Source organism: Streptomyces sp. NBC_01723 (assembly GCF_036246005.1).
Lineage (GTDB): Bacteria > Actinomycetota > Actinomycetes > Streptomycetales > Streptomycetaceae > Streptomyces.
The window spans coordinates 6,632,761-7,555,506 of sequence record NZ_CP109171.1 but is presented as its reverse complement, the minus strand read 5'-3'; the positions used below and the strand labels follow the sequence as shown (position 1 = coordinate 7,555,506).

The 922,746-nt window shown below is 70.2% G+C and carries 704 protein-coding genes, 1 tRNA gene and 129 pseudogenes (1 of these 834 only partly in view); 387 read left to right on the top strand and 447 right to left on the bottom strand.

The genetic code is table 11. The features are described 5' to 3' along the window. The first annotated feature begins 71 nt into the window (after positions 1–71). Both ddaH and OIE75_RS35365 read left to right on the top strand, forming a co-directional pair. Positions 72–848, top strand: a complete 777-nt coding sequence (gene ddaH / locus OIE75_RS35370) for a dimethylargininase (RefSeq protein WP_307016299.1) — start codon at positions 72–74, stop codon at positions 846–848. A gap of 207 nt (positions 849–1,055) precedes the next feature. Next, entirely contained in the window at positions 1,056–2,030 is a 975-nt protein-coding gene (locus tag OIE75_RS35365; RefSeq protein ID WP_307016297.1) for an acyl-ACP desaturase, read from the top strand. Between the two features lie 46 nt (positions 2,031–2,076). On the opposite strand, the gene OIE75_RS35360 is transcribed toward OIE75_RS35365, so the two are convergent. After that, positions 2,077–5,439 (bottom strand): hypothetical protein, encoded by a 3,363-nt coding sequence (locus OIE75_RS35360; protein WP_329473376.1) that lies wholly within the window; start codon positions 5,437–5,439, stop codon positions 2,077–2,079. Positions 5,440–5,513: 74 nt separating this feature from the next. Then, positions 5,514–5,759, bottom strand: a complete 246-nt coding sequence (locus tag OIE75_RS35355; RefSeq protein ID WP_122620628.1) for a WhiB family transcriptional regulator — start codon at positions 5,757–5,759, stop codon at positions 5,514–5,516. 188 nt (positions 5,760–5,947) lie between these two features. Between OIE75_RS35355 and OIE75_RS35350 the strand changes: the two genes are divergently transcribed. Beyond that, positions 5,948–6,733, top strand: a complete 786-nt coding sequence (locus tag OIE75_RS35350; protein ID WP_329473375.1) for a VOC family protein — start codon at positions 5,948–5,950, stop codon at positions 6,731–6,733. Positions 6,734–6,795: 62 nt separating this feature from the next. Here OIE75_RS35350 and OIE75_RS35345 read toward each other — a convergent pair whose 3' ends face one another. The 3 genes from OIE75_RS35345 to OIE75_RS35335 all read right to left on the bottom strand — a co-directional run bounded on the left by OIE75_RS35345 (position 6,796) and on the right by OIE75_RS35335 (position 9,240). Continuing rightward, a complete protein-coding gene (locus OIE75_RS35345; RefSeq protein ID WP_329473374.1) occupies positions 6,796–7,008 on the bottom strand; it encodes a hypothetical protein in 213 nt (70 codons plus the stop codon). Positions 7,009–7,081: 73 nt separating this feature from the next. Beyond that, complete coding sequence (locus tag OIE75_RS35340; RefSeq protein ID WP_329473373.1) at positions 7,082–8,134, bottom strand: LacI family DNA-binding transcriptional regulator; 1,053 nt, start codon at positions 8,132–8,134, stop codon at positions 7,082–7,084. Positions 8,135–8,211: 77 nt separating this feature from the next. Beyond that, entirely contained in the window at positions 8,212–9,240 is a 1,029-nt protein-coding gene (locus OIE75_RS35335) for a multicopper oxidase domain-containing protein (RefSeq protein ID WP_307016286.1), read from the bottom strand. 199 nt (positions 9,241–9,439) lie between these two features. On the opposite strand from OIE75_RS35335, the gene OIE75_RS35330 reads away from it, so the two are divergent. Together OIE75_RS35330 and OIE75_RS35325 are read left to right on the top strand one after the other, a co-directional pair. Next, positions 9,440–11,917 (top strand): ThuA domain-containing protein, encoded by a 2,478-nt coding sequence (locus OIE75_RS35330; protein WP_329473372.1) that lies wholly within the window; start codon positions 9,440–9,442, stop codon positions 11,915–11,917. A gap of 14 nt (positions 11,918–11,931) precedes the next feature. Then, positions 11,932–14,121 carry an OmpL47-type beta-barrel domain-containing protein gene (locus tag OIE75_RS35325; RefSeq protein WP_329473371.1) on the top strand — a complete coding sequence of 730 codons (2,190 nt, stop codon included), beginning with the start codon at positions 11,932–11,934 and terminating at the stop codon, positions 14,119–14,121. Here the strand turns inward: OIE75_RS35325 and ligD (OIE75_RS35320) are convergent. Continuing rightward, on the bottom strand, positions 14,108–15,148 hold the full coding sequence (gene ligD, locus OIE75_RS35320; RefSeq protein ID WP_329473370.1) for a non-homologous end-joining DNA ligase: 1,041 nt from the start codon (positions 15,146–15,148) through the stop codon (positions 14,108–14,110). The two genes, OIE75_RS35325 and ligD (OIE75_RS35320), sit on opposite strands and share 14 nt — an antisense overlap. A 74-nt stretch (positions 15,149–15,222) precedes the next feature. Here ligD (OIE75_RS35320) and OIE75_RS35315 point away from each other — a divergent pair, with 74 nt between their 5' ends. Further along, positions 15,223–16,290 carry an ATP-dependent DNA ligase gene (locus OIE75_RS35315; RefSeq protein ID WP_329473369.1) on the top strand — a complete coding sequence of 356 codons (1,068 nt, stop codon included), beginning with the start codon at positions 15,223–15,225 and terminating at the stop codon, positions 16,288–16,290. Between the two features lie 25 nt (positions 16,291–16,315). Here the strand turns inward: OIE75_RS35315 and OIE75_RS35310 are convergent, their stop codons facing one another. After that, positions 16,316–17,506, bottom strand: coding sequence for a zinc-dependent alcohol dehydrogenase (locus OIE75_RS35310; protein ID WP_329473368.1), 1,191 nt, complete (start codon positions 17,504–17,506; stop codon positions 16,316–16,318). Positions 17,507–17,706: 200 nt separating this feature from the next. On the opposite strand from OIE75_RS35310, the gene OIE75_RS35305 reads away from it, so the two are divergent. Next, a complete protein-coding gene (locus OIE75_RS35305) occupies positions 17,707–18,717 on the top strand; it encodes a DUF3048 domain-containing protein (RefSeq protein WP_393568091.1) in 1,011 nt (336 codons plus the stop codon). 15 nt (positions 18,718–18,732) lie between these two features. On the opposite strand, the gene OIE75_RS35300 is transcribed toward OIE75_RS35305, so the two are convergent. Beyond that, positions 18,733–19,194, bottom strand: coding sequence for a MarR family winged helix-turn-helix transcriptional regulator (locus tag OIE75_RS35300; RefSeq protein WP_125489850.1), 462 nt, complete (start codon positions 19,192–19,194; stop codon positions 18,733–18,735). 195 nt (positions 19,195–19,389) lie between these two features. Here OIE75_RS35300 and OIE75_RS35295 point away from each other — a divergent pair, with 195 nt between their 5' ends. From OIE75_RS35295 to pcaDC (OIE75_RS35265), 7 genes are read left to right on the top strand one after another with little or no spacing between them, the layout of a single operon-like run. Beyond that, positions 19,390–20,145, top strand: coding sequence for a CoA transferase subunit A (locus OIE75_RS35295; protein ID WP_307016271.1), 756 nt, complete (start codon positions 19,390–19,392; stop codon positions 20,143–20,145). After that, positions 20,145–20,825 (top strand): CoA transferase subunit B, encoded by a 681-nt coding sequence (locus OIE75_RS35290; protein ID WP_307016269.1) that lies wholly within the window; start codon positions 20,145–20,147, stop codon positions 20,823–20,825. Before OIE75_RS35295 ends, OIE75_RS35290 begins: the two co-directional genes overlap by 1 nt. Then, complete coding sequence (locus OIE75_RS35285; protein WP_329473366.1) at positions 20,822–22,063, top strand: thiolase family protein; 1,242 nt, start codon at positions 20,822–20,824, stop codon at positions 22,061–22,063. Before OIE75_RS35290 ends, OIE75_RS35285 begins: the two co-directional genes overlap by 4 nt. A gap of 24 nt (positions 22,064–22,087) precedes the next feature. Beyond that, positions 22,088–22,861 (top strand): protocatechuate 3,4-dioxygenase subunit beta, encoded by a 774-nt coding sequence (gene pcaH / locus OIE75_RS35280; protein WP_307016266.1) that lies wholly within the window; start codon positions 22,088–22,090, stop codon positions 22,859–22,861. A 5-nt stretch (positions 22,862–22,866) separates the two neighbouring features. Beyond that, positions 22,867–23,472 carry a protocatechuate 3,4-dioxygenase subunit alpha gene (gene pcaG, locus OIE75_RS35275; protein WP_122620614.1) on the top strand — a complete coding sequence of 202 codons (606 nt, stop codon included), beginning with the start codon at positions 22,867–22,869 and terminating at the stop codon, positions 23,470–23,472. After that, complete coding sequence (gene pcaB, locus OIE75_RS35270; protein ID WP_329473365.1) at positions 23,469–24,815, top strand: 3-carboxy-cis,cis-muconate cycloisomerase; 1,347 nt, start codon at positions 23,469–23,471, stop codon at positions 24,813–24,815. The genes pcaG and pcaB overlap by 4 nt, the downstream gene beginning before the upstream one ends. A 2-nt stretch (positions 24,816–24,817) precedes the next feature. Further along, positions 24,818–25,933, top strand: coding sequence for a bifunctional 3-oxoadipate enol-lactonase/4-carboxymuconolactone decarboxylase PcaDC (gene pcaDC / locus OIE75_RS35265; RefSeq protein ID WP_329474125.1), 1,116 nt, complete (start codon positions 24,818–24,820; stop codon positions 25,931–25,933). A gap of 22 nt (positions 25,934–25,955) precedes the next feature. Here pcaDC (OIE75_RS35265) and OIE75_RS35260 read toward each other — a convergent pair whose 3' ends face one another. Then, positions 25,956–28,634 (bottom strand): ATP-binding protein, encoded by a 2,679-nt coding sequence (locus tag OIE75_RS35260; protein ID WP_329473364.1) that lies wholly within the window; start codon positions 28,632–28,634, stop codon positions 25,956–25,958. Between the two features lie 264 nt (positions 28,635–28,898). On the opposite strand from OIE75_RS35260, the gene OIE75_RS35255 reads away from it, so the two are divergent. Beyond that, a complete protein-coding gene (locus OIE75_RS35255) occupies positions 28,899–29,903 on the top strand; it encodes a DUF2510 domain-containing protein (protein ID WP_329473363.1) in 1,005 nt (334 codons plus the stop codon). A gap of 152 nt (positions 29,904–30,055) precedes the next feature. Here OIE75_RS35255 and OIE75_RS35250 read toward each other — a convergent pair whose 3' ends face one another. Beyond that, the gene (locus OIE75_RS35250) at positions 30,056–30,667 is read right to left on the bottom strand and encodes a TetR/AcrR family transcriptional regulator (protein ID WP_307016257.1); all 612 of its coding nucleotides are present in this window, start codon (positions 30,665–30,667) and stop codon (positions 30,056–30,058) included. Positions 30,668–30,797: 130 nt separating this feature from the next. On the opposite strand from OIE75_RS35250, the gene OIE75_RS35245 reads away from it, so the two are divergent. Further along, positions 30,798–31,616 (top strand): phosphatase PAP2 family protein, encoded by an 819-nt coding sequence (locus OIE75_RS35245; protein WP_329473362.1) that lies wholly within the window; start codon positions 30,798–30,800, stop codon positions 31,614–31,616. Then, positions 31,613–32,524: a hypothetical protein gene (locus tag OIE75_RS35240; protein WP_329473361.1), complete on the top strand. Its 912-nt coding sequence runs from the start codon at positions 31,613–31,615 to the stop codon at positions 32,522–32,524. The genes OIE75_RS35245 and OIE75_RS35240 overlap by 4 nt, the downstream gene beginning before the upstream one ends. 12 nt (positions 32,525–32,536) lie before the next feature. Here OIE75_RS35240 and OIE75_RS35235 read toward each other — a convergent pair whose 3' ends face one another. Next, complete coding sequence (locus OIE75_RS35235; protein ID WP_329473360.1) at positions 32,537–34,591, bottom strand: phosphocholine-specific phospholipase C; 2,055 nt, start codon at positions 34,589–34,591, stop codon at positions 32,537–32,539. Between the two features lie 173 nt (positions 34,592–34,764). Here OIE75_RS35235 and OIE75_RS35230 point away from each other — a divergent pair, with 173 nt between their 5' ends. After that, positions 34,765–36,060: an MFS transporter gene (locus OIE75_RS35230; RefSeq protein ID WP_307016249.1), complete on the top strand. Its 1,296-nt coding sequence runs from the start codon at positions 34,765–34,767 to the stop codon at positions 36,058–36,060. 35 nt (positions 36,061–36,095) lie between these two features. On the opposite strand, the gene OIE75_RS35225 is transcribed toward OIE75_RS35230, so the two are convergent. After that, positions 36,096–41,105 carry a DNA-binding protein gene (locus OIE75_RS35225; protein ID WP_329473359.1) on the bottom strand — a complete coding sequence of 1,670 codons (5,010 nt, stop codon included), beginning with the start codon at positions 41,103–41,105 and terminating at the stop codon, positions 36,096–36,098. A 40-nt stretch (positions 41,106–41,145) separates the two neighbouring features. Further along, positions 41,146–42,027, bottom strand: coding sequence for a DUF4132 domain-containing protein (locus tag OIE75_RS35220; protein ID WP_329473358.1), 882 nt, complete (start codon positions 42,025–42,027; stop codon positions 41,146–41,148). A 561-nt stretch (positions 42,028–42,588) separates the two neighbouring features. Here OIE75_RS35220 and OIE75_RS35215 point away from each other — a divergent pair. Beyond that, complete coding sequence (locus tag OIE75_RS35215; RefSeq protein ID WP_307016242.1) at positions 42,589–43,194, top strand: response regulator transcription factor; 606 nt, start codon at positions 42,589–42,591, stop codon at positions 43,192–43,194. A 46-nt stretch (positions 43,195–43,240) separates the two neighbouring features. On the opposite strand, the gene OIE75_RS35210 is transcribed toward OIE75_RS35215, so the two are convergent. From OIE75_RS35210 to lanKC, 4 genes are all read right to left on the bottom strand, one after another. Further along, positions 43,241–45,052, bottom strand: a complete 1,812-nt coding sequence (locus OIE75_RS35210; RefSeq protein ID WP_329473357.1) for an ABC transporter ATP-binding protein — start codon at positions 45,050–45,052, stop codon at positions 43,241–43,243. Continuing rightward, positions 45,049–46,887, bottom strand: a complete 1,839-nt coding sequence (locus OIE75_RS35205) for an ABC transporter ATP-binding protein (protein ID WP_329473356.1) — start codon at positions 46,885–46,887, stop codon at positions 45,049–45,051. The genes OIE75_RS35210 and OIE75_RS35205 overlap by 4 nt, the downstream gene beginning before the upstream one ends. A gap of 160 nt (positions 46,888–47,047) precedes the next feature. Further along, positions 47,048–47,179 (bottom strand): mycelium formation morphogenetic lantipeptide SapB, encoded by a 132-nt coding sequence (gene ramS, locus OIE75_RS35200; protein ID WP_122620605.1) that lies wholly within the window; start codon positions 47,177–47,179, stop codon positions 47,048–47,050. A gap of 35 nt (positions 47,180–47,214) precedes the next feature. Beyond that, entirely contained in the window at positions 47,215–49,824 is a 2,610-nt protein-coding gene (lanKC, locus tag OIE75_RS35195; protein ID WP_329473355.1) for a class III lanthionine synthetase LanKC, read from the bottom strand. A 277-nt stretch (positions 49,825–50,101) separates the two neighbouring features. Here lanKC and OIE75_RS35190 point away from each other — a divergent pair. Continuing rightward, positions 50,102–50,515 (top strand): annotated as a pseudogene (locus OIE75_RS35190) (ATP-binding cassette domain-containing protein); the annotation flags it as partial. Here OIE75_RS35190 and OIE75_RS35185 read toward each other — a convergent pair. Genes OIE75_RS35185 through OIE75_RS35155 form a run of 7 tightly spaced genes read right to left on the bottom strand, consistent with a single transcriptional unit; the run spans position 50,512 to position 56,701 of the window. Then, positions 50,512–51,186, bottom strand: a complete 675-nt coding sequence (locus OIE75_RS35185) for a GntR family transcriptional regulator (protein WP_122620597.1) — start codon at positions 51,184–51,186, stop codon at positions 50,512–50,514. The pseudogene OIE75_RS35190 and the gene OIE75_RS35185 overlap by 4 nt on opposite strands. Continuing rightward, positions 51,183–52,184 carry a proline racemase family protein gene (locus OIE75_RS35180; protein ID WP_329473354.1) on the bottom strand — a complete coding sequence of 334 codons (1,002 nt, stop codon included), beginning with the start codon at positions 52,182–52,184 and terminating at the stop codon, positions 51,183–51,185. Before OIE75_RS35180 ends, OIE75_RS35185 begins: the two co-directional genes overlap by 4 nt. 24 nt (positions 52,185–52,208) lie before the next feature. Next, positions 52,209–53,099 carry a dihydrodipicolinate synthase family protein gene (locus OIE75_RS35175; RefSeq protein ID WP_329473353.1) on the bottom strand — a complete coding sequence of 297 codons (891 nt, stop codon included), beginning with the start codon at positions 53,097–53,099 and terminating at the stop codon, positions 52,209–52,211. Next, positions 53,096–54,541 carry an FAD-dependent oxidoreductase gene (locus tag OIE75_RS35170; RefSeq protein WP_329473352.1) on the bottom strand — a complete coding sequence of 482 codons (1,446 nt, stop codon included), beginning with the start codon at positions 54,539–54,541 and terminating at the stop codon, positions 53,096–53,098. Before OIE75_RS35170 ends, OIE75_RS35175 begins: the two co-directional genes overlap by 4 nt. Further along, on the bottom strand, positions 54,531–54,830 hold the full coding sequence (locus OIE75_RS35165) for a (2Fe-2S)-binding protein (protein ID WP_329473351.1): 300 nt from the start codon (positions 54,828–54,830) through the stop codon (positions 54,531–54,533). The genes OIE75_RS35170 and OIE75_RS35165 overlap by 11 nt, the downstream gene beginning before the upstream one ends. Next, the gene (locus OIE75_RS35160) at positions 54,827–55,978 is read right to left on the bottom strand and encodes an NAD(P)/FAD-dependent oxidoreductase (protein ID WP_329473350.1); all 1,152 of its coding nucleotides are present in this window, start codon (positions 55,976–55,978) and stop codon (positions 54,827–54,829) included. Before OIE75_RS35160 ends, OIE75_RS35165 begins: the two co-directional genes overlap by 4 nt. 60 nt (positions 55,979–56,038) lie before the next feature. After that, positions 56,039–56,701 carry an MmyB family transcriptional regulator gene (locus tag OIE75_RS35155; protein WP_329473349.1) on the bottom strand — a complete coding sequence of 221 codons (663 nt, stop codon included), beginning with the start codon at positions 56,699–56,701 and terminating at the stop codon, positions 56,039–56,041. Between the two features lie 231 nt (positions 56,702–56,932). Between OIE75_RS35155 and OIE75_RS35150 the strand changes: the two genes are divergently transcribed. The 3 genes from OIE75_RS35150 to OIE75_RS35140 all read left to right on the top strand — a co-directional run bounded on the left by OIE75_RS35150 (position 56,933) and on the right by OIE75_RS35140 (position 58,549). Further along, positions 56,933–57,589, top strand: coding sequence for a helix-turn-helix domain-containing protein (locus OIE75_RS35150; RefSeq protein WP_307018220.1), 657 nt, complete (start codon positions 56,933–56,935; stop codon positions 57,587–57,589). A 43-nt stretch (positions 57,590–57,632) separates the two neighbouring features. Then, positions 57,633–58,172: a toxin-antitoxin system, toxin component gene (locus OIE75_RS35145; RefSeq protein WP_307018218.1), complete on the top strand. Its 540-nt coding sequence runs from the start codon at positions 57,633–57,635 to the stop codon at positions 58,170–58,172. Positions 58,173–58,309: 137 nt separating this feature from the next. Beyond that, positions 58,310–58,549 carry a hypothetical protein gene (locus OIE75_RS35140; protein WP_307016228.1) on the top strand — a complete coding sequence of 80 codons (240 nt, stop codon included), beginning with the start codon at positions 58,310–58,312 and terminating at the stop codon, positions 58,547–58,549. 7 nt (positions 58,550–58,556) lie between these two features. Here the strand turns inward: OIE75_RS35140 and OIE75_RS35135 are convergent, their stop codons facing one another. Together OIE75_RS35135 and OIE75_RS35130 are read right to left on the bottom strand one after the other, a co-directional pair. Beyond that, positions 58,557–59,237 carry a 4'-phosphopantetheinyl transferase family protein gene (locus OIE75_RS35135; RefSeq protein WP_307018216.1) on the bottom strand — a complete coding sequence of 227 codons (681 nt, stop codon included), beginning with the start codon at positions 59,235–59,237 and terminating at the stop codon, positions 58,557–58,559. An 8-nt stretch (positions 59,238–59,245) separates the two neighbouring features. Continuing rightward, complete coding sequence (locus OIE75_RS35130) at positions 59,246–60,115, bottom strand: metallophosphoesterase family protein (RefSeq protein WP_329473348.1); 870 nt, start codon at positions 60,113–60,115, stop codon at positions 59,246–59,248. A 251-nt stretch (positions 60,116–60,366) separates the two neighbouring features. On the opposite strand from OIE75_RS35130, the gene OIE75_RS35125 reads away from it, so the two are divergent. From OIE75_RS35125 to OIE75_RS35115, 3 genes and pseudogenes are all read left to right on the top strand, one after another. Continuing rightward, on the top strand, positions 60,367–61,530 hold the full coding sequence (locus tag OIE75_RS35125; protein ID WP_307016226.1) for an ATP-grasp domain-containing protein: 1,164 nt from the start codon (positions 60,367–60,369) through the stop codon (positions 61,528–61,530). A 286-nt stretch (positions 61,531–61,816) separates the two neighbouring features. Then, positions 61,817–62,581: pseudogene (locus tag OIE75_RS35120) on the top strand (IclR family transcriptional regulator). Between the two features lie 220 nt (positions 62,582–62,801). Next, on the top strand, positions 62,802–64,202 hold the full coding sequence (locus OIE75_RS35115) for a glycoside hydrolase family 16 protein (RefSeq protein WP_329473347.1): 1,401 nt from the start codon (positions 62,802–62,804) through the stop codon (positions 64,200–64,202). Between the two features lie 94 nt (positions 64,203–64,296). On the opposite strand, the gene OIE75_RS35110 is transcribed toward OIE75_RS35115, so the two are convergent. Then, positions 64,297–65,217, bottom strand: coding sequence for a helix-turn-helix transcriptional regulator (locus OIE75_RS35110; protein WP_307016223.1), 921 nt, complete (start codon positions 65,215–65,217; stop codon positions 64,297–64,299). 156 nt (positions 65,218–65,373) lie between these two features. Between OIE75_RS35110 and tkt the strand changes: the two genes are divergently transcribed. The 7 genes from tkt to OIE75_RS35075 are packed head-to-tail and all read left to right on the top strand — an operon-like array spanning position 65,374 to position 75,395. Then, entirely contained in the window at positions 65,374–67,458 is a 2,085-nt protein-coding gene (tkt, locus tag OIE75_RS35105; protein WP_329473346.1) for a transketolase, read from the top strand. 38 nt (positions 67,459–67,496) lie between these two features. Continuing rightward, positions 67,497–68,642 carry a transaldolase gene (gene tal / locus OIE75_RS35100; protein ID WP_307016221.1) on the top strand — a complete coding sequence of 382 codons (1,146 nt, stop codon included), beginning with the start codon at positions 67,497–67,499 and terminating at the stop codon, positions 68,640–68,642. Then, positions 68,639–70,417, top strand: coding sequence for a glucose-6-phosphate dehydrogenase (gene zwf / locus OIE75_RS35095; RefSeq protein ID WP_307016220.1), 1,779 nt, complete (start codon positions 68,639–68,641; stop codon positions 70,415–70,417). The genes tal and zwf overlap by 4 nt, the downstream gene beginning before the upstream one ends. Beyond that, positions 70,414–71,349 carry a glucose-6-phosphate dehydrogenase assembly protein OpcA gene (opcA, locus tag OIE75_RS35090; RefSeq protein WP_064730753.1) on the top strand — a complete coding sequence of 312 codons (936 nt, stop codon included), beginning with the start codon at positions 70,414–70,416 and terminating at the stop codon, positions 71,347–71,349. The genes zwf and opcA overlap by 4 nt, the downstream gene beginning before the upstream one ends. Further along, positions 71,342–72,994 (top strand): glucose-6-phosphate isomerase, encoded by a 1,653-nt coding sequence (gene pgi / locus OIE75_RS35085; RefSeq protein ID WP_307016218.1) that lies wholly within the window; start codon positions 71,342–71,344, stop codon positions 72,992–72,994. The genes opcA and pgi overlap by 8 nt, the downstream gene beginning before the upstream one ends. A gap of 1 nt (position 72,995) precedes the next feature. Continuing rightward, positions 72,996–73,877: a phosphogluconate dehydrogenase (NAD(+)-dependent, decarboxylating) gene (gene gnd / locus OIE75_RS35080; protein ID WP_307016217.1), complete on the top strand. Its 882-nt coding sequence runs from the start codon at positions 72,996–72,998 to the stop codon at positions 73,875–73,877. A gap of 57 nt (positions 73,878–73,934) precedes the next feature. After that, positions 73,935–75,395, top strand: coding sequence for a membrane-associated oxidoreductase (locus tag OIE75_RS35075; protein ID WP_307016216.1), 1,461 nt, complete (start codon positions 73,935–73,937; stop codon positions 75,393–75,395). On the opposite strand, the gene OIE75_RS35070 is transcribed toward OIE75_RS35075, so the two are convergent. Continuing rightward, entirely contained in the window at positions 75,382–77,187 is a 1,806-nt protein-coding gene (locus tag OIE75_RS35070) for a sugar phosphate isomerase/epimerase and 4-hydroxyphenylpyruvate domain-containing protein (RefSeq protein WP_329473345.1), read from the bottom strand. The genes OIE75_RS35075 and OIE75_RS35070 overlap by 14 nt on opposite strands. Positions 77,188–77,201: 14 nt before the next feature. After that, positions 77,202–78,080: a shikimate dehydrogenase gene (locus OIE75_RS35065; RefSeq protein WP_307016214.1), complete on the bottom strand. Its 879-nt coding sequence runs from the start codon at positions 78,078–78,080 to the stop codon at positions 77,202–77,204. Positions 78,081–78,250: 170 nt separating this feature from the next. Here OIE75_RS35065 and OIE75_RS35060 point away from each other — a divergent pair, with 170 nt between their 5' ends. The 3 genes from OIE75_RS35060 to OIE75_RS35050 all read left to right on the top strand — a co-directional run bounded on the left by OIE75_RS35060 (position 78,251) and on the right by OIE75_RS35050 (position 81,789). Further along, a complete protein-coding gene (locus OIE75_RS35060) occupies positions 78,251–78,916 on the top strand; it encodes a TetR/AcrR family transcriptional regulator (RefSeq protein ID WP_307016212.1) in 666 nt (221 codons plus the stop codon). A gap of 180 nt (positions 78,917–79,096) precedes the next feature. Then, on the top strand, positions 79,097–80,455 hold the full coding sequence (locus OIE75_RS35055; protein ID WP_307016211.1) for an MFS transporter: 1,359 nt from the start codon (positions 79,097–79,099) through the stop codon (positions 80,453–80,455). A gap of 104 nt (positions 80,456–80,559) precedes the next feature. Beyond that, the gene (locus OIE75_RS35050; protein WP_329474124.1) at positions 80,560–81,789 is read left to right on the top strand and encodes a serine hydrolase domain-containing protein; all 1,230 of its coding nucleotides are present in this window, start codon (positions 80,560–80,562) and stop codon (positions 81,787–81,789) included. Positions 81,790–81,803: 14 nt separating this feature from the next. Here the strand turns inward: OIE75_RS35050 and ribA are convergent, their stop codons facing one another. Then, positions 81,804–82,466, bottom strand: coding sequence for a GTP cyclohydrolase II (gene ribA, locus OIE75_RS35045; RefSeq protein ID WP_329473344.1), 663 nt, complete (start codon positions 82,464–82,466; stop codon positions 81,804–81,806). Positions 82,467–82,554: 88 nt separating this feature from the next. Between ribA and OIE75_RS35040 the strand changes: the two are divergent. Further along, positions 82,555–83,280 (top strand): annotated as a pseudogene (locus OIE75_RS35040) (creatininase family protein); the annotation flags it as partial. Here OIE75_RS35040 and OIE75_RS41630 read toward each other — a convergent pair. From OIE75_RS41630 to OIE75_RS35015, 5 genes are all read right to left on the bottom strand, one after another. Further along, on the bottom strand, positions 83,163–84,320 hold the full coding sequence (locus OIE75_RS41630) for a lysylphosphatidylglycerol synthase transmembrane domain-containing protein (protein ID WP_443078423.1): 1,158 nt from the start codon (positions 84,318–84,320) through the stop codon (positions 83,163–83,165). The pseudogene OIE75_RS35040 and the gene OIE75_RS41630 overlap by 118 nt on opposite strands. Then, positions 84,317–85,411: a methyltransferase domain-containing protein gene (locus OIE75_RS35030; protein WP_329473342.1), complete on the bottom strand. Its 1,095-nt coding sequence runs from the start codon at positions 85,409–85,411 to the stop codon at positions 84,317–84,319. Before OIE75_RS35030 ends, OIE75_RS41630 begins: the two co-directional genes overlap by 4 nt. Further along, the gene (locus tag OIE75_RS35025) at positions 85,408–86,622 is read right to left on the bottom strand and encodes a glycosyltransferase (protein ID WP_329473341.1); all 1,215 of its coding nucleotides are present in this window, start codon (positions 86,620–86,622) and stop codon (positions 85,408–85,410) included. The genes OIE75_RS35030 and OIE75_RS35025 overlap by 4 nt, the downstream gene beginning before the upstream one ends. Then, positions 86,619–87,017 carry a 6-pyruvoyl trahydropterin synthase family protein gene (locus tag OIE75_RS35020; protein ID WP_122619063.1) on the bottom strand — a complete coding sequence of 133 codons (399 nt, stop codon included), beginning with the start codon at positions 87,015–87,017 and terminating at the stop codon, positions 86,619–86,621. Before OIE75_RS35020 ends, OIE75_RS35025 begins: the two co-directional genes overlap by 4 nt. 135 nt (positions 87,018–87,152) lie before the next feature. Beyond that, a complete protein-coding gene (locus tag OIE75_RS35015; protein WP_329473340.1) occupies positions 87,153–88,145 on the bottom strand; it encodes a zinc-dependent alcohol dehydrogenase in 993 nt (330 codons plus the stop codon). 108 nt (positions 88,146–88,253) lie between these two features. On the opposite strand from OIE75_RS35015, the gene OIE75_RS35010 reads away from it, so the two are divergent. Next, positions 88,254–89,015, top strand: a complete 762-nt coding sequence (locus tag OIE75_RS35010) for a CDP-alcohol phosphatidyltransferase family protein (protein ID WP_329473339.1) — start codon at positions 88,254–88,256, stop codon at positions 89,013–89,015. 176 nt (positions 89,016–89,191) lie between these two features. Here OIE75_RS35010 and OIE75_RS35005 read toward each other — a convergent pair whose 3' ends face one another. The 5 genes from OIE75_RS35005 to OIE75_RS34985 form a co-directional block, all read right to left on the bottom strand. Beyond that, on the bottom strand, positions 89,192–90,430 hold the full coding sequence (locus tag OIE75_RS35005) for an MDR family MFS transporter (protein ID WP_329473338.1): 1,239 nt from the start codon (positions 90,428–90,430) through the stop codon (positions 89,192–89,194). Further along, positions 90,427–92,217, bottom strand: a complete 1,791-nt coding sequence (locus OIE75_RS35000) for an ABC transporter permease subunit (protein WP_329473337.1) — start codon at positions 92,215–92,217, stop codon at positions 90,427–90,429. Before OIE75_RS35000 ends, OIE75_RS35005 begins: the two co-directional genes overlap by 4 nt. A gap of 3 nt (positions 92,218–92,220) precedes the next feature. Beyond that, positions 92,221–93,735, bottom strand: coding sequence for an ABC transporter substrate-binding protein (locus OIE75_RS34995; protein ID WP_329473336.1), 1,515 nt, complete (start codon positions 93,733–93,735; stop codon positions 92,221–92,223). 94 nt (positions 93,736–93,829) lie between these two features. After that, positions 93,830–94,366, bottom strand: a complete 537-nt coding sequence (locus OIE75_RS34990) for a GNAT family N-acetyltransferase (protein ID WP_329473335.1) — start codon at positions 94,364–94,366, stop codon at positions 93,830–93,832. A gap of 47 nt (positions 94,367–94,413) precedes the next feature. Further along, positions 94,414–94,839, bottom strand: coding sequence for a hypothetical protein (locus OIE75_RS34985; RefSeq protein WP_329473334.1), 426 nt, complete (start codon positions 94,837–94,839; stop codon positions 94,414–94,416). A gap of 155 nt (positions 94,840–94,994) precedes the next feature. Here OIE75_RS34985 and OIE75_RS34980 point away from each other — a divergent pair, with 155 nt between their 5' ends. Beyond that, positions 94,995–95,195: a hypothetical protein gene (locus OIE75_RS34980; protein ID WP_329473333.1), complete on the top strand. Its 201-nt coding sequence runs from the start codon at positions 94,995–94,997 to the stop codon at positions 95,193–95,195. Positions 95,196–95,230: 35 nt separating this feature from the next. Here the strand turns inward: OIE75_RS34980 and OIE75_RS34975 are convergent, their stop codons facing one another. The 4 genes from OIE75_RS34975 to OIE75_RS34960 all read right to left on the bottom strand — a co-directional run bounded on the left by OIE75_RS34975 (position 95,231) and on the right by OIE75_RS34960 (position 99,821). Then, the gene (locus tag OIE75_RS34975) at positions 95,231–95,590 is read right to left on the bottom strand and encodes a hypothetical protein (protein ID WP_329473332.1); all 360 of its coding nucleotides are present in this window, start codon (positions 95,588–95,590) and stop codon (positions 95,231–95,233) included. Positions 95,591–95,692: 102 nt separating this feature from the next. After that, positions 95,693–96,961 carry a M64 family metallopeptidase gene (locus tag OIE75_RS34970; protein ID WP_329473331.1) on the bottom strand — a complete coding sequence of 423 codons (1,269 nt, stop codon included), beginning with the start codon at positions 96,959–96,961 and terminating at the stop codon, positions 95,693–95,695. Between the two features lie 98 nt (positions 96,962–97,059). Further along, entirely contained in the window at positions 97,060–98,124 is a 1,065-nt protein-coding gene (locus tag OIE75_RS34965) for an alpha/beta hydrolase (RefSeq protein ID WP_329473330.1), read from the bottom strand. A 68-nt stretch (positions 98,125–98,192) separates the two neighbouring features. Then, a complete protein-coding gene (locus OIE75_RS34960; RefSeq protein WP_329473329.1) occupies positions 98,193–99,821 on the bottom strand; it encodes a phosphodiester glycosidase family protein in 1,629 nt (542 codons plus the stop codon). Positions 99,822–100,041: 220 nt separating this feature from the next. Between OIE75_RS34960 and OIE75_RS34955 the strand changes: the two genes are divergently transcribed. The 6 genes from OIE75_RS34955 to OIE75_RS34930 all read left to right on the top strand — a co-directional run bounded on the left by OIE75_RS34955 (position 100,042) and on the right by OIE75_RS34930 (position 108,528). Then, positions 100,042–100,560: a hypothetical protein gene (locus OIE75_RS34955; RefSeq protein WP_329473328.1), complete on the top strand. Its 519-nt coding sequence runs from the start codon at positions 100,042–100,044 to the stop codon at positions 100,558–100,560. Continuing rightward, positions 100,560–101,966, top strand: a complete 1,407-nt coding sequence (locus tag OIE75_RS34950; RefSeq protein WP_329473327.1) for a hypothetical protein — start codon at positions 100,560–100,562, stop codon at positions 101,964–101,966. Before OIE75_RS34955 ends, OIE75_RS34950 begins: the two co-directional genes overlap by 1 nt. Continuing rightward, positions 101,963–103,468, top strand: coding sequence for a vWA domain-containing protein (locus tag OIE75_RS34945; RefSeq protein ID WP_329473326.1), 1,506 nt, complete (start codon positions 101,963–101,965; stop codon positions 103,466–103,468). The genes OIE75_RS34950 and OIE75_RS34945 overlap by 4 nt, the downstream gene beginning before the upstream one ends. 54 nt (positions 103,469–103,522) lie before the next feature. Then, positions 103,523–104,647: an ATP-binding protein gene (locus tag OIE75_RS34940; RefSeq protein ID WP_307016173.1), complete on the top strand. Its 1,125-nt coding sequence runs from the start codon at positions 103,523–103,525 to the stop codon at positions 104,645–104,647. Next, on the top strand, positions 104,644–107,568 hold the full coding sequence (locus OIE75_RS34935) for a hypothetical protein (RefSeq protein ID WP_329473325.1): 2,925 nt from the start codon (positions 104,644–104,646) through the stop codon (positions 107,566–107,568). Before OIE75_RS34940 ends, OIE75_RS34935 begins: the two co-directional genes overlap by 4 nt. Before the next feature lie 141 nt (positions 107,569–107,709). Then, complete coding sequence (locus tag OIE75_RS34930) at positions 107,710–108,528, top strand: SAM-dependent methyltransferase (protein ID WP_329473324.1); 819 nt, start codon at positions 107,710–107,712, stop codon at positions 108,526–108,528. Positions 108,529–108,560: 32 nt separating this feature from the next. Here OIE75_RS34930 and OIE75_RS34925 read toward each other — a convergent pair whose 3' ends face one another. The 5 genes from OIE75_RS34925 to OIE75_RS34905 form a co-directional block, all read right to left on the bottom strand. After that, positions 108,561–110,438: a discoidin domain-containing protein gene (locus OIE75_RS34925; RefSeq protein ID WP_329473323.1), complete on the bottom strand. Its 1,878-nt coding sequence runs from the start codon at positions 110,436–110,438 to the stop codon at positions 108,561–108,563. Between the two features lie 161 nt (positions 110,439–110,599). Continuing rightward, a complete protein-coding gene (locus OIE75_RS34920) occupies positions 110,600–111,958 on the bottom strand; it encodes a GH1 family beta-glucosidase (protein WP_329474122.1) in 1,359 nt (452 codons plus the stop codon). A 35-nt stretch (positions 111,959–111,993) separates the two neighbouring features. Beyond that, on the bottom strand, positions 111,994–112,848 hold the full coding sequence (locus tag OIE75_RS34915; RefSeq protein ID WP_163016135.1) for a carbohydrate ABC transporter permease: 855 nt from the start codon (positions 112,846–112,848) through the stop codon (positions 111,994–111,996). Continuing rightward, the gene (locus OIE75_RS34910) at positions 112,841–113,878 is read right to left on the bottom strand and encodes a carbohydrate ABC transporter permease (RefSeq protein ID WP_122619035.1); all 1,038 of its coding nucleotides are present in this window, start codon (positions 113,876–113,878) and stop codon (positions 112,841–112,843) included. Before OIE75_RS34910 ends, OIE75_RS34915 begins: the two co-directional genes overlap by 8 nt. A 58-nt stretch (positions 113,879–113,936) precedes the next feature. After that, positions 113,937–115,253, bottom strand: a complete 1,317-nt coding sequence (locus OIE75_RS34905) for an ABC transporter substrate-binding protein (protein ID WP_329473322.1) — start codon at positions 115,251–115,253, stop codon at positions 113,937–113,939. A 173-nt stretch (positions 115,254–115,426) separates the two neighbouring features. Between OIE75_RS34905 and OIE75_RS34900 the strand changes: the two genes are divergently transcribed. After that, on the top strand, positions 115,427–116,767 hold the full coding sequence (locus tag OIE75_RS34900) for an ROK family transcriptional regulator (protein ID WP_329473321.1): 1,341 nt from the start codon (positions 115,427–115,429) through the stop codon (positions 116,765–116,767). Between the two features lie 44 nt (positions 116,768–116,811). Here the strand turns inward: OIE75_RS34900 and OIE75_RS34895 are convergent, their stop codons facing one another. From OIE75_RS34895 to OIE75_RS34880, 4 genes are all read right to left on the bottom strand, one after another. Further along, positions 116,812–117,852: a LacI family DNA-binding transcriptional regulator gene (locus tag OIE75_RS34895; protein WP_329473320.1), complete on the bottom strand. Its 1,041-nt coding sequence runs from the start codon at positions 117,850–117,852 to the stop codon at positions 116,812–116,814. Positions 117,853–117,906: 54 nt separating this feature from the next. Then, complete coding sequence (locus OIE75_RS34890; RefSeq protein WP_329473319.1) at positions 117,907–120,420, bottom strand: glycoside hydrolase family 3 C-terminal domain-containing protein; 2,514 nt, start codon at positions 120,418–120,420, stop codon at positions 117,907–117,909. A gap of 38 nt (positions 120,421–120,458) precedes the next feature. After that, complete coding sequence (locus OIE75_RS34885) at positions 120,459–122,228, bottom strand: discoidin domain-containing protein (protein ID WP_329473318.1); 1,770 nt, start codon at positions 122,226–122,228, stop codon at positions 120,459–120,461. A 97-nt stretch (positions 122,229–122,325) separates the two neighbouring features. Then, positions 122,326–123,402: a DUF1996 domain-containing protein gene (locus tag OIE75_RS34880; protein WP_329473317.1), complete on the bottom strand. Its 1,077-nt coding sequence runs from the start codon at positions 123,400–123,402 to the stop codon at positions 122,326–122,328. A gap of 264 nt (positions 123,403–123,666) precedes the next feature. Here OIE75_RS34880 and OIE75_RS34875 point away from each other — a divergent pair, with 264 nt between their 5' ends. Further along, positions 123,667–125,484: a coagulation factor 5/8 type domain-containing protein gene (locus tag OIE75_RS34875; RefSeq protein ID WP_329473316.1), complete on the top strand. Its 1,818-nt coding sequence runs from the start codon at positions 123,667–123,669 to the stop codon at positions 125,482–125,484. Positions 125,485–125,541: 57 nt separating this feature from the next. Here the strand turns inward: OIE75_RS34875 and fusA are convergent, their stop codons facing one another. Then, positions 125,542–127,587 carry an elongation factor G gene (fusA, locus tag OIE75_RS34870; protein WP_329473315.1) on the bottom strand — a complete coding sequence of 682 codons (2,046 nt, stop codon included), beginning with the start codon at positions 127,585–127,587 and terminating at the stop codon, positions 125,542–125,544. 407 nt (positions 127,588–127,994) lie between these two features. Here fusA and OIE75_RS34865 point away from each other — a divergent pair, with 407 nt between their 5' ends. The 3 genes from OIE75_RS34865 to fxsT all read left to right on the top strand — a co-directional run bounded on the left by OIE75_RS34865 (position 127,995) and on the right by fxsT (position 133,982). Beyond that, on the top strand, positions 127,995–128,303 hold the full coding sequence (locus OIE75_RS34865) for a trypco2 family protein (protein ID WP_329473314.1): 309 nt from the start codon (positions 127,995–127,997) through the stop codon (positions 128,301–128,303). 99 nt (positions 128,304–128,402) lie between these two features. Next, positions 128,403–129,890 (top strand): VMAP-C domain-containing protein, encoded by a 1,488-nt coding sequence (locus OIE75_RS34860; RefSeq protein WP_307016158.1) that lies wholly within the window; start codon positions 128,403–128,405, stop codon positions 129,888–129,890. A gap of 195 nt (positions 129,891–130,085) precedes the next feature. Next, positions 130,086–133,982, top strand: a complete 3,897-nt coding sequence (gene fxsT / locus OIE75_RS34855) for an FxSxx-COOH system tetratricopeptide repeat protein (protein WP_329473313.1) — start codon at positions 130,086–130,088, stop codon at positions 133,980–133,982. 82 nt (positions 133,983–134,064) lie between these two features. Here fxsT and OIE75_RS34850 read toward each other — a convergent pair whose 3' ends face one another. The 4 genes from OIE75_RS34850 to OIE75_RS34835 all read right to left on the bottom strand — a co-directional run bounded on the left by OIE75_RS34850 (position 134,065) and on the right by OIE75_RS34835 (position 137,532). Then, entirely contained in the window at positions 134,065–135,951 is a 1,887-nt protein-coding gene (locus OIE75_RS34850) for an HEXXH motif domain-containing protein (protein WP_329473312.1), read from the bottom strand. Positions 135,952–135,980: 29 nt separating this feature from the next. After that, positions 135,981–136,178 (bottom strand): hypothetical protein, encoded by a 198-nt coding sequence (locus OIE75_RS34845; protein ID WP_307016155.1) that lies wholly within the window; start codon positions 136,176–136,178, stop codon positions 135,981–135,983. 119 nt (positions 136,179–136,297) lie between these two features. Then, positions 136,298–137,401 carry an effector-associated domain 2-containing protein gene (locus tag OIE75_RS34840; RefSeq protein WP_329473311.1) on the bottom strand — a complete coding sequence of 368 codons (1,104 nt, stop codon included), beginning with the start codon at positions 137,399–137,401 and terminating at the stop codon, positions 136,298–136,300. A gap of 46 nt (positions 137,402–137,447) precedes the next feature. Further along, a tRNA-Leu gene (locus OIE75_RS34835) sits at positions 137,448–137,532 on the bottom strand. Between the two features lie 141 nt (positions 137,533–137,673). Between OIE75_RS34835 and OIE75_RS34830 the strand changes: the two genes are divergently transcribed. Further along, on the top strand, positions 137,674–139,005 hold the full coding sequence (locus OIE75_RS34830) for a DUF2254 domain-containing protein (RefSeq protein WP_307016153.1): 1,332 nt from the start codon (positions 137,674–137,676) through the stop codon (positions 139,003–139,005). Positions 139,006–139,009: 4 nt separating this feature from the next. Here OIE75_RS34830 and OIE75_RS34825 read toward each other — a convergent pair whose 3' ends face one another. From OIE75_RS34825 to sucC, 3 genes are read right to left on the bottom strand one after another with little or no spacing between them, the layout of a single operon-like run. Next, positions 139,010–140,566 (bottom strand): aldehyde dehydrogenase family protein, encoded by a 1,557-nt coding sequence (locus tag OIE75_RS34825; RefSeq protein ID WP_329473310.1) that lies wholly within the window; start codon positions 140,564–140,566, stop codon positions 139,010–139,012. Then, positions 140,563–141,465 carry a succinate--CoA ligase subunit alpha gene (gene sucD, locus OIE75_RS34820; protein WP_307016151.1) on the bottom strand — a complete coding sequence of 301 codons (903 nt, stop codon included), beginning with the start codon at positions 141,463–141,465 and terminating at the stop codon, positions 140,563–140,565. Before sucD ends, OIE75_RS34825 begins: the two co-directional genes overlap by 4 nt. Positions 141,466–141,479: 14 nt before the next feature. Further along, a complete protein-coding gene (gene sucC, locus OIE75_RS34815; protein WP_329473309.1) occupies positions 141,480–142,622 on the bottom strand; it encodes an ADP-forming succinate--CoA ligase subunit beta in 1,143 nt (380 codons plus the stop codon). A gap of 143 nt (positions 142,623–142,765) precedes the next feature. On the opposite strand from sucC, the gene OIE75_RS34810 reads away from it, so the two are divergent. From OIE75_RS34810 to OIE75_RS34795, 4 genes are all read left to right on the top strand, one after another. Next, positions 142,766–144,448 (top strand): thiamine pyrophosphate-binding protein, encoded by a 1,683-nt coding sequence (locus OIE75_RS34810; protein WP_329473308.1) that lies wholly within the window; start codon positions 142,766–142,768, stop codon positions 144,446–144,448. A gap of 11 nt (positions 144,449–144,459) precedes the next feature. Continuing rightward, on the top strand, positions 144,460–145,692 hold the full coding sequence (frc, locus tag OIE75_RS34805) for a formyl-CoA transferase (protein WP_329473307.1): 1,233 nt from the start codon (positions 144,460–144,462) through the stop codon (positions 145,690–145,692). A 4-nt stretch (positions 145,693–145,696) separates the two neighbouring features. Next, entirely contained in the window at positions 145,697–147,898 is a 2,202-nt protein-coding gene (locus OIE75_RS34800; RefSeq protein WP_329473306.1) for an acetate--CoA ligase family protein, read from the top strand. Positions 147,899–148,016: 118 nt separating this feature from the next. Then, positions 148,017–149,396: an OFA family MFS transporter gene (locus tag OIE75_RS34795; RefSeq protein WP_307016147.1), complete on the top strand. Its 1,380-nt coding sequence runs from the start codon at positions 148,017–148,019 to the stop codon at positions 149,394–149,396. A gap of 93 nt (positions 149,397–149,489) precedes the next feature. Here OIE75_RS34795 and OIE75_RS34790 read toward each other — a convergent pair whose 3' ends face one another. From OIE75_RS34790 to OIE75_RS34700, 19 genes are all read right to left on the bottom strand, one after another. After that, a complete protein-coding gene (locus tag OIE75_RS34790; RefSeq protein WP_329473305.1) occupies positions 149,490–150,695 on the bottom strand; it encodes a sugar phosphate isomerase/epimerase family protein in 1,206 nt (401 codons plus the stop codon). A 112-nt stretch (positions 150,696–150,807) separates the two neighbouring features. Beyond that, on the bottom strand, positions 150,808–152,187 hold the full coding sequence (locus OIE75_RS34785; protein WP_329473304.1) for a nucleotide pyrophosphatase/phosphodiesterase family protein: 1,380 nt from the start codon (positions 152,185–152,187) through the stop codon (positions 150,808–150,810). Further along, positions 152,184–153,359 carry a metabolite traffic protein EboE gene (gene eboE, locus OIE75_RS34780; RefSeq protein WP_329473303.1) on the bottom strand — a complete coding sequence of 392 codons (1,176 nt, stop codon included), beginning with the start codon at positions 153,357–153,359 and terminating at the stop codon, positions 152,184–152,186. The genes OIE75_RS34785 and eboE overlap by 4 nt, the downstream gene beginning before the upstream one ends. A gap of 3 nt (positions 153,360–153,362) precedes the next feature. Beyond that, positions 153,363–154,211: a TatD family hydrolase gene (locus OIE75_RS34775; protein ID WP_329473302.1), complete on the bottom strand. Its 849-nt coding sequence runs from the start codon at positions 154,209–154,211 to the stop codon at positions 153,363–153,365. Beyond that, positions 154,211–154,948, bottom strand: coding sequence for an EboA domain-containing protein (locus OIE75_RS34770; RefSeq protein WP_329473301.1), 738 nt, complete (start codon positions 154,946–154,948; stop codon positions 154,211–154,213). Before OIE75_RS34770 ends, OIE75_RS34775 begins: the two co-directional genes overlap by 1 nt. 14 nt (positions 154,949–154,962) lie before the next feature. Next, entirely contained in the window at positions 154,963–155,877 is a 915-nt protein-coding gene (locus OIE75_RS34765; RefSeq protein ID WP_307016141.1) for a sugar phosphate isomerase/epimerase family protein, read from the bottom strand. Beyond that, positions 155,874–157,016 carry an SCO3242 family prenyltransferase gene (locus OIE75_RS34760; RefSeq protein WP_329473300.1) on the bottom strand — a complete coding sequence of 381 codons (1,143 nt, stop codon included), beginning with the start codon at positions 157,014–157,016 and terminating at the stop codon, positions 155,874–155,876. Before OIE75_RS34760 ends, OIE75_RS34765 begins: the two co-directional genes overlap by 4 nt. Continuing rightward, a complete protein-coding gene (locus OIE75_RS34755; protein ID WP_307016138.1) occupies positions 157,013–158,185 on the bottom strand; it encodes an inositol-3-phosphate synthase in 1,173 nt (390 codons plus the stop codon). Before OIE75_RS34755 ends, OIE75_RS34760 begins: the two co-directional genes overlap by 4 nt. A 121-nt stretch (positions 158,186–158,306) precedes the next feature. Next, entirely contained in the window at positions 158,307–162,029 is a 3,723-nt protein-coding gene (locus tag OIE75_RS34750) for a ThuA domain-containing protein (protein WP_329473299.1), read from the bottom strand. A 263-nt stretch (positions 162,030–162,292) separates the two neighbouring features. Then, entirely contained in the window at positions 162,293–163,291 is a 999-nt protein-coding gene (locus OIE75_RS34745; protein WP_329473298.1) for a sugar phosphate isomerase/epimerase family protein, read from the bottom strand. A 16-nt stretch (positions 163,292–163,307) separates the two neighbouring features. Then, positions 163,308–164,561, bottom strand: coding sequence for a Gfo/Idh/MocA family protein (locus OIE75_RS34740; protein ID WP_329473297.1), 1,254 nt, complete (start codon positions 164,559–164,561; stop codon positions 163,308–163,310). Between the two features lie 95 nt (positions 164,562–164,656). Next, positions 164,657–165,700, bottom strand: coding sequence for a substrate-binding domain-containing protein (locus tag OIE75_RS34735; RefSeq protein WP_122619007.1), 1,044 nt, complete (start codon positions 165,698–165,700; stop codon positions 164,657–164,659). Positions 165,701–165,717: 17 nt separating this feature from the next. Beyond that, positions 165,718–166,737 carry an ABC transporter permease gene (locus tag OIE75_RS34730; RefSeq protein ID WP_307016134.1) on the bottom strand — a complete coding sequence of 340 codons (1,020 nt, stop codon included), beginning with the start codon at positions 166,735–166,737 and terminating at the stop codon, positions 165,718–165,720. Further along, positions 166,734–168,251: a sugar ABC transporter ATP-binding protein gene (locus tag OIE75_RS34725; RefSeq protein ID WP_307016133.1), complete on the bottom strand. Its 1,518-nt coding sequence runs from the start codon at positions 168,249–168,251 to the stop codon at positions 166,734–166,736. Before OIE75_RS34725 ends, OIE75_RS34730 begins: the two co-directional genes overlap by 4 nt. A 104-nt stretch (positions 168,252–168,355) precedes the next feature. Beyond that, complete coding sequence (locus tag OIE75_RS34720) at positions 168,356–169,537, bottom strand: ROK family transcriptional regulator (RefSeq protein WP_122619004.1); 1,182 nt, start codon at positions 169,535–169,537, stop codon at positions 168,356–168,358. A gap of 240 nt (positions 169,538–169,777) precedes the next feature. Further along, positions 169,778–170,455 (bottom strand): GntR family transcriptional regulator, encoded by a 678-nt coding sequence (locus OIE75_RS34715; RefSeq protein WP_307016132.1) that lies wholly within the window; start codon positions 170,453–170,455, stop codon positions 169,778–169,780. 134 nt (positions 170,456–170,589) lie between these two features. Beyond that, positions 170,590–171,540, bottom strand: a complete 951-nt coding sequence (locus tag OIE75_RS34710; protein ID WP_307016131.1) for a beta-ketoacyl-ACP synthase III — start codon at positions 171,538–171,540, stop codon at positions 170,590–170,592. Positions 171,541–171,713: 173 nt separating this feature from the next. Continuing rightward, positions 171,714–171,857, bottom strand: a complete 144-nt coding sequence (locus OIE75_RS34705) for an MFS transporter small subunit (protein WP_163016127.1) — start codon at positions 171,855–171,857, stop codon at positions 171,714–171,716. After that, a complete protein-coding gene (locus OIE75_RS34700) occupies positions 171,826–173,166 on the bottom strand; it encodes an OFA family MFS transporter (protein WP_329473292.1) in 1,341 nt (446 codons plus the stop codon). The genes OIE75_RS34705 and OIE75_RS34700 overlap by 32 nt, the downstream gene beginning before the upstream one ends. 169 nt (positions 173,167–173,335) lie before the next feature. Between OIE75_RS34700 and OIE75_RS34695 the strand changes: the two genes are divergently transcribed. The 7 genes from OIE75_RS34695 to OIE75_RS34665 all read left to right on the top strand — a co-directional run bounded on the left by OIE75_RS34695 (position 173,336) and on the right by OIE75_RS34665 (position 180,501). After that, positions 173,336–174,307, top strand: coding sequence for a 2-dehydropantoate 2-reductase (locus OIE75_RS34695; protein WP_329473291.1), 972 nt, complete (start codon positions 173,336–173,338; stop codon positions 174,305–174,307). Next, entirely contained in the window at positions 174,304–176,247 is a 1,944-nt protein-coding gene (locus OIE75_RS34690; protein ID WP_329473290.1) for a molybdopterin oxidoreductase family protein, read from the top strand. Before OIE75_RS34695 ends, OIE75_RS34690 begins: the two co-directional genes overlap by 4 nt. Further along, a complete protein-coding gene (locus OIE75_RS34685; protein ID WP_329473288.1) occupies positions 176,228–178,171 on the top strand; it encodes an NAD(P)H-dependent oxidoreductase subunit E in 1,944 nt (647 codons plus the stop codon). Before OIE75_RS34690 ends, OIE75_RS34685 begins: the two co-directional genes overlap by 20 nt. Then, the gene (locus tag OIE75_RS34680; RefSeq protein WP_125490634.1) at positions 178,168–179,028 is read left to right on the top strand and encodes a 2Fe-2S iron-sulfur cluster-binding protein; all 861 of its coding nucleotides are present in this window, start codon (positions 178,168–178,170) and stop codon (positions 179,026–179,028) included. The genes OIE75_RS34685 and OIE75_RS34680 overlap by 4 nt, the downstream gene beginning before the upstream one ends. A gap of 18 nt (positions 179,029–179,046) precedes the next feature. Beyond that, positions 179,047–179,895 carry a formate dehydrogenase accessory sulfurtransferase FdhD gene (gene fdhD / locus OIE75_RS34675; RefSeq protein WP_307016127.1) on the top strand — a complete coding sequence of 283 codons (849 nt, stop codon included), beginning with the start codon at positions 179,047–179,049 and terminating at the stop codon, positions 179,893–179,895. Between the two features lie 164 nt (positions 179,896–180,059). Then, positions 180,060–180,287 (top strand): DUF6400 family protein, encoded by a 228-nt coding sequence (locus tag OIE75_RS34670; RefSeq protein ID WP_125490636.1) that lies wholly within the window; start codon positions 180,060–180,062, stop codon positions 180,285–180,287. Continuing rightward, on the top strand, positions 180,271–180,501 hold the full coding sequence (locus OIE75_RS34665) for a hypothetical protein (RefSeq protein ID WP_122618995.1): 231 nt from the start codon (positions 180,271–180,273) through the stop codon (positions 180,499–180,501). The genes OIE75_RS34670 and OIE75_RS34665 overlap by 17 nt, the downstream gene beginning before the upstream one ends. Positions 180,502–180,535: 34 nt before the next feature. On the opposite strand, the gene hypE is transcribed toward OIE75_RS34665, so the two are convergent. The 15 genes from hypE to OIE75_RS34595 all read right to left on the bottom strand — a co-directional run bounded on the left by hypE (position 180,536) and on the right by OIE75_RS34595 (position 195,456). Next, positions 180,536–181,603: a hydrogenase expression/formation protein HypE gene (hypE, locus tag OIE75_RS34660; RefSeq protein WP_307016125.1), complete on the bottom strand. Its 1,068-nt coding sequence runs from the start codon at positions 181,601–181,603 to the stop codon at positions 180,536–180,538. Further along, positions 181,596–182,732, bottom strand: coding sequence for a hydrogenase formation protein HypD (hypD, locus tag OIE75_RS34655; protein ID WP_307016124.1), 1,137 nt, complete (start codon positions 182,730–182,732; stop codon positions 181,596–181,598). Before hypD ends, hypE begins: the two co-directional genes overlap by 8 nt. Then, a complete protein-coding gene (locus OIE75_RS34650; protein ID WP_307016123.1) occupies positions 182,729–183,058 on the bottom strand; it encodes a HypC/HybG/HupF family hydrogenase formation chaperone in 330 nt (109 codons plus the stop codon). The genes hypD and OIE75_RS34650 overlap by 4 nt, the downstream gene beginning before the upstream one ends. 10 nt (positions 183,059–183,068) lie before the next feature. Beyond that, on the bottom strand, positions 183,069–185,492 hold the full coding sequence (hypF, locus tag OIE75_RS34645) for a carbamoyltransferase HypF (protein ID WP_307016122.1): 2,424 nt from the start codon (positions 185,490–185,492) through the stop codon (positions 183,069–183,071). Continuing rightward, complete coding sequence (gene hypB / locus OIE75_RS34640; protein WP_307016121.1) at positions 185,489–186,184, bottom strand: hydrogenase nickel incorporation protein HypB; 696 nt, start codon at positions 186,182–186,184, stop codon at positions 185,489–185,491. Before hypB ends, hypF begins: the two co-directional genes overlap by 4 nt. A 2-nt stretch (positions 186,185–186,186) precedes the next feature. Further along, positions 186,187–186,579: a hydrogenase maturation nickel metallochaperone HypA/HybF gene (locus tag OIE75_RS34635; RefSeq protein WP_307016120.1), complete on the bottom strand. Its 393-nt coding sequence runs from the start codon at positions 186,577–186,579 to the stop codon at positions 186,187–186,189. A 145-nt stretch (positions 186,580–186,724) separates the two neighbouring features. After that, positions 186,725–186,841: a DUF6893 family small protein gene (locus OIE75_RS41625; protein WP_373463032.1), complete on the bottom strand. Its 117-nt coding sequence runs from the start codon at positions 186,839–186,841 to the stop codon at positions 186,725–186,727. A gap of 45 nt (positions 186,842–186,886) precedes the next feature. After that, entirely contained in the window at positions 186,887–187,408 is a 522-nt protein-coding gene (locus OIE75_RS34630) for a hydrogenase maturation protease (protein ID WP_307016119.1), read from the bottom strand. Beyond that, positions 187,405–188,868 carry a hypothetical protein gene (locus tag OIE75_RS34625; RefSeq protein WP_329473287.1) on the bottom strand — a complete coding sequence of 488 codons (1,464 nt, stop codon included), beginning with the start codon at positions 188,866–188,868 and terminating at the stop codon, positions 187,405–187,407. Before OIE75_RS34625 ends, OIE75_RS34630 begins: the two co-directional genes overlap by 4 nt. Beyond that, positions 188,865–189,503 (bottom strand): DUF6084 family protein, encoded by a 639-nt coding sequence (locus OIE75_RS34620; protein ID WP_329473286.1) that lies wholly within the window; start codon positions 189,501–189,503, stop codon positions 188,865–188,867. Before OIE75_RS34620 ends, OIE75_RS34625 begins: the two co-directional genes overlap by 4 nt. Further along, positions 189,500–190,108, bottom strand: a complete 609-nt coding sequence (locus OIE75_RS34615) for a DUF5947 family protein (protein ID WP_329474121.1) — start codon at positions 190,106–190,108, stop codon at positions 189,500–189,502. The genes OIE75_RS34620 and OIE75_RS34615 overlap by 4 nt, the downstream gene beginning before the upstream one ends. Positions 190,109–190,182: 74 nt before the next feature. Further along, the gene (locus OIE75_RS34610) at positions 190,183–190,752 is read right to left on the bottom strand and encodes a hypothetical protein (protein WP_307016115.1); all 570 of its coding nucleotides are present in this window, start codon (positions 190,750–190,752) and stop codon (positions 190,183–190,185) included. Further along, positions 190,749–192,530 carry a nickel-dependent hydrogenase large subunit gene (locus OIE75_RS34605; RefSeq protein WP_122618984.1) on the bottom strand — a complete coding sequence of 594 codons (1,782 nt, stop codon included), beginning with the start codon at positions 192,528–192,530 and terminating at the stop codon, positions 190,749–190,751. Before OIE75_RS34605 ends, OIE75_RS34610 begins: the two co-directional genes overlap by 4 nt. 54 nt (positions 192,531–192,584) lie before the next feature. Beyond that, positions 192,585–193,670, bottom strand: a complete 1,086-nt coding sequence (locus tag OIE75_RS34600) for a hydrogenase expression protein HypE (RefSeq protein WP_307016113.1) — start codon at positions 193,668–193,670, stop codon at positions 192,585–192,587. 55 nt (positions 193,671–193,725) lie between these two features. After that, positions 193,726–195,456 (bottom strand): hydrogenase maturation protein, encoded by a 1,731-nt coding sequence (locus OIE75_RS34595; protein ID WP_329473285.1) that lies wholly within the window; start codon positions 195,454–195,456, stop codon positions 193,726–193,728. Positions 195,457–195,705: 249 nt separating this feature from the next. Here OIE75_RS34595 and OIE75_RS34590 point away from each other — a divergent pair, with 249 nt between their 5' ends. Together OIE75_RS34590 and OIE75_RS34585 are read left to right on the top strand one after the other, a co-directional pair. After that, positions 195,706–196,095 carry a hypothetical protein gene (locus tag OIE75_RS34590; RefSeq protein ID WP_307016111.1) on the top strand — a complete coding sequence of 130 codons (390 nt, stop codon included), beginning with the start codon at positions 195,706–195,708 and terminating at the stop codon, positions 196,093–196,095. 115 nt (positions 196,096–196,210) lie between these two features. Further along, positions 196,211–198,100: an exo-alpha-sialidase gene (locus OIE75_RS34585; protein ID WP_329473284.1), complete on the top strand. Its 1,890-nt coding sequence runs from the start codon at positions 196,211–196,213 to the stop codon at positions 198,098–198,100. Between the two features lie 15 nt (positions 198,101–198,115). Here OIE75_RS34585 and OIE75_RS34580 read toward each other — a convergent pair whose 3' ends face one another. Further along, positions 198,116–199,123, bottom strand: a complete 1,008-nt coding sequence (locus OIE75_RS34580) for a bile acid:sodium symporter family protein (protein ID WP_307018205.1) — start codon at positions 199,121–199,123, stop codon at positions 198,116–198,118. A 172-nt stretch (positions 199,124–199,295) separates the two neighbouring features. Between OIE75_RS34580 and OIE75_RS34575 the strand changes: the two genes are divergently transcribed. Beyond that, on the top strand, positions 199,296–200,177 hold the full coding sequence (locus tag OIE75_RS34575; protein WP_307016109.1) for a LysR substrate-binding domain-containing protein: 882 nt from the start codon (positions 199,296–199,298) through the stop codon (positions 200,175–200,177). Here the strand turns inward: OIE75_RS34575 and OIE75_RS34570 are convergent. Further along, a pseudogene (locus OIE75_RS34570) lies at positions 200,156–200,311 on the bottom strand (AsnC family protein); the annotation flags it as partial. The gene OIE75_RS34575 and the pseudogene OIE75_RS34570 sit on opposite strands and share 22 nt — an antisense overlap. Here OIE75_RS34570 and OIE75_RS34565 point away from each other — a divergent pair. The 3 genes and pseudogenes from OIE75_RS34565 to OIE75_RS34555 all read left to right on the top strand — a co-directional run. Then, positions 200,304–200,934 (top strand): annotated as a pseudogene (locus OIE75_RS34565) (MFS transporter); the annotation flags it as partial. The pseudogenes OIE75_RS34570 and OIE75_RS34565 overlap by 8 nt on opposite strands. Positions 200,935–201,146: 212 nt before the next feature. Next, the gene (locus tag OIE75_RS34560) at positions 201,147–202,973 is read left to right on the top strand and encodes an AMP-dependent synthetase/ligase (protein WP_307016108.1); all 1,827 of its coding nucleotides are present in this window, start codon (positions 201,147–201,149) and stop codon (positions 202,971–202,973) included. Positions 202,974–203,056: 83 nt separating this feature from the next. Beyond that, complete coding sequence (locus OIE75_RS34555) at positions 203,057–203,890, top strand: aldo/keto reductase (protein ID WP_307016106.1); 834 nt, start codon at positions 203,057–203,059, stop codon at positions 203,888–203,890. Positions 203,891–203,947: 57 nt separating this feature from the next. On the opposite strand, the gene OIE75_RS34550 is transcribed toward OIE75_RS34555, so the two are convergent. The 3 genes from OIE75_RS34550 to OIE75_RS34540 form a co-directional block, all read right to left on the bottom strand. After that, positions 203,948–204,649 carry an SDR family oxidoreductase gene (locus tag OIE75_RS34550; RefSeq protein WP_329473283.1) on the bottom strand — a complete coding sequence of 234 codons (702 nt, stop codon included), beginning with the start codon at positions 204,647–204,649 and terminating at the stop codon, positions 203,948–203,950. Positions 204,650–204,758: 109 nt separating this feature from the next. Further along, positions 204,759–205,667, bottom strand: a complete 909-nt coding sequence (locus OIE75_RS34545) for a class I SAM-dependent methyltransferase (RefSeq protein ID WP_329473282.1) — start codon at positions 205,665–205,667, stop codon at positions 204,759–204,761. A 152-nt stretch (positions 205,668–205,819) separates the two neighbouring features. Continuing rightward, on the bottom strand, positions 205,820–207,547 hold the full coding sequence (locus OIE75_RS34540; protein WP_329473281.1) for a glycoside hydrolase family 6 protein: 1,728 nt from the start codon (positions 207,545–207,547) through the stop codon (positions 205,820–205,822). Between the two features lie 514 nt (positions 207,548–208,061). On the opposite strand from OIE75_RS34540, the gene OIE75_RS34535 reads away from it, so the two are divergent. Beyond that, the gene (locus OIE75_RS34535; protein ID WP_329473280.1) at positions 208,062–210,983 is read left to right on the top strand and encodes a glycoside hydrolase family 48 protein; all 2,922 of its coding nucleotides are present in this window, start codon (positions 208,062–208,064) and stop codon (positions 210,981–210,983) included. 241 nt (positions 210,984–211,224) lie between these two features. After that, complete coding sequence (locus OIE75_RS34530; protein ID WP_329473279.1) at positions 211,225–213,867, top strand: cellulose binding domain-containing protein; 2,643 nt, start codon at positions 211,225–211,227, stop codon at positions 213,865–213,867. Between the two features lie 45 nt (positions 213,868–213,912). Here OIE75_RS34530 and OIE75_RS34525 read toward each other — a convergent pair whose 3' ends face one another. The 5 genes and pseudogenes from OIE75_RS34525 to OIE75_RS34505 all read right to left on the bottom strand — a co-directional run bounded on the left by OIE75_RS34525 (position 213,913) and on the right by OIE75_RS34505 (position 219,375). Further along, positions 213,913–215,826, bottom strand: a complete 1,914-nt coding sequence (locus OIE75_RS34525; protein WP_329473278.1) for a caspase family protein — start codon at positions 215,824–215,826, stop codon at positions 213,913–213,915. Then, positions 215,810–216,232, bottom strand: a complete 423-nt coding sequence (locus OIE75_RS34520) for a hypothetical protein (RefSeq protein WP_307016098.1) — start codon at positions 216,230–216,232, stop codon at positions 215,810–215,812. The genes OIE75_RS34525 and OIE75_RS34520 overlap by 17 nt, the downstream gene beginning before the upstream one ends. Before the next feature lie 142 nt (positions 216,233–216,374). Beyond that, positions 216,375–218,248: pseudogene (locus tag OIE75_RS34515) on the bottom strand (rhamnogalacturonan lyase). Between the two features lie 76 nt (positions 218,249–218,324). After that, positions 218,325–219,065, bottom strand: a complete 741-nt coding sequence (locus OIE75_RS34510) for a class I SAM-dependent methyltransferase (protein ID WP_307016095.1) — start codon at positions 219,063–219,065, stop codon at positions 218,325–218,327. Positions 219,066–219,069: 4 nt separating this feature from the next. Further along, on the bottom strand, positions 219,070–219,375 hold the full coding sequence (locus OIE75_RS34505) for a 4a-hydroxytetrahydrobiopterin dehydratase (RefSeq protein WP_307016094.1): 306 nt from the start codon (positions 219,373–219,375) through the stop codon (positions 219,070–219,072). 132 nt (positions 219,376–219,507) lie between these two features. Between OIE75_RS34505 and OIE75_RS34500 the strand changes: the two genes are divergently transcribed. The 7 genes and pseudogenes from OIE75_RS34500 (at position 219,508) to narI (ending at position 228,631) form a co-directional block, all read left to right on the top strand. After that, on the top strand, positions 219,508–220,335 hold the full coding sequence (locus OIE75_RS34500) for a helix-turn-helix domain-containing protein (protein WP_329473277.1): 828 nt from the start codon (positions 219,508–219,510) through the stop codon (positions 220,333–220,335). Between the two features lie 86 nt (positions 220,336–220,421). Then, entirely contained in the window at positions 220,422–221,285 is an 864-nt protein-coding gene (locus tag OIE75_RS34495; protein WP_161326690.1) for a helix-turn-helix domain-containing protein, read from the top strand. 192 nt (positions 221,286–221,477) lie between these two features. After that, positions 221,478–222,012, top strand: a pseudogene (locus OIE75_RS34490) (SAM-dependent methyltransferase). A gap of 110 nt (positions 222,013–222,122) precedes the next feature. Further along, positions 222,123–225,818 (top strand): nitrate reductase subunit alpha, encoded by a 3,696-nt coding sequence (locus tag OIE75_RS34485; protein ID WP_329473276.1) that lies wholly within the window; start codon positions 222,123–222,125, stop codon positions 225,816–225,818. Then, positions 225,818–227,413, top strand: coding sequence for a nitrate reductase subunit beta (narH, locus tag OIE75_RS34480; protein ID WP_329473275.1), 1,596 nt, complete (start codon positions 225,818–225,820; stop codon positions 227,411–227,413). The genes OIE75_RS34485 and narH overlap by 1 nt, the downstream gene beginning before the upstream one ends. Before the next feature lie 4 nt (positions 227,414–227,417). Further along, on the top strand, positions 227,418–227,912 hold the full coding sequence (gene narJ, locus OIE75_RS34475) for a nitrate reductase molybdenum cofactor assembly chaperone (protein WP_307016090.1): 495 nt from the start codon (positions 227,418–227,420) through the stop codon (positions 227,910–227,912). Beyond that, entirely contained in the window at positions 227,909–228,631 is a 723-nt protein-coding gene (gene narI / locus OIE75_RS34470) for a respiratory nitrate reductase subunit gamma (protein WP_329473274.1), read from the top strand. Before narJ ends, narI begins: the two co-directional genes overlap by 4 nt. A gap of 4 nt (positions 228,632–228,635) precedes the next feature. Here the strand turns inward: narI and OIE75_RS34465 are convergent, their stop codons facing one another. The 4 genes from OIE75_RS34465 to OIE75_RS34450 all read right to left on the bottom strand — a co-directional run bounded on the left by OIE75_RS34465 (position 228,636) and on the right by OIE75_RS34450 (position 233,265). After that, positions 228,636–229,061: an OsmC family protein gene (locus OIE75_RS34465; RefSeq protein ID WP_122618962.1), complete on the bottom strand. Its 426-nt coding sequence runs from the start codon at positions 229,059–229,061 to the stop codon at positions 228,636–228,638. Between the two features lie 73 nt (positions 229,062–229,134). Further along, positions 229,135–230,532, bottom strand: coding sequence for an amino acid permease (locus tag OIE75_RS34460; protein ID WP_307016087.1), 1,398 nt, complete (start codon positions 230,530–230,532; stop codon positions 229,135–229,137). Positions 230,533–230,616: 84 nt separating this feature from the next. After that, a complete protein-coding gene (locus tag OIE75_RS34455; RefSeq protein ID WP_329474120.1) occupies positions 230,617–232,707 on the bottom strand; it encodes a phage holin family protein in 2,091 nt (696 codons plus the stop codon). Positions 232,708–232,863: 156 nt separating this feature from the next. Next, complete coding sequence (locus tag OIE75_RS34450; protein WP_122618959.1) at positions 232,864–233,265, bottom strand: hypothetical protein; 402 nt, start codon at positions 233,263–233,265, stop codon at positions 232,864–232,866. A gap of 83 nt (positions 233,266–233,348) precedes the next feature. Between OIE75_RS34450 and OIE75_RS34445 the strand changes: the two genes are divergently transcribed. Then, the gene (locus tag OIE75_RS34445) at positions 233,349–234,122 is read left to right on the top strand and encodes an MBL fold metallo-hydrolase (protein WP_307016086.1); all 774 of its coding nucleotides are present in this window, start codon (positions 233,349–233,351) and stop codon (positions 234,120–234,122) included. Further along, positions 234,119–234,754, top strand: coding sequence for a DedA family protein (locus OIE75_RS34440; protein ID WP_329473273.1), 636 nt, complete (start codon positions 234,119–234,121; stop codon positions 234,752–234,754). The genes OIE75_RS34445 and OIE75_RS34440 overlap by 4 nt, the downstream gene beginning before the upstream one ends. A 45-nt stretch (positions 234,755–234,799) precedes the next feature. On the opposite strand, the gene OIE75_RS34435 is transcribed toward OIE75_RS34440, so the two are convergent. The 7 genes from OIE75_RS34435 to OIE75_RS34405 all read right to left on the bottom strand — a co-directional run bounded on the left by OIE75_RS34435 (position 234,800) and on the right by OIE75_RS34405 (position 242,696). Beyond that, complete coding sequence (locus tag OIE75_RS34435; RefSeq protein WP_307016084.1) at positions 234,800–235,915, bottom strand: MBL fold metallo-hydrolase; 1,116 nt, start codon at positions 235,913–235,915, stop codon at positions 234,800–234,802. Continuing rightward, complete coding sequence (locus tag OIE75_RS34430) at positions 235,912–237,174, bottom strand: aminotransferase class I/II-fold pyridoxal phosphate-dependent enzyme (RefSeq protein WP_307016082.1); 1,263 nt, start codon at positions 237,172–237,174, stop codon at positions 235,912–235,914. Before OIE75_RS34430 ends, OIE75_RS34435 begins: the two co-directional genes overlap by 4 nt. 81 nt (positions 237,175–237,255) lie before the next feature. Further along, the gene (locus OIE75_RS34425; RefSeq protein WP_307016081.1) at positions 237,256–238,104 is read right to left on the bottom strand and encodes a hypothetical protein; all 849 of its coding nucleotides are present in this window, start codon (positions 238,102–238,104) and stop codon (positions 237,256–237,258) included. 187 nt (positions 238,105–238,291) lie between these two features. Beyond that, positions 238,292–239,086 carry an RNA polymerase sigma factor SigF gene (locus tag OIE75_RS34420; protein ID WP_307016080.1) on the bottom strand — a complete coding sequence of 265 codons (795 nt, stop codon included), beginning with the start codon at positions 239,084–239,086 and terminating at the stop codon, positions 238,292–238,294. Between the two features lie 310 nt (positions 239,087–239,396). Beyond that, positions 239,397–239,813 carry a VOC family protein gene (locus OIE75_RS34415; protein WP_307016079.1) on the bottom strand — a complete coding sequence of 139 codons (417 nt, stop codon included), beginning with the start codon at positions 239,811–239,813 and terminating at the stop codon, positions 239,397–239,399. A 5-nt stretch (positions 239,814–239,818) separates the two neighbouring features. After that, positions 239,819–240,247 carry a helix-turn-helix transcriptional regulator gene (locus OIE75_RS34410; RefSeq protein WP_125490675.1) on the bottom strand — a complete coding sequence of 143 codons (429 nt, stop codon included), beginning with the start codon at positions 240,245–240,247 and terminating at the stop codon, positions 239,819–239,821. Between the two features lie 58 nt (positions 240,248–240,305). Beyond that, positions 240,306–242,696, bottom strand: a complete 2,391-nt coding sequence (locus OIE75_RS34405; RefSeq protein ID WP_307016078.1) for an excinuclease ABC subunit UvrA — start codon at positions 242,694–242,696, stop codon at positions 240,306–240,308. Positions 242,697–242,890: 194 nt separating this feature from the next. On the opposite strand from OIE75_RS34405, the gene OIE75_RS34400 reads away from it, so the two are divergent. Both OIE75_RS34400 and OIE75_RS34395 read left to right on the top strand, forming a co-directional pair. Continuing rightward, on the top strand, positions 242,891–243,289 hold the full coding sequence (locus OIE75_RS34400; protein ID WP_307016076.1) for a DUF2795 domain-containing protein: 399 nt from the start codon (positions 242,891–242,893) through the stop codon (positions 243,287–243,289). A gap of 25 nt (positions 243,290–243,314) precedes the next feature. Then, on the top strand, positions 243,315–243,857 hold the full coding sequence (locus OIE75_RS34395) for a type 1 glutamine amidotransferase domain-containing protein (RefSeq protein ID WP_307016074.1): 543 nt from the start codon (positions 243,315–243,317) through the stop codon (positions 243,855–243,857). A gap of 224 nt (positions 243,858–244,081) precedes the next feature. On the opposite strand, the gene OIE75_RS34390 is transcribed toward OIE75_RS34395, so the two are convergent. Next, positions 244,082–244,357 (bottom strand): DUF6158 family protein, encoded by a 276-nt coding sequence (locus OIE75_RS34390; protein WP_307016073.1) that lies wholly within the window; start codon positions 244,355–244,357, stop codon positions 244,082–244,084. A gap of 60 nt (positions 244,358–244,417) precedes the next feature. On the opposite strand from OIE75_RS34390, the gene OIE75_RS34385 reads away from it, so the two are divergent. Beyond that, a complete protein-coding gene (locus tag OIE75_RS34385; RefSeq protein WP_307016071.1) occupies positions 244,418–245,539 on the top strand; it encodes a baeRF2 domain-containing protein in 1,122 nt (373 codons plus the stop codon). Between the two features lie 24 nt (positions 245,540–245,563). On the opposite strand, the gene OIE75_RS34380 is transcribed toward OIE75_RS34385, so the two are convergent. Then, on the bottom strand, positions 245,564–247,183 hold the full coding sequence (locus OIE75_RS34380) for an ATP-binding cassette domain-containing protein (protein WP_329473272.1): 1,620 nt from the start codon (positions 247,181–247,183) through the stop codon (positions 245,564–245,566). Between the two features lie 122 nt (positions 247,184–247,305). Here OIE75_RS34380 and OIE75_RS34375 point away from each other — a divergent pair, with 122 nt between their 5' ends. Together OIE75_RS34375 and OIE75_RS34370 are read left to right on the top strand one after the other, a co-directional pair. Continuing rightward, on the top strand, positions 247,306–248,814 hold the full coding sequence (locus tag OIE75_RS34375) for a bifunctional phosphatase PAP2/diacylglycerol kinase family protein (RefSeq protein WP_307016069.1): 1,509 nt from the start codon (positions 247,306–247,308) through the stop codon (positions 248,812–248,814). Positions 248,815–248,902: 88 nt separating this feature from the next. Continuing rightward, on the top strand, positions 248,903–249,721 hold the full coding sequence (locus tag OIE75_RS34370; protein WP_307016068.1) for a methyltransferase domain-containing protein: 819 nt from the start codon (positions 248,903–248,905) through the stop codon (positions 249,719–249,721). Between the two features lie 30 nt (positions 249,722–249,751). On the opposite strand, the gene OIE75_RS34365 is transcribed toward OIE75_RS34370, so the two are convergent. From OIE75_RS34365 to OIE75_RS34300, 14 genes are all read right to left on the bottom strand, one after another. After that, complete coding sequence (locus OIE75_RS34365) at positions 249,752–250,045, bottom strand: gas vesicle protein K (RefSeq protein ID WP_122618944.1); 294 nt, start codon at positions 250,043–250,045, stop codon at positions 249,752–249,754. A gap of 1 nt (position 250,046) precedes the next feature. Next, a complete protein-coding gene (locus tag OIE75_RS34360) occupies positions 250,047–250,229 on the bottom strand; it encodes a gas vesicle protein (RefSeq protein ID WP_122618943.1) in 183 nt (60 codons plus the stop codon). Continuing rightward, positions 250,226–251,017 carry a GvpL/GvpF family gas vesicle protein gene (locus OIE75_RS34355; RefSeq protein ID WP_307016067.1) on the bottom strand — a complete coding sequence of 264 codons (792 nt, stop codon included), beginning with the start codon at positions 251,015–251,017 and terminating at the stop codon, positions 250,226–250,228. Before OIE75_RS34355 ends, OIE75_RS34360 begins: the two co-directional genes overlap by 4 nt. Continuing rightward, positions 251,014–251,340, bottom strand: a complete 327-nt coding sequence (locus OIE75_RS34350) for a gas vesicle protein (RefSeq protein ID WP_122618941.1) — start codon at positions 251,338–251,340, stop codon at positions 251,014–251,016. Before OIE75_RS34350 ends, OIE75_RS34355 begins: the two co-directional genes overlap by 4 nt. Then, positions 251,337–252,503 (bottom strand): SRPBCC family protein, encoded by a 1,167-nt coding sequence (locus OIE75_RS34345; protein ID WP_329473271.1) that lies wholly within the window; start codon positions 252,501–252,503, stop codon positions 251,337–251,339. The genes OIE75_RS34350 and OIE75_RS34345 overlap by 4 nt, the downstream gene beginning before the upstream one ends. Continuing rightward, positions 252,503–253,189 (bottom strand): DNA primase, encoded by a 687-nt coding sequence (locus OIE75_RS34340; RefSeq protein WP_329473270.1) that lies wholly within the window; start codon positions 253,187–253,189, stop codon positions 252,503–252,505. The genes OIE75_RS34345 and OIE75_RS34340 overlap by 1 nt, the downstream gene beginning before the upstream one ends. Next, positions 253,186–253,449: a gas vesicle protein GvpG gene (locus OIE75_RS34335; RefSeq protein ID WP_307016064.1), complete on the bottom strand. Its 264-nt coding sequence runs from the start codon at positions 253,447–253,449 to the stop codon at positions 253,186–253,188. Before OIE75_RS34335 ends, OIE75_RS34340 begins: the two co-directional genes overlap by 4 nt. A 4-nt stretch (positions 253,450–253,453) precedes the next feature. Beyond that, positions 253,454–254,227, bottom strand: coding sequence for a GvpL/GvpF family gas vesicle protein (locus OIE75_RS34330; RefSeq protein WP_329473269.1), 774 nt, complete (start codon positions 254,225–254,227; stop codon positions 253,454–253,456). Then, positions 254,224–254,667 carry a gas vesicle structural protein GvpA gene (locus tag OIE75_RS34325; protein WP_307016062.1) on the bottom strand — a complete coding sequence of 148 codons (444 nt, stop codon included), beginning with the start codon at positions 254,665–254,667 and terminating at the stop codon, positions 254,224–254,226. Before OIE75_RS34325 ends, OIE75_RS34330 begins: the two co-directional genes overlap by 4 nt. Positions 254,668–254,724: 57 nt before the next feature. After that, on the bottom strand, positions 254,725–255,105 hold the full coding sequence (locus OIE75_RS34320) for a gas vesicle protein GvpO (protein ID WP_329473268.1): 381 nt from the start codon (positions 255,103–255,105) through the stop codon (positions 254,725–254,727). A 108-nt stretch (positions 255,106–255,213) separates the two neighbouring features. After that, positions 255,214–256,146 (bottom strand): non-homologous end-joining DNA ligase, encoded by a 933-nt coding sequence (gene ligD, locus OIE75_RS34315; RefSeq protein WP_329473267.1) that lies wholly within the window; start codon positions 256,144–256,146, stop codon positions 255,214–255,216. Further along, on the bottom strand, positions 256,143–257,990 hold the full coding sequence (locus tag OIE75_RS34310) for a transketolase (RefSeq protein WP_307016058.1): 1,848 nt from the start codon (positions 257,988–257,990) through the stop codon (positions 256,143–256,145). The genes ligD (OIE75_RS34315) and OIE75_RS34310 overlap by 4 nt, the downstream gene beginning before the upstream one ends. Continuing rightward, the gene (locus OIE75_RS34305; RefSeq protein WP_329473266.1) at positions 257,987–259,798 is read right to left on the bottom strand and encodes an NAD(P)/FAD-dependent oxidoreductase; all 1,812 of its coding nucleotides are present in this window, start codon (positions 259,796–259,798) and stop codon (positions 257,987–257,989) included. Before OIE75_RS34305 ends, OIE75_RS34310 begins: the two co-directional genes overlap by 4 nt. A 111-nt stretch (positions 259,799–259,909) precedes the next feature. Then, entirely contained in the window at positions 259,910–260,392 is a 483-nt protein-coding gene (locus OIE75_RS34300) for a phage holin family protein (RefSeq protein ID WP_329473265.1), read from the bottom strand. Between the two features lie 80 nt (positions 260,393–260,472). Between OIE75_RS34300 and OIE75_RS34295 the strand changes: the two genes are divergently transcribed. Continuing rightward, on the top strand, positions 260,473–260,820 hold the full coding sequence (locus OIE75_RS34295) for a VOC family protein (RefSeq protein ID WP_307016055.1): 348 nt from the start codon (positions 260,473–260,475) through the stop codon (positions 260,818–260,820). 17 nt (positions 260,821–260,837) lie between these two features. On the opposite strand, the gene OIE75_RS34290 is transcribed toward OIE75_RS34295, so the two are convergent. Continuing rightward, positions 260,838–262,817 (bottom strand): DUF5107 domain-containing protein, encoded by a 1,980-nt coding sequence (locus tag OIE75_RS34290; protein WP_329473264.1) that lies wholly within the window; start codon positions 262,815–262,817, stop codon positions 260,838–260,840. A gap of 156 nt (positions 262,818–262,973) precedes the next feature. On the opposite strand from OIE75_RS34290, the gene OIE75_RS34285 reads away from it, so the two are divergent. Further along, positions 262,974–263,321 (top strand): DUF6204 family protein, encoded by a 348-nt coding sequence (locus tag OIE75_RS34285; protein ID WP_307016053.1) that lies wholly within the window; start codon positions 262,974–262,976, stop codon positions 263,319–263,321. On the opposite strand, the gene OIE75_RS34280 is transcribed toward OIE75_RS34285, so the two are convergent. Further along, entirely contained in the window at positions 263,293–263,865 is a 573-nt protein-coding gene (locus OIE75_RS34280) for a GNAT family N-acetyltransferase (RefSeq protein WP_329473263.1), read from the bottom strand. The two genes, OIE75_RS34285 and OIE75_RS34280, sit on opposite strands and share 29 nt — an antisense overlap. A 95-nt stretch (positions 263,866–263,960) precedes the next feature. On the opposite strand from OIE75_RS34280, the gene OIE75_RS34275 reads away from it, so the two are divergent. Both OIE75_RS34275 and OIE75_RS34270 read left to right on the top strand, forming a co-directional pair. Further along, complete coding sequence (locus OIE75_RS34275; RefSeq protein WP_307016049.1) at positions 263,961–264,533, top strand: helix-turn-helix domain-containing protein; 573 nt, start codon at positions 263,961–263,963, stop codon at positions 264,531–264,533. A 56-nt stretch (positions 264,534–264,589) separates the two neighbouring features. Beyond that, positions 264,590–266,032 carry an NAD(P)/FAD-dependent oxidoreductase gene (locus OIE75_RS34270; protein WP_329473262.1) on the top strand — a complete coding sequence of 481 codons (1,443 nt, stop codon included), beginning with the start codon at positions 264,590–264,592 and terminating at the stop codon, positions 266,030–266,032. A 211-nt stretch (positions 266,033–266,243) separates the two neighbouring features. On the opposite strand, the gene OIE75_RS34265 is transcribed toward OIE75_RS34270, so the two are convergent. From OIE75_RS34265 to OIE75_RS34250, 4 genes are read right to left on the bottom strand one after another with little or no spacing between them, the layout of a single operon-like run. After that, a complete protein-coding gene (locus OIE75_RS34265; RefSeq protein ID WP_329473261.1) occupies positions 266,244–267,176 on the bottom strand; it encodes a S66 peptidase family protein in 933 nt (310 codons plus the stop codon). Further along, positions 267,173–269,140 (bottom strand): prolyl oligopeptidase family serine peptidase, encoded by a 1,968-nt coding sequence (locus OIE75_RS34260; protein WP_329473260.1) that lies wholly within the window; start codon positions 269,138–269,140, stop codon positions 267,173–267,175. Before OIE75_RS34260 ends, OIE75_RS34265 begins: the two co-directional genes overlap by 4 nt. Positions 269,141–269,174: 34 nt before the next feature. Then, positions 269,175–270,494, bottom strand: a complete 1,320-nt coding sequence (locus OIE75_RS34255) for a M20/M25/M40 family metallo-hydrolase (RefSeq protein WP_329473259.1) — start codon at positions 270,492–270,494, stop codon at positions 269,175–269,177. Then, on the bottom strand, positions 270,487–271,320 hold the full coding sequence (locus OIE75_RS34250; protein WP_307016044.1) for a M55 family metallopeptidase: 834 nt from the start codon (positions 271,318–271,320) through the stop codon (positions 270,487–270,489). The genes OIE75_RS34255 and OIE75_RS34250 overlap by 8 nt, the downstream gene beginning before the upstream one ends. Before the next feature lie 208 nt (positions 271,321–271,528). Between OIE75_RS34250 and OIE75_RS34245 the strand changes: the two genes are divergently transcribed. Then, positions 271,529–272,362: a PIG-L family deacetylase gene (locus OIE75_RS34245; RefSeq protein WP_307016043.1), complete on the top strand. Its 834-nt coding sequence runs from the start codon at positions 271,529–271,531 to the stop codon at positions 272,360–272,362. Positions 272,363–272,390: 28 nt separating this feature from the next. On the opposite strand, the gene OIE75_RS34240 is transcribed toward OIE75_RS34245, so the two are convergent. From OIE75_RS34240 to OIE75_RS34225, 4 genes are all read right to left on the bottom strand, one after another. Next, positions 272,391–273,119 (bottom strand): class I SAM-dependent methyltransferase, encoded by a 729-nt coding sequence (locus tag OIE75_RS34240; protein WP_329473258.1) that lies wholly within the window; start codon positions 273,117–273,119, stop codon positions 272,391–272,393. A 126-nt stretch (positions 273,120–273,245) separates the two neighbouring features. After that, positions 273,246–275,714, bottom strand: coding sequence for an ATP-binding SpoIIE family protein phosphatase (locus tag OIE75_RS34235; protein WP_329473257.1), 2,469 nt, complete (start codon positions 275,712–275,714; stop codon positions 273,246–273,248). A 144-nt stretch (positions 275,715–275,858) separates the two neighbouring features. Continuing rightward, the gene (locus tag OIE75_RS34230; RefSeq protein ID WP_329473256.1) at positions 275,859–278,297 is read right to left on the bottom strand and encodes an MFS transporter; all 2,439 of its coding nucleotides are present in this window, start codon (positions 278,295–278,297) and stop codon (positions 275,859–275,861) included. Between the two features lie 170 nt (positions 278,298–278,467). Continuing rightward, positions 278,468–278,914: an SRPBCC family protein gene (locus OIE75_RS34225; protein WP_307016039.1), complete on the bottom strand. Its 447-nt coding sequence runs from the start codon at positions 278,912–278,914 to the stop codon at positions 278,468–278,470. A gap of 159 nt (positions 278,915–279,073) precedes the next feature. On the opposite strand from OIE75_RS34225, the gene OIE75_RS34220 reads away from it, so the two are divergent. The 4 genes from OIE75_RS34220 to OIE75_RS34205 all read left to right on the top strand — a co-directional run bounded on the left by OIE75_RS34220 (position 279,074) and on the right by OIE75_RS34205 (position 282,869). After that, positions 279,074–280,129, top strand: coding sequence for an Rv2578c family radical SAM protein (locus OIE75_RS34220; protein WP_329473255.1), 1,056 nt, complete (start codon positions 279,074–279,076; stop codon positions 280,127–280,129). Between the two features lie 136 nt (positions 280,130–280,265). Further along, positions 280,266–281,867, top strand: coding sequence for an alpha/beta hydrolase (locus tag OIE75_RS34215; protein ID WP_329473254.1), 1,602 nt, complete (start codon positions 280,266–280,268; stop codon positions 281,865–281,867). Between the two features lie 79 nt (positions 281,868–281,946). Beyond that, complete coding sequence (locus OIE75_RS34210; RefSeq protein WP_307016035.1) at positions 281,947–282,345, top strand: RidA family protein; 399 nt, start codon at positions 281,947–281,949, stop codon at positions 282,343–282,345. A 20-nt stretch (positions 282,346–282,365) separates the two neighbouring features. Continuing rightward, positions 282,366–282,869: a GNAT family N-acetyltransferase gene (locus tag OIE75_RS34205; protein ID WP_329474119.1), complete on the top strand. Its 504-nt coding sequence runs from the start codon at positions 282,366–282,368 to the stop codon at positions 282,867–282,869. Positions 282,870–282,873: 4 nt separating this feature from the next. Here the strand turns inward: OIE75_RS34205 and OIE75_RS34200 are convergent, their stop codons facing one another. Continuing rightward, positions 282,874–283,467 (bottom strand): adenylosuccinate lyase, encoded by a 594-nt coding sequence (locus OIE75_RS34200; protein ID WP_307016034.1) that lies wholly within the window; start codon positions 283,465–283,467, stop codon positions 282,874–282,876. Between the two features lie 383 nt (positions 283,468–283,850). Between OIE75_RS34200 and OIE75_RS34195 the strand changes: the two genes are divergently transcribed. The 9 genes from OIE75_RS34195 (at position 283,851) to pssA (ending at position 294,717) form a co-directional block, all read left to right on the top strand. Continuing rightward, positions 283,851–285,656, top strand: coding sequence for a 3-hydroxyacyl-CoA dehydrogenase family protein (locus tag OIE75_RS34195; protein ID WP_307016033.1), 1,806 nt, complete (start codon positions 283,851–283,853; stop codon positions 285,654–285,656). 136 nt (positions 285,657–285,792) lie between these two features. After that, a complete protein-coding gene (locus tag OIE75_RS34190; protein ID WP_329473253.1) occupies positions 285,793–286,608 on the top strand; it encodes a TetR family transcriptional regulator in 816 nt (271 codons plus the stop codon). Between the two features lie 385 nt (positions 286,609–286,993). Beyond that, entirely contained in the window at positions 286,994–288,331 is a 1,338-nt protein-coding gene (gene ccrA / locus OIE75_RS34185) for a crotonyl-CoA carboxylase/reductase (protein ID WP_307016031.1), read from the top strand. Positions 288,332–288,341: 10 nt separating this feature from the next. Next, entirely contained in the window at positions 288,342–290,369 is a 2,028-nt protein-coding gene (locus tag OIE75_RS34180; protein ID WP_329473252.1) for a protein meaA, read from the top strand. Then, positions 290,366–291,328: an HpcH/HpaI aldolase/citrate lyase family protein gene (locus OIE75_RS34175; protein ID WP_329473251.1), complete on the top strand. Its 963-nt coding sequence runs from the start codon at positions 290,366–290,368 to the stop codon at positions 291,326–291,328. The genes OIE75_RS34180 and OIE75_RS34175 overlap by 4 nt, the downstream gene beginning before the upstream one ends. A 5-nt stretch (positions 291,329–291,333) precedes the next feature. Continuing rightward, positions 291,334–291,846 carry a MaoC family dehydratase gene (locus OIE75_RS34170; RefSeq protein WP_307018199.1) on the top strand — a complete coding sequence of 171 codons (513 nt, stop codon included), beginning with the start codon at positions 291,334–291,336 and terminating at the stop codon, positions 291,844–291,846. Beyond that, on the top strand, positions 291,847–293,052 hold the full coding sequence (locus OIE75_RS34165; protein WP_307016029.1) for an acyl-CoA dehydrogenase family protein: 1,206 nt from the start codon (positions 291,847–291,849) through the stop codon (positions 293,050–293,052). Between the two features lie 170 nt (positions 293,053–293,222). Continuing rightward, on the top strand, positions 293,223–293,879 hold the full coding sequence (locus OIE75_RS34160) for a phosphatidylserine decarboxylase (RefSeq protein ID WP_161330558.1): 657 nt from the start codon (positions 293,223–293,225) through the stop codon (positions 293,877–293,879). Between the two features lie 22 nt (positions 293,880–293,901). Beyond that, positions 293,902–294,717 carry a CDP-diacylglycerol--serine O-phosphatidyltransferase gene (gene pssA / locus OIE75_RS34155; RefSeq protein ID WP_122618910.1) on the top strand — a complete coding sequence of 272 codons (816 nt, stop codon included), beginning with the start codon at positions 293,902–293,904 and terminating at the stop codon, positions 294,715–294,717. Between the two features lie 204 nt (positions 294,718–294,921). On the opposite strand, the gene OIE75_RS34150 is transcribed toward pssA, so the two are convergent. Then, the gene (locus OIE75_RS34150; RefSeq protein WP_329474118.1) at positions 294,922–296,064 is read right to left on the bottom strand and encodes a glycerate kinase; all 1,143 of its coding nucleotides are present in this window, start codon (positions 296,062–296,064) and stop codon (positions 294,922–294,924) included. Between the two features lie 165 nt (positions 296,065–296,229). Between OIE75_RS34150 and OIE75_RS34145 the strand changes: the two genes are divergently transcribed. Both OIE75_RS34145 and OIE75_RS34140 read left to right on the top strand, forming a co-directional pair. Next, a complete protein-coding gene (locus OIE75_RS34145) occupies positions 296,230–296,724 on the top strand; it encodes an NUDIX domain-containing protein (protein ID WP_307016028.1) in 495 nt (164 codons plus the stop codon). A gap of 41 nt (positions 296,725–296,765) precedes the next feature. Further along, on the top strand, positions 296,766–297,491 hold the full coding sequence (locus tag OIE75_RS34140) for an SIR2 family NAD-dependent protein deacylase (protein ID WP_307016027.1): 726 nt from the start codon (positions 296,766–296,768) through the stop codon (positions 297,489–297,491). Between the two features lie 531 nt (positions 297,492–298,022). Here OIE75_RS34140 and OIE75_RS34130 read toward each other — a convergent pair. The 8 genes from OIE75_RS34130 to OIE75_RS34095 all read right to left on the bottom strand — a co-directional run bounded on the left by OIE75_RS34130 (position 298,023) and on the right by OIE75_RS34095 (position 309,413). Then, positions 298,023–298,517 (bottom strand): methylated-DNA--[protein]-cysteine S-methyltransferase, encoded by a 495-nt coding sequence (locus tag OIE75_RS34130; RefSeq protein ID WP_329474117.1) that lies wholly within the window; start codon positions 298,515–298,517, stop codon positions 298,023–298,025. A 54-nt stretch (positions 298,518–298,571) separates the two neighbouring features. Then, a complete protein-coding gene (locus OIE75_RS34125) occupies positions 298,572–300,056 on the bottom strand; it encodes an AlkA N-terminal domain-containing protein (protein ID WP_329473250.1) in 1,485 nt (494 codons plus the stop codon). A gap of 132 nt (positions 300,057–300,188) precedes the next feature. Then, entirely contained in the window at positions 300,189–304,103 is a 3,915-nt protein-coding gene (locus OIE75_RS34120) for a glycoside hydrolase family 2 TIM barrel-domain containing protein (protein ID WP_329473249.1), read from the bottom strand. Between the two features lie 186 nt (positions 304,104–304,289). Then, complete coding sequence (locus OIE75_RS34115; RefSeq protein ID WP_329473248.1) at positions 304,290–304,949, bottom strand: ABC transporter ATP-binding protein; 660 nt, start codon at positions 304,947–304,949, stop codon at positions 304,290–304,292. Then, a complete protein-coding gene (locus tag OIE75_RS34110; RefSeq protein ID WP_329473247.1) occupies positions 304,942–305,928 on the bottom strand; it encodes an ABC transporter ATP-binding protein in 987 nt (328 codons plus the stop codon). The genes OIE75_RS34115 and OIE75_RS34110 overlap by 8 nt, the downstream gene beginning before the upstream one ends. After that, entirely contained in the window at positions 305,925–306,830 is a 906-nt protein-coding gene (locus tag OIE75_RS34105; RefSeq protein ID WP_329473246.1) for an ABC transporter permease, read from the bottom strand. Before OIE75_RS34105 ends, OIE75_RS34110 begins: the two co-directional genes overlap by 4 nt. Further along, complete coding sequence (locus OIE75_RS34100) at positions 306,820–307,788, bottom strand: ABC transporter permease (RefSeq protein WP_307016019.1); 969 nt, start codon at positions 307,786–307,788, stop codon at positions 306,820–306,822. Before OIE75_RS34100 ends, OIE75_RS34105 begins: the two co-directional genes overlap by 11 nt. A gap of 32 nt (positions 307,789–307,820) precedes the next feature. Then, complete coding sequence (locus tag OIE75_RS34095; RefSeq protein WP_329473245.1) at positions 307,821–309,413, bottom strand: ABC transporter substrate-binding protein; 1,593 nt, start codon at positions 309,411–309,413, stop codon at positions 307,821–307,823. A gap of 389 nt (positions 309,414–309,802) precedes the next feature. On the opposite strand from OIE75_RS34095, the gene OIE75_RS34090 reads away from it, so the two are divergent. Continuing rightward, positions 309,803–310,966, top strand: coding sequence for a Cmx/CmrA family chloramphenicol efflux MFS transporter (locus OIE75_RS34090; RefSeq protein ID WP_329473244.1), 1,164 nt, complete (start codon positions 309,803–309,805; stop codon positions 310,964–310,966). On the opposite strand, the gene OIE75_RS34085 is transcribed toward OIE75_RS34090, so the two are convergent. The 4 genes from OIE75_RS34085 to OIE75_RS34070 form a co-directional block, all read right to left on the bottom strand. Next, complete coding sequence (locus OIE75_RS34085; RefSeq protein WP_329473243.1) at positions 310,947–311,456, bottom strand: O-acetyl-ADP-ribose deacetylase; 510 nt, start codon at positions 311,454–311,456, stop codon at positions 310,947–310,949. The genes OIE75_RS34090 and OIE75_RS34085 overlap by 20 nt on opposite strands. A 198-nt stretch (positions 311,457–311,654) precedes the next feature. Continuing rightward, positions 311,655–313,064 carry a phytoene desaturase family protein gene (locus OIE75_RS34080; RefSeq protein ID WP_329473241.1) on the bottom strand — a complete coding sequence of 470 codons (1,410 nt, stop codon included), beginning with the start codon at positions 313,062–313,064 and terminating at the stop codon, positions 311,655–311,657. 169 nt (positions 313,065–313,233) lie between these two features. After that, the gene (locus OIE75_RS34075) at positions 313,234–314,079 is read right to left on the bottom strand and encodes an inositol monophosphatase family protein (RefSeq protein ID WP_329473240.1); all 846 of its coding nucleotides are present in this window, start codon (positions 314,077–314,079) and stop codon (positions 313,234–313,236) included. A gap of 85 nt (positions 314,080–314,164) precedes the next feature. Further along, positions 314,165–316,000, bottom strand: coding sequence for a gamma-glutamyltransferase family protein (locus OIE75_RS34070; RefSeq protein WP_329473239.1), 1,836 nt, complete (start codon positions 315,998–316,000; stop codon positions 314,165–314,167). Between the two features lie 233 nt (positions 316,001–316,233). Between OIE75_RS34070 and OIE75_RS34065 the strand changes: the two genes are divergently transcribed. From OIE75_RS34065 to OIE75_RS34050, 4 genes are all read left to right on the top strand, one after another. Further along, positions 316,234–317,040 (top strand): ABC transporter ATP-binding protein, encoded by an 807-nt coding sequence (locus OIE75_RS34065; RefSeq protein WP_329473238.1) that lies wholly within the window; start codon positions 316,234–316,236, stop codon positions 317,038–317,040. After that, a complete protein-coding gene (locus tag OIE75_RS34060) occupies positions 317,037–317,798 on the top strand; it encodes an ABC transporter permease (RefSeq protein ID WP_329473237.1) in 762 nt (253 codons plus the stop codon). Before OIE75_RS34065 ends, OIE75_RS34060 begins: the two co-directional genes overlap by 4 nt. A 15-nt stretch (positions 317,799–317,813) precedes the next feature. Next, on the top strand, positions 317,814–318,626 hold the full coding sequence (locus OIE75_RS34055) for a MerR family transcriptional regulator (protein ID WP_307016009.1): 813 nt from the start codon (positions 317,814–317,816) through the stop codon (positions 318,624–318,626). Between the two features lie 68 nt (positions 318,627–318,694). Further along, positions 318,695–319,198 carry a lamin tail domain-containing protein gene (locus OIE75_RS34050; protein WP_307016008.1) on the top strand — a complete coding sequence of 168 codons (504 nt, stop codon included), beginning with the start codon at positions 318,695–318,697 and terminating at the stop codon, positions 319,196–319,198. Positions 319,199–319,397: 199 nt separating this feature from the next. Here OIE75_RS34050 and dacB read toward each other — a convergent pair whose 3' ends face one another. The 8 genes from dacB to OIE75_RS34010 form a co-directional block, all read right to left on the bottom strand. Next, entirely contained in the window at positions 319,398–320,753 is a 1,356-nt protein-coding gene (gene dacB, locus OIE75_RS34045) for a D-alanyl-D-alanine carboxypeptidase/D-alanyl-D-alanine endopeptidase (RefSeq protein WP_307016007.1), read from the bottom strand. A 184-nt stretch (positions 320,754–320,937) separates the two neighbouring features. Then, entirely contained in the window at positions 320,938–321,966 is a 1,029-nt protein-coding gene (locus OIE75_RS34040; RefSeq protein WP_329473235.1) for a hypothetical protein, read from the bottom strand. 55 nt (positions 321,967–322,021) lie between these two features. Beyond that, positions 322,022–323,344: an MFS transporter gene (locus OIE75_RS34035; protein ID WP_329473234.1), complete on the bottom strand. Its 1,323-nt coding sequence runs from the start codon at positions 323,342–323,344 to the stop codon at positions 322,022–322,024. Beyond that, positions 323,341–324,147: an ABC transporter ATP-binding protein gene (locus tag OIE75_RS34030; protein WP_307016003.1), complete on the bottom strand. Its 807-nt coding sequence runs from the start codon at positions 324,145–324,147 to the stop codon at positions 323,341–323,343. The genes OIE75_RS34035 and OIE75_RS34030 overlap by 4 nt, the downstream gene beginning before the upstream one ends. After that, positions 324,144–325,196 (bottom strand): FecCD family ABC transporter permease, encoded by a 1,053-nt coding sequence (locus OIE75_RS34025; protein ID WP_307016002.1) that lies wholly within the window; start codon positions 325,194–325,196, stop codon positions 324,144–324,146. Before OIE75_RS34025 ends, OIE75_RS34030 begins: the two co-directional genes overlap by 4 nt. Further along, positions 325,193–326,236, bottom strand: a complete 1,044-nt coding sequence (locus OIE75_RS34020) for a FecCD family ABC transporter permease (protein ID WP_329473232.1) — start codon at positions 326,234–326,236, stop codon at positions 325,193–325,195. Before OIE75_RS34020 ends, OIE75_RS34025 begins: the two co-directional genes overlap by 4 nt. Next, on the bottom strand, positions 326,233–327,276 hold the full coding sequence (locus OIE75_RS34015; protein WP_307016000.1) for an iron-siderophore ABC transporter substrate-binding protein: 1,044 nt from the start codon (positions 327,274–327,276) through the stop codon (positions 326,233–326,235). Before OIE75_RS34015 ends, OIE75_RS34020 begins: the two co-directional genes overlap by 4 nt. A gap of 137 nt (positions 327,277–327,413) precedes the next feature. Continuing rightward, positions 327,414–328,184, bottom strand: coding sequence for a helix-turn-helix transcriptional regulator (locus OIE75_RS34010; protein WP_329473231.1), 771 nt, complete (start codon positions 328,182–328,184; stop codon positions 327,414–327,416). Between the two features lie 97 nt (positions 328,185–328,281). Here OIE75_RS34010 and OIE75_RS34005 point away from each other — a divergent pair, with 97 nt between their 5' ends. Continuing rightward, the gene (locus OIE75_RS34005; protein ID WP_329473230.1) at positions 328,282–329,346 is read left to right on the top strand and encodes a lipoate--protein ligase family protein; all 1,065 of its coding nucleotides are present in this window, start codon (positions 328,282–328,284) and stop codon (positions 329,344–329,346) included. A 17-nt stretch (positions 329,347–329,363) separates the two neighbouring features. Here the strand turns inward: OIE75_RS34005 and OIE75_RS34000 are convergent, their stop codons facing one another. Continuing rightward, positions 329,364–330,041 carry a response regulator gene (locus OIE75_RS34000; protein ID WP_307015996.1) on the bottom strand — a complete coding sequence of 226 codons (678 nt, stop codon included), beginning with the start codon at positions 330,039–330,041 and terminating at the stop codon, positions 329,364–329,366. Then, positions 330,038–331,150: a sensor histidine kinase gene (locus OIE75_RS33995; RefSeq protein WP_307015995.1), complete on the bottom strand. Its 1,113-nt coding sequence runs from the start codon at positions 331,148–331,150 to the stop codon at positions 330,038–330,040. The genes OIE75_RS34000 and OIE75_RS33995 overlap by 4 nt, the downstream gene beginning before the upstream one ends. A gap of 166 nt (positions 331,151–331,316) precedes the next feature. Here OIE75_RS33995 and OIE75_RS33990 point away from each other — a divergent pair, with 166 nt between their 5' ends. From OIE75_RS33990 to OIE75_RS33975, 4 genes are all read left to right on the top strand, one after another. After that, positions 331,317–332,366, top strand: coding sequence for a carboxymuconolactone decarboxylase family protein (locus tag OIE75_RS33990; protein ID WP_307015994.1), 1,050 nt, complete (start codon positions 331,317–331,319; stop codon positions 332,364–332,366). Next, positions 332,363–333,187 carry a class I SAM-dependent methyltransferase gene (locus OIE75_RS33985; RefSeq protein WP_307015993.1) on the top strand — a complete coding sequence of 275 codons (825 nt, stop codon included), beginning with the start codon at positions 332,363–332,365 and terminating at the stop codon, positions 333,185–333,187. Before OIE75_RS33990 ends, OIE75_RS33985 begins: the two co-directional genes overlap by 4 nt. Positions 333,188–333,540: 353 nt before the next feature. Beyond that, positions 333,541–334,203 carry a hypothetical protein gene (locus OIE75_RS33980; RefSeq protein ID WP_307015992.1) on the top strand — a complete coding sequence of 221 codons (663 nt, stop codon included), beginning with the start codon at positions 333,541–333,543 and terminating at the stop codon, positions 334,201–334,203. A 361-nt stretch (positions 334,204–334,564) separates the two neighbouring features. Then, positions 334,565–335,422: a CAP domain-containing protein gene (locus tag OIE75_RS33975; protein ID WP_307015991.1), complete on the top strand. Its 858-nt coding sequence runs from the start codon at positions 334,565–334,567 to the stop codon at positions 335,420–335,422. Positions 335,423–335,588: 166 nt separating this feature from the next. Here OIE75_RS33975 and OIE75_RS33970 read toward each other — a convergent pair whose 3' ends face one another. The 9 genes from OIE75_RS33970 to OIE75_RS33930 form a co-directional block, all read right to left on the bottom strand. Continuing rightward, positions 335,589–337,109, bottom strand: coding sequence for an NCS1 family nucleobase:cation symporter-1 (locus OIE75_RS33970; RefSeq protein ID WP_307015990.1), 1,521 nt, complete (start codon positions 337,107–337,109; stop codon positions 335,589–335,591). Between the two features lie 41 nt (positions 337,110–337,150). Then, a complete protein-coding gene (locus tag OIE75_RS33965) occupies positions 337,151–338,173 on the bottom strand; it encodes a TIGR03842 family LLM class F420-dependent oxidoreductase (protein ID WP_307015989.1) in 1,023 nt (340 codons plus the stop codon). An 11-nt stretch (positions 338,174–338,184) separates the two neighbouring features. Continuing rightward, positions 338,185–339,627 (bottom strand): dihydropyrimidinase, encoded by a 1,443-nt coding sequence (gene hydA, locus OIE75_RS33960; RefSeq protein ID WP_329473229.1) that lies wholly within the window; start codon positions 339,625–339,627, stop codon positions 338,185–338,187. A 39-nt stretch (positions 339,628–339,666) separates the two neighbouring features. After that, complete coding sequence (locus OIE75_RS33955; RefSeq protein WP_329473228.1) at positions 339,667–340,509, bottom strand: nitrilase-related carbon-nitrogen hydrolase; 843 nt, start codon at positions 340,507–340,509, stop codon at positions 339,667–339,669. A 114-nt stretch (positions 340,510–340,623) separates the two neighbouring features. Beyond that, positions 340,624–342,240: a PucR family transcriptional regulator gene (locus OIE75_RS33950; protein WP_329473227.1), complete on the bottom strand. Its 1,617-nt coding sequence runs from the start codon at positions 342,238–342,240 to the stop codon at positions 340,624–340,626. A gap of 31 nt (positions 342,241–342,271) precedes the next feature. After that, the gene (locus OIE75_RS33945) at positions 342,272–343,555 is read right to left on the bottom strand and encodes an aspartate aminotransferase family protein (RefSeq protein WP_307015985.1); all 1,284 of its coding nucleotides are present in this window, start codon (positions 343,553–343,555) and stop codon (positions 342,272–342,274) included. After that, a complete protein-coding gene (locus OIE75_RS33940) occupies positions 343,552–344,394 on the bottom strand; it encodes a nitrilase-related carbon-nitrogen hydrolase (RefSeq protein WP_307015984.1) in 843 nt (280 codons plus the stop codon). The genes OIE75_RS33945 and OIE75_RS33940 overlap by 4 nt, the downstream gene beginning before the upstream one ends. Positions 344,395–344,572: 178 nt before the next feature. Next, positions 344,573–346,543 carry a hypothetical protein gene (locus tag OIE75_RS33935; RefSeq protein ID WP_329473226.1) on the bottom strand — a complete coding sequence of 657 codons (1,971 nt, stop codon included), beginning with the start codon at positions 346,541–346,543 and terminating at the stop codon, positions 344,573–344,575. 112 nt (positions 346,544–346,655) lie between these two features. Further along, complete coding sequence (locus OIE75_RS33930) at positions 346,656–346,907, bottom strand: helix-turn-helix domain-containing protein (protein WP_329473225.1); 252 nt, start codon at positions 346,905–346,907, stop codon at positions 346,656–346,658. 63 nt (positions 346,908–346,970) lie between these two features. Between OIE75_RS33930 and map the strand changes: the two genes are divergently transcribed. Both map and OIE75_RS33920 read left to right on the top strand, forming a co-directional pair. Then, positions 346,971–347,756: a type I methionyl aminopeptidase gene (map, locus tag OIE75_RS33925; protein WP_329473224.1), complete on the top strand. Its 786-nt coding sequence runs from the start codon at positions 346,971–346,973 to the stop codon at positions 347,754–347,756. A 137-nt stretch (positions 347,757–347,893) separates the two neighbouring features. Further along, on the top strand, positions 347,894–350,422 hold the full coding sequence (locus tag OIE75_RS33920) for an ATP-dependent Clp protease ATP-binding subunit (RefSeq protein WP_307015979.1): 2,529 nt from the start codon (positions 347,894–347,896) through the stop codon (positions 350,420–350,422). A 6-nt stretch (positions 350,423–350,428) separates the two neighbouring features. Here the strand turns inward: OIE75_RS33920 and ggt are convergent, their stop codons facing one another. After that, entirely contained in the window at positions 350,429–352,237 is a 1,809-nt protein-coding gene (ggt, locus tag OIE75_RS33915) for a gamma-glutamyltransferase (protein WP_329473223.1), read from the bottom strand. A 140-nt stretch (positions 352,238–352,377) separates the two neighbouring features. Here ggt and OIE75_RS33910 point away from each other — a divergent pair. Continuing rightward, a pseudogene (locus OIE75_RS33910) lies at positions 352,378–352,716 on the top strand (hypothetical protein); the annotation flags it as partial. On the opposite strand, the gene OIE75_RS33905 reads toward OIE75_RS33910, so the two are convergent. Continuing rightward, positions 352,643–354,661: a recombinase family protein gene (locus tag OIE75_RS33905; protein ID WP_329474116.1), complete on the bottom strand. Its 2,019-nt coding sequence runs from the start codon at positions 354,659–354,661 to the stop codon at positions 352,643–352,645. The pseudogene OIE75_RS33910 and the gene OIE75_RS33905 sit on opposite strands and share 74 nt — an antisense overlap. A gap of 740 nt (positions 354,662–355,401) precedes the next feature. On the opposite strand from OIE75_RS33905, the gene OIE75_RS33900 reads away from it, so the two are divergent. The 5 genes and pseudogenes from OIE75_RS33900 (at position 355,402) to OIE75_RS33880 (ending at position 359,777) form a co-directional block, all read left to right on the top strand. Further along, a protein-coding gene (locus OIE75_RS33900; protein WP_329473222.1) for an IS5 family transposase occupies positions 355,402–356,215 on the top strand; the annotation gives its coding sequence in 2 pieces (ribosomal slippage) (positions 355,402–355,755 and positions 355,757–356,215; 813 coding nt in all). 99 nt (positions 356,216–356,314) lie between these two features. After that, the gene (locus OIE75_RS33895) at positions 356,315–356,806 is read left to right on the top strand and encodes an SMI1/KNR4 family protein (RefSeq protein ID WP_329473221.1); all 492 of its coding nucleotides are present in this window, start codon (positions 356,315–356,317) and stop codon (positions 356,804–356,806) included. 86 nt (positions 356,807–356,892) lie between these two features. Then, a pseudogene (locus OIE75_RS33890) lies at positions 356,893–358,142 on the top strand (IS701 family transposase). 175 nt (positions 358,143–358,317) lie between these two features. Beyond that, on the top strand, positions 358,318–359,439 hold the full coding sequence (locus OIE75_RS33885) for an IS630 family transposase (protein ID WP_329473220.1): 1,122 nt from the start codon (positions 358,318–358,320) through the stop codon (positions 359,437–359,439). 29 nt (positions 359,440–359,468) lie between these two features. Further along, the gene (locus OIE75_RS33880) at positions 359,469–359,777 is read left to right on the top strand and encodes a transposase (protein WP_329474115.1); all 309 of its coding nucleotides are present in this window, start codon (positions 359,469–359,471) and stop codon (positions 359,775–359,777) included. A 1,220-nt stretch (positions 359,778–360,997) separates the two neighbouring features. On the opposite strand, the gene OIE75_RS33875 is transcribed toward OIE75_RS33880, so the two are convergent. Next, a complete protein-coding gene (locus OIE75_RS33875) occupies positions 360,998–362,374 on the bottom strand; it encodes an IS1380 family transposase (protein ID WP_329472111.1) in 1,377 nt (458 codons plus the stop codon). A gap of 126 nt (positions 362,375–362,500) precedes the next feature. On the opposite strand from OIE75_RS33875, the pseudogene OIE75_RS33870 reads away from it, so the two are divergent. Both OIE75_RS33870 and OIE75_RS33865 read left to right on the top strand, forming a co-directional pair. Then, positions 362,501–363,229, top strand: a pseudogene (locus OIE75_RS33870) (IS5 family transposase); the annotation flags it as partial. Positions 363,230–363,279: 50 nt separating this feature from the next. Further along, positions 363,280–363,965 (top strand): annotated as a pseudogene (locus tag OIE75_RS33865) (IS5 family transposase); the annotation flags it as partial. Here OIE75_RS33865 and OIE75_RS41620 read toward each other — a convergent pair. Continuing rightward, positions 363,948–365,020 (bottom strand): IS630 family transposase gene (locus OIE75_RS41620; protein WP_443078410.1). Its coding sequence is split into 2 segments (ribosomal slippage): positions 363,948–364,510 and positions 364,510–365,020, totalling 1,074 coding nucleotides; the frame shifts between segments, so codons are not numbered across the junction. The pseudogene OIE75_RS33865 and the gene OIE75_RS41620 sit on opposite strands and share 18 nt — an antisense overlap. 61 nt (positions 365,021–365,081) lie before the next feature. Between OIE75_RS41620 and OIE75_RS33850 the strand changes: the two are divergent. Beyond that, positions 365,082–365,219, top strand: a pseudogene (locus OIE75_RS33850) (transposase); the annotation flags it as partial. A 1-nt stretch (position 365,220) separates the two neighbouring features. Here OIE75_RS33850 and OIE75_RS33845 read toward each other — a convergent pair. Continuing rightward, the gene (locus OIE75_RS33845; RefSeq protein WP_329474011.1) at positions 365,221–365,988 is read right to left on the bottom strand and encodes an IS5-like element IS1373 family transposase; all 768 of its coding nucleotides are present in this window, start codon (positions 365,986–365,988) and stop codon (positions 365,221–365,223) included. Between the two features lie 242 nt (positions 365,989–366,230). Next, positions 366,231–366,521, bottom strand: a pseudogene (locus OIE75_RS33840) (transposase); the annotation flags it as partial. 177 nt (positions 366,522–366,698) lie between these two features. Here OIE75_RS33840 and OIE75_RS33835 point away from each other — a divergent pair. After that, a pseudogene (locus tag OIE75_RS33835) lies at positions 366,699–368,074 on the top strand (IS1380 family transposase). A 201-nt stretch (positions 368,075–368,275) separates the two neighbouring features. Continuing rightward, positions 368,276–369,274, top strand: a pseudogene (locus OIE75_RS33830) (IS630 family transposase); the annotation flags it as partial. 113 nt (positions 369,275–369,387) lie between these two features. On the opposite strand, the gene OIE75_RS33825 reads toward OIE75_RS33830, so the two are convergent. Further along, complete coding sequence (locus OIE75_RS33825; RefSeq protein WP_329473219.1) at positions 369,388–370,995, bottom strand: oxidoreductase; 1,608 nt, start codon at positions 370,993–370,995, stop codon at positions 369,388–369,390. A gap of 54 nt (positions 370,996–371,049) precedes the next feature. Between OIE75_RS33825 and OIE75_RS33820 the strand changes: the two genes are divergently transcribed. The 3 genes and pseudogenes from OIE75_RS33820 (at position 371,050) to OIE75_RS33810 (ending at position 372,781) form a co-directional block, all read left to right on the top strand. Further along, entirely contained in the window at positions 371,050–371,439 is a 390-nt protein-coding gene (locus tag OIE75_RS33820) for a MerR family transcriptional regulator (RefSeq protein WP_329473218.1), read from the top strand. Positions 371,440–371,610: 171 nt separating this feature from the next. Continuing rightward, positions 371,611–371,925 (top strand): annotated as a pseudogene (locus tag OIE75_RS33815) (transposase family protein); the annotation flags it as partial. A gap of 316 nt (positions 371,926–372,241) precedes the next feature. Then, positions 372,242–372,781, top strand: a complete 540-nt coding sequence (locus OIE75_RS33810; RefSeq protein ID WP_329474114.1) for an ISAs1 family transposase — start codon at positions 372,242–372,244, stop codon at positions 372,779–372,781. 351 nt (positions 372,782–373,132) lie between these two features. Here OIE75_RS33810 and OIE75_RS33805 read toward each other — a convergent pair. From OIE75_RS33805 to OIE75_RS33785, 5 genes and pseudogenes are all read right to left on the bottom strand, one after another. Then, positions 373,133–374,260: pseudogene (locus tag OIE75_RS33805) on the bottom strand (IS701 family transposase); the annotation flags it as partial. Between the two features lie 85 nt (positions 374,261–374,345). Continuing rightward, a pseudogene (locus OIE75_RS33800) lies at positions 374,346–374,962 on the bottom strand (transposase); the annotation flags it as partial. A gap of 21 nt (positions 374,963–374,983) precedes the next feature. Further along, positions 374,984–376,189 (bottom strand): annotated as a pseudogene (locus tag OIE75_RS33795) (IS3 family transposase). 68 nt (positions 376,190–376,257) lie between these two features. Then, positions 376,258–376,518, bottom strand: a pseudogene (locus OIE75_RS33790) (transposase); the annotation flags it as partial. A 278-nt stretch (positions 376,519–376,796) separates the two neighbouring features. Continuing rightward, complete coding sequence (locus tag OIE75_RS33785; protein WP_329473217.1) at positions 376,797–377,156, bottom strand: hypothetical protein; 360 nt, start codon at positions 377,154–377,156, stop codon at positions 376,797–376,799. Between the two features lie 61 nt (positions 377,157–377,217). Here OIE75_RS33785 and OIE75_RS33780 point away from each other — a divergent pair. Beyond that, a protein-coding gene (locus OIE75_RS33780) for an IS5 family transposase (protein ID WP_443078422.1) occupies positions 377,218–378,025 on the top strand; the annotation gives its coding sequence in 2 pieces (ribosomal slippage) (positions 377,218–377,570 and positions 377,569–378,025; 810 coding nt in all). 251 nt (positions 378,026–378,276) lie between these two features. Here OIE75_RS33780 and OIE75_RS33775 read toward each other — a convergent pair. From OIE75_RS33775 to OIE75_RS33765, 3 genes are all read right to left on the bottom strand, one after another. After that, positions 378,277–378,450 (bottom strand): helix-turn-helix domain-containing protein, encoded by a 174-nt coding sequence (locus tag OIE75_RS33775; protein ID WP_329473215.1) that lies wholly within the window; start codon positions 378,448–378,450, stop codon positions 378,277–378,279. A 97-nt stretch (positions 378,451–378,547) separates the two neighbouring features. Continuing rightward, positions 378,548–379,432, bottom strand: coding sequence for a 3-hydroxybutyryl-CoA dehydrogenase (locus tag OIE75_RS33770; protein ID WP_329473214.1), 885 nt, complete (start codon positions 379,430–379,432; stop codon positions 378,548–378,550). Beyond that, the gene (locus OIE75_RS33765) at positions 379,429–380,598 is read right to left on the bottom strand and encodes an acyl-CoA dehydrogenase family protein (RefSeq protein ID WP_329473213.1); all 1,170 of its coding nucleotides are present in this window, start codon (positions 380,596–380,598) and stop codon (positions 379,429–379,431) included. Before OIE75_RS33765 ends, OIE75_RS33770 begins: the two co-directional genes overlap by 4 nt. Before the next feature lie 81 nt (positions 380,599–380,679). On the opposite strand from OIE75_RS33765, the gene OIE75_RS33760 reads away from it, so the two are divergent. Next, a complete protein-coding gene (locus tag OIE75_RS33760; RefSeq protein ID WP_329473212.1) occupies positions 380,680–381,411 on the top strand; it encodes a TetR family transcriptional regulator in 732 nt (243 codons plus the stop codon). 68 nt (positions 381,412–381,479) lie between these two features. On the opposite strand, the pseudogene OIE75_RS33755 reads toward OIE75_RS33760, so the two are convergent. Next, positions 381,480–382,172: pseudogene (locus OIE75_RS33755) on the bottom strand (IS5 family transposase); the annotation flags it as partial. 448 nt (positions 382,173–382,620) lie between these two features. On the opposite strand from OIE75_RS33755, the pseudogene OIE75_RS33750 reads away from it, so the two are divergent. Continuing rightward, positions 382,621–383,349: pseudogene (locus OIE75_RS33750) on the top strand (transposase). Positions 383,350–383,476: 127 nt separating this feature from the next. Here the strand turns inward: OIE75_RS33750 and OIE75_RS33745 are convergent. Then, positions 383,477–384,943 carry a hypothetical protein gene (locus OIE75_RS33745; RefSeq protein ID WP_329473211.1) on the bottom strand — a complete coding sequence of 489 codons (1,467 nt, stop codon included), beginning with the start codon at positions 384,941–384,943 and terminating at the stop codon, positions 383,477–383,479. A gap of 91 nt (positions 384,944–385,034) precedes the next feature. Next, a protein-coding gene (locus OIE75_RS41615; protein WP_443078410.1) for an IS630 family transposase occupies positions 385,035–386,107 on the bottom strand; the annotation gives its coding sequence in 2 pieces (ribosomal slippage) (positions 385,035–385,597 and positions 385,597–386,107; 1,074 coding nt in all). A gap of 103 nt (positions 386,108–386,210) precedes the next feature. On the opposite strand from OIE75_RS41615, the gene OIE75_RS33730 reads away from it, so the two are divergent. Further along, positions 386,211–387,028 (top strand): IS5 family transposase gene (locus OIE75_RS33730; protein WP_329473209.1). Its coding sequence is split into 2 segments (ribosomal slippage): positions 386,211–386,553 and positions 386,553–387,028, totalling 819 coding nucleotides; the frame shifts between segments, so codons are not numbered across the junction. Positions 387,029–387,074: 46 nt separating this feature from the next. Continuing rightward, entirely contained in the window at positions 387,075–388,166 is a 1,092-nt protein-coding gene (locus OIE75_RS33725; RefSeq protein ID WP_329473033.1) for an IS630 family transposase, read from the top strand. 553 nt (positions 388,167–388,719) lie between these two features. Here the strand turns inward: OIE75_RS33725 and OIE75_RS41610 are convergent. Next, a pseudogene (locus OIE75_RS41610) lies at positions 388,720–389,070 on the bottom strand (transcriptional regulator); the annotation flags it as partial. Between the two features lie 212 nt (positions 389,071–389,282). Between OIE75_RS41610 and OIE75_RS33715 the strand changes: the two are divergent. The 3 genes and pseudogenes from OIE75_RS33715 to OIE75_RS33705 form a co-directional block, all read left to right on the top strand. Next, positions 389,283–390,215 carry an SDR family oxidoreductase gene (locus OIE75_RS33715; RefSeq protein ID WP_329473207.1) on the top strand — a complete coding sequence of 311 codons (933 nt, stop codon included), beginning with the start codon at positions 389,283–389,285 and terminating at the stop codon, positions 390,213–390,215. Between the two features lie 221 nt (positions 390,216–390,436). Next, on the top strand, positions 390,437–391,543 hold the full coding sequence (locus OIE75_RS33710; protein ID WP_329473205.1) for an FAD-dependent monooxygenase: 1,107 nt from the start codon (positions 390,437–390,439) through the stop codon (positions 391,541–391,543). Beyond that, a pseudogene (locus OIE75_RS33705) lies at positions 391,540–391,734 on the top strand (transposase); the annotation flags it as partial. The gene OIE75_RS33710 and the pseudogene OIE75_RS33705, both read left to right, overlap by 4 nt. Before the next feature lie 103 nt (positions 391,735–391,837). Here OIE75_RS33705 and OIE75_RS33700 read toward each other — a convergent pair. Next, complete coding sequence (locus OIE75_RS33700) at positions 391,838–393,082, bottom strand: IS701 family transposase (protein WP_329473085.1); 1,245 nt, start codon at positions 393,080–393,082, stop codon at positions 391,838–391,840. Here OIE75_RS33700 and OIE75_RS33695 point away from each other — a divergent pair. Then, positions 393,081–393,707 (top strand): CocE/NonD family hydrolase, encoded by a 627-nt coding sequence (locus OIE75_RS33695; protein ID WP_329473204.1) that lies wholly within the window; start codon positions 393,081–393,083, stop codon positions 393,705–393,707. The two genes, OIE75_RS33700 and OIE75_RS33695, sit on opposite strands and share 2 nt — an antisense overlap. Before the next feature lie 7 nt (positions 393,708–393,714). Further along, on the top strand, positions 393,715–394,023 hold the full coding sequence (locus OIE75_RS33690) for a hypothetical protein (protein WP_329473203.1): 309 nt from the start codon (positions 393,715–393,717) through the stop codon (positions 394,021–394,023). Between the two features lie 490 nt (positions 394,024–394,513). On the opposite strand, the gene OIE75_RS33685 is transcribed toward OIE75_RS33690, so the two are convergent. Continuing rightward, positions 394,514–395,056: a TetR/AcrR family transcriptional regulator gene (locus OIE75_RS33685; RefSeq protein WP_329473202.1), complete on the bottom strand. Its 543-nt coding sequence runs from the start codon at positions 395,054–395,056 to the stop codon at positions 394,514–394,516. A 93-nt stretch (positions 395,057–395,149) separates the two neighbouring features. On the opposite strand from OIE75_RS33685, the gene OIE75_RS33680 reads away from it, so the two are divergent. Further along, complete coding sequence (locus OIE75_RS33680; protein WP_329473201.1) at positions 395,150–395,896, top strand: alpha/beta fold hydrolase; 747 nt, start codon at positions 395,150–395,152, stop codon at positions 395,894–395,896. A gap of 278 nt (positions 395,897–396,174) precedes the next feature. Here the strand turns inward: OIE75_RS33680 and OIE75_RS33675 are convergent. Next, positions 396,175–397,033 (bottom strand): IS5 family transposase gene (locus OIE75_RS33675; RefSeq protein ID WP_329474074.1). Its coding sequence is split into 2 segments (ribosomal slippage): positions 396,175–396,666 and positions 396,668–397,033, totalling 858 coding nucleotides; the frame shifts between segments, so codons are not numbered across the junction. Between the two features lie 82 nt (positions 397,034–397,115). Here OIE75_RS33675 and OIE75_RS33670 point away from each other — a divergent pair. Further along, positions 397,116–398,207: an IS630 family transposase gene (locus OIE75_RS33670; protein WP_329473033.1), complete on the top strand. Its 1,092-nt coding sequence runs from the start codon at positions 397,116–397,118 to the stop codon at positions 398,205–398,207. Positions 398,208–398,250: 43 nt separating this feature from the next. Further along, on the top strand, positions 398,251–399,018 hold the full coding sequence (locus tag OIE75_RS33665; protein ID WP_329473087.1) for a transposase: 768 nt from the start codon (positions 398,251–398,253) through the stop codon (positions 399,016–399,018). Positions 399,019–399,045: 27 nt separating this feature from the next. On the opposite strand, the gene OIE75_RS33660 is transcribed toward OIE75_RS33665, so the two are convergent. Further along, positions 399,046–399,618, bottom strand: coding sequence for a hypothetical protein (locus OIE75_RS33660; protein WP_329473200.1), 573 nt, complete (start codon positions 399,616–399,618; stop codon positions 399,046–399,048). A gap of 87 nt (positions 399,619–399,705) precedes the next feature. Between OIE75_RS33660 and OIE75_RS33655 the strand changes: the two genes are divergently transcribed. Further along, positions 399,706–400,473 (top strand): IS5-like element IS1373 family transposase, encoded by a 768-nt coding sequence (locus OIE75_RS33655; RefSeq protein ID WP_329474011.1) that lies wholly within the window; start codon positions 399,706–399,708, stop codon positions 400,471–400,473. Here OIE75_RS33655 and OIE75_RS33650 read toward each other — a convergent pair. The 7 genes and pseudogenes from OIE75_RS33650 to OIE75_RS33620 form a co-directional block, all read right to left on the bottom strand. After that, positions 400,419–400,952: pseudogene (locus tag OIE75_RS33650) on the bottom strand (integrase core domain-containing protein); the annotation flags it as partial. The gene OIE75_RS33655 and the pseudogene OIE75_RS33650 overlap by 55 nt on opposite strands. 4 nt (positions 400,953–400,956) lie before the next feature. Next, a pseudogene (locus OIE75_RS33645) lies at positions 400,957–402,136 on the bottom strand (IS30 family transposase); the annotation flags it as partial. Positions 402,137–402,202: 66 nt separating this feature from the next. Beyond that, positions 402,203–402,529: pseudogene (locus tag OIE75_RS33640) on the bottom strand (DDE-type integrase/transposase/recombinase); the annotation flags it as partial. A 205-nt stretch (positions 402,530–402,734) separates the two neighbouring features. Continuing rightward, complete coding sequence (locus tag OIE75_RS33635; protein WP_443078421.1) at positions 402,735–403,061, bottom strand: transposase; 327 nt, start codon at positions 403,059–403,061, stop codon at positions 402,735–402,737. A gap of 25 nt (positions 403,062–403,086) precedes the next feature. Continuing rightward, a pseudogene (locus tag OIE75_RS33630) lies at positions 403,087–403,843 on the bottom strand (transposase family protein). A gap of 136 nt (positions 403,844–403,979) precedes the next feature. After that, positions 403,980–404,378 (bottom strand): annotated as a pseudogene (locus OIE75_RS33625) (IS5 family transposase); the annotation flags it as partial. A 345-nt stretch (positions 404,379–404,723) separates the two neighbouring features. After that, positions 404,724–405,562: pseudogene (locus OIE75_RS33620) on the bottom strand (IS5 family transposase). Between the two features lie 440 nt (positions 405,563–406,002). Here OIE75_RS33620 and OIE75_RS33615 point away from each other — a divergent pair. Next, a pseudogene (locus OIE75_RS33615) lies at positions 406,003–406,871 on the top strand (IS5 family transposase). Positions 406,872–406,899: 28 nt separating this feature from the next. On the opposite strand, the pseudogene OIE75_RS33610 reads toward OIE75_RS33615, so the two are convergent. Further along, positions 406,900–407,243: pseudogene (locus tag OIE75_RS33610) on the bottom strand (NF041680 family putative transposase); the annotation flags it as partial. Between the two features lie 107 nt (positions 407,244–407,350). Between OIE75_RS33610 and OIE75_RS33605 the strand changes: the two are divergent. After that, positions 407,351–407,881, top strand: coding sequence for a hypothetical protein (locus OIE75_RS33605; RefSeq protein WP_329473199.1), 531 nt, complete (start codon positions 407,351–407,353; stop codon positions 407,879–407,881). Here the strand turns inward: OIE75_RS33605 and OIE75_RS33600 are convergent. Continuing rightward, positions 407,799–408,308, bottom strand: a complete 510-nt coding sequence (locus OIE75_RS33600) for a transposase (RefSeq protein WP_329473198.1) — start codon at positions 408,306–408,308, stop codon at positions 407,799–407,801. The genes OIE75_RS33605 and OIE75_RS33600 overlap by 83 nt on opposite strands. A gap of 144 nt (positions 408,309–408,452) precedes the next feature. On the opposite strand from OIE75_RS33600, the pseudogene OIE75_RS33595 reads away from it, so the two are divergent. Further along, positions 408,453–409,269: pseudogene (locus OIE75_RS33595) on the top strand (IS5 family transposase). Positions 409,270–409,452: 183 nt separating this feature from the next. On the opposite strand, the gene OIE75_RS33590 reads toward OIE75_RS33595, so the two are convergent. The 3 genes and pseudogenes from OIE75_RS33590 to OIE75_RS33580 all read right to left on the bottom strand — a co-directional run bounded on the left by OIE75_RS33590 (position 409,453) and on the right by OIE75_RS33580 (position 413,223). Next, entirely contained in the window at positions 409,453–410,436 is a 984-nt protein-coding gene (locus OIE75_RS33590) for a hypothetical protein (RefSeq protein WP_329473197.1), read from the bottom strand. A gap of 350 nt (positions 410,437–410,786) precedes the next feature. Further along, a complete protein-coding gene (locus tag OIE75_RS33585; protein WP_329473196.1) occupies positions 410,787–411,878 on the bottom strand; it encodes an IS630 family transposase in 1,092 nt (363 codons plus the stop codon). A 166-nt stretch (positions 411,879–412,044) separates the two neighbouring features. Continuing rightward, positions 412,045–413,223: pseudogene (locus tag OIE75_RS33580) on the bottom strand (IS701 family transposase). Here OIE75_RS33580 and OIE75_RS33575 point away from each other — a divergent pair. Further along, positions 413,177–413,455 (top strand): annotated as a pseudogene (locus OIE75_RS33575) (NF041680 family putative transposase); the annotation flags it as partial. The pseudogenes OIE75_RS33580 and OIE75_RS33575 overlap by 47 nt on opposite strands. A gap of 150 nt (positions 413,456–413,605) precedes the next feature. Here OIE75_RS33575 and OIE75_RS33570 read toward each other — a convergent pair. After that, positions 413,606–415,255: a hypothetical protein gene (locus OIE75_RS33570; RefSeq protein ID WP_329473195.1), complete on the bottom strand. Its 1,650-nt coding sequence runs from the start codon at positions 415,253–415,255 to the stop codon at positions 413,606–413,608. A 243-nt stretch (positions 415,256–415,498) separates the two neighbouring features. Here OIE75_RS33570 and OIE75_RS41605 point away from each other — a divergent pair. From OIE75_RS41605 to OIE75_RS33530, 6 genes and pseudogenes are all read left to right on the top strand, one after another. Beyond that, a pseudogene (locus OIE75_RS41605) lies at positions 415,499–415,858 on the top strand (transposase); the annotation flags it as partial. A gap of 7 nt (positions 415,859–415,865) precedes the next feature. Further along, positions 415,866–416,620 (top strand): annotated as a pseudogene (locus tag OIE75_RS33555) (ISAzo13-like element transposase-related protein); the annotation flags it as partial. A gap of 220 nt (positions 416,621–416,840) precedes the next feature. Then, a protein-coding gene (locus OIE75_RS33550; RefSeq protein WP_329474100.1) for an IS5 family transposase occupies positions 416,841–417,657 on the top strand; the annotation gives its coding sequence in 2 pieces (ribosomal slippage) (positions 416,841–417,190 and positions 417,189–417,657; 819 coding nt in all). 50 nt (positions 417,658–417,707) lie between these two features. Next, positions 417,708–418,372: pseudogene (locus tag OIE75_RS33545) on the top strand (IS5 family transposase); the annotation flags it as partial. 56 nt (positions 418,373–418,428) lie between these two features. Beyond that, positions 418,429–419,501 (top strand): IS630 family transposase gene (locus OIE75_RS41600; protein WP_443078410.1). Its coding sequence is split into 2 segments (ribosomal slippage): positions 418,429–418,939 and positions 418,939–419,501, totalling 1,074 coding nucleotides; the frame shifts between segments, so codons are not numbered across the junction. An 8-nt stretch (positions 419,502–419,509) separates the two neighbouring features. Further along, positions 419,510–419,671, top strand: a pseudogene (locus OIE75_RS33530) (transposase); the annotation flags it as partial. Between the two features lie 220 nt (positions 419,672–419,891). Here the strand turns inward: OIE75_RS33530 and istB are convergent. Then, on the bottom strand, positions 419,892–420,701 hold the full coding sequence (istB, locus tag OIE75_RS33525) for an IS21-like element helper ATPase IstB (RefSeq protein ID WP_329473192.1): 810 nt from the start codon (positions 420,699–420,701) through the stop codon (positions 419,892–419,894). After that, a pseudogene (locus tag OIE75_RS33520) lies at positions 420,701–421,018 on the bottom strand (Mu transposase domain-containing protein); the annotation flags it as partial. The pseudogene OIE75_RS33520 and the gene istB, both read right to left, overlap by 1 nt. 49 nt (positions 421,019–421,067) lie before the next feature. On the opposite strand from OIE75_RS33520, the gene OIE75_RS33515 reads away from it, so the two are divergent. After that, positions 421,068–421,926 (top strand): IS5 family transposase gene (locus OIE75_RS33515; protein WP_443078469.1). Its coding sequence is split into 2 segments (ribosomal slippage): positions 421,068–421,412 and positions 421,414–421,926, totalling 858 coding nucleotides; the frame shifts between segments, so codons are not numbered across the junction. A gap of 107 nt (positions 421,927–422,033) precedes the next feature. Here the strand turns inward: OIE75_RS33515 and OIE75_RS33510 are convergent. Then, positions 422,034–423,257, bottom strand: a pseudogene (locus OIE75_RS33510) (IS701 family transposase). A 60-nt stretch (positions 423,258–423,317) separates the two neighbouring features. Next, positions 423,318–424,408 (bottom strand): annotated as a pseudogene (locus OIE75_RS33505) (IS630 family transposase). A 70-nt stretch (positions 424,409–424,478) separates the two neighbouring features. Between OIE75_RS33505 and OIE75_RS33500 the strand changes: the two are divergent. Continuing rightward, a pseudogene (locus tag OIE75_RS33500) lies at positions 424,479–424,835 on the top strand (IS5 family transposase); the annotation flags it as partial. Positions 424,836–424,854: 19 nt separating this feature from the next. On the opposite strand, the pseudogene OIE75_RS33495 reads toward OIE75_RS33500, so the two are convergent. The 4 genes and pseudogenes from OIE75_RS33495 to OIE75_RS33480 form a co-directional block, all read right to left on the bottom strand. Beyond that, a pseudogene (locus tag OIE75_RS33495) lies at positions 424,855–425,259 on the bottom strand (transposase); the annotation flags it as partial. Between the two features lie 23 nt (positions 425,260–425,282). Further along, positions 425,283–425,969, bottom strand: a pseudogene (locus OIE75_RS33490) (IS630 family transposase); the annotation flags it as partial. 55 nt (positions 425,970–426,024) lie between these two features. Beyond that, positions 426,025–427,428: an NF041680 family putative transposase gene (locus OIE75_RS33485; RefSeq protein WP_329474112.1), complete on the bottom strand. Its 1,404-nt coding sequence runs from the start codon at positions 427,426–427,428 to the stop codon at positions 426,025–426,027. 15 nt (positions 427,429–427,443) lie between these two features. Then, entirely contained in the window at positions 427,444–428,634 is a 1,191-nt protein-coding gene (locus OIE75_RS33480; RefSeq protein WP_329473191.1) for an IS110 family transposase, read from the bottom strand. 505 nt (positions 428,635–429,139) lie between these two features. Between OIE75_RS33480 and OIE75_RS33475 the strand changes: the two genes are divergently transcribed. Next, positions 429,140–430,609 (top strand): hypothetical protein, encoded by a 1,470-nt coding sequence (locus OIE75_RS33475; protein WP_329473190.1) that lies wholly within the window; start codon positions 429,140–429,142, stop codon positions 430,607–430,609. A 901-nt stretch (positions 430,610–431,510) separates the two neighbouring features. Beyond that, the gene (locus OIE75_RS33470; protein ID WP_329473189.1) at positions 431,511–431,852 is read left to right on the top strand and encodes a hypothetical protein; all 342 of its coding nucleotides are present in this window, start codon (positions 431,511–431,513) and stop codon (positions 431,850–431,852) included. A 178-nt stretch (positions 431,853–432,030) separates the two neighbouring features. On the opposite strand, the gene OIE75_RS33465 is transcribed toward OIE75_RS33470, so the two are convergent. Then, positions 432,031–433,407, bottom strand: a complete 1,377-nt coding sequence (locus OIE75_RS33465) for an IS1380 family transposase (protein ID WP_329472111.1) — start codon at positions 433,405–433,407, stop codon at positions 432,031–432,033. Positions 433,408–433,545: 138 nt separating this feature from the next. On the opposite strand from OIE75_RS33465, the gene OIE75_RS41595 reads away from it, so the two are divergent. From OIE75_RS41595 to OIE75_RS33450, 3 genes and pseudogenes are all read left to right on the top strand, one after another. Further along, on the top strand, positions 433,546–433,863 hold the full coding sequence (locus OIE75_RS41595; protein WP_443078420.1) for a transposase: 318 nt from the start codon (positions 433,546–433,548) through the stop codon (positions 433,861–433,863). Positions 433,864–433,978: 115 nt separating this feature from the next. Continuing rightward, positions 433,979–434,539, top strand: a complete 561-nt coding sequence (locus OIE75_RS33455; RefSeq protein ID WP_443078419.1) for an IS3 family transposase — start codon at positions 433,979–433,981, stop codon at positions 434,537–434,539. After that, positions 434,493–435,227 (top strand): annotated as a pseudogene (locus tag OIE75_RS33450) (transposase); the annotation flags it as partial. The gene OIE75_RS33455 and the pseudogene OIE75_RS33450, both read left to right, overlap by 47 nt. 4 nt (positions 435,228–435,231) lie before the next feature. On the opposite strand, the gene OIE75_RS33445 reads toward OIE75_RS33450, so the two are convergent. Further along, positions 435,232–436,048 (bottom strand): IS5 family transposase gene (locus tag OIE75_RS33445; RefSeq protein WP_443078468.1). Its coding sequence is split into 2 segments (ribosomal slippage): positions 435,232–435,708 and positions 435,710–436,048, totalling 816 coding nucleotides; the frame shifts between segments, so codons are not numbered across the junction. Between the two features lie 60 nt (positions 436,049–436,108). Between OIE75_RS33445 and OIE75_RS33440 the strand changes: the two are divergent. From OIE75_RS33440 to OIE75_RS33430, 3 genes and pseudogenes are all read left to right on the top strand, one after another. Next, positions 436,109–436,793: pseudogene (locus OIE75_RS33440) on the top strand (IS30 family transposase); the annotation flags it as partial. After that, positions 436,777–437,109, top strand: coding sequence for an integrase core domain-containing protein (locus OIE75_RS33435; protein ID WP_443078418.1), 333 nt, complete (start codon positions 436,777–436,779; stop codon positions 437,107–437,109). The pseudogene OIE75_RS33440 and the gene OIE75_RS33435, both read left to right, overlap by 17 nt. Positions 437,110–437,735: 626 nt before the next feature. Next, on the top strand, positions 437,736–438,716 hold the full coding sequence (locus OIE75_RS33430; protein ID WP_329473188.1) for a hypothetical protein: 981 nt from the start codon (positions 437,736–437,738) through the stop codon (positions 438,714–438,716). 231 nt (positions 438,717–438,947) lie between these two features. On the opposite strand, the gene OIE75_RS33425 is transcribed toward OIE75_RS33430, so the two are convergent. Continuing rightward, a complete protein-coding gene (locus OIE75_RS33425) occupies positions 438,948–439,148 on the bottom strand; it encodes a hypothetical protein (protein WP_329473187.1) in 201 nt (66 codons plus the stop codon). 329 nt (positions 439,149–439,477) lie between these two features. Continuing rightward, positions 439,478–439,765, bottom strand: a complete 288-nt coding sequence (locus tag OIE75_RS33420; RefSeq protein ID WP_443078467.1) for a hypothetical protein — start codon at positions 439,763–439,765, stop codon at positions 439,478–439,480. Between the two features lie 322 nt (positions 439,766–440,087). On the opposite strand from OIE75_RS33420, the gene OIE75_RS33415 reads away from it, so the two are divergent. Continuing rightward, a complete protein-coding gene (locus OIE75_RS33415) occupies positions 440,088–440,735 on the top strand; it encodes a hypothetical protein (RefSeq protein ID WP_329473088.1) in 648 nt (215 codons plus the stop codon). 27 nt (positions 440,736–440,762) lie between these two features. On the opposite strand, the gene OIE75_RS33410 is transcribed toward OIE75_RS33415, so the two are convergent. Continuing rightward, positions 440,763–441,530 carry a transposase gene (locus OIE75_RS33410; RefSeq protein WP_329473087.1) on the bottom strand — a complete coding sequence of 256 codons (768 nt, stop codon included), beginning with the start codon at positions 441,528–441,530 and terminating at the stop codon, positions 440,763–440,765. A 124-nt stretch (positions 441,531–441,654) separates the two neighbouring features. Between OIE75_RS33410 and OIE75_RS33405 the strand changes: the two genes are divergently transcribed. Continuing rightward, entirely contained in the window at positions 441,655–443,115 is a 1,461-nt protein-coding gene (locus OIE75_RS33405; protein ID WP_329473186.1) for a hypothetical protein, read from the top strand. 139 nt (positions 443,116–443,254) lie between these two features. Here the strand turns inward: OIE75_RS33405 and OIE75_RS33400 are convergent. After that, positions 443,255–443,559: pseudogene (locus OIE75_RS33400) on the bottom strand (IS5 family transposase); the annotation flags it as partial. An 854-nt stretch (positions 443,560–444,413) separates the two neighbouring features. Next, positions 444,414–445,133: a 3-oxoacyl-[acyl-carrier-protein] synthase III C-terminal domain-containing protein gene (locus OIE75_RS33395; RefSeq protein ID WP_329473185.1), complete on the bottom strand. Its 720-nt coding sequence runs from the start codon at positions 445,131–445,133 to the stop codon at positions 444,414–444,416. Positions 445,134–445,355: 222 nt separating this feature from the next. On the opposite strand from OIE75_RS33395, the pseudogene OIE75_RS33390 reads away from it, so the two are divergent. Continuing rightward, a pseudogene (locus tag OIE75_RS33390) lies at positions 445,356–445,990 on the top strand (IS5 family transposase); the annotation flags it as partial. A gap of 507 nt (positions 445,991–446,497) precedes the next feature. Then, positions 446,498–447,254 (top strand): annotated as a pseudogene (locus OIE75_RS33385) (transposase family protein). 62 nt (positions 447,255–447,316) lie between these two features. On the opposite strand, the gene OIE75_RS33380 reads toward OIE75_RS33385, so the two are convergent. The 4 genes from OIE75_RS33380 to OIE75_RS33365 all read right to left on the bottom strand — a co-directional run bounded on the left by OIE75_RS33380 (position 447,317) and on the right by OIE75_RS33365 (position 452,311). Continuing rightward, entirely contained in the window at positions 447,317–448,816 is a 1,500-nt protein-coding gene (locus tag OIE75_RS33380) for an amidase (protein WP_329473184.1), read from the bottom strand. A 2,201-nt stretch (positions 448,817–451,017) separates the two neighbouring features. Further along, positions 451,018–451,617 carry a transposase gene (locus OIE75_RS33375; protein WP_329473183.1) on the bottom strand — a complete coding sequence of 200 codons (600 nt, stop codon included), beginning with the start codon at positions 451,615–451,617 and terminating at the stop codon, positions 451,018–451,020. Beyond that, a complete protein-coding gene (locus OIE75_RS33370; RefSeq protein ID WP_329473182.1) occupies positions 451,590–452,108 on the bottom strand; it encodes a winged helix-turn-helix domain-containing protein in 519 nt (172 codons plus the stop codon). Before OIE75_RS33370 ends, OIE75_RS33375 begins: the two co-directional genes overlap by 28 nt. Positions 452,109–452,161: 53 nt before the next feature. Beyond that, positions 452,162–452,311, bottom strand: a complete 150-nt coding sequence (locus tag OIE75_RS33365) for a hypothetical protein (protein ID WP_329473181.1) — start codon at positions 452,309–452,311, stop codon at positions 452,162–452,164. A 268-nt stretch (positions 452,312–452,579) separates the two neighbouring features. Between OIE75_RS33365 and OIE75_RS33360 the strand changes: the two genes are divergently transcribed. From OIE75_RS33360 to OIE75_RS33345, 4 genes are all read left to right on the top strand, one after another. Further along, the gene (locus OIE75_RS33360; protein ID WP_329473180.1) at positions 452,580–453,539 is read left to right on the top strand and encodes a DNA-processing protein DprA; all 960 of its coding nucleotides are present in this window, start codon (positions 452,580–452,582) and stop codon (positions 453,537–453,539) included. Beyond that, positions 453,536–454,282, top strand: a complete 747-nt coding sequence (locus OIE75_RS33355) for a ComF family protein (protein WP_329473179.1) — start codon at positions 453,536–453,538, stop codon at positions 454,280–454,282. Before OIE75_RS33360 ends, OIE75_RS33355 begins: the two co-directional genes overlap by 4 nt. Positions 454,283–454,391: 109 nt before the next feature. After that, positions 454,392–454,847, top strand: coding sequence for a hypothetical protein (locus tag OIE75_RS33350; RefSeq protein WP_443078417.1), 456 nt, complete (start codon positions 454,392–454,394; stop codon positions 454,845–454,847). 136 nt (positions 454,848–454,983) lie between these two features. After that, the gene (locus OIE75_RS33345) at positions 454,984–455,292 is read left to right on the top strand and encodes an ATP-dependent DNA ligase (RefSeq protein ID WP_329473177.1); all 309 of its coding nucleotides are present in this window, start codon (positions 454,984–454,986) and stop codon (positions 455,290–455,292) included. A 96-nt stretch (positions 455,293–455,388) separates the two neighbouring features. Here the strand turns inward: OIE75_RS33345 and OIE75_RS33340 are convergent, their stop codons facing one another. Next, a complete protein-coding gene (locus OIE75_RS33340; protein ID WP_329473176.1) occupies positions 455,389–456,144 on the bottom strand; it encodes an SDR family NAD(P)-dependent oxidoreductase in 756 nt (251 codons plus the stop codon). A 168-nt stretch (positions 456,145–456,312) separates the two neighbouring features. On the opposite strand from OIE75_RS33340, the gene OIE75_RS33335 reads away from it, so the two are divergent. Next, positions 456,313–457,176, top strand: coding sequence for a helix-turn-helix domain-containing protein (locus tag OIE75_RS33335; RefSeq protein ID WP_329473175.1), 864 nt, complete (start codon positions 456,313–456,315; stop codon positions 457,174–457,176). Between the two features lie 28 nt (positions 457,177–457,204). Here OIE75_RS33335 and OIE75_RS33330 read toward each other — a convergent pair. Next, a protein-coding gene (locus tag OIE75_RS33330; protein ID WP_329474109.1) for an IS5 family transposase occupies positions 457,205–458,021 on the bottom strand; the annotation gives its coding sequence in 2 pieces (ribosomal slippage) (positions 457,205–457,673 and positions 457,672–458,021; 819 coding nt in all). 203 nt (positions 458,022–458,224) lie between these two features. Continuing rightward, entirely contained in the window at positions 458,225–459,601 is a 1,377-nt protein-coding gene (locus OIE75_RS33325) for an IS1380 family transposase (RefSeq protein ID WP_329472111.1), read from the bottom strand. 382 nt (positions 459,602–459,983) lie between these two features. Here OIE75_RS33325 and OIE75_RS33320 point away from each other — a divergent pair, with 382 nt between their 5' ends. From OIE75_RS33320 to OIE75_RS33300, 5 genes are all read left to right on the top strand, one after another. Continuing rightward, positions 459,984–460,292, top strand: a complete 309-nt coding sequence (locus OIE75_RS33320; RefSeq protein WP_329473174.1) for a transposase — start codon at positions 459,984–459,986, stop codon at positions 460,290–460,292. 265 nt (positions 460,293–460,557) lie between these two features. Then, complete coding sequence (locus OIE75_RS33315) at positions 460,558–461,622, top strand: IS110 family transposase (protein ID WP_329473173.1); 1,065 nt, start codon at positions 460,558–460,560, stop codon at positions 461,620–461,622. A 9-nt stretch (positions 461,623–461,631) separates the two neighbouring features. Beyond that, positions 461,632–462,258 carry an IS3 family transposase gene (locus tag OIE75_RS33310; protein WP_329474108.1) on the top strand — a complete coding sequence of 209 codons (627 nt, stop codon included), beginning with the start codon at positions 461,632–461,634 and terminating at the stop codon, positions 462,256–462,258. 1 nt (position 462,259) lies between these two features. Next, positions 462,260–462,592 (top strand): integrase core domain-containing protein, encoded by a 333-nt coding sequence (locus OIE75_RS33305; RefSeq protein WP_329473172.1) that lies wholly within the window; start codon positions 462,260–462,262, stop codon positions 462,590–462,592. A 43-nt stretch (positions 462,593–462,635) separates the two neighbouring features. Further along, entirely contained in the window at positions 462,636–462,764 is a 129-nt protein-coding gene (locus OIE75_RS33300; protein ID WP_329473171.1) for a hypothetical protein, read from the top strand. Positions 462,765–462,776: 12 nt separating this feature from the next. Here the strand turns inward: OIE75_RS33300 and car are convergent, their stop codons facing one another. Both car and OIE75_RS41590 read right to left on the bottom strand, forming a co-directional pair. Continuing rightward, complete coding sequence (car, locus tag OIE75_RS33295; RefSeq protein WP_329474107.1) at positions 462,777–466,229, bottom strand: carboxylic acid reductase; 3,453 nt, start codon at positions 466,227–466,229, stop codon at positions 462,777–462,779. A 603-nt stretch (positions 466,230–466,832) separates the two neighbouring features. After that, positions 466,833–467,729, bottom strand: coding sequence for a Mu transposase domain-containing protein (locus OIE75_RS41590; RefSeq protein ID WP_443078416.1), 897 nt, complete (start codon positions 467,727–467,729; stop codon positions 466,833–466,835). Positions 467,730–467,797: 68 nt separating this feature from the next. Between OIE75_RS41590 and OIE75_RS33285 the strand changes: the two are divergent. Continuing rightward, positions 467,798–468,780 (top strand): annotated as a pseudogene (locus OIE75_RS33285) (IS701 family transposase); the annotation flags it as partial. A 103-nt stretch (positions 468,781–468,883) separates the two neighbouring features. Here OIE75_RS33285 and OIE75_RS41585 read toward each other — a convergent pair. The 3 genes and pseudogenes from OIE75_RS41585 to OIE75_RS41580 form a co-directional block, all read right to left on the bottom strand. Beyond that, a protein-coding gene (locus tag OIE75_RS41585) for an IS630 family transposase (protein WP_443078410.1) occupies positions 468,884–469,956 on the bottom strand; the annotation gives its coding sequence in 2 pieces (ribosomal slippage) (positions 468,884–469,446 and positions 469,446–469,956; 1,074 coding nt in all). Between the two features lie 71 nt (positions 469,957–470,027). Further along, positions 470,028–470,844 (bottom strand): IS5 family transposase gene (locus OIE75_RS33270; RefSeq protein WP_329474106.1). Its coding sequence is split into 2 segments (ribosomal slippage): positions 470,028–470,504 and positions 470,506–470,844, totalling 816 coding nucleotides; the frame shifts between segments, so codons are not numbered across the junction. A gap of 73 nt (positions 470,845–470,917) precedes the next feature. Further along, positions 470,918–471,019 (bottom strand): annotated as a pseudogene (locus OIE75_RS41580) (IS5/IS1182 family transposase); the annotation flags it as partial. A gap of 299 nt (positions 471,020–471,318) precedes the next feature. Here OIE75_RS41580 and OIE75_RS33265 point away from each other — a divergent pair. From OIE75_RS33265 to OIE75_RS33255, 3 pseudogenes are all read left to right on the top strand, one after another. Next, positions 471,319–472,545: pseudogene (locus OIE75_RS33265) on the top strand (aldehyde dehydrogenase family protein); the annotation flags it as partial. A 65-nt stretch (positions 472,546–472,610) separates the two neighbouring features. After that, positions 472,611–473,816 (top strand): annotated as a pseudogene (locus tag OIE75_RS33260) (IS3 family transposase). A 30-nt stretch (positions 473,817–473,846) separates the two neighbouring features. Beyond that, positions 473,847–474,059: pseudogene (locus OIE75_RS33255) on the top strand (aldehyde dehydrogenase family protein); the annotation flags it as partial. Here the strand turns inward: OIE75_RS33255 and OIE75_RS41575 are convergent. Next, positions 474,017–474,184 (bottom strand): hypothetical protein, encoded by a 168-nt coding sequence (locus tag OIE75_RS41575; RefSeq protein WP_443078415.1) that lies wholly within the window; start codon positions 474,182–474,184, stop codon positions 474,017–474,019. The pseudogene OIE75_RS33255 and the gene OIE75_RS41575 overlap by 43 nt on opposite strands. A gap of 199 nt (positions 474,185–474,383) precedes the next feature. Here OIE75_RS41575 and OIE75_RS33245 point away from each other — a divergent pair, with 199 nt between their 5' ends. Both OIE75_RS33245 and OIE75_RS33240 read left to right on the top strand, forming a co-directional pair. After that, positions 474,384–476,942: a LuxR C-terminal-related transcriptional regulator gene (locus tag OIE75_RS33245; RefSeq protein ID WP_329473168.1), complete on the top strand. Its 2,559-nt coding sequence runs from the start codon at positions 474,384–474,386 to the stop codon at positions 476,940–476,942. A gap of 182 nt (positions 476,943–477,124) precedes the next feature. Further along, positions 477,125–477,871: an alpha/beta fold hydrolase gene (locus tag OIE75_RS33240; protein ID WP_329473167.1), complete on the top strand. Its 747-nt coding sequence runs from the start codon at positions 477,125–477,127 to the stop codon at positions 477,869–477,871. A gap of 501 nt (positions 477,872–478,372) precedes the next feature. Here the strand turns inward: OIE75_RS33240 and OIE75_RS33230 are convergent. The 4 genes and pseudogenes from OIE75_RS33230 to OIE75_RS33215 form a co-directional block, all read right to left on the bottom strand. Beyond that, positions 478,373–479,483 (bottom strand): annotated as a pseudogene (locus tag OIE75_RS33230) (ISL3 family transposase); the annotation flags it as partial. 43 nt (positions 479,484–479,526) lie between these two features. After that, positions 479,527–480,504 carry a recombinase family protein gene (locus tag OIE75_RS33225; protein WP_329473166.1) on the bottom strand — a complete coding sequence of 326 codons (978 nt, stop codon included), beginning with the start codon at positions 480,502–480,504 and terminating at the stop codon, positions 479,527–479,529. Positions 480,505–480,738: 234 nt separating this feature from the next. After that, complete coding sequence (locus tag OIE75_RS33220) at positions 480,739–481,923, bottom strand: sensor histidine kinase (protein ID WP_329474105.1); 1,185 nt, start codon at positions 481,921–481,923, stop codon at positions 480,739–480,741. After that, positions 481,920–482,582, bottom strand: a complete 663-nt coding sequence (locus OIE75_RS33215; RefSeq protein ID WP_329473165.1) for a response regulator transcription factor — start codon at positions 482,580–482,582, stop codon at positions 481,920–481,922. Before OIE75_RS33215 ends, OIE75_RS33220 begins: the two co-directional genes overlap by 4 nt. A gap of 208 nt (positions 482,583–482,790) precedes the next feature. Here OIE75_RS33215 and OIE75_RS33210 point away from each other — a divergent pair, with 208 nt between their 5' ends. The 4 genes from OIE75_RS33210 to OIE75_RS33195 all read left to right on the top strand — a co-directional run bounded on the left by OIE75_RS33210 (position 482,791) and on the right by OIE75_RS33195 (position 486,589). After that, complete coding sequence (locus tag OIE75_RS33210; protein ID WP_329473164.1) at positions 482,791–484,056, top strand: ABC transporter permease; 1,266 nt, start codon at positions 482,791–482,793, stop codon at positions 484,054–484,056. Between the two features lie 86 nt (positions 484,057–484,142). Continuing rightward, entirely contained in the window at positions 484,143–485,522 is a 1,380-nt protein-coding gene (locus tag OIE75_RS33205; protein ID WP_329473163.1) for an ABC transporter permease, read from the top strand. A gap of 6 nt (positions 485,523–485,528) precedes the next feature. Next, positions 485,529–486,236 carry an ABC transporter ATP-binding protein gene (locus OIE75_RS33200; protein ID WP_329473162.1) on the top strand — a complete coding sequence of 236 codons (708 nt, stop codon included), beginning with the start codon at positions 485,529–485,531 and terminating at the stop codon, positions 486,234–486,236. Continuing rightward, a complete protein-coding gene (locus OIE75_RS33195) occupies positions 486,233–486,589 on the top strand; it encodes a hypothetical protein (protein WP_329473161.1) in 357 nt (118 codons plus the stop codon). The genes OIE75_RS33200 and OIE75_RS33195 overlap by 4 nt, the downstream gene beginning before the upstream one ends. Before the next feature lie 405 nt (positions 486,590–486,994). Here OIE75_RS33195 and OIE75_RS33190 read toward each other — a convergent pair whose 3' ends face one another. Together OIE75_RS33190 and OIE75_RS33185 are read right to left on the bottom strand one after the other, a co-directional pair. Beyond that, positions 486,995–490,069 carry a Tn3 family transposase gene (locus OIE75_RS33190; protein ID WP_329473159.1) on the bottom strand — a complete coding sequence of 1,025 codons (3,075 nt, stop codon included), beginning with the start codon at positions 490,067–490,069 and terminating at the stop codon, positions 486,995–486,997. A 302-nt stretch (positions 490,070–490,371) separates the two neighbouring features. After that, a complete protein-coding gene (locus tag OIE75_RS33185; RefSeq protein WP_329473158.1) occupies positions 490,372–491,238 on the bottom strand; it encodes a thioesterase family protein in 867 nt (288 codons plus the stop codon). Between the two features lie 264 nt (positions 491,239–491,502). Between OIE75_RS33185 and OIE75_RS33180 the strand changes: the two genes are divergently transcribed. Then, positions 491,503–492,594, top strand: a complete 1,092-nt coding sequence (locus tag OIE75_RS33180; RefSeq protein WP_329473156.1) for an IS630 family transposase — start codon at positions 491,503–491,505, stop codon at positions 492,592–492,594. On the opposite strand, the gene OIE75_RS33175 is transcribed toward OIE75_RS33180, so the two are convergent. From OIE75_RS33175 to OIE75_RS33150, 6 genes are all read right to left on the bottom strand, one after another. Next, positions 492,591–494,093 carry a carboxylesterase/lipase family protein gene (locus OIE75_RS33175; RefSeq protein ID WP_329473155.1) on the bottom strand — a complete coding sequence of 501 codons (1,503 nt, stop codon included), beginning with the start codon at positions 494,091–494,093 and terminating at the stop codon, positions 492,591–492,593. The genes OIE75_RS33180 and OIE75_RS33175 overlap by 4 nt on opposite strands. Positions 494,094–494,158: 65 nt before the next feature. Then, complete coding sequence (locus OIE75_RS33170) at positions 494,159–494,296, bottom strand: hypothetical protein (RefSeq protein WP_329473154.1); 138 nt, start codon at positions 494,294–494,296, stop codon at positions 494,159–494,161. Further along, on the bottom strand, positions 494,281–495,009 hold the full coding sequence (locus OIE75_RS33165) for an NAD(P)-dependent alcohol dehydrogenase (RefSeq protein ID WP_329474104.1): 729 nt from the start codon (positions 495,007–495,009) through the stop codon (positions 494,281–494,283). Before OIE75_RS33165 ends, OIE75_RS33170 begins: the two co-directional genes overlap by 16 nt. 312 nt (positions 495,010–495,321) lie before the next feature. Continuing rightward, positions 495,322–496,668: a crotonyl-CoA carboxylase/reductase gene (ccrA, locus tag OIE75_RS33160; RefSeq protein WP_329473153.1), complete on the bottom strand. Its 1,347-nt coding sequence runs from the start codon at positions 496,666–496,668 to the stop codon at positions 495,322–495,324. A gap of 43 nt (positions 496,669–496,711) precedes the next feature. Continuing rightward, positions 496,712–499,132, bottom strand: coding sequence for a type I polyketide synthase (locus OIE75_RS33155; RefSeq protein ID WP_329473151.1), 2,421 nt, complete (start codon positions 499,130–499,132; stop codon positions 496,712–496,714). Beyond that, positions 499,129–510,408 (bottom strand): type I polyketide synthase, encoded by an 11,280-nt coding sequence (locus OIE75_RS33150; protein WP_329473150.1) that lies wholly within the window; start codon positions 510,406–510,408, stop codon positions 499,129–499,131. The genes OIE75_RS33155 and OIE75_RS33150 overlap by 4 nt, the downstream gene beginning before the upstream one ends. A gap of 1,689 nt (positions 510,409–512,097) precedes the next feature. Between OIE75_RS33150 and OIE75_RS33145 the strand changes: the two genes are divergently transcribed. After that, positions 512,098–513,888, top strand: a complete 1,791-nt coding sequence (locus OIE75_RS33145; protein WP_329473149.1) for a fatty acyl-AMP ligase — start codon at positions 512,098–512,100, stop codon at positions 513,886–513,888. After that, positions 513,888–514,886 carry a beta-ketoacyl-ACP synthase III gene (locus tag OIE75_RS33140; protein WP_329473148.1) on the top strand — a complete coding sequence of 333 codons (999 nt, stop codon included), beginning with the start codon at positions 513,888–513,890 and terminating at the stop codon, positions 514,884–514,886. The genes OIE75_RS33145 and OIE75_RS33140 overlap by 1 nt, the downstream gene beginning before the upstream one ends. Before the next feature lie 434 nt (positions 514,887–515,320). On the opposite strand, the pseudogene OIE75_RS33135 reads toward OIE75_RS33140, so the two are convergent. The 6 genes and pseudogenes from OIE75_RS33135 to OIE75_RS33110 all read right to left on the bottom strand — a co-directional run. Then, positions 515,321–515,792 (bottom strand): annotated as a pseudogene (locus OIE75_RS33135) (transposase); the annotation flags it as partial. 13 nt (positions 515,793–515,805) lie between these two features. Further along, a protein-coding gene (locus OIE75_RS33130) for an IS5 family transposase (protein ID WP_443078466.1) occupies positions 515,806–516,665 on the bottom strand; the annotation gives its coding sequence in 2 pieces (ribosomal slippage) (positions 515,806–516,299 and positions 516,299–516,665; 861 coding nt in all). Between the two features lie 64 nt (positions 516,666–516,729). Continuing rightward, a pseudogene (locus tag OIE75_RS33125) lies at positions 516,730–517,588 on the bottom strand (IS5 family transposase). A 114-nt stretch (positions 517,589–517,702) separates the two neighbouring features. Continuing rightward, positions 517,703–518,098: pseudogene (locus OIE75_RS33120) on the bottom strand (transposase); the annotation flags it as partial. A 3-nt stretch (positions 518,099–518,101) separates the two neighbouring features. Further along, positions 518,102–518,908: pseudogene (locus tag OIE75_RS33115) on the bottom strand (IS5 family transposase). A gap of 244 nt (positions 518,909–519,152) precedes the next feature. Next, on the bottom strand, positions 519,153–519,791 hold the full coding sequence (locus OIE75_RS33110) for a TetR/AcrR family transcriptional regulator (protein WP_329473147.1): 639 nt from the start codon (positions 519,789–519,791) through the stop codon (positions 519,153–519,155). 53 nt (positions 519,792–519,844) lie between these two features. Here OIE75_RS33110 and OIE75_RS33105 point away from each other — a divergent pair, with 53 nt between their 5' ends. The 5 genes from OIE75_RS33105 (at position 519,845) to OIE75_RS33085 (ending at position 523,793) form a co-directional block, all read left to right on the top strand. Continuing rightward, complete coding sequence (locus OIE75_RS33105; RefSeq protein WP_329473146.1) at positions 519,845–520,777, top strand: zinc-binding dehydrogenase; 933 nt, start codon at positions 519,845–519,847, stop codon at positions 520,775–520,777. 275 nt (positions 520,778–521,052) lie between these two features. Then, positions 521,053–521,869, top strand: a protein-coding gene (locus tag OIE75_RS33100) for an IS5 family transposase (protein WP_443078465.1) whose coding sequence is annotated in 2 segments (ribosomal slippage) — positions 521,053–521,417 and positions 521,416–521,869 — 819 coding nt in all. Because the reading frame shifts where the segments join, the coding sequence is not laid out codon by codon here. A 277-nt stretch (positions 521,870–522,146) separates the two neighbouring features. Beyond that, positions 522,147–522,581 carry a transposase gene (locus tag OIE75_RS33095; protein ID WP_329473145.1) on the top strand — a complete coding sequence of 145 codons (435 nt, stop codon included), beginning with the start codon at positions 522,147–522,149 and terminating at the stop codon, positions 522,579–522,581. Positions 522,582–522,611: 30 nt separating this feature from the next. Beyond that, on the top strand, positions 522,612–523,379 hold the full coding sequence (locus OIE75_RS33090; protein WP_329474011.1) for an IS5-like element IS1373 family transposase: 768 nt from the start codon (positions 522,612–522,614) through the stop codon (positions 523,377–523,379). A 51-nt stretch (positions 523,380–523,430) separates the two neighbouring features. Continuing rightward, complete coding sequence (locus OIE75_RS33085) at positions 523,431–523,793, top strand: transposase (protein WP_329473072.1); 363 nt, start codon at positions 523,431–523,433, stop codon at positions 523,791–523,793. Here OIE75_RS33085 and OIE75_RS33080 read toward each other — a convergent pair. From OIE75_RS33080 to OIE75_RS33070, 3 genes are all read right to left on the bottom strand, one after another. After that, positions 523,711–524,241 (bottom strand): hypothetical protein, encoded by a 531-nt coding sequence (locus tag OIE75_RS33080; RefSeq protein ID WP_329473144.1) that lies wholly within the window; start codon positions 524,239–524,241, stop codon positions 523,711–523,713. The two genes, OIE75_RS33085 and OIE75_RS33080, sit on opposite strands and share 83 nt — an antisense overlap. A gap of 131 nt (positions 524,242–524,372) precedes the next feature. After that, positions 524,373–525,175, bottom strand: a protein-coding gene (locus tag OIE75_RS33075) for an IS5 family transposase (protein ID WP_329474097.1) whose coding sequence is annotated in 2 segments (ribosomal slippage) — positions 524,373–524,827 and positions 524,827–525,175 — 804 coding nt in all. Because the reading frame shifts where the segments join, the coding sequence is not laid out codon by codon here. 447 nt (positions 525,176–525,622) lie between these two features. Then, positions 525,623–526,015 carry an ester cyclase gene (locus OIE75_RS33070; RefSeq protein WP_329473143.1) on the bottom strand — a complete coding sequence of 131 codons (393 nt, stop codon included), beginning with the start codon at positions 526,013–526,015 and terminating at the stop codon, positions 525,623–525,625. Positions 526,016–526,091: 76 nt separating this feature from the next. On the opposite strand from OIE75_RS33070, the gene OIE75_RS33065 reads away from it, so the two are divergent. Further along, positions 526,092–527,174: an AraC family transcriptional regulator gene (locus tag OIE75_RS33065; protein WP_329473142.1), complete on the top strand. Its 1,083-nt coding sequence runs from the start codon at positions 526,092–526,094 to the stop codon at positions 527,172–527,174. A gap of 143 nt (positions 527,175–527,317) precedes the next feature. On the opposite strand, the gene OIE75_RS33060 is transcribed toward OIE75_RS33065, so the two are convergent. Both OIE75_RS33060 and OIE75_RS33055 read right to left on the bottom strand, forming a co-directional pair. Further along, complete coding sequence (locus tag OIE75_RS33060; RefSeq protein WP_329473141.1) at positions 527,318–527,509, bottom strand: hypothetical protein; 192 nt, start codon at positions 527,507–527,509, stop codon at positions 527,318–527,320. 3 nt (positions 527,510–527,512) lie between these two features. Next, entirely contained in the window at positions 527,513–528,436 is a 924-nt protein-coding gene (locus OIE75_RS33055) for a LysR family transcriptional regulator (RefSeq protein WP_329473140.1), read from the bottom strand. Positions 528,437–528,609: 173 nt separating this feature from the next. Here OIE75_RS33055 and OIE75_RS33050 point away from each other — a divergent pair, with 173 nt between their 5' ends. From OIE75_RS33050 to OIE75_RS33030, 5 genes are read left to right on the top strand one after another with little or no spacing between them, the layout of a single operon-like run. Then, positions 528,610–529,212, top strand: coding sequence for a (2Fe-2S)-binding protein (locus OIE75_RS33050; RefSeq protein ID WP_329473139.1), 603 nt, complete (start codon positions 528,610–528,612; stop codon positions 529,210–529,212). Further along, on the top strand, positions 529,209–530,195 hold the full coding sequence (locus tag OIE75_RS33045) for an FAD binding domain-containing protein (RefSeq protein WP_329473138.1): 987 nt from the start codon (positions 529,209–529,211) through the stop codon (positions 530,193–530,195). The genes OIE75_RS33050 and OIE75_RS33045 overlap by 4 nt, the downstream gene beginning before the upstream one ends. Beyond that, positions 530,192–532,372 carry a xanthine dehydrogenase family protein molybdopterin-binding subunit gene (locus OIE75_RS33040; protein ID WP_329473137.1) on the top strand — a complete coding sequence of 727 codons (2,181 nt, stop codon included), beginning with the start codon at positions 530,192–530,194 and terminating at the stop codon, positions 532,370–532,372. Before OIE75_RS33045 ends, OIE75_RS33040 begins: the two co-directional genes overlap by 4 nt. Then, positions 532,369–532,581 carry an XdhC family protein gene (locus tag OIE75_RS33035; protein WP_329473136.1) on the top strand — a complete coding sequence of 71 codons (213 nt, stop codon included), beginning with the start codon at positions 532,369–532,371 and terminating at the stop codon, positions 532,579–532,581. Before OIE75_RS33040 ends, OIE75_RS33035 begins: the two co-directional genes overlap by 4 nt. A 53-nt stretch (positions 532,582–532,634) precedes the next feature. Further along, on the top strand, positions 532,635–533,099 hold the full coding sequence (locus OIE75_RS33030) for an XdhC family protein (protein WP_329473135.1): 465 nt from the start codon (positions 532,635–532,637) through the stop codon (positions 533,097–533,099). A 46-nt stretch (positions 533,100–533,145) separates the two neighbouring features. On the opposite strand, the gene OIE75_RS33025 is transcribed toward OIE75_RS33030, so the two are convergent. Together OIE75_RS33025 and OIE75_RS33020 are read right to left on the bottom strand one after the other, a co-directional pair. Next, positions 533,146–533,541: a resolvase gene (locus OIE75_RS33025; protein ID WP_329474173.1), complete on the bottom strand. Its 396-nt coding sequence runs from the start codon at positions 533,539–533,541 to the stop codon at positions 533,146–533,148. A 125-nt stretch (positions 533,542–533,666) separates the two neighbouring features. Continuing rightward, positions 533,667–534,032 (bottom strand): annotated as a pseudogene (locus tag OIE75_RS33020) (recombinase family protein); the annotation flags it as partial. 233 nt (positions 534,033–534,265) lie between these two features. Here OIE75_RS33020 and OIE75_RS33015 point away from each other — a divergent pair. Next, positions 534,266–535,022: pseudogene (locus OIE75_RS33015) on the top strand (transposase family protein). A gap of 110 nt (positions 535,023–535,132) precedes the next feature. Here OIE75_RS33015 and OIE75_RS33010 read toward each other — a convergent pair. From OIE75_RS33010 to OIE75_RS32985, 6 genes and pseudogenes are all read right to left on the bottom strand, one after another. Next, complete coding sequence (locus OIE75_RS33010; RefSeq protein WP_329473134.1) at positions 535,133–535,960, bottom strand: hypothetical protein; 828 nt, start codon at positions 535,958–535,960, stop codon at positions 535,133–535,135. A gap of 77 nt (positions 535,961–536,037) precedes the next feature. Beyond that, positions 536,038–536,808, bottom strand: a complete 771-nt coding sequence (locus tag OIE75_RS33005) for a transposase (RefSeq protein ID WP_329474101.1) — start codon at positions 536,806–536,808, stop codon at positions 536,038–536,040. Between the two features lie 40 nt (positions 536,809–536,848). Beyond that, the gene (locus tag OIE75_RS33000; protein WP_329473133.1) at positions 536,849–537,250 is read right to left on the bottom strand and encodes a hypothetical protein; all 402 of its coding nucleotides are present in this window, start codon (positions 537,248–537,250) and stop codon (positions 536,849–536,851) included. A gap of 27 nt (positions 537,251–537,277) precedes the next feature. After that, positions 537,278–538,083 (bottom strand): annotated as a pseudogene (locus OIE75_RS32995) (transposase family protein). A gap of 159 nt (positions 538,084–538,242) precedes the next feature. Continuing rightward, positions 538,243–538,725 (bottom strand): annotated as a pseudogene (locus OIE75_RS32990) (transposase family protein); the annotation flags it as partial. 482 nt (positions 538,726–539,207) lie between these two features. Next, positions 539,208–539,639: pseudogene (locus tag OIE75_RS32985) on the bottom strand (transposase); the annotation flags it as partial. Between the two features lie 180 nt (positions 539,640–539,819). Here OIE75_RS32985 and OIE75_RS32980 point away from each other — a divergent pair. Continuing rightward, entirely contained in the window at positions 539,820–540,110 is a 291-nt protein-coding gene (locus tag OIE75_RS32980; protein WP_329473132.1) for a hypothetical protein, read from the top strand. A 12-nt stretch (positions 540,111–540,122) separates the two neighbouring features. Beyond that, positions 540,123–541,079: a hypothetical protein gene (locus OIE75_RS32975; RefSeq protein WP_329473131.1), complete on the top strand. Its 957-nt coding sequence runs from the start codon at positions 540,123–540,125 to the stop codon at positions 541,077–541,079. Between the two features lie 9 nt (positions 541,080–541,088). On the opposite strand, the gene OIE75_RS32970 is transcribed toward OIE75_RS32975, so the two are convergent. After that, positions 541,089–541,934: a Tn3 family transposase gene (locus OIE75_RS32970; RefSeq protein ID WP_329473130.1), complete on the bottom strand. Its 846-nt coding sequence runs from the start codon at positions 541,932–541,934 to the stop codon at positions 541,089–541,091. A gap of 1,805 nt (positions 541,935–543,739) precedes the next feature. On the opposite strand from OIE75_RS32970, the pseudogene OIE75_RS32965 reads away from it, so the two are divergent. The 3 genes and pseudogenes from OIE75_RS32965 to OIE75_RS32955 form a co-directional block, all read left to right on the top strand. Beyond that, a pseudogene (locus OIE75_RS32965) lies at positions 543,740–544,129 on the top strand (helix-turn-helix domain-containing protein); the annotation flags it as partial. Between the two features lie 86 nt (positions 544,130–544,215). Further along, complete coding sequence (locus OIE75_RS32960; protein WP_329474011.1) at positions 544,216–544,983, top strand: IS5-like element IS1373 family transposase; 768 nt, start codon at positions 544,216–544,218, stop codon at positions 544,981–544,983. Between the two features lie 150 nt (positions 544,984–545,133). Then, the gene (locus tag OIE75_RS32955) at positions 545,134–546,510 is read left to right on the top strand and encodes an IS1380 family transposase (protein ID WP_329472111.1); all 1,377 of its coding nucleotides are present in this window, start codon (positions 545,134–545,136) and stop codon (positions 546,508–546,510) included. 99 nt (positions 546,511–546,609) lie between these two features. Here the strand turns inward: OIE75_RS32955 and OIE75_RS32950 are convergent, their stop codons facing one another. The 9 genes and pseudogenes from OIE75_RS32950 to OIE75_RS41570 all read right to left on the bottom strand — a co-directional run. Then, entirely contained in the window at positions 546,610–546,858 is a 249-nt protein-coding gene (locus OIE75_RS32950) for a hypothetical protein (RefSeq protein WP_329473129.1), read from the bottom strand. Then, complete coding sequence (locus OIE75_RS32945) at positions 546,855–548,345, bottom strand: DUF4365 domain-containing protein (RefSeq protein WP_329473128.1); 1,491 nt, start codon at positions 548,343–548,345, stop codon at positions 546,855–546,857. Before OIE75_RS32945 ends, OIE75_RS32950 begins: the two co-directional genes overlap by 4 nt. Positions 548,346–548,987: 642 nt before the next feature. Next, on the bottom strand, positions 548,988–549,197 hold the full coding sequence (locus OIE75_RS32940; protein WP_329473127.1) for a DUF6243 family protein: 210 nt from the start codon (positions 549,195–549,197) through the stop codon (positions 548,988–548,990). A 348-nt stretch (positions 549,198–549,545) separates the two neighbouring features. Then, positions 549,546–549,848: a hypothetical protein gene (locus OIE75_RS32935; protein WP_329473125.1), complete on the bottom strand. Its 303-nt coding sequence runs from the start codon at positions 549,846–549,848 to the stop codon at positions 549,546–549,548. Positions 549,849–550,164: 316 nt separating this feature from the next. After that, the gene (locus OIE75_RS32930) at positions 550,165–551,979 is read right to left on the bottom strand and encodes a UvrD-helicase domain-containing protein (RefSeq protein WP_329473124.1); all 1,815 of its coding nucleotides are present in this window, start codon (positions 551,977–551,979) and stop codon (positions 550,165–550,167) included. Further along, complete coding sequence (locus OIE75_RS32925; RefSeq protein ID WP_329407399.1) at positions 551,976–554,138, bottom strand: ATP-dependent nuclease; 2,163 nt, start codon at positions 554,136–554,138, stop codon at positions 551,976–551,978. Before OIE75_RS32925 ends, OIE75_RS32930 begins: the two co-directional genes overlap by 4 nt. Before the next feature lie 329 nt (positions 554,139–554,467). Further along, complete coding sequence (locus OIE75_RS32920; protein ID WP_329473123.1) at positions 554,468–555,919, bottom strand: hypothetical protein; 1,452 nt, start codon at positions 555,917–555,919, stop codon at positions 554,468–554,470. Next, complete coding sequence (locus OIE75_RS32915; protein WP_030944093.1) at positions 555,916–556,233, bottom strand: hypothetical protein; 318 nt, start codon at positions 556,231–556,233, stop codon at positions 555,916–555,918. Before OIE75_RS32915 ends, OIE75_RS32920 begins: the two co-directional genes overlap by 4 nt. An 87-nt stretch (positions 556,234–556,320) precedes the next feature. Next, positions 556,321–556,441 (bottom strand): annotated as a pseudogene (locus tag OIE75_RS41570) (IS5/IS1182 family transposase); the annotation flags it as partial. 278 nt (positions 556,442–556,719) lie between these two features. Between OIE75_RS41570 and OIE75_RS32905 the strand changes: the two are divergent. Further along, the gene (locus tag OIE75_RS32905; RefSeq protein ID WP_329473122.1) at positions 556,720–557,871 is read left to right on the top strand and encodes a hypothetical protein; all 1,152 of its coding nucleotides are present in this window, start codon (positions 556,720–556,722) and stop codon (positions 557,869–557,871) included. A 518-nt stretch (positions 557,872–558,389) separates the two neighbouring features. Here OIE75_RS32905 and OIE75_RS32895 read toward each other — a convergent pair. Together OIE75_RS32895 and OIE75_RS32890 are read right to left on the bottom strand one after the other, a co-directional pair. Continuing rightward, positions 558,390–558,731, bottom strand: a complete 342-nt coding sequence (locus OIE75_RS32895) for a hypothetical protein (RefSeq protein WP_052845190.1) — start codon at positions 558,729–558,731, stop codon at positions 558,390–558,392. Continuing rightward, positions 558,728–558,895: a hypothetical protein gene (locus OIE75_RS32890; RefSeq protein WP_176740195.1), complete on the bottom strand. Its 168-nt coding sequence runs from the start codon at positions 558,893–558,895 to the stop codon at positions 558,728–558,730. The genes OIE75_RS32895 and OIE75_RS32890 overlap by 4 nt, the downstream gene beginning before the upstream one ends. Positions 558,896–559,496: 601 nt before the next feature. Between OIE75_RS32890 and OIE75_RS32885 the strand changes: the two are divergent. Then, positions 559,497–559,883, top strand: a pseudogene (locus OIE75_RS32885) (transposase); the annotation flags it as partial. Positions 559,884–559,967: 84 nt separating this feature from the next. Continuing rightward, positions 559,968–560,192 carry an IS3 family transposase gene (locus tag OIE75_RS41565; protein ID WP_443078464.1) on the top strand — a complete coding sequence of 75 codons (225 nt, stop codon included), beginning with the start codon at positions 559,968–559,970 and terminating at the stop codon, positions 560,190–560,192. Between the two features lie 34 nt (positions 560,193–560,226). Here the strand turns inward: OIE75_RS41565 and OIE75_RS32880 are convergent, their stop codons facing one another. From OIE75_RS32880 to OIE75_RS32865, 4 genes are all read right to left on the bottom strand, one after another. Next, complete coding sequence (locus tag OIE75_RS32880) at positions 560,227–562,488, bottom strand: xanthine dehydrogenase family protein molybdopterin-binding subunit (RefSeq protein WP_329473121.1); 2,262 nt, start codon at positions 562,486–562,488, stop codon at positions 560,227–560,229. 10 nt (positions 562,489–562,498) lie between these two features. Next, positions 562,499–563,644: an XdhC family protein gene (locus OIE75_RS32875; RefSeq protein WP_329473120.1), complete on the bottom strand. Its 1,146-nt coding sequence runs from the start codon at positions 563,642–563,644 to the stop codon at positions 562,499–562,501. A 69-nt stretch (positions 563,645–563,713) separates the two neighbouring features. Further along, entirely contained in the window at positions 563,714–564,691 is a 978-nt protein-coding gene (locus OIE75_RS32870; protein WP_329473119.1) for an FAD binding domain-containing protein, read from the bottom strand. Continuing rightward, on the bottom strand, positions 564,691–565,314 hold the full coding sequence (locus OIE75_RS32865; protein WP_329473118.1) for a (2Fe-2S)-binding protein: 624 nt from the start codon (positions 565,312–565,314) through the stop codon (positions 564,691–564,693). The genes OIE75_RS32870 and OIE75_RS32865 overlap by 1 nt, the downstream gene beginning before the upstream one ends. 278 nt (positions 565,315–565,592) lie before the next feature. Between OIE75_RS32865 and OIE75_RS32860 the strand changes: the two genes are divergently transcribed. Next, positions 565,593–566,504, top strand: coding sequence for a helix-turn-helix transcriptional regulator (locus tag OIE75_RS32860; protein WP_329473117.1), 912 nt, complete (start codon positions 565,593–565,595; stop codon positions 566,502–566,504). A gap of 257 nt (positions 566,505–566,761) precedes the next feature. Here the strand turns inward: OIE75_RS32860 and OIE75_RS32855 are convergent, their stop codons facing one another. Beyond that, positions 566,762–567,604, bottom strand: a complete 843-nt coding sequence (locus tag OIE75_RS32855; RefSeq protein ID WP_329473116.1) for a helix-turn-helix transcriptional regulator — start codon at positions 567,602–567,604, stop codon at positions 566,762–566,764. A gap of 406 nt (positions 567,605–568,010) precedes the next feature. Between OIE75_RS32855 and OIE75_RS32850 the strand changes: the two genes are divergently transcribed. After that, a complete protein-coding gene (locus OIE75_RS32850) occupies positions 568,011–569,102 on the top strand; it encodes an IS630 family transposase (protein WP_329473115.1) in 1,092 nt (363 codons plus the stop codon). 57 nt (positions 569,103–569,159) lie between these two features. On the opposite strand, the pseudogene OIE75_RS32845 reads toward OIE75_RS32850, so the two are convergent. Next, positions 569,160–569,931, bottom strand: a pseudogene (locus tag OIE75_RS32845) (transposase family protein). 52 nt (positions 569,932–569,983) lie between these two features. Continuing rightward, a pseudogene (locus OIE75_RS32840) lies at positions 569,984–571,039 on the bottom strand (transposase); the annotation flags it as partial. 32 nt (positions 571,040–571,071) lie between these two features. Between OIE75_RS32840 and OIE75_RS41560 the strand changes: the two are divergent. The 3 genes and pseudogenes from OIE75_RS41560 to OIE75_RS32830 all read left to right on the top strand — a co-directional run bounded on the left by OIE75_RS41560 (position 571,072) and on the right by OIE75_RS32830 (position 573,586). Beyond that, on the top strand, positions 571,072–571,290 hold the full coding sequence (locus OIE75_RS41560) for a hypothetical protein (RefSeq protein ID WP_443078463.1): 219 nt from the start codon (positions 571,072–571,074) through the stop codon (positions 571,288–571,290). Between the two features lie 38 nt (positions 571,291–571,328). After that, on the top strand, positions 571,329–572,498 hold the full coding sequence (locus OIE75_RS32835) for a hypothetical protein (RefSeq protein WP_329473114.1): 1,170 nt from the start codon (positions 571,329–571,331) through the stop codon (positions 572,496–572,498). Positions 572,499–572,837: 339 nt separating this feature from the next. Next, a pseudogene (locus OIE75_RS32830) lies at positions 572,838–573,586 on the top strand (transposase). 126 nt (positions 573,587–573,712) lie between these two features. Here OIE75_RS32830 and OIE75_RS32825 read toward each other — a convergent pair. Beyond that, on the bottom strand, positions 573,713–574,882 hold the full coding sequence (locus tag OIE75_RS32825; protein ID WP_329473113.1) for a hypothetical protein: 1,170 nt from the start codon (positions 574,880–574,882) through the stop codon (positions 573,713–573,715). Between the two features lie 220 nt (positions 574,883–575,102). Between OIE75_RS32825 and OIE75_RS32820 the strand changes: the two are divergent. Further along, positions 575,103–575,534, top strand: a pseudogene (locus OIE75_RS32820) (HAD-IA family hydrolase); the annotation flags it as partial. A 29-nt stretch (positions 575,535–575,563) separates the two neighbouring features. Here OIE75_RS32820 and OIE75_RS32815 read toward each other — a convergent pair. After that, complete coding sequence (locus tag OIE75_RS32815; protein WP_329468948.1) at positions 575,564–576,646, bottom strand: IS110 family transposase; 1,083 nt, start codon at positions 576,644–576,646, stop codon at positions 575,564–575,566. A gap of 522 nt (positions 576,647–577,168) precedes the next feature. Here OIE75_RS32815 and OIE75_RS32810 point away from each other — a divergent pair. From OIE75_RS32810 to OIE75_RS41555, 6 genes and pseudogenes are all read left to right on the top strand, one after another. Then, positions 577,169–577,420 (top strand): annotated as a pseudogene (locus OIE75_RS32810) (IS110 family transposase); the annotation flags it as partial. A 500-nt stretch (positions 577,421–577,920) separates the two neighbouring features. Next, positions 577,921–579,164 (top strand): annotated as a pseudogene (locus tag OIE75_RS32805) (IS110 family transposase). Between the two features lie 22 nt (positions 579,165–579,186). Then, positions 579,187–580,136: pseudogene (locus OIE75_RS32800) on the top strand (IS110 family transposase); the annotation flags it as partial. Positions 580,137–580,164: 28 nt separating this feature from the next. Beyond that, a pseudogene (locus OIE75_RS32795) lies at positions 580,165–581,057 on the top strand (DUF317 domain-containing protein). A 30-nt stretch (positions 581,058–581,087) separates the two neighbouring features. Next, positions 581,088–581,603: a hypothetical protein gene (locus tag OIE75_RS32790; protein WP_329473112.1), complete on the top strand. Its 516-nt coding sequence runs from the start codon at positions 581,088–581,090 to the stop codon at positions 581,601–581,603. Next, positions 581,546–582,244 (top strand): DUF317 domain-containing protein, encoded by a 699-nt coding sequence (locus OIE75_RS41555; RefSeq protein WP_443078414.1) that lies wholly within the window; start codon positions 581,546–581,548, stop codon positions 582,242–582,244. The genes OIE75_RS32790 and OIE75_RS41555 overlap by 58 nt, the downstream gene beginning before the upstream one ends. Here the strand turns inward: OIE75_RS41555 and OIE75_RS32780 are convergent. Further along, a complete protein-coding gene (locus tag OIE75_RS32780) occupies positions 582,194–582,844 on the bottom strand; it encodes a TetR/AcrR family transcriptional regulator (protein ID WP_329473111.1) in 651 nt (216 codons plus the stop codon). The two genes, OIE75_RS41555 and OIE75_RS32780, sit on opposite strands and share 51 nt — an antisense overlap. A 101-nt stretch (positions 582,845–582,945) precedes the next feature. Between OIE75_RS32780 and OIE75_RS32775 the strand changes: the two genes are divergently transcribed. The 3 genes from OIE75_RS32775 (at position 582,946) to OIE75_RS32765 (ending at position 588,356) form a co-directional block, all read left to right on the top strand. Next, positions 582,946–584,316: an amidohydrolase family protein gene (locus OIE75_RS32775; RefSeq protein ID WP_329473110.1), complete on the top strand. Its 1,371-nt coding sequence runs from the start codon at positions 582,946–582,948 to the stop codon at positions 584,314–584,316. Positions 584,317–584,763: 447 nt separating this feature from the next. After that, positions 584,764–586,425, top strand: a complete 1,662-nt coding sequence (locus OIE75_RS32770; protein WP_329473109.1) for a long-chain fatty acid--CoA ligase — start codon at positions 584,764–584,766, stop codon at positions 586,423–586,425. Positions 586,426–586,919: 494 nt separating this feature from the next. Next, positions 586,920–588,356: a gamma-aminobutyraldehyde dehydrogenase gene (locus OIE75_RS32765; protein WP_329473108.1), complete on the top strand. Its 1,437-nt coding sequence runs from the start codon at positions 586,920–586,922 to the stop codon at positions 588,354–588,356. Positions 588,357–588,577: 221 nt separating this feature from the next. On the opposite strand, the pseudogene OIE75_RS32760 reads toward OIE75_RS32765, so the two are convergent. Together OIE75_RS32760 and OIE75_RS32755 are read right to left on the bottom strand one after the other, a co-directional pair. Then, a pseudogene (locus OIE75_RS32760) lies at positions 588,578–588,853 on the bottom strand (transposase); the annotation flags it as partial. Between the two features lie 190 nt (positions 588,854–589,043). Beyond that, entirely contained in the window at positions 589,044–590,135 is a 1,092-nt protein-coding gene (locus OIE75_RS32755) for an IS630 family transposase (RefSeq protein ID WP_329473033.1), read from the bottom strand. 77 nt (positions 590,136–590,212) lie between these two features. Here OIE75_RS32755 and OIE75_RS32750 point away from each other — a divergent pair. Both OIE75_RS32750 and OIE75_RS32745 read left to right on the top strand, forming a co-directional pair. Further along, positions 590,213–591,306: pseudogene (locus tag OIE75_RS32750) on the top strand (IS630 family transposase). A gap of 79 nt (positions 591,307–591,385) precedes the next feature. Further along, positions 591,386–593,332, top strand: a complete 1,947-nt coding sequence (locus OIE75_RS32745) for a hypothetical protein (protein WP_329473107.1) — start codon at positions 591,386–591,388, stop codon at positions 593,330–593,332. A gap of 177 nt (positions 593,333–593,509) precedes the next feature. On the opposite strand, the gene OIE75_RS32740 is transcribed toward OIE75_RS32745, so the two are convergent. After that, a complete protein-coding gene (locus tag OIE75_RS32740; protein WP_443078413.1) occupies positions 593,510–593,632 on the bottom strand; it encodes a hypothetical protein in 123 nt (40 codons plus the stop codon). Between the two features lie 304 nt (positions 593,633–593,936). On the opposite strand from OIE75_RS32740, the pseudogene OIE75_RS32735 reads away from it, so the two are divergent. Continuing rightward, a pseudogene (locus OIE75_RS32735) lies at positions 593,937–594,122 on the top strand (IS630 family transposase); the annotation flags it as partial. An 11-nt stretch (positions 594,123–594,133) separates the two neighbouring features. On the opposite strand, the gene OIE75_RS32730 reads toward OIE75_RS32735, so the two are convergent. Next, positions 594,134–594,421 (bottom strand): hypothetical protein, encoded by a 288-nt coding sequence (locus OIE75_RS32730; protein WP_443078412.1) that lies wholly within the window; start codon positions 594,419–594,421, stop codon positions 594,134–594,136. Positions 594,422–594,439: 18 nt separating this feature from the next. Next, a pseudogene (locus OIE75_RS32725) lies at positions 594,440–594,721 on the bottom strand (transposase); the annotation flags it as partial. A gap of 46 nt (positions 594,722–594,767) precedes the next feature. Between OIE75_RS32725 and OIE75_RS32720 the strand changes: the two are divergent. Next, a pseudogene (locus tag OIE75_RS32720) lies at positions 594,768–594,875 on the top strand (IS5 family transposase); the annotation flags it as partial. Between the two features lie 126 nt (positions 594,876–595,001). Here the strand turns inward: OIE75_RS32720 and OIE75_RS32715 are convergent. Both OIE75_RS32715 and OIE75_RS32710 read right to left on the bottom strand, forming a co-directional pair. Continuing rightward, the gene (locus OIE75_RS32715) at positions 595,002–596,456 is read right to left on the bottom strand and encodes a hypothetical protein (protein WP_329473106.1); all 1,455 of its coding nucleotides are present in this window, start codon (positions 596,454–596,456) and stop codon (positions 595,002–595,004) included. Positions 596,457–596,611: 155 nt separating this feature from the next. Further along, positions 596,612–596,998, bottom strand: a pseudogene (locus tag OIE75_RS32710) (transposase); the annotation flags it as partial. A 69-nt stretch (positions 596,999–597,067) separates the two neighbouring features. Between OIE75_RS32710 and OIE75_RS41550 the strand changes: the two are divergent. The 6 genes and pseudogenes from OIE75_RS41550 to OIE75_RS32690 all read left to right on the top strand — a co-directional run. After that, positions 597,068–597,151, top strand: a pseudogene (locus OIE75_RS41550) (hypothetical protein); the annotation flags it as partial. Positions 597,152–597,342: 191 nt separating this feature from the next. Next, positions 597,343–597,657, top strand: a pseudogene (locus OIE75_RS41545) (IS3 family transposase); the annotation flags it as partial. Positions 597,658–597,871: 214 nt separating this feature from the next. After that, positions 597,872–598,084 (top strand): hypothetical protein, encoded by a 213-nt coding sequence (locus OIE75_RS41540; protein ID WP_443078411.1) that lies wholly within the window; start codon positions 597,872–597,874, stop codon positions 598,082–598,084. After that, positions 598,038–598,721, top strand: a pseudogene (locus OIE75_RS32700) (transposase); the annotation flags it as partial. The gene OIE75_RS41540 and the pseudogene OIE75_RS32700, both read left to right, overlap by 47 nt. A gap of 81 nt (positions 598,722–598,802) precedes the next feature. Next, positions 598,803–599,608, top strand: a pseudogene (locus OIE75_RS32695) (IS5 family transposase). 36 nt (positions 599,609–599,644) lie between these two features. Then, entirely contained in the window at positions 599,645–600,856 is a 1,212-nt protein-coding gene (locus OIE75_RS32690; protein WP_329473105.1) for an IS701 family transposase, read from the top strand. A gap of 115 nt (positions 600,857–600,971) precedes the next feature. Here the strand turns inward: OIE75_RS32690 and OIE75_RS32685 are convergent, their stop codons facing one another. The 4 genes from OIE75_RS32685 to OIE75_RS32670 all read right to left on the bottom strand — a co-directional run bounded on the left by OIE75_RS32685 (position 600,972) and on the right by OIE75_RS32670 (position 604,483). Further along, positions 600,972–602,060, bottom strand: a complete 1,089-nt coding sequence (locus OIE75_RS32685) for a DUF3500 domain-containing protein (RefSeq protein WP_329473104.1) — start codon at positions 602,058–602,060, stop codon at positions 600,972–600,974. Between the two features lie 21 nt (positions 602,061–602,081). Continuing rightward, on the bottom strand, positions 602,082–603,266 hold the full coding sequence (locus OIE75_RS32680; RefSeq protein ID WP_329473103.1) for a HupE/UreJ family protein: 1,185 nt from the start codon (positions 603,264–603,266) through the stop codon (positions 602,082–602,084). A 170-nt stretch (positions 603,267–603,436) separates the two neighbouring features. Continuing rightward, positions 603,437–603,910, bottom strand: coding sequence for a Rieske (2Fe-2S) protein (locus OIE75_RS32675; protein ID WP_329473101.1), 474 nt, complete (start codon positions 603,908–603,910; stop codon positions 603,437–603,439). 75 nt (positions 603,911–603,985) lie between these two features. Continuing rightward, positions 603,986–604,483, bottom strand: a complete 498-nt coding sequence (locus OIE75_RS32670; RefSeq protein ID WP_329473100.1) for a DUF2231 domain-containing protein — start codon at positions 604,481–604,483, stop codon at positions 603,986–603,988. 1,027 nt (positions 604,484–605,510) lie between these two features. Between OIE75_RS32670 and OIE75_RS32665 the strand changes: the two genes are divergently transcribed. From OIE75_RS32665 to OIE75_RS32650, 4 genes are all read left to right on the top strand, one after another. After that, positions 605,511–606,155, top strand: a complete 645-nt coding sequence (locus tag OIE75_RS32665) for a TetR/AcrR family transcriptional regulator (protein ID WP_329473099.1) — start codon at positions 605,511–605,513, stop codon at positions 606,153–606,155. Positions 606,156–606,695: 540 nt separating this feature from the next. Beyond that, positions 606,696–607,504, top strand: a protein-coding gene (locus tag OIE75_RS32660) for an IS5 family transposase (protein WP_329473098.1) whose coding sequence is annotated in 2 segments (ribosomal slippage) — positions 606,696–607,035 and positions 607,035–607,504 — 810 coding nt in all. Because the reading frame shifts where the segments join, the coding sequence is not laid out codon by codon here. Positions 607,505–607,619: 115 nt separating this feature from the next. Further along, entirely contained in the window at positions 607,620–608,144 is a 525-nt protein-coding gene (locus tag OIE75_RS32655) for an IS5 family transposase (protein ID WP_329473097.1), read from the top strand. Positions 608,145–608,324: 180 nt separating this feature from the next. Beyond that, entirely contained in the window at positions 608,325–609,788 is a 1,464-nt protein-coding gene (locus OIE75_RS32650) for a hypothetical protein (protein ID WP_329473096.1), read from the top strand. 84 nt (positions 609,789–609,872) lie between these two features. Here OIE75_RS32650 and OIE75_RS32645 read toward each other — a convergent pair. The 3 genes and pseudogenes from OIE75_RS32645 to OIE75_RS32635 all read right to left on the bottom strand — a co-directional run. Next, positions 609,873–610,556 (bottom strand): annotated as a pseudogene (locus OIE75_RS32645) (IS5 family transposase); the annotation flags it as partial. Positions 610,557–610,624: 68 nt separating this feature from the next. Further along, on the bottom strand, positions 610,625–610,858 hold the full coding sequence (locus OIE75_RS32640; protein ID WP_329473095.1) for a hypothetical protein: 234 nt from the start codon (positions 610,856–610,858) through the stop codon (positions 610,625–610,627). A 65-nt stretch (positions 610,859–610,923) separates the two neighbouring features. Continuing rightward, positions 610,924–612,399, bottom strand: a complete 1,476-nt coding sequence (locus OIE75_RS32635) for an NF041680 family putative transposase (RefSeq protein ID WP_329473094.1) — start codon at positions 612,397–612,399, stop codon at positions 610,924–610,926. Positions 612,400–612,771: 372 nt separating this feature from the next. Here OIE75_RS32635 and OIE75_RS32630 point away from each other — a divergent pair, with 372 nt between their 5' ends. After that, the gene (locus OIE75_RS32630) at positions 612,772–613,641 is read left to right on the top strand and encodes an IS5 family transposase (protein WP_329473076.1); all 870 of its coding nucleotides are present in this window, start codon (positions 612,772–612,774) and stop codon (positions 613,639–613,641) included. A gap of 22 nt (positions 613,642–613,663) precedes the next feature. Here the strand turns inward: OIE75_RS32630 and OIE75_RS32625 are convergent, their stop codons facing one another. Then, on the bottom strand, positions 613,664–614,863 hold the full coding sequence (locus OIE75_RS32625) for a DUF418 domain-containing protein (protein ID WP_329473093.1): 1,200 nt from the start codon (positions 614,861–614,863) through the stop codon (positions 613,664–613,666). Between the two features lie 687 nt (positions 614,864–615,550). Here OIE75_RS32625 and OIE75_RS32620 point away from each other — a divergent pair. Further along, positions 615,551–616,307: pseudogene (locus OIE75_RS32620) on the top strand (transposase family protein). On the opposite strand, the pseudogene OIE75_RS32615 reads toward OIE75_RS32620, so the two are convergent. Both OIE75_RS32615 and OIE75_RS32610 read right to left on the bottom strand, forming a co-directional pair. Continuing rightward, positions 616,307–617,436: pseudogene (locus OIE75_RS32615) on the bottom strand (IS110 family transposase); the annotation flags it as partial. The pseudogenes OIE75_RS32620 and OIE75_RS32615 sit on opposite strands and share 1 nt — an antisense overlap. Before the next feature lie 241 nt (positions 617,437–617,677). Further along, positions 617,678–618,445: an IS5-like element IS1373 family transposase gene (locus tag OIE75_RS32610; RefSeq protein ID WP_329474011.1), complete on the bottom strand. Its 768-nt coding sequence runs from the start codon at positions 618,443–618,445 to the stop codon at positions 617,678–617,680. Positions 618,446–618,631: 186 nt separating this feature from the next. On the opposite strand from OIE75_RS32610, the gene OIE75_RS32605 reads away from it, so the two are divergent. Beyond that, positions 618,632–619,162: a hypothetical protein gene (locus OIE75_RS32605; RefSeq protein ID WP_329473073.1), complete on the top strand. Its 531-nt coding sequence runs from the start codon at positions 618,632–618,634 to the stop codon at positions 619,160–619,162. Here the strand turns inward: OIE75_RS32605 and OIE75_RS32600 are convergent. The 10 genes and pseudogenes from OIE75_RS32600 to OIE75_RS32550 form a co-directional block, all read right to left on the bottom strand. After that, entirely contained in the window at positions 619,080–619,886 is an 807-nt protein-coding gene (locus OIE75_RS32600) for an IS5 family transposase (protein ID WP_329473092.1), read from the bottom strand. The genes OIE75_RS32605 and OIE75_RS32600 overlap by 83 nt on opposite strands. Before the next feature lie 280 nt (positions 619,887–620,166). Then, positions 620,167–620,984 (bottom strand): IS5 family transposase gene (locus OIE75_RS32595; protein ID WP_329474100.1). Its coding sequence is split into 2 segments (ribosomal slippage): positions 620,167–620,636 and positions 620,636–620,984, totalling 819 coding nucleotides; the frame shifts between segments, so codons are not numbered across the junction. 56 nt (positions 620,985–621,040) lie between these two features. Further along, a pseudogene (locus OIE75_RS32590) lies at positions 621,041–622,285 on the bottom strand (ISAzo13 family transposase); the annotation flags it as partial. A gap of 21 nt (positions 622,286–622,306) precedes the next feature. Beyond that, positions 622,307–623,550, bottom strand: a pseudogene (locus OIE75_RS32585) (IS110 family transposase). 498 nt (positions 623,551–624,048) lie between these two features. After that, positions 624,049–624,492 (bottom strand): annotated as a pseudogene (locus OIE75_RS32580) (ISAzo13-like element transposase-related protein); the annotation flags it as partial. 112 nt (positions 624,493–624,604) lie between these two features. Then, on the bottom strand, positions 624,605–625,387 hold the full coding sequence (locus tag OIE75_RS32575; protein WP_329473091.1) for a transposase family protein: 783 nt from the start codon (positions 625,385–625,387) through the stop codon (positions 624,605–624,607). 336 nt (positions 625,388–625,723) lie between these two features. Further along, on the bottom strand, positions 625,724–627,184 hold the full coding sequence (locus OIE75_RS32570) for a hypothetical protein (RefSeq protein ID WP_329473090.1): 1,461 nt from the start codon (positions 627,182–627,184) through the stop codon (positions 625,724–625,726). A gap of 91 nt (positions 627,185–627,275) precedes the next feature. Then, positions 627,276–627,437, bottom strand: a pseudogene (locus OIE75_RS32565) (transposase); the annotation flags it as partial. An 8-nt stretch (positions 627,438–627,445) separates the two neighbouring features. After that, a protein-coding gene (locus OIE75_RS41535) for an IS630 family transposase (protein WP_443078410.1) occupies positions 627,446–628,518 on the bottom strand; the annotation gives its coding sequence in 2 pieces (ribosomal slippage) (positions 627,446–628,008 and positions 628,008–628,518; 1,074 coding nt in all). Positions 628,519–628,574: 56 nt separating this feature from the next. Next, positions 628,575–629,237: pseudogene (locus tag OIE75_RS32550) on the bottom strand (IS5 family transposase); the annotation flags it as partial. 107 nt (positions 629,238–629,344) lie between these two features. On the opposite strand from OIE75_RS32550, the gene OIE75_RS32545 reads away from it, so the two are divergent. After that, positions 629,345–629,992 (top strand): hypothetical protein, encoded by a 648-nt coding sequence (locus OIE75_RS32545; protein WP_329473088.1) that lies wholly within the window; start codon positions 629,345–629,347, stop codon positions 629,990–629,992. A 27-nt stretch (positions 629,993–630,019) separates the two neighbouring features. Here the strand turns inward: OIE75_RS32545 and OIE75_RS32540 are convergent, their stop codons facing one another. After that, positions 630,020–630,787, bottom strand: coding sequence for a transposase (locus OIE75_RS32540; protein WP_329473087.1), 768 nt, complete (start codon positions 630,785–630,787; stop codon positions 630,020–630,022). A 548-nt stretch (positions 630,788–631,335) separates the two neighbouring features. Here OIE75_RS32540 and OIE75_RS32535 point away from each other — a divergent pair. Then, positions 631,336–631,602, top strand: a complete 267-nt coding sequence (locus OIE75_RS32535; RefSeq protein WP_329473086.1) for a hypothetical protein — start codon at positions 631,336–631,338, stop codon at positions 631,600–631,602. Positions 631,603–631,818: 216 nt separating this feature from the next. On the opposite strand, the gene OIE75_RS32530 is transcribed toward OIE75_RS32535, so the two are convergent. Further along, positions 631,819–633,063 (bottom strand): IS701 family transposase, encoded by a 1,245-nt coding sequence (locus OIE75_RS32530; RefSeq protein ID WP_329473085.1) that lies wholly within the window; start codon positions 633,061–633,063, stop codon positions 631,819–631,821. Between the two features lie 101 nt (positions 633,064–633,164). Here OIE75_RS32530 and OIE75_RS32525 point away from each other — a divergent pair, with 101 nt between their 5' ends. From OIE75_RS32525 to OIE75_RS32490, 8 genes and pseudogenes are all read left to right on the top strand, one after another. After that, on the top strand, positions 633,165–633,983 hold the full coding sequence (locus OIE75_RS32525; RefSeq protein ID WP_329473039.1) for an IS5 family transposase: 819 nt from the start codon (positions 633,165–633,167) through the stop codon (positions 633,981–633,983). Positions 633,984–634,190: 207 nt separating this feature from the next. Beyond that, positions 634,191–634,343 (top strand): hypothetical protein, encoded by a 153-nt coding sequence (locus OIE75_RS32520; protein WP_329473084.1) that lies wholly within the window; start codon positions 634,191–634,193, stop codon positions 634,341–634,343. Positions 634,344–634,358: 15 nt separating this feature from the next. Further along, positions 634,359–634,868 carry a DUF6545 domain-containing protein gene (locus OIE75_RS32515; protein ID WP_329474098.1) on the top strand — a complete coding sequence of 170 codons (510 nt, stop codon included), beginning with the start codon at positions 634,359–634,361 and terminating at the stop codon, positions 634,866–634,868. Continuing rightward, positions 634,790–637,717 (top strand): AfsR/SARP family transcriptional regulator, encoded by a 2,928-nt coding sequence (locus OIE75_RS32510; RefSeq protein WP_329473083.1) that lies wholly within the window; start codon positions 634,790–634,792, stop codon positions 637,715–637,717. The genes OIE75_RS32515 and OIE75_RS32510 overlap by 79 nt, the downstream gene beginning before the upstream one ends. Before the next feature lie 113 nt (positions 637,718–637,830). Then, the gene (locus tag OIE75_RS32505) at positions 637,831–638,580 is read left to right on the top strand and encodes a transposase family protein (protein ID WP_329473082.1); all 750 of its coding nucleotides are present in this window, start codon (positions 637,831–637,833) and stop codon (positions 638,578–638,580) included. 151 nt (positions 638,581–638,731) lie between these two features. After that, positions 638,732–639,488: pseudogene (locus OIE75_RS32500) on the top strand (transposase family protein). 273 nt (positions 639,489–639,761) lie between these two features. Then, positions 639,762–640,529, top strand: coding sequence for an IS5-like element IS1373 family transposase (locus tag OIE75_RS32495; RefSeq protein WP_329474011.1), 768 nt, complete (start codon positions 639,762–639,764; stop codon positions 640,527–640,529). A gap of 150 nt (positions 640,530–640,679) precedes the next feature. Continuing rightward, positions 640,680–642,055 (top strand): annotated as a pseudogene (locus OIE75_RS32490) (IS1380 family transposase). Between the two features lie 173 nt (positions 642,056–642,228). On the opposite strand, the gene OIE75_RS32485 reads toward OIE75_RS32490, so the two are convergent. Beyond that, positions 642,229–643,031 (bottom strand): IS5 family transposase gene (locus OIE75_RS32485; protein ID WP_329474097.1). Its coding sequence is split into 2 segments (ribosomal slippage): positions 642,229–642,683 and positions 642,683–643,031, totalling 804 coding nucleotides; the frame shifts between segments, so codons are not numbered across the junction. Between the two features lie 638 nt (positions 643,032–643,669). On the opposite strand from OIE75_RS32485, the gene OIE75_RS32480 reads away from it, so the two are divergent. Continuing rightward, positions 643,670–645,019, top strand: coding sequence for an RICIN domain-containing protein (locus tag OIE75_RS32480; RefSeq protein ID WP_329473081.1), 1,350 nt, complete (start codon positions 643,670–643,672; stop codon positions 645,017–645,019). A 96-nt stretch (positions 645,020–645,115) separates the two neighbouring features. Here the strand turns inward: OIE75_RS32480 and OIE75_RS32475 are convergent, their stop codons facing one another. Then, complete coding sequence (locus OIE75_RS32475; RefSeq protein ID WP_329474011.1) at positions 645,116–645,883, bottom strand: IS5-like element IS1373 family transposase; 768 nt, start codon at positions 645,881–645,883, stop codon at positions 645,116–645,118. Positions 645,884–646,051: 168 nt separating this feature from the next. Here OIE75_RS32475 and OIE75_RS32470 point away from each other — a divergent pair, with 168 nt between their 5' ends. Then, the gene (locus tag OIE75_RS32470) at positions 646,052–646,315 is read left to right on the top strand and encodes an HNH endonuclease (RefSeq protein ID WP_329473080.1); all 264 of its coding nucleotides are present in this window, start codon (positions 646,052–646,054) and stop codon (positions 646,313–646,315) included. Positions 646,316–646,418: 103 nt separating this feature from the next. Next, a pseudogene (locus tag OIE75_RS32465) lies at positions 646,419–646,631 on the top strand (ATP-binding protein); the annotation flags it as partial. 24 nt (positions 646,632–646,655) lie between these two features. On the opposite strand, the gene OIE75_RS32460 reads toward OIE75_RS32465, so the two are convergent. From OIE75_RS32460 to OIE75_RS32445, 4 genes and pseudogenes are all read right to left on the bottom strand, one after another. Further along, on the bottom strand, positions 646,656–647,423 hold the full coding sequence (locus OIE75_RS32460; RefSeq protein ID WP_329474096.1) for an IS5-like element IS1373 family transposase: 768 nt from the start codon (positions 647,421–647,423) through the stop codon (positions 646,656–646,658). 164 nt (positions 647,424–647,587) lie between these two features. Next, the gene (locus tag OIE75_RS32455; protein ID WP_329473079.1) at positions 647,588–647,824 is read right to left on the bottom strand and encodes a hypothetical protein; all 237 of its coding nucleotides are present in this window, start codon (positions 647,822–647,824) and stop codon (positions 647,588–647,590) included. Positions 647,825–647,926: 102 nt separating this feature from the next. Then, positions 647,927–649,011: pseudogene (locus OIE75_RS32450) on the bottom strand (IS630 family transposase). Between the two features lie 140 nt (positions 649,012–649,151). Further along, positions 649,152–649,818, bottom strand: a pseudogene (locus OIE75_RS32445) (IS701 family transposase); the annotation flags it as partial. A gap of 187 nt (positions 649,819–650,005) precedes the next feature. Here OIE75_RS32445 and OIE75_RS32440 point away from each other — a divergent pair. From OIE75_RS32440 to OIE75_RS32405, 8 genes and pseudogenes are all read left to right on the top strand, one after another. Continuing rightward, positions 650,006–652,174, top strand: coding sequence for an ATP-binding SpoIIE family protein phosphatase (locus tag OIE75_RS32440; protein ID WP_329473077.1), 2,169 nt, complete (start codon positions 650,006–650,008; stop codon positions 652,172–652,174). Between the two features lie 105 nt (positions 652,175–652,279). After that, a pseudogene (locus OIE75_RS32435) lies at positions 652,280–653,815 on the top strand (ISL3 family transposase). A gap of 56 nt (positions 653,816–653,871) precedes the next feature. Further along, positions 653,872–653,981, top strand: a pseudogene (locus OIE75_RS32430) (IS5 family transposase); the annotation flags it as partial. 720 nt (positions 653,982–654,701) lie between these two features. After that, the gene (locus OIE75_RS32425; RefSeq protein ID WP_329473076.1) at positions 654,702–655,571 is read left to right on the top strand and encodes an IS5 family transposase; all 870 of its coding nucleotides are present in this window, start codon (positions 654,702–654,704) and stop codon (positions 655,569–655,571) included. A 1,432-nt stretch (positions 655,572–657,003) separates the two neighbouring features. Then, positions 657,004–657,295 (top strand): annotated as a pseudogene (locus tag OIE75_RS32420) (IS5/IS1182 family transposase); the annotation flags it as partial. 513 nt (positions 657,296–657,808) lie between these two features. Beyond that, positions 657,809–659,359 carry a glycosyl hydrolase gene (locus OIE75_RS32415; protein WP_329473075.1) on the top strand — a complete coding sequence of 517 codons (1,551 nt, stop codon included), beginning with the start codon at positions 657,809–657,811 and terminating at the stop codon, positions 659,357–659,359. 136 nt (positions 659,360–659,495) lie between these two features. After that, positions 659,496–660,005, top strand: coding sequence for a DUF4913 domain-containing protein (locus tag OIE75_RS32410; RefSeq protein ID WP_329473074.1), 510 nt, complete (start codon positions 659,496–659,498; stop codon positions 660,003–660,005). Positions 660,006–660,138: 133 nt separating this feature from the next. Next, positions 660,139–660,669 carry a hypothetical protein gene (locus OIE75_RS32405; RefSeq protein ID WP_329473073.1) on the top strand — a complete coding sequence of 177 codons (531 nt, stop codon included), beginning with the start codon at positions 660,139–660,141 and terminating at the stop codon, positions 660,667–660,669. Here OIE75_RS32405 and OIE75_RS32400 read toward each other — a convergent pair. Beyond that, entirely contained in the window at positions 660,587–660,949 is a 363-nt protein-coding gene (locus OIE75_RS32400; protein WP_329473072.1) for a transposase, read from the bottom strand. The two genes, OIE75_RS32405 and OIE75_RS32400, sit on opposite strands and share 83 nt — an antisense overlap. 71 nt (positions 660,950–661,020) lie before the next feature. Here OIE75_RS32400 and OIE75_RS32395 point away from each other — a divergent pair, with 71 nt between their 5' ends. Then, on the top strand, positions 661,021–661,788 hold the full coding sequence (locus tag OIE75_RS32395) for an IS5-like element IS1373 family transposase (protein ID WP_329474011.1): 768 nt from the start codon (positions 661,021–661,023) through the stop codon (positions 661,786–661,788). Between the two features lies 1 nt (position 661,789). Here the strand turns inward: OIE75_RS32395 and OIE75_RS32390 are convergent, their stop codons facing one another. Continuing rightward, complete coding sequence (locus OIE75_RS32390; RefSeq protein WP_329473070.1) at positions 661,790–662,233, bottom strand: transposase; 444 nt, start codon at positions 662,231–662,233, stop codon at positions 661,790–661,792. A gap of 268 nt (positions 662,234–662,501) precedes the next feature. Continuing rightward, positions 662,502–663,473, bottom strand: a complete 972-nt coding sequence (locus tag OIE75_RS32385) for a transposase family protein (RefSeq protein WP_329474095.1) — start codon at positions 663,471–663,473, stop codon at positions 662,502–662,504. Positions 663,474–664,990: 1,517 nt separating this feature from the next. Here OIE75_RS32385 and OIE75_RS32380 point away from each other — a divergent pair. Both OIE75_RS32380 and OIE75_RS32375 read left to right on the top strand, forming a co-directional pair. Further along, positions 664,991–665,470 (top strand): class I SAM-dependent methyltransferase, encoded by a 480-nt coding sequence (locus OIE75_RS32380; RefSeq protein ID WP_329473069.1) that lies wholly within the window; start codon positions 664,991–664,993, stop codon positions 665,468–665,470. Between the two features lie 78 nt (positions 665,471–665,548). Beyond that, a pseudogene (locus OIE75_RS32375) lies at positions 665,549–666,353 on the top strand (transposase family protein). Between the two features lie 20 nt (positions 666,354–666,373). Here the strand turns inward: OIE75_RS32375 and OIE75_RS32370 are convergent. Next, positions 666,374–667,130: pseudogene (locus tag OIE75_RS32370) on the bottom strand (transposase family protein). Between the two features lie 213 nt (positions 667,131–667,343). On the opposite strand from OIE75_RS32370, the gene OIE75_RS32365 reads away from it, so the two are divergent. Next, on the top strand, positions 667,344–667,601 hold the full coding sequence (locus tag OIE75_RS32365) for a hypothetical protein (protein WP_329473068.1): 258 nt from the start codon (positions 667,344–667,346) through the stop codon (positions 667,599–667,601). A gap of 630 nt (positions 667,602–668,231) precedes the next feature. Here the strand turns inward: OIE75_RS32365 and rimM are convergent. Beyond that, positions 668,232–668,807 carry a ribosome maturation factor RimM gene (rimM, locus tag OIE75_RS32360; RefSeq protein WP_329473067.1) on the bottom strand — a complete coding sequence of 192 codons (576 nt, stop codon included), beginning with the start codon at positions 668,805–668,807 and terminating at the stop codon, positions 668,232–668,234. Between the two features lie 257 nt (positions 668,808–669,064). On the opposite strand from rimM, the gene OIE75_RS32355 reads away from it, so the two are divergent. Together OIE75_RS32355 and OIE75_RS41530 are read left to right on the top strand one after the other, a co-directional pair. After that, the gene (locus OIE75_RS32355; RefSeq protein WP_443078409.1) at positions 669,065–669,532 is read left to right on the top strand and encodes a helix-turn-helix domain-containing protein; all 468 of its coding nucleotides are present in this window, start codon (positions 669,065–669,067) and stop codon (positions 669,530–669,532) included. After that, on the top strand, positions 669,417–669,677 hold the full coding sequence (locus OIE75_RS41530; protein WP_443078462.1) for a helix-turn-helix domain-containing protein: 261 nt from the start codon (positions 669,417–669,419) through the stop codon (positions 669,675–669,677). Before OIE75_RS32355 ends, OIE75_RS41530 begins: the two co-directional genes overlap by 116 nt. An 837-nt stretch (positions 669,678–670,514) precedes the next feature. Here the strand turns inward: OIE75_RS41530 and OIE75_RS32350 are convergent. The 3 genes from OIE75_RS32350 to OIE75_RS32340 all read right to left on the bottom strand — a co-directional run bounded on the left by OIE75_RS32350 (position 670,515) and on the right by OIE75_RS32340 (position 674,785). Next, a protein-coding gene (locus OIE75_RS32350; RefSeq protein ID WP_329474074.1) for an IS5 family transposase occupies positions 670,515–671,373 on the bottom strand; the annotation gives its coding sequence in 2 pieces (ribosomal slippage) (positions 670,515–671,006 and positions 671,008–671,373; 858 coding nt in all). Positions 671,374–671,418: 45 nt separating this feature from the next. Further along, on the bottom strand, positions 671,419–671,763 hold the full coding sequence (locus tag OIE75_RS32345; protein WP_329473066.1) for a hypothetical protein: 345 nt from the start codon (positions 671,761–671,763) through the stop codon (positions 671,419–671,421). A 1,960-nt stretch (positions 671,764–673,723) separates the two neighbouring features. After that, positions 673,724–674,785, bottom strand: a complete 1,062-nt coding sequence (locus tag OIE75_RS32340; protein WP_443078408.1) for an IS630 family transposase — start codon at positions 674,783–674,785, stop codon at positions 673,724–673,726. A 155-nt stretch (positions 674,786–674,940) separates the two neighbouring features. Here OIE75_RS32340 and OIE75_RS32335 point away from each other — a divergent pair, with 155 nt between their 5' ends. Next, complete coding sequence (locus OIE75_RS32335) at positions 674,941–676,092, top strand: DUF418 domain-containing protein (RefSeq protein ID WP_329473064.1); 1,152 nt, start codon at positions 674,941–674,943, stop codon at positions 676,090–676,092. A gap of 16 nt (positions 676,093–676,108) precedes the next feature. On the opposite strand, the gene OIE75_RS32330 is transcribed toward OIE75_RS32335, so the two are convergent. From OIE75_RS32330 to OIE75_RS32295, 8 genes are all read right to left on the bottom strand, one after another. Continuing rightward, positions 676,109–677,932, bottom strand: coding sequence for a type IV secretory system conjugative DNA transfer family protein (locus OIE75_RS32330; RefSeq protein WP_329473063.1), 1,824 nt, complete (start codon positions 677,930–677,932; stop codon positions 676,109–676,111). After that, the gene (locus OIE75_RS32325; RefSeq protein WP_329474093.1) at positions 677,913–679,430 is read right to left on the bottom strand and encodes an ATP/GTP-binding protein; all 1,518 of its coding nucleotides are present in this window, start codon (positions 679,428–679,430) and stop codon (positions 677,913–677,915) included. The genes OIE75_RS32330 and OIE75_RS32325 overlap by 20 nt, the downstream gene beginning before the upstream one ends. A 62-nt stretch (positions 679,431–679,492) precedes the next feature. Continuing rightward, positions 679,493–680,992 (bottom strand): SCO6880 family protein, encoded by a 1,500-nt coding sequence (locus tag OIE75_RS32320; RefSeq protein WP_329473062.1) that lies wholly within the window; start codon positions 680,990–680,992, stop codon positions 679,493–679,495. 152 nt (positions 680,993–681,144) lie between these two features. Then, entirely contained in the window at positions 681,145–682,371 is a 1,227-nt protein-coding gene (locus OIE75_RS32315) for a hypothetical protein (RefSeq protein ID WP_329473061.1), read from the bottom strand. 1 nt (position 682,372) lies between these two features. Beyond that, complete coding sequence (locus OIE75_RS32310; protein ID WP_329473060.1) at positions 682,373–683,176, bottom strand: hypothetical protein; 804 nt, start codon at positions 683,174–683,176, stop codon at positions 682,373–682,375. 6 nt (positions 683,177–683,182) lie between these two features. Beyond that, positions 683,183–683,494 (bottom strand): hypothetical protein, encoded by a 312-nt coding sequence (locus OIE75_RS32305; RefSeq protein WP_329473059.1) that lies wholly within the window; start codon positions 683,492–683,494, stop codon positions 683,183–683,185. Between the two features lie 42 nt (positions 683,495–683,536). Continuing rightward, positions 683,537–683,824, bottom strand: coding sequence for a hypothetical protein (locus tag OIE75_RS32300; RefSeq protein WP_329473058.1), 288 nt, complete (start codon positions 683,822–683,824; stop codon positions 683,537–683,539). After that, positions 683,821–684,384, bottom strand: a complete 564-nt coding sequence (locus OIE75_RS32295; RefSeq protein WP_329474092.1) for a DUF6668 family protein — start codon at positions 684,382–684,384, stop codon at positions 683,821–683,823. Before OIE75_RS32295 ends, OIE75_RS32300 begins: the two co-directional genes overlap by 4 nt. Positions 684,385–684,698: 314 nt before the next feature. On the opposite strand from OIE75_RS32295, the gene OIE75_RS32290 reads away from it, so the two are divergent. From OIE75_RS32290 to OIE75_RS32275, 4 genes and pseudogenes are all read left to right on the top strand, one after another. Further along, positions 684,699–685,427 (top strand): transglycosylase SLT domain-containing protein, encoded by a 729-nt coding sequence (locus tag OIE75_RS32290; protein ID WP_329473057.1) that lies wholly within the window; start codon positions 684,699–684,701, stop codon positions 685,425–685,427. 81 nt (positions 685,428–685,508) lie between these two features. Further along, positions 685,509–686,393 (top strand): hypothetical protein, encoded by an 885-nt coding sequence (locus tag OIE75_RS32285; RefSeq protein ID WP_329473056.1) that lies wholly within the window; start codon positions 685,509–685,511, stop codon positions 686,391–686,393. 255 nt (positions 686,394–686,648) lie between these two features. Continuing rightward, positions 686,649–687,200, top strand: a complete 552-nt coding sequence (locus OIE75_RS32280) for a sigma-70 family RNA polymerase sigma factor (protein WP_329473055.1) — start codon at positions 686,649–686,651, stop codon at positions 687,198–687,200. Between the two features lie 257 nt (positions 687,201–687,457). Further along, positions 687,458–687,689: pseudogene (locus tag OIE75_RS32275) on the top strand (transposase); the annotation flags it as partial. Between the two features lie 121 nt (positions 687,690–687,810). Here the strand turns inward: OIE75_RS32275 and OIE75_RS32270 are convergent. The 3 genes from OIE75_RS32270 to OIE75_RS32260 form a co-directional block, all read right to left on the bottom strand. Further along, on the bottom strand, positions 687,811–688,569 hold the full coding sequence (locus tag OIE75_RS32270) for a hypothetical protein (protein WP_329473054.1): 759 nt from the start codon (positions 688,567–688,569) through the stop codon (positions 687,811–687,813). Positions 688,570–688,768: 199 nt separating this feature from the next. Then, a complete protein-coding gene (locus OIE75_RS32265) occupies positions 688,769–689,164 on the bottom strand; it encodes a hypothetical protein (RefSeq protein WP_329473053.1) in 396 nt (131 codons plus the stop codon). Positions 689,165–689,427: 263 nt separating this feature from the next. Further along, positions 689,428–690,477 (bottom strand): C40 family peptidase, encoded by a 1,050-nt coding sequence (locus OIE75_RS32260; protein WP_329473052.1) that lies wholly within the window; start codon positions 690,475–690,477, stop codon positions 689,428–689,430. A 341-nt stretch (positions 690,478–690,818) separates the two neighbouring features. Here OIE75_RS32260 and OIE75_RS32255 point away from each other — a divergent pair, with 341 nt between their 5' ends. The 16 genes and pseudogenes from OIE75_RS32255 (at position 690,819) to OIE75_RS32180 (ending at position 708,118) form a co-directional block, all read left to right on the top strand. Then, positions 690,819–691,241, top strand: a complete 423-nt coding sequence (locus tag OIE75_RS32255; RefSeq protein WP_329473051.1) for a DUF6668 family protein — start codon at positions 690,819–690,821, stop codon at positions 691,239–691,241. A 12-nt stretch (positions 691,242–691,253) separates the two neighbouring features. After that, entirely contained in the window at positions 691,254–691,574 is a 321-nt protein-coding gene (locus tag OIE75_RS32250) for a hypothetical protein (RefSeq protein WP_329473050.1), read from the top strand. A 93-nt stretch (positions 691,575–691,667) separates the two neighbouring features. Further along, entirely contained in the window at positions 691,668–692,426 is a 759-nt protein-coding gene (locus tag OIE75_RS32245; protein WP_329473049.1) for a hypothetical protein, read from the top strand. Continuing rightward, a complete protein-coding gene (locus tag OIE75_RS32240) occupies positions 692,426–693,682 on the top strand; it encodes a hypothetical protein (protein ID WP_329473048.1) in 1,257 nt (418 codons plus the stop codon). The genes OIE75_RS32245 and OIE75_RS32240 overlap by 1 nt, the downstream gene beginning before the upstream one ends. Continuing rightward, positions 693,672–695,168 (top strand): SCO6880 family protein, encoded by a 1,497-nt coding sequence (locus OIE75_RS32235; RefSeq protein WP_329473047.1) that lies wholly within the window; start codon positions 693,672–693,674, stop codon positions 695,166–695,168. The genes OIE75_RS32240 and OIE75_RS32235 overlap by 11 nt, the downstream gene beginning before the upstream one ends. Before the next feature lie 68 nt (positions 695,169–695,236). After that, positions 695,237–696,703: an ATP/GTP-binding protein gene (locus OIE75_RS32230; RefSeq protein ID WP_329473046.1), complete on the top strand. Its 1,467-nt coding sequence runs from the start codon at positions 695,237–695,239 to the stop codon at positions 696,701–696,703. A gap of 381 nt (positions 696,704–697,084) precedes the next feature. Beyond that, positions 697,085–697,841 (top strand): annotated as a pseudogene (locus tag OIE75_RS32225) (transposase family protein). 89 nt (positions 697,842–697,930) lie between these two features. Continuing rightward, positions 697,931–698,782 (top strand): IS5 family transposase, encoded by an 852-nt coding sequence (locus OIE75_RS32220; protein WP_329474091.1) that lies wholly within the window; start codon positions 697,931–697,933, stop codon positions 698,780–698,782. A gap of 154 nt (positions 698,783–698,936) precedes the next feature. Next, entirely contained in the window at positions 698,937–700,103 is a 1,167-nt protein-coding gene (locus OIE75_RS32215) for a hypothetical protein (protein ID WP_329473045.1), read from the top strand. A gap of 257 nt (positions 700,104–700,360) precedes the next feature. Next, positions 700,361–701,774, top strand: a pseudogene (locus tag OIE75_RS32210) (IS30 family transposase). Further along, positions 701,771–702,091, top strand: a complete 321-nt coding sequence (locus OIE75_RS32205; protein ID WP_329473044.1) for an integrase core domain-containing protein — start codon at positions 701,771–701,773, stop codon at positions 702,089–702,091. Before OIE75_RS32210 ends, OIE75_RS32205 begins: the two are co-directional and overlap by 4 nt. Before the next feature lie 1,787 nt (positions 702,092–703,878). Beyond that, positions 703,879–704,552: pseudogene (locus OIE75_RS32200) on the top strand (transposase family protein). A gap of 522 nt (positions 704,553–705,074) precedes the next feature. Then, complete coding sequence (locus tag OIE75_RS32195) at positions 705,075–705,842, top strand: IS5-like element IS1373 family transposase (protein WP_329474011.1); 768 nt, start codon at positions 705,075–705,077, stop codon at positions 705,840–705,842. A 521-nt stretch (positions 705,843–706,363) separates the two neighbouring features. After that, positions 706,364–706,697: pseudogene (locus OIE75_RS32190) on the top strand (helix-turn-helix domain-containing protein); the annotation flags it as partial. A 105-nt stretch (positions 706,698–706,802) separates the two neighbouring features. Next, a pseudogene (locus OIE75_RS32185) lies at positions 706,803–707,219 on the top strand (transposase family protein); the annotation flags it as partial. Positions 707,220–707,312: 93 nt separating this feature from the next. Next, positions 707,313–708,118 (top strand): annotated as a pseudogene (locus tag OIE75_RS32180) (transposase family protein). A gap of 21 nt (positions 708,119–708,139) precedes the next feature. Here OIE75_RS32180 and OIE75_RS32175 read toward each other — a convergent pair. The 6 genes and pseudogenes from OIE75_RS32175 to OIE75_RS32150 form a co-directional block, all read right to left on the bottom strand. Continuing rightward, positions 708,140–708,895: pseudogene (locus OIE75_RS32175) on the bottom strand (transposase family protein). Positions 708,896–709,019: 124 nt separating this feature from the next. Continuing rightward, a complete protein-coding gene (locus OIE75_RS32170; RefSeq protein ID WP_329473043.1) occupies positions 709,020–709,145 on the bottom strand; it encodes a hypothetical protein in 126 nt (41 codons plus the stop codon). Positions 709,146–709,155: 10 nt separating this feature from the next. Next, a complete protein-coding gene (locus OIE75_RS32165; protein WP_329473042.1) occupies positions 709,156–709,890 on the bottom strand; it encodes a CDP-alcohol phosphatidyltransferase family protein in 735 nt (244 codons plus the stop codon). A 28-nt stretch (positions 709,891–709,918) separates the two neighbouring features. Then, positions 709,919–710,210: pseudogene (locus OIE75_RS32160) on the bottom strand (transposase family protein); the annotation flags it as partial. Between the two features lie 177 nt (positions 710,211–710,387). Continuing rightward, positions 710,388–710,606: pseudogene (locus tag OIE75_RS32155) on the bottom strand (transposase); the annotation flags it as partial. A 425-nt stretch (positions 710,607–711,031) separates the two neighbouring features. Further along, positions 711,032–712,981 (bottom strand): hypothetical protein, encoded by a 1,950-nt coding sequence (locus tag OIE75_RS32150; protein ID WP_329473041.1) that lies wholly within the window; start codon positions 712,979–712,981, stop codon positions 711,032–711,034. 141 nt (positions 712,982–713,122) lie between these two features. Between OIE75_RS32150 and OIE75_RS32145 the strand changes: the two genes are divergently transcribed. From OIE75_RS32145 to OIE75_RS32135, 3 genes are all read left to right on the top strand, one after another. Beyond that, positions 713,123–714,364 carry an IS701 family transposase gene (locus OIE75_RS32145; RefSeq protein WP_443078407.1) on the top strand — a complete coding sequence of 414 codons (1,242 nt, stop codon included), beginning with the start codon at positions 713,123–713,125 and terminating at the stop codon, positions 714,362–714,364. Positions 714,365–714,497: 133 nt separating this feature from the next. After that, positions 714,498–715,316, top strand: coding sequence for an IS5 family transposase (locus OIE75_RS32140; protein ID WP_329473039.1), 819 nt, complete (start codon positions 714,498–714,500; stop codon positions 715,314–715,316). A gap of 134 nt (positions 715,317–715,450) precedes the next feature. Then, positions 715,451–716,827: an IS1380 family transposase gene (locus OIE75_RS32135; protein WP_329472111.1), complete on the top strand. Its 1,377-nt coding sequence runs from the start codon at positions 715,451–715,453 to the stop codon at positions 716,825–716,827. A gap of 1,555 nt (positions 716,828–718,382) precedes the next feature. Here OIE75_RS32135 and OIE75_RS32130 read toward each other — a convergent pair. After that, positions 718,383–718,941: pseudogene (locus tag OIE75_RS32130) on the bottom strand (transcriptional regulator). 78 nt (positions 718,942–719,019) lie between these two features. Here OIE75_RS32130 and OIE75_RS32125 point away from each other — a divergent pair. The 3 genes and pseudogenes from OIE75_RS32125 (at position 719,020) to OIE75_RS32115 (ending at position 721,961) form a co-directional block, all read left to right on the top strand. Next, positions 719,020–720,261 (top strand): IS701 family transposase, encoded by a 1,242-nt coding sequence (locus tag OIE75_RS32125; protein ID WP_443078406.1) that lies wholly within the window; start codon positions 719,020–719,022, stop codon positions 720,259–720,261. After that, positions 720,258–721,050 (top strand): IS5 family transposase gene (locus OIE75_RS32120; RefSeq protein WP_443078461.1). Its coding sequence is split into 2 segments (ribosomal slippage): positions 720,258–720,586 and positions 720,585–721,050, totalling 795 coding nucleotides; the frame shifts between segments, so codons are not numbered across the junction. Before OIE75_RS32125 ends, OIE75_RS32120 begins: the two co-directional genes overlap by 4 nt. A 155-nt stretch (positions 721,051–721,205) precedes the next feature. After that, positions 721,206–721,961: pseudogene (locus tag OIE75_RS32115) on the top strand (transposase family protein). A gap of 21 nt (positions 721,962–721,982) precedes the next feature. Here the strand turns inward: OIE75_RS32115 and OIE75_RS32110 are convergent. Further along, positions 721,983–722,788: pseudogene (locus tag OIE75_RS32110) on the bottom strand (transposase family protein). Between the two features lie 402 nt (positions 722,789–723,190). Between OIE75_RS32110 and OIE75_RS32105 the strand changes: the two are divergent. Beyond that, complete coding sequence (locus tag OIE75_RS32105; RefSeq protein WP_329474011.1) at positions 723,191–723,958, top strand: IS5-like element IS1373 family transposase; 768 nt, start codon at positions 723,191–723,193, stop codon at positions 723,956–723,958. A gap of 24 nt (positions 723,959–723,982) precedes the next feature. On the opposite strand, the gene ltrA is transcribed toward OIE75_RS32105, so the two are convergent. From ltrA to OIE75_RS32075, 6 genes and pseudogenes are all read right to left on the bottom strand, one after another. Beyond that, positions 723,983–725,359, bottom strand: coding sequence for a group II intron reverse transcriptase/maturase (gene ltrA / locus OIE75_RS32100; protein WP_329473037.1), 1,377 nt, complete (start codon positions 725,357–725,359; stop codon positions 723,983–723,985). A gap of 666 nt (positions 725,360–726,025) precedes the next feature. Beyond that, positions 726,026–726,586 (bottom strand): annotated as a pseudogene (locus OIE75_RS32095) (ATP-binding protein); the annotation flags it as partial. After that, the gene (gene istA, locus OIE75_RS32090) at positions 726,583–728,028 is read right to left on the bottom strand and encodes an IS21 family transposase (protein ID WP_329473036.1); all 1,446 of its coding nucleotides are present in this window, start codon (positions 728,026–728,028) and stop codon (positions 726,583–726,585) included. The pseudogene OIE75_RS32095 and the gene istA, both read right to left, overlap by 4 nt. A gap of 192 nt (positions 728,029–728,220) precedes the next feature. Continuing rightward, entirely contained in the window at positions 728,221–728,868 is a 648-nt protein-coding gene (locus OIE75_RS32085; protein WP_329473034.1) for a DUF6518 family protein, read from the bottom strand. 105 nt (positions 728,869–728,973) lie between these two features. After that, a pseudogene (locus OIE75_RS32080) lies at positions 728,974–729,204 on the bottom strand (IS5/IS1182 family transposase); the annotation flags it as partial. 54 nt (positions 729,205–729,258) lie between these two features. Beyond that, a pseudogene (locus OIE75_RS32075) lies at positions 729,259–730,443 on the bottom strand (IS701 family transposase). A gap of 102 nt (positions 730,444–730,545) precedes the next feature. On the opposite strand from OIE75_RS32075, the gene OIE75_RS32070 reads away from it, so the two are divergent. After that, a protein-coding gene (locus OIE75_RS32070; protein WP_443078460.1) for an IS5 family transposase occupies positions 730,546–731,404 on the top strand; the annotation gives its coding sequence in 2 pieces (ribosomal slippage) (positions 730,546–730,890 and positions 730,892–731,404; 858 coding nt in all). Positions 731,405–731,450: 46 nt separating this feature from the next. After that, positions 731,451–732,542 (top strand): IS630 family transposase, encoded by a 1,092-nt coding sequence (locus OIE75_RS32065; protein ID WP_329473033.1) that lies wholly within the window; start codon positions 731,451–731,453, stop codon positions 732,540–732,542. A gap of 204 nt (positions 732,543–732,746) precedes the next feature. Here the strand turns inward: OIE75_RS32065 and OIE75_RS32060 are convergent. Next, positions 732,747–733,874, bottom strand: a pseudogene (locus OIE75_RS32060) (IS701 family transposase); the annotation flags it as partial. Between the two features lie 154 nt (positions 733,875–734,028). Between OIE75_RS32060 and OIE75_RS32055 the strand changes: the two are divergent. The 3 genes and pseudogenes from OIE75_RS32055 to OIE75_RS32050 form a co-directional block, all read left to right on the top strand. Further along, positions 734,029–734,654 (top strand): annotated as a pseudogene (locus OIE75_RS32055) (MmyB family transcriptional regulator); the annotation flags it as partial. Between the two features lie 19 nt (positions 734,655–734,673). Beyond that, positions 734,674–734,769: pseudogene (locus OIE75_RS41525) on the top strand (SDR family NAD(P)-dependent oxidoreductase); the annotation flags it as partial. Then, a complete protein-coding gene (locus OIE75_RS32050) occupies positions 734,735–735,499 on the top strand; it encodes an SDR family NAD(P)-dependent oxidoreductase (protein ID WP_443078459.1) in 765 nt (254 codons plus the stop codon). The pseudogene OIE75_RS41525 and the gene OIE75_RS32050, both read left to right, overlap by 35 nt. 16 nt (positions 735,500–735,515) lie before the next feature. Here the strand turns inward: OIE75_RS32050 and OIE75_RS32045 are convergent, their stop codons facing one another. After that, positions 735,516–735,779: an SDR family oxidoreductase gene (locus tag OIE75_RS32045; protein WP_329473031.1), complete on the bottom strand. Its 264-nt coding sequence runs from the start codon at positions 735,777–735,779 to the stop codon at positions 735,516–735,518. On the opposite strand from OIE75_RS32045, the pseudogene OIE75_RS32040 reads away from it, so the two are divergent. The 5 genes and pseudogenes from OIE75_RS32040 to OIE75_RS32020 all read left to right on the top strand — a co-directional run. Next, positions 735,772–735,948, top strand: a pseudogene (locus tag OIE75_RS32040) (IS5/IS1182 family transposase); the annotation flags it as partial. The gene OIE75_RS32045 and the pseudogene OIE75_RS32040 overlap by 8 nt on opposite strands. A gap of 390 nt (positions 735,949–736,338) precedes the next feature. Beyond that, positions 736,339–737,715 carry an FAD-binding oxidoreductase gene (locus tag OIE75_RS32035; protein ID WP_329473030.1) on the top strand — a complete coding sequence of 459 codons (1,377 nt, stop codon included), beginning with the start codon at positions 736,339–736,341 and terminating at the stop codon, positions 737,713–737,715. 43 nt (positions 737,716–737,758) lie between these two features. Then, positions 737,759–738,061, top strand: coding sequence for an antibiotic biosynthesis monooxygenase family protein (locus OIE75_RS32030; RefSeq protein WP_329473028.1), 303 nt, complete (start codon positions 737,759–737,761; stop codon positions 738,059–738,061). A 460-nt stretch (positions 738,062–738,521) separates the two neighbouring features. Then, complete coding sequence (locus OIE75_RS32025; RefSeq protein ID WP_329473027.1) at positions 738,522–738,653, top strand: hypothetical protein; 132 nt, start codon at positions 738,522–738,524, stop codon at positions 738,651–738,653. Positions 738,654–738,696: 43 nt separating this feature from the next. Next, positions 738,697–739,788: an IS630 family transposase gene (locus OIE75_RS32020; protein ID WP_329473026.1), complete on the top strand. Its 1,092-nt coding sequence runs from the start codon at positions 738,697–738,699 to the stop codon at positions 739,786–739,788. Here OIE75_RS32020 and OIE75_RS32015 read toward each other — a convergent pair. Beyond that, positions 739,785–740,567 (bottom strand): annotated as a pseudogene (locus tag OIE75_RS32015) (ISAzo13 family transposase); the annotation flags it as partial. The gene OIE75_RS32020 and the pseudogene OIE75_RS32015 overlap by 4 nt on opposite strands. 842 nt (positions 740,568–741,409) lie before the next feature. On the opposite strand from OIE75_RS32015, the gene OIE75_RS32010 reads away from it, so the two are divergent. Then, positions 741,410–742,486, top strand: a complete 1,077-nt coding sequence (locus tag OIE75_RS32010) for a glycoside hydrolase family 19 protein (RefSeq protein ID WP_329473025.1) — start codon at positions 741,410–741,412, stop codon at positions 742,484–742,486. An 877-nt stretch (positions 742,487–743,363) separates the two neighbouring features. Here OIE75_RS32010 and OIE75_RS32005 read toward each other — a convergent pair. Beyond that, positions 743,364–743,795: a transposase gene (locus tag OIE75_RS32005; RefSeq protein ID WP_329473024.1), complete on the bottom strand. Its 432-nt coding sequence runs from the start codon at positions 743,793–743,795 to the stop codon at positions 743,364–743,366. Positions 743,796–743,875: 80 nt separating this feature from the next. Between OIE75_RS32005 and OIE75_RS32000 the strand changes: the two genes are divergently transcribed. After that, positions 743,876–744,692, top strand: a protein-coding gene (locus OIE75_RS32000; protein WP_329474089.1) for an IS5 family transposase whose coding sequence is annotated in 2 segments (ribosomal slippage) — positions 743,876–744,225 and positions 744,224–744,692 — 819 coding nt in all. Because the reading frame shifts where the segments join, the coding sequence is not laid out codon by codon here. A gap of 18 nt (positions 744,693–744,710) precedes the next feature. Here OIE75_RS32000 and OIE75_RS31995 read toward each other — a convergent pair. The 3 genes and pseudogenes from OIE75_RS31995 to OIE75_RS31985 all read right to left on the bottom strand — a co-directional run. Next, positions 744,711–745,512, bottom strand: a protein-coding gene (locus OIE75_RS31995) for an IS5 family transposase (protein WP_443078458.1) whose coding sequence is annotated in 2 segments (ribosomal slippage) — positions 744,711–745,164 and positions 745,163–745,512 — 804 coding nt in all. Because the reading frame shifts where the segments join, the coding sequence is not laid out codon by codon here. A gap of 49 nt (positions 745,513–745,561) precedes the next feature. Then, positions 745,562–745,990: a hypothetical protein gene (locus OIE75_RS31990; RefSeq protein ID WP_329473023.1), complete on the bottom strand. Its 429-nt coding sequence runs from the start codon at positions 745,988–745,990 to the stop codon at positions 745,562–745,564. A 16-nt stretch (positions 745,991–746,006) separates the two neighbouring features. Next, positions 746,007–746,270: pseudogene (locus OIE75_RS31985) on the bottom strand (helix-turn-helix domain-containing protein); the annotation flags it as partial. A gap of 597 nt (positions 746,271–746,867) precedes the next feature. On the opposite strand from OIE75_RS31985, the pseudogene OIE75_RS31980 reads away from it, so the two are divergent. Further along, positions 746,868–747,314, top strand: a pseudogene (locus OIE75_RS31980) (hypothetical protein); the annotation flags it as partial. A gap of 215 nt (positions 747,315–747,529) precedes the next feature. On the opposite strand, the gene OIE75_RS31975 reads toward OIE75_RS31980, so the two are convergent. From OIE75_RS31975 to OIE75_RS31955, 5 genes are read right to left on the bottom strand one after another with little or no spacing between them, the layout of a single operon-like run. Next, a complete protein-coding gene (locus tag OIE75_RS31975; RefSeq protein WP_234961380.1) occupies positions 747,530–747,937 on the bottom strand; it encodes a DUF6278 family protein in 408 nt (135 codons plus the stop codon). Positions 747,938–747,996: 59 nt separating this feature from the next. Beyond that, positions 747,997–748,776 (bottom strand): exodeoxyribonuclease III, encoded by a 780-nt coding sequence (locus OIE75_RS31970; protein WP_307015976.1) that lies wholly within the window; start codon positions 748,774–748,776, stop codon positions 747,997–747,999. 53 nt (positions 748,777–748,829) lie between these two features. After that, positions 748,830–749,465: an MBL fold metallo-hydrolase gene (locus tag OIE75_RS31965; protein ID WP_307015975.1), complete on the bottom strand. Its 636-nt coding sequence runs from the start codon at positions 749,463–749,465 to the stop codon at positions 748,830–748,832. Positions 749,466–749,482: 17 nt separating this feature from the next. Then, the gene (gene pcaDC / locus OIE75_RS31960) at positions 749,483–750,805 is read right to left on the bottom strand and encodes a bifunctional 3-oxoadipate enol-lactonase/4-carboxymuconolactone decarboxylase PcaDC (protein WP_307015974.1); all 1,323 of its coding nucleotides are present in this window, start codon (positions 750,803–750,805) and stop codon (positions 749,483–749,485) included. Between the two features lie 13 nt (positions 750,806–750,818). After that, positions 750,819–751,148, bottom strand: a complete 330-nt coding sequence (locus OIE75_RS31955) for a hypothetical protein (RefSeq protein WP_329474088.1) — start codon at positions 751,146–751,148, stop codon at positions 750,819–750,821. 64 nt (positions 751,149–751,212) lie between these two features. Between OIE75_RS31955 and OIE75_RS31950 the strand changes: the two genes are divergently transcribed. Next, positions 751,213–751,563, top strand: coding sequence for a hypothetical protein (locus OIE75_RS31950; protein ID WP_329473022.1), 351 nt, complete (start codon positions 751,213–751,215; stop codon positions 751,561–751,563). 68 nt (positions 751,564–751,631) lie between these two features. On the opposite strand, the gene OIE75_RS31945 is transcribed toward OIE75_RS31950, so the two are convergent. The 6 genes from OIE75_RS31945 to OIE75_RS31920 all read right to left on the bottom strand — a co-directional run bounded on the left by OIE75_RS31945 (position 751,632) and on the right by OIE75_RS31920 (position 760,945). Further along, positions 751,632–751,931, bottom strand: coding sequence for an extracellular solute-binding protein (locus OIE75_RS31945; RefSeq protein WP_329473021.1), 300 nt, complete (start codon positions 751,929–751,931; stop codon positions 751,632–751,634). Between the two features lie 148 nt (positions 751,932–752,079). Continuing rightward, positions 752,080–754,557, bottom strand: coding sequence for a beta-glucosidase (locus tag OIE75_RS31940; RefSeq protein ID WP_329473020.1), 2,478 nt, complete (start codon positions 754,555–754,557; stop codon positions 752,080–752,082). Between the two features lie 486 nt (positions 754,558–755,043). Continuing rightward, a complete protein-coding gene (locus tag OIE75_RS31935; RefSeq protein ID WP_329473018.1) occupies positions 755,044–757,635 on the bottom strand; it encodes a family 78 glycoside hydrolase catalytic domain in 2,592 nt (863 codons plus the stop codon). 109 nt (positions 757,636–757,744) lie between these two features. After that, positions 757,745–758,653 carry a carbohydrate ABC transporter permease gene (locus OIE75_RS31930; protein ID WP_307015969.1) on the bottom strand — a complete coding sequence of 303 codons (909 nt, stop codon included), beginning with the start codon at positions 758,651–758,653 and terminating at the stop codon, positions 757,745–757,747. A 5-nt stretch (positions 758,654–758,658) separates the two neighbouring features. Beyond that, positions 758,659–759,543 carry a carbohydrate ABC transporter permease gene (locus OIE75_RS31925; RefSeq protein ID WP_329473017.1) on the bottom strand — a complete coding sequence of 295 codons (885 nt, stop codon included), beginning with the start codon at positions 759,541–759,543 and terminating at the stop codon, positions 758,659–758,661. 85 nt (positions 759,544–759,628) lie between these two features. Continuing rightward, positions 759,629–760,945: an ABC transporter substrate-binding protein gene (locus OIE75_RS31920; RefSeq protein WP_329473016.1), complete on the bottom strand. Its 1,317-nt coding sequence runs from the start codon at positions 760,943–760,945 to the stop codon at positions 759,629–759,631. A gap of 269 nt (positions 760,946–761,214) precedes the next feature. Here OIE75_RS31920 and OIE75_RS31915 point away from each other — a divergent pair, with 269 nt between their 5' ends. Both OIE75_RS31915 and OIE75_RS31910 read left to right on the top strand, forming a co-directional pair. Further along, positions 761,215–762,264: a LacI family DNA-binding transcriptional regulator gene (locus tag OIE75_RS31915; RefSeq protein WP_307015966.1), complete on the top strand. Its 1,050-nt coding sequence runs from the start codon at positions 761,215–761,217 to the stop codon at positions 762,262–762,264. A 69-nt stretch (positions 762,265–762,333) separates the two neighbouring features. Next, positions 762,334–763,377, top strand: coding sequence for a LacI family DNA-binding transcriptional regulator (locus tag OIE75_RS31910; protein WP_329473015.1), 1,044 nt, complete (start codon positions 762,334–762,336; stop codon positions 763,375–763,377). Between the two features lie 265 nt (positions 763,378–763,642). On the opposite strand, the gene OIE75_RS31905 is transcribed toward OIE75_RS31910, so the two are convergent. After that, on the bottom strand, positions 763,643–764,578 hold the full coding sequence (locus OIE75_RS31905) for a LysR family transcriptional regulator (RefSeq protein ID WP_307015964.1): 936 nt from the start codon (positions 764,576–764,578) through the stop codon (positions 763,643–763,645). A gap of 127 nt (positions 764,579–764,705) precedes the next feature. On the opposite strand from OIE75_RS31905, the gene OIE75_RS31900 reads away from it, so the two are divergent. The 16 genes from OIE75_RS31900 (at position 764,706) to OIE75_RS41520 (ending at position 779,590) form a co-directional block, all read left to right on the top strand. Further along, the gene (locus OIE75_RS31900) at positions 764,706–765,707 is read left to right on the top strand and encodes a fumarylacetoacetate hydrolase family protein (protein ID WP_329473014.1); all 1,002 of its coding nucleotides are present in this window, start codon (positions 764,706–764,708) and stop codon (positions 765,705–765,707) included. Further along, the gene (locus tag OIE75_RS31895; protein ID WP_329473013.1) at positions 765,704–766,666 is read left to right on the top strand and encodes a cyclase family protein; all 963 of its coding nucleotides are present in this window, start codon (positions 765,704–765,706) and stop codon (positions 766,664–766,666) included. Before OIE75_RS31900 ends, OIE75_RS31895 begins: the two co-directional genes overlap by 4 nt. Positions 766,667–766,688: 22 nt before the next feature. Next, positions 766,689–767,819, top strand: coding sequence for an FAD-dependent oxidoreductase (locus OIE75_RS31890; RefSeq protein WP_329473012.1), 1,131 nt, complete (start codon positions 766,689–766,691; stop codon positions 767,817–767,819). Beyond that, a complete protein-coding gene (locus OIE75_RS31885; RefSeq protein WP_329473010.1) occupies positions 767,816–768,850 on the top strand; it encodes an amidohydrolase family protein in 1,035 nt (344 codons plus the stop codon). The genes OIE75_RS31890 and OIE75_RS31885 overlap by 4 nt, the downstream gene beginning before the upstream one ends. Positions 768,851–768,855: 5 nt before the next feature. Further along, complete coding sequence (locus tag OIE75_RS31880) at positions 768,856–769,788, top strand: VOC family protein (protein WP_329473009.1); 933 nt, start codon at positions 768,856–768,858, stop codon at positions 769,786–769,788. A gap of 134 nt (positions 769,789–769,922) precedes the next feature. Further along, complete coding sequence (locus tag OIE75_RS31875) at positions 769,923–770,990, top strand: MBL fold metallo-hydrolase (RefSeq protein ID WP_329473008.1); 1,068 nt, start codon at positions 769,923–769,925, stop codon at positions 770,988–770,990. Positions 770,991–771,013: 23 nt separating this feature from the next. Beyond that, entirely contained in the window at positions 771,014–771,985 is a 972-nt protein-coding gene (locus OIE75_RS31870; protein ID WP_329473007.1) for a fumarylacetoacetate hydrolase family protein, read from the top strand. After that, positions 771,982–772,734 carry an SDR family NAD(P)-dependent oxidoreductase gene (locus tag OIE75_RS31865; RefSeq protein WP_329473006.1) on the top strand — a complete coding sequence of 251 codons (753 nt, stop codon included), beginning with the start codon at positions 771,982–771,984 and terminating at the stop codon, positions 772,732–772,734. Before OIE75_RS31870 ends, OIE75_RS31865 begins: the two co-directional genes overlap by 4 nt. Beyond that, on the top strand, positions 772,731–773,528 hold the full coding sequence (locus OIE75_RS31860) for an SDR family NAD(P)-dependent oxidoreductase (RefSeq protein WP_329473005.1): 798 nt from the start codon (positions 772,731–772,733) through the stop codon (positions 773,526–773,528). Before OIE75_RS31865 ends, OIE75_RS31860 begins: the two co-directional genes overlap by 4 nt. Then, positions 773,525–774,280, top strand: coding sequence for a CoA transferase subunit A (locus OIE75_RS31855; RefSeq protein ID WP_329473004.1), 756 nt, complete (start codon positions 773,525–773,527; stop codon positions 774,278–774,280). The genes OIE75_RS31860 and OIE75_RS31855 overlap by 4 nt, the downstream gene beginning before the upstream one ends. Continuing rightward, the gene (locus tag OIE75_RS31850) at positions 774,277–774,927 is read left to right on the top strand and encodes a CoA transferase subunit B (protein ID WP_329473003.1); all 651 of its coding nucleotides are present in this window, start codon (positions 774,277–774,279) and stop codon (positions 774,925–774,927) included. The genes OIE75_RS31855 and OIE75_RS31850 overlap by 4 nt, the downstream gene beginning before the upstream one ends. Before the next feature lie 153 nt (positions 774,928–775,080). Beyond that, complete coding sequence (locus OIE75_RS31845; RefSeq protein ID WP_329473002.1) at positions 775,081–776,295, top strand: FAD-dependent monooxygenase; 1,215 nt, start codon at positions 775,081–775,083, stop codon at positions 776,293–776,295. A gap of 23 nt (positions 776,296–776,318) precedes the next feature. Continuing rightward, on the top strand, positions 776,319–777,359 hold the full coding sequence (locus OIE75_RS31840) for a cupin domain-containing protein (protein ID WP_329473001.1): 1,041 nt from the start codon (positions 776,319–776,321) through the stop codon (positions 777,357–777,359). Between the two features lie 32 nt (positions 777,360–777,391). Next, the gene (locus OIE75_RS31835) at positions 777,392–778,258 is read left to right on the top strand and encodes a fumarylacetoacetate hydrolase family protein (protein WP_329473000.1); all 867 of its coding nucleotides are present in this window, start codon (positions 777,392–777,394) and stop codon (positions 778,256–778,258) included. Between the two features lie 98 nt (positions 778,259–778,356). Continuing rightward, the gene (locus OIE75_RS31830; protein WP_329472999.1) at positions 778,357–778,806 is read left to right on the top strand and encodes a MarR family winged helix-turn-helix transcriptional regulator; all 450 of its coding nucleotides are present in this window, start codon (positions 778,357–778,359) and stop codon (positions 778,804–778,806) included. Between the two features lie 121 nt (positions 778,807–778,927). After that, positions 778,928–779,590, top strand: a complete 663-nt coding sequence (locus tag OIE75_RS41520) for an MFS transporter (RefSeq protein ID WP_443078457.1) — start codon at positions 778,928–778,930, stop codon at positions 779,588–779,590. Between the two features lie 12 nt (positions 779,591–779,602). Here the strand turns inward: OIE75_RS41520 and OIE75_RS31825 are convergent, their stop codons facing one another. The 4 genes from OIE75_RS31825 to OIE75_RS31810 all read right to left on the bottom strand — a co-directional run bounded on the left by OIE75_RS31825 (position 779,603) and on the right by OIE75_RS31810 (position 782,741). Then, positions 779,603–780,691, bottom strand: a complete 1,089-nt coding sequence (locus OIE75_RS31825) for a PP2C family protein-serine/threonine phosphatase (protein WP_307015941.1) — start codon at positions 780,689–780,691, stop codon at positions 779,603–779,605. 373 nt (positions 780,692–781,064) lie between these two features. After that, complete coding sequence (locus OIE75_RS31820; protein WP_329474087.1) at positions 781,065–781,256, bottom strand: hypothetical protein; 192 nt, start codon at positions 781,254–781,256, stop codon at positions 781,065–781,067. Between the two features lie 154 nt (positions 781,257–781,410). Further along, the gene (locus OIE75_RS31815; RefSeq protein WP_307015940.1) at positions 781,411–782,151 is read right to left on the bottom strand and encodes a hypothetical protein; all 741 of its coding nucleotides are present in this window, start codon (positions 782,149–782,151) and stop codon (positions 781,411–781,413) included. An 83-nt stretch (positions 782,152–782,234) separates the two neighbouring features. After that, complete coding sequence (locus OIE75_RS31810; RefSeq protein WP_307015939.1) at positions 782,235–782,741, bottom strand: MarR family winged helix-turn-helix transcriptional regulator; 507 nt, start codon at positions 782,739–782,741, stop codon at positions 782,235–782,237. Positions 782,742–782,864: 123 nt separating this feature from the next. On the opposite strand from OIE75_RS31810, the gene OIE75_RS31805 reads away from it, so the two are divergent. The 3 genes and pseudogenes from OIE75_RS31805 (at position 782,865) to OIE75_RS31795 (ending at position 786,633) form a co-directional block, all read left to right on the top strand. Beyond that, the gene (locus tag OIE75_RS31805) at positions 782,865–783,410 is read left to right on the top strand and encodes a nitroreductase family deazaflavin-dependent oxidoreductase (RefSeq protein WP_307015938.1); all 546 of its coding nucleotides are present in this window, start codon (positions 782,865–782,867) and stop codon (positions 783,408–783,410) included. A gap of 691 nt (positions 783,411–784,101) precedes the next feature. Then, positions 784,102–784,714 (top strand): annotated as a pseudogene (locus OIE75_RS31800) (PucR family transcriptional regulator); the annotation flags it as partial. A 398-nt stretch (positions 784,715–785,112) separates the two neighbouring features. Continuing rightward, on the top strand, positions 785,113–786,633 hold the full coding sequence (locus tag OIE75_RS31795) for an alanine/glycine:cation symporter family protein (protein WP_329472998.1): 1,521 nt from the start codon (positions 785,113–785,115) through the stop codon (positions 786,631–786,633). Positions 786,634–786,754: 121 nt separating this feature from the next. Here the strand turns inward: OIE75_RS31795 and OIE75_RS31790 are convergent, their stop codons facing one another. The 6 genes from OIE75_RS31790 to OIE75_RS31765 form a co-directional block, all read right to left on the bottom strand. Then, a complete protein-coding gene (locus tag OIE75_RS31790; protein WP_329472997.1) occupies positions 786,755–788,008 on the bottom strand; it encodes a cation:proton antiporter in 1,254 nt (417 codons plus the stop codon). 176 nt (positions 788,009–788,184) lie between these two features. Then, a complete protein-coding gene (locus tag OIE75_RS31785; RefSeq protein ID WP_329472996.1) occupies positions 788,185–793,062 on the bottom strand; it encodes a DNA repair ATPase in 4,878 nt (1,625 codons plus the stop codon). Positions 793,063–793,140: 78 nt separating this feature from the next. Then, on the bottom strand, positions 793,141–795,177 hold the full coding sequence (locus OIE75_RS31780) for an SPFH domain-containing protein (RefSeq protein ID WP_329472995.1): 2,037 nt from the start codon (positions 795,175–795,177) through the stop codon (positions 793,141–793,143). A 981-nt stretch (positions 795,178–796,158) separates the two neighbouring features. Then, a complete protein-coding gene (locus OIE75_RS31775) occupies positions 796,159–796,692 on the bottom strand; it encodes a DUF5994 family protein (RefSeq protein WP_329472994.1) in 534 nt (177 codons plus the stop codon). A 440-nt stretch (positions 796,693–797,132) separates the two neighbouring features. Beyond that, on the bottom strand, positions 797,133–798,371 hold the full coding sequence (locus tag OIE75_RS31770) for a PP2C family protein-serine/threonine phosphatase (protein ID WP_329472993.1): 1,239 nt from the start codon (positions 798,369–798,371) through the stop codon (positions 797,133–797,135). A 357-nt stretch (positions 798,372–798,728) separates the two neighbouring features. Beyond that, positions 798,729–799,073, bottom strand: a complete 345-nt coding sequence (locus OIE75_RS31765; RefSeq protein ID WP_329472992.1) for an ANTAR domain-containing protein — start codon at positions 799,071–799,073, stop codon at positions 798,729–798,731. Between the two features lie 508 nt (positions 799,074–799,581). Here OIE75_RS31765 and OIE75_RS31760 point away from each other — a divergent pair. Both OIE75_RS31760 and OIE75_RS31755 read left to right on the top strand, forming a co-directional pair. Beyond that, a complete protein-coding gene (locus OIE75_RS31760; RefSeq protein ID WP_329472991.1) occupies positions 799,582–800,058 on the top strand; it encodes a DUF5994 family protein in 477 nt (158 codons plus the stop codon). A 705-nt stretch (positions 800,059–800,763) separates the two neighbouring features. After that, positions 800,764–801,720 carry an STAS domain-containing protein gene (locus tag OIE75_RS31755; protein WP_329472990.1) on the top strand — a complete coding sequence of 319 codons (957 nt, stop codon included), beginning with the start codon at positions 800,764–800,766 and terminating at the stop codon, positions 801,718–801,720. A 209-nt stretch (positions 801,721–801,929) separates the two neighbouring features. Here the strand turns inward: OIE75_RS31755 and OIE75_RS31750 are convergent, their stop codons facing one another. Continuing rightward, a complete protein-coding gene (locus tag OIE75_RS31750; protein ID WP_329472989.1) occupies positions 801,930–802,673 on the bottom strand; it encodes an AraC family transcriptional regulator in 744 nt (247 codons plus the stop codon). A 55-nt stretch (positions 802,674–802,728) separates the two neighbouring features. Between OIE75_RS31750 and OIE75_RS31745 the strand changes: the two genes are divergently transcribed. From OIE75_RS31745 to OIE75_RS31725, 5 genes are all read left to right on the top strand, one after another. Beyond that, positions 802,729–803,991 (top strand): MFS transporter, encoded by a 1,263-nt coding sequence (locus OIE75_RS31745; protein WP_443078405.1) that lies wholly within the window; start codon positions 802,729–802,731, stop codon positions 803,989–803,991. A 175-nt stretch (positions 803,992–804,166) separates the two neighbouring features. After that, positions 804,167–805,720 carry a PP2C family protein-serine/threonine phosphatase gene (locus OIE75_RS31740; RefSeq protein WP_329474086.1) on the top strand — a complete coding sequence of 518 codons (1,554 nt, stop codon included), beginning with the start codon at positions 804,167–804,169 and terminating at the stop codon, positions 805,718–805,720. Further along, the gene (locus OIE75_RS31735) at positions 805,717–806,811 is read left to right on the top strand and encodes a cobalamin B12-binding domain-containing protein (RefSeq protein ID WP_329472987.1); all 1,095 of its coding nucleotides are present in this window, start codon (positions 805,717–805,719) and stop codon (positions 806,809–806,811) included. The genes OIE75_RS31740 and OIE75_RS31735 overlap by 4 nt, the downstream gene beginning before the upstream one ends. Then, positions 806,808–807,221, top strand: a complete 414-nt coding sequence (locus tag OIE75_RS31730; protein ID WP_307015927.1) for an STAS domain-containing protein — start codon at positions 806,808–806,810, stop codon at positions 807,219–807,221. The genes OIE75_RS31735 and OIE75_RS31730 overlap by 4 nt, the downstream gene beginning before the upstream one ends. A 49-nt stretch (positions 807,222–807,270) precedes the next feature. After that, a complete protein-coding gene (locus tag OIE75_RS31725) occupies positions 807,271–807,777 on the top strand; it encodes a MarR family winged helix-turn-helix transcriptional regulator (protein ID WP_307015926.1) in 507 nt (168 codons plus the stop codon). A 72-nt stretch (positions 807,778–807,849) separates the two neighbouring features. Here the strand turns inward: OIE75_RS31725 and OIE75_RS31720 are convergent, their stop codons facing one another. From OIE75_RS31720 to OIE75_RS31700, 5 genes are all read right to left on the bottom strand, one after another. Beyond that, positions 807,850–808,248, bottom strand: coding sequence for an ATP-binding protein (locus OIE75_RS31720; RefSeq protein ID WP_307015924.1), 399 nt, complete (start codon positions 808,246–808,248; stop codon positions 807,850–807,852). A 68-nt stretch (positions 808,249–808,316) separates the two neighbouring features. After that, positions 808,317–808,688, bottom strand: a complete 372-nt coding sequence (locus OIE75_RS31715; protein ID WP_307015923.1) for an STAS domain-containing protein — start codon at positions 808,686–808,688, stop codon at positions 808,317–808,319. Positions 808,689–808,788: 100 nt separating this feature from the next. Then, a complete protein-coding gene (locus OIE75_RS31710; protein ID WP_329472986.1) occupies positions 808,789–809,955 on the bottom strand; it encodes a PP2C family protein-serine/threonine phosphatase in 1,167 nt (388 codons plus the stop codon). 112 nt (positions 809,956–810,067) lie between these two features. Beyond that, positions 810,068–811,423 (bottom strand): 6-phospho-beta-glucosidase, encoded by a 1,356-nt coding sequence (locus tag OIE75_RS31705; RefSeq protein WP_329472985.1) that lies wholly within the window; start codon positions 811,421–811,423, stop codon positions 810,068–810,070. Continuing rightward, entirely contained in the window at positions 811,420–811,737 is a 318-nt protein-coding gene (locus OIE75_RS31700) for a DeoR family transcriptional regulator (RefSeq protein WP_329472984.1), read from the bottom strand. The genes OIE75_RS31705 and OIE75_RS31700 overlap by 4 nt, the downstream gene beginning before the upstream one ends. Positions 811,738–812,076: 339 nt before the next feature. Between OIE75_RS31700 and OIE75_RS31690 the strand changes: the two are divergent. Then, positions 812,077–812,575: pseudogene (locus OIE75_RS31690) on the top strand (aldo/keto reductase); the annotation flags it as partial. 278 nt (positions 812,576–812,853) lie between these two features. On the opposite strand, the gene OIE75_RS31685 reads toward OIE75_RS31690, so the two are convergent. Next, positions 812,854–813,555, bottom strand: a complete 702-nt coding sequence (locus OIE75_RS31685; RefSeq protein ID WP_329472983.1) for a maleylpyruvate isomerase family mycothiol-dependent enzyme — start codon at positions 813,553–813,555, stop codon at positions 812,854–812,856. A 213-nt stretch (positions 813,556–813,768) separates the two neighbouring features. Between OIE75_RS31685 and OIE75_RS31680 the strand changes: the two genes are divergently transcribed. Further along, the gene (locus tag OIE75_RS31680) at positions 813,769–815,595 is read left to right on the top strand and encodes a glycoside hydrolase family 3 protein (RefSeq protein ID WP_329472982.1); all 1,827 of its coding nucleotides are present in this window, start codon (positions 813,769–813,771) and stop codon (positions 815,593–815,595) included. A 42-nt stretch (positions 815,596–815,637) separates the two neighbouring features. Here OIE75_RS31680 and OIE75_RS31675 read toward each other — a convergent pair whose 3' ends face one another. From OIE75_RS31675 to OIE75_RS31665, 3 genes are read right to left on the bottom strand one after another with little or no spacing between them, the layout of a single operon-like run. After that, a complete protein-coding gene (locus tag OIE75_RS31675) occupies positions 815,638–815,856 on the bottom strand; it encodes a hypothetical protein (RefSeq protein ID WP_329472981.1) in 219 nt (72 codons plus the stop codon). A gap of 36 nt (positions 815,857–815,892) precedes the next feature. Continuing rightward, positions 815,893–816,114 carry a hypothetical protein gene (locus OIE75_RS31670; protein ID WP_329472980.1) on the bottom strand — a complete coding sequence of 74 codons (222 nt, stop codon included), beginning with the start codon at positions 816,112–816,114 and terminating at the stop codon, positions 815,893–815,895. A gap of 54 nt (positions 816,115–816,168) precedes the next feature. Next, positions 816,169–816,825: a hypothetical protein gene (locus tag OIE75_RS31665; protein ID WP_307015915.1), complete on the bottom strand. Its 657-nt coding sequence runs from the start codon at positions 816,823–816,825 to the stop codon at positions 816,169–816,171. A 208-nt stretch (positions 816,826–817,033) separates the two neighbouring features. Between OIE75_RS31665 and OIE75_RS31660 the strand changes: the two genes are divergently transcribed. Next, positions 817,034–818,218, top strand: a complete 1,185-nt coding sequence (locus OIE75_RS31660; RefSeq protein ID WP_307015914.1) for a sensor histidine kinase — start codon at positions 817,034–817,036, stop codon at positions 818,216–818,218. Further along, positions 818,219–818,896 carry a response regulator gene (locus OIE75_RS31655; RefSeq protein ID WP_307015913.1) on the top strand — a complete coding sequence of 226 codons (678 nt, stop codon included), beginning with the start codon at positions 818,219–818,221 and terminating at the stop codon, positions 818,894–818,896. A gap of 28 nt (positions 818,897–818,924) precedes the next feature. Here the strand turns inward: OIE75_RS31655 and OIE75_RS31650 are convergent, their stop codons facing one another. The 8 genes from OIE75_RS31650 to OIE75_RS31615 all read right to left on the bottom strand — a co-directional run bounded on the left by OIE75_RS31650 (position 818,925) and on the right by OIE75_RS31615 (position 829,800). Beyond that, on the bottom strand, positions 818,925–821,111 hold the full coding sequence (locus tag OIE75_RS31650; protein ID WP_329472979.1) for an SWIM zinc finger family protein: 2,187 nt from the start codon (positions 821,109–821,111) through the stop codon (positions 818,925–818,927). After that, the gene (locus OIE75_RS31645) at positions 821,108–824,068 is read right to left on the bottom strand and encodes a DEAD/DEAH box helicase (RefSeq protein ID WP_329472978.1); all 2,961 of its coding nucleotides are present in this window, start codon (positions 824,066–824,068) and stop codon (positions 821,108–821,110) included. The genes OIE75_RS31650 and OIE75_RS31645 overlap by 4 nt, the downstream gene beginning before the upstream one ends. 100 nt (positions 824,069–824,168) lie before the next feature. Then, positions 824,169–824,750, bottom strand: coding sequence for a sugar kinase (locus OIE75_RS31640; protein ID WP_329472977.1), 582 nt, complete (start codon positions 824,748–824,750; stop codon positions 824,169–824,171). After that, positions 824,747–825,895, bottom strand: a complete 1,149-nt coding sequence (locus tag OIE75_RS31635; RefSeq protein WP_307015908.1) for an ROK family glucokinase — start codon at positions 825,893–825,895, stop codon at positions 824,747–824,749. The genes OIE75_RS31640 and OIE75_RS31635 overlap by 4 nt, the downstream gene beginning before the upstream one ends. A 138-nt stretch (positions 825,896–826,033) precedes the next feature. Continuing rightward, on the bottom strand, positions 826,034–826,828 hold the full coding sequence (locus OIE75_RS31630; RefSeq protein WP_307015907.1) for an ATP-binding cassette domain-containing protein: 795 nt from the start codon (positions 826,826–826,828) through the stop codon (positions 826,034–826,036). Further along, entirely contained in the window at positions 826,825–827,868 is a 1,044-nt protein-coding gene (locus OIE75_RS31625; RefSeq protein ID WP_329472976.1) for an ABC transporter permease, read from the bottom strand. The genes OIE75_RS31630 and OIE75_RS31625 overlap by 4 nt, the downstream gene beginning before the upstream one ends. Then, positions 827,865–828,869: a sugar ABC transporter substrate-binding protein gene (locus OIE75_RS31620; RefSeq protein ID WP_329472975.1), complete on the bottom strand. Its 1,005-nt coding sequence runs from the start codon at positions 828,867–828,869 to the stop codon at positions 827,865–827,867. The genes OIE75_RS31625 and OIE75_RS31620 overlap by 4 nt, the downstream gene beginning before the upstream one ends. Positions 828,870–829,062: 193 nt before the next feature. Next, complete coding sequence (locus OIE75_RS31615; protein WP_329474085.1) at positions 829,063–829,800, bottom strand: GntR family transcriptional regulator; 738 nt, start codon at positions 829,798–829,800, stop codon at positions 829,063–829,065. Positions 829,801–829,929: 129 nt separating this feature from the next. Here OIE75_RS31615 and OIE75_RS31610 point away from each other — a divergent pair, with 129 nt between their 5' ends. Next, positions 829,930–830,952, top strand: coding sequence for a Gfo/Idh/MocA family protein (locus OIE75_RS31610; protein WP_307015904.1), 1,023 nt, complete (start codon positions 829,930–829,932; stop codon positions 830,950–830,952). Between the two features lie 32 nt (positions 830,953–830,984). Here the strand turns inward: OIE75_RS31610 and OIE75_RS31605 are convergent, their stop codons facing one another. Continuing rightward, positions 830,985–831,665 (bottom strand): response regulator transcription factor, encoded by a 681-nt coding sequence (locus OIE75_RS31605; protein WP_329472974.1) that lies wholly within the window; start codon positions 831,663–831,665, stop codon positions 830,985–830,987. A gap of 77 nt (positions 831,666–831,742) precedes the next feature. Next, a complete protein-coding gene (locus OIE75_RS31600; RefSeq protein ID WP_329472973.1) occupies positions 831,743–833,011 on the bottom strand; it encodes a sensor histidine kinase in 1,269 nt (422 codons plus the stop codon). A gap of 178 nt (positions 833,012–833,189) precedes the next feature. On the opposite strand from OIE75_RS31600, the gene OIE75_RS31595 reads away from it, so the two are divergent. The 6 genes from OIE75_RS31595 to OIE75_RS31570 all read left to right on the top strand — a co-directional run bounded on the left by OIE75_RS31595 (position 833,190) and on the right by OIE75_RS31570 (position 838,887). Continuing rightward, positions 833,190–833,390: a hypothetical protein gene (locus OIE75_RS31595; protein ID WP_307015901.1), complete on the top strand. Its 201-nt coding sequence runs from the start codon at positions 833,190–833,192 to the stop codon at positions 833,388–833,390. 567 nt (positions 833,391–833,957) lie between these two features. Continuing rightward, positions 833,958–834,161, top strand: coding sequence for a cold-shock protein (locus OIE75_RS31590; protein WP_037626374.1), 204 nt, complete (start codon positions 833,958–833,960; stop codon positions 834,159–834,161). A gap of 349 nt (positions 834,162–834,510) precedes the next feature. Beyond that, positions 834,511–836,007 (top strand): DEAD/DEAH box helicase, encoded by a 1,497-nt coding sequence (locus tag OIE75_RS31585; RefSeq protein ID WP_329472972.1) that lies wholly within the window; start codon positions 834,511–834,513, stop codon positions 836,005–836,007. Positions 836,008–836,053: 46 nt separating this feature from the next. After that, on the top strand, positions 836,054–836,458 hold the full coding sequence (locus OIE75_RS31580; protein ID WP_329472971.1) for a CBS domain-containing protein: 405 nt from the start codon (positions 836,054–836,056) through the stop codon (positions 836,456–836,458). A gap of 49 nt (positions 836,459–836,507) precedes the next feature. After that, complete coding sequence (locus OIE75_RS31575; RefSeq protein ID WP_307015898.1) at positions 836,508–836,831, top strand: SCO5918 family protein; 324 nt, start codon at positions 836,508–836,510, stop codon at positions 836,829–836,831. 370 nt (positions 836,832–837,201) lie between these two features. Then, the gene (locus OIE75_RS31570) at positions 837,202–838,887 is read left to right on the top strand and encodes a ribonuclease J (RefSeq protein ID WP_307015896.1); all 1,686 of its coding nucleotides are present in this window, start codon (positions 837,202–837,204) and stop codon (positions 838,885–838,887) included. Positions 838,888–839,384: 497 nt separating this feature from the next. Here the strand turns inward: OIE75_RS31570 and OIE75_RS31565 are convergent, their stop codons facing one another. Further along, positions 839,385–840,524: a PucR family transcriptional regulator gene (locus OIE75_RS31565; RefSeq protein WP_329472970.1), complete on the bottom strand. Its 1,140-nt coding sequence runs from the start codon at positions 840,522–840,524 to the stop codon at positions 839,385–839,387. 87 nt (positions 840,525–840,611) lie between these two features. Between OIE75_RS31565 and OIE75_RS31560 the strand changes: the two genes are divergently transcribed. The 3 genes from OIE75_RS31560 (at position 840,612) to OIE75_RS31550 (ending at position 844,612) form a co-directional block, all read left to right on the top strand. After that, positions 840,612–841,667 (top strand): ferredoxin reductase, encoded by a 1,056-nt coding sequence (locus tag OIE75_RS31560; protein ID WP_307015894.1) that lies wholly within the window; start codon positions 840,612–840,614, stop codon positions 841,665–841,667. Between the two features lie 7 nt (positions 841,668–841,674). Beyond that, on the top strand, positions 841,675–842,793 hold the full coding sequence (locus OIE75_RS31555; RefSeq protein WP_307015893.1) for a fatty acid desaturase family protein: 1,119 nt from the start codon (positions 841,675–841,677) through the stop codon (positions 842,791–842,793). 1,030 nt (positions 842,794–843,823) lie between these two features. Beyond that, entirely contained in the window at positions 843,824–844,612 is a 789-nt protein-coding gene (locus OIE75_RS31550; RefSeq protein WP_329472968.1) for an SDR family NAD(P)-dependent oxidoreductase, read from the top strand. A gap of 103 nt (positions 844,613–844,715) precedes the next feature. Here OIE75_RS31550 and alc read toward each other — a convergent pair whose 3' ends face one another. Further along, positions 844,716–845,846 carry an allantoicase gene (gene alc, locus OIE75_RS31545; protein ID WP_307015891.1) on the bottom strand — a complete coding sequence of 377 codons (1,131 nt, stop codon included), beginning with the start codon at positions 845,844–845,846 and terminating at the stop codon, positions 844,716–844,718. Positions 845,847–845,890: 44 nt separating this feature from the next. Next, positions 845,891–847,246 carry an allantoinase AllB gene (gene allB, locus OIE75_RS31540; RefSeq protein ID WP_329472967.1) on the bottom strand — a complete coding sequence of 452 codons (1,356 nt, stop codon included), beginning with the start codon at positions 847,244–847,246 and terminating at the stop codon, positions 845,891–845,893. Positions 847,247–847,482: 236 nt separating this feature from the next. Here allB and allR point away from each other — a divergent pair, with 236 nt between their 5' ends. Beyond that, positions 847,483–848,286 carry an allantoin degradation transcriptional regulator AllR gene (allR, locus tag OIE75_RS31535; RefSeq protein WP_234961703.1) on the top strand — a complete coding sequence of 268 codons (804 nt, stop codon included), beginning with the start codon at positions 847,483–847,485 and terminating at the stop codon, positions 848,284–848,286. 16 nt (positions 848,287–848,302) lie between these two features. Here allR and OIE75_RS31530 read toward each other — a convergent pair whose 3' ends face one another. After that, positions 848,303–848,620, bottom strand: coding sequence for a DUF5955 family protein (locus tag OIE75_RS31530; protein ID WP_329472966.1), 318 nt, complete (start codon positions 848,618–848,620; stop codon positions 848,303–848,305). Between the two features lie 142 nt (positions 848,621–848,762). On the opposite strand from OIE75_RS31530, the gene OIE75_RS31525 reads away from it, so the two are divergent. Next, positions 848,763–849,362 carry a nucleotidyltransferase family protein gene (locus OIE75_RS31525; RefSeq protein WP_329472965.1) on the top strand — a complete coding sequence of 200 codons (600 nt, stop codon included), beginning with the start codon at positions 848,763–848,765 and terminating at the stop codon, positions 849,360–849,362. A gap of 184 nt (positions 849,363–849,546) precedes the next feature. After that, positions 849,547–851,169, top strand: coding sequence for a malate synthase A (gene aceB / locus OIE75_RS31520; protein WP_329472964.1), 1,623 nt, complete (start codon positions 849,547–849,549; stop codon positions 851,167–851,169). A 64-nt stretch (positions 851,170–851,233) separates the two neighbouring features. Here aceB and OIE75_RS31515 read toward each other — a convergent pair whose 3' ends face one another. Beyond that, entirely contained in the window at positions 851,234–852,148 is a 915-nt protein-coding gene (locus tag OIE75_RS31515) for a HipA family kinase (RefSeq protein ID WP_329472963.1), read from the bottom strand. Positions 852,149–852,302: 154 nt separating this feature from the next. Here OIE75_RS31515 and OIE75_RS31510 point away from each other — a divergent pair, with 154 nt between their 5' ends. Further along, entirely contained in the window at positions 852,303–852,728 is a 426-nt protein-coding gene (locus OIE75_RS31510) for a DUF6003 family protein (protein WP_329472962.1), read from the top strand. 13 nt (positions 852,729–852,741) lie between these two features. Here the strand turns inward: OIE75_RS31510 and OIE75_RS31505 are convergent, their stop codons facing one another. Both OIE75_RS31505 and OIE75_RS31500 read right to left on the bottom strand, forming a co-directional pair. Continuing rightward, positions 852,742–853,356 (bottom strand): TOPRIM nucleotidyl transferase/hydrolase domain-containing protein, encoded by a 615-nt coding sequence (locus OIE75_RS31505; RefSeq protein WP_307015881.1) that lies wholly within the window; start codon positions 853,354–853,356, stop codon positions 852,742–852,744. Between the two features lie 62 nt (positions 853,357–853,418). Next, positions 853,419–854,960, bottom strand: a complete 1,542-nt coding sequence (locus OIE75_RS31500; RefSeq protein ID WP_329472961.1) for an IucA/IucC family protein — start codon at positions 854,958–854,960, stop codon at positions 853,419–853,421. 117 nt (positions 854,961–855,077) lie between these two features. Here OIE75_RS31500 and OIE75_RS31495 point away from each other — a divergent pair, with 117 nt between their 5' ends. The 3 genes from OIE75_RS31495 (at position 855,078) to OIE75_RS31485 (ending at position 858,753) form a co-directional block, all read left to right on the top strand. Further along, entirely contained in the window at positions 855,078–856,604 is a 1,527-nt protein-coding gene (locus OIE75_RS31495) for an IucA/IucC family protein (RefSeq protein WP_329472960.1), read from the top strand. Positions 856,605–856,666: 62 nt separating this feature from the next. Then, positions 856,667–857,944 carry a VWA domain-containing protein gene (locus tag OIE75_RS31490; protein WP_307015878.1) on the top strand — a complete coding sequence of 426 codons (1,278 nt, stop codon included), beginning with the start codon at positions 856,667–856,669 and terminating at the stop codon, positions 857,942–857,944. Beyond that, positions 857,944–858,753, top strand: a complete 810-nt coding sequence (locus OIE75_RS31485; RefSeq protein ID WP_307015877.1) for a hypothetical protein — start codon at positions 857,944–857,946, stop codon at positions 858,751–858,753. Before OIE75_RS31490 ends, OIE75_RS31485 begins: the two co-directional genes overlap by 1 nt. Positions 858,754–858,803: 50 nt before the next feature. Here OIE75_RS31485 and OIE75_RS31480 read toward each other — a convergent pair whose 3' ends face one another. Then, complete coding sequence (locus OIE75_RS31480; protein ID WP_329472959.1) at positions 858,804–859,448, bottom strand: winged helix-turn-helix transcriptional regulator; 645 nt, start codon at positions 859,446–859,448, stop codon at positions 858,804–858,806. An 87-nt stretch (positions 859,449–859,535) separates the two neighbouring features. Between OIE75_RS31480 and OIE75_RS31475 the strand changes: the two genes are divergently transcribed. Next, positions 859,536–860,744, top strand: a complete 1,209-nt coding sequence (locus OIE75_RS31475) for a pyridoxal phosphate-dependent aminotransferase (RefSeq protein ID WP_307015875.1) — start codon at positions 859,536–859,538, stop codon at positions 860,742–860,744. Between the two features lie 7 nt (positions 860,745–860,751). On the opposite strand, the gene OIE75_RS31470 is transcribed toward OIE75_RS31475, so the two are convergent. Next, complete coding sequence (locus OIE75_RS31470; RefSeq protein ID WP_329472957.1) at positions 860,752–861,066, bottom strand: ATP-binding cassette domain-containing protein; 315 nt, start codon at positions 861,064–861,066, stop codon at positions 860,752–860,754. Between OIE75_RS31470 and OIE75_RS31465 the strand changes: the two genes are divergently transcribed. The 3 genes from OIE75_RS31465 (at position 861,040) to OIE75_RS31455 (ending at position 862,855) form a co-directional block, all read left to right on the top strand. After that, positions 861,040–861,639: a histidine phosphatase family protein gene (locus tag OIE75_RS31465; RefSeq protein ID WP_125493491.1), complete on the top strand. Its 600-nt coding sequence runs from the start codon at positions 861,040–861,042 to the stop codon at positions 861,637–861,639. The genes OIE75_RS31470 and OIE75_RS31465 overlap by 27 nt on opposite strands. 51 nt (positions 861,640–861,690) lie before the next feature. Further along, positions 861,691–862,341 carry a hypothetical protein gene (locus OIE75_RS31460; RefSeq protein WP_329472956.1) on the top strand — a complete coding sequence of 217 codons (651 nt, stop codon included), beginning with the start codon at positions 861,691–861,693 and terminating at the stop codon, positions 862,339–862,341. A gap of 91 nt (positions 862,342–862,432) precedes the next feature. Next, positions 862,433–862,855 carry an acyl-CoA thioesterase gene (locus OIE75_RS31455; protein WP_329472955.1) on the top strand — a complete coding sequence of 141 codons (423 nt, stop codon included), beginning with the start codon at positions 862,433–862,435 and terminating at the stop codon, positions 862,853–862,855. A gap of 60 nt (positions 862,856–862,915) precedes the next feature. Here the strand turns inward: OIE75_RS31455 and OIE75_RS31450 are convergent, their stop codons facing one another. The 8 genes from OIE75_RS31450 to OIE75_RS31415 all read right to left on the bottom strand — a co-directional run bounded on the left by OIE75_RS31450 (position 862,916) and on the right by OIE75_RS31415 (position 870,184). Then, a complete protein-coding gene (locus OIE75_RS31450) occupies positions 862,916–864,319 on the bottom strand; it encodes a nucleobase:cation symporter-2 family protein (RefSeq protein WP_329472954.1) in 1,404 nt (467 codons plus the stop codon). A gap of 243 nt (positions 864,320–864,562) precedes the next feature. After that, positions 864,563–865,951, bottom strand: coding sequence for an 8-oxoguanine deaminase (locus OIE75_RS31445; protein ID WP_122618802.1), 1,389 nt, complete (start codon positions 865,949–865,951; stop codon positions 864,563–864,565). A gap of 72 nt (positions 865,952–866,023) precedes the next feature. Next, positions 866,024–867,436, bottom strand: coding sequence for a nucleobase:cation symporter-2 family protein (locus tag OIE75_RS31440; RefSeq protein ID WP_125493497.1), 1,413 nt, complete (start codon positions 867,434–867,436; stop codon positions 866,024–866,026). A gap of 64 nt (positions 867,437–867,500) precedes the next feature. Beyond that, a complete protein-coding gene (gene pucL, locus OIE75_RS31435; protein WP_307015869.1) occupies positions 867,501–868,436 on the bottom strand; it encodes a factor-independent urate hydroxylase in 936 nt (311 codons plus the stop codon). An 8-nt stretch (positions 868,437–868,444) separates the two neighbouring features. After that, positions 868,445–868,864: a hydroxyisourate hydrolase gene (uraH, locus tag OIE75_RS31430; RefSeq protein WP_307015868.1), complete on the bottom strand. Its 420-nt coding sequence runs from the start codon at positions 868,862–868,864 to the stop codon at positions 868,445–868,447. 2 nt (positions 868,865–868,866) lie between these two features. Continuing rightward, positions 868,867–869,376 carry a 2-oxo-4-hydroxy-4-carboxy-5-ureidoimidazoline decarboxylase gene (uraD, locus tag OIE75_RS31425; RefSeq protein ID WP_307015867.1) on the bottom strand — a complete coding sequence of 170 codons (510 nt, stop codon included), beginning with the start codon at positions 869,374–869,376 and terminating at the stop codon, positions 868,867–868,869. 167 nt (positions 869,377–869,543) lie between these two features. After that, positions 869,544–869,912: a helix-turn-helix domain-containing protein gene (locus tag OIE75_RS31420; protein ID WP_329472953.1), complete on the bottom strand. Its 369-nt coding sequence runs from the start codon at positions 869,910–869,912 to the stop codon at positions 869,544–869,546. Continuing rightward, complete coding sequence (locus OIE75_RS31415; protein WP_329472952.1) at positions 869,909–870,184, bottom strand: thiamine-binding protein; 276 nt, start codon at positions 870,182–870,184, stop codon at positions 869,909–869,911. The genes OIE75_RS31420 and OIE75_RS31415 overlap by 4 nt, the downstream gene beginning before the upstream one ends. Positions 870,185–870,323: 139 nt before the next feature. On the opposite strand from OIE75_RS31415, the gene OIE75_RS31410 reads away from it, so the two are divergent. The 5 genes from OIE75_RS31410 (at position 870,324) to OIE75_RS31390 (ending at position 875,165) form a co-directional block, all read left to right on the top strand. Further along, on the top strand, positions 870,324–871,163 hold the full coding sequence (locus OIE75_RS31410; RefSeq protein ID WP_307015864.1) for a TIM barrel protein: 840 nt from the start codon (positions 870,324–870,326) through the stop codon (positions 871,161–871,163). Between the two features lie 39 nt (positions 871,164–871,202). Next, positions 871,203–872,093, top strand: coding sequence for a 2-hydroxy-3-oxopropionate reductase (locus tag OIE75_RS31405; protein WP_307015863.1), 891 nt, complete (start codon positions 871,203–871,205; stop codon positions 872,091–872,093). Positions 872,094–872,280: 187 nt separating this feature from the next. Further along, complete coding sequence (locus OIE75_RS31400) at positions 872,281–873,744, top strand: catalase (protein ID WP_329472951.1); 1,464 nt, start codon at positions 872,281–872,283, stop codon at positions 873,742–873,744. A 431-nt stretch (positions 873,745–874,175) separates the two neighbouring features. Further along, entirely contained in the window at positions 874,176–874,421 is a 246-nt protein-coding gene (locus tag OIE75_RS31395) for a hypothetical protein (protein WP_307015861.1), read from the top strand. Positions 874,422–874,523: 102 nt separating this feature from the next. Next, positions 874,524–875,165 carry a TIGR04222 domain-containing membrane protein gene (locus tag OIE75_RS31390; RefSeq protein WP_329472950.1) on the top strand — a complete coding sequence of 214 codons (642 nt, stop codon included), beginning with the start codon at positions 874,524–874,526 and terminating at the stop codon, positions 875,163–875,165. Between the two features lie 78 nt (positions 875,166–875,243). Here the strand turns inward: OIE75_RS31390 and gcl are convergent, their stop codons facing one another. Beyond that, entirely contained in the window at positions 875,244–877,028 is a 1,785-nt protein-coding gene (gene gcl / locus OIE75_RS31385) for a glyoxylate carboligase (protein WP_329472949.1), read from the bottom strand. A gap of 155 nt (positions 877,029–877,183) precedes the next feature. Between gcl and OIE75_RS31380 the strand changes: the two genes are divergently transcribed. Next, positions 877,184–877,861 (top strand): hypothetical protein, encoded by a 678-nt coding sequence (locus tag OIE75_RS31380; RefSeq protein ID WP_307015858.1) that lies wholly within the window; start codon positions 877,184–877,186, stop codon positions 877,859–877,861. Between the two features lie 28 nt (positions 877,862–877,889). On the opposite strand, the gene OIE75_RS31375 is transcribed toward OIE75_RS31380, so the two are convergent. Both OIE75_RS31375 and OIE75_RS31370 read right to left on the bottom strand, forming a co-directional pair. Continuing rightward, entirely contained in the window at positions 877,890–880,103 is a 2,214-nt protein-coding gene (locus OIE75_RS31375) for a trypsin-like serine protease (protein ID WP_329472948.1), read from the bottom strand. Between the two features lie 47 nt (positions 880,104–880,150). After that, on the bottom strand, positions 880,151–880,660 hold the full coding sequence (locus tag OIE75_RS31370) for a hypothetical protein (RefSeq protein WP_206328706.1): 510 nt from the start codon (positions 880,658–880,660) through the stop codon (positions 880,151–880,153). Between the two features lie 429 nt (positions 880,661–881,089). Between OIE75_RS31370 and OIE75_RS31365 the strand changes: the two genes are divergently transcribed. From OIE75_RS31365 to OIE75_RS31355, 3 genes are all read left to right on the top strand, one after another. Beyond that, positions 881,090–884,455, top strand: coding sequence for an ALF repeat-containing protein (locus tag OIE75_RS31365; RefSeq protein ID WP_329472947.1), 3,366 nt, complete (start codon positions 881,090–881,092; stop codon positions 884,453–884,455). 67 nt (positions 884,456–884,522) lie between these two features. After that, positions 884,523–886,463 carry a DNA/RNA non-specific endonuclease gene (locus OIE75_RS31360; RefSeq protein WP_329472945.1) on the top strand — a complete coding sequence of 647 codons (1,941 nt, stop codon included), beginning with the start codon at positions 884,523–884,525 and terminating at the stop codon, positions 886,461–886,463. A 30-nt stretch (positions 886,464–886,493) separates the two neighbouring features. Then, positions 886,494–887,510: a hypothetical protein gene (locus tag OIE75_RS31355; protein ID WP_307015854.1), complete on the top strand. Its 1,017-nt coding sequence runs from the start codon at positions 886,494–886,496 to the stop codon at positions 887,508–887,510. Positions 887,511–887,516: 6 nt separating this feature from the next. Here OIE75_RS31355 and lbuL read toward each other — a convergent pair whose 3' ends face one another. Continuing rightward, positions 887,517–889,133, bottom strand: a complete 1,617-nt coding sequence (gene lbuL, locus OIE75_RS31350; RefSeq protein WP_329472944.1) for a linear/branched/unsaturated fatty acid:CoA ligase LbuL — start codon at positions 889,131–889,133, stop codon at positions 887,517–887,519. Beyond that, a complete protein-coding gene (locus OIE75_RS31345) occupies positions 889,130–890,800 on the bottom strand; it encodes an AMP-binding protein (RefSeq protein WP_307015852.1) in 1,671 nt (556 codons plus the stop codon). Before OIE75_RS31345 ends, lbuL begins: the two co-directional genes overlap by 4 nt. 310 nt (positions 890,801–891,110) lie before the next feature. Here OIE75_RS31345 and OIE75_RS31340 point away from each other — a divergent pair, with 310 nt between their 5' ends. From OIE75_RS31340 to OIE75_RS31330, 3 genes are all read left to right on the top strand, one after another. After that, positions 891,111–891,947 carry a helix-turn-helix transcriptional regulator gene (locus OIE75_RS31340; protein ID WP_329472943.1) on the top strand — a complete coding sequence of 279 codons (837 nt, stop codon included), beginning with the start codon at positions 891,111–891,113 and terminating at the stop codon, positions 891,945–891,947. Positions 891,948–892,040: 93 nt separating this feature from the next. Beyond that, complete coding sequence (locus OIE75_RS31335; protein ID WP_329472942.1) at positions 892,041–894,926, top strand: ATP-binding protein; 2,886 nt, start codon at positions 892,041–892,043, stop codon at positions 894,924–894,926. A gap of 202 nt (positions 894,927–895,128) precedes the next feature. Next, positions 895,129–895,911 (top strand): S1 family peptidase, encoded by a 783-nt coding sequence (locus OIE75_RS31330; RefSeq protein ID WP_329472941.1) that lies wholly within the window; start codon positions 895,129–895,131, stop codon positions 895,909–895,911. A gap of 104 nt (positions 895,912–896,015) precedes the next feature. On the opposite strand, the gene OIE75_RS31325 is transcribed toward OIE75_RS31330, so the two are convergent. The 5 genes from OIE75_RS31325 to OIE75_RS31305 form a co-directional block, all read right to left on the bottom strand. Continuing rightward, positions 896,016–897,122, bottom strand: a complete 1,107-nt coding sequence (locus OIE75_RS31325) for a winged helix DNA-binding domain-containing protein (protein WP_307015846.1) — start codon at positions 897,120–897,122, stop codon at positions 896,016–896,018. Between the two features lie 145 nt (positions 897,123–897,267). Next, positions 897,268–897,588: a WD40 repeat domain-containing protein gene (locus OIE75_RS31320; RefSeq protein ID WP_307015845.1), complete on the bottom strand. Its 321-nt coding sequence runs from the start codon at positions 897,586–897,588 to the stop codon at positions 897,268–897,270. Then, on the bottom strand, positions 897,477–898,295 hold the full coding sequence (locus tag OIE75_RS31315; RefSeq protein WP_307015844.1) for an nSTAND1 domain-containing NTPase: 819 nt from the start codon (positions 898,293–898,295) through the stop codon (positions 897,477–897,479). Before OIE75_RS31315 ends, OIE75_RS31320 begins: the two co-directional genes overlap by 112 nt. After that, on the bottom strand, positions 898,279–899,550 hold the full coding sequence (locus OIE75_RS31310) for a glycosyltransferase (RefSeq protein WP_329472940.1): 1,272 nt from the start codon (positions 899,548–899,550) through the stop codon (positions 898,279–898,281). The genes OIE75_RS31315 and OIE75_RS31310 overlap by 17 nt, the downstream gene beginning before the upstream one ends. Positions 899,551–899,623: 73 nt before the next feature. Continuing rightward, entirely contained in the window at positions 899,624–900,658 is a 1,035-nt protein-coding gene (locus tag OIE75_RS31305; RefSeq protein ID WP_307015842.1) for a glycosyltransferase, read from the bottom strand. 305 nt (positions 900,659–900,963) lie between these two features. Between OIE75_RS31305 and OIE75_RS31300 the strand changes: the two genes are divergently transcribed. Both OIE75_RS31300 and OIE75_RS31295 read left to right on the top strand, forming a co-directional pair. After that, the gene (locus OIE75_RS31300; protein WP_307015841.1) at positions 900,964–901,404 is read left to right on the top strand and encodes an SRPBCC family protein; all 441 of its coding nucleotides are present in this window, start codon (positions 900,964–900,966) and stop codon (positions 901,402–901,404) included. Between the two features lie 85 nt (positions 901,405–901,489). Next, a complete protein-coding gene (locus OIE75_RS31295; protein ID WP_329472939.1) occupies positions 901,490–902,353 on the top strand; it encodes an endonuclease/exonuclease/phosphatase family protein in 864 nt (287 codons plus the stop codon). A gap of 62 nt (positions 902,354–902,415) precedes the next feature. Here OIE75_RS31295 and OIE75_RS31290 read toward each other — a convergent pair whose 3' ends face one another. The 5 genes from OIE75_RS31290 to OIE75_RS31270 all read right to left on the bottom strand — a co-directional run bounded on the left by OIE75_RS31290 (position 902,416) and on the right by OIE75_RS31270 (position 909,245). Next, positions 902,416–903,567: an XdhC/CoxI family protein gene (locus OIE75_RS31290; RefSeq protein WP_329472938.1), complete on the bottom strand. Its 1,152-nt coding sequence runs from the start codon at positions 903,565–903,567 to the stop codon at positions 902,416–902,418. Positions 903,568–903,619: 52 nt separating this feature from the next. After that, a complete protein-coding gene (locus OIE75_RS31285) occupies positions 903,620–905,077 on the bottom strand; it encodes an NCS2 family permease (RefSeq protein WP_307015838.1) in 1,458 nt (485 codons plus the stop codon). A gap of 294 nt (positions 905,078–905,371) precedes the next feature. Continuing rightward, positions 905,372–907,756 (bottom strand): xanthine dehydrogenase family protein molybdopterin-binding subunit, encoded by a 2,385-nt coding sequence (locus OIE75_RS31280; protein WP_329472937.1) that lies wholly within the window; start codon positions 907,754–907,756, stop codon positions 905,372–905,374. Positions 907,757–907,758: 2 nt separating this feature from the next. Continuing rightward, positions 907,759–908,355: a (2Fe-2S)-binding protein gene (locus OIE75_RS31275; protein ID WP_307015836.1), complete on the bottom strand. Its 597-nt coding sequence runs from the start codon at positions 908,353–908,355 to the stop codon at positions 907,759–907,761. Continuing rightward, positions 908,355–909,245: an FAD binding domain-containing protein gene (locus OIE75_RS31270; protein ID WP_329472936.1), complete on the bottom strand. Its 891-nt coding sequence runs from the start codon at positions 909,243–909,245 to the stop codon at positions 908,355–908,357. The genes OIE75_RS31275 and OIE75_RS31270 overlap by 1 nt, the downstream gene beginning before the upstream one ends. Positions 909,246–909,532: 287 nt before the next feature. Between OIE75_RS31270 and OIE75_RS31265 the strand changes: the two genes are divergently transcribed. Together OIE75_RS31265 and OIE75_RS31260 are read left to right on the top strand one after the other, a co-directional pair. Continuing rightward, entirely contained in the window at positions 909,533–911,215 is a 1,683-nt protein-coding gene (locus tag OIE75_RS31265; RefSeq protein WP_307015832.1) for a PucR family transcriptional regulator, read from the top strand. A gap of 161 nt (positions 911,216–911,376) precedes the next feature. Continuing rightward, on the top strand, positions 911,377–912,165 hold the full coding sequence (locus OIE75_RS31260) for a hypothetical protein (RefSeq protein WP_329472935.1): 789 nt from the start codon (positions 911,377–911,379) through the stop codon (positions 912,163–912,165). Between the two features lie 6 nt (positions 912,166–912,171). On the opposite strand, the gene OIE75_RS31255 is transcribed toward OIE75_RS31260, so the two are convergent. The 4 genes from OIE75_RS31255 to OIE75_RS31240 form a co-directional block, all read right to left on the bottom strand. Continuing rightward, entirely contained in the window at positions 912,172–912,816 is a 645-nt protein-coding gene (locus tag OIE75_RS31255) for an Rv1733c family protein (protein ID WP_329472934.1), read from the bottom strand. Between the two features lie 123 nt (positions 912,817–912,939). Further along, positions 912,940–913,755, bottom strand: coding sequence for a rod shape-determining protein (locus tag OIE75_RS31250; protein ID WP_307015828.1), 816 nt, complete (start codon positions 913,753–913,755; stop codon positions 912,940–912,942). After that, entirely contained in the window at positions 913,752–914,123 is a 372-nt protein-coding gene (locus OIE75_RS31245) for a TraR/DksA family transcriptional regulator (RefSeq protein WP_329472933.1), read from the bottom strand. The genes OIE75_RS31250 and OIE75_RS31245 overlap by 4 nt, the downstream gene beginning before the upstream one ends. A gap of 40 nt (positions 914,124–914,163) precedes the next feature. Further along, on the bottom strand, positions 914,164–914,490 hold the full coding sequence (locus tag OIE75_RS31240) for a TraR/DksA C4-type zinc finger protein (RefSeq protein WP_307015826.1): 327 nt from the start codon (positions 914,488–914,490) through the stop codon (positions 914,164–914,166). 380 nt (positions 914,491–914,870) lie between these two features. On the opposite strand from OIE75_RS31240, the gene OIE75_RS31235 reads away from it, so the two are divergent. The 4 genes from OIE75_RS31235 (at position 914,871) to secD (ending at position 919,351) form a co-directional block, all read left to right on the top strand. Further along, positions 914,871–915,824, top strand: coding sequence for a HAMP domain-containing sensor histidine kinase (locus tag OIE75_RS31235; protein WP_163016108.1), 954 nt, complete (start codon positions 914,871–914,873; stop codon positions 915,822–915,824). A gap of 2 nt (positions 915,825–915,826) precedes the next feature. After that, positions 915,827–916,483 (top strand): response regulator, encoded by a 657-nt coding sequence (locus OIE75_RS31230; protein WP_307015825.1) that lies wholly within the window; start codon positions 915,827–915,829, stop codon positions 916,481–916,483. 59 nt (positions 916,484–916,542) lie between these two features. Beyond that, on the top strand, positions 916,543–916,929 hold the full coding sequence (locus tag OIE75_RS31225) for a hypothetical protein (protein WP_307015824.1): 387 nt from the start codon (positions 916,543–916,545) through the stop codon (positions 916,927–916,929). Positions 916,930–917,011: 82 nt separating this feature from the next. Further along, positions 917,012–919,351 carry a protein translocase subunit SecD gene (secD, locus tag OIE75_RS31220; RefSeq protein WP_329472932.1) on the top strand — a complete coding sequence of 780 codons (2,340 nt, stop codon included), beginning with the start codon at positions 917,012–917,014 and terminating at the stop codon, positions 919,349–919,351. Positions 919,352–919,381: 30 nt separating this feature from the next. Here the strand turns inward: secD and OIE75_RS31215 are convergent, their stop codons facing one another. After that, positions 919,382–920,200, bottom strand: coding sequence for a GntR family transcriptional regulator (locus OIE75_RS31215; RefSeq protein ID WP_329472931.1), 819 nt, complete (start codon positions 920,198–920,200; stop codon positions 919,382–919,384). A gap of 168 nt (positions 920,201–920,368) precedes the next feature. On the opposite strand from OIE75_RS31215, the gene OIE75_RS31210 reads away from it, so the two are divergent. After that, positions 920,369–921,214: a (2Fe-2S)-binding protein gene (locus OIE75_RS31210; protein WP_329472930.1), complete on the top strand. Its 846-nt coding sequence runs from the start codon at positions 920,369–920,371 to the stop codon at positions 921,212–921,214. A 279-nt stretch (positions 921,215–921,493) separates the two neighbouring features. Next, complete coding sequence (locus tag OIE75_RS31205) at positions 921,494–922,543, top strand: DUF2637 domain-containing protein (protein WP_307015820.1); 1,050 nt, start codon at positions 921,494–921,496, stop codon at positions 922,541–922,543. Positions 922,544–922,593: 50 nt separating this feature from the next. Here OIE75_RS31205 and OIE75_RS31200 read toward each other — a convergent pair whose 3' ends face one another. Further along, positions 922,594–922,746 carry the final stretch of an ATP-binding protein gene (locus tag OIE75_RS31200; protein WP_329472929.1) on the bottom strand. The gene runs 246 nt beyond the window's last position, so 153 of the gene's 399 nt are visible here — the last part of the coding sequence; the start codon falls outside the window, past its right edge — the gene reads right to left on this strand; it ends in the stop codon at positions 922,594–922,596.

The following is a 922,746-nucleotide window of genomic DNA, read 5'->3' as shown; positions in this document are numbered from 1 at the left end:
CGCTGCATGATGGCGAGCCGGCGCCGGACCACGGGCGCCCGACCCGACAGCGCCGATACGGAAGGCCCCGCGTGCCCAGCAAGAAGGCCCTCGTCCGCCGCCCCAGCCCCAGGCTCGCCGAAGGCCTGGTGACCCACGTCGAGCGGGAGCCCGTCGACCACGCCCTGGCGGTCGAGCAGTGGGACGCCTACGTCGAGGCCCTGGCGGCCAACGGCTGGGAGACGCTGGAGGTGGACCCCGCCGACGACTGCCCCGACTCGGTGTTCGTCGAGGACACGGTCGTCATGTACCGCAACGTCGCCCTGATCACGCGGCCCGGCGCGGAGTCCCGGCGGGCGGAGACGGCCGGCGTCGAGGAGGCCGTGGCCCGGCTCGGCTGCTCGGTCAACTGGGTCTGGGAGCCCGGAACCCTGGACGGCGGCGACGTCCTGAAGATCGGCGACACGATCTACGTCGGGCGCGGCGGGCGCACCAACGCGGCCGGGGTGCAGCAGGTGCGGGCCGCGTTCGAGCCGCTGGGCGCCCGGGTCGTCGCCGTGCCGGTGAGCAAGGTGCTGCACCTGAAGTCGGCGGTGACCGCGCTGCCGGACGGCACGGTGATCGGGCACATCCCGCAGACCGACGTGCCGTCGCTCTACCCGCGCTTCCTGCCGGTGCCGGAGGAGTCCGGGGCGCACGTGGTGCTGCTCGGCGGGGACAGGCTGCTGATGGCGGCGAGCGCGCCGAAGACGGCGGAGCTGCTGGCCGACCTCGGCCACGAACCCGTACTCGTCGACATCGGCGAGTTCGAGAAGCTCGAAGGCTGTGTGACATGCCTCTCGGTCCGGTTGCGGGAGCTGTACGCCTGAACTCGCCGGTACCTCACCCGTCCGGCCCCGGGACCTGCGTGTCGCGGTGCCTTTCCGGGCCCTGCGGGACCGTGGCTGATCAGCAGCCTTTACAGTGCGTTTAACCTACGCCCTCGTAACCTACGGTTTCGTAGCCTACGATCCCGTAGGTTCCCGGCACCGCTCGCCGGCCGCTCCGCACTGTCGCACGTCCCCCTGGAGTTCTCCGTGACGATCGTCTCCCCGCACCTCGGCTCCTCCGCCGACTGGACCGACGCCCGGCTGCTGTACGCGCTGGAGGAAGTGGTCGAGAACGAGCTCAACCGGCATCTGAAGGTCGCCAAGGACTGGATGCCGCACGAGTACGTGCCGTGGACCGACGGACGGAACTTCCCGGGGATCTTCGAGGACGGCGAGGCCTGGGACAAGGAGCAGTCGAAGGTCACCGAGATCGGCCGGATCGCGCTCGTGGTGAACCTGCTGACGGAGGACAACCTCCCCAGCTACCACCACGAGATCGCCAGCCTCTTCGGCCGTGACGGCGCCTGGGGCACCTGGGTGCACCGCTGGACCGCCGAGGAGGGGCGGCACGGCATCGTCATGCGCGACTACCTGCTCACCTCCCGCGCGGTCGACCCGGACAAGCTGGAGCAGTTCCGGATGGCCCACATGAGCGAGGGCTTCGAGTCGGACAACCGGCACTCGATGCTGCACTCGGTGGCCTACGTCGCCTTCCAGGAGCTGGCCACCCGCGTCTCGCACCGCAACACCGGCCACCAGTCCGGCGACCCGGTCTGCGACCGCATGCTGGCCCGCATCGCGACCGACGAGAACCTGCACATGGTCTTCTACCGGAACCTGCTCAAGGCCGCCTTCGAGATCGCGCCCGACCTCACCATGCAGGCCGTGCGGGACGTGGTCGTCAACTTCCGGATGCCCGGTCACGGCATGCCCGGCTTCGAGCGGGCCGCCGCGCAGATGGCGATCGGCGAGGTCTACAACCTGCGCATCCACCACGACGACGTGCTCCAGCCCGTGCTGCGCTTCCTGAAGGTCCTGGAGATCGACGGACTCGGCCCGGAGGGTGTGCGGGCCCAGGAGGAACTGGGTCTCTACATGGGCGGGCTGGACGCCGAGGCAGCCAAGTTCGACGAGAAGCTGGCGGCACGCAAGGCCCGGATGGCGGCCCGCGCGGCGGGCTGACCGCAGGCGGCACCGGTGACGACGACGCCGACCGCGGCCGGGTCCGTCACTCGTAGGCCGTCGTCTCCTCCAGCGCCGCGTCGCGTACGTCGGGGACGGGGTGGCGGCGCAGGGTGCGCAGCGCGGCTCGCCAGGGGGCGGGCCAGTCCTCGCGCTGGCCGAGCGCGCCGGTGACGGCCACGGCCATCAGCCCGCGGGCGTGACCGCCGTGCTCGGCCAGCGTCCGGGCCTCGGCGAGCAGCACCGTGGAGTCGCCGGGCTGTGCCCGGGTCTCCAGTCGCTCGCGCAGGGCGCCCGCGACCCGCGCCGCGAGCGCCGGGCGGTCGGGTCCCGCCAGGTCGGCCACCCGGTCCAGGCGCGGCGGTACGGCGCTCAGGTCCACGTGGTGCGCCGCGAGCACGGCGGCCCGGGCCACGTGGGCGTCGTACGCGGACAGCAGCTCGGCGGCGGCCAGGGCGGCCGGGCGGACCGCCTCGGGGCGCCGGCATCCCGTTTCGAGTCCGGCGACGAGGGCCTCGATCCGGCGGTGGGACGGCCGGTCCCGGGTCTCCCCCGCGTCGCTGCCGTCGCCGTCCTCCGTCCCGGCCAGCGTGGTCAGGGCGTCCAGCAGTCCGGTGAGGCCGTGCGGGGCGCTCGACGCCGCGCCGATCAGGGCGTTGGCGGCGGAGGCCCAGGTCCCGCGGTTGCCGAGGTCCGTGACGGCCCTGGCGAGCACGCCGGGCGCCTCGGCCGACCAGGGGGCCCAGCGGGCCAGCGCCTGGAAGGCGAGGATCGCGGTGGCCGAGTCGGCGGCGTAGTCGGCGGCCACGTCACGCACCAGGGCCGCGTAGCGGGCGCGGTGGGCCTCGGGCAGGTTCATCGGCAGGGCCCGCAGCAGTGCGGCCCGCAGGACCGGCGTACCGGCCGCCGCGTCGTGCAGCAGCTCCCAGACCTCCTCGTGCCCCAGCAGCCCGCCGGTGAAGGCGACGCAGGCGGCGCGGACGTCCCGGTGGGTGCCCGGGCGGGCGTACACCTCGGCGACGAGGGCCGCGGCGTCCGGCACGGCGAGCCGGACCGCGGCGAGGCGGACGGCCTCCTTGCGGCTGGTCACCTTGGCGTCCGGCGCCCGCAGCACGTCCCGCAGGTGGCCGGCGAGGACCGACGGCCGCGCCTGCCGGGACGCCCGGGTGACCGCGTACACGGCGACGCGGGCCCGGTCGCCGCCCGCGTGGGCCAGCAGCTCGGGCAGTGACTCGGCGGCCCGGTCGGTGCCGGCCAGGGCGGCGAGCGCGGCCTCCGCGAGGACCACCTCCGCCGATCCGGTCCAGCGGCGCAGGAGGTCGGCTCCCCCGTCGGGCACGGCGGCGGCCCGGGTCAGGGCCGTCGCCCGCGCGTGCAGCGGCAGTCCGGCGTCGGCCGCCCGCGCGGCGCAATGGCGCAGCAGGGCGAGCTGCTGGCGCGGCACCCACCGGCTCACCTCGTGCGCGCCCACCGGGAGCGACCAGCGGGTGCCCTTGGTCAGGAACCTGCCGTACGGCGGCGTCTCGGCGAGCAGCGGGTCGAGCAGGTCGGTGCGGCGCCGCACGAGCACGTCGCGCACCGGCGCGAGCACGGCCGCCGACGGTTCGTGGGCGAGGACGCGGGCCGCGCGTTCGTCGCGGGTGGCGGGTGGTTCGAGCCACAGGCCGACCGCGGTGCGCGCGGTCGTGTCGTTGCCGTACCGGACGGCCTGCCAGAGCAGGTCCTGGAGTTCCGGCATCCCGGCGGCGCGGGGGCCCACCGCGCGGGCGAGCGCGAAGACGAGCCCGTAGTCGGACTTCTCGGCCCCGGCCTCGATCCACGGGCGCAGCGCCTCGTACACCTGGTGTTCCTGGCCGCGCCGCAGGGTGCGGTCGAGGCGGCCGAGGTCGGCGCCGCCGGTGGTGCCGGATATCCGGACGAGGGTGCGCAGCGCCCAGTTCACCAGGGCGCGCGTGCCGCCGGCCGCGTGCTCGCGCAGGATGGCGAGGGCGAGGGTGCTGAGCAGGCGGCGGGTCTCGGGCGAGGAGTCGCGGGCCGCGACGGCGTCGGTGGCGACGCGGTCCAGGAGATCGGCGGCCTCCTCGGTGAACAGGGCGGCCGGGACGGCGCCCGCCGCCCGCAGCGCGGCGGACCGTACCGGGTCCTGTTCGTTGGCCAGCCGGGCCATGTCCCGGAGCACGGCGGTGACGGCGGCCGGATCGCCGGAGCGGGCGGCGTTGCGGACCAGCAGGCGCCAGGCGCGGGCGCGGTCGTCGGCGTCGGGCTGCCCGGTGGCCGCCAGCAGCCGGTCGTGCACCTCGGCCACCGGGAGGAAGGACTCGGCGACCAGGACGGTGTACGCGCCGGCTCCGTGGGCACGCGCGCGTGCGGCGGCCGCCCGCGCCTCCCGGACGGCGTGCGGGCGCGGCAGCACCTCCAGGAGCGGCTCGTCGACCAGGACGGCGCCGGCTCCCCGCCCCTCGCGGACTGCCTCGCACAGGGCGGGGCGCCGGGCGGGCGGGAGCGCCTTGAGCAGCCGCGGCAGGTCGCCGTAGGGCAGCAGTGTCCGGGCGTAGGCGACGAGTTCGGGCGAGTCGTGCCGGGTCAGCCGGTACAGGACCGTGCGTCCCAGCCGGTGCACGCCGGTGACGGCGGTCCAGGCGGGCGTGGGGAGCAGGCGCAGCGTCCGCCGGGGGTCCGCCGCGGCGAACGCGGGGAGCGCGCCGAGCAGTTCGTGCGGCAGCCGGCTCGGCCCGTACTCCTCCAGCAGTCGCAGCACGCGCGCGGGTTCGGTGGGCGCGAGGAGAGCCGTCGGGTGCGCGTACCGGCGCCACCAGGTGTCGCGCAGGGCCTCGGGCAGTGCGGTCAGCTCCCGTTCCAGGGCCTCGAAGAGGGCCGCGCGGTGCCGCTTGGCCAGCGGCGACCAGGCCCGCACCGCGTAGAGCAGTCCGGGCAGCAGCCGGGCGACCGTCGGCGCGGTGCAGCCCGGCAGCAGGCGGGTGGCCTCGGTGTCGCCCCGGTCGCGGCGCACCCCGTCGACCAGCCGGTCGGCGAGGGCGGTGCGCCCGCCGGCCACGACGGCGCGCAGCAGGGAGCGACGGGCCGTCTCGGGGGCGTCGGCGAGGGCCGCCTCGAACGCGGCGTCCGGCACGCCCAGGCTGTCGGCGACGCGCAGGGCGTGACCGCGTACGTAGGGGTCGGGGTCGGCGATCCGGTCCGCGATCCACCCGGTGTCGCCCGCGGCGGACGCGGCGACGACGGCGAGCCGGCGTCCGTGGGCGCCGCGCGTCTCCAGCTCGGCGAGCAGGGACCGCGGGTCGTCCGAATCGCCCGCGCGCACGACGAGTTCGCGCATGCGGGCCGGGTGGGCGAGCGGGTCGAGGGCGTGCAGCAGACTGTCGGCCTCGTGCTGGACCGCGGTTCGTGCCATGCCGGGATTCTGCCTGCCGGGGCGGGCGCGGCACAGCGAATTAACGGTGCGGGCGGCCGGACCGGGGGCCGCGCTCAGTGGGTGGCGCGGCGCAGTTCCAGGCGTTCCTTCTCCGACAGTCCGCCCCAGACGCCGAACCTCTCGTCATTGCTCAGCGCGAAGTCCAGGCAGGCCGAGCGGATCGGGCAGAGGGCGCAGATCCGCTTCGCGTCCCGCACGGAACTGCCGGGCTCGGGGAAGAAGAACTCGGCTCCGGTCTGTGCGCACAACGCCTCCTCCTGCCAGTCGAGGTCCGGCGTGGCGATCGTCTCGATGTGCATGGACAGGAGCGTGCCGGGAGGCGAAAAACATTTCATCAACGCCGGATCAACGACGTCGGCGGGGCCCCGCCCGCTCCGATGGTCCTCCGCCGCGTGCGGCGGCGCACGGCGGCGCGCGGAAGCGGGGGCCGGTGGTCGGTGGAAGACTCGGCAGTACAGGCAACGGGACCCTTCCGAGGAGGGCGATCATGCTCACCACCCGTTTCGTCACCGGCGCCCCGAACTGGGTCGACGTCGGCACGACCGACTTCGACGCCTCCGCCGCCTTCTACGGCGGCCTCTTCGGCTGGCGGTTCCGGTCGGCGGGCCCGGAGGCCGGCGGCTACGGCTTCTTCGAACTGGACGGCCGGATCGCGGCCGGCGGCATGGAGACCTCGTCCGAGCAGGGCCCGCCGTCCTGGACGGTGTACTTCCAGACCCCGGACGCCCGGGCCACCGCCAAGACCTCCGAGCAGGCCCGCGGGGGTGTCCTGGCGCAACCGATGGAGGTGAAGGACAAGGGCACCATGGCGATCCTCGCCGACCGGGCCGGGCTGCCGTTCGGCGTCTGGCAGCCGGCTCGGCTCCCGGGTCTGGGCGTGGTGGGCGAGAGCGGCGCGCTGTGCTGGGTCGAGCTGCACACGGCGGACGTCGCGGCCGCCGCCGCGTACTACCAGAGCGTCCTGGGACTGGAGACCTCGGCGGTGTCCTTCCCGGGTGGCTCCTACACCTCGGTCAACCCGGGCGGAGAGGGCGAGGACGCCATGTTCGGCGGTGTCGTCCCGCTCGCCGACGACCCGGAGCCGACGGAGACCGGCTGGCTGCCGTACTTCGCGGTGGACGACACGGACGCCGCGGTCGCCCGGGCCCGGGAGCTGGGCGGCACGGTGCCGATGGCCGCGACGGACATCGAGGACGTCGGCCGCGTCGCCCGCATCGCCGACCCGTCCGGAGCCCGTTTCGCGGTACTCAAGCCGCTGCCGCGGCGGGCGTAGGGACGCCGCGGTCCCGTACAGCCGGCGGCTCCGGAGGCAAGGCGGGCGCCGGATCCGCGTGCTCACGCCCGCGAGCGCCCGCGAGCGCCCGCGCCACATGGAACAACGCCGCCGGCGCGGTGGACCAGCGTGGTCGGCAGGACGACGCCGGACGTGCCGGGCTCCGGGTCGGCGGCATCCGGGCCGTCGGCGGCCGTGCGGGGGTCCGGGTCGGCGGCATCCGGGCCGTCGGCGGCCGTGCCGGGGGCGGGGCCGCGCAGGAGGAGACGGGCCATCAGGCGTGGGCGACGCAGGGCCCCCGGTACCGAAATGGGCCCCGGAGGCAAGGCGGCCGCCGGGTTGGCGTGCTCACGCGCTGGCGCGGTGGACCAGCGTGGTCGGCAGGACGACGCCGGACGTGCCGGGCTCCGGGTCGGCGGCATCCGGGCCGTCGGCGGCCGTGCGGGGGTCCGGGCCTCGCAGGAGGAGACGGGCCATCAGGCGGCCCATCTCCTCGATGTCCTGGCGGACGGTGGTCAGGGGCGGGTCGGTCTGTTCGGCGACGGGCAGCATGTCGTCGAAGCCCACCACCGCCACGTCGTCCGGCACCCGCCGCCCGCGCTCGCGCAGCACCCGCAGGGCACCGGCGGCGGTGAGGTCGTTGGCCGTGAACACGGCGTCCAGGTCCGGGCAGCGGTCGAGCAGTTCCCGCATCGCCCGTTCGCCGCCGCCCGGGGTGAAGTCGCCGTGCGCGACCAGCCCCGGGTCGGCACCGGCCCGGACGTCACGGAAGCCGGCCAGCCGGTCGGCGGCGGAGGTCTGGTCGAGCGGGCCGGTGATGTGTGCGATCCGGGTGCGGCCGAGGGCGGCCAGGTGGCGGACGGCCGCGCGGGCGCCGCCGCGGTTGTCGCTGTCGACGTAGACCACGTCGTCCCGCCCGTCCTCCCAGTCGGGGCGCCCGCCGAACACGGTCGGCACCCCGGCCCTGCGTACGAGGCCGGGCAGCGGGTCGTGGAGGTGCAGGGAGAAGACGAGCGCGCCGTCGACGTGGCCGCCGGCCAGGTAGCGGCCGACGCGGGCGTGGTCCTCGCGGCCCTCGATGAGCAGCAGCACCAACTGGTTGTCGTGGGCCGTCAGTTCCTTGCTGATGCCGCGCAGCTGCTGGGCGAAGTAGGGGTCGGCGAAGACCCGGGTCTCCGGCTCGGCGGCGACGACGGCGACGGCGTCGTGCCGTCGGGTCACCAGGCTGCGGGCGGCCTGGTTGGGCACATATCCGAGTTCCTCCACCGCGCGCCGGACCCGCTCGGCCAGCGCGTCGCGCACCCCGTGCGCCCCGTTGACCACGCGGGACACGGTGGCCCGCGAGACCCCGGCCCGCTCGGCCACGGCCTCCAGCGTGGGGCGGGGCACTGTCTCGCTCACTTGAGGGCTCCTCGTCGGCGGCTGCGGCTCAGGATAGCCGCAGCCACCGGACGGGAAGAGGGCGCTCGGGGCGGCCCTCAGTGGTGGTGCTCGGGGGCCTTCGCGGTCTGCTCGGGGGCTTTCGCGGTCTGCTCGCCGCCCCCGTGGGCGTGCTCGTGCGGGTCGTACCCCGGGATGGTGCCGTCGGTCTTCTTCACCAGGAACAGCCCCACCATCCCCATGTCGGAGTGGCTCTGCACGTGGCAGTGGTACATCCACGCGCCGGCGCCCACCCCCTCCCCCGCGATGATCTGGAAGCCGAAGGAGTCCGCCGGGCCGGTGATCTTGTTGTCGATGACCTGGGTGGGGTCCTCGGGGCCGGTGAGCATGCCGGTGCGGTTGTCGGCCCAGCGGTGACCGTGCATGTGGAAGGTGTGGTAGTACTCGCCGTGCGTGATCATGACGATCTCGACGCGATCGCCCACGGTGGCCTCGAAGTTGGGACCGGTGTGGGGCTTCTGGTTGTTGATGAGCATGTCGTTGAAGACGATGGTGTGCGTGGCGTCCGGCAGCACGTCGCCCTTGCGGCGCACGATCACCGGACCGTAGAGGCCGTTGCGGATGCCGCCCGTGCCGTGCTCGGTGCCGACCACGTGGTCGTGGTAGTGCCAGTAGCCGGCGCTGCCCGAGCGCCAGGTGCCGTCCGCACGGCGGCCCGGCTTGTGGGTGCGCCAGGTGTAGGTGCGGGTGCCGCCGGGCTCGACGTCGCTCTTGTTCATCGCGGTGCCGTCGCTGGAGATCTCGTAGTCCAGGCCGTGCACGTGCAGGCTGGCCCGCACGTCCATGGTGTTGGTGAACTCGATGTGCAGCGTGTCGCCCTCGTTCAGCTCGATCAGCGGTCCGGGGACGGACGCCTTGCCCTTCTCGAAGCCGTAGCCCATCTGACCGTCCGGCAGCTTCTCGGCGTACATCTTGATGTGTCTCACCTCGCCCCCGGCCGGCGCCGTCTTCGCGGAGACGGCCTTGGCATCACCGGCGGCGCCCGCGGCCTCCGGGGCGATGGACAACGATGTCGCGACGGCCGCGCCGCCCAGCAGTACCCGTCGGTTGAAGCCTCGCCTGTCCATGCCGAACTCCCCACGCTGATACGGAATTTGCGGAGCCGTATATCTGATTGGCTGTGATGAGCCTGTGGGACCGTACCGGTTGACTCCGCGTTTATCCACACTCAGGACAAAGTTCGTTGGATCCCGGTCATACCTATTGGCGAACCACGCAAAGAGGTCTAGCTTCCTTGGCGCTGCTGCCGTGACCGAGGAGGTGCCCATGCCCTTGAGAGGGTTGAGCGCGAGAAGAAGAGGATGGGCGGCGTTCGCCACCGCCGGCTTCGTCGCCGCGGGACTGCTGGCTGGCCCGACGGCCAGCGCACGTCCGGCGCCGGACCCGTCCCTGACAACGATGTCGATCAAGTCGCCCCCGGGCGGCTCCAACGTGCGTGTGCTGGTGTTCTACGGTTCCGCCGCGTCCGGCGAGGAGTCGCCGGTCGTGAACGCGGGAATCGCGGCCATCGAGCGGATCGGGCAGTCCGGCCCGGCGAACGAGCGCTTCACGGTCGAGGCAACGGACAACGCCTCGGTCTTCACCAACGAGAAGAAGCTGGGCCGCTTCAACGCGATCGTGTTCCTGACCGGGGGCGGCGACGTCCTCGATCCGGCGCAGGAGGCGGGCCTGGAGGCGTACATGGAGGCCGGCGGCGGATTCGTCGGCGTCCACGACGCGGCCCGCGCGGAGCCGTACTCGGACTGGTTCACCGGTCTGGTCGGCGCCCGCCCGGCGGCCTCCAGCCCCACCAAGGTCCAGCGGGCCACCGTCGAGGTCGGCGACCGGCGTCATCCGGCCACCAAGGACCTGCCGGCGGAGTGGAAGCGGCCCGACGAGTGGCTCAACTGGCAGAAGAATCCGTCCGGTGACGTGCACACCGTCGCCCGGGTGCGCGAGTCGACGTACGCGCCCGGGGAGAGCGCCAACGGCTGGGACCACCCGGTCAGCTGGTGCCGGGACTACGACGGCGGCCGGTCCTTCTACACGGGCATGGGCGGCACCGAGTCGTCGTACGACGAGACGGAGTTCCGCACGCACCTGCGCGGTGCCCTGCTGTGGACGTCGCGGCTGTCGCAGGCCGACTGCAAGGCCACCATCACCGGCAACTACCAGGCCGAGCGGCTGACCCAGCCCAACCAGGCGGGCCAGAACGACCAGATCGGCGAACCGCACGGCCTGGTCACCGCGCCCGACGGGCGGGTGTTCTACATCGGCCGCGGCGGCGCCGACTCCTCCCAGCCGGTGATCACCGACTGGAACAACCCCGACATCGGCAAGGGCAAGGGCGAGATCCACGTCTACGACCCGAAGACCAAGAAGGTCACCCTGGCCGGGGCCCTGACCATCTTCGGCAACAAGGGCGGCGGCGACGAGCTGGTCAAGGTCGAGGAGGGCCTGCTCGGCATCGAGCTGGACCCGAGGTTCACCGAGAACGGCTGGGTGTACCTGCACTACACGCCGCACTCCCGGATCAACCGCGACACCCACATGGCGGAGCGGCGCGTCTCGCGCTTCACCCTCGACCAGGCGACCAACAAGCTGGACCTGGGCAGCGAGAAGGTGCTGCTGAAGTGGCCGGTGCAGATCCACAGCTGCTGCCACGCGGGCGGCGGGATGGCCTGGGACTCCAAGGGGAACCTGTACATCGCCACCGGTGACAACAACTCCAGTGGTTTCAGCGATGGTTACTCCGGCAACAACCCGCAGCCCAACTTCAAGGGCGTGTCCTTCGCCGACGCGCGCCGCACCGCGGGCAACACCAACAACCTCAACGGCAAGATCCTGCGCATCCACCCGGAGCCGGACGGGACCTACACGCTCCCCGAGGGCAACCTCTTCACCGGCAAGGAGACCGCCGAGGGCGGCGGCAAGACGCGCGGCGAGATCTACGTGATGGGCGTCCGCAACCCGGCGCGCATCTCCGTCGACAAGGCCACCGACACCCTCTACGCCGGCTGGGTCGGCCCGGACGCCGGCGCCCCCTCGACGACGTGGGGCCCCGCCAAGTACGACACGTTCGCCACCATCACCAAGGCGAGCAACCGGGGCTGGCCGTACTGCATGGGCAACAAGCAGCCGTACCGGGACCGGAACCTGCCGGACCCGTCGAAGCCGCTGGGCTGGTACGACTGCGACGCGCCCAAGAACGAGTCTCCGAACAACGACGGCCTGGTCAACCTGCCGCCGGTGACCGGCAACAACATCTGGTACTCGCCGCAGGGCGGCGGCCCCGACTTCCCGCGCGACGAGAACGGGATCCCGTCGTACAAGCAGGACGAGGCCACCTACAGGCTGCCCTGGCTCAAGGGCGGCGGCCAGGCCGCGATGAACGGCCCGGTCTACCGCTACGACGCGGACAGCACCAGTGCGACCAAGTGGCCCGCGTACTGGGACGGCAAGTGGTTCGTCGGTGACTTCTACGACTCCGACCAGCCGCGCAACGCGGTGCTGATGGACCCGAAGACCCAGGGCGACGGCGGTCTGCCGGTGCACTCGGAGTCCCTGAAGAAGATCGTGCCGGTCGGCAACGACGGCATCAAGAACCTGATGGGCTGGAAGTTCGGCCCGGACGGCGCGCTGTACGTCCTCGACTACGGCCGCGGCTTCTTCACCTCCGACGCCAAGTCGGCGCTGTGGCGGGTCACCTACGAGGGCGGCGGCCCGACGCCGGCCGCCGGACAACTGGCCAGGGGGACCGAGTGATACGCCAACGAAGAATGTGGGCCGCGCTGCTGGCCGGGCTGCTGATGATGCTCGGACTGCAGACGGCGTCCGCCCAGGACGGGCGGCCGGCTCCGCGCGCCGAGGCGGCCGACCAGGTCCTGACCTGGACCGCCGGCGACGACATCACCAAGTACACGTCCGCGCCCGAGACGGCGGTGGCCGGACCGGCCACGATCGTCTTCGAGAACAGTGAGGCCACCGGCAACACCACCGGCATGCCGCACACGCTGACGTTCATCACCAGCGACCCGGAGTACAACAGCGACGTCCAGCTGAACATCCTCGCCAACCCGGGCGACGCCCAGGGCGGCAAGCACACGGCCGAGGTCACCCTGACCCCGGGCAAGTACAAGTACCACTGCACGATCCCCGGGCACGGCCAGATGACGGGCGTGCTCACCGTGACCGAGGGCGGCGGTGGCGACGACACCACCGCGCCCGAGACCTCGGCCGAGGTCGGCGGCACGCAGAACGCCGACGGGCAGTACGTCGGTTCGGCGAGCGTGACCGTCGCCGCCACCGACGAGGCCGGCGGCTCCGGCGTCGACCGGGTCGAGTACGCGATCGGCGCCGACGGCGCCTGGCAGCCGTACACCACGCCGGTCGTGGTCGACCAGGTCGGCGACCACACGGTGCGCTACCGGGCGTTCGACAAGGCGGGCAACGCCGCCGCCGAGAAGAGCGTCGACTTCACGGTGGTCGCCCCCGACACCGACGACACGACGCCGCCGGAGACCTCGGCGACGGTCAGCGGTGAGAAGAACCCGGACGGCGCCTACATCGACATGGCGACGGTGACCGTCACCGCCTCCGACACCGGTTCCGGCGTCAACACCATCGAGTACGCCGTCGGCGACGGCGCCTGGCAGGCGTACACCGCGCCCGTCATGGTGCACGAGGTCGGCGAGCACACGGTCCGCTACCGGGCCACCGACAAGGCGGGCAACGTCGCCGCGGAGAAGAGCGTCGCCTTCACCGTGGTCGCCGCTCCCCCGCAGGACACCACCCCGCCGGTGACCGGCGCGACCGTGGACGGCACCAAGAACTCCGACGGCGCGTACGTCGGCAGCGCGAAGGTGACCGTCAACGCCACGGACGAGGGCGGCTCCGGCGTCGCCGGCGTCGAGTACTCGCTGGACGCCGGGCCCTACCTGGCGTACTCCGCTCCCGTGGTCGTCGACCGCGTCGGACGGCACACCGTGGCGTACCGGGCGAGCGACAAGGCCGGCAACACCTCCGAGCCGGTGACCGTGAGCTTCACCGTGGTGGCGGGCCAGGTTCCGGGTCCGCCCTGCCCGGAGTTCGACGAGCGCCAGACGGTGATCGTCGGCACGGTGGACACCGGTGTGCCGAACCGGGTCACCAACAACCGGTGCCGGATCAACGAGATGATCGAGGACGAGAAGGAGTGGTCGTCCCAGCAGCTCTTCCTCAAGCACGTGCGTGAGGTGCTGGACACGCTTCGGGACGAGGGGGTCGTCGACGGCCGGGAGGTCAAGGCGATCAACAAGGCCGCCCGCCAGTCCGGGATCGGCACGCCCGGCCAGACCGAGGGCTACCGCACCATCCTCGACGGCACCCAGGCGTCCTTCGACAAGTGGGAGCAGGTGGGCGGCGGTTCGTTCGGGCTGAACGCGGACGGGTCGATCACCTCCAGCACCACCACGCCCGGCATGGGCATGCTGTGGTTCCCCGAGCGCAAGTACGGCGACTTCTCGCTGAAGCTCCAGTGGCGGGACGACGCCGCGGGGACCGCCAACACCAACGGCGGCGTGTTCGTGCGCTTCCCGCAGGTGCACGACCACCCGGAGGAGTCCCGGCCGGAGTGGGTCGCCATCAAGTACGGCCACGAGGTGCAGGTCTTCGACGGCCCCACCGGCGACATGTACAAGACCGGCTCGCTCTACGGCTTCGACCGGGTGGGTCTGGCCGGCGCGGGGGTGACGGAGAAGGGCACCTGGAACGACTACGAGATCCGCGTGGTCGACCAGCACTACTCCGTCTTCCGCAACGGCGTGCTGATCAACGAGTTCGACAACACCGGCGGCCAGGACTTCACCCCGCCGCGCTCGGACGACCCGGGCACGGACGGGCGGCGGTTCGCCTCCGGTTACGTCGGACTCCAGGTGCACGGCACGACGGACGTCGTCTCGTACCGGGACGTCCGGATCAAGGAGCTGTAGGCCCGTCCGGGCCGGGAGCGTGATTCCTGGCCCGGCTCGGCTGTACCCGGCTGGGCTCCCCCGGCATCTTCGGATACTCGGGCGGGTACGGCAGGTCGCCGAGCCCGTGGTCGTGCTCGTCCTTCGTCGCCAGTTCCAGCAGGGCGTCGAGGGAGTACCGATGGTCGTCCATGCCCGCGTGCACGTCGCCGAGTTCGGCGAAGCGCGCGGGCATGGTCGTGATGTCGAAGTCCTGCGGGTGCGCGACGCCCACCTCGTCCCAGGTCAGCGGGGCGGAGACCGGGGCGTTCGGGCGGGGGCGCACCGAGTAGGCGGAGGCGATGGTGCGGTCCCGGGCGGTCTGGTTGTAGTCGATGAAGATGCGCTCGCCGCGCTCCTCCTTCCACCACTTGATGGTCACCCGGTCCGGCATCCGCCTCTCCATCTCGCGGCCGACGGCGATGGCGGCGCGCCGCACCTGGGTGAAGGTCCAGCGCGGCTCGATCGGCACGAAGACGTGGATGCCGCGCCCGCCCGAGGTCTTGGGCCAGCCGCGCAGTCCGCCGAACTCCTCCAGTACCGCGCGCAGTTCGTGGGCGGCGCGGGCGGCGTCGTCGTAGTCGGTGCCGGGCTGCGGGTCGAGGTCGATGCGCAGTTCGTCGGGGTGGTCGACGTCGGCGCGCCGCACCGGCCAGGGGTGGAAGGTGAGGGTGCCGTACTGGGCGGCCCACAGGACGGCCGCTTCCTCGGTGGGGCACATCTCGTCGGCGCTGCGCCCGCTGGGGAAGGTGATGTGCGCGGTCGGGATCCAGTCGGGCATGCCCTTGGGCGCGCGCTTCTGGTAGAACCACTCGCCGCCGACCCCGTCCGGGTAGCGCTGCAGGGTGGTGGGGCGGTCGCGCAGGGCGCGCAGGATGCCGGGGGCCACCGCCTGGTAGTACCGGGCCACGTCGAGCTTGGTGTAGCCGCGCTCCGGGAAGAACACCTTCCCCGGGCTGGACAGCCGCACGGACCGGCCACCCGCCTCCAGTTCCACCGCTTCCGCCATGCGAGCCACGGTAGGCGCACGGTCTTGGCTTCGCATATCAGGCGGGGACGACACCGCGCTCATACAGTCGGACCATGCGCCTTCCCGTCATGCCCCCCGTGAAGCCGATGCTCGCCAAGTCCGTGGCGAAGATTCCGCCGGGGATGCACTACGAGGCCAAGTGGGACGGGTTCCGGGCGATCGTGTTCCGGGACGGGGACGAAGTGGAACTGGGGAGCCGTACCGGCAAGCCGTTGACCAGGTATTTTCCGGAGCTGGTGGCGGCGGTGCGGGAGCGGTTGCCCCAGCGGTGCGTGGTGGACGGGGAGATCGTGATCGCGCGGGAGGGGCATCTGGACTTCGACGCGCTGACGGAGCGGATCCATCCGGCGGACTCCCGGGTGCGGACGCTGGCCGAGCGGACGCCGGCCTCGCTGATCGCCTTCGACCTGCTGGCCCTGGACGACGAGTCCCTGCTCGACGTAAGGCTGGCCGACCGGCGGGCGCTGCTGGTGCGGGCACTGGAGGGGGTCACGCCGCCCGTGCACGTGGCGCCGGCGACGGACGACATCGAGGTGGCCCGGCAGTGGTTCGAGCAGTACGAGGGCGCGGGGCTCGACGGCGTGGTCGCCAAGCCGCTCGACCTGGGGTACCGGCAGGACGAGCGGGCCATGTACAAGATCAAGCACGAGCGGACGGCGGACGTGGTCGTCGCCGGATACCGCCTGCACAAGAGCGGTCCCGTGGTCGGCTCGCTGCTGCTCGGTCTCTACGACGACCGGGGGGTCCTCCAGCACGTGGGGGTGAGCGCGGCCTTCACCATGAAGCGCCGGGCCGAGCTGGTGGAGGAGCTGGAGCCGCTGCGCATGGACGACGCTCAGGGCCATCCGTGGGCGGCCTGGGCTCAGGAGTCGGCGCACGAGGGGGCGCGGCTGCCGGGCGCGCCGAGCCGCTGGTCCGGGAAGAAGGACCTGTCCTGGGTGCCGCTGCGGCCCGAGCGGGTCGTCGAGGTGGCGTACGACCACATGGAGAACGGCGCGCGCTTCCGGCACACGGCCCGCTTCCGCCGCTGGCGCCCGGACCGCACCCCGGAGAGCTGCACCTACGCCCAGCTGGAGGAGCCGGTCCGCTACGACCTCGCGGAGATCCTCGGCGGACCGTGAGGGCTCCTCCCGGGCGACCGGGGGCTCACGGCTTCATGAGCACCTTGACCGCGCCGTCCTGCTTCTTCTGGAACATCTCGTACGCGTGCGGCGCGTCCGCCAGCGGCACCCGGTGGGTGGCGAAGTCGTCGACGCCGAGCGGGTCCTCGTCGGTCAGGTGGGGGATGATCTCGTCGCTCCAGCGGCGGACGTTGGCCTGTCCCATGCGCAGCTGGATCTGCTTGTCGAACATGGTCAGCAAGGGCATCGGGTCGGCCATGCCGCCGTACACGCCGGACAGCGAGATGGTGCCGCCGCGGCGGACCAGGTCGATCGCGGTGTACAGGGCGCTGAGCCGGTCGACGCTGAACCGCTCCGCGAGCGGGCCGCTGAGGGACCGGGGCATCACCGCGGCGGCCTGCTGGACCAGCTTGGCCACGGTCCCGCCGTGCGCCTCGGTGCCGACCGCGTCGATCACGGCGTCGGGACCGCGGCCGCCGGTCTCCTCCTGCATCGCGGCGACCAGTTCCTTCTCGTTGTCGAAGGCCCGCAGGTCGAAGGTCTCCACGCCCCGTTCGCGGGCGCGCCGCAGCCGCTCCGGCACGAGGTCGACGCCGAACACCCGGTCGGCGCCCTTGAGCAGCGCGATCCGGCAGGCCATGTCGCCGATCGGTCCGAGGCCGAGCACGGCGATGCTGCCGCCCTTGGGTATGTCGGCGTAGGCGACCGCCTGCCAGGCGGTGGGCAGCACGTCGGAGAGGTAGACGAAGCGGTCGTCGGCCGGGCCCTCGGGCACCTTGATCGGTCCGAACTGGGCCTGCGGTACGCGCAGGTACTCGGCCTGGCCGCCGGGCACCGCCCCGTACAGCCGGGTGTAGCCGAACAGCGGGGCACCCATGCCCTCGCCGGTGACCTGGGTGGTCTCGCACTGGGTCGGCAGGCCGCTGCCGCACATGTAGCAGTGCCCGCACGCGATCTGGAAGGGCACCACGACCCGGTCGCCCGGCTTCAGGCCGGTCACCTCGGAGCCGACCTCCTCGACGATGCCCATCGGCTCGTGGCCGAGGATGTCGCCCGGTGTCATGAACGGCGTGAGTACTTCGTAGAGGTGCAGGTCGGAGCCGCACAGCCCCGAGGAGGTGACGCGGATGACCGCGTCGGTCGGTTCCTCGATCCGCGGGTCGGGCACCTCCTCGACCCGGACGTCCCGCTTGCCCTGCCATGTCACTGCCTTCATCGCCCGGGCTCCCTTCGTGGCCGTGCACTCGCGCTTCTGCGTCCCGGCCGGGTACCCGGGCCCCTCGTCACTGAACCGGCCACGGCTTCGGCCGAACAGCGGATTATCTGCCTCGTTCCGTGTGCCCTGTCGGATTCGATCAGGTATGGCACTAAATGCTGCAAGAGGCGCACAATCAATGACACGGGATGGGCGGACGGATGGTCGGGATGCGACGAGGGACGCACGGACGGAGCCCGCGGGAACGGGGCACGCGCGAACGGCGCACACGAGGTGCCGCGCTGGTGGCCGTGACGGCGGCCGTCGCGCTGGCCGCGGGCTGCACGGCCGGGTCGGGCGGCAAGGACAACGGACGGGCGCCGGAGCCGGAGCGGTCGCACACCTCGGCACCCGCCACCGGCCCGGTGCTCGCCGTGAAGGTCGACAACGCGCCCGAGGCCCGGCCCCAGACCGGCCTGGACGCCGCGGACGTCGTCTACGCGGAGCCGGTGGAGGGCGGGCTGAGCCGCCTGATGGCGCTCTACGCGACCCGGCTGCCCGAGGAGGTCGGGCCGGTGCGCAGCGCCCGGGAGTCCGACCTGGAGCTGCTGCGCCAGTTCGACCGGCCGACGCTGGCGTACTCCGGCGCCCAGAGCAAGCTGCTGCCGCTCATCGAGGAGGCACCGCTGCGCGCCGTCACACCGGGCGACGCACCCGACGCCTACGTCCGCAACGACGACCGGCAGGCCCCGCACAACCTCTACCTGCGGCCCGGCGAGCTGCCGGCCGAGCCCGCGGGCGCCGGGGCCCTCACCACGGGGTTCACCTTCGGCAAGGCGCCCGAGGGCGGCCGGGCGGAGTCCTCCCGCACCGTGCGCTACCCGGCGACGAGCTTCACCTTCACCTGGTCGGAGAGCCGGGACCGGTGGCTGGTCTCCCTGGACGGCTCACCGGCCGGCGCGGCCGACGGCGAAGGCCCGGCGCCGGCCACGGTCGTCGTGCAGCACGTGACGGTGCGCGACTCCGCCTTCCGCGACTTCCGCGGCAGCAACTCCCCCTACGTCGAGTCGGTGGGTTCGGGCCGCGCGGAGGTGCTGCGCGACGGCCGGACGTACGACGCCACCTGGACGCGCGGCACGGCCGCCGACGGCACGACCTTCACCACCCGTGACGGCGCCGCGCTGAACTTCGCCGAGGGCCCGGTGTGGGTGGTCTTCGCGGGCGGCTCCTGAAGCGTCGGCCCCGCGTCAGCCCGGCACCCCGGACGACTCCGGGTTGCGCAGCCCCTCGGCGGCGTCCGCGACCCGGCGGACCAGGTCGAAGAACGCGGTCCGCTCGTCGGGCGAGAGCGGGGCGAGGAACACCTGGTTCATCCGGGCGACCCGCACGCTCAGCCTGCGGTGGACGCGCAGCCCCTCGTCGGTCAGCCGGAGCAGGAAGCGGCGGCCGTCCTGCTGGTCGCGGACCTTGTCGAGCAGCCCTCGGCGGCCCAGCCGGCTGATCACCTCGGCGATGGTGGAGCGGTCCAGGCCCACCCGTTCCCCCACCGTGCGCTGGTCCAGGCCGGGCTCGGCGACGAGGGCGTTCAGGACGGCGAACTGCGGCGAGGTGGTCTCCTCGGAGACCATCGTGTTCCAGAGCAGGTAGTGCGCCTGCTGGAGCCGCCGGGCCAGGTGTCCGGGATGGGTGGTCAGATCGACCGCTGCCATGCGCTCTCCCGTGGTTACTTCGTAGGTGCACTGACGATATCCCGGCTCGCCGCGAACCGCCGGACACCTCTGCAAGCGATCCAACGGGCGTTTTTCCGGGCCTTGACGCCTCGGCCGGTCGATGGCAGCGTGTCGAACACCTCGCTGAAATACTCAGTGCCCTGATTAATTCGCTTCAGAGATGGGGCTTCTCGGATGGACAAGGTGGTGGCCACGGCCGGTGGGGCGGTGGCCGACGTGCCCGACGGCGCGTCGCTCGCGGTGGGCGGCTTCGGGCTGAGCGGTGTGCCGAACGTACTGATCCAGGCGCTGTACGAGCGCGGCACCGACGGCCTGTCGGTGGTCTCCAACAACTGCGGGGCGATGGAGTCCGGTCTCGCGGTGCTGCTGGCCGCCGGCCGGATCGCCCGCGTGACCGGGTCCTACATCGGCGCGAACAAGGAGTTCGCGCGCCAGTACCTCGGCGGGGAGCTGGAGGTGGAGATGATCCCGCAGGGCACGCTGGCCGAGCGGCTGCGGGCCGGCGGCGCCGGGATCCCCGCGTTCTACACCCCGGCCGGCGTCGGCACCCAGGTGGCCGACGGCGGTCTGCCCTGGCGCTACGACGGCGACGGCGGGGTCGCGCTGGCCTCCCCGCCCAAGGAGGTCCGCGAGTTCGACGGGACCGAGTACGTACTGGAGCGCGGCATCCGTACCGACTTCGCGCTGGTGCGGGCGGCCAAGGGCGACCGGCACGGGAACCTGGTGTTCGCCAAGTCGTCCCGGAACTTCAACCCGCTGGCCGCGATGGCCGGGCGGGTGACGGTCGCGGAGGTGGAGGAGCTGGTGGAGCCCGGCGGGATCGACCCGGACGAAGTGCATCTGCCCGGCATCTTCGTGCAGCGCGTGGTGGCGCTGACGGCGGAGCAGGCGGCGGAGAAGAAGATCGAGCGGCGGACGGTGAGTTCCTGATGGCCTGGACGCGTGAGGAGATGGCCGCGCGGGCGGCACGGGAGCTGAGGGACGGCCAGTACGTCAACCTCGGCATCGGCCTGCCGACGCTGATCCCCAACCACCTCCCCGAGGGCGTCGAGGTCACCCTGGAGTCGGAGAACGGCATCCTCGGCACCGGCCGCTACCCGACCGAGGCCGAGGTGGACCCCGATCTGATCAACGCGGGCAAGGAGACGGTGACGGTGCTGCCGGGCGCCGCCTTCTTCGACTCCGCGCTGTCCTTCGGCATGATCCGGGGCGGGCACATCGACGTCGCCGTGCTGGGGGCCATGCAGGTGTCGGCCGGCGGGGACCTGGCCAACTGGGCCGTCCCGGGCAAGATGATCACCGGGATAGGCGGGGCGATGGACCTGGTCCACGGGGCCCGCACCGTGATCGTGGTGATGACCCACACCGCCAAGGACGGCTCGCCCAAGATCCTCCAGGAGTGCGCGCTGCCCCTCACCGGGAAGGCGTGCGTGGACCGGATCATCACCGACCTCGGCGTCCTCGACGTCACCGCCGACGGCCTGGTCCTGGTCGAGACCGCGCCGGGCGTGAGCGTCGAGGAGATCACCGCCAGGACCGATGCCGCGCTCGTCGTCGCGGAGGAACCGGAGATCGCGGTGCAGCCGAGGATCGCGGAGGAGGCGAAGTGAAGGACGTCTACGTCGTCGACGCGGTCCGCACCCCGTTCGGCAAGTACAACGGCGGCCTGGCGGGCGTACGCCCCGACGATCTGGCCGCGCACGCGATCCGCGGACTCCTCGCCCGCACCCCGGCCCTGGACCCGTCCCGGATCGAGGACGTCTACCTGGGCAACGCCAACGGCGCCGGTGAGGAGAACCGCAACGTCGCGCGGATGGCCGCCCTCCTGGCCGGCCTGCCCACCTCCGTCCCCGGCGTCACCGTGAACCGGCTGTGCGCCTCCGGGCTCGAAGCCGTCGTCCAGGCCGCGCGCGCCATCGCCGTCGGAGACGCCTCGATCGCCCTCGCGGGCGGGGTGGAGTCGATGACCCGGGCGCCGTACGTCCTGCCCAAGTCGGACCGGCCCTTCCCCGCCGGGCACACCGAGCTGTACTCGACCACCCTGGGCTGGCGCATGGTCAACCCGAGGATGGACCCGCAGTGGACGATCCCGCTCGGGGAGTCGGCGGAGCTGATCGCCGACAAGCACGGGATCACGCGCGAGCGGCAGGACGAGTACGCGCTCGCCTCCCACCACAAGGCCGCCCGCGCCCAGGCGGACGGCCTGTTCGACGCCGAACTCGTGCCCGTTCCGGTGGAGCGGCGCAAGGGCGACCCCGTGGACTTCGCCGCCGACGAGTGCGTACGCCCGACCGCCTCGCTGGAGGCGATGGCCAAGCTCAAGCCGTCGTTCCGGAAGACGAGCGAAGCGAACTGGGGGTCCCCCCGGCCGAAGGCTGGGGGAGGTACGGTCACCGCCGGCAACGCCTCCCCGCTCAACGACGGCGCGGCAGCCCTGCTCCTCACCGACGAGGAGGGCCTGAAGGCCACCGGCCGCGAACCGCTCGCCCGGATCTCCGCCACCGGCGTCTCGGCGACCGACCCGCACTACTTCGGTCTCGCCCCCGTCGAAGCCGTGCACCGCGCACTGACCAAGGCCGGGCGGACCTTCGCCGACCTGGACGTCCTCGAACTCAACGAGGCCTTCGCCGCCCAGGTGCTCGGCTGCGAAGCCGAGTGGCCGGAGTTCGACCCCGCGATCCTCAACCCCCAGGGCGGAGCCATCGCGCTGGGCCACCCGCTGGGCGCCTCCGGTGCCCGCCTCGCCGGGACCGTCGCCCACCAGCTGGCCCGCAAGGGCGGCGGCACCGGCGTCGCCACCCTCTGCATCGGTGTCGGCCAGGGCCTGGCCCTCGTCCTCGACCGCTAGCCCCTGTCACCCACGGGAATCCCCATGCCTCTCACCCAGCACGACATCGACGCGGAGATCGCGGCCGAGCACGCCGCGTACGAGAAGCGGGTCGCCGACGGCGCGCCCGTCGAGCACCACCCGCGCCGCGACTACGCCCCGTACCGCTCCTCGGTGCTGCGCCACCCGAAGCAGCCGCCGATCGCCATCGACGTCCGCCAGGACCCGGAACTGGTGGAGCTGTCCTCCCCGGCCTTCGGAGAGCGGGACCTCACCGGGATCGACAACGACCTGACCCGGCAGCACAACGGCGAGCCCATCGGCGAGCGCATCACCGTCTCCGGCCGGCTCCTCGACCGCGACGGCAGGCCCGTGCGCGGCCAGCTCGTGGAGATCTGGCAGGCCAACTCGGCGGGACGGTACGCGCACCAGCGCGAGCAGCACGACGCGCCGCTGGACCCGAACTTCACCGGGGTGGGCCGCACCCTCTCCGACGACGACGGCCGCTACCGCTTCACCACCGTGCAGCCCGGACCCTACCCGTGGCGCAACCACGTCAACGCCTGGCGTCCGGCGCACATCCACTTCTCGGTCTTCGGGTCGGCGTTCACCCAGCGGCTCGTGACGCAGATGTACTTCCCCAACGACCCGCTGTTCCCGTACGACCCGATCCTCCAGTCCGTGACCGACGACGCCGCCCGGCAGCGGCTGATCGCGACGTACGACCACGACCTGTCCGTGCCCGAGTTCTCGCTCGGCTACCACTGGGACATCGTGCTCGACGGCCCGAACGCCACCTGGATCGAAGAAGGACGCTGACCCCCATGACGAAGATCGACACCAGCGAGCCGGGGCAGGTCCTGCCCACTCCGTCGCACACCGTCGGCCCGTTCTACGGGTACGCGCTGCCCTTCCCCGGCGGCGAGGACATCGCACCGGCCGGTCATCCGGACACGATCACCGTGCACGGGTACGTGTACGACGGGGAGGGCGCCCCGCTGCCGGACGCGCTCGTGGAGCTGTGGGGTCCGGACACCGAGGGAAGGACGCCGACCGCGGACGGCTCCATGCGACGCGACCCCGCCTCCGGCGGCTTCCTGGGCCGCAACGGGGTGGAGTTCACCGGTTTCGGCCGGATCCAGACCGACGCGAACGGCCACTGGTACGCGCGGACACTGCGGCCCGGGGCCCGCGGGCGGAGCGCGCCGTGCGTCAGCGTGTGCGTCTTCGCGCGCGGACTCCTCGTGCACCTGTACACCCGGATCTACCTGCCGGACGACCAGGCGCTGCTCGCCGCCGACCCGCTGCTGGCCCGGGTGCCGGCGGAGCGCCGCGACACGCTGGTCGCGGCGGACGAGGGCCGTGGGACGTACCGTTTCGACATCCGCCTTCAGGGCGAGGGCGAGACGGTCTTCCTGGAGTTCCAGTGACATCACCCGCGGATCCCGGCGACGCCGACACGAGCCTTCTCGCCCCCGGCCGGGCGGGCTCGCCGACCGGGCCGGCGACCGGCGACCGCGCGTATCTGCGTGCCCTGCTGGACGCCGAGGCGGCCCTGACCCGCGCCCAGGCCGCCCTGGGACTGGCGCCCGCCGGGGCGGCGGCCGCGGTGACGGAGGCCGCCGGTGATCCGGCCCGGTTCGACGTGCGGTCCCTGGCGGAACGCGCCCGCAGCGGCGGAAACCCGGTCATCCCCCTGGTGGCCGACCTGACCGGGGCGGTCGGCGAGGAGTACGGGCCGTACGTCCACCGGGGTGCGACCAGCCAGGACATCATGGACACGGCGACGATGCTGGTCGCCGCCCGCACCCTGGACCTGCTGCTCCCCGACCTCACGCGCACGGAACGCGCGCTGGCCCTGCTGGCCGCCGAGCACCGGGACACGGCGATGCCGGGCCGGACGCTCACCCAGCACGCCGTACCGACGACCTTCGGGCTGAAGGCGGCCGGATGGCGCGCGCTGGTCCTGGACGCGCGGGACCGCGTCGCCGCCGTACGCGACACCCTGCCCGCGCAGCTCGGCGGCGCGGCGGGCACCCTGGCCGCCTTCGGGGCGTACGGCGTGCCGGACCCGATGGCGCTCCCTGCCGCGTACGCCCACGAACTGGGCCTGCGGGCGCCGCTGTTGCCGTGGCACACGCTGCGCACCCCGGTCGCCGACCTGGCCGGGGCCGTCACCTTCGCCGCGGGGGCGCTCGGGAAGATCGCCGCCGACGTGCTGACGCTCTCCCGCACCGAGATCGGCGAGGTCGCCGAGGGCGGGGGCGGCGGCTCCTCGGCGATGCCGCACAAGGCCAACCCCGTACGGTCCACGCTGATCGCGGCGGCGGCCCGGCGCGCGCCGCAGCTCGCGGCGGTGCTGTACGGCTCGCTGACCGCCGAGGACGAGCGTCCGGCGGGCGCCTGGCACGCCGAGTGGGAGCCGCTGCGCGACCTGCTGCGGCTGACCGGCGGCGCGGCCCGGGACGCCGCCGAGCTGGCCGAGGGGCTCCGGGTGCGGCCGGACGTGATGCGCGCGCACCTCGGCCTCACCCACGGGCTGATCGTGTCCGAGCGGCTCGCCGCCGAACTGACGCCGGTGCTCGGCCGGTCCCGCGCCAGGGCGCTGCTCACCGAACTGGCGGCGCGCACGTACACCGAGGACCGGACCCTGGATGAACTGCTCGCCGAGGTACCGGAGTTGCGGGCCATGGACCTCGAAGCCCTCACCGACCCCGTCCGTTACACCGGCTCCGCGGGAGCCCTGACCGACCGTGCTCTGGAGCGACGTTGACCATGCTCGACCACCTGGCCGAAGGCCCTGCCTCCGCGCCCCCGCTGCTGCTCGGGCCCTCGCTGGGCACCTCGTACGCCCTGTGGGACGCGGTGGCACCCGAGCTGTCCGCGGGGCACCGGGTGATCCGCTGGGACCTGCCCGGGCACGGCGGTTCGGCGGCCGACCTCATCGGACCGGGCGCCACCGTCGGTGACCTCGCCGGGCTGGTGCTGGCCCTCGCCGACTCGCTCGGCGTGGAGCGGTTCGCCTACGCCGGGGTGTCGCTGGGCGGGGCGGTGGGCCTGCACCTGGCCGTGCACCATCCGGATCGGGTGTCGTCGCTGGCGGTCGTCTGCTCGTCGGCGCACTTCAACGGCGCGAAGCCGTGGGAGGAGCGGGCCGCGCAGGTGCGCGCGGAGGGGCTGGTGCGGCTGGCGGACGGCGCGGAGGCCCGGTGGTTCACCCCCGGGTTCACCGTGCCGCGGCTGGTCCGCGACCACCGGGACGCCGACCCCGGCGCCTATGCCGCCTGCTGCGACGCGCTGGCCGCCTTCGACCTGCGGGACCGGCTCGGCGACATCACCGCGCCGACGCTGCTGATCGCCGGGCGCGAGGATCCGGCCACGCCGCCCGCGCATCTGCGGGAGATCGCCGACGCGGTGCCGGGCGCGACGCTCACGGAGATCCCCGGCGCCTCGCACCTGGCGCCGGCCGAGCGTCCGGAGGCGGTGCTGGCCGCCCTGCGGGCGCATCTCGGCGGCGACGCCCGGCGGGGCATGGCGGTACGGCGCGAGGTGCTGGGCGACGCCCACGTGGACCGGGCGCAGGCCCGCCAGTCCCCGTTCACCGCCCGCTTCCAGGACTTCATCTCGCGCTACGCGTGGGGTGAGATCTGGACCGACGAGACGCTGTCCCGGCGCGAGCGCAGCCTGGTCACGCTGACCGCGCTGGTCGCGCACGGCCACTACGAGGAGCTGGCCCTGCACGTGCGGGCGGCCAGGCGCAACGGGCTGACGCCGGACGAGATCGGTGCGGTGCTGCTCCAGACGGCGGTGTACTGCGGGGTGCCGGCGGCGAACTCGGCGTTCGCGACGGCCCAGCGGGTGCTGGCCGAGGAGGACGGCACCCCGGGGTGAGGTCCCCCGGTGGGGCGGACCGTCAGCCCGCGTGCACCACCGCCAGCGCCTCGCGGGCCCGGGCCACCAGCCCGTCGGCGCCGCACGAGTCCGCCAGCGCCAGGCCCCGGTTCAGCTCGGCCGCCGATCGGGCCGCGATGCCGTACTCCACGCGGGCGGCGGCGTGTTCGTACTGGCAGGGCGAGGCCTCCAGGTAGGTGACGGCCTGGGCGGCGAGCCGGACCGCGCGCTGGCCGGTCTCCAGCGCGGCGGCGCAGCGCAGGGCCTCTCCTATGGCGGTGTCGGTGCCGAAGCGCTCCGCCTGGCGGCGGGCGTCACTGGCCAGCCGGGCAGCGCGGCCGGGGTCCTCGGTGGCGAGGGCGCGGGCCAGTTCGGTCGCCCAGGGCACCACCACGGGGTTGTGCCGGCCGCGGACGGCGGCGGCCTTCTCGGCGGCTTCCAGCTCGTTGACGCCCTCCTCGGTGCGGCCGGTCGCCAGCAGCAGCCGGCCGCGCACGGAGCGGGGGTCGGGGAGCACGATCGTCGACGGGTAGGGCGGGGCGAAGCCGTACTGGTCGGCGAGGGTGCGGGCCTCGGCGACATGGCCGCGGGCGAGCAGGGTGTCGATCAGGTTGCAGATCGCCGACCAGTACAACGGCAGTCCGCGGCCGACGCGTTCGGCGATGCGCAGGGATTCGCGCAGCGACGCCTCGGCCTCCTTGAGGCGTCCTCGCCTGCGGTGGCCGAGGCCGACGTAGGCGTGCGCGAGGGAGAGGTGGCCGCCGCTCCAGCCCGCCGTCTCGTAGGCGCGAAGGGCCTCGGTGAACAGTGCCTCGGCGCGGTCGAGCCGGTCGGCGTAGGCGTAGGAGCTGGCCAGCATCATGGGCAGTTCCAGGCCCCACTCGGTGTCGGTCCAGCCGAGCCCGGGTGCGAGGCGTCCGTTGACCAGGGCCCGGTCGCAGAGTTCGACGACCTCCTCGGCGCTCTCGCCGTGTGTCATGGCGTCGAAGCCGCGCAGGATGAGCAGGGCGCGTTCGGCGTTGTCGCGGCCGGTGCAGGTGGCGGCGAGTTCGGCCAGGCGGGCGGAGCGGCGGGGCGAGGACGTCTCGCCCGCGTGGATGCCCTCCCACATGTACTGGGCGGCCTGGAGCCGCAGCCGCGCGGACGGGTCCGGGTTGCGGGCGGCCTCCGCCTCGACGGTGCGGACGGCCTCCTCCAGCTGGTCGTTGTGGAGCAGGGCCTGCGAGAGCCGGAAGACGGCGTCGACGCGCTGCTCGCCGTCGAGTCCCGGCATGGCGAGCGCGGTGCGCAGGTGTCCGATGGTGGTGGCGGGCGCGGTGAGGAGGGTGGCGCAGCCCAGCTCGAAGAGCACGCGTGCGTGGGTGGCGGGCAACGGCGGTTCCCGCAGGGCGCGTTCCAGGCAGCGGCGGGCCGCGTCCGGGGCGCCGACGGCCAGGTGTTCCCGGGCGGCTTCGCGCAGTTGCTCGACGACTTCCTGATCGTCGTCGGGATAGACCTGGAGCAGGTGGCGGGAGGCGGCCGCGGCGCCGAGGCCGGAGTCGGTGACCAGTTGGGCCGCTATGCCGTGCATCGCCGTGCGCAGCGCGTCGGGGATGGAGTTGTAGACGGCGGTGGCGATCAGTGGATGGACGAACTCCAGGTCGCCGTCGCCCGGTTGACCGGGGACGGGGCCGGTCGCGGCGAGGATGCGGGCGTCGGACAGCAGCTCGGCGCAGCGGGCGGCGTCGGCGCGGTCGAGGGTGGCGAGGCGGGCCACCATGTCGACGGTGATGCCACCGCCGAGGATGGCCGCGGCCCAGGCGAACCGGGTGGAGTCGACGCCGAGTTGTTCCAGCCGGGCGACGAGTCCGCCGCCCCGCGCGGAGCGGTTCAGGGCGCGCAACTCGGCGGCCTCCGCCTCGACCGGTTGCAGCTCGCTGTCCTGGACCTTGGCGAGGAGTTCGACGGTCTCGTAGGGGTTGCCGCCGGTGACGGCCCACACCTCGCGGCAGAACGCGGCGTCGGCGTGGGCTCCCAGCGTGGCGCGGGTCAGTCCGGCCGTCGCGTCGGGGGTGAGGGCGTTCAGCGGGGTGAGGGGCCGGCCCACCGCGGCGGCCTCGTCGAGGTGGCGGGCGCTGTCGCCGCTCACGTCGCCGGGGCGGCGGGCGAGGACGATCAGCACCGAGGTCTCGTCGAGCCGGCCGGCGAGCGCGGCGAGCCAGCGCAGGGTCTCCTGGTCGGCCCAGTGGGCGTCGTCGATGAGCAGCACCAGCGGCCACTCCCGGCGGGCGAGGCGGCGCACGGCGGCGACGAGGCCGTCGCACACGCCCTGCGGGTCGGCCTGCCGCTCGCCGGGGTCCACTATGCCGAGGGCGGGGCCCGCGATGTCGTACCAGTCGCCGAGGTACTCGCGGGCCTCCTCGGGCAGCATCGACACCAGCGCGGGCTGGAGGAGTTGGCGTACGACGTTGAAGGGGACGGACCTGAGGGTCTCGCCGCCGCGTGCCGACCAGACGGTGCAGCCGAGCGCCTCGGCGATGCGGCGGGTCTCGGCGAGCAGCGCGCTCTTGCCCACTCCGGCCTCGCCGCGCGCCTCCAGCAGCAGGCCGGAGGACGAGCGGTCGGCATGGAGGGCGTGGACCGCCGCTGTGATGGTGGCGACTTCCTCGTCGCGCTCCCAGAGGGAGGCCGAGGCGGCGACCGCCCGCCGTACCTCCGTCATCCCGCTACCTCCCCAAGTCGCCCGAATGACGTACGAGCACTGAGCCTAGCCCTCCGGCCGGGCACGTGGTGCATGGTCCGGCGAGCAGTTGCCGTGACGGGTGACTTGGGGTAAAGCCCGGTCGACGCGCCGGGCCCGTCATCTGCGGTGGCACCTGGCGGGCGGCGTCAACTCGTCGCTGCCGCGGGGCGGTGGCGGGTCGGCGGCGGGCGTCGTCGCGGGGCCTCTCATCCGGCTTTCACCGACGCCTCATACGGTGGGTACATGACGCAGGTGACTCCTCCCGGGTGGTACCCGGACCCCGGACAGAAGCAGGACGGTCCCGCCACCGAACGCTGGTGGGACGGCAAGGCGTGGACGGACCAGGTCCGCCCCGTCGGGCAGGACGCCGCGTGGGCCCCTCCCGCGCAGCAGCCGGCGCCGGGCGCGGCACCGGGACCGTACCCCGTGCACCAGGGTTATCCGGGCATGCCCGTGCAGCCGCCCTCCGCGCGGCGGCGCCGGCTGACCACCGGCATAGCCGTCGCGGCGGCGGTGGCGGTGCTGGCCGGCATCGGTGTCGGTGTGTACGCGCTGGCCGGTGACGGCTCGGACGGCGACAGCGCGGGATCCTCGCAGCAGGACCGGCGCGGCCCCGGCGGCGAGGACGCCCCCTTCGGCGACCCGCGCGGGGGTGACGGCGGGGGCGGCGAGTCGCCCGCGCCGGACTCGCCGGGCGAGTCGGAGCCGCCGACGATCGACAGCGGGTCGGTGCCGGACCGGCTGAGCGGGATCACCCTGCCCATCCCGGACGGCTGGTCCGGGCAGCAGTTGGAGGTCGGCGCGTCGGTGACGTCCGACGACAGCTACAAGTGCCCCGGCGACTCCTCCGCGACCTGCACCAAGGGCGGCGCCTACTCGGCCCCGGCGATGGTGCTGCGCACCAAGGGCGACACCGCGGAGGAGGTCGCGAAGGCCGACATCGAGGCGAACGCCGAGGAATCCTACGGCGGCAAGTCCTACGGCGGGATCACCTCGCACAAGGAACTGGCGTCCGAGGCGGTCACGGTCGCCGGGCAGAAGGGCTACCTGGTCCGCTGGCAGGCGGTCACGGCCAAGGGCGCCGACGGGTACGTCCAGTCGCTCGCCTTCCCCTCGCCGGCCGATCCCGAGCGTCTCGTCGTCGTCCGCTTCGGTGTCGACGTCGGGGAGAAGCAGGCGGTACTCGACGAGATCACCAAGGGCATCGAGGCGGGCGCCGCGGGGGGCGGCAACGGGCAGGACGTCTGACCGGACCCGGCCCCGCACGTCGATCGGCCGGGCGGGGCGCCCCTCCGCTCAGAGGGCGCCCCGGCCCGGCCGGGGGTGCGCGCCGCCCCCGTCCCCACGGTGCGGCGCGGGCAGACCACCGTCCAGTCATCCCACGGACGGCGGCCTGGGTCTCAGGGGAGGCCGAGCGCCGGGAGCACGACGGCCTCCACGAACCGGACGAGGTACTCCGCGTCGGCGTACTCGCCCTCGACGACGGGCCGCATCCTCAGCACGCCGAACATCTGCGCCGGCACGTACTCCAGGGCCGGATGGTCCGCGTCGACCTCGCCGCGCTCGACCCCGCGCCGCAGGATCTCCCGGAGCGCGGCGATCTCCGGTTCCACCAGCGCCTCGCGCAGCGCGCGCTGGAGCTCCGGGTCCTGCATGACCGCGTGCCCGAGCGCCTGGAGCAGGGTGTCCTTGCCGGACCACTCCCCCGCGATGCGGGCCGCCTGGCGCAGGTCCTCGGCGAGCGATCCGCTGTCGATGCCGGCGAAGCGCACCCGCCGGTGGGAGCGCAGTGCGGCGGCCACGAACTGGGGCTTGGTCTTCCACTGCCGGTAGAGCGTGGACTTGCTGCACCTGGTGCTGGCGGCGATGCCCTCCATGGTGACGGCGTCGTACCCGCAGGCCCGGATCTGTTCGAGCACGGCGTCGAAGAACTCCTGCTCACGCTCGGGCGTGATCTTGGAGCGGCGCGAGGTGCCGACCGGTTCCGGTCGGTCCGCGGCCTGCGACGTCATGGTCCCTGCTCCTCGTCCGGTGCGTCTCGAGTCTGCCTCGAGCGTCTATCGATACGCCAGTGTACCGGTACCCGAGCGTATCGGTACACTGTCGTATCGGAACGAGGTCGTATCGATGAGAGGCCGGGGGATGAAAGCCCGCAGCGAGCCCGCCAGAGCGGAGCCCCCACAGGCGGGGCCGGGCACGCCCGCGCGCCCGCCGCTCGTCCGCGAGCTGCTGCTCGTGGCCGGGCTCTTCCTCGTGTACAAGTTCGGCCGGCAGCTGGCGACGGGGCACACCGCGGAGGCCTTCCGCAACGCCCGACGGGTGTGGGACGGGGAGCGGGCGCTGCGACTGCCCGACGAGGGCTCGGTGCAGTCCCTGCTCCTGCACGGCGACGCGCTGGTCCACTCGGCGAACACCTACTACGCCGCCGTGCACTTCCCGGCCACCGTGGTCTTCCTGGTCTGGCTCTACCTGCGACGGCCCGCGCACTACGTGTGGGCGCGCCGGGTGCTGGCCGCCGTGACCGGCGCGGCGCTGGTGCTGCACCTGCTGTTCCCGCTCGCGCCGCCGCGCATGCTGGGCGCCGCCGGGATGGTCGACACGGCCCGGGTGTACGGCCCCTCGGTGTACGGGCCGCCCGCCACGGACGGGTTGTCGAACCAGTTCGCGGCGATGCCGTCGCTGCACTTCGGCTGGGCGCTGATGGTGTCGGTCGGCCTGGTCGTCGCGACCCGGTCCCGGCTGCGGTGGCTGTGGCTGCTGCATCCGCTGCTGACCCTGCTGGTGATCGTGGGCACCGCGAACCACTACTGGCTGGACGCGGTCGCGGCGACGGCGCTGCTCGGTCTGGCGCTCGCGGTGCTGCGCCCGCCGCACCGGCGGCGGTGCGCGCTGCCGTCGCGCCGGGCGCAGCCGCGGCGCCGGGCGGCGGCCGGGCCCGAGCTGGTCGGGGCGGCCCGGTGAACGCCGCTCTCGTCGCCGTCCTGCTGTCCCTGGTCTCCGCGTGCGCCTACGCCGCAGCGGCCGTCGCCCAGGAACGGCTGGCCAACCGCGGCGCCGGGGCGGGGGCGCTCCGGCTGCTGGCGTCCGGTGCCTGGTGGTGGTCGGTCGCGCTCAACGCGTCGGCCGCCCTGCTGCACGTCGTGGCACTGCGGTACGGGCCCCTCACCGTGGTGCAACCGCTGGGGGCGCTCACCCTGGTCGCGGCGGTGCCCCTCGGGGCCCGGCTGGCGGGCCGACGAGTGAGCGCCGTCGAGTGGCGGGGCACCGGGCTGACCCTGCTGGGGCTGGGCGCGCTGCTGCTCACCGCGTCGGGGCCCGCGCCCGACGACTCCCTGAGCGTGGCCGAGGCGCTGGCGGTGTCCGGCGCGACGGCCGCGCTGATCGGCGTGCTGGCCTGGCCCGGCACCCGACCGGGGCTGCGGCACGCGACGGGGTCCGGCATCGCCTCCGGGGTCGCCTCGGCGCTCACCCAGACGGTCACGGTCGCCGTCACGGACCGCTCGGACCCACTGCTCAGCGCGCAGGTCATCGGGGTGGCGGTGCTGGTGGCGGCCTTCGCGGCGGGCGGCCTGCTGCTGTCGCAGACCGCGTACCGGGGCGGCCTGGGCGCCCCCCTCGCCGTGGTGACGCTGGCCAATCCGGTGGCCGCCGCGGTGATCGGACTCTCCCTGCTCGGCGAGCGGCTGCGCGGCGGCCCGGGCGGCATCCTCCTCGCCCTGACCGGCGCGGCGCTGGCCGCCTGGGGCGTGATCCATCTGAGCCGCGCGGCACCCCACCCGCCCGACACCCGTGCCGCGGCCCCCGTACCGGACGCGGCAGCGACACTGGTGCCCCGGCAGCCGGAGCCGGGGCACCTCAGCCGACTCTGAGGCCGGTCGCCGTCAGTCCGTGACGAGGGCCGGGTCGCTCACCCCGGGGCGGCCGTTCTCCACGTGGCCGGAGAAGCGGCGCAGGAACGCCGGGTCGGAGTCGGAGGTGACGGTCAGGTCGTACCAGCGCCCGCTCCGCTCCAGGTCGACGGTGTGGCGCACGGTGGTGCCGGGACGCACGGTGAGGGTCCTGCTCCGGCCGCCGTACGCGTTCTCCACCTTCAGCCGGACCACCGAGGTCCCGCCGTTGGTGAGGGTCAGCCGGACGTCGTCGCCGGTGTGCCGGGCGGTGACCTCGGGTCCCGCGGTCTCGTTGGGGCCCTTGAAGACGCGCAGGAAGCCGTTGGGGCCGTGCACGGTCAGGTCGTACGAGCCCTTGGAGTACGCCGAGTTCCAGGTGTCCGCGACGGACTTGCCGGCCTCGGTGGTGTACGTCCAGGGACCGTCGGTGCGGTTGCCGGAGGTGATGAGGAAGGCGGCACCGGCCGCGGCGCCGGAGGCGAAGGTGAGCGTGAACTTCCCGGCCGCGGCGTCCACGGCGCCGTCCACGTGCGGGGCGTAGCGCAGCGGGCGGGTGGGGCGCCGGCCGCGCTCCTGCCGGGGCATGTCCGGGTCCGCGGGCGGCGTCGGGCGGTAGTCGGGGTGGCGTTCGCGGTCCGGCGGCTCGTAGGCGTCGGTGTCCGGCAGGGCGGCCGGGCGGCTGTCCTTGCGCGAGAAGTCGAAGGCGCTGGTCAGGTCACCGCAGATGGCCCGCCGCCACGGCGAGATCTGGGGTTCGCGCACACCGAAGCGGCGTTCCATGAACCGGATGACCGAGGTGTGGTCGAAGGTCTCGGAGCAGACGTATCCCCCCTTGCTCCAGGGCGAGACGACCAGCATGGGTACGCGCGGGCCCAGCCCGTAGAAGCCCTCGCGGTGACTGGCGCTGCCCGGGAAGACGTCGAGGGAGACGTCGACGGTGGACCGGCCCTGCGCGGCGGACTTCGGCGGCAGCGGCGGCACCAGGTGGTCGAAGAAACCGTCGTTCTCGTCATACGTGATGAACAGCGCGGTCTTCGCCCAGACCGCCGGGTTGGCGGTGAGCGCGTCCAGGACCTGGGAGATGTACCAGGCGCCGTAGTTCGACGGCCAGTTGGAGTGCTCGGAGAACGCCTCGGGGGCGGCGATCCAGGAGATCTTCGGCAGCCGGTCCGCCTTGGCGTCGGCGCGGAGCCGGTCGAAGTACCCCTCGCCGCTCTTCGCGTCCGTGCCGGTGCGCGCCTTGTCGTACAGGGGGTCGCCGGGCTTCGCGTTGCGGTACTTGTTGAAGTAGAGCAGCGAGTTGTCCCCGTAGTTGCCGCGGTAGGCGTCGTCGATCCAGCCCCAGTGGCCGGCCGCGTCCAGGCCGTCGCCGATGTCCTGGTAGATCTTCCAGGAGATCCCGGCCGCCTCCAGCCGCTCGGGGTAGGTGGTCCAGTCGTAGCCCAGTTCGTCGTTGCCGAGGACCGGGCCGCCGCCGGTGCCGTCGTTGCCCGTGTGGCCCGACCACAAGTAGTAGCGGTTGGGGTCGGTGGAGCCGATGAAGGAGCAGTGGTAGGCGTCGCACACGGTGAAGGTGTCGGCGAGCGCGTAGTGGAAGGGGATGTCCTCGCGGGTCAGGTACGCCATGGTGGTGGTGCCCTTGGCCGGCAGCCACCGGTCGTACTTCGCGTCGTGGTAGGCGTCCTGGCCGTCGGACCAGCCGTGCGGGAGCCCTTCGAGGAACTGCATGCCGAGGTCGTCGGCCTCAGGGTGGAACGGCAGCACCTCCTTGCCGTCGCTGCCCGGCTGGTGCCACACCGACCGGCCGCTGCCCAGCGTCACCGGATGCGGGTCGCCGAAGCCGCGGACACCGCGCAGCTTGCCGAAGTAGTGGTCGAAAGAACGGTTCTCCTGCATCAGGACGACGATGTGCTCGACATCCTCGATCGTCCCCGAACGGTGGTTCGCCGGGAGCGCCGCGGCCCGCTCGATGCTCGCGGACAGCGCACTGAACGCGGAAGTGGCGCCCGCGAGTTGGAGGAACCTGCGACGGTTGACGTCTGGCATGGGGGTGGGAGACCTCTCGCCTCGGGGGGGGGCAACCGGCCGGGACGGTGCCGGATGATGACGGATTGCGCGCGAAAGGAGTGTTCCAGGAGCAGCAAACGTCAGGGAAGGGTCCGGTGGCGCTGGTGTGAAAGTCACCGGTACGCGAGGTGTGCCGGGCCGGTCACCCGGGGATGGTCGCGATCATGACAGGCATGCACACGGAAGCACCCCCGGCCCGACGGCCCGTCCGCCAGCTCCTCGCCGCCTCGGTGGGCAACGCCGTGGAGTGGTACGACTGGTACGCGTACACCTTCCTGGCCACCTACATCGCCGACCAGGTCTTTCCCGAGAGCGCGGACAACTCGCTGGTGCCGCTGCTGTCGACGTTCGCGGTGTTCGCCGTGGGCTTCTTCATGCGGCCCGTGGGCGGGCTGCTGATGGGCGCGATCGCCGACCGGCGCGGACGGCGCGCCGCGCTGACGGTCACCATCCTGCTGATGGGCGGCAGCAGCCTGCTGGTCGGCCTGACCCCGACCTACGCGGCGGCCGGTGTGCTGGCCCCGGTGGTGCTGGTGGTCGCACGGCTGCTCCAGGGGCTCTCGGTAGGTGGCGAGTTCGCGGCCTCGACGACCTTCCTGGTGGAGTCGGCGGGGCCGGGGCGGCGCGGCCTGTTCTCCAGCTTCCAGTACGTCTCGACGACGGCCGGGCAGCTCGTCGCCTCCGGTGTCGCGACGGTGCTGGTGAACACGTTGAGCGAGGAGCGGATGAACGGCTGGGGCTGGCGCGTTCCCTTCGTCCTCGGGGCGGTGCTCAGTCTGGTCGGCTTCTGGATCCGGCAGGGCGCGCAGGAGACGCGCAGCGAGGAGCAGCGGCAGGCCCCGCGGCCCGGCCTGTTCGAGGCGCTGCGCCGCCATCCGCGCGAGTCGCTGCTGATCTGCGGCATCACGGCGGGCGGCACCATCGCCTACTACACCTGGACGTCGTACCTGCCGACCTACGCCGAACTCAACACGGGCCTCGCCAAGTCGGACGCGCTGCTCGCGGGCACCATCTCGCTGGCCTTCTTCGCGCTGCTCCAGCCGGTGGGCGGCATGCTCTCCGACCGCTTCGGGCGCCGCCCCCTGCTGCTCTTCTTCGGCCTGGGGTTCGCTCTGCTGAGCGTGCCGCTGCTGCACTCCCTGCGGGACTCCTTCGCCGTCCTGCTGCTGGTGCAGTGCGCCGGGATGATCCTGCTGACCGGCTTCACCTCCATCAGCGCCGCGGTCAACGCCGAGATCTTCCCGCCCCGGGTGCGGGCGGCCGGGATCGGCTTCCCCTACTCGCTCACGGTCGCCCTCTTCGGCGGCACGGCACCCTACGTGGGCACGCTCTTCAAGGACCTGGGCCATTCCGGGCTGTTCCCCTGGTACGTCGCCGTCCTGTGCCTGCTGTCCTCGCTGGTGTACCTGCGGCTGCCGGAGACGGCGCACAAGGAGCTGGAGCGCTGACGCCGGTGGGCGTCAGCGCCCCGCCACGGCCCGCCTCAGCGCCGGCGCCCGCGCGGCCGCGGCACCTCCATGTCCTCCGGCCGCGGGCCCTGCCCGGCCACGACCCGCCGCCACGCCTCGCGGTACACGTCGGCCACGGGCCGGTCGGGGACGACGACGCCCAGGACGGGCGACTCGCCGTCGAGCAGGCCGTACAGCGGCAGCTTCCACCGCTCCAGCGGGAGGTGCGGGTTGGCGAGCCGGGTCCACCCGCCGGGCAGGAACAGCGAGCGTCCGGCCTTGGCGCGGCTGCCCTCCAGTACGAGGTCGGTGGCCGCGAGTTCGGCGCGGGCGGCCCGCAGCCGGGCGGTGCCGCCGCGCCGGGCGCCCCAGCCGGTCCAGCGCGCGGTGTTGCGGTCGGTGGGGTCCGGCATGGCGAGCAGCATCAGGTAGAGGACGGCGGCGTCCTCGCCGATGCCGTGCCGTGCGGCCACCTCGGAGACCAGGCCGGGCACGGAGCGGGCCGGGTCCTGCGGCCACCAGAGGCCGTCCTGGTCGCGCTCGCCGGCCACCGGGTTCCCGGGGTCGGCCAGCAGTTCGGCGAACCGGCCGTCGTGGACCAGACGCAGGGCGGTCCGCTGCGCGTTCGGCCGCTGCCCGGCGAACAGCGCCGCCAGGTGCGGGTCATGGCCGGCCGCGTCCAGCAGGGCCGGACGGACGGCGGGGACGGGGTCGGACTGCGACCGCTCGGTGCCCAGCACGACCGCACCGTAGCGGACGAAATCGTCACCGGTCTCCGTCGGTTCGCCCGCGGCCCGCCGGAACGCCTCCCAGTCGGCCTTGGCGTCCAGGCCGATCAGCAGCCCGGGATGGGCCAGCCGGGCGCGCAGCGCGGCCAGTACGCCGGGCAGGACGGCGCGGACCGGGTCGCCGGACGGGAGCCGGTGGGCGAGCCACGCGGCCATCGCCACCGCACCCTTGAGGACGTGGCCGTCGAAGCCGGGCGTCTGCTCGGCGGACGTCGGGTAGTAGCGGCCGACGGTCCAGGTCAGGTCCTGGGTGAGCCGGGGCTCCGTGGCGAGGTCGACGAAGCCGCGCAGGGCGGCGTCCGGTGCCCAGCCCACTGGCTCCACGGTGCGGGCCGCGTCGTGCACCACCTCCTCGGGAACGGGGGTGCGCCGGCCCAGCCGCTCGTTCCAGATCCCGGCCGCGCGGACGGCGTCGGGGCCGTGGGTCCACAGCCGGGACGGGTCGGTGGGCAGCAGCGCCGCCACGACGGCCTGCCGGGCGCCCGCGTCGAGGGCCCTCAGCTCCTCCTTGGCCACGCGGGCGTCGGCCGACCTCGCCCCGATGGCCTTCAGCGTCGCGGAGGGCACGCCCTGCCGTACGTCGTCGATCAGGGGCAGGCCGGCGACCACCAGCCGGGCCATGGTCGGGGTGACGCCGGTGAGCCGGGCGAACTCCTCGGCGGCGGCCGGGTACCAGGGTGCGGGACCGCGTTCCGCGAGCGTGGCGCGGAAGGCGGCGGCCCAGCCGGGCGCCCGGGCCGGCTCCGGCACGAACGGTTCCTGGGCGACCGGGGTGTACGGCGCGGGTGTCTCGAACCTGCCGGCCGGGTCGTGGTGGAGGGCGCCGTAGTGCCGGCCGGGGATCTCGTGCGCGCCGTACTCCTGGACGAACTGGTACCAGCGGTCGGGGAAGACGAGGAACGCGCCGTCGGCCAGGTCGAGCACGGTGGCCCTGGTGTAGCCCTGCACGGCGTCGGGCCCGGTGAACAGGCCGCCGTCCAGGCACAGGCGGACACGGCGCCAGTGGTCCGGGTCCAGGTCCGTGAGGTGCTGCGCGTCCAGTTCCGCGAGGAACGCCTCCAGTGCCTGCCGGTGTTCCGGCACGGTGACCTCGGTGCCGGCCCGCAGGGCGACGACGGCCGGGAGGTGGGGCAGGGCCAGTGCGTTGAGGCGCTCGAGCGACGGCTGCCTGGGCAGGTCGGGATGGACCCGGCTCTCGGGTGCCGGTTCGGCCTTGCCCCGCGCGGACGGGCCGATCAGGCCCGGCAGTTCGAAGAGGTGGTGGTCGAAGTCGTAGTACCAGCGGCGCTCGCCGTCGGTGAGGCCGACGCCGTTCAACGCGGATGCCAGCAGGAGGTCGCCGACGACGACCGGCTCCTCCCGCGGGGTGTCGCCCGCCACGGCGGCGTCGAGCCGGGCGCGCGCCTCGTCCAGGACGCGCTGCAACTCGGCGGCGTACCGCGTCACTCCGGCGATGCCCGCGCGCAGCGCCTCGTGGCCGACCCGCGGCAGCAGGCCGCGGACCAGGCCGGGCAGCACGTCCCGGTCGTCGGGCTCGCCCCCGGGTGTCTCCGCGACGGCCGCCGCGAGCAGTTCGGCCGCGGTGTCCTCGCCGACCCGGCGCAGTGCCGCGGAGCCCTGCGGGTCGCGGGGCTGGAGCAGGTGCCAGTAGCGCAGGGGCGGCAGCAGGGGGGTACCCGCGCTGAACGGGCCTGCCGTGTGGCCGCGCGTGACCTCGGCGAGGACCTTGCCGTCGCCGTCGAGCAGCCGGATGTCGGTGCCCGACCAGCGCAGCACGGTCACATGCCGGTCGGTGCCGGGGAACACCAGCGCGTGCTCCGGGTCCCTGCCCACGCCGGGCGGTACGACGACCGACCGTCCGGCCAGGTCCTCGCCGCGCCGCGAACCGTCGGGCAGCGTGATCACCCGCCAGCCGAGCAGTCCGTCCACCGGGGCGCACATCGGGCCCGGCGCCGCCGTGGGGGCGGGCAGCAGCCAGGCGGTGCCGAGGCTGCTGCCCTCGGGCGCGGCACGCAGCCCCTCGCCGAACCAGTCCGGCACGGCGCGCTCGCCCACCGCGTCCCGGTAAGGGTCGTACGCGTGCCAGGCGCTGTTGGTCTCGTCGGACCAGTCCCTGATCCACACCCAGTACGAGGTGCCGTCGCCGATCACCAGCCGTCCGGGCGGCACGTGGGTGTCGCCCCGCCGCAGGATGCCCTGGCCGGTGGCCCGGCCGCCCTCCGGGAGCGGGAGGGAGGCGGGCGGCATGCCGTTCGTACCGTCGGTCCCGTCCACCCGGCAGGCGTGGGAGTAGCGGGCGTCGCCGGTCACCGCCGTCGGTGACGAGGGGTCGCCGTCGTGCCAGTAGCCGTGCGAGCTGGACGTGGAAAAGCTGTACCAGGTGACGAGCAGGCCGCCGTCCACGTAGCGGACGTCGGGACGCCAGCGGTCGCCCGTGTCCGGGAGGCGCAGTTCGTGGCTGAGTACCGTGCCCTCCGCGTCGATCACCCGGGCGTGGGTGTCCTTGAGGACGATCAGCTGGGGCCACGCCTCACCCACCTGTGTCTTGCGCACCTCCTCGGGGGATCCGGCGGAACCGACCGCTTCGTCCCAGGCGGGCCAGCCCAGTTCGTCCAGGATGCCGGTGCGCAGGGTGCGCGCGAGGGCCGGGGCCATGCCGGTGGCCAGCGCTTCGCGTACGGCCTGCTCGGCGGTGGCCAGGACCTCGCCCGGCAGCCATCTCAGGGACGTGAGAGGTTCCAGGTAGCCGGTGAATCCCCCCAGTTCGGCCGTGAGGTACCGGCGGCTGACCCCGGCCACCCACTCGGCCAGCATGGGGCGACCACCGGGTGACTCGGCGAGGGTGGTGACGGTGCGCCGGTCCTTGTCCGCCCGCTCGTGGGCGGGACAGCCCGCCCGGAAGGCCGCGCGGAAACGGGGGTCGGCCGCCAGGGCGAGCAGGTCCCTGCGCTCCTCGCGGGCCGCCCAGTCCTTCAGGCCGAGCCCCGGGCGGTCGTCGGGGTCCGCGACGGGTATCCGCAGGGCCAGGAGCTGGTCGAGGAGGTCGACGTCGCCGACCGGAGGCGTCAACATGGCGCCGGAGGAATCGAGTTCGGCGCGGAGTGAATCGGCCATGCGGTCCACGAGCGGATACAGCTCCGCCGGGGCCGGGGACCGGCTGTCGGCGCCGCACAGTGCGAGGAACCTGCGCGCCCACCCGGCCGTGCCGTCGTGGGAACGCTCCTCGGCGGGCCGTGCGGCGTCGCAGAGCCCGGCGGTGGCTCCGGACTTCTCCAGCAGCTCCAGCCACTGGGGCAGATCCTCCTGCTCCCACTCGGCGGGCAGCAGTCCCAGCAGGGTGCCGCGGACGGCGGGCTCCCGCGCGGCCAGTTCCAGCAGCGCGGCCCGGTGGGCCTTCCACCAGCCGGGCGGTGCCTTGACGGTGCCGGGCAGCGACAGCATCTCGCGCAGGTAGGCGATCTCCTCCGCCCGCGCGTTCCCGCCGGCGGCGGCCTTCGCCAGCCGGCGCAGGTCGGCCGCGCCCGGGCTGGACGGCGGCAGTCCGTGCGCCGCGAGCCGCGTGAACAGACCGCGCAGGTGCCGGAACGCCGTCGTGGCCGGCACCCGGGAGGACAGGCCCTTGGCGTAACCGGACAGGACCTTGGTCGGCACGGCGTCGGCCAGGGCGAACTCCAGGAACACCGCGTCGATGCGCGCCTCGTCGAACGGCAGCGCGTGTGCCATCTCGGCCTTGCGCGCGTTGACGAACATCTGGGCGGCGTACGACCGCTCTCCGGCGGCCAGGAACACCCGGCCGGCCTCCTCGTAGAAGGTCGGCAGGAAGTGCGGCACGGAACCGGCGAGGCGCTCGCCGATCGACTCGTACGTGGCGCGTGCCTTCTTGGCGCGGGAGCGCACCGTCCGCGCGACCCTGTTCATCTCCTCGACCAGGGACATGGCCAGATGGCCGTCCGAGGGGTGCCGGACCAGGACCCATTCGGGGAAGCCCATGGCCCGGTGCTGCCCGATGCCGACCTCCACCGGTCCGCCCTCGGGCCTGAGTCCGAGGAACGGGGCGCCGGTGTCCCCGGACGGGTCCTCGGCGATCAGCCGCACGACGGTCCGGCCGTCCAGGCCCGGATGCCGGTAGGCCCGCGTGAACACGGGCACCGCCCGGTCGCCGCCGCCGGTGGTGCCCGGCGGCAGGACGGCGCCGGCCCGGAGCAGCTCCGCCACCTCCTCCGCCGTCGTCCCGCCCTCGGTGGTGCCGTCGCTCATGCTCTCGTGCCTTTCCAGGAGGTGCGTACCGCCGTGCCGTTCACTGGGCGCCGTCCGCGGACGCGGTGCGGCCGGCGTGCAGGGCGGCGGCCATGCGCATGCCCTCGGACCAGGCCACGGGGCCGATCTCGGCGAGGGGGAGGTACCGTCGGCCGTCCTCGACGCTCCAGGCCAGGCCGCCGGTCCAGGCCTTCTCCTCGGTGAAGGGGTCGCTCATGCCGACGGAGGCGGTGACGACCCGTCCGGCGTCCCGGATCCGGTCCACGACGCTGCTGCCGGAGATCTGGTAGCCGAGGGAGGTGGCGCGGGAGGAGAGATGGAACCACGAGCGGTACTCGGCGCCGGCGAACTCGGTGACCGTGTGGGCCGTGGTACCGCTCCCGCCGGGCCTGCGCCAGGTGCGGCGGTGGATCTGCTCGACGCCCTGGACCACGCCCGACTCGGCCGCGAACCGGCGCAGTTCCTCCAGCCGGGGCAGGAGGACGGGGTGGGGCATGGTCACCGTGCGCGGTGCCAGGCGGACGGTCGCGCCGTCCAGGCCGACCAGCCGCAGTTCGCCCGACTCGGCGACGTCGCGCAGGAAACCGGTCTCGTCGGGGTGGTCGCCGACGACAACGATGTCCCGCAGTGCCGCCCGCCACGCCTCGTCGGGCCAGACCTGCCCCAGCAGCCCCGTCGGTACCGGCAGCGAGGACACCATCCACCGGTCGACCTGGGCGGCGCACTCGGCGGCGTGCCGGTCGAGCCATTCGGCGAACCGCTGGAGTTCGAGCACCTCGGGCCGGTCCCGTATCCCCTCCGGCAGGGACCTCTCCCGCTTCCCCTCCCGTCCGTCCGGGGACTTCGCCACCGCCGACCGGGCCACCACCCGGCCCTCCGCCAGGGCGACTTCGTACTCGTCGCCAACTGCCAGCCACCCCATGGATCCTTCGCCTCTCCGCCGCCGGTAACCCGGCACAGCGCGTCCGGCGGCCCGAATCGGCGCGCCCCGCTGTGACGTTGGCGAAAGACTAGGGGCACCCACCGACAGTCCCCCCGCTCACACCGCCCCGTCCGAGCGGTCAAGGGAACCGTCCGCACCGGGCGGTGGATTTCGCGCCAGATTGAACGACGACGTTTTCCAGCCGACTCCCACTCGAACGGACGTCCGTTCACCCCGGCCGGTTTCGCGGGCGGGGCGGCTCCATGGGGGCGGTGTGCCACCGTGGCCAGGATGACAGGGCCGGCGGCGCAGGCAAGAGGGCGGACGGCCGGATTCCCTACGGAGTGGGATCCGGTGCGGATGGGTGTGTTCTCCGCCTTGTTCGCCCGGACGGAGGCCGCTGTTCCGCCCCTGACGGGGCGCCGACAACGGCGGATTGACTCGGGTGCGGTTCGCACGTGCGTACGTTCCGTGTTCCACCCGCACGGATCAGGGCACATGGCCTCGTGGCGCGGGGACGAGTGACTATCGGCTGTCCGAACCGGACGGCCGAGACAAGGGGTGGGGGAGATGGTCCGTACGGTCGTGGTGCACGACGAGGAACTACTGCGGTCGGCGTTGGCGCAACTGCTCAGATCCGACGACACACTGGAGGTCTCGGCACTGTGTCCGGACAACGAGGCCCCGGACACCGAGGCGTTACCGGCGGACGTGTGTGTCGTGGACGGCGAGTGCCTCCAGGGACCGGACGACGCCCGGGGGGAGCGCCTGCGGGGCCGGTACGGGGACCGGCTCGTCGTCCTGACGACCGCCAAGCGGCCGGGGGTGCTGCGCCGGGCGTTCGAAGGCGGCGCGCTCGGGCTGGTGGACAAGAACGCCCCGGCGCACCGGCTGATCACGGCGGTGCACACCGTGGCCAAGGGGGAGCGCTTCCTGGACGAGACCCTCACCGTGGCCCTGCTGAAGGGCGCGGAGATGCCGCTGACCACCCGCGAACTGGGCGTGCTGTCCCTGGCCTCCCAGGGAGCGCCGATCGCCGAGATCGCCGCCCGGCTGCACCTGTCGCGGGGAACGGTCCGCAACTACATGGCGACGGCCATCCGGAAGGTGGGCGCCCGCAACCGGGTCGACGCGATACGCATCGTCCAGAGCGCCGGCTGGACGTGACCCGGCCGCGCCGTCCGCCGGCCGCGTCCCGCACGGAGGTTCGCGGTCACGGCCGCCGCGACGGCTCTCCGTGCCAGTGGCCCGTCAGGTCGCGGTAGAGCGGCGACCGGTCCAGCACCTCCTCGTGGGTGCCGCAGACCGCGGCCACGCCGTCCAGCACCAGCACCCGGTCGGCCCGGACCGCCGACGACAGACGGTGCGCCACCACCACCAGCGTGCCCGGCCGCCGGGCCAGGGCCTCCTCCGCGTGGGCCTCCGCGGCCGGGTCGAGGTGGCAGGTGGCCTCATCGAGCAGCAGCAGGGGGGCGGGCGACAGGTACGCGCGGGCCAGCGCGACGAGTTGCCGCTCCGCGTGGGTCAGTTCGGCGGGCCGCACCGGACCGTCGAGCCCGCCCAGGCGCTCGACCAGCGGCCGCAGCCCGAGTTCCCGGACTGCGGCGTCCAGGTCCGCCCGGTCCGCGTCCGGGCGGAGATAGGCGAGGTTGTCGCCGACGGTGCCGGTGAAGACGTACGCCTCCTGCGGGACCAGCGTGCGCAGGGCGGCGAGTTCGGCGGCGGCGCGTCCGGTCACCGCCTGGCCGGCCACCCGGACCTCGCCGCCGCTCGGCGCGAGCGTTCCCGCGACGAGGCGGGTGAGGGTCGACTTGCCGATGCCGCTCGGTCCGACGACGGCGAGGTGTTCGCCCCGGGCGACACGCAGGTCGAGCGAGTCGAGCACCGGCTCCGCGCGGACGCCGTAGGACAGGGTGACGGACCGAAGTTCCACCGCCGGGGCCGGCCGGGCGCCGGACGCCTGGGGTCCGCCGGGCGCGGGTGCGCGGGCGGGGGACGCGGGTGTGGCCTCCCGCACCGGCGCGGGGCCGAGGATCCGGTCGAGGACGACGAGCAGCCGGGCGCCCGCCGCGCCCAGGGCGGTCATCAGCGTGTGCAGGGCGGGCAGCAGGGACTGCACGAGATAGGTGAACGCGCCGAGCAGCGCACCCGCCGTCACGCCCCGCCCGCGCAGCCACGGCACCGCCACGAGCAACGCGAGCACGGGCAGGTTGCCCGCGACGCCGAGCGCCGTCGTGCGCACCGCCGCCCAGCGGGCCAGGACCCGGGCCGTCGCGGCGGCCTCGGCGACCAGTTCCGCACCGCGCCGCTCCGTCTCGGGCCCGGCCCCGCAGGCCGTGAGGTCCCGCAGGGCGGCGCGTGAGCGGGTCACGTGGTCGCCGAGCGCCTCGTCGGCGGCCAGGGCGCGGCGTTGGGCCGCCGCCATGGGCCGCAGCGTCGCCAGGAACAGCGTGAGGCCGGCCGCCAGGGGCGGCAGGACCACCACGAGCAGCGCCGGATGCAGGGACAGCAGGCCGATCAGGGCCCCCGCGGCGGTGAAGACGAACGAGCGCAGGGTGAGGACGAGACCGGCGAAGCTGTCCCGGGCGATCTCGACCTGGTTGGTCAGCCGGGAGACGGCCGCCCGGTCCGTTCCGCCGGGCCCGCCGAGGGCCGCCAGGGTCATGGACCGGTCGACCGCGCGCCGCACCAGACCGTCCCGCAGCGGCTCCGTCAACCCGGCGAGCTGCGCGAACACGCCTCGCACGACCGGAGCGCCGGACAGTACGGCGACCAGGGCGACCGCGAGCCACAGCAGCCCCCGGCGCGTGTCACCGGCGAGAAAGCCCTCGTCGACGGCGTGCGCGACCGCGAATCCCACCAGGAACGCCTGCGCCGACTCCACCAGCGACCAGAGCCCGAGCCGGGCCAGCACGCCTTTGCGCCGGGCGAGGAAGCGGCGCGCCGGCGGGACGACGCGGCGCAGCGCCCCCGACCCGTCGTCCGGTGCGGGCAAGCGGCGGTCCCCTGCGGGCGCGGACGTCACGGCCGTGCCTCCTCGGGCTCGGGGGCGGGGTCGGCGGCGAGTTCGGAGTCGAGTCCGGACCCGGGCTTCGACGCGGGCTCCGGACCGGGTCGGCGGGCGGACCCCACGCGCGGCGCAGCGGCCGCGGCGCCGAAGACGGCCCGGTAGTCCTCCGTCCGCCACAGGTCGTGGTGCGTCCCGACGGCCCGCACGCTCCCCTCCTCCAGCCACAGCACCAGATCCGCCCGGGCCGCCACCGACGGGCGGTGCGCGATCACGAGCCTGGTCCCGGGCCGCACCGAGCGGCGCAGGGCGAGGTTCACCTCGTGTTCCGTGGCGGTGTCCAGACTGGACGTCGCGTCGTCCATCACCAGGAGCCGTCCGGCCTGCGCGAACGCCCGTGCCAGGCCGAGCCGCTGGTGCTCCCCGCCGGAGAGCGGCGCCCCCGACAGCGGGGTGTCGTACCCGTCCGGCAACCGGCGGACGAAGCCGTCGGCCCCCGCCGCTCGGGCGGCTCGCCGTACCTCCTCGGGGGAGGCCCGCCGCGCCCCGGAGGCGACCGCTTCGGCGACCGTGCCCTCCCCCAGTGCCGGGCGTTCGAAGGCGAAGGCCACCTCGGTGCGCAGCGCCTCGCGCGTCAGCCGGTCGAGGCGGACACCGTCCAGCAGCACCTGGCCCTCGTCGGGGTCGATCAGCCGCCCCGCCACGGCCGCCAGGACGGACTTGCCCGCGCCGCTGCGGCCGACCACCGCGACCGTGGAGCCGCCCGGCACCCGCACGTGGTCGGCGCGCAGCACCTCCCTGCCGTCGCGCACCACGCGCACACCGCGCAGTTCGAGTTCACCGGTGCCGGCCGGGGGCAGGTGACCCGTCCCGTGGGACAGCGCGGGCAGCCGTTCCAGCTCCAGGGTCCGTTTGCGTGCCTCGCGGCCCCGCACGATGGCGCCCAGCAGGGATGCCGCGCCGCCGACACCGGCCGTGAGCTGTGCGTACCGGCCGGCGGCGAGCAGCTCCCCCACGCTCAGGTCCCCGGAGGCCAGGCGCAGTCCGCCGACCCCCGTGGCGACCAGGATCAGCAGCGGCACCAGGACGCCGCTCCTGCCCAGCGCCCGTCCGTGCAGGGCCCACATGTCCCGGCCCTGGGCGGCGAGTTCCGCCAACGGCGCCAGCACCCGGGCACGTTCCCGGTCACCGGTCCCCGCGGCGCCGATCGTCGCCGTGCCCTCCAGGGCCTCGAGGAGCCCCGACGCGATCTGGGACTGGGTGCGCTGGTAGGCGGCGACCGAGGCGCCGGTGTCGCGGGCGAAGGCCCGCAGCACCAGGGCCAGGGCGGGCAGACCGGCGCACACGCAGGCCGCCACCCACACGTCGACGAAGGCCAGCGCCACCAGGGCGCCCAGCGGGGTGAGCAGCGAGGCCGCCAGTGCCGCCCGGGCCGCCGGGGCGCCGCCCGCGTCGGCGGCGTTGAGGGTCAGGCGAGTGCCTACGTCCCCCGGCGGAAAGGGCCGGACGCGGTCCGGTACGGCGCCCAGCAGGCCGGTGAGGGCCCGAGAGCGGACGGAGGCCGTCCATGCGGCGTTGCAGCCTCCGGTGAACAGCGCGGTCAGGCTGTCGAGGAGCAGTTCCCCCAGGAGGAGCCCGGCGCTCAGCGCGAGCCAGGGGCCGGCGTCGTCGGCGCCGTCGCGCAGCATCAAGTCGAGTGTGCGGCCGAGGACGACCGGCTGGGCCACCGCCGTCAGGGCGGCCGCGACCGAGCACAGCAGCACCAGTACCTCCGGCGCGCGCCCGGGATTCGCGGCGTCGGTCCCGTCCCGCGCCTCGGGCGCCCGCCGCGCCCGGGACCTGCTCGTTCGCACCAGCCAAGACCTTCCGTCCGTCCCACCGTGCCGGGACGCCGGTCGCGCACCCCGTGGGGCCGTGGGGTGCGCGGGCAGGCGTCGGCGCCCCGGGAGAGACCCGGGGCGCCAGTGCCGGGCGACACGGCTCACCATGTCGCCGCGGCGGTCAACTCCGGCGTCAGTTACAGGTCGTGACGCTCAGGCTGCTGTCGCCGCAGAGCAGCAGGCTGGCGCGGCTGCCTCCGGTCTCGACGTCGCCCATGGCCTCGTCCTTGGGGGTCTCCATCGACTGCAGGTCGAAAAGGTTCATGACTCTTCCCTTCGTACGGCAACAGGTGTGCTTTTTCACGACCCCGAGCGGGGCCGAGTCGGAGGGCCGCTGCTCGTGCGCAGCGGCGGCAGGAACGGCAGCCCGGCGGGCTCATCGCCGAGGACGGAGGCGACGGCCAGCAGGCATCCGGCCGTTCCGGTGGAGAGGTCCATGGAAAGCCGCATCATCTGCTCACCGGGGAAGGCGAGCCGGTCGCGGTAGGACATGGCGTGCCAGGACAGCGCGTCGAGCTGGCGCCGCAGGGCCTCGGGGCCGGTGCCGGGTGCCGTGGCCGTGGTGCGGCCGAGGTGCAGCACCATTCCGGCGACGCCGCGGTAGAGGCCCGGCTGGGCGTAGAACATGGCCTGTGCGGCGGCCACGATCTCGCCTCGCGCCCGCTCGAACTCCTCGTCCTCGCGGTGGGCCAGGTAGTCGTCGAGGACCATGCCGATGCCCACGCTGCCCGCGCCCAGGTAGGGCATGGTGCGCCAGCCCTCGTCGACCTGGAGCGCGCCGCCCGCGCCGCGGACACACTGGGCGAGGTCCTGGCGCAGCGCGTCACGGGCGAGGTCGAGCAGGGCGCCGTCCCGGGTGCGTTCGTGGAGCCGCAGGAAGAGCAGGGCGCGTCCCGAGGCGCCGTACAGCAGCCCGGCGCGGGTCCGGCCGGACTTCTCCGCCGTGTTCCGCGTGCCGCCGGCCGCCAGGTCGGCGCAGCGCAGGGCGATGGTGCGCAGCGCGCTCTCCCCGGTGGTGGCGGCGAGCGAGTCCAGGGCCAGGCCCAGTCCGGCGGTGCCGCTGTGCAGGTCGGGGGCCAGGTCGTCGAGGGGCTGGTCGAGAAGGAGTTCGGCGAGGTCGAGGGCGCGGTCGCGGTGACCGAGGCGGTCGAGGGTCCAGGCGATTCCGGCGAGCCCGTCGTGGAAGCCGAGCGGCATGCCCGAGGGCGGTTGCTTGGTCCGCTCCAGCAGCCACTGCTCCCCGTCCTCGTCCCTGCCCGCCCCGCTCTCCGCCAGGGCGTACAGCACCCCCGCCGCTCCGTGGCCGAAGGCGAGGCCGCCGCCGGCGGTGGCGAACTGCGCGATGTCACCGGGGTAGAGGCGGTCCGTGCGGGACGGCGTCGCGGAGGCGCGGACGGCCTCGGCCATCGAGTCCCGGCTGCGGGGCCAGTCGTCCGGGCGGACCGGCGCCACCGGCCCGGCCGGCCGTGGTGCCGCGGGGACGCCGTCGGCGCCGGCCGTGATCTCGTCGACCGCCGCGTCCAGGAAGGCCCGGTCCACGGGGAACTGTTCGGCCACCACGTCGGCGAGGTGGGCCGCCTTGCGCCGGTCGAGCGCCAGCAGGCTGGTGAGCGGGAGGAACAGCGCGAGCCGCAGACACGCCAGCGCGTACCGGTCCACGGCCACGCCCCGCCGGTCGGCGGGGGCCACGAACCCCGGGTTCGCCACGATCTGCCGACCCGGTTCGTCGACGTGGTGGGCGGCCTCGAAGTCCAGCAGGGCGATGCTGTCGTCCTCGCGGATCATGATGTTGAACAGGTGCAGGTCGTTGAAGACCACGCCCCGGGCGTGCACGTCCTGGACGGCTCGTTCCACCCGCGCGTGGACGTCCAGGGCCCAGGCGGTGTACTCGGCCAGTCTTCGCTCGTCCGGGTCGGCCTCGATGAGCGGATGGCGGCGGGCGAAGAACGTGTTGAGCGGCTTGCCGTCGAGGTACTCCAGGACGAGGAAGTGGTGTTCCCCGATCGTGAGGTGGTCGCGCACCTCGGGCGTGCAGCCGAGGCCCGACAGCATCTCCAGCGCCCGGCGTTCGCGGTGCAGCCGGGTCACGGCGTCCGCCCCGTCGGCCGCGAGACCGGCGTGCGGACGGGCCTCCTTGAGGACGACCTGCTCGCCGGTGCGGCTGTCCCGGGCGAGGTAGACACCGCCGCCGTTGGAGAAGTGCAGTGCCGACTCGACGGTGTAGGGCAGCTCGGCCAGGGTCACCGCGGAGCGGGCTTCGAGGTGCTCGCCCAGGAAGGCGGGCGGGGTGACCCAGTCCGGTACCCGGAAGACCGGGCCGCGCAGGTCGGGCACCAGGACGCCGTCGGGGCCGGTGACGGCCGGCCGCAGCTCGCCGTCCGCGTCGTAGCAGTTGCGGCGGGTGAAGCCGCCGTACCGGACGTGCACGGGGCCGTCACCGATCCGGAGGTCGCTGAGGATGTGCGGTCCGGGCTCGCCGGCCAGCAGGCCGGACAGCTCCCCCACGAGCCGTTCGAAGTCCGCCTCGTTGGCCGGGTACACGGTGATGAACTTGCCGCTGCCGGCGCGGTCCGCGTACTTCGCGTTGCGCTGGTGCAGCAGGTAGCGGCTGGGCACGAACTTGAAGGCGGTGCCGCCGTCGACGCAGTGCCGCAGGACGCGCTCCAGCACGGACTCGGCGTTGTCGAGGCAGGCGGAGACGTGGATCTTCCACCCCTGGTCGGGCAGGTCGGTCTCGACCGGGCGCAGGGCGAGCCAGTCCCCGCTCTCGTTGCGCTGCCACCCGGCCGGCACGGGGGCCGAGGCCGCGGCGTACCGGGCGTGCCGGGTGCCGCCGCGCAGGGCCGTGCGGTGCGGAGCATCGTAGAAGGACGGATCCGCGTCGCAGTAGACGGCATAGCCCTTGTTCACGCCTTCTCCCTCCGCCGGTCGCTGACGGGGATGACGCTGTCACGCGGCGTACCGCTCCGGACAGTTACCGCTGTCATGACTCCGACGTGCGGAACGCACGGGTAACTTCGCTGGACGGGCGGCCGGGGGAAGGTTTCCGCTGGACGGAAGGATCCTTGCCGGGGTGGGGGCACGTCGCCATGGTGTGAGCCACACGACGTCGACGACGGGAGCGCCCATGCCGCACACGACCGCCTTCGCCAGGAACCAGTGGTACGTCGCCGCCCACCGCCACGAGGTGGGCGGGAGTTGCTGGGGGCGGCGTGTGGAGGCGGTGCGCGACCCGGCCTTCACCGTGGCGGCGGGGCAACTGGTCTGGCTGGACGGCCCGTCGGGCTGCGGCAAGACGACGCTGCTGACGTGTGTGGGCGGGCTGCTCGAACCGATGGCCGGGGAGGTTTTCCTGGCGGGCCGGAGGGTGGACGGCCCCCGGCGACGAGGCCGTCTACCTGGGCGAACGGGTGGTGGTGCTGTCCGCCTCCTCCAGGGTCGTGCGCGAGCAGCTGAAGGTCGGCCTGCCGGCCGAGCGGGGCCAGGTGCACACCCGGGTGTCCCCGCGCTTCGCCGAGCTGAGCACCCATGTGTACGAGCAGATCCAGCGGCGAAGCGGGGGACGCCCTCTCCCGTGAAGACCGACGCGCCGCCGTCTCACTGGCCCGGGGCCGCCCACAGCCCTCGTACGTGTCCCAGGTGGCGTGTCATCACCGCGCGCACGGCCTCCTCGTCGCGGGCGAGCAGCGCGTCGAGGATCTCCAGGTGCTCCTCCGCCGACGCCTGGAGCCGCCCCTGTTCCACCAGCGCCGTCAGCCCGTAGAGCCGGGAGCGGCGGCGCAGGTCCCGTACGACCTCCACCAGGTGGGCGTTGCCCGCGAGTTCCAGCAGGCCCAGGTGGAAGCGGAGGTCGGCGTCGACGTACGCGATGAGGTCACCGGCCAGTGCGGAGGTGACGATCTCCTCGGCGACGGGGCGCAGCGCCTGGAGGGCGACGGTGTCGGCGGTGGTGGCGAGCCCGGTCGTGGTGGGGATCTCGATCAGCGAGCGGATGTGGGTGTACTCGTCGAGCTGCCGTTCGGACACGGCGGTGACCCGGAACCCCTTGTTGGGCACGGTGTCGACCAGGCCCTCCCTGACCAGGTCGAGCATCGCCTCGCGGACGGGGGTGGCGGAGACACCGAAGCGGGCGGCGAGGCCGGGCGCCGAGTAGACCTCGCCGGGGCGCAGTTCGCCCGCGATCAGGGCGGCGCGCAGCGCCTCGACGACCCGCTCGCGGTGGCTGGGCTTGCGGCCGCCGAGGACGGGCAGCGCGGGACCGGAGGCGCTCACAGCACGAACCCCGCCGGGAAGGGGTCCTCGGGGTCCAGCAGGTACTGGGCGGTTCCGGTGATCCAGGCGCGGCCGGTGAAGCTGGGCAGGACGGCCGGGTGTCCGGCGACCTCGGTGGTGCCGAGCAGCCGGCCGGTGAACCGGGTGCCGATGAAGGACTCGTTCGTGAACTCGGTGTGCGGCGGGAGTTCGCCCCGGGCGTGCAGCTGTGCCATACGGGCGCTGGTGCCGGTGCCGCAGGGCGAGCGGTCGAACCAGCCGGGGTGGATCACCATGGCGTGCCGGGAGTGGCGGGCGGTGGAGTCGGGTGCGGTCACCTGGACATGGTGGCAGCCGTGGATGGACGGGTCGTCGGGGTGTACGGGTTCGCCCTCGGCGTTGATCGCCGCCATCAGGGACAGACCGGCGGCGAGGATGTCGTCCTTGCGGGACCGGTCGAAGGGCAGCCCGAGCCGCTCCAGCGGCAGGATCGCGTAGAAGTTCCCGCCGTAGGCGAGGTCGTACGTCACCGTCCGGCCGTCGGGCAGGGTCGCCTCGCGGTCGAGGCCGACGGCGAAGGACGGCACGTTTTGCAGGGTCACGGCCCTGGCGGCGCCGCCCTCCACCGCCACCTCGGCGACGACGACCCCGGCGGGGGTGTCGAGGCGGATGGTGGTGACGGGTTCGACGACCTCGACCATGCCGGTCTCCACCAGGACGGTCGCCACACCGATGGTGCCGTGGCCGCACATGGGGAGGTAGCCGGAGACCTCGATGTAGACGACGCCCCAGTCGCAGTCGCTCCGGGTGGGCGGCTGGAGGATCGCACCGCTCATGGCGGCGTGCCCGCGCGGCTCGTTCATCAGCAACCGCTTGACGTCGTCCCGGTGTTCGCGGAAGTACAGCCGCCGTTCGTTCATGGTCGCGCCGGGGATGGTGCCGATGCCGCCGGTGATCACCCGGGTGGGCATGCCCTCGGTGTGCGAGTCGACGGCGTGCAGGACGAGCTTGCTGCGCATGGTGCTCCCTTCCCGGCGCTTCCGCTACGCCAGTCCGGCCGCGAGGGCCTTCTCGGTGGCGGCGCGGACGGCTGCCTCCTGTGCGGGCAGCAGCGGCACGCGGGGTGGGCGGCAGGGGCCGCCGCGGCGTCCGGCCAGGTCCATGGAGACCTTGATGGCCTGGACGAACTCGACCTTCGAGTCCCAGCGCAGCAGGGGGTGCAGCTCCCGGTAGAGCGGCTCGGCCGTGGCCAGGTCGCCGGCGACCGCCGCGCGGTACAGCTCGACGCAGGCGGCGGGCAGCGCGTTGGGGAATCCGGCGATCCAGCCCTTCGCCCCGGCGATCGCCAGCTCCAGCAGGACGTCGTCGGCGCCGGCCAGCAGGTCCAGGTCGGGGGCGAGTTCGGCGATGCGGTAGGCCCGGCGGACGTCGCCGGAGAACTCCTTCACCCCTTGGACGTGTCCCTCGCCGTGCAGCCGGGCCAGCAGCTCGGGCACCAGGTCGACCTTGGTGTCGATGGGGTTGTTGTAGGCGACCACCGGCAGCCCGGTCCGGGCGACCTCGGCGTAGTGCGCGAGGACGGAACGCTCGTCGGCCCGGTAGGCGTTGGGCGGCAGCAGCATCACCGCCCCGCAGCCCGCCTCGCCCGCCTGCTCGGCCCAGCGGCGGGCCTCGGCGGACCCGTAGGCGGCGACGCCGGGCATGACGCGCTGTCCGCCGACCGCAGCGACGGCGGTCTCGACGACCCGGGCGCGCTCCTCGGGGGTGAGCACCTGGTACTCGCCGAGGGAGCCGTTGGGGGCCACGCCGTCGCAGCCGTTGGCAACGAGCCAGGCGCAGTGCTCGGCGTAGGCGTCGTGGTCGACGGAGAGGTCGTCGTGGAGCGGGAGCGCGGTGGCGACGAGGACGCCGCGCCAGGGACGGTGGTCGGTCATGAGGGTCCTCTCTCGGGCTGTTGGGGGGCTTCTTCTCGCGGTTCGGGGTTCTCTTCTCGCGGTTCGGGGTTCTCTTCTCGCGGTTCGGGTTCCGGGCGGGCGAGGACGCCCAGCGGTACGGGGCGGGCGAAGACGCGCCGGGAGGGCGCGGGTCCGCATCCCGCGATGCCCGCGACGGCGGCGCCGCACATCCGGCCCTGGCACCAGCCCATCCCGGCCCGGGTCAGCAGCTTCACGGTGCGGACGTCGCCCGCGCCCAGCTCGTCGACGGCCTCGCGGACGGCACCGGCGGTGACCTCCTCGCAGCGGCAGACGAGGGTGTCGTCGGTGATCCGCCCGGTCCACGCGGCGGGTGGGGTGAAGGCGGCGGCGAGGGCGTCCGCGGACCGCCGCAGCCGGGCCCGGCTCCTGGCGGCCGGTGCCCATCCGGCGGGGTCGGGCTCGGTGCCGCGCAGCCGGGCGGCGACCGAACGTCCGGCGATGTGTCCCTCGGCGAGCGCGAGCTGGGCGCCGCCGACACCGGTGGCCTCCCCCGCCGCCCACACGCCGGGGACGCTGGTGCGCTGTTCGGCGTCGACGGCCACCGTCGGTCCGTCCGGGCGGCAGCCGAGCCCGTCGGCGAGGTCGGTGTGCGGGAGCATGCCGTGGCCGACGGCCAGGGTGTCGCAGGGCAGGTACCGCCCGGTGCCGCGCCGCACACGTCCGTCGGTGTCGAGGGCGGCGACGGTGACGCCGGTGAGACGGTCGTCGCCGTGGGCGCGGACGACGGTGTGCCGGGTGCGGGGGCGGACGCGGTGGCGCAGCAGCCGGGCCGCGTATCCGGCGGCCTCGGGGAACTTGCCGGCCAGGTCGCGCGCCTGCCGGGCGGCGTGGCGCGGGTCGGCCGACTCCACGAGCGCCGCGACCCGCACCCCGGCCGCCGCGAGGCCGGTCGCCACGGGCAGCAGCAGCGGCCCGGTCCCGGCGACGACGCCGGTCCGTCCGGGCACCACGAGACCGCCCTTGAGCATGGCCTGGGCGCCGCCGGCCGTGACGACGCCGGGAAGTGTCCAGCCGGGGAAGGGCAGGACGTGTTCGTAGCCGCCGGTGGCGAGCAGCACCGCGTCGCCGTGCACGGCGACCGGCTCCTCCTGCTCGGGACCGAGCAGGGCGTGCACGGTGAAGGCACCGGACCTCGCCTCCACGTACCAGACGTGATGGTCCGGCAGGACGCGTACGCCGCTGGTGCCGAGCCCGTCCCGCAGCCGCTCCCAGGTGCGCCACTGGTGATGCAGCGCCCGTGGCCGACGGGCGTCCAGTGCGGCGGCGGGCTGCCGGTAGTACTGCCCGCCCGGCCCGTCCGCGCCGTCCAGGACGGTGACCCGTACCCCTCGCGCGTCCGCCGCCAGCGCCGCCGCGAGCCCGGCCGGACCCGCACCGACGACCACGAGTTCAGTCCGCATGGCCCGTGCCCTCCTGGGTGCGGATCACGTCGCCGGGCCGCACCGGCACCAGGCAGGCCCGCTGGTTGGGGCGGTCGTTGACGGTGACCAGGCAGTCGAAGCACACCCCGATAGCGCAGAAGACCCCGCGCGGGCGGCCCGACCCCCGTGTGGTGCGCCAGGAGGTGATGCCGGCCGCCCAGAGCACGGCCGCGACCGTCCGGCCGGGCAGCACCTCGGTCCGGCTGCCGTCGACGGTGACCGTGAAGGGGGGCGCGGGCCGCGCCCGGACCAGCCGCAGCGGGTTCACCGGACCTCCTCGGGAAAGCGGTCGGGGCGGAACGGGGCCAGGTCGAGGGCGGGCCGCGCGCCGCTCAGCAGGCCGGCGACCAGGTGCCCGGTGCCGGTGGACAGGCCGATGCCTGCGCCCTCGTGCCCGCACGCGTGGTAGAGGCCGGGCACCCTGGGGTCCGCGCCGATGGCCGGCAGGTGGTCGGGCAGGTACGGCCGGAAGCCGGCGTACGCGCGCAGGGCCCGCACCCGTGCGAGGAAGGGGAAGAGCCGGGTCGCGCCGGCGGCCAGGGCCCGCAGCGCCGGGAGGGACACGGAGCGGTCGAAGCCGACCCGTTCCCGGCTGGCGCCGATGAGCACCGGCCCGGCGGCGGTGCCCTCGACCACCGGTGAGGTCTGCAGGGCCGCCGAGTCGCTGGCCACGTCGGCGACGTAGTCCGCCGCGTACACCTTGTGCCGTACCCGGGGCGGCAGCGGTTCGGTGACGAGGACGTAGCCGCGCCGGGGCAGGACCGGCAGCCGTACGCCCGCCAGCGCGGCCACTTCGCCGCCCCACGGCCCGGCCGCGTTCACGACCGCCGGGGCGTGCAGTGCGCCCCGGTCGGTGCGCACCCCGCGCACCGCGCCGTCCGGGGCGCGCAGGAAGCCGGTCACCGTGCGGCCGGTGTGCAGCCGGGCGCCGGACGCCCGCAGCAGGTGGGCGGCGGCCAGGGCAGGCATGACCTGGGCGTCCTGCGGATAGTGCACGGCGCCCGCCAGGCCGGGGGCGAGCCGGGGTTCGAGGTCGGGCAGCCGGTCGGCGGGCACGGACACCGCCTCCACCCCGGCCGCCCGCTGTCCCGCGGCGAACGTCTCCAGGCCGGTCAGCGCCTCGGGGGTGGTGGCGACGACGACTCCGCCCTTTTGCTCGTACTCGACCTCCCGGCCCAGTTCCCCGGCGAGCGCGGTCCACAGGCGGGCGGAGAGCAGGGCGAGGTCCAGCTCGGGGCCGGGCTCCTTGTCGGAGACGAGGAGGTTGCCCTCCCCGGCCCCGGTGGTGCCGCCGGCCACGTGGCCACGGTCCACCACGATCACGTCGAGCCCCTCGCGGGCGGCGTACAAGGCACAGGCCGCGCCCACCATCCCGGCTCCGACCACTACGACATCGCAGGTCAGCGACTCCGTCACGCCAGTACTATGTCACACACCACAGTGTCTGGGAACAGTGCCGCGGGGCCGTACCGCCGTTCACTCGGCTACGGGGACGACCCTCAGGTGGGAGGCGGCGGTGCGGCGGGCGCGCTGCGGGCGGTGCGGGGTGCGGCGCGGCTCGCGCAGGACGAGCGTCAGCCGGGTGTACCCCAACTCCTCCAGCGCCGGGGGCGTTTCGACCACGATCCGGCACTCGGTGGTGCCGCGGCGCGGGTCGGGGTGGTGCAGCGGCCGTACGGCACCGTCGTGTTCGACGGCCCGGGCGCCGACGGCGCGGACCCAGTGGGGCAGGCCCTGGCGGTAGGCGGCCTCCATGATCGGGTCCTGGGCGATGTCGCGGCGCACCGCCTGGAGGCCCGGGTCGTGGCCGTACCGCTCCAGGGTGGCGGCGAAGTGCGCCAGCATGGGCAGGCACCAGCTCGACTCGTGCTCACCGAGCACCTCGGCGGCGTCCGGGTGGAACAGCACGAAGCGCAGGAAGTTGTCGTCCGGCATGGCCGTCGGGTGCGGTCCGGCGCCCCGGAAGAGTGTCCGGAAGGCGCCGTTGGCCAGCACCACGTCCCAGCGGTGGTCGACGACGAGAGAGGGGAAGGGTACGGCGTCCAGGAGGGCGGTGTAGTCCTGGAGATACGCCTGGGTCTCGGGGGTCGCGGGGCCGGGCGGCGGCGCCGGCCGCTGCCCTCCTGCCTGAAATGCCATCGGGAGGTCACCCCTCTTGCCTATGCGGCCTTCTCGCGGCGTCCCGATCCTGGTGCCCCGACACGAGGCGTGTCAACTATCGTGGCATTTCGTGCCTGTTGACGGCTGAAATAGGCCACAGTTGTGGCGAGACCTGGATGTGAGTTCGAGCGGCAGGCTACTCTCCGGGAGTTCACGGCAACCGCTTGTGAGAAGCCTGTGAGGCCTGTGAGAGACATAGGGGAGCTGTCGGTGACGGGTGGCTTCGAGGATCCGGGCGTCATGCCGGCCACCGCGCCGGCCGCCGTAGCCGCCCGGGTCGCCGCGCTCGCGGACCGGCTCGGTGTGCCGCACGCCGAGGTCTTCGACGTCGGACGGCTGTCCGCGGCCTCCGGCGTCCCCGAGCCCGTGGTCGGCGCCCTGCTCGGCGGGCGGCCCGCGGGTGAGCCCGATGTGCAGACGCGTTTCCTGCAACGGCTCGACCTGCTGCGGCGCACCCGGCTGAAGCCGAACGGCCGCAAGTACACCCAGCAGGAGATCGCCGACGGCGCCGGCATGTCGCGGCAGCAGGCGGGCGCGCTCATCAACGGCGACCGGCGGCCGACCATGGAGCACTGCGACGCGCTGCAGCGCTTCTTCCGGGTGCACGCCGGATTCCTCACGGCCGAGGACCCCGAGGCGCTCGTGGGCGCCCTCCAGCACACCGAGCAGGAGTTGCTCCAGCAGCTCGCCGACCGGGAGCGGAAGGCGGCGGCCGTCGCCGGCGACCCGCTGGAGCGGCTGCTGCAGGACCACGGGGTGCGCGGCATCGCCTGGCGCGCCGCCCAACTGCCCACCGACCAGCACCGGGACAAGGTCGCCGAGTGGCTGGACATGCTCCTGGAGAGCGTCAAGCGGCCCGAGTCGTGAGCCTGTCGTGAGCGTGGGGAGAACCGTGGGCATCGGCAAGGAGATGCGCCGCCTGTGCGGCGAACTGGTCGAGGAGCTGGCCCTTCCCGCACCGGCACGGCCCACCGAGCTGTACGCGGCCCTGTGCGAGGCGATGAGCCGCCGACGGGGCCGTCCCGTGGTGTTCCGCATGGCCGCCTTTCCCCCCGGGACCGCCAGCGGACTGTGGCTCGACATGGCCGACCGGGACCTGGTCGTCGTCGAGGAACGCACCGCTCCGGAACACCAGTTGGTGATCCTCGGGCACGAGCTGTGGCACATGAAGGCCGGGCACCGCGGCCACCACGTCGAGGGCGCCACGGTGGCGGCCCGGCTGCTGGACGGGGACGGCGCGGACCGGGACGAGGAGGCGCTGCGGGTCACCGTTCGCGCGGTGGCCGCCCGCTCCCGCTTCGACCTCGCCGAGGAGAAGGAGGCGGAGGCCTTCGGTCTGCTGCTGGCCAGCAAGTGCCGGACGTGGCTCGCGGGTTCGGCGCTGCGCGGTCCGGTGCAGCGGGACCACCTGGCGGGGCGGATCGGCGCGTCGCTCGGCTACCTGGGCTGACGGCACCCGGCGGGCGGTCACGGCCGGTGCGCGGGGCGCGGTTCGACGGGATTGTCAGTGGTGGACGGCAAGCTGGAAGGGTGCCACCGCCGTGCGGGGGCACTGACCGCCGACGTCGTTGTGGGGAGAGCCGGGCGATGACCACCGCCACCGTACTGACCGACCACGAGCGCGCCGCCGTGCAGGCCTATCTGCGCCTTCTGCACACGGTGCGGGCCGGCTTCGACACCGCGTCGGGACCGCCCGGCACCGCCCGCCCGCCGATCGTCCCGCCCTCGGTACTCGCCGAGGCGGACCGGGCCCTGGAGGCGGCGGGCCTCACGGGGAACGAGGAGGAGTTCTTCCGGCTGCTGCGAAGCCGGCACCCCCACCCCTGACGCCTCCTCAGGCGTGCGGCACCGTGACCGCCGAGGCGACCAGGCCGTCGCGGGCGTTCCAGCGGCCGTCGAAGTGGGTCACGCGCCGCCCGCCCACGGTCGGGCCGGGCACGAGGAGGGCGGCGCGCAGGGTGCCGCGGCGCGGATCGACCGGGTCCACCGTCAGCTCGATGTCCGCCTCCGAGAAGTCCAGCCACCGCCCGGTGAGGGGGAACCACGCCTTGTAGACGGACTCCTTGGCGCTGAACAGCAGCCGTTCCCAGTGGATACCGGGCCGTCGCTCGGCCAGCAGCCGCAGCCGTTCCACCTCGGCGGGCAGCGCCACGCTCGCCAGGACGCCCTCCGGGAGGGGCCCGTCGGGTTCGGCGTCGATGCCGAGGGAGGCCAGGTCGGTGCGGCGTACCAGGGCGGCCGCGCAGTAGCCGTCGCAGTGGGTCATGCTCCCGGTCAGCCCGGCCGGCCAGCGCGGCGCACCGCGTTCCCCGGTCAGCACGGGCTGCGGGGGCACGCCGAGCTTCTCCATGGCCCGGCGCGCGCAGGACCGGACCACGGTGTACTCACGCCGCCGCTTGGCGACCGCCCGTGCGATCAGCGGCTCCTCCTCCGGGTGGAGCGGGAGGTGCCCGGTGTCGTCGAGGCCGCGCGCCTCCACGACCACGACCGTGTCGGGCAGCAGTTCCTCGATCAGGGGAGCGGTCAAGGGGACACCTCCTCGGACGCCGGCGACGGCAGGATGCGGCGCAGTTGCCCCGGCGGACCGGTCCGCCCCCGCCACTCGCGCGGATAGCCCACCGAGACCTCCTCGAAGCGGACGCCCTCGTGCCAGGTGGTCCGCGGGATGTGCAGGTGCCCGTAGACCATGGTGGCGACCCGGAACCTGCGGTGCCAGTCGGCGGTCCGGCCGGTGCCGCACCACATGGCGAACTCGGGGTACCACAGGACCTCGGTGGGGTGACGGTCCAGGGGGTAGTGGTTGACGAGCACCGTCGGCAGTTCCGCCGGGAGCGCGGCCAGTCTGCGCTCGGTGTCCGCGACCCGCGCCCGGCACCAGGCCTCGCGGCTCGGGTACGGGTCGGGGTGCAGCAGGAACTCGTCGTTGCAGACCACGCCGGTGCCGTGCGCGTACGCCAGCCCCTCGTCCATCGTGGCGCATCCGTCGGGCAGGAACGAGTAGTCGTAGAGCAGGAAGAGCGGTGCGACGACCGCCGGGCCGCCCGCCCCCTCCCACACCGGGTAGGGGTCTTCGGGTGTGGTCACTCCCAGCTCACGGCAGACCTCGACCAGGTGCTCGTAGCGCGCGACGCCGCGCAGGGTGACCGGGTCCTTGGGATGCGTCCACAGTTCGTGGTTGCCGGGGGCCCAGACGACCCGGCGGAAGCGGTCCGCGAGGATGCCGAGGGCCCAGCGGATGTCGGCGACGGTCTCCGCGACGTCACCGGCGACCAGGAGCCAGTCGTCGTCGGAGCCGGGCCGCATCTTCTCGACCAGCGCCCGGTTCTCCGCGTATCCGACGTGCAGGTCGCTGATGGCCCACAGCTGCCCCCGGCCACCGGACGTCGACGTCATCCCCCACCCCTTCGGCGTGCGCGTTTCCACGACACGAGATCACATCCCCCACCCCGTCACAAGAGCGGCCCGCCCCGGCCCGGAGCATCCGCGTGACGCTCGTTGCGCTCGGGGGCGCGGGTACCCCTATGATCGCCCCAACACCACCGCCACGACTCTCCCTTCACACAGAGCGGCCCTGGTGTCCCTCCAACCCCCTGGCCGGGCACGGCCCGCTTCGCCCTGCCCGCGAACCCCGAAAGGCGGCTTGCATGGTTTCTCCCGTACGCGTCTGGCTCAACCGTACGTACGCGGAGAACGTCTTCTTCATGGATCAGCTGCGCAGAAATCCCGCCGACCGGGCCGTCGAGATCCACGCCACGCACGGCGACCCGGACTCCCCGGTGCTGGCCGCCGCGGACACCGCCGATCTGGAGCCGGAGGGTCTGTCCCCGGCCGGCTACGTCGAGTACGCCCTGGACCAGTGCGCGCGACGCGGCATCGACGTGTTCGTGCCCCGGCTGCATCAGTCCGCGATCGTGGCCCACCGCGCCGAGTTCGAGGCGGCCGGTACGGCGCTGCTCGCGCCGCCCCCGGAGGCGGTGGCGGTCTTCCAGGACAAGGTGATCGCCTACGAGGCGGTGCGCGCGATCGGCGTGCCGGTGCCGCCGTGGTGGCGGGTCCGCACGGCCGACGAACTCGTCCTCGCGGTGGAGGAGCTGGAGGCGCACGGTCACCGGGCGTGCTTCAAGCCGGCCTCCGGCGCGGGCGGCGTGGGCTTCCGGATGGTCACCCGGGACTCCTTCTCCCTCGCGCACCTGAACGGGTTCCCGAGCCCGTCCGTTCCGCTGCCACTGGTCGTCGAGGCGCTGCGGGCGGCCGAGGAACCGGTCGACTGGCTGGTGATGCCACGGCTCGAACAGCCGGAGGTGTCGGTGGACTGCCTCACCGGCCCCGACAACCGGGTGCGGCTGGCGGTGGGCCGGACCAAGAACGGCCGCCGCCGCGGGTTCACGCTCCACGAGCAGTGGCTGGCGCCGGCCCGGCGGATCGCGGAGGCCTTCGGGCTGCACCACCTGTCCAACGTGCAGTTCCGGATGTACGGGGACCGGCCGGTCCTGATGGACGTCAACACCCGACCGGCCGGCGGGCTGCACCAGCTGGCGCTGTGCGGGGTCAACGTGCCGTGGGCGGCCGTCCGGCTGGCCCTGGGCGACGACCCGGGCGAGCTGGAGCCGCCGTTCCTCGGCCAGGACTACTCGGTGGTGTCCGGCCCGCGTCCACTGCGGCCGGTGTCGCTGCCCCAGCAGCGCACGGACCTCGCCGCCGGGCCGGTCCAGGCGCCCGCCCCGGTGGCACCGGTCCCGCTCGCGGCGCGGTCCGCCCACCCGCTGGACGTCTCCGCACCGGACCCGGCCGCGGGGGCCCCGGCGTAGGCGGCCTGCCTCGGGTACGCCGGCCTCGCGTGGACCGGGGTGCGGCCGTCGACGAGGCGGTGGAGGACGTTCACCGAGTCGACCACGGGTGCCGCCCTCCCTCGCGGGCGCACCGTTGGAGTCGATACGCCGCCGGGGCCTGTCCCGCCCCCGGCGGGCCCCGTACGCTCGGCCCCGCGCCCCTCCCCCTCCCCCTTCCCCTCCCCTCCGGAGGACGTCCGGCCATGAACGCCCTCCCCGGCTCCCGGCCCCGCCCGGGCGCGCACACCCCACCGCGCTCGAACGGCTGCTCTCCGTGCTCGCCGCCTTCGATCACGAGCACCCGGCGCTGTCCCTGACCGAGATCAGCCGCCGGGCCGGGCTGAGTCCGACCACCGCGCACCGGCTGGTACGCGCCCTGACCCGGTGGGGCGCGCTGGAGCAGGACGCGTCGGGCGTCTACCACGTGGGCCTGCGGCTGTGGGAGGTCGCCGCGCTCGCCCCGCGCGGCCTCGCGCTGCGGCAGGTCGCGCTGCGGTACCTGTAGGACCTGTACGAGGCGACGCACGAGAACGTGCAGCTGGCGGTGCGGGACGGCGGCGAGGTCGTCTACATCGAGTGGCCGGCCGGCCGTTCGTCGGTCGGCGTGCGCATCCGCGTCGGCGCCCGCCGGCCGCTGCACGCCACCGGGGTCGGGCTCGCCCTGCTCGCGCACGGCGAACCGGATTTCCAGGAGGCGTACCGCGCGGGACCGCTCGCCTCCTTCACGCCGTACACGATCACCGACCCGGGGCTGCTGCGCCGGGTGCTGGCGGAGGTCCGGCGTACCGGCGCGGCGGTGAGCGCCCGTCAGGTCACCGAGGACGCGCTGTCGGTGGCCGCTCCCCTGTACGGCCCGGACGGGAAGGTGACCGCGGCCGTCTCCGTCGTCGTACCGCACGCCGGTGCCCGGGTGCCGACGCTCGTCCCGGCGGTGCGGGTGGCGGCGCGGGGGATCTCCCGGGCGCTGGGGTGGCGAACGGAAGCCGCGGCGGGGGGCCGTGGCACGGAGGCTCCCGCGCGCACCTCGTGACCCGGACGCGCCCCCGCGCGGTTGCACGCATTCGCGAGGTTCGCGACGTTCACGAGCTGAACTCCCGCGCCCGGCACGGACTTTATCGGCTTCACCTCTTGACGACGGCGGCGCCCGAGAGCACATTGGCCGCACTCTGAGAGCGCTCTCACCCTTCCGCCCCCGGGGGCGCGCTCGGGGCGTACCGCTTCCCACTCCCGCACCTGAGAGGCGACCCCCCATGAGAGAGACCTCCGGCAACCCGCCCGGACGCCGGCCGCTGCGCCGGGCCCTGGTGGCCGTCGTCGGCACCCTCGCCCTCGCGGCGACCGCGACCGCGGTGACGGGCCCGTCCGCGAACGCCACCGTCCCGCCGCCCCCGTCCGGCTGGACCCAGGTCTTCGCCGACGACTTCGACGGCGCGGCCGGCTCCGGCGTGAACACCTCCAACTGGCAGTACGCGACCGGCACCTCGTACCCCGGCGGCCCCGCCAACTGGGGCACCGGCGAGATCGAGACGATGACGTCGTCCACCAGCAACGTCTCGCTGGACGGCGGCGGCAACCTGCGCATCACCCCGCGCCGCGACGCCGCCGGCAACTGGACCTCGGGCCGCGTCGAGACCAGGCGGGCCGACTTCGAACCCCCGGCCGGCGGCAAGCTGCGGGTGGAGGCCCGTATCCAGGTCCCGAACGTCACCGGGGCCGCGGCCAAGGGCTACTGGCCCGCGTTCTGGATGCTGGGCGGCCCCTACCGCGGCAACTACTGGAACTGGCCCGCGGTCGGCGAGATCGACATCCTGGAGAACACCCAGGGCCTCAACACCGTCTGGTCCACGATGCACTGCGGCACCTCGCCGGGCGGCCCCTGCAACGAGACCAGCGGCATCGGCGGCAGCACCGCCTGTCCCGGCGCCACCTGCCAGGCGGCCTTCCACACCTACCGGGTGGAGTGGGACCGCTCGACGAGCGTGGAGGAGATCCGCTTCTACGTCGACGGCAACAACTTCCACACCGTCCGCGCCAACCAGGTCGACGCGACGACGTGGGCGAACGCCACCGACCACGGCTACTTCATCATCCTCAACGTGGCGATGGGCGGCGGCTTCCCGGACGCCTTCGGCGGCGGACCGGACGCCGGCACCCAGCCCGGCCACTCCATGCTCGTGGACTACGTCCAGGTGCTGTCGGCCGACGGGGACGGCACCACGCCCCCGCCGTCCGGCGGCGGCCGCGACGCCTACAGCGCCGTCGAGGCCGAGTCGTACGACGCCCAGTCCGGCACCATGACCGAGGGCAGTTCGGACGCGGGCGGCGGTCGCAACCTCGGTGCCCTCGCCAACGGGGACTGGGTCCAGTACAAGGGCGTGAACTTCGGTTCGACACCGGCCACGCAGTTCAAGGCCCGGGTGGCGAGCGGCGCTCCGGTCGGTGTCAGCGGTCTGGTGGAGGTGCGCCTGGACAGCAGGACCAGTACGCCGGTCGGCAGCTTCGCCGTGGGCAACACGGGCGGCTGGCAGTCGTGGCGCACGGTTCCGGCGAACATCGGCTCGGTGACGGGCACCCACGACGTGTATCTGACGTTCACCAGCGGCCAGCCGGCCGACTTCGTGAACGTGAACTGGTTCAGCTTCGGCCGCTGAGCCGCGAGCGGCCCGGACACAAGCCCCCCGCAGGAGGGCGAAGGGGCTCCACACACCGTGGGGCCCCTTCGTCGTGCGTCCGCCGGCCGGCCGCTCAGCGCAGCTCGGCGCGGAAGGCCGCCGGCGTCTGGTCGGTGTGCTGCTGGAAGAACTTGGAGAAGTTCGCCGCGTCCGGGAAGCCGACCGCCGCGCCGACCCGGCCGATCGGCATCTCGGTGTGGGCGAGGAGCCGTCTGGCCTCCAGGACCACGCGCTTGTCGATGAACCCCTTGGGCGTCTCGCCGGTGGCGGCGCGCACCGCGCGGACCAGGGTGCGGCGGGAGTAACCGAGCGCGTCGGCGTAGGCGCTGACGCTGTGATTGGTGGCGAAGCCCCGCTCGACCGCCTCGCGGAACAGGGTGAAGGTCGTGTCCCACGGCGTGTCCGCCCGCCCCTCGCGGGCCGCCCGGGCGGAGCTGACGGCCAGATGGGCCAGGCGGAGCAGGAACGCGGAGAGCGTGTGGCGCAGCACCGCGGTGTGCAGGCTGAGCGGCAGGGTCGTCGCGTCCTCGTACTCGCGCCGCAGTTGGCCGAGGGCGGCGGTCAGTCCGGCCAGCCGCGCCTCGTCGGGGCGGAGCAGCGGGGGCAGGTCGTAGCGGTAGAGGCCGGTGGCCTCCACGGTGGCGCGCGGCAGGAAACCGGGCTGCATGGTCAGCACGGTTCCGCGGTACTCGCTGTCCGGCGAGAAGCGGTGGACCTGTCCGGGCCGGATCCACAGCAGATCGCCGGCCGTGGCCTCGTACTCGGTGAAGTCGATCATGTGCCGGACCGGGCCGCCGGTGAAGAGCATGACGACGTGGAAGTCGATGCGGTGGACGCGGTGCAGCGGGGCGTGCGCGTGCCACGTGCGGCCCGCGCCCATGGGACCGATCTGCATACCGACGCCGAGGAGGCTGAGATCGACCGGGAAGGGAAACGTTCTGATCCCGTCGCCGCCGCTGCCGTCGCCGCCGTCTTGGCTGTTTTCGTCCGCCATGTCCTTCTCGTGCCGTCCCGCCCGTGCGCCCCGGGGCCGGGGCGTGTCCCAGTTTCACCACAGGCTGGCACAGGACGACCTTCCCTCTCAAAAGTCAGACTTTTAAGTTTGAACGCGTAGGCCAGTTCTCTCGCTCCGATCGAGGATTTCTTGAAGATGAGCACGCAGACAGTGGACAGCGCGGACCGCTTCGCATGGACCGAACTCGACCGGCGTGCCGTCGACACCGCCCGCGTCCTGGCGGCCGATGCGGTGCAGAAGGTCGGGAACGGACACCCGGGCACGGCGATGGCTCTGGCCCCGGCGGCGTACACGATCTTTCAGAAGGTGATGCGGCACGACCCCGCCGATCCGGAATGGACCGGCCGTGACCGCTTCGTCCTCTCCCCCGGCCACACGTCGCTGACCCTCTACACCCAGCTCTACCTCGCCGGGTACGAGGTGGAGCTGGACGACCTCAGGGCCTTCCGCACGCACGGCTCCAAGACGCCCGGCCACCCCGAGTACGGGCACACCGCGGGCGTGGAGACGACGACCGGACCCCTCGGCCAGGGCGTGGCCAACGCGGTCGGCATGGCGATGGCCGCCCGCTACGAGCGCGGCCTGTTCGACCCCGCGGCGCCCGCGGGCGAGTCCCCCTTCGACCACACCGTCTGGGCGATCGTCTCCGACGGCGACCTCCAGGAGGGCGTCTCCGCCGAGGCGTCCTCGCTCGCCGGACACCAGCGGCTGGGCAACCTCGTCCTCCTCTACGACGACAACCACATCTCCATCGAGGGCGACACGGCGACCGCGTTCTCCGAGGACGTGCTGAAGCGGTACGAGGCCTACGGCTGGCACGTGCACCGCGTCGAGCCCGCCGAGAACGGCGACGTCGACGTGCGCGCGCTGTACGAGGCGCTCACCGCGGCGCGGGCCGAGACCGGGCGCCCGTCCATCATCGCCATGCGCACCATCATCGCCTGGCCCGCCCCGAACGCCCGGAACACCGAGGCCTCCCACGGCTCCGCCCTCGGCGCGGACGAGGTCGCCGCCACCAAGCGCGTCCTCGGTTTCGACCCGGAGCGGTCCTTCGAGGTCGCGGACGAGGTCCTGGCCCACACCCGCGAGGCCCTGGACCGGGGCGCCGAGGCGCACGCCGCCTGGGACAAGCGGATCGCCACGTGGCGCGGCGAGCAGCCGGAACGTGCCGAGCTGTTCGACCGCGTGGTCGCCGGCCGGCTGCCCGACGGCTGGGAGGACGCCCTGCCGGTGTTCGAGACCGGCAAGTCCGTCGCCACCCGCGCCGCGTCCGGCAAGGTGCTCCAGGCGCTCGGCCCGGTGCTGCCCGAGCTGTGGGGCGGCTCCGCCGACCTGGCCGGGTCGAACAACACGACGATCGACAAGACCTCTTCCTTCCTCCCCGAGGGCAACCCCCTCCCGGAGGCCGACCCGTACGGCCGCACGATCCACTTCGGCATCCGCGAGTTCTCGATGGCCGCGGAGATGAACGGCATCGCGCTGCACGGCAACACCCGCGTCCACGGCGGCACCTTCCTGGTCTTCTCCGACTACATGCGCAACGCGGTGCGCATGTCCGCGCTGATGCAGCTGCCGGTGACCTACGTGTGGACGCACGACTCCATCGGTCTCGGCGAGGACGGCCCCACCCACCAGCCGGTCGAGCACCTCGCCGCGCTGCGCGCCATCCCCGGCCTGAACGTCGTCCGCCCGGCCGACGCCAACGAGACCGCGACCGCCTGGGCCGAGATCCTCCGGCGGCACGCCACCCACCCGGCCCCGCACGGCCTCGCCCTGACCCGCCAGGGCGTGCCGACGTACGAACCCAACCCGGACGCGGCGCGCGGCGGCTACGTCCTCGCCGAGGCGTCCACCGGCACCCCGGACGTCGTCCTGATCGCCACCGGATCCGAGGTCCAGCTCGCCGTGGCCGCGCGGGAGGCGCTGGAGGCGGAGGGCACGCCCACCCGGGTGGTGTCGATGCCGTCCGTCGAGTGGTTCGAGGAGCAGCCGCGCGCGTACCGCGAGGGCGTGCTGCCGCCGTCCGTGCGGGCCCGGGTGGCCGTGGAGGCCGGGATCGGCCTGACCTGGCACCGGTACGTGGGGGACGCGGGCCGCATCGTCTCCCTGGAGCACTTCGGCGCCTCCGCCGACGCCAAGACCCTGTTCGCCGAGTTCGGCTTCACCGCCGACCACGTGGCCGCCGCCGCCAGGGAATCCCTGGCCACCGCCCGCGGCTGAGCCGACCGGATCCACCGGTCCGACCGCAGAAAGAGAAGATGATCACTGTGACCGAAGCAACCGCGACCGCGGGAGCACTCAAGCGCCTGGCCGACCAGGGCGTCTCCGTCTGGCTGGACGACCTGTCGCGGCGGCGGATCGAGTCCGGCAACCTCGCCGAGCTGATCAGGACGAAGAACGTCGTCGGCGTGACCACCAACCCCTCGATCTTCCAGGCCGCCATCGGCTCCGGCGAGGGCTACGAGGAGCAGCTGGCCGACCTGGCGACCAGAGGCGTCACCGTGGACGAGGCGGTCCGCATGATGACCACCGCCGACGTCCGCGCCGCCGCCGACGTCCTGCGCGAGGTGTACGACGCGACCGGCGGCCGGGACGGCCGGGTCTCCATCGAGGTCGACCCGCGCCTGGCCCACGACACAGAGGCCACGATCGCCGAGGCCCGCCAGCTGGCCTGGCTGGTCGACCGCCCCAACGTGATGATCAAGATACCGGCGACCAGGGCCGGTCTCCCGGCGATCACCGAGGTCATCGGCGCCGGGATCAGCGTCAACGTCACGCTGATCTTCTCCCTGGAGCGCTACGGCGAGGTCATGGACGCCTACCTCGCGGGGCTGGAGAAGGCGCGGGCGGCCGGCCTCGACCTTTCGGGCATTCACTCCGTCGCCTCCTTCTTCGTCTCCCGCGTCGACAGCGAGATCGACAAGCGCCTGACGCTGCTGGGCACCCAGGAGGCCCTCGCTCTGCGGGGGAAGGCGGCACTGGCCAACGCGCGACTGGCCTACGAGGCGTACGAGAACGTCTTCGCGGGGGACCGTTTCACCGCGCTGGCCGGGGCCCGCGCCAACGCCCAGCGTCCCCTGTGGGCGTCGACCGGGGTGAAGGACCCGGCATTCCGGGACACCCTGTACGTGGAGGAGCTGGTCGCTCCCGGCACCGTGAACACGATGCCGGAGGCCACCCTGGACGCCGCCGCCGATCACGGCGACGTCCGGGGCGACACGGTCACCGGCGGGTACGCCCAGGCCCGGGCGGATCTCGCGGCCGTGGAGCGGCTCGGTGTCTCGTACGACGAGGTGGTGGAGCAGTTGGAGCAGGAGGGCGTGGCCAAGTTCGAGAACGCCTGGCAGGACCTGCTCGATGCCGTGACGAAGTCCCTCGACAGCAAGGGAGTTGACGGGGAATGAGCGAGGAGCTTCCCGCTACGACGGTCCACGAGACCAAGGCGACGAAGGAAGCCAAGGAGGCCCGCACGGCCCGGGACGCCGCGGGGCCGCTGCACGCCGAGGAGGCCGAGGAGTCCAAGGCCGCCGGGGCGGCGAAGGCGGCCGGGCCGGCCAAGGCACCGCGGAGCGCGAAGAAGACCGGGCCGGCCCGCGCCGCCAAGGGGGCGAAGGCGAAAGCGGCCGACGCGAAGGCCGTCACGCCCGTGACACCGCTCGACTGGAGCAACCCCCTGCGCGATCCGCAGGACCGCCGTCTCCCCCGCATCGCCGGCCCCTCCGGACTGGTCATCTTCGGCGTCACCGGCGACCTCTCGCGCCGCAAGCTGATGCCGGCCGTGTACGACCTGGCCAACCGCGGCCTGCTGCCGCCCGGCTTCTCGCTGGTCGGCTTCGCCCGCCGGGACTGGGAGGACCAGGACTTCGCCGAGGTCGTGCACGACGCGGTCAAGGAGCACGCCCGGACGCCGTTTCGCGAGGAGGTCTGGCAGCAGCTCTCCGAGGGCATGCGGTTCATCCCCGGCGACTTCGACGACGACGACGCGTTCGAACAGCTGCGCAAGGCCGTGGCCGAGCTGGACGCCTCCCGCGGCACCAGCGGCAACTACGCCTTCTACCTGTCGGTGCCGCCGAAGTTCTTCCCGAAGGTGGTCCAGCAGCTCAAGAAGCACGGACTGGCCGACGCCCCGGAGGGCTCCTGGCGGCGCGCGGTGATCGAGAAGCCGTTCGGGCACGACCTGGACAGCGCCCGTGACCTGAACGCGCTGGTGCACGAGGTCTTCGACCCGGAGCAGGTCTTCCGCATCGACCACTACCTGGGCAAGGAGACCGTCCAGAACATCCTGGCGCTGCGCTTCGCCAACCAGATGTACGAGCCGATCTGGAACCGGTCCTACGTCGACCACGTGCAGATCACGATGGCCGAGGACATCGGCATCGGCGGCCGGGCCGGCTACTACGACGGCATCGGCGCCGCCCGTGACGTCATCCAGAACCACCTCCTCCAGCTGATGGCGCTCACCGCGATGGAGGAGCCCGCCTCCTTCGACGCGGCGTCGCTGCTCACCGAGAAGCTGAAGGTGCTGAAGGCGGTACGGCTGCCGGAGGACCTCGGCGACCACACCGTGCGCGGCCAGTACGCGGGCGGCTGGCAGGGCGGCGCGCAGGTGCCGGGCTACCTGGAGGAGGACGGCATCGACCCGGCCTCCACCACCGACACCTACGCGGCGATCAAGCTGGGCGTCGACAACCGCCGCTGGGCGGGCGTCCCGTTCTACCTGCGTACCGGCAAGCGGCTGGGCCGCCGGGTCACGGAGATCGCGGTCGTCTTCCAGCGGGCCCCGCACTCCCCCTTCGACTCCACCGCGACGGAGGAGCTGGGCGAGAACGCGATCGTCATCCGCGTCCAGCCGGACGAGGGCATGACGGTGCGCTTCGGCTCCAAGGTGCCGGGCACGTCGATGGAGATCCGGGACGTGTCCATGGACTTCGCCTACGGCGAGTCGTTCACGGAGTCCAGCCCGGAGGCGTACGAACGGCTGATCCTGGACGTCCTTCTGGGCGACGCCAACCTGTTCCCGCGCCACCAGGAAGTGGAAGAGTCCTGGCGGATCCTCGACCCGATCGAGCAGTACTGGGACGCGCACGGCAGGCCCGCCCAGTACGACTCGGGCGGCTGGGGACCGCGGGAAGCCGACGAGATGCTCGCACGAGACGGACGGAGCTGGCGCAGGCCATGAGGATCGACCTGACCGACACCACGGCAAGCAAGGTCAACAAGGCGTTGGTGCAGGGCCGCCGGGCCATCGGCACCCCGGCCGTGGGCATGGTGCTCACGCTGGTCATCGTCACCGACGAGGAGAACGCCTACGACGCGATCAAGGCGGCCGAGGAGGCCTCGCACGAGCACCCCTCGCGCACCCTGGTCGTCATCAAGCGCCACCCCCGCAACCTGCGCGACCGCACCCGCTCGCACCTCGACGCCGAGGTCCGGGTCGGCTCCGAGGCCGGCACCGGTGAGACCGTCGTCCTGCGCATGTACGGGGAGGTGTCCGAGCACGCCGACTCGGTCGTGCTGCCGCTGCTGCTGCCGGACGCCCCCGTCGTCGTGTGGTGGCCGGTGGACGCGCCGGACGACCCCGCGGGCGACCCGCTGGGCGCGCTGGCGCAGCGCAGGATCACCGACCTGTACGCGGTCGAGCGGCCGATGGAGGTCCTCGCCCGCCGGGTCCGCTGCTACGCGCCCGGGGACACCGACCTCGCCTGGACCCGGCTGACGCTGTGGCGGTCCATGCTGGCCGCCGCGCTGGACCAGGCCCGGGTGCCGGTGACCTCCGCGGTCGTCGAGGCCGAGGCGGACAACCCGGCGGCCGAGCTGCTGGCCCGCTGGCTGGAGGCGCGCCTCGGCGTCACCGTCGACCGCGTGGTCACCGACGGCCCGGTGGTCACGGCCGTCCGGCTCGGCACCGCGAACGGCGAGATCGTCATCGACCGGCCCGAGGGCCCGCTCGCCACGATGACCCTGCCCGGTCAGCCCCCGCGCTCCCTCGCGCTGAAGGTGCGCCCCACCTCCGAACTCATCGCCGAGGAGCTGCGGCGCCTCGACGCGGACGAGATGTACGCCATCGCCCTGCGCGGCGAGGCCGGCAAGGAGACCCCTGTCCATGTCTGACTCCCCCAAGCTCAACCGGCGCCCCGAGTGGACCGCGCTCGCGGACCACCGCACGGACGCCATGGCGCAACCGGACCTGCGCGAGCTCTTCGCCGCCGACCCGGGGCGCGCGGAGCGGTACGTCGTGCGCGTCGGCGACCTGCGCATCGACTACTCGAAGCACCTCGTCACCGACGAGACGCTGGCCCTGCTTCAGGACCTGGCCGCGGCCACCGGCGTGTTCGGGCTGCGCGACGCCATGTTCCGCGGCGAGCGGATCAACATCACCGAGGACCGGGCGGTCCTGCACACCGCGCTGCGCGCCCCGCGGGACGCGGTCGTCGAGGTCGACGGCGAGAACGTCGTGCCGAAGGTGCACGCCGTCCTCGACAAGATGGCCGCCTTCTCCGACAAGGTCCGTTCCGGCGAGTGGACCGGTCACAGCGGCCGGCGCATCCGCAACGTCGTCAACATCGGCATCGGCGGCTCCGACCTCGGTCCGGCGATGGCGTACGAGGCGCTGCGCGCCTTCACCGACCGCTCGCTGACCTTCCGGTTCGTGTCCAACGTGGACGGCGCGGACCTGCACGAGGCGGTGCGGGACCTGGACCCGGCCGAGACGCTGTTCATCGTGGCGTCCAAGACGTTCACCACGATCGAGACGATCACGAACGCGACCTCGGCGCGCTCCTGGCTGCTCGACGCCTACGACGGCGACGAGAAGGCGGTGGCGAAGCACTTCGTGGCGCTGTCGACGAACGCGGAGAAGGTCTCCGGCTTCGGGATCGACACGGCCAACATGTTCGAGTTCTGGGACTGGGTCGGTGGCCGGTACTCCTACGACTCGGCGATCGGCCTGTCCCTGATGATCGCCATCGGCCCGGACCGCTTCCGGGAGATGCTCGACGGCTTCCGCATCGTCGACGAGCACTTCCGCAACGCCGAGGCCCCGGCCAACGCGCCGCTGCTCCTCGGTCTGCTGGGCGTCTGGTATGGCAACTTCCTCGACGCGCAGTCGCACGCGGTGCTGCCGTACTCGCACTACCTGTCGAAGTTCACCGCCTACCTCCAGCAGCTCGACATGGAGTCCAACGGCAAGTCCGTCGACCGCGAGGGCCGCGAGGTCGAGTGGCAGACCGGTCCGGTGGTCTGGGGCACGCCCGGCACCAACGGGCAGCACGCCTACTACCAGCTGATCCACCAGGGCACCAAGCTGATCCCGGCGGACTTCATCGGCTTCGCCCGGCCGGTCGGCGAGCTGAGCGACGGACTGAAGGCCCAGCACGACCTGCTGATGGCCAACTTCTTCGCCCAGACCCAGGCCCTCGCCTTCGGCAAGACGGCGGACGAGGTGCGCGCCGAGGGAGTGCCGGAGGAGCTGGTCCCGCACAAGACGTTCCGCGGCAACCACCCCACCACCACCGTCCTGGCCACCGAGCTGACCCCGTCCGTCCTCGGCCAGCTGATCGCGCTCTACGAGCACAAGGTGTTCGTACAGGGCGCGATCTGGAACATCGACTCCTTCGACCAGTGGGGCGTCGAACTCGGCAAGGTGCTCGCCAAGCGCGTCGAACCCGCCCTGACCGAGGGGGCGGACGTACCCGGCCTCGATCCGTCCACGGCCGCGCTGGTGGCCGCCTACCGCGAACTGAAGGAAGTGCACTGACATGCAGATCGGTCTTGTGGGTCTCGGCAAGATGGGCGGCAACATGCGCGAGCGTCTGCGCCACGCCGGCCACACCGTCGTCGGATACGACACCAATCCCGAGCGGGCCGACGTGAACAGCCTGGTCGACATGGTCGAGCAGCTGGACCGGCCGCGCGCCGTCTGGGTGATGGTCCCGGCGGGCGCCGCCACCCAGCACGTCATCGACCAGCTGGGCACGCTGCTCCGGCACGGCGACACCGTCATCGACGGCGGCAACTCCCGCTGGACGGACGACGAGCGGCACGCCGAGGAGCTGGCCAAGCACGGCGTCAACTTCGTCGACGCCGGCGTCTCGGGCGGGGTGTGGGGCCTGCAGAACGGCTACGCCCTGATGGTCGGCGGCGAGAAGGAGCACGTCGACGACCTCAAGCCGATCTTCGACGCGCTCAAGCCCGACGGCCCCTACGGGTTCGTGCACGCCGGCAAGGTCGGTGCCGGGCACTTCTCCAAGATGGTCCACAACGGCATCGAGTACGCCATGATGCAGGCGTACGCCGAGGGCTGGGAGCTGCTGGAGAAGGTCGACTCCGTGGACAACGTCCGCGAGGTCTTCCGCTCCTGGCAGGACGGCACCGTGATCCGCTCCTGGCTCCTCGACCTGGCCGTCAACGCCCTCGACGAGGACCACCACCTGGAGAAGCTGCGCGGCTACGCGGACGACTCCGGAGAGGGCCGCTGGACCGTCGAGGCCGCCATCGACAACGCGGTGCCGCTGCCGGCGATCACGGCCTCCCTCTTCGCGCGGTTCGCGTCCCGGCAGGACGACTCGCCGCAGATGAAGATGATCGCCGCGCTGCGCAACCAGTTCGGCGGGCACGCCGTGGAGGCGTCGAAGAAGTAGCGCGCCGCGCCGGCAACACGTTGACGCGACCGGCCGGTTCGGGTCAGAGTCCCCGCGATGGAGATCAACGACCTGACACCGGCCGAGGCGCGCGTCTGGCGGGCGTTCGCCACGGGCACGGCGGTGGACTTCCGCGCCGCGGACGACGAGGACCCCGCCGACGGCGCCTCCTGGGGTCCCGAACGGACCGTGCGGGCGGCGGTGCTGCGCGCCCTGCTGCTGGACGGCCCCCGGGAGGACGGCGAGGTGCCCGCGCTGAGCCTGGCCGGCGCCCGCGTCACCGGGCGTCTGGAATTGCAGTACGCCGAGGTCGACCACCCCGTGCGGTTACGGCACTGCCACTTCGACGAGGCGCCGCGGCTCTACGCGGCGCGGCTGCGCGAGCTGAACCTGAGCGAGTCCGTGCTGCCCGGCCTGGTCGGGCACGCCGCGCGGGTGGACGGCGTGCTGCGGCTGACCCGCGCCCGGTTCGACGGGATGGTGCGGCTCGGCGGGGCGGAGATCACCGGCAGCGTGTACCTGGAGAGCACCCGGATCCACGCCCCGGACGCCGAGGGCCCGGTGCTCCAGCTGAACCAGGCGGTGCTCGCGGCCGACCTGTGGGCGCCGGGCCTGCACGCGCGGGGCGAGGTACGCCTCAACGGGGCCCGGGTGACCGGCACGGTCAACCTCACCGACGCGGTGCTCGACCGGCCGGACGGCACCGCCCTCCAGGCCGAGACGCTCACGGCCGAGGCCGACGTGCTGATGCGGCACGCGGACGTCCGCGGCCGGCTGGAGCTGCGCGGCGCGCGGATACCCGGCCGGCTTGACCTGTCGCACGCCCGGCTGGCCAACCCCGGGGGTACCGCGCTGCGCGCCAGCAGTTGCGTGATCGGTGAACTCTGGCTGCGCGAGGGCCCGGTGGTGCGGGGCACGCTCAACCTGCGCCGCGCCCAGGTGGACGTGCTGTTCGTCCAGCCGGACGTGGTGGCGGACTGGGTCCAGCTCAACGACCTCACCTACACCTCGCTCATCCCCCACGAGCCCGCCGAACGGCGGCTGCCGATGCTGGAGATGGGCGACAGCTACCTCCCCTTCACCTACGAGCAGTTGACCGCCGCGTACCGCCGGATCGGCGACGACGACGCGGCCCGGCTGGTGCAGCTCGCCAAGCAGCGACGGCGGCGCCGCACCCTGCCCTGGTACGGCCGCCTGTGGGGACACCTCCAGGACGTCACGGTCGGCTACGGCTTCCGGCCGCTGCGCGCGGGCGGCTGGCTGCTGTCGCTGCTGGCGGTCGGCTCCATCGCGTACGGGCTGCACCACCCGCCGCCGCTCAAGCCGCAGGAGGCCCCCGACTTCAACCCGGTGTTCTACACGCTCGACCTGCTGCTCCCGGTGATCTCCTTCGGCCAGGAGAACGCCTTCTCGCCGGAGAGCTGGTACCAGACCCTGTCCTACGTCCTGATCATCACGGGCTGGATCCTGGCCACGACGGTGATCACCGGCCTGACCCGCACCGTCAGCCGCCAGTGAGGCCCCGCGCCGCGTGCTGGGCGGCCAGCCGCACCGGCGCGTTGGCCGCGCCGTAGCCGCGGTGGCCGCCGTCGCGCTGGACGAGTTCGAAGAAGACCCGGCCGACGGTGCGGGTGTAGCAGTGCCGGAACTCCCCGTACGCGTCGCGGTCGTAGAGGATGCCCAGCTCCCGGTACGTCTCCAGCTCGCCGTCGGCGAACTCGAAGCGGGCCGCGAGATCGTCGTGGTAGTTGGCGGGGATCGGCAGCAGCGTGCCGCCGGCGGCACGGAAGGCGCGGGCGGCGGCGACCACGTCGTCGGTGGCCAGGGCGATGTGCTGGGCGTGCGCGGTGTCGTCGACGGGTGCCGCGCCGACCGTCAGGACGATCCGGACGGCGCCGTCGTCCGTGCTGACGGCGCGGCTGCGCAGCAGACCGTAGGGGTCGGCGACGTCCACGCTCTCCTGCGGGCGCAGCCCGAGGACGCCGCGGTGGAAGAGCGCCGCCTCGTCGAACTGGTGCCAGGGCTGGGTGAGGGAGAGGTGGTCGACCCGCCAGGCGGCGTCGGCCTCGGCCTCGGCCCCGGTGTCCTCGAAGTCCGCCCGCCAGTCGGGCAGTCCGGGGCGCCCGGTGGCGCAGAAGAACAGCTCCGTGCCGTCGGGAGCGGCCACCGCCTCCAGCGGGGTGTCGCCCGGCGCGCGACGGCGCGGCAGCACGGGGGCGAGCAGTGCCTCGGCGCGTCGGGCCGCGCCCCGCGGGTCCGGCGACTCCAGGCCGACGGCGGCCAGCCGGGTGCCGTCGCGGCGTTCGGCGGGACCGGTGTTGACCAGGACCCGGGCCTCGCCCCGCTGCCAGAGGTCGACGGGTTTGCCCCGGTGCCGTGCGGTGCGGGCGAAGCCCAGCGCGCCGAGCACCGCCGAGACGGGCGCGGCGTCGGGCGTGACCAGCTCGGCGAAGGCGACACCGGTGGGTGCTGCGGGCGCGGGCGGGGCCGCGAGCCCGACGCTCTCCTCGAGGGTGAGCAGGGAGCGCCGGGCGTCCACGGCGGTGGGTCCGGCCTCGGACTGCCGGAAGACGTCGTTGAAGACCTCCAGCGACAGGGGGCCGGTGTAGCCGGCGCGCAGCACGTGGCGCAGCAGTCCGGCGACGTCGAAGCCGCCCTGTCCGGGGAAGCAGCGGTAGTGGCGGCTCCACTGCAGGACGTCCATCGCGAGCAGCGGGGCGTCGGCGAGCTGGAGGAAGAAGATCTTGTCGCCGGGGATGTCCTCGATTCCTTCGAGGTCCTTGGGGTCACGCGCGCGCGAGAGGATGTGGAAGCTGTCCAGGCAGGTGCCGAGCGCGGGGTGGTCCGCGCGCCGGACGACGCGCCAGGCGTGGTCCCAGGTGCTGATGTGGCGGCCCCAGGCGAGCGCCTCGTAGGCGACGCGCACTCCGTGCTCTCCGGCCAGGTCGGCCAGACGGCCGAGCTGCCGGGCGGCGAGGTCGTCGTCGTCCACGGCGTGCGGGGAGACGCTGGAGCAGACCAGGACGGTGTCCGTGCCGAGCCTGTTCATCAGCTCGAACTTGTGCCGGGCGCGGCGCAGCGCGCGGGCGAACTCCTCCTCGGGCAGCGCCTCGACGTCCCGCATGGGCTGGTAGAGGTCGATGGTCAGGCCGAGGTCGGCGCAGCGGGCGCGGATCTCCTCGGGGGTCAGCGGGCTGGCCAGCAGGTCGTTCTCGAAGATCTCCACGCCGTCGAAGCCGGCCCGGGAGGCGGCCGTGAGCTTCTCGGTCAGGGATCCGCTGAGGGAGACGGTGGCGATGGACGTCCGCACGTCGGTACCTCTTCCTACTTGGGGGCGGCCACGGCGCCGGCCAGGCCGGTGATGTCGGCGAGCATCCGCACGGCGTCGGGTTCCCGCCCGGTGAACAGCCGGAACGCGTCCACGGCCTGGAAGACGGCCATGCCGCCGCCGTCGAGGGTGGCGCAGCCCAGTGCGCGGGCGGTGCGCAGCAGCTCGGTCTCCAGCGGGCGGTAGACGACCTCGGCGACCCACAGCCCGGGGTGCAGCAGTCCGGCGGGCAGCGGCAGCCCGGGGTGGGCGGCCATGCCGGTGGGGGTCGCGTGCACGATGCCGTCGGCGCCGGTCAGCAGGCCGGGCAGCGCGTCCGGGCCGGCGCAGGCGGCGCGCCCGTCGCCGAAGTGCCCGTTCAGCTGGGCGGCGAGGGCGGCGGCCCGCTCGGGCAGCGCGTCGACGACGGTCACGCGTCCGGCGCCCAGGGTGAGCGTGGCGTGGGCGACGGCCGCGCCCGCCCCGCCGGCGCCGAGCTGCACGATCCGCTCCAGCGGCGCGTCGGACAGCCCGCGGGCGAAGGACGCGGCGAAGCCGGTGACGTCGGTGTTGTGGCCGGTCGCGCGGCCGGCGTCGTCGAAGACGACGGTGTTCACCGCGCCGAGCGCCTCGGCCTGCGGGGCGAGCGCGTCCAGGTGCTCGATGACGAGCTGCTTGCACGGGTGGGTGATGTTCAGCCCGTCGAAGCCCAGGTCCCGGGCCGCGCGCACCAGGTCGCCCACCGCCTCGGGCGGGACACCGAGGCGGTCGATGTCGATCAGCCGGTACAGGTAGCGCAGGCCCTGCCGGCCGGCCTCCCGCTCGTGCAGTGCCGGACTGAGCGACGGGCCGATGCCGGAACCGATCAGTCCGACGAGAAACGAGTCCTTGGCCACCGGGGACGACCTCCTGAGCGGCTCGGGCTGCTCCCGAGCAAGCAATGTACGAACCAGTACGTTAGTCATAGCAGGAGGGCGGGGCGTGAGGGAAGGCGGAGGCTTCTACAATCACCGGCACGCCCCAGCACGAAGTCCCGCCCCCAGCCGCCCGCAGCCGAAGGAATCCGATGACCAGCGTCGACGAACCGGCACGAACCGGCACGCGCACCCGCGACGCCGCCCGCACCCGGGCCGAGATCCTCGACGTGGCGACGCGGGAGTTCGCCCGGGCCGGCTACGACGGGGCCCGGGTCGACGAGATCGCCGCCCGCACCCGCACCACCAAGCGGATGATCTACTACTACTTCGGCGGCAAGGAGCAGCTGTTCACGGCCGTGCTGGAGCGGGCGTACGGCGTGATCCGGGAGGCCGAGCAGCAGCTCGACGTCGACCACCTGGACCCGGTGGCGGCCATCCGGCGCCTCGCCGAGGTGACCTTCGACCACCATGAGCGGCACCCGGACTTCATCCGCCTGGTCAGCATCGAGAACATCCACGACGCCGAGCACATCGCGTCCTCGGAGATGCTGGCCAGCATCGGCTCCCCGGCGCTCGACGTGATCCGCCGGATCCTGGACGAGGGGCAGCGGTCCGGCCTCTTCACGGCCGACGTCGACGCCGTCGACCTGCACGCGATGATCAGCTCCTTCTGCTTCTTCCGGGTCGCCAACCGGCACACCTTCGGCGCCCTGTTCGGACGCGACCTGGTCGCGCCGGACCAGCGCGAGCACTACCGGACGATGCTGGGCGACATGGTGATCGCCTATCTGACGGCGGAGCGCGCGGCGGACTGAACGCCGGCGGCCTCGGGACGACCGGACCCCTTGACACGTGGGAATCCTGCGCGCAACATCCCTTCCCAACCGCGACTAACTACCCAGTGGGTTAATTAGCCGAGCGGCCGACGGCACCCCCTGCGCCGTCCTCCCCTCCGCTCACTCCGCCTACGGTGGAGTCCCCCGAAGGAGCAAGCCGTGTCCGTCCCCGCCCCCGCGTCCCAGGGCACCGCCCCGCCCGGCCAGCCGAAGAAGGCCGCCACCGCCGCCTGGATCGGCAGCGCGCTGGAGTACTACGACTTCTTCATCTACGGCAGCGCCGCCGCGCTGATCTTCCCCGAGGTCTTCTTCGACGAGTCCGACCCGGCCACCGCGACCCTGCTGTCGCTGGCCACCTTCGGCGTCGCGTACGCAGCCCGCCCGGTCGGCGCGTTCTTCCTGGGCCACATCGGCGACCGCATGGGCCGCAAGAAGATCATGGTCTTCACGCTGATCCTGATGGGCGTCTCGACGTTCCTCATCGGCTGTCTGCCCACGCGCGACCAGGTCGGCACCCTCGCCCCGGTCCTGCTGGTGCTGTGCCGGGTCCTGCAGGGCATATCGGCGGCGGGCGAGCAGGCCAGCGCCAACTCGATGACCCTGGAGCACGCGCCGGGGCACAAACGCGGCTTCTTCACCAGCTTCACCCTCAGCGGCACCCAGGGCGGGCAGCTCCTCGCCACCCTGGTCTTCCTGCCCGTCGCCGCGCTCCCCGAGGAACATCTGCTGTCCTGGGGCTGGCGAGTGCCGTTCTGGCTGAGTGTGGTGGTCGCGGTCGTCGGCTACGTCATCCGCCGCAAGCTCGACGAGACCCCGGCCTTCGAGCAGCAGGCGGCCACGGAGGGCGTCGTGAAGATGCCGCTCGCGGTGCTGGCCCGGGACCACTGGGCGGACGTGCTGCGGGTGGTCGCGGGCGCGCTCATCGCCTCGGTCAGCACCATCTTCACGGTCTGGGCGCTGGCGTACGCCACGAGCGACTCGGTCGGCATGTCCCGTACCGCGATGCTGTGGGTGGGCGCCCTCGCCAACGTCGTGGCGCTCGGTGCGATCCCGCTGTGGGCGACGCTGTCCGACCGGATCGGACGGCGTCCGGTGTACCTGATCGGCGCGGCCGGCAGCGCGGTGACGATGTTCCTGTACCTGTGGGCGATCTCCACCGGCTCCTACCCGCTGACGTTCCTGCTGGGCATCATCGCCTTCGGCGTGGTCTACAGCGCCGCGAACGGCGTGTGGCCGGCCTTCTACGGCGAGATGTTCTCCACCCGGGTCCGCCTGTCGGGCGTGGCGATCGGCACCCAGATCGGCTTCGCGGTGGCCGGGTTCGCGGTGACCTTCGCGGCGCAGATCGCCGGTCCGGACGGCGACGACTGGTTCTCGGTGGCGCTGTTCACGGCCGCGCTGTGCGTCCCGCCGGTGATCGCCGCGCTCACGGCCCGCGAGACCCACGAGGTGCCGACGGAGCGGCTCGGCGAGCGGGCGGACCGCGAGGCGGCCGAGCCGGAGACGGTCACGGCCTGACCGCCGTGACCGGTGGATCATGAGCGGGAATCCGGAGTTCCGAAGGGGGGTACGCGGGGTATGGCGGACGGGTCTTCGAAGAACGACCGAGGAGAGCGATGGCGATGCCACCCCTGCGGCAGGAGACCGACGCGGGCGCGGGCGGGCTGGACGCCGAGGCGCTGGACCGGCTCGACCTGCACTTCGCCCGGCAGGTGGACGAGGGGCGGCTGCCCGGCTTCCTGGTGGCCGTCGCCCGCGGCGGACGCGTCGCGCATCTGACGGTGCACGGCCTGCGGGACCTCGCGGCCGGTCTGCCGGTGACGGCCGGCACCCTGTGGCGGATCTACTCCATGACCAAGCCGGTCACGTCCGTCGCCGTGCTGACGCTGGTGGAGGAGGGCCGGCTGTCCCTGGACGACCCGGTGGCCCGGTACCTGCCGGCCTTCGCCGAGCCGCGGGTGTACGTCCGGGGGTCCGGTGACGACACCGTCACCCGGCCCGCCGAGGGTCCCGTCCTCGTCCGGCACCTGATGACCCACACGGCAGGGCTGACCTTCGGCTTCTACCACTCCCACGCCGTGGACGGGCTGTACCGGGCGGCCGGTCTGGAGTCGTCGGTGCGGCCGGGCGCGGGCCTGGCCGAGACCGTCGACCTGTACGCGAGCCTGCCGCTCCAGTTCGAGCCGGGCACCGAGTGGAACTACTCGGTGGCCAGCAACGTCCTGGGGCGGCTGGTCGAGGTGGTGTCCGGGCAGCCGCTCGACGCATTCTTCGCCGCCCGGATCTTCGGCCCGCTCGGCATGACGGACACCTGCTTCCACGTCACCGACGAGCAGGCGGAGCGGCTGGCCGAGCTGTACGGCGAGACGGACGACGGCGGCATCGAGCCGGTGCCCGGCCTGCCGCTGCGGGGCCGGCCGCGGCTCCTGTCGGGCAGCGGCGGCCTGGTCTCCTCCGCGTACGACGTGCACCGCTTCGCCGAGATGCTGCGGCGCCGCGGCGCACTCGACGGCGTCCGGGTGCTCGCCCCCGAGACGGTGGACCTGATGACCCGCAACCACCTCCCCGGCGGCGCCGACCTGCGCGCCCTCGGCAGCCGTCCCGCGCACGACCGGCCCGGCAACGACGGCGTCGGCTTCGGCCTCGGCGTCTCCGTGGTGACCGACCCGAGCCGCACGCAGTCGCCCTCCGGCCTGGGCACCTACGGCTGGAGCGGGGTGGCCACGACCACCTTCTGGGTCGACCCGGGCCGTGACCTGACGGTGCAGTTCATGACCCAGGTGCGGCCCCGGTCCTCGCACACCGTGTATCCCGACCTGAAGCGGCTCGTGCACGAGGCCCTCACGGACTGAACCGGCCGCCGGGCTCAGGACGTGAGGTGAGCCAGCGCGTCGAGGTGGGGCAGGTGGTGGTCGAGGCGCTCCCGCTTGGTCCGCAGATAGGTGATGTTGCTCTCGCACGGCGGGATCAGCAGCGGCACCTGCTCGGCGACCTCAATGCCGTGCCGGACCAACGCCTCGCGCTTGCGGGGGTTGTTGGACATCAGGCGCACCGACCGCACCCCGAGGTCGCCCAGGATGCGGGCGGCGACGCCGTAGTCCCGGGCGTCCACCGGCAGGCCGAGGGCGAGGTTCGCCTCCACCGTGTCCAGGCCCTCCGCCTGCAACGCCATCGCGCGGAGCTTGGCGAGCAGCCCGATGCCGCGTCCCTCGTGGCCGCGCAGGTAGACGACGACACCACTGCCCGCGGCGACCACCGCGCGCAGCGCGGAGGCCAGTTGGTCACCGCACTCGCAGTGCTGGGAGCCGAACGCGTCGCCCGTCAGGCATTCCGAGTGCAGCCGGGTGAGCACCCCCTCGGCGCCCAGGTCGCCGTAGACGAGCGCCACTTGCTCGTCGCCGCGCTCGTGGTCGACATAGCCGAAAGCCCGGAATTCCCCGTACACGGTGGGCAGCGGCGTCACCACGACGCGTTCCACGTCCGTGCGCTGCGATGCCTTCTTGCCGAGTACACCAATTTTTTCTGTCATGATTCTCGCGTTCCTCAACAGATCTCTCAGCGGATCTCTCAGCAGATCTCTCAACAGGTTGCCCAACAGACACGAAAGGCCGTGCGGGATGGATGCTTCACTTGTGCCGGCGGACACCTCGGAGGACGTGCGCAGGCGTGGCGCCGAACTGCCGCGGCAGGTCGCGGTGTTGCCGGTGGGCAGCTTCGAGCAGCACGGCCCGTACCTGCCGCTGGCGACCGACACGCTCGTCGCCTGCGCCGTCGCCCGTGAGATCGCCGCCGCGTACCCGGTGCACCTGCTCCCGCCGGTGTCCATCGGCTGCTCGCACGAGCACGCGGACTGGCCGGGAACCGTCAGCATCTCCTCGGTGACCCTCCACGCGGTGGTCGGGGACATAGCCTCCTCGCTGCGCCGCTCCGGTGTCGAGGCCCTGGTCGTGGTCAACGGGCACGGCGGGAACTACGTACTGGGCAACGTCGTCCAGGAATCCTCCGCGCGCGGCGAGCGGATGGCGCTGTTCCCGGCCGCGGAGGACTGGGAGGCGGCGCGGCAGCGGGCGGGGGTGGCCACCTCGCTGCTCTCCGACATGCACGCGGGGGAAATCGAGACCTCCATTCTTCTGCACGCGCACCCCGAATCGGTCCGGCCCGGGTACGAGACCGCCGACTTCGTCGCTGACGACCGACGTCATCTGCTCTCCCTCGGCATGTCCGCCTATACCGATTCCGGTGTCATCGGGCGCCCTTCGCTGGGTTCGGCGGAAAAGGGGAAGGAACTGCTGACGAGCCTCGCGGATTCCTTCGGGACGTATTTCTCTTTCCTGACCGCGGATCGGACCGCCGAGAAGAGGCCGGGGCGTCCGTAGGAGCCGTCGGGGCGCGCGAACCGGCGGACGACGAGGACGACGACACCGGGCAGGCTCGCCACGAGGCTGAGCACCCCGTACACCACGGCGACGCCCAGCCCGGTGCCCGCGCCGAGCCCGGCCGCGCCGAACGCCCAGGCGGTGACGCCCTCGCGGGGGCCCCAGCCGCCGACGTTCAGCGGCAGCCCCATGGCGAGCAGCGCCAGCACGGCCAGCGGGGTGAGTTCGGCGACGGTGGCGCCGCTGCCGGCCACCCGGGCGGCGAGCCCGAACATCACCAGGTGCCCGGCGAGGACGACGACGGACGACACCGCGACGCCCGGCAGGTTCCGCCGGGACAGCAGCCCCTGGCGCGCCTCGCCGAGCGTCGCCCGCAGGACCCGCCCGCGGCGCGCCGGAGCCCGGTTCATGCGCAGGGCGATGACCACGGCCAGCGCGCCCAGCACGGCCAGGGTGACGAGCGGGGCGGCGCGCCGGGCCTCGCCCTGTACCGGGGAGGGCAGCGTGAGCAGCACGACGACGCCGACACCGATCAACGCGAGCTGTCCGGCGACCCGTTCGAGGACGACGGCCCGCACGCCGCGCCCCAGGTCGCCGGCGCTCCGCCCGTGGTGCACCGCGCGGTGCACGTCGCCCAGGACGCCGCCGGGGAGGGCGGCGTTGAGGAACAGGGCGCGGTAGTAGTCCGCGACGGCCGGTCCGAGGGGCAGCCGGATGCTCAGTCCCCGGGCCACCAGGGCCCAGCGCCAGGCGCTGAACACGGTGGTGACCAGCCCGATTCCGAGCGCCGCGAGCACGGTCGGCGCGTCGATCCGGCGCAGCCCGTCCAGGAAGACGCCGGTGCCCATCCGCCACAGGAGCACGGCGAGGATGGCGGTGCCCGCCAGGGTCCCGAGGTGGGCGCGCAGGGCGCGGCGGGGCGGGGTGGGCGGCAGGGTGTCGCCGGTGGAGGCGTCCGCCCGGGGCGGTGTGCGCCGCAGGTCCGCCGGTACGGTCGGAGCGCTCACGAGGCCCCGCCCGTCGGCCGGCACAGCGCCAGCAGGTCGGTGTGGTGGACCACCACGCGCAGGGTGCCGTCCGCGCAGGCGGCGAGGCGCTCGTCCAGGTACGCCTCGGCCCGTTCGCGCAGCTCGGGGCGCTGTTCCACGGCCGCGCCGACCCAGCCCCGCAGCCACTGCGCGGTGAGTCCGGCCTCGTCGGCGCCCAGCCGCCAGGGGCTGGGGTGCGCCCGCACCGTGGCGCCGTGCGCGGCGAAGGCGTCTCCCGCCGCGGTGACCGCGTCCGGGCCGAGCAGGCCGGTACGCCGCTGGTGGTCGTTGAACGCCTCGGCGATCTCGGCGTCCAGGGGGTGCGCGGGGGTGAGGTCGACGCGTCCGGCGACGGACAGGGTCAGCAGGGCCGCACAGCCGGCCGCGGCACAGGCCGCGGCGAGGGTTCCGACCTCCTCGGTGGTCAGGACGTCGAGGAGCGCGGACGCCGTCACCAGGTCGGCGCCGGACAGCGCGTCCGGGGTGAGGCGGGCGAGGTCCCCGCGCAGCGTCTCGACGGTGACGCGGCTGCCGTCGGCGGCCGAGCGCGGGGCGCCGGCGGCGGCGAAGTGCAGCAGGTAGGGGTCGCGGTCGTGCAGCACCCAGTGCTGGGCGCCGTCGAGCCGCGGGGCGAGCCAGCGTCCCATCGAGCCGGTGCCGCAGCCCAGGTCGTGCACGACCAGTCCACCCGTCCGTTCCGGCGGTCCCGCGAGGTGCGTCCGCAGCGGATCGAGCAGGTCGTACGCCCGCGCGGCGGCGTCGGCGGGCTCGCGCAGCCGCAGCCATTCGGGGGCGTAGCGCGGCGGGTCTTCGGGCGCGGGGGTCTCGCGCAGGCGCAGGGTGGCGCGTTCGGCCGAGGCCGGGGCGGCGGTGGGCCGGGCCGTGGACCCGCCGGTGGGGCCCGCGCCGGGGATGACGCCGGTGGTGGACTCGGCGATGTCCGTGGACTTGGGGGCGTCCGGGAACTCGGAGGTGCGCGTGGCCTCGGCAGGGTTCGTGGCCTGGGCGGGGTCAGACGTTCCGGGCCGGGCAGAGACGGCTCGCGCGGTCGGCGCGGTGGACTCGCTCATGCCGTCCCCCCGGGTTCGCCGGGCAGCCGGTGCAGTACGCCGGCCAGGATCTGGGCCGTACTCGCCCAGCCGTTCAGCGCGGCGCGGCGGCCCCGGGCGGCGCTCTTCAGCCGGCGTCGTACGTCCGCCTCGCCGAACCAGCCGCGCAGCTCGGCGGCGAGCGCGGCCGGGTCCTCCGGCGGGACGAGGATGCCGGGCACCCCTCCGTCGGGCGCGCGTCCGACCGCCTCCGGGAGGCCGCCGACGTCCGTGGCGAGCACGGGAATACCGCGCGCGAGGGCCTCGGTCACCGCCATGCCGTACGTCTCGGCGTACGAGGTGAGGACCATCAGGTCGGCGGTGGCGTAGGTGGCGTCCAGCTCGGCGCCCGCCCTGGGGCCGGCGAGCACCAGCCGGTCCGTCAGGCCGTGCCGCGCGACGAGGGCCCGCAACTGTTCGACGTACTCGGGGTCGTGGCCGAGGCCGCCGACGCACACGCAGCTCCACGGCAGGTCGGACACCGCCGCCAGCGCCTCCACCAGCCGGTGCTGGCCCTTGCGCGGGGTGACGGCGGCGACGCACACCAGCCGGGAGACGCCGTCGGTGCCGGGCGCGAGGGGCGCGATGTCGGCACCGGGCGCCGCGACGTGGACGCGGCCCGGGTCGAGGCCGTGGTGGGAGACGAGCCGGCGTACCGCCCAGTCGCTGGTGGCGACGACGGCCGGCACGGCCCGCAGCACCGCGCGCTCACGGGCGTCCAGTTCGGCCGCGACGGCGGGGTCGAGGCCGGTCTCGTCGCCGAGCGGGAGGTGGACGAGGACTGCCATGCGCAGCCGCTCGGCCTCCGGGACGACGATCTCCGGCACCCCGCAGGCGACCAGGCCGTCGAGGAGGACGACCGCGCCGTCCGGCAACCGGCGCAGGGCACGCGTGAGTTCCGCGCGGGCGGTGTCGTCCGGCCGGGGCCAGTCACCGTCGACGGGCAGCCCCCGTACCCGCCAGCCGAAGCCGGGCAGGTCGAGCCGCACCCGCCGGTCGTAGGCGTTGCCGCCGCTCGGCGCGGCCGGATCGTCGATCCCGCCCGGTACGACGAAGTGCACGGAGCGCAGGGACATGGGGATGATCCCGTCGTTCCTCGGGGACGCGGCCCGCGCGGCGATGTGGGCGGGGATCTGGGTGGGGACGTAGGTGAGGCGGGTGCGCCCCGCCGCCTCGACGGACGTGTCGGTCACAGCGCACGCTCGTAACTCGCCCAGGCGACGTGGGACTCGTGCAGGGTCACGGTGAGACCGGCCAGGCCCTTGGCCCCCTCGCCGAGGGCGCCCTTGTGGACGCGCTCGGCGAGCCGGTCGGCGACGACCTTGGCCAGGAACTCGGTGGAGGTGTTGACGCCGGCGAAGTCGGGTTCGTTGTCGAGGTTGCGGTAGTTCAGCTCGCTGACGACGGCGCCCAGTTCGCGGGTGGCCAGTCCGATGTCGACGACGATGTTGTCCTCGTCCAGCTGCTCGCGCCGGAAGGTGGCGTCCACCAGGAACGTCGCTCCGTGCAGGCGCTGTGCGGGCCCGAAGACGTCGCCGCGGAAGCTGTGGGCGATCATGATGTGATCGCGGACGGTGATGCTGAACAACGGACGACCCTCCAGGTGTGGCACGTCTGATCCCCCGCCGATCGCTGCGCGGGGTGCCGTCTATTACGGCTGGAGGTCTTCCCTTGTTCAGCGGCCCGTACGTCTTTTCTCAAGGTCAGGCGAGGTCGGGCGAGGTCAGGCGCCGACGCCTGCACGGTCGTACCGGATGCGGTGGCACAGGGCGGGGATCTCGCCGGAGGCCAGCCGGGGCAGCACGTCCGGGAGTTCGGCGAACGCGGACTCGCCTGTGACGAGGGCGTCCAGTGCCGGGTCGGCGAGCAGGTCGAGGGCGAGGGCGAGCCGGTCGGCGTAGGTGCGGGTGGCGCCGCGGGCCGGGGAGACGGTGCCGACCTGGCTGCTGCGCAGGGTCAGGCGCCGGGAGTGGAAGGCCTCGCCGAGCGGGAGGGCGACGCGCCGGTCGCCGTACCAGCTCAGTTCGAGGACGGTGCCCTCGGGCCGCAGCAGCTCCAGTGACCGGGCGAGCCCGGCTTCGGTCGCGCTGGCGTGTACGACCAGGTCGCGGTCGCCGAGCGCGTCGGCCGGGGACGCGAAACCCACGCCGAGCGCTTCGGCGACCTTCGCGCGGGCCGGGTCGGCGTCCACCAGCTCGACCCGGACGCCGGGGAAGCGGGCCAGCAGGGCGGCCACCGAGCAGCCGACCATGCCGCCGCCGACCACCGCGACGCGGTCGCCGACCAGGGGCGCCGCGTCCCAGAGGGCGTTGACGGCGGTCTCCACCGTGCCGGCGAGCACGGCCCGCGCGGCGGGCACCGCCGGCGGCACCGGCGTGACGGCGGCGGCGGGGACGACGTAGCGCGTCTGGTGCGGGTAGAGGCAGAAGACGGTACGCCCGACGAGCGCGTCCGGCCCCTCCTCGACCACGCCGACGTTGAGGTAGCCGTACTTCACCGGTCCGGGGAAGTCGCCCTCCTGGAACGGCGCGCGCATCGCCGCGTACTGGTTCTCGGGCACCCGGCCGGCGAAGACGAGGGTCTCGGTGCCCCGGCTCACACCGCTGTGGAGGGTGCGCACCAGTACCTCGTCCGCACCGGGTTCCGGCAGCTCCACCTCGCGGATCGTGCCCCGGCCGGGCGAGTCGAGCCAGAACGCGCGTGCCCTGCGTGTCATCGGATGTCCTCCTGAACGATCGGGAAGCCGCCCACGTACCGAGGGATGCACAGCCGCGCACAAGGTAGCGGCGTTGATCGACTCTGTCACACGGCCGGAGGGTGTTCGGTGGCCCTGAACAACACGTACGACGCGAGGCCCGTTCAGCAGGAGACCGCGGTGGGGGCGGGCGCGCAGATCCTGCTGCTGGCGCTGCTCGGCACGGCGATCGGGATGGGCACGGCGGGCTGGCTGACCGGCCTCGCCTTCGCGTTCGCGACCTGGGCGGTGCTGGCACGGGCCCTGCACCGGTCCCGGCCGGCGTCGTTCGGCCCGGCCAACCGGGTCACCCTGGGCCGGGCCACGCTGGTCGGCGGGGTGACGGCGCTGGTCGCGGACTCCTTCCGCAGCGCGCCGCCCGTCTCCCTCCTCGTCGGCCTCACCGCCGTGGCTCTGATCCTGGACGGCGTGGACGGAAAGGTGGCCCGCCGCACCGGTACGTCCTCGCATCTGGGCGCCCGCTTCGACATGGAGGTCGACGCGTTCCTCATCCTGGTCCTCAGTGTGTACGTCGCGATGGACCTGGGCCCGTGGGTGCTGCTGATCGGCTCCATGCGCTACGTGTTCGTCGCCGCGGCCCGGGTGTGGCCGTGGCTGACCGCCCCGCTGCCCCCGAGCACGGCCCGCAAGACGGTGGCCGCGCTCCAGGGCGTACTGCTGCTCCTGGCCGGCGCCGACGTGCTGCCGCGCGTGGCGAACGCCGGGGTGGTGGCGCTGGCCCTGGGGCTCCTGGTGTGGTCGTTCGGCCGCGACGTGCTGTGGCTGTGGCGGAGTACGCGGGTGGTGCGGACGCCTGTGCGGCGGGCAGTGCGGGAGCTCGCGGCGCGGTGAGGGCCGGGGGCCCGCTCCACCACCCGAACCCCGGTCTCCGCCCCGCCGGCGGACCACCCCGTGGCTCGCGTCGGCACGGCGCGGACGCCCGTGCGGCGGGCGGTCGGGGAACGTGCGGCGCGGTGAGGGGCGGGGCCGAGCAGGTGCCGTACCACCCACGCCCCCGGCCCCGGGACTCAGTCCCGCCGGGGCAGCAACCCCACAGCCGCCAGCGGAACGGCGGCCAGCACCAGCCAGGGCACCGCGGGCGGCAGCCCCGTGTCCAGCAGGAGGCCGGTCGCGGAGCTGCCCGCGAGGACGATGAGGCCGGACACCGAGGACAGTGCCCCCGTGTACAGCCCGAGCCGCCCGTCCTCGGCGAGGTCCGGCACCCAGGCGCGGGCGACGGGCGCGACCAGCATCTGCCCGAGGGTGAGCAGGACGACGAACCCGGCGGCGGGCGCCAGTCCGCCCACCCCCGTCCACCCGGCGGGCCGGGCGAGCGCGACGGCGGCGAACCCGGCCGCGATCAGCCCCAGCCCCGCCACCATCGACCGGCGCGGCGCCAGCCGCTCCCCCGCCCACCGGGTCACCGGCAACTGCGCGCCCACCACGAGCAGCGAGGAGAGCGCGAACAGCCAGGCCAGCGGTGCCTGCGAACCGGCGGCCCGCTCGACCTCGGCGGGCAGGGCGAGGTAGAGCTGGTTGTAGGCGAGCAGATAGGCGCCGTACGCGCAGCACAGCGCGAGGAAGCGGCGGTTGCGCAGGAGCAGCCGCGCCCCGCCGCCGAACCGGACGCGCGCCCGCCCGGGAATGTGCTGCGGCAGCAGCCGCGCGTGCCCGGCGAGGACGAGGACGAAGACGCCGGCCCCGGCGAGACACGCCGTTCGGAAGTCGACCGCGAGCAGCAGGGCACCCAGCAGCGGCCCGACGAACGCCCCGGCCTGCCCGGCGACGGTGAACAGCGCGAGCACCCGCGTCCGGTCCCCGTTGCCCTCCGCCTCCCACACCACGGCCTGGCGGGCGACCTCGGACTCGACGGCGGGCGAGAACAGCGCGGCGGCGAACCCGATGAGCAGCACCGCGCCGACCACGGCCCAGGTCCGCTCGGCGAACCCGAGCCACGCGAACCCGGCGATCCGCAGCACGCACCCGGCGAGCACCACGGGCCGGATGCCGTACCGGTCGGCGAGCGCCCCGCCGACCACGAACAGCCCCTGCTGGCTGAAGGTGCGCAGCCCGAGCACGAACCCGACCAGCCACCCCGCCATGCCGACGGACCGCCCCAGGTGCTCGGCGAGGAAGGGCAGGACGGCGAAGAACCCGATGTTGAAGGCGAGTTGGGTGAGGACGAGCAGGCGCAGCAACGGGGAGAGCGGGGCACCCCGGCCGGTGGCCCCCGCCTTCGCGGACCGGCCGGTGGAGGCGGAGGTCATCGGACTCCGACCGGTTCCTTCTCGGGGGCGGTCCGTACGTCGACGGTCCCGGCGGTACGGGGACTCCTCCGCCGGGGCCGGCGCAGCCCCCCGGCCGCGGTGACGGCCAGCGCGCCGAGCAGGGCGAGGACGGCGGCGGGGGCGAGGACGGCCCAGGGGGCGCGCTCGGCGTAGGGCTGGTTCTCGGCGAGGAGGAGCCCCCACTCGGGCGACGGCGGCTGGGCGCCGAGGCCGAGGAAGCCGAGCGAGGCGAGGGCGAGGGCGACGCCGGGCAGCCGGAGCAGGGCGTGGCGCAGGACCGGTGGCAGCACGGCGGGCAGCAGTTCGCGCCGCAGCAGGTACCCGCGCCCCGCGCCCAGCCCTCTGGTGGCGGTGATGTGCAGGGTGGCGCGCTCCTGCCGCAGCAGTGCGGCGGTGTGGGTGGCGAGCGGCGCCCAGGCGACGGCGCCGACGGCGAGCGCTGGCGTGGCCGCCCCGCTGCCCGCGACGGCGGTGACGAGGAGGGCGACGAGTACGGGCGGTACGGCGTTGACGGTGTCGACGAGCGGTGCGGCCACGCGGGGTACGAGCCCGAGGAGGACGCCCGCGAGCAGCGCGGCGGCGGTGATGGCGGAGGCGAGGACCAGCGTGTCCAGCGCCCCGTGGCCGACGCGGGCGAGCAGGTCGCGGCCGAGGGCGTCGGTGCCGAAGGGATGGTCGAGGGAGGGAGCCCGCAGCCTCTGCCCGGTGTCGAGGGCCAGCGGGTCCCGGGCCAGGCCGAGCCCGACGACGGCGGCCAGGACGGCGGCGTAGAGGAGGGGCGGCAGTGCCCGGGCCGGCGGGGCGGGCCGGTGCAGGGAGGACAGGGCGCCGTCGCGCAGGGCGGGCCCGGTGAGCAGGCGGGCCGCGAGCCGCGTGGCACCGGTGGCCAGCGCGGCGAGGAGCACGAGGGCGAGGGTGCCGGCCTGGAGGACGGGAAGGTCCTGGGCGAGGGCGGCCTGAAGCGTGGTGCGTCCGAGCCCCGGGATGTCGAAGACCTGCTCGACGGCGACGGCACCGCCGGTCAGTCCGACGACGAACAGCCCGAGGTTGGGCAGCAGCGCGGGCACGCAGCGCCGTAGGGCCTGGCGGGCGATCGACCGTCCGGTCAGTCCGCGGGCGGCGGCGGCCAGAGCCCACGGCTCACCGAAGGCGCCGGGCAGCAGATCGTCGAGCAGCCGCCCGAGCACGGCCCCGGCGGGCAGCCCGAGGGCGAGCGCGGGCAGCACGGTCCACTGGAACCCGTACCACCCCAGCGCGGGCAGCCACCCCAGCTGCACCCCGACGACGGTGGCGAGCACGGAGGCGACGAGGAACTCGGGCAGCGAGGCGAGGACCGCGGACGCGGCCCCGCCGACGCGCCGCCCGTCGAGCCGCCGCCGGGCGCCCAGCCGGAGCGTACGGGCGCAGACGAGCCCGGCGGTGACGGCGGCGACCAGCAGCGCGACGGACATGAGCAGGAGCGAGGCACCGAGCGCCTGGAGCACACCGGGCAGGACGTCCCCGCCGGAGATCCAGGACTGTCCCGCGTCACCGCGCACCAGCCCCCCGAGCCAGCCGCCGAGTACGTGCAGCGGCCCGCCGTCGAGCCCGATCTGGTGCCGGATGTCGGCGAGCACCTCGGGCGTCGGCTCCCGCTCGGCGGACCGCGCCTTGAGGACGGTGTACGCCGGGTCGGTGTGCGTGAGCCAGGGCAGCAGTCCGATCCCGCAGACGAGCCCGCCCGCGAGCACGACCCGCCACACCAGGGTGGCCGCTCGCTGCCGCACGGTTCAGCGCCGGGTGCCGGTGCCGACGAGGGTGCGCTCGTACGGGTCGAGGACGACGCCCTGTACGGAGGCGGCAACGCCGGTGATGATCCGCTGGTGGACGAGCGGGACGACGGCGTCGCTGCCGAGGATGCGCGCCTCGGCGGCCATGGCGGCGTCCTGCCGCTTCGCGGTGTCGGCGGTCTTCTCGGCGTCGGCGACGGCGCGGTCGACGCCCTTGTCGCAGAGCTGGGCGATGTTGTAGCCGCCGTCGCAGGTGTAGTCGCTCGCGAGGACGGCGACGGGGTCGCCGGTGTCGAGCAGGGTGTTGCGGGCGAGCACGAAGGCGTCGAACTTCCCGTCGAGGGCGTCGCCTTCGAGCCGCGAGTACTCCCGCACGGTGAGCTCGACCTTGAACCCGGCCTTCTCCAGCTGCTGCTTGACGACCTGGGCGACCTCGGGCAGCTCGGGCCGGTTGTCGTAGGTGGCGAGGTGGATGGTCTCGCCGGCCGGCTTCTTCGCGTCCGCCCGTCCGACAGGCTCGGTCCGCTTCCCCTCGGCCCAGGTCACGGCGGGCCCGTAGACGCCGGCACCGGGGTCGCCGTACCCCTCGTAGACGTCCTTGGCGAACACGGAGGTGTCGAGGCCGGCCCTGGCGGCGGCCCGCAGGCCCGCGTCCTTGAAGGTGCCGGACGAGGCGTTGAGCAAGAGGCTGGTGGAGCGGGTGGTGGCGGTGTCGCGCCGGGTCTCCTTGTCGAGGGAGGCGGCCTGCGCGACCGGGACGGCCTCGGCGATGTCCAGCTCCCCCGTCCGCAGGGCGTTGGCGCGGGCGGTGCCGTCGGCGATGAAGCGGGCGTCGATGCCGGAGGCCTGGGCGCGCCCGCCCCAGTAGTCGTCGAACCGGTCGAGGGAGGCGGAGGTGGCGCCGTTCACCTTGGTCAGCTCGAAGGGGCCGGTGGCATGACCGACCGGGTCGACGCGGTCGCTCTCGGCGTAGGCGTCCTTGGACAGGATCGCGAGGCTGGGGCTGGAGAGCCGTAGCGGCAGGACGGGGTCGGGCTGGTCGGTGGTGATCCGCACGACGCGCTCACCGCTCCCCTTGGCGGTGAGGGTGACACCGGCGAGCGCGGCGGGGGCGGGCTTGGCGTCGGTGGCCTTGGCGAGGGAGTCGGCGACGGCGGCGGGCGTGACGTCGGTCCCGTCCTGGAAGGTGGCGTCCCGAAGGCTGAACTCCCATGCCTTGTCCCCGTCCCTGCGCCAGGACTCGGCGAGCGCGGGGGCGGCGGAGCCGTTGGCGTCCAGCGAGGTGAGCCCCTCGGTCACGCCGAGCCGGCTGAGGAGGGTGGCGTCGGCGCCGTACGGCGAGAGGTTCTCGGCGGGCGGGAAGGCTAGCGCGACACGGAGCCGGGACCCGTCTCCGCCCTTGCCTCCACCATCGGTCCCGGGGTCGGGGGTGCCACTCCCCGAGGCGAAGCAGCTCGATATGAGCGGGATGAGCAGGAGCGGGGCGAGCAGCCGGGGGCGGCGGTGGGAGGGCATGGTCCTCGGATCGATCTGGGAGCGGGAGAGGGCGGGGGCGGGTGTCGCCGCGCGCAGGACGCGAGCCTACATGGAAACGATTTTCACACCTAACTCACCCCAGGGGAACGTCGAAGTGCACGATCCCCTGCCCACCACCCGCATCCTCCCGCTCGTCGTGCACGACCTTGGCGAGCGACCGCCAGAAGGGCTCGGCGCCGGTGACGGCCGGGTCGGTGTGCAGGTAGACGGCGCGATATCCCCCGTCGGCGACGGCGAACGCCATCAATTCGTCGACAAGTCGACGCGCGAGCCCACGCCGCCGGTGCTCGGGTCGCACGTACACCCGCCGCAACTGCGCGGTCACGCCGGATGGGTAGCGCTCGGCGACGTGGACGGGGTTCGGGGGGTGCGCGGGGCCACGGGAGTCGAGGGCACCGGTGGCGACGACCTCGCCCTCCGCATCGAGAGCGACGAGAAGCGTGTGCCGCGCCGGGTCCACGTAGGCCCCGGCGAGGTCGATGATGTCGCCGTGCCAGCGGGGGACGTAGCCGGTCCCGAAGTCGCGGTAGACGGTGTCGAGCATGACGGCTCGGGCAGCGTCCAGGTCGGCGTGGGCGGCTGTCCTGATGCTGTAGTCATCGATACGCACTTGCACATGGTACGCATCAACGGAATCACACCTGTTCAACGCCCTCGTCAGTGCGCCGCTTCGGCGCGCATGAGGCGCTCGTTGACGCCATCGACGAACGCGTACAGGGTGCCGTCAGTGACGATGCTCTCGCCTTGTCCCTTGCGCCACGGGTCCACACCGATGACCGTGACGAGCGCGTTACCGAGACCGACGACGACCCACCAGTGGCGCGTGCCCACCCGCACACACCACGTGGACGCGACCCACTTTCCCGTGTCGGTCCGCACCTCGGCGGAGACCAGGTTCCAGCTCGCCGGGTCGAAGTGCGTCAGCTCGTCGACGGGGGCGCCCCGCTGCCGGAGACGCTCGGTGACATGCCCGCCGTGCGCCTTCAGTTCTACCGGCTCGCGCAGGACGTGGCGGACACGCGTGAACAGAGAATCCGGTCCCGACGCGCTGTGGAAACGGGCGGTCTCGAATCGTGGCGACACTATGAACTCCTGTACGGACTGTGGAGGGGGGCGGGCGGAATCACCCGCGTCGAGCGGACGCGGCGCGGTCAGCGATGGCGCCAGAGCTGGTAGAGCCGGAAGACCTCCATCTGCCAGTCCGTCTCGAGGGACTCGTCAAGTATGCGATCTCGGCCATGACTGTGGCGGACGTGCCGGTAGAGACCGTGCGGCGACAGGTCCGCGCCGGTCACCAGGGTGGCGAGCAGCGGTTCGTCCGCCCGTGTCTGCTGGTCGACCATCACCAGAAGCTCACCCTGGTCGTCCGGGTGATCGAGATCGCCCGCGACGAGGAGGGTTCGGTGACCGTGTTCCCCGCGCTGACCGTGTCGGCGTGAACGCCCTCGCACCCCACGTTTGAACGGTGGATTCGTCACTTTCGGTCGGTGACGTGGAACTCCATCCATTCGACTCCCGGGACGGTGAAGCGTGAGCCATTGTTCACCGAGGCAATTCCGTCGAACTCACCGTCCGAGCCCGGAGCCCCCAGAGCCCAAGGTGTCGCGATCCGCCACGCGCTCTGAAGAACGGCGAGGAGGGCTGCATCCGCGCTGACCGACTCGATTGGTGACACCAGACGCAATTCGGCAAGCTCGGGGTACTTCCAGTACCGCTCGTAGGTGTCGAGCCTCAGGGGCCTGTCCAGCCGAGCCGCAAGTCGACCGACCACGCGCTCGGCCCCGCGGCGGTCGTTGACGCGTGCGTAGCAACGCCAGCGGATTGTCTCGAACATGCGGAGACCATAGACGGACCGGTCAGTGGACGTGGCGAGTACGGCGGCAGGTCCGTCGGTGCAGAGGGCGTTGTTGCTCCTCGGAGAGCCGCCCGCCACGACTCAGCCCTTGACCGTCCACGTCACCGAGTTCGACGTAATCCCCCGCACTTCCGCGCTCCGCACCGCCACCGTCATGTCCACCACCTTTGCCGTCACCGTGTGCGCGCGGCGGCCCGACGGGACTCCGAGGGCCGCCGGTACGACCGACGTCCTGCCCCGGGCCTGCCTCGCCTCGCGGCCGTCGACGTACCAGCGGAGTTGGGGGCGGGCGAGGGTGCCGGCGGGCAGGGTGGCCAGGGAGACGGAGAGGCGGGCGAACCGGGAGGTTCGGGTGGTCGGGTCGGCCAGCGGGGTGAGGGCGTTCGCCGAGCGGTAGAAGCCGGCGATCATCGCCTCGCGGCCGGGGAGGTTGAACTGGTCGGTGTTCAGGGAGCGCATGATGGAGTTGGCGGTGGGGCGGTAGATGCCGTACTCGTAGTAGTCACCGCCCTCGAAGGTGTCGACCACGCCGCCGCTCGGGTCGGTCTCTCCCAGCCAGTCGGCCCACTTGGCGCCCTGCGCGGTCATCCGGTCGGCGGTGAGCTTCGAGACGTTGGCCGACGCCGGTTCGTCGCCCGGGTAGTCGCCGTAGCCGTCGTACTGGTACTCGTCGGCGAGGAGGCCGATGGAGTGGGCCATCTCGTGGGCCGCTATCAGGGTCGACTGGGCGTTGTCGGAGGAGAGGGTCGAGACGCCGTCGTAGCCGTAGTCGCCCGCGAGTCCGGAGTAACCGGCGCCGCCGTACTTGGTGGAGCTGGAGACCACGATCACCAGGTCGGTCGCCGGGGCCTTGTCGGCGTACGACTTGGTCTTGTCGAGGTCTACGCAGATCAGCCGTTCGATGGCGTCGCACCAGAAGTACGAGCCGAGCGCGGTGTTGCGCTTCACGTCCTGGGTCGGGTCGCCCGTGACGCCGGAGTCCTGGGAGACCGCCTGCACCGCCCAGACGTTGAAGAGGCCCTCGTAGCTCTTGTACGGCTCGATGTCGGTCACCGCGTCCCACTTCGTGCGGGCGTCCGCGAGGAAGTCCTCCTGCTGCGCGGCGGTGTAGCCGTCGCCGATGATCGTCACGTCCAGGCGGTCGGCCGTCGGGCCCGTCTCGGCAATCGGGACCACTTCGCCGTCCCGCGCTCCCGTCCGCTGCCGGGAGGCCAGGGCCGGCTGGGTGTGCGGGCTGGCCGCCGGGACCTCCGTGCGGGCGCCCTCGCCCTTGGGGTCGGGGAAGTACTCGACGCCGACCCGGCCGCTCTCCTGCCTCGCCGCCGCGGCTCCACGGATGCGTATGTGCACGGTGACAGGTCCCCACGACGACGGTGACGGTGACGGTCGACGTAAGCAGGGATGTAAATGTGCTTACGCGTCGGAGTTAAGTTAGGGGGCTGTTCCCTTTACCGCAAGGGGTGTTGGGGGTGTGGCGAGGAGTCAGGCGTCACCCGGAGGGCCTTCAGCAGCATTGGCAGCGACGCGTGCAGCTCCCTCTCCCAGTAGGCCCATCCATGGGTCCCCGGGCCGTAGAAGTTCGTCGTCACGTGCCTCGCGCCCACCCGCTTCAGCTCCGCCGCCAGTGCCTGGTTCTGACGGTTGAAGTCGGCCTCCAGGGCGCTCGTGCTGCCCGGCGGGTCCAACGGGCCCGTGGTGCCGTCGCCGCAGGACAGGTAGACCGGGATCGACTTGAGGCGCCGGGCGAGGTGGAAGGGGTCGTGGGACTGCCAGATGCGGCGTTGTGCCACGGGGTCGCCCCAGACACGCAGCGGGTCGTCTCCCTGGCCGGCGAAGAAGCCCATGATGCGGTCGGTCGACTCGTCGTTGAGGAGGGGGTGCGCCGACGCCGAGTAGGCCGCCGTCGCCCTGAACATACCCGGATGCCGGGCCGCGTACGACAGGGCTCCCTGGCCGCCCATCGACAGGCCCGCCACCACGCGGTTGCCGCCGGCGCCCCAGTCGTTTTCCAGGAGGCGGCGCAGTTCCACCGTGTGGAAGGTCTCCCAGGCCGGGTCGCCGCCCTTGCCGTGGTTCCACCAGTCGCTGTACCAGCCGTTCCAGCCCGCCTCGGGCATCACCACCAGTACGTCACGCAGGCTGTCCGTCTGCGCCACGTCGGTCATCGCGGTCCACGACGTGTAGTCGCCGCAGCAGCCGTGCAGGAGCCAGAGGGTGGGCCAGTGCCGGGGGTGGTGCCGGTCGGAGGGCTGCCAGCCGTCGGGGGTGAGGAGGCGGACCTTGACGGTGCGGCCGCCCAGGGCCGTTGAGCGGACCGACAGGTCGACCTGGCGGTCCGCGACCTGGGTGACGGCCACCACCTCCGCGCCGGGGCGGGAGGCGGCCAGCGGCCTGGCGGCTTGCGCGGGGGCCGTCGGGGCCAGTGTCGCGAGCAGCACGATCAGAAGTAGTGCCGGGGCGAGGAACGCCCTGGCGCGCGGGCGGGTCGGGACGGTGGGCACGTTCGCGAACACGGCGGCTCCCTGGGGGTGGGTGGCTCTTCGTCGCGCTGTGGTGCGGGTCCTCGGATGTCACATGGACGTCAGCCGCCGTGCTTGCGGGGCAGAATCAACAAGGCGTCGCCGACCGGGCGTTCGCCGGTCGCGTCGGACGGGGTGTTGATGACGGTGTCGTCCGTCACCATCGTCGTGGAGCCGCCGCCGTCCAGGTTGACCGCGTCGCGCAGGCCGAGGGACCTGGCGACCGCGGCGCTCTCGGCGATGCTCAGTCCGAGGGACCGGGTGGCGCGTCCGTCGGCGGTGACGAGTACGGTGCGGCCCGCGGCGTCCACGCCCGCCAGGGTGCGTGGATTGCGCTTGTGCACCCAGCCGTAGTACCAGCTCGGATCGTCGGGATGCACCATGCCGTCGGCGGCGGGAGTGATGTGGATACGGCCGTCGCGGACCAGTTCCGGGCCGGCGTTCACGATGTCGGTGCGGGGTGAGGGCCGGTACGGGCGGCCCCGGGCATCCAGCAGGGTCGTGTGCACGCGCAGGCGGTCGCCGACATGGGCCACGGCTGTCAGGTCCGCCACGCGTCGGCCCGTCGCCTGGAGCGAGGTGCCGCCCGGCGGGAGGATTCCGCCCCGGGGGGAGCGTACTTCCACCACCCGGTCGTGCGCGTCCAGTACGGCTTCCACCCCCTCGCCCCCGGGTGTCCGGCCTCCCTTGAACTCGGGCGTGAAGGCGACCAGGTCGTTCGGGTTGGTGCAGGTGACGTCGTGCAGGGGCAGCGACGTGGGGACGTCGCCCGCGGTGCCGCCGCAGTTCCTGATCAGGCCCGGTACGCGGTTGACGCCGCCCAGGCTCAGGGACGTCTCGTCAGCGGTGACCCTGCCCCGCCACGTGAAGCGGGTGACCCGGGTGCCCCGGGCGTTGTCGTGGAGCACCAGGCTCGGGCGGCCCGCCACCGGTTCGCTCAGCAGGCGCCCGTCGTACACGCCGACGCCGGCCGGGTCGCCCGGCGCGCCCGCCTTGGGGTCGAGGACGAAGAAGCCCGCGTTGACCGCGGCGGTCGCGTCGGCCGCCGCCGACAGCCGGCTGGTCGTCTCGCGGGCCTCCAGGTCGGGACCGTACGACGCGTCGAGGCTGCCGTGGAACCTGCGCGGGTCGACGGTCAGTACGTCCACGCGCCACGGGCCCCGGTCGGTGGCCTCGCCGTCCCAGCCCGTGTACACGGCGGATCCCGTGTAGCCCGCCGCCGTCAGGCGGGCGCGTGCGGCCGTCGCGTCGGACTGCGCGTCGTACGCGCCGATGCGGACCCGCCGGCCGAGGGTGCCGCCGGTGTAGTCGGCCGTTGGCGGAGTCCGCACCCGCTCGACACGGGCCTCGAAGCCCTTCTGGCGGAGATCGGCGGCGAGTTCGTCCGCGCTCGCCCGGTCCTTGAGGGCCGTCGGCGGCGCGTCCGGGTCGGGGGAGGTGTCGCCGCCCGGGATGGAGACCTCCACCGTCCAGTGGAGCGCCGGGTCCTCGGCGTTCCCTCGCACGATGCGGGTGAGGGTGACGCCCGGCTGGAGAGTCGTCGTGGTGCGGGTCTCGGGGAGGTCGCGGGGACCGAGGGGCAGGGTGGGGCCGCTCGGTGGCCGGGGCGATGGGGAGGCCGAGGCCTGGGCGGGGAGTGCGCCCGGCGTGGCGGCGATGCCGAGTGCGGCGACCGCGGCGCACAGTCTCATGCTCGTCCGGCTCTTCATCCGATCCGCCCCTTGCCGACCACGGACACCAACCGACCCATGCTGCGCACAAGTATCGACCCCTCAGGGCACGCGTCAAGAAGCGGGCGGCGCCGACGGTACGGGAGCCGCGGTCGGTCCGGGGGCGTTGTCAGTGGTCGCGGATAGGTTCGTTCTTGTTCCGCCGACGTGGCGCGAACACCCCCCTCTTTCTTTCGCGTGTATGGGAGATGGTGCGTTGTCCGTCTGGGAGAAGTCGAGCACGGTGCGTGTGGTGCCGCCCGCGCGGCCCCGCAAGCTCGCCAAGGTGCCGTTCGTCGAACTGGCCGACGGACGCCTGCAGGGCGTGGTGTCCAGCGGGTCGGACGCGGGTCGGGTGTACGTGTCGTCGGTCGCGACGGTGACCTACGCGTTCTCGTGCAGCACCAACAACAACCGGCCCTGCGGCGGGGCACGCGGTTCGTTCTGCAACCACATACGCGCTCTTGTCGCCGAGGCCGTGCTCCAGTACGGCGCCGAGCGCGTCGCACGCTATCTGAAGGCCGAGGCCGAGAGCGGCACCGACGCGGCCGCGCTGCTCGCCGCGATGACGGTCACCCGCCCCGGGCCGGGTGACAGCGGGGCGGCGGCCCAGGTGTTCAGCCGCTTCCTGCGCCACCTCGGCTACCTCGAACTCGCCCCGGTCACAGCCCCGTTGCCGGAGATGCACTGGTTCCCGACCGGCGGGGCGGTGGCGGCCTGATGCGTGCCGACCTGCTTCTGGACGACGTCGACGGCCTCGACGAGGCGCTCGCGGCGGTGGACGGGTTCGACGCCGCGCTCGTCGGCGGACTGCTCCGCCCGCAGCCGGGGCAGGCCGACGGCCTCGCCGGACTCGCCGATGCCGTGGCGGGGACGCCGCTGGCCGCACGGGTGGCCGAGGCCGCGGAGAAGACGGTCGCCGGCGCGGGCGACGAGGAGCACTTCGTCGCACTCGCCGCCGCCCGCACCGCGCTGCTCGGAGCCGTGCACGACGCGCTGGTCCTGCGCGTGGACGAGGTCGTGGGGCGCCCCGCGGCCGACGTGCCGGCCGACGGGACGGATGCGCGACCGGCCGACGCTCCGGCCCACGCCCCGAACCTCATGGTCGCGGCGCGCAGTTGGCTGTGCGACCTGGCGCGGGCCGGCTGGCGGGGCATCGACCACGACCTCGTGGGCGGGGCCGCGCCCGTGGTCTCCGCGCTGCTGGCCGACCCGGCCCTGCGCCGGCTCGCCACGCTGCTCGACGGGTTCGCCGCCGAGCTGGCCGCCTGCTGTCCCGGCGCCGCCCTGGAGCGGGTGCCGGTGCGCCGCTGGGCCGACCTGTGGTCGCGGGCCGTGCTGCTGACGCTGCCGGGGGCCGTGTCCGCGCCCGTCACGGGTTCGGCCACCGGACGTCTGCTGCCGCTCGGCGTCGACGTCCACGAGCACGCCACCGCCGTCCAAGGGCAGGTGCACGCGGTGTTCGAGCCGGCCGACGGCGGTGTGCCCCGGCTGGTGCGGGCCTCCGTGTCCGCCCCGAAGCCGGACACGGTGGTCGGTGCCGGGCTGTGGCAGCTGCTGCGTCCGCACATGTCGCTGCTGGCGGCGGTGGGCGAGGGCCGGGCCGTGGAGCTGGAGGGAATGCCGGTCACGGCCGAGGGCGACCTGCTGTGGGACGACGCGTGTGCGCGTCCCGGCGCGGAGGCCGACGTGTTCGCCACGGCCCGGGTGGCGCTGCCCGCGGCGGCCGCGTACGCCGTGTCGCCGCTGGACCGGCACCCCGCCCGGATCGCGGTGCCCGTGCTGGTCGAGGGGTACGGCGTGCGGGAGGAGGACGGCGTCGTCGTCCTCGACATCGCCGGGTGCCGTCTGCGGGTCGACACGGACCGCGTGCCGGCCGCCGGACCGCTCACCCCGAAGGCGGTCACCGCCTCCGGTGCCTGTCTGGGGCTGTTGCGCTGGGACGCCGGGGAGTTCCTGCTGCAGCCGCTCGCCGTCGAGCGCACTGCCCGGGGGAAGTCCGTGGCCGTGCACGCCGGGGCCTGGGCCGGCGGGACCACCGACAAGGCGGGTGTGCGGGCCGAGAAGGCCGCCACCGACGCCGTGAAGGTGCTGCGCGAGCGCGCCGGGAAGCTGCTGCGGAAATGACCCACCCCGCCGCCGGGCAGACCCCCGGCCCCGACCAGCCCACCGGTCAGGCCGCAGGCCCCGGCCACCCCGCCCCCGGCCGGCAGACCCCCTCCCTCGATTCCGACCCCCACGCCGACGACAACCGCCGCCAGGTCCTCTACTGGCGCCTGCTGGCCCGTCTCTTCGACCCCGAGGAGCAGGCCGCCCTGGAATCGGCGAGCCTCGCCGTCGTCGAGGACGTGGGGCTTCCCCCGGCCCTGCTCGATCCCGGCGCCTCCGTCGACTCCGTCGTCCAGCGGCACCCGGAACTGGCCGCCGAGTTCGACGGGCTGATGGCGCCCGAGCCGCGGGAGGCCGGCGACCGGGACCGGGCCGAGGAGGTGCGGCGCGCGGCGCTCGCCTCCAAGCTGCTGCTGAACGTCTTCACCACCGGCTCCGGCAACGTGACCGCCGGACAGCTGGCGCGCTGGCAGTCCGACGCCGACTGGCTGGAGCGCGCCCTCGGCTGCCGCCCCGGCGAGCTGCGGGGCGGGCGGGGCCCGGCGGGCGGGGCGGGAGCGCCCGGCACCGGGGTGAGCCCGGCGGGCACCGGCGCAGGCGGCCCGGTGCCCGGCCTGGACCGGCTGGTCCCGGCGATCGGTCCCGAACTCGCCGCCGTCGAGGCCGGACTCGTCCGGCGCATGCGGCTGCGCGAGGTGCTGGCCGATCCCGCGCTGGCCTCCCGGCTGACGCCGAGCATGTCCCTGATCGAGCAGTTGCTGCGCGACAAGGACAACCTCTCGGGCGTCGCGCTGGCCAACGCCAAGGCGCTCATCCGGCGCTACGTCGACGAGGTCACCGAGGTGCTGCGCACCCAGGTCGAGAAGTCCACGGCGGGCGAGCTGGACCGGTCCGTGCCGCCCAAGCGGGTCTTCCGCAACCTCGACATCGACCGCACCGTCTGGAAGAACCTCACCAACTGGAGCCCGGAGGAGGAGCGGCTCTACGTCGACCGCCTCTACTACCGGCACACCGGCCGCAGGACGACACCGCAACGCCTCGTCGTGGTCGTGGACCAGTCGGGCTCCATGGTCGACTCCATGGTCAACTGCACCATCCTGGCCTCCATCTTCGCCGGGCTGCCGAAGGTCGACGTCCACCTCATCGCGTACGACACCCAGGCACTCGACCTCACGCCCTGGGCGCACGACCCGTTCGAGACGCTGCTGCGCACCAAGCTCGGCGGCGGCACCGACGGCACGGTCGCCATGGCGCTGGCCCAGCCGAAGATCGCCGAGCCGCGCAACACGGTCGTGGTGTGGATCTCCGACTTCTACGAATGGCGCCGGCAGGAGCTGTTCGACGCCATGGCCGCCGTCCACCGCTCGGGGGCGAAGTTCATCCCGGTCGGCTCGGTGACCAGCTCCGGGCGCGGCAGCGTCAACCCGTGGTTCCGGGAGCGGTTCAAGGACCTCGGCGCGCCGGTGATCTCCGGCCACATCAAGAAGCTCGTGCACGAACTCAAGACGTTCCTCACCTGACCGACGGACGCCCACCCGACCGTCGCGCTCACCGCAAGGAAAGGCCCCTCACCCATGTCCGAACTGCTGCGCGCCCCCGCCGAGATCAAGTACGCCGAGGAACTCGACTGGCTGGAGTCGGTCGACGACGGCCCCCGGCCGTTCTCCTGGCGGCTGTCGCCCAAGATGGTCCGCCTGTTCATCCTCGGCTCCGAGCGGTCCGACGGCCTGGACCGGGAGGTGTCCCAGAAGTGGTTCGGCGACCGGAGCTTCGTCGAGCGCTCCATCGTCACCCTCGCCTCCGACCGCGGGCTGCTGCTCATCGGCGACCCGGGGACCGGCAAGAGCTGGCTGGCCGAACTGCTGTCCGCCGCGATCAGCCGGAACTCCACGCTGGTGGTGCAGGGCACCGCCGGCACCACCGAGGACCACATCAAGTACTCGTGGAACGTCTCCATGGTCATCGCCAAGGGGCAGTCCCGCGAGTCGATGATCCCCTCACCGATCATGACCGCGATGGAGGCCGGCTCGATCGGGCGCTTCGAGGAGCTGACGCGGTCCACGAGCGACGTGCAGGACGCGCTGATCTCGATCCTCTCCGAGAAGTACATCTCCGTCCCCGAGCTGGAGAGCGGCGGCGGCGACGACAACATCGTGTTCGCCAAGCCGGGCTTCTCCGTCATCGCCACCGCCAACAGCCGCGACCGGGGCGTCAACGACCTGTCGTCCGCGCTCAAGCGCCGGTTCAACTTCGTCCGCATCCCCGTCGTGACCAACAAGAGGAGCGAGGCGGAGATCGTCCGCTTCCGCACCGAGGAGCTGCTGCGCCGGCACTCCATCGACCTCGACGTGCCGCCCACCCTGCTCGACGTGCTGCTGCGCAGCTTCGCCGACCTGCGCGCCTCCGCCGCGGCGGCCGGCAGCGACGACGAACGGCTGGAGTCGGCGCTGTCGACGGCCGAGCAGATCGGCGTGCTGGAGGACGCCGTCCTGCACAGCAACTTCTTCGGGGAGAGCGCCCTGACCGCCCGCACCCTCGCCGCCTCGCTGGTCGGCTCCCTGACCCGGCGCGAGCCCGAGGACCTCGCCATCCTCAACAAGTACCTGCACGGTGTCGTCGAGCCGCGCGGCAAGGAGGAGGGCGGCCCCTGGACGGAGTTCCTGGAGGGCGGCCGCGACGCGATCGCCACCCTGTCATGAGCGGGGCGCAGGAGAACACCTCGTTCGCCGCGCTGCGCGGACAGCTCCAGGAGGCCGCGGCGGCCTTCGCGGACGGGCCCGACGCCCTGGAGGGCATCCTGCTCGGACTGGTCGACGACGTGGACCGCGCGGTACGCGAACCGCTGGAGATCTTCCCGGTCTGCCACCACTCCCCCGCCTCCGCCACCGCCATGGCCCGCCGACTGCGCGAGAAGCAGCCCAAGGTGGTCTACCTGGAGCTGTGCGAGGACATGGCTCCGCTCCTGGCCGAGCTGCGCAACTGCCGGCTGCCGGTGGCGGTGCAGGCCTTCGCCGGCGACGTCGAGGGCTTCCCCGCCCAGTGGGCCCCTTTGTCGGTGGTGGCACCGGTCACGGAGGCGTCCGCCGAGTACCAGGCGATCGCCTACGCCCTGGACACCCCGGGCGTCGACCTGGTGCTCGTGGACCGGTCCGCGGACCACGTCTTCCAGTGGAACGGCGGCGCCGGGCCTGAGGGCGGGACCACCGAGGCCGACGACACCCCCAAGGAGGAGGAGGCCGCGCTGCACGGTGAGGCCGTCGGCGTCGAACTGGGCGACCTGCGGCCGCGCTTCGCCGAACTGGAGGAGCACCTGCTGCGCCACGGCAAGGTACGGCACTGGTCGGAGTGGTGGCACCAGTACGTGGAGGTCCCCCTCGGGGACAGCGACCACGCCACCTACCGCCAGGTCATGTTCCTCATCGGCAGCCTGTTCCGCCGGCTCGCCCCCGGCGAGGGATCCCGGCTCCGGGTGGACGAGGACCGCGAGCGGTACATGTGGACGCGGATGCGCGAGCACCTGGCGGCGAGCGGCACGGACCCGCGGGACTGCCTGTACGTGTGCGGGGCGTTCCACGCGGCCAGCCGCGTCGAGGAGTTCGGTGTGGCGGGCGGGTCGGACACGTTCACGATCCCGCCGCGCACGGCCACCACCTGGCAGTACGGGCTGATCCCGTCCAGCCACGCGGCGATCGAGGCGCAGTTCGGCCTGGCCCCCGGTTCGGTGTCGATCGCGGCGACGGAGTGGGCCAATGGACTCAGGCGGAGCCGGGTGAACCCGTACGTCCTCGAGGGGCAGGCCGGCCGGCGGAAGTCCGCGGCGAAGAAGGCGGCCGTCGTCCCGGCCGCCACCCCCGGGCCCTCCGCGGACAGGCTGTCCGGCTTCCTGCGCAGACCGCCCGCGATCGACCGGCTGGACGAGGAGGAACTGCTCGGCTGGTCGGTGGAGATCGTGCGGGCGGCCCGGCGCAACGGGTACCTCGCCTCGACGGCGGACGCCATCGCCGTCTTCGAGACGTCGATCCTGCTGGCCGGGATGCGGGACCGGGCCAAGCCGACACCGTACGACTTCCAGGACGCGGCGGTCACCTGCATCGAGAAGGACAGCGTGCCCGGGCGGCGGGACGTGCGGCGGCTGGTCGAGATCATGATGGGCGGGGACCGGATCGGCCGGGTCGGGTACGAGTCGCTGCCGCCGCTGGCTCGCGACGTGTACGACCGCCTCGCCCCGCTGGAGCTGAAGCCCGAGCAGCGCGGGGTGCGGCGGGCCCTGCTCGACATGGCCGCCCGGCCGGAGCTGGCGGCCTGCTCCGACGCGCTGTGGATGCTGCGCCGCCTCCTGCCGCGGGGCGCGGCCCGCCCGATCATGGGTGAGCGGCGGCTCGGTGAGCGGTCCGTCCAGGAGTCCTGGGACCTCTCGCTGGGCACCCACCAGCGGGCGCTCGTCGAGCTGGGCTACGAGGGCGTGAGCATCGAGCAGGTCCTCGAACAGCGGCTGCGGCGCGACGCCTACGGTCCGCGGGCGACGACCGCGGACGTGCTCGCGGCGGTCGAGGACGCCACGCTGTACCTGCGCGGCCGGCGCCTCGCGGACGAGCTGGGCGGCCACGCGCTGAAGGTGCTCGCCACCGAGCGCACGGTCGACGGCGCCCCGGAGGTGCTGCGCCGGGTGCGGGCGCTGCTGGCGTACTACCGGACGAGCGAGCCGGTGCTGCCGCCGTGGATCGAGTCGTTCGTGAAGGCCGGCTACGCCCACTACTGCACGCTGCTGCCGACGGCGTTCCAGGACGAGGACGCGACGGTCGGGCAGGTCGCGGCGATGCTGGGCTTCCTGTTCGGCATGGAGGGGCTGGCGCTGTCGCTGGGCTGCGACCGGGCCCAGCTGGAGCTGGCGGTCGGGCAGTCGCATCCCGGGGACCCGTCGAAGACGGCCCTGCTCTGGGCGGCGCAGGTGCGGCTCGGCACCCTGTCGCGGGCCGAGCTGCGGGCCCGGTGCGACGCGCTGCTGGACAACCCGCTGGTGGTGCCCTCGTATCCGCGCTACCTCAGTGGGTTCGTGCACGCGCTGGAGCCGGTGCCGGGGCTGGCGGACGTGGTGGTGGAGGCGGTGTCGAACGCGTTCGCACGGCTGCCCGACCCGGTGCTGCTGCCGTGGCTGCCTCTGTTGATCACGACGTTGCGCTCGGGAGCCGCGGAACTGGCGCCGCTGCTGGTCCGGGAGGCGGGGCGGATCTTCCCGGGACGGCTCGCCGCGCTGGACGCCTGGGTGCCGCCGTGGCACGCGTCCCCGGCGCCGGCGGACGCCGCCCGGCCGGACCCCGGCGACCGGATGCCCCGGGGCGCCGCGCTCCTGCCGAGGCATCCGGCGGCCTGCGACGCGGTGGCGGACCTGCTGGGGTGCACCGGGGAATGGTCCGGTTCCGAGGCGTCGCCGGGAGGCCGCGGTCCGTCCGGCGTGGGGCTGCTCGCCGCCCACCCGGCGGCCTGCGATGCGGTCGCCGCTCTGCTGGGGTGCGAAGGCGCCTGGGAGGCGGGGAGGGGTGCCGATGCCTCCGGCGCGATGCTGACGGCCCGTCATCCGGAGGCCGGGGAGGCGTGGGAGGCGGTGCTCGCGCGCTGCTGACGGTGCCGGGGCCGACTCCGGCGGCGGACGGGCCCCGGAGCCGGGCGACCGGGCGCGGAGCATGCCAAGATGATGTTCCGACAGTCGGTCGCCATGCTCCTCCCGCCGGTGGCCCGCGAGTTGAGGACGGAGTCAGGCCGCATGACCTCCCTGAGCGGTGGCGAGAACGCCGCCCACCCGTACCGGGTCGACACGAGCAAGCCCCATCCCGCCCGGATGTACGACTACTTCCTCGGCGGCAAGGACAACTACGAGGTCGACCAGCGGGCCGCCGAGCAGTTCATGAAGGTGGCGCCCGAGGTGCGGGAGGGTGTCCTCGCCAACCGGCGCTTCATGCACCGCGCGGTCCGGCACGTGGTGGCCGAGGGCGGCGTCCGTCAGATACTCGACGTGGGCACGGGTCTGCCCACCGAGCCCAACGTCCACCAGATCGCGCGGTCCATCGCCCCGGAGACCCGGGTCGCCTACGTCGACAACGACCCCATCGTCAGTACGCATTCGGCGGCGCTGTCGGACGACCCGGACACCGCCGTCGTCCTGGCCGACCTGCGCGACCCCCGCGCGATCCTCGACCACCCCGAGGTCCGCGAGGTCATCGACCTCGGCCGGCCGGTGGCGCTGCTGCTGGTGGCGGTCGTGCACTTCGTCTCCGACGCGGAGGACCCGGCGGGCATCGTCGCCACCCTGCGCGACGCGCTGCCCGACGGGTCCTACCTCGTGCTGTCGCACGCGACGGGCGACGTCCACGAGGACCGGCGCGAGGACGCGGCGTCCGTCTACAACAGCGCCACCGCGTCCCTGAACCTGCGCCGGCACGCCGAGGTCCTCGACCTGTTCGGCGACTTCGCGCTGGTCGAACCGGGGCTCGTCCGGGTCACCGACTGGCGCCCCGAGGAGACGCCCCGGCCGGACGCGCCGCCGATCGGCATCTACGGCGGGGTGGCGAGGAAGGGTGCCTGACGGACGGGCAGGCCGAACGGCCCTCCCGTCCGCTACCCCTTCTGCTCCACCCGCACCCAGTCCACCTCCGCCTGCACTCCCCCGGCCGCGATCCGGTCCACGCTGGACTGCGGCAGCCCCCAGTACGGGCTGGTGACCTTGTTCCAGCCGGCCGGGTAGGCGCCGCCCAGCGCCAGGTTGAGGATCACGTACTGGTCGTGGTCGAAGACCCACTCCCCCCGCGTCGACTCCAGCTTGTTCCGGGTCGTCTCCTGGACCATCCGGTCGTCGACGGAGAACTTCATGCCGGTCGGCGTCCACTCCACCGCGTAGGTGTGCCACTGGTCGGCCCGGCCGCCGCCCGGGTACACCTGCCGCGCCCCCACGTTGCCGTCCGCGGAGTAGCCGGGGCCGTGCAGGGCGCTGCTGGTCCAGTCGCCGTAGCCGATGTTCTCCATGATGTCGGTCTCGCCGGAGGCCGGCCAGGACACCGAGGGGTCGTCCACGTCGCTGCCCAGCATCCAGAAGGCCGGCCAGAAGCCGTCGCCGACCGGCAGCTTCATGCGGGCGCTGACCTTTCCGTAGGTGAAGTCGAATGTGGTGTTGGTGTCGATGCGTCCCGAGGTGAAGTCGTAGGTGCCGCCGCCCGCCTTGGTGCAGCCCTTGCAGTGCTTGGCGCGCAGGACCAGGGCGCCGTTCTCCAGGCGGATGTTGTCGGCGGAGTCGACGTAGGCCTGGGACTCGCCGTTGACGGAGCCCATCTCCGTGCCGGTGCGCACGACGCGCCACTTGGCCCGGTCGAGGGAGCCGGACGTGAAGTCGTCGAAGAACGTGGTGCGGTACGTGCCGGACTGCTCGCCCGGCAGCGCCGGGTATGCCGCCGAAGCGCTGCCTCCCGTGCCCCAGACCTCGAACTCGTAGAGCGAGTAGCCGAACTGGGCTGTCGACGGGGCCGGGTTGTAGAAGGAGCGGCGTTCCTTGCCGAGCATGCGGACGTAGCGGCCGGTGGCGGGCTGCGGCAGGCGGACGCTGTCGTGGCGGCCGGTGGCCTCGCCCGGCGACTTCACGTCGGCGCGGCGGGCGGCGACCTCGCTCGCGGAGGGGCGGTACACGGTGCGCCAGGTGCGGTTGTCGTCGGAGACCTGGAGTTCGTAGTCCACCGCGTACGCCGCCTCCCAGTACAGGTCCACGGTGTCGACGACCGAGGTGGCGCCGAGGTCGACGGAGACCCAGCGGTCGGCGTTCCAGTCGCTGGACCAGCGGCTCACGTCCGCCTTCAGGTCGGCCGGGCGGCCGCCGTCGGTGACGAACGCCGGTGAGTTGCCCGCGTGCTGGTAGAAGTTCGCGTACGCCGGGTGGTTCAGGGCGAGGTTGGTGCGGGTGGTGGACGCGGGGGCCGGTTCGCCGCCGTAGACCTTGAAGGAGTAGAGGGAGTAGCCGTAGGGGGTGGCCCGTTCGACGCCGCGCATGCGGACGTAGCGGGCGGTGACCTCCTGCGGGTAGGTGTGGGCGGTGACCGACCCGCCCGTGCCCGCGGTCTCCGTGTAGAAGGGGGTCCAGTCGGTGCCGTTCCTGGACGCCTCCAGCACGTATCTCTTGCCGTAGGCGGCCTCCCAGTCCAGGGTCACGCGGTCGACGCGGATCGTGGCGCCGAGGTCGACGCGGATCCAGGCGCCGTCGGTGAAGTCGCTGGACCAGCGGGTGGCACCGTTGCCGTCGAAGGCCAGACCGGGTGCGGTGCCCGCGTTCTCGCCGGCCGAGGCGGTCACCGCGGCGGGGTTCGCGGTGTACGCGGACGCCGCGCGGTCGGTGTCCCAGGCCGCGGCGGCGGAGGGCTCGGCGGCCGCGGGGGTGGTGAGGACCGGGCCCGCCGCCAGCAGGGTCAGCGCGGCGAGGGCGGTCAGGAGGGTGCGGGGGGTACGGGATGGCATGGGGTCTCCTCCGGACGAGTGACGTATGGAATTGCCATGTACCTGACATTCGTGGAAACGCCCATGAACGTCCGTGGGACCTTCGTGTGACGTTCATGGGCTCGGCCGTACGGGCGGGGCCGTGGTGGGCGCGGACTCCCGCATCCGCGCCCGCCACGGGGTCAGGCCGCCTTGCGCTCGCTCTTCCGCGCCCGGCGGATGATGTCCGCGTAGTGCCGCCCACTGCCCTTGACCGTGCGGACCTGGGTCGCGTAGTCGACGTGGACCAGGCCGAAGCGCTTGTCGTAGCCGTACGCCCACTCGAAGTTGTCCAGGAGCGACCAGGCGAAGTAGCCCGCCAGCGGAGCACCCCTGCGGGCGGCCGAGGCGCAGGCCGCGAGGTGGGCGGTCAGGTACTCCTGGCGCTCCGGGTCGTCGATCGTGCCGTCGGGGCGGACCACGTCGGGGAAGGACGAGCCGTTCTCGGTGACGTAGAGCCTGCGCGGGCCGTACTCCTCGGTCAGGCGCAGCAGCAGGTCCTCGATGCCGCCGGCGTCGATCTCCCAGTCCATGCCGGTGCGCGGGACACCGACCCGGCGGACGGTGCGGACGTGGGGGGCGGGACCCGTGGGATCGGCGGCGACGGTCTGGGGGAAGTAGTAGTTCAGGCCCAGCCAGTCCAGCGGTGCGCCGATGAGGTCCATGTCGCCGGGTTGCTCGGGGAGTTCGACGCCGTAGACCTCGCGCATGTCCTCCGGGAAGCCGCGGCCGTGGATCGGGTCCAGCCACCAGCGGTTGGTGTGGCCGTCCATGCGGCGGGCGGCGGCCAGGTCCTCGTCGCGGTCGGTGGCGGCGTGGATGGTGGAGAGGTTGTTGACGATGCCCACCTGGGCGCCCGGGGCCGCCTCGCGGATGGCGCGCATGGCCATGCCGTGACCGAGGAGCAGGTGGTAGGAGGCGCGCACGGCCGCCGTCAGGTCGGTCCAGCCGGGGGCCATCTTGCCCTCCAGGTGCCCGATCCAGGCGGAGCACAGCGGCTCGTTGAGGGTGGCCCAGTGCTGGACGCGGTCGCCGAGGCGTTCGGCGACGACGGAGGCGTACGACGCGAAGTGCTCGGCGGTCGCGCGCTCGGGCCAGCCGCCCCGGTCCTGGAGCGTCTGCGGCAGGTCCCAGTGATAGAGGGTGACGGAGGGTGTGATGCCGGCCGCCAGCAGGTCGTCGATCAGCCGGTCGTAGAAGGCCAGGCCCTTCGCGTTGACCGGGCCGTCGCCGCCCGGCACGACGCGCGGCCACGCGATCGAGAGGCGGTAGGCGTTGGTGCCCAGCCGCCGCATCAGCTCGATGTCCTCGTGCGTGCGGTGGTAGTGGTCGCAGGCGACGTCGCCGTGGTCGTTGTTGTCGATCTTCCCGGGGGTGTGCGAGAAGGTGTCCCAGATCGACGGCGAACGCCCGTCCTCCGCCACGGCTCCCTCGATCTGGTACGCCGATGTGGCCGTGCCCCACAGGAAGCCGTGCGGGAGTGCGGCGAAGTCGATGGTCACGTGGGTCCTCTCGGGTTCGGGAAGGTTGGTCGCGGTCACTTGACGGCACCCGCCGTCAGCCCCGCGACGAGATAGCGCTGGAGAAGCAGGAAGCCCGCCACCACGGGGACGCTGACCACCAGGGAGGCGGCCATGATCTGGTTCCAGTACACGTCGTTCTGCGTGGAGTAGCCCTGGAGACCGACCGCGAGGGTGCGGGTGGCGTCGTTGGTCATCACGGAGGCGAACAGGACCTCGCCCCAGGCGGTCATGAAGGCGTAGACGGCGACCGCGACGATGCCGGGGATCGCGGCCGGCACGACGACCTTGAACAGCGCGCGCAGCGGCCCGCAGCCGTCCACCAGGGCCGCCTCGTCCAGGTCGCGCGGCACCGAGTCGAAGTAGCCGATCAGCATCCAGATGGAGAAGGGCAGGGAGAAGGTCAGGTACGTGAGGATCAGGCCGCCACGGGAGCCGAACAGGGCGATGCCGGTGGCGTTGCCGATGTTCACGTAGATCAGGAACAGGGGCAGCAGGAACAGGATGCCCGGGAACATCTGCGTGGACAGGACGGTCACCGAGAAGACGCGCTTGCCGCGGAACTCGTAGCGGCTGACCGCGTAGGCGGCGAAGACCGCGATCACCACGGAGCAGACGGTCGCCGCGCCCGCCACGATCAGCGAGTTGACGAAGTACTTCGCCAGCGGGACCGTCGACCAGATGTCGATGTACGGGCGGATCGTCAGCTCGCTGGGCAGCCAGCGGAACTTGCTCGACACGTCCTGGAGCGGCTTCAGCGAGCTGGACACCATGACGTACACCGGCAGCAGGACGAACCCGGTGAGCAGGGTGAGGAAGACGCGGCGGGTCCAGAGGAAGGAGCGCGGCGCCGCCATCGGGGACCTAGACATCGGCCGTCTTCCTCTCGCGGGAGGCCCGGGCGGCCCGGGGGGTCCTGGCGGACCGGGAGGTCAGGAACAGGTACACGCCCGTCACCAGCAGCAGGAAGAGCAGCAGCAGCACCGACATCGCGGAGCCGGCGCCGAAGTTCCAGGTGACGAACGACGACTGGTAGATGTGGATGGAGATCAGGTCGGCCGCCTCCGGCGCGGCCTTGCCGAACAGGACGAACGGCGTGTTGAAGTCGTTGAAGGTCCACAGGAACAGCACGAGGACCAGCACCTGGTTGACCGGACGCAGCGACGGCAGGGTGATGCGGCGGATCTGCTGCCAGACGCCGGCGCCGTCCAGGGCGGCGGCCTCGTACAGCTCCTTGGGGATGTTCTGGAGGCCGGCCATGACGATGAGGAAGGCGAAGGGCCAGCCCTTCCAGACCGACACCACGAGCAGCGCGACGAAGCTGTTGTCGCCGATCAGCCAGAAGGAGGGCTTGTCGGTGAGGCCGAGCTGGTCGTGCAGGACGTGGTTCACCAGTCCGTTGTCGTGCTGGAACATGAACGCCCAGGTGATGACGGCCGCGTAGACCGGCAGCGCGTACGGCACCAGGAAGATCGCCCGGAGCAGGCCGCGGCCGCGGAAGGCGTCCTGCATGCAGATCGCCGCGGCGGTGCCGATCAGCCAGCACAGCCCGACGGACAGCACGGTGAAGGCGCAGGTGACGAGGAAGGAGTGGAGCAGGGCCTCGCCGACGGGCGCGTCGAAGTCGACCGACAGGCTGTAGTTGTCGAGGCCGGTCCACGGGGCGACGGTCCAGTCGCGGATGTAGAACTGGGTGAGCTCCTTGAAGCTCATCACGATGCCGATGACCATCGGCACCAGATGGACGAGGAGTTCGAGGAGCAGGGCCGGCAGGAGCAGCAGGTAGGGCAGGCCGATGCGGCGGATCCGCCCGGGACGGCGGCGGGGTCCGCGCGCCGTCCCGGGGGAGCTCTTGCCGACCGTCCGCTCGCCGGGCTGCGCCGAGGCGGTCGTGGTGGTCATGGCGAGATCCGTGTCGTCGTGTCGGAGTCGGTGCGGGTCCGTGGGGGTCGGGGCGCGCTCACTTCGTCGGCATCTGCTGCTGGGCCTTGGCGAGCTTCTCCTCGACCGACTCGGCGGTCACCTCACGGCCGGCCGCGGCGTCCGCGAACAGCTCCTTCACGGCCGTGCCGACGGCGGTCTCGAACTGCGACTCGTCGGGCACCTGGGGCAGCGCGGCGGCGCTGGTGGCGAGGGTCTCCCGCAGCACGGCGGTGGCCGGGGTGTTGAACGCCGGGTCGGTCTGTGCGGCCTTGACCGGCGGGATGGAGCCGTACGCCTCGTTGAGGATCTTCTGCTCGGCGTCGCTGGTCATGAACTTCACGAACTTGGTGGCGCCGTCGACGTTGTCGGTGTTCTTGAAGACGGCCATGTTGATGCCGGCGACCATGGAGTTGGTGGCCTTGCCGGTGCCGGGGGTGCCGGACGCGACGGGGGCGGGCGCGACGCCCCACTCGTCCTCCTCCATGCCCATGGTCTTGAAGGTGGCGGAGGCGGTCTGCCACAGCACCATCGCCGTCTTGCCCTTGGCGAAGTCGCTGAGGGACTGGTTCTGCGCGTACTCGGCGTTGCCGGGGGCGATGACCTTGTCCCCGGCCATCAGGTCGACGTACTGCTTGACGGCCGCCACGGCGCCGTCGGAGGTGAAGTCGGGCTTGCCGTCGGCGGTGAAGAAGTCGGCGCCGTGCTGCTTGCCGAGGACGAAGACCTGGTGGATGTTGTTCGACAGGTTGGAGCCCTCGGCGCCGAGGGCCCACTTGCCGTCCTTCGAGATCTTCTTGCCGGTCTCGACCAGCTCGTCCCAGGTGGCCGGGGGCTTGGTGATGCCCGCGTCGGCGAACATCTTCTTGTTGTAGTAGAGCGCGTAGGCCATCGAGTACAGCGGGACGGCCGCCGGGTCCTGGCCCTCGACGCCGGTGGAGCCGAGCGCGGACTCCACGAACCGGTCCTTGCCGCCGATCTTGTCGAAGCTCTTCGCGTCCCAGGGCAGCAGCGCGCCGGTGGCCTGGAGGGAGGCGCTCCAGGTGTTGCCGATGTTGAGGATGTCCGGGCCCTGGCCCGAGGTGGTGGCGGTGAGGATCCGGTTGAGCAGGTCGGACCAGGGCACGACCTCCAGCTTCACCTTGATGCCGGTCTCCTTCTCGAACTTGTCCAGTTCGGGCTGGAGGACCTTCTTGTCGACCTCGACGCTGGCGCCCTGGTTGGAGGCCCAGTAGGTGAGTTCCTTCGGGGAGTCGTTGGATCCGCCGCCCGAGGAGGAGCCCCCTCCGCAGGCCGAGGCGGCGAGAGCGAGAGACATGGTGACGGCGCCTACGGCCGCGGCTCGGATACTGCGCATGGCTCCTGGGGTTCCTTCCGGGAGTCGGTCGAGAAGTCCGAGGACGGCCCCGGTGTACTTCCCGAAGCCCCTCATGGCTTAATTTAGGACGTGAGTTAAACCCCGAGAGAAAGACTCGTCAAGGTGTCGCGCGCGGTCGAAGGGCGGGCGGAGGCGCCCGAGGAAGGGGCCGGATGGCCAGGCACAGCGGGCGAACGGTCCGTGACCTGCGGCGCGAGAGCCGCACCGCAGTTCTGCAACGGTTGTATTTCGACGGGCCGATGAGCCGGCTCGCGCTGGGTTCGGCGGCCGGACTGAGTTCGGGTTCTGTCAGCAACGTCGTCGCCGAACTGATCGCCGACGGTCTGGTCGAGGAGGCGGGCAGCCTCGGCACGGACGGCGGCCGGCCGCGCACCCTCGTCCGGATCGCGGCGGAACGGGGCCGCCTGATCGGGGTCGACGTCGGCGAGACCCGGGTGCGCGTCGAGCTGTTCGACCTGTCGATGTCCGAACTGGCGCGGGCGGAACGGGCCTTGCCCGGTCACGGGTCGCGCACGTACGACGTGCGGGTGGTCGCCGGGCACATCCTGGACGGCGTCGCGGAGGTCCTCGGCGCCGCCCCGGTCCAGGGTGAGCTGCTGGGCGTCGGCGTCGGGGTCCCCGGCATCGTGGAGCACACCGCCGACGGCGCCCTGGTGCACGGGCAGACCATCGGGTGGGACGCGGTGCCGCTGGAGGCCCTGCTGCGGGACTCGGGGCGGCTGCCCGGGCAGGTGCCGCTGTTCATCGACAACGGCGCCAAGACGCTGGGGCAGGCCGAGATGTGGTTCGGCGGCGGACGCGGGGCGCACAACGCCGTGGTCGTGCTCTTCGGTTCCGGCGTCGGCGCCTGCGTCGTCACGGACGACGTGGAGCGCGGCCGCGCGGTGGAGTGGGGGCACCTGACGGTGCGGGTGCGGGGGCGCCGGTGCCGATGCGGGGCACGGGGGTGCCTGGAGGCGTACGCGGGCGCGGAGGCGCTGCTCGCGCGGTGGCGGGAGGCGGGTGGGCAGCCGCCGCCCGGCGCCGACGAGGAGGCCGCGCTGACCGCCCTGCTGTCCGCCGCCCGCCCCGGGGACGGGGGCGCGCCGGACCCCGTGGCGACCGGGGTCCTGGCCGAGACCGCCGAATACCTGGGCGCGGGCCTCTCCGACCTGATCAACCTCTTCCAGCCCGAGCGGGTCGTCGTGGGCGGCTGGGCCGGACTCCAACTGGGCGCGCCCTTCCTGGAGTCGGTACGGTCCCACGCGCTCGCCCACGCGCTCCGACACCCCGCCGGGCGGGTGGGCATCGCCCTCGGCCGCCTCGGCCCCGACGCGGTGACGGTCGGCGCCGCGACCCTGCCCCTGGCGGCCTTCTTCACGCGCGGCGGCCGACAGCCCCCGGTGACCGCCCCCGGGCCGGTACCGGCGTGGCGGGCGGCCCTCGGGGGGCGGTTGGCGGGGCAGCGGGGTGGAGGTGAGGGCTCGGGCCGGGTGGACCGCGCCCCCGCGTGAGGGCGCGGGGGCGTGAACGGGCACGCGGGACGGCGTGGTGACGCCTACGCCGAGTCCCGTACCACCAGTTCCGGATCGAAGATCACCGACGTCGGCGCGGTGCGCTCGCCCCTGATGTGTTCGTCGAGGAGGCGGGCCATCGTGGCCGCCATCTCCTCCACCGGCTGGCGGACGGTGGTCAGCCGGGGCCGGCAGGTGACGGCCACGCTGGAGTCGTCGAAGCCGATGACCGCGACGTCCCGCGGCACCCGGCGGCCGTGGTCGCGCAGCACCTGGACGGCGCCCTGCGCCATCAGGTCGTTGGCGGTGAACAGGCCGTCCAGGTCCGGGTGTTCGTCCAGCAGCGAGACCGCCGCCGCCATGCCGCTGTCGACGGTGAAGCCGCCCTCGGCCACCGGGACGTACGGGTGCCCGTGCCGGGCGAGAGTGTCGCGGAAGCCGGCCAGCCGCTCCTGGCTCGCCGCGACGGCCAGCGGCCCCGTGACGGTGGCTATCCTCCGGCAGCCCCGCTCCAGCAGGTGCTCGGCGGCCAGCCGCCCCCCGTCGCGGTGGGCGAGGTCGACGTAGCTGAGCGGCACCGGGCGCCCCGGCCGGGCGAACAGCACCGCCGGCAGCCCGGCCCCGGCGAGCAGGGCGGGCAGCGGATCGTCGGGGTGGGTGGACACGACCAGGGCGCCGTCCGCGCCGCCCTGCCTGAGGTACGCCACCACCTCCTGCCGCGCCTCGGGCGTCTCGGCGAACATCAGCACCGGGTGCATCGAGCGCGGCCGCAGGTGCCCGACCACCCCGCCGACGACACGGCCGAAGAACGGGTCGGCGAACACCCGGGTCGCGAACGCGTTCTGCTCGGTGTCCGAGGCGTCGCCGGCGCCGGAGACGACCAGGGCCACGGTCGTGGTGCGCCGGGTGACCAGCTGCCTGGCGGCCTGGTTGGGGGCGTATCCGGTCCGTTCGATGGCCCGGCGGACCAGGTCCTGGATGGCGGGGTCCACGTTGCGAACGCCGTTGACCACCCGTGAGACGGTGGCCCGGGAGACACCGGCCTCCCGGGCCACGTCCTCCAGGGTCGGGGCCTGTCTGCTCATGCCCGCACCCTAACCGGCGAGGTCGGGCGCGTGGTAGAGCGCTCTCCCCCACTCTCATCCGGCTCCCGGACCCCTCACCTCCAGGTCCGCGACCAGCGGCACCTCGCCCGCCGACCGGCCCGCCAGCACGCGCCAGCGGCCCTCCTCCGTACGCCAGGCACGCTCCTCCACGCACCAGTGGCGCAGCGCCCTCGCCGGGACGCGCACCGTGGCCGTCACCGTCTCCCCCGGCCGTGCGCGGACGGCCGCGTACCCGGCGAACCAGCGCACGGGGCGCTCGACCGCCGACCCGGGCCGGGCGAGGTACACCTGGACGACCTCCCGGCCGGCCCGCGCGCCGGTGTTGCGCACCCGCACCCGCACGGTCAGGTCGCCTCCCGCCCGGGCCTTGCGCGGGACGGTCAGCTCCTCGTAGGCCCAGGCCGTGTAGCCCAGTCCGTGCCCGAACCAGTAGGCGGGCGTGCGCCCGTGGCTCAGCCAGCCGCGGTGGCCGATGTGCAGGCCCTCGTCGTAGTGGAGGCGGCCGTCGGCCGGTCGGGTGCGGGTGACCGGGGCGTCGGCGAGGACGGCCGGCCAGGTGGTGGGCAGCCGTCCGCCCGGCTCCGTGTGCCCGAAGAGCACGTCGGCCAGTCCGCCGCCGCCCTCCTGGCCGGGGAACCAGGCGAGCAGTACCGCGCCCACCGCGTCGCGCCAGGGGAGTTCCACCGGGCCGCCGCTGTTGACGACCGCCACGGTGCGCGGATGGGCGGCCGCGACGGCGCGGACCAGTGCGTCCTGGGTGGAGCCGAGTGTGAGGGCCGTACGGTCGTAGCCCTCGCACTCGCCGTGCTCGGTGGTGCCCACGACCACGATCGCCGCGTCCGCCGCTGCGGCCGCGCGGGCCGCGTCGGCGAGTGACGCGGCGACGTCCGGGGCGGGCGGCGCGGCGCTGACGACGGTCGCCCTGCCGGTGCCGGGGGCCAGCTCGCGGCGGGCCACGAGCAGGGCGTCCTGGCCGACGGCGAGGTCGGCCTCGGCGTACTGGGCGGGCGGGTTGACGTGGACCACCGCCGGATCGTCGGTCGGCGGCGGGAAGTCGCCGGCCAGCAGGGGCCGTCCGTCCAGGGCGAGGCTCATCCGGCCGAAGCCGGCCACGCCCAGCGTCCAGCGGCCAGCGGTACGGGGGCGCAGCCGGGCGCTGATCTCGACGGTGTGCGCGCCCGGCACCAGCCGGGGCTCCAGCAGGCGCCCCCCGCGCCGTCGTTCGGCGTACAGCTCGCGGCCGTCGGCGTCCAGCATCCGCAGCAGCACGCCGGGCAGCCCGGAGCGCGGGTCGGTGCACGCGTCGTGGTCCAGCGGGGGCGCGGGTCCGTCAGGACGGGGGCCCGGGACGTGGACGACGCGGGCATGGCCGCGCAGCGCGTCCCGGATGCCGTCGAGGACGGACACCTCCTCCCGCGGAAAGACACCGGCGCTGCCGCCACCCTGCGTACGGGTCCGCGCGGCGTGCGCGCCGATCACGGCGACCGTGCGCAGCCCTCCGGGGTCCAGGGGCAGGACGCCCCGGTTGGCGAGCAGCACGCTCCCGGCGGCGACGGCCCGGCGGGCCAGGGCCCTGCCCTCCGGGGCGGCGGCCGGGCGGGGCGCGGGCGGGTGCGTGTCACCGGCCCGCGGTCCGCAACCTCCACGCGCCTCTCGCGGTCCCCCGCCTCCGGGCGCCTCGCCCTCCCCCAACGCCCCCACCCACGCCGCGAGCCGCAGCAGGCGCCGTACCTTGTCGTCCACCGCGGCCTCGGGCACGACACCGTCGGCCACCGCGCGGGCCAGCGCCTCGCCCCAGGGGCTGTCGGGGCCGGGCATGGCGAGGTCCAGCCCGCCACGGGCGGTGTCCACCGTGGTGCGCACCGCGCCCCAGTCGGAGACGACGACGCCGTCGAAGCCCCACTCGCCCTTCAGCGGGTCGGTGAGCAGATCGCTCGCGGTCATCGTGGTGCCGTCGACCGCGTTGTACCCCGCCATGACGAGCCGGACCCCGGCGGCCACCGCCGCCTCGAACGGCGCGAGGTAGACCTCCCGCAGCGCCCGCTCGCCCACCCGTACGTCGACGGTGAGACGGTCGGTCTCGGAGTCGTTGGCCACGTAGTGCTTGGCGGTGGCGGCCACCCCGTGGGCCTGGACACCGCGCACGAGTGCGGCCCCGATGCGGCCGGTCAGCTCCGGGTCCTCCGAGAAGCACTCGAAGTGCCGGCCGCCCAGGGGGCTGCGGTGCAGGTTGAGGGTCGGGGCGAGCAGGACGTCCACGCCCTTGCGCCGGGCCTCTGCGGCGAGGAGGCCGCAGAGGCTCTCGACCAAGGGCTCGTCCCAGGTGGCGGCGAGCGCCGAGGCCGAGGGCAGCAGGACTGAGGTGTCGCGTTCGTCCCATGCCTCGCCCCGTACGCCCGCCGGACCGTCGGACATCACCAACTCCCGCAGGCCGAAGGCCGGTTCCGCTCTGGTGCGCCAGGTCGTGGCGCCGTCGAGCAGCAGCGCGCGGGCGCGCGGTGTCAGCTTGCCGAGCAGCCGGTCGATCTCTTCGTCGCTCGTCCCCACCGGGTCTCCCCTCCCCTGTCGTGCGCGGTCGTCCGGCGTCAGCTGTAGACGCCGAACTCGTAGAGCGAGTAGCCGTAGCCGGTGCCCCGCGCGGTGCCGTTGACGCGCACGTAGCGGCCGGTACCGGTCACGTCGAGGGTGTCGACGCCGCCGTTGCCGTCGGTCACCGTGCGCACGGTCTGCCAGTTCTGTCCGTCGTCGGAGGTCTGGACGGTGTAGGCCCTGGCGTAGGACGCCTCCCAGTGGAGCTGGACGTGCCGGAACGTGGTGCGGGTGCCGAGGTCCACCCGGAGCCACTGCGGGTCGCTCCAGTCGCCGGCCCAGCGGGTGTTGGCGTTGCCGTCGACGGCGTTGGCGGCGGGGCAGGGGCAGTCGCCGTAGCTCGGCTGGAAGGAGGAGGCGGTGGCCGGCTTCCCGAGGGCGACGTTGGTGCCGTCCACGGCTGGCGGCACGACCCGCGCCGAGAGGGTCTCCACTCCGACGTTGCCCTTGCCGTCGGTGGCCTTGACGTACAGCTTCCAGACGCCGGGCCGGTCGGGGGCGGTGACCTTCAGGCGCCCGCCGCCGAGGTCGGTCGCGGGGAGCGTGGTGAGCTGCTTGCCCTGGTCGATGTAGTTGCTGCTGGCCAGCACCTCGTACCCGATCGGGTCGCCGTCGGGGTCGGTGGCGCGGGTGGTGAGGACGAGGTCCTTGCCCGCCTGCACCTTGCCCGCGTCGCCCTCGACGTCGAAGGCGGAGACGACGGGCGGCGTGTTGTCGCCGGAGGTGTCGCCGCCGTAGGCCCGCTTGACCGCGTAGTACGACAGCCGCTTCTGACCGGCGGGCAGCAGGTTGAACCAGATGCCGCCGAAGTCGTACTCGGTGCCGTAGTGGAACAGGGTCGCGCCCAGGGCGACGCCCCGGTGCCCGGTGACGCAGTTCCAGGCAACGGTGTATCCCCGGGCCTTGGCCTGGTCGGTGGGTTCCTTCGGTACGCCGTTGGCGTCGTCCGGCACCTCCCACTCCCCGGCCGGTCCGCCCTCGGTGACGATGTAGGGCTTGGTGTAGCCGCCCTGATCCCATGCGGCGCGGACACCGCAGACCGCGTCGTAGGAGTTGACGGCGTACAGATCCAGGTCGGGGGCGTTCTTCTTGTAGTACGGCCAGGCGCCGACCCAGGCGTCGGTTGAGGTGACCGGGTGGTTCGGGTCGACGGCGTGGATCTTCTTGGTCACGTCGTTGACGAAGGTGGTGTAGGCGTCGCGCTGTCGCTCCAGTTCGTCGCCGCTGTAGCAGTTCTGGAGTCCGAGCACCGACTCGTTGCCGACGTTCCACATCAGGACGCCCGGGTGGTCCTTGTACTCCTGGGCCCAGCGGGGGAACTCGGCCAGCATCTGGTCCTTGTAGGCGGTGTCGGTCAGGTAGTTCACGCAGCCGCCGCTGCCCGGTCCGCCGCCGGGCTGGAGCCAGAAGCCGGCGATGACCTTGACGCCGTGCGCGGCGGCGGAGTCGAGGAGGGGCTTGCTGCTCGCGTCGGTGCCCCAGGTGCGGATGGTGTTGACGCCCATGGACGTGAGGTCGGGCATGTACCGGTCGGCGTCGGCGGGTGAGGGGCCCCAGGTGAGGCCCTTGACCTGGTAGGGGCTGCCGTCCACGGTCAGCTGCCAGTTGCCCTCGCCTCCGGTGACCTTCACCACGCTGCCGGCGGCGTGCGCCTGCTGGGCGGGCACGGCGGTGAGGGCGCAGGCGGTGAGCAGGGCGGCGGTCAGCGGCACGGTGAGTCTGCGGGCCGGGACGGGGCCCGGGGTGGGGGTGCGGGGTCGGCTCATGGTGGTGTGTCTCCGGTCTGCGGGTGGGGCGGCCCGGCCGCCCGCGGGGCAGTGGCCTTCCGTGCGGACGGCCGGGCCGGCCCAGGGGGGGCCGGGGTCAGGGGAGTTCGTAGTTCTCGTCGAGCGCCGCACCCGCCTCCGGGTGGGTCTCGTCGTAGCCGCGCGCGTTGCACTGGAGGCCGCCGACGACGCAGTGGTCGACGAGGGCCTTGAGGGTGGGCTCGTCCCAGGCGTTGAAGAAGTCGTAGTGGAACGAGTAGCTCGCGCCACTGGCGAGCCGGACCCGGGACAGGTCGCCGTTGACCGGGAAGGCCATCTTGAACTCGATCATCGGCAGGGCGACCGGGTGAGTGGCCGGGCAGATGTTGTTGTTGGTCCCGGGGTTGACCACCGGATACGCCATGTGACTCTTGTGGTCGGGCGTGTCCAGGTTCCTGCCGTCCCAGCAACTGGGCGCCTGGAAGCGGATGTTGACCTGGGCGTCCTGGCGGTCCGGGCAGTCGGACGGGAAGTCGACGTTGAAGAAGCTGTCGCCGCACTCCCAGCCCTCGACGAAGCCCCGGTGGTTGCGGAATTCCTGGGCGCTCTGCATCGGGCTGCCGACGACGTAGCGCAGCCCCTTCGGGAAGGGCCGGACGCTGGTGTAGTCGGTGACGCCGGCCTTGTAGTAGATGACCTGCGGGCCGATCGGCAGCACCGGCCGGTCCCCGTCGTACATGGTCGGCATCCAGTACCCCGACCGGTCGCCGGGCGCGAGACAGGTCGTGGAACCCGCGTCCAGCGAGGCCGTCGTACTGTTCGCGTCGGTCGTGGTGTTGCCCATGAACGTGTGGTCGTGCGACTTGCCAGGCTGCTGCGGATAGACGATCGGGTCGTCCGGCGCCGTGTGGCTGACCGCGCAGTTGGCCTGGAACTCGTGGAAGTAGCGGTGCGGCGGCTCCTTCGTGGACGGGGTGACGCCGGTGACCGGCGGGTTGGCGGGGATGTAGCCGTCGCCGTCCGGGTCCTCGGGCGAGAAGGCGGTCGAGGCGGCCATGGTGTGCCCGGAGTGCGCGGACTGTGCGGGCGGGGTCGCGGCACCGGCGTTCACCGCGAGGGTGCCGACGCCGATCGACGTCAGCAGCAGCGCGCTTGCGACGAGGGTGCCGGACAGGACTTTCGATCTCCGTGGCATGGAGACCTCCTGGGAGTGTCGGGGAAAATCTCGGAGAGCGCTCTCCCACGGCGGAGTGTCGAGGGGCGCGGCGGGAGGTGTCAAGGGATTCGACAGGAAGGCCAGGTGCGGGCCAACGGAGCTTCTGTCCCTACTTGTTGAACACAGCGCACGAGAAACGGTCACAACTCTTGACGCGCCGTGCGGGCGGATGAAACATGCACACCCAGAGAGCGCTCCCCCACCCCCACTTCGTTCATTTTCCGAACAAGGAGAGCCGCCCCCATGCCCTCTTCCCCCACGCCCTCCCCCACGCCCGAGCCGTCCGGAGTACGACGGCGCAGCGTCCTGGCTGCGGCCGCCGCGGCCCCGGTGATCGCCGGGCTGGCCGGTGCCGGGCCCGCGGCCGCCGCCCCCGGCACGGGAAGTGCCACCCCCGGCGACAGCCCCCGCGCACTGCCCGGCGGCGGCGACCTCGGGCCGAACGTCATCGTCTTCGACCCGTCCACGGCCGGCATCCAGGGCAGACTGGACGAGATCTTCCGGCAGCAGGAGTCGGCGCAGTTCGGCACCGGCCGCTACGCCCTGCTGTTCAAGCCGGGCACGTACAACGGGCTCAACGCCCAGATCGGCTTCTACACCTCCATCGCCGGGCTCGGCCTCTCCCCCGACGACACCACCATCAACGGCGACGTGACGGTCGACGCCGGCTGGTTCAACGGCAACGCCACGCAGAACTTCTGGCGTTCGGCGGAGAACCTCGCCCTGGTCCCGGTCAACGGCACCAACCGCTGGGCGGTGTCGCAGGCGGCGCCCTTCCGGCGCATGCACGTACGCGGCGGGCTCAACCTCGCCCCCGACGGCTACGGCTGGGCGAGCGGCGGCTACATCGCCGACAGCCGGATAGACGGCAGCGTCGGACCGTACTCCCAGCAGCAGTGGTACACCCGGGACAGCTCGGTCGGAGGATGGCTCAACGCCGTGTGGAACATGGTGTTCTCCGGCGTGGAGGGCGCGCCCGCGCAGAGCTTCCCCGACCCGCCGTACACCACGCTGGAGACGACACCCGTATCCCGGGAGAAGCCGTTCCTGTACCTCGACGGCGACGCGTACCGCGTCTTCCTGCCGGAGAAGCGCACGGGCGCCCGAGGCGTGTCCTGGGGCAACGGCACCCCGCGCGGCACCTCGCTCCCGCTGACGCAGTTCTACGTCGCCAAGCCCGGCGTCTCGGCGGCCACGCTGAACCAGGCGCTGGAGGAGGGACTGCACCTGCTGCTGACGCCGGGGATCTACCACCTGGACGGCACCGTCGAGGTGAAGCGCGCGGGCACGGTCGTGCTGGGCCTCGGCTATGCCACGCTCATCCCCGGCAACGGCGTCACCGCGATGAGGGTCGCCGACGTGGACGGCGTACGGCTCGCCGGGTTCCTCGTCGACGCGGGGCCGGTCAACTCCTCGACGCTGCTGGAGGTCGGGCCGGCCGGCGCGTCCGCGGACCACTCCGCCAACCCGACCACCGTGCAGGACGTGTTCATCCGGATCGGCGGCGCGGGCCCCGGCAAGGCCACCACCAGCATGGTGATCAACAGCCGGCACACGATCGTCGACCACACCTGGGTGTGGCGCGCCGACCACGGCGAGGGCGTCGGCTGGGAGACCAACCGCGCCGACTACGGCGTGGTCGTCAACGGCGACGACGTCCTGGCCACCGGCCTGTTCGTCGAACACTTCAACAAGTACGACGTGCAGTGGAACGGCCAGCGGGGCCGCACGATCTTCTTCCAGAACGAGAAGGCGTACGACGCCCCCGACCAGGCCGCCGTCCAGAACGGTTCGGTCAAGGGGTACGCCGCCTACAAGGTCGGCGACCAGGTCACCGAGCACGAGGGCTGGGGCCTGGGCAGCTACTGCTACTACAACGTGAACCCGTCCATCGTGCAGCACCACGGCTTCGCCGCGCCGAACCGGTCCGGGGTGCGCTTCCACGGGCTGCTCGTGGTGTCGCTGGGCGGCAACGGGCAGTACGAGTGCGTCATCAACGACACGGGTTCGCCCACGTCGGGGACGTCGACCGTGCCGTCGACGGTGGTGCAGTACCCCTGAGCGCGCCGTGCCGGAGGGCCGCCCCCGCCCGTGCTGGGCGGGGGCGGCCCGGCGACGCTACCGCGCCGGTGCCGCGGCCGGTGCCGGCGCGTAGCCGGTGGGCCGGGCGGTGAAGGTGCCGCGGCCCTGGGTGCGGCTGCGCAGCCGGGTCGCGTAGCCGAACAGCTCGGCCAGCGGCACGGTGGCCGTGACCACGGTCGTGCCGCCCCGCGGATCGGAGCCGGTGACCCGGCCCCGGCGCGCGGCGAGGTCGCCGAGTACGGCGCCGACGGCGTCCTCGGGCACGGTGACCGCGACCTCCACGACCGGCTCGAGCAGGACCATCTCCGAGGCGCGCAGGGCGTCGCGGAGACCGAACCGGCCGGCGGTGCGGAAGGCCGTGTCCGAGGAGTCCTTCACGTGGGTCCGGCCGTCGGTGAGCGTGACCCTGAGGCCGGTCACCGGGTGCCCGCCGATCGGGCCCTCGGTGAGGGCGTCCCGGCAGCCGGCCTCGACGGCCCGCACGAACTCCTGCGGCACGCCGCCGCCGGTCACCGTCGAGCGGAACACGAAACCGCCCTCCTCCCAGGGCTCGACGTCGAGTACGACGTGCGCGAACTGGCCCGCGCCGCCGTCCTGTTTGACGTGCCGGTGGACGAATCCGGTCACGCCCTCGCCGACCGTCTCGCGGTACGCCACGCCGGGACGGCCGACCGCGACCGCCAGGCCGTGCTCGCTCCTGACCCGCTCCACCGCGACCTCCAGGTGGAGTTCGCCCATGCCCGACAGCACGGTCTGCCCGGTCTCGGGGTCGGTCCGCACGGCCAGTGAGGGGTCCTCCTCGGTCAGCCGGGCGAGCGCGGCGGCCAGCTTGTCGGTGTCGGTGGAGCGCCGGGCCTCCACGGCGACGTGCACGACCGGTTCGGCCACGCCCGGAGGCTCCAGGACCAGCGGGTCGCCCGGCGCGCACAGCGTCGAGCCGGCCCGGGCGGTCTTCAGACCGACCACGGCGACGATGTCCCCGGCGACCGCCCGCTCCAGGGGGTCGTGCCGGTCGGCCCGCACCCGCAGGATGCGGCCGATGCGCTCGGTGCGGCGCGTGCCCGCGTCCCACACGGTGTCTCCCTTCTCGATGGTGCCCGAGTACACCCTCAGGTACGTCAGCCGTCCCGTCGGGGTGGCGTTCACCTTGAACGCCAGTGCGGTCGTCGGCGCCGCCGGGTCGGCGGGCCGTTCCTCCTCCGTGCCGTCGTGGGTGCCGCGTACCGGCGGCACGTCCAGCGGTGACGGCAGGTAGGCCACGACGGCGTCGAGCAGCGGTTCGACTCCCCGGTTGCGGTAGGCCGAGCCGCACAGCACCACCACGCCGTCACCGCCGCGCGTGAGGTCGCGCAGCGCACCGGCGAGGGTGTCAGCGGTGAGCGTCTCCCGGTCGCAGAACTCCTCCAGCGCGTACGGATGGCGTTCGGCCACCGTCTCCTCCAGCAGCCGCCTCCTGCGTACCGCCTCCTCGCGCAGGGCCTCGGGCACCGGGCCCTCCTCGGCCGTCTCCGCGCCGTCGGACCACACGAGCGCGCGCATGCGCAGCAGGTCGACGACGCCGGTGAAGCCGTCCTCGGAGCCGATGGGCAGCTGCACCACCAGGGGTACGGGGTGCAGTCGCGCCCGGATCGAGGCGACGGCCGTGTCGAGGTCGGCGCCCGCCCGGTCCATCTTGTTCACGAACGCGATCCTCGGCACGCCGTGCCGGTCGGCCTGCCGCCACACGGACTCGCTCTGCGGCTCCACCCCGGCGACCGCGTCGAACACCGCGACGGCGCCGTCCAGGACGCGCAGCGACCGCTCGACCTCGTCGGCGAAGTCGACGTGCCCCGGGGTGTCGATCAGGTTGATCCGGTGACCGTCCCAGGTGCAGCTGACGGCCGCGGCGAAGATGGTGATGCCGCGGTCGCGCTCCTGCGGGTCGAAGTCGGTGACGGTCGTGCCGTCGTGCACCTCGCCGCGCTTGTAGGTGGTGCCGGTGGTGTAGAGGATCCGCTCGGTGACGGTGGTCTTGCCGGCGTCGACGTGGGCGAGGATGCCGAGGTTGCGGATGGTGGCGAGAGGGTTGGTACGGGTACGCACGGCCGGTGGCCTTTCACTGGTCTGCGAGCAGGGCGGCGCGATTCCCGGGACGGGCGGCACGTCGGAATGAGGTCACGGCCCTCAGGGCATGCGTGACGGGACGTCAGAGACCGGTCGCGGGCGTCCGGTGCCGGCCGCGCGGCGGACACCGGAGGGCCGAGGACACCAGGATCACCTCGTACCGGGACGGGGGAACGACGGCAGCGGTGCGGATGCGCACGGCCCTGCTCCCCTCACTCGGTCTCGATGTCGTGGTGAGTGTAGGGAGACGGTTGAGGTCCGCGCACCGCGTTTTTCCAAAGTGTGCGGACGAGTCTTCATCCCAACGGAGCTTTCTCCGCGAGAGTGGCCCGGAGCACCCGCGGCGGTCGGTAAGATCGCCCCGCACGGTCGTTCCGGGAGGCTCCATGATTGAACTATCGGACATGGTGCGGGAGTTGAGAGATCAGCTCAACACCGCACTGACTTCGGCGGGCCCCGGCCCGGTCCGCTTCGAACTGGGACCCGTGGAGATCGAGGCGACCGTCGCGATCGACCGGACCGGTGGCGCCGGCGGCAAGGTGAACTTCTGGGTGGTCGAGGCGAACGCCGACGCGTCCGTCACCTCCTCCCGTACGCATCGCGTCACGCTCACGCTGCAGCCCACGCTGGTGGCTCCCGACGGAACCCGCCGCCACGTGCTGGTCTCGGACGACGAGGCGCACGGGGAGCGTTGAGGATTCCGCCTTGTTCGCGCCGCTGACGCAGTGGGAAGGCTAGTCGTACGCTGTCCGGACCGGGCGCGGACGAACTCGATGACGGCCGGGGGAGGTCAGGTGGAGGGGCGCAGCGCCGCACGCGTTCGAAACGAACTTCTGGCAGAGATGGCGGGCGTCCTCGCGACGACGGACACCGTGCGCCGGCGGACCGGCACCGAGATGCTGGTCCAGGACCTCTCGTCGGAGCTGCGGCTGACCGTGGACCCGCACCAGGACCAGCCGCTCGCCCTGTGGTCACGGCAACTGGTGAAGAAATGCGCCGAGATCGACGAGGGACTGCAGACACTGGCCCGCTGCCTGGGGTACGCCGAGCAGGGCTCGGTGGGCCTGTTCGCCCTGTGGCGCCTGGTGGACGAGTGGGAGGCCACCTCCTTCTTCAAGGACACCGACCTGCGGCCGCTGCGTCCCCTGCTGCACGAACTGCGTTCCGTGTCCCTCCTGACGGCCCTCGCGCGCCGGGCCAGCCATTCCCGTACCCAGGAACTCCAGGAGTGGTGCGACACGGGCTGGGAGGTCTTCCTGCGCCTGGCGGGCGACAACACCGCGGTGGACGAACTGCCGCCGTCCATGGCGTTCCTGTCGCTGGCCGCCGAGCACCTGGTGAAGGAAGGACGCACCGAGGAGGCGGAGCACTTACGCCGCTGGAACCGCAGACAGGCTCAGCTCCGCGGGCTGGCGGAGGAGATGGCCGACTGGCAGCAGGGCGACTTCGCCCCGCCCGGTGAGCCCTCGCTCCACCCCGCCTATCTCCTGATCCAGTTCGAACCGGACGGCGTGGACCCGGACAACTTCTGGGTGGCGCACTGGCGTCAGTCCGACTCCGACGGCTGGCATCCCATTCCCGGCGAGACGGTCAAGCTGCACCGCGACGGCCTTCCGGCCGCCGCGGACAGGCTGGTCCAGGAGGCCGAGGAACGCTGGTCCGATCTGCGCCAGCCCGTGGTGATCGAGTTCATCCTGCCGTGGGAGCTGCTGACGGAACCCGTCGAGTGGTGGCACAAGGAGGCCGACGCGCCCGTGCCCACACCCCTGGTCATGGACTACACCGTGGTGGTACGCAGCTTCGAACGCCTGCGCAAGGCCGCCTGGCACCGGCCCTGGAACAACCGCTGGCGGCAGCTCAAGGACCGGCCGGCCGAGAGCCGCTCGCACTGGAGCCCGCCGGACCAGTCCGCCTTCCACCTCGAGCGTGAGCTCAAGGACGACCAGCAGATCGTCTGTCTGGTCCTCAGCGCACCGCCGGGCACCGAATCGCCCGTCGCCCAGCAGGAGTTCGTGGCGGCGCTGCGGTCCGGCATCCCGGCCATCGTCTGGGACCGGGGCGACTCCGGGACGGCCTTCCGGGAGGCGGCGGCGGACATCCTGCAGGAGCGCGGGCTGGCCGGCGTACTGGAGCGCACACGGCGGTGGCGCGACCGGGCTCTGGCGCTGGGCCCCGAGGGCTGGGACGGGCACGTGGGGCGCCATCTGGCCCTGCTGCTCGACGATCCGGAACGCATGCCCGGCCCATCGGCACCGGGCGGCGGTCCCGACCGTGCCGGATGAGGGATGGGCCGCCGACAGGGTCAGAAGGGAGGGCACTCGTGATGCCAGGTGCGCCGACCGTGGGGTACGGGCACTCACCCGGACCGCGGGGAGGCCGGCCCTCGCTCGGGGCACTCCTCGTGACGCGGAGCAGAGACAGATCGGGAGGCGGCCCGCCCCCGACACCCCTTCGACTGCGAAACCGTGGGCGTGATCATGGCCAGTGACAGTGACCGGCACGAGCGGTTGCGGCCCGAGGCCGACGTGGCCCGTCTGTGGCGCGACTGGCATCCCGAGGACGACACGGCACCCAGAGAAGCCGTCCTCGTGGTCGACTCGCATGTGACGATGCGGGTCTGGGACGAGGTCGTCGACGCCCTGACCGCGGCCCTCGCCGAGAGCTTCGCCGAGGTCCGGGTCGTGTCCCTGCTCGGCACGGACGAGGCGCTCCCCGCCCGTGTCCGCACGGAGCGCCCGTTCGGCATGCCCCCGGACGGCACGCGACGGGTGGTCCTGGTGGTCACGGACGCCCTGGCGGCCGGCTGGCACCTCGGCGCGGTGCAGCCCCTGCTGCTGGGCTGGGCCGGGTCCTGGCCCGTCGCCCTGGTCGACCCGCTGCCGCCGCACGTCTGGTTCCGCACCGGCCTCGACGTACTGCACGCGCAGGTCAGCACGGATCGACCGTGGGCGGCCAACGCCGACTGGGAATGGCACGAACGGGAGCTTCCGGTCGCCCCCGGCGACGCTCCGGCTCCGGCCCACCCGGGCGGTGCCGAGGACGAGGAGGTCCGGCTCGCCGTCCCCGTCCTGTCGCTGACCCATCACGGGGCGCGCGCCCTCTCCGACGTGCTCGCCGGGACGCAGCCCGGCCCGCTGGACCTGCCGGTGACGCAGGCACACACCTGGAAGGGGCGGCCGGACGCGGCACGAGTCCTCCCGTGGGCCGCCGAGTCCCCCTCGACAAAGAGTCCGCCGTCCGCCTCCGACCGGGTGTTCGATTTCCGTGCCGCGGCCTCTCCCGTCGCCTTCCGCCTCGGCACCCGTCTCGCCGCCGCGCCGCTCAGCCTGCCGGTCATCCGCCGGGTGATGCGGTCGACGCACGGGGCCGGACCGGTGCACGCCGCCGAGTTCTTCATGAGCGGCCTGGTCCGCCCCACCGGCGTCAAGGAAGACGCCCCCGGGGCGGTGGTCTACGAATTCCTTCCCGACGTCCGCGAGCAACTGCTCGCGCAGGGGCGGCGCGCCGCGACCATCCGCACCCTGCACGACGTCCGCGAGGTGCTGGCCTCCTCCCCGGCCACGGCATCCCTGCTCCCGCCGCCCGACGAGGCGTCGTACAAGCCCTCACCGCCGAATGTGACCCGCGAGAACGCGCCGTTCCTCCGAATCGAACTGAAGGCTCTGGCCGCTTTGTCCGGTTCACACATTCAGCGCGCCAAATTGTTACGCCACGCCCTGAAATGGCACGATCAGCGGTATGCAGTGCCGCTCGCCAAGGTCCCGCCCACCGCCCCCTCCCCGACCACCGCCGCTGCCGCAGCTAGCGAAGGAGCCACCCCGATGTCCACCACACCCCAGCGCACCTTGGAGGGAGAGCGCGCCGTTCAGCCACGCGTCTGGGGGAACCTGCCGCCGCGCAACCAGAACTTCACCGGCCGCAGCGAGCTCCTGGACCTGCTCGGCCAGCGGCTGCGGGAGGGCACGACCACGGTTCTGCCCGAGGCGATCCACGGCATGGGCGGTGTCGGCAAGACCCAGCTGGCGATCGAGTACGCCTACCGGCACCAGTCCGAGTACGACATCGTGTGGTGGATCCCGTCGGAGCGGCCGGGCCAGGTCGGCCAGTCCCTGGTGGAGCTGGCCAAACGGCTGGGACTGGTGACCACGTCCGAGGCGAACATCGCCGGGCCGGCCGTCCGGGAGGCACTGCGCGAGGGGCGCCCGTACTCCCGGTGGCTGCTGATCTTCGACAACGCGGACAGTCCCGAGCAGGTACGCCCGTACTTCCCGACCGGAGGCACCGGCACGATCCTGGTCACCTCCCGCAACCGTCGCTGGGGCCTGGTGGGCGGGTCCCTGGAGGTCGACGTGTTCACCCGCGAGGAGAGCAAGGAACTGCTCCGCGGCTCGGGACCGGAACTGGCCGACCAGGAGGCCGAGGCGCTGGCGGAGGCGCTGGGCGACCTGCCGCTGGCCCTGGTTCAGGCCGCCGCCTGGCGGGCCGAGACCGGCATGCCGGCCTCCGAGTACCTGCGGCTCTTCGAGAGCAAGCAGAACGAGCTGCTCGAGACGGCACCGCCGCCGGACTACCAACTGCCCGTCGCGGCGGCGTGGAACGTCTCGCTCGACCACCTGGAGACCCGCAGCCCGGCCGCCCTGCGCCTGCTGCAGCTGTGCTCCTACTTCGCCCCCGACCCGATCTCCAGGCAAATCCTGTCCGGCCCGGGGTACAACACCATCTTCCCCGAACTGGACGCGGCTCTGAACGACCCGATGAAGCTCGCTCGCGCGATACGGGAGATCAACCGATACTCGCTCGCCCGAATCGACCACCGAACGAACAGCATCGAGATGCACCGGTTGGTCCAGCACGTACTGATCAACCGTATGAGCCCAGAGGAGCAGAACCGCATGCGCGAAGGCGCCCACGCCCTGATGGCGGCCGCGGATCCCAGGACGCCGACCGACCCGGAGAGCTGGCCTCGGTATGCGGAGCTCTACACCCATGTGATCGCATCCGGCGCCGTCACCTCCGACCAGCCCTGGATGCGCCAGCTGGTGATGAACATCGCCAAGTACCTCTACTACTGGGGGGACCACGAGGTCTCGCTGGACTTCTCCGAAACGGCCTGGAACGCCTGGGTGAACCGGTTCGGGGAGGAGGACGTGCAGACCCTCCTGATGGGGCGCTGGCTGGTCTTCGTCTACCTGATGGTCGGCCGGTACACCGACGCCTCCACCCTGGTGGAGCACATCCGCAGCGTCCACGAGCGCGTCTCGTCGCCCGACAGCGAGGAGTCGCTGGACGCGGCCCAGATGGAGGCCGCCGTGCGACGCGCCCAGGGCCGCTTCCTCGAGGGCGCCGAGCTGGACCGGCTGGTCCACGACCGGGCGCACCGGGCGTTCGGCGACGACGACCCGGCGAGCCTGAACATGGCGCACAACCTGGGCGTGAGTCTGCGCCTGTCGGGTGAGTTCCACGAGGCGCTGCAACTCGACCGGAAGACCTGGCACCTGAAGCTGCGTCTGTTCGGGCGCGATGACCAGCGGAGCCTCATCACCGAGAACTCGATCGCGATCGACGTCCGCGAGTCGGGTGACTACATCGGCGCGCTCCGGCTCCAGGAGGCGGCGCTGGAAGCGTTCCGGGACGTCTTCGGCAACGACAACCCGGCCACCGTCAGCACCGAGCGGGAACTGGGCATCGCGTGCCGCAAGGCCGGCAACCACCCGCGTGCGCTGGACCTGGCCATCAAGGCCCACGAGGCGTTCACCCGACGGTACGGGGACACCCACCCGCAGTCCCTGGCCACGGCGCTGCCCCTTGCCATCGCCCTGCGTCAGAACGGCGACCTGGAAGCGGCGCGGGCGCGTGGCGCCCAGGCCTGCGCGGGCTACCGCAAGGTCTTCCACCCGCAACACCCCTACACGCTGGCCGCCGACGTCGGCCTCGCGGTGTCCGAGCGGCTGCTGGAGCGGCCCGCCGAGGCCCGGCGCCTGGACGACGAGGCGCTCGCCGGGCTGACCGAGACCCTCGGCGCCGACCACCCCTTCACGCTGGTGGCCGCCGTGAACCTGGCCAGTGACCTGGCCGCGCTCGGGGAACTCGACGACGCGGTGTCCGGCGGGCGGGACACACTGGCGCGGTGCAGGCAGACCTTCGGTCCCGACCACCCGACCACGCTCGCCTGTGCCGCGAACCTCTCTCTGGACCTGGTGGCCGTCGGCCAGGGGGACGAAGGGGAGACGATGCGGGCCGACACGCTGGAGCGCATGGGCCGGGTGCTCGGCGCCCAGCACGAGGAGCAGGAAGAGGCAGCGCCCCACCCGGCGACCGTGGCCGTCATGAACGGCGTGCGGGCCAACTGCGACATCGACCCGATGCCGTTGTGACGGTACGGTTCCTCGCCCCCTGAGGGGGCGAACCGGGACCTGCGAGGGCCGCGCGGCGGGTGCCGTGCGGCCCTCGCGGCGTTCAGGCCGCGGGCCGGGGCTGCTGCCCGGCGCGGCTGAGCCACGCGGCGAGTGCCATCGGCTCGGGCCGCTCGCCGTGCTCGGCGGCCAGGGTGTCCCGCACGGCCCGGGCCCATTGGGGCGACCCGAGCAGGAAGCAGGCGGCGGCCCGCCGTTCCGGGTCGTCGGCCGTGGCCCGTCCCAGCGCGGCCCAGGACCCCACCGGAGGGTCGTCCTGCAGCAGTTGGTCCGTGAGAATCCGCCGAGCGTCCGAGCGGGCACCGCCGGCCAGCAGGACGTCCACCGCTCCGGCCCCTCGCACAGCGGCCGTACCGGGGTCCCGCCACGGGCCGTCCGGATCGGTCAGGCGGTGCCGGGCCAGCACCGCCGCCGTGTCCAGGAAGCAGGCGTCGGGGTCCGGCCGCAGGGACGACGGTGCGGTCCGAAGGGACGGCGGGCAGCTCTCCCCCCGTCGCCAGGCGCGTACCGCCTCGTCCACCACGTCGGCGCAGGGGCGCAGATGGTGTTCGCGCCACCGGGCCCGATGGCTGGTGGTCGCCTCACGCGCCAGCCGCAGCTCCTCGGCGGGAAGGCGCTCGGTGAGCCATCCGGCACAGATCTGGGCCAGGGATTCCAGGAGCCGGTTCCCCAGGGCCGTCAACCGCTCGTGGCCGCGGGCGCTGTCGAGCGTCGACCACACCGCGTCCCGCCACAGGGCGAACTCGAAGTGCGCCAGCGGCTCGTGCGCCGTGTCGGCGACGTGCCGGTGGGCACGCCAGAAGCGGGTCACGCCGAAGAAGGCGTAGATCCCCTGGAGGAGGCCCTCCAGCGGACGTGGGTCGTCCCGCCACGGCGCGTGGAACAACCGCGGCGGCTCGTCGGTCTTGTCGGTCCGGGTGACCAGAGGCCCGAGGTGGGTGAGCGCGCCGAGTTTGATGTGCTGGAACTCGTGCACCAGGGTGGCGGCCAGTTCCGCTCCCTCGTCGGGCAGCGAGGCGTTGACCGCGCCGAAAGCCTCCGCGGAGGAGCTGCTGTATGGCCGAAACCTTTCTCCTCTGGGCACGGGAGTGATGGACCTCAAGCCTCGGCGCATCGCTTCCGTCAGGTCCGGGTCGTCGCGCAGCAGGTCCCACGCCTCGTCGACCGCGCCCTGCCAGGCGGCGGCCTCCTGATCGGACAGGGCGCTCGGCGTGGTGGGTCCGGAGAACATGCGAAAGGGGTCGTGTTCTTCCAGTGCCAGTGAGCCCGCGGCGTCACCACGTCCCAGCGTGAGCCGACGGGTGGGCCGCCAGCCGGGAGTGCGACGCTCCCACTCGGGTCCGACCACCACGTCGCCGTCCGGTCCGCTGATGCGCAGGCGCTCCCCGTCCCCGGTGACACGCACCGCCGTCCGCCCTCCCGCGCCGGGCAGGACCGCGCATCCCAGGCCGGGAAGGGAAACCATTCCCTCGCTCACCGGGACCCACAGGGCGAAGCGGATGCGGGCACCGGCGGCGCCCGCGACGGCCAGGGCGGACAGATGTCCCAGCGTGCGCCGGACTGAGGCCTCGCCCTGGGGGGCACCATTCAGCAGCCGAAGCGCCGACGACAGCCAGGTACCGGTCCCCGGTGCCATCAGGACGCCGTCGACCACCCCCGGGGCCCGGGCCTGGGCACGTTCGAGGAGGTCCCAGGCGTCCTGGACGGACAGCGGCCGTTCCCCCTCGTGTCCGATCGCCTGTCCGATCGCCTGTTCGGCGCTGCGGTCCAGCAGGGCCCGGAGCAGCAGGAGCCGGCGACTGCGCTCGGCGCTCAGCAACTCCTCGACGACGTCACCGTCGCCGCCGCCCCGCACGAGCCCGCGCAGGCCGGTCTCCGAGATGCCGTGGAAAACGGATCGCCCGGCAGGCGTGCTCTCCGTGGGACCCACTCGTACTCCCCCCGCACACGGCTACGGTCCTAGTTTCCGAGCCCTGTGTGCGTCTGGTTGACGCCCGCGACCGTGATCGCGTGGGGATCGTCGACATCGGCCAGCAACCGTTCGAGAGACGCGGACAGGACTGGCCCGTCAAGAGAACGCAACGCTTCGAGAGATACTCCCGAGAGGTCGATGAGTCCGGACTCAAAGGCCGGCGTCGCCCGCTCCACGGCTGCCAAGTCCCCTCCCCGTATGGTCTCTTACGCGCCGTCGTCCTCCACGCGCCCTCGTTCCTCCTTCATCATGACCCAGGGGGAGGCGGCCCGAAACCTGTGTACCGGCCAGCTGCGGCATCAAGTCAGTTGTGCCGCAGGGCCAGTTCGGCCATCGCACGGTCGACCTCGCGCAGTTCCTCGGAGCCCTCCTCCCAGGTCCGCAACTCCGCCAGGAACGTGTCGAGGGTGCCGGGAAAGCGCAGGCACGTGCGCAGCACGCCGTACACCTCGAACCTCAGCCGGTCGTCGCGCGGCCGGTGGGCGGCCACCCGGGGGTCGATTCCGGCCAGGACGGCGTCGAGGCCGTTCGACCGGCGGAGTGTGGGCAGTGCGGTCAACGCGTCGACCAGGTGGCGGAGTTCGCCGAGGGTGAGCGTGTGCGGCAACGAGGCGAGGGACGGAGGATCGGCGGACGGGTGCCGGTGCGCCGTCCCGGGCTCGGGGGCGGCCACCGGTCCGGGACGGTCCGGGAGGCCCGCGCGGGTTCGGAGGATGTCCAGTTCGGCCGGGGTCAGCAGCTCGTACCAGCGCTTCACCCGCATCGCCGCGAGGCGCCCGAGACCGTCGGAGCGGTGGTGGGTGGTGATCAGGCCGATGATCGCGCCGTCGGACCAGAGGGGCGCGCCGGACATCCCCTCCCAGGGTGACCGGTCGGGTTCGACGTCGTCGGCCGGGGGCGGGACGGCGACCTCCAGGGTGCCGGCCCGGCGGTTGGAGAGTGCGGACACCGTTCCGTCGACGTGGCAGGAGTCCCGGTACCGGGCGGGCGGGCCGCCGGTGCCGTGTTCGTCGGCTCCGCTGTACTCGCGCAGTTTGAAGCGGGGGAATCCCACGGCGGTGACGGGGAGTGTGACGGCCTCGTCGGGCAGGACGGCGTAGCGGGGCGCGTGGTGGACCGGGCGGGTCTCGGGGAGCGCGCCGGTGAGTTCCAGCAGAGCCAGGTCGGCGGGGCGGGAGCTGAGCACGACCCGGGCTTCGGTGGACCACTCGGTGGGGTGGTCGGCGTCGAAGCGGACCTTGAGCGTGACCGGCGAGGGCTCGACCAGGTGGGCGGCGGTGAGGACGTGCCGTTCGGTGACGCGGTAACCGGATCCTCTGCGTCCGGTGACGCCGCCGGGGCGGCCGACGATCATCTCCGCGACCCGGGCGATGTCCAGCCCGTCCGCTCCCCCTCGGCCCGTTCTCACACGGGGCCTCTACCCCGTGGAACGACGCCTCAAATGCAAAAGAAAGTGTCCGAGGGGGGACTTGAACCCCCACGCCCGATAAAGGGCACTAGCACCTCAAGCTAGCGCGTCTGCCATTCCGCCACCCGGACCAGGTGTCTGTCGCGGCGCGGGGGTGTTCCCCGCGGCGACATGGACAACCATACCAAGGTTTCGCAGCGCCTTTCACCTGCGTTTCCTTCCCCTGAGCGGCGGTCCGCGGCCGGTGGGGCCAGGGCGCCTAGGGTCGCACCATGAGTGACTGGATGGTTACCCGGAGCCCGCTTCCGCGTCGCCGGTCGCGGGCGCTGTCGCCGCTCAGGGAGCATCTGCGGGACACGTTCTGGTTCGCGCCCACCGTGGCGATGGTGGGCGTCTTCGTGGTGTGGCTGGTGGCTCAGGAGCTCGACGCCGCTCTGGTCCGTTCGCTGCAGGACGGCGGTGACTTCGACACGCTCGCCGAGCTGCTGCGGTTCGCGAACGACGCGAAGACGGTGGTGTCGGCGGTCGGCTCGGCGATGATGACGTTCATCGGAGTGGTGTTCAGCATCTCGCTGGTCGCGGTGCAGATGGCGAGCGGGCAGTTCACGCCGCGCGTGGTGCGGCTGTTCGTCCGCAGCCGGATCACCAAGGCGACCTTCTCGGTGTTCCTGGCCACCTTCGTCCTGACGCTGCTTGTCCTGACCAGCTACGACAGCACCCCGGACCCTCGTGCCGCCACGTCCGTGCCGCTGGTGCAGTCGGTGCTCACCCTCCTCATGGTCGCGCTGAGCCTGCTGCTCTTCGTGCTGTACGTGAACGGCACGCTGCGGCTGATGCGGATCGGCCATGTGATCGCCCGGATCGCCGCGGAGTCCTTCCGGGCGGCGGCACTGATGCCGGCAGCCGCTGAGGACGGGGAAACGGCCGGGCCGGGCCCGGTCACGGCGTGGGTCGCGCACGAGGGGCGGGCGGGAGTGCTGCGGGACGTCAACATCGCGCGGCTGGTGCGGGTGGCGCGCGGGCACGGGGTGGTGCTGCGGCTGGTCCCGCGGATCGGTGACTTCCTGGTGCCGGGCACGCCCGTGCTGGCGGTGCACGGCGGGGCCGCGCCGCCGCGCCGGGCCCTGCGGTACACGCTGTCGGTGGGGGTGGAGCGCACCTTCCACCAGGATCCGGCGTTCGGGCTCCGCCAGCTGTCCGACATCGGGCTGCGTGCCCTGTCCCCGGCGGTGAACGATCCGACCACGGCCGTACAGGCCCTGGACCGGGTCGTGCAGATCCTGGCCGCCCTGTCCCGCCGGCCGCTGGACGCCGTGGTGTACCGCGACCGGCGCGGTGCGGCCCGGCTGGTGCGGTCCGTGCCCGGGTGGACGGAGCTGGTGGACCTGGGCTTCGCCGAGGTCCGTGGCTGTGCGGTGGGGGCGCCGCAGGTCTCGCGCCGTCTGCTGGCCGGGCTCGACGACCTGCTGCTGCTCGCGCCGCCGGAACGGCACGAACCCCTGCTGCGCCACCGCGAGCTGCTGCGGCAGGCCGTCGAGCGTGGCACGCCCGCCCCGGCGGACCGGGCCTTCGCGCTGCTGCCGGACCGCCAGGGCATCGGCTGACCCGCTACGGCATGAGGTGGCCGTCCGGGAAGTTCCCCGGCAGCCGCTCCCCCGCCGGGCCGCGGGTGACGGCCCGCACCAGCAGCTCGCCGCCCACGAAGGCGCCGCGCCAGGACGCGCCGTGGCCGCCGAACAGCTCGTCGCGGTCCCCGCGGGAGCGTGCCACGCCGTGACCGACCTTGAAGGCGCGGATGTGCGGCGCCAGTCTGTGGTACGTCGCCGGGTCGTCCGTGGACAGGGTGGCCACCAGCGCGCCGTTGGAGGCGTTCATCGCGGCGAGCAGCTCGGCCTCGGTGTCGACCAGGACGATGGTGTCGACCGGCCCGAACGGCTCCGCGTGGTGCAGCGGTGAGGACGGGGGCGGGTTCAGGAGAGTGACCGGATGGACGTAGGCGGAGGTGTCCTGGCCGGGGAGGAACCGCGCGTCGGCGGCGCTGCCGCGGTGCAGGGGCACGGCGCCCCGGTCGACGGCCTCGGCGACCTGGTCGTGCAGTTCCTTGGCCTTGGCAGCGTTGATGACCGGTCCGAGGTCGAGCGCGGGGAACGGGTCGTCCGGTGCCTCGACGGCGAGCGGGTGGCCTACGCGCAGGGTGCGGACCGCCGGGAGGTACGCGGCGAGGAACGCGTCGAACAGCTGCCGCTGGACGACGAAGCGCGGGTAGGCGGTGCAGCGCTGCTTGCCGTAGTCGAAGAGGCGCGGGACGACGGCGGCGAGGGTGTCCCAGTCGGTGAAGTTCCAGATGCCCCAGGTGTTGAGGCCCTCCTGTTCGAGGATGTGCCGCTTGCCGAGGTCGGCTACGGCGGTGGCTACGGCGGCGCCGGTGTCGCGGCCGCCGACGAAGGAGACGCAGCCGATCTCGGGCGACCGCACCAGCGCCCGGGACAGCTCGCCCCCGCTGCCGCTGACGAGGGTGACGGGGACGCCCTCGCGGGCGGCGAGCGCGCAGGCCAGGGTGAGGCACGCGACGCCGCCGTCGGTCGGGGTCTTGGCGATGACCGCGTTGCCCGCGAGGGCCTGGACGAGCAGGGCGTGGACGAGCACGCTCATCGGGTAGTTCCAGCTCGCGATGTTGGACACCGGTCCGTCCAGCGGGGCCCGGCCCTCGGTCATCGCGTCGATGCCGTCGACGTACCAGCGCACTCCGTCGACGGCCCGGTCGACGTCGGCCCGCGCGAGCCGCCAGGGCTTGCCGATCTCCCAGACGAGCAGCAGCGCGAGCAGGTCCCGGTGCTGGGCGAGGGCGTCGAGGGTGGCCGCGACGCGGGCGCGGCGTTCGGGCAGGAGGACGTGGCGCCAGGCGCGGTGCTGGTCGAGGGCGGCGCGTACGGCGCGGTGGGCGGTCGCGCCGTCCAGCCGGGGCGGGCCGGTGACGGGGGTGCCGTCGACCGGGCTGGTGGCGGGCAGGACGCGGCCGTCGGCCCGCCAGCCGGCGTCCCAGAGGTTGAGGACGCGGTCGTCGCGGAACGCCTCGGGGGCGACGGTGCGGCAGCGCTGCCAGGCGTCGGCCCAGGCGGTGCCGGACTTGAGGGTGAGGCCCGGGGTGCCCTCGGCGGTCGTCATGGGCGGGCTCCGTCGCGTGCGGCGCCGCCGAGTACGGAGAGGACGTGTCGTGCCGTCTCGGTCGGGGTGCTGCCGACCCGGACGCCGGCCGCCTCCAGTGCCGCCTGCTTCGCCCGGGCCGTGCCCGAGGAGCCGGACACGATCGCGCCGGCGTGGCCCATGGTCCGGCCCTCGGGGGCGGTGAAGCCCGCGATGTAGCCGATGACGGGCTTGGTGACGTGGTCGCGGATGTAGTCCGCCGCGCGTTCCTCGGCGTCGCCGCCGATCTCGCCGATGAGGACGACGAGTTCGGTGTCGGGGTCGTCCTGGAAGGCGGCGAGGCAGTCGATGTGGCTGGTGCCGACGACGGGGTCGCCGCCGATGCCGACGCAGGTGGAGAAGCCGATCTCGCGCAGTTCGTACATGAGCTGGTAGGTGAGCGTGCCGGACTTGGAGACCAGGCCGATGGGTCCTGGCTTGGTGATGTCGGGCGGGATGATGCCCGCGTTGGACTGGCCGGGGCTGATCAGGCCGGGGCAGTTGGGGCCGACGACCCGGGTGCCGCGCGCCTTGGCGTGGGCGGTGAGGGCGACGGAGTCGTGGACGGGGATGCCCTCGGTGATGACGACGGCGAGCCCGATGCCCGCGTCGGCGGCCTCGGTCACCGCGGCCTTGGCGAAGGCGGGCGGCACGAAGACGACGGTGGCGTCCGCGCCGGTGTGTTCGATGCCCTCGCGCACCGATCCGAAGACGGGGACGGCACGTTCGTCGAAGTCGACGGTGCGGCCGGCCTTGCGCGGGTTGACGCCGCCGACCACGTCGGTGCCGACGGCCAGCATCCGGCGGGTGTGCTTCATGCCTTCGGCGCCGGTCATGCCCTGGACGAGGACCTTGCTCTCCTTGGTGAGGTAGATCGCCATGTCGACCTGTCTCCTTATCCGGCGGTGGATGCCGCGGTGGCGTGCCGGGCGGCACGGCGGGCGGCGCCGTCCATGGTGGTGGCCTGTTCGACCAGGGGATGGGCGCGTGCGTCGAGCAGGGCACGGCCGCGGGCGGCGTTGTTGCCGTCGAGGCGGACGACGAGCGGTTTGGTCGGCCGGACCTCGTCCAGGGCGCGGACGATGCCGTCGGCGACCGCGTCGCAGGCGGTGATGCCGCCGAAGACGTTGACGAGGACGGACTGCACGGCGGGGTCGGAGAGGACGACGGACAGCCCGTCGGCCATGACCCGGGCGGAGGCGCCGCCGCCGATGTCGAGGAAGTTGGCGGGCCGGGCTCCGCAGCCGGCGACCACGTCGAGCGTCGACATGACCAGTCCGGCGCCGTTGCCGATGACGCCGACCTCGCCGTCGAGCCTGACGTAGTGGAGGCCCTTGGCCGCGGCCCGTGCCTCCAGCGGGTCGGACGCCGTCTCCGGTCCGCTTCCCCAACGGGTCTGCCGGAAGCGGGCGTTGTCGTCGAGGGTGACCTTGCCGTCCAGCGCCACCATCTGCCCCTCGACGGTCCTGACCAGCGGGTTGACCTCGACCAGCAGGGCGTCCTCGCGGACCAGTACCTGCCAGAGCCGGACGAGTACGTCGACGCTCTGCGGTGGCAGGCCGGCGGCGTCCGCTATGCGTACCGCCGTCGCCGTGGTGACGCCCGCCGCCGGGTCGACGGGGACGCGCGCGACGGCCTCGGGCCGCTCGGCGGCGATCTCCTCGATCTCCGTGCCGCCCTCGGCGGACGCGATGGCGAGGAACCGTCCGGCCGCGCGGTCGAGGACGTAGGAGACGTAGAACTCCCTCTCGATCTCGACCGGTTCGGCGAGCATGACCACGCCGACGGTGTGGCCCTTGATGTCCATGCCGAGGACGTCCCGGGCGGCCTCCTCGGCCGCGGCCGGGTCGGCGGCGAGCCGTACGCCGCCCGCCTTGCCGCGTCCGCCGGTCTTCACCTGTGCCTTGACGACGGCGCGGCCGCCGAGCGCGCGGGCGATCTCGCGGGCCCGTGCGGGCGAGTCGGTGACCTCGGCCCTCGGCACCACGATGCCGTGTTCTGCGAAGAGTTCCCTTGCCTGGTGTTCGTACAGGTCCATTCCGGCTCCTGACTGAAAGTGCCGCACGCCCCCTGGACACCACCCACCGGATGCGGGATAACAAGCTTCATACAGTATTCGTCGACTGTATGCAATCTACCGCGAGAGCGCCCCAACCCCTCGTGAAGGGACAGGACTTCGCCATGCCCGACGACACCCAGGACCTCATCTCCGGCGGTCACCTCGTCGCCAAGGCACTCAAGGCCGAGGGGGTCGACCGCATCTACACCCTGTGCGGCGGCCACATCATCGACATCTACGACGGCTGCGTCGACGAGGGCATCGAGGTGGTCGACGTACGCCACGAGCAGGTCGCCGCGCACGCCGCCGACGGCTACGCCCGCATCACCGGAAAGCCCGGCTGCGCGGTGGTCACCGCGGGACCGGGGACCACCGACGCCGTCACCGGTGTCGCCAACGCCTTCCGCGCCGAGTCGCCGATGCTGCTGATCGGCGGTCAGGGAGCGCACACCCAGCACAAGATGGGGTCCCTCCAGGACCTGCCGCACGTCGACATGATGACGCCGATCACCAAGTTCGCGGCGACCGTGCCGGACACCGCACGGGCCGCCGACATGGTGTCGATGGCGTTCCGCGAGTGCTACCACGGCGCGCCGGGCCCCTCCTTCCTGGAGATCCCGCGCGACGTGCTGGACGCCAAGGTGGCGGCGGACAGGGCGCGGGTCCCGAAGGCCGGGGCGTACCGCGCCTCGACGCGTTCGGCGGGCGACCCGGAGGCGGTGGAAAGGCTCGCCGACCTGCTGGTGCACGCGGAGAAGCCCGCCATCCTGCTCGGCAGCCAGGTGTGGACGACCCGAGCGACCGAGGCCGCCGTCGACCTGGTCCGCACGCTGAACGTCCCGGCGTACATGAACGGCGCCGGCCGCGGCACCCTGCCGCCCGGCGACCCGCACCACTTCCAGTTGTCGCGCCGGTACGCCTTCTCCAACGCCGACGTCATCGTCATCGTCGGCACGCCCTTCGACTTCCGCATGGGCTACGGCAAGCGGCTGTCGCCGGACGCGACCGTCGTCCAGATCGACCTCGACTACCGCACCGTCGGCAAGAACCGCGACATCGACCTCGGGATCGTGGGCGACGCCGGGCTGGTGCTCCGGTCGGTGGCCGAGGCCGCGTCGGGGCGGCTCAACGGGGGCGCGGCCAAACGCAAGGAGTGGCTCGACGAGTTGCGCGCGGCGGAGCGGACCGCGCTGGACAAGCGGTTGCCGCAGCTCAGGTCGGACGCCTCCCCCATCCACCCGTACCGGCTGGTCAACGAGATCAACGACTTCCTCACCGAGGACTCGGTGTACATCGGGGACGGCGGCGACATCGTCACCTTCTCCGGGCAGGTCGTGCAGCCCAGGTCGCCGGGCCACTGGATGGACCCCGGGCCGCTCGGCACGCTCGGCGTCGGGGTGCCCTTCGTGCTCGCCGCCAAGCAGGCGCGGCCCGACAAGGAGGTGGTCGCCCTCTTCGGCGACGGCGCCTTCTCGCTCACCGGCTGGGACTTCGAGACCCTGGTCCGCTACGACCTGCCCTTCGTCGGCGTCGTCGGCAACAACTCCTCGATGAACCAGATCCGCTACGGCCAGGCCGCCAAGTACGGCAAGGAGCGCGAGCGGGTCGGCAACACCCTCGGCGACGTGCCCTACGACGAGTTCGCCCGGATGCTGGGCGGCCACGGCGAGGAGGTCCGCGACCCCGCCGAGATCGGCCCGGCTCTCAGGCGCGCCCGGGAGTCCGGCAAGCCGTCCCTGGTCAACGTCTGGGTGGACCCGGACGCGTACGCCCCCGGAACCATGAACCAGACGATGTACAAGTGAGGTGAAGGCCCATGACAGCCAAGGCTCTTGAGGGCATCCGCGTCCTGGACATGACGCATGTGCAGTCCGGGCCCTCGGCGACCCAGCTGCTCGCCTGGCTCGGCGCGGACGTCGTCAAGCTGGAGGCGCCGAGCGGCGACATCACGCGCAAGCAGCTGCGCGACCTGCCGGACGTCGACTCCCTGTACTTCACGATGCTCAACTGCAACAAGCGGAGCATCACCCTCAACACCAAGACCGAGCGCGGCAAGGACATCCTCACCGAGCTGATCCGGCGCTCGGACGTCATGGTCGAGAACTTCGGCCCGGGCGCGGTGGACCGGATGGGGTTCACCTGGGACCGCATCAAGGAGATCAATCCACGGATCGTCTACGCCTCCATCAAGGGGTTCGGCGACGGCCCCTACACCGCCTTCAAGGCGTACGAGGTGGTCGCGCAGGCCATGGGCGGATCGATGTCCACCACCGGTTTCGAGGACGGGCCGCCGCTGGCGACGGGCGCCCAGATCGGGGACTCGGGCACGGGCGTGCACGCCGTGGCGGGCATCCTCGCCGCGCTGTACCAGCGGGAGCGCACCGGGCGCGGGCAGCGGGTGAACGTGGCCATGCAGCACGCGGTGCTCAACCTCTGCCGGGTGAAGCTGCGCGACCAGCAGCGCCTGGCCCATGGTCCCCTCGCCGAATATCCCAACGAGGACTTCGGCGACGAGGTTCCCCGGTCCGGCAACGCGTCCGGCGGCGGGCAGCCGGGCTGGGCGGTCAAGTGCGCGCCGGGCGGCCCGAACGACTACGTGTACGTCATCGTCCAGCCGGTCGGCTGGCAGCCGCTCAGCGAGCTGATCGGCCGGCCCGAGCTGGCCGACGACCCGGAGTGGGCGACGCCGCAGGCGCGGCTGCCGAAGCTGGGCAAGATGTTCCAGCTGATCGAGGAGTGGTCGTCCACGCTGCCCAAGTGGGAGGTGCTGGAGCGGCTCAACGCCCACAACATCCCGTGCGGGCCGATCCTGTCCACCAGGGAGATCATCGAGGACGCCTCGCTGGCCGCCAACGAGATGGTCGTCACCGTGCCGCACCCCGAGCGGGGCGAGTTCGTGACCGTCGGGAGCCCGCTCAAGCTCTCCGACTCGCCGGTGCGGGTGACCAGTTCACCCCTGCTCGGCGAGCACAACGAAGAGGTGTACGTCGGCGAGCTGGGTCTCGGCGACGAGGAACTGCGCCTGCTCAAGTCGAACGGGGTGGTCTGACGTGATGGCCGAGGACCGGGTGGCCCGGGTGCGGGCACTCCTGGACTCCGTGCGGGCCGAGGGGCGCACCGCGCTCACCGCGCCCGAGGGGAAGGTGCTCGCGGACGCCTACGGGATCGCCGTACCGGGAGAGGAACTGGCCCGGGACGTCGATGAGGCGGTGGCCTGCGCGGCGCGCTTCGGCGGGCCGGTCGTCATGAAGATCGTCTCGCCCGGCATCCTGCACAAGACCGACGCCGGCGGTGTGGTCGTCGGGGTGGAGGGCGCGGCGGACGTGCGGGCCGCGTTCCGCCGGATCGTCGACAACGCGCGCGCGTACGACGCGTCGGCGCGCATCGAGGGTGTGCAGGTCCAGGAACTGCTGCCACAGGGGCAGGAGGTCATCGTCGGCGCGGTGACCGATCCGACGTTCGGGAAGGTGGTGGCGTTCGGGCTGGGCGGCGTGCTGGTCGAGGTCCTCAAGGACGTCACCTTCCGGCTGGCACCGGTGGACGCCGACGAGGCGCTGTCCATGCTGGACTCGATCCGGGCGGCGGAGGTGCTGCGCGGGGTGCGCGGGCGGGCCGGCGTCGACCGGTGGGCGGTGGCCGAGCAGATCCGCCGGGTCTCCGAACTCGTCGCCGACTTCCCGGACATCGCCGAGGTGGACCTCAACCCGGTGATCGCCACGCCCGAGGGCGCGGTCGCGGCCGACATCCGGGTCATCCTCGCCACCGACACGCCGAAGGAGCGCCGCCGGTACACGCGCGAGGAGATCCTCACCTCGATGCGGCGCCTGATGCAGCCCTCCTCGGTGGCGGTGATCGGCGCGTCGGGTGAACCCGGCAAGATCGGCAACTCGGTGATGCGCAACCTCGTCGACGGCGGCTTCGCGGGCGAGATCCACCCGGTGAACCCGAAGGCCGATGACATCTTGGGCCGCAAGGCGTACAAGAGTGTCACCGACGTTCCCGGTGAGGTGGATGTGGCGGTCTTCGCGATCCCCGCGCGGTTCGTGGCGGCGGCCCTGGAAGAGGTGGGGCGCAAGCGGATCCCCAACGCCGTACTCATTCCCTCCGGCTTCGCGGAGACCGGCGAGCAGGCGCTCCAGGACGAGATCGTGGCGGTCGCCGAGCGGTACGGCGTACGGCTGCTCGGGCCGAACATCTACGGCTACTACTCGACCTGGCAGGACCTGTGCGCCACGTTCTGCACGCCGTACGACGTCAAGGGCGGGGTCGCGCTGACCTCGCAGTCGGGCGGGATCGGGATGGCGATCCTGGGTTTCGCACGGACCACGAAAACCGGCGTGTCGGCGATCGTCGGCCTGGGCAACAAGTCGGACCTGGACGAGGACGACCTGCTGACCTGGTTCGGTGAGGACCCGCGCACCGAGTGCATCGCGATGCACCTGGAGGACCTCAAGGACGGGCGCGCGTTCGTCGAGGCCGCGCGGGCGACGGTGCCCAGGAAACCGGTGGTCGTGCTCAAGGCGGGGCGGACGGCGGCGGGCGCGAAGGCCGCCGGGTCGCACACCGGGGCGCTGGCCGGGGACGACGCCGTGTACGACGACATCCTCCGGCAGGCGGGCGTCATCCGGGCGCCCGGGCTGAACGAGATGCTGGAGTACGCGCGCGCGTTGCCGGTGCTGCCCGCGCCGGAGGGCGACAACGTGGTGATCATCACCGGTGCCGGGGGCAGCGGCGTACTGCTCTCGGACGCGGTGACGGACAACGGCCTGTCGCTGATGGAGATACCGCCGGACCTGGACGAGGCGTTCCGCGCGTTCATCCCGCCGTTCGGCGCGGCGGGCAACCCGGTGGACATCACCGGGGGCGAGCCTCCGTCGACGTACGAGGCGACGATCCGGCTTGGTCTGGAGGATCCGCGCATCCACGCGCTGGTCCTCGGCTACTGGCACACCATCGTCACTCCCCCCATGGTGTTCGCCGAGCTCACCGCGCGGGTGGTGGGCGAGTTCCGCGCGCGGGGCATCGAGAAGCCCGTGGTGGCCTCCCTGGCCGGCGACGTCGAGGTGGAGGAGGCGTGCCAGTACCTCTTCGAGCACGGGGTCGTGGCCTACCCGTACACCACCGAGAAGCCGGTGGCCGTGCTCGGCGCGAAGTACCGCTGGGCGCGGGCGGCATCAAGGCTGGGGCCGCAGGCCCTCCGTCAGGGCGGTGGCGGGAGACGGGCGGGCTTGCTGGGGGGGCGGCACATGAGGTGAGCCCGCGGAGGGCCGGCCGACGGGTGCGCGTCGGCCGGCCCCGGAACCCGCGCTGCGCACGAAAGGCATGGGACAGGGGGCGCTGGCCAGATCTTTCGACGCAAGGGGTGCAAACGACATGACAGCCACGGACGTCACACGGGTCGCCGCCTACCGGGAGGTGACCGACCGGAACGGACGCGTCTATCGCGTGGGCGAGTCCGACATCGACATCATGGGCCGCAAGCGCAAGTGGATGGTGCTCCTGCCCTGGATCGGCATGATGGGCATCTCCTCCGCCGAGTACGCGTTCGCGTCCGCCGAGGACACGCTCCACGAGGCGCACCACTGGTCCAGCGGCAGCATCTACTGGATGATGACCGCCTGGATCTTCTGCCAGGCCGCCGTCGCGTTTCCGGCGGGGCGGCTGCGAGAGAACGGCAAACTGCCGGCCCGCTGGGCGATGATGCTGGGGTCGGTCGGCACGCTGCTCGGCTATCTGTCCCTGGCGTTCGCGCCGCATGTCGCGCTCGCCTTCATCGGGTTCGGCGTGTTCAGCGGCATGGGCGCGGGCATGGTGTACGCGACCTGCGTCAACATGGTCGGCAAGTGGTACCCGGAGCGCAGGGGCGGCAAGACCGGCTTCGTGAACGGCGGCTTCGCGTACGGTTCGGTGCCGTTCGTCTTCATCTTCCACGGCTACATGGACGGCTCCAACTTCCGCTGGGTGCTGGTCTCGGCGGGTGTCTTCCTGGCCGCGATGGTGGCCCTGGCCGGTTTCTACTTCCGGGACCCGCCGAAGAACTGGTGGCCGGCGGCCGTCGACCCGCTGAACCCGCCGGACGACCCGCGGGCCCGGCGTTCGCTGGAGAAGAACCCCCCGGCGACCAAGCAGTACTCCCCGCTGGAGGCCTGGCGGACCGGCCGGGTGGCGCTGATGTGGTTCTGTCTCGCCTGCACCTCCGGCGTGAACATCTTCGGTATCGCCTTCCAGGTCGACATCGGTGAGGAGGCGGGCTTCGCGGCCGGGATCGTGGCCACGGCGATGTCGCTGAAGGCGATCGTCAACGGCACCGGGCGCGGCGTCATCGGCTGGCTCTCCGACCTCTACGGCCGCAAGCAGTGCCTGCTCTACGTCTGCGCCATCCTGGGCCTCGCCCAGTTCGGCATCATCTGGTCGGCCGAGATCAAGAACCTGCCACTGTTCCTGATCTTCTCCGCCGTCTCCGGCTTCGGTGGCGGTGCCATCTTCCCGATGTTCGCGGCGCTGACGGCGGACTACTTCGGCGAGAACAACAACGCCACCAACTACGGGATGGTCTACAGCTCCAAGCTCGTCTCCGGACTGGGCGCGGGCATGGGTGCCGTGGTCGTGGGCGCCTGGGGCTACAACGGAGCCTTCACGCTGGCGGGCTGCATCTCGATCCTCGCGGGATTCGTGGCGCTGTTCCTGCAACCGCCCGGACGGCCGAAGGACAAGCGCATCGCGCCCAACCCACGGCCGCTCGGCGAGGAGTGACCGCACCACGCGGCCTCGCGAGGTCTCGCACGGTTTCGTACGGACGGGCGGCCCTCCCCGCGTCGTGGGGAGGCCGCCCGTCCGTACGGCGGGTCAGCAGCGCTTGCGCAGGGCCGCCAGGTTGTCGTAGCTGATCTTGGCCTCCCGCAGCGACTGCGCCGGGTCGGTGGCGCTCGGGGAGTTGTCGTCCTCGATCATCGGGTTGTGGTAGTTCCGCTCCCCGACCCGGGAGAAGAACGTGCGGTAGTCGATGACACCCGTGCCGAAGGGCACCATGTCGTAGCCCATGCCGTTGGTGGTGCTGACCACGCCGTCCTTGGCGTGGAACAGCGGGTAGCGCTTGTTGTTGCGGGCGACCAGACCCGCCGGGTCGAAGACGTCCTTCCGGGTCGAGCCGTCGTGGGCGGTGTAGGAGTGGAACTTGTACTGGGCCACGTGCGCCCAGAAGATGTCCATCTCCAGCCAGACCGCCTTCGGGTCGGTGGCCTTGAGGAAGTACTCCAGCTTCCGGATGCCCGAGCTGCGGGTCGGCCGGCCCTGGTCGTCCAGCGGGCCGCCGTCGAGCAGGAAGCCGTAGGCGCCGTCGTGGTTGTGGGTGTAGAGCTTGATGCCCTCGCGGCGGGCGATCCGGCCGAGGGCGTTCCACTTGTCGGCGGCCACGTCCCAGTCGGCGCGGTAGGAGCTGCCGGTGGGGTCGCCGCCGGTGCCCATGTGGTCCATGCCGAGGATGTTGGCGATCTCCAGGTGCTTCTTGAAGGTGTCCTCGTCCTCCGCGGTCAGCGGCCAGGAGGACGGGATGAAGCCGTGGTTGCCCTGGGCGCGCAGGCCGTAGTCGTCGAGCCAGGAGCGGAGCAGCTTCGCGCCCTTGACGGACTCAAGGCCGGCGCCGCCCGGGGCGTTGGCGTGCTGGTTGTATCCGGCGAACTCGACCTGCCGGTAGCCGTGGCGGGCGAGCTGCTTGAACACCTCGCGGAAGCCGGAGGGCAGGTCGGAGGCGAGGGGGTCGCGGGCGGTGGCGTCGCGGACGGTGTAGAGGATGATGCCGCGCTTGTCCGCCGGGACGAGGACCTGCCCGCGGCCGTGACCGTGGTCGTGGTCGTGGCCTCTGTCCCGGTCCTGGGCGAGGGCCGGGGCGGCGCCGAAGACGGGGGCCGCGACGGCTCCGGCCGCCACCGCGGTGCAGGTGCTGAGGAAACGGCGCCGGCCCACGCCGAGGCTGCGGCGGAGGCTCTCGTCCGGGCCGTCGAGGGCCGGGTCCGTGCCGGCGTCGGTGCGGGAGGGATCGGTGAACGGGCTCACGGTGCCTGCCTTCTGGGTCGTGGCCTGCCGCGATGCGGCTCGGGCGGGCCGTTGTCAGTGCCGTGTGTTTCACTCTCAGTAGCTGGATCTCGGCAGCGCGTGTGACGGAGCGTCAGTCGAGACCGGCGAGCCGGAGCAGGAGTTGTTTCACATCGGTGGCCGCTACGCGGTCTCCGACAGCGCGGGGGGTGGAGCAGATGAGGAGCGGACCGTCGTCGTCGCTCGCGGGGAGGCGGCCGTGGCTGCCCCTAATAGGTGAGGGATCCAGGGGCACGACCGCCATGCGGTAGCGCATGCCGAGTTTCTTGCGGGCCAGGGCGGAGGCCGCCTTGACCTTGACGTAGGGGTCGAGGGGGTCCATGAACAGCTCGACCGGGTCGTAGCCGGGTTTGCGGTGGATCTCGACGAGCTGCGCGAAGTCGGGCGCGCGGCCGTCGTCGAGCCAGTAGTAGTACGTGAACCAGGCGTCCGGCTCGGCGACGGCGACCAGCTCGCCGGAGCGGGGGTGGTCGAGGTGCTGGGCCTTCTTTCCCTCGTCGTCGAGGAGTTGCGCGATACCGGGCAGCCCGTCAAGGGCGGCGCGGGTCGCGTCCAGGTCCTCGGGGCGGCGGACGTACACGTGGGCGATCTGGTGGTCGGCGACCGCGAAGGCGCGGGAGGCCATCGGGTCGAGGTACTCCATGCCGTCCTGGGTGTGCACCTCGAGGAGGCCGGCGCGGCGCAGGGCGCGGTTGATGTCCACGGGCCGGCTGACGGGGGTGATGCCGTACTCGGACAGCGCGACGACGGTGCGGCCCTCGGCGCGGGCGTCCTCCAGGAGCGGGGCCAGCGCCGCGTCCAGGTCGGCAGCGGCCTTCAGGGAGCGGGGGTCGTCGGGGCCGAAGCGCTGGAGGTCGTAGTCCAGGTGAGGGAGGTAGCAGAGCGTCAGGTCGGGATGGCGGGTGGCCATGACGTGCCGGGTGGCGTCGATGATCCACTGGCTGGAGACCAGGTCCGCGCCGGGCCCCCAGAAGTGGAAGAGCGGGAAGGTGCCGAGCTTTTCGGTGAGTTCGTCGTGCAGGGCCGGGGGCCTGGTGTAGCAGTCGGGTTCCTTGCGGCCGTCGGCGTAGTAGACGGGACGGGGGGTGACGGTGATGTCGGTGTCGGCGCCCATGGCGTACCACCAGCAGATGTTGGCCACGGTGTAGCCGGGGTGGGCGCGGCGGGCGGCGTCCCAGAGTTTGTCGCCGGCGACGAGTCCGTTGTGCTGGCGCCACAGCAGGACGTCGCCGAGTTCGCGGAAGTACCAGCCGTTGCCCACGATGCCGTGCTCGGAGGGGTGGGTGCCGGTGAGGAAGGTGGACTGGGCGGCGCAGGTGACGGCGGGCAGCACGGTGCCGAGCGGCGCGCGGGAGCCGGACTGGCCGAGCCGCTTGAGGTGGGGCATGTGGTCGAGGAGACGGGGGGTGAGGCCGACGACGTCCAGGACGAGGAGGGGGGTCGGGCGGGTCATGGCAGTTCCTTCAGGCCGAGGTCGGTCAGCAGGTCGCGGGCCAGGGTCAGCTCGGCGGCGATGCCGTCGGTGAGCTGCGCGCGGGCGCGGGGCCGCAGCTCGGGCGGGAGGGCCTGCCAGGTGTAGGTCTCGACCTCCAGGTGCCGGGTGAGGGGGCGCGGCCCGCCGACAAGCCGGTTCAGCGCGGCCTTGAGCACGGGGAGGGTGGAGGTGAGGGGCGCGGCGGGGGCCGCGTGCAGGGGGACGTGGAAGTGGGCGCGCCAGGGCGCGGTGTCGGGCAGCGGGCCGCCCTCGGCCAGGGCCTCGTCGAGGTCGTCGGTGCCCTGGCGGCCGCCGGCCGTGGTGGTGGTCCGGGTCTGGTGCAGGAAGCGCGGCTCGGCGAACGCGGCCAGCGCCTCCCGGACCGCCGGGTCGCCGGGGTGCTCGGCGTGCAGGGCGGCGGACAGCTGGGACTTGACGACGGGGACGCGGGCGGCGGCGAGGGCGTCCAGAGCGGTGTCCGGATCTTCGAAGGAGGTGGCGAGGTGGCAGGTGTCGACGCAGACGCCGATCCGGTCGTGGCCGATCGCGGTCAGCGGGGCGATCGCGTCGTGGGTGGTCTCCACGACGCAGCCGGGTTCGGGTTCCAGGCCGATGCGGATGGAGCGGCCGGTCAGCTCCTGGAGCGCGTCGAGGCGTTCGGCGAGCGTGCCCAGCGCGGCGTGCGCCTTGTCGGCGCGGGTCTCGTCGTACGCGGTGCGCCAGGCGAGGGGCAGGGTGGAGATGGTGCCGTCCGTGACGTCGTCGGGCAGCAGTCCGGCGAGCAGGCGGGCCAGGGAGGTGGTGTGTTCCAGGCGTTCCGGGTCGGCCCAGTCCGGCGTGTAGACGCGGTACTTGACCTCTTCGGCGCCGAAGCCCTCATAGGGGAAGCCGTTGAGGGTGACGACCTCCAGGCCCCGCCGGTCGAGTTCGGTGCGCAGGCCGCGCAGCGCGGCGGGGTCGGTGACCAGGGCGTGCGCGGCGTCGCGGGCGAGCCACAGCCCGATGCCGAGGCGGTCGCGGCCCAGGCGGCGACGGACCGGCTCGCAGTGGTCGCGGAGCTGGGCGAGGACCCCGTCGAGGGTCTCGGCGGGGTGGACGTTGGTGCAGTAGGCGAGGTGGACGGTGGAGCCGTCGGGGTGCCGGAAGCGCATGGCTCACTCCCCGCCGCGCAGGACGGAGTTGCCCTCGTGCGTGGCGTCGGCCGTGGCGACGTCCAGCTCCAGCCGCCCGCTGAGTCCGTAGAAGGCGACGGGGTTGCGCCACAGGACCAGGTCCACGTCGTCCTCGGTGAAGCCCTCGGCGAGCATCAGGTCGCCGACCTTGCGGGTCTTGAGCGGGTCGCTCCTGCCCCAGTCGGCGGCGGAGTTCACCAGGACCCGCTCCGGGCCGTACTCACGCAGCAGGGCCACCATCCGGGCCTCGTCCATCTTGGTGTCCGGATAGACGGAGAAGCCGAGCCAGGCGTCGCTGTCCTTCGCCTCCTTGACGGTGGTCTCGTTGAGGTGGTCGACCAGCACGTGGTCGGTGGGCAGCGCGGACTCGCGGACCGCGTCCAGAGTGCGGCGCAGGCCGGCCAGCTTGTCGCGGTGCGGGGTGTGCACGAGGGCGGGCAGGCCGTGGTCGGCGGCGAGCTGGAGCTGGGCGGCCAGGGCGGTGTCCTCGGCCGGGGTCATCGAGTCGTAGCCGATCTCGCCGACCGCCACCACGCGGTCCTTGACCAGGTAACGGGGAAGTTCGTCGAGGACGGGGAGGCAGCGGGGGTCGTTCGCCTCCTTGGGGTTGAGGGCGATCGTGCAGTGGTGGGCGATGCCGTACTGGGCGGCGCGGAAGGGTTCCCAGCCGAGCAGGGCGTCGAAGTAGTCGCGGAAGGAGTCGGGAGAGGTGCGGGGCTGGCCCAGCCAGAAGGAGGGTTCGACCACGGCGCGGACGCCGGCGGCGTGCATGGCCTCGTAGTCGTCGGTGGTGCGGGAGGTCATGTGGATGTGGGGGTCGAAGATGCGCATCAGGACTCCTTGCCGTGGGGGTCGGCGCTGCCGGGCGCGGGAGGCTGCTCGGTCTCGGTCAGGGCCAGGACGCGGTGCAGGTCTTCGGGGACGGTGCGGCCCGCGGCGGTGCGTTCGGCGGCGTAGTCGGCGAGCATGCGGGCGAGTTCGTCGTCGCCGCGGGCCCGGCCGGCGAGATCCGCCACGCGCTCGACGGCGACGCCGGTGAACAGGCACTTCAGTACGGCGTGCCGCCACTGGTGGGCGTCGAGGTGACGGGCGGCGTACGGGCCGAGGGCGGCGGCGACGAGCCGGGTGTCGTTGGTGCGCAGCGCGTCCTCGACGAGCGGGAGGGCGTCCGGGCCGGGCACCAGGTGGGGCAGCGCGTGCAGGACGGCGCGGCGTTCGTCCGCGGTGCCCTGGGAGTAGACCCGGCTCAGGGCCTCCGTCCCGGCGCGGGCGGCGTGCAGGACGAGGACCCGGGCGGCGTCGGCGTGGGCGGGACCGCAGCGCCGGCCCGCCTCGGCGAGGCGCAGCTCCCACACGGAGATGGGGCCGTGGGTGCCGGGGTGGGCGGCGGCCTCGTCCAGGGCCTGGTCCAGCCAGGCGCGGGCGGCTCCGCCCAGCTCGGCGGTGAGGGCGGCGCGCAGGTCGGCGGGCGGGACGTGGGCGGGGTTGGTGCCCTGGGGGTCCTGCCCGGCGGGGTTGCCATCCGTGCCCCGGGTGGGGGTGGCGTGGGTGGCGCGTGGCTGCGTCATGGGTGTGGCTCCCTTCAACGGGTGGCGGAGGGCTCGCCCGAGCGGTTCGTACGGGGTGACGCCGCCGCGGCCCGGCGGAGGAACGGGAGGGAGCGTTCGGCGAAGTGGGGTCCGGCGTGGGAGTGGCGGGGCAGTTCGACGACGGTCAGGCCCTGGTAGCCGGTGGCGGCGAGGGCGTCGAGAACGGGCGGGAAGTCGATCTCGCCGTCACCGAAGGGGAGGTGTTCGTGGACGCCGCGGCGCATGTCCTCGATCTGGACGTGACGCAGCCAGGGGCCGGCGGCGCGCACGCAGTCGGCGGGAGGGAGGGGTTCGAGGCACTGGCAGTGGCCGATGTCCAGGGTGAGGCCGAGGTGCTCGGGGTCGCCGAGGGCGCGGCGCAGGGTGTGGAAGTCGGCCAACTCGGCCAAGAGGTGGCCCGGTTCGGGCTCGACGGCGAGCGGGACGCCCGCGGTGGCGGCGGCCTCCAGGACCGGGGTGAGGGACTCGGCCAGCCGCTTCCACGCCGTGTCGTCGTCCGTGCCGGCCGGGGTGACGCCGCTGAAGCAGTGCACCGCGTGGGCCCCCAGGTCGGCGGCGACCCGGACGGCGCGGACCAGGAGGTCGGTGCGGCGGGCGCGGTCGTCGGGGTCCGGGTCGAGCAGGGAGGGGCCGTGCTTGCGGCGCGGGTCGAGCACGTAGCGGGCGCCCGTCTCCACCGTGACGCCCAGCCCGAGTGCGTCCAGCCGGCGGGCGACCCGGCGGGTGCGGTCCGCCAGGTCGTCGCCGAGCGGGTCGAGATGCATGTGGTCCAGCGTCAGGCCGACGCCGTCGTAGCCCAGGTCGGCGAGGAGGCCGAGGGCGTCGTCGAGCCGGAGGTCGGTGAGGCCGTTGGTGCCGTAGCCGAAGCGGAGGGGGGTCGACGGGGTGGCGTTCGGGGCGTGGCTCACGTGATGCTCACCTTCCTCATGGCGGCCCTCCTCGCGAACATCCGGCCGGCCGGGGCCAGGGCCGCGATCAGCAGGGACGTGGCGGGTGCCCCGGCGCGGGCGGCGAGGGCGGCCTGGAGGGGGATCGTGGCCCGGATGCCGCCGCCGACGGCGCGTTGGGTGAGCGGGGGTGAGGGGTTGAGCGTGGCGTGGAGGTAGGGACGGGCCGCGGTGGCGGCGTACGCGGCGCCCAGGGCGGCGGTGAGGACGTCCCCGGCCTCCGGGGCGCCAACGGGCGGCTTGGAGCCCGACAGGCCGGGGGCGGCTGCTGCCCACCGGCCTGCCGGGAGTCGGGTGCGGCGGTGGCCGACCACCAGCCGGGTCAGCACCCCCGTCGTCGCCAGGGCCGCCGAGGGGGCCAGGACCGAACCGCCGGTGGTCTCCCGGCGGGAGACGGCCGTGACCGCAAGGGTGTGGCTGCCGAGCAGCGCGGCGGAGGGCAGCGCGGCCCGGGTCCCGCCGGAGGTGGCGGCCGCGCCCAGGAGCAGGTCCAGTCCGCGGGCGGCGGCCATGGCCGCGGGCCCGGCGGGTGTGTGCTTCAGGACGAGGTCGTAGGCCCACACGGACCCCGCGAGTGGCGCGGCCACCGCCAGGGCGGGGCGCCCGGCCGCGGCGGCGAGTGCGAGACCGGCACCGGTGAGGCCGCAGGCCGCGGCGAGGGCGGCCGCCGGACGGATCCGGCCGGACGGAATCGGGCGGTGCGCACGCTCCACGGCGTCCTCGGCCCGGTCCGCCCAGTCGTTCAGGGCCATGCCCGCCTCGTACAGGCACAGGGACGACCCGATGGCGAGCAGCGTACGGCGCCCGGGCCGCACCCCGGCGGCGGCGGCACCGGCCAGGGCGTCTCCGGGAACGGTGAACAGGGCGGGCAGCCGCAGCAGTTCGGCCCAGGCTCCAGCGCGGCCGGAGCGGGGGCGGGGCCCGCGGGTCGCGGCACCGTCTGCGGGCGGTGTCGCGAGGTCGGTGCGCCGGCCACCGGCGGGCGGCGCGGCGGCGTCGACGCCATGGCCATCCGCCGGCGCACCGGGTACGGCGAGCACCCGGGAGGAGGCGGACGACCCGGACGACCCGGATGCGTCCCGCGCCCTGGCGCGGCTCATCGCCGCTCCCCGTGCTCGGCCGCGGCGCCTTCGTCGTCGCGCAACCGTCCCGCGAAGGCCCGCAGTTCCGCGTACTGCTCCGCCAGGGACGACGGGCCGTCGCCGACCGGGTCCTTGAAGTAGAAGCCCAGTTCGCTCAGGGGGCCGGAGAGCCCCTTCTCCTGGGCGCGGGCGGCGAGGCGGGCCAGGTCGAGGACGAGCGGAGCGGCCAGCGCCGAGTCGCAGCCCTGCCAGGTGGTCTGGAGGACCATCCGGGCGCCGAGGAAGCCGTCGAAGGCGATGTGGTCCCAGGCGGTCTTCCAGTCGCCGAGCGCCGGGACGTCGTCGATGTGGACCTCGCCCTCGGGCGCGGCTCCGAGCGTGTCGACGAGGACGCGTTCCTTGCCGGCGTTCTTGGCGGCGGCCGCCGCGGGGTCGGCGAGGGCCGCTCCGTCGCCGCCGCCGAGGAGGTTGGTGCCGGACCAGGCGCGCACGGCGAGGGCCCGCTGGAGGAACATCGGGCCGAGCACCGAACGGAGCAGGGTCTGCCCGGTCTTGCCGTCGCGGCCCGCGTACGGGAGCCCGGAGGACTCGGCGAGCGCGGCCAGCGCCGGGTGGTGCAGGCCGGTGGACGGGGTGAAGTTGACGTAGGGGCAGCCGGCCCGCAGGGCGGCCGCCGCGTACAGCGAGCTGGGGGGCAGGGTGTCGTCGGTGGGCGCGGGCTCGGTGGAGGCGACGTTCACGACGACGGCGCCCGCGAGGTCCTGGCGGCGCACGAAGTCGCGGATGTCGGACGCGAAGGCGTCGATCAGCGCTTCCTGCGTGGGCGCGGGGGCGCCCGGCAGTGGACCGCCGGGCCGGATCTCCCGGTCGGCGGCGACGAGTTCGGCGTGCACGGCGGACGGCAGGCCGTGCGGCAGCACACCGCCGGCGGCGAGGTGCTCGGCGCGCTTGGGCAGCGGGCAGTCGAGGGTGTCGTGACCGCCGAAGACGAGCGACGACAACGATGGCAGACCGCACGAGGTGAAGGGCGCGGTCTCGGTGACCATGCCGGTCGCCGGGTGGAGCCCGGCGGCGACGGCGGCGCAGCCCGCGATCGCGGTGGTGGCCACGGAGCCGCGTGCCCCGATGAGCCAGACGCCGAAACGCGGGGCCGTGGAGGGGGTGGGCAGGAACGGTTCGGCGGACATGGGCAGCCTCCTTGTCGTACGCGAACCGGATGTGAGCGCCGGAAGCGGGGGCCGGGCGCGGGGCCCGGCGGGACGGCGGGCGGAGGTCCGGCGTCCTCCGCCCGCCGCCGTCTGATCGCCCTTAGGAGGGCAGTTCCTTGAGCTGGATGTTGCGGAAGGAGACCTGGTCGTCGGCGCCGTGGTTCTGGAGGCCGACGTACCCGTCGGTCAGGCTCCGCTCGGGGTCCTTGTTGGTGAAGTCGTTGATCTTGACTCCGTTGAGGAACACCTGGAGGCGTTCGCCCTGGACCTTGATCTCGTAGGAGTTCCACTGGCCGGGCGGCCGCAGAACCTGGTCACGGGCCTTGATGTTGGCCGACTTGAAGGAGTAGACGGACCCGGTGGTGCGGTCCGGCGCGTCCGTGGCGTCGATCTGGATCTCGTAGCCCTTGTTCACCGCGGACCAGGGGTCGTCGGAGGCGGGGAAGCCCACGAAGATCCCGGAGTTGTCGTCGCCCTGCATCTTCCAGTCGAGCTTGAGGGAGTACGACTTCAGCTCCTTGGCCTGGTACCAGAGCAGCCCCATGCCGCCGTTGGACTCCAGCGTGCCGTCCTTGACGTCGAACGTGCCGGGGCCGGCCTGCTTCCAGCCTTCCAGGGTCTGGCCGTTGAAGATGTCCCGGTAGTCCTTGCTGGGCTTGCAGTCCGCCTTGACCTGGCCGGTGGCGTACTGCATGCCGCCGAGCAGGTGGCCGCGGAAGGCCTCGTCCGCGTAGGACTCCTTGGTGTGGCCGAGGCCGGTGTAGAAGGCGCGGCCGCCCTCGTACGGCTGACACCAGGCGATCGGGTGGTCGCCCTTCATGTTGCCGCCCTGGTAGGTCGTCTCGTCCAGGGTGGCGAGGACCTTGGCCTGCTCGCGCGGGTTGGTGCGGTAGTTGTACAGCTCGTCGGTGTGCTCCCAGGCGTCGTCCAGGTGCGCGGTGGACGGGTGGTCGTGGTCCTCGACGCGGACGGTGGCCTTCTGGATGGCCGGGTGCGAGTCGAAGTAGGCGCCGACCAGGCCGCCGTAGAACTCCCAGTCGTACTCGGTGTCGGCGGCGGCGTGGATGCCCAGGTAGCCTCCGCCGTTCTTGACGTAGTTCTCGAACGCCGTCTGCTGAGCGGCGTTGAGGACGTCACCGGTGGTGGACAGGAACGCCACCGCGTCGTACTTGGCGAGGTTGGCGGTGGTGAACTGCCCGGCCTCCTCGGTCGCGGTGACCGAGATGCCGGCGGGGGCGCCGATCTCCTTGAGCGCGGCGATGCCCGCCGGGATCGAGTCGTGGCGGAAGCCGGCCGTCTTGGAGAAGACGAGGACCTTCTTGCCGGCCTTGAAGGGCTCGGTGGAGAACTCGAAGTCGTCCACGTCGTAGAGCGCGCCGTCGCCGCCCCGGAAGACCAGGTACACGTCGGTGGTCTTCCTGGGCAGGGCCCGCAGCGGTACGTCGACGTTCTGGAAGGTCTCCCAGCTGCCCGTCGGCGGGACGTACGCCGAGCCGTGCAGCGGGCCCTCGGGCGAGCCGGTGCGCACCTCGAGGTATCCGCCGGCGCCGCCGGAGGAGGCGCGCACGGTCAGCTTCTTCTGGCCGTCGAACTTGTAGGGGCTGAAGGAGATCCAGTCGCCGTCCTCGATGTTGCCGACGGTCTTGCCGCCGTTGGCCCCGGTCTTGTCGATGACCGAGACGCCCGACTGGTCGGCGAAGTGCTCGGCCTGGCGGTGCGGCGGCTGGATGACGGTGCGGGCGGTCCCGGTCAGGGCCTCCTGGCCGTTGGCCCCGCCGTCCGTGTAGCTGGCGCCGACGACGCCGTAGATGTTGGCGTTGGGGTCGTGACCGCCGTCGCCGGGCGGCGGCTTGAGGGTGCCCTCACAGCCCATCTCGCTGGTCAGCTCGTGGGCGTGGGAGTCGTGGCCGAGGCTGTAGGCGACCTTGACCTTGGAGCAGTCGATCGTCTCCTCGGGGTCGGTGACCTTCACCTTGAACGGGATGGGCTCGCCCATCGGGAGCAGGGTGCCGTTGCCCGGGGTCTCGATGGTCACCGTGGGCGCGGTGTTGCCCACCACGACCCGCACGCTGGCGCTGCCGGTGTTGCCCTCGGGGTCCTTGGCGGTGAAGGTCGCGGTGTAGGTGCCGACCTTCTTGTACTTGTGGGTGGGGGTCAGGCCCTCGCCCTTGGTGCCGTCACCGAAGTCCCAGCTGTAGGTGAGGTCCGGGGAGTCGGCGTCCTTGGCGCTCGCGGTGAACTTGACCTTCAGTCCGGCCGCGCCGGACGTCCTGTCGGCGCTCACCTCGGCGATCGGGGAGAAGCCGTCCGCGGCGTTCTCGATCCGGTAGAGCCCGGAGTTCTCGTCGCCCTGGAACCAGGAGAGGCCGTAGTCGAGGATGTAGAGCGCGCCGTCGGGGCCGAACTCCATGTCCATGATCTGGGTGCCGGTCCACGGGAAGTCGTTGATCTTCGCGACCGTGCCGTCAGGTCCGTCTTCGGTCTGCTCGATCCGCTTGATCCAGCGGCGGCCGAACTCACCCGCGAAGAAGTCGCCGTCGTACTCCTCGGGGAACTTCACGCTGGACTCGAGGTCCGGGTCGTACCGGTAGACCGGGCCGCCCATCGGGGACTCGGATCCGGTGCCGAACTCGGGCACGGAGGCGCCGTCGTACGGGATCCACGCGGCCTGCGCGGGCGGCAGGTCGGTGAGTCCGGTGTTGTGCCGGGACGTGTTCTTGGGCGCGGCGCAGTCGAACTTGGCACCGGAGGTCCCGGTGGCGAAGTCGTAGTCGTTGTAGGCGTCGTTGTTGCCCGTGCAGTACGGCCAGCCGAAGTTGGCGGCCTTGGTGACCTTGGCGAACTCGACCTGGCCGGCCGGTCCGCGGTTCGGGTCGGCGGCGCCGGCGTCGGGGCCGTAGTCGCCGACGTAGACCGTTCCGGTCTTCTCGTCGACGTTCAGCCGGAACGGGTTGCGGAAGCCCATCGCGTAGATCTCGGGGCGGGTCTTCTCCGTGCCGGGGGCGAAGAGGTTGCCCTCCGGGACGGTGTACGAGCCGTCCTCGGCGACCTTGATCCGCAGGATCTTGCCGCGCAGGTCGTTGGTGTTGCCGGCGCTGCGGCGGGCGTCGAAGGCCGGGTTGCGGTCAGCCCGCTCGTCGATCGGCGTGAAGCCGTCGGAGGCGAAGGGGTTGGTGTCGTCACCGGTGGACAGGTAGAGGTTGCCCTCGGCGTCGAAGTCGATGTCGCCGCCGACGTGGCAGCAGGTGCCGCGGGAGGCCGCGACGTCCAGGACCTTCTTCTCGCTGGCCTGGTCGAGGGTGCCGTCGGGCTTGAGGACGAAGCGGGAGAGGCGGTTGACGCCGTCGAACTTCGCGAAGTCCGCGGCGGTGCCGGTCTCCGGGGCGTCGCCCGCCGGGGTGTCGAGGGGCGGGGCGTAGTAGAGGTAGATCGCCCGGTTGTTCGCGAAGTCCGGGTCGATGCCGACGCCCTGGAGGCCCTCCTCGTCGTGGCTGTAGACGTCGAGCTTGCCGGCGACCTTGGTGACGCCGCCCTGGTCGGTCAGGCGCAGTGTGCCGTCGCGCGAGGTGTGCAGGACGCTGCGGTCGGGCAGCACGGCGAGCGACATCGGCTCGCCCATCTCGGGTTCGCCCTTGGCGAGCGGAACCTGCTGGAACTGCCCCTCGGCGGGCGCCGGTTCGTCGTGCTCCGGGTGGCCGGGGTGTGCGCCGGCGACGGTGGCCGGGGCGCCCACGGCCAGCATCAGGCCGGTGAAGAGGGCGAGGGTGGTGCGGAGCCTGGGACGCCTCGTGGTCCTGGTGCTTTTGAGTCTGCTTCTGTGCACGAAGTCCCTCCGGGAACGGGTGGGCCGTACGGAACGGGTGCGATGACGTGCGATGCGGGCGCCGGGGTGCGCCGTCACCCCGGAGGCGTGGGTGTCCTGAACACTTCAGGGACGGTAACCGCGTTCGTCCGGGGCCAACACCCCTTGGGCCGGGACTTGTTTGAACTTTTTCCCAACTCAGGACAAAGCGGGATCCGGGCAAGCCGGACCGGGGACCGGTGCTTTCACCGGCCCCCTTCCCGGCCGACTGCCGGAAACGTGGGTCAGCTGTTGAACGCGGCGTCGAAGGACGCGCTGGGCGGCTCGAAGTCGAAGGCCTTGAGGCTGGTGAGGGCCTCGGGGGCGCCCTGGAGCCGGTCCATGCCGGCGTCCTCCCACTCGACGGAGACCGGCCCCCGGTAGTCGATGGAGCGGAGCATGCGGAAGACGTCCTCCCAGGGGACGTCGCCGTGGCCGGCCGAGACGAAGTCCCAGCCGCGCCGCGGGTCGCCCCAGGGCAGGTGGGAGCCGAGGCGGCCGTTGCGGCCGTCGAGGCGTTTGCGGGCCTCCTTGCAGTCGACGTGGTAGATGCGGTCGCGGAAGTCCCACAGGAAGCCGACCGGGTCGAGGTCCTGCCAGACGAAGTGCGAGGGGTCGAAGTTCAGCCCGAAGGCGGGCCGGTGGCCGACCGCCTCCAGGGCGCGCTGCGTGGTCCAGTAGTCGTAGGCGATCTCGCTGGGGTGCACCTCGTGCGCGAACCGCACGCCCTCCGCGTCGAAGACGTCGAGGATCGGGTTCCAGCGGTCGGCGAAGTCCTGGTAGCCGCGTTCGATCATGGACTCGGGGGCCGGCGGGAACATGGCGACCAGGTGCCAGATGGCCGAGCCGGTGAAGCCGATGACGGTGTCGACGCCGAGGCGGGCGGCGGCCCGCGCCGTGTCCTTGATCTCGGCGGCGGCGCGCTGCCGCACCCCCTCGGCATCCCCGTCGCCCCAGATCCGGGCGGGCAGGATGGCCTCGTGACGTTCGTCGATGATGGCGTCGCAGACCGCCTGGCCGACCAGGTGGTTGGAGATCGCCCAGCACTTGAGGCCGTACTTGTCGAGCAGCTGGTGCCTGGATTCCACGTAGGAGGGGTCCGCAAGGGCCTTGTCGACCTCGAAGTGGTCACCCCAGCAGGCGAGTTCGAGGCCGTCGTAGCCGAAGTCGCGGGCTAGGCGGCAGACCTCCTCCAAGGGCAGGTCCGCCCACTGACCGGTGAAGAGAGTGAAGTTGCGCGGCATGTCGCTGCCAGCCTCCTCAGGGAGCGATCGGGGTGTAGACGGAGTTCTTCTCGGCGCTCTCCTCCACCGCCGCGAGCACCCGCTGCACCTGGAGCCCGTCCGCGAAGGAGGGTTCGGGGCGGCGGCCCTCGGCGACGGCGTGGACGAGGTCGCGCGCCTGGTGCACGAAGCTGTGCTCGTAGCCGAGTCCGTGGCCCGGCGGCCACCAGGCGTCCAGGTAGGGGTGCTCGGGCTCGGTGACGAGGATGCGGCGGAACCCGGCGTGCTCCCCGGGCTCCGTACCGTCGTGGTACGACAGCTCGTTGAGCCGTTCCAGGTCGAAGGCGAGCGAGCCGCGCTCGCCGTTGAGTTCGATGCGCAGGGAGTTCTTGCGGCCGGTGGCGTACCTGGTGGCCTCGAAGGAGACCAGGGCGCCGGAGGTGAGGCGGCCGGTGAACACGGCGGCGTCGTCGACGGTGACCTCGCCCATGGCGCCGTCCGCCGAGCCCGCGGTCAGGCCCCGGGCGGCGCCGGCGGCCAGCGGGCGCTGCCGTACGAAGGTCTCGGTGAGGGCGGAGACACCCGCGATCCTCTCCCCCGTCAGGTACTGGGCGAGGTCGACGATGTGGGCGCCGAGGTCGCCGAGCGCCCCCGATCCCGCGAGTTCCTTGCGCAGCCGCCAGGTGAGCGGGGCCTGGGGGTCCACCAGCCAGTCCTGGAGGTAGGTCACCCGCACGTGCCGCAGCCGTCCGACGCGGCCCTCGGCGACCATCCGCCGGGCCAGCGCGGTGGCGGGCACCCGGCGGTAGTTGAAGCCGACCATGGCCAGCTGACCGCGCGCGGCCGCATCCTCGGCGACGCGCGTCATCTCCTCGGCCTCCTCGACGGTGTTGGCCAGCGGCTTCTCGCACAGCACGTGCTTGCCGGCGGCCAGCGCGGCCAGCGCGATCTCGGCGTGGCTGTCGCCGGGGGTGCAGACGTCGACGAGGTCGATGTCGTCCCGCTCGACCAGGGCCCGCCAGTCCGTCTCGGTGCTCTGCCAGCCGTGCCGGTCGGCCGCCGTGCGGACGGCGTCGGCGTCCCGCCCGCAGATCGCGGCCAGCACCGGGTTCAGCGGCAGGTCGAAGACCCGGCCGGCGGTGCGCCAGCCCTGGGAGTGGGCGGCGCCCATGAAGGCGTAGCCGACCATGCCGACGCGCAGGGGCGGTCTGTTCGCGGATGCCCCCGAAGCCCCGGTTCCGGTCCCGGCGGCTGCTGCCCCGGCCCCCTCGGGCTGCTGCGGCTGTCCCATGCGGATGTCCTCCTCGTCGTGGTGGCGCGGTGGGGGGTGGGACCCGCCCCGGGCGGCTGGTCAGGCCGCTGCCGGGGCCGGGCCCTGGAGATCCGTCACTTGAAGCCCGTGGACATGTACTGGTCGACGTTCTCCTTGTCGACGACGGCCGAGTAGCAGGTGACCGTCGAGGGGATCTCGAACTCGGCGAGTCCGCTGACGCCCTTGCCCTGGCCGAGGGCGCGGGCCAGGTCGATCGCGGAGGCCGCCATGGTCGGCGGGTAGAGCACCGTCGCCTTCAGGACGCCGCTGTCGGCCTTGATGGCCTGGAAGGCGGAGAGCGCGCCGGCGCCGCCGACCATCAGGAAGTCGTCGCGTCCGGCCTGCTCGATGGCGCGCAGGGCGCCCACGCCCTGGTCGTCGTCGTGGTTCCACAGGGCGTCGAAGCTCGACTGGGCCTGGAGCAGCTGGGCCATCTTGGACTGCCCGGACTCGACCGTGAACTCGGCGGCCTGGCGGGCCACCTTCTTGATGTTCGGGTAGTTCTTCAGACCGTCGTCGAAGCCCTGGGTGCGCTGCTGGGTCAGTTCGAGGTTGTCGATGCCGGCCAGCTCGATGACCTTGGCGTCCGGCTTGTCCTTCAGCTTCTCGCCGATGTAGTGGGCGGCGTTGAGCCCCATGCCGTAGTTGTCGCCGCCGACCCAGCAGCGGTAGGCCTGGGGGCTGTTGAAGATGCGGTCGAGGTTGACGACCGGGATGCCGGCGCGCATCGCCTTGAGGCCGATCTGGGTGAGGGCCTTGCCGTCCGCGGGCAGGATGACCAGGACGTCGACCTTCTTGTTGATGAGGGTCTCGATCTGGCCGATCTGCTGGGCGGTGTCGTTGGAGCCCTCGGTGACCTCGAGGGTGACGTCCGAGTACTTCTTGGCACGGTTCTGCGCCTGGTCGTTGACGGCGTTGAGCCAGCCGTGGTCGGCCTGCGGACCCGCGTAGCCGATGGTGACCTGCTTGCCGGGCTTGTCGTCGGCGGCCGGCTGCGTGTCCGCCGCCTTGTCGCCGCCGTCGTCCGGGTCGTTGCTCGTGCACCCGGTGAGGACGGCACCGGCGGACACGGCGGCGGCTCCGAAGAGCAGCCCTCTGCGACTCGTGAGCTTCGTCATGACGGTGAACCCTTTCCTCAATGCGTGCTTGCGGTACGGCGCTGGACCAGCACGGCGGCGACGATGATCGCTCCCTTGGCGATCTGCTGCACGTCGGTCTGCAGGTTGTTCAGGGCGAAGATGTTCGTGATCGTGGTGAAGATCAGGACGCCGAGCACGGAGCCGACGATGGTTCCGCGGCCGCCGCTGAGCAGCGTGCCGCCGATGATCGCGGCGGCGATGGCGTCGAGTTCGTAGAGGTTGCCGTTGGTGTTCTGGCCGGAGCCGGCCAGGGCGATCAGCAGGAAGGCGGCGATGCCGCAGCACAGCCCGGAGAGCAGGTAGATGTAGAGCCGCTGGCGGCGGACGTCGATGCCGGCCAGCCGGGCGGCCTCCGGGTTGCCGCCGACGGCGACGGTGCGGCGGCCGAAGGTGGTCCGGTTGAGCACCAGCCAGCCGATGACGGTGACGGCCGCGAAGACCAGGACCAGCGGCGGGACGCCCAGCACGTAGGAGTCCCGCTCGGCGAGGTCGAGGACGCTCGGCACCGTGACGACCTGGGTGCGCCCGTCGGTGATCTGCAGCGCCAGGCCGCGCGCCGAGGCCAGCATGGCGAGGGTGGCGATGAACGGGACCATCGTGCCGTACGCGATGAGCACGCCGTTGACCAGGCCGCAGCCCACGCCGACGATGATCGCGGTGAAGAGGATGCCGGCGAAGCCGAACTCCTGGGTGGCGACGGTGGTCGCCCACACCGAGGACAGGGCGACGATGGCGCCCACGGAGAGGTCGATGCCCCCGGACATGATCACGAAGGTCATGCCGACGGTGACGACACCGATGACGGACGCCTGAGTGAGCACCAGTTGGAGGTTGCGGGTGTCGAGGAACGCGTCGGGCTGGGTGATGCCGCCGATGAGGACCAGTACGGCGAGCACGCCGAGCAGGCTGAGGGTGCGGACGTCGGCGCCGGCCGTCAGGTTCTTCCAGGCGGGCCGGGTGTCCACCGGTGCCGCCTTGCCGGTGCCGTCCCGCGGCGGGGACACGTGCTGCGTCATGACGCCGGGCTTCCTTCCATCACGAGGTCGAGTACGCGGTGTTCGTCGAGTTCGCGGGCGGGGGCCTCGTGCACGACGCTCCCCTCGCGCAGTACCAGCACCCGGTCGGCCAGGCCCAGCACCTCGGGGACCTCGCTGGAGACCAGCAGGACGGCGAGGCCCTCGTCGGCGAGGCGCCGGATGACGGCGTACAGCTCCGCGCGGGCGCCCACGTCGACGCCGCGGGTGGGTTCGTCGAGCAGCAGGACCCGGCAGCCGCGCAGCAGCCAGCGGGCGAGGACCGCCTTCTGCTGGTTGCCGCCGGAGAGGGTGCGCACCGGCGCGGTGGGGTTGTCGGGCCGCAGCGACAGTTCGCGGGTGGCGGCGCGGGCCGCCTTCAGTTCGGCGCCGCGGTCGATCCAGCCGCCGCGCGAGAAGCGGGACATGGCGGAGACCGACACGTTGCGGGTGACGGACTCCAGCATCAGCAGGGCCTGCGCCTTGCGCTCCTCGGGGGCGAGCCCGAGTCCGGCGCGGACCGCGGCGCGCACGCTGCCCGGCCGCAGCGGCCGTCCGTCGACGAGGACCTGTCCGGCGTTCGGCTTGCGGGCGCCGTAGACCGTCTCCAGGATCTCGGAGCGGCCGGAGCCGACGAGTCCGGCGAGGCCGACGATCTCGCCGGGCCGCACCTCCAGGTCGAGCGGGGCGAACTCACCGTGCCGGGTCAGTCCGCGGACGCTCAGCACCGGCTCACCGGTGCCGGGGGCGGCGGGCCGCTCCGGGAAGACGTACTCGACATTGCGTCCCGTCATCAGCGCCACCACCTCGCGGGTGGGCGTCTCCTTGGCGGGCAGCCCGCCGGCCACCGCCCGGCCGTCCTTGAGGACGGTGACCCGGTCGCCGATGCGGCGGATCTCCTCCAGGCGGTGCGAGATGTAGACGACGGCGACGCCGTCCGCGGTGAGGTCGGCGACGATGCGGAAGAGGTTGTCGACCTCGTCCGGGTCGAGCGCGGCTGACGGCTCGTCCATCACGATGAGCCGTACGTCGTGCGAGAGCGCCCGTGCCATGGACACGATCTGCTGCTGGGCCGCGGAGAGGTCACCCACCAGCCGGCCCGGGTCGACCTCGGGGTGCCCGAGCCGCTTCAGCAACTGGGCCGTCGAGGTCTTCGCCGCCTTTCCGCGCACGACGAAGCCGGCGCTGGTCGGCTCGTGGCCGAGGTGGACGTTCTCGGCCACCGACAGGTGTTCCACCAGGTCGAGTTCCTGGTAGATGGTGGCGATGCCGAGGCGCATGGCCGCGATGGGCGAGCGCAGGGTGACGTCCTCGCCGCGCCAGCGGATGGTGCCGGTGTCGGGCTGGTGGGCGCCGGCCAGCACCTTGATGAGGGTGGACTTCCCGGCGCCGTTCTGGCCGAGCAGGCAGTGCACCTCGCCGGCCTGGACGTCGAGGTCGACGCCGTCCAGGGCCCGGACTCCGGGGAACGACTTGGTGATGCCGGACATGCTGAGCAGCGGTGGTTCTGGTGCCATGTGAGGTCCCCTCGGCGGGCATGCGGGCCGGTGTCAGGGCAGAGCGGGGCAGAGCAGGGCAGAGCGCTGTACTGGTGGAGCGTGGCTGAGGTACCGGACGGTGCCTACGCGGGTGAGAACAGGTGGTCGCTGATCAGGCGGGCCGCGCCGATGACTCCGGCGGTGGGGCCCAACTCCCCCAGGACGATGGGGAGGTTGCCGGTCGCCAGCGGCAGCGACTGGCGGTAGACCTGGGTGCGGATCGCGGCGAGCAGGTTGTGGCCGAGGCCGGTCACCCCGCCGCCGATCACCACCAGGCCCGGGTTGAAGAAGCTGACCAGGCCCGCGATGACCTGGCCCGTGCTGCGGCCGCCCTCGCGGATCAGGTCGAGTGCGGTGGCGTCGCCCGCGGCGGCCGCGGCGGCGACGTCGGCGGCGCTGAGGACGCCGTTCGCCTCCAGCCGGTTCGCGAGTTCGGCCGAACCGCCCTGTTCGGCGGCCTCCATGGCGTCGCGGGCCAGCGCCGCGCCGCTGAAGTGGGCCTCCAGGCACCCCCGGTTGCCGCAGGCGCACTGGCGTCCGTCGGGCACGGCCTGGATGTGCCCGATGTCGCCCGCGCTGCCCGTGGTCCCCCGGTACACCTCACCGCCGACGACGATGCCGCAGCCGATGCCGGTACCGATCTTGACGACGAGGAAGTCGTGCACGGTGCGGGCGACGCCCGCGTGCTGCTCCCCCAGCGCCATCAGGTTGACGTCGTTGTCGACCATGACCGGGCAGCCGAGGTCCTGGCTGAGCGCCTCCCGCACGGGGAAGCCGTCCCAGCCCGGCATGATCGGCGGAGCCACCGGCACGCCCTCGGGGAAGCGGACCGGCCCCGGGACGCCGATGCCGGCGCCGTCGAAGCCCTCCGCGAGTCCCGAGGCCCGCAGCTTGGCGGCCATGGACAGCACCTGCTCGAAGACCGCGACGGGTCCCTCGCGTACGTCCATGGGCTGGTTGATGTGGCCGAGGATCTCCAGCTCGGCGTTGGTGACGGCGACGTCGACCGAGGTCGCGCCGATGTCGACGCCGAGGAAGCGCAGTTCCGGATTGAGCCGGACGTTGTGGCTGCGGCGCCCGCCGCGCGAGGCGGCGAGTCCGTCGGCCACGACCAGGCCCGTCTCCAGCAGCCGGTCCACCTCCACGGCCAGCTTGGACCGGGAGAGGTCGACCTGGTCGCCCAGCTGAGCGCGGGAGTTGGGCCCGCCGTCGCGCAACAGCTGGAGCAGTCGCGCCTGGTGGGTGTTGGCGGGTCGTGCGGTCATGCGTCTCACGAGCCCCTCCCCGCCTCAATCGGCCTTGAGTGTGCCGGTTTCCGGCCACGTTCCGTGGCCTGCTTTCGGAGGGAACGTAGCAGTGGGCGCCGGGTGTGGGAAGAAGTCACGCACGAATTACTGCGAACTTTCTCCACTGAGTGGACAAAGACCGGAGTGGCGTCGGCCGTACGCGGGCACGACGAAGCCGCCCGGCCTGTCCGCCGGGCGGCTTCCGCACAGGCTCCGACCTCAGGATTCTCCGCGCGCGTGGTACGAACGCCGGGTGTGCTCGGTGTGCTCGCGCATCAGCCGGGTCGCCGTCTGCTCGTCCCGGTCGGCGATGGCGGCGATCAGCCCGCGGTGCTCGATCCAGGACTGCCGGCCGCGCTGCCGGGCGATCGGCGTGTAGTACCAGCGGACCCGGCGGTCGACCTGTGCGGCCAGTTCACCGAGGACGGCGTTGCTCGCCAGGTCCATGATCTTCGCGTGGAAGCGGGCGTTGAGGACGACAGCGGCGTCCACGTCGTCGGCGGCGACGGCCCGCTCCCCCTCGTCGCACAGCTCCTCCAGCGCGGTCACGCCCGCCCGCCCGGCGTTGGCCGCGGCGAGCCGGGCCGCCTCGGCCTCCAGGAGTGTGCGCACCGTCAGGAGCTGGTCCGCCTCCTCCTCGGTCGGCTCGTGCACGAACGCGCCCTGCGCCGGGCGCAGGTCGACCCAGCCCTCGGTGTTGAGCCGCTGCAGGGCCTCCCGCACCGGCTGCCTCGACACCCCCAGGTGACCGGCGAGTTCGCTCTCGACGAGGTGCTGGCCGGGCTGGAGGGCGCGGGTGGTGATGAGTTCGAGCAGCGCCTCGTAGACACGGTCGCGCAGCGGGCCGGGGCGTTCGAGCCTGGGCACCGCGCCCTGCGGCAGTCCTGCGGACAACATCGGTCCCCCTCGAAAGCCGGCAACACAACCCCGTACGGGGAAGTATCGATTGTCTTTCGTCTACAGTCTACGGCGCGCGGCGGGCGGGGAGCCGGGATGTAGGCCACGTCACATCGAGGGGCGGGCCGGGGTGTTCAGGGGCAGCGGACGACCTGTCCGGCGTAGGAGAGGTTGCCGCCGAAGCCGAAGAGCAGGACCGGGTCGCCGGTGGTGATCTCGCCGCGCTCGACCAGCTTGGACAGGGCGAGGGGGATGCTCGCCGCGGAGGTGTTGCCGGACTCGACGACGTCCCGGGCGACCACGGCGTGGGCCGCGCCGATCTTCGCGGCGAGGGGTTCGATGATGCGCAGGTTGGCCTGGTGCAGGACGATCGCCGCGAGGTCGGCGGGTTCGAGGCCGGAGCGCTCGCAGGCCTGGCGGGCGATGGCGGGCAGCCGCGTGGTCGCCCAGCGGTAGACGCTCTGGCCCTCCTGGGCGAACCTCGGGGGCGTGCCCTCGATGCGGACCGCGTTGCCCATCTCGGGCACCGAGCCCCACAGCACGGGGCCGATCCCGGGCTCCTCGCCCGGCGCGCAGGCCTCCACGACCGCGGCCCCCGCCCCGTCGCCGACCAGCACGCAGGTGGTGCGGTCGGTCCAGTCGGTCACCTCGGACATCTTGTCCGCGCCGATGACCAGCGCCCGGCTCGACGAACCGGCCCGGACCGCGTGGTCGACGGTGGCCAGGGCGTGGGTGAAGCCCGCGCACACGACGTTGAGGTCCAGCGCGGCGGGGCCCGGCATGCCGAGGCGGGCCGCGACGCGGGCGGCGGTGTTCGGGGAGCGGTCGATCGCGGTGGAGGTGGCGACCACGACCATGTCCACGTCGGCGGGGGTCAGGCCGGCCGAGGCGAGCGCCTTGGCGGCGGCGTGGCCGGCCAGCTCGTCGACCGGCTCGTCCGGCCCGGCGATCCGTCGGGTCCGGATTCCCGCCCGGCTCCTGATCCACTCGTCACTGGTGTCGACCATGCCCGCCAGGTCCTCGTTGGTCAGGACCCGGGCGGGCTGGTAGTGGCCGACGGCGGTGATCCGGGAGCCTTGGTGCATGGGTGGAGTCCTCGCTGCCTCGGGTACGGGATCCACCAGTGTGATCAGTGACCGACGGGTACGACGGCAGGTGATACGACAGGAAACGGGCGCCCGGCTTGTCGGCTTCGGTCAGCATCCCGCCGCCGACGGGGCACCCGTTCCCGTTCTCCCCCCCCCGTCCTCGTCCCCGGTTACCCGGTGAAGAGCTGGGTCGCCTTGCGGACGAGTTCGTACAGCCCGTAGGCGAGCGGTGCGCCCACCCAGAGCCAGGTGAAGGCGATCAGCGGCCGCCGGTCGGGCACGTCAGGCGGACTCTGGCTGCTCTCGGGGGACATCGGCGGCCTCCTTCGGTGCCTCGGTGGCGGGCAGGTGATGGCGGGCGTGGACGGGGCGGACGAGTTCGTTGGCGGCGAAGCCGACCACCAGCAGCCCGATCATGATGACGAAGGAGGTGCCGTACAGGGCGGAGCCGTGCCGTCCGGCCTCCTCCTGCCGGTCGGCGATCCAGTTCACGATCAGCGGGCCGAGCACACCGGCGGTGGACCAGGCGGTGAGCAGCCGGCCGTGGATGGCGCCGACCTGGTAGGTGCCGAAGAGATCCTTCAGATAGGCGGGGATGGTCGCGAAGCCGCCGCCGTAGAAGGACAGCACGACGAGGGCGCACAGGACGAACAGCGGCTTGGAGGCGTCGCCGAACAGGGCGATCAGCGCGTACATCACCGCGCCGACGCCCAGGTAGACGCGGTAGATGTTCTTGCGTCCGATCAGGTCGGAGGTCGAGGACCAGCCGATCCGGCCCGCCATGTTGGCCGCCGACAGCAGGGCGACGAAGCCCGCGGCGGCGGTCACCGACACGGGCGTGGAGGTGTCGGCGAAGAAGTCCGTGATCATCGGCGCGGCCTTCTCCAGGATGCCGATGCCGGCCGTCACGTTCATGCAGAGCACGACCCACAGCAGCCAGAACTGCGGGGTGCGCACGGCGGCGCGGGCCGAGACCTGCACGCCCTCCAGGGCGACCGGGGTGCCGTCCGCGGCCTCCTTGGGGCGCGGCACCCGCACCAGCAACACGCCGAGCAGCATGAAGACGGCGTACGCCAGTCCGTGCACGAGGAAGGCGAGCGCGATCCCCGAGTTGTCGGTGCCGAAGGACTCCAGCATCTGCGCCGACCAGGGCGAGGCGATGAGGGCGCCGCCGCCGAAGCCCATGATGGCGATGCCGGTGGCCATGCCCGGCCGGTCCGGGAACCACTTGATCAGGGTCGAGACCGGCGAGATGTAGCCGATGCCCAGGCCGATGCCGCCGACGAAGCCGTAGCCGAAAACGATCAGCCAGTACTGCTCCAGGGCCGCGCCGAGCGCGGAGAGCAGGAAGCCGGACGAGAAGCAGACCAGGGCGACGGTCATCGCCCAGCGCGGGCCGTGCCGTTCCACGAGCGTGCCGCCGAACGCGGCCGACAGGCCGAGCATGACGATGCCGAGCTGGAAGGGCAGCGCGCTCTGGGTGCCACTGAGGCCGAGCGCGGATTCCAGGGGCGGTTTGAACACGGACCAGGCATAGGCCTGGCCGATGGAGAGGTGGATCGAGAGTGCTGCCGGGGGAACGAGCCAGCGGCTCCAGCCCGGGGGCGCGACGGGGGGACTCATGGGTCCCCAACCGTAAGGACTGGGAAAGCGCTTGAGAAGACTGTTGAGCGGACAACCACTAGTGCTGCACAAAGCCTTGCTGCGCCAACCTCCATACTGTAGACAATATTTCGTCGACATCTCGTTCGGCAGTTCCGCGGTATCCCTCGACCGAACGGAGCTTCCCGTCATGAAAGTCGCAGTCCTCGGCGCCGGGGCGATCGGCGCCTACGTCGGTGCCGCGCTCCACCGTGCGGGCGCCGACGTGCATCTCATCGCCCGTGGACCGCATCTGGCGGCCATGAGGCAGTACGGAGTACAAGTACGCAGTCCGCGTGGCGACTTCACCGCGCACCCCCGCGCCACCGACGATCCGGGCGAAGTCGGCCCGGCCGACTACGTGTTCCTGGGCCTGAAGGCCAACTCGTACGCGGCGTGCGGGCCGCTGATCGAGCCGCTGCTGCACGACACCACGGCGGTCGTGGCCGCCCAGAACGGCATTCCCTGGTGGTACTTCCACGGCCACGGCGGCCCCTACGACGGGCGCCGGCTGGAGAGCGTGGACCCGGCGGGCGCGGTCAGCGCGGTGCTCGCGCCCGAACGGGCCGTGGGCTGCGTGGTCTACGCGGCCACCGAACTCGAACAGCCGGGCGTCGTCCGGCACGTGGAAGGCACCCGGTTCTCCGTGGGCGAGCCCGCCCGCGGTGTCTCGGCACGGTGTCTGGCGTTCAGCGAGGCGATGCGCGCGGGTGGCCTCAAGTGCCCCGTCGAGCCCGACCTGCGGAGTGACATCTGGCTGAAGCTGCTGGGCAACATCTCCTTCAACCCGATCAGCGCCCTGGCCCGCGCCACCATGCGGCAGATGTGCCTGCACGGCGGCACCCGGCAGGTCATCGAGACCATGATGACCGAGACGCTGTCGGTGGCCGCCGCGCTCGGCTGCGAGGTCGGCGTCTCCATCGAACGCCGCCTCGCGGGCGCCGAGCGGGTCGGCGACCACCGCACCTCCACGCTCCAGGACCTGGAGCGCGGCAAGCCGCTCGAACTGGACGTGCTGCTCGCGGCCGTCGTCGAGCTGGCGGAGATCACCGGGGTCCCGGTGCCGACCCTGCGCACCGTGCACGCCCTGTCGGACCTGCTCGCGCTGAGGAGCGCCGCATGAGCCAACGCCAACGAAACCGCCGGGACCGGAACCCGAAGACCTACACCCGCCTCACCCACCCCCTCGTCCGGGACTCGCGCGACGCGCCCTTCCGGCCCGCCACCTGGGACGAGGCGCTGGACCGTACCGCCCGGGGCCTGGCCGCGGCGCGCGGCGCCTTCGGGCTGTTCTCCTGCGCCCGGGCCACCAACGAGATGAACTACGTGGCGCAGAAGTTCGCCCGGGTGGTCATGGGCACCCACAACGTCGACTCCTGCAACCGCACCTGCCATGCGCCCAGCGTCGCGGGCCTGTCGGCCGCCTTCGGCTCGGGCGGCGGAACGTCGTCGTACGAGGAGGTCGAGCACACCGACCTCATCGTGATGTGGGGCTCCAACGCCCGTTTCGCGCACCCGATCTTCTTCCAGCACGTGCTGAAGGGCATCCGGGCCGGCGCCCGCATGTACGCCGTCGACCCGCGCCGGACCTCCACCGCCGAGTGGGCGGAGAGCTGGCTCGGGCTCAACGTGGGCACGGACATCCCGCTGGCGCACGCGATCGGCCGCGAGATCATCCACGCCGGGTTGGCCAACGAGGCGTTCATCGAACGGGCCACCACCGGCTACGCCGAGTACCGGGCGCTGGTCGAGCCCTGGACGCTCTCCCTCGCCGAGAAGGTGACGGGCGTACCGGCGGCCGCCATCCGCGATCTGGCGCACGCCTATGCCCGCGCCGAGCGCGCCCAGCTGTGCTGGACCCTCGGCATCACCGAGCACCACAACGGCACCGACAACGTCCGCGCGCTGATCAACCTCTCCCTGCTCACCGGCCACGTCGGCCGCTACGGCTCGGGCCTCCAGCCGCTGCGCGGCCAGAACAACGTGCAGGGCGGCGGGGACATGGGGGCCATCCCCAACCGGCTGCCCGGCTTCCAGGACGTGCTGGACCCGGAGGTCCGGCTGAAGTTCGAGTCGGCCTGGGACACGGTCATCCAGCCGCACCACGGCCTCACCCTGACCGAGATGTTCGAGGCGATGGAGGAGGGCTCGCTGCGGGCCGTCTACTGCATCGGCGAGAACCCGGCCCAGTCGGAGGCGGACAGCGAACAGGCGATCCGCCGGCTGCGGACCCTGGACTTCCTCGTCGTCCAGGACATCTTCCTGACGAAGACCGCCGAACTCGCCGACGTGGTCCTGCCGGCGACGGCCGGCTGGGCGGAGACCGACGGCACCACCACGAACAGCGAGCGCCGCGTGCAGCGGGTCCGCCGTGCGGTGACCCCGCCCGGCACGGCCCGGGAGGACATCGACATCCTCTGCGACCTCGCCACCCGCCTCGGCCACGAGTGGAAGTACGCCGACGCCGAGGCGGTCTGGAACGAGCTGCGCTCCCTGTCCCCCGACCACAACGGGATGACCTACGCCCGCCTGGAGGAGCACCAGGGCATCCAGTGGCCGTGCCCGAGCACCGTGGCACTGGAACCCACCTATCTGCACGGCAGGTTGTGGGAGCCGGATCCGGCCCTGCGCGGTCTGCCCGCGCCCTTCGGGATCGTGGCGCACGACCCGCCCGTGGACCTCACCGACGAGGAGTACCCGATCCGGCTCACCACCGGCCGGCGCCTCGACTCCTACAACACCGGCGTGCAGACCGGGGGTTACGCCTCGCCGCTGCGCCGTGGCGAGTCCGTCGAGCTGTGCCCGGAGGACGCCGAGCGCTACGGGGTGGTGGTCGGCGAGGAGGTGCGGGTGACCTCGCGGCGCGGGTCGCTGCTCGCGCCCGTCTGGGTCGACACGGCGCTGCGCCCCGGGCTGGCCTTCATGAGCTTCCACTTTCCCGACGAGGTGGACACCAACCAGCTGACCATCGAGGCCAACTGCCCCATCGCCGGGACGGCGGAGTTCAAGGCCTCGGCGATCCGGATCGAGAAGGTGAGCACCGGTGGACCTGCGCTTCGGTGACGGCAAGCCGACGGACGAGGAACGCGCGGCCGTCGACGCCCTGCTCGGCCCGCCCGAGTCGTCCTGGGAGGGCGCCGACCGTTCCGATGCCGACCTGAGGTGGGCCCGCGGCGGCCGCGAGGCCCGGGACCGCCGCGACCTGCTGCTGCCCGGTCTGCACGCCCTCAACGACCGGATCGGCTGGATCAGCGAGGGCGCCCTGGACTACCTGTGCCGCCGCCTGACCGTGCCGCCGGCAGAGGCGTACGGCGTCGCCACGTTCTACGCCATGTTCTCGGTCCGCCCCCGCCCCGCGACGGTGCTCCACGTCTGCACCGACCTGGCGTGCACGACGGCGGGCGCGAGCGAGCTGTGCGCGGCGGTGGAGGCACGCCTGGGCCCGGACAGCGGCGTCAAGGTCGAACGCTCCCCGTGCCTGGGCCTGTGCGAACGGGCACCCGCGGCCTTGGTGATACGCGCGGGACATCCACCGTCCGGCGACGATCCACCCCGTCCGGCGTTCGGAGACGAGGCCGTCCAGGCCGAAGGGGGGTCCGGGGGCGCAGCCCCGGGGGTCGGGAACGGGAAGGGGCGGCGGCGGGAAACCCCTTACGCCACCGCCGTCGTCGCGCCCGCGACTCCCGAGGCCACCATCATCGCGACCACCGCCCCCGAGGACGCCCCACCCGAACCCGCCCCCGCCCTCGCGGTCCCCCAGGCCGGCCACCCCTCCCTCACCCTCCTCGCACGCATCGGCACCACCGACCCCACCTCCCTGGACGCCTACCGCGCCGCCGGCGGCTACACCGCCCTGCGCCGCGCCTTCGCCCTCGGCCCCGCCGGCGTCATCCGCGAGGTCACCGACGCCGGCCTGGTCGGCCGCGGCGGCGCCGCCTTCCCCACCGGACGCAAGTGGCAGGCGACCGCCGCCCAGCCCGACCACCCGCACTACCTGGTCTGCAACGCCGACGAATCCGAACCGGGCACCTTCAAGGACCGCGTCCTGATGGAGGGCGACCCGTACGCCCTGGTGGAGGCGATGACGATCGCGGCCTACGCGACCGGCGCGCACCGCGGCTACCTCTACCTCCGCGGCGAGTACCCGCGCGCCCTCGCCCGCCTCACCCACGCCCTCGCGCAGGCCCGCGCCCGCGGCCTCCTCGGGGACGACGTCCTCGGCCAGGGCTACGCCTTCGACATCGAGATCCGGCGGGGCGCGGGCGCGTACATCTGCGGTGAGGAGACCGCCCTGTTCAACTCCATCGAGGGCTACCGGGGCGAGCCGCGCTCCAAGCCCCCCTTCCCCGTGGAGAAGGGCCTGTTCGGCAAGCCGACGGTGGAGAACAACGTCGAGACACTGGTCAACGTCCTGCCGATCCTCACCATGGGCGCCCAGGCGTACGCGGCGATCGGCACCCCGACGTCCACCGGGCCGAAGCTGTTCTGCGTGTCGGGCAGCGTGCGCGGGCCCGGCGTGTACGAACTCCCCTTCGGCGCGACCCTGGGCGAACTGCTCACCCTCGCCGGTGTCCGGGACAACCTGCGGGCGGTGCTGCTGGGCGGGGCGGCCGGCGGGTTCGTCCGCCCCGACGAGCTCGACGTCCCGCTCACCTTCGAAGGCACCCGCGAGGCCGGCACGACACTCGGCTCCGGGGTCGTGATGGCCTTCGACGACACCGTCCCGCTCCCCCGGCTGCTGCTGCGCATCGCCGAGTTCTTCCGCGACGAGTCGTGCGGCCAGTGCGTGCCGTGCCGGGTCGGGACGGTGCGTCAGGAGGAGGCGCTGCACCGGATCGCGGACCGCACGGGCGCCGCCGCGGCCGGGGACGTCGCACTGCTGCGGGAGGTCGGGCGGGCGATGCGGGACTCCTCGATCTGCGGTCTGGGGCAGACCGCGTGGAACGCCGTGGAATCCGCCATCGACCGTCTGGGGGCGTACGAATGACCGCGATACCGCTCGGAGTGCCGCGCCGGCTGGTGGAGTTCACCCTCGACGGGCAGGAGGCCCGGGTCCCCGAGGGATCGACGATCCTGGACGCCTGCCGGGCCGCGGGGAAGGACGTCCCGACCCTGTGCCAGGGCGACACGCTCACCCCGAAGAACGCCTGCCGGGTCTGCGTGGTGGAGGTCGAGGGCGCCCGGACCCTCGCCCCCGCCTGCTCGCGCCGCGCGGAGCAGGGCATGGTGGTGCGCACCGACACCGAGCGCGCCCGGCACAGCCGCAAGGTCGTGCTCGAACTGCTCGCGTCCTCGGTCGACCTGTCGACGACCCCGTCGGTCGCGCAGTGGATCAAGGAGTACGAGGCGAAGCCGGACCGCTTCGGACCCGACGCGGCCCGCGTCGACGAGGAGCCGCGCGTCGACAACGACCTGTACGTGCGGGACTACGGCAAGTGCATCCTCTGCTACAAGTGCGTGGACGCCTGCGGCGACCAGTGGCAGAACAGCTTCGCCATCTCCGTCTCCGGCCGGGGTTTCGACGCCCGGATCGCGGTGGAGCACGACGGTCCGCTGACCGACTCGGCGTGCGTCTACTGCGGCAACTGCATCGAGGTGTGCCCCACGGGCGCCCTCTCCTTCAAGTCGGAGTTCGACATGCGGGCCGCCGGGACGTGGGACGAGGAGCGGCAGACCGCTACGACGACCGTGTGCGCGTACTGCGGAGTGGGCTGCAATCTCACGCTCCACGTGCAGGACAATGAGATCGTGAAGGTCACCTCGCCGCACGACAACCCGGTGACCCACGGCAACCTCTGCATCAAGGGCCGCTTCGGCTACCAGCACGTACAGAACCGGGACTGACCGGCAAGGGGCACGGACATGGGACGAGTCACGGAACGACGCAAGGTGATCCGCGTACGGGACGGCGCGGTCTCCACCCGCCCGGACACGCTCGTCGCCGAGGAACCGCTGGAGATCCGGCTGAACGGCAAGCCGCTGGCGATCACGATGCGCACCCCCGGCGACGACTTCGCGCTGGCGGCCGGCTTCCTGGTCAGCGAGGGGGTACTCGCCGAGCGAGGCGATCTCCAGAACATCGTGTACTGCGCCGGCGCCACGGTCGACGGCTCGAACACGTACAACGTGGTCGACGTGCGGACCTCCCCCGGCGTGCCGATCCCCGACATCACCCTGGAGCGGAACGTCTACACGACCTCGTCCTGCGGGCTGTGCGGCAAGGCGAGCCTGGACGCCGTGCGGACGACGGCCCGCTGGCCCATCGCCGACACTCCCCCGGTGCAGGTCACCCCGGAGCTGTTGGCGGACCTGCCGGACCGGCTGCGCGCCTCCCAGCGGGTCTTCGACCGGACCGGCGGACTGCACGCGGCGGCCCTGTTCACCGAGGACGGGGAGCTGGTCGACGTGCGGGAGGACGTGGGACGGCACAACGCGGTCGACAAGCTGGTCGGCCGCGCCCTGCAGAACGGGGACCTGCCGCTGTCCCGCTCCGTGCTGCTGGTGTCGGGCCGGGCCTCCTTCGAGCTGGCGCAGAAGGCCGTGATGGCGGGCATCCCGGTGCTGGCCGCGGTGTCGGCACCGTCCTCGCTCGCGGTGGACCTGGCCGCCGAGACGGGGCTGACGCTGGTCGGGTTCCTGCGCGGCAGCTCCATGAACGTGTACGCGGGCGAGGACCGCGTCGCCCTGCGGGCCACGGCCGCCCAGGGCTGACCCTGCTCCCCGCGGCACGGCGGCGGGGCCCCGGCCGGCGGGGAGCGCCCCCTGCGCCGCGGGGCCCCGCCGTGGATGGCGTCGGTCACATCGCCTTTCCCCACGGCCTCACGCTCTGGTAGGAGTGGCTGGACCCGTACGTTCCCCCGCGAAAGCCGCGTTCCATGACTGACTTCGTGCTCGACCTCTCCCTCGAGGAGGCCCGCAGGCGTGCCGAGGTGGTGGCGGCGCTCGGCCCCGACTGGGACCCGGTCGCCGCGCTGCGTTCGGAGCAGGAGGCGCACGCCCTGCTCTACTCCGGGCTGGACGCGGAGCAGGAGCGGACGTACGCGATGCTCGTGGCGGCCGGTGTGCTGCCGGAGGCGGACCGGGGCGATGCGTCTCCCCATTGATCCGCAGGCCGACCGGGCCCGCCGCGCCTGGGTCCCCTGCCCCGGCTGCGACGACGCCCGCGACTGCGGGACGTGCGCCGCGCGGCGGAACTGCCCGGCGCACTGGCGCTACCTCATAGCGAACGACGGCCCGCGCGTCCACCTCCAGTGCCCGGGCTGCACCCACACCTGGACCCTGGACACCCGCCCCGGACGGCGCGGCCGGTCCGGCTGACCCGGCACCCCGGCCCGCCCCGTCGCCGGACCGGTCAGCAGATCCGCGGCAGTTGCTCCCCGAGCGGCATGTCCACCACCCGTGTGCCGCCGAGCCCGGTCCGGGCGACGACCATGCCGGGGTGGTCCGCGACCACCTCGCCGACCACCGCCGCCTCGAAGCCCAGCGGGTGGGCCCGCATCGCGGCGAGGACCGCGTCGGCGTGGTCGCGCGGGACGAAGGCGACGAGCTTGCCCTCGTTGGCCACGTACATCGGGTCGAGGCCCAGCATGGCGCACGCCCCGGCGACGGGCCCCGGCACCGGCACCGCGCGCTCCTGTACGGCGATCCCGCACCCGGAGGCCGCGGCGATCTCGTTGAGCGAGGCGGCCAGGCCGCCGCGGGTCGGGTCACGCAGCGCGTGCAGGTCGGGGCAGACCGCCAGCATCGCCTCGACCAGCCCGCCCAGCGCGGCGCAGTCGCTCTCCACGTCCGTCTCGAACCGCAGGTTCTCCCGCTCGCTCAGGATGGCCACGCCGTGCACGCCGATGGCGCCACTGACCAGCACGACGTCGCCCGGCACGACCCGGCGCGGGTGCAGGTCGACGCCGTCGGGGACCAGGCCGATGCCGGAGGTGTTGACGTAGACGCCGTCGCCGTGCCCGGCCTCCACGACCTTGGTGTCGCCCGTGACGACCCGGACCCCGGCCGCGCGGGCGGCGGCCCCGAGCGCCTCGGACACCTGGGCGACCGTGTCGATCGGGACGCCCTCCTCCAGGATCAGCCCGCAGGAGAGGTAGGCGGCACGGGCACCGCTCATGGCGAGGTCGTTGACCGTGCCGTTGACGGCGAGGTCGCCGATGCTGCCGCCGGGGAAGAACAGCGGCCGGACCACGAACGTGTCGGTGGAGAAGGCGAGCCGCGCCCCGCCCAGCTCGACCACGGCGGAGTCGGTCAGCGGCACCGGCGCGGGACCGGCGAGCGCCGGGACGACGACCTGCTCGATCAGCTCGGCGGAGAGGGCGCCGCCCCCGCCGTGGCCCATCACCACGCGCGGCCCGTCCCGCAGGGGCGCCGGGCAGGTCCAGGAGAGCATGTCCGGTGCTGCGGTGGTGTCAGACAACGGCGCTGTCCTCCAGGCTCGTGGCGGCCGGACGGGCCGGCAGTTCCAGCCGCCGGTACAGGTAGTACGCCGCGCAGGCGCCCTCGCTGGAGACCATGGTGGCCCCCAGTGGCGTGCGCGGGGTGCAGGTGGTGCCGAAGACCTCGCACTCGTGGGGTTTGATCAGCCCCTGGAGGACCTCTCCGCTGCGGCACTCGGCGGGCTCGCGGGTGGCGATGTCGCCGACCTGGAAGCGGTGTTCGGCGTCGTGGTCCCGGTAGCGGGCGGAGAGCCGCCAGCCGCTGTCCGGGATGGTCCCGATGCCTCGCCAGGCGCGGTCGGTGACCTCGAAGACGTCGTCCAGCATCGCCAGGGCGGCCGGGTTGCCCTCGGGCCGCACCGCGCGCGGGTAGGCGTTCTCGACGGTGTGCTCGCCCCGTTCCAGCTGACGCACCGTGCGGCGTACGCCCTCCAGGATGTCGAGCGGTTCGAATCCGGTCACCACGATGGGCACCTTGAACCGTTCGGCGAGCGCCGGGTACTCCTCGGTGCCCATCACGCTGCACACGTGTCCGGCGGCCAGGAAGCCCTGCACCCGGCAGTCGGGCGACCGCATGACCGCCTCGATCGCGGGCGGGACGCGCACGTGGGAGACGAGCAGGCTGAAGTTGCGGATGCCGCGCCTGCGCGCCTGGTGGACCGTCATGGCGTTGGGCGGTGCGGTCGTCTCGAAGCCGATGCCGAAGAACACGACCTCGCGGTCGGGGTTCTCCTCGGCGATCCGCAGCGCGTCGAGCGGGGAGTAGACGACCCGGACGTCGCCGCCCGCGCTCCGGACCTGGAACAGGTCACGGCCGGTGCCCGGCACGCGGAGCATGTCGCCGAAGGAGCAGAAGATCACCCCCGGCCGGGAGGCGATCTCCAGGGCCTTGTCGATGACCTCCAGCGGGGTCACACACACCGGACAGCCCGGTCCGTGGATCAACTCGATCTCGTCGGGCAGCAGTTGGTCGATGCCGTGCCGGATGATGGTGTGCGTCTGGCCGCCGCACACCTCCATCAGCGCCCACGGCCTGGTCACCGTGGCCCTGATGTCGTCGAGGAGGCGGGCCGCCAGCTCCGGGTCCTGGAACTCGTCGATGTACTTCACCGCCGCACCTCCTCGGCGAGGCCCTCGCCGTCCGCCGGGCCGGACTGCCCGGCCCGCGCGGCCTGCTCGGCCTGTTCCCACGGGTCACCGAACTCCTCCTGGAGCATCCCGAGGTTCTCGAACAGCTCCAGAGTCCTGCGGGCCGACTCCTCGTCGAGCCGTTGGAGGGCGAAGCCGACATGGACGATGGTGTACTCGCCGACCTTCAGGTCGGGCAGGTACTCCAGGCACACCTCCTTGACCACACCGCCGAAGTCGACGCTGGCCATCCGGGTGCCGTCCCTGTCCTCGACGCCCAGCACTCTGCCGGGTACCGCCAGGCACATGTCTGTCTCCTCACTGGTTGAGAGCTGCCGCGCGGGCGGCCACGACGAGCTGGCCGAGGGCCAGTCCGCCGTCCCCCGGCGGGATCGCCCGATGGCGCAGCACGGTGAAGCCGTCGGTGCGCAGGCCGCGGGCGCAGGCGGAGGAGAGCACCGTGTTGGCGAACACTCCGCCGGTCAGGGCCACCGTCCGCAGGCCGGTCTCCTCGCGGGCCGCCGCGCACACCGTCCGCACCAGGCGGGCGACGGCGTGGTGGAACCGGGCCGCGACGACGGCCGCGGGGGTGCCTCGCCGTACGTCCTCCACCACGGCGGCCAGCAGGGGCGCGGGGTCGGCGCTCAGCGGGGTGCCGTCGTCCCGCTCGCGGCCGGCCGTCAGGTGGAAGGTGTGACGCGGATCCTCGCCGGCCTCGTCCCCGGCGAGGACGGCCGCCGCCTCCAGCTCGATCGCGGCCTGCGCCTCGTAGCCGGCGTGGTGGCAGACGCCGGCCAGTGACGAGACGGCGTCGAAGAGCCGGCCCATGCTGGAGGTCGGTACGCAGTTCAGCCCGGTCTTCAACTGCTGGTGCAGCAGAGTGAGTTCGGCGGGCGGGCAGGCCGCGGTGCACGGCAGGTCGGGGGCGGCGGCGAGGCCCGCCGCGTGCAGGTGCGCCAGCGCCATGCGGTAGGGACGTCGTACCGCCGCGTCGCCCCCGGGCAGCGGCACGTGGGCGAGGTGCGCGAAGCGGCGGAAGCCGTCGTACCCCGCGAGCAGGAACTCGCCGCCCCACACGGCGCCGTCGTCCCCGTGCCCGGTGCCGTCGAAGGCGACGCCGATCACCCGCTCCCCCTCGGGCACACCGTGCTCGGCGAGGACCGAGGCGATGTGCGCGTGGTGGTGCTGGACCCGGAGCACCGGGCGGCCCCCGGCGTGCCGTCGCGCCCAGGACGCCGACCGGTACGCCGGATGCGTGTCGGTGACCAGCACCTCCGGGCGGACGCCGGTGACCGACTCCAGTTGCCGTGCCGCGCGCCCGAGCGCCCGCTGGGTCGACAGGTCGTCCATGTCGCCGATGTGCGCGGAGAGCCAGGCCCGGTCGCCCTGGCCGAGGCAGAAGACGTTCTTGAGGTCGCCGCCCACGGCGAGTGCCGGGGCCACCGGGACGGGCAGCGTCACCGGCAACGGGGCGTAGCCGCGGGAGCGGCGCAGGACCAGCGGCTCGCCGTCGCAGACGCGGACGACGGAGTCGTCGCACGGCACGTGGATCGCGCGGTCGTGGGTGAGCCAGGCGTCGGCCAGCCCGGCCAGCCGCTCCAGGGCCTCGTCGTCGTCGGTGACGACGGGTTCCCCGGAGAGGTTGCCGCTCGTCATCACCAGCAGCCGGGGCGCGTCGCCCGGGCCGTCCGGGCCGGTCGTCCCGAGCAGCAGATGGTGCACGGGCGTGTACGGCAGCATGACGCCGAGGTCGGGGCTGCCCGGCGCTACGCCGTCGGCGGGCATCGGGGCGCCCGGCGCGGCGCCCGCGTCCGTGCGCCGCCGCATCAGGACCACCGGGCGGACCGCGCCGGTGAGCAACTCCCTTTCCACCGGGCCGAGGTGCACGAGGTGTTCGATGTCCGCGGCGTCCCGGGCCATCACCGCGAACGGCTTGGCGCCCCGGGCCTTGCGGCGGCGCAGCTCGGCGACCACGTCCGGGCGGGTGGCGTCGCAGGCGAGGTGGTAGCCGCCGATGCCCTTCACCGCGAGGACGGCCCCCGCGGCGAGCAGCGCACGCGCCGTGGCGACGGGGTCGGCCCCGGACGCCGAGCCGTCCGGGGCGACGGCGTCCCGGCCGTCCGCCGTGACGAGCCGCAGCCGTGGTCCGCACGCGGGACAGGCCACGGGCTGCGCGTGGAAGCGGCGGTCGGCGGGATCCCGGTACTCGCGGTCGCAGTCGGCGCACAGGGGGAAACCCGCCATCGTCGTCTGCGCACGGTCGTAGGGCAGGCCGGTGACGATGGTGAAGCGCGGCCCGCAGTGCGTGCAGGTGATGAAGGGGTGACGGTGGCGCCGGTCGGCGGGGTCGGCGAGTTCGGCCAGGCAGTCGCGGCAGGTCGCGGTGTCGGGTGCCACCAGGGTGCGGACCCGGTCGCCGGTGCCGGAGGGGACGATGCTGAATCCGCGTTCCTCGGTGGCGGGGACCTCGGTCGTCTCCACCGAGTCGACCACCGCGAGGGGCGGTGCGCCGGGTGCGAGCCGGGCGCAGAAGAGGTCGACGTCCCCCGTCGGCCCCTCGACCTCCACCAGGACGCCGTCACCGGTGTTGGTCACGTGCCCGGCCAGCCGCAGGTCCGTGGCGAGCCCGTACACGAACGGGCGGAAGCCCACCCCCTGCACCACGCCGCGTACGACGACACGGGTCCGCCGTGCCGGCGGGTCCCCCTTCGGTGGTGCGCCGGTGCCGGGGGTGGCGTTCACACCCGTGCCCGGTCCATCACCGGGGCGTGGACGGCGTCTCCGCCGGCGGCGGCGAGTGCCCGGTCGACGAGCACACCGGCGCCCTCGCCGGTGCGTACGGAGCTGAGTACGACGTCGACACCCGGGTTGACCTGCTGCACGTGGGCGCGGAAGGCGGCCTCGTCGAACTCGGCCGGTCCGGCCAGGTCGGACTTGGTGACGATCACGAGCTGGGCGAGGCCGAACGCGGTGGGGTACTTGAGCGGCTTGTCCTCGCCCTCGGTGACGGAGGCGAGGACGACCCGCAGGGACTCACCCAGGTCGTAGGAGGCGGGGCAGACGAGGTTGCCCACGTTCTCCACGAAGAGCAGGCGGGTGTCCTCGGGCAGCCAGTCGTGCAGGTGCCCGGCGAGCATGTCCGCCTCCAGGTGGCACAGCCCGTCGGTGAGCACCTGCTTGACCGGTACGCCGGCCCGGGCCAGGCGGTTGGCGTCGTTCTCGGTGGCGAGGTCCGCGGTGAGGGCCGCGACGGCGATGCCGCGTTCCCGGGCCAGCCGCAGCTCACGCTCCAGCAGGGCCGTCTTCCCGCTGCCCGGGCTGGACAGGAGGTTGACCACCGTCGTGCCCCGGGCGGTGAGTTCGGTGCGCAGGATGCCCGCCGCCATCGTGTTCTTGGCGAGCACGGCCTGCCGGAGGTCGACTGTGCGGCACATCGTCAGTTCTCCTCGGGGTGCGTTGCGGGGGTGGTGGTGACGGGCGTCCCGTCCGCCCAGCCCACTTCGGTGATGGTCAGTTCGCGGCCCGACAGCAGCTCGGTGGCGGCCCCGTGGCAGTGGGCGCACACCAGGTCCGGGGGCATCCCCGTGTCCCAGGTCCGTGCGCAGGGGGTGCAGCCCGCCCGGCCGGGGACCGTCCGGGTGCGGAGTTCGCAGCCCTCCAGGACCGTTCCGGCACAGGCGAGTTCGAAGCAGAAGCCGAGCGCGTCGGGGACCACTCCGGCCAGTTCGCCGATGTCGACGCTCACCTGTCGCACCCCGTGGGCGCCGCGGGCGTGCGCGGCCTGTTCGACCTGGTCCACGACGGACATCGCGACGGACATCTCGTGCATCGCCACTCCGTCCTGGGCGGGGGATGACCGGCGCCGCTCATTGGTTGCGCCGCTCATTAGAGGAGGCTCGCCGGTGCCGGACCGACCGGCGCGCCGGGGCGGAACGGACGCGTAGCCCGTTCGGTGCAGGTGCTGCCGGGCGGCGTCACATCCTGCGGATGCGCAGGTACCGCCGGACGTCGGGCCAGAAGCTCGCGACGGCCACCGCCAGGGCGGTCGCGGTGAGGGAGGCGGCGGCACCGCCGACGAAACGCTTGTTCATGGGGTTCTCCGTTCTCGGTTCTCGGTGGCTTCGTGCGGCGGCGGGTCAGACGACCGCGGCGTCGCGGATCAGTTCGCCGGTCATCCGCGCCGCCTCCGGCACGGCCGCGGCGACCCGCGGGCTGAGGCCGATGCCCTCCTCGACGGTCTGCGGTTCGCAGCCGACGACCAGCGTCCGGCGTGGCGGCCGCGCGCCGGTGCCCGCGCACAGGGTGTCCAGCAGGGCCAGTACGGCATCGGGCGACATCCGGTGGCCGTCCAGGGCGGGAGCGTCGGCTGCCCGGCGGGCGCCGGGGGCCAAGGCGTCGATCACGTACAGCGTGCCCGGCTCGCCGCCCCGCGCGGTCGCGTCGAGCAGGATGAGCGTGTCGTACCCGTCGAGGAGCTGGTAGGCGAGGTGGACGCCGCGGATGCCGATGTCGGTGACCTCGACGCCGTCGGGGAGGTCCTGGCCGGCGAGGACTCGGGCCGCCTCGACGCCGAAGCCGTCGTCGCCGAGGAAGATGTTGCCCACCCCGGCGACCAGGGTGCGGGGACGGGCGGGTCCGGTGCCGGTGCCGGTGGTCATACGGCCTCCTCGGTGTCCGCGACGTCCACCTCGTCGGGCTGGAAGTAGAGGTAGCGGCCCTGTTCCCGGCGGATGTCGGCGCCGGGGTCGTCCTCGACGGTGACCGCGATGTGCACGCCCCCGTCGACGTCGTGGAGGACGGCCTCCACCAGGGCGCGCCGCCCGCTGAGGAACAGGTCCTGGGCGTCGGAGTGCCGCAGCCGGGGCCGCAGTACGACGCGGCTGCCGGCCCGCACGTGGTGGCCGTCGACGAGGACGTGGTCGGTGGCCGGGTCCACGGAGTCGTCGGCGCCGGGGTCCCACCAGGGGGTGTCGGGCCGTACGCCGCCCGGCCCCGCGGAGCCGGGATCGGGCGGGGGCCCGCCGAACACCGGTACGCCGTCGGGTGGCTGGGGTGCGCCGGGGGTGGTGATCTCGCGCAGCCCGCGGACCGCTCCGTGCAGCCGTTCCAGCACCTCGGCGGGCATGGAGTCGGCGAGGTCGATCACCGCGGCGGCCCGGTCGTCGGTGCCGCGGGCCTCGCGCTTCTCCTCGTCGGTGAGGGCCGCGGTGCGCAGGGCGAGGATCTCGTCGATCTCCGTGGCGTCGTACAGCGCACCGGGGCTCTCGGGGGCGATGGCCGGGTGGTCCTCCAGGATGATCGGCGAGGACAGCACCAGGTCGGCGGAGCCGGGTTCACCGGCGAGTACGGGCCAGGTGTGCAGATTGCGGCACTGGGCGACGGCGCCCTTGGCCCATTCCGGCGGGTCCGTCGGCGACAGGAACCGTCCGGCGTCCAGGCTCAGCAGCGTGTGGGCGGCGACCAGGGACCGGGCCAGGGCGGTGTCGCGGGTGGTGTCCTCGTCCGGCGTCCAGTCGCTGGTGTTCTCCAGGACCACACGGAGGCGCCGGGTGGTGTACGGGCCGTCCAGGTCGTCCGCCGACAGGCGCAGCCGGGCGCTGATCTCCTCGCGGCGGCGCAGCAGTCGGCCCACGACGCGCCCGGTGGCGTCCGTCACCGGTTCGGTCTCCTCTCCGGCCGGCCGGCTGACGGGGACGTCGACTCCGGCGCCCGCGAGGGCTTCCACGGCGACGGTGAGCCGGACCTGTTCCTCGTGCCCCTCGTCCCAGGGGACCAGGACCCGGTCGTCCAGGCGCAGTTCGGGTACGGTCTCGAAGCCGCCGTCCGGCAGGGCCCGCTGGACGGTGCGCCGCCCGGCGTGCAGGAACCGCACCTCGACGGCGAGGCTCGCGCCCTTGCGGGGTTCCATCAGCAGCTCGGTGTGCTGGAAGTCGTGCTCCTCGGCGGCCGAGGTCCAGGACGGGGGTACGAGGACGCCGAACTGCCAGCGCAGCCGGTTCTTGGCGGCCGAGGCTCGGTAGGGGTAGAGCACGTACCCCTCGAACAGCACGGCGTCGGCGACCTGGCGCGCGACGGCCAGCCGGGTCTCGGTCGCGGAGGTGAACGTGGTCGTGGTCACGGTGTCCTCTCCCCCGCCGCCCGCAGCAACTGGTCGACGGTGGCCTCCCAGGAGGGCAGCGCCTGCCGCGACCGGTAGTCGAGCAGCGCGTCCATGGCGTCCCGGGGCAGGCGCAGCCAGCCGGAGCCGGGGAAGTGCTGTTCGACCATCTCCCGCCAGGTCTTCACGGGCATCCGGAACGCGGCCTCCTTGTCCCAGGGGACGGGTTCGACGTGGAAGCCGCGGGCCCCGGTGAAGGCGGTGCCGGAGAACAGCATCAGCAGGGGCACCTCGCCCTCCTCCAGGGCGTTGAAGTAGCGGGTGGAGGCGATGTCCATGTCGTAGGTGCAGGGCACCACCAGGTCGGTCTCGGTCTCGCCGGTGAACCCCTGCACCATCACCGGCACTTGGGCGAACTGGACGGGGTTGAGGCTGCTGCCCCAGCGGGACCGCTCGCCGAAGAGGTCGCCCAGGGCCCGGGCCTCGCCGTCGCCGTAGCCGCGGCGGGCCGGCTCGATGCGGACCTGGCAGCGCAGCGCCAGCGCGTGCACGCGGGTGCCGGGGGACGCGGTGACACGCAGCCGGAAGACGAGCGTGGGACCCGCGGCGTACGGGTCGGCGCGCACCCCGGTGCAGGAGAAGTCGAACGCGGTCACGCGCGGCCCCCTCGGTGGTCGCGGGCCCGCTCGCGGACGTGGGTGAAGAAGGCCTCCAGGTCGGCGCGGGCCTCCGCGCCTCCGTCGAAGCCCTGCCACCGCAGCCGCATGCGGCCCACCAGCTCGTAGCAGATGTCGACCGGTACCAGGTAGCACTCGACGCGGTCCTGGTGCTTGCGCAGCAGCAGCGCCTCCACGTCGGGTTCGAGGAGGCCGGCCAGGGAGGAGGCGGCGAGCACCGGCTGCCAGGACTCCGGCTCCAGTTCGCTCTCGGTCGCGCCGGCCGGGCTGGGGTAGAGGGCGACCAGCCGGTCCAGCGCGGAGTTGCGGAAGAAGAAGGCGACGGAGACGGGGATGCGCAGGCGTTCCCACGCCTGCGCATCGACTTGGTGCCCGGGGTCGCTCAGGTAGCGTCCGGGGACCGTGCGGAAGCGGCCGGTGGTTCCGCCGGAGCGGTCCAGCAACTGGGCGCAGGGGTCGCAGGCACAGGCCAGCGCCCGCTGCTCGGTGTCGACCAGATGCCGGTGCCGGGTGCCGGCCAACGGCACCGCGCACAGCTCGCACCGCTCCTCCCGGGGCGGGCGGGGCGCCGTGAACCGCCGCAGCCCGCGGGGCCCGGCATCGTGGCGGCCTCCCGTCCCCCGCGGTTCCGCGGTGACCGCGCCCGGCCGGGGCGCGGTCACCGGGTCGTCCGGGCCGGTGGGCGGCCGCTGGTCCCGGTCGCCTCCGGGGGCCCGGCGCCGATCTGGAGCAGGACCGGTTCCCCTGCCGTGTCGTCCTCCAGGACGACCTTGGTGACCTCGGGGGCCAGGCAGGCGAGCGCGTCGCGGGCCGACTCCTCGACGGCGTCCCGGGAGCCGCCGCAGCCGCACCCGCCGGACGCGACCGGGCGCAGGCGCAGTTCGCCGGTGGCCGGGTCGAAGCCGGTGTTCTCCACGGGTTGCGGAAGGCCCTCCAGGGCGCGGGCGATGCGGGTGGCGGCGTCGTGCGGGTGCAGTCCGTGCAGGACCAGCAGGCTCGCGACGAGATCGTCGGCGAGCAGGGCGTCCAGGGCGCCGGCGGCCGGCCTGCCCGGTTCGCGGCCGAGCAGCTCGACGGTGCGGGCGAGCCCGGCGCCGTAGAACTCCATGAGGACGCGCACCAGTTCGTCGGCCGCCTCGCACGCCGTGCGGTCACCGGAGGCGGCGAGCCGGTCCAGGATCTCCTCGACCCGCTGACCGGCCCGCTCCGCGTCGAGTGCGCCGCTCATCCGGCCAGACCGCTCAGTCCGGTGGGCACGTGCATCGACTTCACCGTCCGGCCGTCACCGGTGTACATGTGGACTCCGCACGGCAGACAGGGGTCGAAGCTGCGCACGGCGCGCATGATGTCGATGCCCTTGAAGTTCTCCGGGGAGTTCTCCTCGAAGATCGGCGTGTTCTGCACGGCGTCCTCGTACGGGCCGGGGGTGCCGAACGTGTCGCGGGTGGAGGCGTTCCACGGGGTCGGCGGGTACGGGTGGTAGTTGGCGATCTTGCCGTCCCGGATGACCATGTGGTGCGAGAGCACGCCGCGCACCGCCTCGGTGAAGCCGACGCCGATGGACTCCTCGGGCACCTCGAACTTCTCCCAGGTCTGGGTGCGTCCGGCGCGGACCTCGGCGAGGCCCATCTCCGCGCAGTGCAGGGCGACGGCCGCGGCGTAGGCCTGGAAGTAGGTGCGGGCGCGGTTGCGCTCCAGCGCGTTGCTCCACTTCGGGATCTTCCACTCGAAGGTGGTCTCCGGCTTGGTGAGCGTGCGCGGCAGGTTGATGACGACGCTGTGGCCGGTGGCCTTGACGTAGCCGATGTCGACGAGGCCCGACAGCGCGGTGGACCAGAGGCGGGCGATGGGGCCGCCCCCGGTGTCCAGTGCCAGGTGGTCCTTGCCGTCGAACCAGCGCGGTGACATCACCCAGCTGTACTTGTCGTCGAAGTTCCGCTTCTGCGGCGCCGGGATGGTGTGCTGGTTCCACGGGTGGCGGGGGTCGACCGGGTTGCCGAGCGGGTCGTGGGTGACGAACTGCTCCTGGCCCTCCCAGTCCTCGTAGTACGAGGAGCCCAGCAGGATGCGGATGCCGAGGTTGATGTCGGTGAGGTCGTTGGTGACGAGCTTGCCGTCCACGACGACGCCCGGGGTGACGAACATGCGCCGTCCCCAGTCCGACATGTTGGCGTACGTGAAGTCGCAGTACTCGGGGTCGTTGAGGGCGCCCCAGCAGCCGAGCAGGACGCGCCGGCGGCCGACCTCCTCGTAGCCCGGCAGGGCCTCGTAGAAGAAGTCGAAGAGGTCGTCGTGGAGGGGCACGACCCGCTTCATGAACTCCACGTAGCGCATGAGCCGGGACATGTAGTCGGTGAAGAGCTGGACCGAGCCGATGGTGCCGACGCCGCCCGGGTAGAGGGTGGAGGGGTGCACGTGGCGGCCCTCCATCAGGCAGAACATCTCGCGGGTGTACCGGCTGACCTGGAGCGCCTCGCGGTAGAACTCGCCCTCCAGCGGGTTGAGCGAGCGCATGATGTCGGCGATGGTGCGGTAGCCGTGCTCGGCGGCGTGCGGTGCCTCGGTGCGTTCGGCGAGCTCGAGGACGCCGGGGTTGGTCTCGCGGACCATCTTCTCGCAGTAGTCGACCCCGACCAGGTTCTCCTGGAAGATGTTGTGGTCGAACATGTACTCCGCGGCCTCGCCGAGGTTGATGATCCACTCGCCGAGGTGCGGCGGCTTCACGCCGTACGCCATGTTCTGCGCGTACACGGAGCAGGTGGCGTGGTTGTCGCCGCAGATGCCGCAGATGCGGCTGGTGATGAAGTGCGCGTCCCGCGGGTCCTTGCCGCGCATGAAGACGCTGTAGCCGCGGAAGACCGACGAGGTGCTGTAGCACTCGGCGACCCGCTTCTGCTTGAAGTCGATCTTCGTGTGGATGCCGAGGCTGCCCACGATCCGGGTGATCGGGTCCCACGCCATCTCCACCAGACCGGTGCCGTCACCGGCCGTCGTCGAGGTCGCCATGGTGTCTGTGCTGCCCTTCGTTCGGTTGGGGTCTGCGGGAGAGGGTGCGGGGTCTCACCACGGCGGCCGGTAGCCGGTGGTGATCTCACGGCCGGTGTGCCGCCACTTGGGCTCCTTGTCCACCGTCCGGGCCGTGATGGTCCGCAGCCTGCGGATCGCGGCGCCGTACGCGCCGCTCGCGGTGCTGGAGAGCTTGCTGCCGGGCGGCTCGTCCATGAACGGCATGAACTTGTCGGGGAAGCCGGGCATGGTGCAGGCGATGCAGATGCCGCCCACGTTGGGGCAGCCGCCGATGCCGTTCATCCAGCCGCGCTTGGGCACGTTGCACTTCACGACGGGGCCCCAGCAGCCCAGCTTCACCAGGCACTTGGGCGAGTCGTAGGACTCGGCGAACTGGCCCTGCTCGTAGTAGCCGGCCCGGTCGCAGCCCTCGTGGACGGTGGCCCCGAACAGCCAGGTCGGGCGGAGCTTGTCGTCCAGCGGGATCATCGGCGCCGAACCCGCGGCCTGGTAGAGCAGGTAGGTGAGGGTCTCGGCGAAGTTGTCGGGCTGGATGGGGCAGCCGGGCACGCAGACGATCGGGATGCCGGCCTGCGACTTCCAGTCCCAGCCCAGGTAGTCGGGCACGCCCATCGCGCCGGTCGGGTTCCCGGCCATCGCGTGGATGCCGCCGTACGTGGCACAGGTGCCGATCGCGACCACGGCCAGCGCCTTCGGGGCGAGCCGGTCGATCCACTCGGACGTCGTGATGGGCTGGCCGGTCTCCGGGTTGTCGCCGAAGCCGCACCAGTAGCCCTCCTGCTTGATCGACTCGTTCGGGATGGAGCCCTCGACAACGAGGACGAAGGGGTCGATCTCGCCGCGCTCGCCCTTGAAGAACCACTCGATGAACGTGTCCGAGCCGCCGACCGGTCCGCACTCGAAGTCGATGAGCGGCCAGTGCACGGCGATCTTCGGCAGGCCCGGCAGGGCCCCGAGGGCGATCTCCTCGATGCTGGGCTGCATGGCGGCGGTCAGGGCGACCGAGTCACCGTCGCAGCTCAGGCCGGCGTTGATCCAGAGGATGTGGATCGGTTTCTCGTCCGTGCCGACCGCGGCGGAGTCCGGTTCCGCGCCCGTGGCCGGGGGTGCTGCGTTCATCACTGCCTCCCGGGGAGGAAAACGGCGAAGCCGACGGAATCGGCCTTTGTCCTGGCTAAGAGTCGGTCAGCTCCGCCGACCGCGCACCCGTGGACCGCGGCCGGTCCGGCGCCGGCTCCTTGCGGACGAACGCCCGCCGCAGCGCGTGGTAAGGGGCTTCGGGGTCGAAGAAGATCTCGTGCATGCGGCCGAGTTCACGCTCACGGACCGCCGCCAGTGGTGCGACGGCCTCCCGGCGCTCGTGCTCGGCCTTCTTCGCGGCGAGGCGGGTCTGCGCCCCTGGAGCGGCCGACCAGCGTTCGGCCAGTCGGGTGACCTCGTCGGTGAAGCGGCCGGGAGCGCACTGGACCACCCGGTCGACCAGGCCGGTCTCCCGGGCCCGGCGGGCGCTGACCGGGAGGGCCTCGCGGGTCAGCCGTTCCGCCATGGCGGCGCCCACCCGGCGCGGCAGGCTGTACGTCCAGTACTCGGAGCCGGTCAGGCCCATGAGCCGGTAGTGCGGGTTGAGCACGGAGCCGGAGCGGCACCACACCTCGTCGGCGGCCAGCGCCAGCATGACCCCGCCGGCCGCGGCGTTGCCGCCGATCGCGCTGACGACGAGCCGGTCGGTGGTGGTCAGGACGGCCTCGACGAGGTCGTTCATCGCGTTGATGTTGGCCCAGGACTCGGCGGCCGGATCGGGTGCCGCCTCGATGACACCGAGGTGGATGCCGTTGGAGAAGAAGTCGCGGGCGCCGCCCAGCACCAGCACGGAGGTCGGCCGGTCGCACGCCGCCCGGTAGGCGTCGAGCAGGCGCCGGCAGTGGTCGGTGGACTGGGCGCCGCCGGGGAACGAGAAGGACAGCACGCCCACCGCCCCCTCCTCCCGGTACCGGATGTCCGACCAGCCGTCGTCGTCCGCGGACGGCAGCACGGGCGCCGGGGCCTCCCGCAGCCCGGCGGGCAGCCCGGTCGGCACTCCGGCCGCCAGGGCGAGCGTGGCGGGCAGCTTGCAGGCACGCGGGGCGCCGGCGCCGGTGCGGGCCCGCAGCTCGGGAAGCCACACCGCGCCGTCCACCGTGGCCCGGCAGACCGCGCCCGCCCGGGTGGCGAGCAGGTCGCCGGGGCGTCCGCGCAGCCGCGGCTCGGCATGGCCGCCGTGCAGGAACCACTCCCGGCCGAGCAACTCGTCCAGGACGCCGGGCTGGGAGTCGGCGGCGCGCAGCTTGCGCAGGACGGTCGCGGTCGGGTCGGCGGCCCAGTCGATGCGGCGCGTCCCCTGGCGCATCGGGGGGCGGGTCCGGGCACCGGGCACGCTCGGCAGCGTGCCCTGGTCGAGTGGGGTGTACGTGCCGGACGCGAACCGGTCGACGGCGGTCAGTACGGCGTCCAGGGCGGCGTCGGCCAGCTCGTTGCGGTACAGGTCGCTCTTGCCGACCCGTGGCGCCGGGCAGCTCGCCGTCGCCCACACGGGGCCCGCGTCCATCTCCTCCTCGGCCTGGAGGACGGTCACGCCCCACGCGGCGGCGCCCTCGTGGACGGCCCAGTCCAGGGAGGACGCCCCGCGGTCGCCGACGGGCCCGGGGTGCACGATCAGGCACGTTCTCGCCGTCCAGATGGCACGGGGCACGACGGTCTTGAGCATGGGGGCCACGATCAGGTCGGGGGCGTGCCGGTCGACGGCCGGGCTCACGTCGTCCCCGCGGGGTGTCACCTCGGCGTGCACGTCGTGCCCGCGGTCCCGCAGCTCGGCGTGTACGCGCTGGGTGAGGCTGTTGTAGGCGCTGGCGATGAGCAGGATGCGCATGGCGACCCTTCCGAGGGTGCGTCGGGCGTCGGTGCTGTGGGCGTCCGGCTGCCTGCGATGGTCGGACAGACGAGCCCTCGAACGTCGACACCAGCCCCGCACCTCACCCGCACGGGTGACGCTTCCCGCCACATGGCAGGGCTCCGACCGAGGGACACGGAAGTGCCGCCAATCATGACAAGTGAGACACTTGACTTGTTCTGGGCACGGACGGACGTGCCCTCCCGCGAGCGCACAGGCAGGTCGGCAATGCCCGAGGAACGCAAGTCGTCGAAACCGTCGAACGGCCACGGAACCAGTCGCCACCAGGGCCGCGAGCAGCACGGCTGGTCGCCGGACGTCGACGAGACGCGGCAGCAGGAGGACAATCCGAGCGCCCGCCGGTCCTTCCACGCCGAGAAGCACGCGCCGGGGCGCGGAGCGGGCCGGAAGACCTCGAAGGAGGAGCACACGCCGGTCCCCGGCGACGTCGCTCCCGACAACGCCCGGCGGGGCGAGAAGCGCGGCGCCGAACCGGAGAAGGGCATGCGGGACACCGGCGGCCGGGGCCGCTCCGGACGGCCGAGCGGCACGAAGGACGACGCCGCCTTCACCGGCGTCGACCCGGACGAGCCCAAGGGCAGGCGCCGGCCCGGCTGATCCCCGCCGCCGCAGCCGACACGCGCGTGATCATGTAGGACGCGCTCGGAACGTACTGCTGTTTTGATGTCCGGACGACCGGCTCCCCCCAGCCGTCCGAAGGGCAGACCGTTCCATGCCGTCATCACGTTCCCGCACGCGTGCGCGCACCCCCTGGTTCGCCCTCGCGGCGCTCGCCGCCCTGGCCGTGTCCCCCCTGCCGGCCCACGCCCGGTCCGAGAACCGGGCGCCGGAGTTCGAGGAGCGGGTCCTCTTCCGGGCGGCCGACGACCCGGGCGGCTACGCCTGTTTCCGCATCCCGGCGATCGTGCGGACGACGGACGGCACGCTGCTCGCCTTCGCCGAGGGGCGCGTCCTGAACTGCGGGGACGCCGCCGACATCAACATCGTCCTCAAGCGCTCCACCGACGGCGGACGCACCTGGGGCCCGCTCCAGGTCGTCAACGACGGCGGCGGCGACACGCACGGCAACCCGGCGCCGGTCGTCGACCGCGCCACCGGCCGCGTCCTGCTGACCGAGACCTACAACGCCGGCCGCACCGACGCCGCCAACTGCGCGATCCCCTGCGCCCGCACGCCCCACCTCCAGTACAGCGACGACGACGGGCGCACCTGGTCCGTGCCCCGCGACCTGAGCCCCGAGATCCTGCCGTCCGGCTGGAACTCCTGGTACGCCACCGGCCCCGTGCACGGCGTCCAGCTCACCGGAGGCGGCCACCCCGGGCGGCTCGTGGTCGGCGTCAACGCCGAGACCTGGGACGGCGACCGGGTCACCGCCAACCACGCGGCCCTGGTGGTCAGCGACGACGGCGGTGCGCACTGGAAGGTCGGGGCCACCGACACCTGGCCCGTCGCCGCCGACGGCACCTTCCGGCAGAAGCCCTCGGAACTGACCCTCACCGAACGCGCCGACGGAGCGCTCCTGGTCAGCGGCCGGGAGGAGCAGGGCACCGACCTCGGCCACCGCACCCAGGCCGTCAGCCGGGACGGCGGCGACAGCTTCGAGGCCCCCTTCCGCACCCTGCCCGACCTGTACACCCCGCAGGTGCAGGGGGCCCTGCTCCGCCTGGGCGACCGGATGCTGCTCTCCGCCCCCGCCGATCCCGACCGCCGCCGGACGATGTCGGTCCGCTCCTCCTACGACTCCGGTGCGACCTGGGACAGCGTGGACCGCGGCACCGTTGTCACCCGGGACTGGTCCGGCTACTCCGACATGGTGGCCGTCGACGACACCACGGTGGGCCTCATGTACGAGGCCGGGGCGGTCGACGCCCGCGACGAGATCCGCTTCGCCCGCTTCACCGAGGACTGGCTCCTGCCGCGCCGGGCCGCCGATCCCACCACCTCCGACCTCGCCCCCGGCGCGGCGCCCGCCACGGTGCTCGGCGGCGCTGGGACGACGTCCGGCGCGGTGGGCGGCGCGCTCGCCTTCGACGGCGCCGACGACGCCGTACGGCTGCCGTTCGACGAGCGGCTGCCGCTGGGGGCCGGCGACTTCACGGCGTCGCTGAGGTTCCGGTACTCGGCGGCCGACGGGGAGCAGCCGCTGCTGTGGATGGGCGGCGTCGGGACCTCGCAGCCGCAGGTGTGGCTGCGGGCCGAGCCCGGCGACGGGCGGGTCCAGGGGCTGATCACCGCGCGTGACGGCGCGGCGGCCCCGCGCTCGGCATGGGTGCGCACCGACGGCGCGCTCAACGACGGGCGCTGGCACCACCTGGCGCTGCGCCGTGGCGGGGGCCGGCTCGCACTGTTCGTGGACGGCGCGGCGGTCGGCGAGACGGCGGACGTGCCGGGGTCGGTCGGCCGCGACTCGCCGTTCGGCGTGCACATCGGCGAGCGCGTGGACGGCCGGGCCCGCCTCACCGGCGCGGTCGACGACGTGCACGTGTGGAACCGGGCGCTGACCGACGGGGAGATCGCCGCCGCGAACCCGCCCGCGGCCGCCGGGAACACCGTCGTGCACCTGCCCATGGACACCGTGGACGGGGTGGCGGCGGGCGGCTGAGAGTCCCCCGGGGGCTCAGCGGTGGCCGGGGCCCACCGGGGCGGGCACGGACGCGGGGGTGTCGTCGCCGGGCGCGGGCGCTTCCGGGTCGTGGGAGCGGCGCTTGGCGATGACCGCGCACACCATGAGCTGCATCTGGTGGAAGAGCATCAGCGGCAGCACGGCCAGCGAGGCGTGGGCGCCGAACAGGACGCTCGCCATGGGCAGTCCGGCGGCGAGCGACTTCTTCGACCCCGCGAACTGGATCGCGATCCGGTCCTCCCGGCCGAAGCCCAGCCCCTTCGCCCCGTACCAGGTCAGCAGCAGCATCACGGCGAGGAGTACCGCCTCCACGGCCAGCAGCCCGGCCAGCCGGACGGGGCTCACCTGATGCCAGATGCCCTGGACCATGCCCTCGCTGAACGCGGTGTAGACGACGAGGAGGATCGAGCCGCGGTCGACGAGTTGGAGGACCTTCTTGTGCCGGGCGACGAAACCCCCGATCCAGCGGCGCAGCACCTGCCCGGCGGTGAACGGCACCAGCAGTTGGAGCACGATCTCCAGCACCGAGTCGGCGGAGAACCCGCCCCCGCCGCTGCCGAGCAGGGCGGCGGCCAGCAGCGGCGTGACGACGATGCCCACCAGCGAGGAGAAGGAGCCGGCGCAGATCGCGGCGGGCACGTTGCCGCGGGCGATGGAGGTGAAGGCGATCGAGGACTGGATGGTGGAGGGGACCAGGGTGAGGAAGAGCAGGCCCTGGTGGAGGGGGTCGGTCAGGAAGACGGGCACGAGTCCGCGCGACGCCAGCCCGAGCAGCGGGAAGACGACGAAGGTGCAGGCCAGCACGGTGACGTGGAGCCGCCAGTGCCGTACCCCGTCCATCGCCTCACGGGTGGAGAGCCGGGCGCCGTAGAGGAAGAAGAGGAACGCGATGGCGGCGGTGGAGGCGCCGGAGGCGACGTCCGCGCCCGTGCCGCGGGCCGGCAGCAGGGCCGCGAGGCCCACCGTCCCGAGCAGCAGCAGGATGTACGGGTCGATCGGCATCCAACGGGGCCATCGCAGGCGTTTCACGGTGCTCCACTTGCTTGTTCACGGTCGTTCGAGGGCTCACGTCCGAAGGCTCGCGGGTCCCCGCTCCATCCTGCTCGCCCGCGCCGCGATCGGGAATCCGCTATACCGCTCTGACTGTCATCACGGACCGCGATAGCCTGGTGCCGTGTACGACCCCTCCCACCTGCGTACGTTCCTGTCGGTGGCCCAGACCCTGAGCTTCACGCAGGCCGCCCGGCGGCTCGGGCTGCGTCAGTCCACCGTGAGCCAGCACGTGCGGCGGCTGGAGGACGCCACGGGGCGCCAGCTGTTCAGCCGCGACACGCACTCGGTGGAGCTGACGGAGGACGGGGAGGCGATGCTCGGGTTCGCCCGCCGGATCCTGGAGGTGCACGAGCAGGCCACCGCCTTCTTCACCGGCACCCGGCTGCGCGGGCGGCTCCGGTTCGGGGCCTCGGAGGACTTCGTGCTGACCCGGCTGCCGGAGATCCTGGAGGGCTTCCGGCACGACCACCCCGAGGTCGACCTGGAGCTGACGGTGGAGCTGTCGGGCACCCTGCACCGGCAGTTGGCCGACGGGGAGCTGGACCTGGTGCTGGCCAAGCGACGGCCCGAGGACCCGCGGGGCGAGCCGGTCTGGAGCGACCGGCTGGTGTGGATCGGCGCGGAGCGGCTGCGTCTCGACCCCGACCGCCCGGTGCCGCTGATCGTCTATCCGCCGCCGGGCATCACCCGGGCGCTCGCGCTGGAGGCCCTCCAGCGGCAGGGCCGGGAGTGGCACGTCGCGTGCACCAGCGGCAGCCTCAACGGCCTGATCGCGGCCGCCCGCGCGGGCCTGGGCGTGATGGCGCACTCGCGCGGGCTCGTCCCGCCCGGCCTGGTACGCGTCCCGGACCGGGCCGGACTGCCCGAGCTGGGCCGCGTCGACTTCGTGCTGGTGCACGGCCGGCGCCGGCCCTCCGCGCAGGGTGCGGCGGACGCGCTGGCGGCTGCGGTCCTCGCGGGCGGCGACCGGCTGCACCGGCCTCAGCGGGCGGGGCTCGGGTAGGTCAGCTGCTTGACCCGGCGCAGGAAGGGCGACGCCTCCACGTGCTGGACGCCCTCCAGCCGGCCGAGCGGGCCGCTGAGGTAGGCGTAGAGGTCGGCGGTGCTGCGGACGACCGCCGTGGCGATGATGTTGTTCGTGTGGCTGTCGCCGGCGTCGTTCGTGGTGGCCGCGGCGGGCGGGCGGCTGCTGCACGGGGGTGCCCGCGTGCCTCACCGTCGGGGGCGGGCTGCTGCTGATCGCGGCGGGGCAGTTCGCCATGGCGTTCCTGGACGCCTCGTCCGGCGCGTCCGCCCTGGTGCCGGGGCTGCCGCTGGTGGGCGTCGGTACGGGTCTGGTGTCGCCGGGGATCGCGGGCGCGGCGCTGGCGGCGGTGCCGGCGGCGGTGCCGGCGGAGCGGGCCGGGATGGCCGGCGGCGCGGTCAACACGTTCCGGCAGCTCGGGTACGCGCTCGGCATCGCCGTGTTCGGCACGGTGCTGACCTCGCGGATGACGGACACGCTGCCGCACGACGCGGCGCACGGTCTGGCGGGCGGTGCGGCGAGCGCCCTGGAGGGGGTGTTCGGCGAGCACGCGCTGCGGGCCGCGTTCGCCTCCGGGCTGCACGCCGCGGCGCTGACCGCGGGCACGGTCGCGGCCGTCGCCGGGGTGCCGGTGCTCGTACTGGTGCGGGCCGGCCGCGGGAGCCGAGACCCGCGCGTGGCGGTCGCCGCGGAACCGGCCGCGGAGAAGGAGCCGGCGACACCGTACCGGCGGTAAGTGGGTCGTACAGATTCGGTGGAGATTACGCCACCGAAACTTACTCAACCGTCAGGAAACTGTCCGACCCTTCCCCATGTGAGCGCATTTTCTCTCGCTGACCAGCGCGAACATGAGACCTGCTCGAATTTGGCACCCCTCCCGTCCCCGCTTCGGGTGGGGTAGCTTTCACCGCGCTGTGCGGGGCTTCATTCCAGAGCGGGGAGCGGGGTTTGCGTGAGTTCACCAGTCCTCCCTTGACGTCGGCACCACCGGTGGGCGGTCTGGCCGACGTCGTCTTCGAGCATGCCCAGGAGGATCCGGAGCACATCGTTCTGGGGCGCAAGGACGCGGCCGGGCAGTGGCGGGACGTCAGCGCGGGTGCGTTCCGCGACGAGGTGCTGGCGCTCGCCAAGGGGCTGCTCGCCCAGGGCATCCGCTTCGGCGACCGGGTCGCGATCATGTCCCGCACCCGCTACGAGTGGACCCTGTTCGACTTCGCCCTGTGGACGATCGGCGCCCAGGTGGTGCCGGTCTACCCGACCTCCTCGGCCGACCAGTGCATGTGGATGCTGTACGACGCCGAGGTGACGGCCGCGGTCGTGGAGCACGAGGACCACGCGATGACGATCGCCACCGTCATCGACCGGCTGCCGCACCTGCGCGGCCTGTGGCAGCTCGACTCGGGCGCCGTCCAGGAGCTGTACGACGCGGGGGCGCACCTCGACGACGAGGTGGTCCACCGGCACCGCAAGGCGGTCACGCCCGACTCGGTCGCCACCGTCATCTACACCTCCGGCACCACCGGACGGCCCAAGGGCTGTGTCATCTCGCACGGCAACTTCATGTGGGAGGCGGACACCGTCATCGAGCGGTGGGAGCCGGTGTTCCACTCCAAGAAGGGCGACGAGGCGGCGACCCTGCTGTTCCTGCCGCTCGCCCACGTCTTCGGCCGGATGGTGGAGATCGCGGCGGTCCGCGGCAAGGTCCGCTTCGGCCACCAGCCGCAGCTGAACGCCGCGGCCCTGCTGCCCGACCTGGCGGCCTTCAGACCCACGTTCATCCTGGCCGTGCCGTACATCTTCGAGAAGGTGTTCAACGCGGCCCGGCGCAAGGCCGAGAAGGAAGGCAAGGGCGGCCCCTTCGAGAAGGCCGTCGACGTGGCCGTCAAGTACGCCGACGCGGTGGAGGCGAAGGCCTGGGGCACCGGGCCGGGGCCGTCCGCGGGACTGCGGATGCAGCACCAGCTGTTCGACAAACTCGTCTACTCCAAGGTGCGGGCGGCGATGGGCGGACGCATCCGCAACGCCATGTCGGGCGGCTCGGCGATGGACCGGCGGCTGGGTCTGTTCTTCGCGGGCGCGGGCGTGCAGATCTACGAGGGCTACGGCCTGACCGAGTCCACGGCGGCGGCCACCGCCAACCCGCCCGAGCGCACCCGCTACGGCACTGTCGGCCGCCCCGTCCCCGGCGTCACCGTGCACATCGCGGACGACGGCGAGATCTGGCTGAACGGCGAGAACATCTTCCAGGGCTACCTCAACAACCCGAAGGCCACCGACGAGACCCTGCACGACGGATGGCTGGCCACCGGCGACCTGGGCGCCCTGGACGAGGACGGCTACCTCACCATCACCGGCCGCAAGAAGGAGATCCTGGTGACCTCCGGCGGCAAGAGCGTCTCCCCGGGGCTCCTGGAGGAGCGCGTGCGGGACCACCCGCTGATCAACCAGTGCATCGTCGTCGGCAACGACCGGCCCTACGTCGCCGCCCTCATCACCCTGGACCAGGAGGCGGTCGAGCACTGGCTGGCGATGCGGAACAAGCCGCAGATGCCCCCGGCCGACCTGGTGCACGACTCCGACCTGGAGACGGAGGTGCGGCGCGCGGTCGTCGCGGCCAACACGCTCGTGTCGCAGGCCGAGTCGATCCGCACCTTCCGCATCCTCGCCCAGCCGTTCACCGAGGAGCACGGCCTGCTGACGCCTTCGCTGAAGCTGAAGCGCAAGGCCATCGAGAAGGCGTACGGTGCCGAGGTCGCGGCGCTCTACACGGCGTGAGTTCCACGGTCAGGAATGCGCAAGGGCTCGTGATCGTTGACGATATGAGTACCACCTGACCACAACCGAAGGATCAAGAGCTCGTGAGCAGCAAGGTCCCCCCGATCATCCTGAACAACGGCGTCGAGATGCCCCAGCTGGGCTTCGGCGTCTGGCAGGTGCCGGACGACGAGGCGGAGACGGCCGTGGTCCAGGCGCTGGAGGCCGGGTACCGCAGCATCGACACCGCGGCGATCTACGGCAATGAAGAGGGCACCGGCAGGGCACTCGCCGCCTCCGGCGTGGCCCGCGAGGATCTCTTCGTCACCACCAAGCTCTGGAACAGCGAACAGGGGTACGACACGACCCTCCGTGCCTTCGACGCCTCACTGGCGAAGCTGGGCCTGGAGTACCTGGACCTCTACCTGATCCACTGGCCCATGCCGGCCGAGGACCGGTATGTCGACACGTACAAGGCGTTGGAGAAGCTGCTCGCCGACGGGCGGGTGCGGGCCATCGGTGTCTCCAACTTCCTGCCGGAGCACCTGGAGCGGCTGACCGGCGAGACGTCGGTCGTCCCGGCGGTCAACCAGATCGAGCTGCACCCGCACCTCCAGCAGCACGCCTCCCGCGAGGTCCACGCGGAGCTGGGCATCGCCACCGAGGCGTGGTCCCCGCTCGGCTCCGGCAAGGGGATTCTGGAGATCCCGGCGATCGTGGCCATCGCCCAGAAGCACAACCGCACGCCGGCCCAGGTCGTGCTGCGCTGGCACCTCCAGCTCGGCAACGTGGTGATCCCGAAGTCCGTGACGCCGTCGCGGATCAAGGAGAACATCGACGTGTTCGGCTTCACCCTGGACACCGAGGACCTGGCGGCGATCAGCGCGCTGAACGAGGACCGGCGTCTGGGTTCGGACCCGGCGGAGGTCAACTCCTGAGCACCGCCCGAGCGTCAGGCACGAGAGGAGGGGCCCGGCCGGGCCCCTCCTCCGCTGTCAGTTGGGCTGCCCCAGCGGACGTACGACGACCGTGTTGACGTCGACGCCGGCCGGCTGGGTGGTGGCCCAGACGATCGAGTCGGCGATCTGGTCGGCGGTGAGCAGGTCACCGGGCGGCAGACCGCCGGTCGCCTCCCAGAACGGGGTCTCCACCCGGCCGGGCGCGATCAGGGTCACGCCGACACCCCACTGGGTGACCTCCCTACGGGTGTTCTCGGCGAGACCGGTCACCGCCCACTTCGTGGCGCCGTAGATGTTGCCCGGTGTGTTCACGAACCCCGCGACGCTGCCGACCAGCACGATCCGCCCGCGCGTCTGCTTCAGGGCGTCGATCGACGCCCTGATCAGCAGCGCGGGGCCGAGCACGTTGGTCAGCACCATCTCCGTCCAGCCCTCGGGGTCGCCCTCGGCCACCGAGTCGTGGGTGGCGAACCCTGCGTTGGCGACCACGGTGTCGAGGCGGCCGAACTCCTTGAGCGTCGCTTCGACGGCGGAGGCCACCTGGGTGTGGTCGGCGGCGTTGCCGACCAGGGTCAGCAGGCCCTCGGGATCGCCGAGTTCGCCGGCGAACGCGCGCAGCCTCGCCTCCCCGCGCCCGGTGACGGCCACCCGGTGCCCCGCGTTCAGCAGCCGCCGGGCGGCGGCGGCTCCGATACCGCTGCCGCCGCCGGTGATGAGCGCGACCGGTGCGTCGGTCATGGTTCCCCCCTGTGTCTGTGCCCGGGTGCCCGTGTGGGCACCTCTTCCGGACGGAGGGGAGTCCATCACTTGGAGCGCTCTCGAAGTCAAGGGCCCGCCACGGCGGCCTTCAGACCGGCCGTGCCGCCGTGTACACGGTGTGCGCCACCAGCACGAACACGTCCTGCCGCCGGTACACGCTCCCCTCGTCCCCGGGGTCGAGCAGCCGGTCAAGGGTGTCCCGGTCCACGGCGTCCAGACCCTCGCCGACCCGCTCGCGGAGCCGGGAGAGGGAGGACGCCGCGTAGTCGCGGGCCGCGTCGGAGACGGGCGCGGGCAGGTCGAGGAGGAAGCTGCGGGTGCCGGTGTGCTTCAGGCCGGCGGCGGTCAGCAGCGCGGGCCAGTCCTCCGTCTCGGGCACGGAGCCGGGCAGGTTCGCGCGCATCTGCGCGAAGAAGTCCTCCTCCACGGCGTGGATCCTGGCCTGGAGCCCGGGACGCCCGAACCCGATGTCGCGGGGCAGGAACCGGGCGGGCAGGCCGCCCTCCAGGATCGCCAGCGTGCCGCCGGGCGTGAGATGCCCGCCGATGGCCGCGAGGGCGGCTCGCTGGTCGCCCAGGTGGTGCAGGCTCTGGCCGGCCCACATCAGGTCGGCGGGGTACTCCAGCTCGCCCAGGGCGCCGGGCAGGTCGCCGGTGAGGGTGCGGAAGCGGTCGGCGACACCGAGCCGGGCGGCCCGGTCCCGGGCCCGTTCCAGCAATGGACCGGCGCCGTCGGCGGCGACCACGCGGGCGCCGGGGAAGACCTCGGCGAACAGGCAGGAGACGACGCCGGGTCCGCTTCCGACGTCGACGACCAGGCCGGGGTCGGTCACGTCCCGCGCCAGCCAGCTCATGGCCTGCCGGTACAGCGGCGTGTAAAGCTCGGCCTGCGCCTCCAGCATCGGGGCCATCTCGGCCCAGTCCAGGTCGGTGTGGTCGTGTCCGGTTCCGTGCCCGTGCGCGGAACCGTGCTCGTCGTGGTGGTGGTCGTGCGCCATGCTGGTCAGCCTCCCGTTCGCGGTGACCTCAGGGTGCGACGACTCACCCCGTCCGGGCAAACAACGTTGCCGGTCCCGCAAAAAAAGGGGAGGCCGCCGGGGCCCGGCCCGCAAGGACCGGACCCCGGTGACTCACCCGCGGGGGAAGCCGCTCACGACAGCGGCGGGTAGGCGTTCTTCATCAGCTCCTGGAACTGCGCGGAGAACCAGTGCCCGGAGACCGGGGCGTTCGCCAGCGCGCCCGAGGGGTTGTTGCCGTTGCGCGCGTTGCCCTCGTAGGTGGGGTCGCACATCCGGTCGAAGCCCTTGCCCTCGTCGTTCGGGATCTCCTCGCTCGCTCCGTCGGACTCGCCCGGGGGCTTCATCCAGACGTACGCGTCGATCCCCGCGGCGGGACTGGACTGCGGACGTTCGCCGAGGCCGGCTCCGGACTGGTTGCACCAGTTGCCGAGGTGGATGCGGCGGTCGTAGCGTCCACCGTTCACGTAGGTGTCCACGTTGGTCGTGGCACCCGGACCGGTGGGCCGGGCGGTGCCGCCCCAGCCGTTGCGCGAGGTGTCGATCAGCATGCCGAGGTTCTGGTCGAAGCCGATCGAGACCAGCTTGTCGCGCATGGCCTGGGCGTAGGACAGCTCGTCGGTGTAGCGGTTCCAGTCGACCCACTTGGACTGGCGCACGGAGGTTCCGTTGACGGAGTCCTCGATCTTGAAGTTCTCCTCCTTGAGGGCGCTGTAGTTGGCGGTGTTGACGATGAAGCCGTGCACGTCGCCGACGGTCGCGCCCTCGGTGGTGGCGGCCGTCTTGAACATGTCGGCGGAGGCACCGAAGTTGTCGTCCCAGCCGAGCCAGCCGTGGTGGCCGGCGTCGACGTAGTTGTAGACGTTGCCGACGTCGCCGAGCTTGTTCAGGGCGTAGCCGACGCCCTTCTGGTAGTTGCCGTTGGCCTTCATCACGTCGCAGTTCGGCGTGGCGGTCGGCCGGCCGCTGACATTGGTGACCAGGTTGGGCAGCGAGTCGATCTCGACCGTGGTGACGATCCTGAGACCCGCGTACTTCGGGTCGGCGAGGATCTCGGCGATCGGGTCGATGTAGTCGGTCTTGTACTTGTCGATCTCCGTCGGGCCCAGTTCGCCGTTGGAGGCGAGGGCGGAGCAGTCACGGCCGGGGAGGTTGTAGATGACGAGCTGGACGGCGAGTTCGCCGGAGCCCTTCTGCGTCAGCGCCTCGTCGAGGTGATCGCGCAGACCCATGCCGCCGTTCACACCGTTGATGGCGGCGATCCGGTCGAGCCACACACCGGTGGGCTGGTTCGCGATCCGGGAGCCGCCCGGTTCGGCGGCTGCCTTCGCGGACCACTCGGGGTTCACGTAGACCTTGGCGCCGTCATAGGGGTTGTTCACCCGGTCGGACGGTCCGGTGGGGTCGGTCGGGTCCGTCGGGTCCGTCGGGTCGGTCGGTCCGCCGTCGACGTTGCAGGTCACGCCGTTGAGAGTGAAGGTGGCCGGGACCGCGTTGGCGCCGCTGTAGGTGGCCTGGAAGCCGAAGCTTGCCGAACCGCCCGTGGCGAGGGTGCCGTTGTACGACTCGTTGGCCGCGGTGACGGCGGCACCGCTCTGACTGACCTTCGCGTTCCAGCCGTTGGTGACCTTCTGGCTGCCGGCGTAGGTCCATCCCAGCGACCAGTTCGAGGTAGCGGCACCGTTGTTGGTGACGGTCACGGCGGCGGTGAAGCCGCTTCCCCAGTCGTTCTGCACCTTGTAGTCGACGGTACAGGCGGCGGCCGCGGCTCCGGCGCTCGCGGAGTGGGCGGCCAGCGCCGTGCCGGAGGCGCCGGCGACCAGCGTCAGGGCAGCGAGCATCGCGGTTCTGGTACGGGTCATGAGTGCGGGTTCCTTCTTTCGTGGGGGTGCGGGTGCTGTCGTCCGGGGCCGCGCGTCCATCGGCGCGGTCCGCTGCCGATCGGCATGGGGGTGCCGTCGTGATCGAAGGTCAGGAACGGCCCGCGGGCACGGTGCGGGAGCCCGGGGTGGGTGCGGGCCGGCGGACCGGCCGAAGGCGCGCGCGAGGACAGGCCGCGGCTGCGGCTAAAAGTCCTGAACGCGGAAGGTGGAGCGGGGGGTGTCGCATGAGCGACTCCTTGCAGTCCGGGCACGCCGTGACGGTCGCGCCGACTGATGGAACCGCTCCCACTGGTTCAGCGAAGGTAGCGCCAAGTGACGGCAAAGAACAGAGGAGTTACCGACTTTCTCTCCGCTCGCCCTGTCGAATCTTTTCGACTCTTCACGCATCTTGACCGCCGATGCCCCTCTCTCCACTATGGGAGCGCTCCCACTGGTTCAAGGCTTGTTGCTCCTCCCCCACCCCCTCCCCGAGCCGCAAGGAGGAACCAGCACCATGCACCTCCGACACAGACGCAGACGCCGCACCGCGCGGCGGCTGTGGACCGCCGCCCTGGCGGCCCTCGCACTGCCCCTCACCATGCTGAGCACGGGTTCGACTCCCGCCCAGGCGGCCGCACTTCAGTGCAGCGTGGACTACAGGACGAACGACTGGGGCTCGGGCTTCACCGCGGAGCTGACGCTCACCAACCGCGGCACCGACGCCATCGACGGCTGGACGCTGACCTACGCCTACGCGGGCGACCAGAAGCTGAGCAACGGCTGGAACGGCACCTGGTCCCAGTCGGGCCGGAACGTCACGGTCAGGAGCGCCTCGTACAACGGGCGGGTCGCCGCCGGGGCCGCCGTCACCACCGGCGGGCAGTTCACGTACAGCGGCACCAACACGGCGCCCACGAACTTCGCGGTCAACGGCACCTCCTGCGTCGGCGCGCACCAGCCGCCGATCACGGTGCTGACCAGCCCGGAGGCGGGCGCGGTGTACTCGCAGGGCGAGGCGGTGCCACTCGCGGCCACGGCCGCCGCGGCCGACGGCGCCGGCGTCAGCAAGGTGGAGTTCTACGACGACACCACCCTGCTCGGCACCGACACCAGCGCGCCCTACACGCACTCGGCCTCCGGCTTGACCGTGGGCAGTCATTCCCTGGTGGCGAAGGCGTACGACAGCATGGGCGCCTCCGGCAGTTCGACGCCGGTCGGCATCACGGTCGCCTCGGGACCGGTTGTGGTTGCCTCACCCGGCCAACTCGGCGTCCAGCAAGGTGAGTCGGGGACGTACGAGGTCAAGCTGTCGAAGCAGCCGGCCGCCAGTGTCACCGTCACGACGACCCGCGCGAGCGGCAACACGGGGCTCTCACTCACCGGCGGGGCGAGTCTCACCTTCACCCCGTCGAACTGGGACACCGCCCAGCGGGTGACCGTCTCCGCGGACGCGTCGGGCACCGGCTCGGCGGTCTTCGAGTCGACGGCTCCCGGCCACGGCAAGGCCGCGGTCACCGTGACCCAGCTGGCCGCAGCGAAGGACTACGACGCCCGCTTCCTGGAGCTGTACGGGAAGATCACCGACCCGGCGAACGGCTACTTCTCCCCCGAGGGCGTCCCGTACCACTCGGTCGAGACGCTGATCGTCGAGGCGCCCGACCACGGGCACGAGACGACCTCGGAGGCGTACAGCTACCTGCTGTGGCTCCAGGCCATGTACGGGAAGGTGACCGGCGACTGGTCGAGGTTCAACAACGCCTGGGAGATCATGGAGACGTACATGATCCCCACCCACGCCGACCAGCCGACCAACTCGGCCTACAACGCCTCGAAGCCGGCGACCTACGCACCCGAACTGGACACGCCGAACGAGTATCCGGCGCCCCTGGACGGCGCGGTCTCCGTCGGTCCCGACCCGATCGCCGGCGAGCTGAAGTCGGCGTACGGCACCGACGACGTCTACGGCATGCACTGGCTCCAGGACGTCGACAACACCTACGGATACGGCAACTCGCCGGGCAAGTGCGAGGCGGGTCCGGCGGACACCGGCCCCTCCTACATCAACACCTTCCAGCGCGGCGCGCAGGAGTCGGTGTGGGAGACGGTGCCGCAGCCGACCTGCGACGCCTTCAAGTACGGCGGCCCCAACGGCTACCTGGACCTGTTCACCGGCGACGCGTCCTACGCGAAGCAGTGGAAGTTCACCAACGCCCCGGACGCCGACGCGCGGGCCGTACAGGCCGCGTACTGGGCGGACGTCTGGGCCGAGGAGCAGGGCAAGGGCGACGAGATCGCCGGGACCCTCGACAAGGCCGCGAAGATGGGCGACTACCTGCGCTACGCCATGTTCGACAAGTACTTCAAGAAGGTCGGCGACTGCGTGGGGCCGTCGAGCTGCCCGGCCGGCACCGGCAAGGACTCCTCGCACTACCTGCTGTCCTGGTACTACGCCTGGGGCGGCGCGGTGGACACCTCGGCGGGCTGGGCCTGGCGCATCGGTTCCAGCCACACCCACGGCGGCTACCAGAACCCGCTGGCCGCGTACGCGCTGAGCACCTACGCCGACCTGAAGCCCAAGTCGGCCACCGGCGCCTCCGACTGGGCCAAGTCCCTCGACCGGCAGGTGGAGTTCTACCGCTGGCTGCAGTCCGACGAGGGGGCCATCGCGGGCGGCGCGACCAACAGCTGGGCGGGCCGGTACGCGACACCGCCGGCCGGTACGCCGACCTTCTACGGCATGTACTACGACGAGAAGCCGGTGTACCACGACCCGCCGTCCAACCAGTGGTTCGGCTTCCAGGCGTGGTCCATGGAGCGGGTCGCCGAGTACTACCAGCAGAGCGGCGACGCGGCGGCGAAGGAGGTCCTCGACAAGTGGGTCGACTGGGCGCTGTCGGAGACGACGGTCAACCCGGACGGCACCTTCCGGATCCCCTCGACGATGCAGTGGTCGGGTCGGCCCGACACCTGGAACGCGTCCTCCCCGGGTGACAACGGCGACCTGCACGTCACCGTCTCCGACTACACCAACGACGTCGGTGTGGCGGCGGCCTACGCCAAGACCCTGACGTACTATGCCGACCGCTCGGGCGACACGGAGGCGGCCGCGACCGCCAAGGCGCTGCTCGACGGCATGTGGGAGAACAACCAGGACGCGCTCGGCATCGCCGTCCCGGAGACCCGCGCCGACTACAACCGCTTCGACGACCCGGTCTACGTCCCGAACGGCTGGACCGGGACCATGCCGAACGGCGACACGATCGACGCGTCGTCGACGTTCGCCTCGATCCGCTCCTTCTACCAGGACGACCCGGCCTGGTCGAAGATCGAGGACTATCTCGCGGGCGGTGCCGCGCCCACGTTCACGTACCACCGGTTCTGGGCTCAGGCGGACATCGCCCTCGCCATGGGTTCGTACGCGGAGCTACTGGAATAGCCCCCGCGGGGCGCTCCGCGGGCTGGGCGGTTGTTCGACCGCGGGTCCGCTGTAGCTGGTCGCGCTCACGCGGCGGTAGCCGCAAGTCGGCACAGACCCGCCCCCCTGCGGGGCGCTCAAGGCTCCGCGTGCTTGGTCTCGTCACCGGACGACGGGACCCCTGCCGGGCGGCCCTCGTTCATGGCGAGGGCCGCCCGTGCTCGTATGCGTTCTGCTCCTGACGGAAGGACGGTTCCCCACCGTGCGAAGAACCAGGATCCTCACCGTTCTGCTGGCGCTCGCGGCCGGTCTCCTGGCGGGCAGCCCGCCCACCGCACTGGCCGCCGGCACACCGGAGGCGGCCGTCACCGCCGACACCTACGCCTGGAAGAACGCCCGTGTCGACGGCGGCGGATTCGTCCCCGGCATCGTCTTCAACCGAACCGAGAAGGACCTGGCCTACGCCCGCACCGACATCGGCGGCGCCTACCGCTGGCAGGAGTCGTCCCACACCTGGACACCGCTCCTCGACCACGTCGGCTGGGACGACTGGGGTCACACGGGCGTGGCCAGTATCGCCTCCGACTCCGTCGATCCCGACCGGGTGTACGCGGCGGTCGGCACCTACACCAACGACTGGGATCCGGGCAACGGCGCGGTGCTCCGCTCCGCCGACCGGGGCGCGACCTGGGCGAAGACGGACCTGCCGTTCAAGCTGGGCGGCAACATGCCGGGCCGGGGCATGGGCGAACGCCTGGCCGTCGACCCGCACGACAACGACGTGCTCTACCTGGGCGCGCCCAGCGGCCACGGACTGTGGCGGTCGACCGACGCGGGCGTGACCTGGTCCGAGGTGACGGCCTTCCCGAACCCCGGGAACTACGCGCAGGACCCCGGCGACACGTCCGGCTACGCCTCCGACAACCAGGGCATCACCTGGGTCACCTTCGACGAGTCGACGGGGTCGGCGGGCGCGGCGACGAAGACCGTCTACGTCGGCGTCGCCGACAAGGAGAACGCCGTCTACCGCTCCACGGACGCGGGCGCGACCTGGGAGCGGGTCGCCGGACAGCCCACCGGGTACCTGGCCCACAAGGGCGTCCTGGACGCGGAGAACGGATACCTGTACCTGGCCTACAGCGACACGGGCGGGCCGTACGACGGCGGCAAGGGGCGGCTGTACCGGTACGCCACGGCCACGGGCACCTGGACGGACATCAGCCCGGTCGCGGAGGCGGACACCTACTTCGGGTTCAGCGGCCTGACCGTCGACCGGCAGAACCCGGGGACGGTCATGGCGACGGCGTACAGCTCCTGGTGGCCGGACACGCAGATCTTCCGCTCGACGGACAGCGGCGCGACCTGGACGCAGGCGTGGGAGTACACGTCGTACCCGACCCGCGAGAACCGCTACACGATGGACGTCTCCTCCTCCCCCTGGCTCACCTGGGGCGCGAACCCGGCGCCGCCCGAGCAGACACCGAAGCTGGGCTGGATGACGGAGGCGCTGGAGATCGACCCGTTCGACCCGGACCGGATGATGTACGGGACGGGGGCGACGATCTACGGCACGGAGAACCTCACGAACTGGGACTCCGGCGGCAAGTTCGCCATCGAACCGATGGTGCGCGGCCTGGAGGAGACCGCGGTCAACGACCTGGTCTCCCCACCGTCCGGTGCGCCGCTCCTCAGCGCGCTGGGTGACGTCGGCGGCTTCCGGCACACGAGCCTGACCGAGGTGCCGTCGATGATGTTCACCTCCCCGAACTTCACCTCCTCCACGAGCCTGGACTTCGCGGAGGCGAAGCCGGACGTCGTCGTGCGGTCGGGCAACCTGGACTCGGGTCCGCACGTCGCGTTCTCCACGGACAACGGCGCCACCTGGTTCGGCGGCACCGACCCGGCGGGGGTGAGCGGCGGCGGCACGGTCGCGGCGGGCGCGGACGGCGGCCGCTTCGTGTGGAGCCCCGACGGCACCGGGGTGCAGCACACGACGGGCTTCGGCACCTCATGGCAGGCGTCGCGCGGCATCCCGGCCGGCGCGGTCGTCGAGTCCGACCGGGTGGACCCGAAGACCTTCTACGGCTTCAAGTCCGGCAAGTTCTACGTCAGCGAGGACGGCGGCGCGACCTTCACCGCGTCGGCGGCGACCGGCCTGCCCGCCGGTGACAGCGTCCGCTTCAAGGCCCTGCCGGGCCGCGCGGGCGACGTCTGGCTGGCCGGGGGCGCGCCGCACGGGCCGTACGGCCTGTGGCACTCCACGGACGGCGGCGCGACCTTCACCAAGCTGCCGAACGTCGAGGCGGCCGACACGATCGGCTTCGGCAAGGCGGCACCCGACGCCTCCTACCAGACGCTCTTCACCAGTGCGAAGATCGGCGGTGTCCGCGGCATCTTCCGCTCCACCGACCAGGGCGCCACCTGGACCCGCGTCAACGACGATGCCCACCAGTGGGGCTGGACCGGCGCCGCCATCACCGGGGACCCGCGGGTGTACGGACGGGTGTACGTGGCGACCAACGGACGGGGCGTCGTCTACGGTGACACGTCCGACGACGGCGGCGACCCCGGCCCGACCCCCACGGGGGCGTGCGCGGTTGCGTACACGATCACCAACCAGTGGCCCGGCGGCTTCCAGGCCGACGTCCGGCTCACCAACACCGGCACGTCCGCCTGGAACGGCTGGTTCCTCGACTGGCCCTTCGCCGACGGCCAGCGGGTGACCCAGATGTGGAACGGCGACCACACCCGGTCGGCCACCACGGTGACGGCGAGGAACGTCACCTGGAACGGCAACGTGGCCCCCGGCGCCTCGGTGAACTTCGGCTTCACGGGCAGCTGGACGGGGACGAACGCGAAGCCGTCCGGTTTCCGGCTCGGTGAGCACGGCTGCACGCTGGAGTGACCCCTGGCCGGGGGCGCGTGCCGTACGGCACGCGCCCCGGCCAGGTCAGGCCGATGGGTCGGACCCGGTCGGGGTACCACCGTCCAGGCTTTCCCGGGCCTCTGCTCTGAGCTGGGCGATGATCTCGGTCCGGGACTCGTCGATCCCGGCCGCCAGTCCGCTCACCTGTGTCACGAGGTCCGAGGTGATCTCGGTGACGTCGTGGGGTTCCAGCGGCGAACCGTGGAGTTCCGAGACCGCCTCGCGCAGATCCCGGAGGGCCGCGAGCATCTCGCGGACGTCACTCGCGTCCTTCACATTCGTCAGCAGTCTGCCGGTACGCCGGTGCACCGCCTTCGCACACGCCTCCTCGTCCAGGGGGCGGGTGAGTTCGGCCACCGCGTCCTCCACCACACCGCTGACGAACGTCTGGAGGTCACGGTCGTCCGCTTCCTCCAGGAAGTCGCGCACGTGTCCGAACACCACGCGCAGTCCCTCCGCCAGTGCCCGGAGTGCGGTTGCCCCGTCCGCGTCGACGAAGCGGCTCCTGCGGACGGCGGCGGCCAGTTCCTCGACCAGTTGCGGCACCGGACCCCGCCCTCCTAGACCACGGAGGACGTGGGCCAGCGCCCGCAGGTCTTCGGCGACCGTCGCCAGTGCCGCCAGTTGATCGGGTACCTGGTCCTCTCCCTGCCCGACGGGCTCGGTCGCCGTCCTGCGTATCGTGCGCGCAACGGCCTCGACGAACGTCCTGGCGGCAAGGGTCAACCGGCGCAGTTGCAGATACCGCTCGAAGCGCGTGAGCAGGGTCCCGAACAGTTCGAGGTAGTCGATCACCACGCTGAACAATTCGTCCACGGCCTCGGACGAGGCGGCGTCGGCCACCTGGGCCAGCAGGGCGTCGCACAGGTCCGTCACGGCGAGGACCAGGACCGCGTCCCCGTTGAGGCTGTCCAGCGCGTGCAGAACGTCGTAGGCCGCGTCGACCAGACGCGTGGGCCGCCCCGGTGGGTCCACGGCAGCGACCATGTCACGCCACAGAACGCTCCCCTCGTGCGTACGCAACAGGTGCCGGAGCTTGTCGAGGGTGGCGAGGAAGAGATCCCGGGCTTCGACCGCGTGCGGGAAGGCGTTCAACGCGTTCGCCATGGTGCCGGCCACGGTGCTTCCACCGGGCAGCACGAGGAGCGGGGCGGACGGCCGGTGGTACGGGTTGCGGGCGATCCACACACTGCCGCGCCCGTCGCTGTACAGCTCCGGTGTCTGCGGGTCCCGGTTCCTCGTGAGCGTCTCGGTCACGAAGTCGTACAGCTCGGATATCGAGACGTATCCGTCACGGTCCCGGTCGGCCAGACCGTTCCTGATGCCGTCCAGCAGGACCGAGGTGAAGACCGAGCGCGGCCGCAGCCCGGGCAGGGCACCGGAACCCTCCTCGTACGAGTACTGGAACGACGTGGAAGAGGTGAGGATGATGCGGCCCCGGCCCGACAGGTGCACGGGCAGGTCCACCTTGCTCCTCGCGCCGCGCGACACGAGGCCGCGGCGGAACGCCCCGCTGAAGCAGCAGTCGAGGATGACCACCTGGGTCCGTGCGTCGCACTCGTCCAACTGCACCAGGATCGCCCGCGGGTTGAGTCCCGTCTGGGCCAGGCGGTCGGCCTCGGAGTCCTTCGCGGCGAGGTAGTAGCGGTTCTGCACGTCCTTCACCCCGTGGCAGGAGAAGTAGACGAGCACGAGGTCGTCCGGTTCCGACTCGGCGAGGAAGGACTTGAGGGCACGCTCGATCTCGTCCGCGAGACCGTTGAACACCTTGGTGACGTCGAACTGGCCCAGGCCCGGATCGCCGAGTACCTCGGCGAGGGCCTCGGCGTCGCCCGCCGGTGCGACCAGTTTCGTGAACTCCGGGTCCTCGTACGTGTCCGTGGCTATCAGAAGTGCCCTGCGCCGTCCGCGCCCACGGTTGTCAGGACGCCGGGTCACCGTGGGTTCCGGGTGTCTCGTCGTCGCCCGCCCCGGAGGCGGCGTTGTTCCTGAGCCACTGCGCGATCAGGGCCTGCTCCTCCGCCTTGGGGTGCCCCGTCACCGTCAGGCTTCCCGACGGCCCCGTCAGCTCCACGGAGCGGTGCTGTGCCCTGCCCACCCAGCCTGCCGCCAGGCGTACGACCTCGGAGAGAACCGGTGACGCGACGAGGGCCGCGACGAGGGACAGCGTGAGCGGATCCCCCTTGGCGCCCTGCGGGGCCCGCTGCCCGGTCCGGGGACGGACGAGTTGGGCACCGAGGTCACTCAGTCCGCTCCTGAACGGCTCGGCCGCGTCGTGCCAGTCGTCCGGTTCCAACGTGTCGTCGTACAGGTGCAAAGTGACGGGTACGCGTTCCGTGCTCATCAGTCCCCCACATGCCGTCGCGCGTTACGCGGTCAGTATGGTCCCGGCGGGATACTCGTAGGTGCTGTTTCACCATTCACCTCCGTACCGCACGACTGGTCGACCCGCCGGGACCGGCGCCGCGTTCCGACGACTCGGGGACTCAGGGCGTGTACACCGTCGGCCTCGGGGCCGTCGCCATGCCGGAGCCGATGAAGAAGCTCGGGTGCGGGGGCTGGTTGTAGGCGGTGTTCTGCCAGGCCAGTGCAGTGCGGTACTGGGTGTCGTGGAGGAGGGTCGTGATGCGGGTGCCGGTGTCGTACGGCGTGGAGTAGACGCGCAGGGCCCTGTTGTCCGACGTGCGCCAGACGACCTCCTCGCGCCAGTCGCCGAGTATGTCGCCCGCGAGGACCGGGGTGGCCTTGGTGCCGTTGTTGGACGCGACGCCGGACCCGGTGAGCAGGCGGGTGTCGCCGGAGGGGCCGTACTTGTCGAAAGGGTGCCGTCGAGGAGTTCACGGACCGGGTCGCCGTCCCACCAGGACAGGAAGTTGGCGCTGGAGGGCTTGCGGCTGTTCACGACCGTGCCCCCGGGGTCGCGGATGCCGCTCTCGGCGGAGGACCAGGACTCGGCGCCCGCGCTGCCGGACCAGATGTCCCCGGCGACGCCCCGGCCGTTGTCGCCGCTCGCGCCGGTGGACCAGATGATCCGTCCGGTGCGCGCGTCCGCCATCCAGGACGAGGGCTTCGAGGCGTCCTCGTCCACCTTGAATTCCTCCAGGCCCGCGCGGGACGGGTCGAGGTCGCCGACGTGCATGGCGTCGCCGTGACCGTTCCTCGTGGTCCACAGGGCGTTGCCGTTGTCGTCGACGGCCATCGCGCCGTAGACGATCTCGTCCTTGCCGTCGCCGTCGACGTCCGCGACGGAGAGCTGGTGGTTGCCCTGGCCGTCGTAGCCCTTGCCGGTGTTGGTGGAGGAGTTGGTGTCGAAGGTCCAGCGGCGGGTGAACCGCCCGTCGCGCCAGTCCCAGGCGGCGATCACGGAGCGCGTGTAGTAGCCGCGCGCCATGATCAGGGAGGGCCGGGAGCCGTCCAGGTACGCGGTGCCCGCCAGGAAGCGGTCGACGCGGTTGCCGTAGGAGTCGCCCCAGGAGGAGACGCTGCCCCGGGCGGGGACGTGGTCGACGGTGCCCATGGCCCTGCCGGTCCCGCCGTCGAACATGGTCAGGTACTCGGGGCCGGACAGGACGTAGCCGGAGGAGTTGCGGTGGTCGGCCGAGGAGTTGCCGACGACCGCGCCGGTGCCGTCCCGGGTGCCGTCGGCGGTCTTCATCGCCACCTCGGCCCTGCCGTCGCCGTCGTAGTCGTACACCTGGAACTGGGTGTAGTGGGCGCCCGAGCGGATGTTGCGCCCGAGGTCGACGCGCCACAGCCGGGTGCCGTCCAGCCGTAGGCCGTCGACGATCGTGTTGCCCGTGTACCCGGACTGGGAGTTGTCCTTGGCGTTGGTCGGCTGCCACTTGAGGACGAGGTCGAGCGCGCCGTCGCCGTCGAGGTCGCCGACGGAGGCGTCGTTCGCCTCGTAGGTGTAGGAGACGCCGTCGGGTGTCGTGCCGCCGGCGGGCGGGCTGATCGGCACGTCCTTGTAGCCGGCCCGGAACTGGACGGCGTGGACGGAGTCGCCCTGCTCGGTGCCGTCGACGACGGCGCGGACGGTGTAGTCGGCGTGGGACGGGGCGCCGGCGTGGAAGAAGGTGGTGGAGCCGGTGAGGGGGGCGGCGTTGACCTTCGTGCCGGCCCGGTAGACGTTGAACGCGACGTTGTCCGGGTCGGTGCCCAGCCAGCGCCAGCCGACCAGGTTGCCGTCGCCGGTGTGGACGCTGACCACGCCCCGGTCGAGGGCCTCGACCTGACGTGCCGTGGCGGCGTGGGCGGTGCCGGGGGCGAGCGTGGTCAGGCCCGCGCCGATCAGCCCCGCGGCGGCGAGGGCGGCGGCCAGGGCGAGCGGGCGTCTGCGGTACGTGTGGGGGTGCCTCACGGGGTGGACCTCCTGGAGGACGGATGGGTTCCGCCTCTCAGTCGCCGCCCGGGAGGGCCGGGTTGCCGCCCCCGGCCTACGACTTCACGAACGCCCGGAGGGTGAAGACGGGGTCGGGCCGGGGGCGGTCCTGGTCCGGCAGGGCCGCGAGCCGGGTGGCGAAGTGCTCCGCGCCCGGCTCGCCGGGCGGCAGCGTGACGAACCAGCCGCGCCGCAGGTCGGCGACGGTACGGCGGGGGCTGCGGCCCTGGCCGTGGCCGGTGAAGCGGGCCTCCCCCGCCGGGACCAGGCCGTGCGCGCGGGCGTGCGCCTCGACGAGGGCGGCGGCGTCGTGCGCGGTGCTGGGCGGGCGGGCCGCGAGCACGGCGTCGATGTCACTGCCCACGTTGTGGGAGGCGCCCTTGTCGACGGTGGTCACGTACACCCCGCCGGGCCGCAGGACGCGGGCGCACTCGCCGACGATCGCCCGCACGTCCCCGGCGCCCTCCGCCAAGTGCAGCAGCCACACGCTGGTGACGGCGTCGAACCCGCCGTCGCGGAAGGGCAGCCGGCGGCTGTCGGCGAGCACGACGGCACCGGGCAGCCGGGCCGCGGCCCGCCGGGCCATGGCGGGGGCGAGGTCCGCGCCGGTCACCCGCGGGGCGCCCGGCGCGGCCGCCAGCCGCCGGGTGACGATGCCGGTGCCGCAGGCGATGTCGAGCAGGCTGCGCGCCCCGCGCGGCACGAGGCTCAGTACGGCCCGTGCCGCGGCTTCGGCCCGGGGCTCGCCGCCGCGGGCCGCGTCGTACCGCTCCGCTTCCTTGTCGTAGTCGAGCACACCGTCAGTGTGCCCCGTGACCGGCGGCCAGATCCTCCACCCTGCGGGCCAGCTCGACGTCCTTCGCGGTGACGGCGCCGCCCGCGCTGTGCGTGTGCACCGCGAGGGACACGGTGTTGTAGCCGAGGGTGAGGTCGGAGTGGTGGTCGAGTTCCTCCTGCACCTGGGCGATGTGCACGACCATGGCGGTCGCCGCGAAGTGCGAGCCGAGCCGGTAGGCACGGGTGAGGCGGCCGCCCTCCAGCGACCAGCCCGGCAGCTCGGTCAGCCGCTCTTCGATCTCCTGCCGCGACAGCGGTTCGACGGGCATGTGCCACGCTCCTGTCCTGGGGGCCCGGGTACCGGGGGTGCCCCTTCAGCCTGCCACAGCACGGCCACCGGAGCCCTGGTCAGGAGGGCGGGCCGGCCCCGTCGCGGCCCGCCGTCGACTACCGTTCGGCCCATGACCGCACCCACGTCCGGCACCGTCCCCGCCCCCCAGGGCGTGGGTCCGCTGCTCCGGGCCTGGCGGGAGCGGCGGCGGGTCAGCCAGCTGGAGCTGGCCCTGCGCGCCGACTCCTCCGCCCGGCACATCAGCTTCGTCGAGACGGGCCGCTCCCGGCCGAGCGAGGAGATGGTGCTGCGCCTGGCCGAGCACCTGGACGTTCCCGTGCGCGAGCGCAACGCCCTGCTGCTCGCGGCCGGTTACGCCCCGCACTACCCGGAGACCCCGCTGGACGACCCGGCGCTGGGCGCCCTGCGCGAGGGCATGGAGCGGCTGATCCGGGGCTACGAGCCGTATCCGGCGCTGGTCGTCGACGGGACGTACCAGGTGCTGGCGGCCAACCGGGGTGTGGCGGTGCTGATGGACGGCGTCGCCGAGCATCTGCTCGCGCCGCCGCTGAATGCGATGCGGCTGACCCTGCATCCGGAGGGACTGGCACCGCGCATCCGCAATCTGCGCCAGTGGCGCGGGCACCTGCTGGAGCAGATGGAGCGGCAGATCGCCCTGCAGCGCTCGGAGCCGCTGCGCGCGCTGTACGACGAGGTGGCGGCCTATCCGGTGCCGGACACCGCGCCGGAGATCGCACCGGACGGGGAACCGGAGGAAACGGTGCCGTACTTCGCGCTGCCGATGCGGATCGAGCACGAGGGCCGGACCCTGTCGTTCATCTCGTCCATCTCCACCTTCAACACCCCGATGGACGTGACGGTGGCCGAGCTGGCCATCGAGACGCTGCTGCCGGCCGACCCGGCCACGGTCAAGTACCTGCACACACTGCTGTCCTGACAAGGTTGATCGCGAACACCCCTGTGAGAGCGGCGGGGGTACATGACAGACTGCGGTGTGACTTGGGCGCGTTGGGGAGGCGTGGCGTGAGTGAGCGACGGGCCGCACCCACCGTGGGCCAGGTGGTCCTCGGCAGACGGCTGCAGGAACTGCGGGAGACAGCGGGCCTCAGACGCGAGGAGGCCGCCAAGGTGCTCCGCGTGGCCCCGGCCACGGTGCGGCGCATGGAGACGGCCGAGGTCTCGCTGAAGATACCGTATGTCCAGATCCTCCTGACGACGTACGGGGTCGCCTCCGACGAGGTCGCCGCGTTCGTGACCCTCGCCGAGGAGGCCAACCAGCCGGGCTGGTGGCAGCGGTACCACGACGTGCTGCCGGACTGGTTCAGCATGTACGTGAGCCTGGAGGGCGCCGCGCGGATCGTGCGCTCCTACGAGCCGCACTTCGTCCCGGGCCTGCTCCAGACCGAGGACTACGCGCGCTCGGTCCTGGAGGCCGGGACGATCGGCAACGCGGGCGGTGACGCCGTCGAGCGGCACGTGTCCCTGCGGATGGAGCGACAGCGGCTGCTGGACCGCCCGGACCCGCCGCACCTGTGGGTGGTGATGGACGAGACGGTGCTGCGCCGCCCGGTCAGCGTGCACGGCCGGGTGATGCGCGAACAGCTGGACAAGCTGCTGGAGTTCGCGTCCCGGGACCGGGTGACGCTCCAGGTCGCCGAGTTCGAGGACGGGCCGCACCCGGGGACGTACGCGCCGTTCACCCTGTTCCGGTTCGCGGAGCCGGAGCTGCCCGACATGGTCTTCACCGAGTACCTGACCGGCGCCCTGTACCTGGACTCCCGGCCCGAGGTCTCGGCGCACCTGGAGGTCCTGGACCACATGACGGCGCGTGCCGCGTCGACCCAGCGCACCGAGAAGGTCCTGCGCGAGTACCGCGAGAACTACTGACCCGGCGACACCCCCAGGGCCTGTCCGACCATTCCCGTCGTCGCCCGGTGCGGCGAGAGTGCGTGCATGGCGTCGCGAGGCTGGGGGCACCTCCCGGCCGGAGGCTGGGGGAGGGAAGGTCAGACAGGCCCTGGGCCCGAAGCTCCCAGGAGACGACACGGCACGAGCGGATTCGACGGCAGCGCCGCCCCGATCGACACCGGTCGGCCGCACCCGGCGCGTTTCTACGACTGGTGGCTGGGCGGCAAGGACGACTACCCGGTGGACGAGGAGCCGGCCCGCAGGATCCTCGCCGCGGACGGCACGGCGGTGCGCGGCGCGCGCGCCAACCGCCGGTTCATGCACCGGGCGGTCCGCACCCTCGCCGAGGCCGGGATCCGGCAGTTCCGTCACGCACCACCTCGGCGACGCGGTCGACGGTGACGACGTGCATGGACTCCCTGGGCGGTACGTCGACGCCCTCGCCCCGGGCAGCCACCCGGTGCTGTCGCAGGTCACGCCCGATCTGAACCCGGAGGCGGTGGGCCGGGCCGCCGCTCTGTCCACCCGCGGCGGCACGCCGTTCCACCCGCGCTCGCTCACCGCGTTCACCCGCTTCTTCGACGGCCTGGAGCTGCTGGGCCCCGGCATCATCCCGGTCACCGGATGGCGGCCGGACCCGCAGGACGTGGCCGCCCAGGCGGAGGGCATCGTGCCGGTCCACGCGGGGGTCGCGCGCAAGCTCTGACCCGGACGCCGGACACCGGGCGCCCGCGCTGACCCGTACGGGCCCCGCGAACGGGTGCGCTCCCGTGCCCGCCCCTAGGTTCGAGAACCAGGGTGAGCAAGGGAGCGCACGTGACCGACACGCGGACACCGCCCACCGAGCCGGGCGCGGCGCTGCTGCGCGCGGGACGGTTCTTCCGGCCGGGGACCGCCGCACCCGACCTGCACAGCATCGGGCTGGTCGGCGGCCGGGAGGCGGACGCCTTCTACCGGGACCGCTGGAGCCACGACAAGGTCGTCACCTCCACGCACGGCGTGAACTGCACGGGCTCGTGCCGCTGGAACGTGTTCGTCAAGGACGGCATCATCACGTGGGAGACGCAGGCCACGGACTACCCGTCGGTCGGCCCGGACCGCCCCGAGTACGAGCCGCGCGGCTGCCCGCGGGGGGCGGCCTTCTCCTGGTACACGTACTCGCCGACGCGGGTGCGCTACCCGTACGTGCGCGGGGTGCTCCTGGAGATGTACCGGGAGGCGAGGGCGCGCCTGAAGGATCCGGTGCTGGCCTGGGCGGACATCCAGGGCGACCCCGAGCGGCGGCGGCGCTACCAGCGGGCGCGGGGCAAGGGCGGGCTGGTCCGGGCGGACTGGGACGAGGCGGTCGAGATGGTCGCCGCCGCCCACGTCCACACCATCCGCGCCCAGGGCCCCGACCGCATCGCGGGCTTCTCCCCCATCCCCGCGATGTCGATGGTGTCGCACGCGGCGGGCGCCCGCTTCCACTCCCTCATCGGCGCGCCGATGCTGTCGTTCTACGACTGGTACGCCGACCTGCCCGTGGCCTCCCCGCAGGTGTTCGGCGACCAGACGGACGTGCCGGAGTCGGGCGACTGGTGGGACGCGGCGTACCTGATCATGTGGGGTTCGAACGTGCCGGTGACCCGCACGCCGGACGCGCACTGGATGGCGGAGGCCCGCTACCGGGGCCAGAAGGTCGTGGTGGTGTCGCCGGACTACGCCGACAACACCAAGTTCGCCGACCAGTGGCTGCACCCGCACCCGGGCACGGACGCCGCGCTGGCCCTGGCGATGGGGCACGTGGTGCTCAAGGAGTTCTTCGTCGACCGCGGGACCCCGTTCTTCGACGACTACGTGCGGCGCTTCACCGACCTGCCGTTCCTGGTGACGCTGACCGAGCGGGACGGGGCGTACGTCCCGGCGAAGTTCCTGCGCGCCGCCGACCTGGGGCAGGGCGGCGAGGACGCCCGCTGGAAGACGGTCGTGCTGGACGGGGCGACGGGCCGCGCGGTCGTCCCGAACGGCTCCCTCGGCTTCCGCTGGAACGAGGCCGACCAGGGCCGCTGGAACCTCGACCTGGGCGAGGTGCGGCCCCGGCTGACCCTGCACGGACACGAGATGGCGTCGGGTGTCGAGGTGCTGCTCCCCCGCTTCGACACCGAGGGCGGCGTACACGGGCAGGGACGCGGTGACGTGCTGCGGCGGGGTGTCCCGGCGACGCGGCTCGGTGGGGCGACCGGGCCACTGGTGACGACGGTGTTCGACCTGCTGCTGGCCCAGTACGGGGTGGCGCGGCCGGGGGTGCCGGGCGACTGGCCGGCGTCGTACGAGGACGCGGCGGCGCCCGGCACCCCGGCCTGGCAGGAGACGCACACCTCGGTCCCGGCGGCGGCCTGTGTGCGCATCGCGCGGGAGTTCGCGCGGACCGCGGAGCGGTCCAAGGGCCGCTGCATGATCCTGATGGGCGCGGGCACCAACCACTGGTTCCACTCCGAGACGATCTACCGGACCTTCCTGGCCCTGCTCCAGCTCACCGGCTGCCAGGGCCGCAACGGCGGCGGCTGGGCGCACTACGTCGGGCAGGAGAAGTGCCGTCCGGTGACCGGCTGGGCGACGCTGGCCGCCGCGTCGGACTGGTCGCGCCCGCCTCGGCAGATGATCGGCACCGGGTACTGGTACCTCAACACCGACCAGTGGCGCTACGACCGGTTCCGCGCCGACGTGCTGGCCTCGCCGCTCGGCGAGGGGCGGCTATCCGGCATGACGGGCGCGGACTGCCTGGCCCTGTCGGCGCGCACGGGGTGGATGCCCTCCTACCCGACCTTCGACCGCAACCCGCTGGAGCTGGGCGAGTCCTTCGGGGACCCGGTGGCCGACGCCGTGGCGGAACTGCGCGCGGGGACGCTGAAGTTCGCGTGCGAGGACCCGGACGCGCCGGAGAACTGGCCGCGGATCGTGACCCTGTGGCGGGCCAACCTGCTCGGCTCCTCGGGCAAGGGCGCCGAGTACTTCACCAAGCACCTGCTGGGCACCCAGTCCGCGCTGCGCGCCGAGGAGGCCGCGCCCGGCGAGCGCCCGCGGGACGTCGTCTGGCACGAGGAGGCACCCGAGGGCAAGCTCGACCTGCTGCTGTCGCTGGACTTCCGGCACACCTCGTCGACGCTCCTCTCGGACGTGGTGCTGCCCGCCGCGACCTGGTACGAGAAGCACGACCTGTCCAGCACGGACATGCACCCCTACGTGCACGCCTTCTCCCCGGCCGTGAGTCCGCCGTGGCAGGCGCGCACCGACTTCGACACGTTCAAGGCGATCGCGGAGAAGCTGAGCGAGCTGGCCGCCGGGCACCTCGGGGTGCGCAGGGACCTGGTGGCGGCGCCACTCCAGCACGACACGCCGGGCGAGATCGCCCAGCCGGGCGGGGTGGTCCGGGACTGGCGGCGCGGGGAGTGCGAACCGGAGCCCGGCAAGACCATGCCGGACCTGGTCGTGGTGGAGCGCGACTACACGGCGATCGGCGCGAAGTTCGCGGCCCTCGGCCCGCTGGTGGAGACCAAGGGCCTGCCCGCCAAGGGCATCACCCTGAAGCCGGACGAGGAGGTGGAGCGGCTGCGGCAGCTGAACGGCGCGGTGCGCGGCGGCCCGGCCGACGGGCGCCCGGCGCTGGACACCGCGGTCAAGGCCGCGAACACCGTGCTGGCCCTCTCCGGCACCACCAACGGGCGCCTGGCCACCCAGGGCTTCCACACGCTGGAGGCGAAGACCGGGCAGGAGATGGCGCACCTCGCCGCCGAACACGAGGGCAAGCGGATCACGTACGCGGACACTCAGGCGGCGCCCGTGCCGGTGATCACCTCGCCGGAGTGGTCGGGCAGCGAGGCCGGCGGGCGCCGGTACACGGCGTTCACGCTGAACACCGAGCATCTGAAGCCCTGGCACACCCTCACCGGACGGCAGCACTTCTTCCTCGACCACGACTGGATGCACGAGCTGGGCGAGGCGCTGCCGGTGTACCGGCCGCCGCTGGACATGAGCCGGCTGTTCGGGGAACCGCAGCTCGGTCCGGACGGCCACCGCGAGGTGACGGTCCGCTACCTGACCCCGCACAACAAGTGGTCCATCCACTCCGAGTACCAGGACAACCTGTTCATGCTGGCGCTGTCCCGGGGCGGCCAGTGCGTCTGGATGTCGCCGCAGGACGCGGACGCCATCGGGGTCGCGGACGACGACTGGATCGAGGCGGTCAACCGCAACGGCGTGGTGGTGGCCCGCGCGATCGTCTCGCACCGCATGCCGCCCGGCACGGTGTACATGCACCACGCGCAGGAGCGCACGGTGAACACGCCGCTCACGGAGACCACCGGCAAGCGCGGCGGCGTCCACAACTCGCTCACCCGGCTGCTCCTCAAGCCGACCCATCTCGTCGGCGGCTACGCCCAGTTGTCCTGGGCGTTCAACTACCTCGGCCCGACGGGCAACCAGCGCGACGAGGTGACGGTCATCCGCCGCCGCAGCCAGGAGGTCGAGTACTGATGCGCCCGATGGCCCAGATCGCCATGGTCATGAACCTCGACAAGTGCATCGGCTGCCACACCTGCTCGGTCACCTGCAAGCAGGCGTGGACCAACCGGCGGGGCATGGAGTACGTCTGGTTCAACAACGTCGAGACCCGCCCCGGCCAGGGCTACCCGCGCCGCTACGAGGACCAGGAGCGCTGGCGCGGCGGATGGGAACTGAACCGGCGCGGCGCGCTGAAGCTGAAGGCGGGCGGCCGGATCAAGAAGCTCGCCGGGATCTTCTCCAACCCGAAGCTGCCGGAGATCAAGGACTACTACGAACCCTGGACGTACGACTACAGGAACCTCACCGACGCCCCGCTCGGCGACGACTACCCGGTCGCGCGGCCGGTCTCGCAGCTCGACGGCAAACCGATGAAGATCGGCTGGTCCTCGAACTGGGACGACGACCTGGGCGGCGCGCCCGCCTACGGCGACCTGGACCCGATGGTGGAGCGGACCCGCCAACAGGTGTCGGACAAGGTGAGGTTCGCGTACGAAGAGACGTTCATGTTCTACCTGCCGCGCATCTGCGAGCACTGCCTCAACCCGTCGTGCGTGGCGTCCTGCCCGTCCGGGGCGATGTACAAGCGCTCGGAGGACGGCATCGTCCTGGTCGACCAGGACCGCTGCCGGGGCTGGCGGATGTGTGTGACCGGCTGCCCGTACAAGAAGGTGTACTTCAACCACCGCACCGGCAAGGCGGAGAAGTGCACCTTCTGCTACCCCCGCATCGAGATCGGCCAGCCGACGGTCTGCTCGGAGACCTGCGTGGGGCGGCTGCGGTACCTGGGGGTGGTGCTGTACGACGCCGACAAGGTGACCGAGGCCGCCGAGACGCCGAACGAACGTGACCTGTACGAGGCGCAGTTGGGGCTCTTCCTCGACCCGGAGGACCCGGCGGTGCGGCGGGCGGCCGAGGAGGCGGGGATCCCGTTCGACTGGATCGAGGCGGCCCGGCGCTCCCCCGTGCACGCGCTGGTCAGCAGGTACCGGGTGGCGCTCCCGCTGCATCCGGAGTACCGCACGATGCCGATGGTCTGGTACATCCCGCCGCTGTCGCCGGTGGTGGACGCGCTGACGGAGACCGGGCACGACGGTGAGGACGCGGACAACCTGTTCGGCGCGATCGACACCCTGCGCATCCCGCTGGAGTACCTCGCGGAGCTGTTCACCGCGGGGGACGTGGGCCCGGTGCGGGCGTCGCTGGAGAAGCTGGCGGCGATGCGCGCCCACATGCGGTCGGTCAACCTCGGGGAGGATCCCGACCCGGCGGTCTGCGCGGGTGTCGGCATGCGCCCCGAGGAGATCCAGGACATGTACCGGCTGCTGGCGCTCGCCAAGTACGAGGAGCGGTACGTGATCCCGACGGCGGCCGTCGGGGACGCGCACCGGCTGGAGGCGTCGGCGCTGCCGGACACGTGCAGCCTCGACACCGACGGCGGGCCCGGCATGGGCGGTGACGGGCCGTTCGGCCAGGACTCGGGACGCAGGATGCTGCCGCTGGTGCCGGTGGAGAACTTCCACATCCTGCGCAGGCGGCAGACCGCGGACGACGAGAGGGAGGCCTGATCCCATGCCCGGGTTCGAGGTGCTGTACCAGGCGGCGGCGCTCTGCCTGACCTATCCCGACGACGACTTCCGCGACCGGCTGCCGCTGCTGCGCGAGGCCGCCCCGCAACTGCGGGCCTTCACCGACCACGCGGCCGTGACGCCCCAGGGCGAACTCCAGGCGCACTACGTGCAGGTCTTCGACTTCAGGAACCGGCACAGCCTGTACCTGAGCTGGTGGACCGACGGCGACACCCGCAACCGCGGGATGTCCCTGGTCCGCTTCAAGGAGCTGTACCGCGCCCACGGCCTGGAGTTCACCGGCGAGGAGCTGCCCGACTTCCTCCCGGCGGTGCTGGAGTTCGTCTCCCGCACCGGGGACATCGGCATGCTCACCGAACACCGCGCCGCCCTGGACGAGCTGCGCTCCCGGCTGACCGCCTTCGGCACGCCCTACGCCTGCGTGCTGGACGCCGTGTGCGCCACCCTGCCGCCCGCACCCATGGGAGCCCGCCGATGAACGTCTTCCTCTGGGGCGTCCTGCCCTACGCCGCCTTCGCCCTGCTGATCGCGGGCCTGGTCTGGCGCCACCGCTACGACCGGTTCGGCTGGACGACCCGCTCCTCGCAGGTCTACGAGTCGAAGCTGCTGAACATCGCCTCGCCGGTCTTCCACTACGGCATTCTCTTCGTGCTGGTCGGCCACCTGATCGGGCTGTTCGTCCCGGCGTCCTGGACCGGGGCGGCCGGCGTCAGCGAACACGCCTACCACCTGTTCTCCCTGTACGGCGGCACCCTGGCCGGGGTCCTCACGGTCGCCGGGATCGGGATGCTGGTCTACCGGCGCCGCACCAAGGCCCCGGTCTTCCGCGCCACCACCGCCAACGACAAGTTCATGTACGTCTTCCTGCTCGGCGCGATCGTGCTCGGCATGATCGCCAAGCTCTCCGACACCTCCGGCGACGGCTACGACTACCGCAGCACCATCGCGCCCTGGGCCCGCAGCCTGTTCACCCTGGACCCGAAGGTGGAGCTGATGGAGGGCGTGCCGGTGCTGTACCACGTGCACGCGGTCATCGGCATGATCCTCATCGCCCTGGTCCCCTACACCCGGCTCGTGCACATGTTCAGCGCGCCGCTGCAGTACCTGACCCGCCCGTACGTGGTGTACCGGTCGCGCGACCCCAGACAGCTGGGGTCGCGCCCGGACCGGCGGGGCTGGGAGCGCACGGGCTCCTAGCCGGTCAGGCCAGCTTGGCGGTGAGGGTGATGGTGGTGCCGGTCAGGGCCTGGCTGACCGGGCAGTTCTTCTTGGCGTCCTCGGCGGCGGCGGTGAACGCGTCGGCGTCGAGGCCGGGGACGGTGCCCTCCACGGTGAGGTGGATGCCCTTGATGCCCTCGCCGGGCTGGAAGGTGACGTCGGCGGAGGTGGTGAGCTTGGTGGGCGGGGTGCCGGCGCCGGCCAGGCCGTGCGACAGCGCCATGGAGAAGCAGCTGGAGTGGGCGGCGGCGATCAGCTCCTCGGGGCTGGTCTTGCCGTTCGCCTGCTCGGCGCGCGACGGCCACGACACCGGCTGCTCGCCGATGCCGGACGAGTCGAAGGTGACGACACCGCTGCCCTCGAGCAGGTTGCCTTCCCAGACGGTGTGTGCGGAGCGCGTGGTTGCCACGGCGGGTCCTCTCGAATTCGCTTGCTGTACTGGGGCAGTGGAAGCCCGTACCCGGGTTCCCGACCCCATCCGATCACACTCCGGCCCGGCCCACCTTGCGCGCCGCCATCACGGCGTAGACCAGCACGCCCGCGAAGAGGAACAGCACGCCCTGGTACACCGCCGCGTAGCCGGCGCCCGCGACGAGCCACAGCGAGAAGGCGGCGGCGACCACCGCGATCACACCGTCCCGGACCAGGCGGGCCCGGTCGACCTTCTCGCCCTGGCCGGAGAGCAGGTGGAAGATCTGGGCGGCGGCGGCCAGCAGGTAGGGCACGGTCGCGGTGAAGGTGGTGACGAGGACGAGGACCTCGAAGACCTTCGCCGAACCGGACGTGTAGTTGTAGACGGTGAGTAGGGAGGCGAGGACTACGGTGACGGCGACGCCGGTCGTCGGCACGCCCCGCCGCCTGCGCGCGAACGCGGCCGGGAAGAGGCCGTCCTTCGCGGCGGCGTACGGGGTCTGAGCGCTCAACAGGGTCCAGCCGTTGAGGCAGCCGGTCATCGAGACGAGGGCGGCCAGCGCGACGGCCCAGCCGCCCCACGCGCCGCCGAACATGGTGTTCACGGCGTCGGAGAAGGGCGCGGTCGAGGTGACCAGGCGGTCGTGGGGGACGGTGCCGAAGACCGAGAGCGTGCCCAGCAGGTAGACGAGGGCGGCGCCCGCAGTGCCGATGACCGTGGCGCGGCCGACGGTGCGGCGCGGGTCCTTCACCTCGCCGGCGCTGACGGCGGCGGACTCCACGCCCAGGTAGGAGAAGAGCAGGATCGCGGCGGCGGCGGAGACCGCGCCGACGCCGCTGGAGCCGCCGGCGTTGAACGGGCCGAGGTTGTCCGGGTCGAAGAAGAACAGCCCGCCGACCGCGACGAGCAGCAGCGGCGCGAACTTCAGCACGGTGGCGACGAGCTGCACGGCGCCCACGTACCGGGTGCCCGCGAAGTTGGCGAGCGCGGGCAGCCACTGGATGACGAGCGCGGCCAGACAGGCGGTCCAGCGGTGGTCGTTGACCGGGATCAGGACGTCGAGGTAACCGACGGCGGCGACGGCCAGCGCCGCGTTGGAGACCCAGGTGGTGATCCAGTAGGCCCAGGCGGCGAGGAAACCGGCGAAGTCGCCGAAGGCGCCGCGGGCGTAGACGTAGGGGCCGCCGGTGCGCGGGTCGCGGGCGGCGAGGCGGCCGAAGACCAGGGCGAGCGCGATGGCGCCGACGGTCAGGACGCCGAAGGCGAGCAGGCTGACGGTGCCGAAGGGCGCGACGGAGGCGGGGAGCAGGAAGATGCCGCCGCCGATGATGTTGCCCATGACCAGGGCGGTGGCCACGGGAAGCCCGAAGCGGCGGGCGTGCCGGCCGTTGCCGGACGTGGGGTCGGGGGCCGCGGGGTTCTCCTGCGGTTCCGGAGCCGGTGGGGGGACGGTCCCGGTGACGTGCATGGGGTGGTGCGCCTCTCATGGAACTGCGGCCCGGGATCGCCGGGACGGCGCCCATGGTCGGGCACGGTCCGTCGCACCTCAAAATCAGGCGCTTTTCTCCTGCACCAACCCGTCCGCGACGGGAAAAGGTGCGTTCTCGACGACGTTCGGCCGTGGATCTTCCACGGGCACCTGCGGGCCGTTGGACTCCCGCAGCCAGCGGCGCAGCACCCGGTGGACGTGTTCGGCGCCGACGATCTCCGTGCCCTCCTCGACCGGGTCGGACAGCACGGCCGGTGACAGCAGGAAGGCGTGCGACTGGGCGCCGCCGAGCCCGCCGTGGGAGCCGATCTGCTCCTCGAACGCGAGGACCTCGCCGTCGGCCGGGTCGTGGAAGGAGTTGACCATGATGTCGGCGGTGTGCGGGAAGGAGTGCGTGCGGCGTACGGCGTCGGCGGCGCCGGGACCGAAGGGGGCGAGCGGGCCGGGGTCCTCGTCGAGCCGGTCCAGGGGTATCTCGGCGCCGTGCGCACCGAGCACCAGGCCGCCGTGCCGCTCGCTGCGCACCAGCAGGAAGCCGATGCCGGGGTGGTTGGCGAGGGTCGGCAGCAGCGCGGGGTGGCGGGCGTCGATCTCCTCCCTGGTCATCCGGTGGGGTACGTCCGGGAACGAGACCAGGCCGAGGTTGCCGGAGGCCAGCACGATCGGCTCGGAGCGGCGGCCGGTCGGGGTGTCGGCGGGTCTCTGCTGCGCGGCGCCCTCCTCGACGGGGCGGTGCAGGGCGGCACGGACGGTGTTGCGGGCCTCGGCACCGCTGCGGGTGCGCTGGGCGCGGCGCGGCACGGGCAGCCCGCAGCCGGCCCGGACCAGGTCTCCGAGGGTGAGTCCGTATCGGGCGCGGAAGGTCTCGCCGGGGCTCTGGCCGTGGTCGGACAGGAGCACGATCCGGTAGGAGCGGGGGGCCTGGTCGGCGACCTTCTCGATCAGCGCGAGGGACCGGTCGAGCCGCCGGAGGACGTTGACGGCGTCCCGGCCGTGCGGCCCGGAGTGGTGCGCCACCTCGTCGTACGCCACGAGGTCGGCGTAGACGGCGGTGCGGCCGGCGAGCATGTCGCCCATCACCGCGGCGACGACGACGTCGCGTTCGACGACGGTGGCGAAGGCGCGGACGAAGGGGTAGAGGCCGCCGCGGGAGACGCGCGGGCGGACCTTCTGGGCGCGGGCGCGGGTGGACTGGCCGATCTCCCGGCCCACCTCGGCGACGAAGGACATGGCGGTGCGGACGGCGTTGGCCGGGTCGGAGAAGTAGGCGAAGTAGCCGGACCTGGACCGGGTCTCGCGGCTGCGGCGGCGGGTGGCGATGGACAGCACCAGGGCCTGTTCGTCGGCACCGCCGCCGAACAGGTTGCCGCGGCTCGCGCCGTCCAGGCTGAGCAGCCCGCCGTCGCCGGTGCGGCGGACGGCGCGGTGCTGGAGTTCGGCGGCGCTGGTCGGCCGGTTGCAGACCATGACCTCGCCGGTGTCCTTCTCGTACCAGCGGAAGGCGGGCACGTCGTGGTTGCTGCCGTGCAGGATGCCGAGCTGGCTGGCGCCGGTCTGGCTGGACCAGTCGGTGCGCCACGGGGCCAGCCGGTGGCTCGCGGACGCGCCGTGGCGGCCGAGCCAGCGGGCGACGGTGGGCATGGCGCCGGTGTCCACGGCGTCGAGCAGGACGTCGTGTCCCACGCCGTCCAGTTGCAGGAAGACGATGCCCGGGCCGGCCGGGCAGGGCGGGCGGGATCTGCGGCGGCGGTCGGCGAGGCGGTAGAGCCGGCGCCGGTAGGCGTCGTCGCCGCGCACGGTCAGGGCACCGCCGGTGGCGGAGGCGACGGCGGACATGACGGCGGCGACCACGACCGCGGTCTCGGGGGCGACGCCGCCGCGGCCGGCCGGGTTCACGTCGATCGCGAGGAGCAGCAGCCCGCCGTTGAGAAAGAAGACCAGCAGCCCGAGGACGAGCGCCGGCACCAGGAGCAGCAGGCGGACCATGAGCGGCCACACCACGGCGGAGAGCAGGCCGAAGGCGCCCGCGCCGACCGCGGCGGTCATCGCGATGTCGGTCGCGCTGTCCCCGTCGGGCGACTGGAGCCGGAAGTCCGGCAGGATGCCCGCGAGCACGAGCATGGTGAGGGTGGACACGGCCCACACCGCGACCATCCGCCCGATCTGACTGGCGACCCGGCGCCAACGGCCTCCACCCACGCTCCGCACACCTCACGTCCCGGCCCGTCGTCCGGGCCCTCCCCACCCTGCCACAACGCTCCGGGGCACCCGTTTGTCCCCCCGAGACCGGTTCACACCCCGAAAGGGTGGTCAGCGGCCGTCGTATCCCGCCGTGGGCATCGACAGCCTGCGGTGCACGCACGCCTTCATCCGGGCGTCGTACGCGGGTTCCGCGTGGCCGACGGTCTCGACGCGGGCGCCGCGCCGCGCGCACTCCGCGGTGAAGTCGTCGACGGAGGCCAGCGCGCTCTCCAGCACCCGGCGGCTGGGGGCCACGAACAGGTCGTGGCCCGGGCGGACCCCGTCCCACAGGGCGTCGTGGTCCGGTCGCAGCCCGCGGACCAGCAGTTCCCTGGCGACGACGTAGCCGTGTTCCGCCGCCCAGCGGGCGCACATGGCGTGCTGGCTGCGGGAGTCGACCAGGAACGGATCGTCGTCGAGCAGTTCCAGCGGCGTCAGACTCGCGATCGCCGTCACCCGCACCGGCCCCATGGTGTCCCCCTCACCTCCCGTTTTCGCCGCCGACCCTACTCCTGGACGTAGGCTTCGGGGAGTCGCGCGAAGGAGGCAAAGAGGTGCCGGTGGAGCTCACGTGGTGGGGTCACGCCACCTGCACGGTCGAGGACTCGGACATCCGCGTGCTCACCGATCCTCTGTTCGCCCGCCGCCTCGCCCACTTGCGCCGCAGGCGGGGCGCGGTGCCGCCGCCGGACGCCTGGCGCGCGGACGTGGCGCTGGTGTCCCATCTGCACGCCGACCACCTGCACGTGCCGTCGCTCGCGCGGCTCGCGCCGGGCACGCGCCTGCTCGTGCCCCGGGGCGCGCGACGGGCGGTGCCGGGGCTGCGGCGGCTCGGCCACCTGGACGTGGCGGAGGTGGCGCCCGGCGACGTGGCGCACGTCGGGGACCTGCGGATACGGGCGGTGCCCGCGCGGCACGACGGGCGGCGACTGCCGGTCGGACGGCACCGCTCCCCCGCGCTCGGCTACGTCGTCGAGGGCGAGGCGCGGACGTACTTCGCCGGGGACACCGGTCTGTTCGACGGCATGGAGAAGGAAGTCGGGCCGGTCGACGCGGCGCTGTTGCCGGTGGGCGGCTGGGGCCCGTACCTGGGTGCGGAGCACCTGGACGCGGGGCGGGCGGCGGAGGCACTGACCCGGCTGGCGCCGCGCACGGCGGTGCCGGTGCACTACGGCACGTACTGGCCGATCGGGATGGACGCCGTGCGCCCCCACGAGTTCCACACGCCGGGCGACGAGTTCGTGCGCCTGTCGGCGCTGCGCGCGCCGGGGGTCGCCGTGCACCGGCTGGGGCACGGCGAGAGTGTGCGGGTGGAGGTCGCGCGGTGAACTGGCTGGACGCCGCCACGACGAGCATGACGAGCATTCCGACGGAGCCGACGCAGCAGGCGTTCGGGTATCCGTCGCTGTTCCTGCTGGTGCTCATCGGGGCGTTGGTGCCGGTGGTGCCGACGGGCGCGCTGGTGAGTTCGGCGGCCGTGGTGGCGATGCACCAGACGCTGCCGTTCTCCATGCTGATGGTGTTCGCGACGGCGTCGCTGGCCGCGTTCTGCGGGGACATGGCGCTGTACTGGCTGGGCCGGCGCGGGGTCGGCTCGAAGAACGGCTCGCGCTGGCTGGAGGCGATCCGGTCCCGGGCGCCGGAGGACCGGCTGGAGCAGGCGCAGGACAAGCTCGCCGAGCACGACGTCGCGGTCCTGGTGCTGTCCCGGCTGGTGCCGGCCGGCCGCATACCGGTGATGCTGGCCTGCCTGCTCGCCGAGTGGCCGCTGCGCCGCTTCGCCCGCGGCAACCTGCCGGCCTGCCTGGCCTGGGCGGTGACGTACCAGTTGATCGGGGTCCTGAGCGGCGCTCTGTTCAGCGAGCCCTGGGAGGGCGTGGCCGCGGCGATCGCCCTCACCGTCCTGGTCAGCGTGGCGCCGGGAGTGTGGCGACGGTTCCGGGGGCCGGCGAGGGCGTAGGGCTCGGGCGGGGCGGCTCGGGGGCCGTCCGGGCGGAGCGCGGGGCTACTCCAGTACCCGTGAAGCTCCCACCGGCAGGTCCCACAGGTCCTCCCGGGGCAGACCCGCGGCCTGCCAGGCGGCGCGGGTCCGGGTGAGGGGTTCCAGCACCGGTTCCGCGGAGAGGACGAACGTTCCCCAGTGCATCGGCGCCATGCGGCGGGCCCCGACGTCCTGGGCGGCCCGGACCGCCTCCTCCGGGTCGCAGTGCACGTCGCTGAGCCACCAGCGGGGGTCGTAGGCGCCGATGGGGAGCAGCGCGAGGTCGATGCCGGGGTAGCGGCGGCCGATCCGGGTGAACCAGTGGCCGTACCCCGTGTCCCCGGCGAAGTACACGCGCCGTCCGTCGGGCGCGGTGAGCACCCAGCCGCCCCACAGGCTGCGGCAGGTGTCGACGAGGCTGCGCTTGGACCAGTGGTGCGCGGGGACGAAGTCGAAGCGCACTCCCGCCCGTCGCCGGCCACCGCCCTTGCCGGAGGCGCCTTCGGCATCGCCCCTTGGACCCAGTTCGGTCGCCTCCCACCAGTCCAGCTCGGTGACGCGGGTGAAGCGGCGGCGGTGGAACCAGCGGCCCAGTCCGGCGGGCACCAGGACGGGGGTGTCGCGCGGGAGCCTGCGCAGGGTGGGGGCGTCCAGGTGGTCGTAGTGGTTGTGGCTGATGACGACGGCGTCGACGCGGGGCAGGTCGCTCCAGGCGACGCCGACGGGGGTGATCCGGGCGGGGGTGCCGAGGATGCGGCGGGACCAGACCGGGTCGGTGAGCACGGTGAGGCCGCCGATCCGCACCACCCAGCTGGCGTGTCCCGCCCAGGTGACGGCGACGGTGTCCGCGTCCACGCGGGGCAGCGGGCCGGGGGCGTGGGGCAGCCGGGGGATGTCGGCGAGGCCCTCGCGGCCGGGTCTCACCGCGCCCTCGCGGGCGAATCTGGCGAGGGCCCTCAGGCCGGGCAGCGGCGCGGTCAGCCGGTCGTGGAAGGTGCGCGGCCATACGCGGTGTTCGGCGGGCGGCCGGGGATCGGCGAGCGGCGGGTACGAAGGGGCCCGGGCGGGCGTGACCGGCGGCGCGGCGGTGTCCTCGGGGGACGCGGGGGTGCTCGTGGTCGACCGGGGCTGCTGCGTCATCGAGGAGGCTCCCATCGCTGAGCGTCGCGCAGATCGCCGAAGACCGACCCGAGGGCGGTCAACGCGCGTCGCACGTGTGGCAGTTCCAACGGGTCCGGGGAGGTGAGGCATTCCGCGCGCTGTTCGGCGGTGCCGGTGCCGAGCAGCGGGCCGGTGGCGAGCCGCACGCGAAGGGCCGCGAGGTCGTCGCCGAAGCGGTGTCCGCCGGGGGCGGGCATGCCGAGCCGGGTGGAGAGGAAGTCCTCCAGTTCCTGGGCGTCGCCGACGCCCTGCGCGCCGAGGGCGTCGCGCAGCGGGCCGAGGTCGGCGTACAGGTGACGGCCGGCCTGCGGGGGCCGCGCCGTGGCGCCCGTGGCGACGACGGCCGCGTGCACGGCGGCGGCCACGCGCGCGTGCAGGCGTACGGCGGCCGACCGGCGGGCGGTGACCGGCTCGGGTTCGTCGAGCGCGTACCCGGCCGCGGCGGCGACGGGCGCGGCCACGCCCGCGCCGAGGGCGGTGAGCACGTCGAGCACGCGCGCGTGCAGGCCGTCGCCGGCCGCGGACGCCGGGAAGCGGGCGACGGCGGCCGGCCAGCCGGGCGGCAGCAGCCCCCCGGCCAGGTCCGTGACGACGGTGACCCGCTCGGGCAGCATCTCGGCGGGACTGAGCAGCACGGTGGCGTGCGGGTCGTGCAGGGTGTCCCGCCAGGTCTCGTCGCTGACCAGGTGCAGCCCCTCCCCGGCGGCGGCCTCGACGGTCTCGTGCAGCAGTTCGGGCGGCGCGACGGTGCCGGTGGGGTCGTCGGCGACGGCCAGCACCAGCAGGCGGGGGTCGCCGCCCTCGGCGCGCACCCGGCGGACGGTCTCCAGGAGGGCGTACGGGTCGGGGACGCCACCGCTCTCGGCCGGCGTCGGGACGTGGAAGACGGGGCTGCCGAGCAGCCGCGCGTCCGGTGCCCACCAGGCGGCGCAGGGGCGGGGCACCAGGACGTCGCCGCCGAGCGCGGCGGTCAGCGCAAGCAGCAGGGTGTGCGCACCGGGGGCGGCGGCCACCTGGCCGGGATCGGTGGGCAGGCCGCGCCGGTGCCAGTAGCCGCTCGCGGCGGCCGTGAGGGCCGGGGCGCCGCCGACCGGTTCCCCTCGGGCGCGGTCCGCGGCGGCGGCGAGTACGGCGGACAGTTCGGGCAGCACCGGCAGCCCGTCGTCGGGCAGGTGGGGGCCGTACCGGACGGGGCCGTGGCCCACGGCGTCGTGGCCTTCGGGGTCCGTGCGCCGCATGCGTACCTCCGCGCGGGTCCGTACTGCCGCTCACCGTCGTTGATCCCAGTACCCATCCGGCACGCGAGCCATGACTCCGGCTCAGCGCTGCCCGTCCTCCCCGCGCAGCCGCAGCCGCAGCCGGTGGGCGGCCGCCGCGCACGCGCCCGCGATCAGGACGCCGCCCGCGGCCAGGGCGGGCACCGAGTCGCTGAAGGTGCCGCCCGCCCCGGCCCGCACCCCGTGTTCCGCCTTCCCACCGCCGCAGGACTTCCCCGCGGACTCACCGTACGGGGCGGCGGTCCCGGGGCACGGCGGCTCGGTGGCGCAGGGCGTGCCGTGGGTGGGCCTGTCGCCGTGCGGGGCGGTGGACGGGGGGCACGGGGGCTTGGCGGTGCCGCTCTCCCCCGCCGTGGCGCCCGGCACGTTCATGGTGGCGCTCCACGGGTCGCCCTCCCCGCCCGCCTCGTCCGGGCAGGCGCCGTCGACGGTCCAGTCCTCCTCGGCGCCCTCCGCGTCCGCCTCGCTCCCGAAGTCCTCGGCGGCGGCTATCCGGGCGGTCCCCCGGTAGGCCGGACCGGCGCCCGTGCCTCCCTCCTCCTCCACCTTGCGCAGCTCGACGGTGCCCTCGTCGAAGGCCAGGGAGGTGGCGTCCAGGGTCGCCGGCGCGGAGCCTCCGGTCGGGGCGCACGAGACCGACACGGTGACGGTGCCGCCGGGGGTGACGTCGGCGGGGCTGACCTCGGCGGCGGTCTGGTCACCGGCCGGTGCGAGGGGTTCCTCGGCGGCCGGCGGCGGTACGGGTTCCTCGGCCACCGGCGGCGGTACGGGCTCACCGGCGCCGGCGGGCGGCGGGGGGACGGCGGGATCGGCCGCGCTCGGCCCCGCGAGGGCGCCGAGGGCGGCACTGGCCAGGACGGCCACGGACAGGGCGCGGGCGGTGCGGCGCATGGGGCGGGCTCCTTCGAGCTGCGGTGGCGGGGGCACGGCACTCGCGCCCCTCGGCCATCACAGCCCGCCCGCCCCGGGTGCGCGCGCCACCCTGCGCCGTTCGCGCGAACGCGGCCCCCGGGCGGGTGAGCCCGAGGTTTCGGAGCCCGGAATCGCGGTTCCGGACCGGGTCGGCGCCGAGGCTCCCTCAGGCCCCCGGATCCCGCAGCACCTGCTCCCGCACCCGGTCGCAGCAGCGGCTGATCAGGCGGGAGACGTGCATCTGGGAGATGCCGAGCTGCTCGGCGATCCGGCTCTGGGTCATGTCGTCGAAGAAGCGCATGTACAGGATGGCGCGCTCCCGATCGGGAAGGGCGGCCAGGCGATCCTTGACGGCCTCGCGGTCCACGACGGTGTCGAGGGCGGGGTCGGGCCCGCCGAGGGCGTCACCGAGCGAGAACCCGTCCTCGCTGCCCGGCAGCTCGGCGTCCAGGGACAGGGCGGTGAAGCTCTCCAGCGCCTCCAGACCGACCCGGACGTCCTCCTCGCCGAGGTCGGTGTGCTCGGCGATCTCGGTGACCGTGGGACTGCGGCCCGGGATGGTCTGGGAGAGCTCCTGGCGGGCGAAGCGCACGCGGTTGCGCAGTTCCTGGACCCGGCGCGGCACGTGCAGCGTCCACATGTGGTCGCGGAAGTGCCGCTTGATCTCGCCCGTGATGGTCGGCACGGCGTAGCTCTCGAAGGCGTTGCCGCGCTCGGGGTCGTACCGGTCGACGGCCTTGACCAAGCCGAGGGCGGCGACCTGGCGCAGGTCGTCGTAGCTCTCGCCGCGGCTGCGGAAGCGTCCCGCGAGGCGTTCGGCCATCGGCAGCCAGGCCTCCACGATCCGCTCGCGGACCACGTCGCGCTCCGGGCCGTCGGGGAGGGTGGTCAGCCGGCGGAACGCGTCCGCGGTGTCGGGGGCGTCGTCGTGCGGGTGCTTCACGCTGGCGTGGATCGGCATGTGCGTCGCAACTCCTTCGGAGCGCGGGGGCCGGCCGTCGCGCCGGGCCTGAGCCCCTGGGGCGCGGCCCACGGGGTGGCGGGGGCTCCGGGAACCTCCGGCGCGCGAGCTGCGCGGTACGACGGCCCGGCCCTGAGGTCGGGCGGTCACCACGGGAGGGCGTCCGGGTCCGGACCGACTCGTCCGGGGCGCATTGGCGCCGCTCCCACGGACGTGCCTCCTGTCCGAAGCACTGACCTTGCCCCTGCCCCCTGAAGCCCGTCGCAAACCCTCGGGCGGCACCGCGACGCGCAGCGCCGCCCGGGGCGGGTCAGCCGGTGCGTGGCCGGCTGAAGCGGACCATGTTCCCGGCCGGGTCGCGGAAGGCGCAGTCCCGGACGCCGTAGGGCTGGTCGACCGGTTCCTGGAGGACCTCGGCGCCGGCGGCCCGGATGTGTTCGAAGGTGGCGTCGACGTCGTCGGTGGTGAAGTTCAGGCCGCGCAGCAATCCCTTCGCCAGCAGTTCGGCCATGGCCTCCCGGTCGCTGACCGAGGCGTTGGGGTCGGCGAGCGGTGGTTCGAGGACGATGCCGACGTCGGGCTGGGCCGGGGAGCCGACGGTCACCCAGCGCATCCCCTCGAACGCGACGTCGTCCCGGACCTCCATCCCGAGCACGTCCCGGTAGAAGGCGATCGCCGTGTCGTGGTCGTCGACGGCGATGAAGCACTGCGCGAGATTGATGTCCATGCCTGTCACGCTACGGGCGGGCGCGCGGGCCGGGCTTCTCCGTTCCTGACCGGTCGGGTGTGGACCTTGGCGACGCAGGCGGGGATCGCGGCGCCGTCGGCGTGGTCGCGTTCCCGGTAGGCGCTCGGGCTCTCGCCGACCAGTTCGGTGAAGCGCGAGCTGAACGATCCCAGCGAGGTACAGCCGACGGCGAAGCAGACCTCGGTGACGGACAGGTCGCCGCGCCGCAGCAGGGCCTTGGCGCGCTCGATACGGCGCGTCATCAGATAGCTGTAGGGGGTCTCCCCGTAGGCGGCGCGGAAGCTGCGGGAGAAGTGGCCCGCCGACATGAGGGCGACCCGCGCCAGCGCCGGGACGTCGAGCGGCTCGGCGTACTCGCGGTCCATCAGGTCGCGTGCCCGGCGCAGCCGGGCCAGGTCCTCCAGGCTCGTCACGCCCTTACGATCCCACAGCGCCGGCCGCCACCGGTACCGGCGCCGTGGGCCGCCGCGGTCAGGCGCCGACGTACGCCGCGAGGTGCTCGCCGGTGAGGGTGGTGCGGTCGGCGACGAGATCGGTGGGGGTGCCCTCGAAGACGATCCGGCCGCCGTCGTGGCCGGCGCCGGGGCCGAGGTCGATGATCCAGTCGGCGTGCGCCATGACGGCCTGGTGGTGCTCGATGACGATGACCGACTTGCCGGCGTCGACGAGGCGGTCCAGCAGGCCGAGCAGTTGCTCGACGTCGGCGAGGTGCAGGCCGGTGGTGGGCTCGTCGAGCACGTAGACGCCGCCCTTGTCCCCCATGTGGGTGGCCAGCTTGAGCCGCTGCCGCTCGCCGCCGGAGAGCGTGGTGAGGGGCTGGCCGAGGGTGAGGTAGCCGAGTCCCACGTCGGCGAGCCGGTCGAGGATCTTGTGCGCGGCGGGGGTGCGTGCCTCGCCGGAGCCGAAGAACTCCTCGGCCTGGGCCACGGACATGGCGAGCACCTCGCTGATGTCCCGGCCGCCGAAACGGTACTCCAGCACCGCGGGCTGGAACCGCTTGCCCTCGCAGTCCTCGCAGGGGGCGGCGACCCCGGCCATCATGGCGAGGTCGGTGTAGATGACGCCGGCGCCGTTGCAGGTGGGGCAGGCGCCCTCGGAGTTGGCGCTGAACAGGGCCGGCTTCACGCCGTTGGCCTTGGCGAAGGCCTTTCGGATCGGTTCGAGCAGTCCGGTGTACGTGGCCGGGTTGCTGCGCCTCGAGCCCTTGATGGGGCTCTGGTCGACCGAGACGACGTCGGCGCCGGCCGGGACCGAGCCGTGGATCAGCGAGCTCTTGCCGGAGCCGGCCACGCCGGTGACCACGCAGAGCACGCCGAGCGGGACGTCGACGTCGACGCCCTGGAGGTTGTGCGTCGTGGCGCCGCGGATCTCCAGGGCGCCGGTGGGCTCGCGGACCGTGTCCTTGAGGACGGCCCGGTCGTCGAGGTGGCGGCCGGTGACGGTGTCGCCGGCCCGCAGCTCCTCGACGGTGCCCTCGAAGCAGACGGTGCCGCCCGCGGTGCCGGCGCCGGGGCCGAGGTCCACCACGTGGTCGGCGATGGCGATCGCCTCCGGCTTGTGCTCGACGACGAGGACCGTGTTGCCCTTGTCCCGCAGGCGCAGCAGCAGGTCGTTCATCCGCTGGATGTCGTGCGGGTGCAGTCCGATGGTGGGCTCGTCGAAGACGTACGTGGTGTCGGTGAGCGAGGAGCCGAGGTGGCGGATCATCTTGACGCGCTGCGCCTCACCGCCCGACAGCGTGCCCGCCGGCCGGTCGAGGGAGAGGTAGCCGAGGCCGATCTCGACGAACGAGTCGAGGGCGTCCCGCAAGGCGCCGAGCAGCGGCGCCACGGACGGTTCGTCGAGATCGCGCACCCACTCGGCCAGGTCCCGGATCTCCATCGCGCAGGCGTCGGCGATGCTGATCTTCCCGATCTTCGAGGAGCGGGCGCCCTCGCTGAGCCGCGTGCCGTCGCACTCGGGGCACACGGTGAAGGTGACGGCCCGCTCCACGAAGGCCCGGATGTGCGGCTGCATCGCCTCCTTGTCCTTGGACAGGAAGGACTTCTGGATCTTCGGGATCAGGCCCTCGTAGGTGAGGTTGACGCCGTTGACCTTCACCTTGACCGGCTCGCCGTAGAGGAAGTCCCGCAGCTGCTTCTCGGTGTACTCGCGGATCGGCTTGTCGGGGTCGACGAAGCCGGACTGGGCGTAGACCTGGACGGTCCACTGGCTGTCCGACTTCCAGCCGGGGATGGTGAAGGCGCCCTCGGAGAGCGACTTGGAGTCGTCGTAGAGCTGGGTGAGGTCGATGTCGGAGACGCTGCCGCGGCCCTCGCAGCGGGTGCACATGCCGCCGGTCCGCTCGTACGTCGCCTTGACCGCCTTCTTGTTGCCGCGCTCGACGGTGATCGCGCCGCTCGCCCGGACCGAGGCGGTGTTGAAGGAGTACGCGCTGGGCGGGCCGATGTGCGGCTCGCCGAGGCGGCTGAAGAGGATCCGCAGCATCGCGTTGACGTCGGTGGCGGTGCCGACGGTGGAGCGGGGGTCGGCGCCCATCCGCTGCTGGTCCACGATGATCGCGGTGGTCAGGCCTTCGAGGATGTCGACCTCGGGGCGGGCCAGCGTCGGCATGAAGCCCTGCACGAAGGCGCTGTAGGTCTCGTTGATCAGCCGCTGCGACTCGGCGGCGATGGTGTTGAACACCAGTGAGCTCTTGCCCGAACCGGAGACTCCCGTGAAGACCGTCAGGCGGCGCTTGGGGATCTCGATACTGACGTCCTTGAGGTTGTTCTCCCGGGCGCCGTGCACGCGGATGAGGTCGTGGCTGTCGGCGACGTGCGGCACCGGTGCCTGGCTGCCCGTCCTCTTGGCGCTGCTCATCGTGTCTCCATCTGTCGGGGGCTCCATGTGAAGGCCCGCGGTCCTCACACGCTAGAGGGGCCGACGGGACCCGCGCTTCTCGATTACTGATCCGGTGCCGGCCGGCGAGATCGGAGCGGACCCGTCCGGGTGAATCCGTGTCGGGCCCCGGTGTCCGGGTACGCGGTCGGCACCCAGAAGATCTGGAGGGAGACATGCAGCGAGGCAGCGACCGGATGAGCGCCCACCGCGACGACGAGATGAAGCACGAACTGCAGGGTCTGCTCAGGTCCGGGCACCCCACCCGGACCGAGGAGTGGCACGACCCGGAGCCGGTGGCGGAGGACGATCCGGACGTCACGCACGGGCCGGTGACACCGGGCCGCGGGCCGACGTACCTGGAGGCCCTGCGGCTCGAACTGGCCCGGAACCTGACCCGGGGCAGCTTCCCCGCGGGACCGCGGGAACTGACCCGCACCCTGCGCCACGGCAACGCGCCCGACGCCCTCGTCGAGGAGCTGGACCGGCTGCCGAACAAGGCGCGCTACGACAACGTCCAGGAGCTGGCGGTGGCGCTCACCGAGGTGGGCCCTTCCGGGGCGCAGGGCGCCTAGGCGTCAGGAAAGGAATCCGAACCCCATGCGCATCGCATTTCTCACCGCGCCCGAGGGCGTGGAACAGGTCGAACTGACCGAGCCGTGGCAGGCGGCGAAGGACGCGGGGCACGAGCCGGTGCTGGTGTCCACGCAGACCGGCGAGGTCCAGGGCTTCGACCATCTCGACAAGGCGGACACGTTCCCGGTGGACGAGGTGGTGGGTGACACCTCGGCCGACTCGTTCGGCGGGCTGGTCCTGCCCGGCGGGGTGGCCAATCCCGACTTCCTGCGGACCGACGAGAAGGCCGTGGCGTTCGTCCGGGCCTTCTTCGAGCAGGGCAGGCCGGTGGCCGCGATCTGCCACGCGCCGTGGACCCTGATCGAGGCCGACGTGGTACGCGGCCGGGTGCTGACCTCGTGGCCCAGCCTCCGGACCGACCTGACAAACGCGGGCGCCACCTGGGTCGACGAGCAGGTGAAGGTCTGCGACCACGGCGACAACATCCTCGTCACCAGCCGCAAGCCGGACGACCTCCAGGCGTTCTGCGCGACCTTCCTCGCCGAGTTCGCCAAGGCGGGCGGCTGACCGGCGCGGACGGCGGCCGGGACGCCGCCCCGGGGACCTCCGGGGTGGCGTTTGGATCTTGCCGTGGTCGCGGGGTCCGGCACGCACATCTGCGGCGTTGTCGTCGGTTGCCAGGGCTCCGCCCGGTCGCCCTCCTCCGCCTTGCAGCTGCACGCACCGGACCCCGCTCGAGCCGGTTGCGAGGCGCCGCTGCCCGGAGCCGGCCGGATCCGAACGACACCCCCCTAGGCTCCCGGGGTGGCGGCCTGGCCGGAGCCGCGTTCCCGGGCGCCCTCGCGGGTGCGGCCGGCGGCGACCGGGCGATGCGGGTTGCGGCGCAGCCACTCGCCCTCCAGCCGCGCCATGCGGTCGTTGTGGGCCCGCAGCGCGTCGTTCGACCCGTAGAGCAGGGTGTCGTGGCGGGTCCGGTGGATGGTCTCCAGCTCCTTCATGAGCTGCTGGTCGTCCAGGCGGCCCGGGTCCACTCCGGTCATGGTGTCCCCCATGTCGTGTTCGTTCATGCGGTCCGGGTACCCGCCCCCGCAGCACTACCACCCCCCAGCGCCACCCGGGAGAGCGCCATGGACCTCGCGTTTCTGCATCCCCTCTACGAACACCAGGGGCCCTGGGCCTCCGTGTACGTCGATCTGTCCCGGCACACGGAGGACACCGCGCACGAGCGTGAGCTGACGGCGGCCGCGGTGGCCCGGGAGCTGGCGGAGCAGGGCGCCGACGACGCCACCTGCCAGGCGGTGCGGAAGGCCGTGGACGAGCTGCGGCACGCCTCCGACCCGCACGGCCGGGCGCTGTTCGCGTGCGGCGGACGGGTGGTCCTGGACCCCCGGCTGGCCCGCCCTCCGTACGGCGGGACCACCGCCGACTGGGCCCCGCTGCCGCACGTCGCCCCGCTGCTCGACCTGGCGGGCGAGGACCCGGTGTGCGTGGTGGCGTACATCGACCGCAAGGGCGCCGACTTCGAACTGCGCGGCGCGCTGGGCAGCTCGGATGCCGGCGGGGTCACCGGCCGGCAGTGGCCGCTGCACCGCACGAGCAGCGCCGACTGGTCGGAGCGCCACTTCCAGCTGCGGGTGGAGAACACCTGGGAGCACAACGCGGCGGAGATCGCGGACGCGCTCGCGGTGTGCCAAGAGGAGACCGGCGCCGACCTGCTCATCCTGGTCGGTGACGACCGGGAGCGGCGATCCGTGCACGAGCGGTTGCCGAAGCGGCTCCAGGGCCGGATCGCCGAGGCCTCGCGCGGCGCCGGGAGCAGGCTCCTCGACGACGAGGTGGAGGGCCTGCGCGAGGACCACGTGCGCTCGCGGGCGCGGGAGGAGCTGGACCGGTTCCTGGCCGCCCGGGCGCCCGACGACGAGGGCCGGGCGGGCGCCGCCGAAGGCGTGCCCGCGCTGGTGGAGGCGGCCCGGGAGCACCGCATCGACGAGCTGCTGGTCATCCCGGACGCCCCCGACACCCACCGCGAGGTGTGGATCGGCGAGGACGCCGACCAGCTCGCGGTGCGCCGCACCGAGCTGAAGACGCTGGGCGAGCAGAACTCCTGGTCGGCACGGGCGGACGACGCGCTGCTGCGATCGGCGGTGATGACCGGCGCGCCGGCGGTCTCGGTGACGCCGGCGCTGCCGTCGGAGGCCGCGGACAAGACTCCGGTGGGCGGCCTGGGGGCGCTGCTGCGCTGGAAGTGACCGGTGGGCCCCCGCCCCGGTCCTTCACCGGGCCCGCTCCACCCGCCGCTCGTCCCAGACCGGCTCCGGCGTCTCACGGACGTGTCCGTCGCTGCCGAAGACCAGGTAGCGGTCGAAGGAGCGGGCGAACCAGCGGTCGTGGGTGACGGCGAGGACCGTGCCCTCGAAGCCCTCCAGGCCCTCCTGGAGGGCTTCGGCCGACTCCAGGTCGAGGTTGTCGGTCGGCTCGTCGAGCAGCAGGGCGGTGACGCCCTGGAGTTCCAGCAGGAGGATCTGGAAGCGGGCCTGCTGGCCGCCGGAGAGCCGGTCGAAGGTCTGCTCCGCCTGGTGGGTCAGCTCGTAGCGGCGCAGCCTCGACATGGCGGCGCCCCGGTCCTGGGCGTGCTCGGACCACAGGATGTCCAGGAGGGTGCGGCCGAGGAGTTCCGGGTGGGCGTGGGTCTGCGCGAAGTGCCCGGGCAGCACGCGCGCCCCGAGCTTCCACTTCCCGGTGTGCGTCACGTCGTCGCCGGCCAGCAGGCGCAGGAAGTGCGACTTGCCGGAGCCGTTGGAGCCGAGGACGGCGACCCGTTCGCCGTAGAAGACCTCCAGGTCGAAGGGTTTCATCAGGCCGGTGAGTTCCAGCTGCTCACACGTGACGGCGCGGACTCCGGTGCGGCCGCCCTTCAGCCGCATCCTGATGTCCTGCTCGCGCGGCGGCTCGGGCGGCGGACCGGCCTCCTCGAACTTGCGCAGCCTGGTCTGCGCGGCGGCGTACCGGGACGCCATCTCGTGGCTGACGGCGGCCGCCTGACGCAGCGTCAGCACCAGCTTCTTGAGCTGCGCGTGCTTCTCGTCCCAGCGGCGGCGCAGTTCCTCGAAGCGGGCGAAGCGCTCGCGGCGGGCCTCGTGGAAGGTGGCGAAGCCGCCGCCGTGCACCCAGGCGTCGGCACCGGCGGGCCCGGGCTCCAGGGAGACGATCTTCTCGGCCGTGCGGGCGAGGAGTTCCCGGTCGTGGGAGACGAAGAGCACCGTCTTGCGGGTCTCGGCGAGCCGCTCCTCCAGCCAGCGCTTGCCGGGCACGTCGAGGTAGTTGTCCGGCTCGTCGAGCAGCAGCACCTCGTCGGTGCCGCGCAGCAGCGCCTCCAGGACCAGCCGCTTCTGCTCACCGCCGGAGAGGGTGCTCACCCGACGCCACTGGGCCTTCTCGTACGGCATCCCCAGCGCGGCCGTGGTGCAGATGTCCCACAGGGTCTCGGCCTCGTAGCCCTGGGCCTCGGCCCAGTCGGCGAGCGCCTGCGCGTAGCGCATCTGGGCGGCCTCGTCGTCCACGGTCATCAGCGCGTGCTCGGCGGTGTCCACGGCGCGCGCGGCCTCGCGGATCCGGGGCGGGGAAACGGACACGAGCAGGTCCCGTACGGTCGTCTCGTCCCGTACGGACCCCACGAACTGGCGCATCACCCCGAGGCCGCCGCCGACGGTGACGGTCCCGCCGTGCGGCTTCAGCTCCCCGGAGAGCAGCCGGAGCAGGGTGGTCTTGCCCGCGCCGTTGGGGCCGACGAGGGCCACCACGGCCCCCTCCCCCACCCGGAAGGAGGCGTCGCCGAGCAGCGCCCTCCCGTCGGGGAGGTGGTACTCCAGGTGCGCTGCTTCGAGATGACCCATGACACCGGATTGTGCGGCTCGGGCCACGCCCCGGGCAAACCGATTACGGCGGGCCGGACGGCGCCGGCGGACGTGGCGAGCGCCACCGGCAGAAAACGGCCCGCACCGGGTAGGCGGGTGGCATGAGCCCCGACGTAGATCTCACCGCCCTGACGCCCGGCCCGCACCCCCTCCGCAACGGTTTCCTGCGGCTGGACCAGCGTGCGTTCGAGGCCGTCGCCGCCCGCACCTGGCCGGGCGCCGACCCGCTGCTGCCCCGGCTGAGCCGTTCCGCCAACCACGGAGTGCTGTGGTTCGGGGTGGCCGCCGCCCTGGCCGCGTCCCGCACCCCGCGGGCCCGTCGCGCCGCCGCCCGGGGCCTGGCCTCGCTGAGCCTCGCCTCACTGACGATCAACACCCTCGGCAAGCGCTCGGTGCGCCGGTCCCGCCCGGTGCTGGACCCGGTGCCGCTGGTACGGCAGTTGAAGCGGCAGCCGATCACGACGTCGTTCCCGTCGGGGCACGCCGCGTCGGCGGCCGCGTTCGCCACCGGGGTCGCGCTGGAGTCCCCGGCGTGGGGTGCGGCGGTGGCACCGGTGGCCGCCGCGGTGGCCCTCTCGCGCGTCTACACCGGCGTCCACTTCCCGAGCGACGTGGTGGCGGGCGCCGCGCTCGGGGCGGGTGCCGCGTTCGCCGTACGGGGCCTGGTGCCGACGCGAGCCCAGCACATCCCGCCGGCCCGGCCGCTCGCCGAGGTGCCGGCGCTGCCCGGGGGCGAGGGGCTGGTGATGGTGGCCAACGTCGCCTCGGGCACCTCGGACCGGGTGCGGGCGCTGTGCGACGCGCTGCCCGACGCCGAGGTGGTGGAGTGCGAGCCGGAGGACATCCCGGCGGAGCTGGAGAAGGCGGCGGACCACGCCCGGGTGCTCGGCGTGTGCGGCGGCGACGGCACGGTGAACGCGGCGGCCGAGGTCGCCCTGCGGCACGGCCTGCCGCTGGCGGTGCTGCCCGGCGGCACGCTCAACCACTTCGCCTACGACCTGGGCGTGGAGGACGTGCGGGATCTGTGCGGGGCGCTGGAGCGGGGCGAGGGGGTGCGGGTGGACGTGGGCCGGTTCGTCTCGGGCGGGCGGCAGGGCGTCTTCCTCAACACCTTCAGCCTCGGCGTCTACCCGGAGCTGGTGCGGGAGCGGGAGCACTGGTCGTCGAGGATCGGCGGCTGGCCGGCCGGGGTGCTGGCGGCGGTGCGGGTGCTGCGCGCGGACCGGCACCCGCTGGAGGCGGAGGTGCGCGGCCGCCGGCGCCCGCTGTGGATGCTGTTCGCGGGCAACGGCACGTACCACCGCAGGGGCCTCGCCTCGGGCCGCCGGCTCGACCTGGCGGACGGGCAGCTGGACGTGCGGGTGGTGCACGGTGGCCGCCGGCCGGCCCTGCGGCTGCTGTCCGCGGCGCTCGCGGGTCCGCTGACCCGCTCCCCCGCCCATGCGGCGGTGCAGGTGCCCCGGCTGCGGCTGTCGGGGGTGGCGCCGGGCACCCTGATGGCGTTCGACGGGGAGCTGACGGAGACCGAGGGCGACCTGACGCTGGAGAAGCTGCCGGAGGCGCTCACGGTGTACCGGCCGCTGCCCGGTGAGGGCGGACTGCTTTCCTGACGCCCCGTCAGTCCACCATATAAAACGCGGGTCTCACTATTCGACCGACGGGCGTAGCGTGATCACACCGTCGGAGAGGGGATCCACCATGCCGAAGCCGCGGGAGACCGCCGTCTACACGCACGGGCACCACGAGTCCGTGCTCCGCTCGCACACCTGGCGCACCGCCGCCAACTCCGCCGCCTATCTGCTGGGCTCCTTGCGGCCCCACATGAAGGTCCTGGACATCGGCTGCGGGCCCGGCACCATCACCGCGGACCTCGCGGCGCTGGTCCCGGACGGGCACGTCACCGGCGTGGACCGGGCACCGGAGATCGTCGACCGGGCCCGGGCCACGGCGGCGGAACGCGGCCTCGGCAACACCGACTTCGCGGTGGGGGACGTGCACGCGCTGGACTACCCGGACGACACGTTCTGCGTGGTCCACGCCCACCAGGTGCTCCAGCACGTGGGCGACCCGGTGGGGGCGCTGCGCGAGATGCGGCGGGTGGCACGGCCCGGCGGGATCATCGCCGTCCGCGACTCGGACTACGGGGCCATGACGTGGTACCCCGCGTCCCCGGGCATGGACGACTGGCTGGACCTGTACCGGCGGGTCGCCCGCGCCAACGGCGGCGAACCGGACGCCGGGCGCCGGCTGAAGGCGTGGGCGCTGGAGGCGGGGTTCACGGACGTCACGGCGACCTCCGCGACCTGGACCTTCGCCACCGCCGAGGAGCGGGAGTGGTGGAGCGGCCTGTGGGCGGACCGGACCCTGGCGTCCGCGTACGCCGGCCGCGCGACCGAGGGCGGCCACGCGACCGCCGAGGAGCTGCGGGCGGTCTCGGCCGCCTGGCGGGACTGGGGCGAGCGGCCGGAAGGCTGGTTCGGCGTGCTGCACGGAGAGATCCTGTGCCGCAAGCGGTGACGAAGGGGTGAGGCCGCGGCCCCGGGAGACTCACTCCCGGGGCAGCAGCGGTCCCAGCGGCCCGAGGTCCAGGTTCAGGTCCTCCGGCCGCAGTCCGTAGCGGTCGCGCAGCTCGGTCATGCGGTCGTCGAGGAGCATCAGGGTGAGTCCGATCCGCTCCTCCTGCTCCTCGCTGAGATCCCCCTCGTCGACCCGGCGGAGCGCCTGGCGCTCCATGAGCTGGCGCAGCAGCTCGACGACGGTCAGCACCAGTTTCACCAGGTCGCGCTCGACCGTGTCGGGGTCGAGGTCGAGGCGTTTGCGGGGTTCTGGTTGTTCAGTCACGTCAGTCCCCGAACGGCGATGGAACGTTGCTGTTGACCGAGCTGATCAGCGCGTTCAGATCGATGCGGACCAGGTCGACGTCCGCGATGCGCAGCGTGACGTCACCGGTGATGACGACACCGCCGGCCAGCAGCCGGTCGAGCAGGTCCACGAGAGCGATCTCCCGGCGTTCTACGACGGTCACGTGCCCTCCCCCGGCTGTTCCTCGGCGGCCCCGTCGCCGGCGAAGGAGTAGGCCGCCCAGGGGCCGGTGAGTTCCACACGGATTCCCGGGGCGTCGTCCTTCGTCCGGTCGATCCTCTCCACGAACTCCTCGGAGGCGTCACGCCGCACCAGGTAGGCGGCGTTGAGGACGTTGCGTCCGGCGGCACCGGACAGACGGGGGTTCTGCGGCGCGTGCAGCCGCGCGTCGTCGGCCAGGGAGGACAGCGTCGAGTGGAGACCCGTCGCGAACCGCTCCGCCCTCGACCACAGGTCCTCGTTCGCGCGCGACTGCTGACGCCGCTGCCGCAGGTAGTCCCGGCCCGAGGCGGGCTTGGGAGCGGGCCGCGCCGGCGCGGCCGCCTGCTCGGGCTCCGCCTCGACGTACACCTTCACGCCCCACTCGACCCGTCCGTCCAGCCGGGCGAGCGTGTTCCGGAAGGCCTCCTCGCGCTGCTCCATCATCATCCGTACGCCGCTGTCGTCCCGGAAGACGGTGGCCAGCCGGAGCGGCAGCGGTGTGGTGACCGCGGTGAGCGCGTCGATCACCTGCTGGTGGGAGCGGGCCGTGGCGGCCAGCCAGTCGAGGTCCTCCAGGTGCGCGCGCAGGGCCTCCTCGCTGAAGTCGGCCTCGGGCACATGGCTGACGACGGCGACCAGGTCGCCGTGGGCCAGCAGGCGGGGCGGGTCGCCCGCCACCCCCGTGAGCTGGGCCTGGAGGGCCGCGCCGAAGGGGCGGCAGACGGCGTAGACGTACCGCAGTCCGTTCACGTCTCCTCCTTCGGCACGCGGCCCGGGTCCAGCTCACGCAGGCGTTCGCGCAGTGCGGCGTTCTCCCGGGTGAGTTCGTCGCGCCGGGCGCGCGAGGAGAGCGCGGGGTCGCTCTCCCACCAGTCGATGCCCATCTCCTTGGCCTTGTCGACGGAGGCGACCACGAGCCGCAACTTGATCGTCAGCAGCTCGATGTCGAGCAGGTTGATCTTGATGTCGCCCGCGATCACGATGCCCTTGTCGAGCACCCGTTCCAGGATGTCGGCGAGGTTGGCGCTCTGTCCCTGACCGTAGGGCTCGGGCAGTCGGCTGGGTGTGGTCATCGACGGCTCCCGCCACCGGCGTCCTCGTACTCCTCACGGGACGCGTTCTCGTCCTCCCCGGCTTCCTTGTCCTCCTCGTACTCGCCCTCGGGCTCCTCCTCGTACTCCGCCTCGGGCTCCTCCTCGTACTCGCCCTCCGGCTCCTCCTCGTACTCGCCCTCCGGCTCCTCCTCGTACTCGCCCTCGGGCTCTTCCTCGGCCTCCTCCTCGGCCTCGGGCGCTTCCTCCTCGCCCTCGTACTCCTCCTCGCCCTCGGGCTCCTGCCCCTCCTCCTGCTCCTGCTCCTCCTCCGCCACGGCGTCCTCGTGGCTGCGGACGACCTCGCCGTCGCGGATCTCGCCGCGCCAGCCGTCGTCGGCCTCGCCCTTGAGGGTGATGTGCCGGACGTAGTTCTTCAGGTCCAGGCGGGCCCGGCGGCCCTGGGCGCGCCAGATGTTGCCGGTCTTCTCGAAGAGACCCTTGGGGTAGTACTCGATGACCAGGATCACGCGGGTCAGGCTGTCGGCCAGCTCGTGGAAGCTGACGACACCCTTGGTGGTGCCCTTGGCGCCCTCCGACGTCCAGGAGATCCGGTCGTCGGGCACCTGCTCGGTGGTCTTCGCCTTCCAGCTGCGGTTGGACCAGAAGACCTTCAGCTGCCAGTCGGACGACGTGTCGTCGGCGCGGTTCGCGCTCTTGACGCCCTTGGCGAAGGTGCTGAAGTCCTGGTACTGGGTCCACTGGTCGTAGGCCGTGCGCACCGGCACGCCGACGTCGACGTACTCGATGATGACCGTCGGCTTCTGACCGCCGCCGCCCTTCTTCCGGCCCCTGCCGCCGGTGAGGTTCTTGAAGGCGCCGACGACGTTGTCCTTCACCTTGCCGGCGCCGACCTCGAACGCGGCCCGCATCGGGCCCTTGCCCTCGGCGAGCTTGCGTCCGCCGTCGAGGGCGAGCTTGGCGAATCCGGGGCTGTTGCCCTCGGCTATGTCGTTGAGCTTGCCCGTGGTCTGGCCGAGCTTGGTGCCGACGCCCGTCAGCAGCCGCGTGACCTGCGCGGCGAGGTACTCCTGCACCTCCGCCTTGAGGCGGTCCGCCGCCTCGCTCTGCGCCACGTCGGCCAGGGGGTTCTTCTTCGCGGCCTTGCCTGCCGTGGAGGCCGCGGATCCGAGGGTGTCGGTCATCACTCACCACCGCCCTTCGTCCGCCGGGTGGCTCCGCGGGCGGCGCTCCGGGCACCGGCCGTCTTCTTGCCGGCCGCCTTCTTGGCGGGCTGGGCCCGCTTCGCCGCGGTCTTCTTGGCGGGTGCCTTGGCGGCCGCCTTCTTCGCCGGCGTCTTCTTCGCGGGCGCCTTCCTGGCCGTCTTGCGCGCGGCCGGCGCCGCCTCGCGCCGGCCGTCGCGCTCGTCCTGCTCGTCCTCGCGCTCGTCCTGCTCGTCCTGCTCGTCCTGCTCGTCGTGCTCGTCGTCGGCGCGCTGGTCGGACTCCGCGTACTCCTCCGAGTCCTCCGAGACCTCGGAGTCGCGGGAGCCGACGCCCGGCACCTGGGACGTCACGCCGGAGAGCTGGTCGCGGACCTCGGCGGTACGCCCGTGCAGGCGATTGGCCAGCGCGTCTATCTGCCGCTCGACCATGGCGCCCGAGGCCGCCTTGCCCACGCCCCGCAGGTCCGTGCGCAGCTGGTCCCCGATCTCCTTGAACTGGGGGTTGTTCTGCAGCTGCGTACTGACCAGCTCGGCGATGCCCTTCGGGGTCAGGTTCATCTTCTTGCCGGCCACCATGGTGCCCACGGCGACGGCCAGTTTCAGTTTCTTCGTGCGTCCCAGCAGATATCCGGCCCCTACCGCGAGGCCCAGTCCCACTCGATTCATGGTGCCGTCCCGTTGCCCAATCCCGCGCTCGTGCGCGAAGCGATCTCCAACCGGTCCAGGAGCGCGTCCTCCTGCTGGTCGAACTCCTCCTCCGTGATCTCTCCGGCCTCCAACTGCTCTTCCAGGCGGGCTAGTTCGGCCCGGATCGTGGCGGGGTCGTAGTAGATCCGCTCCGCCTCGTTCATGACCTGTCTGATGGCCCAGGCGCTGCCGCGCACCGGGGCGAACGGCAGCAGCAGGACCTCCGAGATCAGTCCCACGTCCTCACTCCGTTCCGACATCCATCCCGCCGGCCGCGGTACCCGCGGGCTCGGCCGGGCCGGGCTCCACGAAGCTGTACGGCGGCAGCGGGCCGTTCACCCGCACCTCCAGGTGCGGCATGTCCCTGCGGGCGCGCTCCACGGCGGCCAGGAACTCCTCGGCGGAGCCCTGCTTCACCAGGAACGACACGTTGGCCAGCCAGCCGGTGGACTCGGGGCCCACGCTCACCGCGTCGGCGTCCGACTCCAGGGCGCGCTCCAGCGTGGTGGCGTCCTCGGCCTCCTTGCCCTTGACGGCGGCCGCGACCATCTCACCGAGCTGGATCTTGTTCTCGTAACTCCCGCCGCCCGCCTGCCGGTTGGCGTCCGCGAGGGCCCGGATCTCCGGGTTCTGGGCCATCACGTGGTGGAGCACGGCCTCCTCGTTGTGGGTGGCCTTGATGTTGTACTCGACCCGGCCGTCCAGTGCCTGGAGGCGTTCCTCGTAGTGCTCGGCGCGCTCCGCGAGCACCCCGGTCACCGCGCTGTCGTCCGGGGCGACGCTGCCGAAACGCATGGGCAGCACGCAGCCTTCGGCGCCGACCTCGCTCAGCACGGTCTGGTGGGCGAGCAACTCCCTGCGCTTGGGCCGCAACCCCTCGGGCGCGTCGCTGACGACGGCCGCCAGCCCGCCCTGCTTCAGGATCCGTATCTCGCGCGGCGGGTCGCCGACGCCGCCGGTTTCCTCGGGGAGCGCGGGATGCGTGGCGGCGGTGATGCCGTAGACGTACGTACTCACTCCTGCTCCTCCTTCCGGCGCGAGGCGGTGGTCTTGCGGGCACGCGGACGCGACGTGGTCTCGCGCTCGCGCTCGGAGCCGTCGTCCTCACGGGCCTGCTTGAAGGCGTCGGAGATCGTCTCCGCCGCACCGGACAGGGCTCCCTTGGACTTGCCCTTGGCGCCGGACTCGGTCATCTGGCCGACCAGGTCGGGCAGGCCGGGGTCCTTGCGCGGCCCGGCCTCCAGGTCGAGACGGTTGCACGCCTCGGCGAAGCGCAGGTACGTGTCCACGCTCGCGACGACGACACGGACGTCGATCTTCAGTATCTCGATGCCGACCAGGGAGACGCGCACGAATGCGTCGATGACGAGCCCCCTGTCCAGGACGAGCTCGAGCACGTCGTAGAGGCCGCTGCTGCCGCCTCCACCACCGGATTGCTGTGCCGGTACAACAGTCATGCCAGCCATTCCTCCATCTCGGGTTTCGGTGTGCGAGTCCACTCGGTCCGGTCCGGCCTAACGGCCGCCGGAACCTCGCGCGTCGGCCCGACCGCGCTCGTAACGCCTCACACGGCGGTAGCCAGTGAGCTGCCCCTCGGAATCAAGCTCCACCTGGTAGCTCGCCATCAGGCTCATCGTGTCGGGCACCCGCTCGAGTTCGAGCACCTCGACCTCCAGCGCCCAGCCCTCCTCCGTCCGCTCGAAGGACGACACCGACTCGGCGTTCATGCCGGTGAGCTCCGCGAGCTGTGCGCGCGCCTCGCGCAGCACCTCCATCGGCCGGGGCTTGCGTGACTCCTGTGACTGCCGGGACTCCTGTGACTGCCGGGGCTTGCGTGTCCTACGTGAACTCTGTTGTGAGTCTTGTGATTCGGATGTGTTGTTCGTGTTCGACATGGCCACCTCCCCCTCCGTGTGGCCGCAAGGATGTTCGCCAAACCTCCACGGACGCGTGCATGTGGCACGCGCCGACGTGACCTCGCTCATCTCCCCCCGCGGCGAGGCTCAGCCGCGCAGCGCGTTCAGCCGCCGCCGGGCGGGGCCCAGCGACCGGGCGCGGTTCATGATCCCGGCCCAGGGCCGGGTGCGGGCCTGCTCGACGGCGTCCGCGATCGTCCAGCGGCGGGCGTGCAGGGCGGGGTCGTCCAGTTCGTCCCAGGAGACGGGTGTGGCCACGGGTGCGCCGGGCCGGGCGCGGACGGTGAAGGGCGCCACGGCGGTCTGGGCGTAGGCGTTGCGCTGGATGTCGAGGTAGAGCCGGTCCCCGCGGTCCTTCTTGCGGGCGGCGGTGGTGAGCCGGTCCGGATGGGCCGCGGCCAGGACCTCGGCCGCGTCCCGCGCGAACTCCCGCACCTCGTCGAAGTTCTGACGTCCCGTCAGAGGAACCACGACGTGCAGTCCCCGGGATCCGGTGGTCATGAGCGCGGAGGGCAGCCTCAGTTCGTCGAGCAGCTCGCCCACCAGCCGGGCGGCCTCCCGGACCGCCTCGAAGTCGTCGCCGGCCGGATCGAGGTCGAAGACCATCCGGTCCGGCCGGTCGACCTGCCCGGTCCGGGAGAGCCAGCGGTGCAGGGTGAGGGCGGCCTGGTCGGCGAGGTAGACGAGGGTGGCCGAGTCGTCGCAGACCGTGTGGCGGACGGTGCCGCCCTCCTTGCCGACCTCGACGCGGCCGACCCACTCCGGGTAGTGCTCCGGAGTGTTCTTCTGCATGAACCGGGGCCCGTCGACGCCGTCGGGGTGCCGTTCCAGCATGAGCGGGCGCCCCCGCAGGTGCGGCAGCATGAAGGGGGCGACGGCGCGGTGGTAGTCGACGAGATCGCCCTTGGTGTACTCCGGCGCGCCGCCCTCGCCCGCGGGGAACAGCACCTTGTCCGGCCGGTGCACCTCCACCGTGTGGCGGCCCGCCCGCACGGTCCGCGTGCCGTCGCCTCCGCTCACGGCACGATCGCCTGCTCCACCAGCATCCGTCCGGCCGCGGCGATGGACTCGGCGTCGATCCCCGCCGCGTGCAGTTCCTCGGCGGGGGTCGCGGAGCCCGGCATCGTCCCGACGGCGAGCCGCACCAGCCGCGGCACGGGCCGGCCGTCGCAGAACGCGTCCAGGACCGCGTCGCCGATGCCGCCCTCCCGGCGGTGGTCCTCGACGGTGACCAGGCAGCCGGTCTCCTCCGCGGCCCGGCGCAGAGTGGCCAGGTCGACGGGCTTCACGGAGTACAGGTCGATCACCCGGACCGGGATGCCGTCCCCGGCGAGGGCGTCGGCCGCGGCCAGCGCCTCGTGCAGGGTGACGCCGGCCGCCACGAGGGTGAGCCGGTCGTCGGCGGAGGAGCGCAGGACCTTGCTGCCGCCGACCGGGAACTCCTCGTCGGGGCCGTAGACGACCTTGCTCTCACCGCGCGAGGTGCGCAGGTAGCGGACACCCTCCAGGCCCGCCATCTCGGCGACCAGGCGCGCGGTCTGGTTGGCGTCGCACGGGTACAGCACGGTCGAACCGTGGATGGCCCGCATCATCGCCAGGTCCTCCAGACCCATCTGGCTGGGCCCGTCCTGGCCGATGGCGACACCCGCGTGGGAGCCGACGAGGTTGATGCCGGCGCCGCTGACGGAGGCCATGCGCAGGAAGTCGAAGGCGCGGGTCAGGAACGCGGCGAAGGTGGTGGCGAACGGCACCCAGCCGCGTGCCGCCATCCCCACGGCCGCGGCGACCATCTGCTGCTCGGCGATGTAGCACTCGAAGTAGCGCTCGGGGTGTTCCTTGGCGAAGAACTCGGCGCGCGTGGAGTCGCCCACCTCTCCGTCGAGCGCCACGACGTCGCCGCGGGCGGTGCCGAGCGCGGCCAGCGCCTCACCGAAGGCGTTGCGGGTGGCGACCTCCTCGCCCACGTCCCAGCGGGGCAGCTCGGTCTGCCCGGTGCCGGCCGAGTGCAGCGACCGCGCGTCCTCGGGCTCGTGCACCGTGACCCGCAGGTCCCGCGGGCCGCCGAGTTCGGCGACGGCCTCCTCGGCGTCGGGCAGCGGCTTGCCGTGGTGGCCCTCGCGGTCCTCGACCGCCTTGACCCCCTTGCCCTTGAGAGTGCGGGCGATGACGGCGGTGGGCTGGCCCCTGGTGGAGAGGGCTTCGCCGTAGGCGCGGTCGATCGCGTCCACGTCGTGGCCGTCGACCTCGATCGTGTGCCAGTCGAAGGCGCGGAATCGGCGCGCGTACGCGTCGAGGTCGTGGCCGTGCCGGGTGGGGCCGCGCTGGCCGAGCCGGTTGACGTCGACGATCACGGTGAGGTTGTCGAGGTGTTCGTGCCCGGCGTGCTCGGCGGCCTCCCACACCGATCCCTCGGCCATCTCGCTGTCGCCGCACAGCACCCACACGCGGTAGTCGTTGTGGTCGAGGCGCTTGCCCGCCAGGGCGATGCCGACGCCGACGGGCAGGCCCTGCCCGAGCGAACCGGTGGCCGTCTCGACCCACGGCAGCCGCTGCGGCGTGGGGTGGCCCTCCAGGCGGCTGCCCACCTTGCGGAAGGTGAGCAGTTCCTCGTCGTCGATGGCACCGGCCGCCTTGTAAGCGGCGTACAGCAGGGGCGAGGCGTGTCCCTTGGAGAGCACGAAGCGGTCGTTGCCGGGGTGGGCGGGGCGGGCGAAGTCGTAGCGGAGGTGGTTGGCCAGCAGTACGGCCATCAGGTCGGCGGCGGACATCGACGACGTCGGGTGCCCGGAGCCGGCGGCGTCCGCCGCCCGTACGCTGTCGACGCGCAGTTGCTGTCCGAGGTCGACGAGTTCACCGGTGTTCATGAGTCTCCTTCCGCGCGGCGGCCGTCGGTGCGTTTGACCGGGCCGGGGGCGATGTCGGGTCCGGGGGGCGGCTGGTTCGCAGGGGGTTCGGGGCCGGGGTCGGCGGGCGGTCCCGCGGCCCGGGTCGGTCCGGACGGGGCGGTGGGCCGTCCTCCGCCGGACGCCCGGGACGTCTTGCGCGCCTTGCCGGAACCCCGGGCAGGTCCCGTACCGCCGCCTTCCCCGGCCCGGCGCGGGTTGCCGGCGGCACGGGGCGGGTGCGGCTGGTTCTTCGCGGGCTCACCGCCCGGTTGCTTCTTCGCGGCCTCACCACCGGGCTGGTTCTTGGCGCGCTCACCGCCCGGCTGGTTCTTCGCGGGCTCACCGCCGGGCCGGCTCTTCGCGGGCTCGCCGCCCGGCCGGCTCTTCGGGGGCTCGGCGCGGGATTCCTTACCGGTCGTCCCGGTCGTCCCGGTCGTCCCGTTCGTCCCGGTCCTCGCCGTCTGCTCGGCGTCCCGTTCCGGGCGTCCGGCCACCCGGGCCACCTCCGGTGACGACGACTCCAGCGGTACCGACCAGGAGCGGACGAGGCCCAGCTGCACCGCCTGACGGGGCAGCACCGCGTCCAGCAGCCAGTCCGCGGCCACCCGGACGCGGTTGCCCGGCATCGCCGCGAGGTGGTAGCCGCGGGTGACCGCGCCTGCCGCGGGGCCGGACATCGGCAGGCCGAGGGGGTTGGCGGCGGCCTTGGCCCCGCCGAGGTCCACGACGAACCCCAGGTCACGGTGGTGGTAGGGCCGCCGCTCGCCGATGCCGAGCGACGCGGCGACGTTCTGCGCGCAGACCTTGCCGTGCCGCCAGGCGTGCTGCGCGGTCATCGGCGTGAACTGGCCGGGTTGCGTCAGGTCGGGCACCGCGGCCACGTCTCCGCAGGCGAACAACTCGGGGCGGCCCGGCACCTGGAGGTGCGGGTCGACGAGCAGCCGGCCGCGTTCCAGGGGCAGCCCCAGGGACTCGACCAGCGGGTCCGGCCGCACGCCGACGCACCACACGAGCGTGCGCGTGTCGACACTCGTACCGTCGGTCAGCACCACGCCGTCGTGCGTGGCCTCCTTCACCGAGGTCCCCATCCGCACGTCGACGCCCCGCTGCCGCAGTACCCGGTCGGCGGTGCGGGAGAGCCGTTCGTCCATCTCGGGCAGCACCCGGGGCGCCACGTCCAGCAGCATCCAACGGGGCCGCATACCGGTGCGCATGGGGTGCTTGCGGACCTGTGCGTCGGTGTACATCGCGCCGTGCGCGGCGACCTCGGTGCCGGTGTATCCGGCGCCGACCACGACGAAGGTGCACCGCGCGGCGCACTCCTCGCGGTCGTCGGCCGCGGCGGCCAGCTCCACCTGGCGCGTCACGTGGTCGCGCAGGTACAGCGCCTCCGGCAGCCCCCGGAAGCCGTGCGCGTGCTCGGCGACGCCCGGGACGGGCAGCAGCTTGTTGACGCTGCCCGCGGCGAGCACCAGCCGGTCGAAGGGCAGGGTGCCCTCGCCGCCCTCGGGCCCGGTGTAGTGCACGGTGTGTTCGTCGAGGTCGATGCCGTCGGCCTCGCCCAGCACCAGCCGGACGTGCGGCAGTGAGCCCGAGAGGGACACGGTGACGCGGCGCGGCTCCAGGATTCCGGCGGCCACCTGCGGCAGCAGCGGCAGGTAGAGGAAGTAGTCGGTCGGGTTGAGCAGGGTGATGTCGGCCTGGTGCCGGGTGAGCCGGGACAGGGTGCGGGCCGTCCGGTACCCGGCGAAACCGGCACCGACGATCACGATGCGGGGTCGGCTCACGGTTCGCCTCCGGGCTGTCGCGTACCTCGTGAGCCTTCCGCGTCCCCTTGACCAGGGCACCCAAACGTCGCGAGCGGGCCGGTTCCCGGCACTGTGTCCGCGTACGGCGGCTCAGCCGCGCTCGCGCGGGCCCTCGGCGTCGGTGCCGTCCTGGCGCGGCGCAGCCGGTCCCGTACCGCCCGGTGCGGGGGTGCCCGCCGGGGCGGTGGGCGCGACCGGCGGCATCGGCGGCACCTCGGGCGCGACCGGCGGCACGGCCGGCGCGTCACCCGCGACGCCGTGGCCGGACCCCGGCGCCGACGGGTGGGGCCGGGCCGCACCGCGCAGCAGATACGCGGCGACGCCCAGGAGGCCGGCCGTGATCAGCGCGGCGGCCCAGTCGGGCAGTCCCACGGCGAGCGCCAGACCCACGGCGAGGGCGAGGGCCGCGCCCGCGTACAGGGCGGCGGCACCGGACGCGGCGTACAGCGTGGCCTTGCGGCGCTGCTTGCGGGTCTGCTCGCGCAGCTCGTCGCGCACGGTCTCCCGTGCCACCTGTGCCAGTTCGTCGACCAGATGCTTGTCCAGGTGTTCCAAGTGATCCATGCGGTCCATACCTCGCGGGTACCCGGACGCGGAACTTCCATGGCCGGGGCGCGAGTCGGACCCGGCCGCCGCCAACTAGGCTCGTCCCCATGGACATTCTGGGAGCCACACTGCGCGTCTACGTCGACGACCTGGACAAGGCGATCCCCTTCTACGAGGGTCTGGCCGGCGGCCGGGCCATGCGTTCCGAGCGCGGCGGGGTCGAGGTCGCCGCGGTCGGCTGCTTCCTGCTGATGAGCGGACCCGAGTCCCAGCTCGAGGTGTTGCGCAAGGTGACGGCGACGATCGCCGTGACGGACGTCGAGGAGACCCAGCGGATCCTCACCTCGCTGGGGGGCGACGTCATCGCCGGCCCGGTGCCGACACCCGCGGGCCGCAACCTGATCGCCCGGCATCCGGACGGCGCGATCTACGAGTACGTGGACCGGCGGGCCTAGCCCCGGACCGGACGGGCTCACCCCGCGTCCGGCCGCATCCGGAAGTCGTGCCGGGCCGGGAGCGGTTCGTCGCCGAGCCGCGCCCACAGCGCTCCGATGCTCTCGCCGCCCTCCCGCAGGTCGGCGACCTCGAAGCCCTCGTCGAAGACGGCCCGCGCCTCCTCGTGCCGGCCCTCGGCGGCCAGCAACTCCCCCTCGGCCAGCCGGAACCGGCCGCGGGCCCGGGTCGCGGGGTCCAGCCGCTCCCACACGGCGCGGGCGTCGGCGGTGCGTCCGACCGCGAGCAGCGCGCCGATGGCCTCCCGGCCGAGGGCGGCGGCGACGGCTGCCCACCGTTCGTCCCGGTCCGGGGCGTCCGCGTCCGAAGCTCGCTCGGGTTCCGGCCGGCGCTCGCACAGGTCGTCGAAGGCCTCCGCGTACTGGTCGGCGGCCCGCTCGGGGTGACCGTCCGCCTGGTCGGCGGCGGCGAGGCAGCGCAGCAACGGCCAGCGGTCGGCGGCGTCCTTGAGGCCGCGCTCCCAGCTGCGGACCGCCTGGGCCCGGTCGTCGCCGTGCCACTGGGCGACCCCCAGGTGGTACTCGGCGAGCGGGGTGGCGGCGGTGGTCTCCAGCATGTCCCGCCAGGGCCGGGCGACCAGGGTGGGGCCGGGCGGCTCGCGGCGTCCGGTCTCGGGGAGGGTCCCGGCGCGCAGCAGGTGCAGCCACGGTTCCTGCTCCTCGCCGAGGGTGTCCTCGCCGAACGGGGTGCCGGGCAGCTTCCATCCCGCGCGCAGCGCCTCGAGCGCGCCCCAGCCCGAGCCGGTGGCCAGCCGCTCGCCGGGCTCGGTGTCGGCGTGGGCCCGCCAGGCCTCGTACGCGGCGTCGACGTCGGCCCGCGGCAGGGCGCTCTCCAGCCGCTCCTCCGCGCCGCGCAGCACGGTGTGCCAGTCGCCGTCGGGCGTGGCTTCGAGCGGCCCGTACGCCTCCAGCCAGGACACCTCGCTCTCCGCGTCCAGCCTGACGTGCTCCAGCTGGGTGCGGGCGAGGCCGGCCTGGATCTCGCAGTAGCCGCCGGTGCCGGGCTCGGTGAGCCACTCCTGCCAGCGGCGCCCGCCGGGTCCGGTGCCCCACACGAACAGCTTCCGGCCCCGCAGTACGTCGGTGGAGGTCTGCGCCAGCCCGTTTCCGTGCTCGTCGAGCGCGGCGATCCAGCGGCGCCGGCCGTCCGGCACGTCGTAGAAGTAGTCGGCGGCGTAGGTGCTGTTCAGCGGGTACGTCCGGTCGGTGCCGTCGTACTCGGGGACGGGCACGCGGCGCAGCCGCCGCTCGTAGCCGAAGTGGTACGCCTCGTCGGCGGGGGCGAGGACCCGGCGGTCCTCGGGCACGGCGATGTTGGACCACCAGTAGGTCGGCACGGGGCGTTCGTGCGGGTTGCGGACGCGGACGCCCACGTACAGGAAGTCCGAGCCCTCCGGGAGCCACAGGTCGACCTGGAAGGGCAGGTCGCGCAGCCGCTCCCACTCCCACAGGCGCAGCATCTCGCCGCCGTCCGGGGCAGGCACGCGGGCGGCGTGCACGGGGGAGCAGGAGAGGGTGGTGTGTCCGGTGGCGCCGATGTTCCACTCGATGCCGCCGGAGAACCAGGCGCCGTTGAGGGCGAAGTTGGCGGGCTGGAGGACGGGGTTGACGTAGAGGAGTTCACGGTCGGTCGGCTTGTGGCACAGGGAGGCGATCCGGCCGCCGAGCGCGGGCAGCACGGTGGCGCGCAGCCGGTCGTTCTCGATGACCAGCGCGTCCAGTTCCCGCGCCTCGCGGGCGCGTCCGTACCCGTCCCGGACCATGACGGGCAGCAGGCTGCGCAGCGGCTCGTAGTCGACCTGGCGGGCCATGTCGCGCGGCAGGCCGAGCCGGTCCCGGTCGTCGATGCGGTGCGCCTCGTCCAGGGGGCGCAGCGGCGGCAGCGGATTGTCCGGGCCCTGCGGCGCGGCGGGCAGGGTCAGTACCTCACGTCGGATCATCGTCACGGTTCCCCATGGAAGCCGCTCCCCGCCACGGTGAACAGGGTCGGAGCCGGTCACCGTCACGCGACGTGACTCACGTTTGATTCCGTGGGGCGCGGTGCGGGCGGGGGCTTAGGGTGTCGGGCGGTCGGCGTACGTACGAAGGAGCGGCACGTGAGCGAGCGGCACACCTACCGGGTGATCGTCCGGGGCACCTGGGAGGGTTTGACCGAGGAGGCGCGGGCCCGGCTGCTCGCCGAGGCCGGTGACCACGGGATGACGAGCATGCGGTTCACCGAGGAGGGGTCGCTGTCGTACGAGCCGTCGCCGCTGAAGCACTTCTCGATGCGGTACGTGGTGGTCTCGGACGCGGCGGACGGCGACGAGATGGCGGCCGCCATCGCCGAGGACCGGGCCGAGGACACGCTGCGCGGGCTCGGCTACGGGTTCGGTGAACTGCGCTCCACGGTGACGGACCTGGACACCATGAAGATCAACCGGAAGTCACGGTCTCGGCGGTGATCGCCCAGCGCTGATGGTCGCGCCAGGCCCCGTCCACGTGCAGCATCCTCGGTGAGAAACCCTCCAGGTGGAAGCCGCAGGAGCGGGCCAGTGCGATGGAGGCGGCGTTGCCCGGCTGCACGTTGATCTCCAGCCGGTGCAGCCGCATCGGTCCGAAGGCGTGCCGCACCACGAGGCCCAGCCCTTCGCGCATCAGCCCCCGGCCGGCGGCGTGCGCGAAGGCGCCGTAGCCGAGGGCGCCGCTGAGGAAGCCGCCCTCGACGATGTTGTTGATGTTGACGAACCCGGCGATGGCCCCGCCGTCGCCGGAACCGCCCGCCCCGTCCTTCTCGCAGATCAGGAACCCGGCCTTGGTGGGGTCCTCGATCAGGTGGGACGCGTAGGCGTCGTACGCCTGGGGGCTGTCCGGCGGGAAGAGCCAGGGATGGTGCAGGTCCTTGCTCTCCCGGGCCCGGGCGGTGAACTCGGCGGCGTCCGCGTAGGTGAAGTGCCGTATGCCCACGCGAGGGCCCTCGGCGAGGTGACGGGACGGGGTCTGCGGCATGGGGTCAGCCTAGAGGGACCGACGCCATCAAAGTTTTCTTTGTTCCCACCAACATTCATTGTGCCGCCAGCGAACCCTTGTTAAGTTGCCGTTCCATGGCGAACGAGCACCCCGGCCCCGCGGCCGGCATGGGCGGACGACTGCGGCGCCGCAGAAGAGCCCTCCACCTGACCCTCAAGGATGTGGCGGACCGGTCCGGAGTCACCGAGGGCTACCTGTCCCAGGTCGAACGGGACCAGGCCAATGCCAGCGTGCGCACCCTCCAGCGGCTGTGCGAGGTACTCAAGCTCAACGTCGGCGACCTCTTCGCCACGGGCGGCAGCGCGGCCAACCCCGTACTGCGCTTCCGCGACGCCCACGGCATGTCGTTCGGCGAGGGTGCCACGAAGATCAAGCTGACCCCGTCGTCCTTCGACCACCTCGAGGTGCTCCTCGGCCACTTCGCCCCGGGCGGGTCCACCGGCGTCGAGCCCTACACGCACGGCAGCTCCGAGGAGATCCTCCTGGTCCTCTCCGGCGAGGTGGAAGTGCAGATCCGCGACCAGCTGCACCGGCTGTCGGCCCTGGACTCCGTCCATTACCGCAGCAGCGACCCGCACCGCGTCGCCGAGACCACGGGCGTGGACGAGGCCCGGGTCCTGTGGGCCATGGCGCCACCCACCTACTGAGCCTCCGCACCGTCGCACCACGCACCGACCCAGCACCTCACCCCCGGGACTCGCCCATGACTCCGTACCGCAACGGTCAGATATCGCACTGGATGACGGCGGCCCGCACCGCCGCCGACCCGGGCCGCGAGGCCCACGGCACGACGACGGACCTGCCCGGCCAGGAGCAGGACCTCGTCGTCGTGGGCGGTGGTCTCACCGGGTTGTGGGCCGCCTACCACGCCATCGCGGAACGACCCGAAGCGCGGATCACCGTCGTCGAGGCCAAGGAGGTCGGCTACGGCGCCTCCGGACGCAACGGCGGCTGGCTCTCCCCTCTCATCCCCGGCAACCGGGCCGTCTACGCCAAGGCCTCGCGCAGGCGGGGACGCGACGGAGCCGCGGCCGTCGTCTCCTTCCAGGAGGAGATGCACCGGTGCGTCGACGACACCCTGCGCATCCTCGAACAGGAGGGCATCGAGGCCGACCAGCACCGGGGAGGGCACCTGCGGGTGGCCACCACGCCCGCGGCGATGAAACGCCTGGAGACGACCTACGCCGCGGACCTGTCCCACGGATACCCCGCGCAGGACCTGGAGCTGCTCGACGCGGAGGCCGTCAGGAAGCGGATCGCCGTCCAGCCGGCCCTGGGCGGCCTGCTCACCCGCAGCACCGTCCGGATCGACCCGGCCAAGCTCGTCCACGGCCTCGCGGCCGTCGTGCGGGCCAAGGGCGTGCGGATCTGCGAGGACACCCGGGCGACGCGCATCGCGCCCGGCGTCGTCACCACATCGCGCGGCGCCGTGCGTGCCGGAACCGTCCTGGCCTGCGTCGAGGCCTACTCCGGAAAGATCGACGGCGACGCCCGCGGCCTGGGCGCGCGCGACGTCATTCCGGTCAACTCCTCCATGGTCGTCACCAACCAACTGCCCGAGGAGGTCTGGCAGCGCATCGGCTGGGACGGCCGCGAGTGCCTGGGCGACGCGGCGCACACCTTCGTCTACGCACAGCGCACCGCCGACGACCGCATCGCCATCGGCGGCCGCGGCACGCCGTACGCCTTCAACTCCGGCACCCCCGGCGAGGGACGGGTGGACGCCCGGACCGTACGCACTCTCAGCGAGCGGCTCCGCCTCTTCTTCCCGGACATGCCGTTCTCCGTCGAGCACGCCTGGCGCGGTTCCATCGGCGTCACGCGCGACTGGTGCGCCGGCATCACCTTCGACCGGGCGACGAGGATCGGCGTGGCGCGCGGCTACGCCGGGCACGGTGTGACGGCCACCCGGCTGGCCGCCCGTACCCTGCTCGACCGGGCCGAGCACCGCGACACCGCGCTGACCCGGCTGCCGTGGAACGACCACTACTCCGGGCGCTGGGAACCCGAGCCGCTGCGGTGGACGGGCGTCCACGGCATGTACCGGCTCTTCGGCGTGGCCGACCGCTGGGAGGAGAGCCGGCACTCCCGGAACACCTCGCTCATCGCCCGTTTCGGATCCCGGCTGGCAGGACTGAGCGAATGAAACCGACACCGCAGCAGCACGCCACGCCCGCCGCCGGGACATCCGGGAGGACGACCGAACCGTGGGAGCGTTACTCCTTCCTACGGGCTCCGGGGGCATCCTCTCTCAGCCCACAGAGGATGGTGCTGTACGGCGCCTGGCTCATCACCTGCGGACACGTGGTGCTCGCCTTCGCGCCCGGTCCGACGCCCCGGCGGCGCGCGGACCGGCGTCAGCGCAGCGCGGGCCGCTCCAGGGTCAGGGTGCCCGTGTCCGCGTCGAGTTCCGCCGCTACGCCGAAGGGGACGGTCAGCGCCCCCTCGCAGTGCCCGAACCCGAAGTCCTCGACGACCGGGACGCCGAGGCCGCCGAGCCGGTCGGCCAGCAGGGGCCGCAGCCGCTCGTACGGCTCGCACTCCTGCCAGGAGCCCAGCAGCACCCCGGCGACCCCGTCCAGCCAGCCCGCGCGGAGCAGCTGGGTGAGGTAGCGGTCGAGGCGGTACGTCTCCTCCCCCACGTCCTCCAGGCACAGCAGCCCGCCGCGCGCGGAGGGCCGGGCGTGCGGGCTGCCCAGTTCGGCGGCGAGCAGGGCGAGGCAGCCGCCGAGGGTGACGCCCCGCGCCCGGCCGGGGACCATCGGGGAGCCGCCGGACGCGATCACCCGGACGGTGTCGGGGGCGAAGAGGCTGGCTCTCAGGTGCTCCTGCGCCCGCGCGTTCTTGATGAAGTCGACCCCCGCGGCCATCGGACCGTGCAGGGTGACCAGCCCGAGGCGGGTCGCGAACGCCTCGTGCAGGGCGGTGATGTCGCTGAAGCCGACGAACACCTTCGGCCCGGCCGCGCGCATCGCCTCCCAGTCGAGCAGGTCGGCCATGCGCTGGACGCCGTACCCGCCGCGGGCGCACAGCACGGCGTCCACGGACGGGTCGCACCAGGCGGCCTGGAGGTCGGCGGCCCGGTCGGTGTCGGTGCCCGCGAGGTAGTCGAAGGTGCCGTGCCGGTCCAGGACGTGCGGTGCCACGACCGGGTCGAGGTCCCAGCCGCGCAGGACGTCCAGGCCCGCCTGGAGCCGCTCCTCGGGCACCGGCCCGCTGGGCGCGACGACGGCCACCCGGGCGCCTGGGGCGAGCCGGTCCGGCCGGGTCAGTTCCACGGCGCCGCTCACCGGGTCAGCTCCAGGGTGGGGATGCCCTGCGGGTCCAGCCCGAAGACCTGTGCGTAGAGGGAGAGTTCGGCCTCCAGGGCGCGCACCATGGTCTCCGCCCGGCGGAAGCCGTGACCCTCGCCCTCGAAGGTGAGATAGGCGTGCGGCACTCCGCGGCCGGCCATGCGGGCGAGGAACCGCTCGCACTGCACGGGCGGGCAGATCACGTCGTCCAGGCCCTGGAGGAGCAGGAACGGGGCGGTGACGCGGTCGGCGTGCTCGGCGGGCGACCGTTCGGCGTACCGGCCGGGCACCTGGGCGTACGGGCCGATCAGGCTCTCCAGGTACCGGGACTCGAAGTCGTGGGTCTCCCCCGTGCCCCAGCCGGTCAGGTCGAGGACGGGGTAGATGACCGTGCCGCAGGCGTAGACGTCGGTGGTGGCCAGGGAGGCCGCGGAGGTCCAGCCGCCCGCGCTGCCCCCGCGCACCGCGAGCCGCCGCCGGTCGGCGGTGCCCTCCTCGGCGAGGGCGAGGGCGACGGCCGCGCAGTCCTCGACGTCGACCACGCCCCACTGCTCGCGCAGCCGGTTGCGGTACTCCCGGCCGTGCCCGCTGGAGCCGCCGTAGTTGACCTCGGCGACGCCGATGCCGCGGGAGGTGAAGTAGGCGATCTCCAGGTCGAGGACGAGCGGGGAGCGGGTGGTGGGACCGCCGTGCGCCCAGATGACGTACGGCGGCAGCGTGCCCTCCGGCGCGCGGCAGCCCGGGTGGTGCGGCGGGTAGAGGTGGGCGTGGATGTCGCGGCCGTCCGGGCCCGTGAAGGTGCGGATCTCCGGCCGGGGGTAGTACGCCGGATCCACGACGTCTTCGTGGAGCGAGCCGATCACGCGGGCGCGGCCGGTGCGGGCGTCCAGCTCGACGACCTCGTAGCCGCTGTGCGGGCTCGCGCCGACGCCGGCGACCCGCTCGCCGTGCGCGGCCAGGGCGGGCGCGAACTCGGTCCAGGGGCCGGCCGCGTCGACGAGGTCGCCGGTCTCCGGGTCCAGTATCCCGAGGACGGCGGCGCCCCGGCCGTGCAGGACGGCGATCACTCCGCTGTCCAGGGGCGCGAACCAGCGCTGGCCGAGCTTCCACAGCGGCCCGCCGAACTCCTCGTCGCGGGCGCACAGCGGCGATCCGTCGCGGTAGAGGTTCCACCAGCCGGTGCGGTCGGAGGCGTACAGCAGGGCGCCGTCCGGGGCCCAGTCCACCTGGGTGACCGATTCCTCGGGGCCGCCGGCGGCGGTCCGGGCGTCCCGGAAGGTGCCGTCGGGGCCGATGTCGGCGACGATCAGCTCGGTGCCGTCCCAGGGCATGCGCGGGTGGTCCCAGGCGAGCCAGGCCGCGCGTCGCCCGTCGGGCGAGACGCGCGGTCCGGTGACGAAGCGGTGCCGTGCGCCGGTGAGTTCGCGGAGCCGGTCCCGGTCGTCGGCGGCCGAACCGTCCAGCGGCACCGCGACCGGGAGGCGGCGCACGTCGGTGGGCCCGTCGCCGGTGAACTCCTCCAGGACGCACCACACCTCGCCGCGCTCGGGGCGCACCTGCGGCTCGACCCAGCGCAGGCCGCCGCCGACCGGGGAGACGGGCGTGAGCGGACGCGGCTCGGCACCGCCCGGCCGGTAGGCGTACAGCCGCTGGTCGGCGAAGTTCACGAAGACCACCAGCGGACCGGCGTCGGTGGTGACCGCGGCCCACGGCCGGCCGCCGTACTCGATGACGCGGCTGCGCACGTTCCAGGGCGGGGGCAGCACCGGCTCCTCGGTGCCGTCGGGGTGCCGCCGCACCAGCGCGCGCCGCCCGCCCTCGGTGGGCCGGGGCGCGGTCCACCACACCTCGTCGCCGACGAAGCCCACGTCGTCGGGGCGCCCGTCGTGCGCGGCGGCGAGCGCCGCGTCGATGGGCGAGGGCCATGCCCCGTACGCAAGAGTCCGCACTGACTCCCCCACTTCCTTCTCCTTGAGCCGCTCGGTCGGAACGGCGCTAGACCGTGCGCAGGAACCGGTCCAGGACCCGGACGCCGAAGTGCAGCGCCTCGACGGGGACGCGTTCGTCCACGCCGTGGAAGAGGGCCTGGTAGTCGAAGCCCTCGGGCAGCTTCAGCGGCGCGAAGCCGTAGCCGGTGATGCCGAGCCGCGAGAACTGCTTGGCGTCCGTGCCGCCGGACATGCAGTACGGCACCACGTGCCCCTCCGGCGCGAACTCCTCGACGGCGGCGCGCATCCGGGCGTACGTCGGCGAGTCCACCGGCGCCTGAAGGGCGACCTCGCGGTGCGCGAACTCCCAGTCCACGTGCGGCCCGGTGAGCCGGTCCAGGGTGTCGCGGAACTCGTCCTCGCCGCCGGGCAGGAACCGCCCGTCGACGTGCGCGACGGCCTCGCCCGGGATGACGTTCAGCTTGTACCCGGCGTCCAGCATGGTCGGGTTGCTGCTGTTGCGGACGGTGGCCTCGACGAGCTTGGCGGCGGGCCCGAGCTTGTCCAGCAGCGCGTCGACGTCGCTCAGGTCGCTCTCGATGCCGTAGACGGCGGCGATCTCTGTCAGGGCGGCGCGCACGGTGGGGGTCAGCCGCAGCGGCCACTCGTGGCCGCCGATGCGGGTGACGGCGGCGGCGAGCCGGGTGACCGCGTTCTCTCTGTTCACCTTGGAGCCGTGCCCGGCGCGCCCGCGAGCCGTGAGCTTGAGCCAGCCGGTCCCCCGCTCACCGGCGGCGATGGGGTAGAACTGCCGCCCCGCCCCGTCGTGGAACGTGAACGCCCCGGACTCGCTGACGCCCTCGGTGCAGCCCTCGAACAGCGGGGCGTGCCGGTCGGCGAGGAAGCCGGAGCCGTCCTCGGCGCTGGCCTCCTCGTCCGCGGTGAAGGCGAGCACGATGTCGCGCCGCGGCCGCACGCCCGCGCGGGCCCAGCCGCGCACGACGGCGAGGATCATCGCGTCCATGTTCTTCATGTCGACCGCGCCGCGCCCCCAGACGACGCCGTCGCGGATCTCGCCGGAGAAGGGGTGCACGCTCCAGTCGGCGGCCTCGGCGGGCACCACGTCCAGGTGACCGTGGACGAGCAGCGCCTCGGCCGACGGGTCGGTGCCCTCGATGCGGGCCACGACATTGGTGCGGCCCTTGGTGCGCTCCAGCAGCGTGGGCTCGATCCCGGCCTCGGCGAGCCGCGCGGCGGCGTACTCGGCGGCCGGCCGCTCCTGGCAGTCGCCGCCGCCCCGGTTGGTGGTGTCGATCCGGATCAGCTCGGAGGTGAACCGGACGACCTCGTCCAGCGCCTCCGCGTCCGTCCCCGCGTGCTCAGCCATACTGCTCCTCCACCGCCGCCGAGACGATCGTGGTGACCGCCTTGAAGGTCCTGATCGTCTCGAACATGGTGTCGTGGGTGTACGCCACCTTCCGCTCCCCCACCTGCGCCACACCCGGCACCACGGTCGCGGCCGCCGCCAGGTGCTCGGCGTCGAACTCCAGGGCGACGGTGAACGGCCCGCCGCGCACCGGCTCGTACCGCACCGCGAGTGCCGTCGCCTCCTTGGCGGCCGCGCGGATGTCGGCGGCGGTCCTGGCGGGCGTACGGCACACGGCCGCGTACCGCGACACGTGGTCCTTCACCGCGACCTTCCGCGCCTCGGGCGCGTAGCCCAGCGCGTCCTCGCAGGCCACGTCGTCCCCGGTGACCAGCACGACCGGCACCCCGTACTCGGCGACGACGTGCGCGTTGAGCAGACCCTCACTGGCCCGTACGTCGTTCAGCCAGACGCCGGTGATCTGGTTGGCGAGGTAGGTGTGCGCGAGGACGCCCTCCATGCCGGCGCCCGCGTGGTACCCGATGAACGCGATGCCGTCCACGTCCCCGTGCTGGACCCCCTCGACCATGGACAGCGTCTTGTGCCGCCCGGTGAGCATCCGGGTTCGCTCGTCGAGCCGCTCCAGAAGCAGGTTGCGCATGCTCCAGTGCGCCTCGTTGACCAGCACCTCGTCGGCCCCGCCGTCGAGGAACCCGAGCACGGCCGCGTTCACGTCGGAGGTGAACATCGACCGGCACCGCTCCCACTGCGGCGTCCCCGGCAGCACGTCGGCCGGCCAGGTGACGCCGGTGGCGCCTTCCATGTCGGCGCTGATGAGGATCTTCATGCGGAGGACGCTACATGCCGCTGAATACGCTGGCCAGGGGCCACACGACAGCCACTGGTCCATACCACTCGGGCGGCCGCTTCCGGCCGTCTCGCGGTCGGACGGCGGTATCGGGAACAGCCGGACCGGCCCTCGCGGTTGGATCCGGCGGAGAGACCGGGGCGCCGCGCACCCGGAACGAGACGTACGTACGCAGGAGGACTGCTTCATGACCGACCGGCCCCTGACGCTCATGGCCGTGCACGCCCACCCCGACGACGAGGCCACCGGAACGGGGGGAATCCTCGCGCGGTACGCGGCCGAGGGCATCCGCACGGTTCTGGTGACCTGTACCGACGGCGGCTGCGGTGACGGACCGGGAGGTGTCAAGCCCGGCGACGCCGGGCACGATCCGGCGGCCGTCGCCCGGATGCGCCGTCAGGAACTCGAGGCCAGCTGCGCGGCCCTCAAGATCAGCGATCTGGAGACGCTGGACTACGCCGACTCGGGAATGATGGGCTGGCCGGGCAACGACGCTCCCGGCTCCTTCTGGCGGACGCCGGTGGAGGAGGGCGCCGCCCGGCTCGCGGAGCTCATGCGGCACTACCGGCCCGACGTGGTCGTCACCTACGACGAGAACGGCTTCTACGGCCACCCCGACCACATCCAGGCGCACCGCATCACCATGGCGGCGCTGGAGATGACCGGGCTGACTCCGAAGGTGTACTGGACGACGATGCCCCACTCGACGATGCGGCGCTTCGGCGAGCTCATGAGCGAGCACCAGGAGGGCGGGCCGGAGCCGGATCCCGCCGAGGCCGCCGCGATGGCCGAGATCGGCCTGCCCGACGACGAGGTCACCACGTGGGTGGACACGACCGCGTTCAGTGACCAGAAGTTCGACGCGCTGGCCGCGCACGCCAGTCAGGGCGAGAACATCTTCTTCCTGAGGATGGGCAAGGAGACGTTCGGCGAGCTGATGGGCACGGAGACCTTCGTACGCGTCCGGGACACCACCGGCTCGGCCGTCCCGGAGAACGACCTCTTCGCCGGACTGCGCTGACCCGGCCTCCCGGCCACGGCCCGACCCGCTACACCGCCCGGGCTCCCGCCACCACCCACGTGGAAGGCAGCTCGATGCGGGCTCCGTCCGGCGTGTACGCCGTGGTGATCAGCGGGAGTTCGCCGGTCGCCAGGACGGCGAGGCCGGCCGTGCGCAGGTGCTCCGGTACCGCCTCGTCGGGGACCGCGCCGGGGGTGAGGCCGTGGCGGAGGACGGGGGCGAGTTTGGCGGGCGGGCCGTCGGGGCCCTGGGCCAGGTCCGCGAGGACGGTGCGGGCCGCCTGCGCGGGCTCCACCAGGAAGGCGCGGCCGCGGGCGCCGAGGAGGGCGGCGAGCGCGTCGGCGAGGGGCTGCCGGTCGTCGGGCTCGCACTGGTGCAGGACGCCGCGCACGTAGAGGTTGGCGTCGCCCAGCTCGGCGTGCAGCGTCTCCGCCTCGGCCTTGTCGGCGGCGTCCAGCTGCCGGTACGTCGCCCGGCCCTCGGGGTCGGCGCGGCGGGCGTGGTCGAGGGCGGCTGCGGAGAGGTCGGCGCCGACGACGCGCGGGAAGCGTTCGGCGAAGTAGCGGGTCTGGGTGCCGTTGCCGCAGCCGAGGTCGATCAGCGGCAGGGCGGGGTCGGTCAGGTAGGGCTCGAAGTGGGCGAGGTGGCGGCCGGCCGTCAGCACCGGCTCCGCGTCCCAGAACACCGCCCCCTGGCTCCCGGGTGCCTCGTTCCAGAAGCTCTCCCAGGCTGCCCGGTACCGACTCGTCACGCTCATGCCCGTCTCCCCAGGTGCGACGACGTACGGCCCGTCGAGAGCGACGGGTTCGTACGGTGTATCGCGCTCCGCGCACGGCCACAAGCGTCCGGCGCATTCCTTCACCGGACGTGCGAACTCCGTCGATCAGCGGCGGGGCAGGGTGAGTTCGAACCAGACGGTCTTGCCGGTCCTCGTCCGGCTCGCGCCCCACTCGCGGGCGAGGGTGCTGACGACGCGCAGGCCCCGCCCCGTCTCGTCGTCCGGCCCCGCGGTCCTCAGCGCCGGCAGTTCGTGGTCGTCGTCGTCCACCTCGCACAGCAGCGTGTCCGCCCGCACCAGGCGCAGTTCGACGGGGCGGTCGTGGGAGTGCCGTACGGCGTTGGTGACGAGTTCGCTGACCATCAGCCCGGCGGCGTCGGCCTGCTTCGGCAGGCCCCAGTCGTGGAGCTGCTCGCGGACCGCGGCGCGGGCCCGTCCGACCTCGGAGGGGTCGCGGGCGAGCCGCCACTCGGCGACCGCGTCGGGCTCGATGCCGTTGAGCCGCGTCATCAGCAGGGCGACGTCGTCCTTGCGGCCGCCGCGGGTGCCCAGCGCGCGGATGATGGTGTCGCAGGCCTCGTCCATGGACGCGGCGGGGTGGGCGGCGGACTCGCACAGGGTGGCGAGGCCGACGCCGATGTCCTCGCCCCGCATCTCCACCAGCCCGTCGGTGCACATCACCAGCCGGTCGCCGGGCGCCACCGGCACCCGTACCGACTCGAAGGGCACCCCTCCGACGCCGATCGGCGCCCCGGTGGGCAGCTCGATCAGCTCGCTGGCGCCGTCCTCTGCGCGGACCAGGACCGGCGGGATGTGGCCGGCGTTGGCGAGGTGGAGTTCCCCGGCGATGGGGTCGTAGACGGCGTACAGGCAGGTCGCGAGGTGGGTGTCGCCGAGCCGCTGGGCGAGGTCGTCGAGGTGGCGCAGTAGTTGGGCGGGCGGCAGGTCGAGGCCGGCCATGGTCTGGACGGCGGTGCGCAACTGGCCCATCATCGCGGCCGAGTTGAGACCGTGCCCCATGACGTCGCCGACGACGAGGGCGGTACGGGCGCCGGGCAGCTTGACCGAGTCGAACCAGTCGCCGCCGACGCGGCCGAGGAGGGTGCCGGGCAGGTAGCGGGTGGCGATGTCGCAGCCGGCCATGCGCTCGGGGATGTGCGGCAGCATGCTGTCCTGGAGCGTCTCGGCGACGTTCTCCTGGTACGTGTACATGCGCGCGTTGTCGAGCACGAGCCCCGCGCGGGCGGCCAGTTCGGCGCCGGTGACCCGGTCCATGTCGTTGAAGACGGCCCGCTCCGGGTGCCGGAGCAGGATCATGAAGCCGAGGACGACCTGGCGTGCCTTCAGCGGCACCAGCAGCATCGAGCGGCCCGTGATGAGCGGCCGGATGTCCCGCTTCTCGAACTGCGAGGCGATGGCGTGGCCCATCTCCTCGGTGATGCGCGGCACCAGGACCGGTTCACCGCTGGTCATGCACTGGAAGAAGGGGGTGTGCGCCGGGAACGGCATGGCCTCGCCGACCGGTACGACGTCGTCCCAGCGGCCGGGTTCGTCGGTGTGCTCCAGGGCGACCCGGTGCCACATCGTCGTCGTGTCCGGCACGCCGTCGGGGAAGCCCTCGCCGGCGACGACCTGTTCGCGCAGATAGGTGCCGGCGACGTCGGTGAAGCGCGGGACGACCGCCCTGCTGACCTCGACGATGGTCCGCGAGAGGTCGAGCGAGGTGCCGATCGCGCCGCTGACCTCGTTGAGGAACTCCAGGCGTTCGCGTACGGCGGCGTACTCCAGGTCCTCCGCCTCGTCGCGCAGATCGTCCGGCACCGGTTCGCCGGCGGCCAGTGCCCGGGCGGCCCGCTCGCGGCGCGCCCTGCGTTCGGCCCGCCGGGGCACGCCCCAGTCCGGGGTGACCGGCACCCGGTCGTTCTGGCTGAACTCCAGCACGGGGTAGCCCAGTTCGAGGACCTGCGCGACGATGCGGGCGCCTTCGCCGACGCTCATGCTGGGCAGGATCTCGGGGAGGCGGCGGGCGAGTTCCTCGGCGCCGGGGAAGTCGGTGTGCAGCGCGAAAGCGGGCGCGATCCGCTCCACCGTGGCCCCCGGGGCGTCGCCGTCGCCGTAGTCCCGGCGCAGCCCGTCCGCGTCGGCGGCGAGCACCAGCAGTCGCTCCGGGCCCGGCCCCACCAGGGGGTACGCCCACCACAGGACGTCGACACGCCGGTCGGCGGGCACGGTCAGCCGGGCGCGGCCCGCCGCCGGGTAGGACAGCCGCCCGTCGAGGGAGGACTCCAGGCCGGGTCCGAGGCCGTCGTAGTCGGCGTACGCCGGGTCGCCCTCGGTGTCCGCCCCGGAAAGTACGCCGGAGACGGGCAGCAGGTCGGGTGCGGGCCGCCCGATCGCCTCCTCCTTGGGCAGGCGGAACAGCCGCCGTGCGCCGCGGCTCCAGTGGGAGACCAGTCCGTCGCGGTCCACCACGACGACGGCCAGCGGGACACGGCCGGTCACGGGATCGGGCGGCACGGCGCCGCGTCCGGCCGGGCGGCCGGGATGTGTGTCCCGCTCGGTGCCATGGTCCATGGCGTCAGGCCCTCTCTGCCCACGGCTCCGCAAGATCTGTGTCGCCGTCACCACCGTACGGCGGTGCCCGGTGACCATGTGCGGCAACGGGGGAATTGGTGGCGCGCAAACGCACCGGCGCGCGCCCGCGCGCCGGTGGCCGTCTCAGTCCTCGTGTCCGAGCTGCAGGTCGCGCTCCGTGCGGCCGCCGCCGGCCACCTGGAGGACGGTGGCGACGGGCGGGTATCCGGCGGCGATGACGGTGTATTCGCCGGACGACAGGTCGACGAACCGGAAGGTGCCGTCGGGGCCCGTGGTCAGGGTGTCGACGACGTTGCCCGCCGCGTCGAGCAGCGTCACGCGCGCGTCCTCCACCGCCCGTCCGCCACTGGCCCGCACGGTGCCGCGCAGCACGGCGCCGCCGGCCAGCTCGACGTCCTGGCGGGTTTCGCGGGCGGCCTGGACGCTGACGGGCAGCGCGGCCGGGCGGAAGGCGGGGGCGCTGGCGGCGAGGGTGTACTCGCCGGCCACCAGCTCGGTGATGACGTAGCCGCCCTCTCGTCCGCTGCGGGTGGTGGCGACGACCTCGCCGTGGACGTTGGTGAGGGTGACGATCGCGTCGCGCACCGGGGTGCCGTCGGCGGTGAACACGCCGCCGGCCAGGCGCCCGGCGCCGCCGAGGACCACGTCCAGTTCGACCGGGCGTTCGCCGACGGTCACGGACACCGCCTGCGGCTGGTGGCCGCCGGCCGCGGCGATCAGGACGTACGCCCCGGTGCCGGGCGTGGCGAGGGCGTAGCGTCCGTCGTCGCCGCTGGCGCCCCGGCCGATCTGCTGTCCGCCGACGTCGATGAGGGTGAGCGCCGCGCGGGGCACGACGGTGCCGTCGGGGTGCTGCACGGTGCCGCAGACGGCGATCCCGGCGGCGTACTGCGAGCGAAGCGAGGTGGGGGTCCCCCCGCCCGGAGGGTGGGGGCGGGCCTGCGGGACCTGGACGGTGGGCTGCGCGGTCTCCGGGTCGGTGACGGGGGCGTTGTGGGACACCAGTGGTTTCTCCTTGAGGAAGAGGGCGATGAGCAGTCCGAGGACGAGCACCGGCACCAGGTAGAGGAAGATCCGCGGCATGGCGTCGGCGTACGCCTCGATGTAGGCGTCGCGCAGCGCCGGGGGCAGGGAGTGGACGAGCTGGGGGGTGATGGCCTCGGCGTCGGGCAGCCCGGCGCCCGCCTCGGCGGGGACCCGGTCGGCCAGGGCGTCGGTCAGCCGGTCGGCGAAGAGGGTGCCGAAGATGGCGGCGCCGACGCTGCCGCCGATCTGCCGGAAGTAGTTGTTGGCGCTGGTGGCGGTGCCGAGGTCGGCGGGGCGCACGGAGTTCTGCACGGCGAGGACCAGCACGGGCATCACCAGGCCGATGCCGGCGCCGAGGACGGCCATCCAGACGCTGTAGTGCAGCCGGGGGGTGTCGGCGTCGAGGCGGGAGAGCAGCCACATCCCGACGACGGACAGGGCGCTGCCGAGGATCGGGTGGGAGCGGTAGTGCCCGGTGCGGCTGATGAGCTGTCCGGAGACGATCGAGGCGACGACGATGCCGCCCATCATGGGCAGCATCAGCAGGCCGGACTCGGTGGCGCTGGCGCCGTCGACCATCTGCAGGAAGGTCGGCAGGTAGCTGGCGGCGCCGAACAGGGCGACGCCGATGACGAGGCCGACCAGGGCGGTGACGTTGAAGACGGAGTCCCGGAACAGCCGCAGCGGGATGAGCGGTTCGGGCGCGAAGCGCTCGGCGACCAGGAAGAGGAGGGTGGACCCGGCCGCTCCGGCGGCGAGGCCGAGGATGACCTCCGAGCCCCACGCGTACTCGGTGCCGCCCCAACTGGTGAGCAGGACCAGGCAGGTGGAGGCGGCGGCGAGGAGCAGGGCGCCGAGGATGTCGAGGCGCGGCTTGACCCGTGGTTTGGGCAGCTTCAGGACGACGGCGACGACGGCCATGGTGACCAGGCCGAAGGGCACGTTGATGTAGAAGCACCAGCGCCAGGAGAGGTGGTCGGTGAAGTAGCCGCCGAGCAGCGGGCCGGCGACCGAGGCGAGCCCGAAGGCGGCGCCGATCAGGCCCATGAACCGGCCGCGCTCGCGGGGCGGGACGATGTCCGCGATGATCGCCTGCACGCCGATCATGAGGCCGCCCGCGCCGACGCCCTGGACCGCGCGGAAGGCGATCAGCTGGTCCATGGTCTGGGCGCGGCCGGCCAGTGCGGAGCCGACGACGAAGACCAGGATGGCGAACTGGAAGACGCCCTTGCGGCCGAAGAGGTCGCCGAGCTTGCCGTAGATCGGCAGGCCGACGGTGGAGGTGAGCAGGTAGGCGGTGATCGCCCAGGACATCTTGTCCAGGCCGTGCAGTTCGCCGACGATCTTCGGCAGCGCCGTGGCGACGATCATCTGCTCCAGCGCGGCGAGCAGCAGCGCGAGCATGAGTCCGACGAAGACCAGACGCACCCGGCGAGGGCTCAGGTCCGCGCCCGGCTCCGGGTCGGGAGTGGGTGGCTGGGGAGGCGCCTGGGGTGCGGTGACCGGTTCGTCCTGCACCAGAGTGATCCCGCCCACGTCCCGCTCCCCTCGTCACACCTGCTCAGAATTGCCGCCTGAGGCGACAACTGCGAACAAGTGCGACGAGTTACGGAAAAGCGGCCGGTTCGACCGGAGATCACTCGAACCGGTGAGGCGGCCAACGACCGCCCGCGGCTTGCCGTTTGGCCGCTTCCGGGCGGCCGGGACTACTGCTTCTCGACCTCCGCGGCGAGCTTGGTGAGCATCGCGTCGTAGATCCGGGCGAGCCCCTTGGGCGCGAAGGTCTTCTCGAAGAAGCCGCCGACGCCGCCGGCGCCCTGCCAGGTGGTGACGACCACGACCCGGGACTTGCCCTCGCCCGCGGGGGTGACCCGCCAGGTGGTGACCATGGAGGAGTTGCGGTCCTTCTCGACCAGCTCGCCGTCGGTCGGCTCGGTGACCTCCAGCAGGCAGTCGCGGACGCGCTTGCTGGTGGCCTGGAGCTTCCAGTGCACGAGGGTGCCCTCGCCGTCGCCGCCCTCCCGGACCTCGTACTCGCTGAAGTGCTCGGGGAGCAGCTTCTCGCGGGTGCCGCTGTAGTCGGCGAGGGTGTCGAACACCGTCTCCGCGTCCGCCGCGACGATCCGCTCCGTCTCCGCCTCGACCTGCGCCATCGGGTCCCTCCAGGGCCTGGTTCTCGGGGTCGGGGCAAGCCAATCACCCCGCCGCCCGGCCACCAAATCGGGGGGCGTGAAGCAGCCCCGCGCGACTGGGCCGCACGATCAAGGGAACAAGTGTTCTATTGTGTGGCCAGTGCTACCGAGGAGGCGTCCATGCGCTGGGAGAACCTCACCGACTCCGACCACGCCCGAGCGGCCGACCCCGCGCTGTTCGGCGCGGACGCGGTGACCACCCGTACCTTCGACACGCCCGAGTTCCGCGGCGTGACCTTCCACGAGGTCCGGGCCCGCTCGATCCTCAACCGCGTGCCGGGGGCCTCGCGCATGCCGTTCGAGTGGACCGTGAACCCCTACCGGGGGTGCACGCACGCGTGCGTCTACTGCTTCGCGAGGAAGACGCACAGCTACCTGGACCTCGACACCGGACTCGGCTTCGACTCGCAGATCGTCGTCAAGGTGAACGCGCCCGAGCTGCTCCGCCGCCAGCTGGCCTCGCGCCGCTGGCAGGGCGAGCACGTCGCGATGGGCACGAACGTCGACTGCTATCAGCGCGCCGAGGGCCGCTACCGGCTGATGCCCGGCATCATCGAGGCGCTCACCGAGCGGGCGAACCCCTTCTCGATCCTGACCAAGGGCACCCTGATCCTGCGCGACCTGGACCTGCTGACGCGCGCGGCCCGGGTGACGGACGTGGGGATCTCGGTCTCGGTCGGCTTCACCGACGCGGAGCTGTGGCGCACCGTGGAGCCGGGCACGCCCGCACCGGAGCGCCGGCTGGAGGTCGTGCGGACCCTCGGCGCGCACGGCATCGGCTGCGGTGTCCTGATGGCGCCGGTGATTCCCTTCCTCGGCGACGAACCGGCCCAGCTGCGCGCGACCGTGCGGGCGATCGCCGCCGCCGGGGCCACCTCGGTGACACCCCTGGTGCTGCATCTGCGACCGGGCGCCCGGGAGTGGTTCATGGCCTGGCTCGCCCAGCACCACCCGCATCTGGTGCGCCGGTACGAGCGGCTGTACGCGGAGGGCGCCTACGCCCCGAAGTGGTATCAGCGCCGGATCACGCGCCAGGTGCACGATCTGGCCCGCGAGTACGGCATCGGGCCCACGCGCGGGGGCATGCCGCGGCGGATCGCGGAGCCCGGGCCCGCACGGCCCGCCGAGACCACCGAGACCGCCACCACCGAGCCGACCCAACTTTCGCTCATCTAGGTGCATTCGAGGGCACCTTCCGGCCCGATTGGGTCAAGTATGAGCAGATTATGTTCCTCCAGGGGCGCTCCCCGGGACGATGCCGCGAGGACCGCGACTCGCGCGGACCGCAGCCCCGCCGTCTCCGGAGGACGCCATGAGACAACGCGCAGCCGTGCTGTGCGGCGCCGCAGTCATCGCCGCCGGAAGTGTCACGGCCGTCCCCGCCGAGGCGAACGCGCCGCGCTCCGCCGGGACCCCGGCCGCCGCGTCCGCCGCGAAGCTCGGGTGGAAGAAGTGCGCCACGGAGGACTACCCGACGCTCCAGTGCGCGTCCCTCGAGGTGCCGCTCGACCACGCGCGCCCGCGCGGGAGGCAGATCACGCTCGCGCTGTCCCGCGTCCCGCACACCGCCGCGACGTACCAGGGCCCCCTGCTGGTCAACCCCGGCGGCCCGGGCGGCAGCGGGCTGACGCTCGCCGGGTTCGTGGCGTCCTCGCTGCCGCAGAAGGTGGCCGCGCAGTACGACGTCATCGGCTTCGACCCGCGCGGAGTGGGGAAGAGCAGCCCCGCCCTGAACTGCCGGCCGGGCCACTTCGACCCCGTGCGCCCCGACTCGCTGCCCGACACGCCCGACGTCGAGCGGGCCAACCTCGCCCGCGCGGAGGCGTTCGCCGAGGCGTGCGGCGACAAGTACGCGGACGTACTGCCGTACATCGACACCGTCAGTGCCGCCCGGGACGTCGACGCGATCCGCGCGGCGCTCGGCGCGGAGCGGGTCAACTACTTCGGCTACTCCTACGGCACCTATCTGGGCGCCGTCTACGCCAAGCTCTTCCCCGCGCGCGTGCGGCGCCTGGTCCTGGACTCCGTCGTCGGCCCGGACGACGTCTGGTACGACGCGAACCTCAACCAGGACCTCGCCTTCAACGACCGCCACCGGGCGTTCCTGGCGTGGATCGCCGAGCACGACACCGCGTACGGGATGGGCACCGACCCGGAGCGGATCGAGCAGCGGTGGTACGCCATGCGGACGGCGCTGGCGAAAAAGCCCGCGGGCGGGCGGGTCGGCGCGTCGGAGCTGGAGGACACCTTCATCCCCGGTGGCTACTACAACGGCTACTGGCCCTACCTGGCGGAGGCCTTCGCCGCCTACGTGAAGTCCGGGGACACGGACCCGCTCGTCGAGGTGTACGAGAACTTCGGGGCCCTGGACGCCTCGGGCGAGAACGGCTACAGCGTCTACACCGCGGTGCAGTGCCGCGACGCGGCCTGGCCGCGCGACTGGGACGAGTGGCGCGGGGACAACTGGGGCCTGTACGAGAAGGCGCCGTTCATGGTCTGGAACAACGTCTGGTACAACGCGCCGTGCGCGTCCTGGCCCACGAGCGCGCGGCGACCGGTGGACGTCGCCAACAGCGACCTGCCGCCCGCGCTGCTGTTCCAGGCGACCGGTGACGCGGCCACCCCGTACGAGGGCGCGGTCACCGCGCACCGCCTGCTGCGCGGCTCCGCCCTCGTCGTCGAGGAGGGCGGCGGCAACCACGGCATCACGCTGAGCGGCAACTCCTGCCTGGACGAGCGCCTGGCCGCGTATCTGACCGACGGCACCGTGCCGCGCGGCGCGGGTGAGGCGCGCGCGGGTGAGCCGGACGCCGTCTGCGCGGCGCTGCCCCGGCCCGAGCCGCTGGAGTCCAAGGCGGCTTCGACGTCCGCCCGCGGCTTGACGCTGCACAGGCTGCTCGGCTTCCGCCACTAGCCGTCCGCGCCCGCGGACGACGGCCCGCGGACGACGGCCCGCCGGGGGCGTTGTCAGTGCCGTGGTCCACGATGGGCGCATGAGTGAGCTGACCAGGATCCACGCCCCCGACGGCGTCGCGCCCGCCGCCCAGTACACCCATGTCGTCCTCGGCACCGGGCGGTTCGTGGCCGTCTCGGGTCAGCTCGCCCTGGACGAGGACGGCAGGCCGGTCGGCGTGGGCGACCCCGCGGCCCAGGCCCGCCAGGTCTTCGAGAACCTGCGCCGGTGCCTGTCGGCGGCCGGCGCCGGATTCGACGACGTGGTGAAACTGACCTACTTCGTCACGGACATGGCCCACATGGACGCGATCCGCGCCGCGCGCGCCGCGCACATACCCGGCGACCGGCTGCCGGCCGCCTCGGCGGTGCAGGTGGCCGCGCTGGTCCGGCCGGAGTTCCTGATGGAGATCGAGGCGTTCGCGGTCGTGGCCCCGTGAGCGGGCCGCTGGTGCGGGAGATGACGGTCGCCGACTGCGACCGGGTGGCCCTGATCCGCGTCCGGGGCTGGCAGACCGCCTACCGGGGCCTGGTCCCGCAGGTGTACCTGGACGGCATGGACGCCGCGGGGGACGCCGAGCGGCGCCGCGTCCTGTTCGCCGGCGCCCCGGCCGGCGTGGTGAACCTGGTCGCCGAGGACGACCGCGGCGAAGTCGTGGGCTGGGCCTGCCACGGCCCCTACCGGGACGGTGAACGGCCGACCGGGGACGCCGAGTTGTATGCGATCTACGTCGACCCGGAGCGGCTCGGCGCGGGCATCGGGCAGGCCCTGATCCGGGAGTCGGTGCGCCGGTGCGCGGCGGCCGGGCACCCGCGGATGCTCCTGTGGGTGCTCAAGGACAACGCCCGCGCCCGGCGCTTCTACGAACGGGCGGGCTTCGGCGCCGACGGCGCCGAGGAACCCTTCCGGGTGGAAGGAGTCGAGGTGCCCGAGGTGCGGTACGCCGCCGACCTGGCCGGCTGAGCGCTCACCGCTGCCCCGGGATGCGCGCCAGCGCCCGCACCGCCGCCTGGGCCAGCGCCGGGTGGGCGAGGGCGTCGTTCAGCACGGGGCCGGCCCGGTCGTCGCCGAGGACGCCCAGGCCCTCGACGCAGGCGAGCGCGACCCGCCGGTGGGGGTCGTGCGGGCGCAGCCGGCGTCGCAGCGTGGTGATCAGGGCGGGCACGGCCTCGGGTGCCCGCAGCTCGACCAGCAGCCGCACCGGGTGCAGGGCGTAGGCGACCCGCAGCTCGTTGGTGGCGAGGGCGGCGGCCGCGCGGGCGGTGCGGGGGTCGCCGAGGCGGGCCAGGGCATGGGCGGCGGCGGCGCAGCGCGGCGGGTCCCGGTGGTTGAGCAGCAGCACGAGGGACTCGAAGGCCCGCCGGTCGCCCGCCGTCCCGAGCCGGAAGGCGGCCAGTTCCCGCGCCCAGAGCGGCTGTCCGGGCTCGGTGAGCACCGCGGCCAGCTCGTCGTGGTCTCCGGTGGCCACGAGCCGGTCGTGGGCCGTCGGGGCGTCCGGCACCCCCGACGTCGCCGCCTCGGCCCGTAAGCGCTCCGTGAGCACTCGCAACTCTTCGTCCATGACTCCGAGGTTAGGGGGGGCGCCCCGCGTGTGGGACGTACATCACGAACACAGGGGGCTGGCGCGCTCGTTACTCGCGAGTTAATCTCAGACGAGCGGGTTACCCACTCGCAGCAACTCCTCACGGTGGTCTGGTGACGCGGCCACCGGGAGAACAGTCGGTTCGGTACCACGGGTACCGCAGGACGATTCGGCCCCGGGACAGGGCCGGTCGGAGAGAGCCGCCGGGCGGGCGTGTGCACGCCTCCGCGACGGCACCGGGCGTGTGCGATCCCAGCCCGGCAACACCCGCACTCCGCACTCCTTCCTCTTTCACGCATCCGGCGCTCCCCTCGGCGCGTCCGGGCGTGTTCCGTCGTCACCCTCATTCCTGGAGTCCCGCGATGGCCACTCCCCTGTCCAACACCCCTCTGTCCCCGCTCCGGACCATCGCCGTCATCGGCCTCGGCACCATGGGCACCGGCATCACCGAGGTCCTGGCCCGGGCCGGCCGCGCCGTCGTCGGCGTCGACGTCAGCGAGGCGCAGGCCGCCAAGGCACTCGCCGCGCTGGAGTCGTCCACCGCCCGTGCCGTCGAGCGCGGACGCCTCACCGAGCAGGAGCGCGCCGGCGCCCTCGCCCGCGTCCGCACCACCACCGACCTGCGCGCGGCGGCCGACGCCGACCTGGTGATCGAGGTGGTCCCGGAGTCGTACGAGGTCAAGCAGCAGGTCTTCAGGGAACTGGACGGGATCGTGCGTCCGGAGACGATCCTGGCGACCGGCACCAACGCCCTGTCGGTGACGCGGCTGGCCGCCGAGTCCTCCCGTCCGGAGCGGGTGCTCGGCCTGCACTTCTTCAACCCGGCCCCGGCGATGAAGCTGGTCGAGGTCGTCTCCTCGGTGCTGACCGCGCCGGCCGCCGTCGCGGCGGTCACCGACCTCGCCCTGGACCTCGGCAAGGAGCCCGTGGCGGTCGGCGACCGGCCCGGGTTCGTCGCCGACGGCCTGCTGTTCGGCTACCTCAACCAGGCCGCGGCCATGTACGAGGCGAACTACGCCTCGCGGGAGGACATCGACGCCGCGATGCGTCTCGGCTGCGGTCTGCCGATGGGGCCGCTGGCTCTGCTGGACCTGGTCGGCGTGGACACCGCGCGCACGGTTCTGGAGGCCATGTACGCCGCCTCCCACGACCGCCTGCACGCGCCCGCCCCGATCCTGAGGCAGCTCAGCGAGGCGGGCCTGACGGGCCGCAAGTCGGGGCGCGGCTTCTACACCTACGAGGCGCCCGGCAGCGCCGTCGTGGTGCCGGACGCCCTGACCCCGCGCGCGGACGTCACCCCCGTCGCCGGCCGCCCGGTGCGCGCGGTGGGCGTCGCCGGGTCGGGCACGATGGCGTCCGGCATCGCGGAGGTGTTCGCGAAGGCCGGGTACGAGGTCGTGCTCGCCGCCCGCAGCGCGGAGAAGGCGCAGACCGCGAAGGCCCGGGTCGGCAAGTCGCTGGCCCGCTCGGTCGACAAGGGGCGGATGAGCGCCGAGGACGCCGCACGGACGCTGGAGCGGATCACCCCGACGGGGTCCTACGACGACTTCGCCGACGTCGACCTGGCCGTGGAGGCGGTCGCCGAGGACCTGGAGGTGAAGCGGCAGCTGTTCGCCACGCTGGACAAGGTCTGCAAGCCCGGCGCGGTGCTGGCCACCACCACCTCCTCGCTGCCCGTCGTCGCCTGCGCCCGCGCCACCTCGCGCCCGCAGGACGTGATCGGCATGCACTTCTTCAACCCGGCGCCGGCCATGAAGCTGGTCGAGGTGGTCCGCACGGTGCTCACGGCGGACGACACGCACGCCACCGTCCGCGAGGTCTGCGCGAAGATCCGCAAGCACGCCGTGGACTGCGGCGACCGGGCCGGATTCATCGTGAACGCGCTGCTGTTCCCGTACCTGAACAACGCGGTCAAGATGGTGCAGGAGCACTACGCGACGCTCGACGACATCGACGCCGCGATGAAGCTGGGCGGCGGCTACCCGATGGGGCCCTTCGAGCTGCTGGACGTGGTCGGGCTGGACGTCTCGCTGGCCATCGAGAAGGTCCTGCACCGCGAGTTCCGCGATCCGGGCCTGGCCCCGGCGCCGTTGCTGGAGCACTTGGTGGCCGCGGGCTGCCTCGGCCGCAAGACGGGCCGCGGCTTCCGCGAACATGCCCGCCGCTGAGCGTCCGGGCGACTGGTTCCGGTCACCGGAGGACTGGGGCGGACTGCTCGATCCGGCCGGGTCTCCCCCGCCCCCCGCGGGCGGGGAGATCCCCGGTCACGCGCATGATTGCGCACACATGCAGTACGTTCGGGTCATGCCCCAGCCCGCCAAGTCCACACGCACACCAGCCACGCCCGACGCGCCGGAGAGCGCGGCCGGCAGCCGCGCCGCCGCCCAGAGGCTCAAAATGCGCCGGGAACTGGCGGCGGCGGCCATGGAACTGTTCGCGGCCAAGGGGTACGAGGCGACCACCGTCGACGAGATCGCGGCCCAGGCCGGGGTCGCCCGCCGCACCTTCTTCCGCCACTTCCGCTCCAAGGAAGAGGCGATCTTCCCGGACCACGACGACACCCTGGTGCGCGCCGAGGCGGTCCTCAACGCGGCGCCGGCGCACGAGCATCCGCTCGACACGGTGTGCCGCGGCATCAAGGAGGTCATGAAGATGTACGCGGCGCGGCCGGAGATCTCGGTCGCCCGCTACAAGCTGACGCGCGAGGTGCCCACTTTGCGTGAGGCGGAGATCGCGTCGGTGGCCCGCTACGAGCGTCTGTTCACCCGCTATCTGCTCGGGCACTTCGACGAGCACGCGCACGACGACGACGCCAACGACGACCCGCTGCTGGCGGAGGTGGCCGCGTCCGCCGTGGTCACCGCGCACAACCACGTGCTCCGGCGCTGGTTGCGGGCGGGCGGGCAGGGCGACGTCGAGGCGCAGCTCGACCACGCCTTCGCGATCGTGCGCAAGACGTTCGGGACGGGCATCGGCGCGGGGCGCGGTACGGCCTCCACCGGGCGTCCGGAGGGCGCCTCGGCCTCGGTGCACGGCGACGTGCTGGTGACGGTGGCGCGGACCGACGCGCCGCTGCACGAGGTCATGCGGACCATCGAACAGGCCCTCAAGGAGCACTGAGCCCACTCTTCCCCCTGTGACGACGGCCACCCTTCGGGTGGCCGTTTTTGCATGTCAACGTCCCTTTTCGAGTCTCCCGCGACCCCCGTTGGATCGATCATCGCTCATCTGTCGCGTAAAGATTTCATCTGAGAGCAAGTTCTGGCACCGAGTGCCTTGCGGGGTGACACGCGGTGCCATACGTTGAAGGTGTCCGGGCTGTCCCCGCGAGCCATCGCCCGCGTGCCCGGCGCCTGCGTCACAGGCACCCTCCGCGCCACAAAGCGCCGCCGAAGCACCACACCCGCCGAACCGACGGCACCCCTCACCCGACCCTCAGCAGCACCGACGTAACCCTCAGCGCCCCTCCCTCAGGGCGCTCGACGCCGGAGGCAACACCGTGACCATGAAGGACATCCTGGCCGCGATCCAGTCGGCCGACTCCACGCCGGACGACTTCGCCGCCCTGCCGCTCCCCGAGTCGTACCGCGCGATCACCGTGCACAAGGACGAGACCGAGATGTTCGCGGGCCTCGAAACCCGCGACAAGGACCCGCGCAAGTCGATCCACCTCGACGAGGTGCCGCTGCCGGAGCTGGGCCCGGGTGAGGCCCTGGTGGCCGTCATGGCCTCCTCGGTCAACTACAACTCGGTGTGGACCTCGATCTTCGAGCCGCTGTCCACCTTCGGCTTCCTGGAGCGCTACGGCCGCACCAGCGACCTGGCCAAGCGCCACGACCTGCCGTACCACATCATCGGCTCCGACCTCGCGGGCGTCGTGCTGCGCACCGGCCCGGGCGTCAACTCCTGGCACCCCGGCGACGAGGTCGTCGCGCACTGCCTCTCCGTCGAGCTGGAGTCCTCCGACGGCCACAACGACACGATGCTCGACCCCGAGCAGCGCATCTGGGGCTTCGAGACCAACTTCGGCGGCCTCGCGGAGATCGCGCTGGTCAAGTCCAACCAGCTGATGCCCAAGCCGGGCCACCTGAGCTGGGAGGAGGCCGCGGCGCCGGGCCTGGTCAACTCCACCGCCTACCGGCAGCTGGTCTCCCGCAACGGCGCCGGCATGAAGCAGGGCGACAACGTGCTCATCTGGGGTGCCAGCGGCGGCCTCGGCTCGTACGCCACCCAGTTCGCGCTGGCCGGCGGCGCCAACCCGGTCTGTGTCGTCTCCAGCGAGCAGAAGGCGGACATCTGCCGCTCGATGGGCGCCGAGGCGATCATCGACCGCAACGCCGAGGGCTACAAGTTCTGGAAGGACGAGCGCACCCAGGACCCCAAGGAGTGGAAGCGCTTCGGCAAGCGCATCCGCGAGTTCACCGGCGGCGAGGACATCGACATCGTCTTCGAGCACCCCGGCCGCGAGACGTTCGGCGCGAGCGTCTTCGTCACCCGCAAGGGCGGCACCATCACCACCTGCGCCTCGACCTCGGGCTACATGCACGAGTACGACAACCGCTACCTGTGGATGTCCCTGAAGCGCATCATCGGCTCCCACTTCGCCAACTACCGCGAGGCCTGGGAGGCCAACCGCCTCATCGCCAAGGGCAAGATCCACCCGACCCTCTCCAAGGTGTACGCCCTGGAGGAGACCGGCCAGGCCGCCCACGACGTCCACCGCAACGCCCACCAGGGCAAGGTCGGCGTGCTGTGCCTCGCCCCCGAGGAGGGCCTGGGCGTGCGCGACGAGGAGATGCGCGCCCGGCACGTCGACGCCATCAACCGCTTCCGGAACATCTGAGGAGCGCCGCATGACCGATCGTCAGAAGGACCGGCCGTGGCTGATGCGCACCTACGCCGGTCACTCCACGGCCGAGGCGTCCAACGAGCTGTACCGGCGCAACCTCGCCAAGGGCCAGACGGGTCTGTCGGTCGCGTTCGACCTGCCGACCCAGACCGGCTACGACTCCGACCACATCCTCGCCCGCGGCGAGGTGGGCCGGGTCGGCGTGCCGGTGGCGCACCTCGGTGACATGCGCCGGCTGTTCCAGGACATACCCCTGGACCAGATGAACACCTCGATGACCATCAACGCCACGGCCATGTGGCTGCTGGCGCTCTACCAGGTCGTCGCCGAGGAGCAGGGGGTGGACATCACCAAGCTCCAGGGCACCACCCAGAACGACATCGTCAAGGAGTACCTCTCCCGGGGCACGCACGTCTTCCCGCCGGGGCCCTCGCTCCGCCTGACGACGGACATGATCGCCTACACGGTCTCCCACATCCCCAAGTGGAACCCGATCAACATCTGCAGCTACCACCTGCAGGAGGCCGGCGCCACGCCGGTGCAGGAGATCGCGTACGCGATGTCCACCGCGATCGCCGTCCTGGACGCGGTGCGCGACAGCGGCCAGGTGCCGCAGGAGCGCATGGGGGACGTCGTCGGCCGCATCTCCTTCTTCGTGAACGCGGGCGTCCGCTTCGTCGAGGAGATGTGCAAGATGCGCGCCTTCGGCCGCATCTGGGACCGCGTCACCCGCGAGCGGTACGGCATCGAGAACCCCAAGCACCGACGCTTCCGCTACGGCGTCCAGGTCAACTCCCTGGGTCTGACGGAGGCCCAGCCGGAGAACAACGTCCAGCGGATCGTCCTGGAGATGCTGGCGGTCACCCTCTCCAAGGACGCACGCGCGCGTGCCGTGCAGCTGCCGGCCTGGAACGAGGCGCTGGGCCTGCCCCGGCCGTGGGACCAGCAGTGGTCGCTCCGCATCCAGCAGGTGCTGGCGTACGAGAGCGACCTGCTGGAGTACGGCGACCTCTTCGAGGGCTCGACGGTGGTCGAGGCGAAGGTGGAGGAGCTGGTCGAGGAGTCGCTCGCCGAGATGGAGCGCATCGAGGAGATGGGCGGCGCCATGGCCGCCGTCGAGTCCGGCTACCTCAAGTCCCAGCTGGTCTCCTCGCACGCCGAGCGCCGGGCCCGGATCGAGTCGGGCGAGGAGAAGATCATCGGTGTCAACGCCTTCGAGGGCACCGAGCCGAACCCGCTCACCGCCGACCTGGACACCGCGATCCAGACCGTCGACCCGGCGGTCGAGGCACGGGTCACCGCCTCGCTCCTGAACTGGCGGGACACCCGCTACCAGCCGCCCTTCAACCACCCGCGCCCCTGCAAGGCGCTGGAGAAGCTGAAGGAGGCCGCCAAGGGCACCGACAACCTCATGGAGGCCACCCTGGAGTGCGCCCGCGCCGGCGTCACGACCGGCGAGTGGGCCGGAGCGCTGCGCGAGGTCTTCGGCGAGTTCCGGGCACCGACCGGGGTCTCCTCGGCGCCGGTCGCCGTCGCCGCCGAGGAGGGGTCGGCGCTGGCCGGGGTGCGCCGCAAGGTGGAACTGACGGCCAAGGACCTCGGGGTGGGCAAGCTCCGCTTCCTGGTCGGCAAGCCCGGCCTCGACGGCCACTCCAACGGCGCCGAGCAGATCGCGGTGCGGGCCCGCGACGCCGGGTTCGAAGTGGTCTACCAGGGCATCAGGCTGACCCCGGAGCAGATCGTGGACGCCGCCCTGGCCGAGGACGTGCACGCGGTGGGCCTGTCCATCCTCTCCGGGTCGCACGCCCAGCTCGTCCCGGACGTGCTGGACCGCCTCCGTGTGGCCGGTGCCACGGATATACCGGTGATCGCCGGTGGCATCATCCCCAACGGAGATGCCGAAGCGCTGCGGGCCGCCGGAGTGGCCGCGGTCTTCACCCCGAAGGACTTCGACATCACCGGAATCATCGGCCGGATCGTCGACGAGATCCGGTACGCGAACAAGCTCGATCCCCTGGAGGTCCCCGCATGACGACTGTCAACCGCCTTCGCCCCCGCCGTTCCTGTCTGGCGGTGCCCGGAAGCAACCCCCGCTTCCTGGAGAAGGCCCAGGGTCTCCCCGCCGACCAGGTCTTCCTCGACCTGGAGGACGCCTGCGCGCCGCTCGCCAAGCCGGAGGCGCGGCACACCATCGTCAAGTTCCTCAACGAGGGCGACTGGACCGGCAAGACCCGCGTCGTGCGCGTCAACGACTGGACGACCGAGTGGACGTACCGCGACGTCGTGACGGTGGTGGAGGGCGCGGGCCCGAACCTGGACTGCATCATGCTGCCGAAGGTGCAGGACGCCCAGCAGGTGGTGGCCCTCGACCTGCTGCTCACGCAGATCGAGAAGACGATGGGCTTCGAGGTCGGCCGCATCGGCATCGAGGCGCAGATCGAGAACGCGCGGGGCCTGAACAACGTCAACGAGATCGCGCAGGCCTCCCCGCGCGTCGAGACCATCATCTTCGGCCCGGCCGACTTCATGGCGTCCATCAACATGAAGTCGCTCGTGGTGGGCGAGCAGCCCCCCGGCTACCCGGCGGACGCCTACCACTACATCCTGATGAAGATCCTGATGGCCGCCCGCGCCAACAACCTCCAGGCGATCGACGGCCCCTACCTCCAGATCCGCAACGTCGACGGCTACCGCGAGGTCGCGCAGCGCGCCGCCGCCCTCGGCTTCGACGGCAAGTGGGTGCTGCACCCGGGCCAGGTCGAGGCGTCCAACGAGATCTTCTCGCCCTCCCAGGAGGACTACGACCACGCCGAGCTGATCCTGGACGCGTACGACTACTACACGTCCGAGGCGGGCGGCAAGAAGGGCTCCGCGATGCTCGGCGACGAGATGATCGACGAGGCCAGCCGCAAGATGGCCCTGGTCGTCTCCGGCAAGGGAAGGGCCGCCGGCATGAAGCGCACCAGCAAGTTCGAGATCCCGGAGGCGTGACCGCCATGCAGTTCGGACGGACCTACGAGGAGTTCGAGGTCGGGGCGGTGTACAAGCACTGGCCGGGCAAGACGGTCACGGAGTACGACGACCACCTGTTCTGTCTCCTCACCATGAACCACCACCCCCTGCACATGGACACGAACTACGCCGAGAAGACGACGGACTTCGGCAAGAACGTGGTGGTGGGCAACTACATCTACTCGCTCCTGCTCGGCATGTCCGTCCCGGACGTCTCCGGCAAGGCGATCGCCAACCTGGAGATCGAGTCGCTGAGGCACGTGGCGCCGACCTTCCACGGCGACACGATCTACGGCGAGACGACCGTGCTCGACAAGTGGCCGTCCAAGTCGAAGAACGACCGGGGCATCGTCCACGTCGAGACCAAGGGCTACAAGCAGGACGGCACGCTCGTGTGCGTGTTCCGCCGCAAGGTGATGGTGCCGACCGAGACGTACATCAAGGAGCGCGGCGGCGAGCAGCCGGGCCGCCCCGAATTGAAGGAACAGGGGAAGTAGATGAGCCGCCTCGCCCAGACCCACGGCCTGACGGACGTCCAGACGGAGATCCTCTCCACCGTCCGGGACTTCGTGGACAAGGAGATCATCCCGGTCGCGACGGAGCTGGAGCACCGGGACGAGTACCCGCAGGACATCGTCGACGGGCTCAAGGAACTCGGCCTGTTCGGGCTGATGATTCCGGAGGAGTACGGGGGCCTGGGCGAGTCACTCCTCACCTACGCGCTGTGCGTGGAGGAGATCGCCCGGGGCTGGATGTCGGTGTCCGGCATCATCAACACGCACTTCATCGTGGCGTACATGCTCAAGCAGCACGGCACCCAGGAGCAGAAGGACCACTTCCTGCCCCGGATGGCGGCGGGCGACATCCGCGGCGCCTTCTCGATGTCCGAGCCGGCGCTGGGTTCCGACGTGTCTGCCATCTCCTCGAAGGCGGTGCGGGACGGCGAGGAGTACGTCCTGAACGGCCAGAAGATGTGGCTCACGAACGGCGGTACGTCGTCGCTGGTGGCCGTTCTCGTAAAAAGTGACGAGGGTCACCCCGAGGGGACCGCCGCCCACAAGTCGATGACGACCTTCCTGGTGGAGAAGGAGCCCGGATTCGGTGAGGTCCGCCCCGGCCTGACCATCCCCGGCAAGATCGACAAGATGGGCTACAAGGGCGTCGACACCACCGAGCTCATCATGGACGGCCTGCGCATTCCGGCCGATCGGGTGCTCGGCGGCGTCACCGGGCGAGGTTTTTACCAAATGATGGACGGCGTCGAGGTCGGCCGCGTCAACGTGGCGGCGCGTGGCTGCGGCGTCGCTCAGCGTGCCTTCGAACTCGGCGTCCGGTACGCCCAGCAGCGTCACACTTTCGGCAAGCAGATCGCCCAGCACCAGGCCATTCAGTTCAAGCTCGCGGAGATGGCTACCAAGGTGGAGGCGGCGCATGCGATGATGGTGAACGCTGCACGCAAAAAGGACTCGGGCGAACGAAACGACCTGGAAGCGGGTATGGCCAAGTACCTCGCATCCGAGTACTGCAAAGAGGTCGTGGAGGACGCCTTCCGGATCCACGGCGGGTACGGCTTCTCCAAGGAGTACGAGATCGAGCGCCTCTACCGCGAGGCTCCGATGCTCCTGATCGGTGAAGGCACCGCCGAGATCCAGAAAATGATCATCGGTCGCCGACTGCTCGAAGAGTATCGATTCCAGGGTTAGATGTCCGGATACGGGGTGTTTTCTTGGAGAACAAGGTCACACCCCGTAGGCAGTGTTCGGCCGCCGACTCGGCTTCCTGGCTTACCCAGTTGCGGCTGAGAGCCGCTACGATCGCCGGAAAGCCGCCGTCCCCCGTCAGTGTGCGGCATCATCCGCTACGAAGGTCATCCATGCCCCACAGCCAAACCTCTGCACCTCGCGACAGCCTCGCCGGCGTACGCCTCGCGCGCGGAGCATCGCCGTGGCTTCTGCCGACCGTCGCCACCGCAGCCGTCAGCCTCCTGCGCGCCCGCCGTTCCGGCGCGGCCAAGGCCGTCGCCGTCCCCGCCACCGCGCTCGCGGCCGGGATGCTGTGGTTCTTCCGCGACCCCGAGCGCGAGATCACCCAGGGCCGGGTCATCTCGCCCGCCGACGGTGTGGTGCAGAGCATCATGCCGTGGAAGGACGGCCGTACCCGCGTCGCGATCTTCATGAGCCCGCTCAACGTCCACGTCAACCGCGCCCCGCTGTCGGGCACGGTCACGTCGGTCGAGCACGTGCCGGGCGGCTTCGTTCCCGCTTTCAACAAGGAGAGCGAGAACAACGAGCGCGTCGTGTGGCACTTCGACACCGAGCTGGGCGACATCGAGATGATCCAGATCGCCGGCGCGGTGGCCCGCCGCATCGTCCCCTACGTGCCGCAGGGCACCAAGGTCGAGCAGGGCGACCGGGTCGGTCTGATCCGCTTCGGCTCGCGCGTCGACCTGTACCTGCCCGAGGGTGTGGAGGTCGATGTCGAAGTGGGTCAGAAGACGGTGGCTGGGGTGACTCGAATTGACCGTGATTGATCCACAGACGCAGGCCGGATGGGTGCCCGAGGCCGACGAGATGGACGAAGAGGAGGAGATGCCTCTCTCGCTCCGTCTGTCGATAGCGGACACCCTCACCCTCGGCAACGCCACGTGCGGGTTCATGGCGGTGTACTTCACCACCACCGGGATCCTCATCCCGCACCTCATGGGCAGCGACGAGTCGGGCATGGCCCGGCACAGCGCGGCCACCGCGGTCATCCTGATGCTGTGCGCGGCGATCTTCGACCTGTGCGACGGCCTCGTGGCCCGCAAGCTGCGGTCGTCGCCCATGGGCGCGGAGCTGGACAACCTCTCCGACCTGATCAGCTTCGGGCTGGCGCCGGCGTACTTCGTCCTCGTCTACGGCATGGTCGCGGACGACGCCTACCAGCGAGTGGCGGCGGTGGGGGCGATCGTGGTGCTGCTGGCGGTGGTGCTGCGGCTTGCGCGGTTCTCCTGCGTCACCGTCAAGGACGGCACCTTCCAGGGCATGCCGTCCCCGTTCGGGGCGCTGACGGTCGTGTCGATCGTCCTGCTGGAGCTGCCGTTCGTGGCGACGCTGCTGGCGATCATCGGCACGGCGTGGCTGATGGTGAGCCGGGTCGAGTACCCGAAGCCGCGGGGACGCCTCGCGGTGGCCATGCTCTCGTGGATCGTGCTCTCCATGGGTCTGCTGGCCGCGTGGGCCTTCGACGCGCCGAGCGGGCAGCTGCTGCTCCAGACGGGGTGCGCGTTGCAGCTGGTGATGGGGGCGGTGATCCCGCTGTTCGCGACGGCTCGGCGGGTGAACAACTTCCGTGACAACCGGCGGGAGGCGCGGGCGGCTCAGCCGTAGCGACGCGCTGACGCGTGGTGGGCCCCGGACCGGGTTGGTCCGGGGCCCTCGCTTTTGCCGGGCCCGGCGGCGGTGCCGAACCTGCTGGAGGCTCCGCCCCCAGACCCCGGGCCTATGCCCACCGGCCACCCGACTCGGTGGGACGAACGGGACCGCGACGGCCCACCCGGCCCGTCCGGCGTCTGAGGAGCGGCGGGGGCGAGATCAGCTCAGGAAGTCCCTGGCGATGCCCTCGGCGACCCGCTCCAGGATCGGCCCCGCCTCGGCGATGCACTTCTCCACGTCCGGCTCCACGGCCGTCAGCGGGTACGCCCGGCGAATTCCGGCCCGCCCCAGCGCATCCGCCGGCAGCGCCAGCCGCCCGCACACCGCGACGACCTCCTTGCCCGCGGCCCGCGCCGCCGCCGCGACGCCCGCCGGGGCCTTGCCGTGCAGGGTCTGCTCGTCCAGCGAGCCCTCGCCCGTGATCACGAGGTCGGCCCGCTCCAGCGCCGGCGCGAAGCCCAGCACGTCCAGCATCACCTCGATGCCGGGCCGGAACCGCGCCCCCAGCAGCAGCGCACCGTATCCGATGCCGCCCGCCGCACCGGCCCCCGGCGACGCCGCGTACTCGGCGGCCCGCGCGCCCACGCCCTCCGCCTGAGCCAGCACCTCCGCGAAGTGCGCGAGGGCGGCGTCCAGGGCCGCCACGTCCTCCGGCGAGGCGCCCTTCTGCGGGCCGTAGACCGCCGGGGCACCCTTCGGGCCGGTCAGCGGATTGTCGACGTCGCTCGCGAGCACCAGCTCGACGTCAGAGAGGCGCGGGTCGAGGCCCGACAGGTCGGCCGAGGCCAGCGCGGCGAGACCGCCCCCGCCCGGCGCGACCGGCTCGCCGTCCGCGTCCAGGAACCGCGCGCCCAGCGCGGCGAGCATCCCGGCACCGCCGTCCGTGGTGGCACTGCCGCCGACCCCGAACACGATCGTCCGGGCCCCCGCGTCCAGTGCGGCCCGCAGCAGCTCGCCCGAGCCGTACGTCGAGGCGGTCAGCGGCGCGAGGACGCCCTCGGGCAGCCGCTGCAAGCCACTGGCCTCGGCCATCTCCACGACCGCGGTGTCCTCGCGCAGCGCGAACGCCGCCGTCACCTCGTCACCGAGGGGCCCGGCGACCCGCACCTCACGGCGCTCGAACCCGGCCGCGACCGCCGCGGCCACGGTGCCGTCGCCACCGTCGGCCACGGGCAGCGCCTCGACCCGGACGTCCGGCACGACACGGCGCAGCCCGGCCGTCACCCGCTCGGCGACCTCCACGGCCGTCAGCGACCCCTTGAACTTGTCCGCGGCGACGAGGACCCGACGGGCCCCGTCCACAGCAGCGTCAGCCACCTTGATCTCCCCTTGCTCTCCGAGCCTTGCGCACGTCAAGGCAGTCGCGCCGCTGCGACCATAACCGGAGGACACCCGCGTCGTCATGCCCTGCCCGCACCCTGGAACGACCGCACCGGGGGCGGGCCCGGCTCTCGCTACGCTTTCGGGATGACCACTGCTGACTACGCCACCTACATCGCCGGTCTCCCCCGTGTCCTCGCCGGTGCCGCCGCGCTCTTCCGGGACGCCGAGGGGCGGGTGCTGCTCGTCGAGCCGAACTACCGCGAGGGATGGGCGCTGCCCGGCGGGACCATCGAGTCCGACGACGGGGAGACCCCGCGGCAGGGCGCCTGGCGGGAGACCCTGGAGGAGATCGGTCTCGACGTCCGCCTGGGCCGGCTGCTCGCGGTGGACTGGGTGGGCGGGACGGGCCGCCCGCCGATCGTGGCGTACCTGTACGACGGCGGGGTGCTCTCCGAGGACGACCTGAAGGCGATCAGGCTCCAGGAGGAGGAACTGCTGTCGTGGCGGATGGTGCCGCGCGGCGAGCTGGGCGCCCACCTGCTCGGGACACTGCACGGCCGGGTCCTGGCCGCGCTGGACGTACTGACGGACGGGACGGGCCCGGCGGAGCTGGAGAACGGCGCCCGGGTCGGCCGATAACCGTTCGCCGGGCGGACCGCGGCCGCCCTACCCTCGACCGCATGACCAGCAAGCCGCTCGTCGCCATCCTCAGCGGGGCCGGCGTCTCGACCGACTCCGGCATCCCGGACTACCGCGGCCCCAACGGGCTGTGGCGGCGCGACCCGGAGGCCGAGAAGCTCGTCACGTACGAGTACTACATGGGCGATCCGGAGATCCGCCGCCGCTCCTGGCTGATGCGGCGGGCGAACCGGACGCTGGGGGCCGAGCCGAACGCGGCGCACCGGGCGGTGGCCGAGCTGGAGCGTTCGGGGGTCCCGGTCCGCGTGATCACGCAGAACGTGGACGGCCTGCACCAGCTCGCCGGGCTCTCCGCCCGCAAGGTCCTCGAACTGCACGGCACCGCGCTGAGCTACGTGTGCACCGGCTGCCGGGTCCGCGGACCGATGACCGACGCGCTCGCCCGGGTCGACGCCGGTGAGGACGACCCGCCGTGCCTGGAGTGCGGCGGGATCCTGAAGTCGGCGACCGTGATGTTCGGCGAGCGCCTCGACCCGGTGGTGATGGGTGAGGCGCTCGCCATCAGCAAGGCCTGCCAGGTGTTCGTCGCCGTCGGCACCAGCCTCCAGGTGCAGCCCGCCGCCGGGCTGGCCGGCGTGGCCGCCGACCACGGCGCCCGGCTGATCATCGTCAACGCGGAACCGACGCCGTACGACGACATGGCCGACGAGGTGGTCCGGGAACCGATCGGCACGGCCCTGCCCGAGCTGCTGCGCGGGCTGGGCTGAGCGCCCGGCGGGTCGGGACGCCGGGCGCGACGCGTCAGAACAGGGGGTCGGCGAGGCTGTCGACCTGGTCGGGGTCCGAGGCCCAGCAGGAGAGCACGACCGTCCGCGCCGATGTCGTGGAAGGCGCCGACGGCCGCGCGGATCTCCCGCGCGGTGGTGAGCAGGCCCCTGGTCATGTGGTCGGCGCGGCCGGTGAAGGCGTAGTAGTCGCGGAGGTTGTGGAGGGCCCGGTCCACCGTGCTCCGGGGGCCGAGCGCGGACCTGGCCTGGCCGACCAGGCGCGGCCGGCCGGGGCGGTCGTAGGTCCGCCGGACCGCCTCGACGTCGCGGAACAGGCCCGCCATGTGCGCGGGCGGCAGCGCGGCGCCGAGGAAGCCGTCGCCGAAGCGGCCGACCCGGTCGAGTGCGGCCGGGGCGAAGCCGCCGAACAGGATCTCGGGCCCGCCGGGCGTCGCGGGGCGCGGTCCGATGGGACCGACGTCCTGGCCGCAGGGCTCGCCGTTCCAGATCCGGCGCAGGACGGTCAGCCGCCTAGAACAACGGCGCCGGTCCCGCCGTGCCCCGTTCGAAGTCCAGTAGTCGACGCTTGCGTTCCAGGCCGCCGCCGTAGCCGGTGAGGCCGCCGCTCGCGCCGATGACGCGGTGGCAGGGGACGATGATGCCGATGGGGTTGCGGCCGTTGGCAAGGCCCACGGCCCGGGAGGCGGCCGGGTTGCCGAGGGCGTCGGCGAGTTCGCCGTAGGTGCGGGTCTCGCCGTACGGGATGCCGCGGAGCTGTTCCCAGACCGTGCGCTGGAACGGGGTTCCGTTCAGGCGCAGGTCGAGGGTGAAGTCGGTCAGTCTGCCGTCGAAGTACGCGGTCAGTTCCTCCTCCGCCTGCGCGAACGGTGCGTCGTCGGGCGTTCCGAAGGTCTCCTCCGGCGGGCGGTGGCGCTGGTCGGTCATGTAGAGGCCGCACAGGACGCCGTCCTCGGCGACGAGGGTGAGGGCGCCGTACGGGCTGTCGATCACGGTGTGCTGCTTCATGGAGTGCCGCTTCACGGTGTGCTGTTTCACGGGTCCTGTTCCCACGGGTCGTCCTTACACGGGCAGGAAGTTGATCGGGTGGCTGTCGGTCGCCCACAGGTACTGGACGGCGTACGCCCTCCAGGGCCGCCAGGCCGCCGCGCGGGCGGTGAGCGCGGCCGGGGTGGAGGGCAGGCCCAGTTCCCCCGCGGCGCGGCGGATGCCGAGGTCGGTGGGGAGGAAGGCGTCGGGGTCGCCGAGGGCGCGCATGGCGATGACGTCGGCGGTCCAGGGGCCGAAGCCGGGCAGCGCCAGGAGCCGGGCGCGGGTCTCGGACCAGTCGCACTCGACGCCCAGGTTGACCGAGCCGTCGGCCAGGTGGGCGACCAGGGTGGTGAAGGTCGTGCGCCGGGCGCCCGGCATCGCCAGGGTCTGCGGGTCCACCGCCGCCAGTGCGGCCGTGGACGGGAAGAGATGGGTCAGGCCGCCCTCCGGGTCGTCGACCGGGTCGCCGTGCGCCGTGACCAGGCGGGCGGCGTGGGTGCGGGCGGCTGCGGTGGAGACCTGCTGGCCGAGTACCGCCCGGACCGCGAACTCCGCCTCGTCCACCGTGCGCGGCACGCGCCGTCCGGGCGCCTTGTCGACGAGCGGCGCGAGCAGCGGGTCGGCGCGCAGTTGGCCGTCGATCGCCGTCGGGTCCGCGTCCAGGTCGAGCAGCCGGCGGCAGCGGCTGATGGCGACGGTCAGGTCGCGCGGGTCGCTGAGGGTGAGGCGGCAGCCGATGTGGTCGGGGCCGGGGGTGAGGGCCGCGATGCCGTGACCGTACGGGAGGCGCAGGGTGCGGCGGTAGGCGCCGTCCCGCCACTCCTCCACCCCGGGTACGGCGGTGGCGGCGAGGTGGCCGAAGAGGTTGTCGGGGTTGAGGGGGGTGCGGAAGGGGAGGCGGAGGGAGAGGGTGCCGGGGGTGGTGCCGGCGACGCGGTGCCTCGGGGCGCGGGTGCGCAGTTCGCTCGGGGAGAGCGCAAAGACCTCGCGGACGGTGTCGTTGAAGGTGCGCACGGACGCGAAGCCGGCCGCGAAGGCGACGTCCGCCATGGGCAGCGGGGTGGTCTCGATCAGCACCCGGGCCGTCTGGGCGCGCTGCGCGCGGGCGAGCGCGAGGGGTCCGGCACCCAGTTCGGCGAGGAGCTGGCGTTCGACCTGCCGGGTGCTGTAGCCGAGGCGCGCGGCGAGGCCGGGCACGCCCTCGCGGTCCACGACGCCGTCGGCGATCAGGCGCATGGTGCGGGCGGTGAGGTCGGCCCGCTGGTTCCACTCCGGGGAGCCGGGGCTGGTGTCCGGGCGGCAGCGTTTGCACGCCCGGAACCCTGCCTGCTGGCAGGCCGCCGCGCTCGGGTAGAAGGTCATGTTCTGGGGCTTGGGCGGCACCACCGGGCAGCTGGGCCGGCAGTAGATGCGGGTGGTCAGGACGGCCGTGAAGAACCAGCCGTCGAACCGCGCGTCCTTGGACCGGACGGCGCGCACGCAGCGCTCGGTGTCGGTGTGCATTCCCGTCTGCATGGGTCCAGGATGGTCCACCGGCCGGGCGGACGCTGGCGAGAATCCGACATGGACCTCGCGCTTCCTGGGCCTGCCCGGATCACCGTGCGGAGGGGGAACCCGGGCTGCCCCGGGCTCCCCCTCCGTCCCCGGTCACTCGGTGGCCGTGGGCCGCCGCGAGGCCGCCGTCGCCTTCTTCACGTCCGTCAGCGGGCGCAGCCGGTAGGTGTAGGCGTAGTCGCGGTCGGCGAACAGCTTGAACTCGTCGTGCGTGTGCGCGCCCCAGCTGTTGTCACCGCCGACGCCCATCTGGCGGTGGTTGAGGCGCAGGACCACCTCGTCCCGCGGCGTCAGCTGGTAGTCGTGCCGGACGCCCGCCGACAGGTCCTCCGGCGTGAAGTACGAGGCGTTGGCCTCCAGCAGCGGTTCGCCGGAGGCGAGCAGGCCCACGCCGTGGCGGTCGGTCAGGGCGATCCAGCGGACGTCGGTCTTGTTGCCGTTCTCCTGCGGGCGGATGTAGGGGGTCCACTGCTCGGCGACGGTGCCGGAGTAGAGGCCGACGTCGGTGCCGGTGTTGCGGTCCCAGTGGTTCTCCTCGGGGCCGCGCCCGTAGTAGTGCAGGCGGTCCAGGCGGCCCGGCAGGAAGAGCAGGGTGCCGATCTCGGGGATGTAGGGCAGGGTCGCGGCGCCCGGGTGCAGGGTGTTGTCGACCTTGATCTCGCCGTTGCCGAACACCGTGTAGGTGGTGCTGTACGTCGACTCCACCGTGGTGGGCAGCGTGCCGCTCACCTTGATCTCGACGGCGCGGTCACCGAGCGGCCGCACGGCCACGTCCGTGACCGCGCGGCGGGCGCCCGCGTCGCGCCAGGTCTGGTTGCGGGTGTGCTGGCCGTTGCCCTTGTCGTTGTCGGTGGGCGCCCGCCAGAAGTTGGGCGCGGGCCCCGAGGTGATGAGCCGGGTGCCCTTGGCCTCGTAGGAGGTGATGGTGCCGGTGCGCTTGTCGACGGTGACGGAGAAGTCCTTGCCGCGGACCCGCACGTCCTTGTCGCGGTCGTCGTGGCGCAGGGCCGGGACGCTCGCGAGCCGTACGGGGGCCGCCGCGGGGGCTTCGGGGCCGACGGGGAGTTGCTCGCGGGCCACCTCGAAGCCCGCCTCCGCCCACGGCGTGGAGTCCTTGGTGGTGAAGGACAGCTCCAGGAAGTACTCGGTGCCGTCGTCCGCGTCGTCCGGGAGGCGGACGGGGACGGTGATGTCCTTGGCGGCCCCGGGGGCCACGTCGAGCTGGTCCCGGGTCAGCGTTCCGCGCCGCACCACCTGGCCGTCGGCGACGAGCTCCCACCGGCCGTCGAACTCGCGCAGGCCGGTGAAGAGGTACTCGTTGGTGAGGGTCACCGCGCCGAGGCCGTCGCCGGACCGGCGGGTGGCGTGGATCGCCTGGTAGACGCGCTTGACCTCGGCGGACTTGCCGGTGTGTCCGCGGTCGGCGGTGACGATGCCGTCGGCCACGAAGGCGCCGTCGTTGGGGTTGTCGCCCCAGTCGCCGCCGTACGCGAGAAACGTCTTCTCCCGGGGCCGCTTCCGCTCGGTCTGCACCGTGGCGGCGTCGAACCAGAACCGCACGCCGTCGTCCTCCGGACCGCGGTCGTCCCGGGCGAGTTCGCCGGCGGAGAGCGCCCGGGCGTAGACGCGGGCGCGGCGGATCCTGCCGCTGAACTCGCGGGTCTGCGCGTCGGCGTCGGTGGCGAGGGCGAGGGGCGCGGTGTTGCCGCTGGGGCGGCGGTCGGTGGTGCGGGTGGCCCGGACGACGCCGTCGACGTGGAGGGTCAGCGTCCCGGCGTCCGCGTCGAAGACGCCGGCGAGGTGGTGCTCCCGGCCGGTCCAGTCGTCGGGCACGTCCCAGTTCGCGGTGATCCACTGGCCGTCGGAGTGGATGAAGAACTCCAGCTTCCGGTCGTTCTGCTTGAGCGCGTACTGGGTGTCGCCCTTGGCGATGAGCGGCTGGTGGTAGCCGGTCACGTGCGGGGTGATCCAGGCCTCCAGGGTGAGGGAGTCCCGGAGGTCGAGGCTGTCGTCGCGCTCGAAGACTGTGATGCCGGACAGGCCCTCGTCCCGGTCGAGGCTGCCGCGGGTGGCCAGGATCTCGCCGCGCAGGGCGCCCGGTCCGGACTCGGTGAGCAGGGTGCGGGCGGGGACCGGGGTGTACAGGGACTGGTCGACGAAGTCCCAGATCCAGCCGCCCTGGAGGACGTCGTGGGCGCGTACGACGTCCCAGTACTTCTTGAGGTTGCCGGTGGAGTTCCCCATCGAGTGGGCGTACTCGATCATGACGTACGGCCGGGTGTCGGAGGTGTCCCGGGCGCGCTGCTCGACGCGCTGCGGGGTGTCGTACATCTCCGAGCGGATGTCGCTGATGCCGGGGCGGTCGTCGCCCTCGTACTGGATGACGCGGGTGGGATCGTAGGAGCGGATCCAGTCGTGCATGGCGGTGAAGGTGCTGCCGCCGCCCGCCTCGTTGCCGAGCGACCAGATGACGACCGAGGCGTGGTTCTTGTCGCGGTGGACCATGTTCTGGGCGCGGGCCACGCACGCCTCGGTCCAGTCGGCGTGGTCGCCGGGGTACTCGTCGCGGATGCCGTGGGTCTCCAGGTTGGTCTCGTCGACGAGGTAGAGGCCGTACTCGTCGGCCAGTTCCAGCCAGTACGGGTTGTTGGGGTAGTGCGAGGTGCGGACGGAGTTCATGTTCATCCGCTTGATGATCTTGGCGTCCTCGACCATGTCCTCGCGGGTGAGTGCCGTGCCGCGGGACGGGTGCATCTCGTGCCGGTTGGTGCCGCGGAACGAGACGGGCCGGCCGTTGATCCGCATCAGCCCGTCCTTGAGCGCGAACTCGCGCAGGCCGACCCGGTGCGACAGGGTCTCGACCACCTTGCCCGCCGGGTCCCGCAGCCGCAGCACCGCCGTGTACAGGTACGGCTGCTCGGCCGACCAGAGCCGGGGCTCCGGCACCGCCTTGGCGGACCGTACGGTGACGTCCTCGCCGGGGCCGGCCGTACCGAGGTCGGCGGACTGCTGGAGGGGCCTGGACCAGACTGCGTGGCCGCGCGCGTCGTAGAGCTGGGTCTCGACGGTGTAGCGGCCGGTGGCGCCGTCGCCGTACGCCCGCACGCTCGCGGTGACGGCCAGCTCGGCGGCGGTGTACGTGTCGTTCAGCGGGGTGTCGAGCTTGAAGTCGCGCAGGTGCACGGCCGGGGTGGAGTAGAGGTAGACCGAGCGGAAGATGCCGCTCAGCCGGATCATGTCCTGGTCCTCCAGCCAGTCGCCGTCGGCGTAGCGGTAGACCTCCACGGCGATCTGGTTGGTACCGGGCTTCAGGTGGTCGGTGATGTCGTACTCGGAGGGGGTGTAGGAGTCCTCGTCGTAGCCGACCAGTTCGCCGTTGATCCACACGTAGTGGGCGGACTTGACGCCCTCGAAGTGGAGGAAGGTGCGGCGGCCCGTCCAGTCGCGGGGGACGGTGAAGGTGCGCCGGTACTGGCCGACCGGGTTGTAGCGGGTCGGGGCGGTGGGCGGCTGCGGGTCCTCACCGAGACCGTTGGGACCCCAGTACGGGTAGGTGATGTTGAGGTAGATCGGGAAGTCGTGGCCGTGCAGCTGCCACACGGACGGGACGGGGATGGTGTCCCAGTCCCCGTCGTCGGTGTCGGTGCGGTGGAAGTCGGTGTCCCGGTCCTCGGGGCGGTCGGCGTAGGCGAACTTCCAGGTGCCGTCCAGGCTCAGCCGGTGGGGCGAGCGGGTGCGGTCGGCGGCGAGGGCCTGCTCGACGTCCTTGTACGGCATGAGCGTGGTGTGCGGGGGCTCGGTCCCGAGCCGGAAGACGCCGAAGTCGTTCCACTCCGGGGGCGCGGCGGGCTGCGGCCTCCGCCCGGCCGCGTGCGCCGCTACGGGCGACGCGGACAGGGCGAGGGCGCCGAGGACGGCGGCACCGCCCTCCATGAGACGGCGGCGGCTGACGACGGGGCGGGGCAGGCGGGCCGGGGATCCGGCGGGTGACACGGGCGAGTGCGGCATGACCGTGGCCTTCCGTGGGTTTCGGGGGCGGCTCAACACACGGTGCTGTGGGAGCAGTTGACACTGGGATGGTTCACAACTGCCGGTGACGCGGCGACTACTGAGTCAAGGTCACCCTAGGACCCGAACACAACCGAATCAATTATCCCGTCGGACTCTGTTGGTTCCTGAGCGGGAGGCCGGGCCTCAGAGGCGCGTGAGGGTGTCCCACTCGACGGTGCGGTCGCACCAGCGGTCCAGGAGGACGCGGTCGTGACCGACGGCCAGCAGCCCGGCGCCGGTGGCGGCCCGGTAGTCCTCCACGACCCGCACCAGGGCGGCCGTGGTCGAGGCGTCGAGCATCGCCGTCATCTCGTCGCACACCAGCCAGCGCGGGCGCAGCACCAGGGCGCGGGCCAGGCAGGCGCGCTGCAACTGGCCGTCGCTGACCTCGTGCGGGCGTCTGGTCAGCAGGTCGGTGGTCAGTCCGACGGTGGCGGCCAGTTCGGCGCCCCTGACGGCGGCCTCCGCGCGGCGGCCGGTGGCGCGCAGGGGTTCGGCGATCAGGTCGGCGAGGGTCAGCCGGGGGTCCGCGGAGAGCCGGGCCTGCTGGAAGACGACGCCGAAAGCGGTGCGTCGCTCGCGCGGGGCGCGGTGGCGCCAGCGCCGTACGGGCGTGCCGTCGACGACCAGGGTGCCGGCCTCGGGCCGGTGCAGCAGGGCAGCGACCCGGGCGAGGGTGGACTTGCCGCAGCCGCTGGGGCCGAGCAGTCCGACGGCCTCTCCCGGCGCGACGGAGAGGGTGACGTCCCGGAAGACGGGCGCTTCGCGGGCGTATCCGGCGGTCACGGTGCGCAGTTCAAGCACGGTCGGCGGCCTCCGGGAGCGCGGCGTGGGGGTGGTGGCAGGCGACCGTGCCGGTGAGCGGCGGCAGGACGGCGCAGGCGTCGGTCGCCCGGTCGCAGCGGTCGGCGAAGGCGCAGCCGTCGGGGAGGGCGCCGAGCTCGGGCGGCAGTCCGGGGATCGGGGCGAAGGCGCGGTCGGGCAGCGCGTCGAGCAGACCCCGGCCGTAAGGGTGGCGGGGGCCGGGGGCTCCGAAGAATTCGGCTGCGTCGGTGAGTTCGACGATCCGGCCCGCGTACATCACGGCGATCCGGTCGGCGACGCGCTCGGCGGCGGCCAGGTCGTGGGTGATCATCAGCAGGGCACGGCCCTCGCCGTCCGCGGTGTTGTCGACATGTCGTCTCAACTCGTCGACGGTGCGGTCGACCAGGTCCCGGTCGAGTCCGGTGGTGGGCTCGTCGGCCAGCAGCAGCGGAGCGTCGCCGACCAGGGCGAGGGCGGTGGCGGCGCGCTGGGCGAGGCCGCCGGAGAGTTCGTGCGGGTGGTGGTCGAGGTGGTCCACGGGGAACGCGGCGCGTTGGGCGGCGGCCTCGGCGGCCTTGCGCAGGGCCGCGCGGCCACGGACGCCCGTGAGTTCGGCGACCGTCTCCTCCAGCTGGGAGCGGATGGTGCGCACGGGGGTGAGGTGGGTGGCCGGGCTCTGCGGGACGAGGCCGGCCAGCCGGCCCCGCACGGTACGGGCGAAGGTGCGCTCGTCGGTGGCGAGCAGGTCCAGGTCGCCGAGCAGGGCGGCGCCGGCGGTCTGCGCGTTTCCTGGCAGCAGGCCCAGCAGGGCGGAGGCGAGGACGGACTTGCCGCAGCCGCTCTCGCCGATCAGGGCCAGGCACTCGCCGGCCGCCACGTCGAAGTGGGCGTCGGTCACGGCGGCGACGCGGCGCCCGCCGGGCATCAAAAAGCGCACCGACAGACCGCGTACCGACAGCACGGGGGCTCGCTCGGTCACAGCATCAGCTCCGATCGGCGGCGCGGGTTGATCCGCTCCCGCCAGGCGCCCGCGAGTCCGGCGACGGCGAGCGTGGGGACGATGATGAACAGTCCCGGGAAGAGGGTCGGCCACCACTGCCCGGCGAGCAGTGAACCCCGCGCCTCCTGGATCAGGTTGCCGAGGCTGGCGGTGTGCGTGGGCAGCCCGAGCCCGAGGAAGGACAGCGCCGACTCGTGCCACATGGCGTGCGGCACCATCAGTACGGCGGCGAGCGCGGCCTGGGGAAGCACGCCGGGCAGCAGATGCCGTACGGCCACCCGCCACCGGGACGCGCCGCCGGAGACGGCCGCGTCGACGTAGGGGCGTGAGCGCAGGGACAGCACCTCGGCGCGGACGATGCGCGCGGTGGACAGCCAGTGGGTGAGCGCGACGGAGGCCACCACCGGCCAGACGCCCGGCCGGAACATCGCCACGATGAAGATGCCCAGCAGCAGGTGGGGCACGGAGGAGATGGTGTCGACGACCCGCATCACACCCCGGTCGACCCAGCCGCCCAGCGCCCCGGCGGTGGCGCCCACGGCGGTGCCGACGACCGTCGCCGTCAGCGCCGCCGCCACCCCGACCAGCAGGGAGACACGCAGTCCGTACACGCAGCGCAGCAGCAGGTCGCGGCCGACGTCGTCGGTGCCGAAGGGGTGCTCCCAGCTCGGTGGCCGCAGCTTCGCCGCGAGGTCGACGGCCTGCTGGTCGAGCTGGACCAGCGGCGGCACGAGCAGCACGGCGAGGACGGTCAGGGCGAGCAGCGCGGCGGAGGTGCGCAGGCGCAGGGTGCGGGTGGAGCGGCGGGCGGCGCCCTGGGAGCGCCAGGCGGGGGCGGGCGCGGGCACGGTGGGTGGCGGCGCCGCGGGGTCACATGTCACTGAGCTTCACCCTCGGGTCGAACAGTCCGTAGAGCAGGTCGGCGAGCAGGTTGCCGGCGAGTACGGCGGCGGTGGCGAGGGTGGTCAGGGCGGCCAGCAGCGGGAAGTCGACGGCGGTGGCCGCCTCGACGGTGGCCGCGGCGATCCCCGGCCAGCTGAAGACGCTCTCCACCAGCAGGGCGCCGGTGATGAGTTCGGGCACGCGCGAGCCGATCAGGGTGAGCACCGGCAGCAGTCCCGAGCGCAGGGCGTGCCCGAGCAGGACGGTGCGCTCCCCCAGGCCGCGGGCGCGCGCGCCGCGCACCGGGTCCTCCGCGAGGGCGTCGCCGACGCCTTGGCGCACGTACAGCGTGAACCACGGCAGCTGGGAGACGGCGAGCACGCCCGCGGGCAGCGCGACGTGGCTCGCGACCTGACCGGGGGTGACCCGCTCGCTCGCGGTGTCGGTCAGGCCGCCGGCCGGCAGGACGTCCCACTGGAGGGCGAACAGCCACACGGCGAGCAGCGCGATCCAGAAGACCGGTGCCGCCTCCAGGGTGTACGCGAGTGAGGTGACCGCCCGGTCGAGCATCGAACCGGGGCGGCGGGCGGCCAGTACGCCGAGGACCGTGCCGACCAGGACGGCGGCGGCGAAGGCGACGGCGCACAGCAGGGCGGACCAGACGAGGCGTTCGCCGATGACCTGTGTCACCGGCTGGCGCATCACTCCGGAGTGGCCGAGGTCGCCGGTGAGCGCGGCGGTCAGCCAGTTCCACCAGCGGACGACGAAGGACTGGTCGACACCCAGGTTCTCCCGCAGCCGGTCCAGGGTCTCCTGGTCGGCGCCGAGCGCGGCGGTGCCGGCGTACGCCTTGACGGGGTCGAAGGGGGAGGCGGCGGCGATCGCGAACACGCCGAAGGTGACGACGAGGACGACGGGGACGGCGAACAGCGCTCGCCGCCCAGCCAGCCGTGCCATCGCTCCCCAGGGGACGCGCCGAGGAGACCGGGTCACTTCTTGGGCTGCCAGTCCTCGATGTTCCACCAGGGCCCGCTGGCGAAGCCGTGCTCGTGCGGCTCCAGCTGGGTGGTCAGCCCGTCCCAGCGGTCGGCGAGGACGTAGAGGTGGTCGATGTGGGTGAGGAAGGTGTAGCCCGGGTTCTCGACCAGCGCCTTCTGGACCTCGTCGTAGGCGGCGGCGCGCGTCTTCGGGTCCTGGGTGCGGCGGCCGGCGTCGAGGGCCTGGTCCACGGCCGGGTCGTCGTAGTGGGCCATGTTGTTGAAGCCGTCGCCGGCGAGCGAGGAGTGCAGCAGGGTGTAGAGGCCGAAGTCGGGGTCGCCGACGCTGCCGAAGCCCGCGAGGACGGCGTCGCGTCCCATGCGCGGCTCGATGACCTCCCAGGTGGCGCCCTCCACCTTCACCTCGATGCCGGCCTTCTTGGCGTCGGAGGCGTAGGCGAGCGCGTGGTCCTGGCGGACCTTGTCGCCCGAGGGGTAGTACAGGGTGAACGAGGCGCGCTGTCCGTCCTTGGCGCGGATGCCGCCGGAACCGGCCTTCCAGCCGCCCTCGTCCAGGACGCGCTCGGCCTTGGCGAGATCGTGCGGGCGCTCGATGCCGCGCTCGTACCAGGGGTCGTCGACGGGCAGCGGCCCGTACGCCGGCCGGCCCGCGCCGTCGAGGATCTTGTCGACCATCGCCCGGCGGTCCACGGCGGCGTCCAGGGCCCGCCGGATCGCGCGGTCGCCGGTGACCTTTCCGGAGGTGGGCAGGGTGACGGCCCGGAAGTCGTAGGACCTGGCCTCGTAGGTGCGCCTGCCCTCGTCGTTCTCGAAGGTGGCGGCGAGGTTGGGCGGCAGGACGGCGCCGTCGAGGTCGCCGGAGCGCAGCCGGGTGGCGCGCACGTTGTCGTCGGCGATGACCGCCATGGTGAACGACTTCACGGTGGGCTTGTCGCCCCAGTAGTGCGGGTTGGCCTTGAAGGCGAGCTTCTCGCCCTTGCTCCAGTTGGTGAGCACGTACGGCCCGGTGCCGACGGGCTTGGTGTTGAAGTCACCGGTGTTGGGGTCCTGCCCGCCCGCCACGTGTTCGGGGACGACGGGCAGCACCGTGCGGGCGGCGAACGCGGCGTAGGGGTACTTGAGCGTGAAGACGACGGTGTCGTCACCGGTCGCGCGGACGTCCTTGACGGCGTCGAGTTCGCTGCGGGCGGTGTTGTTCGTCTTCTCGTCGAGAACGGTGCGGTACGTGTAGACCACGTCCTGGGCCGTGAGCGGTTCGCCGTCGCTGAACTTCACCCCCTCGCGGAGGGTGTACGTGTAGGTCAGGCCGCCGTCGGTGATCTTCGGCAGAGCGGTCGCGAGGGCCGGCTCCAGCTTCAGGTCGGTGTCGCGGGCGAGCAGCCCGTCGAAGATCTTGGAGTTGCCGTCCTTGCCGTAGCCGAGCAGCGGGCTGAGGGTGTCCGGTTCGGAGCCCACCCCGATCACCACCGACTCGGCCGCTTCGGCGTCGTCGCCCGTTCCGCCACCGCCGGGCGCGGAGCAGGCGGTGACGCCGACGGCGACCGCCGCCGCGACGGCGGCACTTCGTATCCGACGGGTTGCCATGTCTCCCCCACGCTTGTTGTCGATGCGTCGTTATTGCACATCAGTGGCATTAAAGCGTCAAGCCAGGTGGGTGTGTGCGCGGGGCGGGGCGGGGCGGCGGGGCACCCGGCCGCTCCCCGCCACGGAAACCGGGATGCTCGCGCGGGAAGCGGTCGGGTAACGTGCGGGCCATGTCGAGCCCCGAGTCGGACAGGGTGGGGGCCTTCGGTCACGCCGTCGGTCCCCTGAACCACTAGTCCGCAGTTCACAGCCCCGTGGTAGTCCACTCCCGTCGTCGAACCGCCTTCCGCGGTCCGACGGGTGGTCCTCCGACGGGTGCGTCCTCGGGTCGGGGCCGGCCGCGGTGACGAGACGACTCCTCGTTCCTCTCCTCACCCCGGAGCCACTCGATGCCTCTCCCCCTGTACCTGCTCGCCGTGGCCGTCTTCGCCATGGGCACCTCGGAGTTCATGCCGGCCGGCCTCTTGCCGGACATCGCCGCCGACCTAGACGTGAGCGTCGGCACCGCGTCCACCCTCACCTCGGCCTTCGCGGTCGGCATGGTCGTCGGGGCGCCACTCATGGCGGCTCTCGCCCGCAACCTGCCCGCACGGGCGAGCCTGCTCGGCTGCGTCCTGGTCTTCCTGGCGTCCCACGTCGCGGGCGCCGTCACGTCGAGCTTCGCCGTCCTCTTCGCGACGAGGGTCGTCGCCGCGCTCGCGAACGCCGGATTCCTCGCCCTGGCCCTGACGACCGCCGCCGCACTGGTCCCACCGGACCGCAAGGGCCGCGCGCTCGCGGTCCTGCTGTCGGGCACCACGGTGGCCACGATCGCCGGTGTCCCCGGCGGATCGCTGCTGGGCACGCTGCTCGACTGGCGGGCCACGTTCTGGGCGGTCGCCGTCCTCTGTCTGCCCGCGGCCGTCGGTATCCTCACCGGCGTCCCGGCCCGCCCCGGACCTCGGGACTCCTCCGCCGGCCCGTCCCTCCGCCAGGAACTCGCCCAGCTCAGGAACGCGCGGCTGCTGGTGGTCATGCTGCTCGGCGCACTGGTGAACGCGGCGACCTTCGCGAGCCTCACCTTCCTCGCGCCGCTCGTGACCGACACCGCGGGGCTGGGCGAACTGTGGGTCACGGTGGCCCTGGTCCTCTTCGGAGCCGGCTCCCTCACCGGGGTCACCGTCGCCGGCCGCCTCTCCGACCACCGTCCCGGCGCGGTCGTCGCCGCCTGCGGCCCGCCGCTGCTCCTCGGCTGGCCGGCCATGGCCGTCCTGGCGAACCGGCCCACCGCGCTGCTCCTTCTGGTCTTCACGCAGGGCGCCCTGTCCTTCGCGGTGGGCAGCACGCTGATCTCACGGGTCCTCTACGCGGCCGCAGGTGCCCCCACCATGGCCGGTTCGTACGCGACTTCGGCCCTCAACACCGGCGCCGCCACGGGTCCCGTCATCGCCGCGACGACCCTCCACACCCCGGCCGGGGCGGCCGGGCCGCTGTGGGTGAGCGGGGGGCTGGTGGCGGTGGCGTTGGCGGTAAGGGTGTCGCTGAGGAACCCGGTCAGCCGACCCGTGCCGTGAACGCCTCGTACGCCCGGTCGTCGAAGAGGACGAAGCAGGCCTCCGTCACCGAGGTCCTGGTGGCGCGGACCGTTTCGACGGCGATGCGGGCCGCGTCGTCCATCGGCCAGCGGTAGACGCCCGTGGAGACGGCCGGGAAGGCGACCGTGCGGGCGCCCAGTTCGTCGGCGACGTGGAGGGACTCGCGGTAGCAGGAGGCGAGGAGGTCGGAGCGGTCCTCGGTGGTGCTGTACACCGGGCCGACCGTGTGGATGACCCAGCGCGCGTCCAGGTCGCCGGCGGTGGTGGCGACCGCGCGGCCGGTGGGGAGGCCCTTGCCGAGGTGACCGGCGCGGAGGCTGCGGCACTCCGCGAGGATCGCGGGGCCGCCGCGCCGGTGGATGGCGCCGTCGACGCCTCCTCCGCCGAGCAGGGAGGAGTTCGCCGCGTTGACGATCGCGTCGGCGCGTTCGCGGGTGATGTCGCCCTGGACGAGCGTGATGGTGGTCATGGGCCCTTCCCGGTCGTCGGCGGTTCCTGCGCGGTCGGATCTCGCGCGGCCCGCGCCACACGGCTTCCCTCGTGGTCGGGTCTGGCGCAGCCCGCGCCACCCGGCTTCCCTCGTGGTCAGGTCTGACGCAGCCCGCGCCACCCGGCTTCCCTCGTGGTCAGGTCTGACGCAGCCCGCGCCACCCGGCTTCCCTCGTGGTCAGGTCTGGCGCAGCCTGCGCCACACGGCCCTGGCCGCGTTGTGCCCCGACATGCCGTGCACACCCGGGCCGGGCGGGGTGGCCGACGAGCAGATGAAGACAGCCGGGTGCGGGGTGGTGTACGGGAACAGGGAGAGCTTGGGGCGGAGCAGGAGCTGGAGGCCGGAGACCGCGCCGGAGGCGATGTCGCCGCCGACGTAGTTGGCGTTGCGGGCGGCCAGTTCGGGTGGGCCGGCGGTGGCGCGGGCGAGCACGCGGTCGCGGAAGCCGGGGGCGAACCGCTCCAGTTGGCGTTCTATCGCGTCGGTCAGGTCGCCGGTCCAGCCGTTGGGGACGTGGCCGTACGCCCAGAAGACGTGCTTGCCGGCCGGAGCGCGGGTGGGGTCGGCGACGCTGGGCTGCACGGTGATGAGGAACGGCGCGTCGGGCGCGCGGCCCGCGCGGGAGGCCGCGTTCAGCGCGGCGCCGATCTCCGCGCTGTCGGCGCCGATCTGCACGGTGCCCGCGCGGCGCGGTGCCTCGGCGGTCCATGGCACGGGCCCGTCCAGCGCGTAGTCGATCTTGAAGACGCCGGGACCGTACCGGTAGCCGGCGTAGTGGTTGCCGAGGCCCGCGATGCGGGCGAGGGCGGTGGGCGAGGTGTCGAAGACGTAGGCGCGGGCGGGCGGCAGGTCGTCGAGGCGCTTGACCACGTAGTCGGTGTGGACGGTGCCGCCGAGGTCCTCGAGGTGGCCGGCCAGGGCGTCGGAGATGGCCTGGGAGCCGCCGCGGGCCACGGGCCAGCCGCGGGCGTGCGCGGCGAGGGCGAAGACCAGGCCGATGGCGCCGGTGGCGAAGCCGCCGAGCGGGGCCATCACGTGCGCGACGAGGCCCGCGAAGAGGGTCTTGGCCTGCTCGTCGCGGAAGCGGCGCATCAGCCACGTCGACGGGGGCAGCCCGACCAGGCCGAACCGGGCGAGGGTGACCGGGTCGCGGGGCAGCGCGGTCAGCGGCAGGGACATGAAGTCCCGGGCCAGGGTGTCCCACCGGGGCAGGAAGCGCTCGACCAGCCTGCGGTAGGTGCCCGCGTCGCGCGCCCCGAAGGAGGCGGCGGTCTCGGCGACCGACCGGGACAGCACGGCGGCGGAGCCGTCCAGGAAGGGGTGCGCCATGGGCAGCGCGGGGTGCAGCCACTCCAGTCCGTACCGCTCCAGGGGGAGGTCTCGGAAGGCGGGTGAGTTGATGCCGAGCGGGTGCGCGGCGGAGCACGGGTCGTGCCGGAAGCCCGGCAGCGTCAGCTCCTCGGTGCGCGCCCCGCCGCCCACCGCGCTCTGGGCTTCGAAGACGGCGACCGAGAAACCCCGGCGGGCCAGCTCCACGGCAGCGGTCAGCCCGTTCGGCCCCGCACCCACTACGACCGCATCGAGCATCGACGGCACCTTCGGACCCCTTCGTCAGCCGATGGCAACTCCGGATCAGGATATGCCCGGGGTCCGACAGGCGGCGTTCGCGGGTGGGGCGGGGGTACGAGGGGTGAGGGGCGAGGGCGGGACCCTGGTCGCCGGTGGTGCCGGGGACAGGTGGCCCCCGGCACCGGGATCAGGCTTCGCCGGACAGCAGCGCCACCACCCGGCGGGCCGTGGCCGCGTCACGGGCCGCGGTGAACGGCAGGTCATTGCCACCGGTGATGCGGAAGGGTACGCCCGTACGGGTCAGGTGGACGCCGCCCGCCTCCTCGACCAGGAGCAGCCCGGCCGCGTGGTCCCAGGCGGCCTCCCACGAGAAGGCGGTGGCGTCGGACTCTCCGCGGGCGACGGCCAGGTACTCCAGGCCGGCCGAGCCGCAGGCCCGCGGGGCGACGCCCGGGGTGCGCAGGCCGCGCAGGTCGTGCTTCTGCTCGTCCGTCGTGTAGTCCGGGTGGGAGGTGGCGACGCGCAGGTCGCGGCCGGGCTCGGGCACGCCCGCGTAGAGCCGCTCACCGTCCAGGTAGGCGCCCCGGCCCCGTACGGCGGTGGCGAGCCGGTCGTCGGCCGCGGCGTAGGTCCAGGAGGCGTGCACGACTCCGTGCCGGGCGAGCGCGACCAGGGTGCAGAAGCCCCGCTCGCCGCGCACGAACTGCCGGGTTCCGTCGACCGGGTCGACGATCCACACCGGTGCGTCGCCCCGTATCGCCTCGTAGGAGGCGGGGTTGGCGTGCACCGCCTCCTCGCCGACGACGACCGAGCCGGGCAGCAGGTCGGCGAGGGCGTCGGTGAGGTACAGCTCGGCCTTGCGGTCGGCGTCCGTCACCAGGTCGTGCGGGCCGGCCTTCTGGTCGACCTCGTCCGCCGCGAGCCGCCGCCAGCGCGGCATGATCTCCTGGGCGGCCGCCTTGCGGACGGCCTCCTCCACGTCGTCGGCGTGCCGGGCGAGAAACTCGTCGATGGTTTCGTTGTTCTCGATCATGGCTCCATGAGAGCACGCCCCGCTGACAATCCCCGCCCGGGTGGTGTACTCCGGGTGGAATCGACACGAACATGAGGTGCGGGGGTCACCGGCCGACCGCGTACCCCTGCATGCCGCGCGGGTTCGCCGCCGCGGACAGCACGCCCGTCTCCGGGTCCCGCGCGACGGCGCACAGCCGGCCCTCCGACCATGCGTCGCCCACCGTGACGTCGTGCCCGCGGCGCCGCAGCTCCGCCACCACCTCGGCCGGCATCCGGGACTCGACGGTGACGCTGCCGGCCCGCATTCCGCGTGGGAAGAAGGAACCGGGGAAGCCGTCGTTGTGCCAGTTCGGGGCGTCGATGGCGCCCTGGAGGTCGAGTCCGCCGCGGATCCGCGCGCGCAGGGCGATCGCCAGGAAGAAGTGCAGCTGCCACTGGTCCTGCTGGTCGCCGCCGGGCGTGCCGAAGGCCATGACGGGGACGCCGTCGCGCAGGGCGATGGAGGGCGTGAGCGTGGTGCGGGGGCGGCGGCCGGGGGTGAGCGAGTTGGGCAGGCCCTCCTCCAGCCAGGTCATCTGCAGCCGGGTGCCGAGCGGGAAGCCCAGTTCGGGCACGACGGGGTTGGACTGGAGCCAGCCGCCGCTGGGCGTGGCCGAGACCATGTTGCCCCAGCGGTCCACGATGTCGAGGTGGCAGGTGTCGCCGCGGGTGCCGCCGTCGGCGGCGACGTCCGGTTCGCCCGGCACCGGGGAGGCCGGGCTCTTGGCGACCGTCGGCTCGCCGACCCCCAGGGCGTCGAACCCCTCGGCCTCGTCGGCCGCCAGCAGCGCGTGGGCGCTCAGCCGTGGGGTGCGGCCGCCCGGGCCGCCGGGCCGCAGTTCGAAGGACGCCTTGTCGCCGACGAGGTCGCGCCGCTCGGCGTTGTACCCGGCCGAGAGCAGGTCGTCGAGCGGCACCCGCTCCGCGCCGTCGGCGTCGCCGTACCAGGCCTCTCGGTCCGCCATGGCCAGCTTGCAGCCCTCGACCAGCAGGTGGACGTAGTCGGCGGAGCCGTACGCGGGCAGTTCGGGCGGGAGCAGCGCCAGCTGCTGGAGGAGGACGGGACCCTGGCTCCACGGGCCGGCCTTGCACAGGGTCCAGCCGTTCCAGTCGTAGGTGGCGGGAGCCTCGTAGTGCGCGGACCAGCCGGCGAGGTCGGCGGCGGTCAGCGTGCCGGTGTGGCGTTCGCCGCTGGTGTCCGTGGTGGGCCGGCCGGCCTGTCGTACGAGGGCCTCGGCGATGAACCCGGAGCGCCAGACCTCCCGCGCGGCGTCGATCTCCGCCTCCCGGTCCCCCGCGCCGGCCGCTTCGGCGAGCAGCCGCTTCCAGGTGGCGGCGAGGGCGGGATTGCGGAACAGCTCGCCGGGCCGGGGCGGGCGGCCGTCCGGGAGGTAGACCTCGGCCGAGGTCGTCCACTCCGTCTCGAACAGGTTCCGTACGGTCTCGACGGTCTCCGCGACGCGCTCCACGGGCGCGTGCCCGTGCTCGGCGTAGCCGATGGCGTACTTCAGCACGTCGGCCAGCGTTTTGGTGCCGTGGTCGCGCAGCAGGAGCAGCCAGGCGTCGAAGGCTCCGGGCACGGCGGCGGCCAGGGGGCCGGTGCCGGGTACGAGGTCCAGACCGAGCCCCTTGTAGTGCGCGACCGTCGCCCCGGCGGGCGCGACGCCCTGCCCGCACAGCACCCGCACCTCGCCGCCCGCGGGCGCGAGCAGGATCGGCACCTCCCCGGCGGGCCCGTTGAGATGCGGCTCGACGACGTGCAGCACGAAGGCACCGGCCACGGCGGCGTCGTAGGCGTTGCCCCCGTCCTCGAGGACGGCCATGGCCGACTGCGAGGCCAGCCAGTGGGTGGAGGACACCATGCCGAAGGTGCCCTGGAGGGTGGGTCGGGTGGTGAACACGGGGCCTCTCTCACATCGTTGTCCGCGTGACGCTCTCCTCGTCCCGCTCCGTCGGCAGGCTATCGATCGTTCTCCGGCGACGGCGAGGCCGAGTCCCTTCCGAATTCCGGAAGTCAACCGGGTTGACCCTGACGCCGGGTCAACCCTTCATCCTTCCCGCAGGAGCTTCCTCGCGGTCGCCTGGAACGGCTTCACGGAGACGGCTCCACGGAGGACGAAGGAGGCAGATGACCATGACGGCCCAATCTTTGGCCGGTCCGGCGATCCGTGTGCGGGGGCTGGAGAAGTCGTACGGGAAGCTCGACGTGTTGCGCGGCGTCGACTTCGACGTGGCGCGGGGCAGCATCTTCGCCCTGCTCGGCTCGAACGGGACGGGCAAGACCACGACCGTGCGCATCCTCGCCACGCTTCTGAAGGCCGACGCGGGGACGGCGAGCGTGAACGGGTTCGACGTCGCCACGCAGCCGGCGGACGCGCGGGAGTCCATCAGTCTCACCGGTCAGTTCGCGGCCGTCGACGGGATCCTCAGCGGCCGGGAGAACCTCGTCCTGGTCGCCAGGCTGCGCCACCTCGAGGATCCGGGCGCGGTCGCGGACGACCTGCTGAGGCGCTTCTCGCTGACCGAGGCGGCGGGGCGGCGGGTGTCGACGTACTCGGGTGGGATGCGCCGCCGCCTGGACATCGCGATGAGTCTCATCGGGGACTCTCCGGTGATCTTCCTGGACGAACCGACGGCCGGACTGGACCCCGAGGCGCGCATCGAGGTGTGGGACGCGGTCAGGGAACTCGCCCGCGACGGAACGACGGTGCTGCTCACCACGCAGTATCTGGAGGAGGCCGAACAGCTGGCCGACCGGATCGCGATCCTGCGCCAGGGCCGGATCATCGTGCAAGGCACCCTCGCCGAGCTCAAGCGGCTCTTCCCGCCCGCGCAGGTCGAGTACGTCGAGAAGCAGCCGACCCTCGAAGAGATCTTCCTCGCGGTGGTCGGCGGAGAGACGAGCCGCGCCACCGGCACGACACCCGAGGGGCACCGATGACCGCGCACTTCCTCAGTGACACCGCCGCGCTCACGGGGCGGACCCTGCGGCACGTCACACGCAGCACGGACACCATCATCACGACCGTCGTCACGCCGGTCGCCATGATGCTGATGTTCGTCTACGTGTTCGGCGGCGCCATTGAGACCGGGTCGGTCTCGTACGTGAACTACATGCTGCCCGGCATCCTGCTCATGACCGTCGCGTCGGGCATCTCGTACACCGCGTACCGGTTGTTCACCGACGTGCAGAGCGGGATCTTCGAGCGGTTCCAGTCCATGCCGATCGCGCGGTCGGGTGTGCTGTGGGCGCATGTCGTCACCTCGCTGGTGGCCAACCTGATCGCGCTCGTGCTCGTCATGGGCGTCGCCGTGCTCATGGGGTTCCGCTCAGGGGCGGGAGTGTCCGCATGGCTCGCGGTCGCCGGCCTCCTGCTCCTGTTCACCCTGGCGCTGACCTGGCTGGCCGTGATCCCCGGGCTCTCCGCGTCGTCGGTCGAGGGAGCGGGCGCGTTCGCCTACCCGCTCATCTTCCTGCCGTTCGTCAGCTCGGCGTTCGTGCCGACCGACACGATGCCCGGCCCGGTGCGCTGGTTCGCCGAGCACCAGCCGGCGACGTCGATCGTCGACACGATCCGTGCCCTGTTCGCCGGGCAACCGGTCGGCGACGACATCTGGATCACGCTCGCGTGGTGTGCGGGCATCCTCGTCGTGGCGTACGTCTTCGCGATGCTCGCCTACCGCCGGAAGATCGCCTGAGGCAGGCTGAGACCCATGCTCACCATCAGTCAGCTGGCCGCGTACGCCGGGGTGACGGTTCGGGCGGTACGCCACTACCACAAGATCGGGCTGCTGCCCGAGCCCGAGCGCGACCGGTCCGGGTACCGCACCTACGACGCCGTCGCGGTCGTGCGACTGATCCGGATCCGCACCCTGGCCGACGCGGGCGTGCCGCTGGCCAGGGTGCAGGAACTCCTCGACGCCGGTCCCGAGGAGTTCGCCGCCGGCGTGCGGGAGATCGACAAGGACCTGCGCGCCGAGATCCGGCGGCTGCGGGGCACCCGGGGCCGGCTCGCCCGGCTCGCCGCCGGGGAGCAACTGGCGCTGCCGCAGTGCGTCGTGGGGTACCTCGACCGGCTGCGTGGTCTCGGCGTCGGTGAGCGGTACGTCGAGCTGGAGCGGGACGCCTGGATCATGATCGCCGCGCAGGTGCCGCACCTGATCGACTCCGTGATCGCCAAGAAGCACGAGGAGCTGGACGACCCCGACATGGTGAGGCTCTATTCCTTCTTCACCGGGGAGCCCGACTGGCGGGCCGACGATCCGCGGATCGTCGAGATCGCCGACATCCTGGAGCGACTGATGATTCGCGCCGTGGAGGCCGGCGAGGTGGGGGAGGACGGCTTCGACGATCAGTTCGTCGCCCTGATGGACTCGGCCATGGTGGCGTCCGCGCCGGGTGCCGAACTGGTGCTGGCGATTCTGCAGGAGCGTGGCTGGAGGGGCTGGACCCGCATAGAGCGCGTGCCTGCCGACCGGCTCGGCATCGCACCCGAGGCCTTGGATGGTCACAATTCCCTCACATGACCACCATCTTATATTCACTCTGGATAGGCTCCGGGGGCTCCATTCGCACCACTGAGGGGGGATTCCTCATGCGCACCCGCCGTTTCCTGACCGCTGCCGCCGCCACCACGGCCGTCACCGCGTTCGGCCTGGCCGCAGCCGTCCCGGCGCAGGCCGCCGAGTACTCCTCGGCCCTGAAGATCAAGGGTGTCCAGTACGACGCCCCCGGCCGGGACTCCAACAAGTGCTCCGGCGGCAACACCAGGAACGAGTACCTGACGATCAAGAACTACTCGAAGACGACGACCGTGAACCTGAAGGGCTACAAGGTGAAGGACGCCGTCGGCAACACGTTCACCTTCAGGAACAGCCACACGCTTCAGCCCGGGGACCTCGTCAGCCTGCGCGGCGGACGCGGCACCGACTCGGACGCCGGCAACGTCGTCTACCGCCAGAACTGCAACTTCATATGGAACAACGACAAGGACACCATCTACTTCTACAAGCCCACCGGGGCCCGTGCCGACGTCCACGCCTACACGAAGAAGGCCAACGACAGGGACGGCAACGGCTACATCACGTACCACGGCTGACCTGTCACCACGTCCGTGAATGCCGAGTGGCGAGAATCGGGGCTCTTGCCCGAAGGGCCAGGTGCCGCTGCACTCGCGGCACCGTCGCCAGGCGTGACCACCGGTCCCCGATTCCGCTCGGTTCTTCACCGAAACTCCGCACGCGTCCGCCCGCGCACCGCCGCCTGGCGACGCGCGGACGGGCGTGCGGTGCGGGGTGTCAGGCCCAGCAGCCGTTCACCGTGGCGGCGAGGCCGTCCATGGCGTCCTTGATGTCGCTCGGGTTGGCCGACGAGTTGTTCTCGATGAAGGAGAAGATCCGCCACTCGCCGTCATCGGTGCGGGTGACACCGCTCAGGGCGATGGCGCCGGTGAGTGTGCCGGTCTTCGCGTGCACCTTGCCGACGGCGCACTTGGAGTTGGCGTCGTCGAAGCGCCCCCACTCCGGGCCGAGGCTGGCACCGGCCTCGCCGGCGACCGGCAGGCCCTCCAGGATCGAGCCCAGGGCCGGGGACTCCGTGATCGCGTCGAGGAGCTGTGCGAGGGTCGCGGCGGGGATGCGGTCGGCGCGGGAGAGGCCGCTGCCGTCGTACATCTCGAAGTTGTCGAGCGACACCCCGTACGAACTGAGCACCTGGCGGACGAGTTCGGCGCCGCTCTCGAAGGTGGCCGGCTTCCCCAGCTCCACCGCGGACATCCGCAGCAGGGTCTCGGCGATGTTGTTGTCGCTCGTCTTGAGCATCTTCTTGACGATGTCCGACAGCGGTGCCGACTTGTGCTGCGCCACCGGTACGTCGGACTGCTGCGCCTTCGCCCGGCTGACCTCGCCGTCGACGGTGACGCCCAGCGCGGCGAGCTTCTTGGCGAAGACCTTGCCGGCGTCGATCGCCGTGTCGTCGACCGCGGCGCCGTCGACGACGAGCGAGCGGACCGGTGCGACCTCGGTGGGGTAGTAGCCCTCGTTCCAGCCCTTGGCGAGGCTGGGCTCGGCGAACAGGCTGTCGTCCACCCGGACCTTGACGCCGGTCAGGCCCGCGGCCTTGAGCCCGTCGACGGCGGTCCTGGCCATCTCGGCCACGTCGTCGCTGGTGAGGGTGCGGTCACCGCCGCCTACGAGGGTGAGGGTTCCGTCGCCGTACACGACCTTCGTGGTGAACTCGTGGTTCGCACCCAGCAGTGTCAGTGCGGTGGTCGCCGTGGCGAGCTTGGCGTTGGAGGCCGGCATGAGGGTGGTGGAGCCGTTGTGGTCCCACAGGGCGGTGTCCGAGTCGGCGTCGAGGACCACGCCGCTGACGTTCGTGCCCAGGCGCTCGTCGGCGACCCGCTCGTTGAGGTTCTTGACCAACTGGGCGTCGTCGGCGTCGAGGCCGTCGACCGAGATGCCCTGGGGTGCCGCGGCGCTGTCGTCGGCGGCGAAGGCCGAGGTTCCGGCCAGCGTGGCGGAGGCCACGGGCACGGCCATCGCGAGCACGAGGGCCCGCCGCGCGCCGATCCGGCCGACTCTCGCCCGGCGGTGCCGGCGGCGTCCGCCCGGGGAGAAAGTGTTCGTGGGGGTTTCGTCTGGCGTACCAGTCATAAAGTGAATTCCAAAGATCGGGTACTTCGTTCTGTGGGGGTGGAACGGCGGGCACGTTACCAGCCGTCAAGTGGGCGGCCGGAGCTGGAAATCAATGACTGTGAACGTCTTGAAAAACTTCTCCGGGCAATTCCGCTGCCCTTTCGGGCAATGACGGCGGTCCATTCCCGGTAGACCCGGTCCGTCAGCGGGAGTCGACCATCCGGTACTCGATGGCCGTCACGCGGGGCTTGCCCTTGGGGTCGAGTAGGGCGAGACCCTGGCCCTGGAACTCGTCGGTGACCACGTCCCGCTTGGACGAGTCGTAGAGGCCCTCCTCCTCCGTGGGGGTGATGTCGAAGCTGCTCATGTACCTCGGCTTGAGCATCAGTTCCTGCGTGTGCGCGGTCGGGAAGAGCGCGAGCGTCCCGCCGTTCGCGAGCTTGAGCGCGTAGACCTTCGGGTGGGCGGGGTCCTTCGCGAAGTACTTCTCGGTGGCGAAGTTCTTGACGTCGTCGTCGGGTCCGTCCTGATAGACGTCGATCGAGTCCTTCGAGGTCTTGGTGGAGACGAACGCGGAGGCGGCCTTCTTCTTTCCGCCCGTTTCGAAGAAGTCCTCGTAAACGGAACCGAGTTGGTCCGGGGCGAGGCTGCCGACCCTGGCCGACGGGTCGGCGGGGCTGACGAGGCCGTTCTTGTCGACGGCGATCTCCGGGATCGGGGTGTCTTCGGCGTAGACCGCCATCGTGACCTTGAACGTGCCGCCGACCTTGTCGAAGACGATGAGCGCGCCCTCGCCCTTGGGGTCCTCACTGGAGCGCGCCTTGACGGCGAACCAGGTGGCTCCGCTGTCGACGGACGGGATCAGGTACTCGCGGTTCTCGTAGGAGAAGGGCGCCGTGTATTCCTTCTGCTCCTTCTCCGGCCATGTCTCCCACTGCTTGTAGTCGGCCTTGGACTGCTCGTGGACCTGTGCCGATTCCACGGTGCTCAGCAGCTTCGCGTCGCGTTTCGCGTTGGCGCGGTTGTTCGTCCGCTCGTAGGTGTCGACCACCTTCTTCGCCGCCTGCTCCGTTATGAGCGCCTTGGGGGCGGCGTCCTCACTCCGGGTCGGCGTGTCGGCGGCGCCCTCCTCACCGCCACCGCAGGCGGTGAGAGCGAGGGCGGTGGTCGCACCCAGGGCGAGCAGACTCAGGCGGCGCCCGTGCGGGGGCGGGGTCGTGGATCGGGGCATGCGGGGCACTCCTCCGTGCGGAAAGCGTGGCGACACGAACGGTCACTCACTGTTGTCAGTGGTTCACGCTAGCCTCACCGGTCCCCAAGTCCGCGCTCGGGTCCCGCTGTTGACCGACGCCCTCGGCGGCCCGGCGGCGGGCGTCCTCGTCCGTTCGGGCGTCGTAGCTGATCAGCTTGGGCAGGGCGGCGGTGAGCAGGCCCACCGCGGCGAGGCAGGCGAGGCCGCCGCTCCAGATCGCCGGACGCGCGCCGGTCCAGCCGGCCATCGCCCCGGCGCGGACCTGGCCGAGCTGCGGGCCGATGCTGTACGAGAGGACCTCGATGCCGGCGAGCCGCCCGCGCAGACGGTCGGGAATGGTCTGGTTCCAGATCGTCGAACGGCCCAGACCGCTCAGCATGTCCCCCGCTCCCGCCAGCCCGAGGCACACCAGCACCAGCCAGACCTGCGAGGTCCGGCCGGCCGCCGCGACGGCCAGGCCCCACCCGGCGGCGCCGCACACCACCAGCAGCCCGTGCCGCCGGGTCCGGGACACCCAGCCGCTGGTCAGGCTGACCAGCAGCGAGCCCACCGCCCCCGCCGAGTACATCAGCCCGAGCGCCCAGTCGGCGTCGAGGTCGTCGGCGAGGAACGGAAAGATGGTGTTCGGGAAGGCGAAGAACATCGCCGCCAGGTCGATGGCGTACGTGCCGAGCAGCACCGGTCGCGACCACGCGTACCGCGCGCCTTCGGCGATACCGCGCAGCGACGGCCTGGCCGCGTGCTCGGCGGGCGGTACGGGTGAGAGCCGACGGCACATCAGGACCGACCCGAGGAAGCAGGCCACGGTGGTGGCGTACGCCGGGACGTTGCCCGCGTACGCCACCACGAGGCCGGCCAGCGCGGGACCGGCGATCGCGCCGGCCTGCCAGCGCAGGGCGTTCAGCGCGGCGGCCGCCGCCAGTTGGCCGTGCGGGACGATCCGGGCCAGCAACGAGTCCAGCGCGGGCCGCTGGAGTCCGGCCAGGGCGGCCACCCCGGCCGCCACCACGTACAGCGGCCACAGCATCGGCCGCGGCAGCATCGCGTTCACGAGCAGGACCACCGCCAGCAGGCCCAGTCCCGCCTCGGTCACCACGATGACCTTGCGCCGGTCCACCGCGTCGGCGAGTGCGCCGCCGTACAGCCCGAAGACGACCAGCGGCACGAGTTCGACTGCGCCCATGACGCCGACCGCGAGCGGGGATCCGGTCAGGTCCTTGATCTGGAGCGGCAGCGCGATCAGGGCCATGACGCTGCCGAGGTAGGTGACGAGCCCCTGCACCCACAGGAGGCGGAAGTCCCGGGAGGTGCGCCAGGGGGCGAGGTCGGGGAGCAGGGCGGTGAGCTTCGGGCTCATGACGCCATCGAGTGGTGGCGGCCGATGGGAAGCACGAGGGGCCGGCCGGAGACCGGGTCCTCGATGACGCGGCTCTCCATGCCGTACACCGTCCTGACCGTGTCCTCGGTCATCACCTCCTCGGTGGTTCCGGCCGCGTGCAGCCGGCCGGAGGCCAGGGCGATGAGCCGGTCGGCGTAGCGCGCGGCCAGGTTGAGGTCGTGCAGGACCATGACGATCGTGGTGCCGCGGCTGCGGTTCAGGTCGGTCAGCAGGTCGAGCACCTCGATCTGGTGGCTGATGTCGAGGAACGTGGTGGGTTCGTCGAGCAGCAGCAGGTCGGTCTGCTGGGCCAGTGCCATCGCGATCCACACCCGTTGGCGCTGGCCGCCGGAGAGTTCGTCGACCGAGCGGTCCACCAGGTCCGTGGTGTGCGTGGCCTCCAGCGCGGCGGCGACCGCCGCGTCGTCCTTGGTCGTCCACCGCGCGAAGGCACGCTGGTGCGGATGGCGGCCCCGGCCCACCAGGTCGAGGACGGTGATGCCCTCGGGGGTGACCGGCGACTGGGGCAACAGGCCGAGGGTGCGGGCGAGTTCCTTGGCGGGCGTGCGGTGGACCTCCCTGCCGTCCAGGACGACGCGTCCCGCGCGCGGGACGAGCAGCCGGGACATGGAGCGCAACAGGGTCGACTTGCCGCAGGCGTTGGCGCCGACGATCACCGTGACACGCCCGGCCGCCAGCGTCAGGTCCAGGCCCTCGATGACGGCACGGTCGCCGTAGCCGAGCGTGAGGTCCTCGGTGGAGAGGGTGTGGGACGCGGTCACAGTGAGCCTCCGGCCCGGTTGGTGCGGACGATCAGGTAGACGAGGTAGGGGGCGCCGAGGACACCGGTGACGACGCCCACCGGGTAGCGGGTGTCGAAGGCGTACTGGCCGGTGAAGTCGGCGACCAGCACGAGCAGGGACCCGACCAGCCCGGCCGGCACCAGCAGGGAACCGCCGGTGCCGACCAGCCGGGCGGCGATCGGACCGGAGAGGAAGGCGACGAAGGCGATCGGTCCGGCGGCCGCCGTCGCGAACGCGATCAGCCCCACGGCCGCCACGATCACCGTGACGCGGGTGCGCTCCACCCGGACACCGAGCGCGGAGGCCGTGTCGTCCCCGAGGCTCAGCGCGCTCAGGTTGCGGGCCTGGGCGAGCAGCACCGGGCCGAGCACGAGCAGGGCGACGACCGTGGGCACCGTCTCTTCCCAGCTGGTGCCGTTGAGGCTGCCCGTGAGCCAGCGCATCGCCTCCTGGAGGTCCCACTCGGCGGCCTGCGACAGGACGTAGGAGGTGACGCTGTCGAGCAGCGCGGCGACACCGATGCCGATGAGGATGAGCCGGGTGCCGGCGACCCCGTCGCGGAACGCGAGCGTGTACACGAGCAGCGCCACCCCGAGCGCGGCGGCGATCGCGAGGACCGACACCTCGGTCCCGCTGAGGGAGAGGGTCACGATGGCGATGGCCGCCGCGGCGCTCGCGCCCGCGCTGATGCCGATGACGTCGGGGCTGGCCAGCGGGTTGCGGAGCATCGTCTGGAAGGTGACACCCGCCATGCCGAAGCTGAATCCGGCGGCGAGGGCGAGCACCGCGCGGGGCAGTCGCAGTCTGCCGACGGTGAAGGACGCGCCCGGCACCTCCTCCCCCATGACCACGCGCAGCACGTCGTGCGCCGGGTAGAAGGTGTGCCCGGCCATGAGGGTGGTGGCGAACGCGGCGGCGACGAGCAGCAGCAGCGTCAGGACGAGCAGCCGTCGCCGGTACGCGCCGCGGATCCGGGCGCGGGTGACGGTCCGCAGCGCGGACGGGACGCTCGCGGCAGGGGCGCTCACAGGGATCTGACCTTCTGTCGGCGGACGATGTGGATGAAGAAGGGGGCGCCGATGACCGCGGTCAGGATGCCGACGTCGATCTCGGCCGGCCGGGCCACGATCCGTCCCAACACGTCCGCGGCCGTGAGGAGCACGGCACCGCCGAGCGCGGAGAACGGCAGGAGCCGGCGGTGGTCGACGCCCGCCAGGAGCCGGCAGGTGTGGGGTACGACGAGGCCGACGAAGGCGATCGGCCCGGCGACGGCGGTGGACGCGCCGCACAGGACGACCGCGCCGAGCGCGGCGGTGGCCCGCACGAGCGCCACGCGTTCCCCGAGCCCGGCGGCCAGGTCGTCGCCCAGCGCCAGCGAGTTGAGGGCCCGCGCGGAGGCGAGGCAGAGCACGAAACCGGCGGCGAGGAACGGCAGCACCGTGCCGAGCTGGGCGTAGGAGGCGCCTCCGAGGCCGCCGATCTGCCACAGCCGGAAGGTGTCGGAGATGTCGTTGCGCGGCAGTACGACGGCGGTGACCAGGGAGGCGAGGGCGGCCGAGATGGCGGCACCGGCGAGGGCCAGTTTCAGCGGGGTGGCCCCGCCGCGTCCCAGCGAGCCGACGGCGTAGACGAACCCGGCGGTCAGTGCCGCCCCCGTCATCGCCACCCAGATGTACCCGGAGACCGTCGCGAGGCCGAGGTGGGCCATGGCGATCACCACGGCCAGCGAGGCGCCCATGTTGACGCCGAGGATGCCGGGGTCGGCGAGCGGGTTGCGGGTGACGCCCTGCATGACCGCGCCGGCCAGCGCGAGGGCGGCGCCCACGGTGACGGCGAGGAGGGTGCGCGGTAGGCGTTTGGCGACCGCCGCCTCCTCCAGGGTGTGTTCCGCCCCGCCGAGTGCCGACCACACGTCGGACCAGGCGACGTCGCGGGAGCCGAGGGCGAGGGAGGCGGTCATGACGGCGAGCAGGACCGCGGCGAGCACCAGGAGCCAGATCACGGGGGCGCGCGCCGGACGCCGCACCGGGACGGCGTCCGACGCGCGCGGGGTGTCGGTGACGGTCACGCGGCCTTGTCCGCGGCCGCGGCGAGCGCCTTCACGTAGTCGTCCAGGACGTACGGGATGGACAGCGGGGTGGGGTTCGCGGCGGTCGCGAGGGGGGTGGTGCCGGGCAGCAGGTAGACGGAGTCCCGCTTGACGGCGGTCAGCTTCGAGGTGAGCGGGTCGTTCTTGAGGGCCTTCAGCAGTTCGCCCTTGTCGTCGCCGTAGCCGGTGACGATGTCGACGTCGTTGAAGTCGTCGATGCGCTCGGCGCTCTTGCTGAGCACGAACTTCTTGGTGTCCCGGGACGGCTCGGAGATGCTGGCCGGGATCTTCATGCCCAGGTCGGTGAAGAACTGGGTGCGGGTGTCGTGGGTGGTGTAGAAGCCGACCTCACTGACGTCCTTGGAGGACACGTGGGTCATGAACATCGCCGACTTGCCCTTGATCTGCGGGTACTTGGCGACGGTCTTGCCGATCCGCCCCTCCAGGCCGGCGATCAGCTCGTCGCCCTCGTCGGCCATGCCGATGGCCTTGCTGTTGAGCCGGATGATGTCGCGCCACGGGGTGGCCCAGGCGGCCTCGGGGTAGGCGACGACGGGCGCGATCTGGCTGAGGGTCTCGTAGTCCTGCGCGGTCAGGCCGGAGTACGAGGCCAGGATGACGTCGGGCTTGGTGTCGGCGACGGCCTCGAAGTCGATGCCGTCGGTCTCGTCGAACAGGACGGGCGTCTTGGCGCCGAGTTCCTTGAGCCGGTCCTCGGTCCAGGGCAGCACGCCGTCCGCGTCGTCGTCGCCGAAGTTGGCCTTGGCCATGCCGACGGGGACGACGCCGAGGGCGAGCGGCACCTCGTCGTTGGCCCAGTTGACGGTGGCGACGCGCTTCGGCTTGTCGGGGATGACGGTGGTGCCGAGCGCGTGCTCGATGCTCACGGGGAACCGGCCGGAGGCGTCGGTGCCGGCGGCGGCGCTGTCGTCCTTGGTGTCGTCCTGGCCGCCGCAGGCGGTGAGGCCGAACAGGAGGGCCGCCGCGAGGGCGAGCACACGAAGGCGGGGTGTTCTCATCGACCCGGGTTTCACTCTCAATAGTAAGTTAGGTAAGGCTTACCTGCACAGGTTAGAGAGCGGATGCGCGCGCATCAATCGAGCCTTTTCGACAGTCCTTGTAGCGATCGGGACACCCGGCGCGTCCCCCGGCGCCGTCAGCCCGCCCGGAACCTGCCCGGCGTGGTGCCGGTGGTCCGCCGGAAGGCGGCGCCGAAGGCACTGGCCGAGCGGTAGCCGACCACGTCGGCCACCACGTCCACCTCGAAGCCCTGGGAGAGCAACTGCACGGCGTGCTGGGCCCGCACCGAGGCGACCCACCGGGCGAAGCTGGTGCCGGTCTCGGTCCGGAACGCCCGGGTCAGGGTGCGGGCGCTGCACCCGAGGGCGGTGGCCCAGCCGGTGAGCGTCCGCTGGTGGGCGGGGTCCGCGCGGACCGCGTCCACGATCGGCCGCAGCAGCTCGGACGTGGGCAGCTGCACCAGCAGAGCACGCGGTGACGGCCGCAGGACGTCCAGGACCATGGCCTCGGTCACGGCCCGGGAGCGCGCGGACAGCTCGGGTTCCTCCAGCCGCTCCAGGAGGAGCCGGAGCAGCGGGGTGATGTCCACGGACACCGGCACGTCGGGCAGCGCCGACTCGGTGCCGTGCCGGAAGAAGTGGGCGCGGTAGGAGGTGCCCGCGACCGCGGACGCGGAGTGCAGCTGTCCGGCGGGCATCCAGAGCCCCAGCGTCGGCGTGATGCACCACACCTGGGTGCCGACCACGGCGGTGGACGCGCCGCGCTCGTTCCACAGCAGTTCGTGCCACGGGTGGGAGTGCTCGTTCCAGGCCGTGTCGGCGGCCACGACCTCCTCGTACCCCTTGATCACGAAGGAGACGTCGACCTCGCCGGCGGCGAGCGTCGGCAGTTCCCTGGTCACACGCATGCGGTCAGGCTAACCGGGCACCGGACCGGCCCGGCACGCGGTGGGAACACACCGGTCGGCCGGGCTGTTGCCCCGGATGCGGAACGGAGGCGCGACGGTGCACGGTGAATACAAGATCCCCGGCGGCAAGCTGGTCGTGGTGGACGTCGAGGCCGAGGGCGGTGTGCTGCGGCACGTGCGGGTGGCCGGTGACTTCTTCCTCGAACCGGACGAGGCCCTGGCGGCCGTGAACCGCGCGCTGGAGGGCGCACCGGTGGACACGGACGCGGCGGGGCTCGCCGCCCGCATCGACGCGGCGCTGCCCGAGGGCACCGTGATGTACGGGCTGACCTCCGAGGGCGTGGCGGTCGCCGTGCGCCGGGCGCTCGCGCACGCCACGGACTGGACGGACTACGACTGGCAGCTGATCCACGAGGGGCCCGAGTCCCCGGCCCTGCACATGGCGCTGGACGAGGTGCTGACCGCCGAGGTCGCCGCGGGCCGGCGCCCGCCGACGCTGCGGGTGTGGGAGTGGGGCGCCCCGGCGGTGATCATCGGCAGTTTCCAGTCGCTGCGCAACGAGGTGGACGCCGAGGGCGCCGCACGCCACGGCATCGAGGTGGTGCGCCGGATCTCCGGCGGCGGCGCCATGTTCGTCGAGCCCGGCAACACCATCACGTACTCCCTCTCCGTGCCGGACGCGCTGGTGCAGGGGCTCTCCTTCCAGGACAGCTACGCCTACCTGGACGACTGGGTGCTGGGGGCGCTCGGCGAGATGGGGATCCGCGCCTGGTACCAGCCGCTGAACGACATCGCCACCGACCAGGGCAAGATCGCCGGCGCCGCCCAGAAGCGCGTCGTCGGCCCCGGAGGCGGTCCCGGCGCCGTGCTGCACCACGTGACCATGTCCTACGACATCGACGCGGACAAGATGCTGGAGGTGCTGCGCATCGGGCGGGAGAAGATGTCCGACAAGGGCATCCGGAGCGCGAAGAAGCGGGTGGACCCGTTGCGCCGGCAGACCGGGCTGGCGCGCGAGGACGTGATCGGGCGGATGATCGCCTCCTTCGGCGCGCGGTACGGGCTGAGCCGGGGCAAGGTGACCGACGACGAGATGGCCCGGGCCCGGGGGCTGGCGGAGACGAAGTTCTCCTCCCCGGAGTGGACCGCGCGGGTGCCCTGACGGGCGGGAACCCAGGGCTAACGGGTGCCGCCCCGTGCCGTCACCATGCCCGACTCGTACGCGAAAACCACGAGTTGGGCCCGGTCTCGGGCGCCCAGCTTGGTCATCGCCCGGCTGATGTGGGTCTTGGCGGTGAGTGGGCTGATCACCATGTGCGCGGCGATCTCCTCGTTGCTCAGGCCGCGGGCGGCGAGCGCGGTGACCTCGCGTTCGCGGCGGGTGAGGCAGTCCAGGCCGGGGGCGGTGGAGCGGTCCGGGGGACGCGCGACGAACTCGCCGATGAGGGTGCGGGTGACCGACGGGGAGAGCAGTGCCTCGCCGCGCGCGACCACCTGGATGGCCTGGAGCAGGTCGGCCGGCTCCGTGTCCTTCAGCAGGAAGCCGCTCGCGCCCGCGCGCAGGGCCTCGAAGACGTACTCGTCCAGGCCGTAGTTGGTGAGGATGACCACGCGGACGGCGGCGAGGGCCGGGTCGGCGGCGATGCGGCGGGTCGCCTCGATGCCCGTCATCACCGGCATCTGCACGTCGACCAGGGCCACGTCGGGCACCTGCTCGCGCACCAGCGCCACACCCTGCTCGCCGTCGGCGGCCTCACCGACCACCTCGATGCCGTCCTCCGCGTCGAGGAGCGCGCGGAACCCGGCCCGCATCAGCGCCTGGTCGTCGACGAGCGCCACGCGCAGGACGTCACTCATACCGTCTCCTCCATCGGCAGTCTGGCGCGCACCGCGAAGCCGCCCTCCGCGCGCGGGGCGGCGTGCAGGGTGCCGCCCAGCGCCGTGACCCGCTCGCGCATGCCGGTCAGCCCGGTGCCCGGCACCGGCGGGCGGGCCGGATCGGCGGCTCCGTCGTCGTCCACGTCTATCGTCAACTCCCCGTCCCCGCCGCCGCCGTAGTCGATGCGTACCGTGATCTTCGCCGGGCCCGCGTGCCGGGCCGCGTTGGTGAGGGCCTCCTGGACGATGCGGTAGGCGGCCCGGTCCACCTCCGGCGGCAGCGGGCGCTCGTCGCCGGTGACCGTCAGGTCGACGGCCAGTCCGGCCGCGCGGGCCCGCTCCACGAGCAGCGCCGTGGTACCGGACGGCTCGTCGGCGCGCAGCACCTGGAGGGCCGAGCGCAGTTCGCGCATCGCCTCGCCGCCGGCCTCCTGGATGGCGAGCAGCGCGGGCGGCACCTCCTCGCCGCGCTTGCGGGCCAGATGGACGGCGACGCCCGCCTGGAGCTTCACGATGGAGATGCTGTGGGTCAGCGAGTCGTGCAACTCCCGGGCGATACGCAGGCGCTCCTCACCGGCCCGGCGCAGAGCCGCCTCCTCGCGGGTGCGCTCGGCCTCCTGGGCGCGCTGTTCGGTCTGGCGCAGATAGGCCTGCCAGTTGCGGTCGGCCAGCCCCGTCACCACCGCGCACAGGAACCAGCCGGCGAGCAGTCCGGCCCGCTCGGCCACCTCCTGCGTGCCGGGCCCGGTCGCCACGTACCCCGCGAGGAACACCGTACTGGCGGCCGCCGCGAGGCCCCGGTGGCCGACCCGGGCGGCGGTGTGCACGGCGCCGAGGACGGGCAGCGCGGAGAGCGGCCCGGGGTGCGCGTGGACGACGTACGCCGTGCCGAGGAGCGTGGCCGCGGCCAACACCGCGCGCGGGGCGGCGCGGTGGAGGGCCAGGGACGCCGAGGCGAGGGCGATGAGCGTGACGTCGAGCGCGTCCGTGCCGTCGTCGAAGGCGGCGACGCCCATGCCGAGGGCGCCGACCACGGCCGCGAGGACCACGTCGGCGAGTACCCTGCGATCGATCTGACGCCCACTCATGCCCGCAGACTAGACCGGCCCGCCGACAGGCGCGTCGGCCCTGTGGACGGCACCCGGACTACTCCCGGCGAAGTAGTGCGCCCGGTGACCGCGACCGTCGGCGCAGTGCGGACCGTATCCGGCCGTACGACGACCGCGGGCGGTCCCGCGGCGCAGGCTGCTGTGCATGCCCACACCCTTCCGTCACACCGAACCGCCCTCGCCGAAGGCGGCCACCGGCCGCGTCGCCGAGGCCTACGCCCAGATGGCGCGGGACTTCGGCATCGCCGAACCCTCCACCTTCGTGGTCCTCGCCTCCGCCCCCGCCCTGCTCGCCCCCGCGTGGGCGCTGATGCGCGAGTCCCTGATCGCCGGTCCCGGCGACCGGACCGGCAAGGAGGTCGCGGCGTTCGGGGTGTCGTCGGCCAACAAGTGCCCGTTCTGCGTGGACGCGCACACCGTCCTGCTGCACGCCACCGGCGACCATGCACTGGCCGAGCGGCTGGCCCGGGGCCTGGAACCGGAGGACGAGCGGCACGCGCGCGTGCTGGACTGGGCGCGGCGCACCCGCGAGCCGGGGTCCGCGCGGGAGCCGTACCCGTTCCCGCGCGAGGAGGCACCCGGCTACCTGGGCACCGTGCTGGCCTTCCACTTCATCAACCGTGTGGTGTCCGCGCTGGTGACCGAGAACCTGCTCCCGGCCGACGCGCAACGGCTGCGTCCGGTGCGGAGCCTGGCGGGCCGCTCGCTGTCGCGTGCCGTGCGCCGGGTCGTGGCACCCGGCGCCTCGCTCCCTCTGCTGGACGATCCTGGGCCGGGCCCGCAGTGGGCGGCGGGCACGCCGGTCGGCCCGGCGTACGCGGCGCTGCGCACCGCCGCGCTGTCCGGCGCGGGGCTCCTGGACACCGACGACCAGGCCCTCGTACGCCGGACCCTGGACGCCTGGGGCGGGGCCCATCCGCCCCTCGCGCCCGACCCGTTCCCGGACCGGCGGACCCGGCCCGGGGCGCGGCTGGCGCTGCTGGCCGCGTGCGCGCCGTACCGGGTCACGGACGCGGACGTGGCGGCGTGGCGCCGGCCCGAGCACACCGACCACTGCCTGGTGCACCTCGTCGCGTACGGCGCCTTCGCCGCCGTGGACCGCGTGGAACGCGGGCTGTCCGCGCCCGCCGCCCGACCCGCCCGCCGCCCGGCCGCCCCCTCCACCGCTCGTTCCACCGCCAAGGAGACCTCATGACCCTCGTCGCCAACTCCCGCCAGGCCGAAGCCTGGAACGGCCCCGTCGGCGCCCACTGGGCCACCCACCAGGCCCGCTACGACGCGATGCTGGCCGGGGTGAACGACGCCCTGTTCGGCGCGGCGGCCGTCGCGCCGGGCGACCGGGTCCTCGACGTCGGCTGCGGGGCGGGGGCGACCACCCGGATCGCGGCGCGGCTCGCCGCCCCCGGGCACGCCGTCGGCGTCGACATCTCGGCGCCCCTGCTGGAGCGGGCCCGCGCGAGCACGGCGGCCGAGGGGGTCGCGAACGCGGCGTACGAGTGCGCCGACGCGCAGGTGCACCCCTTCCCGGCGGACGCCTACGACGTGGTCGTCAGCAGGGGCGGGGTGATGTTCTTCGAGGACCACGCCGCCGCCTTCCGCAATCTCGCACGGGCGCTGCGTCCCGGCGGGCGGCTCGCGTTCGTCTGCCCCCAACCGCCGGGACCGCACTCGCCGGAGGCCCGGACGCTCGCGCTGTTCGCCCGGCTCGTCGACGAGGAGCCCGGCGCCGAAGCGGTCGCCGCGCGGACCGCGATGGCCTCACTGTCCGACCCGGACCGCGTCCGGGAGGTCCTCGCCGGGTGCTACGAGGAGGTGACGGTGGAGCCGGTCACCGTGGAGGCCGTCTGGGGCCGCGACGTCCCGGACGCCGTCGAGTTCCTGCTGTCGCGCTACCCGGGCGGCGCGCTCCCCGCGAGCCGTCTGGTCGAACTGGAGGCGGCCCTGCGCCCGTACGCCACCGACAGCGGCGTCCGCATGCGGGCCGGGGTGTGGTTGGTGACCGCGGTCCGCCCCTGACGCGAGCGCCGCCCCCGACGACCGGTCACCGCCGGGGGCGGCCGTGCCCCGAAGCGAACCTCGCGGACACACCGGCGGCACCGGACCGCACGACCGCAACCGGCAGGGCACCAACACCGGCGCACAGCGCCGACCCGCCCGCTACCCGCATCGGGCCCGCCCCCCCCTCCGCACGCGCCCGCCCCGCGGCGCCGGCACCAGCCTCCGCCCCTGGGCCCCCGAACACGCTCCATCTGCGTCACCGCCCGGCCACGCACCGAGTTCGGGCTTCCGCCCCACAGGGAGTCGTGTGAGACTGACGTCCCGTCCGCAGTGCGGACCCCCCTCCGCACCATCCCCCCGAGAAGTGCGCCGTGCGTTCTCTTCCCCTGCCGCTCGCCCTGACCGCGCGTCTGGCGCCCGTCGCCGTGCTCGCCACGGCGGGCTGGGCGCTGTCGTCCGGGCCGGACACCTCACCCGCCGCGAAGGACAAGACGCCGCCCGACACCGCCGAGCGGTCCGCCTCCGCGCCGGCCACGGAGGCCGCGACCAAGACGTACGCCACCGCCCCCGCGCCGTGCGGGAGCCTGGCCACGAAGACGGTCGCCTCGCTGGTGCCGGGTGCCAAGGCGGCCGGCAAGGAGATCCCCTCGACCGACACGGACGTGCGCCGCACCTGTTCGTGGAACGCGCTCAAGGGATACGACTACCGCTGGCTGGACGTCTCCTTCGAGGTGATGGCGTCCGACGAGGCGGCGCAGAAGTCGTACAAGGAACGGGTCGCCGACCGCAGCGGGGGCGGCGAGGTCCCGGGGCTCGGTGACGGCGCCTACTCGGTGGTGAACCTGACCACCGAGGACAAGCAGCAGACGCGCGAGGGCACCGTGCTGGTCCGCGCGGCCAACGCCCTGGTGATGATCACGTACAACGGCAGTGACTTCGAGTCGAAGAAGGCGCCGTCCTCGGACACCATCAACAAGGGCGCCATCAAGGCGGCCAAGGAGGCCGTGGCGGCCCTGTCCAACGGGCAGGACTGAAACGGAATGCAAGGTTCCGTGACATCCGTCACGTCGCTCACCGATCTCTCCGGGCACCTTAGTAGACACCGTCTCCGCGACAAATAGGACTTTGTCCGGCTTGCCACGGGTGCGGTACAGGCCGGTGGGAGTGGTGGTCCAGACCAGGCGGGAGGGTCTGCGGTTCGTCGCGCGCGGCGGCCTTCTGACGAGGCAGCAGATGCCACCGGTCCCCGATGGGGGCGGGGTCTGCACGCCCGACCGTCCGCCGCAAGTACCGCGCCCGCCTACTAAGCGCAGTAGTAGAAGGGCCCTTTGCCCCCGTGTCGGCCCGTCCCAAGAATGACCAACCTCAGGATGTCGCCACCGAGTGAGGTCACGCATGGGAAAGCATCGCCACCAGCAGCGCTACCGGCGGCCGGTCGTCGCGGCACTGGCCGCGGGGGCCATAGGCATACCCTCCGTCGCCCTGGCCTGTTCCGACTGGCCCGGCAACGAGGAGCGGGAGCCGCAGAGCACCGCCGCCTCGACCACGGGCAAGGACAGGTGGGGCGACGCGAACTGGTACCGGGAGTGGAGCAGCCAGCAGAGCGGTGAGCCCTCGGCGGCGCCGTCGGCCGAGCCGGCCGCACCCAAGCACCAGGATGCCGAACCGTCACACAAGCGACACAAGCCAGACAAGCCGCACAAGCCGAAGTCGACGGCCACCCCCAAGGCCCCCGCCGCCAAGGTGTCCGACGCCGGCTCCAAGCCGTCCACCGGCTCCTCCGAGCCCACGGCCGACACCTCCGAGCCCGCCGCCACGAAGCCGACCCCCTCGGCCCCCGCGTCCCCGAGCACCCCGCCGGCCACCGCCCCGGCCTCCGGTGACGTCGCCAAGGTCGTGGAACTCGTCAACGCCGAGCGGAGCAAGGCCGGCTGCTCCCCGGTGACGGTGAACGCCGCCCTGACCAAGGCCGCGCAGGCACACAGCGAGGACATGGCGGCCACCGGCACCATGTCGCACTCCGGCTCGAACGGATCGTCGCCGGACGACCGCATCACCAACGCCGGGTACAACTGGAGCACCTACGGCGAGAACGTCGCGTACGGCTACGAAACGCCCGAAAAGGTGATGGCGGGCTGGATGTCCAGCCCCGGTCACAAGGAAAACATCCTCAACTGCGACTTCAAGGAGATCGGCGTCGGCCTCGCGCAGCCCGGCTCCTACTGGACCCAGGACTTCGGCACGGCCCGATAGGACCGGTCTGACCATTCCCGTCGTCGCCCGGAGGGCGGCCTCGCGGCGCCCGGTGCGGCGAGAGTTGCGTGCATGGCGTCGCGGGGCACCTCCCGGCCGGAGGCTGGGGGAGGGAATGGTCAGACAGGCCCTGGGAGCGGTGACGGGCGAACGCGGCCGCAGGCGCTCAGCTACGCCTGCGGCCCGCCGTCAGCCCGACGTACACGACGAGCGACGCCCCCAGCCCCACCGCCCAGCCGTAGTCCGCGAGGGGCTTGAGGAAGGGGATCAGCCCGTCCTCGGGGAAGGGCCCCTTGCCCGGGGCCGAGTGGGAGCCGCCCACCGCGAGGACCCCGCCGACCACGAAGGCGGCGACGGCGCGCAGGTTCCAGCCGGAGGTGTACCAGTAGCGTCCGCCGGGTGTGTACAGGGCGGGCAGGTCCAGCACGGTGCGGCGGATCAGCCAGTAGTCGGCGATGAGGATGCCGGCGACGGTGCCGAGCAGCCCTCCGACCAGGCCGAGCCAGGTGAAGATGTACAGCTCGGGTGTCTCGGTGAGCTTCCACGGCATGATCAGCACGCCGACGACGCCCGTGACCAGGGCACCGGTGCGGAAGTTGATCAGCCGTGGCGCCAGGTTCGCCAGGTCGTACGCCGGCGAGACGACGTTCGCCGCGATGTTCACCGAGATGGTGGCGACGAGCACCGTCACCAGGGCGAAGAGCAGTCCGAAGACGTTGTCGGTCCGGGCGGCGAGCGCGACCGGGTCCCACACCGCGGCCCCGTACACCGCCTGCGAGCCGGAGGTGACGAACACGGACAGCAGCGCGAACAGCGTCATGGTCGTGGGCAGTCCGAGCGTCTGACCCCAGACCTGGGCGCGCTGGCCCGCGCCGAAGCGGGTGAAGTCGGGAATGTTCAGACTCAGGGTGGACCAGAAGGCGATCATGCCCATGAGGGACGGGAAGAACACGGGCCAGAAGTCCGCGCCCCAGCCCAGGCGCGACGGCTGGTCCAGCAGCGGCCCGAGGCCCCCGGCCTTGTTCGCGATCCATACCAGCAGCACCAGCGCGCCGACGATGACGAACGGCGCCGCCCAGTTCTCGAACCGGCGCAGTGCCTCCATCCCCCGGTAGATGATGGCCAGTTCGAGGGCCCAGAACAGGACGAAGCACACCCAGAGCGTCCAGGGCTGGCCGCCGACCTCCGACGCCTCGGCCCAGCCGCCGAAGAGCTTGCCGAGCAGGACGAAGATCCCCTGGCCGCCGATCCAGGTCTGGATGCCGAACCAGGCGCACGCCACCCCGGCGCGGATCAGCGCCGGCAGGTTGGCGCCGCGCAGCCCGAACGAGGCACGGGCCAGCACCGGGAACGGGATGCCGTACTTGGGCCCGGCGTGCCCGGTCAGCAACATCGGCGCGAGCACGATGACGTTGGCGAGCGCGATGGTGAACACGGCCTGTTTCCAGTCCATGCCGAGCGCGACGAGACCGGAGGCGAGGAGCCAGGAGGGGATGTTGTGCGCCATCCCCACCCACAGGGCGGCGAAGTTGTACGTCGTCCAGCGGCGGCGGGCCAGCGGCACGGGCAGCAGGTCGTCGTTGACGAAGCGGTTGTCGGTGAGGACGGTGCCGGGCGGGAGCTCGACGCGTCCCGCCTGCTCGGGTATGGGGCTGTCGGACGGCGTGGGCGGGACGGTCGCGGTCATGGGTGTGACCCTTCGGCGGAGGGTTCCGGAACGGGTTCCGGTCAGCGGTGGAGTGCCGGGATGATCTCCGCGCCGTACGCGTCGATCGTCGCTTCCTGCGCGTCGTGCATGTCGTACACGGCGAACTGGTCGACGCCGAGGGCGCGCAGGGCCTGGAGCTTCTCGATGTGCTGCTCGACCGGCCCGATCAGGCAGAACCGGTCGACGATCTCGTCCGGCACGAACTGCGTGTCCGGGTTGCCGCTGCGTCCGTGGTGGGCGTAGTCGTAGCCCTCGCGGGACTTGATGTAGTCGGTGAGTTCGTCGGGGACGGCGGCGGAGTGCTCGCCGTACTTGCTGACCAGGTCGGCGACGTGGTTGCCGACCATGCCGCCGAACCAGCGGCACTGCTCGCGTGCGTGGGCGAGCGTTCCGGGCGAGTCGTCGGCGGTGACGTAGGCGGGGGCGGCGACGCAGATCGTCACCTCGTCCGGGTCCCGGCCGGCGGCCGCGGCGGCGTCCTTGACGGCCTTGACCATGTACTCGGTGAGGTAGAGGTCGGCGAGCTGGAGGATGAAGCCGTCGGCCTCCTCCCCCGTCATCTTCAGGGCCTTCGGCCCGTACGCAGCCATCCACACCGGCACTTCGGCACCCGGCTTGATCCACGGGAACCTGACCGCGGTGCCGCCGCCGAGGTCGGCCTCCTCGCCCCGGCCCAGGGCCCGGATGACCTTCATGGCCTCGCTGATCCGGGCGAGGGTGTTGGGCTTGCGGCCGGCCACGCGCATCGCGGAGTCGCCGCGGCCGATGCCGCAGACGGTGCGGTTGCCGAACATGTCGTTGAGGGTGGCGAAGGTGGAGGCGGTCACCTCCCAGGTGCGGGTACCGGGGTTGGTGACCATCGGGCCCACCTTGAGGCGCGTGGTGTTGGCCAGGATCTGGCTGTAGATGACGAACGGCTCCTGCCAGAGCACGGCGGAGTCGAAGGTCCAGCCGTGGCTGAAGCCGTTGCGCTCGGCCCGCTGCATCAGGCTGACGACGCGGGAGGCCGGCGGGTCGGTCTGCAGGACGAGTCCGAAGTCCATGGGCTGGGCTCCTAGCTGAGGTACTGACAGGTGGAGCGCGGGACGTACGCGCCGTGGCCCTTGTGTCCGGTGTACTCCCGCTCGGTGACGACCGGTTCGCCCCGCGAGAGCACCGTCTCCACGCGGCCGGTGACGCGCCTGCCCTCGTACGCCGAGTAGTCGACGTTCATGTGGTGGGTCTCGGCGGAGATGACCTGCTCGGCGTGCGGGTCGTAGATGACGATGTCGGCGTCGGCGCCGGGCGCGATGGTGCCCTTCTTCGGGTACAGGCCGAACATGCGGGCCGGGGAGGCGCAGGCGATCTCGATCCAGCGGCGGCGGCCGATGTGCCCGTCGACGACGGCCTGGTGGAGCAGGTCCATGCGGTTCTCGACGCCCGGCATCCCGTTGGGGATCTTGGAGAAGTCGCCGCGGCCCAGCTCCTTCTGGCCGCTGAAGCAGAAGGGGCAGTGGTCGGTCGACACCACCTGGAGGTCGTTGGTCCTGAGGCCCCGCCACAGCGCCGCCTGGTGCTCGCGCGGGCGCAGCGGGGTGCTGCACACGTACTTGGCGCCCTCGAAGTCGGGCTCCGCGAGGTTGTCGGTGGACAGGAACAGGTACTGCGGGCAGGTCTCGCCGAAGACGTTCAGGCCCTCGTCGCGGGCCCGGGTCAGCTCGGCGACCGCCTCGGTCGCGGAGACGTGCACGACGTAGAGGGGCGCGCCGGCGACCTGCGCGAGTTTGATCGCGCGGTGGGTGGCCTCGGCCTCCAGGAGAGCCTTGCGGACCTCGCCGTGGAAGCGCGGGTCGGTCTCGCCGCGGGCGAGGGCCTGCTCGACCAGGACGTCGATCGCGATGCCGTTCTCGGCGTGCATCATGATCAGCCCGCCGTTCTCGGCGGCGCGCTGCATGGCCCGCAGGATCTGGCCGTCGTCGGAGTAGAAGACGCCGGGGTAGGCCATGAACTGCTTGAAGGAGGTGACGCCCTCCTCGACCAGCAGGTCCATCTCCTTGAGCGTCTCCTGGTTCACGTCGGAGACGATCATGTGGAAGCCGTAGTCGATCGCGCAGTTGCCCTCGGCCTTCGCGTGCCAGGCGTCGAGGCCCTCGCGCAGGGAGTGGCCGACGCCCTGGATGGCGAAGTCGACGATGGTGGTCGTACCGCCCCAGGCGGCGGCCCTGGTGCCGGTCTCGAAGGTGTCGGCCGCGTAGGTGCCGCCGAAGGGCATCTCCATGTGGGTGTGCCCGTCGACACCGCCCGGGATGACGTACTTGCCGGTGGCGTCGATCACCCTCCCCCACCCTTCGGGCGGGGGAGCCCCCATCTCGCTTCGCCCGGCCGTGAAGGATTCGGCGGCCGGGGTGCCGGTCGCGGCGAGGGCGGCGACCCGGCCGTCCTCGATCAGGACGTCGGCGTGGATCTCGTCGGACGCGGTGATGACGAGGCCGCCGCGGATGACGGTACGGCTGCTCATGCTGTTCCCTCCTGTCAGGGGCGGCCCGGGCCCGGTCGGTCAGGGCGCGGTCAGCGGGGAGTACGCGCCCGGCGCGCGGTCCCGGTAGAACTGCCAGCGGTCGCGGACCTCGCGCAGCTTGGCCAGGTCGAGGTCGCGCACGACGAGTTCGGTCTCCTTGTCGCTCGCGACCTCGCCGACGAACTGGGCCTCGGGGTCGACGAAGTAGGAGGTGCCGTAGAAGTCGTTGTCGCCGTACTCCTCGACGCCGACGCGGTTGATGGCGCCCACGAAGTACTCGTTGGCGACGGCCGCCGCCGGCTGCTCCAGCTGCCACAGGTAGCCGGAGAGGCCGCGCGAGGTGGCCGACGGGTTGAAGACGACCTCGGCGCCCTGAAGGCCCAGCGCCCGCCAGCCCTCCGGGAAGTGCCGGTCGTAGCAGATGTACACGCCGACCTTGCCGACGGCGGTGTCGAAGACCGGCCAGCCGGAGTTGCCGGGGCGGAAGTAGAACTTCTCCCAGAAGCCCCGCACCTGCGGGATGTGGGTCTTGCGGTACTTGCCGAGGTAGGAGCCGTCGGCATCGAGCACGGCGGCGGTGTTGTAGAGGACGCCGGGCTGCTCCTCCTCGTACATCGGCAGCACCAGGACGATGCCGTGTTCGCGGGCGAGCCGCTGGAAGCGCTCGACGACCGGGCCGTCGGGGATGCGCTCGGCGTAGGCGTAGAACTCGGGGTCCTGGACCTGGCAGAAGTACGGGCCGTAGAACAGTTCCTGGAAGCACAGCACTTGGGCCCCTTGCGCGGCGGCGTCGCGGACCGCCTGCTCGTGGACCCGGATCATCGATTCCTTGTCGCCCGTCCAGGCGGTCTGGAAGAGCGCGGCACGGATCACTCGGCTCATCTTCGGCCTCCACTCGCTCGGTGTGGCGCTGCGTGTGGGGCGAGCCTAGGGAGCGCGGACGGCCGGTTTGAGTGGCACGGTGTCACGTCTGCGGGGGTCGGGCATTGCACGGTGTCACCCCTGTTGTGCGTCGTGGGCGAGGAGCGCGATGTGGACGGAGGCGGCCTGTTCGAAGTCGTCGAGGTCGACGCCGAGGCGGCCCTGTATCGCCTCCAGCCTGCGGTAGAGGGCGGGCCGGGAGACGTGGTGGAGCTGGGCGGTGCGGGACTTGTTGCGGCCGGTGGCGAGGTAGGTGCGCAGCACGCCCAGCAGGTCCTCGTCGGGGCTCCGCAGCAGTCCGTTCAGTTCCCGCTCGGCGAAGGACTGGACGTGCGGGTCGTCGCGCAGCAGCCGGACCAGTCCGCGCAGGTGGACGTCGCGCAGGCGCACCACGGGCGGCAGGTCGAGGGCGGCCGGGGAGTCGGCCACGGCGTCGGCGACGTGCCGGGCCTCGCGCAGGCCGGCCGGTACGCCGGCCCAGTCGGTGCGGGCGTCGGCCGCCGCGACGACGGTGTGCGCGGCGTCCGGTTCCGACCGCAGCCGGGCCGCGAAGTGCGCGGTCAGCGCCTTGGCGTCCTGATCGGGGGCGAGGCTGAGCAGGACGGCGACCCGGTCGTCGGCGAGCCCGGCGGCGATCCCGGACAGGCCCAGCAGCCGCAGCACCCGGTCGAGACGTGCGGTGTCGTGCTCGCGGACGACGAGCGGGACGAAGACCCGGCGGTTGACCGGCAGCCCGGCGGCGCGCGCCCGGGGCAGCAGTTGCCGCGCCGGTACCGCGCCGCTGATCAGGTCGGTGAGCAGACTCCGGGCGGACTGCTCCTCCCAGGAGTCCCAGGAGCCGCCGGGGCCGCCGGTGTGCGTGCCGTCGCCGCCGAGCATGCGGTGCAGGACGAGCGCCTCGGCGGCGCGCTCGGCCAGCAGCCGTCCCGCGGCCCGGTCGCCGCGGTAGCCGCACAGCACCAGCCGGCCCCACCGCTCCCCCCGGCAGGTGAGTTCGGCGCGGATCCAGCCGTCGGCGGTGCCGGCCCCGGCCTGGCGGGCGATGCGCTCCCAGTCCCGGAGCACGTCGTCGACCGCGGGCCGCTCCCCCGCCGTGGCGAGGACGCGGTGGGCGAGGTTGGTGACGACGACCGGACAGCCCCCGTGCCGGGCGACCTCGTCGAGCAGGCGCTGCACCGGGGCGCCCGCGGTGATCAGGCCGGTCAGTTCGGTGCGTACGGCCTCGGAGAGGCTGACGGCGGCGAACTTGCGCCGCAGCAGCCGGGACTGCACCTCCTCGGTCAGCTCGGCGAAGGGGAACGGCCGGTGCAGGACGACCATGGGCAGCCCGCACCGCTCGGCCGCCCGCCGCATCACGTCCGGCGGGGCGGGGAAGGCACGGCCGAGGCCGAGCACGACGGCCGCCGCCTCCGCCCGGTCCAGGGAGCGGATGTACTCGCCCTGTTTGTCCTCGTCACCGGCGAGCAGCACACCGGTGGTGAGGACCATCTCGCCGCCGCTGAGCATCACGCCGACGTCGGCGGCCTCGGCCACGTGCACCCAGCGCACCGGCCGGTCGAGCCGGTGCGCGCCGGCCACCACCTCGGGCTGTCCGGCCAGCACCCGTTCCAGGCCGAGGACCTGACGGACCGACAGGGCGGGTTCCCAGGGCTGCTGCTCCAGGGTGACGGGTGTGTCCGGGGTGGAGGTCATGGCGGCGGTTCCTCTGCTCGGGACGCTGCTGTCAGATGCTCCGCAGGGCGCGTTCGAGGATCGCCGCGCCCTCCTCGGCCTCCGCGACGGTGAGGGTCATCGGCGGCGCGACGCGCAGGGCGCTGGTGTTGTGGCCGCCGCCCTTGCCGATGAGCAGCCCGCCCGCGCGGGCCTCCTCCAGCACGGTGGCCGCCGCCTGGGGCGCCGCCTCGTCGGTGCCGGGCCGGGTCAGCTCGATGCCCAGCATCAGCCCGCGCCCGCGGACCTCCCGTACGTGCGGCACCTGGGCGGCGACCGCCCGCAGCCGTTCGAGGAGCAGTCCGCCGACGCGCCGGGCGTTGCCCTGGAGGTCGTGCTCCAGCAGGTACGCGAGGTTGGCGAGGCCGGCCGCCATGGTGACCTGAGTGCCGCCGAAGGTGGAGATGCTGTTGGCGTCCAGGCAGTTCATGATCTCGGCGCGGGCGATGACTCCGCCGACGGACATGCCGTTGCCGATGCCCTTGGCGAAGGTGACGATGTCCGGCGGACCGTTCTGCGCGTGGGCCTGCCAGCCCCAGAAGTGGTCGCCGGTGCGGCCCCAGCCGGTCTGCACCTCGTCGGCGATCCAGAGGACGTCCCGCTCGTGCAGCACCTCGCGGAAGGCGGCGTACAGGCCGTCCGGCGGGGAGGTGAAGCCACCGACGCCCTGGATCGGCTCGGCGATCAGCGCGGCGGGGGCGCGGGTGTGGCCGAGGAGGTCCGTGAGGTCGTCGACGCAGGCCGCGATGAAGTCCCGGTCGTCCAGGTGCGCGTAGGGGCCGCGGGTGCGGACGCCGCCGTGGACGTAGAGCGTCTGGAGCGGGGACAGCGAGGTCGGGGACCAGCCGCGGTTGCCGGTGATGCCGACGGAGCTGAAGGAGCGGCCGTGGTAGCTGTTGCGCATGGCCAGGATGGTGTTGCTGCGCCGGTACGTGGTGGCGAGCAGCAGGGCGGTGTCGTTGGCCTCGGTGCCGGAGGTGGTGAAGAAGACGCGGGCGTCCGGGATGCCGGACACGTGGGCGACGCGCTCGGCGAGTTCGACCATGGGCCGGTTGAGGTAGAGGGTCGAGGAGTGGATGATCCGTCCGGCCTGCTCGCTCACCGCCTTGGTCACCTCGGGCAGGGCGTGCGCGGTCATCGTGGTGAGGATGCCGCCGAAGAAGTCGAGGTACTTGTTGCCGGCGGCGTCCCAGACGTGCCGGCCCTCGCCGTGCGTGATCTCCAGCGGGTCCTGGTAGTACAGGGCGAGCCATTCGGGCAGGACGGCGCGGTGGCGGCCGAACAGGTCCCTGGTCACGGCCGCACCAGCCCTTCGTAGGCGTCGGGGCGGCGGTCGCGGTAGAAGGCCCACTGCTGCCGCACCTCGTCGATGAGGTCGAAGTCCAGGTCGCGGACGACGAGTTCCTCCTTGGTGTCGCTGGCGCGCTCGCCGACGAACTGCCCGCGGGGGTCGACGAAGTACGACGTCCCGTAGAAGTCGTTGTCCCCGTACTCCTCCTGGCCCACCCGGTTGATCGCGGCGACGAAGTACTCGTTGGCGACGGCCGCCGCGGGCTGTTCGAGCTGCCACAGGTGGGCGGAGAGTCCGCGGTGGGTGGCGGAGGGGTTGTAGACGAGCTGGGCGCCGCCGAGGCCGAGTTGGCGCCAGCCCTCCGGGAAGTGCCGGTCGTAGCAGATGTAGACGCCGATCCTGCCGACGGCGGTGTCGAAGACCGGCCAGCCGAGGTTGCCGGGGCGGAAGTAGAACTTCTCCCAGAACCCCTTGACCTGCGGGATGTGATGCTTGCGGTACGTCCCGAGGACGGTGCCGTCGGCGTCGATCACGGCGGCGGTGTTGTAGTAGAAGCCGGACTGCTCGACCTCGAAGACGGGGACGACGATCACCATGCCGGTCTCGCGGGCGAGCTCCTGCATGCGGCGGGTGGTCGGGCCGTCGGGCACCGGCTCGGCCCAGCGGTAGTGCTCGGGATCCTGGACCTGGCAGAAGTAGGGGGCGTTGAAGACTTCCTGGAAGCCGATGACCTTGGCTCCCTGCCGGGCCGCCTCGCGGGCGTGCTCCTCGTGTTTCGCCACCATGGACTCGGTGTCGCCGGTCCAGGTGGCCTGGACGAGAGCGGCACGTACGACGTTGGCCATGAGCTGCTCCTTCGACGCGACGTCAGAGCCTCTACGCCCGTAGAACGGGCCGTAGAGGGACGAACGTAAGCCTGGCCGGACGGGCTTGCCAAGACCATCGTCACCAAGGCGCGGTGTCGATCGCTTTTCGCACTCCTGTGGGTGAGTGGTGGGGGTGGTGGGGTCACGGGGGCGGATTTCACGCGGTGAACCCGGCGACGCGCAGGGCGTGCACGAGGTCCCAGTGGCGTTCCCGGGAGACGTCGTGCGCCGCCTCCAGCAGCAGCGGCACGAGCGTCTCGGGGGCCGCTGCGGCGCTGCGGGCGGCGTCCTCGGGGGTGCGGGAGCGGACGCAGGCGTCGAGGAGCGCGCGGGCCTCTCGATGCCGGCCCTCGGCGACCAGGCCGGCGACGGCCTCGCCGATCTCGGCGGCGGGCCGTACGACGCCCTGCCGCAGCACCTGCTCGGCGTCGGCCGCGCGCCCGGCGAGGGCCAGCGCGTCGGCCGCGGCGACCAGGGGGCCGGCGGGCAGCGAGGCGGTCTCCCACAGCAGGGTGGTCCAGTCGGCGCCGAGCCCGGCCCGTTCGAGCCGGGCGGCGAGCAGCGGGAAGCGGGTGGCGGGCCCGAGGGCCGCCTCGGCCAGCAGCGCGTGCGCCTCCCCGCTCATCCCTCCGGCCCGCAGCCGCGCCACCCCCTCGACGACCGCATCGACGGCGACCCGGTCCCCCTCCCCCGGCACCTCGGCCCGCGACACCGGCTGCTCCCCAACCTCTGCGGCGCCCGCGAATCGCGCTCCGCGTGGCGTACGCCGCCCCGGCACGACCGGAACCGGCCCCTGCCCGGGCACGACGGGGCTCACGTCCGCGTCAACGCCCCCGGCGAAACGGGCACCTCCACGGCGGCGTTTGCGCTGTTTGGGGGTGGGAGGCGGGGATGCGGCGGGGGTGGGGGCCGGGTTCTGGGGCGGGGTGGCGGGCGCGGCGGGACGGCGTCCGAAGTCCTCCGGTGGCGCGGAGCCATACCCGGGAGCACCGTCCGTCGACGTCCGGGAAACGCCCCCGGGCCCCCGGGGCACGCGATCGGGCGCGGACGCGTCGAAGGCGAAGGCGGGACCCTCGCGCGGCTCGGTGGGCGCGGAGCGCTGCGCGGGGGCGCCGAAGGCGGAGGCGGAGTCCTCGGACCCTGGGGCGCGGTACAGGGGAGTACCGTCCACCGGCATCCGCGACACGCCCCCGGGCGCGGGCACGCCGAAAGCGGAGGCCGGGGCCTCCGGCGGCGCGGCGGGAGCGGGGCCGACGCCCGGCCCCCCGGAGACACCACCCCCGGGCGCGGGCACGCCGAAACCCGAGTCGTCGATCGCCGCAGGGCGGCGCGCGACAGCGTCCTCCCCCGGCCTCCCGGACACACTTCCGGGAGCGGACGTGCCGGATGCGGAGGCGGATTCCCCGGGCTCCGCAGCGGGCGCGAGGCGGTGCGCGGGACCGACGCCCCCGGGCCCACCGGACACACCCCCGGGCGCGGACGTGTCCAAGGCGGAGGCCGGGGTCTCGGGCCCTGCCGTGTGGGCGGAGGCCTCGGCTCCCGGTGGACCGGGCCGCGTGGGGCCGGTCGCCGGGGTCGGTGGGGCACCGTCCTCCCGGATGCCCCCGCTCCCCCGCCGGACGGCATCCAGTGCCGTCAGCCGGGATCGGAGTTCGGTGCAACGGGCCGTTGCCCGGGTGTGGTCGTCGTGGGCCCAGGCGAGGTCGAGCCGGAGGGAGGCGGCCGTCCCCGGGGTCGTGCCGGGGTGGGACAGCGTCCGGGTCAGCCGGGTCTCGCGTTCCGCGGCGTACCGCTGCTCGCGGAGCATGACGTCGAGCCGGTCCCGCAGGGCGTCGCGCGCGCCGGGCAGGGAGTCGTACGCGGCGAGCGCGGCGGCGTGCAGGGCGCGGGCGGGTTTTGTCTCGGCTTCCGCGGCAGCGGCACCGTACCGGCCGGCGAGGTCCTGGAGCAGCGCCTCCACCACGTCCCAGGGCGGGATCTCACGCCCGTCGAGGCAGGCCCGCATGCCCTCGGGGTCACGCTGCCAGAACACCCCGCACCAGCCGGCGCCCTGGTCCAGACGCGTCAGCAGTGCGGTCAGGTAGCGGGTGAAGTCCCCGACCCGACCCGGCAGTTGTTCCACGGCCATGGTTCGACTCCCGCCCGACCTGAGGACTCCGGTCCGTCCGGTCACGTAGGGAACACCAGCCGTGTTACGGCGCCGCTACAGGGAGTTTTCGGGAAGGGGCGTCACCGCACCCTCACACCCCGGCGAGGGCGCACAGCCCGGCCAGCTCGTCCATGGACAGCCCGAGCGCGCGGGCCAGTGCGGCCACCGTGAAGAACGCCGGGGTGGGCGCGCGGCCGGTCTCGATCTTGCGCAGCGTCTCGGCGGAGATGCCGGCCTCGGCGGCGACCTCCGTCATGCTCCGCTCGCCGCGCGCCTCCCGCAGCAGCCGGCCGAGCCGCTCGCCGCGCTCGTGCTCTTCGGGGGTCAGGGGGGTGCGCACCATACCGTCATTGTAATACCGGCTTCCCGTACCGGACCCAATTCAAATACCGGTATAGTAATTGGCATGGTGGAGCTCAAGACAGACACATCGATCGACGCGATGCACACGGCCGGCCAGGTCGTCGCCCGCGCCCTGACCGCCGCCCGGAACGCGGCCGCCGTAGGCGTCTCCCTGCTGGAACTGGACGAGGTGGCGCACGGCGTACTGAAGGAGGCGGGGGCGGGCTCGCCGTTCCTCGGCTACCGGCCCTCCTTCGCGCCGACCCCCTTCCCGGCCGTCCTCTGCGCGTCGGTCAACGACGCGATCGTGCACGGCATCCCGGACGGCTACCGGCTGCGCGACGGCGACCTCGTCTCACTCGACTGCGGGGCCACGCTCGACGGCTGGGCCGGCGACTCGGCGATCAGCTTCATCGTGGGCGCCCCGCGCCCGGCGGACGTCACCCTGGTCGAGACCGCGGAACGGGCCCTCGCGGCGGGCATCGCGGCGGCCGTCGTGGGCAATCGCATCGGCGACATCTCGCACGCGATCGGCACGGTGTGCCGGGCCGGCGGCTACGGCATCATGGACGACTTCGGCGGTCACGGCATCGGCCGGCAGATGCACGAGGATCCGGGCGTGCCCAACGAGGGCCGGCCGGGACGCGGACTCCCGCTGCGCCACGGCATGGTCATCGCCATCGAGCCGATGCTGATCGCCGGCGGCCGGGACGACTACCACGCGGCCGCCGACGGCTGGACCCTGCGCACCAACGACGGCTCACGCGCGGCACACGTGGAGCACACCGTGGCGATCACGGACAGCGGCCCGCGCGTCCTGACCGCACGGGACGCCCTTCAGATCCGGTAGGCCCCGGCCCGGGGTCCGCCCGCCTCCGCGGACATGCCCACCGGCACAGAACGTGTCATGTTGGGGCATGAGCGCACACCGACCGGGTTACCCGGCCCCGGTACGCCGATCAGCGAAGCAGCGGAGGACCGGAAACGATGACCAGCGGCTTCATGGGCCCGGAGGGCGACCCGTTCGCGGAATTCCTGGCACGCTTCTTCGGCGGGCCGAAGCCCAGGCAGATCGACATCGGCAGGCTGCTCAGCCAGCCGGCCCGGGAACTGGTGCGCGGCGCCGCCCAGTACGCGGCCGAGCACGGCAGCCGGGACCTGGACACGGAGCACCTGCTGCGGGCCGCGCTCGCCACCGAACCGACCCGGGGTCTGCTGAGCCGCGCCGGGGCCGACCCCGACTCGCTGGCGTCGCAGATCGACGAGCGGACCGGCCCGGCGCAGCACGCGCCGGGCGAGGCCCCGCCGCCGACGTCGCTCTCGCTGACCCCGGCCGTCAAGCGGGCGCTGCTGGACGCGCACGAACTGGCCCGGACGACCGGCACCGGGTACATCGGCCCGGAGCACGTGCTCAGCGCCCTGGCCGCCAACCCGGACTCGGCCGCCGGGCACATCCTGAACGCGGCCCGGTTCGCGCCCTCCGGCCTGCCCACGGAGGCGCCGGACGCCGGCAAGGCCCGCCCCGAGGGCGCGCGGGCCACGAACACGCCAACGCTGGACAAGTACGGCCGCGACCTCACCGACCTGGCCCAGCAGGGCCGGATCGACCCGGTGATCGGGCGCGAGGACGAGATCGAGCAGACCGTCGAGGTGCTCTCCCGCCGCGGCAAGAACAACCCGGTGCTGATCGGTGACGCGGGCGTCGGCAAGACCGCCGTCGTGGAGGGGCTGGCGCAGCGCATCACCGACGCCGACGTCCCCGACGTACTGCTCGGCCGCCGGGTGGTCGCCCTGGACCTGACCGGCGTGGTCGCGGGCACCCGCTACCGGGGCGACTTCGAGGAGCGGATGAACAACATCGTCGGCGAGATCCGCGCCCACTCCGACGAGCTGATCATCTTCATCGACGAACTGCACACCGTGGTCGGCGCCGGCGGGGGCGGCGAGGGCGGTTCGATGGACGCCGGGAACATCCTCAAGCCGGCGCTGGCCCGGGGTGAGCTGCACGTCGTGGGCGCCACCACGCTGGAGGAGTACCGCAGGATCGAGAAGGACGCGGCGCTGGCCCGCCGCTTCCAGCCGATCCTGGTGCCCGAGCCCACCCCCGCGGACGCCATCGAGATCCTGCGCGGCCTGCGGGACCGCTACGAGGCCCACCACCAGGTCCGCTACACCGACGAGGCGCTGGTGGCGGCCGTGCAGATGTCCGACCGCTACCTCACCGACCGCCGGCTGCCGGACAAGGCGATCGACCTGATCGACCAGGCGGGCGCCCGCGTCCGGCTCCGGGCACGCACCAAGGGCACGGACGTGCGGGCCATGGAGCGCGAGGTCGACCAGCTGCTCCGGGACAAGGACCAGGCGGTCGCGGACGAGCAGTACGAGCAGGCCACCCAGTTGCGCGACCGGATCGGCGAGCTGAAGCAGCGGATCACCGAGGCCGACGGTGCCGGCAAGGCCGACGAGGGGCTGAACCTGGTCGTCGGCACCGAGTCCATCGCCGAGGTGGTGTCCCGGCAGACCGGCATCCCGGTCAGCAGCCTCACCCAGGAGGAGAAGGACCGCCTGCTGGGCCTGGAGTCCCACCTGCACGAACGCGTGGTCGGCCAGGAGGAGGCGGTGCGGGTCGTCTCCGACGCCGTGCTGCGCTCGCGCGCCGGGCTCTCCAGCCCCGACCGGCCGATCGGCAGCTTTCTCTTCCTCGGCCCGACCGGTGTCGGCAAGACGGAGCTGGCCCGGGCGCTGGCCGAGGCGCTGTTCGGCAGCGAGGACCGGATGGTCCGCCTCGACATGAGCGAGTACCAGGAGCGCCACACGGTCAGCCGCCTGGTGGGCGCCCCGCCCGGCTACGTGGGGCACGAGGAGGCCGGTCAGCTCACCGAGGTGGTGCGCCGGCACCCGTACTCGCTGCTCCTGCTGGACGAGGTGGAGAAGGCGCACCCCGACGTCTTCAACATCCTGCTCCAGGTCCTGGACGACGGCCGGCTGACCGACTCGCAGGGCAGGACCGTGGACTTCACCAACGCGGTCGTCGTGATGACCAGCAACCTGGGCTCCGACGTGATCACCCGGCGCGGCGCCGGCATCGGCTTCGGTGCCGGCGGCGCGGAGGCGGACGAGGAGGCGCGGCGCGAGCAGGTCATGCGCCCGCTGCGCGAGCACTTCCGGCCCGAGTTCCTGAACCGCGTCGACGAGATCGTGGTCTTCCGGCAGCTCAGCGGGGAGCAGTTGCGGCAGATCACCAGCCTGCTCCTGGAGCAGACCCGCCGCATGGTCCGCGCGCAGGGCATCACCGTCGACTTCACCGACGCGGCGGTGGACTGGCTCGCCGAGCGGGGCTACCAGCCGGAGTACGGCGCCCGTCCGCTGCGCCGCACCATCCAGCGCGAGGTCGACAACGAGCTGTCCCGGCTGCTGCTCGACGGCCGGGTCGCGGAGGGCGGCCGGGTGACGGTCGACGTCGAGGACGGGCGGCTGGCGTTCCGGACGCCGCAGCGGCCCGTCCCCGACCTGTGATCCGCGCTACCGCTGCCGCGTGGGCCACACCACCATCGCCGAGCCGCCACCGCGCCGCTCCTTCTCGGCGGCGGCCAGCCACTTTCCGCCCGGCAGCCGCTGCACGCCGGTCGCGGCGCCGATCTCCGGGTTCTCCTTGAAGGAGTGCCCGAGCGCCTCGAGACGCCCCCGCAACCCGCTGTCGTAGAGGCCGGGTTCGAGTTCGGTCTGGGCCGCGTTGCGCTGGCTGGCGCGCGGGGCGGCGATCGCGTCCACCAGGGGCAGCCCGCGGTCGATGAAGCCGGTGAGCGTCTGGAGCACGGTGGTGATGATGGTGGCCCCGCCGGGCGACCCGACCGCCACGACCGGCTCGTGGTGCCGGTCCAGGACGATGGTCGGGGCGATCGAGGACCGCGGGCGCTTGCCGGGCCCGGGCAGGTTCGGGTCGTGGACGGCCGGGTTCGCCGGGGCGAAGGAGAAGTCCGTCAGCTCGTTGTTGAGCAGGAAGCCGCGGCCGGGCACGGTGATGCCGCTGCCGCCGGTCTGCTCGATGGTGAGCGTGTAGGCGACGACGTTCCCCCACTTGTCGGCCACGGTCAGGTGCGTGGTGTTCTCGCCCTCGTACGTGGTCGGCGCCGCCTTGCCGCCGGCCGCGCAGGCGGCGGGGTGCCGGGGGTCGCCGGGCGCGAGGGGGCTGGTGAGCGCCGCGTCGTCCTTGATCAGGCATTCGCGCGAGTCGGCGTACCGCTGCGAGAGCAGTTCCTTCGTCGGTACGTCCTCGAAGGCGGGGTCGCCGACCCAGCGCCCGCGGTCGGCGAAGGAGATGCGGCTGGCCTCGATGAAGCGGTGCAGGTACTGGACCTTGCTCGCCTCGGAGAGGTCGGTGCGCTCCAGGATGTTCAGCGCCTCGCCGACGGTGGTGCCGCCGGAGGAGGAGGGTGCGATGGAGTACACGTTCAGGCCGCGGTACGAAGTCCGGGTGGGCGACTGGAACTTGGCCTCGTAGGCGGCGAGGTCCTTGGCGGACAGGTCGCCGGGGCGGGCGTTCCAGCCGGAGTCCGGGTCGACGGGCGGCTCGTTGACGGTGTCGACGACGTCCTCGCCCAACTCGCCGCGGTAGAGCGCGTCGACGCCCTCCCGGCCCAGCTCCTGGTAGGTGCGGGCCAGGTCGGGGTTCTTGAACGTGGAGCCGACGACGGGGAGTTGCCCGCCGGGCAGGAACAGCTCCGCGGTGTCCGGGAAGTAGCGGAACCGCTGCTCGTTGGCGGCGGTCTGGGAGCGGAAGGTGTCGTCGACGGTGAAGCCCTGCCGGGCCAGGCGCTCGGCGGGCCTGAGTACGGAGGCGAGCTTGCGGCTGCCCCACTTGTCGAGGGCCGCCTGCCAGGTGGCGGGCGTGCCGGGGGTGCCGACGGCGAGGCCGCTGCTGACGGCGTCGGCGAAGGCGATCGGCTTGCCGTTCTCCGTGAAGAGCTTCTCGTCGGCGGTCAGCGGCGCGGTCTCGCGGCCGTCGATGGTGCGCACCGTGCGGGACTTGGCGTCGTAGTAGACGAAGTACCCGCCGCCGCCGACCCCGGCGGAGTAGGGCTCGGTGACACCGAGCGCGGCCGCGGTGGCCACGGCGGCGTCGACGGCGTTGCCGCCCTTGCGCAGCACCTCGATGCCGGCGGCCGAGGCGTCCGGGTCGACGCTGGAGACCGCGCCCCCGTACCCGACGGCGACCGGGGCCTTCGGGGCGCCGGGGCTGCCGTGGGGCGTGGGCGGCGCCGCGGCCCCCACCGACACCACGGCGGCCGAGACCGCCAGGACCGTCAGATTCCGTGCGACAGGGCGACGCATCCGCACCTCCAGGGAAAGGCCGTTCGGGCAGCTTAGTTGATCGTCATGGTCGCGTCAGGAGCACAGGGGCCGCCACCTGAGCGGGTGGCCCGGCGGCCCGTCGAACACCGGTACGCCGACGCCCGCTAGCATGCGCGCCCATGACTGACGACGTACGCAACATCGTCCTGGGCGTGGTCGCGGCCGGCATCAGCGCCGCGCTGGGCTGGTTCACCCGCACCTACCTGTCCCGGCGCAGACTCCGCCGCAAGCAGGCGTTCTTCGGGCTGCCGGACAGCTCCGAGTCGCTGCTGGTCGTCAACCGGGACCCGGCCGCCTCCGAACCGGCGGTCCACCGCTTCGACGTCTTCGCGCTGCTGGAGCTGGCGGCACTGATCAAGGACTGCGGCGCGCACATGCAGGTGGTCACTCAGGACATGGTCGGTCAGGGCTTCGGCGAGCGCACGGAGTTCTGCGTGGGCGGCCCCGGCTCGAACCGTCCCATTCCTCGACTCCCACTCTGGACTCAATGGCCAGCGGTGCGAAAGTCACCTTGATTTCCACCCGGTCCGGCCGCCACACCGGGACACACTCAGCGTCGGCCAACACCTTCATTGCCTCGGCCCAGACACCCCGGTTCAGCCACCGGTTCGCCTGCGTCTGGAGCGTCTTCCAGTCCACGCCGTACTTCGGCGCCAACTCCTTGTAGCGGGCGCCCGAAGTTGCCTTCTCCAGGAGTGCTTCGACCATCACCCGGCGGTCGATGGTGCAGCGCGGACCGCCCATTAGCGGCGCGATCCGCTCCCAAGCATCGTCCGTGAGGACGGGGACGCAACGGCTGGCGGCCACAAACCACTCCTGTACCGCGCAGGCAACGCCCTTGCGCCTCGGAGCGCAGCGGAGGACTTCCGCTCGTGTCTTCATCATGCGCAGCAGCTCGGCCTTTTCGGCAGGCTCGACGTCCTGCAGGTTCCGCCCGGCGACCTCGGCCAGGCGCTCCAAGTTCTGAAGCCAGCGGCCTGCCTCTGCAGCCTCCTTCTGCCACGCTTCTGCCTCACGGCGTAGCTTCTCCAGCCCGGCGAGTTCGTCTTCGTGGGGCTTGGCGGCCCGCTCCGCAGCCTCCTCGGCCTCCTCGCGGCTCAGGCCGCGGCGCAGGGCGCGCTTGGCGGCGGTGGCTGCGGTGATGTCGATGAGGTCTTCAGCTTCGGCGATCCGCTGGTCCAGTTCGGCGATGCGCTTGGTGTAGTCCATGCGCTTGTGGCTGGTGGCGTTCAGCCAGTCTTGGGCCATGGCCTTCATGCGGTCGGCGTCGCCGAGTGTCGCCATAACGTCTTTCCAGACCTGCTCCTCGATGCTGGTGGCTTCGAGGTAGGGGCAAGTGCAGCGGTCGCCCGCTCCGGCGTACGACTCGTGCCGGCCCTTGCATCGGTAGATGACCTCTGTGGGCCGGTGCTGGTGGCCCTCGTAGGTCTTGCCGCAGGGGCTGGTCATGAGGCCGGTCAGGAGGTAGATGCGGGACCGGGATTTGGTCGACGGCCGGCGGCTTTCCATGGCGGACTTCAGCTCCTGGACCTCCTCGTCCGTGAAGATCGACGGGAGGCTGATCACGACGGTTTCCCCGTAGATCGGGTTGCCGTCCTGGTCTCGCTGAGCGTCGTGGCCTCGCCACGTGACGCGGCTTTCCAGGGCCGCATCGCCCAGGAGGCGACAGCGGATGTTCTTGGCGGTCCAGCCGTTTCCGGACCGGGTCAGGCGCTTCTCGCTGTTGAGGATCAGCGCCGTCTCCTCCCAGCTGCGCTTCTCCAGGAAGACTTCCCGCGCTCGGCGCAGGGTCGACGCCTCCTCCTTGTGGACGACGTAGTGTGAGGCGCCCTTCTTGCCGCGCTCGGCGACGTCCCAGCCGAAGGGGACCATGCCGCCCGGGTACAGGCCGTCCTCGGCCTTCTCCTGGATGCCGCCCTGGGTGCGTTCGCGGATCAGCTCGCGCTCTTCCTCGGCGTAGTCGGCGTCCTTGCGCATTTGGCTGCGGCCGGCAGGTGTCGAGTTGTCGTAGTCCTTCTTGACCACGGCGACGTATACGCCGAGGTCTTCGAGGTCCCAGACCCATTTCCAGAAGGCGCGGCCGGTGCGGCCGATGCCGCGGCCCTCGTTGACCACGACCATGTCGAAGGGGCGAGGGGTCTTGCGGGCGTCCTTCATGAGGCGCCGCAGGTCCGGCCTGTCGTCGGCCTCCAGGCTGCCGCTGAAGCCTTCGTCGGCGTACGTGCCGACGTGCTTCCAGCCCTTCTTCTGGATGTAGCGGACGGTCTTTTTCCCGGTGTAGGCGATGCCGTATCCGGCGGCCTGTTCCTCGGTGGACACTCGGAGGTAGTCCACGGCCCGGAGTGTGGCCGTACCGGTGGTTCGCAGTGCGGTGTCAACTGCACGCGTGAGAGTCTTACCCATGTCAGTCCCTTCGCGACTGGCCAGACCCCGGGCATTTGCGGTGCCGCCGGGGTCACCCATGTGGCGTAGATCTTATGCTGCGGGGGTGTCGGTGCGAGGCCGGAAGAGGATCTCTAGGATGCGCCGGTATGCCACCGGGTCCGGTTCCTCGTCCCTGAAGCTGATGTCGACCCGGGGCGCTGGGTCATCTTTGAAGTGTTCACATAGCCACTTACCGGCCGCGTCAACCGGTATAGAGTTCCCATTTTGCATAGGCACTCTCCTTCACGATTTTTAGCATTCCTCACCTTAAATACCCTGTTCACATTGAGAATTCGACTTTGTGATGCAATGCACGCATGAGCCTCTATGTTGCCGTAACTAAAAGTTGGGATTTCCTCGGCAGCGACACCAGCGCTTGCGAAGGTTGTGACTCGGCCACGCCAAACCACTCTCCTCCCCTCTTCCAGTGGGCAGTCCATCGATCCTGCTTCTCCCCACCGCCTGGCACAGGGAGCACGACCGCTACCAATGGTCGCCACGATCGCCGGTTTGGCTAACCGGCGATCGTGGTCTATATTGCGCGCCGCATTATGAACCCGGCAGGCTCTGCAAGCTCGCCGCCAGGGGGGAAGCCGGTAGGAACGCAAGATCGGCACTGGTGAGTCGACCATCTTTCGCGCGATAACAGCGGCTAGCACAATGAGGTGGATTGGCCGCGAAGGCCGTGTCCAGGGCGGTAGTTGAGTGTTCGGTCCTGTGTGGGGACATCGCCATGGATCGTGTCGGATGAGCTATGGGACCGCCTGGAGCCGCTGCTGCCGCAGCGCGAGCGGCGCTTTCGGTACCCGGGCCGCAAGCCGCTGCCAGACCGGGAGGTGCTGTGCGGGATCCTGTACGTGCTGCACACCGGCATCCAGTGGGAGTACTTGCCACAACACCTCGGCTTCGGCTCAGGCATGACGTGCTGGCGCCGCTTGCGGGACTGGAATCAGGCCGGCGTCTGGCAACGGCTGCACGAGATCCTGCTGGCCGAGCTGAACGCGGCCTCGCGGCTGGACTGGTCTCGCTGCGTGGTCGACTCCTCCCACGTCCGGGCGCTAAAAGGGGGGGAGCCAGACGGGTCCCTCGCCGGTCGACCGGGGCCGGGCCGGCTCCAAGCACCACTTGATCACTGACGGGCACGGCACCCCGCTCGCGGTCCTGCTGACCGGCGACAACCGCAACGATGTCACCCAACTACTGCCCTTGCTCGACGCGATCCCACCGGTCCGCGGCAGGGTCGGCCGTCCCCGTCGCAAGCCGGACTCGCTGTTCGCCGACCGCGGCTACGACCATGACGTCTACCGCGATCAGGTCCGCGCTCGCGGCATCGTGCCCGCTATCGCCCGCCGCGGCACCCGGCACGGCACCGGGTTGGGCACCTATCGCTGGGTCGTGGAGAGGAGTTTTGCGTGGCTGCACGGCTTCCGGCGCCTACGGATCCGGTGGGAACGCAGGGCCGACATTCATGAAGCGTTCCTCAGGCTCGCCTGCTGCCTCATCACCCACCGACAGCTCAGAGCAGTGCGCTGACGTTGGGGTGCGGCCGCCGGTCACTCATGGATGTCCTTGGTTCATGCCATGATCCCGCCTCATGAGCGACCGTTCACTTTCACCCGCCTGGCTGGCCGCGTGGACAGACAGAGTCTCCGGGACACTCACGGCAATGACAGGCGAGTTCGAGCGTCGGCACGGCTTCCCCCTGGCACCAACGAGGTCCGGCTGGCAAGCCGTGACGATCAAGCCGCGGCTCGCACGCTCGCCCAAGCGATCCTCATCCCGGCTGACCTGGTCACTTTCTACGACTGCGTCGGGGACGTTACCTGGGCGGACATCGGCAACGGCTACTTCCTCGACCCGGCAAGTGACGCCCTTCTGCGACTCCAGGACTACGGTGCTGTCGACCTCGGCGCGGACCAGAAGGTTCATGGTCTCGTCATCGGCTCGAACGGTGGCGGCCTGCCCTACGCCGCGGGCCCTGATGGATCGGTCCATCGGACGCGGACAGCATCACTGGACCAACCGGAGCTCGACAAGGCAGCCGACGACCTGCGGCAGTTTTTGGAACTGCTGGAGCGATCCCTGACGCGGTTCGTCGTCGACGGCGAGCCGGGATCTCTGTAGGTCAGCCCGCGGGGTCCATTCTGTTAGCCGCTGTAATACTCCAGCAGCGGATCGTGTCCTGAGCTGGCGATTGTCGTTGTTCTGGTATGGAGGGCATGACTGAAGTCGGTTGCTGGGCTGCGGAGTTGGATTCGGTGTTCGCTCGGGTGGCGGGCCGGTTCGGTCGGGCGGATCTGCGGTGGCGGATGCGGGACTATGTCCGCGGTGTGCTGGGCCGAGCGGCACGGAAGAACGGCTGGCAGCTCGCGGAATGGGCAGGCCATCGCACGCCGGACGGCTTTCAGCGGCTGCTGAACAGCAGCGTCTGGGACGCGGACTCCCTGGTCGACGACGTCCGTGCCTACATCGGTGAGTCCCTTGGCCCCGGTGGTGTGTTGATCATTGACGACACCGGGTTCATCAATAAGGGCACCACGTCGGCCGGGGCGGGCCGGCAGTACACCGGCACTCCGGGAAAGATCGACAACTGCCAGATCGGGGTGTTCGCCGCCTACGCCACCCGCTCGAGCCGGACCCTGGTCGACCGGGAGCTCTACCTGCCCAAAGCCTGGACCTCCGACCGCGACCGCTGCCGGGCGGCGAAAATCCCTGATGAGCGGGCGTTTGCGACCAAGGGTGAACTGGCCCGGAACATCGTCCGCCGCTGCCTGGCCACCGGCCTGCCCGCCAAGTGGGTCACCGCGGACGAGGCCTACGGGCAGGACTGGCACTTCCGCCGCCTGCTCGAGCAACTCGACATCGGCTATGTGGTGGCGGCGCCCAAGTCCCAGCAGATCAAGTCCCTGGCCGGCTTCTGGCGCATCGACCAGCTCATCGACGAAGCACCTGCCGATGCCTGGCAGAGACTCTCCTGCGGCGACGGAGCGAAGGGCCCGCGTGTCTACGACCGGGCCGCGGCCGAGCTGCCCGCCAACCTCGTCTTCGACCCCGACCCGCCGCCCCATCACCGCTGGGCGATGGCCCGCCGCAGCCTGTCCGACTCCGGCGAACTCGCCTACTGCCTCGCCTACGCCCCCGTTGGTGTCGAGATCGCTGAGCTGGCCCAGGTGGCCGACTTCCTCTGGGCGATTGAGAAGTGCTTCCAGGCCGCGAAGAACGAATGCGGCCTGGACGAGTACGAGGTCCGCCGCTATCCCGACTGGTATCGGCACATCACCCTGGCCATGCTCGCCCACGCGGTCCTGACGGCACTCGCCGCCCAGGCCGGCGAGGCCTCAAGGGGGTTGCAGAAACGGATCAGCCCTCGTCCCGCTCACCGTGGCAGAAATCCGGCGACTCCTGGACACTCTCCTGCCCCACCCACGAGCCGACCGCGCCCCCGTCACCCACGCACTGAAGTGGTCGGCCTGGAGAAGACACCGCCAGGCCGTCGCCCGCCGCTGCCAATACCGAAAACGCAGCTCAGGACACGAACCGCTGCTGGAGTATTAGACCGGAAACCGGAAACCGGAAACCTTTGCCGGGCCGCTCGTTGTGCTGGATGTCAGTACGGCGTGTGGCAGGGGGCGGGTATGGCATCACCGGTGAGGGTTCGCCGGCTGACCGAGCAGGAGGGGCAGAAGCTGCAGCGGATCGTTTGGCGGGGAAGCACCGGTTTGGTGCGGTTCCGGCGGGCGATGATGCTGCTGGCCTCGTCGGGCGGCACCCCGGCCCCGGCGATTGCACAACTGGTCCAGGCCGACGAGGACACCGTCCGCAATGTGATCCACCGATTCAACGAGATGGGTCTGGCCTGTCTGGACCCTCGGTGGGCGGGAGGCCGTCCCCGCCTGCTGAGCATTGAGGACGAGAACTTCGTCGTCGAGACGGCCACCAACCGGCCCACCGCACTGGGCAAGCCCTTCACCCGCTGGTTGATCCGCAAGCTCGCCGACCAGCTGCAGCGCAACATTGCCCGCCCGGTGAGGGTCGGCAGGGAGGCCCTGCGCTGCCTCCTGATCCGCCGCGGGATCTCCTTCCAGCGCACGAAAACCTGGAAGGAGTCCCCGGACCCGGACTTCGACACCAAGCTGGACCGCATCGAGTTCGCCCTCACCGAGCGGCCGGACCGGACGTTCACCCTGGACGAGTTCGGGCCGCTCGGCATCCGCCCGACCGCAGGATCGTGCTGGGCTCCGAAGGGGAGCCCGGAACGACTGCCGGCGACCTACCGCCGCACCCACGGCATCACCTACTTCCAGGTTTGCTACTCAGTCGGCGACGATCAGCTGTGGGGCGTGGTCCGCCGACGCAAGGGCATCGACCACACCTGGGCGGCACTGCGGTCGATCCGCGCAGCCCGCCCGGACGGCGCCCCTATCTACGTGATCCTCGACAACCTGTCCGCGCACCTGAACTGGCGGATCCGCCGCTGGGCCACCCGGAACAGGGTCGAGCTCTGTTTCACTCCGACCTACGCGTCTTGGGCCAACCCGATCGAGGCCCACTTCGGCCCTCTGCGGCAGTTCACCCTCGCCGATTCGAACCACCCCAACGACACCGTCCAGACTCGGGCCCTGCACGCTTACCTGCGCTGGCGCAACCAGAACGCCCGCCACCCCGACGTCCTCGCCGCCCAACGACGAGAGCGCGCACGGATCCGCAGCGAGAAACACATCCGCTGGGGCGGCAGAACTCTCCAGCTTGCGCCCTGAATCCGGAAGACTCGTGAGAGCTCCGCGACCTGCAACTCCGCGTCCGCACCGAGCAACAGACGCCCGAATGGAAGACCCGCTACGCGGTTCGCTCCGGAGTGGAGGGCACGGTCAACGAGTTCACCCACGGACACGGAATGCGACGCTGTCGCTACCAAGGACAGAGAAAGACCCACATCCAGCACGTCCTGACGGCCATCGCCGTCAACATCGAGCGCCTCAGCGGACTGCCACCAGCCGAAGAAGCACTCACGCGCCGCCGACCAACTGCCTTCCAGAACTACCTCGACCAGCGTGAGATACCCCGCACGAAGTCCTGGCGAACCCTGGGCAGCTGACCTCAGCACCTCCAAGATCCCCGACAGAGTCAAGCTCACCGTCGGCGGCGTTGCGCCGGAGGTGTTCCTGTCGGAGACGGCGAGCTGTCGCGGCGTCGACGTTCACCGGTCTGGGGCGGTGTCCGTTGGTTGGCTGTGGCCCACTGTTCCTGTCCCTGTCCAGCGGAAGCAGCCCGGGCCACCTCGGTGTTTGATGGCGGGGTATATGCGGGCGGCAGGTCGGGAGCTTGCCACGGTGTACGAGAATGCGGGTCCTGCCGACGATCGCGGACATACGCTGGGAGTTGATCATTGTGAGCGGCCGGACCTGAAGCTGAATATTCAGGCAGGGGCGGCGTATCGGGCCAGTCGGATTCTTGGCCATACGCGTTTACCAGGTAGACCTGGTGTTCCTCTAGATCCTGCCCTGGTGCGCCGAAGTCAAAGTATTGTGGTGCTCCCTCGGGCCCAGGCCGCCCACTGGGATCGTACAGATACATGTAATCAGCATCCTGCGCAAAACGTAGTTCGGCTCGCCACAGAGCGTCCCTCTCCGGCCGGGACAGATCATTCTCGCCCACACCCGCCGACAACTCGCGCACGTACTGCCCGATCGGAAAATTCTGTCCCCAGCAAGACTCGGTCGCCTCCTGCGGCGTGAACCGGGCGTTATCCCTGCGATCGATGGATCCGCGGGAAAAGCCCTGATTGCTCATATATCCAAAATGGCTAGTAATCGACGTCGCGATGTCGTCGGCCGACCATTCCCGCCCGCTATTATCGGCCCACGGATGTTCGGAGTTGCGAGTCCACGGCATTTTCGCTCCTCAGTGCAATCGTCCAATAGATAATGCTTCTGCTGTTGCGTTGCTCGCCCGCCCCTTCGTCTCTTCGGCCGCGGGGGACCACCCTCGTCAACGTGTCCCACCTCTGAGCGGTTCACCGTTGTGAGTCGATGGCTGAGCTTCTTCGAACTGGCCACCGGTCAGGTGACGGTCCACGCAGCGCAACGAGCAAGGCTTCCGAGCTGTCGATTGAGCTGCCTGACGTCTCAACCACGCCGCTCAGGGGCCTCGTTAGCCTCGATCTTGCGTGACGGTCCGCCGACGGAGTCGGTGGACCGTTTTCGTGCTGTGGGCTGAGGCTGGGCAGGTTGAGGGCCCGAGTGTCGTCTCGGATGGACGCCGGGTTCCACTGCTCCGGCCGGAGGGTTCTCTCGTAGGGGCGGATGAATCCGCTGCTCATCCCGGGTTCGGCAGGAGTGCGAGCCGTTCGAGGGCGGCAGTGATGTGACTGGTCCAGGGCCAGTGCTGGGCCAGGCGGAGGATTTGCCGACGGCCGGTGGTCACGAGCTGTCCGGCCGTGGTGAACAGGCGGAGCCGCAGGCGGCGAGGTTCCCAGAGACGGGCCTTGCCGGTCAGGGCGAGCATCGGCATCCAGGCCAGCAGGTCGAGAGCGATCTGCACGATCTCCAGCCAGATCCGGTTCTGGGCCGTGCGGTGCAGAGGAAGATTCCGCAGGCCGGTGGCCCGGGCGGCCCGGATGCGGTCCTCGGCCCGGGCCCGCAGCCGGTGACGGAGCTCGAGCTCGGCGATCGGCCGGCCCGAGGTGTTGGTGGCGAAACAGGTCAGCCGCATGCCGTCCGCGTCCGTGAGCCTCAACTGGGCCCCGGGGTGCGGTCGTTCCTTCCTGACGATCAGCCGCATGTCCTTGGGCCAGCCGTCCAGAACGTCGCCGGTGAGTTCAGCGACCCAGGCGCCGTCGCGGATCTCGCCGCCGGTCTCGATGGCCGCCGTCCAGGCCGAGGCCGGAACCTTCAGCACGTGCTGGTGGATCGCGTCGGTGATCACCATGCCGACCGAGTAGGACAGCCACCGTCCCCGCTGGGCGAGCCATGCGACGAAGTCGTGAGTGCCGCCCGCGGAGTCAGTGCGGATCAGGGTCCGGCGCCCACGCCGGTACTTCTTCGGCAGCTGGGCCAGCGCCAGTTGGGCGGCGGTGACGTGGTCGGACGCGGTGTTCGAGCCCGCGTTTCCTGGTCTGAGCAGGGCCGCGACCGGTTCCCCCGTGCCGCCCGGTCCGTGGTCGACGAAGCCCATCAGCGGGTGATGGCCGTAGGTCCGCTTCCAGGTGGGTGCGGCGTCCTCCTTGTCCGAGTGCGCGATCACCAGCACCCCGTCGAGGTCGACGGTCACCGCCCCGCCCGCATCAGGCGCTGCCCGTCCGGCCAACCGCCAGGCACGTTGACGGACTTCAGCCCGCGCGGAACGGATGGCCCGCAGGGCCTTCTCCCCGGAGGCTGCGAGGGTGTCGATGAGGCGGGAGACCGTCGGGTCGGAGGCGACCGGCCCGAACACGGCCGGCTCGGCCCGCAGCATGCCGATATCCGCCAGGCAGTCCCCGCCCATCGCGACTGCCAGCGCGAGGTCCAGGAGGATCTTCCCGGGATCGTGGACGGCCCGCGGCTTCCGCCAGGGCGCCAGGGCTGCGGATATCGCCTGGTCAAGGCCCGTCTTGCGGACCGTCTCCAGCAGCAGGACCGCACCGGCCTGCGAGACCACCTGCCGACCGTCTCCCTGGACACGGACACGCGGGTACGACGAGATAGGCTCTCTCACCTGGAAAGTGCTCTTTTCCTTGCAGCCAACAGGACCCTCAGCAAGTCCTATCGTTGCAGGTCAAGGGCACTTTCCGTGTTTCTGATCATCTCTTGGACAGCCCACCTCGCGAAAGCGCGAGGTTAGGGCGGTGGGGTTGCGAACATCGATGACGAGGCGGTCTTCGCTGCGATCATCTACGTGCTGGTCAGTGGCTGCGCCTGGCGAGCCCTGTCGCCGTGCTTCGGGGCGTCGAAGCCGACGGTGCATCGCCGGTTCCTCATCTGGTCCCGGCCCGGGGTGTGGGGGCAGCTGCACCAGAAGGTACTCCAGCTCCTGGACGGCAAGGACCTCATCGACCTCTCGCGCGCGGTCCTCGACTCGGCCCATGTCCGCGCTAAAAAAAAAGGGGGGTGAACTTGCAGGTCCGAGCCCCGTGGACCGGGGTAAGCCCGGTTCCAAGATGCATGTCCTGTCGGATGCGAACGGACTGCCCTACGCGTCGGACTCTCCGCGGCCAACACCCATGACAGTCTCGCTCTGAAGCCGATGGTGTCCCATTTCCACATGGGACACGAATCCCATGCGAACGATTCCAAGCCTCAACGCCTTCATGCTGACAAGGCGTCCGACGTGCCTCACCTGCGGCGATGGCTATGGGGCAAGCACATCGGCGTCCGCATTGCCCGCAAGGGAGTGGAGTCCAGCGAGCGACTCGGCCGCCGGAGGTGGGTCATCGAACGCACCATGTCCTGGCTGACCGGCTACCACCGGCTCAATCACCGCTACGAGCGGGAACCAGGCAACTACCTGGCGTTCCTCGGACTCGCCGCAGCCCTCTGCTGCTACAAACGGCTCCGAAACCTGACCATGTAGGACACGGTCTTAGACCGTGTCCTACGTGGTGATCGCTCGTTGGGCTGTCTATGGGGCGGGGTACGTGGAGTTGGATTGTTCCGGACGGGCTGTGGGAGATCGCCGAGCCGCTGATCCCGCCGTCGAAGGTGCGACCGCAGGGTGGCGGAACGCAGGACACACCTGATGAGACGCTGTTCGCGGCGATCATCTACGTGCTGGTCAGCGGTTGCGCCTGGCGGGCTCTGCCGCCGTGCTTCGGGATATCGAAGTCGACTGCGCACCGCCGGTTCCTGATCTGGTCCAGAGCCGGTGTCTGGGGCCGTCTGCACGAGGCCGTACTGCACCGGCTCGACGACGCCGGCCTGATCGACGTCACCCGCGTCGTACTCGACACCGCCCACGTCCGGGCCAAAAAGGGGGCGAACACACAGGTCCGAGCCCCGTGGACCGGGGCAAGCCGGGTTCCAAGATGCACATCCTGTCGGACGCGAACGGCCTGCCCCTCGTTGTCGGTGTCTCCGCCGGCAACACCCACGACAGCGAAGGACTGAAGCCGATGGTGGAGGGTCACCAAACGAGACACGACCCCCATCGCGACCGCCACTTCAAGCCCCAGCGCCTGCACGCCGACAAGGCGTACGACATCCCCCACCTGCGGAAATGGTTACGCGGCAAGCGCATTGGCGTCCGCATCGCCCGCAAGGGCATCGAGTCCAGCGAACGATTACTGAGGTTTTCAGGGCGGGGTCGGTGGGGTGATGGCCAGACCTGTGGCGGTCAGGCAGCCGTCGACCAGGTGGGGTCGGAGCTGGATCCTGCGTAACTCGCGGCGAAGGGTGCGGTCGAGGTCGGCGGATGTGTCGAAGGCGGTGTTGGCCATCGCCCTGCGTACCAGCGACCAGACGGCCTCGACGGGATTGAGGTCGGGTGCGTAGGGCGGGAGGCGGACGGTGGTGAGCCAGTCGTGGTCGGCCTCGTACTGCTTCAGCCCGGTGGCCAGGTGGGTGTTGAGGTTGTCCCAGACCACCACGATCGGGCCGTCGAGCTGGAGGTGTGCGCGGACCAGGAGGTCGCGGTAGTCCTGCCAGGAGAGGCTTTTGCGTGCGCCCTTGAGGCGGAGGTGAGCGCGGGGCCGGTGGATGAGGCGGCTCTTCTCGCCGGGTTTGTAGCAGCACAGTGCGGCGATGGAAGTCCGGCGGCGGGACCTGCCGCGGACGCGGATGACGGGGGTGTGTCCGCGTCGGCCCCAGGTGTGGGCACGGGGCGGGGTCATCGAGAAGCCGGCCTCGTCCTCGAAGACGATCCAGGCACCGGACGCCGCCGCGAGTCTTTTACCTGCGGCCACACCTCCCTCTTCCACAGCTCCACCGCATGCTCGTCGCGCTCGAGTGCTCTGCGGGCGGGTGCCTGCCAGGACCAACCGTGCCGTTTCAGCAGCCGCCACACCGTCGCCACCGACAGGCTCACCCGCAGACGCCGGCGGATCACCGTCTGCACCCGTGTCAGGGTCCAGCGTTCGTCTTCGAAGCCGTGTACGGCCGGCCCCTTGCCGAGTTCTTCCTCGAGCACGGCGAACTGGGCGTCTGTGACGGTCGGGGAGTTCGCCGGACCCGCCGAGCGCAGGGCCTCCATGCCGCCCTCGCGCCAGGCACGACGCCAGCGCTCCACCGACCGCACACTCACCCGCAGATCCTTCGCGATCGCCGCCGTCTTCTCGCCCGCCGCGAACCTCTCGCCGGCCTGAAGCCGGATCCCCTCACGAAAGGCCCGCCGCTCAGCGGTCAAGCCCCCACCCTCCGGATACCTCACACCAACGGCATACCGCAGGGGCCATCAGCCGTCACTACCCGACGACAACCCGAAATCCTCAGTAGGACGCCGACGCTGGGTCATCGAGCGCACCATGTCGTGGCTGTCCGGCTACCGCAGACTCAGCCCGCGGTACGAGCGCGACCCCCGCAACTACCTGGCATTTCTCGGCCTAGAGGTTGTCCCGTATGGAGTGTGAGTTATCCAGTGAGGGCCAGGTTGTGCAGTCGGGCGATGCCGAGCATGGCCTGGTGAACTCCGTCGCCCTTGAGTCGGCAGTCCCGCAGGATCTTCCAGTTCTTCAACCGCGACAGGGCGTGTTCCACGCGCGCTCGTGCCCGGCGATGGACGGCGTTCTCTGCCTCCTGCGAGGGGCTGAGGTGGCTCTGGCCTCGTCGTTTGCGGTGCGGGATCAGGAGGCCGGTGCCTTGGTAGCCGCCGTCGGCAAGGGTCGGGGCGCCGCGGCAGGCCCGATCGATGCCGGACTCGGTGAAGGCCCGGCAGTCGTTGCGGCTGCCGGGCAGCGGGAGACCGATGGCCACGACCAGGCGGCTGTTGGCGTCGATGACGACCTGCAGATTGGTCGAGTACCGGTAGTTCTTGCTGGACGCGGCGACACTGCGGTCGCGGGTGGGCACCAGAGTGCCGTCGACGATGTAGACGGTGTCCTTGCGCGGCCGCCGCGCGGGCGAGATGGCCAGCAGCGGTGCGAGATGGTCCAAGATGCGGTCGGCAGCGGACTTCGAGACTCCGAACAACGGCGCCACCTGCCGCAACGTGAGGTTCGTGCGCCAGTACGTCGCCACCAGCAACACCCGGTCTTCGAGCGACAGCCGCCATGGCCGGCCACGCTGAACGTCGCCACCTCGGCGCCGTACCAGTGCCACCAGCCTCGCAAACTGCACCTCGGTCAGACCCGCAAACGGCTCGATCCACTTCGGATCATCTGCTGAGATCACCCCACCCATGCCCGACCAACGCACCAGCAGCACCACCGGTTACGGGACAACCTCTAGCCGCCGCCCTCTGCTGCTACAAACGACTCATCCGCCTCACCACGTAGGACACGGTCTTACTGGCTCTGACAAAAGCTGCTGATCATGAGGCTGTCGGCCTCTCTGCTCGTATGTCTGGGCATGGGAAACCGTCAGTCGCGGCCGTGGATCGTGTCGGATGAACTGTGGTCGCTGGTCGAGCCGTTGCTGCTCTTCGACCGCAGCTCGTTCAGCAGCAGCTGGTGGAGCTGGTCCCAGACGCCGGCCTCGTTCCAGGCCGCGAGGCGCCGCCAGCAGGTCATGCCCGAGCCGAAGCCGAGTTCCTGGGGCAGGTACTCCCACTGGATACCGGTGTGCAGGACGAAGAGGATCCCGCACAGGGCCTGGCGGTCCGGCACCCGCGGTCTGCCCTCGGCCTTCTTCGGACCCGGCTTCGGCAACAACGGCCCGACCAGCGACCACAGTTCATCCGACACGATCCACGGCCGCGACTGACGGTTTCCCATGCCCAGACATACGAGCAGAGAGGCCGACAGCCTCATGATCAGCAGCTTTTGTTAGCCTCGCGCTTTCGCGAGGTGGGTTGTCCAAGAGATGATCAGAAACACGGAAAGTGCCCTTGACCTGCAACGATAGGACTTGCTGAGGGTCCTGTTGGCTGCAAGGAAAAGAGCACTTTCCAGGTGAGAGAGCCTATCTCGTCGTACCCGCGTGTCCGTGTCCAGGGAGACGGTCGGCAGGTGGTCTCGCAGGCCGGTGCGGTCCTGCTGCTGGAGACGGTCCGCAAGACGGGCCTTGACCAGGCGATATCCGCAGCCCTGGCGCCCTGGCGGAAGCCGCGGGCCGTCCACGATCCCGGGAAGATCCTCCTGGACCTCGCGCTGGCAGTCGCGATGGGCGGGGACTGCCTGGCGGATATCGGCATGCTGCGGGCCGAGCCGGCCGTGTTCGGGCCGGTCGCCTCCGACCCGACGGTCTCCCGCCTCATCGACACCCTCGCAGCCTCCGGGGAGAAGGCCCTGCGGGCCATCCGTTCCGCGCGGGCTGAAGTCCGTCAACGTGCCTGGCGGTTGGCCGGACGGGCAGCGCCTGATGCGGGCGGGGCGGTGACCGTCGACCTCGACGGGGTGCTGGTGATCGCGCACTCGGACAAGGAGGACGCCGCACCCACCTGGAAGCGGACCTACGGCCATCACCCGCTGATGGGCTTCGTCGACCACGGACCGGGCGGCACGGGGGAACCGGTCGCGGCCCTGCTCAGACCAGGAAACGCGGGCTCGAACACCGCGTCCGACCACGTCACCGCCGCCCAACTGGCGCTGGCCCAGCTGCCGAAGAAGTACCGGCGTGGGCGCCGGACCCTGATCCGCACTGACTCCGCGGGCGGCACTCACGACTTCGTCGCATGGCTCGCCCAGCGGGGACGGTGGCTGTCCTACTCGGTCGGCATGGTGATCACCGACGCGATCCACCAGCACGTGCTGAAGGTTCCGGCCTCGGCCTGGACGGCGGCCATCGAGACCGGCGGCGAGATCCGCGACGGCGCCTGGGTCGCTGAACTCACCGGCGACGTTCTGGACGGCTGGCCCAAGGACATGCGGCTGATCGTCAGGAAGGAACGACCGCACCCGGGGCCCAGTTGAGGCTCACGGACGCGGACGGCATGCGGCTGACCTGTTTCGCCACCAACACCTCGGGCCGGCCGATCGCCGAGCTCGAGCTCCGTCACCGGCTGCGGGCCCGGGCCGAGGACCGCATCCGGGCCGCCCGGGCCACCGGCCTGCGGAATCTTCCTCTGCACCGCACGGCCCAGAACCGGATCTGGCTGGAGATCGTGCAGATCGCTCTCGACCTGCTGGCCTGGATGCCGATGCTCGCCCTGACCGGCAAGGCCCGTCTCTGGGAACCTCGCCGCCTGCGGCTCCGCCTGTTCACCACGGCCGGACAGCTCGTGACCACCGGCCGTCGGCAAATCCTCCGCCTGGCCCAGCACTGGCCCTGGACCAGTCACATCACTGCCGCCCTCGAACGGCTCGCACTCCTGCCGAACCCGGGATGAGCAGCGGATTCATCCGCCCCTACGAGAGAACCCTCCGGCCGGAGCAGTGGAACCCGGCGTCCATCCGAGACGACACTCGGGCCCTCAACCTGCCCAGCCTCAGCCCACAGCACGAAAACGGTCCACCGACTCCGTCGGCGGACCGTCACGCAAGATCGAGGTTAGAGCCAGTTAGTCTTCTGAGTCAGGAGGCAGGCGTGGGCTTTGCGGTGCCGGGTCATCCTGGCCTGTGCGACTGGCGCGTCCAACAAGGACGTGGCCGCACAGCTCGGTTCGACACCGCATGCGGTGGGCCGCTGGCGGAGGCGGTTCGTCGGGCACCGGATCGCCGGGCTGGGTGACGTGCCGCGCTCTGGCGGGCCCCGGACGGTCACCGACGAGCAGGTCGCTGCGGTGGTGAAGCGGACGCTGGAGACCGCGCCGAAGAACGCCACGCACTGGTCGACGCGGGCGATGGCCACGGAGACGGGTCTGTCGCAGTCGACCGTGTCGCGGATCTGGCGGGCCTTCGGCCTGCAGCCGCACCGCACCGCACCGCACCGCACCGAGACGTTCAAGCTGTCGACGGACCCGTACTTCGTCGACAAGGTCCACGACGTGGTCGGCCTCTATCTGGACCCGCCCGAGCGGGCCTTGGTGTTCTGTGTCGACGAGAAGTCGCAGATCCGGGCCCTTGACCGGTCCCAGCCGGTGCTGCCGATGATGCCCGGCGTCCCGCAGCGGGTCACCCACGTGCGCGCGGGCACCGCCACGTTGTTCGCCGCACTGGAGGTGGCCACGGGGAAGGTGATCGGCTCCCTGCACCGCCGGCACCGTGCCGAGGAGTTCAAGAAGTTCCTGATCAAACTCGACCGGGAGGTGCCGGCGGGCCTGGACGTGCATCTGGTGCTGGACAACTACGCCACCCACAAGACCCCAGCCATCAAAACCTGGCTGCTGGCCCACCCCCGCTTCCACCTGCACTTCACGCCTACCGGCTCGTCCTGGCTCAACCTGGTCGAGCGGTGGTTCGCCGAGCTGACGAACAAGCAGATACGGCGAGGCGTCCACAGAAGCGTCCAGGCGCTGGAGAAGGACATCCGGACCTGGACCGCCGCATGGAACACCGATCCCAAGCCCTACATCCGGACGAAGACCGCAGACGAGATCCTCGAACGCCTCGCCAGCTATCTGAACAGAAATCCTGACTCAGAAGACTAGATCGCGCCGCCGATAATCGGCCGACCGTCAGGGCGGTGCCGTAGCACCGTTGGTCGAGGTGGCCGGTGCGGTAGCCGAACAGTCGACGACCCCTTATCAGCAAAGGCATCGGGTCACGCGGCTTGGAACGAGCCACCGTCGATTCGAAAATCGGCACCAGTGATAAAAGCCGCCTGGTCAGAAACCAGGAACGAGACCAGGTCGGCAACCTCGACGGGGGTTCCAGGGCGGCCGATTGGGATGCTGCCTATCCACTTTCGCAGCATCTGTGTCCTGGGATCATCCGAGACCGGCTCGGCCAACAGCGCGGAGATGGCGTCATTGACGACCAGGCCCGGTGAGATCCGGTTCACTCGAACGCCACGAGGGGCAAACTCGTTCGCCAATGCCTTGCTGTAGGTCGAGAGTGCGGCCTTGGCCGTCTCGTACGGCGCATTGGGTCCGATCGGGAGGTGGGCGCCCACAGACGTGACGTGGACAATCACTCCGCCGCCGCGTGCAACCATCCCGGGAAGTACAGCACGGTCCAGACGAACCGAAGCCAAGAGATTTAGACTCAGCGCTTGATCCCAAAGAGCGTCGGAAGTGGAGAGCAGGCCGTCCGATGGCTGGGCTCCGCCACCGGCGTTGTTAACCAGTACGTCGATCCCACCCAGCAGGTCGGTCGCGGCAGATACCACCTCAGTGCATCCTTCGGCCGTACTGAGGTCAGCCGGCACGAACTTCACCGAGTGCGGGAGACGAGTGTCAGGAGCGCTCCGGGCGACAGCAACGACGGCGGCCCCGGAGGCCGCCAGCCGGGCGGCGACAGCACGCCCGATCCCTTTACTGCCTCCAGTGATCAGTACGCGTCGACCGACTAGTCCACCGAACTCGGTAGAGAGCGTGGCAGTGGGTTCAGACATGGGATTCCTCTCGGAGAAGGCTGCCGTGCTGGGCTCAAGGGGTAGAAACCATTGGCAAGATCCGCTTCGCGATGCGGGCTGCGGTGGTGGCGGACAGCAACCTGCCGAAGATGAAGGCCAGGGCCGCGTTACCAGCCCATCCACGACAGCGGGACGACCGTCGCCGAGCGTGGCCAAGGCCGTCCGAGCCACGTCCTCAGGCTGACGCCTGCCCAGAGATGACGACGTGCCCATCGCTGTCTCAGTGGGCCCCGGGCAGACTGCCACGACACGCACGCCCGTACCACTGGTCTCCGCCCACACCGCCTGGGTAAAGGAGAGGACGAACGTTCTGGAGGCCGCGTAGGCTGCCATGTAAGGGGTCGGCTGGTAGGCGCCCGTACTGGAAATGTTGATCACTGATCCGCGACCGCGCCGCATACCCGGAAGCAGCCATGCAGTCAGTCCGGCGAGAGCCCCGACATTAACCTCCAGCATCGCGCGCACCTGCGCCGGATTACTGTCGCCAAGGACACCAACCATGCTGGTGCCCGCACTGTTGACCAGCATCTCAACCTCGACCCCGGCTTCGTCGAGCCACTCGGCTACCAGACGGGGCGACTCTCGGTCAGCGAGGTCAAGGGGCGAGGTAAACACGTCAACGCCGTACCGGGCCCGTAACCGTGCCGCCATCGACTCCATACGGTTGAGGTCCCGGGCCACCAGCACGAGATGTGCACCATACTCAGCTAACAGCTCCTCGATCGTGGCTCCGATACCACTCGTGGCACCGGTCACCACCGCGGCCCGGCCCTCCACCTCTCCTGCGGTCGTCATGCCCGCAACGTTAAACTTTCACATCAGTGTCAATGTCAACACCGGAGAACCGTAATGAGGATCGGACAACTCAGCGAAGCTACCGGGGTAAGTACCCGATCCCTGCGCTACTACGAGGAACAGGGCCTACTTCACAGCTACCGCCAGGCAAATGGCTACCGGCAGTACACATCTGACGCGGTGGAGCAGGTCGCTTTCATCCAGGACCTCTTCAGCGCCGGCCTATCCTCGCAGATCATCCGCGAGAGCCTTGAACTGCTCGTACGCACCCCTTCCGGCCCAGCTTGTGCCGCCCTCCTCAGGCGTGTCCGTGAGATCCGCAACGAACTCGCCCGACAGGAACAACGCCTGACAGCACGCCGGAAAACTCTCGATAGCTACCTCGCAGGCCACAGCACACCGCGCGGCATGACAACCCCGATGGAAGCGGCGCGTCCCGAATAGTTCCCCGTCACAGGGGTCGTCAGGCCAGGGTCTTTGCATGAAAGCGATCGGTCCGGGCTCGGTGTGGTGATCCGTGACGTGCCGTCATGTCTTGGTCTGGGACCGGTAGCAGAGCAGGCACGGCGCCGGTGATCATGTGGTTGTCGAGACCCATGAGAACCGAGCGAGACCGTGCCTGCCCCTGTATCATCTCCCGTGCCCTGCGCGCTGGACCAACTGGCCCGCGCTGAAGCCTCCGCGCCCGTTGCCAATGCCGTGCGCCTGCACCACTACCTGACCCTCGTACCCGACCCGAGGGGTCGCCGGGGCCGCCTGTACCCGCTGGTCCCGCTGCTGTCGGCCGCCGCGACGAGCGTCCTGGCCGGTGCACGGTCGCTGACCGCGATCGGTGAACGGCTCGCCGACGCTCCGCGCTGGGCGTTGCGAGCCCTGGGCTTCGCGCCCGACCCGCTGACCGGCCGGATCCCGGTGCCGCACCCGGGCACCGTGCGCCGGCTGCTGGCCCGTCTGGACGGTGACGCGCTGGACGCCGCGATCGGCTCCTTCCTCACTGCCCGCAATACCGCCGCCGGGGCCGGGCTGCAGCCGATCGCCGGGGACGGCAAGACCGTACGCGGCTCGCGCACCGCCACCTCGCCGGCCATCGCCCTGCTGGCCGCCATGACCCACACCGGAGACGTCCTCGCCCAGCGCCAGGTCGCCGACAAGAGCAACGAGATCCCCGCCTTCGCACCACTGCTGGACACCCTCGACCTGACCCACACGGTGATCGCCGCCGACGCCCTGCACACACAGCACCTACCTGCGCGAGCGCGGCGCCCACTACATCTCCCACGTCAAGGTCAACCACCCCGGCCTCTTCGACGGCGTCCGCCGTCTGCCCTGGCGCGAGATCACCCTCGACCACTACGAGCGCACCCGCGCCCACCACCGCCAGGAGATCCGCAGGCTCAAGACGGCCGCCTTCGCCCACATCGACTACCCCGATGCCCAGCAGGCTCTCCAAGTCGTGCGCTGGAGACGGGATCTCACCAGCGGCAAGCTCACCATCGAACGCGTCTACCTGATCACCAGTCTGCCGCCCGGCGTAGCCACCGGCGCCCAACTCGCTGCCTGGATCCGCGGCCACTGGACGATCGAGAACCTGCTGCACCACGTCCGCGACCGCACCTTTCGCGAGGACGACTCCAAAATCCGCGCCGCTGCCCTGCCTCGCACCATGGCCAGCCTGCTCGCCATCAGCGTCCACCGGCAGGACGGCCACACCAACATCGCCGCAGCCCTCCGCCAGACCGCCCGCGACCGCCTCCGACCCCTGACCGCCCTCGGCCTCACCGGATGAACCCGGACAAGATCACTTCACGCGAACACCCTGCATCGACCAGCCGATCTCACCGCTCAATACCCTGCTGGTCGAGGTGAGCTGAGCTGACGCCGACCGCTATGACAGGCTAGATCAGACGAACGCTAACCCTCCCTGAACCCTTACTACTTCAGCAGCGGTTCGTGTTCTGAGCTGCGTTTTCGGTAGTGGCAGCGGCGGGCGACGGCCTGGCGGTGTCTTCTCCAGGCCGACCACTTCAGTGCGTGGGTGACGGGGTCGTGGTCGGTTCGTGGGTGGGGCAGGAGAGTGTCCAGGAGTCGCCGGATTTCTGCCACGGTGAGCGGGACGAGGGCTGATCCGTTTCTGCAGCCCCTTTGAGGCCTCGCCGGCCTGGGCGGCGAGTGCGGTCAGGACGGCGTGGGCGAGCATGGCCAGGGTGATGTGCCGGTACCAGCCGGGATGGCGGCGGACCTCGTAGTGGTCGGGGCCGCATTCGTTCTTGGCGGCCTGGAAGCACTCCTCGATCGCCCAGCGGGAGCCGGCCACTCGGGCCAGCTCGGCGATCTCGACGCCGACGGGGGCGTAGGCCAAGTAGTAGGCCACCTCTTCGGGATAGGACAGGCTGCGGCGGGCCATCACCCAGCGGTGATGGGGCGGCGGGTCGGGGTCGAAGACGAGGTTGGCGGGCAGCTCGGCCGCGGCCCGGTCGTAGACACGCGGGCCCTTCGCTCCGTCGCCGCAGGAGAGTCTCTGCCAGGCATCGGCAGGGGCGTCCTCGATGAGCTGGTCGATGCGCCAGATGCCTGCCAGGGACTTGATCTGCTGCGACTTGGGCACCGCCACCACATAGCCGACGTCGCATTGCTCGAGCAGGCGGCGGAAGTGCCAGTCCTGCCCGTAGGCCTCGTCCGCGGTGAACCACGTGGCGGGCAGACCCGCACCGAGGCACCGGCGGACGATGTCCCGGGCCAGTTCACCCTTGGTCGCAAACGCCCGCTCATCAGGGATTTGCGCCGCCCGGCAGCGGTCGCGGTCGGACGTCCAGGCTTTGGGCAGGTAGAGCTCGCGGTCCACCAGGGCCCGGCCCGAGCCGGTGGCGTAGGCGGCGAACACCCCGATCTGGCAGTTGTCGATCTTTCCCGGAGTGCCGGTGTACTGCCGGCCCACCCCGGCCGACGTGGTGCCCTTCTTGATGAACCCGGTGTCGTCGATGATCAACACGCCATCGGGGCCGAGACATTCGCCGACGTAGGCACGGACATCGTCGCGCAACGCGTCCGCGTCCCAGACACTGCTGTTCAGCAGCCGCTGGAAGCCGTCCGGCGTGCGGTGACCTGCCCATTCCGCGAGCTGCCAGCCGTTCTTCCGTGCCGCTCGGCCCAGCACACCGCGGACATAGTCCCGCATCCGCCACCGCAGATCCGCCCGAGCGAACCGGCCCGCCACCCGAGCGAACACCGAATCCAACTCCGCAGCCCAGCAACCGACTTCAGTCATCCCCTCCATACCAGGACAACGACAACCACCAGCTCAAGACACGATCCGCTGCTGGAGTACTAAGAGGTCGTTTTCGCCCGATGTTTCATCCCGTAATCGGTTGTTTCATGGCCTTCGTCGGGTCGCGCCAGGAGATGGTGTTCTCGCCGGTGAGGCGGCGGGCCATGAGGTCGGTCATGGCGATGTGGATCACGGCTTCGGAGCGGCTGGAAGGGTTTCGTAGTCACGCGCGAGGCGGCGGTGGAGCATGAGCCAGCCGTACGTCCGCTCGACCGCCCACCGTTTCGGAATCGGGGTGAAACCCCTGTTCCCGGGCTTGCGAGCGGTGATTTCCATGTCGATGCCGAGGGTCGCGGCGTGCTCGACGAGGTGCTGACGGTAGCCGCCGTCGGCCCAGACCTTGCGGATCCCGGGGTGGTCGGCGGTGACCTGATCCAGGAGCCGGGCGCCGGCGATGGAGTCCTGCACTCTCGCCGCGGTGACCAGCACGGCGAGGAGAAGGCCGAGCGTGTCGGTGACGATGCTCCGCTTCCTGCCAACGATCTTCTTGCCCGCGTCGATGCCCTGACCGGAGGCCGGGACGCTGGTCGAGGTCTTCACGCTCTGGGCGTCGATCACGCACGCTGAAGGCTCGCCTTCCCGCCCTTCCTTCTCCCGCAGCAGCTGCCGAAGCAGACCGTTGAGCTGGGCGAACGGGCCTTGACCCCGAATCCTGGACACGGGCTATGCGGCTGGTGTCAGCGTAGTTGGTGTGGGCTGGAGGGTGTTCTCGAAGGCGATCGGTGATCGTTGTCCGAGGCAGGAGTGTCGGCGTCGGGTGTTGTAGCGGTGGAGCCATCGGAAGGCGTCGAGTCGGGCCTCGCGCTCGGTTGGCCAGCTCTTTCGCTCTTGCAGGGTCTCGCGTTTGAAGGTCGCGTTGAAGGACTCGGCGAGTGCGTTGTCCGCGCTGGACCCGACCGCGCTCATGCTTTGTCGGACCCCTGCTGATCTGCAGGCTTCGGCAAAAATTCTGCTGGTGTACTGGGCTCCGTGGTCGGTGTGCATGATCGATCCGGCGAGGCTGCCGCGGGTGTGGACGGCCGCGACCAGGGCGTCGGTGACCAGATCCGTGCGCATGTGGTCGGCGATGGCCCAGCCGGCCAGCCGTCGCGATGCGAGGTCGATGACGGTCGCCAGGTAGCAGAACTTCCCGCCCTCGATGGGCAGGTAGGTGATGTCGCCGACGTACTTCGTGTTCGGAGCCTGGGCGGTGAAGTCGCGGCCGATCAGGTCCAGCGCCCTTGGCCGCTGCCGGGTCGGGGACGGTGGTGCGGTGACGGCGGCGCAACCGGATCCCTTTGATTCCGGACGCCCGCATGATCCTTGCGACGCGTTTGTGGTTGACCGTCTCACCGTGCTCCTCGCGGAGCTCGGCGGTGATCCTCGGCGCTCCGTAGGTGCCGTCCGATTCCTGATGGACCGCCCGTATCCGGACGGCCAGCTTCGCGTCGGCCGCCTGCCGGGCGGCCCGGTCCGCAGCCGTCCGGCGCCAGTAGTAGAAACTGGAGCGGGCGACGCCGAGGATGCTGCAGAGCCGCTTCACGCCGTGGCGGCGCTGGAGGTCGGCGACACACTGGAAGCGGTTCACCAGCGCGTCTCCCCGGCGAAATACTTCGCCGCCTTCCGCAGGATCTCGCGTTCCTCCTCCAGCTCACGGACCTTCTTCCGCAGAGCCGCGTTCTCCGCCTCCAGCGGGGTCGGGGGCTGGGCCGGTTCCGGCGTCCTGCGTCCCCGGGGCCGGCCCACCCCGGCCGCCCGGACCCAGTTCCGCAGCGTCTCCGGGTTGATCCCCAGGTCGGCGGCGACCGACCTGATCGTCGCCTCCGGCCGCGACTCGTACAGCGCGACCGCGTCCGCCTTGAACTCCGGCGGATAGTTCTTCATGACCACGAGATGTCCGTCCTCAGATCCTCAGGATCCAGTGTCTCGTGTGTCCAACATCAGGGGTCAAGGCCCAACACACCCTCGTCCGCCCACTTGGCGAAGTAGCCGTAGACGGTGTTCCCGTGCGGGAAATCATGCGGCAGGTAGCGCCACTGGACGCCGGTGCGATCCACGTACAAGATCGCGTCCATGATGTCGCGCAGGTCGTGTTCGGGCGGCCGGCCGAAGTCCAGCGCCCGGCCGCGGCGCTCAAACCGCCAGGCCGCAAGGACCGGCTTGATCAACTCCCAACGGGCATCGGACAGATCACTCGGATACGGACGTCGTTTCACCATGCTTCCGACGTACCGCTGCGGGCAGAGTGCGCCCAGGCGCACAGCGGCGACAGTCGACGCACACACGGCCGCGAAGACCAGGCATCCTGGGATGAGACAGGATTACGTCTCCTTCTGCCTCATCCGCAACCCCGCCCGCCTCATAGACGCCAGCCGCCTCCGCCACCTCACCTGAACCACGACCCGACACTTCGAGAATTCACTGATAAGCGGGCAGTACAGGTGAAAACGACCTCTAACTGATCGTTTCAGAATGAGGCCGGCAGGGCGGGTGGCAGTCAGTCGTCGAGTCGTTGAAGGATCTGCGTGAACTCGCCTGTCTCGATCAGACCGGCGAGGACCCGGATCATGTTGCTGATGCCAGCGTCGCGGACGATGAGCCCACCCAAGCACCAGAAGTAGCGGCCTCCCAGGGCCTCTCCGCTCTTCGCCCACCGCTTCATCAGGACCTCGACCTGGGCAACAGTGCAGATGGTCGCGCTCCACCGCGAACCATCGGGCAGCCTCACTTCGACGTCGATGTCGTCCACCGTCTCCAGCTCCTCGCCGGCATCCGGGAGGAACGCAGCCTCGAACTGCTCCGTACGGACGCGGTACCAGGGTCCATCCCAGCTGCCCGATGGTGTGCTGTCGCTCATCGAGCGAGTGTGCCGGGCCGATTCACCCTCCTCAACCGCTTTGTTCTGGCACGCTTCCGGCGTGAACAATGATCTTGTGCCCGACGACCTGTGGGAGCGGACAGCCCCGCTGATCCCGGCACGGCCGCCGCGGCGGCACCGGTTTCCCGGAAGCAAGCCGGTCGACGACCGTACTGCGCTGGCCGGGATCGTGTATGTCCTGCGCAAGGGCGTGTCCTGGGCGGACGTCCCGCCCGAACGGATCGGCTGTTCCGGGATCACCTGCTGGCGGCGGCTGCGGGACTGGACCGAGGCTGGGGTATGGCCCCGACTGCACGAAGCCCTGCTCCTCGAACTGCGACGCGCCGACCTGCTGGACATGGACGACTGCTCGATCGATGGCTCTCACATCAGAGCCCTCACAGGGGGCTCACACCGGACCTTCACCAGTTGACCGCAGCCGCCCCGGCAGCAAGCACCATGTGATCGTCGACCGCCACGGCACCCCGCTCGCCGGATCACTGACCGGCGGCAACCGGCACGACGTCACCCAGCTCATTCCGCTCCTGGATGCGATTCCGCGTATCCGGGGCCGCCGCGGCCGTCCTCGCCACAAGCCGAAGCGTCTGTACGCCGACCGCGGCTACGACTTCCGCAAGTACCGCCGGCTCCTGTGGGCCCGCGGCATCGTCCCGAAGATCGCCCAACGCGGCGCCCCGCACGGCTCTGGCCTGGGCAAGACCCGCTGGGTCGTAGAGCGCACGTTCGCGTGGCTCCACCAGTTCAAGCGCCTGCGCATCCGCTACGAGATACGTGCAGACCTCCACGAGGGACTCCTCCAACTCGCCTGCGTCATCATCTGCTTGAGGCGGCTACGCACCGCATTCTGAAACGATCAGTAACTCGCGGGCAGGGGTGATGTCCGCGCAGCTTCCGGGCGCGATCGGGCTGCAGAACAGCAGCCGCCCGCTCCGGTCAGTGTGAGGACCATGGCCTTGACGGCGTTCTGCTTGTTCTTCCCGGAGATGAAGGTGTCCCGGTCTCTACGTCCGGCGGCCGGCCCGTGGGCCCGGATCTCGGTGCCGTCGACGATGCCCGTCTGCCCACTTGCGCCCAGGTGGTCGATGACCTCGGCCAGCGTTCACAGCCGGACGCCGGGGCTGATCGTGCACCCCCGCTCGGCGAGCAACGGCCGCAACTCGCCGATGGCGCGGGTGATAGTGGAACGGCCCACTCCGAACCAGCAGGTCAGCACGTCATGGGTGACTCCGTGGCGGAGATGGTTGGGCGTGGCGAGGAGCCGATCGATGAACACCAGCCGGTGCTTCGCACCGGCACCCGCAGCACTCCTTCGCAGCCGAGAGGCCAGCTTGGCCTGATGACGCTCATGCCACAACGGGCCCAACTCGGCGTCAGCGACCAGCTCTTGAGTAGGTGTAAAAACCCCGTCCGGCCTTACGCCCGAGGTGGCCGGCCTCGACCATGCGGGACAGCAGTGGCGGCGGCGCGTAGAGCGGTTCCTTGAACTCACTGTAAAGGGACTCCGCGACGGCCAGGGTCGTGTCCAGACCGATGTGGTCGGCCAGCGCCAGTGGTCCCGTGGGGTGAGCGCATCCACGCACCATGCCCTCGTCGATGTCGTGGGCTACGGCAAAGCCAGATTCGAACATACGGATGGCGGCGAGAAGGTATGGGATGAGAAGGGAATTGACCACGAACCCGGCACGGTCCTGGGAAACGATGACATGCCGCCCCAGTACGTCAGCGACGAAGTGACGCATGCGCTCCCATGCACTGTCGTTCGTGACCAGGGACGGCACTAGCTCGACGAGATCGAGCACCGGGACGGGGTTGAAGAAGTGCAGGCCCATGACCTGACCCGGTCGCGAGGTCGCAGCACCGAGTCTCATGATCGGTATGGACGACGTATTGGAGGCGAATAGGGCGTCGGGCCTCGCGACAACCCGGTCCAAGGTGGCAAAGATCTCGGTCTTCAGCGCCTCATCCTCGGGCGCCGCTTCGACGATCAGATCCCGGTCTCCGAAGTCGTGGAGATCTGCGGTAAACCTGAGCGCACCCAGAGCCGTGTCATGTTCCTGTACCGTCATCTTGCCCCGCTCGACAGCTCGGCCGAGGGAATGCATAATTCGGCCCCGGCCCGTCTCGAGCGCACCAGTGTCTACCTCGTACACGAGGGTTTCGAGCCCTTTTCGCGCGCAGACTTCGGCGATACCCGAACCCATCAAGCCGCATCCCACGACGCCGACTTTACGTACATCGGACGTTTCCGCGCTCATCGCGTACCTCCCTGTACGCCGGGCAGGTTGCGTGCCATGACGATGCGCTGGACCTGGTTGGTGCCCTCGTAGATCTGCGTGATCTTGGCGTCGCGCATCATGCGCTCCACCGGGTAGTCACGGGTGTAGCCGTAGCCGCCGAGCAGCTGGACCGCGTCGGCGGTGACCTCCATGGCCACGTCGGAGGCGAAGCACTTGGCGGCGGCGCCCTGGAAGGTGAGGTCGCCGTCATCGCGCTCCGACTTCGCGGCCGCGGCGTACGTCAGCTGCCGGGCGGCCTCGATCTTCATGGCCATGTCGGCGAGCATGAACTGGATGCCCTGGAAGTCGGCGATCGGCTTGCCGAACTGCATGCGCTCCTTGACGTAGCCCTTGGCGTAGTCGAGGGCGCCCTGGGCGATGCCGAGGGCCTGGGCGGCGATGGTGATGCGGGTGTGGTCCAGCGTCTTCATCGCGGTGGCGAAGCCGGTGCCCTCCGCGCCGATCATGCGGTCGGCGGGGATGCGGACGTTGTCGAGGTAGACCTCGCGGGTCGGCGAGCCCTTGATGCCGAGCTTCTTCTCCGGGGCGCCGAAGGACACGCCCTCGTCGGACTTCTCCACGACGAAGGCGGAGATGCCCTTGGAGCGCTTGCTCGGGTCGGTGACGGCCATCACCGTGTAGTACTCGCTGACGCCGGCGTTGGTGATCCAGCGCTTGACGCCGTTGAGCACCCAGAAGTCGCCGTCGCGGACGGCCTTGGTCTTCATGCCGGCCGCGTCCGAGCCCGCGTCGGGCTCGGAGAGGCAGTAGGAGAACATGCCGTCGCCCTTGGCGAGCGGGGTCATGTACTTCTTCTTCAGCTCCTCGGAGCCGGAGAGGATCACCGGGAGCGAGCCGAGCTTGTTCACGGCCGGGATGAGGGAGGAGGAGGCGCAGACGCGGGCCACCTCCTCGATCACGACGACCGTGGCGAGCGCGTCGGCGCCCGCGCCGCCGTACTCCTCGGGGACGTGGACCGCGTGCAGGTCGTTCGCGGTCAGGGCGTCCAGGGCCTCCTGCGGGAAGCGGGCCTCCTCGTCCACCGCGGCGGCGTACGGCGCGATCTTCGCCTCGGCCAGCGAGCGGACGGCGTCCCGGAGCATGTCGTGCTCCTCGGACGGGCGGTACACGTCGAAGTCTGACATTCAATCTCCTGTTGATGGCACTCGGTACCCTTATTATGCACATCGAGTGCCACACGCTGCGCTAGCCGATAGGTTCGCCTCATGACTGAGCAGCACGACGAAACGGGCCGGGTCGGCGCCAAGGGCCAGGGAGCCACGGACGAGCAGGAAAAGACGCCCATCAGAGACTTGCTTGTCTCGGCCGCCTTCGACCTTTTCGCGGAGCGCGGCTACGAGAGCGCGACCGTCGATGACATCGTGCGGCGCGCCGGCGTGGGGCGCCGCTCCTTCTTCCGGTATTTCCCCACCAAGGAAGAGGTGGTCTTTCCCGACCACGAGCGGGCCCTGTCCGACATGGTCCAGTACCTGGAGGAGGGGGCTCAGGACCCGGACCCGGTGGGCCGGGCGTGCGGCGCGGCCAGGCTCGTCATGCGTATGTACGCCGAGAACGCCGAGTTCTCGGTAAAGCGTTACGCTCTGACCCGCAAGGTCGCGTCGCTGAAAGCCCACGAGACGTCCGTGGTGCGGCGCTACGAGCGTGCGCTTGCGACCTACCTCAAGCGCCGCTTCGCCACCCTGCCGGACGGCGAAGTCCGCGCTTACACGGTGGCGGCCAGCGTCGTGGCAGCACACAACTTCGGCCTGCGCGCCTGGCTCCGCTCTGGCGCCTGCGGCAACGCAGCCATCGGCGTGGACCAAGCCCTCGACCTGGTCCATCGCACCTGGAACGACACTGGTGAAACACTCGTGCTGGTCGCTAGGAGCAGCGTCCCCAGGTGGCAGATCATGCAGCAGATCGAAGAGGCGTGGCAACCAGAATCCGGGAGGGGCTAGCTTCATGGGGGAGGGTACTCAGTACCTTCCCTCTGTGACGGCACTCTCGGAGACGGCGATTGATTAGAGGTCCGCTCGGCCGCCCACCGCTTCGGTATCGGGGTGAATCCCCTGGTCCCGGGGGTGCGGGCGGTGATTTCCATGCCGATGCCCAAGGTGGCGGCATGCTCGACGAGGTGCTGACGGTAGCCGCCGTCCACCCACACCTTGCGGATGCCGGGATGGCCAGCGGCTACCTGATCAAGCAGTTGGGTGCCGGCCACGGAGTCCTGCACGCTCGCAGCCGTGACCAGCACCGCCAGCAGCAGGCCGAGCGTGTCGGTCACAATGCTCCGCTGACGCCCCACGATCTTCCTACCCGCATCCGTGCCCTGACTCGCAGTGCGGACGCTGATGGAGGTCTTCACGCTCTGCGCGTCCATGACGCAGGCCGACGGCTGCGCCCTCCGGTCCTCCTTCTGCCTCACCAACTCCCGCAGCAGACCGTTGAACTGGGCAAACGCCCCTTCCTTCTGCCACTTCGCGAAGTAGCCGTAGACCGTCCCCCAGGGCGGGAAGTCATGCGGCAGGTAGCGCCACTGCACCGCGGTGCGGTCCACGTAAAGGATCGCATTCATGATCTCGCGCAGTTCGTGTTCGGGCGGACGCCCGAAGTCCAGGGCCCGGCCGCGGGGCTCAAAGCGCCAGGCCGCCAGAACCGGCTCGATCAACTCCCAACGGGCATCAGACAGATCACTCGGATACGGACGTCGTTCACTCATGACCTGGGCGTACCGCCGCGAACCGAGTGCGCCCAGGCGTGCGTCTTCGGCCGTGGAAGCACGGCATGGAACCGGGCGTCCTGGAATGAGACAGGCGCACGTCACCTCGCGCCTCCGAGGACACACCATCGGCCCCTCAAGGCTCACTGGCACCTTTCGCCTCACCAGCACCTGACCTCTGCAGCCCCGAAACCCGGCCATATAAACGCAACCAAGGTGAAAACGACCTCTGAAAGAGCGTTTTATCCTGGCAGGGTTGTTTGGCGTTGATTCGCGGGCTGATTCGGCACGGGGTCCTTGGGGCAGATGGGCCTGATGTGGGGCGAGGGATTCGTGTCGTCATTCGACGACCCGTTTTGATTCATTCGCTCCTGTCTGATCCCAACGCGCCCCCGGTTGGCCTCGTTTGCGCCCTGGGGAGGCGGCCGCTCGACGGTACTACCGAAACATGACGCGATACCGCCCGTATCCCAGTGACCTTTCCGGGGCACACTGGGTTGATCGGACCCACACTCACCGCCTGGCGGGCTGAGCGCAGGAGCAAGGGCCTCATCATCGGCCGCCCGCCCGAGCATGACATACGTCGCATAATGAACGTCATCCTCTATGTCGATTGCACTGGTATCCCATGGCGGTATCTGCCGCACGACTTCGCACCGTGGGAGACGGTCTACGGCTACTTCACCGCCTGGCAGAAAGAAGGTGTCCGTGAAGACCTCCAGCAATGTGCCGGCCGTCGGTCAGGGCATCGACGCAGGCAAGGATCGCAGGTCGCAAGCACCATATCGGGGCAGACGCCCTCGACCTGCTCCTGACTGTCTGGGTCACCGCGGCGAGCGTTTCCGACAAAATCGGCGGCATGCATCCGGTGTCCCACCCTCGCTTGACCAAGGCATGGCCCGACACCGGCTACCACACCAAAGCCATCGAGCACGGCGCCCGCCTCGACATCGACGTGAAAATCGTTCAACGCGACCTCGGCATCAAGGGCTTCAAGGTGATCCCGCGACGCTGGGTGGCCGAGCGGACCGTCGGCTGGCTCATGTATCACCGTCGCCTCACTCGCGACTACGAAACCCACCCCCACCGCTCCGAAGCCATGATCCCCCTCGCCATGATCGGCATCATAAGCCGACGCCTCACCCGAGAATCCACCCCGAACTGGCGCGACACCTGAACCTCGAGCCAGACAACCCTGCCAGGACAAAACGCTCTTTCAGGTACCCAGGTCCGGAACCGGCTTACAGTTCAGGCGTCGCGGACAAGGGAGGGGTGGTTGTCTGTGTTCTGGAGGCGGGGCAGGCTCAGCGCCTCTGTCTCTTGGCCGGTTGAGAGGCCGTCGGGTACCCGAAAGCCGGCGGTGCCGCTTGGGAGGGGCCCGGCTGGTGACCGGCCTGGGGACTGGAGAACTGACCGGAACCGGCCGCGGACACCAGATATCTCCCCACTGGGTTCTGCGCCTCGTCCGAGGCAGGCAGAACTCCCGGCAGCGGCACAGCGGCCCCGCTCCAAGACTGTGCAGCCCCCGCACCGGGCAGCCCCAGCCCGGGCTGCACACCGCCGACAACCACACCGGACAAGAAGTCCCGCTCCCGCGGTACCGCCGGGTCGATGTAGTAACCCGCCCCCTGCGGCCGTGGCTTCAGGGGGATCTGCGCATCCGCCAGCACCTTCCCCTCCGCTTCACTGACCACATTCGCAGGTTTGAGGAGATCATGCATCCGTTGCCGGGCTGCTTTCTCCCACGCGAGCGCGTCCTTCCTGGCTGTCGTGGGGAGGTGGCCGAGGGGGACCAGGGCGGGGTACTCCGGCTCGCGGGTCAGGCCGTACAGCCGTGCGATCCCCGTGGCTTTGCTGACATGCGCAGCCGCCCTGGTGTCCTCACTGTGCCGCGCTACCGCCGGGTCGATGTAGTAACCCGCTCCCTGCGGCCGTGGCTTCAGAGGGATCTGCGCATCCGCCAGCACCTTCCCCTCCGCTTCACTGACCACCCTCGCAGGGTCGAGGAGGTTATACATCCGCTTCCGGGCTGCTTTCTCCCACGCGGGCGCGTCCTTCCTGGCTGTCGTGGGGAGGTGGCCGGGGGGGACCTGGGCGGGGTATTCCGGCTCGCCGCTCAGGCCGTACAGCCGTGCGATCCCCGTGGCGTTGCTGACATGCGCAGCCGCCCTGGTGTCCTCACTGTGCCGCGCTACCGCCGGGTCGATGTTGTAACCCGCTCCCTGCGGCCGTGGCTTCAGGGGAATCTGCGCATCCGCCAGCACCTTCATCTCCGCTTCACTGGCCACCCTCTCAGGGTCGAGGAGATCATGCATCCGCTTCCGGGCCGCTTTCTCCCACGCGGGCGCGTCGTTCCTGATCCGCGTGGGGAGGTGGCCGAGGGGGACCTGGGCGGGGTATTCCGGCTCGCGGGTCAGACCGTACAGCCGTGCGATCCCCGTGGCTTTGCTGACATGCGCAGCCGCCCTGGTGTCCTCACTGTGCCGCGCTACCGCCGGGTCGATGTAGTAACCCGCTCCCTGCGGCCGTGGCTTCAGGGGAATCTGCGCATCCGCCAGCACCATCCTCTCCGCTTCACTGGCCACCTTCGCAGGGCGGAGGAGATCATGTATCCGCTTCCGGGCCGCGTTCTCCCACGCGGGCGCGTCCTTCCTGCTCTGCGTGGGGAGGTGGCCGAGGGGGACCTGGGCGGGGTGTTCCGGCTCGCCGCTCAGGCCGTACAGCCGGGCCATCCCCAGAGCGTGCCCTTGAAGGGGAGCCTGCTGATCCATGACATCCTCCATACGCAAACCGCCGACAACACACCCCCTCAACGCAGCACACCGCCCGACGGTTCAACACCCGCCTGCCCTACTGAGGTTTTCAGGGCGGGGTCGGTGGGGTGATGGCCAGACCTGTGGCGGTCAGGCAGCCGTCGACCAGGTGGGGTCGGAGCTGGATCCTGCGTAACTCGCGGCGAAGGGTGCGGTCGAGGTCGGCGGATGTGTCGAAGGCGGTGTTGGCCATCGCCCTGCGTACCAGCGACCAGACGGCCTCGACGGGATTGAGGTCGGGTGCGTAGGGCGGGAGGCGGACGGTGGTGAGCCAGTCGTGGTCGGCCTCGTACTGCTTCAGCCCGGTGGCCAGGTGGGTGTTGAGGTTGTCCCAGACCACCACGATCGGGCCGTCGAGCTGGAGGTGTGCGCGGACCAGGAGGTCGCGGTAGTCCTGCCAGGAGAGGCTTTTGCGTGCGCCCTTGAGGCGGAGGTGAGCGCGGGGCCGGTGGATGAGGCGGCTCTTCTCGCCGGGTTTGTAGCAGCACAGTGCGGCGATGGAAGTCCGGCGGCGGGACCTGCCGCGGACGCGGATGACGGGGGTGTGTCCGCGTCGGCCCCAGGTGTGGGCACGGGGCGGGGTCATCGAGAAGCCGGCCTCGTCCTCGAAGACGATCCAGGCACCGGACGCCGCCGCGAGTCTTTTACCTGCGGCCACACCTCCCTCTTCCACAGCTCCACCGCATGCTCGTCGCGCTCGAGTGCTCTGCGGGCGGGTGCCTGCCAGGACCAACCGTGCCGTTTCAGCAGCCGCCACACCGTCGCCACCGACAGGCTCACCCGCAGACGCCGGCGGATCACCGTCTGCACCCGTGTCAGGGTCCAGCGTTCGTCTTCGAAGCCGTGTACGGCCGGCCCCTTGCCGAGTTCTTCCTCGAGCACGGCGAACTGGGCGTCTGTGACGGTCGGGGAGTTCGCCGGACCCGCCGAGCGCAGGGCCTCCATGCCGCCCTCGCGCCAGGCACGACGCCAGCGCTCCACCGACCGCACACTCACCCGCAGATCCTTCGCGATCGCCGCCGTCTTCTCGCCCGCCGCGAACCTCTCGCCGGCCTGAAGCCGGATCCCCTCACGAAAGGCCCGCCGCTCAGCGGTCAAGCCCCCACCCTCCGGATACCTCACACCAACGGCATACCGCAGGGGCCATCAGCCGTCACTACCCGACGACAACCCGAAATCCTCAGTAAGACCGTGTCCTACGTGGTGATCGCTCGTTGGGCTGTCTATGGGGCGGGGTACGTGGAGTTGGATTGTTCCGGACGGGCTGTGGGAGATCGCCGAGCCGCTGATCCCGCCGTCGAAGGTGCGACCGCAGGGTGGCGGAACGCAGGACACACCTGATGAGACGCTGTTCGCGGCGATCATCTACGTGCTGGTCAGCGGTTGCGCCTGGCGGGCTCTGCCGCCGTGCTTCGGGATATCGAAGTCGACTGCGCACCGCCGGTTCCTGATCTGGTCCAGAGCCGGTGTCTGGGGCCGTCTGCACGAGGCCGTGCTGCACCGGCTCGACGACGCCGGCCTGATCGACGTCACCCGCGTCGTACTCGACACCGCCCACGTCCGGGCCAAAAAGGGGGCGAACACACAGGTCCGAGCCCCGTGGACCGGGGCAAGCCGGGTTCCAAGATGCACATCCTGTCGGACGCGAACGGCCTGCCCCTCGTTGTCGGTGTCTCCGCCGGCAACACCCACGACAGCGAAGGACTGAAGCCGATGGTGGAGGGTCACCAAACGAGACACGACCCCCATCGCGACCGCCACTTCAAGCCCCAGCGCCTGCACGCCGACAAGGCGTACGACATCCCCCACCTGCGGAAATGGTTACGCGGCAAGCGCATTGGCGTCCGCATCGCCCGCAAGGGCATCGAGTCCAGCGAACGATTAGGACGCCGACGCTGGGTCATCGAGCGCACCATGTCGTGGCTGTCCGGCTACCGCAGACTCAGCCCGCGGTACGAGCGCGACCCCCGCAACTACCTGGCATTTCTCGGCCTAGCCGCCGCCCTCTGCTGCTACAAACGACTCATCCGCCTCACCACGTAGGACACGGTCTTAGTGACCTGAGTCGGAGATTCGTCGTTGGTTGGGCATGAGTCGTCCGGGTCCGAAGATTCCGCCGTTGTCGGTGACAGATGCCCAGCGGGCTGTGCTGGAGGGCTGGCTGCGTCGTCGTTCGACGGCCCAGGCTCTGGCTCAGCGGTCGCGGATCGTGCTGGAGTGTGCCGAGGGGCACTCGATCATGGAGGTGTCCCGGCGTCTGCGGATCACTCCGGACACGGTCCGCACCTGGCGACGCCGCTTCCTCGAACGCGGACTGGACGGCTTGTGCGACGACCCGCGGCCCGGTGTCCCACGGAAGATCACCGACGGGGACGTCGAGCGTGTCGTCGTCAAGACGCTGGAGGAGACGCCGAAGAACGCCACTCACTGGTCGACGAGGTCGATGGCGGCGGCCACGGGCATGTCGCAGTCGACGATCTCGCGGATCTGGCGAGCGTTCGCTCTGGCGCCGCACCGCTCGCAGACGTTCAAACTGTCCACCGACCCGCTGTTCATCGACAAGGTCCGCGACGTCGTCGGCCTCTACCTCGACCCGCCCGAGAAGCCCCTGGTGCTCTGCGTGGACGAGAAGTCGCAGGTCCAGGCCCTCGACCGCTCTCAGCCGGTGCTGCCGATGGTGCCCGGCGTTCCCGAACGCCGCAGCCACGACTACGTCCGCGCCGGCACCACCACCCTCTTCGCCGCCCTCGAGGTCGCCACCGGCAAAGTCATCGGCTCGCTTCACCGCTGCCACCGGGCCGCGGAGTTCAAGAAGTTCCTCACCAAACTCGACAAGGAAGTCCCGGCCGGCCTCCAGGTCCACCTGATCCTCGACAACTACGCGACCCACAAGACACCCGACATCAAGAAGTGGCTGCTGGCTCACCCCCGGTTCCACCTGCACTTCACGCCGACCAGCGCGTCCTGGCTGAACTTGGTCGAGCGGTGGTTCGCCGAACTCACGCAGAAGAAGCTCAAGCGCGGCGTCCACCGCTCCGTCCAGGCACTCGAACGTGACATCCGGTCCTGGCTCGCAGACTGGAACGAGCACCCCAGGCCCTTCGTCTGGACGAAAACAGCCGACGAGATCCTCGACAAAGTCGCCGCCTACTGCCGACGAATCTCCGACTCAGGTCACTAGAGCAGTGAGCCCCGAGGAGAAGCGCAAGGTTGTGCCAAAAGAACCGGGATCAAAGCTTCCTATACGCACGCCGGACACCCGCAGCCGATGCAGTCGAAGCCCCCGCGGCCGGGCCGGAGTGTTCACCAGCGGAAGACCGTACGTGTTGAAGACGTCCCGGACATTCTCGACTGTCTCACCCGAAACAACGGCGATCCTGGACTCCAGCGACGCCTCGGTGCCCCTCACGGTTCCCCAGCCCCCACTCTGTTAGTCACTTCCTGAGCTCGCAATCTGTCGAGTCGCTCCCGCGCCCGTGCGTTGACGGAGCCGATTCGTGTGCCACGCGCCGTCCCGGCGTACTCTCGCTGCAGATACTGCCGGGCCTTCAAGTCGCTGCCCCCAGCCCGTCGGCGAGAGCGATGACCAGGGCAACCCTGTCGACGTAGTAAATGAATTCGGGTGCCGTGCTGACGATGTTGTGCACGACCTGCCGGCCGGCGTTCATCAGGTAATAGTCGTGCTGGCGCATGTGGTTGACGGTTCCCCGGCGCCGACGGACCACGGGACCAGCGTCGAGGATCCGCAGCAGGCCGGGGGTTGATGTGCTCACCGCCTCCGCCACGCCGGGGCGGATTGTGCCCGGCCAACCGGAACAGGTGGTCGCGCTCGTCGAGCGAAAGGTGGAGCTCCTGCCCGATCGAGGTGATCATCCGCTCCTACGGCCGGGGGCCGCGCTCCCGTTCCAGGAGCGGGTGGTAGTCAGTCGACATGTGGCAGAGCGCCGCCGCCTCCTCCTGCTGCCGCCCCCTCTTGCCGCAGCCCGCCTCCGGCGCTGCCCACGCGGAAGACCGATGTCCTTCGGTTGCAGCGACTCCCGGCGGCGGCGGAGGAACTCTGCGAGGTCAGTCCGATCGATCACCATGGGTTCCTTGCCTTCCTCCCCATTACTGACTCGTTCCTACCGCCCACGCGCCTGCGCAGCCACGGCCCGTCGATCGGCCCCTCCTCGACCGCGCAGAGGGGTGGATCGGCGAGCCGTGGACTGGTGAGTCCTGGATCCGTGTCCGACGACGTCCCAGCATGAACGCACACGCCGACCGCGGCTGACGCGTCGCTGAACGAAAGAGACCACTGATGGCTCGGAACATCGACATCACCATCCCCGACCTGTCCGGGAAGCTCGCCCTCGTCACCGGGGCGAGCGACGGGCTCGGGTTCATCATCACCTCCCGCCTGGCCCAGGCAGGCGCGGAGGTGATCATGCCAGTCCGCAACCCCACCAAGGGCGAGCAGGCCGCCGACCGCATCCGTAACCTCGTCCCGGACGCAAGAGTCACCACCCGGGCCGTGGACCTGGCCTCGCTCGACTCCGTGACCGCCCTCACCAAGCAGCTCGTGGACGAGGACCGCCCGATTAACCTGCTCATCAACAACGCCGGCGTGATGCAACCCCCGAGTCGCCTGACCACCCAGGACGGGTTCGAGCTGCAGTTCGGCACCAACCATCTCGGCCACTTCGCCCTCACTCTGGGCCTCCTGCCCCTGCTCATCAAGGGCAAGGCCCGAGTCACCCACCAGACCAGCATCGCCGCCCGCAGCGGCGCGATCAACTGGGACGACCTCAACTGGGATCGCGACTACGAGGTCACGAAGGCCTACCGCCAGTCCAAGATCGCCGTCGGCCTGTTCTCCCGAGAACTCAACGTCCGCAGCACCGCGGCCGGCTGGGGCATTACCAGCAACCTCTCCCACCCCGGCCTCTCCCCCACCAACCTCCTCTCCGCCCAGCCCGGCATGGGACGACAGAAGGACACCGCCGCCGTCCGGATGATCCGCGCACTCTCCCGCGTCGGCGTCCTCGGCACCCCCGCCACCGCCGCCCTCCCCGCGCTACTGGCCGCCACCAGCCTAGAAGCGCGGGGCGGCCAGTTCTACGGCCCCAACCGAGCCGACGTCGGCGGCGCCCCCGCCGAGCAGGCACTGTGGCCTCCGCTGCGCAACATGTACGAGGCCCACAAGGTCTGGGAGGCATCCGAGCACCTGATCGGAGCGCAATTCCCCGCCTGACGTCCCATCACCACCGCAGTCGACGGTCTGTTCACACGGGCCTACCACGTTTGTCCTCCGCGCCGCCGCCCACCGATGACCGGCCGGATAATTGGCAAGCTGGTCCATGCCCAACCGCCGAAAGGAAGGATCGCGCGATAACATCCAGCGCCATGCGTCCGCCCAGCTCAGGCTGATCCATTGGCGTCGTCAGGTTGTCCGTTGTTGGCAAGGGAACCTTCGTGAACAAATCTCATACTTTGATCGTCGGGGCCGGAATATCTGGTCTGGCGCTGGCTAAAGCTCTTCTGGATCGCGGACTACGGGTGGAGGTCGTTGAGCGCCGCGCCGCCGAAGGACAGGCCCTCGGCACCGGTCTCTACCTTCCGGCGAACGCCGTCCGTGCACTCCAGGGCATCGGCGTGGGGGACCAGGTGGCCAAGCGCGCGGAACCCGTGAGGTGGCAGCGGCTCCAGGACCAGCGCGGGCGCACGCTGGCCGAGTTCGAGGTCAGCCGGATCTGGGGCGAGGTCGGCCGCTGCCTGGCGATCACCCGGGGCGATCTGCACGAGGTGTTGCGTACGGCCGTCGACGGCACCGTCGTCCGTCACGACACCGAGGTGAGGTCCGTGTCCGACGACGGGACCGTGACTTTCGCGGGCGGCGCAAGCGGCACGTACGACTTGGTGGTGGGTGCGGACGGCATCAACTCCGCCGTGCGGCGCTCTCTTTTCGGCGGTCCCGAACCGCGTTTCCTGGGCCAGTTGTGCTGGCGGTTCATCGCCGACGACACCGCCGCGACACCGGGCATCACCGAGTGGACCGCGCGCCTGGGCGGCAAGGGCCGCACGTTCCTGACCGTGCGGCTCAATGGTGGCCGAGTCTACTGCTACGCCGACATCAACAGCCCCGTCCCCACCGCTCCGGCCGGCGACTGGCGCGCCCTCTTCGCCGACTTCGGCGGTCCCGTCCCGCGCTTGCTGGACCAGGGCGCCAACGCGCACTTCGCCGCGCTGCACGAGAGCGAGAACACGGTCTGGACGCGTCCCGGCGCTGTCCTTGTAGGTGATGCCGCCCACGCCTTCTCCCCGAGCATGGCTCAGGGCGGCGCGATGGCCCTCGAAGATGCCCTGGTGCTCGCTGATACTCTCGCGACCGGACCTGATGTCCCCACGGCCCTCGCGGCCTTCCAGGCCCGGCGAGCCAGCCGGGTCGCCTGGGTGGTGAGCCAGAACCACCGCCGTGACAAGGCCCGCAACCTGCCCACCCCACTGCGCAACTTCACGGCCCGCCGGGCCGGGGAGCGCCTCTTCAAGGCCAACCACGCCCCCCTGCACGCCCTCCCGTAGCCGGCCAAGGCATCGAGTCCAGCGAGCGATTAGGGCGGCGACGCTGGGTGATCGAGCGCACCATGTCGTGGCTGTCCGGCTACCGCCGGCTCAGCCCCCGTTACGAACGCGATCCCCGCAACTACCTGGCCTTTCTCGGCCTCGCCGCCACCCTGTGCTGCTACAAGCGACTCCTCCGTCTCACCACGTAGGACACGGTCTAATACTCCAGCAGCGGTTCGTGTCCTGAACTGCGTTTTCGGTAGTGGCAGTGGTGGGCGACGGCCTGGCGGCGTCTTCTCCAGGCCGACCACTTCAGTGCGTGGGCGACGGGGTCGTGGTCGCTTCGTGGGTGGGGCAGGAGAGTGTCCAGGAGCCGCCGGATCTCTGCCACGGTGAGCGGGACGAGGGCTGATCCGTTTCTGCAGCCCCCTTTGCGGCCTCGCCGCGGGCCTGGGCGGCGAGTGCGGTCAGGACCGCGTGGGCGAGCATGGCCAGGGTGATGTGCCGATACCAGCCGGGATAGCGGCGGACCTCGTATTGGTCGAGGCCGCATTCGTTCTTCGCGGCCTGGAAGCACTCCTCGATCGCCCAGCGGGAGCCGGCGATGCGGGCCAGCTCGGCGATCTCGACACCAACGGGGGCGTAGGCGAGGTAGTAGGCGAGTTCGCCGGGGTCGGACAGGCTGCGGCGAGCCATGACCCAGCGGTGATGGGGCGGCGGGTCGGGGTCGAAGATGATGTTGGCGGGCAGCTTGGCTGCGGCCCGGTCGTAGACGCGCGGGCCCTTGGCGCCGTCGCCGCAGGAGAGTCTCTGCCAGGCATCGGCAGGGGCGTCCTCGATGAGCTGGTCGATGCGCCAAATGCCGGCCAGGGACTTGATCTGCTGTGACTTGGGCACCGCCACCACGTAGCCGATGTCAAGTTGCTCGAGCAGGCGGCGGAAGTGCCAGTCCTGCCCGTAGGCCTCGTCCGCGGTGACCCACTTGGCGGGCAGGCCGGTGGCCAGGCAGCGGCGGACGATGTTCCGGGCCAGTTCTCCCTTGGTCGCGAAGCCGCGTTTGTCGGGGATCTTCGCCGCCCGGCAGCGGTCGCGGTCGGACGTCCATGCCTTGGGCAGGTAGAGCTCCCGGTCCACCAGGGCCCGGCCCGAGTGGGTGGCATAGGCGGCGAACACCCCGATCTGGCAGTTGTCGATCTTTCCCGAGGTGCCGGTGTACTGTCGGCCCACCCCGGCCGAGGTGGTGCCCTTCTTGATGAACCCGGTGTCGTCAATGATCAACACTCCATTGAGGCCAAGGGACTCACCGACGTAGGCACGGACGTCGTCGCGCAGGGCGTCCGCGTCCCAGACGCTGCTGTTCAACAGCCGCTGGAAGCCGTCCGGCGTGCGGTGGCCTGCCCATTCCGCGAGCTGCCAGCCGTTCTTCCGTGCCGCTTGGCCCAGCAGACCGCGGACGTAGTCCCGCATCCGCCACCGCAGATCCGCCGGAGCGAACCGGCCCGCCACCCGGGCGAACACCGACTCCAACTCGTCAGCCCAGCAACCGCCTTCAGTCATGCCCTCCATACCGGGACAACGACAATCAGCAGCTCAGGACACGAACCGCTGCTGGAGTACTAAGGCGAAGGACACCGCTACCCCGCTTCTCTTCACCCAAGGCACCGCCGAGACCAACACCCTGCCCGTGGGGATGGAGGAGTTCCTCGCCAACCACCGCGGCCCTCAGCGGGCCTGGATCGGCCCCTGGGACCATGTACGCGGCAATGAGCGCACACAGGACGGGAAGTTCGCCATGGGCCGCGCGACGTGCTTCAAGGAGACCTTGTCCTTCTTCGACGAACACCTCAAGGGCATCGACCCGAAGACCCAGTACCCGAACTATGCCGTCCAGGACAACCTGGGCAACTGGCGCGCGGAGAAGTCCTGGCCCACAGCGAACCGCTCCGCGAACCTCCGTCTTGCCAACGGCTCGTACGTGGACAGCGGAGCAGGTTCGCAGCCGACGTCTCCAGGAGGAGAATCCGGTCGTGACGCTGGAAGCTTCCTCGTCTGGTCAGGGCCTCTCGAGGCGGCCACCCGGGTCACCGGCGCACCCCGAATCACCATGACGGCCAAAGGTGAGGGGAACGTCATGGTCAAGCTGTATGACGTGGACGAGGACGGCAACGCTGTCGCATTTTGATGAGCGAGTGTCCCGGCTGGACCGGGACCGGCTGGACATCGGCCTGAAGCCGACCGACTGGACTCTGCGGGCCGGCCACCGCCTCGCCGTGGAGATCGGCTCGGTGCGGACCGGCGACTGGCTCGACACCCCCTCCAAGCAAGAGATCCGGATCAGCAACGCCCGTCTCCAGCTGCCCTTGAACAACCCGGCTGAAGACATTGCGGCTGGTGGCGACCAGGCGCCGTGGCTCGACACCTTCATGCAGATCAACGCGGCGCAGCTGAAGTCCGGTCCGGCCACGTTCACGGTGCCCCCGGCCCGTGCGCGGAGCTGAGGAACGCCACACGCTAGACATCCTCGGCGCGTTAGCCCACGGGGCGGAGCACCGCCACTGACAGCCCACCGACCAGCGCGAACGACAGATCGGAAGCTCAGTTCACCGAAGCGAGGAGCCCCGTGCCCCTCAGCCTTCCGCCTCGAGGCAACCGTCGCAGGGCAGACACGCTTCGTGTACCTGGATGATCTGCCCCACGGGCCGGCCACCGAGCTGATCGAAACCACCGGCGAAGACGCCTGACCGCGACATGGTTCCGGACGGACGCGACAACGCAGCGGGATCTCACACCCTGCGGTCGCGTCCGCCAACGTTCACGAACGTCGCCATCTTCTCCGCTCGGGCGCGCGGACAACGGTCCGTGCGCCAAACCGTGACTGACGACCGGCGGACACCCCGGAAAGCCCGCCGTGCTCCGAAGCGCCTTCGTTTCCACGCCAAGGAGTGCTGCCTGACGTCCGAGCCCAGCCCGTGCCCAGAGCCCCAGCCGTCAGGGGGTGGGCGCGATGCCGACCCGGAGGATGTCGAGGTAGTTGTCGATCGCCTCCCCCTGCCGCTCCGCCGGGTGCTCACTGACGGCGTGAATCAAGCCACACAGGAGCTTGAGCAGGTTTTCGCCAGTGAGGGCAGAGGCGGGGCGGATGCGTGCGAGCAGGTGGGAGGTGACTTCGACCAGCTCTCCCTTGGCCCGGTGCAGAGAGTCCGTCTCGTCGGACCCGGTGATCAGGATGTCGGTGAGGCCCGGCTGCGCCAGGGCCGTCAGGAGCGCCGTGCGGAGGAAGTCAATGAGCGCCTTGGCAGGATCGGGGTGTCCGCATGCCGCGGCCGCCGCGTCGACAAGCTCTCGGACCGCCTCCTCCAGGACGGACTCCAGCATGGCCCGCTGCGTAGGGAAGACCCGGTAGACCGTCCCGACCCCCACGCCCGCCCTGCGCGCAAGCTCGTTGAGGGTGAGCACTATCTCCCCGCCGATGACGGCCCTGCGGGCCTCATCGAAGATCCTCTGCCTGTTGCGTACGGCATCCGACCTCATGAACCCTCCTTCACATACCTATATGGATAACCTATCAGGTTGGTGTTACGGTTAAGTCGATAAGCAATCCACTTCACTTTGCCGGGAGCGGTCATGACCGTTGTGTTCATCCATGGAGTACCGGAGACGCCCTCTGTCTGGAACGACCTCCGAGGCCGGATCGACCGCCCCACCACGGCCCTGCGGCTGCCCGGATTCGGCAGCCCTCGTCCGGCTCACCTGGACGGCAAGGAGGCGTACGCCGACTGGCTGACGAACGAACTGCGCGCCTTCGGTGAGCCTGTCGACCTCGTGGGCCACGACTGGGGTGCACACCTGGTGATGCGGATCGTCTCCGCCTACGACGTTCCGGTACGCAGCTGGGTGTCCGACGTCGCACACGGCTGGCACCCCGACTATCAGTGGCACGAGGCGGCCACCCTCTTCCAGAAGACCCCGGAGGGCGAGGAGATGCTCGCGTCCTTGCGCGCACAGGCCCCCGGCAGCCCTACCTTCGGGGACTTCCTCCGCCCCCGAGGGATGACCGCCGAACTGGCCGCAGAAGTCGACACCGTCCACGACGAGGAGATGAGCACGGCCATCCTGGCGCTTTACCGCTCGGCCTGGCCCAACTTCTACACCGACTGGGGCAAGGACTTCGACCGCCCCGCTCAGGTTCCGGGGCTCATCCTGATCCCGACCGGCGATCCCATGGCGCAGCCCGCGATGGACCTGGACATGTCCACGCGAATCGGGGCGCAGGCAGTGGAATTGGACAACCTAACCCACTACTGGATGCTCCAGGATCCTGATCGAGGCGCGGAGGTACTCAACGGATTCTGGGACTCCCAGCCCGCATGACACCCGGTACCGGCGGGCGACGTCCTCGCGGGTGATGAGGGCCACTTGCACGTGAGAGCATGGCCGTGACGGTGCTGGCTTGCGAGATGTTCATTGCCCGGGAGATCGCCGGTCGGGTCGCTGTCACGGACATCGGCGGTATCCGTCGGCGGAGACGGAACCGACGCCCCCGATGGCGTGGGCGGTCTCGTCCAGACGATTGACGCTGACCACCTGTCTTCTCGGCCGCCTCGCACCGCGGAGATCACGAACTACGGCTGGAGTACTAGGGTCCGTCTTCAAACGGATCTTGCCCAGAGTAGGAATGAGGCGAGATTGACCGCTGCTTCGTAGGAAGTGGCGGTCTTCTCGTATCGAGTGGCGATGCCGCGGAAGCCCTTGAGACGGTTGAAGCAGCGCTCAACGACGTTGCGGCGACGGTAGAGATGCCGGTCGAATGCCGGTGGTCGGCCGCCGTGACGTCCGCGGTTGTGACGGTGCCGTCGCTGGTCGGTCTTCTCCGGGATGGTGTGTGCGATGCCGCGTTTGCGCAGGTAGGCGCGGAAGCCGCGGGAGCTGTAGGCCTTGTCCGCGATGACCTGGTCGGGCCTGCAGCGTGGTCGTCCGACGCCGGTTCGCGGGACGTGGATGCGTTCGAGGAGCGGGCGTGCGCAGATGCTGTCGTGCCGTTGGCCGGGTGTCAGCAGGATGGCGAGGGGCCGGCCGCGGCCGTCGCAAGCGAGGTGAATTTTGGTGGTCAGTCCGCCTCGGGATCGGCCGAGGGCGTGATCGTCCGGTTCGTCCTGCCGGTGGTTCCCCTTTTCGGCCGGTGGCAGCAGCGTGCTGGTGGGCACGGACGATGGTGGAGTCGATCTGGACCAACCAGTCGATGTCGCCGGCCGCGTCCGCTTCGGCTTGGACCTGCTGAAGCGCTCGGGCGAACACGCCGTCCAGGGCGTAGCGGCGGAACCGGGTGTAGACCGTCTTCCACGGCCCGTAGCGTTCCGGCAGGTCACGCCAGGAGATACCGGTGCGGATCTTGTAGACCATCCCGTTGATGACCTGGCGGTCCGACACACGCGGACGTCCCGTGGCGGCCCGCGGTATCAGTGGAGCAAGTAACTCCCATTCCGCATCCGTGAGTTCATGGCGGCGTATCACCCCACCATGATCCACCACCTCAGTGATCTTTGAAGACGGACCCTAGTGACCTGAGTCGGAGATTTGTCGTTGGTTGGGCATGAGTCGTCCGGGTCCGAAGATTCCGCCGTTGTCGGTGACAGATGCCCAGCGGGCTGTGCTGGAGGGCTGGCTGCGTCGTCGTTCGACGGCCCAGGCTCTGGCTCAGCGGTCGCGGATCGTGCTGGAGTGTGCCGAGGGGCACTCGATCATGGAGGTGTCCCGGCGTCTGCGGATCACTCCGGACACGGTCCGCACCTGGCGACGCCGCTTCCTCGAACGCGGACTGGACGGCTTGTGCGACGACCCGCGGCCCGGTGTCCCACGGAAGATCACCGACGGGGACGTCGAGCGTGTCGTCGTCAAGACGCTGGAGGAGACGCCGAAGAACGCCACTCACTGGTCGACGAGGTCGATGGCGGCGGCCACGGGCATGTCGCAGTCGACGATCTCGCGGATCTGGCGAGCGTTCGCTCTGGCGCCGCACCGCTCGCAGACGTTCAAACTGTCCACCGACCCGCTGTTCATCGACAAGGTCCGCGACGTCGTCGGCCTCTACCTCGACCCGCCCGAGAAGCCCCTGGTGCTCTGCGTGGACGAGAAGTCGCAGGTCCAGGCCCTCGACCGCTCTCAGCCGGTGCTGCCGATGGTGCCCGGCGTTCCCGAACGCCGCAGCCACGACTACGTCCGCGCCGGCACCACCACCCTCTTCGCCGCCCTCGAGGTCGCCACCGGCAAAGTCATCGGCTCGCTTCACCGCTGCCACCGGGCCGCGGAGTTCAAGAAGTTCCTCACCAAACTCGACAAGGAAGTCCCGGCCGGCCTCCAGGTCCACCTGATCCTCGACAACTACGCGACCCACAAGACACCCGACATCAAGAAGTGGCTGCTGGCTCACCCCCGGTTCCACCTGCACTTCACGCCGACCAGCGCGTCCTGGCTGAACTTGGTCGAGCGGTGGTTCGCCGAACTCACGCAGAAGAAGCTCAAGCGCGGCGTCCACCGCTCCGTCCAGGCACTCGAACGTGACATCCGGTCCTGGCTCGCAGACTGGAACGAGCACCCCAGGCCCTTCGTCTGGACGAAAACAGCCGACGAGATCCTCGACAAAGTCGCCGCCTACTGCCGACGAATCTCCGACTCAGGTCACTAAGGAGTGTCCCGTAACTGCTGGTCACGGGTGAGATGATCTTGGTGTGGTTGGTGTGATCACGGCGTCAGAGCCGTCTTGGATACGTCCGTTCACCGGGCTGAGCCCGCACTCCTTCGGCAAGTTGGTGACCGCGGTGCAGCGCGAGAGCTCAGCCGAACCACGGACGGGTCGTCCGTGGGGCCTGTCGCTTGAAGACCGTATTCTCCTGGTCGCGGCCTACTGGCGAACCACCTTGACCATGCGCCAACTGGCCCTGCTGTTCGGGGTTTCGAAGTCGGCGACCGACCGGATCATCGACCACATCGGCCCTCTGCTGGCCTTGCCGCCCCGACGCCGGTTCGCGAGGGGCACGGTGCTGATCGTGGACGGGACGTTGGTGCCCACCCGAGACCATGCGGTGGCCGAGCAGTCGAAGAACTATCGGTACTCCACCAATCACCAAGTGGTAATCGATGCCGACACCCGCCTGGTCGTTGTGGTCGGTCGGCCGCTGCCGGGCAACCGGAACGACTGCAAGGCGTGGGAGGAATCGGGGGCCAAGGCAGCGGTCGGCCGGACGACCGTGATAGCTGATGGCGGCTATCCAGGGACCGGATTGATCATGCCTCACCGCCGCACCCAGGGCGAGGAACTACCCGGCTGGAAGCGGGAGCACAACCGCTCACACAAGCAGGTCCGTGCGCGAGTGGAGCACGTCTTTGCCCGGATGAAGACCTGGAAAATCCTCCGCGACTGCAGGCTCAAGGGCGACGGTGTCCACCACGCCGTGCGCGGCATCGCCCGGCTGCACAATCTCAACCTTGCTGAATAGGGCCATGGCCGAACTCAGGCAGGTCCCTCACCCGCGTCCGCCAGCGGGATGCGGCGTGTGCCGCGGCCACTGCCCGCCCACCTGTTCCACCACAGCGGCCCGGAACGCTTCCAAAAGGACGCACCCTGGATACGTCCCAAACGCTCCGTACTTCCAGCGGTAGTAGCACGACCAGTAGCTCACCACGCGCCGCTCCGTGCGGGCGAAGAAGGCCGGATTCCGAGCGATGAACTCCCCGTAGAGTCGGCGCTGGGCCGAGCCTGGGATGGCGAGTCCTGGAAGACCCCGGCCGATCGCCTCGATGATCTCCAGCACGTATTCGCCGGCCAACTGCACCACGAACGGCACTACCCACGGCTCGCCCGACGCCACAATCTGCTCAAGGTGCCGCTGACGGACCTGGCCATCACTGTGCCGGGAGTACAGGCAGTGCAAAATTACCTGCTGAGTCCCGGCCAGGGGTGGCCGCTCCGAATCGGCGCTCGGCTCCTCGTTGTAGATGCGCGACGGGATGGCGACGGTCTCGCCCTGCACCTCGACCTCGAATGGCATCGTCGGTGCGAGCCTGGCCTCCGGCATGACCGCCAGGACGCTCTGCACGTCACCGGAAAGACGGGTCGGAAACGCTGCCTCCAGAGCATAGAGGTTGTCCCGTAACCGGTGGTGCTGCTGGTGCGTTGGTCGGGCATGGGTGGGGTGATCTCAGCAGATGATCCGAAGTGGATCGAGCCGTTTGCGGGTCTGACCGAGGTGCAGTTTGCGAGGCTGGTGGCACTGGTACGGCGCCGAGGTGGCGACGTTCAGCGTGGCCGGCCATGGCGGCTGTCGCTCGAAGACCGGGTGTTGCTGGTGGCGACGTACTGGCGCACGAACCTCACGTTGCGGCAGGTGGCGCCGTTGTTCGGAGTCTCGAAGTCCGCTGCCGACCGCATCTTGGACCATCTCGCACCGCTGCTGGCCATCTCGCCCGCGCGGCGGCCGCGCAAGGACACCGTCTACATCGTCGACGGCACTCTGGTGCCCACCCGCGACCGCAGTGTCGCCGCGTCCAGCAAGAACTACCGGTACTCGACCAATCTGCAGGTCGTCATCGACGCCAACAGCCGCCTGGTCGTGGCCATCGGTCTCCCGCTGCCCGGCAGCCGCAACGACTGCCGGGCCTTCACCGAGTCCGGCATCGATCGGGCCTGCCGCGGCGCCCCGACCCTTGCCGACGGCGGCTACCAAGGCACCGGCCTCCTGATCCCGCACCGCAAACGACGAGGCCAGAGCCACCTCAGCCCCTCGCAGGAGGCAGAGAACGCCGTCCATCGCCGGGCACGAGCGCGCGTGGAACACGCCCTGTCGCGGTTGAAGAACTGGAAGATCCTGCGGGACTGCCGACTCAAGGGCGACGGAGTTCACCAGGCCATGCTCGGCATCGCCCGACTGCACAACCTGGCCCTCACTGGATAACTCACACTCCATACGGGACAACCTCTAGGCGACGTTCGACGGATCCCGAGGCAGCTGCACAGCAGGAGGATAGGCGCCGAACCTCTCGGTCTCGCAACCGCCCGCCTCAACGTTGCGGGACAGCCTTTAGCTTCAATACCAGGACTCTGAACCGTTTCGGGTTCGGTGGAGAGCTCGCTGACGGGTTCGTTGGCGCGGGTGTGCTGGTGATCGTAGGCGGTTTCGTACTCGGCTGGTGATATGTGGCCGAGGGCCCCATGGAGTCGGCGGTAGTTGTACGAATCGATCCATTCGGCGGTGGCGAACTCGACGTCCGCAAAGGTCTTCCACGGCTCGCGACGGTTGATCAGTTTGGTCTTGAACAGGTCGATGGTGGACTCGGCGAGGGCGTTGTCGTAGGCATCAGCGACGGTGCCGATCGAGGCGTCGATGCCGGCGTCGAGGAGGTGGGCGGTGAAGGCGATCGAGGTGTACTGGGTGAGTTCAACCGGTCGATGCAACACCGGGTTGTTGAAGTGAGCGTAGTTGCTCTTCGAAGACTTCGGCGGGGGTCTTCCAGCCGAGGGTCTTGCGGGGCCGGTTGTTGAGTGCGTATGCGACGGCTTCGGGGTCTTCGGCGGACCACCGGGACAGGTCTGTGTCTTTCGGGAAATACTGTCGCAGCAGCCCGTTGGTGTTCTCGTTCGCCGGTCGCTGCCAGGGCGAGTGTGGGTCAGCGAAGAACACCCTGGTCCCGCTCTCCATGGCGAACTGGGCGTGGCCGGAGGGCTCCTTCCCGCGGTCCCAGGTGAGGGTCTTGCGTAGTTGCTCGGGCACCTTGGTCATCGCTTCCGTCAGCGCCGCGTTCATCGCCGTGGCCCCGTATCCGCCGAGCGATGGTCCGTTCTTGACGTACGGTTTCTCGCCCCAGCCGTCCAGCCGTGGGAGATGGACCAGGAGCGTGGACCTGCTGCTGCGCTCGACGAGCGTGCCGATCGCGGACCTACCCGTCCCGATGATCAGGTCACCCTGCCCAATGGCCTGGGACAGCACGGTCGTCGGCCTCGGCCGGGCGCTCGCTGAGAACGACGTCAGCAGTGACGTGGCCCTGCGGCTTGTTCCGGGACCGCGCCCTTGGCGCCCGCAGTGCACGGCCCGTGCGCAAGCACGTGACCAGCTCGCGCTTAAGCGCGCCTCGGCCCTCGATGAACAGCGCCTGGTAAATCGCCTCATGACTGATGCGCATGGACTCATCATCCGGGAAATCGACCCGCAGCCGGCAGGCGATCTGCTCCGGGCTCCATGCCGTTGACCACCGTCTGTCCTGGCGATGGGGCTTGTTCAGGCCCTTCCACGGCGGCGTCGCAGGACCTGGAATGATCGTGCCGTCGGGGCGGCGCACGTCACCGGCGAGTCGGTCCTGCACGTACTTACGCAAACGGCCGTTGCCCACGAGCCTGGCCGTCTTCGGGCGCTTCGCGGCCTGCTGCGCTTTCCACTGGGCCACCACGGCGCGATAGACCGGCTTACCACCCCTGGTCGCGGCGTTGCGACGCAGCTCGCGAGAGATCGTTCCCGGGTCGCGCCCGAGCGTGCGGGCGATCTCACGCACGCCCTTGTCCCGGGCCCTGAGCAAGGCGATCTCCTCGCGTTCGGCGAACGACAGGTAGCGGCCGGAGGGATCGTCCGCATCCGAATGATGAACCAGCCCTGGACCAACGGGAGTTCCGGCGCGATCCCGGCGCCACAGTGCCATGTCGAGGGCGTCCAGGACGAGCTTGGCCCGCTTGCTGGTAGAGGCGGACCAGCCGACGATCGCCCGGGAGAACACATCCACGACGAACGCCACGTAGACGATCCCGGACCAGGTAGCGACATAGGTGAAGCCGGCCACCCACCGCTCGTTCGGACCAGACGCGGTGAAGTCGCTCCTGAGCAGGTCAGCAGCCCGCTCCTGGCCGTCGTCCCGGATGGTGGTGCGGATCTTCTTCCCGCGTCTGGCACCCTCCAGGCCGAGGTCGCGCATCAGCCGGGCGACGGTGCAGCGAGCCACCGGTATGCCTTCGCGGTGCAGCTGCCGCCAGACCTTTCACACCCCGTAGACGCTGAAGTTGTCCCTGTGAACACGGCTGATGTGCGTCTTCAGCCCGGCGTCACGGACGGCCCGGGGGTGCGGTTCTTGGCGGCATGGTAGGCGCTGGTTGCGATCTCGAGCCCGTGACCGGACAGGACACGGCAGATCGGCTCGCCCCCGAACACCTGGCGGTACTCGTCGATGAACGCTACGAGCGCTTCGCCGGCCGGTCGAGCTCCGCCGCGAAGAAAGCCGACGCCGCCTTCAAGATCTCGTTCGCCCGCCGCAGCTCGGCATTCTCGGCCCGTAGCCGCTTGATCCCAGCAGCTTCCTCGGACGTTACACCGGGCCGCTGACCTGCGTCTACCTCAGCCTTGCGGACCCACGTCCGCACCGTCCCCGCCGCGCCGATCCCCAGCTTCGCCGCGACAGCCTTCATCGCGGCCCACTCGGTCGGGTAGTTCGGACGGATCTCCGTGACCATGCGCACCGCACGCTCACGAAGCTCAGCAGGGTAGGGGGACGGACGTGCCATGACTCGATCCTCTCAGGGAGCTCTTTCAGCGTTGGCTCTCCAGGGTGAGGAGGGCCTTGGCGATGACGGTCATGTGGTTGGGGCTGATGCGGGCTCTGCGGAAGATCTGCCAGGACTTCAGCTGTGCCATACCGCGTTCGACGGGAGCTCGAGCCTGGGCCGGTGCGCGGTTGACAGTTCGCTGTGTGGGCGTGAGTTCGCCTCCGGGTGGTCGTTTGAGCCCGGTGGTGGCCCAAGGGCCGGCGCGCTGGTATGCGCGGTCAGCCAGGGCGGGGGCGCCCTGTCGCTCGCAGATCCGGATGATCCGGTGGGGGCGGGCCGAGGTCAGGTCATGGGTGCGGTCCGGCAGCGCGGGCGAGATCCACAGCACCTTGCCGGTGGGGTCGGTGACGGCCTGGTCGTTCACCCCGTGGCGGCGGTGCTTGGCCGGGTAGTCGCCACGGCCCACGGCCGTCGCCGGTCCGGTCGCACTCGGCGAGGGTCCCGTCCAGCAGCACGAGGTCCGGGTCGCTCTCGCGCAGGACCTTCAGCAGGCCCGGAGCCCGGCCGGCGAGCAGACCGACGACGGCCGTGGCGTATGCGTGAGCGGTACCGACGGATATACCGAAGCCGGCCGCGATGCGCGCGAGGGTGTCGTGACGGCGCAGATACACCAGGGCGACCAGCGCACGCTGGTGCGGCGGGAGCTTGCATCGCCGGTCCCCCTCAAGGGTGACGATGAGCATCGTGACCCACGCGACCAAGGCGTGAGACAGGTCGAGTGCGGCAGGATAGAGAACCAACGAGGCTCCTGTGCCGATGGATTGAGACTTCGAACACCTCCCTCAACGGCACGGGAGCCTCGTGCGTTGCGGTCCCTCCTCCCCAGCAGCACCGTCACCCGTTCAGCGGCCACGCTGAAAAGGCTCAATGATCGTTTCAGAATGCGGTGCGTAGCCGCCTCAAGCAGATGATGACGCAGGCGAGTTGGAGGAGTCCCTCGTGCAGGTCTGCACGTATCTCGTAGCGGATGCGCAGGCGCTTGAACTGGTGGAGCCACGCGAACGTGCGCTCTACGACCCAGCGGGTCTTGCCCAGGCCAGAGCCGTGCGGGGCGCCGCGTTGGGCGATCTTCGGGACGATGCCGCGGGCCCACAGGAGCCGGCGGTACTTGCGGAAGTCGTAGCCGCGGTCGGCGTACAGACGCTTCGGCTTGTGGCGAGGACGGCCGCGGCGGCCCCGGATACGCGGAATCGCATCCAGGAGCGGAATGAGCTGGGTGACGTCGTGCCGGTTGCCGCCGGTCAGTGATCCGGCGAGCGGGGTGCCGTGGCGGTCGACGATCACATCGTGCTGAAATCGTCGCTTTTCTGTCCATCGCTCCGTTGCGGCCTGGGCGCACTCGTGTCGTGCCGCGGCGTGAGGTCGACCGGTGGACGGACGCGGGACCCTTCTGGCGCGTTGCTTCGAGGTGGCCAGGTCGTAGAGTAAGGGGTGCAGCGCGCGTGGATCGCTCCGCGTGCCGGCCTCGTCATCGCAGGCTTTGAGGCGCCGCACCTGCATGTACATGTCGCGCCGGTCTGGGACATGGGGACATGGGCGACTTTGATTTCAGCAAGGCCAAGCAGGAGGAGAATCAGTCAAAAGAGGGTTTCGTCCCGGCGAGGCTGTTTCGTTCGAGGTTCAGATGTCGCGCCAGTTTGGGGTGGATTCGCTGACGAGTCGTCGGCTTATGAGGTCGGTCATCGCGATGTGAATCATCGCTTCGGACCGGTGGGCGTGAGTTTCGTAGTCGCGGGCCAGTCGGCGGTGGTGCATGAGCCAGCCGGAGGTCCGCTCGACCACCATCGCCGGGGAATCACCTTGAAGCCTTTGGTTCCAGGGTCGCGCTGGACGACTTCGACGTCGATCCCGGGGCGGGCACCGTGGTCGATCACCGTCGCGCGGTATCCGGTGTCGGCCCATGCCTTGGTCACGTGGGGGCTTGTGCTGGCGATCTGGGAGAGCAAGTGGATGCCGCCGACGTTGTCGGAGACGCTGGCCGCGCTCACCCAGACTGCCAGCAGTAGTCCGAGGGCGTCGACACCGAGGTGGCGCTTACGACCTGCGATTTTCTTGCCCGCGTCGATGCCCTGATCGGCTGCCGGCACGATGGCGGAGGCCTTGACGCTCTGAGCGTCCAGCACGCAGGCGCTCGGCTCTTTGCTGCGGCCCTCGGCTTCACGAACCAGGCGTCGCAGCAGACCGTTGAGCTGGTCGAAGACGCCTTCCTTCTGCCAGGCGGCGAAGTAGCCGTAGACGGTTTCCCACAGTGCGAGGTCGTGCGGCAGGTAGCGCCAGGGGATCCCCCTGCGGTCGACGTACAGGATGGCGTCCATGATGTCGCGCAGGTCGTGCTCGGGTGGACGGTCGATGTCCAGGCCCTTGCCCCTGCGCTGGGCCCGCCAGGCGGTGAGCGTGGGACCGATCAACTCCCAGCGGGCATCGGACAGGTCGCTGGGATACGGGCGTAGTCGCGTTATGTTTCGGTAGTACCACCCACAGGGCACAAACAGCGTCAACGGGGGCGCTTTGGCATCAGACAGGAGCGACCCTACTCAGGCGGGCAGAGGCATGGAGTCTCCTGCCCCACAGGCCGCATCGACCACTCTCGCCTCAGCAAACACAGACCCACTCACCCCTCGAAGCACTACCGAACAACCTCGCCGGGACAAAACGCTCTTTCAGAGGTCGTTTTCACCTGTACTGCCCGCTTATCAGTGAATTCTCGAAGTGTCGGGTCGTGGTTCAGGTGAGGTGGCGGAGGCGGCTGGCGTCTATGAGGCGGGCGGGGTTGCGGATGAGGCAGAAGGAGACGTAATCCTGTCTCATCCCAGGATGCCTGGTCTTCGCGGCCGTGTGTGCGTCGACTGTCGCCGCTGTGCGCCTGGGCGCACTCTGCCCGCAGCGGTACGTCGGAAGCATGGTGAAACGACGTCCGTATCCGAGTGATCTGTCCGATGCCCGTTGGGAGTTGATCAAGCCGGTCCTTGCGGCCTGGCGGTTTGAGCGCCGCGGCCGGGCGCTGGACTTCGGCCGGCCGCCCGAACACGACCTGCGCGACATCATGGACGCGATCTTGTACGTGGATCGCACCGGCGTCCAGTGGCGCTACCTGCCGCATGATTTCCCGCACGGGAACACCGTCTACGGCTACTTCGCCAAGTGGGCGAACGAGGGTGTGTTCGCCCAGCTCAACGGTCTGCTTCGGCAGCTGCTGCGGGAGAAGGAAGGGCGGGAAGGCGAGCCTTCAGCGTGCGTGATCGACGCCCAGAGCGTGAAGACCTCGACCAGCGTCCCGGCCTCCGGTCAGGGCATCGACGCGGGCAAGAAGATCGTTGGCAGGAAGCGGAGCATCGTCACCGACACGCTCGGCCTTCTCCTCGCCGTGCTGGTCACCGCGGCGAGAGTGCAGGACTCCATCGCCGGCGCCCGGCTCCTGGATCAGGTCACCGCCGACCACCCCGGGATCCGCAAGGTCTGGGCCGACGGCGGCTACCGTCAGCACCTCGTCGAGCACGCCGCGACCCTCGGCATCGACATGGAAATCACCGCTCGCAAGCCCGGGAACAGGGGTTTCACCCCGATTCCGAAACGGTGGGCGGTCGAGCGGACGTACGGCTGGCTCATGCTCCACCGCCGCCTCGCGCGTGACTACGAAACCCTTCCAGCCGCTCCGAAGCCGTGATCCACATCGCCATGACCGACCTCATGGCCCGCCGCCTCACCGGCGAGAACACCATCTCCTGGCGCGACCCGACGAAGGCCATGAAACAACCGATTACGGGATGAAACATCGGGCGAAAACGACCTCTCAGGGCTGAGTGTGAGCGACGATCAGGATCCAGGTCCAGCGGTCCGCCGCCTGGGAGTACGGAGCTTCGGAGTGGTGCAGCCCCCAGGGTCTGCTTCGCGAAGCGAAAGGTGTGCTCCAGGTCGAAGCGGTGGAGAAATGCCTGCCAGAATCGGTCCACGTCGTCCGGAGTGGCGCTGGTCTTGGAGGGCCACAACCACACCGGCGGGGCGTCACGGTCGTTCGACATGCTCGACCTTCAACCGAATCAACGTGCCCTCGACCATGGGAAGTTCACCGTCGTGGTGGAGCCAGGAGGAGCGATGGGTGAGCCTTGGGTGGACCCGGTCCCATGCCTGAGAGGCCGTTCTCTTTCCGAATGTCGTGTGCGGTTCCGCTGGTCAGGCATGAGATTGCGGCTGTGGCGGGAGTCTCGACTCGTTGCTGATCGAGTCGGTGGGGGTGGCGGATGCCGTCGATGCGTGCGGTCCTGGAAACGCGGCGGAAGGCCGCTGCCGTGCGGGTGGATGAGCTCGAAGCCGAACTGAAGCGGGTGCGGGCAGAGCTGGCCGAAGCCGAGGAGGTTCTCAGGCTTCGGACGATGGGCCTGGAGCAGTATCTGGAAGCGCTCGCCGAGGAGGAACAGCCAGCCGGGACAGCCGCCGGCCCGTTGCGGAGGAAGCCGGTGGGCCCGCGCCGTGCGGTGCCGCATCGCCAGAACGCGGCCGGGGTCGAAGACCTGTCGGTGGACTACCAAGCGATGATGGCAGCCGCGGCCGAGGCCGGGATCGACGGGGTGGGCGCCCGGCGGGCGGCCGTGGTGCTCGGCTGGGACAGTGCCTCGGCCTCACGCGTCGAGGGTGCGAGAGCACGGTTGAAGAGGCTGGCGGAGCGGGGCTGGCTGGTGGAGACGAAGCCCGGGAGGTTCACCCTGCCGTCAGGACTGCAGGCCGACCAGATTGTGCGGCCAGACGGCGGCTCATCAGGGCGATCATCGACCAGCGGATGACGGCTTCGCTGGTGTCGGTGCGTCGTTCGTAGTCCCGGACCAGGCGGCGGCTGCGCAGAAACCAGGCGAAGGACCGTTCGACGACCCAGCGGCGGGGAAGTGCCTGGAAGCCTCGGACGCCTTCATCGCGGCGGACGATGTCAAGAACGAGGCCGAGGTGCTGGCTGGTCCAGTCGGTGAGGTGGCCGGTGTAGCCGCCATCGGCCCAGACCCGGGCCAGCCGCCGGAAGCGGCCCGCAGCCTGCGGCAGAGGGGACCGGGCGCCGTCCCGGTCGGTCACGGACGCCGGTGTGACCAGCACGGCCAGGAGAAGTCCGAGCGTGTCGGTGAGCAGGTGCCGCTTGCGACCATTGATCTTCTTGCCCGCGTCGAAGCCCCGAGAGCCGAAGGTGGCGGTGGCGTCCGCCTTCACCGACTGCGAGTCCACGCCTCCCCCGCTCGGCTCGGCGCTGCGGCCTTCGCCCCTACGAATGGCTCGCTCTGCCCGGTCAAGAAGGTAGGACGGTCTTACTGGCTCTGACAAAAGCTGCTGATCATGAGGCTGTCGGCCTCTCTGCTCGTATGTCTGGGTATGGGAAACCGTCAGTCGCGGCCGTGGATCGTGTCGGATGAACTGTGGTCGCTGGTCGAGCCGTTGTTGCCGACGCCAGGTCCGAAGAGGGTCCAGGGCAGACCGCGGGTGCCGGACCGGCAGGCCCTGTGCGGGATCCTCTTCGTGCTGCACACCGGTATCCAGTGGGAGTACCTGCCCCAGGAACTCGGCTTCGGCTCGGGCGTGACCTGCTGGCGGCGCCTGGCGGCCTGGAACGAGGCCGGCGTCTGGGACCAGCTCCACCAGCTGCTGCTGAACGAGCTGCGGTCGAAGGACCGGCTGGACTGGGAGCGGGCGGTGATCGACTCCTCGCACGTGCGGGCCGCCCGACGGGGCCCAAAGCGGGCCGAGCCCGGTCGACCGCGCACGGCCGGGCAGCAAGCACCACCTCATCGTCGACGGCCAGGGCATCCCGCTCGCGGTATCGCTGACCGGCGGCAACCGCAATGACGTCACCCAGCTGCTGCCCCTCCTAGACAAGATCCCACCCGTCGCGGGCCGGGTCGGCAGGCCCCGCCGGCGGCCGGACGCTCTGCTGGCCGACCGCGGCTAGGACCACGACATCCACCGCCGCCAGCTCTGGCAGCGCGGCATCCGGCCCATGATCGCCAGACGAAGCGAGCCCCACGGCACCGGCCTGGGCATCTTCCGCTACGTCGTCGAGCGCACGATCGCCTGGCTGCACGGCTTCCGCCGCCTCCGGATCCGCTGGGAACGACGCGACGACATCCACGAAACCTTCCCCGGCCTCGCCACCTGCCTGATCACCCACCGCCATGTCCAACGCCTTCGTTAGGACCTCTTATTGTCTCGCTGAACCATGCCGCCCCGCCACCGCCCGTCTGCCGCCGTGCCCCAGACTCCGGGCTCCTTGGCCGTCAGCAACGCCGCTGCCGTTCGCCGAGATACGGGAACTTCACCGGTGCAAACAACGCCCCCCCCACAAGCAAAACTGCCAAGGACTGGGCGTTTACGGAGGTCAGGCGCGGCGGACAGAGTGTCGTCGCAGGTCTTCGCGGGCAATTCGTGGATGGGGCGTCGAGGCTGGGGTGTTAGCACCTTCCGCGGTCATGGAGTGGAGGCTGCCGGGCGCTGATTGTGACCTGGTCCGGGTGGTGGGGGGCGCGTAGCCACAGAGCGCTATTGATGGCATGGGGGGGATGGAGACACCGTTCCCCGTGATCGGGTTGCGCGGTGCTTGCTGGCTGTTGGTCATCTCTGCGGCCTGCCCCGAGGGCAGTAGGCGATTGGCCACCTCCGCAACGCTGGTGCCAGGAACCTCAGCGGATACGGAGACCCCAACCAGAGGCATCTCCTGTTGGGCCGTCGGTTCGTCACCTGGGTTGTTGGGCGTTGCTTCGGGCGGGGTATTCCCAGTGAGCGACTCAAGGTACGGGTAGGTGAGCCGTGCGAACTCCGAAAGAGCCACGGCTCCCGCCCCGGCAGCCTGCCACGAGTGATTATCCATTCCGGCACCGACTGCCCATACGAGTGAGCCAACTCCGTGCCCCAGGAGGCCCTTGTTTCGTTCTCCCACCGCATCCCAAAAGAAGCCTGCTCCTGCGGCTGAAAATGCGATGGCGCGCGCCACAGGGTTGTCTGTCACCGCAGCACCCGTGAACGCGGCCATCTCGGAGACATCAACCAAACCCCTGGACCAAGCCGCCTTGCCCTGACGATATTTCATTGCGGCCGAGGTGAGGTTCGTCGTGGCATTCAGAGCGGGCCCCAGAGTTAGAGCAATCTTACTTCCTGTGGCGATTCCGCCCGCCCAAATAGCCGTACCGAGGGCATTGCCGATGCTCGTTGCCGCATCCTCGCGGTCCGGCCAACTCTCCAGCGCCTTCTCCGCGTTGTAGGCAGCGAGATGTCCGAAACCGATGGCGCGATACACGCTGTTGTGCCGTGCGTAACCGGCGGACACCCAACCCATGGTGGCCGTGAGGGTAGATTTCTTGACCACGTCCCAGAGCTTACTGCCCTTCCCACTTGCCTCGCACTGCGTCCCAGCGTCGGTCGTGGCGGCCGAGGGCGCGCGACCCTGCGGCACTCCCGACTCGAGGTACGTCTCCCGGTCGTGATCATCGCGGTGCGTTTGTTTTGCGGAGTCCATCATGATGGCACCTTTCGCGTTGCTTCCAAGCCAGGATTGCCGTTCCTCCACCGCCGAAACTGCGAATCCGTGATCAGGCCATGATGACTGCTGCCCCTCCGAACTGGTAGACCGGCGGGGAGTTGCCCCGATAGGTCGGTGAGCGTCGGTGGCCGTCGTGGGACATTGGTTCGGCCTCGCACGCATTCTGCCACGACGGGCTAGTGATCTGAGTCAGAGATTCGTCGGCAGTAGGCGGCGACTTTGTCGAGGATCTCGTCGGCGGTCTTCGTCCAGACGAAGGGTCTGGGGTGTTCGTTCCAGTCGGCGAGCCAGGACCTGATGTCACGTTCGAGGGCCTGGACGGAGCGATGGACGCCGCGCTTGAGTTTCTTCTGGGTCAGCTCGGCGAACCACCGCTCGACCAGGTTCAGCCAGGACGCGCTGGTCGGGGTGAAGTGCAGGTGGAACCGTGGATGGGCCAGCAGCCACTTCTTGATGTCGGGTGTCTTGTGGGTCGCGTAGTTGTCGAGGATCAGGTGGACTTGAAGGCCGGCTGGGACTTCCTTGTCGAGTTTGGTGAGGAACTTCTTGAACTCCGCGGCCCGGTGGCGGCGGTGAAGGGAGCCGATGACCTTGCCGGTCGCCACTTCCAGGGCGGCGAAGAGGGTGGTGGTGCCGGCGCGGACGTAGTCGTGGCTGCGGCGTTCAGGAACGCCGGGCATCATCGGCAGCACCGGCTGAGAGCGGTCGAGAGCCTGAATCTGCGACTTCTCGTCCACGCAGAGCACCAGGGCCTTCTCCGGCGGATCGAGATAGAGGCCGACGACGTCGCGGACCTTGTCGATGAACAGCGGGTCGGTAGACAGCTTGAACGTCTGTGAGCGGTGCGGGGCCAGGGCGAACGCCCGCCAGATCCTCGAGATGCTCGACTGCGACATGCCCGTGGCCGCAGCCATCGACCTCGTCGACCAGTGGGTGGCGTTCTTCGGCCTCTCCTCCAGCGTCTTGACGATGACGCGCTCGACGTCCGCGTCGGTGATCTTCCGCGGGACACCGGGCCGCGGGTCGTCACACAAGCCGTCCAAGCCCCGTTCGAGGAAGCGGCGTCGCCAGGTGCGGACCGTGTCCGGAGTGATCCGTAGACGCCGGGACACCTCCATGATCGAGTGCCCCTCGGCACACTCCAGCACGATCCGCGAGCGCAAGGCCAGGGCCTGGGCCGTTGAACAACGCCGCATCCAGCCCTCCAGCACGGCCCGCTGGGCATCGCTCACCGACAACGGCGGAATCTTCGGACCCGGACGACTCATGCCCAACTAACGAAAAATCTCCGACTCAGGTCACTAGTAGTGCTTCGTTAGGTTCTTCGCTGTCTGAGGCGGTTTCGTCGGGCAGGCAGGGGGCGTCCGCAGGTGGTGCAGGCACCGGTCCAGCACCTCAGCAGGTCCTGTAGAGCGTCGAGGACCTGGTAGAGGGTCAGGCCGGTGTGCGGACTTTTGGGTCGAGCCTCCTGAGGGCGAGGAATGCCTGGGCGGCGGTGACGAGGGTGACGTGGTGGTGCTAGCCGCGCCAGGTGCGGCCCTCGAAGTGGTCCAGGCCCAGGCCGTGCTTGAGCTCGCGGTAGTCGTGCTCGATCCGCCAGCGCATCTTCGCCCACCGCACCAGGTCGGCGACCGGGGTCGAAGCGGGAAGGTTCGATATCCAGTAGCCCGTGGGAGCGTCGTGGCTGTCCGGCCGTTCGACCAGGAGCGTCTGGGTGGGCAGGACGCCGTCCCATCGGTTGCGGCCGCCGCCCGCCTCCTGGGCCGCGGCCAGGGACTGCTTGCCCGAGGGCCGGATGGTCAGGACCGCGAACCATGAGGTCATCGCGCCTTTGCTGCCCTGGCGCCAGGTCACCTCGGTGAACCGGGCCGCGTCGGTCTCGGCCGCGAGGGCGGAGATGGCTCGTGGTGGGATGCGATAGCGAGGCAGTGTGGGCGGACCGAGCCCGCCGTATGTCGGATGGTGCGGCTCGACGCCCTCGGGGTGGACGACCTCCTTCCCGGTCAGCGCGAGGACGTAGGGCAGTCCTCGTTCCTCAAGGCCGATCCGGAACAGGGTGCTGACGCCGTAGCCGGCGTCGGCTACCACGACCGGCGCCTTCATCTGCCAGTCGGCGAGCGTGTCGAGCAGGCCGAGCGCAAGCCGCCACTTCTCCTGGTGGACGACGTCGTCGGGGACTCCCGCGCGGCGGCAGCGGTCCGGCTCGTCCGTCCACTCCCGCGGCAGATACAACTGCCAGTTCAGCGGGCACGAGGCCGTGTCGGTAGCGGCATGGACGCTGACCGCGACCTGGCAGTTCGCCCGCTTGCCGACCGCGCCGCAGTACTGCCGGGCCACCCCGACCGACGCCCGCCCGCACTTGGGGAACGACACGTCGTCGACCACCCACACCTCGGGCGTGACCGCCTCGGTGAGCCGCTCGGCGATCCGCTTCCTGACCGGCAGCGGATCCCACGGCGACTGGTTCACGAACTGCTGCAGGGCCTGCATGTTCCCGTCCGGCAGACGCTCGGCCATCGGCTGGACCGACTTCCGCCGGCCATCGAGCATCAGACCCCGCAGATAACATACCCAACTCCGCCTTGCCCGGCCCCTCGCAGAAGACCTTCGCAATCCCTGGGAGCGGCCCGCCCACCACGGGCGACTCACACCCGCGCGCGTCCGTCGAGGATTTCGCCGCCTCCACGGGAAAACACCTCAGCCAGCCAGCGCACCGAAACCCAGCACCGCAGGCCCCGGCCGGCCAATTGGGATCAAGAACAAGCGCCGCGCACGCGAGCACCCCGTCGGGAAACAGGACAAACCAAACCTCGCGGAAGCCATCGCAAGCAGCAGAGCTGCATAAACGTCAAGCTTAGGGACGAGAGCCCGACTCCGCACCGGCGTGACCAGGCGGGGGCGGTGCGAACGGTTCGGACAAGCCCGTCGGCGTCGGGGGTTGCAAGCCGTGGTGTTCCCGGTGCGGTGGTCCGGCTGTGGTGTCACACGTTCCCCGTCACCTGGCAACGCGACGTCCCTGTGACGATGGCCTTGAACTCTCGTAGCCGCCCGGAAACTGTGGGCCCGGTATGCCGTGCCTACCATCCTGGGCCCCGAATCCTGGAGGTGCCGCGGGTTCTCCGGCAGGCTGCCCTCCCCGCCTTTGAGCCCACTGGTTGAACTCTTGCCACGCTTGCATGTCCATCGCCACAGCCGGCGCAAAAGCGTTATCGAACTCGCGGCGATGCATATTGCTGGTGAATTCCTGGGAGGGGCCCGGCTGGTGACCGGCCTGGTGACTGGAGAACTGACCGGAACCGGCCGCGGACACCAGATAGTTCCCCACTGGGTTCTGCGCCTCGTCCGAGGCAGGCAGAACTCCCGGCAGCGGCACAGCGGCCCCGCTCCAAGACTGTGCAGCCCCCGCACCGGGCAGCCCCAGCCCGGGCTGCACACCGCCGACAACCACACCGGACAAGAAGTCCCGCTGCCGCGCTACCGCCGGGTCGATGTAGTAACCCGCCCTGTTCGGCCGTGGCTTCACGGGGATCTGCGCATCCGCCAGCACCTTCCCCTCCGCTTCACTGACCACACTCGCAGGGTCGAGGAGATGATGCATCCGCTGCCGGGCCGCGTTCTCCCACTTGGGCGCGTCCTTCCTGGCCGCCGTGGGGAGGTGACCGAGGGGGACCTGGGCGGGGTGTTCCGGCTCGCGGGTCAGGCCGTACAGCCGTGCGATCCCCGTGGCTTTGCTGACATGCGCAGCCGCCCTGGTGTCGTCACTGTGCCGCGGCACCGCCGGGTCGATGTAGTAACCCGCTCCCTGCGGCCGTGGCTTCAGGGGGATCTGCGCATCCGCCAGCACCTTCCCCTCCGCTTCACTGACCACCCTCGCAGGGCTGACGAGGCTATGCATCCGCTGCCGGGCCGCGTTCTCCCACGCGGGCGCGTCCTTCCTGGCCTGCGTGGGGAGGTGACCGAAGGGGACCTGGGCGGGGTATTCCGGCTCGCCGCTCAGGCCGTACAGCCGTGCGATCCCCGTGGCTTTGCTGACATGCGCAGCCGCCCTGGTGTCGTCACCGTGCCGCGCTACCGCCGGGTCGATGTAGTAACCCGCTCCCTGCGGCCGTGGCTTCAGGGGGATCTGCGCATCCGCCAGCACCTTCATCTCCGCTTCACTGACCACATTCTCGGGGTCGAGGAGATGATGCATCCGCTGCCGGGCTGCTTTCTCCCACGCGGGCGCGTCCTTCCTCCGCATGGGGAGGTGGCCGAGGGGGACCTGGGCGGGGTGTTCCGGCTCGCGGGTCAGGCCGTACAGCCGTGCGATCCCCGTGGCGTTGCTGACATGCGCAGCCGCCCTGGTGTCCTCACTGTGCCGCGCTACCGCCCGGTCGATGTGGTAACCCGCCCTGTTCGGCCGTGGCTTCACAGGAATCTGCGCATCCGCCAGCACCATCCCCTCCGCTTCACTGACCACATTCTCGGGTTTGAGGAGATTATGCATCCGCTTCCGGGCTGCTTTCTCCCACGCGGGCGCGTCCTTCCTGGTCCGCTTGGGGAGGTGGCCGCGGGGGACCTGGGCGGGGTGCTCCGGCTCGCCGCTCAGGCCGTACAGCCGTGCGATCCCCAGAGCGTGCCCTTGAAGGGGAGCGTGCTGATCCATGACATCCTCCATACGCAAACCGCCGACAACACCCCCCCTCAACGCAGCACACCGCCCGACGGTTCAACACCCGCCTGCCCTAGTACTCCGGCAGCGTTTCGCTATCTGGCCTGGTCAGAAGCATCCCCTGGAGTGTTGTGGACTGATGGTGTGTCAGGGACGGTCCCAGACCACCCCTCCAACGAGTGGCATCCAGAACTGTCCGAGCTGTGATGAGGGCAGCCTCCCCGCGTGATCGACGACCTGGCCGACGCGACCTGGGGCCGGGACTTCGACGACCTCATCCTGCGAATCGGCCACCGCTTCGGCCGTGCAGACCCACGACGTCGCATGCGCGACTACGTCCGCGCCCTGCTCGGTCCGGTCGGCCGCAAAAACGGCTGGTAACCTGGCCGAGCACGTAGGCCACCGCACCCCGACGGCCTGCAACGGCTCCTCAACGGAGCCACCTGGAACGCCGACGACGTCCGCGACGACCTGCAGACATACGTCGCCGACAACCTCGGCGAAACCGTCGGGGTCCTCATCCTCGATGATACCGGCTTCGTCAAGAAGGGCGCCACCTCCGCGGGCGCGCAGCACCAGTATTCCGGCACCGCCGGGGCCCGTATTTCGGGGGCGGCCGCTGACCAGCTACCAGGTCGTCCCCGAGACCATCGCCGCCACAACCACCAGGACCGTCCTGACCATCGGGGCCACACTGGACGCAGGCAGCTACGATCTCGGCATCAGCGTCACACCCGCCGAGTTCCACGCCCTTCCGATCACACCCAACACCTTCCACGGTAACTGGAACTACACACTGTCGCTCGTTCCACCGCGAGCGCCAGACGCGCCGGCAACGGCACACCGGACCGATCCCGCCCTGACCGCGATGCTGACCGACCCGGCCCTGATCGGCATGTCACGAACCGCCTTCGAGCAGCTGGTGACGGTCTCGGAACCTTTCTGGGACGCGTTGGCCGAGGCGGCATTCCCGCGACGCTTCCACCGACCACGCAGCTACCGTCACCCACAGACCAGCAGCATGGACCACACACCCACCGGCTCCTGGCAGCCATCCTCTGCCGTCGCAGAGCGATGACCATGACGTTCCTGGTCCAACTATTTGGGTGTCAAACGCACCAACCTGTCCATCCAGTACCAGGACGCAAAACGGCTCCTGGACCTGCACCGGTCCCTCGTCACGCCGATACCCGGATCGCCGGCCCGCACCTTGGAACAGCTACACGCCCGAACAACCCCCGTGGAAGCCAATACGGGCCCCGGGCCCCGCCGAGAACTGCCAGGTCGGCGGTGCGACGCGAGGTCGCACGCTGTGAGTGGTTACGTAGGGAGGCGGTGGGCATGACGCCGATGACGTAACCCGGGCCGTCCAAGGCCCGTCCCCTCTCCGACGTGCGTCGCTGGCAACGGCGGGGTGCGAAGCTCGGGGAAGAAGCCCAAGAGCTCCCGTTCCATCCGGGAGCCACACAGGCAAAGAGGGTGAAGCTCACTGAACCTTCAACGATGCTCCGTGATGGCAAGCCTCGCAGATGGGAAGTAAGACCGTGTCCTACATGGTCAGTTGGTCGTTGGGCTGCGTATGGGGCGGGGTACGTGGAGTTGGATTGTTCCGGACGGCTTGTGGGAGATCGCCAGGCCGTTGATCCCGGAGGTCCGGGTTCGGCCGCAGGGCGGCGGGAAGCAGAACACGCCTGATGAGACGCTGTTCGCAGCGATCATCTATGTGCTGGTCAGTGGATGTGCCTGGCGGGCTCTGCCGCCGTGTTTCGGGATATCGAAGTCGACCGCACACCGCAGGTTCATGATCTGGTCGAGGGCCGGCGTGTGGGGGCGCTTGCATGAAGCCGTCGTTCACCGGCTCGATGACGCGGGCCTTGTCGATGTCTCCCGTGTGGTCCTCGACTCGGCTCATGTGCGCGCTAAAAAGGGGCGAACACACAGGTCCGAGCCCCGTGGACCGAGGCAAGCCGGGTTCCAAGATGCACACCCTGTCGGACGCGAACGGACTGCCCCTGGTCGTCGGCGTCTCGGCCGCCAACGTCCACGACAGCCAAAGCCTGAAGCCCATGGTGGCGGGTCACCAAACGAAACACGACCCCTATCGCGGCCGCCACTTCAAACCCCAACGCCTCCATGCCGACAAGGCCTACGACATCCCTGAACTGCGGAAATGGCTCCGCGGCAAGCGGATCGGAGTGCGTATCGCCCGCAAGGGCATCGAGTCCAGCGAACGATTGGGTCGGCGCCGATGGGTGATCGAACGGACCATCTCCTGGCTGTCCGGCTACCGCAGACTCAGCCCTCGCTACGAACGGAAACCCCGCAACTACCTGGCCTTTCTCGGCCTCGCCGCAGCACTGTGCTGCTACAAACGACTCCTCAAACTGACCATGTAGGACACGGTCTAAGACCGTGTCCTACGTGGTGATCGCTCGTTGGGCTGTCTATGGGGCGGGGTACGTGGAGTTGGATTGTTCCGGACGGGCTGTGGGAGATCGCCGAGCCGCTGATCCCGCCGTCGAAGGTGCGACCGCAGGGTGGCGGAACGCAGGACACACCTGATGAGACGCTGTTCGCGGCGATCATCTACGTGCTGGTCAGCGGTTGCGCCTGGCGGGCTCTGCCGCCGTGCTTCGGGATATCGAAGTCGACTGCGCACCGCCGGTTCCTGATCTGGTCCAGAGCCGGTGTCTGGGGCCGTCTGCACGAGGCCGTGCTGCACCGGCTCGACGACGCCGGCCTGATCGACGTCACCCGCGTCGTACTCGACACCGCCCACGTCCGGGCCAAAAAGGGGGCGAACACACAGGTCCGAGCCCCGTGGACCGGGGCAAGCCGGGTTCCAAGATGCACATCCTGTCGGACGCGAACGGCCTGCCCCTCGTTGTCGGTGTCTCCGCCGGCAACACCCACGACAGCGAAGGACTGAAGCCGATGGTGGAGGGTCACCAAACGAGACACGACCCCCATCGCGACCGCCACTTCAAGCCCCAGCGCCTGCACGCCGACAAGGCGTACGACATCCCCCACCTGCGGAAATGGTTACGCGGCAAGCGCATTGGCGTCCGCATCGCCCGCAAGGGCATCGAGTCCAGCGAACGATTACTGAGGATTTCGGGTTGTCGTCGGGTAGTGACGGCTGATGGCCCCTGCGGTATGCCGTTGGTGTGAGGTATCCGGAGGGTGGGGGCTTGACCGCTGAGCGGCGGGCCTTTCGTGAGGGGATCCGGCTTCAGGCCGGCGAGAGGTTCGCGGCGGGCGAGAAGACGGCGGCGATCGCGAAGGATCTGCGGGTGAGTGTGCGGTCGGTGGAGCGCTGGCGTCGTGCCTGGCGCGAGGGCGGCATGGAGGCCCTGCGCTCGGCGGGTCCGGCGAACTCCCCGACCGTCACAGACGCCCAGTTCGCCGTGCTCGAGGAAGAACTCGGCAAGGGGCCGGCCGTACACGGCTTCGAAGACGAACGCTGGACCCTGACACGGGTGCAGACGGTGATCCGCCGGCGTCTGCGGGTGAGCCTGTCGGTGGCGACGGTGTGGCGGCTGCTGAAACGGCACGGTTGGTCCTGGCAGGCACCCGCCCGCAGAGCACTCGAGCGCGACGAGCATGCGGTGGAGCTGTGGAAGAGGGAGGTGTGGCCGCAGGTAAAAGACTCGCGGCGGCGTCCGGTGCCTGGATCGTCTTCGAGGACGAGGCCGGCTTCTCGATGACCCCGCCCCGTGCCCACACCTGGGGCCGACGCGGACACACCCCCGTCATCCGCGTCCGCGGCAGGTCCCGCCGCCGGACTTCCATCGCCGCACTGTGCTGCTACAAACCCGGCGAGAAGAGCCGCCTCATCCACCGGCCCCGCGCTCACCTCCGCCTCAAGGGCGCACGCAAAAGCCTCTCCTGGCAGGACTACCGCGACCTCCTGGTCCGCGCACACCTCCAGCTCGACGGCCCGATCGTGGTGGTCTGGGACAACCTCAACACCCACCTGGCCACCGGGCTGAAGCAGTACGAGGCCGACCACGACTGGCTCACCACCGTCCGCCTCCCGCCCTACGCACCCGACCTCAATCCCGTCGAGGCCGTCTGGTCGCTGGTACGCAGGGCGATGGCCAACACCGCCTTCGACACATCCGCCGACCTCGACCGCACCCTTCGCCGCGAGTTACGCAGGATCCAGCTCCGACCCCACCTGGTCGACGGCTGCCTGACCGCCACAGGTCTGGCCATCACCCCACCGACCCCGCCCTGAAAACCTCAGTAGGACGCCGACGCTGGGTCATCGAGCGCACCATGTCGTGGCTGTCCGGCTACCGCAGACTCAGCCCGCGGTACGAGCGCGACCCCCGCAACTACCTGGCATTTCTCGGCCTAGCCGCCGCCCTCTGCTGCTACAAACGACTCATCCGCCTCACCACGTAGGACACGGTCTAAGAGCGTGGTGCAGGACTGGCGGGCTGAGAAGCGGCCGGTGCCGGTCGAAGCCACCGAGTCAGCCGGGAGGACACAACCGTCCCGGGGTAATGAGGGCGCCCACCCCGGTCGCATCTCACACGTGTGGAACGCGACTGTCGGCGACGCTTGAAAGGTGAGCCGATTCCGGCGGGTGAAAAATGACCCCCGCTGTGTCAGTTGATGTTGGTCATTTCCCGGTGTTGGCGGCGGGAACTCGTCCGAGGTCGCGGCCGCGCATGCGATAGCTGTCGCCCTTGAGCGAGATGACCTCGGCATGATGGACGAGTCGGTCGATCATCGCGGCGGCGACGGTGTCGTCGCCGAAGACCTCGCCCCAGCGCCCGAAGGGCTTGTTGCTGGTCACGATCACCGAGGCGCGTTCGTAGCGGCCCGAGATGAACTGGAAGAACAGGTTCGCGGCCTCGGGCTCGAAGGGGATGTAGCCCTCTTCGTCGATCACGATCAGCGGGATCCGTCCCAGCCGGGTCAACTCGTCGCTCGGACGCGCTGCTTGAGGGTCCTCGGCGAGGCGGGTGGCCCACTGGGCGGCGGTGCCGAAGGCGACCCGGTGGCCGGCCTGGCAGGCCCGGATGCCGAGCCCGGTGGCGAGGTGGGTCTTGCCGGTGTCGGGCGGCCCCAGGAAGATCACATTCTCCTTTCCAGCGACGAAGTCCAGCGTCCCCAGATGGGCGATGACCTTGCGTTTCACGGACCGCTGGCGGTCGAAGTCGAAGTCCTCCAGCGACTTGCGAGAGGGAAAGCGGGCCGCCGCCCGGATGCGTCCCTCGGCGCCGTGGGAGTCGCGGGCGGCGAGCTCCCGCTGGAGGCAGGCGGCCAGATACTCCTCCTGGCTCCAGCCCTCGTCGCGGGCCCGCTCGGCGAGCCTGGCAGCAGCGTCCCGCAGAGCTGGGGCTTTCAGCCCTTTGTTCAGGTAGATCAGTTCGGAGCCGACGTCGCGGCTGGTCCCGGCCTGGTTCGTGCCGATCTTCGTGCTCATCACGCTACCCCTCCACCCGTGCTCAGCCCGCCGTCGATGACGCCGAAGATCCGGTCGTATGTGTCCAGCGAGCGTTCCTCGACTTCCGTCACGTCCATCGGCGCCGGTTTCGTGCCGCCGGCCGCCTTGCGGGCGGCCGCGGCAGCGGCCGCATGGTCCGGATCGGTGATCGTCTGGTGGCGAGCCCAGCTACGGGCATGGCGGGCGGCCTCCACGCCGTCGCAGGTCACCAGGACCTGGTCCGGGTCGGCGGTGACTTCGATGCGGCGGCCGACGGCCAGCGGAAGCACCGAGTAGTCGCAGGTGTCCAGGCGGACCTAGGGTCCGTCTTCAAAGATCACTGAGGTGGTGGATCATGGTGGGGTGATACGCCGCCATGAACTCACGGATGCGGAATGGGAGTTACTTGCTCCACTGATACCGCGGGCCGCCACGGGACGTCCGCGTGTGTCGGACCGCCAGGTCATCAACGGGATGGTCTACAAGATCCGCACCGGTATCTCCTGGCGTGACCTGCCGGAACGCTACGGGCCGTGGAAGACGGTCTACACCCGGTTCCGCCGCTACGCCCTGGACGGCGTGTTCGCCCGAGCGCTTCAGCAGGTCCAAGCCGAAGCGGACGCGGCCGGCGACATCGACTGGTTGGTCCAGATCGACTCCACCATCGTCCGTGCCCACCAGCACGCTGCTGCCACCGGCCGAAAAGGGGAACCACCGGCAGGACGAACCGGACGATCACGCCCTCGGCCGATCCCGAGGCGGACTGACCACCAAAATTCACCTCGCTTGCGACGGCCGCGGCCGGCCCCTCGCCATCCTGCTGACACCCGGCCAACGGCACGACAGCATCTGCGCACGCCCGCTCCTCGAACGCATCCACATCCCGCGAACCGGCGTCGGACGACCACGCTGCAGGCCCGACCAGGTCATCGCGGACAAGGCCTACAGCTCCCGCGGCTTCCGCGCCTACCTGCGCAAACGCGGCATCGCACACACCATCCCGGAGAAGACCGACCAGCGACGGCACCGTCACAACCGCGGACGTCACGGCGGCCGACCACCGGCATTCGACCGGCATCTCTACCGTCGCCGCAACGTCGTTGAGCGCTGCTTCAACCGTCTCAAGGGCTTCCGCGGCATCGCCACTCGATACGAGAAGACCGCCACTTCCTACGAAGCAGCGGTCAATCTCGCCTCATTCCTACTCTGGGCAAGATCCGTTTGAAGACGGACCCTAGTACTCCAGTGAGACATCGTTGCCTGAGCTGGTCCTTCGTCGGTAGTGGCAGCGTCGGGCTGTGGCTTGGTGCCGTCTGCGCCAGAGGGACCAGTTCAGGGCGTGGACAACCGCTCCTGGGCGTGGGGTGGGGCGGGGCAGCAGAGCTTCCAGGAGCCGGCGGACTTCTGCCACGGTGAAGCGGATGGTGCTGGTGGTGTCGTTTCTGCTGCCCCCCCTTTCGGCGGCTTGGACGGCGACGGCGGCCAGGAAGGCATGGGCGAGCATGGCCAGAGTGATGTGCTGGTACCAGCCCGGATAGCGGCGGACTTCGTACTGATCGAGGCCGCATTCGTTCTTCGCGGCCTGGAAGGCTTCCTCGATCGCCCAGCGCGATCCGGCGATGCGGACCAGGTCCTCGACGCTGGTGCCGTTCGGTGCGTATGCGAGGAAGTTGGTCAACTCGTCCGGTCGGGTCAGGCTGCGGCGGGCCAGCACCCACCGCTGGTGGGTGGGCCGATCGCCGTCGAAGTCCCAGATGGCCGGCAGCCTTGCGGCGGCCCAGTCGTAGACGCGCGGGCCTTTGGCGCCGTCACCGCAGGAGTGGCGTTCCCATGCCTCATCTGATGCGTCGGCGATGGCGCGATCGATACGGCTGAATGGTCCGTGGAGGTGCTGAGACTTCGGCACGGCCAGGACGTAGCCGACGCCGGCTTCTTCCAGGGTGCGGCGCATGCGCCATTCCTGTCCGTAGGCGCAGTCACCCGTCACCCAGGCGATCGGCAGGGGTGAAGCAAGAGCTCGCAGGATCATCGCGCGGGCCAGTTCTCCCTCGGTCGCGAACCCACGGCTGGCGGGGACTTTCGCGGTCCCGCACCGGTCCAGGACTTGGGCAGGTAGAGCTCCCGGTTCACCAGAGCCCTGCCCCTCGAGGAGCCGTAAGCGGCGAACACCCCGATCTGGCAGTTCTCGGTGTGGCCGGCCGTGCCCGAGTACTGCCGCTGCACGCCGGCAGAGGTGGTGCCCTTCTTCAGGGCACCGGTGTCGTCGATGATCAGAACCCCCTCCGGGGTGCCAAGCCGCTCGGCGACGTGTTGCTGCAGATCGTCTCGGACCGCGTCAGCGTCCCAGGAGGCGCCGTTCAGCAGATGCTGGAAGCTGGCTGGCCCTCGATGACCTGCATACTCGGCCAATTGCCTGCCGCTCTTCCGCTCCACCGGCGCCAGCAGACCGCGCAGGTAGTCCCGCATCCGCCACCGCACATCCACCCGAGAGAACCGGCTCGCCACACGCGCGAAGACCGACTCCAACTCCTCAGCCCACAAACTAGCTTCATCCATCCCCACCATGCCCGGAACAACGAAACCGACCAGCTCAGGCAACGATTTCTCACTGGAGTACTAGTCTTCTGAGTTAGGATTTCTGTTCAGATAGCTGGCGAGGCGTTCGAGGATCTCGTCTGCGGTCTTCGTCCGGATGTAGGGCTTGGGATCGGTGTTCCATGCGGCGGTCCAGGTCCGGATGTCCTTCTCCAGCGCCTGGACGCTTCTGTGGACGCCTCGCCGTATCTGCTTGCTCGTCAGCTCGGCGAACCACCGCTCGACCAGGTTGAGCCAGGACGAGCCGGTGGGTGTGAAGTGCAGGTGGAAGCGGGGGTGGGCCAGCAGCCAGGTTTTGATGGCTGGGGTCTTGTGGGTGGCGTAGTTGTCCAGCACCAGATGCACGTCCAGGCCCGCCGGCACCTCCCGGTCGAGTTTGATCAGGAACTTCTTGAACTCCTCGGCACGGTGCCGGCGGTGCAGGGAGCCGATCACCTTCCCCGTGGCCACCTCCAGTGCGGCGAACAACGTGGCGGTGCCCGCGCGCACGTGGGTGACCCGCTGCGGGACGCCGGGCATCATCGGCAGCACCGGCTGGGACCGGTCAAGGGCCCGGATCTGCGACTTCTCGTCGACACAGAGCACCAGGGCCTTCTCGGGCGGGTCCAGATAGAGGCCGACCACGTCGTGGACCTTGTCGACGAAGTGCGGGTCCGTCGACAGCTTGAACGTCTCGGTGCGGTGCGGTGCGGCTGCAGGCCGAAGGCCCGCCAGATCCGCGACACGGTCGACTGCGACAGACCCGTCTCCGTGGCCATCGCCCGCGTCGACCAGTGCGTGGCGTTCTTCGGCGCGGTCTCCAGCGTCCGCTTCACCACCGCAGCGACCTGCTCGTCGGTGACCGTCCGGGGCCCGCCAGAGCGCGGCACGTCACCCAGCCCGGCGATCCGGTGCCCGACGAACCGCCTCCGCCAGCGGCCCACCGCATGCGGTGTCGAACCGAGCTGTGCGGCCACGTCCTTGTTGGACGCGCCAGTCGCACAGGCCAGGATGACCCGGCACCGCAAAGCCCACGCCTACGGGGTGGAACAGCACCGCACCCACCCCTCCAGCGCAGCCCGCTCCGCATCCGACAAGATCAACTCGGCCTTCGGCCGCCCAGTACGCGCCACCAGGCAACCCTACACATCTGAACAGAACTCCTGACTCAGAAGACTAGGCAGTGTCTTCAAATGATCACCGCTGGTGGATCATGGTGACGTGATACGTCGTCATGAACTGTCGGACGCCGAGTGGGAGTTCGTCCGGCCACTGCTGCCCGAATCGTTGCGGGGGCGGAAGCGGCTGGACGACCGCAGGGTGCTGAACGGGATCGTGTGGAAGTTCCGCACCGGAACAGCCTGGCGGGATGTGCCCGAACGCTATGGTCCGTGGGCCACGCTGCACACCCGTTTCCGCAGGTGGGCGGCGGATGGGACGTTCGACCGGATGCTGCGGGCCGCGCAGGCGAAGGCGGACGCGGCAGGCGACATCGAGTGGCTGGTGGCGGTCGACTCCACGATCGTCCGGGCCCACCAGCATGCGGCCGGGGCCCGAAAAGGTGCCTCTATGGGCTTCGTCAAGCTGTAACAGGGGTGGGCGGCTGGTAGAAGGTGCCGTCTCGGAGCATCGCGAAGAGGACGTCGATGCGGCGTCGGGCGAGTGCGACGAGGGCTGCGACATGGTGCTTCCCCTCGCGACGTTTTCGGTCGTAGTAAGCACGGGACTCGGGCTGGGAGAGCGAGGCGAACGCGGCGAGGTAGAAGGCCCGTTTGAGCTGTTTGTTGCCGCGCCTGGAAGGGTGTTCGCCGCGGATGGAGGAGCCGGAGTTCCTGGTCACGGGTGCCAGGCCCGCGTAGGCGGCGAGGTGGCCGGCGGTGGCGAAGCCGCTGCCGTCACCGACGTCGATGAGGATGCGGGCCGCGGTCCTGACCCCGATGCCGGGCATCGAGATCAGGACCTGGGAAAGAGGGTGGGCCTCCAGAAGTTCTTCGATCCTTGCAGGGAGCCGATCACCTTGCCGGTGGCCACCTCGAGAGCGGCGAACAATGTGGTGGTGCCCGCGCGCACGTAGTCGTGGGTGAGGCGCTGCGGGACGCCGGGCATCATCGGCAGCACCGGCTGGGAGCGGTCCAGGGCCTGGATCTGCGACTTCTCGTCGACGCAGAACACCAGAGCGCGTTCGGGCGGGTCCAGATAGAGGCCGACGACATCGTGGACCTTGTCGACGAAGTACGGGTCCGTGGACAGCTTGAAGGTCTCTGTGCGGTGCGGCTGCAGGCCGAAGGCCCGCCAGATCCGTGACACGGTCGACTGCGACAGGCCCATCTCCTTCGCCATCGCCCGCGTCGACCAGTGCGTGGCGTTCTTCGGCGTCGACTCGAGCGTCCGCTTCACCACCGCAGCGACCTGCTCGTCGGTGACCGTCCGGGGGCCGCCCGGGCGCGGCATGTCACCCAGCCCGGCGATCCGGTGCCCGACGAACCGCTTCCGCCAGCGGCCCACCGCATGCGGCGTGGAGCCCAACTGCGCGGCCACGTCTTTGTTCGACGCGCCTGTCGCGCAGGCCAGGATGATCCGACACCGCAAAGCCCACGCCTGCGGGGTGGAACGGCGCCGCACCCATCCCTCCAGCGCAGCCCGTTCCGCATCCGACAGGATCAACTCGGCCTTCGGCCGCCCAGTACGCGCCACCAGGCAACCCTACACAACTGAACAGAATTCCTGACTCAGAAGACTAGCTTGATCTTTAACCTGTGCGGCGGGGGCGGGGAGTGGTCGGCTTCTTGTTCCGGGACGTGGTAGCCCTCGTTTTGCGGGGTGTGTGGACGTCGTGGCGTGGGGTGGGCCGGGTGTTCTTCCGGCCGGGAGGTCGTCCAGGTCCGGGGCGGGTGGATTTCGGTGCCCCGGCCGGGCAGAGGACCGTGGGGCGGATGTGCCGAAAGTCGCGGCGGACACGTGCCGGGGTCAGCCTGTCTGAGGCAACGGGTCTCTCCCATGGGCGACGCCGGTCGGCTGCGAGTGGCCGGGCCAGCCGCAGTTGGGTGTAAGCCGCGAGGATCAGCCAGGTCCAGCGGTCGGCCGCCTCGGGGGTGCGGATCTTCGGGCAGGTCCAGCCGAGCGTCTGCTTGAACAGGCGGAAGGTGTGCTCGATGTCGAAGCGACGCAGGTATGCCTGCCAGCGTCGGTCGGCGTCCGCTTCGGTGGCGCCGGTGCCCGACCACCACAGCCAGACCGGCTTCGGGGTGGCTCCGCTGGGCAGATGATCGATGTCCAAGCGGATCACTGTCCCCTCGACGATCGGGAGTGAACCGTCGGCCGCGGCCCAGGAAGAACGGTGGGTGAGCTTGGGATGGAGCCGGTCCCAGGACCGGGCGACGGCGGTGCCGTAGAGGCGCGTGTCGGTGACCGTGTGGGTGTCCGGGGTGCCCCAGGTGTCAGGCTGCCCGAAGACGAACTCGCCGCCGTGCCGGGGCGGCCGGCCCATGGTGTGAGGCTGCCGTGGCGGGGCTGGCCTGCGCAGGACGCGGTCCGACCGCATCCTGGCCGGGACTTTCACCGGCAGATCCCGCAGGAGGTGGGCCAGGCGGGGCGCGTCGTATCCAGCGTCCGCGATGACGAGGACATCCGGATCGCCGACCTGCCACTGGCCTGCGGTGATCAGCCGCTCGACCAGCTCGCGCCACTGCCGGGCGGTGACGGCGGCGCTGTCGTCCCCAGGCGCCAGACGCAGAGCGTCCAGCGGGGCGGTCCACGAGCTACGGCCCGGCTCGAGCGCGCAGATGATCGAGTACGGCCAGCCGGGGACGGGGATGTGCTGGTCCTTGCCCCGGCCGTAGGTGTGACACAGGATCCGCTCCGGTGAGGTGTGGGCGTCCGGCCGCAGCCAGCAAGTGATGTCGACGGCCAGGACCAGCCGGCCGTCGGCCGCCCGCGGCAGGGACACCGAGGCCAGAGCCTGCCGCATCCGATCCGCGTCGACCCGGCCCTTTGAGACAGCGGCGTAGAGTCCTCCGTGCCCACGGCGGTATTCGCCCACCAGCGACAGCTCGGCCAGGGATCTCACCGGCCCATCACCGCACAGAACCGCATCCGCCAGCTCGAACAGCGCATCCGAACGAGCGGTGAGACAGAAGTAGAACTCGCCCCGGATTCCTAATGGTGTTTGTCAAGCCGCCAGAGCGATGGGGGGCGTCTGTTGGTGGCACCGCCCGTCGCGCAGAAGAGCCCAGAGGACGTTGACACGGCGGCGGGCAGGAGCAAGGACCGCTTGCGTGTGACGCTTGCCCTCGGCACGCTTGCGGTCGTAAAACCGGCGCGAGTCTTCGCAGTAACGGATGCTGAACAGTGCCGAGGTGTAGAAGACGCGCTGGAGGCGGCGGTTGTATCGCTGGGGACGCCGTAGATTCCCGCTTATCTTGCCTGAGTCACGGGGAACGGGCGCGACACCACCGAAGCCGGCAAGGCGGTCAGGGGTACCGAAGGCAGCCATGTCGCCGCCGGTGGCGGCCAGGAACTCGGCGCCGAGGATGACGCCCAGGCCGGGCATGCTGGTGATCACTTCGTAGGTGTGATGGTCGCGAAACCGGGCCTCGATGAGCTTGTCAACCTCGGTGATCTGCTGGTTGAGGACGATTACCTCCTTCGCCAGCGTGTGCACCAGCTGGGCGGTCAGCTCCTCTCCGGGGAGGCTTGTGTGCTGGCGCTCGGCGGCCTGGACAGCGGTCACGGCAAGCCGGTCAGCGCGGATGACCTTGCGGTTGCGCAGCCAGGTCTCCAGCCGTTTGACGCCGATCCGGCGGAGAGCTGCCGGAGTCTGGTAGCCCGTCAGCAAGGTCAGCGGGCCTGTGTTGGCGAGGTCCAGGGCCCGTTCCAGGCTGGGGAAAATGCTGGTGAGCTGGGCACGGAGCCGGTTGACGGTCCGGGTGCGGTCAGCGACCAGGTCCGTGCGGCGGTTGGTGAGAATCCTGAGGTCGGTGACGGTCTCGTCGCTGGCGCGTAAGGAGTGCAGATCGCGGCGAACGCGGGTCTGGTCAGCGATGACGGCGGCGTCCTTGGCGTCGGTCTTTCCCTCGCCGCGGTAGCCCTCGGAGGCGCGGTGAATGGCCCTGCCGGAGATGTAGCGCACCGACTGACTGTGGTTGATCAGGATCGCGATGGCCAGGGCGGCTCCGTCGTCGGCCAGGTCGATGCCCCAAGTCACCTCGTCGCCCAGGCCCAGGACATCGGCGAGGAGTTCGAGCAGCTCGGGTTCGTCGTTGGTGACGCGTCGCGACAGCAGCTGACGGCCGCCCTCGTCGATCGCGACGCAGTGGTGGTGGGTCTTGCCTGCGTCGATGCCGGCCCAGATCGTGGCCATGTGGTGCCTCCGTGCGGTGTGCTGCTGGTGCCTCCCGACGGACGACCTCGCTGTCGATTCCCTACGGAGCGATCATTCGCAATTCCTAATTAGCAGCCGAGTCGTCGTGGGGCGTCGGGTGGCCAATCCGGGCAAGCCACAACGGCAGAAGCGTGAAAGCCACACCCGACACCCCTGGGCGGGTCAACCATACGAAGGGCTCACCGCATCCCGCAGAACAACGTAGGGAAGCGTGACAGTTCCACTGGCGGCTCTCGCCGGACATCACGATGCAGCAGACTCATCCTCACGGCCTTCGTGCTGGACGTGTGTGTTCCTTGGTCGGAGCACATGTTCAGACGAAGGCCGCTTCCGTGTACGGCGGACACCGAACCGAGTGATCAAGCACGACGCACCGTTCGACGGCGCACGTTAAAGATCAAGCTAGGGCAGGCGGGTGTTGAACCGTCGGGCGGTGTGCTGCGTTGAGGGGGGTGTTGTCGGCGGTTTGCGTATGGAGGATGTCATGGATCAGCAGGCTCCCCTTCAAGGGCACGCTCTGGGGATGGCCCGGCTGTACGGCCTGAGCGGCGAGCCGGAACACCCCGCCCAGGTCCCCCTCGGCCACCTCCCCAAGCGGATCAGGAAGGACGCGCCCGCGTGGGAGAAAGCGGCCCGGCAGCGGATGCATCATCTCCTCAGCCCTGCGAGGGTGGTCATCAGTGAAGCGGAGGGGAAGGTGCTGGTGGATGCGCAGATCCCCCTGAAGCCACGGCCGCAGGCGGCGGGTTACTACATCGACCCGGCGGTAGCGCGGCACAGTGAGGACACCAGGGCGGCTGCGCATGTCAGCAACGCCACGGGGATCGCACGGCTGTACGGCCTGACCCGCGAGCCGGAACACCCCGCCCAGGTCCCCCTCGGCCACCTCCCCACGCGAAGCAGGAAGGACGCGCCCGCGTGGGAGAAAGCGGCCCGGCAGCGGATGCATGATCTCCTCATCCCTGAGAGGGTGGCCAGTGAAGCGGAGATGAAGGTGCTGGCGGATGTGCAGATCCCCGTGAAGCCACGGCCGCAGGGGGCGGGTTACTACATCGACCCGGGGGTGCCGCGGCACAGTGAGGACACCAGGGCGGTTGCGCATGTCAGCAACGCCACGGGGATGGCCCGGCTGTACGGCCTGAGCGGCGAGCCGGAACACCCCGCCCAGGTCCCCCTCGGCCACGTCCCCCCGCAGGCCAGGAAGGACGCGCCCGCATGGGAGAACGCGGCCCGGAAGCGGATGCATAACCTCCTCCGCCCTGTGAGCGCGGTCAGTGAAGCGGAGGGGAAGGTGCTGGCGGATGCGCAGATCCCCCTGAAGCCACGGCCGCAGGGAGCGGGTTACTACATCGACCCGGCGGTGCCGCGGCACAGTGAGGACACCAGGGCGGCTGCGAATGTCAGCAATGCCATGGGGATGGCACGGCTGTACGGTCTGACCCGCGAGCCGGAACACCCCGCCCAGGTCCCCCTCGGTCACCTCCCCATGGTGGCCAGGAAGGACGCGCCCGCGTGGGAGAACGCGGCCCGGCAGCGGATGCATAACCTCCTCAACCCTGCGAGGGTGGTCAGTGAAGCGGAGGGGAAGGTGCTGGCGGATGCGCAGATCCCCCTGAAGCCACGGCCGCAGGGGGCGGGTTACTACATCGACCCGGCGGTACCGCGGCAGCGGGACTTCTTGTCCGGTGTGGTTGTCGGCGGTGTGCAGCCCGGGCTGGGGCTGCCCGGTGCGGGGGCTGCACAGTCTTGGAGCGGGGCCGCTGTGCCGCTGCCGGGAGTTCTGCCTGCCTCGGACGAGGCGCAGAACCCAGTGGGGAGATATCTGGTGTCCGCGGCCGGTTCCGGTCAGTTCTCCAGTCCCCAGGCCGGTCACCAGCCGGGCCCTTCCCAAGCGGCACCGCCGGCTTTCGGGTACCCGACGGCCTCTCAACCGGCCAAGAGACAGAGGCGCTGAGCCTGCCCCGCCTCCAGAACACAGACAACCACCCCTCCCTTGTCCGCGACGCCTGAACTGTAAGCCGGTTCCGGACCTTGGGATCTGAAAATGGAACCTACCCATGCTGTGTTTGGCGCCCGGACGAGTGATCAACAAAGTCAGCCGTAAACGCCCCTGTCTGGGTCTGCTGTGACCCCATTTCATTTCTACCGTCGTGCGCCGGCGATGCCTGATATCGACTGACAGCGCGAGGATCACTCTTCATCCGGGTGCCAACACTCCACGATTGGGGTTATGGATCACTTGTCGACGTACGAGCTGAAGTGGTCCTGACAAGATATCCGTGAAGCCGGGGTGTGCAACCATGCGCCGGCAACGCCCTGTCACGGGTGTCGGCGTTGGGCTATCAGGATCATCCGGTGGCGCAGGAGGGGGACGTCGGCGCGGTCGGTCATGAGACGCTTCTGGAGTTTCACGTGATGCGTCCCTCGTTGACGCCGGAGCTGAACGTGGTGGTGATCCCTACACGACTGCTGCCCGGTCCTCTCGGATGGCTTGGGCCAGGCTGGCCAGGACCGGGAGGCGGGTGGTCATGAGTTGTTCGAGCCAGTCCGGCAGCGGAGCGGTGTCGCGGGCATCGAGCATTTCGGCGAATTAGTCTATCAGGTCGAGAGTGCGGTTTAGCTCCGGGCAGTGCACGTGCACGCGCAGCCGTTGCAGCTCTTCGGAGGTGTGTAGGCCGCGTCGGGACGGTGCGGTGATGATCCAGCGGTTGACCTCCCGGGGTGAGGGCAGTTGTCGGCGTACGGACTTTTCTCCCCAGTTGCGTACGGACGAATGTTCCCAGCTCTGACCGCGGGCAGCAGCACTGTAGAGGCTCTCGGTTGAGATCGATGCCCCGCCCAGGGACACTCGCGCAATGAGCCGCAGCACATCATCTGAACCGATCGAGCGAGGGTGGGACGTGCCCTGGTATCGGGTCCGTACGGAGGCTTTCGAGGCGTCGTTCCTGCCCAGCGCCGGCGAGGACCTGGACGAGGTCTGCAACGTCGATGTCTTCGTGGCTCTTGAGGATGGATCTCGTTGGGCCCCGACCGTGTTCACTGTCGCGGAAGTCGAGCGCTTGATGAAGCTCTGGGCAGGGACCGACGAGGCCGTCGGCGGCAGGCACTTCTGGGTGCCGGACGGCCTGATCGTCAGGGTTCCCGGCATCGACAGCATGACCGGTGTGATCGCTGGTGATCCGTTCCGGTTTTGGTAGAGGGTGCTGATCCTTAGCCTCGATCTTGCGTGACGGTCCGCCGACGGAGTCGGTGGACCGTTTTCGTGCTGTGGGCTGAGGCTGGGCAGGTTGAGGGCCCGAGTGTCGTCTCGGATGGACGCCGGGTTCCACTGCTCCGGCCGGAGGGTTCTCTCGTAGGGGCGGATGAATCCGCTGCTCATCCCGGGTTCGGCAGGAGTGCGAGCCGTTCGAGGGCGGCAGTGATGTGACTGGTCCAGGGCCAGTGCTGGGCCAGGCGGAGGATTTGCCGACGGCCGGTGGTCACGAGCTGTCCGGCCGTGGTGAACAGGCGGAGCCGCAGGCGGCGAGGTTCCCAGAGACGGGCCTTGCCGGTCAGGGCGAGCATCGGCATCCAGGCCAGCAGGTCGAGAGCGATCTGCACGATCTCCAGCCAGATCCGGTTCTGGGCCGTGCGGTGCAGAGGAAGATTCCGCAGGCCGGTGGCCCGGGCGGCCCGGATGCGGTCCTCGGCCCGGGCCCGCAGCCGGTGACGGAGCTCGAGCTCGGCGATCGGCCGGCCCGAGGTGTTGGTGGCGAAACAGGTCAGCCGCATGCCGTCCGCGTCCGTGAGCCTCAACTGGGCCCCGGGGTGCGGTCGTTCCTTCCTGACGATCAGCCGCATGTCCTTGGGCCAGCCGTCCAGAACGTCGCCGGTGAGTTCAGCGACCCAGGCGCCGTCGCGGATCTCGCCGCCGGTCTCGATGGCCGCCGTCCAGGCCGAGGCCGGAACCTTCAGCACGTGCTGGTGGATCGCGTCGGTGATCACCATGCCGACCGAGTAGGACAGCCACCGTCCCCGCTGGGCGAGCCATGCGACGAAGTCGTGAGTGCCGCCCGCGGAGTCAGTGCGGATCAGGGTCCGGCGCCCACGCCGGTACTTCTTCGGCAGCTGGGCCAGCGCCAGTTGGGCGGCGGTGACGTGGTCGGACGCGGTGTTCGAGCCCGCGTTTCCTGGTCTGAGCAGGGCCGCGACCGGTTCCCCCGTGCCGCCCGGTCCGTGGTCGACGAAGCCCATCAGCGGGTGATGGCCGTAGGTCCGCTTCCAGGTGGGTGCGGCGTCCTCCTTGTCCGAGTGCGCGATCACCAGCACCCCGTCGAGGTCGACGGTCACCGCCCCGCCCGCATCAGGCGCTGCCCGTCCGGCCAACCGCCAGGCACGTTGACGGACTTCAGCCCGCGCGGAACGGATGGCCCGCAGGGCCTTCTCCCCGGAGGCTGCGAGGGTGTCGATGAGGCGGGAGACCGTCGGGTCGGAGGCGACCGGCCCGAACACGGCCGGCTCGGCCCGCAGCATGCCGATATCCGCCAGGCAGTCCCCGCCCATCGCGACTGCCAGCGCGAGGTCCAGGAGGATCTTCCCGGGATCGTGGACGGCCCGCGGCTTCCGCCAGGGCGCCAGGGCTGCGGATATCGCCTGGTCAAGGCCCGTCTTGCGGACCGTCTCCAGCAGCAGGACCGCACCGGCCTGCGAGACCACCTGCCGACCGTCTCCCTGGACACGGACACGCGGGTACGACGAGATAGGCTCTCTCACCTGGAAAGTGCTCTTTTCCTTGCAGCCAACAGGACCCTCAGCAAGTCCTATCGTTGCAGGTCAAGGGCACTTTCCGTGTTTCTGATCATCTCTTGGACAGCCCACCTCGCGAAAGCGCGAGGTTAGAAGGATGCGTGCATGCCTGCCCAGCGGAAGTACCCACCGGAGCTGATCGAGCGAGCGGTGCGGATGGTCGCAGAGAAGCGACGCGAGGCCCCGGGGCGGCCGGGGATCATCCGCGAGGTCGGTGACCTGCTCGGCATTCATCCCGAAGCCTTGCGGCACTGGGTGAAGAGGCACGAGGTCCAGGCTGACCCGCAGGCTACTGTCGCCCGTGATGAGTCCGAGCGGGTCCGGCGGTTGGAGAAGGAGAACGCCGAGCTGCGGCGGGCGAACGAGATCCTCAAGGCTGCTGCTTTTTTCGCAGCGGAGCTCGACCCCCGACCGCCGCGCTGATCCGCTTCATCGACGCCCACGCGATCGGTTCGGTGTCGAACCGATCTGCCGCACCCTGACCATCGCTGCCTCGACGTAGTACGCGGCCAAGCGCCGTGCGCCCGCGGCCCGGTCAGTGCGCGACGCCGAGCTGATCGCCGAGGTCCGACGGATTCACCAGGCCAACTACGGCGTCTACGGGGCGCGCAAGGTCTGGCATCAGCTGCGGCGCGCGGGCATACCAGTGGCCCGCTGCACGGTCGAGCGCCTGATGCGGGCCGAGGGCCTGGCCGGAGCGGTCAGGGGCCGCAAGGTTCGCACCACCGTACCCGGCAAGGATGGCCGTCGAGCGGGCGACCTGGTCAATCGCGACTTCCATGCTGCCGGCCCGGACCGGCTGTGGGTGGCGGACTTCACCTACGTGCCCTCCTGGGCCGGCACCGTCTACGTCGCGTTCTGCGTCGATGCCTTCTCCCGGCGGAACCTGGGGTGGGAGGCATCGATGAGCTGGCACACGAGCCTGTTCTGGACGTGGTCGAACAAGTCCGGGCTGATTCATCATTCGGATGCGGGCAGCCAGGGTGGATTGAAGTGGTCGTCGCAACACCTTCTGATCACGGAGGTGTGCAATGGGACGACCGAGGAAGCAGATGCCGCAGGCGCCACCGGGTGCGCGGCGGCAGTGGGCAGCGGATAGGGCAATGCGGGCGCCGATGCGGTTGCCGGGCCGGCCTGAGCCATCGCGTGCTGTGCAACGGGAGTTCTGGCGTCTGATCGCATCCGGGGTCACCTCGGTCCAGGCCGCCGAGGGGGTCGGCGTGTCGGCACCGGTCGGGATTCGATGGTTCCGACACGCTGGCGGGATGGCGCCGCTGAGTCTGGACGAGCCCTCCGGCCGCTACCTGTCGTTCGCCGAACGCGAGGAGATCGCCTTGCTCAGGGCCCGGGACAAGGGCGTGCGTGAGATCGCCCGCACGCTCGGGCGCGACCCGGGAACGATCTCTCGCGAGCTGCGTCGCAACGCCGCGACCAGGGGTGGTAAGCCGGTCTATCGCGCCGTGGTGGCCCAGTGGAAAGCGCAGCAGGCCGCGAAGCGCCCGAAGACGGCCAGGCTCGTGGGCAACGGCCGTTTGCGTAAGTACGTGCAGGACCGACTCGCCGGTGACGTGCGCCGCCCCGACGGCACGATCATTCCAGGTCCTGCGACGCCGCCGTGGAAGGGCCTGAACAAGCCCCATCGCCAGGACAGACGGTGGTCAACGGCATGGAGCCCGGAGCAGATCGCCTGCCGGCTGCGGGTCGATTTCCCGGATGATGAGTCCATGCGCATCAGTCATGAGGCGATTTACCAGGCGCTGTTCATCGAGGGCCGAGGCGCGCTTAGAGGTCCTAACAAAGGCGTTGGACGTGGCGGTGGGTGATCAGGCAGACGGCGAGGCCGAGGAAGGCCTCGTGGATGTCGTCGCGTCGTTCCCAGCGGATGCGCAGGCGGCGGAAGCCGTGGAGCCAGGCGATCGTTCGCTCGACGACGTAGCGGAAGGTGCCCAGGCCAGTGCCGTGCGGCTCGCCTCTCTTCGCGATCACGGGGCGGATCCCTCGCTGCCAGAGCAGGCGGCGGTATTTGTCGTGGTCGTAGCCGCGGTCGGCCAGGAGTGCGTCGGGGCGTCGGCGGGGTCTGCCGACCTGGCCCGCGACGGCGGGAATCTTGTCGAGCAGCGGCTCGAGTTGGGTGACGTCGTTGCGGTTGCCGCCGGTCAGGGACACCGCGAGCGGGATGCCCTGGCCGTCGACGATGAGGTGGTGCTTGCTGCCCGGGCGTGCGCGGCCGGCCGGGCTCGGTCCGCTTTGGGCCCCGTTGGGCGGCCCGCACGTGCGAGGAGTCGATCACCGCCCGCTCCCAGTCCAGCCGGTCCTTCGACCGCAGCTCGTTCAGCAGCAGCTGGTGGAGCTGGTCCCAGACGCCGGCCTCGTTCCAGGCCGCCAGGCGCCGCCAGCAGGTCATGCCCGAGCCGAAGCCGAGTTCCTGGGGCAGGTACTCCCACTGGATACCGGTGTGCAGGACGAAGAGGATCCCGCACAGGGCCTGGCGGTCCGGCACCCGCGGTCTGCCCTCGGCCTTCTTCGGACCCGGCTTCGGCAACAACGGCTCGACCAGCGTCCACAGTTCATCCGACACGATCCACGGCCGCGACTGACGGTTTCCCATGCCCAGACATACGAGCAGAGAGGCCGACAGCCTCATGATCAGCAGCTTTTGTTAGAGCCAATTAAGCGCGAGCTGGTCACGTGCTTGCGCACGGGCCGTGCACTGCGGGCGCCAAGGGCGCGGTCCCGGAACAAGCCGCAGGGCCACGTCACTGCTGACGTCGTTCTCAGCGAGCGCCCGGCCGAGGCCGACGACCGTGCTGTCCCAGGCCATTGGGCAGGGTGACCTGATCATCGGGACGGGTAGGTCCGCGATCGGCACGCTCGTCGAGCGCAGCAGCAGGTCCACGCTCCTGGTCCATCTCCCACGGCTGGACGGCTGGGGCGAGAAACCGTACGTCAAGAACGGACCATCGCTCGGCGGATACGGGGCCACGGCGATGAACGCGGCGCTGACGGAAGCGATGACCAAGGTGCCCGAGCAACTACGCAAGACCCTCACCTGGGACCGCGGGAAGGAGCCCTCCGGCCACGCCCAGTTCGCCATGGAGAGCGGGACCAGGGTGTTCTTCGCTGACCCACACTCGCCCTGGCAGCGACCGGCGAACGAGAACACCAACGGGCTGCTGCGACAGTATTTCCCGAAAGACACAGACCTGTCCCGGTGGTCCGCCGAAGACCCCGAAGCCGTCGCATACGCACTCAACAACCGGCCCCGCAAGACCCTCGGCTGGAAGACCCCCGCCGAAGTCTTCGAAGAGCAACTACGCTCACTTCAACAACCCGGTGTTGCATCGACCGGTTGAACTCACCCAGTACACCTCGATCGCCTTCACCGCCCACCTCCTCGACGCCGGCATCGACGCCTCGATCGGCACCGTCGGCAACGCCCTGGACAACGCGCTCATGGAATCCCAGATCGGCCTCTACAAGACGGAGTTGATCAAGCCCCGTCGGCCCTGGCACAGCCTTGCCGACGTCGAACTCGCCACTGCGGAATGGGTCGACTGGTTCAACAACCAGCGCCTCCACACAGCGATCAGAGACATCCCGCCCCACGAGCACCAGACCAACTACTACGCTCAACACCAGCCCCAACCGGCGGCTGGAGCCAACGCATAGAGCCTCCACCGATCCCGGAGCGGTTCAAGTAACCATGAGCCGCTGATCGCCCATGCTGACACCCATCCGGCAGGGACCGTCATCCCTCTGACTGCCGCCCGCCTGGTCCACCACCGTTGAACCATCCTCTGGCGTAAAACGTTACACCTACCTGACAGAGACTGGCCTTCTTCAGAACGGCCACGATCGGGCGAAGCAGGGCGCTCAGCTCCGAGCCCGCCAGGCAGAGACCAAGGCGGGCTCTGCGCGACGAGTTCCTGAAACTCGCGACGCCATAGATTGAACGCCCGTTACAATGACGTAGGTCACCGAATCGGGGGGTCGACGGCCGTGATGTGCGGACCGAATCGCGCCATAAGGCCAGGATCTTGAAGGAAAGGGTCTCTTCTCGGCGTTCGGTGCCTTCATATTCGATAGTCAGCGTGATTGGCTGGAGCATGACGCACGTCAGGAGGGCGCGAAGCCCTCTGGGAACTGTATGCATCCTCGGCGGAAGCCTGGCCGGCCTGCTTGCCGCTCGTGTCCTATCGGATCACGCCGGGCAGGTCGTAGTGCTGGAGCGTGACGCGCCCCCAAGTGCGGCGGAGTCCCGCCCATCCGTTCCGCACGGCCAGCACGGACACTTTGTGCAGCCCCAGGCGCTGCGGCCGCTCGACGGCTGGTTCCCGGGGTTCGCTGACGACGTGCTCGACCTCGGCGCGCTGTCGGCACCGCCGGGCCATCACTACCTCTTCACAGAAGGGTCACCGGTTGATTTCCCCGCGGTGACGATGCTCATGGCAACCCGACCTCTACTGGAGAACGAACTGCGGCGCCGTGTCGCATGCCTCGCGAACGTCCGCACGCTGCAGGCTCAGGTCTCGGGAATCAAGTGCCTGGACGGCGCCGTCCAGGCCGTGACCTATCGTCCTCGCACCTACCACGGCTGGGCTGACCAGCGGTCCCTCGCCGTCGATCTCGTGGTGGACTCCATGGGAAAGGGAAGCCGTATGGCGGCTTGGCTGGAGGAAGCAGGCCTCGGCGTTTTTGACACAGAGCGCGTTCCGGTGGGGATCGACTACACGACTGCGTTGTTCGGCCGGACGGGAGTACCGGACATTACCTGTGCCCTAGACCAGTTCCCCACCGGACGTCCGTACCCGCCCAAGAGGTCCGATGGGCTCGTTTTTCCCGGAAAGAACGGGGCGTTGGAAGCCGTGGCCGCCTACGCCGTGGAAGACAGTCTGTGGCAGGTCGTCGTGATCGGGAAATACAGCGGGGTGAGAATCTCGCATCGGGACGTACGGGACATCTGTGCGGAACTCCCGGTCGTCTTCCAGGAGGCGGTGGAAGGCAACGCCGTCGGCGAGACGGTGAATTTCCACTACGCCCAGAGCGTACGGAGGGTGACGCCGGAGCGAGGGCTTCCCGCCAGGCTCCTCGATATCGGGGACTCGGTTGCCTGTTTCAATCCGATCCATGGCCAGGGCGTATGGTCGGCTGTCGAGCAGGCCTCCTTGCTGGCGCACCACCTGGCCCACCACCCGGACCCGCTTGGAGGGCTCGCCGAGTTCATCGACGTGCGGGACAAGGCCGTCGACGCAATCTGGACTTCGGCTTCGGCGTAGACGCGATCCGGGCTTGGCGCGGTCGTGGGCAGCTGCCGCACGGTCGGTCGACGCGGAGGTCCACCCTGATCAACCCGCCGCCGGCCTGACTGCAGGAGCAGCCGAAGGCACTCGGATGAGCGAACGACTCCTGCCACGCTCTCGGCCCCTGACGCCCGGCTGCGCCAGGAACCCCGCGAAGCCCCTGGAGTGCTGTGCACTCCAGGGGCTTCGCGGCGTCGGGCAGGTGGGTCAGCTCTCGATGTCGTCGGTGGACTTGATCGTGGCCCTGCGGCGTGTCACGGCGAGGGCGGCTCCGCCTACCGCGATCAGCACTACCGCACCTCCGATCAGCCCCGGTATGGCGCCGGTGCGGGCGAGGGTGCCCGTTGGCAATTTGGACGTGGTGTCGCCGACCGGCGTCCCGGTGCCGTCGGGGAAGGGATCGGCCACCGTAGAGCCGCTGCCCTCAGCGGCGGGAGTGGATTCGCCGTGTCCCTTGCTCGGCGTGCTCGGTCCGGGTGGCGCGTCGGGGGCTGGTGCGTGAGCTTCTGTGAGGGGCTGGGCGTCGGATCGGCGCAGTGTTGGTGTTGGTGACGGTGACCGGGGCACCCGGGCCCGCAGCGAACGTGCTGGTCGGCTTGTACAAGTCGTAGCCGGCGGGGGCTTGATCTGCTTGGCCCAGAACTGGGCCTTCCGGCTCGACATGGGCAGCTCTCCGGTGGCCGTGCCATTGGCTCCGGTGGTCAGGGTGAGCAGCGTGGAAGTGCCGGTGCCGATGTTCACGGTCGCGCCGGGCAGGAACTTTCCGGTCTTGTCGTCCTCGGCCTGCAGGAGGACCTTGACCGCCTTGAACGGTCGGTGATCGTCAGCCGGGTGGTCGCGCCCGGGGTGACGATGAAGTCCTGATCGGTGACGACCTCATGGAGCGGGCTGCCGGAGGCCGTCTGCTTGAGCCGGTAGATGCCGGGCCCAAGGTCGGGAAAGACCACCTTCCCTCGGGCGTCGCTCTGTTGGCGTCCGGCTTTCTGGTCGGCCGAGTCGAGCAGCCGGAACGCGGCACTGGGCAGGGCGTCTCCGGCTGTGTCCTGGGTTGTGATCTCGACGCTGCCCGCGTCCGGGGCCGGGGTCTCGGCGGGAGCGGCGGAGGCCGAGGAGGTCGGCGCTGGCGGCCGGTGCCCAGGTCATGGCGCCGGCCGCTGGCAACAGCGGATCGGACGAGACGTGCGTGCACGAGGAAGAGGGCTGCCCACGGTCGTCTGGCTGGCTCCCGTGTACTGCCGGAAGTGTTTGATCACGGCGGCGAGATCACGTGCTAGTAGCTAAAGGCTGTCCCGCAACGTTGAGGCGGGCGGTTGCGAGACCGAGAGGTTCGGCGCCTATCCTCCTGCTGTGCAGCTGCCTCGGGATCCGTCGAACGTCGCCTATGCTCTGGAGGCAGCGTTTCCGACCCGTCTTTCCGGTGACGTGCAGAGCGTCCTGGCGGTCATGCCGGAGGCCAGGCTCGCACCGACGATGCCATTCGAGGTCGAGGTGCAGGGCGAGACCGTCGCCATCCCGTCGCGCATCTACAACGAGGAGCCGAGCGCCGATTCGGAGCGGCCACCCCTGGCCGGGACTCAGCAGGTAATTTTGCACTGCCTGTACTCCCGGCACAGTGATGGCCAGGTCCGTCAGCGGCACCTTGAGCAGATTGTGGCGTCGGGCGAGCCGTGGGTAGTGCCGTTCGTGGTGCAGTTGGCCGGCGAATACGTGCTGGAGATCATCGAGGCGATCGGCCGGGGTCTTCCAGGACTCGCCATCCCAGGCTCGGCCCAGCGCCGACTCTACGGGGAGTTCATCGCTCGGAATCCGGCCTTCTTCGCCCGCACGGAGCGGCGCGTGGTGAGCTACTGGTCGTGCTACTACCGCTGGAAGTACGGAGCGTTTGGGACGTATCCAGGGTGCGTCCTTTTGGAAGCGTTCCGGGCCGCTGTGGTGGAACAGGTGGGCGGGCAGTGGCCGCGGCACACGCCGCATCCCGCTGGCGGACGCGGGTGAGGGACCTGCCTGAGTTCGGCCATGGCCCTATTCAGCAAGGTTGAGATTGTGCAGCCGGGCGATGCCGCGCACGGCGTGGTGGACACCGTCGCCCTTGAGCCTGCAGTCGCGGAGGATTTTCCAGGTCTTCATCCGGGCAAAGACGTGCTCCACTCGCGCACGGACCTGCTTGTGTGAGCGGTTGTGCTCCCGCTTCCAGCCGGGTAGTTCCTCGCCCTGGGTGCGGCGGTGAGGCATGATCAATCCGGTCCCTGGATAGCCGCCATCAGCTATCACGGTCGTCCGGCCGACCGCTGCCTTGGCCCCCGATTCCTCCCACGCCTTGCAGTCGTTCCGGTTGCCCGGCAGCGGCCGACCGACCACAACGACCAGGCGGGTGTCGGCATCGATTACCACTTGGTGATTGGTGGAGTACCGATAGTTCTTCGACTGCTCGGCCACCGCATGGTCTCGGGTGGGCACCAACGTCCCGTCCACGATCAGCACCGTGCCCCTCGCGAACCGGCGTCGGGGCGGCAAGGCCAGCAGAGGGCCGATGTGGTCGATGATCCGGTCGGTCGCCGACTTCGAAACCCCGAACAGCAGGGCCAGTTGGCGCATGGTCAAGGTGGTTCGCCAGTAGGCCGCGACCAGGAGAATACGGTCTTCAAGCGACAGGCCCCACGGACGACCCGTCCGTGGTTCGGCTGAGCTCTCGCGCTGCACCGCGGTCACCAACTTGCCGAAGGAGTGCGGGCTCAGCCCGGTGAACGGACGTATCCAAGACGGCTCTGACGCCGTGATCACACCAACCACACCAAGATCATCTCACCCGTGACCAGCAGTTACGGGACACTCTTAGGGCAGGCGAGTGTTGAACCGTTGGGCGGTGTGCTGCGTTGAGGGGGGTGTTGTCGGCGGTTTGCGTATGGAGGATGTCATGGATCAGCAGGCTCCCCTTCAAGGGCACGCTCTGGGGATGGCCCGGTTGTACGGCCTGAGCGGCGAGCCGGAGCACCCCGCCCAGGTCCCCCGCGGCCACCTCCCCAAGCGGACCAGGAAGGACGCGCCCGCGTGGGAGAAAGCAGCCCGGAAGCGGATGCATAATCTCCTCAAACCCGAGAATGTGGTCAGTGAAGCGGAGGGGATGGTGCTGGCGGATGCGCAGATCCCCCTGAAGCCACGGCCGAACAGGGCGGGTTACCACATCGACCGGGCGGTAGCGCGGCACAGTGAGGACACCAGGGCGGCTGCGCATGTCAGCAACGCCACGGGGATCGCACGGCTGTACGGCCTGACCCGCGAGCCGGAATACCCCGCCCAGGCCCCCCTCGGCCACCTCCCCATGCGGAGGAAGGACGCGCCCGCGTGGGAGAAAGCAGCCCAGCAGCGGATGCATGATCTCCTCGACCCTGCGAGGGTGGCCAGTGAAGCGGAGAGGATGGTGCTGGCGGATGCGCAGATCCCCCTGAAGCCACGGCCGCAGGGAGCGGGTTACCACATCGACCCGGCGGTAGCGCGGCACGGTGACGACACCAGGGCGGCTGCGCATGTCAGCCACGCCACGGGGATTGCACGGCTGTACGGCCTGACCCGCGAGCCGGAACACCCCGCCCAGGTCCCCCGCGGCCACCTCCCCAAGCGGACCAGGAAGGACGCGCCCGCGTGGGAGAAAGCAGCCCGGAAGCGGATGCATAACCTCCTCGACCCTGCCAAGGTGGTCAGTGAAGCGGAGGGGAAGGTGCTGGCGGATGCGCAGATTCCCCTGAAGCCACGGCCGCAGGGGGGTTACCACATCGACCCGGGGGTGCCGCGGCACAGTGACGACACCAGGGCGGCTGCGCATGTCAGCAACGCCACGGGGATCGCACGGCTGTACGGCCTGACCCGCGAGCCGGAACACCCCGCCCAGGTCCCCCTCGGCCACCTCCCCACGACAGCCAGGAAGGACGCGCCCGAGTGGGAGAAAGCAGCCCGGCAACGGATGCATCATCTCCTCGACCCTGCGAGGGTGGTCAGTGAAGCGGAGGGGAAGGTGCTGGCGGATGCGCAGATCCCCCTGAAGCCACGGCCGAACAGGGCGGGTTACTACATCGACCCGGCGGTACCGCGGCAGCGGGACTTCTTGTCCGGTGTGGTTGCTGGCGGTGTGCAGCCCGGGCTGGGGCTGCCCGGTGCGGGGGCTGCACAGTCTTGGAGCGGGGCCGCTGTGCCGCTGCCGGGAGTTCTGCCTGCCTCGGACGAGGCGCAGAACCCAGTGGGGAGATATCTGGTGTCCGCGGCCGGTTCCGGTCAGTTCTCCAGTCCCCAGGCCGGTCACCAGCCGGGCCCCTCCCAAGCGGCACCGCTGGCTTTCGGGTACCCGACGGCGCCTCAACCGGCCAAGAGACAGAGGCGCTGAGCCTGCCCCGCCTCCAGAACACAGACAACCACCCCTCCCTTGTCCGTGGCGCTTGCACTGTGAGCCGGTTCTGGACCTTTGGGGTCCGAGAGGGCGTTTATACAGGTCAAGCCCTAAAAGGTCGTTTTCTCCCGTTGTTTCATCCCGGAATCTGGTGGTTGGTCTGCAGTGTCGGGTCGCGTTTCAGGAGATGGTGTTCTCGCCGGTGAGGCGGCGGGCCATGAGGTCGGTCATGGCGAGGTGGACCATGGCCTCGGAGCGGGCTGGAAGGGGCTCGTAGTCGCGGGCGAGGCGCCGGTGGAGCATGGGCCAGCCGTAGGTTCGTTCCACCGCCCACCGCTTTGGGATCGGGGTGAAGCCCCTGGTCCCGGGCTCGTGTCCGGTGATTTCCATGTCGATGTGGAGGGCGGCCGCGTGCTCGACGAGGTGCAATGGAGTTCCGCCCGCTTCGGAAAGTGGAGGCGGGCGGGGAGCCGCGTCAGGCAGCAGTGCAGTTGGACGGTCACCGCAACGAATAGTGGCCCAGGCTGCGGATCAGCGGACAGACTGACCCCTGTGGTCCCGAGCGTGACCAGTGCAACCGAGCATGTCACTCGGCCGAGTGCGGCAATGTCGGGAAGGGCCCATTCTTTGATGGCCGAACTGATACGGTGCAGACGCCCGGAGGGGTCGGAACTGACCCCTTGGCGATGCGAATTGAGCATGCGGATACACCTCTTGATCTGGTCGCACCCTGGAGGGCGGGGGCAACCGTCCTCTGGGGCGGGCTCCGCGGATGCGGTGCCAAATCGAAGGTAAAGCGCCGCGCAACTCGTCGAAGTGACAAGACGGTTATCCGTGCAAAGTCAGATTTTCGACCGCACTCTATGTTCGAATGAACAGCTGAAGAGCGTATTTGTGTTCGATTGGCTTGTCGTCCTGGAGATGCAGAAGTTGTGCACGAAGGGCTGACGAGAGGTACTGCTGGCTCGTCGTGCCCAAGGCCCCGTCACCTCTGTGGAGGGATGGGCGACGAGATTGTGCTGCGCAAGAGGCATTCGTTGCTGGGCAGCCACCGCCACTATTGAGCCCTTATCAGTCGCCGCAGCTGGGTCTCGGGCAGACGCGTCCCAGGGCGTCCGCCGGCCGGGTGCGTTCCCGCCGGGCAGGTACGTCTGAGAGTCTACCTAGCCTCTTCGCCCTCTTCCCGATTGACCTTGATGTACTGGTCACACCGCCACTCAGCAGTCAGGCAGTGCCCAACTCAGCGGGCCGGAAGCGGTGGTGTGCCTCAGATGGCCGTCGGCGGTATCAAGGGCCTACTCCGGGCTTGATGGCAGCAGGGAGGCATAGGTCAGTCCGGCGCCGAACGCGGTGAGCAGGGCGCGGGGGCCGGGCTCAGGCGGCCGTCGGCGGCGGCTTGGGCCAGGAGCAGGGATCGACGCGGCGCCGGTGTAGCCGACCCCGGCGATGTTGCCGAGCCAGCGGCCCTCGGGGCTGCCGAGCTGGCGCCTTCCCGCGGCCGTGGAGGTCTGGTGGGAGACGGTGGACACGCGGTCGATGGAATGCCGGATGACGGCAGTTCGGTCCAGGTGCAGGGCGCCGGGCCGGGAGGCGCGGATCAGGTCGGCGCCGTTGCTGTCGCTGCCCAGCACCACCGGCCCGAGTGCCCCGGACCCGTCGGCGCTGCCGCAGCGCAGCGCCACGGCTCCGGCGCCGTCCCCGGACAGCGGGGCAGTCGCGCGGTGCCTGGGGTCAGGGAGGGCGGTGAGGCGGTCGGTGCCGACGATCAGGGCTTCCCGGCCACCGTTGCGGAAGTAGCCTCCAACTGCCTCGTCGGCATCAATGCGCTCGACGTGCGCGACCACCGCGCCGTTCAGCGATAAGTCGTCGCCACGCAGCCGGAACGGGCTGGCCGGCTGGTTCAGCGGGACGATGATCTGCCAGGCAGTGTCGGGGCGGCGTACGAGGCGGAGGTTGACCCGGGCCCGGTGACGGTCGTGGTCAGAAGTGATCCCGTACAGGTTGACGGCGATCAACAGCACGTCCTCGACGGGGACTCCGTGGCGAAGAGCGACCTGCTGCAGATCGTTCAGTCGGTCAGTACCGACGGCACCGTCTGAGGTTATGGACCGGCGCATGGAGAGGTGCGGCATGAAGAACTCCAGCTTGGTGTTGAGTGGTGTGTGTTGCTCCCAAGGGGTGCGGCACGTACGTCGTGTCGCGGGAGGGCATCGGAGGCGGCAGTCAGCGCGGCCTGCTTCGCCAAGTGGGCGGACGAGGGTGTGTTCGCCCAGCTCAACGGTTTGCTTCGGCAGCTGCTGCGGGAGAAGGAAGGGCGGGAAGGCGAGCCTTCAGCGTGCGTGATCGACGCCCAGAGCGTGAAGACCTCGACCAGCGTCCCGGCCTCCGGTCAGGGCATCGACGCGGGCAAGAAGATCGTTGGCAGGAAGCGGAGCATCGTCACCGACACGCTCGGCCTTCTCCTCGCCGTGCTGGTCACCGCGGCGAGAGTGCAGGACTCCATCGCCGGCGCCCGGCTCCTGGATCAGGTCACCGCCGACCACCCCGGGATCCGCAAGGTCTGGGCCGACGGCGGCTACCGTCAGCACCTCGTCGAGCACGCCGCGACCCTCGGCATCGACATGGAAATCACCGCTCGCAAGCCCGGGAACAGGGGTTTCACCCCGATTCCGAAACGGTGGGCGGTCGAGCGGACGTACGGCTGGCTCATGCTCCACCGCCGCCTCGCGCGTGACTACGAAACCCTTCCAGCCGCTCCGAAGCCGTGATCCACATCGCCATGACCGACCTCATGGCCCGCCGCCTCACCGGCGAGAACACCATCTCCTGGCGCGACCCGACGAAGACCATGAAACAACCGATTACGGGATGAAACATCGGGCGAAAACGACCTCTTATGGAGGACAGTACGTTTGGGCCGGCCGGAACGAACGCAGACCTTGAGTGCCAGATCTACGTCGCCGCTCCCAGTCGTGATCGGTTGATGGAGCGGGTGGCAGCGGCACTGAACGTGTCGCTTGGACCAGATCGCGCGATCTCGTACGAATGCGTCGAGGTGGAGTGGGAGCATAACGGGCACGAAGGCACTGGCGCTCACGTGGAGTTCCTGGACTGGCACTCGCTCCTTGTGTGCCAACCTCGTCCCGACGCCTCATCAACTGCCGTCGTGTCAGACACTGCAACAGTTCTGGAAGCGATCCGGGAGGCCGGTTACCTGGCGGTCCCCGTTTGCGACTACGAGGATCTTCTATACAAGCCGGGCACTCAGCCTTATCCAGCCTGACGGTGCTGGCCGTGTGTTGGACAGTTCGGTGAAACAATAAAGCGCCTGGTAGACGGGTTCTCGGCCAACATCGACCGCAGCCACCAGGAGCTTCGCGTGCTTGTCTACCCGTCGTCGGTCGACCTGTCCAGCCGCACCTTGCGGTGCCTGACGGGACGACTCGCTGCCCGGCGAGGAGAGATCGGGACCCGATGGCGTCGGCTGACCGCCAACCGTCAGGCTCTCCTCGCCCCGGCCCATCTGTGATGTGGTGACACCTACGCCCAGCTCGCCGCCGGGTTCGGTATCGGCGTCGCAACCGTGTGCCGCACATACGCGAGGCCGTCGATGTGCTGGCCGCCCTCGCACCCACCCTGGCCGAGGCAATGGACATCGCCCGGACCAAGGCGTTCGTGATCCTGGACGGCACCCTGCTGCCGATCGACCGGATCGCCGCCGACACCCCGTATTACTCGGGTAAACACAAACGTCACGGCATGAACGTCCAAGTCCTCACCGATCCCTTCGGGCGTTTTTGCTGTGGGCCTCACCCGCCCTGCCCGGATCGACCCACGACCTGACCGCCGCCCGTACCCACGGCATCGTCGACGCGCTCACCGACGCCGGCCTCAAATGCTGGGCCGACAAGGCGTACCAAGGTGCGGGTGGTTCCATCCGAGTACCCTTCCGCAGCCGCCGCCTCAAGCGGTGGCAGCGCCGACACAACAGCACACACGCCAAGATCCGCTGGCTCTGCGAGCAGGCCATGGCCGCCCTCAAGAGCTGGCGCCTCCTACGAAAGCTCCGGTGCAGCACCAACCGCATCACCGCGATCGTCCAAGCCGTCCTCGTCCTTCAACACGCCTCGGCGTGAGGTTGGAAGAGGCTCAATGCGTGAGAATACAGTAGTCATACGTGCCATTGTCCTCAGAGACGTCAGGCAGCGGACGATGAATCGGGCAACGACGGCCAGAGATGCGCCCACGGCCGCGCCCGCTCCAACTGCGCGGCCAGTGCCAGCAGGTCGGGTTCCGAACCCGGGCGCCCGACGAACTGGATGCCGAGCGGCAGCCCACCTGACGTCCGAGAGAGCGGCACCGACGACGCCGGGCGCCCGGTCACGTTCGCCAGCTGAGTGAAGGGCGCGGGCTCGAGGTTCGCGACGGCCAGTTTCTCGACGAGGTTCATCCGGCCCAGCACACCGCCGATCCGGGCAGCCAGCAGCCCCCGTGCGGCGAGCCGGACCGGCAAGGCGAGATCGAACTCGCCGATCGGCCCCGCCGGCCGGGCGGTGGTCGGGGTGAGCAGCATGTCGTAGCGCTCGTGGAACGCGGCCAGTGCCCGGGTGTGCTGGTGCCAGCGGGACTGCGTGGCCAGATACTCCGGCGCCGGAAGGCTCCGGCCGATCGCAGCCATTATCCGGGTCTCGATCTCGAAGTCGCTCTCGGCGCAGCCGGTGAACTCCCGTGCGGCCGTGACCTCGGCGGCGACCATCGCGAACCAGGCCGTGAGGAAGTCGGTGGCCAGGCGCTGGCCGTCGATGGCCGGGGCTGATTCCTCCACGACGTGTCCGAGTCCGGTGAGCAGCTCCCCCGCGTCCCGAACCGCGGCGGCGGCCTGTGGATCAACCGGTCCGCCAAGCGGGGACACCGTGCTCAGCCCGATCCGCAGCGGGCGCGGGTCGACGACGACGGCCTCGGCGTAAGGACGCACCGGCAGTGCCACCCGGTACGGGTCCTCCGGTGCGGAGCCGGCCAGCACGTCGAGCATCGCGGCGGAGTCACGGACTGTGCGCGACAGCACGCCCTGCACGGCGGCGCCGTGGAAGACCTCGTCGGCCTCCGGCCCGGACGGTACGACGCCCCGCCCCGGCTTGAGTCCGAACAGCCCGCAGGCTGCAGCCGGGATCCGGATGGAGCCCCCGCCGTCGTTCCCGCCTGCGACCGGGACGACTCCGGCCGCGATGGCCGCCGCGGACCCGCCGGAGCTGCCACCAGGCGTCCGCGACGGGTCCCAGGGGTTGCGAGTCGGGCCCCCCGCGACCGGCTCGGTTATCGCGCGGGCGCCGAATTCGGGGGTCGTTGTCCGGCCGAACACGACCAGACCGGCATCGAGCCAACGCTGTACCACCGTGGACGTCTCCGGGCGCTGGAAGCGTGCCAGCGATCGATTTCCACTGCCCGTCGGAACCCCGGCGAGGTGCTGACCCAAGTCTTTGATCAGGAATGGGACGCCGCCGAACGGCCCGGACAGCGGGCTGCGAGCGCGGGCACGGGCATCGTCGTCGAGTCGGTGGCGGATCGCGTTGATCGTCGGTTCGACGGCGTCGGCACGCGCAATCGCCGCCTCAAGCAGTTCAATCGGGCTCACCGCCCCAGACTTCACCAGCTCGGCCAGCCCGACAGCATCGTGCTCCCGGTACTCATCCCAAGTCATACACATACGAGTGCTCCCATTAGGCGATATAGGGCCCGGTCCGAGCCACGTCCAACGTCACGGCGCCTCGGGTTATCGGGACTTAATGTCGGCCACCGCGATGATGATGTCAACGCGAGTACCTTCTCTTTAGTGACCACTTGCGCACCCATTCAGACGATCGCGCCCAGACCCGCCACCAGGGCGGCGAGCAGCAGGACACCCGCCGAGCACCAGTAGGCGACGGAGGAGACGTGCACCATGAGTGTTAAACGAGCTCTGCTCAGCCAGCAGCGGAACGACATGAACGACAGCCGAGCGCTGAGCAAGTCATGGGCCGGTTCCGACCCATGGGCAGGGAGTGTGCCGAACTAGCGTGACCGCCGTCCGTTTCTTTTACTGCGGTTTTGTGTGTTGAGGCGCGGGCGGTGCGGCAGCATTGCGGGACTCTATTCGTGCTGACCGAGCGGTGCTTGTTCGTTGGCTGTGTCCCGCTGTTCCCGTCCAGCGGAAGCAGCGCTGGCTATGTCGACGTTTGCGGGTTGAGCGGGTGCTGAGGGATGTTGGGGGCGGGGAATATGGGGGCGGCAGTTCGAGAGCTTGCCACGGTGTATGACATTGCGGGTCCTGCTGACGCTCGCGGGCATAGGCTGGGAGTTGATCATTGTGAGCGGCCGGGCCTGAAGCTGGATATTCAGGCAGGGGCGGCGTATCGGGCCTGTTGGCGCCTTGGTCATACGCGTCTACTATGGAAACCTGGTGTTCGTCTAGATCCTGCCCTGGTGTGCCGAAATCAAAGTATTGTGGTTCTCCCTCGAGTCCAGGCCGCCCACTGGGATCGTACAGATAAATGGCATCTATGCCCTGAGCGAATCTCATTTCGGCTCGCCACAGAGCATCCCTCTCCGGCCGGGACAGATCATCCTCACCCACACTTGCCGACAACCCGCGCACGTACTGCCCGATCGGAAAATTTATTACTCGGCCCACGGTTTCATCCTGCGGCGCGAAACCGAGCATTGCCCATGAATTCGATGGACCCGATGAAAAGGCTCCGATTCACCCTGTATCCAAAATGCTCGCTGATCGATTTCGCGACGTCGTCGGCCGGCCATTCCCGCGCCCACTATTATCGTCCACGGGCGTTCGGAGTTGCGCGTCCATGGCATTTTGCTCCTCAATGAAACTGTCCAATAAATAATGCTTCCGCTGTCGCATTGCTCGTCGAGAGTTTCACCCGCCCCTTCGGCTCTTCGGCCGCGGGGGACCACCCTTGTCAACGTGTCCCACTTCTGAGCGGTTCACCGTTGTGGCATGTGAGTCGATGGCTGAGCTTCTTCGAACTGGCCACCGGGCGGGCTTGGGTAGCCGTGGCCGGCCTTCGAGGCACGCGGCGCACGTCGGCGATGACCCTGCCCGGATAGCCGATCGTGACCACCGCCGCTGGACTCGGCGACCCGCCCCTCGTAGGTCGCTTCCCGCTGGAGTCCCACTGGAGTCCGCCCTGCAGTTCGCAGGCGCGGCGAGGTCCTGTTCCATGGACTTGACGTTGGACAGACCCTCGCATCGAGCAGTCCTTGCTCACGGCGTTCAGCCGAGCGACGACAAGCTGGGACCCAGCCCCATCCGTTCAGGTGACGGCAGATCACCCACCAACCTCGTACCCGACCACAGCATGGCCGACCACCGGGCCACATCTGCCACGGAGCGGTCGTCACCCTCGAGACGCCGGGCAAGTTCGCCGAATTCCTCCGCGCGACCGAGTTGGACGACGCCGAGTGGGCCACACCACCGCCGCTCCCGCGCCGCCAAGCCGTTGGACGGCCCCTGGGCGCCTCCACCGTCTCGGGTGCAGCGCAAGGCGCACCGGGAGTGCGAGATGAACGGTTGCGGTTCCGCCAGACGGCCAGAAAAGCTCGCTGCGGCGTGATGGGGCTCCCTGCTCACTGGTGGTGAATTCACCGGCCCGGGACGGTATTTGCCAGATATGCGGGATGCTGTCCGGATGCGGGGTCCCCTTTGCGGTGCTTGTCTTGCCGTGGCGTGGTCTTTTCTCCATCGCCACTCGTCACAACGACTGTGGCGCCGAAGATTATCAACAAGAAACCCAAGGGATGGGCGTGCGCTCGACACCTGGCTCCAACAGCCACCATGGCGAACGTGGCAACCGGAGTCTCCAGCGCCGCCTTGCTGTCGCTCGACTTTACTTACTGAGCTTTTCGTTAGTTTTGTGGTGTTTTGGAATGAATGGTCAGGCCGGTGTGGGTGAGGAAGGACCATGGGAGTTGCTCGCTGGAGCAGATTCGGTGGATGCCGCGTTCGGCTGCGTCAGCGACATCGGCGAGGTGGTCGCCGGCGAGGTTGGCCAGCTCGCGGGTCTTGATGGCCGACCACAGCAGTTCAACCGGGTTGAGTTCGGGGGCATAGGCCGGCAGCCGCTCGAGGGTGAGCCAGTCCTGCTCGGCCACCCAGGCCCGCATGCCCCGGCTCCAGTGGGCGGACAGTTCGTCCCATACCAACACCACCGGCTCACCGGCGTAGAAGGTCTTGATCTGTTCCAACACCTCGATCAGGGAAGTGGTGTCGTAGCTGCCCGGCTTGAGGTGGAAGCACAGCCGCGGGCCGCGTTCGGGGTCGGCGGCGTGGTAGCCCAGCGCGGCGGCCATCCCGGCTCGCTTCCAGTTCAGCCGGTGCCGTAAGAGCGGAGTGCGGCCGCGGGGTGCGTAGGTGCGACGCACCTCGGGCAGCAGCGATACGCCTGATTCGCCGAGGAACACGATCCAGGCACGTTTCTTCACCGCCCCTTTTTGATGCGCGGCCACTCGTGGGCGACCCATCGGGCGATCTCATACTCGTCCCGTTCGACGGCCTGGCGCCTGGGCCGTTGCAGACTCCATCCCAGCCGCCCGGTCAGCAGACGCCATACCGAGGCCCGGGCCAACGTCACCCCGGTCCCCCGCTCAACCACCACGCCGACCCGTTCCAGCGTCCACAGATCCACCTCGAACCCGTGCGCCTGAGCGCCTTGCTCCAGCGCAGTGCGAACCGCTTCGACCTGGGCGTCGTCCAGCTTGGGCGGCGGCCGACCGGTGGACGGGCGCCGCCGCAATGCCTCAGCCCCGCCCTGCTCCCATAGGCGTTTCCACCGGCGCACACTCTCGGGGTGCATCCCCACTGCCCGGGCAACCTCGGATGAAGGACGTCTGTGCTCGAACAACTCGGCCGCGCGCATGCGACGGGCCTCGGCCAACTGCGGCCGCGTCAGCGGCAGAACGGCGACATCAGCAACAGCATCCTGCGGCTTGGAAGACACACCATCATGCTCACACTACCGAAGCCCCAATCACCACAGAACTAACGAAAAACTCAGTAGTCGATGTCGTCGAGACCGAAGCCGAAGCACTCACCCTGGCTCATCCCGAGGCCGCGGCCGGAGTCGACCAGAGCCTTGTAGCGGTCGGGTAGCTCGACCCGGATCTTCTCCGAGTCCTCCCATTTCACTGCCAGTTCCTTCACGGGCGTACCGACTCACGATGGTGATGATGCCTTCGTCACTCATACCGGTGAGAACCGCGGCAGCGAAGCACTGGTTCTCCACGAGGCCCTGGACCACCCGATTGAGGGTACACGCAGCGTCACAGTCCGTGATCGAAGCGGATTCACCCGGGCGCTCGCGTACACCCCCGTGCGGACCCGATCCGGCGTACGCCATGATGGGAAACGGCCCAAAGAAACAGAGCACCACCCTTCGAACATCCGGGGCCGTGAGTAGAAGGACACGAAAATGACCGCCATAACGCCACAGCAGAAGGATCTGCTGGCGATCTGCGCGCTGCGCGCCGGAAACAAATCCGTCGACTGGAACCTCATCGCCCGGACCTGCCAGTCACCCGAGGCGCTCCAGGTCGTCCTCGGAGGCGACATCCCCGAAGACTCGACCGTCGCGCGCAAGAACCTCGCACTCCTACGGGAGGCCCTCCCGACGATCGACGACGCCCGCGCACGGGTGACCACTGAGCTGGAGGCCGCCGAGAAGGCCGGCGCGCGGCTCGTGACCGTGCTCGATCCGGACTATCCGGCGAACCTGCGTCTCGTGCCAAACCTGCCCCCCTTCCTGTTCCACCTCGGCGACCTCGAAGAGCGGGATGCCCGTTCGGCCGCCATCGTCGGCACGCGCAACGCGAGCGAGGACGGGATGCGCCGGGCCGCTCGCATGGCGCGGCTCCTGGTCGACGAGGACGTGGTGATTTTCAGCGGTCTCGCGAAGGGGATCGACACCGCCGCCCACACGGCCACGCTCGAAGCCGGAGGCCGTACGCTCGCGGTGATGGGAACGGGCATCGCGGCGAAGATCTACCCCGCCCAGAACAAGGGCCTGGCCGCCAGGATCGTCGACGAGGGCGGAGCGCTGCTGTCCCAGTTCTGGCCCACCTCGACGCCGGCCACCTGGACGTTCCCGCGTCGCAACGTCGTCACGAGCGGCTCGACGATGGGCAGCATTGTCATCGAAGCCTCCTCAACGTCGGGCGCCAAGATGCAGGCCCGCATCGCCCACGAGCACGGCAAACACGTCTTCCTGATCAAGTCGCTGGCGACGAGTGAACCGTGGGCGGCCAAGATGGTGGCGGAAGGGAAGGCCGTCGAGGTCTCAGAGCTCGACGACGTCGTCTCGCGCCTCGGCAGCGCCAAGCGAGTGCAGCAGGCCGCGCAGCAGCGCCTCCAGCTCGCCCTGGCGGGCCTGTGACCAACGCATCATCTGACCTGCCGAAGCCGCTCGGCTTCCCCCAGTGTCGCCTGTGCGCCTACAAGGGCAACGGAACACCCGCCCTCTGTGCGGCCTGTGCTGCCCGGACGGTCAAACCCCACTGTGAGGTGTGTGGACAGACTCTCGCCTCACCCACGGCGAGCTGCGGGAACATCATCTGCCAGTGGGAACCGGCCGTCCGCTGCTTCACTCGCGTCGATGCCGTTGCCCTTCACGCGCCGCCGCTGAAACAGACCATCTGGGAGTACAAGTACGGCCAGAAGCCCGGTTCCGTCGGATGGGGGACGATCTTCGGACGCCTCATCGTCGGCTGGCTGAACGCCCACTCCGACGAGATGGCGGACATCGACCTCATCGTGGGCAATCCCTCGGCACCGGACCGGGCACCGCTCCAGCACATCGAAACGATGATGCAGGCTGCTTACGCCGAGGACACGCTCGGCCGCTGGCCGTTCGCGGACCCTGCCAGTCCTGTGCTGGTGAAGAACCACGAGACGAAGAAGTCGGCCGGCTCAGGCTGGCAGGCGAAAATGGAGGCCGCCAAAGAGCACGCCACGGCCCTCAAGCTCCGGCAGAGCGTCGAGGGCAAACGCATCCTGCTCGTCGACGACGTCTTCACCACCGGAGCCCAGTTCCACACCGTAGGCAAGCACCTGACGTCGGTCGGGAAAGCGGTGGAAGTCCGAGGGCTCGTCCTCGCCCGCGTTCCCTGGGGCGCTTAGAGGCCGTTCTCTTTCCGAATGCCGTGTGCAGATTCCGCTGGTCAGGCATGAGATTGCGGCTGTGGCGGGAGCCTCGACTCGTTGCTGATCGAGTCGGTGGGGGTGGCGGATGCCGTCGATGCGTGCGGTCCTGGAAACGCGGCGGAAGGCCGCTGCCGTGCGGGTGGATGAGCTCGAAGCCGAACTGAAGCGGGTGCGGGCAGACTTGGCGGATGCCGAGGAGGTTCTCAAGCTTCGGACGATCGGCCTCGAGCAGTACCGCCGCGGCGCGCTGACCGGGCGACGGCACTTTCTGTCCTTTCATGCTGTGTTCGCGGTGATTCACTTACTGATCACCCAGAACGGACACCCAACGATGACCAGCACTCCCCCACCCCCGATCAGCGAACCCGACCCCTCCACCTTCACCACCTCCAGCAGCTACGTCGAAGCATGCGCCGGCTGCCAGCGCCCCACCCACCGATACGGCAGCGGCGGCCTGCCCCTGTGCCAGTGGTACCTCGCCCCCGAACAGAAGCACTGGGGACCTGCCGTCCGCTTCACCAACACCCGCCCGCACAGCTGAGCCGCTCAGCGCACTACCCAAGCGTCTGACCAGGGTGGTCAGGTCTGGTGCTCGGGATGCCCAGACCGGTGGCCGGGCACGACCACCTGGCCGACCACACGCACACCGTCAAGCCCTCGGGTGGAAGACCTCCACCATGACGTGGACCCTGCCGGAGCCGATGCTCACCGAAACGGTGCGCAGCCCCGTCCTGCCGCCGCGGTCCGCTGCGGAACCGAAGTGGGACGGATTCCGCGCTGGCCTCTGCATCGACGGCGGCCAGGTGATGCTGCGCTCACGCCGCGGCACCCAGATGGCACCCGCGTTCCCGGAAGTCGTGACCGGCGCCGCGGACGTCGACCTCACCGAGGACGAGTTCAGCCGCATCGAGGCCGAACCCGCCACCGTCAAGATCCATGGCAACCGCACTGACGTCGACATCGCCAAGCTCGCGGAACTCGACTGAGCGGTGATCGATCAGCGCGTCGGGGGGAGGCACCGGATCGCCGGCGGTGGTGTCGTTTGTGAGTCGTCCGACGCTGACTGCCCATTCCGACGTGGGTCACCACGGGAGGTCCACGCCTTCCCAGAGCGTGAAGGTGCCGGTGGGTCCGTCGGCTCCGAGCCGGGCGACGCGTACGATCTCGCGGGCGGCCTCCTCGACCGACTCTATGCCCTCGAAGTTGACCAGTGCGGTGTTGGCGAACCCTGGTGAGACGAGGTTGACTTTGACGTCGGTGTCCTCCAGTTCGATCATCATCGCCAGCGTCACGGCGTTGAGCGCCGTCTTCGACGCGGCGTAGACGGGTTCGAATGTGGAGCGGTACGGGAAGTCCGGGCCAGCCATGGTTGTCAGCGAACCGAGTGCGCTCGTGACGTTCACGACGCGCGCATCAGGTGATTCGCGAAGCAGCGGCAGCATGGCTTGGAATACCGCCAGGGGACCGAAGACGTTCACCTCCCACACAGCCCGCACCTCATCGAGGGGGACGGTGCTAGTTTTCGACATTGCCCGGAGCTCGGACAGATCACGCACATCGGTGCGGGTAGTGGAGATGGCGGCGTTGTTGATGAGGAGGTCAAGTCGGCCGGTCTCGTCGCGGATCCGTTCGGCGGCCGAGGCGATCGACGCCGTGTCGGTCACGTCGAGCTGGAGCGCGACGGCGCCCTCACCGATCTCTGCGGCTGCCTTCTCGCCACGGGCAAGGTCGCGGGATCCGACAAACACGGTCACCCCATCGAAGACCAGCTCCTTTGCGACCTGCTTGCCCATGCCTTGGTTGGCTCCGGTGATCAGAGCAATACGGTTCGTAGGCACGAGTACCCTCCTTTGGCTGACGTGGTGATGACGAACGAGCGCTCGTGCCAGTGCGCGTCGCGCTCTGTGACAACCGTGCGGCCCTCCTGGCCGACGGAGAAGGCCACCTCGATCCTGGGAGTGGCAGGACCAGGCAACGTCAGTCCGCAGGAACTATTGTCAACGAGTGTGACGAACGCGGCAGACTCAGGGCGCGAGAACAGGCTCGGCGACTACTTGCGCGCTCGACGGGGCCTGGTGGCCCCGGAGACTGTCGGTCTGCCTGAGGATGAACGACGTCGAGTGCCGGGGCTGCGCCGCGAAGAAGTCGCCCTGCTCGCCGGCATCAGCTCGGACTACTACCTCCGGCTCGAGCAGGGGCGCAACAGGAATCCCTCGGTGCAGGTGCTCGAAGCCATCGCACGCGTGCTGCAACTCGACGAACCCTCCGCCGAGCATCTCCTCAAACTGAGCGCCACGGCGCCACGTCGGCGTCGCGCACCCCGCCGCGAGACAGTCATCCCCCGCATCCTGGAGCTCGTCCGCTCGATAGAGATGCCCGCGTTTGTCGCGGGGCGCTACATGGACGTGCTCGCGAGCAATCCGCTGGCGCACGTCCTCTCGCCGGAGCTCCGACCCGGTGAGAACCTGCTGCGTGCTGCATTCCTCGACGCGGATGACCGAATACACTTCGATCGAAACGACATGGTCGCGATGTTCCGCAAACGCGTCGGAGCTGATCTCGACGATCCACGGGCCGTGCAGCTCATCGGAGAACTGTCACTGGCAAGCGAAGCGTTTCGGCAGGCGTGGGCCCGCCACGATGTGCGGCCGGCCCGGGGCGGTCCCGTCCGCATCGATCACCCGCAGGTCGGTCCGATGGTGCTAAACCTCTCCAAGCTCGCCGTCGACGACACCGGCGACCAGATGCTCGTCATCTACCACCCCACCGACACGCACCCGGAAAGCGCGGACCGGTTCACGCTGCTCGCGTCTTGGGCCGCAGAAACGCGACCCGTACGAGAGGAAGACGTCCGCGCGGTGGACGACTGACACCCCCCTGCGGTTCACAGACCGTGTCCTACATGGTCAGTTTGAGGAGTCGTTTGTAGCAGCACAGTGCTGCGGCGAGGCCGAGAAAGGCCAGGTAGTTGCGGGGTTTCCGTTCGTAGCGAGGGCTGAGTCTGCGGTAGCCGGACAGCCAGGAGATGGTCCGTTCGATCACCCATCGGCGCCGACCCAATCGTTCGCTGGACTCGATGCCCTTGCGGGCGATACGCACTCCGATCCGCTTGCCGCGGAGCCATTTCCGCAGTTCAGGGATGTCGTAGGCCTTGTCGGCATGGAGGCGTTGGGGTTTGAAGTGGCGGCCGCGATAGGGGTCGTGTTTCGTTTGGTGACCCGCCACCATGGGCTTCAGGCTTTGGCTGTCGTGGACGTTGGCGGCCGAGACGCCGACGACCAGGGGCAGTCCGTTCGCGTCCGACAGGATGTGCATCTTGGAACCCGGCTTGCCTCGGTCCACGGGGCTCGGACCTGTGTGTTCGCCCCTTTTTAGCGCGCACATGAGCCGAGTCGAGGACCACACGGGAGACATCGACAAGGCCCGCGTCATCGAGCCGGTGAACGACGGCTTCATGCAAGCGCCCCCACACGCCGGCCCTCGACCAGATCATGAACCTGCGGTGTGCGGTCGACTTCGATATCCCGAAACACGGCGGCAGAGCCCGCCAGGCACATCCACTGACCAGCACATAGATGATCGCTGCGAACAGCGTCTCATCAGGCGTGTTCTGCTTCCCGCCGCCCTGCGGCCGAACCCGGACCTCCGGGATCAACGGCCTGGCGATCTCCCACAAGCCGTCCGGAACAATCCAACTCCACGTACCCCGCCCCATACGCAGCCCAACGACCAACTGACCATGTAGGACACGGTCTAACCTCGATCTTGCGTGACGGTCCGCCGACGGAGTCGGTGGACCGTTTTCGTGCTGTGGGCTGAGGCTGGGCAGGTTGAGGGCCCGAGTGTCGTCTCGGATGGACGCCGGGTTCCACTGCTCCGGCCGGAGGGTTCTCTCGTAGGGGCGGATGAATCCGCTGCTCATCCCGGGTTCGGCAGGAGTGCGAGCCGTTCGAGGGCGGCAGTGATGTGACTGGTCCAGGGCCAGTGCTGGGCCAGGCGGAGGATTTGCCGACGGCCGGTGGTCACGAGCTGTCCGGCCGTGGTGAACAGGCGGAGCCGCAGGCGGCGAGGTTCCCAGAGACGGGCCTTGCCGGTCAGGGCGAGCATCGGCATCCAGGCCAGCAGGTCGAGAGCGATCTGCACGATCTCCAGCCAGATCCGGTTCTGGGCCGTGCGGTGCAGAGGAAGATTCCGCAGGCCGGTGGCCCGGGCGGCCCGGATGCGGTCCTCGGCCCGGGCCCGCAGCCGGTGACGGAGCTCGAGCTCGGCGATCGGCCGGCCCGAGGTGTTGGTGGCGAAACAGGTCAGCCGCATGCCGTCCGCGTCCGTGAGCCTCAACTGGGCCCCGGGGTGCGGTCGTTCCTTCCTGACGATCAGCCGCATGTCCTTGGGCCAGCCGTCCAGAACGTCGCCGGTGAGTTCAGCGACCCAGGCGCCGTCGCGGATCTCGCCGCCGGTCTCGATGGCCGCCGTCCAGGCCGAGGCCGGAACCTTCAGCACGTGCTGGTGGATCGCGTCGGTGATCACCATGCCGACCGAGTAGGACAGCCACCGTCCCCGCTGGGCGAGCCATGCGACGAAGTCGTGAGTGCCGCCCGCGGAGTCAGTGCGGATCAGGGTCCGGCGCCCACGCCGGTACTTCTTCGGCAGCTGGGCCAGCGCCAGTTGGGCGGCGGTGACGTGGTCGGACGCGGTGTTCGAGCCCGCGTTTCCTGGTCTGAGCAGGGCCGCGACCGGTTCCCCCGTGCCGCCCGGTCCGTGGTCGACGAAGCCCATCAGCGGGTGATGGCCGTAGGTCCGCTTCCAGGTGGGTGCGGCGTCCTCCTTGTCCGAGTGCGCGATCACCAGCACCCCGTCGAGGTCGACGGTCACCGCCCCGCCCGCATCAGGCGCTGCCCGTCCGGCCAACCGCCAGGCACGTTGACGGACTTCAGCCCGCGCGGAACGGATGGCCCGCAGGGCCTTCTCCCCGGAGGCTGCGAGGGTGTCGATGAGGCGGGAGACCGTCGGGTCGGAGGCGACCGGCCCGAACACGGCCGGCTCGGCCCGCAGCATGCCGATATCCGCCAGGCAGTCCCCGCCCATCGCGACTGCCAGCGCGAGGTCCAGGAGGATCTTCCCGGGATCGTGGACGGCCCGCGGCTTCCGCCAGGGCGCCAGGGCTGCGGATATCGCCTGGTCAAGGCCCGTCTTGCGGACCGTCTCCAGCAGCAGGACCGCACCGGCCTGCGAGACCACCTGCCGACCGTCTCCCTGGACACGGACACGCGGGTACGACGAGATAGGCTCTCTCACCTGGAAAGTGCTCTTTTCCTTGCAGCCAACAGGACCCTCAGCAAGTCCTATCGTTGCAGGTCAAGGGCACTTTCCGTGTTTCTGATCATCTCTTGGACAGCCCACCTCGCGAAAGCGCGAGGCTAAGCTTGGCGTTTAACGTCTGCGGTCGAACGTGACCTCGAACTTGCTGAGCGTTTCGGTTGTGCACCGGACGTGAGAGTGGCTTTCGTCTGATCCTGTGTTCCGTCACAGATGCACTTGACCAGTACGAAGGCCGTTGCGATGAGTCTGCTGCACCACGGTGTCCCGCGGATTGCGTTCGCTGAACTGTCATGCTTTCGAGCGGAGTTTGAACCGTTCCGGGTTCGGTAGAGACTCGATTCCGTGAAAGGATCGAGTCATGGCACGTCCCTCCTCCTATCCCGTTGAGCTGCGCAAACGAGCGGTCCGTATCGCCGAGGTCCGTGGTGACTATCCGAACGAGTCGGCCGCGCTGAGGGCGGTTGCCCAGAAACTCGGGATCGGTTCGGCCGAGACCCTGCGGAACTGGGTGAAGCGCGATGAGGTCGACTCCGGGAAGCGTCCGGGTACGACCACGGAGGAGTCCGCGCAGATCAAGGCGATGAAGAAGGAGATCGCCGAGCTGAAGCGGGCGAACGACATCTTGAAGGCTGCGGCGAGTTTCTTCGCGTCAATGTCAGGCTGTTGACGATCGGCGGGTGGCACGGGCCGAAACCGCCCTTGGTGGTTGGTCCTTGATGTGCCGCTCTCTGGTGGCAGGATCCTGTCGATCGGTGGGCTGACTCGCTTCTTCGCTGCCCCGCGAGGCGGTGGCTTGTCAGCGATGTGCCGCCCGTCGGTCGCAGGCTGTCCGGTGCGATGTGGCTTGATAGGAGCGTGCCGCTGGCCCGATTGAGGCGTGCCCCCGGCGCCGGACGATCCGTTCGCGTCGGGCATCGTCGCAGGGAGGCACGTTGATCGTCATCGGGATAGACGGACACAAGAACACGCACACGCTGGTGGCGGTCGATCCGCTCGGAAAGCGGCTGGCGGAACTGACCGTCACTGCCCGACCCGCCGGCCATCTCAAGGCGCTGGCCTGGCTGCACGGCTTCGGTCCGGTGCTGGTAGCAGTCGAGGACTGCCGCCACTTGACCCGCCGGTTCGAGGCCGACCTGCTCAACAGCGGACACACGGTGGTACGGGTGCACACCCGGCTGATGGCCGGCGCGCGACGCTCGGCCAGGGAGCGCGGGAAGTCCGACCCGATCGACGCCGAGGCTGTGGCCCGGGTCGCTCTGCGCGAGCCGGACCTGCCCAAGGCGTGCCTGGACGGGCCGAGCCGGGACATCAAACTGCTGGTCGACCACCGGCGCACCCTGGTCGCTCAGCGCACGGCGATCGGCAACAAGCTGCGCTGGTTCCTGCACGAGCTCGACCCCGAGCTGGCCGTCGCCTCTCGTGGCCTGCGCCGCCTGTGCGTCCTGGAACAGCTGGCCCGAGCTCTGATCCAGCACCGCGGGACACTCGCGGCCATCGCCACCGAACTGGTCGCGGACTGCCGTCGTCTCTCGGAACGTATCAACGCGCTGGAGAGTCAGATCCGTCGTCTGGTCACCGCCCGCGCACCGCATCTGCTGGCGATCCCCGGCTGCGGCGTTCTGGGCGCCGCGGTCATCATCGGCGAGGCCGCCGACGCCACTCGGTTCGTCTCCAAGGCCGCCTTCGCCCGGTTCAACGGCACTGCCCCGATCCCCGTCTGGTCAGGCAACAAAGTCCGCGTCCGGCTCAACCGGGGCGGCAATCGCACTGTCAATCACGCTCTCCACGTGATCGCTGTGACTCAAGTGCGAGGTGACGGTGAAGGCGCCACCTACTTCGCCAAGCAACTCACCGTTGGCAAGACCAAGACAGAGGCCCTCCGTCTGCTGCGGCGTCGCATCTCCGACCGCGTCTACCGCGCCTTGCTCGCCGACCAAGCCGACCTCGACCAACCCCTCAATCCACAATCCCCAACGCCCACCAGCCTGGCTGCTTGACATAGGAGCATCGCCGAGCTCGACCGGCCACACACGCTCGTGACGTTCATCGACGAGCACCGGGCCCGCTTCGGCGGTGTCGAGCCGATCTGCCACGTGCTCACCGTGCACGACTGCAAGATTGCCCCCTCCACCTATTACGCCCACCACAAACGACTCCAGGCCCCGTCGGCCCGCACCGTCCGCGACGCCGAGCTGAAGCCGCTCATCCGGCAGATCGTCGAGTCCAACTACCGTGTTTACGGGGCCAGGAAGGTCTGGCGTGAGCTGCACCGCCAGGGCCATATCGTGGCCCGGTGCACCGTTGAACGCCTCATGCGCGAGCTCGGCGTCACCGGCGCCGTGCGCGGGAAGAAGGTCGTCACCACGATGGCGGGCAGCTCCGTTGAGCGGGCGCCAGACCTGCTGGACCGCAACTTCGTCGCGCCGGCCCCGAACCGCTGCTGGGTTGCCGACTTCACCCACGTCAGCACCTGGTCGGGAGTCGTCTACGTCGCGTTCGTCGTGGACACCTTCTCCCGCCGGATCGTCGGCTGGTCCGCCGCCCTGTCGAAGGAGACACAGCTCGTCCTGGACGCCCTGGACATGGCCCTGTGGCAACGCGACCGCGACGAACAGCCTCATCAACGGGGGTGAGTTGATACATCACTCCGATGCCGGGTCGCAATACACGAGTTTCCGACTCGCCGAGCACCTGGACGCCGCCGGCATCGCGGCCTCGATCGGCTCGGTCGGCGACGCCTACGACAACGCCCTCATGGAGAGCACGATCGGCCTGTTCAAGACCGAGCTGATCAAACCCCGACATCCATGGAAGACGCTTTCCCAGGTCGAACTCGCCACTGCCGAGTGGATCGACTGGTTCTGCCACCGCCGACTCCACGGTGAGATCGGACACATCCCACCAGTCGAATACGAGACCAACTACTACCTCGCGACCGCGGAACCCCAGGTCACAACCACAATCTGAAGTCTCTACCGAACCCGGAACGGTTCAGGACCACGATGGGGCCATGAGCGACCAGCGCCTCTCCCGCGATCGGCAGATCCCAGCTTGGACGTGCACCGGCGGCGCCGGATGGCAACCGCTCCTCGCCGAGCTGCACGGTGCGCTGCTGGTCCTGGCCCCCGACTACCAATAACCCCCGCGCGTGTCAGATCAGTTCGAGCAACCGCAGGTCCGCCGCGTACTTTTCGATCAACTGCGCTTCCACTTGGGGGATTTTCCCATCCGCGAGCCCTGCTTTCCGCACCGCCTCCGTGAACCGCACCGCCGGGATCGTCGAACCGTTCAACGGCTCGCCGGGCCGACGGACGGTGTGCAGCAATGGCAGCAGCGAGTACTGCCGTCGTGCCTCCGGCAGGGCCCGCAGGGCCGTCTCGAAGCGGGCGAACCACTCGTCGTAGTCGGCAATACGACTGACCGGGTGCCCGGCTGTGATGAGCCAGTCCACGAAGGTGTCCAGCGAGACACCGTCGTCGTGCGGGTTGACCACGTTGTACGTCCGGTAACCGGTGGCACCCGCGCCGCCGAGCGTGTTGACGGCCTCAGCGACGAAGTCACCCGGCAGCCCGTCGTAGTGGGCCCGCACCCGCTCGCCGTCGGCATCAGGGCGGTAGAACGACGCCGGCGCAATCCCCGTGGTGAGGATGCTGAACAGCAGCCGCGTGAACATGTCGGGGACGTTCAACTGGCCTGCGTGCCTGCGATGGGCCAGGATCATGTCGGAGCGCAGAACGGTGACGGGGAGTCCATGTTCCTCGTGCGCGCGGCGTAGCAGTACCTCGCCGGCCCACTTACTGGTGGCGTACCCGGATACGTCTCCGTCGGTCAGCGCGCGGGCGGCGCTCGCCTCGCGGATGTCGGCGCTCTCGTCGAGCCGGGCCGGATCGAGACCGCCTGCCACGGCGACCGTGGAGAGGTAGGTGAACGGCTTGACCTTGCCGGTCAGGGCCAGTCGGATCAGTTCGGCGGTACCGACGACGTTCGGGCCGAAGAGATGCTCGTAGGGCAGGACGTGGTTGACGAGCGCCGCGGGGTGGAAGATGGCGTCGACGTCCATGGCGAGCCGCTTCCAGGTGTCCTCGTCGAGCCCGAGCCGCTCCTCGCTGATGTCGCCGGCCAGCACCTCAAGATGTCTATCCGCCAACTCCTGATAACGGGAGAGAAGCTGCTGGTCACCGCTGTCGAGTGCGGCGTCTAGCCGACGGCGGGCGTCGGCGTCGTCGCGGCCTCGTATCAGGCAGATCAGTCGACCGCCGGTTGCCGACAGGCGCTCCAGCCAGTCCAGGCACATGAACCGGCCGAGGTAGCCGTTAGCGCCGGTCAGCAACACGGTGTGCGGGACGACGCCGGAAGCGGGGCGGGCATTGCCCAGGGTCGTGACGTCGAGGAACTTCTCCAGCGTCAGCTCGTCCGCGCGCACCTCGGTGGCATCCGCGCCGTGCACCGACGCGGACGACGGGCGCCCGGCGGTGCCGGCACGGGCCGCCTCGATGTGGTCCGCGACCGCCTGGAGGTTGTTGCCCGCGCTGAGCAACACGCCGACCGGCACCTCCACGGCGAAGGCGTCCCACAGCAGTTGCGAGAAGGACAACGCCGACAGCGAGTCGACGCCGAGATCGGTGAAGCGTGCGGTGGGCCGCAGCTCGGAGGCGGGGCAGCCGAGCAGCGCGCTCGCCGCTGCACGGATCGCCTCGAACACCGGCTGATCGGGGCCCGCCGCACCCAGCGCGCACAGTGCCTCCTCCCGGCCACTCACCAACTCCTCGTACAGGGAATCCAGTTGATGACCATAACGGTCCTTAAGACTGGGGCGCAGGTTCTTGCGGACCTCGGAGAGGAGTCCGTTCGCCGTGCTGAAGGGCTCGGTCTCGACGAGGAAGTCGCGCGGGATCTCGTACGGCTCCAACTCGGCGTACTGGGCGATCTCTTGGAGGGATGCGGCAAGCAGAGGCTTGAGCTCCCTGACACCACCGGCCTGCGCGAGGGCGTCCTCGGTGGGGACGATGACCGCTAGGAGATACGCGCGCTCGCTGTTGCCGTGGACGTAGATCTGCCGGATCAGGGGGCTGGCGGCGAAGGTGGTCTCCAGGTGGGAGACGGTGACGAACTCCCCCTGGGCCAGTTTGAGTACGTTGTTGCGGCGGTCGAGGTAGACCAACTGGTCCGGGGCGGTCTCGGCCATGATGTCGCCGGTGTGGTAAAAACCGTCCGCGTCAAAGACCGAAGCTGTCACGTCCGGCCGCTTGTAGTAGCCGGGGGTGATCGTCTCTGCGCGGATCAGGAGTTCACCGCGCGGATGCGGCACGTCCGAGATGTAGTAGCCGAGTTCGGGGACGTCGGCCAGTTTGTACTCGATGACCGGGGGCCGCTCGACCTGCCCGTCGATCAGGATAGGGCCCGTCTCGGTCGAGCCGAAGACGTCCCGAAGCGACAGCTCCAGGCAGGACTCCAAGAACCGCTTCAGCTCTCCCGCGATCGGTGCGCTGCCGCAGAGGACGTCGCGCACCCGGCCGCCGACGAACTCCTCCCGCAGCTCCGACTTGACGGCCTTGTCGAGCGCGTCGGGGTCCGCAAACTCCCCGGCCCTGCGCGTCGATCGGCTCTGGTACTCCTGGAGGAGCATGTCGCAGATCCGCGGCACCAGCAGCAGTTGAGTCGGACGGGCCTCGCGCATGTCGTCGAACAGCGTCGACATGTCGCTGAGGCCTGTGAAGTACACCGTGCCGCCCTGGACCAGCGTCATGTACAGCGACGCTCGCCCCGCGATGTGGCTCATTGGCAAGTAGCCCATGGTGACCGGCGACGCGTCGCCCTTCGGCGCGAACCAGCCCGCCCACAGGCTCTGGACCATGCTGTCCGTGTAGATCGCGCCCTTGGGTGCGCCCGTGCTGCCGGAAGTGTAGGTCAGTAGCCGTGTCGGGTTGCCCTCCGCAGCCTCGGGCGTGACCGGCGTCGGCAGGGTCCGGCCGCGCGCGACGACGGCGCTCAGCGCCTCGACGGCCGTGTCCCCGGCGTCCGCTAGCCGCACCCGGGCGGCCTCAAGCCGCTCCCGCTCCTCGTCCGCCTCCGGGTGGAAGTCGAACACGACAAGGCGTGGCCGCAATGGCGCGGAGAGTGCCAACTCGACGGCTGTGTCGATGGATTCGATGCTGGTTGCGAGAATGCGTGGCGCGGACTCCGCGACGATTGGCTTCAACTTGCCCAGCGAGGGGCTGTATGGGAGCGGCACCGAGACCGCGCCGGCTCGCAGACAGGCCAGGTCGAGCACCGTGTAGTCGACGCTGGTGAACCCGTAGACGGCGACGAAGTCACCTTCGCGCACCGGTCGTTCTGCGTCCGCTGCCCACTCGGCCGCGACCGCGCCGGCCCGCTCCCACAGCTCGGCGTAACTGACGGTTGTGTAATGCTGCAGCAACCGCAGTTCGGTCCGGCCGGTCGCCGCGTCGGTCACCGACTCGCGGGCCCGCTCACCTAGGGCGGGGCGGTTGGCGTACCCCTCCATCACGGCGGTGACAGCCCGCGGCAGACCGGTGGCGTGGTCGCGCACGGTAGCCAAGATCGCGGGGGAGACCGAGCCGTTGGTTACAGGTGTCAATGACACCGACTTCACCGACTTTCCATCAACTGTGGGCTTATCAATGGCATGGCCGACCCGAGGTGGCGTTCGGGGTACGGGTGGAGCGGCATGTGCGATCTGCCGGTCACCACCCCCATGGGGGAAGCTGCACGTTTCTCCTGATCGAATGCCTTCGTACGCTCAACAACTCCTCCGCATGTGCGGCCAGCACCGGCCTTGCCGCACGTGCCTTCGCGACCAACGCTTCCGCCGTCTCTGTCATGCGATGTCCTCCAGCCTGGAAAGGTTTGCCGCGCCAAGCGGCATGTTCTGCCTCGTTTCTAACGTGTGTCTTCGAAGGTAGCCACGGCCTGGCGATCCCCCCTTGTGGAGCGCACTGGCGCCGGGGAGGTGATACCGCTGACGCCACATCCGCCCTGGAGGGGGTCTCCGCCGCCACCAGGTTCGGCGTGAAGGCGCAGCAACCTCGGCCCGGCTGCGGATGGCCCCAAGGCGAGGAGGAGAGCGGCGAGCTGCCGCAAATTCTGGAGGTCTACGGCCGCCCCCCGCAGCCCTGCCACCCAAGCCGGTCCTCGGACGGCTGGGCGATCAACCGGCCCCGGGGCCCATGCGACGGCCTCGCCGATGTCACACGCGTGCTCTGCCCCATGGACGACCGAGGGCTGGACAGCGTGCCGGTACTGACCGAGGTGGCCCCAGTCGCGACGGCCGCCACCGATTCGCCGGCCGCCCCTGCCCACCTGTTCCCGGCGGACTTGGCTTGCCCGCGCGGTCAGCCGCCGGGTCCGTGTGCGCTGCTCCAACCTCAGCCGGAAACGAAACGAACATCGCCTTACGAACCGCCACTTGAGGGCATCTGATCCAGGTAGTTGGTGTTCTGGGATGGTTTTGTGACTGGTGCTGTTGACGGTCGTTGGATGAGGCGTGAGTGTTCGGCGTCCGTACCGCAGCGACGTGTCCGGTGGTGAAGGGGCGGGTCCCGGCCAGCTCGTCATAGACCGACAACGGCCTGCGGCCGACCTCGACGCAGGCGGCCTCGGCCCGGTTCAGCAGGGCCTGCAACGGTCCGGCCTCCTCACCCGAGGGACGGTTGTGACGCGGTTGGACAGGGACCTCGCCGGTGGTTGTCCGGCGGCTTTTGCCGGTGGGCAGCCCGTCCCAGTGCGCTTCCTCCACGACACGCACTCCACGGCCGACGGCCCGCTCATGCATGGCCAGCAGAGTTTCGCCGCGGTCGTCCGGAGCGGTGGAGTGCAGCGTGACCTGGGACTTCGTGGCTCGGATCTCGACGAGTTGGCGGGGGCGGACCTTGCGGGCGGGCACCGAGTAGAGGTTGCCCGCGAAGGCGACCAGACAGTCCTTGCCGACCGGCCGCAGGTGCCGTTCGGCGACCAGATACGGGGCCGGCGGCAGCGTTTTGAGAGCCGCGTGATCCCGGGCGGCGCGATGTCCGATCACTTCGGGGTGGGTTGTGTGGACCTGAGCCCGGCGCTTGGGCACCCAGGCCGTGAACGCGGCGTCCATCTCCTCGACGCAGGAGAAGGCCCGCCCGGCCAGGACGTGGTCGCGGACGATCAGGACCTGGCGCTCGACCAGGCGGAGTGCTGATCATCGACGACACCGGCTTCATCAAGAAGGGGACCGCCTCGGCCGGGGTTGGCCGGCAGTACACCGGCACCTCGGGAAAGATCGACAACTGCCAGATCGGGGTGTTCGCCGCCTACGCCACCCGCTCGGGCCGGACCCTGGTCGACCGGGAGCTCTACCTGCCCAAAGCCTGGACCTCCGACCGCGACCGCTGCCGGGCGGCGAAGATCCCCGACGAACGCGGCTTCGCGACCAAGGGAGAGATGGCCCGCAACATCGTCCGCCGCTGCCTGGCCACCGGCTTGCCCGCCACGTGGGTCACTGCGGATGAGGCCTACGGGCAGGACTGGCACTTCCGCCGCCTGCTCGAGCAACTCGACATCGGCTATGTGGTGGCAGTGCCCAAGTCGCAGCAGATCAAGTCCCTTGCGGGCATCTGGCGCATCGACCAGCTCATCGACGAAGCACCTGGTGATGCCTGGCAGCAACTGTCCTGCGGTGACGGGGCAAAGGGTCCGCGGATCTACGACTGGGCCGGGGCCAAGCTGCCCGCCAACATCATCTTCGACCCCGACCCGCCGACCCATCACCGCTGGGTGATGGCCCGCCGCAGCCTGTCCGACCCTGAAGAGGTGGCCTACTACCTGGCCTACGCCCCGGTGAGTGTTGAGATCACTGAACTGGCCCAGGTGGCCGGCTCCCGCTGGGCGATCGAGGAGTGCTTCCAGGCCGCGAAGAACGAATGCGGCCAGGACGAGTACGAGGTCCGCCGCTATCTCGGCTGGTATCGGCACATCACCTGGCCATGCTCGCCCATGCCGTTCTGACCGCACTCGCAGCACGACCCCGGGCCGGCGGCCAGGCCGCAAAGGGGGCTGCAGAAACGGATCAGCCCTCGTCCCGCTCACCGTGGCAGAAATCCGGCGACTCCTGGACACTCTCCTGCCCTACCCACGAGCCAACCGCGCCCCCGTCACCCACGCACTGAAGTGGTCGACCTGGAGAAGACACCGCCAGGCCGTCGCCCGCCGCTGCCACTACCGAAAACGCACCTCAGAACACGAACCGCTCCTGGAGTACTACTGAGGTTTTCAGGGCGGGGTCGGTGGGGTGATGGCCAGACCTGTGGCGGTCAGGCAGCCGTCGACCAGGTGGGGTCGGAGCTGGATCCTGCGTAACTCGCGGCGAAGGGTGCGGTCGAGGTCGGCGGATGTGTCGAAGGCGGTGTTGGCCATCGCCCTGCGTACCAGCGACCAGACGGCCTCGACGGGATTGAGGTCGGGTGCGTAGGGCGGGAGGCGGACGGTGGTGAGCCAGTCGTGGTCGGCCTCGTACTGCTTCAGCCCGGTGGCCAGGTGGGTGTTGAGGTTGTCCCAGACCACCACGATCGGGCCGTCGAGCTGGAGGTGTGCGCGGACCAGGAGGTCGCGGTAGTCCTGCCAGGAGAGGCTTTTGCGTGCGCCCTTGAGGCGGAGGTGAGCGCGGGGCCGGTGGATGAGGCGGCTCTTCTCGCCGGGTTTGTAGCAGCACAGTGCGGCGATGGAAGTCCGGCGGCGGGACCTGCCGCGGACGCGGATGACGGGGGTGTGTCCGCGTCGGCCCCAGGTGTGGGCACGGGGCGGGGTCATCGAGAAGCCGGCCTCGTCCTCGAAGACGATCCAGGCACCGGACGCCGCCGCGAGTCTTTTACCTGCGGCCACACCTCCCTCTTCCACAGCTCCACCGCATGCTCGTCGCGCTCGAGTGCTCTGCGGGCGGGTGCCTGCCAGGACCAACCGTGCCGTTTCAGCAGCCGCCACACCGTCGCCACCGACAGGCTCACCCGCAGACGCCGGCGGATCACCGTCTGCACCCGTGTCAGGGTCCAGCGTTCGTCTTCGAAGCCGTGTACGGCCGGCCCCTTGCCGAGTTCTTCCTCGAGCACGGCGAACTGGGCGTCTGTGACGGTCGGGGAGTTCGCCGGACCCGCCGAGCGCAGGGCCTCCATGCCGCCCTCGCGCCAGGCACGACGCCAGCGCTCCACCGACCGCACACTCACCCGCAGATCCTTCGCGATCGCCGCCGTCTTCTCGCCCGCCGCGAACCTCTCGCCGGCCTGAAGCCGGATCCCCTCACGAAAGGCCCGCCGCTCAGCGGTCAAGCCCCCACCCTCCGGATACCTCACACCAACGGCATACCGCAGGGGCCATCAGCCGTCACTACCCGACGACAACCCGAAATCCTCAGTAAGAGGTCCTAACAAAGGCGTCGGACGTGGCGGTGGGTGATCAGGCAGACGGCGAGGCCGAGGAAGGCCTCGTGGATGTCGTCGCGTCGTTCCCAGCGGATGCGCAGGCGGCGGAAGCCGTGGAGCCAGGCGATCGTTCGCTCGACGACGTAGCGGAAGGTGCCCAGGCCAGTGCCGTGCGGCTCGCCTCTCTTCGCGATCACGGGGCGGATCCCTCGCTGCCAGAGCAGGCGGCGGTATTTGTCGTGGTCGTAGCCGCGGTCGGCCAGGAGTGCGTCGGGGCGTCGGCGGGGTCTGCCGACCTGGCCCGCGACGGCGGGAATCTTGTCGAGCAGCGGCTCGAGTTGGGTGACGTCGTTGCGGTTGCCGCCGGTCAGGGACACCGCGAGCGGGATGCCCTGGCCGTCGACGATGAGGTGGTGCTTGCTGCCCGGGCGTGCGCGGCCGGCCGGGCTCGGCCCGCTTTGGGCCCCGTCGGGCGGCCCGCACGTGCGAGGAGTCGATCACCGCCCGTTCCCAGTCCAGCTGGTTCTTCGACCGCAGCTCGTTCAGCAGCAGCTGGTGGAGCTGGTCCCAGACGCCGGCCTCGTTCCAGGCCGCCAGGCGCCGCCAGCAGGTCATGCCCGAGCCGAAGCCGAGTTCCTGGGGCAGGTACTCCCACTGGATACCGGTGTGCAGGACGAAGAGGATCCCGCACAGGGCCTGGCGGTCCGGCACCCGCGGTCTGCCCTCGGCCTTCTTCGGACCCGGCTTCGGCAACAACGGCTCGACCAGCGTCCACAGTTCATCCGACACGATCCACGGCCGCGACTGACGGTTTCCCATGCCCAGACATACGAGCAGAGAGGCCGACAGCCTCATGATCAGCAGCTTTTGTTAGAGCCAATAAGACAGGGTCCTATGTGGCGAGGCGGACGAGTCGCTTGCAGGAGCTCAGGGTGGCGGCGAGTCCAAGAAAGGCCAGGTAGGTGTGGGGGGCCGCTCTCGGCGAGCGGCCACGGATCATGCTCGTCCCTCAACGGCAATGCGCAGCCCGACGCGCGCTGAACGGGAGAGCGGCATGAGGGACCCTCCTCCATAGGCTGCTGAGTGCGTCTACGTGCCTCATCGCCGGTCACCACTTCAGTGTCACACCGGGTGGTGGCCAGCTCGCGCTGCGATCAGAACTCGGAGAATTCATGGGTGTCGGTGCCCGCGCTGCGCTCTGGGTCTCGGTGAAGGCCGACCTCGGTGCCACTGGCACAGCGCTACTACTCGGCATACAGCAACCAAGAGCAGAGCTTGAGAAGGGCCAGCACAATGACCAGGACCAAAATCCTGCGCAATTACATCGACGGTGAGTTCCGGGACGCCGCCGACGGACGGACCACCGCGGTGGTCAACCCCGTGACCGGTGCGGCGTACGCGACCGCCCCCCTGTCCGGGCAGGCGGACGTCGACGCCGCCATGGCGGCCGCCGCGGCCGCCTTCCCGGCCTGGCGGGACCTGGTCCCGGCCGAGCGGCAGAAGGCCCTGCTGAAGATCGCGGACGCGTTCGAGGAGCGGGCCGAGGAACTGATCGCGGCCGAGGTGGAGAACACGGGCAAGCCGATCGGGCTGACCCGCTCCGAGGAGATCCCGCCGATGGTCGACCAGATCCGCTTCTTCGCGGGCGCGGCGCGGATGCTCGAAGGCCGCGGCGCCGGCGAGTACATGGAGGGTCTGACCTCCTTCGTGCGCCGCGAGCCGATCGGAGTCTGCGCGCAGGTCGCGCCGTGGAACTACCCGATGATGATGGCCGTGTGGAAGTTCGCCCCGGCGCTCGCCGCGGGCAACACGGTCGTCCTCAAGCCCTCGGACACCACCCCCGCCTCCACGGCCCTGATGGCCGACATCATCGGCTCGATCGTCCCCAAGGGCGTCTTCAATGTCGTCTGCGGCGACCGCGACACCGGCCGCCTGATGGTCGAGCACGAGACCCCGGCGATGGCCTCCATCACCGGCTCCGTGCGGGCCGGCATGTCGGTCGCCGAGTCCGCCGCCAAGGACGTCAAGCGGGTCCACCTGGAACTCGGCGGCAAGGCACCCGTCGTCGTCTTCGAGGACACCGACATCCCCAAGGCCGTCGAGGACATCTCGGTCGCCGGGTACTTCAACGCCGGGCAGGACTGCACGGCCGCCACGCGCGTCCTCGTCCAGGAGTCGATCCACGACGAGTTCGTGGCCGCGCTCGCCAAGGCCGCCGCCGAGACAAAAACCGGGCACCCCGACGACGAGGACGTGCTGTACGGGCCGCTGAACAACCCCAGCCAGCTCAAGCAGGTCGCCGGATTCATCGAGCGGCTGCCCGCGCACGCCAAGGTCGAGGCGGGCGGCCACCAGGTGGGCGAGACGGGGTACTTCTACGCCCCCACCGTCGTCTCCGGCCTGAGGCAGAACGACGAGATCATCCAGCAGGAGGTCTTCGGCCCGGTCATCACGGTGCAGTCCTTCCGGGATGAGGACCAGGCCGTGGAGTGGGCCAACGGCGTCGACTACGCGCTGGCGGGCCTTGACCCCTGATGTTGGACACACGAGACACTGGATCCTGAGGATCTGAGGACGGACATCTCGTGGTCATGAAGAACTATCCGCCGGAGTTCAAGGCGGACGCGGTCGCGCTGTACGAGTCGCGGCCGGAGGCGACGATCAGGTCGGTCGCCGCCGACCTGGGGATCAACCCGGAGACGCTGCGGAACTGGGTCCGGGCGGCCGGGGTGGGCCGGCCCCGGGGACGCAGGACGCCGGAACCGGCCCAGCCCCCGACCCCGCTGGAGGCGGAGAACGCGGCTCTGCGGAAGAAGGTCCGTGAGCTGGAGGAGGAACGCGAGATCCTGCGGAAGGCGGCGAAGTATTTCGCCGGGGAGACGCGCTGGTGAACCGCTTCCAGTGTGTCGCCGACCTCCAGCGCCGCCACGGCGTGAAGCGGCTCTGCAGCATCCTCGGCGTCGCCCGCTCCAGTTTCTACTACTGGCGCCGGACGGCTGCGGACCGGGCCGCCCGGCAGGCGGCCGACGCGAAGCTGGCCGTCCGGATACGGGCGGTCCATCAGGAATCGGACGGCACCTACGGAGCGCCGAGGATCACCGCCGAGCTCCGCGAGGAGCACGGTGAGACGGTCAACCACAAACGCGTCGCAAGGATCATGCGGGCGTCCGGAATCAAAGGGATCCGGTTGCGCCGCCGTCACCGCACCACCGTCCCCGACCCGGCAGCGGCCAAGGGCGCTGGACCTGATCGGCCGCGACTTCACCGCCCAGGCTCCGAACACGAAGTACGTCGGCGACATCACCTACCTGCCCATCGAGGGCGGGAAGTTCTGCTACCTGGCGACCGTCATCGACCTCGCATCGCGACGGCTGGCCGGCTGGGCCATCGCCGACCACATGCGCACGGATCTGGTCACCGACGCCCTGGTCGCGGCCGTCCACACCCGCGGCAGCCTCGCCGGATCGATCATGCACACCGACCACGGAGCCCAGTACACCAGCAGAATTTTTGCCGAAGCCTGCAGATCAGCAGGGGTCCGACAAAGCATGAGCGCGGTCGGGTCCAGCGCGGACAACGCACTCGCCGAGTCCTTCAACGCGACCTTCAAACGCGAGACCCTGCAAGAGCGAAAGAGCTGGCCAACCGAGCGCGAGGCCCGACTCGACGCCTTCCGATGGCTCCACCGCTACAACACCCGACGCCGACACTCCTGCCTCGGACAACGATCACCGATCGCCTTCGAGAACACCCTCCAGCCCACACCAACTACGCTGACACCAGCCGCATAGCCCGTGTCCAGGATTCGGGGTCAAGGCCCGGCCTCCTCGGTGTGGACGAAGGACCACGGCCGGACCATGCGGATGTCCCGGAAGCTGGACTTCGGGTGCGTGTGGATCAACACGCACATCCCGCTGGTCGCGGAGATGCCGCACGGCGGCTTCAAGAAGTCCGGCTACGGCAAGGACCTGTCGGCGTACGGATTCGAGGACTACACGCGGATCAAGCACGTCATGACGTCGCTGGACGCGTAGCCGAGACCGGCATGTACCAGCCTCGGACGGTCACATACTGTCCGACCAACGGTTCGGGTGTACTTGCGCTGGACTCCCACCATGCGGGTGCCCTTCTTCGCGTCGCTGGTCTCGTCGACAACCAAGACCGCGGCATCGGCAGATGCTACTGACTGTGACCTGCAGCCACCGTCTCACCTACTGACCCGGGGCACAGCGCAGGGTCATGGAAAGATCGACGCTGTGAAATCCAGCGAGACAGGTGCTGCATACACGGCGGTTACCGGTGCCGGAGGTGTGATTGCCCGCCCGGCGCTTTTCCGAGGGCTGGGAGGGGCGGCCCGGGTGACGACGGTGTCGGCGTCGCCGGGGAGCGGCAAAACCATGCTGCTGCGATCGTGGCTGTCCGAGGCCGGCCTGGCCGAATGCGCGGCATGGGTGCCGGTGGGGCGCGATGAGCGGGATTCGCAGCGCTTTTGGCTCGGAGTCGTGAATGCGCTGCGCCGGACTACGGCGGGCTCGGTGCTGGTCGGAACCCTCACGGTGGCTCCGGGCCTGGACGGGTGGACGATCGTGGAGCGGCTGCTCGCGGACCTGGCCCCTTTGCAGGACCGGACATACATGGTCATCGACGACGTGCACGACCTGGACCCGGAGGCACTGCAACAGTTGCAGCTGTTCATCATGCGCGCGTCGCCTCAGCTGCGTTTCGTCCTGGCCACGCGGTACGACGTGCCCCTGGGCCTGCATCAATTGCGGCTGGAAGGCGAGCTGGCCGAGATCCGCGATCCTGATCTGCGGTTCACCCTGGCCGAATCCGAGGAGCTGTTCACAGCGGCGGGGCTAGCGCTGCCCGGGCCTGCGGTTGCAGTGCTGCACGAGCGGACCGAGGGCTGGGCAGCGGGGCTGCGGCTGGCCGCACTGTCCCTGGCGAGGCACGCAGATCCGGACCACCGGCTGGTGGCCGAGTTCTCCGGCGGTGAGCGGACGGTTGCCGAATACCTGTTGGCCGAGGTGCTGGATCGGCAGAGCGAGCAGGTGCGGGAGCTGTTGCTGCGTACCAGCATCCTGGAACAGGTCAACGGCGAGCTCGCGAACCTGCTGACCGCAGGCGAGGACGGAGAACGGGTGCTGCAGGACTTGGAGGCCGCTAACGCGTTCGTAGTCTCGCTGGACACCTCGCGGACCTGGTTCCGCTACCACCAGATGTTCGCGGACCTGCTGCGGCTACAACTGCGGCGCACCCGCCCCGGCGAGGTCGCCGCACTGCACCGGTCCGCCGCCGACTGGCTGGCAGGCCGGGGCATGGCGGTGGAGGCGATTCGGCACGCCCAGGCGGCACGGGACTGGGGGATGGCTGCCAGGCTGCTCGCCAACCAGTGGCCCAGCCTGTATCTGGACGGGAAGACTGCCGTCATCCATGGGCTTCTCGCCGGCTTCCCCACCGAATTCCGGATGGCGGACGCGGAGGTGGCGGCGGTAGCCGCGGCCGACGAGCTGGCCTGTGGGTCGCCGGCAGCGGCGGAGAGGTACCTGCGCCTGGCGGAGCGGGCACTGGCGTCGGAGGGTCGGCGGGAGCAGGCTCAGCTGCTGGTGGGGATCGTCCGACTGCTGATCGCCCGCTGGCAGGGAAGCTTGGCAGCGGTGACCGAGCAGGCGCAGCGGCTGCAGGACGCGGCGGAGGCGGCCGAGACGACGCAGCCCGGCCTGGGCGAGGAATTGCGCGCGCTGGCGCTGAACAGCCTGGGCAGCAACGAGTTCTGGATGGCCAAGTTTCCGGAGGCCGCGCGGCACTTGGAGCAGGGCGTCGTGCTCGCGCGCCGGATCGGGCGATCCTACCTGGAGTTCAACGGCCTTGTCTACCAGGCGGCTCTCGAGTTCTTCCGATCGGCCCCATTGGCACTGGAGCACAGCAGGCAGGCGGCCGAGCTGGCCGAGCGGCACGGCTGGACCGAGGCGCCGGCCTTCGGCCTGGCGAGTACGAGTGTCGGGACCATCCTGGCCTGGCAGGGACGGCCGGAGGAGGCCGAACCCTGGATGGAGCAGGCCGAGCGCACTCTGCGGGCGGAGACCGAGCCCGCAGACACGCTGGCCATCCGCTCCCTGCGCGGAGTCCTGGCGCTGGCACGCGGCCGGGATGCAGACGCGCTGGCCGCCTTCCAAGCCGCCGACCAGATAGCCGAGCGCCTGACCGAACCGAACCTGATGGTCCACGGGAACCGGTCCTTCCTCGTGCAGACCCTTGTCCGTCTCGGTGAGATTGATCGCGCCGAGCAAATCCTGGCCGGTCTCTCCGGGCAGGACCGCGACGGCGGGCAGATGCGTCTGGGCCTGGCAACCCTGCGGCTCGCCCAAAACGCCCCTCGGGCGGCGGTCGCCGCGCTCGCGCCGGTGCTCGGCGGCTCCGCGCAGCTTCCCTGGCCGGGCTGGCTGGCCCAGGCGTTCCTGCTGGAGGCGATCGCCCGTACCGCGCTCGGCGATCCCCGCGCCGCCGCGGCAGCCCTGGAACGCGCGCTGGACCTGGCCGAACCCGACGGAGTGCTGCTGTGGTTCCTGCTGCACCCGGTACCGGATCTGCTGGAGAGCCTTCCCGCGCACCGCACCACGCACGCCGCCCTGATCGCCGAGATCCTCGGCCTGCTCGCCGGTCACCAGCCCGCGATGCAGCCGACGACGGCCGCGCCGTGGCCGCTCGCCGAGCCGCTGAGCCGAAGCGAGCTGCGGGTACTGCGCTACCTGCCGACGAACCTGACCACGCCGGAAATAGCCGCCCAGCTGGGTGTCTCGCCCAACACCGTCAAAGTGCACGTGCGCCACTTGTACGCCAAACTCGGCGCGCACCGCCGCGCCGAGGCCGTCGCCCGAGCTCGTGCCCTTCGCCTGCTTGCGCCCGGCGCTACCTGAGAAGACGTATCCGACGGCGAGCGTCGACGCGTTATCACCCGGATCGGGTGACGCTCGATAACCCAACCGGACCCTAATTTGCGGTGAAACGAGTGCACCATCCCCATCGACACCGGAGCGCCTCGGATAGCGCACGCCGTTGACTGCCCAGGGCGCCGATCGTAAGAGATAGAGAGTCTGACTTGACTGCCAGCAAGCCCACGCACACCTTCGTCCTTGTTCCCGGCGCATGGCTGGGAGGCTGGAGCTGGCACCCGGTGGCTCGCCAACTCACCGAGCGCGGCTACCCGACTCTGGCGCTGAGCATGCCCGGGCTTGCCTACGACGGCTCGCCGGCCGGACTCCGACTGGCCGACGCGGTCGAGCACGTAGTGAGCGAAGTCGAGAGCCGCGACCTCACCGATGTTGTCCTGGTCGGCCACAGCTGGGGCGGATACCCGGTCACCGGCGCAGCCCACCAGCTCGCGGGCCGCGTGGCGAAGGTGATCTACTTCGCCGCCGTGGTTCCCGAGCAGGGCACGCCGATGATCAAGGAGAACGAGCAGTACGCCGCGATGCTCCGGCAGGCGATCGCAGCGACTCCTGACAGCACCGTCCCCGTCGGCCTCGACGCGGTCCAAGGCGTGCTCATGCCCGGCGACCCCGCCCCCCTCCAGAACCTCGTCAGCCAGCTGCTGCTGCCGCAGCCGGGTGGTTACATGACGGACAGCCTCGACGTGCCCCCGGTCACGAAGATCGGACTGGACGCGGCGTATGTGCAGTGCGCGGACGACAACGCCCTGGCCCGGCCCGGCGCCGAGTTCGCGGCTCGGCTCGGCGTCGAGCCCGTGGCCATCCCGGGCAACCACATGACACTGTTGACTGACCCGGCCCTCGTGGCCGACGCCCTCATCAGCGCTCTGGAATCACTAGTGAGCAGCACCGGCTGACCGAACATGAGGAACGCACGGGCCGCGAACGGACCCGCGCGCCCATCGGCCTTGTTCCCGCGCGACCGCGAACGGCCAGGACGGGTCTGTAAATCGTTCGGGTCTGTTCCGTAGTCGGTGGTGACGGAGGGTGTCGTCAGCCCGCGAGGATGCGGTGGGGGAGGTGAGGGAAGCTCGCGGGGCCGTATATCTGGCGCTTGATCAGCTTGGTTTTGTTGTTGACGCCTTCGGTGCGGCAGGGTGAGGGCGGCGTCGACTGCGGCTCGGTCCTTCTCGAGGCCACGGATGAAGGCATGCAGGTGGGGCAGGTCCTCGGCCCGGGCCGAGGTGATCCAGGTACTCAGCAGGGTGGCATTGCCGTCGGTGGGATTCAGCAGCACGGCGACGTGGTGGATGAGGTCGGTCAGGACAGTCATCTCGTGGCAGACGGTGCGGGCGGCCTCGATCGGGAGTGTAAATCTAACGGTCCTGTCTCACCTTCGGTGGTGACGCAGAGTGGTTCTATCCGAGGAGGATGCGGTGGCGGAGGAGATTGAAGCCTGCTCGCCCGTGCATCTGGCGTGCGATGCGCTTGGTCTTCGTGTTCACGCCCTCGGTGGGTCCGTTGCTGTAGCGGAGCGTGAACGCGGCGATCACAGCGTCGAGGTCTCGCTCCAGCCCCTGGGTGAAGGTGTGCAGGTGTGGCAGATCGGCTGCGCGGATCTGGGTGATCCAGAGTTCGAGCGCGTCGACATTTGCTGGCTGAGGCTTCGGGAGCTGGGCGAAAGCTGGGATGGACACTGCCAGTTGAGTCATTTCGGGGCAGGCCGCGGTGAGGCGGTCCAGCAGCTGTCGTTGCTCAGCTTTGAGGTTGTCGGGTCTGGTGAGCAGCATCCGGGCGAGTCGCCGTGCGGAGATATGGCTGCGGTCGGCATCGGCGCGGCCTTGGTTGATGTACTTGTGCAGGAGGTTGAGGCAGCCGGTGAGACCGAGGGATTTGATCTCTTCGAAGAGGTGCGGGACGGGAACGGCGGGGTCCCCGGCGCGGCGTTTGCGAAGGTGTTCGCGGTGGGGGTCGACGAGGCTGGCACGGTATTTGGGGACGCGGAGCATGCGCTCGGGCTGGTCGGCGCGGGCGTAGCGTGTGACGGTGTTCAGGGCCAGTTGCAGGCGGCGGGCGCATTCGAGCAGGCCCACACCCTGGTCGAGCAGAGCGTGAACCTGGTGCCACCGTTCCAGGGTGGTCTGTGCGCGGGGCCCGTCATGGAGGGGGTGCGTCCAGTACGGTGGCCCAGCAGGTGCTGTGGGCTCTTACTTCGCTCAGGGCCGCTTCACACAGGTTCTTCCATAAATGCCAGCGGTCGCCAACCTGTACCGCATCAGGCAGCGCACGGCGGATGGCCTCGGCATACGTCGCCGAGCCATTCCGGCACACGATCTCGACGCCCGGATGCTCGCGCAGCCACACCTCCAGGTTGTCGGCCGTGCGGTCGGCAAGAACGTCGATCCGCTCGTGGGTTTCGGCGTCGATCACCACGGTGGCATAGCGGTGGCGCCGGCGCAGGGCGAAGTCGTCGACCCCGATCACGCGCGGCACCTGCCTGGTGGGCAGAGCGATGCGCAACAAGGCCCGGTTCTCGTATAGCTGCCGCCAGGTGGCGAGTAACACTGAGTAACTACACGGGGCGGTGGTCGCGCTGCTGAAGAGCGGCGAAGTCGTCGCGGGCCGCCTCGATGGCTTCGGGGTATGCCTCACGCTTCTCGTGTTCGGCGAGGGCCCGGTAGATGCTGGCGACGCTGGGAGCCAGGCCCTTGCGCTTGCCTGTGGGGATGATCAGGTCGGGCTGGATCTGTTCGACGGACTCGCCGAGCGCCTTGCGGCGGAGCACGGTGTGGAGCATGTCGTCGGTGATGACCGGGGGCCGGCCGCCGTACTTGCCCTTGCGGGCCGCGGTGTCGAGCCCCTCCAGCGTCGATTCGCGGATGTTCTCCCGCTCGGTCTCGGCCATGGCCGCGAAGAACCCGAAGAGAAGCTTGCCCGGCCCGGTGGGGTCGTAGATGCCGGGCAGCGGTCCGGCGAGCATCTCCAGCACCAGGCCGTGCTCGGTGAGGTGGTCGGCCAGCGCGGTGAGCTCCGCGGCGTCGCGTCCGAGACGCTTCATCTCGTACACCGTGAACAGGACCCGGCAGTGCGGGGCGTGCGCCTTGATCTCCCAGGCGGTCTTCAGCGCCTGTTCGAACTGGGGGCGGACCTTGATCCGGGTGCTGATCTTCTCGCTGAAGATCTTCTCCCGAGGGATGCCGTGCTTGGCGAGCGCGTCCAGCTGCGAGTCGAGTTCCTGCCCGAGCGTCGAGCAACGGGCGTAGCCGACGCGGATGTCCGCGCTCGGCAGGTTGGGGTCGATGGCCGCGGGGACCGGTTTGCCGGGCCGCCACGGCTGGCCGGGCCCGCGGTCGGCCGGCGTCTGCACCCGCAGTTCCTTGTTGAGCTTGGGCACCTTGGTGAAGCGGCCGGTGTGGTACGCGGATGCGACCGCGCCGGAGCGCGAGCGGCACGGAGACCCGGGGGCTGCCTTGCACTTCGGGCACGGATGGCGTTCGACGAGATCGGCTTCCGACGCGGTGGTGGAGGAAGGCTCTTGAGGGCCCGTCATGACCCCAGATTTTCGCACAGCTCAAGTCGCAGAACTGCCCTCCGAGCACTCTTGAGCGAGAACGGCTTCTGCGAACCGATCCGGTTCTCGGTGATCTCCGCGCGGCTCTATTTGATCTTGCTCGGGCAAAGGACCATTTGTGACAGTGGCTGCGCGTGCAGCTCTGGCCCTTGCCTATCTCTGCGGAAGATCACCTGCGAGATGCGGCGCTGGTGCTTCTGCCATCGCAGGCGCTCAGGGGAAGCGCAAGGTGAGGGCGAGCCCTCCATCGGCGCCGGGTTGCGCCGTCAGCGTGCCGTTGTGGGCGTCGACGATGGACGCGGCGATGGACAGTCCCAGGCCGTGGCCGGTAGTGGCGGTGCGGTCCGCGTCGAGGCGTCGGAAGGGCTCGAAGAGGTCCGGGATCCGTTCGGCGGGCACGTGGGGGCCGGTGTTGGTCACCGTCACGGTGAGGGCTTCGAGTCGTACGCGGACGTGGCCGCCGGGGTGGTTGTACTGGACGGCGTTGTGGATCAGGTTCGTCAGCAGGTGGCGCAGCAGGACAGGATCGCCGCGAACGACCAGTGGGGTGTCGGCGCTGAGGTCGATGTGCACGCCGTGGGCCGATGCCTGCGGGGTGAGCTCGGCGGTCACGAGCCGGGCGGTGACCGTGAGGTCCACGCTCTCGGTCTCTTCCAGGCCGCGGTCGCTGCGGGCGAGCAGCAGGAGCGCGTCGATGAGCTGTTCGGCTTCGCGGTTGGTGGTGAGCAGGTCCTCGCGGACGTCGGCGAGGCTCTCGGGGAGGGGGTCGGCGAGGCCGACCTGGAGGGTGGTGCGCTGGGCGGCGAGCGGTGTCTTGAGTTCGTGGGATGCGTTGGCGACGAAGCGGCGTTGGCTCTCGAAGGACTTCTCGAGCCGGTCGAGCATGGTGTCGAAGGTGTCGGCGAGGCGGTGGAGTTCGTCGTCGGGGCCGACGAGCGCCAGGCGCTGATGCAGGTTCTGGTCGCTGATGCGGCGGGCGGCTTCGGTCATGAAGGCGACGGGACGCAGTGCCCGACCCGCGAGCCACCAGCCGAGCAGCCCGGTGAGGAGCGCGGTGATCAGCAGTCCGACGGCGGACCAGAGCACCATCTGGCGCAGCGCGGTGTCCTGGACGGCCTGCACGGTCTGGTCGATCTTCTGGATCATGGCGACGTCGCTCGGGGCCGGAGGCTTGAGATCCGGCTGACTGGGGCGTGCAGGCTCGAAGGGTGTCGCAGCGCTGCTCGGCACGTCCCCGTACGTGATTGACATTCCCTGGACCTGCTGGGCCGTTCCGTAGCGTGCGAGCAGCACCACGAAGGCGAGCAGGGCGATGCCGGCCAGCAAAAAGAGTCCGGAGATGGCCGCTGCCAGGCGGGCGCGGAATGGCAGCCGGCTCAGCAGTGCCCGGAGCTTCATTCGCACAGCCGGTATCCCTCTCCATTGTCGGCGGCAATCAGGCCGGGGTCGCCGAGTTTGCCGCGCAACCTGCTGACGGTGGCGCGGACCGCGCTGGTGCGTGGGTCGAGGTGCTCGTCCCAGACGGTGCGGACGAGCTCGTCGTGCGGCACCGGCGCGCCGCCGGCCGCAAGCAGCAGGTGCAGGACCGCGAACTCCTTCGGTGTGAGTTCCAGCGGGCGGCCGTCCACGGATACTTCGTGCCGTGTCTCGTCCAGGGTGATGCTCCCGAAGCGCAGCACGGTGGGCGGCGGCTTTGGTGCGCGACGGCTCAGGGCCCGTACGCGGGCGACGAGCTCGGTGAAGTCGAAGGGCTTGGGCAGGTAGTCGTCGGCGCCGAGCGCGGTGAGGCCGTGGATCTTGTCCGTGAGCTCGCCGGCGGCGGTCAGCATCAGGATCCGCGGAGGGTCCTGGAGTTCCCGCAGCCGCATGCACACCTCGTCGCCGGTCATGACCGGCAGGTCGCGGTCGAGGATCAGCACGTCGTAGGCGGTGAGCAGACACATTCGCTCGGCCTGATCACCGGTGGCGGCGATGTCGACGGCCATCGCCTGTCGGCGCAGGCCGGTGGCGATGGTGCGGGCGAGGACATGGTGGTCCTCGGCTACCAGAACTCTCATACCCCCAAGAAACCAAGATCACGATTGCAGCCGGATAAGGGCGCGGGGCGGCGTGCTCCGAGCCGGCCGGCGCTGTACCGAGGCAGCCGGTGAAGACGGCCGGGTCGAAGTCGGCGCCCTCGACAGCCAAGATCAGGGCCAGGCGGGCCCTTATGCCGCTGTAACACGCTTATCCTGCTGCAAACGGCAGGCTGCTTGGGTCTTCGGCATGAACTTCGTCAAGCGCGCCGGGATGAGCCTTGGTGCCAGAAAGTCAAAGACCGCCGCCCTGCTGGCGATCTTCGTCGTCATCTGCACCCTGCTCCTCGGCGGTTTCCTGCTGCAGGCCGCCGCCGCCCGCCAGGAAGCCGACGCGCAGCGCACCATCGGCGTCGACGTGACCGTCAAGAAGAAGAACCTCACCCCGGCCCTGGCTGACCGGCTCGGCACCTTCGACCTGGTGCACCGCTACAACCCGGAGCTTCCGATGCGGGCCGGGGCGCGTGGCTTCACGCCGCTGACGTCGGACGCACCAAGGCCGGGCGGCAACAGTGCCGGGAGCGAGGATCCGGGTCCTCTGGCCGTTAACGGCGTCCGTGACTCGGGCATGCTGCTGCCCTTCTCCTACGGCTCGACGAGAATCACGGCGGGCCGCGGCATCACCCCCAAGGACGCAGGCCGCAGCGTCGCAGTGATCGAGCAGCGCCTGGCCGACAAGAACCACCTCAAGGTCGGCGACACCGTCCGGGTGCGCTCCGCGGACGGCAAGCGCACGGTGGCCCTGGAGGTCGTCGGTGTCTTCCAGGACCCGACGCAGGATCCGACGGCGTGGAAGCCGCCGCATGAACTGCCCGGCAACGCACTGTACGTACCGGTGGGCATCGCGCAGGAGCTCGGTACCGGTACCGCGACGGTCAGCGAGACGGTGTTCAAGATCGGATCACCGGGGCAGGCCGAGCAGCTGCACGCCGAGGCCGAGCGGCTCCTCGGCAAGGGCAGTTTCGACTTCCGCGTCAATGACAAGGCGTATCGGGACCAGGTCCGACCCATCCAGCAGGTCGGCACGTTCGCGGGACTGATCATCTGGGTGATCGCCCTGGCCGGTGCGCTGATCCTCGGTCTCATCGTGGTGCTGCAGATCCGCGAGCGGCGCCCCGAGCTCGGGGTGCTGCTTTCGATGGGCGAGAAGAAGTGGAAGCTCATCGGTCAGCACGCCGTGGAGGTGGCGGCCGTGGCCCTGCCCGCCGTCGCGCTCGCTGCCCTGGCGGGCTCGCTCGCCGGACAGGCCGCGGGTGACGCGCTCCTGGGCGGCCACAACGGCAAGCCGGTCGCGGCGGCCGGGGCACAAGATGCCGAGATCGCTCCGCCCACGGTGCGGGTCGAGCCGACCACTGTCGGCAAGGTCGCCGGCATCGGGCTCGGGATCTCCCTGGTCTCCACCGTCATCCCGGGAATCGGGATCCTGCGCCTGCACCCCCGCTCCATTCCTCGCTGACACCGACTAGTCGGCCCACCACCGCGCAACTGGTCACCAACTCCCGAACAGCCATCCCATGGCCCGGACCGAGAGAGCCAATCCCCATGAATTTCGTCAAACGCGCAGGGCTCAGCCTGTGGGCCCGCAAGGGCCGCACCCTGATCACCCTCGCCACCTTCCTCGTCATCTCCGTGATGGTGCTGGCCGGGGTCCTGATCAACGACGCGACGGCCCAGGCCGAGCAGAACGCCAAGCTCTCCGTGGGCGCCGAGGTCAACCTCGACATGGACACCAGCCAACGGGGCAGTGGCGGCGGCCTGCAGGCCCCGCGCATCGACGCGGCGACCGTCGACAAGCTCGGGGCTCTGCCCCAGGTGCAGAAGTACACCTACTCGATGTGGGACCGCGCCATCGTCAAGGGCAAGTACAAGCTGGTCGAGGGAGGCCCGGCCGACCCCATGGGCCCCGGCGGAACCGTGGGCATGGGCGTGCTCGACTCCACGCTGCTGCCCGACTTCCGCAGCGGCAAGTTCACCCTCCTGTCCGGTAAGCACCTCACAGCCGCCGACAAGGACAAAAAGCAACTCCTGATCGAGGAGCGCCTGGCCAAGAAGAACGGCCTCACGGCCGGCGACAAGATCACCCTGACCGGCAACGACGAAAAGACCACGGCCGACTTCACCGTGACCGGCATCTACCGCGACCCGCGCCCCACCACCGAACCCGACGCCGAATACGGCATCAACCCGGCCAACATGCTGTACGGAACGGTGGGCGGCATGTCCGCCCTCAACTCCGAAGGCAACGGATCACCGCAGGTAGGCCACGCAACCTTCCTCCTCCAGGACGCCGACGTGCAGAGCGCGTTCAAGAAGGAGGCGAAGCACATCGCCGGCTCGGCGCTCAAGGGCTTCAAACTGGACGCCAACGACAAGGCCATCCAGCAGATGACAGGCCCGCTCAAGAGCATCCGCTCCACCGCCACCGTCGCCATGTGGCTCATGGGCATCGCCGGCGCAGCCGTCCTAGCCCTCCTGGTCAACCTCGCCGTCAAGCAGCGCTGCAAGGAGTACGGCGTCCTGCTGGCCATGGGCGAGAAGAAGAGCAAGCTCATCGCCCAACAGGCCCTGGAGATCGTCGTCGTCGCCGCCGTAGCCATCGGCCTGAGTTCCCTGTTCGCTCCGAACCTGACCCAGAGCGCCGGCCAGGCGCTGCTCGGCAAGGAAGCCACCGCCGCCGAGCACAAGATCGACTCTTGGCAGGCCCCGCCTCCCGGCAGCACCGGCCTCGGCGAGGGCATCGACCCGAACGACAAGCCCGTCGAGAACGCCGACCCCATCGGCAAGATCACCGTGGCACTCGACCCGGCGGACCTCGCCACCGTCGGCGGTGTCGGCCTCGGCATCGGCCTCCTTGCCACCGCCATCCCCGCCGGCGCCGTGCTGCGCCTGAGCCCCCGCACCATCCTCACGAAGGGCAAGTGACCCGCCATGACCACCGCCGCCACCACCCCGCCCGTCCTGCACCTCGCCGGCGTCAGCCACACCTATTCCGGCCAGCGCCGCAGGACCACGGTCCTCAAGAGCATCGACTACGTCTTCGAACGCGGCACTTTCTACACCATCCTGGGCCCCTCGGGCAGCGGCAAGACCACCCTGCTCAGCCTCGCCAGCGGCCTCGACACCCCCACCCACGGCACGATCAGCTTCGACGGCCAGGACCTCACCAAGCTGGGTCTCGGCCGCTACCGCAACAGGCACGCCGCCACGATCTTCCAGCAGTACAACCTCCTCACCTACATGACCGCCCTCCAGAACGTCACCTGCGCGATGGAGATCACCGGTGCCAAACCCGCGACCGGAAGCCGCAAGGCCCGCGCCTTGCACCTGCTGGAGAAGATCGGTCTCGACAAGGCGATGGCTACCCGTAACGTGCTGCAGCTCTCCGGCGGCCAGCAGCAGCGCGTCGCCATCGCCCGCACCCTCGCCTGCGACGTCGACATTCTCTTCGCCGACGAACCCACCGGAAATCTCGACGAGGACACCGCCCAGGGCATCATCGACACCTTCCGCGAACTCGCTCATGAGCAGGGCAAGTGCGTGGTCGTCGTCACTCACTCCCAGCAGCTGGCTGTTCAGTCCGACCGCATTCTCAACCTGCGCAAGGGCAAGCTCACGGAACAGGTGAACACCCGATGAACACACGCGCGCTGCTGGCAGCGCCCGCTCTGGTCTTCGCCCTCGCCCTGACCGCCTGCGCCAGCGGTTCGGGCGACTCCAAGAGTCCCGACGACCGGCCGACACCGCAGGAACATCCCTCCGGAGGGATGCAGGCCGGAAACGGGCAGACGCCCGACCTGCCGGACGGCTGGCTCGAGTCCATGCGCAAGTACGCGGACTGCCTGAACCAGAACGGAGCCCAGGGCGTCAAGGTCGATGAAACCCAGGGCGGCCTCGCCATGGGTTCCGTGCTACCGCCGGACGCCGTGACCAAGTGCCTCAAGTACAACCCCGTCTCCAAGGAAAGGGGGCGCCAAGGAGATGAATCCTGACGCGGGATGACTGGCGATACCCCGGCAGAGGCTGTCAGCCCCCTGCGCCGCCGGGCCGATCGCCGTCCAGCCCCGGCTCACTCCCGCCCCGGCAGGGCCACGCGGAAGCCGTTTTTGTACATCCCCGTGCCCCGATCTCCCCGGTGGTCAGTGACTACTGGAACGCAACCGGCGCGCTCGACCAGCTGAAAGTCCATGCCGCTCAGGATGCCCCGCTCGTCTGCTGTTCGTCACATCCATCGCGTACGGCGCTACGGCCGGCACGCATCCGTCCTGGTGGCGCGGCCCGGACCACGGCCTGTCAAATCTGTTGACAGCAACACCGGTTTCCTGGTCCGGACCCCGGACCCCGGGACGCACCGGACGGGGGCAGCCCGAAAGGGGGCTACCTCCGTCCTTGCCGGCTCAGCTCGGAGTGCCGACCGGCTCGTCTTGTGGACTGCGCGGGCCGGGCACCGTGGCCCCAGTGGCCGCAAGGTCCAGGTCAAGGCGGCTGCTCATATCCAGTTCGAACCGGCCGTACGGGTTCACGTGGGTCCAGAACAGCGGTGACAGCCCCCGCCGGTCCGCCTCGGTGAGCGTGTCCGCCCACTTCGGGTCGGCCAAAACCTGCTGTACAAGCAACGTATTCACATGCACGAGACTGCTCTGCAAAAGGTGCAGGGCGAGCATCGAGACCTCCTGGCTCTCCTTGTCCGCACCCGTCAGGTCGCCGTCCTTGCCGTAGAACAGGTCGTAGTTCGCCGAGTTCCAGTTCTCCACCACCTGCAAGCCCTCGCCGATCTCCTTGCGCATCTCCACATCCGACAGATAGTCACAGATGAACGCCGTGCGCACCACGCGCCCCAGCTCCTCGATCGCCTGGTAGGTCGGGTGCTTGGGGCCGCCCTTGGTAAGGCGGCGCAGGACCTGCTCGGCCTCAGCGGTGCCCAGCCGCAGGGCGGTGGTGTACTTCACGATCTGGTCGTACTGCTGGGCGATGAGGTCCCAGTCGATGGTGCGGGTGGAGAGCACCGGGGCCAGGTGCGGCCAGTTCCTGTCCTCGCCCGCGGCCGGCCGGTACAGCCTCGCCCGTCCGATGTTCCTCAGCCTCGGCATCAGCTTGAAGTCGAGCATGTGCGCGAAGGCGAACCCGACGATGGAGGCGCCATGGGTGTCGGTGTACTGCCGGTCGACCTCCATGTCGGTGCAGTGCCGCAGCACGCCCTCGATCATCGAGGCGACCTCGGAGGCCGAACAGAACTTCAGCTGGCTGTAGATGCACACCGATTTTCGTTCCACGTGCCAATAGATCATGACCCCCGGGCCCCGATAGCGCTGGTGCCACTCCGTCATGAAGTTGGACGACCACGCGCCGAACTTGCGGCTGTCGGAGGCGCACGCCGTCCCGGTGCCCCACCACATCTCGTCGCGGGCCGCGAAGGTGGCGTTGACCAGCTTCACCAGGGCCGCGCGCATGTTGGCCCGGTTCACGAACAGGTGCCGCACCCGGCGCAGCGTCGCCTCCGACTCACCGTGCTTGCCCGTCGCCGCGACACGCTTGATCCCCATGTTCGTGCCCAGTCCGAACAGGACCAAGAGCAGCCTTCTCCGGAGCACTTCCCGGGACAGGTTCTCGCGGGTGGCCACCGTGGTGAACTCGGCGATGAAGTCGGTGTCGAACTCCGCGTACTTCAAGATGTCCAGCAGATCGATGGTGCCCCAACGCCGTTCGATCTCCCCCTTCACCGCGACCAAGCTCTCCGGTTCCTCCTGCTTGGGCCGCGGCGAGACCTTGACCCATCCCTCGCCGTTCTTCTTCACGATCGCCACCCCGCCCGTGGTGTCGCCGGCCAGCGCGGCCTCGAACCGGTCCAGGGCCTCGCGGTGCGTCCTCTGCAACTCCGCGATGAACTTCGCCGGGTCCTGGGGCTTTTGGATCGCGTCGTAGTGCACGTCCCGGTTGTCCTCGAAATCCTGCGGCAGGTCGTCCTCCGGGTTGCGCCACCGGTTCGCCCCCACCACCCATATCTCCCGGCGCCGCAACGCCTCGCGCAGGGACACCAGCACGCACAGCTCGTAGGGGATGCGCTCGACACGGCCCTTGTCGTCCACCACCGCGGCCCGCCACTGATCGGGCACCACACCCTCCAGCGGTACGGACTCCGCCGCGTCGAAGAACGCGCCCTCCTTCAGCGGCTGCTCCAGGTAGCGCTGGAGCAGGTCGATGGCGTCCATCACCGGCCGGTAGGCGGTGTTGTTGCACTTGAGCGTCAACGCCTTCAACAACGGGGTGAGCATCCGCCGCCAGTGCGCCGAGTACGCCGAGCGCAGCACGGTGCGGATACGCGCCTTGTACTTGGCCTCGTTCGCCGCAGCCTCCGCGGCAAGTGCCTTCAACGTCTTCTCCCCGCCGACCACCGGGTAGATCACCTTGCGGACCGAGCCCGACGGCTCGGACAAGGCCGCCTCGGCGACCCGCAGCATCATCGCCTCCTTGCCCCGCACCTTCTTCAGCTCGCCGGTCATCTCCTTGTCTACCTTCTTCTCCGCCCGAGTGTTGATCTTCAGCACCAGCTGGATGAACAGCTCCACCAGCGAGTCGGTGATCTCGGTGTGCCGCACATGGCACAGAGCGGCCAGCAGAGTCAGACGCATCGGCGGCTTCATCCGCTCCAGGTTCGCCGGGTACTCCTTCGCCGCCCGCGCCCGCCAGGCGTCCACCTGCTTCTCCGACACATCCGCGAACAGATCGGCCGGAAGCTCCAGTTTCCGCACCCGCTGGAGCTTGTCCACCTCCGCGAACAAACTCTCCAGCCCCGGAGCTCCCGGGTCGGCCTTGAGTTCGGTGGAGAACGACCGGCCGCCCCCGGCCACCGCCTGGTCCTCAACCGTCTCCTCGCCGTCTTCCCGGCCCGCGACCAGGTCCTCCAGCCGCGAGCGGGTCGCGTGGGACAGCCGGTCCACGGTGGTACGGCAGAACCGCGCATCGAAGTCCCTGACCGCCTTGCCCTCCAGGCGCCGCACCTTGGCCGGAGCCGGCGGCTCAACGAAGTCGTTGCGGCAGCGGGCCAGCACCGCCTCCACCAGCCGGTCACGCGACAGTTCCACCCCGCACAGCTCGGCCGTCAGCCACTCGGCCAGCCGCTCCTGGTCCTCCTCCGTGCCCGCCCGGAACCCGAAGGCTTTGCGGATCTCCTTGCGGTGCCGCTTGATCCGGTCGCCCTGCCAGTCGTACGCCGCCCACTGGTCCGCCGACACCTTCACCTGCTGGGCCACGTAACCCACCGCGGCAGCCGGGACTTCACGCTCGGTCTCCGGAAAGCGGGCCTCCACCTCGAAGAACTTCAGCAGCACCGCGAAGCCCAGCCGATTCGCCCCGGACTTGTTCCGCAGCCGCTTCATGTCGTCTTCGAGCAGCGTCCAGACCTCGATGAGGTCCTCCGGCTCCCAGTCCTGCCGCACCCGCGCACTCCTCGCTCCGAATCGGATGATCGCCATAGCGTGGCGACCTGCCGGTAGAAGCGAAGCGGTTAGATCCAATCCGTTGCCAAAGGGTTACTCAGTGTTACTCGCCATCTGGCGGCAGCTATACGAGAACCGGGCCCACTACAGTAACGAGGGGAACGCACCTCGTGCAGCGATCATCAGCGACCGGAGAATCACGGGCCTGCTGGCCAACGTGATCGCTGACCTGGTCGCAGAGCTCGGCCCGTTGTGGCACGAACGGCACCAGGCCGAGCTTGCGTCCCGTCCGTGGAAGCGCGCTGTGGGCGCGGGAGCGAACGGGGCGCAGTCCTCACTCAACCCAGGCGTACGCGGTCCAGTTGGCGGGACTGGGCGACCAGGCGGTCCCTGCTGTCCCAGACCTCGGCGTCCTCCTCCAGGAAGCCGCCGGCGAGGTTGCGGGTGGTGATGGCGATCCGGAGGGGACCCGGCGCCGGGCGGGCGCGCACGTGCACGGTCAGTTCGACGGTGGGGACCCAGCCGGACAGACCGATCTCGAAGGCGGTGGGCGGCAGCGCATCCACCGCGAGGAGCAGCGAGAGCGGGTCCGCGGCACGGCCGTCGGCGAGGCCGAACCAGGCCCGCATCTCCCCCTTGCCCGACGGCGAGCCGAGGGCCCAGCCGAGCGTGTGCGGGTCGAGCTTGAGCATCAGCCGGTCGGTGATGGCCGAGTTGCCGGGGACTGGGGCGCCGCCGGGACTGTCCGCAGCGCCGAAGCACTGGTCGATCGGCGGGATCGCGGGCGGCTGCGCGGTCGTACGGACGTCGTCGGGCAGCCCGTCGAGGTCCCCGTACGAGGCGAGTACGCGGATCCGCTCGATCTCGCGGCCCTCGCCGTCGTACTGAAATAGGGACGCCTGGCCGGTGGACAGGGTGCGACCGGTGCGTACGACATCGGTGCGCACCACCGCCGGACCCGGCTGCGACGCCGTCAGATAGTGCGCGGAGATCGTGAACGGGTCCGGGTGCGGCAGGGCGTCCGCGAGCGCGCGGCCCAGGACGGCGAGGAGATAGCCGCCGTTGACGGCGTTGATGATCGTCCACCCGGCGGACAGCTCGGTGTCGTAGACACCGGGCTGTCGCCGGGTGACGGCGGTGTCGCGGTCGAACTCGCTGTCGCCGATCCTGGCCCGGACCGCGTGCACGGAAGCTTCCTCTAGCATGCCTGCACGGTACAACAGACAATTACTATGAGGTCGCGCGGATAGGTACTCCGCGACGGCGAGTTCCTCGTGTCCTGAGGCTCGGACGAACGGATCTACGAGTGAGAGCACGAGGCATCAGGCGGATGCCTGGCCTCAGTCCCCTCTCCGAAAGCGTTCACGGCATGTCTGCTGCTTCGTGCGCGGCCGCTTGTGCCGCAGTGACCAGGACGTCCCGCTAGTCTTCTGAGTCAGGAATTCTGTTCAGTTGTGTAGGGTTGCCTGGTGGCGCGTACTGGGCGGCCGAAGGCCGAGTTGATCCTGTCGGATGCGGAACGGGCTGCGCTGGAGGGATGGGTGCGGCGCCGTTCCACCCCGCAGGCGTGGGCTTTGCGGTGTCGGATCATCCTGGCCTGCGCGACAGGCGCGTCGAACAAAGACGTGGCCGCGCAGTTGGGCTCCACGCCGCATGCGGTGGGCCGCTGGCGGAAGCGGTTCGTCGGGCACCGGATCGCCGGGCTGGGTGACATGCCGCGCCCGGGCGGCCCCCGGACGGTCACCGACGAGCAGGTCGCTGCGGTGGTGAAGCGGACGCTCGAGTCGACGCCGAAGAACGCCACGCACTGGTCGACGCGGGCGATGGCGAAGGAGATGGGCCTGTCGCAGTCGACCGTGTCACGGATCTGGCGGGCCTTCGGCCTGCAGCCGCACCGCACCGAGACCTTCAAGCTGTCCACGGACCCGTACTTCGTCGACAAGGTCCACGAGGTCGTCGGCCTCTATCTGGACCCGCCCGAGAAGGCCCTGGTGTTCTGCGTCGACGAGAAGTCGCAGATCCAGGCCCTTGACCGCTCCCAGCCGGTGCTGCCGATGATGCCCGGCGTCCCGCAGCGCCTCACCCACGACTACGTGCGCGCGGGCACCACCACATTGTTCGCCGCTCTCGAGGTGGCCACCGGCAAGGTGATCGGCTCCCTGCACCGCCGGCACCGTGCCGAGGAGTTCAAGAAGTTCCTGATCAAACTCGACCAGGCGATACCGGCAGACCTGGACGTGCACCTGGTGCTGGACAACTACGCCACCCACAAGACCCCGGCCATCAAGACCTGGCTGCTGACTCACCCCCGCTTCCACCTGCACTTCACGCCTACCGGCTCGTCCTGGCTCAACCTGGTCGAACGGTGGTTCGCCGAGCTGACGAGCAAGCAGATACGGCGAGGCGTCCACAGAAGCGTCCAGGCCCTGGAGAAGGACATCCGGACCTGGACCGCCGCATGGAACACCGATCCCAGGCCCTACGTCTGGACCAAGACCGCGGACGAGATCCTCGAACGCCTCGCCAACTATCTGAACAGAATTCCCGACTCAGAAGACTAGAGGATGCCGCCCCAGGCGTGACGCTCGTCGGGGGCGGCATCGTCGACCACGCGAATTTTCTCCCCGATCAGAGCCATGGTGCGACGGGTCAGGTCATAGGGCTCCCAGCCGGGCGTGCCCTTCCGCGCGAAGGACACCCACGCCTCGTGTGCTGTGGCGGCTGTCGTCGGCGAGGGGTGGTCTCCGATGAGGGCTCGTACGCTGTCGTGGTTCTCAGTCCGGAAGACGAACGGCACCTCCGTCGCGTGGCACGACCCGAAGCCGTGGTTGTCGGCGGGCTCCAGATGGTCGAAGCGGTACACCCAGGTGGGCCCGGCACCCCCGGCGATGCGGGCTTCGGCGTACTGGAGGGCCGGAAGAGCGTAGGACCAGTCGGTGCCGATCGCCGCGAGCAGGTCGCCAGGGGTCGCACCGGGGCGCGCGGCGCGGTAGATCGCCACCCCTTCCGGCCCGAGCCCGTAGCCCGTCGCCTCGGCGAGCAAGGTGGATTCCTCTATCACGTCCAGCATGTTCATGGCCACGAGGCCCAAGCGATTCTCGTCGCGGGTCCAGCCTGTCAGCAGCGGAACCGGGACTCCGGCCCCGACGCGAGCGGCTTCCAGCGGATGAACCGGCAAGACGGTGCCGTCGACCACCGGCGCGAACGGCAGCCCTCTCAGGCCCAGACTTCCCCACTTGTCGGGCGCGCTCCCGAGCTGGACCTCCGTGACCACCTCGGAAGCGGCATGCCTGAGCCGGTCTTGCGGAATGGCTGCGATGGCGACCCTGGTGGCCGGCACTTCGAGTACTTCGGCCAGCAGGCTGCCGACCACCAGCCCCTGCTCGGCGGTGAGCGTGTGGGCGGCGGCGCCGGACTGCGTGATGGCGCGGACGAACAACCCGGCCGCGCACGGCATCGCCAGCAGGGTGGCCACGCTCATCGCACCGGCAGACTCCCCCGCGACCGTCACGTTCCCGGGATCACCACCGAAGGCAGCGATGTTGTCCCGCACCCATTCCAGCGCGGCCACCTGGTCCTGCAGGCCGAGGTTAGCCAGACTGTCGCCGAGGAAGAGGAAACCCTCCGCGGCGAGCCGGTAGTTGATCGTCACGCAGACCACGCCGCTACGCGCGAAGGCCGACCCGTCGTACGCCGCCACGGAATTGGAGCCGTTGGCGAACGAGCCTCCGTGGATCCACACCAGCGCTGGAAGGCCGCTTACCTCCGGGTCGGGCGTCCATACGTTGAGATTGAGGCACTCCTCCCCCTCGATCTCCACCTCGGGGAAGAGCCGCCGGATGGCAGGCGGGTAGTCCCCCTTCGGCACTGTCGGCCCCATGCGATCCGCGTCGCGGAAGCCCTGCCACGGAACCACCGGCTGCGGGGGCCGCATCTTGTTCGCCCCAAAAGGTGGCGCGGCGTACGGGACTCCCAGGAAGGAAACGACACCTTCACGCAAACGGCCTTCCACGGTGCCGCCTTCGACAGTCACCCTGGGTCCGTGCACGTCTTTCGACATCAGAAACTCCTATGCAACATTTTTTCATCAAGTACTGCGATCATTGGATCGCATTCGCAGACGCGTCAGGGATCTTCCGGCCACGATGCTCCGAGCGGCAGCGCGGTGACGGCCGCCTCGGTCTTGGCCGCGTCCTGCTCCTGTCCGTTGATCAAGTCGGTGCAGACGAACGACTCAGCGGTCCCGGTCACCAGGTGAGCCATGTCGGGCAGCGGCATCGTGATGCCATCCGGTTGACGCAATGGGCCTGAAGCGGACTCGCGTTGGCCGTGATCAGCCGTGGAGCGCGCTCGGGATCGCGCCCGATGAACTCCCGGTAGCAGGCTCCGCCGATCGCTGACCTGGCTAACAGGCCGATGGACGGTGTCCTGATGTCATCGACCGGAGCAGGACCAGCTTGTCCTCGTCGGGGGCGAGCCGGGATGATCCAATCGAGGTTGCGGGCACCGGCCGGGGCTGTGACATGCGCGCCGAGCCCCTTGCCCAGCTGCACGGCAACGCTGCCGACGCCGCCGGTAGCCCGGACCAGGAGTTGTTCCCCGGGCCGGAGCCGCGCCCTGTCGGTGAGGGCGGTCATCGCGGTGGTGCCCGACGCGGGCAGGGCGGCGGCCTCGATCGGACTCAGGTTCTTCGGGGCACGGGCAAGCCATTGTGCGGGCACGGCGAGGTAGTCGGCAAGAGCCCCGGAGCTGAGGTGCGGCATGAGTCCCAACACCGCATCTCCGACGTTCCAGGCGCGTACGCCGCTGCCCACGGCCGTGACCTGGCCGGCGACGTCACTGCCCAAACCGCGAGGGAAGCGGGTGCGGATCACCCGGCGCATCTTGCCCGCCCTGAAGACGGTCTCGCCGGCGTCCACGATTGCGGCGTGCACCTCGACAAGGACCTCTCCCGGCCCCGGCCAGGGTGGGGGCACGTCGTTGACGCGCAGCACCTCGGGCGGGCCGAAGCGGTCGAACTGTATGGCACGCGCGTCTTGGTCTCCTGGGTGACATGTCTTACGGGTGGGTCGGCGTGACGGGGCGAGGACATTCAGCGGGACCTCGGGACCGGGGCCGGGACCGCGGAGAGCGCATACCGGTTGACTCCCCGGGGGGGGCGAGCGGCCGCGTGGACTTTCCCGGCTCCGCGCTCCAGCGGCTGCTCGGTGAAGTGTCAGCCGATCCCTCGACCAGCCCCGGTCACGTCCATCCGGCGCCGACCTGTTGCCGCGCTCACCCGGGCCGCGTCACTGCGTGTCACCCACGAAATCCACCAGCGGAGCCAGTCGCTCGGCGCCGATCTCGCTCCGCAAGCGCTGGTCGGTGACGCCGAGGCCGGCGCTCGGTGCCTGGCAGAGCACGGCGACCTTGCCGATGTGCCCGTTCTCCTGCACCAACCGTGCGGCTTCGCCGGTTTCGCTCAGGGGAAAGACCTGGGACATCGTCGAGACGATCCGTCCCGAGCTGATCAACTGCCCGCATTCCGACTGCTCCTGCAGGTTCGCCGCATGGCTGCCGATGACTCGCTTGAGCCGCATCCACAGATACCGATTGTCATAGACGTGTTGGTAGCCCGTACTCGACCCGCAGGTGATGACTGTTCCGCCGCGTGCGGCGACGAACAGTGAGATACCGAAGGTGGCACGTCCGACGTGTTCGAACACGATGTTCGGGTCCCGGCCGGTGCGCTCGCGGATGATCGTGCCCAGCCTCTTTCCTATGGCGATGACCTGAGCAGGGTCGTCGGACGGGTCGCCGTCTAGCCCGATCTCACTGCGCTGGATGACGATGTCACAGCCCAGCCGACGTACCGCCTCGGCCTTCTCCGGCGAACCGACCACACCGACTGGAACGGCACCGCCGTTGCGGGCGAACTGCACGGCGTATCCGCCCAGCCCTCCGGCTGCACCCCATACCAGGACGACGTCCCCCTGCTTGAGCCGGGCTCCATGGTCCCCGACGAGCATACGGTAGGCGGTACCCGCGCACAGCGGATTGGACGCGGCTTCCTCCCAGGTCAGATGGGCCGGCTTCGGCAGCAACTGACTGGCGCGGACCACCGAGTACTCGGCCAAGGCGCCGAAGTTCGTCTCGAAGCCCCAGGCCCGCTGTTCCTGACCGAGCATGGCATCGTCGTGTGTCGCTGGCTCCTGGTCATCGACCTGCACCGGATGGACGACAACATGGTCACCGATGTTCCATCGGCGCACTCCGGAACCCTTGCGTACGATCACCCCGGAGGCGTCGGAGCCGAGCACGTGGTAGGGCTGGTCGTGCCGGGTCGCCCAGCCGCCCTGGCGGGCGAACTGCTTGAGGAACCGGAACGTCGGGATGGGTTCGAACATCGCCGCCCAGACGGTGTTGTAGTTGATCGAGCTGGCCATCACCGCGACGAGAACCTCGTCCGGAGCCAGCTCTGGTGTCGGCACATGGCCGACGCGCAGCGACTTGCGGACGTCCTTGTCCCGCATGCCGCGGAACATGTCCGTGTCCGCTACATCGAGGTGGGCGGCGAGGTATTCCCGCGGGATGTCGGCACGTTCGATCTCCTCCGGTGTGCCGCCGCTCAGTACTGTCTCCGACAGAGTCGTCATCGTTTCGCCTTTCGCAAGGGGGCGTTCCGTTCAATGGGAGGGGTCAGCGTGATTCCGCGAGCCAGTGGCGTTCGCGCTGGAAGGCGTAGGTGGGCAGATCGACGGTGCCGGGCTCGGCCTCGTGGAACACCGCCTCCCAGTCGATCTCCACGCCTCGGCAGAACAGTTGAGCCAGGAGCGTGATGGCCGTCATCGACTCGGGCCCGGGCGCGCGCAGTACGGTGACGCCGGGTCCGGCCTCCACCGACGCGGGGCCACATTCGACGACGGTGGCCACGTCCCGCTGCTTCCAGAGGTCCGGCGGGGGTGTGTCCGTACCGAACCAGAACTCGGCGGTGCACAGCTCGGCGTGGGCGTAGGGGACCGGAGTTTCCAGTTTGGTGAAGGACAGCCCGTCCAGTACCTGCTGGACCTCACTCCGGGAACCGCTTCCCACGGCTTTGGCCAGGCGTACGGCATCCGGCAGACACAGCAGGCCGGCCACGTTTGCGGCCGTGACGCGGCTCGCTCCTCGCCCGGATACCAGGGACGGCCGCAGGCCCCACGAGCTCAGCAGCCGGTAGTAGGAGATACCGAAGGTCAGCTCCACCAGCGGTGCCCACCCCGGCGGCTGCGGTGCGCGGTCTCCCAACACCGCGGCCCGCACTGAGGTCCCGGTCTCGGCGCCCAGGTGCGAACAGATCTCGTCCATGGCCGTGGCGTAGGCCGGACAGGCGTCGTAGAGCTCTCGGCCCATACTGGCGAAGGCGCTCCCGGGACCGGTGAAAACAAGGCCGACTCCGCCCGCGACGGGCTGACCGGTCACCACGGACACGTTGGGCTGAGCATCAGCGACGGCCGCCAGGCCCGCGCGCAGGTCGTCTAGGCCGCTCCCGACCACCACGGCCCGGTGGGTGTGTGCCGCGCGGGTGTGCGCCAGTGACCACGCGAGGTCCGTGGGGTGTGGGGCGGGACGGGCGTCGAGGTGTTCGGCCAGCCGCCGGGCCTGGGCGCCCAGTGCGGCCGCCGAGTGTCCGGAGACCGGCCACGGCAGCACCGGCGGCGTGCGCCCGGGTGCGCGGTCCGGTTCTGTGGACGGGTGCTGTTCCAGGATCACGTGAGCATTGGTGCCGCTCATGCCCAACGCGGTGATGCCCGCACGCCTTGGGTGTTCGATCTCCGGCCACTTCCTGGTTCTGTCGATCAGCTCGACGTGTCCGCCGGCCCAGTCCACTGCGGGGTGCGGCCGATCGATGTGCAGCGTCTTCGGCAGCACTCCCGCCTTCATCGCCTGCGCAACCTTGATCACACTGGCGATGCCGGAGGATGCCTGTGTGTGACCGATGTTGGGTTTCAGTGTGCCCAAAAGGAGCGGCTCGTGGGCCTGGCGCTCCTGGCCGTACGTGGCCAGGAGCGCGGCGGCTTCGACGGAGTCGCCGAGTTCGGTTCCGGTGCCGTGCGCCTCCACGACATCGACATCCGCGGCGCTGATCCGCGCGTCGGCGAGCGCCCGGCGAATCACCCTCTGCTGCGCGGCACCACTGGGTGCGGTCAGTCCGTTCGACGTTCCGTCTGCGTTCACCGCGCTGCCTCTGATCACCGCGTGTATCCGGCGTCCGCGACTCACCGCGTCGGACAGCCGCTCCACCACCACGATCCCGACTCCCTCGGCGAAGCCGGTTCCGTCGGACGCGGCCGCAAACGGTTTGCAGCGCCCGTCGGGCGCCAGCGCCTGCTGGCGGGAGAACTCAATGAACGCTGTCGGCGTCGACATCACCGTGGCGCCACCGACCAGAGCCAGGTCACACTCCTGTGTGCGCAGTGATCGGGCGGCCTGGTGCAGAGCCACCAGCGATGAGGAGCACGCGGTGTCCACGGTGAGTGCCGGGCCGGTCAGACCGAGGTGGTAGGCGATACGGCCGGACATGATGCTCGTGGCGCTGCCGGTGATGACCATGCCCTCGACATCACCGAGGCGCTCGGTGGCGAGCGTGGGGTACTCCTGGGCGTTGCTGCCGATGAAGACACCGGTATTGGTCTCGCGCAGGGTCGTTGGGTCGATCCGGGCGTCCTCGACGCCCTCCCAGGCGGTTTCGAGCAGAAGCCGTTGCTGGGGGTCCATGGACAACGCCTCCAGGTCGCTGATCCCGAAGAAGGAGGCGTCGAACTGGTCGGCCCGGCTCAGGAAGCCTCCTTGACGGGTGTAGGAGGTGCCGTGGTGGTGCGGGTCTGGGTCGAAGAGCGTGTCCAGATCCCAGCCCCGGTCGTGGGGGAACGAGGAGATCGCGTCCGTCTCGTCGAGCAGCAGCTGCCAGAGCGCGTCTGGGGAGTCCGCGTCGCCGGGGTAATGACACGCCATGCCGATGATCGCTACGGGTTCGGTCAGCACGGCCGCCAGCCGATGGTTCTGCTGCCGCAGTGCCTGCACTTCCTTCAGTGCGCTGCGCAGCGCTTCGACATACGGCTCGACGGAATCGTTCGTCACTTGTCTCCTCCAGATCGCGGGGATGACTGCTGGGCGGCCAGTCGCAGCAGGCTTGCTCCGTCCAGGTCGTCGAGGGACGCCGTCTGAGGAGTTCCCTCGGCCGCTACGGCATCCAGCAGACCGGGCACCTGTCGTTCGACGACGGCGGCCCGGGGTGCGGAGTCCGGTACCAGTTCGCCGTGCAGGAACCGGGCGAGGCTGCTCGGCGTGGGGTGATCGAAGACGAGAGTCACCGGCAGCGTCAACGCGGTGGCCGCCTTGAGACGGTTGCGCAGGGTGACCGCGGTCAGTGAGTCGAACCCCAGATCCCTGAGCGGGCTGGACGCCTTGACCGAGGCGGAGGTGGCCAGTCCCAGGACGGCGGCCACGTGGTGTTGGACGAACGAAAGCAGCATTCGTTCCTGTTCGTCGGCGGGGAGACCGTCCAGCTGTTCCACGAGTCCAGCCTCTTCGTTCCCGTCGGATGCCTGCCTGCGTGGGCCGGCTCCGACGAGTCCACGGAGCACGGGCGACTGTGTGCCGCCGTCGTTCCGTAGTGCATCCAGATCGAACACGGCGGGTACGTGCAGCGCCTGCCCGGACGCCACTGCGGTGTCGAAGAGCCGCATGCCCAGCTCGGCGTCGAGTGGCGTCACGCCCGTGTCAGCGATGCGGCGGAAGTCAGCCGCACTGAGGTGAGAGCCCATGCCGCTCTCGGTTCCCCATAGCCCCCATGCCAGGGAGGTGGCGGGCAGCCCCAGGGTGTGCCGGTACGTGGCGAGTGCGTCCATGAAGGCGTTGGCCGCCGCGTAATTGCCCTGCCCGGCGTTACCGAGCACGCCCGCGACCGACGAGTACACGACGAACGCCGAGAGGTCCAGATCGCTGGTGAGGTCGTGCAGTGCCCAGGCGGCGTCCACCTTCGGCCGCAGTACCGCCGCAACTTGATCCGGCGTGAGGGAGTTGAGGATGCCGTCGGCGAGCACGCCCGCCGTATGCACCACCGCAGTCAGCGGGGCGGTGTCGGACACCGTGGCGAGCAGGGAGGCGAGCTGGGCACGATCGGTCACGTCACACCGCACCACTCGTACTCGTGCGCCGCGCCGCTCCAGGTCCGTTCGCAGCCGATCCGCGCCCGGGCTGCTTGGTCCTCTCCTGCTGACCAGGAGCAGGTCGCGCACCCCGTGCTCGTCGACCAGGTGTCGTGCCGCCAGGGCGCCGAGGCCGCCGGTTCCGCCGGTGATGAGAACCGTGCCGGAGCCGTACCACGTCCCGGCCGGGCCGGTCTCGGGCTGTTCTCTCGCCAGCCTCGGCATCAGGACCGCGTCGCCGCGCAGCGCGATCTGTGATTCACCGGTGGCGAGCAGCCGGGGCAGAACCGACTGAGCGCGAGCGACATCGTCGAGGTCGATCAGGACAAATCGGTTCGGGTTCTCCGACTGCGCAGCCCGCACCAGTCCCCACACCGCGCCGAGCGCGACCTGTTTGCTGTCGCGGACAGTTGGCCCCGCACCGCTGGTGACGATCACCAGCCGGGAGTGTTCGAATCGCTCGTCAGCCACCCACGCCTGGAGCAGGGCCAGAACGCTCTGCACCAGATCGTGGGTCTCGGCGGGAACATCGAGGCCGGCGGTCCCCGTTAGTGGCAACAGGACGACCTCCGGGATCCCGCCGGCAGCCAGTGATCCGAGATCCGGGTGACCTGTCAGGGGCCAGGTGGCGGCGTGTGGCAGATCCGGTGACAGCAGTGTCGACCACCCGTGGTCCATGGTCCCGCGCAGATCGACCGGAATCCTCTTCCAGCCCAGGGTGTACAGCGATTCCCGCACACCGGCGTCGGTCACGCGGAGCGTGTCCTGGGCCACCGGCTCGACACACACCTTTTCCGCGACGGCCACTGGTGCCCCCGACGCGTCGGCCAGAAGCAACGCAGCACCATCGGGGCCGGGAGTCAGGCGGACCCGCACGGCACGTGCCCCCTCGGACAGCACACTCAGGCCGGACCATGAGACGACGACAGCGTGCTCCGCGTCCAGCAGGGGATGGGTCGCCGCGTCCAACAACAGCGGGTGGAGCGGGAACGCGGTGACCTCCCCGGCGACGGAGTCGTCCTGCAGCGATACTTCGGCAAACAACTCCTCCCCCGCACGCCACAGACGGCGTATCCCTCGTGCGGCAGGTTCGAACCTGTGCCCGGCGGCCTCCAGGTTCTCGTACAACTGCTCGACATCCATGTCGACAGCACCGGGAGGAGGCCATTTCGTCAAGGACTCGGCGCGGGCCGGATGTTCACTGAGTATCGCCACGGCGTGCCGGGTCCACGGCGGATCACCACCGTCGTCGGGCCGTGAGTGGACCGTGACCTCACGGCGCCCGAACTCGTCCGCTGGTCCGGCCGAGACCTGAACGCTGATCGCACCGGACTCGGGCATCAACAGCGGTGCGCCAATCATCAGGTCATCGACCTTCCTGAGTCCGACGTGGTCGCCGACCCGGACGACCCAGTCGGCGATGAAGGCGCCGGGCACTAGGATCCGGCCTCCCCTCACCTCACCGGTCAGCCACGGCTGGGCAGCGGCTGAGATCCTGCCGGTGAGCACCGTGCCCCGTCCGTCGGCGAGATCCACCGCCGTGTCCAGCAGCGGGTGATGTGCGCCGGCCGACACGGCTCCGGCGCGGTCGCCCGTTCCGACGGCCGCAGCCAGCCAAAACCACTCGTGCTGGAAGGCGTAGGTCGGTAGTTCCACCGTCGCGGCGCCGCGCAGCAGCGCGCTCCAGTCCACCGTTACCCCATTGACGAAAAGCGTCGCGACCGACGACAGGAACTGGTCCAGGCCGCCGTGGTCGCGGCGCAGCGATCCCGTCGCCAGCACCTCGCCGCCGATCTGCTCCACCGTTTCCTGCACGCCCATAGTGAGCACGGGGTGCGCGCTGACCTCGAGGAACACGCGGTGATGACGCCTCCCCAGGGCCTCCAAAGCCGACTGGAACAGCACGGGTTCACGCATGTTGCGGTACCAGTAGTCCGCGCCGAGGACCGTCGTGTCGAGCAGCTCACCGGTGACCGTGGAATAGAAGGGAACGGTCGGGGTCTGCGGGGCCACCGGCGCGAGGATCTCCAGCAAACGTTCACGCAGAACCTCCACCTGGGCGGAGTGCCCGGCGACGTCCGCACCGGCGATTCTGCGGGCCTTGACACCCAGAGTCCCGAGCTTCGCGAACAGTTCCTCGATCGCGTCCGGTTCGCCGGACACGACGGTCACCTGCGGACCCGTCACAGCGGCGACGGACAGCCTCTCGCCCTGCTGCGGCAGCAGTTCCTTCAGCTGCACAGCAGGCATCGGGACCGACAGCATCGCACCCTTGCCGCTCAACTCCCCCATCAGGCGACTGCGCAGCGCCACGATCCGCATCCCGTCCCGCAGAGAGATCGCTCCTGCCACACACGCGGCAGCGATCTCCCCCTGGGAGTGCCCGACGACCGCGGCGGGTTCGACCCCCATGGACCGCCACAGGGCGGCCAGCGATACGTGTACCGCAAACAGGACGGGCTGCACGACGTCCAACCGCTCCAGCGACGGCGCACCGGACACCTCGTGCAGGACGTCCAGGAGTGACCAATCGGCGAACTCAGACAGCTCGGCCTCGCAGCGCGCCATCGACTCGGCGAACACCTCACTGGTCTCCAGCAGGGCCGTGGCCATGCCGGACCACTGCGACCCCTGGCCGGGGAAGACGAACACCACACCGTCGTCCCCACCGGCGGCCCGGCCACTCACCACGCCTGGATGAGGGGTTGCGGACCGCAGCGCCGTAAGTCCATCCAGCAGCGAGTCACGGTCCTTCCCGAGGACGACGGCCCGGTGGTCGAGGATCGAGCGGCACTCCAGCAGGGACGTGCCGATGTCCGCGAGGTCGTCATCGCCTGCCGCCACCGCGTCGAGTAGCCGGCCGGCCTGTTCCCTCAGCGCCGACTCACTGCGCGCGGTCACCACCCAAGGGATGACAGCGGAGGACGGAGGGCGGTCGGTCGCCTGAGCCGTCCCCGCGGCGTCACCCTGCTCCATGATCACGTGGGCATTGGTGCCGCTGAAGCCGAACGCCGAGATCCCAGCCCTGCGTGGACGGTGGGTCTCGGGCCAGGAGCGGGCTGAGGTGAGCAGTTCCACCTTGCCCGCCGACCAGTTCACATGAGAACTCGGCTCCTCTGCGTGCAGCGTCTTGGGCAGCACGCCGTGGCGCATGGCCATCACCATCTTGATCACGCCAGCGACGCCCGCGGCGTGCTGAGTGTGACCGATGTTCGACTTGATCGACCCCAGGTAGAGGGGTTCGTCGGGCCGATTCACTCCATAGGTGGCAAGCAGCGCCTCCGCCTCGATCGGGTCACCGAGCCGGGTACCCGTACCGTGTGCCTCGACGACATCGACGTCGGGGAAGCCCAGCCGGGCATTGGCCAGAGCGCTGCGGATCATCCGCTGCTGGGCCTGGCCATTGGGGGCGGTCAAACCGTTGGACGCACCGTCCTGGTTGACCGCGCTGCCTCGCAGTACGGCCAGTACCTGATGTCCGTGGCGTCGCGCGTCCGACAGACGCTCGACCAGCAGCACGCCCACGCCTTCGGCGAAGTCGGTACCGTCCGCGTCGGCGGAGAACGCTTTGCAGCGTCCGTCGGGGGCGAGCCCGCCCTGGCGGGAGAACTCGAGCAACGCACCGGGCAGCGACATGACGTTCGCACCGCCAACCAGCGCGAGCGTGCACTCCCCCGCATGGAGTGAACGGGCTGCCAGGTGCAGGGCAACCAGTGACGAGGAACATGCGGTGTCCACCGTCAGCGCCGGTCCGCTCAGGCCCAGCTGGTAGGAGATACGGCCAGACATGATGCTGGGATGGCCGCCGGTGAGCATGTGTCCTTCGACATGCTGCGGCGCCTCGTGCATCAGGGGTCCGTACGCCTGTGCCGAGGCACCCAGGAACACACCGGTGGCAGTGCCCCGTACCGAGTCGACGGGGATACCGGCGCGCTCGAAGGTCTCCCAGGCGGTTTCAAGGAGCAACCGCTGCTGTGGTTCCATGGCGAGCGCTTCCCGGGGCGATATACCGAAGAAGCCGGCGTCGAACCCTCCCGCGTCGTGCAGGAATCCGCCCTGACGGGTGTAGGTCTTCCCGGAACTGCTCGGATCAGCGTCGAAGAGCGCTTCCATATCCCAGCCCCGGTTGTCCGGGAAGGGCGCGATGGCATCCGTTCCTTCTGCGACGAGCTGCCACAGCTGTTCCGGCGATGACACACCGCCGGGATAGCGGCAGGCCATCCCGATGATGGCGATCGGCTCGTCGATCCCACCCTTCGTCTCCGCTGGGGCGGCCTCCGCTGCCGGAGTCTCCAGCGAGGTGAGCCTGTCGACCACGGCAAGGACGGTGGGTGCGTCGTAGGCGATCGTGACCGGCAGTGGAATACCAGTTGCGGCCTGCAGCTTCGCGTGCAGCTCCACGGCGGTCAGCGAGGTCAGCCCGAGGTCGATGAAGCTGGTAGCAGGGTCGAGCGCACCGGGCGTGTCATAGCCAAGCACGGTCGCGACCGTGCCTCGGACCACATTGAGCAGCAGTCGGTGGAGCTCGGCACCGGATGCGTCCCCAACCAAGGCACGTAGTGCTGACGGCGTTCCGTCCGCCGGTTCCTGCACTGTTTCCTCTTCTGCTTCTCGTGCCGGTTCCGGCTGCCCGCCCGTTGCCGCACCCTTCGAGGGCGTCAGCCAGAATCTCTGTCGCCGGAAGGAGTACGGCGGCAAGTCCACCACCCGGGCGTCTCCGGCCAGCACGGCCAGGTCGACGTCGTGTCCCCGGCAGAACAACTGGGCCACGGCCGCAACCGCTGTGGCGTCCTCACGACGGTCCGCGCGCAACAACGGCACCGCGCTGACATCGGTCGAGCCGACGTTCGCCTCCACCACCATGGGGGTGAGCGCCGCGTCCGGACCGGCCTCCAGGAACGTGGTGACGCCCAGGCCGGTCAGTGTCGTGATCGCGTCCGAGAAACGTACGGTGCCCCGTGCGTGCCGGACCCAGTACTCGGGGCTGCGCAGTTCGTCGGCAGCGGCAACGGAACCCGTAAGCATGGACACGATCGGGAGACGTGGCTCGCCGAACCGCAGGCCCGCCACGACCTCCCGGAAGCGCTCCAGGACCGGTTCCATCAGGGGGGAGTGGAAGGCATGGCTCACGGGCAACCGCTTCGACCTGCGGTCGGGGAACCGGGATATCAGGGAAGTGACTTCGTCCTCAGCCCCGGAAATCGCCACGGAGGTGGCACTGTTGACGGCGGCGATACCAACACCACTGGTGAGGAACGGTTCGACCTCTGCCTCGGACGCCTGGAGAGCGACCATCGCCCCACCTGCGGGCAACTCCTGCATCAGCTGCCCGCGGGCTGTCACCAGAGTGGCTGCGTCGCGGAGCGAGAGGGCGCCGGCGACATGGACCGCAGCGATCTCACCGATCGAGTGGCCCGCCAGGTAGTCCGGTTGTACGCCCCATGACCGCAGCAGTCGAAAGAGAGCTACTTCCAGTGCGAATACCGCCGGCTGGGTGAACTCGGTACGATTCAGCGCGGCCTCGTCGTCGCCGTCGATGACACGCCGCACCGGTTCGTCGAACAGGTCGCGGACCTTCTGGAACTCTTGAGCGAAGTAGGGGAACTCGCGCGCCAGTTCGCGTCCCATGGCCACCCGCTGGGAGCCCTGACCGGTGAAGAGCACTACCAACTTGCCCGTGCCGGTGCGCTCCCCGTCCCCGGCGTCCTCGGCAAGGGCCCGCAGATTGTGCAGCAGTTGCTCACGCCCGGCGCCAGTTACCGACGCCCGGTGGGGCAGCGCTGTCCTCGTGGTCGCCAAGGACCTCGCGACGTCCTGAGGCTGCCAGTCGTCACGGTGGGAAAGGCTGCTGTGCAGCCGGAGCGCCTGGGTCCGCAGCGCGGCGGCGTCGGTTCCGGACAGAACCCACGCGACATACCGGTTGTCCGTAGAAACGGATGCCGCAGGATGGGTCTCCGGGGCCTGCTCTACGATGACGTGCGCATTGGTGCCGCTGATCCCGAACGAGGACACGGCGACGCGACGAGCACGGCCGTTCTCCGGCCACGGACGCGTCCGGGTGAGCAGCTCCGCGTTGCCCTGCGCCCACTGCACACGCGGCGTCGGCTCGGTGATGTGGAGAGTCCTCGGCAGTGTGCCGTGCCGCAGGGCCATGACCATTTTGATCACGCCGGCGACACCGGCAGCAGCCTGAGCATGACCGAAGTTCGACTTGAGTGTGCCCACCAGCAGAGGACGGTCCTCGGGCCGCCCCTGGCCGTACACGGCCAGCAACGCTTCGGCCTCGATGGGGTCGCCGAGCGTGGTGCCGGTGCCATGTGCTTCCACAGCGTCCACCTCGGAGGGTGCGAGCCGCGCATCAGCCAGGGCTCGTCGGATCAGACGCTGCTGTGCCGCGCCGCTGGGGGCGGTCAGCCCGTTGGATGCGCCGTCCTGATTCACCGCGCTGCCTCGCAGTACGGCCAGCACCGGGTGCCCGTGACGACGTGCGTCCGACAACCGCTCGACCAGCAGCATGCCCACGCCCTCGCTCCACACCGTGCCGTCGGCATCTGCGGAGAACGCCTTGCAGCGCCCGTCGGGAGCCAGTCCGCCCTGACGGGAGAACTCAAGGAACATGCCCGGAGAGGACATGACGGTGGCGCCGCCGGTCAGGGCGAGGTCGCACTCGCCCGCGCGCAGCGCCCGGGCGGCCAGGTGCAGTGCCACCAGCGACGACGAGCAGGCCGTGTCGACGGTCAGCGCAGGCCCGTGCAGGCCCAGCTGATAGGCGATCCGGCCAGACATCACGCTCGCGCTGGTGCCGGTCAGCAGCTGGCCCTCGACGTGCTCCGGCGCGTCGTACAGGCTCGACCCGTACTCCATGTCCGTGCCGCCGATGAAGACACCGGTCTCGGTCCCCCGCAGCCTCGCGGGTGCGACCCGGGCGCTTTCGACGGCCTGCCACGCGGTCTCCAACAGCAGCCGCTGCTGGGGATCCATAGCGAGCGCTTCCCTCGGCGAGATCGAGAAGAAGCCGGCGTCGAAGGCGGCGGCGTCGTCCAGGAAGCCACCGTGGCGGACGTAGGAGGTGCCTCGGTGGTGCGGGTCGGGATGGTAGAGCGTCTCCAGATCCCAGCCGCGGTCGTTCGGGAACGGGGTGACGGCATCAGTCTCCTCGACGACCAGATTCCACAGATCCTCCGGAGAGTTGACCCCTCCCGGAAACCGGCATCCCATACCGATGATCGCGATCGGCTCGCTGTCCTGCCGTTCCCACACGGGGTCGTCCCCCGTATCGTCCGGGGATTGAGACAGCGCTTGCTGCAGATGCGCGACCAGCCGTTCCACCGTGGGGTGGTCGAAGAGCAACCCTGTGGGCAGGGTGAGACCGGTCAAGGCGCTGAGCGCGTCGCGCAGTTCGACGCCGGTCATGGAGTCCAGCCCCAGGTCGGCGAAGGGAGCGTTCCGGTCCACGAGTGCGGGGTCCTCGTACCCGAGGGCGGTGGCGACTTGGGCTCCGACGGCATCGCTCAGCTCGCGCACCATGCGTACGGTGCGCGGGACGTCCTCGCTTCGCTCGTGCGGTGCGGAGAGGCCACGGTCCGACGCGGTCCGCCGCTCAGGCCGGGAAATGTGTGCGCCATCGAGCCAGTACCGCTCTCGCTGGAAGGCGTACGTGGGCAGGTCGGCACGGCGCGGACGATCGAACAGACCGTCCCAGTGGACGTCCACGCCGCGGCAAAAGAGTCTGGCCACGGCCGCCATCAGCGCTACCGTTTCCGGCCTGCCGACCCGTAGTGAGGCCACTGCCGCCAGCTCGCCCGACGACTCGGCGACCATGGGCGTCAGCGCCGCGTCAGGACCCAGTTCCAACGCGGTCGTCACACCGAGATCGCGCAGCGTGTGGACCACATCGCGGAAACGCACCGCCAGGCGTGCGTGGCGCACCCAGTAGTCGGGAGAACCCCACTCCCTCTCGGTGGCCACCTGTCCAGTCACTCCGGACACCAGAGGGATCTCCGGGGCGCGGAAATCGATCTCATCAGCCACGGCGGCGAAATCTGCCAGCATCGGCTCGACGAGGGGTGAGTGGAAGGCATGGCTGACCGGAAGCCGCTTGATGCGGCCCCCGGCGGCACGCACCTGCTCGGCCACCCGCCCGACCGCGGCTTCGGCGCCACTGATCACCAGCGACGAGGGCCCGTTCACCGCCGCAATGCCGACATCCGTCTCGTCGGCGAGCAGTGCTGCGACCTCGGATTCGGTGGCCTCAAGTGCCGTCATGGCCCCGCCAGGCGGAAGGGCCTGCATCAATGTCCCACGTGCTGCGACCAGCCGTACGGCGTCGGGCAGACTCAGCACACCTGCGACGTGTGCGGCGGTCAGCTCTCCGAGCGAGTGACCAGCGACAGCGTCCGGGCGCACCCCCCACGACCGCACCAACCGGTAGAGAGCCACTTCGGTCGCGAACAGCGCCGGTTGCGCCCACCTGGTCGGGTCGAGGTCGTCGCCGCTCAGGATCATGTCGCGCAGCGGCCGGTCGAGCCATCGGTCGAAGTGCGCGCACACCTCGTCCAGGGCCTCGGCGTATTGGGGGAACACCTCGTACAGCTGGACTCCCATGCGGGGGTGCTGGGCGCCTTGACCAGTGAACAAGACGGCGAGACCGCCAGAGCCGGCCTCGCCGGTCATCACCGAGGGATGCGGTCGCTGCCCGGCGACGGCATCGAGGCCGGACCTCAGGTCGGGCAGGGTGGCGCCCAGCACGACGGCGCGATGGCGGAATGCGGTACGGCTGTGTATCAGGGACCACGCCACGTCGTCCGGTGGAGCGTCGAGATGCCCGGCCAAGGCCACGGCCTGGGCACGCAGAGCCGCAGGTGTGTGACCCGACAGGACCCAGGGCAGCACGGGAGAGACTCGGCGCGCCGCACGTTCGGGATCGTGCGCGGAAGAGTGAGAACCAAGAACCACATGGCAGTTGGCGCCCACCATGCCGAAGGAACTGACACCGGCGAGCACCTGCCCACCTTGCGGGTCCCACGTCCGCAGCTCCCGCTGGACCGCGAGCTTGAGCCGGTCGAGCGGGATGTCCGACGGCGGCGCTTCGAAGTTCAGACTGGGCACCCAGGCCCGGTGATGCAGGCAGAGGGCGACCTTGATGAGCCCGGCGATGCCGGCGGCGCTCTCCAAATGCCCCACGTTCGTCTTGACCGAACCGACCGCCAGCGGCGTCTCACCGCGACCAGGACCGAACACGGCTCCCAGCGCCGCCGCCTCGACGGGGTCGCCCACGCGGGTACCGGTGCCGTGCAGTTCGACGTACTTCACGCCTGCGGGGTCCACACCGGCGCGCCTGTAGGCCGCCCTGAGCACCGCGCCCTGCGCCTCGACACTTGGAGTGGTCAAAGTGCCGGCCGAGCCACTGTTCATAGCGCTGCCGTGGACGACACAGTAGATCCGGTCCCCCTCAGCGACGGCCTGACGGAAGGGCTTCAGCAGGACGGCCCCTCCGCCCTCACCTCGGACGTAGCCATTGGCCCGTGCGTCGAAGGTGTGGCACTCGCCGTCCGGCGAGATCGCTCCCCATCGCGCTGAGATGGCCGAACTCTGTTGCAGTAGAGCCAGGTTGACCCCGCCTGCGATGGCGAGGCTCGACTCTCCTCTCAACAGACTTTCGGTGGCGAGATGCACCGCCACCAGCGAGGACGACTGACCGCTATCGACCACCATGCTCGGGCCGTGCGAACCCAGCACGTACGACAGCCGGTTGGCTATCGCGCTGCGATGTACGCCGGTCATCGTGTGCTGCGAGGTGAGCGTGTCGTCCGAGTACGCCAGGTGAGCGTAGTCGTCCCACATGGCACCCACGAACACACCCAGTGCGGTGTCCCGTACGGACCCGGGCACGACACCGGCATCCTCCAGAACCTCCCAGCCCAGTTCGAGGAAGAGCCGCTGCTGCGGGTCCATCGCCGCTGCCTCGCGCGGTGATATGCCGAAGAAGCCGGGATCGAATCGGTCGACATCGTCGAGTACACCACCCCGGAGAGTCGAGGACCGCTTCCCGGTCTCCGGCCGACCCGTACCCCACCGGTCGGGAGGGGCGCTGGTGATCCCGCTTTCCCCGTTGCGGAGCAGACGCCATAAGGCATACGGTGTCGATGCCTGTGGAAGGCGGCATGCCATCCCCACCACGGCAACGGCAACGTCCATGTCACTCATGGTCACACTCCTCTTGCACACGCGACGACTCAGTCGGCTTCGGGAAACTGTGGGGATGTGGCAGCGAGGAAGGGGCGGGCGTCACAGACACCATGGCCTTCATCAGGGTCTCCCGGTGATGTCCGGGCGTCAGGGTGCAGACGAGTCGGGCGCAGTCACGGATGTGTGAGGGTTTTCCGCGACGTCTCCGACAGCCGCTCCTTCATCACGACCCTGACACAGTGCCACTGGTGCAGACAGGGACTGTCGGGTCCAGGGTGAGCGCTGGACAAGAACGACAGTCCATGCGTCGGTACCGGCCCACCTCGCTCCCCTGGCGCCTCTCGGTGTCCTGCCCGGACTGAATTCCAAAGGTGACACGTCTGCGTAGGAGGTACACGCCGGGCGGAGGTGCACGACGGCTTCAACCAGCCGTCGGATACGGCGAGGCAGCTTCCTTGGCCGAGATGCTGATTCCGACGGTGGGTGGAGAAGCCGACTGGCCCGGCGCGCTCGGACGGGAACCGATCACGCATCTCTGGCGGCCCTGCTCGGGGTCAAGGGGGCTTGGTGGAAGCCGTGTTCACCGCGACAGGCGCCGCTCGCCGTCCGCTCCGGTCTCACCGACGACTTCGTCGGCGCAGTCATCGAGTGGCAATCGGGGCGCGACTTCTTGAGCGCGGCGTCGGTGGGACGGCAACCGGTGTGGATCACGGTCGGCGGGAGTCTTCCCCGCCCTGCGATAGACCTGCGGTGCATGGCCAGTCCAGCGCCGGAACGTTCGGACGAAGCTCGGCGGTTCGGCTCAGGCGAAGCGCTGGGTGACCTGCCGGGTGGTCATGTCGGTCCCGATCAGCTCCTCCGCCAGGATCTGCCGGACCTGCGCAGCAGCACGTCCCACACCGCGCCCGCGACACCCGCGCGGGACCGTCGGCGGTCGAGCAGCTCACGACACATGACGTGATTGTCGGGCCTGGGGGGGGTGACGTCGGTTCGTAGCGACAGGAAGACGGACGCGTCAATTTCCTTGACGCCGGGCACGCGGCAGCGTGACCGTGCCCTGTCCACCTGCAGCCAGGCGACCGGGGAGCTGTCCGGGCCTCCTCCCTCATCCGCTACCGCGGTCCGTCCCCGGCCGTGGAGTCGGCATCCGAAACATCTTCAACCGAGACTCACCGGTCACGGTTCCTGATGAGGGGGGATCGGCAGACCGTGGCTACCTCGACCCGCGGCCAGTAGAAAAGGGAGTGAGTCCCGTCGAGCCCTTCGTGGCCGGTTCAGTCGGCAGAGTCCTGTCCGACAGTTTTGCCAGCCAGCCCTCCGGTCCTCGGCGCTGGTGATCGGTGCTGGCGCGATGCAGTCGGCCTGACTACGCAGATCAGTGCCCGGCCCGGATCGAGGCGTGCAGCAAGCCCGGGTCCTCAGTGCGCCAGGACTCCGCCCTCTTCCCTGGAACAGCAATCACCGCCCCGGCCGCTCCCGCCCGGGAAAGGCATGCGACAGCCAAGGAACCCTGCTTGGACGATCAGACAGGCACCGTACTGACGCACAGAACCGGGCCGGCCTCCGCTACGGACGTGTATCAAATCTCCAGCTGCCAGAAGCTGCTGCTGACAGTGACGATGCCGATCTGTGCTCGCCCTGCCTCCCCCACAGCCACTTCCCATCCGCCCGAGACAGGCGCCAGGACCGACAAGGAGACCTGACAGCATGACCGCCACCCGGCTCGATCCGCATGTGGACGTACGCACTCTTCCCGACGCCCTGCGGCTGCGCAGCGAGAAGCAGCCCGATGACACGGCTTACGTCTTCTTACACAGCGGCGAGGAACCACACGAGTCCCTCACCTACCGCGAACTGCACGAGGCCGCCCGGACAAGGGCTGCCGGATTCGCCGCCGCAGGGCTCTCCGGCCGCAGCGCCGTACTGCTGTACCCCTCGGGCCTGGAGTTCGTACAAACGCTGCTGGGGTGCATGTACGGACGTGTGGCCAGCGCCCCCGTGCAGGTCCCACGTCACAGCGACGAGGTCCTGCGGTTACGCCGGATCGCCGACGACTCCGGCTCGTCGACCGTCCTGACCACGGCCGAGGCCATCCGCGACCTGCGGGAGCGTTTCGGTGACCTGCCTGCGTTGGCCGGACTCACCCTGGTGGCCACTGACAGCGTGGACCTGGCCGACGAACCGCGAGCACCCGACGGGGACTATGGCACACCTACACCACCGGCACCCGGGGACATCGCGCTACTGCAATACACATCCGGCTCCACCGGGGACCCCAAGGGGGTCGTCGTCAGCCACGCCAACTTCCTCGCTAACGTCGCCGAGACTGACGAACTGTGGCCCTGCGAGCCGCACGGCACAGTGGTGAACTGGCTGCCGCTCTTCCACGACATGGGGATGCTCTTCGGGATCGTGATGCCACTGTGGGCCGGCATCCCCTCGTATCTGATGACTCCCGACGCCTTCATTCGCCGCCCGGCCCGCTGGCTGGAGGCCATGGCCCGGTTCGGCGGCACGCACGCCGCCGCGCCCAGTTTTGCCTACGAACTGTGCGCGCGGGCCGCGGCGGAAGGCAAGATGAGTGGCGTGGGCGACCTGTCACGCTGGCGGGTGGCCGTCAACGGTGCCGAGCCGGTGCGCTGGAGCACGATTCGGTCCTTCACCGAAGCGTTCGCACCCTACGGCTTCGACTCCCGCGCCATGTGCCCCGGTTACGGTCTGGCCGAGAACACCCTCAAGGTCACCGGTACCCGTGACGACCGCGAACCCGGCGTCCTGTGGCTTTCCGCCGACGCCCTGCGCGACGGTGTCGCCGAACTCGTCGCCGAGTCGGCCGAAGGGGCCGTTCCCGTGGTGAGCAGCGGCGCCACGGTCGCGGGTACCCAGGTAAGGATCGTGGAGTCCGTGATCCGGCAGGACCTGGCGGACCCTTGGATCGGCGAGATCTGGGTCTCCGGTCCCTGCGTGGTAGGCGGTTATCTGGGCCGGCCCGAGGCGAGCGAGAACACCTTCCGCGCACGCCTCGCCGACGACGGCTCCGGCACCACCTATCTGCGTACCGGCGACCTCGGTTTCCTGTACGACGGTGAACTGTATGTCACCGGACGGCTGAAGGACGTCATCATCCGCAAAGGCCGCAACCACTACCCGCAGGACATCGAACTGTCGGCCGAGCGCGCCGTACCAGGCCTGCGGCCGAACTGCGCGGCCGCCTTCTCATTCGACGACGGCGAACGCGAACGGCTGGTGGTGGTTGTCGAGACCGACGGCCGCGTCTTGAACTCCGTGGGCGCCGAGGACGTGCGTCGACGCGTCCACCACGCTGTACGGGAGACACACCGGATCACCCCGGACGACGTCCTCGTCGTCCGGCGCGGTGCGCTGCCGAAGACCTCAAGCGGCAAGGTACAGCGCCGCGCCTGTATGAATGCTTACCGGAAGAGCAAGTTGAGGACCGTGAGCGAACCGGCGACGTCCGCCATCGGAGGGGAGCTGTGATGGCCCGTCTCCGTACGCCCGATAGCCGCCCCGGATCACGCATTCTCGGCGTCGGCGCGTACCGGCCGATACGCGTGGTGGGCAACGACGAGATCTGCGAACGCATCGGATCCAGCGACGAGTGGATCCGCCGGCGTTCCGGTATCGTCTCCCGGCGCTTTGCGGGTTCCGACGAGACCGTCATCACCATGGCGGTGGAGGCGGCCGATAAGGCGATGGCCCGGGCCGGCGTCCACCCGAGCGACGTGGGCATGGTGCTGCTGGCAAGCATGTCCTTCCTCGAACAGGCCCCGGCCGCTGCACCCCGTGTGGCCCATCAGATGGGCGCCCGCTCCGCCGGCAGCCTGGACGTCGTCGCCGCGTGCTCGGGGTTCTGCTACGCCCTCGGACTGGCCGACTCGCTGGTGCGCTCTGGCGACGTCTGCAACGTCGTGGTGATCGGATCGGAGAAGATGAGCGACATCGTCGATCCTGGGGACCGCGGCACGACGTTCCTGTTCGGCGACGGCGCCGGAGCGGTCGTGGTGGGCCCCTCCGACACACCGGGCATCGGGCCGGTGGTGTGGGGCTCCGACGGCGAACGGCACCACATGATCGCCCATGACCGTACCTGGCTGGCCACCAGAGACACACCCGGTCCGTGGCCGACACTGCGGATGGCAGGCCCGGAGGTCTTTCGCTGGGCGAGCCGTGCCGTGCCGGCGATTTCCCGGCAAGCGGTGGAGCAGGCGGGTATTGGCATCGCCGATCTCGCCGCTTTCGTTCCCCACCAGGCGAACGCCCGCATCATCGACACCGCCGCCACGTCCCTGGGCCTCGCCCCACACACCGTCGTGGCCCGGGATGTCGTCACGGCTGGCAACACCTCGGCCGCGTCAATCCCACTGGCCCTGGACGAACTGTTGTCCAGAGGCACGCTGTCTAGCGGCGACCCGGCACTACTGGTCGGCTTCGGCGCCGGACTGGCCCACGCGGCCCAGGTAGTGGCGTTGCCCTGACCTCGACGCCCGGCCGGCGCCACACACCGACACCCGGTTCCCCGAACCTCGATGTCGCATACGAGTCTCGCGGGCACGGCGCTGGCCGGGCCCGCGGTCGGCGCACCACTGGAGGGACAGCGCAAGCAATTGGAGGACATCGACCCGTCGTGGTGTCCGGCCTGGCCGGTAGAGCGGCAGCGTGTTCTCCACCTAACCCGGCTACACCTTGAGGCCAGCGGTGAGCTGCCGATGGAGCCGGGCGGGGGACAGTACATCGTTCGGGTCTTCCAGGATTTCTGTAAGCGCCGGTCGTCCGGGGGCTTCAGCTGAGCAGTGTCGTCGTCGCTTGAACCTTGGTTCTGGATCACTTTCCGTTCCGGGGCCACGAAGGGTTACCGTAAACGCGATCATGAGGGGCCGTCACACAACCGGCAGGAGACGTTTTGCGGATCAGACGACCACAGCCAGAGCGGGAGCGGTTCGCCGCCAGGCGGGTGGTCGACCTCCAGGCTTGATAAACGTGCCCTTGATGACAAGGAGTTCACCGGTGCGGTCGACCTACGCGGAGCGGGTGGTCAGGCGAGGAGGGATGCGACCCCAGGCCATCGTGCGGGCTGTGCCATATCTGTCGGTGACCTGCATGGTTGCCGCGTCCGGCTCGCCCCAGGTATCCGGTTTGGCGAAGCGGAACTCCGTGCCGTGCTTACGGGGGTCGTCCGCCCTGCGGCGGAGACATCCACGGGGCCGGGATCGGCTTGCGCATGCCCCGATTCGAATGCGTCTGGCCGAGATGCTCCACCGGCAAGCCGGCCAAGAGGTGGGACATGCGCGGGGCGTCGTATCCGGCGTCGAAGACGATGAGGATGCGCGGTCGCCGAAGTGCCAGCGGCCCATGTCGATGAGGTCCTCGACCACTCGTCGGACCTAGGGTCCGTCTTCAAACGGATCTTGCCCAGAGTAGGAATGAGGCGAGATTGACCGCTGCTTCGTAGGAAGTGGCGGTCTTCTCGTATCGAGTGGCGATGCCGCGGAAGCCCTTGAGACGGTTGAAGCAGCGCTCAACGACGTTGCGGCGACGGTAGAGATGCCGGTCGAATGCCGGTGGTCGGCCGCCGTGACGTCCGCGGTTGTGACGGTGCCGTCGCTGGTCGGTCTTCTCCGGGATGGTGTGTGCGATGCCGCGTTTGCGCAGGTAGGCGCGGAAGCCGCGGGAGCTGTAGGCCTTGTCCGCGATGACCTGGTCGGGCCTGCAGCGTGGTCGTCCGACGCCGGTTCGCGGGACGTGGATGCGTTCGAGGAGCGGGCGTGCGCAGATGCTGTCGTGCCGTTGGCCGGGTGTCAGCAGGATGGCGAGGGGCCGGCCGCGGCCGTCGCAAGCGAGGTGAATTTTGGTGGTCAGTCCGCCTCGGGATCGGCCGAGGGCGTGATCGTCCGGTTCGTCCTGCCGGTGGTTCCCCCTTTTCGGCCGGTGGCAGCAGCGTGCTGGTGGGCACGGACGATGGTGGAGTCGATCTGGACCAACCAGTCGATGTCGCCGGCCGCGTCCGCTTCGGCTTGGACCTGCTGAAGCGCTCGGGCGAACACGCCGTCCAGGGCGTAGCGGCGGAACCGGGTGTAGACCGTCTTCCACGGCCCGTAGCGTTCCGGCAGGTCACGCCAGGAGATACCGGTGCGGATCTTGTAGACCATCCCGTTGATGACCTGGCGGTCCGACACACGCGGACGTCCCGTGGCGGCCCGCGGTATCAGTGGAGCAAGTAACTCCCATTCCGCATCCGTGAGTTCATGGCGGCGTATCACCCCACCATGATCCACCACCTCAGTGATCTTTGAAGACGGACCCTAGTTCTAGGGTCCGTCTTCAAACGGATCTTGCCCAGAGTAGGAATGAGGCGAGATTGACCGCTGCTTCGTAGGAAGTGGCGGTCTTCTCGTATCGAGTGGCGATGCCGCGGAAGCCCTTGAGACGGTTGAAGCAGCGCTCAACGACGTTGCGGCGACGGTAGAGATGCCGGTCGAATGCCGGTGGTCGGCCGCCGTGACGTCCGCGGTTGTGACGGTGCCGTCGCTGGTCGGTCTTCTCCGGGATGGTGTGTGCGATGCCGCGTTTGCGCAGGTAGGCGCGGAAGCCGCGGGAGCTGTAGGCCTTGTCCGCGATGACCTGGTCGGGCCTGCAGCGTGGTCGTCCGACGCCGGTTCGCGGGACGTGGATGCGTTCGAGGAGCGGGCGTGCGCAGATGCTGTCGTGCCGTTGGCCGGGTGTCAGCAGGATGGCGAGGGGCCGGCCGCGGCCGTCGCAAGCGAGGTGAATTTGGTGGTCAGTCCGCCTCGGGATCGGCCGAGGGCGTGATCGTCCGGTTCGTCCTGCCGGTGGTTCCCCCTTTTCGGCCGGTGGCAGCAGCGTGCTGGTGGGCACGGACGATGGTGGAGTCGATCTGGACCAACCAGTCGATGTCGCCGGCCGCGTCCGCTTCGGCTTGGACCTGCTGAAGCGCTCGGGCGAACACGCCGTCCAGGGCGTAGCGGCGGAACCGGGTGTAGACCGTCTTCCACGGCCCGTAGCGTTCCGGCAGGTCACGCCAGGAGATACCGGTGCGGATCTTGTAGACCATCCCGTTGATGACCTGGCGGTCCGACACACGCGGACGTCCCGTGGCGGCCCGCGGTATCAGTGGAGCAAGTAACTCCCATTCCGCATCCGTGAGTTCATGGCGGCGTATCACCCCACCATGATCCACCACCTCAGTGATCTTTGAAGACGGACCCTAGTCGGTAGTGACCTCGGCGACGTCGTCCTCGGGACCGAGGCGGACCGTGTCCAGCAGCTGGCATCAAGACGTGTGGCTTGCCTCCAGGGCGGCGACGAAGGAGTACGGCCAGCCCAGGGTTCATCTGATCGCTGGAGCGGCCGTTACGGCCGTAGACGTGGCAGAACAGGCGGGTCGGGCTGGTTGGCGCGTCGGGCGGAGCCAGTTGCTGATGTCGACGGTGAGGACCAGGCGCCCGTCGGCGGCCTGCGGCACGGGCAGACCGGCTGGCGCCTGCCGCAACCGGGGTACATCCGCCTTTCCCCGGTTCAACGCCTTGTACGTCGCGCCGTGCTCGCGCCGGTGCTCAGCCACCAGTGTCAGATTTACCGGCGCCTTCTCCAGACCGTCGGCACACAGCAACGTGTCCACAAGCTTGGGCAGTTCCTCCCCGTGCGTGGTCCGGCGGTCGAATAACTGATCGTTTCAGAATGATGTTCGGAGGCGGCGCAAGCAGATGATGCTGCAGGCGAGTTGGAGCAGGCCGAGGTGGAGGTCGGCCCGTATCTCGTAGCGGGTCCGTAGCCGTTTGAACTGATGGAGCCAGGCGAAGGTCCGCTCCACCACCCAGCGAGTCTTTCCCAGGCCGGAGCCGTGCGTGGTGCCTCTGCGGGCGATCTTCGGTGTGATGCCGCGAGCCCGGAGGAGACGACGGTACTTGTCGTAGTCGTAGCCCCGGTCGGCGAACAGGCGTCTGGGCCGCCGACGGGGGCGGCCACGGGCCCCGCGGATGTGCGGGATCGCGTCCCGCAGTGGCATCAACTGCGTGCCGTCATGCCGGTTTCCGCCGGTCAGGGACCGCAAGAGGTGTCCCGTTCCGGTCGGTGATCAGGTGGTGCTTGCTTCCCGGACGGGCCCGGTCGACCGGCGAAGGTCCGGTGTGAGCCCCCCTTTGAGGACCCGGATGTGTGAGCCGTCGACCGCCGCGTCGTCCATCTCCAGCAGGCCCGCCCGGCGCAGGTCGGCCAGCAGGACCTCGTGCAGACGCGGCCAGACGCCGGCCTCGGTCCAGTCCCGCAGCCGCCGCCAGGCCGTCACGCCGCTGCAGCCGATCCGCTCCGTGGGCACATCGGCCCAGCTCACACCTTTGCGCAGTACGTAGACGATGCCGCGCAGGGCAGCCCGGTCATCCACCGGCAGCCGTCCCGGATACCGGCGCCGACGCGGCGGACGAGGAGGGAGCAACGGGGCCACACGGTCCCACAGGTCATCAGGCACAAGATCATCCGGCACCCGCAGAAGTCTGCTGTTGGCTCAGCCCACAACCAAGCTCATTCTGAAATGATCAGTAAGTCGTTCCGGAAGCGTGACGCCTTCGCGCACGCTTCCCTCCGCGACCGGTGTCTGGCAGCAGACTCACCTTCACGACCTGCGTCTTGGTTGGTGCGCCTTGGCCGGTGCGCGTGATCAGGCGCAGGCTGCCCCGGCGTCCGGCGAACGCCCAGGTGAGCGGGCAAGTTCGAGGTCCGTTTCGACCTCAGGCCATGAATGACAAGCTGAGGGCGGGCTGCATGGATGCGCAGGTCCGGCGCAAAAGTGCGGGCAGTTCGCCCGGTGTGCAGTCGGGCAGCCATTCGTCCAGAGTGCACCGCCAGGCTGCCACGAAGAACTCGACGAGGAGCCGCAGCTCGAGACGACTGTGTCCGCAGAGACGGCGCACGATCTCGGCCTGGGTTTCGGCACAGTGCCGCAGCGTGTACCCGTCGAGTGCGGGCGAGTCGGCGATCATTCGGAGCGTGAGCGGGAAGCGTCGGCACCAGTCCTCATCCATGCGCTCCAGAGTGGTCAGCATAGCTTCGAGGAAGACATCGGCCAGCGGCCCGGACTTCTTGATGCCGTCCAAGACTTCCAGGTAAACGTCCCAGAGCTGCGTGACGGCGGTGAGTGCCACGTCCTCCTTGGAGCGGAAGTTCCGGAAGAAGGTACGCCGGGAGACCTCCACCTCCTCCAGCAGCGCGTCCAGCGGAGTGCTGTCGAATCCGCGATCGCCGAAGAGCGTGACGGCAGTGTCGACCAATGCCTGGCGAGTACGGAGCTTCTTGCGTTCGCGCAGACTGGCGGGCTGTTCGGAGGTGGTCACCGTGAGCACTTTACCAAACACGCCAAGATCGCGCATATGCTCTCCTCAGGCAAACACCACACTGTGGCACTTCGTGAAGGGATCCTCTCGTGCGCGCACTCGTCGTCGACCACACCTGCCCCGGGCACCTGACACTGACGGATATCCCCGCCCCGCGGCCCGCCGCCCACGAGGCGCTCGTGCGGGTCGAGTCCGTATCGCTGAACTTCGGTGAGGTCCATGAAGCGACCCGTCCACAGACGCCGGGCGGCACCGTGCTCGGCTGGGACGCAGCTGGCGTGGTCGTCCAGGCGGCCGCCGACGGCTCCGGCCCGGCCGAGGGAGAGAGCGTCGTCACCCTGGGCGAGGCCGGCTGGGCCGAGCAGCGAGCCGTACCCGCCGCCCGGCTCGGCACCGCACCGAAGGACGCCGACCCCGGCGCACTGAGCACCGTCCCCGTCGCCGGACTGAGCGCCCTGCACGTGCTGCGCCGGATGGGATCGCTACTCGGTCGCCGCGTGATGGTCACCGGTGCTTCCGGTGGCGTCGGCCGATACGCCGTCCAGTTGGCCGCCCGTGCGGGCGCGCACGTCGTCGCCATCAGCCGGAACCCCGCCCAGGCGGACGGACTGCGGGCCCTGGGCGCCCACGAGGTCCACCCCGAGCCGGCCGCCGTACGGCAGCCCGTGTCCGCCGTTCTCGACAACGTCGGCGGACAGTACCTCGTCGATGCCTTCGCCACCCTGTCGGCCGGAGGCATCCTCTACAGCGTGGGCCGCTCCTCCGAGGCCAACGTGGTGCTGTCACCTGATGCCCTGCTGGGCGACGGAGGACGGCACGACCGGTCGATCCGCACCTTCTTCCTCCTCGGCGACCCCACTACCGACTTCTCCGCCGATCTGACCTGGCTGGCCGGAGAGATCGGCGCAGGCCGCCTCGATCCGGGCATCAGCTGGCGCGGCCCCTGGACTCGCCACTCCGAGGCAGTACAGGCTCTACTCGACCGGCGCCTCCACGGCAAAGCCGTTCTCGATCTCGAGTAGCCGGCCGGATTCGACACCGTCACGACCTCCGTCGGCACCGCACAACGCCGACGGAGGTTGAAGAACTTCCCAATGACGATGGCAAGTCGCCGCCGTGACGGTCGGTAGAACCTCGTAACACTCTCCATCTCGGATCATGGTCGCCAAAACGTTGGCTCGTCGATCGGCCAGAGCGAGCAGGGCCGGCTTGTGCCCTTCCTCCCGTTCCGCTTAACTGGCTCTAACAAAAGCTGCTGATCATGAGGCTGTCGGCCTCTCTGCTCGTATGTCTGGGCATGGGAAACCGTCAGTCGCGGCCGTGGATCGTGTCGGATGAACTGTGGACGCTGGTCGAGCCGTTGTTGCCGAAGCCGGGTCCGAAGAAGGCCGAGGGCAGACCGCGGGTGCCGGACCGCCAGGCCCTGTGCGGGATCCTCTTCGTCCTGCACACCGGTATCCAGTGGGAGTACCTGCCCCAGGAACTCGGCTTCGGCTCGGGCATGACCTGCTGGCGGCGCCTGGCGGCCTGGAACGAGGCCGGCGTCTGGGACCAGCTCCACCAGCTGCTGCTGAACGAGCTGCGGTCGAAGAACCAGCTGGACTGGGAACGGGCGGTGATCGACTCCTCGCACGTGCGGGCCGCCCGACGGGGCCCAAAGCGGGCCGAGCCCGGCCGGCCGCGCACGCCCGGGCAGCAAGCACCACCTCATCGTCGACGGCCAGGGCATCCCGCTCGCGGTGTCCCTGACCGGCGGCAACCGCAACGACGTCACCCAACTCGAGCCGCTGCTCGACAAGATTCCCGCCGTCGCGGGCCAGGTCGGCAGACCCCGCCGACGCCCCGACGCACTCCTGGCCGACCGCGGCTACGACCACGACAAATACCGCCGCCTGCTCTGGCAGCGAGGGATCCGCCCCGTGATCGCGAAGAGAGGCGAGCCGCACGGCACTGGCCTGGGCACCTTCCGCTACGTCGTCGAGCGAACGATCGCCTGGCTCCACGGCTTCCGCCGCCTGCGCATCCGCTGGGAACGACGCGACGACATCCACGAGGCCTTCCTCGGCCTCGCCGTCTGCCTGATCACCCACCGCCACGTCCAACGCCTTTGTTAGGACCTCTAACTGCCTGTTCTCTATCCGCTCGCGCGGTCGGGCAGGTTCGAACGGGGTCCTGGTTCGGGTGAGTTGTCCGGGGCGGGTGCATGAAGGAAGGGCCTCTTGGTAGCTCGCGGATGTCGAGTCCAGCGAGAAGCAAGAGGCCCTGTTGTCGAAGTGTCGCGTGGTCGTGGTCGCCGAGTCCAGTTCGTCCACTCGTGGGTGTGACTGCCTCGCCCACAGGTTCGGGAACGCAGTCGACCGGCCGCAGCGCCGGCCTCGATACGGCTCGGACATGAGCGATGCCGAGTGGGCCGTGGTGAGGGATCTGCTGCCGGTTCCGGGCTGGCTTTCGGGCTGTGGCGGGCGTCCGGAGGGCTACTGCCACCGGCAGATGATCGACGCAGTGCGCTACCTCGTCGACAACGGCATCAAGTGGAGGGCGATGCCCGCGGACTTCCCGCCCTGGCCGCGCGTCTACGCCTTCTTCGCCCGCTGGCGGGACACGGGACTGGTCACCGAGCTGCACGACCGGCTGCGGGAAGCCGTCCGCGCCGGTGAAGGCCGCGGCGCCGACCCGAGCGCGGGGGTCGTGGACTCGCAGTCGGTGAAGGCAGACGCCACTGTCACCTTCGGCTCACGGGGCTTCGACGCGGGCAAGAAGATCAATGGTCGCAAGCGGCACCTGCTCACCGACACGCTCGGACTTCTCCTAGAGGTTGTCCCGTAACCGGTGGTGCTGCTGGTGCGTTGGTCGGGCATGGGTGGGGTGATCTCAGCAGATGATCCGAAGTGGATCGAGCCGTTTGCGGGTCTGACCGAGGTGCAGTTTGCGAGGCTGGTGGCACTGGTACGGCGCCGAGGTGGCGACGTTCAGCGTGGCCGGCCATGGCGGCTGTCGCTCGAAGACCGGGTGTTGCTGGTGGCGACGTACTGGCGCACGAACCTCACGTTGCGGCAGGTGGCGCCGTTGTTCGGAGTCTCGAAGTCCGCTGCCGACCGCATCTTGGACCATCTCGCACCGCTGCTGGCCATCTCGCCCGCGCGGCGGCCGCGCAAGGACACCGTCTACATCGTCGACGGCACTCTGGTGCCCACCCGCGACCGCAGTGTCGCCGCGTCCAGCAAGAACTACCGGTACTCGACCAATCTGCAGGTCGTCATCGACGCCAACAGCCGCCTGGTCGTGGCCATCGGTCTCCCGCTGCCCGGCAGCCGCAACGACTGCCGGGCCTTCACCGAGTCCGGCATCGATCGGGCCTGCCGCGGCGCCCCGACCCTTGCCGACGGCGGCTACCAAGGCACCGGCCTCCTGATCCCGCACCGCAAACGACGAGGCCAGAGCCACCTCAGCCCCTCGCAGGAGGCAGAGAACGCCGTCCATCGCCGGGCACGAGCGCGCGTGGAACACGCCCTGTCGCGGTTGAAGAACTGGAAGATCCTGCGGGACTGCCGACTCAAGGGCGACGGAGTTCACCAGGCCATGCTCGGCATCGCCCGACTGCACAACCTGGCCCTCACTGGATAACTCACACTCCATACGGGACAACCTCTAGCCGTCCTGGTCACACCGGCCTCCGTGACCGACCGGGACGGCGCCCGGTCCCTTCTGCCAGCGGCGGCCGGCCGTTTCCGGCGGCTGGCCCGGGTCTGGGCCGATGGCGGCTACACCGGCCACCTCACCGACTGGACCAGCCAGCACCTCGGGCTCGTCCTCGACATCGTCCGCCGCAGTGAGGACGTCCGGGGCTTCCAGGCCCTTCCCCGCCGCTGGGTCGTCGAACGGTCCTTTGCGTGGTTTCTGCGCAGCCGCCGCCTGGTCAGGGACTACGAACGCCGCCCCGACACGAGCGAAGCCGTCATCCGCTGGTCGATGATCGCCCTGATGAGCCGCCGCCTGGCCGCACGATCTCGTCGGCCTGCAGTCCTGACGGCAGGGTGAACCTCCCGGGCCTCGTCTCCACCAGCCAGCCCCGTTCCACCAGCCTCTTCAGCCGTGCTCTCGCACCCTCGACGCGTGAGGCCGAGGCACTGTCCCAGCCAAGCACCACGGCCGCCCGCCGGGCACCCAGCCCGTCGATCCCGGCCTCGGCCGCGGCTGCCATCACCGCCTGGTAGTCCACCGACAGGTCTTCGACCCCGGCCGCGTTCTGTCGATGCGGCACCGCACGGCGCGGGCCCACCGGCGTCCTCGGCGACGGGACAACGACTGTCTCGGCCGGCTGTTCCTCCTCGGCGAGCGCTTCCAGATACTGCTCGAGGCCGATCGTCCGAAGCTTGAGAACCTCCTCGGCATCCGCCAAGTCTGCCCGCACCCGCTTCAGTTCGGCTTCGAGCTCATCCACCCGCACGGCAGCGGCCTTCCGCCGCGTTTCCAGGACCGCACGCATCGACGGCATCCGCCACCCCCACCGACTCGATCAGCAACGAGTCGAGGCTCCCGCCACAGCCGCAATCTCATGCCTGACCAGCGGAATCTGCACACGGCATTCGGAAAGAGAACGGCCTCTAAGACCGTGTCCTACATGGTCAGTTTGAGGAGTCGTTTGTAGCAGCACAGTGCTGCGGCGAGGCCGAGAAAGGCCAGGTAGTTGCGGGGTTTCCGTTCGTAGCGAGGGCTGAGTCTGCGGTAGCCGGACAGCCAGGAGATGGTCCGTTCGATCACCCATCGGCGCCGACCCAATCGTTCGCTGGACTCGATGCCCTTGCGGGCGATACGCACTCCGATCCGCTTGCCGCGGAGCCATTTCCGCAGTTCAGGGATGTCGTAGGCCTTGTCGGCATGGAGGCGTTGGGGTTTGAAGTGGCGGCCGCGATAGGGGTCGTGTTTCGTTTGGTGACCCGCCACCATGGGCTTCAGGCTTTGGCTGTCGTGGACGTTGGCGGCCGAGACGCCGACGACCAGGGGCAGTCCGTTCGCGTCCGACAGGATGTGCATCTTGGAACCCGGCTTGCTCGGACCTGTGTGTTCGCCCCTTTTTTAGCGCGCACATGAGCCGAGTCGAGGACCACACGGGAGACATCGACAAGGCCCGCGTCATCGAGCCGGTGAACGACGGCTTCATGCAAGCGCCCCCACACGCCGGCCCTCGACCAGATCATGAACCTGCGGTGTGCGGTCGACTTCGATATCCCGAAACACGGCGGCAGAGCCCGCCAGGCACATCCACTGACCAGCACATAGATGATCGCTGCGAACAGCGTCTCATCAGGCGTGTTCTGCTTCCCGCCGCCCTGCGGCCGAACCCGGACCTCCGGGATCAACGGCCTGGCGATCTCCCACAAGCCGTCCGGAACAATCCAACTCCACGTACCCCGCCCCATACGCAGCCCAACGACCAACTGACCATGTAGGACACGGTCTAAATCACAGACGCCCGTCGGGCTCTCAGTCGGCTGAGCACGCCTCCGCTGGGTGAGTAGTCGGATTCCATCCGGACCCAGTTGCCTGAGTCTCATGAGAGCTACAAACGGCGGAGAATGCGACAACCACTCCTGCCAGTGCCCTGAGCACCTACGCCTTGGCACGCCTGCTGAAAAATCGGGTCGAGTGGCTGTCCCGCCCGAAGGACCTCGGAAGCCCGCTGGCTGATCTCCGTGACCCTGCCGATCGGTCGAGTAGTACATGGCGAGACCCTTCATGACATCCTTGCGCAGCCAGGACTCCTGAGTCTCTCCTTTCAGTGGGCGTCATTGGTGGCCAGGAGCGGAATGCTCAGCTCCTGGCCAGGCTCCTGTTACGCCATCGTCTTCCTTATGTGCGGTCCTGTCTTACGCAGCCAACTGCCGACGCAAGGCCGCCGCGTCGTGGACGTTCGTCATGTGCACGAACCGACCGTCACGGATATGGTAGGTGGCGAACTCAACGATTTCGAATGAGGTTCCGGAGGGCGCCACACCCAGCCACTCCTTGGCGGGCGTGCCAGTATTCAGCAGCCGTGCAGCCAGGTGGTCGCCATCCACGGAAATCTCCTGAATCTCCCAGTGCAGGTCCGGAACCGTGTTCCCAAGGTCAGTGAGCGCTGAAACGATCAGATCAGCCGTAACGGCATCGCCGAAGTATGTGAGGTCGTCGCTGAGGAACTCGCGAACGCCGGCGAAGTCATGAGCATTGAGGGTCCCGATGTAGCGCGTGTAGAAGGCGCGCAGGTCAGTGTCTGACATGGTTCCTCGCTTGGTCGTGGTCCAGCTCCTTGCTGGTCTCACCAGCTTCACCCAGCCCGGTGCTACGATCCATAACATGTCGTCCACAGTTCTTCATCAATCGTCCAGCGTATTGACCATTGCTCCCTCCGATCCCGTGGCCGACAGGATCGGCCTCCTGCGGCCTCGGACCGAGTCCCACCCCGGCCTTCATGCCGCAGCTCCTTGGGCGGTGCAATTCGACGCCTTCGATTTTGTCAAGATCGGGTGCGCGGTTCGCGGCGCGTGCTGGCTGGTAGTGGAAGGAGATGAGCCGCTGCACCTGAAGGAAGGCGACTTCTATCTCCTGAAGTCTCCCGGCCCTCACATTCTCGCCAGTTCGCCGACCGCGACACCCCGACCCGGCCGGGAATTGTTTGAGAGGGCCTCGCAAGGCGTCGCACGGATCGGCGCCGAGGCCGACGAGGCCAACTACGTATGCATGGCGTCCCTATGGTTCGACGAGGCCAATGCTCCCCTGCTGCTGGAGATCCTTCCCTCTGTTGTGCACCTGCCGGCGACGAATCCCCTGATCCGCCAAGTCGCTTACGTCACCGAATTGTTGGGGCTCGAGGTCGAGAGCAGAGCTGTAGGACGGCCCCTCGTCCTGGACCATCTCGCACAGATCATGTTCGTTCAGATGCTCAGGGCACACGTCGCACAAACCGATCAGCCCACCGGGTGGCTAGGAGCACTCAGCCATAACGGAATCGGCGCAGCGCTACGCGCCATGCATGCCGATGTGGCCCATCGCTGGACCCTTCGCGAGCTCGCGGTTATCAGCCATCTTTCTCGGTCCGCTTTCGCAGCCAAGTTCAAGAAAGAGGTCGGCGTCGCGCCCCTGGAATACCTGATTCAGTGGCGGATGAGCCTCGCCCGTGACGCGCTTCGACGTGACACACGTTCCATCTCCGAACTGGCCTTCGCGACCGGATATGAGTCGGAGAGCGCGTTCAGCACGGCGTTTCGCCGTGTCGTAGGCGTCTCGCCGCGGCAGTTCCGCGACGGTGCACGTCGTGCTGCAGGCGCCCTCATTGAACACGAGAGCCATTTAACCTCTTATCAAGTATCAGAACAATCCGCATCAACCTCGGAATTTCCAGAGGCCGCATCTCAACAGATGATGGAACGCGTGGGTTGAGCGGAGCTCCTGATCGGGTAATCTCCTGGTGGTACGCGCGTGAAGGCAGGGCTTCCGGGGATCGACAGACCGAGCCTTCTCCACCTCGTGTCTGTGCTGGTCGGCGGCCCACTGACAACTGAGCGCACCAGTCCGCAATGAGGTCATGACCAGCTGATCCGGGCCTTGGGTCCGCGCTGCCGGCGCGTGGAGCCCAATGAGCGGGGAGCTTGGATGTCACCGCTGCGCTGGGCGGTGAAGTCGACCAGAACCTCGCGGCCGAGCTCACCGGTCTGCTCCCGCATCTGGCGGGCACCGCTCAGAAGCGGGAGCAGACCGCCCCCGTGGGAAAGCATTCGTCAGTCAGCCTGGTGCCCGATCACCTGTGCGGTGGTCTCCCGCATAACCTGCCGCAGCCACCGGTGGGCAGGGTCGCTGTCGACGCGGGGGTGCCAGGCGATGCCGTAGGGGAAGGACAGGAGTTCCTCGGGGGCCGCGGCGACACGGTAGGCGGGGTCGTCGCCGTACATCAAGGCCGCGCGCCGCGGGAGGGTGGCGATGAGCTCGGTGCCGGGCACGGCCGTCGCCGCCGCGGAGAAGTACGGCACGCGCAGGCCCATGACACGGCGTAGCCCGTGCTCGTCCAAGCGGCGTTCGACCATAGTTTGGCCGCCGGCAAGGACGGTGATGACAACGTGCGGGTACGCAGTGAAGTCGTCCAGGGTCAGCCGCTCGGCGGTGACGGGGTGGTCGTGGGACAGCAGGCAGACGAAGTCCTCCTCGAACAACGTCGCCCAGCGCAGCGAACGGGGCGCCACGACGCCGGAGACGACTAGGTCCGCGCGGCCCTGCTCGACATCGGTGAAGGAGTCATCTCCCAGTGGTGCCACGCTCAGTGAGATGCCGGGCGCGTCATGGAAGAAGCGGCGGAAGAGGGTCGGGCCGAACAGGGACGTGGCGTAGTCGGTGCAGTGGACGCGGAAGTGACCGCTCGCCGTCGCGGGGTCGAAGGCATCGCCGCGCAGCAGCGTCTCCAGGCGGGGCAGGAGGTCGGCGAGCTCCGACTGGATCTGCTGACCGCGCGGGGTCACCTCGTATCCGCGTTGGGTGCGCACCAGGAGTTCGTCGCCGAACGTCTCCCTGAGTCGTTGCAGGACACGGCTCATCGCCGACTGGCTCAAATGGAAACGGTCGGCGGCCCGCGTCACGTGTCTCTCTTCGAGCAGAACCGCCAGCGCTTCGAGCAGATTCAGGTCCGCGTTCCGCAGGTGCGACATAGCCATCCCTTACGCCGGCTCCATGCAGGTCAAGCATGACAACTTGAGTCCCGACCTCGGACGCCATTATGCACCTGCTGCATAAGCGGCATTCGCATTTTGTGTTGGACGAATGGCCACGTCGGCATCAGGCTCAGTCCCATCTCGCCGTACAGGGGTAGACGAGGAGTTGCTCACCCATGGCACAGCACAGGAGACGCGACGTACTGAAGTCGGGGGGTGTCGTAGCGGCCGCCGTGATGGTCCCCCTCGCGGGAACCGAACCGGCCGCCGCGGCGCCGGGCGCCCCGCGAGCGGCACAGCCCCGCGCGGTCGCCGACCTCACGTTGTCGGTCAACGGGACCCGGCACCGCCTTCCGGGAGTCGAGGCCCGCGTCACCCTGCTCGACGCGCTGCGCGAGCAGGCCGGGCTCACCGGTACCAAGAAGGGCTGCGACCGGGGCGAGTGCGGCGCCTGTACGGTGCTCGTCGACGGGCGGCGCGTCAAGTCGTGCCTGACCCTGGCCGTGATGCAGGAGGGCCGCTCCATCACCACCATCGAAGGACTTGCCCAGGGCGCGGAACTGCACCCCGTTCAGGAGGCATTCGTCCGCCGGGACGCCTTCCAATGCGGCATCTGCACACCAGGACAGATCATGTCGGCGGTGGCCTGCATCGAGGAGGGCCATACCGGCTCCGAGGACGAGATCCGGGAGTGGATGAGCGGCAACCTGTGTCGATGCAGCTGCTACCCGAACATCGTCGACGCGGTGGCCGACGCGGCGAAGGCGGTTCGACGATGAGGGACTTCGCCTACGCCCGCGCAGGCCGGGCCGCGGAAGCCGTGCAGCTGGTCGCCCGCAGCGCCGACGCGGCTTTCATCGCCGGCGGCACGGACCTGCTGAACCTGATGAAGGACGGCGCCGAGGACCACGACCTGGTCATCGACATCAACCACCTGCCGCTCGCCGGCATTGAGGAGTCCGGGGGCAGGCTACGCATCGGCGCCTTGGCCAAGATGGCGGACGTGGCCCTGCACCCAGTGGTGCGCAAGCGGCTGCCCGTGCTGTCCCAAGCGCTGCTCGCCAGCGCCTCCCCGCAGGTCCGCCACATGGCCTCGATCGGCGGCAACCTGCTCCAGCGCACTCGCTGCTGGTACTTCCGGGGCGAGGACTTCGCTTGCAACAAACGCGAGCCGGGAGCCGGCTGTGCCGCGCTGGAGGGCCGCAGCCGTTGGCACGCCGTCCTCGGCGGCAGCGACCACTGCATCGCCGTCCACCCCTCCGACCTCGCGGTCGCCCTGCGCGCCTTGGACGCCACGGCCCACACGCTCGGTCCGGGCGGCCCCCGGACCATTGCCATGGCCGACTTCCACCGGGAACCCGGGGCCACCCCGCATCTAGAGAACGCCCTGCGGCACGGCGAGCTGATCACGGCGGTCGAGGTGCCACTGCCTGCACCGGACACCCGTCAGCGCTACCTGAAGCTGCGGGACCGCGCCACCTTCGAATTCGCAGTCGTCTCCGTCGCCACCGTGCTGCGCATGAACGGCCAAACCGTCGAAGAGGCCCGCCTCGCCTTCGGCGGCATCGCCACCCGCCCCTGGCGCTCGCCCGAGGCCGAAGCCGCCCTGCGGGGCAAGCCGCTGACGGAACGGAACATCGCGGCGGCCGGACGCCTCCTGGTCCAAGACGCCCAGCCGCGCGAGGACAACACGTTCAAGGTCGAGCTGGTACAGCGCGCGCTCCAGGACGTGCTCGGCCGTTTCACCGGAGGTTCCCGATGAGTACCGACGTCGTCGGCCGCCCACTGTCCCGCGTCGAGTCCCGCCTGAAGGTGACAGGAGGGGCCGAGTACACCACCGACGTAAGACTTCCCCGCCTGGTCCATGCGTTCATGGCGATGAGCACCATCTCCCGCGGCCGGATCACCCGGATCGACACGCGGGCCGCCGAAGCCGTGCGCGGCGTCATCGCCGTCTATACGCACGAGACCATGCCGCGTCTACAGCAACCCACCTACCGGCCCTTCTTTAAGCCGTACATCCCCATACAGAGCCCGGACATCCACCACGCGGGACAGCCCATCGCCTTCGTCGTCGCCAAGACCCTGGAACAGGCGCAGCAAGCGGCAGAACTGATCGAAGTCGACTACGAAGAAGCGGGCGAACCCCAGGGCGAGCTGACCATGGGGGAGGCATTCCTGCCCCCCGACGGACCGGACGGCCCCAACACCTACAAGCGTGGTGACGTGGCAGTCGGCATGACCCAGGCGGACGTACGGGTCAAGGCCGAGTACACCATCCCCATGCACCACCACAACCCGATCGAGTCCCACGCCACCACGGCCGTGTGGGAGGGCTCGAAAGTGACGGTGTACGAGACCACGCAGGGTCTGGGCAACACCCAGCACGTCGTCAGTGAGGCTCTGCAGGTCCCCCTCGCCGACGTCCGCGTCGTCTGCCGCTACCTCGGCGGCGGTTTCGGCTCCAAGGGCCCTGTCTGGCCGCACACCGTGCTGGCTTGCGCCGCTGCCCGTGCGTTGGGCCGCCCCGTCAAGCTCGTGCTGTCCCGTGCGCACATGTACACCTCCAGCGGCCACCGCGCACAGACCCATCAGACGATCGAGCTCGGCGCCCACCGCGATGGCCGGATCACCGCGCTGGACCACGTCATCACCCAGCAGATCACCCGCGACGACGTCGTGCTGTTCAACAGCAGCGAGCCGATTCGCATGCTGTACGACATCCCCAACCTGTCCAACGAGCAGCATGCCGTGCGACTGGACCTGCCCACCCAGAGCTTCATGCGCTCCCCGGAAGCGTGCACCAGCCACGCCCAGGAAGCGGCGCTCGACGAACTCGCCCACGCCCTGATCATGGACCCGGTCGAGCTGCGAAAACGCAACTGGAGCAGCCGGAACATGGAGAACGGTCAGGAATGGGGCAGCAACCACCTGCGCGAATGCTACGACCGCGCCGCGTCGATGTTCGGCTGGTCCCGGCGCGACCCGCGCCCCGGCTCCATGCGCGACGGCGAGGAACTCGTCGGCTGGGGCATGGCCACGTCCGCCCACACCGCCGGCGGCCGGCCGGGCTCCGGCGCCCGTATGACCATCGGTACCGACGGCAAGGTTCTCGTCCAGGTCGGCACCCAGGACATCGGCACCGGCACATACACGATCATGACGCAGATCGCTGGTGCGGTCCTCGGGGTGCCCCTCTCCGACATCACGTTCGAACTCGGGGACAGCGCCTTCCCGCAGAGCTACACCTCCGGAGCCTCCACCACCGCACCCGGCGTCGGCAGCGCCGTCAACCGCGTGTGCACCGCCGCACGCAAGTCCGTCATCGACATGGCCGTCGCCCAACCCGGCTCACCCCTGCGCGGCGTTCCCGCCGAACGCGTGGACACCGCGGACGGCTACCTGTACGACACGGCCAACCGGCGCGCCCGAGTGAGCTACCGCTCGGTCGTCGGCCACGGCGGCAAGCCCCTCGGCTTCACGGTGGAACCCACCAACACACCGCTCGGCTACTCGGTCGGCGCCGTCTTCGTCGAAGTCCGCGTCGACCCGCTGCTCGGCCGGGTCCGGGTAACCCGCGTGGTCGGCTGCTACGACCCGGGCACCGTGCTCAATCGCAAGACCGCCCGCAGCCAGGTCCTCGGCGGCGTGATCTGGGGCATCGGCTTCACCCTCTTCGAGCACACCCTCGTCGACCCCACGACGGCCAGGATCGTCAACCCGAACCTGTCCGGCTACCTGATGCCCGTCAACGCGGACGTCCCCAACATCCAGGTGCAGTTCATCGACAAGCCCGACCCGGCCAGCGACGCCCTCGGAGCCCGCGGCTTCGGCGAAACCCCGATGACCGGCGTCACTGCGGCCATCGCCAACGCGGTCTTCCACGCCACCGGCAAGCGCGTGCGCGACCTGCCCATCACCCAGGACAAGCTGCTGTGACCGGCCACAACGGCGTCTGGAACGCCCTGTACGAGGCATGGTCAATCGGTGAGACCTCGGGGCTGGCCACCGTCGTGCGAACCTTCGGCTCGGCCCCGCGGCCCGCAGGCTCGTCGATGCTGGTCACCGCTGAGGGGCGAGTGGTGGGCTCGGTGTCGGGCGGCTACGCCGAGGGCGACGTCGTCGAGCGGGCCGCGAGACGATCCTGAACGGCACGCTCCAGCGGGCGCCGTACGGCATCAGCGACGACGACGCCTTCGGCGTGGGCCTGACCTGCGGCGGCACTCTGGAGGTCTTCGTCGAACCCGTCAATACCCGCACCTTCCCCGAACTGGCCGAGGTGATCGGGTCCGCGCGGTCCGGCATCCCCGTAGCCGTCGCCACCGTGCTGGACCACCCCCGGCCGGAGGCCGTTGGCGCCCATGTGGTCGTGCGCGCCAACGGCCACTACGGCAGCCTGCACCCGTCGGACGCCCCGCCCGGCCTCATGGACGGCGCGCGGGAACTACTGCGCAGGGGCGACAGCGGACTGCTCGCCTACGACACCGAGGAGGTTCGGGTCTTCGTCCGCCCGCTGGTGCCGCCGGCGCGGATGCTGCTGTTCGGCGCCGGCGACTTCGCCGCGGCGCTCGCCGCGATCGGCCGGACCATGGACTACCGGGTCACCGTCTGCGACGCCCGGCCACTGTTCGGGTATCGCCGAGGTGAGCCAGAAAGCCGCCAATAGTTGATCTTGGTGCGGCAGCTGGCGTCCGCTCAGCGTCGGGCGTCAGTCATGAGCACGTTGACGCGGTTTTCGTACTCGCAGCGGGCCTTGCGTTGCGCCGGGATCGCCGCAGTGCCGTCAAGGGGCTGAAGCGGTCGAGGAGTTGGCGGTGAACCGCGGGCACGGTGCTGACGCGCAGGGTGTAGCCCCGGCCGCGCCGTACGGCCTGGCCGTGGTCGAGCGCGGCCCGCTCGACGTCGTCCAGCTCGATGGCGCGGAGGAAGTCGGCGACCTTGCCCGGCATGTCGAGGGTGACAGGCAGCTCCGGGGTCGGGGTGCGTTCGTTGGCTGCGACGTGTTCGGGTACGAGATCGGCGATGGCGGTGCGGACGGCGCCGCGGCTGACACCGTGTGCGCGGGCCAGGTCAGCGATAGACCGGCCGTCGAGGTACGCGGTGCGCACGTCGGCGATGGTCTCGCCCGTGACGGCTGGTCGGCGTCCGCCCTTGTTGCCCTTGGCCTCAGCGGCCGCAGTCCGCCATACGTCAGCTCGCGCTGTAGGTCGCGCTGGAGTTCGCCAGCGGCCGCGAGGGTCTGGACCATGAACTTCACCGTGGACAGCAGCTCTCCGGTGCGCGGGTGGCGTGCGGTGAGGTCCAAGGCGGAGAACGCGCCGTCGTGGATGCGCAGGGCGAGACGATCGCGGTGAAGGACATCGAGCACGTCGAGGATGTGCCCGGTGCCGCGGACGAGGCGGAACATCTCGGAAATGTGCATGGCGTCGCCCGGCCGGGCGTAGGTGAGCAGCTCGGCGAACTTCGGGCGCTGGAGCGGGTGGAGGCGGCTGGAGGTGCCGGGTTCTTCCTCGAAGACGACCGAGTCCTCGATCTGGGCCTCGGCGAGCACGAGGTTCTGCCGGTCGGTCGACACCCGCTTGTAGACGAGGTTCGCCATCTCGCATCCTCTTCGTGCGGAGGGAACGGACCCTACCTGTCATCAAACCCTGTCGGCAGCCACCATCGGATCTCATTGGATCGGCGTCCCTAAATGTCCGGGTTCATTGAGCCTTTCAGCGTGGCCGCTGAACGGGTGACGGTGCTGCTGGGGAGGAGGGACCGCAACGCACGAGGCTCCCGTGCCGTTGAGGGAGGTGTTCGAAGTCTCAATCCATCGGCACAGGAGCCTCGTTGGTTCTCTATCCTGCCGCACTCGACCTGTCTCACGCCTTGGTCGCGTGGGTCACGATGCTCATCGTCACCCTTGAGGGGGACCGGCGATGCAAGCTCCCGCCGCACCAGCGTGCGCTGGTCGCCCTGGTGTATCTGCGCCGTCACGACACCCTCGCGCGCATCGCGGCCGGCTTCGGTATATCCGTCGGTACCGCTCACGCATACGCCACGGCCGTCGTCGGTCTGCTCGCCGGCCGGGCTCCGGGCCTGCTGAAGGTCCTGCGCGAGAGCGACCCGGACCTCGTGCTGCTGGACGGGACCCTCGCCGAGTGCGACCGGACCGGCGACGGCCGTGGGCCGTGGCGACTACCCGGCCAAGCACCGCCGCCACGGGGTGAACGACCAGGCCGTCACCGACCCCACCGGCAAGGTGCTGTGGATCTCGCCCGCGCTGCCGGACCGCACCCATGACCTGACCTCGGCCCGCCCCCACCGGATCATCCGGATCTGCGAGCGACAGGGCGCCCCCGCCCTGGCTGACCGCGCATACCAGCGCGCTGGCCCTTGGGTCACCACCGGGCTCAAACGACCACCCGGAGGCGAACTCACGCCCACACAGCGAACTGTCAACCGCGCACCGGCCCAGGCTCGAGCTCCCGTCGAACGCGGCATGGCACAGCTGAAGTCCTGGCAGATCTTCCGCAGAGCCCGCATCAGCCCCAACCACATGACCGTCATCGCCAAGGCCCTCCTCACCCTGGAGAGCCAACGCTGAAAGAGCTCCCTGCACGACTTGCAATGGATCCGCCAACAGCGCCCCTGTCCCGGAGCGTTTGGGCAGGCCACGCCGGACACCCGGCGTGTATGAGCGGATACTCACCGATCTTACCTTCTACGGCCACTTCGACTACTGCTTTGCTGGCTATTTTGAGGTACACCGGCCCCATTTGTGCCCCGGGAACGGAGTCGTTCCGACCGGCGAAGAAGAGGTTGATTCCTGGACTGTTGGTCGTGCTGGTCCGGGTTCGCAGCGTAACGGGCCACGTTAGCGTTAATAGGCTGATATGCAGGGGGTTGTTGTGGTGGAGTATAGGTGGGCGGCAGGGTGGGGCCTTGCCAAGGTGTAGTGGAGCGCGGGTCCTGCTGGCGGTCCTGAATATACTCCGGAAGCGAATTCTCGTGAGCGGCCAGGGTGTCGTTTCTCCGCGATGCTACCCATACCGCATCACGCGCGTGAGAAAGGGAGATCGCGGCCTCGATCCTGGTCTCATATAGACCCGCGGAAAACGCAGCCTCGACATCCTCTCGGAATCCAGGGGTACGATCATGGCCGACTCGTGCAACTGCCACCTCGTAGAGGGCGTCCTGCACAGTCAACCCGCGATCCACGTGCCGAATTATTTCATCCCTGCCTGATACGATGTCTTCCCGCATGTCCGGGAACTGGGCGAGAAGCGTCTCCAGGCGAGGATCCTGCAAATTGTCAGAATCGTAGCGCTGTTCAGCCTCGAACATTGCGTTGTCAATACCCATCTGCGGGATCAGTGCCACAATCTCATCATGCCTTTCGCGGGCAACCGTTTGAACCCTGGTCAGTAGACCTTCCGCTTCCCCGCGCCCAAGTTCGCCCTCCTCAATCAGTGTCCGAGTCTCCTCTGTAAAACTGTCAAGAAATTCTTGAATTCGGGGATCAGTGCCGTCGGTTGCAGGCATAAGCTCTCCTAAGGATTGTCCCGTAAATGATCTCCGGGTCGCCTCGGGCATGGTTGATCACGGTGAAGCCCGTTGATCTATCCGGTGAGGACGAGGTTGTGCATCCGGGCGATACCGAGCATAGCGTGGTGGACGCCGTCGCCTTTGAGGCGGCAGTCGCGGAGGATCTTCCAGGTCTTCATGCGGGCGAAGACGTGCTCGACCCGTGCCCGGACCTGCTTGTGGGACCTGTTGTGATCCTCTTTCCAGGCTGGGAGTTCGGTCTGGCCGCGCTCCCGACGGTGCGGGATGACGAGTCCGGTGCCCGGGTAACCGCCATCGGCGATCGTGAGGGTCTTGCCGACGGCGGCCTTGGCGCCGGACTCCTCCCATGCCTTGCAGTCGTTGCGGTTCCCGGCGAGCGGTCGGCCGACCACGACGATCAGGCGGGTGACGGCGTCGATGACGACCTGGTGGTTGGTGGAGTACCGATAGTTCTTCGACCGCTCGGCGATGGTGTGATCCCGGGTGGGGACCAAGGTGCCGTCCACGATGAGCACAGTGTTCTTGGCGAACCGCTTGCGGGGCCGAAGCGCGAGCAGGGGGCCGAGGTGGTTGATGACTCGGCCGGCCGTGGACTTCGAGACGCCGAACAACGGAGCGAGCTGTCGCAACGTCAGGTTGGTACGCCAATAGGCCGTGACCAATAACACCCGGTCCTCCAGCGGCAGGCTCCACGGCCGGCCTCGGTGGACTGCATCTGCTCCATCGCGCCGCAGTGTGGTCAGCAGCTTGCCGAAACAGCGCGGGCTCAGCCCTGCGAATGGGGCTATCCAGGACGGCTCCGAGGCCGTGATCACACCAGGCACGACAGAGATCATTTACGACCGGCACCATCTGGCGGCAGTCTCAGCCGAGGAATTCCTTCCAGAACGGCACGGACGCCTGCGGAGCCCAAGGCGCATCCTCGTCAACCTCACTGAACTCGCGGTCGATGTAATCGGCCAGATCGTGGCCGTAGCAGATGATGTCGGTTCCCCACACCGACAAGACCGGATGCCCCGGGGTGTGGCGACCCGCAGGTATGAAGCGGTGCGCGTATACGGGAACGAGTTGAGGCGCTTGCGCAAGTACCGCTCGGGTCACCTCCACGGCCTCATCATTGGTGGCGGGACGCGCCCTCAGGGCCGGATGCCAGCTGCCATGAGCGACGTCGGCCAGCACCTCTCGTGCGGGCCACTCCAGCCGATGGCGCAGGTCGTCTAGATCGATTGCAGATGAACACTCCGTCAGGTGTAGGTAACGTCTCACGCCCGAGAATGGTTCACTGAACCTCTTTCATCCTGAATAGCTGCAGTTCAGGAGTGTGTGGATGGCCTGGACGATGGTGCCGATGCGGCGGGTGGAGCATCTGGCTCGCTGGAGGACTCGCCAGGACTTCAGCTGCGCGAAGGCGCGTTCTCCCGGAGCCCTCAGGCGGGCGTGGTCGCGGTTGAACTGCTGGTAGTGCTCGGGCTGTTCGCTGTGGTGGTAGTACGGGGTGCGGATGGTGGCGCCGGCGCCCTGGTAGGCGCGGTCGGCGAGAACAAGGATCTGCCGGGTGAGGCAGGCCTGGACGATGCCGTGGGCGCGAGCCGCGGTCAGATCGTGGGTCCGGCCCGGCATCGCGCGGGAGAACCACAGCGGTGTGCCGTCGGGACGGGCGATGACCTGCACGTTCATGCCGTGCTTGCGGTGCTTCATCGAGTAGTACGGCTCGTCCGCGCGGATCCGGTCTGTGGAATCAGGGTGCCGTCAACGATGACGAAGTCGCCCTCGCCCAGGCCGGTGAGGGCTTCGTGGAGGCCGGGCGCCCAGGAGACCAGAACGTCCAAGGTCTCGTCCACGTACCGCCAGGCCGTGGCCTGGGATATCCCGAAACCCGCTCCGAGCTGCGAGAACGTCTCGTTCTTATGTAGATGGACCAGCGCGAGCAGTGCCTGCTTGAAGCAGCCGAGCTTGCGCCAGCGAGTGTTGCGGGCCCGGCGGTGCTCGTACAGCAGCCAGGAAACATGCTCAACCAGCTCATGCGGGACGTCGAGCGTGGCAGGATACGGAACCAACAGGGCCCCTTCGGTCGCCGGTGTGTTGAGTGGAATCACCACGCCAACGACCAGGGGCCCTGCCTCGTCACCACTCCCGCTGACCAGCCCATTTCACCCTCCAGCACAGGATGAAAGAGGCTCACTGGGCTCTTTCAGCGTTGCCTCTCCAGGGTGAGGACGGCCTTGGTGATGACGCTCATGCGGTTGGGGCTGATGCGGGATCCGGAGGATCTTGTGGGTGCGGGCGGCAGTCAGATCGTGGGTCCGGCCTGGCAGTGCTGGCGACAGCCACAGAATCGCCCTGGCCGGGTCCGTGACGACCTGCACGTTCACCCCGTGCCGTTTGTATTTCGGGGAGTAGTCGCCCCGGCCGTCGCCGATGCGGTCGCACTCTGCGAGCGTGCCGTCCCGGAGGACGAAGTCCGGGCCGTGTGCGCGCAGCCTCTTCAGCAGGCCCGGCGCCTGCTCGGCGAGCAGAGCGGTGACCGCAGTGACGTAGGCGTGAGCGGCGCCGACGGATATCCCGAAAGCCGCGGCGATACGGGCGAGGGTGTCGTGGCGGCGCAGATACACCAGTGCGACCAGCGCACGGCGGTGCGGCGGGAGTTTGCACCGCCGGTCACCCTCGCGGGTGACGATGAGCATGGTGACCCACTCGACCAGGGCGTGGGGCAGGTCGAGTGCGGCAGGATACGGAACCAACAGGGCTCCTGCGCTGTTGAGTTGAGACGTCGAACACCTCCCTCAACGGCACGGGGGCCCTGTCCGTTGCGCACCCCGCCCTCACACTGCCCCGTCACCCGATCAGTGGCCACGCTGAAAACGCTCATTGAGCACTCGCGGAGCCTGTCGTCATTCGTTCGTTTGCCGACATGTTGGCTGGTTGTGATTGATGAGTCATGGACGTGTGAACCCGGGTGCGCGGCGATCCGTTGTGCCGCGTAGACCGGCTGTGCCTGCTACCGACGGCCGACTTTCATCCCAGGGGAACGGGGGCTGAGCTGTGCAGCGTCAAGAGGGGTACCGCCGTCACGAGGACTGCCGCGAGGAGGGTGCGTTAGCTGGCTCTGACGTCGTTCAGCGACCCCTCCCGCCGCCGCTCACCTCCGGCTACGTCGGTGAGGTGGGGCCACCGCAGACCGTCATCGAACGTTTGGCGGCGCCAGCGATGGCCAATTCGAGGGGGGCAGTCCGCTCGCATCCGACAGGACGTGCATCGTGGAACCCGCCTTACCCCGGTCCACGGGGCTCGGACCGGTGAGTTCGCCCCCCTTTTTCGCCCTGACGTGGGCGGAGTCGAGGACGGCCCGGGACAGGTCGAGCAGGCCGGCGTCGTCGAGGCGGTGCAGGATCTCCTCGTGCAGCCGGCCCCACACCCCGGCCCGCGACCAGATCAGGAACCGGCGATGCGCCGTGGACTTCGATATCCCGAAGCAGGGCGGCAGGGCCCGCCAGGCACACCCACTGACCAGGACGTAGATGATCGCGGCGAACAGCGTCTCATCAGGTGTGTCCTGCGTCCCACCACCCTGTGGCACCTTCAATGGCGGGATCAGCGGCTTCGCGATCTCCCACAGCCCGTCCGGCACTATCCAACTCCACGCACCCCGCCCCATGACCAGCCCAACGACCAACTGACCATGTAGGACACGGTCTAAGAGGTCGTTTGCGAGAAGACCTCTAAGGTGCTCGATGAAATTGACGACTCCTCATTAAGGGCATCGACGCCAAGACGTTCGTCGCGGGCCATGTAAGCCGACCTCTTTTCTGCGACGGCAAGGAATAGGGAGAGAAAATTGTCCAGTAAGCAGGAGCGGAAAACAGGCCCGGCAACCGACCAGGAAAAGGAGGCAGCGCCTGATCCGGAGCAGCCAAGCACTTCTGCGGATTCGGCTGCGGATTCGGCTGCGGAAGCGTCGAGGGAAGCTGCGGACAAGATTGACGACATCGACGAAGTTCTTGAGGAGTTCGATAATCTGACGCTTACCGAACTCGGATTCAGAAAAGACGACGTGGTTGACCCTGCCAAGGTAGATGAAGCCATCGAGAGAAAAGTCAAGGGGTTCGTCCAGAAGGGCGGCCAGTAGCCAATGGTCCGGTTGGCATCGAAACCCGCGCTGGTTCTCAACGCTGAAGGACTTGGCGAACATATCGACTTTGCGAGTGAGCTGCTCGCCGCAGGCGTTGAGGTCGTTTTCCGTAGTATCGAGGAAATCGCTATCTACATCGGCCCCGGGGGAGTCCGTATCCGCGAGACGGTGAACGAGCGGGATCTGGCCGACTTCGGTCTTGTGCAAGTCTTTGCCTACCACCGGTCCACCGCGACTCTTTTGAATGCGCTCGCGGACTACCTCGCAGCTAAAGGTGTCCGCGCCGTCAACGTCGCAGGTATCGGCGCGCCAACCAGACTGTTCAAGTACGTACGGCTCGCCAACCGAGGGCTGTCCATACCATCCACGGTCTATCTACCACCGCGATTGCTCCCAGGCGCCTACCACGATCTGGCCATGCAGCTTGACCTGCCGTTCGTATTGAAAACGGTCACGGGCGGCAGACGTGGCAGAACGAGCCTCGTCGGCAGCGAATTAGCCTTCACCGAAGAACTCCGAGATACCGACAACGCACGCGGGTTCCTCGCTCAGGAACTCGTGCCACCTGATGGTTCATATTTCCTGCTCGTGTTGGGAGGCCACGTCTCGTTTGCCCTGCAGCACCGCAGCATGGGGGGCGGCGATCTACTGGCGAAATCGGGTTGGGAGGACGCCACTCTCGTCGACCCACAAAGCCTGGATCCGGAGGCACAAGAGACCGCTGTGCAGGCTGCGACGTCATTGGGGTACGACATCGCCAGTGTCCACCTCGTCCGGCATTGGACGACTGGGCAATGGTGTGTCCTGGACGTGAGCCCGAACCCACCGATTGGATGCGGCGGGTACACAGCCGACAAGGTCAGCGCATACTCAGCATACTTGAAAAGACGACTCACCAATCCTGATCAAGCGGATACCAACGGCTTGTTGGATCCCGACGTTACTGGGCTGCGGGCCCAGCCGTAGTGCGAGAAATCATGCCGCCTGGCCGTAGCTATCGTCCCCCGACGGACCCTGCTCGCGCAGCGTAGTGAAGTCGACGTCAGGCTTCGGGTCGTACGCCTCGGGCGCAAGGCCGAGCTCGTGCGTGGAGTACTCGCCGAAGCGGCGGATGTGCTCGGTCAGGTACGGCGAGACCTGGGCCAGGTCCTCCGGGTCGATCTCCCACCCCTCCTCCAACAGTTGGCGAACGATCTCCGCGATGTCCAGGGCGTTGTGGAATACCACCGAGTTCGTGAGCAGCGCGTTGGACTTCATCGCCTTCTCCTGCTCGACGGGGTCGTTGTCGGCGATGACGCCCTGGTTGCCGAAGCCGACCCACCGGGAGAACCGGTTGAACGACTCGACCTTGTTCGTGGCCGCAGTCACCCGCCGGCGCAGCGGGGCATCCGAGAGGTAGCGCACCAGCTGCACGGTGCGGATGACGCGGCCGACCTCGCGGAACGCGGTGTAGGTGGCGTTCTTGTGCGACCCCGACCGCAGCCGCTTGAGCAGCGTCGCCGACGAGATGACGCCCTCTCGAACGGAGACGGCCACCCGCATCAGGTGCCGGAACTGGGACTCGATCAGGCCCCAGTCGATGACGTTCTTCCCCAGCTCACCGAACAGGGCGTCGATGTGCACGTACTCGCTCTGCTTGCTCGGCCGGTAGAAGGTCAGGCCCTTCCAATTCCGGATCCTGGGCATCAAGTTGAAGCCCAGCAGGTGCGCAAGGGTAAAGACAGGCAGCGACTGGCCCTGCGTATCTGCATGCACGGTGGTGGGCTTGGCCTCGGAGGCATTTTTGAGCAGGCTCTCGATGATGTAGACGGCCTCCCACACCCCACACGGAATGAAATGGGTGAAAAGCGCAATTGCGGCTTGAGCGACGGGATGCCGGTGTCCGGGTCGATCACCAGGCTCTCGTTGTCCGAGTAACCGGCGTCCGCTGCCGCGGCGGCAGCCCGCAGCCGGTCCTCCAGTTGGCGGCGGAAGGCGGCGGCGTCGAAGGCTGCGGCCTGGTCCTCGTCCTCGGCCAGGCCGACCTCCACCAGGTAGGCGGGCAGCTTCTCCTCCACCACCTCCCACGGCAGCAGCTGGTCGCTCCAGTCGGCGTACTCCTCCGAGCCGACCACCGCGACGTCTCCGCTACGCAGCTCCTCGGCGAGGTAGGTGAAGACCATCGCCTCGAAGTGCGGCGGACGAACTGACCCGGCCTGCTCCTGTCGACCACGGCCTTCTGCCAGTTCTGCGTGGCGAACGAGATGTCGACCCGCTCCCCGTCCTCGCCGAGCGCGCTGATGTACTCGCCGCGGGCGGTCTCGTTGCGCTGCGAAACTGTAGGTGTGCGTCAGGGAGCCACCGGAGAAAGCCAGGTTGCGCCAGGGCGGTGACACGGCGAGCGGCATCCGGTCCCCGTCGTTCAGCAACTCCGCCGAGACCCAGCCAGGCATGGCCTCGGTGTGGGCGAGCAACGCGTCGCCAGCCGGCGGAGCGTCCGGCACGCTCGCCCGGCCTCCGACGAGGCCGCGCTGGAGCGCGCTACGGGCGGACCGACCGAGCTCGTCGAACTCGACGATCACGGCATCAGCGAGCAGGTCCCCCCACCTGCCGCATGCGCAACATGACGTCAGCACGATCGCCGTGTCTGCCTTTGGCTGGGGTAATGCGTTCAGGGATCAATGCATCAATGTTCAAAATGGTCACGATGTCATTCAAGCTACCTTACAGACATACAGCCACGGCCTGGCGATTCCCCATGACCGCGGAGGCACCACGGCGAATGGTCGGGCTGTGAGCGGCAGAGAAGCCTTCACGCGAGGACGAGACTCCAAAATCCGTACCGGCCGCCTGCTCCGGACCACGGCCGGCCTGAGTAATCTCGCCATCGGCGTCCACCGCGGCGGCGCTGACCGCGAGTTTGACAGTCCTGCATAACGACGAAGCTCCTGGCAGACGGTTTCTCGACCAGATCGCCCGTGTCCGTCAGGAGCTTCGTATGCTTGTCCACCCGTCCTCGATCGACCTGTCCCCCGCACACTGCGGTTCCTGGCCGGACGACTGACGGCCAGGCATCGGGACATCGGGACATCGGGACCCAGTGGCGACGGCTTCCCGTGGCACGTCAGGACCTGCTCGTCCTGGCCCTGACCGAGGCGATGAAGATCGTCCGGACGAAGGCGTTCGACGCCCTCGCCGCAGCGGACCTCAGGGGCTAACGGATCCTGCGGACACCACGCGTAAGCATGAGGTGGGAAGAGGATCTGTGAATGAACTGGAGGCCGGTGAGGTCCCCCTCCCGCGCGGCCGGGCCCGCCGAGTCGGCGGTGGTCGCACGAACGCCGGGGAACTCGACCCCGCAGTCGTCCCGGCCTTGCCGGCGCTGGCGGAGCCGGATGAGCCAAGGATGCGGACACTCCCGCACTGCGCAGGCGCTCCGCGAGCTGGAGATGGAACGCGACATCCTGCGCCGAGCGGTCAATATCTCGCGGGAGTGACCAGCTGGTGAGCCGCTTCCAGTTCGTCGCCGACCACCGTGACGCCTTCGGTGTGAAGCGGCTGTGTACCGCTTTGAACGTGGCGAGGTCCGGGGTCCACCGCTAGAGGTTGTCCCGTAACCGGTGGTGCTGCTGGTGCGTTGGTCGGGCATGGGTGGGGTGATCTCAGCAGATGATCCGAAGTGGATCGAGCCGTTTGCGGGTCTGACCGAGGTGCAGTTTGCGAGGCTGGTGGCACTGGTACGGCGCCGAGGTGGCGACGTTCAGCGTGGCCGACCATGGCGGCTGTCGCTCGAAGACCGGGTGTTGCTGGTGGCGACGTACTGGCGCACGAACCTCACGTTGCGGCAGGTGGCGCCGTTGTTCGGAGTCTCGAAGTCCGCTGCCGACCGCATCTTGGACCATCTCGCACCGCTGCTGGCCATCTCGCCCGCGCGGCGGCCGCGCAAGGACACCGTCTACATCGTCGACGGCACTCTGGTGCCCACCCGCGACCGCAGTGTCGCCGCGTCCAGCAAGAACTACCGGTACTCGAAGAACCTCCTCGTGTCGTACTCGCCGAAGAAGCTGGGCTTCTTCTAGAGGTTGTCCCGTAACCGGTGGTGCTGCTGGTGCGTTGGTCGGGCATGGGTGGGGTGATCTCAGCAGATGATCCGAAGTGGATCGAGCCGTTTGCGGGTCTGACCGAGGTGCAGTTTGCGAGGCTGGTGGCACTGGTACGGCGCCGAGGTGGCGACGTTCAGCGTGGCCGGCCATGGCGGCTGTCGCTCGAAGACCGGGTGTTGCTGGTGGCGACGTACTGGCGCACGAACCTCACGTTGCGGCAGGTGGCGCCGTTGTTCGGAGTCTCGAAGTCCGCTGCCGACCGCATCTTGGACCATCTCGCACCGCTGCTGGCCATCTCGCCCGCGCGGCGGCCGCGCAAGGACACCGTCTACATCGTCGACGGCACTCTGGTGCCCACCCGCGACCGCAGTGTCGCCGCGTCCAGCAAGAACTACCGGTACTCGACCAATCTGCAGGTCGTCATCGACGCCAACAGCCGCCTGGTCGTGGCCATCGGTCTCCCGCTGCCCGGCAGCCGCAACGACTGCCGGGCCTTCACCGAGTCCGGCATCGATCGGGCCTGCCGCGGCGCCCCGACCCTTGCCGACGGCGGCTACCAAGGCACCGGCCTCCTGATCCCGCACCGCAAACGACGAGGCCAGAGCCACCTCAGCCCCTCGCAGGAGGCAGAGAACGCCGTCCATCGCCGGGCACGAGCGCGCGTGGAACACGCCCTGTCGCGGTTGAAGAACTGGAAGATCCTGCGGGACTGCCGACTCAAGGGCGACGGAGTTCACCAGGCCATGCTCGGCATCGCCCGACTGCACAACCTGGCCCTCACTGGATAACTCACACTCCATACGGGACAACCTCTAGCCTCGCGCTTTCGCGAGGTGGGCTGTCCAAGAGATGATCAGAAACACGGAAAGTGCCCTTGACCTGCAACGATAGGACTTGCTGAGGGTCCTGTTGGCTGCAAGGAAAAGAGCACTTTCCAGGTGAGAGAGCCTATCTCGTCGTACCCGCGTGTCCGTGTCCAGGGAGACGGTCGGCAGGTGGTCTCGCAGGCCGGTGCGGTCCTGCTGCTGGAGACGGTCCGCAAGACGGGCCTTGACCAGGCGATATCCGCAGCCCTGGCGCCCTGGCGGAAGCCGCGGGCCGTCCACGATCCCGGGAAGATCCTCCTGGACCTCGCGCTGGCAGTCGCGATGGGCGGGGACTGCCTGGCGGATATCGGCATGCTGCGGGCCGAGCCGGCCGTGTTCGGGCCGGTCGCCTCCGACCCGACGGTCTCCCGCCTCATCGACACCCTCGCAGCCTCCGGGGAGAAGGCCCTGCGGGCCATCCGTTCCGCGCGGGCTGAAGTCCGTCAACGTGCCTGGCGGTTGGCCGGACGGGCAGCGCCTGATGCGGGCGGGGCGGTGACCGTCGACCTCGACGGGGTGCTGGTGATCGCGCACTCGGACAAGGAGGACGCCGCACCCACCTGGAAGCGGACCTACGGCCATCACCCGCTGATGGGCTTCGTCGACCACGGACCGGGCGGCACGGGGGAACCGGTCGCGGCCCTGCTCAGACCAGGAAACGCGGGCTCGAACACCGCGTCCGACCACGTCACCGCCGCCCAACTGGCGCTGGCCCAGCTGCCGAAGAAGTACCGGCGTGGGCGCCGGACCCTGATCCGCACTGACTCCGCGGGCGGCACTCACGACTTCGTCGCATGGCTCGCCCAGCGGGGACGGTGGCTGTCCTACTCGGTCGGCATGGTGATCACCGACGCGATCCACCAGCACGTGCTGAAGGTTCCGGCCTCGGCCTGGACGGCGGCCATCGAGACCGGCGGCGAGATCCGCGACGGCGCCTGGGTCGCTGAACTCACCGGCGACGTTCTGGACGGCTGGCCCAAGGACATGCGGCTGATCGTCAGGAAGGAACGACCGCACCCCGGGGCCCAGTTGAGGCTCACGGACGCGGACGGCATGCGGCTGACCTGTTTCGCCACCAACACCTCGGGCCGGCCGATCGCCGAGCTCGAGCTCCGTCACCGGCTGCGGGCCCGGGCCGAGGACCGCATCCGGGCCGCCCGGGCCACCGGCCTGCGGAATCTTCCTCTGCACCGCACGGCCCAGAACCGGATCTGGCTGGAGATCGTGCAGATCGCTCTCGACCTGCTGGCCTGGATGCCGATGCTCGCCCTGACCGGCAAGGCCCGTCTCTGGGAACCTCGCCGCCTGCGGCTCCGCCTGTTCACCACGGCCGGACAGCTCGTGACCACCGGCCGTCGGCAAATCCTCCGCCTGGCCCAGCACTGGCCCTGGACCAGTCACATCACTGCCGCCCTCGAACGGCTCGCACTCCTGCCGAACCCGGGATGAGCAGCGGATTCATCCGCCCCTACGAGAGAACCCTCCGGCCGGAGCAGTGGAACCCGGCGTCCATCCGAGACGACACTCGGGCCCTCAACCTGCCCAGCCTCAGCCCACAGCACGAAAACGGTCCACCGACTCCGTCGGCGGACCGTCACGCAAGATCGAGGCTAGCCATTGGCGCAGCCCGTCGAGTTGGTCCGCAGGACCGACAAGGCCGACGCGGATCGCCCTGGGCGCGTCGGCCACGCCGAGATCAGCGGGACCGTAGTTCGTGATCCCGAACCGTGGATCGATGTGCCGGGCCGCTCCCCCAAATTCCAGTTCTGGTTCGTCAAGGATCACCGAGCTGATCACCGGCCTCGCCTCGCACCGCTCGCCCGTCCCTGACGGGGCGTCCGCAGTCCTGCAGACCTGGCTTTGCTTCCAGGGCTTCTTCGCCGAGGAGCACCCTCGTCGCTCTCGCCGTCCTGGAGCAGGCTGAGGAGATCCTGGGTGTCCGCATCCGCGGCAGCCAGTACAGCGTCCAGACTTTCCTGCCCTCCGGCGGACGGGTCCTGGTCGTCCTCGGGTGTGGCCCCGGACGGCGCCGGCCCCCACAACAGGTCGTCGATACCGCGCTCGACCGTCATGGTGGCCAGCTCGCCGAACTGGACGGGCCGTGCTTCCGTGAACAAGTCGGCCTCCTGGCGCAGGTAGTTGGCCCACATGCGGGTCCAGCCTCGGACCGCCGGATGCCGGTCGAGACGTTTGATCCCCGCCAGGAGCCGGTCGGCGAAAGGGTATTCGGTGTACCCGTCGGTGGTGAAGCAGTAGTCCGGTTCCAGCTGGTAGTACCAGACACCGTCCAGGCGCCGGAATCTCATGCGCAGTGCAGCGTGGTGGTAGTAGCCGACGCGCTGTGGGTCGGACTTCGAGGTGTGCGGACCGAACACGGTCCGGCCGCGTGATCCGGGTCCCTTGCCCGCCTTGCGAGGCCCCAGGTGCGAGGTCGCGCGAAAGTGCATGTGCTTGCGGTCCTTGTGCCACCGCAGTTCCGGATAGGAGCCCTGAACGGTCCGGGAGAGCAGGTCAGCGAAGCGGTGCTGGGTGTCGAGGTCGTCGCTGTCCGCCCACTCTCTGGTCTCGTGCCGCTCGGGATCTCCGTCGCAGAGCACCCGCAAAGGCGAGTCCCGCAGGTCGTGGAACGACAGGACCAGGTTGTCCCGCAGGATCCAGCCGGACTCACGCCGGCCCTGCGTCTCCAGTGCGCCACCGGCCGCGCGGTAGTCAGTGAAGGTCGTCGGGGCCAGATGCACGGTCGGCGGCATCTCGATGACGGGCAGCAGGTTCGTGGTCAGCACTTCGGTGATCGACGCGGGCCGCAGGTACAGGCCCGTCGTCCGCGGCATCGCCAAGCGCAGCAGCGCCTGGGCGGCGTCCCGGTCGAAGCGCTGGGTGTGCTTGTCGATGTCCACGCGGCGGGCAGCACGGCTGACCGCGTCCGGGAACGCCGCCTTGACCTCCACCCACCACGCCTCATGACTCTCGGGGTGGGAAAAGACCAGGATGACCGGCGAGTTACCGGACAGCCAGTGATCAAGATCGCGCTGGTCGCAGAGATAGTGGAAGCCGTCGTCCGTCTCGCCAGAGAAACGCCGTTCCTGCGCCTTGCTCTGGACCAGCAGGGTCAGGTTCAGCACGGCGCGGCTGTCGGGGTCGACCAGATCGATGTGTCCGTCGATGCCGTGATCGACGCGCCGGGGATGGAAGAGGTGGCCCATCTCCAGGCAGCGTCGCTCGATCAGGGCGATGCCCTTCTCACCGATGAACGTCTGGCGCGTCACCGTCTTGCGATCAGCCATCGCCTCATCCTCCTTGCTGGACACGACCCGTCGGCAAGTAGCCGGCCGAGGTGCTCATTCAGGGTATGCGGCACCACTGACAGTCAGGCCCGACCGCATCCAGCGCTCCGCTGACGATCAGGCGTGGCGATGCCTGTGCCAAGACGATTTTCGAGATCGTCACCAACGACGAAAGCGAATGAGCGGCACCGGGCTGCACCAACTCGGCGTATCGGCTACTCGAACTTTGGGATGCGATTTCGCAGGTCAGCGACATGGTGAAATTCATACACTGAACCCGATTCGACCATCCGCCCACGGGCCTGCCGCCGGAGGCACTCGAACCTCTCTCCACGGCTTACTGCACCCGACTCAGACTCGAAGAGCCCCCTGGCGCGCGTCGACGCTGGCCAACTCAGCGAGGCGGTGTCGCCCGGGCTGTGCCACGGGGAACGCGCTGGTGGTGACGCTGCTGGTGCAGCTCGGGGTGGTGGCGGTGACGAGGCTGCTGAATCTGCGGCTGCCCCGGTTGGCCAGCTGAGACGCGGATGCTCGGCCGGGACCTGAGCGGGGCAGGTCGCGCTCGGTACGGCAGCAGGGCCCGGGCCACGTGTCGCGGTCCGGACCCTGCCCCGTGCGGTGCCGCCCTGCGGTGGCGGTGCGTCAGCTCTGTGCGGTGTTGTCGCCGGTCTGCCCGGCACCCTCGGCTGTGCCGGCCATTTCGCACATCTTGCGCACCAGCTCCGCCTTCTGGTCGGCGGCACCCTGGCGGTCGAGGTTGCGGTGCGGACCGTTGTTCTGCCGTTCGGCGCGGGACAGCTTCTTGCGCTGGCCGCCGCCCATGCCCACGGGGTTGTTGATGTTCTTGCTCACGGGTTCTCCCGGAATGTTGTGAAGTGATCTACGGATTAATCGGTGAGGAACGGCACAGCGACGTCGAAGGACGTCAGCAGGGGCCCGCATACCAAGTTTTTCGCCGTCCCGGCGTCGGCCGGGCCTTCGGTGAGCCAGGGGCAGCCGTTTCCTGAAAGAGCCAGCGGGGGCTCTGCAGCGCCATTCCTGTCACGCCCTTGCCAGCCTGAAGCGGAGCGAAGAACGTGGCCCGGCTCGCGTTACGGGCTCACGAATACGGCTGCTTGGCCTGTGCTTCCGCAGGCCCATCGGTGACTTGCTCAATGAGCCGTCGCCGATCCTTCGGCCCGGAGGCGTAGGCATCCATGCCTACGGCGGCCAAGGGAAAAGGGGATCGGTCTCGAGATCGCCGTGCAGGCGCAGCAGTACATGGTCGTCACCGACCTGGCAGTCGGTGTACGGAAGGGTGTGCAGCAGGCGGGCGAAATCGTCGCAAGCCGCCCGGACGTCCACCCTGTCGAGGCCGAGCCAGAGGTGCAGCGTGCCGTCCTGAACCGTCAGCTCGACGTCGATGCGGGCATCGGCCGCCTCGACGGCTTCGCCGCCCCACTTCAGGGTCTCGTCCAGCGCGCCGAGGTGGATGGGGAGCGGGCGGAAGACCTCCTGACGCATGTCGTCGCGGACCGTGACGCCGGTGGCCGGGACCCGAGTGCTGTCCGTCGCGGTGGTGACGATCAGCCCGGAAGGCGAACGGTCCGGAGAGTTCTCGACCCTGCTCAACCCTGGATGCGGCCCGGGGCCGGTCGAGATACACGGGCTCACGGCTGAGCGACTGCGGGGCGCTCCGACCTTCGCCCACTTCCTCCCTGATCTTTGGCGGCTGGGAGCTGCCCGAGGTCGTCATGAGGCGATCGCATCCGGGCGACCAGCAACCCAGGGCATCCCTTGTTGGGGTTGGCCCGGGGATCCGTCCAGCCTGCATCGTCCCTCATTCGCCACCCACCACCGTATCCCCGTCGAACCGCAGCGACGTGATCCGCGACTCGCCGACCCACTCCCGAAGGGTGTCCAGTGCAGCGGGCTCAAGTTTCGTGGTGAAGAGGATGGCCAGATGCTCTCTGGCCCGTGAGCATGCCACGTAGAAGAGGTTGCGTGCCCTGATAAACGCCTCCAGTTCCTTGTCCATCAGTTCGTCGCGCCGGGAGAAGTTAGCCAGCATCTCGGGGATCTGGAAGCGGGAGTGTCCCTTGCTGACCACGGCGAGAACCCGGTTGAACTCCAGTCCCTTGACTCCGTGTTGTGTGGCGAAGGGCGTGCCGCCGCCGAGGTGCTCGCTCAACGCCAGCAACTCCGCGTACGGCACCTGGCGCAGTTGTTGGTACTCCTTCGACCGCGCCGCCGCCCGGGCTTCGGCCTTATCGTCACTCACAGCCTGCGGGTCGGTGCCGGATAGTGACACGGCCTTCCGGTGACGCTCGCGCACCTTCCCCAGGCCGTCGAAGAGCTGCTGCTCAAGACAGAGGTCGAGGACGTCGCCGACCGTGCCCGTCTTGCGGGCCTCCCCCAGTTTCGTCAGGAACGCCATCCATTCCTGCTTGTCGGCCGACGAGTTGATGGGTGGGCGGCCACGGGGGTCGAGTGCGTCGAACATCGCGCCGTAGCGCTTGTTCCGGTGGTGGAGCAGGGCCGGTTCCAGCGTGTCCATGAAGAAGGCCATGGCGTGGTCCTCCTTCCTCACGTAGGAATCGTTGCGCCGAAAGGCCCCGTGGAGCTTCTGATATCCCAGTTCGCCGGCGATCGTCTCGTGCGTGAGCATGAGGATCTTCGTGCTGGGCTCCTCCGCCCGCCCCTGGGCATCGTGACCGGATGCCCCGGTGCTCCATAACCGGTCGCGGACGTCGTCCAGTACCCATTTCCGTGCCGCGTGGGCCGCGTCCCAGCCGAGCTGACCCTTCCGGTGGTGGGTGAGCCTCGTCCCGGCCCATTCGTTGGTGTGATAGACGGCGACGGTGCCCTCGCCAACTCCTGACGCCATGGTCTGCGTCAATTCGGGACGCATCGTGTTCAGGAGGTTCACGACGGCGCGCTGCGAGCGCCGATTGCGCCGTCTGAAGACCGGTGTCGGGCGGGCGTCCTCAAGTGCCCCGCACGCGTTGTCGTAGATCTGCTGCCAATGGTCCCCGAAGAAGCCGCAGAGGGGGCCGCGCGCAGTGGCCTCATCGCCCGGCGTGCCCAGCATGGCCTCCGCCAGACCGGCGGGGGTGTCCTGGTACTCGTCCACGAAGACGATCGGGAACCGGTCGGCAGCCAGAGCCCGGAACTTGGGAAGGGCGAAAAACGCCCTCGCGAGGACGGGCAGATCGTTGTGACCCAACTGCACCCGACGGCTGTCGTGGTCCACCTTCTGGAAGCCGGTGCTGTACTCGACGGTGTAGCCGTCCAGTGAGGTGTGGCCCTCCATCTTCGACAGCATGAGGTCCAGCTCGACGATGTGGCGCAACAGGTGCTTGCCGAAAGGGGAGAGCAGCTGCCACAGGAAACCATGGATGGTTTCGGCGAACACGTACGGGCTGCGGTCGGTACGGCTGATGATCTCGTCGCGGGCGACATTGGTGTAGGTGACGCAGGCGATGCGCTGGTGGGGCCGCGGGAGGTAGCGGGGGCGGTCAGCCAGGATGCTCTGGAGCGCCTCGATCAGTGAGCTGGTCTTGCCCGCACCGGCACCGGCCTCCACCTTGAAGTGACGGCCCGCTTGGAGAGCCGTCAGGATCGCGTGCGTGACATCTTCCGCCTCCGTCGTCACTGGACGTCCGCCTTCGTCGCCGTCCCGTCCTGTGCCATGAGCCACTCGAGGCCGCGCCTGATGTACTTCGGGACCTGCCAGTCGTGGTCTCCGAGGACATGGTCGAGGGCGAAGTCGACCTTGCTGTGCCTGGTCTCTACGCTGCTACGGGCCTGTTGTTCCAGTTCCTCGGCGGGAGCGGCACCCGTGGAAATACCGAACAGGGCCCGGTTGGCCAGCGCGAAGGCGTCCTCGAAAGTGCGGCCGCACGGACCGCCGGGCTCCTCCGGCACCTGGTAGGCGAGGCACATGCTGCCGCCGGCGATCGGCGGGTCCGTCTCGGCCCGCTGCAGCAGCTCGGCCACCGTGATGTCGGACATCTCGGGGGACCACGCCCTGATGGACTGGTTGGACGTGCGTCCGGATTCGGACACCAGACATTTGCGAATCTTGGGCTCACTGTCGTCGACGGGATCAAGATCCGTGATGATCAGGGCTGGGATCCCGAGGACCTTCAGCAGCGGATAGAACCTGTGGGCATGCGCCCCGCCGACCTCCATCAAGGTCACGTACTGGTGCTGGGGCGTCTCTTCGGGCCTCCTCGCCGCCAGCTTCTCCTCCGCAGCCGGGACGAAGATACGCTCGCTGGCGCCCTCGACGAGGATGGCCTTGTCCGCGAAGTAGAGGTCGGCCCGGGTGAGGGTCAGGTACTTGCGGAGGAACCTCTCGTCGCCAGTCACCTGGGACAGGTCCTTGATGACGGTGCGAGCCGGCCCCGGCTCGCTTCCGCTCTCCACGGTGTCCTCCTCCTTCCGGAAGTACCGGATGTCGGAGAAGTGTCCCCGGTTGGCCACGTGTGCCGAGTGGGTGGTCACCACGAACTGAGCGTTCCACCGGGGGCTGCTGTCGATTGCGGTGCTGCTCTCCTCGACCGCTCCCTTTTGCCCGGGCATCGTCGCTCTCATCTGCGCGTCGATCCGAGGGAACAGATTGACGGAGTACGTGAGTCGCTGGATGAACGCCTCCTGCATCTGCGGATGCAGATGGGCCTCCGGTTCCTCCAGGAAGACGAGATGGATCCCCGACTCCGGAGAGGTCGCCGTGTGGTCGCGGTAGCAGGTGAAGAGCCTGAGCAGAATCATCACCAAGTTCCGCGTACCGAGGCCGTTGTACGACTCCGGGAACCGCACACCGGCCACTCCCGGATAGTGAATGCGCGCGAAGTTCCTGAGCAGCCTCTTGGAGTCCAGCCGGGCGGCCGTGACGAACTCCTGGTTGGCCAGACCTGGATAGCCGAATGCCTTCAACGTCGGCGCCACCCGTTCGCGGACCTTCTGGAGGCTGCAGTCGAGACTGCCGGAGGTGTCCACGAGTGTCCTGTCGATGTTCGCGGCGAGCTCCTCCAGCCACGTCGCGTTCTGACTCTTCTCCGCCGCGGTCAGCAGTTGCTCGAAGACCGCTCCGATTGGTGCGGCATGCCCGTCGCTCTCGTCGTCCAGCCCTCGCTGCGCCTCGACGAAGTCCACCCTCACCAGGGTGCGCACATCCGCGAGGTCGACCGGTCGGACGTTCGCCTCATCGGTCGGGTCGACCGCCATCACCGACATCTCGAAGTGCTTCGGGATACCTCTGCCCAGCTGCTCAAGCGTGGCCGTGGCATCCGGCCCCGCCGGCACGCCGCCGAAGAACTCCTTCAGGGCACCGTCCCCCAACGCGAAGGCGAACCTGATCACCACCTCGGAGCAGTCGGGGTCAAGGTCCACCACGAAGGGGGCCAGGGGTCCGTACTGGCCGCAGTCCTTGTCGTAGGAGATGTGGAGGGTGAGGGTGATTGCCGGAACCGTGTCGCGCGCCTGCTCCGCCTCACCCGAGGCGAAGAGGCGATGGGCGGCGAGGAACTCCTCGTAGCAGTCGGCGGAGAAGTCCTCGATGCGCAGCGCGGCCTTCTTCCTCGCCACGAAGAATTCGAACAGTTTTGCCAGCGAGGTCTTTCCCGTGTTGTTGCGGCCGACGCACAGTGTCACCTTGTCCGTGAAGGAAAGCTCGGTTCTGCGGAGCAGCCGGAAGTTGCGGATGACCGCCTTGGTGAGCCGGGGCGGCACCGGGACTACGGTCCCGTGTGGTTCGGCGGAGCCGTCTCGCGGGCCTGGGATGGCACGCGGATCACTGGGCTGGGTCATCACGGCTCCTTGCTGCGCTCGTACACACCCTGGGACGCCGGCGGGAACACACAGCAGGGGAAGCCACAAGCCCCATGAGATGCCGTCACCCCCTCAGGATCTGGAGCCGCATCTTGTCACCATAATTCTCTAAATGCACAGCGGTCGCATTTGATTCAGTTTCGGTCGCCTATCGATCTGAATTCACTCCCGAATGTTCGACATACGGCACCCGTGCGGCCACCACCTCATAGGCCGACGGACCGGGTGAGGGATGGCCATGTACGAGGCGCACAGCCTGACCGGTGCTCAGCGAAGGCGTTGCGCCAGGAGCGGTGAATGGGTCCGCATCAGGTCCGATGCCAGCCCATGTCCAGTCCCGTCGAGTCCTTGAGGACCTGGTTCAGCGCTTCGACCTGTCCGACGTCGTCGAAGAGGCTGCGGGGAAGGTGGTCGTGAGCGAGAGGGCCGACGCCGTGCAGGATGTCGTCGTACGCCGACGCCACGGCGGCACCTATCAGTAGGTCCGTCGCCTCATCGAGGCCCACGTGCTCCGCCGGCCACCGGTACTCACCCTGACTCACCTGGAACACCGGGAACAGCCACTGCATGTCCCGGTCGGGCTTGATGAGCCGGGTCGCTCTCTCGCCCAGGAAATTGACGCCGTAGTGCGAGATTGAACAGACGTCTCTTTCCCGCAGGGCAAGCAGACGTGAAGCGCACATGAGGGACACGGCAGGCGTACGCGCGGACAGGTGCATGGGGGTCGTGGCGGCTTCCCGGAGGGTCGAGAGGTCGGACAGACGGGAAGCCACGCTTCCCATCCGGAGCCCACTGCGCTTGGCCAGCATGTGCTGGAAGTGGACCGTCGCCTCGTGGCTCGGATACTGGAACTCCAGGTCCGTCTCCCAGCTCGTCATCGCCTTGGCTGCCGTCACGAACCGGTAGGGAGGGTAGAGCTCTTTCCAGTCGACGGACGGGTCGTCGGAGTTCAAGCCCGGCACCACAGGGTTCAGTGCGAAGTCGATGAGGGCCAGGACGGTACTTCCGCCGAGGGTGCGCCCTGCGAGAGCACGTGCCAGGCGACACGGCATCCCATACTCGCCGTTCAGCACCTCGAGCAAGAACTCGCGCAGCGCCGGGTCAGATTTCCGTATGAAGGCGCCCTCGAACTGGAAGAGTTCGTCGAGCACCGCCGCGCACTCGAAGAGGACGCGAGTGGTGAGCGGGCCCTCGGAGGTGTGCACGAGCTTCAGAGGCCCGTCGATGCCGACGCGTACGTCATCGGGACACTCGACCATCTCCATGCCCGCACCCTGGCGCCACATGTCTTCGAGGGAGTGCTCCATTGCCGCCCGCATGTCCCAGGTGGCGGTGTCGAACTCCGTCAGACCCTCCGGGTCCAAGAGGAGATAGTAGGCGAAGTAGAGGTTGAGCCAATCCAATTCGCTGTATTTCAGTTCCCCTTGGGCGTGCTTGGGGTAGCGCTCGAAGGAGAAAAAGGGGAGTCCGCTGCTCCGGTCCTCGTGGAGATGCTCAACGTCTTGCCGGGGCAGGTGAGAGATCGTATACGCGGCCAACTGGTCCCTCGTGCGCCGCAGCAGGCTCAGAAGAATGCCGACAGTGGATCCGTGATATCGCGCCCAGTGGCTGCTCTCGTGGACGTAGGTCTTGTGCCAGGAGCCGACCGCCGTCACAAGATCGCTGGTGCGCGTGCGGGTCTGATCCTGGAAGAGGATCTGGCTGCGCAGATTCAACTCGGCGCCGCTCGAGTTCCGTAGACGTGGAGAGTGGACGGTCACCGGTTCACCCCTTCCGAGCCGTCCGCACCCTGGTCGTCGTCTTCCGGTCGAGGAGGCGCCTCCTCCACGGGCCCCCGGTCACGCGCCCGCTCGACCAGTGCCTTCAAGGCGTCATACAGGGTGTTCGTGGCCAGTCCGGCGGCGACGGAGATGGAGATCTCCGCCCAGTGGGCGTGGCGTAAGGAGTCGCGCCTGTTCTGCTGCAGGGGCGTGAGGGCGAGGGAGCACTTTCCGGCGAGGTGCTGATCCGCCTCTATTTCCCGTGCCAGCACCTTCAAGTTGGCGGCTTCGCCCCGGTATTCAAAGATCGGCATAGCGGGAGCCTACAACTGGCCTCCGGTTCCCGGATCGGGACTCGGACACCGCTGTCTTCGCTGGAGGACCGCGGTAGCGCAACGTCGGGTGAGTTCGCCCCCGGGTGGTCGTTTGAGGCCGGCGGCGACGTGGGGGGCCTGCGCCGGTATAGGCGCGGTCGGCGAGGACAGGGACGCCTTGTCGCTCACAGATCCGGATGATGTGGTGGCCCACGCCGACGCTCACTTTCCAGCAACATGCGGCTGTCGTGGGTCGCTTCGGTGACTGATGGCCGGCGCGGTCCGACGCGCCCGTCGCCATCAGGGCGGCACGCGGACACAGGCGCCTGGCGTGGCCGGAGCCATGCGGCGAGCCAGAGTTCCCGGGGGATCACTTCCGTCTCCGCTGATGCCGGGGCGGACTGCGGACCGGGGTGATAGAGAGATGCCGGTACGACGATCCTCACAGTCTGTGTATGACGGCCCTGAACCCGGAAAGCGGCGACGATGTTCTTCAATGGCCCCGCGCACGTGCGCACCGATGCCACGCTCTTCCCGGCCAGTACCGGAGTCCCCGTCGAGCAGGATCTGCCAGTCCTGCCGCAAGACTTGGCGCGCGCGTTGTTCATCACGGGCAGAGCCCCGTACGACCAAACCGAGCACGGGAGGTCATCGGCGTACGAGTGGTGCCACAGGGTGGCGGTACTGCCCGCCTATCTCAGCTGGAGCGATGATCCGATCCGTCGCATCACACGTACCGACCTCGCCCGCGAACTCGACCCCTCCGAGAAGGGCATGCTGTCCTACACCCTGGGGCAGGCCATGTGCCAGATCTTCGCCGAGAGGCAGCTATCCGTCCGGTTCTTCATGCACGTCGCCCGCTACGCCTCCGCCTACAACCTCACCTTCGCCCCCGGCCCGAGCCGGGCGGACTTCTTCGGAGAGCGGACCGTCGGCGGTTATGTCGTCGCGGAAGCCAAGGGCCGCTCGGGCCCGCTGACGAAGAAGCTGCGCGAAGCCATGGAGGAACAGAAGAGGACAGTCAAGACCATCAAGGGCGTAGTGCCGAAGATCGCATACGCGAGCGCGGTGCACTTCTCCTCCCCCCATAGCCCCATGCGTCTGACGGCGATCGACCCGGACACAGCCGACCCTCGCGCCGTAGACCTTCCCGTCGACCCGGACCTACATGTGCTGGCCTACTACACGCCGTTCCTGGACGCCTTCGCCCATCAGGAACCACTCATTCTGGGCGACTACGTCGTGGCTGGCTTCGCGGCGCTCGGCGTGACGCTCGGGGTCTTGGCGCCGGTGCTGCAGCGTGTGGAGCGGGCGGCTCGACGCAACGAAATCTCGGGCCTTCGCGACGACATCCTAAGCCTGCTCGCCCGCCACCGGCCTCGCGAGGAGCGCACGCTCTACATCGACGGCACTCTTTTCGCGGCAGACTGGACGGTTCCTGAGGACCGGCGCCGCCCGGGCCGTCGGGACAGCGAGGTGCTCCCCGACTTCCTGCACGAGGCATTCCGTAGCATGAACGAGGAGGACGACTGGCGAGTGGCGTCTGTGGAGGAGGGGGACCTCGACTGGCGGGATCTGTCCCCTGCCAGGGGCTACATGCCGGGAATCCTCCCCCAGGGTGATCTCCTCGAGGGCTGAGGCATGGACGGCCGCCGGGCACCCTACGGCCGCTGCAGATTCACCGCCGCGGTGTGGACGCCGCCGAGGGCCTGTCAGGCGCTGTCCCGATCCACGCGCTGTGTAGATCGGCTTGTCCCCGTCGGTCCGGCGACACGAGTTTCGCCGGACAGCCCAACGTGGTGACTCCACCAGGTCGATGCGAATGTCGACGATGGTGGTGTGGCCTGTCCGGGGCGACGATAGAGCCTCCCCGGTTGCACCGAGGGCGCCGAGAGTGGTCCGGATTTCCCAGAGGATCCCCGACCGACGTCACCGCTCACCAGCGAGGTCGAGATCGCCCACAAGGTGCGGGGCTTGCGCCGGGGCGTCGTTCATGCTTCGGCAGCAACGGCTCGATCACCGCCCACAGCTCGTCACTGACTCCCACGGCTTCCGCCGTGCCACGGTCACCCCCAAGCAGCACGGAATCACATACCTCTAAAAGAGCCCGCCGCAGCAGGCCGCTCTCCAGCGCACGCAATCGACCTGCGGCTCACTCACTTCGGCGCCTCCGGCAGCGCCGGCACCGTCGAGATGGACTGGATGGTGGACTCCCACTCCCCGGTCCGCGTGTTCTTGAACCGAAGATGCAGCACCTCGAACTCGTCCGGCACCCAGTCGAACTCGCCGACCTCATCCTGGTCGAAGACCTGGTGTTCCGCGAACAGCTTGGCCAGCTCGATGTCCGTGGACGCCTGCATGATGAACTTGCCGACCTTAACGACGTGCATCACCGGACGCCCCTGCGCCTCCGCCTCCCGGACGCTCTCCCAGAACGGCTCGTACCTCCTGGCCGACTTGGTCATCCCAACCCACTCGTCGCGCCTGATCTCGCTCACTTCGGCCCCTCCAGCCTGCTCGTCGTCACCGGCGTCCGGCTCTGCACATACTTCACCTTCGGCGCCTTCGCGACCGCCAGGCGGTTGGCCTCCTGCACGGACTCCGCTTCCGCCTCGACGCGCAGCGCCGCGTGACCGTGCAGAGCCACCGTATATCTCGCCATTACCTCAACCCCTCCGCCTCAGGACCATGACCACGCTGTAGAGAACGCACAGCCCCAGACTCATCCTGAACGCCGTTTCGGGGGCCATCCCCGCGGGCGCGAGGAGCAGCCGAGCCTGGCAGTCCGGCGGGCCTTCTGCGCGGGAGCATCCCCGCACCCGCGGGAATGCTCCCATCTCGGCCTGCATGCCAGGCAGGCGCAGCCATCTGCTCCTCACACCCGATGTACAGCAGCCTCGTCCTCGAAGGCGAAGAGCATCGTTCCCTGTACGTCGCCTTTACCCAGGCACGACGCCACACTGCCGTTCGACTCACCCACACTCGCGCGGAACCCGCACGGATCACTGCCCGCGCCCAAGGACGGCGATTGCGATCCCCTCGCCCCCAGGCGACCGCCACGCCGCCAATCCGGGCTCGCCACAACCGCGAGCTGGCCTTCGCTCTCCCATGAGCGCCTGAAGTGCAGCACTTCTCCGCGAGTTACGCCCGCCCAACCCATCAAGACCAAGATCCGGACCATACACGGGCCAAGTCCCCCGTCAGAGTGAGTACGATCTTCATTCCCCCTGGTCACAACGCCATGAATGCTGTACCACCAGCAGACGACCAATCTGCAGGTCGTCATCGACGCCAACAGCCGCCTGGTCGTGGCCATCGGTCTCCCGCTGCCCGGCAGCCGCAACGACTGCCGGGCCTTCACCGAGTCCGGCATCGATCGGGCCTGCCGCGGCGCCCCGACCCTTGCCGACGGCGGCTACCAAGGCACCGGCCTCCTGATCCCGCACCGCAAACGACGAGGCCAGAGCCACCTCAGCCCCTCGCAGGAGGCAGAGAACGCCGTCCATCGCCGGGCACGAGCGCGCGTGGAACACGCCCTGTCGCGGTTGAAGAACTGGAAGATCCTGCGGGACTGCCGACTCAAGGGCGACGGAGTTCACCAGGCCATGCTCGGCATCGCCCGACTGCACAACCTGGCCCTCACTGGATAACTCACACTCCATACGGGACAACCTCTAGTTGACCGCGCCGGCCAGGGCCCGCGAAGAAGGCCGCCGACGTACCTCACCCGGCGGATACGCACGATCCGTGCCGCGTCCGGGAAGACGTACGGAGCCAAGCGGATCACCATCGAACTGCGTGAGAGTGGTCTGCTCGTCCATCGCGAGCGCATCGAGCGGCTCATGCGTCGTCCCTTCTCCCTGTGGCACTGGCTGGTCGGATGCGGGCGCTGGCGCGCCAGCCGCCGCGAGATGCTGGGGATCGGCGGCCGACGATCCGATGCCGTACCGATCCCGTGACCGGCCCGTTCAAGGCAGGCCCGGTTCTCACCGATCACAGGTGCTCGATCAGCTTGTCGAGGGTGATGGGCACGTTGCGCACCCGGATCCCGGTGGCATTGTGGACGGCGTTCCCGATCGCGGCCGCCGAGCCCACCGTGCCGATCTCCCCGAGACCGCGGGCGCCGAGGCTCCTGGTCCCGACGTCCTCGCTGCCGTCGCCCAGCGGACCGGTGAGGACAGGGTCCGGCCGACCGAGCAGGTGCACGTCGATGTCGGGGACGTCGGCGTTCACGGGCACGAGGTAGTCGGCGAGCGTGCTAGACGCCAGACGCCCGGTGTCGAGCTCCAGCGGGTTCTCCTCCAGCAGGGCGTGCCCGATACCGAAGATCACGCCGCCGACGAGCTGGCTCCGGGCGGCCCGTGAGTTGATGACGCGGCCGACGTCCGCGACCGTGGTGAACCGGGTGACGCGGGTCTCGCCGGTGAACCGGTTGACCCGCACCTCGCAGAAGTGGGCGCCGAAGCTATGGTGCACATACCGCGGGTCGGCATCGCCGGCTGACTCGGCGAGGGCCGTGATGCCTGGTGAGTCGACGGCCGCCAAGAGGCGTCCGAAGGTCATCGACCGCCCTTGACCGTGCAGGACGCCGCGCTCGTAGCGCAGGTCGTCGGTGTTCGCTCCGTGCCACGGCGACCTATCGTCGGTGACGGCGATCCGCTTGAGCTCGTTGATCGCGTCGCGGGCAGCGTTCACGATCAACGGCACGGTGGCGTGCGTGGCGCTGGACCCGGCGGCGGGCGCGCCCTGCGGCAGCAGGGTGTCGCCGATCTCAGCCGTCACGCGCGTCAACGGGATCCCCAGGGCGTCCGCGCCGGAGATGCTCACCATGGTCGCCCCGCCAGTGCCAAAGTCCGAGATCCCGGTCGAGACCACGGCGGTGTCGTCGTCGAGCAACCGGACCCGCACGCTCGCGGCCCGGCGGTGCGCCGGGTAGATGGCGGTGGCCATTCCGGTGCCATACAGCCACTGCCCGTCGACGCGTGAGCGGGGCTTGGCGCTGCGGGCCGACCAGCCGAATCGCCGCGCGCCGACGCGGTAGCACTCCTCGAGGTGCTTGCTCGACCACGGCAAGCCTGTGGAAGGGCTCTTGGTGGCGTAGTTGCGCAGCCGCAGCTCTACCGGGTCGACGCCGGTGGCCACGGCCAGTTCGTCCATCGCCGTCTCCAGGGCGAAAGACCCGGGTGCCTCGTTGGGGCCACGCATCGCCCGGCTCCCGGGAATGTCGAGGGTGGCTAGCTGTGCATCGACGTGTAGGTTCGGAGTGCGGTAGAGCGCGTCCGTGGTGGCGTGCGCCGGGGTCATGGGGAAGGTGACGGTGGTCGGGCGCTCGGAGACGCTCCGGTGGCTGATGGCCTTGAGGACGCCGTCGCGGGAGGCGCCCAGACGGATGGTTTGCGTGAGTTGGGGCCGGTGGCCGGTCAGGGTGAACATCTGCTCACGGGTGAGGACGAGCCGGACCGGGCGGCCGATCTCCCGGGCCGCGGCGGCGGCAAGCGGCGTGTCGCTCCACAAGATGACGCGGGCGCCGAAGGCGCCGCCCACGTACTTCGTGATCAGCCGGACGTTCTGCGGCAGGACGCCGAGCCGCTGGGCCGTCCCGAGGGCGTACGCTGAGGGGACCTGCGCACCGGCATAGATGGTGACCTGATCGCCTTTCCAGACGGCGAGGACGGCGTGGGGCTCCATCGCCGCGTGGTGTTGCATCTGCTGATGGAACTCGGCCTCCACGACGACGTCGCTGGCGGCGAGCGCGGCGTCGATCGAGGGGACGCCGGGCGCCAGAATGTTGAGGCTACTCGGTGACCCGCTGATGGTGGGGCCGGCCGGAGCGTGGGGCTCATCCGCGAGCGAGGTGCGCGGTGGCCGGGTCTCGTAGGTCGCGATGACCCTCGTGGCGGCGTCGCGTGCCTGCTCGAGGGTCTCGGCGACGACCATCGCGATGGCCTGGCCGTGGAAATGGACCTCCGCGTCACGCAGCGGGACGTAGTTCTCGACGAAGCCGGCGAGCGGGCCGGTGATGGGGTACAGGCCCAAGCGGGGGTCTGGCGCGGCATAGACACGCAGGACACCGGGTGAGGCCAGCGCGGCCGCCGTGTCGATGCCGGTGAGGGTGCCTCGCGCGATGGTGCTGGTGACGAGATGGGCGTGTGCGAGGGCGGGGGCCCGGTAGTCACCGGAGTACTCGGCCGCGCCGGTGGCTTTCAGCCTGCCGTCGACGCGCTCGGTCTCGCGTCCGACTGGGGAACGGGACATCGTGAATCCTTCAGCTGCTGAATGCGGGTGCGCCGGTCGACGGAGCACTGTGGTGGATGGGGACTCCGGTGCTCAGGGGTGCCCCGGAGCCGCCGTGCCGGTGGGCGACGACCTCCGCCGCGATCGACAGCGCTGTCTCCTGCGGGGTACGTGCCCCGAGGTCGAGGCCGATGGGCGAGTGCAGGCGATCGAGCTCGCCTTTGGTGAGACCGGCGTCACGGAGCCGGGTGAGGCGTTCCTCGTGGGTGCGGCGGGACCCCATGGCCCCCACGTACGCAACCGGCATACGCAGTGCGGCGGTCAGGAGCGGCAGGTCGAACTTGGAGTCGTGGGTGAGCACGCACAAGACGGTGCGCTGGTCCAGCAGGCCGGCCTCGGCCTGGGACCCGAGATAGCGGTGCGGCCACTCGACGACGACCTCCGCGTCCGGGAATCGTTCCGGGGTGGCGAACGTGGCCCTGGCGTCGCAGACGGTCACCCGATAGCCGAGGAAGGAGCCGAGCCGGGCCAGCGCGGCTGCGTGGTCGATGGCGCCGAAGACCAGCATTCGAGGCGGTGGAGAGCTGCTCTCCACCAGCAAAGTCATCGGCTCCCGGCAGTAGCTGTCGGCCACCCCGAGATCGAGCGTGCCGGTCCGCCCGGCGTGTAGGGCACCGGTGACCTGTGCCTCGGCGACCTGGTCGAGCGGTTCGTCCCCGAGCGTTCCTGCGACGGATCTACCGGGCCGCACGACGATCGCGCGACCGAGGTGGGTCTCCGGGCCGCGCACGATGGTGGCCACGGCCACCGCCCGGCCGCCTGCGGCATCGGCCAGAGCAGATTCGAGCCATGGTTCGGTGGTCGGGTCGTGGTGGCGCAGGAAAAGCTCGATGGTGCCGCCGCAGGTCAGACCCACGTCCAACGCGTCGGCGTCGCTGTACCCGAACCGGAGGGCCCGGGCGTGGTGGTCCCCGGCCAGCATCTCCCGACACACGTCGTGGACCGCGGCGTCGACGCACCCGCCCGACACATTGCCCAGCACAGTGCCGTCAGCATCCACGACCAGGGACGAGCCAGGCTGCCGCGGAGCGCTGCCAGCAACGCTCGTGACGGTGGCAGCCACGAACGGGACCCCGCGACGGGCACGTTCGACCAGGTCAGGCGCGATCTCAAGCATATGCGCCGCCAGATCCGGGACCGCCCGCCTCGACGGAATCAGGCCTGGCGGTGCCGCCGCGCCGGCCGCTCACCGGTTCTCCTGCAGTTCGGTCAGCGCCCGTATCAGGGTTCGACGCAGCAGTGCGGGCTTGAACCGGTTGTGTTCCCGTGGTCGGGCACCGTCAGGGGCACCGGCGACAGCCGCCTCGAACGTTGCAGAGATGGCGGGCCGACCCGCCAGGGCGCGTTCAACGGCCGTCAGCCTCCACGGCCTGGTCCCCACGCCGCCGGCGGCGATCCGCGCGTTCACGATGGTGCGCCCGCGCAGTTGGAGGGCGACGGCGGCGGAGGCGAGCGCGAACTCGTACGACTGCCGATCGCGGATCTTCACGTACAGCGAGTGCGCCGCCCAGGGCGAGCGGGGCACGGTGATCCCGGTGATGAGCTCGTTCGGCCGCAGCACGTTCTCGACATCGGGGGTGTCACCGGGCAGGGTGTAGAACGTGTCCAAGGGTACGGCGCGCGTGCCGCGTGCCGAAGCCAGGTGGACAATCGTGCCCAACGCCACCAGCGGGACAGCGAGGTCACTGGGATGGGTAGCGATGCACGCATCGCTGGTGCCCAGCACGGCGTGGCTGCGGTTGATCCCTTCCAAGGCTGAGCAGCCGCTGCCCGGCTCACGCTTGTTGCACGGGGTCGTGACGTCGCGGAAGTAGCTGCACCGCGTGCGCTGCAGCAGGTTGCCGCCGATGCTCGCCATGTTGCGCAGCTGGGCCGAGGCACTCAGCTCTAGAGCCTGCGCGACCATCGGGTAGTGCCGGCGAACAGCGGGCGCGGCAGCCACGTCACTCATTCGTTCGAGCGCACCGATGTGTAGGCCCTTGTGGTCCAGAGCGATGCCGTCCAGTGGCAGCCCGTTAATGTCCACGACACGGTCGGGCGACATCACCTCAAGCTTCATGAGATCCACCAACGTGGTGCCACCGGCCAGGAATGCCGTGCCCGGCCCGGCACCCCGCACGGCCTCACGGACCGTCCGCGCCTGGGCGTAGGTGTAGGGCCGCATCAGCGCATCACCTGCTGCGCGTCCCGGATGGCGTCGACGATGCGCGGGTAGGCGCTGCACCGGCAGATGTTGCCCGACATGCGCTCACGTATCTCGTCATCGGAGCGGGCGTGGCCTTCGTTGTCGACCATGGCAACTGCGGACATGATCTGCCCCGGGGTGCAGAAGCCGCACTGCAGACCGTCGTGGTCGACGAAGGCCTGCTGCATGGGGTGCAGCCGGTCGCCGTCGGCCAGCCCCTCGATCGTGGTGACCTGGTGGCCGCTCGCCGTGGCGGCCAGCGTGAGGCAGGACAGCACGCGCCGGCCGTCGATGTGCACGGTGCAGGCGCCGCACTGTCCCCGGTCGCAGCCCTTCTTGGTGCCCTTCAGATCGAGCCGCTCGCGAAGTGTGTCCAGCAGGGTGGCCCGCGGGTCCACCCGCAGGGTGACCGGATCGCCGTTGACGGCGGCCCGTACCGTCACCGGCGTCACGCCGTCGACAGTGGCTGCCGAGGCAGCTTCTGCCGTCCCAGCCTGTCCGGTCAGCAGCGGCGCCACGGTGGCGGCAACCAGGCTCCCACCTACAAAGTTGCGCCGGGACACGCCCGAACGGGCCTCTCCCACATCGTTCTCCTCGTCCATAAAGTGCCTCCTGGCTGATCGCAAGTTCGGGTACGGGATGACCGGCGCCGCGACCATCCCTGTGGCCGCCGGGTCAAGCACTGCTCCAAGACTGGCCATCGGGAACAGAGTGATCCAGGCTCTGTCGATCCCAGGCTGAGACCGAGCTGAGCTGAACGGACTGGAGCAGGCGCCGATCCAGGCCCCCGGCATAATGCGGGAGCGGCCGCGTGTGACACACCGCGCGTCGGGAGGGTAGAAACGGTCCAGTACAGGCCAGTAACGACAGAGGACAGCGCATGACGATCGACCGGGCCGGACTGGCCGATTTCCTCCGACGGCGACGGGCGGCACTACAACCAGAGGACGTCGGACTCGTGCGTGATGTGCAACGCAGGACCAGCGGGCTGCGGCGAGAGGAGGTGGCTCTGCTGTGCAACATGTCGACCGACTACTACACGAAGCTCGAACGGGAGCGCGGACCTCAGCCGTCCGCGCAACTGATCACTTCCATCACGCAAGGGCTCCATCTCTCTTTGGACCAGCGAGACCATCTATTCCGGCTGGCCGGGCTGAACGCGCCCGCGCGTGGGCCAGCCAGCCCACACGTCAGTCCCGGCCTGCTGCGCATCCTGAATCGTATGAACGACACACCCGCCGAGATCATCACCGAGCTGGGTGAGACCCTCTATCAGAACCCGCTGGGTATCGCCCTGACCGGTGACCGCACTTCTCACCGCGGTCCAGATCGCAGCATCGGCTACCGGTGGTTCGTCGATCCGGCCACACGGCAGCTCTACGCCCCTGAGGACCACCCGTTTCACACGCGCATGTTCGCCTCGGGGCTGCGCCAGATCGCCACGCTGCGCGGTCCGGGCTCCCGAGCGGCATATTACGTCAACCTGCTCCTGGCCGAGAGCAAGGAGTTCAGGCAGGTGTGGGAAAAGCACGAAGTTGCCATCCCGCCAATAGTCAAACGCTTCGTGCATCCTGAGATCGGCACGCTGGAACTGCACTATCAGACACTGCTAGACCCCGAGCGGTCCCACCGTCTGTCCGTCTTCACAGCGGTCCCCGGTACCGAGAGCCACGAAAAGTTGCAATGGCTCACCGCTATCGCGGCCAGTCGCCGACGCTCACCACACCATGCCGACGACGTCAACGACGATCGCGTTCCGCAGGCGAGCCAGGGAACGCCGACACCGAGGTGATACCGAACAAGAAGATCTGCGGCAGGTCCGCCGTCTCCTACGGTCCGTAGCGCCCGACAGCGGCAAGATCCATTGCAAAGACCCGGAATAGGTCCACATGGCAAAACGCCGACCGGCACAGCTCGTATAGGGCATGCCAAATACACCCCCGCCTATCCTGAGGCCCGAGAAACGCCAGACGGTAGAAGATCGAGTCGATGCCAACACCGAACGACGTCATGACGGCATGCGGACGAACAGGTCTTCGGATCGCCGGTTCAGTGCAGGGTCTGTGTGCCGATCACGGACAAGACCTGCAGTTTCTCGTAGCTCTCCGTGCCGGGGACAGCGGTGTAGACCATCAGGGTGTGGGCCTGGTCCGGGTCAATCAGGCGCTGACAGTTCAGCACCAGGGAACCGACCTCGGGGTGAACGAAGTGCTTGACCTCGCTCGGGCGAATCCCGATCTCGTGGTCCTCCCACACCCGCCTGAATTCCTCGTTGGAATCCAGGAGCAGCTCCGCCAGATATGCGGCTCGGGAGCCGGGACCCCGGAGGGCGACGATCCCGCGCAGGCCTGCGGCGTACATCCGGGTCATAAACGCGTGCTGCTCCGGAGCGTACAGGTCCCGGGCGCTCGGGTCGGTGAACCAACGGTAGCCGGAGCTGCGAGCAGGACCGGTGTACTGCGTCGTGTCGCCGGTAAGGGCGACGCCCATCGGTGTCTGCCGCAAGGTCTCGCCGAGCTCGGTAGTGATCTCCGCGGGCGTGTCCTGCAGCCGGTCGAGAACGCGCAGCAGCCCGGGGCTGATGTGCTCACTGGAGCTGTCACGGGGCGGCGGGTTGTGCCCGGCCAGCCGGAACAGATGGTCACGCTCGTCTATGGACAGGTGGAGCCCCTGGGCGATCGAGACGAGCATCTGCGGTGAGGGCTGCGGACCACGCTCGCGCTCCAGACGAGCGTAGTAGTCGGCTGACATGTGACACAGCGCCGCGACCTCCTCCCGCCGTAGCCCGCGGGTTCTGCGGCGCTGCCCCCGGGGCATGCCGACATCCTCCGGCTGTAGCGCCTCGCGACGGTTGCGGAGAAAGCCGGCCAGCCCTGCCCGATCGATCACCACGCCCCCTCCTGAGAGTTGCTCACTTCTCCGTGCTGCTTCACTTCTACCGTCCATGCATTCGCGTATCCACGGCCTGCCAATCCCCCCCAAGACACGCGCCGTCGCGTCAGGGCACGGTCAACGGGCCTTCCCGCGGGCAGCGGAGCCAGCGTTACCGACGTGCCTTGCGGCCCCGGCCCACGCCAGCTGTCAGGGAAGCGAACCTGTGTGACCTCTTACCCGAACCTGCATCAGACCCCTCAGCACCAATGCCCGCTGGTTGACATCTATAGGGCATCAAACTCGCCGTCCGCTACGAAGCGACCGTGCTGGTCGCAGCCATCAACGAGCTGCTGTGACCAGCACTTTCGGAACACGCCCTAATCTTCTGAGTCAGGAATTCTGTTCAGTTGTGTAGGGTTGCCTGGTGGCGCGTACTGGGCGGCCGAAGGCCGAGTTGATCCTGTCGGATGCGGAACGGGCTGCGCTGGAGGGATGGGTGCGGCGCCGTTCCACCCCGCAGGCGTGGGCTTTGCGGTGTCGGATCATCCTGGCCTGCGCGACAGGCGCGTCGAACAAAGACGTGGCCGCGCAGTTGGGCTCCACGCCGCATGCGGTGGGCCGCTGGCGGAAGCGGTTCGTCGGGCACCGGATCGCCGGGCTGGGTGACATGCCGCGCCCGGGCGGCCCCCGGACGGTCACCGACGAGCAGGTCGCTGCGGTGGTGAAGCGGACGCTCGAGTCGACGCCGAAGAACGCCACGCACTGGTCGACGCGGGCGATGGCGAAGGAGATGGGCCTGTCGCAGTCGACCGTGTCACGGATCTGGCGGGCCTTCGGCCTGCAGCCGCACCGCACCGAGACCTTCAAGCTGTCCACGGACCCGTACTTCGTCGACAAGGTCCACGATGTCGTCGGCCTCTATCTGGACCCGCCCGAACGCGCTCTGGTGTTCTGCGTCGACGAGAAGTCGCAGATCCAGGCCCTTGACCGCTCCCAGCCGGTGCTGCCGATGATGCCCGGCGTCCCGCAGCGCCTCACCCACGACTACGTGCGCGCGGGCACCACCACATTGTTCGCCGCTCTCGAGGTGGCCACCGGCAAGGTGATCGGCTCCCTGCACCGCCGGCACCGTGCCGAGGAGTTCAAGAAGTTCCTGATCAAACTCGACCAGGCGATACCGGCAGACCTGGACGTGCACCTGGTGCTGGACAACTACGCCACCCACAAGACCCCGGCCATCAAGACCTGGCTGCTGACTCACCCCCGCTTCCACCTGCACTTCACGCCTACCGGCTCGTCCTGGCTCAACCTGGTCGAACGGTGGTTCGCCGAGCTGACGAGCAAGCAGATATGGCGAGGCGTCCACAGAAGCGTCCAGGCCCTGGAGAAGGACATCCGGACCTGGATCGCCGCATGGAACACCGATCCCAGGCCCTACGTCTGGACCAAGACCGCGGACGAGATCCTCGAACGCCTCGCCAACTATCTGAACAGAATTCCCGACTCAGAAGACTAAAGGGTGTTGCAGAAGGCCGTGATCTCGCAGGCTGAATCGGCTTTCGGGCCTGTGCGGTCATGCGGCGAGGGCGAGGTTGTGCATGCGGGCGACGGCCTGGACGGCGTGATGGAGGCCGTCGCCGCGCTGCCGGCAGTCACGGAGGATCTTGTAGTTCTTCATGCGGGAGAAGGTGTGCTCGACACGGGCGCGGACCTTGCGATGCTGCGCGTTGTCCTCCTCCTCGCCCTTCAGCAGGGGTCGCCCCCGGGCGTTTGCGGTGCGGGACGACCAGGCCGGTGTTGATGTAGGCGCCGTCGCCGAGGACGGTCACGCCTTCGCAGTGTGCGGCCAGGCCGGAGTCTCGCCAGGCTTTCGCGTCCGCGGTGTTACCGGGTACCGGACGTGCCGCGGCCACCACCAGCCGGGTCTCGGCGTCCAAGATGACCTGCACGTTCGCCGAGAACCGGTAGTTACGCGAGGACGCTCCGACCTTGCGGTCACGGACCGGGACGAGGGTGCCGTCCACGATCCACAGCCGCTCGACGGCGTCCTGGGAGGTGCGGACCGGCTCGAGCGCGAGCAGCGGACCGAGCCGCTGGATCACCCGGCACACCGTCGCGGGCGAGACGCCGAACAGCGGGGCGAGCTGCCGCATCGTCAGGTTCGTGCGGTAGTACACGGCCACCAGCAGCACCCGCTCGGCCAAAGGAAGCCGCCACGGACGACCCCATCCACAGCCCCCGCTACCACGCTCCCGGACCGCCCGCAGCAACCGGCCGAACTGATCAACCCGCAACCCCGTGAACGTCTCCACCCACACCCGCTCGGCCCTCAACACCCCAGCCATACAACGGAGATGCCCAGTACACGGCCTTCTGCAACACCCTTTAGCTTGATCTTTAACCTGTGCGGCGGGGGCGGGGAGTGGTCGGCTTCTTGTTCCGGGACGTGGTAGCCCTCGTTTTGCGGGGTGTGTGGACGTCGTGGCGTGGGGTGGGCCGGGTGTTCTTCCGGCCGGGAGGTCGTCCAGGTCCGGGGCGGGTGGATTTCGGTGCCCCGGCCGGGCAGAGGACCGTGGGGCGGATGTGCCGAAAGTCGCGGCGGACACGTGCCGGGGTCAGCCTGTCTGAGGCAACGGGTCTCTCCCATGGGCGACGCCGGTCGGCTGCGAGTGGCCGGGCCAGCCGCAGTTGGGTGTAAGCCGCGAGGATCAGCCAGGTCCAGCGGTCGGCCGCCTCGGGGGTGCGGATCTTCGGGCAGGTCCAGCCGAGCGTCTGCTTGAACAGGCGGAAGGTGTGCTCGATGTCGAAGCGACGCAGGTATGCCTGCCAGCGTCGGTCGGCGTCCGCTTCGGTGGCGCCGGTGCCCGACCACCACAGCCAGACCGGCTTCGGGGTGGCTCCGCTGGGCAGATGATCGATGTCCAAGCGGATCACTGTCCCCTCGACGATCGGGAGTGAACCGTCGGCCGCGGCCCAGGAAGAACGGTGGGTGAGCTTGGGATGGAGCCGGTCCCAGGACCGGGCGACGGCGGTGCCGTAGAGGCGCGTGTCGGTGACCGTGTGGGTGTCCGGGGTGCCCCAGGTGTCAGGCTGCCCGAAGACGAACTCGCCGCCGTGCCGGGGCGGCCGGCCCATGGTGTGAGGCTGCCGTGGCGGGGCTGGCCTGCGCAGGACGCGGTCCGACCGCATCCTGGCCGGGACTTTCACCGGCAGATCCCGCAGGAGGTGGGCCAGGCGGGGCGCGTCGTATCCAGCGTCCGCGATGACGAGGACATCCGGATCGCCGACCTGCCACTGGCCTGCGGTGATCAGCCGCTCGACCAGCTCGCGCCACTGCCGGGCGGTGACGGCGGCGCTGTCGTCCCCAGGCGCCAGACGCAGAGCGTCCAGCGGGGCGGTCCACGAGCTACGGCCCGGCTCGAGCGCGCAGATGATCGAGTACGGCCAGCCGGGCTCACGGGCTACGCCGTTCCTGCTACCGCGGACTGGCCCGCACCCACGTCCAGCACATCCTCACGGCGATGGCCTGCAACGTCGCCCGCATCGCCGACTGGATCGACACCCACCCAGAACACGACGCCGGGCCACGCACTTCCGCGCCCTGCGCTCAGCCACCGCATGACATGCCCGACATCACCAACAGAGTCCTGGTATTGAGGCTACGGCAGGCGGGTGTTGAACCGTCGGGCGGTGTACTGCGTTGAGGGGAGGTGTTGTCGGCGGTTTGCGTATGGAGGATGTCATGGATCAGCACGCTCCCCTTCAAGGGCACGCTCTGGGGATGGCCCGGCTGTACGGCCTGACCCGCGAGCCGGAATACCCCGCCCAGGTCCCCCTCGGCCACCTCCCCAAGCGGAACAGGAAGGACGCGCCCGCGTGGGAGAACGCGGCCCGGAAGCGGATGCACAACCTCCTCAACCCTGCGAGCGCGGTCACCAGTGAAGCGGAGAGGATGGTGCTGGCGGATGCGCAGATCCCCCTGAAGCCACGGCCGCAGGGAGCGGGTCACTACATCGACCCGGCGGTGCCGCGGCACAGTGACGACACCAGGGCGGCTGCACATGTCAGCAACGCCACGGGGATCGCACGGCTGTACGGCCTGACCCGCGAGCCGGAACACCCCGCCCAGGTCCCCCTCGGCCACCTCCCCACGCGGAAGAAGGACGCGCCCGCGTGGGAGAAAGCAGCCCAGCAGCGGATGCATGATCTCCTCAACCCTGCGAGGGTGGTCAGTGAAGCGGAGGGGAAGGTGCTGGCGGATGCGCAGATCCCCCTGAAGCCACGGCCGCAGGGAGCGGGTCACTACATCGACCCGGGGGTGCCGCGGCTCAGTGACGACACCAGGGCGGCTGCGCATGTCAGCCACGCCACGGGGATCGCACGGCTGTACGGCCTGACCCGCGAGCCGGAACACCCCGCCCGGGTCCCCCTCGGCCACCTCCCCACGCAGAGCAGGAAGGACGCGCCCAAGTGGGAGAACGCGGCCCGGAGGCGGATGTATCATCTCCTCGACCCTGGGAGTGTGGTCAGTGAAGCGGAGGGGAAGGTGCTGGCGGATGCGCAGATCCCCCTGAAGCCACGGCCGCAGGGGGCGGGTTACCACATCGACCCGGCGGTAGCGCGGCAGCGGGACTTCTTGTCCGGTGTGGTTGCCGGCGGTGTGCAGCCCGGGCTGGGGCTGCCCGGTGCGGGGGCTTCACAGTCTTGGAGCGGGGCCGCTGTGCCGCTGCCGGGAGTTCTGCCTGCCTCGGACGAGGCGCAGAACCCAGTGGGGAGATATCTGGTGTCCGCGGCCGGTTCCGGTCAGTTCTCCAGTCCCCAGGCCGGTCACCAGCCGGGCCCCTCCCAAGTGGCACCGCCGGCTTTCGGGTACCCGACGGCGCCTCAACCGGCCAAGAGACAGAGGCGCTGAGCCTGCCCCGCCTCCAGAACACAGACAACCACCCCTCCCTTGTCCGCGACGCCTGAACTGCGAGCCGGTTCCGGACCTTGGGATCCGAGAGGGCGTTTATACAGGTCAAGCCCTAAATACGAGCCTTGCGCCTGCCCTGATTCGGGATTCTTCATCCCATAGGCAGCGAATGATGGTCTCCAGGGCGGACGCTCAGCTGTCCGTCTCGTTCACTTCCAAGCCTGGAAGCCCGTCTGGTTTGAAGTTACCGTGGAATCGCCCAATGAGCGAGGGAGCCGATCCCTCCGCATCGCATGCGATCACGCTACGCCGTGAGCGAGCAAGCCGTACCCCAACGACCTGTCTGACGCCCGATGGGCCCTGGTCGAGCCGACGTTGACGGCCTGGAGAAAAGCCCGACTCGATCGCAGGCCAACCGGGCAGACGGCCGAAGTCGATTTACGTGACGCTTCAACGCCACCCTGCACGTAGGCCGCACCGGAACCACCTGGAAATACCTCCTGCACGACTTCCCGAACCACGGCACCGTTTACGCCTACTGCGCCGCTTGGCGTGAAAGAGGGGCGAAAGCCCGAGCCGACCGCATCCGTGATCGACACACAGGGCGTGAAGACTTCCACCCACGCGCTCCTGACCAGCCAGGGAGCTCCGGGAAGAAAATCGTGGGCTGGAAGCGGGGCATCCTCACCGACACGATCGGACTCATCCTCGCTGTGACCCTCACCGCCGCCGGCCTCTCGGAAAACGCCCTGGGAATCCGCCTCCTCGACCCGGCGAAGGAGACGTACCCGACCATCTCGAAGAGCTGGATCGACACCGGCTTCAAAAATGCCGTCATCGAACACGGTGCCCGCCTTGGAATCGACGTCGAAGCCGTCAACCGGAATCCGGGCAACCGCGGCTTTGATGTCGCGAAAAGGCACTGGGTGGTGGAGCAGAGTATCAGTTGGATCATGATGCACCGCTATCTCGCCCGCGACTACGAGAACCTCATCGCCAGCTCCGAGGCCATGATCCACATCGCCTCGATCGACAACCTCACCAGGCGCATAACAGACGAAACGACACCGACCTGGCGAGGGACGTAGCAGAATGTAAACGGCAATCTGCCCGCTTCAAACGCCCTCTCAGGGTCCAAAAGTCGGAACCGGCTCACAATGCAAGCGCCAGGACAAGGGAGGGGTGGTTGTCTGTGTTCTGGAGGCGGGGCAGGCTCAGCGCCTCTGTCTCTTGGCCGGTTGAGGCGCCGTCGGGTACCCGAAAGCCGGCGGTGCCACTTGGGAGGGGCCCGGCTGGTGACCGGCCTGGGGACTGGAGAACTGACCGGAACCGGCCGCGGACACCAGATATCTCCCCACTGGGTTCTGCGCCTCGTCCGAGGCAGGCAGAACTCCCGGCAGCGGCACAGCGGCCCCGCTCCAAGACTGTGAAGCCCCCGCACCGGGCAGCCCCAGCCCGGGCTGCACACCACCGACAACCACACCGGACAAGAAGTCCCGCTCCCGCGGTACCGCCGGGTCGATGTAGTAACCCGCCCCCTGCGGCCGTGGCTTCACGGGGATCTGCGCATCCGCCAGCACCTTCCCCTCCGCTTCACTGACCACCCTCGCAGGGTTGAGGAGGTTATGCATCCGCTGCCGGGCCGCGTTCTCCCACGCGGGCGCGTCCTTCCTGGCCACCATGGGGAGGTGACCGAGGGGGACCAGAGCGGCGTATTCCGCCTCGCGGGTCAGGCCGTACAGCCGTGCCATCCCCAGAGCGTTGGTCACATTCGCAACCGCCCTGGTGTCGTCACTGAGCCGCGGCACCCCCGGGTCGATGTAGTGACCCGCTCCCTGCGGCCGTGGCTTCAGGGGGATCTGCGCATCCGCCAGCACCTTCCCCTCCGCTTCACTGACCACCCTCGCAGGGTTGAGGAGATCATGCATCCGCTGCCGGGCCGCGTTCTCCCACGCGGGCGCGTCCTTCCTGGCCTGCGTGGGGAGGTGGCCGAGGGGGACCAGGGCAGGGTGCTCCGGCTCGCCGCTCAGGCCGTACAGCCGTGCGATCCCCGTGGCGTTGCTGACATGCGCAGCCGCCCTGGTGTCCTCACTGTGCCGCGCTACCGCCGGGTCGATGTGGTAACCCGCCCTGTTCGGCCGTGGCTTCAGGGGGATCTGCGCATCCGCCAGCACCATCCTCTCCGCTTCACTGGCCACCTTGGCAGGGTCGAGGAGATGATGCATCCGCTTCCGGGCCGCGTTCTCCCACGCGGGCGCGTCCTTCCTGCTCCGCTTGGGGAGGTTGCCGAGGGGGACCTGGGCGGGGTGCTCCGGCTCGCCGCCCAGGCCGTACAGCCGGGCCATCCCCAGAGCGTGCCCTTGAAGGGGAGCCTGCTGATCCATGACATCCTCCATACGCAAACCGCCGACAACACCCCCCCTCAACGCAGCACACCGCCCAACGGTTCAACACCCGCCTGCCCTAGCCGCCCTCACCGCCCACGCGGCGCACAGCACCCTCTTCACCGCAACAGGCACCCTCCTGGCCGGCGTCGCGGTCGCTGCCGTGCCGGTCACCCGAAGCCTGAGCGGCGCAGACCGCCCCGCAATGCGCGCCAGCGCTGCGTACTGGGCCACGGTCCTCGGCCACCACCCCGGCGCCCGCCGACTGCGTGAACTCCGCGACGCCGACACCGACATGTGGACGACCACCGACGACCGCGTCGTGGAAGTCCTGGAGTACGCCCATGAGCCCGGTCTGCCCCTGGTCCTGTTGTCGAACGCACCCCGCCACCTCAGCGACGTCCTCGACCGCCACCCGTGGCGCCGCCTGATGACCCACGCCTTCTACTCGGCCCGGCTCCAGGTATGCAAACCCGACCCGCCCGCCTACCAGCACGCGATGAACGCCACCGGAGTGCGCGATCCACAACGCGTCCTCTTCGTGGACGACCGGGCCGACAACTGCCACGCCGCCCGCCACCTGGGCCTGCGCACCCTGCACTACACCGGCCGGCCCACCGACCTCACCGCCGCCCTGCAGTCCCCCAACTGACCCACCTCCCCCGAGGCTGCTATGTCGTGTCAAGCCGCTTGAGTGAGTGCTTCGACGTTGCCGAGTTGGTTCCGGTCGGAGCGCTCAAGGATCTTGAAGACCTGGCGGCAGATCACTCGCTTGAGGCATCGCTGCGCGTCACGGGAGGTCTTACCTTCGGCGATCTTGCGTGCGACGTACGTCTTCGTAGAGGGATCGAGCCGCATCCGGATCAAGGTGATCGTGTGCATGGCCCGGTTGAGCTGCCGGTCGCCGCTGCGGTTGAGCCGGTGTCGGTTGGTCAGCCCGGACGAGGCAGGGATCGGCGAGACTCCAGCGAAGGAGGCGAAGGCGGCTTCCGAGCGGAATCGTCCCTGGTGAGACCAGCTGACCAAGATCTGGGCGGCGGTGATCGGTCCGACTCCGAGCAGGTTGAGAAGCGCGGGGGCCTGGTGCCGCACCAGCGTGAGGATCTCGTTCTCGAGCCCCTTGGCCTCGGCCTGCAGGGCCTGGACGCGTTGGGCCGTGGACCGCATGGCCCGCACCGTCATCCGGTGCTCCAGGTCCTGGGCCGGGCGGTCGCGGAACTGAGCGCAGTAGGCGATCTGTTCGAGGCGCTTGAGCTTTCGCAGCTCGGAGCGGAGGCCGTCCGGCGCGGAGACGATCAGGGCCTTAAGCTGGTTGATCGCGGCGGTGGAAGCGAGGACCGCGCCGTGACGGGTGGCAAGCAGCACCCGCAGTGCCTCGCGTTCGCCGCGGAGGCGGGGCTGGATCAGATGCTCGGTGGTCAGGGCCTCCTTGGCGGCCCGGACGGCGTCGAGCATGTCGGTCTTGCGGCCGCCGCGGTTGGCCGCTCGTTTTGGGCGGCAGACCTCGACGACCTGCTCGCCGGCCTGGTCCAGGAAGGCCGCGAGGCCGGCGCCGTAGCTGCCGATGCCTTCCAGGGCCCAGCAGCGGCGGCCGGGGACCTGCTGGCGGGCGAAGTCCAGCAGGCGTCGGTAGCCGCGGGCGTGGGCCGGGGAATCGGTGCTGGCCAGCACGGCGCCGATGGGGCTGACGGCGGCCGCGGCGAGGGTGTCGCGGTGGGTGTCGACGCCGATGACGCCATCGACGTGTTCTGCGAGCATGGTCATGCGGCTGTTCTCCTCCGGGCGGACGACCGTGACGGTGTCGGCCTGGGTGGAGTCACCACGTGGCGGAACTGTGATGAGTCACGCCGGAAGGCGGACAAGCTGCTGATCAAGCCAACGGGTGGGCCAGGCCGACGCCCGCGTCCGGCAGACATCTCGGGGGAACGGCAGCCCTTGACGGAACGCCAGTTATCTTGCGAGTCATGCCGGATCACGAGCGCCGAGCCTGGCAGCAACCCATCCCGGGCCGCAGAAGAACTCTCACAGTTATCTTCTTCGCTGTCCTGCAAGAGGGCCGCTGGCCTCCGGGCCCGGCATGACTGTTCCCTCCTGTCGAACGGATGACCTGCGGGTGGTGTCACCGGGCCTGGCAGGCGCCGTTGGAGACGCTGATGAGAGGTCCGACTACCGCCTGGCCGGGTGCAATGCCCGGCCGCTTGCGGGTGGCAGGTGCATAACGTGGATGCGCGCATACGACGCCGACGCCCTGGCCAGCACCACTCGAACCCTGCTCGGGAGGATGGGTTGGACGACATCGACACCGTGGGCGTCTTCCTCGGCCTGGACGTCGGCAAGACGGCTCACCACGGCCACGGGCTCACCCCGGCTGGCAAGAAGGTCTTCGACAAGCAACTGCCCAACAGCGAGCCGAAACTGCGAGCCGTGCTCGACAAGCTGGCCGCCAAGTTCGGCACCGTGCTGGTGATCGTGGACCAGCCCGCCTCGATTGGAGCCCTGCCCCTGACGGTCGCCCGGGCCGCCGGCTGCAAGGTCGCCTAATCCCCTTGTAACAACGGGTCCGTGAAGCTCCGGCTCTTCGGATCTGTTCGAGTACCGGGACGTTGACACCTTGTTTCAGCCCGGCAGGCCATGCCTTCCTGCAGAGCGGTGCGACGGCCTGGTGCTTGCGGTGGTGGCGGTCGGGCGGGTGTCGAGGCGACACCTGTCACCACAGTGTGGATGTTGATGTTCGTCGGTTTTGGGTGTACGCCTCAAGGTCGCCTGGCCCCGATGCCTATAGGTAGATCAGCGCCGCCCAGGACCGTCGAGCGTCAACACTCACACCTTGATCACTCGTTGGTGTTGGCGGTGCGAGTCCGCTGCACGGTGACCTCTTGTGAAACCCGAGCTGTCTGAGCTCCCGGATAGACCGAGGCCCGTGGGGCGAGCTGGTGCCACGAACAGCTACTGAGGTGGCGGGCCGGCCCTTGCGCGGAGCCCTGGGATTAGGTCGCTGCGTGGTTCCGCATGAGCTCGTGACCTGCAGAAACTGCACCATGGGGAGGAACATCTTGATCTACTGCGGCATCGGCTGGGCCGAGCGGACACATGACGTCGCCCTGGTCGACGACAGCGGTCAGTTACTGGCCAAGCGGCACATTACCGACGACGCCACGGGCTACAAGATCCTGCTGGACTTGCTGGTCGAGTACGGCGACAGTGAGGAGAACCCGATCCCGGTCGCGATCGAGACCTCGCGGGGCCTGCTCGTGGCCGTGCTGAGGGCCGGCAAGCGGCAAGTGTTCGCGATCAACCCGATGGCCGCCGCCCGCTACCGCGACCGGCACTCGGTCTCGCGCAAGAAGTCCGACCCCGGCGACGCCCTGGTCCTCGCGAACATCCTGCGCACCGACATGCACGCCCACCGGCCGCTGCCTGATGACAGCGACCTCGGCCGGGCCGTTGCCGTCCTCGCCCGTGCTCAGCAAGACTCACTCTGGAACCGCCAGCAGCTGTCCAACCAGCTTCGCTCGCTGCTGCGGAGTATTACGCGGCCGCCCTGGCGGCCTTCGAGCCCTGGCGCAACGGTCTGTGCCGACCGGAAGCCCGGGAGCTTCTGAAGGCGGCCCCGACGCCGACCCGGGCCGCGCGGCTGACCCGCCCGCAGCTGGAGGCCGCGCTCAAGCGGGCCGGCCGCAAGCGGGGCATCACGGCCGAGGCCGAGCGGCTCCGTGGCGTCTTCCGCGCCGACTATGCTCATCAGCCGCCCCTGGTCGAGGACGCGCTGGGCAAGCAAATGCTCGCGCTCTTGGTCCAGCTGGAGGCCGCCTGCACGGCTGCCGACGACCTCGCTGAGGCGGTCGAAGAAGCTTTCTCTCAGCACCCGGACGCTGAGATCATCCTCAGCTTCCCCGGTCTCGGCGTCCAGCTCGGCGCCCGGGTGCTCGCCGAGATCGGAGACGACAAGGCCCGCTTCGCGGACGCCCGCGGTCTGAAGGCATACGCAGGCGCATCACCTATCACCAGGGCCTCCGGCAAGAAGTCGAGCATCACCCGGCGGTGGGTGAAGAATGACCGGCTCAACCACGCCGGCTACCTCTGGGCCTTCGCCGCGATCACCGCCTCGCCCGGCGCCAAGGCGCACTACCGGCGCCGCCGCTATGACCGCGGGGACTGGCACGCTGCCGCCCAGCGCAACCTCTTCAACCGCATGCTCGGCCAGCTCTACTGCTGCCTCCAGCACCACACGCTGTTCGAGGAACACACGGCCTTTCCGACCGCTCTCGCCGCAGCTGCTTGACACGTTGAGCGCCTGAGGTGTCTACCTGCCTGGCCTGTCCATGCGGAGGATCGCCGATCTCTACCCGGGTGAGGCCAAGACCGACGCGAGGGACGCCGCGGTGATCGCGGACGCCGCACGGACCATGCCACACACCCTGCGCTCGCTGGAACTGACTGACGAGATCACCGCCGAGCTGCCCGTGCTGGTGGGCTTGACCAGGACCTGGCGGCAGAGGCCACCCGCACCTCGAACCGGATACGCGGCCTGCTCACCCAGTTCCACCCCAGCCTGGAGCGCGTCCTGGGCGCCCGCCTGGACCACCCTGCAGTGACCTGGCTGCTGGAACGCTACGGATCCCCGGCCGCCCTACGGAAGGCCGGTCGCCGCAGGCTGGTCGAAGTGATCCGGCCCAAGGCTCCGCGCATGGCCCAGCGGCTGATCGACGAAGTGTTCGACGCGCTCGACGAGCAGACCGTCGTGGTCCCGGGCACCGGCCCCCTCGACCTCGTGATCCCGTCCCTGGCCCGTTCGCTCGCCGCCGTCCACGAACAGCGACGAGCCCTGGAAGCGCAGATCGGACAGCTGCTGGAGGCTCACCCTCTTTTCGCGGTCCTGACCTTGATTCCGGGAGTCGCGGTCAGGACCGCCGCCACCTTGCTGGTCACCGTCCGCGACGGCACCGGCTTCCCCACCGGCGCCCACCTGGCCTCCTACGCCGGCCTCGCGCCGACGACCAAGTCGTCGGGGACCTCGATCCACGGCGAACACGCGCCCCGAGGCGGCAACCGGCAGCTCAAGCGGGCGATGTTCGTGTCCGCGTTCGCAGCCCTGCACGATCCCGCCTCCCGCACCTACTACGACCGATGCCGGGCCAGAGGAAAGACCCACACCCAGGCACTTCTCCGTCTGGCCCGTCAACGGATCAACGTGCTGTTCGCGATGCTCCGCGACGGCACCTTCTACGAACCCAGAACCCCACGCCTGTCTTGACGAAAGACATAGAGGCCCCCAGGACCCAGTGCTTCACGACGACCACGACACCATCGACGGCGACGTCTACGTCTCCCCACGCCACCTGACCCGATCCACCGCGGTCGGTGACCCCGGCCTCGACCCGTTGCGCGACCTCGGCTGGGACCTGCACCACGACGACCTCGGCAACGCGCACCTCACGGCGCCCGACGGCAAGGTCCGCCTCGGCTATCTCCCCGAAGGCGCTGACGACGGACTGTGGCGCATCAACGCCTACAAGGACGCCTTTGGCCCACCGGCCTGGGGTATCTGCTTCAACGACGCCGCGCCCACGGAGTTCGTCACTGCCTTCACCACCGCCCTCGCCGAGGCGTACCGGCAGGGCCCGGACCACTACCTCGCCCGGCCGGTCGCCGACAGCGCCGACCACAACCCGTTCCTGGCCGTCGCCCCCCTCATCAACCACGGTTGGCAGCTCGACCGCCCGCACCCGAGCACCTTCGCCATCACCGCACCCGACGGCCTCGCCACGCTGGAGTACACCACCGGCGACCTCGCCACGCTGGAGTACACCACCGGCGACCTCGACCCGGCGATCGAACTGGAAACCCGCGACGCCCGCTGGCACCTGTGGGCCGCCACGTCCCCAGCCCGGCCCTTCTGGTACGCCACGGCCAGTACCGACACCCCCGCCGCCCTCCTGCGAGCCGTGGCGTACCCCGCACCCCTTCCTCGATGGCGGGACGACACCGACAGCTACGTCAAGGACCACGCCCAGCTCACCCCGATCCTCCCGCCAAGTCCGCCATCTCCCACCCCGCTCGACGTCCGGCGGGCCGCCGCGTCCCGCCGCCCGGCCGCCCGGCCGCACTACCGGCGGCCAGCGTCCCGCGCTGGAGCACCACCAGCCGACCTGCCCTGCCCGGCCCACGCCGCTGACCCCAGCCAAACCCCCGACCGGAGACCCTCGTGTCCCTGCAGGCCCCCGAATTCTTCACCGAGCTGTGCCTCCCCTTCCACGACCACACCGTCGTGGGCAACACCTACTACGCCGCTCCCGTCCCGGGCACACCGCTGCGGTTGCGGATCGATTTCACCCGCACCATCCACGCGGACACCTACGGCGGGCTGCGTGTCACAGTCGTCCACCCGGACCGCGGCGAGATCGACGCGGTGGCGCTCAGCTTCCTGGACCACGGAACCTTCCACCGCCGCGACGAAGCCAACCACACCCGTCCGAACACCAAGCAGTACGGCACCTTCGACACCCACCACCGCCCTCTCCCCGGCGCCTGGGACGCCTCCGCGCCCAAGCGAGCGGCCGGCCGCACGTCGCGCAGAACTCCGCCCCCGCCGGGGCCCGCACCCGCTGATCCTCATCCCGAAACCCGCACCCCGCGCCAGCCACCCAGCAGGAGCCTCGCCTCGTGTTGCCCGATCCGCCCTCCGACCCCTTCAAGGATCTCGACCCCGCCCAGCCCGTGAGGGTCCTCCCGCGTCACCTCGCAGGTCCCGGCCAAGCAGACCTGAAGACGATCTGGGCCTTCCCCTTCGACGAGGGCTGGCACCTTCACCAGGGACTCGAAGAGATGGTGTTCGCCATCAGCCCCTGCGCCCGGTTGTGGACCCGCTTCGCTCCCGAACCCGAGGAGCGAGGCCAAGGGACGTGGACCATCGGCATGGCCCGTGTCCCCTTCGGCCCAAGGGCCTGGGAGATCACCTTCGACGCCACCACCCCGGCCGAACTCCTGGGCGATGTCCACGCCGAGTTGCTCGACCTGTACCTCGAAGACCGCCACAGCGACCAGAACCACCTGTTCGAGGACGCGACGGCCCCGCACGAGGTGTATACGCCGCTCCTCACCCACGGCTGGAGCCACAGCGTCAAAACGGACGGACACAAACCTTCCTCCCACCGGACCGCCTCGGCGGCGGCCGGTGCGCCGATGACGAGACCAGTGCACATGTGGTCCGCGATCGTCCAGCTGGCCAGGCGGCGTGAGGCGGGGCGGATGACGGTGGCCGGATGGAGGAACTTCCCGCCGGCCACGGAACTCGCCCAAGCCCTGACCTCGTCAGGGGCGGCTGGTCGCCTCTTGCCGCTTGCTTCCAGGTTCGAGGGTTGACTCAAGGAGACTCATCGCCACCTCGAAAGCATCACTGACGCGCTCGACGTCATTGGTTGCTGCCATGTCCAGATACAACCCACGAACGAGCCCGACGACCAGTGTCGAGAGCTGTCTTGCCCTTGAGGGGTCAACACGTTCGGTGATCAAAGCGGTCTCGAGCGGAGCCCTCCAGTCGTGTACGACCGAATCCGCGAACCACCCGAAGCGGTGCGGATCGCGCAGCGCGAGGCCGTAGAGCTCGAACAGGAAGACGAACTGCCGCGAGTATTCCGGCGTGAGCCATATGTCCCACAGCGCGCGCAGCACATCTGCTGGGCGTCCGTTGCTCTGCGACCAGTATGCGTCGAACGCGCGGAGCATCTGCCCGTGAAGCTCTTGGCAGACGTCGCGGATGATGTCGTCCTTGCTGCCGAAGTGGCGGATCAGTGTCGTGTTCGATACGCCGATCGCGGCACCCAGAGGGCGCAGCGTCAGGTCGGCAACTCCGGCGTCCAGGACGTACTCCGTTGCTGCACGCAGCAATTCAGGCTTTCGGTGTTCCCACCGCAGTGTCCGCCCGTCGGTGGCCGTGATTGCGCCGTCAGTCGCTCTCGCCATGACGTCCATCTTAACAGAATCCGAACCACACGCTTCTCAGAACCGATCGGTTCGGATACCTTGGGTGGGACGAGGGACTCACCTGCCGAAGGAGTAGTTCGATGACCCCAACCGCCATCACCAATGTTCATTTGATCGACGGGCGCGGCGGCCGCCCCGAGCCTGCAGCCACGGTCGTCGTGGAAGGGGGCCGATTCGCGGCCGTCGGCCCGACGGCGAGCACCCCGATCCCCGAGGGGGCCACCGTCATCGATGGCAGCAACCGCTGGATGGTCCCTGGTTTCGTCAACGGCAACGTGCACCTGCTCGATGCGTGGATGTTCATGGTCGGACCCGGCACAATCGAGTACCTCGCCCGATGGGAGGGCCGCTACACCGAGGTGATCGAGGAGGCCGCCCAGCTGGTTCTCCGCAACGGCGTGACGACTGTGTTCGACACTTACAATGCCGTCGACCCCGTACTGGGAGCGCGCGACCGCATCAACGCCGGCACATCGAAGGGCGCACGCATCTTCGCAGCCGGCGCCATCGTCGGAATGGGCGGTCCCTTCAGCGCCGACTTCCACTTCGCTGGACGGAAGGCGGCATCACAGACCTTTGTGAACCGCATCGACGAGATGTTCGAGGCCGGCGTCGGTCACCAGCTCAGCCTGCTGCCCCGCAACGAGGTGAGGGCTCGGGTGCGCGACTACCTCAGCCGTGGTGTGGATATGCTCAAGATCGCGGTCAGTGACCACATATTCATGAGCGTGGGACTGGACCGTTCCTACCAGACCTTCACTCGGCCGGTCCTTGAGGTGATTGTCGAAGAGGCACGCGCGGCAGGCGTCCCCGTGCTCAGCCACAGCCTCTCGGTCGAAGCACTGGACAGCAGCGTTGAGCTGGGCGCCGACGTGCTGATCCACGCGAACTACACGATGGGCCAGCCCATCCCCCACTCGCTGGTCGACAAAATCGTCGCCAGCAACTCCCATGCCGAGCTCCAGACCATACACACCGAACACAGCAAGGCCCTCGGCGAGATCGGCAGTTGGGCTGCGGTTCTCGGTGACGGTGCCTTCGCAGACAACGAACGTACCCTGATCAGTGGTGGCGCGAAGATCATGATGGGTACGGACGCCGGCTGCCCCAGCGTCGACCATCTCTCCGACCTGCACCCGGCCGAGCGTCACGACCGTCCCTGGACGTTGGGTGGGGATCACTTCCACTGGACTCAGTCCATGGTCGAGAAGGGCATGTCCCCCCTCGACACCATCTCTGCTGCCACCTTGAACGTTGCCCGAGGTTACGGCAAGGACGACGAGATCGGCTCGATCGAGACCGGCAAGCTCGCCGACTTCGTCCTGCTCGACAATGATCCTCTGGACGATATTCGTAACCTCAGGTCGATCACGGACGTGTTCCAAAGTGGCGAGGCAGTCGATCGCGAAGCCCTTCCGACCGTTCCACTCGTGACAACGCACCCAGCGTAGGGCATCAGAGGCTCGGCACCGGAATCCACAGCGGCAAGGCTGACCACCGTGACGGTCCGCCACCCAGGGGGCTACCCCGGTTCCCCGCCAAAGGCCGAGTCAGTACCTGTTGGGCGTCCGAAGACGGCTTCCCTCAGAGGGAGGCCGGCAACAGCGCAGCCGATGCGGACCTGGCGAAGCCGGACGAGGGCGGGCCGAGAAGGCGAAGCTCTCGGCCCCCGCCGGAGCACCCAGTCGTCATGTCGTCGCAGCCGTGATCGACAGCCTCGCCCTGGCCCTCGGGGCACGGCGAGCGATCCCAGTGGGACTCGCGAATGCCCTCATCACACGGGCAAGGGTGAACACCACAAGTCAGCGTGCGCTACCGAAAGTCGATGAAGGCTGCGGGTGTGCGGTACTCGACTCACGCCGTCGGACCGCAGCCCTCGCGTCAGGGAGAACATTCGCATGATCAGCACCATGCAGGACGTACCGCTCACCATCGGTCGCATCCTGGTCCACGGCTCCACCGTGCACGGCACCACTACTGTCGCCACCTGGAACGGCTCCTCTGCAGAACACCGCACATATGCGGAAGTCGGGGCCCGGGCCGGGCAACTCGCCCGGGCTCTCCGTGACGAGCTCGGAGTCACGACGGGTACGCGGGTCGCCACCCTAATGTGGAACAACACCGCTCATCTGGAGACGTACCTCGCCGTTCCCGCGATGGGCGCAGTCCTCCACACATTGAACCCACGCCTGCCGGCGCATCAGCTCGCATACATCGTCCATCACGCTGCTGACCACGTCGTTCTGGTGGATGGCAGTCTGGTGCCGCTGCTGGAGCCGTTGCTGACAGAGCTGAATGGCGTGGTCCAGCACATAGTGATAGTCGGTGAGGCGGACCGACCGGTATTCGAAGACTTCGTCGGCACTGTTCACGGCTACGAAGAACTGCTTGCCGACCGGCCCACCGACTATGCCTGGGCAACCGATATCGACGAGCGGACCGCCGCTGCCCTGTGCTACACCTCTGGCACGACGGGCGATCCCAAGGGCGTGGCCTACAGCCACCGCTCCGTATATCTCCACTGTCTCCAGGTTCTGCAGGCTGACGCCTTCGCCCTGACCTCCCGCGACACGGTCTTGCCTGTCGTGCCCATGTTCCATGTCAATGCGTGGGGCCTTCCCCACGCGGCGTTCATGGCCGGCGCCCGTCTCCTCCTGCCCGACCGTTTTCTACAGCCTGCTCCTCTCGCCGAGATGATCACGGCCGAACGGCCTACCGTGAGCGCTGCCGTCCCTACCATCTGGGCAGGACTGCTGGACGAGCTCGACAAGGGCGCCTATGACACGTCATCGTTGCGCCAGGTGGTGATTGGAGGGGCGGCCTGTCCGCCCGCTCTCATGCGAGCCTACGAGGAGCGGCACGACATCAGAGTCGTGCACGCGTGGGGGATGACCGAGACTTCTCCGCTGGGCTCATTCGGCACCTCCCCTCCCGGGCTCACCCCGGATCAAGAATGGGCTTACCGCATCACACAGGGCCGATTCCCGGTTTCCGTCGAGGCGCGCCTGGTCGGCCCAGACGGGTCGCTCATGCCCCATGACGGCAGCTCCGCGGGCGAGTTGGAAGTGCGTGGCCCGTGGATTGCCGGAGCCTACTACGGAGGCGCTGGGCGACAGGCCACGCGGAGCTCAGACAAATTCAGCGCGGACGGCTGGCTGCGCACTGGAGACGTGGGCACGATCACATCCGACGGGTACCTCACCCTTACGGATCGAGCCAAGGACGTCATCAAGTCAGGTGGTGAATGGATCTCCTCCGTGGAACTGGAGAACCATTTGATGGCTCACCCCGATGTCGTCGAGGCCGTCGTGATCGGGGTACCCGATGACAAATGGGGTGAGCGCCCCTTGGCCGCCGTGGTCTTCAGGGACGGCGTCCAGCCCGACTTCGCCCGGCTTCGCACCTTCCTCGCTAACAAGGTGGCTGCCTGGCAGCTCCCTGAGCGATGGTCACCCATTACGGCTGTACCCAAGACATCCGTCGGTAAGTTCGACAAGAAGGTGGTCCGACAGCAGTACGCGAAGGGTGACCTTCAAGTCACTGTCCTCGACAAACACTGACTTCGAGGGGTTCGCCGTTGCCGTCCCATGAGTAAGCCCGGTCGGGTACCGGACAGCGTGCGACCAGGCTTTCACCGAGGAGAGGCTTCCTCCGGAACCGCGTCGCTGACTTCGCATGCAGGGCATCGAGGGCTTGACGCTTCGAGGTCCGTGAGGGTGCACGCCTGGTCATGCCGCTCTCGGCGAGCGGCCACGGATCATGCTCGTCCCTCAACGGCAATGCGCAGCCCGACGCGCGCTGAACGGGAGAGCGGCATGAGGGACCCTCCTCCATAGGCTGCTGAGTGCGTCTACGTGCCTCATCGCCGGTCACCACTTCAGTGTCACACCGGGTGGTGGCCAGCTCGCGCTGCGATCAGAACTCGGAGAATTCATGGGTGTCGGTGCCCGCGCTGCGCTCTGGGTCTCGGTGAAGGCCGACCTCGGTGCCACTGGCACAGCGCTACTACTCGGCATACAGCAACCAAGAGCAGAGCTTGAGAAGGGCCAGCACAATGACCAGGACCAAAATCCTGCGCAATTACATCGACGGTGAGTTCCGGGACGCCGCCGACGGACGGACCACCGCGGTGGTCAACCCCGTGACCGGTGCGGCGTACGCGACCGCCCCCCTGTCCGGGCAGGCGGACGTCGACGCCGCCATGGCGGCCGCCGCGGCCGCCTTCCCGGCCTGGCGGGACCTGGTCCCGGCCGAGCGGCAGAAGGCCCTGCTGAAGATCGCGGACGCGTTCGAGGAGCGGGCCGAGGAACTGATCGCGGCCGAGGTGGAGAACACGGGCAAGCCGATCGGGCTGACCCGCTCCGAGGAGATCCCGCCGATGGTCGACCAGATCCGCTTCTTCGCGGGCGCGGCGCGGATGCTCGAAGGCCGCGGCGCCGGCGAGTACATGGAGGGTCTGACCTCCTTCGTGCGCCGCGAGCCGATCGGAGTCTGCGCGCAGGTCGCGCCGTGGAACTACCCGATGATGATGGCCGTGTGGAAGTTCGCCCCGGCGCTCGCCGCGGGCAACACGGTCGTCCTCAAGCCCTCGGACACCACCCCCGCCTCCACGGCCCTGATGGCCGACATCATCGGCTCGATCGTCCCCAAGGGCGTCTTCAATGTCGTCTGCGGCGACCGCGACACCGGCCGCCTGATGGTCGAGCACGAGACCCCGGCGATGGCCTCCATCACCGGCTCCGTGCGGGCCGGCATGTCGGTCGCCGAGTCCGCCGCCAAGGACGTCAAGCGGGTCCACCTGGAACTCGGCGGCAAGGCACCCGTCGTCGTCTTCGAGGACACCGACATCCCCAAGGCCGTCGAGGACATCTCGGAGGCGGGCTACTTCAACGCCGGACAGGACTGCACGGCGGCCACCCGCGTGCTGGTCCACGAGTCGATCCACGACGAGTTCGTGGCCGCGCTCGCCAAGGCCGCGTCCGAGATCAAGACCGGGCAGCCGGACGACGAGGACGTGCTCTACGGCCCGCTCAACAACCCCAACCAGCTCAAGCAGGTCTCCGGGTTCATCGAGCGCCTGCCCGCCCACGCCAAGGTCGAGGCCGGCGGCCACCAGGTCGGCGACAAGGGCTACTTCTACGCCCCGACCGTCGTCTCCGGCCTCAAGCAGGACGACGAGATCATCCAGCAGGAGGTCTTCGGCCCGGTCATCACCGTCCAGTCCTTCCGCGACGAGGACCAGGCCGTCGAGTGGGCCAACGGCGTCGAGTACGCGCTAGCCTCCTCCGTGTGGACCAAGGACCACGGCCGTGCCATGCGGATGTCCAAGAAGCTCGACTTCGGCTGCGTGTGGATCAACACCCACATTCCGCTGGTCGCCGAGATGCCGCACGGCGGCTTCAAGAAGTCCGGCTACGGCAAGGACCTGTCGGGCTACGGCTTCGAGGACTACACGCGGATCAAGCACGTGATGACGTCGCTGGACGCCTGACGCCACCGGCATGTACCAGCCTCGGACGGTCACGTACTGTCCGAGGCTGCGGTGCTTGTGATCGGTAGAGCGTCCGACGGGCGCTGAACGCGTGGGCAGGAATTCGAGAAGCCTGGACTCCACGGACCGCTCGGAAGGATGCCGGTCCCGGGCCGCGGGTCAGCTCCGTGCAGCTGACGCCGGCCCTGCTCCTGACGATGGGTATCGCTAAAGGCTGTGTCCTACGTGGTGAGGCGGACGAGTCGTTTGTAGCAGCACAGGGAGGCAGCGAGGCCGAGAAAGACCAGGTAGTTGCCGGGATTGCGCTCGTAACGAGGGCTCCAGCGTCGGTACCCGGACAGCCAGGACATCGTTCGCTCGATGACCCAGCGGCGGCGGCCCAATCGTTCGCTGGATTCGATGCCTTTGCGCGCGATCCGCACTCCGATGCGTTTGCCGCGGAGCCATTTCCGCAGGTCAGCCCGGTCGTACGCTTTGTCCGCGTGCAGGCGCCGGGGCAGCCCTCGTCCCGCTCACCGTGGCAGAAATCCGGCGACTCCTGGACACTCTCCTGCCCCACCCACGAGCCGACCGCGATCCCGTCCTCCACGCGCTGAAGTGGTCGGCCTGGAGAAGACACCGCCAGGCCATCGCCCGCCGCTGCCACTACCGAAAACGCAGCTCAGAACACGAACCGCTGCTGGAGTACTAGTGACCTGAGTCGGAGATTCGTCGGCAGTAGGCGGCGACTTTGTCGAGGATCTCGTCGGCTGTTTTCGTCCAGACGAAGGGCCTGGGGTGCTCGTTCCAGTCTGCGAGCCAGGACCGGATGTCACGTTCGAGTGCCTGGACGGAGCGGTGGACGCCGCGCTTGAGCTTCTTCTGCGTGAGTTCGGCGAACCACCGCTCGACCAAGTTCAGCCAGGACGCGCTGGTCGGCGTGAAGTGCAGGTGGAACCGGGGGTGAGCCAGCAGCCACTTCTTGATGTCGGGTGTCTTGTGGGTCGCGTAGTTGTCGAGGATCAGGTGGACCTGGAGGCCGGCCGGGACTTCCTTGTCGAGTTTGGTGAGGAACTTCTTGAACTCCGCGGCCCGGTGGCAGCGGTGAAGCGAGCCGATGACTTTGCCGGTGGCGACCTCGAGGGCGGCGAAGAGGGTGGTGGTGCCGGCGCGGACGTAGTCGTGGCTGCGGCGTTCGGGAACGCCGGGCACCATCGGCAGCACCGGCTGAGAGCGGTCGAGGGCCTGGACCTGCGACTTCTCGTCCACGCAGAGCACCAGGGGCTTCTCGGGCGGGTCGAGGTAGAGGCCGACGACGTCGCGGACCTTGTCGATGAACAGCGGGTCGGTGGACAGTTTGAACGTCTGCGAGCGGTGCGGCGCCAGAGCGAACGCTCGCCAGATCCGCGAGATCGTCGACTGCGACATGCCCGTGGCCGCCGCCATCGACCTCGTCGACCAGTGAGTGGCGTTCTTCGGCGTCTCCTCCAGCGTCTTGACGACGACACGCTCGACGTCCCCGTCGGTGATCTTCCGTGGGACACCGGGCCGCGGGTCGTCGCACAAGCCGTCCAGTCCGCGTTCGAGGAAGCGGCGTCGCCAGGTGCGGACCGTGTCCGGAGTGATCCGCAGACGCCGGGACACCTCCATGATCGAGTGCCCCTCGGCACACTCCAGCACGATCCGCGACCGCTGAGCCAGAGCCTGGGCCGTCGAACGACGACGCAGCCAGCCCTCCAGCACAGCCCGCTGGGCATCTGTCACCGACAACGGCGGAATCTTCGGACCCGGACGACTCATGCCCAACCAACGACAAATCTCCGACTCAGGTCACTAGTCTTCTGAGTCAGGAATTCTGTTCAGATGTGTAGGGTTGCATGGTGCCGCGTACTGGGCGGCCGAAGGCCGAGTTGATCTTGTCGGATGCGGAACGGGCTGCGCTGGAGGGATGGGTGCGGCGCCGTTCCACCCCGCAGGCGTGGGCTTTGCGGTGTCGGATCATCCTGGCCTGCGCGACAGGCGCGTCGAACAAAGACGTGGCCGCGCAGTTGGGCTCCACGCCGCATGCGGTGGGCCGCTGGCGGAAGCGGTTCGTCGGGCACCGGATCGCCGGGCTGGGTGACATGCCGCGCCCGGGCGGCCCCCGGACGGTCACCGACGAGCAGGTCGCTGCGGTGGTGAAGCGGACGCTCGAGTCGACGCCGAAGAACGCCACGCACTGGTCGACGCGGGCGATGGCCACGGAGACGGGTCTGTCGCAGTCGACCGTGTCGCGGATCTGGCGGGCCTTCGGCCTGCAGCCGCACCGCACCGCACCGAGACGTTCAAGCTGTCGACGGACCCGCACTTCGTCGACAAGGTCCACGACGTGGTCGGCCTCTATCTGGACCCGCCCGAGAAGGCCCTGGTGCTCTGTGTCGACGAGAAGTCGCAGATCCAGGCCCTTGACCGGTCCCAGCCGGTGCTGCCGATGATGCCCGGCGTCCCGCAGCGGGTCACCCACGTGCGCGCGGGCACCGCCACGTTGTTCGCCGCACTGGAGGTGGCCACGGGGAAGGTGATCGGCTCCCTGCACCGCCGGCACCGTGCCGAGGAGTTCAAGAAGTTCCTGATCAAACTCGACCGGGAGGTGCCGGCGGGCCTGGACGTGCATCTGGTGCTGGACAACTACGCCACCCACAAGACCCCAGCCATCAAAACCTGGCTGCTGGCCCACCCCCGCTTCCACCTGCACTTCACACCCACCGGCTCCTCCTGGCTCAACCTGGTCGAGCGGTGGTTCGCCGAGCAGACGAACAAGCAGATACGGCGAGGCGTCCACAGAAGCGTCCAGGCGCTGGAGAAGGACATCCGGACCTGGACCGCCGCATGGAACACCGATCCCAAGCCCTACATCCGGACGAAGACCGCAGACGAGATCCTCGAACACCTCACCAGCTATCTGAACAGAAATCCTGACTCAGAAGACTAGGGCAGGCGGGTGTTGAACCGTCGGGCGGTGTGCTGCGTTGAGGGGAGGTGTTGTCGGCGGTTTGCGTATGGAGGATGTCATGGATCAGCAGGCTCCCCTTCAAGGGCACGCTCTGGGGATGGCCCGGTTGTACGGCCTGACCCGCGAGCCGGAACACCCCGCCAAGGTCCCCCTCGGCCACCTCCCCAAGCGGAGCAGGAAGGACGCGCCCGCGTGGGAGAACGCGGCCCGGCAGCGGATGCATGATCTCCTCAACCCTGCGAGGGTGGTCATCAGTGAAGCGGAGGGGAAGGTGCTGGCGGATGCGCAGATCCCCGTGAAGCCACGGCCGCAGGGGGCGGGTTACTACATCGACCCGGCGGTAGCGCGGCACAGTGAGGACACCAGGGCGGCTGCGCATGTCAGCAACGCCACGGGGATGGCACGGCTGTACGGCCTGACCCGCGAGCCGGAACACCCCGCCCTGGTCCCCCGCGGTCACCTCCCCAAGCAGGCCAGGAAGGACGCGCCCGCGTGGGAGAACGCGGCCCGGCAGCGGATGCATAACCTCCTCAAACCTTCGATGGTGGTCAGTGAAGCGGAGGGGAAGGTGCTGGCGGATGCGCAGATCCCCCTGAAGCCACGGCCGCAGGGGGGTTACCACATCGACCCGGCGGTGCCGCGGCACAGTGACGACACCAGGGCGGCTGCGCATGTCAGCAACGCCACGGGGATCGCACGGCTGTACGGCCTGACCCGCGAGCCGGAACACCCCGCCAAGGTCCCCCTCGGTCACCTCCCCACGCAGAGCAGGAAGGACGCACCCGCGTGGGAGAAAACGGCCCGGCAGCGGATGCATAACCTCCTCGACCCTGCGAGTGTGGTGAGTGAAGCGGAGGGGAAGGTGCTGGTGGATGCGCAGATCCCCCTGAAGCCACGGCCGCAGGGGGGTTACCACATCGACCCGGCGGTGCCGCGGCACGGTGACGACACCAGGGCGGCTGCGCATGTCAGCAACGCCACGGGGATGGCACGGCTGTACGGCCTGACCCGCGAGCCGGAGCACCCCGCCCTGGTCCCCCTCGGTCACCTCCCCACGCAGGCCAGGAAGAATGCGCCCAAGTGGGAGAACGCGGCCCGGAGGCGGATGCATCATCTCCTCAGCCCTGTGAAGGTGGTCAGTGAAGCGGAGGGGAAGGTGCTGGCGGATGCGCAGATCCCCCTGAAGCCACGGCCGCAGGGAGCGGGTTACTACATCGACCCGGCGGTAGCGCGGCACGGTGACGACACCAGGGCGGCTGCGCATGTCAGCAACGCCACGGGGATCGCACGGCTGTACGGCCTGACCCGCGAGCCGGAACACCCCGCCCAGGTCCCCCTCGGTCACCTCCCCACGGCGGCCAGGAAGGACGCGCCCAAGTGGGAGAACGCGGCCCGGCAGCGGATGCATCATCTCCTCGACCCTGCGAGGGTGGTCAGTGAAGCGGAGGGGAAGGTGCTGGCGGATGCGCAGATCCCCGTGAAGCCACGGCCGCAGGGGGCGGGTTACTACATCGACCCGGCGGTAGCGCGGCAGCGGGACTTCTTGTCCGGTGTGGTTGTCGGTGGTGTGCAGCCCGGGCTGGGGCTGCCCGGTGCGGGGGCTTCACAGTCTTGGAGCGGGGCCGCTGTGCCGCTGCCGGGAGTTCTGCCTGCCTCGGACGAGGCGCAGAACCCAGTGGGGAGATATCTGGTGTCCGCGGCCGGTTCCGGTCAGTTCTCCAGTCCCCAGGCCGGTCACCAGCCGGGCCCTTCCCAGGAATTCACCAGCAATATGCATCGCCGCGAGTTCGATAACGCTTTTGCGCCGGCTGTGGCGATGGACATGCAAGCGTGGCAAGAGTTCAACCAGTGGGCTCAAAGGCGGGGAGGGCAGCCTGCCGGAGAACCCGCGGCACCTCCAGGATTCGGGGCCCAGGATGGTAGGCACGGCATACCGGGCCCACAGTTTCCGGGCGGCTACGAGAGTTCAAGGCCATCGTCACAGGGACGTCGCGTTGCCAGGTGACGGGGAACGTGTGACACCACAGCCGGACCACCGCACCGGGAACACCACGGCCTGCAACCCCCGACGCCGACGGGCTTGTCCGAACCGTTCGCACCGCCCCGGCTCCGCCACCGTTGCACCGCACTGCAAGGCGAAGGGAAAAGAAGTTGGGCGCAGATCCAATGAGGGCGCTGTCGATCAGGCGGTGGGTATGACCTGGTCGCGGTAGCGCGTCCGGTGGTTGCGGATGAACTCCTGCTGGTGCCACGCCCAGTAGGCGTTGAGGTCACCGTTGGCTCGGACGGCCCGCAGCTTGAGCACGGCTCCAGCTCCGGACAGGCCCCAGCGGGCGCCGGTGATGTCCAGGTGTCCGCGTACTCTCCGATGCGGCCAGCTCGGTACGAATGAACGTCTCCGGCTTGTCGGCTGGTTGGGTAGAGGGGCGAAGGCGACGCTCCTTGTGGTTACTGTGGTTTTCGGGTTGTCGTCCAGGCCATTGGGAGGGTGACCTAATCATCGGGACGGGTAGGTCCGCGTTCGAGTTTGATCAGGAACTTCTTGAACTCCTCGGCACGGTGCCGGCGGTGGCGGCATGGAGGCCCTGCGCTCGGCGGGTCCGGCGGACTCCCCGACCGTCACAGACTGGCTCAACCTGGTCGAGCGGTGGTTCGCCGAGCTGACGAGCAAGCAGATACGGCGGACCGCCGCATGGAACACCGATCCCAAGCCCTACGTCTGGACGAAGACCGCAGACGAGATCCTCGAACGCCTCACCAGCTATCTGAACAGAAATCCTGACTCAGAAGACTAGGGCCTTCGGCTTCACGAACCAGGCGTCGCAGCAGGCCGTTGAGATGGGTGAAGACGCCTTTCTTCTGCCAAGCGGCGAAGTAGCCGTAGACCGTCTCCCACGGTGCGATGTCGTGCGGCAGGTAGCGCCAGGGGATCCCGGTGCGATCGACGTCCATGATGCGGCGAAGGCATGCTCGGGGGACTGCCGATGTCCAGGACCTTGCCCTTGCGCTGGGCCCGCCAGGCGGTGAGCGTGGGGCCGATCGACTCCCAGCGGGCATCGGACAGGTCGCTGGGATACGGGCGTAGTCGCGTCATGTTTCAGTAGTACGAAGCCGACGACGCCTTGAGAGTCTCGTTGGCTCGGCGCAGCTCGGCGTTCTCGGCCTTCAACCGCTTGATCTCCGCGGCTTCCTCGGACGTGACGCCAGGCCGCCGGCCACCGTCGACTTCGGCCTTGCGGACCCAGGTCCGTACCGTCTCAGCAGCACCAATGCCCAGCTTGGCTGCGACAGCCTTCGTCGCGGCCCACTCAGTCGGGTAATTGAGACGAATCTCCGTGACCATGCGCACCGCACGCTCACGAAGCTCAGCAGGGTAGGGGGACGGACGTGCCATGACTCGATCCTCTCGGGGAATCGATCCTCCATCAGACCCGGAGCGTTTCAAAACCCACCCTCACCGATCAGCAGCCGTGATACAACTCGCCGCCATCAATCTCATGACTCGCCGCCTCACCCACGAAACCACCCCCAACTGGCGCGACAGCTAAACCAAATGACACTGACAACCGAGAACCAAACACTCACTCGGGTTCCAAGGGCGGAAATCGGCTCAGCATTCAAGCACCGCCGGCAAGGGAGAGGGTGGTGGTCTGTGTTCTGGAGGCGGGGCAGGCTCAGCGCCTCTGTCTCTTGGCCGGTTGAGGGGCCGTCGGGTACCCGAAAGCCGGCGGTGCCACTTGGGAGGGGCCCGGCTGGTGACTGGAGAACTGACCGGAACCGGCCGCGGACACCAGATATCTCCCCACTGGGTTCTGCGCCTCGTCCGAGGCAGGCAGAACTCCCGGCAGCGGCACAGCGGCCCCGCTCCAAGACTGTGAAGCCCCCGCACCGGGCAGCCCCAGCCCGGGCTGCACACCACCGACAACCACACCGGACAAGAAGTCCCGCTCCCGCGGTACCGCCGGGTCGATGTAGTAACCCGCCCCCTGCGGCCGTGGCTTCACGGGGATCTGCGCATCCGCCAGCACCTTCCCCTCCGCTTCACTGACCACCCTCGCAGGGTTGAGGAGGTTATGCATCCGCCTCCGTGCCGTGTTCTCCCAGGCGGGCGCGTCCTTCCTGGTCGCCGTGGGGAGGTGGCCGGGGGGGACCTGGGCCGTGTGCTCCGCCTCGCCGGTCAGGCCGTACAGCCGTGCGATCCCCGTGGCGTTGCTGACATTCGCAGCCGCCCTGGTGTCCTCACTGTGCCGCGGCACCACCGGGTCGATGTGGTAACCCCCCTGCGGCCGTACCTTCAGGGGGATCAGCGCCGCCGCCAGCACCTTCCCCTCCGCTTCACTGACCGCCATCGAAGGTTTGAGGAGATCATGCATCCGCTGCCGGGCCGTTTTCTCCCACTCGGGCGCGCCCTTCCTGCTCCGCGTGGGGAGGTAGCCGAGGGGGACATGGACGGTGGTGTGCTCCGCCTCGCCGCTCAGGCCGTACAGCCGTGCGATCCCCGTGGCGTTGCTGACATGCGCAGCCGCCCTGGTGTCCTCACTGAGCCGCGGCACCACCGGGTCGATGTGGTAACCCCCCTGCGGCCGTACCTTCAGGGGGATCAGCGCTTCCGCCAGCACCTTCCCCTCCGCTTCACTGACCGCCCTCTCAGGGTTGAGGAGATCATGCATCCGCTGCCGGGCCGCGTTCTCCCACGCGGGCGCGCCCTTCCTGCTCCGCGTGGGGAGGTAGCCGAGGGGGACATGGACGGTGGTGTGCTCCGCCTCGCCGCTCAGGCCGTACAGCCGTGCGATCCCCGTGGCGTTGCTGACATGCGCAGCCGCCCTGGTGTCCTCACTGAGCCGCGGCACCACCGGGTCGATGTGGTAACCCCCCTGCGGCCGTACCTTCAGGGGGATCAGCGCCGCCGCCAGCACCTTCCCCTCCGCTTCACTGACCGCCATCGAAGGTTTGAGGAGGTTATGCATCCGCTGCCGGGCCGCGTTCTCCCACGCGGGCGCGCCCTTCCTGCTCCGCGTGGGGAGGTAGCCGAGGGGGACATGGACGGTGGTGTGCTCCGGCTCGCCGCTCAGGCCGTACAGCCGGGCCATCCCCAGAGCATGCCCTTGAAGGGAAGCCTGCTGATCCATGACATCCTCCATACGCAAACCGCCGACAACACACCCCCTCAACGCAACACACTGCCCAACGGTTCAACACCCACCTGCCCCAGACTCGCCGTTTCGGTTGGCGTGAGGTCAGTTGCGGGTGTGTCCAGTCAACGGCTGATCTTGGTTGTTGACGGTCAGTGGCTGGTGGTGGGGGTGAGGCGTCCTTCAAAGGCGATCTGGAAGGCGTTCAGTGGCGCCCTCCAGCGCATCGTCCAGCGGCGCCGGCCCTTGCCGGTCGGGTCCAGGCTCATCAGCGTCATGTAGACGCACTTCAACGCGGCGGCCTCGTTCGGGAAGTGCCCGCGGGCCCGGACCGCCTTGCGGATGCGGGCGTTCACGCTCTCAATCGCGTTCGTGCTGCAGAGGACCTTGCGGATCTCGACGTCGAAGGAGAGGAAGGGCACCATCTCGGCCCAGGCACCGGACCACAGCTTGATCACGGCCGGATGCTTGCCGGCCCACCTCTCGGAGAACTCCAGGAACCGCTCCATCGCGGCGGCCTCGCTCGGCGCGGTGTAGGGCCTTGACCCTTGATCCTGGACACGCGAGACACTGGATCCTGAGGATCTGAGAACGGACATCTCGTGGTCATGAAGAACTGTCCGCCGCAGTTCAAGGCGGACGCGGTCGCTCTGTACCAGTCGCGGCCCGAGGCGACGATCAGGCAGGTCGCCGCCGATCTGGGGATCAACCTCGAAACCCTGCGGAACTGGGTCCGGGCGGCCGGAGTGAGCCGGCCCCGGGGGCGCCGGGCGGAGGTGCCAGTCCGAGCCGCCGACGCCGTTGGAAGCGGAGAACGTCGCTCTGCGGAAGAAGGTCCACGAGCTGGAGGAAGAGCGCGAGATCCTGCGCAAGGCGGCGAAGTATTTCGCCGGGCAGACGCGCTGGTGACCGCTTCCAGTTCGTCGCCGACCACCAGCGCCGCTACGGCGCGAAGCGGCTGTGCACCATCCGGGGCATCGCCCGCTCCAGCTTCTACTACTGGCGCCGCACTGCCGCGGACCGAGCCGCCCGGCAGGCGGCCGACGCCGCTCTCGCCGCACGGATCCGGGCTGTGCACCGCGAGTCGGACGGCGCCTACGGCGTCCCCAGGATCACCGCCGGGCTCCGCGAGGCGGGCGAGCGGGTCAACCACAAGCGGATCGCGCGGGTGATGCGAATCATCGGCCTGGCAGGCGTGCACTTGCGTCACAGGCACCGCACCACGATCGCGGACCCGGCTGCGACGAAGACCCCGGACCTGATCGGCCGCGACTTCACGGCACGCAAGCCGGACACCAAGTACGTCGGCGACATCACCTATCTCCCAGTGGAGGGGCGGGAAGTTCCTCTAGCTGGCCACCGTCGTCGACCTCGCCTCACGCCGCCTGGCCGGCTGGGCGATCGCGGACCACATGCGCACCGGCCTCGTCACCGACGCCCTGGCCGCCGAAGAACGAACCCGCGGCAGCCTCACCGGGGCGGTCATGCACACCGATCACGGGGCCCAGGGTGGATTGAAGTGGTCGTCGCAACACCTTCTGATCACGGAGGTGTGCAATGGGACGACCGAGGAAGCAGATGCCGCAGGCGCCACCGGGTGCGCGGCGGCAGTGGGCAGCGGATAGGGCAATGCGGGCGCCGATGCGGTTGCCGGGCCGGCCTGAGCCATCGCGTGCTGTGCAACGGGAGTTCTGGCGTCTGATCGCATCCGGGGTCACCTCGGTCCAGGCCGCCGAGGGGGTCGGCGTGTCGGCACCGGTCGGGATTCGATGGTTCCGACACGCTGGCGGGATGGCGCCGCTGAGTCTGGACGAGCCCTCCGGCCGCTACCTGTCGTTCGCCGAACGCGAGGAGATCGCCTTGCTCAGGGCCCGGGACAAGGGCGTGCGTGAGATCGCCCGCACGCTCGGGCGCGACCCGGGAACGATCTCTCGCGAGCTGCGTCGCAACGCCGCGACCAGGGGTGGTAAGCCGGTCTATCGCGCCGTGGTGGCCCAGTGGAAAGCGCAGCAGGCCGCGAAGCGCCCGAAGACGGCCAGGCTCGTGGGCAACGGCCGTTTGCGTAAGTACGTGCAGGACCGACTCGCCGGTGACGTGCGCCGCCCCGACGGCACGATCATTCCAGGTCCTGCGACGCCGCCGTGGAAGGGCCTGAACAAGCCCCATCGCCAGGACAGACGGTGGTCAACGGCATGGAGCCTGGAACAGATCGCCTGCCGGCTGCGGGTCGATTTCCCGGATGATGAGTCCATGCACATCAGTGAGCCTCTTTCATCCTGTGCTGGAGGGTGAAATGGGCTGGTCAGCGGGAGTGGTGACGAGGCAGGGCCCCTGGTCGTTGGCGTGGTGATTCCACTCAACACACCGGCGACCGAAGGGGCCCTGTTGGTTCCGTATCCTGCCACGCTCGACGTCCCGCATGAGCTGGTTGAGCATGTTTCCTGGCTGCTGTACGAGCACCGCCGGGCCCGCAACACTCGCTGGCGCAAGCTCGGCTGCTTCAAGCAGGCACTGCTCGCGCTGGTCCATCTACGTAAGAACGAGACGTTCTCGCAGCTCGGAGCGGGTTTCGGGATATCCCAGGCCACGGCTTGGCGGTACGTGGACGAGACCTTGGACGTTCTGGTCTCCTGGGCGCCCGGCCTCCACGAAGCCCTCACCGGCCTGGGCGAGGGCGACTTCGTCATCGTTGACGGCACCCTGATTCCACAGACCGGATCCGCGCGGACGAGCCGTACTACTCGATGAAGCACCGCAAGCACGGCATGAACGTGCAGGTCATCGCCCGTCCCGACGGCACACCGCTGTGGTTCTCCCGCGCGATGCCGGGCCGGACCCACGATCTGACCGCGGCTCGCGCCCACGGCATCGTCCAGGCCTGCCTCACCCGGCAGATCCTTGTTCTCGCCGACCGCGCCTACCAGGGCGCCGGCGCCACCATCCGCACCCCGTACTACCACCACAGCGAACAGCCCGAGCACTACCAGCAGTTCAACCGCGACCACGCCCGCCTGAGGGCTCCGGGAGAACGCGCCTTCGCGCAGCTGAAGTCCTGGCGAGTCCTCCAGCGAGCCAGATGCTCCGCCCGCCGCATCGGCACCATCGTCCAGGCCATCCACACACTCCTGAACTGCAGCTATTCAGGATGAAAGAGGTTCACTGAAGTCGGTTGCTGGGCTGCGGAGTTGGATTCGGTGTTCGCTCGGGTGGCGGGCCGGTTCGCTCGGGCGGATCTGCGGTGGCGGATGCGGGACTATGTCCGCGGTGTGCTGGGCCGAGCGGCACGGAAGAACGGCTGGCAGCTCGCGGAATGGGCAGGTCACCGCACGCCGGACGGCTTCCAGCGGCTGCTGAACAGCAGTGTCTGGGACGCGGACGCGTTGCGCGACGATGTCCGTGCCTACGTCGGCGAATGTCTCGGCCCCGATGGCGTGTTGATCATCGACGACACCGGGTTCATCAAGAAGGGCACCACGTCGGCCGGGGTGGGCCGGCAGTACACCGGCACTCCGGGAAAGATCGACAACTGCCAGATCGGGGTGTTCGCCGCCTACGCCACCGGCTCGGGCCGGGCCCTGGTGGACCGCGAGCTCTACCTGCCCAAAGCCTGGACGTCCGACCGCGACCGCTGCCGGGCGGCGCAAATCCCTGATGAGCGGGCGTTTGCGACCAAGGGTGAACTGGCCCGGGACATCGTCCGCCGGTGCCTCGGTGCGGGTCTGCCCGCCACGTGGTTCACCGCGGACGAGGCCTACGGGCAGGACTGGCACTTCCGCCGCCTGCTCGAGCAATGCGACGTCGGCTATGTGGTGGCGGTGCCCAAGTCGCAGCAGATCAAGTCCCTGGCAGGCATCTGGCGCATCGACCAGCTCATCGAGGACGCCCCTGCCGATGCCTGGCAGAGACTCTCCTGCGGCGACGGAGCGAAGGGCCCGCGTGTCTACGACCGGGCCGCGGCCGAGCTGCCCGCCAACCTCGTCTTCGACCCCGACCCGCCGCCCCATCACCGCTGGGTGATGGCCCGCCGCAGCCTGTCCTATCCCGAAGAGGTGGCCTACTACTTGGCCTACGCCCCCGTCGGCGTCGAGATCGCCGAGCTGGCCCGAGTGGCCGGCTCCCGCTGGGCGATCGAGGAGTGCTTCCAGGCCGCCAAGAACGAATGCGGCCCCGACCACTACGAGGTCCGCCGCCATCCCGGCTGGTACCGGCACATCACCCTGGCCATGCTCGCCCACGCCGTCCTGACCGCACTCGCCGCCCAGGCCGGCGAGGCCTCAAAGGGGGCTGCAGAAACGGATCAGCCCTCGTCCCGCTCACCGTGGCAGAAATCCGGCGACTCCTGGACACTCTCCTGCCCCACCCACGAACCGACCACGACCCCGTCACCCACGCACTGAAGTGGTCGGCCTGGAGAAGACACCGCCAGGCCGTCGCCCGCCGCTGCCACTACCGAAAACGCAGCTCAGAACACGAACCGCTGCTGGAGTACTAAGGGCTGCAGGCAGTGGCAACTCAACTGGGCCACGTGCGACCGTAGTCGCGCTGCTTGTCCCGGTAAACTGAGTGGTAGTGCAACTCGTCGCCCTTGCCGGTTTGCCCCTGGTTGGAGAACTCGACCCACAGGCGCGGTCCGTCGAACCTGACGTAAGCGCCGGGCTCGTCCCGGTCTGTCGAACCTGCCCAGCCGATGTAGGTCCGGTCGTACTCCGTCTGGTACTGGGCCATAAGAGCATCCGCAACGCGCTCGTCGCTGTCGCCGACCCAGGCCCTCAGAGCAGCTGTCACCAGTTTCTGCTGGCCAGCGGATAGCTCAGAGACACGGACACCCTGCGCCGGCGACGGAAAGGCTCCGTCTTCCCCCGGACCGACGAGGATCTCCGCGTATTCCCCGTCGAGGCGTGCCCTCTCCCTTTGCGTGGGGCTCAAGGCCTCGAGGACTCCGAAAACGCCCTCAGCCTCGTCACGCAGTGGCTCGACCCGTGTGCCGGAGACCTCAAACGTACGTGGGTCGACGCCGGTGAACGCAGGCGTGGGCATGACCCGGTCACCGTCATAGGTGGTGTGTACGGCCAGGTGGTGGCCGCCAATCTGGACGGTGAACCGTTCCGTGGTGTTGGGCTCACCGAAGAAGGCGAAGAAGAAGAGGTCGGATCCGAAGGAGGTGTTGCCACCGCCTCGTCGGTTGAGTTCGTTTCCGGCGGCGACCACGGACCGCATTTCTTCGAATCCGCCGTCGGAGAGTACTGCCTCGGCGACTCCCATCGCTGCGGCGCGTTGCGTGTCGGAGAGGTCCCGCAGGCCCACACCGTTGCGGTCCTCTTCCCGACCCACCGGAAGGTTGGTCCAATCCATGAGCGCGTCGGTGTCGTCCCGGTCGTAGACGGCGCGATCACGCTGCTCCTGCGAGAGCGACTTCAAGAAGACGTTGGCTGCTGCCACGACCGCTTCGGTGGCGCCGCGCACCGTGGGCGCGCCGGAGATTCTTTTGGGCAGACTGCTCGGCAGTTCGGTTTCGGGAGTTCCCTCCTGGGGCCCGGTACAGGCGACGGCAAGCAGGACGGTCGTGAGGGCGCCTGCCGTGAGGGCGAGTCTCGTGTACATGTTCGGTTCCGATCGCAAGAATCAAAGGGAGCGGGTGAAGGATGCAGGTTCCGACAGGGCAACGGAGGAGGTCGGCGAGGAAGGTTCTGACTCGTCGATGTGGACGCGTCGGCGAAAGACAACGTCAAGGCCGGCGATGACAGCCAGTGCAATCGCAAGCATCTCGGGTGTGGAGGCGAGGGCGTTGAGCGCGGGCTGCAAAGGGGTTGTCAGGCCAGTGGCCCGCTCCACGGTCCAGGCCACGGCCGCGACTAGTCCAGCCGAGCCCGCAGTACGGCGCACGATGTGGTAGCGGGTGCCGGCGGACAGGACGAGGAGAGAGGGAACAACGGCCGCCACGACAAGCAATTGGGCGACCTCGACACCAAAGTTGAAGGCAAGGAGGTCCTGCAGGGCAGCTCCCGCCCCGCCTCCGAACTCACGGAGCAGCCCGGCGAAGGCCAGCCCGTGCACCAGGCCGAAGGAACCGGCCAGCAGTACCTCGCCACCGCGGACCAGGGGACGCATGGCGTGGACCGCGGACGCAGCGACGGACATGGCAATCAGGGTCTCCACCCACCGCCCACCGAAGGATGCGCCCGACAGTGTGACAGTGGCCAGGCTAACCGAATGCCCCAGGGTGAATGCGGTGACGACTTGGGCGGTGCGCGCCAGGGTCCGTTGAGCGCTGCGACTGCCGCTCCATTGTCGTGAGGTTGCCACCAGTGGTGCGGGCAGCAACAGCATGGCGAGGAAGAGCAAGTGGTCGAGGCCTTCAAGGACGTGGACCATGCCCATGCCCACGGTGTCCGCGAAGCCCTGGGCCGATGCTGCTTCGACGGAGATCGTCACCGCCGACCTGGCGTAGTTGAAGGTTCCGGCGAGCTGGAGGCGGGCCGCATGCAGGGATCCTTCGGAGGTACGGCTGCGGTAGACGTGTACGTCATGGCTGACGATCTCGCGCAGGATCACGTCGCAGTTCAGCCACAGCGCTTCGTGTCTTGCCGGTGTCGAAGCCCTCATCGTGAGGGGGACGGTCACATAGGGTTGCCCGCCCAGTTCACTCATACGCGGGGCGCCGAGGACGACCTGCCAGGGCCCTTGGGAACCTCGGGCGTGAAATCTGGTCTGGATGTACTCCGTTAGCTCGCTCGAGGCGTCCGGTGTCACGCCGGAACGCTCGGGGAACGCCAGCCCGGTGGCACGCTGCAGCTGGTCGACAGGCATGTGGAGTGCTCCGTCGGCCCGCTGGGAGTGCACGCTGAACACCAGCACAGAGGCTCCGGGCGTGTGCGCCGAAGCGGAGTCCGGGGCTCCACCGACCAGGACTGCAGCAGTGACCAGAAGGCACAGCACTGCACGTACTGGCACCATCATGCAACGTCGTATCAAGGTACTCACGCGCGGATGACATTGCCGCCGAAGACGCGGACAGGAACCTCGGTCAGCCCGCGTGGAGACGGACCGCTGATCAACGATCCGTCGGTCTCGCTGAAGGTGGATCTGTGGGCCGGACAGACGATGGCGCCATCCTCGGGCGGGGCGACCATCACTCCCTGGTGCGGACAGGCTGCCTCGTACGCGCGAAACGTGCCGGTGGAAGGCTGTGCGATCACCACGCCTCCCGCCACCACACCACCGCCGACCGGGACCCTAGACGTGGCGATCAAGACTTCGCCTTCACCCCGGGCGTCACCGTCCTGCGGGGAACTGCCGTCGGCCGGGGCGGATTCCTCAGCACCGCCACCAGGAGAACAGGCGGCGAGCGCAACCGTGATGGCGGTGCCTAGGCCGGAGAGCATCCTCCGTCGGGCCAGACACCGCTGTGGGTTGTGTGTGACGTGCTCTGCCGGGTGCTGCGCGTTCGTCATCAGTGGGTCACCTTCTCAGGTCCTGTTGAGTGGGACTTTCCGTCAGCTGTCATGTGATCGGTGCGGGGCCGGGTGTTACTGCTCCGCGCCCCAGACGGCCTTGCTTCCACCGTGTCCGGTGACCACGGTCTGGTAGCCCGTGCCTGCGGCAACTATGACGAGGAGTGCAGCGAGCACGAATTGGAGGGGCTTGGTGGCACCTCTGCGGTCCTGGGCTCGGGTGCTGTGGCTGGTGCTGCTGAGGAGAAGGGCCGATATCAGGGATACGGCGAAGAAGGCGAGTGCGTACCAGAGCAGCAACTCACCCTGCTCCTCGTGGGCGACAGTGGCTGTGAGTTCGGCTCCCCGTAGTTCGGCGGCACGGCCCGCGAACAGTTCTCCGCCGCTTCCTCCCGCTGCGTAGACGAAGCCAAGGCTGAGGGCCGCGCCGATGGGCATGGGCCAGCGCAGGATTGCACGCCAACGCGGCACGAGAGCGTACGTGATCGCTGTCAGGGCGGTCAGGGGCAGGAGGACCACGACCGCGTGCACCACGAGGACGTGCACCGGCAGGCCAGTTACTTCATCGAACATGGCTCAGCTCCGATAGGGATCGTCGATCGGTGAGGGTGTGAAGTGAGTGGGAACGGCCAGCTATCGAACCTGCGCGTTGGGAGGACGCTGCGGCACGCAGGGGCCTAGGGCGGCGGAAACGGAGGCGGAGGGCGGCAAGACCACCACCAGCCAGCGTGAGGGTCAGAAATATTGTCCAGCCTGTGACGGAGGGGCCGCCGTCCGGTGCACTTGCATAACCGCCGTCAGCGAGCCCTGCCTGACATTCGAAGTGGTTTCGCGGGCAGGGGAAGAACAGCTCATCACCGGCGTAGGCCGTGGGGAATGCAGTTGGCCCGGCCAGCAGCGTGGTCCGTGCCCACTGGTAGGTGTGATGGGCTTCGTGCTCGGACAGTCGCAGAATCCGGTCAGGTGATGCGCCGGGCTCCGGGTGGCTGACGTAAATCGTGCCGTACATCGTGCCGGCACGGGCGTATCCGTCCGGTACCTCTCCACGATGCCATTGGTCGCGCATCGGCACAGTGCGCCTCCTCTGGCTGCGGCGTAAAGCAAGGCGCCGCCGGAAACCGGAGCGTTGCCGAGGTTGCGCCATGCGTCATCCTCTGCTGAGAGCCGGCCGGTGATGCTTTTGTCGAGCCCGGCAGTCGGCGGACAAGACGGCAGGTCCGAAGCCATGCTGACCGTGGCGTAGTAACCAGCGGTCACGATTTGAACTGCCGCGGCGAGGGAGACGAAGACGACTCGGCGGTGAGTTGGCCGTCTGCCGCGCACAGTGCCCGCCACGGCGAAGAGGAAGCCGATCAGGCCGCCGCTCAGCAGGCATGCTGCCCACCACGCCAATCGGCGGGCCGGGCGCCGTTGCGGCGCGAAGTGTTGCACATGCACCGGCGCCGATGCGGTCGCGGCAACAGGTGGTGAGCGCAACGCTGGCGCACTCGTCGGCATGGCCCCTCCCCTCAGCAGGTCGCACCTACTTCTAATACAGAACGGACCGTTTTGCAAGACGCTGCGTTTTGCAACACGTAACGTCTCGTATAATCTGGAACGCATGACCGACCACGGAGTGCACGAAGCGACACCCACGAGCCCTGAGCCACTCAAGGGGCAGGAGCCTGTCCGGCGCGGGCGCGGCAGAACACGCGACTCCGTAACCACGGCTGCGATCCTCGACGCCGCGATGGAGTTGCTCGTGGAAGAGGATCTGCGGAAGTTCACGATCGAGCGTCTGGCCTCCCGCGCCGGCGTCAGCAAGGCGACCATCTACCGCTGGTGGCCCTCACGCGGCGCAGTTGCGCTCGACGCGTTCCTCAACGCGGTTGATCCCCATGTACCGTTCCCGGAGACCACTGACTTCCTCGCGGCCCTGCGCTTCCAAGCTTCGGCGCTCGTACGCGTCTTCCGTGAAACCCCCGCCGGGCACGTCGTGCGAGCGCTGCTCGCTGAGGCGCAGTCGGACCCTGATCTGTCAGATGCCTTCCGCACCCGTTGGGTGGAGGTCCGTCGCGACTCGGGACGCACCGTCTTCAGGCGTGCCCAGGAAAGCGGGCAGATCCGCTCCGACCTCGACCTCGAGACCGCAATCGACCTGGTTTACGGCCCCATTTACTACCGGCTGCTCGCGACCCATCAGCCACTGACCGACAAGTTCGTGGACGATATTACTGTCTATGCCCTGCGCGGGCTCGCCCCCTGACGATGACCGAGACGGCGAGGCGTGAGCTGGACAGCCGTAGGCCGTGAGTCGGCTTGGACATGGGCCAGCACAGTGAGACGGATGGCCACCGGTGACCTTCGCGACGACGGGTGTTGAACGTTCGGTCTGTATGGAGATGCCGCTGTGGATCGCGTCGATGAGCCGTGGAACCGTCTGACGCCGCTGGGGCAGTTGCTGAACACGATGTCCTGGTCGCGAGCCTCACGCGGTCTGCACTTGCGTTCTCGGCAGTCAGCGGGAACATACGACCTCGCGCGCCATCTTTTCGACACTCTTTCTCAGGGCGACCGCGCCGTCCGGGAACGCATGGTCCGCCCTGCCCATAGCTGGACCAGGCCGGCCGCCTCGCGGGAGAGGCGCTGAGGTGTCACGGCGACGACGTCCACGCCCTTGCCCAAGTCTGAGGAGCACGCCGCCCATCTCTAGCTACGTCTAGTGACCGTGGTCGTTGGTTGGGTAATAACTGATCATTTCAGAATGAGCTTGGTTGTGGGCTGAGCCAACGGCAGACTTCTGCGGGTGCCGGATGATCTTGTGCCTGATGACCTGTGGGACCGTGTGGCCCCGTTGCTCCCTCCTCGTCCGCCGCGTCGGCGCCGGTATCCGGGACGGCTGCCGGTGGATGACCGGGCTGCCCTGCGCGGCATCGTCTACGTACTGCGCAAAGGTGTGAGCTGGGCCGATGTGCCCACGGAGCGGATCGGCTGCAGCGGCGTGACGGCCTGGCGGCGGCTGCGGGACTGGACCGAGGCCGGCGTCTGGCCGCGTCTGCACGAGGTCCTGCTGGCCGACCTGCGCCGGGCGGGCCTGCTGGAGATGGACGACGCGGCGGTCGACGGCTCACACGTCCGGATCCTCAAAGGGGGGCTCACACCGGACCTTCGCCGGTCGACCGGGCCCGTCCGGGAAGCAAGCACCACCTGATCACCGACCGGAACGGGACACCTCTTGCGGTGTCCCTGACCGGCGGAAACCGGCATGACGTCACGCAGTTGATGCCACTGCGGGACGCGATCCCGCACATCCGCGGGGCCCGTGGCCGCCCCCGTCGGCGGCCCAGACGCCTGTTCGCCGACCGGGGCTACGACTACGACAAGTACCGTCGTCTCCTCCGGGCTCGCGGCATCACACCGAAGATCGCCCGCAGAGGCACCACGCACGGCTCCGGCCTGGGAAAGACCCGCTGGGTGGTGGAGCGGACCTTCGCCTGGCTCCATCAGTTCAAACGGCTACGGACCCGCTACGAGATACGGGCCGACCTCCACCTCGGCCTGCTCCAACTCGCCTGCAGCATCATCTGCTTGCGCCGCCTCCGAACATCATTCTGAAACGATCAGTAAGAGAGCTCTGATCCAGATAGTTGATGTTCTAGACTGTTTGCGTGATCGGTGGCGTTGACGGTCGTTGCACCGTGTGTGAGCGATCGTTGTTTACCGCAGCGATGTGTCCGATGCCCGCTGGGCTCTGATCGAGCCGGTCTTCACGGCCTGGCGGGCGAGACGGACCGGCCCTGGTACGGCGGCCCGGGTGCACGACCTGCGGGAGATCGTCAACGCGACCCTCTACGTCAACCGCACCGGCATCCCGTGGGAGTACCTGCCCCATGACTTCCCGCCGTGCAAGACGGTCTACGACTACTACGCGAAGTGGGAAGCAGACGGCACGACCCAGCAGGTCCACGACCTGTTACGCGACAAGGCCCGCCAAGCCCACGGCCACAGGGCCGAGCCGACTGCGGCCGTAACCGACGCCCAGAACGTGAAGACCTCGGCAAACGTCGCCGAGACCAGCCAGGGCATCGACGCCGGCAAGAAGATCAAAGGTCGCAAACGGCACCTGACCACGGACACGCTCGGTCTCGTGCTGGCCGTCCTCATCACTGCCGCGAACGTGCACGACACCACCGGCGGCAAGCTCCTGCTCGACAACGTGGCCGCGAACCACCTCAGCGTGTCCAAGGTCTGCTAACAAAATGGCCCGCGAACTGATGGGAGAATCCACACCAACCTGGCGAATCGAAACGGACATGACCGCCATAACATCATGAACAGTGATCAGATGCTCTCTTAGGGCAGGTGGGTGTTGAACCGTTGGGCGGTGTGTTGCGTTGAGGGAGGTGTTGTCGGCGGTTTGCGTATGGAGGATGTCATGGATCAGCAGGCTTCCCTTCAAGGGCACGCTTTGGGGATGGCCCGGCTGTACGGCCTGAGCGGCGAGCCGGAGCACCCCGCCCAGGTCCCCCTCGGCCACCTCCCCACGGCGACCAGGAAGGGCGCGCCCGAGTGGGAGAAAGCGGCCCGGAGGCGGATGCACAACCTCCTCACCCCTGCGAGGGTGGTCAGTGAAGCGGAGGGGAAGGTGCTGGCGGATGCGCAGATCCCCGTGAAGCCACGGCCGCAGGGGGCGGGTTACTACATCGACCCGGCGGTGCCGCGGCTCAGTGATGAGACCAGGGCGGCTGCGCATGTCAGCAACGCCACGGGGATCGCACGGCTGTACGGCCTGAGCAGCGAGCCGGAGCACCCCGCCCAGGTCCCCCTCGGCCACCTCCCCACGCGGAGCAGGAAGGGCGCGCCCGAGTGGGAGAACACAGCCCGGCAGCGGATGCATGATCTCCGAAAGCCTGCGAATGTGGTCAGCGCAGCGGAGAGGAAGGTGCTGACGGAAGCGCAGATCCCCCTGCAGCTACGGCCGCAGGGGGCGGGTTACTACATCGACCCGGCGGTGCCGCGGCTCAGTGATGAGACCAGGGCGGCTGCGCATGTCAGCAACGCCATGGGGATGGCCCGGCTGTACGGCCTGAGCGGCGAGCCGGAGCACCCCGCCCAGGTCCCCCTCGGCCACCTCCCCACGGTGGCCAGGAAGGGCGCGCCGGAGTGGGAGAACGCGGCCCGGAAGCGGATGTATGATCTTCTCAACCCTTCGATGGTGGTCAGTGAAGCGGAGGGGAAGGTGCTGGCGGATGCGCAGATCCCCGTGAAGCCACGGCCGCAGGGGGGTTACTACATCGACCCGGCGGTGCCGCGGCTCAGTGATGAGACCAGGGCGGTTGCGAATGTGAGCAACGCCATGGGGATGGCACGGTTGTACGGCCTGAGCGGCGAGCTGGAATACCCCGCCCAGGTCCCCCTCGGCCACCTCCCCACGACAGCCAGGAAGGACGCGCCCGAGTGGGAGAACGCGGCCCGGAGGCGGATGCATCATCTCCTCAACCCTGTGAAGGTGGTCAGTGAAGCGGAGGGGAAGGTGCTGGCGGATGCGCAGATCCCCGTGAAGCCACGGCCGCAGGGGGCGGGTTACTACATCGACCCGGCGGTAGCGCGGCAGCGGGACTTCTTGTCCGGTGTGGTTGTCGGCGGTGTGCAGCCCGGGCTGGGGCTGCCCGGTGCGGGGGCTGCACAGTCTTGGAGCGGGGCCGCTGTGCCGCTGCCGGGAGTTCTGCCTGCCTCGGACGAGGCGCAGAACCCAGTGGGGAGATATCTGGTGTCCGCGGCCGGTTCCGGTCAGTTCTCCAGTCCCCAGGCCGGTCACCAGCCGGGCCCCTCCCAAGCGGCACCGCCGGCTTTCGGGTACCCGACGGCGCCTCAACCGGCCAAGAGACAGAGGCGCTGAGCCTGCCCCGCCTCCAGAACACAGACAACCACCTTCTCCCCTGTCGGCGGCGCTTGAATGCTGAGCCGATTCCCGCCCTTGGGACCTGAGGTAGCGGCGGTTCCCTCGGGAGGTGTAGGCCTTGTCCGCCAGGACGCGGTCGGGCCGGGTTCGAGGTCGTCCGACTCCGACACGCGGTACTGATACTCCCTCGAGCACCCGCGCAAGCTGGGGGCTGTCACCGTAGTGCCCGGGTGTCAGGACGAAGGCGAGGGGCCGGCACCGCCCGTCGGCGACGAGATGGATTTTGGTGGTGAATCCGCCCCGGGAATGTGCCAGGCATTCGCCGATCGGACCACCTCCTCCAACCGGGCCGTCAGTTTCCGCATCACCGGATCGGCCTGGTTCGTCCCCCGCCCGGCCCCCTTTTGAGCAAGGTCGGCGGCCGGTGTCTTACGTGCGCCGGCGGCGTGCTGGTGGGCGCGCACCGCGGTCGAGTCCACCGACACCTCCCAGTCGATGCGGCCCTCGGCGTCCTCGGCAGCCCGGACGCGCGACAGCAGCATCTTCCATGTGCCGTCCGCTGAACAGCGGCGATGCCGCTTGCAGACCGTTTCCCAGGGCCCGAACCGCTCCGGGAGATCCCGCCACTGCACACCCGTCCGCACTCGGTAGAGAACACCGTTGATCACACGACGGTGATCACTCCACCGGCCCCCCACGCGCACCACCAGGTAAGAAAGACTTCAGCCGATCCCACTCCGCGTTCGTCAGATCCCCACGGCCCATGCAGCCAGCGCCAACCCAACTCCCCACTCACGTGCGGAGATCCGAGAAACATCGCCTAACCTTGTCGTTTAACCTCGGCTCTCGATGAGACGGGCGAGTGATTCTGTGGGCCAGCAGAGCCACTGCAGAACTGGGTTGGTGACCACGAAGTAGTGGGCGCTGACCCGACCTCGCTCCTTGTCCAGGATCTGCGGGGCCTCATCGCGGTAGACGTAGCGGAGATAGCGGCGGCGGAACGGTGCTCCTGCTATCAGCAGCACTGGTGAGGCGACAAGGACGGCCAGCGGGACCAGGACTTTCACGACTGTGAGCTTGGCTCTCTCCTCATAGCGCATGCGCTCAGTGTGCTGGCCCTCTGTGTCACTCGTCAGCCTGTTCTGCGAGGTTTGGTGCCCACCTTGTGGTGGGCGGGACGGCTGTATGCCTCGCCGGTGGCGAGGACGCGTCCCACGTCATGACGGATAGCCGGATAGCGGTTTTTCGAGCCGGGCGGTCGGCCTGGGCCGGGACGGGAGGGTTTCGGTGCGCCGACGGGTGAGCCGGTCTTCGCGTGCAGGTTTCTGAACCCTCTGCGGACGCGGGCGGGTGTCATTTTGTTCGGCTCGGTCGGCTTTTCCCAGGGCCTGCGAAGGTCGGTGGCCAGCGGGCGGGCGATCCGGAGCTGGGCATAGGCGGCGATGACGAGCCAGGTCCACCGGTCGGCCGCTTCCGAGCTGCGGAGCCGGGGCTTGGTCCACCCGAGGGTCTGCTTGAACAGCCGAAATGTGTGTTCGATGTCGAAGCGCCGGAGGAAGGACTGCCAGCAGCGGTCGACGTCTGCCTCGGTGGCGCCGGTGCCCGACCACCACAGCCATACCGGCTTGTTGACCCCGCCGCTGGGCAGCTTCTCCACGACCAGGCGGATGACGGTGCCCTCGATGAGGGGCAGTGGTCCGTCGTGGTCGAGCCATGCGGCCCGGTGGGTCAGCCGCGGGTGCAGCCGGTCCCATGCCTGGGCGGTCGCCTTCCCATAGAGCCGGGTGGCCGTGGCGGTCACAGCCTGCTCGGTGCCCCAGGTTGCGGCGTCACCGAAGACGAACTCGCCGCCGTGCTTGGGCGGCCGGCCGCCCTTGGGGTTGGCCAGGTGGAACTCTTCGCGGGAGGGTGTCGGACGCCGCATCACCCGGTCTGTACGGAGTCGGCCGAGGATCTCGACGGGCAGGTCACTCAGCAGGTGGGCGATGCGCGGGGCGTCGTATCCGGCGTCCAGCACGACCGGGACCTCCGGGTCACCCGGTCGCCACTGGCCGGCGGTGACTAGCCGCTCGACGACCTCGCGGATCTGCACCGTGGTCACGGCGGCGACGTCGGCGCTGGGCTCCAGGTGGACAGCGTCCAGCACCGCCGTCCAGGACGTGCGGCCGGTCTCCAGCGCAGCCACCACCGAGTACGGCCAGCCCGGCACCATCTGATGCTTGCCCTCGCCCCGGCCGAAGGTGTGGCAAAAGGCACGGTTGGCAGAGGTGTTGGCGTCCGGTCGCAGCCACGGCGAGACATCGACGGCCAGTACGAGCCGACCGTCCGCCGCCCTCGGCAGCGGCACCTCGGTCAGGGCACGACGCAGCCGTGCGACGTCGATCCGGCCCTGGTTGAGTCCGCCGTACAGAGCTCCGTGACCTCGGCGGTGTTCGGGCGCGAGCGCGAGATCAACCAGCGTCCGCACCGGCCCGTCCGTGCACAGCAGCGCGTCGCACAACTCGAACAACGCGTCGCCCCGCGCGGTCAGACACGCGTACAACTCCGACCGGAAGCGTGACACTTCCGCGAGCGCATCCCGCAGGACGCCCTGATGCACCAAACTCACGACCACGGCCTTCGCGCTGATCCACTCTGTGACGGAGCACAGGATCAGACGAAGGCCGCTTACACGTCCGCCGAACTGCGAGAACGCTGATCAAGTTCGAGCCGCGTTCGACGCTGGACATTAAACGACAAGCTCAGAGGTCGTTTGCATCTATGTCACCCGGATATATGCCGATTTTCGGAGTGCAAGGTTGTGGTGATCGTGAGGTAGCTGCTGAGCTTTGGGGTTTGTGGGTCGGATGGGGTGGTGGGAGGGACAGGCTGGCGCCTGCTCCTGTTTCATCCCAGGACGCCCGGTCTTCGCGGCCCGCGTGCTTCCGCCATCGCTGCTGTGCGCCTGGGCGCACTCGGCCCGCGGCGGTACGCCGGAAGCATGACGAAGCGACGTCCGTATCCGAGCGATCTGTCCGATGCGCGCTGGGAGTTGATCGAGCCGGTGCTCTCGGCCTGGCGCTTCGAGCGCCGTGGCCGGGCTCTGGACTTCGGCCGGCCACCCGAGCATGACCTGCGCGACATCATGGACGCGATCTTGTACGTCGACCGGACCGGGGTCCAGTGGCGCTACCTCCCGCACGACTTCCCGCACTGGAACACGGTCTACGGCTACTTCGCCAAATGGGCCGATGAGGGCGTGTTTGCCCAGCTCAACGGCCTTCTCCGGCAGCTCTTACGGGAGAAGGAGGGCCGGGACGGCGGGCCGTCGGCCTGCGTGATCGACGCTCAGAGCGTCAAGACCTCCACCAGCGTCCCCGCCGCCGGCCAGGGCGTCGACGCCGGGAAGAAGATCGTCGGCCGGAAGCGGAGCATCGTCACCGACACGCTCGGACTCCTCCTCGCGGTGCTGGTCACCGCAGCGAGCGTGCAGGACTCCGTCGCCGGCACCGCGCTGCTCGACCGGGTCGCCGCCGAGCACCCCGGCATCCGCAAGGTATGGGTCGACGGTGGCTACCGCCAGCACCTCGTCGAGCACGCCGCGACCCTCGGCATCGACATGGAGATCACCACCCGCAAGCCCGGGACCAGGGGCTTCGCCCCGATCCCGAAACGCTGGGCCGTCGAGCGGACCTACGGCTGGCTCATGCTCCACCGGCGCCTGGCCCGCGACTACGAAACCCCGCCGACCCGGTCCGAAGCGGTGGTCCGCATCGCCATGACCGACCTCATGGCCCGCCGCCTCACTGGCGAGAACACGATCTCCTGGCGCGACCCGAAAGAAGCCAACAAACCCCTCATCTCGGGATGAAACATCGGGCGAAAACGACCTCTCAGGGCCTGCGCCCCAGCGTTGCGGCGCGAAGCAGCCACTCGGCCGGTCCGTATCGGGCACGCCGCAACAGCCAGCCGCCAACAGCGAGTTGTGCCGCGTACAGGGCGAAGCATCCCGCCAGTAGTACCGCGGTGCCGTGGCGGCCGTACCAGGCCAGTCCGTAACCGGTGAAGACGAACGCCATCACCAGGGACTGCGTAAGGTAGTGGGTCAGGGCGAGGCGGCCGGCCCCGGCGAGGGCGCCGGCGATCCGGCCGCCGGGGCGGGTGCGCAGCAGGAGCAGCAGCCCACAGACGTACGAGGCCGTCAGCGCGGGGGCGGTGAGAACGCCGACGGCGGAGCCGACGTCGTACCAGCGGGCGTCCAGCGGCCCATTGCGGCAGACGGCCATGAAGGTGCTCCCGGCCAGACCGACGGGCAGGGCGCAGACGGCGATCCGCACCATCCACGCGCGGTATCGGTGGGTCTCGACGAGCAGCCCGCGTCGGCCGGCGGCGAGTCCGGCCAGCAGCGCCGCCAGCATGTCCGCGCCGTACAGGACGTTCCAGCCCAGGGAGTAGTGCAACCACCCCAGATTGGCCTGGACGACTGAGCCGAAGCCACCCCGGTACGCAGCCGCTGTCTCCTGGATCGCTGCCGCGCGGTCCTGCGGATTCACCGGCTCCGTGTAGGCGACCGTCGCCATGCCCCAGACCAGCAGGCATAGGGCGACACCGGTGACAAGACAGGCCGCCGCCCGTACGGCGGTCCGAGGTTCGATGTCCCTGACCGCGAACAGGACGAGCCCCAGCACCGCATAGACCATGAGGACGTCGCCGGGGAAGAGCAGGACGCCGTGGGCGAGCCCCAGGAGGAACAGGCCAGTCAGTCGGCGCAGATATCGGGGAACGAAAGGAGTGCCTGTGCGGTCGGCCGAAGCTTTTTGGAGCGTGAAGCTGTATCCGAACAGGAAGGAGAAGAGCGGAAAGAACTTTGCGCTGACCAAGGTGGTGAGCAGCCAGTCGGCCATCTCGTCCACCCGCGACACACCCAGCTCGCCTCCCGAGCCCATGCGAGGCCCGGCCATGGCCGTGACGTTGACAAGAAGAATGCCCAGCAGGGCGAAGCCGCGCAGTACGTCGATCTCCCGCACCCGCTCGTGCTTCGGTACCGTCTCGGCGGTGTCGAAGGATGTCTGTGTGCGGCGCGGGGAGCGCAAGGAGGGCCTCCGGGACTGGTGCGATGGCAGGACGAACGACAAGGTCGCACCTGACCACGCCCTACTGGTTCCTTCTCCCCAGGTGAGGCCGTCACGCGAGATCGGTGAACGATGCGATCGGCGCGCTGATGCCAGCCGGCCAACCCTGAGCAATGTGTCGGTACAACCGGTCTGGTCCCAGTTCTCGGTGCGGCCAGTCACCCTGGTGTACGGCGGAGCACGGGCACGTTGCCATGTCGATCCCGTTCAGCTCGCGCGCCGCTTCGAGTTCGTTCGGGATCCGCCAGGCGGGCGGCGGTCGGTGGGGAAACGGGGAGTCGCAGTGCACGGCTGACTACCAACGGGGCCCGCCGTGACGGAACCTCTGCCACGCCCGCCTCGGGACTCCGCCGTTTCAACAGGCCATGTGGCGCGATACGACGAGCTGGATGCCGTTCAAGTCATGTGCGCTCTCCTTGGACCGGTCAGATGCGGGATACCGGCCGAACGCCGGGGCTGACTCGAGGGGCACAACGGCTGCCACACGCAAACGGTTCAGGATCCGGCCAACCACTCCTCATTGAGCCTTTTCAGCGTGGCCGCTGAACGGGTGATGGTGCTGCTGGGGAGGAGGGACCGCAACGCACGAGGCTCCCGTGCCGTTGAGGGAGGTGTTCGAAGTCTCAATCCATCGGCACAGGAGCCTCGTTGGTTCCCTATCCTGCCGCACTCGACCTGTCTCACGCCTTGGTCGCGTGGGTCACGATGCTCATCGTCACCCTTGAGGGGGACCGGCGATGCAAGCTCCCGCCGCACCAGCGTGCGCTGGTCGCCCTGGTGTATCTGCGCCGTCACGACACCCTCGCGCGCATCGCGGCCGGCTTCGGTATATCCGTCGGTACCGCTCACGCATACGCCACGGCCGTCGTCGGTCTGCTCGCCGGCCGGGCTCCGGGCCTGCTGAAGGTCCTGCGCGAGAGCGACCCGGACCTCGTGCTGCTGGACGGGACCCTCGCCGAGTGCGACCGGACCGGCGACGGCCGTGGGCCGTGGCGACTACCCGGCCAAGCACCGCCGCCACGGGGTGAACGACCAGGCCGTCACCGACCCCACCGGCAAGGTGCTGTGGATCTCGCCCGCGCTGCCGGACCGCACCCATGACCTGACCTCGGCCCGCCCCCACCGGATCATCCGGATCTGCGAGCGACAGGGCGCCCCCGCCCTGGCTGACCGCGCATACCAGGGCGCCGGCCCTTGGGTCACCACCGGGCTCAAACGACCACCCGGAGGCGAACTCACGCCCACACAGCGAACTGTCAACCGCGCACCGGCCCAGGCTCGAGCTCCCGTCGAACGCGGCATGGCACAGCTGAAGTCCTGGCAGATCTTCCGCAGAGCCCGCATCAGCCCCAACCGCATGACCGTCATCGCCAAGGCCCTCCTCACCCTGGAGAGCCAACGCTGAAAGAGCTCATTGATCCGTCGACGGGCGAGGGCGAGGACAGCGTGATTGTGTCCTTTCCCTTCGCTCCACTTCCGTTGGTGGTAAGCCTTCGATGCGGGGCAGGATTTGAGGCTGGCCATCGCCGACAAGTGCATAGCTCTCATAAGGCCACGGTGGTAGCGGCGGGGCCTGCGAAGGTTGCCACTGACGCGGCCGGAGTCGCGGGTTTGTGGGGCCAGGCCGGCGAAGCCGGCCAGACGGTCGGTACTGCTGAAAGCGCCCATGTCGCCGCCTGTTGCGGCGATGAACTCGGCACCGAGCCTGGTGCCCATGCCGGGGAGACTGCGGATCACTTCGGCATGCGGATGCTCGCGAAACCGGGCCTCGATGTGGGCGTCGAGTTCCGCGATCTCCTCCTCGAGGGTCATCACCCCCTTCGCTAGGCGGGCCACCATGGCGGCGGCCAGGTTCTCACCGGGCAGCACGGAGTGCTGTGCCTGAGCTGCCTCGACGGCGGTGCGGGCCAGGGCGGCGGCACCTTTGACCTTGCGGTTCTTCAGCCATGTCTCGAGGCGCTTGGCACCTGTTCGGCGGATGCCTGCCGGCGTTTGGTGGCCGGTCAGAAGCATCACCGGGCCCTTGTTCGTCAGGTCGAGAGACCGCTCCAGAGCAGGAAAGATCTCCAGCAACTGGGCCGGAGGCGGTTAATCTGCCGGGTACGGTCGAAGACGAGGTCCAGACGCCGGTTGGTCAGGGTGCGCAGGTCGACAGCGATCTCGTCGCCGGGCCGCAGCAGACCCAGGTCCCGCCGAATGCGAGCCTGGTCGGCGATGACGAAGGCGTCCTTCGCGTCGGTCTTTCCCTCGCCCCGGTAAGTGGCCGAGGCCCGGTGGACCGCGAGACCGGTGAGGTAGACAACGGGCTGGGCATGGGCCGTGAGCAAGCCGATCAGCAGGGCGGCGCCGCCGTGATTGAGGTCGACAGCCCAGAGCGCATCGTCGGATATCGCCAGCACATCGCCGATCAGAGCCAGCAGTTCCGTCTCGTCGTTCTCGACCCGGCGGGACAGCAGCCGCTCGCCCTCCGCGTTGATCACCACGGCATGGCGATGCGTCTTGCCGATGTCTACCCCGGCCCAGATCTCGGGCACGTCCCCTCCCGCCAGCTCGTCTCACACCAGTCCCGCGGACGACCTCGCCGACGTTGTCCTACAGCAGCGATCGAGTCGCGTCTCCCAATCAGCGGTCGAGTCGTCACGGGGCTCCAGGTGGCCAACCCGTAAGCCATCCACCGCTCAACCTTTACAGCCATACCCGGAGCCCCCGGGCCCTCCGATCCTACGAATGACCGGTCAGACCCACGCCTAGAGGTTGTCCCGTATGGAGTGTGAGTTATCCAGTGAGGGCCAGGTTGTGCAGTCGGGCGATGCCGAGCATGGCCTGGTGAACTCCGTCGCCCTTGAGTCGGCAGTCCCGCAGGATCTTCCAGTTCTTCAACCGCGACAGGGCGTGTTCCACGCGCGCTCGTGCCCGGCGATGGACGGCGTTCTCTGCCTCCTGCGAGGGGCTGAGGTGGCTCTGGCCTCGTCGTTTGCGGTGCGGGATCAGGAGGCCGGTGCCTTGGTAGCCGCCGTCGGCAAGGGTCGGGGCGCCGCGGCAGGCCCGATCGATGCCGGACTCGGTGAAGGCCCGGCAGTCGTTGCGGCTGCCGGGCAGCGGGAGACCGATGGCCACGACCAGGCGGCTGTTGGCGTCGATGACGACCTGCAGATTGGTCGAGTACCGGTAGTTCTTGCTGGACGCGGCGACACTGCGGTCGCGGGTGGGCACCAGAGTGCCGTCGACGATGTAGACGGTGTCCTTGCGCGGCCGCCGCGCGGGCGAGATGGCCAGCAGCGGTGCGAGATGGTCCAAGATGCGGTCGGCAGCGGACTTCGAGACTCCGAACAACGGCGCCACCTGCCGCAACGTGAGGTTCGTGCGCCAGTACGTCGCCACCAGCAACACCCGGTCTTCGAGCGACAGCCGCCATGGCCGGCCACGCTGAACGTCGCCACCTCGGCGCCGTACCAGTGCCACCAGCCTCGCAAACTGCACCTCGGTCAGACCCGCAAACGGCTCGATCCACTTCGGATCATCTGCTGAGATCACCCCACCCATGCCCGACCAACGCACCAGCAGCACCACCGGTTACGGGACAACCTCTAGGAAGGTAGGACAGCCTTTAGAGGCCGTTCTCTTTCCGAATGCCGTGTGCAGATTCCGCTGGTCAGGCATGAGATTGCGGCTGTGGCGGGAGCCTCGACTCGTTGCTGATCGAGTCGGTGGGGGTGGCGGATGCCGTCGATGCGTGCGGTCCTGGAAACGCGGCGGAAGGCCGCTGCCGTGCGGGTGGATGAGCTCGAAGCCGAACTGAAGCGGGTGCGGGCAGACTTGGCGGATGCCGAGGAGGTTCTCAAGCTTCGGACGATCGGCCTCGAGCAGTATCTGGAAGCGCTCGCCGAGGAGGAACAGCCGGCCGAGACAGTCGTTGGCCCGTCGCCGAGGACGCCGGTGGGCCCGCGCCGTGCGGTGCCGCATCGACAGAACGCGGCCGGGGTCGAAGACCTGTCGGTGGACTACCAGGCGGTGATGGCAGCCGCGGCCGAGGCCGGGATCGACGGGCTGGGTGCCCGGCGGGCGGCCGTGGTGCTTGGCTGGGACAGTGCCTCGGCCTCACGCGTCGAGGGTGCGAGAGCACGGCTGAAGAGGCTGGTGGAACGGGGCTGGCTGGTGGAGACGAGGCCCGGGAGGTTCACCCTGCCGTCAGGACTGCAGGCCGACGAGATCGTGCGGCCAGGCGGCGGCTCATCAGGGCGATCATCGACCAGCGGATGACGGCTTCGCTCGTGTCGGGGCGGCGTTCGTAGTCCCTGACCAGGCGGCGGCTGCGCAGAAACCACGCAAAGGACCGTTCGACGACCCAGCGGCGGGGAAGGGCCTGGAAGCCCCGGACGTCCTCACTGCGGCGGACGATGTCGAGGACGAGCCCGAGGTGCTGGCTGGTCCAGTCGGTGAGGTGGCCGGTGTAGCCGCCATCGGCCCAGACCCGGGCCAGCCGCCGGAAACGGCCGGCCGCCGCTGGCAGAAGGGACCGGGCGCCGTCCCGGTCGGTCACGGAGGCCGGTGTGACCAGGACGGCTAGGAGAAGTCCGAGCGTGTCGGTGAGCAGGTGCCGCTTGCGACCATTGATCTTCTTGCCCGCGTCGAAGCCCCGTGAGCCGAAGGTGACAGTGGCGTCTGCCTTCACCGACTGCGAGTCCACGACCCCCGCGCTCGGGTCGGCGCTGCGGCCTTCACCGGCGCGGACGGCTTCCCGCAGCCGGTGGTGCAGCTCGGTGACCAGTCCCGTGTCCCGCCAGCGGGCGAAGAAGGCGTAGACGCGCGGCCAGGGCGGGAAGTCCGCGGGCATCGCCCTCCACTTGATGCCGTTGTCGACGAGGTAGCGCACTGCGTCGATCATCTGCCGGTGGCAGTAGCCCTCCGGACGCCCGCCACAGCCCGAAAGCCAGCCCGGAACCGGCAGCAGATCCCTCACCACGGCCCACTCGGCATCGCTCATGTCCGAGCCGTATCGAGGCCGGCGCTGCGGCCGGTCGACTGCGTTCCCGAACCTGTGGGCGAGGCAGTCACACCCACGAGTGGACGAACTGGACTCGGCGACCACGACCACGCGACACTTCGACAACAGGGCCTCTTGCTTCTCGCTGGACTCGACATCCGCGAGCTACCAAGAGGCCCTTCCTTCATGCACCCGCCCCGGACAACTCACCCGAACCAGGACCCCGTTCGAACCTGCCCGACCGCGCGAGCGGATAGAGAACAGGCAGTTAGACCGTGTCCTACATGGTCAGTTTGAGGAGTCGTTTGTAGCAGCACAGTGCTGCGGCGAGGCCGAGAAAGGCCAGGTAGTTGCGGGGTTTCCGTTCGTAGCGAGGGCTGAGTCTGCGGTAGCCGGACAGCCAGGAGATGGTCCGTTCGATCACCCATCGGCGCCGACCCAATCGTTCGCTGGACTCGATGCCCTTGCGGGCGATACGCACTCCGATCCGCTTGCCGCGGAGCCATTTTCGCAGTTCAGGGATGTCGTAGGCCTTGTCGGCATGGAGGCGTTGGGGTTTGAAGTGGCGGCCGCGATAGGGGTCGTGTTTCGTTTGGTGACCCGCCACCATGGGCTTCAGGCTTTGGCTGTCGTGGACGTTGGCGGCCGAGACGCCGACGACCAGGGGCAGTCCGTTCGCGTCCGACAGGGTGTGCATCTTGGAACCCGGCTTGCCTCGGTCCACGGGGCTCGGACCTGTGTGTTCGCCCCTTTTTTAGCGCGCACATGAGCCGAGTCGAGGACCACACGGGAGACATCGACAAGGCCCGCGTCATCGAGCCGGTGAACGACGGCTTCATGCAAGCGCCCCCACACGCCGGCCCTCGACCAGATCATGAACCTGCGGTGTGCGGTCGACTTCGATATCCCGAAACACGGCGGCAGAGCCCGCCAGGCACATCCACTGACCAGCACATAGATGATCGCTGCGAACAGCGTCTCATCAGGCGTGTTCTGCTTCCCGCCGCCCTGCGGCCGAACCCGGACCTCCGGGATCAACGGCCTGGCGATCTCCCACAAGCCGTCCGGAACAATCCAACTCCACGTACCCCGCCCCATACGCAGCCCAACGACCAACTGACCACGTAGGACACGGTCTTAGGGCTCGCAGAGAATCAACATGTTGGTTTGATCTTTGTGGGGCTGCTGTTGGCGAGGAACGTGGTGATATCAGCAGGTGTCCGGAACCTGGCCGTCGAGGGTGGAATCGTGTAGCCGTGCTCGGCCAGGAGGGGCTGGACTTGGAGAACGGCCCTGGTGAGGGTGCTGGTGCGGACTCCGAAGAGTTGGGCGAGAAGGTCTCGGGTGCCGAGTTTGCGCGGGTAGAGCACGGTGGCCAGGACTCTGTCGGCGGTGGTCAGCTTGTCCTTGGCCCCAGCGCCTCGAGCGCGGATGCGTTGGCCTCCTCGCTGCCGGAGCCGTCCGTGCTCACGTAACTCGTCCAGCTTCTGTGCCAGTTGATCGACGAGTTCGTTCATCACCGGTTCGGGCATTCCGGTCAGCTCCGGATTGCGCAGGCACCCGGTGCAGGGCTGCGGGGACGGGCCGCCAACTGACCGCGAGTCCTTGGCGCCGCTGGTGGTGACGGGAGGGTGAGGGTGGAGGGTGTAGTTCCAGTCTCCATGGAAGCGGTGCCGGTGTATGGGCAGAGCGTCGATATCACCGTCGGTGACCCTGATGCCGGTGTCGTAGGTGCCAGGGTCCAGCTCCGCGTGGACGGTCAGCCCGGTCCGGGTGGTGGTCGCCGCGATGCTGTTCACGATGACGTCGTGGCTGGTCAGCGGGCGGCCGCGCCAGTTCATAGAGATGTGGGAGAACAGCCGGTGCTCGATCTTGTTCCATTTCGAAGTGCCCGGCGGCATGTGGCAGACCGTGATGGCCAGGCCCGTCTCGGCGGCCAGGGCGGCGAGTTCCGTCTTCCAGGCGCGGGTGCGGTAACCGTTGGACCCGCCCGCGTCCGCAGTGACCAGCAGACGGGTGGCGGCCGGATAGTCGTGCCGGCCCCGGGCCTGCCACCAGCGGCGGATGGAAGCGACAGCGAACGCGGCGGTGTCGTGATCCGTGCCGACACTCACCCAGCCGGTGTTCGCGGCGATGTCATAGATGCCGTAGGGGATCGCCTTGCCCGGTCCCTGTCGGTCCAGGAAGTCGTGCGTCTTGGCCAGGACCGGCTCACCGGCCGGCCGCCACTGTCGGCCCGCGTTCTTGTAATCGCCGACGAGTTCCTTCTTCTTCACATCCACGCTGATCACCGGCTGGCCGGCATCCATGTGCTGCCTGGCCCGCTCGTTGATGTAGCGGAACTGGGCGTCACGGTCCGGGTGCTGCTTGCCTTCGGTGGTCTTGGTGCCGGCCTGCAGACACCTCAGGCGCTCAACGTGTCAAGCAGCTGCGGCGAGAGCGGTCGGAAAGGCCGTGTGTTCCTCGAACAGCGTGTGGTGCTGGAGGCAGCAGTAGAGCTGGCCGAGCATGCGGTTGAAGAGGTTGCGCTGGGCGGCAGCGTGCCAGTCCCCGCGGTCATAGCGGCGGCGCCGGTAGTGCGCCTTGGCGCCGGGCGAGGCGGTGATCGCGGCGAAGGCCCAGAGGTAGCCGGCGTGGTTGAGCCGGTCATTCTTCACCCACCGCCGGGTGATGCTCGACTTCTTGCCGGAGGCCCTGGTGATAGGTGATGCGCCTGCGTATGCCTTCAGACCGCGGGCGTCCGCGAAGCGGGCCTTGTCGTCTCCGATCTCGGCGAGCACCCGGGCGCCGAGCTGGACGCCGAGACCGGGGAAGCTGAGGATGATCTCAGCGTCCGGGTGCTGAGAGAAAGCTTCTTCGACCGCCTCAGCGAGGTCGTCGGCAGCCGTGCAGGCGGCCTCCAGCTGGACCAAGAGCGCGAGCATTTGCTTGCCCAGCGCGTCCTCGACCAGGGGCGGCTGATGAGCATAGTCGGCGCGGAAGACGCCACGGAGCCGCTCGGCCTCGGCCGTGATGCCCCGCTTGCGGCCGGCCCGCTTGAGCGCGGCCTCCAGCTGCGGGCGGGTCAGCCGCGCGGCCCGGGTCGGCGTCGGGGCCGCCTTCAGAAGCTCCCGGGCTTCCGGTCGGCACAGACCGTTGCGCCAGGGCTCGAAGGCCGCCAGGGCGGCCGCGTAATACTCCGCAGCAGCGAGCGAAGCTGGTTGGACAGCTGCTGGCGGTTCCAGAGTGAGTCTTGCTGAGCACGGGCGAGGACGGCAACGGCCCGGCCGAGGTCGCTGTCATCAGGCAGCGGCCGGTGGGCGTGCATGTCGGTGCGCAGGATGTTCGCGAGGACCAGGGCGTCGCCGGGGTCGGACTTCTTGCGCGAGACCGAGTGCCGGTCGCGGTAGCGGGCGGCGGCCATCGGGTTGATCGCGAACACTTGCCGCTTGCCGGCCCTCAGCACGGCCACGAGCAGGCCCCGCGAGGTCTCGATCGCGACCGGGATCGGGTTCTCCTCACTGTCGCCGTACTCGACCAGCAAGTCCAGCAGGATCTTGTAGCCCGTGGCGTCGTCGGTAATGTGCCGCTTGGCCAGTAACTGACCGCTGTCGTCGACCAGGGCGACGTCATGTGTCCGCTCGGCCCAGCCGATGCCGCAGTAGATCAAGATGTTCCTCCCCATGGTGCAGTTTCTGCAGGTCACGAGCTCATGCGGAACCACGCAGCGACCTAATCCCAGGGCTCCGCGCAAGGGCCGGCCCGCCACCTCAGTAGCTGTTCGTGGCACCAGCTCGCCCCACGGGCCTCGGTCTATCCGGGAGCTCAGACAGCTCGGGTTTCACAAGAGGTCACCGTGCAGCGGACTCGCACCGCCAACACCAACGAGTGATCAAGGTGTGAGTGTTGACGCTCGACGGTCCTGGGCGGCGCTGATCTACCTATAGGCATCGGGGCCAGGCGACCTTGAGGCGTACACCCAAAACCGACGAACATCAACATCCACACTGTGGTGACAGGTGTCGCCTCGACACCCGCCCGACCGCCACCACCGCAAGCACCAGGCCGTCGCACCGCTCTGCAGGAAGGCATGGCCTGCCGGGCTGAAACAAGGTGTCAACGTCCCGGTACTCGAACAGATCCGAAGAGCCGGAGCTTCACGGACCCGTTGTTAGAAGGGGATTAGGCTGAAGCCCTCCTCACGCAGCAGGTCAGCGACCGTGTCCGCTCCCACCCGATGCCCCTGCCGGGTGAGCTCGGTTGCGAGGCTCCTGGTCGACTTCACCGTCCAACGCAGCGGCGACATCGGATCGCCCCGTTCGTCAGGTTCCACCAGCGCCAGCAAGGCGGGCCGCAGTCCCGGATCAAGGTCCACGGCCTTCTTCCGGCCACCACCGGGCCTGCGTACCCGGCCCAGAGGTTCCTCGCCGGCCTCCAGCTCGTCCACGCCCTCGCGGACCGTCGTCTCGCTGACCTGGGCCGCCCGCGCAACCGCCCGGATACCACCATGCCCCAGGACCCGGGCCTCGGCCCCCATCATCAACCGGCGCTGCCGTTCGTCGAGATGTGGAAACAACACTCCCAACTGCACTGCAAGTTGGCCACGAACCTCGTCGGAGACGCTCATACCACAACAACGAGCCGCATCACGGGAAGCAACACCTTGATTCTCTGCGAGCCCTAACGAGCTCGTGCACGGTAAGCGGTGAGACGTCGAGGGTGATGGTGGGGCTCGGTGTTCACTTCTGCCGTGCCGACATCAGGTTCGCGGTTTGCTGGTGTGAGAGCAGGCTGGCGATGGCCTGGACGGTGTCGCTCATGTGTTCGCGGCGGCCGAGGTGTCGGGCCAGGGCCCGCCAGTTCTTGAGGTGGGCGATGCCGTGCTCGACCCGGATCCGCCTCGATGAGTGCGCCTTGCGCTGGCGCTGGTACATCTCCTCGTACCAGTCCGGGGCGTTCTTCTTGAACTTGCGGTGCGGCGGGGTGATCACCCGGCCGCCGGTCTGAGCGCCCAGGCCCTGGTAGCCGGCGTCGGCGAGGATTTCCACCGCGGGCCCGTCGGCCAGGAGCTTGACCAGCCCAAGCTGGCGGGCGTGGGTGATGTCCGCGCAGCTGCCGGGCCTGTTCGGGCTGCAGAAGAGCACGCGGCCGTCCCCGTCCGTGACGACCATGCTCTTGACCGCGTTCTGCTTGTTCTTGCCGGAGATGAACCTGTCCCGGTCCTTGCGCCCCGCGGCCGGCCGGCGGACCCGGATCTCGGTGCCGTCGATGATCCCGGTCTTCCCGCTTGCGCCGAGATGGGCGATGACCTCTGCCAAGGTCCGCAACCGCACTCCGGGACTCACGGTGCAGCCGCGCTCGGCCAACAGGGGCCGCACCTCACCGACGGCGCGGGTGATGGTGGAGCGGTCCACCCCGAACCAGCAGGCCAGCACGTCGTGAGTGACCCCATGCCGAAGATGGACGAGCGTGGCCAGGAGCCGGTCGACGAAGACCAGCCGGTGCTTCGCGCCTGCGCCCACAGCCCGCTTCCGCGGCCGGGAGGTGAGCCGGGCCCGGTGACACTGATGCCACAACGGACCCATCTCGGAAACGAGTTCAGCGATCACGTCAACAGATAAGCCCGTGATCCTCCGGCCGCTGATGATCGCTGCACGAGACGCGTTCCTCACATGAACATGATCGACGATCGGGAGTCTCGACGTCTCACCGCTTACCGTGCACGAACTCGCTAGGGTATACAGGGCATACGCCTAGATTAGATGCCCTCTCGGATCCCAAGGTCCGGAACCGGCTTACAGTTCAGGCGTCGCGGACAAGGGAGGGGTGGTTGTCTGTGTTCTGGAGGCGGGGCAGGCTCAGCGCCTCTGTCTCTTGGCCGGTTGAGGCGCCGTCGGGTACCCGAAAGCCGGCGGTGCCGCTTGGGAGGGGCCCGGCTGGTGACCGGCCTGGGGACTGGAGAACTGACCGGAACCGGCCGCGGACACCAGATATCTCCCCACTGGGTTCTGCGCCTCGTCCGAGGCAGGCAGAACTCCCGGCAGCGGCACAGCGGCCCCGCTCCAAGACTGTGCAGCCCCCGCACCGGGCAGCCCCAGCCCGGGCTGCACACCGCCGGCAACCACACCGGACAAGAAGTCCCGCTCCCGCGGTACCGCCGGGTCGATGTAGTAACCCGCCCTGTTCGGCCGTGGCTTCACGGGGATCTGCGCATCCGCCAGCACCTTCCCCTCCGCTTCACTGACCACACTCGCAGGGTCGAGGAGATGATGCATCCGCTGCTGGGCTGCTTTCTCCCACGCGGGCGCGTCCTTCCTCCGCATGGGGAGGTGGCCGAGGGGGACCTGGGCGGGGTGTTCCGGCTCGCGGGTCAGGCCGTACAGCCGTGCGATCCCCGTGGCGTTGCTGACATTCGCAGCCGCCCTGGTGTCCTCACTGTGCCGCGCTACCGTCGGGTCGATGTGGTAACCCGCTCCCTGCGGCCGTGGCTTCACGGGGATCTGCGCATCCGCCAGCACCTTCCCCTCCGCTTCACTGACCACATTTTCGGGTTTGCGGAGGTTATGCATCCGCTGCCGGGCCGCGTTCTCCCACGCGGGCGCGTCCTTCCTGGCCTGCGTGGGGAGGTGGCCGAGGGGGACCTGGGCGGGGTGTTCCGGCTCGCGGGTCAGACCGTACAGCCGTGCGATCCCCGTGGCGTTGCTGACATTCGCAGCCGCCCTGGTGTCCTCACTGTGCCGCGGCACCGCCGGGTCGATGTGGTAACCCCCCTGCGGCCGTGGCTTCAGGGGGATCTGCGCATCCGCCAGCACCATCCTCTCCGCTTCACTGGCCACCTTGACAGGGCTGAGGAGATGATGCATCCGCTGCCGGGCCGCGTTCTCCCACTTGGGCGCGTCCTTCCTGGTCGCCGTGGGGAGGTGACCGAGGGGGACCTGGGCGGGGTGTTCCGGCTCGCGGGTCAGGCCGTACAGCCGTGCGATCCCCGTGGCGTTGCTGACATTCGCAGCCGCCCTGGTGTCCTCACTGTGCCGCGCTACCGCCGGGTCGATGTAGTAACCCGCTCCCTGCGGCCGTAGCTTCAGGGGAATTTGCGCATCCGCCAGCACCATCCTCTCCGCTTCACTGGCCACCTTGGCAGGGTCGAGGAGATGATGCATCCGCTTCCGGGCCGCGTTCTCCCACGCGGGCGCGTCCTTCCTGCTCCGCTTGGGGAGGTTGCCGAGGGGGACCTGGGCGGGGTGTTCCGGCTCGCCGCTCAGGCCGTACAGCCGGGCCATCCCCAGAGCGTGCCCTTGAAGGGGAGCCTGCTGATCCATGACATCCTCCATACGCAAACCGCCGACAACACCCCCCTCAACGCAGCACACCGCCCGACGGTTCAACACCCGCCTGCCCTAAGACCGTGTCCTACGTGGTGAGGCGGATGAGTCGTTTGTAGCAGCAGAGGGCGGCGGCTAGGCCGAGAAATGCCAGGTAGTTGCGGGGGTCGCGCTCGTACCGCGGGCTGAGTCTGCGGTAGCCGGACAGCCACGACATGGTGCGCTCGATGACCCAGCGTCGGCGTCCTACTGAGGTTTTCAGGGCGGGGTCGGTGGGGTGATGGCCAGACCTGTGGCGGTCAGGCAGCCGTCGACCAGGTGGGGTCGGAGCTGGATCCTGCGTAACTCGCGGCGAAGGGTGCGGTCGAGGTCGGCGGATGTGTCGAAGGCGGTGTTGGCCATCGCCCTGCGTACCAGCGACCAGACGGCCTCGACGGGATTGAGGTCGGGTGCGTAGGGCGGGAGGCGGACGGTGGTGAGCCAGTCGTGGTCGGCCTCGTACTGCTTCAGCCCGGTGGCCAGGTGGGTGTTGAGGTTGTCCCAGACCACCACGATCGGGCCGTCGAGCTGGAGGTGTGCGCGGACCAGGAGGTCGCGGTAGTCCTGCCAGGAGAGGCTTTTGCGTGCGCCCTTGAGGCGGAGGTGAGCGCGGGGCCGGTGGATGAGGCGGCTCTTCTCGCCGGGTTTGTAGCAGCACAGTGCGGCGATGGAAGTCCGGCGGCGGGACCTGCCGCGGACGCGGATGACGGGGGTGTGTCCGCGTCGGCCCCAGGTGTGGGCACGGGGCGGGGTCATCGAGAAGCCGGCCTCGTCCTCGAAGACGATCCAGGCACCGGACGCCGCCGCGAGTCTTTTACCTGCGGCCACACCTCCCTCTTCCACAGCTCCACCGCATGCTCGTCGCGCTCGAGTGCTCTGCGGGCGGGTGCCTGCCAGGACCAACCGTGCCGTTTCAGCAGCCGCCACACCGTCGCCACCGACAGGCTCACCCGCAGACGCCGGCGGATCACCGTCTGCACCCGTGTCAGGGTCCAGCGTTCGTCTTCGAAGCCGTGTACGGCCGGCCCCTTGCCGAGTTCTTCCTCGAGCACGGCGAACTGGGCGTCTGTGACGGTCGGGGAGTTCGCCGGACCCGCCGAGCGCAGGGCCTCCATGCCGCCCTCGCGCCAGGCACGACGCCAGCGCTCCACCGACCGCACACTCACCCGCAGATCCTTCGCGATCGCCGCCGTCTTCTCGCCCGCCGCGAACCTCTCGCCGGCCTGAAGCCGGATCCCCTCACGAAAGGCCCGCCGCTCAGCGGTCAAGCCCCCACCCTCCGGATACCTCACACCAACGGCATACCGCAGGGGCCATCAGCCGTCACTACCCGACGACAACCCGAAATCCTCAGTAATCGTTCGCTGGACTCGATGCCCTTGCGGGCGATGCGGACGCCAATGCGCTTGCCGCGTAACCATTTCCGCAGGTGGGGGATGTCGTACGCCTTGTCGGCGTGCAGGCGCTGGGGCTTGAAGTGGCGGTCGCGATGGGGGTCGTGTCTCGTTTGGTGACCCTCCACCATCGGCTTCAGTCCTTCGCTGTCGTGGGTGTTGCCGGCGGAGACACCGACAACGAGGGGCAGGCCGTTCGCGTCCGACAGGATGTGCATCTTGGAACCCGGCTTGCCCCGGTCCACGGGGCTCGGACCTGTGTGTTCGCCCCTTTTGGCCCGGACGTGGGCGGTGTCGAGTACGACGCGGGTGACGTCGATCAGGCCGGCGTCGTCGAGCCGGTGCAGCACGGCCTCGTGCAGACGGCCCCAGACACCGGCTCTGGACCAGATCAGGAACCGGCGGTGCGCAGTCGACTTCGATATCCCGAAGCACGGCGGCAGAGCCCGCCAGGCGCAACCGCTGACCAGCACGTAGATGATCGCCGCGAACAGCGTCTCATCAGGTGTGTCCTGCGTTCCGCCACCCTGCGGTCGCACCTTCGACGGCGGGATCAGCGGCTCGGCGATCTCCCACAGCCCGTCCGGAACAATCCAACTCCACGTACCCCGCCCCATAGACAGCCCAACGAGCGATCACCACGTAGGACACGGTCTAAAGGCTGTCCCGCAACGTTGAGGCGGGCGGTTGCGAGACCGAGAGGTTCGGCGCCTATCCTCCTGCTGTGCAGCTGCCTCGGGATCCGTCGAACGTCGCCTATGCTCTGGAGGCAGCGTTTCCGACCCGTCTTTCCGGTGACGTGCAGAGCGTCCTGGCGGTCATGCCGGAGGCCAGGCTCGCACCGACGATGCCATTCGAGGTCGAGGTGCAGGGCGAGACCGTCGCCATCCCGTCGCGCATCTACAACGAGGAGCCGAGCGCCGATTCGGAGCGGCCACCCCTGGCCGGGACTCAGCAGGTAATTTTGCACTGCCTGTACTCCCGGCACAGTGATGGCCAGGTCCGTCAGCGGCACCTTGAGCAGATTGTGGCGTCGGGCGAGCCGTGGGTAGTGCCGTTCGTGGTGCAGTTGGCCGGCGAATACGTGCTGGAGATCATCGAGGCGATCGGCCGGGGTCTTCCAGGACTCGCCATCCCAGGCTCGGCCCAGCGCCGACTCTACGGGGAGTTCATCGCTCGGAATCCGGCCTTCTTCGCCCGCACGGAGCGGCGCGTGGTGAGCTACTGGTCGTGCTACTACCGCTGGAAGTACGGAGCGTTTGGGACGTATCCAGGGTGCGTCCTTTTGGAAGCGTTCCGGGCCGCTGTGGTGGAACAGGTGGGCGGGCAGTGGCCGCGGCACACGCCGCATCCCGCTGGCGGACGCGGGTGAGGGACCTGCCTGAGTTCGGCCATGGCCCTATTCAGCAAGGTTGAGATTGTGCAGCCGGGCGATGCCGCGCACGGCGTGGTGGACACCGTCGCCCTTGAGCCTGCAGTCGCGGAGGATTTTCCAGGTCTTCATCCGGGCAAAGACGTGCTCCACTCGCGCACGGACCTGCTTGTGTGAGCGGTTGTGCTCCCGCTTCCAGCCGGGTAGTTCCTCGCCCTGGGTGCGGCGGTGAGGCATGATCAATCCGGTCCCTGGATAGCCGCCATCAGCTATCACGGTCGTCCGGCCGACCGCTGCCTTGGCCCCCGATTCCTCCCACGCCTTGCAGTCGTTCCGGTTGCCCGGCAGCGGCCGACCGACCACAACGACCAGGCGGGTGTCGGCATCGATTACCACTTGGTGATTGGTGGAGTACCGATAGTTCTTCGACTGCTCGGCCACCGCATGGTCTCGGGTGGGCACCAACGTCCCGTCCACGATCAGCACCGTGCCCCTCGCGAACCGGCGTCGGGGCGGCAAGGCCAGCAGAGGGCCGATGTGGTCGATGATCCGGTCGGTCGCCGACTTCGAAACCCCGAACAGCAGGGCCAGTTGGCGCATGGTCAAGGTGGTTCGCCAGTAGGCCGCGACCAGGAGAATACGGTCTTCAAGCGACAGGCCCCACGGACGACCCGTCCGTGGTTCGGCTGAGCTCTCGCGCTGCACCGCGGTCACCAACTTGCCGAAGGAGTGCGGGCTCAGCCCGGTGAACGGACGTATCCAAGACGGCTCTGACGCCGTGATCACACCAACCACACCAAGATCATCTCACCCGTGACCAGCAGTTACGGGACACTCCTTAGGTGGCTCGGCCATTGACCGGTCCGTCGACGGCGACCCGTTGCGCTGGGCCCGCGAGATCAAACTGTGCAACGTCCCGGGATGGATACCCAGATGCCGGCACCTCCGGAATCGGGTTTCCGGTCTCCGTAACGCTCCCTCGCGGAACTCGGTGTTGTAGATGCGCTTTCTGGATGCCACGACCCTCAACTATCCCCCCGGTCGCGGTTTCCACAGTAGGAGGGGAACCTCACAGTGCCCGGGAACGGGCTGCGTTTCCGCTGACTGGCTATCGCTTCACCGCTGACGTACCAGCGCTCGGCCGCACGGTCGGGAGCCAGTGAACCGAACACCGCCGACCGCCGTTGAACGGAGGCGGAGGCTGACCGACCGGTAGGGCCGCGCACCGTGACGCGCGTACAACCGGGCCCGGCGCGGGGACAACGTACGGCTGTCCCACCGGCGGTCCCGCGCGCCGGTGCTCGGCCTCCGTCCTGCCACGCACCCCGATAGGATGGTATTCAGTGACGCAGTATTCGACGCCCACGGACGTGGGGGCGCGCGTCCTCGAGAGCGGCGTGATGGTGCTGTCGCTCGGGGAGCGGGAAGTACGTTGTCCACCCGAGGCCACCGCGGTCTGGATCGCCCTGCGTCGGCACGGAGGACGTACCGAGGAGGCGGCAGCCTGTCTGGCCGCGGCGTGGGATGAGAGCCCGGAGGACGTCCACGTCGAGGTCATGGATCTGGCACGGCGGTGGTGCCAGGGGGGATTCCTGCGCGGTGTGACGTGACCGCAGCCGGAACGAACGCCGCGGGCGTGGGGTGCCCGCCGAACGGGCCCGGTCGGCCGCCACGGGTGGACCGTCCGCCGCTTCCTGGGATGTGCCGGTTCCAGGCGCGGGGGACGCGCGCTTAGTACTCCAGCAGCGGTTCGTGTCCTGAACTGCGTTTTCGGTAGTGGCAGTGGTGGGCGACGGCCTGGCGGCGTCTTCTCCAGGCCGACCACTTCAGTGCGTGGGCGACGGGGTCGTGGTCGCTTCGTGGGTGGGGCAGGAGAGTGTCCAGGAGCCGCCGGATCTCTGCCACGGTGAGCGGGACGAGGGCTGATCCGTTTCTGCAGCCCCCTTTGCGGCCTCGCCGCGGGCCTGGGCGGCGAGTGCGGTCAGGACCGCGTGGGCGAGCATGGCCAGGGTGATGTGCCGATACCAGCCGGGATAGCGGCGGACCTCGTATTGGTCGAGGCCGCATTCGTTCTTCGCGGCCTGGAAGCACTCCTCGATCGCCCAGCGGGAGCCGGCGATGCGGGCCAGCTCGGCGATCTCGACACCAACGGGGGCGTAGGCGAGGTAGTAGGCGAGTTCGCCGGGGTCGGACAGGCTGCGGCGAGCCATGACCCAGCGGTGATGGGGCGGCGGGTCGGGGTCGAAGATGATGTTGGCGGGCAGCTTGGCTGCGGCCCGGTCGTAGACGCGCGGGCCCTTGGCGCCGTCGCCGCAGGAGAGTCTCTGCCAGGCATCGGCAGGGGCGTCCTCGATGAGCTGGTCGATGCGCCAAATGCCGGCCAGGGACTTGATCTGCTGTGACTTGGGCACCGCCACCACGTAGCCGATGTCAAGTTGCTCGAGCAGGCGGCGGAAGTGCCAGTCCTGCCCGTAGGCCTCGTCCGCGGTGACCCACTTGGCGGGCAGGCCGGTGGCCAGGCAGCGGCGGACGATGTTCCGGGCCAGTTCTCCCTTGGTCGCGAAGCCGCGTTTGTCGGGGATCTTCGCCGCCCGGCAGCGGTCGCGGTCGGACGTCCATGCCTTGGGCAGGTAGAGCTCCCGGTCCACCAGGGCCCGGCCCGAGTGGGTGGCATAGGCGGCGAACACCCCGATCTGGCAGTTGTCGATCTTTCCCGAGGTGCCGGTGTACTGTCGGCCCACCCCGGCCGAGGTGGTGCCCTTCTTGATGAACCCGGTGTCGTCAATGATCAACACTCCATTGAGGCCAAGGGACTCACCGACGTAGGCACGGACGTCGTCGCGCAGGGCGTCCGCGTCCCAGACGCTGCTGTTCAACAGCCGCTGGAAGCCGTCCGGCGTGCGGTGGCCTGCCCATTCCGCGAGCTGCCAGCCGTTCTTCCGTGCCGCTTGGCCCAGCAGACCGCGGACGTAGTCCCGCATCCGCCACCGCAGATCCGCCGGAGCGAACCGGCCCGCCACCCGGGCGAACACCGACTCCAACTCGTCAGCCCAGCAACCGCCTTCAGTCATGCCCTCCATACCGGGACAACGACAATCAGCAGCTCAGGACACGAACCGCTGCTGGAGTATTAGACCGTGTCCTACATGGTCAGTTGGTCGTTGGGTTGGTCATGGGGCGGGGTGCGTGGAGTTGGATTGTGCCGGACGGGCTGTGGGAGATCGCGAAGCCGCTGATCCCGCCATTGAAGGTGCGGCCACAGGGTGGTGGGACGCAGGACACACCTGATGAGACGCTGTTCGCCGCGATCATCTACGTCCTGGTCAGTGGGTGTGCCTGGCGGGCCCTGCCGCCCTGCTTCGGGATATCGAAGTCCACGGCGCATCGCCGGTTCCTGATCTGGTCGCGGGCCGGGGTGTGGGGCCGGCTGCACGAGGAGATCCTGCACCGCCTCGACGACGCCGGCCTGCTCGACCTGTCCCGGGCCGTCCTCGACTCCGCCCACGTCAGGGCGAAAAAGGGGGGCGAACTCACCGGTCCGAGCCCCGTGGACCGGGGTAAGGCGGGTTCCACGATGCACGTCCTGTCGGATGCGAGCGGACTGCCCCTCGTCGTCGGCATCACCGCGGCCAACACCCATGACAGCCGGGCCCTGAAGCCCATGGTGCTCGGCCACCAAACGAGACACGACCCCCACCGCGGACGTCACTTCAAGCCCCAGCGCCTGCACGCCGACAAGGCCTACGACATACCTGAACTGCGGAAATGGCTCCGCGGGAAACGCATCGGCGTCCGCATCGCCCGCAAGGGCATCGAGTCCAGCGAGCGACTCGGGCGCCGCAGGTGGGTGATCGAGCGGACCATGTCCTGGCTGACCGGCTACCGCCGACTCAACCACCGCTACGAGCACCATCCCCGCAACTACCTGGCATTCCTCGGCCTCGCCGCAGCCATCTGCTGCTACAAACGACTCCTCCGCCTCACCACATAGGACACGGTCCTACTACGCGCACGACGACGGGTACGCCGTGTACCTCATCCTGTACGTCACGGCCACACCATCGGCGAAGTCTTCCTCGCCCGCGCCCGTTGGCGCCTGGCCCGCCGCAGCACTCGCGGGTCCGTCCGCGTCCGCCTGCGCATCGTCGTCCTTGGCGCGACCGTCACCCTCGGATACAGCGCCGTCCGCATAGGCAACGTGATCGTCGGCGCCTTCGACACCTCCCTCGCGGAATGGGAGGGCTTCGCCTGGACCTGCGGTGATGTCGGCGCCATGCTCACACTGATCGGCTGGCTTGTGCCCACGATCAGCGACCAGGCCGAGAGCGTCCGGTACCGGATCAAGCAGTAGCGCAGCTACTACGGCCTGAGCCCCCTGCGGCTGGCCTTCTTTAGCGAGGCCCCGGAGATAGCGCTATCGATCGGCAGGGTCGACCCGGCCCAGAGACGCCGCTTCCGGCGCATCTCGATCACGCTCTACCGCCGAGCCGTCGAGATCCGGGACGCCCGCGTCGTGATGCGCCGGTACCTCGAAGCCTCCGTCCGCGAGGCCAGCTCCTCGCCGGAATCGCCGCCCGGGCCGCAGGCGTCCGCCCAGAGCCTGGCCGGCTCACCGAGTTCGTCGAATCTGAACGAGCAGCGGGCGTCCTCTCATGGCCCGGACAATTGTCTTCCACTCGTCGCGATCGGAACGGCGCCAGAGGCCATGGTCGAGGACTACGGACCGGCCAGGGCGCAGTCCGGCGTCGCCAATGAGCTCGACTCAGGGCGGCCGGACATCTTTTGTATAGTTGGGGCGTGGAAACAGCCACCCAAGCCTCTCTACGCTTCGCTGTGCTGGGGCCAGTCCGAGCGTGGCGAGGCGAAGCGGAACTGATCCTCGGCTCGCCACAGCAGCGTGTGGTGCTGGCAGCGCTGCTGTTGCGACGCGGACGTCTGGTCACCACCGACGAGCTCGTCTACGCTGTTTGGGGCGGGAATTCGCCAACGGCGGCCGTACCCGTACTGCGTACGTACATATCGCGGCTGCGCAAGATCTTGGAGCCTGAACGGGCACGCGACGAGTCCCGGGCTGTGATTGTCTCGGCCACCGATGGATACATGGCGCGCGTTCCTGAAAACGCCCTGGATTTGTGCGTGTTCGAGCAGCGAGTTACCCAAGCGGCGGAGTTGCGCACCGTGGGTGAGTTGTCCGCAGCTTCTCGGCTGCTGCACGCCGCGCTCAGCGGATGGTACGAGACCCCCCTGGCAGGGCTGGCGGGTCCCCTCGCCGAGGCCGAGCGTTCCCGGCTGGACGAAGCGCGGCTGAGCGCCCTTGAGGCACGCTTCGACGTCGATATCCAACTCGGGCGACATGGCGCCGTGGTTCCCGAGTTGCGCGCCCTGACAAATCAGTACCCGCTGCGTGAGCGACTGTGTGAGCTGCTCATGGCTGCCCTGTACCAGTCAGGGCGCCAGGCAGAGGCACTGGCCTGCTACCGCGCGACACGAAATACCCTGGTGGCTGAGTTGGGGGTCGAACCAGGCGCGTCGTTGAGGGCACTCCACCACAACATTCTGACGGCCGATGTGTCGCTCGAGCACTCCTCGCCCTCGCGACGAACAGCTACGCCAGCAGACGCACGCCCCGCTTCCACCTCCGAACCGGTTGCCCGCCCCGCCCAACTCCCAGCCGGCCTGTCCACCTTCACCGGCCGAGAAGCCGAACTCGACCAGGTGCGTGCTCTGTTGCCTATGGACGGCAACCACTCCGAGAGGATGGCCATCAGTGTCGTGAGTGGCATGGCCGGGATTGGAAAAACTACTCTGGCCGTCCATTTGGCCCATGAGGTCGCCGGTCGCTTTCCCGACGGCCAACTGTTCATCAACCTACGTGGGTTCGACGCGACTGGTTCGATCATGATGCCGGAGGAGGCCATCCGTATTTTCCTCGACGCGTTAGGCGTCCCTCCGCAGCGGATTCCCTCCCAACTTGAGGCTCAGATCGCCCTATACCGCACTTTGCTCGCCAAACGACGGATGCTGATTGTTCTCGACAATGCCCGCGACGTCGAACACCTGCGTCCGTTGTTGCCCGGCTCACCAGGCTGCCTCGTCATCGTCACCAGTCGCAACCAACTCACCAGTTTGATCGCCAGTGAGGGTGCGTACCCGCTGACTCTGAGCCAATTGACGCCGACAGACGCGTATGACTTCCTGAGGCTTCGGCTCGGGGCGAAGCGACTATCGGCGGAACCAGTCGCGGTGGACGAGATCATCGCACTCTGTGGTCGGCTGCCGCTGGCACTGGCCGTCGTCGCCGCCCGCGCGGCGATCAACCCCCACTTTCCGCTCGGTGTCATCGTCGACGAACTGCGCGACAGCCAGGGAAGCCTCGACGCCTTTACGGGCGGTGACCTCCGCACTGATGTACGTGCCATCTTCTCTTGGTCGTACGATGCGTTGTCGCCCGCGGCCTCCCGCTTGTTCCGCCTCCTGGGCCTCCACGTCGGCCCGGACATCTCCGCACCTGCTGTGGCCGCCCTCGCCAGGCTTCCCCTGCGGGAGGCTCGCAACTTGCTCGCGGAACTGACTCACGCGCACCTGCTCGTCGAACGGGTACCCGGCCGCTACACCATGCACGACCTCCTGCGTGTCTACGCGCGCGAGGAGGTCCGCGCCGAGGAACCGCCACAGGAGCAGGATCGGGCAGTCGAGCGGCTGCTCGCGTGGTACTTGCACACCGTGGACGCGGTCTACCCTCTACTCGCCCCGCACCGCCAGCGGATTCTGCTGGAACCAGTGCCCCCCGGTTGCTGCCCCCTATCGTTCACAACTTATGACCAGGCTCTGCAGTGGTGCGAGATCGAGCGGGCCAACCTCGTTGCCGCTGTGCATCAGGCCGCCGCCTCCGGTAGAGCAGGCATCGCCTGGCGACTCGCCGCGGTCTCCTGGGCTTTCTTCTATTTGCGCAGCCATCTGCACGACTGGCTCGACACCTCGACAACAGCTCTTGCGGCCGCCCGCGCTGCCTTCGACCGCAAAGGAGAGGCCCAGAGCCTCGGGGACGTGGCCGGTGCCCTGACGCACTGGCGCCGGTTCGACGAGAGCATCGACCACTACTGGCAGGCGATGGTTCTCTGCCGGGAGCTGGGAGATAGGGAGGGCAGGGCACAGGCCGTATGCAATCTCGGCAACGTGTATCTGAACAGCGGCAGGCTCGACAAGGCCGTCGAATACAGCCGGCGGGGACTAGTGATGATCCGGCACAGTGGCTACTCCTACGGAGAAGCGATAGCCCTGGCCAATCTGGGTGACGCCTACCAGCAGCTCGGCAGGCTTGACGAGGCCAACGACTGTCTGGAAAAGTCGTTGACCATCCTGCGAACCGTCGGCAATCGCTGGGTTGAAGGTGCCGTACTCGACATTCTCGGTACCGTTGCGCACCAGCTCCGTCGCTACGACGAAGCCATCGAGCGCTACGAGCAGGCCCTTAAAGCACATCGAGACGTTGCCAACCAATGGGGCGAAGGCCATACCTTGAGCAACCTTGGCGACGCCCAACTGGCCACCAACGAACCTGGGGCGGCTCGCAACAGCTGGCTCAAGGCCCTGGCGATCTGGAAGGATCTCGACCATCCTGACGCTGACAGCATGAGGGACAGACTCCGCTACCTGGACGGCTCCCCTCGGGGCGCCCTGCCGGATGCCGCATTCGGCGAAACAGCCACCGCGGTCCAACACTGAGCTTTTTCGAGGTCGTCACCGATCAGGTGATGGGCCGTGAAGCGCAACAAGCGAGGCCCCCGGGCTGTTGATCGAGATGTCTGACGCCTCAATCTCGTTGCTCGGGGGCCTCGTTGGTCGTCCGCACTGCCGCACTCGACCTGCCGCATGCACTCGTGGAGTGGGTCACCATGCTGATCGTCACCCGTGAGGGCGACCGGCGCTGCAAGTTCCGGCCGTCCCAGCGCGCGATGGTGGCACTGGTGTACCTGCGTGAGCACATCACTCTGGCGAGGATCGCCACCGGGTTCGGAATCAGCGATTCCACCGCCCACGCCTACACCCGCCCGGTTGTCGACCTGCTCGCCGCGCGTGCACCGGGTCTGCTGAAGACACTGCGCGAGAACGAGCCCGACTTCGTCCTGCTCGACGGCACCCTCGCTGAGTGCGACCGGGTCGGCGACGGCCGGGCCGACTACTCCCACAAGCATCGGCGCCACGGCGTGAACGCGCAGGTCGTCACCGATCCCGGTGGCCGGCTGCTATGGCTCTCGCCCGCTCTGCCGGGCCGCACTCACGACCTGACCGCAGCGCGCACCCACCGGATCATCCGAATCTGCGAGCGACAGGGCGCCCCGATCGTGGCTGATCTCGCCTACCAGGGCGCCGGCCCCTGGCTGACCACCGGCATCAAACGTAGGCCCCTCGAGGAACTCACTCCCACCAACAGGACCCGCAACCGTGCTCTGACCGCGGCACGAGCACCCGTCGAACGAGGCGTCGCACACCTGAAGTCCTGGCGGATCTTCCGCAGATCCCGCTGCAGCCCCAGCCGCATGACGTCAATCGCGAAGGCGGTCCTCACACTGGAGCAGCAACGCTGAAGAAGCTCATTGCCCAAAGAATATTGAGCCTTTTCAGCGTGGCCACTGAACGGGTGATGGTGCTGCTGGGGAGGAGGGACCGCAACGCACGAGGCTCCCGTGCCGTTGAGGGAGGTGTTCGAAGTCTCAATCCATCGGCACAGGAGCCTCGTTGGTTCCCTATCCTGCCGCACTCGACCTGTCTCACGCCTTGGTCGCGTGGGTCACGATGCTCATCGTCACCCTTGAGGGGGACCGGCGATGCAAGCTCCCGCCGCACCAGCGTGCGCTGGTCGCCCTGGTGTATCTGCGCCGTCACGACACCCTCGCGCGCATCGCGGCCGGCTTCGGTATATCCGTCGGTACCGCTCACGCATACGCCACGGCCGTCGTCGGTCTGCTCGCCGGCCGGGCTCCGGGCCTGCTGAAGGTCCTGCGCGAGAGCGACCCGGACCTCGTGCTGCTGGACGGGACCCTCGCCGAGTGCGACCGGACCGGCGACGGCCGTGGGCCGTGGCGACTACCCGGCCAAGCACCGCCGCCACGGGGTGAACGACCAGGCCGTCACCGACCCCACCGGCAAGGTGCTGTGGATCTCGCCCGCGCTGCCGGACCGCACCCATGACCTGACCTCGGCCCGCCCCCACCGGATCATCCGGATCTGCGAGCGACAGGGCGCCCCCGCCCTGGCTGACCGCGCATACCAGGGCGCCGGCCCTTGGGCCACCACCGGGCTCAAACGACCACCCGGAGGCGAACTCACGCCCACACAGCGAACTGTCAACCGCGCACCGGCCCAGGCTCGAGCTCCCGTCGAACGCGGCATGGCACAGCTGAAGTCCTGGCAGATCTTCCGCAGAGCCCGCATCAGCCCCAACCACATGACCGTCATCGCCAAGGCCCTCCTCACCCTGGAGAGCCAACTCTGAAAGAGCTCAATGTGTGCGGACGTCTGAACCCCGGGTGCACTGAACCCCTCCGGGCAGTCCCGACCAGTGCTGAAGACGTTTCATCTCGCTTTGCCTCGCGGTGGCTGTAGGTAAGGCGTGGCGGGACGTTGCTGGGGAGGCGGGGCGGAACGAAGCGGCCAGTCGTCCGGCACGCTTCCTGGGGACCGTAGTGGTGTCAGGAAAGCCGCGCTCACAGCAGTCGCACTAGAGGTTGTCCCGTAACCGGTGGTGCTGCTGGTGCGTTGGTCGGGCATGGGTGGGGTGATCTCAGCAGATGATCCGAAGTGGATCGAGCCGTTTGCGGGTCTGACCGAGGTGCAGTTTGCGAGGCTGGTGGCACTGGTACGGCGCCGAGGTGGCGACGTTCAGCGTGGCCGGCCATGGCGGCTGTCGCTCGAAGACCGGGTGTTGCTGGTGGCGACGTACTGGCGCACGAACCTCACGTTGCGGCAGGTGGCGCCGTTGTTCGGAGTCTCGAAGTCCGCTGCCGACCGCATCTTGGACCATCTCGCACCGCTGCTGGCCATCTCGCCCGCGCGGCGGCCGCGCAAGGACACCGTCTACATCGTCGACGGCACTCTGGTGCCCACCCGCGACCGCAGTGTCGCCGCGTCCAGCAAGAACTACCGGTACTCGACCAATCTGCAGGTCGTCATCGACGCCAACAGCCGCCTGGTCGTGGCCATCGGTCTCCCGCTGCCCGGCAGCCGCAACGACTGCCGGGCCTTCACCGAGTCCGGCATCGATCGGGCCTGCCGCGGCGCCCCGACCCTTGCCGACGGCGGCTACCAAGGCACCGGCCTCCTGATCCCGCACCGCAAACGACGAGGCCAGAGCCACCTCAGCCCCTCGCAGGAGGCAGAGAACGCCGTCCATCGCCGGGCACGAGCGCGCGTGGAACACGCCCTGTCGCGGTTGAAGAACTGGAAGATCCTGCGGGACTGCCGACTCAAGGGCGACGGAGTTCACCAGGCCATGCTCGGCATCGCCCGACTGCACAACCTGGCCCTCACTGGATAACTCACACTCCATACGGGACAACCTCTAGCCTCGCGCTTTCGCGAGGTGGGCTGTCCAAGAGATGATCAGAAACACGGAAAGTGCCCTTGACCTGCAACGATAGGACTTGCTGAGGGTCCTGTTGGCTGCAAGGAAAAGAGCACTTTCCAGGTGAGAGAGCCTATCTCGTCGTACCCGCGTGTCCGTGTCCAGGGAGACGGTCGGCAGGTGGTCTCGCAGGCCGGTGCGGTCCTGCTGCTGGAGACGGTCCGCAAGACGGGCCTTGACCAGGCGATATCCGCAGCCCTGGCGCCCTGGCGGAAGCCGCGGGCCGTCCACGATCCCGGAAGATCCTCCTGGACCTCGCGCTGGCAGTCGCGATGGGCGGGGACTGCCTGGCGGATATCGGCATGCTGCGGGCCGAGCCGGCCGTGTTCGGGCCGGTCGCCTCCGACCCGACGGTCTCCCGCCTCATCGACACCCTCGCAGCCTCCGGGGAGAAGGCCCTGCGGGCCATCCGTTCCGCGCGGGCTGAAGTCCGTCAACGTGCCTGGCGGTTGGCCGGACGGGCAGCGCCTGATGCGGGCGGGGCGGTGACCGTCGACCTCGACGGGGTGCTGGTGATCGCGCACTCGGACAAGGAGGACGCCGCACCCACCTGGAAGCGGACCTACGGCCATCACCCGCTGATGGGCTTCGTCGACCACGGACCGGGCGGCACGGGGGAACCGGTCGCGGCCCTGCTCAGACCAGGAAACGCGGGCTCGAACACCGCGTCCGACCACGTCACCGCCGCCCAACTGGCGCTGGCCCAGCTGCCGAAGAAGTACCGGCGTGGGCGCCGGACCCTGATCCGCACTGACTCCGCGGGCGGCACTCACGACTTCGTCGCATGGCTCGCCCAGCGGGGACGGTGGCTGTCCTACTCGGTCGGCATGGTGATCACCGACGCGATCCACCAGCACGTGCTGAAGGTTCCGGCCTCGGCCTGGACGGCGGCCATCGAGACCGGCGGCGAGATCCGCGACGGCGCCTGGGTCGCTGAACTCACCGGCGACGTTCTGGACGGCTGGCCCAAGGACATGCGGCTGATCGTCAGGAAGGAACGACCGCACCCCGGGGCCCAGTTGAGGCTCACGGACGCGGACGGCATGCGGCTGACCTGTTTCGCCACCAACACCTCGGGCCGGCCGATCGCCGAGCTCGAGCTCCGTCACCGGCTGCGGGCCCGGGCCGAGGACCGCATCCGGGCCGCCCGGGCCACCGGCCTGCGGAATCTTCCTCTGCACCGCACGGCCCAGAACCGGATCTGGCTGGAGATCGTGCAGATCGCTCTCGACCTGCTGGCCTGGATGCCGATGCTCGCCCTGACCGGCAAGGCCCGTCTCTGGGAACCTCGCCGCCTGCGGCTCCGCCTGTTCACCACGGCCGGACAGCTCGTGACCACCGGCCGTCGGCAAATCCTCCGCCTGGCCCAGCACTGGCCCTGGACCAGTCACATCACTGCCGCCCTCGAACGGCTCGCACTCCTGCCGAACCCGGGATGAGCAGCGGATTCATCCGCCCCTACGAGAGAACCCTCCGGCCGGAGCAGTGGAACCCGGCGTCCATCCGAGACGACACTCGGGCCCTCAACCTGCCCAGCCTCAGCCCACAGCACGAAAACGGTCCACCGACTCCGTCGGCGGACCGTCACGCAAGATCGAGGCTAGACCGTGTCCTACATGGTCAGTTTGAGGAGTCGTTTGTAGCAGCACAGTGCTGCGGCGAGGCCGAGAAAGGCCAGGTAGTTGCGGGGTTTCCGTTCGTAGCGAGGGCTGAGTCTGCGGTAGCCGGACAGCCAGGAGATGGTCCGTTCGATCACCCATCGGCGCCGACCCAATCGTTCGCTGGACTCGATGCCCTTGCGGGCGATACGCACTCCGATCCGCTTGCCGCGGAGCCATTTCCGCAGTTCAGGGATGTCGTAGGCCTTGTCGGCATGGAGGCGTTGGGGTTTGAAGTGGCGGCCGCGATAGGGGTCGTGTTTCGTTTGGTGACCCGCCACCATGGGCTTCAGGCTTTGGCTGTCGTGGACGTTGGCGGCCGAGACGCCGACGACCAGGGGCAGTCCGTTCGCGTCCGACAGGATGTGCATCTTGGAACCCGGCTTGCTCGGACCTGTGTGTTCGCCCCTTTTTTAGCGCGCACATGAGCCGAGTCGAGGACCACACGGGAGACATCGACAAGGCCCGCGTCATCGAGCCGGTGAACGACGGCTTCATGCAAGCGCCCCCACACGCCGGCCCTCGACCAGATCATGAACCTGCGGTGTGCGGTCGACTTCGATATCCCGAAACACGGCGGCAGAGCCCGCCAGGCACATCCACTGACCAGCACATAGATGATCGCTGCGAACAGCGTCTCATCAGGCGTGTTCTGCTTCCCGCCGCCCTGCGGCCGAACCCGGACCTCCGGGATCAACGGCCTGGCGATCTCCCACAAGCCGTCCGGAACAATCCAACTCCACGTACCCCGCCCCATACGCAGCCCAACGACCAACTGACCATGTAGGACACGGTCTTACTCCCGACTCCACGGGCCGGGCTGTCAAGGTGATGGATGTGGCGCTGACCCAGCACCGTGTTGACTTGGTGCTGACTGAGGTGGCATGACTTAGCGTTTCCGCAGGTCGGAGGGGTGAATTGGGATGTGCGGACGGCAGACGTGAACACCGAGCCCTACCGCCGCCCTCGACGTCTCACCGCTTACCGTGCACGAGCTCGTTAGGTGCATCGGCAGGACCTCCGAACACCCTGAGGGCGGCACGCCCACTTGGGGGTCCCGCCCTCACCGCCTGGCATGCCGCTGCAGGCGCGGACCAGGGCCTGGGCCCGGTCCCTCGCAGTACCCAGGAGGTGAACTGTTTCTCGCCGGTGGCCGTTGCGGTGTAGGCAGAGCTGTTGTAGCGCGCGGCCTATGACTGCTGGTCGGCTCCTGAGGGTTGACTCAGGCCAGGCGAGACTGTGCGCCGATACCGTAAGGAAGGAATGGATATGAGCAGGGGTGACGAAGTAGACGGGGCGGTCTCGAGGGGTGACCCTCTCGCGCCTGCGGTCCCGTCGGATGCCGGCCGGCCAGGAGGCTCCGCGCAGGGGGGGGAGCCGGCCCCGCATTTCAACGTGGTGATCTTCGGCGGCGAATCCGCCGCCATTGACGGCGAATCGGTGCCTGTGATGCCGGGCGAACCAATTGATGTCGCGATTCTCGACATGCTGCACGGATACGCACGCGTCCGGAACGCCCCCGTGACGGGGGCCATCCAAGACCCGTCCAGTGACTACGTGGCGATCGTGGAGGTCGCTCCGGACGGATCCAGCAAGCTGCTGGAGCAGCGGGCGCAGGCGGAATCGAGCGGAGCAGGGCAGGCCGTCCGATCCAACGGATCTGCTGGACAGGCTGAACACCCCGTTCCAGTCGAGTCGTTCGGGTCCGGCGTGCCTCGTGCCGATACCGTGCCCCCTGGCACGGGTCGTGCGAAGTCGTCCGTAGGGACACAGAGCGCGAAGCCGCGAACCGTGCCACCTGGTCGTCGGCAGGTGCCGGGCGGGGCATCCGCCCGCGGGAAAGCGCGGTCTCAGTCGGACGATGAGTACGAACAGCCTGGACTGCTCCAGCGTCCCCTGGTTGTTGGGGGGGCAGCGGTTAGCGTGGTAGTACTCGTCATTGGTTCGTTGGTGGCGATCGGCAGTGGATCGGGGAGCGCCGAAGAACAGAATCAGGCGGTCGGCTCGGGCAACGGGGTCAGCGAACCACCGATGACTTTCCGGCCACCGAGTTACTCCGCCCCGGCCAGGCCGTCGCCTTCTGTCTCGCCGTCGCCTTCTGTCTCGCCGTTGCCTTCTGTCTCGCCATCCGGGCGGAAGCCGAAGGTGAAGCCGAAGCTGAAGGTGAAGCCGACCTCCGTTCCGCCGAAGCCGCCGAAGCCGAAGGTGAAGCCGACCTCCGTTCCGCCGAAGCCGAAAGGGAGCCGGGAGGCAAGAGACGCGCCTGGAGTGCCCAGCGGTGCGGTGGTACTCAAGGGCGAGAAATACGGCTACTGTGTCGATCTTCCCGGCAAGGGCAAGGGCCGACCGGGAAACGCGGTCTATGACGAGAAGAGCTGCACCACATCACGCAGAGACAACCAGTTGTGGACGCTGAAACCGGTTCTCAGGGACCGCAGCACAGGCGGGTCTGATCTTTACCTGATCCGCAACGTCAAGGACGGTCTCTGTCTGGACCTGCCGGGTGAGGGCCCCGCCAAGGGCACGACGCCGGTCGTCGAGCATCACTGCAAGGCCACCGTGAAGGACAACCAGCTCTGGTGGTTCCACAAGCGCTCCAACGGCACGTACTGGATCCGCAACCAGAAGAGCGGTGACCTGTGTCTCGACGTGTCGCGAACGAGCAGGCAGGCCGAGAACGCCAAACTAACGGTCTTCGGGTGCAATGACGGCGACGACCACCAGTGGCGTTTCGTGAAGAGCTGAGGCGGCCGGGGGTGGATGTGCGCGCGGATGCACATCCACCCTGGCTTTGTCCAATGGCTCTGCGGGCCCTAGAGGTTGTCCCGTATGGAGTGTGAGTTATCCAGTGAGGGCCAGGTTGTGCAGTCGGGCGATGCCGAGCATGGCCTGGTGAACTCCGTCGCCCTTGAGTCGGCAGTCCCGCAGGATCTTCCAGTTCTTCAACCGCGACAGGGCGTGTTCCACGCGCGCTCGTGCCCGGCGATGGACGGCGTTCTCTGCCTCCTGCGAGGGGCTGAGGTGGCTCTGGCCTCGTCGTTTGCGGTGCGGGATCAGGAGGCCGGTGCCTTGGTAGCCGCCGTCGGCAAGGGTCGGGGCGCCGCGGCAGGCCCGATCGATGCCGGACTCGGTGAAGGCCCGGCAGTCGTTGCGGCTGCCGGGCAGCGGGAGACCGATGGCCACGACCAGGCGGCTGTTGGCGTCGATGACGACCTGCAGATTGGTCGAGTACCGGTAGTTCTTGCTGGACGCGGCGACACTGCGGTCGCGGGTGGGCACCAGAGTGCCGTCGACGATGTAGACGGTGTCCTTGCGCGGCCGCCGCGCGGGCGAGATGGCCAGCAGCGGTGCGAGATGGTCCAAGATGCGGTCGGCAGCGGACTTCGAGACTCCGAACAACGGCGCCACCTGCCGCAACGTGAGGTTCGTGCGCCAGTACGTCGCCACCAGCAACACCCGGTCTTCGAGCGACAGCCGCCATGGTCGGCCACGCTGAACGTCGCCACCTCGGCGCCGTACCAGTGCCACCAGCCTCGCAAACTGCACCTCGGTCAGACCCGCAAACGGCTCGATCCACTTCGGATCATCTGCTGAGATCACCCCACCCATGCCCGACCAACGCACCAGCAGCACCACCGGTTACGGGACAACCTCTACCTGCCCCGGTTCTCCTGGACGGCCATCGTCCGCCACGAGCTGGTTAAGGGCGGGTCCTCCATGGACGACCCCACTCTGGTCAGATACTGGCGAAGCCGTCGCCGGAAATCGGCGCCTCCCATGGACAAGAACAGCCTCTACCTGGCATTTCGCCAGAAAGGGCTGTGTCCACTCTGCGGGCAAGCGCTGATCGCTGGAGCCGAATACGAACCGGACAGCCCACGTGAGTGGATCGACTGGTTCGCGGCGTCGAAGAAGATGCTTCACAAGCATCACTTCGTTTACCGGCGCGACGGCGGCACTGACGAGCGGAACAACCTTCGCCTCGTGCACTCCGACTGCCATCGCCAGCACCACGCGGGTGATGGCAGCCGATCCACATAACCGCTGCACTGCGAAGCCCTCGTGGCTTGCTTGAGCCGGATGCGTTGAAAGGCGCACGTCCGGTTCTGAGGGGGCCGGGTCACGGCAACGTGACCCGGCTACCCGACTCATCTCAAAGCGCTACGAACGGGGATCCATCATCCTGACCTCGAACAAGACCTTCAGCGAGTGGGGCCAGGTCTTCGGCGACGAGGTCCTGGCCACCGCCATCCTCGACCGACTCCTCCACCACTGCGACGTCATCTCCATCAACGGACCCAGCTACCGGCTGAAGAACCGCCTCATGGCCATCGAGCGAGAGAACGACGTCGCCTAGAGGTTGTCCCGTATGGAGTGTGAGTTATCCAGTGAGGGCCAGGTTGTGCAGTCGGGCGATGCCGAGCATGGCCTGGTGAACTCCGTCGCCCTTGAGTCGGCAGTCCCGCAGGATCTTCCAGTTCTTCAACCGCGACAGGGCGTGTTCCACGCGCGCTCGTGCCCGGCGATGGACGGCGTTCTCTGCCTCCTGCGAGGGGCTGAGGTGGCTCTGGCCTCGTCGTTTGCGGTGCGGGATCAGGAGGCCGGTGCCTTGGTAGCCGCCGTCGGCAAGGGTCGGGGCGCCGCGGCAGGCCCGATCGATGCCGGACTCGGTGAAGGCCCGGCAGTCGTTGCGGCTGCCGGGCAGCGGGAGACCGATGGCCACGACCAGGCGGCTGTTGGCGTCGATGACGACCTGCAGATTGGTCGAGTACCGGTAGTTCTTGCTGGACGCGGCGACACTGCGGTCGCGGGTGGGCACCAGAGTGCCGTCGACGATGTAGACGGTGTCCTTGCGCGGCCGCCGCGCGGGCGAGATGGCCAGCAGCGGTGCGAGATGGTCCAAGATGCGGTCGGCAGCGGACTTCGAGACTCCGAACAACGGCGCCACCTGCCGCAACGTGAGGTTCGTGCGCCAGTACGTCGCCACCAGCAACACCCGGTCTTCGAGCGACAGCCGCCATGGCCGGCCACGCTGAACGTCGCCACCTCGGCGCCGTACCCGTGCCACCAGCCTCGCAAACTGCACCTCGGTCAGACCCGCAAACGGCTCGATCCACTTCGGATCATCTGCTGAGATCACCCCACCCATGCCCGACCAACGCACCAGCAGCACCACCGGTTACGGGACAACCTCTAGGGAGAACCGTCCCTTGATGAAGAGGTCCTTCCTGCCTCACTCGGGCTTCATCACCTGGGCCAGGCCCTTGGGGGTGTCCTTCACCTCCGGCGGCGGCCCCGGATTGCCTCGATAGGTCACACACCATCGATGGTCACCTTGCCCGTCGCTTCGGCCAGCGGGCGATGTTCGGTCAGACCGTCGGCCGACCCGCCGACGAAGGTCACCAGGACAGTGATCGAGTTCGGGTCCATCGAAGCCGTCGCCTCCACACGCTCTACTTCACTCGGGGCTGCAGCACCGTCACCGGAACCACCGCATCCCACGAGCGCAACCAGCAGGCCGGCACAGCCCACCATTCTTCGGATCAGCATTCACGCATCCTGCCAGGGCCAGGTCAGACGGCCTACAGCAGAGACGATCTTGTGACCTCGACCCAGGCCGGGCCCCGAACACGCGCCATCAACTGGGGCCGTTCAACCGTACGCAACTGGGGAAATGAGGCCGTACTCCGACACGAGGATCTCGTCTGCGGTCTTCGTCCGGATGTAGGGCTTGGGATCGGTGTTCCATGCGGCGGTCCAGGTCCGGATGTCCTTCTCCAGCGCCTGGACGCTTCTGTGGACGCCTCGCCGTATCTGCTTGCTCGTCAGCTCGGCGAACCACCGCTCGACCAGGTTGAGCCAGGACGAGCCGGTAGGCGTGAAGTGCAGGTGGAAGCGGGGGTGGGCCAGCAGCCAGGTTTTGATGGCTGGGGTCTTGTGGGTGGCGTAGTTGTCCAGCACCAGATGCACGTCCAGGCCCGCCGGCACCTCCCGGTCGAGTTTGATCAGGAACTTCTTGAACTCCTCGGCACGGTGCCGGCGGTGCAGGGAGCCGATCACCTTCCCCGTGGCCACCTCCAGTGCGGCGAACAACGTGGCGGTGCCCGCGCGCACGTGGGTGACCCGCTGCGGGACGCCGGGCATCATCGGCAGCACCGGCTGGGACCGGTCAAGGGCCCGGATCTGCGACTTCTCGTCGACACAGAGCACCAGGGCCTTCTCGGGCGGGTCCAGATAGAGGCCGACCACGTCGTGGACCTTGTCGACGAAGTGCGGGTCCGTCGACAGCTTGAACGTCTCGGTGCGGTGCGGTGCGGCTGCAGGCCGAAGGCCCGCCAGATCCGCGACACGGTCGACTGCGACAGACCCGTCTCCGTGGCCATCGCCCGCGTCGACCAGTGCGTGGCGTTCTTCGGCGCGGTCTCCAGCGTCCGCTTCACCACCGCAGCGACCTGCTCGTCGGTGACCGTCCGGGGCCCGCCAGAGCGCGGCACGTCACCCAGCCCGGCGATCCGGTGCCCGACGAACCGCCTCCGCCAGCGGCCCACCGCATGCGGTGTCGAACCGAGCTGTGCGGCCACGTCCTTGTTGGACGCGCCAGTCGCACAGGCCAGGATGACCCGGCACCGCAAAGCCCACGCCTACGGGGTGGAACAGCACCGCACCCACCCCTCCAGCGCAGCCCGCTCCGCATCCGACAAGATCAACTCGGCCTTCGGCCGCCCAGTACGCGCCACCAGGCAACCCTACACATCTGAACAGAACTCATGACTCAGAAGACTAGTAGGACTCCGTTAGGTCTGTCTCGATCTTGGTGTCGTGTGCGGTCGTCTGGGCAGGGGCTGGTGGCAGGTGGTGCAGATGCCGGTCCAGCACCTCAGGACGTCCTGGAGGGCGTCGAGGGTCTGGTAGAGGGTGAACCCGGTGTGGGTGCTTTTGAGGCCAGCCGCTGTTCGGTGAGAAATGCGTGGGCGGCGGTCACGAGGGTGACGTGATGGTGCCAGCCGGGCCAGGAGCGGCCTTCGAAGTGGTCCAGGCCCAGGCCGTGCTTGAGCTCACGGTAGTCGTGCTCGATGCGCCAGCGGACCTTGGCCAGACGGATAAGGTCCGTGATCGGAGTGTCGGCCGGCAGGCTGGACAGCCAGTAGTCGGTGGGCGCCTCGGCGTCCTCGGGCCACTCGACCAGCAGCCAGCAGTCAGGGCAGGACGCCGTCCCACCAGCCCTGTTCAGCCGAGGCGGCAGTCCGGATCGGACGCTCGACGGCCTTGGCCGCCGGACGGACACGCACGGTGGCGAAGCGGGACCGTAACTCTCCTCGCGAGCCCTGCCGCCAGGTGAGGGACGTGAACGCCTCCTGCCCGAGCCCTGCCGTCAGGGCCGCAACCGAGGGTGCCCGGTAGCGGGGCTGGGGCTAGCAGCCGACCGGGCCCGTGCGCTCCGGGGCCACCGGCTTCACGTCGAATGGATGGGCGCTCACGTCCGCGCGGACGGCCAGCACATAGTCGATCCCCCGCTCTGCGAGGCCGGCCCGCAGGTGGGCATTGGGAACCACCGGGGCCGCGACAGGCCGGGCGCCGGGACCGCCCGCCTGTACACGCGAATCCTCACCCGCGCCGATGCACGGTGATGCCTACGTCGCCCGTACCGCATGGGGTCGAGGCTTCCCTGCCCAGGTCGGACAATCAAGCGACAAACAGGCAAAAAAAGTCACTATCTGCTACATTCGCCTTATGAGGATCGACGTCGATGCCCTTCTGCGTGAGGTTGCGCTTCGACTACGGCCACGCATAGGTGAACTGGTCGACCTCCTGGTCTCGCGTATGCGCGAGGAGGTCCCCTCGGTATGGGCTTACGACGACCTCGCAGACCCGGCCATGCAGTCCGTCAGCCAGCACGTCGACACCTTATTGTATCTGCTCGAACGTGAGTTCGACACCTTTAGCGTCCAGGCCCCGCCTGCCGCTGTCAGCTTCGCCACCCGTCTGGCCGAGCACGGCGGGCAGATCACCGAACTCCTGCACGCCTACCGAATCGGGCATGCCGCCATCCTCGACCTGATTCGGGAGGAGGCGGCCCATCTCACTACCGACCCTGAGCTGCGCGACGCGGTGGCCGACGCATTGATCGAGGGAACGTTCGACTACATCGATCACACCTCCGAACAGGTCGTGACGGCATACCAGCACGCGCGGGACATCCGGCTTCAGCGGCGGCTCATCGTGGTCAACGAAGCGAGCTGCCGGATCGGCACCAGCCTGGACATCGCCCGCACCGCTCAGGAACTTGCCGAAGTGGGGACCGAGTATCTAGCCGACTTCGTGACCGTCGATCTTCTCGACGCCACACTCCGCGAAGAAGGCCCCGCTCCCGCGCAGGACATCCTGGTGTTGCGCCGCATCGCCCAGCACTCCGTGCTGGACGGCTGCCCGGAGTCAGCGGTCCCCACCGACCGCACGCACGGCTTCGCGCCGGGGTCGGAACCCGCTAGCGCCTTGTTCACCGGACATCCCCTGCGGCATCGCATCACGCCCGCCGACACCCCCGCATGGCTTGCGGGATCCGAGGCCCACAGGCACGCCATCGGCGCCTTCGGCATCCATACGATGCTGCTGATCCCATTCTGGGCCCGCGGCAGGCCTCTGGGCATCGCACAGTTCTTCCGCCACCGTGACGCAACGCCGTTCGACGACGACGACTTGCTCCTGGCCCAGGAGGTCACCTCCAGAGCGGCCATATACATCGACAACGCCCGCCGCTACACCTACGAACGCGCCACCGCCCTGGCTCTCCAGCGAAGCCTGCTCCCGAGCAACGTGCCCCGGCACGCCACTGTCGAGACAGCCGCCCGCTACCTGCCCTCCGGAGCCCGGGCCGGCGTGGGAGGCGACTGGTACGACGTAATCCCGCTCTCCGGGGCCCGGATCGCCCTCGTCATCGGTGACGTGGTCGGCCGTGGTCTGTACGCCTCGGCCACGATGGGGCGGCTGCGAACGGCCGTGCGGACGCTCGCGGACATCGATCTGATGCCCGACGAACTCCTCACCCACCTCGACGACGTGGTCATCAGGCTGCAGCGCGAGGAGGGCAGGGACCAGGACGAGATCAGCGCCACTTGCCTGTATGCGGTCTACGATCCCGTATCGCAGATCTGCTCGCTGGCCAGCGCCGGACATGTGCTGCCCGCAGTGGTGCCCCCGCCGACCGACGGCGGCCCCGCGGCGAACCCACAGGCGAGCTTCCCGGACGCGCCGATCGGCCCGCCGTTGGGCCTGGGCGGTCTCCCCTTCGAAACCGCCCGGTTCGAGCTACCGGAAGGCAGCCTCCTCGCCCTGTTCACGGACGGCCTCATCGAGAGTTCCACCCGCGACCCAGACAGCGGACTGGCCACGCTGCGTGACGTCCTCGCCCAAACCGATCCCTCGCTGGAGGACACCTGCGACCGGCTCTTGGACGAACTGTTGCCCTCCCGGCCGGCCGACGACGTCGCCCTCCTCCTCGCGCGCCCGCATGCCCTGGACGCCAACCATGTCACAACCCTGGAGCTGCCATCCGATCCGTCGATGGTCTCCCACGCACGCGCCTACGCGACCGACCATCTGGCCGCCTGGAAGCTGGACGACCTGGCCTTCAGCACGGAACTCATAGTCAGTGAACTCGTCACGAACGCAATCCGCTACGGCAAGGAGCCCCTCTGCCTGCGGATGATTCTCCAGTCCACGCTGACGTGCGAGGTCGCCGACGCCAGCAGTACGTCTCCCCGTCTGCGCCGAGCGAGGACCTTCGACGAAGACGGCCGCGGCCTGCTCCTAGTCGCCCAGCTCGCCAAGAACTGGGGCACCCGGTACACCCGCGACGGGAAGGTGATCTGGGCGGAACAATCCCTCCCCGGCTCCCCCTGATGCACCCGGCGGGGTTGGGCTAAACAGGCGTACCGGAACTGTAAATCGTTCGACTCTGCCCCGTAATCGGTGGTAACGAGGGGTGACGACCGTCGTTGACGGTACATGGAAGATGTCAACGACCTTGTGGACGTGGTGTTTTCGGGACTCGCCTCGCTCGTCGTCGACGAAGTGACGGACGAGGGCGAGTTCATCCGGATGCGGGCCCGGACGCGGGACGAGTTGGTGCAGTGCCCAGTGTGCGGGCAGCCGACGGGGCGGGTGCATGGCATCCATCAACGTACGATCGCGGACGTGCCAGCGGACGGCAGGCGAGTCGTGGTATCGGTGCAGGTCCGGCGTCTGGTCTGCCCAGTCCTGGGGTGCCACCGCCAGACGTTCCGGGAACAGGTCCCCGGCCTGATCGAGCGCTATCAGCGGCGCACATGCCGCCTCGCCGACCAGCTCGGCCAGGTGGTGAAGGAGTTAGCGGGCCGGGCGGGCGCCCGCCTCTCCCGTGTCCTGGCTGTGGCGATATCCCGCTCGACCGCGCTCAGGCTCCTGGCCCACCTGCCCTTGCCCGTGGTGCCGGTGCCGCGCGTCCTGGGCGTCGACGACTTCGCGCTCAAGCGCCGCCACCGCTACGCAACCGTCCTGATTGACGCCGAAACCGGCGAACGCGTCGACGTACTCCCGGGCCGTGGCGCCGACGCCCTGGAGCGGTGGCTACACGAGCACCCTGGCGTCGAGGTTGTCTGCCGTGATGGCTCCGGCGCATACGGTGAGGCCGTGCGCCGGGCCCTGCCAGAAGCGGTGCAGGTCAGCGACCGCTGGCACCTGTGGAAGAACCTGTGCGAGAAGACCCTGGCCGAGGTCCGCTCCCACAGCGCCTGCTGGGCCACAGCGAACCCGCACCGCCCGGCCGGCGTCCATGAGCAGACCACCCGCGAACGCTGGCACAAGATCCACGACCTCCTCAGCAAGGATGTGGGCCTGCTCGAATGTGCCCGCCGTATGAACCTGTCCCTCAACACCGTCAAGCGCTATGCGCGCACCCGCGAACCCGAAGTCCTGCGCCGGGCACCGCGTTACCGGCCCACGCTGGTCGACCCTTACCGCGACCACCTGCGCGAACGTCGTACAGCCGACCCCGCTGTCCCCGTGAAGCAGCTGTTCCGCGAGATCCAGGAGCAGGGCTACACCGGCAGCTTCAACCTCCTCCACCGCTACATCACTCAGGGCCGGGCAGAAGGCGACCGACCCGTCACCACCCCGCGATAGCTGGCCCGCCTCCTTCTCACCCACCCCGACCACCTCCGGGACAAGGACACAAGCCTCCTCACCGAGCTCACCGCGTCCTGCCCAGAGATGACACAACTAGCCTTATTCACACGTGAGTTCGCACAGCCCATCACGCCGGCCGCAGGCAATGACAAGAAACTCACCACGTGGATCGACAGCGTCCGCAGGGCCCAACTGCCCTACCTCCACGCCTTTGCGAACGGTCTCGAACTCGACCGTGCAGCCGTCAACGCCGGCCTCACCCGCCCGCACCACAACGGACGGACCGAAGGCGTCAACACCCGCACCAAACGCATCATGAGGCAGATGCACGGCCGCGCGGGCTTCGACCTCCTCCGCCACCGCATCCTCCTGCACTGATGATCACCCTTCGTTACCACCGATTACGGGACAGAGCCGAACGATTTACAGTCCCCGACTACGAAACCCACCACACCGCTCCGAAGCAATGATCCGCATCGCGATGATCGACCTGATGAGCCGCAGGCTCACACGAGAATCGACTCCAAACTGGAAGGACTCGTAGCCGCCGGGCCACGCTGACCCGCGCGTCCTCGCCCCTCATTCCCTTCAGCCAGCGGTCATCAATGACACCCGCCGCCTCCCGGCAGGCACTACAGGCGTTCTCCCGCTCCGACAGCCACCAGTGATCCGAAGGCGACATGCCGGCTATCTGGATTCCGCACAACGTCCTGTCGAAGACGCCGAAGGCGTGGGAGACATCGGCAGGAAGGCCGTCCGCGACGGCCCTCTCCCAGCGCATCCCCACGGGCAAGTACGGCGGCCGCGAGACCTCGAACCACTCGCCATCCACATGCGTGACGGCATGGCACCAGGAACAGGACCAGATCTCCTCTTGTGGCACAGCCGGCTGCACCGGCTATCGCCACATCGGCCTTCCACACACATCGCACTCCACGGGCGGATACTCACACGCATCCGTGCGTGGCCCAACCCGCTGACACCGCGCGACTTACCAAACACCCCCGACGGGACAAAACGCTCTTTAAGAGGTCGTTTGCATCTATGTCACCCGGATATATGCCGATTTTCGGAGTGCAAGGTTGTGGTGATCGTGAGGTAGCTGCTGAGCTTTGGGGTTTGTGGGTCGGATGGGGTGGTGGGAGGGACAGGCTGGCGCCTGCTCCTGTTTCATCCCAGGACGCCCGGTCTTCGCGGCCCGCGTGCTTCCGCCATCGCTGCTGTGCGCCTGGGCGCACTCGGCCCGCGGCGGTACGCCGGAAGCATGACGAAGCGACGTCCGTATCCGAGCGATCTGTCCGATGCGCGCTGGGAGTTGATCGAGCCGGTGCTCTCGGCCTGGCGCTTCGAGCGCCGTGGCCGGGCTCTGGACTTCGGCCGGCCACCCGAGCATGACCTGCGCGACATCATGGACGCGATCTTGTACGTCGACCGGACCGGGGTCCAGTGGCGCTACCTCCCGCACGACTTCCCGCACTGGAACACGGTCTACGGCTACTTCGCCAAATGGGCCGATGAGGGCGTGTTTGCCCAGCTCAACGGCCTTCTCCGGCAGCTCTTACGGGAGAAGGAGGGCCGGGACGGCGGGCCGTCGGCCTGCGTGATCGACGCTCAGAGCGTCAAGACCTCCACCAGCGTCCCCGCCGCCGGCCAGGGCGTCGACGCCGGGAAGAAGATCGTCGGCCGGAAGCGGAGCATCGTCACCGACACGCTCGGACTCCTCCTCGCGGTGCTGGTCACCGCAGCGAGCGTGCAGGACTCCGTCGCCGGCACCGCGCTGCTCGACCGGGTCGCCGCCGAGCACCCCGGCATCCGCAAGGTATGGGTCGACGGTGGCTACCGCCAGCACCTCGTCGAGCACGCCGCGACCCTCGGCATCGACATGGAGATCACCACCCGCAAGCCCGGGACCAGGGGCTTCGCCCCGATCCCGAAACGCTGGGCCGTCGAGCGGACCTACGGCTGGCTCATGCTCCACCGGCGCCTGGCCCGCGACTACGAAACCCCGCCGACCCGGTCCGAAGCGGTGGTCCGCATCGCCATGACCGACCTCATGGCCCGCCGCCTCACTGGCGAGAACACGATCTCCTGGCGCGACCCGAAAGAAGCCAACAAACCCCTCATCTCGGGATGAAACATCGGGCGAAAACGACCTCTAAGTGCGGGAGCGGCGCAATGAGCACCTTGCTTTCGACGTCTGACTCGCCGACGTTCGTCTGGACAGACAATGAGAACACCGCACGTTGACCAGCGGCTTGCGGCGCGACCGTGCAGCGGTCTTTCGGCCCTCACCACCACGCACACCTCGGGAGTGGTCAGGGGCAACGTTATGAGGATTAAACTGCTGAAGAGACAGATGCACGGCCAGGTCAACTTCGACCTTCTTCGACGCCGCATCCTACGATTCATCCGATACCGACACAGCATGCCATCTCCCGGTCGAAGTCCTGGCGAACCCTCCGCAGTTGACCTCGCCCCCCCCCGAGATCCCCGACAGAGTCAAGCTATGGCGTCTGCTCGAATGCACTCGTCGCCTCGATGTCGCCCTGACCTGAGGGCCCCTCAGCCCCTCTGGGCTGTGGAATAGCAGCCGGCGGCCGGTCAGCGGGCGGGACCGCGGCGTGCATGCGGGCTTGGCCCACTGTGGCTCGTCGAAGCGGTGCTTCCGCGGCTTGACGGTGTCTGAGTCCACCCGTGTCGGGGTGAAGGTTCATACGCGGAACCAGCCCGTTGACCGGGCGCCAACGCGGGTGTGTAGGGCTCAGGCTGGTACCGGTCGGCGCCGACCATCGCTGCCATCGCGACACCGTAGACCACCAGGCCAGCGGCCTCCCCTGCCGGGGCGGCGGGTCCTGCTCCGGCAGCGAAGGCCGCGGACGTGAACGCTCCCGCGATGGCGACGGTGCTCAGGGCCCACAGCGGATAGTTGACGCCGGGATGGGGCTCGTCCGGTCGCCTGCGGGGCCCGTAGAGCCTTGTCGCTTGCTCCACCGACACGGTCAGCGCCTCCGCTGCACCGAGTACGGCGCTGAACGCTCGGACAGCGGTGGCATCAGCGGGCTCCTGGAACATGCTGGCTGCTCTTACCGCCGTGGCGGTTCTCGTGAACGTCCGGGCCATGGCGCGGGCGATATCCCACACCTCGGAATCCGGGCCGGCCGCAGCCACGGCCTGCTCCACTTGTCCGGTAGGCGGTCGGGAGATCTGATTCGCCGCACTGGGCGGGGTGGCCACCGTGGGTGCGGATACGTCGTAGAGAGGGATGTCGTGCAAGGGAGGGACCTGGCCGAGTGAAGGCGGCGGTGACTCTCGACCATCTTCTCCGGGCTGATCGCCTGCCGCACTGTTGTCTGGCATGCCGAAACTCCTTGTCGTCGTCTGGTGTGTTGCTGCGGCAGCCGCGGGGGTCTCCCTTGACAGGTTCAGCCGTCGCCGTGGCCGGAGACTGCGGACTGCCGTCTAGCACCACGGCACCTAGGCCGGAATGGTTCACGGGCAGGGTGAGTGCCCTGTCGACTGCGCGTGCAGCCGTGAGGTCGGTGGGGCTGAGCGTTGGTGCGAGGTGTCCGGGATCTTCGGGGCCCCTCACCGCCGCCAGTGCCCACGGCATCGTCCAAGCCTGCCTGACCCGACAGATCCTGGTCCCGGCCGACCGCGCCTGCCCCAAGGCGCCGACGCCACCGTCCGCACCCCCCATACGGCCACCGCGACCACGCCCGCCTCCCGGAACCGGGAGAACGCGCCTTCGCCAGGCTCAAATCCAGGCGCATTTGGCGGCGAGCACGCTGCTCGACCATCCGCATCGGACCCACCGTCGCAGCCGTCCACACCCTCATGACCTTCGACTATTCAGGATAAAAGAGGTTCAGTGGCCAGCACCTGAAACTCCCCCCGCCCGCACCCCCGCAGCGTCGTCCTCGCCAGGGATGCCTTGTCGGACGAGGGGGACGCTGCGGCGCTGCCGCTGTCGGGGCTGGTCACCAAGGCGCTGCGGCACAGGACGAACCGGTCGACGAATGCGGGCACGGACTCGCGCGGGTCGCCACGCTCGTGGCTGCCTCCGCAATGCCGTCTGGAGCCTCGGTGCGGTGGCCCGCCGGTTCCACAACTTTAGCGCCGTGGAATTGCGCAGAAATCGGTCAGTTCAAGAAGGAGTACGGACAAGGCCCGCAGGGCCGCGCCTGAGTCGAACTGCGTCCTCCCGCCATCCTGAAAAGCGGGGCTGTGGCAAAGGATCCCCCAGTGAACCGTCCACCGCGCGTGTACGTCGTGCGTGTGTAGTCGATCACGACTTGGGAGGCATGTTCTATGCGCGTGAGATCGCTCATGTCACTTCGATCACTTCTGCTGGCTCTCTTGTTGGTTGTCGCTGTGTCAGCCGTGGCCTCGGCGCCCCAGGGCTACTTCGGCGACCGCGAGGACCGTGTTTCCGGAGCGGCAGCCGAGGGTGCCGAACGCACCGTCACTTTGCGGAACAACACAAACAGTCCCATCTGGGTCGGCGCCACGGCCAATGCCGACGGCTCACCCCCACTCACCGGACTGCCCCGGCTGCAGCCGGGAGAGTCCGCCACCGTGACCATCCCCGAACGTTCGGGCCCCGGGCACTGGCGTGGAAAGTTCTTCGCCCGCCAGGGCTGTACCGGAGAGGAGGGCACTACGTTCCATTGTGCCGTGGCTGACTGCGGGCCGTACGCCGACCGCTGTTCAACGGGTGAACAGCCAGCCAGTCTGGCCGAGTTCAACTTCGACACAGCCGACGCTTGGGCTCCTTGGTACAACGTCAGCTACGTCAACGCCGTTTCGGTGCCCATCACCATCACCCCTGACGGAGTACCGCCGCCTGAGGACGGCGGACAGTGTGCCGCGGTCGGCTGCCCCACCGATTTGCTGGCCGTCTGCCCGCCCGAGAATCTGACCACAGATCAGGTGACAGGACGTCCGCTGGTGTGCGTCAACCCGAACCGGGACGCGAAGACCGCCTACAGCCAAGCGCTCACGGAAAAGTGCCCCTCGGCATACTCCTGGTCCAAGCATGACGCCGAGGCAGGCAACCAGGTTGTCCGTCAGTGCAGCGAGTGCAGCGGCATGACCGTAACCTTCCACGGTTTCGGTGCCGCCACGCGGCCCGCCTCTGACCCTCCTCGCGCTCCCGAGCCCGGGCCCGAGGCCAGCCACGACGAGCGTTCCTCGAACGCAGTCGGCAAGGGCGTGGGTCTCAACCCCGTCGAAGGCGCCTCCCAGGCGCTGGCGGCCTCCGGAGCGAAGTGGTACCACAACTGGGCCGCCACCAGTGCCGGAGTCACCAAGCCAACGGATGTCGAGTTCGTCCCGACGATCTGGGGCCCCGGCTCGGTGACCGAAGCCGAGCTGGGCAATGCCGCCCGAGAGGGAAAGAACCTCCTCGGCTTCAACGAGCCCGACTCGCCCACGCAGGCCAATATGACGCCCGAACAGGCTCTGGACCTGTGGCCGCAGTTGCAGAAGACAGGCCTGAACCTGGGGGCTCCGGCGGTCGCCACCGACGCCGACAGGCCCGGCGGGTGGCTGGACCGCTTTATGAATGGAGCCCAGGAGCGCGGTCTGCGCGTCGACTTCATCCCGGTTCACTGGTATGGCTCCGACTTCAGCTGGCGGGCCACCTACCAGCTGGCCGCCTACCTGGAACGTGTCCATGAGCGATACAACAAGCCGATCTGGCTGACCGAGTACGCCCTCATTGACTTCACTCAGGGCACTCCTCGATACCCGAGTGAGCAGGAGCAGAATCGCTTCATCAAGACATCGGCGGAGACGCTGGAGAGGCTGGACTACGTGGACCGCTACGCGTGGTTCGCCCTGTCCACCCAGACGAGCCCGACCGGTCTCTTCAACGGAGCCACCCCGAACGGCAGCGGCAGCACCTACCGCAACGCGGACTGAGGCACATCACCCTGGACGGACTTGCCGTGATCCACATCAGGTCGCGGCAAGTACGCGGAAGGCGATGCCTGTTCCGCCCCACTGGGCACGTCATCGGCCGTCCGAAACACCACATCGCACACTGGAAGAGAACTCGATGACCAGCGACACCCCCGGAGCCCAGCAGGAGAGCCCGTCACCTGCGGAGCCCCCGTCCGAGGCACCGCCGCCTCCGCAGGTTCCGTCCCCACCTCGGTTCATCCTCTACCTGGAGGGGACCGAGTACGCGCAGAATCTGCGCCAGCTGACGCTGTGGACCCACCATGTGCTGCTGCCGGTGTACGGCCGAGAGGTCACCTCCGCCACTCCCTGGTGTTCCCGCTGGTGGGAGCATATGGACGCAATTGCCCAACTCCACGGCCTGTGGCTTGCTTGGGCGGATCTGACAGGCCCCGGCTCCCCCGCGTGTGGACCTGCCAACTGGCACCGGGACTATCTGAGACCTGTCATGGATTCGCTGCGCGATCCGATGGGCCCCTTCGCCGGCTGCAAACCCGGCAATCACCGGTCGAAGGAGAGGCCGCCCGTCGACGCTCTCGACCCGTTCGGAGTTGCGTCGACGGAATCGGGAGCACGGTCTAGTGATCCACAAGAGCCAACAGGTTAGAGACGGTTTTCTTAGAGGCCGTTCTCTTTCCGAATGCCGTGTGCAGATTCCGCTGGTCAGGCATGAGATTGCGGCTGTGGCGGGAGCCTCGACTCGTTGCTGATCGAGTCGGTGGGGGTGGCGGATGCCGTCGATGCGTGCGGTCCTGGAAACGCGGCGGAAGGCCGCTGCCGTGCGGGTGGATGAGCTCGAAGCCGAACTGAAGCGGGTGCGGGCAGACTTGGCGGATGCCGAGGAGGTTCTCAAGCTTCGGACGATCGGCCTCGAGCAGTATCTGGAAGCGCTCGCCGAGGAGGAACAGCCGGCCGAGACAGTCGTTGGCCCGTCGCCGAGGACGCCGGTGGGCCCGCGCCGTGCGGTGCCGCATCGACAGAACGCGGCCGGGGTCGAAGACCTGTCGGTGGACTACCAGGCGGTGATGGCAGCCGCGGCCGAGGCCGGGATCGACGGGCTGGGTGCCCGGCGGGCGGCCGTGGTGCTTGGCTGGGACAGTGCCTCGGCCTCACGCGTCGAGGGTGCGAGAGCACGGCTGAAGAGGCTGGTGGAACGGGGCTGGCTGGTGGAGACGAGGCCCGGGAGGTTCACCCTGCCGTCAGGACTGCAGGCCGACGAGATCGTGCGGCCAGGCGGCGGCTCATCAGGGCGATCATCGACCAGCGGATGACGGCTTCGCTCGTGTCGGGGCGGCGTTCGTAGTCCCTGACCAGGCGGCGGCTGCGCAGAAACCACGCAAAGGACCGTTCGACGACCCAGCGGCGGGGAAGGGCCTGGAAGCCCCGGACGTCCTCACTGCGGCGGACGATGTCGAGGACGAGCCCGAGGTGCTGGCTGGTCCAGTCGGTGAGGTGGCCGGTGTAGCCGCCATCGGCCCAGACCCGGGCCAGCCGCCGGAAACGGCCGGCCGCCGCTGGCAGAAGGGACCGGGCGCCGTCCCGGTCGGTCACGGAGGCCGGTGTGACCAGGACGGCTAGAGGTTGTCCCGTAACCGGTGGTGCTGCTGGTGCGTTGGTCGGGCATGGGTGGGGTGATCTCAGCAGATGATCCGAAGTGGATCGAGCCGTTTGCGGGTCTGACCGAGGTGCAGTTTGCGAGGCTGGTGGCACTGGTACGGCGCCGAGGTGGCGACGTTCAGCGTGGCCGGCCATGGCGGCTGTCGCTCGAAGACCGGGTGTTGCTGGTGGCGACGTACTGGCGCACGAACCTCACGTTGCGGCAGGTGGCGCCGTTGTTCGGAGTCTCGAAGTCCGCTGCCGACCGCATCTTGGACCATCTCGCACCGCTGCTGGCCATCTCGCCCGCGCGGCGGCCGCGCAAGGACACCGTCTACATCGTCGACGGCACTCTGGTGCCCACCCGCGACCGCAGTGTCGCCGCGTCCAGCAAGAACTACCGGTACTCGACCAATCTGCAGGTCGTCATCGACGCCAACAGCCGCCTGGTCGTGGCCATCGGTCTCCCGCTGCCCGGCAGCCGCAACGACTGCCGGGCCTTCACCGAGTCCGGCATCGATCGGGCCTGCCGCGGCGCCCCGACCCTTGCCGACGGCGGCTACCAAGGCACCGGCCTCCTGATCCCGCACCGCAAACGACGAGGCCAGAGCCACCTCAGCCCCTCGCAGGAGGCAGAGAACGCCGTCCATCGCCGGGCACGAGCGCGCGTGGAACACGCCCTGTCGCGGTTGAAGAACTGGAAGATCCTGCGGGACTGCCGACTCAAGGGCGACGGAGTTCACCAGGCCATGCTCGGCATCGCCCGACTGCACAACCTGGCCCTCACTGGATAACTCACACTCCATACGGGACAACCTCTAGGAGAAGTCCGAGCGTGTCGGTGAGCAGGTGCCGCTTGCGACCATTGATCTTCTTGCCCGCGTCGAAGCCCCGTGAGCCGAAGGTGACAGTGGCGTCTGCCTTCACCGACTGCGAGTCCACGACCCCCGCGCTCGGGTCGGCGCTGCGGCCTTCACCGGCGCGGACGGCTTCCCGCAGCCGGTCGTGCAGCTCGGTGACCAGTCCCGTGTCCCGCCAGCGGGCGAAGAAGGCGTAGACGCGCGGCCAGGGCGGGAAGTCCGCGGGCATCGCCCTCCACTTGATGCCGTTGTCGACGAGGTAGCGCACTGCGTCGATCATCTGCCGGTGGCAGTAGCCCTCCGGACGCCCGCCACAGCCCGAAAGCCAGCCCGGAACCGGCAGCAGATCCCTCACCACGGCCCACTCGGCATCGCTCATGTCCGAGCCGTATCGAGGCCGGCGCTGCGGCCGGTCGACTGCGTTCCCGAACCTGTGGGCGAGGCAGTCACACCCACGAGTGGACGAACTGGACTCGGCGACCACGACCACGCGACACTTCGACAACAGGGCCTCTTGCTTCTCGCTGGACTCGACATCCGCGAGCTACCAAGAGGCCCTTCCTTCATGCACCCGCCCCGGACAACTCACCCGAACCAGGACCCCGTTCGAACCTGCCCGACCGCGCGAGCGGATAGAGAACAGGCAGTTACGAGTTGGTGCGTGATAGCGGGTGAGGCGTGTTCGGCCTTGCTGTGGCGGGTTTTGAGGCGTTGGCGGTGCGGTCGGAGACGAGGCCGGTGATGGCGGGGTAGGTGTCGGGCAGGCGGTCGCGGTGGTGGGTCCAGCGGGCCAGTTGCTTCCAGCGTTTGTGATCGGTAAGAGCGTGTTCGACGATGATGCGGTCGGAGGAGTGCCCGTGGCGGTCGCGTTCCCACTGTTCGACCCTGCCGGGCAGTGCTCCCGGCCGCGGTTTTCTGGGCGGTGTGATGGCTGGGCCACGGTGGTCGCGGCTCAGGGCGAGATAGCCGTCGTCCAGGAGGACCTCGACGTCGGGGAAGTGCCGGAAGCAGACGGCGATGCCTTCGTTGCGTGCGGCCGTCGCGTCGTGCATACGCCCAGGCCGCAGGGCATCGGTCCATAACGTGCGGCCGCGCCAGTCGGCAATCACGGTGGCCTTCATCGTGTTCTGCTTCTTCTTGCCCGAGACGAAGGCACGACGTCCGGCGCGGCCGGCCGGTGGCCGGCGGACCTGGATCTCGGTGGCGTCCAGACGCAGCTCGACGCCTTCGGCCTGGGCATAGGCACATACATCCGTCAGGGTCCGTAGCCGCAGGCCGGGACGGTCGGGAACCGCGCACCCCCGCTCCGCCAGGAGCGTGCGCACCTCTCCGGTCGCCCGGGTGACCGTGGACCGGTCGACACCGAACAGCAGGCCCAGCACCGAGGGCGGCAGGTCGTGCCTCAGATGGATCAGCGTGGCCACCAGCCTGTCGACGACCACCAGCTGATGGCTGGCGCCGGCACCCGCGGCCCGCTTCCTGGCCCCGCCCCGCGTCACATGGCGACGACCTTCGACCCCGGCCTGCCAAGGCTCGGCCAACTCATCGACCAGACAAGCCAGATGAGACCGAGAGAGCCCCGTGAACAGCTGATGCGCCAGCACTGCCCGATTGACCATGATCGCCACAGCGGGATCATGCCATCCGCCTGGCACGACACCTCACCCGCTATCACGCACCAACTCGTTACGTCGCTTCGCCGCGCCGGTCGTCGTTCAGGGGGCGGACGCCCGTGCCAGCCGGCGGTCCAGTTCGCGGTCGAGGTCCCGCTCCTCGGCGGGCGGGAGAGCGTAGCGCCGAACGGTCCGCTACAGGAGCGCCATATGCGAGTGGCTGGGGAGCATCCGCCCTCAGGATGCCGCGGCTGAAAGCGACGGTCTCGGCCCGGCACCGGCTCATCCTCGGATCAAGAGGCCCTGGATCTCGGCGCTCAGCCTCGAAACTCTGGTAGCGACACCGACCACGAAAGACCCGAGGATCCATGACTTCACCGACGCGCTCTCTGTCCCGGTGCCGCCTTCTGGGTGTTGCGGGCGCCGCAGGAGCCATAACCATGACGCCTTCATGGGAGTCGCAAAGTGAGCCGCACACCGGTGATCACGATTGGATTGGAGGGCGGCTTTCATCGAGTTGGGAGGAGCTGTCCCGACCCCGCTCACCCGTTCGACGGTGTGAGTCTCGTCGATGACCTGCTGCGCGGCAAGCCGACGCACAGCGCACTGCCTCAGCCCGGCGTGCCCAGGCCCGCCCCGCACCTAGCACGAACTCGGCATCCAGCCCGAGGTGCACAATCCGAAAGCTCGATGTCGACTTCACCCCGCTGAGGGAACTGGCTGATCACCGTCGGGGGCCTCGGTCAAATCACCTGAGAGCCGAGGCATCCACCGCTGACCAGTACGTACACGACCGCGGCGAATCCGACTCTTCGTCGATGTCGCCACCCGGCCGCCCTGCGGACGCACCGGCGCCAGCGGTGCGGTAACAACGGCTCCGCGACCCACAAGTCGTCCGGAGCATTCCAGTCTCACTGTCAACTGCCCATGCACGGTTCAATAGCCCACTGACCATGTAGGACACCGTCTGAGTGGCTCGACGCTTTCTCCGTGGCTGCCTCCGGGAAATCCGGCCGGCCTCCGGACCAGAGCCCGGATGGCCCGCAGCCAGTTCAGCCGCGACCTGCTGATGTCGACCAGGACCACCCGAGGCCTGTACCGCCGGACCAGCTCGACACACACGACGCAGCCCCGGGTCATGCCCGTCACGCAATACCCGGCCTCGCATCGAGGGACGGCACGCAAGGAACTGGACCGTTACGTCCCTGCACGTCCGGCCTAGGCCTGTCCCGAACAATTTGATCACAGCCATGGCTCGGAACTTTCGAAGCAGTCCCAGCGCCGGGGCCCAGCGGCTCTCCCCATAATTATGCTCTCCAGGAAGCTCAACTACCATGACCACTAGTAAGGTGCCCTCTTCGGCTCGGCAAGGCGGTATTAGCAGGCCGTCCGGAGAACCGCATGATATCGCCCTATTCCTCCGGCGGTGGGTGCGGGCACCGGGCCGCATGGGAGCCATAGCACCCAGCTCGCGCCACCTCGCCCAGGCAGTCTCTGCTCCTATACCCGAATGCGGTGAGCCCGTGGTGGTCGAACTGGGTGCCGGTACCGGCCCGTTCACAGCTGAGATCCAGCGCAGGCTCGGAGGCCGGGGACGTCACCTGGCCATCGAGATCGATCCGGTTCTCGCTCAGCGTCTCCAACACTGGCACCCGGGGGCGGAGGTGATCCAGCGTGACGCCGGGGAGCTGCGGCAATTGCTGGACGCACGGGGCATCTATCGAGCGGACATGGTCATCAGTGGCCTTCCCTGGGCCCTTTTCCCATTTGCCACTCAGCAGCAGCTCATGGCTGTCACGGCCGAAGCGCTCAGCCCTGCAGGCGCGTTCACAGCCTTCACGTACGTCCACGCCGTTCCCCTCGCCGCCGCTCGCCGCTTTCGCGCCCTGCTGGCCGAGAGCTTCGAGGAGGTCGTCCCCAGTCGGACCGTGTGGCGCAACATGCCCCCGGCATTCGTCCTCCACGCCCGTCGGCCCCGCAAAAAGCCAGTGCCGTCGCAGTGAACCGTTTCCATGCTGTCCTGCATGGCTGATGGTGCAGGTCAGCGGGGTGGCGTGACAAGGCGAGGCCTGGTCGTTGCGGTGGTGTTCTCCACGCACCACACTTCGTCCGAGGAGCCTCGCTTGGTCCCGTATCGTGCCACGCTCGACGTCCCTCACGAGCTGATCGAGCATGTCTCGTGGCTCATCTATGCCCGAAGGTGTGAACGCGGCACGCGATGGCGGAAGCTGGGCTGCTTCCAGCAGGCCCTGCTGGCGCTGGTGCACCTGCGCAGGAACGAGACGCTGCCCCAGCTCGCGGCGGCTTCGGGGTCTCCACCGCGACCGCCTGGCGGTACGTCGACGAGACCCTCGACATCCTGGCCTCCTGGGCTCCCGGTCTGTACGAGGCCCTCGTCGGCCTGGGCGAAGGAGACTTCGTCATCGTCGACGGAACGCTCATTTCCATCGACCGCATCGCCGCGGACCAGCCGTACTACTCCCAGAAACACCGGAAACACGGGATGAACGTCCAGGTCGTCGCCTGTCCGGACGGCACCCCGCTCTGGTTCTCCCGCGTGACTCCAGGGCGCACCCACGACCTGACGGCGGCTCGCGCTCACGGCATTGTCCAAGCCTGCCTGACCCGGCAGATCCTCGTCCTCGCCGACCGCGCCTACCAAGGCGCCGGCGCCACCTTCCATACCCCGTACTACCACCACCGCGAACACCCCCCGCACTACCAGCAGTTCAACCGCGACCACGCCCGATTGAGAGCCCCCGGCGAGCGCGCCTTCGCCCAACTCAAAACGTGGCCCTGCTGCGGCGAGCCCGCTGTTCCACCCGCCGCGTCGGCACCATCGTCCAGGCCGTCCACACCCTGCTGACCTGCACCTATTCAGGATGAAAACGGTTCAGTGAGCTCTTTCAGCGTTGGCTCTCCAGGGTGAGGAGGGCCTTGGCGATGACGGTCATGTGGTTGGGGCTGATGCGGGCTCTGCGGAAGATCTGCCAGGACTTCAGCCGTGCCATGCCGCGTTCGACGGGAGCTCGAGCCTGGGCCGGTGCGCGGTTGACAGTTCGCTGTGTGGGCGTGAGTTCGCCTCCGGGTGGTCGTTTGAGCCCGGTGGTGACCCAAGGGCCAGCGCGCTGGTATGCGCGGTCAGCCAGGGCGGGGGCGCCCTGTCGCTCGCAGATCCGGATGATCCGGTGGGGGCGGGCCGAGGTCAGGTCATGGGTGCGGTCCGGCAGCGCGGGCGAGATCCACAGCACCTTGCCGGTGGGGTCGGTGACGGCCTGGTCGTTCACCCCGTGGCGGCGGTGCTTGGCCGGGTAGTCGCCACGGCCCACGGCCGTCGCCGGTCCGGTCGCACTCGGCGAGGGTCCCGTCCAGCAGCACGAAGTCCGGGTCGCTCTCGCGCAGGACCTTCAGCAGGCCCGGAGCCCGGCCGGCGAGCAGACCGACGACGGCCGTGGCGTATGCGTGAGCGGTACCGACGGATATACCGAAGCCGGCCGCGATGCGCGCGAGGGTGTCGTGACGGCGCAGATACACCAGGGCGACCAGCGCACGCTGGTGCGGCGGGAGCTTGCATCGCCGGTCCCCCTCAAGGGTGACGATGAGCATCGTGACCCACGCAACCAAGGCGTGAGACAGGTCGAGTGCGGCAGGATAGAGAACCAACGAGGCTCCTGTGCCGATGGATTGAGACTTCGAACACCTCCCTCAACGGCACGGGAGCCTCGTGCGTTGCGGTCCCTCCTCCCCAGCAGCACCATCACCCGTTCAGTGGCCACGCTGAAAAGGCTCAGTGAGCCTCTTTCACCCTCCAGCACAGGATGAAAGAGGCTCAGTGAAGCGGACCGCGCCCGCAGCGAGGAGGCGACCCGCGCCGCGATGGACCGGCTGCTGCGGGGCGAACTCCCGCCCGGCGGCAGGTGCGATCTGAAGACCCTGGCCGCCGAAGCGGGGGTGACCCGGACCGGCTTCTACCCGAAAAAGAACCGTGACGGCACCACCCGCCCCGGCCTCTACCAGCACCTCGAGGAGTTCGAGCGTCGCCTGAAGGCCCAGCGCGACGCGGGCAAGGCCCATGACCCCCGGACGTCGCAGATCGAACGGCTCAAGGCCCAGGTCGCCGAACTCAAGGAATGAGTCGCGAAACGGGACGAGGCGCTGGCCGAGCTCACCGCGTTCAAGACGCTTGCCGTCTCCCGGCTCACGGTCCAGCACGAGGAGCTCCAGCGGCTGAGGCAACAGGCCTCCCAGGACGACAACGTCCGCCGCCTGCCCGCTGCCCGCGGCGGGACGGCTCCCTACGAGTCGTGCAACTGAGGCCGTCTCGGCCCGTCCGTGCGAACCGCAATCATGGACGAGGACACGCCGATCATGCAGGAGGGGCATTATCGCGACATCTGGGTTCGCACGCACCACTGGCGATAACCTGACCCAGAGATCGTGCGAGCCGATGTGATCACCAGCGTCAGCGGGAACAGCGACGATGGGCTCGCCATCCGGTCGGACACCCAGGCTGTGGTGTCCCTGACATGGGGATCAACGGTCGGAAAGTCTAAGCCGCTGCCGGTCGGGTTCCACGTTTGTTTTCTGCAGACGTGGAACCCCGCATCAGGGGGAACAAATGACCTCGATCGTTCATGAGGGTCCATCAGCAAGCTGATGGACCCTCATGAACGATCGAGGCTAGTTTCGCGACTCCGGCCGGTCTTTCGGAGCCGTCCGAGCCTCGTGCTACTCAGGCCGGTGGACGACCAGAGCTGTCGCGGACTACAACGTCACGTCATCTTCCCTGTCAGAGGTACTGGTGCTCCCCGGCGGTGATGCGGCTTCGGTGCGGTCGTCGATCAGGCCGGGAGGTGGGTTGATGACCGCACGCTGTTCCGCAAGATCAATTTCGGTGACGATCTGTTGTACGAAGGGCACCAGCACCTCATTTCCATTGGCCCGCTCGATGATGACGAGGTCCTGCAAGGGGGCATGACCTATCCCAGTGATCCGGCCCACCTCGATGCCATCTTCGGTAACAACCTTCAGACCGACCAGTTGGTGGTCGTAAAACTCATCAGGATCCTCGGAGAGTTCGTCGATGTCGACCTCCACGAGGAGGAGTGTGTCGCGCAGGGCCTGGGCGGCATCGCGGTTCTGGACGCCTTGGAAACGGAGCAGCAGCGTCGCGTTGTTCATCCGGCTGTTCTCGATGGTCAACGGGCCAGCGGACGGCGGGTCCGTCAGCAAGACGGTGCCTGGCATGAACCGCCGCTCAGGCTCATCGGTGCGTGTGTCAACGGTGACGTCTCCACCTATCCCATGAGCGCGGCCGATTCGTCCGATGATCAGATGCAATGCCGTTACCTGTCCTGTATCCCCGGCATGGGAAGTAGATCCCTTCCCATGCTATTTGTCTGTTCTTGTCGCAAATCGTAAGACGTCGACATGAAAGTCGCCCCTGCCCTGAGACGCTCGGAGCGGACTCGGTTGCAAAAGCAGTGAGGGTCGCCATGCTCAACTGTCCTTACCAGTTGTGACTACGGCAGCGGCTAGGAAATGGTTCACAGTCCCTATTGATTCGAAACGCTTTGGTTTCATGCTCTTGACGGTGTGTGAGTGACCTGGTGGGGGATGCGCGGACCCGGTCGGCGGACGCGCAGGAGGCTGTGCGGTTGCTGGCGGTGTCCGCGCTGGTGGAGGGACGGGACCGTGCTGTAGTCGCGGCCCTGTTCAAAATGTCGGTCAGGGCCGTGGACAACTGGTGGACGAGGTGGCGGACTGGCGGCCGCGACGCGCTGCCGTCCCGTCCGCGCGGACGCCGGGTGGGCGAGCATCAGGTTCTGTCCGAGGCCGAGCAGGCCGCCGTCCGGCAGGCCGTTCTCAGTCACACCCCCTCCGGCCTGGGGCTTTCCGGTCAGCTGTGGACGCGTGCTGATAGGCGAGCTGATCTTCAAGCTGTACCGGATCCGCTTCACCGAGCCCGGTGTTGGCAAGTACCTCAAGCGCTGGGGACTGACGTTCCAGCGTCCGGACAAGCGGGCCGTCGAGCAGGATCCGGAAGCGGTCCGCGTCTGGCATGACGAGGCCTGGCCGGCGATCCGGAGGCCAGAGCGAGGGCGGAGAGCGGTGAGGTCCTCTTCGCCGACCACGTCGGGGTCCGCTCGGACCAGGTCACCGGCCGCACCTGGGGTGATCAGGGACGGACTCCGGTCGTCCGCCGGGTGATCGGCGGTGGTCGGTGGCTATGTGGAGAGCTGGGCGAGGGTGACGCGGACGCCGGTGAGCTGGGCGGTGGCGAGCTGTGCCCTTTCGTCGTCGGGGTAGCGGGCCAGATGCGGATCGAGCGTGCCTGTGATCACCGCCGGACTGCTGCCCGCGTGCCGCCTTCGCGGCCTTCTGTGCCGGGGTCGGCAAGGTCGGGTGGGCCATGGGGGCCTCCGTGGTTCGGTGGGTTCGCTCCCCTGCACCCTCGCTGCTGCGTCGCCCGCAGGGGTGCTCGCGCAGCCCACGTCCCGACAGACGCTCCAGCGACTTCACCCGTCGTCCCGGGAGACGGGCCGGAGGGCTCCGGGGCCCTCAAGGATCCGAACGCGTCGGCGCCCACGGACATCTGTTCCGTGGGCGCCAGCGCGGTCAACGATCGGCCGTCAGCTCGCCATCATGGCCTGGAGGTCGCTGAGCGACAGCTCGTTCGTGCCACGGACCGCCGCCTTGCTTTGCGTCCACGCGAGGATCGCCGGGTGGGCGTCCTCGTACTGGGCGCTGGCGGTGGTGCGCTGCCCGTCGCTGGTGGCGACCTGGGTGAGGTAGGCGGCCAGGGCGTGCGGGTGACGAGTACTGCCACGCCAACCGCTACCCCCCCAACCACCAGGGGGCGTTGGAGCAGCCCAGGCTGTTCGTACTCATCGTCCGACTGAGGCCGCGCTTTCCCGCGGGCGGCATCCACCCCCGACACCTGTCGATGACCAGGTGGCACGGTTTGCGGGTTCGCGCTCTGTGAGCCCACGGACGACTCCGCACGATCGGTTCCAGGGGGCACGGTATCGGTACTAGGGTCCGTCTTCAAACGGATCTTGCCCAGAGTAGGAATGAGGCGAGATTGACCGCTGCTTCGTAGGAAGTGGCGGTCTTCTCGTATCGAGTGGCGATGCCGCGGAAGCCCTTGAGACGGTTGAAGCAGCGCTCAACGACGTTGCGGCGACGGTAGAGATGCCGGTCGAATGCCGGTGGTCGGCCGCCGTGACGTCCGCGGTTGTGACGGTGCCGTCGCTGGTCGGTCTTCTCCGGGATGGTGTGTGCGATGCCGCGTTTGCGCAGGTAGGCGCGGAAGCCGCGGGAGCTGTAGGCCTTGTCCGCGATGACCTGGTCGGGCCTGCAGCGTGGTCGTCCGACGCCGGTTCGCGGGACGTGGATGCGTTCGAGGAGCGGGCGTGCGCAGATGCTGTCGTGCCGTTGGCCGGGTGTCAGCAGGATGGCGAGGGGCCGGCCGCGGCCGTCGCAAGCGAGGTGAATTTTGGTGGTCAGTCCGCCTCGGGATCGGCCGAGGGCGTGATCGTCCGGTTCGTCCTGCCGGTGGTTCCCCTTTTCGGCCGGTGGCAGCAGCGTGCTGGTGGGCACGGACGATGGTGGAGTCGATCTGGACCAACCAGTCGATGTCGCCGGCCGCGTCCGCTTCGGCTTGGACCTGCTGAAGCGCTCGGGCGAACACGCCGTCCAGGGCGTAGCGGCGGAACCGGGTGTAGACCGTCTTCCACGGCCCGTAGCGTTCCGGCAGGTCACGCCAGGAGATACCGGTGCGGATCTTGTAGACCATCCCGTTGATGACCTGGCGGTCCGACACACGCGGACGTCCCGTGGCGGCCCGCGGTATCAGTGGAGCAAGTAACTCCCATTCCGCATCCGTGAGTTCATGGCGGCGTATCACCCCACCATGATCCACCACCTCAGTGATCTTTGAAGACGGACCCTAGGTACGTCGGGCCCGAACGAGTTGAGGAACGGGGGGTTCACCCTGTACGACGGATCCCTTGGATCCGGCGGACTGCCCTGCTTCGCTCGCTTCCGCCTGCGCCCGCTGCTCCAGCAGCTTGCTGGATCCGTCCGGAGTGACCTCTACGATCGCCACGTAGCCACTGGACGGGTCTTGGATGGCCCCCGTCACGGAGGCGTCCCGGACGCGTGCGTATCCGTGCAGCATGTCGAGAATCGCGACATCAATTGGTTCGCCCGGCATCACAGGCACCGATTCGCCGTCAATGGCGGCGGATCCGTCGCCGAAGATCACCACGTCGAAATGCGGGGCCGGCTCCATCCCAGGCTCGGAGCCTCCTCGCCGGTCGGCAGCCGACGGGACCGCAGACGTGAGAGGGTCCCCCCTTAAGACTGCCCCGTCGGCTTCGTCACCCCTGCTCATGTCCATTCCCTTCCGTACGGTATCGGCGCACAAAGCCTCGCCTGGCCTGAGTCAAACCTCAGGAGCCGAACAACAGTCGTAGTCTGCGCGCCACAACAGTCCTGCCCACACCGCAACGGCCACCGGCGAGAAACAGTTCACCTCCTGGGCACTGCGAGGGGCCGGGCCCTGGCCTTGGTCCGCCCCTCCAGCGGCATGACAGGCGGTGAGGGGGGGCTCTCTCAAGTGGGAGTACGCCCTTCGGTGGGTTCGGAGGTTTTGCCGAAGCGCGTAGCCAGTTGAACCCAAACGCGCACCCTGGCGTTGTCCCCTCCGAGAACGCAGTGCACTTGAAGGGTTCGCGATGGACAACAGACAGCGCGTTGATCCGCGCGGTGAGCAGGTTTTCCGCGAGAAGCGGGGCGGTCAAGCCGTCAACACTGTCCGGCACCGCACGTCACAACAAAGCGGCCGGCATGCGGTCTTTGCACAGGCGGTGAAGACCCACCGCCTCCCTCGCCCTCCTGGTCTGCGGTCTACTGCCTGTGTTGCGGGATTGAGCGGGAGTCCGTGGAGACCGCGGCCTACGCCAGGCCGTCGTATCTCGTTCGACAGCCGAGCCCGAGTGATCTCCCGCCGGTAGAACCAACGCGTCACCAACGCGCTGAACGTCCGTGACCCGTGCTTGGCACCGGCCTACTCTCGCACGGCAGGTGCGTCCGCGGCGGCCGCACGTTGGTGTGGCTGCGAGTTGGGGCCTTGTTTGTACCACTCGGCGGCATTCCTTGCATGCCGCTCAATCATGAGGCCCTTCGAGGCCCTGTCGGCGCGTCTAGATCCTTGAAGGGGAGAAGCACAACATGGCGGATATCAACAGAACCTGGTATGCCGACGGGGAAGAACGGTCGGAAACCAGCAGGATTTCAGATAGTCACCAGGCAGTGGGGCAAACAGAGGGAAGCTCTTCGAGTCGCAGAGCGGCGGCCGGACTCAGAGCCGCAGGGGCACTGGCTCGGAGAGCCGCGACGTCGCGAAAAACCACGAACGTCGGAGTGGTGATGGTGGCCGCCGGAGCGGTGATGTCCCTCGTCCCCCCCTTGGCTCCCGTCGGCTTGGCGGTGCTCGTTCTCGGAGGGGGCGCTGCCCTGGGGTCGGTCCTCTACCGGAAGTGGGATGAACGCGCACGCGCAAAGGCACAGGCTCAGGCATCGGTTCCGGACCCTTCACCGCAGTCGCAGCAGAATGTCTCCCAGCCACCGCGTACTCCCACTGGCCGCGATGCGACACTGATAGCGCTTAGGCTGGCCGAACAGGCCATTGCCTTGGCCGCGCGGACTGTGGAGCCCTCGGCCCAGACTCAAGGGGTTATAAGTTCAGCCCAGCCCATCGCTGAGCCTCGGAGCAAGACTCCTCCTCCTATAACTGCCGTGAGTGCGGCTTCCCTGATGCCGCCAGGGTCCCCAGGAGGCGTGCCGGACGACTGGCCGCTCCGTTCCGCCACGCCTCCCCAGCAAAGCCCCGCCACGCCTTACCGAAAGGCGCCGCAAGGCAATGCAAGAGCGAGATGAAACGTTTTCAATACTGGCCGGGGCTGCACCCAAAGCGATTCAGCACGCGCGGAGTTCAGGCCACGGCACACGTGGGGGAGTGGTTGGCTGAATCCCTGAACCGTTTGGGTGTGGACGCCGTTGTGCCGTTCGAAGTCAGACCCGGTGTTCGGCAGGTATTTTGCACCTGGCCGGTCCAGGGAGGGTGGCTGGTCACGCCGGGGCCAGACCGGTTACCGACACATTGCCCGAGGGCGGCTGACTGATATCAGTGCGCCGATCGCATCGTTCACCGGTCTCGCATGACGGCCTCACTCGGGGAGAGATATTGATCAGAAACTCATGGGGTTCTCGTCCAGGATGTAGCGGACGTGCGGGCCTCCGAAGTAGCCGCGGACGATGCGCGGCTGGCGTTGGCGTCTGCGGAAGAAGCGGCGGGTCTCGGCGGCGAGTTCGGCCTGATCGCGGGCCCGGTGCTGCTTGGGCAGGCTGTGCTTGAGGTCCGCATTGACCAGCTCGTCGGGGTTCAGCTCGGGCGAGTACGGGGGCAGGAAGTGCAGTTCGACATCGTCAGGGTGGGCGGCGAGCCAGTCGCGGACCTTCATGGAGCGGTGCGCGGAGTGCCCGTCGACCACGAGATGGACCTTGTGGTCGAAGTGGCCGGCGAGCCGGTCCAGGAAGCAGCACATCACTTCGGCGGTGAAGTGCTCGGTGAAGACCGTGAAGTGCATCCGGGCCTTGGTGCTGATCGCCGACACGGCGTTGACCGAGAACCTGTTCCCGCTCCGCCGCACCACAGGGGTATTCCCCTTCTCACCCCAGGTCCGGCTGGTGACCTGGTCCGAGCGGATGCCGACCTGGTCGGCCAAGAGGATCTCGCCGCCGTCCTTCCTCGCTTTCCCGTGGATCTTCGGCCAGGTCTCCTCACGCCAGCGCCGCACGGCCTCAGGGTCCTGCTCGACGGCCCGCTTGTCCGGCCGCTGGAAGGACAGCCCCCACCGTTTGAGGTACTTGCCCACTCCCACCTCGGTCAGCCGCACCCGGTACAGCTTCGCGATCAGCTCGCCCACCATCCGCCGTGTCCACAGCTGACCGGAAAGCCCCACGTCACAGGGCCGGTGGTGCAGGACCGCCTGCCGCACCGCGGCCTGCTCGGCCTCCCCGAGCACCTGATGCACACAGACCGGCTTGCCACGCGGACGCATGGCCAGCGCCTCCCGTCCGCCGGCCTGCCACTTCGCCCACCAGCCGTCGACCGACTTCAGCGACACCCCGAACATCGCCGCCACGTCCTCACGGTCCCGCCCCGCCACCAACGCGGCCACCGCCCGCAACCGCAGGGCCTCCTGCGCCGACGGCGACAGATGCCGCGCGTCCCCCACCAGATCGCTCACACACCACCAACGACCCAGAACCCAAACCGTTTCGGATCAATAACCAGTAGGGCGTGGTCAGGTGCGACCTTGTCGTTCTCCCGCCATCGCACCAGTCCCGGAGGTCCGCCTTGCGCTCCCCGCGCCGTACACAGACATCCCTCGACCCCGTGACGGTGCCGAAGCACGAGAGGGTGTGGGAGATCGACGTACTCCGCGGCTTCGCCCTGCTGGGCATTCTTCTTGTCAACGTCACGGCCATGGCCGGCCCTCGCATGGGCTCGGGAGGCGAGCTGCGTGTGTCGCGGGTGGACGAGACGGCCGACTGGCTGCTCACCACCTTGGTCAGCGCAAAGTTCTTTCCGCTCTTCTCCTTCCTGTTCGGATACAGCTTCACGCTCCAAAAAGCTTCGGCCGAGCGCACAGGCACTCCTTTCGTTCCCCGATATCTGCGCCGACTGACTGGCCTGTTCCTCCTGGGGCTCGCCCACGGCGTCCTGCTCTTCCCCGGCGACGTCCTCATGGTCTATGCGGTGCTGGGGCTCGTCCTGTTCGCGGTCAGGGACATCGAACCTCGGACCGCCGTACGGGCGGCGGCCTGTCTTGTCACCGGTGTCGCCCTATGCCTGCTGGTCTGGGGCATGGCGACGGTCGCCTACACGGAGCCGGTGAATCCGCAGGACCGCGCGGCAGCGATCCAGGAGACAGCGGCTGCGTACCGGGGTGGCTTCGGCTCAGTCGTCCAGGCCAATCTGGGGTGGTTGCACTACTCCCTGGGCTGGAACGTCCTGTACGGCGCGGACATGCTGGCGGCGCTGCTGGCCGGACTCGCCGCCGGCCGACGCGGGCTGCTCGTCGAGACCCACCGATACCGCGCGTGGATGGTGCGGATCGCCGTCTGCGCCCTGCCCGTCGGTCTGGCCGGGAGCACCTTCATGGCCGTCTGCCGCAATGGGCCGCTGGACGCCCGCTGGTACGACGTCGGCTCCGCCGTCGGCGTTCTCACCGCCCCCGCGCTGACGGCCTCGTACGTCTGTGGGCTGCTGCTCCTGCTGCGCACCCGCCCCGGCGGCCGGATCGCCGGCGCCCTCGCCGGGGCCGGCCGCCTCGCCCTGACCCACTACCTTACGCAGTCCCTGGTGATGGCGTTCGTCTTCACCGGTTACGGACTGGCCTGGTACGGCCGCCACGGCACCGCGGTACTACTGGCGGGATGCTTCGCCCTGTACGCGGCACAACTCGCTGTTGGCGGCTGGCTGTTGCGGCGTGCCCGATACGGACCGGCCGAGTGGCTGCTTCGCGCCGCAACGCTGGGGCGCAGGCCCTGATGCCTGGCCCGGCGGGTCAGGGCCTTCGCAAGGGCACCGCGTTCCTTTCCCACCTGCTCATGTCGTCTTCGACAGCGGGAGCGGAATGACCAGACCAGGAGCGGGCGGCCCGCTCGGTGATGGCGGCCGTCTCGGCCTTGGCCGCCGCCGAGATGACACCAACGTTGGGCTCTTTGTACCAGGGGCGCAGACGGATCAGGGCGGGCCGTACACCGGTGGCCAGCAACAGGGCGGTGCCCTTGGGCAGCGCTCGTATACGGTCCGCGGGCAGCACCGGGTCCAGTCGGTAGGAGTACGAACGGGAGGTACCATCCTTGCTTTTGGACCAGGAGGCCGTACGTACGTCGTGGTTGCCGACGAGTTTGGAGACCTTCTCCACGAAGTCGGCGTCGTCCAAGCCGGCACCGAGCAGCTTGATCGTGGCCGCGCTCCACAGGGCATCCATACCGGCCTCGCCCCACACCCTGCTGCCCTGCCGGTAACTCTGCAGCAGGGTAACGACGTTGATGCCGCGCGAGCCCAAATGGCTGTACAGGTCAGGCAGATCGGAGATCCGGCAGACGTTGGCCGCCTCGTCGAGGACCGCGGTCATCGGAGGGTCGAGTCGGCCGCCCATGCGCTCGGCAGCCTTCACGCCCGCGCGCAACGTCGTGTCGGCGAGTCCCGCGATCACCCCCGCGGCTGAGCCACCGCCGTCCTTCGACAGCAGGTAGAGGGTGTCTCGGGTCAGTACGTGCTCGTGCGGCTTGAACTGCGGCAGTGCGGGATCGGGCGTCACCCAGGCCACGATCTCCGGGTCGAGCAGGCATGCCACGCACTGCCGGGCGGTTTCGTAGATGCCGTCACGGGTCTCCACCGCGCCCCGGACCGTGCCCTGCAACTGCTCAGCCATAGCGATCAGGTTGACATCCCGCAACAGGTCGATCGGCGTGCGATCGGCCGGGTCCGCGAGCCACGCCAGCAGGTCGAGTACGGATGCCTCACCGCGTGCTGCGGCGAGAAACAGGGAGGTGAGGGTGTTCTGAGCCGCGGAGATCCAGAAGTCCTTCTTCGACTGGTCGTCGTTGACGGAGGCGACGAAGTGCCCGGCCAGGCGACGGGCGCCCTCAATGGTGTGACAGTCGGCGAGGATGTCCCACCACATCTCGCGCGGGGCATGGGCGATGCCCTGCGGGTCGAACGTCCATACCCGGCCGGCCTCTTCGCGTGCGGCGCGGGTCACGGCGTAGACGTCGGACTTGTTGGAGGTCAGCAGCACCGCGCCCTGGGCACGCAGCACCCGTGGGATGGCGATGCCCGTGGACTTGCCGGCGCGCGGCGCCATCAGGTCCAGCTCCACGTCCTCGTAGGAGGAACGTAGTTCGGGGCCGTTCGGATCGAGGTCGCCGAGGAGGTTGCCCGTCTCGTCGGGGTGCAGGTGCTGGCGGCCCTTGAGCGAGGGGCGCAGCTCACGGGCGCGCTCCGTGATGCCGGCCGGGGCCAGGGCGGCCAGTTCCCGGTTCCCGGCCAATCCCTTGGGCCGGGAGACGTACCGCATCACTCGCCGCCCGGCCAGCACGCCGGCGGTGACCGCCGAGCCGAAGACCAGGACGATTCCGGCGACCACGCCGACCGGTGAGGCTTCCGGCCAGAGTACCGACGGCCCATCGGTGAACAAGGTAAGGAACGTCGCCAGGGCAAAGGGCGGAGGATGCCAGCCGGCGCCGGTCAGCGCGGCACCCAGCGTGCCGCCGAGCCACACGCCCCCGAACACCACCAGGCTCACGGCCGCCACGAGGACGATCGCCCAGGGCGCCAGCTCGCTGCCGTAACCCTTGCCTCTATCCGCAGTCGCGCTCATCGGTCCAAGCCCTTTCCGTGTCGGAGGACTTGGACAGATCCGGAACGGGGGTGTACGCCCTCTCGATACCGACCTCGTTCTCCACCCAGCGTTTGTTGGTGTCGTGCAGTCGCCGTTCGGTGTCGGTGATGGCGACCTGGATCGGGATGCCGGGCCGGCCACCAACCTTGATCAGGAAACGGCCGCGGCCCGGCGGTTCCTCGCGGTTCCCGGTCCCGGCCCAGCCCGGGGGCGAGGACCAGGAAGAGACCAGTTCGATCTCCCGGCGGGACAGACCGACGATCTGGCCGAGCTCTTCCATCTCCTGGCGCGGCAGCCCCGCGCACACCACCATGCCAGCCCGTTCGACGAAACCGCGTGCCTTGACCCGGTCGGTTTCGGAGCCGAGCGACTCGGCGTCCTTGAGCGTATGTGTGATCTTGGCGTCGCCCAGTCCGAGACTGCGATTGAGCCGGGTCAGCGCGTCGATGCGGTCCACAATGCCCGAAGCCGCGCGCAACGGTCGCCACAGTTCGTCGAGCACCGTGAAGAACCAGCGCCGGGGCCGAAGTCCGGCGTCCGCCAGCGCATGCGAGGCGGCCACGGTGCCCAGGCCGTCGGACCACGTGGCCAGCATCGCCGCGGCGGTGAGCTGGGTGTCCGCCTCACCGATCCGGGAGATGTCCACGCATACCGCCGGCGCGTCCAGGTTGATGCGGGTGGACGTCTCGGAGGCGAATGTGTCACCGAGCGGTCCGTCCAGGATGCCCAACAGCGAGCGGTGCAGCGGGTCCACCGCGTTGCGGTAGCGGGTCTCGTCCCCCCGGTCCAGGGTCACCGCCCGTACCCGGTCAGGCCCCTCGGTGATGACCCGCAGCAGGTCCGGCAGCAGTGGCTGACGACCGGATGGTGTGCGCTCGCGCAGATGGTGCAGGGCCGCGGAGAGCACCGACTGCTCGTGGTCGTCCACGGGACGGTCACGCACGATGGTGACGAGTGCGGCGACCATGTTGAGGACGCGACCGTGGGTTTCGGCGGTCAGCACCCGGCCGGCCTCGCCGCCGATGCGCTGAGCGGCGGCGCCCATCGCCCCAGGGTCGAGGACATTGATGCCGCCCACCCCGCGCCCGATGGAGATGACCTGTCCCCCCAGGGCGCGCACGGTGTCGGCATAGTCGGGCTTGAGGTCGCCCAGTACCAGCGGTACCACACCGGTGGCGGCCAGTCCGATGAGCATGCGGTTGATCAGAGTGGACTTGCCCAGGCCCGGCATACCCAGCATGAACAGCGAAGGGTTGGAGATGTAGTGCGCGCGCGTGAACCACGACAGCGGGTCGCCGCAGACGGTGGCTCCGGTGAAGAGATGTCGGCCCAACGGGACGCCGCTCATCGGCGCGCCCGAGCCCGCCGCGAATGGCCACAGGCCGCACGCCTGCACGGTGGTGGCTCGCCACATCGTCGGCGGGTCCACGTTGGCCACCTGGCCGCCGCCGGGGCCGGGCCAGCCACGCGGAGGCACCAACTGTTTCTTGGAGCGGGCTGGTTGCTTCCTGTTGTTGCCCCTGGTCGTCTTCCTCGTGGTCACAGTGCTTCCTTCACCTCGCGCGGTACCAGCGTGTACTCCCACGGCAAGATCCCGGCTGGGAGTGTGCAGCTGAACGCGGCGGCCTGCATCCGGTCGGCCGGACGCATCGACAGCCGTGCTCCGGCCAGTTGGTTGCGTATCGACATGTTCGCGTCGTCCAATTCGGAGTCGGTGTCGACCGTCACCGTGACCATCAGTGAGAACTCCACAAGGCCGGCGCCGGTGGCCTCCTCCACAGCGGTCTGCTCGGCGGCGCGCACCTCGTTAGCGGCTCGCGCCTGCACCATGCCGCGCCGTGAGGTAGCCATGAACTGTGCCGCCCGTCGGTCGGCCTCGACAATGCGCGCGGACGTCGCGGGGTCGATGGGGCGGTACAGCAGGGCGACGCGCTTTCGGCGGGTACCCGGAGTGGCTTCCAGGAGGCCGCGCAGCACGTTGGCACGGACTGTGCCCCGTGGTGCGAGGGTGAGCATCCAGGTCCGAGACACCCCTGAGTCGTGCTGATAGGAGTTGGCTTTCTCCACAGTCGCCGCAGGGCCTGCGTCATCCCAGTCCAGGCCGGTGCCGCCGTGTTGTGCGCGGGCGTCGAGAATGTCCCCCGCGACGGCCGGGTCGTAGGCCACGCGTACGACTTCGGCGATGCGTTCGGCCGACAGTGGTGCGGCCGATCCGGCACCTGCTGCCACCAGTCCCGCCAACAGGCCGGGAATGCGGATCGCCAGCTCGGTGATGATCTCGTCGTCGTCCTTGCGTTTCTGACCGTTGGGTGACCCGTAGGTCAGCGTGATGTAGGTGTGCATCTCAGAGGACGCCATCGGGTACCGCTCCACCACTTCCTCCATGACCGCCCGCGCAGCCGGTGGAGCGTCGGGGTGAATACGGGGCAGCAGCTCGTTGGCCAATCGGCTTCCCGTGTCCGGGGCGGTCTCGACCACCACAGAGGCGCCGCGCAGTCCCGGTTCGGCGGACAGCCGGGCAAGCCAGTGGCCCCATGACGCCACCCAGGTGTCCACCTGGTCGTGGTCGACGAGAGAACCACCGTCGGGTTCGCAGCCGAGCACGACGGTGTAGAGGTTCCGGCTGCGATGGTGCAGCACGCCGAACGGCTGGTCGTAGGCGTCCCTTCCTTCACTGACCTTGACCCGGCTCAGCAGGCCCGGCGGAGGGAACCGGCCGCCCGGGCGTGAGGACAGCGGACCTGAGACGTAGGTGGTCGATCCCTTGGCCTTGCGGTGGAACCAGCTGATACGCAGGGCGATGAGCTGGTAGACGTTGCGCCCGTCCTGCGTGCGCGCGGTCAGCGGCAGAAGCAACAGGGCCTGCATGACGAGGGCGACCAGCGTGATCTGGAGTGAGATCAGCGACAGGATGAGATCGATGACGATCCCGCCGAACACTCCGATGGTGCCGATGAGGCCGAGCGGCCCTAGCCCGGGCCGTCTGGGCCTGCGCCAGTTCCCGTACGTGGGATGGACGACGGCGGCTTCGGTGGACATGGCAAATACCTGCTTCGCTTACGGTGAGTGGGCCGTGGGGGCCGTCCTGGACCGGATCGCGGTCCGGCCCCTGGAAAGCTCTGGCCTCCGGACTACGAGGGAGCGCGGCCAATGAGCGGGAGGAAACCCGCCTTACACGGGTCTGACGCTGCTCACCCGTCGCGGGGAATGTCTCGGTACATACTCTCTTCAGTGGCTCTGTTGTGTAGGTTCTCGTACCACGCCTCGGAGTACATCTGGGGCTCGGACCTGCCTGACGAGGCTCCTCCGCCGCCCAACAACGAGCTGTCTATTCCGCCCGAGGATTCGCCTCCGCCGCCTCCGCCCGACGGCGAACTGTCATCGCCTCCGCCCGACGGCGAACTGTCATCGCCTCCGCCGCCACCGCCACCCTCGCCGCCTCCGCTCAGCAAGTTGCCACTGCTCGCTCCCGAGGGCTTGAGGGCTCCGGTGGCGCCACCAGCGAGACCGGTGGCGCCACCTGCGATAGAGGCCACCCCTCCGCCGAGCGACTTCGCTCCTGAGGCGACACTGCCGGCGGCGCTCATGGCGGCTTTCTCGACCGAGTCAGCGCCGAGAGCCTCCGTCGCCGGCACGATCACTCTCATCAGTGCCGGCAGGGCTATGGCCGATAGCAGAAGCACTCCCATTCCCGCGACCTGCGTATTGACTTTGGTGGCTCCATCGCTGCCGGTCACTTGTGAGTTCATCATGACTGAGCCCGAGAAGAACACAAGGCTGACAGTGGGCTTGTACAGCAGCCAGGCGATCATCCACCCCATGTGCTTGCGCCACCATGTGCCGCCCCACTCGGTCATGGAGGCTGCGGCAGCCAAGGGGAGCGTGCCCATCAAAATGATCATCACGCCGAGGCGGATCCACATCAGGAGCGCGTGGATGATGCCGGAGACGATGAGGAGACAGGCGAGGACCAGAAGCAGCATGGAGGGGATTTCGTCACTGCAGTCCATTCCGCCCATCAGGTCATCGAGGGCGCCTCTGAACAGGTGGTCGGAGTACCTGTCCATAAGGATGGTGAACGTGATGAGCACGGTGCTCGCGGCCGTGTTGACCAAGGTGATCCGCAGGATGCCCTTCAGCGCGACCTGACCACTGTCGGCACGCCTGTCCAGAGCCATTTTGATCGCGGCGAAGAGGATCGAACCAACTGCCAGATAGACAACGATCCACTGCGTCTGGCGGTTGATCACTCCCGACGACTGCTCGTTGTACGAGTCGATGCTTCCCACGGCATCGAAGATGGCGAATGCGCCGCGCATCGCGATCTTGGCAACCACCCTCATCATCTCGGCGATCGGATTGCCGAAGATCAATTTGCCAATGTCGATGCTGTCGTCGCAGCTATCGGCCAAGTACATGTCATTCTCCCCATGCGGAGAAGCCGCTGGGCTTCGCCTGCCGCATTCGTGTGTAGAGCGACCCGTCGTCCAGAGGGGCCACCTTCCAATCGCCGTCCCGCCAGCGCATGGACACCGACGTACTCAGGTAGCCGCCTATGGGATTGGTGAGGAGCAGCCGTACGGTCGCGGATTCACCCGAGTAGGACTTCAGCGAGAACCCCATGAACCGACCGATGAGGCTCTGCTCGAGGTCTGTCGTCCCGGCCTCGGCCTTGCTGATGACGAATTTGTCGCGCGGCTCACCGGGCACGATCTGCTGCTCCGCGGCAGTGCGCCACGCGGTGCCGCCCAGCTGGACGGGAATGACGTGCGCCGCCAGTACCGCACCTGTGGGCGTGTGGGCGAAGCACCACCAGATGGACTCGTCGGTGTGCAGCGGCCCTGCCGACCTCGAGGTGGGAACCATCCTGCCGACGAGCTGACGCCACCGTAGATCGGCCGGCGTGGTGGTAGGGCGCGAAGTGTCCCGGTCGTCGGTCCGGCAGTTCTCCGGCCGATCTCCCCGACCGTCCCGGGTCTCTTGCGGATCACCGGGGGACAGCGGGCCGCTGAGCCCGGAGAGTATCTCCCGGCTGGCGGCCGCGATCCCCGCCTTCCTGGAGGAGGTATCGGTGGTGTTGCCACTTGAGAGGGCCACCAGTGACATGACCACGAGAAAGACGAGGAACCCGGCCGAGCTGATCCAGCCGCGTTGCTTGTAGAAAGGTCCCTCGACGGGCTCCCGTTTCCGTATGGAGCGAAACATGTTGGTGATCTCTCTCACGGAGGATCACTGAGAAAAGAAGAATGTGACGATGGGCCCCGCGGTGGAGACGAGGACACAGCCTCCCATCACCATGCCCAGGCGGCTCATGTGCTCAGAACCCTGTCCCTGACCGCCCTTTACAGACACAGCCATCATGACTCCGGTGACCAGGACACCCGCCACACCGGCGGCGGTGCCGGCCCAACTGGCGATTCCCAGCACGGTGTCGATGGCGTCGGCAAGGGATTGAGGTGCCTGCCGCTTTGGGGAGGGGACCTCACCGGTGGCCAGGTAGTTCTGGCCCGCAGTGGAGAGGTCTCGCAGGATGTTCTTCATTCGGGGCTCCAATGTCGAAACAAGTCGGATGTTCAAGTGCGGTCAGCGAAGCAGGTAAGGCATGATAACGAAATTGACGAGCGGTCCCGCGCTGACGCAGAGAACGCAAGAGCCAAGGACAATGACAAGCCCTCGGAAGTAGGTGGCTCCTTCACCCATCTCGCCGCGGCGCAGCTGCAGGGCCATTTGGATGCCGACGACGATGATTCCCGCGACCGCGGCGGCCGTCACCATCCAGGCGAGGTTGCCGAGCAGTTCGCTCGCCTGGGGATTCGGATCGAACTGCCCGTTGGGCCCGAAGTCGCCGGTCACGGATTGCGCGCGGCTCATCGCGGTCCCGCGTTTCGTCCGGAGGACGGGCTGGAAACGAGTTCCGCCAGCGCACGTACCGCATTCGGCAGCGGATCCACCTCCTCGCCGAGACGCCACGCCGGAATCCAGGGAACACGGTGGACTTCGGCCGCCGAACGCAGCACGCGTACGCGTCGGCCGAGTGAGCGCGGGAGACGACCCGGCGCGTCGGCGACGAGGACGAGGGCGATGAGGTGCACCCCGGCTGGATGCTCCCCCGTGCGCAGCACGTTCAGTGCCTGGGATGCCGCCTGCATGCCACCGGCATGCGTACGGGCCACCAGCAGGACTCCGCCTGGTTCGCCCCGGGCCGGTTCGGGCCACCGAAGGCGCAGGTCCGCGCCGCCCAGCACCCGCGCGAGCGTGCTCGCCCCGCCACCGCCGTGTGCGTTGACCCAGGCGACCGGCTGCCCCCGGTGAGGCGAGGGCGCGTGTTGGGCGGGCGCGGCCGCATCGGGACGCGTGGTCCTCGCCGCTGGGCGCCGCGGCACAGCTGTCGCAGTGACGTCCTGTCGAGCGGCCGGTCCACGAATCCACATCTGCGGGCCGGCCGACGGCGCCGGTGGGACACCCATGAGCGTCCACCCCTTCCCTTGGTTCTGAACTGTCGCGACGGATCCGCATTGAACTGATCGGACGCTGTGTCCGTTGCGCCGGTGCGGGCCTGCGGTGATCCGTCGGGCAGCCACTACGGGAAAACACATGCCTTGGTTCAGCAGTGCTCGGAACCAAGGGATGCGGGCGAACATGAAGGGAGCGACTGGGTGTGAGTAGAGGTACCAGCGGTCAGGCCACCAAAAGCAGGAACGCCGTGCTCATGGCTGCCGCCGGGAGTACGGCTCTCTCTGGATTCATGCTTTTCCCCCTGATCATCCTGATCATCCTGATCGGGGCGATCATCGTATTCATCATCTATACCTTCTTCTTGCCTTTGGTTATTATTTGCGACATTTTCGGTTGCGGAGGAGGCGCCGGCGGTGCGACAGGGGACAGCAGCCAGGTCGCCGAGGCGTTCGGCGGTGACGGGCGGGGCGAGTTGTACGAACCCAGCGTTCCCGGGGAGTTCCTTGAGTACATCAAGAACGCCGGGGCCGAATGCACACAGATCGGCCCGGTCGTCATCGCCTCGCAGATCCAGCTGGAGTCGATGTTCAACGAGAGACTCGTCGGGCCCGACGGGGCCGAGGGGATCTCCCAGTTGCCCCCGGACAAGTTCGAGGAGTTCGGCGAGGACGAGGACGACAACGACAAGACCTCGGCCCTGGACGCAGCGGACTCGATCATGGCGCAGGGCAGATACATGTGCTCACTGGCCGAGCACATCGACGAACTCGTTGCCAACAACGAGGTCGAGGGAGATCTCCTCGACCTGACCCTGGCCGCCTACCACGTGGGCCTGGACACGGTCAAAGAGTCGGGTGGCGTACCGGCCCACTCCGGCGCGCAGAGCTACGTCTACGGCGTCAGGAGCTCGTTCGTCGTGTACTCGGGTGCCGTCAAGGTTCCCGAAGGATCCGCGTACCCCACCATCAGCCCACTGCCACTCGACAGCATCAACCCGTCGCCCACCGGTGGGCAGTGATCAGAACAGCGAAGGAGTCATCGGGTGCTCAGGAAGCAAGTCCGGTGGGGGCGCGATGGGCAGGAAGGTGCCGAGCGGGGGGTGATCGCCTCCGAGGTGTTCATCGCCCCCGACGGCCGTGTGACGGTCGACGGCGTACCCTTCCCCCTGCCGGACGGCGAACCGGTCAACGTGGCCGTGCTCGACACGATGCAGCGACGGGCACGGGCCAGGGGCGGACCCGTCGAGGTCATGATCGTCGACCGGCGGGCGGGGTACGCCACTCGCGTCGAGGTCGCCGCCGACGGTTCGAGCCGCGTCGTGCGGCACGAGAGATACCAGGAGTTGACCGAGGCGGAGCCCCTGCCCGCGGCGAGGCCGGGTCCGGCAGATTCAAGCCTGGTCGAACAACGACCGGCCGAACTGCCGTCTGCCAGAACGGCGTTGGTCCCCGGCCGTTCGACCGACTCACCGCCCGACGAAGGCACACCACGCACCGACGCAGATACACCGGTGCTCGTCCCGGACGAACTCGCCGAACTCGTCGCGCGTATCGGCCACGCCATCGACAACGGAGCGCCCGAGCGGGCGGCGGCGCTCGCCTTCAGGTTGCAGGAGCACACCACGCGAGCCTTCGGCGCCGAACACCCGTACACCTTGGAAGCACAGGCGCTGGCGGCGTACGCCGCGCACAAGAGCGGCAATCACGTCGCCGCGACAGCCACCTGCCTCGAACTCACCCTGATTCGTCATCAGCAGGGTGACCCACGGGCCCATGCCGACCTGCTGCGAGCGGTCGCCGGGTGGCAGCTGATCGACGACCTGCCGTCCGCTGTCGACCACGGCCGGGCCCTGCTCGCCGCATGGTCCCGGCTTGCCATGGAAGGCAATGTGGCCGCAGGGGATGTCGAACTGGTGAGGTACGTGGACCGGCGTATACGCACCCTTGTCACTGAGTCCGCCACGGGCCACGTCGGCGCGTTCTGAGAGAAAGCGCAGGTCGCCGGGGAGAAGCGCGTCAGTACAGGCTCTCCCCCTTCTGCGGCAGGTCCTCGATTCGGCCAAACTCGGCTGAATCCGATGTTTGAACGTCAATAGAACGTCAATGCGATGTGGAGACTCACTCGCAACACTCCCCCTGATCGAGGCTTCCTGGTTCGGCCTTGAGACCTGACCTTCGCCCAAGGTCATGGACAAAGGGAGAAGAACGTGACTTTGACGGTTTTGGGTTCCCTGGGAGCGGTGAGCACTGCGGAACGCGCGATGCGCACACTCCACGACAACCAGGCGGGCCCGCTGTACACCTACGTGGTACGGCTGTTGAACGGTGACCGTCACAAGGCCGAGGACATCGTCCAAGAGGCGCTGCTGCGCTGCTGGCGGACGCAGGACCTGGCCGCCGGCCAGCACCTGCGTCCGTGGCTGTTCAGAGTGGCCCGCAACCTCGTGATCGACGAGCTCCGGATGCGCAAGACCCGTCCCCAGGAGGTCAACGGCAACACCTGGCTGGAGGACTTGCTGCCCATGCCTGACGGCGTGGACTGTTTGCTTTCCTCCATGCTTCTCAGGGAGGCGTTCAAGCAGCTGTCCCCCATTCATCGTGAGGTGCTGTACGAGACGTACTACGCCGGCAGATCGATGCGCGAGGCGGGCCAGGTACTCGGCGTTCCGACGGGCACCGTCAAGTCGCGTGTGCATCACGCGGTACGTTTCCTGCGGCTGGCCATGGAGCTTGCCGAGAGTGCCGTCGACAACGCCGACGAGGAGTCGGCACAGCATCTGTCCGCCGCCTGAGAAGCTGTGTCAGATCCAGCGATTTGTGACGTTCTGTGACTGATGGGATGTCGGTGGGGCTGGCCGGGGTAGTTGTTGAGGAAGCTCAATAGGGTCGAGATTCGACCATGTTGGCTCAGTATCTGGTGATGCTGATGGTGTGAGGTGGAGTCTGGGCGTATCGCCGGGCCGGGGTTCCGCAGCCGACGCAGGACGCCGACGCTTCGGCCCGCGCCGGGTGGTGCGCCATGGCCCCAGTGGTGGAGAGTGTCCACGACGGCCTCAATCCCCGCACCGTCGCGGTGATCCTGGACTCCCAGTCCGTCAAAGGTGTCGAGACCGTGGGTCAGGACACCCGAGGCTTCGACGGCGGCAAGCTGATCAACGGCAGGAAGCGGCACCTGGCGGTCGACATGCGCGGCATGGCTCTGGCCGTGATGGTCACCAAGGTCTACGCACGACAGCATCCCCGCCCGCGACCAGCTGTTCCGCCTGCGCCTGACCCACCCCTATCACCGGTTCTGAGACAGGCACCGAGCAAGGTTGGGTCGTCGTCCGCACCGCGAGGGCGCGAATCGTTCATCGGCCGGTGGGCGTGACGGTTACGGGGGTCTCCGCAGAGAGACCGGGCTCAGCTTGCCTTCCGGGCGTCCAGCGCGGGCCGTTCCCAGGTCGAGCCGGGCCGGGTGCTTCGCGGCGCGGGTCTGTCCATCACGGGTTGTTCCCCCGCCGCCCCCGCACCGCCCGTGTGGTGAGCCTTCAGCAGCCACTCCCTGTGTTCCAAGACCGCGGTGAGCGCTTCTCCCGCCTTGCCGGGGATCTGGTTGCGCATACGGATGACAGCGACCCCGGCGGACAGCGCCTCGTCGACTCGGGTGATCTGCATCCACAGCAGTTCAGCACGGCTTGCCGCTGCCTCCGCCTGTTCGGCGTCCCCTCGGAGATGCCAGCGCTCGGCCACGTCGCGGTACAACTGAATGCCGCCGACAGTGTCTCCGGCCAGAGCGGTGGCCCGTGCGCGGATCTCGCGGATTCCCAGTGTGCCGGGATGCGAGACACCAAGGACGCCCGTGGCCCGATTGTCGAGCTGTGCGGCGAGCGTCTTGGCCTGGTCGGTACGGCCCGCGTCAAGATGGCTCCTGACCACGGCCAGAGATTCCGTGAACGCCTCGGTCCCCTGTTGCGGGCCGGGTTGGGACGTGGAGGCACCGCGGACGATCGCGGTAGCTCTTGTCGGGCGCTTGTTCAGGCGCTTCTTGGTCACCGGGGTGTGCGGTTTGCCGGCCGGGACCTCGCTCACATTTCCGTCGGATGAGATGATCAGCTGCCAGACCTCGCCGCCCGTTTCGACGGCCGTTGCCCGCACGGCCCGGCCGAGCCTGGCGGCCACGCTTGCCACGACGGCTATGGCGGAGGCACGCGTAGCGTGCCCTGACGTGGGAATCAATGGTCCTGACACGAGGACCCGGCAGTCGTCTTGGACAGTGAGGTCGTAGACCGGCCAGGCCGGTATATTCGCTGACTCGTGCATTGACATGACGTTGCTCCCATGCAGTTGGACGCCCCGGCCCGGCTGAGAAAAACAAGTCCTAGCGGACGGTCACATCGGCGACCCGCCATGACGTGCCGACCGCCGTGCGGGTGAGGTGTACGTAGGCCGTGACGACAACAAGCTCGCCCTTCCACCCATTGCGCCCCGACGGGGTGGCGGTGACCGTCCACTGACGCCATGCCCCGGTGTCGGTGTCGGGAGGCCGGGCGGCGTCCTCGGACTTCTTCACCACCACGGTGGTGTGAGCGCGGTGTCTGATCCACTGCTGCCATTGGGCATCAGTGACCGGCTGGGGCCGGTGCGCGCGGAGCCGGTCCGCGTGCGCTTCGGTCAGCCAACCCGCGTCCGCGGTGCGCAACTCGGCGTCGTGCGGCCCGCGGTCGGTGGTGGTGTCGAAGGTCCACAGCCCTGCGAGTGTGCCTCTGCTGACCATGTCGGCATCGGTCTGGTCGACGTCCTGAGGGCGGATCGTTCTTCCGCGGGGCGCACCGGTGCCCTTGGGTTCCGGGAGCGCGGGTGCGTTCGTGCGGGAGGCGGACGGTGTCGGATACGGTCCGGTGCCGGTCGCCGCAGGAGCCGATCGCGCCGCGTATGCGTGCTCCTCAGCGCCACCGCCACTAGCGGAACCACACCCGCCGACGAGCAGGCCGAGCGTGAGTGCCGCCGCACCGGCGGCGCCTCGTGTACGGAGGCGAGTCATCCGAACCGCCTGACCTTCTGGGGCTTACCGGCGTAATAGGGCTCGGCGAGGTCGCTGATCTTGACCACGTCACCGGTCTTCGGCGCGTGGATGAACTGCCCCCCACCGATGTAGATGCCGATGTGGTCGTAACTGCCGCCCAGCTGGAACCCGATCACATCGCCGGGCCGCATGGCGTCGCGGGACACTGCTTCGCCGGACTTGACCTGGAGTTGGCTGACACGAGGGAGGAGAACACTACCGCCTGCGGCGTGGTAAACGGCGTTCTGCACGAGGCTGGAGCAGTCGAATCCCACGGTGTTGGCGCCCTGAGCGAAGCCGCGGCCGGGGCCTTCCGGCCCGCCGCCACCCCACGAGTAGGGGGTGCCGAGCCACTTCCTCGCGTTGTCCACCACCCGGGCACCGAACGAGCCGTCGGCGGCTGCCGGTTCGGTGCCGGTGTACCTGGTCATCGACGTGATGATTTTGATGACGTAGCTCTGGGTCTCGGGGATGGGAGGTATTCCGTTGGCCCGTTCGACCGCTCCAGGGCCCGCGTTGTACGCGGCGAGGATCAGCCGGGTGGGGTCGCCACCGATATTCATCTCGCTGACCCTGTCCGCGAGCCAGCAGTCGTAGCGCGCCTGGGACATGATCGCGTCGCCCGGGGTGAACGGGTCGGCCACACCGTCCGGTTCCGGACTGCCGTCCTTGCCCGCCGCGTCTACGCCCCACGTAGCCCATGTGCTGGGGATGAACTGGCTCAGCCCTTCGGCCTGTGCATGGCTCACGGCTGTCGGGTCCCAGCCCGACTCCGCCTCGATCTGCGCGGCCAGCAGCGGTGCACTGACCTCCGGACAGAGGCTGCCGGCACGCTCGATCCAATGGACATGCTCGGGCGGTATGCGTCCGGGCTTGAGCCCGGTGACCAGTCCAACGGGTTCGACGCCCTGTTCGCGGCCCACAGCGCCGAGGACCGACAGACCGACCAGAGAGCCGACGAGTCCCAGGACGACAGACCCTGTGGCCAGTGCGGCTGACCTCACCCGGCCGGGGTGGCCGTTCACCGACAACTTCCGGTGTGAGAGGTGAACCCCCGCGAAGACGCAGAGTCACACATGCGCAAATCAGTCCTATCTGTACTCAACTTCAAGAAAAGTAATTTGTTGCGATTTATCAACTTGTGTGTATTATTCGGCTCATTGTGTTGATGGTCGAAGGAGACGTCTTGACAGGGGATGCACCGGTCATCAATCCCTGGTTGCCACAGTCGGGCCGTTCGGGTGGCATCAACGGGAAACCCAGGCGATCGGTTCAAGGTGTGTCGACCGGACTTTTCGGCCCTCAAGCCCCCCAGGGAACCGGAGTACCGCAGCCGGAGCAGGCACTGCCCGTCGCTCGTCCGCCGGTGGGCGACGGGCATTCCTGGTGGTGGCTCGGTGTGCACGGCGGCGCGGGCGTCAGCACGCTCGAGCAGGCCGTGCCCGGCGGCCGGGACGCCGGGCGGGCCTGGCCGACGGCCCAGGGGAATCAGCCAGTCGTACTAGTCGCTCGCTCCACGGCGCACGGTCTGGCAGCGGCGCAGAGCGCCGCCCAGCAGTGGGCCTCGCGCATGGTCACCGGCATCGACCTGCTGGGCCTGGTCGTTGTCGCCGACACTCCCGGCCGGCGCCCTCGGGCGCTGCGGGACCGGGTGTCACTGGTGTCGGGTGCCGTGCCACGGCTGTGGGAGATCCCATGGGTGGAGGCCTGGCGGCTTGGCGAACCGCATCTGCCCAAGGAGTGCTCGCCCCTCGCCCGCGACCTGATCCGACTCACTCAATTCACCTAGAGGGGAACCGAGTTGTCCACTCTGCTGGCGGCCCTTTTGGACGCCTCGCCGTATCTGACCCATGCGGCCGCAGCCTCGCCGCAGCCCTCGGGCGTGCCCGACGTCGGCGGCGGAGAAGCACCGCCCGGAGCCGAGGACCTGCTGCAGGTGCTGAGGTGGGTGGCCTGGACCGTGACCACCCTGTGCGTCGCGGGCATCTTCGGTGTCGCCGCCCGGATGGCAGTCGACCACTCCCGGGGAGGCGGTCGTGACCATGTCAGGGGGCTCGGCTTCGTCCTGGGAGCGTGCCTGCTCGTCGGCTCCGCCTCGGGCATCGTCGGCGCGTTCATCTAGACAGAATGCGACTTCGCGTCAGACCCCCGTCGCGCTTCGTCCGCCCGCCCCGCCAACCATCACCCGACCACTCATCAGGAGGGGGAGGAACCCATGGCAGACCCCGCCATCCACACGACGCCCGACGAGCCGCGAAGTCCGTGGCTGCGCAGCGGCTTCGTCCTCGCCGCCGCGTTCATCGGCTTCGTGACCGTCGTCGCCGGGGCGGTCATCTTCACCTCGGACCCCTCCGGCAGGGGCGACGCCCTCACCACTTCCCAACCCTCCGTTGGCCGTCACTCCGGCCCGTCGTCGTCCGCACCCTCCAGCGGTGAGCGGTGCCCGAAACTCCCCGACAACCGGCAGGACGTGCCCACCGCCGCTCCCCGGGGAGTGACCTGGACGCTGTTCGGCGCCGTCGCCCTGCCCGCGTCCGAGGAATCGGGCCCCGCCGTGACCGGTCAGGACGTGGCTCGGTGCTACGCACGTACTCCCGTGGGCGCCCTGCTGGCCACCAGCCAGATCAGCGTGCGTCATGTGGCGGCCCACGACTGGCGGAAGGTGACCCGGGTCCAGACCGTCGGCGCGGGCCGCGACGCCTACATAGCCGGGCGGACCAAGGCCGAGAAGGAATCGCCCACCAACTCGGACGGTGGTGCCCACGGGCAGATCGCCGGATTCAAGTTCGTCACCTACGACGACAGCACCGCGGTCATCCAGACCGTGTGGCGGTACCCCGACGGTGGGATGCAGGCCGCCACCACCACGGTGCTGTGGCGGGACGGCGACTGGCTGCTGGAGTACCCGGCCGCCCCTGCCGCGCCCATCCCTGTCGGCTCTCTCGCGGGATACGCCGAGTGGGGGGGCGTCTGATGGCGGGCTGCGACTTCGGCTGGGTGTCGCCCTCGGTCGGCGGCTACTGCGTGGGTGACGGGGCCGGAGCAGTCCCGTCGAACCTCGGCGAAAGCGCGTTCGACGAGATCGCAGAGAGCGCCGCGAAGGCGGCGAGTACGACTGTTGAGGCGCTCGGCAGCGCCTGGATGAACCTGGGCACTCCCGACCTCAGCGACGACACCGGACCGGTGGCGTTCCTCCAAGGCTCCACGCTGTGGATCACCTCATTCACCGCCGTACTCAGCCTGCTCGTCGCGGCCGGGCAGATCGCCTGGCAGCGACGTGGCGAGACAGCTCGGCAAGCTCTCCAAGGGCTCCTCAACCTGATGATGGTCTCCTCTGTCGGGGTCGCCACCGTTGCCCTGCTGACCTCGGCGGGGGACAGATTCAGTGTCTGGATCATCGACAGGTCCACGGGTTGCCGACAGATCAGCGCCGGCGGGGAACCTGTCGAGCAGTGCGTGGGCGAGTTCGAAAAGCGCACATCGGCCATGCTGGCCCTGGGCGGCACGGACTCGTCGTTCCTCGTCCTGATCATGGCCATTCTGGTGATCACCGGCACTGTGGCGCAGATCGCCCTGATGATCGTGCGGATGGCCATGCTCGTGATCCTCACGGGGACGCTGCCCCTGGCGGCGGCGGCCAGCTCCACCCCCGCCGGCCGGCTCTGGTTCCGTAGGTCCGTGGGCTGGCTCCTCGCGTTCGTGCTGTACAAGCCGGCCGCAGCCGTCGTCTACGCGGCGGCGTTCTCCATCAGCGGCCAGGAAGAGGACAACGAAGTCGTCTCCATGGTGTCCGGGGTCGTACTGATCGTCCTGGCCTGCTTCACGCTGCCCGCGCTGATGCGGTTCGCGGCTCCCGTCGTCCAAGCCGCGGTCTCCGGCGCGGGCCGGACGGCCAAGAGCTCTGCCGGAGTTGGTGGAACGGCGGCGGCAGCCACCGGGGCAATGGCCGTGTCGCACATGCGCAGCCTGGCCACCGGACGATCGGTGGCAGGGGCCGCCGTGAACCAGCGGGCCACGGGCGCGCGAACGAGTGGTCCGAGAACCACCCGGAGCGCCGCGGGGGCACAGGGAGCGCCGGACCAGCGGCGTGCCACGGCCGGTCCCGCCCTGCCAGATACCGCGAACAGCGCCGAGACGCGGTCCGAAGACCGGCAGGAGACAGCGGCACCGGTGCCCGTCCTGGTCCGGCAGTACCCCGACGACCAGCAGGAGAAGTTCCATGACCGTTGAAGAAACCACCACGCGCACCTACGGCAACTTCCGCAAACCTCGCGCCTCCGGCCTACGCGGACTGTCCCTGGGCACGACGCTGCTGCTGCTCGCCGGACTGATCGCCGTGGTGCTGACCACACTGGTCTCCGTCTGGGCCGCGCTGCTCATGGCGGTGTCTGTGGCGATGGTCACAACGGCGCTCGCGTTCAGGGACCGTCACGACCGTACCCTGATGAAGCGTGGCGCGGTCCGCCTGGCCTGGTGGCGCACCACCCGTTCCGGGGGGCATCTGTACCGGTCGGGTCCGCTGGGCCGAACCGGCTACGGCACCTGCGAACTGCCCGGACTAGCGGCCGGGTCGACGCTGACGGAGGCTCAGGACGGCTACGGCCGCCCCTTCGCAGTGATCACGATTCCGGCGACCGGCCATCACACGGTGGTCATCTCCTGCGACGCGGACGGATCCGCCCTCGTCGACGAGCGTCAGGTCGACACCTGGGTGGCTCACTGGGGCCAATGGCTTTCCGCTCTGGGGTCCGAACCGGATCTCGTTGCCGCGAGCGTCACCGTTGAGACCGCACCCGACTCCGGGGTGCGGCTCCAGCATGAGATCGCCTCCAACACCGTTGCCGCGGCACCCCAGTTGGCCACGGCGATGCTCCACGAGGTGCTGGCCGCCTACCCCGCCGGCTCAGCGCAGATCGCCACGCGCGTCGCGCTGACGTACTCCGGCGCGGCCCGCCCGGGTACACCCCGACGCAGCGCCGAGGACATGGCGCTGCACATCGGCACCCGCCTGCCGGGGCTGACCGCGGGGCTGTCCCTCACCAGCGCTGGTACGGCCGTCCCGATGACCGCGACCGAACTCGCCGAGGTGGTACGTGTCGCCTATGACCCGACCGTGGCGACCCTGGTGGAAGAGGCGCGGGCGACCGGCGGCACCGGGCTGACCTGGAAGGAAGCCGGGCCCATGGCCGCCCAGGAAGCCTGGGACCACTACCGGCACGACGGGGCGTTCAGCATGACGTGGGCTATGACGGAGGCCCCGCAGGGCGAGGTGTTCTCCAATGTCCTGACCGGGCTGGTCCAGCCCAACCGCGACATCGCTCGCAAGCGGGTCACCCTCCTGTACCGCCCACACAGTCCGGCCGACGGCGCCCGCGTCGTCCAACAGGACTACAAGAACGCGCTGTTCGCCGCCCAGCAGCAACAGATCGGAAAGGCACGCGAGGACGCGGAGGTGATCGCGGCGCGCAGGACCACCGAGGAACAGGCCCAGGGACACGGCGTGATCCGCTTCGGCCTGCTGATCACAGCGACCGTCAACGCTGCCGCAGACCTGCCGAAGGCCGCCGCCGCGGTCGACAACCTTGCCCCCGCAGCCCGTATCGCGGTGCGGCCCGTCTACGGCTCCCAGGCCACGGCGTTCGCCGCGGCGCTGCCTCTTGGCCTGGTGCTCCCCCTCCACACCGCACTGCCGCAGACCATACGCGACGCCATGTAAGGCATCTGACGCAGTGTGACGCGGTCGCAGCGATGTGACGGAGAGCGGCGAAGAACGAGGAGACCTCAATGGCACGCATGACCAAGCAGTTCCGCCCGCCCCGCCCCACCCCCCGCGGCTGGCCCGGGGTCGGCGGCGGCATGGTCGGCTATGTGGATCCCGCGCCTGAGTGGCGCGGTACATCGGTACAGGTGTGCGGCCTGTGGCCGTTCGGCGCGGGCGCCGGGACCCCCATGGTCGGCGTCCCGCTCGGCCGTGACCTGGACTCCGGGGCGACGGTGTGTTGCGATCCCGTGTCTTGGTTCATGCGCACTAGCCTGCTGGCCAATCCGTCGATGTTCGTACTGGGCCGGCCGGGGCTCGGCAAGTCGACGGTCGTACGGCGCATGGCCCTCGGCCTGTCCGGCTACGGTGTCCATCCGATGATCTTCGGCGACCTCAAGCCGGACTACGCGGACCTGATCAGGGCCATCGGCGGGCAGGTCATCAGCCTGGGACGGGGCCGCGGCAATCTCAACGTCCTGGACCCCGGCGAGTCCGCCCGGGCGGCGGCGAGGCTCACCGGTGAGGCCCGCGAGCGGCTTCTCGCGGACATCCACGGCCGCCGCCTCAACATGGTCTCCGCACTGGTGACCATCCTGCGCTCGGGGCCGCCGACGGACCGTGAGGAGACGATCCTGTCGACCGCGCTGAACATCCTGGACGACCGGCACGACTCGCGCTCGGGCCGGGTACCGGTGCTCGGTGACCTCGTCCAGGTCATCAAGGACGCGCCGGAAGCCGTACGGGCGGTTGCCCTGGACCGGGGCGACCTGACCCGGTACCGCGACATCACGGAGAACCTGGAGGCCTCCCTGACCGCACTGCTCGGCGACGGACGTCTGGGCGGGACCTTCGCCCGGCCGACGACGGAGGCGATGAAGCTGGACCGCCCGGTCTGCTTCGACGTCAGCGGCATCGACGACAGCGAGGCCCTGCTCCAGGCCGCGGCGCTGCTGTCCTGCTGGTCGTACGGATTCGGCGCGGTCTCGGCGGCCCACGCCCTCACGGACGCGGGACTGGAACCCCAGCGCAACTACTTCCTGGTCATGGACGAACTGTGGCGCGTCCTCCAGGCCGGCCGTGGTCTGGTCGACCGCGTGAACGCCCTCACCCGCCTGGACCGCCAGCGCGGAGTGGGCCTGGCCATGATCACCCACAGCATCGACGATCTGCTGGCCCTGCCGACGGAGGAGGACCGCACCAAGGCGAAGGGCTTCGTGGAACGCGCCGGCATGGTGGTCTGCGGGGGACTTCCGCCTGCCGAGATACCGCAGCTGTCACAGATCGTAGAGCTGAACGAGGCGGAGAGGCGTCTGCTGGTCGACTGGTCCACCCCACCGGCCTGGGCCTCCAATCGCGGCCGCCGGGCGGACGCGCCCGGGCTTGGCAACTTCCTCATCAAAGTCGGCAACCGCCCCGGGATCCCCCTGCACGTGGACCTGACGGCGGCCGAACTCGAGGTCAACGACACAAACAAGAGGTGGAACAAGTAGGCGAGACCGGGAGCGGAAGAGCTTCTCCTGCGAGGACCGAGCTTCCCGTCCGCGGGCGGACAACGGACCGCTTGCCAGGTCCAGGATCTTGAACCGGTCGGACTGCAAATCCGTTGTTCACGTCGAGCCAGCTGGAATCGGCAAGAAGTCTCCTTGGAGCCAATACCTTCCGCTTCCGGATCCTTCTCGGCAGCCCTCGAGGGGGCGAACCCAAGCGGCAACTCCACGGCCGTTGCGTTCCAGGACTAACACAATGAGCCGTTTCAGCGTGGCCGCTGAACGGGTGACGGTGCTGCTGGGGAGGAGGGACCGCAACGCACGAGGCTCCCGTGCCGTTGAGGGAGGTGTTCGAAGTCTCAATCCATCGGCACAGGAGCCTCGTTGGTTCTCTATCCTGCCGCACTCGACCTGTCTCACGCCTTGGTCGCGTGGGTCACGATGCTCATCGTCACCCTTGAGGGGGACCGGCGATGCAAGCTCCCGCCGCACCAGCGTGCGCTGGTCGCCCTGGTGTATCTGCGCCGTCACGACACCCTCGCGCGCATCGCGGCCGGCTTCGGTATATCCGTCGGTACCGCTCACGCATACGCCACGGCCGTCGTCGGTCTGCTCGCCGGCCGGGCTCCGGGCCTGCTGAAGGTCCTGCGCGAGAGCGACCCGGACTTCGTGCTGCTGGACGGGACCCTCGCCGAGTGCGACCGGACCGGCGACGGCCGTGGGCCGTGGCGACTACCCGGCCAAGCACCGCCGCCACGGGGTGAACGACCAGGCCGTCACCGACCCCACCGGCAAGGTGCTGTGGATCTCGCCCGCGCTGCCGGACCGCACCCATGACCTGACCTCGGCCCGCCCCCACCGGATCATCCGGATCTGCGAGCGACAGGGCGCCCCCGCCCTGGCTGACCGCGCATACCAGGGCGCCGGCCCTTGGGCCACCACCGGGCTCAAACGACCACCCGGAGGCGAACTCACGCCCACACAGCGAACTGTCAACCGCGCACCGGCCCAGGCTCGAGCTCCCGTCGAACGCGGCATGGCACGGCTGAAGTCCTGGCAGATCTTCCGCAGAGCCCGCATCAGCCCCAACCGCATGACCGTCATCGCCAAGGCCCTCCTCACCCTGGAGAGCCAACTCTGAAAGAGCTCAATAGGAGAGCATCTGATCTAGGTAGTTGGTGTTCTGGGATGGGTTTGTGACTGGTGGCGTTGGCGGTCGTTGCACGGTGGGTGAGTGCTCGTCGTCCGTACCGCAGTGATGTGTCCGATGCCCGCTGGGCTCTGATCGAGCCGGTCTTCGCGGCCTGGCGGGCGAGACGGACTGGGCCGGGGACGGCGGCCCGGGCCCATGATGCGCGGGAGATCGTCAACGCGATCCTGTACGCCAACCGCACCGGCATCCCGTGGGAGTACCTGCCGCACGACTTCCCGCCGTACAAGACCATCTATGACTACTACGCGAAGTGGGAAGCCGACGGCACCACCCGGCAGGTCCACGACCTGTTACGCGACGAGACCTGCCAGTTGCATGGCCGCAGCGTGCAGCCCACTGCGGCCGTGGCGGACGCGCAGAGCGTGAAGACCTCGACAAACGTCTCCGAGACCAGCCAGGGCATCGACGCCGGCAAGAAGATCAAAGGACGCAGGCGACACGTGATCACCGACACGCTCGGCCTGGTCTTGGCTGTCCTGGTCACCGCCGCGAACGTGCACGACACCACCGGCGGCAAGCTCCTGCTCGACGACCTGGCCGCGGCACGTCCCAGCGTGTCCAAGGTCTGGGCCGACGGCGGCTACCAGAACAGCATCTTCGACCACGGCGCCCGGCTGGGCATCGATGTCGAGGTGGTACAGAGGCCACGGACAAAGGGGTTCGAGCCGCTGTCGAAACGGTGGGTGATCGAGCGGACCTTGGGCCGGCTGATGCAGCACCGCCGCCTGACACGGGACTACGAAGCCCTGCCGCAGCGACCACAGTCGATGATCCACTGGGCGATGGCTAACAAAATGGCCCGCGAACTGACCGGAGAATCCACACCAACCTGGCGAATCGAAACAGGCATCCCACTGATATCGGCGTGAACGTTGATCAGATGCTCTCTCAGTCACCGCATGACCTGCCCAACATCTCCAACGGAGTCCTGGTATTGAGGCTAGGGCAGGCGGGTGTTGAACCGTCGGGCGGTGTGCTGCGTTGAGGGGGTGTGTTGTCGGCGGTTTGCGTATGGAGGATGTCATGGATCAGCAGGCTCCCCTTCAAGGGCACGCTCTGGGGATGGCCCGGCTGTACGGCCTGAGCGGCGAGCCGGAACACCCCGCCCAGGTCCCCCTCGGCCACCTCCCCAAGCGGTACAGGAAGGACGCGCCCGCGTGGGAGAACGCGGCCCGGCAGCGGATGCATAACCTCCGCAAACCCGAAAATGTGGTCAGTGAAGCGGAGGGGAAGGTGCTGGCGGATGCGCAGATCCCCGTGAAGCCACGGCCGCAGGGAGCGGGTTACCACATCGACCCGACGGTAGCGCGGCACAGTGAGGACACCAGGGCGGCTGCGAATGTCAGCAACGCCACGGGGATCGCACGGCTGTACGGCCTGACCCGCGAGCCGGAACACCCCGCCCAGGTCCCCCTCGGCCACCTCCCCATGCGGAGGAAGGACGCGCCCGCGTGGGAGAAAGCAGCCCAGCAGCGGATGCATCATCTCCTCGACCCTGCGAGTGTGGTCAGTGAAGCGGAGGGGAAGGTGCTGGCGGATGCGCAGATCCCCGTGAGGCCACGGCCGCAGGGAGCGGGTTACTACATCGACCCGACGGTGCCACGGCTCAGTGACGACACCAGGGCGGCTGCGAATGTCAGCAACGCTCTGGGGATGGCACGGTTGTACGGCCTGAGCGGCGAGCCGGAATACCCCGCCCAGGTCCCCCTCGGCCACCTCCCCACGCAGGCCAGGAAGGACGCGCCCGCGTGGGAGAAAGCGGCCCGGCAGCGGATGCGTAACCTCCTCAACCCTGTGAAGGTGGTCAGTGAAGCGGAGGGGAAGGTGCTGGCGGATGCGCAGATCCCCCTGAAGCCACGGCCGAACAGGGCGGGTTACTACATCGACCCGGCGGTAGCGCGGCAGCGGGACTTCTTGTCCGGTGTGGTTGTCGGCGGTGTGCAGCCCGGGCTGGGGCTGCCCGGTGCGGGGGCTGCACAGTCTTGGAGCGGGGCCGCTGTGCCGCTGCCGGGAGTTCTGCCTGCCTCGGACGAGGCGCAGAACCCAGTGGGGAGATATCTGGTGTCCGCGGCCGGTTCCGGTCAGTTCTCCAGTCCCCAGGCCGGTCACCAGCCGGGCCCCTCCCAAGCGGCACCGCCGGCTTTCGGGTACCCGACGGCGCCTCAACCGGCCAAGAGACAGAGGCGCTGAGCCTGCCCCGCCTCCAGAACACAGACAACCACCCCTCCCTTGTCCGCGACGCCTGAACTGCGAGCCGGTTCCGGACCTTGGGATCCGAGAGGGCGTTTATACAGGTCAAGCCCTAAATACGAGCCTTGCGCCTGCCCTGATTCGGGATTCTTCATCACATAGGCAGCGAATGATGGTCTCCAGGGTGGGTGGATTGAAGTGGTCGTCGCAACACCTTCTGATCACGGAGGTGTGCAATGGGACGACCGAGGAAGCAGATGCCGCAGGCGCCACCGGGTGCGCGGCGGCAGTGGGCAGCGGATAGGGCAATGCGGGCGCCGATGCGGTTGCCGGGCCGGCCTGAGCCATCGCGTGCTGTGCAACGGGAGTTCTGGCGTCTGATCGCATCCGGGGTCACCTCGGTCCAGGCCGCCGAGGGGGTCGGCGTGTCGGCACCGGTCGGGATTCGATGGTTCCGACACGCTGGCGGGATGGCGCCGCTGAGTCTGGACGAGCCCTCCGGCCGCTACCTGTCGTTCGCCGAACGCGAGGAGATCGCCTTGCTCAGGGCCCGGGACAAGGGCGTGCGTGAGATCGCCCGCACGCTCGGGCGCGACCCGGGAACGATCTCTCGCGAGCTGCGTCGCAACGCCGCGACCAGGGGTGGTAAGCCGGTCTATCGCGCCGTGGTGGCCCAGTGGAAAGCGCAGCAGGCCGCGAAGCGCCCGAAGACGGCCAGGCTCGTGGGCAACGGCCGTTTGCGTAAGTACGTGCAGGACCGACTCGCCGGTGACGTGCGCCGCCCCGACGGCACGATCATTCCAGGTCCTGCGACGCCGCCGTGGAAGGGCCTGAACAAGCCCCATCGCCAGGACAGACGGTGGTCAACGGCATGGAGCCCGGAGCAGATCGCCTGCCGGCTGCGGGTCGATTTCCCGGATGATGAGTCCATGCGCATCAGTCATGAGGCGATTTACCAGGCGCTGTTCATCGAGGGCCGAGGCGCGCTTAAGCGCGAGCTGGTCACGTGCTTGCGCACGGGCCGTGCACTGCGGGCGCCAAGGGCGCGGTCCCGGAACAAGCCGCAGGGCCACGTCACTGCTGACGTCGTTCTCAGCGAGCGCCCGGCCGAGGCCGACGACCGTGCTGTCCCAGGCCATTGGGCAGGGTGACCTGATCATCGGGACGGGTAGGTCCGCGATCGGCACGCTCGTCGAGCGCAGCAGCAGGTCCACGCTCCTGGTCCATCTCCCACGGCTGGACGGCTGGGGCGAGAAACCGTACGTCAAGAACGGACCATCGCTCGGCGGATACGGGGCCACGGCGATGAACGCGGCGCTGACGGAAGCGATGACCAAGGTGCCCGAGCAACTACGCAAGACCCTCACCTGGGACCGCGGGAAGGAGCCCTCCGGCCACGCCCAGTTCGCCATGGAGAGCGGGACCAGGGTGTTCTTCGCTGACCCACACTCGCCCTGGCAGCGACCGGCGAACGAGAACACCAACGGGCTGCTGCGACAGTATTTCCCGAAAGACACAGACCTGTCCCGGTGGTCCGCCGAAGACCCCGAAGCCGTCGCATACGCACTCAACAACCGGCCCCGCAAGACCCTCGGCTGGAAGACCCCCGCCGAAGTCTTCGAAGAGCAACTACGCTCACTTCAACAACCCGGTGTTGCATCGACCGGTTGAACTCACCCAGTACACCTCGATCGCCTTCACCGCCCACCTCCTCGACGCCGGCATCGATACTCCCGATCGGCACCGTCGGCAACGCCCTGGACAACGCGCTCATGGAATCCCAGATCGGCTCCTACAAGACGGAGTTGATCAAGCCCCGTCGGCCCTGGCACAGCCTTGCCGACGTCGAACTCGCCACTGCGGAATGGGTCGACTGGTTCAACAACCAGCGCCTCCACACAGCGATCAGAGACATCCCGCCCCACGAGCACCAGACCAACTACTACGCTCAACACCAGCCCCAACCGGCGGCTGGAGCCAACGCATAGAGCCTCCACCGATCCCGGAGCGGTTTAGTCAACGTCGAACTCCTGACACGGACACAACCACGAGGACCGACTCAACTTCATTGGGTCAGCCGTTGTCAGACAAGAAATCCGCGGTGGGCCGTTGGTTTAGGTATCCCGAAGCGCGGCGGTAGCGTCCGCCAGACACATCCGCTCCTCAGTGCATGGACGATGACCGCGGACAAATCCTCATCTGCCGTGTCCCGCGTCTCATCGCCCGGCGAACGTACTTCCAGGGACGAGATCAATGGTTCCGCGACCTCACATCATTCACGTAACAATTCAACTCTGCGAGTTCCGCCCCAGGGCCGGCCCGGCAACCGCCACACCGCATAGGACATGGCCTGAGTACCTCACTCGAATTCATGGTGCTTCCTTTGGGAACGGCAGGAGCCTGTCACCGTGGCCGTGCAGGCCGCCTCCGGCTCCAAACGCGGACAGGAAGTGGCGAGTTGGCGAAGTTGCCATCCGAGAGTCCGATGACGCACAATTCGCAACGTTTCGCCGTCACACTTCACTGCGGACGCTCCGCTCCCGCAGGGGTGTGGCCGTGTCTCGAGCGCTGCCTGCCGGTCACGTCACGGTTACCGCAGCCACGTCGAGCGTTGACGCGCGGCAGGATCACTTTCATGCGACCGCCCTCAGTCCGATGATCACGGAGGCCATGTCTCTCGCTGTTGCCCGACATGGGTTCAGGGACCTCGTCTTCGGTGCTTGCGTGGCCTTCGCTGACCATGAGCCCCCGACACGACATGTCCCAGGGCGCAGAAGCCAGACTGCAGACTTTCGTGTTCGTTGGTCAGGCATCTGGGCGGCCGGCGAGTTAACGCTTGGCATGGGCGCACGGCCGTTGACCTTGACCCGTGCCGTCACGAGGGTCTGCGCCGGGAACCTGCGCCGCTCCTACCGACCTTGCCGGCAGTAACGGAGCCGCTGGCGGGGCGGTGGCGTGCCACCCATGACAGGCCCGCCAAGACAATCTGTGGGCTGTGACCCGGATCATCATCTGAACGCATTGATCCCCTCAGGAGTGAGCGCCGGACCAAAACGACAGCAAAGGTCGGCACGGCTGGCCGGCTCGGGCGCCACTCCACTGTGACCACGGATGCCGATAGCTGCCAGGACTTGTCAATCCCCTGAACAAGCAGATCGTCGCCCGACGTCGGCGGCGGTTCAGCCAGTGGAGTAAGGCCCTGGACCGGGCGGGGCGTTACCGACTGGACTGCCTGGACTGCCTGCGGCGACGGCTACGCGTGCGTGGTATCGTCCACCGCGCAGCCCGCAAGGCACCGAGTCCTCAAAGCGGCTGGGACGCCACCGTGGCCCTCACCAGCATCGCCCGCGTCCCTATCTGCTACCGCAGACTCACCAAATGGGAAGACGTCTGTCTCGTCGACCACGAAGGGAGCAACAACCCGAGGCTGCCGTCCAGCCCTGCGAGGAAGTCTCCGGACTCCGTTACGTCTCCGTCAACTGTCGTCCGTACTGCCCGGAGCGACCGCGTTTCCGTCGCGGACACCATCGGAGTCCATCGGCGTCTGGGAGAGGCCACAAGGACGCGCCACGAACACAGCAGAAAATGCCGTCGGCACCACCGCCGACGCGTCCGCCCGGCTCTTCGACCTGTCCCGGCCGATCCGGGACCTCGTTTCCCTCTCCAACGGCACGGGTGCGCCCGCAACCCGTGCCGGGACCACCGAAGAACTCGCCCGGCAGTTCAAGCACGCCCTGTCCGAACCCGGAACGGTCCAGCTCATGGCGTGGGTCACATGGTGATCGTCACCCGTGAGGGCGGCCGACGCTGCAAGCTGCGCCCGCCCCCGCGCGCGGGGGTGGCACTGGTGTACCTGCGCGAACACATCACCCCCGCGAAGATCGCCGCTGGATTCGGGATCAATTCGAGTCCACCGCCCACGCCTACACCAGCGTGGTCGTCGACCTGCTCGCTGAACGTGCACCGGGCCTGTTGAAGACGCTACGCGAGCACGAACCCGACTTCGTTTTGCTCGACGGCACCCTCGCCGAGTGCGACCGGGTCGGCGACGGCCGGGCCGACTCCTCCCAAAAGCACCGGCGCCACGGTGTGAACGGGCAGGTGGTCACCGACGCCGTCGGCCGACTGCTGTGGCTCTCGCCCGCCCTGCCGGGCCGCACCCATGACCCGACCGTCGCCCACACCCACCGGATCATCCGGATCCGTGAGCGCCAGGGCGTTCCCATCCTGGCGGATCTTGCCTACCAGGGCGGTGGCCCCTGGCTGAGCACAGGCAGCAAACGCAGGCCCCTGGGAGACCGCCAACCGGGCCCTGGCCGCGGGACGGGCACCGGTCGAACGAGGCATCGCCCGCCTGAAGTCCAGGCGGATCTTCGCAGAGCCCGCCGCAGTCCGAACCGCATGACGGCAATCGCCAAAGCCGCCCTCACCCTGGAGCGGCACCGCTGAAGAAGCTCATCAGCTCCGAAAAAGCCAGAAGGGTGCCCGACGGTCGCGGTACCGGCCCGTGCGTCACGGGCCGACCCGAACCGCCGGGCACCCTTGCCGAGGGGATCAGCTCATTGAGGCGGCGGCTTCGCCGACCACCTCTTCTTCTTTCCAAGGCTGGCCGCCGACGCATGGTGAACGACAGGGGCGGCCGATGTTGTCGCGCTGCTGCCGACGCTTTTGGGGGTGTTCGTTCTTGTCAAAGGCAGCATGCCCTCAACGGGGAATGCGGCGCTCCGGATGCTGGTCGGGGCGCTACCTTGGGAGTAGATGCCGGTGCCCGTTGAAGCGCTCGAGGTGAGTGTGGTGAGGCCGGTGGACTGTGCCCCAAGACCAAGGGCTGGCAAATCGGACTGGGATTCGAGAGCTCCGGGATTCCCGAGGAAGTGCTCCTCCCGGTATCGCTGCCGCGTCCCCTCCTCTACTTTTGACGGGCTAGAGGTTGTCCCGTAACCGGTGGTGCTGCTGGTGCGTTGGTCGGGCATGGGTGGGGTGATCTCAGCAGATGATCCGAAGTGGATCGAGCCGTTTGCGGGTCTGACCGAGGTGCAGTTTGCGAGGCTGGTGGCACTGGTACGGCGCCGAGGTGGCGACGTTCAGCGTGGCCGACCATGGCGGCTGTCGCTCGAAGACCGGGTGTTGCTGGTGGCGACGTACTGGCGCACGAACCTCACGTTGCGGCAGGTGGCGCCGTTGTTCGGAGTCTCGAAGTCCGCTGCCGACCGCATCTTGGACCATCTCGCACCGCTGCTGGCCATCTCGCCCGCGCGGCGGCCGCGCAAGGACACCGTCTACATCGTCGACGGCACTCTGGTGCCCACCCGCGACCGCAGTGTCGCCGCGTCCAGCAAGAACTACCGGTACTCGACCAATCTGCAGGTCGTCATCGACGCCAACAGCCGCCTGGTCGTGGCCATCGGTCTCCCGCTGCCCGGCAGCCGCAACGACTGCCGGGCCTTCACCGAGTCCGGCATCGATCGGGCCTGCCGCGGCGCCCCGACCCTTGCCGACGGCGGCTACCAAGGCACCGGCCTCCTGATCCCGCACCGCAAACGACGAGGCCAGAGCCACCTCAGCCCCTCGCAGGAGGCAGAGAACGCCGTCCATCGCCGGGCACGAGCGCGCGTGGAACACGCCCTGTCGCGGTTGAAGAACTGGAAGATCCTGCGGGACTGCCGACTCAAGGGCGACGGAGTTCACCAGGCCATGCTCGGCATCGCCCGACTGCACAACCTGGCCCTCACTGGATAACTCACACTCCATACGGGACAACCTCTAGTCGCCGCCAGTGCCGCGAACATACTCGCTCCGGCCGCAACGGCATTAGCGGCCGGACTCTCACCTCCCTTGTAAATGGCAGCCGCCACTACTGCTCCCATGCTGGCCAATTGAAAAATCTGTCTTACGTATATCCGGTAATGCCGCAACCAGTCCTTCATTCTTCGCAGTCTTCCAAGCGGATGGCCCGTAATTCAACACGTCCGCGAGCTGCGTGAAGCCCGTCGCGACATTGCCCGCGATCTTCACGGACTTGCCGGCGGGTTCGCCCGACTGTTTGGCTGACTCTCCCGACAACACTAATACTCCAGCAGCGGATCGTGTCCTGAGCTGGCGATTGTCGTTGACCTGGTATGGAGGGCATAACTGAGCCTTTTCAGCGTGGCCACTGAACGGGTGACGGTGCTGCTGGGGACGAGGGACCGCAACGCACGAGGCTCCCGTGCCGTTGAGGGAGGTGTTCGAAGTCTCAATCCATCGGCACAGGAGCCTCGTTGGTTCTCTATCCTGCCGCACTCGACCTGTCTCACGCCTTGGTCGCGTGGGTCACGATGCTCATCGTCACCCTTGAGGGGGACCGGCGATGCAAGCTCCCGCCGCACCAGCGTGCGCTGGTCGCCCTGGTGTATCTGCGCCGTCACGACACCCTCGCGCGCATCGCGGCCGGCTTCGGTATATCCGTCGGTACCGCTCACGCATACGCCACGGCCGTCGTCGGTCTGCTCGCCGGCCGGGCTCCGGGCCTGCTGAAGGTCCTGCGCGAGAGCGACCCGGACTTCGTGCTGCTGGACGGGACCCTCGCCGAGTGCGACCGGACCGGCGACGGCCGTGGGCCGTGGCGACTACCCGGCCAAGCACCGCCGAGCGACCCGGACTTCGTGCTGCTGGACGGGACCCTCGCCGAGTGCGACCGGACCGGCGACGGCCGTGGGCCGTGGCGACTACCCGGCCAAGCACCGCCGCCACGGGGTGAACGACCAGGCCGTCACCGACCCCACCGGCAAGGTGCTGTGGATCTCGCCCGCGCTGCCGGACCGCACCCATGACCTGACCTCGGCCCGCCCCCACCGGATCATCCGGATCTGCGAGCGACAGGGCGCCCCCGCCCTGGCTGACCGCGCATACCAGGGCGCCGGCCCTTGGGTCACCACCGGGCTCAAACGACCACCCGGAGGCGAACTCACGCCCACACAGCGAACTGTCAACCGCGCACCGGCCCAGGCTCGAGCTCCCGTCGAACGCGGCATGGCACAGCTGAAGTCCTGGCAGATCTTCCGCAGAGCCCGCATCAGCCCCAACCACATGACCGTCATCGCCAAGGCCCTCCTCACCCTGGAGAGGCAACGCTGAAAGAGGCTCAGTGAGCCTCTTTCATCCTGTGCTGGAGGGTGAAATGGGCTGGTCAGCGGGAGTGGTGACGAGGCAGGGCCCCTGGTCGTTGGCGTGGTGATTCCACTCAACACACCGGCGACCGAAGGGGCCCTGTTGGTTCCGTATCCTGCCACGCTCGACGTCCCGCATGAGCTGGTTGAGCATGTTTCCTGGCTGCTGTACGAGCACCGCCGGGCCCGCAACACTCGCTGGCGCAAGCTCGGCTGCTTCAAGCAGGCACTGCTCGCGCTGGTCCATCTACATAAGAACGAGACGTTCTCGCAGCTCGGAGCGGGTTTCGGGATATCCCAGGCCACGGCCTGGCGGTACGTGGACGAGACCTTGGACGTTCTGGTCTCCTGGGCGCCCGGCCTCCACGAAGCCCTCACCGGCCTGGGCGAGGGCGACTTCGTCATCGTTGACGGCACCCTGATTCCACAGACCGGATCCGCGCGGACGAGCCGTACTACTCGATGAAGCACCGCAAGCACGGCATGAACGTGCAGGTCATCGCCCGTCCCGACGGCACACCGCTGTGGTTCTCCCGCGCGATGCCGGGCCGGACCCACGATCTGACCGCGGCTCGCGCCCACGGCATCGTCCAGGCCTGCCTCACCCGGCAGATCCTTGTTCTCGCCGACCGCGCCTACCAGGGCGCCGGCGCCACCATCCGCACCCCGTACTACCACCACAGCGAACAGCCCGAGCACTACCAGCAGTTCAACCGCGACCACGCCCGCCTGAGGGCTCCGGGAGAACGCGCCTTCGCGCAGCTGAAGTCCTGGCGAGTCCTCCAGCGAGCCAGATGCTCCGCCCGCCGCATCGGCACCATCGTCCAGGCCATCCACACACTCCTGAACTGCAGCTATTCAGGATGAAAGAGGTTCAGTGAGCCTCTTTCAGCGTTGGCTCTCCAGGGTGAGGAGGGCCTTGGCGATGACGGTCATGTGGTTGGGGCTGATGCGGGCTCTGCGGAAGATCTGCCAGGACTTCAGCTGTGCCATGCCGCGTTCGACGGGAGCTCGAGCCTGGGCCGGTGCGCGGTTGACAGTTCGCTGTGTGGGCGTGAGTTCGCCTCCGGGTGGTGGTTTGAGCCCGGTGGTGGCCCAAGGGCCAGCGCGCTGGTATGCGCGGTCAGCCAGGGCGGGGGCGCCCTGTCGTCGCAGATCCGGATGATCCGGTGGGGGCGGGCCGAGGTCAGGTCATGGGTGCGGTCCGGCAGCGCGGGCGAGATCCACAGCACCTTGCCGGTGGGGTCGGTGACGGCCTGGTCGTTCACCCCGTGGCGGCGGTGCTTGGCCGGGTAGTCGCCACGGCCCACGGCCGTCGCCGGTCCGGTCGCACTCGGCGAGGGTCCCGTCCAGCAGCACGAAGTCCGGGTCGCTCTCGCGCAGGACCTTCAGCAGGCCCGGAGCCCGGCCGGCGAGCAGACCGACGACGGCCGTGGCGTATGCGTGAGCGGTACCGACGGATATACCGAAGCCGGCCGCGATGCGCGCGAGGGTGTCGTGACGGCGCAGATACACCAGGGCGACCAGCGCACGCTGGTGCGGCGGGAGCTTGCATCGCCGGTCCCCCTCAAGGGTGACGATGAGCATCGTGACCCACGCAACCAAGGCGTGAGACAGGTCGAGTGCGGCAGGATAGAGAACCAACGAGGCTCCTGTGCCGATGGATTGAGACTTCGAACACCTCCCTCAACGGCACGGGAGCCTCGTGCGTTGCGGTCCCTCCTCCCCAGCAGCACCATCACCCGTTCAGCGGCCACGCTGAAAAGGCTCACTCAAGTAGCGCGAACTCGCCAACCTCGCCGACGACCACCTCGCCGATGTCGCCGACGCCACCGTACAAGGCATCAACCGCATCAACACCAACCCACAACTGCCATGGTCCTTCCTCACCCACACCGGACTCACTATCCACCCACCGGACCCGCGAAAAGCTCAGTAGTTCCTGTATCTGCCGCGCGACCCAGGCCTGCTCGTGGTGCCGCAGTCGCGCTGCGCTGACTGCGGTAGAGCCACAGCACATCCCGGCCAAACGACCAGACGAGCAGGACCAGGGCCAGCGCCGCCACTGCGAAGTTCGCCGCGTATGGCAGCAGTTCGACGGTCGCCAGCAGCAGGAGTACGCCCTGCAGCGCGGCGACGGTCTTGCGGGCGGTGCTCGGCGGGAGCGCCGCCGTGAGCCAGGGCCAGACCCGTGCGGCGGCGACGAAGAGGTACCGCATGCCGCCGATCAGGAGGATCCATGGGCCGAGTTGTGTCGAGACGTACACGCTCAGCACCAGGATGAGGAAGGCGTCGACCTCCATGTCAAAGCGCGCGCCCAACGGGGTAGAGGTGCCAGTGCGGCGGGCCACCTTGCCGTCGATCCAGTCGAGGATCAGCGCCACCGCGGTCAGGCTGACGAACGGCGACACGGGTGGCGAGTTCGGGAAGGAGTCCGCCACAAGGGCGGTGACACCGCCGACGAGGGTGGCCCGGCCGAGGGTAACCCGGTTCGCTGCGCCGAACGAGCGCAGCCCGGAGCGGTGCAAGGCCCGGGAGAGCACCGCCCAGGTGGCGACCGCGAACGCGAGGCCGGTCAGCCAGCCCGTCAGCCCCATCCCGATCACTGTGCCGATCAGGGCCAGTAGCAGCACCTGCATACCCGCCCCCACAGCGGTCTCCTGCTGTACGAGTCTTGGCTCGTACACGGACCGTGCCACCGGCGCTCCTGTCCCCCTTGTCCGCCCAGCACTGGATGTCAACTTCGGTGAGGGCGTCGACGATGCCGTGTTCACGGACAGCTCGGACGTCATGGAGGGCACCGGGCGGGGCCGGTGAGGCCCACAACAACTGGCCGAAGGGGTCTGCGATGACCTGCACAATTTTCTCATGCTTCTTGTGCCTTCCGGAGTAAGAACGGCCGGTCCGCGGCCATGCGGTCGATCGGCAGCAGCGTGCTGTCCAGGATCAGATACGCCGTGACCAGTTCCAGGCGGGTCAGGTCACGCACCGCGGCCAGGACGTGGGCGGAGTCGGTGCGCTGGGTGATGCGTTCGCGTACGAGCGCGGCCTCCTTCAGGCGAGCGAGCGCCAGATCGAGAAGACTGTCGGCGCGGTCGCCCCGGGCGATGCGCTCGCGAAAGCCGGCCAGCACACTGTGGTGGAAGCCGGGATCGTCTAGCTCCATTGCCAGCGCGTACTTGAAATCGATGCGGCAGCGTACCGCTTCCGCCGCCTGCTGATCCGATAGACCCAGCACGAAATGCAGTACGCAACGGTCGCCAACTGGGCGGGCGACAGACCGAGACGTCCGTCGCGCGGGGTACCAGCCGACGAAGTCTTCGTCGTGCCAGAGCCCGTCCAATTGATCTCGCATATCGCTGTCGTACCGTCCGAGTTGCTCGACCGCACGATCTGCGCGGTCAGAGAAGGGACTTGCTCACCAGAACAGGGATGGAGAGACAACGAACACCCCAACAACTACATCGGCCTGCGGAACAGCCCCGAGCATGCCCGTTGATCACGCCGACCCACGGGAAACTCCAAGATCCCCGACAGAGTCAAGCGCCGGAACTTGTCCACCCTTCAGCCTCGCCGACACCCCTTGCGCCCCCGTCCAGTAACAGGGCTTGAACGCCGCCGCCTGTGACCTCAACTTCTTTTCCCTTCGCCTTGCAGTGCGGTGCAACGGTGGCGGAGCCGGGGCGGTGCGAACGGTTCGGACAAGCCCGTCGGCGTCGGGGGTTGCAGGCCGTGGTGTTCCCGGTGCGGTGGTCCGGCTGTGGTGTCACACGTTCCCCGTCACCTGGCAACGCGACGTCCCTGTGACGATGGCCTTGAACTCTCGTAGCCGCCCGGAAACTGTGGGCCCGGTATGCCGTGCCTACCATCCTGGGCCCCGAATCCTGGAGGTGCCGCGGGTTCTCCGGCAGGCTGCCCTCCCCGCCTTTGAGCCCACTGGTTGAACTCTTGCCACGCTTGCATGTCCATCGCCACAGCCGGCGCAAAAGCGTTATCGAACTCGCGGCGATGCATATTGCTGGTGAATTCCTGGGAAGGGCCCGGCTGGTGACCGGCCTGGGGACTGGAGAACTGACCGGAACCGGCCGCGGACACCAGATAGTTCCCCACTGGGTTCTGCGCCTCGTCCGAGGCAGGCAGAACTCCCGGCAGCGGCACAGCGGCCCCGCTCCAAGACTGTGCAGCCCCCGCACCGGGCAGCCCCAGCCCGGGCTGCACACCGCCGACAACCACACCGGACAAGAAGTCCCGCTGCCGCGGTACCGCCGGGTCGATGTAGTAACCCGCTCCCTGCGGCCGTGGCTTCAGGGGGATCTGCGCATCCGCCAGCACCTTCCCCTCCGCTTCACTGACCACCTTCACAGGGTTGAGGAGGTTACGCATCCGTTGCCGGGCTGCTTTCTCCCACGCGGGCGCGTCGTTCCTGATCCCCGTGGGGAGGTGGCCGAGGGGGACCTGGGCGGGGTGTTCCGGCTCGCGGGTCAGGCCGTACAGCCGTGCGATCCCCGTGGCGTTGCTGACATTCGCAGCCGCCCTGGTGTCCTCACTGTGCCGCGCTACCGTCGGGTCGATGTGGTAACCCGCTCCCTGCGGCCGTGGCTTCAGGGGGATCTGCGCATCCGCCAGCACCTTCCCCTCCGCTTCACTGACCACCTTCGCAGGGTTGAGGAGGTTACGCATCCGCTGCCGGGCCGCTTTCTCCCACGCGGGCGCGTCCTTCCTGGCCTGCGTGGGGAGGTGACCGAGGGGGACCTGGGCGGGGTATTCCGGCTCGCCGCTCAGACCGTACAGCCGTGCCATCCCCAGAGCGTTGCTGACATTCGCAGCCGCCCTGGTGTCGTCACCGTACCGCGGCACCACCGGGTCGATGTAGTAACCCGCTCCCTGCGGCCGTGGCTTCAGGGGGATCTGCGCATCCGCCAGCACCTTCATCTCCGCTTCACTGATGACCGCGCTCGCAGGGTGGAGGAGATGATGCATCCGCTGCTGGGCTGCTTTCTCCCACGCGGGCGCGTCCTTCCTCCGCATGGGGAGGTGGCCGAGGGGGACCTGGGCGGGGTATTCCGGCTCGCGGGTCAGGCCGTACAGCCGTGCGATCCCCGTGGCGTTGCTGACATGCGCAGCCGCCCTGGTGTCCTCACTGTGCCGCGCTACCGCCGGGTCGATGTAGTAACCCGCTCCCTGCGGCCGTGGCTTCAGGGGGATCTGCGCATCCGCCAGCACCTTCCCCTCCGCTTCACTGACCGCGCTCGCAGGGTTGAGGAGGTTATGCATCCGCTGCCGGGCCGTTTTCTCCCACGCGGGCGCGTCCTTCCTGCTCTGCGTGGGGAGGTGGCCGAGGGGGGCCTGGGCGGGGTGTTCCGGCTCGCGGGTCAGGCCGTACAGCCGTGCGATCCCCGTGGCGTTGCTGACATGCGCAGCCGCCCTGGTGTCGTCACTGTGCCGCGCTACCGCCGGGTCGATGTGGTAACCCGCCCTGTTCGGCCGTGGCTTCAGGGGGATCTGCGCATCCGCCAGCACCATTCTCTCCGCTTCACTGACCACCGTCTCTGGGTCGAGGAGATGACGCATCCGCTGCCGGGCCGCGTTCTCCCACGCGGGCGCGTCCTTCCTGCTCCGCTTGGGGAGGTGGCCGAGGGGGACCTGGGCGGGGTGCTCCGGCTCGCCGCTCAGGCCGTACAACCGGGCCATCCCCAGAGCGTGCCCTTGAAGGGGAGCCTGCTGATCCATGACATCCTCCATACGCAAACCGCCGACAACACCCCCCTCAACGCAGCACACCGCCCGACGGTTCAACACCCGCCTGCCCTAGTACTCCAGCAGCGTTTCGTGTCTTGAGCTGGTGGTTGTCGTTGTCCTGGTATGGAGGGGATGACTGAAGTCGGTTGCTGGGCTGCGGAGTTGGATTCGGTGTTCGCTCGGGTGGCGGGCCGGTTCGCTCGGGCGGATCTGCGGTGGCGGATGCGGGACTATGTCCGCGGTGTGCTGGGCCGAGCGGCACGGAAGAACGGCTGGCAGCTCGCGGAATGGGCAGGTCACCGCACGCCGGACGGCTTCCAGCGGCTGCTGAACAGCAGTGTCTGGGACGCGGACGCGTTGCGCGACGATGTCCGTGCCTACGTCGGCGAATGTCTCGGCCCCGATGGCGTGTTGATCATCGACGACACCGGGTTCATCAAGAAGGGCACCACGTCGGCCGGGGTGGGCCGGCAGTACACCGGCACTCCGGGAAAGATCGACAACTGCCAGATCGGGGTGTTCGCCGCCTACGCCACCGGCTCGGGCCGGGCCCTGGTGGACCGCGAGCTCTACCTGCCCAAAGCCTGGACGTCCGACCGCGACCGCTGCCGGGCGGCGCAAATCCCTGATGAGCGGGCGTTTGCGACCAAGGGTGAACTGGCCCGGGACATCGTCCGCCGGTGCCTCGGTGCGGGTCTGCCCGCCACGTGGTTCACCGCGGACGAGGCCTACGGGCAGGACTGGCACTTCCGCCGCCTGCTCGAGCAATGCGACGTCGGCTATGTGGTGGCGGTGCCCAAGTCGCAGCAGATCAAGTCCCTGGCAGGCATCTGGCGCATCGACCAGCTCATCGAGGACGCCCCTGCCGATGCCTGGCAGAGACTCTCCTGCGGCGACGGAGCGAAGGGCCCGCGTGTCTACGACCGGGCCGCGGCCGAGCTGCCCGCCAACCTCGTCTTCGACCCCGACCCGCCGCCCCATCACCGCTGGGTGATGGCCCGCCGCAGCCTGTCCTATCCCGAAGAGGTGGCCTACTACTTGGCCTACGCCCCCGTCGGCGTCGAGATCGCCGAGCTGGCCCGAGTGGCCGGCTCCCGCTGGGCGATCGAGGAGTGCTTCCAGGCCGCCAAGAACGAATGCGGCCCCGACCACTACGAGGTCCGCCGCCATCCCGGCTGGTACCGGCACATCACCCTGGCCATGCTCGCCCACGCCGTCCTGACCGCACTCGCCGCCCAGGCCGGCGAGGCCTCAAAGGGGGCTGCAGAAACGGATCAGCCCTCGTCCCGCTCACCGTGGCAGAAATCCGGCGACTCCTGGACACTCTCCTGCCCCACCCACGAGCCGACCGCGACCCCGTCACCCACGCACTGAAGTGGTCGGCCTGGAGAAGACACCGCCAGGCCGTCGCCCGCCGCTGCCACTACCGAAAACGCAGCTCAGAACACGAACCGCTGCTGGAGTATTAGACCGTGTCCTACATGGTCAGTTGGTCGTTGGGTTGGTCATGGGGCGGGGTGCGTGGAGTTGGATTGTGCCGGACGGGCTGTGGGAGATCGCGAAGCCGCTGATCCCGCCATTGAAGGTGCGGCCACAGGGTGGTGGGACGCAGGACACACCTGATGAGACGCTGTTCGCCGCGATCATCTACGTCCTGGTCAGTGGGTGTGCCTGGCGGGCCCTGCCGCCCTGCTTCGGGATATCGAAGTCCACGGCGCATCGCCGGTTCCTGATCTGGTCGCGGGCCGGGGTGTGGGGCCGGCTGCACGAGGAGATCCTGCACCGCCTCGACGACGCCGGCCTGCTCGACCTGTCCCGGGCCGTCCTCGACTCCGCCCACGTCAGGGCGAAAAAGGGGGGCGAACTCACCGGTCCGAGCCCCGTGGACCGGGGTAAGGCGGGTTCCACGATGCACGTCCTGTCGGATGCGAGCGGACTGCCCCTCGTCGTCGGCATCACCGCGGCCAACACCCATGACAGCCGGGCCCTGAAGCCCATGGTGCTCGGCCACCAAACGAGACACGACCCCCACCGCGGACGTCACTTCAAGCCCCAGCGCCTGCACGCCGACAAGGCCTACGACATACCTGAACTGCGGAAATGGCTCCGCGGGAAACGCATCGGCGTCCGCATCGCCCGCAAGGGCATCGAGTCCAGCGAGCGACTCGGGCGCCGCAGGTGGGTGATCGAGCGGACCATGTCCTGGCTGACCGGCTACCGCCGACTCAACCACCGCTACGAGCACCATCCCCGCAACTACCTGGCATTCCTCGGCCTCGCCGCAGCCATCTGCTGCTACAAACGACTCCTCCGCCTCACCACATAGGACACGGTCTAACCTCGCGCTTTCGCGAGGTGGGCTGTCCAAGAGATGATCAGAAACACGGAAAGTGCCCTTGACCTGCAACGATAGGACTTGCTGAGGGTCCTGTTGGCTGCAAGGAAAAGAGCACTTTCCAGGTGAGAGAGCCTATCTCGTCGTACCCGCGTGTCCGTGTCCAGGGAGACGGTCGGCAGGTGGTCTCGCAGGCCGGTGCGGTCCTGCTGCTGGAGACGGTCCGCAAGACGGGCCTTGACCAGGCGATATCCGCAGCCCTGGCGCCCTGGCGGAAGCCGCGGGCCGTCCACGATCCCGGGAAGATCCTCCTGGACCTCGCGCTGGCAGTCGCGATGGGCGGGGACTGCCTGGCGGATATCGGCATGCTGCGGGCCGAGCCGGCCGTGTTCGGGCCGGTCGCCTCCGACCCGACGGTCTCCCGCCTCATCGACACCCTCGCAGCCTCCGGGGAGAAGGCCCTGCGGGCCATCCGTTCCGCGCGGGCTGAAGTCCGTCAACGTGCCTGGCGGTTGGCCGGACGGGCAGCGCCTGATGCGGGCGGGGCGGTGACCGTCGACCTCGACGGGGTGCTGGTGATCGCGCACTCGGACAAGGAGGACGCCGCACCCACCTGGAAGCGGACCTACGGCCATCACCCGCTGATGGGCTTCGTCGACCACGGACCGGGCGGCACGGGGGAACCGGTCGCGGCCCTGCTCAGACCAGGAAACGCGGGCTCGAACACCGCGTCCGACCACGTCACCGCCGCCCAACTGGCGCTGGCCCAGCTGCCGAAGAAGTACCGGCGTGGGCGCCGGACCCTGATCCGCACTGACTCCGCGGGCGGCACTCACGACTTCGTCGCATGGCTCGCCCAGCGGGGACGGTGGCTGTCCTACTCGGTCGGCATGGTGATCACCGACGCGATCCACCAGCACGTGCTGAAGGTTCCGGCCTCGGCCTGGACGGCGGCCATCGAGACCGGCGGCGAGATCCGCGACGGCGCCTGGGTCGCTGAACTCACCGGCGACGTTCTGGACGGCTGGCCCAAGGACATGCGGCTGATCGTCAGGAAGGAACGACCGCACCCCGGGGCCCAGTTGAGGCTCACGGACGCGGACGGCATGCGGCTGACCTGTTTCGCCACCAACACCTCGGGCCGGCCGATCGCCGAGCTCGAGCTCCGTCACCGGCTGCGGGCCCGGGCCGAGGACCGCATCCGGGCCGCCCGGGCCACCGGCCTGCGGAATCTTCCTCTGCACCGCACGGCCCAGAACCGGATCTGGCTGGAGATCGTGCAGATCGCTCTCGACCTGCTGGCCTGGATGCCGATGCTCGCCCTGACCGGCAAGGCCCGTCTCTGGGAACCTCGCCGCCTGCGGCTCCGCCTGTTCACCACGGCCGGACAGCTCGTGACCACCGGCCGTCGGCAAATCCTCCGCCTGGCCCAGCACTGGCCCTGGACCAGTCACATCACTGCCGCCCTCGAACGGCTCGCACTCCTGCCGAACCCGGGATGAGCAGCGGATTCATCCGCCCCTACGAGAGAACCCTCCGGCCGGAGCAGTGGAACCCGGCGTCCATCCGAGACGACACTCGGGCCCTCAACCTGCCCAGCCTCAGCCCACAGCACGAAAACGGTCCACCGACTCCGTCGGCGGACCGTCACGCAAGATCGAGGCTAAAGGGTGTTGCACAACGGCGATCTCGCTCAGATCCAATCATCGATAGCAAGGTCAACTGCCCGAATATGCCCGCCTTCCTGCCGTCTTGGAACGCCGCAGCAAGGAGACCCGGAAGATCGACCAGCCGTTGTGCAACAGCCTTTAGAAGCGTGACGAACTAGGCCGCACCTCCCGAACAGTGCTGCGCCAGCCGTGGATGACATCGGAAAATGACGCCGAACCCGGGAGATAGAACGATCTATCTCGGGATAACCTAGCGGCATCATGAAACGATGGTCAAGGTGGTCCCGCTGGTATGCGGCCTGGCCGTGCAATGCCGAGACACCCAACGGCTACGGACACGCTGCGCCACCAGCCGTCAAGCCTCGGACAACTCCGCACCGCTCAATTTTGAAGACCCGGCAACGCTGAAAGAGCTCACTCATCTCTTACGAGTTGCCTGAGGTTTGACCAACTTATGATGTTGCTGTTCGGTACCACGGGTTTGCCGTACGCTACTACTCCCCGAATTTCCTCTATTACCCGCGGGCAGTAAGATATTCGCAAGTTGCGCAAATCTGTTGGGTGGCTGTGACGGTGGAGTGGGTGGCTGTGACGGTGGAGCAGGAGCTGGCCGCGGGTTCATGCCGAAGCCGGCTGATCGCATATCGCCGGGGGGGTGCGGTGGGCTGGCAGAGCGAGGGCGCTCGGCTCTGGTATCTGCAGGAACGATCGGAGGCGCGTCGGGTCCGAGGGTTGGAGATCCCCCGTCCAACGAAAATCCCGCTCTGGTATCTGCAGGAACGATCGGAGGCGCGTCGGGTCCGAGGGTTGGAGATCCCCCGTCCAACGAAAATCCCGCTCTGGTATCTGCAGGAACGATCGGAGGCGCGTCGGGTCCGAGGGTTGGAGATCCCCCGTCCAACGAAAATTTCACTGCAGGGAAACGTTCCGCCTCCTGATGGGACGGAGGCGGCTTACCCACTTGCGATTCCCCGATCGCATAACTGTCGATAATTTCGAAAACTGGCCCATATGTGTGCCGGCGATCCTCAGGTTCCCGGGAATCCGCCCCTTCCTGATGAGCCGATGAATAGCCCGGAATTGACAGAGATGGACCGTCACCCCGTGAGGACCTGTCGGAATTCTGCTCCATTTGCTACCTCTCACCTGCCCGCATCACGTGCCACCTATTTCGCACTAAATCTTCACGAATGGGACGCCAAGGTGGGGGCACCGGGGCCCACATCTTGCATGTACTACGGGAATATGCAGAGCTCGGTTCAACCCGTCAGCGGCACGCTGATCTGGCCGCTCTCGGGCTTGAGTGGGCGGCGCAGGGGTGCGCGCGTGAGGTGGGATGTTGCCGGGGTGGCCGGGGCCGGGCATCTGCTTCAGGACCCAGCTCTGCTCATGCCGCGAAGCCCACGTTGGTGACGTGCTCGTACTGGCCCCATTGGGAGCCGATGTCGATGACCTGGTCGACCCAGGCGGTGTCGAGTTCCTGATCGTCGCCCGTCGCCCACGCGGCGGCGATCCGGTCCCAGCGGCGCACGCTGAGAGTGCGGAACTCCACCGGGCGCTGGCGCAGCCGCGCGACGCCGGACTGGTTGAGGGGATGGATCTCGACACGGGTGCCACGGCCGTCGCGGTGAAGGCGTGCGGCCAGGTAGTGGGCGACGTTCTGCCACCGCACGGTGCGTTGGGCCCCCTCGATCGCGACCAGGTTCTTCCTGGAAGGGCTGCGGGCGCCCTTGAGCCAGGCGCGCGCAAGGTGGATCGGTGACGGTGAGGCCGGCGGCGCGTGCGGCTTCGCGGGCGTGGCCCGTGCGGGTGAGGTAGTGCAGCAGGGCCAACGGGCCCCGCCAGACGGTGACAGGGGTGGCGATATAACTGGCGAGCGCATCCAGCTGACGGCCGACCGCCTCATGGCCCTTGATACCGCGGGCCTCGTACTTGCCGAACTCGATGTTCCGCTCAGACGCTTAGTACTCCAGCAGCGTTTCGTGTCTTGAGCTGGTGGTTGTCGTTGTCCTGGTATGGAGGGGATGACTGAAGTCGGTTGCTGGGCTGCGGAGTTGGATTCGGTGTTCGCTCGGGTGGCGGGCCGGTTCGCTCGGGCGGATCTGCGGTGGCGGATGCGGGACTATGTCCGCGGTGTGCTGGGCCGAGCGGCACGGAAGAACGGCTGGCAGCTCGCGGAATGGGCAGGTCACCGCACGCCGGACGGCTTCCAGCGGCTGCTGAACAGCAGTGTCTGGGACGCGGACGCGTTGCGCGACGATGTCCGTGCCTACGTCGGCGAATGTCTCGGCCCCGATGGCGTGTTGATCATCGACGACACCGGGTTCATCAAGAAGGGCACCACGTCGGCCGGGGTGGGCCGGCAGTACACCGGCACTCCGGGAAAGATCGACAACTGCCAGATCGGGGTGTTCGCCGCCTACGCCACCGGCTCGGGCCGGGCCCTGGTGGACCGCGAGCTCTACCTGCCCAAAGCCTGGACGTCCGACCGCGACCGCTGCCGGGCGGCGCAAATCCCTGATGAGCGGGCGTTTGCGACCAAGGGTGAACTGGCCCGGGACATCGTCCGCCGGTGCCTCGGTGCGGGTCTGCCCGCCACGTGGTTCACCGCGGACGAGGCCTACGGGCAGGACTGGCACTTCCGCCGCCTGCTCGAGCAATGCGACGTCGGCTATGTGGTGGCGGTGCCCAAGTCGCAGCAGATCAAGTCCCTGGCAGGCATCTGGCGCATCGACCAGCTCATCGAGGACGCCCCTGCCGATGCCTGGCAGAGACTCTCCTGCGGCGACGGAGCGAAGGGCCCGCGTGTCTACGACCGGGCCGCGGCCGAGCTGCCCGCCAACCTCGTCTTCGACCCCGACCCGCCGCCCCATCACCGCTGGGTGATGGCCCGCCGCAGCCTGTCCTATCCCGAAGAGGTGGCCTACTACTTGGCCTACGCCCCCGTCGGCGTCGAGATCGCCGAGCTGGCCCGAGTGGCCGGCTCCCGCTGGGCGATCGAGGAGTGCTTCCAGGCCGCCAAGAACGAATGCGGCCCCGACCACTACGAGGTCCGCCGCCATCCCGGCTGGTACCGGCACATCACCCTGGCCATGCTCGCCCACGCCGTCCTGACCGCACTCGCCGCCCAGGCCGGCGAGGCCTCAAAGGGGGCTGCAGAAACGGATCAGCCCTCGTCCCGCTCACCGTGGCAGAAATCCGGCGACTCCTGGACACTCTCCTGCCCCACCCACGAACCGACCACGACCCCGTCACCCACGCACTGAAGTGGTCGGCCTGGAGAAGACACCGCCAGGCCGTCGCTCGCCGCTGCCACTACCGAAAACGCAGCTCAGGACACGAACCGCTGCCAGACCGGGAGGTGCTGTGCGGGATCCTGTACGTGCTGCACACCGGCATCCAGTGGGAGTACTTGCCACAACACCTCGGCTTCGGCTCAGGCATGACGTGCTGGCGCCGCTTGCGGGACTGGAATCAGGCCGGCGTCTGGCAACGGCTGCACGAGATCCTGCTGGCCGAGCTGAACGCGGCCTCGCGGCTGGACTGGTCTCGCTGCGTGGTCGACTCCTCCCACGTCCGGGCGCTAAAGGGGGAGCCAGACGGGTCCCTCGCCGGTCGACCGGGGCCGGGCCGGCTCCAAGCACCACTTGATCACTGACGGGCACGGCACCCCGCTCGCGGTCCTGCTGACCGGCGACAACCGCAACGATGTCACCCAACTACTGCCCTTGCTCGACGCGATCCCACCGGTCCGCGGCAGGGTCGGCCGTCCCCGTCGCAAGCCGGACTCGCTGTTCGCCGACCGCGGCTACGACCATGACGTCTACCGCGATCAGGTCCGCGCTCGCGGCATCGTGCCCGCTATCGCCCGCCGCGGCACCCGGCACGGCACCGGGTTGGGCACCTATCGCTGGGTCGTGGAGAGGAGTTTTGCGTGGCTGCACGGCTTCCGGCGCCTACGGATCCGGTGGGAACGCAGGGCCGACATTCATGAAGCGTTCCTCAGGCTCGCCTGCTGCCTCATCACCCACCGACAGCTCAGAGCAGTGCGCTGACGTTGGGGTGCGGCCGCCGGTCACTCATTGAGCCTTTTCAGCGTGGCCGCTGAACGGGTGATGGTGCTGCTGGGGAGGAGGGACCGCAACGCACGAGGCTCCCGTGCCGTTGAGGGAGGTGTTCGAAGTCTCAATCCATCGGCACAGGAGCCTCGTTGGTTCTCTATCCTGCCGCACTCGACCTGTCTCACGCCTTGGTCGCGTGGGTCACGATGCTCATCGTCACCCTTGAGGGGGACCGGCGATGCAAGCTCCCGCCGCACCAGCGTGCGCTGGTCGCCCTGGTGTATCTGCGCCGTCACGACACCCTCGCGCGCATCGCGGCCGGCTTCGGTATATCCGTCGGTACCGCTCACGCATACGCCACGGCCGTCGTCGGTCTGCTCGCCGGCCGGGCTCCGGGCCTGCTGAAGGTCCTGCGCGAGAGCGACCCGGACTTCGTGCTGCTGGACGGGACCCTCGCCGAGTGCGACCGGACCGGCGACGGCCGTGGGCCGTGGCGACTACCCGGCCAAGCACCGCCGCCACGGGGTGAACGACCAGGCCGTCACCGACCCCACCGGCAAGGTGCTGTGGATCTCGCCCGCGCTGCCGGACCGCACCCATGACCTGACCTCGGCCCGCCCCCACCGGATCATCCGGATCTGCGACGACAGGGCGCCCCCGCCCTGGCTGACCGCGCATACCAGCGCGCTGGCCCTTGGGCCACCACCGGGCTCAAACCACCACCCGGAGGCGAACTCACGCCCACACAGCGAACTGTCAACCGCGCACCGGCCCAGGCTCGAGCTCCCGTCGAACGCGGCATGGCACAGCTGAAGTCCTGGCAGATCTTCCGCAGAGCCCGCATCAGCCCCAACCACATGACCGTCATCGCCAAGGCCCTCCTCACCCTGGAGAGCCAACGCTGAAAGAGGCTCACTGAACCTCTTTCATCCTGAATAGCTGCAGTTCAGGAGTGTGTGGATGGCCTGGACGATGGTGCCGATGCGGCGGGCGGAGCATCTGGCTCGCTGGAGGACTCGCCAGGACTTCAGCTGCGCGAAGGCGCGTTCTCCCGGAGCCCTCAGGCGGGCGTGGTCGCGGTTGAACTGCTGGTAGTGCTCGGGCTGTTCGCTGTGGTGGTAGTACGGGGTGCGGATGGTGGCGCCGGCGCCCTGGTAGGCGCGGTCGGCGAGAACAAGGATCTGCCGGGTGAGGCAGGCCTGGACGATGCCGTGGGCGCGAGCCGCGGTCAGATCGTGGGTCCGGCCCGGCATCGCGCGGGAGAACCACAGCGGTGTGCCGTCGGGACGGGCGATGACCTGCACGTTCATGCCGTGCTTGCGGTGCTTCATCGAGTAGTACGGCTCGTCCGCGCGGATCCGGTCTGTGGAATCAGGGTGCCGTCAACGATGACGAAGTCGCCCTCGCCCAGGCCGGTGAGGGCTTCGTGGAGGCCGGGCGCCCAGGAGACCAGAACGTCCAAGGTCTCGTCCACGTACCGCCAGGCCGTGGCCTGGGATATCCCGAAACCCGCTCCGAGCTGCGAGAACGTCTCGTTCTTATGTAGATGGACCAGCGCGAGCAGTGCCTGCTTGAAGCAGCCGAGCTTGCGCCAGCGAGTGTTGCGGGCCCGGCGGTGCTCGTACAGCAGCCAGGAAACATGCTCAACCAGCTCATGCGGGACGTCGAGCGTGGCAGGATACGGAACCAACAGGGCCCCTTCGGTCGCCGGTGTGTTGAGTGGAATCACCACGCCAACGACCAGGGGCCCTGCCTCGTCACCACTCCCGCTGACCAGCCCATTTCACCCTCCAGCACAGGATGAAAGAGGCTCACTGACTACATTCGCAGGGCTGAGGAGGCCATGCATCCGCTGCCGGGCCGCGTTCTCCCACGCGGGCGCATCCTTCCTGGTCTGTGTGGGGAGGTTGCCGAGGGGGACCTGGGCGGGGTGTTCCGGCTCGCCGCTCAGGCCGTACAGCCGGGCCATCCCCAGAGCGTGCCCTTGAAGGGGAGCCTGCTGATCCATGACATCCTCCATACGCAAACCGCCGACAACACCCCCCTCAACGCAGCACACCGCCCGACGGTTCAACACCCGCCTGCCCTAGAGGTTGTCCCGTAACCGGTGGTGCTGCTGGTGCGTTGGTCGGGCATGGGTGGGGTGATCTCAGCAGATGATCCGAAGTGGATCGAGCCGTTTGCGGGTCTGACCGAGGTGCAGTTTGCGAGGCTGGTGGCACTGGTACGGCGCCGAGGTGGCGACGTTCAGCGTGGCCGGCCATGGCGGCTGTCGCTCGAAGACCGGGTGTTGCTGGTGGCGACGTACTGGCGCACGAACCTCACGTTGCGGCAGGTGGCGCCGTTGTTCGGAGTCTCGAAGTCCGCTGCCGACCGCATCTTGGACCATCTCGCACCGCTGCTGGCCATCTCGCCCGCGCGGCGGCCGCGCAAGGACACCGTCTACATCGTGGACGGCACTCTGGTGCCCACCCGCGACCGCAGTGTCGCCGCGTCCAGCAAGAACTACCGGTACTCGACCAATCTGCAGGTCGTCATCGACGCCAACAGCCGCCTGGTCGTGGCCATCGGTCTCCCGCTGCCCGGCAGCCGCAACGACTGCCGGGCCTTCACCGAGTCCGGCATCGATCGGGCCTGCCGCGGCGCCCCGACCCTTGCCGACGGCGGCTACCAAGGCACCGGCCTCCTGATCCCGCACCGCAAACGACGAGGCCAGAGCCACCTCAGCCCCTCGCAGGAGGCAGAGAACGCCGTCCATCGCCGGGCACGAGCGCGCGTGGAACACGCCCTGTCGCGGTTGAAGAACTGGAAGATCCTGCGGGACTGCCGACTCAAGGGCGACGGAGTTCACCAGGCCATGCTCGGCATCGCCCGACTGCACAACCTGGCCCTCACTGGATAACTCACACTCCATACGGGACAACCTCTAGGCGCCGCTGACGCGGTCACCGAATACCCAGCGGTCCTCGCGGGTTGGGTGGAACTGGCCGAAGTAGCGGGCCTTGACCCACTGCGTCGACTTCTTCGGATGACGACGCCTGGCCCATCGAAAGGTCAGACGCCACATGTAGTGGTCCAACGACGCGAAGGTGGTCGAGGACGCCGCTCCCCGGTAGTAGGCCGTCCAACCGCGAACGATTGGAACCAGCCTGTGCAGCATGGAGCCGATGCTCGCCCCGTGCAGGGACTTCACCTCGGCCCGTAGCCGCGCCCGGAGCCTCTTGCAGGCCGCAGTGCTCGGCGTGATGATCAGTTTCCCGCCGGATCGGCGGCGGACAGTGAAGCCGAGAAAGTCGAACCCCTCATCGAGGTGGACGACCTTGGTCTTCTCCTCGTTGAAGTGAAGCCCCCTCGGCGCCAGCCACTCCTCCAGCCGGGCCCTGATCCTGCGCGCTTCAGCTTCCTCGTGACAGATCACGACGAAATCGTCGGCGTACCTCACCAGCACCGGGGAGCCCATCCGCGTGTAGGGATCGCTGCCCCTCCGATAACGGTATTGGCACCCGGCGGCCTGCTCCATCCCATGCAGAGCCACATTCAGCAACAACGGGCTGATCACACCGCCCTGAGGAGTTCCCTCCTCGGTCGGAGTGAACCGACCGCTATCCATCACACCCGCCTTCAGCCACGCCCTGACCAGATCCCTGGCGGGGAACTGCCCGAGAGAGGACATCAGATGTCCATGATCAATGCGGTCGAAAGCCGCCGAAAGATCCGCGTCCAGAACCCACTGACGCCGCGAAAAGCGGCCCTTCGCCGTCAGGTAGATCGACCGGATCGCGTCCTGGCAGCCGCGGCCGGGCCGGAAGCCGTAGGACCTCGGCTCGAACCGTGCCTCCCACTCGGGCTCCAGCGCATTCTTCACACGAGCCTGGAGAACCCGGTCACGGATGACCGGGATTCCGAGCGGCCGTTGCTTTCCGTTGCTCTTGGGGATGAACACTCGCTTGGCCGGTCTGGCCTGCCAGGGCTTCGACGACCTGTGAATCTCGGTCGCCAGCTCGCCTCGCGCCAAAGGCGTGAGGACTCGTTCCCCGTCGATGCCAGCGGTCATGCGTCCACGGCTCTGCTGCGTCACCCGTTTCACGCTGACCAGCGTGTTGCTGTGACTTCGCAGCATGAGCTTCTGCAAGTTGCGGACCTTCTTCAGGTCCCCGTCCTGCGTCGCCTTGAAGATCCTCCGCCTCAGCCGCCGTACATTCTCCTCGCAGGTGGCCCAGTCGATCCTGTGCCACGAGAGGTGCACGTCCTCGGGTCCGTTCGCCCCAGGCGCGGGCATCTCGGCCGTGACCGTGGTCCCCATGTTCGCCTCCAGCGTCTAACTTGCCCCTCGGTTCCAGCGTCCTTGCAAAGCGAGCTCCAAAGGCTCACCCGATCCACGTGGGCGCCCTTTCGGGCCGGGCCAGCTGGCCCGTATCCGGCGAGTTATGCGGTGGCGGATGAAGGTCCTGCCACCGGTTTCCTCTGGCCTTTCGGCCTGCCGGCCTTCGCTTCTTGGATCATCCTGTTCCCGCCGAGGGATTCCGCTCTCCTCGCGGTCGGCCTACCAGGCCAGGGCCTGGACCTCGACGGGGTTTCCACGTTCCGCACCAGCAAGATGCGGCTGGGGTGGGCGCCCCCTTTACCCCGGGACCAGCGGTATCCACCCTCCGGGTTCAGGTTCCCAAAGAGCGCTTGGTGCCTCGCAGCACCGGGTCCTGTGACCGCCGCCAACACGCCATCGCGCGGCCTTGTTCTCACGGGGCATAGCCAGGGGTTCACTCGTGTTCGCCCGTCCAGCCTTTCCCTCGCCTGTGGCCCCTCGATGGCCGAGGCGCCCTTGGGCTTGAACGCTGAGCTTCACACCCCGCCGTTACCAGCGACGCATGTCAGCGCGGGAACGGGCCCGAATACCGGCCCGAAGTCCAACCGTTTCAACTCCCCTTCATTCGGCTGCACTTACTCACGTGGAGCGACTTCGTGTCGCACCCTGGAAGACCAGGTTCGCCTCGGCTCGTTCGAGGGGCTGGTAGCCGACTTCGTCGACCACTAGGACGCTGGGCCGCAGGTAGGTGCCGAGCTTGCTGGTCAGCCGTCCGGTCTCCTCGGCGGTTTTGAGGTTGCGAACCATGTCGTCGAGGCTGGTGAAGTAGATCGAGTAGCCGGCCCGGCAGGCCGCAACTGCGAGGGCGACGGCGATGTGTGTCTTGCCGACCCCGGGCGGCCCGAGCAGGGCAGCGTTGGCCTTGGCCTCGACGAACGAGAGTGTGGCGAGGTCCTTGACCTTGCGCGGGTCGAGCTCGGGCTGGAAGGAGAAGTCGTATTCGTCCAGCGTCTTATGGTGCGGCAACTTCGACAGCCGCAGGCCCTGACGGAAGCGGCAGTCGTCGCGGACGGCGAGTTCCTCGGACAGCACCATGTCGAGGAAGTCGAGGTAGCCCATCTTCCCCTCGTCTGCCCGCCGGGTGTACTCGTTGATGGTTTCCGCGAGGTGGGGCAGGCCGAGCTTGCCGGCCGTGGTGCGGATGCGGTTGCCGGTCAGCTCGCTCAAGACGTTTCCCCTGTGCTCGGGTGGGTGGTGAAGGGGCGGGTGCCGGTCAGTTCGTCATAGACCGACAGCGGTCGGCGGCCGACTTCGATCCGGGTGACGGCGGCCCGGCTCAGCAGCGTTTCCAGGGGTCCGGTCTCCCGCCTGGGAGACGGTTCGCGCCGGGGCTGGGCCGGGACGTCGCCGGTGGTGGTCCGCCGGCCCTTGCCTGTCGGCAGGCCGTCCCAGCGGGTTTCATCGACGACGCGGATTCCGCGGCCCACCGCCCGCGGGTGTATCGCCAGCAGGCTCTCTCCCTCCTTGCCAGGGGTGGTCGAATGGAGCATGACCTGGGACTTCGTAGCCCTGATCTCGACCAGCTGCCGGGGTCGGACCTTGCGGGCCGGCACCGAGTAGAGGTTGCCGCCGAAGGCGACCTGGCAGTCCTTGCCGACTGGCCGCAGATGCCGCTCGGCCACCAGATACGGAGTCGGTGGCAGAGGCTTGAGGGCCGCGTGGTCGCGGGCCGCACGCTCTCCGATGATCTGCTGGTGAGTCCTGTGGGCCTGGGCCCGCCGCTGCGGGACCCAGGTGGTGAAGGCGGCGTCCATCTCCTCGATGGACGAGAAGGACCGGCCGGACAGAACGTGGTCGCGGACGATGAGAACCTGCCGCTCGACCCGGCCCTTGCCCGTGGGCCGGTAGGCCGCCAGGACGTCGATGTCGAAGTCGTAGTGGCCGGCGAACCCGACCGCCTCCGGATGCAGCGGAACGGCCTCGCCCGGAGCGACGTGGCGTCGGACAACGGTCTTGGTCCGGTCGTAGACGATCGCCATCGGGACGCCGCCGACGTGGGCGAAGGCCCGGCGGTGGCAGTCGAAGAAGCTCTGCAGGTCCTGGCTGGTGGTGAAACAGCAGAACGGATCGCGCGAGTACGACAGCGTCATGTGGAACGAATAGACCTTCGGGATTCCCATGTGGGCAAGAATCTGGCCCTCGTCGCCCCAGTCCACCTGAGCCTGGGCCCCGGGGATCACCTCGAAGCGGCGGTGCATGCCCGCCAGTTCCTTCGGCGTGATGCCGAGTTCCTCGGCGATGCGAGGACGGGCGTCCTGAACGTAGAGCTTGACGCGCTGGTAGGTGCCGGTGAACCCGTACTCCGCGGCCAGCCGCTCGTGGATCACCGCGGCCTTCATGAGGATCTCCGCCCGCAGCATCGAGTCGACCAGCGGCGCGAACTCGTCGATCACCCTCGCACGCGACCGCCCGTTCGGTGACCGCCGCGGCGGAGTGGCCGGGCCCGGCGCGGAGAGGTACTTGCGGACCGTTTTCCGGTCCAGCCCTGTCTCTCTGGCGATCTCCGACAGGCTCATCGCCCCGGACTCCAGCAGACCACGGAAGCGCCGCACTTCCAGCCAGCGATGCGGATCCAGGACCACCGTTAACCGCCCTCCGCCGTCCTGCATCGTTCAACCAGCAGAGTGCCGAGCCAGCCGACCTCACCGCATCAACAACTGTCCCTTTTCATCCGTACGCGGGTGGGGACGTTCACGTGTACGCCGACACCTCGAACACCTCACCAGCTATCTGAACAGAAATCCTGACTCAGAAGACCAGTGGCCGTCGCTGACAGACGTGCCCCTCCCCGGCGGGCCCACTCAGCCGGACACTGCGTCCAGGAGGCCATAGAGGATCTGATAAGTGACGAAAGACGCGGGGATCGCCACAGCGAGGCTCAGACCCCGTTCCTTCCAGGTCCGCCCCGACAACAGTGGAAGACCGCAGGCGAGAGCACCGCAGACCACCGCCTGCGGTAGGTATCCCAGGCCGAGCCAGTAGTGGAGGCCTTCACTACCGAAAAGGCCGCCGAGTGCACCGAGCGCTACGTAGCGCCGCCAGGGCCGAGTACCGCGTCTCGACCATGCGCCCGCGACGCCGAACAGCGGTCCCGCGACGCACGCCATCGCGAGCCAGAGCAGTGGAAATGTGAGCGAGCCCATTCCGTCCCGCCCGAACTCGGCGTACCCGTAGTAGCCGACGACGAGGCCGATCTCCGCCAGGGCTCCGGCTGATGCCGGAAGGCGATGGCCGTCGGTGCGGTGTGCGAGGGCGACGCCCGCGGCAAACGCGAACATCGTCCACACCGCACCGGAGTTCGCCAAGTTGTTCCACGCCCCAGGCAGCCAGCCCTGCGCCAGGTTCGTCAGGATGCCCCCGACGAGCCCTGCGCCGAGGCATAGAACACCTACGCTCGGGGCGTTCTTCGAGCGCAGGCGGGGTGAAACGATCGAATCGGTGGCATCCACGCCCCGACTATACATAGTGTTTATACACCTGGTCTATGAGCGCGGTTTACAGCTGGAGGCCGGCCATCGCTCGGGCGACTGACACCACTCACTGAACTTCTTCCATCCTGAATAGTCGCAGGTCGGTGGCACGTGGATGGCTTGGACGGTGTGGCTGATACGGCGGGTGGAGAAGCGTGCTCTGCGCATGATGCGCCGGGACTTGAGCCGGGCGAAGGCGCGTTCGCCGGGGGCTCGGACCCGGGCGTGGTCGCGGTTGAACTGCTGGTAGTGCTCGGGCTGTTCGCTGTGGTGGTAGTACGGGGTGGTGCGGAGGGTGGCGTCGGCGCCAGTGTGACCAGTGCAGGATGTGCTCGACAGGTGTGGGGCGGCGGTCGGTGAGGCGGGTGATCAGCCGTCGCATCTCGGCGAGGCTGAGGTGGATGAGCGGGGAGGATCCGTTTCTGCTTTGTCCGCGTCCAGTTCTCGGGCTCGCAGGACGGTCAGGCAGGCGTGGGCGGCCATGGCCAGGGTCATGTGGCGGTGCCAGCCGGGATGGCGGCGGACCTGATAGTCGTCCAGGACGCACTCCTGCTTCGCGCTCTGGAAGCACTCCTCGATGGCCCACCGGCTGCCCGCGACGCGGATCAGCTCATTCAGCGTGGTTCCGGCGGGGCATTAGGCGATGTAGCAGGAGATTTCCTGCGGGCGGGCGACGCTGCGGCGGGCGAGAACCCAGTGGCGGCGGCCGGGCCGGTGCCAGGGCCGCACTTCGACGCGTGCCCCGTCGTGGATCCGTAGACCGTGAGCCCCGGTGCCGCGGGCACGGCGCTTCCATTTCTGCCGGGCAAGGCCGTTGAACAGGTCGTGGATCGGATGGTCGATCGCCCATCGGGTGACCACGGTGTCGTGCCGGGTGGTCGCCATGACGTGGAAGACGTCCGCCCGCTCCAGCTCGGACCGCCAACCTTTGCTGAACCCGTAGGCGGCATCCGCGGTCACCCACCGAAACGGGATCTTGTCCGCGATCGCCCGGCGGACCATCGCCTTGGCCATGACCACCTTCGTCTCGAAGGCGACCTCGTCGCCGATGTCGGCCCGGCGGCACCTTTCGCGGTCGTCGGTCCGGGAGGCGGGCAGATACAGACGCCGGTCGATCAGCGTCCGGCCACGGTCGGTGACATAGGCGAGGAAGACCCCGACCTGGCAGTTCTCCGTCCGCCCGGCAGTACCGGAGTACTGCCGCTGCACCCCGACCGACCGCGTCCCCTTCTTCAAAAAGCCCGTGTCGTCCACGACCAGGACGGCGCCGGGGTCGCCGAGGTTGTCGACCACGTACCGACGCACATCGTCGAGCACCTCATCGGCGTCCCACTCGATCCGGTTCAGCATTCGCTGGATAAGGTCCGGGCCCGCATGGCCGGCTTCCTCCGCCAGCGTCCAGCCGTTCTTCCGCTGCAGCGGAGCGATCAGGCCCCGCATGTAAGCCAGTGCCGACTCCCGCGGCTCCGACCTGCTGAAACGGTGCACGAACCGCCCATGCACAGCTTCCAGTTCGCCCGCCCACAACCTGACATCAGCAAGGTCCCCACCCATGACCACACCAACGACCAACCTGGCCACCAGTCACGACAAGCACCGTTGCAGTACTAGGGTCCGTCTTCAAAGATCACTGAGGTGGTGGATCATGGTGGGGTGATACGCCGCCATGAACTCACGGATGCGGAATGGGAGTTACTTGCTCCACTGATACCGCGGGCCGCCACGGGACGTCCGCGTGTGTCGGACCGCCAGGTCATCAACGGGATGGTCTACAAGATCCGCACCGGTATCTCCTGGCGTGACCTGCCGGAACGCTACGGGCCGTGGAAGACGGTCTACACCCGGTTCCGCCGCTACGCCCTGGACGGCGTGTTCGCCCGAGCGCTTCAGCAGGTCCAAGCCGAAGCGGACGCGGCCGGCGACATCGACTGGTTGGTCCAGATCGACTCCACCATCGTCCGTGCCCACCAGCACGCTGCTGCCACCGGCCGAAAAGGGGAACCACCGGCAGGACGAACCGGACGATCACGCCCTCGGCCGATCCCGAGGCGGACTGACCACCAAAATTCACCTCGCTTGCGACGGTCGCGGCCGGCCCCTCGCCATCCTGCTGACACCCGGCCAACGGCACGACAGCATCTGCGCACGCCCGCTCCTCGAACGCATCCACGTCCCGCGAACCGGCGTCGGACGACCACGCTGCAGGCCCGACCAGGTCATCGCGGACAAGGCCTACAGCTCCCGCGGCTTCGGCGCCTACCTGCGCAAACGCGGCATCGCACACACCATCCCGGAGAAGACCGACCAGCGACGGCACCGTCACAACCGCGGACGTCACGGCGGCCGACCACCGGCATTCGACCGGCATCTCTACCGTCGCCGCAACGTCGTTGAGCGCTGCTTCAACCGTCTCAAGGGCTTCCGCGGCATCGCCACTCGATACGAGAAGACCGCCACTTCCTACGAAGCAGCGGTCAATCTCGCCTCATTCCTACTCTGGGCAAGATCCGTTTGAAGACGGACCCTAGTGACCTGAGTCGGAGATTTGTCGTTGGTTGGGCATGAGTCGTCCGGGTCCGAAGATTCCGCCGTTGTCGGTGACAGATGCCCAGCGGGCTGTGCTGGAGGGCTGGCTGCGTCGTCGTTCGACGGCCCAGGCTCTGGCTCAGCGGTCGCGGATCGTGCTGGAGTGTGCCGAGGGGCACTCGATCATGGAGGTGTCCCGGCGTCTGCGGATCACTCCGGACACGGTCCGCACCTGGCGACGCCGCTTCCTCGAACGCGGACTGGACGGCTTGTGCGACGACCCGCGGCCCGGTGTCCCACGGAAGATCACCGACGGGGACGTCGAGCGTGTCGTCGTCAAGACGCTGGAGGAGACGCCGAAGAACGCCACTCACTGGTCGACGAGGTCGATGGCGGCGGCCACGGGCATGTCGCAGTCGACGATCTCGCGGATCTGGCGAGCGTTCGCTCTGGCGCCGCACCGCTCGCAGACGTTCAAACTGTCCACCGACCCGCTGTTCATCGACAAGGTCCGCGACGTCGTCGGCCTCTACCTCGACCCGCCCGAGAAGCCCCTGGTGCTCTGCGTGGACGAGAAGTCGCAGGTCCAGGCCCTCGACCGCTCTCAGCCGGTGCTGCCGATGGTGCCCGGCGTTCCCGAACGCCGCAGCCACGACTACGTCCGCGCCGGCACCACCACCCTCTTCGCCGCTCTCGAGGTCGCCACCGGCAAAGTCATCGGCTCGCTTCACCGCTGCCACCGGGCCGCGGAGTTCAAGAAGTTCCTCACCAAACTCGACAAGGAAGTCCCGGCCGGCCTCCAGGTCCACCTGATCCTCGACAACTACGCGACCCACAAGACACCCGACATCAAGAAGTGGCTGCTGGCTCACCCCCGGTTCCACCTGCACTTCACGCCGACCAGCGCGTCCTGGCTGAACTTGGTCGAGCGGTGGTTCGCCGAACTCACGCAGAAGAAGCTCAAGCGCGGCGTCCACCGCTCCGTCCAGGCACTCGAACGTGACATCCGGTCCTGGCTCGCAGACTGGAACGAGCACCCCAGGCCCTTCGTCTGGACGAAAACAGCCGACGAGATCCTCGACAAAGTCGCCGCCTACTGCCGACGAATCTCCGACTCAGGTCACTAGTACTCCAGCAGCGGTTCGTGTTCTGAGCTGCGTTTTCGGTAGTGGCAGCGGCGGGCGACGGCCTGGCGGTGTCTTCTCCAGGCCGACCACTTCAGTGCGTGGGTGACGGGGTCGTGGTCGGTTCGTGGGTGGGGCAGGAGAGTGTCCAGGAGTCGCCGGATTTCTGCCACGGTGAGCGGGACGAGGGCTGATCCGTTTCTGCAGCCCCTTTGAGGCCTCGCCGGCCTGGGCGGCGAGTGCGGTCAGGACGGCGTGGGCGAGCATGGCCAGGGTGATGTGCCGGTACCAGCCGGGATGGCGGCGGACCTCGTAGTGGTCGGGGCCGCATTCGTTCTTGGCGGCCTGGAAGCACTCCTCGATCGCCCAGCGGGAGCCGGCCACTCGGGCCAGCTCGGCGATCTCGACGCCGACGGGGGCGTAGGCCAAGTAGTAGGCCACCTCTTCGGGATAGGACAGGCTGCGGCGGGCCATCACCCAGCGGTGATGGGGCGGCGGGTCGGGGTCGAAGACGAGGTTGGCGGGCAGCTCGGCCGCGGCCCGGTCGTAGACACGCGGGCCCTTCGCTCCGTCGCCGCAGGAGAGTCTCTGCCAGGCATCGGCAGGGGCGTCCTCGATGAGCTGGTCGATGCGCCAGATGCCTGCCAGGGACTTGATCTGCTGCGACTTGGGCACCGCCACCACATAGCCGACGTCGCATTGCTCGAGCAGGCGGCGGAAGTGCCAGTCCTGCCCGTAGGCCTCGTCCGCGGTGAACCACGTGGCGGGCAGACCCGCACCGAGGCACCGGCGGACGATGTCCCGGGCCAGTTCACCCTTGGTCGCAAACGCCCGCTCATCAGGGATTTGCGCCGCCCGGCAGCGGTCGCGGTCGGACGTCCAGGCTTTGGGCAGGTAGAGCTCGCGGTCCACCAGGGCCCGGCCCGAGCCGGTGGCGTAGGCGGCGAACACCCCGATCTGGCAGTTGTCGATCTTTCCCGGAGTGCCGGTGTACTGCCGGCCCACCCCGGCCGACGTGGTGCCCTTCTTGATGAACCCGGTGTCGTCGATGATCAACACGCCATCGGGGCCGAGACATTCGCCGACGTAGGCACGGACATCGTCGCGCAACGCGTCCGCGTCCCAGACACTGCTGTTCAGCAGCCGCTGAAAGCCGTCCGGCGTGCGGTGACCTGCCCATCCCGCGAGCTGCCAGCCGTTCTTCCGTGCCGCTCGGCCCAGCACACCGCGGACATAGTCCCGCATCCGCCACCGCAGATCCGCCCGAGCGAACCGGCCCGCCACCCGAGCGAACACCGAATCCAACTCCGCAGCCCAGCAACCGACTTCAGTCATCCCCTCCATACCAGGACAACGACAACCACCAGCTCAGGACACGATCCGCTGCTGGAGTATAAGGGGGGATCGACAGGCAGTGGATACGGAATGCGCAGGCGTATAGAAGTGAAGCAGCACACAGAGGGGGTAACTCTCAGAAAGGGGGAGCGCCATGATCGATCGCGCAGGGCGGGCGGGCTTTCTCCGTAACCGTCGTGAGGCGCTACAGCCGGAGGACGTCGGCATGCCCCGGGCACGACGCCGCAGGACCAGCGGGCTACGCCGCGAGGAGGTCGCGGAGCTGTGCCACATGTCAGCCGGCTACTGCTCCCGTCTGGAGCGCAGGCGCGGTCCGCAGCCGTCAGCGCAGATGCTCGTCTCGATTGCCCAAGGGCTTTACCTGTCCATAGACGAGCATGATCAGTCTCGGGTTGCTACGCGTTCTCGACCGGCTGATGGACACGCCTGCGGAGATCGTTACCGAGCTCGGCGAGACCTTGCGGCAGACGCGATGGGTGTCGCCCTCGCCGGCGACACAACGCAGCACACGGGTCCTGCTCGCAGCAGTGGCTACCGGTGGTTCACCGACCCGAGTGCCCGAGACTTGTACGCCAGCAACACGTGTTCATGACGCGGATGTACGCCGCAAGCCTGTGCGGGATAATCACCCTCCGGGGTCACGAGCCTTAAGCCGCCTATCTGCTGGATTTACCCCTGGACTCCAGCGGAAAGTTCCGGCGGGTGTGGGACGACCACGAGGTCGGGATCCGCCCGCGTGAGGTCTTGAGCCTAGTAAATTAACCGTAAGGGGCTGTAAATGACAGTGCTTGTGACTGGTGCCTCCAGCGGCATCGGTCGAGCGATTGCTATCAGACTCGCTGAGGGCGGGGAAAACGTGGTGGCGGGAGTTCGCCGAATCTCTGACGCCCCGGTTCACTCCCGCATCCCCGGTAGCGCTTGACGTGACAGACACTGCGCAGTTGGCTGCGGCAGCGAAGGGACTCGGACCCCTCAGCGGCTTGGTCAACAACGCTGGAATCACCTTTTCTGGCCCCTTGGAACACATGCCTCTCGACCGCCTCCGTGAACAACTGGAGGTCAACACAGTCGGGGTCCTGGCCGTATCGCAGGCGTTCCTGCCCGCGCTGAGGGCCGGGCGTGGGCGCCTCGTCATGATCAGCTCAACCGCCGGTCTTGTCACCGTGCCCCTGCTCGGCGCATACAGCGCCTCGAAGTTTGCCCTGGAAGCGATCGCGGACGCGCTGCGTCAGGAGTTGGCACCATGGGGTCTGCCCGTCATCGTGGTTAACCCCGGTTCCTTCAAATCGCAGAATCGTCCCAAAACCGACGCGAAGGCAGAGTCTGACCGTGCAGACATGGATGAGAAGGCAGAGCGTCAGTATGGCAAGGCTATGGATGTTTTTCTGCAGTTCAACAAAAAGGTAGAGGCGGGGGCAGGTCCGCCCGAGCGTGTTGCGGCTGTCGTGGAGCAAGCGCTCATCGTAAGGCGGCCCCGCCCGCGCTACCTCGTTGGCAGCGACGCGCGCATGACTGTCGCACTCAAGCGACTTCTGCCAACCCAGACTGTGGACGCGCTCCTGTCCAGGTTCATCGGCCTGCCACGCAGTGAAAGTTCGTCATGACATGAACCTACTCCGCTTAGGGAAGGGTTGTGGCGACATCCTCCTTGATCGCCTGGGAGCTCTCTCCGTCACCGAAGGTGGTGGCGATCCCGGGAGTCTCGATCCATGCCGGAGAGATGACGTTGCCCCGGATGCCGCGGCCCTTGAGCTCGATGGACCATCTCCGTGCGAAGGACCGAACGGCGACCTTCGCCGCTGCCCGCGCGCCGAACGCCTCCCTGCCGCGGTCAGCTGCGTTCGAACCGACCAGGACGCTCGAGGCTCCGTCGGGCCTTTCCACCGGTCAGCAGGTGGCGAATCGGTCCCACGCGAAGATCCGCGCCCTCGTCGAGCAGGCCATGGTTACGCTCAAGCCCTGGCGGTTCTTCGCAAGCTCCGATACTCGACCGCCCGGACCACCTGCCTCGTCCAGGCCGCTCACCCTGCATCTGGCCAGCTCAGAGCGATGATGGAGAAGCCTCAGTACCGCACTGGCAACGCCGGCTCCGCCTGCACGAGAAGGCCGGTCGACTGTGCCCTGCCGCGGACGACGTGTGGCGTAAGAGGGGATCGACAGGCCGCGGGTATGGCATGCACCGGCGTATAGAAAGGAAGCAGCACGGAGAGGTGAGCAAGGGCTAGGACGCGAGACAGCCGCGACACTGTGCAACATGCGAGCCGACTAGTACTGCTGTCCGGAGCGCGCGAGCGTGGTCCGCCGCGCGCCTGTGCGGTGAGAGGCCACGCAACCGTGTACCGAAAGACACTTTCCTCATCAGGAAATGGTCGCCACGAATTCCAGGACGGGCCGTGATCGTTACTACAGTTGGGCCATCGAATTGTGGGATGCAAGGATGACTATGAGTTCTACGGACTGGATCGATGAACTGGCACGCCACTTGAGCGGACAAGTGCTGGCCGACCGCCTGTTTCGGCCCGGTGATCCGTCGTATACCGACACGACTGCACTCTGGAACGGCGGAGTAACCACTCGGCCTGGCTTGGTCGTGCGGCCCCACACCAACGCCGAGGTCGCCGCCGCAATCACCTCCGCACGCCAATTCGGTGTAGGCGTGTCCGTGCGCGGCGGAGGCCACGACTGGGCCGGGCGGGCCCTCCGCGGTGGACTGGTGATCGATCTTGGGGCCATGCGTGACGTACGGGTGCAGGGGGACAACGCTGTCATCGGCGGAGGAAGCCGGGCCGGCGACGTGATAGCGGCTGCCTCTCAGCACAGGATGAACGTCGCTGTGGGCACCGCAGGCGTCGTCGGCATGGCCGGGCTGACGCTTGGTGGAGGCTACGGCCCATTGCTGGGCACGACTGGGCTAGCCGCCGACAACCTTCTCGGAGCGGAAGTCGTACTTGCCGACGGTCGGATCGTTACAACTGAGGATGATCCCGAACTGCTGTGGGCCCTGCGCGGCGGTGGCGGCAACTTCGGCGTTGTCACCTCAATCCGTCTCCGCCTCCACTCCGATCGTGGACTCGTCGGCGGCATGGTCCTCTTTCCTTGGGAGGAAGCATCGACCGTGCTTTCCCGCTTCGCGGAACTGATCACCGAGGCGACCGACGGCCTCACCCTCCTGCTCGAAATGACCGTTGCCCCCGGAACCGGGCCGTGCCTGGTCGTCGTGCCGGTGTGGTCCGGTGACCCACGGGGCGCCGACGCCGCTGTCGGCAAAGTCATGCGCCTCGGCAGGCGGGGCGCGGGTGCTGTGGCTCCGACCACACAGAAGGTCCTGTGGGAGCAATTCGATCAGGCGGTACCCAACGGCATGCACTGGGACCTGCGTACCCGAAATATCGCCGAACTCACGCCCGATGTCATCAGCCTCCTCACCGGCTGGGTAGAAAAGCGCCCCGGACCGGGAGCAGGCATCGGGTTGCGGCAATTTCATGGCGCAGCCACGCGAGTGGGAACCGAAGAGAGCGCCTTCGGCCTGCGCACCAGTCACGTGGCTGTTGAAATCTCCGCGGGACGTGGGCCCGACGAGGATCACGGTTCTTTCAAGGAATGGCTGGACGGTGTCTACAACGCTCTCGCACCCTTCGCTCTGCCGGGGGGCTACCCGAATTTCCTTCTGCCGGACCAGGAAGAGCAGGTTGTTCACGCCTATGGCGCTCACGCTGAGCGTTTGGTCAAGGCCAAGGAGACCTACGACCCCGAGCACGTCTTCACCGCAACGCCGCTTCCGGACCGCAGCATGCTAAAGACCCACCGTCCGGCACGCTGAAGGCGCACAGAAACAAATAGAAACACGCTCAGGAGGTAATCGCGTGGCGATTTGGGAGATTGTCAGAATTGCAGTTCCAGAGGGTAGGGAGAAGGAATTCGAAACCGTTGTCCGGTCGCATCTACCTATCCTCGAAGAGGATAGGGGCTGTCTGGATGTAATCCTTTACCGCGCCATTGGCAAGAGCGGCACGCTATTGCTCTGTGTACAGTGGGAGTCGATAGAATATCACGCCGAAGTATTCATGAAGACTGAGGGTTTCGCCAAATTTACCAGCTCAATGGTGCCCTATTTCGTCGACACTCCAGAAGTTCTCCACGCTGACGCCGTCATCAACGGCTTCTGATCTCTCCGGCGCAAATCGAACCACCCTTGCCGTAGTTGGGCGTGAAGGTCGCCTACGCCCAACTACGGCAAGGCATGTCTGAGACCGGGGGAGCCAACGCTCCCTGTGGACTGGTTCTCTCGTTCGACCACGGGGATTACGTCTTTCACGTCGCGGCTACCAGCGAACGTCATCGCGAGCAAATCGTGCGCCACGAACTGGCTCACCTACTGCTCGTGCATGCCGGGAGCAACGAGAGCGTCGTCAAGTCTCTACTGGGACTCCTCCCAGACGGGGTCGGCCGAGCCGGGAGGCGGTCCGACCCGACCGGAGTGACAGGCATTGACCGTCTTCTCGACCGCACGCCGCAAGTTGGTCCACATGTGATAGCGATCCGCGACCTGTTCGGCCTGCGGCGCCCCGATCCAAGAGCCCTCCCCGTAACCGCTGGAGAGGTCCGGCAAATGACCTCCACCTCGGGGTGGACGCCGAGCCGGACGGCCAGGTCCTCGAGTTCGCGGCCGTGGTCGAGGTGCAGCTCGTTCACGACGCCGAACCCGCCCACGGCGACGTGGCGATGTTGTCGGACAAACCGGCCGTGCAGCCGTGCTAGTCTTCTGAGTCAGGAATTCTGTTCAGTTGTGTAGGGTTGCCTGGTGGCGCGTACTGGGCGGCCGAAGGCCGAGTTGATCCTGTCGGATGCGGAACGGGCTGCGCTGGAGGGATGGGTGCGGCGCCGTTCCACCCCGCAGGCGTGGGCTTTGCGGTGTCGGATCATCCTGGCCTGCGCGACAGGCGCGTCGAACAAAGACGTGGCCGCGCAGTTGGGCTCCACGCCGCATGCGGTGGGCCGCTGGCGGAAGCGGTTCGTCGGGCACCGGATCGCCGGGCTGGGTGACATGCCGCGCCCGGGCGGCCCCCGGACGGTCACCGACGAGCAGGTCGCTGCGGTGGTGAAGCGGACGCTCGAGTCGACGCCGAAGAACGCCACGCACTGGTCGACGCGGGCGATGGCGAAGGAGATGGGCCTGTCGCAGTCGACCGTGTCACGGATCTGGCGGGCCTTCGGCCTGCAGCCGCACCGCACCGAGACCTTCAAGCTGTCCACGGACCCGTACTTCGTCGACAAGGTCCACGATGTCGTCGGCCTCTATCTGGACCCGCCCGAACGCGCTCTGGTGTTCTGCGTCGACGAGAAGTCGCAGATCCAGGCCCTTGACCGCTCCCAGCCGGTGCTGCCGATGATGCCCGGCGTCCCGCAGCGCCTCACCCACGACTACGTGCGCGCGGGCACCACCACATTGTTCGCCGCTCTCGAGGTGGCCACCGGCAAGGTGATCGGCTCCCTGCACCGCCGGCACCGTGCCGAGGAGTTCAAGAAGTTCCTGATCAAACTCGACCAGGCGATACCGGCAGACCTGGACGTGCACCTGGTGCTGGACAACTACGCCACCCACAAGACCCCGGCCATCAAAACCTGGCTGCTGACTCACCCCCGCTTCCACCTGCACTTCACGCCCACCGGCTCGTCCTGGCTCAACCTGGTCGAACGGTGGTTCGCCGAGCTGACCAACAAGCAGATACGGCGAGGCGTCCACAAAAGCGTCCAGGCCCTGGAGAAGGACATCCGGACCTGGACCGCCGCATGGAACACCGATCCCAGGCCCTACGTCTGGACCAAGACCGCGGACGAGATCCTCGAACGCCTCGCCAACTATCTGAACAGAATTCCCGACTCAGAAGACTAGGCCAGGAGGGGCTGGACTTGGTGAACGGCCCTGGTGAGGGTGCTGGTGCGGACTCCGAAGAGTTGGGCGAGAAGGTCTCGGGTGCCGAGTTTGCGCGGGTAGAGCACGGTGGCCAGGACTCTGTCGGCGGTGGTCAGCTTGTCCTTGGCCCCAGCGCCTCGAGCGCGGATGCGTTGGCCTCCTCGCTGCCGGAGCCGTCCGTGCTCACGTAACTCGTCCAGCTTCTGTGCCAGTTGATCGACGAGTTCGTTCATCACCGGTTCGGGCATTCCGGTCAGCTCCGGATTGCGCAGGCACCCGGTGCAGGGCTGCGGGGACGGGCCGCCAACTGACCGCGAGTCCTTGGCGCCGCTGGTGGTGACGGGAGGGTGAGGGTGGAGGGTGTAGTTCCAGTCTCCATGGAAGCGGTGCCGGTGTATGGGCAGAGCGTCGATATCACCGTCGGTGACCCTGATGCCGGTGTCGTAGGTGCCAGGGTCCAGCTCCGCGTGGACGGTCAGCCCGGTCCGGGTGGTGGTCGCCGCGATGCTGTTCACGATGACGTCGTGGCTGGTCAGCGGGCGGCCGCGCCAGTTCATAGAGATGTGGGAGAACAGCCGGTGCTCGATCTTGTTCCATTTCGAAGTGCCCGGCGGCATGTGGCAGACCGTGATGGCCAGGCCCGTCTCGGCGGCCAGGGCGGCGAGTTCCGTCTTCCAGGCGCGGGTGCGGTAACCGTTGGACCCGCCCGCGTCCGCAGTGATCAGCAGACGGGTGGCGGCCGGCCGCGAACACCTCCCGCGGCTCCGGCCGGGCAAACAGGTGCCCGAATCCGTCCGTCCGGGCAGCCAGTTCCTGCGCTCACCCCTCAACGTGCTCCCTACTCACATCCATCAGCATGACCGGACAACGGTCGATACCGATCACCAGTCACAAGACCCGAGGCGTCGTACTCGGCGGCCAACTCACCCGGCCGCTACGACGTGGCCCTCGAGCCCCGCACCGCGTGAGACAAGTGGTGCGAGGCTTCAGAATGGATCGCGAGGTCGAGGTGAACCGCTTCTCAGGATCTGACGTTGAGGAAGGAAGATGCACGCCCGTTCAACCCTACCTGCGGAGAGAGTATGCCCCTGCCCCCTTCGCCGCGGCTCCTGTACACCGGCAGTACTGGTCCGGTCGGTCGCTGTCCACCGCGCCCGAACAGGCCTTCATGCCCTGACAGATGTACCGATTGGTGGCAGCAGCGGTGACGGGAATCTCCCGACGATCTCTGGTAGAGGTGGACCGAGACAATGATGTCGCTAATCAGTCATCGACTTAAAGTACAGCCCTGAACAAGTCTGGCGTCTTGCCCCCAGAAGGTCCCGCGGGCACAGTATTTGACGCTGTTTTCGCCCCCTGTTCGTTTAATCCGCGCGACCAGCCGGGGCGCGTCAGCGAGCCCGACCGCCCCGTGAAGTGTCGGTGCCCGATTTCATGCAAAGCCCTCAACACCCTGAGATAGAGCCAAGGAGCGGCATCCGGAATGTCCATTATCTTTCGTCTTAGGCGCACTGGACTTGGCCACCCCGTCCGTGCCGGCCTCGCGGCCGCAACTGTGTTGGCTACCGCAGGTGCTCTCTTCGTAGCTGACCCTCTGCGGATGCTGCCGACGGCGGGCAGCACGGACAGCCCGATCACCGGATTCACCGGTAAATGTATCGATGTGGCGGACGCCAACACGGCTAACGGTACGGCTGTTCAGCTCTACGACTGCAACGGCACCGGAGCCCAGCGCTGGTCCAGCCCCGGGGACGGCACCCTGCGGGCGTTCGGCAAGTGCCTGGACATACAGGCGGACGGCACCGCGGACGGGACGTCCGTGTGGCTGTGGGACTGCCATGGTGGAGCGAACCAGCAGTGGGTGGTCACCGAAGCCCACGACATCGTGAATCCCGCCACGGATAGGTGCCTGGACGTACGCGGCTACGACAACGCCAACAGAACACCCCTCCAAATCTGGCCCTGTACCGGAGCGGCGAACCAGAAGTGGTTCCATTCAATGGTGGAGGAAGCCCCGGCGAACGAAAGTGGCAGCGATGGTGGCGGCTACGCCCCAGCGGGTTTCGTCGTGAGTGAGAACCAGTTCAATGAAATGTTCCCGGCCCGGAACCCCTTCTACACCTACGGGGGTCTGATGTCTGCGCTGGGCGCCTACCCCGGCTTCGCCACCTCCGGGGACGACACCACCAGGAAGCGCGAAGCCGCCGCCTTCCTGGCGAACACCAGCCACGAGACCGGCGGCCTTGCACATGTCACCGAACAGAACACGGCCAACCACTCCCACTACTGCGACCCTGGCCAGCCTTACGGCTGCCCCGCCGGCCAGAGCGCCTATTACGGCCGCGGCCCCACTCAGCTCAGCTGGAACTTCAACTACAAGGCGGCGGGCGACGCCCTCGGCGTCGACCTGCTGAACAACCCCGGACTCGTGGAGAGCGACGCCTCCGTTGCCTGGAAGACTGCTCTTTGGTACTGGAACACCCAGAGCGGCCCCGGCACCATGACCCCGCACGACGCCATGGCCAACAACTCCGGCTTCGGCCAGACCATCCGCTCCATCAACGGCGCCTTGGAATGTGACGGCAAGAACCCCGCACAGGTGCAGAGCCGCGTGGCCAATTACCAGCGATTCGTCCAAATTTTGGGAACGACACCGGGAGACAACCTCGTCTGCTGAAGCAGCGGGTTCCCGGACCCGCGAAGACCTCGATCCGCGACGACGGGGCCACCACCGATGTGAGGTTTCCCTCAAAATCCGGGTATAGTTGACAGCGGGTTAGCTGGAGCTCACAAGAGGGCCAGCGACCACGACCATGACTGCACACCGGAGTGCTGGCTCTGTTTGGGATCTTGTGACATGCCCTGCCTAAGTGCATGCATCAGAACCGCTGATCTGTGACGCTCTGCAGCAGATTCGGATGAACCGAGCGCGCTCTAGTTTCGTTCGAAGTGATGACCTGCAGGCTACGTCCGAGGAAGGTATCTTGCCTCAAGAATTCACAGAGCTTGAAATCGAACATGCGGTGGCGCTATGTGCTGCAACAGAGGCTTGGGAGAGGGCCCGGTCCCTCCGTAATGGAGAGATCGTGACAGGAGGACCACCTCGCCCGCACGAGCTTGAGATGGTTCGCCTTCGGGCGCCGGCTATTTGGAGCCTTTCGCATCACGATGGGGATGTTCTTGCTGTTACACGTCGGGCTATCGCGGACGGTTATCAGGGTGGTCCCCTGACTGAGCAACAACTCTTTCAAACTTTGTCGTCGAATGTTGAGTGGCGGATTACTGCCCTAGGTGCCGCCCTCTCGACGGACAGGCCTTCACAGCACCTGCCGACTGCACTTCACTCTGATCCTTCGCGTCACAAAGACCAAAGGCCTTTCACCCCGCCGCCGTCCTATTCTCGTTCCAACTCCCCGAGCGGCCAGAGCCGTCGCGGCTAATCTCGGATCTTCACGACGGGCTGCCGCCTCCGTCGGTAGCCCGTTTCGCGGATTCCATTTCCAGGCCATTGGCAAGCCTGCCAGGTCCTGGTAGATAAAAAAACAAGCTCAGCGCTAGGCGGTGGCGGCCCGGCGGATGGTGTTGGGCTGCTGCATCCGCAGGCGTATGGGCCTGGGCTTGCTGATCGTCTTCTCCGGTTCGACGGGGTGGGGCGACGTGCGCGGCAGCCGGGGAGGACGGGTGAGCCGACGGGCCATGAGGGTGATGAAGGTCCAGGTGATGTGGGCTTCGCTGTGGAGGCGCTCGTAGCCGCGGACGTTTCTCCTAGCTCTCATGATCCACGAGATGGCCCACTCGACGCGCCACCGCTTGGCCAGGATGGCGAAGCCGTCCTGGTCCTTGCGGCGGGGCAGCGTCCTGAGGGTGATATCGAGCAAGGAGTGGGACCAGTCCACGAGGGTCTCGCCGTAGGCGGAGTCCGCCCAGGCGACGGCGACTTCGGGATGCGTCAGGCGCAGGCGGAACAGCCGCTCAACGGTCCCCACGGCAACCGGCTATCGAACACGCCAAATGAGATGACTTCTAAGACCGTGTCCTACATGGTCAGTTGGTCGTTGGGCTGCGTATGGGGCGGGGTACGTGGAGTTGGATTGTTCCGGACGGCTTGTGGGAGATCGCCAGGCCGTTGATCCCGGAGGTCCGGGTTCGGCCGCAGGGCGGCGGGAAGCAGAACACGCCTGATGAGACGCTGTTCGCAGCGATCATCTATGTGCTGGTCAGTGGATGTGCCTGGCGGGCTCTGCCGCCGTGTTTCGGGATATCGAAGTCGACCGCACACCGCAGGTTCATGATCTGGTCGAGGGCCGGCGTGTGGGGGCGCTTGCATGAAGCCGTCGTTCACCGGCTCGATGACGCGGGCCTTGTCGATGTCTCCCGTGTGGTCCTCGACTCGGCTCATGTGCGCGCTAAAAAGGGGCGAACACACAGGTCCGAGCCCCGTGGACCGAGGCAAGCCGGGTTCCAAGATGCACATCCTGTCGGACGCGAACGGACTGCCCCTGGTCGTCGGCGTCTCGGCCGCCAACGTCCACGACAGCCAAAGCCTGAAGCCCATGGTGGCGGGTCACCAAACGAAACACGACCCCTATCGCGGCCGCCACTTCAAACCCCAACGCCTCCATGCCGACAAGGCCTACGACATCCCTGGACTGCGGAAATGGCTCCGCGGCAAGCGGATCGGAGTGCGTATCGCCCGCAAGGGCATCGAGTCCAGCGAACGATTGGGTCGGCGCCGATGGGTGATCGAACGGACCATCTCCTGGCTGTCCGGCTACCGCAGACTCAGCCCTCGCTACGAACGGAAACCCCGCAACTACCTGGCCTTTCTCGGCCTCGCCGCAGCACTGTGCTGCTACAAACGACTCCTCAAACTGACCATGTAGGACACGGTCTAAGAGGTCCTAACAAAGGCGTTGGACGTGGCGGTGGGTGATCAGGCAGACGGCGAGGCCGAGGAAGGCCTCGTGGATGTCGTCGCGTCGTTCCCAGCGGATGCGCAGGCGGCGGAAGCCGTGGAGCCAGGCGATCGTTCGCTCGACGACGTAGCGGAAGGTGCCCAGGCCAGTGCCGTGCGGCTCGCCTCTCTTCGCGATCACGGGGCGGATCCCTCGCTGCCAGAGCAGGCGGCGGTATTTGTCGTGGTCGTAGCCGCGGTCGGCCAGGAGTGCGTCGGGGCGTCGGCGGGGTCTGCCGACCTGGCCCGCGACGGCGGGAATCTTGTCGAGCAGCGGCTCGAGTTGGGTGACGTCGTTGCGGTTGCCGCCGGTCAGGGACACCGCGAGCGGGATGCCCTGGCCGTCGACGATGAGGTGGTGCTTGCTGCCCGGGCGTGCGCGGCCGGCCGGGCTCGGCCCGCTTTGGGCCCCGTCGGGCGGCCCGCACGTGCGAGGAGTCGATCACCGCCCGTTCCCAGTCCAGCTGGTTCTTCGACCGCAGCTCGTTCAGCAGCAGCTGGTGGAGCTGGTCCCAGACGCCGGCCTCGTTCCAGGCCGCCAGGCGCCGCCAGCAGGTCATGCCCGAGCCGAAGCCGAGTTCCTGGGGCAGGTACTCCCACTGGATACCGGTGTGCAGGACGAAGAGGATCCCGCACAGGGCCTGGCGGTCCGGCACCCGCGGTCTGCCCTCGGCCTTCTTCGGACCCACGCGGGCGCGTCCTTCCTGGCCACCATGGGGAGGTGGCCGAGGGGGACCAGGGCGGGGTATTCCAGCTCGCCGCTCAGGCCGTACAGCCGGGCCATCCCCATGGCGTTGCTCACATTCGCAACCGCCCTGGTGTCCTCACTGTTCCGCGGCACCGCCGGGTCGATGTGGTAACCCCCTGCGGCCGTGGCTTCACGGGGATCTGCGCATCCGCCAGCACCTTCCCCTCCGCTTCACTGACCGCGCTCACAGGGCGGAGGAGGTTATGCATCCGCTGCCGGGCCGCGTTCTCCCACGCGGACGCGTCCTTCCTGGCCTGCGTGGGGAGGTGGCCGAGGGGGACCAGGGCGGGGTACTCCGGCTCGCCGCTCAGGCCGTACAGCCGGGCCATCCCCATGGCGTTGCTGACATGCGCAGCCGCCCTGGTCTCATCACTGAGACGCGGCACCGCCGGGTCGATGTAGTAACCCGCCCCCTGCGGCCGTACCTTCAGAGGGATCAGCGCCGCCGCCAGCACCTTCCCCTCCGCTTCACTGACCACATTCGCAGGGTTGAGGAAGCAGGCCCGGAGCCCGGCCGGCGAGCAGACCGACGACGGCCGTGACGTATGCGTGAGCGGTACCGACGGATATACCGAAGCCGGCCGCGATGCCCGCGATGCGCGCGAGGGTGTCGTGACGGCGCAGATACACCAGGGCGACCAGCGCACGCTGGTGCGGCGGGAGCTTGCATCGCCGGTCCCCCTCAAGGGTGACGATGAGCATCGTGACCCACTCGCCCAAGGCGTGAGACAGGTCGAGTGCGGCCGGATAGGGACCCAACGAGGCTCCTGTGCCCATGAGTTGAGACTTCGAACACCTCCCTCAACGGCACGGGAGCCTCGTGCGTTGCGGTCCCTCGTCCCCAGCAGCACCGTCACCCGTTCAGCGGCCACGCTGAAAAGGCTCACTGCCATCAGTCGGGGTGTCCCTGCTCGTCAAAGGTGGCGGCCCGAAGGCCGTGGTCTTCCTGCTAACCGGTCCGCTTCACAGACTCCCCGGCAGGCCCAGTCGGCGTGTCCTGCCGGATGAAGCTGCGTGGGGCGCCGTGCCCATGTATGGGCGACCTGCAAACGATATCCCTGATCCGGTCCACGAAATGCAGCAACCGCTTCAAGCGAACATGGCGCCGAGGCACCTGTAGAGCGAGCCGAAGCTGCCCGGTAAGTGACCGGCCTGCCGATGGCACGAGCCCGCCGTCGCTCCAGGGACCGTTGGGCGATCGCGCCTCATCCAGAATGCCGGTATTGCCCGGATTCATGACAGAGATCCCTCTATGGCCACGGAACATCCGTTCTCCTGGATTGCGAAGGCCCCCGCCGAGACGAGGGCCTTGCATATACGCAGGTCAAGCGCCTGTCATGAAGGTGAGTTCAAGGTGGGACTCCTGGAATCCGTCCGAACCGGCGCATGGTCGCCCACATGGCGGCCATGCTGCCCGGGGTGCGGGTCAACATCGATCCCGAGCCCGGTCCGGACCGCGGCGCCTTCCAGATCGGCAGCGAGCGCTACCGACTGGACGCGGGCATCACGGAGTACGTCCTGCTGGCCCGCCTCACCGCCGGGGACCGGCGCGAGGCCCGGCCCGCCTTCCTGTTCTGCGGGCAGCGGGCGATCACCAACCAGGCCGCCACCCGCTACCTCGCCCGGCACCACGAGAAGCTGGCCCGCAAGCACGGCACCAGCTCCTTCGTGCTGCTGCTGAAGGTGGTCAACTCTCAGGCGTACGGCCCGGACGTCGTCGAACTCGTGGGGGACGTCACCCGGGCGGCGACCAGCCCGCTGCCGACACCGGCACCGACGTCCCGCAACTCCCATCGGGCTTAGGGGATGTGTGCAGCTGACCTTCTCCTCGCCCGCGGACACCCTTGCGTGGTGTCCGCCGTGCCGCGCGAGCAGTGATCTCCGGCTGCACTCTGCGATTCCCCCTGGCCGTTCGTGTGCCCTGACCACAGCAACGTACCGAGACAAACGGCACACATGCGAACGACACGCACCATTCGGGCATTAGCCCCTTTTAAGGCGATTATCGGGCTGAGGGTTCACGCCTCGGCGACTTCGCCGTACAGCTGCGAGAGTTCGGGCACCCCGTCCGCCGCCCACGCATGTCCGGACGCCACCACGTCGAACTCCCGGCCGGAGGCGAGCCGGACGACGGGCTGGCCGTCGGACCGGATGGCCCAGAGGGCTCCGGGGACGGTCCGCACGATCACCGTGCCGAGGTACAGACCGGCGTCGTTGCCCAGCCAGGTCTGGATCTCCTCGTCGCTGCGCCAGCGCGGCAGGATCTGGTCCAACTGCTCCAACGAGACCGCGGAGTCGTCGAGTCGGACCCCCTCCCGCAACGCCTGCGAACGCAGCAGATCACAGTCGGCGAGCAGCTCGCCGATGCCCTCGGCGTCATGCGCCCGGGGATCTTCGCGCCGCTTGCCCAGGAAGGGGAAGTTCATACCTCCACACTGTCATTCGTACCGCCCCGCGCACCACAGGGCGCGCAGGCCCGGCGCGCTCACACGCCGAGGTCGACCACGACCGGCGCGTGGTCCGAGGCACCCTTGCCCTTGCGCTCCTCGCGGTCGACGTAGGAGTCGGTGACGGCCTTGGCGAAGGGCTCGTTCCCGTAGACCAGGTCGATGCGCATGCCGCGGTTCTTGGGGAAGCAGAGCTGGCGGTAGTCCCAGTACGTGAACGGGACGTCGTACTTCAGCGGGCGCGGGACCACGTCGGACAGTCCGGCCCCGCGCAGGGAGGCGAGGGCGGCGCGCTCGGCGGGGGTGACGTGGGTGGAGCCCTCGAAGGCGGCGCGGTCGTAGACGTCGTCGTCGGACGGCGCGACGTTGTAGTCGCCCATCACCGCGAACGGCCGGTCGCCGGCGGCGTCGCCCTCGACGGCGGCGCGCAGCGCCTCGAACCACTGGAGCTTGTAGGCGTAGTGCGGGTGGTCGACCTCGCGGCCGTTGGGCACGTAGACCGACCAGACGCGGACCGGGCCGCAGGTGGCGGAGATCGCGCGGGGCTCCTGGACGCCCTCGTAGCCCGGGTCGCCGGGCAGGCCCTTGACCACGTCGGTGAGGCCGACCCGGGAGAGCACCGCCACCCCGTTCCACCGGCCGGTGGCGTGTACGGCGGCCTCGTAGCCCGCCTCGCGCAGCTCGTCGAAGGGGAACTGCGCCTCGGCGACCTTGGCCTCCTGGAGGCACAGCACGTCGGTGCCGCTGCTCTCCAGCCAGGCGAGGAGCCTCGGCAGGCGGGCGGTGATCGAGTTCACGTTCCAGGTCGCGATGCGCATGTCCCACAACCTACCGGGCGGCACTGACAACCCGGCCCCGGGCCGTGGGCGCCTCAGAGCCGCGCGGAGTCGCCCGGGGCCAGCCGCAGGTGCTCGGCGCCGCCCAGCTCGCCGATCTGCCGGTCGTAGATCGGGCGGGCGAGGTCGGTGAGGAGCGCGTCGTGGATGTCGTAGGCGCGCTGCGGCTTCACCTCACGGACGTACTCGATGACCTCGGCGATCTTGTTCCAGGGGGCCATGACGGGGAGCATCAGCGTCTCGACCGCCTGGTCGGGGACGGTGAGCGCGTCGCCGGGGTGGAAGACCCTGCCGCCGTCCAGGAGGAAGCCGACGTTGGTGATGCGCGGGATGTCCGGGTGGATCACGGCGTGCAGCTCGCCGTGGACCTGGACGTCGAATCCGGCGGCGGTGAACGTGTCGCCGTGGCCGACGGTGTGCACGCGGCCCGGGAACGCCGCCGAGATCTTCTCCGCGACGGACTTCAGCGTCCAGATCTCGGCGGCCGGGTTGTCCTCCATCGCGGCCCGCAGCCGCCGCTCGTCGAAGTGGTCGGGGTGCTCGTGGGTGACGAGAACGGCGTCCGCGCCGAGGACGGCGTCCTCCTCGCTGAATCCGCCGGGGTCGAGGACGATCGTCCGCCCGTCCTTTTCGAGGCGGACGCAGGCGTGCGACTTCTTGGTGAGCTTCATGACTCCATCCTGCGCCCTCACTCCGGGGGTGTCGTCTCCTCACGGACGACCTGCTGCGCGACCCGGAAGGCGCTGCTCGCGGCCGGTACGCCGCAGTAGACGGCCGCCTGGAGCAGCACTTCCTTGATCTCGGCCGGGGTGAGGCCGTTGCGCAGGGCGGCTCTGAGGTGGGGGGCGAGCTCGTCCGTGTGCCCGCCGGCGACGAGGGCGGTGAGCGTGACGCAGCTGCGGGAGCGCCGGTCCAGGCCCGGCCGGTCCCAGATCTCGCCCCACGCGTAGCGGGTGAGGAGTTCCTGGAAGTCCCCCGAGAACTCGTCGGCCTGCGCGAGGGCCTGGTCGACGTGCGCGTCGCCGAGCACTTCGCGGCGGACCTTGAGTCCCGCGTCGTACGGGTCGGGCCGCCCCTGCCCCTGCCGCGGTACGGCGGCCGGGGCGATCTCGGCGATGGGCGCGGCCTGCGCCGGCGGTGCCAGGGCCGGCTGCGCGGGGGCCGGGGAGGCCACCGGGGCGACGGGGGCCGGGACGGGGATCTGGCCGGTGGAGGCGGTGTCGTGCGGGGTCTGCCAGGCGGTGGTGAAATGCCGCACCAGCAGGTCGGTGACGGCCGCGGGCTGCTCGACCGGGACCAGGTGGGAGGCGCCGGGCACGACGGCGAGGCGGGCGTCGGGGATGCCGGCGACCAGGGTGCGGGCCTCGGCGGGGCCGGTGACCTGGTCGTCGGATCCGACGAGGACCAGGGTGGGGACGCCGACCCGGCCCAGCTCGCCACGGACGTCGAAGGCGGCGAGCGCCTCGCACGCGGCGATGTAGCAGCCGGGGTCGGTGGTCCGCACCATCTGCACGGCCCACTCGGTGATCGCGGGCTGGGCGGCGGCGTACCCGCCGGTGAACCAGCGCTCCGGTGAGCTGCGGGCGATGGGGTCGAGCCCGTTGGTGCGGACGATCACGCCGCGCTGGCGGAACTCGTCGGCGGTGCCGAAACGGGGCGAGGCGGCGATCAGCGCGAGGGAGGCGAGGCGCTCGGGATGGCGCAGGGCCAGCTCCATGCCGACCGCACCGCCGAACGCGCAGCCCGCGTAGCCGAACCGCTGCACGCCGAGTCCGTCGAGGGTGGCGAGCAGCCGCTGGGTCAGCTCGGTGACGGACCCCGCCGGGCGGGCGGGGGCGCCCCCGTGCCCCGGCAGATCGAACCGGAAGACCCGCCAGTGCTGCGACAGCTCGGGCACCTGGCGATCCCACATGTGCCATGTGGTACCCAGTGAGGGACCCAGGATCAGGACCGGAGCGTCCACTGGCCCGTCAAAGCGGTATTGCAGGGTGTTCGGCGGTGTCTCACTCACGGCTCCGACCCTCTCACGTCTCGCAGCCGCCCCTATAACGCGGGGGTGCGGGAAACCGGTCTGACCATTCAAGACCTCGCGGGCTGCGTATCGCTTGAGGCATCGGATGATCTCGCGCCGGGTCTTGCCCTCCTGGGTGCGGCGTTCGTAGGACGCCTGGGTAAGCGGGTCGTGGCGCAGGCGGGTGAAGACGATGCGGTGCAGGGTGGCGTCGGCCCGGCGGTCGCCGCCGTGGTTGAGCCGGCACGTGCGCCGTCGGCCGGAGGAGTACCCGATGGGGGCTGACTCCGCAAAGGGCAGCAAAGGACGCCTCGCCGTTCAGTCGCTCGGGGTTGTCTCCCATGGTGATCAGGAGAGTGACGGCGCTGTCCGGGCCGATGCCCACCGGTTCGAGCAGCTGCGGAGGCGTGGAGTTCGACGAGCCGGGCCAGGCGCTGGTTCAGCTCGTCGATCTGCGCGGTGAGCTGTTCGATGTGCTCGGCGAGCATGCGCAGCGTCATGTGGGTGGCCTGGGTCACCGCGTCCTCGTCTCCCCCACCGTCGGGAGGGCCGAGGCGCGCGCAGGTGCGGAACAGCTCGGCGTTGCCGAGGCCCGACAGCCGTTCCCGCAGGGCGGGTCGGCGATGACCAGGACGGCCTTGAGCTGCTTGATCGCCTGGGTGCGGGCCCTGACCGCGGAGTCCTTGGCGAGCTTGAGGATCCGGGCACTGTGCACCGGACCGTCGCCGGACTTGGCCCGGGCCGGGCACGACCGCTGAGCACGGCCCGCGCTGCGGCCTGGGCATCGAGCGGGTCCGGCTCGCCGAACAGCCGGCGGGCCGTACGGTCAGGCCGGTTCACTTGGAACACCTGAATCTGCTGGGCCGTCACCCGCGCGGAGCTCGCCCGGGAGTCCCTGCTGGAGGTCGCCGGTGTCGGAGTAGTCGACCGTGACGTGTGTGTCGGGGTTGGAGCGGTGGAACTCGGCGACAACGGCGTCCATCGCGGACCTGTCGGTGCCGTTTGCCCTGACTGACAACTCGACCGGCCCGTCCTGTTCGGTCCCGAACGGGCCGCATCCGGTCGTCGTGATGGCTGCGAGCGCCAGGCTGATGGCGAGGCCGAGCAGGGGTGAGGTGGGTGTCACGGACGGACTCCGGGCGGGAAGGAGGAATGAGGTTGGCTGGAGCCAGGTGTGGGGTGTCAGGGCTGGGTCGGCCGGCGGCGGCCGTGTGACGTTCACTCGACCGCGCAGCGGTCACACGAGCCGCCCGCGACCCAGGGGCCGACGGTGGTCAGCCGAGCGTGAGGGCACGCTGTGCGGTGACGACGCGGGAGGAACGCGCCGTCGCGAGGGTGTAGACACCCGGGGTGAGCGTCATTGCGCCCGACGACCAGACGCTGAGGTCCTGGACCGGGATCGTCAGGCTCAGTCGCTTGGAGCCGGCCGCTGGAAGGGTGACCTTCTGGAACGCGACCAGTCGGCGAGGCTCCGCCTCCGCCGAGGCGGGAAGGGCGGCGTACACCTGGAGGACCTCGGTGCCCTCTCGCCGTCCGGTGTTGGTCACGGTGACCCCGACGATGACCTGTTGGGCGGCCTTGTCGTAGGTGGCTTCCAGAGAACCGTGCGCGAAGGTCGTGTAGGACAGACCGTGGCCGAAGGGGAAGCGGGGTTCCTGCCTCCTGGCGTCAAAGAAGCGGTAGCCGACGGCAGTGCCCTCGTCGTAGGAGACGATGCCGTTCGTGCCCGGGTACGTGGCGGGGGTGTTACCGGGGCCCTGAGTGGCGTCGGCCGGAAAGGTCACCGGAAGGCGGCCGGCCGGGTCACTGTCGCCGAAGAGGACGGCCGCGATGGCAGTGCCGGCACCGCGGCCCGCGTACCACGCCTGCACGACGGCCTCCACGTCGTTCAGCCAGGGGGAGGCGACGGGACCGTCGGTGTTGAGGACGACGATCGTGCGGGGGTTGGCGGCGGCGACGGCGGTGATGAGCTGATCCTGGTCGCCGGGCAGCGCGTATCCGTCGTGGTCCATGCCCTCGCCGGCGACCCGGTTGACGAAGACGACGGCCGCGTCGGCCACGCGAGCCGCTGTCACGGCGGCGGGGATGAGGGAATCGGTCTGCCAGCCGAAGGTCAGGCCGCTCGTGCCGGGTTCCGCCGTGGCGTTGTGGTAGGTGATCTCCACGCTGACGGCGCGTCCGGCGGTCAGTTCGGCGGTTCCCTGGAGCGGGTAGTCGTAGGGGCCGAGGAAGAAGCGGGCCATCTGGCGGGTGCCGGAGACAACCGTCCTGCCGTCGATCTTCAGCGTGGTTGTCCCCGACGGCAGCAGGGAGAAGCGGTGCAGGCCGGTGGTGGTCGGGGCCAGCGTGCCGGTCCACTTGGCCGACCACACCTGCGGCAGGCCCTCGACCGGGGCGGCGGTGAAGTCGACGGTGGTGTCGGTGCGGGTCGTGACAGGTGTGCCGGTGCCGTCGGCACTGGCGAAGTAGCTCGCCGTCAGGCCGACCGCCCCGGTGGGGGTGCGCAGGACGGTGGAGGGGACCGTGGTGAGAGGGAGGTCACCTTTGGTTCCCTGGGCGTGTGTGACCTCGACGGAGCTTCCGGCGCGGGCCCGGATCGCGTCGAGGGGGGTGGTCCAGGTCCCGGGGTCGACGTAGGTGGAGCCGGACACGCCGGTGAAGGTGTCGGACCCGGCTGGGCCGATGACGGCGAGCGACTTCACGGCGCCGGTGAGCGGCAGGGCCGCGGAGCGGTTGGCGAGGAGCACCGTCGAGGCGACGGCCGCCTCGTGCGCGAGGTCCTTGTGCGCCTGGGTGCTGACGTCGCCCGCGGGGGCGGGGACGGGGTGGTCGAAGAGGCCGTTCGCGAACATGGTGACGAGGATGCGGCGGGCCGCGTCGTCGAGCCGGGCGGCCGGTATCGCACCGCCGGTGAGGGAACCCGCCGGGATCTGGACACCGCCGGGGCCGAGCCCGGCGAGGTCCATGCCGACCCGGGCGGCGGCCACCTGGTCGTCCCCGGCCCAGAAGTCGGGCACGGTGTAGCCCTGGAGGCCCATGCCCTTCTTCAGGTCGTCGAACAGGCCGGTGTGCCGCGTCGCGAACGTGCCGTTGATCTTCGGGTACGCCATCATCACCGAGGTGGCCGGGGCGGCGGCGATCACGCGGCGGAAGGGCGCCTGGTAGTACTCGTGGAGCGCGCGGTCGGACACCTTGGTGTCGAGGAAGAAGCGGTTGACTTCCTGGGTGTAGGCGGCGAAGTGCTTGAGGGTGACCGCCATGTACCGGGACTGGATGGCCACGGTGAGGGCAGCGCCCAGGCGTCCGGCGAGCACCGGATCCTCGCCCATGGCCTCGGCCTGACGGCCGAAGTGCCAGGTCCGGGTCAGGTCGATGGTGGGGCCGAGGGCGTTGTTGTACCCCTTGGCCCGGCCCTCGGTGCCGATGGCCTCGCCGATCCGGCCGGCGAGCGTCTCGTCGAAGGTGGCCGCCTGGGCCACGGGGACGGGGAAGGCGGTGACGCCCGTCTCGCCGCGCAGCCCCGCAGAGGCGTCGACCATGGTGAGGGCAGGGATGCCGAGGTGGGCCACGGCAGCGAAGTCGCAGCGTACGAGGGCCTCTTTCTCGCCGGCCGTCATGCGGGCGAGTAGTTCGGCGGCCCGGTCCTGCGCCACGGACCGCGGCGCGGCGACCGCTCGGTCGGTGACCGCGGGGGCCATGCTCGCGGCCAGGGCCGTGAAGGCTGCGGCGGACAGGAACGTTCGTCGGTTCACAACGGCTCTCCGGACTGAGATGGCGGCAGTACGACGCGCCGCCGCGGGTTGGGGGGAGGTGAGGCCGGCCGAGGGGTCAGGTCACGGCCGGCCCCGGCTCGATGGGGTTCTGGGAGCAGCCGCGTGGTCGCGGAGCCCCGAGGGAACTCATTCCCTATTTCATTTCTCGGCGGCCGAGTGTTCGCCGCATCTCACGGTGAGCTCTCGGCGCCACGGCCGTATTCAGCCACGAAGTTCTTCCCAGCAGGCTGGAAACTACGGCCTCTTCCGAGGCAAGGTCAACCCTCCGGGGCCTTTTCTTTAAAATAGGCCCTCACCAGCAGGTTTCCTTCTTTGGAATTTTAATGGCGCCCTGAAATTTCAATTGAACGGATCGACGTAATTCTCTGCCATCGACGCCCTGGATGATCTGAATTCACAAGACAAATAGCAGCCCGACGCATAGCGTGATGCGCCGGGCTGTCCCTCTTGGCGTATGGGGTACGGTCAGGCCGCCGCTCCGAGTTCCGCGGTGTCCAGAACATGGTCGCCCGGCCCGAGGGCGAGGGGTGCGCAGCCGGGGAGTTCCACTGTGGCCGTACAGCCTTCCGGCACAGTGATGTCGGCCGTCATGCCGGTGGCGGTGAGCTCCCAGGACAGTGCGGCCGTCCCGTAGGGAGTGTCGTGGCGGACACGGGCCCAGCTGATGCCGCCGCCCGGACGGGGGCGGAGGGAAAGCCGGCGGTAGCCCGGGGCGGTGGCGCTGATACCGCCGACCACCCGGTGCAGCCAGTCGGCAACGGCTCCGAGCGCGTAGTGGTTGAAGCTGGTCATGCCGCCCGGGTTGAGGGTGCCGTCGGGCCGCAGACTGTCCCAGCGCTCCCAGATCGTGGTCGCGCCCATGGCCACGGTGTAGAGCCAGGAGGGGCACTCGGTCTGCAGCAACAGCTGGTAGGCGACGTCGAGGTGACCGTTGTCGGTGAGGGCGTCGCAGATGAGCGGGGTGCCGACGAAGCCGGTGGAGATGCGCGCGCCGTCGGCGAGCACGATCTCGGCGAGGCGGTCGGCGGCCGGTCCGCGCTGTTCCGGCGTGAGCAGGTCGAAGGCGAGGGCGATCGCGTACGCGGTGGCGCTGTCGCTGGTGAGGCGGGCGGAGGGCAGAACGTACCGTCGCCGGAAGGCGTCGGCTGCCTCGGCGGCGAGAGCCGCGTACCGTTCGGCGTCCGCCTCGAACCCCAACTCCGCTGCGGTCAGGGCGAGATGTCGTGCAGAGTGGGCGAAGTAGGCGGTGGCGACGAGGTAGCGGTCGGTGCGGCCCGCGGCCGGGTCGTCGGGTGGGGCGGCCGGGTCGAGCCAGTCCCCCAACTGGACCCCGGTGTCCCACAGGCGGGTAGGACCGGCGAGGCGTTCGACCAGCTCGACCCACGCTTTGGCCATGGGGTAGTGGCGGCGCAGGAGTTCCAGGTCGCCGTAGCCCTGGAAGAGCGTCCAGGGAGTGAGGACGGCGACGTCACCCCATGCGGCCCCGGGGTGGATCGGCGTCCACATCGGCTCGCCCGGGATGACGGGGACGTACCACGGGATCGCGCCGTCCGGGAGCTGTTCGATGCCGACGTCGGTGAGCCAGGAGTCGAGCAGGCCGGCGCAGTCGTAGAGGAAGCTCGCCGTCGGGGCGAAGACCTGGATGTCGCCGGTCCAGCCGAGGCGTTCGTCGCGCTGGGGGCAGTCGGTGGGCAGGTCGACGAAGTTGCCGCGCATGCTCCACACGACGTTCTCGTGCAGGCGGTTGACGAGCGGATCACTGCACTCGAACCATCCGGTGCGGCGCATGTCCGTGTGGTACACGCGGGCGGTCACCTGCCCTGTCGTCATGGCGCCCGGCCAGCCGCTGATCTCGGCGTAGCGGAATCCGTGCAGGGTGAAGCGTGGTTCCCAGGTGAGTGGCCCTCGACCGGAGAGGATCAGGGTGTCGACGGACGTCGCCTCACGCAGTGGGCGAGTGGCCAGCTCGCCGTCCTGGAGGACTTCGGCGTGCCGCAGGGTGAGGGTGGTACCGGCCGGTCCGTCGACGGTGACGCGAAGACGGCCGACGAGGTTCTGCCCGAAGTCGAGCAGGTGACGCCCGTCGCCGGTACGGGTGACGGTGACCGGGGCGACCTCCTCGGTGCAGCGCACGGGCGGCCCGAGGGGAGCGACGAGGGTGCCGGCATCTCGTGCGCCTGTGCGGACCGGAGTCCAGTCCCCCGTGCCGGCCGCAGACGGTGTGGCCCACGCGGGATCGTGCAGGCGGGCGTCGAAGGTCTCCCCTTCGTACAGGCCGCTGGTGAGGATCGGGCCGGACGCCGCTTTCCAGGTTCGGTCGGTGACGACGACATGCGTGGTGCCGTCGTCGTACTCCACCTCCAACTGGGCGATGAGGGACTGGTCGGTGCCGTAGATGTTGCGGGTGCCGCCGTCGAAGCCGTACTTGCCGCGGTACCAGCCGTCGCCGAGCCAGGCACCGACGGTGTTGGCGCCCTCGGTGAGGTGGGCGGTGACGTCGTGGGTGCGGTACCGCAGCCGGTGCGGATAGACGGTCCACCCCGGTGCGAGCGCCTCGTCGCCGACGCGGTGTCCGTTGATCTCCACCTCGTACAGGCCGTGAGCGGTGACATAGAGGCGTGCGCGGGCGACGGGCCGGTCGAGGCTGAAGTCCTTGCGCACGCGGGCGGGGCGGCGCTCGTCCTCGGGGTCCTCGTCCCAGTCGGCGCCCACGGGCACGGCATGCCAGTCGGCGGCGTCGAGGAGCCCCGCCTCGACGTCTCTCGGTGTGCTCCACTCCGAGGGGTCTGCGGCGTCGTGGGTCCAGACGCGGACCCGGACGGTGGCGCGTTCCCGGGACGTCAGGGGGTCGCCGGGCCACGGCACGAGGATCTGCTCGGCGCTGTCGACGCGCCCCGTGCGGCGGATGCCGCCACGGCGTTCGAGTTCCAGCTCGTACGACACCTGGCGGCCGGTGCCTGCGGGCAGGGTCCAGGTCAGCCGGGGGGAGGCGACTCCGATGCCGAGTCCGTCCGGCAGGTGTTCGAAGCTGACCGGGGAGGGCTGAGGGGGGAGCAAGGGGCGACCCTTCTTTCACGTGTGGTCACATTCGGGAGCGTGACAATGGGCGCGGCGAGCTACCCGGTACCGGGGTCCGGGGAGACGGCAGGCCGGGGCCAGGACTGGGTCAGCCCTTCAACGCTCCCGAGGTGAGGCCCTTCATGACCTTCTGGTTGAGGAAGAGGTAGATCAGGAGGGTGCCGAAGACGTTGATGCAGATGGCCGCGAAGAGGGGGCCGTACTGGGTGGCGCCGAAATCACCGGTGAAGTTGAGCAGGCCTACCTGGATGGTGCGCAGATCCTGGTTGTTGGTGAAGGTCAGCGCGATGAGCAGGTCGTTCCAGATGAAGAAGAACTGCACCAGGCCGACGGTGAGCAGGGCGTTGCGGACCAGGGGGAGACTGATGGTCCAGAAGGCGCGCAGGATGCCGGCGCCGTCGATCGTGGCGGCCTCGAACAGCTCGCGGGGGACGCCCCGGTAGTAGGTGGCCATCATGAAGACGGTCAGGGGCAAGCCCGTGCCGGTGTAGGTGAGGATCAGCGGCCACAGGGTGCCGGACAGGCCGGTCTGGAAGTACACCGTGAACAGGGGCAGCAGGATCATCTGCGGCGGGACCATCATGCCCGCGAGGAAGACCAGCAGAGTGAGGCTGCGGCCCTTCCACACCATGACCTGCAGGGCGAAGCCGGCGGCGGTGCCCAGCAGCAGCATCAGCGCGAGCGCGGGGACGACGGCGAGCAGGCTGTTCTGTACGTAGAGGCCGATGTTGCCGGTCGTCCACGCCTCGGTGTAATTGCTCCACTCCCAGGTGGTGGGCAGGCTCCAGGTGGAGTTGTTCAGGTAGTCGTCGTTGGACTTCAGGGAGGTGAGGAACATCCAGATCATCGGGTAGACCTCGACGACCAGCAGGACAGCGACGACGACCTTGACCCAGAGGCGGCTTCCCGGACGGCCGCGCCGGGCCCGCGGGGCACGCACGGGCGCGTTCCCGGAGCCGCCTACGGAGGTCTTCACGGGTGTGTCGATGGTGGCCATGCCTCTCAGCCCTCCGTGAGGTCGCGCCGCGAGACGCGGTAGACGACCAGGCTCACCAGCAGGCACACCACGGTCAGCAGCAGAGCGACAGTGCTGCCGTAGCCGTAGTCGCTGTAGGTGAACGACGTCTGGAACATGTACAGGGTCAGCGGGGTGGTGCCCGTGCCGGGGCCGCCGTTGGTCAACGCGACGATCGAGTCGAAGACCTTCAGCGTGCCGTTGATGCTGAAGATCAGCGAGGACATCAGGACCGGCAGGGACAGCGGCAGCACGATGTGGCGGACCAGCCTGAGTCCCGTGGCCCCGTCGAGGCGGGCCGATTCCAGGACCTCGTCGGGGATGTCGACGAGGCCGGCGAAGAGGAGTACGGCGTAGAAGCCCATGGAGCGCCAGATGTCCATGGCGATCAGGACCCAGAAGGCGCTGCCGGCACTGCCGAAGAAGTCGATCGAGTCGATGCCGACGGCGTTGAGAAGGGAGTTGACCGGGCCGGTCTGTGGGGCGACCTGGAAGAACTTCTGGAAGAGCAGGCCGACGGCGACGGTGGGCAGCACGACCGGGAAGAACACCAGAGTGCGGACGAGCGCCGAGGCGCGCTTGAGGAAGAAGACGTAGAGCAGCGCCAGGAGATACCCGGCGACAACCTGCCCGGCGGTGACGACGGCGGCGTACTTCAGGGTGAACCACAGGGCGTCGTGGACGGCCGGGTCGTCGAGGAGGCGGGTGAAGTTGGCGACGCCGTTTCCGGTGAAGCCGTTGATCGTGTTGCCCTTGGTGAAGGAGTACCCGAGCGACCACACCATCGGGACCAGCATGATCAGGGAATAGACGAGGAGAGCGGGACCGAGCAGGATCGTGATGGCCCTGCGGTCACCGAGTACGCGGTGCATGGGTGGGTGTCCACTTTCTTCGGAGGGACGGGGGCGGCCCGCGCGCGACGGGGCGGGCAGGAGCGTGTGGGCCGCCCCCGGCCGGTCACTGGGCGGCCAGTGCGTCCTGAACGGTCTGCATGAACTGCTCGGGGCTCGTGCTGCCGCTGACCAGACCCGCCGCGTTCTGCTGGCTGACGGTGGTGGCCTTGGTGCTGAACAGGGCCTCGAACCACAGCACGTTCTGCTTCGAGGAACTGATGGTGTCTCGCACCTGGGTGGTGACCTCGTTGGCGTCCTTGACCTCGGTGTTCACCTTGAAGCCGGAGATGGAGCCGTGGTCCTTCAACGCGGTGGAGCCGTAGTTCTTCGCGATGCAGGACACCCAGTCGCCGGTCTTCTTGTCGAAGGACTTCGAGGCGAAGGCGATGCCCAGGCCGACGTTGGACGGGTACTGGTCGACGGAGCCCTTGCCCCCGGTCACGGCCGGGAAGGGCATGAAGCCGGTGTTCTCCGCACCGATCTTGTTCTGCTTGTCGTCGGAGATGTTCGCCAGGGCCCAGCTGCCCATGTAGAACATGGCGGCCTTGCCGGTGAGGAACTGGTTGATCGCGGTGTCGTAGTCGATGGAGCCGACGCCCTTGCCGAACCAGCCCTTCTTGCCGAGGGCGGCGACCTCCTCGGCCGCCTTCACGTACTCCGGGTCGGTGAGCTTCGCCTTGCCGTCCGCCACCTTCCGCAGGGCGTCGGGGCCGAGGCTGCGGTAGAGGTAGCCGCTGATGAGACGGGTGAGCGGCCAGCCCTGCTGTCCGGAGGCGGAGAACGGCTGGACGCCCTTCGCCTCCAGCTCGGCCGCGGCCGCCACCAGTTCGCCCCATGTACCGGGCGCCTTCAGGCCGTTGTCCGCGAAGAGCTTCTTGTTGTAGAAGATGCCCTCGACGTTGTACTCGTACGGCAGGACCTGGAGTTCCCCGCCGTACAGGGCCTTGATGGTGGAGATGGCGGCCGGCTCCAGCTGGTCGAGAACGCCCAGCTCCTTGAGCTTCGCCTCCAGGTCGGCGACCTTGCCGGACTCGGCCAGCTGCTGGGTGAGCGCGGGGGCGTTGCCGGCGGCGAACTGCACTGGCAGCGCGTCCTGCCCGGCCAGCAACTGGAGCTTCTGGTCCAGGCTTGCCTGCGGAACGGTCTCCACCTTCAGCGGCAGGGCGTCGTTCGCGGCCTTGCAGGCACCCTTGGACATGGTGGTCAGCGCCGTCTTCACGGTGGTGTTCTCGGTGACGCCCAGGTAGTCGAAGTTCTCGGGGGCGGAGGAGCCGCCGGCCCCGCTGCCGCCGCATGCGGTGGCGAGCAGCGCGAGCGAGGCGGTGCCGGCGGTGAGCAGGCTCAGTCGCGCCCGACGGGCGCGGGAGGTACGAAGGGGCACGGAGGACTCCCAAGGATCATGACGAGCGGGGGGAGGTGCGGGAAACAGCGCCAGGGGCGAAGTACGGGGCCCGGCAGCACGCGGGCAGCGACTCGGCAGGACCGTGTAAAACGTTCTCCACGTCGAGTGGGCAACACCCTGCACCGCTCCCCCGCCACCGTCAAGACACAAGCGGGTAACACCGTAGTGATGAACGAAAGGCTTGACGGACAGCGGGGAGTAACGTGTAGACCGTTATACCTACGCCTACTCAATTCGGGACGTGGACCATGGACGGGGCTTCCGCAGCCAAGCCGAACAAGCGCGTGACCATCACCGATGTCGCCCGGCACGCCGGGGTGTCCACGGCCGCCGTCTCCAAGGTGATGCGCAATGCCTACGGCGTGAGCGAGGCCATGCGGGAGAAGGTCCAGGCGGCCATCGACGACCTGGGCTACCGTCCGCACGCGGCGGCACGAGGGATGCGCGGCCGGACCTACACCATCGGCGTACTGCTGGACAACGTCCGCAACGCCTTCTTCGCCGACATCCTCGACGGCATCCGGGACGAACTCCGCCACACCGACTACACGGTGCTGATCGGCGCGGCCGGCTTCGACCCCGAGGAACAGGCCAGGACCATCCGTTCCCTGGTGGACCGGCAGATGGACGGACTGATCCTCATCGCCCCGGGGACACCGCGCGCGGAGGTGTTGGACACGGCCGCTTCGACGCCGACCGTGGTCATCGGGCACCACGACGCTTCGGACACCTACGACTCGGTCGTCGACGCCGACGACCTCGGCGCCGGTCTGGTGGTGGATCATCTCGTCTCGCTCGGCCACCGTGACATCGCCCTGGTCTCGGCCCCGGGTACCCGGGCCAACAAGTGGAAGCGCACACCGGAGGCCGTGCTGAGCGAGGGCTATCTGCACGCGATGGAACGGCACGGACTCGCCCGGGTCGCGCGGGTCCACCACACCGCCTACTCCGACGACGGCGGCTTCAAGGCGGGCATGACACTGCTGACGGCCGACCGTCCTCCGACCGCCGTGATGACCGGCGCGGACGTCGCCGCACTGGGCGTCTACCGCGCCGCGCACGAACTCGGCCTGCGCATCCCCCGGGACCTGTCGCTCGTCGGCTACAACAACACCGCGCTCGCCGCCTTGGCCCCCGTGCAACTGACCAGCGTGGACCAGGCGGGACACACCATGGGCTCCGCCGCAGCCCGCATGCTCGTCGAGCGCGTCGAAAGCCGAAGGGACAGAGCCATGCAGACCACGATGACCCCCCGTCTGGTGGTGCGCTCCACCACCGGCGCCCCGCAGGGACGCTAGGCCGTGGACCGGCGACCGACAGCCACTCCCACAGCTCACCGCGAACGTGGCTCCGGCGGAGCGACGGCGGTGGCCGGACCTGTCGGCCGCCCACGTCCCCGGGTCGGCATCAAGGACGTGGCGCGGGAGGCAGGCGTCTCGCTCGGTACCGTCTCCAACGTCCTCAACCGGCCCGAGATCGTAGCCGAGGGAACGCGCTCGCGCGTCCTGGAAGTGATCGACTCCCTCGGCTACGTCCGGGCCGAGGGAGCCCGGCAGTTGCGCGGATGGGCCTCCCGGGTGATCGCCGTCATGGTCCTCGACATGGCGAACCCGTTCTTCACCGCGCTCGCCTCCGGGGTGGAACAGGCCGCCCGTGAGGCGGACCTCGGCGTCATGGTCTGCACGGGCGCCCGCGATCCGGCAGAGGCGGCACGCCACCTGTCGCTCATCACTTCGCACCAGGTCCGCGGGGCCGTGCTGGCCTCCGGCGAGGGAGTCGGGCGCACTCTCGCCGCCTTCCGCCGCAACGCCGTGCCCTTCGTCGTCGCCGACCAGTACGCGCCCCAGCCCGCGGCATGCTCCGTCGGAATCGACGACGTGGCGGGCGGACGTGCCGCGGTACGGCACCTGCTCGAGCGTGGCCACCGCTCCCTCGGCTACGTCAGCGGCCCCGACCGCCTCCAGCAGGTGAGGGACCGCCGCCGCGGCGCCCTCACCGCGATCAGCGAGTCCGGCCTGCCGTCCACCGCGCTGAGAGAACTGTCCTGCGACGCCCTCACCGTGACGGCCGGCAAGGACGCCGGGCACCGCATCCTCGGTCTGCCCGAGCGGCCCACCGCCGTCTTCTGCGCCAACGACCTGCTCGCCCTCGGTGTCCTGCAGGCCCTGTACGAGGCCGGCCTCAGAGTGCCGGACGAAATCGCCGTGGTGGGATACGACGACATCGAATTCGCCGCGTCCGCCGTGGTACCACTCACCTCGGTGCGACGACCGGCAAGTGCTGTGGGACGGCAGGCCGGCCGGCTGCTCATCGAGGACACCGCCCACGGAATCAGGCACACGCACCGCCACGTCGTGCTCCAACCCGAACTGGTCGTACGCCGGTCGACGCTGGCGGCTCCTGCGCGCTGACCGGGTCGGCTCGGGGCCGTGGGGAACGTGTGCGGGACCGATGACGGGTACGGCATGGAAACTGAGCACGGCGAAACTCCGGCCGACGGTACGGGAGGGTCGACCGCGGAGATGAGGATCATCTCGGGCTGTCGGAGAGAGACGTCGAGCGGGAGCGCACCGACGGGCCCCGTCCGAGCATGCGTCCTGCCGGGCGGCCCTGCCCACCCCCACCGTCATTCACGTTGCGGATGGATTCCATCCATAGCGTGGATGGGTCCTTCGTTCACGGGCGGGGGCCTGGCTCATCCCCGGGCTCGTCGGCCATCCGCCTGCCGACCCGGGCGGCCGTCTCGCGCAGCCAGATGTGGGCCGCGTCGTGGGTGTGCACGGGGTGCCACCACAACGCCTCGCTCAGCGGCACCGCCTCGTAGGGCGGCTCCACCACGCGCACGGCGGCGAGCGGGGCGAGGAGCCGGGCGAGACGCGCCTGGACGAGGGCGATGCGCCGGGTTCCGCTGACCAGCAGCGGCATGATCTGGAAGCTGTCGACGGAGACCTCGACGCGGGGCTCGATGCCCAGCATGCCGAGCTGGCGCACGGCCGGGGCGTCGTAGGTGCGCTGGTAGGTGACCCAGGGCAGCCGGGCCAGGTCTTCCCGGGTCAGCCGGTCGTCGACGCTCGGGTGGTCGTCGGCGACGAGGAAGACCCATCGGTCCTGGTAGAGGTCGGTGGCGGGGAAGTCGCTGATGACGCCGTGCGGCATGAGCAGGCCGTCCGTGGTGCTCAGCAGGGCGTCCGTGGCGTCCACCACGGTGGTCGGCGTCTGGGCGAAGCGCAGCCGGATGCCGGGGGCCTCCTGATGCACGACCCGGGCGAGTTCGGCACCGAAGACGGCGACCGCGTAGTCGGACGCCACGAGCCTGAACTCACGGCTCTCCTTGGCCGGATCGAAGTCCGCCTGGCTGGCGAACAGCCGTTCCAGCAGGTCGTAGGCGGTGGACGCGCGGTCGAGGAGGACCTGTCCGAGGGCGGTGAGTTCGTAGTGGCCGCCGACCCGGGCCAGCAGGTCGTCGTCGAAGTGCCTGCGCAGGCGGGAGAGCGCCGCGCTCATCGCCGGCTGGCTGAGGCCGACGCGCTGTCCGGCGCGGGTGACGTTGCGCTCTTCGAGGAGAGCGCGCAGGGCGACGACGAGGTTGAGGTCCAGACGACTGAGATTCACGGCGACTTTTCTCGTTGTTCGGCGATGACCTGCGGAAATTTGACTCATGGATGACTGTCATCCATGGAATCTATTTCCCTGATCGCGGGTGGCGAGTCCAGATTAGTGCCATCGCAATCAGGAGGACATGTCCGTGAAACCTGAAGCCGCGTCCGCCCTCTTCGCCGGACCCTTCGCCCTCGCCACCCTTTCGGCCCTCGATGGGGCCGCGTTCCCCGCTCTCGTCACCCCGGACGCCCAGGTGATCGACCTGCGAGACGTCCTGGACGACGGCGACTTGAGCGTACGGGCCCTCCTGAACGACTGGGAGGCGGTGCTGCCCCGGTTGTCGGCCCTGGCCGGCGACAGCGCGCCACGACGCGCGCCGCTGGCGGACTTCCGGGTGCACGCACCGGTCGAGCCGCGCCAGGTCTTCCAGTCCGGCGCCAACTACCGGCAGCACGTCATCGACCTGCACGTCGCGCACCGCGCGCCGGATGACGAGCGGCCGGAGGCGGAGCGGCGCGCGGAGGCCGCGGAGATCATGGACCGGCGGGCGGCCGAGGACCTGCCCTACGTGTTCATCGGCCTGCCGAGCGCGATCACCGGCCCGTACGACGACGTCGCGCTGCCCGCGTGGGCCGAGAAGCCCGACTGGGAACTGGAACTGGCCGCGGTGATCGGCCGCCCGGCCTACCAGGTGTCCGTCGAGGAAGCCCTGGTCCACGTCGCGGGCTACACGATCGCCAACGACCTGACCGACCGGGCCACCGTCTTCCGCCGGGACATGCCGCAGATCGGCACCGACTGGCTGCGCAGCAAGAACGCCCCGGGCTTCACGCCGCTCGGGCCCTGGATCGTGCCCACCGCGTCGATCACGGACCCGGACGACCTGCGCCTGACGCTGAAGCTCAACGGCGAGACCATGCAGGACGAGTCCACCAAGGACATGATCTTCGACGTCGCCCGGATGGTCTCCTACGCCTCGCAGACCGCACGGCTGCTCCCCGGCGACCTGGTGCTCACCGGCTCCCCCGCCGGCAACGGCATGCACTGGGGCCGGCTGCTGCGCGACGGCGACGTCATGGACGCCTCCATCACCGGACTCGGCGCCCAGCGCACCCGATGCGTGGCGGAGGCGGCCCGATGACCCTGGACCGCACCGATCCCGAGGGATCGATCGCCCGGACCGCGAAGGCGTGCTCGAACTGGGGCCGTTGGGGCGAGGACGACGTGCTCGGCACACTCAACTTCCTCGACGAGGCCAAGCGCCGTGAAGGTGCCGCGCTGATCCGGCGGGGTGCCAGCTTCTCCCTCTCGCAGCGGTTCGACATCGACGGCCCGCAGAAGGGCTGGCGGCGGCGCACCAACCCGGTGCACACCATGCTGGACACCGGCACGGACGCGGCCCTCGGCAACCAGGGCCTGCCGCACGGCATCGGCGGCGCCGACGACGTCATAGCGATGCCGTTGCAGTGCTCCACCCAGTGGGACGGGCTCGGCCACATCTTCGACCACGGCAAGGCGTGGAACGGACGCCCGGCCGAGCAGGTCGTCACCTCCGACGGCGACCTGGTCACCGGCATCGAGCACATGGCCCGGCACGTCGCCGGACGCGGGGTACTCCTGGACGTCGGCCGGGTCGTCGGCGAGGACGGTGAGCTGCCGGACGGCTTCGCGATCACCGAGGAGCACCTGACCGCGACCGCCGAGGCCCACGGTGTGCGGGTGAGTCGCGGCGACATCGTCCTCGTCCGAACCGGCCAGCTCGCCCGAGTGCGCCGCGACGGCTGGGGCGAGTACGCCGGTGGGCCCGCCCCGGGGCTGTCGTTCACCACGGCCGGCTGGCTGCACGGCAGCGAGATCGCCGCGATCGCCACCGACACCTGGGGCTTCGAGGTCCGCCCGAACGAGTTCGAGCACGCCTTCCAGCCGCTGCACCAGGTCGCCATCCCGCACATCGGCCTGCTGATCGGCGAGATGTGGGACCTCGACTCCCTGGCCGAGGACTGCGCCGCCGACGGGGAGTACGCGTTCTGGCTCACCGCCGCGCCCCTGCCCATCACCGGGGCCGTCGGCTCACCCGTCAACCCCATCGCCGTCAAGTAACCAGCGGAACGAGGGAGTTCCCATGAGCGACACCCGTAAAGTCCTGGTGATCGGCGGGGGCGCGGCCGGCAATGCCGTTACGATCCTGCTGCGCCGCGCCGGCCTCACCGTGGACCTGGTCGAGGCCAAGGACGACTGGAACGCCACCGCCGGCTCCGGCATCACCCTCCAGGGCAACGCCCTGCGCGTCCTGCGCGAACTCGGCGTCTGGGAGCAGGTGGAGGCATCCGGCTTCGGCTTCGGCTCCGTCGGCATCACCGCCCCCGACGGCACCGTCCTGCACGCCCAGGACGACCTGCGCACCGGCGGCGACGACCTGCCCGCCACCGTCGGCATGCAGCGCCCCCGGCTCCAGCAGATCCTCATCGACGCCGTGCGCGCCGGCGGCGCCACCGTCCGCCTCGGCACCACCGCCGAGATCCTGGGCCAGGACGCCGACGGCGTCTCCGTACGCCTCAGCGACGGCACCGAGGCCCGCTACGACCTGGTCGTCGCCGCCGACGGCCTCGGCTCCCGCACGCGCGCCGCGATCGGCATCACTGCCAAGCCCGAACCGACCGGCATGGCCATCTGGCGCGTCGCGGCCCCGCGCCCGGCCGGCGTCACCCGTACCGACCTCGCCTACGGTGGCCCGGCTTACATCGCCGGCTACTGCCCGACCAGCGAGACCACGCTGTACGCGTACGTCGTCGAGGCCAACCGTGACCGCGCGTCGATCCCGCCGGAGTCGTACGCCGACGAGATGCGGCGCCTGGCCTCCTCCTACGGCGGCCACTGGCCGGTGATCACCGAGCACATCACCGACCCGGCGAAGGTCAACTACACCTGGTTCGACCGGATGCTGGTCGAGGGCTCCTGGCACCGCGGCCGGGTGGTGCTCGTCGGCGACGCCGCGCACTGCTGCCCGCCCACTCTCGCCCAGGGCGCCGCACTGTCACTTGAAGACGCCTGGGTGCTCTCACAGATGCTGACCGGGACCGACGAGTGGGACGACGCCCTGTTCCAGGCGTACTACGAGCGGCGGATCGCCCGCGTCCGCCCGGTCGTGGAGGCGTCCGTGCAGATCGGGCAGTGGCAGCTCGACGGGGTGCGCGACGCGGACGTGCCCGGCCTGATGGGCCGCACCATGACCATGCTCAGGGAGCTGCCATGACCGCCGAGGACACACCCACCGCCGTGACCGCGGCGAACACGCCCACCGTGGACGTGCACGCCCACGTCCTGCTGCCCGAGGTCGAGGCGCTCGTCGCCGGCCTGCCCGGCCAACGAGAGGCCAAGGAGCTGGACGCCCGCCGCAACGGCCCCGACGCCCTCGCCGTCAACGGTCCCATGGTGCGCGAGCGCATCCCGCGGCTGACCGACCCCGCCGTGCGCCTGACCGCGATGGACGCCCAGGGCGTGGACGTGCAACTGGTCAGCCCCTCGCCCTCGCACTACCACTACTGGGCGGACGGGGACACGGCCGAGAAGCTGTACCGGCTCGCCAACGAGGCCACGGCCGCGCACTGTTCCGCCGCCCCCGAGCGCCTGCGCGGCCTCGGCCTGGCCCCCCTCCAGCACCCGGAACAGGCGGTCCGGGCCCTGGACCACGCCCTGGAGCAGGGCCTGGCCGGGGTGGAGATCTCCAGTCACGCCCCGGGACGCGAGCTGTCCGACCCGGCCTACGAGCCCTTCTGGACCCGGGCCGGGGAAACCGGCGCGCTCGTCCTCCTGCACCCCTTCGGCTGCACCCTGGACGAGCGACTGGACCAGTGGTACCTGTCCAACACGGTCGGACAGCCCACCGAGAACGCTGTCGCGCTGTCCCACCTGATCTTCTCCGGCGTGCTCGACCGCCACCCGGAGCTGAGGCTGATCGCCGCGCACGGGGGCGGCTACCTGCCCACTCACATCGGCCGTTCCGACCACGCGTGGTCGGCCCGCTCCGACGCGGGCGCCGGGTGCGCGCACCTGCCCAGCAGCTATCTGAAGCGGCTGTACTTCGACTCGCTGGTCCACGACCCGCACGTACTGCGGGAGCTGATCCGGGTGGCCGGTGCGGACCGGGTGCTGCTCGGCTCCGACTTCCCCTTCGACATGGGCGCCGAGGACCCGGTCGGCGCCCTGCGCGCCGCACGCCTGTCCGACGCCGACTTCCACGCCGTCCGGGGCGGCAACGCCGCCGCCCTCCTCCGGAAGGACTGACCATCATGCGCCTGCTCAGCCACCTGCGGCACGTCGACCTCGCCGTGCCCGACTACGACAAGCAGCTCGACTTCTACGCCGGCGTCTGGGGCCTGACCAAGGTCGCCGAGGACTCCGGCATCTCCTTCCTGGCCGCCGAGGGCTCCCCCGAGCAGTACGTCGTGCGGCTGCGCAAGGCCGAGGAGAAGCGCCTCGACCTGGTCTCCTACGGCGCCGCGTCCGCCGCCGACGTCGACACCCTCGCCGAGCGACTGCTCGCGGGCGGCGTGCAGTTGATCTCCCGACCGGGCAAGGTCGACACCCCCGGCGGCGGATACGGCTTCCGCTTCTTCGACGTGGACGGCCGCACCATCGAGGTCTCCGCCGACGTCGAAGTCAGGCAGCACCGCAAGATCGAGGAGAAGGAGTCCATCCCGGTCAAGCTCTCCCACGTCGTCCTCAACTCCCCCGACCTGAACCGCACCCGCGAGTGGTACGAGCGCCACCTCGGCTTCGCCCTCTCCGACACGCTCAGCTCGCCGCACATGGGCGAGGTCATGCACTTCATGCGGATCAGCAGCCAGCACCACTCCATGGCCCTCGCGAAGGGCCCGCACACCGCGCTGCACCACATCTCCTTCGAGATGCGCGGCATCGACGAGTACATGCGCGGCTCCGGGCGCGTCATCCGCGCGGGCTTCAAGAAGATCTGGGGCCCGGGCCGGCACATGGCGGGCGACAACACCTTCACGTACTTCCTCGACCCGCACGGCAACACCGTCGAGTACACCACCGAGCTGGAGAACCTGGACGAGGACACCTGGCACCCCCACGTCTACGACTTCTCCCGGCCCGAGGTCACCGACCAGTGGGGCACCGCCAACCCCATGAACGAACTGGTCGCCAAGGAGTCCTTCAACGACCCCGACCGCGGCGTGTTCGTCGCCCCACCGGTCTGATCCGCTCCCCGTACACCGGGGACGCGGCAGCGGTGTCCACGCCCTGACTCGCGCCGCCGCGTCCCCGGCCCCGCTTCCCCCCCTTCCTCACCCCCACGGCTCCCGCATCAACGACGATCGAAGGAACCGCCCCGATGACCCCTCGCACCACCCCGCTGTCCCGTCGCGGCCTGCTGGCCGGCGGCGCGGCCGCCACCGCGCTCGCCGTCACCCCGCAGGCCGCCGCCGCGCCCCGCACCGAGCCGCGGGACGAGTCCCGCCCGGGAAAGGGCACGGTCGTGCACCTGCTGGGCACGGCGGGCGGCCCCCCGCCGTACGGCGAGCGCATGGGCATCGCCTCCGCCGTGACCGTCGGCACCGACACCTACCTGGTGGACTGCGGCCGGGGCGCGGTGACCCAGTACCTGCGGGCGGGGTTGTCGATGCCGTCGCTCAAGGGGATCTTCCTCACCCACCTGCACGCCGACCACATCGTCGACTACTTCGACTTCCCGCTGCTGTGCGCCGGCGTCATGCCGCCCCAGCCCGGACTCGGCGGCACGGTGCGCGTATGGGGGCCGGGGCCGAGCGACACGGTCACCGCGGGTCCCGTCACCCCCGGGCAGCCCGCACCCGGAATCATCGAGACCACCCGGCGCGCGAACGCCACCTTCGCCGCCTCCACCAACGCCTTCGTCGCCGAGGGTTTCGGCATCGACCCCGTGTCCATGCTCGACGTGACCGAGCTGTCGGCGCGGCCCGGCACGGTGGTGACCGTCCTGGACACCGCCACCGTGAAGGTGACGGCGACCAGGGTCCCGCACGGCAACATGTCCCCCGCGTACGCCTACCGGTTCGACACCGCGGACGGCTCCGTCGTCTTCTCCGGCGACACCAGCCGCAGTGACGACCTCATCGCCCTGGCCCGCGGCTGCGACCTGCTGGTCCACGAGGCCGTCGACGCCGCGTGGTTCGAGGCGACCGGCCTGCCCGCCACCGTCGTCGAGCACATGCGCGAGGTGCACACCGATGTCGCCGAGGTGGGCGGGATCGCCGCCGCCGCGGGGGCGCGCCGCGTAGTCCTCAGCCACCTGGCGCCGGCCGACCCGACCCAGTACCCCGACCGCGAGTGGGCCGCGGCGGCCCGCGTCTCCGCCCACGCGGCCGGCTACCGGGGCCGCGTCACCGTGGGCCACGACCTCATGCGCATCCCACTCACCTGATCACACTCCGCTGGAGCCGCACCATGCGTTTCGCCGCATACGAACACCGACACCGCCGCCGGGTGGCGGTAGTGGAAGAGGACGGCACCCTCTTCCCCCTGCCCGGCGTCACCTCGCTCACCGCACTGATCCAGCAGACCGACGGGCTCCCCGGGCTGCTCGCCGCCGGCGCCGCGGCCCTGGACGTCCCCCCGGGCCCGCATGTCTCACAGGTCCGTTTGCTGCCTCCGCTGCAGCCCGCGTCTGTGCGGGACTTCGTGACCTTCGAGGAGCACGTGGAGGGGGTACGCCGGTCCGTGGAGGGCACCGGCGGCGTCCCCGAGCAGTGGTACGCGGCCCCGACCTTCTACTTCACCAATCCGCACGCGATCTACGGTCCCGGGGACGTCGTCCCCGTGCCCCCCGGTTCGGCCGTGCTCGACTTCGAACTCGAAGTGGGCGCCGTGGTCGGCCGGGAGGGCCGCGACCTCACCCCCGAACAGGCCCGCGACCACATCGTCGGCTACACCGTTTTCAACGACTGGTCCGCGCGCGACCTCCAGGGCGCGGAGATGAGGGTTGGCCTCGGCCCGTGCAAGGGCAAGGACACCGCCACCACCCTCGGCCCGTACCTGGTCACCGCGGACGAGCTGGAGCCGTACCGGGACTCCGAAGGCTTCCTGCGCCTGGCCCTGACCGCCGAGGTCAACGGCGAGAAGGTCGGCGAGGACCTGCTGTCCAACATGAGCTGGACGTTCGAGGAGATGACCGCCTACGCCTCCCGCGGCACCCGCGTCGTCCCCGGCGACGTCCTCGGCTCCGGAACCTGCGGCAACGGCGGCTGCCTCGCCGAACTCTGGGGCCGGCGCGGCGAACAGACCCCGCCGCCCCTGAAGCCCGGCGACACCGTCACCCTCACCGTCGAGGGCCTCGGCGCCCTCACCAACACCGTCGTCCCCGGCGTCGAGCCCGTCCCCCTCCCCACAGGCCGGCGCCGCTCCCGGGAGCGGCCGTGAGCGACCTGCATCCCAAGAGGCTGCTCGGCAAGGTCGTCGTCGTCACCGGCGCGGCCCGGGGCCAGGGCGCCGCCGAGGCCGAGGCCCTCACCCGGGAGGGCGCCCGCGTCATCACCACCGACCTGACCGAGGCGCCCGGCTGCCGCCGGCTCGACGTCACCGACCAGAAGGACTGGGCCGAACTCGCCGCCGAGCTGCGGGAGTCGTACGGGCAGGTGCACGGGCTGGTCAACAACGCCGGCATCACCTGGCGGGACCGCCTCGGCGACGTACGCCCCGAGGACATGGCCCGCGTCCACGCGGTCAACGTCACCGGTCCGCTCCTCGGCATCCAGCACCTGGCTCCCCTCATGCCGCCGGGCTCCTCGGTCGTCAACGTCGGCTCATCGGCGGCCCTGACCGCGCACTACCCGGTCGCCTACACGACCAGCAAGTGGGCGCTGCGCGGCCTGTCGAAGACGGCTGCCCTGGAGCTGGGCCCGCGCGGCATCCGCGTCAACACGATCCACCCCGGCTACATCGAGACGGAGATGACTGCCTCCGCCGCGCCCGCCTTCCGCGAGGCCAACATCAAGGAGACGCCGCTCGGTCGCACCGGTTCCGTCGGCGAGGTGGCGCCGCTGGTCGTGTTCCTGCTGTCCGACGACGCGTCGTTCATCAGTGGCGCGGAGATCCCGGTGGATGGCGGCATGACCGCGCACGGCGGCGTCAAGTCCGTCTCCGACGCCCTGCGGGAGGGGGCGTCGTGAGGCGGCTGGAAGGCAAGGTGGCGCTGATCTCGGGGACCGCGCGCGGCCAGGGCCGGGCCGCCGCGCTGCGGTTCGCCGCCGAGGGTGCGCTCGTGGTCGGCGGCGACCTGCTGCACGAGGAGGCCGTGGAGACCCAGTGCCTCATCGCCCGCGAGGGCGGCACCGCCCTCACCCCCGGCCCGCTCGACGTCACCGACGAGGAGGCCGTCCGTGCCTGGGTGGAAGAGGCGGTGGACGCGTTCGGCGGCATCGACATCGTGTACGCGGGCGCGGGCGCCGTCCGCTTCGGCGCGATCGACAGCCAGCCGTACGAGGGCTTCGCGTTCACGATGCGGGCCGAGCTGGACTCGGTGTGGCTGACCGTGCGGGCGGCGTGGCCGCACCTTCTGCGCAGCCGCGGCTGCGTCCTGACCGTCGGCTCGACCGCGGGACTGACCGGTTCCCTCACCAACCACCGGACGGCCCATTCGGCGTCGAAGGGCGCCGTCATCGCGCTCACCCGGCAACTGGCCGCCGAAGGAGCGCCGCACGGCGTCCGGGTGAACTGCGTGAGCCCTGGGATGATCGACACCGAGGGCCCGCGCGACAACCTGCTCGCCGACGACCACCCGATGAACGCCATCTCCGGTCACATCCCGCTCGGGCGGCTGGGCCACCCCGACGACGTCGTCAACGCGGCCGTCTTCCTGGCCTCCGACGAGGCCGCATACATCACCGGCGCCAACCTCGTCGTGGACGGCGGCTGGTCCACCGTCCTGCCCGGCGCCCCGATCCGAAAGGCAATCCGTACGTGAACAAGGTCCGCGCCGGCGCCGCCGAAGCGGTCGCCGACATCCCCGACGGCGCCTCGCTCGCCGTCGGCGGCTTCGGCCTCAGCGGCGTCCCCGAAGTCCTGATCCGCGCCCTGTACGAACGGGGCACGAACGGCCTGAAGGTCGTCTCGAACAACTGCGGCGTCGACGGCCGGGGGCTCGGCATCCTGCTCTCCGCAGGCCGTATCGCCCGAGTGACCGGCTCCTACGTCGGTGAGAACAAGGAGTTCGCCCGCCAGTACCTCGGCGGAGAACTGGAAGTGGAACTGACCCCGCAGGGCACGCTCGCCGAGCGGCTGCGGGCCGGTGGCGCGGGCATCCCCGCCTTCTACACCCCGGCCGGCGTCGGCACTCAGGTCGCGAACGGCGGGCTGCCGTGGCGCTACGCGCCCGACGGCACCGTGGCCGTCGCCTCCCCGCGCAAGGAGACTCGCGACTTCGCCGGCCGCCCGTACGTCCTGGAGCACGGCATCACCACCGACTTCGCCCTGGTACGGGCCTGGCGCGGCGACCACCACGGCAATCTCGTCTTCCGCCGGGCCGCCGCCAACTTCAACCCCCTCGCCGCCATGGCCGGCCGCGTCACCGTCGCCGAGGTCGAGGAACTCGTCGAACCGGGCGCGCTCCGACCCGATGAGATCCACGTGCCCGGGATCTACGTTCAGCGGGTCGTGGCGCTCACCGCGGGCCAGGCCGCCGACAAGCCCATAGAGAAGAGGACCGTACGCCCGTGAGCTGGACCCGCGACCAGATGGCCGCCCGCGCCGCCGCCGAACTCACCGACGGCTCCTACGTCAACCTGGGCATCGGCCTGCCCACCCTGATCCCCGGGCACCTCCCGCCCGGCGTCCACGTCGTCCTGCACTCCGAGAACGGCATCCTCGGCACCGGCCCCTACCCCACCGAGTCTCAGGTCGACCCCGACCTGATCAACGCGGGCAAGGAGACCGTCACCGTGCTGCCGGGCGCCTCGTTCTTCGACTCCGCGCTCTCCTTCGGCATGATCCGCGGCGGACACATAGACACCGCCGTCCTCGGCGCCATGCAGGTCTCCGCCCGCGGCGACCTCGCCAACTGGATGATCCCCGGCAAGATGGTCAAGGGCATGGGCGGTGCCATGGACCTCGTCCACGGCGCCCGCCGCGTCGTCGTCCTGATGGAACACACCGCCAAGGACGGCACCCCCAAGATCGTCGACGAGTGCACCCTCCCCCTCACCGGCGAGCGGTGCGTCCACCGGATCATCACCGACCTCGGCGTCCTGGACGTCACCCCCGGCGGTCTCGCCCTGGTCGAAACCGCCCCCGGCGTCACCGTCGAGGACATCACCGCCCGCACCGGCACCGCCCTGGAGGCGGACAGCGTCTCCGGCGCGTGCTGACCGGCGGTCGGAAGAGTCTCACCGCCGAACCATTGACACGAGAGGAGCACCCTCACATTATGATCTGTACACCAATCATTGATGTACAGATCATTGGACTGGTCTGACCGCCTCCGCTCCCGGTGCCCTCCCAAGCTGACCTTTGGAGGCCAGATGCCCGTCACCACCTCTCCACTCCACATCGCCGTAGTCGGAGGCGGCATCGGCGGACTGGCCGCCGCGCTGGCAACCGCCCGCGCCGGCCACCGCGTGACACTCGTGGAACGCGCCGCCCGCTTCGGCGAGATCGGAGCCGGCCTGCAGCTCGCCCCCAACGCTTCCCTCGCCCTGGACGAACTCGGTGTACTGCCGGCCGTGCGGACGTCTGCGGTAGCCCCGCCCCGGCTGGTCATGATGGACGCCCTGACCGGGGACGAGGTCACCTCCCTCGACCTGCGCGGCTCGGCCTACACCGACCGCTTCGCACACCCGTACCTGGTCACCCACCGCACCGACCTGCACGCCGCACTGCTGACCGCCTGTCAGGAACACCCCGCCGTCACGCTGCGCACAGGACACACCGTCACCGAGGCCGAACAGGACGGATCCGGGGTACACCTGCACTTCGCGGAGGGCCACGTCCGACTGACTGCCGACGCGGTCGTCGCCGCGGACGGACTGCACTCCCGGCTGCGCCAGGTTCTGGTCGGTGACGGGGAACCGGTCTGCTCACGCTACGTCGCCTTCCGCGGCGCCCTGTCCACCGAGAAGATGACCGGCCGGATGTCCCAGCACGCCGCCTCGGAAGCGGTCATGGTGTGGGCCGGGCCGCGCATGCACCTGGTGCAGTACCCCGTACGTCGCGGCGAGCTGTACAACCAGGTCGCCGTCTTCGAGAGCGACCACTACACGCCGGATTCCGACGACTGGGGCACCGAGGCCGAGCTGGAGGAGCGCTTCGCCGGCGCCTGCGAGGCCGTGCGCGACGCGCTGCCGCTCGTCTCCCGCGACCGTCGCTGGCCGCTGTACGACCGCGCCCCGATCAGCACCTGGGTGCACGGCCGGATCGCCCTCCTCGGAGACGCCGCCCACCCCATGCTCCAGTACCTCGCTCAGGGCGCCTGCCAGGCACTGGAGGACGCCGTGGCGCTCGGCCAGGCTCTCGGCCAGAGCGCGGACCCCGCCGAAGCCTTCGCCGCGTACGCGGACCGGCGTCGGAAACGGGCGACTCTCATCCAGACCAACGCCCGCCGCTTCGGCGAGATCTGCCACCTCGAAGGCATGGGAGCCACCCTGCGCAACATGCTCCTCTCGTCACGCGGCCCCGAGGCGTTCGACGACATCTCCTGGGTGTGGACCCCCACCCCCGCACCTGCTCCCGCCCTGTGATCCGGCTCGCGTAGGAGGACACCATGACAACCGACGAACTCGCCTACAAGGCCCTGGAGGGCCTGGGAGCCGCCCCGCTGTGGCGCTTCTACGGCAACCTGTTCCCCGCCCAGCCCAAGAGCCGCGCCGTCCCCTACCGCTGGGACTGGCGCGAACTCCGCCCGCATCTCCTGCACTTCTCCAAGTCTCTGTCCCTGGAGGAGGCCGAACGACGGGTCCTCATGCTCGTCAACCCGGGCCTCACCGACCCCCCGGCCACGGTCAACACCCTCTACGCGGGCCTCCAGATCATCCTGCCCGGCGAGACCGCGCAGGCACACCGGCACACCTCCAACGCCTTCCGCTTCATCCTCGAAGGCGACGGTGCCTGGACCACGGTCAACGGCGAGCGGGTCTTCATGGCCCCCGGCGACCTCCTGCTCACCCCCGGCTGGCACTGGCACGACCACACCCATGAGGGCGACGCGCCGATGATCTGGCTCGACGCACTCGACTACCCCCTGGTCAACGCCCTGGAAGCCGGCTTCTACGAGCAGTACCCGCAGCGGCTCCAGCCCGTGACCAAGCCCGACGACGCCGGCAGCCGCCAGTTCCTGCACGGCCGGCTCACCCCCGCCTGGCTCACCCAGGACGGCCCCAACTCCCCCGTCACCCGGTACACCTGGCAGGAGACGGAGCGCGCCCTGGACGCCATCGCCGACACGGCCGACGGCAGCGACGTCGACGGCGTCGTCCTGGAGTACAGCAATCCCTGGACCGGCGGCCCGGTCATGCCCACCATCGGCTGCCGCGTCCAGCGGCTCCGCCCCGGCTTCGAGGGAGCCGGCCGCCGCCATACGGCCTCGACCATCTTCAACGTCGTACGCGGCGAAGGCGCCACGATCGTCGCCGGCGAACGGCTGGAGTGGTCCGAGCACGACACCTTCGCCGTCCCCGGCTGGGCCTCCTACCGGCACGTCAACACCTCGGCCTCCGCGGACGCCGTCCTCTTCTCCTACAGCGACGAGCCGGTCATGCGCTCCCTCAGCCTCTACCGCACCGAAGACGCCGACCCCGGCGCCTGACCCTCCCACCCGACAACCACAAGGAGGCCAGCATGCGTCTGGCACTGTTCAACCAGGGACGCCTCGGACTCGTCGTCGGTGACGATCTCGTCGACGTGACCGACCAGGTCGCCGGCGCCGACACCGCCGGCCCCGTCGGTGCGCTCCAGCGGTACGTCGAGGCGGTCGCCGACGGGGAGACGGCCCGTTTCGAACCAGCCGGCCGGCCCCGCATCCCCCTGGCCGAAGCGGTCCTGGAGGCTCCGCTCCCCCGCCCCGGGAAGATCATTGGCGCGCCGGTCAACTACCTCGACCACAAGGCCGAGATGGAGTACACCACCTCGGTCGCCGACCTCGGCGTCTTCCTCAAGGCGAACTCCTCCGTCATCGGCCCGGGCCAGGACATCCTGCTCCCCTACTCCGACAAGCGCACCGACCAGGAAGGCGAACTGGGCGTCGTCATCGGCCGCACCGCCTCGCACGTGAGCGCGGACGAAGCCCTGGACCACGTCTTCGGCTACACCTGCGTCCTGGACATCACCGTCCGTTCCGGCGAGGACCGCTCCACCCGCAAGTCCTTCGACACGTTCACCCCGCTCGGCCCCTGGATCGTGACCGCCGACGAGATCCCGGACCCGGACACCCTCGACCTGCGCTGCGACGTCGGCGGCACCACCCGGCAGCGCACCAACACGGCGGACCTCATCTTCGGCGTCCGCGAACTGATCGCCTACACCTCCTCCGTCATGACCCTGCACCCGGGCGACGTGATCGCGACCGGCACCCCGGCCGGAGTGGGACCGCTCAGCCACGGGGACCGCGTGGTCCTGGACATCGAGAAGGTCGGTCGCCTGGAGGTCGGTGTCGACGGCTCCCGTGCCCTTCCTTACGACCAGCGCCCCGGCCGCCGCAGCCGCTGACCACGCGGTCGCCGCCGGGGTGGTGCCGGCACTCGTAGACTCCCCACACCGGCCGTCCCCCGGCCGGCACCACCCCGGCGACAGACGGACGGAACACCGTGGCGCACGCACTGGAACTGCACAACTACGTCGGGCACCTGATCCGGCGCGCGGAACAGGTGCACACCGCCCTGTGGTACCGGCACGTGTCCAGGGAGATCACCTCCCAGCAGTTCGCCGTCCTCAACACCCTCAGCCGCGACCCCGGCATCGACCAGCGCACCCTCGCGCGCTTCACCTCACTGGACCGCTCGACGGTCAACCACATCGTCCGCCGACTGACCGACCAGCACTACGTCAGTCAGGTACGGGACGAGGAGGACCGCCGACGGACCCTGCTGAGCCTCACAGACGAGGGATCCGAACTGCTCGACTCCCTGATCGGCCCCGCCGAGGACATCAACGCACAACTACTCGACGCACTGCCCGGCGACGAGCGGGAACTGGCCGTCGAGATCCTCCGCAAAATCGCGTCGACGGACAACGAGTCATTCAGCGACGGCCCGTAAGCCCGGTACGCAACGGGCCACCCCGGAGCGAGGAAGGACTCACGCCTTGACTCACCACGCCCTGCGCATCGCACCTTCCTCGACGCCCGCGCAGGAGTCCGGGTCTTCGTCCGGTCTGCCCGTGTCCACCGTGTGCCGCCGGCGCGGTCTGGTCGTCAGCCTCAACTCCACGGGGTACGCCGTGGGCGCGACGATCGGCGGCATCTCCTCGGTCGCTCTCATCGACCGCTACGGGTGGCGCCCTGTGTTCCTGGCCGGCGGACTCGCCACCCTGGCCGTCATTCCCCTCGTCTTCCGTCTCCTGCCGGAATCACTCGACTTCCTCCTCAGCAGGAGACCCGCCAACGCCCTGAGCCGTGTCGACGAGCTGGCCCGCCGCATGGGCAGCCAGACCTGCCCGCGCTCCCGGACAGGACATCGACGAAGCACACCTCCTCGGGCGGGTTCCGCCGCCTCCTGGCACCGGACCTGCGCCGCCGCACCCTGGTGCTGTGGGGTGCCTTCTTCCTCGTCATGGCCGCCTCTACTTCGTCACAACGCCCACGGGGACGGCAGCAACGACCAGGAAGAACGCTGGGGCCGGGATACGGGTGCGCTCGCTCAACCGGTTGGACCCCAACGCCGCCGGCCCCCCCAGCGCCACGAACAGAATGGCCAGGCCGAAGGAGCAAACAGGGCGGCACGGCTTCGGCGGACGGAGCGGAGGGTCGACGGCTTCGAAACAGGGGTGCGCCGACATCGGTCAGCCGGGGGTACGGCGCCTTCGCCGTCCGGGCCAGACTGACGCCACGTCTCCCTACCGGGGCTTCCTCGGCTCGCCGCCGACCGGCCCTCCCTGGTGGCGTACCAGCAGCATCGCGGCGTCGTCGTGCGGCGGCCCGACGGCGTGCTCCGACAGATCTTCCCGCAGCGCTTCCAAGGCGTGGTGGACGTCGGGCTCATTGAGCAGACAGGCCCGTTGGGCAAGGGGGTAGAAGGCGTCGTTCTTGTCACGCGCCTCGGTGACACCGTCGGTGTAGAGCAGCAGTTGGTCGCCCGGCACGAACCCGACACGGTACGGCTGAGGTCCTTCAGTGCCAGGTATCCCCAGTCCCAAGGGCGGGGCGTAGGACGAGGGCTCCGGGAAATCGACCGTGCCGTCGGCACGGACGACCATGGGCGCGGGGTGTCCGAAGTTGAGGAAGACCGCCTCGTCCCCGGTGCGGATTTCCGCCAGGACGACGGTGACGAACTTCTCGCCCTCCAGTTCCCGGGACAGGCTGCGCTCCAGACGCTCCCCCAGCTGCACCAGGTCCGGCTCGTCGTGGGCGGCCTCACGGAACGCGCCGAGCACCACCGCTGCCGTCTCGACCGCGGCGAGACCCTTGCCCTGCACGTCGCCGACGATCACACGGACGCCGTACGGTGAGGCGACCACCTCATAAAGGTCTCCACCGATGCGGGCCTCGGCGATGGCCGAGGTGTAGGAAACAGCCATCTGCAAGGGGCCCACGGTCAGGGGCACGGGGCGGAGCAGCACACGCTGAGCGGACTCGGCGATCGATCGCACACTGGCCAGCTCCGCTTCCCTGCGTTCTCTGATCACTGCGGCGGCCAAGCCGACGCCGGTGACTCCAGCCACCGACAAGCAGGCGGTAAGACCCCGACGCCCGTCGAACAGGCCGTCGTACAGACCGAGGGCGACCGTCAGAGCGAGGGCCACCACACCGATCAGGGCAGTACGGCGCCAGCCGCCGATCAGACTGGCGAAGGCGGGACCCAGCGAAACCAGCGGCAGGAAGCCGACATCAGGACCCGCGACGATGTCTGTGACTGCTACGACGGTCATCGCCGCCCACGGCGTCCAGGCCAGCACCACCGAACCGGATGGCTTGTCCACGGTCACGGTGCTCTCCTGCGGTCTCTGGGCATCGAGTAGCCCGGTAGCTCTTTTCACACGACCCCCTCCCCGCCTTTAGACTATGCAAAAGTCTTTGCGATTGAACGATGTCCACCGGGGCGGTTCTTCCCGGACGGCGGGCTCGCCGAAGACGACCCTGCGTTCAGCCAGCCCCCGCGCCGCTCCTGCACCCGTCTCCTCGTGCCGGAGAGCGGACTCCGAGTCGGATGAGACCGGTTCCTCGCGCGGGGCGCGCGAATCCTCCGCAGATCGGCTTCGAACGCAGACGATCTCGACGAGGCCGTGCTCCAGCCGACCACCCCTTGGACGGCGTGGGCCGGCCAGGCGGTGAAAGAGCCGAGGACCATGGACAGCCGCATCAGCATCCAGTAGGGAGCACTGGTCTTCGGCAGACCGGGCGAGAAGATGCCCCCTGATAGACCCGCGTGCCGAGGAAGAGGCCGGCCTGAGAGGCGACGATGGACAGGGTGTCGGCCGTCACGGCTGCCCAGACGCCCTTGAGCCGGCCGATGTTGCGCATGGGGACGATGGTGAAGTACTGCAAGAGGATGCCCAGGACCCAGGCGAAGTCCAGGGCGAAGTCGGCGTAGAGGGCCTTGCCGGCGAGCGTGAGCGAGGCCGCTCATGGCCCGGAGGTCTGACGTCGGAGCGGGTCCCTCAGGGCGGTCCTCTCGGGGAAGCCGTCGCCCGGCGCCGCTGCCCGTTCAGTGACGACGCGCACGAGTCGGGCTCCGGCCACCAGGTCCATCGCATGCGGAGGCGGCCGGACGGTCAGGCAGGCGGAAGGAGCGCGCCACCGCGGTGACGCAGGCGATGGCCAGCGCGACGCCCCAGCCGACCAGACCCCTCAGCGCGTCCGTGATACTCCTCGCGCCCTCGGCACCGCGCGGAGGGACCAGCCCCTTCGGGTCGTACACGAGTGCCAGCGCGTCTCCTGGACGGGTGGCCTGTGTGCACCCCCGCCAGATCCGGGCCGAGGAGGGCGCTCCGCCCTGGCTTTCCACCGAGCAGAAGTAGCGGTTCCTGGCCCCGGACGCCTCCTCACTCGCCTGGACGGATGTCACGAGCACGGACTGCTCCTGGCCTCGCGCCGTGAGGACCACGCCCACGGCCGCCTGGGGTGTGTGCAGCGCGAGGCCCACGGCCAGGACCGCGACGATCCCCACCATGGCCCGGCCGGCGCGCACCAGGAGCAGGTAGAGAACCAGACCCAGCGCGCACACCACGCCCACGTCTCCCGCCGCGAACGCGGACTCGCCGGTCCAGGCGCCGAAGACCCCCGCACCCACGATCAGCCCCGTGCCAAGGAGCCCGGCGAGGAGCCCCTCGCCGATCAACCACCAAGGCGGCAGGCCCGTGAGGTCCGCCGGCCCCCAGACCATGGCGCGCACGCGAGCCGCCGCGTGAGACTCGTCGACGGACGGGCCCCGGCGCCGTTTGCTCATACGTGGGATCCCCTCACACCCGCAAGGGGCATGGGATTCGCTCCTTCGATTCATTGCACTGTGCAAGACAGAGTACGGTGTCGTCATTCCCAGCCGAGAGGGGACGGCTCGTCGTCGGCGTCCGGGGCGGGGGGCTCCCCGCCCGCCTCGTTGAAGGCGGCCAGGGCGTCGATCAGCACCCGCCGCTTCTCCGGCTTCAGCCGTTCGACGATGACGGCGATCTCCGTGCGCCGCCGGGCGGTGACGTCCTCGACCGTGCGACGCCCCTCCGCCGTGAGCCGCAGCAGGGTCTCCCGCCGGTTGTCGGGATTGACCTGGCGGTCCGCCAGCCCGGCGGCGATGAGCCGGTCCACCATGCGCATGGCCGTCGAGGGGGCGACGTGGAGGAGGTCGGCGAGAGCGACGAGTTTGGTGGCGCCCCGGGTGGAGAGGACGACCAGCATCCGGAACTGCGGCAGCGTGACCCGGTCCTCGACGGCGGACAAGGAACGGGCGGAGACCGCCACCAGCAGCCGGGAGGCGGTCAGCACCTCCCGCGTGACGGCGTCGACGTCCTCCATCGTCCCCTCGCGGGACTCGCGCTTCACCATGGGTCTTTTCTACCGGGATCCTTCATTTAGACTGTGCAAAATTTTGCCTGCCGAAGTGAAAATCCTCGGGTCTTCGGCCCCGTCGAGGCGGGGCGTGGACACCGCCACCCTCTGGAGGCGAGCATGACACCTGACGAAGCGGACCCCGCCAGACCACGCGTTCCGGTCGGCTGGCGCCGGCTGGCCGCTCGCGCGCCCATCCTCCTGTTCCGGGCCGGCCTGGGGCCGCTGCTCGGCAGACGGTTGCTGCTGTTGCACCATGTGGGCCGGCTCAGTGGAAGCGACCGCCGGGTGGTTCTCGAAGTCGTGGCGTACGAAGCGCCATATCGCTGCTGGACGGTCGCCTCCGGCTTCGGTCCGCGCTCCGACTGGTACCGCAACCTGCGTGCCCGGCCGAAGACGGTCGTGCAGTTCGGCAACCGCCACCACGCCGTCACCGCCCGTTTCCTCACTCCGGCCGAAGGCGCCGACATCATGACGCGCTACGGCCGGCGCCACCCCCGCACCGCCCGTCACCTGTGCGCCTACCTGGGACTGCCCGCCGACGGCACCGAGTCGGCCCTGCGCGAGGCCGGGCGCACGATCCCCTTCGTCCGCCTCGAGACAGGGACCTGTCCATCGGACGCGCCGCGCCGCGCCGACCATGGCACACCCACACCCCGGAAGTGAGCGACAGTGCCGAACCCCACCCCTGACTCGCTGTGGACACGCTTCCTCACGGACAGCGAGGAAGCCATCGCCCGGTCAGCGCCGAGAGAGCCGTCAGCCCGGGAACGGACAGGGCATCCGGAGACGAAGAGCCACGTGGGCGACGTCTGGAACTGCGACGACGCACTGGCAGAACCCCCATGGCGCCACCTTGACACCCGCGGGCGAATACATCGCCTCGGGCGCCTCCTGGCAGGCGCGGCCGCGCTGGCCGTTCTCATAGGACTCTTCTCCTGCCTTCCCGAAGAGCCCCCGGGCCTGCCCACAGGACCCGAGAGCACCTCGCCGCCCCAGACGTCCAGTGCCGTTGTCGAGTCACCGACTCCGGCTCCCCCCTCCTCGCCGTCGGCGGAGGCGGCGTAGAGCGGCTCCAGGATTCGCACGCACTGCCGGTCCAGCCCATCAAGCCCTGGACCGACACCTCACCGCTGTTCGCCGAGCTCCGGCGGGACATGGCGCGGACGGGAAGTGCACCGCGAGCACACGACTGCTCAGGGGGCGGTGGGAGGCAGGGAGATGACCGTCGAGTGACTGGTCGGCTTTGAACAGATCCTGACGGAGGCCGCCTCCACCGGGCGTCGGCCGACCCGGGACGAACTCGACTCCGGACGCGCGCTCGGCGAAACGGGCAGCGGAGGCCGGGCACGGGCTGGAGGGATCCGGTGTCCCGCGTCACGTGGAACAGACGCTGATGACACGGTTCGGGAACCGCAACGTCTGGCTCACCACCAAGGACGGCCGGCTCCTGTGCATCGCCCCGGGCAACGAGGACGAGGTGCTGCCCTACTTCGCCAGGCGGGCGCACGCCGCCACCGATGGCGGCCAAGTCGCCATCGGCCGCTCCCACCCCGGCCCCGGCGGCGTCGCCCAGTCCTACGAGGAGGCACTCAACGCCCTGGAACTGGCCGGCAGGCTCGGGCTCGACGACCCGGTACTGCGCGCCGCCGACCTCCTCGTCCACCCCGTCCCGACCCGTGACCGCCAGGCCATGGCCGACCTCGTCCACGACACACTCGGCCCGCTCACCACCGCCCGCGGCGGTGCCGGGCCCCTCCTGGAAACCCTCACCGCGTCCTTCGGCTCAGGCTGCGTCGCCGCGGAGGCGGCGCGCCGTCTGTCGCTGAGCGTACGGGCCCTCACATACCGGCTGGAGCGCATCCACCACCTCACGGGTCCCGCCCCCCACCGATCCGGCCCACCGCTACATGTCGCAGACCGCCACCATCGGCGCCCGCCTCCTGGACTGGCCCGCGCCAGAAGGCTGAACCCTTTACGGCAGACCTCAACCGTCGTCGGTGCCACACGGCTGCCCCACTCGACCTCGCCCACATAGGTGCACAGGGCACACTTCCCTGTCCGGATAACGGTCGGGTCTCACCTGCTGGGACTTCTCTCGGTCACGAGCCGTTACGTGAGATACGTCACTAAAACTCTGGCAAAGACGTGGTACAACAGCGCAACTCCGCAGGTGGCTCGGTCGGCCGGCCGCCCGTGAAGAGCCGACCTGTTGTCGACCTGTTCACCGCTCCCGCCCGGCCCGGTCACCGTCCGACACCGCTCCGTGCCCCCGGGTCCGCTCACCGGACAACGACGTTCGCCCAGAGACCGCTCAACCAGGCGAGACACCCCACCCCGCCCGACCAGCGTCACCGAGGTAACCACCGTGTCACTCGACTCCGTCACCCAGTCCGTCGACGAAGCCGTCAGCGGCTTCTTCGAACCCATAGCCAAGTGGCTGGGAGAAGTCGTCTTCTACGCCGTCCCCGTCGGCGGCACCGACCTCCCCCTCATCGTCGCCTGGCTCGTCGTCGCCGGCCTGGTCTTCACCGGCTGGTTCGGCTTCGTCCAGCTCCGCAAGTTCAAGCTCGCCGTCGACGTGGTGCGGGGCAAGTACGACGAGAAGGGCTCGACCGGCGAGGTCAACCACTTCCAGGCCCTGACCGCCGCCGTCTCCGGCACCGTCGGCCTCGGCAACATCGCCGGTGTGGCCGTCGCCGTCTCCATCGGCGGCCCCGGCGCCACCTTCTGGATGATCCTGTGCGGCCTGCTCGGCATGGCCACCAAGTTCGTCGAGGTCACCCTCGGCGTGAAGTACCGCGAAGTGCACCCCGACGGCACCGTCTCCGGCGGCCCCATGCACTACCTCCCCAAGGGCCTTGCCGAGCGCTTCGGCAGGAACGGCAAGACGCTCGGCAAGGTCCTCGCGGTCCTCGCCTCCTTCATGATCCTTTTCTTCGGCCTGTTCGGCGGCAACCTCTTCCAGGTCAACCAGTCCTACGCACAGCTGGTCTCGGTCGCCGGCGGCGAGGACGGCGCGCTCGGCTCCTCCGCCGGTGCCCTGTTCTTCGGCATCCTGATCGCCGCGATCGTCGGCATCGTGCTCCTCGGCGGCATCCGCTCCATCGCCAACGTCACCAGCAGGCTCGTCCCGGCCATGGCCGGCATCTACATCGTCGCCTGCCTGATCGTGATCCTGGTCAACGTGACCGCCGTCCCGGACGCCGTCGCCTCGATCGTCGAGGGCGCGTTCAACCCCGAAGGAGTCGCCGGCGGTGTCCTCGGCGCGCTGATCATCGGCTTCAAGCGGGCCGCCTTCTCCAACGAGGCCGGTCTCGGCTCCGCCCCGATCGCCCACTCCGCGGTCAAGACCAAGCACCCCGCCAGTGAGGGCCTGGTCGCGCTGCTGGAGCCGTTCATCGACACGGTGGTCATCTGCACGATGACCGCGCTGACCATCGTCATCGCCAACCCGGCCAGCCTGGGCGACGACATCGGCGGTGTCACGATCACCTCGGACGCCTTCGAGACGGTCCTGCCCTGGTTCCCGTACATCCTCACCGTCGCGGTGCTGCTGTTCGCGATCTCCACGGTGCTGACCTGGGGCTACTACGGCCTCAAGGCGTGGACGTACCTCTTCGGCCGCAGCCGGACCAGCGAGATCACCTACAAGGTCGTCTACACCGTCTTCGCCGTCGCGGGCTCGCTGCTGACCCTGCAGACGCTGATCGACCTGGCCGACGCGGTCCTCTTCTCCCTCGCCGTCATCAACATCATCGGCCTCTACCTCCTCGCCCCCGTCGTCAAGCGCGAACTCAACACCTTCCTGGATTACGTCCGCACCCGGAACGCCGGTGCGAGCACCGGAGACGACGAAGACCAGGAGCCGGCGAAGACCACCGTCTGACCCGCCTCACGCGGACCGGCTCCTTGAGCGGGCCCGTACTCACCTCGCGCCTTGGTGAGCACGGGCCCGTTCGCCGTGCCCCGGCCGTCTCCCGGAACTGTGTCGCGGCCGAACGAGGCGTTCACGTGGTGCGGACAGGTTCGTCCTCCCGGCCCGGGACCCGGGACTGTGTGCTCACCGTGCTCGCCGGCTCGGGAATGCCCGTCAAGTCCTCCACGTCGAAGATCCTGGCGATCGGCACGTCAGTGCTGCTGTGGGCGATGATCGAGAAGGCGATGCAGACGGCGATGAGGGTGTACGCCTGCTCCCCCTGAGGGATGCCGGCCTGCAGCACGAGAAGCCCGTAGACCACCGACGCGAACCCCTTGGGACCGAACCACGCGGCGACCAGCTTCTCCCGCCGGTTGAACCGCGTGCCGACGAGTGAGACCAGCATCGACGCGGGACGCACCAGCACGATCGCCAGAACGACGGCCGCATAGCCGGTCCAGGACAGGTCGGCGAAGAGCTGGGGCGTCAGCAGCGCACCGAAGACCAGCAGGGCGGCGAACTTGGCCAGCTCCGCGAGCGCCTCACCCAGCGGTTCGAAGGCCGTCTTCGCCTCCGGTGACACCGCCGTGAGAACCGCGCCCGCGGAGAAGGCGGCCAGGTACGGGTTGGCATGGGTCAGGTGGCACGCGGCGTACAGAACGACGCCGGTGGCCAGCGGCAGCAGCGGCTGCAGCCTGGGCTCCGCCCCCAGCAGCGGAAACCGTACGAGCCCGTTCACCAGCAGGGGCAGCACTACACCGAAGGCAAGTCCGAGCCCGAGTTCGAGGGCGATCTTCCCGAAGGACGCCTCCGCGTGCCCACTGGTCGGGCCCGCGGCAGCGATGAGGACGAGAACCACCGGCAGGGCGAGCCCGTCGTTGATGCCGCTCTCCACGTTCAGCAACTGCCGCAACTTGGCGGGCACTTCCCTGCGGCCCACGATCGCCGAGGCGAACACCGGGTCCGTGGGAGCCAGTACAGCTCCCACCAGGAAGGAAGTCGTCCAGTCCAGCCCGACCAGGTAGTGGGTGATCAGCGCCATACCGACGAAGGCGAGCGGCATGCCGAGGCCGAGAGCACGGGCCGGATTCTTCCAGTTCTCCCTCAACTTCGGGAAGGAGACGTGCATGCCATCGGTGAACAGCACCGCGAACAGCGCCAAGTCGGCGGTGACCGCGACGATGTCGCTGTCCGGCGTGATGTGAATGAGCCCGAGGAAACCGTCGCTGACGAGCGCACCGCCGACGAGGAAGAGCAAGGAGGTGGACAGCACGGTCCGTGCCGCGAGTCCGGAGAGCAGAACCGCGACGAGCAGAGCCGCGCCGAAGACCGCGACGAGTACCACGAAGACCAACCCCGATCGAGAAGACAGCTGTTCCCTGTCGCCGACCAGGCTTCCCGGCACTCCGCGACGGACACTACACGTCCCTTACGCGTCCCTGACACGTGCCTGATGGGCAGCCGCCGTCCGCTGTATGTTGCCGGGTTCCGGCACTCCACCATCGTGGTGGATGGCCCTCCTCACTCCTCTCCGGGCCCCCGCGTCGGGCGGGCGGCGTGCCGGGGCGCCGGGTTGGCGATGAGGTGGCGCGGGTCGACGGCGCGGTTGATCGCCGACTCGACGGCCGCTACCCGGTCGGCCAGCAGGCCGAGGGCGGCGACGGCGCGGGTGAGCGGGTCGCTCTCAGGCCCGCCGAGGGTCTGGGTGCGGACGTATGCCGCCTTCAGCTCCGCCCAGCGACCGGCCTGGGCGGCGGTCGGCGTGCCCCGTAGCTCGGCCAGCTTCAGCAAGTTGGCCTCGGCGCCGGTGGCGAGGGTCTGGGCCTCCGCCGTGTAGTGGTCGTCGATCAGGGCGGACAGCTCGGCGTCGTTCATGACCGGCTGGACGCGCTGGGCGATCTTGTTCATGTTGCGGTAGGAGCCCTGGAGCCGGAACGGCGGCTCGGTCCGGGCGGTGTCCGACTGGGCGGCCGAGGCGATGTACGCGGCGTTGACCGCGAGGACGGTCTCGCGGGCGGTGAGCAGATGGCGCAGGACCGCGGTGATGCGGTCCACTTCGGCGGGTGCGTACGGGTGGGTCAGCCGGTCGGCGCGCGCCGCCGGGTCTCCCGCGGCCAGCCGGATCAGCAGTTCCAGGTCGGTGCGGTCGCGGCCGGCGAGCGGGGCGAGGACCGGGTTGGCGGTGAGCGCGTTCTCGACGAAGCTGAGGGCGAAGGCGTCCTGCTTGCCGGTGAGGACTTCGCCGAGGTTCCATACGTCGGCGCGGTTGGCGAGCATGTCGGGGACCTGGAAGCGGCTGCCGGACTCGGTGTACGGGTTGCCCGCCATGAACACCGCGAAGCGCTTGCCGCGCAGGTCGTGGGTGCGCGGCTCTCCGTCGCGTACGCCCTCGATGCGGCGGGTGGCGTCGCACAGCGGGATGAACTTCTGCAGCAGCTCGGGTGAGGTGTGCTGGATGTCGTCGAGGTAGAGGAGGGTGTTGTTGCCCGCCTCCAGCGCGAAGTTGATCTTCTCGATCTCCCGTCGGGCGGTTGCGTTGGGGGCCTCGGCGGGGTCGAGTGAGGTCACCGTGTGGCCCAGAGCCGGGCCGTTGACCTTCACCAGCAGCAGGCCGAGCCGGTCGGCGACGTACTCCACGAGGGTCGTCTTGCCGTAGCCCGGCGGGGAGATGAGCAGCAGCAGGCCGCCGGTGTCGGTGCGCTTGGTGTCGCCCGTGGTGCCGAGCTGTTTGGCGAGGCTGTCGCCGATCAGGGGGAGGTAGACCTCGTCGATGAGCCTGCTGCGCACGAACGCTGACAGCACACGCGGCCTGAACTCGTCCAGGCGGAGGCGCTCGCGCTCGGCGGCCACCAGTGTGGCGCGGCGGCGCTGGTACGCCCGGTGGGCGGGGACATCACGCGTGCGGAACTCGCGTGCGCGGGCGATGAGTTCGTCGACGCGCACGGTCAGGGTCCCCTCGTGGACGCGAGGGTGGGCGCCGAGGAGGCCCTCGACGGTCTCGGTCAGCGGGGCGTCCGACTCGTAGCGGGGCAGTGCGGGGCACAGCTCGGCGGCCACGGCCTCGGCCAGGTCGCCCGGGGCGAGGGCGATGCCGGTCGCGGTGGTGTACGAGGTCAGCCACGCCTCGACGAGCTGTCTGCGGGCGGCCGGGTCGGGGAGGGCGGTGAGGTCGTCGTCGTAGGCGGAGTCGCCGACCGTGCGGCGGAACTTGTCGAGCAGGGTCCGGGTGCCCGCGCTGAGGACGAAGCCGTCGGGGCCGGTCGTCAGCTCCTCGAAGAGGTAGGCGGCCGCCGCTCGGGTGCCGATCACGCCGGCGAGTTCGGCCTCCAGATCGGCGATCGCGGACGCGAGCCCGAAGGTGTCGCGGGCGCGGGCGAGGGAGACGGCGCGGCGGGTCCAGGCGTCGCGCTCCACGGCCGTCGTGCCGTGCGCCCAGAAGAGGTGGGCGGCGGCGCGGGCGGCCGGCTCATGGCGCAGGAGGCCCGCGCCCTCGTGCAGACGTAGGAGGGCGGCGAGGGTCAGGGCCGCGTCGTGGTCGTGGACACCGCGCTCGTACCCCTCGTCGTAGGCCGCCTGAGCCGCCTGCCGGACCAGGGCGGGCAGGTCCTCGGCCGCCGCGAGGGCTGCCGGGCCGTGCTCGTCGAGCAGGCGGGCGGCCAGGTGCTCGGCGCGGTAGATCTCGGGCGACTCCGAGGGCAGCGGGCGGTCCCAGAACGGGCGGGTCGCAGCAGAGTCGGGGGCGGTCACCGGGGCGCGGTAGTCCGTGCCCGTCAACGCGAAGGCCAGGCCATCGCCCTGCGGGACGAGGGTCAGGTCCAGCGGCTGGGTGTTGACCGCGAAACGGTGGCCGCCCAGGCGGACGGTACGGCCGTCGTCGGCGTACAGGTCGGTGCGGTCGCGCAGCGCGCGCAGGGACTGCTGCCGGGCGGTCCTCAGGCGGCCGTCGAACTCTTCCGCTCTGACCTGGTCGCCGAGTGAGCGGAGCTCGTCGGCCGTGCGGCGGACCTTGGCGGGCATCGGGTCGGAGGTGAAGTACGTGGTGACGGCGTCCGCGTCGGCGAGCGAGGACGCCCGGCGGACGATCGTGGTCAGGACCCGGTCGGCCGACTCGGCCAGGCGCTCGGCGCGGCGGGCACGGGCGTCGACGAGAGTCTGCTTACGGGCGGAAAGCGCCTCGTGGATCTCGTCACGCTTGTCCGCCAGTTCGGCCAGGAAGTCGTCGGTCTCGGCGAACCGGGACTCCAGGTCCTCCACCCGCACGAGCAGGCGGGCGAGCTGTTCGTCGCAGTCCTCGGGGGTGCCGGCCGCCGCGAGGGCACCGGTGACCGCCTGGCCGAGCAGCGCGAACTCCGCGGTGAACTCGGCCCGGCCCTCGCGGTCCCGCAGGGCACGGCGACGGCCGTCCAGCGTGGCGCGGGCGCGGTTGACACCACCGAGGACCTCGGCGATCCGCTCCAGGACGGACGTGCGGACGGTGGTGTCACCGATGTCCAGACCGGAGACGACGTCGGTCACCGTGCGCAGGTTGCCGGCGTGCTCGTCGAGCCGGGCCGCGACGGGCTCCGCCTCGGCCACGGTGGTGATCGCCTCGGCGTCGGCGACGAGCTGCTCGATGCCGGCGCGGTGGTCGGCGAAGGCGTCCTCGTGCGCCAGGCGGGTCACGGCCCGCTGCCCGAACGAGGCGAGGTCTCGCTCGACGTCCGCGGCGAGTTCGTCGATGCGGTCGGTGTCGGCGTACCGCATGTCCTTGAGGGTGAGCAGGTGTCCCTGCGCCTGCCGGAGTTCGGTGAGCCCCGCGACCCACGCCTCGGCGCCGCGCGGGGCCTCGCCGCGCAGGCGCCGTACGACGGTGGCGACGCGTACCGTTGCCTCGGTGAGCGCGTCGGCTGCCTGCCGGGTGAGCGTCTGAACCGTCTCGAACTCGGTCAGCACCTGTTCGGCGGTGGCCCGCACCTGTGCGAGCGGTTCGTGCAGGGCACCGAGGTCCGCCTCGGCCAGCCAGTGGTGGGAGTCCGCGACCCGTGCGCAGGCCGCCAGGAGCGCCTCGTACACCTCGCCGGTCGGGGTGGTCTCGGTGACCGCGCGGGCGACGGACAGGCAGTCGGAGATGCCGCGCACGAGGTCGGCGTTGCCGATGCGGGCGAGCGGGCCGGTGCCGGCCGGCTGAGCGGCGGCGTGGGTGTCGGAGACGTACGGAGAGGTCCACCGCTGCACGGGGTGCACGCGCTGCGGCTCGGCGTCGGCCGTTCGCAGGACCAGGAGGGAGCCGTCGTCGAACAGGGCCCGGCCGTGGCAGGACAGCGGGGCGGCGACCTCCTTGCGGATGACGTTGTAGGGCAGGAGGAGACTGCGGCCCGAGACGCGGGCGTGGAAGGCGAAGAGGACGTCCTCGCCGTTCGGGGAGCGGACCGCCCGCTCGAACTCCAGACCCTCGGTGTCGACGCCGTCGAACGTCCGGTGGGTACCGGTGGCCAGGCAGTAGCCGCCGGGGAAGACGATGCCCTGGTCCTCGGGCAGCCGGCGGCATGACTGCCCGATGCCGTCGAGGCGGACGACGGCTCTGGTGAGGGTGTTGAACACCAGGTAGCGGTGGACGTCCTCCTTGTACGGGAGGACGTCCACCAGGATCAGGGCGCCCACCCGCGCGTACGCGATGTGCGCGTCGGCGAGTGACTGCAGCGGCTCGGCGACCGGCTCGGCGTACACCCCCTCGTCCGTCTCGGTGTCGTCCTCGGTCTTGACGGTGAGCGTCCCGCCCAGCGTCTCGACGAACACCTCGCCCTCGATGGAGACGTGCGGGTGCCGGCCCAGGACGTGGTCTTCGCGGGTCGTCACCGTCCACGCGAAGTCGTGCGCGGGCGGCAGGACGTGGTCCCGGTCACCGCGCGCGTCCAGGAAGGACGCCCGGCCGTCGCCGGACAGTGCCCAGCGCAGAACCCGGATGTCGTCCGCCTTCTCGCCCGTTCGGAAGACGGCGAGCACCTTGTCCTCGACCCTTCGCAGCCGGCGGAGCCGGGCCTGGTGGAAGTACCGGTGGAGGGTGGTGAACTCCCGGACGAAGACGGGATCGTCGAGCAGGCCGGGCACGGCGTCGTCGGGCAGCCGGTTCAGGTTCCGGTCGTGCAGCGCGAACACGTCGCCCACACCGGTTTCGGCCCCGAGGCCGGGGACGGTGTTGTACCCGAACAGCAGGACGTCACCGACGGACACGAGGTCACGCGGCACGCACGCCGACTCGGTGCGCAGTTGTTCCGTGCCCGCCAGCTCCAGGCGGAGAGAGCCGAACTCCTCGACGCGACGAGCGTTCAGCGCCTCGGCGCGGCGGGACAGCTCGGCCGCCTGCGCGGTGAGGCGGTCGCGCAGCACCTCGTACGTACCCGTGTCCAGGGCGGTGGTCATGAGGTCCCTCTCAGGAAGTCGAAAAGAGCGGTCGTGGAGCTGCCGTCCCCCGCGCGGCAGCTCCACGTCCGCGGTCTGTCAGCCCTTGGCGCTGCCGTTCAGAGCCGTCAGCCGGGTGTCGGCGACGCCCAGCTCACCGGCCTTGCTCAGCAGCTGCTCCAGGGCCCCGGAGTCGACGCCGCCCGTCTTCATGAGCTTCATCAGCAGGGTGGACACGGTCAGGTTCTGCACGTCGGCCGTGGAGACCGAGCCGAGGACGCGGCTGAGGTCGTCGGTGAAGCTCGACGTGCCGTCAAGCCAGGGCTTCGCCAACGCCTGGGCGGTCTCGGAGTGCTGGACGAAGCCGTCGACGCTCTTGCCGAGCGCGATGGAGGACATCAGGCGGTCGAAGAAGACCGACTCGCCTCCGACGATGTTGATGTCGGCGTTCTCCAGCCCGGTCGCCAGCACCGTCGCCTGCGCCTCGGCCACCTGCCGCTGCACGTCCAGCCCGGCGAGCCGGATGTCCTTCTCGGCCTCCAGCCGCAGCCGGTACTCCTCGTGGCCACGGGACGCCTCGTCCAGCGCGGCCATCGCCGCGGCCTTCTCGGTGAGGCCGACCGCCTCCGCCTTCAGCTTCTCGCCGACGGCCTCGGCCTCCGCGAGTGCCTTGGCCCTGGCGCCCTCGGCCTCCGCCCGCAGCCGGGCCTCGGTGGCCTGGGCCTCCGCGCGGCCGGCCTTCTCGATCACCTCGGCCTCCTTGTCGCGGACCTGCACGGCGGCCAGTCCTTCGGCCGCGCTCTCCGCCTGGATGCCCTCGGCGAGCCGCAGCTTGGCCCGCGCGTCCAGGTCGGCGCTCTTCAGCCGCGCCTCGGCAAGCGTGAGTTCCTCGGCGGCGCGGTGGGTGGCGGCCTGCTCGGCGGCCTCGGCGGCCTTGATGTCCTTGACCAGCTTCTCCTGCGCCTCGGCTTCGGCGGCGATGATCACGGCCTGCCGCTGCCGCTCCGCCTCCTCCACCGCCCGCAGCTTCTTGATGGCCTCCTCCTGCTCGGCGACCGTACGGTCCACCGCCACACGCTCACGGATGACGTCGGCGATCTCCCGCTTCTCCGCCTCGACCTCCTTCTCGGCGGCAATCCGCGTCAACTGCGTTTCCCGCTCCCGGGCGATGACCTCCAGGAGGCGGTCCTTCTCGATCCGCTCGCTCTCGATGGCGATGACCCGCTCGCGGTTCTTCTGCGCGACCGCGACCTCGCGGCCCTGGTTCTCGCGCTGGATGCCGAGCTGCTCCTCGGTCTTGAGGAATGCGGACTGCGCCCGCAGCCGCTCCTCCTCCACCACCCGCGCCGTCTCCGCCTCCTCCCTCGCCCGGACGGTCTCGATCTCCCGCCGCTGCTTGGTCTCGGCGTCGACCTGCCGGCGCTCCAGCTCCAGGATCGCCTCCCGGGCGTCGACGTTCTGACGGGTGATCTCCTTCTCCTCCGTGCGCTGCGCCTCGTTGGTACGCACGTGCTCCACGGCCGTCAACTCGGTGATCTTCCGGATGCCCTGCGCGTCCAGGACGTTGGCCGGGTCCAGCTGAGTCAGCGGCGTCTGCTCCAGGTAGTCGATCGCCGCGTCCTCCAGGTGGTACCCGCTGAGGTCGACGCCGATGACCTCGATGATCCGGTACCGCAGTTCCTCGCGCTTGGTGTAGAGGTCGGTGAAGTCCATCTGCTTGCCGACGGTCTTCAGCGCCTCGGAGAACTTCGCGTGGAACAGCTCCTGGAGGGTGTCGCGGTCACTGGCCCGAGCGGTGCCGACCGCCTGGGCGACCTTGACGACGTCCTCGGCGGTCTTGTTGACCTTGACGAAGAACGAGATGCGGATGTCCGCACGGATGTTGTCCCGGCAGATCAGCCCTTCCTTGCCGGCCCGGGTGATCTCGATGGTCTTCACCGAGATGTCCATCACCTCTGCCTTGTGCAGCACCGGCAGCACGACCTGCCCGGTGAAGGTCACGTCGACCTTGCGCATCTTGGAGACGATCAGAGCCTTGCCCTGCTCCACCTTGCGGAACAACCGGGCCACGACGAACAGCACGGCGGCGGCGAGCAGGAGGCAAACGAGCACGCCGATGCCCAGGGTGTAATCCATAGGAAGTCCTCAAAGTCTGTAAAGAGTTGGCGCCTCCACGGGGGAGGCGGAGCGGCCCGCTCGGCTACGGGCGGCGCTGTTCGGTGCGACGCACGAAGGAAAGAACTCAGGCGCGGCGACGACTGCCGGGGTCGTACGGGAAGCCACTCGCCGTGTCCGGTCGTCGTCGCCCGCGGTGTGCGCGGTCCAGCCCGGCGGAAACGGCGTCGCTCCAGCACGACGCCCCTGTTCGGCTCGTCGAAGGGGGCGGCACCACACCGCACGGTGCCTTCGGGGTCGTGATGCCGGGGCGAGTGAGGATCCGCACCCCGGCGACGTCCGTGCCGGCCACGTCCTCACCCCCTGGATCATCCGTCCGGACCCCGACGCCCGTACCCGTTGCCGGAACCCGGCATCGGGGCCACTCCCCCTGTTCCTGCTGCGCCCATACTCAACGAGACTCGCAGCTGGCCGCATTGCCGTAATCCGGCAATCTTTACGCTCACTAGGTGCCGAGCAACGACGTGAGCAGGGCAAGGCCGCACCGCGCCCGGAGCGTGAGGCCGGGGCCCAGTAGGCACCTCGACCCCGCGCCCGTGGGGGGCGCCTCGGCTGCAGCATGCATGTTGCAGCCCGGCGGCCGCTCGGCCATCGGCTGCATCGACGTGCGCCGGCCGCCCAGCATCAGTCCCGCAGGATCACCCACCCCACCGCCGCTGGTCCCGCCGCGACAACGCTCCGAACACGTCATCAACGAAACCCTGACGACTCAATCGTTCGACTTGCCAGTCCTGACTTGCGGTGCCTCAAAGGGAGTTGCGCCACTCCACGCGCGGATCCGCGAGGAAGGGCCTCGTGGTGATCACCGCATGCATCGCGCCGTCACTGACAGGCCGCGATCCGCCCGCCGTGCTGAACGTTGAGCCCGTGGATCAGAACGCTTCCGACGGCGATCAGGAGGAGCAGCGCGACCACGGTGATGGCTGCAACCGTCGTGACCGCTCACCTTCCAGCGCCCGGAGGCCGTGCCGCGGCCGGTCCCTTGCGCCCGGACCGGGACGACGCGCGACCCGCCCCACCGTCGGTCTCCCACGCTTCCTCTCCGCCGCGGGCATCGGCCGCGTCCGCTGCACGCTCCCGGTACGGGACTGCAGCGGCAGGGCCCATGAGCCGCGCGGCGGCAGCCGCTCGGGTCTCCGGCGGGATCACCAGCATGTCCCGACGGCCACTGGCGGACACCAGGGTCAGCCTGTGCGGGTCCTGCCCCTCGGCCGACCAGTCCACCCGCACGGTACGCCCGGCCAGGGACACCCAACGCGGGATGACGGGCCAGTGGGCGGGGTTCACCGTGATGCCGGTGATACGGCCCCAGGCGCCGCCCACTGCGTCCGCCAAGGGCGGCAGCTCACGGGTGAGGGCACGGGAGCGCGGCCACCACACGCCGTCCGGGCTGCCCGGTGCGGCTGTCAGGGACACACGGGCCCGCGGCGACGGGGCGCGCCCGGTGGATGCCGTGCGGTCGATGGTCACGGTCATGGCGCGGACCTGTCCCCGGGGACCGCCGTACGGACCCGGCAGTGTCGATCACCGGGAACGGCACCCGTACGGAGCCGGGGCGCGAAGAACCCCCGGTAACCTCACCGTACTCCCCCGGACGGTTCGAAAAGCACCGGTTGTCCGGGCGTTCGGGCCCGCCTCGGCATCGTGGGACCAGCCGTGATGCCGGTGGGCTGATCCGGTGCGGTCCACCCGCTGCCCACCGGGGCGACCGACGACAGCGGGCGGACCGCACCGTGTGCCCGGGTGGAGCACACCGGGTGGTTGAGCGTGCTGTCTGTCCCGTACCTCGGTGTTCTGGCACACGTGGCAACCTGAGGTCCGGACGATGGTGGAAGCACCGACCGGGTGGCCGCGCGTTCCGGTCCCGCGGCCGGGGTTTCGTTCTCGTGGTGCGGAGCTGTCCGAACCGGTACAAGTCACCCAGGCTGCTGCTTCGTACGCAGGGCTGAGGCTTGCAGCGTATCCGCGCCGGAACTGACATGCCGCTGGGTCTCCTGGGGGCCGTGCCAGTCCAGGCACACGGCAGTGGCATCGTCCTCGAGCCGGCCGTCGGCGGCGTCGCGGATCGCGGACGTTATTGCCAGAGTGGTCTCCCGCGGGTGCAGGCCGCGGGTGCGCTCCAGCAGAGCGGGCAGGTCGACCTTCTCGCCATGGCGTTCGAGCAGCCCGTCCGTGATCATGAGGAGACGGTCACCGGGCCGCAGGTCGAGGTCCTGCACACGGTACGGCCGGGGAGTCAGTTCGGACAGTCCGAAGGGATGGTCCACCTGGCAGGTGATCACCTCCACAGTGCCCCCACGCATGCGCAGTGGCCAGGGATGACCCGCGTTGACGAGCCGGGCCCGCCCGGACCGGAGATCGATGCGCAGGAGTTGTCCGGTGGCATGGCCCTGGCCGTGGTCGTTCAGCGCCTGGTCGGCACGGAGGGCCTGCTCGGCCAGGCCGGCTCCCGCCCGGCGGGCGCCGCGCAGGGCCCCCACCAGGACTGTGGCGGCCAGGGCGGCGTCGATGTCGTGGCCCATGGGATCGGTCACCGACACATGCAAGGTGTCACGGTCCAGTGAGTAGTCGAAGGAGTCCCCGCTGAGGTCCTCGGAGGGCTCAAGGTTCCCGCAGAGGGTGAACTGCGCAGCCTCGCACGACAGTGACTGCGGCAGAAGTTGGTACTGGATCTCGGCCGCCAGCGTGGGAGGCCTGGAGCGTTTCCCCCAGGTGTAGAGGTCGGTGAAGCGCCCATTGGCGATCACGACGTAAGCCAGGATGTGCGCGGCCTCCCCGACTTCTTCGAGGACGTCCTCGCCCGGCACCGTCGGCAGGAGCAGTTCCAGCAGCCCGATCGCATCCCCCCGGTTGGTGACCGGCGAGATCACCCGCTGCCCCTGACCGGTCGCCTCCTGATACAGCCGCTGGGTGCGGATGACCTTTTCGTAGACGCTGCCGAACAGGGGGATCCGCTCCGTCTCCCGCTCGCTCTCCGCGGCGGCGGTGGACAGCCGCGCCACCGCTTTTCCCGTCAGGTCCACAATGAGGAAGGAGACCCTCGTGGCGTCGAAACGTCGTCGCAGATCCTCCGCGATCACGTCGACGGCGTCCGCCGGCGCCGCCGTCTCCGCCGCCGTCAGCAATCGGGGAAGTCCACTCTGCTCACGACTCACGACCGTGGTCCCTTCCACCAGCCCCTCCTACCAGCTTGGGAACCGTTGCCGTCGGCGTCAATCCGTGAAGGGCACAGCCCGGCATCGCGGACGGTTGCCCTGCTCGGGCCCGAACCCCATGAGAAGTCTGGACGAAAGCGCCTCCCCTGCCGGCAGCGAGAGCCGAGGCTCTCGACAGCCCGTCGTCTCGGCGGGTGCCGTCCTCGGGGCAGGGCAGGGGACGTGACCGAGGAGTAGCCCCTCGCCCGCGACGGCAAGACTCCTTGGGATCAGTCCTGGCCAAGGTGTGTTCGGTGGTTCCCGCCCCGTCTTCACCGTCCGGAACTCCAGAAAGCGGGCGGCGGAACCGTGCCGTGGTCAGGTGGACCGCACGGTGGCCAGTGCCTTGTCCAGAGCGGCGCGGATCTCTTCGGACAACTGTTCGCTGTGGGCCCAGTCCACTATCTGTTCGGAGACCTGCCGCAGCTTGACATTGGTGTGTTGTGAGACTTCTCGGAGCACCTGGAAGCCCTGGTCGGGGCGCAGGCCACCGAGGGTGACAATCACCCCGATCGCCTGGTCGACCACGGCGTGAGAGACGACGGCCTCCTGCAACTGACCAATTTCCGCCCGCAACTCACCGATCTTGTTCCAAAGGCCTTCTCGCCCCGGGACCGTGTGCACTTCGGTCCGCACCGGGGCGCCATTGCGAGGGCTGTCCATCGTGATCACATCCCAGAAAGCGGGTCTCCCGCCCCGGTCACCCGTGCCGGAGCGGAACTGCGAGGACGACAGTTCGACTTTTACCCCAGAACCCTGCCCTTGCGCATCCTGTCCCGCGGCGTGCGTCTGCGCCCGTGAGCCGGCTCGGCCTGAGCGTCAGGGTGGAGGCCGCCGGTGAGGGAGCGCTCGCAGTGTGCCCGCGGTGTCGGGTTCACCCCTGCGGTCCGGCTTCGTCGGACTCTTCCTCTCCCGCCATGACCCGGATGTGGCGGGAGTCCCGTGCGACGTCCAGTCGACCATGATCAGGCCCCCGTCGACCGGATTAGGTACAGGCTGCGCCGAGGTCGTCGTCGGGCAGGCCGACTGCGCCCATGCGGCCTTCCGCGGCGGAATGCCGGGGTGTCACCGCCGTTCCTGGCGACGCCGGTGCTCGTCCCAGCGAGGAGTAGCGTGGTCAGGAGCGAGCGGAACAGAGCCTTCGTCCCGGACCCCTGAACGGTTGGTTCTCATGACCGACTCCGACACCGCCTCCGGTTCCCGCCATCTGCCGGGTGGCGTCCATACGGCGCTACGACCCGGATGCGCGCTGCTCCGGCTCGAGACGACGGCATCGCGGGAAGGCGTGCTGGACGGGGCGTGGTGGCCGAGGTCGCACGACATCGGTGCGGAGTTGCCCGCGCTGCTCAGCGCTCTCACCGAACACCTCGGCCCGTTGACGCGCGTCGGGCTGGACATCGCGGCCTGGGAGGGGCTGCCGACGCGAATCGTCGTCGACGACCGGGTGGTGCACATCGACTCGTTCCCCGTGAGCGACGACACCGTCCTGATCACCCGGGGCGAGAACGACCTGTTCTCACTGCTGGTGGTCCCGCCGGATGCAACACCCGAGGCCGCCCGCGCGGCGATGGCCCAGACCGTCGTGCCCGGCAATCCCAGTACGGCGGCGCAGATCCTCATCGACACGAGAGGCGGACAGGCACCGTAGCTCTGACGGGCCCCGTCGCCTCGCGGCCGAAACCAACGGTGCGCTCAGCCGCACCCTGCCACGCTGTCCGTTCGCCGCGGCGGGGTCGGGGAAGAACAGATCGGCGCACGCGTGCTTGGTCACCAGCAGATCGACACCCGTCCGGAGAGCCGGGGAAGGGACCTCGGGGCCCCGGCCACCGCGCCCCGGGTGCGCGCCGCTCCGGAGCCATGCCTGCATGGCTGCCTCCCTCCGGCCGCACCACCAGGACCCGGCGCACGAGTTGCCGCCGCAGCTGATCGGCCCGCTGATCGCCGAAGAGGCGGCCGGGCTCGGCGGTCGCCCTTCGGTTCACCATGGCGTAGAGGTGGAGGACGACGCTGGAGGCAGCCCTCGCAAGCCGGGCCTGGTGCGAACACAGGCGTTCGTACGGGCCGCAGGGCCGGACCGTGAGGTGGTGCGGCCCCTGCCGTGCCGCACGCCCGTCGACGCAGCCGCTTCCGGTGGCGGCCGACGTACCGTTGAAGTACCGAGGGCCTCACGCACTCCGGCCGCCACGCCGGGTCGTCCTCGGCGAGAGACGAACCCCGGGCCGTCGCAGTGGTCGGCGCGGAGACTGGTGGCCGTCATGTCCGCCGCGGTCGAAACAACGCCACGCAAACTCATCATGGCTGGTGCCGCGCTGAGCACCCGCGCGGGTCCACGCCGCGGCCGAGGGGAAACGTGATGGCCCTTTCCCGGCTGGACATCCATCGTCGGAATCGTGGGGAGCGGACGCTCGTCACGCTCGCCGGTGACATCGGACCTGCCACGACACCGCTGCTGCGGGCCGCGTTGGAGCGATGTCTGCTGGACGGCGTCAGCGTGATCGACGTCGACCTGACCACGGTCGGATCCTGCGACGGCAGGGGCCTGGACATCCTCCTGTCGGCATCACGACGCGCCGACCGGGTCCACGCTCACCTGCGGCTGCACCACCCGTGCGCGCAGATCACCAGGCTCCTCGATTCCACCGGATCCACGTCGCTGCTCCTCGCGGCCCCCGCGCCGTCCGGCGACCTCGTGAGCACCGCGACGCGGGCGCCCGGGGCCCCCGCTCGTCGACCGGACCAGCCGGTCCTCAAGGACGCGATCCGCCTTCGCCGGCTGACCCGCTGGCAGGCCGAAGACATGCGCGAGGACATCGCGGACCTGGCTGCGGAGTCCGTCGCGGGCACCGCCGGCGAGGCGTACCACGACCGCGGAGACTTCCTGCACCGCTTGGCGGTCACTGCCCACCGCCCCGGCTTCGCCCTGCTGGTCGCCGAGACAACGAGACTGGTCGGTTGCGCCTTCGGTTTCCCGGCGGGCTCGGACGGCTCCGGCCGCCAGGGGTTCGACGGAACGCTCCAGGAGATCATCCACCGGCTCACCTCCCGCGCACGGTTCGTCCTTCTCACCCAGGTCGTGGCCGATCCGCACGCTCAGCACCGCGATATCGCCCGCCGCCTGCAACAGCGTCTGCTCACAGACCTGCACTCCCCGCTCGGGGTCACCCTGCTGCATCCCGCCGACCAAGCAGGACAAGCCGCCTTCGCGTCCTGGGGCTGGCAGAACATGGGGGAGGTCGTCGGGCTGCCCGGCCCCGTCGCCCCCTGCGTGCTGACCCTGCCTGCCGAAGGGGCGCCCTTGGCGAGCAGGTGATGAAGGCCCGCGTTCGGAGGCCGACCGTTCAGCGCGCCCCCGAGTTCATCCGCGAGCACATACCCGCCGCCCTCGTGCCCTTCCGCTCGGCATCGCCCACACCCGGACCTTGATCGCGCAGCATCGGGTGCGGCCTGAGCCGGACGAAAGGCCTTGGGCCGTGTCTGACCGAGGATCTGACGGCTCGTGTCGCTGACCGGCTCGTGCGGTCAGGTGGTGGGGCGGGTGCCGGGGGTGTGGCCGAAGGTGCGGCGGAAGACGTCGATGAAGGTGCTGGCGGACGACCAGCCGCAGTGGTGGGCGACGGTGGTGACGGGGGTGTCGTCGGCCAGGAGGATCAGGGCGTGGTGGAGCCTGATCTGGGTGCGCCATTGAGGGTAGGTGAGGCCGAGGTCGTCGCGGAGGCGGCGGGAGAGGGTGCGGGCGCTGGCACCGATCCGGCGTCCGTGGTCGTCGAGGGAGCGGTTGTCGGCCGGGTCGGTGCGCAGGATGTCGTGCAGTGCGCGGAGCAGGGGGTCGGTGGGGGCCGGCAGGTGGAGGGGCCGTTCCGGGGAGAGGGTGAGCTGGTCGAGCATGACGGCGCGTAGGCGGTGGCGGGGTGGGGTGTCGTTGTCGGGGTCGCGGGTGTAGGTGACGATGAGTTCGCGCAGGAGAGGGCTGACGGCGAGGACCGCGGGTGTGTCCAGGCCGAGGGGGTTGTCGGTGGTGGGCAGGCCGACGAGGTGGAGGTCGAGTTCGCCGTGGGCCTGGTGCCGGTGGACGGTGCCGCCGGGGATCCAGAGCGCGCGGGTGGCGGGAGCGATCCAGGAGCCGGCATCGGTGGTCACCGCAATGGTGCCGCGGCTGGCGTAGGCGATCTGGTGGTCGTCCTGGCGGTGCGCGTCGATCTCGCCGCCGGAGGCCAGGTGCTGGGTCCGGGTCGGCGCGACAGCCGTGTGGCGGATTTCCTGCATCACCTGTCAATCTATCGGAAGCGCGACATGGGATGCTGCTCCCAGCATGGGTGGGGTGCGAAACAAGACATCGATCCTGCTGCTGGCCGTGGGGCACGCCTGCGTCGACATCTACCAGGGCGCCGTGGCGGCGCTGATCCCGTTCTTCGTGGCCGAACGGGACTACACCTACGCGGTCGCCTCCGGCATCGTGCTGGCCGCGTCCCTGCTGTCGTCGGTGGCCCAGCCGCTGTTCGGGGTGCTCACCGATCGGTGGGCGATGCCGTGGCTGTTGCCGGTCAGCACCCTGCTGGGCGGGGTGGGCATCGCACTCAGCGGCCTGAGCGGCTCCTACGGGCTCACCCTGTTCTTCGTCGCCGTCTCCGGCATCGGCGTGGCCGCCTACCATCCGGAATCCGCCCGCGTGGCCAGGAAGGCCGGCCAGGGCAGCCACAGCGCGATGAGCTGGTTCTCCCTCGGCGGCAACATCGGCTTCGCGCTCGCCCCGCTCATGGTGTCGGCCGCCATCGGACACGGCTCCCTGCGCTGGACACCCGTCCTCGTCCTGCCCGCGCTCGCCGGCGCCGCCCTGTGCGTACCCGTGCTGCGGATGCTCGCCCGGCCCCGGACCGGCACGGCCAAAACTCAAGTCCCCCCTGGCGCAGACGACGTGGCCTCGTTCGTGCGACTGTCCCTGGCGGTCGTCTTCCGCTCCGTCGTCTTCACCGGGCTGAGCACCTTCATCTCCCTCTACGCCCAGCAGCGCATGCAAGGCAGCACCACCGCCGGCACCGCCGCCCTGTTCCTGCTGTTCCTGGGCGGTGCCGCCGGATCGGTCCTGGGCGGATTCCTGGCCAACCGCTACAACCGCGTCCGCGTCTGCCGCTGGTCCTACCTGCTCTCCATCGCCGCCGTCACCGGCGTGATCCACACGCCCGGCCCGGCCATGTTCCTCTTCGTGGCTCTCACCTCCGCCGGCCTGTACGTCCCCTTCTCGCTTCAGGTCACTCTCGGCCAGGATTACCTGCCCTCCCGCATCGGCACGGCCAGCGGCATCACCCTCGGCCTCACCGTCAGCATCGGTGGCCTCGTCAGCCCCTTGCTGGGCCACCTCGCCGACACCACCAGCCTCCGGACCGCCCTCACTCCCCTGATCGCCATGCCGGCCCTGAGCTGGCTTCTCTTCCGCACCCTGCCCGAACCCACGACGCCCACCCGCACCGCCACACCCACACCCGCATCCGCATCCGCACAGCAAGCCGCGCATCCCCGCGCGGCCGATGAACAGTGCCCTTGCTGCCGAGCTGAGAGGGCTGGTTGTCAGAAGGCGACATCATGAGGGATGGTTGCCTTAAGACAACTGTTCCGTCGAGGTGATGAGGTGAGGGATTCGCTCAGCGGGTCCTCGGTCTTTGGTATCCACCCAAGCACAAACCGGCGCAAGCACGGATTCGGACCTAGCGTGGGGCGGTGCCCCGTACCCGGTTCTGGTCGCTGACGCAGAGGGCAGACTGATGCGCCGCAATGACGCGGCCGGCGCGCTCCTGCCCCGCGCAGTGCCCGGAACGCCCCTGGTGAATGCGGCTCCGTCCTGGATCGCCGACGCTCATCAAGCACTGCGCTTCCCCGGCCCACGCATCGTCCCGGAGACCGATGTGCCGTGGTCAGGTGCGATCGGGGGTCGCCGTTTCGAGGCACATCCCAGTGTGCGGGACGACGGTTCGGTGGTGTGGTGGCTGGTTGACGACACCGATCACCAGTTGGCCCGGGAAGCCCTGGAGACGGAGCGGAAGCGGACCGCGTTCCTCGCCGAGGCGTCCAGTGCCCTGCTCTCCTCGCTGAATCTGGGGCGCTGCATGGATGTGACCGCGCAGATGGCCGCCGAGAGCCTCGCCGATGCGGCGCTGGTCGTCGCGCCTGCCCGTGGGCCTCGGCTACCGGTGGTGACCTGCCTGCGTGGCGGGGTTCCCAGCCTGGCGCAAGAGAAGGTGGACCCCGAGGGGGTGCCAGGTCTGGCCGAGGCGCTGCGGGGGTTTCCGCCGGTGCCCTCGCGGTGGATCGACCCCGCGGCGGCGCCGCGTTGGATGGTGCCCCAGGGCTTCGGGCCGGTCGGCTCGATAGTGATCACCCCGCTGCCCGGGCACGGTGTCCCGGCCGGAGCGCTGGTGTTGCTGCGAAGGACGGAGAGTGTCGCGTTCAGTGAGGAAGAGGAAGTCTTCGCTCGGCTGTTCGCGGCCCGTTCCGGGGCGGCGATGTCGGCCGCCCGTCTCTATGCGGAGCAGAGCGCGATCACCGAGGTCCTGATGCGTGATCTTCTGCCGCCAGTGCTGCATCAGGTCTCCGGGGTCGACTTCGCCGGCCGGTACCGGCCGGCGGGGGACCACGAACGCATCGGCGGAGACTTCTACGACGTGCACCCCGCCACCGCCGATGGTGACGCTTCCTTGGTCACGCTCGGGGATGTGTGCGGAAAGGGCCTGGAGGCCGCCGTACTGACGGGCAAGATCCGCAACACGCTGCATGCGCTGCTGCCGCTGGCGGACAACCACGAGCGGATGCTCGACGTGCTCAACACCACACTGCTCAACTCGCACACCACTCGGTTCGCGACCCTGGTCCTGGCCTCCGCCAAGCGCCGGGGCAGCGAGGTGGATCTCAGGCTGACCAGCGGTGGCCACCCCGCGCCTCTGATCATCCGCGCGGACGGCACCGTCGAGGAAGCCGGGACCCGCGGCACCCTGATCGGGGCCATGCCCACGATCTCCGCCCTCACCGCGGCCGTGTCTCTGGCCCCCGGCGAGTCCTGTGTCCTGTACACCGATGGCATCACCGAAGCCAGGGGCGGGCCGATGGGTGACGTTCTCTTCGGCGACGAGCGTCTCAAGCGCGCCTTGTCCGAGTGCGCGGGCATGCCCGCCGAGGGGATCGCGGAGCACGTGCACATGCTGGCCTCCCAGTGGCTCGGCCAAGGCCGTCACGACGACATGGCAGTCGTCGTGATCTCCGCTCCCCGCACCCACCATCTGAGCGCGGTGAACGGCCACACACGGGGCAGGTACACCGCATGAACGCCAGTGTCTCGCCATACCTCGCAGCCGCCGCGGACATGCGGGAGCCGGCGGACCTGTTGTGGAACGCCGTCTCGGCGGGAGACGAGGCCGCGGCCACCGAGCTGGTGCTCCGTGCCCTCGACGAAGGGGCAGGACCGGAGAGCGTGCTGCTGGACGTCATCGCAGCCGTGCAGGGCAGGGTGGGTGAGGAGTGGGCGGCCAACCGGATCAGCGTTGCCCAGGAACACGCCGCGACCGCCATCAACGAGCGGGCGGTCACCGCGGTGAGCGTGCACCCCTCCGCCCGCACCGCAGTCTCCCGGGGCCGGATCACCGTCGCCTGCGTGGACGGCGAGTGGCACGCTCTGCCCGCCCGGCTCTTGGCCGAAGTACTGAAACTGCGCGGCTGGCAGATCGACTACCTCGGTGCCCAGGTCCCCTCACCGCACCTCATCGACCACCTTCACAAGACCCGCGCCGACGCGATCGCCCTGTCCAGTTCGATCGCCACGCGGCTGCCCACGGCCCACGCGGCGGTCACCGCGTGCCAGGCCATCGGCGTGCCCGTCCTCGTCGGAGGCGCCGCGTTCGGACCCGACGGGCACTACGCACGACTGCTGGGCGCCGACGCGTGGGCACCCGACGCCCGCACTGCCGCCGACCACCTTGCCCAGGGGCCGCTGCCCCGGCCACAGCCCGACCATCAGCAGATCGACGACCTGCCCCACCTGTCGGACCAGGAATACACCCTGGTCAGCCGGAACAGCAGGTCCCTGGTACGCGCCGTCTTCACCCAGCTGGAGACGACGTTTCCGGCGATGGCGTCCTACGACGATCTGCAGCGTGAGCGGACCGCGGAGGACCTGGCGCACATCGTGGAATTCCTCGCCACCGCCCTCTACCTCGGCGACGAGACCCTCTTCACCGGGTTCATCACCTGGACCGCGCAGATCCTGGTGGCGCGCGGTGTGCCCGCGATGAGTCTGCCTCCGGCACTGGGGCTGCTGGCCCATGAACTCAAGGACTTTCCCCGAGCCTGCCGTATGCTCCGGGCTGCCACGCACGTACTCACGACCGCCCACTCCAAGACCGCCGGGATCACCGCATGACCGCAGTACCCCTCGATCACCTGCGCCTCGTCATGGTCGACGCGCAGAACAAGGTCCGCATCGAAGTGCATGGCGATCTCGACTACGACAACGCCGATCTCCTCCTGGACGAGGCAACCGCCCAGCTCGCCGCCCGGCCCGGCCTAGAGGACCTCCATCTGCACTGCGCAGGACTCCGCATGGTCGACTCCATGGGCCTGTCCGTCCTGCTGATGATCGGCCGCCGCACCACTCAGGCAGGAGTGCGACTGCACCTGGACGATCGCCCCGCGCAACTGGACCGCCTCCTGGACCTCACCGGCACCCTCACCCACCTCACTGCCTCGGTCCCCGCCCGCGCCCCGCAATCCGTAGCGGGCGAAGACGACGTCCTTGCGGCCCGTCCTACCGGACCGGACGGCACCACCTGATCCAGTGTCCGGCCGCCGGCCGGGCAGAAGCACACCACTGAGGGCCACCATGACCGCACCGGACGCAGCCCCCGACAGGACCTGCCATGAGGCAATACGGTCCGCCGGCAACATCACCGAACTCCTCGACGTGCTGTGGGAGCACGCCAGGAATGCCACCGACGGTGGCACCACGCCCACATCGACGTCCCAGCTGCGCCTGATGTACCTCGCCGACCGTGCGGACGGGATCCGGATGCGCACCGTCTGCCAACTGCTTGCCTCCGCGCCGTCCACCGTGACCCGCATGTGCGACCGCCTGCAAGCCATCGGCTTCCTCGAACGCCTGCCCTGCCCCGGCAACGGCCGCGAGATCATCCTGCGACTGACCCCCGCAGGCACCCGGCACCTGCTGCGCATCCGCGAACAACGCGACGGTGTGCTCCACCGTGCCATCAGCAACATGCCCTCCACGGAACGGCGTGCCCTCGCCACGGGGCTCGCCGCGCTGCAAGCGGAGCTCGACGCCGCTCACGGCGACGAAGACGCAACACCCGCAGCGCATCCCGCAGCTTGAGCGCCGTGACCCCTGCGAGGAATCACTCTCGGTGCAGTTCCCCGCTTCGAGGGCTGTTCTGCGGGCGATGCGTCAACCGTGGGCGGTGGTGCCCAGTACAGCCCTGATCGTCTTTCCGGCAGCAGTGGTACGCACCGACACCTCGTCACTGAGGAGTTGGATCAAGGGCCACCCGAACCCGCCCGGAGCACCGGCCCGGTCGCGGGCGTGGGTGTGCGGGACGACGGGTGACGCGTCGGTCACGCTGATGGTGATCGTGCCCGCAACGAGGCGCGCGTCGAAGGCGATCAGGCCACCGCCGTGCCGACCGGCGTTGGTGACCAACTCCGTGACCACGAGCAGGATGTCGTCGGTGACCTGCGAAGGTGGGGCCGGATCGCACGTCAGAAGCAGTTCTCGGACGCGGTCACGCGCGGTGGCAGCGCTGAGGGGCGGCTCCAGCCAACCGGCTGTCGTCTCGGCTGTGGTCACGTGCCTTCACCCCTGTCTTCTCGGCCACTCCCCCAGGCGGCCGCCCGAGCCTCTGGGGTGTGCGGCGCTCATTGCCGATGGGCGGCGTCGCCGCGGGACCTGATCAGGGCCACGGCGGCCCCGATGTCGCTGGTGAGGTCGAAGGCACGGGCGACGTCGGTCAGCGTGAGAAGTCGCTCCACCACCGGGGGCAACTGGGTGAGCACGAACGGGACGCCCACTCGGTCGTGTTCGGTCTTGGCGGCCAGCAGAGTGTGGAGGAAGGCGGAGTCGGCGAACGTGACCTTGGCCAAATCCAGGACGGTGCCCGCCGGGCGGTCCGCCGAGGGGACCAGGGTCAGGGCCAGGCTTTCGTCGCTGTCGGGGTCGAACTCCCCGACGGCCTGCACGATCCGCACCTCGTCGACCGTCGTGACGGTCACCTCCGCTTCGACTCCCATACGGGGATTCTCCCAGGTCGCTGAGGAGGAGGCGCAGTGAGGGGCACGAGGCTCGGCTGGGGCCGGGGTCGCACGCGCGTCCGCGGCGGCCCTCCCTTCGTCAGTCCCGCCCGTACCAGTCGAGGCAGACGACCAGAGCGTCGTCGTCCAAGGGCGTGTTGCCACGGTACGTGGCCAGCTCACGCAGCACGGCTCCAGGCACCTGCTGCGGCGGCAGCAGCCGGGCGGCGGTCAGTGACCGGGCGAGCGCTCGTTCCCCGTACTTCTCCGCTGCGGGGGAGACGGAGTCGTAGACGCCGTCGCTGCCGATCAGCAGGCGGTCGCCAGGAAGCACCTGGAAGTACTCGGAGGTGTAGTGGGTGTCCTCGAACATACCGAGAGGCAACTGCTCCTCCAGCGGCAGGGAGTCGACCTCCTTGTCCCGCATCCGCCAGATGCGGGGTGATCCGGCGTCCACGGCCTCGACCTCGCCGGTCGCGAGGTCGAAGCGCAGCAGAACGACCGCCACGTGCGCAGAACCGCGGTACTGCGCATACACCGCCTGGTCGGCGAGTGCCGCCTGGTCGGCCAGGCCCAGCCCGGCACGCCGGGCGTTGCGCATGGCGTTGACGGCGAGGTTGGTGAGCAGGGCTGCCTCGATGCCCTCGCCCATGCCATTGGTGACGGTGAGCGTGAGATGGTCGGCGGACGCGGACCAGTCGAAGTTGTCCCCGAAGATCGCGTACGCGGGCTCCAGATGGCCGCCGAGGGAGAACTCGGGGCGCGAGCAGGCACGGCCGGGCAGCAGCTGCCACTGCATCTCCGCCGCCAGGGTCAGGCGCGCGGCACGCCGAGCGAGCAGATAGAGGTCGGTGTCACGCTCCGCGACGAGGATCTCATGGCCGAGAACGTCGCAGAGGTGCTGCATCTCCGGAATCAGCTCCGGAGAGTGGCGGTCCTCCGGCAGGGTGACGGACAGAACTCCCAGGCGGTCGCCGCGGATCGTGACCGGGAGGTGAACGGTCACCGCGTGTGCGTCGGGATCGGCGAGAACGAAAGGTTCCTGCGACCCGAACGCCCTGCCCTGCGGGCTGTCGTGGATCTTGACCGGCTCCGTGGTGAACGGCACTGTCTCGACCGCCTGGAGCGAGCGCATTCCGTAGTCGGCCATGCGCAGTTCGACGCGTCCGGCGCCATATTGCTCCATGAGGGCGGCTGTCACGACGTCGAGCAGCGCATTCGGCGTCGCCGCGCGCAGCGCCCGCTCCACGGAGGTGAGTCTGTCCACGTGTCCCGCTTCCCTTACGTACCGCTTCCAGCGGTAGCGGCACATTCTACCGAGGTGACTGTCCTCGACGGCCGGCGTTCAGGCCGGCGGTGAACGTGCCCCGTCGGCTTCGTCAGCCCCGGTGGGACAGGTTCGACGGAAGCCGGCCCGCGAGGACGCGCTCCGCCGTGTTCACCGAGTCCACCAGCGGGTGCAGCGCCAGGGCCCGCAGCGCCGCGGACCGCGAGCCGCTGGCCGCCGCCTCGATCGCCGCGCGGTCCACCGCCTTCACGCTGAGCATCAGGCCGAGCTGGTCCGGCGCCACCGGCCCCGTGGCCAGGGGGGTCGCGCCGGTGGCGTCGACCAGGCAGGGCACCTCGACGACCGCGTCCGCGTCCAGGCCCGGGACGGCCGTGCGGTTGCGGACGTTGAGGATCAGCGTCGTCCGCTCGTTGCGGGCGATCGCGCGCATCAGCGCCAGCGCGACCCGGTCGTAGCCGCCGCCCTCGAGATCGGACGCGGCGCGCTGCCAGCCACCCGTGCTCTCCCGGCTCTCGGCCATGTACGTCGCCTCGCGTTCCTGGCGCGTGCGCTCCCACGCGGCGAAGGCGTGCTCGGGCCGGGCTGCCGCTTCCGCGTAGAAGGCGGCCTGCTGCTCGCGCAGGTACTCCCCGCGGGTCGCGGGGGCCTGCCGCAGCGCCGCGACCGCCTCCCGGTTGAAGTAGTAGTAGTGCAGGTACTCGTTGGGCAGCGCGCCGAGCGTGCGCAGCCAGTCGGCGCCGAAGAGCCTGCCCTCCTCGAAGGACTCCAGCGCGGTGGCGTCCGCCAGCAGCTCCGGCAGCCGGTCGCGGCCGTCCACGGTGACCCGCCGCAGCCAGCCGAGGTGGTTGAGCCCCACGTAGTCGTAGCCCACGCGGTCCGGATCCGCGCCCAGCGCTCGCGCGGCCCGCCGGCACAGTCCGACCGGCGAGTCGCAGATGCCGATGACGCGGTCCCCGAGAACGCGCTGCATGGCCTCGGTGACCATGCCCGCCGGGTTGGTGAAGTTGATGACCCAGGCGTCCGGCGCGACGGCCGCGACCCGCTCGGCGATCCGCACCGCCTCCGGCACCGTGCGCAGTCCGTACAGGACGCCGCCCGCGCCGACCGTCTCCTGCCCGAGGATCCCCTCGCCGAGTGCCGCACGCTCGTCCCGGGCACGGCCGTCCAGGCCACCGACACGGATCGCGGAGAAGACGAAGTCCGCGCCGCGCAGCGCGTCGTCGAGGTCGGTGGTGGTCCGGACGACGGGCGGAGCCGGCCGGTCGTTCCCGGCGAGCGCGGCCGCCTGCTCGGCGAGGACCGAGGAGATGGCGTCGAGCCTCGCCCGCTCGGTGTCGTACAGCAGCAGTTCGGTGCACCGGCCGGTCGCCTCGCCGTCGTCCGTGACCAGGGCGCGGTGGACGAGCGGTACGCGGAACCCGCCGCCGCCGAGCAGAGTGAGCCTCATACGGTGATTACCTCCGTCCCGGCCTCGCGGAACGCCGCGAGGGTGGCCGGGTCCGATGTGACGTTGGTGAGCAGGGCGGCCTTGGCCGACAACTCGTCCACCGCCACGTCCTCGAAGGCCGGCTCGTCGTCGGCGCGGGCGGTCACCGCCCCTCCGTGGACACGGGTGAGCCGGCCCGCCTCGCCCAGCTCGGTGAGGTCACGGCGGGCAGTGGCCTGGCTGACGCCGAGCCGTCGGGCGATCTCCCGGAGGGGCAGTACGCCCTCCTCACCGAGGACGGCGAGCAGTTCTCCGTGGCGTACCTCTCGCAACATGCCCCGCAATCTACTCCGCATGATCGGTTGTGCGCGGCCCGTACGACGCGCCGGTCCGGCCGTTTCGGTGCTCGTGGGGTGGGCGTCGTTTCCCCGGGTGGTACGGGGCGACGACGGAACAGCACGTCGGTTTCGAGTCGTGGTCGGAGCGGGACCGGCTGGTTCTCGTGGACTTCGATCCTGCTGTGGCGGGGACGGCATCCCAGCCGTTCTGGCCTCCTCGTGTGGGGGGTCAGTCGTTCCCGGCGGGGACGACCGTGCCGGTGGTCGTCCAGCCGGCGAGCAGGTCCAGTGCCTCTCGCTCCGGGGAGTCCGGTTCGGGGGTGTAGAAGTTGAGGGCTGATCCACGCCCCCCAGCCGTGGGACGACGTGGCGCGCACTGGAGGACGCCCACAAGGCGGGCAGGATCCGCGCCATCGGTGTGTCGAACTTTCTCCAGTCCGACCTGGAGAACATTTTCGCCCACGGGACTGTGGCACCGCACGTGAACCAGGTGCTCCTGCACGCCGGGAACACCCCGGCCGAGCTGCTGGCCTTCTGCGAGGAGCGCAGCATCCTCGTGCAGGCGTACTCGCCGATCGCCCACGGCACGCTCCTCGACAGCCGCCAGATCAAGGCGATCGCCGAGAAGTACGAGGTGAGCGTCCCCCAGCTCTGCATCCGCTACACCCTGCAACTGGGCACCCAGCCGCTGCCGAAGACCGCGAACCCCGACCACATGCGCTCCAACGCCGACGTCGACTTCGAGATCTCCGAGGAAGACATGGCCACCCTGCGCACCCTCGACGAGCGCGACTACGGCGAGCACGCCGCCTTCCCCGTCTACAGCGGCAAGTAGGACCGCACCCGGGCCGGCCGCCACGCCCCACGCCGCGGCCGGCCCGCCGTCACGCCTTGACGCCGCTGCCACAGAGGCGGCCCTGTCCTCAGCGACGGAGGACCGACATGGCGGACACGATGAAAGCCCTCCTGCTCGGCGGGGACCGGAGTGGGTACTGAACGACGTGCCCGTACCCGGGCCTGGGCCGGGCGAAGTGCTGATCCGCGACCACGATCGGCAAGATCGTGTGCACATGCGCCTGAAGACCTGTTCCGGCTCAACCGGCATCGCGCTGCTCAGTTTGTTCTTCGGCCTGAGCCCAGCCGGGTGCGCAAGACCGCCACACCGTCCCCCTCGAGGTCCTCGTACGCCGCCGCGCGGCCCGCCATCCCCATCACCAGAGACAGCGTCGGCCCCCGGAGCAGATCCCCCGAGCCGGTGGCGAACGGGCCGTCCGTGGCCTCGACCCGCAAGCCGGCGATGGCACTGCGGCTCGAAACGGTGAAGTCGCGGGCGGCGAAGAAGCGGGCCACGGCGGTGGTCGTGGCCACCGGTGGTGTCCGCACCAGGCCCAGCGGCCGACGGACGTCCTCGCCGTGCACGACGATTTCGCCCAGCCAAGCCGCCGTGTGTCCCGTGGGCCCGGCGGGCCCGGCGACGGCATCGCGAAACCGTTGCAAGGTCGCCTCAGGTGTAGCACCACGGTGCTCAGCGAGTCGTCGGTCGTTGTGCAGGTCGGCGTCGAACCGCGCGGCCAGCATGCTCAGCAGCCAACGCCACCGTCCCACGCGGGCACCCGCGGTCAGGTGGGCCACGACCTCCTCCACCGTCCAGCGCCCACACAGCGACGAGGCCGCCCACTGCGCCGCACTGAGCCCGGCCAGGTCTTGGGCGAGCGCGGAGCGCTCGACGTGGATCGCCCGCTCCAGGTCCCGCCGGGTCTCCGGAATGTGCGGTTCGGTCATGGCGCGGGCCTCCAGGTGTCGGGTGTCGTGCATCGGACTCCCGCCGACGTCAGAACTCATCGGTCACCACCAAGTGTGGGCCGCCACCCGGCCTCCTGACGGGCACGGAGCCCACATTCGTCTGGACCTATTTTGTCTAGACCTATTGCCCCGCCCGTAATCCGCGGGCTACCTTTCCCGCTGCTCGGAGTCCTTCAAGAATCCGTCAAGTCCCTTGATGGGCAAGGGTGGAAGGAGCAAATCCGCATGCAGGACCGGAGTCTTTCCCGACGAACCGTGCTCGCCTCCGCGACCGTGGTCGCCGCGGGCGCGACGGCCGTCTCGGGTGTGGCAGCCACCCCGGCGGTCGCCCACTCGCGTGACCGGCGCCTCAAGAAGATCATCTCCAGGATGAGCGTCGAGGCGAAGATCGGGCAGCTGTTCGTGCCGTACTTCTACGGCACGTCGGCGACTTCCCCCAGCCCGCTCGACCAGGACCGCAACCTCAAGGAACTCGGCGTCCGCACCGTGGCCGAGCTCATCGCCAAGTACCACGTCGGCGGGGTCATCTACTTCTCCGGCTGGGCGAACAACATCCAGGACCCCCGCCAGATCGCGGACCTCAGCAATGGTGTGCAGCGGGCCTCGCTCGCGCTGCCCACCCCCATCCCCTCCCTGATCTCCATCGACCAGGAGCACGGCGTCAACGTCCGCATCGGCAGCGGCGCCACCCAGCTGCCGGGGGCGATGGCGCTCGGCGCGGGTCGCTCGCTCTCCGACGCGCGCACCGCCGGCTGGATATCGGGCACCGAACTCGCCGCCCTCGGCATCCATCAGAACTTCGCGCCGGTCGCCGACGTCAACGTCAATCCGGCCAACCCCATCATCAACGTCCGCTCCTTCGGTGCCGACGCCCACGCGGTCGGTCGCATGGTGGACGCCCAGGTGACGGGTTATCAGCGGGCCGGTGTCGTGGCCTGCGCCAAGCACTTCCCGGGCCACGGGGACACCGGCGAGGACAGCCACACCGGACTGCCCGTGATCACCCACACCCGCGAGGAGTGGGAGCGCGTCGACGCCCCGCCCTTCCGGGCCGCGATCGCCGCCGGCGTCGACTCGATCATGACCGCGCATCTCCAGGTCCCGGCGCTCGACCCCAGCAACGAGCCCGCCACCCTGTCGCCCGCCATCCTCCAGGGCGTGCTGCGCGACGAACTCGGCTTCGACGGTGTGATCGTCACCGACGCCCTCAACATGCAGGGCGTACGCACCAAGTACGGCGACGACCGCGTGCCGGTCCTCGCCCTCAAGGCCGGCGTCGACCAACTGCTCTTCCCGCCGAACATGGACGTCGCCTACAACGGTGTCCTGGCCGCCGTCCGGGAAGGGGAGATCACCGAGGACCGCCTCGACGAATCGGTCCTGCGCGTCCTGCGGGTCAAGGACAAGGCCGGCCTGCTCGGCGGCAGCCCCTACGTGTCGCGGAGGGAGGTCGACCGGGTCGTCGGGGCCCGGGGTCACCTGCGCGCCGCCGCCCGTATCGCCGAGCGCACCACCACCCTGCTGGTCAACGAGGACGACGCGCTCCCGCTGCGCCGCAGGCAGCGGAAGCTGCTCGTGGTCGGCGCCAGCCCGGCCTTCCCGACCGACGCCAACCGCACCACGGTGCCCGAGCTGGCCAAGGCGTTCGACGAACTGGGCTACCGCACCACCCACCTCGCCACCGGCCGGACACCCGACGCGGCGAAGATCGACGAGGCCGTGGCCGCCGCGCGGGGACGGGACGCGGTGGTGGTCACCACCGACAACGTCGGTGCCACCAGCGCCCAGCGCATCCTGGTGTCCCGGCTGCTCGCGACCGGCGTCCCCGTCGTCCACCTCGCGGTGCGCAACCCCTACGACATCGCCCACCTCGGCGGAGTCCCGGCCTCACTGGTCTCCTACTGCTGGACCGAGGTCGAACTGCGCGCCGCGGCCCGGGTGATCGCCGGCCGGGTCGAGCCGCGGGGCAAGCTGCCCGTGCCCATCCAGCGGGCCGACGATCCGGCCAGGGTCCTCTTCCGCATGGGACACGGCTTGTCGTACGACGACTGAGGTCGCGTAGCCGCAACGGGTTCCGGCTCCGGTGCTTCCGCTTCAGGGGGCATCGGGCCGACCGGCGCCGCTCGCGCTCGGTTCGGCCGCGCAGGCCCGGTCGGTGCGCGGGCGCTCCCCGGTGACCAGGAACGCGGTCGTCGCGTCGTTGAGGCAGCGGTTCTCGAGGTAGAGCACGCTCTGCGGCACGCCGTAGTACTTCAGCACCAGCGGGTAGCTCGGGCCGGGCGCGCCCGGTCCGCCGGCGTTCGTGAACAGCACGCCTCGGCGCTTCTCGGAGTTCGTGCTCGCCAGGCGTCAGATCGCGACGTCGATCTTCCTGCCGTCGGGGTTCCGGTAGTCCAGCGGCACCTTGAGTGTGCCGCACTGCAGTCTCGGCAGTGGGGTGCCGGGACACTCGCCCCAGCTGATCCCGTCAGGAGGCGCCGTCGCGCTCGGTGCCGTCTGCGCGGAAGCGCCCTGCCAGGTGAGCAGCGCCACCATGACGGTGGCGAGGACCCCGACGAAAAGCCTTCGCATGCAGTACTCCTTGCTCTTTGCTTCGTGGAGCGTGGTGGGGGGAGCAGGGGCGCGTCAGCCCGCCGCGCCGTCGAGGAGTCGGCTGTAGCGGAGCCGCAGGGCACGCTCCGTACTGGCCGTCACCGTGATGAGGCCGACCACGGTGTTGCCCCAGGCCGGCAGGTCGACGGGAGCGGTGAAGGTCCCGCCGACGTGCCGGGCGATCTCCTCCGGTTGGGTGAGCTGTTCGGCGAGCTGCGTGAGGACGAGGAACAGGCCGACGAGGAGCACGACCGCCGAGAGGAAGCCGACGGCGCGGCTCACCACGGGGTGCTTGCGGTCGAAGTGGGCGCGGCGCCCTTCGGCCGAGTCGCGGTCGGGGACGAGCTGGTACTCGGCCCCGTCATCGGTGACGTAGTGACAGCGCTTGAGCCCGAACTCGCTCCTCCTCACCTCCACGACGCCGCCCGGAACGGGGAAGGCGGCGGGGAGCTTCGACTCGGCGTGCTGCCTGCCGTCGAGGTACAGCTGGGCGCTGACCCTGCCGGAGTCGTCGCTCTTCCCGTGCCTGACGTCGACGGCGTAGACGCTCCGGCCGCCGTCGTCGTTCGGCAGCTTGAGGTAGAACAGGGCGCGGAACGGCAACTGCCACCAACGGAAACGCTTCAGCGCCCGCCCGTCCCCTGGCCTGACCCGCCGCACGGCCCGCCGACGGCGCACGTCCTCGAACATGCCTGCCACTCCTTCTGCTCGCTCGGCTCGCGCTGCTCTTCGGTTGTCCCGGCGCATGAAGGAGTCTGTTGGCGCGGCGGGGACCGCACATCGGCCCCGCGGTCGGGAACGTCTTGGACCACGGGCGAGGCAGGGATTCGACTTTGGTCTAGGGCGCCTCAGTCCTCTGACCGAGTCACCGGCCGCACGGCTTCGCGATAATGGGCGGGTGAACATGGACGTCGCGCCACGGCTCGGGTGGTGGCAGCAGACCTGGCGGCTGACGGCAGCCGCGGCCCTGGGCCTGGTGGCCTGGGTCACGACCGGTGTGGCGGTGTCGAATGGGCCGGCGGGCGAAGTGGGCTCCTGGTTCTTCATCGGTGATCCGCTGGTGGCCGGCGCCTGCCTGACGGCGCTCCTGTGGCGGCGGCGGTTCCCGCTCGCCGTCGCACTGGCGGTGTCGGTCGCCTCGACCACCTCGGCGCTGGCCACCGGCGCGGCGCTGGTGGCCCTGGGCTCGATCTCCACCCGTCGTCGTCCGGTGGAGATCGGGGCCGTGGTGCTGGCCTACGTGACCGCGACCCAGTTCGCCGTCCAGATCTATCCGGTCGAGACCCCGCCCGGCTCGTTCTGGTTCCAACTCGTGTCGCCGGCCCTGACCGCGGGCATCGCGGTGGCGATGGGCATGGCCGTCGGGGCCCGGCGCGTCGAGGTGCGGTCCCTGCGGGAGCGGGCGGAGAGCGCGGAGCGGGAGCAGTCCGCGCGGGCGGCGCAGGCGCGGGCCCTGGAACGCAACCGGATCGCCCGCGAGATGCACGACGTCCTCGCCCACCGGATCTCCCTGGTGGCCATGCAGGCCGGCGTGCTGGACCACCGCCGGGATCTCAAGGCCGAGGAGAACCGCGTACTGGTCCGCGGCATCGCCGAGGGGTCCCACCTCGCCCTGGAGGAGCTACGGGACGTCCTGGGCGTGCTCCGGGCCGACCCCGGTCTCCCGGATCCGCCGCAGCCCTCGCTGGACTGCGTCCCCGACCTGGTGGCCGACGCCCGCGCGTCCGGACTGGACGTCACGCTCGCCGGCACCGTGACGGGGACGCCGCCCGACCTCGTCGGCCGCACCGGCTACCGGGTCGTCCAGGAGGGGCTGACCAACGCCGCCAAACACGCCCCGGACGCGCGCATCCGCATCACCCTGGAAGGAGCGGCGGGCGACAGCCTCCGGGTGAGCGTCCGCAATTCCCCGTCGACCACGACGGCCGCGAAGCCGCCGGCGTCGGGATTCGGCCTGCTCGGCCTCGGCGAGCGTGTCGACCTCGCCGGTGGAGAGCTGCGCCACCACCCCACACAGGACGACGGCTACCTCCTCACCGCACAACTGCCCTGGCCGAGCCCCACGCACGAAAAGAGAGCATGAGTGGACAACGAGCGGGAGCCGGTGCGGGTCGTCATCGTCGACGACGAACAGCTGGTGCGCATGGCGCTGCGGCTCGTCATCGACGGCGAACCGGACCTGACCGTCGTCGCGGAGGCGGCCGACGGCGACACGGCGATCGCCGTGGTGGACGAACATCGGCCGGACGTCGTGCTGATGGACGTGCGCATGCCCGGCCGTGACGGTCTCAGCGCGACCCGGGAGCTGCTCACCCGGCCGGCGCCGCCGCGGGTGCTGATCCTGACCACCTTCGACTCCGACGATCTGGTGCTCGGCGCCCTGCGCACCGGAGCCCTCGGGTTCGTCCTCAAGGACACCCAGCCGCCGCAGCTCCTCGACGCGGTGCGGGCGGTCGCGGACGGCAATCCCGTGCTGTCTCCTGCCGCCACGGCCCGGGTGATCGCCGCGGCCACCGGTCCGCAGTCCTCGCACGCCCGTGACTCGTCGCGCGAGGCCGCGCGGAAGCAGCTGGCCGCGTTGACCGAACGGGAACTCGACACCGCCCGGGCCATCGCCGACGGGCTGGGCAACCCGGAGATCGCCCGGCGGCTGCACATCAGCGTGGCGACGGTCAAGGCGCACACGGGCAGTCTGTTCGCCAAGCTGGCGGTCGAGAACCGGGTGCAGATCGCCCTCCTGGTGCGTGACGCCGAGGGGTGACCCCAGGCAGGTGGCCCCCGGCGGCCGGTCAGAGGTCGTCGGCCGCGCCCAGTCCGGTGAGGGCACCCACCGGGTCGAGGTCGGGGGTGCCCCGTGGCCACCAGTCCTCCCGGCCGGGCTCCGACTCGTAGGCGTACCAGAGTCCTGACCGGCCGAGCCGGAGCTGGACGTGGCCGGCGGGGTGGGTGAGGCGGTTGCGCCAGGGCCGGAACGCGGGGAGGTCGGCGGCGAGCAGCAGGGGGCGGGCGCGGTCGAAACGGCCGGCCGGCGGGTCCCAGGCCTCCTCCAGTACGTCCAGGCCGTCGGCGCCGCCCTGTCGCCAGGCCGCCACGGCGCGCGCCAGGTCGGCCTGGTCCCGCCCGGCCGCGCCGGCCAGGGAGGCGTAGAGCGCCCGGGTGCCGGCGGTGAGACCGGAGCCGGGGCGGGCCGCGGCGAGGCGGGCGGCGTCCTGCCACAGCGTCAGCCCGCTCACCGGGTCACGGCCGGTACTGAGCAGGGCGTGGGCGCGAGCGGCGGCGTCGGTGGCCAGCTGGTCCAGCGCGAAGGGGTCGGGTCCGCCGGGTGCCGCAGGGTAGGCCGGGGGCTGCTCGGGATGCTGGGGTGTGGGGAGCGGGGCGGGGAGGGGCGGGAGAGGCCGCGTGTCCAGTGCCGCACTGGCCCGTACGCCGGGCAGTGGCGCCGGTCCGCGGTCCTGGGCGGCACGCGCGGCACGGGCCGCGTTCAGCCGGGACAGGGCGTCGAGCAGCGCGCGTTCGCCCCGGCCGCGGAGCAGGAGCAGGACGAAGGGGTCGGTGTCGAGCAGCCGCGCCGTCTGGTAGCAGAGCGCGGCGGCGTGTTTGCAGGGGTGCCCCGAGTCGGGGCAACTGCACCGGGGCGCGAGGTCGCCGGGGCCGGGGAGCAGCGGCGCCCCGCAGTCCGCCAGGGAGTGGGGCAGCTCCCCGTCGAGGAGCGCGGCGATGTGTCCGGGCCGCTCGACGGCGGCGTCCAGGAACCGCTGCCAGTCGTCGTCGCCCAGCGTCCGCAACCGCACCTGCACCCGGTACGGCCGCGGCCGGCTGCCCTGTACGTAGGCGAGGACCAGGCCGGGCGTCACGGTGATGGCGTCGACGTGACCCCGCTCGGCATAGCCGCGTCCGCGGGCCAGCCGGGCCGCGTCCAGGGCGCCTTCTTCCAGCGCGCTCACCCACGCGTTCCCCCACCAGGTCGCGGCGAGGCCCTCGTCCGGCGCGCGGTGCGGGAGCGCGGGGAAGGTGCGGCGGAGGTCGCCGTCGCGGTCCGGGGCGGCCATCGAGCGGGGGGTGCTGCGGGGCTTCGCGGAGGGGACGGGCGGGGCGGAGTGGGCCTCGCGGGGGGTGGTGTCGCCGTGCGGGAGCGAGGAGGTGGTCGCGGGGCGGGGCTGCCGGTCGGGCGGCGAGTCCTCGGCGGGGTGCGGTGTCCGTGCCGCGACGGCGGGTGTCCGGGACTGTTCGTCGGCCGGGCCGCCCGGCGTGTGCGGCCCTTCGGGTGCTGCCGGGGGCGGGGCGTCCTCGTCCTCCCGGTCCGTCTCCGGCGGCAGTCGGAAGGCGTCCGTGGCGAAGTCCCGTACGGCACGGGCGCGGGCCCGGGCGTCGGCGGCGCGCGGGTCGCCCGCGGTGGGCCGTGGGTGCCGGGGCGGGGCCGGGCCTCGCCGGGTGCTCGACGCTTCCTTGCTCTCGGCGGCCGCGCGCGCCTGCCGCCGCGCCGCACGCAGGGCCTCTCGTGCCACGTCGGCCGGGCGGGTGTCGCCCGCGTCCGGGGTGGTGAGGGAAGAGGGTGGCGAGACGTCAGGACGGTTCGGTGCGGCGGGGTGGGGCGTTGCATCGGGCTCGGAGACGGGGCCGGCGTCGGGGCCCGAGTCGAGGCCCGAGTCGGGGTCGTCCGTGGGGCCGGACGGGGCTTGGGGAGCCGTCTCCTCGGGCTGCTCGGCGTCGGCGTCGTGCGCCGGAGTGTGCCGTGCGGTCCGGGTGCCGCGCAGCGCCGCGCGTGCGATGTCACCGGGGCGCGGAGGGCGGTCCCCGTCCCCGTCGCCGCCCTGGTCCCGGTCATGCTGCCGCGCGGGCTCGCGGACCGAGGTGTCGGGCTCCGGGTGGGCGCCGGTCCCGGACGCGGTGTCCGTGGGGGTGTCCGGTGTCGTCTCGCCGCGCAGTCGGGCCTCGCGCAGGGCGCGGCGGGCCTCGTCGGCGGGACGGGCGGTCATGACGGCCTCCGCAGGGACACCAGGTCGGACAGTTCACGGGCCGTCAGCTCGGTGAGGGCCGACTCGCCGGAGCCGAGGATCGCGTCGGCCAGGGCGCGCTTGGACTGGAGCATCTCGGCGATCCGGTCCTCGACCGTGCCCTCGGTGATGAGGCGGTGCACCTGGACCGGCTGGGTCTGGCCGATGCGGTAGGCGCGGTCGGTGGCCTGCTCCTCGACGGCCGGGTTCCACCACCGGTCGAAGTGCACGACGTGGCCCGCGCGGGTGAGGTTCAGGCCGGTGCCGGCGGCCTTGAGGGACAGGACGAGGACCGGCGTCCCGCCGCTCTGGAAGCGGTCCACCATGCGTTCGCGCTCGGGCACCGGCGTGCCGCCGTGAAGCAGGTCGACGGGGACCGCGCGGGCGGCCAGGTGGGAGGTGATGAGACGGGCCATGCCGACGTACTGCGTGAAGACGAGCGCCGATCCGTCCTCCGCGAGCAGCGTGTCCAACAGCTCGTCCAGCAGGGCGAGCTTCCCCGAGCGGGCGGCCATGCGGTCGGCGCCGCCCCCACCTGTGGCGCCCGGCGGGTGCTCTTCCTTGAGGAAGAGCGCGGGGTGGTCGCAGATCTGCTTGAGCGAGGTCAGGAGCTTGAGGACGAGACCGCGGCGGCCGATGCCCTCGGCCTCCTCGATGGCGAGCATCGACTCGCGCACCACCGCCTCGTACAGCGCGGCCTGTTCGCGGGTGAGGGGGACGGGGTGGTCGGTCTCGGTCTTCGGCGGCAGCTCGGGGACGATGCCGGGGTCGGACTTCTTGCGGCGGAGCAGGAAGGGGCGGATCAGGCGGGCGAGGCGGGCGACCGCCTCGTCGTCCTCGCCGTTCTCCACCGCGCGGGCGTGGCGCGCGCGGAAGGACTTCAGGGGGCCGAGGAGTCCGGGGGTGGTCCAGTCGAGCAGGGCCCACAGCTCGGAGAGGTTGTTCTCCACCGGTGTGCCGGTCAGCGCCACGCGCGCGGGGGACGGGATGGTGCGCAGGGCCTTCGCCGTCGCCGAGTACGGGTTCTTGACGTGCTGCGCCTCGTCCGCGACGACCATGCCCCAGGGCCGCTCGGCGAGCGCCGGGGCGGCGGACCGCATCGTGCCGTACGTGGTGAGCACGAAGCCGCCGGCCAGGTCGTCCAGGGTGCGGTCGGCGCCGTGGAAGCGGCGGACGGGGACGCCGGGCGCGAAGCGGGTGATCTCCCTCTGCCAGTTGCCCAGCAGTGAGGCCGGGCAGACCACCAGGGTGGGCTCGGTCCGGGCCCTCTTGAGGTGCAGGGCGATGACGGTGACCGTCTTGCCGAGGCCCATGTCGTCGGCGAGGCAGCCGCCGAGGCCGAGGGAGGTCATGAGGTCGAGCCAGGCGAGTCCGCGCAGCTGGTAGTCGCGGAGGGTGGCGTGCAGGCCGGGCGGCGGTTCGGCGGGGTGCACGCCCGCGGTGAGCCGGTCGCGCAGGGCGGCCAGCGCGCCGACGGGCACCACGTCGACGGTCTCGCCGTCGGCCTCCGCGCTGCCGGTGAGGGCGACGGACAGGGCGTCGACCGGGTCGAGCAGGCCCAGGTCGCGCTTGCGGGCCCGGCGGACGAGCGCCGGGTCGACCAGGACCCACCGGTCACGGAGCCGGACGACCGGGCGGTGGGCCTCCGCGAGGGTGTCCATCTCGGCCTCGGTGAGCGGGTCGCCTCCGATGGCCAGCTGCCAGCGGAACTGGAGGAGGTCCTCGCTCTCGAAGAATCCCGTGCCGTCCGTCGCCGAGCCCGGCGCGGTCCTGACGACCGCTGTCGCGGTGAGGTCCTGCGCGAGGTCGCGGGGCCAGTGCACGGCCACCCCGGCGGCCGCGAGCCGACCCGCCGCCACGCCCAGCAGGTCGGTGACCTCCTCCTCGGAAAGCCCGAGGACGTCGGGCACGTCCTGCTCGGTGAGGCGGTCGAGAGGCGGCCAGACCCGCGCCGCGCGTCGCACTCCGAGGGCGGCGTCGACACGCGCGCGGGGGCCGAACGCGGCGTCGGCCTCCCCCGACCACAGATCCGCGGCGTCGGCGACCAGGGTGGGGTCGGCGAGGCTGTGCACCTGGACGATCGCGGCCCCCGCGCTGCGCACCCCGCCGCTGTCGCCGCCCCCCTCGGCTGCGACGTCCCTGTCGAAGAGGTCGTACGCCGACAGGTCCAGGCGGAGCGAGATCCGCACGCCCGCGTCCATTCCGGCGGCGACCTCGGCGGCCCAGTCGTGGGCGCCGGGCAGACTCTGGGCCGCGCGTGCGGCGAAGGGGCGGCCCGAGGCGTGGGGTGCGGCCGGGGTGCGGGGCAGGGTGTCGGCGACGGCGTCCAGGAAGGCGCGGACCAGTGCCTCCGGCTGCGGCAGCCGGATCGGGCCCGGGCCGTCCAGCGGCACCGCGTGGCCCTCCGGGGGCAGGGCGGCGGCCACGGCCCGCAGGTGCGCGATGTCCTCGGGGTCCAGCGGTCCGGCGCGCCAGGCGTCGTGCCCGGTGGCGGTGAGGCCGGGCAGCAGCCTGCCGCGCGCGGTGAGTCGCAGGGCGTGCAGGGCCGCCGCTCCCCAGCAGGCGGTCGCCGGGTGGGCGGCCGGGTCGTGCCGGGCCCGCACCAGGAGCGGCAGGGCCTCGCCGAGCGGCAAAGACAGCGCGGGGGTCGTGGCACGCCGCACGCCGGTGCCGTGCCGGCGGACGACCGTCAGTTCCGTGCGCTCCGTGGGTCCGGCCGGGTCGCCGTCCGGTGTCGAGGCGTACCCGGAGAGGGTGTCGTCCCTGCCCGCCTCCGGGTCCCAGAAGGCGATCCGGGCGTCACGCGGAAGGGGTGCGGGCAGGAAGACGGCGGCCAGCCGGAGCGGGACGGACGGGGCGGGGCGCTGCGGCCCGCTCGTCTCCCGCCACTCCCCCGCTCGCCCGGAGACGGTTGCGTCCGCCACGGCCATGTCGCCCATACGTCCTGTCACCTCCCGCCCGTGGTCCCGATCAGCTGTCTTCGACTCTACGGGCGGGGTCTGACAATCGGCCCCGGCGGACCACCGGGCCCGAGCGTCCCTAGGGAACGGTGCGCGAGACGACGTACACCATCGGATAGTCCGGGTCGTCCAGGTCCACGACGACGTCCTGGGTCGGTGCCGGGTTCCGCTGCTCGTTGACCACGCCCCACCAGGTGCTGGAGGCGCGGAAGTTCCAGCCGGTGACCCGCTGGGCCCGGTCGCTGATGGCGATCTTGTCCTTCTCCAGCGCGTCCCGGTCGATGCCCAGTCCGGCCAGGAAGGCGTCCAGACCGGCGTTGGTGGTCTGGAACTGGACGTAGAGGCGGCTGGTCTTCCAGTTGTTCGTCTCGAAGTACGCGATCTTCTCGGAGGGCACCGGGACCGGCAGCTCGTAGATGCGGCGCTGGAGCTTGGACGGCCAGCCCCGGGTCATGCCGGTCGCCGCGTACTTCGCCTCCTTCTGCCGGCCGCTGTCGCGGCTCTGGTTGGCGGAGATCACGAGGTAGCCGGCGGGGACGCCGATGAGCAGCACGATGGTGAGCAGCGTCAGCGCCCGGCGCCGGATCATGTGCCGTCGGTCCTCGGCCGGTGGCCCGTGTTCCTCCGGCGTTCCGGCCTGGTGGGTCAGGGTCTCGGTCACAGCGACTCCCCGGAGGTACGGCGGGCCTCGGCGTACCGCTCGTAGCGCTCGTACCGCTCCACGCGGCGCCGCTTGGCGCGGCGGAACCGGCGGGCCACCAGCCGGGCCAGGTCGGCGGCGCCCACCATGCCGGCCTCGGGGCCCAGCTGGGCGCGGACGATGCGGGCCTCGGGGCGGTAGCCGCGGCCGGTGAGCTGGCGTTTGAAGGCGTCGCGTGCGGGACCGATGAGCAGGTCGTCCGCGGCGCTGACCCCGCCGCCGATCACGAAGCAGGACGGGTCGAGGGCGGCGGCGAGGTTGGCGATGCCGACGCCGAGCCACTGCCCGATGTCCTGGAGCAGCTCGACGCACATGGCGTCGCCGTCGCGGGCCAGCTCGGTGATCATCGGGCCGGTGATGTCGCCGATGCTGCCCTTGACGTGCTCGATGATCCCGTACGCCACCGGCGAGTCGGCCGCGGCCAGCTCGCGGGCCTCCCTGACCAGGGCGTTTCCGGAGCTGTACTGCTCCCAGCAGCCGCGGTTGCCGCACGGGCAGCGGTGACCGCCGGGCACCACCTGCATGTGCCCGAATTCACCGGCGACCCCGTACTTGCCCCGCTTGACCTGGCCGTCCTCCAGGATGGCGCCGCCGATGCCGGTGCCGAGCGTGATCATGACGAGGTGGTCCTCGCCGCGGCCGGCGCCGAAGCGCCACTCGGCCCAGGCGGCGGTGTTGGCGTCGTTGTCCACCAGGACGGGAACCGCGAGGCGGCCGGCGATGCGGTCGCGCAGCGGCTCGTTGCGCCAGGACAGGTGGGGGGCGAACAGCACGCGGTTGCGGTCGGCGTCGACCCAGCCTGCCGCGCCGATGCCGACGGCGTGCACGTCGTGCCGGTCGGAGAGGTCCAGGACCAGCTCGACGATGGTGTCCTCGACCACCTTCGGGCTCTTGGACTTGTCCGGGGTCTCCGTGCGCAGGCGCTCCAGGATGTTGCCGTCGGCGTCGACGACGCCCGCCATGACCTTCGTGCCGCCGATGTCGATGCCGACCGTGGGCACGCGGGGTGCCGTCAGGTGCGAGCGGCGTTCCCTCGTGCCCACGGTGCGCAGGACCGGGGCGCGGCGGGATCCGATGGGGGCGGTGAAGTCGCGGTAGGTGCTCATCGGGTGCGATTGTGCCGCACCCTCGGGCCGGGTGCCGAATGGGACAGGGGGTGGCGTCACCGGTTCATTGCCGTCTGCGGGTGCGTTGTGGCTGGTCGCGCCCCGCGGCGGCGCCGCCCTTGACACAGCCCCGCGCCCCTAAGAGGGGCGTTGCAGTTCGTGGCGTAGATCGTCCAGCTCGTTTCCGCCCGCCATCTGGCGCGTCAGCTCGTCCAGGGTGATGTCCTCGCGCTCGTGGTTGCCGACCATCGTGCCGCGCTTCAGGAGGATGAATCGGTCCCCGACCAGGTACGCGTGGTGCGGGTTGTGGGTGATGAGGACGACACCCAGACCCTGGTCGCGGGCGGCCGCCACGTACTTCAGGACGACGCCGGACTGCTTCACGCCGAGGGCGGCGGTCGGCTCGTCCAGGACGAGCACCTTCGCTCCGAAGTACACCGCGCGTGCGATCGCCACGCACTGGCGTTCGCCGCCGGAGAGGGTGCCGATGGGCTGGTCGACGTCGCGCAGGTCGATGCCCATGCGCAGGAGCTCCGCGTGGGTGGTGCGGCGCATGTGGTCGACGTCCATGCGCTTGAACGGGGCGACGCCCTTGCGGGGCTCGGAGCCGAGGAAGAAGTTGCGCCAGACCGGCATCAGCGGGACGACGGCGAGGTCCTGGTAGACGGTGGCGATGCCGCGGTCCAGGGCCTCGCGCGGGGAGCCGAGGCGGGTCTCCTCGCCGTCGAGGGCGAGGATGCCGCCGTCGTGCTGGTGCAGCCCGGAGATGATCTTGATGAGGGTCGACTTGCCCGCGCCGTTGTCGCCCAGGACGCAGGTGATCTCACCCGCGTGCACTTGGAGGGACACGCCTTCGAGGGCGCGTACGTTGCCGTAGTTCTTGCTGACGCCGGACAGCTCGACGAGCGCCTGGGGTGCCGGGGTCTGCGTCATTTGGTGGCCTCCGCGCGCTTGCGGACCCAGGCGTTGAGCAGGGTCGCGAGGAGCAGCATCGCTCCGAGGAAGAACTTGAACCAGTCGGGGTTCCACTCGGCGAAGACGATGCCCTTGCTGGTCATGCCGAAGATGAACGCGCCGACCGCCGAGCCGACGGCGCTGCCGTAGCCGCCGGTGATCAGGCAGCCGCCGATGACGGCCGCGATGATGTAGATCAGCTCGTTGCCGACGCCCTCGCCGGACTGGACGACGTCGTAGGAGAAGAGCAGGTGCTGGCCCGAGATCCAGGCGCCGAAGCCGACGCCCATGTAGAGGCCGATCTTTGTCCTGGTGACCGGGACGCCCACCGCGCGGGCGGCGTCCTTGTTGCCGCCGACCGCGAAGATCCAGTTGCCGGCGCGGGTGCGCAGCAGGATCCAGCTGGCGACGGCGACCAGGGCGAGCCACCACAGGATGGTCACCTTGAAGCCGACGCCGCCGACGGTGATCGTGGACGCGAAGACGTCGCGGGCGGAGGGGAAGCCCTCCATGTCGGCGATCGACTTGGTGGAGACGGTGCCGTCGATCAGCTTGGTGAAGCCCAGGTTCAGGCCGGTCAGCATCAGGAAGGTGCCCAGCGTGATGATGAAGCTGGGCAGTTCGGTGCGGGTCAGCATGAAGCCGTTGAAGGCGCCGATCACCAGCGTGACCAGCAGGGACACGCCGACGCCGACCCAGACGTTGGCGGTCATCTGGTAGCTGAACATCGATGACACCAGGGCCGACGAGGTGACCATGACGCCGGCCGACAGGTCGAACTCGCCGCCGATCATCAGCAGCGCCACCGGGACGGCCATGATGCCGATCGTCGAGGCGGCGTAGAGCACCGTGCTGAGGCTGGCGGCCTGCAGGAAGCTGTCGGCGAAGAAGGCGAAGAACACGAAGACGGCGATGGCGCCGACGACGGAGCCCAGTTCGGGGCGGCCCAGGAGTTTCCGCAGCGGAGAGGTCTGCAGAATCCTTTCGTCAGCGGTGGTCACGTCCGTGCCCGCGCTCATCGGGTGCCCCGCTCGGTGTACTCGGAGAGCGCGGCGGCGTCGTCCTTGGTGATGATCTGCGGCCCGGTGAGCACCGGGCGGCCGCCGCCCAGGACGTCGGCGTTGTACTTGTTCAGCCACAGCAGGTCGACGGCCTCGTAGCCCTGGAGGTAGGGCTGCTGGTCGACCGCGAAGCCGAGGGTGCCGTCCGCGAGGCCGGCCGCCACCTTGGCGTTGAGGTCGAAGGTGTCGATCTCGGCCTCGCTGCCCGCGCCCTGCTTGGCCTTCACCGCGGTGTCGGCGTAGGGGGCGCCGAGGGTGACCACCGCGTCGACGGCCTTGTCGGTCTGGAGCTTGGCCTCGATGGCGGACTGCACGTCCGGCATGCTGGTGCCGTTGACGTAGAGCCGCTGGACCTTGCCGTCGAAGGTCTTCTCGACGCCGTCGCAGCGCTGCTCGTGGCCGACGTTGCCCTGCTCGTGGAGCACGCAGAGGGCCTGCTCGCGGCCTCGCTCGTTCAGTTCCTCGCCGACCGCCTCGCCGGCGATCGTCTCGTCCTGGCCGACGTGGGTGAGGGCGCCGAACGCCTTCGACTCCTCGGACCCGGAGTTCACGGTGATCACGGGGATGCCCGCCTTGCGGGCGCGGTCGAGGGCGGACTTCATGGCGTCCGGCTTGGCCAGCGTGACGATGATCCCGTCGACCTTCTTGTCGATGGCGGCGTTCACCAGCTGCGCCTGCTGCTGGGCCTCGTCGTCGTGGGAGTACAGGAAGTTGATGTTGTCCTTCACCGCGGCCTGCTCGGCGCCGCTCTGGACGATGTCCCAGAAGGTGTCGCCGTCACCCGAGTGGGTGATCATCGCGAAGGTCCAGCGGGGCGTGTTCACCGCCGCCTGCCCCTGGGCCGACGCGGCCTTGCGGGCGTCCTCGGCCCGCTTGCCGCCAGTGCTGCTGCACCCGGCCAGGGACACCGACAGTGCTCCTGCCAGCGCGATGCCTACCCAGGTCCGAAACCGTGCCACGAGGCCGTGCCCTTCTTGCTGTGCCGTGCTGTGCGTGCCGGGCGCCCGAGGCTCCGGCCGGGGGCCGGGAAGCCCCAAACGCCCCATTGTCCGACACACAAGCGGAGCGTCTACCTCCGGGGATCGGGCGACGGTCACATTGTCCGGACATTGCGACGAACCCGCGCGGCGAGCGGCGGCCGGAGGGAGCGGCTCAGGGCCGTACGAGGAGCTGGAACTCGAAGGAGTACCGGGAGGGGCGGTAGGTGTGCGTGCCGAACTCCACCGCGCGTCCCGTGTCGTCGAACGTGGTGCGTTCCATCGTGAGCAGGGGGGCTCCCTCCTCCTCGCCGAGCCGTTCGGCCTCGTCGGCGGTGGCGGCGCGGGCGCCGATGGACTGGCGGGCGCTGTGCAGGGTGATCCCGGCGGCGCGCATCAGGCGGTACAGGCCGGTGGCCTCCAGCTGGCCGGTGTCGAGGTCGAGGAGACCGGAGGGCAGGTAGTTGCACAGGTACGCCATCGGTTCCCCGTGGGTCAGCCGCAGCCGCTCGACGCGGTGCACGTCGGTTCCCTCGGTCACGCCGAGTACGGCGGCGGTCTCCACGGTCGCCGGGACGACCGTGTTGACCAGGACTTTCGTGGCGGGGCGCTGGCCCGCGGCCTCCAGGTCGTCGTAGAGGCTGCTGAGTTCCAGCGGGCGCCTGACCTTGCTGTGCACGACCTGGGTGCCGACGCCCCGGCGGCGCACCAGCAGGCCCTTGTCGACGAGCGACTGGATGGCCTGGCGGACGGTGGGCCGGGACAGACCGAGCCGGGCGGCCAGCTCGATCTCGTTGCCCAGCAGGCTGCCCGGGGTCAGCGCGCCGTGCTCGATCGCCGCCTCCAGCTGCTGCGACAGCTGGAAGTACAGCGGCACGGGGCTGCTGCGATCCACGCTGAGCTCCAGCGACACGGTGGGGTCCACTTCTGGTTTCGGCACGGGCCGAGCGTAGCTCCGTGCGCAGTTGACGGGAAGTTGTGTAGTTCGATTGTCCGGACATACGCATTGACAGGGTGCGGGCTGTGAGCCCACTTTGATTCCATGCGCATCGGGGTCATCGGGACGGGCCGTATCGGCACCGTTCACGCCAACACGCTCAGCCGCCACCGCGACGTGGGATCCCTGATCCTCACGGACGCCGACCTCACGCGGGCCCAGGATCTGGCTCACCGGCTGGGGGAGACTGCGGCACCCGGAGTGGACGAGATCTTCCGGTGGGGCGTGGACGCCGTGGTGATCACCACGGCGACACCGGCCCACGCCGAACTGATCGGTCGGGCAGCACGCTCGGGGCTGCCGGTGTTCTGCGAGAAGCCCATCGCGCTGGACCTGACCGGCACGTTGCAGGCGATCGCCGAGGTGGAGGCGGCCGGGACGGTGCTCCAGATGGGGTTCCAGCGGCGCTTCGACGCCGGGTACAAGGGGGCCCGGGAGGCGGTGCGGGCCGGGCGGCTCGGCCGGCTGCACACCGTCCGGGCGGTGACGAGCGACCAGGCCCCGCCGCCGGCCGAGTACCTGCCGCAGTCCGGCGGGCTCTACCGGGACACGCTCATCCACGACTTCGACGTCCTTCGCTGGGTGACCGGGCGGGAGGTCGCCGACGTCTACGCCGCCGGGTCGGACGCCGGGCCGCCGATGTTCCGCGCGGCGGACGACGTGGACACCGGCGCCGCGCTGCTCACGCTGGACGACGGGACGCTGGCCACGGTGACGGCGACGCGGCTGAACGGGGCGGGGTACGACGTCCGCATGGAGCTGGCCGGGGAGCTGGACCAGATCGTCGTCGGTCTGGACGACCGTACGCCGATCGCGTCCACCGAGCCGACCGGTCCCCCGGCCGCGGACAAGCCGTGGACGGGCTTCGTGGAACGGTTCGGGCCCGCCTACGAGGCCGAGCTGGCCACCTTCGTGGAGGTCGTGCGCGGTGAGCGGGCCAACCCGTGCGACGGCCGCGAGGCTCTCCAGGCCCTGCGTGTCGCCGAGGCCTGCGACATCTCCCGCCGCGAGCGCAGACCCGTACGGCTGGCCGAGGTCCCCGGGGGCGCGGCGTCCCTGGCGGGTTGAGCGGACACGTCCGGGCCCGCTCTCCCGGCCCCCTACCGGCCGTCCTCCTGGTATCCCTCCAGCAGGCCCGCGTCGTGTGCCAGAAGGGCGATCTGGACCCGGTTGCCGAGGTCCAGCTTGGCCAGGACGCGGGAGACGTGGGTCTTGACGGTGGCGACGCTCATGAACAGCTCCGTCGCGATGGCGGCGTTGGCCAGTCCCCGGCCGACCGCGACGGCGACCTCGCGTTCGCGGTCGTTGAGGGTGTCGAGGCGGGCACGCGCGCGGGTGCGGCGCGTGTCGGCGGTGCCCGCGGCCGCCTGGTCCATCAACCGGCGGGTCACGGCGGGCGACAGGACGGGATCACCGGCGGCGACCCTGCGCACGGCGTCCAGGATCTCCGCGGGCGGGGTGTCCTTGAGGACGAACCCGGCGGCGCCCGCGCGCAGCGCCCGCAGCACCTGTTCGTCGGCGTGGAAGGTGGTGAGCACGATGATCTGCGGGGCCTCCGCGCGGCCGCGCAGCCGCTCGGTCGCCGTCAGGCCGTCGACCACCGGCATCCGGATGTCCATGAGGACCACGTCCGGGTGGCTGCGGTCGACGAGCGCCTCGACCTCGTCGCCGTCGGCGGCCTCGCCGACGATCTCGACGTCGTCGGCGCCGCCCAGCATGAAGGACAGCCCGGCCCGCACCAGCGGGTCGTCATCGACGATGAGCAGTCTGATCGCAGTCATGGGCCATACGTAATCACGGTTGCCGACGGCCGAGTTCGCCCTGTGGACAGAGCCCCGGCCGGCCGCCGGTGCCGGGCTCATCCCCATGGCAGCCACGCCCGTACCTCGAAGCCCCCGTCGGGCGTGGCGCCGTGCTCCAGGGTGCCGCCCGCGAGCGCGGCCCGCTCGGTCAGTCCGATCAGCCCCTGTCCGGATCCGGGCACGTGGGGCACCTCACCGTCGGTCGGGCCGTTGCGCACCGACATCGCGAGTCCGTCGCCCGGGGCTCCGCCGACCGAGACCGTGACCTCGGTACCGGGGGCGTGCTTGCGGGCGTTGGTCAAGGCCTCCTGGGCGATGCGGTAGGCGGTGCGGCCGACGGAGGCGGGGACCTCGGCGCGGTCGGCGACGCCAGCCGCGAGGGTGACCTTCATGCCGGCCTCCCGGGACTCGGTGACCAGCGCGTCGAGTGCCGCGAGCGTCGGCTGGGGGCGGCCCCCGGCGTCGTCGGACTCCGCCGAGCGGAGCACGCCGATGATCTCCCGCAGGTCCTGGAGCGCCTCGTGCGCGCTCTCCCGGATGACGCCGGCCGCGCGCACCACCTCCTCCCGGGGCGCGTCGGGGCGGAACTCCAGGGCGCCCGCGTGCACGCTGAGCAGCGTCAGCCGGTGCGCGAGGACGTCGTGCATCTCGCGGGCGATGGCCTCCCGCGCGAGCCGCTGTGCCTGCTCCGCCCGCAGCCGCGCCTCGGTCTCGGCGCGTCGGGCCCGGTCGCGGAGGCTGAGCATGAGCTGCCGTTTGGAACGGGCGAGCATGCCCCAGCCGACCACCGCGGCGGTGAGCAGGACGCCGAAGCCGAGGACGCCGAGGTAGGGCAGATCGGGGTCGGGGCGCACCCAGTAGAGGAGGGGCTGGAGTGCGATCTGGGCGCCCGCCACCCAGGCCACGTAGCGGAAAGGCCGGTGCACGGCCACGGTGAACAGGGCGACCAGGGTGGTACCGCTCGAGGTGATCGAGACGAAGGCGATGGGCAGCATGGCGACGGCCAGCCCGACCGGCCACCGGCGCCGTAGCCAGACGGCGGCGCAGGCGAGGGCGCCGATCAGCTGGTCGGCGGCCTCCATGCCGTGCGAGAGGTTCGGCTCGTTCTCCAGCGCGTCCGCGCCGAGGAGGCCGACCACGACGGCGATCAGGAAGCAGGTGAAGTCGACCATCCAGTCGCGGGCGGTGCGCCGGGGCCGCCGGGACCACCACCCCGAGGACCCGGGGCCGGAGGTGGGATCGAGTTGTTCGATCAGCGCCGACGGCAGCAGCCAGCGGCGTTCTGGGAACGCCGGGGTGATCCGTGCGGTTCTGTCTTCGCTCACAGTCGACGAATCTACGCAGGGCCCCTCGCGAGCACGCTCCCTCACACGGGATCACCGACCAAAGTCGCGGAACTTCAGACCTTCGACGCGCGGGACGCGGGGACGGAGGGCCTTCGGTCGGAGAGATCTCGCCCCGTGGCCGATGTGGGTGGGGGCTCGGCGGGGCGAGAGTCGGCGCATGAAGGAATTGCTGGAGTTCCTGGGACTGCTGGCGGTGATCCAGGGCGTGATGGGGCTGGTGCAGGAGTTCACCGACTGGAACTGGGGCCTGGTGCACCGGATCGGTCTGTTCGACGGTTTCGAGCTGTACGCGAGCGTGGTGCTGCTCGTGCTCGGCGGGGCGCTGTTCGCGGCAGCCGAGAGCCGGAAGCCCGGCTGAGTGCTCGCCACGCCCGGGACCGGGCGTGATCGCGGTATTTCTGCCGCGCCCCGCTGACCTGGACTGATGGTGCCCGAAGCGGCTGTGACCTGCTAGGACAGGTCACAGAGGCGATCGGAGGCAGTCAGAGGCCCCTCCGGCCGGCCTCCGACCGCAACGGGCGGGCGGGGGACGAAGCCGCAGCGGCGGCCCGGTCGGCCGGCGGGGGTCGCCGCGCTCGCTTTCGGCGGCGGGAAGCCAGTAGGCGCTCAGGCACTCCAAGCATGACGTCGCGCCGACGTGCCACTATCTGCGTCCGCGAACTGAGATTTCAGCTGCACAAGCAGACAGATTTTTTGCCACTATGAGCAGAGAGGAATTCTTCACCCGACGCCGGCCACTGCGGCGTGCTACTGTCGATCTCAGTTGCAGTTGTGGTTCCCGAAACTTCAAGTGCTCTCCAGTCGGTCATCGTGCCACTGGAAGCACTTTTGTATATCCGGTCTTTTTCCGGGCGGGGTGATCATCGCGGCGACACGGCGTCCGCACGGTGCGGGCTCCGATGCACTGCCCCAAAGGAGAAATGACATGGCTGCTGGTACCGTGAAGTGGTTCAACGCGGAAAAGGGTTTCGGCTTCATCGAGCAGGAGGGTGGCGGCGCTGACGTGTTCGCCCACTACTCGAACATCGCCGCCCAGGGCTTCCGCGAGCTGCTGGAGGGCCAGAAGGTGACCTTCGACATCGCGCAGGGCCAGAAGGGCCCGACGGCCGAGAACATCGTTCCCGCCTGACGCTGACTGTCGCGTACTTGTAGCTGGGGCCCGCATCCCTCGGGGTGCGGGCCCCAGCTACATGCGTTTCCCACGGTGATTTCACCCGTGCGGGACAACCAGGAAATCCGCAGGATCACCCCACACGGATCGCCCTCAGGTTGCAGACGCACCCCTGCACAGCTACAGCGCGGTGGACGCTTCGAATATCGCGTCGACACCGTGCCACTTTTCAACGCTTGCGAATCTGGCGACGGATACATCCGTGCGAGCGCAAGCCGCCAGTCCCACCGGCCCATTCTTGCAATTCCCCGTGCCGCTCATTGCTGCGGGAATTCCTTGATATGTGCCGCATCGAGGAAGGTTCCGCATGAACCGCACACGCACCAACGACCGCTACGCCCGCACCCGTAACGGCGGTGCCGACTCCGGAAAGGGCGGCAGCCGCTTCGGTTCGTCGGCCCCTCGCCGGTCGGCCGGCCCGAACCGCTCCGGGGGCTACGGCCGTCGGCCCGCCGCCCTCCAGGGGGAGTTCGCTCTTCCTCGGACGATCACCCCCGCGCTTCCCGCCGTGGAGGGCTTCGCCGATCTCGACATGCCCGGGGAACTGCTGACCGCGCTCGGCTCGCAGGGCGTGACCGCGCCGTTCCCGATCCAGGCCGCGACCCTGCCGAACTCCCTCGCCGGCCGCGACGTACTCGGCCGCGGGCGCACCGGCTCCGGCAAGACCCTGGCCTTCGGGCTGGCCCTGCTGGCCCGCACGGCCGGGCGGCGCGCCGAACCCAGGCAGCCGCTGGGGCTGATCCTCGTACCGACGCGTGAACTGGCCCAGCAGGTCAGCGACGCGCTCACCCCGTACGCCCGCTCCGTGAAGCTGCGGCTGGCCACCGTCGTGGGCGGCATGTCGATCGGCAGGCAGGCGAGCGCGCTGCGCGGCGGCGCCGAGGTTGTCGTCGCCACGCCGGGACGTCTCAAGGACCTCATCGACCGCGGCGACTGCCGGCTGAACCAGGTCTCCGTCACCGTCCTCGACGAGGCCGACCAGATGGCCGACATGGGCTTCATGCCGCAGGTCACCGCCCTGCTCGACCAGGTCCGTCCCGAGGGCCAGCGCATGCTGTTCTCCGCCACCCTCGACCGCAACGTCGACCTGCTCGTACGCCGTTACCTGACCGATCCCGTCGTGCACTCCGTCGACCCCTCGGCCGGCGCCGTCACGACGATGGAACACCACGTGCTCCACGTCCACGGCGCCGACAAGCACGCGACCACCACCGAGATCGCCGCACGCGACGGACGCGTGATCATGTTTCTCGACACCAAGCACGCCGTCGACAGGCTGACCCAGGACCTGCTCAACAGCGGGGTACGGGCCGCCGCACTGCACGGCGGCAAGTCTCAGCCGCAGCGCACCCGCACCCTGGCGCAGTTCAAGACCGGACACGTCACCGTGCTGGTCGCGACCAATGTCGCCGCGCGCGGCATCCACGTCGACAACCTCGACCTCGTCGTCAACGTCGACCCCCCGACCGACCACAAGGACTACCTCCACCGCGGCGGCCGCACCGCCCGCGCCGGTGAGTCCGGCAGCGTCGTCACGCTCGTCACACCGAACCAGCGCCGCGGCATGGTCCGCCTCATGTCGGACGCCGGGATCCGGCCGCAGACCACCCAGGTCCGCTCGGGCGACGCGACCCTCAGCCGGATCACCGGAGCCCAGGCCCCGTCCGGCATCCCGGTCGTCATCACCGCACCAGTGGCCGAACGCCCCAAGAAGCGCGGTGCCACCTCCCGCGGCCGACGCCGCCCCGCCTCGGCCGCCCGGCGCGCCCCCGCACCCCGGTCCACTGCCAGTGCGGCCGCATAGGACCGTTCGCATCCGGAACCCCGCCCGTCTACGCAGGAGGCACCTTTTGACGCTGGGACAGTTGCAGGCTCGCCCCGTAAGCGCTCGCCCCGTACGCGGCGCGTTGACCGACGGCGTGGACGCGGACGGGCCGCAGGTCTGGTACGACATGACCGTCGAGGTGGCGTTGTCCGTCATGGCCGCCGCACGTGCGGAGCATCTGGTCGTCTGCGACGGGGACGGCCTGTGCGTCGGCCTGGTCACCCGGTCCCAGCTCACCGCCGTCCGGGACAGCTCCGAGTACACCGATCGGATGCGCCTGGGTGACATCACCGACGGCAGCGAGCCCTCCGTCTCTGCGTGGGCCACGAGGGAAGAAGCCCAGGACACGTTGCCTTTCGGACGGCTCGGGCCCGTGCCCGTGGCCGACGAGCACGGCAACGCCCTGGGCACCCTCGCTCTCTCCCGCTGAGCCTCCGGCCGGCGGCCGGCCCCGTCCCCTCTTCCTCCTGTGAGGCATCATGCGCTGTGTCATCGCCCGCTTCCCGTTCGACCTGACCAGGAGCGGCGTGCTGGAGTCAATGAAAGGCGTCAAACCCGAACCGGTCACCGGCGAGTCCGTGATCATCGCCCGACGCCACTACCCCGCCAAGCAGGTCGGCCAGGTCATCACCCGCCAGGACCGCCGCGACTTCAGCGCCGGTGAAGTCCTGAGGGCCATGGCCCTGCTCGGCTTCACCTGCCGCACCCTGCCCAGGACCGCCCCCGCGCGCATCGGAAGTCCGTTGCAGCAGGCTTCGGCGATGCTCGGCACCGGCCTGCCCGTCGTGACAGGCGCGCACTGACACCAGAACAGCAGGGAGGGCCCGACCGGCGCGCGCCGGTCGGGCCCTCCCTGCATGCCGCACTGTCCGATCGGTGCGCGCGTGACGACGTGGCGCGCGGTGAAGGCCGCCACGGGGTGGACACCTCGTTGAAGCCGACCAGGCGCTGCGCGGCGGGTGTTCCCAGCAGCAACCATGGGCTTCCTCCAGCACACCCGGACCCGGCGGACGGCTCACCCACGGCACCCTCCGCCGGCTCCACCGCGCCGCCCCCGTTCGCTGCCGTAGCGGCTCCTCACCACCCTGAACGGCGCAGCCCCGCCCTGTGTGGAGCCGGGTCGACCGGGCAGCCGGTGGATCACCTCGGCAGACTCTCCGGTAACGTCAAAACATGAGTCATCCGCATCCCGAGCTGAAATCCGCTGCCCCCCTGCCCGAAGGAGGGCTGAGGGTCGTCGCCCTGGGCGGTCTGGGTGAGATCGGCCGCAACATGACCGTCTTCGAGTACGCCGGCAAGCTGCTCATCGTCGACTGCGGCGTGCTGTTCCCCGAAGAGACCCAGCCCGGCGTGGACGTGATCCTGCCGGACTTCACCTCGATCCGCGATCGCCTGGACGACATCGTGGCCGTGGTGCTCACCCACGGCCACGAGGACCACATCGGTGGCGTGCCGTATCTGCTACGAGAGCGCTCCGACATCCCCGTCGTGGGCTCGAAGCTGACCCTGGCGTTTCTGGAAGCCAAGCTCAAAGAGCACGGGATCAGACCGCGCACGGTTCGGGTCCGCGAGGGAGACCGGCGCGGCTTCGGCCCCTTCGACTGCGAGTTCGTCGCGGTCAACCACTCCATCCCGGACAGTCTCGCCGTCGCCATCCGCACAGGGGCCGGAATGGTGCTGCACACGGGTGACTTCAAGATGGACCAGTTCCCGCTGGACGACCGCATCACCGACCTGCGCGCCTTCGCCCGCCTCGGCGAGGAGGGCGTCGACCTCTTCCTCACCGACTCCACCAACGCCGAGGTCCCTGGCTTCACCACTTCCGAGCGCGAACTGAACCCGGCGATCGAGCAGGTCATGCGTACCGCCCCGCGCCGTGTGATCGTCTCCAGCTTCGCCAGCCACGTGCATCGCATCCAGCAGGTCCTGGACGCCGCACACCAGCACGGCCGCAAGGTCGCCTTCGTGGGCCGCTCCATGGTCCGCAACATGGGCATCGCCCGTGACCTCGGTTACCTGAAGGTTCCCAGGGGACTGGTCGTCAGTACCAAGGAACTGGAGAAGCTCCCCGACCACAAGATCACCCTCGTGTGCACCGGATCCCAGGGCGAGCCGATGGCGGCTCTGTCCCGGATGGCCAACCGCGACCATATGATCCGCATCGGCAAGGGCGACACCGTTCTGCTCGCCAGCTCCCTGATCCCCGGCAACGAGAACGCCATCTACCGGGTGATCAACGGGCTGACCCGATGGGGCGCCCATGTCGTCCACAAGGGCAACGCCAAGGTACACGTCTCCGGGCACGCCAGCGCCGGTGAGCTCGTGTACTGCTACAACATCGTCAAGCCCCGCAATGTCATGCCCGTGCACGGCGAATGGCGCCACCTGCGGGCCAACGCCGACCTTGCCATCCGTACGGGAGTCGATCCCGAGCGGGTGGTCGTCGCCGAGGACGGCGTGGTCGTCGACCTCGTGGACGGGCGTGCATCGATCACCGGCAAGGTGCCCGCGGGCAACGTCTACGTGGATGGCATGGAGGTCGGCGGGGCCACCGAAGCGTCCCTGAAGGACCGCCTCACCCTCGCGGAGGAAGGCGTGGTCACCGTGGTGGCGATCGTCGACGCCGACACAGGCGCCCTTGCCGAGACACCCGACTTCCTGGCCCGCGGTTTCGTCCACGACGACACCACCTTCGAACCGGTCATCCCCGTCATCGAGAAAACGCTGGCGAGCGCAGCCCAGGAAGGGGTCGGCGACGCACACCAGCTGGAACAGCTCATCGCCCGTGCCGTGGCGAACTGGGCCTTCCGGACGCACCGCCGCCGCCCCCTCATCATCCCCGTCATCATCGACGCCTGACCGCCCTCTCCCCCGCTCCCGGCCACCGGCAGCAGAGGCGGATTCACACCCGCGTCTGCGCCAGGATGATCGGCCTCACAGGCACGGCATCGGGCATCAGCGGCCCATCGAGAACTTCGGAGGCCGCTTGCCCGGGGTCGGGTCGGTGGCAATTCGGCCGAGCCGCAGAACCGCCTGCGTCGGTTCTGCCCGAGCCGCGTGAACCGGCAGCTCACCGTGCAGGGGTCCCGCCACGAGCTCGCTCGGGCCGCGTGCCGCGGCAAGCGCGACTCCATCAGCAAGGCGTACCGCCTTCTGGGGCTGTCTGACCATTCCCGTCGTCGCCCGGAGGGCGGCCTCGCGGCGTCCGGTGCGTGCTCTCGGCGTGCCGGGCGTGGAGCCTCGTCCTGGTTGTACTTGGCTCTGCGCCCGGTGCGGCGAGAGTGCGTGCATGGCGTCGCGGGGCTGGGGGCACCTCCCGGCCGGAGGCTGGGGGGAGGGAACTGTCAGACAGCCCCCTAGCTGTCCCGAAGACCGACCGCCAGCGTCAGTTCGAGGACCCGGTGCGGCGATGCGAGATCCGGAAACACCTCCCGCAGCTGCGACATCCGGTAGCGGACCGTCTGGGGATGGACGAACAACGCCGCCGCCACCTCGTCCCGCCTGCCCTGGTGCAGCAGCCACGCACGCAACGTCTCCTCCAGCCGCCGTGCGGTCGTGGCAGGCAAGGTCCGCAACGGTGCGAGGGCTCGGGCACGCAGGTCCGCGAACGCGTCCGCGTCGGCGCTCAGCACCAGCTCGGGCAGGTGGTCCTCGGTGTCGCGAATCCGAGAGGAGAGGGAGCGCGCGCGTACGGCTCGCGCGTACGAGGCGGACGCGCGAGTCCATGGCCGGGCCGGGCCGATCACGGCGCTGCGGTCGGTCAGTTGCCGCAAGAGATGTGGCCGGTCGGCATCGGGGACGAGCAGCACACCGGTGGCGTCCGGCAGATCGTCGAGGACGAGGGTGCTCGGGTCGAGCACGCGGTAGGCCGGCCGGGCCTGGGCGGCGGGCAGCAGGACCGCGGTCAGCGAGACCGGAGGCTGCCACCCGGCCCGTTGAACGGAGGCCAGCAGCACGTCCGGGCTCGCGCCGGCGAGGAGGTCACGGGCCAGGTGTTCCAGGTGGCGCTCGTGGGCCCTGCCCCGGGCGGCCAGCTCGTCGGCGTGGCCCGCGGCGCTCGCGGCGGAGAGCTCGTCGATGTAGGCGAAGGTCAGCTCGGCGAACTTGGCGACCTCGGCGGCGGGCAGGCCGGCGGGTACGGCACCCGCTGCCAGGCATCGCCAGGCCACCCGGGCGCCGACGCGGTAGGCGCTGAGCAGGGCGTCCATCGAACGGCCGTCGCGCACCTCGCCGCGGCCCAGCTCGTAGGCCGCGTCACCGGCGTCGCCGCCTGTGGCGACCCCGCTCGCGAGGTCCAGGTAATGTCCCAGCGCGGTGCGGACGGCCCGGCGGATGGTGGCGCCCATGTGGCCCGAAAGGGCGTTGGCATAGGGAGGGACCTCGTCGATGATCGCCTGGACGACCTCGTCGGCGGTGGTCTTCAGCGCGGCCCGAAGTGCGGTGACCGTCGTCTCGTCCAGGGCCAGTTCGCTGGCCCTCCGGAGTGCATGGCTCACGTTTTTGTTCCCTGCGAACAATTCAGCTGACCAGATTTACATCCTGCGGTCAGGACTTTACGCTCTGCGGCACAGCAAGCTGAAGTCATGACGAGTGCAGCCCTTCGCAGCAGGGCGTGGAAACTGCTGGAGATGGTCACGACGCCGCTGCTGCCGTCGGACTACCTCGACTTGGTCAGCCCGCTGCGTGCGGGCGCTGACCTGCGGGGGCGCATCGAGGCTGTGCACCCCGAGACGGGTGACGCCGCGACGATCGTGATCAGGCCCGGACGGGGCTGGCGGGGCCACACAGCGGGTCAGTACGTGCGGATCGGGGTCGACGTCGACGGGGTGCGCCTGTGGCGTGCCTACTCCATCACCTCGCCGACGAACCGCCAGGACGGCCGCGTCACGATCACCGTGAAGGCGATCCCGGACGGCAAAGTCAGCAACCACCTGGTCCGCAGGGCGAAACCGGGCACGCTGATCCAGCTCGACCAGCCGACCGGTGACTTCGTCCTGCCACGGGCCAAGCCCGCCAAGGTGCTCTACCTGACGGCCGGCAGCGGCATCACGCCCGTGATGGGCATGCTGCGCGACGTCGAGCTCGACGACGTCGTCATGGTGCACTGCGCGCCACGGCCGCAGGACGTGATCTTCCGCAGCGAACTGCACGACCTGGTCGCGGACAAGAAGCTGCGGCTCACCGAGATGCACACCGACACGGACGGCATGCTCGACATCGCCCGTCTCGACGAACTCGTGCCCGACTGGGCCGAGCGCGAGACCTGGGCTTGCGGGCCCGCGGGCCTGCTCGACACCGCCGAAGACCACTGGACCGAGCACGGCGTACCAGAGCGCCTGCACACCGAACGCTTCCGCCCCAGCATCGTCGTCACCGGCGACGGCGGCGAGGTCACGTTCAGTGCCACCGGCAAGACCGTCGACGCGGCCGGCACCACGCCGTTGCTGGACATCGGCGAGGAAGCCGGCGTGCTCATGCCCTCCGGGTGCCGCATGGGCATCTGCTTCGGATGCATCACACCGCTCAAGGCCGGCGCCGTCCGCGACCTGCGCACCGGCGAGATCACCGAGGCCGAGCCGGGCGTCCTCATCCAGACCTGCGTGTCCGCCGCGGCGGGCCCCTGCGACATCGAACGGTAGGAGTACCTTGACCGCCATCGACCCCACCGCCCACCTGACCGCGGAGCAGATCGAGGAACTCGGGCGCGAGCTGGACGCGATCCGCGACGAGGTGATCGCCAGTCGCGGCGAGAAGGACGCCGCCTACATCCGTAAGGTCATCTCGGCGCAGCGCAAGCTCGAGCTGGCCAGCAGGGGCGTGCTGCTCTTCTCGATCTTCCCGCCCGCTTGGCTGCTCGGCACCGCCGGTCTGTCCGTGGCGAAGATCATGGACAACATGGAGATCGGCCACAACGTCCTGCACGGCCAGTGGGACTGGATGCGCGACCCGAAGATCCACTCCACCGCCTGGGAGTGGGATCACGTCTCGCCGGCCGACCAGTGGAAGCACTCGCACAACGAGCTGCACCACACGTACACCAACGTGATCGGCAAGGACAACGACCTCGGCTACGGCATCATGCGCGTCGACGAGGACCAGAAGTGGCACCCGCTCCATCTCGGCCAGCCGCTGTGGAACTTCCTCAACGCCTGCTTCTTCGAGTACGGCATCGCCGCCTACGATCTGGAGCTCGGCAAGAACCTGCACAAGCGCCGCCGCAAGAACCCGGAGTTCCGCGCGCGGGCCAAGGCCGTGGGCCGCAAGATCCGCAAGCAGGTACTCAAGGACTACGTGATCCACCCGCTGCTCTCCGGACCGTCTTTCGTCCCCACGCTCGCCGCCACGTTCACCGCGAACCTGGTCCGCAACATCTGGTCCCACTCGGTGATCATGTGCGGCCACTTCCCCGAGGGCGTGCAGGTCTTCGAGCGCCGGTCGATCAAGGGCGAGACGCGCGGGCAGTGGTACCTGCGCCAGATGATGGGCTCGGCGAACATCAGCGGCAGCAGGGCCATGCACTTCATGACCGGCAACCTGTCGCACCAGATCGAGCACCACCTGTTCCCGGACCTGCCGAGCAACCGGTACGCCGAGGTCGCGGTGAAGGTGCGAGCGCTGTTCGAGAAGTACGAGCTGGAGTACGTCACCGGCCCGCTGCCCAAGCAGGTGTTCTCCGCGTGGCGCAAGGTCGTCCGGCTCTCGCTGCCGAACAGGAGTCCCAAGGTCAAGACGCCGGCCCGCGAGCAGGAGCTCGTCGCGGCCTGATTCCCGGCACTGGTTCAGATCTCCCGGCCGTACCGGCGGCACCGCCGGGTTCGGTGAGATCCGTTGCGGACGAGTTCCCGGGCGCGGGCGGCGATGCGCGAGTGGAACGCGTGGAGGGCCCTGGCGCCGTGCGGCGCCAGGGCCCGAAGGAACTGCTTCACCATCTGCCGGCCCTCTTACTGCGCCGGCCTTCTGTCACCGCACACCCGACCGGAAATGCTGCCGGGGATGCTGGGATCGCGGTTGCTCGACCGGAGACCACCTCACTATCGATGTCCTGCGGTACCCGGACTCGACAAGCCGCCCGGGCGATCCTGATGGCTCCCCATTCCTCCGTTCATTCCCTCGTTGCTGGTACTGCTCTACCGGGTACTACTGGTGATGCGACCTGCTCAGTGACCTGTCACAGCGCCACTCTTCGGCAGCCAGCCCCGTCGCCCGTCCTGCATCTTCTCTGGCTCAGAACCCCACTGCCGAACCTCCCGGTGCGCGCGTCCGCAGCCGACGCCTTCACCGAGGTACCGCTCACTGACTGCACTGCTGGGTACTGCGAACTTCACTTGCCGGTCCTGCTCACGGCGGCTCCTGATCACTGCGAGCCACCCGGTCCGGTCGTCAGCCCCGTCACCATCCTGCATCCCTGGCTCCGGGACTCCACCACCGCACCGTCCTGCACACTGCAACTACGTACTACTGCCAGGCAGTTCATGTCTGCCAGGCCCTGCTGTCTCTCTGGGTCACGGGATAAACCATAACCACACCACCTCCCAATGTCTACTCCAGCCAGTACAGATTTCCTGCGTTTCCGACGGGGAGTAATCGGCCTCGAACAGCGATGAGGGCACCAAATGGAGTCCGCGCAGGCCAGGCCGAGGAAGGCCGAGACGGCCAACCGGAGACCGGTCGGCGCACGCGTGAGGCGTGGCGGTGTCGTTGTACCGCGCCGGGACCGGCGGCCGGGTGAGGACCGTCCGGGTTCGACGTCCGATCGCCGCCAGCGTGCGCGCGTGCCACCCGCTGGGATGGCCGCATGAACACGAACACGAGCACGAATGCACGCATCGACCACTCGGCACGCGACTTCTCCGCCCCTCTGCTCGGCCGGACGGCCCTCGTCACCGGCGGCAGCCGCGGGATCGGCGCCGCGACCGCCCTGCGGCTGGCGCGGGAGGGCGCCGACGTGGCCCTTACCCATGTGAACGGCAAGGACGCCGCCGCGGACGTCGTACGGGCCGTGGAGGCGCTGGGACGACGGGCGGTGGCCCTGCGGGCGGACTCCGCCGACCCGGGCGAGGCGGCGGGGGCGGTGGAGCGGGCCGCCGACGCCCTGGGCGGGCTCGACGTGCTGGTCAACAACGCCGGCGTCGGGCTGCTCGGCCCCATCGAGGGGTTCTCGGTCGCCGACCTGGACCGGGTCCTGGCCGTCAACGTGCGCGGCGTCTTCCTCACCGCGCAGGCGGCGGCCGGCCGCATGGCGGACGGCGGACGGATCATCACCATCGGCAGCTGCATGGCGCAGCGCGTGCCGGGTCCCGGCGGGACGCTGTACGCGATGAGCAAGTCGGCGCTGATCGGGCTGACCAAGGCGCTGGCCCGGGAACTGGGCGGGCGCGGCATCACCGCCAACATCATTCACCCCGGCCCGATCGACACCGACATGAACCCGGCCGACGGGCCGTACGCCGACGGCCAGTCGGCACTGACCGCGCTGGGCCGCTTCGGCACGGCGGACGAGGTGGCGTCGACGGTGGCGTACCTGGCCGGCGCCACGTACGTCACGGGCGCGGAGTTCGCCGTGGACGGCGGCCACACGGCGTAGGGCACCCTCCGGCGCTGCACGCGCACACCGTGGGAGAACGCACGCGCGGGGCGCACCGGTGCTGTCCGGCCGGGCGCCCCGCGCGTGGGTGTGAAGGGCGGGGTCAGCCGCCGAGTTCCTGGTGACGGGCGGCCAGGTGGGCCGCGCCGTCCTCGGTGAGGGAGCCGAACAGGCGCAGGCGGGAGATGCCGCCGTCGGGGAAGATGTCCACGCGCGCGTGCGTGCCGACGGCCGGCTCCGGCAGGACGAAGCGGTGGTTGGTGTCGGGCTGGAGGCGGGTGCGGGGCAGGATCTCGCGCCACTCCCCGCTCTCGCCGTCCTGCACCGACACCGAGGCCCAGCCGGCCGAGTTGCCCTTCAGGTAGGCCGTGTCGATCTCGATCGCGCGGATCTGGGAGCGGTCCACCAGCCGGTAGCGGATCCAGTCGTTGCCCTGGTCGCGGCGGCGGCGGGTCTCCCAGCCGTCGTCCATCTTGCGGGAGCGGCCCGGCTGGATGGTGTTGGTGGCCGGCGAGTAGAAGAGGTTGGAGGCGTCCTCGGCCCGGCCGCCGTTCTCCAGGGCGACCACGTCGAAGGTGCCGAGGGCGGTGAGCCAGGCCGGGTCCGGGAGGACCTCGCCGTACACGCGCAGCCGGGCGATGCCGCCGTCGGGGTGCTGCTTGAGGCGCAGGTGGGTGAAGCGCTGCTCGGCCGAGACCGCGAAGCCGTTGGCGGCGTGGCCGCCGACGGGGGTGCGCGGGACGAGGGTCGTCCACTTGACGTCCCCGGCGAGCAGTTCCTCCGCCGACGGGGAGCCCTCGACGGTGGCGCCCTCGACGGAGACCGCCTGCGGGTAGTTGCCGCGGAAGTGGGCCGTGTCGACCACGATGCCGCGGATCACGCCGGGGGCGCCGAGCCGGACCAGCGCCCAGTCGTGGTCCTCCTCGGTGGGCCAGGGGTGCTCGGCGGAGGCGCCGCGCCGCCGCCGGGTCTCCCAGCCGTCCATGACCTTGCCCTTGTGCCCGAAGTGCTCGGGGTCGAACTCGGCGGGCTCCGGCACCAGCAGGTTCTCGCGCTGGGCGAAGAACTCGTCGTTGGCGGCGACGACACCGGCGCCCAGTCGCCGGTCGGCGAGGTTCGCGAGATGGGTGAACGGGAGGTCGGCCGTGCGGTAGTCCGCGTACGGGTCACCGCCTCCGTAGGGGTTCGCGTCGCCGGTGAAGCTGGCCAACTGGGAGTTCTGCTGGGCCGTCACGGTGATCAGGTGTTCCTCTCGGGGTCGTTCGGGGTGGTCTGGGTTCAGGGGGTCCGGACGTCTCCGGTCCGGGTGAGGAGCTGTCCCTTCGGGTCGGTGAACGCGCCGTCCGCCAGGACGCGCTCTCCGCGCAGCCAGGTGGACTTCACGACGCCGTACAGGGTCTTGCCCGCGTACGCGGTGACGCGGTTGCGGTGCTGGAGGGCGGCCGGGTCGACGGTGAACGTCTCCTCGGGGGCGAGGACGGCGAAGTCGGCGTCGTGTCCGGCCGCGATGGCGCCCTTGCGCCCGTCGAGACCCACCTGGCGCGCCGTCTGCGCCGACATCCAGCGCACGATGTCCTCCAGGCCGAGACCGCGCTCGCGGGCCTTGGTCCACATCGCCGGCAGGCTCAGCTGGAGACCGGCGATGCCGCCCCAGGCGGTGGCGAAGTCGTCGGTCTTGAGGTCGGCGGTGGACGGCGAGTGATCGGTGACCACGCAGTCGATGGTGCCGTCCACGAGGGCCTGCCACAGCAGGTCCTGGTTGGCGGCCTCGCGGATCGGCGGGCAGCACTTGAACTCGCTGGCGCCGTCCGGCACTTCCTCGGCGGTGAGCGTGAGGTAGTGCGGGCAGGTCTCGACCGTCACCCGCACGCCGTCGGCGCGGGCCTCCGCGATCAGCGGCAGGGCGTCACTGGAGGAGAGGTGGAGGATGTGCACGCGGGCGTCGAACCGCTTGGCCTGCGCGAGCAGGGTGGCGATCGCGGTGTCCTCGGCGTCGCGCGGGCGGCTGGCGAGGAAGTGGCTGTACTTCGGACCTCCCTGCTGCGGGGCCGCGGCCAGGTGGTGCGGGTCCTCGGCGTGCACGATGAGCAGGCCGTCGAAGGCGGCGATCTCCGCCAGCGACCGGGCGAGCTGCTCCTGGTCGAGGTGCGGGAACTCGTCGACCCCGGACGGCGACAGGAACGCCTTGAAGCCGAAGACACCGGCCTCGTGCAGCGGGCGCAGGTCCTTGACGTTGTCGGGCAGGGCGCCGCCCCAGAAGCCGACGTCGATGTGGGCCTTGGCGGCGGCGACCTCGCGCTTGGTGCGCAGGTGACCGACCGTCGTGGTCGGCGGGATGGAGTTGAGCGGCATGTCCACCAGGGTGGTGATGCCGCCGGCCGCCGCCGCGCGGGTGGCGGTCCAGAACCCCTCCCACTCGGTGCGCCCCGGGTCGTTCACGTGCACGTGGGTGTCGACCAGGCCGGGCAGGACGACGTGGTCGCCGACGTCCTCCAGCCGGGCGCCCTCCGGGACGGGGGCGTCGTACGGGAGGACGGCGGTGATCTTCTCTCCGGTCACCGCGATCGACGCGGCGCGTGTCCCCTCGGGAGTGACGACGCGCGTCGAGCGCAGCACCAGTTCAGCCTGCGACACCCGAACCCCTCTCTTCCCTGCCCTGTGTTTCAACGTTCTGTTGAAGGAGTCTTCACTCCCCGCCGGACCCCGTCAAGAGGCACCCTTTGTGGAGGCATGCCCAGTACCAAGCCCTGGACGTTTCCACAAAGCGGAATTAGAATTCCAGCAAGCAGAACGTAGCTACGTACAAGCCGGTAGTCAACCGGCCGCCGGGTACGCTTCTTTCCTCCCGCCAGCCCCGAAAGGAACGTGCCGTGCCGACGTCCAGCGCCAGCACCACCGACTCCGCCAGGTCCGCCACAGGCGGCGTCCAGTCCCTGGAGCGCGCCTTCGACCTGCTCGAACGGATGGCGGACGCGGGCGGCGAGGTCGGCCTGAGCGAGCTGTCGGCCAGCAGCGGCCTGCCGCTGCCGACCATCCACCGCCTGATGCGCACCCTCGTGGCCTGCGGATACGTCCGTCAGCAGCCCAACCGCCGGTACGCGCTCGGCCCCCGCCTGATCCGCCTGGGCGAGTCCGCCTCCCGGCTGCTCGGCACCTGGGCCCGCCCGCACCTGGCCCGCCTGGTCGAGGAGACGGGCGAGACGGCGAACATGGCGCTGCTCGACGGCGACGAGATCGTGTACGTCGCCCAGGTGCCGTCCAAGCACTCGATGCGCATGTTCACCGAGGTCGGCCGGCGCGTCCTGCCGCACTCCACCGGCGTCGGCAAGGCGCTGCTCGCGGACTTCCCGGCGGAGGAGGTGCGCGCTCTGCTGGGCCGCACGGGCATGCCGGCCGCGACCGACAAGACGATCACCACGCCGGACGGGTTCATCGCGGCGCTGGCGGACGTGCGCCGCCAGGGATACGCGATCGACGACAACGAGCAGGAGATCGGCGTGCGCTGCCTGGCCGTCTCCGTGCCGGACTCCCCCACCGCGGCGGCCATCTCGATCTCCGGCCCGGCGGGCCGTGTCACCGAGGCCGCGACCGACCGGATCGTGCCCCTGCTCCAGCAGGTGGCGGCGGAACTGTCGGAAGCACTGCTGACGTCGAACGGCAACCCGGCGGCCTGAAGCCGCCCGACCGCCCCTAGCCGCGCGGGGGCGGGTCCCCGAAGAGTTCCACGGCGTGCCGGACCTCCGTCAGCCCCGGCGACAGGGCGCTGACGGAGCCGATCGCGGCGGCTATCAGCAGCAGGGAGCGGCGCAGCCGTGGCGCCTCGGGGATCCCGTTCCCCGCCATCGCAGCGAGGTCGGCCAGCTCGTTCTCGGCGATCGCCCGGTCCGGGAAGTCGGCGGGCAGCAGGGCGAGTTGGCGGCGCAACCGGGACACCGCGGCCCTCAGTTCCGCCACCCTCACGTCCTCGTCGCCGACGGTCCCTCGCCTCTGCCCCAAGCTCCGCAACACAGCCCTCCCCCTCGAACCCCGTCGTGCGCGGGCCAGTAAACGCCACGCCGCCCGGCGCACGCCACCACGCGGACCGAATTTCAGTCTTCGGCAACCCCGCGCACGCCCGGACGTTTGGCGGGCCGTCGGGTATGCAGGACCCATGACGGATGACGAAGACCAGGTGGCGGGGCTGCTGCTGGCCGCCGGAGGCGGCCGGCGGCTCGGCGGGCGCCCCAAGGCACTGCTCGAACACCGTGGACACCCACTCGTCGAACACGCGGTCGCCGTGCTCCGCGCGGCCGGCTGCACCCGCGTGCACGTCGTCCTCGGGGCGCGCGCGGCGGACGTACGCGACCGGGCGGATCTCGCGGGCTGCGTACTCGTGGACAACCCGGACTGGGAGCGGGGCATGGGGTCCTCGCTGCGGACCGGGCTCGACTCGCTCACCGGGACGGCGGCGCGGGCGGCCCTGGTCTGCCTGGTGGACCAGCCCGGCATCGGCGCGGAGGCGATGACCCGGGTGCGCGCCGGATACCGGGACGAGACGTCGCTCGTGTCGGCGGCGTACGCGGGGGTGCGCGGGCACCCCGTCCTGCTCGGCGCCGCGCACTGGGCGGGGGTCGCGGCGACTGCCACCGGGGACCGGGGGGCACGCGCCTACCTGAGGGAACACGAGGCCGAGATCGCGCTCGTGGAGTGCGCAGACGTGGCGCAGCCGTACGACATCGACACCGAGGCCGACCTGGTCCACCTTGAGTGAAGGGCGTGGCACCGAGCGCCACCTTTCCTCGAACCGGAGAATCTCGACGTCAACAAACCATTGAAGTTCCACGATGAGGAAACTAGTATCCACTGACCAGAAGCACTCGACTGCACGGCGAGTGCGTAATGCCCCCATACGCACCCTCTGGCACCCGGTGCCACGCTGAAGGAAGTGACAGCTCATGTCCGCACCAGCGCCGTCCCCGCTGGCCATCGTCGACGCCGAGCCCCTGCCCCGGCAGGAAGAGGTCCTCACCGATGCGGCGCTCGCCTTCGTGGCCGAGCTGCACCGGCGGTTCACGCCCCGGCGTGACGAGCTCCTCGCCCGCCGTGCGGAGCGCCGCGCCGGGATCGCCCGCACCTCCACGCTCGACTTCCTCCCGGAGACCGCCGCCATTCGCGCGGACGACTCCTGGAAGGTGGCCCCCGCTCCGGCCGCGCTGCAGGACCGCCGGGTCGAGATCACCGGTCCGACCGACCGCAAGATGACCATCAACGCCCTCAACTCGGGCGCGAAGGTCTGGCTCGCGGACTTCGAGGACGCCTCCGCGCCGACCTGGGAGAACGTCGTCGGCGGCCAGCTCAACCTCGCCGCCGCCTACCACCGCGCCATCGACTTCACCGACGAGCGCACCGGCAAGTCGTACGCCCTGCGCCCGGACGCGGAGCTGGCGACGGTCGTCATGCGCCCGCGCGGCTGGCACCTCGACGAGCGCCACCTCCAGGTCGACGGCCGTCCGGTACCGGGCGCGCTGGTCGACTTCGGCCTGTACTTCTTCCACAACGCCCAGCGCCTGCTGGACCTCGGCAAGGGCCCGTACTTCTACCTGCCCAAGACGGAGTCGCACCTGGAGGCCCGCCTCTGGAACGAGGTGTTCGTCTTCGCGCAGGACTACGTCGGCATCCCGCAGGGCACCGTCCGCGCCACCGTCCTGATCGAGACGATCACGGCCGCGTACGAGATGGAGGAGATCCTCTACGAACTGCGCGACCACGCCTCGGGGCTGAACGCGGGCCGCTGGGACTACCTGTTCTCCATCGTGAAGAACTTCCGTGACGGCGGCGCCAAGTTCGTCCTCCCGGACCGCAACGCGGTCACGATGACCGCCCCGTTCATGCGCGCGTACACCGAACTCCTCGTGCGCACCTGCCACAAGCGCGGCGCGCACGCGATCGGCGGCATGGCGGCGTTCATCCCGTCCCGCCGGGACGCCGAGGTCAACAAGGTGGCCTTCGAGAAGGTCCGCGCCGACAAGGACCGCGAGGCCGGCGACGGCTTCGACGGCTCCTGGGTCGCCCACCCCGACCTGGTCCCGATCGCCATGGAGTCCTTCGACAAGGTCCTCGGCGACCGGCCCCACCAGAAGGACCGGCTGCGCGAGGACGTCGACGTCAAGGCGGCCGACCTCATCGCGATCGACTCCCTGGACGCCAAGCCGACCTACGCGGGCCTGGTCAACGCGGTGCAGGTCGGCATCCGTTACATCGAGGCATGGCTGCGCGGTCTCGGCGCGGTCGCCATCTTCAACCTGATGGAGGACGCGGCCACCGCCGAGATCTCCCGCTCGCAGATCTGGCAGTGGATCAACGCGGAGGTGGTCCTCGACAACGGCGAGCAGGTCACCGCCGAGCTGGCCCGCAAGGTCGCCGCCGAGGAACTGGCGAACATCCGCGCGGAGATCGGCGACGAGGCCTTCGCGGCCGGCAACTGGCAGCAGGCCCACGACCTGCTCCTGACGGTCTCGCTCGACGAGGACTACGCCGACTTCCTGACGCTGCCGGCGTACGAGCAGCTCAAGGGCTGACGCCCGGTCCCGTGACCCGGCCCGCGCCCCCGGTACCGCACAGCACCGGGGGCGCGGTCGTGTCTCAGTCCACGTGGGCGGACCAGTCCCGTTCGGCGGCCGGCCTGCCGTGCAGGTCGGGGACGCGCTTGAGCCAGTCCGGGCGCCCCCGCTCGGTCCGGGCGGCGCGGGCGGCGTTCTCGGCGGCCAGCTCGTCGCGGCCCGGGAAGTGGGTGGGCAGCCACTGCGCCGAGGCCCGTACGCGCGCGTGCAGGTAGCCGACGTAGGCGGAGCGCAGCTCGTCCGGTGTGCCGAAGCCCGCCTCGGGGGTCAGCCAGGCGTCCGGCACCCGGCCCACCACGTCGCGCAGCAGCTCCTCCGTCACCTTCGGGGCGAGTTCGGCGTCGGCGGCCCGGACGTCGGGCGCGTAGGGGCCGAGGGCGTGGTGACGGAAGTCGTACGCCTTCTCCGGGGCGGAGGTGTCCCAGCGGTGGTGGAAGACGAGCGCGGCGCCGTGGTCGATCAGCCACAGGCGCGGGGGTGCGACACCGAGGGTCGGCCAGACCATCAGGTTGGAGCTGTGCACCGTGCGGTCCACGTTCACGGTGAGTGCGTCCAGCCAGACGACGCGCCCGGCCTCCCGCGCGTCCACGGGGAACGTTCCGGCCAGCTCCGGCGTGAGGTCGGCGCCGCCCGACAGGTAGTCCATGCCGAGGTTGAGTCCGGCACTGGCGTCGAGCAGGTCGCGCACCTCCTGGTGCGGCTGGTCCTCGGCCGTCGCCGGGTCGAAGTGCGCGAGGACCAGCTCCGGCACCCGGAGCCCCAGCTCCCGCCCCAGCTCCCCGACGATCACCTCGGCGACCAGCGCCTTGCGGCCCTGCGCGGAGCCGGTGAACTTCAGAACGTAAGTGCCCAGGTCGTCGGCCTCGACGAGACCCGGCACCGAACCGCCCTCGTGCAGGGGTGCGACGTAACGCGTCGCCGCGACCTCTCTCAGCACTTTCCCTGCCCACCCATCTCATCGGCCCCCGGAGTCCGCTCCACGACCGGAGGTCAGGTTACTAGGGGCACGTCCCGGCTCACGGCGCCCGGCCCTCCCGGACCGCACTAATATCAGTGCCTCACACCCGTGTCGGGAAAGGCGAAGTTGAGCGATGGCCGATGACGCGTACCTGTTCCTGCTGCCGGAGCGTCATCCGCGGCTCGCGGCGCCGCTGGCGGCGGTCGGGCCGTTGGAGTGTCTGGAGACGCCCGCCGTACGCGGCTGGCTCTCCGCGCACGGTACGGCGCCGGGGTCCGAGCAGGTCAGGATTCTTCCGGCGGCCAAGGACGTCCTCATCCCGGAGGACGCCGAGCGGCTGCCCGTGCCGCTGACCGCGGACGAGGCCCTGCGGGTGGAGCAGGAGTGCACCCCGGCGTCCATCACCGACCTGGAGAGGGAGCTCCTCGGTTTCCGGGAGGCCACCCAGGACTGGGAGACGCTGGTGCACCGTGCTCACGCGGCCGGGATCCCCGCGCCCCGCATCGCGCAGCTCACCGGGATCGACCCGGTGGACATCGGTCGGCTGACCCGGTTCTGACGCGCCCGTCCGGTCACAGGCCCGTGAAGAGTCCGCGAAGTGGAGCGGGTGTCCGGGCGGGGTCGAGGGCCTCGACCAGGAGGCGGCCGTAGCGGATCTTGCGGCCCTTCTTCGTGGAGAGGAAGCGCCGCAGCTGCTGGTGCCGGGAGCGGCCGTGCTGGGCGGGCTGGCCCAGGAAGGTCTGCCAGGGGCGCAGCTCGCCCTCGGCCCGGATGATCTCCTCGGCCCGTTCCGGGCCGAGGGCGCGGAGCAGTTCGTCCTCCAGGTCCGCCTCGCAGACGAAGAAGTCCCGCGGTGCCCCGGCCCGCTGCCAGCCCCGTTCGTAGAACCGCACCTCGCCCACGTCGCACAGGCCCTTCAGGCACAGGCCGAGACCGGGCGGGCCGAGCAGACCGGCGTAGCGGCCGACGCTCATCGCCCCGCCCATCGCCACCACGGCCACCCCTTCGGCGACCAGGTCCCGGCCCTCCCGCACGGCCAGCGCCTCGACGGCCGCGAGGTCGCTGGGGCCCTCCAGCAGCACCGCCGTCCGCAGCCCGAGCGCCTCCGCCAGCTCGCCCGCCGTGTCACCGGTCCCGCCGGCCGCCCAGCGCGCGGCCTCGTCCCGGAACGCCTCGATGTCCGCCATGCAGTGAGTGTGCCCCTCCGGGGCCCGCGATCGCACGGATTATCGCGGCGGACCCGGGCCGCTCACGCCTCCCGCAGGGGGTTGGGCAGCGGCAGGTAGCGGGCCTCCGCGCCGTCGGCGCCGGTCCAGCGCAGGAGGAGGTTGGTCTTGGCGGGGAGGGTGGGAGCGCTGAGCAGGGCGGGGATTTCGGGGAGCGTGTGGCGGGAGAGGGCGCGGCGGACCGCCGGCCAGGGGTCGAGGCCGGGGTGGTGTTCGGCCAGGGCGGCGGCGATCTCCCAGAGGTGGTTGACGACCAGGCAGTAGACCAGCCGTTCCCAGCCGTCCGCGCGGGAGGTGTCCGGCAGCAGCTTGACGCCCTCCGCGTCCCGGAACAGGGCCTGGACCGGGGTGCCGTCGGCGTCCACGGCGACCAGGGTGTTCTGGAGGTGGGCCTCCAGGACGACGCCGTCGTCGGCGAAGGCGGTCAGCACGGGCGGCACGACGGCGTCGAGGTACGCCCGCCACCAGGCCGCCGGGTCGGTGGCGCGGGCCAGGGGGCTGCCGGGGAAGCCCTCCACGAGCGCGGCGGCGAGCAGCGGGGTCGCACCGGGCAGGACGCGGTCGCGCAGTCCGTCGCGGACGACGACGGCCAGTTCCTCGAAGGCGAAGTCCGCCGTGCGGTGGCCGCGGTCGCCGAGCCAGGCCGCAGGGGGCCCGGCGGCGGCGAACGCCTCGGTGACCGCCGTGTCGGTGCGGCGCAGCCGGAGCAGGTCGTGCCGCCACAGGCGCCGGATGTCGTTGGTGATGCGCACGTCGAGGCTGAACTTCAGGAAGAGGTCGCGCCCCGGCAGGTACTCGGGCGCGTACACCGTGCGGATCGCCGCCGTCGGCCAGGTGAAGAAGCCGGTGGTGCCCAGCCGGACGAGCCGCCCGTCGCGGAAGGCGGGGGCGAGTGCGGTCGCCGTCAGGTCCAGCTGCCACGGGTGGGCCGGCAGCAGCCGGTAGCCGGGCGGGGCCTGGCCGAGGGCGTCCAGGGCGGCGGTGTCGCCCTCGTCGACGACCGTGTCCTCGCGCACGCCGAGCAGCACCAGCGGAAAGCGGGCGTGCGCCTCGGGCGCGTAGGGCAGCCAGCCGGAGTGCGGGCCGCCGCCGCGCGCTTTGGGGGCGGGGTGGTGGGTGTGGCCGGTGAGGAGGGACTGCTCGGAGCGGAGGTAGGAGTCCTCCGGCGGGGTGGCACGCGCGCGTGCCGTCAGCAGCGCGGCCAGAGCGTCCCGGCTGTCGGTCATCTCGGTGGGCAGTTCGTGGTTGGCCAGGCCGGTGTGCCGGCGCAGCTCCTCCGAGACGAGTTTCACCAGCTCGGCGTGGCCGACGCGGTGCCAGCCACCCGCCGCGCGAAGTTCCGGTTCGGCGGGGCGCCGGCCCGCGCGCACCCGCAGCAGTCTGCCGCCGGGCAGCCGGTACACCGGGCGCGCCCCGGCGCCGGGCAGCGGCCGGGCCACCTCGCGCAGCAGGCAGTTCAGCAGCGGTACGGCCGCGCAGGCGTCGGCGCGTTCGGCGATGCCGCCCGGGGAAGCGGCGTCCCGGGCGGCGCCGGTGGGCAGGGGCAGGAGATCCACGCGTTCCACTCGTTCCCTACGGTCTGTCCATGGCGGAGAGGACGGAGACGATCAGTATGTCTGTAGACGTCAGGTCCGTGATCGTCCCTCCGCCTGCCGTCGTACCCGTACCCGAGGAGCCCGCCCGTGCACCGTCCCAGCAGCACAGAGGCCGAGGTCGCCGACGAGCTGGCGGCCGTCCGCCCCGCTCTGGCCGACCGGTTCGCCGCCGAGCGGCCGGGTGCCCGCGCGGCCGTGCTGTCCCGGCTGTGGCGTGCGTTCGCCCACGAGCCGCTGCCCTGGATCGCGGGCCGGGAGTCCGCCGGCGACGGACTGGTGCTGCGCCTCGGGGACGGCCGACGGCTGGCCGGTCCGGCGGCCGACCCGTATCGCACGGACGCGTACGCCCCGGTGGTCCACCTCGACGAGGTCGCGTACGACGATCCGGAGCGGCTGATGACCGACCTCGCCGTAGCGCACTCCACCGGGTTCGCGGCCGAACTCGGGCACAGCGTCGCCTCGTTGGCGCTGTCGCGCGCCGGACAGCCGCGGGGGGTGGGCGGTGCGGCGCCGGAGGTTCACCCGGACGAGTGGCCGGAGACCGACTGGGGCTGGGAACGGCGCGTGGTCGACGGGCACCCCTACCACCCCGGCTGCCGTTCGCGGCCGGGCTTCTCGGTCGCGGAGCAGCTCGCGTACGGGCCCGAGCACGGGCCGGTGGTGGAGCTGGGCCTGGTGCCGGTCCCGGCGGCCGAGTGCCTGGTGACGGGGGCGTGGCCCCGGGAGTGGCGCGACGGGCCCGCGGTGCTGGTGCCGGTGCATCCGTGGCAGGCGGCGCACGTACTCAAGCGGCCCTGCGAGGAGGGGATCGCCGCGCACCCGCTGATGTCCCTGCGGACGCTGGCCGTGCCCGGCGGACCGCACGTCAAGACCGCGCTCAGCGCCCGCCTGACGTCCTCGGTGCGGGACATCTCGGTCGCCTCGGTCGGCGCGTCGGCGGACGTGTCCCGCTTCGGGCAGGAGCTGGCGGCGCGCCTGGAGGGGCTGCTGCACGTCACCGGCACCCTGGGCGCGGTGGCCGCCGGCTCCCCCGACCTGGCCGCCGTACTGCGCGAGTCGCCGCGGGCCTACGCGGCCCCCGGCGAGCACGTGGTCCCGGTGGCCGCGCTGGCGGGCATCGGCCTTTCCGGGTCGCCAGAGTGGCAGGCGGCGTTCGCGCGGCTCGCGCTCGGCGTGGGGCTGCGCCTGCTGGAGCTGGGCGTGGCCCTGGAGGCGCACGGGCAGAACCTGCTCGTGGTGCTCTCCCCGACGGGCGAACCGCTGCGCCTGGTCTACCGCGACCTGGCCGACATCCGCGTCAGCCCGGCCCGCCTGGCCCGGCACGCCGTCGCCGTCCCGCCGCTTCCCGCGCGGATGCTCACCGACGATCCGGTGGCGCTGCGGCGCAAGTTGTTCGGTTCGCTGGTGGGCGGCGCGCTGGCGGCGACGGCGGGTTCCGGTGCGGCGCTGGGCAAGGCGCTGGAGGAGGCGGTACGCGAACTGCCGCGCACCCCCGACGTCCTGGCCCTGTGCGAGGAGCCGCTTCCGGTGAAGTCGCTGACGTTGATGCGTACTTCGCCGGGGACCGCGGGGGATCTGTGGACGGAGCTGCCCAATCCACTGCACGCGGGGTGAAGACGGGGCGTCGTGGCGGTCTCGTTTTGGAGCCCGGCGTCAGCGGTCAATAGGATCCGCCGATGATCACAAGAACACGGCTGGCGGCGGGCACCTGTGCCCTGCTCGCCGCGCTGGCGGCCGGGTTGGCGTTCCCGGCCGGAGCGGTGGCCGGTGAACCCACGGGTGAGGACGCTCCGAAGGTCGACCTCGTGCTCGACGTCAGCGGGTCGATGCGGACGCGGGACATCGACGGCGGTACCCGGATGGCCGCGGCGAAGCGGGCCTTCAACGAGGTGCTGGACGCGACGCCCGAAGAGGTGCAGCTCGGCATCCGCACACTCGGCGCCGACTACCCGGGCGACGACCGCGGGACGGGCTGCAAGGACACCGCGCAGCTCTACCCGGTGGGCCCGCTGGACCGGACCGAGGCGAAGACGGCGGTGGCCACGCTGGCGCCCACCGGCTGGACGCCGATCGGCCCCGCGCTGCTCAAGGCGGCCGACGACCTCGACGGCGGCGCCGGGTCCAAGCGGATCGTGCTGATCAGCGACGGTGAGGACACCTGCGCCCCGCTCGACCCGTGCGAGGTGGCCCGCGAGATCGCCGCCAAGGGCATCGGGCTGACCATCGACACGCTGGGCCTGGTGCCCAACGCGAAGATGCGGCAGCAGCTCAGCTGCATCGCCGAGGCGACCGGCGGCACCTACACGTCGGTCGAGCACACCGACGAACTGACCGAGAAGGTCAACCAGTTGGTGGACCGCGCGGCCGACCCGGTGGTGACGCCGGTCGCCACCGAGGGCGCGGACTCCTGCGCGAAGGCGCCGACGCTGAAGTCGGGTCTGTACACCGACCGCGCGGAGTTCGGCGGGCAGCGCTGGTACCGGGTCGACGTGGCGCCCGGCGAGGAGTTGCGCGCCTCGGTGAGCGTGGGTGCCGACCGGGCCGTGAACCCGTCCCACGGTGTGCTGCTGCGGGCGGTTACGGCGCACGGGCGCGAGATCGTGCGCGGCGAGGCGGCGGGCGACGGCCGCACCGACGTGCTCTCGACGGGGCTGCGATACCCGAAGGCGGAGAGCGACTCCGGCGAGGACTCGGCGGACGCGGCGACCGAGGCCGTGTGCCTCCAGGTCACCCACTCCTTCTCCGTCGCCTCCGGCGTGAAGACCTCGCCCGGTCTGCCGCTGGAGCTGACCGTCGACGTCGTGGACGCCCCGAGTGACGCCGACGACGTGGCCTCCTTCGGTCTCGGCCGGGGCTGGTGGCTGCTCGGCGTGCTGGTGCTCGTCGGCTTCCTGGCCGGTCTGCTGTGGGGCTGGCTGTCGCGCTGGCGGTTCGCGGTCTGGAGGACCAACTGATGCGATCGACCCGAGCGTTGAGCGCGACGGTGCTGCTGCTGGGACTCGCCGCGGCCCCCGCGGCGGCCGGCCCCTCGCCCTCCGCGAGCCCGTCGGACGACGGCGGCGCGCCGACCGAGGCGGGTACGTCGTTCCGTACGGCGGCCGAGATCGAGCAGGGGCAGCGGGCCACGGCGAACGGCTCCGCGGGCGACTACCTGTACTGGTCGTTCCCCGCCGACGCCGGCCAACGGCCCACCGTACGGGCCACGGTGGAGCTGCCCGAGACGCACGAGGCACAGACCTGGCGGATCGACGTGTACGACGGTCTGCGCCGCCGCCAGGCCTGCCAGTGGGGCGCCGAGAACCGCACCGCCGCCGCGGACGCCTCCACCCTGCGACTGGCCTGCGTGCTGCGCACGGTGCGCGCCTGGTCGGAGCCGTGGGCCAACGACCCGCTGCCGGGCACGTACTACGTCCGGCTGACGGCCGTGAACCTGCCGACGTCCGACCTCGGCGTCCCGGTCGGCACCGAGGTACGGGTGGACTCGAAGGACATCGGCGGGGCCGCGGCGGTCGACGGCTCGCTCGCCGAGCCGCTGGTGCCGGGCGTCGCGGTGTCCTCCGGCAAGGACGACGGGGAGGACGGCGAGGAGCGCGGCGCCGTGCTCTCCGCGATCGAGCCGGAGGACGGCTGGTCGTCGGGCTGGTGGTCGGACCGCTGGGTGTGGACCGGCGTCGGCGCGGTGCTGGCCGCGCTCGCCGGCATCGGCGGCTACGCGCTGACCCGCGGGTCGGGCCGGCCGTCCCGGGTGCCGCCGACGGCCTGACGTGCGCTCAGGAGGCCCGCCCCGCACACGGGGGCGGGCCTCCTGGTGTCTCACCCCTCACGCAGCGCCTTGGCCGCCGTGCCGTCACCGGTGACCTCGACCAGGCCCTCCCGCACCGCCTCCCGCAGCCCGGTCTCACCGCGGCTCAGCGCCGCGCACGTCCCGGCGTCCAGCACCAGCCGGGCGTCGGGTTCACCGGGCGCCGGCCCGTCGCCGTACACGGGGCCGCCGTCCCCCCGCGCACCGGCGTGCAGGTGGAAGTCGCCCTCCTCCAGCCGGACCTCGACCAGCCCCTGAGCCGCCCCGGCCTCCCTGAGGGCGCGCAGCAGGGGCAGGGCGAACCAGTGCGCCCGCAGGGCGTCCGTTGGCCGCCGCTCCCCCAGCTCGCCCGCGCCCCACGCGCCGAGGGCCTCCAGCACCGGCAGCAACTCGTGCCCCCGCGCGGTGAGTTCGTAGACGTACGCCGCTCCGGGCGGCGGCAGCCTGCGCCGGGTCGTCAGTCCCTCGCGCTCCATGTCCTTCAGCCGGGAGGCGAGCACGTCGGTGCTGACGCCGGGGAGGTCGGCGTGCAGGTCGGTGTAGCGTCGCGGCCCGGCGAGCAGCTCCCGGACGATCAGCAGGGTCCAGCGGTCGCCGACGGCGTCGAGCGCGCGGGCGGCGGAACAGTACTGGTCGTAGCTTCGGCGAGGTGACATGCGACGCAGTGTAGACAAGTTGTTGGACTTTCCAAGCTCCTACTTGGTAAAACCAAGCAACACCAGATACCGGAGGGGAAGCGGCGCATGGAGTTCCGGCAGTCGAACAAGCTCAGCGAGGTCTGCTACGAGATCCGCGGCCCGGTCATCGAGCACGCCGACGCGCTGGAGGAGGCGGGGCACAGCGTGCTGCGCCTCAACACCGGCAACCCGGCCCTCTTCGGCTTCGAGGCGCCCGAGGAGATCCTCCAGGACATGATCCGCATGCTCCCGAGGGCGCACGGATACACCGACTCGCGCGGCGTCCTGTCCGCCCGCCGCGCCGTCGCCCAGCGCTACCAGACCCTGGGTCTGGAGGTGGACGTGGACGACGTCTTCCTCGGCAACGGCGTCTCGGAGCTGGTCTCCATGGCCGTACAGGCGCTGTTGGAGGACGGCGACGAGGTGCTGATCCCCGCCCCCGACTTCCCCCTCTGGACGGCGGTGACCACCCTCGCGGGCGGCAAGGCGGTGCACTACCTCTGCGACGAGCAGGCCGAGTGGTACCCCGACCTGGCGGACATGGAGTCGAAGATCACCGACCGCACCAAGGCGGTCGTCGTCATCAACCCCAACAACCCCACCGGCGCGGTCTATCCCAAGGAGATCGTCGAGGGCATCCTCGACCTCGCCCGGCGGCACGGCCTGATGGTCTTCGCCGACGAGATCTACGACCAGATCCTCTACGACGACGCCGTGCACCACTCGGCCGCCGCCCTCGCCCCCGACCTGGTGGTGCTCACCTTCTGCGGGCTCTCCAAGACGTACCGGGTGGCGGGGTTCCGCTCCGGCTGGCTGGTCGTCACGGGCCCCAGGCAGCACGCGAAGGACTACCTGGAGGGCCTGACCATGCTGGCCTCCATGCGCCTGTGCGCCAACGCGCCCGCGCAGTACGCCATCCAGGCCGCGCTCGGCGGCCGCCAGTCGATCCGCGAGCTGACGGCCCCGGGCGGCAGGCTGCGCGAACAGCGTGACGTGGCCTGGGAGAAGCTGAACGAGATCCCGGGCGTCTCCTGTGTGAAGCCCAAGGGCGCGCTGTACGCGTTCCCGCGCATCGATCCGAAGGTGCACGGCATCCACGACGACGAGAAGTTCGTCCTGGACCTGCTGCTGCGGGAGAAGATCCAGGTGGTGCAGGGGACCGGCTTCAACTGGCCGAGCCCCGACCACTTCCGCATCCTCACCCTGCCCCACGCGGACGACCTGGAGGCGGCCATCGGGCGGATCGGCCGGTTCCTGGGCGGGTACCGGCAGTAGCGGCCGCTCAGGTCCTCGTCAGCTTGCCGCGCCTGAGGCGGATCACCTCGTCCGACGCGTCCGCGACCGCCCGTGAGTGGCTCACCGGGACCACGCACTTGCCCTCGCCGTGCGCCGGCTGCCGGAACACCTCGATGATCCCGTCGGCGGTGTCCTGGTCGAGGCTGCCGGTGGGCTCGTCGGCGAAGAGGAGGTCGACCTCGCAGGCGAGCGCCCGGGCGATGGCCACCCGCTGCTGCCGGCCGCGGCCGAGGTCCGCGAGGCCACGGCCTGCCCGGGACCGTAGCCTGGAGACATGGGTGATCTTTTTCTGGTCCGGCACGGCGAGACCGAGTGGTCGCGGTCGGGCCGGCACACCGGACTGACGGACGTGCCGCTGACCGAGCACGGGCGGGACCAGGCGCGGAGTCTGGTCCCGCTGATCCGCTCGCACCGGATCGGGGCCGCCTTCGTCAGCCCCTTCCAGCGGGCCCGCGAGACGGCGGAGCTGATCGGACTGCACGACGTGCGGGTCGACCCGGACCTGCACGAGTGGGACTACGGCGGGTACGAGGGGATCACGACCGTCGAGATCCACCGCTCCCGGCCCGACTGGTTCCTGTTCAGCGACGGCGTCGAGCCCGGGCCGCCGGAGCATCCCGGGGAGACGCCGGAGCAGGTCGGGGAGCGGGCGGACCGGGTGCTGGCCCGGGTGGAGGCGGCGTTCGCCAACACCGAGGGGTGCGTGGTGCTGGTCGCGCACGGACACTTCCTGCGGGTGCTGACCGCACGGCACCTGGGGCTGCCGCCCTCGCACGGGGCGCTGTTCCAGTTGGGCACCGGCACCCTGTGCCGACTGGGCACGGAGCACGCGCGGCCGGTGATCGCCGCGTGGAATGTCAGACCCCCGTCGTAGTCTTCGAGAGCGTCACCGAAGGCGTCGCCGGTGAGGGGAAGGGAGGACGCCGTGGCACTGTGGCCCACCCCCGCGCAGCGGCGGGTCATCGACGCCGCCGACCACGCCACCGGGCGTCTCAGGGGGTCGGAGACGCAGCTGGCGGCGCTGGTGAAGCGGGGGCTCGCCTTCCGGCACCCGCGCCCGCCGCACGACCACTTCCTGACCCCGGCCGGGCACCGGATACGGGACGCGGGGGCCGAGCCGGACCCGCCGGGAAGCCCGGAGCCCGCTCCCGCCGCCGACTCCGACGGGGGCGTCTTCGCCGCGCGGGTGGGCGGGGAGGAGGACGTGCCGGAGCGTACGGGGCCCGCCCGGCTGCGCGAGGTGCGCGGCGCCTGGCAGGGACTGCTCGAACTGCGCCGGATGACGCGTGCCGACGGCAGTGCGGAGCTGCCCTGCGCGTGGGAGCGGACCCACCTGGTGCGGGCCGCCGCCCTCGCGCTGGAGGCGGCGGGGCACCGTCCGGCGGGCCCGGAGGGCGACGACGGGTACCGGGTGCGCGCGACCCCGCAGCCGGAGGCCGTCGCCGTGCGCGAGCCGGACGACACCGCGCGGCGGGCCTGCGCGCAGACCCTGGAGCGCGCGGGGTGGCAGGTCGGCGAGCACACCGAGCCACGCACCCGGGCCCGTTACCTGCTGGCCTCCCCACGGAAGGTGTGACGCTCCCCCACCGTGCCAGGATCGACCGGTCAGTACGTCCACGAGCCATGATGTCGACAAGATCGTACGAACAAGAGGAGAGGCAGCAGCGGTGAGTGAGCCGTTTTCCGTACCCGTGACGGTCCGCGGGTACGAGACCGACACCCAGGGCCATCTCAACCAGGCCGTGTATCTGAACTACGCCGAGCACGCCCGCTGGTCACTGCTCACCGCGGCCGGCATCCGGCAGGCCGACCTGGTCGCCCGCGGGGTGGGGCCGGTCGCCCTGGAGACGACCATCCGCTTCCAGCGCGAACTGCTCGCCGGGGACGAGGTCGAGGTGACCTGCGCGTTCGAGTGGGGCGAGGGCAAGACCTTCCGCATCCACCAGGTCATCCGCAAGCCGGACGGCACCGTGGCCGCCGAAGTGGAGGGCGTCGGCGGCCTCATGGACCTCAAGGCACGCAAGCTGGTGACCGATCCGCGGGAGCGCTTCAAGGAACTCGCCGCGGATCCGCGGCTGTTCGGGCTCTAGGCAGCCGCCGCCCGCCACGGGGCCGGCGTCCCCGAGGGAGAGGCGCCGGCCCGGTTCGTGTCAGGTGCCCGGGGTCACGGCGTGGCCGCGTTCCCGGGATGCCTCGGTGATCTCCTCTCCCGCCTCCATCGGGTGGGTCACGTCCTCCGCCTCCCGTCCCCGGCCGCCGATGTGGTTGAAGAGCAGGTTGAGTACGACGGCGGCCACACAGCCCGTCGAGATGCCCGAGTCCAGGATGATCTTCGCGTTCTCCGGGAACGAGTGGTAGAACTCCGGGGCGGCGATCGGGATGATGCCGACGGCCAGCGAGACCGCCACGATCAGGACGTTGTTGTCCTTGTCGAGGCTTGCCCGGACCAGGGTCTGGATGCCGCTGGCCGCGACCGAGCCGAAGAGCACCACGCCGGCCCCGCCGAGCACGGGCCGGGGGACGACGGCGATCAGCGAGGCGGCCATCGGGCACAGGCCCATCAGCACCAGGAAGCCGCCGCCCACGGCGACGACGTAGCGGCTGCGGATCTTCGTCATCGCGACCAGGCCGATGTTCTGCGCGAAGGCGCTGCACATGAAGCCGTTGAAGACCGGGCTGATCGCCGAGCCGAGGGTGTCGGCGCGCAGGCCGGCCGCGATGGTCTTCTCGTCGGCCGGGCGGTCCACGATCTCGCCGAGGGCGAGCATGTCGGCGGTGGACTCGGTCATCGAGACCACCATCACCACGCACATGGAGACGATCGCGGCGATCTGGAACTGCGGGGCGCCGAAGTGGAAGGGCGTCGGGAAGCCGACGACGTCGGCGTCCGCGACCGGCCCGAAGTCCGTGACGCCGAACGGGATGGCGATGAGGGTGCCCGCGACCAGGCCGAGCAGTACGGCGATCTGCTTGACGAAGCCGGTGGTGAAGCGGCGCAGCAGGAGCACGATCACGAGGGTGATCGCGGCCAGGCCGAGGTTGGTGGCCGAACCGAAGTCGTCCGCCTCGGGGCTGGGTCCCTGCGCCCAGCCGAAGGCCACGGGCAGCAGGGATATGCCTATCAGGGTGATCACGGTGCCGGTGACGACCGGCGGGAAGAAGCGGATCGCCTTGCTGAAGAAGGGCGCCGCGACGAAGCCGAGGAGTCCGGCGACGATGACCGCGCCGAAGATGATCGGCAGCGCGTCGGACTTGTCGTCGGTCGAGGCGACGACGGCGGTCATGGGGGCGACACCCGCGAAGGTGACGCCGTTGACGAACGGCAGCCGGGCGCCGATCTTCCAGATGCCCAGGGTCTGCAGGAAGGTGGCGAGGCCCGCGGTGAACAGGCAGGCACCGGTGAGGAAGGTGAGTTCGGTGGCGGACAGCCCGATGGCCGCGCCGACTATCAGGGGTGGTGCGACTACTCCGGCGTACATCGCGGCCACGTGCTGCAGGCCGGTCGTCGCCATCTTCAGGGGCGGGAGTTTCTCGTCAACAGGGTGGTCGGCCACGGCGGCGTCCCTCCGGTCGGTTACGCGTCGGCTCTGACGCGGGTGTCATGGAGGTGGTGCTGGTGGTGATGGTCGTGCGGGACCGTGACGGACCGTCTGGGGAAACGGTGACCGCTCCGGGGGCGCGCGCATGGGCGCGCACGCCCCGGAGTCGGCCGCCGTGGGCCCCGCTCGGGTCCACGGCTACCGGCCGGGAGCCGTCCCTCCCGGCCGGAGATCAAATGGTGTGCTGTTGTGCGGTGTTCAGGCCTGGGCGGCGATCCGCGCCAGGCGCTGCGCCTCGTCGCGGGTGGAGCGGGCGATGGCGTCCTCGTCGACGGTCAGCAGGCGGCCGTCCTCGACGATCTGCCGGCCGTTCACGAACGAGGCCGTGACCGGGGCCGCGGCGCCGAAGACCAGCGCGGTCACCGGGTCGGCGATCGCGGAGTGGGCGAGGGTGTCCATCCGCCACAGCACCAGGTCGGCGAGCTTGCCCGCCTCCAGGGAGCCGGTCTCGGCGGCCCGGCCGAGGACCTGCGCACCGCCGTGGGTCCCCAGGCGCAGCGCCTTGCGGGCGTTCAGCGCGGCCTCGCGGTGGGCGCCGAGGCGGTTGATGAGGAGGGCGTTGCGCAGTTCGGTGTGGAGTTCACCGGACTCGTTGGAGGCGGTGCCGTCGACGCCGAGGCCGACCGGGACGCCGGCGGCGAGCATGTCGGGGACCCGCGCGATGCCCGCGGCCAGACGGGCGTTGGAGGACGGACAGTGGGCGACACCGGTCTTCGTGCGGGCGAAGGCGGCGATGTCGGAGTCGTTCATGTGGACGCAGTGCGCCATCCACACGTCCTCGCCGAGCCAGCCGGTGGACTCGAAGTAGTCGGTCGGGCCCATGCCGAACAGCTCGTGGCAGAACTTCTCCTCCTCCACGGTCTCCGAGCCGTGGGTGTGCAGCCGCACGCCGAGGCGGCGGGCCAGCTCGGCGCCCTGGCGCATCAGTTCGGTGGAGACGGAGAAGGGGGAGCAGGGGGCGACGGCGACCTGGGTCATCGCGTCGAAGGAGGAGTCGTGGTGCTCCTTGACGGTGGCCTCGGTGGCGGCGAGCGCGCCGTCCAGGCTCTCCACCGCGAAGTCCGGCGGCAGTCCGCCGTCCGACTCGCCGCGGTCCATGGAGCCGCGGGCGAGGGTGAAGCGGACACCCGTCTCGCGGGCGGCGCGGATGATCGCGCCGGACAGGTCGCCGGAACCCCGCGGGTAGACGTAGTGGTGGTCCATGGCGGTGGTGACGCCGCCGCGGGCCATCATGGCGAGGGACCCCTGGGCCGCCGCGTACGCCATGGGCTCGTCGATGCGCGCCCACGTCGGGTACAGGGCGACCAGCCAGTTGAACAGGTTGTGGTCGGTGGCCAGGCCCCGGGTGATCCACTGGTAGAAGTGGTGGTGGGTGTTGACCAGACCGGGGGTGACCAGGTGTCCGGTCCCGTCGATCCGGCGTACGACGTTCTCCAGACCCTCCGGTGCCCGGCCCGCGCCGACCGACTCGATCCGGTTGCCGGCGATGACGACATGGCCCGAGGCGTACTCGGTGTCGCCCGCGTCGACGGTCGCGATCGCGCAGTTCTCGATGACCGTGCGCTCGGCTGCCGATGATGCTGCCATGCTGCTTCCTTGTCTTTCAGTGGGGCCAGTGGGCGGGGATTCGAGTACCCACGGGGAGGGCACGGCAGGACCCTAGGAGGATTTGAGTGCCGGAACCGGCTGGCGGCTCCGGGTGCCGAGATGGTGGAAGAAGAGGTTGAGTGAGACCGCGACGAGCGCGCCGGCGCTGATGCCGGAGCCGAGGACGGTCTGCGCCCAGGCGGGGAACTCGGCGTAGAAGGCCGGCGCGGCCAGCGGGATGATGCCCGCACCGAGCGCCACGGCGACCAGGATGATGTTGGAGCTGTCGTCCAGTCCGGCCTCGGACAGCGTACGGATGCCGCTGACGGCGATGGAGCCGAAGAGGACGATGCCCGCGCCGCCCAGGACCGGCATCGGGACCAGGGAGACGACCGCGCCGAGCACCGGGAAGGCGCCGAGGACCAGCAGGGTGGCGCCGGCGACGGCGACGACGTAGCGGCTGCGCACCCGGGTCAGCGAGACGACGCCGACGTTCTGCGCGAAGGCGGAGGTGGGGAAGCCGCCGAAGACCGGCCCGATCAGGGTGGCGAGGCCGTCGGTGCGCAGGCCGCGGGTGATGACCTTGGAGTCGGCGCGGCGGTCGCAGATCTCGCCGAGGGCGAGCATGCCGGCGGACGACTCGGTCATCAGGACCAGCATCACGATGCACAGCGACAGGACGGCCGCGGGCTGGAACTCGGGGGCGCCGAAGGCGAACGGGGTGGGCAGCGCGGCGACCGGCGCGGACTTCAGGGCGCCGACGTCGGCCATGCCCAGGGGCAGGGCGACGAGGGTGCCGACGAGCAGGCCGAAGAGCAGGGCGACCTGCTTGAGGAAGCCCCTGCCGAACCGCTGGACGACGAGGATGACGCCGAGGGTGAAGGCGGCGAGCGCGAGGTTGCGCATCGAGCCGAAGTCGGCGGCGGCCTTGTCCCCGCCCTGCGCCCAGGCGACCGGCACCGGCATCAGCGTGACGCCGATGAGGGTGATGACCACGCCGGTGACCAGCGGTGGGAAGAAGCGGAGCAGCCGGCCGAAGAACGGGCCGACGGCGAGGCAGAACACGCCCGCGACCATCACCGCGCCGTAGATGGCGGGGAGCTGACCGCCGCCGCCGTTGGTCTCGGCGATGGCGAGGATGGGGGCGATGCCGGCCGAGGATGCGGCGTTGACGAAGGGCAGCCGGTTGCCGACGAAGCCCTTGACGCCGAGGGTCTGGAGCAGGGTGGCGACGCCCGCGATGAGCAGGCTCGCGGCGATCAGCCGGGTGCGGCCCTCCAGGTCGAGTCCGACGGCCTGGCCGATGATGAGCGGAGGGGTGACGACGCCCGCGTACATGGCGGCGATGTGCTGGAGCGCGGCGGGGACGAGCCGCGAGGGGTGGAGCTTCTCGTCCACCGGGTGCACGGACGTGACGGCGTCCTCGGTGTGCGCCGGCGGGGTGGAACAGGAGCCTTTCGCCGGCTCGGATGCAGGCTGTGCCATGGTGTTCCCTCCGGTGTGGCGCGCCGCCGGCCTCGGTGGCCGGGCCGGCGGCGCGCGTCCCGCGTCAGAGGTTGGTCATGTCGACCGGGATGAGTTGCTCGGCGCCGTCGCGCAGGATGGTGGCCTCGATCAGGCCGTAGGGGCGGTCGGCGGCGTAGTAGACGGCGCCGTCCTTGGCCTCGTTGTCGATCCCGAAGGGCGACAGGTCGGAGCGGAAGTGGTGCTTGTTGGGCATGGAGAAGCGGATCTCGTCGACCTCGTCGCGGGAGTTCAGCACCCGCACGCCCATCTCGAAGAGAGTCTGCTGGAGCGAGTACGAGTAGGTCTCGGCGAACGCCTGGAGCGCGTGCTTGCGCACCCCGTGGTACGAGCGGTCCCAGTCCGGGGCGTGCGAGTCGACGCCGTCCCAGTTGTGCCGCCACCAGGTGGAGACGGTGGTGGCGAGGATCCGGTCGTAGTCCTCCTTGAGGGTCGTGTACTTGTCCTTCAGGTAGCCGAAGAACTCGGAGTTGGTCGAGTTCAGAACGGTCAGGTCCTTGAACCCGGAGAGCACCTGGATGCCGTGGCCGTCGTACGTGATCTCCGCGACCCGGGTCTCCTGGCCCGTGCGGACGAAGGAGTGGGCGATCTCCTCGGAGCCGACGAAGCGGGCGCCGCCCTTCGAGGTCTCGATCCGCTCCCAGCCGTACTCCTCGATGCGGATGCGGGCCCGCTTGATGGGCTCGTTGTTGTCCACGAAGTGGCGGGCGAGCTTCACACCGAGGTCCTCGGCGCTCTCGATCCCGTGCTCCTTGGCGAAGGCGAACACCGTGTTCTTGGTGGTGTCGGTCGGCAGGACGTTCGCGTTGGAACCGCTGCGGTGGACCTCCTCCATGTCGCCGGACAGGGCGACGGAGACGTTGAGGTCCTTGATGTGGTGCGTGTCGCCGTCACGCGTGATCTTGACGACGCGGTTCTCAGCCTTGCCGTACTGGTTCTGTCCCAGGACGAAACGGGTCATGGTTTCGGTCAGCTCCCTCGGTAAACGGAGTAGCCGAACGGGTTGAGCAGCAGCGGAACGTGGTAGTGCTCGCCGGGCACCACCGCGAAGGTGATGGTGACCTCGGGGAAGAACACGGGCCGGCCGTTCTCGCTGTCCCGGAGCGCGGGGGCGTCCTGCTGGGCCGCGGCTTGTTTCTTGGCGAAGTACGTCTCGGTGTCGAAGCCGAGGCGTACGTGGGTGGTGCCCTCCGGCAGGGCCGGGAGGTCCTTGCACCGGCCGTCGGCGTCGGTCGCGGAGCCGCCGAGCGCCTGCCAGTCCCCTCTTTGCCCGTGATGGGCCGAGCCGCCCGCGCGGGCGGCGAGGTGGACGGCGACTCCCTCGGCGGGGCGGCCGACGCTGGTGTCCAGGATGTGCGTGGACACGGAGGCGGTGGTGCTGGTGCTCATGGTCAGGCGTCCTGTTCGACGAGTCGGGTCAGGCGGATGCGGTTGATCTTCCCCAGCTCGGTGCGGACGATCTCCCTCTCCTGCTCGGGCGAGTTGCCGATCCGCTCCTTGACCGCGTCCCGCATCTGCTCGCCGGTCCGGCCGGTGGCGCAGATGAGGAAGACGTGGCCGAACCTGTCCTGGTAGGCCAGGTTGAGTTCGAGCATCTCCGCCTTGAGTTCCTCGGCGGCACCGGCCATACCCGCCTGCTCGCGGGACGAGGTCGGGTCGCCGGGCTTGGGGCGGCCGATCGGCGGGTGTCCGGCCATCGCCTCCGCGAGGTCCTCCGCCGTCAGTGAGGCCATGGCGGCGTCACTGGCGGCGTACAGGTCCTCGGGGGTGGCGAAGGGGCGGGCGGCGAGCAGGTGCCGGGCCCAAGCCGTGGAGGCGCACGCCTCGTGGAGTTCGGCGCGTGCCGCGGACTCCTCGAGGGTGTTGAATCGGGCCAGGCCCGACGCGGATGTGGACGTCACGGGAGCCTCCGTGGCCTTGTGCTGAACGGGCGTGCCGATAGCTAACGCCCTCGGAAACAAGCCGTCAACACTTTGTTGAAAATTCGGGGTGACGAAAGCCGCCGCCCGGTGAACGGACGGCGGCTCGTCGTGGACGGTGTCGTGCCTGGTCAGGCGGGTGTCCCGGCTCAGGCGCCCTTCTCGCGGTTGAGGTAGTTGTAGACGGTGAAGCGGCTGACGCCGAGGGCACCCGCGACGGTCTCGACGCCGTGACGCACCGAGAAGGCGCCCCGCGCCTCCAGCATCCGCACCACCTCCTGCTTGGCCCTGCGGTCCAGATCGGCCAGCGGCATGCCCCGCCGGCGCTCCAGGGCGGCCAGGATGTGGTCCAGGGAGTCGGCGAGCTGCGGCAGACGCACGGCGACGACGTCGGCACCCTCCCAGGAGAGCACCACATCGTCCTGGCCGGCCTCGTCCGGCGGGACCATCTCGCCGCCGATGGCGTCGACCAGGGGCTTCACGGCCGCGATGAAGGGCTCCTCCCCCTGGCCCGTCACCGCTCGCCCTCCCCGTCCCGGCCCCCGTCGACCGCGTCGACCACGTTGACCTGGAGCGAGATCCTGGTGGCACCGGCCTCCAGGGTCCGGCGCAGCAGCGCGTCCACGGCGCCGAGCACCTGGTCGGCGCCGCCCTCGGCGGTGTTGCCGAACGGGCCGACGTCGACCGCGTCCAGCTGGGCGGCCTCGACGACCTCGCGGGCCACCACCGCGTGGGCGGGCGCCTCGTCCAGGTCGAAGGGTTCGGTCGTGAACTCCACTCTCAATCGCACGCGGTCAACCTAACGCGGGGTGACCGTTTTCCGCCGCCCCCTCTTGACAAGCCCGGAACCTCGACGGCAACCTTCCATTAAGCAGAAACGAACTTCCGTAATGCGGAACACGATCGAACGGAAGGGAGCGCGGCACCCGATGGGCTTCGCAGATCAGCGCTTCAACGTCAACCTGTCGATCCTCTTCACGGAACTCCCGCTCCTGGAGCGCCCCGCGGCCGCCGCCGCGGCCGGCTTCACCGCGGTCGAGCTGTGGTGGCCCTGGATCGACTCGCCCACCCCCGGGCAGTCCGAGCTCGACGCCCTGAAGTCGGCGATCGAGGACGCGGGCGTCCAGCTCACCGGGCTGAACTTCTACGCCGGGCAGCTGCCGGGCCCCGACCGCGGCGCCCTGTCGGTGCCGGGCGAGGAGTCGGACCGGTTCCGCGCCAACATCGACGTGGCCGCCGACTTCGCGCAGTCGCTGGGCTGCACGGCGCTCAACGCGCTGTACGGCAACCGCGTCGAGGGCGTGGACCCGGCCGAGCAGGACCGCCTCGCGCTGGAGAACCTGGTCCTGGCCGCCCGCGCGGCCGACCGGATCGGCGCGATCCTGCTGGTCGAGGCGCTGAACAAGCCCGAGTCGCCGCTGTACCCGCTGGTGTCGGCACCGGCCGCGATCGCGGTCGTGGACCAGGTCAACGAGGCCACCGGACTGGGCAACGCCAAGTTCCTCATGGACCTCTACCACCTGTCCATGAACGGCGAGGACCTGCCGCAGGTGATCGACGCGTACGCCGCGAAGACCGGCCACGTGCAGATCGCCGACAACCCGGGCCGCGGCGCTCCCGGCACCGGCTCGCTCCCGCTGGAGGAGCTGCTCGACCAGGTGCGCAAGGCCGGTTACGACGGCTGGGTGGGCCTGGAGTACAAGCCGGGCGACAACCCCAGCGCCCAGTCCTTCTCCTGGCTGCCGGCCGAGGCCCGCGCGGCCCGCTGAGCGCCACCCCGCACAGAACTTTTCAGAGAGGTACCCGTCATGAGCACTCTTCCCAAGGTCGCCTGGATCGGTCTCGGCATCATGGGCTCCCCCATGTCCGAGAACCTGATCAAGGCCGGTTACCAGGTCACCGGCTTCACCCTGGAGCAGGAGAAGCTGGACCGCCTGTCCGCCGCCGGCGGCACCGTGGCCGGCTCGATCGCCGAGGCCGTGCGCGACGCCGACGTCGTCGTGACGATGGTCCCCGCGTCGCCGCAGGTCGAGGCCATCGCCTACGGCCCCGACGGCATCCTGGAGAACGCGAAGTCCGGCGCGCTCCTTGTCGACATGTCCTCGATCACCCCGCAGACCTCCGTGGACCTCGCGAAGGCCGCCAAGGACAAGGGCATCCGCGTCCTGGACGCCCCCGTCTCCGGCGGCGAGGCCGGCGCCATCGAGGCCGTGCTGTCCATCATGGTCGGCGGTGAGCAGGCCGACTTCGACGAGGCCAAGCCGCTCCTGGAGGCGCTCGGCAAGACCATCGTGCTGTGCGGTCCGCACGGCTCGGGCCAGACCGTGAAGGCCGCCAACCAGCTCATCGTCGCCGTGAACATCCAGGCGTGCGCCGAGGCCGTGGTCTTCCTGGAGAAGTCGGGCGTGGACCTGAAGGCCGCCCTCGACGTCCTCAACGGCGGCCTGGCCGGCTCGACCGTGCTGACGCGGAAGAAGGACAACTTCCTGGGCCGCGACTTCAAGCCCGGCTTCCGCATCGACCTGCACCACAAGGACATGGGCATCGTCACCGACGCCGCCCGCAACGTCGGCGCCGCGCTGCCGGTCGGCGCCGTGGTGGCCCAGCTGGTCGCCTCGCTGCGCGCCCAGGGTGACGGCGGCCTGGACCACTCGGCCCTGCTGCGGGCCGTGGAGCGCCTGTCCGGCGCCCAGGTCTGACCGTACGCACCTCACCAGAGCTCCGGGCGGCGCCGTCGCTGACACCTGTCCTGTCGCGCCCGAGCGGCGGCGCCGCCCGGAACCCACTTCAACAAACTGTTGACGTGCCTTCGCCCCAAATCTAGGCTCCACGAAGCGGAAACAAGTTTCCGCTGAATCTCGCACGGAAGACCACGGAAGGTCCACGATGTCGCAGCGCGTGCTCACCACCGAGTCCGGCGCCCCGGTCGCCGACAACCAGAACTCCGCTTCCGCCGGCATCGGCGGCCCGCTCCTGATCCAGGACCAGCACCTCATCGAGAAGCTCGCGCGCTTCAACCGGGAGCGCATCCCGGAGCGCGTGGTGCACGCCCGCGGCTCCGGCGCCTACGGCCACTTCGAGGTGACCGACGACGTCACCGGCTTCACGCACGCCGACTTCCTGAGCACCGTCGGCAAGCGCACCGAGGTCTTCCTGCGCTTCTCCACCGTGGCCGACTCGCTCGGCGGCGCGGACGCGGTCCGCGACCCGCGCGGCTTCGCGGTGAAGTTCTACACCGAGGAGGGCAACTACGACCTCGTCGGCAACAACACCCCGGTGTTCTTCATCAAGGACCCGATCAAGTTCCCCGACTTCATCCACTCGCAGAAGCGCGACCCGTTCACGGGGCGTCAGGAGCCGGACAACGTCTTCGACTTCTGGGCGCACTCCCCCGAGGCCACGCACCAGGTGACCTGGCTGATGGGCGACCGCGGCATCCCGGCGTCGTACCGCCACATGGACGGCTTCGGCTCGCACACCTACCAGTGGACGAACGCCAAGGGCGAGTCCTTCTTCGTCAAGTACCACTTCAAGACCGACCAGGGCATCCGCTGCCTGACCGCCGAGCAGGCGGCCGAGATCGCGGGCCACGATCCGACCTCGCACCAGACCGACCTGGTGCAGGCGATCGAGCGGGGCGTGTACCCGTCCTGGACGCTGCACGTGCAGCTGATGCCGGTGGCCGAGGCGGCGAACTACCGCTTCAACCCGTTCGACGTGACCAAGGTGTGGCCGCACTCCGACTACCCGCTCAAGCGGGTGGGCCGCCTGGTGCTCGACCGCAACCCGGACAACGTCTTCGCGGAGGTCGAGCAGGCCGCGTTCTCCCCGAACAACTTCGTTCCGGGCATCGGTCCCTCCCCCGACAAGATGCTCCAGGGCCGTCTGTTCGCCTACGCGGACGCGCACCGCTACCGCCTGGGCGTCAACCACACCCAGCTCGCGGTGAACGCCCCGAAGGCGGTGCCGGGCGGCGCCGCCAACTACGGCCGGGACGGTCTCATGGCGTCCAACCCGCAGGGCCGTGACGCCAGGAACTACGAGCCGAACTCCTACGACGGCCCGGTGGAGACCGGCCGCCCGCTGGCCGCGCCGCTCGCCGTCTCCGGTCACACCGGCACTCACGAGGCGCCGCAGCACACCAAGGACGACCCCTTCTTCCAGGCCGGTGAGCTGTACCGGCTGATGTCCGAGGACGAGAAGAAGCGGCTGATCGCGACCATCGCCGGCGGCCTGTCCCAGGTCTCCCGCAACGACGTGGTCGAGAAGAACCTCGCGCACTTCCACGCGGCCGACACCGAGTACGGCAAGCGCGTCGAGGAGGCGGTCCGCGCCCTGCGCGAGGACTGACCCACCGGCTCGCGCACGGACCCCGGCGGGGAGGCCGGGACCGTGTGCGCGGCCCGCGCAGGCACCGAGCAGCCCGGATGAGGGGTGAGTGCCCGGTGCCGGCGCGGGCAGGGCGAGGACCGCGGCGGCAGGCGAGCCAGTGCGGTGGTGAAGGGCACGGACGTCCCTCCTACGACCTGAGGGGAGGCGCGCTCCCGGGCCCGTCGCACCGCCGCGGTCCCAGCCACACTCCGCCTCTGCTTTCCCCAGAGGCCCCAGGACTCCGTCCGGCGGCGCGAACGACCTGTCGCGCCCAGCCTCGCGCCGCCGGACGGACACCACGTGAAGAACCTTCACCGGCTGGAGAGCGCCGGATGCGGACGGTCCCGCATCCGGCGCTTTCCGGCGTCCGCCGGGGTGCGGATCCCGGGCGCCCGCAGCAGCCTGAAGTCATGGCACATCCACCGGAGCATCCGCACATCGTCGTCCACTCCCCCGCCCTCGACGGCTCCCGCCGGGTCACCTCCGGCGACGAGACACTGGGCGTCGCCTCGCACATCGACGACGTCGCCGAACTGCTGCGCCTGGCCGACCTGTACGTGACCGACGTGGCCGAGGACGCGCTCGTCGAGTGGCAGGGCGGCGGCCCGGACGACTGGCCGGGGCTGCACGAGCACCAGGAGCACCCCCAGGGCTGACCGCGCCCACGTTCTCCCTCAAGTCTTCCTCTGAGAACGCGGCCGCGCGCTTGAACCACCCCCCGCGCCGGGCACATCCCCGGGCACACGGGGGTGAGGGCCATGGACGGCGGCACGGGGATCGGCTGGGAGCCGTACGAGATCGCACTGCTGGGCGGCGGGCCGCGGGCCGCGGTGACGGTGGCGGTGGTCGACCTGCACCTGCGGGGGGCGTTGGAGACCGGCCCCCGCAGGACGCTGTGCGCCACGGGGCCGGAGCCGGAGGGGCTGGGGCCGTTCGCGGGCACCGTCCTCGACTGCCTGCGCGAGCCCCGCACCGCCCGTGAGCTGGTCCGGCATCCGGACGTGCGCCTGGCAGTCGCGCTGGCGCGCATCCCGCTCGCGGACGAGGGGCTGCTGCGCTACCCCCGGCTGGGCCCCACCCGGGGCGCCCGCCGGCGCGTGGAGTTCTGGCGGGCACGGCACCCCCTGCCGAGGGTCCGGCACGGGATGACGGACGGGGACACGCTGCTCGCGGTGGCCCTGCACGGCGACGCCGCTCTGCGCATGCTCCTGCCGCGCTTCGCGCTGCGGACCGGCCTGACGGACCCGGGGGCCGCCACGGAGGGGGTGCGCTTCTCCCTGGGCCGGGGCAGGTTCCTCCGGTGGCGGGACGAGTACGAGGACTCGGTCACGGGCGACTGGGGCTCCGGCCACGGGGACCACGGCGGCTGCGGATCGGGGGGTGGGGGCGGAGGGGACTGAGCGGCCCCGGACGCGAGCGAGGGCGGCCCGTCGCGTTGACGGACCGCCCTCGCCCCCAGGCCGTGCGGATGGTGCGGGTCAGACCTTGAGCGTCCTGACCGCGGTCGGGGCGTGCCCCGGCTCCGTGGCCACCTCCTCGAACTCCACCACGTTCGAGATGTCGTTGGTGCCCGACATCGAGATGTTGGTGACGCGCTCCAGGATCGCCTCGACGATGACCGGCACCCGGTGCTCGGCGGCGAGCTTCTTGGCCTGCTCGAGGGCCGCGCCCAGCTCGTTCGGGTCGGTCACCCGGATCGCCTTGCAGCCCAGGCCCTCGGCGACCTTGACGTGGTCGACGCCGTAGACGCCCAGCTCGGGCGAGTTGATGTTCTCGAACTCCAGGTTGACCTGGAAGTCGATCTCGAACGCCCGCTGCGCCTGGCGGATCAGGCCCAGGTAGGAGTTGTTGACCAGGACGTGCACGTACGGGATCTTGTGCTGCGCACCGACGGCCAGTTCCTCGATCATGAACTGGAAGTCGTAGTCGCCGGAGAGCGCCACGACCTGGGCGTCGGGGTCGGCCTTGGCGACGCCGAGCGCGGCCGGGACGGTCCAGCCGAGCGGGCCCGCCTGGCCGCAGTTGATCCAGTGCCGCGGACGGTAGACGTGCAGCATCTGGGCGCCGGCGATCTGCGAGAGGCCGATGGTGGAGACGTACCGGGTCTCCGGGCCGAAGGCCTTGTTCATCTCCTCGTAGACGCGCTGCGGCTTGATCGGGATGTCGTCGAAGTGCGTACGGCGCTGGAGCGTGGCCTTCTTCTCCTGCGCGGACGCGGCCCACGCGGCGCGGTCGGGCAGCTTGCCGGCCGCCTTCAGCTCCTTGGCCACCTCGACGAACAGCTCCAGCGCGGCCTTGGCGTCGGAGGCGATGCCGTAGTCCGGGGCGAAGATCTTGCCGATCTGGGTCGGCTCGACGTCGACGTGGACGAACTTCCGCCCCTTGGTGTAGACGTCGATCTTGCCGGTGTGGCGGTTGGCCCAGCGGTTGCCGACGCCGAGGACGAAGTCGGACTCCAGGAAGGTCGCGTTGCCGTAGCGGTGCGAGGTCTGAAGGCCGACCATGCCGGCGTTCAGCTCGTGGTCGTCGGGCAGCAGGCCCCAGCCCATCAGGGTCGGCACGACCGGGGTGCCGGTCAGCTCGGCGAACTCGACCAGGAGGTCGGCCGCGTCGGCGTTGATGACACCGCCGCCGGCCACGATCAGCGGGCGCTCGGCGGCGTTGAGCATGCCGATCGCCTTCTCGACCTGGGCGCGGGTCGCGGCCGGCTTGTAGACCGGGAGCGGCTCGTAGGTCTCCGGGTCGAACTCGATCTCGGTCAGCTGGACGTCGATCGGCAGGTCGATCAGGACCGGACCGGGGCGTCCCGAGCGCATCAGGTGGAACGCCTGCTGGAAGACGCCGGGGACCTGGGCGGCCTCCAGGACGGTGACGGCCATCTTGGTCACCGGCTTGGCGATGGAGGCGATGTCGACGGCCTGGAAGTCCTCCTTGTGGATCACCGCGGTCGGCGCCTGGCCGGTGATGCACAGGATCGGGATGGAGTCGCCGATCGCCGAGTACAGGCCGGTGATCATGTCGGTGCCGGCCGGCCCCGAGGTGCCGATGCAGACACCGATGTTGCCGGGGTGGGTACGGGTGTACCCCTCGGCCATGTGCGAGGCGCCCTCGACATGACGGGCGAGGGTGTGCTGGACGCCGCCGGACGCCTTGAGCGCCGCGTAGAAGGGGTTGATCGCCGCGCCCGGCACACCGAACGCGTCGGTGACGCCCTCGCGCTTGAGAATCTCAACTGCCGCTCGGGCAGCGGTCATACGAGCCATCGAGTACTCCTGCTCCGGCTGTCGGATTCGCACTCCCGTCGCGCCCCGCGGTGAGCTTCTTCCGTAGCAACTTCCGTATAGCGAAATTTGTTTTCTACGATCTGGAAGTAATGTAAGTGGGCGGCCGAGGGCAGTCAAGAGAGGACGATGGGGTCATGTCCGAGACCATCTCGGTGTGCTGCACGGCCTGCGGGCGGCGGCACCGCTACACGGCGCCCTCGTATCCGTGCGCGTGCGGGGAGCCCGTCGCGCCCGCGCTCGATCCGCACGGGACCGCGACCGCGGTCACCCACCGGGCGTGGGAAGAGGAGTGGGTCGGCGTGCGCTGCGCGGCCTGCGGGGCGCACAGCCGGTGGCCGCGGCCGGAGCTGGGGTGCCCGTGCGGGACGGTGCTGTGCGTGCCGGTGGACGGCACGGCCCAGGGCGGGTCCGGGCGCGCCCCCGGGTCACGGGTCCCGGCCCACCGGGCGGTCCCGATCCGCACCGCGCGCGACGCGGTGACCGCGGCCGTGCTGTATCTGCGCGGGCTGGGGCACCGGGACGTGTGCCGCGCCGACCAGCGGCCGCTGTCCGGCATCGGGCTGACCGCGGCCGGCCTCGTCGTCCAGGTGGATCCGACGGTGGGCCCGGCCTCGCTGCGGGACGTGGAGTGCCTGTGGCTGACGGCGATGGCGGAGTCCGCGCGGTGCGTCTACTTCTCCCTCACCGGATACGCCGAGGACGCCCGGGTCCGCGCCGACCTGCTCGGGGTGGCGCTGTTCGTGCTCGACCCGGCGGGAGTGCCGCGCCCGGTGAACGAGTCGGCCGTGGCGCTGGACGCCACGGCCGACTGAGAGGTGCTGCTGGGGAGTGGCGCGGTGACTACCTCGCCGCGTACCCGAAGGCGGTGCCGACGGCGGGGAGCCCGCCCTGTCCCGGCTGGTAGGCCGTGACGGCGGCGGTGGGCTGGCCGAGGGTCACGTTGGACATCGGCAGGGCGTAGAGCGCGCCGCGGGCGCCCGGGCCGTAGGGCATGCCGACGTACAGGTGCGTGCCGGTGAAGTGGATGCTCGAACCCAGACGCTGGTTGGCTCCCGGGGCACCGGGGATGCCGTCGCCGTCGCCGGACTCGATCCACTTGTCGTTGGCGCCGGGCGCGCCCAGCATCGAGAAGACGTGGACCGCGCCGGAGGACGTCGCCGAGCCGATCGCCTCGTCCGGGACGCCGATGGCCATCCTCATCGTCGCCGCGGTGCTCACGGCGCGCGGCGCCGTATTGGTCGCGGTGATGGTGGCACCGAAGTGGTCACCGGCCTCGGAGGTGCCGGAGACGTCGTCGTCGGCCGTACCGGAGGAGTACCCGTCGAGCTGGGTGTAGGTGCCCGCGGCGGTGACCCGGAAGGTGGTGACACCGCCGGTCTGTGCCTTGCTGACGCCGTCCACGTTCAGGGCCTCGCCCGGCGCACCGACCGCGAGGATCGACTCGTTGGCCGTGGCCGCGCCCGACGGACGGTACGGGGCCAGTGCCAGGGCCGCGCCGAAGCGGTCACCGGCCTCGGCACCGCCGGAGACGGTGTCCAGGTCCTGGTCGAGGCCGAAGATCGGGGTGGGCCGCTTCTCGCTGTTCAGCGTGTGCGTGAAGACCGCGAGGTTGCCCGCCGCGTCGTCGCCGCCGATGTTCTCGTTGGGCGCGCCGATGGCCAGGTGGTTGGCGTCGGCGGCCAGGACGGCGCCGAAGCCGTCACCCGCCTCCACGGCACCCGGGACGTCCAGCTTGTCCTGGTGGACGGAGACGTTGGTGCCGCCGCGCACGTAGAACGCCTCGCCCGCCTTGGCGGCGTCGCCGAGGCCCTCGCCGGGCGTGCCGATGACGACGAAGGGCTCACCGGCGGCGGTGGTGCCGGCCACCATGGCCTGCCCCATCAGGTCACCGTCCTCCGGGGTGGAGGCGCTGATCGAGCCGTTGCCCTCGGCCTGCTGGAAGTGCGTGTTCTTGGTGGCGCCGGTGCCGAGGCCGCCCGGGGCGCCGTACAGGAGGTCGGCCATGCCGGCGTCCGTGGCGTCGCCCAGGTTCTCACCCGGGGTGCCGACGGCGAGGTCGGTGCAGCCGTCCTCGTTGTAGTCGACGGTGTCGATGGCCTGGCCGAAGAGGTCGTTGCCCTCGGCGCCGCCCGGCACCCAGTCGAGGTCCTGGTTGATCTCGGCGGTGCCCTTGCCGCCGCCGTACACGACGCGGACCAGGCCCGCCTTGGCGCTGCCGCCGACGGTCGCCTCGGGGTCGGCGACGGCGATGTCCGCCACGCCGTCGCAGTTGAAGTCGGTGATCCGGTTGGCGCCGGCCTTGGACGCCACCCAGGAGCCGAGGTCGTCGACGCGGGTGACGACGCCGCCGGTGCGGGTCTCCGCGGCGTCGATGCCGAAGCATCCGCCCTGGTAGGAGCGGCTGCCGAGGGCGGCCAGCTGCTTGGTGCCGTTCACCGTGCGGACCAGCGGGCCGCCGGTGTCGCCCATGCACGCGGCGACACCGTCCTTGCCGGTCACGGTGGCGGTGGTGGCGGCGGCCGCGTCCACCGAGAAGACCCCGGTGTGCAGGTTCAGCGGCGCCCACTCGGTCTTGGAGCGGCCGTAGCCGGCGAGCGTCAGCTCCTCGCCCGCGGTGGGGGCGGAGGTGGCCAGTGCGAGGGGGGTGACGTTGGTGACCGGGCGGTTGAGCCGGGCCAGGACCACGTCGCGGTCGGTGCGCGGGACCAGCTCCACGACCTGGCGGACCGCGCCCCCGGTGCCGGTGAGCTCGGCGCGGCCGATGGTCGCGGTGGTGGTCTTGGCCGGCTTGCCCGCGGGCACGGCGAGGCTCTCGGCGGGCTTGTCGGCGAAGCAACTGGCCGCGGTGAGCAGCCACTCGGTGTCGACCAGGACGCCGGAGCAGCCGCGGTCGTGGTCGCCGACCACGATCTGCGCGGTGTAGGAGTGCGTGGTGTCGGAGGCGGGGGCGGCGGGCCCCGTCACGGCGGCCGCGGGCACGGCGGTCAGGACGAGGGGTCCCGCGGTCAGGGCCGCGGCCAGTGCGGCGAGGCGCACGGGTCTGGTGTGTCGCATGGTGGGGTTCCTTGGTGGCAGATCCGTCAAAGGGCTTCGGCTGGGCGCTACTTGGAGGTCCTGATCTCCACGAGCAGGTGCTCACGGTTCTGCTCGTCGGCGCTCTCGCCCACCGAGGTCCAGGTGTTCTTCTCGAGGTCGAAGGACTTCTCCTCGTCCCCGACGGTCATGTCCACCTGCGTCGCGTAGTCGTTGCCCCGCATGACGTAGACGGCGGGGATCTCCAGGGTCAGCCAGCCCGAGTCGCCGACCGTCTTGAAGCAGAACGGCTGGGACTCGCGCCGGGCCATGACCTGGAGCAGGTCGGTGCCGCTGGAGCAGTCGGCCAGCGTGATGTGGCCGTCCCCTCGCTTGAGGACGATGCCCTGCTCCTCGAGGATCTTGTCGGCCTGCGGATAGGCGAAGTCCTCGACGGCGTAGCCGGGAGCCTCGTCCGCCACGGACACCGCCGGGCCGTCGTCCGCCGGCTGGACGCCGGACGCCAGCATGGCCCAGGCCAGGCCGCCGGCGAGGGCGGAGGCGCCGAGCACACGCGCAATGGTGGTGCGTACCTTCATCGCAGTCCAAATCCATTCTTTCGGCCGGATGCCCGTCATCCGGCTCCCCTGAAAGGCATGAAGGCTCCGCATTCAATGAGGGCCCCCCAGACCTCGCGGAAATACAGAAGAGAGGCATTCGCCATTCTGTATCTCCGCATGAGCCTGTCCATGCCACCTCCATCTTCGATCACTGTCCACGTCATGAACTGCGCCAAAACGGACGCCAGTTGAAGATCCGGTGTGACTCTCGACACCTCAAGGAAAGGTTGTACGAAGGTCTGTGGAGAAGTTGTGAAGAAGCAACCGGCCTCCGCAGCAAGCGATCTGGCGGGCCATCAATTGCGCCCGGATGCAACTCATTTTACGTTCGGCGCCCATTGGTATGGTCACTCCGGCTCTCCATCCCGGCTCAATTCCCGTCGAAACCAACGCCAGGAGAAAACCCTTATGCAGACGTCGTTCTGGAGTCGCAGACGGCTCCTCGGCGCAGCGGCCGCCGTCACCGCTGTCGCCGCCACCCCGCTGTCGTTCACCCGCCCGGCGAGCGCCGCGGACGGTGCCGCGCCGGCCGACCCGCTCACCCTGCCGGACACCGAGCGGGCCAAGGTCGTCCAGGCGTGGGCCACCGGCGGCAAGGCGACCAAGGCCGCCGCGGCCTACGTGCTGTACGGCACCGACGAGGAGGTGCGGACGTTCCTCGCGGAGACCCTGCCGAAGGTGACGATCGAGGACAACCGGGTCGCCGTCGCCCGCTACCTCGCCCGGTCCGGCAAGGGCCTGCGGCGCGAGGCGGTCGCCGCGCTCGACAACGGCGACGCGGCCATCGCGGCCTTCCTCGAGACGGGGTACAAGCCCGCCCTGCTGGAGGATCTGGGGGTGGCGACGTCCATCGTCTCCTCCACCGGCGACAAGGCCGTCCGGCGCGAGGCCTCCGCCGCCCTGGACGCCGGTACCCAGGCGGCGCTGGAGACCTTCCTCACCGACGGGCAGTACGACGCCCGGCTGGAGGACGCCAGGGTCCAGGTGTCGTCCATGCTGTTCCAGGGCGGGCCCGAGGTGCGGAAGTACGCGGACCGCGCGATGAGCGGTACGGCCAACGACGTGCAGTGGTTCCTCGACACCGGGCAGCACATCGCCCGGGCCCGGGACCAGGAGGCGGCCACCATCGCCGAACTCGTCGCGGTGGTGGAGCGCGAGGGCAAGCGCGCCCAGGCCGAGACCGACCAGGCCGTGGAGGCGTCGGCGCGCGCCCAGGCCGCGGCCGAGAAGGCCAAGGAGGCGGCCGAGAAGGCCGCCGCGGAAGCCGCCGCGGCCAAGGACGACGTGGCGAAGTCCGCCGCGGCCGCGCGCAAGGCCGCGAGCGCGGCCAAGGGCGCCGCGAACGCCGCGCGCAACGCCATCAGCGCCTCCAACGCGGCGGTGACCGCGTCCCGGCGCGCCTCCTCGGCGGCCACCGCGGCCTCCCAGGCCGCCGCGACGGCGGGCAACGCGGCCTCCGCCGCCTACAACGCCGCCATCGCCGCCTCCAAGGACGCGAATAAGACCGAGGCGGCCAAGAACGCGGCGGTCGCCGCCAAGAACGCGGCCGGGAAGGCCCGTTCCGCCGCGAAGGCCGCCGACTACGCCGCGGCCGCCTCCGCGCAGGCCGCCAGTGCCGGTTCCTCGGCCGCCTCCGCCGCGCGCAACGCCGCGGCCGCCGCCAACGCCTCGGCGCAGGCCGCGGGCGCCGCGGGCGCCGCCCAGTCCGAGGCGGCCGAGGCCAAGCGCCAGGCCGCCATCGCGACGACCGCCGCCAACCGCGCCACCAACGCCGCCTCCACGGCCCAGGCCCTCGCCAACACCGCGGCCGCCGCGGCCCGCAAGGCCCGGGACGCCGCCAACTCCGCGGCCGACCACGCCGAGAAGGCGGCGGCCGCCGCCGAGGAGGCGGTGAAGTTCGCCGGTGAGGCCATCGACTACGCGAACAGGTCCACCGCGCACGCGGCGGCTGCCGTGAAGGCGGCCGACACCGCCACCAAGACCGTCGAGGAAGCCATGGCGGTGGAGACGGCGGCACGGGAGGCGGAACTGGCCCGCCTGGAGCAGGACCGGCTCCAGGGCATGGACGAGGCCCGCCTGCTCGCCGAGATCGAGGCGGAGGAACAGGCCGAGTACGAGGACAAGCGCAGCCAGGAGGCCCAGACCGCCGCGGCCCTCAAGGAGCTGATCGCCGCGGCCGAGAAGGCGCTGTGGGAGACCGGTGACCTGGCGCTCGCGGCCACGCTCGGCCGCAAGGCGGCCACCGGGCTGCTGGAGGCGAAGGGCGCGTGGACGCGGGAGGCGGCCCAGCACGCGCTGGCCGGGACCGACGACGACATCCTGTCCTGGGTCGACCTCGACCGGACTCTCGCCCAGAACCAGGACGACCGCGAGACCGTCCTGTACATCGCCCAGATATCCAGCCCCGCCATCGCGGAGGCGGCCCAGTCGGCACTGGCGAGCAGCGAGTCCGCGGCGGTGGGCGACTTCCTGACCTCCGGGATGATCCGGGCCTCGCAGGACGACAACAAGGTCCAGATAGCCCGGATCATCAACGAGAAGCCCGGCAAGGCGGTCATCAAGGCCGCCAACGACGCGCTGGACAAGAACACCCCCGAAGCCCTCCAGGACTTCTTCGAGCGGACGTACCCCGAGGCGATACGCGAGGACGACGCGGTGGAGACCGCCACCTCGGTGGCGAACGGGGGCGAGTACGTCAAGTCGTACGGCGAGGTCGCCCTCGAGGGCCCCACCTGGATGCGCCGCAACTTCGTCCAGGTCGTGCGGCACCAGGCGGCCCAGCTCGACCACGACTCGGCCACCCACGTCGCGGCGGTCCGCGGGGCGATCGCGGCCGCGGCGAAGATCGCCTACACGGCGCAGCAGAACGCCGCGCTGGCCTCCAAGGCCGCCGCCGACGCCCGCCAGGCCGCGGCCGAGGCGAAGGAGTGGGCCGACAAGGCCCTGGACGCCGCGAGCAAGGCGGACGGCTACGCCGATCAGGCCCGGCAGAACGCCGACGCCGCAGACCGGTCGGCGGCGGACGCGCAGGCCTCCGCGAACCAGGCCAAGTCGGCGGCATCGACCGCGCGGGGTGCCGCCAGGTCGGCGAACTACTCCGCCAACAAGGCCGTGGACGCGGCCCGTTCGGCACTCCAGTCCTCCTACAGCGCCCAGGCGTCGGCGGCCAGTGCCCGTCAGTCCGCCCTGGAGGCCGGCCGGGACAAGGCCACGGCGGCCGCGGCGGCCAGCGAGGCCCGCAGCATCGCCGTCCAGAAGCGCCAGGCCGAGATCGCCCAGAAGGCCAAGGAGGCCGCCGAGAAGGCGAAGCGGGAGCGCGAGGAGGGCAGGGACCCGGCCGACAACGGCACCAACGACGAGGTCCACCCGAACGGCACCGGCACCGGCTCCGGTTCCGAGGAGGACTGGTGGTCGGACGCCAGCTGGTGGGCCGACGCCGCCAACAAGGTCAGCATCGCCTCCGGATTCATCGCCGCCGGTCTCGGGCTGGCCAGCCTGGCCTTTCCGCCGCTGGCGGCCGGAGCGGCCTTCTTCGGCTACGTGTCCCTCGGGGCCGGCGCGCTCGGCGCCCTGTTCACCGGCATCGAACACGGCTTCACCAGCGGCGCGTTCGTCGAGTCCCTGGGCGGCACCGCGTTGAACCTGGCCACCTTCGGCCGGGGCAAGCTCGTGACCACCGGCATCAAGAAGGTGGCCCCCGTGGTCAACAAGGTCGCCGAAGAGGGCAAGGAGCTCGTCTCCTCCATCACCAGCGGACTGTCGTCCATCTTCTGACCGCCCGCGGGCCGGGCACGCCGGCCCGCACCGGGCAGTACGTCACACGCGAAAGGGCAGTCCCACCATGAGACCCTCGTCTCGAATACCGCGCTCCCGGCGCGTCCTCCTCTCCCTGCTGGCCGTCGTGACCCTGGGGGCCACCACGGCGATGGCCCCGGCGCAGGAGACGCCCGGGGCAGCGCCGCAGGCGTCCCGCCAGGCCGACCGGGCCAACCCGGCCGACGTGTCCGCGCCCACGAAGACCAGGCCGGTCGAGGTGACCCCCGGGGAGCGCTGCGAGCCCACCGCCGCCGGCTCCCGCGAACGCCGGGCGGGCGCCGTGCAGGCCTGCGTCAGCACGACCACCGCACCGGTGAAGGCCGCCGCGCGGCAGAGCCTCGCCGCACAGCCTCAGGCGTCGGCCGACGCCGACTCGGCCACTTGCACGATCACGTCCCCCGGGACGTGGAAGTTCAACCGCTTCGGCTACTGCGTCAACGGCCTCACCGTGCTGTACGTGCTCAAGGACAGCAACGGGCAGCAGATCGGCACCGGCACGCTGAGCGTGACGACCAGCGCCCTCCTGCCCGCCGAGGGCACGTCGTGGGAAGAGCACGTGACCGTGACCATGACCGGCGCGACCGGGGCCGTCACGACCCTGGAGGCGAGGTTCAGGTCCGCCTGCTCGGCCGGCTGCAAGGCCACCAAGACGGCCCCCTGGTACAAGGGCACCCTGGTCAAGGGAGACTCCCGCACCGGCCGGGTGGCCTACTCCTCCACCCCGGCCGCCGGTACCGCGGTCGAGTTCACGACGTCGTACGAGCTGTTCGTGTCCTATCCCGGCGCCCAGATCATCGACCCGAGCGCGTCCTGGAGCAACCCGGAGCAGATCCGCTGCGACGACGACGTCCGGGACACCGCCTCCGCCGGCACGCCCGGCCCCGGCTGCGTGGTGCCGAGCATCATGCCGGTGGTCAACATCGACGCCACCGCGGGCGCCGCGGCGGTCGGATACCAGTGGGCCCAGCAGAACGCGGGCGGCTGGGGGCGCGACAAGCCGCTGACCCGTGCGAAGAACGGCATCGCCGACCGCACCGGTCGCACCTGCGGGGGGTCGAAGCCCTTCCAGGCCATGCCGGACGTCGTCGCGAACGACAGCTGCGGCATGTTCCCCTTCGCGGCCACCCATGAAGGCGGAACCGACGGCGCCCTGTGTGCCGAGATCGTCCTCAAGGACACCGGCGGGGGCTGGGCCGTCCAGCAACTGGGGGACGCCGACCCCGGCAAGTCCTGCGTGCGCGCCCATGTCCCCGCCGCGGACCGGCAGTCCGCCGAGAACCAGCTCTCCAACGGCTTCGTGAGCCAGCGGGTCGTGGAGGCCGAGCGGTTCAAGGTGGAGATCACCGGCTCGACCGACCAGCCGCAGGGAGCCTGCCTGCGGACGCTGCCGAACGGATCGCTGCGGGCCGGTGACGGCTGGATCAGGAACACCACCGAAGCGGTCCCCCAGGTGAACAAGACCACCACCCCGAACGGGCCCGGTACCCGCGCGGCCGTGGCGCAGGCCTGCCTGGGCAAGAACCTCGACGGGGGCAGCGACGCGTCCGGCGACATCACCGGATGGCAGGACGCGCAGCTGTACCGCGACACCCACTCGCCGAACACCGGGCTCGCACGGTGCCACCTGATCCCCAACATCCTCGGCGGCAAGGGCCAGGTGATGGACGGCGGACAGGACAACCTCGTGCCCTGCTGGCAGTACGGCATGAACACCGGCACACCCAGCATGCGGTCCTTCGAGCAGGCGGCTCAGAAGCTGGTGAAGGAGGACCCCAACTTCAAGGCGACGGACGCGCTCTTCTACCAGGTGACGCCCGACTACAAGGACGCCACGAGCACGATCCCCGTGGGGGTCACGATGACCGCTACAGTGCAGCGGGCGGACGGAACGTCCCAGCCGCTGTTCCCCGAGGTCTACATCACGAACACCAAGGGCAACACCGGGACGCTGAACCTCGGGAACTGAACCCGGCTGAGCACGCCATCGGGAGCCAGTATGAGTCGTACCACCCCACCGCGGCCGTTCGACGTGACCGCGCTCTTCCCTCAACTGGCCCCGCTGGCCCGCACGGCGACCCGGCTGCACCCTCGGGCCGGGTCCCCGTCGCGGCATGACAGTTCGGTCGGCGGGCCGCTGCTGTGGCCCGCCGACGAGCCGTGGCCGTACTGCGACGGCCCGCACGAGTGGGACGGGGTGAACGAGCCCACGTCACCGGAGGACGTGCGGGTGCAGCGGCGCATCAACGAGGCCGCGGCGTCCGGGTACACGCCCGAGGAGCGGGCGGTCCTCGAGCGGATCAGGGCCGGCCGCCCGTGGCCCGAGGGCCCGGTCGCCATGCTGCCCGTGGCGCAGCTGTACGTGCGCGACGTCCCCCTGCTCCGCCCGCCCGGGCGGGCCGACGCCGATCTGCTCCAGGTCCTGTGGTGTCCCTTCGACCACCCGACCCACCCCAGGACCGCGCTGTACTGGCGGTCCGCGGCGGAGGTCACCGACGTCCTCGGCTCACCTCCGGAGCCGCCCGCGGTCCAGCTCTCCGACTACGTGCCCCAGCCCTGCCTGCTCTCGCCCGAGGAGGTCACCGAGTACCCCCATTTCCTGGAGCTGGACAAGGAGTCGCAGGGGCGGCTGGCGGACTGGAGCAGGTGGGAGGCGGCCGGAGACGCCGTGGACAGCGCGTACTCCGTGGCGCCGCAGGAGTTCTACACCAACCACCTGTCCGTTTCTCCCGGCTGGAAGGCCGGCGGCTGGTCCCGCTGGGGCGTCACCGATCCCATGCCCCGGACCTGCTCCGCCTGCGGCACCGGCATGGACCCGCTGCTGACCATCGCCTCGACCGAGTGGAACAAGGGCACGGGGAGCTGGGCCCCCGAGGGGGACCAGGCCCGCGACCCGCTTCCCCCCGGCGTTCCTCCGGCGAACTACACCCGGGTCGTCGTCGCCGGCGGCTACGCCCTGCAGCTCCACGTCTGCCCGGTGTCCGCGGACCACCCGCACCTGGAGCTGGTCCAGTAGTCCCGCTCAGGCGGGCTTCGCGTACCGCTCCCGCAGCTCCACCTTGCGTACCTTCCCCGACACGGTCATGGGGAAGGCGTCGAGGAGCTGGAGGCGGCTGGGCACCTTGTAGTGGGCCAGCTGCCCGTCGCAGTACGCCCGCAGTTCCTCCAGGGTGAGCGGGTCGGCGGCGTCGCGCGGGACGACGCAGGCGAGGACCTCCTCGCCGTAGTGCTCGTGCGGTACGCCGACCACCTGGACGTCCGCGATCTTCGGGTGGGCGTAGAGGAACTCCTCGACCTCGCGCGGGTAGATGTTCTCGCCACCCCGGATGATCATGTCCTTGATGCGGCCGACGATCTCCACGTACCCGTCCTCGCGCATCACCGCGAGGTCCCCGGTGTGCATCCAGCGGCCCGCGTCGATCGCCTCGGCGGTCTTCTCGGGCTCGTCCCAGTAGCCGAGCATCACGCTGTAGCCGCGGGTGCGCAGTTCACCGGCGTCGCCGCGCGGCACGGTCACCCCGGTCACCGGGTCGACGACCTTGACCTCGATGTGCGGCAGGACCCGGCCGACGGTGCCGGTGCGGTGTTCGAGGTCGTCGTCCATGCGGGTCTGGAGGGAGACCGGGGAGGTCTCGGTCATGCCGTAGCAGATGGAGACCTCCTCCATGTGCATCTCGGCGACCACCCGCTTCATCACCTCCACCGGGCAGGGCGAGCCCGCCATGATGCCGGTGCGCAGGGAGGTCAGGTCGTACGAGGCGAAGTCGGGGAGGTTCAGCTCCGCGATGAACATCGTGGGGACGCCGTACAGGGACGTGCACCGTTCCCGCTGGACCGCCTCCAGCGTGGCGGCCGGCTCGAAGGACGGGCCGGGGATGACGATGCACGCGCCGTGCGAGGTGGCGCCCAGGTTGCCCATCACCATGCCGAAGCAGTGGTAGAAGGGCACCGGCAGACAGACCCGGTCCCGCTCCGTGTAGCCGACCGTGCGGCCCACCCAGTAGCCGTTGTTGAGGATGTTGTGGTGGGAGAGGGTGGCGCCCTTGGGGAAGCCGGTGGTGCCGGAGGTGTACTGGATGTTGACCGGGTCGTCGCAGCTCAGCCCCGCGGCGATCGCGGCCGGGCGGTCCTGCGGCACCCGCGCGGCGCCCTCGCGCAGCGCGTCCCAGGAGGGGTCGCCGATGTAGACGGTCTCGCGCAGCGCGGGGCACCGGCCGCGGACCTGCTCCACGATCGCCCGGTAGTCGCTGCCCTTGTGGGCGAGGGAGGCGACGAGGACGGTGATGCCCGACTGCTGGAGGACGTACTCCAGCTCGTGTGCCCGGTAGGCCGGGTTGACGTTCACCATGACGGCGCCGATGCGGGCGGTGGCGTACTGGACGAGGACCCACTCCGGGCAGTTGACCGCCCAGATGCCGACCCGGTCGCCCTGGGTGACGCCCTTCGCCAGCAGTCCGCGCGCCACCTCGTCGACGGCGGCGCCGAACTCGGCGTAGGTCCAGCGGCGTCCGGACGGTACGTCGACCAGGGCCTCGCGGTCCGGGTGGGCGGCGACCGCCCGGTCGAGGTTGGCGCCGATGGTGTCGCCGAGCAGGGGGGTGGTGCTGGTGCCGTGGGCGTACGACGGGGGTGGGGTCACCGGAAGTCCTCCTCGCGGTACTCGTTCGCGGAACCGGCCGCGGTGGCCTCGCGCAGCTCGATGCGGCGGATCTTGCCGGATACGGTCTTGGGCAGCTCGCCGAACTCCAGGCGGCGCAGGCGCTTGTAGGGGGCGAGGACTTCGCGGGAGTGCTCGAACAGCACCTTCGCGGTGTCCGGTCCCGGCTCCCAGCCCGCCGCCAGCACGACGTACGCCTTCGGCACGGCGAGGCGCAGCGCGTCCGGGGCCGGCACGACCGCCGCCTCGGCGACCGCCTCGTGCTCCAGCAGGGCGCTCTCCAGCTCGAACGGGGAGATCTTGTAGTCGGACGCCTTGAAGACGTCGTCGCTGCGGCCGACGTAGGTCAGGTAGCCGTCGGCGTCCCGGGAGCCGATGTCGCCGGTGCGGTAGTAGCCGCCGGCCATCGCCTCCGCCGTGCGGTCGGGGTCGCCGTGGTAGCCGGTCATCAGGCCGACGGGGTGCGCGGACAGGTCCAGGGCGATCTCGCCCTCGTCGGCGCCGGGGGCACCGGTGACCGGGTCCAGGAGTTCGACGCGGTAGCCGGGGCTGGGGCGGCCCATCGAGCCGGTCTTCAGCACCTGTCCGGGGCTGTTGGAGACCTGGACGGCGGTCTCGGTCTGGCCGAAGCCGTCCCGGACGGTCACGCCCCAGGCCTCGCGGACCTGTTCGATCACCTCGGGGTTGAGCGGCTCACCGGCGGCGACGACCTCGCGCGGGCGGTGAGCGAGCTGGGTGAGGTCGGCCTGGATGAGCATGCGCCACACGGTCGGCGGGGCGCAGAAGGTGGTCACCCCGGCCCGGTCCATCTCGGCCATCAGACGGGCCGCGTCGAACCGGGTGTAGTTGTACAGGAAGACGGTCGCCTCGGCGTTCCACGGCGCGAACAGGTTCGACCAGGCGTGCTTGGCCCAGCCGGGCGAGGAGATGTTCAGGTGCACGTCGCCGGGGAGCAGACCGATCCAGTACATGGTCGCCAGGTGGCCGACCGGGTAGGACACGTGGGTGTGCTCGACCAGCTTGGGGCGGGCGGTGGTGCCCGAGGTGAAGTACAGCATCAGCGGGTCGTCGGCGGCGGTGGGGCCGTCCGGGGTGAAGCCGGCGTCGGCGGTGTACACGTCCGCGTAGGGCAGCCAGCCGGGTGCCGTGCCGCCGACGGCGACGCGCGTGTAGTCGCCGGGCACGTCGTCGAACTTGCCGGCGTCCCCGGCGCGGACGATCACGTGCCGCACCTTGCCGCGGTCGACGCGGTCGCGCAGGTCGGCGGGGCCGAGCAGCGGGGTGGCCGGGATGACGACGGCGCGGAGCTTCATCGCGGCGAGCGCGGTCTCCCAGAGTTCGGTCTGGTTGCCGAGCATGACGAGGATGCGGTCCTCGGCCCGCACGCCCCACTCCCGCAGCCGGTTGGCGACCCGGTCGGAGCGGGCGGACATCTCGGCGAAGGAGACCCGGACCTCCGAGCCGTCCTCCTCGACGATGTGCAGCGCGGTGCGCTCGTTGCCGTCGGCGATGACGTCGAACCAGTCCAGCGCCCAGTTGAAGTCCCGGGGGCGGGGCCAGGTGAAGCCCTCGTAGGCGGCGGTGTAGTCCTCGCGGTGCTCCAGCAGGAAGTCCCGCGCGCTGCGGAACAGCTCCGTGGCCGTCGTCATCTGTCCTCCTTCGTGCCGGACCTTGCCGGGCGGCTCTCTGCCATCGTGTAATCCGTGATGCAGGTCTCACTACCCCCGAACGGGGGTGGGCGCCCCGGGACGGGTGCCAGGGGGTCTCGTTCGGATCAGGCCGACTCCGGACGACGGTGCCGTGTACTCGGCCCGAGCGGGGTCTGGTGCGTGCAGCTGCAAGGCGGAGGAGGGCGACAGGGCGGAGCCCTGGCAACCGACGACAACGCCGCAGATGTGCGTGCCAGACCCCGCGACCCCGGCAGGATCCGAACGAGACCCCCTAGGGAGGGCGGAACGGGTGGCGGTGGAGTCGGGGGACGGCGGGGAGATCCGGGGTGCGCTGGTGCGGCTGCGGCGGGCGACCGGGCTGCCGGTGGCCTTCGGCGGGCTGGTGGAGGCGGGCCGGCGGCAGGTGCGCATCAGCGAGCTGAGCGGCACGGCGACGGCCGCGCTCAGCGCCCTCGCGGTGACCTCGGGCAACGGGCTCGGCGGCCGGGCGGTGGCGCTGTCGCGGCCCTGCGCGGTGACGGACTACTCCGTATCCGCGCAGATCAGCCACGAGTACGACCGGCCCGTCGCCGCCGAGGGGCTGCGCTCGGTGCTGGCGGTCCCGGTGGTGGTACGGCGCCGGGTGCGCGGTGTGCTGTACGGCGCCCTGCGCACCGCGCAGCCGCTGGGCGACCGCACCCTGGGCGCGGCCGTGGCGGCGGCCCGGGACGTGGAGCAGGCGCTGGTGCTGCGGGACGAGAGGGACGAGCTGCTGGCGGCGGCCCGGCCCGGCCCGGGCCCCGACCCGGCGGACGCGGCGGGCTGGGAGCAGGTACGGGAGGCGCACACGGCGCTGCGGGCGCTGGCGCCCCGGATCGCGGACCCCGCGCTGCGCGAGGAGCTGCTGCGCGCCTGCGGCCTGCTGGCGCCCGGGGGCGGGCCGGGACCGGGACCCCGGCCCGCCCCGCGCGAGGTGGACGTGCTGGCCTGCGTGGCCGCGGGCGCGACGAACGTCGAGGCCGCGGAGCGGCTCGGGCTGGGCCCGGAGACCGTGAAGAGCTACCTGCGCTCGGCGATGCGCAAGCTGGGCGCCCGCACCCGCACGGAGGCGGTCGCCCGGGCCCGCCGGACGGGATGGCTGCCGTAGGGTGCGGAGCGGCCCGGGGATTTCCCGCCGCTCTTTGATTTCCGTGCCCGCCGGTTTGTTATTTGCCTCACCTCCTCGTCCCTCCTTAATCCAATGGCCCGTTGCCTAACATTGGCCCGGACACGACACTCGGAGGGAGCGGTCACCGTGCCACGGGACTTCGCGGAGTCTGCCGGATTCCGCTCCGACCTGGTCATCGGGCGGGAGGAGTCGTTCGGCGCGGCACGTGAGCAGCTGGCCCGGGGCGGCAGTGTGTTGCTGCACGGGCCCGCCGGAATTGGAAAGTCGACCGTCCTGCGCACCCTGGCGGCGGAATATGCCCGCACCTCGCACACCGTGTTGCGCTGCTCGGCCACGGAGTCCGAATCACATCTCCCCTTCCTCGCCCTGGCCGACCTCCTGGGCCTGGTCCTGGACGACGTGTCCCAAACGCTGCCCGCCGCGCAGCGCACCGCGCTGGAGTCGGCGCTCACCGGCCGCGGCGAGTCCACCCTCCAGCGCGACGGCCTGGCGCTGCGGCTGGCGGTGCTGTCCGCCCTGCGCGCCCTCGCCGCCGCGGGCCCCGTCCTCGTCGTCGCCGACGACCTCCAGTGGCTGGATCCGGCCAGCGCGGAACTCCTCGGCTTCGCCGCCCGGCGCCTGGGCGAGACCCCGGTGCGACTGCTGTGCGCGGTGCGGACCGAGGGGCCCGAGACGGAGGACGCCGCGTACGACCGCCATCTGCGCGCCTCCCCGCCGGACACCCGCGCGGTCCGCCTCGGCCCGCTGACCCGCGCCCAGGTCGCGACGCTGCTCGGCGAACGCGGCTACGCGGGCCTGCACCGGGCCACGGTCCGCGACATCCACCGCACCAGCGGCGGCAATCCGCTCTTCGCCCTGGAACTGGGCCGGGCGCTGGCCGAGAGCCCCGCGGCGCCCCGGCCCGGCGAGCCGCTGCCGGTGCCGACCTCGCTGCGCGCCCTGGTCCTCTCCCGCCTGGAGATGCTGTCGGACGAGGCCCGCCGCACCCTGCTGGTGGCCAGCGCCGGAGCCCGCCCGACGCCCGCCCTGCTGCGCGCGGCCGGCCGGGAGAACGCCGAGGCCGAGACGGCCCAGGCGGCGGCGCTGGGACTGCTGGCGACCGACCCGGAGGGCCCGACCGTACGGTTCGCGCACCCGCTCATCTCGGCCGCGCTGTACGCCGAGGCCCCGGCGCCCGAGCGGCGGGCCGCGCACGCCGCGCTGTCCACGGCCGCCTCCGACCCGATCGAGCGCGCCCGGCACCTCGCCCTGGCCACCACCGGCACCGACCCCGAGGTCGCGGCGCGGCTGGCGGAGGCCGCCTCGCTGGCCCGGGACCGCGGGGCGCCGTCGGTGGCCGCCTCGCTCGGGCTGCTCGCCGCCCGGCACACCCCGGCGGACAGCGCGCCGGGACCGGACGAACGCCGGGTGGCGGCCGCCGAGGACGCGATCACGGCGGGCGAGCAGGATCTCGCCCGGGACATCGCCCGCGAGGTGCTGACCCGGGCCACCGCCCCCGGCGACCGGGTCCGCGCCTGGATGGTGGTGATCGAGGCCGCCGGGCAGGCCATCGGCGAGGTCGACGCCGTCTTCCCGCAGGCCCTTGCCGACGCGGGCGACGACCCGCGGCTGCTCGCCCAGGTCCACTACCAGCTGGCCTGGCGCTCCTTGGTGGTGCAGGGCGACTTCGCCCAGGGCCGGGAGGAGGCCGCGCACGCCGCCCGGCTGGCGGCGCGGGGCGCCGACCGGCGCACCGAACTGCTCGCGCTGGCGTTCCAGGCCCAGTGCGAGACCCTGATGGGGCATCCGGACGCCCCGGCGACCATCGGGCGGGCGCTGGCCGAGCCGCAGGACCCGCGGGTGGCGTGCCACCACAACGGGGCCGGATCGTCCCGGTTCCGGTGGCTGGTGATGAGCGACCGGCTGGCCGAGGCGCGGGCCACCGTCACCACGCTGCTGCGTGAGGTGCGCCGCCGCGGCATGGCCGAGAGCGAGGTCCACTACCTGCGCTTCCTGGCCGAGACCGAGCTGCACTCCGGGCACTGCGGCCGGGCCCTGGAGCTGGCGCGGGAGAGCCTGACGCTGGCCCGGGACGCGGGCATCGGCGAGGGTGCCGGCGCGATGCAGGCCGCGCTCGCCGAGGCCGCGGGCGGCGACCCGGGCCGGGCCCTCGAGCTGGCGCGGGAGGCGGTGCGGCGGGCGGAGGAGGACGGCGACGCCGTGTACCTGTCGCGGGCGCTGGCCGCGCTCGGCCACGCGAACCTGGTGGCGGGCGACGCGGGTGCGGCGGTGCGGGCGCTGCGCCGGGTGCGGGACTTGGAGGCCGGGGCGGGCATCACCGACCCGGCGCGCGGACGGTGGCAGGGTGATCTGGCGGAGGCGCTGGTGCGGACCGGCGAGCCGGCCGAGGCGATGGACGTCATCGAGGTCAGCCGCGCGCACGCGCTGCGGCTCGGGCGGGGCAGCGTGCTCGCCGTGCTGGACCGGGCGGAGGCCCTGGTGCGCGCGGGCCGGGGCGAACACCGGGCGGCCGTCGCGCGGTTGACGTCGGCGCGGGAGCGGCTGGCCGGGCTGGGGTACGGCCTGGAGGAGGCGCGGGCCGCCTTCGCGCTGGCCGAACTGCACGCCGAACGGCCGGGCCGGGCCCCGGGGGCGGCGGCGTACGACGAGGCGACGCGGCTGTTCCGGCGCTGCCGGGCGCTGCCCTGGCTGGAGCGGGTGGAGGCGGCCGTCGCGGCGCGGTCGGCCGGGCCGTCCCCGGCACCGGCCGCCGCGCCGGACGGTCTCGCGGGGCTGGCCGCGATGGAGCGTCAGGTGGCCGCGCTGGTCATGGAGGGCGCGACGAACCGGGAGATCGCCGCCCGGCTCTTCGTCAGCGTCAAGACCGTCGAGGCGACCCTGACCCGGGTCTACCGCAAGCTCGGGATCCGGTCCCGGGTCGATCTCGTCCGGCTGGCGGCGGGCGGGCGAACGGACTGAGAACGGCGGGGGTTTACCGGCCACGCACCGAGGGTTTTCCCTGCCCGCCTCCCCTAGGGGGTTCCCCCATTGGGGTGCCCCGACCGCCGGTTCTAGCGTGAACACGTGCCGCTCGCCCGGGCATACGGGGGTCGGTCCCGAGACCCCCGTGCAACCCCCCACGCCCGTGCGACCCCCCACCGGCAACCCCTTGAGGAGACTCATGTTCGGGCTCACCCGCGCCAGATCGGCAGCCGCCGTGCTGGCCACCGCCGGCGCAGCCGCGCTGCTCGCCGCCCCTTCCGCCGTCGCCGCGCCACAGCCGATCGTCGGCGGCACCACCACCACGACGGCCGCCTACCCGTACGTCATGCAGGTCACCGACGCCTCCCAGAACCAGTTCTGCGGCGGCACCCTCGTCTCACCCACCAAGGTCGTCACCGCCGCCCACTGCATGGCCGGCGAGAGCGCCCGCAACGTCCGCGTGGTCGGCGGACGCACCTACCTCAACGGCTCGAACGGCACGGTCGCCCGGGTCAGCCGGATCTGGGTGCACCCGGACTACACCGACGCCACCAACGGCGACGACGTGGCGGTGCTGACGCTGGCTTCGTCGATGCCGTACACCCCGGCGAAGTACGTCTCCTCCTCGGACACCTCGGTCTACGCCGCCGGCAACGAGGCCCGGGTGCTCGGCTGGGGCACCACCCGGGAGAACGGCGGTTCCTCCAACCAGCTGCGGACCGCGACCGTGCCGGTCGTCTCCGACTCGGACTGCGGCGGCTCGTACGGCTCCGACTTCGTCGCGAGCGACATGGTGTGCGCCGGGCTGCCGTCCGGCGGCGTGGACACCTGCCAGGGCGACAGCGGCGGGCCCCTGATCATCGGGGGCGTCCTGGCAGGGGTCACCTCCTGGGGCGAGGGCTGCGCGAGGGCCGGTTATCCGGGGGTCTACTCCCGGCTGACCACGTTCTCGGACCAGGTGACCGCGCAGGTCACCTCGTAGCCCCGCCCCGGCAGGTCTCCTGACCTCCTGAGTACTCCTCAGGTGCAAGCCAGGGGGCGTTGCGAGCCTCCACGAGCGGCCCGCAACGCCCCCTCTCCAATGCGTCAGCCGCGTACCGTCCCGAAGCGGACGCCGTACGCGGCTTCCGGCTGCATGACGGCCAGCATCCGCTCCCCCTCGGCCACGACCTCGGCCCGGCGCTCCTCGGGCAGGCGGTCGAAGGGTTCGACGACGAGGGCGTCCTCCTCGGTCTTCCACAGTCCGGCCACGAAGCCGTCGACGAGGAGGACGCGGTGGGCCTGGTTCCCCGTCCAGGTACGGCCCTTGTGGGCGGGCGGGACCACGCGGGTGCGGTCGGCGTGGGAGAGCAGCAGGTTGTCGAACTCGGGCAGGAAACGCGGCGGGGCCGGGGTGTCCGGGTCGGGGCGCGGCGCGTCCGGGAGGTCGAAGAGTTCGGTGCCGTCCGGGGCGCGGAAGGTGACGAGCCGGGGACGGAGCCGGTCGAAGGCGTCCCGCAGCCGGGTCAGGCCCGCCCACGTCTGCATGTCCTTCACGGAGGCGGGTCCGAAGGCGCCGAGGTAGCGCAGGACCGTGTCGTCCGGTGCGGGCGCGGGCTGTGCGGGGCGGCCGAACCAGTGCTCGGCGGTGGTGAGCGTGACCTGGCCGCTCCTGCCCCACAGTCCGCGCGGAGTGACCTGGACGAGGGGGAGGCGGCAGCGGGCGGCGACGGCCAGGGACTGCGGGTCGGCGTCGGGCCACTCGGCGAGCAGGGCCTCGCGCAACTGGGCCATGGTGCGCGGCTCGGCCTCGACCAGTCCTCGGGCGTGGTCGGCGAGCCGGTCCAGGTCGACGCCCGCCAGGCCCTTGCGGAAGGCGTGCAGCTCCCGGTCCCGGGCGGCCTGCACCAGGGGTCGCAGGGTGAGGCAGTCGTCGGCGGTGTGGGTGTGGATGGTCGAGCGCATGGTGACGAGGCGGGCGACCCGTCGGCCGGCCATCGCCTCCGACAGGTCCTCGGGCGTGAAGCCGTCGAGGCGGGCGGCGAGCGCGTAGTAGGGGGGTTTGACGTTCTGGGCCTGGAGTCCGACGAGATGCGCGACGGCGGCCTCGGCGGACAGGGCCGCGCGGCGCAGCAGCAACTGCCGGGCGAGGGTGGCGCGGTTGAGGGCGCGGATGCCGAGGACGGGGGCGCTCGTGCCTGCCTTGGTCGTCATGGGGGCACGGTAGCGGGGCTCGCGGAGCCCGGTCCGGGGCTCCGTCCGCGCCGGAGCGCCGCGTGCGGCCGGGCGGGCGCCCGCGGGCGGGGTGACCCGGGCTTCCGGGGCGGGGCCGTGTGTGGGTGACCGTGGGCCGAGGGCGCTACCGGCAGGTGGGCCGGCAGGCGAGCTGCGGCAGCAGTTCGTGCCAGCGGGCGGGGGTGAGGTCGCCGCCGGTGCGGGCGCAGACGGGCCGGACGACCCGGTCCGTGTCCAGGGTCCAGATCCCGGCCGTCAGGTCGTCGCCGGCGGAGGCCAGGGTGTCGCCGCCGGGCGCGAACGCGACCGAGGTGACCGTGTCCAGGTGGCCGGTCAGGGGGCCGCCGAACGCCTCGTCGTGGGCGGGGTCGGCCACGTTCCACAGGCGTACGGCGTGGTCCTCGCCGCCGCTCGCGAGGGTCCGCCCGTCGGGGGCGAAGTCCACGGCGCTGCCGATGCCCTGGTGTCCGGGCAGCCGGGTGGACAGCACCCGGCCCGCGTCCGTGGTGAGCGCGCCGTCGCGAGTTCGGGGGTGGAGCGCATGCCGAGCGCGGCGGCGTCGAGCCGGGCGGACAGGGGGGTGCTGGTGGGGCGCAGCCGGTCGGCCTCGGCGGTGATCCGGCCGAAGACGGCGTCGTCCCGCTCGGCCCGGGCGGTGTCGCGCGGTCTGAGGGCGACGACGGCGGTGCCGGACGCGACCGGCACCAGCAGGGCGAGCGCGGCCGGCAGCCCGCGCCGCAGCCACACCGCGCGCCGCCGCCGGCCGGTCGAGGCGGCCAGGAACTCGCGCTCCGTCGGCGTGAGTTCGGCGTGGTGGTCGGGCTGGAACGCGTCGTGGTCGGGCTGGAACGCGTCGTGGTCGGCGGCCAGGCGGGAGTCCGCGTAGAGGGCGGCGTTCTCCCGGCCGAGGCCGGTCCAGGTGCGGGCGGCCTCGGAGCGGACGCGGTGGACGCGCAGCCGGTCGCGTTCGGGGTCGGTCCAGCCGCGCAACCTGGGCCAGGCGGTGATCAGCGCTTCGTGGGCGAGTGCGACGGTGCCGTCGTCGAGGGTGAGCAGCCGGGCGCGGACCAGCCGGTCCAGGACGGCGCGGGTGCCGTCCGGGTCGGGTCGGCTCGGGTACTTCGGCAGTCTGCCGTCACGGATGGCCGTCACGCCCTCCGGCGCCGATGTGCGCGAGGCCTTCGAGCCGGTCGTCGGGCGCTGACGGGCCGGTCGCCGGGGGCGGTTCGGGCAGGGCCAGGCGGTAGACCTGTTCCACCGCGTCGGCGACCCGGGCCCAGGTGTGGTGGCGCAGGACCCGTTCGCGGCCGTTCCTGCCGTACTGGCGGCGCAGCCGTTCCTCGGCGAGGAGCGCGCGGACGGCGTCCGCGAGGGCAGCGGGGTCCTCCGGCGCGACCAGGCGGCCGGTGCTGCCGTCCGCCACGCAGTCGCGGTGGGCGCCGACGTCGGTGGCGAGGACGGGCACCCCGCACGCCATGGCCTCCAGCGGCACGAAGCCGAACGGTTCCTGGACGGGGGTGCACAGCACCAGGTCGGCGCTGCGGAGCAGGGCGGGCATGTCGTCCGGGGGGACCGCGCCGAGCAGCCGGACCCGGTCGGCGACACCGGTGCGGCGGGCCAGCGCGGTCAGGCGCCGGGCCTCCGGGTCGGCCGCCACGGCACCGGCCGGCGGGCCGCCCGCGACGAGGAGTTCGGCGTCGGAGATCTCGGCGAGGGCGCGGACGGCATGGTCGTAGCCCTTGCCGGGCACCAGCCGTCCGCAGGCGAGCAGCCGGTGCCGTTGGCGGCGTTCGGGGGTGCGGCCGGTGTCGGCGGCGGGGTGGAAGTGCTCGGCGTCCACTCCGCAGGGCACCACCGACACCCGGCGGGCGGGTACGCCCAGGGCGCCGAGGGCGTCGGCCTCGTCGGTGCTGACGGCCAGGGCGCGTCGGCAGGCGCGGCCGAGCAGCCGTTCGGCGCCGACGCGTTCGGGCGGGCCGCCGGTGCCGGTGCCGGTGCCGGTGCCGGTGCCGAGGGTGTGGAAGGTCTGCACGAGGGGGATGCCGTGCGGCCGTACGCCGGTCCGCGCGGCCAGGCCGGAGAGCCAGAAGTGGGCGTGCACCACGTCGGGTGCCTCCCGGGCCCAGACCCGGGCCAGGTGTGCGCCGAAGCTGCCCATATGCGGCAGGAGCCCGTCCACGGGCAGCGCCTGGGGCGGGCCGGCCGGCACGTGCTCGACGACCACGCCGCCGGGCAGCGCGACCCGGGCGGGCAGGTCGGCGGCGTCGCGGCGGGTGTGCACCGTGACGTCGTGTCCGCGCGCCGCCAGCTCCTCGGCGAGGCGGGCCACGTAGACGTTCAGCCCACCGGCGTCACCGCCGGGCTCGCTGAGGGGGCTCGCGTGCCCGGACACCATGGCGATCCTCATCGGGTCACCTCCTTGGGGGGCCGTTCCCGGCGCCGGCGGTCGGGCCGTTCGGGACGGCCGGGCTTCGGGGGGCTCATGCGGGCCTCTCCCGCCAGGCGGGGGCGTTGCGGTGGCACCACAGGCCGCTGAGCCGGTGCCAGGTCGCGGTGGGCGGGATGAGCGCGCTGGTGACCAGCACAGTCGTGACCTCGTGGCGGGTGCGCGGGCCGGGCGCGATGCGGGCCCAGGCGAACTCGGCGGTGCCGGCCGCCCAGCCGAGGCCGGTGACGGCCGCGGCGCGGGGCCGCCCGGCGACGGTGAGGGCCAGGGTCGCGGCGCCCGCCGCGGTGATCGCCGCGTGGCGCCGGATCCGGCCCCGGGGCGCCACCGCCTTGGCCCACCAGTCGGGGCCGTGCAGCCGTCGCATGAGGGCGTCGTCGGCGTTGGCCCGCTGCTGCCCCAGGGAGACCCAGCGGGCGGCGGGCGGTACGGGGTGCCGGGTGGTGCGGCGGCCCCGCCGGATGCGCCACCCGGCGTCGAGGACGCGCAGCGCGAGGTCGGCGTCCTCCCGGAAGGCGCGGGTGAAGCGTTCGTCGAAGCCGCCCACCTGCCGGAGCACGACGGTGCGATACGCCATGTCGGCGTTGGTCCAGCGGGCCCGGGCGAGCCCCGCGGTGTCGCGCTCCCAGTCGGTGGGGCGGCGCTCGCCGGGCAGCGGGACGGCGATCACCCCCTGCACGGCACCGGTGTCGGGAGCCGCCTCGGCGAGGTCCTGAATCAGCTCCCCGCACCAGTGCGGGCCGACCTGGACGTCGTCGTCGAGGAACGCGGTCCAGGGCGCGGTGACCGCGCGGAGCCCGGTGTTGCGGGCGGCGGCGGGGCCGCGTCCGCCGCTGCGCAGGACCACCGTGCGCTCGCGCAGGTCGCCGAGGACGGTCAGCGGGTGTTCCAGCGCGCCCGGGTCGGCGCGGGACCCGGGCCGGTCGTCGACCAGGACGATCTCGTCGGGGCCGGGACCGGTCGCGGCGGCCAGCGCGGCCAGGCAGTCGGCCAGGGAGTCGCGGACGAGAGTGGGGACGACGACGGCGTAGCCGTTCCCGGGTCCCGCGCCGCCCTGTCCGGCGCTCATGCGGCAGCCCTTCCCCGGCGCGCCGCGGTGCCGGGGCGCTGCGGCGGGTGGCGCGGGTCGTGGGACGGGGCGTCGGTACCGATGTTGCGCATGAGGGGTGCTCCGAGCGGCGAGGTGTCGCGGGGGTCCGTCTCGGCTTCGCGGGTGCCGCGGCGCGGGCGCCTCAAACGCTCACGGACGCACTCCGTTTCCGGACATGCGTCCACATGTCACCGAGCGTGAGGTCCGCGGATGGGCTGCTGGTGGGCGCGGCACCGCCCGGACGGCCGAGGCAGCCCGGGGCCCGCGTTCCCTACGATCGTCGCGTGGTCATCTTCTCGCTGGAACGCACCGCCCCACTCCCCCTCGACGAGGCGTGGCGGCGCCTCACCACCTGGTCCCGCCACGGCGACGCCGTACCGCTGACCCGGGTCACCGTCGAGACGCCCGGGCCCACCCGCCGGGGCACGGTGATCGTGGCCCGCACCGGCGGCGGTCCGTTCGCCTTCGACGACCGGATGGAGGTCACCGTCTGGCAGCCGCCCGGGGACGACACGCCGGGCCGGTGCCGGCTGGAGAAGCGCGGCCGGCTGGTGCGGGGGTGGGCCGAGATCGAGGTGCGCCCGGGTCCCGGCGGCCGGACCCGGGTCCTGTGGCGCGAGGAACTGGACGTCCGGCTGCTGCCGTCCGCCTTCGACCGCGCGCTCGGCGGGTCGGGGCGCTACGTCTTCGGCCGCGCGGTCAACCAACTGCTGCGCCGACCGTGAACCCGGGGTGGCGGACGAGGTACGGCCCGGCGACGAGTTCGCGCGGCGCGGCTCGCGGCGCCCGATTCCCGCGTACCGTGCCGTCATGTCTGCCAGAGCGCGCACCTTCGTCCAACTGTCCGTCGCCGGAGCCCTGTTGACGCTGGCCGTGGCGGCACCGCCCGCCTCTGCCGGTCAGGGTCACACCGTTCCGCTGCGCATCGCCACCTACAACATCCATGCCGGCACGGGCTCGGACGGCGTCTTCGACCTCGACCGGCAGGCCGCCGCGCTGCGCGCCCTCGACGCGGACGTGATCGGCCTCCAGGAGGTCGACGTGCACTGGGGTGACCGCAGCCAGGGGCTCGACGTGGCCGGGGAGTTGGCGCGGCGGCTGGGGATGCGGGTGTCGTTCGCGCCGATCTACAGCCTCGACCCCGTGACGGCGGGCGGCCCCCGGCGCGAGTACGGCGTGGCGGTGCTGTCCCGCTTCGCGATCCGGTCCGAGGCGAACCACGAGATCACGCGCCTGTCCACGCAGGACGAGAACCCGGTGCCGGCTCCCGCGCCCGGGTTCGGCGAGGTGACGCTCAAGGTGCGCGGGGTGCCGGTGCAGGTGTTCGTGACCCACCTCGACTACCGGGCCGACCCGGCCGTGCGGGTCGTGCAGGTCGCCGACACGCGGCGCATCATGGCCCGGGAGCGGGCGGCCCGGCCCGGGGCGCGCCAGGTGCTGCTCGGCGACTTCAACGCCGAGCCGACGGCCCCCGAGCTGGGGCCGCTGTGGCGGGAGCTGCGCGACGCCGGGACGGGCACCGGTGGCACGTTCCCGGCCGCGGCCCCCGTGAAGCGGATCGACTACGTGACCGTGGGCAGGGGCGTGCGGGTACGCGGCGCTGCCGTACCGGAGGAAGCGGTGGCCTCGGACCACCGGCCGGTGGTGGCGGACGTGTCCCTGACGCGCCGCTGACGGGGCGGGGGCTGCCCGGATTCGCTTCCGCCCGGCGTAGACGACGCTCGTGATCGATACGCCTAGGCCACCGACCCGATCCGCCCCGCCGGTGTCGTCGGGCCGTCGTGGTGGATCGGGGTGTGGGCGCCGGTCAGGGAGGCGCCGGTGCCGCCGCGGCGGGTGGCGACGATCTCGGCGGCGATGGAGAGGGCCGTCTCCTCGGGGGTGCGGGCGCCGAGGTCGAGGCCGATGGGCGACCTGAGGCGGGCCAGCTCCAGGTCGCTCACGCCGACCTCGCGCAGGCGCGCGTTGCGGTCCAGGTGGGTGCGGCGCGAGCCCATCGCGCCGATGTACGCCACCGGCAGCCGCAGCGCCAGCTTGATCAGCGGGATGTCGAACTTGGCGTCGTGGGTCAGCACGCACAGCACCGTGCGCGCGTCGACCTCCGTGCGCCGCAGGTACTCGTGGGGCCACTCGACGACGATCTCGTCGGCGTCCGGGAAGCGGAGCCGGGTCGCGAAGACGGGGCGGGCGTCGCACACCGTCACGTGGTAGCCGAGGAACTTTCCGGCGCGGACCAGCGCGGAGGCGAAGTCGATCGCACCGAAGACGATCATGCGGGGGGCGGGCACCGAGGACTCGATCAGCAGCGTGAGCGGCGCACCGCAGCGCGAGCCCTGCTCACCGATCTCCAGCGTGCCCGTGCGGCCGGCGTCCAGGAAGGCGCCCGCCTCGGCGGCCACCGTCCGGTCCAGTTCGGGGTGGGCGCCGAACCCGCCGGCCCGGGAGCCGTCCGGGTGGACGAGGAGCGCGCGGCCCATCAGCTCCGCCGGACCGCTCACGACCCGCGCCACCGCCGCCGCCTCCCCCCGTGCGGAGGCGGCGAGCGCGGCGGCGAGCACCGGTCGGGCGGGGTCCGCCGCCCGTACCGGAGTCACGAGGATGTCGATGACCCCGCCGCAGGTCAGACCCACGGCGAAGGCGTCCTCGTCGCTGTAGCCGAAGCGCTCCAGGACGGTTTCGCCGTCCTCCAGCGACTGCCGGCACAGCTCGTACACGGCCCCTTCCACGCAGCCACCGGAGACCGAGCCGATCGCCGTGCCCCCGGCGTCCACCGCGAGGGCGGCGCCGGGCTGGCGGGGGGCGCTGCCGCCGACGGCCACCACGGTGGCCACGGCGAAGTCGCGTCCCTGCTCGACCCACCGGTTCAGCTCGTCGGCGATGTCCAGCATCTGTCGGTCCTCCTGAGACAAGGGGTACGTGAAAGGGTTCCCGTCGTGGCGGCTAGTGCACGCCCAGCCAGCTCTCGATCGGGTTGAGGGCGAAGTAGACGACGAAGATCACCGTCAGGGCCCACATGAACGCGCCGATCTCCCGGGTCTTGCCCTGGGCGACCTTGATGGCGACGTAGGAGATCACTCCGGCGGCGACACCCGCCGTGATGGAGTACGTGAACGGCATCAGGACGACGGTCAGGAAGACCGGGATCGCGGTGGCCCGGTCGGCCCAGTCCACGTGGCGGGCGTTCATCATCATCATCGCGCCGATGACGACCAGGGCGGCGGAGGCCACCTCCTGCGGCACGATCGCGGTGATCGGCGTGAAGAAGAGGCAGGCCGCGAAGAACGCGCCGGTGACGACCGACGCGAGCCCGGTGCGGGCGCCCTCGCCGACGCCGGTGGCCGACTCCACGAAGACGGTCTGGCCGGAGCCGCCCGCCACACCGCCGACGGCGCCGCCGGCGCCGTCGATGAAGAGCGCCTTCGACAGGCCCGGCATGCGGCCCTTGTCGTCGGCGAGCTTGGCCTCGGTGCCGACGCCGATGATGGTGGCCATCGCGTCGAAGAACCCGGCCAGCACCAGCGTGAAGACGATCATGCCGACCGTCATCGCGCCGACCTGGCCCCAGCCGCCGAACTCCAGGGTCCCGAAGAGCGAGAAGTCCGGCATGGAGACCGCACTGCCGTGCAGTTCCGGAGCACCGTTCGCCCACTGCTTGGGGTCGATGACCCCGGTGGCGTTCAGCACCGCCGCGACGATGGTGCCGGTGACGATGCCGATCAGGATCGCGCCCGGGGTGTTGCGCGCCTGGAGCATGAAGATCAGGAGCAGCGTGCCCGCGAAGAGCAGCACGGGCCAGCCGGCGAGTTCACCGGCGGGGCCGAGGGTGAGCGGGGTCGCCTCGCCGGCGTGCACGAAGCCGCCCTTGACCAGGCCGATGATGGCGATGAAGAGGCCGATGCCCATCGTGATGCCGTGCTTGAGGGCGAGCGGGATCGCGTTCATGATCATCTCGCGCAGCCCGGTGACCACGAGCAGCATGATGACCACGCCGTACATCACGCACATGGCGAAGGCCTGGCCCCAGGTCATCTGGGGGACGACCTGGCCGGCGATGACGCCGGACACCGAGAGCCCGGCGGCCAGGGCCAGCGGCACCTTGCCGATGAAGCCCATGAGGAGCGTGGTGACCGCCGCGGCGAGCGCCGTCGCGGTGATCAGGGCCTTCTGGCTCAGGGTGTCGCCCGCGACGTCCTTGCCGCCGAGCAGAACCGGGTTGAGCAGGACGATGTACGCCATCGCCATGAAGGTGGTGATGCCGCCGCGCACCTCACGCGCGACCGTGGATCCTCTGTGCGATATGTGAAAGTACCGGTCGAGCCAAGACCGGCCGGAGGGGACGCGGGAACCCGCGCCCGCTTCCTCGGCGGTGGTCTTGGGCTCCACTGACTGCTGGGTCATGGGGCCGTCTCCCAAGGTTCAAAGGGGCACCCGCGCGTGCCGCTGGGGCGGCTGCGGGGATTTGGGATGTGCACGACCCGGGGGACGGCCCGAGACGAACGCATGTGGGTTGGTACTTCGAGGCCCGCGAGCGGGACGGGACCCGGTCGGCGCTCCGGGCGGCGCGGAGTGTGTGACGTTCCGTGCGCCGCCCGGAGGTTCAGGGGGTGTCGTCCGGATCCGGCCGGGATCGCGGGGTCGGTTCCATGGGCGCCGTTGCCTGGAGCCGGCCCGATCCGGACGACACCCCCTGCGTCACGCCGTGCCGGTGAGGTGTTCCGGCCGTACCGGCGTGCGGTCGAGCGCCAGCCCCGTCGCGTTCCGGATGGCCGCGAGGACCGCCGGGGTGGACGACAGGGTGGGGGCCTCGCCGATGCCGCGCAGCCCGTACGGCGCGTGGTCGTCGGCGAGTTCGAGCACGTCGACCGGGATCGTCGGCGTGTCGAGGATGGTGGGGAGCAGGTAGTCCGTGAAGGAGGGGTTCCTGACCTTCGCCGTCTTGGGGTCGACGACGATCTCCTCCATGATGGCGATGCCCAGCCCCTGGGTGGTGCCGCCCTGGATCTGGCCGATGACCGACAGCGGGTTGAGCGCCTTGCCGACGTCCTGCGCGCAGGCCAGTTCGATGACCTTGACCAGGCCGAGTTCGGTGTCGACCTCGACGACGGCGCGGTGTGCGGCGAAGGAGTACTGGACGTGGCCGTTGCCCTGGCCGGTGCGCAGGTCGAAGGGCTCGGTCGGCCGGTGCCGCCACTCCTCCTCGACCTCGACGGCCTCGCCCTCCAGGACGTCGACCAGGTCGCCGAGGACCTCGCCGCCGTCGGTGACGACCTTGCCGCCCTCCAGCAGGAGTTCCGCGGTGGCCCAGGCGGGGTGGTAGGAGCCGAACTTGCGGCGCCCGATCTCCAGGACCTTCTCGCGCACCAGCTCGCAGGCGTTCTTCACGGCGCCGCCGGTGACGTACGTCTGCCGGGAGGCCGAGGTGGAGCCGGCCGAGCCGACCTGGGTGTCGGCCGGGTGGATGGTGACCTGGGTGACGCCCAGCTCGGTGCGGGCGATCTGCGCGTGGACGGTGACGCCGCCCTGGCCGACCTCCGCCATGGCGGTGTGCACGGTGGCCACCGGCTCGCCGCCGATGACCTCCATGCGGACCTTGGCGGTGGAGTAGTCGTCGAAGCCCTCGGAGAAGCCGACGTTCTTGATGCCGACCGCGTAGCCGACGCCGCGGACGACGCCCTCGCCGTGCGTGGTGTTGGACAGACCGCCGGGCAGCTGCCGTACGTCGGCGCCCTCGCTGGACTCCCACTGGCGCTCCGGCGGCATCGGCATCGCCTTGACGCGGCGCAGCAGTTCGGCGACCGGCGCCGGGGAGTCGACCGGCTGGCCGGTGGGCATGATGGTGCCCTGCTCCATGGCGTTGATCCGGCGGAACTCCACCGGGTCCATGCCGAGTTCCTTGGCGACCTTGTCCATCTGCGCCTCGTAGGCGAAGCACGCCTGGACCGCGCCGAAGCCGCGCATGGCGCCGCAGGGCGGGTTGTTGGAGTAGAGGGCGATGGCCTCGATGTCCACGTCGTCGATCACGTAGGGGCCGACGGCGAGCGAGGAGGCGTTGCCGACGACCGCCGGGGAGGCGGAGGCGTAGGCGCCGCCGTCCAGGACGATGCGGCACTTGAGGTGGGTGAGCTTGCCGTCCTTGGTGGCGCCGTGCTCGTAGAACAGGCGGGCCGGGTGGCGGTGCACGTGGCCGAAGAAGGACTCGAAGCGGTTGTAGACGATCTTGACCGGCTTGCCGGTGCGCATCGCCAGCAGGCAGGCGTGGATCTGCATCGACAGGTCCTCGCGCCCGCCGAAGGCGCCGCCGACGCCGGAGAGCGTCATGCGCACCTTGTCCTCGGGCAGGCCGAGGACCGGGGCGATCTGCTTCAGGTCGGAGTGCAGCCACTGGGTGGCGACGTACAGCTCGACGCCGCCGTCCCCGGAGGGCACCGCGAGGCCGGACTCGGGGCCGAGGAAGGCCTGGTCCTGCATGCCGAAGTAGTACTCGCCCTTGACGATCACGTCGGCGCGCGCGGCGGCCGCGTCGGCGTCGCCGCGGACGATCGGCTGGCGGTGCACGATGTTGGGGTGCGGGACGTGGCCGATGTGGTGGTCGTCGCGGCCCTCGTGGACGAGGATCGCGTCCGGCGCCGTCGCGGAGGCCTCGTCGGTGATGACGGGCAGTTCGCGGTACTCCACCTTGATCTTGGCGGCGGCGCGGCGCGCGGTCTCCGGGTGGTCGGCGGCGACGATGGCGACCGGCTCGCCGTGGTGGCGGACCTTGCCGTGGGCGAGGACGGGGGTGTCCTGGATCTCCAGGCCGTAGTTGCGTACCTCGGTGGGCAGGTCGTCGTACGTCATGACGGCGTAGACGCCGGCCATCGCGAGGGCCTCGCCGGTGTCGATGGAGACGATCTCGGCGTGCGCGACGGTGGAGCGCAGGATCTGGCCCCAGAGCATGTCCTCGTGCCACATGTCGGACGAGTACGCGAACTCGCCGGTGACCTTGAGGGTGCCGTCCGGGCGGAGCGTGGACTCGCCGATGCCGCCCTTGGTCTGGGAACCCTGGGTGATTTTGGTGGGTGCGCCGGTGGCAGCCATGTTCAGACCCCCTCGGACTGACGGGCCGCGGCCAGGCGGACCGCGTCCATGATCTTCTCGTAGCCCGTGCAGCGGCACAGGTTGCCCGACAGCGCCTCACGGATGTCCGCGTCGGACGGGTTCGGGTTGCGCTCCAGCATCTCGTCGGCGGCGACCAGCAGTCCGGGCGTGCAGAAGCCGCACTGGACGGCGCCGGCGTCGATGAACGCCTGCTGGATCGGGGCCAGTTCGGTGCCCTCGCCGGTCTGCGAGTCGGTGCCGCCGGCCTGCCAGCGCTTGGCCTGGTCGAGGGTGGTGCCCTTGCCGGCGTCGCTTCCGCAGGCGCCGGTCGCGCAGCCCTCGGCACGGTCCTTGGCGAACTCCGCCAGGCCCTCGACGGTGACGATCTCGCGGCCCTGCGCCTGGCCGGCCGCGACCAGGCAGGAGCAGACCGGCACGCCGTCGAGGCGGACCGTGCAGGAGCCGCACTCGCCCTGCTCGCAGGCGTTCTTGGAGCCGGGCAGGCCCATCCGCTCGCGCAGCACGTACAGCAGGGACTCGCCCTCCCACACGTCGTCGGCTTCCTGCGGACGTCCGTTGACAGTGAAGTTGACGCGCATTACGCAGCTCCCTCCGTGGCGTTGCGGGGGCCGCGGTACGACTCCCAGGTCCAGGTCAGCGTCCGGCGGGCCATGACGCCGACGGCGTGGCGGCGGTAGTTCGCGGTGCCGCGGACGTCGTCGATCGGGTTGCAGGCGGCGGAGCACAGCTGCGCGAACTGCTTGGCGACCGACGGGGTGATGATCTTTCCGCTGTCCCAGAAGCCGCCCTCCTCGAGCGCCGCGTTCAGGAACTCCTCGGCCGCCTTGGCCCGCACGGGGGTGGGGGCGGCCGAGCCGATGCCGGTGCGCACGGTGCGGGTCCCGGGGTGCAGGGCGAGGCCGAAGGCGCACACGGCGATGACCATGGCGTTGCGGGTGCCGACCTTCGAGAACTGCTGGGGTCCGTCGGCCTTCTTCACGTGCACGGCGCGGATCAGCTCGTCGGGCTCCAGGGCGTTGCGCTTGACGCCCGTGTAGAACTGGTCGATCGGGATCAGGCGCCTGCCGCGCACCGACTCGGCCTCGACCTCGGCGCCGGCGGCGAGCAGCGCCGGGTGGGCGTCGCCGGCCGGGGATGCGGTGCCGAGGTTCCCGCCCACGCCGCCGCGGTTACGGATCTGCGGGGAGGCGACCGTGTGCGAGGCGAGGGCGAGGCCCGGCAGCTCGGCGCGCAGGTCCTCCATGATCCTGGTGTAGGGCACGGAGGCGCCGAGCCGTACGGAGTCCTCGCCGACCTCCCATTCGAGGAGGTCGCCGATGCGGTTGAGGTCCATGAGGTACTCGGGCCGGCGGTGGTCGAAGTTGATCTCGACCATCACGTCGGTGCCACCCGCGATCGGCACAGCGGTGGGGTGCTCGGCCTTGGCGGCGAGCGCCTCCTCCCAGCTGGCGGGGCGAAGGAAGTCCATGACCGGCTCTCTTCTTCGTCTACTTGTGGGGCGTACAGATTGAGCCAATCCGTGTGCGGCGGGCCCGGCTCGTTCATGTGCTGTTCACGTGGATTGGCCTCAGTACACCGCCCTGTGCTCCACCGGGGTCAGTCGCAGAAACCATGAAGGAGTTGGCTGGCCAGGGCAGGCATCTTGTAGATTCGTATGAAAGGAGGTCCTCAGTAACCTCCTCGTTTTCCTCCGGAACCGCGCGCCACAGCCGCGTGACCTGGAACACTTCGAGACAAAGATCGGCGGCGACGAGAATGCGGCTGCGCGCACTGCTGGACACCGACGCGCTGGGCCTCGAGCTGCTCGGCGGCGAGGACGAGCTGGACCGATCGGTCCGCGGCGTGATGACCACCGACCTGCGGGACCCCAGCCGGTACCTCTCGGGCGGTGAACTGGTGCTGACCGGCCTGGCCTGGCGCCGGGACGCCGACGATTCCGAGCCTTTCGTGCGTCTCCTGGTGCAGTCCGGCGTGAGCGCCCTGGCCGCCGGCGAGGCGGAGCTGGGGAGCGTGCCGGAGGACCTGGTGCTGGCCTGCGTGCGGCACCGGCTGCCGCTGTTCGCGGTGCACGAGTCGGTGGCCTTCGCGACCATCACCGAGCACGTCGTCCGGCAGGTCTCGGGCGAGCGGGCCGGTGACCTCGCGGCCGTGGTGGACCGGCACCGCCGGATGATGACCTCGGGACCCGCGGGCGGCGGCCCCGACGTGGTCCTCGACCTGCTCGGCTCCGACCTGGACCTGCGGGCCTGGGTGCTGTCGCCGACCGGGCGGCCGGTCGCGGGCTCGAAGGCGGCGGGCCCCGCGCTGCCCACCGAGGTGTGCGCGCGGCTGGCGGCGGAGCACCTGGCGGCCACCCGCGCGGGGCGGCGCGCACCGCACCGGGTGCCGGTGGCGGGCAGCACGTACAGCGTCTTCCCGGTGCGGGCCGGCGCCCGCGCGCCGCAGGCGGCGGGTGTGTCCCGGGAGGTGCGGGAGACGGTGCTGACGGACTGGCTCCTCGTGGTGGAGGCCGACGCCGGGGAGTGGGCCGAGGAGCGGCTCGACCTGCTGTACGGGGTCACGCAGCTGATCGCGGTCGAGCGGGACCGGCGGGACGCGGCCCGCACGGTGCGGCGTCGGCTGGCGCAGGAGGTCCTGGAGCTGGTGCAGACGGGCGCCGCGCCCGCCGAGATCGCGGCCCGGCTGCGGGTGGCGGCGCCGGTGCTGCTGCCCGGCCTCGGCGCCGCCCCGCACTGGCAGGTCGTGGTGGCCCGCGTCGAGTGGGAGGACGGCGCGACGGAGACCGGCCCGGTCGCCCAGTCGCTGCTGGAGGAGATCCTCGTCGACCCGCATGCCACGGGCCCCGAGCACTCCGACCGCATCGCCGTGGCGCACACCGGTGACGAGGCCGTGGCCCTCGTACCGCTGCCGGCGGTCTCCACCGAGCACGACGGCTCCGAGACCGGCGTCCTCGCGGACGCGCTGCTGGAGTCCGTACGGGAACCGCTGGCCGCGGGCCTGGACGGGGACGGGCGGGTCACCCTCGGCGTCAGCGCGGCCGTGCACTCGGCGGAGGGGCTGCGCGGGGCGCTGGAGGAGGCCCGGCACGCGCGGCGGGTGGCCGCGGCGCGGCCCGGCCGGGTCTGCGCGGCGGGTCACCAGGAACTGGCCTCGCACGTACTGCTGCTCCCCTTCGTCCCCGACGACGTCCGGCGCGCCTTCACCGCGCGGCTGCTCGACCCGCTGCGCGACTACGACCGCCGCCACCGCGCCGAGCTGATCCCGACGCTGGAGGCGTTCCTCGACAGCGACGGCTCCTGGACACGCTGCGCGAACCGGCTCCACCTGCACGTCAACACGCTGCGCTACCGCGTCGGGCGGATCGAGCAGTTGACGGGACGTGACCTGTCGCGCCTGGAGGACAAGCTGGATTTCTTCCTCGCACTGCGGATGAGCTGAGGCGCGGGCGCTTCCGGGCCCGGGACATCCCCAAACCTCGGGCGCGGGAAGTCCCACGACTTTGTGAAATCTTTCACCCATCCCCTTGGCCGGGCCGCCGGATCCGTGCTGAGATGCGGCCACCACTCGAGAGCTCGATGGCGTGCTAAGGGGAGGGCGACGTGGCGCATTCCGCCATGGCTGGTTCTGGTTGGGGAACGACCGAGGGTGACGATCCGCTCCAGACCGCGGTGTGGCGGTTGCGCTCGCGCGCCTGTTGGGCCGACGCGGCGGCCCTGTTGGAGCCGGTCACCGCGGCCACCGCCCTGCAGCGGACCGCGCTGCTGGTGGAGCGGTGCCTGTACACCGAGCAGGGCTGGGCGGAGGCCGAGGACGCGCTGCGCACCGCGGAGGCACTGGCCCACAACGACGACGAGCGCGGGGCCGCCGCCTGTGAACGCGGGCAACTCGCCTACGCGGCCACCGTGCACCAGGTGCGCGACCGGGCCGACGAGGCGCGGGCCGCGCTGGGGCGGGCGGCGGCACTCATCGCGCCGGGGGCCGGCGGGCGGGCGCTGCTGGACTTCCGGCGCGGACTGGTCGCGGAGAACCTGAGCCGCTCACCGCAGTCCGCCCGCGCCGCGTACCGGCGCGCGCACGCCGGGGCGACCGCGCACGGGCAGCCGCTGCTGCTGTCCTTCACCTGGCGGCATCTGGCCGGACTCGCCCTGCGGGAGGGCGAGTTGGCCGAGGCGCGGCACGGCTTCGCCGAGTCCCTGCGGATCCGTGAGGAGCTGGGGTACCTCGTCGGCACGGCGCCCGCGCTGGCGTCCCTCGCGGACGCGGAGACCGAACCGGAGGCGTCCCGGCTCCGGGAGGAGGCCCGACGGCTGTTCCGGCTGCTGGGCGGCGTACCGACCTGGCTGGCCCAGCAACTCGCCCCGCCGGCCCCGGACGCGGCGACGGCCTGACGCCTCTCACGGATACCTGCTCCAGCGCGGGGCGGTGGCGGCCCACGCGGCGTCCCAGGCGGCGAGGTCGCGGCGCCACAGGACGAGCCCGGCGACGCCGTGGGCGGCGAGACCCGTGAGGACGACGCCGAGGAAGGCCAGGATGGCCCAGCCCATCGTGCGGCTGCGCAGCTGCTCCGTGCTGAGCGGGGGTTCGGTGATGCCGCCCGCCGGGTCGACCCAGACGAGCACGGTGCTGCCCGCGGTCCTGCCCGGCTCGACGTCCGTGCGCCCGGTCCGCGACGTCCCGTCCGGACCGGTGAAACGGACCTCGACCGGATACCGGGCGTGCCTCGCCTCGTCGGACCCCGGTTCCGGATGCCGTGGGGCGTCCCGGACGAGGACGGCGGGGCGTTGGTCCCGGGACGCGGCCTCGTGGGCGGCGACGCTCCGGTAGTGCCGGTGGGCCGCGTCGCCGACGGTGAACATCGCCGCCGGGGCCGTCACCAGGACGCCGAGCACCAGCCCGAGCGCGAGCCGGGTCCGCAGCCGGTCGGTGCGGCGACGCAAGGGGTTTTGGCGCCACCGCCGCAGGAGAGGCGGGCGCGACCCTGCGGGACGGGGGCCGGGAACGCCCGGTGGTGGCTGGGCGGGTGGGATCTCACCGGCCACGGTGTGCCTCCTTCCCGGCTCATGGCAGCCGGAACGGGGCCGTAGGCGCCGGACGCGGCGCCTACGGCAAAGGGGGTGCCTCGAAGGGCGGGACGTTCCCGTGCGCCGGGTGCCGCCACCGGTTCAGTCGGTGCGGTCCCCCGGCGGGCCGGTCTCCGTGGGCCGGGGACGGGAGCGCGGGGCCTCCAGGAGCCGCGCGGCGCCGCGGACGGCCGCCGTGTGCGGGGCCGGCACGGTGCGCAGGGCCGTGTACGCGAGGTGGCGGGTGATGTCGGGGCGCAGGGCGCCGCCGCCCGCGAGCAGCGGCCCCCGGTCGAGCGCGTCGGCGGTGAGGGACGTGCGGTCCTGCCGCAGCATCGACGCCGTCATGTGGGCCACCGCCTCGGCGATGCGCGGGGCCGGGGTCGCGTCGTCGACGTCCGCGGTGCCCAGCGCGGTGCGGCGCGCGTCGAAGACGGCGCCGTCGACCAGGAGCACCACCTCGGTGAGGTGCGCGCCGAGGTCCAGCACCAGCAGCGGGGCGGACAGGTCCGCGCCCGCCGCGAGGGCCACCGCACGCGCGGCGGGGACGGTGACCACACCGCGCGGCCGCAACACCTCGACGGCCGTGCGGGCCGCGTTCCGGTAGGCGTACCCGTCCAGCACCGGCGCGGTCAGCACGACCAGCGGCCGGGTGAGGCGGGGCAGGCGGTGGCCGAGCAGCCGGTCGAGCATCCGCGCCGTGCCCCCCACGTCGACGATGGCGCCGCGCTGGACGGGGTACACCGCACCGGCGCCGGGGAAGGTCACCGTCGGCACGTCGAGGATCAGGCCGCGCCCGACGGCCCAGGCGCGGGTGCGGGCGCTGCCCAGGTCGAGGGCGACGGCGGGGCACCGGCGGCCCGGCCGCCACGGAAGGTGACGGCCGAGGACGGCACGCCGCGGCCGGAGCGCGGTCATCGTCCGGCCTCCCGCACCTGCCGGCAGCGGGCGCAGTAGCGGGCCTGCGGCACGATCATCAGGTGCGCGCGGTCGATGGGCCGCCGGCACAGGTGGCAGTGGCCGTAGCTGCCCTCCGCCAGGCGCCGCAGCGCCGCCTCCACGTCGGCGAGGACCATGCGCGCGGAGGCCGCGAGCTCGGTCCGCACCTCGGTCCGGGCGGCCGAGGCGCGCGGGTCCGAGTCGTCGGCGCGGGGCGGCGCGGCGGAGAGCTGCCGCACCTGTTCCTCGCGGAAGAGCCGCTGCTCGTGGAGGTTGTCCAGGAGCGCGGCGAGGTCTTCGGGCGACAGCCGCGCGTCGCGGCGGCCGGTGATCTGTGTGTTCACCACTTCACCCCTCGGGCAGGGCGGGAGACGGGGACCGACGTGGTCAGGCGGCGGCACGGCGCTGGCAGGCGACGCAGTACCGCGTATAGGGGAGGATCTCCAGGCGCTCCCCCGGCACGGGCTTGCCGCAGCCCAGGCAGGCGCCGTAGGTCCCGTCGTCGACGCGGGCGAAGGCCGCCTCGATCTCCTTGAGGACCCGTCCGATGGCGTCCTGCTGCGCGGCGATGAGCCGGCCGTCCGCCTGGCCGCTCTCGTCGAGGGCCCGGAGCTGGGTCATCCGGGTGGCGCGGGCGTGTTCGAGACGTTGGCGCGCCTCGTGGGCGGTCAGCCGCTCGGGGCGGGGTTCGGTGCGGGGGGCGTCGAGCGACACGGTGTTTCCCTCTCTCGGAACTCCGGGAACCCGCGGGACCCCGGGACTCTCGGAAGTCCTGGCGTGCCGCGGGTACGGCGATCGCCGGGCCGTTCGGACCCGGTCATCCCCAACCATGGCCGCACCGCGGGCGGAAACCCATCGGTCGCAGACCCCATTCCGGCGGGGACGCGGGATCCACTCGGCGGTGGGGGCCGGCGGCCGTATGGGTGCGCGGCCGGCGGGGAAATGGGGGTCGGACCCCATCGACCCGCGGCGACGGACGGGGGAAGCTGGTCGCTTGCGCGGTCGCGACCTGGGCCGCAGCTCTCCCGAGGGTGCGCGATGACCGACAGTGGAGGCGTACCCGTCGGAGCGTCGCAGAAGGAGGCGTACCCCCGGTGTCCCTGTTCTGGCGGATCTTCGGGCTCAACGCGGTGGTGCTGGGCTTCGCCACGGCACTGCTGCTGTGGGCTCCGGTGACCGTCTCCGTCCCGGTCCTGCTGACCGAGGCCGTCATCCTGGTGGGCGGCCTGGCCGTGATGCTGGTGGCCAACGGCGCCCTGCTGCGCTGGGGCCTGGCCCCGCTGGACCGGCTGACGAAGCTGATGACCACGGTGGACCTGCTCCGCCCCGGGCAGCGGCTGCCGGTCTCCGGCGGCGGCGAGGTGCCCGAGCTGATCCGCACCTTCAACGCGATGCTCGACCGGCTGGAGCACGAGCGGGCCACGAGCACCGCCCGGGTGCTGCTCGCCCAGGAGGCGGAGCGGCGGCGGATCGCCCAGGAGCTGCACGACGAGGTCGGGCAGAGCATGACCGCGATCCTGCTGGTCCTGGGCCGCGCGGCGGACGACGCCCACGAGCCCCTGCGCGAGGAGCTGCAGCAGGCTCAGGAGATCACCCGGGAGAGCCTCGACGAGGTACGGCGCCTGGTGCGCCGACTGCGGCCCGGCGTGCTGGACGACCTGGGCCTGATCAGCGCGCTGTCCTCGCTGACGCATGACTTCGCCGCCCACACCGGTCTGCGGGTGGTGCGGCGCTTCGACGCGGACCTGCCCGCCCTGGACCCGGAGACCGAGCTGGTCCTCTACCGCGTGGCGCAGGAGAGCATGACCAACACCGCCCGGCACGCGGACGCCGAGCGGCTGGAGGTGAGCCTCTCCCCCGCCGACGGCGCGGTGACCCTCACCATCGCCGACGACGGCCGCGGCATGGAGGCGGCGTGCGAGGGCGCCGGAATCCGCGGCATGCGCGAACGGGCCCTGCTGATCGGGGCCGCCCTCGACATCACCTCGGCGCCGGAGGCCGGCACCCGGATCCGGCTCACCGCACCCGTCCCCAGGAAGCAGCCCTGACCATGTCCGACCCGAAGATCCGCATCCTGCTCGCCGACGACCACGCGCTGGTACGCCGCGGTGTGCGCCTCATCCTCGACCGGGAGCCGGACCTGGAGGTGGTCGCCGAGGCCGGGGACGGCGCGGAGGCCATCGACATGGCGCGCGCCCACGACGCCGACCTCGCGGTCCTGGACATCGCCATGCCCCGCCTCACCGGCCTTCAGGCCGCCCGCGAGCTGTCCGCGCTCCGGCCGGAGCTGCGCATCCTGATGCTCACGATGCACGACAACGAGCAGTACCTGTTCCAGGCGCTGAAGTCGGGGGCCTGCGGATACGTGCTCAAGTCGGTCGCCGACCGCGACCTGGTCGCCGCCTGCCGCGCCGCGATGCGCGACGAGCCCTTCCTGTACCCGGGCGCCGTGACCGCCCTGATCCGCAACTACCTGGACCGGGTCCGGCACGGCGAGGAGAACGCCGACCACGTCGTCACCCCGCGCGAGGAGGAGGTCCTCAAGCTCGTCGCCGAGGGCCACTCCTCGAAGGAGATCGCCGAGATCCTCTTCATCAGCGTCAAGACCGTCCAGCGGCACCGGGCCAACCTGCTGCACAAGCTGGGCCTGCGCGACCGCCTGGACCTGACCCGGTACGCCATCCGCGCCGGCCTCATCGAGCCCTGACAGCCCCCTGAGCCCCGGGCTCCCCAGGCCCAGCCACCCACAACGAAAGAGGACGGTGCATGCGCCGGCGGCTCGCGACCGTACTGACCGTCCTGCTCGGTGTCCTGCTGCCGCTGGTCCCCGCCTGGCCCGCCGTCGGCGGCCACGGCGGTCCCGGTGGCCCCCTCGCGGCGGCCGCCGCGACGGCACTGCCGCACCCCGCCCCGGACCTGCACGCGGACGACGGGTGTACTCCGGCCTGCGCCGCCCAGCCCCGGGCCCGGCACGACCAACCGGGCGAGGGCCCGACGGCACCGGACCACCGGGCGACCGCCACCGCGCACGGCGCCGGCGCTGCCCCCGGGGCACACGCACGGACCGCGGCAGCGCCCGGTCCGGCGCCGGTCTCCCCCGGCCGCCGGAGCCATGACAGCGGTCGGGCACCGCCCCTCTCCTCCGGCCCGTGAGCCGCCTCGCCCCCGACCTTTCCCCTTCTTCCGCCGCGGCCGCGCTCGGCCGCCGCCGCGGCGTGCCCGCCGGAGGCCCGTGTTGAAACGCTCCCGTCCCCCTTCCCGCCCTCGTACGCGCTCGCGGTCCCGTTCCCTGAACGTCCGCGCGCTCGTCGCACTCGCCGTGATGGCCGCGTCCGTGGCCATCACCCTGACCCTGCCGATCCGCCTCGGGCTCGACCTGCGCGGCGGCACCCAGATCGTGCTGGAGACCAAGTCCACCGAGACCACCGAGGCCGACCGGGAGGCCACCGACCGCACCGTGGAGGTGCTGCGCGGCCGCATCGACGCCCTCGGTGTCGCCGAACCGACCATCGTCCGCTCCGGCGAGAACCGCGTCGTCGTCGAGCTGCCGGGCGTACAGGACCCGAAGCGGGCCGCCGACGTGCTGGGCCGCACCGCGCAGCTCACCGTCCACCCGGTGCTCGGCGCGGCGGAGAACGCCACGGACGCCGAGGACGGCGAGCGGGTGGTGCCGGACGAGTCCGGACAGTACCTGCGGCTGAAGGACGCCGCGCTGACCGGGCAGGACGTCAAGGGCGCCGACGCCCGCTTCGACCAGCAGAGCGGCGCGGGCTGGCACGTCACCGTCGACTTCAAGGACGCCGGCGGCGACCGCTGGGCCCAGGTGACGGGTGAGGCGGCCTGCCACCCGGCCGGCGACGCACAGCGCCGGGTCGCCATCGTGCTCGACAACAAGATCATCTCCTCGCCGCAGGTCGACCCCTCCGTGGCCTGCGGCGCGGGCATCACCGGCGGCTCCACGCAGATCACCAGCTCGTTCGACGACGCGGAGGCCCGCGAACTGGCCCTGCTCGTCAAGGGTGGCGCCCTGCCCGTACCGGTCGAGACCATCGAGCAGCGCACCATCGGCGCGACCCTGGGCGACGAGGCCATCTCGGCCGGCGCCTGGGCCGCCGTCGTCGGCACCGCGCTGACCGCGCTGTTCATCATCGTCGTCTACCGGCTCATGGGCGCCCTGGCGACCGTGGCCCTGCTCTGCTACGGCCTGATCTCCTACGCCGCCCTGGCCGCGGTCGGCGCGACCCTCACCCTGCCCGGCCTGGCCGGCTTCGTCCTGTCGATCGGCATGGCGGTGGACGCCAACGTCCTCGTCTTCGAACGGGCCCGCGAGGAACAGGCCGCCCGTAACCGTCCGAGCACGCGGTCGGCGCTGACCGCCGGTTTCCGCAGCGCCTTCAGCGCGATCGCCGACTCCAACATCACCACGCTGATCGCCGCCGCCCTGCTGTTCTTCCTGGCCTCCGGCCCGGTGAAGGGCTTCGGCGTCACCCTCGGGATCGGTGTGCTGGCCTCCATGGTCAGCGCGCTGGTGATCACCCGCGTGCTGGCCGAGTTCGCCGCGGGCCGCCCGGCCGTCCTCCGCCGCCCGCGCGTCACCGGCATCTCCTCCACCGGTCCGGTCCGGGACGTCCTGCTGCGCCGCGACCCGTTCCTGATGCGCCGCCCGCGCCGCTGGCTGGCGGCCTCCCTGGTCGTCCTCGTGGTGGCGGGCTCCGGCATCCTGGTGCGGGGCCTGGACTTCGGCATCGAGTTCACCGGCGGGCGGCTCGTCGAGTACTCCACCGCCACCCGGGTCGATCTCGACCGGGCCCGCGACGCCCTCGCCGACGCGGGCTTCCCGCGCGCCGTCGTCCAGTCCTCCGGCGACAGCGACCTCACGGTGCGCACGGAGGAACTGACCGACGCCGAGGCGGCGACCGTCACCCGGACCGTCGCCGATCTGGGCGGCGGGGCGGAGAGGGTCCGCGACGAGCTGATCGGCCCGAGCCTCGGCGAGGAGCTGCGCCGGGACGCCCTGATCGCCCTCGGCCTGGCCCTGGCCGCCCAGCTGGCGTACCTCGCGGCCCGGTTCCGTCTGCTGTTCGGCACGGCGGCGGTCGGCGCGCTCGCCCACGACGTGGTCGTCCTGGTAGGTGTGTTCGCCTGGCTGGGCAAGCCGGTGGACGGGGTGTTCCTGGCCGCGCTGCTGACCGTGATCGGCTACTCGGTCAACGACTCGGTGGTCCTCTTCGACCGCGTCCGGGAGCTGCTGGGCCGCGAGCGGAAGACACCGTTCGACCGGCTCACCAACGACGCGATCCTGCAGACCCTCCCGCGCACGGTCAACACGGGCATGGGCGCGGTCCTCATCCTCGCCTCGCTGGCGGTCCTCGCCGACGGCTCGCTCACCGACTTCGCGCTCGCGCTGCTGATCGGCGTGGCGGTCGGCACGTACTCGTCGGTCTTCACCGCCTCCCCGCTGGCCATCGAGCTGCACGGCCGCGACGCGGGGTCCCGCTCCGGAAGGTCCGGGAAACCGGGGAACAGCGGCAAGCGGGTACCGGCCGGCCGCACGGAACGGCAGGAGGTCCCGTAACGGGCGGGGGTCTGCCTCGGGTGCCCGCGCTCAGCGGGCCCCGGTGAAGTGCTCCCCCACCAGGGTCCGCACCAGCTCCTGGTCGCCGGCGATCAGCGCGTCCAGCAGGGCCGTGTGCTGGTGCGCGTCGGCGATCAGGTCGGCCCGGCCGCGTGCCGCGGGGATGCCGGCCGGCGGCCACTGGGCGCGGCGGTGCAGGTCGCCGGCGATGTGCACGAGCTGGTCGTTGCCGGCCAGCGCGAGCACGGCGCGGTGGAAGGCGCGGTCGGCCTCGGCGTAGGTGGCCGGGCAGCCGGCGGACGCGGCCCGGACGGCGGCCTCGGCGAGGGGGCGCAGCTCCGCCCAGCGCTCGGCGGGCACCGTGCGGGCCAGACGCAGCCAGACCGGGACCTCGATCAGCGCCCGGACCTCGGCCAGCTCGGCCAGTTCGCGGTCGCCGCGCTCGACGACGCGGAAGCCCCGGTTGGGGACGACCTCGACGGCGCCCTCCAGGGCGAGCTGCTGCATGGCCTCCCGTACGGGGGTGGCCGAGACTCCGAACCGTTCGCCGAGCGCGGGCCCCGAGTAGACCTCGCCGGGCCGCAGCTCGCCGGTGACCAGCGCGGTGCGCAGGGCGTCGAGGATCTGCCCGCGTACGGAGGAGCGCTGGACGAGGGGGCGCGGGCGGGGCGGCGGGGGTTCGCCGTGGGTGTGCTCGCCGCGCGCGGTGGCGACCGGTTCTGCGGCGCCGCGCGTCCTGGCCCGGTCCGCGTTCCCCGTCCGGTCCACGTCCGCGACCCGCGGCTGGGCGGGCACCCGCACCTGGGCGGCGGCCTCCGCCTCAGGGGCACCCTGCGCGCTGGGCCTCACGGGTCCTCCTGTGGGACGTGTCGGTACTTGGGGTCATTACGGCGGGTTGTCACCTGTCCGTCAAGCACCATAAGGGCAGGGGCCGTCAGTTCAAACCCCAGACATCTTGGGTAAGGTAAGGCTTACCTTTAAGCAGCCCGTTCTTCCGGTTCGGATCGGTGGTCCCGCATGCCTGTCGCCCGCACGGCCCTCACGGACGCCTACGCGCGCCTGTCGGCGGCCCTTCCGGGACTGGGCGTCACCGAGCTGGACGCCGACGGCGAGGTCCCGCGGGGCGGCGGCTGGGTCAGCGGCGACGCGCTCGCCGCGGGCGGGGCGGAGCTGGCGAACTTCCTCGCGTGGGACGAGGCGCAGGTGCTGCGGGACTACGGGCAGCGGGCCCGCCCGGACGTGATCGCGAGCTTCGGACTGCACCGGTACGCGTGGCCCGCCTGCCTGCTGATCACCGTGCCGTGGTTCCTGCACCGCAGGGTGCCCCGCTACCCCGCGGCCCACGTCGCCTACGACCGCACCGCCGAAGGTCTCCCGCTGGGCCGCATGGCGGTGCGCGGCGCGGGCTTCGCCTGTCTGCCCGGGGACCCGGCCGCCGCGCTGCCCGGCGCCCGGGTGGTCGCCGACGAGGAGGCGCTGCGCGCCGAGGTGCGAGCCTCGGTCGCCGAGCACCTGGAGCCGGTCCTGGCCGGATTCGGCCCCCGCATGCGGCGGCGCGGACGCGCCCTGTGGGGCATGGCGACCGACGAGGTCGTGGAGGGCCTGTGGTACGTCGCCCACCTGCTGGGCGAGCAGGAGCGGGCGCGGCACGAGCTGGAACTGCTGCTGCCGGGCGCGACCAAGCCCTACGTCGATGACGCGGCCTTCCGCGAACTGAAGGGGCCGGACGGCGAACCGCTGCACACCCGGGACCGGGCGAGCTGCTGCATGTTCTACACCCTGCGCCCCGAGGACACCTGCGCCACCTGCCCGCGCACCTGCGACGCGGACCGCGTGAACAAGCTGCTCGCCACGGCGGGTTGAGCGGTACCCCGCACCCTCCCCTCCAAGATCGTCGGCTAGGATCCCGACGTCGATTCACCACTCCCCCACGCGTCGCGGCAGGTTTCCGCCGAACCACTCGTACGGGTAGTCTTATTCGAACTCAACTCCCGCCCCTCATGCGGCAGTTCGAGCAGAACGTCGCCCTGGGCACCCCCTCGCACTCCCTTGGCGGCCTCTTGCCCCGAAACCCTCTGAGGGCCGCTGGGTTTGGGCCACCATGGCGGGCGTTACGCCCTATCCCACTGCAAGGGACCCCAGATGAGATTGACCGACATATCGCTGAACTGGCTGCTTCCGGGCGCCGTGCTGCTCCTGGGCATGCTGGCGGCGGTGGCGGTGCTCGCGCGCGGCAAGCGTTCCCCGGGGAAGGACGCGGGCGCGGACGACTCGTGGGAGCGGATGGAGGAGCGGCGCAGGCGCAAGGAAGCCCTGTACGGCACCGTCTCCTACGTCCTGCTCTTCTGCTGTGCCGCGGTCGCCGCGGCGCTCTCCTTCCACGGTCTGGTCGGCTTCGGCGAGCAGAACCTCGGCCTGAGCGGAGGCTGGCAGTACCTGGTCCCGTTCGGCCTCGACGGGGCGGCGATGTTCTGCTCCGTGCTCGCGGTGCGCGAGGCCAGCCACGGTGACGCGGCGCTCGGCTCGCGCATACTCGTGTGGACCTTCGCGTTCGCCGCGGCCTGGTTCAACTGGGTGCACGCGCCCCGCGGTCTCGGCCACGCGGGTGCCCCGCACTTCTTCGCGGGCATGTCCCTGTCGGCGGCCGTGCTGTTCGACCGGGCCCTCAAGCAGACCCGCCGGGCCGCGCTGCGCGAGCAGGGCCTGGTGCCGCGTCCGCTGCCGCAGATCCGCATGGTGCGCTGGCTGCGGGCCCCCCGGGAGACGTACCGCGCCTGGTCGCTGATGCTCCTCGAGGGCGTGCGCAGCCTCGACGAGGCGGTCGAGGAGGTGCGCGACGACCGGCGCCAGAAGGAGGAGACCAAGCAACGGCGGCGCGAGCAGGAGCGCCTGGAGCGGGCCCAGCTCAAGGCGATCAGCCGGGGCCACGGCCACCGGGGCTTCCCCGGCCGCGGCGGCCGTCAGGTCGAGGTCGAGGTGCAGCAGGTGGAGCGGGGCACCGAGCGCGCCACCGCGGAGCCTGCGATATCGGCTCCGGAGCTGCCGGTACGCCAGCGCCCCTCCCTCCAGCCGGTGCGGGGCGGGACCGAGCCGGTCACCGTCGACCTCACCGCGGAGGACGACACCCAGGCCCTGCCGCGCCTGGACTCCCTGGAGCGCAAGCTCAAGGACCTGGAGCAGCAGTTCGGCTGACGGACCGCACACCGACGTGAAGCCGCCTGAGGCGCCGGCGAACCGGCGCCTCAGGCGGCTTCGGCGCCCAGTTCGAACCAGACCGACTTGCCCACCTCGCAGGGCCGTACGCCCCAGTCGTCGGCCAGGGACCGCACCAGGACCAGGCCTCTGCCGTTGGTGCTCTCCTCCGGGTCCGGGGTGCGCGGCCGGGGCGGCCTGCC

Excerpts from the sequence above, each read along its gene's own strand:
- OIE75_RS35360 (WP_329473376.1), bottom strand. The coding sequence starts at position 5,439 with ATGGCACGAACCGCGGTCCAGCACGAGGCCGACAGTCTGCTGCACGCC.
- OIE75_RS35355 (WP_122620628.1), bottom strand. The coding sequence starts at position 5,759 with ATGCACATCGAGACGATCGCCACGCCGGACCTCGACTGGCAGGAGGAG.
- OIE75_RS35350 (WP_329473375.1), top strand. The coding sequence starts at position 5,948 with ATGCTCACCACCCGTTTCGTCACCGGCGCCCCGAACTGGGTCGACGTC.
- OIE75_RS35345 (WP_329473374.1), bottom strand. The coding sequence starts at position 7,008 with ATGGCCCGTCTCCTCCTGCGCGGCCCCGCCCCCGGCACGGCCGCCGAC.
- OIE75_RS35335 (WP_307016286.1), bottom strand. The coding sequence starts at position 9,240 with ATGGACAGGCGAGGCTTCAACCGACGGGTACTGCTGGGCGGCGCGGCC.
- OIE75_RS35330 (WP_329473372.1), top strand. The coding sequence starts at position 9,440 with ATGCCCTTGAGAGGGTTGAGCGCGAGAAGAAGAGGATGGGCGGCGTTC.
- OIE75_RS35325 (WP_329473371.1), top strand. The coding sequence starts at position 11,932 with ATGTGGGCCGCGCTGCTGGCCGGGCTGCTGATGATGCTCGGACTGCAG.
- ligD (WP_329473370.1), bottom strand. The coding sequence starts at position 15,148 with ATGGCGGAAGCGGTGGAACTGGAGGCGGGTGGCCGGTCCGTGCGGCTG.
- OIE75_RS35315 (WP_329473369.1), top strand. The coding sequence starts at position 15,223 with ATGCGCCTTCCCGTCATGCCCCCCGTGAAGCCGATGCTCGCCAAGTCC.
- OIE75_RS35310 (WP_329473368.1), bottom strand. The coding sequence starts at position 17,506 with ATGAAGGCAGTGACATGGCAGGGCAAGCGGGACGTCCGGGTCGAGGAG.
- OIE75_RS35305 (WP_393568091.1), top strand. The coding sequence starts at position 17,707 with ATGGTCGGGATGCGACGAGGGACGCACGGACGGAGCCCGCGGGAACGG.
- OIE75_RS35300 (WP_125489850.1), bottom strand. The coding sequence starts at position 19,194 with ATGGCAGCGGTCGATCTGACCACCCATCCCGGACACCTGGCCCGGCGG.
- OIE75_RS35295 (WP_307016271.1), top strand. The coding sequence starts at position 19,390 with ATGGACAAGGTGGTGGCCACGGCCGGTGGGGCGGTGGCCGACGTGCCC.
- OIE75_RS35290 (WP_307016269.1), top strand. The coding sequence starts at position 20,145 with ATGGCCTGGACGCGTGAGGAGATGGCCGCGCGGGCGGCACGGGAGCTG.
- pcaH (WP_307016266.1), top strand. The coding sequence starts at position 22,088 with ATGCCTCTCACCCAGCACGACATCGACGCGGAGATCGCGGCCGAGCAC.
- pcaG (WP_122620614.1), top strand. The coding sequence starts at position 22,867 with ATGACGAAGATCGACACCAGCGAGCCGGGGCAGGTCCTGCCCACTCCG.
- pcaDC (WP_329474125.1), top strand. The coding sequence starts at position 24,818 with ATGCTCGACCACCTGGCCGAAGGCCCTGCCTCCGCGCCCCCGCTGCTG.
- OIE75_RS35260 (WP_329473364.1), bottom strand. The coding sequence starts at position 28,634 with ATGACGGAGGTACGGCGGGCGGTCGCCGCCTCGGCCTCCCTCTGGGAG.
- OIE75_RS35255 (WP_329473363.1), top strand. The coding sequence starts at position 28,899 with ATGACGCAGGTGACTCCTCCCGGGTGGTACCCGGACCCCGGACAGAAG.
- OIE75_RS35250 (WP_307016257.1), bottom strand. The coding sequence starts at position 30,667 with ATGACGTCGCAGGCCGCGGACCGACCGGAACCGGTCGGCACCTCGCGC.
- OIE75_RS35245 (WP_329473362.1), top strand. The coding sequence starts at position 30,798 with ATGAAAGCCCGCAGCGAGCCCGCCAGAGCGGAGCCCCCACAGGCGGGG.
- OIE75_RS35235 (WP_329473360.1), bottom strand. The coding sequence starts at position 34,591 with ATGCCAGACGTCAACCGTCGCAGGTTCCTCCAACTCGCGGGCGCCACT.
- OIE75_RS35230 (WP_307016249.1), top strand. The coding sequence starts at position 34,765 with ATGGTCGCGATCATGACAGGCATGCACACGGAAGCACCCCCGGCCCGA.
- OIE75_RS35225 (WP_329473359.1), bottom strand. The coding sequence starts at position 41,105 with ATGAGCGACGGCACCACCGAGGGCGGGACGACGGCGGAGGAGGTGGCG.
- OIE75_RS35220 (WP_329473358.1), bottom strand. The coding sequence starts at position 42,027 with ATGGGGTGGCTGGCAGTTGGCGACGAGTACGAAGTCGCCCTGGCGGAG.
- ramS (WP_122620605.1), bottom strand. The coding sequence starts at position 47,179 with ATGAACCTTTTCGACCTGCAGTCGATGGAGACCCCCAAGGACGAGGCC.
- OIE75_RS35180 (WP_329473354.1), bottom strand. The coding sequence starts at position 52,184 with ATGCGCAGCAAGCTCGTCCTGCACGCCGTCGACTCGCACACCGAGGGC.
- OIE75_RS35175 (WP_329473353.1), bottom strand. The coding sequence starts at position 53,099 with ATGACCGACCACCGTCCCTGGCGCGGCGTCCTCGTCGCCACCGCGCTC.
- OIE75_RS35170 (WP_329473352.1), bottom strand. The coding sequence starts at position 54,541 with ATGCGGACTGAACTCGTGGTCGTCGGTGCGGGTCCGGCCGGGCTCGCG.
- OIE75_RS35155 (WP_329473349.1), bottom strand. The coding sequence starts at position 56,701 with ATGGCATTTCAGGCAGGAGGGCAGCGGCCGGCGCCGCCGCCCGGCCCC.
- OIE75_RS35145 (WP_307018218.1), top strand. The coding sequence starts at position 57,633 with ATGCGCCGCCTGTGCGGCGAACTGGTCGAGGAGCTGGCCCTTCCCGCA.
- OIE75_RS35140 (WP_307016228.1), top strand. The coding sequence starts at position 58,310 with ATGACCACCGCCACCGTACTGACCGACCACGAGCGCGCCGCCGTGCAG.
- OIE75_RS35130 (WP_329473348.1), bottom strand. The coding sequence starts at position 60,115 with ATGACGTCGACGTCCGGTGGCCGGGGGCAGCTGTGGGCCATCAGCGAC.
- OIE75_RS35125 (WP_307016226.1), top strand. The coding sequence starts at position 60,367 with ATGGTTTCTCCCGTACGCGTCTGGCTCAACCGTACGTACGCGGAGAAC.
- OIE75_RS35115 (WP_329473347.1), top strand. The coding sequence starts at position 62,802 with ATGAGAGAGACCTCCGGCAACCCGCCCGGACGCCGGCCGCTGCGCCGG.
- OIE75_RS35110 (WP_307016223.1), bottom strand. The coding sequence starts at position 65,217 with ATGGCGGACGAAAACAGCCAAGACGGCGGCGACGGCAGCGGCGGCGAC.
- tkt (WP_329473346.1), top strand. The coding sequence starts at position 65,374 with ATGAGCACGCAGACAGTGGACAGCGCGGACCGCTTCGCATGGACCGAA.
- tal (WP_307016221.1), top strand. The coding sequence starts at position 67,497 with ATGATCACTGTGACCGAAGCAACCGCGACCGCGGGAGCACTCAAGCGC.
- zwf (WP_307016220.1), top strand. The coding sequence starts at position 68,639 with ATGAGCGAGGAGCTTCCCGCTACGACGGTCCACGAGACCAAGGCGACG.
- opcA (WP_064730753.1), top strand. The coding sequence starts at position 70,414 with ATGAGGATCGACCTGACCGACACCACGGCAAGCAAGGTCAACAAGGCG.
- pgi (WP_307016218.1), top strand. The coding sequence starts at position 71,342 with ATGTCTGACTCCCCCAAGCTCAACCGGCGCCCCGAGTGGACCGCGCTC.
- gnd (WP_307016217.1), top strand. The coding sequence starts at position 72,996 with ATGCAGATCGGTCTTGTGGGTCTCGGCAAGATGGGCGGCAACATGCGC.
- OIE75_RS35075 (WP_307016216.1), top strand. The coding sequence starts at position 73,935 with ATGGAGATCAACGACCTGACACCGGCCGAGGCGCGCGTCTGGCGGGCG.
- OIE75_RS35060 (WP_307016212.1), top strand. The coding sequence starts at position 78,251 with ATGACCAGCGTCGACGAACCGGCACGAACCGGCACGCGCACCCGCGAC.
- OIE75_RS35050 (WP_329474124.1), top strand. The coding sequence starts at position 80,560 with ATGCCACCCCTGCGGCAGGAGACCGACGCGGGCGCGGGCGGGCTGGAC.
- ribA (WP_329473344.1), bottom strand. The coding sequence starts at position 82,466 with ATGACAGAAAAAATTGGTGTACTCGGCAAGAAGGCATCGCAGCGCACG.
- OIE75_RS35030 (WP_329473342.1), bottom strand. The coding sequence starts at position 85,411 with ATGAGCGAGTCCACCGCGCCGACCGCGCGAGCCGTCTCTGCCCGGCCC.
- OIE75_RS35015 (WP_329473340.1), bottom strand. The coding sequence starts at position 88,145 with ATGACACGCAGGGCACGCGCGTTCTGGCTCGACTCGCCCGGCCGGGGC.
- OIE75_RS35005 (WP_329473338.1), bottom strand. The coding sequence starts at position 90,430 with ATGACCTCCGCCTCCACCGGCCGGTCCGCGAAGGCGGGGGCCACCGGC.
- OIE75_RS34995 (WP_329473336.1), bottom strand. The coding sequence starts at position 93,735 with ATGCCCTCCCACCGCCGCCCCCGGCTGCTCGCCCCGCTCCTGCTCATC.
- OIE75_RS34980 (WP_329473333.1), top strand. The coding sequence starts at position 94,995 with ATGACTGTGGCGGACGTGCCGGTAGAGACCGTGCGGCGACAGGTCCGC.
- OIE75_RS34975 (WP_329473332.1), bottom strand. The coding sequence starts at position 95,590 with ATGTTCGAGACAATCCGCTGGCGTTGCTACGCACGCGTCAACGACCGC.
- OIE75_RS34960 (WP_329473329.1), bottom strand. The coding sequence starts at position 99,821 with ATGAGACTGTGCGCCGCGGTCGCCGCACTCGGCATCGCCGCCACGCCG.
- OIE75_RS34955 (WP_329473328.1), top strand. The coding sequence starts at position 100,042 with ATGGGAGATGGTGCGTTGTCCGTCTGGGAGAAGTCGAGCACGGTGCGT.
- OIE75_RS34950 (WP_329473327.1), top strand. The coding sequence starts at position 100,560 with ATGCGTGCCGACCTGCTTCTGGACGACGTCGACGGCCTCGACGAGGCG.
- OIE75_RS34945 (WP_329473326.1), top strand. The coding sequence starts at position 101,963 with ATGACCCACCCCGCCGCCGGGCAGACCCCCGGCCCCGACCAGCCCACC.
- OIE75_RS34940 (WP_307016173.1), top strand. The coding sequence starts at position 103,523 with ATGTCCGAACTGCTGCGCGCCCCCGCCGAGATCAAGTACGCCGAGGAA.
- OIE75_RS34935 (WP_329473325.1), top strand. The coding sequence starts at position 104,644 with ATGAGCGGGGCGCAGGAGAACACCTCGTTCGCCGCGCTGCGCGGACAG.
- OIE75_RS34930 (WP_329473324.1), top strand. The coding sequence starts at position 107,710 with ATGACCTCCCTGAGCGGTGGCGAGAACGCCGCCCACCCGTACCGGGTC.
- OIE75_RS34925 (WP_329473323.1), bottom strand. The coding sequence starts at position 110,438 with ATGCCATCCCGTACCCCCCGCACCCTCCTGACCGCCCTCGCCGCGCTG.
- OIE75_RS34915 (WP_163016135.1), bottom strand. The coding sequence starts at position 112,848 with ATGTCTAGGTCCCCGATGGCGGCGCCGCGCTCCTTCCTCTGGACCCGC.
- OIE75_RS34910 (WP_122619035.1), bottom strand. The coding sequence starts at position 113,878 with ATGACCACCACGACCGCCTCGGCGCAGCCCGGCGAGCGGACGGTCGGC.
- OIE75_RS34905 (WP_329473322.1), bottom strand. The coding sequence starts at position 115,253 with ATGCGCAGTATCCGAGCCGCGGCCGTAGGCGCCGTCACCATGTCTCTC.
- OIE75_RS34900 (WP_329473321.1), top strand. The coding sequence starts at position 115,427 with ATGGCCAGGCACAGCGGGCGAACGGTCCGTGACCTGCGGCGCGAGAGC.
- OIE75_RS34895 (WP_329473320.1), bottom strand. The coding sequence starts at position 117,852 with ATGAGCAGACAGGCCCCGACCCTGGAGGACGTGGCCCGGGAGGCCGGT.
- OIE75_RS34885 (WP_329473318.1), bottom strand. The coding sequence starts at position 122,228 with ATGAGCCGACCCCGCACCCCCACCCCGGGCCCCGTCCCGGCCCGCAGA.
- OIE75_RS34880 (WP_329473317.1), bottom strand. The coding sequence starts at position 123,402 with ATGCCACGGAGATCGAAAGTCCTGTCCGGCACCCTCGTCGCAAGCGCG.
- OIE75_RS34875 (WP_329473316.1), top strand. The coding sequence starts at position 123,667 with ATGCCCTCTTCCCCCACGCCCTCCCCCACGCCCGAGCCGTCCGGAGTA.
- OIE75_RS34865 (WP_329473314.1), top strand. The coding sequence starts at position 127,995 with ATGATTGAACTATCGGACATGGTGCGGGAGTTGAGAGATCAGCTCAAC.
- fxsT (WP_329473313.1), top strand. The coding sequence starts at position 130,086 with ATGGCCAGTGACAGTGACCGGCACGAGCGGTTGCGGCCCGAGGCCGAC.
- OIE75_RS34830 (WP_307016153.1), top strand. The coding sequence starts at position 137,674 with ATGAGTGACTGGATGGTTACCCGGAGCCCGCTTCCGCGTCGCCGGTCG.
- OIE75_RS34825 (WP_329473310.1), bottom strand. The coding sequence starts at position 140,566 with ATGACGACCGCCGAGGGCACCCCGGGCCTCACCCTCAAGTCCGGCACC.
- sucD (WP_307016151.1), bottom strand. The coding sequence starts at position 141,465 with ATGGCGATCTACCTCACCAAGGAGAGCAAGGTCCTCGTCCAGGGCATG.
- sucC (WP_329473309.1), bottom strand. The coding sequence starts at position 142,622 with ATGGACCTGTACGAACACCAGGCAAGGGAACTCTTCGCAGAACACGGC.
- OIE75_RS34810 (WP_329473308.1), top strand. The coding sequence starts at position 142,766 with ATGCCCGACGACACCCAGGACCTCATCTCCGGCGGTCACCTCGTCGCC.
- frc (WP_329473307.1), top strand. The coding sequence starts at position 144,460 with ATGACAGCCAAGGCTCTTGAGGGCATCCGCGTCCTGGACATGACGCAT.
- OIE75_RS34800 (WP_329473306.1), top strand. The coding sequence starts at position 145,697 with ATGGCCGAGGACCGGGTGGCCCGGGTGCGGGCACTCCTGGACTCCGTG.
- OIE75_RS34795 (WP_307016147.1), top strand. The coding sequence starts at position 148,017 with ATGACAGCCACGGACGTCACACGGGTCGCCGCCTACCGGGAGGTGACC.
- OIE75_RS34785 (WP_329473304.1), bottom strand. The coding sequence starts at position 152,187 with ATGACCCGCCCGACCCCCCTCCTCGTCCTGGACGTCGTCGGCCTCACC.
- eboE (WP_329473303.1), bottom strand. The coding sequence starts at position 153,359 with ATGCGCTTCCGGCACCCCGACGGCTCCACCGTCCACCTCGCCTACTGC.
- OIE75_RS34775 (WP_329473302.1), bottom strand. The coding sequence starts at position 154,211 with ATGCGCATCTTCGACCCCCACATCCACATGACCTCCCGCACCACCGAC.
- OIE75_RS34770 (WP_329473301.1), bottom strand. The coding sequence starts at position 154,948 with ATGACGCAGCCACGCGCCACCCACGCCACCCCCACCCGGGGCACGGAT.
- OIE75_RS34760 (WP_329473300.1), bottom strand. The coding sequence starts at position 157,016 with ATGAGCCGCGCCAGGGCGCGGGACGCATCCGGGTCGTCCGGGTCGTCC.
- OIE75_RS34755 (WP_307016138.1), bottom strand. The coding sequence starts at position 158,185 with ATGTCCGCCGAACCGTTCCTGCCCACCCCCTCCACGGCCCCGCGTTTC.
- OIE75_RS34745 (WP_329473298.1), bottom strand. The coding sequence starts at position 163,291 with ATGCCGCGCAACTTCACTCTCTTCACCGGTCAGTGGGCGGACCTGCCC.
- OIE75_RS34740 (WP_329473297.1), bottom strand. The coding sequence starts at position 164,561 with ATGGGACAGCCGCAGCAGCCCGAGGGGGCCGGGGCAGCAGCCGCCGGG.
- OIE75_RS34735 (WP_122619007.1), bottom strand. The coding sequence starts at position 165,700 with ATGACGAAGCTCACGAGTCGCAGAGGGCTGCTCTTCGGAGCCGCCGCC.
- OIE75_RS34730 (WP_307016134.1), bottom strand. The coding sequence starts at position 166,737 with ATGACGCAGCACGTGTCCCCGCCGCGGGACGGCACCGGCAAGGCGGCA.
- OIE75_RS34725 (WP_307016133.1), bottom strand. The coding sequence starts at position 168,251 with ATGGCACCAGAACCACCGCTGCTCAGCATGTCCGGCATCACCAAGTCG.
- OIE75_RS34720 (WP_122619004.1), bottom strand. The coding sequence starts at position 169,537 with ATGACCGCACGACCCGCCAACACCCACCAGGCGCGACTGCTCCAGCTG.
- OIE75_RS34715 (WP_307016132.1), bottom strand. The coding sequence starts at position 170,455 with ATGTTGTCCGCAGGACTGCCGCAGGGCGCGGTGCCCAGGCTCGAACGC.
- OIE75_RS34710 (WP_307016131.1), bottom strand. The coding sequence starts at position 171,540 with ATGCACCAAGGCTCCCGGATCACCGCCGTCGGCCACTACCAGCCCGCC.
- OIE75_RS34705 (WP_163016127.1), bottom strand. The coding sequence starts at position 171,857 with ATGTCCCCCGAGAGCAGCCAGAGTCCGCCTGACGTGCCCGACCGGCGG.
- OIE75_RS34700 (WP_329473292.1), bottom strand. The coding sequence starts at position 173,166 with ATGAGTCCCCCCGTCGCGCCCCCGGGCTGGAGCCGCTGGCTCGTTCCC.
- OIE75_RS34695 (WP_329473291.1), top strand. The coding sequence starts at position 173,336 with ATGAAAGTCGCAGTCCTCGGCGCCGGGGCGATCGGCGCCTACGTCGGT.
- OIE75_RS34690 (WP_329473290.1), top strand. The coding sequence starts at position 174,304 with ATGAGCCAACGCCAACGAAACCGCCGGGACCGGAACCCGAAGACCTAC.
- OIE75_RS34680 (WP_125490634.1), top strand. The coding sequence starts at position 178,168 with ATGACCGCGATACCGCTCGGAGTGCCGCGCCGGCTGGTGGAGTTCACC.
- fdhD (WP_307016127.1), top strand. The coding sequence starts at position 179,047 with ATGGGACGAGTCACGGAACGACGCAAGGTGATCCGCGTACGGGACGGC.
- OIE75_RS34670 (WP_125490636.1), top strand. The coding sequence starts at position 180,060 with ATGACTGACTTCGTGCTCGACCTCTCCCTCGAGGAGGCCCGCAGGCGT.
- OIE75_RS34665 (WP_122618995.1), top strand. The coding sequence starts at position 180,271 with ATGCGTCTCCCCATTGATCCGCAGGCCGACCGGGCCCGCCGCGCCTGG.
- OIE75_RS34650 (WP_307016123.1), bottom strand. The coding sequence starts at position 183,058 with ATGTGCCTGGCGGTACCCGGCAGAGTGCTGGGCGTCGAGGACAGGGAC.
- hypB (WP_307016121.1), bottom strand. The coding sequence starts at position 186,184 with ATGTGCCGCACAGTCGACCTCCGGCAGGCCGTGCTCGCCAAGAACACG.
- OIE75_RS34635 (WP_307016120.1), bottom strand. The coding sequence starts at position 186,579 with ATGCACGAGATGTCCGTCGCGATGTCCGTCGTGGACCAGGTCGAACAG.
- OIE75_RS41625 (WP_373463032.1), bottom strand. The coding sequence starts at position 186,841 with ATGAACAAGCGTTTCGTCGGCGGTGCCGCCGCCTCCCTCACCGCGACC.
- OIE75_RS34630 (WP_307016119.1), bottom strand. The coding sequence starts at position 187,408 with ATGACCACCGGCACCGGCACCGGACCCGCCCGTCCCCGCACCCTGGTC.
- OIE75_RS34610 (WP_307016115.1), bottom strand. The coding sequence starts at position 190,752 with ATGAGCGGCGCACTCGACGCGGAGCGGGCCGGTCAGCGGGTCGAGGAG.
- OIE75_RS34605 (WP_122618984.1), bottom strand. The coding sequence starts at position 192,530 with ATGGCGACCTCGACGACGGCCGGTGACGGCACCGGTCTGGTGGAGATG.
- OIE75_RS34600 (WP_307016113.1), bottom strand. The coding sequence starts at position 193,670 with ATGAACGCAGCACCCCCGGCCACGGGCGCGGAACCGGACTCCGCCGCG.
- OIE75_RS34595 (WP_329473285.1), bottom strand. The coding sequence starts at position 195,456 with ATGCGCATCCTGCTCATCGCCAGCGCCTACAACAGCCTCACCCAGCGC.
- OIE75_RS34590 (WP_307016111.1), top strand. The coding sequence starts at position 195,706 with ATGCCCGAGGAACGCAAGTCGTCGAAACCGTCGAACGGCCACGGAACC.
- OIE75_RS34585 (WP_329473284.1), top strand. The coding sequence starts at position 196,211 with ATGCCGTCATCACGTTCCCGCACGCGTGCGCGCACCCCCTGGTTCGCC.
- OIE75_RS34580 (WP_307018205.1), bottom strand. The coding sequence starts at position 199,123 with ATGCCGATCGACCCGTACATCCTGCTGCTGCTCGGGACGGTGGGCCTC.
- OIE75_RS34550 (WP_329473283.1), bottom strand. The coding sequence starts at position 204,649 with ATGACCGACGCACCGGTCGCGCTCATCACCGGCGGCGGCAGCGGTATC.
- OIE75_RS34545 (WP_329473282.1), bottom strand. The coding sequence starts at position 205,667 with ATGGCGCACGACCACCACCACGACGAGCACGGTTCCGCGCACGGGCAC.
- OIE75_RS34540 (WP_329473281.1), bottom strand. The coding sequence starts at position 207,547 with ATGACCCGTACCAGAACCGCGATGCTCGCTGCCCTGACGCTGGTCGCC.
- OIE75_RS34535 (WP_329473280.1), top strand. The coding sequence starts at position 208,062 with ATGCACCTCCGACACAGACGCAGACGCCGCACCGCGCGGCGGCTGTGG.
- OIE75_RS34520 (WP_307016098.1), bottom strand. The coding sequence starts at position 216,232 with ATGAGCACGGAACGCGTACCCGTCACTTTGCACCTGTACGACGACACG.
- OIE75_RS34505 (WP_307016094.1), bottom strand. The coding sequence starts at position 219,375 with ATGCCCGTCGAACCGCTGTCGCGGCAGGAGATCGAAGAGCGGCTGACC.
- OIE75_RS34500 (WP_329473277.1), top strand. The coding sequence starts at position 219,508 with ATGACCGCACCCACGTCCGGCACCGTCCCCGCCCCCCAGGGCGTGGGT.
- narH (WP_329473275.1), top strand. The coding sequence starts at position 225,818 with ATGCGCCCGATGGCCCAGATCGCCATGGTCATGAACCTCGACAAGTGC.
- narJ (WP_307016090.1), top strand. The coding sequence starts at position 227,418 with ATGCCCGGGTTCGAGGTGCTGTACCAGGCGGCGGCGCTCTGCCTGACC.
- narI (WP_329473274.1), top strand. The coding sequence starts at position 227,909 with ATGAACGTCTTCCTCTGGGGCGTCCTGCCCTACGCCGCCTTCGCCCTG.
- OIE75_RS34460 (WP_307016087.1), bottom strand. The coding sequence starts at position 230,532 with ATGCACGTCACCGGGACCGTCCCCCCACCGGCTCCGGAACCGCAGGAG.
- OIE75_RS34455 (WP_329474120.1), bottom strand. The coding sequence starts at position 232,707 with ATGGTCGCGGTGTGGGCCGTGTCCACCCTCACCATGCTCGTGCTCGCG.
- OIE75_RS34450 (WP_122618959.1), bottom strand. The coding sequence starts at position 233,265 with ATGGGGCCGGTGCGGGTGACGGCGATCGCGAGTCTGACGCCGCTGGAA.
- OIE75_RS34435 (WP_307016084.1), bottom strand. The coding sequence starts at position 235,915 with ATGACGCAGCAGCCCCGGTCGACCACGAGCACCCCCGCGTCCCCCGAG.
- OIE75_RS34430 (WP_307016082.1), bottom strand. The coding sequence starts at position 237,174 with ATGCGGCGCACGGACCCCGAAGGCCACGACGCCGTGGGCCACGGCCCC.
- OIE75_RS34425 (WP_307016081.1), bottom strand. The coding sequence starts at position 238,104 with ATGCGCCGCACCGCCCGCGCCCTGTCCGTGGCCGTCCTGGCCAGTGCC.
- OIE75_RS34420 (WP_307016080.1), bottom strand. The coding sequence starts at position 239,086 with ATGCCGATCCACGCCAGCGTGAAGCACCCGCACGACGACGCCCCCGAC.
- OIE75_RS34415 (WP_307016079.1), bottom strand. The coding sequence starts at position 239,813 with ATGGACATCAATCTCGCGCAGTGCTTCATCGCCGTCGACGACCACGAC.
- OIE75_RS34405 (WP_307016078.1), bottom strand. The coding sequence starts at position 242,696 with ATGAGCAGCGCCAAGAGGACGGGCAGCCAGGCACCGGTGCCGCACGTC.
- OIE75_RS34400 (WP_307016076.1), top strand. The coding sequence starts at position 242,891 with ATGCAGCGAGGCAGCGACCGGATGAGCGCCCACCGCGACGACGAGATG.
- OIE75_RS34395 (WP_307016074.1), top strand. The coding sequence starts at position 243,315 with ATGCGCATCGCATTTCTCACCGCGCCCGAGGGCGTGGAACAGGTCGAA.
- OIE75_RS34390 (WP_307016073.1), bottom strand. The coding sequence starts at position 244,357 with ATGAACGAACACGACATGGGGGACACCATGACCGGAGTGGACCCGGGC.
- OIE75_RS34385 (WP_307016071.1), top strand. The coding sequence starts at position 244,418 with ATGGACCTCGCGTTTCTGCATCCCCTCTACGAACACCAGGGGCCCTGG.
- OIE75_RS34380 (WP_329473272.1), bottom strand. The coding sequence starts at position 247,183 with ATGGGTCATCTCGAAGCAGCGCACCTGGAGTACCACCTCCCCGACGGG.
- OIE75_RS34375 (WP_307016069.1), top strand. The coding sequence starts at position 247,306 with ATGAGCCCCGACGTAGATCTCACCGCCCTGACGCCCGGCCCGCACCCC.
- OIE75_RS34370 (WP_307016068.1), top strand. The coding sequence starts at position 248,903 with ATGCCGAAGCCGCGGGAGACCGCCGTCTACACGCACGGGCACCACGAG.
- OIE75_RS34350 (WP_122618941.1), bottom strand. The coding sequence starts at position 251,340 with ATGACCACACCCAGCCGACTGCCCGAGCCCTACGGTCAGGGACAGAGC.
- OIE75_RS34345 (WP_329473271.1), bottom strand. The coding sequence starts at position 252,503 with ATGACCGACACCCTCGGATCCGCGGCCTCCACGGCAGGCAAGGCCGCG.
- OIE75_RS34340 (WP_329473270.1), bottom strand. The coding sequence starts at position 253,189 with ATGAATCGAGTGGGACTGGGCCTCGCGGTAGGGGCCGGATATCTGCTG.
- OIE75_RS34325 (WP_307016062.1), bottom strand. The coding sequence starts at position 254,667 with ATGACTGTTGTACCGGCACAGCAATCCGGTGGTGGAGGCGGCAGCAGC.
- OIE75_RS34320 (WP_329473268.1), bottom strand. The coding sequence starts at position 255,105 with ATGTCGAACACGAACAACACATCCGAATCACAAGACTCACAACAGAGT.
- OIE75_RS34310 (WP_307016058.1), bottom strand. The coding sequence starts at position 257,990 with ATGAACACCGGTGAACTCGTCGACCTCGGACAGCAACTGCGCGTCGAC.
- OIE75_RS34300 (WP_329473265.1), bottom strand. The coding sequence starts at position 260,392 with ATGGACCGCATGGATCACTTGGAACACCTGGACAAGCATCTGGTCGAC.
- OIE75_RS34295 (WP_307016055.1), top strand. The coding sequence starts at position 260,473 with ATGGACATTCTGGGAGCCACACTGCGCGTCTACGTCGACGACCTGGAC.
- OIE75_RS34290 (WP_329473264.1), bottom strand. The coding sequence starts at position 262,817 with ATGATCCGACGTGAGGTACTGACCCTGCCCGCCGCGCCGCAGGGCCCG.
- OIE75_RS34280 (WP_329473263.1), bottom strand. The coding sequence starts at position 263,865 with ATGCCGCAGACCCCGTCCCGTCACCTCGCCGAGGGCCCTCGCGTGGGC.
- OIE75_RS34275 (WP_307016049.1), top strand. The coding sequence starts at position 263,961 with ATGGCGAACGAGCACCCCGGCCCCGCGGCCGGCATGGGCGGACGACTG.
- OIE75_RS34270 (WP_329473262.1), top strand. The coding sequence starts at position 264,590 with ATGACTCCGTACCGCAACGGTCAGATATCGCACTGGATGACGGCGGCC.
- OIE75_RS34255 (WP_329473259.1), bottom strand. The coding sequence starts at position 270,494 with ATGGCTGAGCACGCGGGGACGGACGCGGAGGCGCTGGACGAGGTCGTC.
- OIE75_RS34250 (WP_307016044.1), bottom strand. The coding sequence starts at position 271,320 with ATGAAGATCCTCATCAGCGCCGACATGGAAGGCGCCACCGGCGTCACC.
- OIE75_RS34245 (WP_307016043.1), top strand. The coding sequence starts at position 271,529 with ATGACCGACCGGCCCCTGACGCTCATGGCCGTGCACGCCCACCCCGAC.
- OIE75_RS34240 (WP_329473258.1), bottom strand. The coding sequence starts at position 273,119 with ATGAGCGTGACGAGTCGGTACCGGGCAGCCTGGGAGAGCTTCTGGAAC.
- OIE75_RS34235 (WP_329473257.1), bottom strand. The coding sequence starts at position 275,714 with ATGGACCATGGCACCGAGCGGGACACACATCCCGGCCGCCCGGCCGGA.
- OIE75_RS34225 (WP_307016039.1), bottom strand. The coding sequence starts at position 278,914 with ATGGCGCAGGTCGAGGCGGAGACGGAGCGGATCGTCGCGGCGGACGCG.
- OIE75_RS34220 (WP_329473255.1), top strand. The coding sequence starts at position 279,074 with ATGCGCTGGGAGAACCTCACCGACTCCGACCACGCCCGAGCGGCCGAC.
- OIE75_RS34215 (WP_329473254.1), top strand. The coding sequence starts at position 280,266 with ATGAGACAACGCGCAGCCGTGCTGTGCGGCGCCGCAGTCATCGCCGCC.
- OIE75_RS34210 (WP_307016035.1), top strand. The coding sequence starts at position 281,947 with ATGAGTGAGCTGACCAGGATCCACGCCCCCGACGGCGTCGCGCCCGCC.
- OIE75_RS34205 (WP_329474119.1), top strand. The coding sequence starts at position 282,366 with ATGACGGTCGCCGACTGCGACCGGGTGGCCCTGATCCGCGTCCGGGGC.
- OIE75_RS34200 (WP_307016034.1), bottom strand. The coding sequence starts at position 283,467 with ATGGACGAAGAGTTGCGAGTGCTCACGGAGCGCTTACGGGCCGAGGCG.
- OIE75_RS34195 (WP_307016033.1), top strand. The coding sequence starts at position 283,851 with ATGGCCACTCCCCTGTCCAACACCCCTCTGTCCCCGCTCCGGACCATC.
- OIE75_RS34190 (WP_329473253.1), top strand. The coding sequence starts at position 285,793 with ATGCCCCAGCCCGCCAAGTCCACACGCACACCAGCCACGCCCGACGCG.
- ccrA (WP_307016031.1), top strand. The coding sequence starts at position 286,994 with ATGAAGGACATCCTGGCCGCGATCCAGTCGGCCGACTCCACGCCGGAC.
- OIE75_RS34180 (WP_329473252.1), top strand. The coding sequence starts at position 288,342 with ATGACCGATCGTCAGAAGGACCGGCCGTGGCTGATGCGCACCTACGCC.
- OIE75_RS34175 (WP_329473251.1), top strand. The coding sequence starts at position 290,366 with ATGACGACTGTCAACCGCCTTCGCCCCCGCCGTTCCTGTCTGGCGGTG.
- OIE75_RS34170 (WP_307018199.1), top strand. The coding sequence starts at position 291,334 with ATGCAGTTCGGACGGACCTACGAGGAGTTCGAGGTCGGGGCGGTGTAC.
- OIE75_RS34165 (WP_307016029.1), top strand. The coding sequence starts at position 291,847 with ATGAGCCGCCTCGCCCAGACCCACGGCCTGACGGACGTCCAGACGGAG.
- OIE75_RS34160 (WP_161330558.1), top strand. The coding sequence starts at position 293,223 with ATGCCCCACAGCCAAACCTCTGCACCTCGCGACAGCCTCGCCGGCGTA.
- OIE75_RS34145 (WP_307016028.1), top strand. The coding sequence starts at position 296,230 with ATGACCACTGCTGACTACGCCACCTACATCGCCGGTCTCCCCCGTGTC.
- OIE75_RS34140 (WP_307016027.1), top strand. The coding sequence starts at position 296,766 with ATGACCAGCAAGCCGCTCGTCGCCATCCTCAGCGGGGCCGGCGTCTCG.
- OIE75_RS34130 (WP_329474117.1), bottom strand. The coding sequence starts at position 298,517 with ATGAAGCAGCACACCGTGATCGACAGCCCGTACGGCGCCCTCACCCTC.
- OIE75_RS34125 (WP_329473250.1), bottom strand. The coding sequence starts at position 300,056 with ATGCAGACGGGAATGCACACCGACACCGAGCGCTGCGTGCGCGCCGTC.
- OIE75_RS34120 (WP_329473249.1), bottom strand. The coding sequence starts at position 304,103 with ATGCCGCACTCGCCCGTGTCACCCGCCGGATCCCCGGCCCGCCTGCCC.
- OIE75_RS34100 (WP_307016019.1), bottom strand. The coding sequence starts at position 307,788 with ATGGCACGGCTGGCTGGGCGGCGAGCGCTGTTCGCCGTCCCCGTCGTC.
- OIE75_RS34095 (WP_329473245.1), bottom strand. The coding sequence starts at position 309,413 with ATGGCAACCCGTCGGATACGAAGTGCCGCCGTCGCGGCGGCGGTCGCC.
- OIE75_RS34090 (WP_329473244.1), top strand. The coding sequence starts at position 309,803 with ATGCCTCTCCCCCTGTACCTGCTCGCCGTGGCCGTCTTCGCCATGGGC.
- OIE75_RS34085 (WP_329473243.1), bottom strand. The coding sequence starts at position 311,456 with ATGACCACCATCACGCTCGTCCAGGGCGACATCACCCGCGAACGCGCC.
- OIE75_RS34080 (WP_329473241.1), bottom strand. The coding sequence starts at position 313,064 with ATGCTCGATGCGGTCGTAGTGGGTGCGGGGCCGAACGGGCTGACCGCT.
- OIE75_RS34075 (WP_329473240.1), bottom strand. The coding sequence starts at position 314,079 with ATGATCGAGAACAACGAAACCATCGACGAGTTTCTCGCCCGGCACGCC.
- OIE75_RS34065 (WP_329473238.1), top strand. The coding sequence starts at position 316,234 with ATGACGGCCCAATCTTTGGCCGGTCCGGCGATCCGTGTGCGGGGGCTG.
- OIE75_RS34060 (WP_329473237.1), top strand. The coding sequence starts at position 317,037 with ATGACCGCGCACTTCCTCAGTGACACCGCCGCGCTCACGGGGCGGACC.
- OIE75_RS34055 (WP_307016009.1), top strand. The coding sequence starts at position 317,814 with ATGCTCACCATCAGTCAGCTGGCCGCGTACGCCGGGGTGACGGTTCGG.
- OIE75_RS34050 (WP_307016008.1), top strand. The coding sequence starts at position 318,695 with ATGCGCACCCGCCGTTTCCTGACCGCTGCCGCCGCCACCACGGCCGTC.
- dacB (WP_307016007.1), bottom strand. The coding sequence starts at position 320,753 with ATGACTGGTACGCCAGACGAAACCCCCACGAACACTTTCTCCCCGGGC.
- OIE75_RS34040 (WP_329473235.1), bottom strand. The coding sequence starts at position 321,966 with ATGCCCCGATCCACGACCCCGCCCCCGCACGGGCGCCGCCTGAGTCTG.
- OIE75_RS34035 (WP_329473234.1), bottom strand. The coding sequence starts at position 323,344 with ATGAGCCCGAAGCTCACCGCCCTGCTCCCCGACCTCGCCCCCTGGCGC.
- OIE75_RS34015 (WP_307016000.1), bottom strand. The coding sequence starts at position 327,276 with ATGAGAACACCCCGCCTTCGTGTGCTCGCCCTCGCGGCGGCCCTCCTG.
- OIE75_RS34010 (WP_329473231.1), bottom strand. The coding sequence starts at position 328,184 with ATGCGTGTGACCAGGGAACTGCCGACGCTCGCCGCCGGCGAGGTCGAC.
- OIE75_RS34000 (WP_307015996.1), bottom strand. The coding sequence starts at position 330,041 with ATGAGTGACGTCCTGCGCGTGGCGCTCGTCGACGACCAGGCGCTGATG.
- OIE75_RS33995 (WP_307015995.1), bottom strand. The coding sequence starts at position 331,150 with ATGAGTGGGCGTCAGATCGATCGCAGGGTACTCGCCGACGTGGTCCTC.
- OIE75_RS33990 (WP_307015994.1), top strand. The coding sequence starts at position 331,317 with ATGCCCACACCCTTCCGTCACACCGAACCGCCCTCGCCGAAGGCGGCC.
- OIE75_RS33985 (WP_307015993.1), top strand. The coding sequence starts at position 332,363 with ATGACCCTCGTCGCCAACTCCCGCCAGGCCGAAGCCTGGAACGGCCCC.
- OIE75_RS33975 (WP_307015991.1), top strand. The coding sequence starts at position 334,565 with ATGGGAAAGCATCGCCACCAGCAGCGCTACCGGCGGCCGGTCGTCGCG.
- OIE75_RS33970 (WP_307015990.1), bottom strand. The coding sequence starts at position 337,109 with ATGACCGCGACCGTCCCGCCCACGCCGTCCGACAGCCCCATACCCGAG.
- OIE75_RS33965 (WP_307015989.1), bottom strand. The coding sequence starts at position 338,173 with ATGGACTTCGGACTCGTCCTGCAGACCGACCCGCCGGCCTCCCGCGTC.
- hydA (WP_329473229.1), bottom strand. The coding sequence starts at position 339,627 with ATGAGCAGCCGTACCGTCATCCGCGGCGGCCTCGTCATCACCGCGTCC.
- OIE75_RS33955 (WP_329473228.1), bottom strand. The coding sequence starts at position 340,509 with ATGAGCCGAGTGATCCGTGCCGCGCTCTTCCAGACCGCCTGGACGGGC.
- OIE75_RS33950 (WP_329473227.1), bottom strand. The coding sequence starts at position 342,240 with ATGACCTCCACCCCGGACACACCCGTCACCCTGGAGCAGCAGCCCTGG.
- OIE75_RS33940 (WP_307015984.1), bottom strand. The coding sequence starts at position 344,394 with ATGGCCAACGTCGTACGTGCCGCTCTCGTCCAGGCCACCTGGACCGGC.
- OIE75_RS33935 (WP_329473226.1), bottom strand. The coding sequence starts at position 346,543 with ATGGCCGTGGAACAACTGCCGGGTCGGGTCGGGGACTTCACCCGCTAC.
- OIE75_RS33930 (WP_329473225.1), bottom strand. The coding sequence starts at position 346,907 with ATGGTGCGCACCCCCCTGACCCCCGAAGAGCACGAGCGCGGCGAGCGG.
- map (WP_329473224.1), top strand. The coding sequence starts at position 346,971 with ATGGTGGAGCTCAAGACAGACACATCGATCGACGCGATGCACACGGCC.
- OIE75_RS33920 (WP_307015979.1), top strand. The coding sequence starts at position 347,894 with ATGACCAGCGGCTTCATGGGCCCGGAGGGCGACCCGTTCGCGGAATTC.
- ggt (WP_329473223.1), bottom strand. The coding sequence starts at position 352,237 with ATGCGTCGCCCTGTCGCACGGAATCTGACGGTCCTGGCGGTCTCGGCC.
- OIE75_RS33905 (WP_329474116.1), bottom strand. The coding sequence starts at position 354,661 with ATGGGTAAGACTCTCACGCGTGCAGTTGACACCGCACTGCGAACCACC.
- OIE75_RS33885 (WP_329473220.1), top strand. The coding sequence starts at position 358,318 with ATGGCATCACCGGTGAGGGTTCGCCGGCTGACCGAGCAGGAGGGGCAG.
- OIE75_RS33845 (WP_329474011.1), bottom strand. The coding sequence starts at position 365,988 with ATGGGTGGGGTGATCTCAGCAGATGATCCGAAGTGGATCGAGCCGTTT.
- OIE75_RS33825 (WP_329473219.1), bottom strand. The coding sequence starts at position 370,995 with ATGACGACCGCAGGAGAGGTGGAGGGCCGGGCCGCGGTGGTGACCGGT.
- OIE75_RS33820 (WP_329473218.1), top strand. The coding sequence starts at position 371,050 with ATGAGGATCGGACAACTCAGCGAAGCTACCGGGGTAAGTACCCGATCC.
- OIE75_RS33785 (WP_329473217.1), bottom strand. The coding sequence starts at position 377,156 with ATGAGCGACAGCACACCATCGGGCAGCTGGGATGGACCCTGGTACCGC.
- OIE75_RS33770 (WP_329473214.1), bottom strand. The coding sequence starts at position 379,432 with ATGAGCGCGGAAACGTCCGATGTACGTAAAGTCGGCGTCGTGGGATGC.
- OIE75_RS33765 (WP_329473213.1), bottom strand. The coding sequence starts at position 380,598 with ATGTCAGACTTCGACGTGTACCGCCCGTCCGAGGAGCACGACATGCTC.
- OIE75_RS33760 (WP_329473212.1), top strand. The coding sequence starts at position 380,680 with ATGACTGAGCAGCACGACGAAACGGGCCGGGTCGGCGCCAAGGGCCAG.
- OIE75_RS33745 (WP_329473211.1), bottom strand. The coding sequence starts at position 384,943 with ATGGATCAGCAGGCTCCCCTTCAAGGGCACGCTCTGGGGATGGCCCGG.
- OIE75_RS33725 (WP_329473033.1), top strand. The coding sequence starts at position 387,075 with ATGAGTCGTCCGGGTCCGAAGATTCCGCCGTTGTCGGTGACAGATGCC.
- OIE75_RS33715 (WP_329473207.1), top strand. The coding sequence starts at position 389,283 with ATGGCTCGGAACATCGACATCACCATCCCCGACCTGTCCGGGAAGCTC.
- OIE75_RS33695 (WP_329473204.1), top strand. The coding sequence starts at position 393,081 with ATGCCCTCCATACCGGGACAACGACAATCAGCAGCTCAGGACACGAAC.
- OIE75_RS33700 (WP_329473085.1), bottom strand. The coding sequence starts at position 393,082 with ATGACTGAAGGCGGTTGCTGGGCTGACGAGTTGGAGTCGGTGTTCGCC.
- OIE75_RS33685 (WP_329473202.1), bottom strand. The coding sequence starts at position 395,056 with ATGAGGTCGGATGCCGTACGCAACAGGCAGAGGATCTTCGATGAGGCC.
- OIE75_RS33680 (WP_329473201.1), top strand. The coding sequence starts at position 395,150 with ATGACCGTTGTGTTCATCCATGGAGTACCGGAGACGCCCTCTGTCTGG.
- OIE75_RS33670 (WP_329473033.1), top strand. The coding sequence starts at position 397,116 with ATGAGTCGTCCGGGTCCGAAGATTCCGCCGTTGTCGGTGACAGATGCC.
- OIE75_RS33655 (WP_329474011.1), top strand. The coding sequence starts at position 399,706 with ATGGGTGGGGTGATCTCAGCAGATGATCCGAAGTGGATCGAGCCGTTT.
- OIE75_RS33635 (WP_443078421.1), bottom strand. The coding sequence starts at position 403,061 with ATGGCACGTCCGTCCCCCTACCCTGCTGAGCTTCGTGAGCGTGCGGTG.
- OIE75_RS33605 (WP_329473199.1), top strand. The coding sequence starts at position 407,351 with ATGCGTGCGGTCCTGGAAACGCGGCGGAAGGCCGCTGCCGTGCGGGTG.
- OIE75_RS33585 (WP_329473196.1), bottom strand. The coding sequence starts at position 411,878 with ATGAGTCGTCCGGGTCCGAAGATTCCGCCGTTGTCGGTGAGCGATGCC.
- OIE75_RS33570 (WP_329473195.1), bottom strand. The coding sequence starts at position 415,255 with ATGGATCAGCACGCTCCCCTTCAAGGGCACGCTCTGGGGATCGCACGG.
- istB (WP_329473192.1), bottom strand. The coding sequence starts at position 420,701 with ATGAGCACGAAGATCGGCACGAACCAGGCCGGGACCAGCCGCGACGTC.
- OIE75_RS33480 (WP_329473191.1), bottom strand. The coding sequence starts at position 428,634 with ATGGCCACGATCTGGGCCGGCATCGACGCAGGCAAGACCCACCACCAC.
- OIE75_RS33475 (WP_329473190.1), top strand. The coding sequence starts at position 429,140 with ATGGATCAGCAGGCTCCCCTTCAAGGGCACGCTCTGGGGATGGCCCGG.
- OIE75_RS33470 (WP_329473189.1), top strand. The coding sequence starts at position 431,511 with ATGAGCCGCAGCACATCATCTGAACCGATCGAGCGAGGGTGGGACGTG.
- OIE75_RS41595 (WP_443078420.1), top strand. The coding sequence starts at position 433,546 with ATGCCTGCCCAGCGGAAGTACCCACCGGAGCTGATCGAGCGAGCGGTG.
- OIE75_RS33405 (WP_329473186.1), top strand. The coding sequence starts at position 441,655 with ATGGATCAGCAGGCTCCCCTTCAAGGGCACGCTCTGGGGATGGCCCGG.
- OIE75_RS33380 (WP_329473184.1), bottom strand. The coding sequence starts at position 448,816 with ATGACTTGGGATGAGTACCGGGAGCACGATGCTGTCGGGCTGGCCGAG.
- OIE75_RS33360 (WP_329473180.1), top strand. The coding sequence starts at position 452,580 with ATGACCGCCATAACGCCACAGCAGAAGGATCTGCTGGCGATCTGCGCG.
- OIE75_RS33350 (WP_443078417.1), top strand. The coding sequence starts at position 454,392 with ATGCCGTCGATGCGTGCGGTCCTGGAAACGCGGCGGAAGGCCGCTGCC.
- OIE75_RS33345 (WP_329473177.1), top strand. The coding sequence starts at position 454,984 with ATGACGTGGACCCTGCCGGAGCCGATGCTCACCGAAACGGTGCGCAGC.
- OIE75_RS33320 (WP_329473174.1), top strand. The coding sequence starts at position 459,984 with ATGGCACGTCCCTCCTCCTATCCCGTTGAGCTGCGCAAACGAGCGGTC.
- OIE75_RS33300 (WP_329473171.1), top strand. The coding sequence starts at position 462,636 with ATGAGCGACCAGCGCCTCTCCCGCGATCGGCAGATCCCAGCTTGGACG.
- OIE75_RS41590 (WP_443078416.1), bottom strand. The coding sequence starts at position 467,729 with ATGGACGCCGCGTTCACGGCCTGGGTGCCCAAGCGCCGGGCTCAGGTC.
- OIE75_RS33225 (WP_329473166.1), bottom strand. The coding sequence starts at position 480,504 with ATGACGGGCCCTCAAGAGCCTTCCTCCACCACCGCGTCGGAAGCCGAT.
- OIE75_RS33220 (WP_329474105.1), bottom strand. The coding sequence starts at position 481,923 with ATGAAGCTCCGGGCACTGCTGAGCCGGCTGCCATTCCGCGCCCGCCTG.
- OIE75_RS33215 (WP_329473165.1), bottom strand. The coding sequence starts at position 482,582 with ATGAGAGTTCTGGTAGCCGAGGACCACCATGTCCTCGCCCGCACCATC.
- OIE75_RS33210 (WP_329473164.1), top strand. The coding sequence starts at position 482,791 with ATGAACTTCGTCAAGCGCGCCGGGATGAGCCTTGGTGCCAGAAAGTCA.
- OIE75_RS33205 (WP_329473163.1), top strand. The coding sequence starts at position 484,143 with ATGAATTTCGTCAAACGCGCAGGGCTCAGCCTGTGGGCCCGCAAGGGC.
- OIE75_RS33200 (WP_329473162.1), top strand. The coding sequence starts at position 485,529 with ATGACCACCGCCGCCACCACCCCGCCCGTCCTGCACCTCGCCGGCGTC.
- OIE75_RS33195 (WP_329473161.1), top strand. The coding sequence starts at position 486,233 with ATGAACACACGCGCGCTGCTGGCAGCGCCCGCTCTGGTCTTCGCCCTC.
- OIE75_RS33190 (WP_329473159.1), bottom strand. The coding sequence starts at position 490,069 with ATGGCGATCATCCGATTCGGAGCGAGGAGTGCGCGGGTGCGGCAGGAC.
- OIE75_RS33185 (WP_329473158.1), bottom strand. The coding sequence starts at position 491,238 with ATGCTAGAGGAAGCTTCCGTGCACGCGGTCCGGGCCAGGATCGGCGAC.
- OIE75_RS33175 (WP_329473155.1), bottom strand. The coding sequence starts at position 494,093 with ATGTCGAAAGACGTGCACGGACCCAGGGTGACTGTCGAAGGCGGCACC.
- OIE75_RS33170 (WP_329473154.1), bottom strand. The coding sequence starts at position 494,296 with ATGGCTCACCTGGTGACCGGGACCGCTGAGTCGTTCGTCTGCACCGAC.
- ccrA (WP_329473153.1), bottom strand. The coding sequence starts at position 496,668 with ATGACGACTCTGTCGGAGACAGTACTGAGCGGCGGCACACCGGAGGAG.
- OIE75_RS33150 (WP_329473150.1), bottom strand. The coding sequence starts at position 510,408 with ATGAGTGACATGGACGTTGCCGTTGCCGTGGTGGGGATGGCATGCCGC.
- OIE75_RS33145 (WP_329473149.1), top strand. The coding sequence starts at position 512,098 with ATGACCGCCACCCGGCTCGATCCGCATGTGGACGTACGCACTCTTCCC.
- OIE75_RS33140 (WP_329473148.1), top strand. The coding sequence starts at position 513,888 with ATGGCCCGTCTCCGTACGCCCGATAGCCGCCCCGGATCACGCATTCTC.
- OIE75_RS33110 (WP_329473147.1), bottom strand. The coding sequence starts at position 519,791 with ATGCGCGATCTTGGCGTGTTTGGTAAAGTGCTCACGGTGACCACCTCC.
- OIE75_RS33095 (WP_329473145.1), top strand. The coding sequence starts at position 522,147 with ATGAGCGATGCCGAGTGGGCCGTGGTGAGGGATCTGCTGCCGGTTCCG.
- OIE75_RS33090 (WP_329474011.1), top strand. The coding sequence starts at position 522,612 with ATGGGTGGGGTGATCTCAGCAGATGATCCGAAGTGGATCGAGCCGTTT.
- OIE75_RS33080 (WP_329473144.1), bottom strand. The coding sequence starts at position 524,241 with ATGCGTGCGGTCCTGGAAACGCGGCGGAAGGCCGCTGCCGTGCGGGTG.
- OIE75_RS33070 (WP_329473143.1), bottom strand. The coding sequence starts at position 526,015 with ATGTCAGACACTGACCTGCGCGCCTTCTACACGCGCTACATCGGGACC.
- OIE75_RS33065 (WP_329473142.1), top strand. The coding sequence starts at position 526,092 with ATGTCGTCCACAGTTCTTCATCAATCGTCCAGCGTATTGACCATTGCT.
- OIE75_RS33060 (WP_329473141.1), bottom strand. The coding sequence starts at position 527,509 with ATGCTTTCCCACGGGGGCGGTCTGCTCCCGCTTCTGAGCGGTGCCCGC.
- OIE75_RS33055 (WP_329473140.1), bottom strand. The coding sequence starts at position 528,436 with ATGGCTATGTCGCACCTGCGGAACGCGGACCTGAATCTGCTCGAAGCG.
- OIE75_RS33050 (WP_329473139.1), top strand. The coding sequence starts at position 528,610 with ATGGCACAGCACAGGAGACGCGACGTACTGAAGTCGGGGGGTGTCGTA.
- OIE75_RS33045 (WP_329473138.1), top strand. The coding sequence starts at position 529,209 with ATGAGGGACTTCGCCTACGCCCGCGCAGGCCGGGCCGCGGAAGCCGTG.
- OIE75_RS33040 (WP_329473137.1), top strand. The coding sequence starts at position 530,192 with ATGAGTACCGACGTCGTCGGCCGCCCACTGTCCCGCGTCGAGTCCCGC.
- OIE75_RS33010 (WP_329473134.1), bottom strand. The coding sequence starts at position 535,960 with ATGCCTGCAACCGACGGCACTGATCCCCGAATTCAAGAATTTCTTGAC.
- OIE75_RS32960 (WP_329474011.1), top strand. The coding sequence starts at position 544,216 with ATGGGTGGGGTGATCTCAGCAGATGATCCGAAGTGGATCGAGCCGTTT.
- OIE75_RS32945 (WP_329473128.1), bottom strand. The coding sequence starts at position 548,345 with ATGGCTGATCGCAAGACGGTGACGCGCCAGACGTTCATCGGTGAGAAG.
- OIE75_RS32935 (WP_329473125.1), bottom strand. The coding sequence starts at position 549,848 with ATGCGTCAGGAGGTCTTCCGCCCGCTCCCCATCCACCTCGGCGCGCTG.
- OIE75_RS32925 (WP_329407399.1), bottom strand. The coding sequence starts at position 554,138 with ATGACCCAGCCCAGTGATCCGCGTGCCATCCCAGGCCCGCGAGACGGC.
- OIE75_RS32915 (WP_030944093.1), bottom strand. The coding sequence starts at position 556,233 with ATGCCGATCTTTGAATACCGGGGCGAAGCCGCCAACTTGAAGGTGCTG.
- OIE75_RS32905 (WP_329473122.1), top strand. The coding sequence starts at position 556,720 with ATGTTCTTCAATGGCCCCGCGCACGTGCGCACCGATGCCACGCTCTTC.
- OIE75_RS32890 (WP_176740195.1), bottom strand. The coding sequence starts at position 558,895 with ATGGCGAGATATACGGTGGCTCTGCACGGTCACGCGGCGCTGCGCGTC.
- OIE75_RS32880 (WP_329473121.1), bottom strand. The coding sequence starts at position 562,488 with ATGTCCCGTTCCCCAGTCGGACGCGAGACCGAGCGCGTCGACGGCAGG.
- OIE75_RS32875 (WP_329473120.1), bottom strand. The coding sequence starts at position 563,644 with ATGCTTGAGATCGCGCCTGACCTGGTCGAACGTGCCCGTCGCGGGGTC.
- OIE75_RS32870 (WP_329473119.1), bottom strand. The coding sequence starts at position 564,691 with ATGCGGCCCTACACCTACGCCCAGGCGCGGACGGTCCGTGAGGCCGTG.
- OIE75_RS32865 (WP_329473118.1), bottom strand. The coding sequence starts at position 565,314 with ATGGACGAGGAGAACGATGTGGGAGAGGCCCGTTCGGGCGTGTCCCGG.
- OIE75_RS32860 (WP_329473117.1), top strand. The coding sequence starts at position 565,593 with ATGACGATCGACCGGGCCGGACTGGCCGATTTCCTCCGACGGCGACGG.
- OIE75_RS32835 (WP_329473114.1), top strand. The coding sequence starts at position 571,329 with ATGGATCAGCACGCTCCCCTTCAAGGGCACGCTCTGGGGATGGCCCGG.
- OIE75_RS32825 (WP_329473113.1), bottom strand. The coding sequence starts at position 574,882 with ATGGATCAGCAGGCTCCCCTTCAAGGGCACGCTCTGGGGATGGCCCGG.
- OIE75_RS32815 (WP_329468948.1), bottom strand. The coding sequence starts at position 576,646 with ATGACCATGCTCGCAGAACACGTCGATGGCGTCATCGGCGTCGACACC.
- OIE75_RS32780 (WP_329473111.1), bottom strand. The coding sequence starts at position 582,844 with ATGGCGAGAGCGACTGACGGCGCAATCACGGCCACCGACGGGCGGACA.
- OIE75_RS32775 (WP_329473110.1), top strand. The coding sequence starts at position 582,946 with ATGACCCCAACCGCCATCACCAATGTTCATTTGATCGACGGGCGCGGC.
- OIE75_RS32770 (WP_329473109.1), top strand. The coding sequence starts at position 584,764 with ATGATCAGCACCATGCAGGACGTACCGCTCACCATCGGTCGCATCCTG.
- OIE75_RS32765 (WP_329473108.1), top strand. The coding sequence starts at position 586,920 with ATGACCAGGACCAAAATCCTGCGCAATTACATCGACGGTGAGTTCCGG.
- OIE75_RS32755 (WP_329473033.1), bottom strand. The coding sequence starts at position 590,135 with ATGAGTCGTCCGGGTCCGAAGATTCCGCCGTTGTCGGTGACAGATGCC.
- OIE75_RS32745 (WP_329473107.1), top strand. The coding sequence starts at position 591,386 with ATGGATCAGCAGGCTCCCCTTCAAGGGCACGCTCTGGGGATGGCCCGG.
- OIE75_RS32730 (WP_443078412.1), bottom strand. The coding sequence starts at position 594,421 with ATGACGCGACTACGCCCGTATCCCAGCGACCTGTCCGATGCCCGCTGG.
- OIE75_RS32715 (WP_329473106.1), bottom strand. The coding sequence starts at position 596,456 with ATGGATCAGCAGGCTTCCCTTCAAGGGCATGCTCTGGGGATGGCCCGG.
- OIE75_RS41540 (WP_443078411.1), top strand. The coding sequence starts at position 597,872 with ATGCGCACCGGCCTCGTCACCGACGCCCTGGCCGCCGAAGAACGAACC.
- OIE75_RS32685 (WP_329473104.1), bottom strand. The coding sequence starts at position 602,060 with ATGTACACGAGACTCGCCCTCACGGCAGGCGCCCTCACGACCGTCCTG.
- OIE75_RS32680 (WP_329473103.1), bottom strand. The coding sequence starts at position 603,266 with ATGCCTGTCGACCAGCTGCAGCGTGCCACCGGGCTGGCGTTCCCCGAG.
- OIE75_RS32675 (WP_329473101.1), bottom strand. The coding sequence starts at position 603,910 with ATGACGAACGCGCAGCACCCGGCAGAGCACGTCACACACAACCCACAG.
- OIE75_RS32670 (WP_329473100.1), bottom strand. The coding sequence starts at position 604,483 with ATGTTCGATGAAGTAACTGGCCTGCCGGTGCACGTCCTCGTGGTGCAC.
- OIE75_RS32665 (WP_329473099.1), top strand. The coding sequence starts at position 605,511 with ATGACCGACCACGGAGTGCACGAAGCGACACCCACGAGCCCTGAGCCA.
- OIE75_RS32650 (WP_329473096.1), top strand. The coding sequence starts at position 608,325 with ATGGATCAGCAGGCTTCCCTTCAAGGGCACGCTTTGGGGATGGCCCGG.
- OIE75_RS32630 (WP_329473076.1), top strand. The coding sequence starts at position 612,772 with ATGACGAAGCGACGTCCGTATCCGAGCGATCTGTCCGATGCGCGCTGG.
- OIE75_RS32610 (WP_329474011.1), bottom strand. The coding sequence starts at position 618,445 with ATGGGTGGGGTGATCTCAGCAGATGATCCGAAGTGGATCGAGCCGTTT.
- OIE75_RS32605 (WP_329473073.1), top strand. The coding sequence starts at position 618,632 with ATGCGTGCGGTCCTGGAAACGCGGCGGAAGGCCGCTGCCGTGCGGGTG.
- OIE75_RS32600 (WP_329473092.1), bottom strand. The coding sequence starts at position 619,886 with ATGAGCGATGCCGAGTGGGCCGTGGTGAGGGATCTGCTGCCGGTTCCG.
- OIE75_RS32570 (WP_329473090.1), bottom strand. The coding sequence starts at position 627,184 with ATGGATCAGCAGGCTCCCCTTCAAGGGCACGCTCTGGGGATGGCCCGG.
- OIE75_RS32530 (WP_329473085.1), bottom strand. The coding sequence starts at position 633,063 with ATGACTGAAGGCGGTTGCTGGGCTGACGAGTTGGAGTCGGTGTTCGCC.
- OIE75_RS32525 (WP_329473039.1), top strand. The coding sequence starts at position 633,165 with ATGGGGCGGGGTGCGTGGAGTTGGATTGTGCCGGACGGGCTGTGGGAG.
- OIE75_RS32495 (WP_329474011.1), top strand. The coding sequence starts at position 639,762 with ATGGGTGGGGTGATCTCAGCAGATGATCCGAAGTGGATCGAGCCGTTT.
- OIE75_RS32475 (WP_329474011.1), bottom strand. The coding sequence starts at position 645,883 with ATGGGTGGGGTGATCTCAGCAGATGATCCGAAGTGGATCGAGCCGTTT.
- OIE75_RS32470 (WP_329473080.1), top strand. The coding sequence starts at position 646,052 with ATGGACAAGAACAGCCTCTACCTGGCATTTCGCCAGAAAGGGCTGTGT.
- OIE75_RS32460 (WP_329474096.1), bottom strand. The coding sequence starts at position 647,423 with ATGGGTGGGGTGATCTCAGCAGATGATCCGAAGTGGATCGAGCCGTTT.
- OIE75_RS32455 (WP_329473079.1), bottom strand. The coding sequence starts at position 647,824 with ATGCTGATCCGAAGAATGGTGGGCTGTGCCGGCCTGCTGGTTGCGCTC.
- OIE75_RS32440 (WP_329473077.1), top strand. The coding sequence starts at position 650,006 with ATGAGGATCGACGTCGATGCCCTTCTGCGTGAGGTTGCGCTTCGACTA.
- OIE75_RS32425 (WP_329473076.1), top strand. The coding sequence starts at position 654,702 with ATGACGAAGCGACGTCCGTATCCGAGCGATCTGTCCGATGCGCGCTGG.
- OIE75_RS32410 (WP_329473074.1), top strand. The coding sequence starts at position 659,496 with ATGACCAGCGACACCCCCGGAGCCCAGCAGGAGAGCCCGTCACCTGCG.
- OIE75_RS32405 (WP_329473073.1), top strand. The coding sequence starts at position 660,139 with ATGCGTGCGGTCCTGGAAACGCGGCGGAAGGCCGCTGCCGTGCGGGTG.
- OIE75_RS32395 (WP_329474011.1), top strand. The coding sequence starts at position 661,021 with ATGGGTGGGGTGATCTCAGCAGATGATCCGAAGTGGATCGAGCCGTTT.
- OIE75_RS32390 (WP_329473070.1), bottom strand. The coding sequence starts at position 662,233 with ATGAGCGATGCCGAGTGGGCCGTGGTGAGGGATCTGCTGCCGGTTCCG.
- OIE75_RS32385 (WP_329474095.1), bottom strand. The coding sequence starts at position 663,473 with ATGGTCAATCGGGCAGTGCTGGCGCATCAGCTGTTCACGGGGCTCTCT.
- OIE75_RS32365 (WP_329473068.1), top strand. The coding sequence starts at position 667,344 with ATGGACCGGCTGCTGCGGGGCGAACTCCCGCCCGGCGGCAGGTGCGAT.
- OIE75_RS32345 (WP_329473066.1), bottom strand. The coding sequence starts at position 671,763 with ATGGAGCCGGCCCCGCATTTCGACGTGGTGATCTTCGGCGACGGATCC.
- OIE75_RS32330 (WP_329473063.1), bottom strand. The coding sequence starts at position 677,932 with ATGAGCGCGACTGCGGATAGAGGCAAGGGTTACGGCAGCGAGCTGGCG.
- OIE75_RS32320 (WP_329473062.1), bottom strand. The coding sequence starts at position 680,992 with ATGTCCACCGAAGCCGCCGTCGTCCATCCCACGTACGGGAACTGGCGC.
- OIE75_RS32315 (WP_329473061.1), bottom strand. The coding sequence starts at position 682,371 with ATGTACTTGGCCGATAGCTGCGACGACAGCATCGACATTGGCAAATTG.
- OIE75_RS32305 (WP_329473059.1), bottom strand. The coding sequence starts at position 683,494 with ATGAAGAACATCCTGCGAGACCTCTCCACTGCGGGCCAGAACTACCTG.
- OIE75_RS32300 (WP_329473058.1), bottom strand. The coding sequence starts at position 683,824 with ATGAGCCGCGCGCAATCCGTGACCGGCGACTTCGGGCCCAACGGGCAG.
- OIE75_RS32295 (WP_329474092.1), bottom strand. The coding sequence starts at position 684,384 with ATGTGGATTCGTGGACCGGCCGCTCGACAGGACGTCACTGCGACAGCT.
- OIE75_RS32290 (WP_329473057.1), top strand. The coding sequence starts at position 684,699 with ATGCTTTTCCCCCTGATCATCCTGATCATCCTGATCGGGGCGATCATC.
- OIE75_RS32265 (WP_329473053.1), bottom strand. The coding sequence starts at position 689,164 with ATGGTCAGCAGAGGCACACTCGCAGGGCTGTGGACCTTCGACACCACC.
- OIE75_RS32245 (WP_329473049.1), top strand. The coding sequence starts at position 691,668 with ATGGCAGACCCCGCCATCCACACGACGCCCGACGAGCCGCGAAGTCCG.
- OIE75_RS32240 (WP_329473048.1), top strand. The coding sequence starts at position 692,426 with ATGGCGGGCTGCGACTTCGGCTGGGTGTCGCCCTCGGTCGGCGGCTAC.
- OIE75_RS32235 (WP_329473047.1), top strand. The coding sequence starts at position 693,672 with ATGACCGTTGAAGAAACCACCACGCGCACCTACGGCAACTTCCGCAAA.
- OIE75_RS32230 (WP_329473046.1), top strand. The coding sequence starts at position 695,237 with ATGGCACGCATGACCAAGCAGTTCCGCCCGCCCCGCCCCACCCCCCGC.
- OIE75_RS32215 (WP_329473045.1), top strand. The coding sequence starts at position 698,937 with ATGGATCAGCAGGCTCCCCTTCAAGGGCACGCTCTGGGGATGGCCCGG.
- OIE75_RS32195 (WP_329474011.1), top strand. The coding sequence starts at position 705,075 with ATGGGTGGGGTGATCTCAGCAGATGATCCGAAGTGGATCGAGCCGTTT.
- OIE75_RS32165 (WP_329473042.1), bottom strand. The coding sequence starts at position 709,890 with ATGCAGGTGCTGCTACTGGCCCTGATCGGCACAGTGATCGGGATGGGG.
- OIE75_RS32150 (WP_329473041.1), bottom strand. The coding sequence starts at position 712,981 with ATGGATCAGCAGGCTCCCCTTCAAGGGCACGCTCTGGGGATGGCCCGG.
- OIE75_RS32145 (WP_443078407.1), top strand. The coding sequence starts at position 713,123 with ATGACTGAAGTCGGTTGCTGGGCTGCGGAGTTGGATTCGGTGTTCGCT.
- OIE75_RS32140 (WP_329473039.1), top strand. The coding sequence starts at position 714,498 with ATGGGGCGGGGTGCGTGGAGTTGGATTGTGCCGGACGGGCTGTGGGAG.
- OIE75_RS32125 (WP_443078406.1), top strand. The coding sequence starts at position 719,020 with ATGACTGAAGTCGGTTGCTGGGCTGCGGAGTTGGATTCGGTGTTCGCT.
- OIE75_RS32105 (WP_329474011.1), top strand. The coding sequence starts at position 723,191 with ATGGGTGGGGTGATCTCAGCAGATGATCCGAAGTGGATCGAGCCGTTT.
- ltrA (WP_329473037.1), bottom strand. The coding sequence starts at position 725,359 with ATGGGGACCACGGTCACGGCCGAGATGCCCGCGCCTGGGGCGAACGGA.
- istA (WP_329473036.1), bottom strand. The coding sequence starts at position 728,028 with ATGCAGGACGGCGGAGGGCGGTTAACGGTGGTCCTGGATCCGCATCGC.
- OIE75_RS32065 (WP_329473033.1), top strand. The coding sequence starts at position 731,451 with ATGAGTCGTCCGGGTCCGAAGATTCCGCCGTTGTCGGTGACAGATGCC.
- OIE75_RS32035 (WP_329473030.1), top strand. The coding sequence starts at position 736,339 with ATGAGTTCTACGGACTGGATCGATGAACTGGCACGCCACTTGAGCGGA.
- OIE75_RS32010 (WP_329473025.1), top strand. The coding sequence starts at position 741,410 with ATGCTGCCGACGGCGGGCAGCACGGACAGCCCGATCACCGGATTCACC.
- OIE75_RS31975 (WP_234961380.1), bottom strand. The coding sequence starts at position 747,937 with ATGAACTTCCCCTTCCTGGGCAAGCGGCGCGAAGATCCCCGGGCGCAT.
- OIE75_RS31970 (WP_307015976.1), bottom strand. The coding sequence starts at position 748,776 with ATGCGCATCGCGACCTGGAACGTGAACTCGATCACCGCCCGCCTGCCG.
- OIE75_RS31965 (WP_307015975.1), bottom strand. The coding sequence starts at position 749,465 with ATGAAGCTCACCAAGAAGTCGCACGCCTGCGTCCGCCTCGAAAAGGAC.
- OIE75_RS31955 (WP_329474088.1), bottom strand. The coding sequence starts at position 751,148 with ATGGGAGACAACCCCGAGCGACTGAACGGCGAGGCGTCCTTTGCTGCC.
- OIE75_RS31930 (WP_307015969.1), bottom strand. The coding sequence starts at position 758,653 with ATGGCCACCATCGACACACCCGTGAAGACCTCCGTAGGCGGCTCCGGG.
- OIE75_RS31925 (WP_329473017.1), bottom strand. The coding sequence starts at position 759,543 with ATGCACCGCGTACTCGGTGACCGCAGGGCCATCACGATCCTGCTCGGT.
- OIE75_RS31915 (WP_307015966.1), top strand. The coding sequence starts at position 761,215 with ATGGACGGGGCTTCCGCAGCCAAGCCGAACAAGCGCGTGACCATCACC.
- OIE75_RS31900 (WP_329473014.1), top strand. The coding sequence starts at position 764,706 with ATGTCCGTGAAACCTGAAGCCGCGTCCGCCCTCTTCGCCGGACCCTTC.
- OIE75_RS31895 (WP_329473013.1), top strand. The coding sequence starts at position 765,704 with ATGACCCTGGACCGCACCGATCCCGAGGGATCGATCGCCCGGACCGCG.
- OIE75_RS31890 (WP_329473012.1), top strand. The coding sequence starts at position 766,689 with ATGAGCGACACCCGTAAAGTCCTGGTGATCGGCGGGGGCGCGGCCGGC.
- OIE75_RS31885 (WP_329473010.1), top strand. The coding sequence starts at position 767,816 with ATGACCGCCGAGGACACACCCACCGCCGTGACCGCGGCGAACACGCCC.
- OIE75_RS31880 (WP_329473009.1), top strand. The coding sequence starts at position 768,856 with ATGCGCCTGCTCAGCCACCTGCGGCACGTCGACCTCGCCGTGCCCGAC.
- OIE75_RS31875 (WP_329473008.1), top strand. The coding sequence starts at position 769,923 with ATGACCCCTCGCACCACCCCGCTGTCCCGTCGCGGCCTGCTGGCCGGC.
- OIE75_RS31870 (WP_329473007.1), top strand. The coding sequence starts at position 771,014 with ATGCGTTTCGCCGCATACGAACACCGACACCGCCGCCGGGTGGCGGTA.
- OIE75_RS31845 (WP_329473002.1), top strand. The coding sequence starts at position 775,081 with ATGCCCGTCACCACCTCTCCACTCCACATCGCCGTAGTCGGAGGCGGC.
- OIE75_RS31840 (WP_329473001.1), top strand. The coding sequence starts at position 776,319 with ATGACAACCGACGAACTCGCCTACAAGGCCCTGGAGGGCCTGGGAGCC.
- OIE75_RS31835 (WP_329473000.1), top strand. The coding sequence starts at position 777,392 with ATGCGTCTGGCACTGTTCAACCAGGGACGCCTCGGACTCGTCGTCGGT.
- OIE75_RS31815 (WP_307015940.1), bottom strand. The coding sequence starts at position 782,151 with ATGAGCAAACGGCGCCGGGGCCCGTCCGTCGACGAGTCTCACGCGGCG.
- OIE75_RS31810 (WP_307015939.1), bottom strand. The coding sequence starts at position 782,741 with ATGGTGAAGCGCGAGTCCCGCGAGGGGACGATGGAGGACGTCGACGCC.
- OIE75_RS31805 (WP_307015938.1), top strand. The coding sequence starts at position 782,865 with ATGACACCTGACGAAGCGGACCCCGCCAGACCACGCGTTCCGGTCGGC.
- OIE75_RS31785 (WP_329472996.1), bottom strand. The coding sequence starts at position 793,062 with ATGACCACCGCCCTGGACACGGGTACGTACGAGGTGCTGCGCGACCGC.
- OIE75_RS31780 (WP_329472995.1), bottom strand. The coding sequence starts at position 795,177 with ATGGATTACACCCTGGGCATCGGCGTGCTCGTTTGCCTCCTGCTCGCC.
- OIE75_RS31775 (WP_329472994.1), bottom strand. The coding sequence starts at position 796,692 with ATGACCGTGACCATCGACCGCACGGCATCCACCGGGCGCGCCCCGTCG.
- OIE75_RS31765 (WP_329472992.1), bottom strand. The coding sequence starts at position 799,073 with ATGGACAGCCCTCGCAATGGCGCCCCGGTGCGGACCGAAGTGCACACG.
- OIE75_RS31760 (WP_329472991.1), top strand. The coding sequence starts at position 799,582 with ATGACCGACTCCGACACCGCCTCCGGTTCCCGCCATCTGCCGGGTGGC.
- OIE75_RS31755 (WP_329472990.1), top strand. The coding sequence starts at position 800,764 with ATGGCCCTTTCCCGGCTGGACATCCATCGTCGGAATCGTGGGGAGCGG.
- OIE75_RS31750 (WP_329472989.1), bottom strand. The coding sequence starts at position 802,673 with ATGCAGGAAATCCGCCACACGGCTGTCGCGCCGACCCGGACCCAGCAC.
- OIE75_RS31740 (WP_329474086.1), top strand. The coding sequence starts at position 804,167 with ATGCGCCGCAATGACGCGGCCGGCGCGCTCCTGCCCCGCGCAGTGCCC.
- OIE75_RS31735 (WP_329472987.1), top strand. The coding sequence starts at position 805,717 with ATGAACGCCAGTGTCTCGCCATACCTCGCAGCCGCCGCGGACATGCGG.
- OIE75_RS31730 (WP_307015927.1), top strand. The coding sequence starts at position 806,808 with ATGACCGCAGTACCCCTCGATCACCTGCGCCTCGTCATGGTCGACGCG.
- OIE75_RS31725 (WP_307015926.1), top strand. The coding sequence starts at position 807,271 with ATGACCGCACCGGACGCAGCCCCCGACAGGACCTGCCATGAGGCAATA.
- OIE75_RS31715 (WP_307015923.1), bottom strand. The coding sequence starts at position 808,688 with ATGGGAGTCGAAGCGGAGGTGACCGTCACGACGGTCGACGAGGTGCGG.
- OIE75_RS31705 (WP_329472985.1), bottom strand. The coding sequence starts at position 811,423 with ATGAGGCTCACTCTGCTCGGCGGCGGCGGGTTCCGCGTACCGCTCGTC.
- OIE75_RS31700 (WP_329472984.1), bottom strand. The coding sequence starts at position 811,737 with ATGTTGCGAGAGGTACGCCACGGAGAACTGCTCGCCGTCCTCGGTGAG.
- OIE75_RS31685 (WP_329472983.1), bottom strand. The coding sequence starts at position 813,555 with ATGCACGACACCCGACACCTGGAGGCCCGCGCCATGACCGAACCGCAC.
- OIE75_RS31680 (WP_329472982.1), top strand. The coding sequence starts at position 813,769 with ATGCAGGACCGGAGTCTTTCCCGACGAACCGTGCTCGCCTCCGCGACC.
- OIE75_RS31670 (WP_329472980.1), bottom strand. The coding sequence starts at position 816,114 with ATGCGAAGGCTTTTCGTCGGGGTCCTCGCCACCGTCATGGTGGCGCTG.
- OIE75_RS31665 (WP_307015915.1), bottom strand. The coding sequence starts at position 816,825 with ATGTTCGAGGACGTGCGCCGTCGGCGGGCCGTGCGGCGGGTCAGGCCA.
- OIE75_RS31650 (WP_329472979.1), bottom strand. The coding sequence starts at position 821,111 with ATGACCGCCCGTCCCGCCGACGAGGCCCGCCGCGCCCTGCGCGAGGCC.
- OIE75_RS31645 (WP_329472978.1), bottom strand. The coding sequence starts at position 824,068 with ATGGGCGACATGGCCGTGGCGGACGCAACCGTCTCCGGGCGAGCGGGG.
- OIE75_RS31635 (WP_307015908.1), bottom strand. The coding sequence starts at position 825,895 with ATGAGCACCTACCGCGACTTCACCGCCCCCATCGGATCCCGCCGCGCC.
- OIE75_RS31630 (WP_307015907.1), bottom strand. The coding sequence starts at position 826,828 with ATGACGCAGACCCCGGCACCCCAGGCGCTCGTCGAGCTGTCCGGCGTC.
- OIE75_RS31625 (WP_329472976.1), bottom strand. The coding sequence starts at position 827,868 with ATGAGCGCGGGCACGGACGTGACCACCGCTGACGAAAGGATTCTGCAG.
- OIE75_RS31610 (WP_307015904.1), top strand. The coding sequence starts at position 829,930 with ATGCGCATCGGGGTCATCGGGACGGGCCGTATCGGCACCGTTCACGCC.
- OIE75_RS31605 (WP_329472974.1), bottom strand. The coding sequence starts at position 831,665 with ATGACTGCGATCAGACTGCTCATCGTCGATGACGACCCGCTGGTGCGG.
- OIE75_RS31595 (WP_307015901.1), top strand. The coding sequence starts at position 833,190 with ATGAAGGAATTGCTGGAGTTCCTGGGACTGCTGGCGGTGATCCAGGGC.
- OIE75_RS31590 (WP_037626374.1), top strand. The coding sequence starts at position 833,958 with ATGGCTGCTGGTACCGTGAAGTGGTTCAACGCGGAAAAGGGTTTCGGC.
- OIE75_RS31585 (WP_329472972.1), top strand. The coding sequence starts at position 834,511 with ATGAACCGCACACGCACCAACGACCGCTACGCCCGCACCCGTAACGGC.
- OIE75_RS31575 (WP_307015898.1), top strand. The coding sequence starts at position 836,508 with ATGCGCTGTGTCATCGCCCGCTTCCCGTTCGACCTGACCAGGAGCGGC.
- OIE75_RS31570 (WP_307015896.1), top strand. The coding sequence starts at position 837,202 with ATGAGTCATCCGCATCCCGAGCTGAAATCCGCTGCCCCCCTGCCCGAA.
- OIE75_RS31560 (WP_307015894.1), top strand. The coding sequence starts at position 840,612 with ATGACGAGTGCAGCCCTTCGCAGCAGGGCGTGGAAACTGCTGGAGATG.
- OIE75_RS31550 (WP_329472968.1), top strand. The coding sequence starts at position 843,824 with ATGAACACGAACACGAGCACGAATGCACGCATCGACCACTCGGCACGC.
- OIE75_RS31525 (WP_329472965.1), top strand. The coding sequence starts at position 848,763 with ATGACGGATGACGAAGACCAGGTGGCGGGGCTGCTGCTGGCCGCCGGA.
- aceB (WP_329472964.1), top strand. The coding sequence starts at position 849,547 with ATGTCCGCACCAGCGCCGTCCCCGCTGGCCATCGTCGACGCCGAGCCC.
- OIE75_RS31510 (WP_329472962.1), top strand. The coding sequence starts at position 852,303 with ATGGCCGATGACGCGTACCTGTTCCTGCTGCCGGAGCGTCATCCGCGG.
- OIE75_RS31505 (WP_307015881.1), bottom strand. The coding sequence starts at position 853,356 with ATGGCGGACATCGAGGCGTTCCGGGACGAGGCCGCGCGCTGGGCGGCC.
- OIE75_RS31490 (WP_307015878.1), top strand. The coding sequence starts at position 856,667 with ATGATCACAAGAACACGGCTGGCGGCGGGCACCTGTGCCCTGCTCGCC.
- OIE75_RS31485 (WP_307015877.1), top strand. The coding sequence starts at position 857,944 with ATGCGATCGACCCGAGCGTTGAGCGCGACGGTGCTGCTGCTGGGACTC.
- OIE75_RS31480 (WP_329472959.1), bottom strand. The coding sequence starts at position 859,448 with ATGTCACCTCGCCGAAGCTACGACCAGTACTGTTCCGCCGCCCGCGCG.
- OIE75_RS31475 (WP_307015875.1), top strand. The coding sequence starts at position 859,536 with ATGGAGTTCCGGCAGTCGAACAAGCTCAGCGAGGTCTGCTACGAGATC.
- OIE75_RS31465 (WP_125493491.1), top strand. The coding sequence starts at position 861,040 with ATGGGTGATCTTTTTCTGGTCCGGCACGGCGAGACCGAGTGGTCGCGG.
- OIE75_RS31445 (WP_122618802.1), bottom strand. The coding sequence starts at position 865,951 with ATGGCAGCATCATCGGCAGCCGAGCGCACGGTCATCGAGAACTGCGCG.
- OIE75_RS31440 (WP_125493497.1), bottom strand. The coding sequence starts at position 867,436 with ATGGCACAGCCTGCATCCGAGCCGGCGAAAGGCTCCTGTTCCACCCCG.
- pucL (WP_307015869.1), bottom strand. The coding sequence starts at position 868,436 with ATGACCCGTTTCGTCCTGGGACAGAACCAGTACGGCAAGGCTGAGAAC.
- uraH (WP_307015868.1), bottom strand. The coding sequence starts at position 868,864 with ATGAGCACCAGCACCACCGCCTCCGTGTCCACGCACATCCTGGACACC.
- OIE75_RS31410 (WP_307015864.1), top strand. The coding sequence starts at position 870,324 with ATGGGCTTCGCAGATCAGCGCTTCAACGTCAACCTGTCGATCCTCTTC.
- OIE75_RS31405 (WP_307015863.1), top strand. The coding sequence starts at position 871,203 with ATGAGCACTCTTCCCAAGGTCGCCTGGATCGGTCTCGGCATCATGGGC.
- OIE75_RS31400 (WP_329472951.1), top strand. The coding sequence starts at position 872,281 with ATGTCGCAGCGCGTGCTCACCACCGAGTCCGGCGCCCCGGTCGCCGAC.
- OIE75_RS31395 (WP_307015861.1), top strand. The coding sequence starts at position 874,176 with ATGGCACATCCACCGGAGCATCCGCACATCGTCGTCCACTCCCCCGCC.
- OIE75_RS31390 (WP_329472950.1), top strand. The coding sequence starts at position 874,524 with ATGGACGGCGGCACGGGGATCGGCTGGGAGCCGTACGAGATCGCACTG.
- gcl (WP_329472949.1), bottom strand. The coding sequence starts at position 877,028 with ATGGCTCGTATGACCGCTGCCCGAGCGGCAGTTGAGATTCTCAAGCGC.
- OIE75_RS31380 (WP_307015858.1), top strand. The coding sequence starts at position 877,184 with ATGTCCGAGACCATCTCGGTGTGCTGCACGGCCTGCGGGCGGCGGCAC.
- OIE75_RS31375 (WP_329472948.1), bottom strand. The coding sequence starts at position 880,103 with ATGCGACACACCAGACCCGTGCGCCTCGCCGCACTGGCCGCGGCCCTG.
- OIE75_RS31370 (WP_206328706.1), bottom strand. The coding sequence starts at position 880,660 with ATGAAGGTACGCACCACCATTGCGCGTGTGCTCGGCGCCTCCGCCCTC.
- OIE75_RS31365 (WP_329472947.1), top strand. The coding sequence starts at position 881,090 with ATGCAGACGTCGTTCTGGAGTCGCAGACGGCTCCTCGGCGCAGCGGCC.
- OIE75_RS31360 (WP_329472945.1), top strand. The coding sequence starts at position 884,523 with ATGAGACCCTCGTCTCGAATACCGCGCTCCCGGCGCGTCCTCCTCTCC.
- OIE75_RS31355 (WP_307015854.1), top strand. The coding sequence starts at position 886,494 with ATGAGTCGTACCACCCCACCGCGGCCGTTCGACGTGACCGCGCTCTTC.
- OIE75_RS31345 (WP_307015852.1), bottom strand. The coding sequence starts at position 890,800 with ATGACGACGGCCACGGAGCTGTTCCGCAGCGCGCGGGACTTCCTGCTG.
- OIE75_RS31335 (WP_329472942.1), top strand. The coding sequence starts at position 892,041 with ATGGCCCGTTGCCTAACATTGGCCCGGACACGACACTCGGAGGGAGCG.
- OIE75_RS31330 (WP_329472941.1), top strand. The coding sequence starts at position 895,129 with ATGTTCGGGCTCACCCGCGCCAGATCGGCAGCCGCCGTGCTGGCCACC.
- OIE75_RS31325 (WP_307015846.1), bottom strand. The coding sequence starts at position 897,122 with ATGACGACCAAGGCAGGCACGAGCGCCCCCGTCCTCGGCATCCGCGCC.
- OIE75_RS31310 (WP_329472940.1), bottom strand. The coding sequence starts at position 899,550 with ATGAGGATCGCCATGGTGTCCGGGCACGCGAGCCCCCTCAGCGAGCCC.
- OIE75_RS31305 (WP_307015842.1), bottom strand. The coding sequence starts at position 900,658 with ATGAGCGCCGGACAGGGCGGCGCGGGACCCGGGAACGGCTACGCCGTC.
- OIE75_RS31295 (WP_329472939.1), top strand. The coding sequence starts at position 901,490 with ATGTCTGCCAGAGCGCGCACCTTCGTCCAACTGTCCGTCGCCGGAGCC.
- OIE75_RS31290 (WP_329472938.1), bottom strand. The coding sequence starts at position 903,567 with ATGCTGGACATCGCCGACGAGCTGAACCGGTGGGTCGAGCAGGGACGC.
- OIE75_RS31285 (WP_307015838.1), bottom strand. The coding sequence starts at position 905,077 with ATGACCCAGCAGTCAGTGGAGCCCAAGACCACCGCCGAGGAAGCGGGC.
- OIE75_RS31280 (WP_329472937.1), bottom strand. The coding sequence starts at position 907,756 with ATGGCTGCCACCGGCGCACCCACCAAAATCACCCAGGGTTCCCAGACC.
- OIE75_RS31275 (WP_307015836.1), bottom strand. The coding sequence starts at position 908,355 with ATGCGCGTCAACTTCACTGTCAACGGACGTCCGCAGGAAGCCGACGAC.
- OIE75_RS31270 (WP_329472936.1), bottom strand. The coding sequence starts at position 909,245 with ATGGACTTCCTTCGCCCCGCCAGCTGGGAGGAGGCGCTCGCCGCCAAG.
- OIE75_RS31265 (WP_307015832.1), top strand. The coding sequence starts at position 909,533 with ATGCGGCTGCGCGCACTGCTGGACACCGACGCGCTGGGCCTCGAGCTG.
- OIE75_RS31250 (WP_307015828.1), bottom strand. The coding sequence starts at position 913,755 with ATGACCGCGCTCCGGCCGCGGCGTGCCGTCCTCGGCCGTCACCTTCCG.
- OIE75_RS31230 (WP_307015825.1), top strand. The coding sequence starts at position 915,827 with ATGTCCGACCCGAAGATCCGCATCCTGCTCGCCGACGACCACGCGCTG.
- OIE75_RS31225 (WP_307015824.1), top strand. The coding sequence starts at position 916,543 with ATGCGCCGGCGGCTCGCGACCGTACTGACCGTCCTGCTCGGTGTCCTG.
- OIE75_RS31210 (WP_329472930.1), top strand. The coding sequence starts at position 920,369 with ATGCCTGTCGCCCGCACGGCCCTCACGGACGCCTACGCGCGCCTGTCG.
- OIE75_RS31205 (WP_307015820.1), top strand. The coding sequence starts at position 921,494 with ATGAGATTGACCGACATATCGCTGAACTGGCTGCTTCCGGGCGCCGTG.